Below are 922,746 nucleotides of genomic sequence, written 5' to 3'. Positions count from 1 at the left end.
AGGCTCACGAATCATTGCGCCTGTTCACATTGGTAAAAATGCTTTGACTGCTGCAGGTTCAACGATTACCGAAGATGTACCAGATGAAGCGATGGCTCTGGGACGTTCACGTCAGGTTAATAAGTTGGGACGTGCGAAGAAAATGCCACATTATCGTGGTCAATAAGAAAAAATAAAAGGAACAAAGCCTTTTGCCTGCTTTGTTGAGGAAAAATTGCTTTGCAATGCTGAGGCGATTTTTCTTTGGAAAGGAGTTATCATGGATTTTGATGATAAAAAATTTGAAGAAAAAACATTGTCACGACAAGAAATTTTTCATGGGAAGATTTTTCAAGTCGCGCGTGATATTGTAAGTTTGCCTGATGACAGCACGAGTTTTCGTGAGTTAGTTTTTCACAATGGTGGCACAGCGATTGCGCCTGTGCATCGGGGAAAAATGGTTTTAGTTGGTCAGTATCGCAAGGCTTTAGAGCAGTTTATTTTTGAAATTCCTGCGGGGAAACTTGAAAAAGGTGAAGAAAAAGATCCCAAAGCTGCGGCTTTGCGTGAATTAGAAGAAGAAACGGGTTATCAAGCAGAAAAGGTAACGGAAATCACGTCTTTCTATGGTACTCCGGGCTTTTCATCGGAAAAAACTTATGTTTATTTTTCGGAAAATCTAACAAAGCTTGAGCAGCCTAAACCAGCTGACGATGGCGAATTTTTGGAACAAATTGAAGTAACTCTAGACGAAGCAAAAGCAATGATTGGACGTGGTCAGATTGCCGATGCTAAAACAATTATGGCGGTTTGGTACTGGGAGATGAAAATGCTAAAAGCAAAGGAGAACACTCATGCCTAGACCTCTTTTGACCGATGATATCATCGAAAAAGCCAAACAGGATAAGAAAAATCTGGAAAAAAGATTGCAAAAAGAGCTGGAGTCTGATTCAGAAATTGCCCAAAAATATGACAATATTGAGAAGGAACTCAGTAAAAACTTAGTTTATAAGAGCCGACGAATTGAAAACGCAAAGGCTCAAAAACGAGGCAAACTCATCAATAAATGGCTTTTAATCGTGGTTCTTATCGTTGCGCTGTTCTTCGTTGCCTTCTTTTTGTATTATTTCTAATACGAAAAAGATGAGCAGAGCCAGCAGTCGGAAATTTCCTTAGCGTCAGTGTTTTGTGGAGCAGGAAAAAAGTATTTTAAAGAAAGAATAAGATAAAAATGAAATTAGGAATAATCTGTGCAATGGACGAAGAAATCCGCGTTCTTGTTGAAAACTTGGAGCACGCGGGCAAACAAACGCGACATGGACTGATTTTTCACACAGGAAATATTGGGCGGCACGATGTTGTCTTGGTTCAATCTGGAATTGGTAAGGTAATGTCAGCCTTAGCTGTCGGCTTTCTTGTGGACATTTTTGACGTGGATGCCATTATTAACACTGGATCAGCTGGGGCTGTGGCACATGGTCTAGCGATTGGGGATGTGGTCGTCGCCGATAAACTGGCTTATCATGACGTGGATGTGACGGCTTTTGGCTATGCTTTTGGTCAAATGGCGCAACAACCTTTGTATTTTGAGTCAAGTAAATATTTTGTTTCAGAGTTGAAAAAAGTCTTGGAAAATGTTCATGTGGGCTTGATTACAAGCTCGGATAGCTTTATCAGCAGTCCTACAAAGATTGTGGAAATTAAGAATCATTTTCCAGAAGTTTTAGCGGTGGAAATGGAAGGGGCATCGATTGCCCAAGCGGCAACCGCACTTGGTAAGCCTTTTGTGATTATTCGTGCTATGTCGGATACGGCAGACCATGATGCCAATGTGAATTTTGATCAATTTATCATTGAAGCTGGGCAAAAATCAGCCCAAGGTCTGATTCGTCTGTTGCAAAAAATGGTATAATTTAGTTAAAATAAGATTTAGCTAGGGAAAATTGGAGGAAATCGGATGATTATCACAACAACGAACACGATTGAAGGTGTTGAAATTAAAGGCTATAAGGGAATTATCTTTGGCGAAGTGGTCGCTGGGGTTGATTTCATCAAAGATTTCAAAGCAAGTTTCACAAACATTTTAGGTGGTCGTTCAAAATCTTACGAAAATGAATTGATTCAAGGACGCGAAGAAGCGCTGGAAGAACTGAAACAACGGGCGCAAGCGATTGGTGCTAGCGCAGTTGTGGGAGTCAAAGTGGACTATGAAACCATCGGAAATAATGGAAGCAACATGATGATGATTATTGCTTCTGGAACGGCTGTTGATATTTAACAAATAAGAAGGAAAAATCTGCCCAAAAGCAGATTTTTTATTTTGATAAGTGGGAGGGCTTAACGTGGAGCAGCAAATTCTTGTTGAAAAAGTGAGAGATTTTTTGCAAAATGAATTTTTATTTGAGCATTGTTTATCCGTTGGTAAAACTGCGCAGGAGCTGTTACTGATGAGCACGCAAGAAGTGATTGCGTCAGTGAAAATTGACAGAGAAAATGCTGACGGAATTTTCAGAGACAAAAGCATCAGAGAAAATACTGACGGAATTTTCAGAGACAAAAGCATCAGAGAAAATGCTGACGAAATTTTCAGAGCTAAAAACGTCAGAGAAAATGCTGACGTCAGCAAATTTGGAGTTGGCTGCGCTTTATTATATTGAGTTCATCAGGGCGCAAGGCTTGAAGGTAGCGCATCCGTGGCTTCTTTCGGCGCAGAAAACTTTGAAAACATGGCTTCAAAGCTGATTTTTTTGACAATTTAGATTATAATAGAAGAATGTAATAAATAATAGGCGGTCATACACATTTTAAAGTGATGACCCTGTTCAACGGCTCTGTCAGAATGTTGAACTTTTGGGAGGTACTATGACAGTAACAACAGATTTTACACAAAAACTCTACGAAAATTTTTCTGAAAATACAAAATTACGTGCGCTAGAAAATGCCGTGACTAAAAATGGTTTGCTTTCAGCACTTGAGGTTCGTGGTTCGCACGCTGCAAATTTGCCAGAGTTTTCCATTGATTTGACTAAAGATCCTGTCACAAACCAAAAAGCATCTGGTCGCTGCTGGATGTTTGCGGCACTCAACACTTTCCGCCACAAATTTATCAATGAATTTAAAACGGAAGACTTCGAGTTTTCACAAGCTTACACGTTTTTCTGGGACAAATACGAAAAATCAAACTGGTTCATGGAGCAAATTATTGGCAATGTCAATATGGACGATCGCCGTTTGAAATTCCTTTTGCAAACCCCACAACAAGACGGTGGACAATGGGACATGATGGTAGCAATCTTCGACAAATACGGCATCGTGCCAAAAGCTGTTTATCCAGAATCACAAGCGTCAAGCAATTCACGTGAGCTCAATCAATACTTGAACAAATTGCTCCGCCAAGATGCAGAAATCTTGCGTTACACCCTTGAACAAGGTGGCGATGTGCAAGCGGTCAAAGAAGAACTTTTGCAAGAAATTTTTAATCTCCTTGCCACAACTTTGGGCTTGCCACCACAAAACTTTGAATTTGCCTTCCGCAACAAAGACAATGAATTTAAAAAATTCACTGGAACACCAAAAGAATTTTACAATGAATTTGTTGGCATTAACTTGAACGAGTATGTGTCAGTTATCAACGCCCCAACGGCTGATAAACCTTACAATAAGAGCTACACCGTTGAATTTTTGGGTAATGTTGTTGGTGGAAAAGAAGTCAAACATTTGAACGTCGAAATGGATCGTTTCAAAAAATTGGCGATTGCACAAATGCAAGCTGGTGAAACGGTTTGGTTTGGTTGTGATGTGGGACAAGAATCAAATCGCTCAGCAGGCCTGTTGACTATGGATTCTTACGATTTCAAAGCTGCTTTGGACATTGAATTCACCCAAACTAAAGCTGGACGTTTGGATTATGGTGAATCCCTCATGACTCATGCGATGGTGTTAGCTGGAGTGGACTTGGACGTCGATGGTAATTCTGTCAAATGGAAAGTTGAAAATTCTTGGGGTAAAGAAGCTGGAAATAAAGGATATTTCGTAGCTTCTGACGATTGGATGGACGAATACACTTACCAAATCGTGGTTCGCAAAGATTTGCTCAGCGCTGAAGAACTTGCTGCTTATGAAGCAGAGCCACAAGTCCTTTTGCCTTGGGATCCAATGGGCGCTTTAGCTTAAAAATAAAAAATCATTTAACCAGTTGGTTAGATGATTTTTTTTTGAAATGAGTTGACTTAAAGTCCACTTCAAATGTTAAAATAAAAGAATGAATATCAAAAAAGCTGCCGAATTATCGGGCATAAAAACAGATAACATCCGTTATTATGAAAAAATCGGGCTCATTCCAAAAATCGCTCGGACAGAATCAGGCTTACGAACTTTCAACGACAAGGACATTAAAACTTTAAAATTTGTCAAGCATATGCGAGAGGCTGGGGTTCAGATTGAACCTTTAACCCGCTACATGAAACTTGTCGCAAAAGGGGAAGTGAGCAGTAAAGAAGCGCGACTTGAGATTCTGCAAAATCAAGTGGATCAATTGCGTCATGAAATTTTAAAAAAGCAAGAAGTATTGGACTATCTGACTTACAAGATTGAGCATTATGACGAAGTTATGGCACCTAGTGAAAGTGATTTGATTGATTTATATTTAGAAAAGCAACTGGAGGAGAAATGAGCGCAGAAAACTTACTTGACCGAGTACAGTATCGCGAAATTTTAAAAGAAGATGAAATTTTTAAGGAAATCCATGAGCTGAAAGCCCACAATGAACCGAAGCTAGCCCAACTTTCCATGCAGTATCATCCCGCAGATGAAGTCAGAGCGATTTTATCAGGAGTGATCGGGCAGAAAATTGCAGATTCAGTGACTATTTCACTGCCATTTTATAGTGACTTTGGCAGTCATATCCGCTTAGGGGAGGATATTTTCTTAAATCAAAATGTCACTTTTGTTGATTTAGGGGGAATTACACTGGAAGACCATGTTTTGATTGGGCCGGGCTGTCGTTTGATCAGTGTCAATCATTTACTTGAGCCTGAAAAAAGACTGGGCCTTCAGCTTAAACCCATTTTGATTAAAGAAAATGCCTGGCTAGGTGCGAATGTGACGGTCTTGCCTGGTGTGACAATAGGGAAAAATGCCGTCGTTGGGGCTGATTCAACTGTTACAAAAGATGTTCCAGACAATGCTGTAGTTGTTGGAAGCCCAGCAAAAGTGATAAAGACAATCTAAAACAACAGAAAAAAGAGAATGAAATGAAAAAAATTGCAATTATTGGCGGCGGAATTGTCGGTATGACTTTGGCAAATTATCTAGACAATCAGCGATTTGAAATCAGTCTTTTTGATGATGAAAAAAATCAAGCAACTAAAGCCAGCGCAGGCATCATTTCGCCTTGGTTGTCCAAACGGCGTAATAAAAAATGGTACCAATTGGCAAAAGAGGGCGCAGCTTTCTTTGAAAAATTGACTGTGGATTTTGAACTGAATAAGGAAATCTACGAGCGCTGTGGGACTTTATTTTTAAGAAAAAAAGATGATTTACAAGAGCTGGAGAAATTAGCGCTAGAGCGGCAAAAAGAAGCGCCAGAGATGGGCGAAATCCGCTTGCTCAATCCAGAAGAAACGGCGAACCTTATGCCTTTACTCAAACCTGCTCCAAGCCTCTACCTTTCTGGTGGGGCGCGTTTGGATGGTGCGGCTTATTTGCTTCATTTGAAAAAAAGAGCAGAAAAAAGGGGCGTTAAGCTTTATCAAGAACGTGCGCAGATTCGTAAGTTGGATCAAGCGTGGGAGGTGAGTCATGAGAGGCAAAGAACAGTAGTTGATGCGCTAGCAATTTGTGCAGGTCCGGCGCTCAAAGATTTACTCTTACCTGTTGGCTATCAAGTCAAGGTCAAAGCGCAAAAAGGACAATTGTTATCTTTCCAGACAAATTTTGCTACTGAAAATTTCCCTGTGGTTTTTTTGGAAGGGGCTGCTGATCTTATTCCCTTTCAAAAGGGAAAACTTTTGGTGGGGGCCACGCACGAAAACGAGGCAGGTTGGGATTTGCAGGAGACGTCAGCGGCTTTTGAGCAACTGACGGATTTTGCGGACTATCTGAAAAATCAAGAATTGCTAGATTTTCCTTATCGTTATCGAGTGGGGACGCGGGCTTATTCTGAGGATTTTGCTCCCTTTTTTGGACCGCTTGAGGATGATTCTTCGGTGGTGGTGGCAAGTGGGCTGGGTTCGTCGGGACTGACGACGGGGCCTTATATTGCTTATTTGTTGGCAAATTATTTTAATGAACCGGAAAAAAGCTGGAAAGCAGCGCATTATCAAAAAGAAATGACGACATATATTCAAAAAAATGAGCAGCAATAGGGCGAAAAAAATTATGTAAAATCCTTCTAAAAGTAAATTATGTCATTTACATAATTTTTTAACAGATTTACATAAGCAAAAAAACTTGGAAATAGACTCAGGTTTTTTTGTCTAAAAATGATATAATGATTTCATGGAAAATACTGATATCATCTACGGATTACACGCGGTCACAGAAGCCTTAAACGGCAACTTGGTCAACAAACTTTATGTTCAAGAAGATTTGCGCGGCAAGAATGTTGAAAAAATCAAAGAACTTGCACGAATTAAAAAAGTTAATATTTCTTGGACGCCAAAAACAGAACTTAATAAACTGACGGAAAACGGTGTCCACCAAGGTTTTCTTGCGAGGGTGGCCGAATTTGCTTACGCTGATTTGACCAAATTACTGACGGATTTGTCAGCAAAGGAAACAGCAACAATTTTGATTCTGGACGAGCTGACGGATCCCCACAATCTGGGTTCAATCGCACGAACGGCTGATGCAACGGGAGTTGATGCCATTATTATTCCGAAACATCGGGCAGTCGGTATCACACCAACAGCAGTTAAAGCAAGTACTGGCGCGCTTCAACACGTTCCAGTTGTGCGAGTAACCAATTTGTCACAAGCAGTAGACAAGCTTAAAGCAGCACAATTCTGGATTTTTGGTACCGACATGAATGGAACGACTTACAGCAGCTGGAATACAGCAGGAAAAGTCGCTTTGATTATTGGTAACGAAGGTCACGGGATTGGACAAAATCTCAAAAAGCAAGTCGATGAGATGATTACAATTCCAATGGTAGGACACGTTCAGAGCCTGAATGCATCGGTCGCTGCCAGCATTTTGATGTACGAAATTTTTAGAAATCGGAACTAACATTATCTTGACAAAAAAGCAGAGAAAATGCTGACGTCAATCATTTGAAACATTTCGTCAGTAATTTCTCTAGCAAAATAAAAAAACTGTCAGTAAAAAGGGCTTCTGTCAGCTCTGACAGAGGAAGAGGAAGGAATTAAATGACTTTTCAAATTATGACAGACTCAACCGCAGACTTGAGCCAGTCTTATCTTAAAGAACACCACATCGCCCACTTGGGCATGACCGTTAATATCGGGGATCAAACCTATGAAACCATCGGTGAGAAGGCGCTGGACAACAGTACTCTTCTTGAAGCAATCAAAAAAGGACAAACCGTTCAAACCTCACAAGTCAACTCTGGTCAATTTTTAGAAGTGTTTAAAAAATTTGCTTTAGCAGATGAAGAGTTGGTTTATCTGGCTTTTTCGTCAGGACTTTCAGGCACTTATCAATCTGCCGTGATTGCTCGAGAAATGCTATTGGAAGAGCTTCCAGAAGCTGAAATTACAGTTGTTGATACACTCGCTGCAGCCTCTGGCGAAGGTTTTTTGGTTGAGGAAATGGTTAAACTCCGTGACGCTGGAAAAACCTTGGATGAAAGTTTAAAAGTTTTGAATGAGCTGATACAACGCTTGGAGAGCCGTTTCATGGTGGATGATTTGAACCATTTAGCACGAGGTGGACGGATTCCAAAAGCAGTCGCTCTGGTTGGTACAATGGCCAATATCAAGCCCTTATTAGACGTCGATCCTGAAGGAAAATTGCGCCAAGTCACAAAAGTTCGTGGCAAGAAAAAAGCCATTCATCAGATGATTGAAAAAACTCTGACCGAAATGGATAGCGCTTACCCACATTTAATTATTTCTTACTCAGGAACAGACGAAACAGCCCAAGAAATTAAAACTCAAATTCTTGAAGAAAGCCCACAGATTGCAGTTGACATCCGTCCGCTCAGTCCAACGATTGTAACTCACACAGGCGAGGGAACCATCGCAATTTTTTCTGTTGCCAAAGAATACAGGAAGTAAACGAAAAAAACTTATAAAATCACAGCTAAACTCTTGTTTTACTGTGATTTTATGTTAAAATATATAATGAATGTATCTGTGTATAAAATTATCTATACATTCTGCTAAATTATTAAAAAAAATGAATTGTGATGTGTAAGAGAAAGGAGTCGCTTTTATGGCTAAAAGTGGACTTTATACAGGCGTAGATATTGGAACAAACACGATTAAAGTGCTTGTTGCAGAGTACGTTTCAGGTGAAATGAATATAATTGGCGTTGGAAATGCAAAATCTGACGGCTTAAAAAATGGAATTATTGTTGACATTGAGAAAGTAGCGCAAGCTTTACGCAAAGCGATTAACGCTGCTGAAGAGCGCGCAGGAATCACGATTGATCGTATCAACGTGAGCATTCCAGCAAACTCTCTTGAAATCGAACCTTGTCAAGGCATGGTTCCGATTGTTAGTGAAACAAAAGAAATTACAGACAACGACGTTCTTCAAGTCGTTCAAAATGCGTTGATGCGTGGGATTGTACCCGAACGTGAAATCATCGCTGTCGAAACAAAAGAATTTACCGTGGATGGCTTTACAGGAATTTCTGATCCACGCGGAATGTTTGGCGTACGCTTAGAAATCCATGGCGTTGTCTATACAGGACCAAAAACTTTAGTCCATAACATTCGTAAAGTCGTTGAACGTGCAGGATTGATTGCTGAAAATATTGTTATTGCTCCTTTGGCAATGGCCCAATACGTGCTCACCGAAGGTGAACGCGAATTTGGAACAATCATGGTGGATCTCGGTGCAGGTCAAACAACAGTTAGTGCTGTCAAAGAACAAGCACTGAAGTTTACACACACTAGTCCTGAAGGTGGCGATTACATCACCAAAGATATTTCAACAGTGCTGAATACATCTGTTTCAGCAGCAGAAGATTTGAAAGTCAACTATGGTGAAGCAAGTACCGAACGGGCAAGTCAAGATGAATACTTCCTTGTTGAAGTTGTCGGCAAAGAAGAAGCTGACCAAGTCACAGAATACTACCTTTCACAAATCATCGAAGCACGAATGACTCAAATTTTTACTCGAGTACGTCAAGATTTGGAAGCTGGTGCTTCATTTGAAGTACCTGGTGGAGTGATTTTAGTCGGTGGAACAGCCGCAATGCCAGGTGTTGTTGATTTGGCAACTAAGATTCTTGGAATGAATGCTCGTTTGTTTGTCCCTGGCGAAATGGGCTTGCGCAATCCTGCTTTTGCTCAAGTGATTAGTGTTGTGAGCTACATTGGACAACGCAGTGATATCGATGTTTTAGTTTCACAAGCTTTTTCTGGAGAGTACACTTATAGTGCTCCTGAAGAAGTTTACGTTGCACCCGTACAAACTGTACCTGTTCAAGCAAGCGCACCAGTGAATGCTGAAAATGATTATTACACAGAACCTCAGGTTCGTCCAGTAGTCGCTCAAAAACCAGCAGAAGCTGAAGAAGAAAAAGAAGGTCTTTTAGACCGTGCTAAAGGTTTCTTTGGCAACCTTTTCGACTAAGCATTAAGAAATTACTCAAAAGAAAGCTTTACAAGAACTAGTGCCAAAAATAGTTTTGGTTGAAGTCTACTAGAGCTTTCGTAAAAAACTTTAAATTTTGAAAGTAAAATACGGAGAAATAAAACATGGAATTTTCATTTGATACAGACTTAACAACGGGTGCTGTTATTAAAGTTATCGGTGTCGGCGGTGGCGGTGGTAACGCGATTAACCGCATGATTGAAGAAGGTGTTTCAGGCGTTGAATTTATCGCTGCCAACACAGATGTGCAAGCCTTGCGCAGCTCAAAAGCAGACACAGTAATCCAGCTTGGGCCAAAATTAACACGCGGCCTAGGTGCTGGTGCTCAACCTGAAGTTGGTAAACGTGCAGCCGAAGAATCAGCTGAAACAGTATCACAAGCACTTGAAGGCTCAGACATGATTTTCATCACAGCTGGTATGGGTGGCGGAACTGGTACAGGTGCTGCACCAGTCATTGCTCAAATCGCTAAAGAAATTGGTGCTTTGACTGTTGGTGTTGTCACTCGTCCATTTGGTTTTGAAGGTTCAAAACGTTCATACTTTGCGACAGAAGGTATCGAAGCGCTGCGTGCAAACGTTGATACCTTGTTGATTATCTCAAACAATAACTTGCTTGAGATTGTTGACAAGAAAACACCATTGACAGAAGCTTTACGCGAAGCGGATAATGTTTTGCGTCAAGGTGTTCAAGGGGTTACAGACTTGATTACCAACCCTGGTATGATTAACTTGGACTTCGCCGATGTGAAAACTGTAATGGAAAACAAAGGTGATGCTCTTATGGGTATCGGTGTTGCTACTGGTGAAGAACGTGTCATCGAAGCAACACGCAAAGCGATTTACTCACCACTTTTGGAAACAACCATTGAAGGTGCTGAAAATGTCCTCTTGAACGTTACAGGTGGCATGGACATGAGCTTGATTGAAGCACAAGATGCTTCTGAAATCGTGATTCAAGCGGCTGGTAACGATGTCAACATTATGTTGGGTACAGCAATTGATCCAAACTTGAAAGACGAAATTCGTGTTACAGTTGTTGCAACAGGTGTAGCGAAAGAAACAGCTGATGAAGCCCTTGGTTTCCAAGCAGAAACACGTCGTCAACCTAACTTGACACACAATGCCAATATGCAACACACTCCAGCGAGCCGCCCAGTTCAACAACAAGCTGCTCCACAAAATCAACAACAAGGAAATTCTGCATTTGGAGATTGGGATATCCGTCGTGATGCTTCACCACGTCAAAGCGTAAATAACACACGTGATACGTCATCAGTAACAAGTTTTGGAGGCATTCCTACTTCTGATGAAGATCTTGATACCCCACCATTCCTCCGTAAATAATTGATCAATGACGATTAAAGAAAATGTTGATAAAATATTGAGTAACGTAGATGCGGCAAAAGCTGCGTCTTCTTATTCTAATCAGTCAGTTTCAGTCATTGCGGTTACTAAGTATGTCAAAGCCGAGCTAGCTCGTGAAGTTTTAGAAAATGGAATTTCACACCTCGCTGAAAATCGAACAGAGCTCTTTCTTGAAAAATATGAAGCTTTAAAAGATTATAAGGTTACTTGGCATTTGATTGGTAATTTGCAAAGACGAAAAGTCAAAAGTGTAATCAATTTTGTTGACTACTTTCATGCGCTAGACTCTATGAAGCTTGCTCAAGAAATTAGTAAACGTGCGGAGCACCAAATCAAATGTTTTGTTGAAGTTAATATTTCTGGTGAAGAAAGTAAACATGGCTTTTCAGTAAATGAACTTTTGGGCATCTTGCCTGAATTATCCAAACTAGAAAATATTGAGATTGTTGGTTTAATGACAATGGCTCCGTTTGATGCAACTGAAGACGAGTGTAATGACATTTTTGGAAGAATGAAAAAATTGCAAGTTGAAATATCTGAAATGAATCTTCCACAAATTCCTTGTACTGAATTGAGTATGGGAATGAGTCGAGATTATGAGGCTGCCATTAAAAATGGGGCAAGTTTCGTTCGGATAGGAACGGAATTTTTCAAAAACTTGTGAGACAGATAAAGTAAACAACGGAGGAAAATATGGCATTTAAAGATCTGATGAATACCCTACGTGGTTATTTAGCAGAGGATGATGAAGATTTTGATGAACCAGCACGCCCTGCGCAAGAACCAAGACCAACAGTCGTAGCCAGCCCTAAACCAACGGTTGAGGAAAAAGCAGGACAGCCTGATTATACGGCACGTCAGGAAGCGGCGGCTTCAAGATTACAAACTCAAACACAAACGCAAAAACAAACACAAGCAGCGCCACAAAAGCGTTTTGCTCAGAATTTCTCAAAACCTATGCCTGAAAAAATCGTACAACAACAAACCGTTTCCCAAAACCAAACTTTGGCGCAAGCGGTATCTACTATTGCAATTAAAGAACCACGGGCCTATGCAGACATCATGGAATCAGCACGTATCGTTAAAAATGGCGAATGTGTTTTGGTTAACTTTAAATTTATGGGTGACGCCCAAGCACGTCGCTCCATTGATTTTATGACGGGTGTGGTCTTTACTCTTGATGGTGATATTCAAAATGTGGGGGGACAAATTTTCTTGATGACTCCTGCAAATATTACAGTCGATGCAGCGAAAGAAATGTCTATCTTAGCTGGTCAAAATTTTGAAAGTTACGATATCTACTAATGATTATAACGATTACAATAGTAAACTGGCTTCTACGTTTGATAGATGCCTATTCCATTGTCTTAGTCATTTATGCCTTGATGAGCTGGATTCCAAGTCTTTATGGGACTTGGTTCGGTCGTTTTATTATCAAAATTTCTCGTCCTTATTTAAGCCTTTTTGAAAATCTTCCTTTGAGTTTTGCTGGTTTAGATTTTTCCATTTTGGTGGCTGTGATTGTTCTACAATTTATTCAACGTTTTATCATGATTGTGGTTAATGGAATTTTGTTTTGAACGAAGAAAATATTTATCAGCATTTTCAGGCAGATGAACGGCGATTTATTGATCGCTGCTTAGAGTGGCTGAATCGAGTGGAAGATTCTTATGCGGTGATTAGCACTTCTTTTCTGAATCCGCGTGAGTTGGAAATTTTGCAAACTTTAGCGAATAAAAGAAAGGTTCAACTTTTCTCAAGTCAATTGTTGGGAGAGATGGAGCAAGCTAAAGTCATACTGGCACCAGAATTTTATCGTTTTGATGCAGAAGATTTTGATTTAGCACTGCTCGAAATGTCTTATGCCTCTAAGTTCGTGCAGATTTCTCATGCGCAAGTTCTAGGAACTTTTCTAGGGCAAACGGGCTTAAAACGGCAAGAAGTGGGTGATATTATTGTTGCCGCAGATAAGGTTCAAATTTTCGTCAGCAAACACGTCGTTGAAATTTTTAAAGCGATTGAAAAAGTGGGACGAGCAGCCGTCAAAATTCGAGAGATTTCACTGACGGAATTAAATTCTGCCCCAAATCAATCCGTCAGTGAAGTTGTTCTTGTGGATAACTTACGGATTGATAAAATTATTGCAGTCGCTTTCAAAGTTTCTCGCAATATTGCGGCAAATATGTTAGAATCAAATAAGATAAAAATAAATTATCTCGAAATTGATAAGAAAAATATTTCTGTTGGAATTGGCGATTTAATCAGTGTTCGTGGCTTTGGAAGAATCAAAATTTCTAAAGTTTTGGGGCTGACGAAAAAAGGAAAACAGAAGGTTGAACTCGAGATCATTAAAAATCATAAAAGATAAATGGGAATAATTTTAACTAAAATTAAGTTAGAGTTTAATAGAATAAACTGAGGAGGGGATGATGACATTAAACAGTCTGGATGTTCAAAACAAGAGCTTCAATCCACAATTTCGTGGATTTAGTAAGCATGAGGTCGATGAGTTTTTGGATATTGTCGTTCGAGATTACGACGAGTTTGCTCAAACCATTAAAGATCAAGAACGTGAGTTGAAATCATTGCGCGAACGCGTGAAATACTTTGACGACATGAAAGATTCACTCAATAAATCGATCGTTGTAGCGCAAGATGCTGCTGACAATCTTCGAGAGCAAGCTAAAGGCGAAGCAGACAAGATGAAAATCAATTCTGAAAAAGAATCGAGTGAAATCATTGCAAATGCTGGAAGAAAAAGTGCGCTAATTATTGAAGCAGCGAAAAAAGAAGCTGGGTTTATTTTGAATGCTGCTTCAGATGACGCGCGTAAGTTGGTTCGTGATACAGATGATTTGAAACGTAAAATGCGTCTTTATCACCAACGGATGACTTCGGTTGTGGAAAACCAACTGGCTTCAATGCAATCGGATGATTGGGCAGAAATTTTCCGTCCAACGCGTGATTATGCAGTAAATCCAGAAGAAAAACTTCAATCAATCATTGAGGAACACTTGGAAAGTGCTGAAGAAACGTTAGCAAAAACGCAAGCAATTACGCCATTGACGGATGAAGATGTTGCTAATGCAACTGAAGAAGTCAAGGAGACCGAAGAAGTGTCAGAAGCTGAAGCACCAAAAGGGCAAGAAGCTCTGACTGATGCCGAAAATGCTGACGAAACTGTTGAAACGCCAGTTGAAGCAACACAAGACGCAGAAAATTCACTGACGCAAACATCAACGGATTCACAAGCAACTTACGAAGAGTTTCCAGAGCTGACATCCCAAGAGCCAGAAGTTTCAAACTCAATGGATAATCAAGAAACGATTGATTTGAGCGAATTGAAAAACTAATTCATTAGACCAACACAAGAAAAAAAGATAATCCAAGCAAGCGAGTGGTGATGGAAGACTCGCATTCCCTGTTTTTTCTTGTTATCAGCTGATGGAAGTTCCCAAATTACTGACGAAAATTGAAAATCAATGACGTCAGCAATTTGGGAGAAATCTTAGACTGAACTTACAGTAAGTTTAAGCGCCGCACCCGTTACGTGTTTAGAGTTTCTATCAATTTAACAAGATTGATAGAAAAAATAAAGGTGGTACCACGATTTTTCGTCCTTTGCGAAAAATCGTTTTTTTGTTGATTAAAGACAAGCCAGACTGTTGAGTTTTTTGAGCAAGAATGGCCCAACCACCAAAAGATAAAATTGATAAAAATTTTAAAAATAGAAAGAAGAAAATATGAAAATTAAAGATACACTAAATCTTGGTAAAACAGCATTTCCAATGCGCGCAGGTTTGCCAAACAAAGAGCCAAACTGGCAAAAAGATTGGGCAGATAGCTCACTTTACGAACAACGTCAAGCATTGAATGAAAGCAAGCCATCATTCATGTTGCATGATGGCCCACCGTATGCCAACGGAAATATTCATATCGGTCACTCTTTGAATAAAATTTCTAAAGACATCATCGTTCGTTACAAATCAATGGCTGGTTTTAGAGCACCTTACGTTCCTGGTTGGGACACACACGGTTTGCCAATCGAGCAACAATTGGCGAAAGCGGGCATGAAACGCAAAGAAATGGATTTGCTTGACTATCTGGAAGAATGCCGCAAATATGCCATGAAACAAGTTGAAATGCAACGGACAGACTTCAAATCACTCGGAGTTTTGGCTGATTGGGATCGCCCCTATCTGACACTTTTGCCAGAATATGAAGCTGCGCAAATCCGTGTCTTTGGTAAAATGGCTGAAAAAGGCTATATCTACAAGGGTGCAAAACCGATCTATTGGAGCCCATCATCAGAAAGTTCGCTTGCCGAAGCCGAAATTGAGTATCAAGATGTGAAATCTCCTTCCCTTTATGTTGCCTTTAAAGCGAACGATGTTCAAGGAAAAATTCCAGCAGACACAGAGTTTATCATCTGGACAACAACTGCGTGGACTTTCCCATCAAACCGTGGAATTTTTGTACACCCAGACTACGACTACATCGTGGTGGAAGTAGAAAACCGTAAATTCTTGATTGCCAAAGATTTACTGGAAACAGTATCTGAAAAAATTGGTTGGGAAAACCCACAAGTTTTGCAAACCATTAAAGGTTCAGAACTGGAATATATGACCGCTAAACATCCTTTCTACGACCGTGATTCCTTGGTCATGAATGCTGATTATGTCAGCCTGGACTCAGGAACTGGTTTAGTTCACACTTCGCCAAACCACGGGGAAGATGACTATCAATACAGCCGTAAATACAAACTGCCAGTCATCGAAGATATTGACAGCCAAGGCTATTTTACAGCTGAAGCTGAGGGCTTTGAAGGAAAATTCTACGATGATGTGGAAGAATTGGTCTTGGAAAAAATGAGAGCCACAGATCGCTTGCTTCATGTGGAACATTTTATCCACAGCTACCCACACGACTGGCGTACAAAAAAACCAGTAATTTTCCGTGCCACTCCACAGTGGTTCGCTTCAATCGACGATTTCCGCCAAAACATTTTGGATGAAGTGGAAAAAGTGGACTGGGTTATTCCATGGGGTAAAACACGTCTGTTCAACATGGTGCGTGACCGTGGCGACTGGGTCATCTCTCGCCAACGCGCATGGGGTGTGCCTTTGCCAATCTTCTATGGTGAAAACGGTGAGCCAATCATCACACCAGAAACAACCGAACACGTGGCACAGCTTTTCGCCAAACATGGCTCAAAAGTCTGGTTTGAACGTGAAGCAAAAGACCTCTTGCCAGAAGGATTCACTCACCCCGCTTCTCCAAATGGTGAATTTACTAAAGAAAAAGACATCATGGACGTTTGGTTTGACTCAGGTTCATCTTGGAACGGTGTCCTCAACGAGCGTGATTACCTCAGCTATCCTGCTGACCTTTATCTCGAAGGATCTGACCAATATCGTGGTTGGTTCAATAGCTCAATCACAACTTCTGTTGCGGTAAATGGCATTGCACCATATAAAGCAGTTCTTTCACAAGGCTTTGTGTTAGATGGAAAAGGACGGAAAATGTCTAAATCTATCGGAAATACAATTCTGCCAAAAGATGTCACTAAAAAATTAGGTGCTGACATTTTACGACTTTGGGTAGCATCAATCGACACAGAATCAGACGTACGTGTTTCTATGGACATCCTCAGTCAAGTTTCTGAAGTTTACCGCAAGATCCGTAATACCTTGCGTTTCTTGATTGCGAACACTTCTGATTTCAATCCAAACATTGATGCGATTGACTTTGCTGAACTTCGTGCTGTGGATAAATATATGCTGACTAAATTCAATGAGTTAGTAAAACAAATCCGTGCGGCATATGATAGCTACAGCTTTATGAGCGTTTATAAAGCAATCATTAATTTCATCACTAATGATTTATCAGCATTTTATCTTGACTTTGCCAAAGATGTTGTTTATATCGAATCAGCAAATTCAAAAGCTCGTCGTTCAATGCAAACTGTAATGTATGTAATTTTGAAAGATTTGGTTAAATTGCTCGTTCCAATCTTACCTCACACTGCCGAAGAAACATGGACTTACTTGGAACATGAACCAGAAGAATATGCATATCTTGCAGAAATGCCAGAAGCAGCAGAACTCCTAGGAGCTGAGGAATTATTGAACAGCTGGAAAGCTTTCCTTGATTTCCGCGATAAAGTCTTAAAAGCTTTGGAAAATGCTCGTGAAGCAAAACTTATTGGTAAATCTTTGGAGGCAACAGTAACTGTTTATCCTAACGAGGTTGTCCGTACTTTGCTGACTGCAATTGATGAAAATGTTGCTCAACTTTTGATTGTTTCAAATTTTGTTGTTGCGGATGCTCCAGTTAATATTGCACCAGAAACAGCTATGATTTTTGATGATGTTGCAATTCTTGTTGAACACGCAGCAGGAGAAGTTTGTGATCGTTGCCGTCGCACAGATGTAACTGTTGGTCAACATTCTAACGAACATCTTCATGCGCTTTGTGAACATTGTGCACAAATCATTACCGATGAATTTCCAGAAATTTTAGAACAAGGTTTTGAAGATTAAAATAAAAAAGTTACTAACAACTCGTTAGTAACTTTTTTATTTATCAACAATTGCTTTCGATTAAAAATAATCCTTACAAAATTGGAAGTACTGATGCAAGTACAGAAAAAAGTGTCAAAATAACCATAACGATTACGACCACTAAGGTCACTTTTTGAAAAGTACTTTTTTGTGGTTTTTTATATGCCATAAGCTCCTCTATTAAAAATGTATTTGTTTAATTGTAACAATAAAAGTTAAACTTTTCAATTACTTTTTATTAGTAGCTTGTTCATCATCTTTTTTAGCTTCTGGGGCTAAAAATTTAGCAAAAGGATCAACTTTTTTTTCAATCCCTTTGGTAGAAGTGTGCTCCTCATCGGATACTAAATCAACCGTTGAAACTCCTAAACCATCCATTAGTTTTTCAAAATCATCTCGTTTTTTGAAAGTAAGTCCCATTCTGTCCTCCTCAAATCTGAATTGTTTAAAACGCTCACCTAAAGGGGAGCAGTACTAATCTTTATTTTACTACTTAAAGATAAAAAAAGCTAGATATATAAAAAACTTCTTGAAAAAGGGTGATAAAACACTGGTTAGACTTGCATTTCTAAATGTTTTTAAGTATAATGATAAGGAACGGTAGATTGTGATTAAACAGTCTGCCTATATTAAAACAAATTTCCTAAAGGAGACATTTTTAAAATGGCTAAAGAAGTATACGATCGTAGCAAACCACACGTAAACGTAGGTACTATCGGACACGTTGACCACGGTAAAACTACCCTCTCAGCTGCAATCTCTAAAGTATTGTCAGATAAAGGTTACTCAAAAGCAACTGACTTCGCATCTATCGATGCTGCTCCAGAAGAACGCGAACGCGGTATCACTATCAACACTGCTCACATCGAGTACGAAACTGCTAACCGCCACTACGCCCACATCGACGCTCCAGGTCACGCGGACTACGTTAAAAACATGATTACTGGTGCTGCCCAAATGGACGGAGCTATCCTTGTAGTAGCTGCAACTGACGGACCAATGCCACAAACTCGTGAACACATCTTGCTTTCACGTCAAGTTGGTGTTAAATACCTTATCGTATTCCTTAACAAAGCTGACCTCGTTGATGATGAAGAATTGATGGAACTCGTTGAAATGGAAGTTCGTGACCTCCTTTCAGAATACGACTTCCCAGGTGACGATATTCCTGTCGTTGCTGGTTCAGCACTTGGTGCTTTGAACGGTGAACCACAATGGGTTGCTAAAGTTGAAGAATTGATGGATATCGTTGATACTTATATCCCAACTCCAGAACGCGACACTGACAAACCATTGTTGCTCCCAGTCGAAGATGTATTCTCAATCACTGGTCGTGGTACAGTTGCTTCAGGACGTATCGAACGTGGTACTGTTAAAGTTGGTGACGAAATCGAAATCGTTGGTATCAAAGAAGAAACTAAAAAAGCTGTTGTTACTGGTATCGAAATGTTCCGTAAAACACTTACTGAAGGTCTTGCTGGTGATAACGTCGGTGCATTGCTCCGTGGTATCCAACGTGACGAAATCGAACGTGGTCAAGTTATTGCTAAACCAGGTTCAATCACTCCACACAAACTTTTCGAAGGTGAAGTTTACGTATTGAGCAAAGAAGAAGGCGGACGTCACACTCCATTCTTCGATAACTACCGTCCTCAATTCTACTTCCACACAACTGACGTTACTGGTTCAGTTAAACTTCCAGAAGGAATTGAAATGGTAATGCCTGGTGATAACGTCCACATCGACGTTGAATTGATCCACCCAGTTGCGATCGAACAAGGTACTACTTTCTCTATCCGTGAAGGTGGACGTACTGTTGGTTCAGGTATTGTTGCTGAAATCAAAGCTTAATTATAAATTTAAGTTAAAAAGTTGCCATTATGGCAGCTTTTTTTATATTATTTTCAGCATAGGATTAAATGGTGTAAAATAAAAACTCCCCGAAGGGAGTTTTTTAAATTTCTGTTTTGCTAAAGACTCCTCGATCAACCAAAGCGTCCATTTGAAAATAAAACTTATTTTGAATAATTTCATTAGCATTTTTAAAAATATTGACATTTCGTAATCCTGATTTATCAGTGATTGAAAGTTTAAAACCTGTTAAATCTGGGTTAACAATAATTTTTAAGAGAAATCCTTCATTTGAGTTTGGGACTTCTTCAAGCATTCTTTTGAATTCGAAATTACCAATCTTAGTTTGACTAAAGGTAGTGTCTTTCAAAGTAAATTTCTTGACCGTTGGGACCAATTGATAGAGGTATTTACAGTTTTCTAAATGTTTTTCAGTAACAAAAGCCATATGAAGCTCCTTAGAGTAAGGGATTATTTTTTTAAAATAGATATGAGTTGGTTTGCAAAGCGATTAACTTCTTCAAAAGTGTTTAATTCTGAAAAGGAGACACGAATATTTTCTTTGAGTTTAGGAGAATTTTTGCCATAAACAGCTTCTAAGACATGAGAAGGTTCAATTGTTCCGGCAGTACAAGCAGAGCCAGTTGAGATAGCAAAGCCAGCTAAATCTAATTTTGTGAGTAATAAGTCATGATTTTCGTTAGGAAAAGCTAGATTCAGCACATGAGGCATACTTGGGCCAAATTCATTTTTGTAAAAAGGAAGAGCTTTAAGTAAATCAAGCAAATGAGCATTTAGTTTTTGAACATGAGCAAAATTTTCATCCATATTTTCAAGAGCGGTTTCCAAGGCTTTGGCTAGTCCAACGAGCGAGTGGAGATTTTCCGTTCCTGCTCGACGTTTTTCTTCTTGCTCTCCGCCATGAATCAGGGCGTCAAAATGTAGATTTTCGTTGTAATAGAGAAAACCAACGCCTTTAGGGCCATGAAATTTATGAGCAGCAGCACTGAGAAAATCTGCACCAATATCCAACGGATGCACGGGGATTTTCCCCATCACTTGTGTTGCATCAACATGATACGCTGCCTGATGATTGACTAAAAGTTGACCGATTTCGGCAACAGGTAGCAATTGTCCTGTCTCGTTGTTTGCCCACATCATGCTGACTAAAATAGTATCAGGGCGCAAATGTTCTTCAATGAGTTCTGGCGTGAATTGACCATCTGCGTGAGGTTTGATGAAGCTAATATCAAAGCCGTAGCGTTCGTGAAGGTAGTGGACAGTGTTTAAAACAGAGGGATGTTCAATAGCAGTCGTGAGGATATGATTGCCTTTATCACGATTGGCAAGAGCATAACCAATCAAAGCCTGATTGTTGGCCTCGCTTGCACCAGAGGTAAAAATAATATTTCGGCTGGGAACAGCTAAGGCCTTTGCGACTGTTTCACGAGCTTGGCGGACGATTTGACTGGCTTGACGACCAAGTCCGTGGATGCTTGAGGGATTTCCAAAATTTGATGACAAACTTTCTGTCATCGCTGTGATAACATCAGCAAGAAGTGGTGTTGTCGCAGCATTATCAAAGTAAATCATGAGGAGTTCTTTCTGTCATGAACTGATGAATCTCTGCGCAATAGCTAAAAGAGCCTTGGCTATGACAGATTTATCAGTTAATCTTGTGGTTTTTCGTGTTCGAAAAGTGGTGATACTGGGCGACCTTCATGGATACGCAAGATTGCATTTGCCAAGTATTCAGCAGCGCTCAAGTATTTAACATTCAATGGTTTGCGGTGTTCTGTAACGACAGAATCAGTGACGAGGATTTCTTTGACGTTAGCTTTTTCAAGGATATCAGCAGCATTTGTTGTGAATAGACCGTGGCTTGCAACAACGTAAATATCACTCGCTCCAGCTTCACGAACGACATTCGCAGCATTGGCAAAAGTGACACCAGTATTTAAAATATCGTCAATAAGGATAACTTTTTTATCTTTGACATTACCAATGACGTAACCATTTTCACGATTTTTATCATCATCTTCATAGTCTACGATAGCAATAGCAGATTCTAAGTACTCAGCAAGTGAACGGGCGCGTTTGATTCCAGAGTTTTTCGGAGCAACAACGATAACGTCATCACCAAAGAGCCCGTTTTTGCGATAGTAATCAGCAAAAAGTGGAACAGTGAATAAGTTATCCACAGGAATATCAAAGAAGCCTTGGACTTGGACAGCATGAATATCGAGGGTCAGTACGCGGTCAGCGCCAGCTTTAACAATCATATCTGCAACTAATTTTGCTGTGATTGGTTCACGTGAAGTAGCTGTACGGTCTTGGCGGGCATAACCAAAGTAAGGAATAACAACGTTAATGGTATTTGAAGAAGCGCGTTTGCAGGCATCGATCATAATTAACAATTCCCAAAGGTGATCGTTAACTGGGCAACTTGTTGATTGAACGATGAAAACGTCTTGGCTTCGTACGCTTTCTTCCATGTTAATCATAATTTCACCATCGGAAAATTGTTTGGATGAAAGTTTTCCAAGGGGAACTCCTGTGAATTGGCTGATTTTCTCGGCAAGGCCAGGATTTGAGTTTAAGGCGAACAGCTTTAAGTGTGAGTCAGAGTAAACCACGATTTCTCTCCATTTTCTATTATGAACTAATATAGGTCTATTTTATCAAAAATATGATAATTTTCATAGTCTATGATTAAATATCTTTTGAAGAATAGGGAAAAAATTTCAGAAGTCGCTTTTGTGCAAAACGGTAGTATAAAAATTAAATCGTTTGTAAAATTCTGATTTCACAAAGTGGACTTTTTTAAAAAATCAGAAAATAATAGAGAAGCTGATAACACAGGGTTTTGGAAACATTTACAAAAAAACAATGTGAAGTTTGTGAAAAGGGTGGCAAAGAATTGCTTTTATAATGATGAAGTGCTATAATATCCGTGTAAGGTTCGTGAAAGGTAACTGTTACGAACAAAATATTTAATTTTTCAGGGGAAAAGAAAAATGAAAAAAACTAAAGTCATCTCACTTCTCGCAGTTTCTGCGCTTTCAGTTGCTTTGCTTGCGGCTTGCGGCAACAACTCAAACTCAAACTCAAGTTCTGACAACAAAACATCGCAATCTTCAAAAGCTGAAGTTTTTGCAGGTGCAACAGCTGGAACGAATAGTTTTGCAGATTTGCAAAAAGGATTTGCTAAAAATGGCGCTTGGTTGAATGCAACTAAAGGCGATATGGATGCTTCTGGAAAAACTTTGACAGTTGAAGGTTTGTTCTTGGGCGATAATGTTGTTGCTCGTAAATTGGCGATTTATAACCAAGACAGCAACCGTAAAGTAACAGAACGCTACACATTGACAGTAGATAAAATCGAAGTTAAATCACCAGGTTTCTACATTTCAAATGGTACAGTTAAAGGGAATGTTGATGTCTTTGCAGCTGGTTTCCACGGACAATCTGGACAAGGTGTTGAAGGACAAGCTACAATTGACGGTAACTTGACATTTGCTAGCCAAGACTTACTTGATGCTTACAATAAACTTCCAGAAGCTCAAAAAGTTAAAGTAACGGGTACAACTTCAGTAGTTAAAGGTGATGTAGTAAGCTTTGAAGCTGGTGCAATCACTGCTGGCGCTCACGGAAATGTAACTTATACATTCAAAGGTAATGGTGCTGACACTGAAACTGGTGCAACAACTGGTACAACAGATGCTTCAGTATTGACTAAAGCGCTTGGTAAAAATGGTGCTTGGCTTGTAGCTGCTAAAGGCGATGTTGACGCTTCTGGTAAAGATATCACTGTTGACGGAATCTTCTTGAATGAAGCTGGTGCTGTTCAACGTACAATTGCTTTGGCAACAACAAATGAAGCACACCAACTTACAAAAACATTCACTTTGACTGTTGATCGCTTGATTGTTAATTCACCTGCAACTGACTTTGAAGGTGGTAATGTCAAAGGTGACGTTTATGTTGGTAAAGATGCTTCACTTCAATCTCGTGGAATGAAAGATGCTTCAGGTGAAGTTTCTGTTTCTACAATCACTGGTAACCTCTACTTTGCAACACAAGAACAACTTGATGCTTACAAAGCACTTCCAGTGGCTAACCAATTTAAAGTAACTGGTGAAACTGCGGTTAAAGCAGCTAACTAATTCATACTTGATTCTAAAGAAAGGCTCTCCGCGAGCCTTTTTTTCTTTGCTAAAATGTAGTATAATGGGACATACGTGTTGTTCTATACAAAAATGAATTTGTCAGTCTAGAGAAAATGCTGACGCAATTGAATTTTAAGTGCTGAGCCTAGAGAAAATGCTGACGTAATTGAATTTTAGGTACTGAGCCTAGAGAAAATGCTGACGTAATTGAATTTTAAGTGCTGAGCCTAGAGAAAATGCTGACGTAATTGAATTTTAGGTATTGAGCCTAGAGGAAATGCTGACGCAATTGAATTTTAGGTGCTGAGCCTAGAGAAAATGCTGACGCAATTGAATTTTAGGTACTGAGCCTAGAGAAATTGCTGACGTAATTGAATTTTAGGTATTGAGTCTAGAGAAATTGCTGACGGATTGATTTTTGTTTAGAAATGCGTAAAAATAAATATTTTATGAGGTAACAAATGTCTAAAGAAACATTTTCAATTGAGTTTGCAGGACGAACTTTGACTGTTGAAACAGGGCAGGTGGCTAAACAGGCTAATGGTGCTGTGGTTGTACGCTACGGTGACACGACGGTTTTGACTGCGGCAACAATGGGTAAAATGGCAACGGGCGATTTCTTCCCCTTGCAAGTGAACTATGAAGAAAAAATGTACGCTGCTGGTAAATTCCCTGGTGGCTTTAACAAACGTGAAGCGCGTCCGTCAACTGATGCGACTTTGACAGCGCGTTTGATTGACCGTCCGATTCGTCCAATGTTTGCCGAGGGTTTCCGCAACGAAGTTCAAGTGATTAACACTGTCCTTTCTTATGATGAAAATGCTTCTGGTCGAGTGGCGGCAATGTTTGGTTCATCTTTGGCCCTTGCCATTTCTGACATTCCTTTTGATGGGCCTATCGCTGGTGTTGAGGTCGCTTATGTCGATGGCGAATACATCATCAACCCAACAGTTGCTCAACAAGAAGCGTCAAGCTTGGAATTATCAGTAGCTGGTAATATCAATGCGATTAACATGGTTGAGTCCGGCGCCAAAGAATTGTCAGAAGAAGTCATGCTGGGTGCGCTTTTGGTAGGTCACAATGCGGTCAAAGAATTGATTGCTTTCCAAAATGAAATCGTAGCAAAAGTTGGTAAAGCAAAAGCCCAAGTTGAACTTTTACAAGTTGACGAAAGCTTGAAAGCTGAAATTATCGCAGCCTACAATTCAGATTTACAAAAAGCTGTTCAAGTGGAAGAAAAACTGGCGCGTGAAGCAGCTACTCAAGCGGTTAAAGACGCTGTCAACGCTGCATACGCACAAAAATATGAAAATGCTGATAATTTTACGACAATCATGCGTGACGTTGCCGAAATCTTGGAAGGGATGGAACACGCCGAAGTCCGTCGTTTGATTACGGAGGACAAAGTCCGTCCTGATGGTCGTAAAGTTGATGAAATTCGTCCTTTGGATGCTGAAATTGATTTTACACCACGCAATATCACGCATGGTACAGGCTTGTTCACACGCGGACAAACACAAGCTTTGTCAACTTTGACTTTGGCACCAATGAACGAAGCTCAAATCATTGATGGGCTTGCTGACGAATATAAAAAACGCTTTATGCACCATTACAATTTCCCACAATATTCAGTTGGGGAAACAGGCCGTTATGGCGCGCCAGGACGTCGTGAAATTGGTCACGGGGCGCTCGGTGAACGCGCTTTGGCACAAGTATTGCCTTCTTTAGAGGAATTCCCTTACGCGATTCGTTTGGTGGCTGAAGTCTTGGAATCTAACGGTTCGTCTTCACAAGCTTCTATCTGTGCGGGTACACTTGCCCTGATGGCTGGTGGTGTGCCAATCAAAGCTCCTGTGGCTGGGATTGCGATGGGCTTGATTTCTGACGGGACAAATTATACAGTCTTGACCGACATTCAAGGTTTGGAAGATCACTTTGGTGACATGGACTTCAAAGTAGCAGGGACGCGTGATGGGATTACAGCGTTGCAAATGGATATTAAAATCTCAGGCATTACGCCTGAAATCCTTGCCGAAGCGCTGGCGCAAGCTAAAACAGCTCGTTTCCAAATTCTTGACGTCATTGAAGCAACTATCGCTGAACCACGCAAAGAATTGGCTCCATCTGCACCGAAAATTGACACGATTGTTATCCCTGTGGATAAAATCAAAGTGGTCATCGGTAAAGGCGGCGAACAAATTGACAAGATTATTGCTGAAACTGGCGTGAAAATTGACATCAACGATGAGGGACTTTGTTCAATCTTCTCTTCTGATCAAGCAGCAATTGATCGGACGAAAGAAATTATTGCCGAACTTGTTCGCACAGCTAAAGTGGGTGATATTTACCAAGCTAAAGTAGTCAGAATTGAAAGTTTTGGGGCTTTTGTCAATCTCTTTGGTAAACAAGACGCGATGGTGCATATTTCAGAGATGGCTTGGGCAAGAACAGAAAAAGTTGAAGATATCGTTAAATTAGGCGATATCGTTGAAGTCAAAATCATGAAAATTGACGACAAAGGTCGTGTCGATGCCTCTATGCGCGCGCTGCTTGAAAAACCAGAAGGCTATGTTGAGCCTGAACGTAAACCACGTGAGCGTCGTGAAAACGGCAATCGTCGCAATGGTAATGACCGCAACAATCGCAATAACGAGCGTAACGGCAACACTGGAAACCATAATTTTGAACGTCGTGAACGCAAATCACATTTTGATAATGAATTTCCAGAACTTTCAACAAAAAAACCAGAATAAGCTGAGTTTTAACATGGAAAAGCTGTAAAAATAGTTTCGTCAGTAATTTCTCTATCACTGACGGATACTGTCAGCCCAAAAATATGTCTCAATATAATATCAATCCAGAATTAGATGAACGTTTACGTTTATCTCTTGAAAATCCAGGATCTTTCATGGAAGACTTATCTCTAGTATATGCCCTTCACCAATTTCCTGTCTTAGCACCAAAAAGTATCTTCTTTGTCCCGATGGATGAACATAAAGCTTTGCCCGTTTTTACAACGGAAAAAGAATTAGACGTTTTCACTTCCGAATTAGAAAATATTGAAGCAGAATGGGAACTTCATTCATTGATTGACATTTTGGATCAGCTCATGGAAACAGACATTGATATCATCGCAATCAATCCTAAATTACCTCAAGACGAAGATGCAGGCAACACAGTGTATTTTGGTACACCAGAATTGATGAAATTCTTGATTCATTATACAGAAATCTTGAACAAGGTTTTTAGCCCTGAAAATTTAGCTGCACAGCAAGCTGATAAATACTATTTTGTCCCAACTTTTATCACGACTGACGGCAAAAGAACTTTCCCGAATTTAATGACGAAAGAAAATGCGGAGTATGTCCCACTTTTTGACAACTTGGACAGCTTAGCAAAATGGCATGACGAAGATTATTTCAGTAAAGCATTCAAAGAAAATAATGGCCAAGTTTTGCTCTTGAAATTATCAGAATTACTGCACCCAACAGAGGAATTTACAAATGATTTTGGTCAAACAGTAGGAATTACTGTCAATCCTTTGGACTATTCGCAAGAAGAGGTTCAAAACTCAATGATTTCTTGGGCGGAGTTAGGCAAAAACTAAAAGTGGATGTAGAAATAAATTAGCTGGAAGGACGCTCATTTTTGCGGTCAACCAGACCAACAATACTTATGGTATAATTTACTATGAGTATTTTTTAACAAAGTGAGAAAAAATGAATAAGCAAAAGAAAGGTTTTTGGCGAGAAGCCATTCGGGTGACCAAAGAAAATGATCCAGCGGCACGCACAGCCTTAGAAGTTCTATTGACCTATCCCGGTGTAAAGGCGTTAGCAGCCCATCGAATTTCGCATTGGCTTTGGCGACATCATATAAAACTTCTAGCACGGATGCATTCCCAATTTTGGCGCTTTTGGACGCAAATTGAAATTCATCCCGGCGCACAAATCGCCTACGGCGTCTTTATTGACCATGGTTCTGGGCTAGTGATTGGCGAAACAGCGATTGTGGAGACAAATGTCAAATTATATCATGGCGTCACATTAGGTGGGACTGGAAAAGACAAAGGAAAACGTCATCCAACTGTTCGCCAAGGGGCGCTGATTTCAGCACACGCACAGCTGCTTGGCCCAATTGAAATCGGGCAAAATGCCAAAGTGGGCGCCAGTGCTGTTGTGGTGTCAGACGTTCCTGCTAATGTGACGGTCGTTGGTATTCCTGCCAAAGTTGTCCGAATCAACGGCAAGAAAGATAGCCTTCAAATCACGACAATAGAAGAACGGCGTGAAGCCTCTTATCATTCCTCACATTTATGAGAAAAAAATAATAAAATGAGTTATAAGGGTCACTTACCTCTAAAAATCACTGACCAATACAATCAGAACTCTTATTTTAGTCTAGAGACTTAGCGATGCCTTCACTTTATTGATTAGGAGGCTAGCTCCTCATTTCTGTGATTATATGAGGAAGGTTAAAAAGGAAATACAATGAAAATTTATAATACTTATACGCGTCAACTCGAAACATTTCAACCTATCGAAACAGGGAAAGTGAAAATGTACGTCTGTGGGCCGACCGTTTATAATTATATCCACGTCGGAAATGCGCGTTCAGTCGTTGCTTTTGATGTAATTCGCAAATACATGGAGTATCGTGGTTTTGAAGTGAATTACATCTCCAACTTCACTGATCTTGATGATAAAATTATCAATGGGGCTAACGCTGAACAAATTAGTACAACGGCTTTTTCTGAACGCTATATTAAAGCTTTTTACGAAGACACTGATGCACTGAATGTTAAACGAGCTAACCAAAATCCCAAAGCAAGTGAATTCATTGCACCAATGATTGAATTCATCCAAGAATTGATTGATAAAGGCTACGCTTATGTTGCGCAAGGAGATGTTTATTTTCGTGTGGCGAAATCGAAAGATTATGCTAAATTAGCCAATAAAAACTTGGCAGAGCTTTTAGATGGGGCTTCTGGTCGGACGGATGAAGAAACCTCCCGCAAAGAGTCTCCAGCTGATTTTGCCCTTTGGAAAACGGCGAAGACAGGAGAAGTTTCATGGCAAGCACCTTGGGGAGCGGGGCGTCCTGGCTGGCATATTGAATGCTCTGTGATGGCTACCTCACTTTTAGGGAATACGATTGATATTCACGGTGGTGGTGCAGACTTAGAATTTCCGCATCACACCAACGAAATTGCCCAATCTGAGGCTAAGACAGGACAAAAATTTGCGAATTATTGGATGCATAATGGTTTTGTCAATGTTGACGGCGAAAAAATGTCGAAATCCCTTGGGAATTTTACAACAGTTCACGAGCTATTACAAATGGTCAATCCGCGTGTTCTTCGCTTTTTCTTGGCAACAACCCACTATCGTCGTCCCGTGAATTTTACCTCAGAAGCTTTACAAGATGCTGAAAATAACATCAAAAAAATCGAAAATGCTTACCGAAATCTCTCTGGTGCAGAGAATTTACTGACGGATTTGTCCGCTTTACAAAATTTTCAAACTGACTTTCAAGCTGCAATGGATGAAGATTTTAATATTGCCAACGGCATGACGGTCTTCTATGATTTTATTTCTTGGATCAATAAAGGTAATAATGGACCAGAAGTAATAGCATTTTTTGATCAAGTATTGGAAATCTTAGGTATCAAATTTGATAGTGAAAAAGATTTGGATAGCGAAATTGAACAGCTCATTGAAGCGCGCCAAGTTGCGCGTGAAATGCGTGATTTTGCCAAATCAGATGAGATTCGTGATCAATTGAAAGCCCAAGGTATTGTGCTTGAAGACACGAAAGAAGGAGTGCGCTGGCATCGTGAATAAACAACAAGCAGAACTGTTAAATGGAATCGCTCTTGCCTATATTGGTGATGCAGTTTACGAAGTTTTGGTCCGAGATTATTTGCTGACGAAAGGACTGACGAAACCAGCAATTTTGCAAAAAAATGCAACACGATTTGTGTCAGCAAAAGCTCAAGCAAAAATTATTGAAGCAATGAGTGAGGCAGAATTTTTGAATGATTACGAACTGACCTATTTCAAGCGAGGTCGTAATGCTCATTCTAAAACAACAGCTAAAAACACTGATGTGGTCACTTACCGAATTTCGACAGGTTTTGAAGCGGTCATTGGTATCCTTCACCTGAATGAGGAAAAAGAGCGCCTGCAAGAATTTTGGAATTTTTGTCTAAAAACAGTAGAAGAACAGCAGTCTGAATTGACCGTGTTCAAAAAATAATCAAATCCTGAGCAAATTAGTTTAAAAAAATAAAAAAATCCGCTAGAATAGGTTTGCAAACGAAAAGAGCTAAACAGCGGAAAGAAGAAGAGATGTATAGAGTTGTTACGATGTACGGCACCGATGAGCCATGGTGGTTCTTTGAGGGCTGGAAAGAAGATATAGTTTCAGTAGATGAGTTTGATGATTTTTACAAAGCTTTAAAATGGTACAAAAAAGAGTGGTTTGAATTAGCTAAAAGTTTTAAAGAATACACTAGTAAATCTGGTTTGCAGACTGCTTTTTGGAAAACTGGTGATGAAGAATGGTGCGAGGAATGCGTAGGCTATCTGCAACGTTACCATAGTATTGCTTTGCTTGAAGACTGGCACGCTATCCCCTTAGAGAGAAAGCGAGCAGGTTACAGTAAAAAATCAAGTGATCTGCCTGAGCGTTTTTGTTCCATGAAAAATGATAATTAAAATGAGAAAGTTCTTCTTTGTGAAGACTTTCTTTTTTTATTTTTGTGGCAAATCAGGTATTTTATTAGAAATTTTCTGAAAAATAGTTTATAATTATTTTATAATGAAATTCTAATGTTAGGAGGGGGCTATGAAACGAACGCTGATTCTTTTAGATGGTTTTTTGGTGTTGTTGGTCACGCTACTTGCCGTGGCTTTATTCTTTAGTGTACGACAGCAACGCACTGAAAATTCTTTATTGGATAACCAGACAGAAATGGGCACAAATGCAGAAAATAGTCCAGTTAGCGAAAATGAAGAAGCTGACGAACAGGATGGTTTAAATATTCTTGTTGATGAAGTAAAAGATGGAAACTTTACAACACTCACTGGTATCTGGCGAAACAAATCTGTGTCAAGCACTGCTCAAGAAATTCTCATTTCAGGTTCGATAGCAACGATTGAACGCCAACAATACGAACTTATTTTTGGAGGATTAAACGCTGAAACAGCACTTCCTTACCTCAATTTATCTATTGATAACAGCGCAACTGAAAAAATTTTAGCACTCTATCCTAAAGGAAGTGCTATTCCAGTGATACACTCTGATGGGTCCGTTGATTATTCGGGCGTCCATGATCCGACTGATCAAACTAAAGATCGAATCATGCTTGGTCAAAGCATTCTCCCTGTGACCGATACAAAAAATCAAGTGTTGTACCGAGAAATGGAAGAAACAGTATAAGTTGTTTTTGCCTAATAAGTGAAAAGTTTCTCTTGAAAAATTGTAAAAAATGAGTTAAAATATCAGTATCTTATAAAGAACTCGATGGTCAAAGCTCGGGAAAATATGAAAAAAACTTTTGAAGCCGTGAGCAGGTGATGCTTACGAAAGAGAAGGCGTTTTTGACATATTTTTCACAGCTTTGGCTTTTTTGTTTGTAAAAGTTTCGCTGAGAAGTTTACCAACAACTGAGAACTTATTAAAAATTTACAAGAAAAGGGCAAATCTAATGATTTGCAAAGAAAAAATGGAATTTCAAGAAAATTATGATGTCATCGTCGTCGGGGCGGGACACGCTGGTGTTGAAGCCAGTTTAGCTGCAGCTCGCATGGGTTGCAAAACTCTGCTATTGACCATCAATCTGAATATGGTGGCTTTCATGCCATGTAACCCTTCCATTGGAGGCTCTGCTAAAGGCATCGTAGTGCGAGAGATTGATGCACTCGGTGGTGAAATGGGGCGTAATATTGACAAAACCTATATCCAGATGAAAATGCTCAATACGGGTAAAGGACCTGCTGTCCGTGCGTTACGCGCTCAAGCAGACAAAGATGAGTATGCCCTGGAAATGAAAAATACAGTGTCTGATCAAGAAAACTTGACCCTTCGTCAAGGGATGGTTGAAGAACTTTTGGTTAACGAAGACAAAACACAGGTGATTGGTGTACGAACAGCCACAGGGACACATTACCGTGCTAAATCAGTTATTATTACGACAGGGACAGCTCTTCGAGGAGAAATTATTATTGGTGAGTTGAAATATTCATCTGGTCCAAACAATTCACTCTCATCAATTGGTCTAGCAGATAATTTACGTAATCTCGGTTTTGAGATTGGTCGTTTTAAGACAGGGACACCACCGCGTGTACTAGCAAGTTCGATTGATTATGATAAAACAGAGATTCAGCCAGGTGATGAAGCACCAAATCATTTCAGTTTTACAAGCCGTGATGAAGATTATCTGAAAGATCAAATCCCATGTTGGTTGACTTATACGACAGAAAATAGTCACACGATTTTGCGGGAAAATTTGCATCGGGCACCACTTTTCTCTGGAATCGTCAAAGGAGTAGGCCCACGTTATTGTCCATCTATTGAGGATAAAATTACTCGTTTTGCTGACAAACCACGTCATCAACTTTTCCTTGAGCCAGAAGGACGCTATACAGAAGAAGTCTATATTGGTGGACTTTCGACTTCCATGCCTGAGGATGTCCAATTTGATTTAGTGCGTTCAATCCCAGGACTCGAAAACGCACAAATGATGCGCTCTGGTTATGCCATCGAGTATGATGTGGTCATGCCTCACCAACTTCGTCCAACTTTGGAAACAAAGCTGATTTCAGGACTTTTTACAGCTGGGCAAACAAATGGAACTTCTGGCTATGAAGAAGCAGCAGGGCAAGGTTTGATTGCTGGGATTAACGCAGCGCTTAAAGTGCAAGGTAAACCAGAGTTTATCTTGAAACGCAGCGAAGCTTATATCGGGGTAATGATTGATGACTTGGTGACTAAGGGAACGCTTGAACCTTATCGCTTGCTCACTTCTCGTGCTGAATATCGCCTGATTTTGCGCCATGACAACGCGGACCATCGCTTGACAGAGCTTGGACGTCAAGTTGGTCTCGTTTCAGATCGTCAATGGGAAATTTATCAAAATAAAATGGCTCAATTTGATCGTGAAATGAAACGTTTAAACACTGAAAAATTGAAACCTTTCCCTGAAACACAGGAAAAGTTGGGAATGATGGGCTTTGGTCCAATTAAAGATGCGCTGAGTGGGGCTGATTTCTTAAAACGTCCAGAGGTACACTATAAAGAGGTCTTGAATTTTATCGGGCCAGCACCTGAACTTATTGACCGCACTGTCATTGAGCTGATTGAAACAGAAATTACTTATGAAGGCTACATCAAAAAAGCGATGGAGCAGGTGGAAAAAATGCACCGCTTAGAAGCAAAACGTATCCCTAAAAATATGGACTGGGACAAGTTGGATTCTATTGCGACTGAGGCGAGACAAAAATTCAAAAAAATCAATCCAGAAACTCTTGGACAAGCCAGCCGAATTTCTGGTGTAAATCCTGCAGATATCAGCATCTTGATGGTATATCTAGAAGGAAAATAAACCTTGAGTAATGAGAATAAGAATTCTATTGATTTCTTATTCTTTTTTCTTGTGAATCAGCTAAAAAATTGTTAAAATGAGATAAAAATGAGAGTAGGCTGATAAATGACAGAAATTAAAAATATTATTTTTGATTGGGATAATACACTTTTTCCTTTTAAAGAAAAATATTGGGAGAGCGCACATCGCAAACTTTTTAGCGAAGATTTTCAGTTTTCTGAATCAGAACTTGAGCGTTTTATGAGCCTTTACCATGAGTTTGATGAGCTACTTTGGCCACAAGTCCATGAGCGAAAAATGTTGATTGAAAAATTTCGTGAGGAGCGGTTGCGGTTAACTTTGGAGGCGTTTGATTTGGAATTTGAGGATGCTTATATTAAAGGATTTTTTAAGCGATTTTTGACAACTTTACATCATCAGATTGAACCGGATGAAAATCTGAATGGGCAATTAGAAAAGCTTGCTCAGGGGCATAAGCTAGCGATTTTGACCAATGGCGGTCGAGTGGAACAACGAGAAAAATTACGGCGAGCAGGTTTGGAGGAGCGCTTCCCACTTTATATTTCTGGAGAAACAGGTTTTTTGAAACCTGATCCCCGAGCTTTTAAGACTGTTTTAGAGCGAGAAAATTTTGTGGCGCAAGAGACTTTAATGGTCGGTGATTTATTGGAGCATGATATTGCCCCTGCGCGAAAGTTGGGCTTAAAAACAGCCTATATTGGCCCTGAAAAAGAAACGATTGCCGATTTTGAGTTTAATCAGATTCAGGATTTCTTTGATTTTTGGAGAAACAAAAATTAAAAAAACGGAGTTTGTCCGTTTTTTTTTAGTTAATTTGGAGAGCATGATCTGTCAAATGTAGCACATCTACATTTGGTTTGTTGAGGCAATAGATCCCATTTTTATTGAAGAATAGTGTATTTTGCTCAAAACTACCGTCAATTTTTTCGGTGTAAAAGGTGAAATTGCCAGTTAAATCACCAGTAACGACTAAGGCCAAAGTACGTTCCTTGTCATTGAGGACTTTGAGCCAGATATTTGAATTTAAAATGTATTGAATACCAGGCTGGTCGCTAAGCATAAGAAGGTGAGGAAACTGAATTTTTGCAGCATTTGCGGTCTGACTTTCAAGTTCTTGATTGATGAGAGAAATTCCGTCAAAAGCTAAGAGTTGATCGAGGATTTCACTGACCAGGTGAGCAGTTGAAGCCCGATCACTTGCGGGGATAATGGAATGCTCAGCGTTGGAGGAGCCATCGGTGATGTAGAGTTCGTGCAACAGTCCTTTGGCATACATTTGCTTGCGATGGTTAGACCAGTTTTGTGTTTTTTTGATTTCTTCGTTGAGGTGGGATAAATCTAATGCAGGCATATTGAATTTCCTTTCTATAAAGATTTTCAGTTGATTAAATAGGGTTAATTTAGTCATTGTTCTTTGAGAGGCCGAATGCTGGAAGCTAGGTTTTCGCTGATTCGACTCCTTTCTTTAGTTTGTTATCATTATTTTATCATTTTTTTATTATCTTTATAAATGATATGAGAAATTTTGTTATTATTTTCTTATTTTGAGAAGTGAAAGGGTAGAGTTCGTAAAAGAAGCAGAGGGTAAAGAGAAAAAACTTGACAGAAGTAAAAATAATTGATAGAATGGTAGAGTTGAAAAGCAGAAGCACCCGCTTCTCGCCTTAGTGGTTATAGCCCTGGGCAAACGAATGGAATTATTCAAAACGAATGTTTTCATGAGCGGGGCGAGATTGTCGTTCCGCTTTTGTTTTTCTTTATTTTCTAACATATTATTGTTAGAAGCATTCTAATTAGAAGGAGAACGAACATAGCTAAACAAGACAATAGAAAACCTATGATGAACGGTGCAATCCGTGCTCGTGAGGTTCGTCTAATCGGCGCTGAGGGTGAACAATTAGGTGTCACACCAACGTCTGAGGCGCTGATGCAAGCTGAAGCTCTTAACATGGATTTGGTTCTGATTTCCAACCAAGAGCCACCTGTTGCAAAAATCATGGATTATACAAAATTCATGTTTGAGCAAAAGAAAAAGCAAAAAGAAGCCAAGAAAAAGCAAACCGTTGTTTCTGTGAAAGAAGTCCGTTTGTCACCAGTTATTGACCAAAACGACTTTGATACAAAACTTCGTCAAGCCATCAAGTTCCTTGAAAAAGGGGATAAGGTTAAGGTTTCAATCCGATTTAAAGGTCGGATGATTACTCACCAAGATGTGGGTCGTCAAGTGATGGACAAGTTTGCGCAAGCAACGAAAGAAGTTGCTGTCGTTGAACAAAGAGCCAAAATGGATGGTCGTCAAATGTTCTTACAACTTGCGCCTATCAAGAAGGGTTAAGCCTTCAATATTTAATTAAGGAGAATTATAATGCCAAAACAAAAAACTCACCGTGCATCTGCTAAACGTTTTAAACGTACAGGTTCAGGCGGTCTTAAACGCTTCCACGCTTACACTTCTCACCGTTTCCACGGTAAAACTGTAAAACAACGTCGTCAACTTCGTAAATCTGGTATGGTTTCAAAAGGTGACTTCAAACGTATCCGTCGCATGGTTGCGACTATGCGTTAAGCGAACACTGTTCGCTGCATTGGAGCAAGCCCCGAAGCTATGCTGAGGGGGACTATGCGTTAAGCCGCAAGGATAAACGTCATAGGAGCGTAAGCAACTAGGGGTAATTAAATAGGCTTATTAGTTTTTGAAATCAATAAGTAGCATTAAGTTCCCTGCTCCATATGAAATTAAAAAATAAGTTTGTCGGATGACAAAATAAAAATTACTAAGAATTAAGGAGAACACACATGGCACGTGTTAAAGGTAGCGTTGCAACTCGCAAACGCCGTAAACGTATTTTAAAGCTCGCTAAAGGTTACTACGGAGCTAAACATAAACTCTTCAAGACTGCTAAAGAGCAAGTCATGAACTCATACTACTACGCATTCCGCGATCGTCGTCAAAAGAAACGCGACTTCCGTAAATTGTGGATTGCACGTATCAATGCAGCTGCACGTATGAATGGTCTTTCATACAGCAAATTGATGCATGGTTTGAAATTGGCTGACATCGAAGTGAACCGTAAAATGCTTGCTGACTTGGCTGTTGCTGATGCTGCTGCATTCACTACACTCGCTGATGCTGCTAAAAAAGCTTTGGCTAAATAATTTAAATGAAAAATCTGTTATTATAACAGGTTTTTTATTTTATAAGATAAATTATTGCGAAAATTTAGAAAAAGGTTTATAATTTAGGAATGGTAGATAATTTAGTGTATTTTTGCAAAAATATAAAACTGAATTAGAAAACCAGGAATTAAAAGGATACTTCGTTAAATATTTAAGATAAGCTTTGGTCTCAATGATTTGGAAAAAAGCTTTTGACTATGTTTACAAGTTTTTTGTAAAAATTCCCTCATCTGGCGAAAGCTAGGTAAAAGAAGTTCAAGTCTTTGACTTGGGCTTTTTTTGGCTGAAAGGTGGGGTAAGAATTTTAAATTTGGTCATTTCATGATAAACTTAGTATAACTTACTAGTTAGGAAGAAGTTTTATGTTTCGTTTGAGAAGTATTTTACAAGATATTGCGATTTTTTTGTCGGTTTTGATGAGTTTGATGAGTGTGGCCGGGATTTATTTACGACATTGGCGACCTTTTCAAGCAGAGAGTTTTTATAATTATGTGGCCCCTTATGGCTTGATGGCGCATCGGTTATTGGCGTTCACGGTTGGTGTCTTGGGGCTTTTGGTTTCGGTTAATTTGTACCGGCGGGTGCGTTCGGCGTGGGTTTTGGGGATGATTGGTCAGTCAATGTTGTTTGCCTTGCATCTCTACTATACGGGGACTGTTTTTTCGCTGTTTTCTTTGGTTTCTTTATTTATTTTGCTTGTTTTGGGGGTGACGGCGAAGGATTTTAGGCGAGTGCCAAAGCGGCGTGAAACTTGGCAGGCTTTGGGGTTAAGTTTGATTCCTTTTGGGCTGGCTTTATTTAATGCGATTTTGAGTTTGACTTTTTTGCGGCGTGATTATGCGGGGACGGCTAATTTTTGGTTGGCTTTGAAACATTCGGTGCGTTTTTTGGTGTTGATGGATACGCAGGATGCTTATTTTGTTTCGCATATGAATTTTCTTTATACGGTGACTTTGATTGCAATGAGTTGGATTTCGTTGATTATTGCTTTTATTTTGCTTTTGAAGCCTTTGGTGATCAATCCGATTGTTAATGGGCGCGAGCGGGCTCGGGTTTTGAGTTTGGTGCATGAATATGGGCAAAATCCGATGGCTTATTTGGCTTTGTCCAAGGATAAGCAGTATTTTTTTGGTGAAATGACTGATGGTGTGATTGCTTATATGGTGGTCAATAATGTGTTGGTCGTGTGTGGGGATTTGATTTGTCAGGAGGAAAATGCGATTGTTTTTATGGGAGAGATTACTCGATTTGCTCATAAAAATGGTTGGAAATTGCTTTTTCTAGACATTACAGAAAAATTGCGGCACGTTTATGAGGAATTTGGCTTTGGGCTGGTCAAGATTGGTGAGGATGCGTGTATTGAGCTGGCTAATTATGATTTGAAAGGGAAAAAGGCGGCGAAGGTACGGGCGAATATCAATCACGCGCGGCGCTTGGGGATTGAAGTGGCGGAATATCAGCCACTTGTTCACCGAGATGTGGCAATTGAGCAGGCTTTCCAGCATATTTCACATGAGTGGTTCAAACAAAAAGGGGCTGAATTGGGCTTTATGTTGGGAGATTTAGCTTTAGAAAATCCGCACAATCGGCGTTATTTTTATGCGAAAGATGCGACGGGTAAGCCGATTGCTTTGGTGGTGTTCGTGCCTTACGAGAAGGGGCAGGCTTATATGGCTGACGTGACAAGACGACTGTCAGATGCGCCAAATGGAACAATGGAGGTGATCATGTTTGACGCCTTTACTAAAATGCGAGAAGATGGGGTGCTTTGGGGAAATTTGGGATTGTGTCCGCTGGCGAACATTGAAGGGGGGCAGGATAATTCGATGACGACGCAGCTGATGCAATTTATTTATGAAAATATGAATGGAGTTTATGGTTTCAAAGGGCTCTATCAGGCAAAGAAAAAATTTGCTCCGACGGATTGGCAAGAACGCTTCATCGCTTATACGCCCAAACCTTTTGGTTTTAGCTATGCTTATGCGATTATCAAGGCGCAAAATCCTAAGGGAATTAACAAGCTTTTGCTGGAAAAACTGCGTTTGAAAACGGGGAATCGTTTTTGAAAGAGAGAATTTGCTGACGGAAATTTTTGGCACTTTTCGTCAGTAATTTCTCTGGTTTTCGTCAGTAAAAGGGTCAAAAAAATCGCTGATTCATCAATCAGCGATTTTTATTTTTAAACGAATTTAACAAGTGTTAGTCACGAACAACGAGGACGTCGCAAGGGGCATTCTTGATGATGTAGTCAGCAACAGAACCGATGAAAATACGCTCGATGTATGAAAGACCGGTCGCACCGAGAACGATGAGGTCAATGTTTTCTTCTTTAGGGAGCGTTTGTCCGAGCATGACTTTTGGTGAACCAAACTCAACACGTGTTTTCACAGTTTTCACGCCGGCTGCTTGAGCATCTTCAGCAAAGTCGCGAATCAAGTTTTCAGCACCTTTGTGCGTGTCATCAGCAACGACTGAGTCATAAGCTGAGATTGATTGGAAGGCACGAAGATCAATCACATTGGCGATAACGAGTTCGGCATCATTACGAAGAGCTGTGGCAACGGCTTTATCAAAGGCCTTAGTGGCTTCTACTGAACCGTCAAGACCAACGAGGATTTTCTTATAATTGTCTAACATAGGCGACTCCTTTGTAAATATTTCTTTATATTTTAATTTTACTCTTATTTTGTCGATTTGTAAAAAGAAAACTGTCGAAAAATAGGTTTGTGGTATAATTGATAGAGTAAATTTCTGAAAAAGGACGAAATTTTGCTGACGAAATGTTTTCGTCAGTAAATTCTCTGATGTTTTTTAGAAAATTGTAAGAAATAGGTGAGAAATATGACTCGATATGCTGTGGTGGATTTGGAAGCGACCGATGCTCATAGTAGTGAAAATAAAATTATTCAGATTGGGATTGCCTTGGTCGAAAATGGTCAGATTGTTGGGACTTATTCGAGTGAGGTCAACCCGCATGAACCCTTGCTTCCAAGGATTAGTGAGCTGACAGGCTTGTCAGACGAACGCTTGAAAATAGCGCCAGATTTTGCTGAAATTGCTGCAGAAGTGCGCGCACATTTATTGGACTGCGTTTTTGTGGCCCACAATGCAAAATTTGATTATGGCCTTTTAGAGAAAAGCTTTTTAAATATTGGATTAGAATTTAATGAGATGCCGCGCATTGACACGGTTGATTTGGCGCGCGTTTTTTATCCGACATTTGAAAAATACGGCTTGGAAATGCTCAGTAGAAAATTAAAACTTTCCCACGATCATCCGCACGCAGCCCTTTCTGACGCTTTGGCGACCGCCGAATTATTATTGAAAATGGAAAATAAAATTCGCAAACTCCCCCGAGCTGTGTTGGAAGAACTCTTGCGCCACGCGGACAATCTGCTTTTTGAAAGTAAATTATTTTTGCAAAATCAATTGGCGCAGACCGAATTAGCCCCAGCCGGCCTGCAAATTGTGCATAATATTGCCACCAAGAAACATCCAGCAGCCGACAGACTTACTGACGCCAATCAAAAAGCCAGAGAAAATGCTGACGCAAATCAAAATCAAAGAGAAATTACTGAGGAAAATGCAAAAATGCGGCCCGCAGGTTTTCCACAAGCCCCAACAAAACCGTCAGCAAATTTTGAAGAGAATATCCACAGATTAGGCCTGTCCATCCGTGGAAAACAAGAAAAAATGGCGCATTTGGTGCAAGAAGAACTAAATTTTCCACAGACCAGCTTCATCGAAGCACCGACAGGCATGGGGAAAACTTACGGCTACCTGCTCCCTTTGCTTGCTGCTGGGGAAAAAATCATCATTTCCACAGCGACAAAAGTTTTACAAAAGCAACTTTTACAAGATGTTGCCCCTAAATTAGAGGCGACCTTTGGCTTGAAAATGGCCAGAATTGTTGGGACGAAAAATTACATCTCCCTCAGCAAATTTTCCCAACTTTTGTACAACGACATGGACGGCAAGAATTTTGAAATTTTTAAAATGAAAGTTCTCGTCTGGCTCACAGAAACAACGACTGGCGAACTTGACGAACTATCTACCGTGATGACCAATTCCGATTATTTCGCAGCCATTAGTCATGACGGCTACGTCAATTCCAAAAATTTTCACTACGAGCAAGATTTTTGGCTACGGGCGCAAAAATTGGCCGAAAAAGCAGCAGTCAAAGTCGTTAACCATGCTTATTTGATTGAGCGCCTGGCCGATTATCCCGAAAGTTTTCTGGAAAATCGCCTCTTGGTCGTTGATGAAGCTCAGCAACTTTTTCCAATCATGGAAAATGCCGGACAAAAATCACTCAAAATAACTGACGAACTTTTAAAAATTGACCCAAGCACAAGTGAAAACCCACAGCTCACCAAGCGGCTCCAAGAAAGTCTCGTTTTTCAGCTCAATAAAAAAATTCTCGATCCCGTAAAAATCAAAATGGACGCTGACGAGCTTGGATTAACCGAACTTTCGGCCCTTTTAGCAGCGGAAAATCAGATTATCTGGCGAGAAAACGGCCGGATTTACGCAAGCGAACAAGATTTTTACAACTTTGAAAAACTCATTCCCCAAACCACCAAACTTTTCATGTTTGGCGCCACTCTTTCCCTTTCGAAAGACAAGCCTTCTTTCCCAGAACTCCTCGGCTTCAATGATTATCGTTTCTTCAAAATTGACAGTGAGGTCGCGAAAAATCAAGAACTCATCACGCTGACCGATTCGCCAAACATCAAAAATCTCAACCTGATTGACTATGCCCATTACACGGCAGATACCATTGGCCAACTCTCAATGCTCAAACTTCCAATCGTTGTTTTGTTTACCTCAAAAAGTTCTTTGACCTTTGCCGCTGAAAAACTGTCAGCTGACGGCTTCAATATTTTAGCCCAAGACATCAACGGCACTCCCGCTCAAATCAAGAAAAAATTTGATAAAGGAGAAAGTAAAATTTTACTAGGACTTGGCTCCTTTTGGGAGGGCGTTGACTTTGACAAGCAAAATCAAGTCCTTCTTGTCATTCCCCGCCTCCCCTTTGCCACACCAGATGATATTTTAACCAAAAAATATGCCCAAAAATTTGAAAATCCCTTCTATGATTTCAACGTTCCCATGGCCACCCTGAAACTTAGACAAGCCATTGGGCGCGTCAATCGTCGAAAAAATCAATACTCAAGCATTATCATCTTGGACAATCGACTTTCTGGAAAATCCTATGCTAAAAGAATGCGGAAAAATCTTTCCGAAGCCCTCCCCGTAAAAATGCTGAATTTCCTTGAAACAGTCAGCGAAATCAAGAAATTTTTGATATAATAAAACATAATTAAATAAAAAATGAAAAGCTAAATTCAACACACAGTTCTAGGAATTGTGTCAAAAATTTGAAAGAAGAAAACATGAGAAAGCGAAAAATGACGCGTCATTCGCAGATAATCATCGGAATTTTGACGGTAATTTTAGCCATTTATTTGTCCATTGCGCTGTTCTTTTGGAAAAGCCTGACCCCTTATCATTCCGTTCGGGGGCAGGCGATTGCTGTCGCTCAGGAAAAAACGGATTTGAAAGAAGCCACCGCTTTTGACATTGCAACCACAGACACTACCACTTATTCAGTTGTCGGACTTGATCGCAACAAACAAAAAATTGGCGTTTTAATTCCCAAAAAAGCTGGTGAAATCACCGTCGTGAAACTTGATGAGGGCGTTTCCCCAAAAACATTGACCACAAAACAGACCCAATCCGTTGTTTTGGCACTTTACCAAGGCAAACCCGCTTGGGAAGTAAATAATACGAATGGCTTTAAAGTCTACGACTTTAAGACAGGTAAGGAGTTAATATGAAAAAATGTTCTGATTTTGTTTTGAAAATGGACGAATCCGTCACCTTGGCAGCCGCCAATCGGGCAAAAGCACTCAAGGCCCAAGGGCATGATATTATTGACCTCACTCTCGGCCAGCCTGATTTTCCAACCCCTCAAAAGATTGGTGCTGCTGCGATTTCATCGATTCAAAATGGTGCAGCTAGCTTTTATACCCAAGTCGGTGGTTTGCCTGAATTAAAAAAAGCAGTCCAAAAATATTGGACACGCTTTTACGGTTATGACATTGAAAATTCACAAATTCTGATTACAGCTGGAGCTAAATTTGCCCTGTATGCCTACTTTATGGCAACGGTTGACCCAGAAGACGAAGTTATTATTCCCGCTCCTTATTGGGTTTCTTACGTTGATCAAGTCAAAATGGCTGGTGGAAAACCAGTAATTGTCGAGGCCACCCAAGCCCATCAGTTTAAGGTTACTGTTGATCAACTGGAAAAAGCACGAACAGAAAAAACAAAAATTTTGCTCTTGAATTCTCCGTCTAATCCAACAGGAATGATTTATTCCAAAGACGAATTAAAAGCGATTGGAGAATGGGCAGTTGCTCATGATTTGCTCATTTTGGCGGATGATATTTACCATCGTTTGGTCTATAATGGGGCAGAATTTCCAGCAATTTCCAGTCTATCCGAAGAAATCCGCAAACGCACAACAGTCATCAATGGTGTTTCTAAAACTTTTGCTATGACAGGTTGGCGTATCGGAGCTGCCGTAGGTGACCCTGAAATCATTAGCGCAATGACTAAAATTGCCAGCCAGACGACTTCTAACCCAACAGCAGTTGCCCAATATGCCGCAATAGAAGCCTTTGAAGAAAATGACAATAGCTTTGCTCAAATGCACGCTGCTTTTGAAGAACGGCTCAATAAAATCTATCTTCAATTAGCTGAAGTTCCTGGCTTTGAAGTGGTCAAACCCAACGGTGCTTTCTATCTCTTTCCAAAAGTCACAAAAGCAATGGCGCTTAAAGGATTTACAGATGTCACAGCGTTCACCACAGCCATCTTGGAAGAAGCAGGAGTCGCTTTGGTCACAGGAGCAGGCTTTGGCTCAGCCGAAAATGTGCGCCTAAGTTATGCGACAAGTATGGAAAACTTAGAAGCTGCCATTAAACGCTTGAAAGACTGGATGAATCAATGATTGATAAAAAAGAAGCTAAATCAACTTATAAACTTGCTGAAAAAATAGGCGCAGTCGTGGCCTACAAAAATTTAAGCACGAATGAGCGTTATCTTGACATTGCCCCAGATTTAGCAGGAATCAAAAATCGCTTTGAATTCGCGAAGAAAACAGGGATTGGCCTGCCATATGCGATTGAAAAAGCAGCCAAAACCGCTGATTTTGAGCTAGAAGTACTTGAAGAACTCAAAAAAGATGACTTGCAAAGCACCAAAGCGTTCAAAGAAGATTTAAAAACCTTAAAAGAAATTTGGGTAGAAAAATTAGCAAATTAAATACAGAAAGTTTCACACTTTTTGCTACAAATATGATAAAATCAATAAAAAATTATAGAAGGACTTATTTATGAAAGACTTAATCTCAATCATTGACGTCAAGAAACACGTTGGTGAAACGGTAAAAATTGGCGCATGGGTTGCCGACAAATCAGGAAAAGGAAAACTTCAATTCCTCCAACTTCGCGACGGAACAGCATTTTTCCAAGCCGTTGTTTTCAAACCTAACATGATTGAAAAATTTGGCGAAGAAGCAGGAACAGCAAAATTTGATGAAATCAAGCACTTGTCTCAAGAAACATCAGTTTATGTAACTGGTGTCGTCAAAGAAGACGCCCGCTCAAAATTTGGTTATGAGCTGGATGTGACAGATGTCGAGGTCATCGGAGCTTCTCAGGATTATCCTATCACACCAAAAGAACACGGAGTGGAATTTTTGCTGGATAACCGCCATCTCTGGTTGCGTTCAAAACGCCAAATGGCCATCATGCAAATCCGTAATGCCATCATTTACGCCAGCTATGATTTCTTTGCCAAGAATGGTTTTATCAAATTTGACAGCCCAATTCTCTCAGGAAATGCTGCTGAAAATACAACAGAACTTTTTGAAACAGATTACTTTGGTAACCCAGCTTTCTTGTCACAATCAGGACAACTTTACCTCGAAGCAGGGGCTATGGCACTTGGACGTGTCTTTGACTTTGGCCCAGTTTTCCGTGCTGAAAAATCAAAAACGCGTCGTCACTTGACAGAATTTTGGATGATGGACGCTGAGTATCCATTCGTAACGCATGATGAATCTTTAGATATTCAAGAAGCTTATGTTAAAGCCTTGATTCAAGGTGTTTTGGACAATGCTGCTTATGCCCTTGAAACACTTGAGCGTGACACAAGCAAGTTGCAAAAATATATTGACACACCATTTATGCGCGTGTCTTACGATGATGCCATTGACCTTTTACAAGCGCACGAAAATGATGAAGATACTGACTACGAGCACGTTGAGCACGGCGATGACTTCGGTAGCCCGCACGAAACTTGGTTATCTAACTTCTACGGTGTGCCAACTTTTGTCATCAACTACCCAGCAAGCTTCAAAGCTTTCTACATGAAACCAGTCCCTGGTAACCCAGAACGTGTGCTGTGTGCCGACCTTTTGGCGCCAGAAGGCTACGGTGAAATCATCGGTGGTTCAGAACGTGAAACAGACTACGACTTGTTGCTCAAAAAGATTGCTGACTTCGGCTTAGATCCTAAAGATTACGAATGGTACTTGGAACTTCGTAAATTTGGTTCAGTTCCTCATGCTGGTTTCGGTCTTGGGCTTGAACGTATGGTAACTTTTGCTGCTGGAACAGAACATATCCGCGAAGCCATTCCATTCCCACGAATGATTAACCGGATTCAACCATAAATTTGAAAACTTCCTTAATTGGGAGTTTTTTTAGTTGTTGGTTACTTTTGGAGAGGGCTTGTAATCGCGTTAATCGAAATTTAGATGAGGACTTATGCTATAATGAAGTCATGTAAAACAAGGAGGAGCGGGTATGGAACAGGCAGATGAAACGTTTGAAGCAATGGTGGATTTAGCAACGCGTCAGCTGGCGCAGCGAATGGCAGAGCGAGCGGTGGAAACTTACGCTCTCTATGATTACGCCTACTTTGAGCCGACATTTGTAGCTGATTTTATTTCTGAATTTGTGATTAGTGCTTATGCAATTTATCAAATCAGGCCTGAAAAGCTTGATGAAGAAGCAATGCTTGTCTTGTTTGTTAATATGGTTCATGAAAATATGCGAGGAGTTGCTGATGAAGTTGCGCAATATCATCGTCTTTTTGGACAATTGTGTGATCTTTACTATGAGCAAGGGTGTTTAAAAGCGTTGTTGGTTGATGATGCAGAATATCGACAAATGGTGCTGGCAATTTTGGCGGATGTTTATCTGGAAGTCAAAATGACGCAAAAAAAGAAAAAGAGTAGATGAGCTAGATTTCAAAAATGCTAGCTCATATTCGGGAGTTGAAAATGAAGATTTTACTTGTGGCAGGTTCGCCAGATTTTATACCAAGCGAAACTTTTGACAAATGTATCGGTGTGGATCGAGGGGCACTTTTTTTACTGGAGACTGGTCGAGAGCTTTCCCTTGCTGTGGGAGATTTTGATTCGGTAACTGCCAAAGAATTTTTGAGTATTAGTGAAGCGACTGAGCAACTCATCAAGTTGCCAGCAGAAAAAGATGTGACCGATTTGGAGGCAGCCTTGGATGTTGTTTTGGAGCGTTTTCCAGAGGCCGAGTTAACAATTGCAGGAGCTTTGGGAGGACGTTTGGATCATCTTTTGACAAATGTTTTTTTGGCAACTCGTCCAAAATATCAAAAACTTGCTCCTCGCTTGACTTTAGTGGATGGGCAAAATGTAGTGCGCTATTTATTAGCCGGAAAGCATACCCTAAAACGGCTAGAAGGCTACAAATATATTGGCTTTGTCCAAGTTGAAAGTCAGGACACTTTGGCGATTTCACAAGCCAAGTATCCACTCAAAGCGGCTGATAATTTTAGTCCAATCTATGCCAGTAATGAATTTATCAGTGATCAGATGATGGTTTCATTAGAGCTTGGAATGGTCATTGTGATTTATTCCAGAGATAAGTTTGGTGGAATCTAGTATTTTTTTGGTAACGCTTGCTTATTTGGCTATATCGCCTCAAAAAATGTTAAAATGAACAGGTGATAATAAAATTAGGAGAAGTAAAAATGATCATCGGAGTAATCGGAGCAACATCAAACATTGCCAGTAAGGCTTACCTGCCAGTCTATGCGAAGATGCAGGCGGAACATCGTTTTATTTTGTATTCACGCCAGTGGGAGAAGGCTGAAAAAGTCCGCGAAATCTATAAATTTGAATATGCCACGGAAGATTTAGCGGCCTTGGAAACAGTAGATTTGGTCATTATTCATGCAGCAACAAGTCAACATTTTGAGCTTGCAAAACGTTATCTTACAGCCGGCGTTCCTGTTTTAATGGACAAACCTGTGTCGGAAAATTTAGCAGAAGTTAAGGCTTTGCAAGCTTTAGCGGTAGAAAAAAATGTGCTTTTCGTTGTTGGCTTCAATCGCCGTTTTGCTCCACAAACAGCAAAATTAAAAGCAGTAGCTCATAAAAATATGGTGAAGGTGAGCAAAAATTTGGCACATCAAGCGAGCGAAAATCCAGTTTTTTCAATGTATGATATTTTCATTCATCCTTTGGATACACTGATTTACTTGCTGGACGATGAAATTTTGGAGGTTCATCACTCAATGAAGACTGATGAAAATGGTCGTTTATTGAGGGCAACGGTTCTGCTAGAAACAGCGACGACAACTGGGATTGCTAGCATGAATTTGGAAGCTGGCGCCTTCACCGAAGAGTTTACAGTCGAATCAGCGACCGAAACTTTGCGTCTGTCAGAGCTTGTGACACTTGAAAAATTTACAGGAATTGACCGACAAACATTTGGGATAAATGGCTGGCAGACAGCGACTTATAACCGTGGTTTTGACGCTTTAGTTGAGGGAATGGTTGCCGCAGTCACAGAATTTGACGGAAATAATCGAGAGCATTTGCTGACGGATTTGAAACAAGAAAATATTTTGAAATCACACGAAATCATTGCTGAAATGTTGGCCGAAAAGAGCTAGAAAATTTACTGACGAAAATAATTTTGAATCCGTCAGTAAAATCTCTATCAATAAAAGCCAGAGAAAATGCTGACGAAAATAATTTTACAAAAAAATTCAGTAAATTTAAGCTTGATTCAAGCTAAGTCTTGCAATTTGTCTAAAAAAACAGTATAATTATAAAAAATTAGAAAAAGGAGTCCGCATGAAAACACAACTATTTACAGTCTTTTATTTTTGGCTCAGATAATTTGTGTTTATGCAATTGGCGTAGATACAACTTTTGAGTTTACTCAAATTTTTACGCCGGGGATTCAAGAAAGACCGGATAGAAAAGCTATTCGGTCTTTCTTTTTTTGATATTTTTAGTGCTTGTCATCATCAAAAGTAAAATTAATCGTAAAGACCGACTCCAAGCAGGGTTTTGCTTGATGAACAAAGCACTCTCATCATGAAAGTTTTTACTTTCAAAGTTCAAAAGAAAAGAGGAATTTCTATGGAAAATTCTAAAGGATTGAAGTCTTCACTTCAAACTCGACACATTGTCATGCTCTCACTTGGGGGGCGATCGGATCAGGACTCTTCTTAGGGTCTGGTAAAGTTATTGCACAAGCAGGACCAGCAGTTCTCCTGTCTTACATTTTAGCTGGTTTAGCACTTTATGTTGTGATGTATGGCGTTGGGAAAATGGTTATTCATCAAGACAATCATAAAACAGGAATGGCCGGTGTCGTAGCGCCATTTATTGGTGATCATTGGGCGCATTTTGCTGACTGGGTTTACTGGTCAACGTGGATGGCAGTCCTCATTGCTGAAGAAGCAGGGGTTTCTACTTTCCTTGCGATGCTCTTTCCGGGCATTCCCCTCTGGGTTTTTGCTTTGATTGTTGCAGTACTCGGCACCGCAATCAATCTCTGGTCAGTAAGAGCCTTTGCTGAAACAGAATATTGGTTAGCTTTTGTCAAAGTTGCTGTCATTTTGATTTTAATTGCTCTCGGAATTTATTTAGTGGTCATTAATGACTCACACCTTGGATTTATTGCAGATGCTGCACAAAAAACATCAACCCAAAGTACTCCACCAAGCTTTGCTCCGCACGGCTTCTCAGGAATCTTAACTTCACTTTTAGTGGTTATCTTCTCATTTGGTGGTTCTGAATTGGCGTCAATTACCGTAGCCGAAACAGAAAATCCCAAAGTAGCAATTCCAAAAGCTATTCGTGGCGTTTTGGTCCGGATTATCAGTTTCTATGTGATTCCAATTTTCCTCTTTTTGCACCTTTTACCTTGGAAAGAAGTATCAAATCCTGATGCTCCAAGTCCATTTGCAACGATCTTTGCTCGTGTAGGGATTCCCCATGCAGATAAAATTATTCTCGTCGTGATTATCATTGCTATTTTCTCTGCAGTTAACTCAGCGATTTATGCGACTTCACGCTCACTCTATTCACGGATTCAAGGTTCGCCAACTTATGTTGGAAAAAAATTAGGAAAATTGTCTAAACACCAAGTTCCAACAAATGCTATTTTGGTTTCTTCATTTGTTCTCTTTGTCGGTGTAATTCTCTCAGCAGTCTTGGGTGACGGTTTCTGGCAATTTGTCGCTGGATCAATCTCATTTACGATTACAATTACTTGGATTATATTACTCGTTGCAGCTTTGGTGCTTTATTTCAAGCAAAAAGAAGTTACAAACTGGTTTGTTAAACTGGCAACACTCGTTGTTCTGATTGGATTGAGCACTGTATTCATCATGCAAATTGTTACAAATCCATGGACTCTGTCTGTCTTTGCTTTAGTAATTTGCTTGATTTCTTACTTTAGTTACCGTAAGAAAAAAGCTTAAAATAAAAAACATTCATTTTTTAATGGATGTTTTTTTATTTTCACGCGCTTTTTGATAGGCAGTAAACTTTTCTTTGATTTCTTTATTTTTAATCAAAAGGAGTTTTTGTTGGCGGATGAGCTTATGCTTAAACCACCATTCACACTGCATTGCTTCGATTTTATTGTCAAAAACGACCACAGCAACAAGCTTGACAGGAAGTCGACGTTTGGTATATTTGGCCCCTTTGCCCGCATTGTGAGTAGCAAAACGCTTGTCTATATCTGTCGTATAACCACAGTAAAGTGTTTTGTCCGCACATTCGAGAACATAAGTAAAATGCTCAGTCATAAAAATCAACTCCTTGGCTTTTTATCAATTGACATAATCAGATTATAGCATTTCAGATGCTCAATGTTAAGAGTTGACCTTATTTTCATGGTATAATGGAACTAATTCAACGAAATTTAAAAGGAAAAAAAGATGCCACAAGATAAAATCGTTATTCATGGTGCGCGGCCGATTCGACTAGCTGCTTTAGCAGCGTAGCGAGAATGGTGAACGCGTCTAAGTGCGTGAAAAAGATCAAAATAAATAAAAGGAAAAAAGATGCCACAAGATAAAATCGTTATTCATGGTGCGCGGCCGATTCGACTTGCTGCTTTAGCAGCGTAGCGAGAATGGTGAACGCGTCTAAGTGCGCGAAAAAGATCAAAATAAATAAAAGGAAAAAAGATGCCACAAGATAAAATCGTTATTCATGGTGCGCGGCCGATTCGACTTGCTGCTTTAGCAGCGTAGCGAGAATGGTGAACGCGTCTAAGTGCGCGAAAAAGATCAAAATAAATAAAAGGAAAAAAGATGCCACAAGATAAAATCGTTATTCATGGTGCGCGGCCGATTCGACTTGCTGCTTTAGCAGCATAGTGAGAATGGTGAACGCGTCTAAGTGCGTGAAAAAGATCAAAATAAATAAAAGGAAAAAAGATGCCACAAGATAAAATCGTTATTCATGGTGCGCGTGAGCACAATTTAAAAAATATAGATGTTGAGATTCCTCGTGACAAGCTAGTTGTCGTAACAGGAGTTTCAGGTTCAGGAAAGTCCTCATTGGCCTTTGAAACGCTGTATGCCGAAGGACAAAGACGCTATGTTGAAAGTCTGTCGGCTTATGCCCGCCAATTTTTAGGAAATATGGACAAGCCAGATGTAGATTCCATTGATGGCCTTTCACCAGCCATTTCTATTGATCAAAAAACGACCTCAAAAAACCCGCGTTCAACAGTTGGGACAGTTACTGAGATCAATGATTATCTGAGATTATTGTATGCACGAGCAGGAACACCTTATTGTATCAATGGTCACGGAGAAATTTCAGCACAGTCAGTTGAGGAGATTGTGGAACAAATCCTCGAATTGCCAGAAAAAACCCGTCTACAAATTCTGGCGCCTGTCGTGCGCGGGAAAAAAGGCACACACGTCAAAATGTTTGAACGCATTCAAAAAGACGGCTATGTGCGTGTGCGCGTCAATGGCGAAGTTTATGATATTTCAGAAGCTCCCGAATTAGATAAGAATAAAAAACATAATATTGAGATTGTCATTGACCGAATTGTTGTCAAAGAAGGAATTCGCTCTCGTTTATTTGATTCAGTAGAGGCTGCACTGCATCAAGCTGAAGGTTATGTGATTGTGGATAAAATGGATGGCACGGAGCTACTTTTTAGCGAGTTTTATGCCTGCCCTGTCTGTGGCTTTACAGTTCCTGAGCTGGAGCCTCGTCTCTTCTCTTTCAATGCGCCATTTGGATCTTGTCCTGATTGTGATGGTTTAGGGTTGAAATTGGAACCAGATGTGGACTTGTTGATTCCAGATCCAAGCAAAACCTTGCGTGAGGGAGCAATTGTTTATTGGTATGGCAAGGCTTCGACTTATTATCCAGCCCTTTTGGAACAAGCTATGGAGCAGTTCGGAATTGATTTAGATACACCTTGGGAAAATTTGTCAGAAAAAGAGCAGAATATTGTGCTTCATGGGAATGGTGAAAAACTTTTCCACTTTTATCACGAGGGAGATTTTGGTCTGCGAGATCAAGATATGACTTTTGTTGGCGTCATCCCTAATCTATGGCGTCGATACCGCTCGGGGATGAGTGAATCTGCACGTGAAGTGGCGCGAGCTTACATGACGGAGTTGACTTGTACGACTTGTCACGGCTATCGCCTGAATGACCAAGCCTTATCGGTCAAGGTTGGTGAAAAAAATATTGCTGAATTTTCTACGTTATCCATCGGGGATACTTTAGATTATGTAGCAAATTTGACCTTGTCAACCAATAATGAAGTGATTGCGCGTCCTATCTTGAAAGAAGTTAAAGATCGGCTGAATTTCCTTAAAAATGTGGGCTTGGATTATCTGACTTTGTCTCGGTCAAGTGGGACTTTGTCTGGGGGAGAATCCCAACGGATACGTTTGGCAACACAGATTGGTTCTAACTTATCAGGAGTGCTTTACATTTTGGATGAGCCTTCGATTGGTTTACACCAACGGGATAATGACCGCTTGATTGAATCTTTGCAAAAAATGCGGGATTTGGGCAACACACTGATTGTAGTGGAACATGATGAAGATACGATGATGGCGGCAGATTGGCTGATTGACGTAGGGCCAGGCGCTGGTGATTTGGGGGGCGAGATTATAGCTGCTGGAACACCAAAACAGGTCATGAAAAATAAAAAATCGTTGACAGGACAATATTTGTCAGGCAAGAGAGCCATTCCTGTACCAGAAAAACGGCGTGCTATTGATAAGAAAAAAGCAGTCAAAATTACAGGTGCTAGTGAAAATAACCTGCAAACGATTGATGCAGAATTTCCACTGGGTGTGATGACTGCGGTCACTGGAGTTTCTGGGTCTGGAAAATCAACTTTGGTGAATTCTATTTTGAAGAAAGCTTTGGCTCAAAAGCTCAATCGTAATTCAGAAAAACCAGGGAAATACAAGAAAATCACAGGCTATGAGGGCATTGAGCGCTTGATTGACATCGATCAAAGTCCAATTGGGCGGACACCGCGCTCCAATCCTGCCACTTATACCAGCGTTTTTGACGATATTCGTGATTTGTTTGCCAATACTAATGAAGCTAAAATTCGCGGTTACAAGAAAGGCCGTTTCTCCTTTAATGTCAAGGGTGGACGCTGTGAGGCTTGTTCTGGTGACGGGATTATCAAGATTGAAATGCACTTCTTGCCTGACGTGTATGTGCCTTGTGAAGTGTGTCACGGCAGACGGTATAATTCGGAAACTTTGGAAGTTCATTATAAGGGTAAAAATATCTCAGAGGTGCTGGATATGCGCGTGTCTGATGGACTGGAATTTTTCCGTCATATTCCGAAAATTGAACGGAAATTGCAGACTATTGTTGACGTAGGGCTGGGCTATGTGACGCTTGGTCAACCTGCAACAACCTTGTCTGGTGGAGAAGCTCAACGGATGAAATTGGCCAGCGAATTACAAAAACGTTCAAATGGGAAAGCTTTTTACATTTTGGATGAGCCAACGACTGGATTGCACAGTGAAGACATTGCCACCTTGATTAAGGTACTTGACCGCTTGGTTGAGCAGGGCAATACGATTGTGGTTATCGAGCATAATCTGGATGTTATAAAAACGGCCGATTACATCATTGACCTTGGCCCAGAAGGTGGTGCTGGCGGTGGAACCATTCTTGCCAAAGGGACACCAGAAGAAGTGGCAGCTGTGCCTGAAAGCTACACGGGACAATATTTGAAAGCCAAATTGGAAAAATAATGAAATAGAATGTGAAAATTTACTGACAGTTTTGTCAGTAAATTTTTTTATCCGCCACCTGACTGCCTTCCTTGGGCGCTGTTAGCTGATAAATTCGTCAGTAATTTTTTGTCAGAGAATTTACTGACGCATTTGTTAAGTGACTTGGGTCATACATTGACTGGCACTTATACAGTCGTGCCAAACTGAACTTTGGTTTTGAGCAGTTTTGGGGTCATTTTACTGGTCACTTTTCTGATTTATCGGAAAAAAGTCTGAGAGAATGCAAAAAATCTTGAGGAAGTGTATAATTTAATCATGGATAAATTTCAAGAGATTTTTGAGGCAATCAAGGCTGACCCACAAAATAAATCGTACACTGAGCAAGGAATTGATCCGCTTTATTCGGTGCATCAGCAGGCCAAAATTTGCATCATTGGCCAAGCGCCAGGGATTCGCGCGCAAGAGTCACGGCTGTTTTGGAATGATCCGTCGGGCGATCGGTTGCGCGATTGGCTGGGCATTGACCGAGACAGCTTCTACACTTCTGACAAGTTATCAATTTTACCGCTGGATTTTTATTTTCCAGGGAAAGGAAAATCGGGCGACTTACCGCCACGTAAGGATTTTGCTAATAAATGGCACGAGATTTTACTGACGCAAATGCCTGAGATTGAATTGTTCATTTTGGTTGGTGCTTACGCGATGAAACATTATTTGCCACTGAAATCGTCAGCAAAAACGACTGATGTCATCCATAATTTTCAAAATTATTTACCTCGATATTTTCCGCTCGTCCACCCCAGTCCGCGCAATAATATTTGGATATCTAAAAATCCGTGGTTTGAAGCAGAAGTTTTACCCGAGCTAAAAAAACGTGTTGCCGAAATCCTAAAAAATTAAAAAAAGGAGAGAAAATGCTGACGAAAAGATTAGAAAAAAATTCGTCAGTAAATTCTCTGATATTTAAACAAAAAAATCACTTTCGTCAGTGATTTTTCTGTTTATTAAGCCCTTTTTCCATCGTGATGTGCGCAATTCCTGCTTCTTCAAAAACATCGCCCACCTCTGCAAAACCATGCTTGTCATAGAGGCCTCGAGCAGAAAGTTGAGCATGAAGTTCTAGTTTTTCGATACCAGCATTTTGCGCAAAAACGACCAGTTCCTCTAGCAAAACATTGGCGTAACCCCTTCCTCTGGATTCCTTGAAAATGGCCATACGTTGAATCAACGCCGAGCTACCCGCTGGGTTCGTAAGTAATCGCACGGTTCCTTGGGCGACACCAGCGTCATAAAGCACAAAATGTACAGCAGCAGCCTCCTCGAGCGCATTGCCTACTTCCAGCTCATAAGGCACCCCTTGCTCTTTGACAAATACTTGATTGCGAATACGCAAAGCATCAAAGTAAATATCAGACATCGTATCTCGTGTGATTCGAATTTCCATTTTTTCTCCTTTATCCTCTTGAAAGATTAGTTTGCTTAAAAGCCTTGGATTTATTATAAAGTTTCTATTAAAACGTGTCAAGCATTGAAAATACTGTGTTTCAGTGCTTTTTAATTTTTTGAAAAAAGAGTTAACAGAGTTTTTAACAGCGTTCCACCTAAAAATTAGCGTATTTAGCGTATTTAGCGTATTTAGTGAATAGTTCCAGCTCTTTATTTTTCTTTTCAGGCTCAAGATGTGAATATAAATCCATTGTCATTTGTAAAGTTGAATGCCCTAGACGCTCCTGAATAACTTTGTAGGTCATGCCAGCATTTAAACATAGACTTGCATGAGAATGTCTAAAACCATGAAAAGATAATAAAGGAAGTTTGGCTTCTGTTTCAATTTTTTTGAGCCGATAAGCTAAACTATGGTAATCCATAACGTTTCCTTGCCAAGTTGGAAATACAAGTGGTTGGTGTGGATTTCCTAAGCTCATGAAGTGTTTTTTTTGATAGAAGAACCAATGTTTAAGTGTTGCATTTGCTTTAGGATCAATAGTAATTTGACGAGTACTTTTGTTAGTTTTGGGAGTATCTTGGATAGTGGTGCGCTGTACAGTGGTCTTGCTGATAGAAATAGTTTGTTTATCTAAATCAATATCAGACCATGATAGAGCCATAGCCTCCCCGATACGTAAGCCAGAAGCCACGAGTAGGCGTAGAAGCGCTTGAAAGTACTCAGTTGACCATTTACCACTAGGCAAACTTCTAACGTGAGAGAATAGCGTTTCAAGCTCCATTTTAGTATAAAATTTGAGCTGTTTAGTCGCTTTATCAATTTTTATCTGCGGGATAATTACCGACTGGCAAGGGTTAAAATCTATCATCCCAAGAGAAAAAGCGTGTTGGAATATACGATTTATCACGTTAAATTGTAACTTATAGTCTTTTCCTTTTCCCTGCGTTCTTTTCTGCTTACCTTCAAGAGGTTCTGCAGCGTTTTTGGCCCAAAGGATTACTTGCTTTTGGATTTGTGCAGTAGTAATTTTACTAATTCGTTTATTTCCAAAAGCTGGGAGAGAATAAGTATCAAGATTAGCTCTCATTTGTTTAACTGATCCAATTTTTTGCTGCAGCTTATAAAATTCAAAGAAACTCTCAGCAACTTCAGAAAAAGTGTTCAAGGATGATTTTCTTTTAGCACAACCATTTTTCTTAAAATCATTTTTCAGGCGTTCGAGTTCATTCTTGACGCCTGTTTTTGTACGCCCTCTGACGTATGTTTTAACTTGCTTACCTGTCAGCACATCAGTACCAATATAAGCACCACGGAGAATATAACGCACCTCTCCGCCTTTGGTTTTGTATTCTTTGATATTTAGTTTGTTCATGTTGATTTGTCTTTCTAGCACCGCCCAGTACGCAAAATTGAAAACATAAAAATAAAGCGTTGAAACACGGTGAGTAGCCTGACAGATCTGTCAGTAGAAAAGAGGAAGATGAACCCATTAGTATTATTTGACAGTCTCGACTTATCTAAATCAAGCAATGAAAATTTTTATACCACGACCGAGATTATTGCGACACAATCAGGCAACTCTTATAAAGTTGAATCTGACTTGGTACGTAAATATCGTTCTGAACTTGAAAAAATTGCACATCTAAATAGCTTTTTCAAAAAGCTAAATGTAAATGATGCAGGACGCTCAAGAAAAGTATATAAATTAAACGAACAACAAACTCTTTTCTTTATTCCGCTTTTGGGGAACACTCCTGCAGTTGTACAATTTAAATTTGATTTAGCTGCAGCCTTTGTTGCGATGAGAAATGAGCTACAAGCTCGCAAAATTGAGCGAGCCACAGAAAAAGCGACTACTCGAAGTTTAACGGATGCAGTTCAAAATTGGAAGCATACTAATAACTACGCACAAAGTAATTTTAGAAAGTTGCTAATTAAGTGTGCTACAGGTTTGCCTTATACGAAGGTACAAGCTCGGGGAGATAAAGGCGTTCCAATGGTTGACTTGCTGACAGCTGAAGAATTAGAACGATATAACAAGTTAAAAGCGCTGGTTATTCCTTTACTTGATTTTGGGGAAACTTATAAGGACATCAAGGAATATGTCGAAAAAATTGCAACAAAAAAACTGTCCGAAAGTTTGGCGACCAAAGACAGTTTTTGAAAAAAGTAATTATGAGTAGAAAGGCTCTAGTAAAGCTTTTCTACTCTCTATTTTACACTAAAAAGAGAGGTAACACAAATGAACAATACAATCGAAGTATTATACCCAACTCACGGCACACAGTCAGGCGCACAGGTTCAGTTTGACCCAAGTACTCATATTTGGACGGTTTGGAACAAACGGGGCTTAGAACGCACGTTTAGAACAGTTACAGCATACACACGTTACATGACGAAAGGTTAAGGTGTAGGTTATGAAAAGTATCACTGCAGAAAACAAGTATATTTTGCTTTTTTCTACTCCTTTAGATGAAAATCGTAATCATTATTTTATCCGTAAAAGCGTCTCTGGAAATGCGTTTAACAAAAATGTATTTTTTATTAACACTAACCGCGAACCATGGAGTATTAAAATTACTGCTGGAATGGTACAACGTTGGAAAGAGAAGCAACAAGCTAAGCGAGATCTAAGAGCTTGTTATACCAGGCCTGTTGATGATTCATTATTTCTTAATACTTTCGAGCTTTCTATGGCTAACAAAGCGAACGGTAGAGAGGCAAGGTGGATAGCCCCAGACTTATACTGGGCTGGATATGCTAGAGGAATTAGAGAACAGCGCCAAAGATCAAGGAAAACAGATTTGTCAGCATTTGACATTCTTGCTGCTGCTGATGTTGTTGAACTTTCTTCTGAGCTTGGGATTGCTGAAGATAAATTAACCTATGCCGTCATGGAAGTTATTTCCAAACGTAAGAATGGAGGTTACCAATGAGCTTACTATCTGACCAAGCAGAGCGGTTATTAAGTATCGCAGAAACTGCTGAGCACACAGGATTGACAGTTTACCAAGTTTCTACACGAACAGCTAAATTCATGAAGAGAGCCAAGGAGATCATAGCACAAGCGTAAAATAAAAGTACCTCTCTATTTGAGTGAGGTACTTTTTAAGTTGCTCTAAGGTCTTATGGCAGCATAGTAAGTATGATAATGAATGTAATCAACTATAGTTATTCTAAAATAGTAAAAATTACTCTAAAAGTAAACTAAAGTTACCCCCCCCTATCCAAAATAAAAATAAATTTCTTTTTGGAGGATAGGGTAGATGGAGTCACAAATAAAGTTGCACAACTTTTAAAAAATGAAAGGGGGTGTGAAATCATAGAAAAAGTGTCAAAAAAGCCTAATCATTCAAGCTACACAACGATTTATGGGAAAATTAGTTTTTGTGGGAATTCTCGCAAAAAAAGTGGAGATAAAAGCTCTAATATGCATATTATCAATAGTTTAGGTAAAAAATGGAAAATAGGTGTTTTAACGTTAATAATAGATATTTATGACATCGTTTAATAAAAAATCAAAGAAATAATTAATGGGAAGAAAAAAGCATCCATTATAGATGCTTTTACTTACTTTTATTCTCTGATAGTACTGCTTTTACAATCTTATCAATTACCCCATCCAACATATCACTGACTCGTTTTTGAAACTGCTCACTTGTAGTATATTTTATAATCTGTTGAGAAATAATTTGAATAATGATTTTCCCGATTTTTATTCCTAAGGTTTGAATACTCATTTATTTCCCCCTTTTGTGAATTTGCTTATTTTTTCTTTCAAAATTTTTTTCATAAATTTATTTTTGGTTTTTGAAGATAAAAATTTATAAGCAGCTAACTTAAGCTCCTCTTCTGAAATATCAGGATTGAGAGCAGTTTCGGCTTTGAGGGTGAAATAAATCGAAGTAGGATTTAGATCAATGCTGTTATTAAGTGCAGTTAATTTCTTTTCAACTTCTTTTTCAACTTCTAAAGATAATTCTTCGTCCCAAATTTCTTTTGAAAATGAATTTTTCGTTTTAATAATTTCTTGATTGATATTATCTTTTAAAATAACTTCATTATTCTTTTTGAAATCGTCAATTTGATTTTCAGAACGTGTTATCAAATCCTGCGTGTCCATAAGTTTACCTCACTAAATATTTTACTATTATTTTACCTTAAAACTATTTTAAATACTAGTATCTATATAATAGGCTCTGATTTTTATATTAGGAAATAGAAAGTAAGTTGTAAATATAAGGGATATCAATTATTAATTTTAATGGACGCAACAACGAAAATTTCAGTTTTACGATACGTGGTATAATGTCATACCAAAAACACGGTTTCGGGTGTAAAGTTCCTAACGCTCTCAAAGGTGTGGAGGTTACAACGCTAGACAAAATCCATACTGACATCACGTAGGTATGAGAAGCACATCGTTCAGTCAGGGATTTTTGAATTCCTAAAATTTATGACTTGTGATAAAGGGGGCAGTTTCAATTACTCTTCATGAATGATATGAACTTAAAAATATGATAAGCTATTATCTAGTAGGAGAATAATATTTTGAAAGCAAAATTTATTCCAAGCTGCTCAGGTAAGGCAAATACATGCTAGAAGAAAATGAGATGAATTAGAATCTAATTTGAGGAGATTTCGGTAATAATCTGTGTAGCAAGTTTTATAATGAACAAATTAGTTCAAAAAGGTTTTTAGGAGAATTATTGATGACGATTTTATTGAAAGATATACTTAATTTTGAAACTTTACTGGAAAAATATAAAGGAAAAAGAATAAAATTAAGATTTAACACTAATTGGAAGTATAATGATATTGTATTTGATTATGCTGATATGTGTAGAATGAAAGAAGATTATTTTATTCCCATGATGTTGACAGCTGGGAGTAAGAGTGTATCTAGAAATGCAGTGAACGATATACAATTTCAATTTATTGAGGTTGAAAAGCATAGGTGGCTCTTTGTTGGGGCATACGACATCAAAAGCCGAGATAGTTTAACTTACCATTTTTCTGCAAATTATTTCAAGTCTTATGCTGAAGCAGTCAGAATTCAAGAATATGATCAATATGCAGAAAGGCTGATTGTTGATTTCAAAAACAGGGGTCAAAGTTTTTTTTATGTTAACCCTGAGATTATTAACAGCGTCCAGGTAGATTCTATTTCAACAGAACCATATTTTGAATTAGATATTAACTTCCCAGGTTATGAAAACTTATGTAAAAGCTATTATGATTTAAAACAGCATTGGAATAATAAGTTGTGGGTGCAAGCTTTATCAGAAGTTTATGGGGTCTATTTAATAACAGATAAAAAAACTGGAAAATTATACGTTGGTTCTGCAACTGGCCAAGATGGTATTTATGGACGATGGTCTGCTTATCTTGCTGATGGATATGATAAAAATGAGAAAGAAGATAGTAAATATCCAAATACTAAATTAAAAGAACTCGTCAGTAACAAAGGGATAGAGTATGTTCAAAAGAATTTTCAATACACAGTTCTAGAAATATTTAAAAAAGATGAAATTGGAAAAGGTAAAGCATTAAAAAGAGAAATATATTGGAAGGAGGCTTTCCAATCACGTAAGTTTGGATATAATCAAAATTAAATAATTAATGATCAGGGCACATTTTAAACCACTCGCTCACAGATGATATGAACTATACTAAATTTCTGATAGTTGAAGTAATAAAATAACTATCTCCGCCCTTCAGGGCGTTTTTATTTTATCCCGATTATGCTATAATTTTCTAAAAGAGAAACGCAAGCATGAGAACCTTCACAGAAGGAAATAATAATTGAGGGAAGAAAAAAGTACAGCTGTGATCTAAGGAAGGATGTAGGTTAAGGAAACTAATGCAGGAAGCATATAGTGTTGGGGGTGTAAATGAGTTATACAAAGAAAAAAAATAAGGCAAAGGATCGCTTATTAGAAAGGCGGGTAAAATTTTTTAGACAATTATCATTAGAGCAAAATGAGGCGCTCTACTCTCATCGCAAATGGTTGTGGATTTCTAAATTTCATACAAATATTATTAACAATACACAATGGCTTTTTGCAGGTTATACTGAGGATTTAAACTTCGATATTCACTTAGGAAATAAGAATACTTTACATTGTGACTGTGGTCATGCTGTAAAATATTTATATGAAATAAAGAGAATTGATGAAAAAAAAAGTAAATTTTTAGGTATAAATCATTTGGAGCAGCATCTAAAAATTTCCGAACTAGCTGTAGATGAAATTAAAGACAAAAATAAAAAGATACAGAAGGATTTGGATGATTTAATACTGAGGTATTTTTCTGGGCAGAACTTTCCCTACAAACTTTACAAAAATTATAAAGATTTGAAATGTGTTTCAAATCCCCCAACTTTTTTTGATCAAAAATTAGAAGATTTTTCGAAAGGGAATTTTCCCTTGAAGAAGAAAGAAAAATTGTGTATGAAAAAGAGCATAATAGGAACGCTTGAAAAAAATATTTTATTCCAAGGTAATGAAAAGGTAGTTAGTGTCTTAGAATTATCTCAAAGAACAGGAATACAAAAAAAGGACATTATGAAAATTACTAAGAAACAAGGGGATTCATACTCGAGTTTATTAACTCAAGATGAAGTGAAAGTTTTTTTGAATAAGGTAAATTTTAATGATATTGAACTGCTTATACCGGATACTGAGATGGGAGAATCAGTTAATGATATAAAATTAATAACTACTTACTTTGATTTCCCTAGACCGCCTTTCAATATAAGAGATAAAGATTTTGTTATAGATATAGTATATGAAACTGTCCAGTGGGAAGGAAGGGTGAAAAAGTCTAATTTAATTAAAGAAATTGAGGATTTTTATATTTTAAATGAAGAAATAGAAGAATTTGAGGAATTAGTTAATATCAATCAAATTATCGATGGCTTGATTCTTGATGGTGATATTTATTGTGATGATGAATATTTACTATATGAGCAGCCAATTTCATTGCAAGAAAACGAGTTTCCACTATTAAAAGGATTTTATGAGAATAAAGAAGAATCTATTAAAGACTATGTAGGAGAGTATGTTGCGATTTTTCCAGCTCACAGGGACTGGCTCGGGGACAATCACTATATGACTGGTTATATTTTAAATGTGATAATAGAGGAATCTCCTATTCATAAAAAATTCTTGAAAAAAAGATTAGAAATGATAATGGAAGAAGAGTTTAATGGTGAACAATTTAAGACTTGTGTTCAGAAGTTAATAAATAGTTCAGCAATAATTCAGAAGGATAAATTTTTATACGTACGGGACTCGAAAGTTAACTCTATACGAAAAAATTCAAAATATAAATTCAATTGTAGAAAATCGAATTATGTATCTATAGAGGAATTAGAGCTTGCAGTTCATCTCTTAACGATAAAAAATGATCCAATAGAATTTGAACACCTTATAAAGAGTATGCAGAGCATTTTTAATATTTCTAATTTTAGTGATAAAACGATAAAGCGAATAAGAAATTTAGTAGATAAATAAAAAGCACTCAATAAGTGCTCACTCATGATTCTCAATTTTACGCACGGCGGTGCAATGAATAATTTTTGTATATTTTTTTAACAGAGTTTTTAACAGCGTTGCAATATCAAATCAAGTAAATTTAAGTTACTTGATTTTTTGCTTGGATGCCTTTGTAGCACAGTAAATCAGTTTATGGTATTATAGATAGTGTCAGGGGCATAAGCCTTGGATTTATTATAATATAAATAGTCACAAAACTGTACCAAAATTTATCAAAATAAGAAAGCCAAGTCTAATTTACAAAAAGATTTGAGCCAAAGGGAGCCTATGTTTAAAAAAAGTAAACTTTTCTTCTGGACAATTGAGATTTTAGCGGTGGCGCTCTTAATCTTCATGCTAACCGAGATTCAATTTGTCTTTCAACCCATCAAAACCTTGCTCGCTCTTCTTTTCATTCCTTTTATTATCGCTGGTTTTTTGTACTATGTTTTTAATCCAGTCGTTGTTTATCTGGAGCAAAAATTAAAAATCAAAAAAATATTTGGTATTTTTATTGTTCTTTTAGTTCTTTTAGGAATGATTATTTTTGCAATTGCTTCGGTAATTCCTAGCTTGATTTCGCAACTGACGGATCTGATTAGTGCAACAGCAAAAGTTTATCCAGAAGCAATGAAATGGCTTGAAGGGCTGCGTCATAGTCCAAGATTCGCTGAAATTTACCGACAAGTGGATGTTAATAGTCTTGTAGAAAAATTGAACCTGTCCTATACAGATATTCTCCATAATCTGCTTAATAGCATCACAATTAGCGTGGGAAGCATCGTGAGTATTGCCACAAGCATTGTTATGGTTCTCATTTTAGTTCCAATTTTGCTGTTTTATATGCTTAAAGATGGTGAAAAAATCATCCCATTCTTGAAAAAGAACGTTTTGGTTGAAGATAAGCTCAATATCTTTGAGTTATTGGAAAATATGAACCATACCATTTCGCGATATATTTCAGGAGTTGCGCTTGATGCGCTCTTAGTCTTTGTGGTAGTTTTTGTAGGGTATCTCGTGTTAGGAATTCCTTATGCCTTCCTTTTTGCCCTTTTTGCTGGGGTGACAAATCTGATTCCTTACGCCGGCCCTTACATTGGGGTACTGCCAATGGTGCTGACTGTTGCTTTCAATCGTCCAATTACTGCACTTATTGCCGTTGTTTACGTCCTTGTCCTTCAACAATTGGATGGCAATCTGGTTTATCCTAAAATCGTTGGGTCAGCAGTTAAAGTTCATCCAGTGACTGTAATGATTCTGATGCTTATTTCTGGCAGTCTTTATGGAATTGTTGGAATGATTATCGCTGTTCCGACTTATTGTCTGGTCAAAGAGATCGTGAAGTTCTTAAACAGCCTTTATCGAAATCATAGAGAGCAGCAGAGGAAAATTATTTCAAAATGAGAATAAAAATATGATATAATAAATGCTATCTAATAAAATAATTTCGCCATTCCATGGGCGTTTTATGTCTTATTAACTGAGTTCGTCCTCCTTGAAAGAGGTGAAAATAGATAAATCTCTTCAAGCAACAAAGTTGCTTTGCGTGATATCCTAATTTTCAATCTTTCAGAACAGTCGGGCTCACATCTTTAACTGAGTTCGTCCTCCTTGAAAGAGGTGAGAATAGATAAATCTCTTCAAGCAACAAAGTTGCTTTGCGTGATTTCCTAATTTTCAATCTTTCAAAATAGTCGGTCTCACACCTTAATCTTAAATTCAAGGAGTAATAATGTCAAACCCTGATCCCGAGAGTGTATCGATACTCTTGCAGATTCTCTTACTTATCTTTCTGACGGCTTTAAATGCCTTTTTCTCTGCCAGTGAAATGGCAATGGTCAGTCTTAGCCGAACAAAGGTTGAGCAAAAAGCAAGTGAAGGTGATAAAAAATACATCAATCTTGTCAAAATATTGAATCAACCAAGCAATTTCCTTTCAACGATTCAAATCGGAATTACTCTGATTAACATCTTGGCTGGGGCCAGTCTGGCAGATGCCCTTTCTTCACGCTTAGCACCACTTTTGGGTGGGACGACTTTGGCTAAAACTTTGGCACAGGTGATTGTTTTGGCAATCTTGACCTATGTTTCATTGGTTTTTGGGGAATTGTATCCTAAACGAATCGCCCAAAATCTGAAGGAAAAAATGGCGCTACGTGTTGCACCACCTATTCAATTTTTAGGGAAGGTGATGAAGCCTTTTGTCTGGTTTTTGGCTAGCTCAACGAATTTATTGAGCCGTTTAACACCAATGAAATTTGATGATGCTGATGAAAGCATGACTCGAGATGAGATTGAGTATTTGCTTAATTCTAATGATGAAGCGCTGGATGATAGCGAACGTGAGATGATCACAGGTGTTTTCAGCTTGGATGAGTTGGTGGCAAGGGAGATTATGGTGCCACGGACGGATTCCTTCATGATTGATGTTAATGATGATTCACATGAAAGTATCACTGCAATTTTAAACGAAACCTATTCGCGTGTGCCTGTCTATGATGACGACAAAGATAATATTTTAGGAATTTTGCACGTTAAAAAATTGTTGAGATATGGTTTTGATCATGGTTTTGAAAATATTGATTTGCGCGAAATTTTGCAAGAGCCTTTGTTTGTACCAGAAACAATTTTTGTGGATGATTTGATGCGCCAAATGCGTAAAACCCAAAATCAAATGGCGGTTTTACTTAATGAATACGGGGGCGTTGAAGGACTTATCACTTTAGAAGATTTATTGGAAGAAATCGTTGGAGAAATTGACGATGAAACTGATATTGCTGAAGAAGAAGTTTTTAAAATCGGAGACAATCTGTATGTTGTTCAAGGAAAAATGACGCTTAATGATTTCAACGAAGAATTTGAGACGCATCTTGAAAGCAATGATGTAGACACAATTGCTGGTTATTTCTTGTCGGAAACTGGTCAAATTCCAGAAAAAGGTCAGCAAATTGTCTGCAAAGTAGATAATGAAGAGGATCATTTATCATTAACTAGCTTGGAAGTTTCTGGAAAACGAGTAGTTAAGCTTCGAGTAGAGTTTGATGTGAAGCCTGAAGAAATCGAAGAATAATTGAAATTGCTGACTTTTGTCAGCAATTTTTTGTCTTTAAAAATCTGGTAGATAAGTTGATAAAAGTCCATATTTGCGGTATTATAGAGGTGTAAATTGCTTTGAAATGGAGAATGGAATGTCTGAAAATATAGAAGAACTCAAGAAAGTTACGGGATTGGTTCATTCTACGGAATCTTTTGGTTCGGTAGATGGGCCTGGTGTACGTTTTATTATCTTTATGCAAGGATGTCGGATGCGTTGTAAATATTGCCATAATCCAGACACTTGGGCGATGAAATCAGACAAAGCTTCAGAACGAACAGTTGAGGATGTTTTGGACGAAGCAACACGTTTCCGTGGATTCTGGGGAGAAAAAGGGGGAATCACTGTTTCTGGAGGGGAAGCTCTGCTTCAGATTGACTTTGTGACGGCGCTTTTTAAAGTGGCTAAATCACTAGGCATTCACACCACACTGGATACGGCTGCTCAACCTTATCAAACGGATGATTATATCACTGAACGCATCGATGACTTACTTGATTATACGGATTTGGTCTTGTTAGACATTAAAGAAATCAATCCAGAGCGTCACAAAGAATTGACTGCTAATAAAAATGACAATATTCTTGCTTTTGCTCAATATCTTTCTGAGCGAGGGAATGCGATGTGGGTTCGCCACGTTTTAGTTCCAGGAGAGAGCGACTTCGATGAAGATTTGGTTCAACTGGGCGAATTTGTCAAAACGTTGAAAAATGTCTTGAAATTTGAAATCTTGCCTTACCACACGATGGGTGAATTTAAATGGCGTGAGTTGGGCTGGAAATATCCACTTGAGGGAGTTAAACCTCCAACAAAAGACCGAGTGCATAATGCTAAAGAAGTGATGGCAACCGAATCTTACCAAGATTATTTGACACGGATCAAATAAAAACTAGAAAATTTTGCTAGAACGCCGTTGAATTAAGGAATGAATCCAGGTTTACTGGGTTCATTTTTTTGTAGAAAAGGAATTGACAAGGAAAAGGAGAGGGTGTATAATGAACGTAACAAAAGAAAGAAGGCGGTTACATGAAAGCGACATTTGGAATAGAAGGAACGTGTAATGCTTGGAAAGTGACAAGAGCTGAAACACCAGAAGCTTGGGTTCAAGAGCTGCTTGATGAAGGCAAATTAGTCTGGAAAAAGGATGTGGTGGGGGTATTTATTGGCCCTACTGCAAGCATTGGCAAAGCAGGAGTGGTGACGCAGGTTATTCTTGGAAAAACAGGTGGTGGCTCGTTTGCTACGCCAGTCAAAGCTTATGTGGGTCAATGGTTAATTTTGAATGCAAATGGTGAGTTTCGTGGGATTAGCGAAAAAGAATTCAAAAAGGTTTATCATCTTGTTTGATGAAAAAAATCACAGCATCTTGTGACTTATTTGAGCTGAAAAATAAATATCAAAGAAAGCGTGCTAAATCATGCTTTTTTTGGTATAATTTAGAGGATATCATCCGATTTTATCGGAGAAAGCCCATGCTTAGCTTAGTCAAACTGAGCTGAAGTTCTGGGAAGTAAATTTTTTTAACGAGGTAGGAAAATGTCTGACAAAATTTTTGTTTTTGGTCATCAAAAACCAGATACTGATGCTATTGCATCATCATACGGTTTCTCATATTTGAGCAATCACCGTCCAAATGGCGCGCTTAATACGGAAGTTGTTGCTCTTGGAACACCAAATGAAGAAACACAATTTGTTTTGGATTACTTTGGTGTGGAAGCGCCCCGCGTGGTGACTTCTGCTAAAGAAGAGGGTGTGGATACGGTTATTTTGACTGACCACAATGAATTTCAACAATCAATTTCTGATATTGAAGATGTAACAATCTTTGGTGTTGTGGATCATCACCGTGTGGCTAATTTTAATACGGCTGCGCCTTTGTTTATGACAGTTGAACCTGTCGGTTCTGCATCATCAATTGTTTACCGCAAATTCCTTGAAGCTGGTGTTGAGCTTCCTAAAGAAGTGGCTGGACTTTTGCTTTCAGGTTTAATTTCAGATACTTTGCTTTTGAAATCACCAACTACTCACGTGACTGACCACAAAGTGGCTAAAGAATTGGCTGAAATTGCTGGTGTAAATCTGGAAGAATATGGCCTTGCCATGCTCAAAGCTGGGACAAACTTAGCTAATAAATCAGCTGAAGAATTGATTGATATCGATGCTAAAACATTCGAATTAAACGGTTCAAAAGTTCGTATTGCTCAAGTTAATACAGTAGATATTCCTGAAGTTTTGGAACGTTTGGTGGATCTTAAAGCAGCAATCAATGCGGCAATGCAAGCAAATGGTTATGATGACTTTGTGTTCATGATTACTGATATTGTTAACTCAAATTCAGAAATCGTGGAAGTGGGCTCACATGCGGATAAGGTTGAAGCGGCTTTCCATTTCAAACTTGAAGATGGTCATGCCTTCCTTGAAGGTGCTGTTTCACGTAAGAAACAAGTGGTTCCACAATTGACTGAAAGCTTTAACAACTAATGCTTGTTAAAATCTACAACGAAAATAGGCTGACACGTCAGCCCTTTTTCAAAGATTTGATTAACTATTTGGCTCAAAATGATGGGGTGATGTTGCGGCAAATTCACAGAGATTTTGCTGACGTAAAAAATATTGACCGTCAGATTGATGCTTTTATTGCTGCGGGGTTGGTTGAGCGTTCAGATAAGCGTTATTCGTTGGGGCTGGAGTGCTTTGGTGATGGAGATTTTGCTGACGTCCTGCAAAAAAATCCGTCAGTAAATTCTCTGAGCAAAAATAGCTTTACAGCGCCATTTTTTGTGGAAGCTGGGAGTAATTTAGCGCAAAAACTAGATGAATCTTGGGCCTTCCAGAGTTTGAAAAATGCAATAAATCAGGTGACTTTAAATTTTTCCAGTCGCTATGATTTATCAACGGACACGCTCTTTAATTATTTTCATAAAGTGGCTGAAAATCTGCCGTTGACGGCTTTGGAGCAGGAAGTTTACGAGCTTATTGGCGACGTTGATCCGGAGTATGCGCTCAAATATATGACTACTTTTTTGCTGAAATTCATGCGAAAAGAAGTGGTTAAAACGAAATCAGATATTTTCATTCAAGTGTTGGAAAAATATGCTTACATTGAAAAAATTTCTGAGCGAGAATACCGCTGCCTCTTGGATTTTTCTGAGCAAGTGATTCCAGAGAAAAAATTTACGGATGCGAAGCTATTCATTGCTGCACAAATCCAGCAAACTCAACCGCTCACGGCTTTTATCTCTCTAGGAGAATAAAATGAAAAATATCTATGTCATGCGTCATGGGCAAACCTTGTTCAATGTTCAAGGGCGCACACAGGGTTGGTGCGATTCACCATTGACTGAAAAAGGAATTGCGGACACGCAAAAAGCGGGGCAATTTTTGAGAAATTTCCCAGTTCAGTTTGATGCTTTTTATAGTTCGACGCAAGAAAGAGCGTGTGATACGCTGGAAATTATTTTTCCAAAGCAAGCTTATCAACGTTTGAAAGGCTTGAAAGAGCTAAATTTTGGTCAATTTGAAGGGCATCCGCAGTACCTTGAAGTGCGAGATAAGACGACATTTTTCAAGGATTTTGGGGGTGAAACGTTCGACGAGGTGGCTGATCGAATGCTTTCAACTTTTGGTGAAATTGCTCAGGAAACTGAGGCTCAAAATATCTTTTGCGTCAGTCATGGTGCAGCTTTATGGGCAACATTGATAAGCATTTTTGGTTACCGTCCAGAGGAATTGGCACCGATTCAGAATTTGGAAATGATACATTTTACATTTGATGAACAAACGAAAAAAATAGGATTTAAGGAGAAAATTTCAACATTATGAAATACGAAAAACTTTTACCACGCTTTTTAGAATATGTCAAAGTGAACACACGTTCAGATGAAAACAGTACGACAACACCTTCTACGCAGGATTTAGTCGCTTTTGCGCACAAAATGGGTGAAGAAATGAAGTCAATTGGTGTTCAAGATGTTCATTATTTGGAATCAAATGGTTACATTATCGGAACAATTCCTGCGAATACGGACAAAAAAGTCCGTAAAATTGGACTTTTGGCCCACTTAGACACTGCCGATTTCAATGCAGAAGGGGTTAATCCGCAGATTTTGGAAAATTATGACGGTGAATCAGTGATTCAGCTCGGTGAGACTGAATTTACACTTGATCCTAAAGATTTCCCAAATCTGAAAAATTATAAAGGCCAAACTTTGGTGCATACAGACGGCACAACTTTGCTTGGTTCTGATGATAAATCTGGCGTGGCTGAAATTATGACTTTGGCGGATTATTTGTTGAATATCAACCCTGATTTTGAACATGGTGAAATCCGTATTGGATTTGGCCCTGATGAAGAAATTGGTGTTGGTGCAGATAAGTTTGATGTGGCTGATTTTGATGTAGATTTTGCTTATACTGTGGATGGCGGGCCGCTTGGCGAGTTGCAATACGAAACTTTCTCAGCAGCGGGTGCAGTCATTGATTTCCAAGGGAAAAATGTCCATCCAGGAACGGCGAAAAATACAATGGTGAATGCTTTGCAGTTGGCGATTGATTTCCACAATGCTTTGCCTGACTTTGATCGTCCTGAAAAGACAGAAGGACGTGAAGGTTTCTTCCACCTTTTGAAACTTGATGGAACCCCAGAAGAAGCACGCAGCCAATACATTATTCGTGACCACGAAGAAGGCAAATTCAACGAGCGCAAAGCTTTGATTCAAGAAATTGCGGATAAAATGAACGCTGAACTCGGTCAAAATCGCGTCAAACCAGTCATCAAGGATCAATACTACAACATGGCACAAGTGATTGAAAAAGATATGTCTATCATTGACATCGCTAAAAAAGCCATGGAAAATCTGGATATTGTGCCAATCATTGAACCTATTCGCGGGGGAACTGACGGATCAAAAATCTCATTTATGGGACTTCCTACACCAAACCTCTTTGCGGGTGGTGAAAATATGCACGGCCGTTTTGAGTTTGTTTCCGTGCAAACAATGGAAAAAGCAGTGGACACCTTGCTTGAAATCATCCGTTTGAACAACGAGGTCGCAAAATAAACCAGAGAAATTACTGACGAAATGTTTTTAACCAATTCGTCAGTAAAAATTCTGAAAAAAACAGCTGACGAAAGAAAAATTACGTCTGACAGCTAGAAAAAATACTGACGAAAACGTCGGTCATCGAAAAATATAATCCGTCAGTAAATTTTCTGGCTCTATCTTACACAAGTCGCCCGACAGGAGTTTGTTCGCAAATTTCTGTTGGACGGCTTGCTTTGTTATCAATCTGAAAATATCAGACTAATGCCTATTTTTCATGAAAATTCAGCGCGTGTAATCTTTATCGTTTTTGAAAATGGAAATTTTCACTGACAACACTCATCTCTCAGAAAAAATACTGACGAAAAGTGCAAAAAATTTGCGTCAGCATTTTCTCTCAACCATCTACTAAACAGGTGCAAAAACGCACCAGACAAGAAAGGAAACCTTATGTCACAAAACATAAAAGGTAAACTCTCCCTCGTCGGTCTCTCTCTCATGATTTTCACGACCGTTTTTGGCTTCGGAAATATTCCCGTTGCCTTCTACCAAATGGGCTACGGCGCCATTCCTTGGTACATCATTGGCGCATTACTCTTTTTCCTGCCCTTTGCCTTCATGGTCACAGAAATGGGATCAGCCTTTAAAGACGAAAAAGGCGGAATTTACTCTTGGATGAGTGAAGCTGTCAACCCAACTTTTGCCTTCATTGGCACCTTCATGTGGTACGCCAGCTACGTCATCTGGATGGTTTCAGTTGCCAATAAAATTCTGATTCCAATCGTCAATCTGATTTTTGGAAATTCGGCCAATACACCTTCTCCCTTCTGGATTTCCCTCGCGGCAATCGTTTGGATGGGACTTATCACTTTCATGGTGTCCAAAGGTGTTGATACCATCAAAAAATTCACCTCAGTTGCTGGAGTTGCTGTCCTTTCGCTCAATATTATTTTGATTCTTGGCGCTATTATTGTGCTTATTGCCAATGGACACCCTGCAACACCAATCACGCTTTCTGCCTTTGCTTCTTCACCAAATCCAACCTTCAACGGTAGTGCTGTCGCCTTCATCGCCTTTCTAGTTTTTGCTATTTTTGCTTATGGTGGTGTAGAATCTATTGCAGGACTCGTTGACCAAACACACAAACCAGAGAAAAACTTCCCTCGAGGCATTATCACTTCAGCAATCGTCATCGCTGTTGGTTATTCTGTGGCCATTCTCAGTGTTGGTTTCTTTGTTGACTATTCACAATGGCTTCCAGCCATCAAAGCCGGCACCATGAACCTTGGGACAGTGCCTTATATGCTTTTGCAAAGTCTTGGTGAGTCAGTTGGTCACGCCTTAGGCCTTTCAACTGCTGGCGCTGATCTTCTCGGAGCAATTTTTGCCCGCTATATTGGCCTGTCAATGCTCCTTGCCTACATGGGTGCCTTTTTCAACCTGACTTATAGCCCGATTAAACAATTGATTACAGGAACACCACAAAAACTGTGGCCTGGAAAATTAGGAAAACTTGACGAAAATGGTCTGCCAAAATTTGCCATGTGGATTCAATGTGCTATTGTTGTATTGATTATTGTCTTGAATTTCTTGACTTCTCAAGGCGGAGCCAGCGAGTTTTTCCTTATCTTAACTTACATGGCCAATGTTTCGATGACCTTGCCTTATATTTTCATCGTCATCGCCTACTGGTTTTTCAAGAAAAATACTACAATCAACAAACCGATTGAATTTTTCAAATCACACGCAGTAGCGACATTTTTGACCCTCTTGGTTCTGATTGTTGTTATTGGCGCGAATTTCTTCACCATTATCCAACCGATTGTTGATTACGTAGGCTTGCCAGCCGCTGCTCAAACATCAGCAGCACTTAGCCAAACAATTACTTCAGTCGTCTCAATGGTTGGTGGGCCAATTATTTTCAGTATAATTGCCTACTTAATGATGCTTCGCTACAAAAAAATGACAAATAAATAAATAAAAAATACGCCTCTTGTTTAACGTCTGTCTCTAAATGTTTAGAGCAATCGCGACAACAAGTGGCGTATTTTTATTGAATTTTATTAAAAAAGCTAGGTGCATCGGACTTGATTTTTATAACTCCAATGAAGTGTTGATTGAGTTAAAGCGTATTTTCACGCAGTAGCGCCATGAAAACTTGCCCATATTTTTCCATTTTGACCGGTCCGACCCCAGAAATCTGTAAAAAATCAGTTTCTGTCGTGGGACAAACAAGACTCATTTCTTTCAGGGCGGCATCAGAAAAAATCAAAAAAGGTGGGACTTTCTCAGCTTTGGCGATTTCTAAGCGCAACTGTCGTAATTTTTCAAAGACCTGAGGATTGAACTGGTCAGAAGCAAGATTTCTCTTGTCAGCAATAAAAGTCGCCCGCCGCATCACTTTTTGCTTGCCTGTCAAGACTTTTTTGCCTTTGGCAGAAACGCGAAGCACCGGAAATTGACCATTAGAAACAGTCAAATAATTTTCAGCCGTCAAAAAATCAATCAATTCCCCCACATTTTTTTGAGAATACGTACTCATAATGCCAAAAGTTGACAGTTTTTCAAAATGCCAGCTTGCAAGTTTTTGATTTTTAGAACCAACAAGCACTTGGGCAACTGCTGTTTTACCAAAACGTTCTTGCATCCGAACCACGCAAGACAAGACTTTTTGCGTGTCAATCGTAATATCTGTAAGTTCACGTTCGTCTAAGCAATTACTACATTTTCCGCAGTCGGCTCCTTCATCACCAAAATATTGTAAAATATAGCGCTGTAAACACGTTTCAGAATTGGCATAGGCTGCCATTTGTCGTAATTTTTCATAATCATGAGCTTTGTGTAGCTCATCACTCTCGCTTTGCTCAATAAAGTACAACCGTAAGCGTAAATCATTAGGAGCAAAAAGTAAAATAGCATCAGAATCCAAGCCATCGCGCCCCGCTCTCCCGGCTTCTTGATAATAAGCTTCAATCGTGGCAGGAATATTGTAATGAATGACAAAGCGAACATTTGATTTATTGATGCCCATGCCAAAAGCATTCGTAGCAACCATAATTGGTTTTTCGTCATATAGAAAAGCTTCCTGGTTACTCTGGCGCTCATTTTCAGCCAAGCCAGCATGATAACGCGTGGCAGCAAATTTAGCCTTGCACAAAAAAGCTGTAATTTCTTCAACTTCCTTGCGCGTGCTGGCATAAATAATGCCAGATTCTTGCGGATGTTTTTGCAAATAGTCCTTTAGAAAAGTCCTTTTGTCCACCCCTTTAGCCACTTCAAACCGTAAATTTTCACGTAAAAATCCTGTTTTAATCGTTTGTTTAGCAGAAATAGCCAGCAAAGTTTGAATATCTTTGGCGACTTGCGGTGTGGCTGTTGCTGTTAAAGCCAGAAGCGTTGGCTTGTTTTTTAATTCAGCCAAATGATTCGTAAATTCGACATAAGAAGGTCGGAAATCATGCCCCCACTGGGAAATACAGTGAGCTTCATCAATAGCAACAAGTTTAAGTGGGAGTTGTTGTAAAAAATAGCGAAAACGATCTGACTCAAAACGCTCAGGTGCAACAAATAAAAGTTTAATTTTTCCCTTTTGAACTTCCTGCATTCGAAAATTTACTTCACTCTCATCAATCGTTGAATTGAGCATAGTGGCTGGAATGCCAGTAACATTGAGGCTATCAACTTGGTCTTTCATTAAACTAATCAAAGGAGAGACGACCAATGTAACACCATCGAGCAGGAGTGCCGGAAGTTGATAACAGATGGATTTCCCAGCACCAGTGGGCAAAATTCCAAGAGTGTCTTTGCCAGCTAACACCTGTTCAATGATTTGTTTTTGTCCATTTCGGAAATGTTCGTAACCGAAAATTTCCTTGAGTTTTGCTTCTAAGTCCATTCTTTTTATTATACGTTAAAAATATGAAAATGTAACGAATAATTGATAAAAAAGTTTGAGAAAAAATTCACACTTTATTTTAGCCACTTTCTAAAAAAAGTGCTATAATAAATTTATGAAAGCGGTTGTAAAAATCGTAAAAAAAGGAGAACACATATGAAAGCAGCAGTAGTACGCCAAAATCCAGATGGATATGCAGATGTCGTTGAGAAAGAACTTCGTCCAATCAAAGCCAATGAAGCTTTGCTTGACATGGAGTATTGTGGCGTTTGTCACACCGACTTGCACGTTGCAGCTGGTGACTATGGCAACAAAGCAGGCACAGTCCTTGGCCACGAAGGAATCGGGATTGTTAAAGAAATTGGTAGTGATGTTACATCACTCAAAGTTGGCGATCGTGTTTCTGTCGCTTGGTTCTTTGAAGGCTGCGGCCACTGCGAATACTGTGTTTCTGGTAATGAAACTTTCTGTCGCGAAGTTAAAAATGCAGGTTACTCTGTTGATGGCGGGATGGCTGAACAAGCGATTGTCACTGCTGACTATGCAGTCAAAGTACCAGAAGGACTTGACCCTGTCGAAGCTTCCTCTATCACTTGTGCTGGTGTAACGACTTACAAGGCCATCAAAGTTTCAGGTGTGAAACCTGGTGACTGGCAAGTTATCTTTGGTGCTGGTGGACTTGGTAACTTGGCGTTGCAATATGCTAAGAATGTCTTCAACGCAAAAGTTATCGTGGTTGATATCAACCAACCAAAACTGGACTTGGCTAAAAAACAAGGGGCTGACGTGGTCATCAATTCTTCTGAAGTTGACCCAGTTGAAGCAATTAAGAAAGTTACTGGTGGACTTGGTGCTCAATCTTCAATCGTGACTGCCGTTGCTCGTGTAGCCTTTGAACAAGCCGTAGCTTGCCTGAAGCCAATGGGTAAAATGGTGGCTGTTGCCCTGCCTAACTCAGATATGTCCTTGTCTATTCCGACAACTGTCTTTGACGGTGTAGAAGTAGCTGGTTCACTGGTTGGTACTCGTCTTGACCTTGAAGAAGCGTTCCGCTTTGGTGCTGAAGGAAAAGTTAAACCAGTCGTTGCCACACGTAAACTCGAAGAAATCAATGATATCATTGACGAAATGAAAGCAGGTAAAATCGAAGGTCGTATGGTCATTGATTTTACAAAATAAAAAGAAGGCATTAAAATGAATTCTGATCAATTAACAAACTATTCAACTGATGAGTTTAACAACCTTTCGCAATTTCAACAAGAAGAAATTACGAACAATTTTAAACAAGCGATTTTGTATAAAATGAAAGAAAAATCGCTCAATGTTGATGAAGTCAGCGAAGAAGCAGGCTATTCTTCACGCCAACTCTCATCGCTTCTGTACTCGGATACAGTAGACTATGAAACACACGCAGAACTTCAACGTATTTTGGCGGTAGTGAACCATTTTGCATAAGTTGTTGACGAAAATTTACTGACGAAAAAACGGCTCAAGAAATGAGCCGTTTTTTTATCAGACTAAAATGCTGACGTAAAGTTCACACCGATTTAGTGTTCCCAAAATGCTGACGTAAATTTTTATAAGTATTTTTCTGCTGCTTCACGGTCACCAAGGTAAGCTTCACGTTTGCCATTCAATAATTGGAATCGGTCAGCGCCTTTTCCGGCAATGATGACAGCATCGTCAGCATTTTCGGTTGCTTCAATGGCCATTTTTATAGCCAATTCACGATCCATTTCGAAAGCAACATCGCGTGTGATATAGTGTGCAATTTCGTCAGCAATTTCTCTAGGATTTTCGCGGTTAGAATCATCAGTTGTCAAAATCGCTTCAATGCGTAAGTGATTTTCAATGACTTGACCAAAATCTTTTCTGCGACTTTCACCTTTATTTCCTGTGGAACCAAGCACCAGCAACAATTTTCCTTTATGATGCTCTTCAACGACCTTCACCAAATTCTCCAAAGAAATTCCATTGTGCGCATAATCCACATAGATATGAGCGCCATTTTTGGCGGTTAAAAGCTCCATACGACCAGGCACCACCGCTAACGCTAAGCCTTGACGAATATGATCATCAGAAGCTCCCAAAGCTTTCGTTGCTAAAGCAGTCGCAAGAGCGTTCTCTTGGTTAAATCTACCCAGCAAACGAATGACAAAATCACCGCTGATGTCACCGTCAGTCACAAAATGCAATCCTTTAGACGCCGTAATCACGTTTTGCGAAGCACCACCATAGAAGGCGTGAGGAATTTGCCGCTCCGTCAATTCTTCCTTGATGATTGGGAAATGATTCATCTCAGCATTAGCCACGAAATAGCGAGAGTGACGTAGCAATTGACGTTTACAATAGAAATAATCTTCCAAAGTCGGATGCTCGATAGGACCAATATGATCAGGTGAAATGTTCAAAAAGACCCCAACATCAAACGTTAGGCCATAAACTCGCTCAGTCTTATAAGCCTGACTTGAAACTTCCATGACCAAATGACTCATCCCATTATCCACAGCCTTTGCCATCATTTCAAGCAAATCAAGACTTTCTGGCGTTGTCAATTCTGATTTAAAATAATATTTGCCGTCTAAAGTCGTTTGAGCTGTTGATAAAAGGGCGGTTTTTCCCCCGTTCATCTCATCAAGGATTGCTTTAGCAAAATAAGCAGAAGTCGTTTTCCCCTTAGTTCCCGTTAAAGCCAGCAATTTGAGTTTGTCCTGTGGAAAATCATAAAAAGCCGCTGCGATTAAAGCCATAGCCCGTTTAACATCGGTCACAATAACAGCCGGAACATCAACCTCATAGTCAAATTCAGAAACATAAAAAGGAGCTTTCAAATCTGCTAAATATTCTTTTTTGAAATTTAAACCTTTAGCAAAGAAAAGCGTCCCTGCTGTCGTTTGCCGTGAATCGTAAGAAAGTTCATCAAAGCAAACTTCAGACGACCAGTTGAAATAATATTCACCACCCGCTGAAATTTCTCGAAAATTATCATCTTTTTTTAGTATTTCTAAAATCTGTTGAAGTTTAATCATGGTTAAAAATGCCCATCTATCGCAAATCACGATACCTTTCTAAAGCAAGGAAATTTAAGGGAATTATCCCGTTCTTACTATTATAGCACAAGGAACAAAGGAGCGCATAAGTCATTGAGCTTCTTTTAGGAATTTTGTTTTAGAATAGAGAACAAAAGGAATAATAAATATTAGCATTTGATTGTCAAAAGCATAAAGTTAAGGTAAAATGGAACAATGGAAGATTCAGAAAAACTAGTGAATACAGAGCAGCCGCCAAAAACGGCTGCAAAATCAAAAGATCAGATGCTCTCAGGTGCTGCTTGGCGTACCGGTGCAGATATGATTGGAAAAATTTTAGGCGTGGTCTATATCATCCCGTGGTATGCTTGGATGGGGCGTTTCGGAAATGAAGCCAATTCTTTGTTTAGCATGGGTTATAATATTTATGCGCTTTTTCTACTCGTATCAACGATTGGAATCCCAGCAGCTGTTGCGCGTGAGGTCGCACGTTACAATACTTTGGACGACCCCAATATGGCTTATCGTTTAGTCCGTCAAATGCTTGCAATCATGGCAGGTTTAGGTTTGGTTGCGGCAGGACTGATGTTTGTCCTTTCAGGGCCACTCTCAACTCTTGTTGGAGGGAAAGACAGTGCGGATCTCGTTCCAGTCATGAAAAGTCTAGCTTTAGCCGTTTTAATCTTCCCGTCAATGTCCGTCATTCGAGGATATTTTCAAGGTTTAAATGAAGTAAAAGCGTACGCCCTCAGCCAATTATTAGAGCAAGTCGTTCGGGTCATCTGGATGCTTGCTGCCACCTTTGCCATTATGAAACTCGGCTCGCACAGCTGGCAAAATGCCGTTACTCAATCAACCACAGCAGCCTTTATAGGAATGCTTGGTTCTTATGCAGTTCTACTTTATTATTTACAAAAATCGGGTAAATTAAGCCATCTCTTGCATCCAGGCCCAGCCAAATCAAAAATCAATGCACTGGGCATCATGAAATCAACCATGCATACTGCTATTCCTTTCATCGTGATTGGTTCAGCAATTCAAATTTTCAAAATCATTGACAATTCAACGTTTATGAACATGATGCCATGGGTCACAGATTACAGCCATAATGAATTGCTGGCTTTGATGAGTTATTTTTCTGCTAATACAGACAAATTGACAATGGTTTTACTTGGAGTGGCCTTGACATTGGGTTCAGTTTCTGACCCCTTGATTACGGAGCATTACGTCAAAGGAAATCGTCGCGAACTTGCGACCTTAGTGGGTTACAACTTTCAACTTTATGTTGGATTTATGCTCCCAGCGGTCGTTGGGATGGCACTTTTGACTAAACCTATCTATACTATTTTCTATCAAATTCCGTCAACTTTGCAGAGTAGCTTATTTGTTTTTGCAAGTTTACAGACCTTCTTGCTTGGACTTTATATGCTGGTTTATCCACCATTGACTGTGATGGATCATAAACGCTTAGCGATGCGCTTTTTTGCCATTACTTTGGTTGTGAAGTTAGTTCTTCAAGTGCCATTGATTCTGATTTTCCACAGCTTTGGGCCACTTCTAGCAACGACAATTTCTTTCACGCTTGGTGTCTTCTTGTTCATTAGAAAATTGCATGAAATCACACATTTCTCTATTAAAAATACCACTCGAGGAATCATAGGTGCCTCATTATTGACGCTGTTTATGTCAATCGTTGTCATTGTTGCTGAGATGATTTTGGGACTCATTTTTGGAAAAACACCTGGACGGATTGCGTCAGCACTCATTGCCCTCATTGCCGGCGGTGCTGGATTTTACACTTATTTGTGGTTTGCAGCTCAACTTGGTCTATTAGAAAGATGGTTCGGAAATCGAGCAGCAGGACTGCGTCGCCGACTTCGCATATAAGCTTAAAGTACTGACAGAATTGTCAGTACTTTTTTTATGATTGTGCTATAATAATAGAAAAATATAAGTAAAAAAGGAGAAAAAATGGTAAGAATTCAAGATGATTTATTTGCAGCAGTCAATGAGGAATGGCTGACCAAAGCTGAGATTCCCGCAGATAAGCCTAGAATTTCCGCTTTCGATGAATTGGTTTTGGAAAATGAAAAAAATTTGTCAGCCGATTTGACGGAATTGTCAGCAAATCTTCCCAAAGACAATGCCGAACTCTTAGAAGCAATTAAGTTTTACAATAAAGCTGGAGATTGGGAAAGCCGCGAAAAAGCTGATTTTACAGCCGTAAAAGCGGAATTGGCCAAAGTTCAAAAACTTACCAATTTTCAAGAGTTTAAAGACAAGCTGACGGATTTGATTTTCCATTCGCAAGCGCCGGTTCCTTTCTCCTTTAGTGTTGAGCCAGATATGAAAGATGCTATTCACTATGGATTGAGCTTTACTGGCCCAGGTTTGATTTTGCCAGATACGACCTATTATGCTGACGAACACCCAAGAAAGACCGAGCTGCTTGATTTTTGGGCAAAAAATTCAGCTGAAATTTTGGAGCATTTTGATGTGGAAAATGCCCAAAAGATTGCTGCTGACGCCGTCAAATTTGACCTTCTATTAGTTTCGTCAGCAAATACGTCAGAAGAATGGGCAAAATATGTTGAGCTTTACAATCCCGTCAGCACCAAAACTTTCGTCAGCAAAATCTCTACCATTGATTTTCAAGCGCTGCTTAAAGATTTAGTACAAACAAAAGTTGAAAAGGTTATTGTTTTCGAAAATCGATTTTACGACAATTTTAACACCTTAATCAATGAAGAAAATTGGCCACTCATCAAAGCGTGGATGCTGACGAAAACTGCACGTAGGGCCAGCTCATTTTTGAATGAAGAATTGCGAATTCTTGGTGGAGCTTACGCGCGCTTTCTTTCCAATGTCCAAGAAGCCAGAAGTCAAGACAAGCACCAATTGGATATTACAGAAGCTTACTTCAGTCAAGTCGTTGGCTTATTTTACGGCAAAAAATATTTTGGTGAAGCTGCCAAAGCCGATGTGAAACGCATGGTTGCAGCGATGATAAACGTGTATCAAGAACGCTTACGCACAAACACATGGCTTAGCCAAGAAACGGCCACGAAAGCAATCGAAAAACTTGATGCAATTACAGCATTCATTGGCTTTCCAGATAAGTTACCAGAAATTTATAGCAGATTAAAAGTTGGTGAAGGTACTTTATATGAAGATGCCGTCAACTTTGATGAAATTTTGACAGCGCGTGTCTATGAAAAATTCTCAGAAGATGTGGATAAAACCATTTGGCATATGCCAGCTCACATGGTCAACGCTTATTATAGTCCAGATAGCAACACTATTGTTTTCCCAGCAGCAATTTTGCAAGCCCCTTTCTATTCATTAGAACAATCTAGCTCACAAAATTATGGTGGAATTGGCGCAGTCATTGCTCACGAAATTTCACACGCTTTCGATAACAATGGCGCTCAATTTGACAAATATGGCAACCTCAACAAGTGGTGGCTGGACAAAGATTATGAAGCTTTTGAGAAAAAGCAAGAAGAAATGATTGCACGCTTTGAAGGGATAGAAACAGAAGCAGGCGCAGCTAATGGAAAACTCATTGTATCAGAAAATATCGCTGACCAAGGCGGAATCACAGCAGCACTGACCGCAGCTAAACAAGAAAAAGACCTTGATTTAAAAGCTTTCTTTAGCCAATGGGCAACCATTTGGCGGATGAAAGCAAGCACAGAGTTCCAACAAATGCTTTTGTCTATGGATGTTCATGCCCCAGCAAAATTACGAGCAAATATTCCGCCAACAAATCTCGAAGAATTTTATGAAGCCTTCGATATTAAAACGACAGATAAAATGTATCAAGCACCAGAAAAACGAGTGGAAATTTGGTAATGGCTGAGCTTACAGAAAACACCAAAAAGATATTAGCCGTCATTCAAGCAGTTCCTCAAGGAGAAGTAATGAGCTATCGAGATGTTGGCAAACTAGCCGGTTTGCCCAATGCTGCGCGCCAAGTCTCTTGGATTTTACATTCAATGTCTCACAACTATAAGCTCCCTTGGTGGCGGATTATCCGTTCAGATGGAACAATTGCCCTACCAGAGCCAGGAAGAAGCGAACAAATCGCCCTTCTTCAACAAGAAGGAGTTTCGGTCTCTACCAAAGGAAAAGTTAATATAAAAAAATCTTCTACTGAAAAGTAGAAGATTTTTTTTATACGGAGAAACAAAAGGTCATCAAGAAAGAACTTCTTGTGAACGATAAACTTTTACAACTTTTCCGGACAATTCCTCAGAAGCTTCAGCATCGTCTGTGCCTAAATAACTGAGGTAAAGCACTCTATCATCATTTGTGACTAACTTAGCAAGCTGATTAGCTTCCAAAGAAAATGATAGAATGCCTTCTTTCAAAGGTTTTTCGGTAAATTTAATAAAGACCAAATCGCCATTCATACTTGGAATCGCAGGTTGCAAAGCCTCATTGACGAGTTCGAAAATAACATCGTAGTCATCAGGAAGTTCCTGACGAGGAAAACGAACGATTTTATCACTGGGTTGAAAAACCCAAGTATCAGCATCTTTGTGAACGAATTGCTCCACGTTCAAAGAAACACGTTCTTGTTCAAAACGCGTCACTTCATCCAGACGAGCTTCGATGTAGTTAAGTAAGTTTTGTTTCTTTTCTTGACTTAAATATTCAAAAAGAAGCTGCGCTTTTTTGTAATTGTAATCATCTCCTTTGCCGAGCAGATATTCGGTAGTAACGTCAAAGTAATCAGCAATTTCTGCCAAACGCTTCGCACTAGGTTCCTTGCCTAAACGGTAGTTAGCAAGTGCATTTCTGGGATAACCCAACTCTCTTTCGATTTGATTGAAAGATTTGTGGGAATCAACGACTAAACTTTTTAAACGATCATAAAATAACAAAATACACCTCAGTGCGTATTAAAAAAACGCCATTAAAATATTTGTAACACCTATATTATAACACATAACTTTACGATATAAAAGAAAAAAGAAATAACTAAACAGAAATATATAAGTTAATAACTTAATTTTAGTGACCGGTGTAGGAAGTTTGACACCTTTAGTAAGATATGATAGGATAAAAGTAATCAAAAAAATACTGTTAGCGTTTTCTTGGTAGACTAAACAAAGTATCATAAAGGAGAGAAGTATGGAAAAGATTTTTAAGCAGACACAACAACTCAATGTTCTACTCAGAGAAACTTCAGTTGATTTTTCAGAGCCATTTCCCTATCAGGTCATATTAGAACGAGCGGCCAAAGTCATAAATGGTCATATTTTTGGCATTAATTCGAAAAGAAATTGTCTAGGTTATGGCTACGCTAGTGACGAATTTCGAGAAAATAAAATCCTTAAAAATTTTTTCACTTATCAAAAAATCTCCGAAGAAATTTCTGATGAAGCGCTCAAAAATTTTGAAATTAGTGATAGTGTGAAAATAGAAAGTTCGCTTCTGCAAAAAATTGAGCTTTTGAAAAGCAATTTTGCTGATCATTGGGTTACAATAGGTCCGATAGAGGGAAATAGATTGCGTTTAGGAAGCCTTTTTGTGTTGACTGCTGAACCACTCAGCAATGAACAAATCATGCTGCTTGATACACTTTCGACTTTTATTGGGAACCAAGCTTCTTATATTATGTTAGAAGAACTAGAGAGTCAACGTAGAGAAAACAGCTTTGCTTCTTTGATTCAGTCACTTTCTCGACCGGAACTAGAAACTTTTAAAACAATCATTGAAAAAATTGATCTTTAACCTGAACAAGCGTTTATTCCTAGGATTCACCTTGCCAAACCACTAGAAATATAGTATAATAGAAATAATGGTTTGTCAGCAAATTCTGTGGGATCTCTTGTCCCCATAGGCTTTGTAAGCAACGAAACATTCGTGTTTTCGTTGCTTTTTTGGCGTCTTTAAGTCGATAAAACCAGAAAAGTTATTAAAAAGACAAACTACAGACTTTTCGGTTTTTTTCATTTAAATTTCACCAAAAACACAGACTTTTTTAATCAAATCTAAAAAATAGAGGAGAAAACACTTGGCAGGACATGACGTAAAATACGGTAAACACCGTACAAGACGCAGCTTTTCACGTATCAAAGAAGTAATCGGTTTGCCAAACCTCATCGAAGTTCAAACATCAAGTTACAAGAACTTCCTCGATGAAGGTCTTGCAAATGTCTTTAAAGAAATGTTCCCAATCGACAACTTTGCAGGCACAATGGAGCTTGAATTTGTCGGTTACGAGATGAAAACACCGAAATACACTGTTGAAGAAGCGCGCGCGCATGACGCAAACTATTCAGCACCAATTTATGTAACCTTCCGTCTTGTAAATAAAGAAACGGGAGAACTGAAAACACAAGAAGTCTTCTTTGGAGATTTCCCACTCATGACTGAAATGGGTACATTTATCAACAATGGTTCAGAACGTTTGATCGTCAGCCAATTGGTACGTAGCCCCGGCTCATATTTCCACCTCAAAGCAGACAAAAATGGTCTCGAAAGCTTTGGTCATACAACAATCCCTAACCGTGGGGCTTGGTTTGAGTTAGATACTGATGCTAAAGGAATCGGTTATGTTCGTATTGACCGTACACGTAAATTAACATTTACAACAATGCTTCGTGCCCTTGGTTTTGGTTCAGATGATGAAATCCTTGAATTGTTGGGTGAAACTCAACTTTTGACAGATACTATCGCAAAAGATGTTCATAAAAATCCAGCGGACACTCGTGTAGAAGAAGCGCTCAAAGATATCTATGACCGTCTTCGCCCAGGTGAACCAAAAACTGCTGACAGCTCACGTGGTTTGCTTGTTGCACGTTTCTTTGATCCAAAACGTTATGATTTTGCGGCTGTTGGTCGTTATAAATTTAACAAAAAATTGGCACTCAAAAATCGTCTCCTCGGTTTGACTTTGGCAGAGCCAATTGTTGACCCAGAAACTGGTGAAATTCTTGTCAATGCAGATACGCTTGTAACACGTGATGTGCTTGATGTGATTGAACCATTTCTTGACAATGGTCTTGGAAACTTTGTTGTTGAACCTTCTGACGACGCCGTTATTCCAGAACCAATCACTTTGCAAAGCATCAAGGTTTACTCACCGAAAAATTCAGAACGTGTTGTGACTTTGCTCTCAAATGGAACACCAGATGATGAATGCCGCGTATTGACTCCAGCCGATGTTATTGCAAACATTAGCTACTGGCTTGGTCTTGCTGAAGGAATCGGTAAAGTGGACGATATCGACCACTTAGGTAACCGTCGTATCCGTTCAGTAGGTGAATTGCTTCAAAACCAAGTACGTATCGGACTTTCACGTATGGAACGTGTTATTCGCGAACGGATGTCATCTTCAGAAAATGAAAATATCACACCACAAGGTTTGATTAACATTCGTCCTGTAACAGCTTCTATTAAAGAATTCTTTGGTTCTTCACAACTTTCACAGTTCATGGACCAACACAATCCTTTGTCTGAGCTTTCACACAAACGTCGTTTTTCTGCCTTAGGACCTGGTGGTATCTCGCGTGACCGTGCTTCTTATGAAGTGCGTGACGTTCACTATACTCACTATGGCCGTATGTGTCCTATTGAAACACCTGAAGGACCAAATATCGGTTTGATCAACAACTTGTCATCTTATGCCAAAGTTAACGAATATGGTTTCATTATGTCACCATATCGTCGTGTTGATCGTGCAACAGGGATTGTTACTGATGAAGTAGAATACCTCACAGCTGATGAAGAAGACAACTACACTGTTGCCCAAGCTAACTCACGTTTGACTGAAGATAGCCGTTTTGCTAATGAAACAGTTATGGCCCGTCACACTGGTAACAACATCGAAGTAGAAGCTTCAACAGCAGATTACATGGACGTATCGCCTAAACAGGTTATCGCCGTAGCTGCCGCTTGTATTCCTTTCCTTGAAAACGATGACTCCAACCGTGCCCTCATGGGTGCCAACATGCAACGTCAAGCAGTTCCACTGATTGACCCGCACGCTCCTTGGATTGGTACAGGTATGGAACATCAAACAGCGCGCGATTCAGGTGCTGCTTTACTTGCTAAACATGATGGTGTGGTTGAATATGTTGATGGTGATGAAATTCGTGTTCGCCGTATCTCCGGCGAGCTTGATATCTACAATATCACTAAATATCAACGTTCAAACTCAGGAACTTCATACAACCAACGTCCGCTTGCTCAACTTGGCGAAAAAGTTGAAAAAGGTGACATCATTGCTGATGGACCTTCTATGGAAAACGGGGAAATGGCCCTTGGTCAAAATCCACTCGTTGCCTATATGACTTGGGAAGGTTACAACTTTGAGGATGCGGTTATCATGTCTGAACGTTTGATTAAAGATGACGTTTATACTTCAATCGCTATCGAAGAATATGAATCAGAAACACGCGATACAAAGCTTGGGCCTGAAGAAATCACTCGCGAGATTCCTAATATTGGAGATGAAGCACTCAAAAACCTTGACGAAGCTGGTATTATCCGTATCGGTGCGGAAGTGAAAGACGGTGATTTGCTGGTTGGTAAAGTTACTCCTAAAGGTGAAACTGATCCAACACCAGAAGAACGTCTCCTTCGTGCAATCTTTGGTGAAAAAGCTCGTGAAGTTCGTGATACATCACTCCGTGTGCCTCACGGTGGTGGCGGTATCGTCCACGATGTGCGTGTGTTTACTCGTGAAAATGGTGATGAATTGCCATCAGGTGTGAATAAGCTCGTTCGTGTCTTCATTGCTCAAAAACGTAAAATCCACGTTGGGGATAAGATGGCCGGACGTCACGGTAACAAAGGGGTCGTTTCAAATATCGTTCCTGTGGAAGATATGCCTTACTTGCCAGATGGAACTCCAATCGATATCATGTTGAACCCACTTGGGGTGCCTTCACGGATGAACATTGGACAGGTTATGGAGCTTCATTTAGGTATGGCTGCTCGTACTTTGGGTATCCACATCGCAACACCCGTCTTTGACGGTGCTTCTGATGAAGATATCTGGGATACAGTTAAAGAAGCTGGTATGGCTGCTGACGCTAAGACTGTCCTTTATGACGGTCGTACTGGTGAACCATTTGATAACCGAATTTCAGTTGGTGTCATGTACATGATTAAACTTCACCACATGGTTGATGATAAACTCCATGCTCGTTCAGTTGGTCCTTACTCACTCGTTACACAACAACCGCTCGGTGGTAAAGCACAGTTCGGTGGACAACGTTTCGGGGAAATGGAAGTTTGGGCGTTGGAAGCTTATGGTGCGGCAAATGTTCTTCAAGAAATCTTGACTTACAAGTCAGATGACGTGATTGGACGTACACGTGCTTATGAAGCAATCGTTAAAGGTGAACGTATTCCTAAACCAGGTCTTCCTGAATCATTCCGCGTCCTTGTTAAAGAATTGCAATCTCTTGGTCTTGATATGAAAGTCCTTGATGCAGATAGCAATGTCCTTGACTTGCGTGAATTGGACGAAGACGAAGTTATGACTCGTCCTGATAATACAGAAATTACTCCTGAAATGCTTGAAGCACAGGAAGCTATTGTTGCACAAGCGGAAGCTGAAGAACAAGCTTTGATTAACGCTGGAAATGAAGAATAAAAATATTTGACAGACTTGTCACATATTAGAAATGAAGATTTTGAATGAACTGCTGATTATCAGCAGTCCTCAAAATCAATACAGCGTTAAATTTATTAGAAGTGGAGAAAGAATTGGTCGATGTAAATAAATTTGAGAGCATGCGAATTGGTATCGCATCTCCACAAAAAATTCGTTACTGGTCATTTGGTGAAGTCAAAAAACCAGAAACAATCAACTATCGTACACAAAAACCTGAACGTGAAGGACTTTTCGATGAACGTATTTTCGGTCCTCAAAAAGACTGGGAATGTGCTTGTGGAAAACTTAAAGGTGTTTTCTACAAAAATCAAGTTTGTGAACTTTGTGGTGTTCAAGTAACAACAGCAAAATCACGTCGTGAACGTATGGGACATATTGAGCTTGCTGCTCCAATTTCACATATTTGGTACTTCAAAGGCATTCCATCACGTATGGGACTTGCCCTTGATATGAGCCCACGTGCGCTTGAAGAAGTCATTTATTTTGCGAGCTATGTGGTCATTGACCCTAAAGAAACTGATCTTGAGAAAAAACAACTCTTGACTGAACGTGAGTATCGCGAACAACTCTTGAAAAATGGTTTTGGTTCATTCGTTGCCAAAATGGGTGCTGAAGCGATTCAAGATTTGTTGAATGATGTTGATATTGATAAAGAAGTTTCTGAACTCAAAGAAGAACTCAAAACAGTTACTGGACAACGTCGTGTAAAAATTATTCGTCGTTTGGACGTTTTGTCAGCTTTCAGAAAATCAGGCAATGCTTTATCTTGGATGGTATTGAACGTATTACCAGTTATTCCACCAGATTTGCGTCCTATGGTTCAATTAGATGGTGGACGTTTTGCCACATCTGACTTGAACGACTTGTATCGTCGTGTTATTAACCGTAATAACCGTTTGAAACGTTTGATGGAACTTAATGCTCCAAATATTATCGTTCAAAATGAAAAACGGATGCTTCAAGAAGCTGTTGATACTTTGATTGACAACGGTCGTCGTGGTCGTCCAATCACTGGTGCCGGTAACCGTCCATTGAAATCTCTTTCACATATGCTGAAAGGGAAACAAGGACGTTTCCGTCAAAACTTGCTTGGTAAACGGGTTGACTATTCTGGACGTTCGGTTATCGCTGTTGGTCCAACACTTAAAATGTACCAATGTGGTGTTCCACGTGAAATGGCGATCGAGTTGTTCAAACCATTTGTAATGGCACAACTTGTTAAGAAAGAATTGGCTGCTAATATTCGTGCGGCTAAACGTAAAGTTGAACGTCAAGACTCAGATGTTTGGGATATCCTTGAAGAAGTAGTTAAAGAACACCCTGTTCTTCTTAACCGCGCACCTACGCTCCACCGCCTTGGTATTCAAGCGTTTGAACCTGTTTTGATTGATGGTAAAGCGATGCGTCTTCACCCACTTGCTTGTGAAGCCTACAATGCCGACTTTGACGGTGACCAAATGGCGATTCACTTGCCTTTGTCTGAAGAAGCTCAAGCTGAAGCACGTCTTTTGATGCTTGCTGCTGAACATATCTTGAACCCTAAAGATGGTAAACCTGTCGTTACTCCTTCACAGGATATGGTTCTTGGTAACTACTACCTCACGATGGAAGAAAAAGGTCGTGAAGGCGAAGGAATGATTTTCTCAAGTCCTGAGGAAGTAGAAATTGCGATGCGTAATGGTTATGTGCATTTGCACACACGTATTGGTATTGCTACTAAATCAATCAAGAAACCTTGGACGCCAGAGCATCAAGATAAAATCTTGGTGACGACAGTTGGTAAAGTGATTTTCAACTCAATCATTCCTGAAGGAATGCCTTACTTGAATGAACCAACGGACGCTAACTTGACTGGTAAAACAGACGATCGTTTCTTCATGGATGCTGGTCAAGATATTCACGAAGTTTTGGATAAAGTTGACACTGTTCGTCCATTTAAAAAAGGTTATCTCGGAAATATCATCGCCGAAGTCTTCAAACGCTACCGTACAACGGCAACGTCTGAATACCTTGACCGTTTGAAAGACCTTGGTTACCACCAATCTACTTTGGCTGGTTTGACTGTGGGGATTGCTGATATTCCTGTTGTTGAAGATAAACATAAAATTATCGATGCTGCGCATGAACGTGTGGAACAAATTACGAAACAATTCCGTCGTGGTTTGATTACTGATGATGAACGTTATAACGCTGTTACTGGTGTTTGGCGTGATGCTAAAGAGTCACTTGAAAAACGATTGATTGATGAACAAGATTTGACTAACCCAATCGTTATGATGATGGACTCTGGAGCCCGTGGTAATATCTCAAACTTCTCACAGCTCGCTGGTATGCGTGGTTTGATGGCCGCTCCTAATGGTAAAATCATGGAATTGCCTATCATCTCAAACTTCCGTGAGGGGCTTTCTGTCTTGGAAATGTTCTTCTCAACTCACGGTGCCCGTAAAGGGATGACCGATACAGCCCTGAAGACTGCCGACTCTGGTTATCTTACTCGTCGTTTGGTTGACGTTGCCCAAGATGTTATCATTCGTGAAGACGACTGTGGAACTGACCGTGGACTTGTTATTTCTGACATTGCTACTGGTAAAGAAATGGTTGAACCTTTGTTCGAACGTTTGGTTGGTCGTTATACGCGTAAATCAGTACTCCATCCAGAAACTGGCGAATTGATTATCGCTGACGATACTTTGATTTCTGAAGATGTCGCTCGTCAAATCGTTGATGCTGGTGTTAAAGAAGTCACTATCCGTTCAGTATTTACTTGTAAAACACCACACGGTGTATGTAAACACTGTTATGGTATCAACTTGGCTACTGGGGATGCGGTTGAAGTTGGTGAAGCGGTTGGTACTATCGCCGCTCAATCAATCGGTGAACCTGGTACTCAGTTGACAATGCGTACATTCCACACGGGTGGTGTGGCGTCAAGTTCAGATATCACACAAGGTTTGCCTCGTGTCCAAGAAATCTTTGAAGCCCGTAACCCTAAAGGGGAAGCGGTCATCACTGAAGTAACGGGTACGGTTGAGTCTATTGTTGAAGATCCGGCTACTCGTACACGTGAAATTACCGTCAAAGGTAAGACAGATACACGTAGCTACACTGTTGGTATGGCTGACGTTCTTGAAGTTGAAGAAGGTCAATTTATCCACCGTGGTGCACCTTTGATTCAAGGTTCTATTGAGCCTAAACACTTGTTACAAGTGCGTGACGCATTGTCAGTTGAAACTTACTTGCTCGGCGAAGTTCAAAAGACTTACCGTTCACAAGGGGTTGAAATCGGCGACAAACACATCGAGGTAATGGTTCGTCAAATGCTCCGTAAAGTTCGCATCATGGACAACGGATCTGTTGACATCTTACCAGGTACTTTGATGGACATTTCTGATTTTGAAAAAGCAAATGAACAAGCACTCTTGAATGGAGAAGCTCCTGCAACAGGACGTCCAGTCTTGATGGGGATTACTAAAGCCTCTCTTGAAACAAATTCATTCTTGTCAGCTGCTTCATTCCAAGAAACAACTCGTGTGCTTACTGATGCTGCGATTCGCGGTAAAGAAGACCACTTGCTTGGACTTAAAGAAAATGTTATCATCGGTAAGATTATTCCTGCTGGTACCGGTATGTTCCGTTACCGTAACATTGAACCTTTGGCAGATTTGGAAAATGCTCCTGAAGTAAAAGAAGCTGCTCCTGCAACTGTTGAAAACTAATTTACTGATAAAAAAACAAGAGAAATTACTGACGCATTTTGTCAGTAATTTTTTTGTAGAGAATTTACTGACGAAAACTTCGTCAGAGGATAAAATTTGCTGACAAAATGATTAAAATGATAAAAATCCTGTAATTTTTGGTAAAATAAATCTATGACTTATTATCTTTTGGCAAATCCAAATTCCGGTGCGGGTAATGGGGGAAGGGCATTAGAAATTCTCCTTCCTTATTTGAAAACAAATCATTATAATTATCGACTTTATACAACAAAAAAAGGTGGCGAAGAAGCTTCTTTGCTTCAACAAATATTAGCAGTTAAAAAAGAAGAAGATCAGTTGGTCGTCATCGGTGGTGATGGGACGCTTTCTTTAGTCATCGATAAACTGCCTGCAAGGGAGGCATTTTCTTATATTCCCTCAGGATCGGGGAATGATTTTGCACGAAGTTTGAAATTGAGCCTTGATCCGATTGAGGCCTTTGAGGCGGCAAAATCACAAAGGAAACATGAAATTTTTATCATGCGTTATCGTTCGCAAGGTTTGACAGGTTATGCCTTAAATAATATCGGCATTGGTTTGGACGCAACGATTGTAAAAGTAGCAAATGAGGGCAGGCTAAAGCGCTTGCTCAACTATTTGAAACTAGGTAGCTTGTCTTATATTTTGACTGCTCTGCACGTTTTAGTGACCAAAAAATCTTTTGGTGCGGTGATTACGCAAGAAAGTCAGACGCTTGAATTGGGGAAAGCTTTTTTGATGACTTTTACGAAACATCCCTATTTTGGCGGTGGGGTAAAAATTTCTCCACAGGCTTCCAATAGCAATGCGGATATTCATTTGGTGGAGTATGATAAGCACAACATCTTTCGGACTTTTTCTTTGATTCCAAGTGTGCTAAAGGGAACCCATTTGAAACATCCTTTATTTTTGCATCGGATCAACAAAAAGTTTGCTGTTGAATTAACTGAAAATCAGCCTGTTCAAATTGATGGCGAAATTCATCAGTTGGCTGCCGCCGATCGCTTAACAATCGATACGGAAAAAAGAATGATTATTTACTGACGTAATTTTTGAATTGATAGTATAGATAAAAATAGCACTGAAAAGCGCTTTTTTTATTTTCGTCAGTAAATTCTCTAATGTTTATTCATTTTCCGTTGTATTATTATTCTTTTTGTAGTATAATTATGCTATTGTTTTTAATAAAAATAGAAATTATCTAAGAGAAAAGAGAAACTATGAATTTTGATTTTTTACCAAAATACCTCCCCTATTTTAATGATGGGATGCTTGTGACCATTTTGATTTCAGCTTTTGTGGTGCTAATTGGGACTTTGCTAGGAATTGTAACGGCCTTGGGCAAACTTTCAAAAGTTGCTCCAGTACGCTGGCTGGCTAATATTTATATTGAGTTATTTCGTGGAACGCCAATGCTCGTGCAAATTATGTTAGGGTTTGCGCTCTTGGGAAACAGCTCATTTCCGACCTTTCAAGTAGGAATCCTCCAACAAGACTTAGGGCGTCTGCTTCCGGGGATTTTGGTGCTTGCCCTCAACTCAGGTGCATATATGGCAGAAATCGTTCGTGCAGGTATTGAAGCTGTACCAGCGGGTCAAAGAGAGGCCGCGTATTCATTGGGAATTCGGCCGACTCAGACGATGCTTACAGTGATTTTACCTCAAGCGATTCGTAACATTTTGCCAGCGGTGGGCAATGAATTTGTGACGATTATCAAAGATAGCTCACTGCTTTATACCATTGGAGTTATGGAGGTATTCAATGGCGCACAAACGGTTGTTAATCTAACTTATCAAACGGTTTCGCCAATGCTGTTTGTCGCTTTCTATTATTTCGTGGTCACTTTTGTAGTGAGTCGCTTGTTATCATTGCTGGAAAAGAAATTTGGGAAAGGATATGCAAAATAATGAATGAATATTTAATTGAAATAAAAAATCTGCATAAATATTTTGGAAAAACAGAAGTCCTCAAAGGATTGGACATCCAAATTCAAAAAGGGGAAGTGGTGGTGATGATTGGCCCATCTGGTTCAGGGAAATCCACATTTTTACGCACGATGAATTTGCTGGAAAAACCAACCAAAGGCGAAGTTTATTTTGAAGGAACCAATATTGCAGATAAATCGGTGGATGTCTTTAAACATAGGGAAAAAATGGGAATGGTTTTTCAACAGTTCAATCTCTTTCCCAATATGACGGTTTTAGAAAATCTCAGTTTAGCACCTGTCAAAACGGGGAAAATGGATAAAACTCAAGCTGTGGAAAAAGCTACTCAATTATTAGAACGGGTGGGATTGGCAGATAAAGCTCAAGCTTATCCACAGTCTCTCTCTGGTGGACAACAGCAGCGGGTAGCTATTGCGCGAGCTTTAGCAATGAATCCCGAGGTGATGTTATTTGATGAACCGACCTCAGCGCTTGACCCAGAAATGGTAGGCGAAGTTCTCAACGTCATGCAAGAATTGGCCAAGGAAGGCATGACCATGGTTATCGTCACACACGAGATGGGCTTTGCCAAAAATGTGGCAGATCGGGTCTTATTTATGGCTGATGGAGTGATTGTCGAAGAAGGAAAACCCATAGATTTATTTGAAAATCCACAGGAAAAAAGAACGCAAGAATTTTTGGCAAAAGTCCTTTGAAGCCAGTCAAATTCGAGGAATGAAAGGCTAGGAAAATGAAAAAAAGCAGCCAGCTTGCTTTTTTTTTTCTGGTCTGTGGTATAATATGAGTAAGAATTGTAAAGTGTTGGAAGTAAAATAATATAGAAAAGAGATGATACAAATGAAATTTGAAGATATCAATGAAAGTACAATTAAAATCACACTTTCTTTTGATGATTTGACGGATTATGATATTAAATTATCTGACTTTTTCGGAAATCAGGAAGTAATTGAACAATTTTTCTATGAATTAGTTGATGAACTGGGCTTAGAAAATCGTTTTAGCAATGTCGGAATGTTGACCTTCCAAATCCAACCTTTTCCTCAAGGAGTGCACATGATTGTTCATGAAGAAGCGCTCTTGAATGAAGGCGGAGAAATTCCAGATGATCCAGAAGAGTTTGAAGAATTGATGACAGGATTTTATAATAAACTTAATGAGATAGGTGCAGACATGGCGCGCGAACGTGGAATTACTGATTTTAAACCAGGACTGGGCTTGCCTGGAGCAAAGAAAGAGGAAAACGATCAAGAACCTGATTTTATCTATTACTCTATTCGTTATGACGACGTGATGTCGGTCTTGACTGGTGTAAAAAATGTTAAGTTTGCGGATGAAGAGTCAGAATTTTATCGCTATGAGGGTGAGTTTTACCTTGTCGTTTTGGATAATCAAAAATCTAAAGGGAAAATGCACGTTGAAAGCACTCGGGCGCGGATGATGGAATATGGCGAAGTCTCAAATTTGAGTAGAGAATTTTTGCAGGAATATGCTGAATGTTTGATTGAAACACGTGCTTTGGACGTTCTTAGAAAAATTTAAATATGGTTGATACATTAAAAGAGATTCCTTTTACTTTGAAATTTCTAATTGTCATTATCATGACGTTTGGAATTTCCGTTATTTTAACCCCAATCATGACTTTTGTGTCAAAGGCGATTGGAGCAATTGATAAACCAAATGAGCGGCGGGTCAATAAAAAACCGATGCCTTCGGCTGGTGGTCTAGTCATTTTCATTGCTTTTGCGCTTGCGAGTGTGCTGATTTTGCCACATATTGTGCATAGTCAGCCAGTGTTACATCCTACGGGAGCGGGAGTTCCTGGTGGTTCTCCTCAAAGTCATCCTCCACATTTGGTGAGTTACTTATCCTATATTTGGCCTTTTGTTGTCGGCAGTGGAATCGTTGTGCTGACAGGCTTGATTGATGATATTAAAGAAATTTCGCCTAAGATGAAAATGGCGGGCTTGTTTGTAGCGGCGAGTTTTATTTGGTTTTTTACCAATGCACGCTTTGATAACTTAAAAATTCCGTTTGGCGGCCCTTTGCTTATTTTCCCAGATTGGCTTTCCTTTATTTTTACTGTTTTTTGGATTTTAGCGATTACTAATGCTTTGAATTTGATTGATGGGCTGGATGGTCTGGCGAGTGGTGTGTCTATTATTTCGCTGACAACGATGGGTGTGGTTTCGTATTTTTTCTTACCAAGTCCAAATGTCTTTTTACCCATTACGATTTTTACCATCGTAGCGGCAATCATGGGCTTTTTCCCTTATAATTATCATCCAGCGATTATTTATTTGGGGGATACAGGGGCGCTATTTTTAGGCTTTATCATTTCGGTTGCTTCGCTGCAAGGGCTGAAAAATGCCACAGCAGTAGCGGTTTTGACTCCTCTGTTAATTTTGGGTGTTCCTTTGACGGACACCATCATGGCAATGGTTCGACGCAAACTCAATCGACAGTCGATTACAACGGCGGATAAACGCCATTTGCATCATCGACTCATGGCCCTTGGTTTTACACATCGCGGGGCGGTACTTGTGATTTATGGGATTGCAGCAATCTTTGCTTTCATCTCGATTTTGTTGCAAATTTCTAGTCGCGTTGGGGGGATTTTGCTTTTAGTTGCTTGTTTGATTGGGCTGGAAATTTTCATTGAATTAGTGGGAATTTTGGGCGAAAATCGTCAACCAATGCTGAAAGCTTTAAAATTTGTTGGTAATTCAACTTATCGAGAAAATGTCTTACATCTCCAAAATGAAGAAGCTTCAGAAAGTGAAACGAAAACGGTAGAAAATTCTTCTGAAATTTCAGAAGAAGACTTGGCTGATGAGCCGACTCAGGAGTTTTCAGTTTCTCCTTTGAGACGTCGAGAAAGAAATAAATAATTTTATTAACCATTATTGTTAACAATAGTGGTTTTTTGTTAGTTTTAGCAAAGAATTGTAAGCGGAAATAACAATTTTTGTCAAATTTTTGTTAAAATAGAAGCTATAAAATGTCAAATACAATTGACAATTTAAAGGAGCGAGAATATGGCTACACTTGAAATCAAAGACCTTCACGTTACAATTGAGGATAAAGAAATTCTCAAAGGAGTGAATTTAACAATAAATACAGGCGAAGTCCATGCCATCATGGGGCCGAATGGAACAGGGAAATCAACCTTGTCGGCAGCCATCATGGGAAATCCGAACTATACGGTGACGCAAGGACAAGTTTTGTTTGACGGTGAAAATGTGTTAGAAATGGCTGTGGATGAGCGGGCGCGTTTGGGCTTGTTCTTGGCTATGCAATATCCTTCTGAAATTCCAGGAATTACCAATGCTGAATTTTTGCGAGCAGCAATCAACGCCAAACGTGCAGAAGATGACAAAATTTCTGTGATGCAATTTATCAAACAATTGGATAAAAACATGGAACTTTTGAGCATGAAAGAGGAAATGGCAGAACGTTATCTCAATGAAGGATTTTCTGGTGGTGAGAAAAAACGGAATGAAATTTTGCAACTTTTGATGCTGGAGCCTACTTTTGCTATTTTGGACGAAATCGACTCAGGTCTTGATATTGATGCGCTTAAAGTCGTGGCTAAAGGCGTCAACTCAATGCGCGGCGAAAAATTTGGTGCTTTGATTATCACCCACTACCAACGTTTGCTGGATTATATTACACCAGATGTGGTGCACATTATGATGGAGGGCCGTGTGGTTAAGACCGGTGGTGCTGACCTTGCCAAACGTTTGGAAGTCGAAGGTTATGCCAATATTGCTGACGAACTTGGCATTGACTACAAAGAAGAAGCTTGAGGAAAGGAGTTGGGGACTGATTGACTGACGAAAGTGTCAAAAGCGTAGAGAAATTACTGACGTAAATAAATTTTATCAGAGAAAATACTGACGAAAACTTCATCAGTAGAGAATTTGCTAACGAAATTAAAGAAGGTCAGAGAATTTGCTGACGTCATTTTCTGAGGGAAAAAAGTCTTACCAAAAATAATATGAATCAAGAAATCTTAAACTTTTCACAAATGAATGCCGAGCCTGCTTGGTTGTCTGATTTGCGTCAAGAGGCTGCGGCTGCATTTGACAAATTAGAATTGCCTAATATCGAACGGGTAAAAATCAACCGTTGGGGCTTGGATCAATTGACAATTGACCAAACGCAAGAAATTGGCGCTGTGCCTGCTTTTACAGAATTGCCTAATCATCCTTTGCTTGTGCAAGTTGGCACGCAAACTGTGCTGGAGCAAATCAGTCCAGCATTAGCGGATCAAGGTGTGATCTTCACTGATTTTGCGACTGCATTGACCGAAATTCCTGAGCTTGTGGAAAAACATTTGGGCAGTGTGGTACCATTTTTTGAAAGTCAATTGACCGCAGCAAATGCAGCGACTTTCAATTCGGGTTTGGTGCTTTATGTGCCAGATGGCGTTGAAATTTCCGAACCGATTGAGGCGATTTTGATGCAAGAAGGTGGTTCTACTGTACCATTTAACAAGCATTTGTTGATCATTGCTGGGAAAAATGCCAAAGTAGACTATCTGGAACGGTTGGAAACGACCGGCGATCAAACGGCACGGGCAACGGCAAATCTTATCGTTGAAGTCATTGCACAAGCAGGTGCGCAAGTTAAGTTTGCAGCCTTAGATCAATTAGGCGAAAATGTGACTGCTTCCATCATTCGTCGAGGCTTGATTGGCGACAATGCAACCATTGACTGGTCAGTTGGGGTCATGAATGACGGAAATGTTGTTGCTGACTTTGATAGTGATCTCAAAGGAAACGGCGCACATTCGCAAATCAAAGTGGTCGGTATTTCTACAGGACGTCAAACACAAGGTGTTGATACGAGAGTAACAAATTTTGGGCTCAACTCAGCAGGCCACATCTTGCAAAATGGTGTCATTTTGGACAGAGGAACGTTGACGTTCAATGCGATTGGGCATATTATTAAGGGCGCCAAAAATGCCGATGCTCAACAATCCTCACACGTTTTGATGTTATCAGACAAGGGGCGCGGCGATGCCAATCCAATTCTTTTGATTGATGAAAATGACGTAACAGCAGGTCACGCGGCATCTGTCGGACAGATTGATGAGGAGGATTTGTTCTACTTGCAATCACGCGGTTTGGATGAGGACATGGCGAAACGTTTGGTCATTCGTGGATTCCTCAGCTCAGTGGTCAGCGAAATTCCAGTCAAAGCAGTACGTCATGAATTTATCGAAACCATCGAAAGAAAATTAGGAATGTAAGATGCCACAAGTTTATTTTCTCTGCACAGGAAATTCCTGCCGCAGTCAAATGGCAGAAGGATTTGCCAGAAAATTTTTGCCTGACTGGACGATTGCTTCAGCAGGTGTGGAAAAGCACGGTCTAAATCCGCGAGCTGTGGAAACCATGGCGAGCTACGGGATTGATATTTCACAAAATCAGTCGAAAGTGATCGATAGAGAGTATTTTAATGCTTCGGACTTAATCGTGACCTTGTGTGGTGATGCTAAGGACAAATGTCCCTTGATTCCAGCAGGAGTCAAGCATCTACACTGGGATTTGCCTGATCCTGCGGGGCAATCCGATGAAGTATTCATGCAGGTTTCGGCTGAAATCAAACAGCGTGTGAAAAAGTTGAAAGAAGAATAATATGTTGGATGTAAGAAAAGATTTTCCAATTTTGGCTCAAAGTGTTAATGATGAGCCTTTAGTTTATCTGGATAATGCGGCAACCACGCAGAAACCAACGGCAGTTTTGGACGTGATACGGCGTTACTATGATCAGGACAATGCCAACGTTCATCGTGGTGTGCATACCCTTGCCGAGCGCGCAACGGCCGATTATGAAGCGGCGCGCGAAAAAGTCCGTGCCTTCATCAATGCAAAATCAACCAAGGAAGTTTTATTCACACGAGGGACAACGACGTCGCTCAATTGGGTGGCACAGTTTGCAGGGCAAATTTTAAAAGCGGGCGATGAGATTGTCATTTCAATCTTGGAACATCATTCAAACATTGTCCCTTGGCAAGAAGTAGCCAAACGGACAGGTGCAATTTTAAAATTTGTCTATCTCAAAGATGGCGAGCTGGACATGAGTGATTTGCGTAACAAAATCACTGACCGGACAAAGTTTGTCAGCATTGCTCACGTTTCTAATGTTTTGGGGGTAATCAATCCTATCAAGGAAATTGCGGCTTATGCCCATGAACACGGCGCTTATATGGTCGTGGATGGTGCGCAATCCACTCCACATATGGCGGTGGATGTGCAAGATTTGGACGCTGATTTCTTTGCCTTTTCTGGCCACAAGATGATGGGCCCCACAGGAATCGGTGTTTTGTATGGCAAACAAGACTTGCTCAATCAATTTGAACCTGTGGAGTTTGGCGGGGAGATGATTGATTTTGTGTATGAAAGTCATTCGACTTGGACAGAACTCCCTTGGAAATTTGAGGCGGGAACGCCAAATATTGCTGGGGCGATTGGACTGGGCGCTACGATTGATTATCTCCACGAAATTGGCTTGGATGCGGTTCATCAGCATGAACAAGAGTTGGTGGACTATATCTTGCCCAAGCTGCAAGAAATTGAAGGATTGACGATTTATGGGCCAACAGATCGCGCAAAGCGGACGGGTGTGATTGCTTTTAATATCGCTGGACTTCACCCTCATGATGTGGCAACTGCGCTTGATATGGAAGGCGTTGCTGTGCGTGCGGGACATCACTGTGCACAACCTTTGTTGAACTACCTTGACACTCCAGCAACTGCCAGAGCGAGCTTTTATATCTACAATACCAAGGCAGACTGTGATAAATTGGTTGAGGCACTCCAAAAAACAAAGGAGTTTTTCCAAATTGACTAGTATGCTTGATTGGGTCGCCTCCCTCCCACTTTGGCTGGCTACACTTTTTCTATTTGTTGTTGTTTTCTTTCGGGCGCAATGTACCTTTTGGTTAGGAAAATTGAGCCACCACGGAATTTTAAAAACAAAGTGGGGACAAAGGCTTGAAAAAAATTCAGAAACTTCCTCTGGAATGATAGCAATCCAAAAAATGGGTTGGCCAATTATTCCGCTGTCCTTTCTAACAGTCGGTTTTCAAACAGCTGTACAGTTTGGTGCAGGCTTGCTGAATTGGTCTTGGTATAAATACACGCTGGCGGCTATTCCGGGCTATTTGGTCTGGGGATTTATCTACGCTTTGGGTGGACTTAGCCTTTTTCGCTCACTCGTGAGAGGCTCAGTCGGACTCTTTATTTTATTCGTCATTGTTATTTTGGTGGTTGCGATTGCTGCTAATGTTTTGCTACGTTATATTCGTAAAAATGGCGCGAATAAGGGCTAGCATTTTAGGCGGATAATCAAAAATGAAACAAAAAGAAGGGACAAAATTTTGGCTTTATCTAAACTAGATAATCTCTATCGGGCGGTTATTCTTGATCATTCATCAAGTCCACGCCATGCTGGGGAATTGCAGACAGGTTGTGTGATTGACCTCAATAATCCAACTTGTGGTGACGTGATTCGATTAACGGTTGAGTTTGATGGAGATTTGATTTCAAACATTGCTTTTAGTGGGCATGGTTGCACGATTTCGACGGCGTCTGCTTCAATGATGACCGTCGCTGTGCTTGGCAAAACGAAGGCTCAGGCTCAAGAACTTGCCCAGATTTTTTCCGAAATGGTGACGGGAAAAGAAGACGAAGCTCAAGAAGCGCTCGGCGATGCACAATTTTTGGCGGGCGTCAGTAAATTTCCTGCTCGGGTGAAATGTTCGACTTTAGCTTGGAATGCGCTTAAAAAAGCGCTTGAAATGGGTGAAGCCGAAGTCAAATTGACCCACGACCACTAAAAAACGTCAGAGAAAATGCTGACGTAAACTTTTCCACACAAAAAATGGCTAGAGAAAATGCTGACGCAAATTTCGTCAGTAAAAAAGTAAAAAAGAAGAGGAAAATATGACAGAAAACAGTACACAAGAAGTCGTCAAAGACCTCGAAGAATATAAATTTGGCTTTCATGACAATGCTGAACTTGCATTTACCACAGGTTTGGGTTTGACTGAGGAAGTCATTCGGGAAATTTCAGCGACCAAAAACGAGCCGGAATGGATGCTTGAGTTTCGTCTGAAATCTTTTGAAGCCTTCAAAAAAATGGACTTACCAAAATGGGGGCCAGATCTTTCAGAAATTGACTGGAATGACATCGTTTATTACCAAAAACCGTCAGCAAAAGCGGCGCGCACCTGGGAAGATGTCCCTGACGAAATCAAAGAAACCTTTGAAAAAATCGGGATTCCAGAAGCTGAACGCTCCTATTTAGCAGGCGCTAGCGCCCAATACGAGTCGGAAGTTGTCTATCACAACATGAAAGATGAGTTTGAAAAGCTCGGCATCGTTTTTACTGACACTGACACAGCACTGCGTGAATATCCTGAACTTTTCAAGAAATATTTCAGCAAACTCGTTCCACCCACAGATAACAAATTGGCCGCTTTGAACTCCGCTGTTTGGTCAGGTGGTTCCTTTGTATACGTGCCAAAAGGGATCAAATGTGATATTCCAATTCAGGCTTATTTCCGGATTAACAATGAAAAATCAGGACAGTTTGAACGCACCTTAATCATTGTCGAAGATGGGGCGTCAATCCAATACATTGAAGGTTGTACCGCACCGACTTATAGCGCAAGCTCTTTGCACGCGGCTGTGGTTGAGATTTTCGTTGAAGAAGGTGGCTATATGCGCTATTCAACTATTCAAAACTGGTCGGATAATGTTTATAACTTAGTGACTAAGCGCGCATCGGCTGCTGCTAATGCCACTGTGGAATGGGTTGATGGCAATCTTGGCTCGAAAGTTTCCATGAAATATCCAGCCGTTCACCTGAATGGCCCAGGTGCGCGTGGCACTATGCTCTCTATCGCTTTTGCCGGTGCCAATCAAAACCAAGACACCGGAGCAAAAATGATTCATAACGCGCCAAACACTTCAAGTTCAATCATTTCCAAATCCATCGCCAAAAATGGTGGTGCTGTGAACTATCGAGGCCAAGTGACGTTCAACAAAAATTCTAAAAAATCCGCTTCTCATATCGAATGTGACACCATTTTGATGGACGGCCTGTCCAAATCAGACACCGTTCCCTTCAATGAAATTCACAATTCCCAAGTCGCCTTGGAACACGAAGCGAAAGTTTCTAAAATCTCTGAAGAACAGCTCTATTACTTGATGAGTCGTGGTTTGACAGAAAAAGAAGCGACCGACATGATTGTCATGGGCTTCATCGAACCTTTCACCAAAGAATTACCAATGGAGTACGCTGTTGAGCTCAATCGATTGATTTCTTACTCTATGGAAGGTTCTATCGGGTAACGTTTTCAAGTAATAAAAAACACATGGCTAACCAGAAAAAATTTAAAAGGGTTAATCAAGACAGGTTTTGATGAAAATCAGACCTGTTTTTGCTTGCTTTGGCCGATTTGCTTTAGAGAAATTACTGACGAAAACTGCGTCAGTGCAGAAAAAATGCTGACGAAAAATTCGTCAGTGGAGAGAATTTGCTGACGAAAAATTCGTCAGTGGAGAAAAAATGCTGACGAAAACAAATCTGGCAAAAAAATGAAAATGTCAGAATTAGAAGAACCTTACTTTAAAATAAAAAAAAGCTTGTCAGTCCTATTCTTTGATGTTATAATTTAAAAGGTGCAAAATTTTAATATGCTAGTTAGGAGAAGTAGTGGAACATTCAGCTACTCAGCACGATTCAGGAAGAATCTGGAAAACAATACTCAATTGGATTCTGGTGGACAAAGTTTTCCTTGTTTCGTTGATTATTGCAATTATCGCCATTAGCTTTGGCGGATTTACAACACGATTTTTCAACTACCATGTGATCGTCACAGTATCTGGTTTGATGCTAGTCATTGGTGGCTTTAAAGAGACAGGCTTGCTTCAATTTTTGGGACAAACCTTGGTTAAAAAAAGTACGACAACACGGCAACTTGTCCGTTTTACCACACTTCTCACTTTCTTTTTAGCGGTTTTCTTTACGAATGATTTGACGATTTTAACGGTTTTACCGCTTTATCTGGCGATTACCAAGGATATCAAAAATCGAAAATCTGTTCATATTGGAGCGGCACTGATCGTTCCAGCTTGCCACATCGGTTCTTCGCTTTTACCTCAAGGAAATCCGCACAATCTCTATCTTTACTCTTTTTACAAGCTGGCGCAAAATCATGCAGGTTCGCCCTTGACCAATCTGGAGTTTTTCAAAGGGACAGGCGCACTTTGGCTTTTAGGACTGTTGGTTTTGATGATTGCTTGTCAATTTATCGACAATGAACCTTTGGTCATTGAAACCCAAGTTAATAAATTCAACAAAGTTGAAACGTCTATCTTTGTTGTGTTGATGTTACTCATGGCAGCTTCTGTCTTTGGTTACATCAACTTTTATCTTGCTGGTGCAATTGTTGCGGTCGTTGTTGCGATTTACCGTCCTAAACTTTTTGCTGGGATTGACTATCATCTCTTGTTGACCTTCATTTTCTTCTTTTTGATTGTGGGAAATATTGCCAACATCCATGCGCTGACGAATTTTATCAGTCAGACTTTAGTTAATCCGCAAGCAGCATTTTTAGGGACAGTGATTATGAGCCAATTTATCTCGAATATTGCGGCACCAATTTTGATTTCACCTTTCACACCGCACGCTGTATCGTTGGTCTTGGGGGCAGATATCGGAGGAATTGGTACAATTGTTTCATCAATGGCAACCCTGATTGCTTACAAAGTCATTCGGATGAATGCACGTGGTGAAACACGCGGTTTCGTCAAATATTTCGCCATTGTCAATGCCGGTTTCGTTGTGTTGTTGACGATTATTGGTCTTATTATCGTGACGGCTCTTTCCTAAACAAATGAAAGTTGGTAGTTTACCAGCTTTTTCATTTACCAAAATTTTCGTCAGTAAATCTTCTCCTCTGACGAAGTTTTCGTCAGTAAATTCTCCAAGAAAAATCACTGACGGATGCTTTTCGTCAGTAAAAAAGTGTATAATAGAAAAAAAGTCTGAGGTGAAAAAATGAGATTTAGATTAGCAACAAAAGCTGATGCAGCCGCTCTGCTGGCCATTTACAAACCCTATGTGGAAAACACAGCAATTACTTTTGAATACGACTTGCCAAGCCTGAGTGAATTTGCCAGCAGAATTGAACAAATTGGCAGCAAATTTCCCTATCTTGTCGCCCTTGAAAATGAGAAAATCATTGGTTATGCTTACGCCAGCCCTTATCGCACACGGGCGGCTTATGATTGGGTTGTGGAATTATCAATTTATCTCGATGAAAATGAGCGTCAGCACGGTGCAGGCACGCAGCTTTATCAAAAATTATTACGCCTTTTGACCCTACTCAACTATCAACGGGCCTACGCTTGCATCACCTCGCCCAACCCCGAAAGCATCGGCTTTCACCAAAAATTTGGCTTTCAACAAATTGGATTTTTCCAAAATTCAGGCTACAAATTTGGCCAATGGTACGGCATTGTCTGGCTTGAATTACCCTTGCAAACCAAAGCAGAAGTACACCCCCCCAAGCCCATATCAGCTCTTTCTTCTCAAAAACTCACAGAAATCTTGGAATCTTAACCAAGATTTTTTTCGTCAGTAATTTCTCTGTCAAAACTAAATCCGTCAGCAATTTCTCTCCTTTCCAAAATACTTACGTAAACCATTTTGCGATTCATGGCAAAAATATTAAAATAATATTAGATAAAAGTGAATAAAAAAGGAGAAAAAATGAACAAAATTATCTGGTATATCATCATCCCCTCGGTCATTTTTGCGGGAATCCTTGTTGTTCTGGGCTTTGCGCTCGAAAGTCAGCACTTCTATTGGCTCCAAAATTTTGAGATGATTTATCTCTTTATGAGCCTACTCATTGGCTTTATCAGCTTTCGAATCTGGCGATTGGGCGTCCAATTTCGCCAAATGCGCGAACTCAAGATCTTGTTGAGCTTACTATTTCTGATTTTCGCGGCAGATTTGATTAACACCAGCATCTATTTGCTCGAAGGCCACAGCCTCTTTTGGGAAAATAATCACATCAGCCCAGCTGGCGCAGCATTTACAGGAAGTATGCTGTTTGTCCTTTTGGCCTTTATCGGCTTGCGCAATCAAATTCGATTGGCCAGACAAAAATCACAGTAAAATGTGATTTTTTTATTTAACCATTAAAAACAAAAAGTATGATATAGTTGACATTTAGGAAACTATATCATATAATTTGTTTAGAAATATCAATCAAAGAAAAGAGGTCAGCAAAGTGCAGCAAAAAAATCTAAAACTCAAAGCCGCCAGAGCCTTGAAAGACATGACCCAAAACGATTTAGCCCAAGCCGTGAACGTCACCAGACAAACCATTGTCGCTGTCGAATCAGGTAATTACAATCCCACAATTAGCCTGTGCATCGATATTTGTAAAGCTCTTGGAAAAACACTCGACGAACTTTTTTGGGAAGAGGACTGAAAAACAAAGAAAGGCAAACCCCAGATGAAAAAATTATTTCAAAAACCAAACACCAAGCTCGCGCTTATCCTCATCGCCATAGGCCTTGCCACTGGGATTTTCATCTACGCCACAATTGGCCTGATTTTCAATCTCATCAGCGTAGCCCTCATCATTGCAGGTCTCATTCTGCTCCTCTCTCCCAGCAGTAAAGAAAAAACTCAAGAAAGTTTCATTCCCTACCAGTCGCGTAAAGCTCCGGTCAAACCCAGCCTTGACGAACGTCAAAAAAAGATTCGTGGGGAAGTCTATACCCGTGGCTTTTTCCTCCTCATGATTGGCAATACTCTCCTTTCATTTTATGCCAGTGACGGTGGAAAACTTCCGATTTCTCTAGCTAATGCAACGTTTATTCTGGCCTATACCGTCATGATTATTGTTGTTGGCGAACTGATTTTGCGCGACAGTTACAGCATTCAAGCAAAAAGCTGGCTATATAGCCCTTTGTGGAATATTTTCTTCATTGCCTTTGGCGTTTTCTTTATCTATTCAGCCCTTACCGAACGCTACCTCGCCTTCAACTCACAACTCTTGGAGCTTGGCATGGGGATTTTCTGGTTGGAAATCGGCCTCCTTTCTGTTCTCAAATACCTATGGAATAAATACCACTAAAGCTCACAAAAAATAAAGGAGAAAAAATGAATACTTATCAACTCGGAGTCATCACAGGAATCCTGTGTGGCCTATTACTCATCGGCTTGGGCTTCCTCTACAACCACCGTAAAAAAACCAGTCCTAACCAACTTGACGAACGACAACGCCTGATTAAAGGCAAAACGGCCCAACACACCCTTATCTTTGTTGCAATCCTACTCCTCATTAGCGGTCTGTTCAGCACACTCATGCCCGAAAAATGGCTGAGCCTAAACCTGCAAAACCTATTGATTGCAGGATTAGCTTCGCTTTATTATCTGACCGAAAATATTCTACGTGGCGCTTATTTTGGACAACATTTTGACAGCAAGCGCTTAGGATTTTTCAAACTTTTAACATTAGTTTATGGTATCATCAGCCTTTTGAATCTTTTTGATCTTTTGAATCGTTCAAGAGGCTTTCTGCACGCAGGACACTTGAGCCAAAACGCTTGGCAATTCCTCGCAAGCACATGGACAGCTTTGGTTTTCGGACTTGTCCTTTTCGGCTGGCATTTAGAAAAAAAGCACAATGAAAAGTAAGATAAAAACTGCAAATATCACTCTATCAAATGATAATAAAATGATATAATGAAAAAAATAGAAAAAAGAGGAAGTTTTATGACCCTAAAGATTGATCAAGTTTACAAAAACTTTGGAGAAAAAGTAGCTGTTGACAATCTCAACATGACCGTCCAACAAGGCGAAGTTATGGGCCTGATTGGACAAAACGGTGCCGGGAAAACCACTACTTTTCGGATGATTTTAGGATTTATTGGAGCAGACCAAGGTCAAATCACTTGGCAAAATGAGCCAATCACCCAAAAACTCAAACAAAAAATCGGTTTTCTTCCTGAAGAGCGCGGCCTCTACCAAAAAATGACAGTAGAAGACCAAATTCTTTACTTCGCCGAATTACACGGCATGAAAAGACCCGATGCTCGACTCAAGCTTCAGGATTGGTTGAAGCGCTTAGAAGTCGTCGGTAAAGCAAGCGACAAAGTTCAGACCCTCTCCAAAGGGAATGCCCAAAAAATACAATTTATTGCCACTTTGATTCATGAACCTGAATTTTTAATTTTAGACGAACCTTTCACTGGACTTGACCCCGTCAACACCGAGCTGTTGCGTAATGAAATTAAGCGTAGCCGAGATAACGGAGCAGCAGTTATCTTTTCCAACCACAACATGAGTGACGTTGAACTCCTCTCGGATCACCTCTTGATGCTCAAAGACGGAAAAACCATTTTGCAAGGCACCGTCCAAAGCATTCGAGAAAGCTATGGCAGAACACGCATCTATCTGGAATCTGAAGTACCCACAGAAGAGCTTCTGAGGCTTCCAGGCGTAGAAAAGATTGAAAAAAAAGGAACTGGACGTTCAGTAAAAATTTCCGAAGCAAGCGTGGGACGAGAAATTTTCCAAAGCGTTACCAGAGACGGTTATGTCCAAGCCTTTGTTCAATCGCCTCCCTCACTTGATGAAATTTTCCGTATGGAAGTTGCCGAAAAAAATGCTGAAAATGGAGGGCGTAACAAATGAACAATCAAACATGGCTAGTCGCCAAAAATATCTATCGTAATCGAATCAAGGGTGTCGGTTTTTGGGCGCTAGTAATCTCCCCATTTCTCCTTTCTGCAATCTATCTAGTGATAGGTCTACTCATCAGCAGTGGAATGAATCAAACTCCACAAATGGCAGTAGTGGCTAATCCCGCTCTGGCTCAAGTTCTCAAAGCAGATCAAAATATCAAAGCTGACATCAGCAACGAACCCACACTAAGCCAAGCAGAGCACCAGCTCTCTGCTGGAAAAATTGACGGCTTTCTAACAGAAGAAAATGGTAAATACACCCTAGTTACCGACAGTAGATCAGGCGTCAAATTTGACCAAACAAGCTTTCAAAGTGCGCTGACGCAAGTTAACATCTCGAACACCGCTGCTAGACTCTCCTTGTCAGCAGAAGATGTAAAAAGCTTGCTTAGCCCTGCTCACCTCACCATAAAAACACAGACCAAGAGTGGTCAGACGACTGGTGGAGACGCCCGGACAGGGGCTAATATCGCCATTGGCTCCATTGCCTCAATTTTGATTTTTGCCCTCATGATGATGTACGTGGGTATTATCGGTCAAGAGATTGGTAACGAAAAATCTAGTCGAATCATGGAAACCTTGCTCGCAGCAACCAGTTCAAATGTCCAATACTACGGAAAAATTATTGGTGTTATTCTCCTACTTGCAACACAAATCGGTATCTACATCGCGGGATTTGCTGCTGCCTATCCATTCATCAGAAATCTTGATCAAATTAAAGCCATTAGTGAAATGCTCACGGGGATTACCGTTGGTTTTGGAGTCTATCTGGTCTTGATGTCGCTTGTGGGAATCTTAGGTTATCTGATTTTAGCCTCAATCGTTGCTTCACTAGTCAATGAACAAGCCCAAGTCCAACAAGCTACCCAACCGATTGCTTTCTTGGCAATGGTAGGTTATATCGGAGGAATAGCTGGAGCGACTGTACCAGGGAATCTTATCTTACGTGTGCTTAGTTTTATTCCCTTTGTCAGTCCAACATTGATGACCAGCCGTTTTGCCATTCAATACTCTACTCCTGCGGAAGCCTGGATAGCCTTTCTTTTGCAGCTTTTAGCAACTTTAGCAATCGCCAAAGCAGGAGAAAAAATTTATGCCCGCAACGTCCTCTCTTACAGTGATGAAAAAATTTTTGGACAGCTCATTAAGAGCATTACCGGTCGTGATTTGAAAAATAAAAAAATCAAAGAACAAGTAACTGACAAAAAGAAAAACATCTGGCGTAAAAACTCACCTCTACGTTTAGTGATTGCCTTACTAATCATTCTTGCTGTATTACTTTATCGTTTTATTTTGAAATAGGAGCGAAAAGATGAAATTTGAAGAAAAAACAGGTTATATCCATAGCTATGTTTTGACCGTAGAAACAAAAATTGGCATGGAACGCGCCGATGCAGAATTTAATCGAGCTTTAGAAGAAACCCTGCACGAAATTCAAGCACAAGGTTACGAAATCGTTGATGTCAAACTAAGTAGCGGCATGACAGCACTCTGGGCCTCAGCGGTTCGTTACTTGATTTTATACAAATAAATAAAAAGTCTGTTTACCCAAACAGACTTTTTTTATATTTTTAGAAACAAATCTACATTTTTTTCGTATATAAAAGTATGGAAAATTTATTAGAAAAACTAAAAGAATATTGGAAAATTATTCTTCTTGCAAGTCTAGCAGTGCTAGCAGGCGGAATCTTTTATCTAATTACCCAACACCACCAGCCAGTTGAGACACTATCTGCGACAGCTTTACCTCAAAGTTCCTTCAAGCAGCGAGCCAGCCAAACTCAAACTTCCTCCTCACCGTCCTCTCACGCAACAATTATGGTTGATTTGAAAGGAGCCGTGGTCAAACCAGCCGTCTACAAACTTGCAGCTGATGATCGTGTGGATGATTTGATAAAAATGGCAGGAGGTTTTACCAGTGATGCCGATCAAAAAACAGTAAATCTTGCTGCTAAACTCAAAGATGAAGAAGTGATTGATGTTGCCAAAATAGGTGAAACGCCCCCTTTAAGCAGTGGACAAGAAGCCTCATCAACAATCAATACGTCAAATACATTGACATCGCAAGATTCAACAGCTGATAAAAAAGTTGACATTAACAGCGCTGACTTAGCAGAATTAGAAACTTTAAATGGCATTGGTGATAAAAAAGCTCAGGATATTATTGACTATCGCACAAAAAATGGACCTTTCCAAACTCTTGATGACCTAGGAAATGTTGCTGGTTTTGGTGATAAAACACTTGAAAAATTGAAAGACAGTATCTGCTTTGATTAAATTTCCACTGATTTTTCTTGCCTATTTGGCAGTATTGATGTATTTCAGCATCTTTTGTTTTAATTGGCTGATTTTCCTTATCTTCATTTGTTCGTTTATTTTTGCTTTATACAGAAAATATTATTCTTTCGTGCTTCTTTTATCTGTTCTTGCGATCTTTTTCACTTTGATAAAAATAAATAATCAAGTAAAAATGAGCCAGCCTCTGCCAAAACTCTCTCAAATTAGTCCCATTATAGACAGCATTCAGGTCAATGGTGATCTCCTCAGCTTTCAAGGAAAAAACAAGGCTCAAAAATATCAGGTTTACTACACTCTAAAATCTCCCAAAGAGCAAAGATTTTATAAAAATCTGATTCAAAATTGCGATATTTATTTCACGGGAAACGTAGAGTTTCCTGAGCAAAAACGTAATTTCAACGGTTTTGACGCTCAAAAATATTTTGCAAGTCAAAATATCTACGCCCAAATTACGATTAAAGATGTCAAAAGAGTAGAATTAAAATCAAACTTTGATGTTCACCTTCTTCGCCGCAAAGCAATTGTTTGGGCGCAAAATCATTTTCCACAACCTATGAGTGATTATTTAACAGGTCTACTTTTTGGTTTTTTGAGCAAAGACTTCAGTCAAATGAGTGATATTTATAGTTCTTTAGGAATCATTCACCTTTTTGCTCTCTCAGGAATGCAAGTGAATTTTTTCATCGTTTTTTTTCGTAAATTGTTACTTCGCCTAGGGATGACCCAAGAGAGTACGAGAATTTTACAAGTTCCTTTTTCAATCTTTTATGCTTGTATGACTGGATTTTCTATTTCAGTCTTACGAGCCCTTTTTCAAAAGAATATTCGTCTGTCAGGACTGGATAATATTGCTGCAACGACCTTAATTTTAATGCTTATCAGCCCCAAATTTTTATTGACAACAGGTGGGCAATTAACTTTACTCTATGCTTTTGTGCTAAGCTTATTAACCAGCCATTTTGAACAGTTTGTAGGACTTAGAAAGCTACTCATAGAGTCAGTAGCGCTTTCGGTAGTGGTACTTCCTTTACTTATCTTTGATTTTCATATTTTTCAGCCTTTTTCAATTGTTCTGACTGTGATTTTTGGAGTTATTTTTGACAGCTTTTTACTTCCTTTACTCTTGGGAGTTTTCTCTCTATCATTACTAGGCTTGACAATAAATTTAAATCCTCTTTTTCGCTTGCTTGAAAAGGTGGTTTTGCACCTTGATTCTTTTCTCCATTATCCATTCGTTTTGGGACAACCTAATCCTTTAGAGTTAGTGATGATGTTGGCTTTAGGAGGACTACTGATTGACTATTTTTCTAAGAAAAAAAGACGTTGGAGCTTAATTCTTTCCCTTATCTTGTTATTTTTTTTCAGTAAAAATCCAATTCATCCAAGCATCACAGCGATTGATGTAGGTCAAGGAGACAGCATTTTGCTACAAGATACATTTAATCAAGAAAATATTTTGATTGATACAGGCGGAAGACTAGCAATTCCTGAAAAAAGTTGGCAACAAGCCCAAACACAAACGAACGCAGAAAAAACGCTCATTCCCTATCTACAATCTGTCGGAGTCAGTCATATTGACCAATTGATTCTCACACATACAGATGCTGATCATGTTGGAGATTTTTTAAATCTAGCTGATAAGATAAAAATTAAAGAAGTTTGGGTTAGTTCAGGAGAGTTGACAGATAGCTCTTTTTTAGCCCAATTAAAAGCGGCTCATATTGCTTTGCATTTAACTAAAGTTGGCGACAAAATTCCGATATTCAAAAGTAATTTACAAGTTTTATCAAATGGATACACCCAAAAAGGAGATAACAACGATTCAATTGTAACTTATGGGAAGTTTTTTAACAAAAGCTTTCTTTTTACAGGCGATTTGGAGCAAAATGGAGAAATGAAGCTGCTAAAAACTTATCCTAACTTAAAAGTAGATGTCCTCAAAGCAGGACATCATGGGAGCAAAACGAGTTCAAATCCAAAATTTATCAAAGCCATTGAACCAAAACTTGCCCTTATTTCCGTTGGAAAAAATAACCGTTATGGTCATCCCAATCAAAGTACCTTGAAAACCTTCAAAAAATATAAAGTAAAAATACTTAGAACAGATCAAAAAGGAGCAATAAAACTCACGCAAATCAACCATCAATGGCAAATCACAACAGCTAAATAAAGAGGAAAAATGAAGCCAAATCCCCTTATAAAATGTTACAATAAAGAAGACGTAGAAAACAGAAAACGTTCATGATTTCTTGAAAAAAAGCTACCAAAAAGAAATCTAAAAATAAAGGAAAGGGACATCGGTATAACCGATGACTGCTGATTTTGAAAAATTTTAATTTCTTTCGAAATCAACAGTGGAATAAACATGGCAATCCTTAGTTTAGAGTACTACTCAGAAGTACTTGGGATGAATAGAAAAGTAAAAATTATTTATCCTGAAGCTAGCAAAGTAGCTGATTTTACAAACACTGATATTCCAGTGCTGTATCTTTTACACGGCATGAGTGGCAATGAAAATTCTTGGCTTATTCGTTCAGGAATAGACCGTCTCGTGCGCCATAGCAATCTTGCTGTGGTGATGCCCTCAACAGATTTAGGCTTTTATGTTAATACCACCTATGGAATGAACTATTTTGATGCCATAGCGATTGAGTTGCCTCAAGTTATTCACAATTTTTTCCCTAATTTATCAACAAAAAGAGAGAAAAACTTTATCGCAGGTCTATCAATGGGAGGATATGGTGCTTATCGTATAGGTCTCGGTACAGAACAGTTTAGCCATGTTGCGAGTTTATCAGGTGTTTTAACTTTTGACGGAATGGAGGAACGCTTTTCAGAAAATCCTGCTTATTGGGGTGGAATTTTTGGAAATTGGGAAACTTTTAAAGGATCAGAGAATGAGATTCTTGCTTTAGCTAGGGAGAAAAAAATAAAACGTCCCAAACTTTATGCTTGGTGTGGCAAACAAGATGAACTTTTTGCTGGAAATGAATATGCCGCTCAACAACTCAAAGAATTGGGTTATGATCTGACTTATGAGAAGGCTGAAGGAACTCATGACTGGTATTATTGGACTAAAGAAATTGAAACAGTTTTGAACTGGTTGCCAATAAATTATGTCCAAGAGGAAAGATTGAGTTAACTTTTATAAAACGGTTCCAACAGCCTATGAAAGTTTAAGTATTTCAAACTTCAATCGCTTACAAAGACAAAAAGGTTAAAATTGATTAAATTTCCTGAAATTTACAAGCATTTCTTTGACAAAAACTACTAATAGTAGTAGAATTTCTTAGTAAAATAAATTTGCGAAAATCGCAGAAATAGAAAGAGGTCTTAAATGACAATTCATGCATTACTTGCAGTTGCAATCGGTATCGCTGCAGCCGGTGCCGCTATCGGTGACGGACTTGTAGTTTCAAGTTTCATTCAAGCCATTGCTCGCCAACCAGAACTGGAAAGCAAACTCCGCACAAATATGTTCCTTGGTATCGCTTTTGCCGAAGGTACATTCTTCATCGCCCTTGCTATGGCTTTCTTGTTCCAATAAAATACAGTTAATCGTATTTTACAGAGAATAGAAAGGAAAACAGGACAATGGATTCAACATGGACCTTTAATATCGGCCCCGTTGCCTTTGACGGTACAATCACAACAATGACTGTTCTGACAATGGTAATTGTTCTTGGTCTGATATTCTGGGCGAGTCGCAAAATGCAACTCAAACCAACAGGTAAACAAAATGTTCTTGAGTGGGTTGTTGACTTTGTCAATGGTATTGGAAAAGATAACCTTGGTGCACATGAAGCGCCACGCTTTTCTCTTATGAACTTTACCCTATTTTCTTTCCTTCTAATTGCAAACACTATCGGGCTGATTACAAAAATTGGTACTCCAGATGATGTTGCGCTTTGGAAATCCCCAACTGCGAATCCTACAATTGACTTGACGCTGGCATTGCTTATCATTGTCCTCGCCAATACATTAGGGGTTCAACAGTTTGGATTTAAAAAGTATCTGACTGTTGCTTTTTGGAAATCGCCAAAAGCGATGCTTCCAATGAATATTTTGGAAGAATTTACAAATACACTTTCACTTGGTCTTCGGCTTTATGGGAATATCTTCGCTGGTGAAGTAATGCTTGGCTTAATCGCTGGTATGCTTCATACAGGATGGTTTATGCTTCCTATTGCTTGGATTCTAGCTGTTGCTTGGATTGGGTTCTCATTCTTTATCTCAGCCCTTCAAGCCTATGTATTTGTTCTTTTGACCAATCTGTACATTAGCCACAAAATTTTAGAAGAAGAATAGGAGTAGAACATGATGAATTTACTTACAGCTGCTCCAAATACCGTCCTCGGAAATATTATCGTCGTAAGTGGCGCATTTATTATCTTGTTGGTTTTGATTCGTGCTTTTGCATGGAAAGCCATCACGGGAATATTTGCCGAACGCGCTAAGAAAATTTCTGACGATATTGATGCAGCAGAAGCAAACAACAAACAAGCTGCTGACTTGGTTAAACAACGTCAGGCAGAACTTGCTGGTTCAAAAGAAGAAGCTGCGAACATCATTCAAGTTGCAAATGATACTGCCTCACAAAATCGAGCAAAAGTACTTGCAACAGCTAATGAAGAAGCAAGCAGTTTGAAAAAACGTGCGCAAGAAGATATTGAACAAGAACGCAAAGAAGCCCTTAACTCTGTTAAAGGTGAAGTTGCGAACATTTCTGTTCAAATCGCTGAAAAGTTGATTGGACAATCACTTGATGCTAACGCACAATCAGAACTTATTGATAGCTATTTAGCAAAACTTGGCGAGTAAGGGGGGCGACCGTATGACAAAAGTCAACTCTCAAAAATACAGTAAAGCTTTGCTTGAAGTGGCCAAAGAAAAAGGGCAACTTGAAGAAATTCTCGCTGAAGTAAGCGAAATGATTCAGCTTTTCAATGAAAACAATTTAAATACTTTCCTGAGCAGTGAGGTGTATTCACTTACTGTGAAGTCTGAATTGATTGATACTTTGATTCAATCTGCTTCAGAAATTATGTCAAATTTTCTCAATACGATTCGTTCAAACGGTCGTTTGGCTGATTTGGCTGAGATCCTTGATGAAACTCAAAATACAGCAGATGATATGTTCAAAATTGCTGATGTTGAGGTTGTTTCAAGTGTCGGCCTTTCTGAAACTCAAATTGAAAAATTTGTTGCATTATCAAAAGCAAAATTTGATTTGAACGAAGTGAAAGTAATTAACACGGTTGATGAAAAAATTCTTGGTGGTTTCGTTGTAAACTCACGTGGAAAAATCATTGACGCCTCATTAAAAACACAACTGGCAAAAATCGCCGCTGAAATCCTCTAATCAGGATGGAAAAGGGACTTTAGACTTTTAGAGTAAATTGTCAACTTTTCACACTAATTCATAGAAGGGAGCATATTTTTGGCAATTAAAGCTAATGAAATCAGCTCACTGATTAAAAAACAAATTGAAAATTTCACACCAGATTTTGAAGTTGCTGAAACTGGTGTCGTTACCTATGTTGGTGACGGTATCGCGCGTGCCTATGGCCTTGAAAACGCAATGAGCGGTGAGCTTGTTGAATTTTCAAACGGCGTACTTGGTATGGCGCAAAACTTGGATGCGACTGACGTAGGGATCATTGTACTTGGTGATTTCCTTTCAATCCGTGAAGGTGATACTGTAAAACGTACAGGTAAAATCATGGAAATCCAAGTCGGTGAAGAACTTATCGGACGTGTTGTTAACCCTCTTGGTCAACCTGTTGATGGACTGGGAGAAATCAACACTGGTAAAACTCGCCCTGTTGAAGCAAAAGCTCCTGGTGTTATGCAACGTAAATCAGTCTTTGAACCACTTCAAACTGGTCTTAAAGCCATTGACGCTCTTGTTCCAATCGGACGTGGACAACGTGAATTGATTATCGGAGACCGTCAAACTGGTAAAACTTCAGTTGCAATTGATGCAATCTTGAACCAAAAAGATCAAGATATGATTTGTATCTACGTTGCAATCGGACAAAAAGAATCAACTGTTCGTACACAAGTTGAAACGCTCCGCAAACTTGGTGCGATGGATTACACAATCGTCGTAACTGCGTCAGCTTCTCAGCCTTCTCCATTGCTTTATATTGCGCCTTATTCTGGTGCTGCAATGGGTGAAGAATTCATGTACAATGGAAAACACGTTTTGGTTGTTTATGATGACCTTTCAAAACAAGCCGTAGCTTACCGTGAACTTTCCCTCTTGCTTCGCCGTCCACCAGGTCGTGAAGCTTACCCAGGTGACGTTTTCTACTTGCACTCACGTCTTTTGGAACGTGCTGCTAAGCTTTCTGATGACCTTGGTGGTGGTTCAATGACTGCTTTGCCTTTCATTGAAACACAGGCCGGTGATATCTCAGCTTATATCGCAACAAACGTTATCTCAATCACAGACGGTCAAATTTTCCTTGAAAATGACTTGTTCTATTCAGGTGTTCGCCCTGCCATCGATGCCGGTTCATCTGTGTCTCGGGTTGGTGGTGCTGCTCAAATCAAAGCCATGAAGAAAGTTGCTGGTACTTTGCGTCTTGACCTTGCGTCATTCCGTGAACTTGAAGCCTTTACGCAATTTGGTTCTGACCTTGATGAAGCAACACAAGCTAAATTGAATCGTGGACGTCGTACTGTTGAAGTTTTGAAACAACCATTGCATAAACCTTTGGCTGTTGAAAAACAAGTTTTGATTCTTTACGCTTTGACACATGGTCATATTGATGATGTTCCAGTTGATGACGTTCTTGATTTCGAAACAAAAATGTTCGATTTCTTTGATGCAAATTATGCAGAACTTTTGAACGTGATTACTGAAACTAAAGATTTGCCTGAAGAAGCAAAACTTGACGAAGCCATTAAAGCATTCAAAAATACAACGAATTATTGATAAGGAGGCTAACTAATGGGAGCTTCACTTAACGAAATTAAAACCAAGATTGCCTCAACAAAGAAAACAAGTCAGATTACTGGAGCGATGCAAATGGTTTCGGCTGCGAAACTTCAGAAGGCTGAATCTCACGCGAAAGCTTTCCAAATCTATGCGGAAAAAGTGCGTAAGATTACTACTGATTTAGTTTCTTCTGATAGTGGGCCATCAAAAAATCCGATGATGATTAAACGAGAAGTTAAGAAAACTGGCTATCTTGTGATTACATCCGATCGTGGCCTTGTTGGTGGTTATAACTCAAATATCTTGAAATCAGTAATGAATACGATTCGTAATCGCCATAAGAATGAAGATGAATTTTCAATTCTCTCACTTGGCGGTACAGGAGCAGACTTCTTTAAAGCTCGCAATTTGAAGGTTTCTTACGTCCTACGTGGACTTTCTGATCAGCCGTCCTTTGAAGAAGTACGTGCGATTGTTAGCGAAGCGGTCCAACAATATCAGTTGGAAGAATTTGATGAACTCTTTGTTTGCTACAATCACCACGTTAATTCATTGGTGAGCGAGGCGAGAATGGAGAGAATGTTGCCTATTTCATTTGAAAAAACGGAAGCACAAAAAACTTCTTTGGCGACATTTGAGTTGGAACCTGATCGGGAAACAATTTTGAATCAGTTGTTGCCACAATATGCTGAAAGTATGATTTATGGATCAATTGTGGATGCAAAAACAGCGGAACACGCTGCTGGTATGGCTGCGATGCGGGCTGCCACAGATAATGCGCGTTCTGTTATCAATGATTTGACCATTCAATACAACCGCGCCCGTCAAGCTGCAATTACGCAAGAAATTACGGAAATTGTGGCGGGTGCTGCAGCACTTTGAGTTTGCTGAGGTTTTCGTCAGTGAAATTTCACTGATAAATTTAAAAATGAATAGAAATTCTGCCTTTTTGACAGAAAATAATAAGAGGAGGAAAAAACATTGAGTTCTGGTAAAATTACTCAGGTTATCGGTCCCGTCGTTGACGTGGAATTTGCATCTGATTCTGATGCCAAATTGCCTGAGATTAACAATGCCTTGATTGTCTATAAAGATGTCAATGGTGTAAAAACTAAAATTACGCTTGAAGTCGCTTTGGAACTTGGTGATCGTGCAGTTCGTACAATCGCTATGGAATCTACTGACGGCTTGACTCGTGGACTCGAAGTTCTTGATACAGGTAAAGCGGTTAGCGTTCCTGTTGGGGAAGCAACACTTGGTCGTGTATTTAATGTCCTTGGTGACGTTATTGACGGGGGAGAAGAATTTGCTGCTGATGCAGAACGTAATCCTATCCACAAGAAAGCTCCAACCTTTGATGAATTGTCAACTGCCAACGAAATTCTCGTAACAGGGATTAAAGTTGTTGACTTGCTTGCCCCTTACTTAAAAGGTGGTAAAGTCGGACTTTTCGGTGGTGCCGGAGTTGGTAAAACTGTCCTTATCCAAGAATTGATTCACAACATCGCCCAAGAGCACGGGGGTATCTCAGTGTTTACAGGTGTTGGGGAACGTACTCGTGAAGGGAATGACCTTTACTGGGAAATGAAAGAATCAGGCGTTATTGAAAAAACTGCCATGGTCTTTGGTCAAATGAATGAGCCACCTGGAGCACGTATGCGTGTTGCCCTTACTGGTTTGACAATCGCCGAATATTTCCGTGACGTTAAAGGTCAAGACGTATTGCTCTTTATCGACAACATCTTCCGTTTCACACAAGCTGGTTCAGAAGTTTCTGCCCTTTTGGGTCGGATGCCTTCTGCCGTTGGTTACCAACCAACGCTTGCTACTGAAATGGGTCAACTTCAAGAACGTATCACATCTACTAAAAAAGGTTCTGTTACTTCTATCCAAGCGATTTACGTCCCTGCCGATGACTACACTGACCCTGCGCCAGCTACAGCCTTCGCCCATTTGGATGCTACAACTAACTTGGAACGTCGCTTGACTCAAATGGGGATTTATCCAGCCGTTGACCCACTTGCTTCATCATCACGTGCTTTGACACCTGAAATTGTTGGTGAAGAACACTATACGGTCGCAATGGAAGTTCAACGTGTCTTGCAACGTTATAAAGAATTGCAAGATATCATCGCCATTCTTGGTATGGATGAATTGTCAGATGATGAAAAAGTCCTTGTTGGACGTGCTCGTCGTATCCAATTCTTCCTTTCACAAAACTTCAACGTTGCCGAAACCTTCACAGGTGTTCCTGGTTCTTATGTGCCTGTTGACAAAACAGTCCATGACTTCAAGGAAATCTTGGAAGGTAAATATGACGAAGTCCCTGAAGATGCTTTCCGTGGTGTAGGTCCAATCGAAGACGTCCTCGAAAAAGCAAAAGCAATGGGTTACTAATTCGATTTCTTATGAATAGACAAAGAGTCGCTTTTGAAAATTCAGTAGAGTTGCGACGATGCTTTGAGATTTTCGTCAGTGATTTAGTCCGTTAATTTGACAAATTTATTGAGTTGAAGAAGAGAAAATGCTGACGGAATGTCCGTCAGTAGAAAAAAGGTGCTGACGAATAATTCGTCAGTAAAATCTCTAGATTCTGTCAGTAAACTGGTCAAAAACGAACTTGGAATTTACAAAATAGCTCTCTTTAGAATTTAGATTTTCATAGAAAAAATTGGAGGAATCGAATGTCTGAAAACGTCATGACACTTCAAGTTATTACACCTGCTGGAATGGTCTACGACCACCATGCAAGCTATATCACTGCTCGGACAACAGATGGTGAGATTGGTATTTTGCCAAATATGATTTCAACTATTGCTGGTCTTGAGATTGATGAATTGAAAGTTCGTCGTCCAGACGATGAAAAACACGTCGATTACATTGCGGTCAACGGAGGAATTATCGAAATTAAAGATAGTTTAGTAACCATCGTTGCTGACTCTGCTGAACGTAATCGTGACATTGATGTTTCACGTGCTGAACGCGCGAAAATTCGTGCTGAAAAAGAGCTTGAAGTTGCAAAAGCTGAGAAAAAATCAGATGAAATCAAACGTGCAGAAGTTGCACTTCACCGTGCGATTAACCGTTTGAATGTTTCATCACACAAATAAAAACACCCTAGGGTGTTTTTTGTTTTTTTCTAATACGGTAATGTTGCAATTTTGAAACAATAGTGTTAAACTTAGAAAAGGGTTTCTTTTAAAATTTTTGAAAAACGCAAAGGAGGACTATGATTCTTGAATATTGCTATGACTTATACCACACACTTGAAGAACTTGAAAATCTCCTGAACGGCTCAGAAAAATTACAGAAAGATTATGAAAATCGAATCAAAAATCAAATTGATCGGCAATCTGTGCTAGCAGCTTTTTTGCTTGCAGGGAGTTTGATTATTTGGTTTCTACCAGGAGACCGGCATTTTTTGGATTGGTTTGTTCCTGATTCTGATCAGCCGGAAATCATTTTTTTAAGAATGTTTGCCATCACTTTTATTGCTTTATTTGTGGGCTATGGTGTACGTTTTGGCTCGAGCTGGCTTTGGAGCAGAGATTATTTACCAGCTGGTAGGCGACAATTGGGACAACTTTTTAAGAAAAAATATCACGAAAATCAAGAAATTTTGCTTCAAGAGATTCGGAAGAAATTGGAAAATCCAATTATTCGAACTTCTGATATACCTAGTGAATTGATGAATCCACGTTCTTTGAAATATATTATTGACTGTCTGGAGGCAGGCGAAGTCAGAAATTTGACCGAAGCTATTCAGTTACTTGAGTTAGATTCACGAGATACTCAGGTTCAATTTTTGGTCAAAACCGAGGAAAGCACCCTTGCTAGAGCGCAACGTTTGGCGCAAAAGTGTGAAAAGGAAATCGAACAAGTTAACGAAAGGAAATGAAATGAAAGGGCTGAAAAGACAATTTGCAAATCAACGAAAGCTTGCTAAGGGTTTTTTGACGCTCTTTCTTTCAGCAATTTTGCTTGTTGGAGTGCTTTGGAGCGTAGGGCAAGCTAAAGTTTTGGCAACGACGCTTGTTCCTGGTCAAAGTTTGAACGTTGGTGATGAAACTTACAATTCTACTCAACTTCAGGATGAGAAAAACTGGACTAGTCTTGGTTCGGTGACGGATTTTTCAGCGGCGCCGTTTGGATTGACACTAGTCAAAAATCAAGGACAAGAAGCCGGTTATTCTTTCTTCAATGGCAAACTTGATTTTAGCCAATCGATCCGTTTATCGGGAACTTTTGTAGCACAAGTCAGCAGTAACAATCCTTTTTCTCCAGCAAATGCGATGGAAGTTGGCGACGCTTTAGGCTTTATTTTAACGCCAAGTAGCAATCAATTGGTTGAAAACAATTTGCCTCATGCGACCGCTGGACAGCTTGGAATTGGTGGCCTGCCTTATTCAGTCTTTTTGGGACGGGATTTTTATCATAATTCTGAATTTGATGAAGAAGGGGGAAATGGTGCATCGGATTATATTTCCCTGCGTCGGACTGATGAAAATGGTCAATTGCTGACGCGAGATTACCCTAGCCTTTCCGTGCCAGATCCAGGAATTTTGACCAGCCAAGGCCTTGAAACGACAAATAGGCTGACTGATGTGATGACTTTGACCTGGACGCCCGAGCAAGTGAGCGCTGACGGTCAATCAATTTCTGGAAAATTAACTTATACGGTAAGTTCTGCCACGGCAGCTAGCCAGACTTTGAGTGAAAATTTGACAGTGGCCCAATCCATGACTTTAGGAGTTGTAGGGGTCACGGGTGGACATTATGGACTTTTGACTTATTCGACAGCTGGTGGAAGTCTTTTGGCAACGAAAGCGAAACAGGCTGTGCAAGTAAATTATTTGGATGAGACCGGTCAGAAAATCCAGACTTCATCAACGCTTTTTGCACCTGCTGGAGCTGAGCTTTCGGTGGGGGCAGAAGAAGATACAGCAGCAGGAAGTTATCAATTTGCTGCGCCGATGATTCCAAATTATGTTTTTGATAAGTCAGCACCGATTCGTGTGTCAGATTTATCTGAAAATCAGATCAATGTTTATTACAAAAAACGTGCTACAGCGTCATTTAGCTATAAATATGCCTCCAATACGCCGGATCAGTCACCAAGTTTGCCAGATATGTTCAGCGTTAGCGCGGCAGCTGATGGCAAAATTCCTATGCCTGATTTGCCACAACTTCCACCAGCTTACTATGTTTCGGCGGTTGTTGATGCCAATGGACAAACTTATCCAACGGTTGCAGCGGCTCTTGCAGCACTCAAAAATGGTGAGTCGGCGAATTATTCACTCCTTATTTCAGCTAAAAATACTCAAGTCACTTTCCAAGAAAAATCAATCACAGGCCTGCTGTCCACCAAGAAATGGGCTGCTTTAGCTGGCTCAATGTATGAAATTCCTGTGATGGCAACCGCGACAGATGTCAAAGGAAATAGCTACGAAGCAGTGGTCAAAGTTGTCAAAAAAGCGTGGGACGGCTCCATAAGTAGCAGTTCTTCAGCGACGGATTCAACTTTAGAAAAGCAAGTGTCAGAGCATTTACTGACGGGAAAATATGACAGTGCTGAGCTTTCCATCAGTGTCAGCTACGTCAAAGTAAAAAATGCACCCACCTCGTCTGATCCTTTAGACGAAGGGACAAAGCCCTCAACACCTCCAAAGGATTCAGAGAATGCCTCAGTAGTTGATGACGGTAAAAAGACAAGTTCAATAACTTCAGCGGGGAGCAATAGTCCAAGCCAAAGTGAAACGCCGCCATCTCGCGAGTTTGATCAGAATATCGCTCCGACTTCAAAACAAGACTCAGCCGCTTCAAAAGTCGCAACAGACAATAAAAATGCTGAGCAAGGCATCTTAAAAGCCCCAGTTGCGCCACCGACCGCACCATTTTCCAGCGCTGCACCTAACAAAGTAGCACGTAGCGAGGTCAAAAAAGCGCTGAGCTCAACCCACGATCTCCAAGTACGAGCTGCAGTCACAGCAGGAGTAGTTACGGGTGGCTTAGCTTCATACGGTGTCCTTCATTGCCTCCAAAAATTTGCACGGGCCACGAAGAAAATAAAAAAATAACACAATAAGCGTGAGTGACCAACTGAAATAGCCAAATGTCATTTCGTCAGTAAATTCTCTCATCACATTTCTTGTAAAATAATTACGTCAGTAAAATCTCTAGCTAAGTTGCTCGTAGAACAATTACGTCAGCAAAATTTCTTAAATAAAAAAACACCATTTGGTGTTTTTTTATTATTTAAGCGTTCAAAACTTTGGATAAAAAGTCTTGTAAACGAGGATGTTGCGGATTGTCAAAGAGTTCTTCAGGTGTTCCGTCTTCCAGAATGACGCCTCCGTCAGTGAAAATCACGCGGTTGGCAACTTTTCGTGCAAATCCCATTTCGTGAGTGACGATCAGCATGGTCATTCCTTCTTCAGCAAGCTTTTGCATTACGGCTAACACATCACCGACCATCTCTGGATCTAGTGCTGATGTCGGTTCGTCAAAGAGCATGACATCTGGATTCATAGCAAGTGCGCGCGCAATCGCTACACGTTGCTTTTGACCACCTGAGAGCATCTCTGGCATCGTGTCTTTCTTTTCAGTCAAACCAACAGTTTCCAACAATTGTAATGCTTTTTCTTCAGCTTCAGCTTTTGTCATTTTTTTCAATTCGACAGGAGCATAAGTGACGTTTTGCAAAACAGTCATGTTCGGGAAAAGGTTGAAATGTTGGAAAACCATCCCAATGTTTTGACGCACAAGGTTAAGGTCAGTATTTTTGTCAGTTAAGTTAAAGCCGTCAATGATGATATCGCCAGAAGTCGCTCTTTCAAGTCCGTTCAAAGCACGCAGAAAAGTTGATTTTCCTGAACCTGAAGGGCCAATGATGCAGACCACATCACCTTTTTCAAATTTTGTAGTAATTCCTTTTAAGACTTCATTTTTTCCAAAAGATTTATGAAGATCAGTGACTTCAATTTGAGTGTTAATTCCCATAGTACCTCCGATAGCTTTCACTTGAAAGCTTTATATCAATTTCTTATTTAAATTTCTTTTCGACGCGACGTCCAAGCCACATCAAGAGTAACAAGATTACCGCGTAAACAATCAAGAGAAGTCCATACACACGGAAGGCTTGGAAGTTACGAGCAACAATGATTTGACCAGTTTGCATGAGTTCGACCAAACCGATGACTGAAACCAATGTCGTATCCTTAACGGTGATGATGAACTGGTTAATCAAGCTTGGAATTGTAATCTTGACAGCCTGTGGCAAGATGACACGGCGCATTGTTGTCAGGTAAGGAATCCCAAGAGAACGGCTCGCTTCCATTTGACCAGCAGGGACTGCTTTGATCCCACCACGAACAATTTCAGCAATGTAAGAAGATTCATTCAGCGTGAGTGCAATGACCCCAGCGGTAAATTCGTTCATTGGTGATTGGTGACCGGTAATCATTTGCAGTAAGTTTGGAATACCATAGAAGATGAAAATTGTAAGAACCAAGAGTGGAACGGCACGGTTCAAGTCTACATAGATTCGCGAAATACCACGTAAGATGCCATTCTCAGAAACAGAGAACATCCCAAAGATAATTCCGACGATAAGCGCTAAAACAAAGGAAACAAAGGCAAGTTGAATAGTAATCCAAAGTCCTTTAAGAATTTGACCCCAGTTATTTTTTACGATACCAGCCATTGTTGTTTCGCTAGTGTCTTTGGTTGTTTTAGCGGCACTTTCTGATTTGTTACCGAGGTAATTAGCAACGATTTTGTCGTATTGACCGTTGGCGCGCAAATCTTTCAAGCCTTGGTTGAACATCGCAAGCAATTCAGGATTTTGACCTTTTTTAACAGCAAAACCGTATTGACCATCAGGAATGGCTTTTAAAGGTGTTTTCATTTGTTGACCTTGCTTGATGGCATAGTCAATGACAGGTTCATCGTCCATGACGGCATCGAGTGAGCCGTTATTGAGCGAAGCGTACATAGAAGTAGCGTCCGTGAAGGTTTTAACAGTGTAGCCATATTTTTTGGCACGTGCGTTCAGATAATCGTAAGAAGCCGTACCGTTTTTAGCGCCTAAAGTAGCGCCTTTCAAATCAGACCATGATTTGATTTTATCATTTGTTTTGGCAGTAGCCAAAGTCAAGTTTGATGAGAAATAAGCAGTTGAGAAGTCAAAAACTTTTTGGCGCTCATCAGTGATGGACATTCCAGACATCATCCCGTCGGCTTGACCAGAAGTCAAAGCATTGAGTGCTGGAGCAAACCCGATGAAGTTCCATTTTAACTTGAAGCCTTGAGCTTTAGCGATTGCATTGAGAAGGTCAACGTCAATCCCTGTGTATTGCTTGTTTGAATCTTGAAACTCAAATGGAGCAAAACTATTGTCTGAAGCAATCGTATAAACTGCTTTTTTCGCTGTGATTTTAGTTGTTGAAGCAGAAGGAGAACTGTTTGTCGCAGTCACTCCGTATTTTTTCAAAATTTTATCGTAGTCACCGTTAGATTTCATTTGGCTCATGGCTTTGTTGAAACCTGCGACAAGTTTTGGATTTTGACCTTTCATGACGGCAAAACCATAACCACCGGGTAGTGAAATTGATGGCAAGTTCATGGCCAAATTTTGCCCTTGTTTGATGGCATAAGAAATGACAGGAACTTCGTCCATTGCACCAGCGATGTTGCCAGAAGCAAGGGCAGAGAACATATGAACACCGTCAGTGTAAGTTTTAATGGTGTAGCCGTATTTCTTCTGATTTTCTTGAAGCCAGCTTTGAGCGGCGGTTCCGTTTTTGGCACCAACTGCTTTGCCTTTGAGGTCATCGTAGCTTGTAAGTTTTGAATCCTTTGTCGTAGCCAGCGTCAGTGCTGAGCTGTAATATGGACTAGAAAAATCAAAAGTTTGTTTGCGTTCGTCAGTGATTGTCATCCCAGCAATGACACCATCCACTTGACCAGCTTTGAGGTTTTGAAGCGCTGCATCAAAGCCTGGATAAGTCATTTCTAACTTCCAATCGTTGATTTTAGCGACTTCTTGCATGATATCGACGTCAATACCGACCCATTTCTTTTGACTATTTTGAAATTCGAAAGGCGCATAAGCGCTATCGGATGCGATTTTTACGGTTGTTTCAGCTTGAACTTTGTTTGAAACTGCAGAAAAACCTGTGATGGTGGCAACTAAGACTGCCAGAGCAAGAAATAATTTCTTCATTGCGTCCTCCCAAGATATGATATAGGCTCGACTGCTGAGAAACATGGAAAACTTGAATAGAAGAACATTCACAAATTTTCGATCTTTCTAGGAGTGCGAGCAAAAAAAGATATAAGAAATTATAACATAAATTTTCTGACAATTCAAGGCCATGTCAGATTTTGTAACATTTTGAGGGCGATGAAATTTTCCATCAAGTGGTGATAAAAACAACAATTTTAGATTGTCAAAAGTGCTTTTTTAGTGTAAAATTGAACGAGTATTTAAAAAAATGCATTACTTGTGGGGCTTTATCCCACTTGTGTTTGATGATTTGAAAAGGATGAATATGTTTGTAGAACTCTCGATTTTTGGCTTTTTTAATGACTGGATGGCAAATTTTGCTCAGATGCCTAATGGTCATATTTGGATTTATTTGGTTTTAGGAGCAATTATTTTTATTGAAACTGGGTTGGTTATTTTTCCTTTTTTACCAGGAGATTCGATTTTGTTCTTTGTTGGTTCACTGGCGGCGATGTCAGAGGGCAAATTATCCATTGGGCTATTGATTGCGATAATGGGGACGATTGCTTTTCTAGCGAATTTGCTCAATTATGAAATTGGTCGCCGATTTGGTGATATTATCCCTCAGCACAAGTATTTGTCTCGTTTTTTGAAACCTGAATATATGCAAGAAGCGCATCAATTTTTCGAAAAATGGGGTTCTTGGGCCATTTTCTTGGGTCGCTTTATGCCAATTATTCGGACAATTGTCCCTTTTACAGCGGGTGCGGGCAAAATGCCTCACAAGAAATTCGTCTTTTTCAACTTGCTCGGAGGTTTTGCGTGGGTGCTTGTGGCGCTTGGTGCCGGCTATTTCTTTGGAGGAATTCCATTTGTCAAACAGCACTTTGAAATCATCATGATTGCCATTGTCATTGTATCTCTTTTGCCGGCAGTAATTGGTCTACTAAAACGTATACTTTCAGGGCGCAAAGCTGCTTGAATTTGTGATAAAATAGGACTTACGAAATTGTTAGTTCTATTTTTTTACAAAATTGACAAGCCGAACAGAGAATTTGCTGACGCAAATCACTTACGCTGACGCGCATTAGAGAATTTGCTGACGCAAATCAATTACGCTAACGCGGACTAGAGAATTTGCTGACGCAAATCACTTACGCTGACGCGCATTAGAGAATTTGCTGACGCAAATCACTTACGCTAACGCGGATTAGAGAATTTGCTGACGCAAATCAACTGCGCTGACGCGCATTAGAGAATTTGCTGACGCAAATCAACTGCGCTGACGCACACTAGAGAATTTGCTGACGCAAATCACTTACGCTAACGCGGATTAGAGAATTTGCTGACGCAAATCAACTGCGCTGACGCGCATTAGAGAATTTGCTGACGCAAATCAACTGCGCTGACGCGCATTAGAGAATTTGCTGACGCAAATCACTTACGCTGACGCGCATTAGAGAATTTGCTGACGCAAATTTTCGTCAGTAATTTGGGAGGAAAAGTGATGAAAATTGATGGATATACAAGGCTTGCAGCCGTTGTTGCTCAGCCAATAAAGCACAGTTTGTCGCCCTTTATTCATAATCAAGCCTTTGAGCTGACGGATGAAAATGGTGTCTATCTGGCTTGGGAGATTGAGCCACAAGCTTTGCCGGCAATTGTTGAAAATGTGCGACTTTTGGAGATGTACGGCCTCAACATTTCGATGCCCTACAAGACGGCGATATTGCCGTTGATGGATGAACTAAGCCCAGAAGCCGCCCTCATTGGTGCTGCGAATACCGTGGTGAATCGTGATGGAAAATTGATTGGTTACAATACTGACGGAATTGGTTTTTTCAAGAGTTTAGCCAAATATCAATTTGACATGAAAAATCGCCGGCTGATGATTATTGGCGGCGGCGGGGCAGCCATCGCCATTATTGCGCAAGCCGCTTTGCTTGGTGCGGCACAAATTGTCGTGGCAGCCAGAAAATCAGCCTCTTTTGAGCCTTTGAAAGCTCGTCTGACGGATTTGTCAGCAAAAACGGGTGTAGAGATTTTACTGACGGATTTATCAGCGACTGACGAAATGCAAAAAAACATTCAAAATGCTGATTTGTTGGTCAATGCCAGCTCTGTCGGCATGGACGGCGTGTCCACACCAGTCGCAAGCGAAATAAAATTGCCCGCCAAAATCCTCGTCGTTGATGCCATCTATAAAATTCGTGAAACTCCCTTTCTAAAGTGGGCAAAAGCCCAAGGCGTGCCAACAGAAAATGGACTTGCCATGTTGCTTGGTCAAGCCGCCGAGAGTTTCCAACTCTGGACAGGTAAAACAATGCCCGTCGAAGCCATCGCTCAAACCCTAGAACAAAAATAAAGCACTAAAAATAAAAAGGAGCAAAATGAAGACCACCCATCAAAAATTTTGGCAAATCCACCTTTTATTTATTGCCTTTGTCCTCTTTTCCTTTTTGATGTCCCTCCATTTTAACGGCAACATCAGCTTTTATCAGGACAAATTAGATCGAGTGCCGACCACGATGAGCTGGAATGTCTTTTTAGCACTCATTGCCTACGATGCCGCCTATTTCCTACCAAAAACGAAAAAAAGAGGCCTACTTATTCTGCTTAGCATCATCTGGCTGGGATTTTATCCCAACACCTTTTATATGATGACTGATGCCTCACATTTTGCCGATTGGCTCTCAATTGGTGGCAAATTTGACTTACCACTTGGCGTTTCGAGCAAGCAACTCACCTATTTTGGCATTTTATTCATCGGAATTTTTATGGGCGTCACCCTCGGGTTATGGTCGATGTTGACCGTATTGGAACGTTTCTTTAAAAATAAAAAAATAATAGCGAGTCTCTTCGTATTTGTCGTTTCTTTTCTAAGCTCCGTTGGAATTTTCGCTGGAAAATTATTCAGTTTGCGCCTAAACACATGGAACCTGCTGACCAATCCCTTAGAAACGTTAGGCACCTTACTTGGCATTATTCGCCCAGAATATATGACCTTTTTGCTTGGATTTACCGCCATGCAAGCCCTCTTGATTTTATTTTTCTGGCTAGGAAAAAAGGAGAATTAAACAATGAAACTAAAAGTAAATTTACCAGACCATCCCTATGAAGTTCTGATTGAAAAAGGTGCACTTGACCACGTCAACACGTGGGTTTCAGCACTTTGGAAAAAACAAAAAATCGTTCTGATTTCAGACGATCATGTCAATCGCTTATATGGGAAAAAAGTCACTGACCAACTCAACGAAGCCGGCTTTGAAGTTGCTGTTTTTGAATTTCCAGAAGGCGAAGCCAGTAAAAATTTGGCGACGGCTGAAAAAGCTTGGAATTTCTGCGCTCAATTTGGCTTGACCCGCTCCGATGGAATTATTGCCCTTGGGGGTGGTGTAACAGGAGATTTGGCAGGTTTTGTAGCCAGTACCTATATGCGAGGTATTCATTTTCTACAAATTCCAACCAGCTTAACCGCCCAAGTGGACAGCTCTATTGGTGGTAAAACAGGGATCAACTCAGATTTTGCTAAAAATATGATTGGTACCTTCACCCAACCTGACGGCGTTTTGATTGACTCCAATGTTTTAAGCACTTTGGGCGAGCGTGAATTTAGAGAAGGATTGGGTGAAGTCATCAAATGTGGTCTGATTGCCGATGCCCAACTCTGGGATTTATTGACCGACCTCTCCGCAGAAGATTTGCTGAAAAACTTTACGAAAATTGATGAAATCATCTATCGCTCTTGTGAAGTCAAACGCAAAGTTGTCGTAGACGACGAACTGGACAATGGGGTTAGACTTTATCTCAATTTTGGTCATACCATTGGCCATGCCGTTGAATCTACTGCAGGATATGGTGTTGTCATGCACGGCGAAGCCGTTGCTATTGGCATGGTGCAAATCAGTAAAGTTGCCGAAGCAAAAGGCCTGATGCCCCAAGGAATCACTGAAGAAATTCGCCAAATGGTCGTAAAATATGGCTTGCCAGACCATTATGAACCTTGGGACGAAGAGCAGTTATACGCAGCTTTAACCCACGATAAAAAAGCCCGAGGTAGCCAAATCAAAACCGTCATCGTTCCTCAAATTGGTAGCGCCAAAATCAACCAAGTTGCTCTTGAGGAGATGAAAGATTATTTAAAAAAATAGTTTAATCTTAAAAATGTGGTAGCATTGAAAAACTCCCAGCGTTCAAAAGCGCTGTAAAAAATAACTCATTTTAAAAGGAGAAAACAATGTATCTTTATCTAGGCTTTGCCCTACTTGGTGGCTTTTTACTCGCCAATCAAAACCCAATTAACGCTGATTTGCGTAAGATTGTTGGCTCCCCTTTTTTAGCCTCTGGAATTTCTAATCTTGTTGGTTCAATTTTTCTGGGACTTATCACAGTCATTACCACTCAAACCCTCCTTCCCAGCTGGACTTTTGTGAGTGGACACCCAGCATGGATTTGGCTTGGTGGTCTACTGGGGGGCATTTTTCTAACCTCAAACGTGCTTTTATTTCCAAGATTGGGTGCTGTCCAAACGGTTATTTTACCGATTTTGGGTCAAATTTTGATGGGCAGCTTGATTGATCACTTTGGCTGGTTTGGGGCGTTACAAATTCCTTTGTCTGCTTTGCGAATTGTGGGCATTTTAATCACACTATTAGGTGTGAGTATTGCGGTCATTTTGCCAAGTTTAAAAAGTAAAAGTGTCACTCAAGGGGCAACAAACCTTTTTGTTTGGCGCTTATGGGCCATTATTGTGGGCGCCATGTCAGCTGCCCAACAAGCAATTAATGGTCGTTTAGGCGTTTTGCTAGAAAACTCAGCTCAAGCTGCTTTCATTTCATTCTTTATTGGTTTTTTGGCTATTTTCATCGTCTCTCTCTTTATTGACAAGCGTCTGCCAAAAATCTCTGATTTAAAAGGAGCCAAGATTTGGAATGGCTTTGGTGGCTTTCTTGGCGCAATGTTTGTTTTTGCAACTGTCTTGTCCGTCCCACAAATTGGTGCAGGTCTGACCATTATGATGGGCTTGATTGGTCAAATTGTGGGAAGTATGCTCGTTTCCCAATTTGGTTTTTGGCGCTCTGGCAAGTATCGAATTCAAATTTCGCAAATTGTTGGCGTACTTGTGATGCTGGCAGGAATTATTGTGATTAAATTTTTATAAAAATCGAGGTAAACCTAAAAAATGTTCACACACAAATCATTTGAAGTTTTTGATATCGTGGGTTTAGAAGCTCGAATGACCGCAATTCGTAGCACTATTCAACCTATTTTTTCGGAAATTGGTGAAAAATTAGTGGGCGATTTACAAACCATTTTTCCTGATGAAGCATTTTATCTTCACATTGCACAGCATCGGCGAAGAACAACCCATGCTCCAGAAAATACGTGGTCAGCGATTTCCACACAAAAACGGGGCTACAAAATGGAAGCTCATTATCAACTCGGCATCTGGCAGGATTATGTTTTTCTATATCTGTCAATCATTGACCAACCTAAAAAACAGCAAAAATATGCGCAGTGCTGGCAAGAATTATTGACCACAGCACAACTTCCTGGTGATTTTGTGCTTTCAAAGGATCATACTAAAGCTGAATTTTTCCAACTGGATGAACTTCCAAACGCTCTTGAACGTTTAGGGAAAGTCAAAAAAGCTGAATTAGAAGTTGGAAAAATTTGGCCAGCAAGTCGCTTTGACGGTCAACATGATGAAGAAATTGAGGGAGAAATCAGAGAAGCTCTGCGACAACTCAGCTCGATTTATAGACAGCTAATGGAGGTTAAGTGATGACAACATTGATTTGGGATTTAGATGGAACCTTAATTGACAGTTATGACGTGTTTCTTGAAGCACTCTCGGAAACTTTTGCGACATTTGATTTGCCATTTGACCGTAAAAAAGTTTATACTTTTATCAAAGCACATTCGGTCAACGAATTATTAAAAAGTCAAAAGCAACCCTTTGAAGCCCTCAAAACAAGTTTTACAGAAAATTCGATAGCGAAGAATGAAAAGATTAAGTTGATGGCGGGCGCAAAAGAAGTATTGGCTTGGACGAAAAAGGCTGGAATTGAAAACTTTATCTATACCCATAAGGGTAAGAATGCCTATCACTTATTAGAAAAACTCGGTATTGCTGCTTATTTCACTGAGGTCATCACGAGTGAAAATGGCTTTGAGCGTAAACCACATCCTGCGGGGGTCAATTATTTGCTCAACAAATATGGTCTTGATCTAAACACGACTTATTATATCGGTGATCGTGTGCTTGATGCCGAAGTCGCACACCGCAGTGGAATTCATTCCATCAATTTCCTTGCAGTTAAAGATTCGCAACAAATCAGGCATTTGACCGATATTATCAAAATTTTGGAGAAAAATTGATGGCAGATTATATCAGTTGGTTGCGCAGTAAAGTGGGGCAGGACAAGATTTTGACCGTTGCTGTGGTAGCTTTTTTGCAAAATGAAGAGGGTCAAGTTTTGTTGCAAAAACGTGTGGACTCCGAGCTTTGGGACATTCCTGGAGGATGTTTGGAGTTAGGAGAAAGTCTTGAGGAAGCACTTTACCGCGAAGTTTTAGAAGAAACGGGTACAGATAATTTTGAGATTATCAAGCAAATTGGTACTTACAACTGGGGCGAATTTGTTTATCCCAACGGCGATAAGGTTCAACCCACGGACATTTGTTATGCTTGCAAAATACCCAAAAAAGCAGTTGATTTAACCTATCAAGATGAAGAAACCAAGGCGTTAGCTTGGGTTAATTTAGAAACATTTGATTTACCGCTGTTTAATCCAAAAATGCAGCGGGCAATTGATGATTATATAGAATGGAGTCATTTATGAGATATTTTACAGCGGGAGAATCCCACGGACCACGATTGACGGCGATTATTGAGGGAGTGCCAGCGGGCCTCGCTCTTACAGCAGAAGATATTAACATTGAGCTAAAACGCCGTCAAGGCGGATATGGTCGAGGCGGACGAATGAAAATCGAATCTGATCAGGTTGAGATTACTTCAGGTGTTCGTCATGGCAAGACAATCGGAAGTCCAATCACACTCAATGTGACTAATCGTGATTTTAAAAATTGGGAAAAAATCATGGCTGCAGAAGATGTCGAGGATAAAATTAAAAGTCAACGACGTTTGACTAAGCCTCGTCCAGGTCATGCTGACTTGGTCGGTGGAATGAAATATGAATTTGATGACTTACGCAATGTTCTTGAGCGTTCATCAGCTCGTGAAACAACGATGCGTGTTGCTGTTGGTGCGGTGGCCAAAAAATTGCTTCATGAATTAGGCATCGAAATTGCTAACCACATTGTCAATTTTGGTGGAAAAGCAATTGATTATCCAGCTGATTTGACGGTTGAACAGATTTTAGCGACCGCAGCAACGAATGATTTGTCTATTTTTGATGAAAGTCAAGCTGAAGAAATCCGCAGCTATATTGACCAAATCAAGAAAAATGGCGACACAATTGGTGGAATTATTGAGAGCCGTGTGGAAGGGGTGCCTGCTGGTCTAGGTTCTTACGTGCAATTTGACCGTAAACTCGATGCCAAAATTGCTGGTGCCGTGGTTTCAATCAATGCCTTCAAAGGGGTTGAGTTTGGTCTTGGGTTTGAGGCCGGAAAACGTCTAGGAAGTGAAGTTATGGACGAAATCACTTGGAGTCAAACGCAAGGCTATGTGCGTTCAAGCAACCAACTTGGTGGTTTTGAAGGCGGGATGACGAATGGCGAACAATTGATTATCCGTGGGGTGATGAAGCCAATTCCAACACTTTACAAGCCTTTGATGTCTGTGGATACGGACAGTCATATGCCTTACAAAGCCAGCGTGGAGCGCTCTGATCCAACGGCTTTGCCTGCTGCTGGGGTAGTCATGGAAAATGTCATTGCAACCGTTTTGGCGCAAGAAATTTGTGATAAATTTAGCTCTGATAGTTTTTCTGAATTGAAATTAGCATTAGAAGCCTACAAAGCAAGGCTCAAGGAGTTTTAAAATGAATCAAATCGAAATCAGAATTAACAAGCATGAAATGATGGTTTTTGATGATATCGAACAAGCTAATGGTTTTATTGATAGCTTCACGCGCGATTTTTCAGAGAACATCATGTTTTCTGCACCTAAGGATGAACATCCTGATTATATTGAATCCACGATTTTCTTTTACAATCCTTACGAAGAAAAGCCTCAAGGGCAAGAAGCCCTTTTGCTAGATGTTCATTTGCCAAAATAATAAAAGACCTGCGGGTCTTTTTTTTTGTAAAAAAAATTAAAACTTACAAACTTGTAAGTTTCAAGCATAGAATTTCTTGTTAAAATAAAACTATCAAGAGAAAAGGGAGAAATAAAATGAAAAAAATACTTATTGGACTTGCCGCTTTGATTCTAATTTTGGCTGGTGCTGGAACTTATTGGTACCATCTAAAATATGGTGGCGAAAGTTATTATATGCAAGTGATGAAGGATGGAAAAAAATCACTGACGAAAGATGATGCCGGAAAAGATTATACTTACTATGATTATAAGGAAAAAGTTTACCAAAAAGCTGGCAAAGAAAAAGAAGTTGAATTTACAGCCGACCATAATTTGCGTAAAACGGCTTACCTTAAATTGACGGTCAATATCAAAAAGGGAGTGACCAGCTGGGAAGAGGTCAAAAAATCAGAAGTTCCCGAAAAAGCACTGACGAAAATCACAAATCAGGCTGGGAACTAAATTTTTTCAGAGAAAATGCTGACGTAACTTTCCGTCAGTAAAAAAGTTCAGAGAAAATGCTGACGCAAAGTTTCGTCAGTAAAAAAACACTAATAATTGACAAAATCGGAGGAAAACATCATGACATTTTTGCAAATTAACATCGCCTTAATGACAATTACAATTGTCCTCGCATCTCTCATGGGTGCTTGCTTAATCTACACAATGCGTGCAGTAAAAGCACGATTGAATCAATTTAATGATAAAAAAGAAACAAACGAATAAGAAAATAAGAAAAGGATAAAATATGTTACTTGAAGTTAAATATCTCAAAAAAATTTTTAAAACCCGCTTTTCAAAAGAAGAAACTACGGCGCTCGTTGATATTGATTTTAGTGTTGAGGAGGGGGAATATATTGCCATCATGGGGGAGTCTGGTTCAGGTAAGACAACGCTTTTGAATATCTTATCCACCTTAGAAAAGCCTACTTCTGGACAAGTTTTACTTCGCAAAAATGACATTACAGCCATCAAAGATAAAGAAATTTCAGCGTTCAGACGTGAACACCTCGGGTTTGTTTTTCAAGATTTCAACCTTTTAGACACTCTGTCTGTTCGAGATAATATCTATCTTCCACTCGTTTTATCTAAAGTAAATGTTAAAGTCATGAAAGAAAGATTAGAAGAGTTGGCGCCCAAATTGCACATTGAAAACCTTCTTGAAAAACAACCTTTTGAGCTTTCAGGAGGTCAAAAACAAAGGGTGGCTGTCGCTCGCGCCTTGATTAGTCAGCCTGATTTGGTGTTGGCAGATGAACCAACGGCCGCTTTGGATTACAAAAACTCCGAAAATTTACTCAATTTATTTGAAGAAATTAACAAAAGTAGCCAAACGATTATCATGGTGACCCACTCAAGTTTGGCAGCGAGCCACGCTAAACGTGTTCTCTTCATCAAGGATGGCGTACTTTATCATCAACTCTACCGTGGAGAAAAATCAGCAACCGATTTTGCAAAAGAAATCACGCTATCGATGACCGCCTTTTTGGGAACACCGGTAGAGGAGGTGATGGAAAATGCTTAGTTTAAAGCTTGCGACGAGCAATATTAAAAAAGGATTTAAAAGTTTTGCTCCTTTTTTGATGGCTGCAATCACCATGTTTGTCATGATTTTTGTCACGGCCTCGATTGCCATGTCGCCCTCCATTGAAAAAATCAGAGGCGGAAGCTCTTTAGCTCAATTGATGGGTTTTGCCCTCGTTGTTTTAGCCATTTTTGCCCTTCTTATTTTGATTTATAGTTACCGTTTTCTACAATTGCAACGCTCACGAGAATTTGGACTTTATGACATTTTAGGATTTGGAAAAAGCCGCATTGCTGGAGTGGCATTTTTAGAACTTATTTTATCCTACCTCATTACCGTAATTGTCGGTAGCCTTTGTGGGATTGCTTTTGCCAAATTTCTCTATCTCGTTTTTATCAATATGATTGGTGGAGACTATTTCAATCTCGCAATAAACCCTGCGGCGATTGGACTTGTTGCCCTTCTTTATCTGGTTTTCTTTCTTATTTTGATGATGATTGGGGTGTGGATTATTTGGCGCTCATCAAGTCTTGATTTACTTCGTGAATCATCAAAAGGTGAGAAAGAGCCGCGTTCAAATCTCTTTTTAGCTGCGCTTGCCCTGATTTTGCTCGGAGCGGGTTATTACATTGCCTTGACCGTTCAAAATCCAATATCTGCTCTGTTGAGATTTTTCATCGCCGTTTTACTCGTTATTTTTGGAACCTATCTTTTTTATGTGAGTTTCACAGTTTGGTATCTCAAAAAAAAGAAAAAACGCCCAAGCTACTACAAACCTAATAATTTTATCACGATAAGCTCCATGCTCTATCGTATGAAAGCTAATGCTGTCGGTTTAGCTAACATCACGATTTTATTATCAATGACTGTTGTGACGGTGGTGGTTAGTTTAGGAATTTTCGTCGGTACAGAGCGACTTGTCAGCAACCAATTTCCAAGAGAAGCCAAAGTTTTCTCGTTTGACTCGGAACGCAGCTCAGAAGAGGCCACAAAATTGACTCAAAAAGTTGCCAAAGAACAATCCATCAAGCTCAGCAATCTCATCAGCTTCCAATCACAAGAAGTCGAAGTTAAGAGAGCTACCACCACAGACGATAGCCACTTCGTTGCTGGTAATGGGCTCTCAAATCTCTTTAGCCAGAGTAATTACATGGTTATTCTAACCACGCGCGCAAGCCTTAAAGCACTTGGTAATGAGAATTTACCTCCCCAAAATGCTGATGAAGTCCTTTTAAGTGATCGCTCTACAACAAAGACTCAATCCATCAGTAAAATTAAAAGCGTCCAATGGTTTGACCGAACTTACCACGTCAAAAAGCAATTAAGCACTATTAAAAATGTACCAACGGAAGAAAGTATGTCAAATATGTTGCTTGTCTTCCCAAATGAGGAAAGTTACAAAGCAGCACTTCAAAGCTACAATGAAATGATTAAAGCCACCCAAAAAGATCAGGCTTTTGAAGTTTCATCAACCACAAGAGTACTCTTTGACCTTCAAAAAAATGACGAGAAAAAATTTGCGGCAGCATTCAAATCAGCGGTAGGAAAAGACAGCGACTTAAGCCTTTATTATCGTAGTGATGCCATGCAAAGTCAACGCTCACAAATCGGTAGTTTCGTGTTTGTTGGTTTCGTGCTGGGCATTAGCTTTATACTTGGTGCCGCGTTAATCATCTACTACAAACAGCTCTCTGAAGGCGCTCAGGATAAACGTTCCTTCAAAATCTTGCAAGAAGTGGGTCTATCCAAAGTTGAAGTTCAAACAACAATCAAGTCTCAAGTACGAATGATATTCTTCCTTCCGCTTGTCATCACGGTTTGCCATTTTGCGGGTGCCTACCTGATGATTGAAAAAATGATTATGCTCTTTGGAATTACAGACCGTACCATCATTCTAATCATCAGCCTTGGTACAATTGCTCTTCTCGCAGCTGTTTACTATTTGATTTACAAAGCGACCAGTCGCGTCTACTACAAAATCGTCGAACGTTAAAGCCACAAAGCAACCAATAAAAACTTCACCTAGAGCGGATGACTCATCCGAAAAATCAAGGTGGAGTTTTATTATATTCACTAATCTCTTATAAAAAAAACTAAAAAACCACCTTTAAATAAGATGGTTTTTTTAACTATTGTCCAAAGTAAATCTGATGGGCTTGAGCACCTCCGTAGCGTGCCTCCAAAAGTTGAGAAACTGTCACAAAGGTATAACCTTGCGCTTTGAGTGTTTGGATAATCTGTGGAACAGCAGCTACTGACCAACTGTGAATGTCATGAAGTAAAATAATTGCGCCATCATGAGCATTAGCGAGCGCATTTTGAACCACAGGAGCTGGCGTATTGTAACGCCAGTCATTCGTATCTACCGACCAGTTGACTGCTGATAGATTGGTTTGTGCAAGAACCGATGCATTATAAGCACCATAAGGAGGTCTAAAAAGAGTTACATTTTGTCCCGTCAGCTGATTGATCAAATGATTGGCACTTAGAATTTCTTGTTGTTGGGCAGTAGGGTTGAGCGTCGTTAAATCTTTATGATCCCAAGTGTGCGAAGCCACTTCATTTCCCAGAGCAGCCTCTTTACGAATCAAATCGGGATAAGCCTGAGCTTCTTGCCCCAATGCAAAGAAAGTTGCAGGTACTCCGGCATTTTGTAAAATCTCTAAAAGTTGAGGGGTTGAAGCAGGATTTGGGCCATCATCAAAAGTTAAAGCAATGAGCTTTGATCCTGCAGGGATTGCAGGAGAAGAAGTCTGTCCAGCTCTTTCTTGCGCTGCTTTCTCCTGTGCAGCTTTTTCAGCTGCGGCTTTTTGGGCTTCAGCCTCCGCTTTGGCTTTTTGTTCTTCGGCTAGTTTTTGTGCTGCAAGTTTTTCTTTTTGCTGATTTACAAGTTGCTGTAAAGTCGCCTTATCTTTTGCTGTATAAGCACTAGTTAAAGCGGCAATTTTACTTTGAGCTTGCGTGAGATTATCATCTGATAAATTCGCAGTCAGTGTGTCAACAGCTACTTTTGCCGTAGCGATGGCTTGCAAATCCAGCTTGAGGGTCTCCAGCTTTGCTTGAGACTTTTTGCGATCTTTAGAGTGTAGTTGAGCAACTAAAGCTTCAGCTTTTTGAACATCCTCTGTTTTTCCAGAAGCATAAGCTTTTGCGACTGCACGCGTTGCCTTTGATTTACTAGCAGCATAGACACGAGCCACACGAGCTTTTTCCGCCTGAACATCATGTTGATGCTTGAGATAGATGCCACCGCTAGTTCCTGCGATTACTACTAGGGCAACACCGACAATGATTCCAATTTTTTTCATAAAAACTCCTTTTCGGTTAAACTTCGTCCATAAGGATATTATACTTCATTGAAAGCTTTTGTAAAGTCATTTTTATTACATTTCTGTAAGAAAAGATAAAAACGAGGCAAAGCGGCTGATTAGTCTAATTTTTGTTATAATAGAAACCAAGTCAGGCGATGCGATCGGAAAATCCCTCCACCGCCAATCAGCAGTGAAAGGATTAAAAATGGCCAAAATATTTATCGTAGAAGATGATGAGAGCATTGTTAAAGCAGTTAAATTAGCCCTAAAAAATGACTTTCAGGTGAGAAGCGTTTCAAATTTTCGAGCAGTCAAACAAGAAATTTTAGAATTTGAAGCAGATTTGGTGCTTATGGACATTGGTTTACCTTTTTATAGTGGATTTTATTGGACCAATGAATTGCGCAAACTTTCTCAAATCCCTATAATTTTTATCTCCTCAGCATCAGATGATATGAATCAAGTGACGGCAATGAATCAGGGAGCAGATGATTTTGTGACAAAACCATTCTCCTTAGACATTTTGACTGCAAAAATTAAAGCCTTACTGCGCAGAACCTATGCCTTTACGAAAGTTGATAGACTTGAGTTTGCAGACTTTAGTCTGATTGAAAATACCTTAGTTAACTCCCAAAGTCAAGCTGAGGTTGAGCTGACCAATTCAGAAAAGAAAATTTTAAGTCTGCTTTTTCGAGCAAGCGGTAAAGTGGTGACAAAAGAAACAATTTTACAAGAGCTGTGGCAAACAGAGGAGTTCATTGATGCCAATACTTTAAACGTCAAGATGACTCGGTTGCGTAAGAAATTAACCGAAATTGAATTTGACCAACATCTCATGACCAAAAGAGGAGAAGGCTATGCTTTGGTATAAATATCTCATCTCTAAAATTCCCCAAATTGGTGTTTTTTTACTCATGTTGGCCATCTATATTGTGAATTTTTGGCTGTGGCAACTCCCGATGATGGCATTTTTTAACAGTAGTTTATTTGCCCTCATTATTTTCGTGATTTATTTGATTTCTTCTTACTTTCGCTGGCGAGAAGTTCAAGAAAGAATTTCAAATGTCATAAAGGAGAATCAAACCCTTCAAAGAAAATTGGATCAACAGAATCAAGCAGCAAGAGAACTTGAAGATATTATTCGGGTCTGGTCACATCAGATGAAGGTTCCCTTGGCCGCGATTGATTTGATGGCTCAAACCGAGATTGATCACAAAGAACTAAAGAATCAAGTTTTTTCGTTGGAAAATTATTTAAAAATGCTTCTAGAGTACCAAAGAATTAATAATCTCGCAACGGATTTTCGCTTTGATCAGGTAAGCTTTGCGACTATCATGAAAGATTTGGTCAAAAAATACAGCCACTTTTTTATTCAAAAAAATCTAAAATTACAAATTACTGGTGATTGGCGCGTGGCAACTGATCAGAGATGGATGAGTATTGCTTTAGAACAACTTCTTAATAATGCAGTGAAATACACGAAAAGTGGGGGGATTATTATTGAGATTGAAGAAGGACAGTTGACCATTAGAGATAGTGGCATTGGAATTTTACCAGAGGATGTTCCCCGCCTTTTTGAACATGGGTTTACCGGTTATAACGGTCGAATCCAGCAAAAATCAACAGGACTTGGTCTTTATTTATCGAAACTCATTTTGGATAAGTTGGAGTTTAAGATTGAAATAGTTTCTGAAATTGGTAAAGGAACTTGTGTTAGCTTAAGGAAGGGCTAAAAAATGAAAAATGTATTTATGATTGGTTTGGGGTTGATTGGTAGCTCAATTGCCCTAGGAATTAAAAGAGCACATCAAGAAGTTGTGATTACTGGCTATGACCAAAAAGAAGTTCAAGATATTGCTCAAAAACGAGGGATTATTGATCAAAGTGCTTTATCACTCAGCGATGCTCGAGAAGCGGATGTGATTATTTTAGCGATTCCGATTGAGGCAACTTTGGAAGTGTTGAAAGAATTAGCAGATTTAGAGTTGAAAGAGAATGTGCTAATCACTGATACGGGATCGACCAAAAGTGAGATTGTTTCTTTAGGACAGCAGCTTTTTGCGGAGAAAAAGGTCAGGTTTGTTGGTGGACATCCGATGGCTGGCTCCCATAAATCAGGTGTTTTGGCTGCTGATGTGAATTTATTTGAGAATGCTTATTATGTTTTGAGCGAGGACTGCCCAGAATTAAGAACGTTATTGTCAGGTTTACACGCTAAATTTATTGTTTTAGATGCGGCGGAGCATGATCAAGTCACAGGACAAGTCTCACATTTTCCACATATTTTGGCCTCTGCTTTGGTTTTACAGTCAGATGCCTATGCGCAAAAACACCCATTAGTAAAAAATCTGGCTGCAGGAGGTTTTCGTGATTTGACACGGATTGCGGAGGCGGACAGTTTGATGTGGACAAGTGTAGTTTTATCAAATCCACAAGAAGTAGTGGAACGGATTGAAAATTTTAAAGCGCAACTTGATGATATTGCCCAAAAAATTAGCTCAAAAAATCAGACTGGAATCAAGAGCTTTTTCGATGACGGGAAAAAGATTCGTCAAGCCATGGAGATTCATAAAGGCGCGATTCCTAATTTCTATGATTTGTTTGTTTCCGTACCTGATGAAAAAGGAGTGGTTTTACAAGTCTTAGCCCTCTTGCAACAATTTTCAATCACAAATATAAAAATCAATGAAGAAAATCGGGAAGACATTCACGGTCAACTTCAAATTACATTTAAAACAGCACAAGAGTTAGAAAAAGCGCGTGAGATTATCAAAATAGCAACGGATTTTGAAGTGGCATAGCTACGGATAGGTTAAAAATTTTTTGAAAATCTCTCAATCAAATAGGGTCAACAGCACCCTTTTGTGCTATAATTAGTACTAAAAAATATTTAGGATATCATAATGAAACTTAAAACAAATTCACAAGGCTTACAAGGAACTTTAAAAGTTCCAGGAGATAAATCAATTTCGCATCGCAGTATTATGTTTGGATCAATTGCCCAAGGACAAACCACCGTTTATGATATTTTGCGTGGTGAAGATGTACTTTCAACAATTGCGGCTTTTCAGAAAATGGGAGTTAAAATAGAAGATGATGGTCAAAAAGTCATCGTTCATGGGAAAGGTTTTGATGGTCTTGCTCAAGCTCAAGAAGCCTTAGATATGGGAAATTCAGGAACTTCGACGCGTTTGTTGTCTGGAATCTTGGCGGGTTTGCCTTTTGAAACGACTTTATTTGGGGATGATAGTTTGTCAAAACGCCCAATGGATCGAATTGCAACGCCTTTACGTTTGATGGGGGCTGAGATTTCAGGACAGACAGATAAGGTGAAGTTACCGATGACCATCAAAGGTTCAAAGGACTTAAAAGCGATTGATTATGTGCTTCCTGTGGCTTCGGCTCAGGTTAAATCAGCGGTGATTTTTGCGGCTTTACAGGCGAGCGGTGTGACAAAAGTGGTTGAAAAAGAAAAAACACGTTCGCACACTGAGGAGATGCTGGTTCAATTTGGTGGAGAGATTACTGTTTCTGGAAAAACAATCTTAGTACCTGGCGGTCAAAAATTGGTTGGGCAGGAGGTAACAGTTCCAGGTGATATTAGCTCGGCTGCTTTCTGGTTGGTTGCGGCGCTGGTCGTGCCAAATTCAGAACTTGTTTTGAAAAATGTTGGAATCAATGAAACCAGAACAGGAATTTTGGAAGTTATTTCTGCGATGGGTGGTCAAATGCAATTGTCAGAAGTGGATGATGTGGCTAAGTCGGCAACAATTACCGTTCGATTTGGTTCACTTAAAGGAACGGAAATTGCGGGCGATTTGATTCCACGTTTGATTGATGAATTGCCAGTGATTGCTTTGCTTGCGACGCAGGCTGAGGGTGAAACAATTATCCGTGACGCTGCAGAATTGAAAGTTAAAGAAACAGACCGTATCGCTGTGGTTGCAGATGCTTTGAATGCAATGGGAGCAAAAATTACGCCAACAGATGATGGGATGATTATTCAAGGGGGAACGAAATTAAAAGCACCTAAGGAAGCAATCAATACTTTTGGGGATCACCGAATCGGTATGATGACAGCTATTGCGGCGCTTTTGATTGAGGGAGAACTTGAATTGGAACGTGCTGAGGCGATTCAGACAAGTTATCCAAGCTTTTTTGAGGATTTGGAAAAATTATCAAAATAAGTTGTGGGAAAATTGATTAGGAAGCGAAAAATGAGTATCATTTTAATTGGATTTATGGGTGCTGGAAAGTCAACAGTAGCAAGACTTTTGGCAGAGGATTTCATTGATTTAGATCAGTTGATTGAGCAAAAAATTGAGATGCCGATTGCTCATTTTTTTGCTTTGTTTGGTGAGAAGGATTTTCGCCGGATTGAAAATGAGGTTTTTGAGTCTGTTCTGCAAAATCAAGCAGTGATTGCCACAGGTGGTGGTATTGTTGAGAGTTTACAGAATGTGGAAGTGCTTCGTTCTCATCCGCAAGTGGTTTTTTTAAGTGCAGATTTTGCGACCTTGTGGGAGCGAATTAGTGCAGATAAGGTCAATGTTCGACCTTTGGCTCAAGACAAGGCAGCAGCGCAGCGTTTATTTGAGCGTCGGAAGAAGAGCTATGAAGCTGTGGCTGATTTAACGGTTGATGTGACGGATAAAAGTCCTGAGGCTATTGTCCAGCTGATCAAAGAAAGATGGGAGAAGAAATGAAAATAGCCTATTTGGGTCCACGGGGATCTTTTTGTTCGGTTGTGGCGGAAGCGGCTTTTAAAACAGATGAGTTGATTGCTTATGAAACAATCATTGATGTGATTGAGGCTTATGATGAGGGGAAGTGCGATTTTGCTTTAATTCCGATTGAAAATTCGACGGAAGGAACGGTGAACATGAGCATTGATAAGATTTTTCATGATTCTGAGGCTCAAGTTGTGGCAGAATTTGTTTTACCGATTTCACAAAATTTACTGGCTATTTCACAAGACCGAGTGATTGAACGGGTTTACTCACATCCACAGGCATTGGCTCAGACACGGGCCTATCTGCGGAAATTTTATCCAGAGGCCCAGGTGGAGATTACGGCATCCACTTCGGCTGCGGCTGAGTTTGTGAAAAAACATCCTGAGCTTCCAGTCGCTGCGGTTGCCAATCGTTATGCGGCTAAGCGCTATGATTTGGCGATCGTGGCTGAAAATATTCAGGACGTTGCAGGAAACTCAACACGTTTTTGGTTGTTGGGCGAACAAAAAAAGGCATTTAATCTAAGACAAGCGGGTGAGAAAATGAGTCTGGCTTTGACTTTGCCTGAAAATTTACCAGGGGCTTTGCATAAGGCAATTTCTGTTTTTGCTTGGCGAGATATTGATATGACTAAGATTGAATCGCGCCCTTTGAAAACGCGGCTTGGTCAGTACTTTTTTATCATTGATTTGGTTAATAATGAGCTAAACGCAGCGAAAATTCCTTTTGCACTTGAAGAGTTGGCAAGTCTTGGTGTGAGTGCTCGGGTGCTTGGAAATTATGCGTTTTATTCGATAGAGGAGATGTAAAGGTGAAGATTTATTTTGTACGACATGGTAAGACGGAGTGGAATTTGGCGCGACGTTTACAGGGACAAAAGGGAGATTCACCGCTGTTGCCAGAAGCTTTGACGGAAATTGAACGGGTGCGGGATTTTTTGGCACCGATAAAATTTGATGAAATTTTATCAAGTCCGCAAACAAGGGCGCTGACGACAGCGAAATTACTGACGGATTGTGCCATTAAGCGAGATCAGCGATTGGCTGAATGGAATTTTGGTGAATTGGAAGGTTGGTTTATTGCAGATGCGATTGCTAAATATCCAAAAGAAATGCACGATTCTCGTTTTGAATTGGATAAGTTTGATGGACGAGCTTTTGGGGCTGAGTCGGTCAGCTCGGTTTTGGCGCGCTTTGATGATTTGGGGCGAGAATTGTTGCACTCAGAGATGGACAATGTGCTTTTGATTGGTCATGGTGCTTCGGGAACTGCGGGAATGCGACATTTGTCAGGATTTGGTCTGTCAGAATTACGGGCCGCTGGTGGTCTTGCCAATAATACAGTGACGATTTTGGAGGGCTGTAAAGATCACTTTGAACTCAAAGTTTGGGATCAAAAACTATGACCGAAAAAATTTATGTGACAGGTTCAATTGAAGCCATTTTTTTCTCGAATCCAAGTAACTTTTACAAGGTTTTGTTGGTTGAAATTGAGGAAACAAATGCTGAGTATGACGATGTTGAAATTGTGGTGAATGGAACGATTGGCGATGTCGTTGAGGGCGATTCTTACACCTTTTATGGGCAATTGACGCAGCACCCCAAATATGGGGAACAATTGCAAGTGAACCAGTACGAAAAAGCGCTGCCTAGTTCGCAAGCAGGTTTAGTGAAATATTTTTCATCAGATAAGTTCCCCGGAATTGGGAAAAAAACGGCGGAGAAGATTGTTGAAATTTTTCCTGAAAACACGGTGGATAGCATTTTAGAAGCGCCTGAAAAGTTGGATGAACTTTTGACTTTGGCGCGAAAAAATTCATTTATCAAACGCTTACGTGAAAATCATGGCATGGAGAAAATACTGACGAAACTTGCTGAGTATGGCTTGCCGAGCAAATTGACTTTCCAAATCTATGAGCTTTACAAAGAAAAGACGCTGGAAATGATTGAGGAAAATCCCTATCAACTGGTCGAGGATGTCAAAGGGGTCGGCTTTAAAACGGCGGACAAAATTGCCAGCAGTTTGGGTATTGAAGCCGATAGCTCGAACCGTTTTCGGGCGGCACTCATGCATATGGTTAATACGCATTCGGCTACGTCTGGCGACACTTACATTGAAGCGAAGCATTTGCTTTTGCTGACCATAGAGTTGCTTGAAGAGGCGCGAAATGTTGAAGTCAACCCCACAGCAGTAGCAGCTGAAATCAACGGTCTTTTGCTTGATGGAAAGATTCAGCAAGAAGGTACAAAAATTTTTGAAAACTCGCTTTATTTTGCTGAGGAGGGAATTTACAAGTCGTTGACCGCTTTGGGGAAGCGTTTGGGCGGAGATTTTACTGACGAAAAAGTGCTGACGGTTTTGTCAGAAGTTGAAAAAGATCTTGAAATCACTTATGATGACTTGCAAAAGCAGGCGATTTTGGGAGCGATGAAGCATCAGTTTTTCATTCTCACAGGGGGGCCTGGGACAGGTAAAACCACGATTATCAATGGTTTTATTGAAACTTATGCTCGAATCAATCAGCTTGACTTGGAACCGAGCCATTATAACGATGACATTTTTCCGATTTTATTGGCCGCACCGACCGGACGGGCTTCTAGACGAATGAACGAACTGACGGGCTTGCCTGCCGCGACCCTTCATCGCCATCTGGGCTTGGGTCAAGATGAGTCTGAGGACAGTATGGGCAATGAATTGTCGGGTGCTTTGTTGATTGTAGACGAGTTTTCAATGGTCGACACTTGGTTGGCGAATAAGCTTTTTCAAGCCATCCCTGGTTCTATGAAAGTTTTGTTGGTTGGTGATAGTGACCAGTTACCATCTGTTGGGCCAGGACAAGTTTTTGCTGATTTATTGAAAATTCCAGAGCTTCCGTCAGTAAAATTGGACAAAATTTTCCGTCAGGGTGATGATTCGACCATCACGGATTTGGCGCATCATATCAAAGATGGTGAGTTGCCAGCTGATTTTACAGCAAAAAAAAACCGACCGTTCATATTTTGAGGTGGGGGCAAATTTAGTTCCGCAAATGGTGCAGCAGATTGCGAACGCTTGGCAAAAAAGAGGAAATAATCCTTTTGAATTACAAATTTTAGCGCCAATGTATAAGGGAACTGCAGGAATCAACGCCATGAATGTCCTTCTGCAAAATCTGTTTAATCCGCTCAAGGAGCGCCTTGAATTTGTTTTTGGTGAAATGAAATTTCGGGAAGCAGATAAAATTTTGCATCTGGTCAATGATGCCCAAGCCAATGTATTTAATGGGGACTTAGGGCAGATTGTTGAGCTAGTTCCTGCGAAATATACCGATAGCAAACAAGATGAAATTGTTATGGATTTTGACGGGCAGGAACTTTCCTATCCACGAGCAGAGTGGTACAAAATCACTTTGGCCTATGCCATGTCCATTCACAAATCACAAGGTTCCGAATTTTCGACCGTCATTGTGCCAATGGTCAGCGCTTATTCGCGAATGTTGGAGCGAAATTTGCTTTATACGGCAATTACGCGTGCCAAACAAAGTTTAATTTTGCTTGGTGAGCAGCGCGCCTTTGCCCAAGCTGTCGCGCGTGAAGGTGCCAATCGAAAAACTTATTTGATTGAGCGCTTTGGCGACAAAAATGCTGACGAAATTTCACAAACAACAAAAACAGTCAGAGAAAATGCTGACGAAATTTCACAAGCAACAAAGACAGTCAGAGAAAATGCTGACGTAAATCTCAACAAGCCCGAAAACACTGACGGAAGCCGAGAAATTTCACTTTTTGCTGATGAAGAAATAGAAGACCACACGAACCGAATTTTGACAGAGGCCCTCATTTTATCAGGAAATTTTGATCCATTGATTGGTCTTGACACCAGTGATTTTGCGATTTTTAAATAAAAAAGACTTGCCCAAGGCAAGTTTTTTTGCATAAAAAAAATCTGTCACACTGACAGAGATTTTTATCAGGTCAAGACCTGTTATTAGCCAAGTTTAGCAGCAAGACGTGATTTGTCACGAGCAGCTTTGTTAGCGTGGATAAGGCCTTTAGAAGCAGCTTTATCGATGATTGCAGATGCTGATTTGTAAAGTTCTTCTGATGGTTGTGCTTCAAATTTTTTGATAGCAGTACGCATTGCAGATTTTTGTTGTGAATTGCGTTCGTTTGCGATTGTATTCAATTCAGCACGTTTGATAGCAGATTTGATGTTAGCCATGATTGTCTCCTTTATTACTTTTCATAGAAAAGCGGTTGATGTGATGTCCCAGATGGCACACTACACCCTCCAAGATTTTTCTAATACCTATCAATTATACAGGAATTTTAGTTTTTTGTAAACTATTCACCGCTATTTTTTTGGAAAAATTATTATTTTCTTGAAGAAAAATAACAAATAGATAAAGGAAAAAACGTGATAAAAAAGCACCTCGAACCCCCATAATAAGAAACTAAAACAGGATTCTAAGCACTAAAAAAGAAAAATTTAATCAAAAAACCAATAATATCGTATTGACAAAGTCAAATTTCGTGTTATAATCAAATCATGAATTTAGATGAAAAACCGTGGTTAAACGACGCAGAATATATGAGCTATGTTGGTCATCTGTTAGAAATGGATGAGCTGAAAAAACTTGATGAAATTACCCATCACTACACTTCAACACGTTTGCAGCATTGTCTGCGCGTGAGCTATGTGAGTTATCTTATTGCCAAAAAACGTGGATTGAATGCGAAAGCAACAGCGCGAGCTGGACTTTTGCACGATCTTTTCTACTACGATTGGCGCGAAACAAAATTTGCCAAAAGCCATGCCTATGTGCATCCACACATTGCTTATCGTAATGCCCGAAAATTGACGACGATTTCAGAGCTGGAAAAAGACATCATCATTAAACATATGTTTGGGGCAACCATCAACCCACCGCGCTACAAAGAAAGTTGGATTGTCACAGGAGTTGATAAATACATCGCAACGCTTGAAGGCTCAGCCACACTCAAGTACAAATGGAACAGACGCAAGCACTTCAAAAAGTTGCCTTCTTTCAGTCTGGATTAAAAATAAAAACAACAAAAACTTGTCATTTAGGCAAGTTTTTTTCTTACTTAAAAATGAAAAATTTTTGTGAAACGCTCTATTGTAGCATTTTCTAAGACTGTGATACAATAAATGTGTAAGCAATAAAATTCAAAAAAACTGAAATATGTAATAATGAAGATTTCTAATAAAAAATAAAGTTAGGAGATCGAAAATGAAAAAGATTAAAGTGTTTTATAATGAGAAATCAGGAAATAATGATGAAGAAGAAGTGTTACAGACCATCAAATCCTTCTTTGATTCAGAGGAAAATCAGCTTGAATTTATCAGTCCAGATGGCCCAAAAGAAGCTATTCGTCTGGCAAAAAAAGCGGCAGAGGAGCGTCCTGACCTGATTCTCGCACTTGGCGGTGATGGAACAATTGACAAAATTTGCGGCGGACTTTTGGAAGCTAACGAAGAAAGCCTGTTAGGAATTATTCCTAACGGAACAGTCAATAATTTGGCAAAATCCTTGAATATCCCTCAAGACATTAGGGCAGCATTAGAAAATTTAGAACAAGGAAAGCTTCAAAAAGTTGACATGGCCAAAGTCAATCAAGAATACATGACCTCAAGCCTAACTTTGGGAATTTTAGCTGATATTGCCCAAAATGTGAGCAGTAAAGACAAGAAAAAATTAGGTCCTCTTGCTTATTTTAAAGATGCTTACAAAGTGATTCGCTACAATAAAAGTTACCAAATTGAACTCAAGCACGACGGGAAAACGGAGCAACTGCGCACCAAACTTTTGCTGATTACAATGACTAATACGATTGCAGGAATGCAAGCTTTAGCTCCAAAAGCTAAGGTTGATGATGGTCTACTACGCGTCTATTCTTTGAAAAAAATAAATCTTTTAAAAATATTATGGCATTTAAATAAGTTGCGCAAGGGACAATTTGAAGATTTTAGCGAAATCGAACACTTTGATACGGATGAACTAGAAATAAATCCCCTTTCGACAAAGAAAAAGAACATTCCATATTCACGGATTGACGGCGATAAAAGTGATCAACTCCCTGTGAAAATCAAAGTTTATCCCCGTGCTTTAACCACAATTGTTCCAAAAGATGTACAAAAAACGCTTTTTCGTTCAAAAGAGGAAAATTAAGCAAAAAATTCAGACTTAAGTCGGATGACAAAAGCCCGCTTTTTTGCTAAAATATAATTAGAATTAAATTAAAAATATAGGAGGATGACTTTAATGCAAAATATGAATGATAACAATATTATTTTTGACCAACGTCAAGACGGACTCAATGCATTTTTTAGTAAGATTTACGCACTGATGGGGGCAGGAGTACTGGTTTCTGCGCTAGTTTCTTGGATTATGATTACGTTTTTTCAAGATAATATGATGGCAGTTCTTCAGCGTGGAGGTTTATTTTTCCTCATTTTGTGGTTGATTCCGCTGGTCATGGTGGGATCATTGCAAGTAATGGCGATGAAAAATTCTAAGTTGGCGCTCCCTGTTTTTGTTGGATATGCGGCCTTTATGGGCTTTCTCATTAGCTTCACCCTCTTGATGTATACAGCGACAAACATTACTCTCGCTTTTGTGACCGCAGCGGCGATGTTCTTTGGACTTGCAGTTTACGGACGAGTGACCAAACGTAATCTTTCAGGCATGGGCAAAGCGCTTGGTATTGCGGTTTGGGGATTAGTAGTTGCGATAATTCTTAACTTCTTCATCGGTGGAAGCGGACTGACTCTCTTAATTAGCATCATTGGTGTGGTGATTTTCTCAGGTTTGATTGCTTGGGATAATCAAAAAATTACACACGTTTACAACGCTAACAATGGTCAAGTCAGTGATGGTTGGGCGATTTCAATGGCGCTCTCCTTGTACCTTGACTTTATCAATATGTTCCTCTTCCTCCTCCGAATTTTCGGAATTTCAGGTGGAAATAATCGGAATTAAAAGAAATCATGAGGATTTTCTCATGATTTTTTCTTTTTTTTAATTACGTCAGTATTTTTTCTCTGCTCAAAAAATACGTCAGCATTTTCTCTAAGCAAAAAACTGCCAGTTAAGCAGTTTTTTTGTTTTGTAGCAAAATCAGAGCATGAGCAAGCTATCATTTTGCAAAAAAGGGAAACGGCGACGCAGGTAAGGAACAATCCAGAAGTCCAAGCCTAGGCGACCGGCGTTGAAGCCAGCGACCAAAATTAAGACTTGAATGAGAAGGAAAGTCGGATTTTCTGAAATCACCCCAGCGAGTAAAAAGGACAAATTCATCAGCAAGCCAAACGTAGCTGCCGTCAATGTGAAAGCCCCCAAAATCAGCGCGAGTCCAATGAAAATCTGTCCCCAAGGGACAACGAAATCAAAGAAACTTGTGTTTGCACCGCCATTCGTTGTGAAAGAGAGAAAACTGTGAAACCAGGGATAGGCTGTTGCACTGCCTAGTGCGCCATTGATGAGCCCTCCAGCAGAAAAAGCTTCTTCAGCAAACAATTTGCCTAAACCAGCCGTTATCCATTGATAGCCAATGAAAACCCGCATCAAGGTAAGCAAAATCGAAGCCAAGCGATTGTGTCGTAGAAAATGGATCATAAATTCTCCTTTCTAATGTTTTTATAATTATATTATAAAAAAGAAAGTCAAATTTTCAAAATGAAACCCTTACCAAAACGCTGACGCCTCTGATTTTAACTTTTCGTCAGTAAATTTTCTCCAAAAATTATTTTCGTCAGTAAAATCTCTCGAAAAAACGCTCGCCAACACTGACGAAAGTCAAAAATGTTCAAAGGTCTTTGACCACCACATAGTTGATTTCCAAAGGGCCGTGCAGACCGACTACAAGTTGCATTTCAATGTCCCCAGAGTTTGAAGGACCAGAAATAAAATGCAAAGTTGAGCCAGGTTTTTTATTTTTGTCCAACCAGTCCGCAGCCTGCGTTGAGCGCGCCACCATGCGGCTCATGGGAATGACCGCGATATAGTGCGTCGGCAAGAAGTGCAAAGACCGCCCTTGCCCTGCTTCAGATTCCACGACGATGGTTGCTGACTCAGCCAGAAAAAATTTCGGCACAGCCACAGCCACGTTAGAATTTTGCGCGGCCATGATATTTTCATCACGATACTCAGCCCCGATTTTCCAGCTGACAAGCTGGTCAGTAGCGACCTCAACGCCAAATTTTGCAAATTCATCAGTCGTAGGAATCATGACCTGCCCACCGCCAGATTTTTCAATCAAATCAGCGATGACCGCATTCATTTCAGAAGCTGTCGTTTCCACCAAGTTGGCCGAGACAAATTCAGCCTGTTCTTTAGCGATGTCCAAAAGTTCCTCAGCTGACAAATCCGCCAAATGTGTCTCAGGCAAGTCAGAAATGGCTTGATAAGGCTCAAATGGCAGCTCCACACCACCCCGTTTTTCCAGCAACGTGGCTAAAAATTGTTCACGATTTTCAATAGATCCAGTCATTCTCATTTACCTGCCTTATGTTTTTTGTACCATTGACGGAATTGTTCTTTGTGTGGCGGAGCCACAGGCAAATCCCGCACGTCCGTCCAACCCTTAGCCAGCGCTGGTGCCTTGCGCACCGCACCATACTTGAAGAGCGAGCCTTCGACCGTGACTTCCTTGGCTTTTGGCAACATGGACAAGCCCGTGTGCGCCATATTGACCGCCATGCCAAACATAGCAGGGTGTCCCGTGCCCATACCGACCGCGTTCATTTCCATATTGACAAATGAACCATCGTGGTGCATCTTCAGCTCATCTTCCATGACCTTGCGGTGCTCAATCAAAAGCTCATGCAGAGGAATCTTGACTGGACAAGTTTCCGTACAAGCCCCACACAAAGTTGAAGCATAAGGCAAATCACCATATTGCTCATAACCACCCAGCACAGGTGACAAGACAGAGCCGACAGGGCCAGGATAAATCGAACCATAAGCGTGTCCACCGATTTGACGATAAACAGGACAAACATTCAAACAAGCCCCACAACGAATGCATTGCAAAATCGATTCAAAAGCCGTCCCAATCGCATTAGACCGCCCATTATCCACAATCACCACATGGAAATCTTCAGGTCCGTCAGACTCATCTTCAGCTTTTTGCCCAGCAAAAGTCACATAGGTCGTCAATTTTTGCCCAACAGCCGACCGCGCCAGCATATTATCCAAAATTTCCGCTTCTTTGATAGAAGGCACAATCCGCTCCATCCCCATCAAAACAATCTGCGTTTTAGGAATAGAAATCGTCAAATCCGCATTCCCTTCATTGGTCGATAAGTTAATATCGCCCGTATTGGCAATGGCAAAATTACAACCCGTAATTCCCACCTCAGATTTCAAGAAAAGCTTGCGCATAGTATCACGCGCACAACGTGCCAAGTTAACAGGGTCATTATCGCCCTCATAGCCCAACTTCGCCGCAAAAATTTCTCGAATTTGGTCGCGATTTTTGTGCAAGGCTGGAAAGACAATGTGAGAAGGCTCATCCCAGTCGGCTACTTGCAAGATAAATTCCGCTAAGTCGGTTTCCAAGATGTCCATATCGTCGCCCAAAGACACCAGCATCGGGTCAATATCCACCTCAGTCGTCACCATAGACTTAGATTTAACAATCTTCTTGGCATTTTTTTCCAAAACAATCCGTTTAACGTAGTCGTTAGCTTCCTTAGCATTCGCTGCAAAGAAGACGTGACCGCCGCGTTTGGCCACATTATCGGAAAACTCCGTCAGATAGTGTGGCAGATATTTCAAAGTGTGTTGGCGGATGGATTCCGCAATATCGCGCCATTCCTGCCAATTTCCCAATTCTTCACGCGCAGTTTCGCGCTTTTCCCATTGGGCATCTTGTGCCTTAGCCACGGCAGCGCGGGCAAAGGTATCTTTTTTGCTGTCTTCCAAGCGTTCAGCAAAAGTTTTTGTACTTGTCGAAAGTCCCATCATTTCCCCCTTTAAGCCTCAGCAAAGACTGGATTAGTCACTTTGTCAATCCGTTCCAAATCCACATTATTATTCAACACTTCAGCGATGTGCATGACCTTGATTTTCTTGCCTTCACGGTTAAGTTTACCAGCAATATTCATCAAGCAACCCAAGTCAGCTGAAATCAAAATTTCAGCACCCGTTGACACCACATCATTCATCTTTTCAGTCACCATCATTTCAGAAATTTCAGGCGCTTTGACTGAGAAAGTCCCCCCAAAACCACAACAATTTTCCAAATGAGGCAAAGGCAACATTTCCAGACCTTTCACGTTATCCAAAAGGATAAACGGTGCTTCACGCTCGCCCAAGATCCGTGTCATGTGGCAAGAGCGGTGGTAAGTCGCTTTTTCACCATTGAAAGTCGCTCCCACATCTTTCACGCCTAGCACGCGGTAGAGAAATTGTGTAAATTCATAAGATTTATTAGCCAGATCAATGGCTTTTTGCTTGTAAGGGTCGCCCTCTTCAAACATATGAGGGTATTCTGTAAACATCCCAGAGCAAGACCCTGCAATCCCCACCACATACTCCGAATCTTCAAAAGCATCAATCTGATTTTTAATGGTCAGCATTGACTCTTTAACTAATCCCGAATTGTAAGTCGGTTGACCGCAGCAGACTTGACCTTCTGGAAGCTCAGTTTCAACGCCTAAGCGCTCAAGAACCTCAACCATAGCAATGCCAACTTGTGGAAACATCAAATCCATAACACAAGTGGAAAATAGTGAAACTTTCATTTAATTCTCCTCATTTCATCGTAAAGTAAAACTAAAAATAGACGTGTAAACTCAATTTGTATCCTCTTACATTTTAGGTCAATTGCGAAGCTTTTTCAAAAGAAACGGTTGTCAAATCATTTTGACATCTCTTGTGAGAGAAATTTTGATAAGAAAAAACCAGCAGAGTTGCTGGTTTTTTAATATTACTCAGGACTTAAAAAGAGTTTTTCAAGTTGTCGTGCCACACCATCCTCATCATTCGTCCATGGCAAAATCTCTGTGGCATAGGGGGTCAAGCGAGCAGAGGCATTTTTCATGGCATAGGCATGAGGCGCGAGTTTGAACATTTCGATGTCATTGTGCTCGTCACCAAAAGCCAGAAGATTTTCTTGAGGAATATCCAATACTTTGAGCAGGTGTTTCAGACCAGAAGCTTTACTAATCCCTTTGGGAACAACTTCGAGCATGGCGTGCGGTCCACCCCAGACGCCTACATCAATTTTTCCATTATAATGGCGGCGCATCTCATCAGCTAAAGCAAAACGATCTTTTTGTCGGGTTGAAAGTAAGACAGCATGAGGGTTTTCGGTGATTCGATCTGCACGTAGACGATTATAGGGGTGGAGTCTATCTACGCCAAAAAGTTCAGGAATAACTCCTCTAAAAGTATTTAAGAAAAATTTTCGTCGGTATTCAACAGCAAAAAAGTTTAAATCAAAGTTTTGTTGGTGACGTAACAAATCAAATACGAAAGAGCGATCAATATAATGAGCTTTAGTATGTTCCCAGTTTTTGTCATTGGGCTTAGAAACCAAAGCGCCATTAAAATTGATGACAGGGCTGGTCAATTCAAGTTCGCGGTAAACTGCCAAAGACATCCGAAAAGGTCGTCCGGTAGTAATACAGATGATATGCCCCAGGGCCTCTACCTGCTTAAAAACATATTTGGTGTAGCGACTAATGGAACGTCCATCGGATTGTAAGGTAGTACCGTCCAAATCAATAGCAATCAATTTTCGATTTTTATTTATGGTCATTAAAACTTTCCCTGTCTATAAATTTTATCATTTAATCTCCCTATTATACCATAAGAAAAAGTCCTCTGCCTAAGCAAAATTCTGCGAACAATGAAAAGGCTTTTAAGATATTTGTTCGATATTTCCGAACGTTCAGGCGCTTTTTTAGATAAATTTCCTACTAAATCTTGTTTCCTTAAGCCAAACTGATTAAAATAAGAAAGTAAGCTTTTATTATTTATGACGTGTGTCGCTCCGAAAGGGCGACAGATAACTTTTATTAAAGGGCGTTTATCGCCCCAAAAGGAGAAATTATTCGTGAACAAGTTCTTTAAACTTGAAGAAAACGGCACAACTGTTGGCCGTGAAGTAATGGCTGGATTGACAACATTCTTTGCCATGAGCTACATCCTCTTTGTCAACCCGCAGGTCTTGAGTTCTACTGGAATGCCTGTTCAAGCGGTTTTCTTGGCAACCATCTTAGCCTCAATCGTTGGTACTTTAGCCATTGGTTTGATTGCTAATGTCCCTTATGCTCTTGCTCCAGGAATGGGCTTGAATGCTTTCTTTGCTTATACCGTTGTCCTATCTCTTGGATATACATGGCAAGAAGCACTTGCAATGGTCTTTATTTGTGGGATTATCAATATTATTATCACTTTTACTTCTATTCGTAAAGCAATTATTTTGGGGATTCCAGAAAGTTTGCAACACGCAATTGGTGGTGGTATCGGGATTTTCATTGCCTATATCGGAATTAAAAATGCGGGAATCTTACGTTTCATCGCAGACCCTGGCACATATGTCAACAACCACGGAACAATTACAGTAAATTCGTCAATTGTCCCTGAGCTTGTAACCTTCAATGATCCCGCTGTTTTGATTGCTCTAGTTGGTATCGTTGTTACAATGTTCTTTGTTATTCGTAAATGGAAAGCAGGAATTTTGCTTTCAATCTTGGTCACTACAATCTTGGCACTTTTGACAGGTGTTGTTAAAGTAGATATCCACACTTTGTTTGCACAAAATAACTTGGGAACTGCTGTTAAACAAATGGGAACAACTTTTGGTGCCGCTTTTGGTCCTAAAGGATTTGGAAGTTTGTTTTCAGATTCATCACGCTACATCGAAGTATTGATGACCGTACTTGCCTTCTCTTTGACTTCAATCTTTGACCCAATCGGTACATTTATCGGTACAGGTCGTGCTACTGGAATTTTCACGGACGAAGATTTGAAAGACATGGAAACAAGTCATGGCTTCTCTTCTAAAATGGATAAAGCTTTGTTTGCTGACATGATTGCAACACCAATCGGTGCCATTTTCGGAACGTCAAACACAACAGTTTATGTTGAGTCTGCAGCAGGTATTGGAGCTGGTGGCCGTACGGGTCTTGCTTCAGTCGTTACGGCAATTATGTTTGCTATTTCTAGCTTGTTCTTGCCTTTGCTTGCGATTGTACCAACACAGGCTACAGCACCTATCTTGATTATCGTTGGGATGATGATGCTTGGTTCATTTAAAGAAATCAAATGGGGTGATTTGAACGAAGCGATTCCTGCTTTCTTTGCCTCAGTCTTTATGGGACTGGCTTACTCGATTTCTTACGGGATTGCGGCCGGCTTTATTACCTACATCTTGGTGAAAGTCTTCACTGGTAAAGTGAAAGAAGTTAAACCAGTCATTTGGGTTGTTGCTATTTTATTCCTTATCAACTTTGCTGTTTTAGCTGTTTTGTAAACATAAAATATTTAATAAAGAAGACTGTCAGTCCCTGATGGCTTCTTTTTTTGGATAATTTTCTGAGTGAACCCTCCAGAAAAGAAGAGGAAAAGGGATAAATATACCTTAATTTATTAAAAAAGTGGTAAAATTTAATCATGAAAAAAATCAGTCTTATCGTGAAATTTATTGGTGTATTTGTTGTTGGAGTAGTGATTGGTCGTTTTGTGCTTGCGCCTCATCCAGCAGGAGCAACGAAAAATCGCCCCCTCTATCCAACACTCTATATTGCTGGTTCTAGTGGCAATGCACATTCTATGGATGCAATGGTTAACACTATGACTTCAGACAAAAGCACTCATGCGAAAAAAGGGCTAACAATTGTTGTGGACACTGAAAATGATAATTCGCTCAAAATTACGGGAAAGATTGACGGACACAATGATCACCCAACCATTGAAGTTGGCATGGTCAAAGGAACGAACAATTCAGTTAAGTATGAAAATGCTTTAGAAGCAATTATGCGCTATCTCGGTAAGCACTACAATGTGCCTTATGTTAATGTCTTAGGCTTTTCAGCAGGTGGTGGCGGAACTTATCGCTATCTCATTGAGCATGGCTATGACCGTGATTTGCCTCCGATTAAAAAGTGGGTGGCGCTTGATGGTCAGTTTAATGCTTGCACGGCGCAACCAGACCAAACACTTGAACAAGTCTTGAAAGATGGCCCGAAAGTCAAAACAAAATATTATAAGTTTTGGCAAGAAAACTATGAGCGCGTGGACAAAAACATTCAAGTGGTGTTGCTTGAGGGGGCTTATGATATGAAAAAAGAAACAGACGGAACAGTACCTTTTGCGGATGCATTTTCTATCTACCCGCTTTTGATAAAAAATGGAAATTCTGTTGTGCATTATCTCATCAAGGGGGAAGATACAAGTCATACACAAATGCCCAAAAATCAAGCAGCGATGAACTATGTTAAGACTTTCTTTTACGAATAAATAAAGATTGAAGTTCAGAAGTGAAAAGAAACACCTTCTGAACTTTTTATATTTAATAAAAAATTAGTTTTTCTAGCTATAATGGAGTAATTTGTGTGAAATTTAAGTAATAGGAAAAATAAAAGGAGTAGGTGAGACTGGATTATGGATAATGGCTTATTTATTGTAGGAGCGATTTTAACCTTATTTTTTGCTGGATTAACTTTTCTTTTTGGCTGGAAGTTGCGGCATTTAAAGGATTTACGAACCTTACGTTTGGGTAGGTTGGCGTTTTTTTACTTACTCTTTCTTTGGGTTACAATCAATGGGGTTATTGGTTCAGGGCTTGTTTTGACGAATTTACATCTGGAAATTTTCGTTTTCTTATTTATTGCGGAACTGATTTTTATTGGGGTTTTTCCTTTGGTTATTGGGGTGGTCGTTCCTATTAGTATCGTTGTTTTAACAGTTAGAATGTGGCGGCGAGAGTCAAAATCCATTGGTAACTTGCTCCTTCCTATCGTTGTGCTCTTGTTTTTACTTGTGGATTGGATTTATCTTTCTTTGGGACATTTGCCAGATAGTTGGCTTTGGTTACGTATTTTGGGGATGGTTTTCCCTGTGTTATCAGTGTATTTAGCTTGGCAATTTGGCATTTTTTTCTTGTCAAGCTGGGTTTACGGGCGGCGAGTTCGCAAAGTTTCTGCTTCTTATCACGTGGTGCTTGGTGCGGGTCTGATTGAAGGGGAACGTGTTGGTAAACTGTTAGGAAATCGGATTCGAGCCGCGGTCAATGCCGTTCGTAATCAATCAACAATTCTGGTATTTTCTGGAGGGCAAGGGGCAGATGAAAAGATTTCTGAAGCGCAAGCCATGCAGAAATATGCGGTTGAAAGCCTTGGCTTTCCAATAGAGCGTACGAGACTTGAGGATAAGTCACGAACAACCTATGAAAATCTTGTTTTTTCTTCTGAATTGGTCAAAAGCAAGTTTCTCTTCTTTACTTCTGATTATCATGTTTTTCGTGCCGCTTTATTTGCAGCCCGCTTGGGACTGGAAGCTGAAGGAGGACGCGGCGGAAAGACCGCGATGTATTACCGAGTGCCGGCGTTTATTCGAGAATTTATTGCTGTGATGAATACTGAACGAAAAAAACACATGATTTGGGTGGGATTGATTGTTGCTTTCTTTGTTATTTTGGCAATTGGCACAGTTATTTTGCGTCAAATTAACCTTCATCATTAAGAGAAAATGCTGACGAAAATTCCGTCAGCATTTTTTCTGTTACAAAAGGAGATTTTTATCGTATATATAAGTATGCTAACAGCTTTTGATGAAAATAAAAAACTTATAAATCTTTTAGAAAATAGACCGGAATCCTTGAAAGGAAAGTATTTTTGTCCCGCTTGTCGTTCTGAACTTTCCCTAAAAAATGGAGCCATAAAAACTCCTCATTTTGCTCACAAAAGTTTACAAGCCTGTGATTTAGCACTTGAAAATGAATCCGCTCAACATTTAGGTTTAAAAAAAGAACTTTATGAATGGTTTAAGCAAGATGAAAAAGTAGAGATTGAACGCTATCTGCCTGCATTAAATCAACGACCAGACTTACTTGTCAACGACAAAATTGCTATCGAAATTCAGTGTTCTTACCTATCTCTAAAAAGGCTCAAAGAGCGCAGTGAAAATTATCGCCAACATGGTTATCGTGTGCTTTGGTTGATGGGAAAAGACTTATGGATGCAAGAGCGATTGACTGAACTGCAAAAAAATCTTCTTTATTTTTCAGAAAATAGAGGTTTTTACTATTGGGAATTAGATCTCGAAAAACAAAAACTAAGATTAAAATCACTCATTCACGAAGATTTGCAAGGGCATTTACTTTATTTGACGGACGAATTTTCTTTTAAAAAAGCGCCCTTATTATCACTCTTGCGCCGCCCTTATCAGCGTCAAAAATTACAGAGCATTACCGTGCCCAAAGGGCAATCATCAGAACGTTTTATCCGTCAGCAACTTTTCCATCGTTCCGCAAAATGGCTCAAAATACAAGAAATATATTACCAAAAGGGAGAGAATTTGCTGACGAAAAATTTTCAGAAGTCTTTTTTTGCTCCACCAGGCTTAAATTTACTGACCGTCAGTAAATTGGAACTTCCGTCAGTGAATTTCTGTCAAATTACTCAAAATATCAGCGAGTATTACCAAAATTTTTGGGAAAATTTTACAGAAAAATACACTGAAAACCTCTACCCACCGCGTTTCTATGCTATAATGAAAGAACGTGAAAACGAAAAAAATCAGGTCAAAGCTTAGAAAAAAGAAAGTAAAATTTCGACCCCTAAGCAAAAAGAGAGGAGCAAAATGGTTAAAGAACGTGAAGAAATCGCTGAAGAATTAACATGGGATTTAACAACAATATTTTCAACAGATCAAGCTTGGGAAGAAGAATTGGCTCGCGTGAGCGCAAAATTAGAAAGTTCGGGGAAATGGCAAGGAGCTAGCCGACATAACCTACCAGACTTTGAGGGACATTTGCTTGAAAGCTCAATGATTCTTCTGGAAGCAACTGAGACACTATTATCCACCGCTGCTGACATCGAGCAGCTCTATGTCTACGCTTCAATGAAAAATGATCAAGACACCAGAAAAGCAAAATATCAGGAATATCAGTCAAAAGCAACAGCGCTGTATGTCAAATTTGAAGCAGTGACAGCTTTTTATGAGCCAGAATTTCTAGAACTTTCTTCTGAGCAATACGCTGCTTACCTCCAAGAAACACCAAAACTTCAAGCATTTGCTCATTACTTTGAACGCCTATTCGCTAAAAAAGCTCACATTTTAAGCCCAAAAGAAGAGCAACTCTTAGCCTCAGCTGGGGAAATTTTTTCTAGTGCCACAGAAACATTTGAGGTTTTTGATAATGCTGATGTGCGCTTTCCACTCGTAAAAGACGAGAAAGGAGAACCGCTTCAACTCACCCATGGTAATTATATTTCCCTTATGGAAAGTAAGGATCGAACAGTTCGCAAAGCAGCTTATGAAGCCCTTTACAGTAACTACCAGCAATACCAACACACTTATGCAAAAACCCTGCAAACTAATGTGAAAGTGCATAATTTCAAAGCCCAAATCAGAGGCTATCATTCTGCCCGCCAAGCCGCTTTAGAGAGTAACTTTGTTCCCGAAACAGTTTATGACGTGCTACTAAAAGCCGTGCATCATTACTTGCCACTTTTGCATCGTTATATTGCCTTACGTAAGCAAATATTGGGACTTCCAGACCTCAAAATGTACGACCTCTATCGCCCTTTATCAAATTTAGACTATAAGTTCGACTATGAATCTGGTCAAAAAAAAGCTCAAGAAGTATTGTCTATTTTTGGCGAAGCTTATGCAATGAGAGTCAAACGAGCATTTGATGAGCGATGGATTGATGTCGCTGAAAATGTTGGAAAACGTTCAGGAGCATACTCTGGTGGAGCTTACACTACCAATGCCTTTATGCTTTTAAATTGGCAAGAAACCCTTGACGACTTATTCACGCTCGTTCATGAAATGGGTCATTCCATGCATAGTACGTTCACAAGAGAAAATCAACCTTATGTCTACGGAGATTATCCGATTTTCTTGGCTGAAATTGCTTCAACAACAAATGAAAACATCTTGACTGAAAGTCTTCTCAACGAATCTAAGAATGATAAAGAACGCTTTGCCCTGCTGAATCATTGGCTTGACAGTTTTAGAGGTACTGTGTTCCGTCAAAGCCAATTTGCCGAGTTTGAACAAATTATCCATGAAACAGATGCAGCTGGCGAAGTTTTAACTAGTGAGTTTTTGAACGAACTTTACGGAAAACTTAATGAAAAGTACTATGGCTTGTCTGCTATTGAAAACGAAGAAATTCAATACGAATGGGCAAGAATTCCGCATTTTTACTATAATTTTTATGTTTTTCAATATGCCACAGGATTTGCAGCAGCTAGCTTTCTAGCAGAAAAAATTGTTCACGGAACAGCAAAAGATCGTGAAAAGTACCTAGATTACTTAAAAGCAGGATCTTCAGCCTACCCCTTAGAGGTCATTGCTAAGGCAGGAGTTGATATGGAATCTGGCGAATATCTTGAAGCAGCATTCAAACTCTTTGAAAAACGTTTGGATGAACTAGAAAAATTAGTTGAAAAAGGAGTCCATCTTTAAACATGGTTGAAACATATAAACGAACAAGCAATCCAATGATGAACCGTCCCGTTGTCAAACCCGAACTTGTGGAATGGATGCGGGAAAGTCAAACTCAGCTGAGTGGTGAAATCACAAATGTTCTAGAATTTGCGCAAACGAATAATATTCCGGTCATTCCTCATGAAACAGTTCTTTATTTCCAAATGCTTTTGAGCTTAATGCGTCCGCAAAGAATTTTAGAAATCGGAACAGCAATTGGTTTTTCGGCCTTGATGATGTCAGAAAGTGCTCCAAATGCAGAAATTGTCACCATTGATCGTAATCCTGAAATGATTGCCCTAGCCAAAGAAAATTTGAAACAGTATGATCATCGCAAACAAATAATTCTTAAAGAAGGCGATGCGGCCGAAGTTTTGACGGAGCTTACAGGTACTTTTGACATCATTTTCATGGATTCTGCCAAGTCAAAATATGTCGAATTTTTACCTCGAGCGTTAGAATTACTTTCAGATAATGGTGTCATTTTAATGGATGATATATTTCAAGCAGGAGAAATTTTAGTCCCAATCATGGAAATTAAACGCAGCCAACGTGCGTTAGAAAGAGGACTACGACGCCTATTCGATGAAGTGTTCAATAATCCAAAATACATGACCAGTGTCCTTCCACTTGGTGATGGGTTATTGATGATTAAAAAAGCCTAAAAATTTTCAATTGACTCGTTTATTTTCTTGAAAAAATAGTTACCAAACTTACAAATGAAAAATTTGCATAAATACGGATTTCTTCAACTTTTTATGATATAATTACAGCAAGTTAGAAATAAAACATTGATTCCTGTCCAGAAGGGATAAGAATCTTGATGCGAAGGAGAGAATATCTTGAAATTAAAAAAACTCGGATTAGTCATCGCTACAGTCTTTGCAGGTGCAGCGCTTGTTACCCTTACTGGTTGCTCAAGTAATAGTTCAACTGACAAGGATATCATCACCATGAAAGGTGACACCATTCGTGTTTCTGATTTATACAAAGAAGCTAAAGATTTCCCGTCAATGCCTACTACAACATTGCTCCAAAACCTTACTTTTGACAAAATTTTCAGCAAAGATTTTGGTAAAGAAGTGACAGACAAAGACGTTGCTGCACAAGTTAAGAAAATTAAGAGTCAATATGGCGAACAATTCTCATCAGCTTTGCAACAACAAGGCTTGACAGAAGCAAGCTTTACGCCATATATGCGTACACAAATGTTAGAACAAGCCGCAATTGAACATGAAATCAAAGCAACTCAATATACGGATGCTAACCTTAAAAAAGCATGGGCAACTTATCATCCAGATGTGACTGCCTACGTTGTTGCAGAAACATCAAAAGATGCGGCTACAAAAGCTTTAGAAGCAGCTAAAAAAGATGATGCTGGTAAAGCAGCATTTGAAAAAACAAACGCAGCAAGCAAGATGACTTTCAATTCTACCACAACAACAGTTCCAGCGGCAGTTCAAACAGCGGCGTTTAAGTTGAAAAATGGTGAATTTTCAGATGTCATTGAAGCGACAAATTCATCAACTGGCTCATCAAGCTACTATCTTGTCGAAATGGTTAAAACTTCTGACAAAGGTACTGACATGAACAAGTACAAAAAAGAGCTTAAAGCAGTAATCAAATCTGAAAAAGAACAAGATTCAACTTATGTAGCAGGCGTTATTTCTAAATACCTGAAGAAAAATAACGTAACAGTGAAAGAAACAGCATTCTCATCACTGTTCTCACAATTTACAGCAACATCATCAACAAGCTCATCAACTAAATAATTAAATCATTGACTTAAAAGAGAGCTCAGACTGGTGTGAATGAGTAAGTCAAAACCGTGCCTACAGCAGCGAAAACTGCTTTAACAACCAAACTAAGATGATAGAGATTCTATCGTGAATAAGGGTGGTACCGCGGTATAACTGTATACGCCCCTTTGTTTACGGTAGAATTTTATTGTTTTATCGTGAATTTTTTCACAAAATGAAGTTTGTTTCTTAGAAGCTTTAAAGGATGAGTAATTATGAAAATTTACCCATGCTTTAAAGTTCCTAAGAAAATGGACTTGTCACCAAAAGGAGAAAAATAATGAAAACCATGACTTCTGCAGAAGTTCGCCAAATGTTCCTCGACTTTTTCAAGTCAAAAGGCCACACAATTGAGCCATCACAAAGCCTCGTTCCTGTGAACGATCCAACTTTGTTGTGGATCAATTCTGGAGTTGCTACCCTCAAAAAATATTTTGACGGATCAGTAGTGCCAGAAAATCCACGGATTACCAATGCCCAAAAAGCAATTCGTACAAATGATATTGAAAATGTTGGAAAAACTGCTCGTCACCATACAATGTTTGAAATGCTTGGAAATTTCTCAATTGGTGATTACTTCCGTAACGAAGCAATTGCTTTTGGTTGGGAATTATTGACCAGTTCAGAATGGTTTGATTTTCCAGCTGAAAAGCTTTATATCACTTACTATCCAGATGATAAAGATACCTTCAATCGGTGGGTAGAGGTTGGTGTTGACCCATCACATCTTATCCCAATTGAAGATAACTTCTGGGAAATTGGTGCGGGTCCTTCAGGCCCTGACACCGAAATTTTCTTTGATCGTGGAGAAATTTATGATCCAGAAAACGTTGGCTTGAAATTATTGGCAGAAGATATCGAAAATGACCGTTATATCGAGATTTGGAACATCGTTCTTTCACAATTCAATGCTAATCCAGCAATTCCTCGTTCAGAATATCCTGAATTGCCACAAAAAAATATTGATACGGGCATGGGCTTGGAGCGTATGGTCTGCATTATCCAAGGCGGAAAAACTAACTTTGATACTGACTTGTTCTTGCCAATCATTCGCGAAATCGAAAGACTATCTGGTAAAACTTACAGTCCCGACACAGAAAATATGAGCTTTAAAGTCATTGCTGACCATATCCGCTCACTTTCATTTGCAATTGGTGATGGTGCTTTGCCAGGAAATGAAGGACGTGGTTATGTTCTTCGTCGTCTGCTTCGTCGTGCTGTTATGCACGGTAAAAAATTGGGCATTCAAGGTAAATTCTTGGCATCACTGGTGCCAACGGTTGGTAAAATTATGCAATCTTACTATCCAGAAGTCCTTGAAAAACAAGATTTCATCATGCAAATCATTGATCGCGAAGAAGAAACATTCAACCGTACGATTGATGCAGGTCAAAAACTGATTGATGAGTTGTTAGTTAATCTTAAAGCCGAAGGTAAAGATACCCTTGACGGAGTAGATATTTTCCGCCTGTACGACACCTATGGGTTCCCTGTGGAATTAACCGAAGAACTAGCAGAAGATGAAGGCTTCAAGATTGATCACGAAGGTTTCAAAGCAGCTATGAAAGAACAACAAGACCGTGCGCGTGCTGCCGTTGTCAAAGGTGGGTCTATGGGTTCACAAAATGAAACCCTGTCATCAATCGAGGTAGAATCAATCTTCCTTTATGATGAACATCAAGCTCAAGCTAAACTTTTGGTTGCCGTAAAAGAAGACGAAAAAGTTGAAACCGTGACAGGTCATGCCCAATTGGTCTTTGATGTGACACCTTTTTACGCTGAAATGGGTGGACAAGTTGCTGACCATGGTGTAATTAAAAACGCAGCTGGACAAGTAGTAGCTAATGTTGTCGATGTGCAACACTCACCACACGGGCAAAACTTGCACGCTGTTGAAATTTTATCAACATTGAAAGTTGGCGAAAGCTATACCTTAGAAATCGATGAAGCACGTCGTAATGCTGTTGTGAAAAACCACACGGCAACTCACTTACTTCATGCTGCTTTACATACTGTGGTTGGGAATCATGCTTTGCAGGCCGGCTCACTCAATGAAACAGACTTCTTACGTTTTGACTTTACTCACTTTGCTCAAGTAACCAAAGAGGAGTTAGCAGCAATTGAACAAGAAGTTAACGAAAAAATTTGGGAAAACATTGCCGTTGAAACACGCACGGACTTGACGGTTGACCAAGCTAAAGAACTGGGAGCAGCAGCACTTTTTGGTGAAAAATACGGGAAAAATGTCCGTGTTGTCATCATTGGCGATTATTCTATCGAACTTTGTGGGGGAACACATACTCAAAGTACTTCTGAGATTGGTCTGTTCAAGATTGTTAAAGAAGAAGGAATTGGCTCTGGTGTGCGTCGAATCATTGCTGTAACTGGTCAAAAGGCTTATGAAGCTTTCAAAAATGCTGAGAATACTTTGGCTGAAGTAGCAACGGTTGTAAAAGCGCCACAAGCATCACAAGTTGTAGCAAAAGTATCAAGCCTTCAAGAAGAATTTAAAACACTCCAAAAAGAGAATGATGCCTTAGCTGGAAAATTGGCAGCTTCACAATCAGATGAAATTTTTAAAGATGTGAAAACAGCTGGCGACACAAGCTTTATTGCAAGTCAAGTGACAGTTCCTGATGCTAACGGCTTACGTAACTTGGCAGATATTTGGAAACAAAAAGAACTATCAGATGTGCTGGTTTTAGTTGCTAAGATTGGTGAAAAAGTAAGTCTCTTGGTTGCTTCTAAATCTTCAGTGGTTAAAGCTGGTAATTTAGTCAAAGAACTCGCTCCGTTTGTTGACGGTCGAGGTGGCGGAAAACCAGATATGGCCATGGCCGGTGGTTCAAACGCTTCTGGGATTCCAGAACTTTTAGCTGCTGTCTCTGAGAAATTAGTATAAGTTCAGTAAACTAAAAGAGAAGACAAAAGCTCGCAGGATTCACTGCGAGCTTTTTAATAACTAGTATCATGTGGTAAAATATAGAAAAATATTTTGAAAGGTCAGTACATGAAAATCACGATTTTTGGCGATTCAGTAACAAATGGTTTTGGGATGGACGAGGGCGGTTCATCAACGATTTTAGCTCGCTTAATTGAGCAAAAGCGCCCTGATATAAAAGTTATCCTCTATGGAATGAATGGCGATGACACTTATGGGGCCTTATTTCGTCTCAAATATGTTGCTCAAGAAGCAGCAGATTTAAACTTTGTCTTTTTTGGAGCAAATGATGCTTCACCTTATCATCTGATTCGCCTACAAGAGTTTCAGGATAATTTGGCACAAATTATTTCTCGTTTAGGACCGAAAAAAACGATTTTGATTACTCCTCCTTTTTACAACGATGACGAGCCCATGCATTATAGCAAGTTGTCCGAAGTAAAACTTTTTCGGCAGGCAACAATTGATCTGGCTGAGAGAAAAGGAATTCAAGTTATTGATATTTTTCAAACAATGTCAGAACATGAAAACCCAAAAGGCTTGTTGAGAGCAGATGGGATACATTTTACGCCGGAAACCTATGAGCTCTTAGCTGAAGAGATTTTGCGAAGCATTAAAGAATTTGTTCAATAAATATTATTTTTGTGGTAAAATTAAAGCATGGTAAAAAACACAGAAGACAAGCCGTTAGCTCAGAATAAAAAAGCGCGGCATGATTATGAAATTTATGAAACTTTTGAGGCGGGAATAGTGCTGACAGGAACGGAGATTAAGTCCGTGCGTCAGGCAAAAATTCAACTTAAAGATGGCTTTGCACGTGTTCGAAATGGGGAAGTTTGGCTGTCAAATGTACATATTGCACCTTTTGAGCAGGGCAATATTTTTAATGTGGAAGAATTACGTACTCGAAAATTGTTACTGAAAAAAGCAGAGATTGCAAAAATTGATAAAGAACTAACTGGTACGGGGATAACATTTATTCCATTGAAAGTATATCTAAAGAACGGATTTGCCAAAGTTCTAATGGGACTTGCGCGTGGGAAAAAAGATTATGATAAGCGCGAAACCTTAAAACGTAAAGAACAAAATCGAGATATTGCGCGACAAATCAAGGCTTATAATCGTTAGAATATTAAAGAACTGTGGCATTAACAGTTCTTTTTCTATTTTTAAAGACGGATTAAGGCTATCTCAACTGATGTTCTTGAGCTTTATCTGCAAAAGATGAGGTAAAAATATGATTTACATTACATTTACTTCTTATTTACTAATTATTTACAAATAAGGAGTGTGAGAGATGATAAAATAGTTTTGTAAGCAAAAATGCTTAACAATTTACTTAGAAATTTACGGAGAAGTTTACTCATGAAAAAGAAAATTCTTGTTGGTCTAATCGCTGCTGGCGCTCTTTTAACTTTAGCTGCTTGTGGCTCGTCTAATAGCTCATCATCTAGTTCATCACAATCTTCTGATAAAGCTCTTTCAGGTAAGATTATTGCTGGTGGTTCAACAGCTCTCCAGCCATTAGCGCAGCAGTCTTCTACGGAGTTTATGGCAAAAAATCCTAATGTTCAAGTGACTGTTCAAGGGGGCGGTTCTGGTGTTGGTTTGACTCAAGTTGCGACAGGTTCATTCCAAATTGGGAATTCTGACATTTTCGCTGAAGAAAAATCCGGAATTGATGCGTCAGCTATCACTGATCATAAAGTAGCTGTTGTTGGCTTTGCACCAATTATAAATGCTGATATTGATGTTAAAAATCTAACTTCTCAACAGCTTCAAGATGTTTTTACAGGTAAAGTGACAAACTGGAAAGAAGTAGGCGGGCAAAATCAAAAAATCACAGTAATTAGCCGTACAGAGGGTTCTGGGACACGCGTAAACTTTGACCGTTTAGCACTTGGTGGAGCAACGGAAGTTAGTGGACCTGCTCAAGATGCTTCAGGATCAGTTGTACAAATGGTTGGGCAAACTCCAGGAGCTATCTCCTATGTTGCACTTTCTTATGTTGAAACAAGCAAAGATATTAAAGCAGTATCAATTGATGGAGTTGAGCCAACTGAAGAAAATGTTGTAACCAACGCATATAAAGTTTGGTCATATGAACATATGTATACAAACACTAAAAAGGAGACTGCAGCTGAGAAAGCTTTCATCAAATATGTGGCAAACAATGAAAAAGATATCAAAAAATTGGGCTACATTCCAATTGGTGATATGAAAGTTGAGCGTGATGCTGAAGGGAATATCACTAAAAAATAATAATAATCTACTAGTCTCCTTCGATAAGCAACTCGTCAAAGCGATAAAAATTTTCTTCTTCATAAATTAAAAAGTTTATCGTGAGATTGAGAATTTGCAGATTATCAAAGTGGGTTAGTCCTATGAGTATAAAGAGGTGGTAGATACTAAAAAACTTTCTTCATTGTTTTTGATTACAGGACAGGAATTTAAACTGCTCACTCTCTTTAAGAAGCTGAGCATTTTCCTGTGTCGTTTACAAAACATTTACATAATAACGCTATCATTTTCCTAAATTTGATAAGGCATTATGGTATAATTAAGCTATGAAGAAGAAAATTTTTATCGCTTTGATTGCAAGCGCAAGTTTGTTTGCTTTGAGTGCCTGTGGTATGAGTGGCAAACAGGTGACAGCTGGTGGGTCAACAGCACTTCAGCCAATGGTTGAACACGCCTCAATGGATTATATGAAAAAAAATCCAGATGATATTATCATGGTTCAAGGTGGTGGTTCAGGTGTAGGTTTGGCTCAAGTGGCTGCTGGTTCTTTCCAAATCGGAAACTCAGATATTTTTGCTGAAGAAAAATCGGGAATTGCTGCCGACAAAATTATTGACCATAAAGTTGCGGTGATTGGATTTGCACCGATTGTTAATAAAAAATTGAAGGTATCTAACTTGACTCAACAACAGTTGATTGATATTTTTAGTGGGAAAATTACTAACTGGAAAACAATCAATGGCAAAGATCAAAAAATTACAGTTATTGGTCGGACGGCTGGTTCTGGAACTCGGGTCAATTTTGATAAATATGGACTGAATGGAGCAACAGAAGTTAATGGACCAACACAAGATGCATCAGGTTCAGTGGTTCAGTTAGTTGGGCAAACGCCAGGAGCGATTTCTTATGTTGCCTTTAGTTATGCTGAAAAACCGGGCGTAAAAGCTATCAAGGTTGATGGTGTTCAGCCAACTTATGAGAACGTTAAGACAAATGCTTGGAAAATTTGGTCATACGAACATATGTATACCAATAAGGCTCATAAGAATACAGTTGAAAATAAATTTATCAATTATGTTAAAAATGATAAAAAGACTCTCGAAGAATTAGGTTATATTCGTGTTTCAGAAATGAAAGTTGACCGTGATTCTAAGGGGAATGTCGAAAAAATTAAATAAAAAATATAGCAAAAGCTTAGCTCATAAAATATTAAAACTGGCGCAGGTCAGCTTTAATTTGTGCTAGAACAAGCAAATGAAAAAATAAAAACATTTAGTTTGTCAAGCAATATGCAAATCAACAAAAAATAGTTAGGTCCCTATGGAAAATTCAAAAATCAAAGAAAAATTGCTTTCTAGCAATAAAAATTCTAAACTTGAGAAGTTCGGTAAGAGCTTGACGTTCCTTTGTATCGCCCTCATTGTCTTTGTGGTTGGTGCGATTCTTGTTTTTGTCGCTCAAAAAGGATTGTCGACGTTCTACTCGGATGGTGTAAATCCTTTTAGATTCCTTTTTGGAACAAATTGGTCTCCAGGTAATCTTGGACCAGACGGAAAACCCGCAGTTGGTGCGTTACCAATGTTTTCTGGTTCATTGATTGTAACGGTCCTTTCGGCTCTTGTGGCAACTCCGTTTGCTATCGGTGCGGGAATTTATATGACTGAAATTTCACCAAAATACGGTAAAAAAATCTTGCAACCAGTTATTGAATTGTTGGTTGGGATTCCTTCGGTTGTTTATGGATTTATTGGTTTGACGGTCGTTGTACCAGTTATTCGTAATGTCTTTGGGGGACTGGTCTAGGACTTTTATCTGGTGTTTTTGTCCTTTTCGTTATGATTTTGCCGACGGTAACATCAATGACGGTCGATGCGCTCAAAGCAGTGCCAAGCTACTATAAGGAAGCTTCGCTTGGTCTTGGGGCGACACGCTGGCAAACGATTTGGCGTGTCCTTTTACGAGCTGCTACTCCAGGAATCTTGACTGCGGTCATTTTTGGGATGGCGCGTGCCTTTGGGGAAGCTTTGGCAATCCAAATGGTAGTCGGAAATGCTGTTATGATGCCAAAAGATTTAATTTCTCCTGCATCAACTTTAACTTCAATTTTGACTTCGGGGATTCCCAATGCAACACCGGGGATTCAACTTAATGCACTATGGTCATTAGCTTTGCTCTTGTTGCTTATGTCACTGCTCTTTAACCTTGCGATGCGTGCGATTGCTAAGAAAGGAAGCCTTAAATAATGAATGCTAAACGTTCTGACAAAATTGCCACTGGCGTTCTTTACGTCCTTTCTGGTATTATTGTTCTAATCCTTGCCTTTTTACTGGCTTATATCTTATTAAGAGGGCTGCCTGTTCTCTTTAAGGATCCTAGATTTATTTTTACAGTTTCTAATCCGCTAACTGGTGGTGGTATTGCTGTCCAACTTTTTAACTCTGTTTATCTTTTGATTGTGACTTTGATTATTTCGGTTCCTTTATCGCTTGGTGCGGGAATTTATTTGTCAGAGTATGCGAATCAAAAGCATTGGTTGACGGGTGTGGTTCGCTCAGCTATTGAGGTTTTATCTTCCCTTCCTTCAATCGTTGTTGGTTTGTTTGGGATGCTGATTTTCGTTTTACAATTTGGTCTTGGTTTCTCCGTTTTATCTGGTGCCTTGGCACTAACAGTTTTCAACTTACCATTGATGACACGGAATGTTGAAGAATCATTGCGGGCGATTCCAACGGCTCAACGTGAGGGTGGTCTGGCTCTGGGAATGTCACGTTGGGAAACAGCAACACAGGTAATTTTGCCGGCTGCGGTGCCTGGAATTATTACTGGGGTTATCCTATCTTCTGGACGGGTCTTTGGTGAGGCTGCGGCATTGATTTATACTGCGGGTCAAACCAACTTGCCAATCAATTGGGCCAACTGGAATCCGATGAGTTTGACTTCACCTTTGTCACTTTTTCGTCCAGCGGAAACTCTCGCTGTTCATATCTGGGCACTTAATACTGAGGGAACGATTTCTACTGCTCAACAAATTTCAGCGGGAGCTTCAGCAGTTTTGATTATCTTTGTATTGCTCTTTAACTTAGGGGCGCGCTTCTTGGGTAATCGAATCCATAAGAAATTGACTTCGTCAAATTGATTTAGACACTTGATAATTTAGATAAGGTAAATAAATTTGTCTTTTTAAAGTGAGTGAAAAAAGAGTTTCAGACCTTTAAAACTGACAGATTGATATCGTAAAATGGCACTCAACGGTTTAAAAGGTTGGGTAGACAGCTTAAAGGAATATTATGGCAACAACTTATGATTGGTCTCAGCGCAAAATTATGGTGCCTGAGCAAGAAAAAATTGCATTATCCACTAAGGATTTGCGGGTTTTCTATAATGGAACGAAAGAAGCGATTCACGGTGTGACAATGGCTTTTCCTAAAAATGAAATTACGGCGCTAATTGGGCCTTCTGGTTCTGGGAAATCAACTTATTTACGTGCTTTAAATCGGATGAATGACACAATTGATGGCGCTCGGGTGACGGGTGAAATCAATTATGAAGGGGTCAATATTAACGATGCCAAGGTCAATGTTTTCGAGGTGCGTAAGCAAATCGGGATGGTTTTCCAAAGACCAAATCCTTTTCCAAAATCCATTTATGAAAATATTGCTTTCATTCATCGACGTGAGGGGATAAAAGACAAGAAAAAATTGGATGAAATTGTTGAAACGTCACTCAAGCAAGCGGCTTTGTGGGATCAAGTCAAAGACAGTTTGAATCAGTCTGCTCTGGCAATGTCAGGTGGGCAGGCTCAACGCTTGTGCATCGCTCGTGCGCTTTCTGTTAAGCCTGAAATCATCTTGATGGATGAACCGGCTTCAGCGCTGGATCCGATTTCAACGATGCAGATTGAAGAAACAATGATGGAACTCAAGAAAAATTATACAATTATTATTGTGACGCACAATATGGCTCAGGCTTCTCGTGCGTCTGATAATACGGCCTTTTTCTACGCTGGTGATTTGATTGAGTATGATCGGACAAGTACAATTTTCACGCAACCAAGCCTGCAATCGACAGAAGATTATGTTTCTGGACATTTTGGCTAATTCTGAAAATAAGTGCGGCTTTAAGGTGGAAAAAATGCTGATCGCGTGAGCGGTCACTTACAAAAAGGTAAATTATGGAAAAAGAAGCAGTTTTAACAGTCAGCGATCTTTCGCTTTATTACAGTAAGAAAAAAGCGCTGAATAATATCAACATGACATTCTACAAGAACGAAATTACCGCTTTGATTGGGCCTTCTGGTTGCGGGAAATCTACGCTTTTGCGTTCGATCAACCGAATGAATGACTTGATTCCAACGGTGACAATCACGGGGGCAATCGAGTATAAGGGAAAAAATATTTATAGCCCAAAGGTGGACACCGTTGATTTGCGCAAGGAGATTGGGATGGTTTTCCAACAGCCGAATCCATTTCCGTTCTCAATTTATGAAAATGTAGTATATGGTTTGCGACTTAAGGGTGAAAAAGACAAGGCTTTACTCGATGAAGTGGTTGAAAATTCGCTTAAAGCGGCAAATATCTGGGACGAGGTCAAGGATATTTTGCACAGTTCGGCACTGGGGCTTTCTGGTGGTCAGCAGCAGCGGGTTTGTATTGCACGGGTGCTTGCGGTCAATCCAGAAATTATTTTGATGGATGAACCAACATCTGCGCTGGATCCGATTTCGGCAGCTCGTGTTGAGGAAACGATGCTTGAACTTAAGGAAGATTATACGATTGCTATCGTAACGCACAGTATGCAACAAGCTTCGCGGATTTCTGATCGAACAGCATTTATGTTGAATGGAAATTTGATTGAGTATAATGATACGAAAAGTATTTTCTTGACGCCTGAAAAGCAAGAAACATCGGATTATATTTCTGGAAAATTTGGCTAAAAGTCACAAAAAAAGTGAATTTGACAGAGAAAATACTGACGAAAATTAAAAATAGAATCCGTCAGCATTTTCTCTAGTTTTTAAAGTCAAGTGGGCAGTTTGGTCAGTAAAATGGTATAATAGACCTAAACATTTTCACAAAGAAAGAGGAGTATTTTATGTTGCGTACACAATTTGAAGAAGACCTGAACAAACTTCACAATCAATTTTATTCGATGGGCACGCAAGTTTCTGCTCAATTGAATAAGGCGGTTCGTGCTTTTGTCAGTCACGATCGGAGTTTGGCAGAGCAAGTGATTGATGGCGACCACGCCATTAACGAACAAGAAAAAAGTCTGGAAAATCAATCTTTAGAGATGATTGCGCTCCAACAGCCGGTCTCTAGCGATTTACGGACGATTATTACAGTTTTAAAAGCATCATCAGACTTGGAGCGTATGGGTGACCACGTGGCATCTATTGCCAAGGCGACAATTTCGCTGAAAGGTGAAGAACGAATTTCTGTTGTTGAAGAAGACATTAGCTTGCTTGGCGAAAAAGTGAAATCGATTGTTGATGCTTCGCTCAATGCCTACATTCAAGGCGATGATACACGGGCGCACGAAGTTGCAGAACGTCAAAATGTCATCAAAAATATGAGCCATGAGATTCAAGAAAAAATTCTTGAAGGGATGAAGGAAAACTCAGAAACGGTCACGACAGGGAAGGAATATTTGCTGACGTTGGTTTACTTAGAGCGTATCACGGGCTATGCAGTCAATCTCTGTGAGTGGATTGTTTATCTCAACTCTGGAAATATTATTGAGCTTTAAAAAAATAAAAAGTTACTGACAGTTTAGTCAGTAACTTTTTTTATTCATAATCAATCGGAATTTCTTGATGAGAGAGGTAGCGCTGTCCATCAAAATCCATTTTAATGACGTAGGGCATTTTTCCTGCTAAAGCTTTGAAATCATTGAATTGGAAGTCGGGTTGATAAAAATTAAGAATGGTTGAAAGGGAGGTTCCATGCGTTCCTACTGCAATTTTTTGATTGACAGAGTCTGAAAGAATTTGCTTGACAGACCTAATATTCCGCTCTTGAACCTCACGCAGGGATTCTCCTTGTGCGAGCTTATAATCGAAATCTTGCCACTGCATCTGAGCAAAACTCCAAAAATCATCAATCCACGGGCCGACATTTCTTTCACGTAGAGCGCTTAGAAGTTGAATATCAAGCGCTTTAGCCTCGGCTAGAGGCTGGACGGTTCGGACAGAGCGCAAAAAAGGGCTTGAGTAAATCTGATCAAGAGCAACTGGTTCAAAAGCCTCTGCTAAGACCAATGCCCTTTTTTCTCCTTCATCAGTGAGAGGGACGTCCATATCGTCATAGGCTGCTGAGTCGCGCAATGAGTGGCGAATAAAATAAATTTCTGTCATAGTAAACTCCTTACAAATGCTTATCCTTTAAGGATTTCTAGTTTCAAAGGCTCGGTTGTGATGTGAACTTCACCTCCTAAGGGAAAAGTAAAAATAGGTTGGGTGTGACCAAAGTCAACATCATAAATGACGGGGATGCGCTGTAAAAGGGGATATTTATCGAGAATAAACCACAGAATCTCCTCGGTCATTCCCTCTTCTTTGGGAAAGCGACCAATGACTAATCCTGCAGTATCAGGATAAACTTGTAGGAAATGAGCAAGTTCACGATCCCAATCATAAAGGTCTTCGCCTTCGGCATTTTCTAAAAAGGCAATCGGACTTGTGAGCTTGACTTGCGCAGAAGTTCCTGTCACGAGCATCAAGGTATTGAGATTGCCACCCAAGCTTGGTCCAGAAGCCGTGCCGTGATTGTATATTTTCCAACTTGCAGGAAGAGGATTTCGTGCTTGCGTTGGATCATACCAAGCATCGCTGGTATAAACCTCACTGGAACTTAAAGGATAAGTCGACGGACCTGCGACTGCTTTTAGCCACTGCGCCGTTTGGAAATCTTGTAATTCATCCATCAAGAAAGCAATATAACCTGGACCATAGTAAGTGACCAAACCCGTTTTAGAAAAAATGGCCTGATGAAGTACCGTAATATCCGAAAAACCACAGAAAATTTTAGGGTTTTGGCGCACGATTTCCCAGTCAATATAGGGCAGTAATTCATTGCTATTAAAACCGCCAATAGTGCAAAGCACAGCCTTGACGTTGGAATCAGCAAATGCCGCATGAAAGTCACTGACGCGTGAAGCAATTGAACTTGAAGAGAGCAAATCATTTTCTAAAATATGGGCACCAAAAGTGACTTTGTAACCTAGCGCTTCAAGGCGTTCCTTGGCTTTGAGCTTGTCCTCAAAGCGGCCTGTTCTGATCAAAGAAGAAGAAGGTGAAATCACGCGAATTTCATCACCTTTTTTCAATTTTTCTGGAAATATTCTGTCCATAAGCGCTCCTTTGTAAAGTTCTTCCCATAATAGCACTTACGTAAACTTTTGTCAAAAAATGAGAATTCGTCAGCATTTTCTCTGAAACAGAAAAAGAGCTACTATAAGTAGCTCTTTGATTATTTGATCACTTCAAGTCCACCCATGTAAGGACGGAGTGCCTCAGGGACAGTGATTGATCCGTCAGCATTTTGGTAATTTTCTAAAATAGCCGCAACAGTACGTCCAACCGCCAGTCCAGAGCCGTTCAAAGTGTGCAAAAGTTGAACCTTGCCATCTTCATCACGGTAACGAATTTGCGCCCGACGGGCTTGGAAATCTTCGCAGTTTGAGCAAGAAGAAATCTCACGGTAAGTATTTTGCGCAGGAATCCAAACTTCCAAATCATAAGTTTTTGCTGCAGAGAAGCCCATGTCTCCTGTTGACAAAGCGACAACACGGTAAGCAAGCCCCAATTTTTGGAGAATATTTTCAGCATTTGCTGTCATTTTTTCTAATTCATCATAAGATTGTTCAGGTTTAGTAAATTTAACCATTTCAACTTTATGGAATTGGTGCAAACGAATCAAACCACGTGTGTCACGACCAGCAGAACCAGCCTCAGAGCGGAAAGAAGGACTCATTGCTGTGAATTTGATTGGCAATTCGCTACCTTCCAAAATTTCACCACGGTAGTAGTTGGTCAAAGGCACTTCAGCCGTTGGAATCAAAACAAAACCACGGTCATCTTTCAACTCAAAAGTATCTTCTTTAAACTTCGGATATTGCCCCGTTCCAAACATTGACTCTTGATTAACCATATAAGGTGTAATCATCTCTGTATAGCCTTCTTTGGCGTGTTCATCCAACATAAAGTTGTAAATTGCACGTTCCAAGCGAGCACCAGCCCCTTTGTAGAAAAGGAAACGAGAGCCAGTAACCTTACCCCCACGTTCCCAGTCGAGAATGCCCAAATCTTCGCCCAAATCCCAATGCGCTTTAGGTTCAAAATCAAAAGTTGGCACTGTACCAACACGGCGTACCTCAACGTTGTCGTCTTCGTCCGCACCAATTGGCGTGCTTTCATGAGGCAGATTTGGCAGCATCACGATGATGTCGTTCAATTCTTTTTCAATTTCAGCAAGATCAGCATCGATTGTTTTGACCTCAGCCGCCACTTTTTGCATCGCTGAGATTTGGGCACTTGCGTCGCCTTTGGCACGTTTAATTTGAGAAATTTCCTCAGAAACACTGTTGCGTTCAGCCTTGAGCGCTTCAGATTTAACAATCAATTCACGACGTTTGATATCCAAGGCATGAAGTTTTTCAAGCTTTTCTTTTTCAACACCACGAGTTGCCAATTTTGCAGCAACACCATCAAAATCAGCACGAATTTTTCTTACATCAAGCATAAGTTTCTCCTTTTTTAAATAAAAATATTACTGACGAAAACCAAAAGTTTCCTAAAACACTGACGGAAAAGACGTCAGTAAAAAAAGCGCCCCTATTTCCGAAGAATTAGGGCGCTATCATAGCACGGTTCCACCTAAATTATCTATTTTATAAAAACTAATTCAAAAATTAGTCCAAATAGAACTCTAGAGCTCATAACGCGAGCCAAACGTGCTCATTTTCATGAGCAAATTAAATAGAAATAGAAAGTCAATATCCAGTTTTGCCTGTTCTCAGCACCACAAGCTCTCTTAGAAAACCATCACAAGACCCGTTTCTATTGATAATTTTACCATTTGCCCTACACTTTGTCAAAAGAAAATAAAAAGAAAACTCGCAACTACGAGTTTTTTGTTTTTCTTTTAAAAGTAAAAGCAGACTTTAAAGATTGGAAGAAACCAGGGGCACGTACCACCTTTTCATTTCCAATCTGATCACGAATCAAACGCAGAATATGTCCTGAATCAGGTGAAGAAAAACGCAAGCGTGACTTACGATTCATCAATTGAACCGTAAAATGACGACTGATTTTTCCTTTTTTAGAAACATCAGCCTGAACAAGAGCAATTTGATCCCACGGAATTTGGATAAAATTAGAAACATTGCGCTCATCAAAAAACTCAAAAGCCTTATCGCCGAGCATAAATTGTCCATAACTATTTCCCAAGCCCACATAAGCAATACCTTTAGCAGTAAAGTCAGAGCGTGTATTTAATGATTTAACCATAGCTCAATTATAACAAAAAACCCGCAATAATGCGAGTTCTTCTATGATAATGATTACATGATACCGAAGTAACGTGCAATAATACCGATAATAAACAAAGCAACGATGATCAAGATTGGAGAAACTTTTTTCTTCAACAACCACATACAGAAGAATGTCAAAAGAAGACCAGTCAAACCAGGAATCAAACCATCCAAGTTTTGTTGAAGTGTTGTAACTTTAGTTGCATCAAGTGGAAGTCCACCAGCAACTTGTCCCATGATTTCGTGAAGTTGGCTACCAGAAACATTTCCTTTAGGCCATTTAACGAAAGCACCGTCAGCAAGTTTTACAGAAGAAACTTGAACTGTCCAGTTGATTGATACCCAACGTTCAACCAAGACTGCAAGGATGAACATACCAAGGATAGAAGCTCCTTTAGTGATATCTTTCAACAAACCACCAGAAAGGTCTTTTGTGATTGAAGAACCGGCATTGTAACCAAATTCTTGAACATACCACAAGAAAGCCATACGGATAATGTTCCAAGCAACGAAGAAGATGAGTGGACCAAGGATGTTACCAGAAAGGGCAAGAGATGCACCAAGGGCACCGAGGATTGGACGAACTGTAAACCAGAACACAGGGTCACCGATACCGGCAAGAGGACCCATCATACCAATCTTAACCCCTTGAATAGCAACATCATCAATTTCAGCACCATTCGCCCGTTCTTCTTCAAGGGCAAGAGTTACACCGATGATAGGAGCAGCTACGTATGGGTGAGTATTGAAGAATTCCATGTGGCGCTCAAGAGCAGCAGCACGGTCTTCTTTAGTTGTATAAAGTTTTTTGATAGCTGGGATTAAAGAGTAAGCCCAACCCAAGTTTTGCATACGTTCATAGTTCCAAGAACCTTGAAGGAATTGAGAACGCCACCAGACCTTACGACGGTCAGATTTATCTAATGTAATTTTTTCAGACATGATGTTCTCCCTTCTTAATAATCGTTCAAGATGTCGCCAAGTGGGTCAGTTGAGCCAGAAGCTCCTCCGTTACCAGAACCACCCATTTTAGACAAGTTGATGTAGATTAACGCAATTGCAACACCGATTGTACCAAGGGCAATCAATGTCAAGTTAGTGATAGCAGCAAGTGCGAAACCAAGAGCGAAGAATGGCCAAACTTCACGTGAAGCCATCATGTTGATAACCATCGCATAACCTACGGCAACGACCATACCACCACCAACAGTCATACCGCCAGTGAACCAAACAGGAAGTGCGTGAAGTGCATTTTGCACAGCAGAAGTAGGGATGAACATCAAAGCACCAGCAGGGATCGCAATACGGATACCTTGCAAGAACAAAGCGATGTAGTGAGTCATTTCCATACCACGGAAATCACCACGTTTAGCGGCAGCATCCGCACCGTGAACCAAACCAACCGAGATTGTACGAACAATCATAGTAAGGAAAAGTCCAGCAACGGCAAGAGGGATAGCAACACCAACGGCAGTTGAGATAGCACCTTCAGTGAAATCTCCAGATTTCATGAGGATGATTGCGGCAGCAACACCAGCAAGTGCAGCATCAGGAGCTACGGCAGCTCCGATGTTAGCCCAACCAAGTGCCATAAGTTGAAGTGTACCACCAAGGATGATACCAGCTGTCAAATGTCCAGAAACCAAACCAATCAAAGTACATGAGATAATAGGTTGGTGGAACTGGAATTGGTCAAGAATACCTTCAAGCCCAGCTAAAAAGGCTATGATGATGATCAAGACAATAGTAATAGCAGACATTTTGTCTTATTCCTTTCGTTTATAAATGGGATTTATTGCAATTGATCGCGGACTGAATCAATCAGTTTCCACAAATCTTCTTTTGAGTCTGAAGGTACTTTACGTACATCAAATTCAACACCCAAGTCACGCAATTTTTCAAAAGTTTCCAAGTCTTTTTTGTCCATTGACAAAACTTTATTAACATAAGTTTTACCAACAGAGTGAGCCATTGAACCAATGTTCAAAGTCTTGATTGGAACGCCACCTTCAACTGCAGCAAGTGCATCTTGAGGTGTTTCGAAAAGAAGAAGAGCTTTAGTATCACCAAAACGTGGGTCTTTAGCGACTTCAATCATTTTCTTGACTGGGACGGTATTTGCAGAAATACCATTTGGTGCAGCTTGACCAATCAAAGTTTTACGCATATCATCTTTGGCAACATTGTCTGAAACAACGATGATACGGTTAGCTTTTGAATCTGGTGTCCAAGCAGTTGCGACTTGACCGTGAAGCAAACGTGTGTCAACACGAGCGAGGTTGATTTTAATTTGACCATCGCCGATAACAGTTCCTTCAGGAATAGCGCTTTGCACAGCAGCAGGAGCAGCAACAGCTGTTTCTTCTGCAGGTTGAAGTTCTTCAGGAAGTGCTTTAATACCACCTTTAGCTTCCTTGATAATATTTGCTACGACTTTTTCAACCCCAGCAGACGCGTCCATCATGCGCTCTGTGTAGGCTTGAATAAGCATAGGCAGGTTGAGGCCGGTGATGATAGCAATCTTGCGCTCAGGGTTTTCACCCATCACTGTGCTTGCTTGGTTGAATGGAGAACCGCTCCACAAGTCAGCAAGGACAAGAACTTCATCTTCAGCATCAAATGTTGCGATAGCTTCTTCGATTTTAGCATGCAAATCAGCTGGTCCTTCGTTAGGCATGAAAGTAACTGCTTGTACTTTTTCTTGCTCTCCGAAAATCATAGAACCAGATTGTTTGATGCCTGCGGCGAATTCACCATGGCTCGCAATAACAATTCCGATACTCAATGTGAGTAACCTCCTATATAAGATTATAATAAAAATTATTACTTAGCTATTATACTATTTTAATTCCACATTTGCAAATGGTTTCATGAAAGGCTTATTGCCTTTGTCTAGCGATTGAAAACCCTTTATTTGTAAGGCTGTATAGATAATTTTAAGGAATTTTAAAACAATTTAACATCAAAATAAAATAAATTTTTCTAAAAGATAGTGAGAAATAGAAAACTTATGATAGAATAGAAGGTGATAAAATAATTATTGTCCCTTTTCAATTTTAAGGGCTCCGGTAGGACAAGTTTTGACAGCAGCTTGTAGGGTTGAACTATCAGGAAAGTTTTGGATAGACGTTTCAGTGTCATAGAATTTGACAATACCATTATCGTAGTAATCGAAAACTTCTGGTGCTTGAAGGTGGCATAGCCCGCAGGCGATACATTTATCGGAAATTATTTTTATCTTCATATAAGAAATGATAATAAAAAATTAGGAAAATTGAAAGGAAAAGGTCGTGGCTACAAAAGAACCCTGGAATAATGAAATTTACAAAGCAATGAAAGAAGACCCAGAAGAATTGAAAAGACAAGCTCGCGCAAGAGATACCGAAAAACGTCCTTTAACAACGCGATTTTTGACTTTTCTCGTTGTTTTAATGTTTATTATAGTTGGATTTGCCATTGCTTTTATTCTTTGGAACAGTCAAAGACAAAATAATGAAAGCATCGCAAAGAGTTTCCATCAATCATCAAGTACTCAAACAACAGCAGCAACTTCAAGTACTTCAACTGCCTCATCAGAAGCAACAACTGAGTCAAGTAGTACACCAGCGACGCAATCATCAAGTTCAAGCACTCCTTCATCATCTAGTGCTGAAGCAAGTGGAACGACTTATACGATTACCGCGGGCGATTACCCAAGCACAATTGCGGCCAAAACTGGAATTCCTTGGGAGACAATTGCAAGTTTAAATAATATTTCAGCAGACGGATACAATGCCGACGGCTCAGCGATTCATGCTGGTCAAGTACTGAAATTAAAATAAAAATAAGATAAAAAAGATTAAAAGGAAAAAGAAAATCCCTTATGAAAAAAATTCAAATTGCTGTCGACGGCCCAGCCTCAAGTGGAAAATCAACTGTTGCTAAAATAGTAGCGCGCAATCTGGACTTGATTTATCTGGATACTGGTGCAATGTATCGCGCAGCAACTTTTGTTGCCCTTCAAAAAGAAACCGAAGATGCAACAAAAATAATTGAATACATTAAGAATCATCCTCTTTCTTTCGCTAACAGGGAAAATGGTCAAGAAGTTTTTCTTGGAAGCGATAATGTGACTGAAGTTATTCGCACCAACGAAGTCACGAATGCAGTGTCTAAAATTTCGGCAATTTCAGAAATTCGAGAATTTATGGTCGCTGAACAACAAAGAATTGCAAATCAGGGTGGAATCATCATGGATGGTCGAGATATCGGCACAGTTGTTTTGCCAAGAGCTGACTTGAAAATCTTTTTGATTGCTTCAGTAGATGAGCGTGCTGAACGTCGCTATAAAGAAAACCTATCAAAAGGGATTCCAACAGACCTGGAGCGCTTGAAAATTGAAATTGCTGAGCGTGACCACAAAGATAGCACTCGTGAGGTTTCACCGTTAAAACAGGCTGATGATGCTGTTTTATTGGATAGCACCGGTAAAACAATTAATGATGTGGTTAACTTTATTGAAGTAAAAGCAAGAGAACTCATGTAAGAGTTCTCTTTTCAAAATTACATAAGATTTTGCAGGAATCATCAAACTTTGATATAATAGGTAGGAAATGACTGAGAAAAAATACAAACGTTTGGAATATTTGCGACATAATATCAATTATCTCACGATTCGGGAACGCCAAGAATATTATGATTTGCTCAATGAGCTTAAGCGAGATACAAACAATTCCGAGTACGAAGATGATCAAGAGCAAGTAATTCCAGAAACTCAAAATAATTATGAGCAGCAGAGTTATAGTGATTATGAAGAAGAAAATCGGCCTAATTATTCGACTGATTATTCTAGTTCGAGCAGGCAACAACGCCAGACGATACATTCTTCAAACAATAGATCAACTAAAGTTCCGAGAGGGTTTAAACAACCTAAAAAGGACAAAGGAAACAAAAAAACGAAGAAAAAAAGACATTGGTTCCGTGGTATTTTGAGTGTTATCGTCCTAATAATTGTTGTCATGGCTGGTTTTTTTGTTTATGGCTATCAACGAGGGGTCAAACATGAAGGAAGCGTAGCTAAGGCTGAAAAATTTACAAGCCGAAAAAATACGGATGGATCAGTAAATATCTTGCTCTTAGGAGCAGATAAACGGCCTTGGCAGTCTGATGGCATTGCTCATACAGATACAATCATGGTTTTACACGTGAATGCTAAAGATCATCAAACAAGAATTGTTAGTTTCATGCGAGATACTTTGGTTAACATCCCTGATGTAAGCAGTGGCGATTCACAGGATTCTAAAATTAACTCGGCTTTCACCATTGGAGAACAGTATAATAAACAAGGTGTTGACTTGATGAGCGAAACGCTGAATAAAAATTTCGGTATCAACTGTCAGTACTATGCAGTAGTTGATTTTTCGAGCTTCGCAACGATTGTTGATTCCTTATTCCCAACAGGCTTGAAAATTGATGCAAAATTTTCAACGGTAAATGGTGAAAATCTTGCAGCAGTTCCTGTGCCAGATGATTTAGCAGCAACGGAAGGTAAAGCTTCTAATGACAAAGATCTCACAGCTGATGAAGCAGCAGCACTTGGCTATCCAGATGGTGGTGGGACATTTATGATGATTAAGCCTGGCGTACAAAAAATGAATGGTCGAATGCTCCTTAACTATGCACGATTCCGCCATGATGATGAAGGTGATTTTGGGCGTGTGAAACGCCAACAGCAAGTTGTGGAAACGATGATGTCTAAGTTTAAAAATCCTTTAACTTTATTTACTGCATCCAGTGCGTTGGGAACGACGCGAGCAGTGACAATGACAAATATCCCTAATTCGTTCCTTTTGACTACCGGTTTTAAAACAGTGTTTGATATAAAAAATGGAATTAAGTCAACAACAATTCCAGAAAATGGCGATTGGGTGGATGCTTACGATAGATATGATGGTCTAGGACTATCTATTGATATGGATAAGTATCGCTCAGAAGCACAAAGCCTTCTTGGGCAATAAGCAAAAAAGCTGATATATTTGTCAGCTTTTTTTGTTAATAAAAATTCTCTATCGAAGATGATAGAGAGTTTTTTGGATAATTAACCTTTATCAGCACCAGCGGTAATTCCGTTGACGTAGAATTTTTGCATGATAACAAAGAGGATTGTGATAGGAATAGCGATGATGACACAACCGGCAATGAACTGTGTGAAGAAAGCTGTGGCAGCCCCTTTTTGAGAGTGAACCATGCTATACAAACCATAAGCAATCGTGAAGGTTTCAGGATGTGCTTGGTTGTTTCCTAAGATAATCCCAGAAAAGATGAAGTCTGTCCAAGGAGCAATAAATGCCATTAAGGCAGTGTAGACAATGATTGGGCGTGAAAGGGGAAGAGTAATATGTGTGAATACTTGCCACTTGTTTGCCCCATCAATCGTCGCTGCTTCATCAATTGAACGTGGGATGGTGTCAAAGAAGCCTTTAGCGATGTAGAAACCTAAGCCAGCTCCACCAACATAAACTAAGATTAAACCACCAAGATTTAACATATTGATTGCTTTTAAGATGTAGTAGAGGGCAATCATAGACATAAATCCTGGGAACATCCCTAGCACTAAGGCGATTTGCAAGAAAGGTTTACGAAAGGCAAAGCGCAAACGTGAAAGGGTGTAGGACATAATAATTGTGATAAAGGTAGAGAGTACGGCTGAAACGACCGCTACGAAAAAAGTATTAATAATCCATGAAACAAATGGGAAACTTCCACTTTTGTTTTGGAAAAGTTGAGTATAGTTTTCAAAGGTAAATGTTTTTGGAATGATTGTCGAAACAAATCCTGTATTATTTTGGGTCAAACTTGCTAAGATAATCCACATAATGGGAAAAATCCACACAATGGCTAAGAGTGCAAGTAGGATGTATCTCAAAGTTAAAGAGACACGGCGTTGCGTTTTATAAGATTTCATTTCAATTAGCCCTCCTTAAATGCATTGGTACGACGGTATGCTACTAATGAAATTGATGCATTAACAATGAAAATCAAGATACCAAGAACAGCGGCTGCGTTATAACGTTGAGTTTGACCAAATACGAGGTTATAGAGCCAAGTAACAAGAAGGTCTGTTGAACCTGCTCCTTGATAGTTTGGATTCATTGGCCAACCACCTGTCAAGAGGTAAATAACGTTGAAGTTATTGATATTTCCGATAAATTGTTGAATTAACGCAGGCGTCATAACAAAGAGAATTTGAGGGAAAGTGATTGAACGGAAGATATTGAAGGTATTTGCTCCGTCAATTCGTGCGGCTTCAATTTGATCTTGAGGAAGGTTTTGGATAATCGCTGTTGAAACAAGCATGGAAACTGGAATACCAATCCACATATTAACAAAAATAACCGTAATTCTTGCAACCATCGGGTCAGATGCTGCACCGATAAAATTGATTGGATGAGAGATTAAATGGAGATTCATCAAAATTCCATTTAAGGCACCTTGTTGATCTAAAAATTGAGCCATCATCAACAACGTTACGAATTGTGGAACGGCAAAGACGATAACGAAAATCGTTCTCCAGAAACCTTTAAATTTAATTCCAGTTGATTCAATGAGGATGGCTAATAGCACACCACCGAGGAAGGTTGTTGCTGTAGCAACGATTGCCCATACCAGAGTCCAACCTAAAACTGGGAAAAATGTTCCAGCTAAGTCACCTGTCAAGACATTACCAAACGCTTGAAATCCTGTCCAAGAAAAAGCAACGGCATGGAGTCGATCATAGTTGGTAAAGGCCATCGAAATCATATAAACTGTCGGCAAGACTGTGAAAGCAAGAACACCAATCAAAGGAATTGCCATCAAGGTTGCATAAAGTTTTGTATCAAGCAATGAGGCGAGTTCTTCCCTATTAGTTGGAATTGCTTTTCCTTCACGTTTTAAGAAGTAGAGGTGCTTGTTTGAACGGTAGTTAAACCAATAAAGCAGAATAAATAAAACGACAACGAGACAGGCAATAAGTCCCCAAAGTAAGATTAAGACGGAATTGTCGGGTTGTAGAGTTTGTGGAAATCCTGAGGCATCAGTGATTGTTCTTTTTACTTTGTTTGGTCCTAAACTACTAAGAAGAGAGAAAGCGCTAATTCCAGAGAAAAGAAGCCAGCCAATAAAAGCAATTTCAAGAATTAAAAGAGTGAGTCCCTTTACCCATTGTTTGTTTTTAATTTGGTTTAGACCCATAACAAAAAAAGTTAATTTTGTTGTGGTATCCCCTTTTGAGAAAACTTCGCTTACTTTGATTGCCTTTTCTTCAGGAGAAACAGTACTCTCTGTGAGTTTTCTTTTTTTCTTTTTAGTCATAATATTTCCTTTAAAAATTAAGAGGTCAGGCTGAAGTAGCCCAACCTCTTATTCACATATAACCATTAGATCATCTCTTATTTTGAGATACTGTCTTGGAATTTTTGCAATTGAGCTTGGTAGTCGGCTGGTTTGATAGAGCCAGTGTATGCTCCGTTCATCAAAGGTCCAGCGTTATTCCAGAAAGTTGCCATTTGTGGAAGTTTAGGCATAACTACAGAATTTCCTTCTTTAGTCATTGTAATGATTGCTTTAGTGACGTCAGAATTTTTCACAGCATCATCTTTTTGGGCATCGAGGTTAGTAGGAACGTCTCCTTGAGAATTGAAGAGTTTCAATTGAGCAGCTTTACTTGAGAGGTATTCTGCAACAGTTTGAGCGGCAGCTTGATTTTTAGCAGCTGAGTTAACTGCGAAACCTTTAATTCCTTGGAAGGATTGAAGTTGTTTGTCTTGTCCGTCAATATTGATTGTTGGATAAGGAGCAACGGCGAAGTTGTCACCCAAAATTTTCTTAATGTTAGCTGTATCCCAAGGGCCATCAAACATCGCTGCTACTTTACCTGCTTGAAGTTGGTTCAGTGCGTTAGTTGTTTGCATAACGTTTTTGTTTGCTTTTTGGGCTGCAATCCATTCGAGGGCTTTAACGCCATTAGCTGAAGCTACATCAGTGGCTTTGACATCTTCACCAGACTTACCAAAGAGTGTTGTACCAGCAGTAAAGAAGACTGGGTAAGAATAGTAAGGGTCAGTATAGTTAGCAGCAAAAGCAGCTTTAGAAGTCATTCCTTCCCAAGTCTTAACATCATCGGCTGATAATTTAGATTTGTTATAGAAAAGAACGAGCGATTCTGTTGATTTAGGGAAAGCATAAATCTTGTCTTTGTATGTCACACCGTCTACAGTAACGTCGGAATTATCTTTCTTGATTTCACTTGCAAATTTTGTAGCTACTGGATTGATATAGCCTTTATCTGCCATATCACCAAGTTGGTCATTAGGGACTGCAAAGACGTCGGCGTATTTAGAAGGGTCTTTAGCAATATCTACTTTAGCATTTGCTGAGCCAGAAGCGTTAGCAATGATTTGAACTTTAAGATCTGGATATTTAGAAGCCAAACCTTTCGCAACATCTGTGTATGTTGCTTTTTGTTGTGTATCTACATAAACACGAACTGTTCCTTTGATGCTATCGGAAGCATCTTTAGATGATGAATTGCTAGAGCTTGTTGATGAGCCACAAGCTGCAAGAGTTGCAAGAGCGAGTACAGATGCTCCGCCAAGAGCAACTTTTTTCCAAGATTTCATTTTTATTTCCTCCTGAATGAAAACGGTTTTATTTTCTACACTTTTCATTTTACGCAAACGTTTGCTTTTTGTCAAGAAGAAAAACATTACAATTTAGTTACACGGCTTTAGGCTTGGTAGTTAAGTGTTTTTAGGATTAAAAGTTTTTGAAAATAAAGATGTAAGAAAATAAAAAATGTTCAATGACTCGCAAACGGTTGCGCAAATGAAAGCGTTGTGATAAAATGGTGCTAATGTGAGATTTGTTTTCTCCAGATGTGGTGGGAATGACACTAGTACAGCCAATAAAAATTTGGAGGTTCTATATTATGAACAAAGCTGCTCTTTATCATCGTCCTGAATCGGAATTTGCATATTTGTATAGGAAAAATCTGATGCACGTTCGTTTGCAAGCTGAAAAAGAGGATATCGAAAAAGTCGAATTGGTTTACGGAGATCCTTATCTCTGGAGAGGCTTAGATCATCCAGACACTCAATATTGGGAAAGCCAGACTGTAGAAATGAAGAAATTGCTTTCTACAAATCGGAATGATTATTTTGAGGCAGAAATTACGGTTGCAACGAAACGTGTGGATTATTTATTTGTTGTGACAGGGCTTGATGGAGAAAAAGTGGTTTATACGGATCAAGGCTTACTTGATTATGATGAACGTTTGATAACGAATAAATATGGCGCTTTCCGTCTCCCTTACTTCCATGAAACGGATCGGTTTAAAGCACCTGAATGGGTGAAAGAAACCGTTTGGTATCAAATTTTTCCTGAGCGCTTTGCCAATGGGGATACTTCTAATGATCCGGAAAATGCGAAAGCTTGGGATCCAAAGGAAACGCCAGATCGTCAAGACTTTTATGGGGGAGATTTGCAAGGGGTGATTGATCATTTGGATCACCTGACGGAACTCGGGGTGAATGGAATTTACTTTACACCGATTTTCCAAGCTTTCTCTAATCATAAGTATGATACGGAAGATTATTTGGATATTGACAAGCATTTTGGTGATAAGGAATTGTTTAAGACTTTGGTTAAAGAAGCACACGCGCGTGGGATTAAAGTCATGCTCGACGCAGTGTTTAACCATATCGGAGACACCTCTGCTCAATGGCAAGATGTTTTGAAAAATCAGGAAAAATCAAAATTTGCGGATTGGTTCCATGTGAATAGCTGGCCAGCGACTTATACGCCAACGGATGATTTTGAAAGTGCAGAAAATGCGACTTATGATACGTTTGCTTTTACGCCACACATGCCTAAGCTCAATACGGCTAATCCTGAAGTGGAAGCTTATCTTTTGAGGGTGGCGGATTATTGGATCCGTGAGTTTGATATTGATGCGTGGCGACTTGATGTGGCAGATGAAGTGGATCATGCTTTCTGGAAGAAGTTTCGTACAATCTGTGATATAGCCAAAGATGATTTTTATATCTTGGGTGAAGTGTGGCATTCGGCACAACCTTGGTTGGTTGGAGATGAATTTTCAGCGGTGATGAACTATGCTTATACGGATGCAATCAAAGATGGTTTGATTAATAAGAAAATCTCACTTTCACAAATGGTTTCTAATATCAACACGCAGTTGGTGTTGTATCGTAAACAGGTCAATCAAGTGATGTTTAATGTTTTGGATTCACATGATACGCCACGGATTTTGACGGTAGCAAAAAACAATAAAAACTTGATGAAATTAGTGGAAACTTTCACTTTCATGCAGGCTGGTGTGCCTTGTATTTACTACGGGGATGAGTATGCTTTGACTGGTGGTATGGATCCTGAGTGTCGGAAATGTATGCCCTGGGATGAAGTCAATCAAGATGTTGAGATGTTTAGTTTTTTCAAGGCCTTAATTAAACTGAGACGTGATTATCAAAAGGTACTGAGTGATGCGGATTTGACATGGAAAATCGTTGATGATGAGAATGGGATTGTCAAATTTGAACGTGATGAACTGAAGGCAATTTTCAACATTGGTGAAAAACCGGCTTATTTTTCTGGTGATGAGGTGCTTCTTTCTAATCTGGTTGAGGGCAAAAAAGTTCAACAGTATGGTTTTGTGATTTATAAGTAATTCGAGATTCTGTCAGTATTATTTTTGCTGACAGAATGCTTGGTTTTAGTATGATTTTACTGACGTTTTGTTGGTGGATTTAGAGGATTATTGAAAAATAATAAGGTAGAGATTTATGCAAAAAAATTGGTGGCAAAAAACGGTGGTTTATCAGATTTATCCGCGTTCTTTCATGGATGCAAATGCTGATGGAATTGGTGATTTGCAGGGAATTATTTCAAAATTGGATTATTTGAAGGATTTGGGAATTGGGGCAATCTGGCTGAGTCCGGTCTACCAATCTCCAATGGATGATAATGGGTATGATATTTCGGACTACCGGGCGATTGCTGAGGAATTTGGCACAATGGCGGACATGGACGAGTTGCTGGCTGAGGCGGAAAAGCGCGACATCAAGATTGTCATGGATTTGGTGGTCAATCATACGTCTGACGAGCATGCTTGGTTTGTGGAAAGTCGCAAATCTAAGGACAACAAATACCGAGATTATTACATTTGGCGGGACGAGCCTAATGGTTTGAAATCGACTTTTTCTGGATCGGCTTGGCAATTTGATGAAGCAACGGGGCAATATTTCTTGCACATTTTCAGTAAGCGGCAGCCTGATTTGAACTGGGAAAATCCTGCGGTGCATAAGGAAGTCTATGACATGATGAATTTCTGGATTGACAAGGGCATTGGCGGCTTTCGTATGGACGTGATTGATTTGATTGGCAAGGAAATTGACCAAGAAATCACAGGCAACGGGCCAAAATTGCATGAGTATTTGCAGGAAATGAACCATGCCACCTTTGGGGGCAAAAATCTGCTGACGGTGGGCGAAACTTGGGGGGCAACGCCTGAGATTGCCGAGCTATACAGTGCTCCTGAGCGTGATGAATTGTCGATGGTTTTCCAATTTGAACATATCACAAATGCCTACGATGACGAGGGCGAAAAATGGGACAAAAAAGCATTTTCTGTGCCGAAGCTCAAGGAAATTTTTGCCAAGTGGCAAGGTCTGGAAAAGGGCTGGAATTCGCTCTTTTGGGACAATCATGACCTGCCACGCATTGTGTCAAATTGGGGTAATGACGGCCAGTATCGTGTACAGTCCGCTAAGGCTTTTGCGATTTTGCTGCACTTGATGAAGGGCACACCTTACATTTACCAAGGCGAAGAGCTGGGGATGACGAATTTCCCCTTTGAGGACATTTCGCAGGTCAATGATGTTGAATCGCGCAATATGCGTTTGGAGCGCTTGGCTGAGGGTTATTCTGAGGAGGACATCATGGCTTCCATCCGTCGAGTTGGGCGAGACAATGCGAGAACACCTATGCAGTGGACGGCTGGTGAAAATGCTGGATTTACTGACGGGACGCCGTGGTTGGCTGTCAATCCTAATCATCAGGAAATAAATGCTGAGCTGGCGCTCAATGATGAGGATTCTGTTTTTTACACTTATAAAGAATTGATTCGCTTACGTAAGCATAATGATTGGGTAATTTACGGCGATTTTGAGCTTTTGGACACGGCAGATGAGGTGTTTGCTTATTTGCGTAAGTACAAGGGAAAAAAATATTTGGTTGTTGTCAATCTTTCGGATAAGAACAATCAGTTCAGCACAGGCTTTGTCTGTCGCGAGCTTTTGATTCACAATTATGATGAATTGACGGATATTTCTCGGTTGAATTTGCTGCCGTGGCAAGCTTTTGCTTGTGAAGTGGAATAGAATTTTTACTGACGAAAACTTTTAGCGGAAAATTTAGCGTGATTTGAACAGAGAAAATGCTGACGGAATTGAAGATGGCTTTTGCCATTCAGAGAAAATGCTGACGGAATTGAAAATGAGCTTTGTTATCAAGAAATGTGGAGAGTGTGATGGACATTTGGATTTTGCTGGGTCTGCTTGCAGTGTGGAACGGGATTGTTTTTGGATTTTATGCTGTGGATAAGTACAAAGCGGTGCATCATTTATGGCGGATTCCCGAAAAAGTGCTGCTCTTACTGGCTGTTTTTGCTGGGGGAGTTGGTGCGCTTGTGGCGGGCCAAGTGGTGCATCATAAGACACGAAAATGGTATTTTTGGCTGGCTTGGCTTGTGGGGCTAGTCGTGGATTTTATCTTGATTATCTTGATATTTCATCTGCTTTGAGGCAGAAAGGAAATGAACATGAAAAATAAAATAGTGTTACTTGCGACTGCTGTTTTGGCGCTGTCAGTGCTTACGGCTTGTCAGCAGCCTGCCAAATCAAGTTCAGCAGCCAAAAAAACGGAGGTCAGCAAAAAAGTTGATTCGAGTTTATATCGCAATTTTTACGAGGTGTTTACAAGCTCCTATGCAGATTCAAATCGGGATGGCGTGGGCGATTTAAAGGGTATCACGCAACATTTGGACTATCTGAATACCGGAAATAAAAGTTCGACGAGTGATTTGAAGGTTCAAGGCCTGTGGATGACACCGATTTTTGCCAGTCCGAGCTATCATGGCTATGATGTGACCAATTATGAGGAAATCAATCCCAAATTTGGCACGATGGCTGATTTTGAAAATTTGATTGCACAGGCCAAGAAACGGGGAATTGCGGTGATTTTGGATATGCCTTTCAATCACACGGCAACCGATAATATTTGGTTTCAAAAGGCGCTTTCTGGGGATAAAAAATATGAGGCTTACTACAACTGGTCGGACACCGCAAAAGAAGGTTACAGTCTAGCAAGTAACGGAAAATATTATGAATCCGAGTTTGATCAATCAATGCCTGACCTTAATCTTGCTAATCCTGAGGTCAAAAAAGAGATTGCTAAAATCACAAAATTCTGGTTGGATAAAGGGGGTTCTGGTTTTCGCTTAGACGCGGTGGGCTTTTATTTTTCTAATGATGATAAGAAAACGACTGCATTTACCAAATGGCTGACAGATACGGTCAAAAAGCAGGATGCGAAAGCTTACTTGGTGGGCGAGGTCTTCTCGACGGCTTCGGCGATTGATGATGTTTATCATTCTGGCATTGACAGTTTGTTTGATTTTCCGAATGCCTTGCAATCAAGTAGCAGTCCGATAAATTCGGCTTTGGTCTTGGGAGAGGGCGATTTATTTGCTCAGCAAATTGAGGCTTGGGATCAGGAGATTCATAAGGATTCTACTCAAGCTATTGATGCGCCATTTTTGAGCAATCATGACACCGATCGCTCGGCAACGCTCTTGAGTAGTTTGCCGATGAAGAAAATGGCTGCACAAGCCTACCTTCTATTGCCTGGAAATCCTTTTATTTATTATGGCGAAGAAGTGGGGCTTACGGGATCTGGGCTTGATCAAAATAAACGTTTGCCCATGCCGTGGGATTCTGTGGGAACAGATATGACAAAGGCAGACGTAGCAGTGCCAGGGGCGACAGAAGTGGCAACAACTGACGGAGGAAATGTCGCTCAACAAGAAGCTAACCCGAACTCCTTACTCAATTGGTACAAGAAAATCCTACGTATCAAAGCAAAATACCCTGAGATTGCCAAAGCTAGAGTGAAACAAATTTCCGTCAGCAAAACTAATCTTTCTGTCCTCAATTATGGCAAGGATTTGACCCTCATCAATAATTTTTCGGCGACAGAAGAAACGCACGTCAGCTTACCAAAAGCAGTGGTCGGCAGAGAAATTGCTGACGTGATTTCCGTCAGTGGAAAAACTGCCCAAATTACTGACGGAAAACTTGTCATTCCACCTTATAGCACAGTGATTTTAAAAAAATAATCGAAAGTTCTAAACGAGAGAAAAATAGAGTAATGATGAAGAAAAAGAAAACAGATTTTCACAAAATGGTCGGTTATCAAATTTATCCCAAGTCGTTCAAAGATTCCAATGCTGACGGAATTGGTGACCTTCAAGGGATTATTGAAAAATTACCTTATTTGCGTGATTTAGGCGTTGATTTTATATGGCTCAATCCGGTTTATAAAAGTCCGCAGGTTGATGGAGGCTATGATATCGCGGACTATTATGCGATTGATGACTTGTTTGGCAGCCTTACTGATCTCAAACAATTGTTGACTTTGGCGCATGAAAATGGCTTGAAAGTGATTATGGATTTGGTCGTCAACCATACGTCAGATCAGCACCCCTGGTTTTTGGAAAGCAAAAAATCTAAAGATAATCCTTACCGCGATTATTATTTGTGGGCGGATGCCCGCCCTGAACACTTGCCCAATGACTGGATTTCCTTTTTTGGTGGATCAACTTGGACCTATGATGCGTCAACTGAGCAAGCTTATTTTCACGTTTTTGCCAAAGAGCAGCCCGATTTGAACTGGAAAAATCCCAAAGTCCGCGAGGAAATCTACAAAATGATTCGCTGGTGGTTGGATTTGGGCATTGACGGTTTTCGATTAGATGCGATTTCGCACATTCAAAAAATGCCGTGGGATTATAAAATCAAATCTTGGAAGGGCGACGGGCCGTGGGTGCCTTTTATGAATGTTGCTGGGATTGAAGCTTACATGGCCGATTTGAAAGCAATTTTTGATGAATATGGGGCGCTGACTGTCGGTGAAGCGTCCGGTGTGCGCTCCAAGCAAGCACCAGACTGGACAGATGACGCTGGCTACATCAATATGATTTTTGAGCTAGAACACAACAAGCGTAAAAAAGATGGCTCAGGCGACATCTATGGCTACAAAAAAGTCATTCTGCGTTGGCAAGAAGATTTGCTTTCGCGAGGCTGGAATGCCCTCTATCTGGAAAATCATGATCAGCCACGCAGCATTGATTGTTTTGGCGATGGCAGTCTTGCATCAGCCAAAGCACTGGCAGTGAGCTATATGCTTTTGCGAGGCACGCCATTCATTTATCAAGGGCAAGAATTTGGCATGACGAACTTTCCCTTTACCGACAGCAGCCAATTGCGCTCGGCAGAAATCAAGCAGCAGTACGAGAAATTGCTGACGCAATTTCCCCCTCAAGAAGCGCTCAGAAAAATTACTGACGGAAGTCGTGAACACGCCAGAACACCGATGCAGTGGGATGCGTCAGCAAATTCGGGCTTCACTAGCGGGCAAGCTTGGATGGAAATCAATCCAAATTTTCCAGAAGTCAACAGTGAAAAAAACACAGAACTCATCCAGCTCTATCAATTTTTAATCAGACTGCGTCATCAAGAAGCAGCCATTGCGGACGGTTCCATTCGCTTTCATTTTAGCCGACACCCGCAGGCCTTAGTCTATGAGCGCGAAGAATTTTTGATTTTGGTCAATTTAGGGACAAGAAAAGCACATTTGGACTTTGCAAAAGCCAGAGAATTTACTGACGAAAATTCCGTCAGCGACTATGTCCAAGTTTTAGGCAGCCAACAACGAATTTTAAAAGAAAAAATGACCCTGTCTGCTTGGGAATATCAAATTTTTAAGAAGAAAAAGAATTAAAAGGAAGAAACAAATGAAACAAATCAAAAGAGTCATGGGCATTGACCCTTGGAAAGTCACGGCAAATCAGATTGAAAGCAAAGACCGACGCTTGCAAGAATCGCTAACCTCCATTGGAAATGGCTACATGGGAATGCGCGGCAATTTCAGTGAAACTTACAGTGCAGACCACCATCAAGGCACTTATATTGCGGGTGTTTGGTTCCCAGATAAAACACGGGTTGGCTGGTGGAAAAATGGCTATCCTGATTATTTCGGCAAAGCCATTAACGCCGTCAACTTTGCCAAAATCCGCCTATTTATTGACCAAGAAGAAATTGATTTGGCGCGTGCAAAAATTACCGATTTTGAAATGGCTTTGGAGATGCAAAAAGGCCTGCTCACATACAGCTATACCGTTTCTGGTGTGCGGGTAACAGCTGAGCGTTTCTTCTCCATCGCCACCCAAGAATTAGCCCTTTTCCACTTTACTTTTGAAAATGTTGATGGGGAGATGCACAGTATTCGTCTGGACTCAGCAATTGATGCCGATGTGCATAACGAAGACGCCAACTACGATGAAAAATTCTGGCAAACGTTTGAGTTAGGGAATAGCGAAAACGGCTCTTATCTTATCAGCCAAACCATTCCTAACCCCTTTGACGTTGAACAATTTACCGTTTCAGCGCATCAATTTTTCAAAGGAAATCTACAATTGACAGCCCAAAAAGCCGAAGAAAATCAAGTTATTGATAGCTTTGAGGAAATTTTGCCCGCTAAGCAAAGTCTGACTTTTGAAAAACGCGTCATTGTTTTGACCAGCCGTGATTATCAAGATTTAGCAGCAATGACTGATGCATCAGTAGCGTTTGTGGACTCACTTTCTGAGGTAACCTATGACCAACTTCGCGCTGCTCAAATCGAAGCTTGGGCAAAACGCTGGGAAATCGCCGATGTCCAAATTGAGGGCTCAGACGAAGCCCAACAAGGCATTCGTTTCAATCTTTTCCAACTTTTTAGCACTTATTATGGTGAAGACGAACGCTTAAACATCGGCCCCAAAGGTTTTACAGGTGAAAAATACGGCGGAGCAACCTATTGGGACACCGAAGCTTATGCTGTTCCCCTTTATCTGGCTTTATCTGATGAAAAAGTTACTAAAAACCTCTTGAAATACCGCCACAATCAACTTCCACAAGCCCAGCATAATGCCCGCCAACAAGGACTCGCTGGCGCCCTTTATCCAATGGTGACATTCACCGGTGTCGAGTGCCACAACGAATGGGAAATTACCTTTGAAGAAATCCACAGAAATGGCGCAATGGCCTATGCCATTTACAACTATACTAATTACACTGGCGACGAAACATATCTCGCGCATGAAGGTTTAGAAGTATTGGTCGAAATCGCCCGTTTCTGGGCAGACCGTGTCCATTATAGTAAACGCAATGACCAATACATGATTCACGGGGTGACAGGGCCAAACGAATACGAAAACAACATCAATAACAACTGGTACACCAATAAATTAGCCACTTGGGTCTTGAGCTACACAGCGGAAAGTTTGGCAAAATACCCACGTCCCGATCTGATTGAAGCCAAAGAATTAGCTAAATGGGCTGAAATCGTTGAAAAAATGTACTATCCAGAAGACCAAGAATTAGGCATTTTTGTCCAACATGATGGCTTTTTAGACAAAGATTTGACCCCAGTCGCTGAGCTTGATCCAAGCAATCTTCCCCTCAATCAAAATTGGTCTTGGGATCGCGTCTTGCGCAGTCCTTACATCAAACAAGCCGACGTTTTGCAAGGGATTTATTTCTTTGGAAATCAATTTTCACTGGATGAAAAACGACGAAATTTTGAGTTTTACGAACCATTGACTGTTCATGAGAGCTCACTTTCCCCAAGTATTCACGCCATTTTGGCTGCTGAACTTGGGATGGAAGAAAAAGCAGTGGAAATGTACGAACGCACGGCTCGTCTCGACTTGGACAATTACAATAACGACACGGACGACGGTCTGCACATTACCTCAATGACAGGCTCGTGGTTAGCAATCGTCCATGGTTTTGCCCAAATGAAAACTTGGAATGGACAGTTGAGTTTCGCACCATTTTTACCAAAAGCATGGACAGGTTATGCCTTCCACATCAATTATCGTGGTCGCCTGCTCAAAATCTCTGTTGGCAAAGAAATTAAAGTGACTCTGCTCAAAGGAGAAGCTTTAACCGTAGAAATTTATGGTGAAAAAATCAACTTAACTTCAGATTATGTGACAGCTAGAAAATAAAAGATGTCAAAAGCTAAGATATCTATACAAATTTCCGAAAACGCTTGATAATTTCTATAAATTTTGGGAAAATGAACAAAGAAAAGGTAATGAAGGACAAAAATCATAGAGAAAGGAGTGCTGGAGAAATCCAGTTAGGGGTAAAAGAATGGCAGTCACAATCAAAGATGTTGCAAAAAGAGCAGGCGTCAATGCTTCAACCGTCAGTCGCGTCATTAAGGACAGCTCAGAAATCAGTGAAAAAACCAAGGCAAAAGTTCGTAAAGCGATGCAAGATTTGGGCTATCGTCGTAATGCTGCAGCTCAAATCCTCGCTTCAGGAAAGTCCAACACCATTGGAGTAGTATTTCCGCCAGTCACTGATAAAGCAAGTCAGCCCTTCTTTATGAAGATTTTGACCTCAATCAATGAAACCGCACGCGAGTACGATATTTCTGTAGCAATTGCCACAGGGCATTCTACTTGGGAACTCAAAAAACAAGTGGAATTGCAGTATTCAGAAAAACGTGTGGATGGTTTTATCGTTCTGTATGCTGGGAAAAGTGATGAAGTTCGGACTTATCTCCTCGATCATAAGGTTCCTTTTGTGCTTGTCGGAACACCACTTGAGCGACAAAATGAAATTACTCATGTGGACAACGATAATATGTTGTTAGGACGTGAAGCAGTGCGTCACTTGGTTGAGCTGAACCATCAAAATATTTCTTTTGTAACGAATACTTTGGAGGGGGAAGTTTTTGCTGAACGTTATCAAGGCTTCAAAGACGAAACGAAACGCTTAGGCTTAAGCCGAGGTGCCTTGCTTATGGATCGAGATTTTTCAGTGACGGATGAAACCGCGCTGGTTGTGCTTGATGATGTCTTAGCGTTAAAGGTGGTAGAACGTTTGTCTAGCCAAGGCTTGCGAGTGCCAGAGGACATTAGTTTGGTTACCTATAATAACTCGATTTTTGGATCAATTATTCATCCTTACCTGACCACTTTTGATATCAATATCGAACAATTAGGAGCCGCAGCCGTGCGGAAAATTCTGGACTTGCGTGACGCCCAACAACAATTACCAGAAAAAACAATCATCCCATTTGAGTTAATCGTGCGTGAATCAACAAAAGTCAGAGCTTAAACTCTGATTTTTTTGGCTAGATAAGTGATTCGCTTATTGTCTGAGAAAGACAGGCTAAAGGTGAAATTTTAGTTTCATTTAAGATAAGATTAAGTCTAAAACAAGACAAAAATAACATAATAGTGTAAAATAAAAGAAAGGGATGAGCGTATTTTTATCAGTTTCGTAGCATTTTAAATGAAGGATAAGAAAAGGAAATTTTTTCCCGCTCAAAAATGGAAAAAAGGGATGGATACAACGATGATTAAAATATTGTTGGTTGAGGATGATTTATCATTATCAAAATCAGTTTATGATTTCTTGAAGTCATTTGCAGAAGTAAAACAAGTCTATGATGGTGTTGAGGGACTTTACGAGGGACAATTAGACATCTATGATTTGATTCTTTTGGACTTGATGTTGCCTGAAAAAAATGGTTTTGAGGTGCTTAAAGAGCTACGTGAAGCAGGAATTGATACGCCCGTTTTAATCATGACCGCTAAAGAATCTTTGGATGACAAAATGCACGGTTTTGACATTGGAGCGGATGATTACTTGACCAAACCTTTTTATCTGGATGAACTTAAGGCACGTATTCAAGCCCTTTTGAAAAGAACAGGAAAATTAGAAGACTCTAACGGCCTATCTTATGGTGAGGTACGCTTAAATCTAGCCAATAAATCAACTTTGGTCAATGACCAACCTGTTGAACTCATTGGTAAAGAATTTGATTTGGTGGTTTATTTGATGCAAAATCAAAATGTGATTTTACCTAAAGAACAAATTTTTGACCGAATTTGGGGCTATGACAGTGATACAACGGTCACTGTTGTTGAAGTTTACATGAGTAAAATTCGTAAAAAATTGAAAAATACAGAGTTTGTAGATAATTTGGCAACCTTGCGAAACGTCGGCTACATTTTGAGATAAGTTGCGCTAAGCCATTTAAAAGCTAAAGCTTAGTAGAAATGAGAAAAATTGAAGAAAATAATTACAAAAATTAAATCTTCAGCAATTGTGAAAAATGATGGGAAAAATTTCCTTCATTTTTTTCTAGCTTTTACAGTGATTTTCGTGGCTTTGACAGTCATTATCATCCAAGTTATGCAGCTGGGGATTTATCGAGCGACAGACCAAAATTTGCGAGATTTATCACAAAATCAATCTTTTTTGGAAGACTCAGCAAATAGTTTCTTAGGCTCTTATAATCGGCCAGCTCATGGCGATTTTGGGCCAAATAATCCGGTTATTTTTTATGATGTTAACGGAAAAAGGATCACATCAGCCAGTTCACAAAACATGGATTACACCATGTCAGACTTGGAAAAAGCAGTTAAATTCAATGAAAATCAGTTAAATTCGATTCATACGGTTTCGGTGAGTAATCCTTATGGTAAGGATTGGCATTATCGGTATTTGGCGACACGGTTTGTTTTGACAAATGTGGACGGGTCAATAACACCAGTCTATGTGCAGATTTTTACGAACGTGGATCAGATTCAAGATGCGATGAGTCGGGCAGTGCTGGTCATTATCACGACGATGATTACTTTCTGGCTTTTGTCGGTCATCATCAGTCTGTATTTGGCAAATTGGACTTTGAAGCCCATTTTGTCAGCCTATGAAAAGCAAAAAGAGTTCGTGGAAAATGCGTCGCATGAGTTGCGCACACCGCTCGCTATTTTGCAAAACCGTCTGGAACTCCTTTTTCAAACTCCAACTGCGACAATTATCGATGCGTCGGAAAATATTTCTGAAAGTCTGGCTGAGGTGCGCAATATGCGACTTTTGACGACAACACTTTTGCATCTGGCACGCAGTGAATCTGGAATCAAAATCAATCCAGTAGCGACACAACTGGATTATTTTGAGAAAATTTTTGAGAGTTATGAGATGCTGGCGGAGAATGCGGGCAAGATTTTCAAAGGAAATCTAAAAATCGAGGGAACTTTTAATCTCGATCAGGCACTTTTTAAACAATTGATGACCATTTTATTTGATAATGCGCTGAAATATACCGATGAAAATGGGGAAATTTTTGTGGATGTTCAAAAAAATGGCAATAATTTGTTGCTGGCTGTGGCCGATAACGGCGAAGGAATTTCTGACGAAGACAAGAAGAAAATTTTTGACCGCTTTTTCCGAGTGGATAAAGCAAGAACGCGACAAAAAGGTGGACTGGGCTTAGGCTTGTCACTGGCTAAACAAATTGTTGATGCTTATAATGGTAAGATTTCGGTCGAAGATAACAAGCCTCACGGTACAAAATTTGTTGTCAAACTCCGCTTGGATGGGCCAATCTCAAGTCCAGCAAAAATTTTCCAAAAGTTGTAAAATATTAAAGCAGTTGATAAAGCATAGGAAGTGCATGGCGGATTTTTGGGGAGAAAACGCTGACGTAAATTGGTTTTATCAGAGAAAATGCTGACGAAACTTGGTTTTATCAGAGAAAATGCTGACGAAACTTGGTTTTATCAGAGAAAATGCTGACGAAACTTGGTTTTATCAGAGAAAATGCTGACGAAACTTGGTTTTATCAGAGAAAATGCTGACGAAACTTGGTTTTATCAGAGAAAATGCTGACGAAACTTGATTTTGACAGAAAAAACGCTGACGAAACTTGATTTTGACAGAAAAAACGCTGACGTAAATTAGTTTTGTCAGGAAAAAGGTGCCAGCAGCCTATTTTGATGCTGCGTGGCGAATTTTGTATTGAAATATTAAGGAGAAAAACGTAAAAATGACGGTTTTAGATAAGGTAAATGAACCTGCTGACGTAAAAAATTTAACTCACGATGAGCTGATTGAATTATCTCAAGAAATTCGGGCAGCGGTCTTGCATAAAGTATCAATTGTTGGCGGTCACGTTGGGCCAAATTTGGGTGTGACTGAACTGACTATTGCCCTTCACAAGGTCTTCAATTCACCAGTGGACAAGTTTATCTGGGATGTTTCTCACCAAACTTACCCGCACAAAATTTTGACAGGACGTAAGATTGGCTTTACTGATGGTCATTTTCATGACATCACGCCTTACACGAGCCAAGAAGAGTCGGTTCATGACTTTTTCACTGTGGGACACACCTCAACTTCAATTGCCAATGCTCTAGGATACGCACAAGCCCGCGATTTGGCAGCTAAGAAAGAAAACATTGTGGCGGTGATTGGAGATGGATCTATTTCCGGTGGTCTGGCAATGGAAGCCCTCAATAATGCTGGGGATTTCAAAGGAAATCTCATCATTGTTTTCAATGATAATCAAATGTCAATCGCTGAAAATCATGGTGGACTCTATCGCAATTTGGCTGAATTGCGCGCGACAAATGGTCAAGCTGAAAATAATTTCTTCAAAGCATTTGGTTTGGATTACAAATATCTAGAAGAAGGTAATGATATCGAAGCCCTGACTGCGCTTTTTGAGGAAGTCAAAGACATTGATCACCCAATTGTTCTGCACATCCACACCCAAAAAGGGCGTGGCTATGAGCCAGCCGTTGAAAACAAAGAAGCTTTCCATTGGCACGTCCCATTTGATTTGGCAACAGGTCAATCAAAAAATCAACCTTCTGGCGAAACCTATACCAGCATCATGTTGGACTACATGGACAAAAAGATTGCCGAAGGTTTGCCACTGGTAGCCATCAATGCAGCAATTCCGGGCATTTTCGGACTCAAGCAATTTGCCGCTAAACATCCCGAACGCTATATTGACGCCGGTATCGCTGAGCAATACACGATTACATTTGGCGGAGCAATGGCTGCAGCTGGCGCACGCCCCATTATTTTCCACAATTCAACCTTCTTGCAAAGAGCTTACGACCAACTTTGGCACGATGTGGCGATCAATAAAGAACCAGCGATTATCATCGTCAAAGGTGGCGTGATTTCTGGCTCAGATAAGACCCACCAAGGCTCATCAGCGATGACTTGGATTTCTAACATTCCAAATCTCAAATATTTGGCCCCTACTTCTGGAGAAGAATTCACAGCAATTTTGGACTGGGCGCTGGCGCAACACGAGCAACCAGTCGTGATTCAAATGCCTGAACATGGTCTTGAATCTCGCGCAAGCCTTCTCACAGATTTCACACAAAGCTCTTATCAAATGACAAAAATGGGAGAAAAAGTAGCGATTTTGGCCCTCGGTGGTCTCTATTCACACGGCGAAAAAATTGCAGCAGCCCTTGCAGAAAAAGGGATTAACGCCACTTTGGTCAATCCTTTGTTCATCAATGACTTGGATAAAGATTTCTTAGACAACTTGACAGAAAACCATCAGCTTATTGTCACGATTGAGGACGGCATCTTGGACGGTGGCTTTGGACAAAAAGTTGCCTCTTTCTTGGGACGTTATGATGTGAAAGTCTTGAACTTCGGTGCAGAGCGTGAATTTAATGATTCAGTGCCCGTTGCTGAGCTTTACGATCGTTATCACCTGACACCAGAGCTTATGGTGGCTGATATTTTACAAGTTCTTGCTAAAAAATAAGAGAATTTACTGACGTAAGTTAATTTCTTCAGAGAAAATGCTGACGTAAGCAAAAAAATAAAAATAGAGTAACCAAAAACGCTCACCACATTAAAAAAATGAAAAAAATATTAGTAAAAGCGGTGCATGGTTATCAACGTTGGATTTCTCCGGCGCTCCCTCCAGCTTGCCGCTACTATCCCACCTGCTCAAATTATATGATTCAGGCAATTGAAAAACATGGCCCTGCTAAAGGCATAGCCATGGGAACCGCACGCATTTTGCGCTGTCATCCCTTCTGCACGCCAGGATATGACTTTGTTCCAGACCATTTCAGCCTGAGAAGAAATTGGAGCGAACCACCAAAAGATGAAGTTCAGAAATGAACCTCATCTTTTATTTTTTGCTCATAATATTATTATGAAATGAGAAAAAAATGAGTTATACTAAAAGAGTGAAAAGAAAGCGAAATCATAGAGGTTAACCACTGATGAAATTCTAACACCACATATCCCAAGGAGGTAAGTAAAATGGGAAAATACCAAGCATTAGCAAACGACATTGTCCAAAATGTCGGTGGCAGAGCAAACATCAACTCCGTTGGTCACTGCATCACACGGTTGCGCTTCAAACTCAAAGACGAGTCCAAAGCCAACAAAGCCATCCTTGAACAAATGGATGGCGTCGTTACCGTCATGCAGGCAGGCGGACAATATCAAGTCGTCATCGGAAATCACGTTCCCCAAGTCTATGAAGAAGTCGCAAAAATAACAGGAAATGTGACTTCACAAGACGAGGAAACGCAGAAGATGTCGCCCTTTAACCGTCTGATTGATATTATTTCTGGCTCCTTCCAACCTTTCCTCGGTGTCCTTGCCGCAGGCGGGATGATTAAAGGACTAAATGCCCTTTTGATTGCATTGGGGGCGCTGAGCGCAACTGACGGAACTTCAGTCTTACTCAATGCCGTCGGTGATGCCATCTTCACCTTCCTTCCTATCGTTGTCGGGCTGACTGCCGCGCGAAAATTCAAACTCAATGAATTTATCGGACTAGTTTTAGGAATGATTTTGATGTATCCATCTATTCAACTTGCTGCATTTGACGGAAGTAACCCAATTGGTAGCCTCTTCTCAGGTACCATCATCGAAAGTAACTATTTCTCAACTTTCCTTGGTTTGCCCGTCATCGCTCAAAACTACTCCGGAACTGTTGTTCCAATCATCTTTACCGTTTGGTTTGCCAGCATAATTCAGAAACGAGCGAAAAAAATCATTCCAGAGATGTTGCAAACTTTCTTTGTGCCATTCTTTACACTGTTGATTGCAGCACCATTTGCTCTGCTCTTGATTGGCCCAACCCTGAATGTTGCCACAGACCTTTTGAGTACAGGTTTCCAAAACTTGCTTGCTTTCAATCCTATTCTCTTTATGGCGCTTCTTGGTTTCCTTTGGCAAGTACTGGTCATCTTTGGACTTCACTGGGCGGTGGTTTCCGTAGCCCTTGTTCAGGTCGGAGCCGAAGGCTTCTCACACATGCTTGCTGGAACATTTGGCGCTTCATTTGCACAGGTCGCCGTCGTCTTTGCCCTCTGGTTAAAATTCAGAAAACAAGACAAAGGCTTGCAGACCTTGGGAATTCCAGCCATCATCTCAGGGATTGCCGGCGTCACAGAACCCGCAATTTACGGCTTGACCCTCAAGAGAAAATCAGCCTTCCTCTATTCTATGATTGGTGGCGCAGCTGGTGGAGCAATCTTAGGAATGGCAAACTCAGGTTTTTATACTTTGGGTGGTTTAGGAATTTTTGGACTTCCAAACTTCATCTCCCCACAAGGAAATATGTCGCTCATGTGGAATGCCATTATCGCCATGAGCGTCTCCATGTTCGTTGCCTTTGCCATGACTTGGCTTTTCTACCGTGAAACAGCCCTAGTAACTGATGATGACAAGACCAAAGCACCAAAACCTTGGACACTTGGCAAATCTAAACTGCAAAAAGCCTTGGCAGGTGAGAGCTTCCACGCCCCACTCAATGGTGAAATTCGCGCTCTGCATGAAGCCAGTGACGAAGTCTTCTCAAGCGGTGCTATGGGACAAGGCGTTATCATTTTACCGAAAAAAGGTGAAGTAGTCGCACCATTTAACGGTGAAGTCGTCACCATTTTCCCAACTGGACACGCTATTGGCATTCGCTCAGATAACGGAGCAGAGCTTTTGATTCACATCGGTATGAACACCGTTGAGCTAGAAGGTCAACACTACGAAACTTTTGTGCAATCAGGCGACCGCATCAAAAAAGGTGATTTACTCATTAAATTTGATAAAGAAGCCATTGAAGCCGCAGGTTACGTGACAGAAACACCAGTCATCTTGACTAATTCACAAGATTATACTGAAGTTAAAACGTATCTTTCTCATGATGAAAAAATCATCGAAACCGCTTCATAAATAACTTGAAAACGTTATTTATATGAAGGAAGTATGAGATAAAAATGAAAAACACTTCAGTTGTTAGGAGTGTTTTTCATTTTTTTAACGAGTGAAATCGTTATCAAAAAAAATTAAAAAATGATAAAATAATAAAAGAAAAAGAATAAAGGAGTACTATTTATGCCATTTAGTAAAGATTTTCTTTGGGGCGGAGCAACCGCAGCTAACCAGTGTGAAGGTGGATATAACCTTGGTGGACGTGGCCTTGCCAACGTTGATGTCGTACCACACGGTAAAGACCGTTTTCCAATCATCACCGGTGAAATGAAACATCTGGATTTCGATGATCAACATTTTTATCCAGCCAAAGAAGCGATTGATATGTATCATCATTGGAAAGAAGACCTTGCTATGTTTGCAGAAATGGGCTTCAAAACATATCGGATGTCACTCGCTTGGACACGGATTTTCCCTAAAGGAGACGAAACAGAGCCAAATGAAGAAGGACTCGCGTTCTACGAAGAAATCTTCAAAGAATGTCAACGTTTAGGCATTGAGCCGCTGGTTACTATCACGCACTTTGACTGCCCGATTCATCTTATTAAAGAGTATGGCGGCTGGCGCAACCGTAAAATGGTTGACTTCTATGAAAACCTTGCCCGCACGATTTTCACCCGTTTCAAAGGCTTAGTGCATTACTGGCTAACTTTCAACGAAATCAATATGCTTTTGCACGCTCCCTTTATGGGCGCAGGACTAGTTTTTGAAGAAGGTGAAAATAAAGAACAAGCCAAATATTTAGCTGCTCACCATGAACTTTTGGCCTCAGCCATTGCTACAAAGATTGGACATGAAATTGACCCCGAAAACAAAATTGGCTGTATGCTAGCTGCTGGTGAATATTATCCATTTGATTGTCACCCTGACAATGTCCTAGAAGCTCAGCAACAAAATCATGACAATTTGTTCTTCATTGACGTACAATCTCGTGGGAAATATCCAAATTATCTCCTCAAACGACTTGAACGCGAAGGCATTGAGTTGCCAATCCAAGAGGGTGATTTAGAAATCTTAGCAGAAAACACCGTGGACTTTGTCTCCTTTAGCTATTATTCAAGCCGTGTGGCAAAAGTTTCTGATGGTGATGCCGATAAATCAGCAGGAAATATCTTTGAATCCGTGACTAACCCCTACCTTGAAGCAAGCGAATGGGGCTGGCAGATTGACCCACAAGGATTACGCATCACCATGAACTCTGTCTGGGATCGTTATCAAAAACCCCTCTTTGTCGTTGAAAATGGCTTGGGTGCCGTAGATACTCCAGATGAAGATGGCTATGTGGCTGATGATTACCGCATTGCTTATATGGCAGCACATATCGAAGAAATGAAAAAAGCCGTTGAATTAGACGGTGTTGAATTGCTCGGCTATACTTCATGGGGCTGTATCGACCTCGTATCCGCAGGAACAGGTGAAATGAGTAAACGCTACGGCTTTATTTACGTCGATCGTGATGATTTTGGCAAGGGCAGCCTCAAACGGACACCCAAAAAATCATTTGCTTGGTACAAGAAAGTCATCGCTACTAACGGTGAAGACCTAACCAACGAAGACTAAATTCCAAACTACTGATGCAAGATCATCAGTAGTTTTTTTACTCAAAAATCCCGAATTTACCCAAAATTAACTCTTTCATAACATGATTTTTTAAAAAAAGCTGGGCCTGTAACGGTTCATTTTACGCAGACGACTCAAAAAGATGGGGAGCTATCGACTAAAACGAGTAGTCTGTAAGGAACGTAGCGAAGCGGAGCGACTCGCATTCCGCTAACGAAAATCCGCAGGATTTCTGCTATAATAAAATCATGACAGAAGTAAATCAAGAACGAGTTCACGAGATTTTTAATAAAATTTCGGGAGACTATGATAAAATGAACGCCATTATTAGCTTTAAACAGCATGATATTTGGCGAGCGCAAACAATGAAAAGAATGGGAGATTTGACGGATTTGTCTGCCTTAGATTTGTGTTGCGGAACAGGTGATTGGACGCTAGACTTGGCTGATGCCGTCGGAAGTTCGGGAAACGTGGTAGGGCTTGATTTTTCTGAAAATATGCTGGCGATTGCTCAAGCCAAAATTGAGCAAAGGGCTGATAAAAATGTCAGTTTAATTCAAGGCGATGCGATGGCCCTACCGTTTGAAGATGACAGTTTTGACCTTGTGACAATCGGATATGGTTTGCGTAATACGCCCGATTATCTGACCGTCTTGCGAGAAATTTTCCGTGTTTTAAAGCCTAATGGTAGGCTTGTTTGCATTGATACTTCACACCCGACTTTGCCTATTTATAAGCAGGTTTTTGAGTTTTATTTTAACAATGTCATGCCTTTTTTTGGCAAGCTTTTTGCTCGATCATTTAAGGAATACCAGTGGTTGCAAAAGTCGGCTCAAGATTTTCCTGATGCTAAAGTCTTGAAAAAATTATTTGAAAAAGCTGGATTTAGCGAGGTAAGTTACAAGTTGCATGGTGGTGGAGCAGTAGCCACACATTTTGCTCGAAAATCACGTAATATCAAAACAAATATTCATCTTGGAAAGAAATAATGAAACTCAAAGATATTGAAAAATCGCCCAATAAAAATCTTTATCTCCTTTTTTTAAGTGTGCTCGTAGGTTTGACTGCGGGCTTTTTAGCGAGTCTTTATCGTCTCGCTTTGGAACTCGCTGAAAATTATGGTTTGAAAATTTATGGATTGGTCACTGAAAAACTCCAGTATTTGCCTTTTTTATTGGTAGGTTTATTGGCTATTGCTGGTCTTGTCAGCTTTTTGATGATTCAATTTCCAATGAGTTCAGGATCTGGTATTCCGCAGGTCAAAGGACAGTTGGAAGGTTATTTTAAAAATAATTGGTTGACGACAGCTTTTGCCAAGTTTGTCGCTGGGACATTAGCCATGTTTGCTGGATTGTCTCTCGGACGTGAAGGCCCATCAGTGCAGCTGGGGGCTTCTATGGGGCAAATGGTTTCTAGTAAACTTGCCCAAACGGAGCGGCACAAGCGTATTTTGATTGCCTCAGGGGCATCAGCTGGACTTTCTGCTGCTTTTAATGCTCCTTTATCTGGGGTTATGTTTACGCTTGAGGAGGTGTTCAAGTATTTTTCACCTTTGATTTTATTAACATGTATGACTTCGGCGATGGTCGCGGATGTTGTTTCACGCTTGATTTTTGGCAGTCAGCCTGTCTTTAATTTTCACATTTTGGGTGCGATTAAACTTTCAGACTACTGGCTCTTACTCCTTTTAGGGCTTGTTTTAGGCCTTTTTGGGGCTTTTTATAACTGGACTTTACTCACAAGTCAAAAGCTCATGAAAAAAATTCGTTTTCCTTTTGTACGTGTGTTGATTAGCTTTTTGGGCGTCGGGGTGACTGCTTTGATTTTTCCACAGGTTGTTGGTAGCGGTCATCGGCTTATGGATTCTTTTAGTTTAAATATGGGATTGGCATTGCTTTGTGTCATCTTGCTTGCCAAATACTTGATTTCGATGATTTCTTACGCTTCAGGGATTCCTGGGGGAATTTTCTTTCCCTTGTTGGTGTTAGGGGCAAGCTTAGGGGCCGTTTTTGCAACAATTGTGATTAGCAGTTTTCATCTACCAGAGAGTCTTTTTGCTAATTTTGTGATTTTGTCAATGGCAGGGACTTTCACGGCGATTGTTCGAGCGCCAATGACTGGTATTTTGCTTTTGGTGGAAATGACAGGGTCTTTTGATCATTTATTGCCTTTAGCTCTTGTTTCATTAGTGGCTTATGTTGTTGCTGATTTGTTACATTCAGAGCCAATTTATGATTCACTTTTAGAAAATATGCTCCAAGAGAAAGAAGTAAATTTGATTGAAGATGCTGGTCAAATGATGTTTGAAACGATGGTGCAATTTGACTCGGAAGCTGACCGAAAACCTTTGGAACAGCTTGCTTTACCAGATGGTTGTCTTTTGGTTTCAGTACATCGTTCAGGAAAAAATATTATCCCTCATGGTCAGACGGAATTGCAAGCTGGCGACTATTTGACCTTTTTGATTAAGCAAGAAAATGAAGCCTTTACACGTCAACAAATTCGTCAAATATTATCGGAAAAAGTGTAAAAATGGGTGCAAAGTAAGGGTTTTATTGGCTGTGATGTCATCAAAAAGAAACATTATTTAAGTTTCGTTTAAGTTTTCAAAGCTATAATAACGTCTCAATAAGTTTTAAAAGAAAAATTAAATCAATCGTTTAAAAAGACGACGTCCATAGCGTGCAATGACGTTAAACTGCTTACGGTAATCCTGCACAAGCGTTATAGACTTTATGATGTGTATGGGAAGTAACCATGATGATGGAAAATATACTGAGCTGTGAAGTTCTATGGAATTGTTCCTAGTGGCGAAATCGAAAGGTCTAAATGAAATTCAGTAAAGTTGCTATTTCAACTGGTTTAGTTGCATCATTCATGTTTATCGGTGGCGGTATTGCTCATGCGGATACGCCAAAAGCCTCAACACATGATGTTGCGTTAGAAGTTATTAACGGTAATTACGGAAACGGTGATATTCGAACAAGCAAACTTAAAAGTGCTGGTTATGATGCCGTTGCAATCCAAAATGAAGTTAATCAAATTCTGACAGGAAATTCAAGCTCAACACCAACAGGAACTTCCTCAACAGCCACTGAAGAACAACCTACTCAAGCAGCACCGGTAAATACTGGTGGGCTTAATATGAGCCAGACTTCTGGACAAGTTGATATTCAAGCACTCGCGAATTATATGGCATCAAGTACTGCCAACTCAGCTGGTTATTCAGCAAGCGAATGGGCTTATATCATTACTCATGAATCAAATGGAGTTGTCAATAGTGTGAACGCAAGTTCTGGTGCTTATGGCGCTTTCCAGTTGCTCGGACATGGGGAATACTCAGGGATGCCTTTGTCAGAACAAATTGCAATGGCGAGCAAACTTCCAGCAGGTAGCTGGGTGGTTTACAACTAAAAGTACCGACTTGTCTAAAACAAGACGGCTTGTCACAAATACGCTCATTGGTTAGTCGCCAATAAGATTGGTAAGATTAACAAAAAAAGCACCGATGATTTGGTGTTTTTTTGTTTTAGGCTAAAGAATGGCCCCTGCCAGGATCGAACTGGCAACCACTGCTTAGGAGGCGGTAGTTATATCCAATTTAACTAAGGGACCAGAGAGCAGAAGGCAGTACGCTTTTCTGCATGATTTAAAATTTATTTGTTGTCGGCGTCAAAGACGATGCCAGCACTCTTGCGCATTTCGAAAGAAGTTTCAGCGACAGCTTTGGCAAAATCTTGGAGGGCAAAACTTGCTTCAAAATCTTTGTTTTCAAGGATTTCAGCGAAAGCGACTGCTTCGTCATAAAGAGAATGTTTGGGAGCTTGAAGTTCAAAGTTGTTCTCACTGCCATCCATGCTAACGAACTTAGCGGAACTAATCGCATTGACTCCGTCCAGAATTAAGGTACCTTCGGTGGTATATATTTCACTTGGAAGGTAACTATTGAGATTTCCTGCACATTTGATGGCTACCTTGTAGTCCTTATAATCAAGAACACCAATGCCAGCGACATCAACGCCAGATGGTAAAAGCTGAGCATCATAGGTGGCTGTGTTGGGCTTGCCAAACCAGAAAATCGCTGCATAGAGGAGGTAAACACCGAGATCGGCTAGAAGGCCTCCAGAAAATTTAGGGTTGAATTTATTGGGGAGTTCACCACGCAAGAGAGGAGCCATTTTTGATGAATATTTAGAGTAAGTAAAGTCGGCACCTGTAATGGTTTGATCGGCAAGAAAGGCCTTAATCACTTCAAAAGAAGGTTCGTGAATATTGCGGGCAGCCTCAAAGAAGAAGCGGTTTTCTTGACGGGCAAGTTGGATGATTTCGGCTAATTCGCTAGGGTTTGAAAAAGCAGGTTTTTCAACAATGACGTGATGGCCTGCCAAAATTGCGGCTTTAGCTTGTTCAAAATGCAAAGCGTTTGGACTGGCGATATAAATCACATCGAGTGAAGTGGCAAAAAAATCTGCTAAATCATCAAAGTGTTGAATTTCTTCAAAATCAGCAGAAAAATTTTCAGCGGATTCGATACGACGGGAATAGACGGCGCTAAAGCGATATTTACCTGTCATATGTGCAGCGTCAATAAATGAGCGAGCAATCCAGCTTGTTCCAATAATACCAAGTTTGAGCATCAGTTTCTCCTTACTAAATAGGGGGCTTGAGGCTTTTGTTGTTGCGGATGATTTCCTCAAAATCTGCTTCTATTATATCAAAAAAATGTTCAAAAGTTATTGCTTAAGGTAGTCTGGTGGTTTAAAATTTGCTGCTGGCTTTGTAGGCGTTAGAATTTCTCAATGATTTGTGGTAAAATGAGAAGAATAAAATTTGGGGTTGATTGTGAGTAAGGCTAGGTACAATCAGCGCAAGTGATTTTTCAGGAAGGTACAGAACTTTGAAAAAAACATTGATAATTGGGGTAACAGGTGGATCGGCAAGTGGGAAAACGAGTGTTTCTCATGCGATTTTGGAAACTTTTTCTAATGAGCGTATTGCTATGATCGAACATGATAGTTACTATAAAGATCAATCACATTTGACTTTTGAAGAACGAACAAAAACGAATTATGATCATCCTTTGGCTTTTGATACGGATTATTTGATTGCACAACTTAAGGAATTACAACATGGGCGTGCGGTGGATATTCCGATTTATGATTATGCAAAGCATACGCGCTCTCAGGAAACTTATCGACAAGAACCAGTGGATGTTTTGATCGTTGAGGGGATTTTGGTGTTGGAAGATGAGCGTTTGCGCGATTTGATGGACATCAAGATTTTTGTGGATACGGATGATGATGTTCGGATTATCCGTCGGATTCGTCGGGATATTGAAGAGCGTGGACGGACTTTGGATTCGGTTATTACTCAATATCTGGATGCGGTCAAACCGATGTATCATCAATTTATCGAGCCAACAAAGCGCTATGCTGATGTGATTATTCCTGAGGGAGTGTCTAATACGGTGGGTGTGGATATTATCACGACTAAAATTGCGAGCATTTTGAATGATTAAATCTGTCTTGGGCAGGTTTTTTCTTTGTTTTAAAAGTTAGTGAACTTTGTGAAAAGCAGTGCAAGCTAGTAAAGGTGTACTCTATAAAAAACAACGATGGTAATGCTTACTTTTTTTGTGAAAGTATGTTATACTTGAAGCGTAACAATTGGAGAAAGGAATACCGTAATTGAACGGTATGACTGTGAGAATTCTCATGGCCAGAAGGACTATTTCAAAATGGAACTTTTTGAATCATTGAAACAAAAAATTGGCGGTAAAGGCCTTAAAATCGTTTTCCCGGAAGGAACGGATGCACGTATTTTAGGAGCTGCAAACCGTCTTTATGCTGATAAATTAGTGACACCTGTTTTTATCGGAAACATCACAGAGGTTACGGCAACATTGACTTCCCGCGGGATAAATCCTGAAGGTTTTCAAATTTACGATCCAATGAATTGTGATCGTTTTGAAAAAATGATTGAACTTTTTATTGAGCGTCGTAAAGGGAAAGTGACAGAAGAACAAGCTCGGGAAATTTTGAAGGATCCAAATTATTTTGGAACGATGCTTGTTTATATGGGAATTGCTGACGGAATGGTTTCTGGTGCGGTACATTCAACGGCTGACACGGTTCGCCCTGCTTTGCAAATTATTAAAACTAAACCAGGCGTGAAGTCTGTGTCTGGTGCTTTTATCATGGTTCGTGGACGTGATGATAATGAAAAATATATCTTTGGAGATTGTGCGATTAACATTGAGCCAGATGCAGCAACGCTTGCCGATATTGCGGTAGCTTCAGCTGAAACGGCTAAACTTTTTGATATTGATCCTAAAGTTGCCATGCTTTCTTTCTCAACGAAGGGTTCTGGCAAGTCAGCTAATGTGGAAAAAGTGGTTGAAGCAACAGCGCTGGTTAATGCAGAACATCCAGAGATTGAGCTGGACGGTGAATTGCAATTTGATGCGGCTTTTGTCCCTGCAGTTGCGCGCCAAAAAGCGCCAGATTCAACAGTTGCAGGACACGCTAGTGTCTTCATTTTCCCAGATATTCAATCAGGAAATATTGGCTACAAAATTGCGCAACGTTTAGGAAATTTCGAAGCGATTGGCCCAATTTTGCAAGGCTTGAATGCGCCAGTGTCTGACCTTTCACGAGGTTGTAACGAAGAAGATGTTTACAAACTTGCCTTGATTACTGCTGCGCAAGCTTTGAAATAGAGAATTTACTGACGTCATTGCATTTGCTAGAGAAAATGCTGACGGAACGCTGTAATGGTCTTGCGCTTGGTTGCGTCAGCAATTTTTCTTGTGGGCTTTTGAGTCAAAAAAATCGGTCAGTGATTTGGCGGATTTTTTTTGTACAAAAAATGGTATAATGAAAAAAGATTAAAGAAGAAATGAGAAAATAATGACGAAATCAAGAATTTTTGCCCTGATTGGCAACCTTCTTTTCACTTTGTTGGTTCTGTTGGCTTTAGGGAGTTTTTGGATTATTTTGCTGATGAAAAATTCGGCAGAGTTTGTCAAAGAAGTAACGGCAATGGGTGTGACTTCAGAGATGATGGGAATTGCTTTAGGGATTGCTGCGGCGATTCTGCTGGTTCTTTTGGTTTTGAGTTGGCTGGCTTTTGCCCGCTGGGACAAGGGGAAATTTGGGCGCATTTATCTGCTGGTTTTGGGGATTTTTTATGGCTTGGCTTCGATGTTTAATGGCGCCGGGCTAGTGATGACCTTGCCTTTGGCGGTTTGCTTTGTGCTTGCTTATGTTTTTGGGCGGCAGGAAAATCTGGAAACTGATAAAAAAAATTACTGAACTTTTCGTCAGTAATTTTTCGTTTTGAGGGCAATTATAAGATACCCCAGTGGTTGAAGGCGTTGATGATGCCGTGATTGGTATTTTCAGTGGAAATGAAATCAGCAAGTTCTTTTAATTCAGGAACGGCATTGCCCATTGCAGTGCGGTGGTCAGCGGCCTTAAAGAGATCTAAATCATTGCGTCCATCGCCAAAAGCAAAGGTTTCACCAGAAAAACCGAGTAAATTTTTCACCTGAGAGATTCCTGTGCCTTTGTTCGTCTGGCGGTTGGTCACATCAATAGAACTTGGAGAGTTCATGAAGAAATTCAGTTCAGGCACAGCTTCTTTGTAATACTCCACCTGACTGAGCTGATTGGTCAACACAAGGAGCATATTGACTTCTTGGGCCAAATAGCGTTGGGCATCAACATGAGGGAGAGGCATATGGGTGTAAGCATATGCTTTTTTAGCAAAGTCCGTCAATTCGTTGACCCAGTAGCCCTTGCTGTCATAAAAAGACAAGGCTTCTGCGTGCGGTTTTGCCGCATCCACTAATTTTTTCACACTTTGTGTTGGAATTTCTTCTTTGTAAATGGTTTCCCCATCCAAGATGATGTATTGGCCATTCATTGCCACGGCCCCGTCGATTCCCGTTGCCTTCATGATGCCGTCCAATTCAAAATGGCCGCGCCCCGTTGCAATAAAAGGTAAAACGCCATTTTCACGAATCCGTGAAAGCCCATCAATCACTTCCTGATCCAGTTGGCTTTGGGCGTTGAGTAAAGTCCCGTCCAAGTCGAAGAAGGCTAAAGCCTTATAATCATTGATATTTTCCATAAAAATATTGTATCAAAAATATGCTATAATTGTAAATAGAATTCCTCGTACGTCAGATGATCAGAGAAAATGCTGACGTAAATAAATTTCATCAGAGAAAATGCTGACGGATTTTAAAAATGACAAAATAAGTAAAAAAGAAGTGAAAGAACGATGCCTGCTAAGAAAAAAACAACCAGAAGAAACACCAAAAAAGAACTTCAGAAAAAAGCAGCAAACCGCAAACTCATCAGCTTGTTTGTGGGACTTTTGCTGATTATTTTTGCCCTTGCTCGCTTAGGAATTGTTGGCGTTAGCTTATACAATATTGTACGCCTATTTGTTGGCTCGCTGGCCATTATTTTTCTGATTCTTTTAGCCTTTATGATGGTGCTTTCTACTTTTCGTAAGCGATTTTTAAAAGAAAATAAGCGAATTATTCTTGCTGAAGTCCTGATATTTTTGGCTCTGATGCTGTTTTTTCAGATTAGACTTGGCAAAGATTTGACTGCGACATTCCAGCTGGTTTGGACGGAACTCTTTTCTGGACGCGTGCTTTATTTTGCAGGATCGGGCGTCTTGGGTGCGGCCCTCACTGAGCCAGCAAAAGCCCTTTTTTCAATCGTTGGCGTTTATCTCATTGCCAGTCTTTTAGGGCTTTTAGGTCTTTACTTTTTGATGCCAAGCTTTTTCCCAAAAATCTGGGAAAAACTGAAACAATTTTTGGCGACAAGCAAGGTAAAGCGCGCTGAACGCAAAGCGCGCAGAGAAGCTAAAAAAGCAGCCCAAGCTCTGGAGCAATTGGAAAAAGACACAGCCCAAGCTCAAATTCAAATGCCTACCCAAGCCCCAGAGTCAGAAGCTTTTGACGAATCCTTGTTCACCTCAGCGCCAGATATCCCAATCAACATTCCCGAGTACAATCCACAAGAGTTGCCTGACGAGCCAGAATTTATTGAAGAACCCCTTGTTAATTTTGCACCAAGCGCTCCGCTTAGCAATTACAAATTGCCCAATATTCAACTTTTAGCTGAAGTTCCAGTTAAAAATCAATCTGGTGAGCGCAAGACCGTTCAGAAAAATATTGAAATTCTCCGAGCAACCTTTGAATCCTTTGGAATCACTGCCAATGTAGAAACTGCCGTTGTCGGCCCCTCTATCACCAAGTACGAGATCAAGCTTGCAACCGGAACAAAAGTTTCCCGCGTGGTCAATCTAGCCGATGACTTAGCCTTGGCCCTTGCTGCCAAAGACATTCGTATTGAAGCACCAATTCCTGGGAAATCACTGATTGGCGTCGAAATTCCAAACTCTGAAGTCGCAACCGTTGGTTTTCGTGAAATGTGGGAAGGCGGCAAAACTAACCCCGCCAACTTTTTGGAAATTCCATTGGGCAAATCTTTGGATGGTGAAATCCGAACCTTTGACTTAACCAGAATGCCCCATTTATTGATTGCCGGATCAACAGGATCAGGGAAATCTGTCGCGGTCAATGGTATTATTACCTCCATTTTGATGAAAGCTTTACCAAGCCAAGTCAAATTTCTCATGGTTGACCCCAAAATGGTCGAATTATCTGTTTATAATGACATTCCTCACCTCCTTATTCCTGTAGAAACCAACCCACGCAAGGCTTCTCGTGCTTTACAAAAAGTCGTTGATGAGATGGAAAAACGCTATGAAAGTTTCAGCCATTATGGCGTGCGAAATATCGCAGGATACAATGAAAAAGTCCGCAAATTCAACAGTGAATCAGAAAACAAAATGATTGAATTGCCACTGATTGTGGTCATCGTTGATGAGCTTGCCGACTTGATGATGGTAGCGAGCAAAGAAGTCGAAGATGCCATTATTCGTTTGGGTCAAAAAGCGCGTGCTGCTGGGATTCACATGATTCTAGCGACTCAAAGACCATCAGTAGACGTGATTTCAGGCTTGATTAAAGCCAATGTTCCCTCACGAATTGCCTTTGCCGTTTCCTCAGGAACGGACTCACGGACGATTTTGGACACGAACGGCGCAGAAAAATTGCTGGGACGAGGCGATATGCTCTTTAAGCCGATTGATGAAAATCATCCTGTCCGTCTGCAAGGTGCCTTCTTATCGGATGCCGATGTTGAAGCAGTCGTTGACTTTATTAAAGACCAATCAGAAGCTCAATACGATGTTAATTTTGATCCAGGTGATGTTGATGAAGCACCAACAGGGAGCGCTGCTGATAATGCAGGGGCGGGGGATCCGCTTTATGAAGAAGCTCGAAATATGGTGATTATCGCTCAAAAAGCGTCAACAGCCCAATTGCAAAGAGCTTTGAAAGTTGGCTTCAATCGTGCTTCAGATTTGATGGCAGAATTAGAAGCTCAAGGGATTGTTGGCCCTGCTAAAGGAACGACGCCAAGAAAAGTGCTCGTCAGTCCAGATGGCGAATTCATCGGAGGAGAAGAATGACCGTATTTGATGATTTTAAACGCCTCAAAGCGCAAGGATTTCCACAAATCCTTGTTATTTTTGGCGAAGCGGAGGACATGGTTGAAGAGTTAAAACGCCAATTTTTGGCAGCTGTGGACTTTGACCCAGCGGATTTGAGTCAGGCTTACTATGACTTAAATGCGGGAAATAGTGACTTGGCTTTAGAAGATTTGGAATCTCTCCCTTTTTTCTCTGATTCCCGCTTGGTTATTTTGGAAAATTTGGTCAATCTGACAACGGCCAAAAAGAATGTTTTGGATGAAAAGCAACTCAAACGCTTTGCCAATTTTTTAGAAGCTCCTTCGGAAACGACTCAGTTGGTCTTGATTCTTCATGGAAAATTAGACAGTCGGCTCAAAATTGTAAAAAAACTTAAAGCTGAAGCGAGCTTTTTGGAAGCCATAGCTTTAAAAAATCAAGAGTTAATCCAGTATTTTAACCAAAGCACGACCCTTTCTCGGCCAGTGTTGACAAGAATTGCCGAGAAATCAAATGATCGATTTTCCATAATGAAGCAAAATATTGATTTGGTTGAAACTTACGCTTCGGGGCGTGAGGTGACGGTGGATGATGTGGAAAAAGTTGTCCCAAAATCTTTGCAGGATAACATTTTTGCGCTGACTGATTTGATTTTTAAAGGAAAAATTGCTGAAGCACGTGATTTGGTACATGATTTGACTTTGCAGGGGGAAGATTTAATCAAAATTTTAGCGATTTTGACAAATTCTTATCGCTTATATCTGCAGGTCAAACTTTTCCAAGAAAAAGGCTGGGCAGAAAACCAGCAAGTTTCTGTTTTAAAAATGCATCCTTACCCTGTCAAATTGGCGAATCAATTGGTTCGAAGCCTGTCTGTGAAAAGTTTGAAAAAGGGTCTGCTTGACTTGATTCAACTCGATTTTGATATCAAAAATAGCAAAGCGGACAAAGCTTATCTTTTTGATGTCACTTTGATTAGGTTGACCTTGAAAAAAATTTGAAAATTTGGTATCATAAGTAATGGACATTTTATAATAATGATGATGATAAAGAGGTAAAAATGCCAACATTTAAATTTACGCCTAAAGATATTTATGAAGCAGACTTCCCGACAAAAATGCGCGGTTATGACAAAGAAGAAGTCGATGAGCTCCTTGACGATGTGATTGCTGACTATGAGGCTTTTCAAACTGAGCTTTTACGTTTGCAAGAAGAAAATGAATTTTTGAAAAAGAAAATCGCTGAGTTGGAAATGCAAGTTTCTAAGCCAAACCAAGCTAATTTTGATGATACGCAACGTTTTGATCCAAGCCAATTGATTCAAGCGCAAACGCGTTCATCAAAACCTAAAACAGAGTTTCGCAATCCAAGTAATTTTGATTTGCTTAAACGAATCAACCGTTTGGAACAAGCGGTCTTTGGGCCTAATGGCATTGCCAGTGATAATGAACAATAAAAAGTAACACCGCTCAGTGATTTTACTGAGTGCTGTCGGATGAGAGCAGGCTTTTGTTTAAAAGTCAGCTCACTTGATTTCGAGAGAAAAACAGTTTTCGGATAATCGCGCGATTTTTTGTAAATCGTGAGGAAAGTCCATGCTCGCGCGTTGCTGAGATGCACGCAGTGTTTGTGCTAGGTGAAACAATAAACCTAGGTAGGAGTGTCATGCCTAACGGCTGGCCAAAGCGCTAAGTCTTTGATATGCGCAAGTAGCCTGTAAAAGTGCCATAGAGACGAGTCTTGCGGGAAACTGCAAGAATGGAACGTGGTAAACCCCTCAAGCGAGCAACCCAAACTTATGGTCGGGGCACTTGACTAGCTGAAATGAAGGCGTGGTCGAGGCTGAAATCGAGGATTTTGGCAGACAGATGGTTATCGAAGGGAGAATCCTCTGGGATTTGAACGGAACAAAACATGGCTTATAGAAAACTGTATGACACAGGCTGGGGCTTTTAGCCTCGGCTTTTTTTAAATTGTAAATGAAGATGAAATTTTTTGCGAGTTGAGTGAAAATTTCATAAAAAAGAAAGAAAAAAATGATTAAAAAATTTAAATTACTTGCTACGGCTTCAGCTGGGCTTGAGAGCTTGGTTGCACGCGAATTGCGAAATCTGGATATTGCTGATGTGGCGATTGATGATCGTTCGCGGGTATTTTTTGAGGGAGATTTAGCCACCATTGCTAAAGCAAACCTCTGGTTGCGCACTGCTGACCGAGTAAAAATCGTGGTTGGGGAGTTTAAGGCGCGCACTTTTGAGGAATTGTTTGAGCAGGTTTATGCGTTGCCGTGGGAAGAATTGATTCCTTTTGGCTGCCAATTTCCAGTCAGCAAAGCAAAATCGGTCAAATCAACGTTGCACAATGAACCTTCAGTGCAAAGCATCACGAAAAAAGCGATTGTTAAAAAGTTGCAAACGACTTTCCATCGACCTGAAGGTGTACCTATTCCAGAAAACGGCCCTAAATTTTCAATTGAAATTGCTTTGCACAAGGATTTGGCAACGGTGATGATTGATACAACAGGTGATTCTTTGTTTAAACGTGGCTATCGTTCGGAAAAAGGGGAAGCACCTTTGAAGGAAAATATGGCAGCGAGTATCGTGCTGTTGACCAATTGGTTGGCTAATCCACGCCGTGCTTTTGTGGATCCAACGTGTGGTTCTGGAACCTTTACGATTGAGGCGGCAATGTTGGCGTTGAATATGGCACCAGGAATGAAACGTGATTTTGCTTTTGAGGCTTGGCCTTGGTTTGATGCAGAGATTCTCAAGCATGAAAAAGCTTTAGCCCAAAAACAAGTGCGCACAGATTTGGACTTGGATATTCAAGGCTTTGATATTGATGGGCGCATGGTAGAAATTGCCAAACGTAATGCACTTGCGGCAGGCCTTTCAGATGTGATAAAATATAAACAAATGCGACTGCAAGATTTTCAAACTGAAAAACTTGATGGCGTGCTTGTGTCGAACCCACCGTATGGGGTGCGACTCGAGGACGAAGAAGCGGTCGCGGCGCTTTATGGCGAGATGGGCCAAGCTTTCCGTGGTCTTGAAACTTGGAGCAAATATATTTTGACGAGTGATGTGAACTTTGAGAAACATTATGGCGCAAAAGCAACGAAGAAGCGAAAACTTTACAACGGGACTTTACGGACGGATTTGTATATGTATTTTGGAAAACGCATCAAATAAGTTGACGGAAAATCAACATTTTGGAGCAATTTTTAAATTCGTCAGCATTTTCTCTTGTATTTGGCAGCTGTCAGCGAAATTTTAGGGACGTTTTTTAGTGAACGTTCACTTTTGAGAAGCTTTTTTCGGAGGAAAAATGTCAAAAAAAAATAAAAATAAAAATAAAAACAATAAAAATAAACAACAAATTGGTGAAAAATCCCTGAAACTGCAAGATTTGCAAGAACTTACAGTGGGTGAGATTGTTGAAAAATCAAAGCAAGTTGACAAAGAAAACGAAGAAAATGAGTCTATTTTGGACAAATATATTCGGCAACATCGCGGCGAAATCGAAGAAGCCAAAAGTAAAAAATTGGATGAATTTATCCAGTCAGAACGTCAAAGTTTGGGGACTGCACCGAGCGAAGAAAATTCAGCGCCAACTCATTTGGCGACGGATGAAGTTGATCATTCGCTAGAAAATTCAGCACCGGCTTCTGATGAAAAAACAGAAGTGCCTGATTCAGCCAGAGAAAATGCTGACGCCTCTGCTGAAACTGCTGCTGATAACGCTGAGTCTATTTTGTCAGACGGAGAAAATACTGACGTAACTTCTCCCTCCTCACCAGATGCTCCGTCAGAAGAAAAAACTACTGACATCCCTGCTGAAACTGCTGCTGATAGCGCTGAGTCTATTTTGTCAGCCGGAGAAAATGCTGACGTAACTTCTCCCTCTGCAGCAGATGCTCCGTCAGAAGAAAAAACTACTGACGCCTCTGCTGAAACTGCTGCTGATAGTGCTGAGTCTATTTTGTCAGCCGGAGAAAATGCTGACGCAAATTCTCCCTCCGCAGCAGATGCTCCGTCAGAAGAAAAAACTGCTGACGAAACCGCAAAAGCCAGCTCGACAGCACCAGTGGTATTTTCTGCCAACCATGTGCCGTTGGACGAGCCAAGCTCAGATGAGCAAGCAGCGGACGCGCCAACTGACGCTTCTGAATTTGCCGATGTTTTTGAACCCATTCCAGCGATTAAACAATTTAAACCGCTCGAAAAACATGAAAATAAAGCAAAATCAAAAGCCATCGAACCAGTGGAAACACCAGCTAAATTAGATCATTTTGACCCAGTGAGAACAGCTGATTCCGTTGATTTAGCGTCTAAAAGCGAGGAGGCTGACTCCACTCAAATTGACCCAGTTGAAGTCGCGGAAACAACGGAATCAACAAATTCTGTCGCACCAATTGCCGTCAATCCAGCCGCTCCAAACGCCCAAGCTCTGCCAGAAAGACAAGCCAAAAAACAGCCGAACAAGCGACGGACACCGATTATTATTGGCGTTTGCGCCCTTGTTTTGATTGCCGCTGCTGCCGTAGGTTTCGCCCAGCATAATGCCAACAATAAGCCTAAAACCGTACAAACAGCGCGTAACAACTCTGATTTAGCAAAATTCAAAACAGATTATGCTGCCTTTTTCACAGATTCATCACAAAAAGCACTCAAAAACAGTCAGTTTGACAAATTTCCTCAATTAGAAAAACTTGTCAACAGCCACCAAACATCAACTGCTTGGTCGGGACCAGTGGCACAGACCAAAGCCTTAAAAACAGAAATTGCTGCAATCAAAGAAGTGAATGCTTTGTTTGATAAATCCGTGATTTCTGATGGAAAATTGGACACAAGTGCGCAAGTATTGCCCACAGCCCAGATTCCAGAAGTGCCAAAAACAGAAAATGAAGATCTCAACAAACTTTTGACGCAAGCCATTGCTTTAGCGAAAACTCAAAGTGAAAAAGCCAGCTCAGCTAGCGCTGAAGCGAGTGCTGCGAGTTCATCTGCCGCCGCTCAAGCCAGTGCCTCAGCCAGTCAACAAGCTGCAAATGCCGCTGCAAATGCATCAAATGTTACAAGTTCTAGCACATCAACCACGCAAGCACCCGCGACATCATCATCAACTCAGAATGCGAGTGCAAATGCAGGAACGACCACGCAAGCAGGAGCAACAAGTGTGAACGGCGTAACGCTTGACAGTGCAAATGCACGCGTTCAAGTCCAAGCTGGCCTCAACGCCAACGACCCCGCCTTTACTTGGGGTGAGGGAATTTTAAACATGGTGCTTGAAAAATGTCGCGCACGCGACTATATCACAGGCAATGCCTACATTTTACAACCTGCTGCCATTCACACAACGAATGGCACCCAAGGCTTCCCAGCCGGCATCGTCAGTGGTTATTATAACCTTTATGCACCAGACGGTAGCTACCTCCTTTCGATTAACGCCAAAACAGGCTATTTTGTCGGAAATGGAGCTGGTCACGCAGACGATTTAGACTATTAAAAATAAAAAAATAATCATCCAGCGATGATTATTTTTTTCGTCAGCATTTTTTCTACTGACGAAAATTTTTTTTTAAGTTACGTCAGTAAAATCTCTACAAAAAAACTTCCGCTTTTACTGACGAAAGTTTTTTTACTTATAAAATTAGAAAATCATCAAGTCATGGTTCGTATGAGTAAAAGATTCACAACCATTTTCAGTTACATAGAGACAATCTTCAATCCGTACTCCCACTTTTCCAGGAATGTAAATGCCCGGTTCATTAGAGAAACACATTCCCTCTTGAATCACCAAGTCATTTCCACCGACAATAGACGGATACTCATGCACGTCCATCCCAATTCCGTGTCCAAGACGGTGGTTGAAATATTCACCATAGCCAGCTTTGGTAATCAAATCCCGAGCAACAGCATCAACCTCGTGAGCCGTCACGCCAGGCTTGATAAAGTCCATCGCCGCGGCTTGCGCCTCTTTGACAATCTTGTGGATCTCAGCATCAAAATCATTTGGCTGACCAATAGCAATCGTCCGTGTCGCATCAGAAGCATAACCACCGCTCATCACACCCAAGTCAAAAAGCAACAATTTATTTTCTTGAATCGCCACATTTTCTGGCCCACCGTGTGGGTTTGCTGCACGTGCGCCCGACAAAACAATCGTGTCAAACGACATTTGGGATACACCCATTCGCTTCATTTCGTACTCGATTTTAGCCACAATGTCAGACTCAGTCACACCATCACGCTTAGCCGCTGTGGCAAAGCCAATTTCAAAGCACTTATCTGCAAAATCGCCAGCGATTTTCATTTTTTCAATCTCATCGGCAGATTTAATCAAGCGCATCTGCTCAATCAAAGGCGTCAAATTGACAAAATTAACAGCGCCAAACTGTGCCTTTAACCCTTCAGTTTTAGACAAAGGAATATCAGAAAATTCCACAGCAATCGCTTTTAAGTCGGTATTGACCCGATTTTTAATCACTTCCCAAGGATTTTGAGCATCCTCATAACCAAAAATATCAAAACCAGTCGTTTCTTCCGTCGCTTTAGCCACTTCCAAAGCAGGCGTAAAGAGCATTGGTGTGCGATCACGGAAAATCATCAAACCTGCGATTCGTTCATGAGGATCAATTGCTAACCCTGTTAAATAATTAAGTGTCGTTGGGTTGGTGATAAAAGTCATATCGACATCATTCTCGTTTAAGAAAGCCGAAATACGTTCAAGTTTGCTCAAAGTAGTTCCTCCAAATGATAAATAAACTCACTTTTTATAAAAAATTGATGATAAAAAGCGTCTTACCCCTATTTTACGCTAATTTTCTTAAAAAATCACGTCCAATCGCACATTTTATGGTTGAAAAGGTTTACAGTTCATGATATAATTTAAAAATGAAAATGGTTTTCATAAATCCAATGGACAAAAACTAAGAAAGAGGTCAGCCAAAAATATGGTAGAATCTACAACAACAATTTACGACGTGGCACGTGTCGCCGGAGTGTCAATGGCAACAGTTAGCCGTGTTGTAAACGGAAATGCGAATGTCAAAGAAAAGACGCGCCAAAAGGTTTTGGACGCAATTGCCGAACTTGATTATCGCCCTAATGCGGTCGCTCGTGGACTAGCAAGCAAACGTACAACAACAGTTGGAGTAATCTTGCCAACCATCACATCAACTTACTTCGCAGCCATCACTCGCGGAGTTGATGATGTCGCTTCCATGTACAAATATAACATGATTTTAGCTAACAGCGATAATGATGTTGAAAAAGAAGAAAAAGTCCTTGAAACTTTCCTTTCAAAACAAGTCGACGGAATTGTTTACATGGGATCATCTTTAGATGAAAAAATTCGGACATCTCTCAAAAACGCTCGCACACCAGTCGTTTTGGTGGGAACAATTGACGGAGACAAAGAAATCCCATCAGTCAATATTGATTACCATTTGTCAGCTTACCAAGCTACAGCCAAATTAGCCAAAAGCGGAAACAAAAAAATTGCCTATGTTATGGGTTCGCTCAAAGATGCTGAAAATATCGAGCGCATGGTAGGTTACCAAGAAGCTTTGATTGAAGCTAACCTTGGCTTTGATGAAGAACTCGTTTTTGAAGGCAATTACAGCTACAACCAAGGCAAAGACTTAGCAGAACGCTTGCTTGCTAAAGGTGTAACAGGTGCTGTCGTTGCCCACGATACAGCTGCAGTTGGTCTTTTGTCAGCCCTCATGGAAAAAGGCATCAAAATTCCAGAAGACTTTGAAATCATCGCTGGTGCAAATTCACCAATCACAGAATACACTTACCCAACAATGACTTCAGTTAACCAACCCTTGTATGATTTAGGGGCAGTATCAATGCGTCTTTTGACAAAATTGATGCTCAAAGAAGAGATTGAAGAAACTCAATTGATTTTGGATCACGAAATCATCACTCGTCACTCTACAAAATAAGAAAAAATCATTCAAGAGTTGAATCTCTTGAATGATTTTTTATCTTCGTAACAGTAACTTATTTTGAAATCAGTGTTTTTCCACGCGGCTCTAAGGAAGGGACAGAACGCTAGGACAGCAGAACTAAACAATATTCACCAACAAAGTAAAAAGTATTTGACATTTCGAGTAAAAGTCGTGATAATAGAAGGACGATAAAAAATTAGTTTGGGGGGGACTCTCCGAATTTACTCAAGGAGATTAAAATGCAAGAGATTGATTTAATAATTGTTGGTGCAGGTCCAGTAGGACTTTACGCAGCCTTTTATGCAGGAATGCGGGGCCTATCTGTGGCAATGATCGAATCAGCAGAAGTAGCGGGAGGACAGCCGCAAAATCTTTATCCCGAAAAATTAATTTATGATATTGCAGGCTTACCAGCAGTCACTGGAGCTGATTTGACCCGCAATCTTTTGGAACAGCTGGCGCAAATCCCTCATCGCCTTTTTCTGGGAGAATCCGTTCAAAAAATAGAAAAAACAAGCACTGGTTTTAGCGTCACGACTGACCAAGCACTCAGAAAAGCAAAAGCAGTCCTTTTAACCACAGGCGCCGGCTTATTAACGCCACGTAAATTAGGAGTGACTGGCGAGGAAGCTTTAGAGATTTCTGGTAAACTTTCTTACTTTATCACTTCCTTACAAGCCTTTAAGGGAGAGAAAGTCGCCGTCTTTGGAGGAGGAGACTCAGCGCTAGACTGGGCATTGATGCTTGAAAAAGTCGCATCAGAGGTGCATCTGATTCATCGCAGAACTAGTTTTCGTGCCCATGAACATACGGTGAAACGCTTAGAAGAATCATCCATTCACTTGCATACACCTTATACTCTTTCAGAATTTACAGAAAAGGGCGTTCAGCTTCAAAAAGTTAAATCGGACTTATTTACAGAGTTACCAGTAGACAAAATCCTTGTCAATTATGGTTTTTTGACAAATCAGATGGAGTTGATTGAAGGCCTTGAGGTCACGCGTAACGGACGAATTACAGCAAATCGACAAATGCATTCTAATATAGAAGGGCTTTACGTGACAGGAGACGCCAGTGACTATGAAGGAAAAGTTCCACTTATGTCTGTTGGTTTTGGTGAGGCCGTGCTTGCCATAAACGATATGACTAGAAAATTAAATTTTGATCATAACATCAGAAAAGGACATTCCTCCTCTATTTTTTAAAAGAAAGACGTACTTCGATACAAGAGGGGTACGTTTTTTTGAAGAAATAAGCTATAATAGAGAGAGAAATGCACATTTTCGCTAGAAAGATGTGCTAAAAAACAAATTAGGAATTATTTATGATATTAAATTTGATTATCTTAGCCGCTTTAGTCTGGGCATTTATGGTAGGTTACGCACGAGGATTGATTCTTCAAGGCTTTTACACGCTGGGAACACTCGTTTCCATTTTGATTGCTGCAAGTAACTATAAAGATTTAGCTCAACAAATAAGCATTTGGGTTCCCTTTTCAAGTGCCACAGAAGGTGCCCATCTCTTACTTTTCAGCGATAAACTTCTCTTTCAATTGGACGAAGCATTTTATGCTGGCGTTGCTTTTCTGCTGATTTTTACTTTCGTTTACCTGATTGTTCGACTCGTTGGGATTTTCTTAAAATTCAAAACTACCCCTCTAGGAAAAACAGGGAAAATAGTTGCAGGATTATTGGGAATTTGTGCCACTTATTTCGCATTACAGATTGTTCTCATCACATTAAGTTTAGTCCCAATAGCTACTGTCCAAAATCATCTTGACGCCAGCTTTTTGACTCGTTTAATGGTCTTGCACACTCCTATTTCTTCAAGCTTTTTACAAGATTTATTGATTGAAAACATTATCCATATCAATCCGCTTGCTTAAAAAAGCTCCTCAAAATTTATATAATCTGAAAAACTATAAAAATGAATAAAAAAATTCTCAAAATATTAGAATATGACAAAGTCAAGGAACAATTTTTACCTGCCTTGACAACAGCGCAAGGTCAAAAAGAATTGACCGACCTTACTCCCCTCACAGATCAAGAAAAGATCCAACTCCTCTTTGACGAAGTTGCTGATTTTCGTCTGTTAACTCAAGAAAATGGTCTCCTTCAATTAGGGAAGACCAGTGACTTGTCCGAAATTCTACGTCGTTTAGAACTTGATGCTAGCCTTAACGGCAAAGAATTTGTGGAAATTAGAAAAGTAATTCAAATTGCTATCAATATTAGTCGCTATTTCGCTGAAGCCGAGAATGTGACTACACCCGCTCTTGATTTGACCCTCGCGAAATTGACCGACTTAACTGCTCTTATCAAAAAATTAGAAATTTTTGATAACGTAGGCAGCCTTTACGATAATGCTAGCCTTGAACTCATGCACCTACGAGTTTCAATCAAAAATCATCAGTCTGAAATCCGTAAAATCATGCAGGAAATGCTGACGAAAAATCTATCATCACTCTCCGAGAACGTGATTACGATTCGAAATGAACGGCAAGTGTTACCAGTCAAAGCTGAAAATAAAAATAAAATTGCTGGTGTTGTGCATGATATGTCGGCTTCTGGTCAAACTCTCTACATTGAACCTCATGCCGTTGTTGCCCTTCATAACAAACTTAATCAAAAACGTATTGAAGAGCGCCAAGAAATTTCACGAATTTATCGAGAACTCTCTGCGGACTTAAAAGCTTATACCGCTGATATCCGTCAAAATGCGTGGTTAATTGGTCATATTGACTTTATTCGAGCAAAATATCTCTACTTAGTTGCTAATAAAGCAACCCTTCCTGAGTTAGCAACTGATAAAGATATTCTCTTATTTGCAGCTCGTCACCCATTGATTGATCCCAAAGTTGTAGTTGCTAATGATATTAAATTTGATGCAGAGTTAAATAGTATTGTAATTACTGGTCCTAACACGGGTGGGAAAACAATCACGCTAAAAACAGTTGGCTTATTGAGTGCACTTGCCCAATCAGGCTTACCAATTTTAGCTGCTGATGGGAGTCGTATTCATTTATTCAGTGAGATATTTGCAGATATTGGAGATGAGCAATCGATTGAACAAAGTCTTTCAACTTTTTCAAGCCACATGACTAATATTGTTCATATTTTAGAAGAAGCAACTGAAAACAGTTTGGTTCTCTTTGACGAACTTGGTGCGGGAACAGATCCTAAAGAAGGCGCAGCTCTAGCGATTGCCATTTTAGAGAAGCTTCGCGAGCAAAAAATCAAAACAATGGCAAGCACGCATTATCCAGAACTAAAAGCTTATGGTGTTGAAACCCCACAAGTTATCAATGCTAGTATGGAATTTGATATTGATAAGATGCAACCCACCTATCATTTGCAACTAGGGGTACCGGGCCGCTCAAATGCGCTTGAAATCTCACGTCGTTTAGGTTTGCCAGAAAATATTATCACATTTGCTAGCCAACAAATCTCAGATAGTGAACACGATGTCAATCAGATGATTGAAAAATTAGAAGAAAAAACACGTGAAGTAATTGCAAGCTCTCGTAATATCAAGAAAATTGAACGGGAAAATCTTGCACTACATAAAGATTTAACCAAAGTTTACAATCAAATCAATCGTGAACGTGAACTTGAATTAGCCAAAGCCCAAGCGGCAGCTCAAGAAGTAGTCAAAAAAGCCAGTCTTGAAGCTCAAGAAATCTTGAAAAATCTCAATGAAAAAGCAGCACTCAAACCACATGAAATCATTGCCGCGAGAGCTGAACTTGAAGCCTTAGCTCCAACGATTGACTTTAGCAAAAATAAAGTACTCAAAAAAGCGAAAGCTCAGCGGGGCTTGAAACAAGGCGCTGAGGTCAATGTGATTTCTTATGGTCAAAGAGGAAAACTCATTCGCTTAGAAAAAGATGGCCGTTGGACGGTTCAAATGGGTGTAATAACCACCAAACTTTCCGAAGATCAGTTTGAAGTGATTGAAACGGAAGAACAAAAACAGGCTAAAAGCAAAAATATTGGTAAAAAAGTTACTTCAAAAGTCAAAGCCCAGCTTGATTTGCGAGGAATGCGTTATGAGGAAGCAGAGCTTGAATTGGATAATTATATTGACCAAGCGCTCTTGGCTAACCTGATTCAAATTACTATTGTTCATGGGATTGGGACGGGTGTGATTCGTGAAATGGTTCAAAAACGTCTTCAAAACCATCGCCACATTAAATCTTATGAGTATGCACCGATTAATGCTGGTGGCTCAGGGGCTACGATTGCTATTTTGAAATAGCAACTTGTAAAAAAAGTCAGTATCCTTGAATTTCTGAGCAAATTACACTAAAATAGTCTTACTGAAGAAAAAACTTTCGAATAAGGAGAAAAAATGGAATATAATATTACAGATGCAACATTTGAAGAAGAAACAAAAGAAGGGCTTGTTTTGGTCGATTTCTGGGCAACTTGGTGTGGTCCATGTCGGATGCAAGCTCCAATTTTAGAGCAACTTTCAGAAGAATTGGATGAGTCAGAACTCAAAATCTGTAAAATGGATGTGGATGAAAATCCAGCAACAGCTCAAGCTTTTGGCATCATGTCAATTCCAACATTATTGTTCAAAAAAGACGGTGAAGAAGTGAAACGCATCGTCGGTGTACAAACAAAAACACAACTTAAATCAATCATTGCTGAGTTGTCATAAGCCGTTTAAATAAAAAAACTCAAATCATGAAATAAATTCCTATGATTTGAGTTTTTTTATTACCAGCAGTGTAGAGGCTGATGCGGAACATCTTTGACGTAGTAGTCGTACTGACATTGATAATATTTAGCGATTTCTGGAGTACTGACGGCGTAGAAAACATCAAGAGCTTTGAGCATTTGCGTGTCACCCTTGAGTTTATCTTCAAAGCAATAAATCCAAAAGCCCTCAGTGATGCTATGAAGATTACGTAGAAACATACTATTGACCAATTTATATGTGTCAAGTCGTTGCAAGATATATTCGGCGGATTCTTTTTGTTTACGACAAGAAAGAATGCAAATGGCGCGACAACAAACTTGTACGAGATAATTTCGATGTTTCTCAGAATTAAATAATTCGTGTCCTTTGGCTAAAAAGAAATCAAGAATGTGTAAAATATCTCGAGTAGCTAAAGCGTGCATGGTATAATAGAAGATGCAAAGTGCTTTGTAACTCCAGACAGTTACTTCGTAAAGGTAGTCGGTAATATCATCGATTTCATTAGGGCTAAGGCTCGTATAGGAACATTTGGCAGACAGGGCAATAAAATGAAAACCTTCGCGTTCAGCAGCTTCTGAGAGTTCAAAAAGCATTTCCTTATCTTGAGTAATCGTGGCTCTTTTTAGTTCTTCTAAGAGTTGGGCTGATTCACTGAGCGAATAACCATTCAAAAAATGTTCAAATTCTTCAAGGGTAATTCCCATATATTGCAAAGCAAAGACGACTTTGTCAAAACTCATCATGGATTCTCCCCGTTCAAATTTAGACAAAGTTCCTTTTGAAATACCAATAGATACAAAAGAGGACAAAGCAAGGCGCTTTTGTTCTCGTATGCGGCGAAAAGTTTCTCCGTATTTTTTATAAGGCAAATAGAGGTCTCCTTACCTAAGTATTTGTTTTTTATGATTATATCATGAATTTAATAAAATACAAAAGAATTATGAGAAGTTGCGAATAATTACAAAAGTTCTTTTTTCGAAACTCTAAAATTTGAAGTTTCTTTTTAGAAACGAGCGATTTTTGATTCTAAAAAAGGTGTAAACTAATAATAAAGGGTTTATAAATAAAAGTATTTTTAAAATTAAATAATTTGGTTTGAAAAAGAGATAATTAGTAGCTTTCAAGCTGGTGCTACAAAAAGGGAGGAAGATTATGAAAAAGTTAAAGCGAATCATTTTCACAGCTTGCCTGATTGTTTTCGTATCCATTGTAAACTTTAGTATTCGTCATGCAGAATCAACAACAATTGCCTTGACAGATAAAAGTTGGTACAATCCAGAACTTTCTGAGATTGCTAAGGGTTCAGATCAAGCAAACTTGGCAAGCGAGAGCAAGACAGCAGATGTTTTGGTAGAACCGATTCAAAAAACAACAGCATTGGAAAGTAGCAATAGTTCAACATTTTTCAACAGGGTTAGTTTGGTGAATCTGATAGATACTCATGACTGAGTTTACGGACGGAGCACGAAAATTTTAAAAATGGCCAAGCAGCTCTGCATTGGCTATTTTTTATTAAAAACAAGCAAAGCTTTGCGTGACAAAAGCGTTGTAAAATGCTATGATTGAGTAAGTTAATTTTCAATGAAAAAGGAGGTTGTGATGTCGAAGAAAAAAGATACAGAGCTTGAGATTGTCGATACAGCAACAGGTGCAGTGATTAAAAGTGGCAAGAAAATTATTGCAGAAATTAAGGAAGAGGCTGGAACTTTTGTGGTAATAAGTTCTGGAAAAGAGGTCGCTGTGGTGCGGACTTTCGAGATTGCCTTGGAAGAAGCGATTAAAGCCTATAATCTATCGATTTAAAAGGGAAATAAGATCAATTTTTGGTCTTATTTTTTGGGTGGAAATGAGTTTTTCCTTGAAATTTAGAATAATTTTTGATAGAATGTTTCTTGTTGTGAATAAATAATGAATGACAAAATAATGGGATATAGCCAAGCGGTAAGGCAAGGGACTTTGACTCCCTCATGCGTTGGTTCGAATCCAGCTATCCCAGTTAGAAATTTCCAGTAGAGTGACTGATTTATCGGTCACTTTTTTTATTACTAAAAATCCACTAGGTGCTGATTTTTAGTTCAGGTCTTTATTTTGGCTACAATATAGATATATTTAATTTTATTTGATTTTTTACTTTAATAATGTTAATATTTGATAAATAAAGTTAAAGGAGAGCGCTGTGGATTGGTTTTTTAATTTGGCAACAGAAGAGCAAGAATTTGTGAAACGATTTATACTCGCATCGGGTTCATTGAAGGAATTAGCGAGAGAGTATGAGGTGAGTTATCCCACAGTGAGGGTTAGGGTTGACAAAATTATCGAAAAAATAAGACTAATCGATCATAATAAAGATTCTTTTGAAATCAACATCATGCAAATGGTGATTGACGATAAGTTAGCTTTAGATGTTGCCAAGGAAATTATTAGAAAATATCGGGAGAGTATTGATGAGTAATTTAGCAGAAGTTGTTATCGTTATCGTCATAGTAGTCGCTATAATTTTGCAAACCCTTTGTGGCTATATTGGTAATAAGTATCTGGGGGCTATCCTTCCTCTGTGCTTTTTAGGTCTTGTAGGGGTCTTTTTGTTTAAAGGGGTTTTAGGCTTTAATTTTCGAGATATTACGATGCCTTTGTTGATTTTTATTTTCCTTTTAGCAAGATATGAAGCTGGGAAAAGGTCTAAGGCAAAGCGAATAAAAAGAGAATTAGAAAAAATGAAAGCAAAGGATATTTCAAATAACAATTAGTAGGCTATGTTAAAGGGGCTTTTTTCGCTTTCTTTTGTCTTTCTTTCGATAAATATGCTAGAATAAGGGAAAGCTTTTATGAAAAAGAGAGGAGAATTTGATGAGAAAAACTAAAATTGTTGTTCCAATAATGCTGACGGATTTAACAATGCTTGATAAAGTTTCTGTCAGTGATTATGGAGGGGCAGATATTATTGAATGGCGTGCTGATTTCTTGGCGGCTGATGAAATTCTTAGTTTAGCACCGAAATTCTTTGAAAAATTTAAGGACTTTAAGATCTTATTTACTTTGCGAACTGTGCGAGAGGGTGGAAATATTCAAGTTTCAGAGAAGAAATATCTGCAGATTTTGCAAGAAATTTTGACTTATCAGCCTGATTTCATTGATATTGAATACTTTACACATGGCTCTACTTTTGCCGCTCTACGAGAATTTCGCGATAAAATTGTCCTCTCTTACCATAATTTCGATGAGATACCGACAGATTTGACCGAGCGTCTGATCAAAATGGATAAAGAGCAGACCGCTTTTGTAAAAGTTGCCGTCATGCCGGAGCGAGAGTGTGATGTACTTGATTTATTACAAATTACGCGAGATATGACGCTTGAGTATGGTGAGCATTTTATCACGATGGCTATGGGAGATTTGGGAAGAATTTCGCGAATTTCAGGCTATTTGACAGGCTCTTGTTGGACATTTGCAAGTCTAGAAAAGTCAAGTGCCCCAGGGCAAATTTCTCTAAAAGACACCGAGAAAATTTTAAATCTTTTAGAAAATGATTTAGATGAATGAAATGATAAAAGTGCATTGTTCGGTTTTGACGGATAATTTTTTTACTTTCAAAAATGCTGACGGAAATCTCCAAACCTTCCGTCAGTGAAAATGTTATAATAGAAAACGAGAGAAAATACTGACGAAAACTTTTAAGGCATTCGTCAGCAAAAAAGGAGCAAAAAGTGGTTATCAGTCGTTACTCACGTCCAGAAATGGCGAAAATTTGGTCAGAAGAAAATAAATTCAAAGCATGGCTTGAAGTCGAAATTCTTGCAGATGAAGCCTGGGCAGAACTTGGAGAAATTCCAGCAGCAGATGTGGTAAAAATTCGTGAAAATGCGAGCTTTGATGTGGCACGCATTTTGGAAATTGAAAAAGAAACGCGTCACGACGTGGTTGCTTTCACACGCGCCGTATCTGAAACTTTAGGCGAAGAACGCAAATGGGTGCACTATGGTTTGACTTCAACGGATGTGGTCGATACAGCTTATGGTTACCTCTATAAGCAGGCCAATGACATTTTGCGACAAGATTTACAAAATTTTGCGGAGATTGTGAAAAATAAAGCTTTGGAGCACAAATACACGGTCATGATGGGAAGAACCCATGGTGTCCATGCCGAACCAACCACTTTTGGCTTAAAATTGGCGACTTGGTACAGCGAAATGAAGCGCAATATCGAGCGTTTTGAGCACGCAGCCAAGGCTGTTGAAGCAGGTAAAATTTCTGGTGCCGTGGGTACATTTGCCAATATCCCACCATTTGTGGAAAGTTATGTTTGTGAAAAATTAGGTACGCGTGCACAAGAAATTTCAACTCAAGTTCTACCACGTGACTTGCACGCTGAATACTTCCAAGCGCTGGCTTTGATTGCGACATCAATTGAGCGCATGGCCACTGAAATCCGTGGTCTGCAAAAATCTGAGCAACGTGAAGTGGAAGAATTTTTCGCCAAAGGACAAAAAGGTAGCTCAGCTATGCCCCACAAACGTAATCCAATTGGCTCTGAAAACATGACAGGTCTTGCGCGCGTGATTCGTGGACACGCGCTTACAGCACTTGAGGACGTTAGCCTTTGGCATGAGCGCGACATTTCACACAGTTCTGCTGAACGCATTATTGCGCCAGACACAACGGAGCTTTTGGACTATATGCTCAACCGTTTTGGTAATATTGTCAAAAACCTGACAGTTTTTCCAGAAAATATGAAACGCAATATGGATGCCACATTTGGTCTAATTTATAGCCAACACGTTATGCTCCTCTTGATTGAAAAGGGCATGACTCGTGAAGCTGCCTACGATTTGGTGCAGCCTTTGACTGCCAAATCTTGGGATGAGCAAGTCATGTTCCGTCCACTGGTTGAATCTAATGCACAAATTCGTGAGTATCTGACTGATGAAGATATTGAAGCAGCATTTGACTATAACTATCATTTGACTCGTGTTGACGCTATTTTTGATCGTGTCTTTGATTAAAAGTGAATAAAAAAGTTACTGACAAATCCGTCAGTAACTTTTTTCTATTTGCAACATGACTAGCCGTTCTGCTTACATTGCACTGACAGAGGCGTCAGTAATTTCTTACGAAAAAACTGTCCCAAAATTGGACAGTTTTTTATTGTGGTAAATTATCAAAATATTCGGGGAAAGTTTGCAGAACAGCCATTTCTTCTTCAAACATTAGATGTAAATGTTTGGCAGCAGCACTGACTGCAGTTTCGGGATCATGTTGCTCAATAGCATCCAAAATTTCTTTATGCTGTTCAATCAAAGTGCCCCAAGGCAACTCAGAAATGGATAATCTGAGCCAACGAAAACGATTAAATTGAATATTGATGGTTTGGAGCCAGTCCCAGACCTGGGCATGATCAGTCATCAGATAAAATGTCTTGTGAAACTCTTCGTCAGCATTAAAAAAGTTGGCAAACTCAGCATTGGCCGCATATTTCTCTTGAAGTTTTATAGCATCTCTGGCCTGCATCAGAAGAAGACTATCCTTCAATAATGCAGCTTCAGACACAATTTTGCGCTCCAAGTTTTCACGAATAAAGCGAGCATTGTTTGCAGCATCCAGGTCAATCTTTGTGACATAAGTTCCCGATTGAGGGATGGTGTAAATCAATCCGTCACGGCGCAGGCGTAATAGAGCTTCACGAACAGGTGTTCGCCCAAGTTGCAAATCTTCTTCAATATTTTTTTGTGAAATTTTTTGTCCAGGCTTGTATTCATTTCGAAGAATTTTACCAATAATTTGCTTATAGGCTTGATTCTGAAGGTTAAAATTCAATTCATTCATGCTGTAATTATAGAGCAGAGGGGGCTTAAAGTCAAATATAAGGGTGTTTTGAATAAAAAATAAAACCTATTTTATTTTATTCTTGACAAGGCTTTCTTAAAGTGATATATTAGTTTTTGAAAAAAGAAACTGATATATCACTTTTGAAAAAATAAGAATGTGTTATACCAAATGTTGAAAGCTACAAGGAGAAACTAATGGTAAAGTTAGTCGATAATTACTTGGAGAAGGCTGAGGAGTTTAAAAAAGCTGGTATTCAAATCCCGTCATTTGATCAGGAAAAAATTTCGGAACATACAGTGGAAAATCCTATCTGGGTACACTTTGGTGGAGGAAATCTTTTCAGATGTTTCCATGCTGTGGTGGCTCAAGAGCTGCTTGATAAGGGTGAGATGAGTTCTGGTATCATTGTCGCTGAAACTTGGGACGACGAAGTCATTGATAAGATTTATCACGCTTATGACAATCGCTTTTTGTCAGTCACCATGAAATCTGATGGTACTTTTGACAAAAAACTGATTGCTAGTGTGACCGACAGCCTTTATTTTAATGCGACCAATATAGAAGCTTGGGCTGAGTTGACACGGACTTTTGAAAATCCTTCCTTACAATTTGCAACACTTTCTATTACCGAAAAAGGTTATTCACTACATGACTCGCAAGGACAGTTAACAAATCTGGTACTTTCTGATACTCAAGCTTCAGGAAAACCCAAAACTAACATGGGGGCCATCACTTATCTGCTCTATGCCCGCTACAAAGCTGGTAAATTCCCTATCGCTATGGTTTCCACGGATAACTTCTCAGAAAATGGTCAAAAATTACAGGATGCGGTTTTGACCATTGCCAAAGGTTGGGTGGAAAATGAAATCGTGGAACAAGATTTTTACGACTATCTGGTCAATCCGCACAAGGTGAGTTTCCCATGGTCCATGATTGACCGCATCACACCAAATCCTTCTGAAGCTGTAGCCAAACTGCTCAAAGCAGATGGTTTTGAAGATACGGAAATCTTGCACAGCGCTAAACGTACTAACGTAGCGCCCTTTGGCAACACTGAAGAAGTACACTATCTGGTCATCGAAGACAGCTTTCCTAACGGTCGTCCAGCTCTTGAAAAAGCAGGCGTCATCATGACGGACCGCGAAACGGTCAACGACGCGGACCAAATGAAAGTCACAGCTTGTCTGAACCCACTGCATACGGCGCTGGCTATTTTCGGTAGCGTGCTTGGCTATCAATCCATCTCTAGTGAAGTGGCCAACCCTGATTTGTTGGCTTTGATTAAAAATCTGGGTTACGGCGAAGCTTTGCCAGTGGTCAAAGATCCTAAAATCATTGACCCAGCGGATTTCATTGAACAGTTATTAACTAAACGTCTGCCTAATAAAAATATTCCGGATACGCCACAACGGATTGCCTCAGATACTTCACAAAAAATCCCAGTGCGATATGGGGTGACCATTGGGCATTATATTGAAAATCCCCGTTTTTCTGTCAAAGAATTGGAATTTATTCCCTTGGTCATCGCTGCTTGGTGTCGTTATTTGATGGGGTTCAATGATGAGTTGGAAAGCTTCACGCCAAGTCCAGACCCACTGCTTGACGAATTGCAAGCTGTCGTGGCGGATGTGAAAATTGGTCAAGCTGAGCAAAATATTCACGAAATTTTGAAGCCGATTTTGTCCAATCATCAAATTTTCCCAAATGAAATGTACAAGACAGGATTGGCAGAAAAAGTTGAAAATTATTTCACTGACATGATTGCGAGCAAGGGCGCTATCGTTGCAACCTTGCAAAAAGCGTTGAAAGAACATGGAAAAGAATACTGACAGCTCTGTCAGTAAGCTAAAAATTTACTGACAGAGCTGTCAGTGAAAAAAATGTGTGAAAGGACCGCAAGATGCGGAAAAAATAAATATGGAAATGACAATGCGCTGGTTTGGTGCCAATGCAGACAAGGTCAAACTTGCTGACATCGCCCAAGTGCCAGGTGTAAAAGGTGTAGTTGGAATGATTATGGATATTCCAGCAGGAGAAGTTTGGCCCAAAGAACGCATCAAAGCGCTCAAAGATGAAGTCGAAGCAGCTGGCTTGACTCTCAAAGTGATTGAGTCGGTCAACATTCACGACGACATCAAAATCGGCCTGCCAACACGCGATAAGTATATCGAAAACTACAAGACAACCATTCGTAACTTGGCGGAGTTTGGCATTGAAGTCATCTGCTACAACTTCATGCCTGTCTTTGACTGGCTCAAGTCTGACTTGGACTATCGTTTAGCAGATAATTCACAAACCATGGCCTTTGTAGCCAAGGATATTCCGGCTGACCCACAAGTCATCATTGACCGTGTGCAAGCCGCTGACGGCGGATTTTCTCTGCCTGGCTGGGAACCTGAACGTCTGAGCGAAGTCAAACGCTTATTCGATGCTTACAAGGACGTGGACGAAGCTAAATTGCGTGAAAACTTTGCTTATTTCCTGAAAGCCATCATTCCAACTTGTGAGGAAGTCGGTATCAAAATGGCGGTTCACCCTGATGATCCCCCTTATCCAATGTTTGGTCTGCCGCGCGTGGTAAAAAATCGTGATGATTTGGATTGGATTTGCAACGTGGTCGATAGCCCTTCAAATGCCATTACACTCTGTACGGGCTCAATCGCTGAAGACCCAGCCAATGACGTCTATGCTATCATGGCCGAATTTGTCAAACGGGACCGTATTCCATTTGCTCACGTGCGCAATATTAAATTCCTGCCAAGCGGCGAAAAAGACTTCTACGAAGCTCCGCACAAGTCTGAATATGGCTCACTTGATATGCACAAAATCCTCAAAGCCATGTATGACAACGGTTTTGACGGCTATATCCGTCCAGATCACGGTCGCATGATTTGGGGTGAAACTGGTCGTCCGGGCTACGGTTTATTCGACCGCGCGCTGGGTGCTAGCTATCTGAGCGGCCTTTGGGAAGCCTTGGAAAAAGCCGACAAATAATTACTGATTGTTTCGTCAGTTCAAGCCAATTGGATAATGAGCGTTGAATCAGCGGATATAAGATTTGTCAGTAAAAATAAGCAATTAAAAACCGAACGATTGGCGGAGGATTTCTCCGCTAAGTTTACAGTTCGAAAGTAAGCGCTTATAAAAAACACAAATTCACAAAGTATTCAAAAATAAAATATAGGAGATCTGTTATCATGGCAGAAAAACAAAAAACTTCATGGGTTTACACACCTAAAGAAATCACTACAAGACGCGGCCTCCTCTATGGTCTGACAGACCTAATGGGCGGTGGATGGAATAATATCGTATCAGGAGTTATCTTTGTTTTCGTGCTTTCTCAGGGGATTAGTCCTTTGTTTACAGGAGCTGTTCTTGGAATTGGACGAATTATTGACGCAATCTGGTCTCTTTTCTTTGGCGCCATTACTGATCGATTTTATCGAACGCGTTTGGGGAAACGTTTTGGCCGTCGTCATTTTTGGATTGCCACAGGTGGTATACTTTTTGCGATATTATTTCCCATGTTCTGGATTTCAACCACGAGTTGGCAGTATTACCTTTGGGTTTATGTGGCTATTGAAATTGCGATTTCAATGATTTTAATCCCTTGGGAAACTTTGCCCACTGAAATGTCACCAGATTATCAAAAGCGGACAACTTTGTCAGGAAGTCGGATGTTTATCTCAGCCACAGGGACAGCGATTGTCTTCTTCACACTTGCTGTTTTAAAATCATTCAACAATCCAAATGCTTATCTCTATACAGGGATTACGTGGACGGTCATCTTTGTTATTGCTATTTTCACTTCGTGGCGGGCAAGTTGGGAACGTCCATTGACGCCAGATTTTTTGGCTGAACTTGATGCCGAACCTCGTCTTGGCTTCACTGGATTTTTGAAAAAAACAGTCACAGACTACTTTGGAACTTTCAAAAATAAATCTTTCCGTAAACATTTGTTGATTTACCTTCTGTCTTTCACAGGCAAAGACTTCTATTCAACTTTACTCCCTACTTTCATTGTCATCGGTGTTTCTGGGATGTCGGCAAATTCACCATGGATTCTGCAAGCTCTCTCTGCCTTTGGGATTATTTCAACAATTGCTGCCGTTAAAATCATGGTTTCACACGGTCCTAAGTATCTCTTTACATTGAGCTACATAGCTATTATTATTGCCATGTTGGGTTACTTCATCGTTTACATCACGGGGATTAGTGACCCTATGTGGATGTTGATTATCGTTTCAATCATTTACCAACTTGGTCGTGGGATTTTGGAATTCACACCTTGGAATGTCTTTCCGTTCATTCCTGATGTTGACAGAATCTATACCCATGGTGACAAAGCTGGGGTTTACGCTTCAGTCATGACTTTCTTCCGTAAATCAACTGGTGCACTTGCGACCTATATTGCAGGTTGGGCCCTTGAAGAAATCGGGTTTAATTCAACAACCATGACCTCTCACGCCAATACGCCTATGGGCATTCAACATGGTATCATGCTACTATTTGTCTTCGTTCCTATTATTTTGGTTGGTTTAGCTTTGATTGCTGCAAGAACTTTCAAACTCAATCGCCACAATCACGATATTTTAAAAGTTGAACTGGCTCGTTTGGAAAATGGTGGTTCAAAAGCTGACGTTACTCCAGAGGCTCGCCAAGTTGTAGAAATGCTGACAGGACACGCTTATGAAGAATGTTGGCCAGAAAAGGCTGACATATAATAGGAAGATGGTCTTAAATCTTTACTGACAACTCCGCCAGTAAAGATTTCCCACCTCAAAATGAGGAAAAACAAATGTTTACATTAGAAAACCAAGAATTACTTGTTCAAATCAATCCTATCGGTGCCGAATTGACCCACGTTATTGAACAAAAAAGCGGCTTTGATTTCATCTGGAATGACGAACGCTGGCCAAAACACGCACCAATTCTTTTCCCAGCCATCGGTCGCTCCACCAAGGACCAATACTTAATCGATGGCAAAACCTATCCCATGCAACAACACGGCTTTGCCACCGACTACGAATTTCAAGTGCTCAACGACGAAGTCGATACTTTGACTTTGGAGTTGAAAGCAAATGACCAAACTCGCCAATCTTATCCCTTTGCCTTTAATTTTCAAGTGACTTATCACTTGTCTGGCAAGAATTTGTCAGTGGTTTTCAAGGTGACCAACCAAGACCAAAAAGAGCTGTCCTTTTCACTGGGCTTCCACCCTGCTTTCAATTTGCCAGGGATCTTTGAAGATTACAGCTTGGCTTTTAGCCCTGAAAATCAAGTCCTCAAACAATTTGAAATCGTCAAAAATCCATTTCCATACCGTTCTGGTAAGCAAAAAGTTGCTGACAAACCTGTCAGTAACTTACAGCTGACTCGCCCTTTCTTTGAAAAAGGCTTGGTCATCTTGGACAATGACATTAATGTTGTTGAACTGACTTCAAACAGCTCAAACTATGCCGTCAAAGTCAAAATGGCTGATTTCCCTTACCTTTGCCTGTGGACCAAAGAAGACATAGCCCTGCCTTACCTCTGCATCGAACCATTCCAAGGTCTGCCAGACGTAATTGACCAAGAGCAAGAACTCCTGCAAAAAGAAGGTAACATCAAACTAGCTGCTGGCAAATCTGCCGACTACCAAGTCCAACTGTCCTTTGAAAACTAAGAAAACCAAGTAAATCCTAAAATAAAATTGGAGAATCTCATGAAATTTTTATCTGAAGACTTTTTGTTAGACAACGAAACAGCCAAATCCCTTTTCCACAATCACGCCGAAAAGATGCCCATCATTGACTACCACTGTCATTTGGACCCTAAAGAAATCTACGAAAACAAAAAATACGACAACCTGACCCAAATCTGGCTGGGTGGTGACCACTACAAATGGCGCCTTTTGCGAGCTAACGGCGTGCCAGAAAAATTGATTACCGGCGATGGCGACGACTACGAAAAATTCTTGGCTTTTGCCAAGACCCTGGAAAGTTCTTTCGGCAATCCCATTTACGAATGGACCCACTTGGAACTCAAACGCTTTTTCCGCATTGACAAATTGATTTCGCGCGAAACGGCCAGAGAAATCTATGACCAAGCCAATCAGTTACTTGCCACAGATGCTTTTACACCACGCAATCTTATCAAAAATTCTAATGTCAAAGTGGTCTGCACCACTGATGACCCAGCATCTGAACTGCCTTATCACAAACTTTTAGCAGCCGAAGAAAAAAACTTCAAAGTCTTGCCAGCCCTACGTCCTGACAATCTCATTACCATTACTAACGGCCATTTTGCCGACTATCTGACAGAGCTGTCAGCAGTTTCTGGAGTTAGCATCAAGACTTTTGACGACATCATCAAGGCCCTCAGCCAACGTTTTGAATTTTTCAGCCAAATGGGCGGACGTTTGTCAGATCATTCTCTATCGACTTACTATTTCGCTCAAGCCGACAAGGCCACTTTGGACCAAATCGTCGCTAAAGCGATGGCAAATCAAGGCCTGACTGACCTGGAATACAACCAATATATGACTGAGCTTATGCTTGAAATCATGAAACTCAACCAAAAATACGATTGGACCATGCAATTGCACGTCAATGTCAACCGCTCAATCAACGGCCCAGCCCTGCGTACCATTGGTAAAGACACAGGCTTTGACAGCATGGGTACCCAAGCCAACATTTCTGAAGAACTGACTAAATTGTTCAGCAAAGCGGCCGAATCAAGCAGCATTCCAAAAACCATTCTCTATTCACTCAACCAAAACGACTGGCTAGAATTGGCCGTCATGATTGGCTGCTTCCAAGGCGATGGCGTCCAACAGTTGCAACTGGGTGCCGGCTGGTGGTTCAACGATACGGCTGAAGGCATGGAAAAGCAACTGCAAACCTTCGCTTCACAAAGCCTGCTGCCTAATTTCGTAGGGATGTTGACGGACTCACGCAGCTTTCTCAGCTATCCTCGTCACGAATATTTCCGCCGCGTGCTCTGCAATTTCATCGGTGGCTTAGTCGAAGTCGGACGTATTCCAGATGATGAAGCCTTGGTGGGCAAGATGATTGAAAACATCAGCTACAACAACGTTCATGACTACTTTGGATTTTTTGAAGATAAGATAAAGGAGTCTGACTAATGGCAGAATTTATCACAATCGGCGAGCCACTGGTCGTCTTAGCCGCTCAAGAAACTGACCAAAGCCTTGCCGAAGCCAGTCACTTTGAAAAATTTTTGGCTGGCGCCGAGCTCAATGTAGCTGTCGGTCTTAGCCGTTTGGGTCATAAAGCGACTTATCTCTCAAAAGTTGGTGCTGATGCTTTTGGTCAGTTCATCATTGAAGCCACCAAAAAAGCAGGCATTGACACGACTCATCTAACCACAGACAAGCAACATCTGACAGGCTTTTACCTCAAACAAAAAGTCAGTCATGGTGATCCTGCGGTTGATTATTTCCGCAAAAATTCAGCTGCGGCCAATCTATCGGCGGAAGAAATGGTTGATTTGGACTTATTCCAAGTGAAAATCGCCCATTTATCAGGTATTTTTCCAGCTCTATCAGAAACAAGTTTAGAAAGTTTTCGCTTATTCAATCAAAAATTAAATGCCGCCAATATTTTAACCGTTTTTGACCCTAATTTGCGACCAGCCCTTTGGGAAAGTCGGGAAAAAATGATTGCCATTACCAATGAATTAGCCAAAGGTAGCCAAATTATCCTCCCTGGTATCAATGAAGGAAAAATCCTTATGGGTTCAGAAGACCCTGAAGCCATTGCTGATTTTTATCTGAATCAAAGTGATTTAACGCAGACGGTCATTGTCAAACTTGGTGCCAAAGGGGCTTTGGTCAAAGAAAAGGCGGGAGAAACATATACAGTTTCTGGCTTCAGAGTTGAAAAAGTAGTCGATACAGTCGGTGCTGGTGATGGTTTTGCTGTAGGACTGGAGTCGGCCCTCCTTGAAGGAAAATCAATCCAGGAGGCCGTCAAACGGGCCTGTGCCATCGGTGCGCTTGCCGTCCAAAGTCAAGGCGATAGTGAAGCTTATCCTACTCAAACAGAATTAGCAAGCTTTTACAAAACACAAAAATAAGGGCCAAGCCCAAGGAGAATCTTAAAATGCAAAGAGCAGAATTACTGAATAAAGTCATCAAATCAGGTGTTGTGTCCGTCGTCAGAGCAGACAGCGCCCAAAAAGCTCTGCAAATGGTTGAAGCCATTGTCGCAGGTGGCATTAAATCCATCGAATTGACCTACTCTGTCCCCAAAGCCAACGATGTCATCGCCGAGTTGGTCGAAAAATATGCGGGCACAGATGTAGTCATTGGTGCAGGAACAGTCCTTGACCCGACTTCCGCCCGCTTGGCTATTGTGGCTGGCGCGCAGTTTATTGTCAGCCCAAGCTTTAACAAAGAAGTCGCAAAAATTTGTAACCTCTACCAAATTCCTTATGTCCCAGGCGTTTTGACACCAAAAGAAGCCCAAATCGCCCTCGAATACGGTTCAGAGCTGATTAAACTTTTCCCTGGTGATATTACTGGACCAAAAATGATCAAAGATTTGAAAGGCCCATTTCCATACATCAACATCTTGCCTTCTGGCGGTGTGACGGTGGATAATGTAGCTGATTGGTTTGCGGCTGGTGCAGTGGCTGTTTCTGCTGGTGGCGGTGTGACTGCGCCAGCGGCAAAAGGAGATTATGCTGGTGTGACAGCTAATGCTCAAAAATTTATGGCCGCCTTTGAAGCTGCTACAAATTAAAAAATGCTCACACTTTTAGTGATAATGTTAAAACTTCTAAGAAAAGTTCAGCTGTAATTTTTTACTGACTAACTTTTCGGAGAAGTTTTTATTATAAAAAAATTCTGATGAGATGATTTGTATTCCAAACAATACTCTTATCAAAAAGGTGTTGTACAAAGCAGAGAGGAACTTGAGACTGCTATGATTTAGAGCTTATTCTTTTTTCAAGCGCTAGAAAATTAAAAATATTTTCAGGTAAAATGAGATAAGAAAGAAAATAATTTTTATTTTCAGAATTGAAAACCTTTTCTAAGTTGTGCTATAATGGAATATAAATAAAAATATGGAGAAATCTTATGTTTGATACTACTGATCAACTGGCAGTTAATGCCATTCGGACTTTGTCAATGGATGCAATTCAAAAAGCAAATTCTGGTCACCCAGGTCTTCCAATGGGTTCTGCGCCAATGGCTTATGTGCTGTGGAGCAAATTTTTGAATGTTAATCCTAAAACTAGTCGAAAATGGTCTAACCGTGATCGTTTTGTCTTGTCAGCAGGGCATGGTTCAGCGCTTCTTTATAGCCTTTTACACTTGTCAGGCTACAATGTCACTTTGGATGATTTGAAAAATTTCCGTCAATGGCAATCAAAAACACCTGGTCACCCAGAAGTTGATCATACTGATGGTGTGGAGGCAACAACTGGTCCTTTAGGGCAAGGGATTGCCAACGCAGTAGGAATGGCAATGGCAGAAGCTCATTTGGCTGCCCAATATAATAAACCTGGTTTTGATATCGTCGATCACTATACTTATGGACTCAATGGAGATGGCGATTTGATGGAGGGTGTTTCGCAAGAAGCTGCTTCATTAGCTGGCAAGTTGAAATTAGGCAAACTGATTCTCTTTTATGATTCAAATAATATTTCTCTAGATGGTGATTTATCAATGTCATTCATTGATGATGTTAAAAAACGTTTTGAATCTTATGGTTGGCAACACCTTTTGGTTAAGGATGGCAATGATTTGAGTGAGATTTCAGCAGCAGTCAAACTGGCAAAAGCTGAAACATCTAAACCAACTATTATTGAGGTGAAAACAGTCATCGGTTTTGGTGCTGAAAAGCAAGGAACTTCAGCAGTTCACGGAGCGCCTTTGGGAGCACAAGGTGTTGATTTTGCCAAGAAAGCTTATGGTTGGGAGTATCCTGAATTTAGCGTGCCACAAGAAGTATCAAAACGCTTCACGGAAACCCTAGTAGCCCGTGGTGAAGCAATGGAACAAGTTTGGCGTGATACTTTTGCAGATTATGCTAAAAAATATCCAGAGTTGGCTGAGCAATATGTTAAAGCTTTTGAAAATGAAACGCCAGATTTGGATTTGACTAAACACGAACTTGATTCAAGCAAAGCGAGCCGTGTCACTTCGCAAGAAGCTATTCAAGAATTGTCAGCTCAAATGCCAAATTTCTGGGGCGGTTCTGCTGACCTTTCAGCCTCAAACAACACAATGGCAAAAGCTGAGTCTGACTTTATGCCAGAAAACTACGCTGGGCGTAATATCTGGTTTGGTGTCCGTGAGTTTGCGATGGGCGCAATCATGAATGGTATTGCACTCCATGGCGGAACACGTGTGTATGGCGGAACTTTCTTTGTCTTCTCAAACTATATGCTTCCTGCCGTACGTATGGCGGCTCTCCAAAATCTGCCTGTGACTTATGTTTGGACACATGACTCAATTGCTGTCGGGGAAGACGGGCCAACTCACGAACCTGTGGAACAATTGGCTTCAGTGCGCTCTATGCCTAATTTGGACGTCTTCCGTCCAGCTGATGGCAATGAGGTAATTGCAGCTTGGCGTCATGCAGCTTCAAGCAAAACGCGTCCAACCGCGTTGGTTTTGACACGTCAAAATCTACCTGTTTTACCTGGCACAGCAGAATTGGCTGAAGAAGGTCTGAACCGTGGAGCTTACATCATTTCTAAAGAAGAAGGAGCTCTTGAAGGAATCCTCATCGCCACAGGTTCAGAAGTGGCTTTGGCTTTGGAAGCGAAGAAAACTTTGGGTGCTGGTGTGCGCGTGGTTTCTATGCCTTCGATGAATCTCTTCGATGAGCAATCAGCGGCCTATCGTGAAGAAATCTTGCCAAAATCTTGTCGTAAACGTGTCGGCATTGAAGCGGGTACAAGCTTTGGTTGGGCCAAATATATTGGTCTTGACGGCGCAACAGTGACGGTTGATACTTGGGGAGCATCAGCTCCGGCCAATATTATCCTTCCAGAATATGGTTTCACTGCTGAAAACGTGGTAAATGTTTACAAAACATTGGATTAAAAAGATAAGAAAGCTCTGGGTACCTCTCAGGGCTTTCTTTTTTACTGACGTAAATTTACGTCAGTAAATTCTCTAATCCGTCAGTGAATTTTCTAGCGAAAACTTACTTCTTTGTAAGCTTTGAAAATTAGGTTTTATGCTATAATGAATTCAAAAGAAGGGGCGGAGTGAATCTAGCCCGAAGGAGAAAAAATGGCAGTACTTATTGCTTTAATCGCAGGAATTGGTTCGCTTTTAAATCTGTATCTTTGGGATGCGCAGCTTTTTGTGCAAATCATCTTGACTATTTTGGCTTGGATTGCTCTGTTTACTTACCATGGGACAAAGTCTGTAAGGTCTTATGAGCGTAACGGTACCCGATTATTTACGATTCGCTTTGCGCTTATTTTATTGGCTGTTGTTGGTGCAAGCCTGATTTTGTTAGTGAAATTGAGCGGTTGGAATTAAAGCAAAAGAAAAAAGCAAGCTCATTCTTTGTTCCAAAGTCAAAGTGTGCTATAATAAATTCATGCGATGAGTCGATGATTTTGCTTTTTAGCAAAATTTCGAAGCACAGGAGCACTGGGAAATTGAGTTTTCCGTCAAGGAATGATGAGTGTTTGTCAAAGTGTGTGAACCTCTTTGGCACATGAAAATGCCTGATTAAAAGTCCTATTTTTTTAAAATAGGGCTTTTTGTTTTTTAAAACCGATAAAAAATAATAAGAAAATTGTAAAAAATTTTTTCCGTTCATATTATTAGTAATCATTAAGAAAAATATGATAAAATGAGGCTGTTGACATCTTGGTTTATTTTATAAAAAAGAAAGGAATTTATTATGGATGTTTCATGGATGACAAAGTATCTTGCTGAAGGTTTAGGGACAATGCTCCTTGTACTTCTTGGTAATAGTGCAATCGCAGGAGCAACGCTTAAGGGCTCTAAAAATAAAGGGTTTGGCGCTCTTGGAATTGCTTGGGGCTACGGCATTGCAATTATGGTACCTGTTCTGGCTTTTGCAAATGTTTCTGGTGCACACATCAACCCCGCTATCACTATTGGTTTAGCTACGGCTGGCTATTTTCCTTGGGCACACGTTGCTCAATACGTCTTGGCTCAGGTGATCGGAGCAGTTATTGGTCAACTCCTCGTGGTAGCTATTTATAAAGAGTATTTTGCTAAAACGAATGACGGAGCAATTGCACTGGGTGCCTTTGCGACTAACAATGCCCTTGATGCTCCAAATGAAGTAACTGGCGAGTCAAATCATGGAAAAGCAATTTTTAATGGCTTTGTAAATGAAGTCATCGGGATGTTTGTTTTTGTTTTTGGTATTCTCAGCTTTACAACGAATTTCTTTGGTGCCGAATCAATCAAATGGATGACAGACTATGCTCAAAAACAAGGAGCAAATGTCACATCAAGTGACACAGTGAGTCAGATTTGGGCTTCTGTTTCAGGAGCTTCATCTTCTAAAATGGTTGGTGCTTTAGCAATTGGCTTGATGTTTGTTGGTTTAGTAGCAGCTTTTGGCGGTCCGACGGGTGCAGCACTCAATCCCGCTCGTGACCTAGGCCCACGTATTGTTTATAGCATCTTGCCTCAATCTATTATTGGTAAAGATAAAGATGCAAAATGGTGGTATGCATGGGTTCCTGTTGTTGCAACAATTATTGGAGCAATCATTGCCGCAACAGTCTTTAAATTAATGTTTAAATAATTAAAAAAAGTCTACCGATTGGTAGATTTTTTCTTGCTCTTAAGAGACAAAAGAGTTATAATAATTATAATTTACTGAAAAAGGATAGACAATTATGACAAAATATAACGTTGCAGTAGTCGGAGCCACTGGTGCTGTTGGAACACGGATGCTTGAACAACTTACAAACACAAGCTTACCCATTCAATCAGTTAAAGCCTTAGCTAGCAAGCGTTCAGCAGGTAAAAAAGTAAAATTTGGTGAGCAAGAGTTAATCATTGAAGAATTGACGGAAGATTCGTTTGCTAATGTAGATATCGCTCTTTTTTCGGCAGGTGGATCTGTGTCTGAAAAGTACGCTCCTTATGCAGTAAAAGCAGGAGCGGTTGTGGTTGATAATACAAGCTTTTTCCGCCAAAATCCTCATGTCCCTCTTGTCGTACCAGAGGTAAATGCGCAGGCTCTTGATGCTCATAATGGAATTATTGCTTGTCCTAATTGTTCGACCATTCAAATGATGGTTGCTTTAGAACCGATTCGTCGTGTTTATGGTTTGAAACGGATCATCGTTAGTACCTATCAAGCAATTGGTGGGGCGGGACAACAAGCAATGAACGAAGCTGATCATGAACTTCGTGAAATTTTGAATGATGGTGTTGATCCCACAGCAGTAGAGGCACATATTTTGCCGGTAAAAGGAGATAAAAAGCACTATCCTATTGCTTATAATGCTTTACCACAAATTGATGTTTTCACGGACAATGATTATACTTACGAAGAAATGAAGATGACACATGAAACCAAGAAAATCATGGAAGATGATAAAATTGCTGTTTCAGCAACTTGTGTGCGTATTCCAGTGCTTATTGGTCACTCAGAGTCTATCTATATCGAAACGGAAAAAATCGCAGATATCTCTGAGGTTAAGCGCTTGATTTCTGAATTTCCAGGAGCAGTCCTCGAAGATGATGTTGCCAATCAAATCTATCCTCAAGCAATCAATGCCGTTGGCAAACGAGAAACTTTTGTTGGTCGGATTCGCAAAGATTTGGACGCTGCAAATGGAATTCATTTGTGGTGTGTTTCGGATAATTTGCTCAAAGGTGCGGCATGGAATTCTGTTCAAATTGCCGAAAGCTTACATGAACGTGGGTTAGTGCGTCCAACCAAGGAATTGAAGTTCGAGTTGAAGTAGGGAAAGAACATTCAAATGAGCTATGTGAGTGAAATACGCAAGAAGATAGGAAATGATCTCTTAATCGGTGTCGGAAGTGGAGTTATCATCGAACAACGAAGTAAAATTCTCCTGCAAAAAAGAGCTGATGGACTTGGTTGGGGGATTCATGCGGGAGGCATTGAAGTTGGTGAATCCTTTGAAGCGGCTGCTCATCGAGAACTGTTTGAAGAAAGTGGTCTAATCGCTCATTCTCTGGAGTTCTTTGGTACTTATTCAGGAGAAGATAGCTTTTTGACCTATCCGAATGGCGATGAAATCTATTTTCCAACAATTGTCTATGTTTGTCGCGATTTTTCAGGAGAATTAAAGGCGCAACAAGAAGAGGTTGCTGAGTTAAGTTGGTTTGATATTCATAAACCACTTCCCGAACCCCTCTTTTCCATGCACGCTCGTTTATTAAAAGATTTTGTCGCAAAGGAATTAAAAGATGAGCTATATCAGTGAGATACGCCAAAAAATAGGGCACGAGCTATTGATTTATCTTGGGGCAGGTGTTATTGTCTATCGTGATGGAAAAGTCCTCTTACAAGAGCGCAAGGATAATGGAAAATGGGCGCTACACGCTGGAGGTCTTGAAATCGGTGAAGAACTGGAAGACGCGGCACGTCGTGAGCTTCTGGAAGAGACAGGTTTAGCTGCTGGTCAACTTGAGCTTTTGGGTGTTTACTCAGGCAAGGACCGCTTTATGAGCTATCCTAACGGCGACAAGGTTTATATGCCAGGTGCTTATTTCATTTGTCAGGATTTTAGCGGTGAGCTACATCCACAGCTTGAAGAAGTGACACAGCTTAAATGGTTCAATTTGGAAAACCTTCCAGAAAATATCCATGAGCCCAATCGCCGTCCGCTGGAAGATTTTAGTCAGAGTGTGCTTAAAGAAAACAAGAAAAACGTTAAAACCATTAGCTAAAAACGCATAAATATGCTATAATAAATCAAACAAAATTAGAGGTTGCAAAGACGAAAAAATCAGTGGAGCGGTGAGCGCAATGAAACTGACGGCGGCGTTTTTTGCCGAAGGAGAAGTTTTCACAAGACTTTTCTTGGGCTGTATGGTTAAATCCTGCAGACTGTCTTTCTCTCGGTAAGAGGGAAAGGGGAGCTAATCAAAATCATTTTTGACGAACTTTTAAGAACCTCTTTTGCCACAAATAGAGGTTTTTTGACCTCTTTGACAGAGCTAAAAATAGCTCATCTATAAGGAGAATAAAATGTCAGCAAAAGAAACAATTGAAAAATTAAAAAATGCTCAAATTATCACAGCTTTGGTGACACCTTTTAAAGAAAATGGTGAAATCAATTTTGCTGCTTTTCCAAAGTTGATTGAGGATTTATTGGCTCATCACACTCAAGGATTAATCTTAGCAGGGACAACAGCTGAGTCCCCAACGTTAACGCACGATGAGGAATTGGAAATCTTTGCTGCAGTTAATCAACTGGTTGCAGGGCGCGTCCCGTTGATTGCAGGGGTTGGAACAAATGATACACGTGACTCGATTGAATTTGTCAAAGAAGTTGCAAAGCTTGGCTATATTGATGCTGGGCTGGCTGTAACTCCCTACTACAATAAACCTTCACAAGAAGGAATTTATCAGCACTTTAAAGCGATTGCGACGGCGAGTGATTTACCAATTATCTTGTATAATATTCCAGGACGAGTGGTGACGGAAATCCAACCAGATAATATTTTGCGCTTAGCCGAGTTGGAAAATGTTATTGCTGTGAAAGAATGTACAACGACAGATAATTTGGCTTATTTGATTGAAAATGCCCCAGATGATTTTTTGGTTTACACAGGGGAAGACGGGCTGGCTTTTCATGCTAAGGCTTTGGGAGGTCAAGGGGTTATCTCAGTTGCCAGTCATATTCTTGGAGACGAAATCAATGAGATGTTCACGGAACTTGATGAAGGATCAGTCCAAAAAGCGGCGACAATTCAACGGCAGATTCTGCCTAAAATCAATGCCCTCTTTAGTGTGACAAGTCCTGCTCCGATTAAGGCAGTGCTTAATCATAAAGGTTATGAAGTTGGACCGTTGCGTCTGCCTTTAGTTGCGTGCACCGAGACAGAAGCAGCTAAAATTATTGAAAAAATTGGGAAATAAGAAATACCCTTAGGGTATTTTTTATTTTTAGTTGATGAAGAGATGAAATCTGTGATATATTGGCATTCGCTTGATTTTTTGAGCTATTTGGGTTAGAATTATAGTAGTGTATTCTCGGTAGAGGTTGGAATGCTAATCTCTTTTATTTTGATTCTGCAATAGTGAATCATCTTTTATTGCTTGTCCCACTCGACCGTTCTCGAGAGTGAATATGGCAAGGATATTTCCAAATTAGAACTGTGATTTATTGACGAGTTGTCAAGGATTTACAGGCTCTTTTTTACATCGAAAAATAAATAATTACACTAAATAAGAAAGGTTTTTATGTCTAATATTAAAATCGCTCCTTTGGGTGGCGTACGTGAGTTTGGTAAAAATATGTATTTGGTTGAAGTTGAGGAGCAGATTTTTGTGCTTGATGCTGGTCTGAAATACGCTGAAATGGATCAACTTGGAGTTGACTTTGTCATTCCTGATATTACATATCTCTCAGAAAATGCTGATCGTGTAGCTGGAATTTTCTTGACACATGGACACGCTGATTCAATCGGTGCTTTACCTTATATTGTCTCAGAGTTGAAGGTTCCTGTCTTTGGCTCAGAATTGACGATTGAGTTAGCAAAAATCAATGTTAAAAATTATGGTGATAGTCGCAAATTCAATGATTTTCATGTTGTGACAGAAGATACAGAGATTGATTTCGGTAAGGCAGTAATCTCATTCTTTTCAACAACACATACGATTCCAGAAAGTTTGGGGATTGTTATTGGAACTGATTCTGGAAATATTGTTTATACAGGAGACTTCCGTTTCGATCCAGCGGTTGCCAATGGTTATCGTACAAATATGCGTCGTTTGGCTGAGATTGGAAGCAGCAATGTGTTGGCTCTTCTTTCGTCTTCGCCAAATGCTTTGTCAACATTGCAATCAGCGAGTGAGCATGAAATTTATGACAAAATTTATGACCATATCAATGATAGCGAAGGTCGTGTGATCATTGCTTGTAATGCTGGGAATTTGGGACGTATTCAGCAAACGATTGATGCGGCAATTAAACTTGGGCGTCGGGTTGCTTTTACTGGCGAAGATATGGATCAAATCATCGAAACAGCGACTCGCCTGAAAAAATTGAAAATTGTTGATAAGAAATCTATTATCAAGCCAGCGGAAATTAAGAAATTTGCTGATAATGAGCTGGTGATTTTAGAAACTGGTCGGATGGGTGAGCCACTCAAAGCTTTGGGTGATATGGCTCATCGTCGTCATAAACACGTCAAAATCAAAGACGGAGATCTTGTTCTCGCAGTCACAAGCCCTTCGGTATCTTATGAAACGACAATTGCGCGGATTGAAAATGATATTTATAAAGCTGGCGGTGTGATGAAAATGCTAGCTTCCGACCTGAAAATTTCTGGTCATGCGAATGCGCGTGATTTGCAATTTTTGATTGATATTTTACGCCCTAAAAATTTGATTCCTATTCAAGGTGAGTATCGTGAACTTAGCGCCCATGCTAATTTAGCGATGGAAATGGGGATTTTGCCTGAGCATATTTTCATTGCTAAACGTGGTGAAATGGTGAGCTTTGAAAAAGGTGAGATGGTACCAGCAGGAGTTATTCAAGCTGAAAATGTTATGATTGATGGTTCTGGTGTTGGCGATATTGGTTCTGTTGTTTTACGAGATCGTAAAGTTTTATCGGAAGATGGGATTTTTATTGCTGTAATCACAATTTCAAAAACTGAACGTAAGATTGTCAGCAAATCTCGTGTTCATACGCGAGGCTTCGTTTATGTGAAAACTTCTCGTGATTTGATGCGTGAAGCAGGTGAAGTGGTTAATGAAACAGTAGAGAAATATTTAGCTGGTAAAGAATTTGAATGGGCAGACATCAAAGGAAGTATTCGTGATGCGCTGGGCAAATTCCTTTATGACCAAACAAAACGTAAACCAGTTATCTTGCCTGTTGTAATGGAAGCGCGCCAACCGCAAGATTTGAACAGACGTTATGGTAAAAAAAATAACAATAATAAAAAATAAGTGTTACAAAAGCTCCTGATTTTCGTATAGAAAGTCAGGAGGTTTTTTTATGCAAAAATTTACAATTACAAGAGTTGTTTTGACAGCTGGTGTCTTGACGGTTATGGGGAGTCCGGTGTATCTGACGAGTCCGAAAGTACTGACGAAAGTGAGAGTGGAGGCGGCAACGGTCAAGCCTACCTTTCAAGACCAAGGGCAATTGACGTATAGTTTAGATTCCACAAATTTGACCGCAGAGGTAAGTGGTTTTTCTGGTACAGCGGGGAGCGACGTGGTTATTCCTGATGAAATTACTTGTAATGGGGTGAATTACGCAGTCACGTCTGTTGGAGCTTATGCTTTTTCAAATACTGGGATTCATTCGGTGGTGATTGGTAATAATGTTGTGGATATAAACACGAGCGCCTTTCAGACAACATCGGCCTTTCCGGATTTTTATAAAAAAGCGCTGACAGAGGTTATTTTGGGAGAGAAAGTCCAAAATATAAAAACCGATGCCTTTGCTGGGAATGCCCTGACAAGTATTGTATTGCCTGATTCAGTCGTGAAAATTGCGACACGAGCGTTTTCTAATAACGCGTTGGCAGAAGTTTCTTTTAGTGCTCAGGTCACGGATGTCATGAGCAAAGCTTTCCAGAATAATCAATTGACACGTATTTCGTTTGCGCCTGAGGCACAGACAGTGGTTGGCTCAGCCGCCTTTTCGGGTAGCCCAGTGCAATTTTTAGCTTTAGGGACGGGAGTCACTTTGGCTGATGATGCGTTGAATAAAAGTAGTTTACTTTATCAACAGCTTGCTGATATGCCGACAAGTGGTTTGCGGACAGTTGAAGTTTTAGCAGATGGAAGTTTGAAAAAAAGTTGGGAGGGACAGGATGAGGATTCTAGTTTGAATACTCCAGAAGGACAAAATTCTGAAACAAGTTCTTCTGAAGAGGAAGAATCTTCACCAACGGCTCAAGAGGGTGTGCAGGAGACTGGTGAAGCGCCGCAGCAGGAGTCTACGGAAACTTCTGTATCAGCTCCGAACGATTTGCCGAGTTCTGAGGCGTCCCAAGATGATACTTCAACTTTAGATACTGAGGGTGAGGGGCAGGCTTCTGCAAGCAATGCTGACAATATCCAAATTAGTTCTAAAACGATTCAAAATAGTCTGGAGGAGACTGGTGAAACGCAGGCACAAGATTCTACGGAAACTTCTGCGTCAGTGCCGAGCGATTTAGCGAGTTCTGAAGCGCCTCAAGATGACGTTTCAGTTTTAGATACTGGGGGAGAGGTGCAAGCTTCTGCAACTGATTCTTCAGTGAAAACGGATGGTTCTATAGGAGATCAAACTGAATCAGATTTAGACGATACGCCTCAACTAGCGCAACAAGAAGAGACGACAACTCCTGCAAGCTTAGGGAGTGCTCAATCCGATTTGAATTTGAAAGAGAATAGTGATTCGCAGCAGCAAAATGAAGTGCTGGGCTTTGAGGGCGCTTCGATGAGCGAAAATAAAACTGATTTGGATTTGGTCAATAATGCAGCCACACAACAATCAGAAGTAACGCCCGATTCTTTAGGGGGGCTGAATGCTTCTGAAGGGTCAGATTTGGATAAGGAGAATACTCTGCCAAAAGAGGGCGCGCAAGCTTCTATAGGGGAGATGATTAAGCAAGATGAGAAACAAAGCTTAGTAGGAGATTTGACTTTAGAAATGGGTGTTTCTGTAGCTGAAAGTGTGGGGGATACGGCGATTGATCAAAATAATTTAGATCCTGCTGCTGGCACTCAGGAATTAAAAAAGCCGGTCGAATCGGATGAGAATTATGCGGGAATTATTCCAAAGGAAGTAGGAGAAGGAATTTTAGAAACGTTCACAGATGTGTTAGACACGCAAGCGGGAAATCGGATGTCGGAGATTAGTCAACCACGCTTGGCAACGCAACAAGGTGAATTCAAACAAAAGGAAGAACAAATAATCCCTCCAGAGCAAGCGGCTGATGCAAAAAATTCAATTGGTTCATTAAATTTGGAGTCGACAAGCCAAACAGATAAAAAAGTATTAGAGAACTTGTCTGATGTGAATTATCCTGCTCCAAATGCCAAAATGAAGAATTTGACTACTTCAAAGATTGAAACTGGAGGAAGATATCATGCAAAAAACGACTTAGCAGACAAAAATTTACTGACGGATTCAGCCATAGCAACAGAAAAATTAAATCACGTTGACCAACAACCGGAAGAGAATGCCGATGGATTGGAGATTTTACTGACGAAAATTCCGTCAGTAAAATCTCTGGTGAAAGATAAGCTAAAAGTGCTGAATCTTCCGTTGCCAGCTGGAGCAGTGCCTGCAATAGTAGTTAAAGCCACTAGAGAAAATGCTGACGAAAATTTCGTCAGTGAAAAAGGAGAAAGTTCGACTCAAAAAAGTACCGTAAAGGCCGATACCGATGAAAAAAAGATTGGAAATACAGCAGAACCAGCTAATTTTGTGCCATTAACTCCAATAGGCACGAAGCTTTTTCAGCTTGCCAACTCCAAACCCACTGACTTATTCAATCCAGATTCTCAGCAAAAATCAACAGGCTTGCAACATTCAAGAGCGAAAATAAATTTAGTTTTACTCGTTCCTAGTCTCGTTTTAATAGCTTTGTTGCTGCGACTTAGATCTTCAACAAGGAGGAACAAAAAATAATTTTTGACACGCCGAGCTGTAAGCGGCTCACTTTTTTGAAAAGAATATTATAATGAAATAATTGTAAAAATAAAATTAGAAAATTAAGATATAAATTAAAGCTAATTTTCTACTAAAAAAGTGATAACCACGGCTTTTATATACTTTATGAATGCCATTTGAATAATGAGAAAGAAGGGAGAAGGCAAATCTAAAATTGAGTTGAAATTTTTAAATTTATTTCTAGCTATTGAGTTATTACCTTGAGCTTAAGTTGTTCAAATGAGCGATTTTAAAACGGTTGAAGCTATCTTTTAAAAATAAAAAAGGGAAATTTTAGATTTTTTCTGACCGATAATTAATGTGAAAAAAATTATGAAACGGTCATTTTTGTAATTTTTATCTAATTAAAATCTCATTTATTTTAGAGGAAATTGAATAATTGTTTTGTAAAAATATTAAATTATGCTATAATAACTCTCGTGTAACCGCTTCCTTTGTGTTTTGATAAGGGGAGTGAAAAAATAAAATATCCTAAGGAGATCACCAAAATGAGCGATCTGAACGCAGTGCTAGCAAGAAATACGGAACAAGCCCCAGTGGCAAAAGGAATTTCTTCACAAACCGTAGCCTTCTCACACTACAATAACCTTTCAGCGCAGCTACCTATTATTCCTGAAACAGGACAACTGATTGTTGGAGGCATTGTTGAACAAGCTCAGCAGTGTTTTGCCAATATTCAAGCTATTGTTGAAAGTACAGACCACTTGATGGATGATGTTGTCCGTATTTCTATCTTTGTTAAAGATATTCAGGACATGGCTCGCGTTGACGCAGTTTATAAATCATTTTTCCCAACTTACTTGCCTACTCGTACGGTAGTTGCCGTGGCAGACTTGCCAATGGGTGCTTTAATTTCTGTCGACGCACTGATTACAAACGGTGTTGGGACAATTCCTAATGCTCCACAAGCCGGCGATTTGATCAAATTGACTAATAACACTCTTAGGGCGCCAGTTTCTCCTTTAGCGAGTCAAACTGTGGCATTTTCACATTACAACAACCTCTCTGCACAAATCGGAGTGGATCCTATCACGGGACGAGTGGTGGAAGGTGGTGTGAAAGCTGAAACGGTGCAAGCTTTGAAAAATATTAAAGCAATCCTGACAAGCATTGATGTACCATTTGACGACATTGTAAAAATCAATATTTTTGTAAAAAATCTTGCAGATATGGAAGTTGTAGATGAAGTTTATCGTAGCTTCTTCCCTGACTCAGGAATTGCACGTGCGGTGAACTATCTTCCTGCTCGAACTACTGTGCAAGTTGCCAATTTGGAAATGGGTGCGTCTGTTCAAATCGAAGCTGTAGTTTCTCATGGTGATGGAACGCCACCACAAGCGATTGAAGATAGACACGGACTCATTATTGAAGCTAACAATACAGACCAAGCGCCAATCTCAGCGCTTTCGACACAAACTGTGGCTTTCTCTCATTACAATCATTTATCTGCTCAACTTCCTATTGATCTTGAGACAGGGAAGCTTGTATCAGGTGGAGCAAAAGAGCAAACGAAACAAATTCTTGAACATATCAAAGCGATTGTTGAAAGCATTGATCATGCGTTGGAAGACATTGTCAAAGTCAATATTTACCTTAAAAATATGGCCGATCTTCCAGTAATTGATGAAGTTTATGCTCAATTTTTCCCTGCGGGCACACCAGCTCGTCGCGTCCTTGGCGTAAGTGAACTTCCTTTGGATGCGCTTGTTCAAATTGATGCAATTGTGGGGAACACGGAAGGAACACCACCAATCATTTAAAAATTTTTAACACCTCAAAGGAAAATGATTTTATTAAATTTTTCTTTAAGGTGTTATTTTTCTGAGTCAATTTCAACTTTGATAAAACTTGGCAACCTAGCATTCAAGCTAGGCAAAATAGCTTATAAAATGGTAAAATAGGAGTATCTGTTTACTCCTTTTTATAGTTAATGGAGAAGAGAGTCTAAGTTGAATATTATTTGATGAGATAAAAAGTAGTGGTAGGATGGATTTCATAAAACCTCCTACAAAATTAAATTAAAATTAGAAACTTAGCTCACAAATCGTGGTGAATTTAAAAAATAATTGAGAAAAGTAGTCCTACAAATCGGGATATAAAAGCATCCGAGATTTTATGAGGAAGAATTTGAAAGGAAAAATCCGAAATGGCATTTGAAAATTTGACTGAACGTTTGCAAAACGTTTTTAAAAATTTACGAGGAAAGAAAAAAATTACAGAGGCTGATGTTACAGAAATCACCAAGGAAATTCGGGTTGCCTTGCTTGAGGCCGACGTTGCTTTGCCTGTTGTTAAGAAATTTATTAAAGCGATTCGTGAACGTGCGGTTGGTGTAGAGGTTTCTGAAGCGCTCAACCCTGCGCAACAAATCATCAAAATTGTTGATGAGGAATTGACGGCAATTTTGGGCGGTGGTGAGGCTGAATTACTCAAATCGCCAAAAATTCCAACAATTATCATGATGGTGGGGCTACAAGGGGCTGGTAAAACAACTTTTGCTGGTAAACTTGCCAAGAAACTCAAAGAAGAACAAGAAGCGCGTCCTTTGATGATTGCAGCCGATGTTTATCGCCCAGCGGCCATTGATCAACTCAAAACACTGGGGAGCCAGCTTGAAATTCCAGTTTATGATGAGGGAACAGCAGCAAATCCTGTTGATATTGTCCGTAATGGATTGGCTAAAGCACGTGAGGAACGTAAAGACTATGTCTTGATTGACACGGCTGGACGCTTGGAAATCGACGACACTTTGATGAACGAACTGCGTGAAATCAAAGCGTTGGCAGAACCAACAGAAATCTTGCTGGTTGTTGATGCAATGACAGGTCAAGTGGCTGCGCAAGTGGCGAAGACTTTCGATGAAAAACTTGATATCACGGGGGTTATTATCACCAAACTTGATGGGGATACTCGTGGTGGTGCTGCGCTTTCGATTCGAGAGATTACTGGTAAACCAATTAAATTTACTGGGACGGGCGAAAAATTAACGGATTTAGAAATTTTCTATCCTGATCGGATGAGCTCGCGGATTTTGGGCATGGGGGATATGCTTACCCTGATTGAGAAAGCTCAAGCCAATTATGATGAAGAGCAATCCATCAAATTAGCGGAAAAAATGGCGGAAAACCGTTTTGACTACGAGGATTTCGTGGAACAGCTTGATCAAGTGACAAATATGGGACCAATGGAAGAAATCATGAAAATGATTCCAGGGATGTCACAAATGCCTGGACTTGATAAAGTCAAGGTTGATCCGAAAGATATTGCAAGAAAACGCGCCATAGTGTTGTCAATGACACCAGCTGAGCGTCACTTAGAGGCTGAATTGTCTCCAGCTCGTCGTCGCCGTATTGCGACTGGTTCAGGGAATAGTTTCATTGAGGTCAATAAATTCATTAAGCAATTTAATCAGTCTAAAGAAATGATGCAAGGCATGATGAATGGCGATATGAATGCAATGATGCAAAAAATGATGGGTGGGCAAAAAATGCCTAATTTACCAAAAGGACAAATGCCTACCGGGATGCCTGATATGAGCCAGTTGGGTGATTTGTCAAGCATGATGGGCGGTGCTGGAAATGGGATGCCTGATATGTCCTCAATGTTTGGTGGAGGGCTTAAAGGAAAAGCAACTGAATTTGCCATGAAACAAGCCATGAAACGCGCTCAGAAAAAAATGAAAAAAGGGAAAAAGAAAAAATAACGTAAATCCTGAATTAAGTAGAGAAAATGCTGACGCAAATTTACGTCAGCATTTTCTCTATTGTTTTGGCTTAAAAGATAAGTGAAAATTGACAGAAATGGGCTAAAGGAGTATAATGACGTCAAATAAAAAGGAGGCTGGTGATGAAAATCATTACGATTTGTGGCAGTTTGCGCTTTGTAGAAGAGCTAAAGCGTCAAGCAGAGCGCTTGGAACTAGCTGGAGCTTGCGTCTTAAGCATCGTCTACCCCACGAAAAATCCTGCGGCTTATCGTGCGTTTGAAATTGCTCGTTTGAGGCAGGCGCATCTTAAAAGAATTGATTGTTCTGACGCCATTTTTGTTGTCAACTTGGGGGCTATATTGGTGAAACTACCCAATATGAGATAAATTATGCCTATGAGCAGGGAAAGGAAGTCTTTTATCTGGAAAAGCAATTGGAATTTCCGAACATTCAGTAAAACCGAACGATAGAAAAGAAAAGTTCTTGTTTTTATAGCTAGAGCTTTTTTTATTTGCTGGAGTAGATTAGAATTAAAGCATAAAGAAATCCTTAAATGGACGGAGGCTATTGTGGAAAAAACGGGCTTACTTTACGAGGGTAAAGCGAAAAAACTCTATAAAACAACTGATTCAGAGATGCTTTGGGTTGAATATTGTGACCAAGCGACAGCGCTCAATGGCGCGCGTAAGGAACAAATTGTCGGCAAAGGTGCTTTAAATAATCAAATTACATCAGTAATTTTTGAAAAATTAAATGCTGAAGGTTTAAAGACTCATTTTATTAAAAAACTATCAAAAACCGAACAATTGAATCAAAAAGTTTCAATTATTCCACTGGAAGTCGTTTTGAGAAATGTGGTAGCAGGATCATTTGCCAAACGTTTTGGTCTTGAAGAAGGAATGGTCTTATCAGAGCCAATTGTTGAATTTTACTACAAAGACGACGCTTTGGACGATCCATTTATCAATGATGAACACGTTAAATTCCTGAACATTGCGACAGATGATGAAATTGAGTTTTTGAAAACTGAAACACGAAAAATTAACAGCATTTTACAAAAAATTTGGGCGGAAATTGGCTTAACTTTAGTGGATTTCAAGCTTGAATTTGGCAGACTTGCTGACGGAACTATTATTCTGGCTGACGAAATTTCCCCTGATACATCAAGACTTTGGTCTGCTGACGGAAAACACATGGACAAAGATGTTTTCCGACGTAATATTGGCGATTTGATTGAAACTTATACTGAAGTTTTGAGTTTGCTCGAAAAAACAAAATAGAGAGATAGGATATTGTAAAAAATGACTAAAGTACGTGTTTACGTGGCTTATAAAGCCTCAATTCTCGACCCTCAAGCCCAAGCGATTAAAGCAGCGGTGAAAAAAATGAGTGATGCTGAAGTATCAGAACTCAGCGTTGGCAAATTTTTTGACTTTGAGTTTGCTGAAGAAAGAGAAAGTGCAAAAACAAAAGCGACTGAAATTGCCAATGAATTGCTGGCCAATCCAAATATGGAAACTTACACCGTAGAAATTTTGGATGAACAAAGCGAAGGAGTCAACTGATGAAATTTGCAGTCATTCAATTTCCTGGGTCAAATTGTGATTTTGATTTGCTCTGGGCCATTCGCGATGTCATGGGAGCAGAAGCTGAGTTTGTCTGGCATAATGAAAAGTCGCTTGCGGGGTTCGATGGAGTATTGATTCCCGGCGGTTTTTCTTACGGCGACTATTTGCGCTGCGGCGCCATTGCGTCATTTGCCAATATCATGCCGGAAATCAAACGTTTGGCTAAAGAAGGGAAACCTGTTTTTGGCACTTGCAATGGATTTCAAATTTTGGTTGAATCTGGTCTTTTGCCAGGGGTGTTAATTCGCAACGACGGTTTGAAATTCGTATCCAAATGGCAGGCCCTTAAGGTTGAAAATCATCAAACCAATTTTACGACTGAATACAGCAAAGATGAAATCATTCATTTGCCAATCGCTCACGGTGAAGGGCAATATGTGGCTGACGAAGCAACGCTTGCCGAACTCAAAGCAAACGGGCAAATTGTCTTCACTTATGCTGACGAAAATCCGAATGGATCAGTTGAAAATATTGCTGGAATTGTCAATAAGGAAGGAAACGTGCTGGGCATGATGCCTCACCCTGAGCGGGCCATGGAAGAACTGCTTGGTGGCGCTGACGGCAAACAACTCTTTGCTTCAGTCTTAAAAAACTTTGTTACAGCTGTTGAGAATGAGAGAATTTACTGACGTAAAGTCTCAAGCAGTTTGGTAAGTAGAGAAAATGCTGACGTAAATGATTATAAGCGCCAAAAGCACAATCAGCGGCGTTTTTGACGTGAAGCGCTAGGAATTGAAATGAATTTCTACACTTTTAAAATCTTATAGGAGAAAAACATGACTTTGGAGATGTCACCAGAACAGATTCAAGAAAGCAAAATTTACCGTGAGTGGGGACTGACGGATGAAGAATATTTGAAAATCAAGGATGAGATTCTTGATGGCCGTTTGCCAAACTTTACGGAAACTGGGATGTATGCCGTGATGTGGTCAGAACATTGCTGCTACAAAAATTCAAAACCGGTCTTAAAAAAATTCCCGACGACTGGTCCACAAGTCTTGATGGGGCCTGGTGAAGGAGCTGGGGTTGTGGATATTGGTGATGATTTGGCGGTTGTTTTCAAAGCTGAATCTCATAATCATCCGTCCTACGTTGAACCTTATGAAGGTGCAGCGACAGGTTCTGGTGGGATTATTCGTGATATTTTTTCAATGGGAGCTCGTCCCATTGCCATTTTGGATAGCCTACGTTTTGGCCCAATTGACAATGGTAAAACCCGTCATATTGTTGACCAAGTGACAGCCGGGATTGCGGGATATGGTAACTGTATCGGCATTCCGACGGTTGGTGGCGAAGTAGCTTTTGATGAATCATACGCTGGAAATCCTTTGGTGAACGTCATGTGTGTGGGTTTGATTGAACATAAACACATACAAAAAGGACAAGCTAAAGGTGTGGGAAATTCTATTTTTTATGTCGGAGCGAAAACAGGACGTGACGGCATTCATGGGGCCTCTTTTGCTTCTAAAGAATTTGGTTCTGGTTCAGAAACACAACGTTCAGCGGTTCAAGTCGGTGATCCATTTATGGAAAAATTATTGCTTGAAGCTTGTATTGAAGTCATCCAAAATCATGGCGATATTTTAGTCGGAATTCAAGATATGGGAGCAGCTGGATTGGTTTCATCTACATCAGAAATGGCTTCAAAAGCTGGGTCAGGTCTGCGTCTTAACTTGGATAATGTGCCTCAGCGTGAAACAGAAATGATTCCTTATGAAATGATGTTGTCTGAGTCTCAAGAGCGTATGGTGCTTTGTGTCAAAAAAGGACATGAACAAGAAATTATTGATTTATTTAAAAAATACGACCTTGATGCGGTCAATATTGGGCAAGTGACTGATGATGGCTTTTATACGCTTTATCATAAAGGGCAAATGGTTGCTCATGTTCCAGTTGATTCATTGGCGGAAGATGCCCCGACTTATTACCGTGAAGCAAAAGTTCCTGAGCGCATTCAAAAATTTGCTGACAGCGAGAAATATCTTCCAGAAATTACTGACAGCGCGGTCAGTGAAATTTTCAAAAAACTTTTGGCGCAACCAACCATTGCCAGCAAGAAATCAATTTATGAAACTTATGATTCGCGCGTGATGACCAACACTGTTGTCGCACCAGGCTCAGATAGCGCAGTTTTACGCGTGCGTGGCACGAACAAAGCACTTGCGATGACAACGGACTGTAACGCCCGCTATCTCTATCTTGATCCGGAGAAAGGTGGCGCTATCGCGGTTGCCGAAGCAGCTCGTAATATCGTGGCTTCTGGCGGAAAACCGCTCGCGATTACTGACTGTTTGAACTTTGGAAATCCGGAAAAACCAGAACAATTTTGGGAATTAACAACGGCGGCCGACGGAATTTCACGTTCATGTTTGGCCCTTGATACACCAGTTATTTCAGGAAATGTTAGTCTTTACAATGAAACCAACGGTTCTGCGATTTTGCCAACGCCGATGATTGGCATGGTTGGTTTGATTGAGGATGTGAAAAATATTACGACTCAAGAATTTAAAAAAGCGGGTGATTTGATTGTACTAGTCGGTCAGACCTTTGATGATTTTTCAGGTTCGGAACTTCAAAAAATGCTGACAGGCGAAATTTCTGGCACCATTGATTTTGATTTAGAAACTGAAAAAGTCAATCAAGACTTTGTTTTAAAAGCCATTACTGACGGATTGGTCAGCTCAGCACATGACTTGGCAGAAGGCGGCTTGGCGGTAGCACTTGCCGAATCTGCCTTTGCAAACGGACTTGGCGTTGATGTAAAAGTTAATTTAACCAATGCCCAACTCTTCTCAGAAACGCAAGGTCGCTTTGTCCTCTCAATTTCGCCAGAAAATCAAGCAGCTTTTGAAAAATTACTGACGGAAAGTTCGGTCAGCGCCAAAATCATCGGAAAAGTTACTGACGACGCCGTCATTAAAATTAATGACCTGACCATTGCTACTGACGACGCCGCAAGCATTTACGAAGGAGCCCTCCCATGTCTGATGAAATGACAAGCACGACTTTTAGCCAAGAAAACTGGGCGCATTTTGAGAAAAAAAGTTTGAATCAAGCTGAAGCCGATGAGCTCCGCGACTGGTCGCGGTTTGAAGCGAAGAGTTTAAATGAAGAATGTGGACTTTTCGGTGTTTGGGGACATCCTGATGCCGCTCGCCTGACCTATTTTGGACTTCATGCGCTCCAACATCGCGGGCAAGAAGGCGCAGGGATTTTGGTCAATAATAATGGCAAACTCAATCGTCATCGTGGTCTGGGTCTAGTCACAGAAGTTTTCCGTGACGAAAAAGATTTGGAAGAACTGACAGGCTCGTCAGCCATTGGTCACGTCCGTTATGCCACGGCTGGTTCAGCAAATATCAACAATATTCAGCCTTTCCACTTTGAATTTCATGACGGAGCACTTGGGCTTGCCCATAATGGAAATTTAACCAACGCCCAATCATTGCGTTGTGAACTTGAAAAATCTGGCGCAATCTTCTCCAGTAATTCAGACACGGAAATCCTCATGCACCTGATTCGTCGGAGTCATCATCCAGAATTTATGGGCAGAGTCAAAGAAGCGCTCAATACGGTCAAAGGTGGCTTTGCCTATCTCATTATGACTGAAAATTCAATTGTGGCAGCCCTTGACCCTAATGGCTTTCGGCCACTCTCCATCGGTAAAATGAGCAACGGAGCGCTCGTTGTGGCCTCAGAAACCTGTGCTTTTGATGTCGTTGGTGCGACTTGGATTCAAGATGTTCAACCCGGTGAAATCATTGAAATTAATGACGACGGCATTCATGTGGACCAATTTACGGACAGCACCAACATGACCATTTGTTCAATGGAATACATCTATTTTGCCCGTCCTGACAGCAATATCGCTGGAGTTAATGTTCATACTGCCAGAAAACGTTCAGGAAAAATTTTAGCCCAAGAAGCCCAAATTGATGCTGATATTGTCATCGGTGTCCCTAATTCCTCACTCAGTGCTGCTTCAGGCTACGCTGAAGCATCTGGCTTGCCTTACGAAATGGGCCTGATTAAAAATCAGTATGTGGCAAGAACCTTCATTCAACCGACTCAAGAACTTCGTGAACAAGGCGTTCGCATGAAATTGAGTGCTGTTCGAGGTGTTGTAGAAGGCAAACGTGTCATTATGGTGGATGATAGTATTGTGCGTGGGACAACCAGTCGTCGCATTGTCAAACTCCTCAAAGACGCAGGCGCAGCCGAGGTTCATGTGGCCATCGCCAGTCCCGCCCTCAAATATCCTTGCTTTTATGGCATTGACATTCAAGACCGTGACGAACTCATCGCAGCCAGCCACACGACAAATGAAATCAAAACGATTATCGGAGCAGACAGTCTGACTTACCTCAGCCAAGCGGGACTTATCGAAGCTATCGGGCACGACAAGCTCTGTCTCTCTTATTTTGACGGCGAATATCCAACGCCACTCTACGATTATGAAAAAGATTATCTAGAGTCTTTGGCAAAAAATGGCGTAAAATAAAAAACTAGAGTATTTTCTCTAGTTTTTATTTTACCCTCTTTCTCAGTCCAATCATTTTAAACACTTTGTCAAAATATGATAGGATAAGAAATAAAAACAAGTGAGGGCAAGAAAATGATTATTACTATTGTTGGCGGGACTGGACTTGTAGGACAAGGAATTTTTAAAACACTCGTCTCCTTTAAAGAATATGAATTACATAGTATTTCAAGAGGGGGAAAATCAAAAGAAAATTTAGTCCCTTCAGTACATTATCATGTCGCAGATCTAAATGAAGCAGGCGATTGGCAAAAAATTTTGAGAAAGTCAGACTGGGTTATTGATGCGGTAGGAATCTTACTTCCAGATAAAGCTAAAGGTACAAGTTATGAAAAAAACAGTATTCAACCAGCGAAAAAGATAATTGACACCCTACTTTTGGAAAAGAACCAATGCCTTTTCATCTCTGCCAATGCTGCCCCTGGTTTCATGAAGGATTACATGGATGCCAAAAAAAGAGTAGAAAATTATGGAAAAGAACGCCTAAAATCAAGATTCATCTGTGTTTTTCCAGGAATTATCTATGACCCCACACGAAAAAGCAGTTATTTTGCTGCCCAACTTTTGAAAGCTCTCCTAAAATTCCCAATCTTTCACACCTTAAAAAAATACAGACCCATCAAACGTAGTGTATTTGCCGAAGAAATTCATCAAATCCTCCAAGGAAAAGAAAGTCCATTAATGAGCCGGATAAAATAAAAGAGGCTAAAGAGCTGACCATGATTACTAGATAATCAATGATTTTTTCTAAATTTTGGGTAAAATTTTGAGAAAATATGGTATAATAGTTATAAATAATAAATTATCCCGGTTGAGCAAGAAATTGCTTCAAGACGATCTAGCTTTAGGGTGGGAGGCTTCTTAGGAAGCCTTCTGCCCTTTTTTTGTTGTCTGAAGGGAGAAGGAGAAAATATGGAAATTATATTATTGATTATTGGGCTGGTACTTGTTATTAAAAGTGCGGATATTTTGATTGATTCCAGTTCAAAAATTGCGAGAAATTATGGCGTTTCAAGTTTTGTGATAGGAATTACAGTAGTTGCCTTTGGGACGAGTGCCCCAGAGTTAGTGGTTGGAATCCTTTCAGCTCTCAGCGGAACAAATGAACTAGGACTTGGCACAGTTGTCGGGAGCTCTTATGCGAATATGACTTTGATTGTTGGTCTGTCTGCTCTCGTATTTCCATTGGTAGTGAACGATTCAGCCATAAAAAAAGAAATTCCAATGCTGATTTTTGTCCAAGCATTATTTGCAGCAATGATTCTTTGGGACAATCAACTTTCCCGACTTGATGGCTTGCTTCTTTTGGGTGGTTTTGTTGCCTTTATGGTTTATGTCGTCCTAGATTCTAAAAAATCAATGAAGATTTCTATTGATATCGAAGGAGATATTGATACCGATGGAGACGGTAACCAAGTTACTGAATATACAACGACTGAAAAAATCAGAAGTGTTCCGATGTTGTGGCTTTTGAGTGTTTTATCACTTGTAGGACTCTATATCGGAGGACAGCTTTCTGTTGAAAATAGTGTTCAAATTGCCAAAAATTTTGGATTAAGTGAGACAATAATCGGCTTGACGATTGTTGCAGTAGCTACCTCTCTCCCAGAACTTGTGACGAGTATTGTAGCAATGAGAAAAAATGAAAAAGATATCGTCCTTGGAAATTGCGTAGGAAGTAATATTTTTAATATCTTACTGGTTATGGGAGTATCATCAACGATTCACCCCTTCTCAATCCAAGAGAACATGACAGTAGACTTACTCTTAATCATTGTGATTGTCGGAGTGATTTATCTCTTGTCACGATTTACAAAAAAAGTTTCACGTCTATTTGGTAGCGTGCTAGTGCTGAGTTATTTCTCATACCTCCTCCTAAAAGTATTTGTAACCCTCGCTTGAGAAGGAGAGGTAGTAAAATCAAGTGAATTAACACAACAATTAAAAAAAATTACTGACGACGCTGTCAGTAATTTTTTTACGGAAAATAAGTCAAAAAAATGAGTTAAAAAGTTTGACCAATACTGACCAATGCGTTATAATTAGAATGTAGTGAGAAAAAGATAATAATCGCTACTAACTATGAAATCGAAATGAGGTGTTTTTATGGACATCGAAAAAATGACAACAACGATGCAAGAAGCACTTGGTTCAGCGCAACAAATTGCGCAAGTTCGTCATCACCAAGTGATTGAAGTTCCACATTTATGGCGAATTTTTGTTCAACCTAATAGTTTTGGGGCGAACTTTTATAAAGATTTAGGGATTGACCTAGATGACTTTACAAATTTAATTGAAAAAGAAATTGACAAAATTAATTCAGTAGAAGGTTCAAATATTACTTATGGCCAAAACCTAAGTCCAGATTTGTTCCAAGTCTTTACTGAAGCAGACAAAATTGCGCAAAAAATGGGCGATGAATACCTCTCAACGGAGATTATTCTCCTTGCCCTCTTTGAGCTCAAGCAAAATCCATTGACTAAATATTTAGTCAATCATGGACTGACAAAAGCGCAAGCGCAAGCTGCGATTGAAGAATTACGTGGAGGTGATAAAGTGACCAGTCAAAATGCAGAAGAAACATACAAAGCACTTGAAAAATATGGGGTAGATCTCGTTGCTCAAGTTAAATCAGGTAAACAAGATCCTGTCATCGGACGTGATGAAGAAATTCGTGATGTCATTCGCGTGCTTTCTCGTAAAACAAAAAATAATCCCGTTCTTATTGGTGAACCTGGGGTTGGTAAAACAGCCATTGTCGAAGGATTGGCACAAAGGATTGTCCGAAAAGACGTTCCTGAAAATCTGAAAGATAAAACAATCTTTTCACTTGATATGGGTGCTCTGATTGCAGGAGCGAAATATCGTGGTGAATTTGAAGAACGACTCAAAGCCGTCCTTAATGAAGTGAAAAAATCAGATGGACAAATTATCCTCTTTATTGATGAACTTCATACGATTGTTGGTGCAGGTAAAACAGAAGGTTCAATGGACGCTGGGAACCTTTTAAAACCAATGCTTGCACGTGGTGAACTCCATTTGATTGGGGCAACGACCTTGGATGAATATCGTAAATACATGGAAACAGATAAAGCACTTGAACGTCGTTTCCAAAAGGTATTGGTTACTGAACCTACTGTTGAAGATACGATTTCAATCTTGCGTGGTCTAAAAGAACGTTTTGAAATCCACCATGGAGTGACCATTCATGATAATGCTCTTGTTGCAGCAGCAACCCTGTCAAATCGCTACATCACCGACCGTTTCCTGCCTGACAAAGCCATTGATTTGGTCGATGAAGCCAGTGCAACCATTCGTGTAGAAATGAATTCCCTGCCAACTGAACTTGACCAAGCCAATCGTCGCTTGATGCAATTAGAAATTGAAGAAGCGGCCCTCAAAAAAGAACGAGATGATGCTTCTAAGAAACGTCTTGAAATTATACGTGGTGAAATTGCTGAACTTCGAGAAGAAAATAATCAACTCAAAGCGCAATGGGAAGCTGAGAAAAAAGAAGTGGGCAACATTTCTGAAAAACGAAATGAATTAGAACACGCCCGCCACGAATTGGAAGAAGCTCAAAACGAAGGCGACTTAGAAAAAGCAGCCGCTCTGCGTTATGGTAAAATTCCAGAGCTTGAAAAAGACCTCAAGGCCATTGAAGAAAAAGCAAAATCAGATGATTTATCCTTAGTTCAAGAATCAGTCACTGAAGAACAAATCGCCGAAGTGGTTGGACGGATGACAGGTATTCCGATTACCAAATTGGTTGAAGGTGAACGTGAAAAATTACTTCACTTACCAGAAACACTGCATCAAAGGGTCGTCGGACAAGATGAAGCTGTTGAAGCTGTATCTGATGCCATTATCCGTGCGCGTGCAGGCATTCAAGACCCTAACCGTCCACTTGGCTCATTCCTCTTCCTCGGGCCAACTGGGGTAGGTAAGACGGAGCTTGCGAAAGCTTTGGCTGAAAATCTCTTCGATTCAGAAGAACATATGGTTCGGATTGACATGAGTGAATATATGGAAAAACACTCAGTTTCTCGGTTAGTCGGAGCACCTCCAGGATATGTCGGTTACGATGAAGGAGGCCAATTGACTGAAGCCGTTCGTCGTAATCCTTATACCATCATCTTACTTGATGAAATCGAAAAAGCACATCCCGATGTCTTCAATATCTTGTTGCAAGTTTTGGATGACGGTCGTTTGACCGACTCTAAAGGTGTTCTCGTTGACTTTAAGAACACCGTGTTGATTATGACTTCAAATGTCGGTTCGCAATATTTGCTGGATAATGTTGGAGAAAATGGTGAAATTTCGGAAGAAACAACTGAAAACGTGATGGCTCAACTTCGGGCACATTTCAAACCAGAATTTCTAAACCGGATTGATGATACCATTCTTTTCAAACCATTGGCACTTGAAGACATCAAGAATATTATCGTTAAAATGACTAGCCAACTTTCACATCGTCTTGAAGAAATGGACGTTCAACTTGAGTTGAGTGAAGAAGTAAAAGTTTGGATTGCGGAAAATGCCTATGAACCTGCGTATGGTGCACGTCCACTCAAACGTTATTTGGCAAAAGTCATCGAAAATCCATTAGCTAAGCTGATTATCGGAGGAAAAATTCCACCAAAATCAAAAGTTATTGTAACACTTGTCGATGATAAGATTGACTTTGAAATCAAATCTATTTCCGAACAATAAGCGTAAAAAGTTTCAGTTGTTTCTGCTGAAACTTTTTTTATGTTTGAAAATCATTTAACATGGAAGTAGAAGAAAATAAATCAAGAAATTGGAGAATGACAGTGTCTGAGAATGCATATGCAAAATCTGGTGTGGATGTGGAAGCAGGATATGAGGTGGTGGCTCGTATTAAAAAACACGTGGCTAAAACCGAACGTTTGGGTGTGATGGGTGCGCTTGGTGGTTTTGGAGGAAGTTTCGATCTTTCGGTGCTTGATGTGAAAGAGCCGGTTTTGATTTCCGGGACAGATGGTGTGGGAACGAAGTTGATGCTGGCGATTGCTGCTGATAAGCATGATACAATCGGGATTGACTGCGTGGCCATGTGCGTGAATGACATTATCGCGGCTGGGGCAGAGCCGTTGTATTTTTTGGATTATATTGCCACAGGGAAAAATATTCCTGAAAAATTGGAGCAAGTCGTGGCTGGTGTGGCTGAAGGTTGCTTGCAAGCAGGAGCGGCTTTGATTGGTGGAGAAACGGCCGAAATGCCTGATATGTATGGTGAAGCGGATTATGATTTGGCTGGTTTTGCTGTGGGTGTGGCTGAAAAATCTCAATTGATTGATGGGGAGAAAAACGTTGCTGCTGGTGATGTTTTGCTGGGCTTGGCTTCTTCTGGGATTCATTCGAATGGCTATTCTTTGGTGCGTAAGGTGTTTGCGGATTTTGATTTGGACGAGGTGTTACCTGAGTTGGGGCGTCCTTTGGGCGAGGAACTTTTGACACCGACAAAGATTTATGTACGCGAACTTTTGCCTTTGATCAAGGCAGGGAAAATCAAGGGAATTGCACATATTACTGGTGGTGGTTTTCATGAAAATCTGCCACGGATGTTTGGCGAAAATCTTTGTGCAGAGGTGGTTGAGGGGTCTTGGCCAATTTTACCGATTTTCCAAGCGCTTGAAAAATATGGGCAAATCAAGCATGAAGAAATGTATGAGATTTTCAATATGGGAATCGGAATGGTGCTTGCGGTGGCACCAGATGTGGCTGAGTCCATCAAGGCTGAACTGGGAGCTTTTGAGATCGGCAAGATGATTGAACGGACAGATAAGGCGGTTGTAATCAAATGAGAATTGCTGTTTTTGCTTCGGGAAATGGGTCAAATTTTCAAGTTCTATCTGAGCAATTTCCGAACAATGTGAAATTGGTGTTTTCAGATCATCGAGATGCCTTTGTCTTACAACGGGCGGAGGCTTTAGAGGTTGCCCAAAAAAGTTTTGAATTGAAAGAATTTGCAAATAAAGCAGCTTACGAGACAAAATTGGTCGAGCTTTTGCAGGACTATGAGATTGATTTGGTGGTGCTTGCGGGCTATATGAAGATTATCGGGCCGACTTTCTTGGCCGGTTTTAAGGGGCAAATCATCAATATTCATCCTTCGCTTCTGCCAGATTTTGCGGGTTCTGCGCACGCGATTGAGGAGTCACACGCAGCGAATAGAGGTTTAGGTGTGACGGTGCATTTTGTTGATGAAGGTGTGGATACGGGAAAAATTATCGCTCAAGTCTCGGTGGAATTTGCTGAAAATTTGGCGATTTATGAAAAGCGAGTCCATGAAGCAGAGTATGAACTGTACCCAAGGGTAATCAAGGCGTTTCTGGCGGGAGAAATTGCTGACGGATGCTCCGTCAGAGAGAAAAATTGCTGACGGATTTTCCGTCAGTGAGAAAAATTGCTGACGGATTTTCCGTCAGTGAGAAAAATTGCTGACGAATTTTCCGTCAGTGAGAAAAATGCTGATGGAAATTAAATTTTCGCCTGTTGGATGAGAGAAATTGCTGACGTAAATTTGCGTCAGCATTTTTTCTATTTTTATGCGAGGGTTCTTTTGTGAAAGCTTGATTTACTATAAGCTAAATTGAAGAGGATACTGTTCATCGCACTTATCGTTTGTCATTTCCGAACGTTGCAATCAAAAAAGTACAAAAAGTCCATTTAATCCTTTTGGCTGAGCTTGAAATGAACTAAAATAGAAGTATATTGCGAAAAAATGGAGAAAAAAATGCATCCACATTTAACAGAAATATTATTTACACGAGAACAAATCGCTGAGCGAGTGAAAGAACTTGCAGAGGTCGTTTCACGCGACTATGAAGGAAAAAATCCACTGGTTGTCGGTATTTTGAAAGGGTCAATCATGTTTACGGTTGATTTGCTCAAAGAATTGTCAATTGATGCTGAGGTTGATTTTATGGACGTGACTAGCTATGGTTACGGGATTTCTTCGTCTGGTGAGGTTCGGATTTTGAAAGATTTGTCAACAGTTGCTCACGGACGTGATATTTTGATTGTTGAGGACATCATTGACACTGGAAATACTTTGCTTTATCTCAAAGGCTTGCTGCAAGAACGTCAGGCAAAATCTGTGAAAATTATTTCACTTTTGGATAAACCAAGTGGTCGTAAAGTTAATATTGACGCGGATTATGTCGGTTTTGAAGTGCCAGATGCTTTCATCGTGGGTTACGGAATTGATTATGCTGAGCGCTATCGTCAATTGCCTTATATTGGAATTTTCAACCAAGAGTTTTTGATTAAAGACTAACTCTTATTTCCGAACAATAAATTAAAAAAAGCCTGGTGAGATGACCAGTGCTTTTTATTTCCAAACAATAAGTTTATAATGAAAAGAGAAGAGAAAATACTGACGGATGCTCCGTCAGGGCGAAAAAATGCTGACGAATAGGTCAGTAAAAATGTAAGTTATTTTGGAGGAACTTATGTCAAAACGTGCGCTTATCAGTGTTTCAGATAAAACAGGAATTGTTGAATTGGCTCAAAAAATTCATGAATTAGGCTGGGAAATCATCTCTACTGGCGGGACAAAAGCCAGCTTAGACCAAGCTGAGATTCCGAATATTGCCATTGATGAAGTGACTGGTTTTCCAGAAATGATGGATGGACGAGTAAAAACGCTCCACCCTTTGATTCATGGCGCTTTGCTGGGACGACGTGATTTGCCAACGCATCAAGAAGCAATGAAAGAACATGGCATTCAGCCGATTGATTTGGTGGTGGTCAACTTGTATCCCTTCAAAGAAACCCTGCTCGCTGGGGGCAACCAGGCTGAAATGATTGAAAAAATTGATATTGGTGGCCCTTCAATGTTGCGCTCAGCCGCTAAAAATCATGCTGCAGTAACTGTTGTTTGTGATCCATCAGATTATGAAAAAGTGCTGACGCAACTGGCAGAAAATGGCGAAACAAGTCTAGCTTTTCGTCAGCAATTAGCAGCGAAAGTTTTTCGTCACACGGCAAGCTATGACGCACTGATTGCACAATATTTGACATCAGAATTTCCAGTAGAAGATGAAAAACCAGAAAAATTGACCCTGACTTACGAATTAAAACAAGGGATGCGCTATGGTGAAAATCCACAACAAAGCGCTGATTTTTACGAATCTGGCTTGCCAACTCAGTACTCGATTGCCCAAAGTCAGCAGCTTCACGGAAAAGCGTTGAGCTATAATAATGTTCGTGACGCTGATGCTGCCTTGCAAATTGCTCGTGATTTCGATGCACCAACGGTAGTTGCGCTCAAACATATGAATCCATGTGGCATTGGGACGGCGGCAGATATTGAGCAGGCTTGGGACTATGCTTATGAAGCAGACCCTGTCTCCATTTTTGGTGGCATTATCGTCTTAAATCGAGAAGTCAATCTGGCGACCGCTCAAAAAATGAGTAAAATTTTTCTAGAAATCATCATTGCCCCAAGTTATAGCACAGAAGCGCTAGAAGTCCTTAGCAAAAAGAAAAACATTCGTTTGCTCACCGTTGATTTCTCAGAAAAAGAGCATTCTAAAATCGAACCACTTGTGACTGGTGTCCTCGGCGGTCTGCTGGTTCAAAATCAAGATGTCATCACTGAACATCCAGAAGAATGGACGACTGCAACCAAAGTAAGCCCCACCGAAGACCAAATGACCGCCTTGAAATTTGCTTGGAAAGCAGTCAAGTTTGTCAAATCAAACGGAATCATTGTGACCAATAGTCACCAAACGCTCGGAGTTGGACCTGGTCAAACCAATCGTGTTGGTTCTGTCAAGATTGCACTCGAAGCAGCAGCCGAAAAATCACCAGAAATGCAAGAAAATTCAGTGCTTGGCTCAGATGCATTCTTTCCTTTTGCCGACAATATCGATGAGATTGCTAAGGCAGGCATCAAGGCCATTGTCCAACCAGGTGGCTCTGTACGTGATCAAGAAGTGATTGATGCCTGTGATAAATACGGCATTGCGATGGTCTTCACTGGTTTGCGTCATTTCAGACATTGAGCGCTTAATTCCAGTCTTCTTTGCGGGGGAATCAGCTAAAGTTTGCTATAATATAAGGAATAAACTGAGCAAAGGAAGAAGAATGACCGTACTACTTTTTGATATTGACAACACTCTGCTGGATTTTGACAAGGCTGAATACGAAGCTTTAGGAAAAATTTTTGAGCATTATCAGATCCCAGACACTGCTGCAACTCGGGCGATTTATTCACGGGAAAACAAAGCCCTTTGGCGAAGCCATGAATTGGGTGAAATTTCGCGTGAAGAATTGCTGGGAACGCGCTTTGAGCGTACTTTCCACGCTTTGAATGTGTCTGAGCGTTTTAATCCTGTGGCAGTAGATGAAGAATATCAGCTTTATTTGTCGCAAGGTCACGAGTTAATGAGCCATGCTGACGAGCTTTTGAATGACCTATCGGCGAAAAATCAAGAGATGTATGTCGTAAGCAATGGAACCTCTCGCGTTTCACGTCCACGAATTTTTGAATCAGGGATTTCTGAATACTTTAGAGAAATCTTTATCAGTGAAGAGGTGGGTCACCATAAGCCTTCGCGTGCTTTCTTTAATCATGTTTTTGATCACGTTGAATCAGCAGATGAAAAAGATTTTGCAATTATTGGCGATTCGTTGACGACCGACATTCTAGGTGGTAAAAACGCAGGAATTAAAACAATCTGGTACAACCCCAAACACTTAGAAGTGAGTGGTATGGTCACTCCAGATTTAGAAATTGCAGATTTATTAGAAATCCCTAGCCTTGTTTCTTAAGGGCTTGGGAATGAAAAACGAATATAAAAAGTCCTGTTTAAATAACAGGGCTTTTTTGTTTATGCATTTGCCTTCTTTTTCAAAAATAGGGTCAGAATAAATCCTACGCTGACGAAAATAAGAAGGAGGAAAAAGGTGTGATGAAAGGCAGTGAGATTTGTTTGGAGAAAAGCGCCAGTTTTTTCGATTTTCATTTGACGACTTAAAAAAGCAGTCAGAAAGGCGATGGCAAAGGAATTGACCACTTGCATCATTTCATTAGTCAGTGGTGTGACGCGACTAATTTTTTGTAGGGGAATCGCTTGAAGGGCGTGGTTGTTGACTTGCATATTGACCAAGCCTTGGGCTAAACCAAGTAAAAGAATCGCGCAAATGGTAAAGAGGAGTGAAGAATGGGGGTTGATTTGAGTAAAGAGGAGGAGACTGAAAGCCCCAAGAGCAAACCCTGGGAGAGCGGCTGCTTTAGTGCCCAACTTATCAAAAAGTCTCCCTCCGATAACCATTCCCAAAAAGCTGGCGATAGCTTGTGGAACCATGATTAAGCCAGTGGTTTCAGAGGAAAGTCCGACAAGGTTTTGCAAGTAAAGGGGAACGAGCAACATAGCACCAAACACAACAATTTGATTGAGCCACATGAGCGAAATTCCTTTTGTAAATTCAGGCAATGCAAAAGCGCGGAGGTGCAAAAGTGGATTTTCGACGCGCAATTCTACGAGGACAAACAAAACCAATAGAATTAAGCCCCAAGGATAAAGCCGAGTGCACCTAGATTTGACCAGCCTTTATCTGCGCCAACGTGGACACCATAAATCAGAACGGGAAAAGCAAATGGAGAGAGTGCGGCACCTTTGAAATCAATTTGGCTGGCTTTGTTGGCAGGAAAATTTGGAAGAAAAAGGAGAACGAAAATCAAGGCTAAAATCCCAATAGGAAGATTGATTAAAAAGACGGTAGACCAATCAAAGGATTTCACTAAGAAACCGGCTAGAGCAGGCCCAATTGTAGGGGCCAGAAGCATTGGTAAGCCTAAAATTCCCATCATTGCGCCCCTTTTTTCCATTGGAATGATTTTAAAGGACATTCCAATCCCAATCGGAGCAACGACGCCACCAGCAAGTCCTTGAGCGATGCGCCAAATGATTAGACTTTCAAGAGAGTGGGCGTTGGCTGCTAAAAGTGAAGCTAGTGTGAAAAAAATGATAGCTAGTGCAAAAATTTTTTTATCTGAAAAACGGTCGCCTAGAAAGCCCGCAAAGGGAATGACGGTCGCCATTGACAAGGTATAGGCAGTAATGACCCACTGGCTGTGCGAGAGGTTCTGGTGAAAGGCCATTTGGAGGTGGGGCAGGGTCACATTCATGATGGTTGTATCCATCATCACTAAAAGCATACCAAGGGCAATTGCTAAAATTGCAGGTAAGACTTTTTTTAAGTTAAAATCAGTTGTGTTATTCATAAAAACCTTCTTTTATTATTTTTGAACACTGTTCGGTAAAAATAATACCATTGTTCTAAAATAAAGTCAAGAAAAAAACTTCTCAACGAAGTTTTCTATGATTTATTCATTTCAATTGTTTTTTCAATTCCTGAGATGAGAAGGCGTAAACCAAACTCAAAACTTTCGGAAGTGCCTAGATGGGAGAGGCTTTCAGTTTGCCAGTATTTGTCAAGAAAAGGCGCAATTTGCACAAGGGGGGCTTTTTCGGGTGTGGCTTTTTCAGGCTGTTCCAAGAAACGTTCGCTATCAATCTTGCTGGTATAGATAAAATTTAGATAGAGATTGACCGTATAAAATTTATGATCATCAGAAAGTTCAAGCTCATCGACAATCATCAAAATTTTATCAAATAAGCGAAGATAATTTTCGGATTCTGGCGGATAATCCATCATGAGCTGAGCAAGGTTGGGGTAATTTTCTAAAACGGTATAGATATTTTTCCCATAGACAAAAAGACGTTCTTGCCAACTTTTCTCGTGGGCGGGGAAAATAATTTCAGCACTTGCTTTATCGATGAGTTCGGCAAAAAGTGCTTCCTTACTGGCAAAATGATAGTAAAGAGAAGAAACGGTCATACCTAGTCTTGTGGCCAATTTTCGCATTGAAAATTCGGTGAGGGAAAGTTCTTGCAAAAGCTCCCAGCTGCTGCTAATGATTTTGTCTTTTTTAGGTTGAGTGGCCATGATTTCTGCTTTCTATTTCTATTAAATTTATTTTACCTGTTTTTAGGCAAAATTGCGATAAAAAAGCAGGACAAAACGAAAGATTTCCAGAGAAATTACTGACGGAAATTGTTTTTGTTGCTGAAAACGAGAGAAAATGCTGACGGAAATTTTCGTCAGTAAAAAAAGATAATTTTTGTTCGTTGACGAACAATTTTCCTTGTGTTATAATGGTTCGTATGCGAACAATAACACACCCTATTGGCCGACTGCTAAAAGTCGCCACAAATCAGATGGCACGTGAGCTGGCAAATTCAGCGGCTCAGCTTGATTTGACAGGTCAGCAAATGTTGATTTTGAATTATCTTGGGGATCAATTGGAAAATCAAGAAAAAACACTGACGGTCAGCCAAACCGAGCTTGAGTTAGAATTTAATATTCGGCGTTCAACAACGACCGAAATTTTGCAGCGTATGGAAAAAAGACAGTTGATTCAAAGACGAGCAAGCACATTTGACGCCCGCCAAAAAGTGATTGAATTGACAGAGGCAGGGCGCAAATATCTGCCGCAAATCAAGGCCTTCATGCGCGAACATGATGAAAAAGTGCTTGGAACTCTGACCGATGCTGAGCTTGCTGCCGTCCAAAAATTTTTCCAAAATATCAATGATTTAGAAAGTCAAAAATGAACACAAGTTTAGAAAATCAATCTCCCGGACACAAAGTCAGCGCGAAAACACGCTTTTCAATAGTCGCTGTTGCTTTTGTCGCTTTTCTCGGAATTCTTGCCGAGACGAGCCTCAATGTTACTTTTCCCACACTCGAAAAAACCTTTGGCTTGCCACTTGGAACGGTTCAATGGGTGACGACGGCTTATCTTTTGGTCGTCGCTTTAGTCATGCCCACCAGTTCTTATATCAGCCAGCGTTTTCAAGATCGTACGCTCTTTTTTTCTGCCTTGGCCTTTTTCACCATCGGCGATTTGCTGAGCTTGATTTCACCAAATTTTACCATCTTGATGATGGGACGTTTGATTCAAGGGATTGGGACAGGAATTGCGATTCCTTTGATGTTTAATCTCGTTTTAACCAAAATTCCACGTGAAAGGGTTGGAGTTTGGATGGGCTTTGCAGGGATGATTTTGAGCATCGCACCAGCACTTGGCCCAACCTACGGAGGACTTTTGACAGGGACAATCGGTTGGCGTATGATTTTTGCCCTGATTTTAATTATTCCCGTCTTTGTTTTTCCGCTGGGAGCTTGGGCGATTGAACAAGCACCGAAAAAATCTTCCAACAAATTTGATTTTGTGGCCTTTAGCTTTTTGTCCATTGCGATGACGAGCGCCCTCTTGGCGCTGGATGCTTTGACCAATCCAAAAATGGCAGCCATTTGGTTTATTATTTTTGCGCTGAGTTTAGCTGCATTTATCTGGCGCTGCAAGACCAGTGATTTGCAATTTTTGGATATTGAAATCTTTAAAAGTCCTACCTTTACTTTGTCGGTATTGGTTTATTGCCTGCTCCAATTTGCTAATTTGGGAATTAATTTTATCATCCCTAACTTTTTACAAATTTCACTGGGAACGTCTAGCACTTTGGCCGGTTTTGCGCTTTTACCAGGTTCTTTGATTGGTTCGGCTTCACAAGGGCCGATTGGAGCGCTCTATGACCGCAAAGGGGCCAAAGGCATTTTGCTTAGCGGAAACGTCATTTTCTTTGTGGCGCTCGTACTTTTGACTATTTTCACTAAAAATCTGACGCTAGTTAGTTTGATGGCGCTCTATATTCTCTTCACCATTGGGCGCTCAGCTGGTTTTGCAACGACGATGACCAACAGTTTGGCACAATTATCACCTCAAAAAGCAGCAGCAGGAAATGCTTGGTTTACGACGGGATCACAATTTGCCGCCTCAGCAGGAACAGCAACAGCAAGTCTGATTGCAACTAAAGCTGATAATCTCACCACAGGAACTCAGCACGTTTTCATCCTCTTTTTGGGAATCACCGTGGTCAATTTTATCTTTTACAGCCTCATTTTGAATAAAAAAATCAACTAAAACAAGAAAAAATACTGACGAAAATTTCCGTCAGTGTTTTTTCTCATTTCGTCAGTAAATTGGTCAACGTCAGGCCGTCACCATCTTACGAATTAGTTCATGAATTTCGCTCAAAGGCCGTTTGCGTCCAGAGAGTAACCATTGGCTCCAGAGGGCGTAAACGCCCGCTGAAATGAAAGTCAGCCATTCCTCATCTTTGTTTTGATTGATAAAAAATTTCTTAATTTCTTCAGTGAAAATTTGACTAATCAATGGCTCAAAGCCTTGCGCCTTGGCCCGAACCAATTGCTCACCAAAAACCGCCAAAAATTCCTCTTGATTTTCTAATTTGACCGAGTTTTGGCTTGTGTGGCGCAAACGCTCAAATTCGTCAGCAATTTTGGGTTGATAATAGGCATAAATAATCTGATCTAGCTGCTCAAAATTTCGATAAAAAGCCATGCGACTCACACCCGCTCGCTGACAGACTTTAGAAACGCTCAAATCTGAAAGCTGATGATGCTCTAAAAGTTGCAAAAGGGCGATGGTGAGGCATTCTTGGGTGTCTTTTTTGATTGTTTGTGCGTGCTGGGTAGCTGCCATTACATTTCCTCCAAAACTGTCACAGATGCTAAGATGCTGCTTGTTTTTTATTTAAGAATAGTATAAACTAATCAAACAGAAGTTACAAGTGAAACTTCAGCAAAAAGGAGAAAAGAAATAATGAACGAAAAAAAATTAGTGTTAGTGACAGGTGGGAGCGGTTTTATAGCGATTCATACTATGGCAAAGTTGCTTCAAAAAGGCTATCGTGTTCGTGCAAGCTTGCGCACCATGTCACGCCAAGATGAAGTCAAAGCCATGCTCAAGCAGGCTGGGGTCAGTGATTTAGCCGAATTGAGCTTTGTAAAAGCTGATTTGACAGACGAAGCGAGCTGGATTCCAGCCATGGATAAGGTCGATGCCGTCATGCACATCGCTTCCCCAACTCCAGCAACTCGTCCAGATTCCGCCGATGAGATGGTTAAAATGGCTGTTGACGGGCTGCTCAATGTCTTCAAGGCGGCTAAAAAAGCGCAAGTTGAACGCATTGTTCTGACCTCAGCATCAGGTGCCGCACTTGCTGGTCACAAAAATCACCCCGAAATCTTTACCGAAGAAGATTGGAGTGACTTATCTGCACCAATCAACGCTTATCAACGTTCAAAAACAATGGCAGAACAAGCTGCTTGGAAATTTGCCAAAGAAAACCAATTAGATTTGGTCAGTATTCTGCCTGTTGCTGTCATGGGGCCAGTATTAGGCCAAGATTTTTCGCATTCTAATCAAGCCATTAAAAATATGTTTGAAGGCAAAATGCCTCAGCTTTTGCGTTTGGCTTTTGACTATATTGACGTGCGTGATGTTGCCGATTTACACCTTTTAGCTTTAGAAAATCCTCAAGCAGTGGGCGAGCGTTTCCTTGCCACAACAGGCGAAAATATAAGCTACAAAGCCCAAGCTAAGTTGCTCAAAGAACATTTTGGCCCTCAAGCCAACCAGGTTTCAACACGGGAAATTCCTGATTTTCTCGTTAAATTTTTGGCTCATTTCAAAAAAGATTTGAAAATGCCAGCCACATTTTTAGGGCAAAACACAGCCTGCAGCAATGCAAAAGCAAAAAAATTGCTCAATTGGCAGCCTCGTTCCGCCGAAAGTTCAATTATCGCCACTGCTCAAAGTATGTTTGACTTAGGAATAATCAAAAAAGAAAAGTAAACACCCTAGAGGCAAATGTTGCTTAAAAAGCGCTCGCTTTGTTATAATAGAATAAGAAACAAGTGAGAGGAGGCAAGCAATGAAAGAACGCTATGAAATCATTTCGATGAGGGATCATTACAAAATTCGGCTAGGGATTTTTGAACCTCAACACGCACCTAAAGGCGTTGTACAACTTATCCATGGCTTTGGAGAATACACCGGTCACTACCTTTATTTGATTAACGACTTGGTCAATGCAGGCTTTGTTTGTCTAATGCACGATCAAAGAGGACACGGTATTTTGGCGGCAGCACGTCCCAAAATGCAAGGTAGAGCGCAGAATTATGATAAATTTTTAAGCGACTGCCTTGAAATCCGCAAAATTATTTCCAAAAAATACAGTCGCCTCCCTGTCTATCTCTTTGGCCATAGTTTGGGTGGAAATATCGCCCTTAATCTTCTCTTACGAAACCCTCAGATTCAAAACTCCTATCAAAAAGCGGTGATTGAATCCCATGGCTTGACTTAGCCCACCCGCCTGCAAAAATAATCCAAAGCATTGCTCAGGTCGCGGGTAAGATCAGTCCTCACTTTCGCATTCGCACGAGGCTGAAAGTGGCGGGGATTTCCCACCACCAAGATCTGGTGGACTTGGTGACTAAAGATGGAATTTATCATGATTTTCTTTCTTTGCGCCTTTTTTCTCAAATCATGGAAGCGGGTCGTCATGCTCAAAATCACGTGAAAGATTTGACCCTTCCGACCTTGCTATTTTGCGGGGGACAAGATGCGATTTGCTCAGCTCCAGCGATTCGCCGCTTTGCTCAACAAGCAGGGGAAAACGTCATTTATGACGAGCTTCCAGAAGCCTACCATGCGCTTCATCTGGATACAGACGCTCGCCAATTTTTGAATAAAATGAAAGATTTTCTGCTCAAAAGCGAATTTTCCTGAGTAAAAAACGACAAATCATTTGAAAAATGCTGCTTACTGCTCCTCGTGCCTGCAGCGTTTTTCTTTTGTTCAGTCAAAAGCATTCTTTTTAGTCTGTCAGGTCATTATTAAGAGGCATCGGCTTGCAACTTATGCTATAATTGATTCATGGAAAAATTTTACAAAGTAGGAACAATCGTGAACACACAAGGGCTTCAAGGTGAGGTTCGAGTGATGCCAACGACTGATTTTGCACAAGAACGTTTTGCAAAAGGGGCGGTTTTGGCGCTCTTTGATGAAAAAGATAATTATGTTCAAGATTTAAAGGTCAAATCAGGACGACCACAAAAGAGTTTTTATGTGGTCAAATTTGACGGTTTTTATCATATCAATGACGTTGAAAAATATAAGGGATTTTCAGTGAAAATTGCCCAAGAAAATCAAACTGCTCTGGATGATGGTGAGTTTTATTATCATGAAATCATTGGGTGTGAAGTGTATGAGCATGATGTTTTGATTGGGAAAATTTCGGAGATTTTGCAGCCCGGAGCTAATGACGTTTGGGTCGTGAAACGTGATGGAAAACGTGATTTGCTTTTGCCTTATATTCCACCTGTGGTGTTGAAGGTTGATGTGGCTAATCAGCGTGTAGAAGTCGAAATCATGGAAGGATTGGATGATTAAGGCATGAGAATTGATATTTTAAGTATCTTTCCAGAAATGTTTGCTCCTCTTCACCAATCCATCGTTGGAAAAGCTCAGCAAAAAGGGCTTTTGGACTTGCATACGCATGATTTTCGGGAAAATGCAACGAATAAACAGCGTCATGTTGATGATATGCCTTATGGCGGTGGTCAAGGAATGCTTTTGATGCCTCAGCCGATTTTTGACTGTATGGAGCAAATCCCCCAAAGTCCGACTAAGCCACCACGGGTGATTTTACTGGATCCCGCGGGAAAACGTTTTGATCAAAAAATGGCTGAAGAATTGGCTCAAGAAGAACAATTAATTTTTATTTGTGGGCATTATGAAGGCTATGATGAACGGATTAAAACGCTAGTGACGGATGAAATTTCTTTGGGAGATTTTGTTTTGACTGGGGGAGAGGTGGCAGCCACAGTTATGGTCGATGCTGTTGTTCGACTTTTACCGGGCGTTTTAGGAAAAGCAGCCAGTCATGAAGATGATTCATTTTCAAGTGGGCTTTTGGAATATCCGCAATACACACGACCAGAGGATTTCCGCGGTATGAAAGTTCCTGAGGTTTTGATGAGTGGACATCATGAAAATATACGTAAATGGCGTTTAAATGAGTCTTTGAAAAAAACGTTGGCCCGTCGACCAGATTTGTTAGAAACTTATCAAACAAATGCTGAAGAAGAGAAGATGCTACAAGGATTACGCGAAAACACACAAGATGTGGTAGAATGAAATAAGACTAAAAAAATTCAGGATATTAGTGCTTTTAAAATAAAAATAGGGTGGTTTTAAAAATGACTTTGACAATTGAACGTGAACAAGAATTTGTGAATCAATTTCATTATGATGCACGTAATTTGGAGTGGGAAAAAGAAAATGGGACACCAGAAACGAATTTGAATGTGCAATTTCAATTGGTTCCTTTGGATCAACTTGAAAAGGTGGAAGAAGGCGATACAGCGATTCATGCGGTGTTGACTTATTTGATTGTTTTGGACAATATCGTTTTGTCTGGTTTTGTCAGTCAATTGAACTATATCCGCGCGCGCGTGATTAAAGAGCAAGAAGAATTGGACGCTGAGGAAATGTCTCAATTGGCAGCTCCTTTGTTTGATTTGCTCAAACGTTTGGTTTATGAAACAACAGAAGTTGCTCTGGATCAGCCAGGCATCAATTTGGAATTTTAAGTTAGAAAATTATGAAATTAGCTGTTATTACGGATTCCTCGGCGGATTTTGCCGAGCAATATAATTCTTATGAGAATCTTTTTGTTTTAAATATCCCAATCTCAATTGATGGTGTGGATTATGATTTGCAAAAACTTTCACATGAAGAATGGTTTGAACTGATGGAAAAAGCGCAAGAAGTTCCTAAAACCTCACAACCAAGCGTTGCTGAGCTGGAATTTCTCCTGAAGGATTTGGAAAAAAAGGGCTACACTCATGTTTTAGGACTTTTCTTACCGGCAGCAATTTCTGGTTTTTATCAAAATGCTTTTTATTTGCAGCATGAATTTGATAAGATGCAAGTCAATTTTCCTGAAACTTTTATTACGTCAAGTCCTTTGGGCTATATGGTTGAAACGGTTTTGGATTTAGCCGACAGTGGGGCAGAATTTAGCGAAATTTTGGCAAAATTTGAAGCGCAACGTGATGGCGACCGTGCTTATATGTTAGTTGATGATTTGAAATGGCTGGCAAAAGGAGGACGCCTGTCCAATGGTGCTGCGGTTCTTGGGACTTTGCTTAATATCAAACCGGTCTTGACTTTTAGCCCTGAGGGTAAGGTTGAGGTGTTTGAAAAAGTTCGGACGGTCAAAAAGACAATGAGTCTGATGAAAAAACTTTTGTTGCAAGAAGCGCAGGATCATTCGGCTTATAAGGTTTTTGTTATTCAAGCAAGAGCGACTGAGCGCGCGCAGGAATTATATGATTATGCTAAAGCTGAAGGTTTTGATGATGTGGAAATGGTGACTTTCGGGCCGGTCATTGCCACACATCTGGGGCTGAACACGGTAGCTTACGCGATTTCGCCCAAAAAATAAGAGCACGTTTAGGCGTGCTTTTCTGCAAAGATGAATTATCTGAAAAATGAAAATATAAGAAGTGAGGATGAATGATGAGTAAAATTAAAGTGATTATTGCTGGATTTAGTGGGAAAATGGGCAGTACAGCAGTCAAAATGGTGCAAGAAGCTGAAGATTTTGAGTTGGTGGGCTTGCTGGGGCGTGACGAGACAGTGAGTGAGGCATTCGGACTTCCTGTGTTTAATCATAAAGAGGAAGTGATCGGGCTTTCGGCAGATGTCTGGGTGGATTTGACGGCACCTGCTGCGGCTTATGAAAATACTCGTTTTGCTTTGGAGCAGGGTTTTCGTCCGGTGGTCGGAACGACGGGCTTCACTGAGGACGAAGTGGCGGAGCTGATTGAGTTGTCACGAGAGAAAAAATTGGGCGGTTTGATTGCTCCAAATTTTGCTTTGGGAGCTGTGTTGATGATGCAATTTTCCAAAGCGGCAGCGAAATATTTTTCGGATGTGGAAATCATTGAATTGCACCATGATGGAAAAATGGATGCGCCGTCTGGAACGGCAGTCAAGACTGCAGAATTGATGGCAGAAGTGCGCACAGCCCATCAACAAGGGGCGCAAGGTGAGCAAGAAACGCTCAAGGGCGCACGGGGGGCCGACTATGAAGGAATGCGGATTCATTCGGTGCGCTTGCCGGGTCTTGTGGCTCATCAGGAGGTGATTTTTGGTTCGACAGGCGAAGGGTTGACATTGCGTCATGACTCTTACGATCGGGCAAGTTTCATGACGGGAATTGCTTTGGGCATTCGCAAGGTGATGACCACGGATGAGTTGAAATATGGCTTGGAACACTTTTTGGACTTGTAAAAACATTTCCGTCAGTAAAAAAGTCAGAGGCGTCAGTAAATATCATTTTCGTCAGTAAAAAAGGAGGAATTTTCATGGAAAATTTAGTGATACGTGAGTTAGAAAAAGCGGATATGGCTGCATTTTTGGATTATGCAGCGGATTGGACAAGGGATGTGAGTCCGTTCAAGATTGATGAGGCCAAAATTTATGCCACAATTTCTGAGGACAATTTTGAGGATTTTCAGACTGAAATTGAGCAAGAAAAAACGCTGCCCAAAAATCCTGATTATTCGACGGCAACGAAGTATTTTGCTTTTATCAATGGGAAAATTGCGGGCGTGATTTCTTGCCGCTGGCAGATTGAAAAAGGAATTTTGCTGGAATGGGGCGGGCATATCGGCTACGGTGTCGCGCCGTCTTTTCGCGGGCACCATTTGGCGGAGCAAATGGTCAAATTTGCCTTGCCTGAATACAAAAAACGAGGCATTTTGCGAGTGATGATTTCTGCTGATGAGGACAATATCGCCAGTCGCAAAACGATTGAGCGCAACGGCGGCGTTTTGGAAAATATTGTTTCTATTGATGACAGCAAGGTTTGCCGCTATTGGATTGACTTGGAAAACGAAGAACACTAAGCCTGCCCACAGCACTTTTTGATTTCGTCAGCAAAATCTCTGGCGCAATGTCCGCTCTTTTATTTTCGTCAGCAAATTCTCTGGCTCAGTGTCCGCTCTTTTGATTTCGTCAGTAAATTCTCTGACTGAGAATGAGGGGAGTCCCCGTTTTTGGCTAAAAAATGATAAAATAAAGGATATGAAATTAGATAAATTACCCGTGGAGTTCGTGCAAGCGCTACCGGTTTTAAAAAAAATAATTGCGCATGGTTTTGAGGCTTATTTTGTGGGCGGCTCAGTGCGCGATGTCCTTTTGGGACGGGAAATTCATGATGTAGATATTGCTACAAGTGCCTATCCTGAAGAAATCAAAGCGATTTTTCCGCACACGATTGATGTTGGCATTGAGCATGGAACGGTGCTCGTTTTAGCTGGAAAATCAGAGGCTGAACACTATGAAATCACGACTTTTCGGACGGAGTCGAAGTATACAGATTACAGAAGACCCGATCACGTCGATTTTGTGCGTGATTTGCGGGAGGATTTAAAGCGCCGCGATTTTACGGTCAACGCTTTTGCGTGTGATGTCAACGGCGAAATTATTGATTTATTTGACGGACTTTTGGATTTGAAAGAACGCCGATTGAGAGCCGTGGGAAGTGCATCCGAGCGCTTCAACGAGGACGCCTTGCGGATTATGCGTGCCATGCGATTTGCTGCGACCTTGGATTTTGCGATTGAAGCCGAAACATTTGTTGCCATGTGCGAGCGCGCCAATCTGCTGGAAAAAATTTCAGTGGAGCGTATTTTCATTGAGCTAGACAAACTTTTCTTGGGCGCCGATTGGCGCAATGGGCTGACGCTTCTTGTGCAGTCTGGAGCTTGGAAATATTTGCCCGCCTTTCAACTGCCTGCTTTAGAGAAAATGCTGACGGAAATTTCTAGCACGTTTCACTTTCAAAATTCCGAACAAGCTTGGGCTGCCTTGCTGACCAGATTTACTCAGATTGAAGTCAAGAATTTCTTACGCCAATGGAAAGTTTCTAACGACTTTGCCAAGTACGTTTCCGACCTTGTTTCAGCCTATGCCATTAAAAAATGGGATTTGTTGAGCCTCTACCAATTTGGGCTGGAAAAAGTCCAATTAGTTGACCAACTCAAAAATGCTTGTGGCCTAGAAATTGACGAAAATTATGCCATTGAATTAGATCATCAACTTCAAATCCATGACAAATCAGAAATCGTTGTCGCTGGCAAAGACCTGATGAAAGAATTGTCCCTCAAACCCGGCCCAGAATTAGGCCAAATACTTCGCAAAATTGAGCAAAAAATTGTCCAAAATCAGCTTAAAAATGAGCGTCGAGCCATTTTTGAAGCAGTAAAAAAAGAATGGAAACTGAAATAAATTTCCAAAAATAACCGTGGAGAAAATATTATGAAAATCGAAAATCGTCGCAAAGGTTCTTGTACCACCGTTTTAGTCGGAAAAAAAGCTTCCATTGACGGCTCGACAATGATTGCCCGCAATGATGATGGCCATGAAGCGCTTGACCCGCAACGTTTTGTTGTCATCCAACCCGAAGAACAACCTCGTCACTACAAGGCTGTTTTATCAGGATTAGAACTCGATTTACCAGATAATCCGCTGCGCTATACCGCGACACCTAACGCCGTTTTGAAAGAAGGCATTTGGCCAGCCGCAGGGATTAATAGTGAAAATGTCGCCATGTCAGCGACAGAAACCATCACAACAAATCCACGAATTTTAGGACTTGACCCTTATGTTGAAAATGGGATGGGTGAAGAAGACCTCGTGACCCTTGTTTTACCTTACGTTACAAGCGCACGCGAAGGCGTTCTGCGTTTGGGGGAACTGTTGACGACCTACGGAACTTACGAACCAAACGGCATTGCTTTTGCTGACCATAATGAAGTCTGGTGGTTAGAAACAATTGGGGGACACCATTGGGCAGCAGTGCGCATCCCCGACGACTCCTTTGTCGTTGCTCCGAACCGCATGAACATTGATGAATTTAAGTTTGGTAACGAGGACTACCTCTGCTCAGATGATTTGAAAACATTGATTGATAAAAATCATCTCAATCCTGAGATTGAAGGCTATAAAACCCGCTATAATTTACGTCAAATTTTTGGTTCAAGCTCAATCAAAGACACTGTTTACAACAATCCACGGACATGGTACGGACAAAATTTCTTGGGAGAGCGCTCTGAGAATCCACAAGCACACGACTTGCCTTTCATCTGCGAAGCCAGCCGAAAAATTACCGTCGAAGACATCAAATTTGTCTTATCTAGCCATTTTGAGAATACAAAATATGACCCTTATGGCACAACCAACACACCAGAAGAACGCAAACTCTTCCGTCCAATCGGAATCAACCGTAACCACAGTGTCCACATCCTCCAAGTGCGAAACCATGTCCCTAAAGAATTAGCCGGTGTGCAATGGCTTGCCTTTGGAGCCAATACCTTCAACCATGTGGTACCATTTTACACTGCAATTTCGGACACCCCAGCTTGCTACCGTGACGCCAAAGGCGAATACGACCCAACAAATATGTACTGGTTGAGTGCCACAACCGCAGTTTTAGGCGATAGCAACTATGACTTATTTGTAGACCTGCGCGACAATTATGAATTAAACACCCTAGCAAAATTCCACGAAATCCAAAACGAAACCGACCAAAATTTTGCTACAGCAACAGATAAAATCGCCTATTTGACCGCAGCCAACGAGAAGTTAGCAGCAGTAGCCCTGAAAAACCAAACTGAACTTTTAGGACGTATGGTAGTCCTCGGCTCAGCCAACATGAAATTACGCTTTGACTTCAACGACTAAAAAAGGCAACAAGACTTAATAAAACAAAACAACATCCTCAGACCAAATCTGAGGATTTTTTAATAGCTTTAGATAATAGCTTTAGATGAATATCAATTTTCATTCCTGTCAAATTTGACAACATTTTTGTAAAATAATATAATAAATATAAACCTAAATTATAAAAAGATTACAAAAACCAGTAATAATTAAACGATGATTAAAATATAAATTTATAATTAAATAAATTTGAATGAAGAAAGCGTGAAAATCCTGATAACTATTAGCACTGATTATTCGTAACGAAAGGACGATATTATGGCAGATGAAATGGTACGAGAAGTACAGAAGTGGCTGAACGCAACATATACCGGTGTGGAAGGCTATGAACCTGTTACAGAAGACGGCAATACAGGCTGGAACACAATTTATGCACTCATCGAAGGCTTACAGCATGAACTAGGAATTTCCCCAGTTGTACCAAATTTTGGAGAAACCACCTATGCGTACTATGAGCAACAAATTACTCCCAACTGGGGAAGTGGGCTTTCACCAAACATTATTCGGTTAGTTCAAGGAGCTTTTTGGTGTAAGGGAATGCCACAGGGGATAGGTCCTGGAGCATTTGACGGAATCTACTCCGCAGATTTAGCCTATGCAGTAACTGATTTGAAGATACAGGCTGGCTTTACCAATCCTAGTTCAATATTATCAGCGACTTGGGCTAAGGCTTTGTTTGATATGGCGCAGTTTGTTTTAATTGATGACCCTAAAGTCAGGGAAATGCAGCAGTATCTTAATGTCAATTATGTCGGATATACGGGAATTATGCCAACAGACGGCATTTATCAACGGGCAACTAATGAAGCCATCATTTATGGATTTCAAGCAGAACTTGGACTTTCCACAGAAGAAGCGACAGGCAGTTTCGGACCGACCACCTCTTCACTTTACAACACTGCCTATCAATCAGGGCTGAGCACTCATTTAATTATGCTCATTCAATTTGCGCTCTATGCTAATATGAAAGAATTCTGGGAGTCTGGTGGAGCACCATCTATTGATTTTACGGGAGATTTAGATGTCCCAACGAGAGCAGGTCTTGGAGAATTTCAACGTTTTATGCAACTAATGCCTGTCGATAGTGAATCACCAGACTTAAGGACAGTGCTTTCGCTTGTGCAGTCAAATGGAGATTGGACTCGTGATTTTCTTGGTTCAGACACTTCGCTTCAGTTGAAAGAACAACAAGTACTTGATTTACTCCAATTTGGAGTTTATTATGTTGGACGCTATTTGACAGGTACTGTTGGAAATGATTATAGGCCTAAAAATTTAACGCGTGAAGAAGCAGAGATGATTCTTGATCACGGGATGAAAATTATTCCGATTTATCAAGATAATTATCCTACAGCCTCATACTATAATTATGAGCAAGGTCAAAGAGATGCCAGAGCAGCTATTTATGCAGCGGGGGCACTTGGGATTCCTGACGCAAGTTATATTTATTTCGCAGTAGATTTTGATGCTCAGGGTGAGGATATCCAACATAATGTTATTCCTTACTTTTGGGGTATTCAGAATACTTTTAGAGACGGTATTGCTGGGTTACATTATCAAGCAGGCGTGTATGGAACAAGAAATGTCTGTACCCAAATACATAATACAGTACGTACACAGCGAAGCTATGTAGCAAATATGTCTAGTGGCTGGTCTGGGAACTTAGGATTTTCTCAGCCCTTAGATTGGGCTTTTGACCAATTTTACGAATATAGTTATGCTAGTGTAGATGCTTTTGATTTCGTTGCAGTATCGGGCTTAGATGATGCTGTTGAACGCTTAGATGAGCCCTTTGTCATGGATGAGGATTATTGGATTGACCAGACAAATTGGGATTGGTTCAAAAATCTGAGTGTAACTATTGATGGCGAACCCGTTACACTTTGGAGTGGGTTTGGGATAGATATTGAAGTTTCTGCACATTCTGAAATTTCTTCAACAGAAGACAGCACATTTTTACTTAGTATAACTGACGGAGAGCTGTCAGCTGAATCTACCGAATTTATTGACAATGTATTAGGTGCCGACCTTTCAATGGTTGCGACTGCTAAAATCAATGAATTTTGTACAGGGATTTCTAATGGTACAATCGCTGTGTATATTGTTATCAATGAAGAAGGCAAAAAAACAATAAGGGTAGAAATTAATTTCCCTGAGTCAAGTACAAATGACGTAAAAGTCATTACAAGTGTAGAGATAGAAATAACAATGGATTTTGATACACCTACGGGTTCTAGTATTATGGATTCAGCACTTGAAGGAGTGAAAAATCTTATTACATCAATTCCTCCAGGATTGATTGCGGCGGTAGTATTACTGTTGGCCGTTGTTGGGATAGCTTTGCTTCCAGCAGCTGGAGCAGGAGCGACTGTTGGAGGGTTAGCAGCAGTGTTACTTGCATTATTAGCAGATTTTGGACAAACGAAAGATAGAGATGATTAAAATACAAGAAGAACGATATAGCGCTCGAGAGATAGCTGGGATTAAGCGGCGAGCTAGGAGAATAGCAGCTAGAATAGACTCAATAAGTAAAAACCTAAAAATGATTTCGTTTGTAGCAAAGCTAGCTTGGATATTATTTGCATTTTGGGTTGCTCTTTTCATTTTAAATGTACTGTTGTTTTGGCCCAAACCTGTTAGGTTTACAGAGTCGGCGCTGGGCGTCATAATATACCTGGCGGTCTGTCTTTTAGGCGAGGGTGCTAAGTGGATGGTAAAGCGTTACCCGCTTGTTTTAGAATTTCTAAGAGAAAAAGACACGATATTTGAAGAAATAGAGGTCGAAGATACGTTTGCTACTGATAAAGGCTTAGGGATAAATCTTGGCAAGCAGCTAGTCGTTATCCACGCTCGGCGGGCAAGAATTATCAGTAAGGCCAATAATCCAGAAGCTTTTGCGGCTATCGTGCAAAACTTCAAAGAGAAAAAAACCTTGCGCAAAGCTTTTTATGAGGGAGGAGTGCACTATCCTATAAGAAAGTATCGTAAGTTGTGGAGTAAGGTCTATAGGGCAATAATTGTTCTTTGTTTGCTGTTCATTGCCAAAAACCTCTTTGATTTTTCCTTTAAGCAAATTTTGGTAATCTTAGTTGGGGCTATTGTTCTTATTGCAATAGCCAACCAGAAAGCCAAAGATCAGAGTAAGTAAAAATCTCAGATTAAATCTGAGATTTTTTAATAAAATACAACTTTATATATCTTGTATTTTTATTTTTAGAGTGTTATAATATTCTGATAATTATGAAAAAGAGGGTGCAATTATGAATCTAGTTGAAGAAGCGCGACCTGGCGCAAATCGTTATGTGAGTGGAAAAAATGTTTTATGTGATTTAGAAGACTATCTAGCACCGTTTGACCAAGTTGTGGTTTTGACAGGCGCAAAGTCCTTTGAAGTTTTTCAAAATTTTTACCAAAAAAAGCTAGCTTATCCCGTTTATCATTATGACGGGACAGCTTCTATCAAAAATGGTGAAGCTTTAGCAAGCGAGATTGGAGGTGCTGATGCGGTCGTCGCCATTGGCGGTGGACGTTTGATTGATACCGCAAAGGTTCTAGCTGAAAAGCTTGATTCGGATTTAGTGATTATTCCGACTTTGGTCTCAAACTGCGCCCCTTACACACCTGTGGGTGCACTCTATCATCCCGATCATACCTTTGATCAAGTCGCTTATTTCTCGCGCGGAGCTTATCTGACTCTGGTGGACTATGACTTTTTACTCTCAACACCTCATGATTATCTGGTGGCTGGGATTGGCGATACTTTAGCAAAATGGTATGAAATGGAAGGAATTATCCGCAGAGTGCCTTGGGAAGATCTGTCGGCCTCAGTCCGCTTGGGTTATGCCAGTGCCAAAGAAATTTTCAAAATTTTATTCGAAGATTCCCAAGCCGCTTTGCAAGCTTTGGAAAATCAAACCGTCAGCCCCGCTTTTGGAAGAATTGCGGACACCATTATTGAACTTTCGGGGACTGTTGGTGGTTTTGCAGGCTCTTATGGCAGAATGGCAGGAGCACACGCCCTTCATAATGGCCTTTCCCTTTGCTCGGAGACCCACTCCATCTTGCATGGCTCAAAAGTCGCCTATGGAGTGCTTGTCCAATTGGCGTATACAAATGATTCAGCTGAAATTGAAAAATTATTGCCTTTTTATGAAGCCACAGCCTTGCCTAGCAACTTGGCAGCAATCAATCTGGCAGCTGGCCAACAAGAACAATTGAGTAAAGTAGCAGCATTTGCTGCACAAGCTAATGAATCTTACCACTTGATTGATCCCGAAGTGACCGGTGCAAAAATCGTGCAAGCCATCCAAAAATTAGAAACACTTGTTGCGGAAAAAAAGTAAGCATAAAACCCAAAGACTCAAGGAGCTTGTAACTTTTTTCATTCTTTTTGATAGGCTTTTTGTTACAATAAAATAAGCCTTAGAAATTCAAAGAGGAAAAGAAATGTCCATTAGCCTACAACAGCTCAAATATTTTATCGAAGTCGCCAAGGTTGGCTCAATCAATCAGGCCGCCGAACAGCTCTATATCACACAGCCCAGCCTGTCCAAAGCAATCAAAGACATTGAAATAGAAGTCGGTCTGTCCCTTTTTCGTCGCTCAAGTAGAGGAATTTCATTGACGGCCGACGGGACAGAATTTTTAGGTTACGCAAGGCAGGTGGTTGAGCAGACAGACTTGCTGGAAGCACGCTGGCTGGACAAAAAGCCCTCCCGCAAACTGTGCGCCATCTCGACCCAACATTACGCTTTTGCCGTCAATGCTTTTGTCAATATGGTCAAAAAAACAGAAGCAGCAGGCATTTCAGAGTACGAATACACCTTGCGTGAAGCACGAACGTTTGAAATTATTGAAGATGTCAAATCCTTGCGTAGCGAGCTTGGAATTATTTACAAAAATAGCTATAATGCGAGCGTGATTGATAAAATTTTACGAGAAAATCGTCTGATTTTTCATCCCCTTTTTGTTGCTCATCCTCATATTTTTGTCAGTTCAACAAACCCATTGGCTCAAAAAAAACGAGTTACTTTAGATGATTTGAAAGATTTCCCTCGCTTGTCTTTTGAACAAGGTGAGCAAAATTCTTTTTATTTTTCCGAAGAAATTCTGTCCACCGAATATGCAAAAAAAGACATCAAAGTCGGTGACCGTGCCACAATCTTCAACCTGATGATTGGATTAAACGGCTACACAATCAGTAGTGGTGTGGTCAGCTCTGATCTTAATGGCGACAACATTGTTTCAATCCCTCTGGATGTTGATGATTGTATCGAAATAGGCTGGTTGTCTCGCAAAGAATTTCAGCTCAGCGAGCAAGCCCAGCTTTACTTAGCTGAGCTTCAGAAAATTGTCACTCCTCATGACCGGAGAACACAAAAAACGAACTAAAGATTTTATTAGAAAATCAATCCCGTCCTTACTGACGGGTTTTTTTGTGATATAATCAAAGATAAGATTAGAGAAATTAGGATAAAAAATGGCAGATTTCATTGCACAAAATTTAACAAAATCAGTTGGTGAAAAAACAGTTTTCAATCAGATTGATTTTATCATTCATGACTTAGATCGTATTGGACTTTTAGGGGTAAATGGCACAGGAAAAACGACATTGTTGAATGTCATCTCAGGTCAGTCGGGCTTTGACGGCGATGTGTCACCTTTTGATCATCCACAAAATTACAAGATTACTTATCTGACGCAAGAACCAGATTTTGATCCCAAGGCCACTATTCTGGACAGTGTTTTGGACGAAAGTCTGCCTCAGATGCGTGCAATTAAAGCTTATGAAGCAGCACTTTTGGATATGGATAATTTTGGAAAATTCGAGCGTGCCCAAGCTGAAATGGATAGTTTGAACGCTTGGCAAGTCGAAGCAGATGTTAAAACTGTCCTGACCAAATTACAATTGCCTGATGCTACAACCCTCATCGAAAGCTTGTCCGGCGGACAAAAACGACGCGTTCAACTGGCCCAAGCTTTGGTTAATGACTCAGATTTGCTCCTCTTGGACGAACCGACCAACCATTTGGATGTGGAGACCATCGCTTGGTTGCAAAATTATCTCAAAAATGCTCGTAGAACAGTCCTTTTCGTGACTCACGATCGCTATTTCTTGGACAATGTTGCGACCCGAATCTTTGAGTTGGCCGATGCTGGATTAACTGAATATCAAGGTAATTATCAAGATTATTTAGCCCAAAAAGCAGCCGCCGAAGAACGGGATGCTGCAGCTAATCATAAGGCTAAACAACTCTACAACTCCGAACTGACTTGGATTCGCAAATCCCCTCAAGCGCGAGCTACCAAGCAACAAGCTCGTATTGATCGCTTTGAAGATCTCAAAAAATCTCTCCAAAGTCCTAAAGATTTGGGCGATTTAGAACTTAATATTGCGAGCAGCCGTCTTGGTAAAAAAGTCATCAATTTCAAAAAAGCGAGTTTTGCCTATCCTGATCGCCCGATTTTCACGGACTTTGAACTCATTGTTCAACCGCATTCGCGCTTGGGGATTGTCGGCGATAATGGCGTTGGGAAATCAACCTTGCTCAATATCATTGCTAATGAACTGACGCTCACAGACGGTCTTTTAGAAATTGGTGAAACGGTAAAAATTGGTTACTTCAGCCAAGAAATTCGTGGTCTTGACGAAAACAAGCGAATCATTAATTTCCTTGAAGAAGTGGCCTCAGCAGCTCATAATACCAGTGGGGAGAACATTTCGATTGTTAACCTCTTGGAACAATTTCTTTTTCCTCGAAGTAGTCACGGCACACTGATTTCCAAACTTTCTGGGGGTGAGAAAAAACGGCTTTATCTGTTGAAAATCTTACTTTTACAACCTAACGTTTTGCTTTTGGATGAGCCGACTAATGATTTAGACATTGCGACCCTCACCGTCTTAGAAAATTTCCTTGCAGGCTTTTCTGGCGCTGTCTTGACCGTTTCGCATGACCGTTATTTTCAAGATAAAGTCAGTCATGAACTATTAGCTTTTGAAAACGGAAAAATCAACCATTATTTTGGAGCATATAGTGATTATTTAGCGCTGAAAATCGCCGAAAAAAATGCTGAAAAGACAGCGGACAAAGCAGCACCTAAAAACGAAACGACGAGTACTGAGCGACGTCAAAATACAGGTAAAACCAAACTCACCTACCTTGAAAACAAAGAGTGGCAAAGCATTGAAAATGAGATTTCAGAACTCGAAAACCGCCTCTCTGACATTGATACTGAAATGAACGAAAACGGCTCAAACACAGAGCTTTTGCTGACTCTGCAAAAAGAACTTGACGAAAAAACGAAAGCGCTCGAACTCAAATATGAACGCTGGGAATACTTATCAGAAAGGGCAGATTAACCTTGACGACCCAAGAACTTATTGAAACACTTCAAAAAATGCCACAAGACGCCACAGTTAAAATTATCCAAAATGACCTTAGTGGTGAGCGTTTTTTTGACGTCAATACTGTCGAAAATCTCGCTCGGGTGCGCATCACAACAGCAGGTGTCGAAACTGTAGATACTGTTATTATCGGGATATAAAGAAAAACACTGAATTCAGTGTTTTTTTCTTAGAAAATTAAACTTTCCTTTAAATTTTTGCAAAGCCAAATAGCGTTCGCGGGCTTTGTGCATGGCTTGGTAACGTTTGGGATCTTTCTTATAAAATTGTTGATGATATTCTTCGGCTGGCCAAAAATCTTTCGCATCCTCAATTGGAACGACAATAGGTTTGCTCCAAATCTCAGATTTTTCAAGCGCTTCTTTACTTTTTTGGGCGCTTGTTTTTTGCTCTGAAGAGGTGACAAAAATAACAGGTCGATAATTTAGCCCTCGATCAAAGATTTGCCCGTCCGCATCTGTCGGATCGATCAATTCCCAGTAAAGCTCAAGTAGATCAGCGTAAGAGATTAGCGCATTATCAAATAAAATCTCCACAGCTTCTGTGTGACCGCTTGTTTTGGAAAGGACTTGATCATAAGTTGGGTGTTCTAAAGTTCCACCCGTATAGCCGCTTGTCACTGCAATGATGCCTGGGCGTTTTTCAAAAGGTTCCACCATGCACCAAAAGCAACCGCCTGCAAAAATTGCTCGTTCAATTGCCATTTCGTTCTCCTTTTTCTAAAGTCTAAAAATCTAGCATAATGAGAAAGTGATATTAAAATCATTATAACACGAAGCAAGTTTCAAATCTGCCCATTTGTTTCTTGTTTAAGAACTGACTTTTTTCAAAAAATTATGAGAATTTATGATAAAATAGTTAAAAATAGAAAAGAGGTCTTGTTTTGACACTAGAAACAACTTTCGCAACCTTTGATTTTACCAATCCATTCATGAATGCTTCAGGTGTGCATTGTATGACTACCGATGAGCTTAAAGAATTAGAAGAGTCAGCCGCTGGTGCATACATTACCAAAAGTGCTACTCTGGAAAAGCGTGCCGGAAATCCTTCTCCTCGTTATATTGACTTGCCTTTAGGGAGTATCAACTCAATGGGACTGCCTAATTTAGGTTTTGAATATTATCTAGACTATGTGTTGGAAAAACAAAAATCTCAAACAAGTCCCCTCTTTTTTTCTGTTGCAGGGATGAGTCCAGCGGAAAATTTGCAGATGCTCACGGCCATTCAAGAAAGTGACTTTACAGGAATTACTGAACTCAATCTTTCTTGTCCAAATGTGCCTGGAAAACCTCAACTTGCTTATGATTTTGGTGCAACTCAAAGCCTGCTTGAAGAAGTTTTTGCTTTCTTCAAAAAACCGCTAGGGGTCAAACTTCCTCCTTATTTTGACCTTGTTCACTTTGACCAAATGGCTGAAATTTTAAATCAATTTCCTTTGACTTATGTTAACTCGGTCAATAGTATTGGTAATGGCTTGGTGATTGATACTGAGGCTGAAGCAGTGGTCATCAAACCGAAAGACGGATTTGGTGGTATTGGGGGACAATATATCAAACCAACAGCTTTGGCGAATGTGCGTGCCTTTTATACTCGCCTGAAACCTGAAATCCAAATTATTGGGACAGGAGGCATTGAAAATGGTCAGGATGCCTTTGAACATCTTTTGTGCGGGGCAAGTATGTTGCAGATTGGGACAGCTCTCCAAAAAGAAGGCCCAGCGATTTTTGAGCGTATCACTCAAGAGCTTGAAGCCATCATGACGGCTAAGGGCTATCATAGTATTGATGATTTCCGTGGAAAATTAAAAAGTCTTTAACCTTAAAAAATACTGATTCACTCAGTATTTTTTTGTTCCCAAAAGTACAAACAATCTAATTGACAAAAAAAGCGCTTTAATGGGATAATAAGTCATGAAAAAAATAAATGAACAAGAGGCTATTTTGAATGAACTTTACAATCTCATCTTGGATCGAGGAACGAGAGAGTGGGAGCGACAGTTTCTTTTAGAAAGCAAAAATCGGATAGAACAAGGAGAGACGAGTTTGAGTGCAGAACTATCTCGGCTTGAGAGCAATCTGCGCCCACTTGCCCTTCGCTATAACTTAACCCCTCAAGTCACGCTTTTTTATCAGAAAATCAGCGAATCCAAATTATTTGGTCGCGGGGTGGGCGGGATTTTATAACATCTGGTTATTGCAAAAATACTGCCGGCTTTTATCGGAGTAAGGCTTCTGAAAAAACGGCAGGTTGGGGGATGAATTTTATTGGAAAAGAGGCCTATCAAATTTGGTAGGTTTTTTTGGGAAAAATTTTTGTTATAATAGTTAAGAAAGTACACAGAAAAGGGAAAATTCATGACTTACGCAGATCAAATTTTTAAAGAAAATATTCAAAATATCCTTGAAAATGGGGTGTTTTCGGAAAATGCGAGACCAAAGTACAAGGATGGTCAAACGGCAAATAGCAAATATATCACGGGTTCTTTCGTGACTTATGATTTGCAAAAAGGGGAATTTCCAATCACGACTTTGCGTCCAATTCCAATCAAATCAGCGATTAAGGAATTGATGTGGATTTATCAAGATCAAACGAGTGAGCTTGCGGTACTTGAAGAAAAGTACGGGGTTAAGTATTGGGCTGAGTGGGGAATTGGCGATGGGACAATCGGTCAGCGCTATGGTGCAACGGTCAAAAAGCACAATATTATTAGGAAATTATTGGAAGGTTTGGCTAAAAATCCGTGGAACCGTCGCAATATCATCAATCTTTGGCAATATGAGGATTTTGAGGAGACTGAAGGGCTTTTGCCGTGTGCTTTTCAGACCATGTTTGATGTGCGCAGAGAGGCTGACGGCGAGATTTATCTGGATGCTACGCTGATTCAGCGCTCAAATGATATGCTGGTGGCGCATCATATCAATGCGATGCAATATGTGGCTTTGCAAATGATGATTGCGAAACATTTTTCTTGGAAAGTTGGGAAATTCTTTTATTTCGTTAATAACTTGCACATTTATGATAATCAATTTAGCCAAGCCAAGGAATTATTGAGCCGGACGGCGTCAACAAAAAGACCACGTTTGGAGCTGAATGTTCCTGACGGGACTGATTTTTTTGCAATTCGACCTGAGGATTTTGAATTGGTAGATTATGAGCCGGTCAAACCGCAATTAAAATTTGATTTGGCAATTTAAAAATTTGAAAAAGAAAGAAAAATCACTGACGAAAGTGATTTTTTCTTAAATTTGCACAGAGAAAATGCTGACGTAAATTTTATCCGTAAATTAGTGAAATTTTTGTGTTTTGACGTGGACGAATGGGTTTATTATTTGGTATAATTAGGCATTATGACGAGAAGAAATATTTTGAAGGCACGACGAATTGTGGTGAAAATCGGCACAAGTTCATTGATTTTGCCAAATGGAAAGATAAATTTATCCAATATTGATGAACTGGCTTTTGTTTTGTCAGATTTGAATAATCGCGGTTATGAGGTGATTTTAGTGACTTCGGGGGCGATTGGGGTGGGCTTAAATGTGCTCAATATGTCCCATCGGCCCAAGGGAATTGCGCAGCAGCAGGCTTTAGCGAGTATTGGGCAGGTTGAGTTGATGAGCCTTTACACGCAGATGTTTCGGCGTTATTCGCAAAAAGTGGCTCAATTGCTTTTGACACGTGATGTGACTGATTTTCCGACGAGTCATGAAAATGCTGAAAATGCGCTCAAAGCTTTGCTTGAGCTGGATATTATCCCGATTATCAATGAAAATGACGCGATTGCGGTGGATGAAATGGATCATCAAACCAAATTTGGCGATAATGACAAATTGGGAGCTATCGTGTCTAAGCTTGTGGGCGCTGATTTGTTGATTATGTTGTCGGATATTGACGGGCTTTTTGATAAAAATCCGAACATTTATGAGGATGCTCAGATTTTCAAAGAAGTTCATGAGATAACGGATGAGTTGCGGCAAATGGCAGGTGGTGCGGGCAGTCGTTTTGGCACAGGCGGGATGACGTCGAAGCTCTCTGCGGCAGAGATTTTATTTGAAAATGGTCAAGAAATGGTCTTGACCAATGGTGCGCGTATTCGCGAAATTCGCGAAATTATTGCGGGTAAAGAAATCGGGACTTATTTCTCCCCAACGATTTGAGAAAGAGGTAGTGTGATGATTGAAGAACTTGGAGCAAATGTAAAAAGGGCGAGCAAGGCGTTGAGCAAGCTTTCTACGGCTGTAAAAAATGATTTTTTGCGCCAGTTAGCGGAGAGTTTGGTCGAAAATACGGACAGAATCATCCACGAAAATGCGCAGGATTTGGAAAAAGCGACAGCGCATGGCATTTCGGAGATTATGGTGGATCGCTTGCGCTTGAATGAGCAACGTATTGCTGATATGGCGACGGGTTTGCGTCAGGTGGCGGATTTACCGGATCCGATTGGGCAAGTTTTGCAAGGGTTTACTAATTTGGACGGCTTGAAAATTGTACAAAAACGTGTGCCTTTGGGGGCTGTGGGTATGATTTTTGAGAGTCGACCTAATGTGACTGTTGACGCTTTTTCGCTTTGTTTTAAGACGGGGAATGCTGTGCTGTTGCGTGGGGGTTCGGATGCGATTTATTCTAATTTGATTTTGGTTAAAATCATTAAAGAAAACTTGAGTAAGGCTGGACTGACGGAGGCTGCTGTGGAGCTTTTGTCGGATACAAGTCATGCTGAGGCCGAAAAAATGATGCAAGCGGATCAATTTTTAGATGTCTTGATTCCGCGCGGTTCGGCGCGTTTAATCAATCGGGTCAAGGAAAAAGCGACGGTGCCTGTCATTGAAACTGGTGTGGGGAACTGTACGATTTTTGTTGATGAATCTGCGGATTTGGACATGGCAACAAGGATTGTTATCAATGCTAAAACACAGCGCCCAAGCGTGTGCAATGCTGCTGAAAGCCTTGTGGTTCATCGCAAAATTGCTGACGAATTTTTACCAAAATTGCAAGAGGCAATCAATCAGGTGCATCCTGTTGAATTTCGGGCTGACGAAGCTGCTTTGCCTTTGCTTAGCGGTGCTGTTGCTGCAACTGAAGAAGATTTTGGCACGGAATTTTTGGATTATATTTTGTCAGTTAAAACGGTGGATGGGCTTGATGAGGCGATTGCGCACATCAATCGTTATTCGAGTCGCCATTCGGAAAGCATCGTGACGCGTGATTATTTCCATGCGCAAAAATTCCAAGAAGAGATTGATGCCGCAGCTGTTTATGTCAATGCTTCAACGCGATTTACTGACGGTTTTGTTTTTGGATTGGGTGCTGAAATCGGTATTTCCACTCAAAAATTGCACGCTAGAGGGCCAATGGGGTTAGAAGCGTTGACGTCAACTAAATTCTTGATTGACGGCAATGGTCAAATTCGTTAAAAATCAGAGATTTTTATGCAGGAGAAGCTAGAAAATTTACTGACGTAAATAAATCTGCTAGAGAAAATACTGACGTAAATTTACGTCAGTATTTTTTCTCGTATTTGAGATGAACCTTGTGCTCATGCTTGGTTTCGTCAAGTTCAATGGCGGATTGACAGACTTTATGCTGGGCTAAAAGTTTGCGGATGGCAATTTTTGCTTCCGTAAAATCTTGCTGATCAGCAAGCAAAATGTGTATCATCGCCGCATTTTGTTCGCCGTCAATAGACCAAATCAGAAGTTGAGTGACGCAACGAACTTCGGGCAAATTTTCCAACTGGTAGAGTAAATCGCTGTAATCGACATTTTCGGGGACAGATTCGAGCAAGATTCGTAAAGTACCCCAAAATTTAGGCAGAGCTTTGGATAAGATAAATAGGGCAATCAGCACAGAAAGCAATGGATCGAGCCAGTACCAAGGCACAAAATGTAGCACCACAGAAACCAGCAAAACGCCCAGCCAGCCTAAGACATCTTCGAGTGCGTGCAAGTTGAGAATGCTCTCGTTTCGTGATGAGCCGCGAGCCAAAAGCCAAGCGCCAAAACCATTGGCCAAAATGGCAAAAATTGCCAGTCCTAGCATTCCTGTTGCTGCAACGGGCTGAGGATTAAAAAGCTTTGGCACGGCTTCAAAAAGAACGATGAAGCTTCCTGTGATTAAAATCACGCTGGTCAAGCTGGCTCCCAGCAGATTAAAGCGCTGATAGCCAAAGGAAAAGCGCTGATCCTCGGTTTTTTGCGAAAATTTTTGGAAAAACCAGGCTAAGCCAATCGCTACCGCATCGCCAGTATCATGGACGGCATCCGCCAAAATCGCGGTCGAATGAAACAAAAAGCCAAAGATGAACTCGATGAGGGCAAAGCAAAGATTGAGCAGAAAAACAATCGTTACATTTTGTGCCACAAGGGCGTCTAAGTGGGCGTGTTTATGGTTTTTGGAAGCTTTATTTTTGATTTTCATGGGCAGATTCCTGTTCGCTCAAATGCTCAGCCACATCTTTGAGCAGATGAAGAATGTGACGGTCATAAATGCTGTAAGTCACTGATTTTCCTTGCTTTTCACTGGTCAAAATTCGGGCGGCTTTAAGTAATTTGAGTTGTTGGCTGACCAAAGATTGAGAAAGTTGGGTGGCGTCAACAATTTCGCTGACCGTGAGGGCTTTGTCGGCAAGGCTCGTTATGATTTTCAAACGGCCGTCATTGGAAAACAGTTTGAAAAATTCGGCAATTTCTTTTTCAGTTATCATATTATTATATTATAATTTTATAATATGTTTGTCAAGCCAAAAAAATAAAAAAATTTTTTGACAAAACTGTAAAATTCTGCTATAATTTTTGTAACCTTTAAGAGTGTCCAGAGAGGCAGGCAAGGTCAGAAATTTTAAAATGTAATAAAAGTATGGGCGAAGTCCATTTTCTGATAAAAAACCTGCATTCTTTTTTGGATGTGGGATTTTTTTTAGGCTGACCGAGCGGTCATTGAAAGAAAGGAGCCAAGATGGCTAGAAAAGAAATTATTGACGAAATCACGATGAAGCGTGCGGTTACGCGGATTACTTACGAGATTATCGAGCGCAATAAAGCCCTTGATAAACTGGTTTTGATTGGAATTAAAACACGTGGTGTTTATCTGGCCAAACGTATTCAAGAGCGTTTGCAAGCCCTTGAAGGCTTAGAAATTCCATTTGGAGAATTGGATACTCGTCCGTTTCGTGACGATAAACCTGCCCAAGAAAATACCACAGAAATTCCGGTTGACATTGCTGGAAAAGATGTGATTTTGGTTGATGACGTGCTTTATACAGGACGTACGATTCGGGCTGCAATTGATGGTTTGGTCAAATTAGGTCGCCCTGCACGTGTCCAATTGGCGGTGTTGGTTGACCGTGGACATCGTGAGTTGCCTATTCGAGCAGATTATGTAGGCAAAAACATTCCAACAGGTCATGACGAAGAAATTATCGTTCAAATGTCAGAACACGATGGTGCTGACAGCATCTTGATTGAACGAAAAGATTAATACCCCCCATCCGTCAGCAAAAAAGTCAGTTTTTTTGGAGAATTTACTGACGCATTTTAGAAAAAATGCTGACGGATTTTATAGCAATTATTTTAGGAGAAAAAAGTGAACGATAATGATATTATCTTGAAAGTTGATGAGAAACCAGCCGTAAGTCAGTGGTTTGGCCTTTCCTTCCAACATTTATTTGCCATGTTTGGCTCAACGGTTTTGGTTCCCATTTTGGTCGGAATCAACCCCGCAATTGCCCTCTTAAGCTCAGGTTTAGGAACGCTTGCGCACATGAGCGTGACTAAGTTTAAAGTGCCTGCTTACATGGGTTCAAGTTTCGCTTACATTGGAGCGATGACGCTGCTGATGAAAAATGGCGGAATGCCTGCGATTGCGCAAGGTGCGATGACGGGTGGTTTGGTTTACCTGATTGTTGCCTTGGTAGTCAAAGCGATTGGTAAAGGTTGGATTGACAAAGTTTTACCACCGATTGTGGTTGGGCCGATTGTCATGGTCATTGGGCTTTCACTTGCACCAACAGCAATCAATGACGCGATGTATACTGATGTGGCGCATCTGCAAGGTTACAGTCTTGCCTACATCATCATCGCTTTGATTACAGTACTTGCGATTGTCATTTACAGCATTTATGGTAAAGGCTTCCTGTCAGTTGTGCCGATTTTGTTGGGTATTATCACAGGTTATGTGGCGGCCATTATCATCGGAAAAATCACAGGCAACGACATTGTTTCTTTCACAGAAATCTCAAAAGCGCACTGGCTTTCGATTCCTCCTGTTGAGATTCCGTTTGCTAGCTACCGTTGGGCCTTTTATCCAAGTGCAATTTTGACAATGGCACCAATCGCCTTTGTCACAATGACTGAGCATTTCGGCCACATCATGGTGCTTAACTCACTTACGAAAAAAGATTATTTCCAAGACCCAGGTCTTGAGCGCACTTTATCAGGTGACGGTGCAGCACAGATTATTGCAGGTTTTCTTGGCGCCCCCCCAGTCACTTCATATGGTGAAAATATTGGCGTCATGGCCATCACTAAAATTCATTCAATTTACGTGATCGCTGGAGCAGCCGTTCTTGCCGTCCTAGTCTCATTCATCGGTAAAATTACCGCCCTCCTTCAGTCCATCCCAGCACCTGTCATTGGTGGCGCCTCAATCGCCCTCTTTGGTGTTATCGCGGCCTCAGGTCTGAAAATCTTGGTCGAAAACAAAGTGAATTTTGACATCAAACGTAACCTCTTGATTAGCTCAGTCGTTCTGGTCATCGGGATTGGGGGAATGATTATCAACATCACACAAAACTTCCAAATCTCATCCGTTGCGATTGCTACACTACTTGGGATTATCTTAAACCTTGTTTTACCAAAAGATCCCAGTGAAGCACCAACCAAATAAACAGAGAAAATGCTGACGAAAATCTTCGCCAGCCAAAAAAGTCAGAGAAAATGCTGACGTAAATTTTCGTCAGTAAAAAAGTCAACAAAATTGCATCAAAAAAGCCGCTGTGACAGAGAGCACACGGTCAGGGTAAAGGAGACCTATTATGTCAGTAAAAAATGGTTTAGTTCAATTATCAAATCTCACAAGCATGGAAAAACTGTCTGTTGAAGAAGTCATGGGCTTGATCAAAAGAGCCTCAGCTTTCAAAGCAGGAACGGCAGATTTCGCCCTTGAGCAGCAAACTTTTGCTTCCAATCTTTTCTTTGAAAACAGCACGAGAACCCACCACAGCTTTCACATTGCCGAGCGCAAATTGGGCCTTGACGTCCTCGAATTTGACGCGCAAGCCAGCTCAATTAGCAAAGGCGAAACACTTTACGACACTGTCCTAACCCTTGATGCACTTGGGGTTGAAGTCTGCGTTATCCGCTCAGGCGTAGAAAATTACTACGAAGAACTGGTCGAATCAGACAATATTCATTGCGCCATTGTCAATGGTGGAGACGGCTCAGGCCAACACCCAAGCCAATGTTTACTTGACTTGATGACTATTTATGAAGAGTACGGTCATTTTGACGGTTTGAAAATCGCGATTTCTGGTGACTTGAGCCACTCGCGCGTCGCCAAATCAAACATGATGATGCTCAAAAAACTTGGCGCCAAACTGTATTTCACTGGCCCAGCCGCATGGTATAGCGAAGAATTTGATGAGTACGGCCGCTATGCCAACCTTGATCGAATCTTGCCAGAGCTTGACGTGCATATGCTCTTGCGCGTTCAGCACGAGCGCCACGACAGCGACGAAAGCTTCTCAAAAGAAGGCTACCACAAACAATTTGGCCTGACTGAAGAACGGGCAAAAATGCTCAAACCCACAGCAATCATCATGCACCCAGCTCCTGTCAATCGGGACGTTGAGATTGCAGACACTCTTGTTGAAAGCACTCAAAGCCGCATTGTACAACAAATGAGCAACGGCGTTTACACCCGCATGGCGATTTTAGAAGCAATTTTAGCAGGACGCAAAGCCGCAAAATAAAACCCCAGACTCAAAAAATAAGCAAAAAAGGAAATAAGATAATTATGAGCAAGAGACTCCTAATCTTAGAAGACGGCACTGTTTTTGAAGGAGAAGCCATTGGCGCAAATTTAGACGTCACAGGCGAACTCGTTTTTAGCACAGGCATGACCGGCTACCAAGAATCTATCACCGACCAATCCTACAACGGACAAATTCTGACCTTCACCTATCCTTTAATCGGAAACTATGGTGTCAACCGTGATGATTATGAATCAATAAAACCAACCTGCAAAGCAGTTGTCGTTCGCGAAGCTGCTCGCCGCCCCTCAAACTGGCGGATGCAGATTTCATTGGACGAATTTTTGACTGCCAAAAATATCCCCGGTATTGCTGGCGTAGACACCAGAGCCATTACTCGAATCGTCCGTGAACACGGCACGATGAAAGCTTCAATGGTGCTTGCCCGTGACGAAGTTAGCCATCAGTTGAGCCAACTCCAAGCCACTGTCTTGCCAATCAATCAAGTTCAGACCAGCAGCACAGCGACTCCTTACCCTTCACCAAACACAGGAAGAAATGTGGTGGTGGTTGATTTTGGGCTGAAACACAGCATTTTGCGTGAGCTTTCAAAACGTCATTGTAACCTCACCGTTGTCCCTTATAACACCACAGCCCAAGAAATTTTGGACATGGATCCAGATGGTGTAATGTTGACCAACGGCCCCGGGGATCCAACCGATGTTCCAGAGGCCATCGAGATGATTCAAGGCATTCAAGGGAAAGTGCCAGTCTTCGGGATTTGCCTAGGTCACCAACTCTTTAGCCTTGCTAATGGTGCCAAAACCTACAAGATGAAATTTGGTCATCGTGGCTTCAATCATGCCGTTAAAAATTTGACCACAGGGCGCATTGATTTTACCTCACAAAATCACGGTTATGCCGTTGATTCAGAAAACTTACCTGAGGACTTAGAAATTACGCACATTGAAATTAATGACCAGTCTGTTGAAGGCTTGCGTCATCGACGCTACCCTGCCTTCACCGTCCAATTTCACCCAGATGCAGCACCAGGACCACACGATGCCAGCTATCTCTTTGATGATTTTATGACGCTCATTGATGATTTTAAAAAATAAATAACATAAAAACCCTGTCTTTTAGGCAGGGTTTTTTATCAGCTGATCTACTGTAATCAAAAATAATTGCTTTATTGCATATTGATTAGAGAAGTAGTATAATCAATATAGTAGCTAGCGTATACAAAAAAATACAAGCTCATATTTCAAAAGTAGTCGAAGTGGCTATGATGAGAAATGTAATGAGCATTTTTTTATATTTAATGCTCTCGTTTAAAACGAAATACATCAAAATTATCAGGTAAGAATAGGTAGAAACACCCAATGAACGTTACAAATGTTATAGAGTTTATGCATAAGAGAAAAGTCCCCTTGCTTTTATCGCTCTTCTTTTATTTTTTATATTTTAAAATGAGAAACATTGACTGGCTGGATAAAGACGCGCAGATTTTTTCAAAAATTGATGCCTCGCCCCTTAGTTTTGCGATACAAAGGTACAAAATTTGGTCATCACGATTTTGGATTGAAGGAGCCACCCTTTTTTCAAGCCATCATCTCCTTATTTTTTGTCTTATAACCATGATTTTAGTGTTCTTATTATTTTACTCGATGAGTCAAATGCTTGCTCTTTTAGGATTTGATAATAATTATTTGTTTGTGCTTATTTTTATCGCAATATTTCCTATCAACTCCCTAGATTCAGCAGGTATGATTGCCACAATCGTGAATTACATCTGGCCAATAGCCTTATTTAGTTATTGGCTAATGACAGATTTGCAAATGCGATTAGAAGAAATCAGCAAAACCAAAAAAGTGATAAGTATCCTGTTTTTAATCCTCTCTGTATTTAACGAAGGCTTAGCCGTTGTTTTGTTGCTTTATATCATTCTTAAAGCCATTGTTGACAGAAAAGACTTTATAAACCCCTACAATATTAGCTATGGCGTCATTTCTCTTCTAAGTATCTTAAATATCCTTCTAGCACCAGGAAATCATAATCGGAATATCACAGAGACAGCCCATTGGTTCCCCAAATTCGATAAAATTTCCCTATTTGACAAGATTTTGATTCAATTCAATAATATCAGTGTCAATTTAATTGATCATTACGGTCTGCTTTTGACATTCTTGGCCCTCCTGCTCATCATAAAAGCTTCTCAAGAAAGAAAAATACTCCTAATGGTTTTGGCAGGCTTAGCTGTCCTCTTAGGGAACTCCTACCAAAAAATTATCTCGACCAATCTGGATAAAATTATTGAGAATTCTTCAAAACAAACGTTTAGTACGCGTTTAATTGATAATTTAATGGGACAAAGCTTTGTATTTGCAGTGATAATTGGCTTGATTGCTGCCGTCATTTTCTTGCTCTATGGAAAATCAAAAGAAAGTTTGCTACTGATTGGTGCCTTAGGAATAACTTTTTCTTCAGCGATGGCAGCAGCTCTATCCCCGACCTTGTTAGCATCACTGGATAGGCCCCTTATTCCCCTATATATTGTCTTAACTTTTTCTTGCATCTTTTTGGCAAATGACATTATTTCGGTTCATTCCAAAACGCCACTCGTTGCAGTTGCTGAAAAAGAAATTGACGAAAAAGAAGTTGACGAAAAAGAAGAAGTTAATGAAAAACAAAAAGAAAAAGAAGTTTTAAAAAACGCCTGATTATCAAATCAGAGCGTTTTTGTTTTTTATAATTACGGACGGGCATATTGATTGCCTCGCAAAGCTGCCTTTGCACCAGCCTGTTCCGCTTCTGAGCGAGACATATACCGATAATTGTTTGGATTCACCACAGAACGATAATATCTATTGCTATCACTAACATAAACCATATCAGGAGCTGCATTTGTCCAACCGCCATTTGCTTCTGGCGCAGCTTGCTCGGAGGGAGCTACTGGAGTTGGAGTGGCAACTGAAGGAGTTGTTGACGCAACCCCATTCTCACTTCCACTATTATAGTCAATCGTAAGTCCCTCAGCATCGTTTAGAACAATAATTTCCTTATCTAACGTCCCATCAGAAGATTTTTCATCAACAATAGACCCACGGGGCATTTTTTCAGCCCCTTGATAAAGCGGTGTGGTTTGGTACTGAATTGTCTGGTTCGTATTGGGATGGGTTTTCCAAAAATTCTCCGCGGCCTCCTCAGCGTAGCGCATTCCCCCATTTTGATTAGCGCCAACATTTTGACTCCGTGTCCCTGTTGTAAAATTATAAGACGATTGATAAGAGCCAGCTCCGAGCAAACTATCAGCGATAGAGTGGCTTCGATTATAAAGGTAACCATGATAAGTTCGTCCAGTCAAAGCAAAAGAAATGGCAACTTTAGGATTAGCACTAGGCCAAGCTGGAGGATCCAAAGGACTTCCTTGACGTGATCCTTTTGAACGTTCATAATCCGCATAAGTCAAAATTGCACGTGCAACCCCTGAGCGTCCTTCGCTATCTGCACCAAAATGATAATCCCCAGCTTTCATTCCTTCAAACCCAGCTAATTTCGCCGAACCATTTTCCCAATAATAATTTTGGGTTGGGCCAGCAGATTTATCATTGGTATAAGTGATTAATTGGGCTAAAATCGAAGCTTGATCAGCCACTGGAGTTGACGCTACTTTTACTAACTCAAATCGTACCGTCTGCTTTTTGTGAGGTGTGATTTTTTTAGAAGACTCCACAAGCTCATAATTCGCAACAGGTTGGGCCTTTAAAACCATTACTTTATTCGAAACATTGACCTTCACTTTGACAGTCTTAACGACCTGTTGATTAAAGTAGTACTTTTCAGTAATGCTTACTTTTTTTACGGAAGAAGCTTGAGCAGTAAGTGGTGATGCTGAAGTAGCCAACACAGCCGCCCCCACAAAGGCAATTCCTAATAATTTTTTCATAAAATCTCCTTATTATTGAAAATCGGACAACAAGTTTTATTATGGAATAAACTGAGCGGAAAGTCAACTTTTTATTCAATTGATGACACTGTCAATTTTTTCGATTCATTTGGGTGATAAAAACAAATATGATAAAATAATGAGAGAAAACTAAGCGGAAAAAGAGGAAGACGGATGATTAACTTAGAGAATTTCTGGGAAGCACTTGGTGCGATAGGAACGGTTGGTTTTGTCTTGACAACACTCTATCTTGCACGACGGGATTACAAGAAAAAGCTTGATGTTGACCATTGGCTGGATTATGAATTGCTTTCGGGAGATAAAATTCCACTTTGGGCTATTGATTTGGTCAATAGAGGGATGGTTCCTATCAAAATATATGAGATTGGGATTACTCACGCTTCTTTTTTAAGAGCTAGAAAGAAAAAAATAAATTTTTTGATGCCTCGAGACTTTTCAGCAGACAGTGCTGATTTGCCGATTTTACTTCCACCCCAAGAAGATGCAACCTATTTTTTATTAGCAGAGTCTTATCAAAAAATACAGCAATCAAGTAAGAAAAAATTCAGAATTTATGCACAAGACAGCACAGGGAAGTATTATTTCAGTAAACCTTTTAAGCTGGATTTGGAGAAAAAATAAAGTGAAATGAAGCTTGTAAAGTTTTTTTCTTGACATAAGTGAATTGTGACTTGAAATTTAGCTTGAATTTTGATAGAATATTTAAGTATTCGTACAACTTTGGTCTGGCAAACAGTCCAAGGCAGAAAGGAAATTCTAACGATGAAACAAAATATCCATCCAAATTACCAACCTGTAGTCTTCATGGACACAACAACTGGCTTCAAATTCTTGACTGGTTCAACACGTGGTTCTAAAGAAACTATCGAATGGGAAGACGGAAACACTTATCCAATGATTCGTGTCGAAATCTCATCAGATTCACACCCATTCTACACAGGTCGCCAAAAATTCCAAGCAGCAGACGGACGTATCGCTCGTTTCGAAAAGAAATACGGCAAAAAATAATAGCGGTGGTCATTCGACCATCTTTATTTTTGCAGACAGAAAGCTGTCACTTCGACAGCTTTTTATTATGATAAAAAGTAAAAATAAGATAAAATAAAGAAAAAGTGATTAAATAGTGGGAGATTTCTAAGATGAAATGGTCATTGAATGAATTAACTAAGAAAAAACAAATTAACTTCACGGAAAAATTGGATTTGCGTGAGGAATTGCGCTCACGTTCGGCAGAAATCTTGGATTGTCAACCTGTTGAAACGACTGGTCAAATCACTTATGATAATGGTTTGTTTTACTTAGATTACCAATTAAAAGCTGTATTGAGCTTGCCTTCATCACGAAGTCTAAAACCTGTTGAATATGTAATGGAAGTTGCTGTCAACGAAATTTTTGCTAGTGAAGAAAAAATTAAAGAAGATCAAGATTTATTAGAAAATGATATGATTATCAATTTGGATAAGGATTTGATTGACTTAGATGAGTCGGTGACGGATAACATTTTATTAGAGATTCCTTTGCAAATCTTGGGTGAAAATGAAGAAGACGAGGCCCTACCTGCTGGAAAATTTTGGTCTGTCTTGACTGAGGAAGATTATCAAAAGCAGCAAGAAGAGAAAAAAGTAGAAAAAAAATCACCATTTTCTGATTTAGATGGTTTGTTTGATTAGAAAGCTCTCATTTTAGAGCTTTTTCAATGGCTGATTAAGGGTAAGCGGAAACAAACAACAAATAGTTTGTAGAAAAATTAAATTTATATTATAATAGCATTATAAGAAAACAAAAAAGACAGTGTTTTTAACGAAGGAGAATAAAATGGCATCAAAGAAGATTTTGATAATTGAGGACGAAAAGAATTTAGCACGGTTCGTTTCTCTCGAATTAGAGCATGAAGGTTATGCGACGGAAATCAAAGATAATGGACGTTTGGGGCTTGAAGAAGCACTTTCTAAAGATTATAATTTGATTTTGCTTGATTTGATGTTACCAGAGCTTGATGGTTTTGAAGTAGCACGCCGTTTGCGTAAAGAAAAAGATACACCAATCATCATGATGACTGCGCGTGATTCAACAATGGATCGTGTTGCTGGTTTGGATATTGGAGCTGATGATTACATCACAAAACCTTTTGCGATTGAAGAGCTTTTGGCGCGTGTACGGGCATTCTTCCGCCGTGAAGAACAAGGTCAAGCTGTTGAACGTGCTGAAAACACAGCTTTCCGTGATTTGGTCATTGACAAAACTAACCGAACAGTTCATCGCGGGAAAAAAGTGATTGATTTAACGCGTCGTGAATATGACTTACTTTTGACTTTGATGCAAAATGTTGGTGATGTCGTAACGCGTGAACATTTAGTTTCGCAAGTTTGGGGCTATGAGGAAGGGACAGAAACAAACGTTGTTGACGTTTATATCCGTTATCTTCGCAACAAAATTGACGTTGAAGGACAAGAAAGTTATATCCAAACCGTTCGTGGTTTAGGGTATGTGATGCGTGAACGCAAATAATGACTAAGATAAAATGAAAAAATTATTTACTTTTAATGAAAAAAGAGAAACGGTGGAGGAAAGTTCGGCTAAGCGTAGTATCATGCTGAGGTGGGCTTTTGCCAACACCGTTTTTTGTTTCATTACTTTCACACTCTTTGCGACATTGACTTATCAGCTGACGATTAGTGCGTTTATGCGCGAAGAGCAAAGGATTTTGCTCAATTCTATGGATAGTGTTGAGGAAGTTTTAGAGGAGGCTAAAGGGCCTTTAAACTCAACGAATCTGAAAAATTATATTGAGTATCCTACAAAAGATCGCTCAGGGGATTCTCGTGGCTTGCCTTTGACTAGCCTAGTGGGTTCACGAGAAGCCTTTTATATTTATGATGTGAATCATGAACTCTTGCATGGGACTAGTCATCATGTATTTGGGTTTCAAAATCAAAAAAATAATGACATTAAAGAAATACAAGGTGAAAATCCTGGATTTTTAGTTCAGCGACGAATTATTTCTGAATCAACTGGTCAAGTGGTGGGTTATTTACAAGCTTTTTATGATATAACAACCTATCATCGGATTTCTAATTTATTATTAATTGTTCTTCTAATCTTGGAAATTGTTGCCTTGATTATTGCTCAAATTATCGGTTATTTCATGGCCAATTATTTCATGAAGCCGCTAGAAAAATTACATCAGGGAATGCAAAAAATGGCAAATGATCCTAAAAATGAGTTTGAAGCAATTGAGATTACGAGTGGTGACGAAATTGAAGAGTTGGCGAATGTTTATAATGACATGATGCACAAAATGAAAAATTATTTGGATCAGCAAAAACGTTTCGTGTCTGATGTTTCTCATGAGTTGCGCACACCACTTGCGGTACTTGATGGCCATATTAATTTATTAAATCGATGGGGTAAAAATGATCCTGAAGTTTTAGATGAATCTTTACAAGCGAGTCTAGATGAAGTGGCACGCATGAAGAAGATGTTGGAAGAAATGCTGGCTTTGGCTCGTTTGGAAAATGTTGATTTATCAAGCGAGGATTTGGATTGTGACGTTGCGAAAGTCTGTGATCATGCGGTGAAAAATTTCAGTCTCATCCATGAAGACTTTAAGATTGTGCTGAACAATCAGCTTGATTACCCAGTTCATGCTCGGATTTCAGAAAATCATTTCGAGCAGGGCTTGAGAATTTTACTGGATAACGCGGTAAAATATTCGCCAGATGATCGAAAAGTGGTTAAGATTAGAATATCAGAAGATGAAAAATTTGTTATCACGCGTGTTTCTGACCAAGGAATTGGGATTGGTCAAGAGGATATTGATCATCTCTTTGAACGTTTCTTTAGAGCGGATAAGGCGCGTAATCGTGAGATTGGTGGGACTGGTTTAGGTTTATCTATTCTGGCGAGACTTGCTGAGAATTATCAAGGGGAAATAGAAGTGAGTTCGGAATTGGGGGTTGGTTCAACCTTTACATTGAAATTCCCTAAAATAGATTAAAAAAGAAGAAGTCGTTTAAAAGGCTTCTTTTTTGTTATAGATGTTAGAAAATCTAACACGAATGACGTTCACAGTTGCATTATCGGAAAAACCATGTTATAATTTATGACATATTAAATTTTCTGAAAATAATGATGTTTTTGGGAAGTTTCTGATTTGGAGGAGAACAACTATGGATACAGGATCGATTGCATTTATTTTAATTTGTGCAGCGCTAGTTTTTTTGATGACGCCTGCGCTGGCATTTTTCTATGGTGGTCTAGGGCGGCGTAAAAACGTCTTGAATACGATGATGATGTCATTGGCACCCTTGGCACTAGCTTCTATTTTATGGGTCATTATTGGATTTTCATTCTCATTTTCGGGAAGTGGAAGTTGGATTGGAAATTTTGATCATCTCTTTATGAATGGTGTGGATATGGCTAAAAATTCACTTTTTCCAGCTAATCACATTCCTGATGGACTTTTTAGTGGTTTTCAGATGATGTTTTCACTTATTACAGTGGCTTTGATTACAGGTTCTGTGGTGGGAAGGATGCGATTTACTCCGCTTTTGATTTTTATGGGTGCTTGGTTGATTTTTGTTTATTATCCGTTGGCCCACATGGTTTGGGGTGGAGGTTTCCTTGCTCAAATTCATGCGATTGACTTTGCTGGCGGGGATGTTGTCCATATTTCTAGTGGGGTGACGGGGCTTGTTCTGGCTTTGGTGCTTGGAAAACGTCGAGACTATGAACGCTTAGATTATCGTCCACATAATATTCCGTTTGTTGTTTTAGGTGCTGGATTATTGTGGTTTGGTTGGTTTGGCTTTAATGCTGGTTCGGCACTTGCGGCTAATGGTGTAGCAATCAATGCTTTTATGACTACAAATACAGCTGCAGCAGCGGCAATGTTCTCATGGATGATGATTGAAAAAGTGATGATAGGCAAACCATCGGTGGTTGGTGCTTGTTCTGGTGCAGTTGTTGGTCTAGTAGCAATTACACCAGGTGCTGGGTTTGTGTCATTATGGTCATCAATCATCATCGGTTTGTTGGTGAGTCCTTTGTCATATTTCATGATTTCTGTGGTTAAAAAGAAATTGGGCTATGATGATGCTTTGGATGCTTTTGGTTGTCACGGAATAGGCGGGATGTTTGGTGGAATTATGACAGGGATTTTCACGACACCGGCTTTGGCTCTGGATAAAAATTATGCAGGCTTGATTTATGGTTCTGGTAGATTGCTCTTGGCCAATGTATCGGCAATTATTTTTACAATTATTTTTACGGCACTTGTGAGTTGGGTGATTATTAAGGTGATTGCACTCTTTATGCCAATTCGAGTGGGTGACCGTGCTGAGGCAATTGGGCTTGATGATAGTGAGCATGAGGAAACGGCTTATCCAACTTTCTTGGGACTGGACTCTTGAGTTTTTATGAGAAAAAATGGGTAAAAAAGACTTTGGCTATTTAAAAAATAAAAATGAGGTGAGTAAAAGATGAAAAAAATAGAAGCGATTATTCGCACGGATAAATTGGAAGATTTAAAAAGGGCTCTGGCAGATAATGGTTTGGTGCACGGGATGACGGTTTCGCAGGTTTTGGGCTATGGGGAGCAGAAGGGGTTTACGGAGTATGTCCGTGGACAACGGATTGAAACGACGCTGCTTTCTAAAATAAAAATAGAAATTGTATCCATTGATGAGAAAGTTAATGAGATTGTTGAGGTGATTACGCAAGCTGTGCAAACGGGTGAGGTTGGTGATGGTAAAATTTTCATTCAACCTGTGGAACGAGTAGTTCGGATTCGGACAGGGGAAGAAGACGCTCAAGCCCTCTAAATTTTAGCTGAGAACTAATTTTATATTAGTTCTTTTTTTGTATTTTTTTCTTAGAGAGCGGGTAGAAAATGCAGGAAAAAAGCGATGAGTTGGTAAGACTGTTGAAAAAAAGCTTAATTAGCGGTAAAATAGATGAGATAAAGTTTGTAATCCTCAGGAAAAATTGATAATTGACTTGGTGCTTACAGCCTAAAAAGGAATATAAAATGAAAAAAATAACGACATTTGAAGATAAAAAAATCTTGGTTCTTGGTTTGGCGCGCTCAGGGATGGCTGCTGCTTTAGTTTTACATGAACTTGGGGCGATTGTTACTGTTAATGATGGTAAACCTTTTGAGGAAAACAAAGAAGCGCAGATTCTTTTGGAAGAGGGTGTTAAGGTGATTACGGGAAGTCATCCGCTTGATTTGCTGGATGAAGATTTTGCTTTGATGGTAAAAAATCCTGGGATTCGTTATGATAATCCAATGGTTGAGCGTGCTGAGGCGCTGAAGATTCCGATTATTACAGAGGTGGAGTTGGCTTACTTGATTAGTGAAGCTCCGATTATCGGAATTACAGGAACAAATGGTAAAACAACGACAACAACGTTGATTGCGGATATTTTAAATGCGGCGGGTCAGTCAGCGAAATTGTCCGGAAATATTGGTTTTCCAGCATCAGAAGTCGCTGAAAAAGCCACGGCTTCAGATACTTTGGTCATGGAATTATCTAGTTTTCAATTGATGGGAATTGATCGTTTCCGTCCTAAAATTGCTTTGATCACGAATTTGTTTTCGGCGCATTTGGATTATCATGGCTCGCAAGAAGCATATGAAGCGGCAAAATGGCGGATCCAAGAAAATATGTTGGCGGATGATTTCTTGATTTTGAATTTTAATCAGGAAAAATGTCGGGCTTTGGCTGATAAAACGAAAGCTCAAGTGGTGCCTTTCTCATCAACTCAAAAAGTCGATGGCGCCTATGTTCAAGAGGGTAAAATTTACTTCAAAGAGGAACTGATTATGGAAGTGAGTGAGCTTTCATTGCCAGGGGAACATAATTTGGAAAATGCTTTGGCAGCAATTGTAGCGGCCAAATTACAAGGTGCTGATAAAGCAGCGATTGTCTCTGTTTTGAGCAATTTTGCTGGAGTTAAACATCGTTTGCAATATTTGGGTGAAATCGACGGGCGCAAGGTCTACAATGACAGTAAAGCGACCAATATTTTGGCGACCCAAAAAGCTTTGTCAGGTTTTGATAACCGCAAACTTTGGCTGCTTGCTGGCGGACTTGACCGTGGAAATGGTTTTGAAAGTTTGGAAGCTGATTTGGCAGATCTTAAAGGTATGGTGGCCTTTGGTCAAACGGCTCCAAAGCTACGAGCAACGGCTGAAAAATTAAACATTCCAGTCTTTGATAGTGAAAATGTGGCAACGGCTTTGGTTGAAGTTTTGCCGCAAACAGTGGCTGGGGACACGATTTTGCTAAGTCCAGCTTGTGCGAGCTGGGATCAGTACAAAACTTTTGAAGAACGTGGTGATTTGTTCATCGAAACTTTTGAAAAGTTGAAAAAATAAGGGAGAATTTACTGACGAATTTTTTGTTCGTCAGAGAAAATGCTGACGAAAGCTTAAGCGCTCAGAAAAAATGCTGACGAAAATTTCGTCAGTAAAAAAGTGTCTGGCTGAGTATTTCGTCAGTAAAAAAGGAGTTCTGACGCTTGTCAGATATTCGATTTCCCGAACGAATTTGGAGAAAAAATCAATATGCGAATCATTATCACAGGTGGCGGAACTGGCGGCCATATCTATCCAGCACTAGCTTTTCTGAAGCATCTTAAACAAAAAGAAAGTGACGTAGAAGTTCTGTATATCGGCACTCAAAAAGGCTTGGAATCAAAAATTGTCCCACGAGCTGGAATCAATTTGAAAACGGTGGATATTCAAGGGCTACGTCGATCTTTGAGTTTACAAAATTTGAAGACAGCCTATAAATTTTTTACCTCTGTTGCGGACGCTAAAAAAATCATGAAGGAATTTCAACCAGATGTGGTGTTGGGAACAGGTGGTTATGTAGCTGGTCCGGTTGTTTATGCGGCTTCTCAGCTTAAAATTCCAACGATTATTCATGAGGGAAATTCATTTCCTGGGATTACTAACCGTTTTTTGGCGAAAAGAGTGGATCGCATTGCAGTTGGTTTCCATGCGGCTGAGCAATATTTTCCTGCAGAAAAAACGACATTTACAGGGAATCCACGGGCACAAGAAGTGGCAGATGCTGCTGCCCAAGTTCAAAAATCTGCGCAACCAACAGTCGTTATCTTCGGTGGCTCTCGCGGTGCTTTGACCTTAAACAAGGCTTTTATCGAAGCCTTACCAGAGCTTGCCAAATGTCCATTTAAGACAATTTATGCTTCTGGTGAGATTTATTATGATGATTATAAGGCTATTTTTGAGCAATATAAGGATTCAGAAAATCTCGATATCCGTCCTTACATCAACAATATGACCGAACTTTTGGCACAAAGTCACCTCTTTTTGGGGCGGTCAGGTTCAACAACGATTGCCGAAGTGACGGGCCTTGGCTTGCCAGCAATCTATGTGCCGAGTCCTAATGTGACAGCAGACCAACAAACCAAAAATGCTCAAGAATATGTTGAGCAGGGCGCAGCTCAGATTGTTAAAGATGAAGAGTTAACTGGTGAGCGTCTGGTGCAAGCTATTTCTGATATTTTGGAAAACCCACAACGATATGAAGAAATGCACACGGCGAGTCTAAAATCTGGAGTTCCAGATGCCAGCGAGCGTCTTTATCAGCTTGTGAAAGAAATAAGTCGATGAGTGAAAAAGATAATAATTTAACCCCTTGGCAGCAAAAAAATCTGGAATACCAGCGAAAAAAAGCTGCTGAAGCGAAGAAATTAGAAAAAGAACAGAAGAAAGAACAGTCAAAAAAGTCCTATTTTTCTTCACCATTTCTAAAAAATTCGTCAAAATCCACAGAAACAGGAGCTGAAGCAGAAAATCCTGAACTGCCAGCTGCCCAAGAAGAGCAACAAGCGTCTGATTTTGTGGCGCAAGAAGCAACAGGAGCTTCACAAGCTAATGAGCAGATTCTTGCTCAGCTGGATCAGATGGCCCAACAAGTTGAGCAGGAGCGTGAAAAACGTCCGTCTATTTTTGCGGGTTCGGGGCCGATTCTTCGAAAAATGTGGATTGCTTTGGCTGTAACAGTCGTGGTGTTTCTAGGGTCGATTTATGCCGTTTCACCTTTGAGCAAAATCGGAGATTTTAAAGTCTCGGGAAATCAAAGTGAGACAATTGAGCAGGTCGCGACGGCTTCTAAGCTTAAAACTGGAGATAGTATTTTCAAAATCATGAAGCAAAAGCATCAGATTGAGCAAAATATTAACCAAAGTTTTCCTAAAGTCGCCAAATCTACGCTAAGTTATAAGTTTCCTAATCATTTTCTGGTGACAATCAAGGAATGGGGGAACGCGGCTTATGTTAAGCGTAACAACCAAAATTATCTGGTTTTAGAGAATGGCTATATTTATAAAACGCCGCAAGATCCGGCTAAATTAGAAAAATTGCCGATTTTGCAGGATTTTTCTGATGACGAAGTGAAAGCCTTTGTCAAAGCCTTCGAGAAACTCAAGCCAGAATTGCGTGCTATGATGACGACTGTGACGAAAACGCCAACGGAGGCAACGAAAGATTTTATTGCAATCGACATGAGTGATGGCAATCAGATTCGCGTTCCTTTGAGTCAAATGGCTGTGAAGGTGCCTTATTATCCAAGTGTGGCTAAGCAAGTAACAGCGCCTCAAGTGATTGATATGGAGGCGGGGATTTATACGAAACCAAAAGCAGCGTATGATGCCTATTTGAGCGATTTATCTTCTTCAAAAGCTGCGGCAAGTTCGGCAGCAAATGAAAAGAAGGCGGCGACTAACTCAGCGGACACGCCTCAAAGTACGACCGAAAGTTCGTCTACAAATTAAAAAATAAAAAAATGATGATTTCTAATTATCATTTTTTTATTGTGTATGAGCTATAAAAATAAGAGATAAAATGTTATAATAGATAGCACGCATTTTTGTGAAAGAATAATGAATTAGTGATAATTAGAGAAAATTAGAGGAGAAAACTGTATGGCTTTGTTTTTAGATACAGCACGAATTGAAGTAAAAGCGGGGAAAGGTGGCGATGGCGCTGTTGCTTTCCGCCGGGAAAAATACGTTCCAGATGGTGGCCCTGCTGGTGGTGATGGTGGTAAAGGGGGTTCTGTCATTTTTAAGGTTGATGAAGGAATGTCAACTTTGATGGATTTCCGTTACAATCGTATTTTCCGTGGGAAACCAGGGGAAAAAGGTATGAACAAAAGTATGCACGGTCGTGGGGCTGAGGATTTGATTGTTCGTGTACCACAAGGAACAACGGTTAAAGATAATGAAACAGGCGATGTTCTGGTGGACTTGATTGACAAAGGGCAAGAATTTGTGGTCGCTAAAGGCGGTCGCGGTGGTCGTGGAAATATTCGTTTTGCGACACCGAGAAATCCTGCACCAGAAGTGGCTGAAAATGGAGAACCTGGTGAGGATAAAATCTTGCTTTTGGAACTTCGTGTGCTTGCTGACGTTGGTTTGGTTGGTTTTCCATCTGTCGGAAAATCGACTTTACTTTCAGTAGTGTCGAATGCTCGTCCAAAAATCGGAGCTTATCATTTCACAACCATTACGCCAAATATCGGTATGGTTCAAGTGGGTTATGGGGACAGTTTCGTTATGGCAGATATGCCTGGCTTGATCCAAGGGGCGCACTCTGGTGCGGGGCTTGGAATTCAATTCTTACGTCATATTGAGCGTACGCGGGTCTTGCTCCATGTGTTGGATATGTCTGACTTGGAAGCTGAGGAACGTGATGCTTATAGCGATTACAAGACCATCAATGATGAGTTAGAGTCTTATAACTTGCGCTTGATGGAACGTCCACAAATCATTGTTGCTAACAAGATGGATATGCCAGGTGCTGCAGAGCGATTGGCTGAATTTAAAGAAAAATTGGCGGCTGATTTAGCTGACGGTCAAGAAATGCCTGAAATTTTTGAAGTTTCTGGTTTGACCAAAACGGGACTGCAAGGCTTGCTTGCCCGGACAAGCGAATTGCTTGCTCAAACACCAGAATTCTTGCTTTATGACGAATCTGAATTGGCGGATGAGGCAGCTTATTATGGCTTTGAAGAAGAAGAAAAACCTTTCCAAGTGTCGCGTGAAGATGATGGCGGTTGGCGTTTGTCTGGTGAGAAGATTGAAAAACTCTTTATCATGACGAACTTTGATCATGATGAATCAGTGATGAAATTTGCTCGTCAAATGCGGGCAATGGGTGTTGATGAAACCTTGCGTTCAATGGGCGCGCGTGATGGCGATTACGTGCGAATCCGTAAGTTTGAATTTGAATTTGTAGACTAATTGAGAACTTGATTTTGGAGGAGAAAAATGGGCTTTAAGATTATTGGTGATCGAGATAAGGACGGAAATTTCATTGCTTCGGCAGATTTTTGGACGGATCAGCGGATTGATGAGCTGCTTAAAAAATATAATCCTCAAGGGAAATTGACCTTGTCAACAGCAATAAAAGCAAAAAATGATGAAAAAAAGACTGATTGATTCAGTCTTTTTTTTCGTCAGCATTTTTTCTGAGCGCTAGCTGGAGATTTGGATTACGTCAGTAATTTCTCTGGCTGATAAGTTCCTGAAAAATGACTTTATTGACCGTTTTGGATTGGTCAGCAACTTTGTAGAGCGCGTTACGTTGCAAGGTTTGGATTTGTAAAATTGCGGTTGCTTTGGCAAATTTGGTCATGTTTTTGGTAATGATTTGGTTGGGATTGAAGCTGATATCGTCAGGAACAAGGGACAGCACAGCAGTGTTTTCATAATGATTTTCACTGATTTTTTGATTTTCAATATGAAAGGAAATCGCGCGGGCAGTTTTTTGAGGGCTCGCTTCAAACCCAGCAATGACGGCGTTGAAAGCAATCGCTTTGCCAAAAGTAACTTGTTTGTTTTTATATTTTTCAAGTTCTGTGCGCAACAAAATTTCAGCCTCGAAAAAGGTCAGATTGGGCTGGTAATAAAATTTTTTACGAATGTTATTAGTGATGAGCTCAAAGCCTGTGATGCCGACCACAAAGCCATTTTTGCTCGTTTCAAACTTTTTGAAATGGCTCTGGGTCATGAGCTGGTCGGTTGTAATTTGTCCGTCAGAAATAATGCTGATAAAATCAGGCAACATGACCAAATTGAGAAAACTCATGTGATAATTTCCTTTAAAAAAAGTCTGTCCGCGGGGACAGACACTCATTTTAGTTTAAGATCTAAGAGAAAATACTGACGGATTTTTCATCAGCCAGAGAAAATGCTGACGTCAATTTTCGTCAGTAAAAACTTACTTTTTAGGGCGAACGAACATGGCATCACCAAAACTAAAGAAGCGATATTGCTCATCAATCGCGTGTTGGTAAGCTTCAAGCACAAAATCACGTCCCGCAAAAGCCGCGACCAGCATGACCAAAGTTGACTTTGGCAAATGGAAGTTTGTGTTAAAAGCATCAACGACTTTCCACTCATAGCCTGGCTTGATGAAAATATCTGTCCAACCAGAATCCGCTTGAATATCCCCATCAAACTTGCTTCCGATGGTTTCAAGGGTACGAATTGACGTCGTTCCACAAGCCACCACCTTATGCCCAGCTGCCTTAACTTCGCGGAGGGTTTGAGCTGCCGCCTCAGAAAGTTGGTAAAATTCGCTGTGCATATGATGTTCATCAACATTATCGACACTGACCGGACGGAAAGTTCCCAAGCCCACGTGCAACGTCAACTCAACAATTTTCACTCCTTTTTCAGCAATTTTTGCAAGAAGCTCAGGCGTATAATGCAAACCAGCCGTAGGAGCTGCTGCAGAGCCATTTTCCTTAGCAAAAACCGTTTGATAACGTTCTTGATCTTCAAGCTGCTCGTGGATATAAGGAGGCAAAGGCATTTCGCCCAAAGATTCCAAAATTTCAAGGAAGATTCCGTCATATTTAAATTCAACAATTCGTCCACCATGCTCCAAAATCTCGACAACCACAGCCTTCAGACGTCCGTCACCAAAAACAACTTCCTCGCCAATTTTCATTTTACGCGCAGGTTTTGCCAGAGTCTCCCAGCGATTTTCGCCCATATCTTTGAGCAACAAAAGCTCAATATGACCGCCAGTTTCAGCACGTTCTCCGTGTAAACGCGCAGGCAAAACACGCGTATTATTCAAAACCAACGCATCTCCCGCCTCAAGCTCATCAATAATATTGTAAAAATGCTTATCTTGCAATTCATGTGTCTTTGGATCAAGCGCCAAAAGTCGTGACTCCGAGCGCTTTTCCAAAGGCGTTTGCGCAATCAATGTTTCAGGTAAATCAAAATCAAAATCATTTATATTCATTATGTAACTCTCAAACTCCATTTCTCTTTTCAAGACTTCTAAAAAGCCCAATACTGCTCTATTATATCATTTTTATTGACGGATGAATCAATTTAAAAACCTTTACGAAGTAAATGACCATCCCACTTAATCAAACAAAAGGTAAGGGAAAAATGGTTCTGTTGCGAAGTTTCCAAGTTTTCTAGATTTATTATAAAATGGAAGGGAAAAGAGAGCGAGGGGTTCCAAATGAATCATTTTAAGGGCAAACAATTCCAAAAAGATGTGATTATTGTCGCAGTAGGTTACTACCTCCGTTACAATCTGAGCTATCGTGAAGTTCAGGAATTGCTTTATGACCGTGGAATAAATGTTTGTCACACTACGATTTATCGTTGGGTTCAAGAATACAGTAAAGTGCTCTATCATCTCTGGAAAAAGAAAAATAGACAGTCCTTCTATTCGTGGAAAATGGATGAAACCTATATTAAAATCAAAGGTCGTTGGCATTATCTCTATCGAGCAATTGATGCGGACGGTTTAACCTTAGATATCTGGTTACGAAAGAAACGAGACACGCAGGCGGCGTATGCTTTCTTAAAAAGGCTCCATAAACAGTTTGGACAACCTAGAGTCATCGTAACTGATAAAGCACCCTCTATTGGCTCTGCATTTAGAAAGTTACAGAGAAATGGGTTATACACCAAAACAGAGCATCGAACCGTGAAATATCTCAATAACTTAATTGAGCAAGATCATAGACCAGTCAAACGTCGCAATAAATTTTATCGAAGTCTCCGGACTGCCTCAACCACGATTAAGGGCATGGAGACCATTCGAGGAATATACAAAAAGAACCGAAGAAATGGAACGCTCTTCGGCTTTTCGGTCTCTACTGAAATAAAAATTTTAATGGGAATAACAGCTTAAGAGGAACACGGGGCAGAAACGTTATTTTAAAATTTCAAACTTTGCAACAGAACCCTAGTAGCAATGGGATAAGTCCTGCTAGAAAAGATGGATTTAAAATTGTAAAACATGCTGTGACAAGAACTGAAGGTGGCGGACATCTAAAAGCTGAGACTGTATTCTCATCCCCTTCTGCCAGAGGAATGGAGGGTAGAATTTCAATACCTACACGAAATATCCAAAAGATTAGTTATAAGAATAATAAACTAAAAATTACAACAAAAGATGGAAAAAGTACGGTTCTTAAAAGATAAAATATTAGTTGTTTAAAGAATAAAATAAAAAAGTCGTCAGAAATGGCGGCTTTTTGCGATGATTGGAGGTTAAGAAATATGGAGCAAAATGGAGCGAACAGTAAATATTATACGGACCCAAAGATTATATCAAGCGTATTGATCATGCGGAATGTAGAAAGAAAAACAGTTCGTGAAATTGCGAAGCTTGCTTCACTTTCTCAAACCACAGTAACCAAAATCATAAATGATTATAGTTTAACAGAAAGTTTCGCTGAAATAGTCCAAAAATATCTTGCGGACAATATGGGAGAAGCTGCTGCAGGTATTCTTGATTTAGCACGACATGGAGAAAATGAAAGGGTCAGGCTTGATGCTTGGAAAATGATTTTGGGCTTAGGGGGTGTGACAATTGTCGAAAAGCAAGAAGTTACTAGTACTATAAATATTAGTCAAAGGAGTCAGGAGATACAAGAACGGATTAAAGAGAGGTTGAAAAATGGATAATAACTTCGACTTCTATATGGATTTAGTGGTAGATAATCCTATTCAATTCGGCATAGAGTGTGGTTTTGAAGACCTGGAAGAAATCCACAATGAATGGATCAGGTCTTTTTTGTTTTCTGAGGAAGATGAAACGCTCTTGGCTCATCGCGGGTCATATAAAACTACTTGTCTTTCGATTGCAATTGCGATTCTGTTGGTTATGTTTCCTGATCAGGCGATTATCTTCATGAGAAAGACCGACACGGATGTTACGGAAATTGTGGTGCAGGTTCAGAAGTTATTGCAGTCAAATATCTTCCAAGATTTTGCCATTGCCTTATGGGATGTAGAATCTGGTATTGAATTTACAAAAGCTACCAATACAGAAATTGATACAAACCTCAAGAAAACAAGCAAGGGGACTTCTCAACTCCTTGCTTTGGGGATTGGTGCCAGCATAACTGGTAAGCACGCGGACATTGTTATCACCGATGACATTGTCAATCTGAAAGACCGAGTAAGCCGGGCAGAACGTGAGCGGACAAAAACCCAGTACCAGGAACTGCAGAATGTTAAAAATCGTGGTGGCCGTTTCATTAACACAGGAACTCCCTGGCACAAGGAAGATGCAATCTCTAAGATGCCAAACGTCAAACGCTATGATTGCTATGAAACAGGATTGATTAGTAAAGAACAGTTAGAGCATTTGAGGCAAGCCATGATTCCTAGTTTATTTGCTGCTAACTATGAACTGAAACATATTGCAGATAAAGATGCCATGTTTAGCGCTCCAACCTATATTGATGACGTTGGCAAAATAGCCAATGGAACAGCACACATTGATGCGGCTTACGGCGGGAGTGACTCGACGGTGTATACTGCCAAGAAAGATAATGTGATGTTTGGCAAAAAATGGGACAAGCACGTTGACGATTGCTTGAATGAGATTGAACTTATCCACAAAGAACTGAAGCTTGGGACAATCCATGTGGAAAACAATGGGGATAAAGGTTATCTTGCTAAAGAAATTAAAAAACGTGGTATCCCAGTCAAAGAATATCACGAGTCACAAAATAAATTCATTAAAATTGCTACCTATTTGCGTGCTGAGTGGTCAAAAATTCAATGGTTAGATACTACTGATCCAGATTATATGGCTCAGGTATTGGACTACACTGAGAATGCTGAACACGACGACGCGCCCGATAGCGCAGCAAGTTTAATTAGACAAACTACTAAAAAAGGAGGTTGGTTGATTTAATGGCTACGAACATTTTACTAAGCAATGACCCTTCTACTATCGCAAGTGGAATTAAGCGAGCGATTGCTAATGATTTGAAGGATGATAAAAAGAAGCGTGCCAAAGAAGGCGTTGATTATTATAATTATAAGCATGACATTTTAGACAATCGAATCTTTTACATTGACGATAATAACAATTTAAAAGAAGACAAGTACGCTACAAATATCAAAATTCCCAATGCTTTTTTGAATGAATTGATTGACCAGAAAGTTCAATATCTTTTATCGAATCCGGTTGAGATTGAATGTGATGACGAGCAATTGGTTAAATATCTAAAGGATTATTACGACGAGGATTTCCAACTTTTCTTAAATGATTTACTAACCAATGGAAGTCAAAAAGGCTTTGAATACGTCTATCCTCGGACGACTCCACAAGATGTTATTGTGTTTCAAGTCCTGGATGGTTTGAAAATCATTCCGATTTACGATGATATGAACGTTGTTCAGCGTGTTTTAAGATATTATTCTAATGACATTCTCAAAGACGGCAAGGTGGTTACTATCAAGACTGCCGAACTTTATGATGATAAACAAGTCATGACTTTCGAAGCTTCCGAAAAAGATGATTATAAATTCATCGGTTCGCAGCCTCATATTCTTGGAACGAATGGAGAGGAGATTGGCGGTCGCTCTTACAACACAATCCCACTCTATCGCTATCAGAACAACCAACAGGAACGAACAGATTTAGAACCAATCAAAGCGCTTATTGATGACTACGACTTGATGAACTCTTACCTATCAAATAATTTACAGTCTTTCTCTGATGCCATTTATGTGGTTAGAGGATTTGACGGAGACTCTTTAGATAAGCTTCAGGTTAATCTTCGGAATAAAAAAGTTGTAGGTGTTGGAGATGATGGTGGAGTTGATGTAAAAGTTGTCAATATTCCAGTTGAAGGTCGAAAGACCAAGATGGAAATTGACAGTGAAAACATTTATCGTTTTGGATTCGGTTTTGATAGCTCACAAGTCGGTGATGGCAATGTGACGAACGTTGTCATCAAGTCACGATACACACGGCTAGACATGAAAGCCAATAAGACAGAGGTTCGGTTGAGAGCTTTCTTAAAGTGGTCGCTTGATTTAGTTATTGCGGACATCAACCGAAAAAACGGGACTTCCTTCACGAGCAATCAGGTTGAGTTTGTAATCACCCGTGAAATGATGGTGAATGAAAATGACCTTGCAACCAACGAGAAGACTAAAGCAGATACTAAAGTATCAAATGTTAATGCGATACTTGCGGCCGCTCCCGTTATCGGCGATGATGACACCTTGCAGCTTATCTGCGAAGAGTTTGAGTTAGATTGGGAAGAAGTGAAAGGAAAACTTTCTACTTCTGATTATAAAGATGTGACTCAAGGTACAGAACCGCCAGAGGAATAAAACCTATGGATGAAAAAAAGCAAGCATTAGAAAACTTCAAAAAAGCGCTCAAAGCTGGAATGCCTGATTCTGAAAAAGATTTAGCAAAACTCAGTAATGAGCTGTCAAATCTTTACCGGAAATACCTTAAGGATTTAAAAGCACAACTCAAAACTTGGCTTGAGCTTTATGACCAGATGAGTTTTTCGGACCAATTACAAGTTGAGCGATTATTAAACGTCGCTAACGTCATCAATGAACTGGTTGGAGAGCCCGGGATAAATATTCAACAATCCATTAAAGGCCATATCTTAAAGCAAGGGACTGATGCATATAATAGCGTGTGGTATGAGCTGGAACAAAGCAATAATATTCTTCTTGACTTTGATGTTTTAGACCCTCATTATTTAGAAACAATTATGGAGCAACCGGTCGCAGGTAAGCGACTTTCAAAACGTTTGGGAGATAGCGTTAATCAGTTGGCCAAAGCTTCAAATAATGCCATTTCTCGTGGTTTTATGATGGGTAAAAACTATGCGGATATTGCCAGAGACATTTCAACCGAAACGCAAGCGAGTTATAAGCGAGCTGTTAGAATTGCCAGAACCGAAAGCGGACGAGTGAGCAGTATTTCTACTCAAAAAGGTTACAAAGAAGCCACAGATAAAGGAATTGACCTAAAGAAGATGTGGCTAGCGACTTTGGATGGCCGCACTCGTGAGGATCATCAGCACGTTGATGGACAGATTCGAGAAGTTGATAAGATGTTTCAAGTTGGCGGATATGATGCATTAGGCCCACATCAAGTGGGTGTACCAAGTGAAGATATTAACTGCCGATGTACCACTCGCCCTATTGTCCACGGTATTATGCCAACGGTTCGGAGAAATAATATCACTGGGAAAGTCGGAAAATGGCAGAGTTATGATGAATGGGTGAAAATAAAAAATAAAAACTAGAGCGTTTGTCACAAGACAGGCGCTTTTCTTATGCTCAAGGGAGGGCAAAATAATGAAATTCGAAGAAGTATTACCGCTAATCAAAGAAGGTAAAAAAGCCTTGCGCACTGGCTGGAATGGCCGTGGGATGTTTGTTGTAAGGCAAAAGGGGTATCCTCAAGGCATCAACTGCAATAAACAAACTGCTGATGCATGGGATTTGAATGAAGGTGATTTATTTATCGTTCATCCATATTTACAAATTAAAAACTCTGACGGAACACACGCAATGTGGGTGCCAAGCATTGGAGATATCTTTGCTGAAGATTGGCAAATTGTAGAAAAATAATTTTTAAACCCTTGGGATTCCGCGGGTTTTTCTTATGCCCTGAATATGGCTTAAAACTGTTCAAATTCGACTAGACACGTCGTAAAAAGTGCAAGCACTACAAGATGCCACCTTGTAAAAAGCGTAGGTGTGAGGAGGAAGAAAATGACATTTGAAGAGTATCTGAAATCTCTGGGACTAGAGGATGAGCAAGTGACGTCCATTACTGCAGGAATGGCTGAAAATAAGTTCTACCTAGCAAGCGAAGAGAACTTGGAGAAACGTTATCAAAAGGCTGTTGGACAGCTCAACGAAGTCAAAGGACAGCTTAAAGAACGTGATGAGCGCATCACAGAACTTGAAGCATCTGCTGAAGAGATTCAAAAAACTTTAGAGTCTAATCAATCTGAATTAGAAAAACTTGAAGAACTTCAAAGTCAAGTTGAAACACTGACAAGCGAAAATAGCTCAATCAAGCGCACTACTAAGCTTGAAAAAATGCTGACTAAAGCTGGTGTTAATGACATTGACTATATTCTCAACTATAAAATGCGGGGTGGAGAAGATTTAGAAGTTGGAGAAGATGGAGAGTTTACCAATTTCGATGATACGCTCAATGAGTTGAAAGAAAGCTATCCTAAATACTTCAAACCTGAAGAGCCTGTAGTTGAAGAAAAACAGAACGATTGGACACCTTTAGGGAATGCTCCTAAAGATGGAAAAGAAATTACCATTGATCCATTTGAGGAAAAAATGGCCAAATACACCAAATAGGAGGAATTAACTTTGGATGACAAAGAAAAACAACCCGTGACGGTTGCTGAATTGAAAGACGCTGGGATTGACAAGCTTCTTTCTGACGTTACTGATGCAATTAACAACGAAGATGATGCAAATGTAGTTAAAGCTTTACAAGACCTCACAGACGGACTTAAAAAGCTTGAACCACAAAATGATGAAGCAGCAGATGATAAAGGGAAACCTGACCCATTCGCTGATAAAGTCGCAAAATATGCACCACCAGCAAAATAAGGAAGGTAAAAAAATATGACAACTAATAACAACCAACAAGATGCTCAACGCTTTGAACCTCAGTATAAAGGAATTCTAAAAGCGGTATTTAATGCTAAAGCAGCTTTCTCAGGCGCTTTTGCACCAATTCAAGCAATGGACGGGATTACTTCGACAACCAAGGCTTTTTCTGTAAAAACAAATGCAACGCCTGTTGTAATTGGCACTTACAGTAAAGATGCTAATGTCGGATTTGGAACCGGCACAGGGAATTCTTCACGTTTTGGCAATCGTACTGAAGTGATTTATGCTGATACAGACGTTGATTTCAGCTATGAAATGGCGATTCACGAAGGCATTGATATCTCTACTGTGAATAAAGGGCTTAATGATGCAGTCGCTGACCGCTTAGAAGCCCAATCAGTGGCGCAAGTTCGTTACATGAACCAAAAGAACGGCAAATTCTTATCTGACAATGCAAGCGAAACTCTTGCAATGGTAAAAGGTGATAAAACTGATTACACACAAGATAATATCAACACTTTGTTCAATGAAGCTTCTAAAAAATTTGCTAATAATGAAATTGATGCAGATAAAACAGCTTATCTTGCACCGGATTTATACAATGCTGTTGTTGATTTGACTAATGCAACCTCACTAAAAGGTGCAACTGTCAGTCTTGATAACAACACTGTTCCAAAATACAAAGGGTTCAAACTTGAAGAAACTCCTGATAAATACTTTGTTTCTGGCGAAGTCGCATACTTCACCGCTGACCAAGTGGCTATTCCTTTTGTTGGGATTGCAACAGCTCGTACAATTGATTCCGAAGACTTCGATGGTAAAGCTTTGCAAGGCCACGCTAAAGGTGGCCAATTCATGCTTGATGACAATAAAAAAGCTGTGCTTAAAGCAACTGCTCCTGCCAAACCCTAATCGCCCCCTTGTACCGCAAGGGGTAACGGGTAACGAAGATGGCACAGGAGCAGTTGATTTAGCTTGGGATGCTGATTCTACCGGTAAGACAAAGGCGTATGTCGTCCATGCATCACCAGCTAATGAATCTGATCCGCATAAAGCCATTTTCATGTACTACACAGAAAACCCAAGTTATCGCTTCACGCCATCTAATTTACAACCTCATCAACCAGGCGATGTTCTTCGCTATTGGGTTCAAGCGTTCGATGAAGTTGGTGTAGGTGCTGATGAAACTGAAAAAGCTGAATATTTGAATGTCAACGCTTACGGTTCTGAATGGTCTAGCGTTGTAGAGATGACAATGAAAAAATAGAGAGGTGTTAGATTATGATCATTACATTAGATGACGCCCAGTTAATAAATCCGTCTATTGACCAATCGGCATTAGATGGATTAGAACAATCAATTCGAGCATTGACTCATAATAAGTTTCAAAATCTCAACATCCGCTTCTATCAATTCAAAGTCACGAACGAGGATACGCTAGAATTTAACGAAGCACTAGCTTATCTTCGTCCTAATGACACGATTGAAATTAGTAATACTTGGAGTCAGACGGGCTCAGGATTGAATCAGGATATAGGGGTCAATGATGGCTTGTGTGTGATTGAAGAAATCAACGATAAAACGATTAAACTCAAAGATGCAACGCTGTTTAACGGCAGCTTCCAAAGTGCTTTCATCACTAAGATATCCTATCCGCCTGACGTTGTTGAGGGGGTCAAAAAACTGCTCCAATATGATGTATCTATGGGAGATAAGCTTGGCATTAAGTCCGAAAGCATTTCTCGGATGAGCGTAACTTATTACGATGTTAATTCGAATGAATCAATCAATGGCTATCCTGCCAGCTTATTTGGATTTATTAAAAAATACAAGAAAATGAGGTGGTGAAATGTACCCAACTCAGAATCTTGTGATTAGAAAAAAGGAACGGACCCCTGATGGACTCGGGGGTTTTAATGTTGATTTTGTAGATTTCATAACTCTCAAAGGTTATATTGATTTGGCATCGGGTACAGACCAAGCAGTCAATCAAAATGCAATCGTTGAAGAATCGACGCATTACGCCATTATTCCTAAATATGTGAGCGGAATAAAAAAAGATATGGAATTGGTAGATGAACAAGGGAAAATATACGCGATTACTTACGTTGATGATCCGATGGGTATTCATCACCACCTTGAACTTTATCTAACTTTCAAAAAGGAGGAAGATAATGGCCAAAAATGAGTTTAAAATTGAAACGAATGCGGCCGCTATCAATAAGGCGATCTTGCAAGCGGCTGAACGAGCACTTGAATCCGCTAGCCTTCATATGGTAGGAGAAGTTAAAGATAGAGCCCCTGTTGATTCAGGAGAGTTAAGGCGAAGCATTACTCGCAAAGTTGGGGCTACTGGGAGTAGAATGACGGCTAAAGTCGGAAGCGGACTTCAGTATGCGATTTATCAAGAATTTGGAACGGGTGAATTTGCGGAAAATGGCGCAGGACGAAAGGGCGGCTGGGTCTATGAAGGTCCAGACGGTAAAACGCATTTTACAAGAGGAACAAAACCTAAGAAATTCTTGCGCAGCGCTTTTCGAGAGAATAAGAAAAACATCAAATCAATTATCAATGCAGAAATGGGGAAATTAAATGGATAAACTCATAAATTATCTCACGCTTATCTTGCAGGGAATCCATTCCGAAACTTATTATGATAGGAATAACAGCGAAAAAGTCACTTATCCTTACTGCACTTTTGATGTTGATACTAGCTTTGAGGAAGATAGAAATCAAGAGACGGTTTCGATTGACTTAGATATTTTTGACTTAAACCCAAGTTATAAAAATATCTTTGATATTGAAACAAAAATTAAACAAGAACTTGCTTACAAGCGTGGCCTTAATGAATATTTTGGTGCAACTTGGAGATATGTTCGAGCAAATAACATTCCAACGGGTCAAAATGGACTGCTTAGACGGTCTTTGCAGTTGGAAATTACAATAGATTGGAGAACATTGTAATGGCATTACCAAAAGTGGGATTTACTCCCGATAGTCCACAGAATTTCATTGTGGATGCAGGAGTGATTGTCCGAGATTTTAAATTTGATAAAACAAAAGGTTTTTCAGGCACACCTATCGGTGCGACTTCTGGAGGAACTAAGGTAGAAATTGACATCAAGAAACGTTTAATGGACGTCGATGGTGCCTATATTACGCCAGTAAAAGGATTGGAAGTAACAGAAAGCTTTACGGCTAAAATGTCCTCAAAACTCAAAGAGTTTAGCCCGGAGACGATTGCTTTAATCTCTGGCGGGACAGCTCGTGCCGCAACAGAAGACGAAGCACCAGATGGCTATCAAATCATTGAATTTGAACGCCAGGTAAAAGATGGTGATTACATCGATAACGTTGCGATTTATGGCTTCCAGCGGGGAACAGGAAAAGAGATCATTGTTGTGCTCGATAATTGCCTTGTGACAAGTACATTTGGGCTTGACACAAAAGACAAGGATGAAGCGACAAGTGACCTTGAGTTTACGGCTCATGCCACGCCAGATCAAATGCTGGCAGGAGAAATGCCTTGCCGAATTTTCTACCCTTCTACCACACCCTAAGGCTCCCCAGTTGGTAACTGGGGTTTTAAATGCGGATGGTTCAGTAAAAGTGGATTGGGAGCAAGTAGAGGGAGCAGAAGCTTATTTAACGCATTATGCCGACGCTAATGAATTAGACCCGCATAAAGCGGTATATATGGGGTATTCAGAAACAAACTCATGGACTTTGGACGCCAAGGATGTTCCGACGCTATCTGTGGGGGATAAAATTCTAATCTATGTCCAAGCGTACAAACAAAAAGGCATTGGCGCAAGCGATGTAGACAAAGCCCGCTATTTGCACGATGGGCCTTTTACGGGTTCGTCTTGGAGTGATCCGGTAGTATTGACAAAAGCTTAAAAGCTTACTTTGAAAGGAAAATAAAATAAATGACTTTAGAATTACGAGAACTTAACGGCGGCGATTTGGAGCAATTGCTCACGATTTTTGCGAAACTTGACATCATCGATGAACTGACGGCTATTTTTGAACATCCAGAAAATCTCTCGCTTGAGGGTGCAGATGTTGAAAAAACTGGAATTAGTGTTTTTGCGAAATTGGCTAAAAAAGCTATCACGAACATCAAACCAATCAAAAAAGAGCTGGATGAACTCCTTGCTTCTTTGTCGGGTCTGACTGTTGAAGAAATCAACAAGGTTCGTTTGCTGGATTATTTGAACGGAGTCAAAGCTATTTTTGAGGATGGGCAGATTACTGATTTTTTCGGCTCTATGCTTTCTTAGAACATAACCCAGACGGGTATTACAAATTTAAAGATTTATTTTTCAGAAGATATAGCAATCCACAAGCCTTACTTATGAGTTTTTCTTTGAGTAAAGCAGTGGATTTTTATTTTTACGTCCAATCTGAAGAACAAGAAGAACGGATTTACCAACAATACCTTCACACCGACATGACAGTTAGCTTTGTGGAATTCAAAAAAGCGCTTGGCTATAAGCCTTTGAGACAAAGCAAGCAAGAGAAAAAAGAAGCAGTCACTCAAGAGGAGGAAATCAAACGCCTGAAAAGAGCGAGTCAATTTATCAATTTTAATGGGGAAGGAGGAAAAGAATGAACGAATTATTCAAAATTCTGGGTACGATCGCAATTGACGGAAGTGATGTAGATAACGAACTGAATAAAGCGGTCGGCTCTGCCGAAAGTTCCGGCGGAAAATTTAAGTCCATTTTACAAGGGATTGGAATGGGTATCGGGAATATGATTGTTCAAGGTGCTCAAAAAATTGCATCTTTTGCTGGTGAAGCAATGAATGCCAGTGACGCCCTCAATAAATACACTTCCACCATGAAATTTGCAGGTTTTAAAGATGCAGATATCAACAGGTCACGTAACGTTTTCAAAAAATACGCAGACGACACGGTCTACGATTTAGAAACGATTACAAATACTGGAGCGCAGTTAGCAGCAAATGGGATTAAAAACTTCCAAAGTTTGACCCTTTCGGCTGGTAACTTGAATGCAGTTGCCGGGGGAAATGCGGACACTTTCAAATCAGTAGCAATGGTAATGACTCAAACAGCGGGAGCTGGTAAATTAACCACTGAAAACTGGAATCAAATGGCGGATGCAATTCCCGGAGCTTCTGGAATGCTCCAGAAAGCCATGAAAGACAATGGGGCTTACACGGGTAATTTCCGCGATGCTATGGCTGCCGGACAAATTACCGCTGACGAATTTAACCAAGCTATTGAGGAATTGGGAAATAAACCAGTGGCGGTTGAAGCGGCTAAAAGCACCAAGACCTTCGAGGGCGCTATCGGGAATATGCAGGCCTCAGTTGTTACGGGGTTAAATAATGTCATTGACGCTCTCGGTAAAGGCGGAATGACCAATGCCATCACTCAATTTGGATCAGGAGTAGAAGGAGCTTTTAACAAGGTTGTCACATGGGTCAATCAGGGTAAAAAGCTTATCGGAGAATTTCAAGACCGTTTAAAAGAAAATGGAGCGATCGATTCCTTCAAACAGCTTTTTAGCTCTATTCAAATAGCAATTGGTACAGTAAAAGATATTATCGGTCAACTGTGGCAAAGTTTCACTGGTGGAGCTTCGTCTAAGGATATGATGAAGGGCTTAGCAGACGCAGTGAAAAGTTTTGCTGATAATGCAACTAATGCAGTTAATAGTGTCGGAGGATTTCTAACCCAACTTCAACAAAGCGGACCAGCTATGGATGTATTAAAGGCTGCTATCGTGGGAATTGTTGCTGTTATTGCAGCATATAAAACTAGTTTAATAATTTCTACTGCTGTTACAAAGGCATCGGCAGCTGCTCAATGGCTTTTAAACGCAGCAATGAATGCAAATCCAATTGGGATAATTATTGGTTTAATCACTGCGATAGCAGCTGGTTTAATATACTTTTTTACTCAAACCAAAACAGGGCAACAAATCTGGCAAGGGTTCATGAATTGGTTACAATCAGCTTGGACTTCAATCAGTTCATTCTTTTCTGGATTGTGGCAAGGCATCATTGGGTTTTTCCGAAATGCTGGTAATACCGCTCAAAACATCTGGAATGGTGTTGTATCGTTTTTCCAATCGATACCTGGTAAGATTTCAGGATTCTTCAGTGGTATTGGTTCGGCTATAGGCGGTTTCTTTACAAGTGCTGGTAACAATATTAGAAATATTTTTAATGCTGTAGTAAGCTTTGTTGGTTCCATTCCAGGTAGAATTACAGGTTTCTTTAGTAGTGTTGGTTCAACTATTGGGGGATATTTCAATAATGTGAGCAACAATATAAGAAATGCCTTTAACAATGCAGTATCTTTTGTTTCAGGTATTCCGAGTAAAATAGCAGGTTTTTTCAGTGGAATTGGTGATAGAATTGCAGATTTCTTTAGAGGAATTCCAGATGCTATCGGTGCTATATTTAGTGGCATAAAGGTGCCAACACTTCATATTAGCGGTAGTCTTAATCCAATTGATTGGGTAAAGAATGGTAAAATGCCTAAAATTGATTTCTATGCAAAAGGTGGAATCATGGACGGTCCCACTTTATTCGGATTCAATGGAATTAATCCTATGATTGGTGGTGAAGCAGGTCGTGAGGCGATTCTTCCGCTTAATGAGAAAGTTCTTGGGCAAATTGGGAAGGGTATCAGTGATGCTTCTGGCGGAAGTAGTAATGGATTAATATTCAACCAATACAACTACAGTCCAGAAAATATTGATGCACGTACAGCGTCGAAATATGCCAAGAGAGACGGCAAGGATATGTTGCGCACATTACGGATAAGGAGTTAATCATGCAAATTGTCTATAAAAATTCAGAAGGAGGTCAGGTTGTTTTTGGGCAACAGCCTCCTTTTTTAGTAACATCAAAAAAAGGTTTTGGTGCGGTTGAGAATATCATCACCAAGCAACAACAATACGGTTTAGACGGCTCTATTTTAGTCAATCAGCAACTTGATGATCGAACGCTTGAAATCGAAGGTGAATTTATTGCGAGCAGTGCGGTTGATTTACAAAATAAGCGAAAGCAATTGGCCAGCCTTCATAATCCCAAATTATCCGGGACGTTAACTTATTTCCCGGATAATGGGAACGTTTATCAAATTGATGTTGTAGTCGAGCAAGCTCCGGTAATGGACAACTCGTCTAATAACCTTACTCAAAGCTATTCAATTCGTTTCATCTCTCTTGATTCTTATTGGATTGACAAAAATCAAGCAGACAAGCTGATTATGTTATCTTCGTTAAAGAAAAACCTTACCTTTCCTTTGCGAATCACGAGTTCATTTACTTTTGCAATTCACTCTGAAAATAATATTCAAGTCATTTCAAACGAAGGAGACGTTCGAGTGGGAATGATTATCACTTTAAATTTTTTGAGCGGCGTAACTAATCCCAAGGTTTTAAATGTGACCACCGGCGAATATTTCAGACTTGAAAAGGCATATTCCGCTGGTGAGCTACTCACCATCAACACGCTTCGAGGGGAGAAAGAAATCACACTGACTAAATCTGGCGGCACAGAAGAAAATGACCTTGAATTTTGGGACGAAAATAGCATTTTCTTGCAATTGGATAAAGGAAATAACTTTTTTCAATTGCAGGCCGATTCAGGAGCAGAAAATATGCTTGGTACTGTGAGAATTAGTCCAAAAGTGATAGGAGTTTAAGATGCAAAAAATTTTACTTGCTTATCAATGGTTAGGAGATTTTAATTTTGCAAAAGCTAAGATTTTTGATGGCTTTGAATCCTTGATTATTTATGAAAATTACGGTAAGTGCAATACGTTTGAATTGGATATTCCGTTCAGTTTTGAAAATAATGCGATTTTTCGTCCGGAGAGCGTTTTTAAATTTGAAGGGATTTACTATTACGTTGACGACGTTTCAGGGAAAAATGACCAATTAAAAGTTTGCGGAAAATCTTTAGCTGGCAAATATGACACTCGAATTATTGACAGGGTATATACTGCTAGTAAAAGTCCTGCTTTAATCGCTTGGGATCACATCAATCAAGAAATGATAAATCCCGCAAATTATACAGACGTCAACGGTTCTCACAATGGCTCAGATAGAAAGATTGAATACTTGGCTTTAGCTGCAGCAGATGGATTAAATTTGGCTTCAATCGACTATCAAAATTCCTACGGAGGAGTTGACGAGCAAGTAGAGAAGCTTTGTGAAACTTATGACTTTGGCTTTAGGGAGATTGGCTCAAAAGGAAAAGTAAGCAATCAAATTCAGTTTTTTAAAGGAAGGGATGTTTCAAAGTGGGTTGTATTTTCCGACGATGCGGATGGTTACGACAATTTGAGTGAAGTTGAGTTTGAACATACAACTTTTGATGAGAAAACCGTGGCTTATGCTTTAGGAGAAGGAGAGGGTACGGCTCGTACAAAAATTGTCGTCAACCCGAATTTAAAAGGCTTGGGCAGAAAAGAAACCTACGTGGATGCACGCGACCTGCAAAGCAAAAATGACACGACTACAATTCCTGCCGCGACATATAATAATATGCTAAAAGAGCGGGGTGCTCAGGCACTAGCGGATAGGCAAGAGGTCATCACACTAAATGGTGATTTTATTTTAGAATCAAAACTCATTAAATTTGGTCGTGATTTTTTTGTCGGTGACAAAGTGAAGTTGCTCAGCAAACGTTATGGAGCCTCTAAAACAGCGGTTATTTCACAAGCTAAAAAAACTTACAACGAAAAAGGAGAATATTTAGAGTTGACATACGACAAAGAAACACCCACAATTTTTAAACTTTTAGGAAGGAAATAATAATGGCTACAAATGAAAAATCATTTCCCTGGGATGACCATGGTGGTGATAGGGAATATGGTTCGGATGACTTTGGGGAGTTCTTTTCCATTCTATTTAAGCCCGGAGTGGTTCCTAACGCAAGTAATGGGAATGCTTTACAAATTACGGAATCAGGCAGCTTGGGAATGCGAGTTAAATTTTCTGCCGGAGCAGCTTTTAGCGCTTTTGGTCGCACGTATATTCATACTTTAGACGAAGAAGTCACTGTTCCGCTTGCAAGTACTTTACAAGACCGGACAGACAGCATTGTCATTCAATTCAATAAATCTCAACGAGAAGCCCTCCTTCTTTACAAAGAAGCAGATGTGACGGTAACTCGGACATCAACAATTTTTGAATTGCAAATTGCTAAAATACTTGTGCCAAGAAATGGGACTAAGATTGTTAATGCAAATATTACGGATATGCGAGCTGACGAGAAAGTTTGTGGCTATTATGGGCCAAATGGTATTTTAAAAACAGGTGACCTCTTAGCTCAATTCAAATCTCAGCTTGAGGCGAATGGAATCGTCTTCTCAGAATGGTTCGCGACGGTAAAAGCAGATTTGCAAGTTGAGCTGACGAACATGGAAAATTTCATGGACACCAGCAAAACTGATCTTCAAAGTTGGGTGACTTCTGTAAAGGCAATTATTGAAGCAGTGGATCCAGGCGGACAATTGCTCGCAGAACTTACGGATTTAAAACAAAAAACCGAAAAATATATTCCAACTGGATTTACGTTCATTTTAGAACACGATTCAGAATATCAGCCAGAAGTTAAAGTTACAAGCTACAAGAACGCTTTAGGAACAGAGGTCAATGGCTTGGGAACAGGCCCAATTTTTGGTAGGGAGCGACTTTACAATGTGCCAGTCAGTCTAAGCTATGATAGGAAAAAGGCATATGTCGAAATGCCAACATCTTTTAAAATTGATGGTGATATCACCATCATTGACGACAAAACGCTTGTGATTATCGACAAACCACAGACGCTTTGCTTTGAAATGTCGGGCGCAAAAATAACGAAGGGCTATAAAGCTTAAAAAAGGAGAAAATAAATGACAGATTTGAAAAAAATCACAACCGGGATGGCGAATGGCCCCGAAGCAATCGACGAAAATTTCACTAAGGTAAATAATGATTTAATAAAATTACAAACAGGTGATATTCCGTGGACTGGGGTCGCTCTCTCTTCAGGGTGGGGTGCAGTTTCTGGTGTATTAACTAAATATAGGGTAATTGGCGACCACATCGAAATAAAGGCTTATGGGCTAAAGCCTACCAAGGATATCCCTGCTGGTTCATTTTATGAAGTTTTAACCCTTTCAGGGCACCCCGAACTAGCAAGCGGTAGTGATTTCTCTCTTACTTTTTTTGATGCCAATAATCTAAATCCACTTCAAGGACGAGCACGAATCAGTGGCGGTAAATTAAGTGTTATTCCACCGCTGGCTCTGACGGCTGGATCTCGATATGTGATTGGTTTTTTTATCACAGATAAGGCATAGAGAGCAGGGGTTATGGAATATCAATTATTAGGAATTTCTGGTCTAGTCTTGATTATATTGGGGCTGACATGGTTTAAGGAGGGCGAAAAAATGGACCCACCTTTGAAAAAAAGAATCATCATTGATTTAATGACGATTGCTTTGTTTTGGATTGTCTTTGAATTCGTGAGTAATATGAATCCGAATTACTACGTCAATGAAACAGAATGGGTCATTAACGGATCGCTGATTTTCTTTTTCGGTCGAATGATTCAACTTTTTTGCCAAGTCAATCCAATGGTTCAAGAATTAGTCAAATACCTGAAGGAAAAAAATAAGGAGAACTCAAATGAATAAAACAAGCGCAGGAACAATCATCCGGACAGTCGGAGTCTGGTTGGCTATCGGCAATCAAATTCTCACAGCAACTGGCAAAAATCCTTTACCTATCGATGACAACATCGTCACCACGCTAATCACGGCTGGCTTTGCCATCTGGGCGTGGTGGAAAAATAATAGCTTCACTCCTCATGCTAAACTTGCGGATGAATTTTTGAAAGAAGCGAAGAAAGGAGAAAAATGACAGTCTCAAAATTAGCAACGGTCAGCAAGTATAGCTGGCAACGCGGAGGGAATTTCGGTCAGATTGCTCGAAAGCCGATTAACAAACTTGTGTTGCACCACAATGCGGGGACTGGCTCAGGAGTAGTTCCTAATTGCTGGGTCGGTCGTCAAGCCTCAGCACACTACCAAATCGAAAACGGCACAATCATCTCTTGTCTCGATGAAGATATCACAGCGTGGCATTGTGGGGCTTCAGGAGTAGATAACAACTCACATACCATTGGAATCGAACATCAGAACTCGACAGGCGCACCAGATTGGAAAGTATCTGCCGAAAATCAAGAAAAGTCGGCTCAATTAGTTGCCGAAATCTGTAAAAGACGTGGCATTCCAATTGACCGTAATCACATTGTTCGTCATCGGGAAATGCCAAATTGTCAGACGGCTTGTTCGGGCGGACTTGACATTGACTGGATTGTCAATCGTGCAAAGGAAATCGCAGGAGAAGCTACAGCAAGTAGCTCATCAAAAACAAAAGAAATAAACGAGGAAGAAATCATGAAAATTATTAAGCTCCCAAACAATGCAACCTATTATCTGGTGCGCTCTACAGGCGTCACAACGCTAACCGCTCAGGAATGGATTGGCGTTAAGCGGGTCTTAGGCTTTAAAGACTCTGACGTTGACACCGTGAACCAAGCAGAATTTGACGGCATTAAATCCGCACTCGGTAAAAAGTAAGTGAAATCCCGCTTCGGCGGGCTTTTTTTGTTTTCTCAATTAAACTTTTTCTACTAAAAATAACTAACAAATGCCTCAACAGTGGTACTGATTTTATTTTCCAAATTAAACCTAATCGTCCGTGAATCGTCCGTAGAATTTAGCAAAATGTTGATGTAGAGCTATTTAATCGTCCGCGAATTCGCATATTTTTATTTCATGAACTAAATCCATCAGGCGACAAATTGTCACCGGTTCATTTTTGCCGACGTCAGCAAAATTTGGTATTGTGCGGTTTGTGACCCTCATTTTTGATGGTCGCCTAAATATGATGTTTAACAAAACAGCCCTTTTGTCAATCTATCTGATAAAATATCAAATAGAAAGCTGACAAATTGTGCTATTTGATAAAATATCAAATATGATATAATATATAATGACAGGATCGCAGTACTAGACTGTGATACAGAGTGTACGATTAATGCGTACATTTCGGTTCTTTAGCTCAGTTGGTCAGAGCTAACGGCTCATAACCGTTCGGTCGCTGGTTCGAGTCCAGCAAGAACCATAAATTATTTGTGCCAAAAAATGTGCCAAAAGTTTTATTTTCTTGCTTCAAAATAGACATTTTTACTTTGATAGATGATAAAAGAATATTGATATTATCAGCTTATTTCAATAATGATAACGCCGTTATTCCCCCTCGGATCATAAGAATTTATAAAAAATTCTAATCCTCAAGTGCCAGTCTTACTAAGACCCATGGGTGCCAAACCTCAATTTGTCTTCGTGACAAAATTGATAAAGTCCAGACTTCGTATCTGGGCTTTTTTACTTTCTGAAAATTAAAAGCCCTAATAAAAAAACTAGAAGCTCAGAAGCTCAAAATTTTGTTATAATAGAAAAATGACAAGATACAAAGCCATAATTGCTTATGACGGCACCAACTTTGCTGGCTTTCAAAGCCAGACCAATCAGCGGACTGTTCAAGAAGAAATCGAAAAAGTATTGACCAAGCTCAACTCTTTTGAGCCTGTGATTTTACAAGGTTCAGGACGCACAGACTCTGGCGTTCACGCCTTTGGACAAGTGATTCATTTTGACTTGAAGGGTCAAGCGCGCGACGAAGAACGCCTTCGTTTTGGGCTAGACACGCAAACACCAGCAGATATTGCCGTCAAACAAGTAAAAATTGTTGCTGACGACTGGCACGCCCGTTATCATAAGCACGAAAAAATTTACGAATATTATTTGGAAAATGCAGTGACGCGTACACCATTTACCCGAAATACAAAGGCTTATTTCCGTTATCCGCTTGACTTCACCCTCATGCAAGAGGCACTAAGCCAGTTGACGGGAACTCATGATTTTACAGGATTCACTGCTTCTGGTTCATCTGTTGATGATAAAGTCCGTAGTATTTACCAAGCAGAAATCACTCAACTCGATCCAGAAAATTTCAAATTTATTTTTCGGGGAAATGGTTTTCTGTATAAGCAAGTACGCAACATGGTTGGCACAGTCATCAAAATTGGTAATGGTAGAATGCCTGTCAGTCAAATCACAGCTATTCTAAACAGTAAAAATCGTGAATTAGCGGGCCCTACAGCTGCTCCAGAAGGCCTCTATCTTAAAAAAGTAATTTATGACGACAAGGATAACTGACCAATTTGTTTGATTAGGTTCAGTGGAGATAAAAATGACAAAGGATTTAGTAGAAAATAAGAAAATTCTTACGATTGCAGGTTCAGATATTCTTTCTGGAGGAGGGATGCAAGCTGATTTAGCAACTTTTGCAGCCAATGGGCTTTACGGCTTTTGCGCCTTGACAAGTATCGTAACCGTTAATGACAATAAATTTTGGGTTCATCCAGTAGCACAAGATATTTTCCAAGAAGAACTCAACAGTCTAGCTGACGTTGAATTTTCAGCAATCAAAATTGGCTTGTTACCAAATACGAAAATACTCCAACAGACCACAAAATGGTTGACCACTTTGTCAGCAAAATCCGCAATCCCGATTGTCTTAGATCCAGTGATTGTTTTTAAAGAAAATGCGGACTATTCCGTCAGTGAAATGCGAGAATTTTTTATCAGTGAATTGTTTCCACTAGCGAGCGTGGTTACGCCCAATCTTAAAGAAGCTGAGATACTCACAGGACAGCCAATCAAGACAAAAACAGAGATGGAAGCAGCAGCAAAAGCTCTTTATGATTTTGGTGCCAAAAATGTTGTCATAAAAGGCGGAAATCGATTTGATCAAAGCCAAGCCATTGATTTGGTCTACGACGGAAAAAACTTTTTTGAGTTAACCAACCCCTTGCTTAAAAACAACAATAACGGAGCAGGGTGCACCTTTGCTGCAAGTATTGCCAGCCAGCTCGCCAAAGAAAAAAAGGTAGAAGAAGCTGTAAAAGAAGCCAAAGCTTTCGTTTATCAAGCCATTCAAAATGCCAATGAATATGGTGTTTTTCAAAATAAAAAAATAAATTTCCAAAAGTAAACCAAACTTCTAGGAAAATCAGGAGATGAAACTCATGGACAACAAAAATATCAAAAAACTCACCTTACTTGCAATTTGGACTGCAATCACCTTTGTATTGGGACGGCTCTTTACTTTTCCAATACCAGGTTCTGCCGGTAATATTTTGACTCTCCTAGATGTAGGAATTTATACTGCCGTTTTTCTCTTTGGAAAGAAAGAAGCAGCAGTGATTGGCGGATTTGCTGCGTTTCTTCTTGATTTGACAGCGGGTTATAGTAATTATATGTTTTTCAGTTTGATTATTCATGGTGGGCAAGGCTACCTCGCTGGTCTGACAAGATATAAATGGCTTAACTTCTCGCTCAGCCTTCTTGTTATGGTTGGCGGCTACTTTATTGTTGGTGGACTCATGTATGGTTGGGGTTCAGCCATTGCAGGACTATGGGTAAATATTATCCAAGTACTTGTTGGATTTATTTTAGCTAAAATCTTAAGCCCACTTATTGAAAGGACAGGTGTTTTAAATGGATTTAGAAAAGCTTAAAAAAGACACACAAACAATTATTAATGATGTCTTGGAGCAAGCAGAAATTAAAGCAGGACAAGTTTTTGTCCTCGGACTTTCGTCATCAGAAGTAAACGGAGGCTTGATTGGTCACGCCAGTTCCGCTGAAATCGGTCAAGCCATTGTTTCTGTGATACACAAGACACTGTCAGACAAAGGGATTTATTTAGCTGTTCAAGCCTGTGAGCATCTTAACCGTGCGTTACTCATTGAAGAAGAATTGGCTGAGCAAAAAGACTGGGAAATCGTCTCAGTCATTCCCCAACTTCATGCTGGTGGAAGTGGTCAAGTCGCAGCCTATCAACTTTTTAAATCTCCTGTTGAAGTCGAACACATCGTTGCTCAAGCAGGATTGGATATTGGAGACACGAGTATTGGAATGCACGTAAAACACGTCCAAATTCCTGTTCGTCCAGTTTTAAAGGAGCTTGGAGGTGCGCACGTCACTGCTCTTAAATCACGTCCTAAACTTATCGGTGGAGAACGTGCGAGGTACAAATAAATGAAAGAGATGCTCATCATGACACCAGGTCCAACCACAGTTGCCGAAGACGTGCGTTTGGCAAGAGCAAAAGCGACCACAAATCCAGATATTGATTTAGAGTTTTATGATTTTTACAAAAACCTTTGTGTTAAACTTGCTCAATTTCTCAAAACTAAAAACGATGTTAGAGTTTTAGCGGGAGAAGGAATTTTAGGTTTAGAAGCAGCTTGTGCTTCCTTGACCGAGCCAGATGACCGAGTACTTGTTTTAGATAATGGGATTTTTGGTCATGGATTTGCCGATTTTGTGGAGCTTTATGGTGGAGAGGCTGTATTACTTCAAAGTCCAGAAAAAGAAGCTTTTCATTTAGAGCTCTTGGAAAACTTTTTGAAAAAAGATCATGATTTTAAGTATGCAACGGTCGTTCATTGTGATACACCTTCTGGTGTTTTAAATGATTTATCTAAAATTTGTCCTCTTCTGAAAAAATATGGGATTCTTACCGTTGTTGATTCAGTTGCCGCAATGGGCGGTGAAGATTTACAAGTCGATGAGTGGCAAATTGATATCGCTCTTGGTGCTTCTCAAAAAGTACTTTCCGCTCCGCCAGGATTGACAATTGCAGCTATCTCACCTGCTGCTTACCAAATCATGGAGGAACGTCAACGCCCCATAGCTAGTTTTTATTGTAATCTCCTTACTTTTAAAGATTATTACGAAAAAAAGTGGTTTCCTTATACCATGCCAATCTCTGATATTTACGGTTTAGACAAAGCGGTAGATTGTGTACTTGCTGATCAAGAAATTTTGCAACGTCATGAAAGGATTGGTAAAGCGACAAGAAAAGCAATTGAGAATTCTCCTTTGGAACTTTATCTGCAAGATGGTTATTCGAATACTGTCAGTGTAATTAAAGTACCAGAAGGCTTGAGTGACCAAGTTATCTTGAAAAAGATGCGCGAAGAGTACCAAGTGATGATTACAGGCTCATTCGATAGCTTAGCGGGCAAAGTTTTGCGTATTGGTCATATGGGGGAAAATGCAAGAGCCAATAAAGTTGCTTATACTTTGTATGCTTTGCAAAAAACCTTGGAAAAACTCGGACTTAAGTTTGAAAAAAGTTTGCAAGATGACTTTTGGCAATCTTACCATCTAAAAAACTGAAGGCAACCTTTTAATGAGCAGAAGTCATTCAAAAACTGAAGCTTGTGATTTTGATTATGCTAAAATGGAATTAGAATTAAAGCATATCAAGTTATCTAGAAAGTAGAGGTTTCAGATGTTCAAGTACAAGGATAAATCAATTGTCGTAGACTATGAAAATGGCTATCTCTTTAGAATAGACTACCTGAGTGATCGTGAGCTCAAATTTACCTCACTCAAAGAACGAACCGATGGTGGTCCGATGACGGAGACAGAAACTTACTTCTACAAAGAATTGGCAGATGATATTTTCTTTGTGAATTGGGTTGAAGAAGCAGGCGTAGTTGTATCGCAGATTCTGGATTTCAACAAAATGGAAGTCGAAACTTTTATGACTTGGAATCAGGAGGATGCTAGAGGCAAGCGAGGTTATCTTGTCAATCACGGAGAAATTCGTTTTCCTTAAGTAAAGAAGATAAGAAAGCTTGGCGAACTTCCAGCTTTTTTATTATATGGAGTGACAGCGAGCTAATTTTTAGAGGCTTTAACCCGAAAGGCTAAATGAATAGTTTGACGTAAATAAAAAAGCCCTTTGACAAAAAGCAAAAAATCAGATATAATTATTTTCGGGCACTGGTTTTTTCCTAGAAAAAATCAGTAACGGTAAAGCTCCCCAAATGGGGAGCTATTTTTGTTTTCCCAGTAATTTCTGTTTTGTATAAAGATTAGAGGAGATTTAGATGTCAACTAAGTATATTTTCGTCACTGGTGGTGGTACTTCGTCAATGGGTAAAGGGATTGTAGCAGCATCTCTTGGACGTTTGCTCAAAAATCGTGGACTCAAAGTCACAGTTCAAAAGTTTGACCCATACCTTAACATTGACCCAGGAACAATGAGTCCTTATCAACACGGTGAAGTTTTTGTCACTGATGATGGAGCTGAAACTGACCTTGACCTTGGTCATTATGAACGTTTTATTGACATCAACTTAAATAAATACTCAAACGTTACCTCAGGTAAAGTTTATAGCGAAATTCTTCGCAAAGAGCGTAAAGGTGAATATCTAGGAGCAACCGTCCAAATGGTGCCACACGTCACTAATATGCTTAAAGAAAAAATCAAACGTGCTGCAACAACGACTGATGCTGACATCATTATCACTGAAGTTGGTGGTACAGTTGGTGATATGGAAAGCTTGCCATTCATTGAAGCTCTGCGTCAAATGAAAGCTGAAGTAGGTGCTGACAATGTGATGTATATCCACACTGTTCCAATCCTTCATTTGCGTGCAGCTGGAGAATTGAAAACTAAGATTGCACAAAATGCGACTAAGACACTTCGTGAATATGGTATTCAAGCGAATATGCTCGTATTACGTAGTGAAGTTCCAATCACAGCAGAAATGCGCAATAAGATTGCCATGTTCTGTGACGTTGCACCAGAAGCAGTCATTCAATCACTTGACGTGGAACACCTCTACCAAATTCCATTGAATTTGCAAGCCCAAGACATGGACCAAATCGTTTGTGATCACTTGAAACTTGATGCACCAAAAGCTGATATGACTGAATGGTCAGCAATGGTTGACCATGTCATGAACCTCAAGAAAAAAGTTAAAATTGCTTTGGTTGGTAAGTACGTGGAATTGCCAGATGCTTATATTTCAGTTACAGAAGCACTTAAGCACGCAGGCTATGCTTCAGATGCTGAAGTAGATATTAACTGGGTCAACGCTAATGACGTAACGGATGAAAATGTTGCTGAGCTTGTCGGTGATGCTGCTGGTATCATTGTTCCTGGTGGTTTCGGACATCGTGGGACAGAAGGAAAAATTGCTGCAATCAAATATGCGCGTGAAAATGATGTGCCGATGCTTGGTATCTGTTTAGGGATGCAATTGACAGCAGTTGAATTTGCTCGTAACGTCCTTGGCTTTGAAGGAGCACATTCTTTTGAATTGGATCCAGAAACTAAATATCCAGTCATTGACATCATGCGTGATCAAGTGGATGTTGAAGACATGGGTGGTACCTTGCGTCTAGGACTTTACCCAGCTAAATTGAAAAACGGCTCTCGTGCTAAAGCAGCTTACAACGGGGCTGAAGTAGTGCAACGTCGCCACCGTCATCGTTATGAATTTAACAACAAATACCGTGAACAGTTTGAAGCTGCTGGTTTTGTTTTCTCAGGTGTATCACCAGATAACCGTTTGGTTGAAATAGTGGAGCTTTCAGACAAGAAATTCTTTGTGGCTTGTCAATATCACCCAGAACTTCAATCACGTCCAAATCGTCCAGAAGAACTTTACACAGAGTTTATCCGTGTATCTGTGGAAAATAGCAAATAATAATCAATGCTTAAAATACCTTACTGCTTAGTAAGGTATTTTTGATATCAAAAATGATTGTATCCTTGAGTGTTTTGTACTATAATGAGTTTAGTCTTGTATTAAAAGTAATAAAAAAGACACTTGTAGCAATAAAAAACTCGTTTTCAAGATGAGTCTTGGAGGGATAAAAATGCGTAAGGTAGGATTGATTGGTTGTGGACACGTTGGAGCTACGGTTGCTTTAGATATTGTTCAGGGAGGATTTGCTGATGAATTGGTTTTGATTGATAAAGATGAAAGGGTTGCTCAGGCTGAGGCCTTGGATCTCTTAGATGCTTTGCCACTTCTTCCTTATCATGTCAAGGTATATGCTGGAGAATATAAGGACTTGGCTGATGCTGATATTGTTTTATCCACTCTGGGACATATTGATTTGATTAAGCCTGGAGGAGATCGTTTTACTGAGCTAAAAGCAAATCTCCCAGAAATAAGAGCTGTTGCTGAAGCACTGAATGCCATTAATTTTAGTGGGATTTTGATTGCAACAACTAATCCTAATGATGTTATTGTCAATGTTTATTCTAAGCTGTTGAAACTTCCTAAATCGCGAATTTTGGGAACAGGAACTTATTTAGACACGGCTCGAATGAAAGCGCAGGTAGGAAGAGCTTTGAATATTGATTCAAGAAGTGTTGAAGGCTACGTTTTGGGTGAACATGGTAATTCTCAATTTACAGCATGGTCAACTGTGCGCATTGCTGGTCAAGCTTTCGCAAAAATAGCAAGTGAAAAGCAGCTAGACTTAGATGACTTAGAAGAAAAAGCTCGTCAAGGAGGCTTTGCCGTCTTTAATACGAAGCATTATACAAATGTAGCAATTGCAGCAGCGACTGTGGCTTTGATGAATTTAGTTTTTTCTGATGCGAAGAACGTCGCTATTTGCTCGCATTATGATGAAAATTTTGATTCTTATATTTCTACCCCAGCTTTGATTGGTAAAGAAGGGGTAGAGGGGGAGATTCAGTTAGATTTAACGGCCGAAGAAGAGGCAAAATTGGCTGCTTCGGTTGCTGAGATTCAACAAAAAATTAAATTGTTTTCATAAAAAAACTGCTCAATTGAGCAGTTTTTTCATTTTGATTTAGAATCAGTAGTAAGAAGTTCTTCAGTGTTATTATCGTCATCATCATCATCGGTGTTTTCTTCGATGCTGTCCAAAGTCTCTTCAAAACTGTCAAAGGTTTCTTCGAAATCGTCCAATTGTTCTTCGACATCATCTAAGCGTTCACGAATGTCTTGATTTTGTTGGTAGACTTCGTTGAGGAGGATTTGGATATCTCCGAGCATTTCAGTTTGGATTTTCTGAATTTGCATATTAGATGCTTGGTCGTCCATCATGAGATGGTCAAGTTTTTCATGGAGGGCGGCGACACCTTTTTCTGATTTGACATTGACTTGGAAGTCATTTTTTGCAGAGAGGCGGTCATGGTGGGCTGCTCGATTTTGACTCATCATGATCAATGGAGCTTGCATAGCAGCAGTGATTGAGAGAAAAAGATTGAGCAAAATAAAGGGATATTTATCCCATTGAACGCCAAAAAGTCCAACGACATTGACAAAAATCCAAACGACTAGGATTCCGAGATAAGTCAGAATAAAAGCCCATGAACCTACAAATTCGGTGACTCGATCGGCGATACGCTCACCAAAAGTTTCTTGAGTTTGGAGTTGTTCTTCAACGTCGTGAATTTCAAAGTTGGCCTTCATCAATTCTTCATTGAGTTGATCGTTGACCGTGAAATTCTTTTGTAAATCGAGATGAAAAAGGGTGTCTAAAACCTCAAGTCGGAATTTGACCTGATGTTCATTACAAATAAAGTCGTGAGCTGTTGCTTCAGGATAGTCACGCATGATTACGGTTTGAAGACTTGGGTCGAGATTTTCGAGGAAGTCACCACCAGATACACGGTGAATACGTCCGTTTACAAGACAGACGACTTTATTTTTAGTAATTGGAGTTGGAGCCATTTTATAGCATGGTTCAAGCTTCAGTTGAAATATAAAGTCTTATCTTGTGAAATGAATCAAGTTCAAGACGCAGAAAAAAGAGCGCCAAACTTGGTCAATTTAACAAAATAAGTGATTATGGTTGCGGGTTTGGGTCGACCTTTCAAAGCTTGAGCGCTCTCCTTTCTTTTGATGTTTGATGACATTGGTGGCCATCTGGGATCTTTGTCCCTACTAAATTATAAGTTATTTTGAAAAATTTGCAAGCCCTAGATGAAATAAAAGTTTCTAACAACTTGTTAGAAACTTTTTATTTTTATTTTCTTTTGCTCATTTGAATCTAAAACGGTGAGAAGATTTGGGCGGTTTTAGTTTGCTTTAGCATCTTTTTCCACAGCAACGGCTTGAAAAAGATAAACAAAAAGTCCAAAGAGGAGTGAAATGAGTGTTGTCCAAAGTTCTGGGTCTGGAACGCCTGAGAGTGCAGTGGCAATGTAACCAACGACTTGACCGAGGACGAGTGCCCAAAAAAGTGTGACGATAAGTTTCATAATATACTTCTTTCCATTATTTTATTATCCGTGTTCAGTATAATACAAATTGATGCAAATTTCAAATGTTTGAGTATTTTGAAGGTGAGGTAAAGAATTTAATCAAAAATTGGAAATATCTGAGATAGATTGGTCATTTATTTGTTGGGAATTGTGATATAATCATAGTATTATGGCGGATATTATTTGATTTTTAAAGTAAGCGCTTAAATTGAGGGGGCGTAAATGAATAAAAGACAGGTTTTAGTTGTAGCAGGCGCATTAGTTGCTTCAGGAATTGTAGGAAATTTGGGTGTCTCGGGCGCTTTGGCAGATACGATTTATCGTAATTACAACACTGTTTCAGGAGAGCATTTATATACTTCGCACTATGAATGGGTAACGTTAGCAAATACTACAAGTGATTGGACACAGGATAGTGTTACTTTTGATGAACCTGCTACGGGCGCTAATATTTATCGTGTCTATAATCCAAATTCAGGAGAGCATTTGTTTACTGGCTCGGCTTATGAGGCGTCCCAGCTTATGAAAATTGGTTGGAGATCAGAAGGGATTGCTTTTCATTCTGGTGGACAAATTCCGGTTTATCGTCTATATAATCCGGCTGCGGGAATTGGCGCTCATCTCAATACAGCGAATTCATATGAAAAATCTCAACTTATCAAAGTCGGCTGGAGATACGAAGGGGTTGCTTGGTATGCTCTGGATCAGGGGGCTACTGCGGTTCCACAAAAAACAGTGTGGCATTCTAATTTTTTGTATCAAGATGATGCCAGATGGAGAAATGTCAGGATTGGGGATTCAACTTTAGGGCCTGAGGGTTGTGGGCCAACTTCAATTGCAATGATTTTGAATGGTTTTGGTCGAAATTATAACCCAGTGCAGGTGGCTCAAACGGCTCATGCGATTGGAAACTATAATAACCCAAATGTTTATGGGGATGGGATTGATGGTCAAACGATTTTAAGTACTCTTAATTATTACGGAATGCAAGCTAACCATATCACGAGCGAAAGTCAGTTGATCAGTGAGCTGATATCAGGTAAACCAGTGATTTATGGGATGGAGTGGCTCTATACGGTTCCGAATGCGTCGCACTTTGTGGTCTTATCAGGATATATTAATGGTTATACGACGGTGCATGATCCGCTTCATCGGATTGGTGGGGCAAATAGTGTGGATCGTTTGTGGACTCATCCTTCACAGCTTTCGGATGACTGGAATGCGGGTCGACCTGCTTGGTCTGTTTTTCCAAGATAAAAAAATGGAGGAGAAAATTTGAGGAAGACAAATGTAATGATAATTGGTATGGCCTTGCTGCTGGCTTTGGGTGCTTCAAAGCAGGTGTACGCTGAGCAGGCGGGCGATCAAGTGACGATCAATGGACAAACGGTCACTTTGTTACCTCCAGTCAAGGAGGGACAAGAAGAAGCCGAGCAAACTCAAGCTCCTAAGCAGAGCTTAGGGGAAGAGGCACCCGCGGATGATGCGAAATCTGCACGCTTGTTTATGGCACCTGCTTCAAAAGTGACGCCAAGTACTACGATTTATCGTAATTACAATAGGCGTTCTGGGGAACATCTTTATACGTCATATAATGAGTGGACGACTTTGCCTAAAATTGCAAGTGATTGGACTCAAGATACAGTAACTTTTGATGTGCCGACTACAGGAACTAACATCTACCGGGTTTATAATCCAAAATCAGGGGAGCATCTCTTTACCTCTTCAAGTTATGAATCCTCTCAGCTTGTAAAAATAGGGTGGAAATCAGAGGGCATCGCTTTCCATTCAGGTGGGAATGTTCCGGTTTATCGATTGTTCAATCCTGCTGCAGGCGTGGGCGCTCATCTTAATACCGCTTCTGGATATGAGAAATCCCAGCTTGTCAAAGTTGGCTGGAAATATGAAGGAATTGCATGGTATGCGCTAACCGAAGGGCAGGCGAGTGTAAGTTATACAAACTATCGTTTGTTGGGTGTGCGAAATTACAATCAGTATGCGTTAGGAGCGCCGAGTGGTTGTGAGGGAGCTTCACTTTTGCAGGCTTTGCAGTATAAAGGAAAAGTAACGTCTTGGTCTTTGGGGCAGTTTTTGAATACAATTCCTAAGGCGGCAAATGGAAATCCCAATTATGGATTCGTGGGAAGTCCTTTTGTGGAGGCACCAAGCGTGTATTCTGCAATTTATCCAGCACCATTAACGACTTGGGGCAAGCAGTACGAGACCAAGGTGGCTAATATTTCTGGGGCAAGTGTTGATACTTTAATCAATGAGGTGCGTGCTGGAAATCCTGTGGTGACTTGGGTGACTATCAATTTTCAACCGGTGCGCTGGGGGGCTTGGCCGTTTGGCGTTGCGGTCAATAATAATCACGCGGTGACTTTGGACGGTTTTAACAAGGCAAGTAATCAAGTTCATGTGTCAGACCCAATTAGTGGGACTTATTTGGTTGAGTCGAACGACTTTTGAAACGATTTACAATGCCCGCAAGTATGCTGTGGTGGTTCGCTAGAGATAAAAACAAGGAAGGGACATTCGTCCCTTGTTTTTTTATTTAAAAGCCTGCTAGAAAATGTAGTATAATGGTGCTAATAGGATTTTTATTAGAGAAAATGCTGACGTAAATTTTCGTCAGTAATTTCTCTGGAAAAATCACTGACGTCAGAGCAAAATTTCCCAAAAATGGGAAAAGGAGAGGGGGAGAAAATGTTTGCACCGCTAAATACGAAAACAGAATACAGCTTTTTGGACAGTGTGGTTAAGATTGACGACTATCTGGAAACAGCGCTGCGACTGGGGTATCAGACTGTTGGCATTTGTGATGTGGGTCATCTTCATGCAGCTTTTCGTTTTGTTAAAAAGGCACGGGCGCTGAATTTGCAACCGATTATTGCTAGTGAACTGAGTTTTGAGTGGCAAGGTTTTCCGATTGATTTTTCATTTATCGCCAAAAACACTGCGGGTTACAAAAATTTACTCCGAATTTCGACATTGTATAATTATGGTCGGCGAAAATTTGAGGATATCGATCCTTATTTGACGGACATTGCGCTGGTTTTGCCCGAAACTTATGGAAATTTGAGTGAACTTTCTGCCCTGTGCGCCAAAGCTGATGAACTTTATGTCGGAATCAACACACTCACGGAGGCAACGAGTACGTTTAGTTTGCCAACTTTGGCATTTCCAGCGGTGCGCTATCTGACTTTTTCGGACAATGAAACCTTGGCGATTTTGCACGCAGTGCGCGACGGCGTCAAATTCGACGAAAGTTTAACGCATAGTTCTAGCGAATTGCTTCAACGTCCAGAAATTTATGAGCAACATTTTCGTAAGCATTTTCCTCAAGCACTGACCAATTTAGAAAAATTAACAGCGAAAATAAGTTATGATTTTTCAGAAAAATTGGCTCTGCCCCAGTTTGACAAAAATCGTGAAGGCTTTGAATTATTGCGTGAACAAGCATTTTCAGGGTTGACAGCAAAAATTGAAGCAGAGAAAATGCTGACGCAAATGCCCGAAGCGATTTCCAATCAAAATCAGCCAGAGAAAATGCTGACGCAAACCAAAACCAGTCCGTCAGCAAATTCGTCACTCTACCAAGAGCGCCTGGAAAAAGAATTGTCCGTTATTCATCAAATGGGCTTTGATGATTACTTTCTGATTGTGGCTGATTTGCTGCGCTACGCTCGCGAGCAAGCAATTTATTGTGGAATGGGACGTGGCTCAGCTGCCGGCTCTCTCGTGGCTTACGTGCTAGGAATTACTCAGGTAGATCCCGTTCAAAATAACCTCTTTTTTGAACGTTTTCTCAACCCAGAACGTGTGGCGATGCCCGATATTGATATTGATATGCCCGATGATCGTCGTGCCGAACTTCTGGCTTACATGAAAAATCGTTACGGCTCTGATCATGTCGCGCAGATTGTCACCTTTTCAACCTTAGGCAAACGTCAAGCCCTGCGCGACGTCGGCAAAGCCTTTGGCATGAGTGAAGCCGAACTGACCAATCTGACTCGAATACTCCATCGCCGATTTGGAAATTTAGCTGACGAATATGAAAATAATCAACGTTTTAAAGCCGAAATCCTCAAAAACAGTAAATTAAAAAGAATTTACGAAGTTGCTAGACGCATTGAAGGACTGCCTCGCCAGACCTCCACTCACGCCTCTGGCGTTGTTCTTTCAGATCAATCTTTAGTCAATTACGTGGCGTTAAAACCTTCAGAAGACCTCGCGCTCACTCAATATGAAGCGCCTGATGTTGAAGCCATTGGCCTACTGAAAATTGACTTTCTGGGCTTGCGAAACCTCACCGTTATCGAAAGATTACGAACTTTAGTCAAAAAACGTCAGCATATTGACATTGATCCGTTAAAAATCAATCTTGAAGACGAACAAACCCTTGCACTTTTTCGAGCTGGAAACACATTAGGAATTTTTCAATTTGAAAATCCACAAATGCGCCGTTTCCTGCGAAATCTTGCTCCGAGTAAATTTGATGACATTGTGGATGCCACCTCGATTTTCAGACCAGGCCCTTCTCAGTTTATCCCTCAATTTGTCGCCAGACGCCATCGCAAAGAAGCCGTTCCAGAGATTGATGCTTCGATTAGCAGCATTTTGCAGCCAACCTATGGCATTATGATTTATCAAGAGCAAATTATGCAAGTTGCCCAAGCTTTTGCTGGATTTTCTCTCGGAAAAGCTGACTTACTGCGCCGTGCCATTTCCAAGAAAAAAGGGAGCGAGCTTGAGCAGTTACGCGCAGATTTTTTGACTAGCGCAACTCAAAAAGGACATTCAGCCCAACAAGCCGAAGCAATTTATGATTTGATTGAACGCTTCGCCAATTATGGCTTTAACCGGTCACATGGCTTTGCCTATGCAGCGCTCGCCTTTCAGATTGCTTATTTCAAAGCCCATTTTCCAGCGGAATTTTATGAAATTTTGATGCGTGATCGTAAGCGCGAAATGATGATTTTGGATGCTTTAGAACAAGGATTTCAAATTGCCAAACCAACAATCAATCAAATTAAGGTGGGCGATTTTGTTCATCAAAAACAAATTCGTTTAGGCTTGGCCCATATTCAAGGTATATCAAGAGAATTTGCCCGCTTCATTGTGGACAATCAACCCTATCAAGACTTATCAGACTTTGTCAAACAACTCCCTGCACAATTTCAACGGGTAGACTTACTTTTACCCCTCGTTCAAATCGGTGCTTTTGACACTACCGATGGAGAAAATCGCCGTCGTTTGGCAGAAAATCTGGAGTCTCTAATCAATTATCATCAAACTTTTCAGCTCGATTTATTTGCCAATAACAGCCTCTTAAAATTCAGTTATCAGGCAGCGGAGGACTATTCTCAAGCTGAAAAGTATGACTTTGAAAAGAATCTGCTTGGCGTGGGCATCACTCCTCATCCGCTCCAGACATTAGCCGAAAAATTAGCCGGAAATTTCACTCCTCTGAACCAACTTATCAAAAATAAAAATGCAACAATCTTGGTTGAACTTCAGTACTTGAGAACTCACCGGACTAAAAATGGTCAGACAATGGCCTTTTTAACAGTGAGTGATAGCCGTGAAAAATTGGATGTAACAATTTTCCCTGAAATTTATCGGCAAGTAGCAAGTGAGTTGGAACAAGGAAAATTTTACTTGATTAGTGGCAAAATTTCTGAGCGCAATGACGATTTACAATTGGTTGCCGATCGCTTAGCACCTGCTTTTGAAAGTAACAAAAAACTTTGGCTCAACTTAGCAAACGAACAATACAACCAAAAAATTTCACAAATTCTCCGTGAATTTTCTGGCTCCCATCAAGTGATTTTGCATTTTTCGGATAGCAAAAAAACAACACAAACCAAAATTTATGTTGCCGAATCTGAAATCCTCCAAAAACGCTTAGAAGGCTATGTTTTAGCCGCAATCTACAAATAAAAAACCGTTCGCTCATGAACGGTTTTTAAAATTTAGCTTAGCCAACATAGAGGTAAACCGAAAAGAACATCAACCCAGCTGCCAATAAGACAAAAAGATGCCAAAGAACGTGGGCAAAAGGGAATTTGAAATGATAAATGGCTGCACCCACAGAATAAACGACCCCTCCCGCGACTAAAAGCCAGATACCAGCAGCTTCTAAAACTTGCCAAAGTGGATAAATAGCCAGCAGAATCATCCAGCCCATCACCACATACAAAATAGTAGATAATTTGGGCGTCTTTCCCCATTTTGGAAGATAAATGGATGTCAAAATAATCCCAAGAATTGCACAAACCCAGATGACCGAAAGGACAGCCCAGCCCAACCAATTATTGAGGGCGACCAAGCAGTAAGGCGTATAAGTCCCAGCGATGAGAAGGTAAATTCCATTATGATCAAACACACGAAACACTTTGACTGCGCGAGTAAAATGCAAACTATGTGCCAAAGTTGAAAAAAGAAAAAGCAATACCAGCGAAGCACCATAAATAATAAAAGCAACCAGCTCAAGTGCCGAACCAGAAGCTGCGCCTTTAAGAATGAGCAACACTAGGGCAGCAATGGCTAGACCTGTTCCTGCCCCATGAGTGACGGCATTGAAGATTTCGTTGAGAATCTGATATGTTTTTGAACCTTCTGTTTCCATTTTTCATCTCCGATTTTTAGTGAATTTATCAATAATGGAAAAGAAAGCATCTGAGGAAATCTAAAAAACACATCTTTCTAACCTTTTTTGCTCTTTCCACCTGAAAATTTGTTATAATATATGATAGCACAAATTGTATAGAAAAGGAATTGGACAAGCCAGAAACTCTTAGGGAGAGCAATGGGGCGTTCACGTAATAAATATGCCAATAAAAATTGTGACAGATTCATCCATTACGATTGATCCTGCGTTAGCGCGTGAGCTTGAGATTACGATTGTTCCCTTGTCAGTGACAATTGACGGGACGATGTATTCAGATGAGGACTTGAAGTTCGAGGAGTTCATGATCAAAATGGCCGCATCGAAAAATTTGCCGAAAACAAGTCAACCACCAGTTGGGGTTTTTGCTGAGGTTTATGAAAAAGTTGCTAACGAAGATGATGAAATTATTTCGATTCATTTGACGGAAGCTTTATCAGGGACAGTTGAAGCAGCTCGACAAGGTGGAATGCTTTCAGGGCATGATGTGACTGTGGTCGATTGTGATTTCACAGACCAAGCCCAAAAATTCCAAGTGGTCGAAGCGGCACGATTGGCAAAAGCAGGCGCAACAAAAGCGGAGATTTTAGAAAAAATCAAGACGATTCGTGAAAACACAGAGCTTTATATCGGTTTTTCAACTTTAGAAAACCTCGTTAAAGGTGGTCGTGTGAGTCGAATGACAGGACTTTTTGGCAGTCTTTTGCACGTGCGAGTGATTGGAACTCTGAAAGATCGAGAACTCAACACACTTTTGCGTGGTCGAGGAAATAAGACCTTTTACAAATGGCTTGATGAACTTGCTGAGCACATGAGCCAATCAGGTCGTAAGATTCGTGAAATTGGTATTTCTCATGCTCAAGGTTTAGAATTTTCACAAAAAGCAAAAGAAATTTTGCAAAAATTTGTTGAAAAACCAATTTCAGTCATGGATACAAATACAACAATTGCAACGCACACAGGGCCAGGGGCTTGGGCGATTATGATTGACTATGAATAAGAACTCAGCGTTCGTTTGCAATTTTATTTTTGTAAATAGAAAGTGCAAGAAAAAATGATGAAAAATTCTTTGCGTACACTTGCCGGCTTTTTGCTGGCAATTTTGCTAATCTTTGCTGCTTTGTGGGTGATTTTTCCTAAGGCTCAGGATCGGTTTGGGGCAGTGAAAAAAACAAGCGCATCCAAAACTTTAATTTATACAGCCTTGGGGGATTCGTTAACAGAGGGCGTTGGTGATGCAACAGGGCAAGGTGGTTTTGTTCCTCTCTTTGCCAAAAATATTGAAAACGGGACGAACGATTCGGTGGTCAGCCAAAATTTTGGCAAGGCGGGAGATACCAGCACGCAAATCTATAACCGAATGCTTAAGCAAGAAAAAATTCAGGCGGGATTAAAAAAAGCGGATATTATCACCATTACAGTTGGGGGGAATGACGTTCTGAAGGTAATTCGGGATAATGTAACCAAGTTGTCGACAATGCGTGAGAAAGACTTTGTCAAGCCTGAGGCGGCCTATCAAAAGCGGGTTAAAAAGTTGCTAGATACAATTCGTAAGGATAATCCAAAGGCGCAGATTTATGTGCTCGGAATTTATAATCCTTTTTATATCAACTTTCCAGATTTGACGGTCATGCAAAATGTTATTGATGATTGGAATCAAGCGACAAAAGAAGTCATCGCTAAGGAAAATAAGGTTTATTTTGTTCCGATTAACGACTTGCTCTATAAAGGAACTGGAACAACCCAGGCTGTTGAGGCGGATTCGTCTTCATCTTCGGTAGAGAATAATCTACTTTATACGGGCGATCATTTTCATCCAAATAATACAGGTTATCAGATTATGGCAAATGCAGCTTACGCCAGCTATGAGAAGGTTAATAAGTGAGAAAAACAATGGATAATCAAGTAATTCAATCAAGAAAATCAAAGAAAATTGTGAAAAAGAGTCCGGGTTCTAAAGCTCCAAAAACACCAGAAGGTTCACCTGAGAAAGCAAAAAATTCGCTTTGGAAATGGCTTTTTCTCTTGCTTTTGGCGCTAAATTTAGCAGGGGTCTTATTTGTGGCAGTCCGTGTAATGATGCCACGTGATCAGGCTGTTTTGACGCAAAAAAATAGCAGTCAGACTGACCAAAAAGTAGCCCAGATTACGACGACAACGCCTCAATTGAACCAACTGATTAATAGTTATTTGGCTGATTACCAGACAAAAGAGATGACCTATAAATTTTATATTTCTGGTCAACAGGCGGTTCTCGAAGCTTCTTATCAACTTTTTGGGACGAAAATTCCACTTTATATTTATTTCCAACCTTTGGCGCTTGCAGATGGGGCAGTCAGCTTATCGGTGCAAAGCATCTCAGCTGGAAGCTTGAGTTTACCGACTTCGGATGTGTTGGCGATGGTCAAATCCTACAATCTCCCTGATTTTGTTCAAGTGGAAAGTAAAAGCAGTCAGGTGATTATTCAATTGCCTAAAATTAAGCTGGCGTCCGACCTTTATCTCAAAGCAAACCAAATTGATTTGGATAAAGGAAACTTCACTTTCGATTTCATGAAAAAAGCCTGAAAAGTGGCTTAAAATAGCGTTTTTGCTTGCAAACTGGGGCAAGATTTGCTAAAATGAAAACTGCCTAAGGTTTAAGGTAAAAAACAAACGGAGGACATTTTTAAAATGGCTAACAAACAAGATCTTATCGCTGAAGTTGCAGCGAAAACAGGATTGACTAAAAAAGATTCAGAAAAAGCAGTTAATGCTTTTGGTGAAGTTGTCACTGAATTCCTTGCGAAAGGCGAAAAAGTTCAATTGATTGGTTTTGGTACCTTTGAAACTCGTGAACGTGCAGCTCGTGAAGGTCGTAACCCACAAACTGGTGAAGCGATTAAAATCGCTGCAACAGTTGTTCCTGCATTCAAAGCTGGTAAAGCTTTGAAAGACGCTGTTAAATAAGCATTGTCTAAGTAACATCAAGCACTGTCCGGTTGAACAGTGCTTTTTGTTTTGCTAAAATCCTCAAAAAGGGGGAGCCTGATTTTCCTTTAGAAATGCTCAGAGTAAGAATTTGCTTTTCAGCACTTAGGGGAACTTTTCTTAGGCATTTGTGCTAAAATAGAAAATGATTTTGAAATATTGAAGGTGAAAAAATAATGATTTATTTTGATAATTCGGCAACAACGGCGATTAATCCGTTGGTTTTGCGGACTTATACGGATGTAGCAACTAAAATTATGGGAAATCCCTCAAGTTTACACAATTTGGGAACGACGGCAACTCGACTTTTGGAGGCATCACGCCGGCAGGTTGCTGATTTGTTTGGACTTACAGCACAAGAGATTTTCTTTACCAGCGGAGGAACTGAAGGGGATAACTGGATTTTGAAGGGTGTGGCTTTTGAGAAGCGCCCTTACGGTAATCATTTGATTGTGTCTAGTGTTGAACATCCAGCGGTGAAAAATGCGGCAGAGTGGCTGACAACGCAAGGTTTTGAGTTGGATTATGCACCAGTGGATCATAAGGGTTTTGTGATTGTTTCGGAGCTAAAAAAATTGATTCGTGATGAAACAATCTTGGTCTCGGTCATGGCAGTCAATAATGAGGTCGGAGCGGTTCAACCGATTGCAGAAATTGCGGCACTTTTGAGGGATTATCCGACAATTTCTTTCCATGTGGATGCGGTACAAGCTATCGGAAAAATTGCTGTTGAGGATTGGTTGGTTGAGCGAGTAGATTTTGCGACTTTTTCGGCTCATAAATTTCATGGGCCACGCGGACTTGGTTTCGCCATTGTCCGAGCAGGCAAGCGGGTCACACCGCTTTTGCATGGTGGTGGGCAAGAGTCAAATCGTCGCTCAACGACGGAAAATCTAGCAGGAATCGTGGCAACGGCCAAAGCACTGCGTCTGGCTCTGGAAGATGATGAGCGCAAACGCAGCAAAGTTTTAGCCATGAAACAAATTATCTTTGACGAATTGAAAAAACATGACAAGGTTGTCTTATTTAGTGAAATGGCGGATTTTGCTCCGAATATTTTGACTTTTGGAATTCGTGGGGTGCGTGGCGAAGTGGTTGTTCATGCCTTTGAGCAACATGAAATCTATATCTCAACGACCTCGGCTTGTTCATCCAAGAAAAATGCGGCGGCTGGGACTTTGGTCGCAATGAATGTTTCAGGAAAAATTGCAACTAGCGCCGTTAGAATTTCGCTTGATGCCAGCAATAACATGGCAGAAGTGGAACAATTTTTGACCGTTTTCCGTCAAATTTATCAAGAACTAGAAAAAGTCAGTGGCTAAAAAAATACCAAAGTGATTTGATTTCCTTATCAAGTCATTTTTTCTTATTTAAATCTTAAAGTATTGTTATTAAGTTGTCATTAAAGTTAAAATGTTATAAATAAGACATGGAAAAACATAGAAGGAGTGCTAGAAATCAGCACAAAAAATTACGAAAAATAGTACTCTTAGGACTCACGATGATTGCTATTTTTGGCGCAGGGAAAATTATGGAAATGGGTGTAAAAGCAGTGCAGGCCTCAACGATTAAATTGGTCAGTAAATCTGCACAAACTTATGCTTATTCGGGGGAAAGTAAGCTTTATGGCCTTCAAAAAATCAAGGGCAGTACTTATTATTTTGACAAATCCACTGGCGCTATGAAAACGGGTTTCATGACCCTGAACGGTGGGACGGTATATTTTAGTCCCAAAACAGGAAAAATGCTCTATGGTCTGCAAAAAATTGGGGGTTATACTTACTATTTCACCAAGAAAAATGGTACTGATGATGTCATAAAAGCCTATGAGGCAGTGGCTGGATCGCTGAAATCTGATAACACAGTGATTGAAAAAACAATTGCAGCTGGGTTAAAATTGGTCGGCGAGAGTCCTTACGTTTATGGTGGTGGCAGAACGGATGCTTCTGTGGCGAAAAATGAATTTGACTGCTCAAGTTTCATTGCACAGATGTATCGCTTGGGCGGGCAATCCTTGGTCTATCAGTTCGCCGCTTCAACGACACTACTGGCTCAAACTGGGACTGCGGAAACTTGGGCAAATAAAGGGCGTGGAGATTTGTTGATTACGCCAGATGACGCGAGTGAAAATGAACAACACGCAGCCATTTATTTGGGTGATGGCTTTATACTGCACGACTCGACAAGCACCGACGGGGTTAGTATTAGTCGGCTTAATCAAGTCATTAACCGCAAAGTTTTGGGGAATATGACTTGGGAGCAGCTCTTTGAAAATGGTAATGTTCGCCGTGAAGTTTAAAAATTTTATGGATAAAAAAAGTTGCTGACTATTTTGTCAGTAACTTTTCGTATCTAAAAGATTTTATTTCACAAATTGTGCGTAGCGCAAGTCATAGAGCATGGCAGAATTATATTCAGAAACGCCTTTGAGCTCTGGATTAAGGAGGACGGGTTTGGCTTGAGTGTCCAGCGGATTGAGATTAGCGGCTTGGTAGAGCTGGCTTTCAGCTTCTTTGTAGTCGGCGTAGCGCTTTTCATCATTCATGATATCAGGCATGGTCGTTGCAGCTTGATAGGCTTTGTCGTAGGCGGCGTTACTGATACGACCGTTATTGAGGGGGCTGCCCGTAATAAAGTTCATCAAGAAATCGGATGGCTCGTTGTAATCTGCACCCCAGCTGGACAAGATGATTTCAAAGTTGTTGTTTTGTGCATCTTTGAGCCGTTGTGCTTTAGGGACAAGATTTTCCTTGACAGTCAAGCCGGGCAAGTTTTTAGACAAGCTAGCTGTCAAATAATTTACAGCTGTCTTGTGATAAGTGTCGTCGCTATCGCCTTCAAGGGTCAAAGTCAGGGATGTTTTACCAATCTCTTTTAATCCTTCTTTGAATAATTCAGCTGCATTTTTTGCATCAAAAGCATAAGGTTGCGCAGCATATTTAGCAAAATCTTCGCCATTTGGAGCCTTATCTAAACCACTTGGTGTGACCGTATTGGCTACTGTGAAATAAGGGGCTGCCGTTTCCAGCAAACCTTTGCGATTGGTTGCCAGATTGAGTGCTTGGCGGATTTTGAGATTATTCAATGCAGGGACTTTGCCAGATTGATTGTATTCCAGAACGTCCACACGGGGGGCAGGAAGGATTTTATAGCCTTTGGTAGATTTGTAAGTTGAGACCAGTTGAGGGGTGTCAAGAATGGCCATATCCAGCTTACCTTGCTTGTAAAGTTGTGCGGCGGTGTTATTCTCCGTGATGACTTGATAAGTAATCCCTTTGGCTTTGACATTTTTGGCGTCATAAAAATTCGGATTTTTGACTAAGCTGAAAGTTTTATTTGAACCTGTCCAGCCTTTAGAACCCTTAGCAAAAATGAAAGCTCCGTTATAAAGTGTCTTGTCAGAGTTTGTTCCATAAGCTTTACCATATTTTTCAACAAATTTTTGGTTGAGAGGATAGTAAGCTTGCACCGTCATCAATTTTTCGAAATATGGCGTCGGTGCCGCAAGAGTAATGACGAGTTTGTGAGCATTGATAGCTTTGATTCCCAAGTCAGAAAGTGGTTTTTTGCCAGCTATGATCTCGGTGGCATTTTTGACTGGAGCCAAGAATGAGGCGTATTGTGAGCCAGTTTTTGGATCAACTGTCCGTTGCCAGCCGTAAACGAAATCTTTAGCCGTCAAGCTGTCGCCATTGGACCATTTCAATCCGTCGCGCAATTGAACCGTATAAGTCAAACCATCTTTAGAAATATCAATTGATTTGGCAAGGTCATTGACGACTTGAGCATTTTTGTCAAAGCGCACCAGTCCAGCTTGGACATTGAGTAAGGTGTCAATCGAATTGACATCGGCGGCAAGGCTTGAGTCTAAAGTCAAGACGTCGGAGTTCAAGCTATATTGAATATTGCGTGAACTTGAAGAACTTGTCCCAGAGCTTGCACAAGCCGTCAGCAAAACAGTAGCGGACAGGGAGAGCCCAGCAAGAGTAGCAATTTTTAATTTATTCATTTTATCAATCTTTCTAAAATATTGATTTGTTATCGGTTACGATTCTAGCAGAAAATTTAGGAAATTGAAAAGAAATAATACGTGAATTTTCACACAAAAATTTCAGAAAAAACAAATCCGTCAGTAAATTCTCTACAAAAAATCACTAACTAAAATCCGTCAGCGATTTTTCTAAGCCAAATTTATTTTCGTCAGTAAATTCTCTCATCAATTGAACATCCGTCAGTAAATTCTCTAGCTAAATTTCTTATTTTTCGCTCTCAAAATCATACAAAACAGTTGATAAATAGCGTTCCCCATTATCTGCCGCCAGTGCCAGTACTTTTTTGCCCTTGCCCAGTTTTTTCGCCACTTGCAAGGCCGCATAAATCGCAGCACCAGAGGAAATACCAACCAAGAAGCCTTCTTTTCCACCAATATGGCGAGCAGTCAAAATCGCATCATCACCTTTGACCCGAATCACTTCGTCGTAAGCCTCAGTGTCCAAATTTCCCGGAATAAAACCTGCAGAAATCCCTTGAATTTTGTGCGGGCCAGCAGCTTCACCAGAGAGAATCGCAGATTCATCAGCTTCAACAACGTAAGTTTTGACCGCTGAATTAACTTTTTTGAGCGCATGAGAAACCCCTGTAATTGTTCCCCCTGTACCCGCACCAGCCACGAAAGCGTCAAGTCCTGTTGGGCCAAAAGCCTCAATAATTTCAGCACCGGTTGTTTTTTCGTGAATTTCTGGATTTGCTGGATTTTCAAATTGCATAGCAAGGAAATAACCTTTTTCATCACGTAAAGCTTCTGCTTTGGCAATTGCTCCTTTCATTCCCTCAGCCGCCGGAGTCAAGACCAATTCAGCACCATAAGCTTGAATCAATTTACGACGTTCAATTGAGAACGATTCAGGCATTACAATAACCACCTTGTAACCCAAGGCAGAACCCACAAAAGCAAGTCCGATGCCTGTATTTCCAGAAGTTGGCTCAACAATTGTCCCACCAGCTTGCAAGCGGCCATCAGCCTCAGCAGCACGAATCATAGCCAGCGCAATCCGGTCTTTAACCGAGCCACCAGGATTGAAAGCTTCCAATTTGACATACACATCGGCGCTGTCTTCTGGAACGTGTTGCAATTTAACGATAGGGGTTTGTCCGATTAATTCCGTAATGTTTTCATAAATCTTAGCCATTTCAAATACCTCACTTTATTCTCTCTCCATTATAAAATGAAAAACTAAAATTTGTCTATAAATATGCCCTATCATTGACCTAAAAAATTTTTATAACAACAGGAAGCCTAAAAAAGACATAAAACGCTTTACATTTCATCAAAAAATTTTTATACTAATAATAATCACAAAAAACATGGCTTGCACTAATTTATTTCAAGTCACACGACTTTACCCCAAAAAAAGAGGAATTTTTAATGAAAGCTAAACATAAATTTGCCCTAGGAGCGTCCATTGTCGCTCTCGCAAGCTTAGGAGGAATCACAGCCCAAGCTTCATCAGTTCAAGAAATTATCAATGCTGCTGTCCCTGTTGCCAATGATTACGGTCTTTATCCGTCGGTCATGATTGCTCAGGGAATTTTAGAGTCTAGCGGCGGCCAAAGCGCACTTGCGAGCAATTATAATAATATCTTTGGCGTTAAATACAGCTCAGGAACACCTGTATATCTCCCAACTCAAGAATATCTTGATGGAGTGATGACCAATGTCGTTGAACCCTTTCAAGCCTATGGCTCAGTCTATGAAGCTTGTCTAGCTCAAGCTCAACTTTTGCGCGGCTCATCTTATTACTCAGGAGCTTGGCGAGAAAATACCAGTTCTTATCTTGATGCCACAGCTTGGCTGCAAGGACGTTATGCAACCGATCCAGGCTACGCTGCAAAATTAAACAGTATTATTTATGAACTTGGTTTGAGCGCTTATGACCAAGGGGCTGCCGTTTCCACTACAACGACCACAACTACAACGACAAGCAGCAGTAGCTCAACAGGAACTTATACTGTTAAAGAAGGCGATTCACTTTCGGCAATTGCAGCTCAATATGGAACAAGTGTTTCAGCACTTGTGTCACTCAATGGCTTGAGCGATGCAAATGCTATTCATGTCGGTCAAAATTTGCAAGTCTCAGGTTCAAACAGTAGCAATTTAACCACGACCACTACAACAAGCAGCAGTTCTGCAGGAAATTCTTACACTGTCCAAGCTGGCGATAGCTTTTATTCAATTGCTGAACATTTTGGAGTTAGTGTCAAGTCACTTCTTGCCGCTAATGGCATCTCAGATTTAAATTCTTTATTGCAAGTTGGGCAAAATCTACAAATTAGTGCTTCAAGCAATTCAAACGCAAGTACAACCAGCTCAGCAGGGACTTACACTGTTCAAAACGGCGACAGCCTTTACTCAATTGCGACAGCTAACGGGATGACCGCCGATCAACTAGCCGCCATCAATGGTTTTGGCGTAAGTCAAGTCATTCATCCAGGTCAAACCATCCAACTTTAAACAATAAAAAAATTACTGACATAAGTCAGTAATTTTTTTTATCAGAAAAATGGATTTGTTCTTTTTTCAGCACCAATCGTGCTACTTGGCCCATGTCCAGGGAAAATCTGAAATTCATCAGGCAAGCTAAACAGTTGTTGGCGGATAGATTGGAGCAATTGTTCGTGATTTCCCGTTGGTAAATCCCAACGTCCAATCGTATTTTTGAAAAGCGCATCCCCCGTAAAAACATAAGTCCCCTCAGATTGAGCAAAACATAAGCTCACCCCGCCAATCGAGTGACCAGGCGTTGCAAGAACAGAAAATTTAAACCCGCCCAAATCGTAAGTTTTCCCCATTTCATAAAAGTAATTAGTAGCCGGTGCTGTGACTGGCTTGCCAAGAAGCAATAAAGATGCATTCAGCTCAGGAGTTGATAACCACTCTTTTTCAAGCTCATTTACATAAACCGGGGCAGCAGGGAAGGCCTTTTTTAGCGCTTCTAAGCCCATGATGTGATCAAAGTGAGCATGAGTCAACAAAATGGCACACAAAGGCTTATTCAAGCGCTCAATAGCCTCCAGAAGGACAGCGGGCTCGCTTCCTGGATCAATAATCAGGCAAAAAGACGAATTACTCAGGAGATAAGTATTCTCCTGAGCAATTTGATTTGTTATTTTTTCAATTTTCATCTCAACCACCATTTGCTGAAGATGGAGTAATCGTTTGACCAGAGCTGTCCGTCTTAACCAAAGCCGTTCCTTGTTGAGTCAAACCTGTTGGCATAGACCAAGGTTTCACAGTTGAAGGATCAGGATAAAATTGAGACATCATGGATGAAAAGACTTTAGTAGCAATCCGAGTGCTGGTGCCGTAGATTGGTGTCATCCGCTTCGTATAACCTGTCCAAACAGCCATTGAATAATTTGGCGTATAACCAACGAAATTTTCGTCTGGTGAGACCATGCCTGGCAAATTACCATATTCTTCTGTAATTTGATCCATTTCAGCATCAGTATAATTAGAAGTTCCCGTTTTACCAGCAGCAGGTAAACCAGGGACAGCGGCGTAAGAGCCAACCGATTGTGATAGGGGCAAGGTCAACACTCCTTGAAGGATATCAGTCATGATATAAGCTGTTGAAGCTTGCATTGCTTGTGAACGTTGGGGCTTATACTCTACGACGCGACCGTCAGGATAAACAAGCTTAGAAACATAGTAAGGCTTGGTATAGATACCATTGTTGGAGAAAGCAGCATAGGCTGCAGCCATTTTTTCTGAGCTAGCTCCGTATTTATTTCCAGTATTTTTATCTTGATCTTCGGCTGGAATAGTCGGGTAGCTAGAAATGGCGTTGGAATATTGCTCATCACCAAGGTCGATTCCCAAGCCATTTGCAAATTTACTTGAATTTTGAAGTCCAACACTAATCAAAGTTTTCACTGCTGGAATGTTACGTGATAATTGAAGGGCATTTTTTACAGTCATTGCGCCCATATAGTTGTTGTCCCAGTTTTTCAGTGGTGTTCCGTCTGGATAGGTAGTTGGTAGATCTGTTATTGTATTGTTAGTTGAAGTATAGATGTTATTTTCAAAAGCAGGAGCATAATCGACGATTGGCTTCATCGTTGAACCCCAGTCGCGGTCAGTTTGAACCGCTTGATTAGTCCCGAAGGTAACATCAGCCGGTTGATTTCGTCCACCAACTTGAGCGACAACTGCTCCCGTTTGAACGTTGACGACCGTTGAAGCAACTTGTAGTGAATCATCAGGATAAGTCACATAATCATTTGTATTGATGATGTTGTAAAGGTTTTGTTGCGCTGCAGGATCTAAAGTTGTATAGATTTTCACCCCTTGCGTTAAAATATCTTCGCCAGCAATCGTTTGAGCTTGAGCTAAAGCTTCCTTGAGGAAGTTGTCGGCGTAGGCTGGAATATTGGCACTTTGTTGCAAAGGTTGAAGCCCGTCTTCAATCGGAGTATCAAGCGCCGCTTTTTGTTCGGCTGCTGTGATTTTGCCATAGCGGAACATGGCGTTAATGACCATATCCCGTCGCCATTTTGCTGAAGTTGGGTTGGTGTAAGGGTTGTAAGTATTAGGTGCTTGAGGCATTCCAGCGAGTAAAGCCAGTTGAGCAATGGAAAGTTCTGTTAAATTCTTTCCATAATAAGCTTGGGCAGCTGTTCCCATACCATAGTAACCATTTGCCATATTGACTTTGTTGACATAAGCGGTGAAAATTTGTTCTTTGGTCCATTTTTGGTCCAATTGTAGCGCCATCCACGCTTCTTGAATTTTAACGCTTAAGGTTTGGTCTGTCTTATCAGTTGAAAAGAATGACAGTTTGATTAACTGCATATCAAGGGTTGAACCACCGTTGAGTGATCCCCCTTTGACATTATTGAGAAATGCGCCAGCAATCCGAATCGGGTCAATTCCGCGAGTATTGAAAAAGCGATGGTCTTCGATAGAAGTGACGGCGTTAACCAACATCACGGGAATATTATTCGTTTGAACAAGATTACGCTGCTCTGAACCCAAGGTTGCAACCAACTGATCGTTTGCTGCATAGACCTTTGGTGAAGGAAGGGACTGTAGTTTCGTTAGTTCTAATTTTGGAGCATCTTTAGCATGGTAAACAAAGACAGCGCCTCCCGCAGCAAGAACTAAAATGATAGCTGAAAAAATGAAGATTAGGAGCAATTTTACAGCAGTCCATAAACGAGATTTAGCCGAATGTCGTTTCATTTTCTTGCTTTGGGTTACCTTTTTTGTATTCTTAGATTTCTTAGAAATTTTGATGTACCTCACAAAGTTTTTTTACAATCTCCAGATAAGGTATTCTGGGAATTTGATTGGTTTCTATTTTATAACCTTTTTCACGAATGTAGCTGAGTGGGATGGACTTTAGCCCTTGCTTTTCTCGATAAAAATGAATGAGAGAAGAGGCAGGAAGAAGATAAGTTTCATTCAAAGCTGCAAAATGTAAAAGGACAAATGCGATGCCGGCTTGTGCAAGGACATTTGTCATGTGAACAATTTGATGTTCATGAAAATTTTTCAAGGGGAATGACGTTTTTTGCTGTGTTTCTTTAGCTTCAAAGTCAATGTAACGTCCTTGATAAACACCTGAATAGTCGGTCGTTGAAGCCTGTCTAAAGTAAGCTTCGGTAATTTTTGCCCGACTTCGTTTGGGATAATCTACTCTGACAATCTGAATTGGTGTCGGTTTTTTATGAACGACAGCCAAACCGTGCGAAAGATAGTAGTCATTTGTAGCGTTGATTTCTTCTTCAAAATTCATGCCCCGTTTTCCAAATACAGCAGCACTTTTGGTGCTGCTGCCCGTTTTTAGTGGAGTTGCCTTTTGTGGCAGCAAATTTTGTTGAGAAGAAGTGAGATAAGGATGACTTCTTCCATTAGGGTAATTGACCATTTTTTCTTGTCCCTTTATTAACTTTTCAGATAGTTATATAATATTATTATATCATATTTTTTATAAGGGGAAAATTTTTATGAATTCACTGCTTATCATGGGTTATACGAGCTTTGATTTAGGCATTTTTGATGAAAAAGACTTGAAAGTTTCGGTTATCAAAAAAGCGGTCAAAAATCGACTGATTGGTTTCTTAGAAGAAGGGGTTGAGTGGTTGATTTTCACAGGTAATCTTGGCTTTGAATATTGGGCGTTAGAGGTAGCCAAAACATTGCAAAAAGACTATGAATTTAAAATTGGTACAATTTTTGCTTTTGAAACGCAGGGGCAAAATTGGAACGAAGCCAATCAGCTGAAACTAGCGGCTTTCAAGGAGGTAGACTTTGTTAAATATGCTTATGAAACTTATGAAAATGCGAGTCAATTTCGTCAGTACAATGATTTCTTGTTAGAAAATACAGCAGGTGCTTTTATTTTTTATGATGAAGAAAATGTGACAAAATTAAAATATATGGTGGAAAAAATGAGAAATACAGCCACTTATGAGCTTTTTTTCTTAGATTTTGAAGACTTACAAGACACTTTTGAGGAGATGAACGAGTAATTTTTGTCATGAAAATTATTTGATGAATAAATACCCACTTTTTTTGCGTCAGTAATTTTGGTATAATATTTTCAGAGGTAAAATAAGTTTCGTCAGTTAGACGACAGACAAATTTTGCTGATAAAATTGAAAAGAATAGGAAATAAGACTGTGATCGATTTATATTTGTCGCCTTCATGCACAAGTTGCCGAAAAGCGCGGGCGTGGTTGCAGAGCCACAAAGTGCCCTTTGTAGAACACAACATTTTGACCCAACCAATGACAGCAGCTGATTTACGTCATATTTTGACAAAAACTGAAAATGGAACAGAAGACATCATTTCGACACGGTCAAAAGTATTTCAAAAATTGGCTGTGGACGTTGATAGCTTGACCATCAATGAGCTCCTTGAACTCGTTACTGAATTTCCAAATCTTTTACGCCGTCCAATTATTACAGATTCGAAGCATTTGCAGATTGGCTTTAACGAGGACGAAATTCGCGCATTTTTGCCCCGTGAATATCGCCGTGCTGAGATGCTCAGCGCAATGGAATATTAAAAATTGCCAGAGAAATCACTGACGTAAATTTTCGTCAGCAAAATCTCTGATAAAAATAAAAAAGCAGCAGAAAAAATGCTGACGGATTTTCCGTCAGTAAAAAAAGTGCTGACAAAAGATAAAAAACTGAGGAAAAATGAAAGAAAATTACACTTATCCTCTTGATTTGAACTGGAGTACTGCTGAAATGACAGAAGTACTCTCTTTTTTCAGTCAAGTTGAAAAATTTTATGAAAGTAAAGTTGAAAAAGAAGTTTTTCTAACTGCCTACGCCACTTTCAAAAAAGTAGTACCGTCAAAAATGCAAGAAAAACAATTAGGACGTGACTTTGAAGCAAGTAGCGGTTATTCACTTTACCGTGCGCTCAAGGAGGTACAGGCCAGTGAAAAACGATTTGTCAGTGCTCAGAAGGCTTGAATTAGCAAAAGATTGGGTTCGTGATGCTGGAAATTTTCTCAAGGAAAACTTGGCAGAACCAGTAGAAATCACAGAAAAGACGCGTTATGACGACCTCGTCACTAACTTTGACCACGAAGTTCAAGAAAAATTAGTCAAAAATATTTTTCATCATTTTCCAAATGACAAGATTTTGGCTGAAGAAGATGAAGAAAAAATCAAATTTAGCAAAGAATTACCTCATCTGTGGATAATTGATCCGATTGACGGGACGACCAATTTCATTGTTCAAAAAGATAATTTTGCGATAATGCTGGCCTATTATGAATTTGGCGTGGGTAAGTTTGGTTTGATTCTTGATGTGATGAAAGATAAACTTTATTGGTGCGACAGTCACAAAGCCTTTTGTAACCAAAAAGAGTTAGAATTCAAGCCACACAAACTAAAACATAGCTTACTTGGTGTCAATAGCCATATGTATCGTACCAATTCTGGTGGCCTTCAAGATTTGAGTAGCCATACCCTTGGTGTGCGTATTGTAGGAAGCGCTGGAATCAGTTATACCCAACTTTTAGAAGGAAAAATTACAGCGTATTTCAGCAATCTTCAGCCTTGGGATTATGCAGCGGGCAGTATTATCGCTGAAAGAATCGGTTATATTACATTGAATTTAGCAGGAGAAAAACCACAGTTTAACTGTCGAGAGAAGGTTTTCACAGCACCGAAAACCCTCATTTCTGAAATTCAAAAATACATCAAAAGTTAATCAAACCGAAAAAAAATAGCAAACCACTTCGTTCTTTTATGCTATAATTTAGAAATACAAAAAAGAAAAATAGGATACTAAGCAAAATGGATAAAATTATCGTCAAAGGTGGTCAAACAAAACTCCAAGGTGAAGTTGAGATTGAAGGGGCAAAAAATGCGGTTCTTCCGCTTCTCGCTGCTACCTTGCTCGCCAGTGAAGGTGAAGTTGTTCTCCGTAACGTCCCTATTTTGAGTGATGTTTTCATGATGAATAACTTGGTTGATTACCTTGGGGTCGACATCACATTTGATCAAAATAAAAAAGAAATCCTTGCTCAAGCAGGAGCTGCCATTGAAACAAAAGCGCCTTATGAGTACGTCAGCAAAATGCGCGCCTCAATCGTTGTAATGGGACCAATTTTAGCACGCAATGGTCAGGCTCGTGTTTCAATGCCAGGTGGCTGCTCAATCGGTTCGCGCCCCATTGACCTTCATTTGCGTGGTTTTGAACAAATGGGAGCGAAGATTACCCAAAATGCTGGCTATATCGAAGCTAAAGCAGACAAATTAAAAGGTGCTCACATTTATTTGGACTTCCCCTCTGTTGGAGCAACCCAAAATCTGATGTTGGCAGCAACCTTAGCCGAAGGAACAACAACTTTGGAAAATGCAGCCCGTGAACCAGAAATCGTTGACCTAGCAAACCTGTTAAACAAAATGGGAGCAAATGTCAAAGGTGCTGGAACTGATTCCATTATCATCAAAGGAGTCGAAAAAATGCACGGAGCACGCCACGCTGTTGTTCAAGACCGGATTGAAGCGGGAACATTCATGGTTGCCGCAGCTATGACTCAAGGAAATGTCTTAGTCAAAGACGCCATTGCCGAACATAATCGTCCCTTGATTTCAAAACTTGGAGAAATGGGTGTTAATTTTGTTCAAGAAGAAGCAGGCTTGCGCGTTATTGGCCCAGATAAACTCAAAGCAACGACAGTCAAAACAATGCCTCATCCAGGCTTTCCCACAGATATGCAGTCGCAAATGACCGCAGCTCAAGCCGTCGCTCAAGGCGAATCAGTAATGGTAGAAACCGTCTTTGAAAATCGTTTCCAACACCTTGAAGAAATGCGTCGTATGGGATTAGAAGTAGACATCACAAGAAATACAGCCCTCATTCAAGGAAATTCAAACTTGCAAGGAGCAGCCGTAAAATCAACTGATTTACGTGCCAGTGCAGCTTTGATTCTTTTAGGACTTGTTGCTCAAGGACAAACCATAGTAAGAAAACTCAACCATTTGGATCGTGGTTATTACAAATTCCACGAAAAACTCAAAGCCCTCGGTGCTACCATTGAGCGCGTGTTTGATGAAGACGGAGAAGAAGGTTAATGTTTAAAAGAACCGTAAAATTTTTGGGAATGAGAGTATCACTTATTCTTCTTGTCGCAATTTTATTGGTCGCAGCAGCAGTTTTAGGACTCATCGTAGGTTATGGTTTTTTAGGTGGAGGTAATCCCTCGCATATCTTTAAGCATGAATTATGGAAAGAAGTCCTTGATAAACTCAATCCAAGCAAATAAAAAGAAGCTCGATTTTAGTCAAAGTCGAGCTTCTTTCATACAATTTTTTAAAAATATGAAATCTCTTATCTAAGAAACGCATTTTCCTAGCTAAAAAAGCAAGAAATACTTGAAATATAGCGTGTTTTATGCTAACCTTGAGAGGTATGAATTTCTGAGCATTTGCTCAAAATAAGGAGAAAAAAATGACTGTAAGTTTTGAAAAAACTAGTGATACTAAAGGTACACTCTCATTTTCAATCGATCAAGAAACAATTAAAAAAGGGCTTGACAAAGCTTTCAATAAAGTAAAAGCTAACATCAGCGTTCCTGGTTTCCGTAAAGGCAAAATCAACCGTCAAATGTTCAACAAAATGTATGGTGAAGAAGCACTCTATGAAGAAGCATTGAACGCAGTTCTTCCTGAAGCTTACGATGCAGCAGTTAAAGAAGCAGCTATTGAACCAGTTGCTCAACCAAAAATCGACGTAGCAAAAATGGAAAAAGGTTCTGACTGGGAATTGACAGCTGAAGTTGTTGTAAAACCAACAGTAACACTTGGCGACTATAAAGAACTCGCAGTTGAAGTTGAAGCAACAAAAGAAGTTTCAGACGAAGAAGTTGAAACACGCTTGACAAATGCTCAAAGCAACTTGGCAGAACTCGTTGTTAAAGAAGCAGCGGCAGAAAATGGCGACACAGTTGTTATTGACTTTGTTGGTTCAGTTGATGGCGTTGAATTCGAAGGCGGAAAAGGTTCAAACCATAGCCTCGAACTTGGTTCAGGCCAATTCATCCCAGGTTTTGAAGAACAACTTGTTGGTTCAAAAGCTGGTGAAACAGTAGAAGTTAAAGTAACATTCCCAGAAAACTACCAAGCAGAAGATCTTGCTGGTAAAGAAGCACTTTTTGTCACAACAGTTAATGAAGTTAAAGCAAAAGAATTGCCAGAACTTGACGATGAACTTGCTAAAGACATCGACGAAGAAGTAGAAACTCTTGCAGAACTCAAAGAAAAATTCCGCAAAGAGCTTGAAGCATCAAAAGCAGAAGCTTATGATGATGCAGTAGAAACAGCCGCTATTGAAGCAGCAGTAGCTAACGCAGAAATCAAAGAAATTCCAGAAGAAATGATTCACGATGAAGTACATCGTGCAATGAACGAATTCCTTGGCGGAATGCAACAACAAGGAATTTCTCCAGAAATGTACTTCCAAATCACAGGTACAACTGAAGACGAACTTCACAAACAATACGAATCAGATGCTGACAAACGTGTTCGTACAAACCTTGTCGTAGAAGCTATTGCAGCAGCTGAAAACTTCACAACTTCAGACGAAGAAGTGAAAGCTGAAATTGAAGATCTTGCTGGTCAATACAATATGCCAGTAGAAGAAGTTGCAAAACTTTTGCCAGTTGATATGCTCAAACATGATATTGCAATGAAAAAAGCAGTAGAAATCATCGCTTCAACAGCAACAGTAAAATAATGAATAATAAAAAAACGGCTTATGCCGTTTTTTTTCAGTTAAACTTTACTGACCAGGCTGTTAGTGAAGTTTTTGATGAAATTTCATCAAAAAAGCTTTTCATAATCTCAAAAAAGAGCTATAATAAATCTAAATCAAAAAGAAAGCTAGCTTTCTCTGTTCCACAGGAACAGAGAAGACTTGTAGGCAATGCTGATGAAAAAATCCACTTTAGCAGCCACTTTAACGACTGCATCATTTCTCTCCATAGGAGTTGCATTAAATGCTCAAGCAGCTACTGCTCATGCAGGAACTCAAACAGTCTATCGCGATTATAACAACCAAAACGGGGATCATCTCTATACCTCTAGCCATTATGAATGGACTCAAGTAGGTGTTCACACCTACGGCTGGCAAGAAGATAGCGTAACCTTTACAGAACCTACCACTGGTGGAAACATTTATCGTGTTTATAATCCAATTTCAGGTGAACACTTTCTGTGACCCCATCGGCTTACGAAAAAAATAGCCTCGTATCAATAGGTTGGCGTTATGAAGGCATCAGCTTCCATTCTGGCGGAACTACACCTGTATATCGTCTCTATAATCCTAATGCCACCAATTCTGGTGGTCACCTCTACATAGCTTCAGCTTATGAAAAATCACAACTTCAAAAAGTAGGATGGAAATATGAGGGAATTGCATGGTATGCAATTAGCTCTGAAAATGCTGAAACACAAGACAATGTTGTATCAAGTAACCCTTCAAGCAACACAACTGGAAATGTTGGTCCCCCTGGACATTTGACACCGCAAGAACAGGCAGGATTAGCTGGCGAAGATGCTGGTGGAAACTATAATGGTATGTATTCTAATCTATTTAACTAAAAAATTGAACCAACATAAAGGATTTTTGGTCCATTCCGTTTACTATTTTAGCTGTCAATTATTCGGACGACTTTTTCCATATTTTGTCAAAATGAATTGGTATTCGAATAGTACTAAAAGACATTTCTTTAAATTCAAACTCTTCTTTCTAAATGCTTAACAACTTATCCAATTCTTCTTTTGGAAAAACCGTAATAGGTAAAGTACCAATTTCTTTATACTAACAAATAATGAAATCCCTGATTAATGATCAAGGATTTATTTTCTATAGTAAAAGTATAGCTACTTAAAAACCCAACAACCACGCGGTTTACGAACACTCTGATGAAAAAACATTCAAAAATCACATTTAATCCTTGACAAAGGGAGGGGGTTTGATAGAATATAATAGTTGTCGCAAGAGACGAGGGTCTTGAAGCGAGCTAGACCATTGAAAACTGAATAAAGAAGAATGACTCATGTGATGTCGAAAGACATCAAAAAATCTGTCAATCAATAATGAAAGACAAGCCAGTCACATTAGTGTGACTTAAATACTTTATTTGAGAGTTTGATCCTGGCTCAGGACGAACGCTGGCGGCGTGCCTAATACATGCAAGTTGAGCGATGCGGTTTGGTGCTTGCACTAAACCAAAGAGCAGCGAACGGGTGAGTAACGCGTGGGAAATCTGCCTTTGAGCGGGGGACAACATTTGGAAACGAATGCTAATACCGCATAACAGCTAGGGACACATGTTCTAAGCTTGAAAGAAACAATTGTTTCACTCAAAGATGATCCCGCGTTGTATTAGCTAGTTGGTGAGGTAAAGGCTCACCAAGGCGATGATACATAGCCGACCTGAGAGGGTGATCGGCCACATTGGGACTGAGACACGGCCCAAACTCCTACGGGAGGCAGCAGTAGGGAATCTTCGGCAATGGACGAAAGTCTGACCGAGCAACGCCGCGTGAGTGAAGAAGGTTTTCGGATCGTAAAACTCTGTTGTGAGAGAAGAACGACGAGGAGAGTGGAAAGCTCCTCGTGTGACGGTATCTCACCAGAAAGGGACGGCTAACTACGTGCCAGCAGCCGCGGTAATACGTAGGTCCCGAGCGTTGTCCGGATTTATTGGGCGTAAAGCGAGCGCAGGTGGTTTATTAAGTCTGGTGTAAAAGGCAGTGGCTCAACCATTGTATGCATTGGAAACTGGTAGACTTGAGTGCAGGAGAGGAGAGTGGAATTCCATGTGTAGCGGTGAAATGCGTAGATATATGGAGGAACACCGGTGGCGAAAGCGGCTCTCTGGCCTGTAACTGACACTGAGGCTCGAAAGCGTGGGGAGCAAACAGGATTAGATACCCTGGTAGTCCACGCCGTAAACGATGAGTGCTAGATGTAGGGAGCTATAAGTTCTCTGTATCGCAGCTAACGCAATAAGCACTCCGCCTGGGGAGTACGACCGCAAGGTTGAAACTCAAAGGAATTGACGGGGGCCCGCACAAGCGGTGGAGCATGTGGTTTAATTCGAAGCAACGCGAAGAACCTTACCAGGTCTTGACATACTCGTGCTATTCCTAGAGATAGGAAGTTCCTTCGGGACACGGGATACAGGTGGTGCATGGTTGTCGTCAGCTCGTGTCGTGAGATGTTGGGTTAAGTCCCGCAACGAGCGCAACCCCTATTGTTAGTTGCCATCATTAAGTTGGGCACTCTAACGAGACTGCCGGTGATAAACCGGAGGAAGGTGGGGATGACGTCAAATCATCATGCCCCTTATGACCTGGGCTACACACGTGCTACAATGGATGGTACAACGAGTCGCGAGACAGTGATGTTTAGCTAATCTCTTAAAACCATTCTCAGTTCGGATTGTAGGCTGCAACTCGCCTACATGAAGTCGGAATCGCTAGTAATCGCGGATCAGCACGCCGCGGTGAATACGTTCCCGGGCCTTGTACACACCGCCCGTCACACCACGGGAGTTGGGAGTACCCGAAGTTGGTTGCCTAACCGCAAGGAGGGCGCTACCTAAGGTAAGACCGATGACTGGGGTGAAGTCGTAACAAGGTAGCCGTATCGGAAGGTGCGGCTGGATCACCTCCTTTCTAAGGAATATATACAAAGACGTGAGCATTCAACTTTATTCAGTTTTGAGGGGTTTAGTAGAAAACCTATACAAGAATCAATTTCTTGATTGTGGGGCCTTAGCTCAGCTGGGAGAGCGCCTGCTTTGCACGCAGGAGGTCAGCGGTTCGATCCCGCTAGGCTCCATTGTCAGACAAGACGTTAAAATCACTTGAACATTGAAAACTAAATAACAATATCTAATAACGATAAAATAAACCAAAAGCTGTGAATTTTAAAGAATTTACAAACTTATACTTGAAAAAAGATGATTAAATTCATCATGGCAAAGTTAATAAGGGCGCACGGTGGATGCCTTGGCACTAAGAGCCGAAGAAGGACGTGACTAACGACGATATTCGAGGGGGAGCAGTAAGTACGCATTGATCCCTCGGTCTCCGAATGGGGAAACCCAGCTGCTACTAGCAGTTATCCGTAAGTGAATACATAGCTTACGTGAAGGTAACGCAGAGAACTGAAACATCTAAGTACCTGCAGGAAGAGAAAGTAAAAACGATTTCGTAAGTAGCGGCGAGCGAACGCGAAGAAGGGCAAACCAAGAAGCTTGCTTCTTGGGGTTGTAGGACTGCAACGTGGACTTAAGCATTATAGTCGAATAACCTGGGAAGGTTAATCAAAGAGGGTAATAATCCCGTAGACGAAATAGCGCTTATACCTAGCAGTATCCTGAGTAGGGCTGGACACGCGAAATCCAGTTTGAATCCGGGAGGACCATCTCCCAACCCTAAATACTCCTTAGTGACCGATAGTGAACCAGTACCGTGAGGGAAAGGTGAAAAGAACCCCGTGAGGGGAGTGAAATAGCACCTGAAACCGTGTGCCTACAAGAAGTTCGAGCCCGTTAATGGGTGAGAGCGTGCCTTTTGTAGAATGAACCGGCGAGTTATGTTATGATGCGAGGTTAAGTTGAAGAGACGGAGCCGTAGCGAAAGCGAGTCTGAATAGGGCGCTTTAGTATCATGATGTAGACCCGAAACCTAGTGACCTATCCATGAGCAGGGTGAAGGTGTGGTAAGACACACTGGAGGCCCGAACCAGGACACGTTGAAAAGTGTTTGGATGACTTGTGGATAGCGGAGAAATTCCAAACGAACTGGGAGATAGCTGGTTCTCTCCGAAATAGCTTTAGGGCTAGCGTCGAAATGTAAGTGTATTGGAGGTAGAGCACTGTTTGGGTGAGGGGTCCATCTCGGATTACCAATCTCAGATAAACTCCGAATGCTAATACACATGTTCGGCAGTCAGACTGCGAGTGCTAAGATCCGTAGTCGAAAGGGAAACAGCCCAGACCAACAGCTAAGGTCCCAAAATATATGTTAAGTGGAAAAGGATGTGGGGTTGCACAGACAACTAGGATGTTAGCTCAGAAGCAGCTATCATTCAAAGAGTGCGTAATAGCTCACTAGTCGAGTGACCCTGCGCCGAAAATGTACCGGGGCTAAACATATTACCGAAGCTTTGGATTGATTTTAAATCAATGGTAGGAGAGCGTTCTTAACCGCGATGAAGGTATACCGTGAGGAGTGCTGGAGCGTTAAGAAGTGAGAATGCCGGTATGAGTAGCGCAAGATAAGTGAGAATCTTATCCACCGTAAGACTAAGGTTTCCAGGGGAAGGCTCGTCCGCCCTGGGTTAGTCGGGACCTAAGGCGAGGCCGAAAGGCGTAGTCGATGGACAACTGGTTGATATTCCAGTACTAGATATGATCGTGATGGAGGGACGCAGTAGGCTAACGGATGCCAGTTAATGGATTCTGGTCTAAGCAGTGAGGTGTGAGATGTGTCAAATGCATGTTTCTCTAACATTGAGCTGTGATGGGGAAGCAACTACGGTTGCGAACTCCGTGATGTCACACTGCCAAGAAAAGCTTCTAGCGTAAAGTCATATCTACCCGTACCGCAAACCGACACAGGTAGTCGAGGCGAGTAGCCTCAGGTGATCGAGAGAACTCTCGTTAAGGAACTCGGCAAAATAGCCCCGTAACTTCGGGAGAAGGGGTGCTGGTGTAACAGCCAGCCGCAGTGAATAGGCCCAAGCAACTGTTTATCAAAAACACAGCTCTCTGCTAAACCGCAAGGTGATGTATAGGGGGTGACGCCTGCCCGGTGCTGGAAGGTTAAGAGGAGGTGTTAGCGTAAGCGAAGCACTGAATTGAAGCCCCAGTAAACGGCGGCCGTAACTATAACGGTCCTAAGGTAGCGAAATTCCTTGTCGGGTAAGTTCCGACCCGCACGAAAGGCGTAATGATTTGGGCACTGTCTCAACGAGAGACTCGGTGAAATTTTAGTACCTGTGAAGATGCAGGTTACCCGCGACAGGACGGAAAGACCCCATGGAGCTTTACTGTAGTTTGATATTGAGTACCTGTAAGTCATGTACAGGATAGGTAGGAGCCATTGAAATCAGGACGCTAGTTTTGATTGAGGCGCTGTTGGGATACTACCCTTGACTTATGGTTACTCTAACCCGCTGGCATAATCGGCCAGGGAGACAGTGTCTGACGGACAGTTTGACTGGGGCGGTCGCCTCCTAAAGAGTAACGGAGGCGCTCAAAGGTTGGCTCAGATTGGTTGGAAATCAATCGTAGAGTGTAAAGGTAAAAGCCAGCTTGACTGCGAGAGCTACAACTCGAGCAGGTAGGAAACTAGGACTTAGTGATCCGGTGGTACCGCATGGAAGGGCCATCGCTCAACGGATAAAAGCTACCCTGGGGATAACAGGCTTATCTCCCCCAAGAGTTCACATCGACGGGGAGGTTTGGCACCTCGATGTCGGCTCGTCGCATCCTGGGGCTGTAGTCGGTCCCAAGGGTTGGGCTGTTCGCCCATTAAAGCGGCACGCGAGCTGGGTTCAGAACGTCGTGAGACAGTTCGGTCCCTATCCGTCGCGGGCGTAGGTAATTTGAGAGGATCTGTCCTTAGTACGAGAGGACCGGGATGGACTTACCGCTGGTGTACCAGTTGTCTCGCCAGAGGCACGGCTGGATAGCTATGTAGGGAAGGGATAAGCGCTGAAAGCATCTAAGTGCGAAGCCCACCTCAAGATGAGATTACCCATTCGTAAGAATTAAGAGCCCAGAGAGATGATCTGGTAGATAGGCTGGAAGTGGAAGCCCTGTGAGGGGTGTAGCGGACCAGTACTAATCGCTCGAGGACTTTACCAAAAGAGTCAAATATAAAAAGCTTAAGGTTAAGCGTTAGAAGAAGTGTTATTTAGTTTTGAATGTTCAAAGTAACATTTAAAGATTTGGTCATCATAGTGATGGAGATACACCTGTTCCCATGTCGAACACAGCAGTTAAGTCCATCTACGGCGGAAGTACTTGGGGGTTGCCCCCTGGGAGATAGGCTCGTGGCCAAGTTTATGGGAGTTTAGCTCAGCTGGGAGAGCATCTGCCTTACAAGCAGAGGGTCAGCGGTTCGATCCCGTTAACTCCCATAGGTTGTTTCAGCCTTTAATTGAAAAAAAGGTTCCGTAGTGTAGCGGTTATCACGTCGCCCTGTCACGGCGAAGATCGCGGGTTCGATTCCCGTCGGAACCGTTAGCGTAGCTCTTAGTGCTTTAGCAGTTAGAGATAGGCTATGCAAGAAATAGAATATTTCTTGTGAACAATAGACTCGTTAGCTCAGTTGGTAGAGCATTTGACTTTTAATCAAAGGGTCGCTGGTTCGAGCCCAGCACGGGTCATAATCCTAGCGGATGTGGCGGAATTGGCAGACGCACTAGATTTAGGATCTAGCGCTTAACGGCGTGGGGGTTCAAGTCCCTTCATCCGCATCTTAGGTATTACTGGTTTCATTCTTGAGAATGGGACGAGGAAATCCAATGAGCCGACTTAGCTCAGTTGGTAGAGCATCTGATTTGTAATCAGAGGGTCGCGTGTTCGAATCATGTAGTCGGCATTGTCGAAAGACAGAAAAGGTATTGCGAACGTAGTTCAGGGGTAGAACACAACCTTGCCATGGTTGGGGTCGCGAGTTCGAATCTCGTCGTTCGCTTAACTAGAACTTCTAGTTTAAATATTTATTGTTATATTGCAGGCGTGGCTCAACTGGATAGAGTACCTGACTACGAATCAGGCGGTTGTAGGTTCGAATCCTACCGCTTGCATATAACGGGAAGTAGCTCAGCTTGGTAGAGTACTTGGTTTGGGACCAAGGTGTCGCAGGTTCGAATCCTGTCTTCCCGATTAGTAAGATTTTCTTACTTTGACTTAATTGTCAAAATGGCGGTGTAGCTCAGCTGGCTAGAGCGTTCGGTTCATACCCGAGAGGTCGGGGGTTCGATCCCCTTCGCCGCTATAATTTATCAGCTGGATCTTTAGCTCAGTTGGTTAGAGCTATCGGCTCATAACCGATCGGTCGCTGGTTCGAGTCCAGCAAGATCCATCTTTGGCTCGGTAGCTCAGTTGGTAGAGCAATGGATTGAAGCTCCATGTGTCGGCGGTTCGATTCCGTCTCGCGCCATAGTAGCTTAAGAGCTATGCGGATGTAGTTTAATGGTAGAACCCCAGCCTTCCAAGCTGGCTACGCGAGTTCGATTCTCGTCATCCGCTTTATTTATATTTTGGGAGTTTAGCTCAGTTGGTTAGAGCACTGTGTTGATAACGCAGGGGTCCCAGGTTCGAATCCTGGAATTCCCATAATGGGTACATTGGTATCTATTCATTGTTAATAAGCCTGTGGGGGGTTACTCAAGAGGCTGAAGAGGACGGTTTGCTAAATCGTTAGGTCGGGAAACCGGCGCGAGGGTTCGAATCCCTTACCCCCCTTTGTTTGACGTCTATTGGTTAATAGGCGTCTTTTGGACTTTAAAGAAATGTATTTTAGGAGGTGTGAGTCTCTGAATGGTATGGCACTGGTTAAATCTGCATTATTTGACCAGTAATAAATGTTGTTAATTGAGTTTAGAAAGGAGCGGAAGATGGCTGTTTTAAGTACTGAACAAGTTAACGAACTTAAAGGGGCTGTGAATATTGCGGATTTAATTTCGCAGTATGTTGCCTTGTCGAGAAATGGGAAAAATTTTCTGGGGCTTTGCCCATTTCATGGGGAAAAGACGCCTTCTTTCAATGTAAATGCCGAAAAAGGATTTTATCATTGTTTTGGTTGTGGTAAGTCTGGGGATGCAATTGAATTTTTAAAGGAATATAAGCAGATTGGCTTTGTTGATGCAATTAAGGAATTGGCTGATTTTGCTGGTGTTCAACTCGATTTAGATGAACAAAAAAGTAGAGATGATCATCCTAATTCACCCTTGTATGAGATTCACAATCAGGCTGCTCGTTTATATAATACGCTACTGATGTCCACAGAATTAGGCGAACGTGCTCGTGAATATCTTGCGCAAAGGGGTATTTCCGCGGAGCTAATCAAGAACTTTAATATTGGTTTGGCGCCAGAAGAAGATGACTTTATTTACAAAAATTTATCAAGTAAGTTTGAAGAAGAAGTTCTTGCCACTTCGGGTCTTTTTCATTTTTCTAATCGGAAGGTATTTGATGCTTTTATCAATCGAATTATGTTCCCTATTACAAATGAGTATGGGCAAACGATTGGTTTTTCTGGACGTAAATGGCAGGAAAATGATGAGGCGAAGGCGAAATATGTGAACACTTCGGCGACGACAATTTTTGATAAGTCTTATGAGCTTTGGAATTTAGATAAGGCTAGAGCGACGATTGCTAAACAGCGGGAAGTTTATCTGATGGAAGGCTTTATGGATGTTATTGCGGCTTATAAATCAGGCATTAACAATGCAGTTGCTTCTATGGGAACAGCTTTGACGGAAAAACACGTCCGGCGGTTGAAACAAATTGCTAAAAATTTCGTATTAGTTTATGATGGCGATTCAGCGGGACAAAATGCAATTCACAAAGCTTTGAGTCTGATTGGTGAAGAAAAAGTTCAGATTGTAAAAATACCTGAAGGGCTTGACCCAGATGAGTACTCTAAAACTTACGGATCAGCGAGTCTAGCGACGCTGATGGAATCTGGACGCATTCAGCCCATTGAGTTTTTAATTGATTTTCTACGGCCGGCTAATTTGAGTAATTTGCAGGTGCAGTTAGACTTCATTGAACAGATCGCACCAATGATTACACGCGTGCCGTCAATTACAGCTCAGGATGCTTACATAAGGAAATTAGTTGAGATTTTGCCTGATTTCGAGTATAATCAAGTGGAGCGTGCTGTAAATTCGCGGCGGGAGAATATGAAAATTACTGACGAAAATTCCGTCAGCAATTTCTCTGAGTCAAATGTGGTCAACGCTTTTGCTGACGAAATTGATTTTGATCAGTTAGAAAAGTCAATGCCTTCGAGCTTTGACGGATCATACTTTGATGAACTTGTTCAGCCTGTTGCCCAGGGGCAGAAATCAACGCTTTCCCAAGGAATGCAACAGCTTCCCTCGCTTCCTCAGTTGTCTCGCTCGGAACGCGCAGAGGAGCAATTGCTTCATCGGATGATTTATCATTCAGCTGTTTTGAAAAAGTTTGCCGAAGACGAGAATTTTCGTTTTGTGCATAAGCGCTATCAAGATTTATTTGATAAAATTTTGCTAGAGGCAATGGCTTATGAGCAAATTGATGAAACACATTTGGCAGCTGAGTTATCAGATGAGGAGCGAGGCTTATTTTATCAAATCATTAGTTTAGATTTACCCGAAGCAGCATCAAGTCAGGAAATCAACGACTTAGTTTCCGTTTTTTCTAAAGAAATGGAACAAATAAAATTTGAAGAGTTATTCCAGCAGCTTGAGGTTGCCCAAAAATCTGGGAATAAGGAACGCGAGCTGGAATTAACACTAAAAATTATAAATCAAAAGAAAAAATTATGATATTTTTCTATTGCTGACAAGCTTGTTGGAAGGATTCATCAGTAAAATTTACTGACGAATTTGTAAAAAAAGTTTCGTCAGTAAAGGTAACCATTGAGGAGGGTTGAATTGGCAGGAAATAAGAAAAGAATTAGTCAAATTGCGAAGGAAACAGGAGTTCAAAACCGATTGTTAGTAGAGAAAGCGCAAGAAATTGGCTTACTTGTAAAATCACACTCCAGTTCTGTTGGACCTGGTGAAGAACGCCGACTTCTCGATGCTTTGGGTGTCAAACCTGTAGTTGTGGAAAAAATGGCAACGGCTGGGACTCTGGCGAAAGTTGAAGTGAAGGAAAATGGCGATATTTTTGACATGAAAGCTTTTGAAAAAGCAGTCAAGGATTATATTGCTAAACGCAAACCACTTGGTGAAGCGCTTGATGTCGAAATCATGGATGAGCTCTCAGTGAAATTTGGTATTGTTGATGATTCACTTGAAGATTTATTCAAGCAAATTCAAGATGCTGGGATTTCGATTGTTGATAAAGACGGGAATCCAAGTCCTCTTGCGCTTGTGACTGATGAAGTGGAACAAGAAGAAGTTTCTGATACGGCCATGGATGAAATCGTTACAAATGTTCGTATTGATGATCCTGTCCGGATGTATCTTAAAGAAATTGGACGTTATCCATTGATTTCACTTGATGAAGAAACAAAACTTGCAGAAGCGATTATTGCGGGTGGCGAAGAAGCTGAATTTGCTAAGCAAATGCTTGCCGAAGCCAATTTGCGTTTGGTTGTTTCTATTGCGAAGCGTTATTCTGGACGCGGAATGCAATTTTTGGATTTGATTCAAGAAGGAAATATGGGCTTGATGAAAGCTGTAGACAAGTTTGACCACACGAAAGGTTTCAAATTCTCTACTTATGCGACATGGTGGATTCGTCAAGCCATTACACGTGCCATTGCTGACCAAGCGCGTACGATTCGTATTCCAGTGCATATGGTTGAAACAATCAATAAACTCATTCGGGTACAACGTAATCTTTTGCAAGATTTAGGACGCGATCCTTCACCAGAAGAAATCGGAAAAGAATTGCACATGGCACCAGATAAAGTGCGTGAAGTGCTGAAAATTGCACAAGAACCAGTATCGCTTGAAACACCTATCGGTGAAGAAGATGACTCACATTTGGGTGATTTCATTGAAGACGATGTGATTGAATCACCAGTAGATTACACTAACCGCGTGCTTTTGCGTGAGCAATTGGATGAAGTAATGGATACACTTACTGACCGTGAAGAAAATGTCTTGCGGATGCGTTTTGGTCTTGATGATGGACGGATGCACACTTTGGAAGATGTCGGCAAACAGTTCAAAGTAACACGTGAGCGGATTCGTCAAATCGAAGCCAAAGCAATCAAAAAATTGCGTCACCCACGTCGTTCAAAACCACTACGTGATTTCATGTAATATAAAAACTTACTGATTGTTTATCAGTAAGTTTTTTTCTTACAAAAAATCAAAAGACTTGCTAATTTATTGGAAAATGATTATAATAAATTTATCAATGGTCAAATTTGGTCAAACTTTTTATTTTAAAGACGAGGTATGATTTATTGATTCTTTCAATTTGATGTAAAATAAAAGTAAATGGTACAATTGCTTTGTGATAAAAAGGATTACATCGGAGTTGAACCTGATTTTAGGTTAGAATTTCTGGTGATTTGAAGGAACTTTAGCGTAAAATTTACTATTGAAAATTAAAAGGAGGAAAGCGATGCTTTGTCAGAATTGTAATATTAACGAATCAACTATTCACCTTTACACGAGTGTGAATGGTCAAAAAAAGCAAATTGATCTTTGCCAAAATTGTTATCAAATTATGAAATCCGGCGGTCAAGAAGCTTTGTTTGGTGCAGGGGCAAATTCAAATAATGGAAATGCAGATGAACCTTTCAATCCGTTTAACGATATTTTCAATGCTTTGCATGGTCAAGATTTTCCAAATGGGCCGGGTTCGGCTAAAAATCCAACACCACCAACGCAAACTGGTGGACGTGGTCCTCGGGGACCGCAAAATCCTCGAAGTAAACAACCTAAGGGAATGTTGGAAGAGTTTGGAATCAATGTGACAGATTCGGCGCGGCGTGGTGAAATTGATCCCGTGATTGGTCGAGATGAAGAAATTACACGAGTCATTGAAATTCTCAATCGTCGGACGAAAAATAATCCGGTTTTGATTGGTGAGCCTGGTGTGGGTAAGACTGCTGTTGTTGAAGGCTTGGCCCAAAAAATTGTTGACGGTGATGTGCCACAAAAATTGCAAAATAAGGATGTGATTCGTCTTGATGTGGTTTCTTTAGTGCAGGGCACAGGGATTCGGGGTCAATTTGAAGAACGGATGCAAAAATTGATGGATGAAATCAGAAAACGTAATGATGTCATTATGTTCATTGATGAAATTCATGAGATTGTCGGGGCAGGTTCTGCTGGTGACGGCAATATGGACGCTGGAAATATTTTGAAACCAGCGCTGGCGCGTGGTGAACTGCAATTGGTTGGAGCGACAACGCTTAATGAATATCGGATCATTGAAAAGGATGCGGCGCTTGAACGGCGGATGCAACCTGTTAAGGTTGATGAACCTTCTGTTGAGGAAACCATTACGATTTTACGCGGGATTCAGCCGCGTTATGAAGACTATCATCATGTGAAATATACGGATGCGGCGATTGAAGCGGCAGCGCATTTGTCAAATCGGTATATTCAAGATCGTTTCTTGCCTGATAAGGCGATTGACCTCTTGGATGAGTCTGGTTCTAAGAAAAATTTAACCCTTAAATTTGTTGATCCTGAAGATATTAGTCGACGGATTGATCAGGCGGAACAGCAAAAAGCTGAAGCGACACGTGCTGAGGATTTTGAAAAGGCTGCACATTTCCGTGATCAAATCGCTAAATTAAGGGAACTTCAAAATCATGAAGTTTCTGATGATGAGATGCCAATTATCACGGAGAAGGATATTGAGCAAATTGTTGAGCAAAAAACACAGATTCCTGTGGGTGATTTGAAGGAAAAAGAACAGACCCAATTGATCAATTTGGCGGGAGACTTGAAAGCTCATGTCATTGGTCAGGATGAAGCGGTGGATAAGATTGCTAAGGCCATTCGTCGTTCTCGTGTGGGGCTTGGTAAACCTAATCGTCCAATCGGTTCTTTCCTCTTTGTTGGGCCAACGGGGGTTGGTAAAACGGAGCTTGCCAAACAGCTTGCCAATGAACTTTTCGGCTCAAGTGAGAGCATGATTCGTTTTGATATGAGTGAATACATGGAAAAACATTCTGTGGCAAAACTCATTGGGGCGCCTCCTGGCTATGTGGGCTATGAAGAAGCGGGGCAATTGACAGAACGAGTGCGTCGGAATCCTTACAGTTTGATTTTGCTGGATGAGATTGAAAAAGCGCATCCTGATGTGATGCATATGTTCTTGCAGATTCTTGAGGACGGACGTTTGACGGATGCGCAAGGGCGCACGGTGTCGTTTAAAGATAGTTTGATTATCATGACGTCTAATGCTGGAACGGGCAAAGTCGAAGCCAATGTTGGTTTTGGTGCGGCGCGTGAAGGACGAACAAAATCTGTGCTTGGTCAATTGGGCGATTTCTTTAGTCCTGAGTTTATGAATCGTTTTGATGGCATCATTGAATTTTCAGCGTTGAGTAAGGAAAATCTGTTGAAAATTGTCGATTTGATGTTGGCTGACGTGAATGAACAAATTGGTCGAAATGAAATTCATCTGGATGTGACGCAGGCTGCTAAGGAAAAATTGGTTGATTTGGGCTATGATCCGGCGATGGGTGCACGGCCTTTACGCCGTACAATTCAAGAAAATATTGAAGATCCTATTGCGGATTTCTATATTGAACATCCTGAACACAAGGACTTGGTGGCTGATTTGATTGATGACAAGATTGTGATTTCAAATCATGCGCAAGAACCAGCTGAAACGACTGACGAAGAAATTGCAGCGGAGTAATTTATTCGTCAGTGAGAGAAATTGCTGACGAAAATGAGAAAACTTACTGACGGATTAGTCGGTAAGTTTTCTATATCATTTTTTAATCTATTTTTAATTTGTTATAATGAAATGAGAATAAAAAGAGAATGGAGAGGCAAGATGAAAATTATCAAAGCTTTGGTGCTTGTTGCGCTGGGAGTGATGCTTGGCTGGGCTGGCGGTTATATGACTGCGCACAGTTGGGATTTGTTGAGTGTGCTGGGTGTTCATGAGAGCCGAATTAATAGGGTGGAAGCGGATGGAGAGAGGCAAACGACTTCCCAAGAAAGGACAATGAGTTTAGCTGAAGCGCGTGAAATTGCGGAAAATGACTTGCGTGAAAGAGGAATTGAAGCGACTTTTACACGTGATGCAGACCTTGATTCTGACGGCGGTCAACGCGTTTGGGAGTTAGAATATCACTGGAAAAATCAGGTGATTGAGTATCAGATTGATGCACAAACAGGTCAAATTATTAAATTTGAGAGAGATTTAAATGATTAAATAAGAAAATAATAAGAAAAAATACTGACGGATTCTTACAGGAAAATGCGTCAGTATTTTTTCTTAGTCGATTTGGTCAATCCATTCGTCAAGATAGCCGAGATTGTAGTTGTACTGCGTTTCTTGGGCGACTTGGGCTAAGGAAACGTTGGTAAGTGTGCTGACAAGGGTGTTTTCAATCTCATCCAGGGCATTGGTAATGGCACAGCGCTTGGCTTTTCCAGCTTCTTCGCCGATGAAATTTTGCAAAAGACCTTGACTTTGAAAAATGCGTCCGCGACCTTCGATCGCTAAGAAAACATCATAAAAACTGATGTCTTGGAGGGCTTTATTGAGTGAAAAACCACCATTTTTTCCAGGGGTTGAGCGCAGAAGCCCTTCATCAACGAGGGATTTGATGATTTTTTTGAGGTAAGAGGGTGAAACTTTGAGGCGGTTGGCAAGGGCAATCGAACTCATGGTACGATTTTCGGGAAGTCTTGCCAAAATTAATAAGACGTAAACAGACTGTTCCCAGCCGGAAGAGAGTTTCATAGGTAGCTCCTGATCTAAATTTTAATGGGTAACTATTGACAAGGTCAAGAAAAAGGCGTATTATCTATATTAGAGATAAGAGTTGTCTCTAATAACTATAATTAACTTTATTTTATTATAGCAGAAAAAGAGAAAAAACTCATCTAAATAGAAAAAATGGAGGACTACATCATGGTAGTTAAAGTTGGTATCAATGGTTTTGGGCGCATCGGACGTTTGGCTTTACGACGTGCGCAAAATGTGGAAGGTGTGGAGATTGTTGCGGTCAATGATTTGACAGATCCTGCGATGTTGGCACATTTGCTCAAATATGACAGTACACAAGGGACATTTGACGGAACCATTGAAGTGGCTGATGGAGGATTTTTGGTTAATGGAAAATTTATCAAAGTCACCCAAGAACGTGATCCTGAAAAGATTGACTGGGCAGCCTCTGGCGTTGAGATTGTATTAGAAGCGACAGGGTTCTTTGCGACACGGGAAAAAGCGGAAAAACATTTGCACGCAAATGGCGGTGCTAAAAAAGTTATCATCACGGCTCCTGGGGGTAATGACGTCAAAACTGTTGTCTACAATGTTAACCATGAGATTTTGGACGGCACAGAAACAGTCATCAGCCCCGGTTCATGTACAACAAACTGTCTTGCTCCGATGGCTAATGCCTTGAATAAAGAGTTTGGTATTGAGGTGGGGACAATGACCACTATTCACAGCTATACAGGCGATCAAATGATACTGGACGGCCCTCATCCTAAAGGAAATTTCCGTCGGGCAAGAGCGGCAGCAATCAACACTGTTCCTACTTCATCAGGTGCTGCTAAAGCAATTGGTCTGGTTCTTCCAGAACTTAGTGGTCGTTTGAAAGGTCATGCTCAACGTGTAGCTACACCAACAGGTTCGCTGACAGAATTGGTTTCCGTGGTGAAAAAGCCAGTCACTGCTGATGAAGTCAATGCGGCGATGAAGAAATACAGCACAGAAAGCTTTGCCTACAACGAAGATGAAATCGTAAGCTCTGATATCATTGGCGACACACATGGCTCCGTCTTTGATGCCACACAAACCGAAGTCACTCACTTTGGCGATACTTATCTGGTCAAGACGGTCGCTTGGTACGATAATGAAATGAGTTTCACCGCTCAATTGATTCGGACTTTGGAATATTTTGCCAAACTTGCGAAATAAGCCAGAGAAAATACTGACGAAAAATCCAGTTTACCTACAAACTGGATTTTTTTTGCATCAGGTATGTTTTTCCCCAATCGTTCATTTCCAAAAGAATCGGTAGGAGGCGATGACCAAGGGGAGAAAGTTGATAGGAAATTTTTTGCCCGTCAATAACTCTAAGAAGAATTCCATCATTCACTAATTCTTTGAGTTGCAAAGCAAGCATTCGCCGAGTGCATTCGGGAATTTGGCGACTCAGTTCATTAAAATGGAGTGATTGATCCTTCAGTCGACAAAGAATGATTGATTTCCAGCGTCCTGAGATTATTTTTATTGTTGTATCTAACGGACAAAATTCATGATGAAGATGACTTGAGTTGACAGCGTTCATTTTTTTATTATAAACCAAATGTTTTTAAGAAACAAGAGGTATACTTTTTTTCACTTGATTGGATTTGAGTTTAAGAATAGACTAGAAGATGGAGGTAAAAAATGAAAGAAGCAGAACTATTGAAGAGTTATTTTGAACTATCTGACAGTGCAGGGAAAAATGTTCAAGATTTTGAAAAGTTATTGGCTTTATTCTCAAAAGATGCCAGAATTATAACGAATGGTCAAGTGGTAACAGACATTCGGCAGTTTTTCAGGACATTTTTTGATAGAAATGTTGAATTGCACCACCTTTTTGATGCATCGGCAAGTCAAGTGGATTGGGTAGTTGCTGGACGACGTTCTACGGGTCAACTTTTTGCTTTGAAAGGTGTAGATACAGCAGTTTTTCAAAATAAGAAAATTATCAAGTTAATAGTAAAAATAAGTGAGAGCATTTAGCCAGAGAAAATACTGACGAAAATAAAAAAACTTACTGACGCGTTTCCCTGCCTAGCCCTTGCCCTGAAAAGGCAAAGGACTGAGCTGAAAAACTTTCGTCAGTAAGTTTTTTGTTCTTTTTTAATTACGTCAGCAAATTCTCTGGTTTATTTGACGATAATCATGCCTTCTTTGATTTCCCAAGGGGCGTTCATGTTGATGTGATCGTAAAACATGATGCCGTTGATGTGGTCAATCTCGTGTTGGACACAAATCGCTGGAAAATCTTTGAGACGGATTTTTTTCTTTTCGCCATCTTTATTGACGTATTCGACAGTGACGCGCGCGTGACGCACCACGTAGCCAGGCACTTCGCGGTCAACAGACAGACAGCCTTCGCCGCCCTCAACCGCAGCATCTTGGACAGAATGGCTTACGATTTTCGGATTATACATGATTTCGCGCATCTTGTAAGCTTCTTTAGGCGCAACTTCATTGCCTTCATCATCAATTTCAACGTCATTTGGAATCAAAACGGCAATGACTTTTTTGAGCAAGCCCAATTGATTAGCTGCCAGCCCAACGCCGCCGCGCAGACCCAGCTTTTCAGCCATGACAGGATCTTGGGAATGATGCAAAAATTGCAACATTTTTTCGCCCAAGATGATATCCTCATCAGACAAAGGCAAAGTCACATCAGCAGCAACCTCGCGCAAAGTAGGATAACCCTCACGGATAATATCATCCATCGTAATCATACGGCTGGCTTTAATCAAATTTTGTTGAATTTCATCAGGATTCATTGGTAAATAAAACTTCCTTTTCTTTTTTGTGAATATAGGTTAATTATAGCATATTTTTGCTGACGAAAATGGTAAAATTAAATTAAAAGTTTATTGGCGTCTTTTCGTCAGTAAAATTTCGGAGAATTTGCTGACGAAAATAAGCTCAGAGCCTAGCGAGCAGTATTGTCAATAAAAAGAGGCAAATCTGGCTGGTTCAGCTTGCATAAGTCCCCGAAATTCCAAAATACGATTTAACTATCGAAAGCAAAAACAAACTCAAAGCCCGAAAAGCTTTCAAGGAGTCCATCAAAACAATGAATCCATATAGACAAAACGTGGCCGCCCTCATCCTCAACCAAGAAAATAAAATCTGGCTCGGCAAGCGCTCAGATGGCTTAGCCTGGGGTTTTCCTCAAGGCGGTATCGAAGCAGGAGAAAAGCCAGAAGAAGCTATCCAACGCGAACTACGTGAGGAAATCGGCACCCGAGACTTTGACCTTCTTGCCAAATGCCCCCACACTCTAAAATACGATTTTCCAAGCCATCTGACCTTCCCGACGTGGACTTATAAAGGACAAGAACAACATTATTTCCTCGTCAAACTGCATGAAAATGCTCAGATAGACCTCGAAAGCAAACCCGACGAAATCGAGTTTTCCACCTACAAATGGCTGGATCTTTCCGAAATTCGTCAAATGGACTTTGGCTTTAAAAACGAAGTCTATCAGCAAGCGCTGGATTATTTTGAAAGTTATATTGGGAAAAGTTAAATTTTTTGACTAGAGGCAAAATTAGTGAAAGACAAAGATAAATATCACGGATTGAAGCCAGAAAAAGGGCGCAGTCAAGACCGAAATCTGAGAAACTTAGTCGGGCGGAAAGTGTCTGTTAAAGGGACAATCATCAATCAGTGGGAGAAGCAACACAAAGACGGACGAAATTTCGTGCAAATCACGCTTAGACCAGCTCTTATCAATGGTTCAATTGAACTGGATCATCTCAATCTCTTTGTTGAATTACAAAAAAATCATAAAAATCCAATCTTGGACGGTACAGAATTTCGTTGCGTAAGTACGGTTGAAAAATACCAACGACGAAACAAGACCACAGGAACATTCTATACCAATTATGGTGTGACTGAGATTCGCAAACGGTATTATTTGGAAGCCATTGAACAAGCACAAGCTCAAAAAGAGCTGTTACTCGCAAATCAAGCTCACACATTAGCAGATAAATTAAAGGAATTTTGGTGCCGTTTTGTTGATTTTAAATTTCCTCCGAATGAAATTTTTGACGTGTCCAATCTCTTTGATAACCAGAATAAAAACCCTAAAGAAGGCAAATTAAAGCCGACTATTTCAGCAAAGCACCATAATTTTCACACGATGGAAGCTTTGCTCAAAGATATCCAAGTAGAACTAGAGGAGTAACTATGCCAATAGAAAGAATCACAACCAACAAATTTGAGTTAGTCAGCAAATACGACCCCGCTGGTGACCAAGGCGAGGCCATTGAGCAGCTGGTTGACAACATCGAAAACGGTGAAAAAGCCCAAATCTTGCGCGGAGCGACAGGGACAGGGAAAACCTACACCATGAGCCAAGTCATCGCCCGCACAGGAAAGCCCACCCTCGTCATGGCGCACAACAAGACCCTAGCCGGTCAGCTTTACAGCGAGTTCAAGGAATTTTTCCCCAACAATGCCGTTGAGTATTTCGTGTCCTACTATGACTACTACCAACCCGAAGCCTACGTGCCGTCTTCTGATACCTATATTGAAAAAGACAGCTCGGTCAATGACGAAATCGATAAACTGCGCCATTCAGCAACATCAAGCCTTTTGGAGCGCAATGATGTGATTGTTGTGGCTTCGGTTTCCTGCATTTACGGTTTGGGTTCACCCAAAGAATATCAAGATTCAGTCGTTTCCCTACGTCCTGGTCAAGAAATTTCCCGAGATAAATTATTAAATGATTTGGTCGGTATTCAATTTGAGCGCAATGATATTGACTTTCAGCGCGGGCGTTTTCGTGTACGGGGCGATGTGGTGGAAATTTTCCCTGCTTCTCGCGATGAACACGCTTTTCGTGTAGAATTTTTCGGTGATGAAATTGACCGCATTCGTGAAATTGAAGTTTTGACAGGGCAAGTTTTAAGCGAAGTGGATCATTTGGCCATTTTCCCAGCAACGCACTTCATGACCAATGACGAACGTATGGAAGAATCCATTGCCAAAATCGAGGCAGAACTTGAAGAACAGCTGAAAGTTTTCCGCTCAGAAGGCAAACTCCTTGAAGCACAGCGCTTGGAACAACGCACCAACTACGACATCGAAATGCTTCGTGAGATGGGCTATTGCAACGGGGTCGAAAACTATTCGCGCCACATGGATGGTCGTTCTGAGGGGGAGCCACCTTATACGCTGCTTGATTTCTTCCCTGATGATTTCATGATTATGATTGACGAGTCCCACATGACCATGGGGCAAGTCAAGGGAATGTATAACGGCGACAGAGCGCGCAAAGAAATGCTCTGTAACTACGGCTTTCGCTTGCCTTCAGCGCTAGATAACCGTCCTTTAAAACGAGAAGAATTTGAAAGTCATGTCCACCAGATCATTTACGTTTCAGCAACACCTGGCGACTATGAAATGGAGCAAACTGACACCATTGTTGAGCAAATCATTCGTCCGACAGGTCTATTGGATCCTGTGGTGGAAGTCCGTCCGATGATGGGACAAATTGACGACTTGGTTGGTGAAATCAATAAGCGGGCTGAGAAAAATGAGCGGGTCTTTGTGACGACCTTGACCAAGAAAATGTCCGAAGATTTGACCGCCTATTTCAAGGAAATGGGCATCAAGGTCAAATATATGCACTCGGACATTAAAACCCTTGAGCGGACGGAGATCATCCGTGATTTGCGGTTGGGCGTATTTGATGTGCTGGTCGGAATTAACCTGCTGCGTGAAGGAATTGACGTGCCTGAAGTCTCTTTGGTGGCCATTTTGGATGCGGATAAGGAAGGATTCTTGCGCAATGAGCGCGGGCTGATTCAGACCATCGGTCGTGCGGCGCGGAACTCTGAAGGACACGTTATTCTCTACTCAGATATGGCAAAAGCACTGGATGAAAATGACCCTGCGGATAAGGAAATTTTGGATAGTGGCTATTATACAGAATACGAGGGCGAAAAATATAAGATTACGCGCTCGATGAAGCACGCCATTGATGAAACAGCCCGCCGACGTGAGATTCAAAAGGCTTATAATGAAAAACACGGCATCATTCCCCAAACCATTAAGAAGGAAATCCGTGATTTGATTGCAATCACGAAGAAAACGGACTCTGGAGAAGTGGAAGAAGTTGATGCTAGCGCAATGAATAAAAAAGAACGCAAACAATTGGTCGCAAAATTGGAGAAAGAAATGCAACAAGCTGCCGCTGCGCTTGATTTCGAAGGTGCAGCTCAATTGCGGGACATGGTCTTAGAATTACGCGCGATGGACTAAAAACAAAATTGAATAAGATAAATAAAAATTCACTCTTCAAAGTGAATTTTTATTTTGTGAAAAGGCGTTTTAGTGCATTTTTTAGAAAAAAACAGCACTTTTTTAAATAAATATAAATAAATTCTTGACAAATAAAAACAAGAGTGTATAATTATACTTATTCAATTTATAAAAGAGGTGTAATCATGAACGTGAAGAAAATGAGTTTAGGTTTGGTTGGTTTGGCAGCTGTCGCAACTTTGGCAGCTTGTGGCAACGGAAATGCGCAAAATCAGGTCGATAAAGTAAAAAAAGCAGGTGTTTTGAAGGTGGCTTTATCGCCAGATTATCCACCCTTTGAATTTCAAATGATTAAAAATGGCAAAAATACGGTGGTCGGTTCGGACGTTGATTTAGCCAACGCAATTGGTAAGAAGTTGGGCGTCAAAGTCAAGATTGAAGCGATGGATTTTAATAATGTTTTGACCAGTTTGAGTTCGGGCAAAGCGGATATTGCAATTTCTGGGATTACAAAGAAACCTTCTCGTGAAAAAAGTGTGAATTTTTCTGAGGTTTATTATACACCAAGCAATTATTTGGTGGTCAAAAAATCTGATTTGAATAAATATACGTCTTTGTCTGATTTTAAAGGCAAAAAAATTGCAGCACAAAAAGGTTCTGTTCAAGAGGGAATCGTCAGCGGCCAATTTACAGGTGCAACAGAAATTGGTCTTCCACAAATTGGCGATGAAATCAATGAAGTCAAGGGCGGACAGGTTCAAGGTGCTGTCATTGAAAATTTGATTGCCAAGGCCTATGTGGCAGGAAATCCCGACTTGGCCATTTCTAAACTGGAGGTAACAACGCCAAAAGCTGACAGTTATGGTTACGCAGTTGCCTCGGCCAAAGGCTCAACAGAATTGACAAAAACCATCAATTCCGTTATCAAAGCAGAGTTGAAAGATGGCACAATGGCCAAAAATATCCAAAAAAACTATGATCTCTCAAAAGAGAACAATAAATAAGACTGGCGCCCGAGGGAAAATACTGACGCAACTGAACTTTTGGCGTCAGCGACAGAGAAAATGCTGACGTAACTGAACTTTTGGCGTCAGCGACAGAAAAAATACTGACGCAACTGAACTTTTGGCGTCAGTGCTAGAGAAAATGCTGACGTAACTTATTTACTTTAAAAAATAAAAAAATCACTGACGAAACTTGAAAAATGTTTTCGTCAGTGATTTTTCTTGTATTATTTTGTTTGAGAAGCTGCTTCGTCAACGATGAAAGTGAATTGGCAAGTGGTTACTTTTTTGCCATCAACATAAGCTGCAGCCTCAGCCGTTCCGACTTTACCACGGAATTTTGTGATTTCAAATTCGAGCTTCATCACATCACCTGGAGTGACTTTTTGACGGAATTTCGCTTTGTCAATTCCACCGATATAAGCCATTTTACCTTGAAATTCTTCTTTTTTAAGAATCAAGATTGAACCAGCTTGCGCAAGGGCTTCTAAAATCAATACACCAGGGAAAGTTGGGTTTCCGGGAAAATGACCATTGAAAACTTCTTCGTTAATTGTCACATTTTTTGTGGCCAAGATTTTATTTTCAGAAATTTCATCAACATAGTCGATAAACATGATTGGATAGCGGTTCGGGATGACTTCCATCACCTCAGTAGCAGTCATAGCATATTTTTGAGTCATTTTTTGTTCCTTTTCTTCTTTCAAAAATCATTTGAAGCGCCGAGGCTATCCGTGAGTCTTGGATTCTAACTTGACAGTTCAGCATTTTTAAGTTAAAATTTTATGTATCATGTATTTTGATATACAAAACCTTTTACAATTATAGTACCAATTTCTTGTGAAAGTGTCAACTTTTTTATTAAATTAAAGAAAAGGACTTATTTTATTTATGTTTTTAGAAGGTAAAAAAATCGTCATTATGGGCGTTGCCAACAATAAATCAATTGCTTGGGGATGTGCAAAAGCGATGAAAGACCAAGGCGCAACATTGATTTATACTTATCAAAACGAGCGTATGGAAAAACAATTGGCAAAATTGGCTGAACCAGAAGATTTGCTCATTGAATGTGACGTTGTTTCTGATGAATCAATCCGCCGTGCGTTTGCGACAATCGAAGCACGCGTTGGCAAAATCGACGGACTTGTTCACGCTGTGGCTTATTCGAAAAAAGAAGAACTTGGCGGAAATGTTTCTGACATTTCACGTGATGGCTACGCACTTGCACAAGACATCTCTTCATACAGCTTGCTTGCTGTTTCAAAAGCTGCAAAACCATTGCTTAACAAAGGCGCTGGTATCGTGACATTGACTTACATGGGATCAGTTCGTGCGATTCCTAACTACAACGTGATGGGAATTGCTAAAGCGGCCCTTGAAGCGACTGTTCGTTACTTGGCAGCTGAAATGGCTCACGTTGGTGTTCACGTCAACGGAATCTCAGCTGGTGCCATCAAAACACTTGCTGTATCTGGTGTATCCGGCTACAAAGATTTGATCAAAGAATCTGACAGCCGTACAGCTGACGGTGTTGGTGTAACGATTGAAGAAGTCGGACAAACCGCAGCCTTCCTCGTTAGCCCACTTGCCTCAGGTGTCATTGGCGACATTGTTTATGTTGACAAAGGCGTTCATTTGACTTAAAAAACAGAAAAAATACTGACGGAAATTTTCGTCAGTATTTTTTTAATGCTTTTTGAAAAATCTAACCAACCAAGCATCACGAAGCTCAAGCTCAAGGGGCTTTTTGGGAGGAAGATTTCCCTGTGCCAGCAGATTTTTAATCTGTTTACAGCGATGAGGAATCATCAACAAAGGCAAAGCACTCGCGCTAAAAAATCGAACCTCTGCCGTCTCAGGCCCTGAAACAAGCGCCTTGCCTCCAATAATTTCGCCCGCAAAAATAAATTGTACATCACCAAGCGCTTTGTTGACATAAATTCCAGAAAGAAAAGCAGGCCGAATCCTAAAACCGCTCTCCTCTAAACACTCACGCTCAGCAGCCTGCTCAGGATTTTCCCCTTTTTCAACACGTCCCCCGGGCAAATCCCACAAGGGCCAATCACGCCGTTTGACCAATAAAATTTTTTCCTGCTGAGTTTTGCAGACGACAAAAGCACCCGAAGTTTTCATAAACCAATGATAGCACAAATTCAGCCAGCTGATGAACAAAATTTCATTTTCGTCAGCAGTTTCTCTGTCGCTGTCGCCAAAATCTCAGTTGCGTCAGCAATTTTTCTGTCGCTGCCGCCAGAATCTCAGTTGCGTCAGCAATTTCTCTGTCGCTGCCGCCAGAATCTCAGTTGCGTCAGCAATTTCTCTGTCGCTGCCGCCAAAATCTCAGTTGCGTCAGTAAATTCTCCGCTGCCCCACTAATCCGTCAGTAAAATTTCGCAAAAAAACGCCAGCAATTGAATCTGGCGTTTTTAAATTACTTACGTTTTTGCTTACCAGCGTTACGACCGCCAGTTTTGCGTTCTTTTTCATTGCGTTCACTAGTGATCGCTTTGAAATTTTCTTGAACAGAAGTAGGCGTCACATCTTTGAGCCCTTCGTTATTGATTTTTGGCGGATTTTTGGTAAATTCGTCGTCAATGCGTTTACGCATTTTAGGCTTCATGATAAAGGTAATAATGACTTGTTGAATCACAATCACGAAACCACCCACAGCCCAGTAGAGTGCGACACCAGCTGGCGACATGAATGAGAAAATCACAATCATCGCTGGACTCATAATCAACATGGCCATCCCTGATTTTTTCTGCTCAGGCGTCATTGACAAAGTTGAAATCCAAGTTTGGATGAAATAAAGCACCCCAGAAATAATCACCAAAACCACACTTGGTTTTCCAAGGTCAATCCCATAAAAGGTCGCCGTTGAAATCCCTGTCGTGTAAGCCGCTGCGTTATAAAGAGCGATGAAGAAAGGCCACTGAATCAGCATTGGCAAGCAACCAATCGAAGACAACATATTGATGCCATTGTCTTTTTGAGCCGCCATGAGCGCTTGTTGAGCCGCCATACGTTCTTCTGGCGTTTGAGCATTCTTGACCCGCTCATTCAAAGGCGCCAGCACAGGAGCCAAATAAGCCATTTTTTCTTGCATATAAGTTGATTTGTAAGCTTGATTCAAGCCCAAAGGCAAGATGGCAAAGCGAATAATCAAAGTGACTAAAATGATTGCCCAACCATAGCCCAAATGCAAATTATGTGCAAATAAATCAACAAAGGCAGACATTGGACGCACCAAAGTGTTATACGTTAAGCCATGTTTGGCAGCTTCCGTAGGAACGCGCACCCCGTTTACGATATGTGTGCTGACACAGCCCGACAAAAACAGAAGTCCTGCTGAAGCTAAACCAGCCAAAGATAATTTTTTCTTTAAATTTTTCAAGATAAGTTCACTTTCTATAAATAAAACATACCTTTCTATTTTACCTAAATTTCCACTGAATTTCAATAGGACTAAAGCATGAAAAAAAAACAAACCCCCTGTCAAACCAAAGACAGGAGGGATGAAATTTTTGCCGTAAGTTAATTAGACTTCTTCCATTGCAATGAGGGCTTTCAAAATCGCAGCCGTTTCTTTCCAATCACGAACAGTGATTGTTTCGATTCCCATTTGAACAACAGGGTAGTCATTTCCACCAGGTTGAGTCATATCGCCAAAGTAGAGGATTTCTTCTTTTGTGACATTCAACTCTTCCATGAGGTGATTCATACCAAACTCTTTATTTTGACCAGGTACAAATCCGTTGATTGTTGTTGTACCAGCTACTTCAAACTCGTATTCTGGCGCATATTGGCTGGCCAATTTCGCAATCTCATTACGTTTTGTCATATCTGGATCCCAAGCTTGTTTCGCTTCAACACCAGCTTTTTGACCAATCGCAGAATAAGCAATCATTGATTCACGATTTTCATTGATCTCATCACCAGGAAGCAATACAGATTCGTCCCAATGACCAAGTTCTTTAGCTGCTTTTTCAAGCGCGCCCATGATGGCGTTCGCTTGCTCATCCGTCAAAGCATAGTTGAAAACTTGTTCCCATTTTCCAGCTTTATAAGCATAATATTGAGTTCCTTGAGCAACAAATAAGTGGAAATTCTCCAAATTTGCCGTTTCAGGCAAATTGTTAATGATTTGAATCAAAAATTGGTCATATTTTTGTCCAGAGATTGGAGCAATCACGTATTTTTGAGACAAAGTCGCCAAAAGTTCAGCCATCTCTGGAAAGATAGGCATTTTTGGTTCATTGAGCGTGTTGTCAATGTCGAAACTTAATACTTTTTTCATAAGTTCTCTCCTAATTTTTTCTTTATCAACGCTTACATTATAACACTTTTTCAAAAAAAAAGATAATCTTATACAAAAGATTATCCACTTTTATTTAAAAACGATTTCGACTTTTTTCTAAAGCGGGGACAATTGCCGCCGTCAAAACTACAGCAATGATAACTTCTGTGAGTGAGTTAGTCGCTACGATTGCGCTCAGCAGATAGCCCACCGACCAGTTCAAAACTGACCCAAAAAAGACGAAAATAGCACTTAAAACAAGAATTGTATTGGTTGCCGTGCCCACAAAAGCCGCAAGACCAGCGCCAAAATGATTTTTCATCCCTTTATAAACAAAATAAGGGAAAATACCAATCAAAATTCGAGGCACAAAAGCAATAATCAAAGCCCAAGCAGAGCCATGTTGCGTCCCCAGCACAGGTTGAAAAGGACTAAAAAGAAAGCTTGTTGGTGTTGTCACTATCGTAGCATTTACAAAGGAAATCAGACCCATGATAAAGCCCAAAAATGCCCCCTTGCGCCAGCCTAAAACGATGGAGCCAATAATGACAGGAACATGAAGCAAAGTAGGTTTGACCGGAAAAGGCCAAACATTGATAACAAATTGACTAAATAACTGCACGACAACCATAATAGCAATAAAAATCGCTAAAATGGCCACATCAGATGCTTTCGATTTTTTCATAATAACTCCATTTTATAAAGATTTTTTAAGATTTTCAATAATATTTGGCAAATCAGCAAGCGCCCCTTCACCAAAATCCCCACAGGCCAACAAAGATTTTTTAGGTTGAATTATATTATAATCTATTTCTTTGAGAAACTCAATATTTCTTTGAGTCAAAGGATTTTGATACATTTTAGTATTCATGGCAGGTGCCAAGTATTTTGGAACATCCGCCTCTAAAGCAAGAGCCACTGACGTCACAATATCACACGCGCGCCCTTGGGCCAAGCGACTGATTGTATCTGCTGTAGCAGGCGCAACCAAAAAAAGCTCCGTATTTTTTGCTAAATCAATATGATTGACCACCTCAGGACGTTCTTCATCCATAATGTCCATATGGACTTTATTTTGGGACAAGACCTGTAAAGTCAGCGGGGTGATAAATTGTGTCGCTGCGCGCGTCATCAAAACCGTCACCTCATGCCCCTCTTTGGTCAATAAAGAAATCAAATCCGCAGCCTTATAAGCTGCAATAGAACCTGTTACCGCTAGTGTAATTTTAGTCATCAATTCATCCCTTCCGATTTTTTCAGGATCATGTCAGCAATTTCTGATTTATTTTTTAAGCGTAAAACTTTTTCGTCAGCATTTTTACTGACCATAAGTGCTTTGTGGACTTGCCCGTGAATATTCTCTAAATCATTGGCAAGAATGAAATCCGCCTGATTACTGACCAATTTTTCTCGCGCAACCGTCAGCAACTCTTCCTCACTGACCCCCACTAAAAGCTTGAAGCCAAACAGCAGGACTTGTGGATTCCACTTTTTCACAAAAGTAATAATTTTGGGCGTTTTTTCCAACAGCATGACTTGATAATCTGACTTTGATGAGATTTTTTTAGCTCCCTCAGGACGAAAATGAACCAAATCCATCTTGCTCATTTGATCAGGAAGGCTTTCAAGGCCAGCCATGTAGACTGGGCGATAATCACTCACCGCCATGCTATGGATGACTACATCAACATTTGGCACCCATTTTTCCATTTGCTCATAAAGATTTTGAGTACCCAAAATGCGGATAATCGTCAGATTGACATGATTCTCCGGCACATGAGCATTCGCACCCGCCAACAAAACCACCTCATGACCAGCCCTTAAAAAACACTCCGTCGTCTTTTTACCCAGACTTCCCGTCGCAAAATTACTGATGCCACGCACGTTGTCAATTGGCTCAGTAGTCCCGCCAGAAGTAATCAAAACTCTCATTTTTCACCAGTTTCCTTCATGTTTACTTCATTTTATACTATTAAAAATAATTTATCAAGAAAAGCTTATTGTCTCCTAGAGAAATTGCTGACGTCATTAAAAAAATCTACTGACAACAATCCGTCAGTAAATTCTCTACAATCCGTCAGTAATTTCGGCAAAAATTACTTCTTTTTTCTCATTTCGCCAGCTTGAAAAAGTGTTCCCTCAGGCAAATCAGTAAAAATGACATTGATTGCAGAAGCAGGAGCACCTGCGTGTTTTGCAATAGAATCAGTAATTTCTTTAGCAATTGCAGCTTTTTGCTCAACAGAGCGTCCTTCAAAAAGTTCAACATGGACAAATGGCATCAATAAAATCCTCTGATAAAAATATCAGTCTTTCTAAATATGATAACCTATTTTATCATAAATTTGAGCTCAGCAATAGCCCATCTCAAGCCAAGAGCCAAAAATTGGGTGATAAACCACCAGTTCGTTATGATAGCTTTCATTCATAAAAAAAGAAAGCGTATAAAATTACTGAACAGCTGAGCAAAATTAAAAGACAAACTATGTTAGAATTTAAGAAAGAAGCACCTTAAACACATCAAAGAAAAGGAGAAAAGCGAATGACCAAAACAAATCCACTCAAACCTTTCTTATATCTCATCCTCTTTATCGTAGGAATTGAGGCCGTCGGAGGCTTATCAGGTCTCCTTGCTGGAGATATCAAAGGCGTCTACAATCAACTCAAGCTACCGCCGCTTGCCCCACCAGATTATCTTTTTGGGATCGTTTGGCCGATTTTATACGGCCTCATGGCAGTTGCAGCCTACCTCATTTTTCGTAAGGTAAACACACATAAAAGCGAGGCGCAGCCAGCTTTACTGTATTTCTCATTCCAACTGATCTTGAATTTTATCTGGAGCATCATTTTTTTCAAAGGCTACTACTGGCTAGGCGTCTTGATTATTCTCCTGCTGGATATCATCGTTTATCTCTGCATCATTAAATTTTTTAAAATCAGTAAATTATCTGGGATTTTATTAGTCCCCTACTTTGCTTGGATTAGCTTTGCGACCTACCTTACCATCGCAGTCGCACTATTAAACTAAACCATCCGAAAAAATTTTTAATGAAAAAGGGCACTTCAAAGTCCTTTTTTCTTTCTCACTTTTTCAAAGATAATCTCCCCACAAGATTTGAAATCACAGAAACGCTTATTGAACCATAAAACCATAGCACTCGTCGTTGTTTCTAAGCAAGCTGTCACTTTCTTTATCCAGATAAGATTTGCTATAATTAAAGAAAGGATTGGAGAGATAACTAATGAAGCTATTGATTATAGAAGATAATAATGAAATTCAAAATCTTTTATTGAATTTATTTGAGAACGATTATGATATTGTTTCAGCTTATTCTGGGACAGAAGGTTTGAGCCTCTTTGAGCGTCAAAATATTGATTTAGTTCTATTAGATATTATGCTACCTGGAAAAACAGGAGACGAAGTTCTGAAAGAAATTCGCCAACAAAGCTCTGTACCAGTGATAATTATGACCGCTTTGAGTGAGAAGAACCGAATTAGTGAGTACCTTTTGGCTGGCGCCAATGATTATGTCACTAAGCCATTTGACTTAGATGAACTAGCAGCCCGAGTATTGGTTCAATTACGTAACTATGAAGTGCCCTCCAATAAAAGCGAAACACTTGTTGTTGGAAACTTATCATTAAATTCAGAGGACTTTACAGCCAAAGTCTGTGAAATGGAAATCCGCTTGAGTCAACGCGAGTTTGGTATTCTATCGGTCTTAATGAAAAATCCAAAGCAAATTTTCACTAAAGAACGTCTTTATGAGGCCGTTTGGCAAGAAACTTATCTCCCTGGTGATAACAGTATAAATACCCATCTTAGCAACTTACGCAAGAAATTAGCACGATTGGATGCCCAAACAGACTATATCGAAACAATCTGGGGATTAGGCGTGCGAATTATGCAGGTGAAACATGATTGAAGCGCTCATCTTTTTATTATTTACAACTTTTATCTTTGCTCTATTGTATTTTTCAATGCGTTTTTCACTAAAAAAACTTCAAAAAGATATGATAAAAAAACGTAAAACTCAGACCAACCTATTGCTTACCACAGACAGCCAAGATTTAGAAATGAAAAAGTTAGTAGGGACAATCAATATTACTTTTGAAGAGTTTCGAGCTATAAAAATTAAAGCCTTAAACGATCAAAAATCATTTGAATTAGCAATGCACAATATCACCCATGATATTAGAACACCATTGATGATTGCTAGTGGTTACTCACAAACACTTTTAAAAAATGAGCAACTAGATTTATCAGCCTTGACAAAAATAAAACAGAACCTTGATATTGTATCCAAACGTTTAGAAATTTTACTTGATTATCAAAACTTACTTGAAGATAACGTAAAGCTAGAGATGACAAAAGTTAATCTTATAGAAGTGCTCAAAACGGCATTATTGAAAGATTATGATGTATTCACTGAACGAAATTTTGCTGTAGAAATTGACCTGCCTGATCTTGAAGAATTATTCATTGTTGCTGATCGAGAACTTTTAGAGAGAATTATCCAAAATATTTTAGGAAACATTCTTAAGCATGGTAAAGAAAAAATGAAAATTCAATTGCAAGTCGTTGATCAGCAAATTAAGCTTACTTTCATCAATCAAACTCAACAACCCATTCGGTCAATTGAGAAACTAACAAATCGTTTTTATTCAGAGAACCTATCTTCAACAGAAGGCTCTTCCGGTCTAGGACTTTTTATCACTCAAGAACTAGTAGTTTTAATTAGTGGGAAAATGGAACTCTTTTACAAGGATAACGAATTTAGGGTAAATTTACTCTGGAAATATAAAGAATCTAAAATCTGACCACCCGCATAGTAGGTGGTTTTCTGCTTGCGCGCACTGCACGTTCAACTTCCTAAATCCCTAATTAAAAATCCAAGTATTTCTACTTGGATAAAAAGTCTAACTTTTAGGGTGCATATTAATTTAGGTTATTAGATTTAAAAGGCTTTTTTTCTTTTTTAGGAAGTATCCAGCAGACACCTTTTATTGAATCTGAAACCACTAAAATCAGATATCGTATTTTCCAGTATGTAAATTTTGGATCGTTTCACCACCTGGTAATGGGGGAAGCCCAAGGCTATCTTCGCGGCTAAAAGCTTCAAATAGTCCAGGAGTTAGTTGAGAGTATTCAATTGTTTGAGGACTAATTTTATGGATAATCGACTCTCCTTTTCCTTCAATAATTTTTTTAGTAAAGTTAGGATCAAGTAGTGTCCCACGAGCTACTGCAATGAGATCAGCATAATTTTCGACAGCATCAGCCGCACTTTCTTCCCCAAAGACCTCGCCAACGATTAAAAGTTTCGTTTCATCATCTAAAATTTGTTTAAATAATTGTGAATAAGACTTTTCATTATTTTTAGGTTTCGAGTTATACCCTGCCCATAATGAAAGATGGATGTAGTCAAGTTCATATTTAATCACTTCAGAAATGAGGGAGATTGCATCTTTATAATCATATCCAACCTCTTCCCCGTGAAGCTCTTCAGGAGAGATACGGTAACCAACAATAAAGCCTTTAGGAGCATATTCATCAATAATCGTTTTAACTTCTTTAACTACAGCTAAAGGAAATGCCATTCGTTTATCAAGTGATCCGCCCCATTTATCTGTACGAAGATTAGAAAGTTTTGAAAAAAATTGTTGGATTAAATAATGATTTGCGCCATGAATTTCGACACCATCAAACCCAGCGTCAATTGCTCTTTTTGTGGCTTTACCGAAATCGAGAATAATATCGTCAATCTCTGCTAGTGTGAGTTCACGAACAGGATAATCTAAGAAAGCAAACTCAATAGCACTGGGAGCCACCACATCTAATCCATTAACGTGACGTCCTACAGCAGCTCGCCCAGCGTGATGAATTTGAAGGATTGCTTTATTTCCATCTTTTTTTAGAGCCTGTGCGGTTTTTCGAAGCCCTTCAAGATGAGCGTCAGAATAAACCCCTAATTGTTCAGGATATCCTGGGACATAAGCAGGCCCACCATTTTCACTTACATAATGGAATTCTGTAATTAACATACCTGCCGCTTGTGAACGGGCAGAGTAATATTGAATAGTATCCTCAGAAGCGAAACCACCCTTTAAACCAGAATGAGTTTGCATTGGAGCCATTACAAGGCGATTGTTTAAAGTTGTCCCATGACGTAGGGTAACATGATCAGTGAGTTGATTTGGCATATTTTTATCCTATTATTATTTATTCGAAAGAAAGGAATTATAAGGTTTCCTTTTTAATCTTATGGGCTGAGTTAATGAACAGAAATCACAAGCAATATTTATTACTAGATAGACTAGAGCTGCTAAAAAACGATAAGTTTAAGCTTACTATTTGATTACTTCTACAATGTCTTCAAGAGCTTGACGTTTTTTAGGTGGAATTTCAGTGGCACGATGACCAAATCCTGCCATGTAGGCTACTCCAAATTCTTCTAAGTTAATGAGTCCTTTGCCCTCTAGGTAACTTTCAACTTTATCGATATTAAATCCTTCAATTGGACAACTATCAACACCGAGAAAAGCAGCAGTGGTCATCATATTTGCAAGTGGAATGTAGGTTTGCTTAACTGCCCATTCAAATACTGATTTTTCATCGGTTAATTTGAAATCATGCTCTTGAAACTTTTTGAAAAATTGACTTTGAGGAGAGTTTTCAGAGTAAGAGAGTCCTAACACATCCTCTACAATATGTTTAACATGAGCGCTGTTGAAAACAACATTTTTTCTTGACAAGGCAATAACAAATTTATTCGCCCCTTCCAAGCTGTTCACAGCTCCCCAAGCTATAGGTTTTAAGTCCTCTCTAATTTCTTTGTTATCAATGATTAGGAATTTCCAAGGTTCATAACCAAAAGAACTTGGAGATAACTTGGCACTTTCGAGAATGATATTCCAGTCATTTTCAGTAATAGATTGAGTTGGATCAAATTTTTTGGTTGCAAAACGATTTTTATGGGCAAGTAGTATCATGTTTCTTAATTGTTCTTGATTCATTTTTTTGTCCTTTCTTGTTAGAATGGTCGTTCTAAAATAATTAAAATAAATATATCCAGCCAAAACAGTAAGGATATTTTATTTTAATAGATTTATAGAATAGATAGTGTGGTTTTGATGATGTTGGTGAGCTCAGATTTATTAGGAGAACATTTAACAAGAACCCTAATTCCTATTAAAGCATTATTTAAATAGCTCGCCAGCTCGAAAACATCTGTTTCTTGAGCTATTTCTTCTTTTTCTTTAGCCATCGTTAGTAGGTCTACAAAGAAATTCTTCGTATTATCAAAAAAAAGTTGAACTTGGTTTGAAATTTCATTATTGCGAAGTGCTAATTCAATAGCAGAATTTACAAATAGGCACCCTTTGGGACAAGCTTTTGTCGGAAAAGCAGAGTAATTAAAAATCGCTTCAAACTTTTCCTTAACACTCATTTCATCGTTAATCATTGAAAAATAGTTTTGATTTATAAATCTAGCATATTTTTCCATCACTTTTAGGTACAACTCTTGTTTATCTCCATAGGTATCATAGATACTGCGGCGATGTATTCCTAAATGATTTACCAAGTCTTGAAAAGAAGTATTATCATAACCTTTCTCTAAAAATAGCTCCGTTGCCTTTTCTAGAACTTCATCGTAATCAAATTCCTTAGCTCTAGCCAAATGACACCTCCTTTCTATAATATTAGAACGTTCATACTAATATTAGCAAAAATAAAAAGATATTTCAATTTATTTGTACTCCAAAGAATGCAAAAGCGTCAATTAAATTATTTTTTATTAAGCAAGATGAAAGGATGAATAATCAAATGTCCCACAGTGTCGCTGGATACGCTCTTCTAGTTTTTTTATCTTTTTAAAGGATTTGGGAAATCAAAATTTTATGAATACCCATTTCGGGAAGCTCTTCCCGCTGATTTACAGTAAATTTGGTGAAAGGGACATATCACTTAAGCATCTTTAGCTTTTTGGAGTCTTTTTTATCTAAAGTCCTTTGTAGGATATCTCCAATTCCTATGTAAATCGTTTAATAGATTTTATTTCACACATAAAAAACATACTAAATGTTATTATAAAAACTACAAAAAATAATGATACTGTGATTGAAGCAGGGATTATCGAAGGAGCTATTTTTATTGACATTAAGTAATACACGACTTTGAAAAAATTTCCTGACCATATAAAATATCAGAAGTAGACGAGAGGAGTAGGTAAGTAACGTTTTTCTTATATAAACGAGGAGCTCCTACAAATATAAAATCTTTATAAATTTTTTATAATTCGTTTAATAATATTTGAAATTCGCTTGCTAAAATGGTTTTAGAGATAGGAAATAACCCCTATTACTCTGTTAGATAAAATCCCATTATCGGAGGAGCCTAAAATGATAACTACTATTATCACTAAATTTCACAACATTTTTCGATCCAAGACTTTTTATGTTATTCTGACCATCACACTTCTTACAATGCTCGGATTATTATTCCCTGACATATTCTTCCATTCTTGGTAATAATATTCCAAAATAACTTGATAAAAACTAATATAAATTTAGAATTTACGAAACTTAAATCTTTATAAATTCTTTATAATTTGTTTAATAATATTTGAAAATCGCTTGGTAAAATGATCTTAGAAAGCAGAGGAAATACTTCATGGAAACAGTCTTAAAAATAAACGCCCTCAAAAAAAATTACAAACATCAAAAAGCCCTCAAAGATGTCACGATGACAATCAACCAGGGGGATATTTATGGACTCATCGGTCGAAACGGAGCAGGAAAAACAACATTGCTCAAAAGCATTACTCGAATGATTTCGCCTAGCAGTGGTGAAATCCAACTCTTCGGTTCAACTTCAAGTTCAGAGTGGACGGAAGCGCTTGCTCGTACTGGAGCAGTCATTGAAACTCCCGTAGCTTATGATAATTTGACAGCTTATCAAAATTTGGCCTATTACTGTAAATTAAGAGGAATTCCGGATGCCAAAACGCGAATCAGAGAAACCCTTGAGCTGGTTGATTTAGCAGATACAGGTAAAAAGAAATTTAAACAATTCTCCCTCGGAATGAAACAAAAGTTAGGAATTGCCATTGCGATTTTATCTCAACCCGATTTTTTGATCCTGGATGAACCCATTAATGGCTTGGACCCTATCGCAATTGCCGACTTCCGTGAATTCATTTTGCGCCTCAATCGTGAACGGCAGATGACTATTATCATTTCCAGTCATATTTTGTCTGAATTGTACGCTGTTGCTACACGTTTTGGATTTATCAACCAAGGGCAATTGGTTAAAGAACTCTCGAAAGATGAATTTGATGCTTTGAGTGAAGAACACATTGTCTTGAAAACATCACAAGTACCAGAAAGTAGTCAAGTTTTACAGGATAAAACGAACTATCTGTTCAAGGTAGTTAGCCCGAATCAAATCAATATTTTTGGTAAAAACCACCAAATTGGAGAAATTACCAGCTTATTGGTTCAAAACCAAATAAATATAGAAGAAATTCACTATTTCAAACAAGATCTGGAAAGCTATTTCATGGGCTTAATTTCAGAAGGGGGAAACTAATATGTTAAATACTATTCGCGCCGATTTTTACCGTCTTTTTCGCTCTAAAGCATTCTATATCACACAGCTGCTTTTAGTGATTTTAATCGTTGGAACAGTCGCATCACAAAAAATGGCCACCATTATGGAAGTATCTAAAGATAAAGCTTCTCTAGCGGACGCTAATCCAGCTTGGACAGGAGTTCAATCCGTTTTAAACTTGAGTAGCATGGCTACCTTCCTAGTTTATTTCTGTCTCTCTCTTTTCGTGATTACGATTGGTTATGATTTGTCACGTGGGATGTTGAAAAATATGTTGACTTCTGGGATTTCTCGGGAACGCTTCTTTATTTCAAAATATATTGTTTTCCTTTTAGTGACTGCTTTCCAATTTGTGCTCTATTATGGGACGACTTTTATAGTGGCAAGTTTACTTCATGGAGTTGGAAAAATTTCTCTTGATTTCTTGAAACTTTTTAGTGGTGGCGTTGCGCTACAATTCCTTTTATTGCAAGCAACTTTTGCGATTGGAATTTGCATTCTTTACTTTACATTTGCGACAGTATGGCCAGTTCTTGGTGTGATTGCGATTCCCTTTGCGATTGGGGTAGCCTCTTTTACTCTTCCAAAAGTGGACTGGTTGTACCAATTTGCTTTTTCAAATCAAGTGGCCTATGCAATGGTTCCACAACCAACGACAGAAGTTGTAAAACTTGTTGGAAGTGCAGTTGGTGTTCTTGTGATTCTTCTCGGTTTAGCCTTCTATAATTTTAAGAAAAAAGAATTATAAAATGAAAACTTGTGCTTAGCACAAGTTTTTTATTTTGTAGATTTTTTGTCTATGACTTAGAATATGATACATATGAATATTTCGTCATGAAAATGACCTCCAAAGGTTAGATTTTTCGTCCAATAATTGGGTGTGCTGCACTATAGAAAAGTTGGTAGATAACCTCTTGTTGATTTGTAAGACTAATAAATTCTTTAACGGCATTTTATATAAAGTAGAGTTTATTTTTTTATATTTGTTGAATTCCTAAAACAAGGAGATACGTTAAAATACAAGTGAAATATGATATAATTTAAAGGGTATTTTTATTTTATGCCTGCACTTAAAATGTGAGTGACTTAATGAGAAATTGAGTAGAAAATGGGTAAAATTGGGAATTTCACAAAGAGGTTAAAAATTTGATAAATGGAAATAATCATTGATATCAACAGTTTATTAAGATAAAATAATACAAAGGAAAAGGTAATGGCACAATTATATTTCAAATATGGTACGATGAACTCTGGAAAGTCCATTGAGATTTTGAAGGTTGCTCATAATTATGAAGAACAAGGAAAACCAGTTTTATTGATGACCTCGAGTCTTGACACAAGAGCTGGAGTGGGCACAGTAGCGAGTCGGATTGGAATGCACTCGGAGGCAATAGCAATTGATGACAGAACGGAAGTTTTTGATTATGTTTCAGCATTGCCCCAAAAACCTTACTGTGTGTTAGTTGATGAGGCGCAATTTTTAAGTAAGAAGCACGTCTATGATTTTGCTCGTGTAGTGGATGAATTGGGTGTGCCAGTCATGGCCTTTGGATTGAAAAATGATTTTCGTAATGAACTTTTTGAAGGTTCAAAGTATCTTCTATTGTTAGCAGATAAAATTGAGGAAATTAAAACAATCTGCTGGTATTGCAGTAAGAAAGCAACAATGGTGATTCGGACAATTGATGGTAAGCCTGTTTATGAGGGCGATCAGCTGCAAATTGGTGGTAATGAAACCTATATTCCAGTTTGTCGGAAACATTATTTTAAACCAGAAATTTAAAGAAAAAGGTAGACGTGCGCCCTCGTAGGAGAGGAGTTTGTAGATACAATACAGCAGCACTTCACCAATTTTCTAAAAGGAGGAAGATATGTTTTATCATTTTAAAGGGACAGTTACAGCACAAGATTACACAAAGATTCTCACAGTGATGTCAAAACGCTTGATGCTTGTCTTTTCAGGAGCGATGCTTCTTTTTACAGGAATCAACGTAGCAATAAATCGTCAGCAATGGGCGGTGTCAGTGTTCATGGGTCTTATTGTTCTTGTCGTTGGAAATTTATTTTTGCGTTGGCAACTTAAGAGTCGTTTTTTGAAAAATTTCAAACCCCAGACAATTGATATGTATGTGACAGAAGAACAAATTAATGCCCAAATGAATGTACGGAATGTAGAAATTTTTTCAGATCGCGTTCATTTCTTCGAAGGAAGAAATCAAGTTATGATTTTCAAAAAAGAAATGTTGCAAGACGTGACCCAATGGGAAGCATTTGTGACGATGGCAAAAAATTTACCACTAAAAACTAAAAAATAATTAAAGGAATTAAAAAATGTTTGATCAATTAGAAGCAATGGTTGGAAGATACGAGGAGCTGGGTGAGTTGTTGTCTGACCCAGAGGTTGTTTCGGATACGAAGCGCTTTATGGAGTTATCGCGTGAGGAAGCGGATTTAAGAGATAAAGTTGCGACTTATAATGAATACAAAAAAGTTCTTACAACGATTAGCGACAGCGAAGAAATGCTGGGTGAGGGCGGACTTGATGATGAGATGAAAGAAATGCTCAAAGAAGAGCTCTCAGAGGCAAAAACGCAAAAAGAAAAACTTGAAGAAGAAATTAAAATCTTGCTTTTGCCAAAAGATCCTAATGATGGGAAAAACATCATCTTAGAAATTCGTGGGGCAGCTGGTGGTGATGAAGCCGCACTTTTTGCTGGTGACTTACTTAATATGTACCAACGTTTTTCAGAAGCACAAGGTTGGAATTTTGAAATTATGGAAGCAAACATTACAGGAATTGGTGGATACAAAGAAGTTTCTGCTTTGATTTCTGGTGCCTCTGTTTATTCTAAACTTAAGTACGAATCAGGCGCTCATCGGGTGCAACGCGTGCCAGTCACTGAAACTCAAGGACGCGTGCATACGTCAACGGCAACAGTTTTGGTTATGCCCGAAGTTGAAGAGTTTGAATTAACCCTTGATCCCAAAGATTTACGAGTAGACATCTATCATGCTTCAGGTGCAGGTGGACAGAATGTCAACAAAGTGGCCACAGCTGTGCGGATGGTTCACTTGCCAACAGGCATCAAGGTGGAAATGCAAGAAGAGCGGACGCAACAGAAAAACCGTGACAAAGCTATTAAATTGCTCAACACTAAAGTTTTTGACTACTATCAACAAATTGAGCTGGATAAGCAAAATACAGAACGTAAGGCAACTGTCGGAACTGGTGACCGATCAGAACGTATTCGAACTTATAATTTCCCACAAAACCGAGTGACTGACCACCGTATTGGATTGACTTTGCAAAAATTAGATACGATTTTATCAGGGAAAATGGATGACGTGATTGATGCGTTAATTGTTTATGATCAAACGAAAAAATTGGAAGAACTGAATCAATGAGTTTTGAATTTGAAGGTTTTATAATACAAAAAGCAGGGTGTGAAAAACGGCTCATGCAAACTGCTAAAAAAGTAAATAATGTGTCAACTCAAGTGACGATTTTTCACGCAAAACGAGCGGATTTAGCACTTGATTTCCTTTACTGTCAAGGGGCAAATGGAGATACTTGGATTGTTGCAGAAAATGTCGAAAGCCTTTCGCCTCATGTGCATCGAGCGGAAAAAACGCGGATGTCTGTGGATAAGTTTGAGGAAAAGCACTATTGTCGTTTGTGGCAAGAGGTCAAAAAAAACGAAGACTGGAGTCAGACAAAGAAAAGCTTGCCACTCTCAGAGCTAGGGAAATACAGCACGCTTCCCTTAAGAACACGTTTTGCTGACTTTGGTGCAACGGTGGGAACATTGGAGCAATTGCTGAAATCAACCAAAAGAGATCGAGGGCAATTTGGTTTACTTTTCCCTGCTGGGGAGCAACAAGTACCAATTTGCGCTTATCTATTGACGCGAGTTTTGCCACTGCTTTAAGACATGAAAATGTATAATTATCCTTTTGGAAAATAGAACACAAGATAACCTCTATTACATATAGAGGTTATCTTCTATCATGACCCCTCACAGATTTTTCTTTTTATTTTGGAGAAGTCTAATGTTTTTTGGAAGGAATCCGGATTATAGCATCAACTAAAGCTTGAATAATGAAAAAAGTCTGAAAACATCAGGCTTTTTTGCTATACTTGTTTTATGGAAAATACTGGAAAAATCTGGGCACAAGCTGTGCATGAATTGTCAGCTCAATTGTCTGAGCCATTTGAGTTGGAATTTGTTTGGCGGAATTTGAATGAACTCAATAAATTAGCGTGGTTGAATTTGTTGCGTGAGAAAATTACTGATGCGGATTTAGCTGCACTTACGGAAATTTCAGAACGCTTAAAAAGGCATGAACCTCCTCAATATATTGTTGGTTGGGCTGAATTTTGTGATGTTCGCCTTGGGGTGGATTCGCGCGTGCTGATTCCTCGACCTGAAACTGAAGAATTAGTTGATTTGATTTTAGCCGAGAATAAAAAGGCTGATTTGCGAGTTTTGGACATTGGAACGGGTTCGGGAGCAATTGCGATTTCTTTAGCCAAAGCTCGTCAAAATTGGAAGGTCATGGCTTCTGACTTATCGCAAGGAGCACTAGATTTGGCAGCTGAGAATGCAGCAAGTCAGCAAGTAAATCTTCATTTTATCAAATCTGATGTTCTTGAGAACATTGATGAGGAATTTGATGTGATTGTTTCAAATCCACCTTATATTGCCCACGATGAGACCTATGAAATGGACGAATCAGTCATCAAATACGAGCCAGATTCTGCTCTTTTTGCCGACAATCAAGGTCTAGCAATCTACGAAAAAATTGCTCAAGAAGCTCCAGAACATTTAAGCTCGTCAGGAAAAATCTACCTAGAAATTGGTTATAAGCAAGGTCGAGCAGTGCAAGCTATTTTTCAAGAAAGCTTTCCAACGAAAAGTGTTCAAATCCATCAAGACATTTTTGGTAAAGACCGAATGATTAGCGTAACATAAAAAGAAGATTAAAATGCAAAACTTAAATTTCACAGAAATTACTCGCCAAAAAAGAGATTTTCTCCCCTTGCTTTTACTTGCTGATGACGGGGAGCATCTTGAAAATTATTTGGAAAGTGGGAGCTTATTTTTACTTTCAAATCGTGAAAAAACACCCATAGCCGTGGCCCTTGTCGCTTATAAGCAGGCAGGAATCTATGAAATTGAAAATTTTGCGGTGTCAACTCACTTTCAAAAAAGTGATTATGGACGCAAAATGATGCAATTTCTCTTAGAATATTATCAAGAGAAGATAAAAGCAACAGAAATTGTCTTGGGGACGGATGATGTTTCAGGGAATGTTCAATTCTATGAGAAGTGTGGTTTCACAATCACACATAAAATTCCCAATTATTTTATTGAACACTATGAAAATCCTATTTTTGAAGGAAAAAGTCAACTCAAAGATAAAATTTATTTAAGAAGGAAATTAAGATGAAAGTTGAAAACGATTTGCGAACGATGGCTTCATTTTTGCAAACACAAATTATGGAAATAAAAACCTTGATTGATTCAGGAAAAGTCAAAAAAGCCAAAGAAAGTTTGAATTTTTTTCAGGCGGGTCTGACAAATTTTACCCAACGAATTGAAAAACTTGATGGGAGCTACCCTGGAATTTCGCGCCGCCTTTTCAGGCATGTTTACAAAGTTCCTCAAGATGTGCAGCAAAAAAAAGAGCACTTACTTCAACAAACCGCGCAGCTCCAAAAAGTTTTAGATAAAGAATTCGAAAAACAACGCAACAGTGATGATCGTAAGCAGGGTAAGGCTATCAAAGCCTTGCAAGCTGGCGATCTGGCAATTTTGCCAACGGAGACGGTATACGGTCTTTTTGCTAACGCCCTCAATGAACAAGCTGTTCAGAAGCTTTATGCAGTTAAAGGACGTCCCACTGAAAAAGCGTTGAATATGAATGTGTCAAGTTTTTCTGACATCATAAAATACAGCAAAAATCAGCCTGCCTACCTTGAAAAGTTGGTGAGCAATTTTCTACCTGGTCCTCTGACAATTATTTTAGAGGCATCAGATCAAGTGCCGGAGTGGATTCATATTGGAAAAACGACTGTTGGCTTTCGTATGCCTGAGATTGTAATGACTCAAAAAATAATTAAAGAAGTTGGAGTTTTAGTCGGCCCTTCAGCCAATTTAACGGGTTCACCAAGCCCTCGTTTTTTTGCGGACTTAAGTCCAGCTATTTTGAAAAATTCGGCTGTTGCCGTCCAAGATGACAGCATTTACGGTTTGGATACGACTATTATTGACTTGACTCAAGAAAAGCCAACTATACTGCGTCAAGGAGCAATAACCAAGGATGAATTAGTCGCGAAAGTTCCTGAGTTAGAAGAAATTCAATAAAAGTGCTGGCTAATTTAAAAGAATTCTGTTCAAAAATCTTCTGTTAATAAAAATATCTGATTTTCAAGGCGAGTTGTTTCAAAAAAATAGCCCGAGCCGATATAATAGAACTAATGACAGATTTAGGAGAATATTATGATTTTTGATAAAGAAGATTTTGAGACCTTTGATCCAGAACTTTGGGCTGCTATTCATGCCGAGGAAGTTCGCCAAGAGCAAAATATTGAGCTAATTGCTTCTGAAAATATTGTATCTAAAGCAGTTCTTGCTGCTCAAGGTTCAGTGTTGACGAACAAGTATGCCGAAGGTTATCCTGGGAAACGTTACTATGGTGGGACAGAAGCGGTTGATATTGTTGAGAATTTAGCAATTGAACGGGCAAAGGAACTTTTTGGGGCTAAATTTGCCAATGTGCAAGCTCACTCTGGTTCTCAAGCTAATGCTGCGGCTTATATGGCCCTAATTGAGCCTGGCGATACGGTCTTAGGGATGGATTTGAATGCTGGGGGGCATTTGACTCATGGGGCTTCGGTGAATTTTTCTGGAAAAATGTATCATTTTGTGGCCTATGGTGTCAATCCTCAGACCGAACTTTTGGATTATGATGAAATTTTAAAGATTGCTAAAGAGGTACAGCCTAAATTGATTGTAGCTGGTGCATCGGCTTATTCACGAGTGATTGATTTTGCAAAATTCCGTGATATTGCTGATCAAGTAGGGGCAAAATTGATGGTTGATATGGCGCATATTGCAGGGCTTGTAGCGACTGGAGCGCATCCAAGTCCAATCCCTTATGCTGAGGTGGTGACAAGCACGACGCATAAAACACTTCGGGGCCCACGTGGTGGAATGATTTTGACCAATGATGAAGGTTTGGCAAAGAAAATCAATTCGGCGATTTTTCCTGGCTTGCAAGGTGGGCCATTGGAACACGTGATTGCTGCGAAGGCTGTCGCCTTTAAAGAGGCTCTGGCGCCTGAATTTACGGATTATATCAATCAGGTCATTAAGAATACACAAGCGATGGCAGAAGAATTTGCTAAAGTGGATGGTTTGCGTTTGATTGCTGGAGGTTCAGATAATCACTTGTTAAATCTAAAGGTCTTAGATTTAGGAATCAACGGTAAAGAAGCACAAGATTTGTTGGATACAGTTCATATCACGCTCAATAAAGAGGCTATTCCAGATGAAACTTTATCTCCTTTTAAAACTTCAGGTGTGCGTATTGGAGCAGCGGCGATAACATCAAGAGGTTTTAAAGAAAATGAGGCGCGTCAAGTAGCCCAATTGGTGGCGAAAGCACTGGTTGGTCATGATGATGAAGGGATTCTTGAAGAAGTGAGAAAAGAAGTTTTAGCACTCACTCAACGCTTCCCTTTGTATTAAAAAACGAACAAAATCAAGCTAATCATTAGCTTGATTTTTTTATGATAAAATTAAGGTCATTTTAAAATAGAAATGATATAATGTAAAATGTAAAGGCTGTAAAAAATGAACTGTGATAGATGAAATTGAGAAAATTCAATAAAGAAACAGCCAGAAAAAAACTAGGTAAGTGATAATGTTAAAAAAATTGATAGGGATGATAATGCTGGTGCTGATTGCATGCGGTGGTTTTTATGTTTACCGTGCGCACAAAAATGTAAAACACGTGATGACTTATGAAGCAGCGGTAGAGAAAAGTTTGAAAGCACAAGGGCTGAGTGGGGATACAAGACTTGCTCTAGCGATTATCTATACGGAAACAAAAGGTAAAAAAGCCGATATTATGCAATCAAGCGAAAGTTTGAATGGCAAAGCAAATGAAATTTCGACAGAGGAAGAAAGTATTCAGCAAGGAATTGCTAATCTTTCGAAAGTTTTGGAATACGCTTCTGAAAAACAAGTCGATGTGTGGACAGGCGTTCAAGCTTATAATTATGGAAGTGCTTATGTGGATTACATTGCGCGTCATGGAGGTAAAAATACGATTGCTCTATCCAAGACTTATTCACGTGAGGTGGTTGCGCCCAGTTTAGGGAATACGACGGGGGAGACCTACTATCATTTGACGGTGGATTCGCTTCTTTATAACAAGGGAAAACTCTACTCTAACGGTGGGAATATTTTCTATGCCAAGGAAGTGGAGTGGAATATGTTTTTATTGGATTTGTTGGATTGGTAAGAAAAAACTATTGAGTAATGTTTAGCTCAGTGGTTTTTTTCTTGTTTAAATTTTCAGACGATTGTAGTATAATAAAAAGAAATAAAATAGTCGTAGTTTTTGGAAAAGAGAGTGTTATGGTTTATAATTTTGGTGCTGGGCCAAGTGTACTTCCGCAGGAGGTATTGAAAAAGGCTCAAAAGGATTTGCTTGATTTTGAAAATACAGGGATGTCAGTCTTGGAAATCTCACATCGCTCGCAGAATTTTCAAAAGGTCATTGATGAAGCTGAGAAAGATTTACGTGAGTTGATGGGGATTCCTGGAAATTATAAGGTGCTTTTTTTACAAGGAGGAGCTTCCACGCAATTTTCGATGGTGCCACTTAATTTAGCAGTGGGCAAGAAAGCTTATTACGCAATTTCGGGTGCTTTTGGGAAAAAAGCTTATGATGAAGCGGTAAAATTGAGTGAATTTTTGAATTTAGAAGCGATTAGTTTGGGTTCAACTGAAGCGGAAGCTTATAAGCGACTTGTCAATATTGATGAGTGTCAGATTGATAAGAAAAACGCGGCTTATCTTCATTTGACAACGAATAATACAATTGAGGGGACGACGGTTTATCCAGAAGCTTTGCCTGAGGGGGCTGATGTTCCTTTGGTCGCAGATATGAGTTCAAATATTTTAGCTGTGGATTATGAGGTGGAGAAGTTTGGCTTGATTTATGCGGGGGCTCAGAAAAATCTGGGCGCTGCTGGTTTGACACTTGTTATTGTCCGTGAGGATCTGTTGAATGCTCATTCGACTTTATCTTCGATGATGGATTATCAAATTTTGTCCAAAAATGGTTCGATGTATAATACACCGCCTACTTTTGCGATTTATTTGGCTGGGTTGGTGTTTAAATGGGCGAAAAAACAAGGGGGAGTTAAGGCGCTTGAGGCGAATAATCGAAAAAAAGCGCAACTGCTCTATGATTATATTGATCAATCAGGCTTTTACCAAAATCCTGTGGTAAATCGAGCGCAACGTTCAATTTGCAACGTTGTTTTTACGAGTCCTAGTCAAGAATTAGATGCTTTATTTGCCAAAGAGGCTGCAAATGCAGGCTTTAATTATATCAAAGGGCATCGCTCGGTTGGGGGGATGCGTGCGAGTATTTACAATGCTTTTCCTTTGGAAGGTGTGATTGAGCTGATTAAATTTATGAAAGAATTTGAGGAAAAATACAGATGACTTATCAGATTAAAACGATTGGAAATAATATTGACCAAGCTGCTTTGGATGAGGTGGGGCAAGGATTTTTGGTGAATCAAGTGCCAGAGGAGCTGGCGGATGCTTTTATTTGTCGAGCTCAGCCTTTTCATGATTATGAATTTTCAAAATCTCTTTTGGCGATTGGACGTTCTGGTGCTGGTTTTAATAATATTCCTATTGAAAAGTGCGCAAGTAAGGGGATTGTTGTCTTTAATGCTCCTGGTGGCAATGCGAATGCTGTTAAGGAGTTGGTTTTATCGATGATGATTTTTGGGACTCGCAATTTGAAACCGGCCAATAAATGGTTGACGGCTCAAAAGGGGACAGATGAAGCGATTGATGCAGCGGTTGAGCATGGGAAAAAAGCTTTTTCTGGTTCAGAAATTTCTGGGAAAACCTTGGGCGTGATTGGGCTTGGGAACATTGGTTCTCGTGTGGCCAATGATGCGCAACGTTTGGGGATGAAGGTAATTGGTTATGATCCTTATCTTTCGATTGAGCACGCGTGGAATTTGTCTCATCATGTGAAACGGGTGAATGAGTTGGCTGAAATTTTTGAGCGGGCGGATTATATCACAGTGCATACGCCAGCAACGGATGAAACAAAAGAAATGCTCAACTGGGAGAATTTATCCAAGTGTAAAAAGGGTGTGATTTTGCTGAATTATGCACGTGATGAAATTACTGATAAGGATGCGGTTTTGCGAGCGATTGATGAGGGAATTGTGCGCTTTTTTGGGACAGATTTTGGTTCGGAGAAATTTTATCATCATCCTCAAGTCTTTTTGACGCCTCATTTGGGTGGGTCAACGGCTGAAGCGGGCTTGAATTGTACGCGTATGGCGCTGGATTCGGTGCAAACTTATTTGAAAACGGGTGAAATTATTAATTCGGTCAATTTTCCGCGGGTCTTGCAGGAATTGACGACGCCTTATCGGGTGACTTTGATTAACAAAAATGTGCCAAATGTTGTGGCGAATCTTTCAATGGCGGTAGCGGAAGAAAATATTAATATTGCTAATATTGTCAATCGTGGTCAGGGGGATTTTGCATACACTTTGCTTGACTTGGATGAGCAGGATGAGGCTAAGCTTGCTGCTCTGGTGTCTCGTTTTGAAGCGGCGGACAATGTTGTGCGTGTGCGTTTGATTAAAAATGAGGGATGAGATGACGGCAAAAGGTTTACTGGTAATGGATGTGGATAGCACGCTGATTGATGAGGAAGTGATTGATCTTTTGGGGGCAAAGGCTGGTCTTGGTGAACAGATTTCTGAAATTACGGCGGCGGCTATGCGCGGCGAACTGGATTTTCGGGGAGCCTTGGTGGAGCGCGTCGCTTTGCTTGGGGGGCTGTCGACGACAATTTTTGATGAGGTTTACAAGGAGGTGCATCTGACAAGAGGTGCGCGTGAATTGATTGACATCATGCATGAAAAAGGCTGGAAAGTCGGTGTTGTTTCGGGTGGTTTTCATGAAATTGTGGACAAATTGGCAGAAGAATTGAAGTTAGATTGTGTGTTTGCGAATCGTTTGGCTGTGGAAAATGGGCGACTGGTGGGCCAAACGCATGGGGAGATTGTGGATAAGCAAGCAAAATTGAACAAAGTGAGGCAATGGGCGGCTGAAAATGAGTTGAGTTTGGCTGATGTTGTTGCTTTGGGCGATGGTGCAAATGATATTCCGCTACTCCAAGCTGTTGGGACTGGGATTGCTTTTTGTGCTAAGCCGGCGGTGCGTGCGGCTGTTTCGCACCAAATTGATGAGCGGAATCTGTTAAAAACACTTGATTTTGTGGAGAAAATGGGCTGACGGAATTTTTGATGAGCATTTTGTTAGAAAAAATACTGACGGATTTGTCAAGGATGCTCTGGAAATAGAAAAAATGCTGACGTAAATTTTCGTCAGCATTTTTTCTTAGTATTTGATATTGAAATCAGTAAAATCTGGGAAGGAAGCTGGGCTGGATTCGAGAGAGGTGACTTTGGCAAAGGGAGAGAGTCGGCCTTTTGCTGACTTTTCTCCGCGGACAAGGGCGGTGAATTGGGCTAATTTTTGGGCATCAGGGGTCTGAGCGAGGATGCCGACGGTGCCGTCATCATTGTTCCACACGCGCCCAAAGATGCCTAATTGGCGTGCTGTGGTGATGACGAAATAGCGAAAACCAACGCCTTGGACGCGTCCGGAAACCGTCATTTTTACTTTGAGCATATGTTTTACTCCTTAATTTTTAAAATTTGAAAAGCTGCTGAGTTCTTGTTTTTGAAAACGTTTTTATTATATTATACCACAAGCGCGAGCAAGTTTGACAAAAATCTGATAAAATAGCTGTATGGAAATTATCAGTGCAAAAGACAATAAAAAAGTTAAAGCAGCGCGAAAATTGCTGACGAAAAAATATCGGAAAAATTCTTATTTGATTGAGGGCTTTCATCTGCTGGAAGAGGCGCTCAAAGCTGGGCGACAAGTTGTGCAGATTTTTGTGGAGGAGGGGAAACTCGAGAAACTGGGCCAAATGACTGCCCTTTTTGCTGACGAAAATTCTCATTCCCTTTTTGAGCTAGAGAAAATGCTGACGAAAAATTCCGATAAGCTGCGTATCAATGTGGTGACTAAGGATGTTTTGAAATCTTTAGCGGACAGTGACAGCCCTCAAGGTTTGATTGCAGAAGTTGCCAAAATTGAAGAGTGGCTTGACTTTTCTGCAGCGAAATATTTGCTTTTGGAAAATGTCCAAGATCCTGGAAATGTTGGAACAATGGTGCGCACCGCTGATGCAGCTGGATTTGACGGGGTATGTTTGTTGGGAGAAACAGCAGATCCATACAGTCCCAAAGTGATGCGGTCAATGCAAGGTTCAAATTTTCATTTGCCTGTGGTCAAAATGTCCGCCGAAACCGCTTTTGCTGCGGCTAAAAAGTCAGGTTTATCGCTGTTGACAACGACTTTGTCGGCAGATTCGGTGAGTCATAAAACCGTCAGTCCATCGCGTTTTGCGTTGGTGATGGGAAATGAGGGCGCTGGCGTGTCTGATTTGGCAGTGGAGATGGCGGATCAGTTGGTGCATATCGATATGCCAGGACAAGCTGAGTCGCTCAATGTCGGTGTCGCAGCTGGAATTTTGATGTTTTCATTGTGAGTATTTAAAAATGAATCTTGGTTAAAAACGTGTGAGAAGCAGAGCGATGTTAGGAGGTCAAATGAAAATTTACAAAGCAATTATGGATCGCCCGCTGGGCTATGTGCATCATGGGCAGGCTTATCCGCTCAACTATGGCTTTATCGAAGGCTTGATAGCTGGTGATGGTGAAGAACAAGACGTCTACGTTCTGTCCAAGTTGCCTGAAAATCAAAAGCCCTTGACCAGCTTCACAGGCAAGCTCATCGCTGTTATCCACCGCAAAGATGATGTGGAGGACAAATGGGTGCTGACCAGCGAAGGCGAAACGTTCACCAAAGACGAAATCGCAGCTAGCGTTCACTTTCAAGAACAGTATTTTGACAGCGAAATTGAACTGGTGGACTGAAAAAAATGCTGACGCTTTGCGCTTTTTGACCGCGCACAAGAGAAAATGCTGACGAAAATTTCCGTCAGCATTTTTTCTAGTTTTTTAGTTGAAATGAGCAGCTAAGTTTTCGGCAAAAGCTTCTAAGTGAGCTTCATCTTCGTCTTCTGGGGACAAGTCAACACGCACAAGTTCCGCGCCTTTTGTCGCTCCTGTTTTTTCAAACTGAGCTTCAAACATATCCACACAGATACAGAAATCATCGTAGAAAGTATCGCCAGATCCAAAGCAACCGTAGATTTTTCCAGACAAGTCAACATCGGCTAATTCCTCGTAGAAATCCACGATTTCGTCAGGCAATTCGCCATCGCCATAAGTGTAAGTCCCGACGATACAAAGATCAGCATCAGCCATATCTTCGGCATCAACCGAAGAACATTCATCAAGCTCAACTTCGAAACCTAATTCCTCAAGTTTGTCGGCCACAATATCCGCACAAGCTTCCGTATTTCCAGTCATACTTGCATATACAATTTTTGCTAAAGGCATTTATTTATTCTCCTTTTGGGTAAATCTAAAAATCTTCTTTGAAAATAATTCAATTTAATTATATCAAAAATCAGCTCAAATCAAACTTCAAAACTATCACGAATCACCAAAAGGAGCCAAACACGTCTCATTTGCAAACTCTCCAGAGGCCTGAAAGAATAGAAAAAATGGCGAAACTGGTCTATTTTATGTTAAAATAAAGTGTATTTACACTAAGAGCAGGTGTTTGATGGATCAGACCCACCTCTTATCAAATAGTTTTTGAAAAGGCTCATGATTGTTGGAGAAAATACTTACAGATAAAGCGATAAATACTATCTTGTAAGTGTTCAGTAACCCCAGTAAATTCAATTTATTCTCTGATGAAGTATGCGTCACTTCAAAAAATAAAACATAAAATCACAAGGCCTTTAGTGGCAAAGAAAGTTCTAAGTTCACTTAGCTCACCACTAAAGGGTCAATAATTTAAAGGAAAAAAATGATTACATTAAAATCTCAACGTGAAGTTGAACAAATGGAACGCTCAAGCAAAATTTTAGCAGATATTCACATCGGCCTGCGTGACCTCATCAAACCAGGCATCGATATGTGGGAAATTGAAGAATATGTCCGTCGCGTCTGCAAAGAAAAAAACGTTCTTCCTTTGCAAATCGGTGTGGATGAAGGTAACTACAATCCTTTCCCTTATGCGACTTGCTGCTGTTTGAACGACGAAGTGGCGCACGCCTTTCCGCGTCATCAAATGCTCAAAGAGGGTGATTTGATTAAAGTGGACATGGTGCTGGGCTTGGTCGAAGACGGCTCTGTGGACGTTTCAAAACTTGACTTTGACGATGCCAAATCAATGGTTAAATACCAAGAAGAGTTTCGTGGCGGCGTGGCCGATTCTTGCTGGGCTTATGCGGTCGGTGAGGTTTCTGACGAAGTTAAAAACTTGATGGACGTAACCAAAGAATGCCTCTACCGTGGGATTGAACAGGCTAAAGTCGGCAATCGTATCGGTGATATTGGCGCAGCCATTCAAGAATACGCTGAAGGCAAAGGCTACGGTGTCGTGCGTGATTTGGTCGGTCACGGCGTTGGGCCAACCATGCATGAAGAACCAATGGTGCCCCATTATGGTCGCCCAGGGCGCGGTTTGCGTTTGCGCGAAGGCATGGTTTTGACCATTGAACCAATGATTAATACGGGCGGCTGGGAAATCGATCATGACGGCGAACGCGGCTATGTGACCTTTGACGGTAGCCTATCATGCCAATATGAGCATCAGTTTGTCATTACCAAAGACGGGCCTGTTATTTTGACTTCCCAAGGCGAAGAAGGCACTTACTAAACCTAGAGAATTTACTGACGAAAATTTTCGTCAGCGATTTCGGCAGAAAAAATTGGAAATGAGAGGAAACATGAAGAAGATTATCCAAAAAATCGGTGAACTTACAGCGACTTTCATGGCTTTTTTCAAAAGCTCAGAGATGAGCTTGTCGTCAATCGCTGTGGCTTACTATCTTTTGCTGGCAATTTTTCCTCTTGTTTTGATCGTTGGAAATATTTTGCCTTTCTTGCAGATTGATCGCTCAGGCTTGATGAATTTTTTGTCGGATAATTTGCCAAGTGACATTTACCGCGGCGTCGCGCCAGTAGTGAACAACCTGCTTGGGCAGCGTAATACGGGCTTACTTTCTGTTTCGGTCGTGGCAGGTTTGTGGACATTTTCGAGAGCTCTATCGGCTTTGCAAATGGCGATGAACAAAGCTTATGAGGTGTTCAATCATCGAGATTTCATTGTCAGTCGAGTGATTGGCTTGGTGTCGGGCTTTGCGATTTTACTTTTCTTGTATTTTTCCATCGTCTTGTCAACCTTTGGACAATTGATTTTGGAGCAGATTCATCATCTGTTTCCTTTTGACCAAAATCTCTACCGCACCTTGCACAATATGACCTTGCCGGCTGTTGCCGTTGCGATTTTCCTATCTTTGATGTTGCTGTATTTCGTTTTACCCAATGTCAAAATTAGAAAATTGCGCTATACCATGCCGGGAACTATTTTTTCCACCTTTGTTCTGGTTTTTCTGACCAACTGGGTGGCAAAATACGTCACTTTTGCGCTCAATCAGCTGGATGACTTGAAATTGATTGGGTCTTTGGTTGTTTTTGCGCTGATGATTTGGTTTATTTTTATTGCGCGCGTGCTGATAATTGGCGCAATTTTGAATGCTGTTTATCAGAAGACAAAATTGGGCAAAATCGAAACCCGCCGTGGTGAAATTGTTGAATTTATCAAAGAAATTAGAAAATAAAAATGCTGACGTCAATTTACGTCAGCATTTTCTCTAAAAAAAGCGGCCTAATGAGCTGCTTTTTTTCCTTTTCGAAAAACAAAAAACTTGGAGTAAAGGTAATTGATGACAATAATTAGGATTTGCATCACAAGGTTCAACAGCGCAACCATATGATTTTTGGATAAATGCAAAAGCGACATCAAAAGCTGCGGATGTTGGTCAATAAAGTACCAGTTGACCAGAATGGACAGCAGCAAAAGCACGATTCTCCCCGAAACAAAACTGATGAAATCTCGAAGCAAATGCGTCGATTGATGACGAAAAACAAAGCGTTTGTTGGTGAAAAAAGCAAAAATGATGCTGGCGCATTGAGCAGCCGTTTCGGAAGCCCAGCCAGAATGCCAAGCCTGCCAAGTGAGCCATTTCACAGCCGCATACACGGCCGTCGCAAGAACTCCAAAAAGTAAGTAACGGAAAGTTTCTGAATTAAGAAAAGTCATGATTTTTTTCATTTTTATATTATAACGCACAAAAGAAAAAAGGGCAACTTTGCTTGAAAAAGACAGCCAATTTGGGAAAAAATAATCCGTTTTCAGATTTTTTCATTTTAAATGGCTAAATATTGACATCACTGGCTCAAAAATGTCATAATAGAGTCATGCCAAAACAACGATTTTATTCTTTTATGATTGGAACAGTTATTGAAGCTTGGATTTTCAGCTGGACTTTCCTTTCAAGTTCATGGTTTTTTGCCACATTTTTTGGGGTGCTTCTTGTGCGCCGAATTTTTTTGGCTCACCGTTTGGACAAAGTGATTCGTGGGATGAAATTATAATTTTATCCTCATTTTATTATAGAAAAAGGAATTTTTAAAGACAAAAGTCAGTAAATTTTCCTGATGTCAACAAGACAGGAGAAAAAATGTCGGTTTCAGTTCAAGATTTGCTCAATAAAATTAAATTTAATGTCATTTATTCAACAGAAACAGCCTTGCAAAAAGAGATTACGACTTCAGAAATCATGCGTCCGGGTCTTGAAATGGCTGGATATTTTGATTATTTCACCCCTGAGCGGATTCAACTTTTTGGGATGAAAGAGTGGTCTTACATGATGACAGTCGTCGGTGACAATCGCTACGACTTGCTCAAAAAAGTCATGGCCTCGCAGACACCCGTTGTAATTGTCGCGCGTAATTTGGAAATTCCAAGCGAAATGATTGCTGCCGCCAAAAAATCAGACATTGTATTACTTCAATCACGTGAAGCGACGAGCCGTTTGAACTCCATTTTAACCTCATTTCTCGATGAAAAATTAGCCGAAAGAACCACTGTTCATGGCGTTCTTATGGATATTTTTGGCGTTGGTGTCCTCATCCAAGGAGCCAGCGGAATTGGGAAATCAGAAACAGGTTTGGAGTTGGTCAAACGCGGCCACCGACTAGTTGCCGATGATCGTGTTGACGTTTTTCAGCGTGACGCCTTCACCCTTTCTGGCGAACCTGCCGAGATTTTGCGCAATATGATTGAGATACGTGGCGTTGGGATTATTGACGTCATGAGCCTTTTTGGTGCCGGTGCAGTCAAAGACGCAACTGACATTGATATGGCCATTTATCTTGAATACTACGATACAGAAAAGAATTTTGACCGTCTTGGAAATGCCCCAGCCCTCGTCAAATTTTCTGACGTTGAGCTGCCCCAAACCCGCATTCCAGTCAAAACAGGGCGTAATGTTTCCGTCATTGTTGAAGCAGCCGTTATGAATTTTAGAGCCAAACAAATGGGCTTTGACGCCACAAAAACTTTTGAAGACCGTCTGACGAACTTAATCAGCCACAACAAAGAGTAAAAATAAGTTTCGTCAGCAAAAATGTCACCAGAGAAAATGCTGACGCAATTCAAAAGACTCAAAAATAATAAAAAACTAAAACTATGAATAATATATTTCCCTACATAGCGATTGACAAAATTGCGCTCCAGCTTGGGCCACTAGCGATTCACTGGTATGCCATATTTATTGTCACTGGCGCAGCAATTGCCGTTTGGTTGGCCTGCAAAGAAGCCCCTCGCCGCAAAATGACTTCTGATGATATCATTGATTTCGTCCTTTTTGCTTTTCCCCTTGGAATTGTTGGTGCGCGAATTTATTACGTTGCCTTTGAATGGAGCTATTATAGTCAGCACCCCAGCCAAATCATTGCGATGTGGGATGGTGGCGGCGCCATTTATGGCAGTTTGATTATGGGTGCCATTGTCCTCTTTGTTTTCAGCTACTACCGCATGATTCATCCACTGGATTTGCTGGATATTGTCATTCCAGGCGTTTTACTAGCTCAAGCAATGGGACGTTGGGGCAATTTTGTCAATCAAGAAGCCTACGGTAAAATTGTTTCTAACCTTGACTGGCTTCCCTCATTTATCCGCAATCAAATGTTTATTGATGGTCACTACCGACTGCCTACTTTTCTCTTTGAAAGTATAGGAACCCTGAGTGGATTTATTCTTATCATGCTTTTGCGCCATCGCATCAAAGGCCTCTTAGCAGGAGATATTTTCAGTTTTTACCTCGTGTGGTATGGAAGTGTCCGCTTCATTGTGGAAGGAATGCGTACCGACAGCCTTATGTTAGGCCCTGCACGCGTTTCGCAATGGCTCTCTGTCCTCCTCGTCGTTGTTGGAATCCTTCTCTTTATCACTCGAAGAATTAAAAAAGCCTAAGAAAAAACTGTCATCGCTGGCAGTTTTTTCTCATTTCTTTCCAAAAAAGCAGCAAGTAATATTAGAAAATCATTCAATAATTTGTTATAATAAAGTCAAACTACAATCGCTTTCATAAAAAAGAGATTGAAAAGGAAAGTTTAGCTTTCCAATAAAGGAGGAAACGTGGGAAATATTGCATTACTAATCATTGCGATTGCTTTTGCTGTTTTGGTGATTTTCTTAGTCATCGTCTTGCACAAAGTATCCAAAGTCGTGGAGGAGGCAAACCGCACAGTCAAAGTCGTTTCTAGCGATGTTGATATTCTGCTTCACCAAGCAGATGGAATCATGACCAAAGCCAACACTTTGCTTGACGATGTCAATGGAAAAGTCGCGACAATCGACCCTTTATTTACCGCAGTAGCCGATTTGTCCGAAAGCATTTCTGACATCAACAACTCTAGCCGTAACCTTGTAAAACGCCTCAACCGTACCTCAGCGGGCCGTAAAACAGGAACCGTTTCAGCAGTTGTCCTTGCCAAAACAGCCAAAAGATTTTTTGTCAAAAAAGACAAAACAAAATAAAAGCAATCACTCAACAAGCTAACAAGTTTACAAAGGAAAGGAAATAGACCATGTCGAAAAAAACAGGATTTTTAGTTGGTGCACTCGTAGGCGCCGCTGCAGCACTCTTTCTCGCTCCCAAAAAAGGTAGCGAGCTGCGCGAAGACGCAGGTAAAATTTATGATGATTTCAAAGAAAATCCGCAAGAAACCCTCAATGAGCTCAGAGATAATGCCGTTGACTTTTCGAGCGAAAAATTTACAGAAATCAAAGAAAAATTTGATTCAGGTGAAATCTCAGCCGATAAAGCCAAAGAGTTTTTAATTTCAAAACGTGATTTAATCATGGAAAAAGTAGATTCAGGCGAACTCTCAAAAGATAGCGTTGTCGATTTTTTCAATGAAACCCGCGATGCGATTATGGAAAAAATCAATAGTGCCAAAGAGAGCGGTGAAGAGCTTTTTGATGAAAACCAAGCAACCGATGAGGAAGACTCCTTCATCTCGGACGATGCTGCCGCAGTAGTTGCCAAATTTAATGATGCCGAAGAAACTGAAAAAGAAGACATCAGCTCTGATTCTCTCGCCGAAGAAGCAAGAAAAATTGCCGAAAAAGCAAAAGAATTAACCAATCACCCAAGCGAAGAATGGTAAATTAAAAATCTGTCACTTTTGGCAGATTTTTAATATGTAAATTTTTTTCAAAGTTAAAGGTGGTAATTGGAAAAAAATTGCGTTATACTATAATTATAGAAAATAAATAAGAAAATCCGGAGGATTTCACATGACACAAGCAAACTTTGGTGTTGTCGGAATGGCAGTTATGGGTAAAAACCTTGCCCTCAACGTAGAATCACGCGGCTATACGGTTGCCCTTTTTAACCGTACAACTTCAAAAACAGAAGAAGTTATCGCCGAACATCCCGACAAAAACTTTGTTTTGACTAAGACTGTCGAAGAATTTGTAGCAAGTATCGAAAAACCACGCCGTATCATGCTTATGGTTCAAGCAGGTGCAGGGACAGACGCTACAATTCAAGCTTTACTTCCCCATTTAGATAAAGGCGATATCTTGATTGACGGTGGAAACACACACTTCCCAGATACAATGCGTCGTAATGCGGAACTTGCCAACTCAGGAATCAACTTCATTGGTACAGGAGTTTCAGGTGGTGAAAAAGGAGCGCTTGAAGGCCCATCTATTATGCCTGGTGGACAAAAAGAAGCGTACGATCTTATCGCTCCTATCTTTGAACAAATCGCAGGGAAAGCACCACAAGATGGCGCACCATGCGTGGCTTATATGGGACCAAACGGTGCTGGACACTATGTAAAAATGGTGCATAACGGAATTGAATATGGCGATATGCAATTGATTGCCGAATCTTACGATCTTTTGAAACGTGTGCTTGGTCTTGATAACGCTGAAATCCAAGCTATCTTTGAAGAATGGAACGAAGGCGAACTCGATAGCTACCTCATCGAAATTACTAAAGAAGTCCTGAAACGTAAAGACGACGAAGGCGAAGGCTATATCGTAGATAAAATTCTTGATAAAGCAGGAAACAAAGGAACAGGAAAATGGACTTCACAAAGTTCACTTGATCTCGGTGTTCCACTTCCATTGATCACCGAATCAGTCTTTGCGCGCTTCATTTCAACTTACAAAGACGAACGTGTCAAAGCAAGTCAAGTTTTGTCAGGTCCAGCAGTAAACTTCTCAGGCGACAAAGCTGAAATCGTGGAAAAAATCCGCAAAGCACTTTATTTCTCAAAAATCATGTCTTACGCCCAAGGATTTGCTCAACTTCGTCAAGCTTCTAAAGAATACAATTGGGATCTTCCATACGCAACAATCGCACAAATCTGGCGCGCAGGATGTATCATTCGTGCAGAATTCCTTCAAAACATCACAGACGCCTTTAACAAGAATAATGAACTTGAAAACCTCTTGCTTGACGACTACTTTGTGGACATCACAAAACGTTACCAAGAATCAGTTCGTGACGTTGTGACCCTTGCTGTTCAAACAGGTATCCCAGTTCCAACCTTTACCTCAGCAATCAGCTACTACGATAGCTATCGCTCAGCAAATCTGCCAGCGAACCTCATCCAAGCTCAACGTGACTATTTCGGTGCGCATACTTATGAACGTACAGATAAAGCCGGAATCTTCCATTACGACTGGTATACAGAAGATTAATCAAGATGAGTGCGAAAGCCCGCTATATCAACATTTGATTGCGAAGAGTGAACGAAAAAATAGGGAACTTTAACTAAGTTCCCTGCCAAAATCCCTGCCAAGATTTCTTGGCAGGGATTTTCTTGTCTTTGCTTGATATGACTGAGATTAGAGGCTTTTAAAATGATTCGATTTTACGTGAATTTTTGCTTGGATAATCTCTTTACGATGAGGCTTACAAGTGGTAGAATAGAGATATGGATAAATCAGAAAAATCGAAGGGGTTAACCCCTTCCTATAGGTATATACCTAAAGGAATACTTACAGGAAAAAAATATAAAAATACACCGTTTGGAACAAGTTGTTCAAACGGATTTTTTGCATACTTTGAAATTTTCGGAGGTTGCAATGACCTCTGAAAAGCTTATTAAATCAAAGGAACGTGTCCAAAAGCATGGTGAAGTTTTCACTCCCTCATGGATGGTTCAAAAAATGCTTGATACCGAAGGCGTAAAAGAAGCAACGGAAGATATTCATGCTACTTTTTTAGAGCCTTCTTCTGGCGACGGGAATTTTTTAGTCGCAATACTAGAGCGGAAACTCGAAGCGGTAACACAGCAATTTGACAAAATGAACTGGAAAACCAAGTCTTTATTTGCTCTAGCTTCAATTTATGGGATTGAGTTTTTAGAAGATAATCTTGAGCTTGCAAGATTTAAAATGCTCGATAATTATATGAAATGGTACGAGAAAGCATTTGGGGAACGTTTAAGTGTAAACACTGGATTCTATAAATCCACCAAATTTATCATCCATAAAAATATTATTCGAGGAAATACTTTGACGAAAAGACATCCTGATACCGATGAACCGATTATTTTTAGTGAGTGGAAAAGAGTAAAAGGAAAGCCAAGTAAAGTGGAATGGTCAGAATTCACATTTGCCAGTCTTTTTGGAGAAAATGTAAATGTTGAGCGAGGGATTCCAGAAGGTCAACTCAGTCTTTTTGACCTAGACGGTGATGGAATTGATGATATAGCGCTTGATATAGAGAAAAAAATGGAGCCGATTATTATTGATATTCAAAAAGTTTATCAGTTGGAGGAAAAATAGATGTCAAAGAACTTTGAATTTTTGAAGGTTGAAGCAGATACGGCTATTCTTTTTGAAACGGCAAATCTTGCGGAAGAAAATTATACCCATAAAGATTATGAAGGCACGCTGACTAAAGTCCGAAAAATGGCTGAAAATGCTGTTGTGCTTGTTTTGGAAAAAGAATCCATTGTTCTCCAAAATCGTGCCAGTTTTAATGATAAGCTCAATGAAGCAAAACGTTATATTCCTGAACAATACATCGTTCAAGCCTTTTATGATGTTAAAAAATTAGGAAATCTCGCAGCTCATGAGATTAACTCTGCAGAAGCTACTCAAGAAAATGCACTTAAAGCACTCCATCAGATTTTTATCATTTTAGTCTGGTTTGTAAAAAAATATACAAGCACAGATATTCAAACGGCTTATTTGGACTTTTTAGAACCTGAAGCAGAAAAATTGTATCAAGCTGCAGAACGTAAGTTGATTTATATTCAAACCGTAAATAATGAAAGTGGAATGTTTCAAGCTTACGAAGGCACTCAAAAAATTGGTGAAGCAACTGCTCCAGATGATGATTTTGAAGTGGACTGGTCACCTAATAGTGAATTTTTACGAAAAGTCGCTCCAAAGCGAATAAAAAGTTACATGACAACTTCAGGCTTGCCTTTTATTTTAGAATGGGTGGAGTTAGCTTGGCAAAAATCCACAAAACTATGGTTTGGAGATAAAGCCGTCCATAAGGTATTAGATCGTTCGGGAGTAAAACGTCCAGAATATCTAGAAGGGACAGAGTGGTTTAAAACTGATTTAGAAACTGCAAAAGAAGCCATCAAAGCAGTCAAAGAAGGACGTTCTGCGCTTCAAGGTATCGCTGAACCAACTCCAACTTACGAAATTAAACTTCGCCCTGAGCAAGAAAGTGCTGTTTCTAAAACCAAAGCAGTTTTTAAGAAGAAAAACAATATGCTTTGGAATGCTAAAATGCGCTTTGGAAAAACCTTGACTTCTTTGCAACTGATTAAAGATGAAAAATTCCAAAAAGTACTGATTATGACTCACCGTCCTGTGGTTTCTGATTCTTGGTTTGAAGACTTTGGCAAGATGAAAATGGCAGCTGAGGGCTATCGTTTTGGTTCTAAGGATAAGGGAGAAACGCTTGAAAATCTCAAAACAGGAGATAGTCCGTTTATCTTTTTTGCTTCCATTCAAAAGCTAAGATATGGTGGCGGAGAAACGAACCTTGCTGAGTTTTCTGATGTGGATTGGGATTTGATTATCATTGATGAAGCCCACGAGGGAACACAGACAGAACTTGCTGATGTAGTGCTGAAGGCGGTCAAGAAAGAAAAAACGAAAATTCTTGAACTTTCGGGAACTCCTTTTAATCTGCTGGATCAATACGATGAAGAGCAGATTTACACCTGGGATTATACAATGGAGCAAACGGCTAAACTCAAATGGTCACTTGAAAATCCTGATAAACCTAATCCTTATGAAACACTGCCCAAAGTGTCCATGTACACCTTTGAAATGCGGAATAAAGAAAAATATGCGGATGAGTCCAAAGCCTTTAATTTCCGTGAGTTTTTCCGTGTAGACGATAGTGGCGAATTGGTTCACAAAGAGGACGTCCGTGCCTTTTTGGACAATATTACCAATCAAGATAATACAACAAACTATCCTTTTTCGACCGAGCAATACCGCAATGAGTTACGTCATACGCTTTGGCTCATGCCTGGGGTAAAAGAGGCGAATGCTTTTGAAAAGTTGCTCAATGAACACCGTATTTTTGGGCAAGAATACAAGATTATTAACGTTGTCAAAGATGGTGATAGTAATGAGATTACGGACAAAAATAGTCTTGATTTGGAAAAAGTTCGCAAAGCCATCACAAAAGACCCAAGTCAGACAAAAACAATTACTTTGACTGTCAGAAAGTTGACAACGGGTGTCAATGTCCCTGAATGGACAGCGGTTCTGTTCTTATCGAATACAAATAGTGCCATGAATTACTTACAGGCAGCTTTCCGTGCGCAAACACCATTTTCTCATGAAAAATTAGGCATGAAGAAAAATTGCTACATTTTTGACTTTGCGCCAGACCGTGCCTTGTCTGTCATGGCTGAATCTGCACAAGTTAACTCAGGAGTTGGGAAGAAAAATACCCAAGAGCAAAAAGACATGCTTACGCGCTTGCTAAATTTCATGCCGATTTTAGGTAATAGCGAGATGGGGATGACCAGCTTTAATGTTGATAAAATGTTGACCCAACTCAAAAAAGTCTATGCCGAAAAAGCAGTTCGCTCGGGCTTTGAAGATGACAGTTTGTATAATGATAATCTCTTGACACTCACTGAAGGAGATACTCAACTTTTCAAGGATTTAAATGCAATTGTTGGAAAAACAAAAAAAGTTGTTGATGATAAAAAAATTGTTATCTCCGATAATGGTTTAACCGATGAGGAATATGATAAAGGCGAGAAAGCAAAGAAAAAGCCCACTCGACAACGTACTCCAGAAGAAAGAGAAGCGATTGATAAAATAAATGAAGCCAAGAAACAACGTAAGACCATGATTTCCATTTTGCGTGGGGTCTCTATCCGTATTCCGATGATGATTTACGGGATGAAGTTGGATTTGTCAAAAGATATTTCGATTCAAGATTTTGTTAAAGAAGTGGATGATGAATCTTGGAAAGAGTTTATGCCTAAAGGCTTTACAAAGCTGATGTTCAATCAGATTGTGCAGTATTATGATGCAGAAGTTTTCATCGAGGCGGGACGGATTATCCGTCAGCGGGCAAAATCTTATGATCAGCTAGACTTTATCGAGCGGGCTGAGAAGATTGCGGAGCTGTTTGCTACCTTTAAAAATCCTGACAAAGAAACGGTGCTGACACCGTGGCGAGTGGTTAACTTACAATTGACAAAAACGATTGGTGGATTAAATTTCTTTGATGATGACTTTGTCAGTACGACTGATGGAGCTGTCAGTAACCTACATTGGGTTGAAAGAGCTGACACAGACAAGGTGTATACTGATGAAGTTAAAATCGTTGAAATCAATACAAAAACAGGGCTTTATCCGCTCCATGTAGCAATGAGTTTGTATTATCAAGCCGTCAATAAAAATGAAGATATTCACTTTGAAGCCGATGAAGTGTACAAGAAAATCTTGAAGGAAAATATCTTTGCCATTGCCAAAACAGAAATGGCAAAAACCATCACAGGGCGTACGCTTGCAGGATATAAGAACTTTGAGACTAACGTGCAGTATATAGACGGTTTTGTGGAAGCCATCAAGGAAAGTCCAGCCAAGGGCAAAGCAAAAGTAGAGGAGACATTTAAGAACGTGAAATTTGATGTAGTGATTGGGAATCCGCCTTATCAGGAAGAAACAAAAGATACAAGTGATAGTCCACTTTATCACCATTTTATGAAAACGGCATATAAAATTTCTGATAAAGCTGTTTTGATTACTCCAGCTCGTTTCTTATTCAATGCAGGGAAAACACCAAAAGAGTGGAATGAGAAAATGCTTAATGATGAACATTTGAAAATTATCTTTTATACTCAAGATAGTTCATATGTGTTCCCAAATACAGATATCAAAGGTGGTATCGTTGTAACTTACCATGATAAAAAAACTAACTTTGGAAAAATTGGTACGTTTACTCATTTTGAAGAATTAAATTCAATTTTGAAAAAGGTTGAAAATCATTCAGATTTTATCCCATTATCAGAAAAAATTACTCTACAAAATAAATTTGATTTGGAGAGACTTTATAATTCATATCCTAATTTAAAAGCAATTATCGGAAGTAATGGTACTGAACAACGACTGACAACCTCAGCATTTTCCCAACTTGATATTTTTTCAGATGTAAAACAGACAGAAAATGATGTTCAAATACTAGGATTAATTTCTAATAAACGTCACTATAAATGGGTAAATAGAACTTATTTATCAGAGTTTGGAAATCTTGATTCATATAAGGTTTTAGTTCCAAAATCAAACGGTACGGGAGCAATCGGCGAAGTGCTTAGCACACCCCTAATTGGGGAGCCCCTAATTGGGGAGCCCCTAATTGGGTTTACTCAAAGCTTTATTTCGTTAGGCACATTTGACAATAGAGCAGAAGCAGAAAGTTTATTAAAATATGCTAAAAGTAAATTTGCAAGAACTCTATTAGGTGTTTTAAAGATAACACAAGATAATCCGCCAAAAACGTGGGTAAAAGTTCCTTTACAAGATTTTACTCCAAACTCTGACATCGACTGGACAAAATCCATCCCCGAAATCGACCAACAACTCTATGCGAAATACGGACTTTTGCAAGACGAAATTGGTTTTATTGAGGAGAAAGTGAAGGCAATGGAATGAGTGGTTCTATAACTAAGAATCAGCATATTGTTCCTCAGTTTTTGCAAAAGAATTTTTCTGACAACAACAAGCAAGTAAATATATTCAGAATTTCAGAAAGAAACATCACTCATACTTTAGGGGCAATTTCTAAAAATATGAGTCAGAGTTATTTTTATGGTAAAAATCAAGATGTTGAAAAAACTTTGGGGAATTTTGAAACAAAGGCTGCACCAATAATAAATAAAATTATCAATCAAGATTTTGATATTTCACTTGAAGATGAAGTAACTCTAAGAGCTTTCATTTTTTGTCAATTTTTACGTCAATATTCTTTCATTGATGAGATTCATCATTTTTTTAAAGAAGGATACGAAGCGACAAATGAAGAAAAAGCTAAATCTGCTCTTTCAATGATATTGAGACCTAATATTATTAGTGATCTATCAAGTTTTGATTTATATATTTTAGAAAACAAAACAAGAACACCTTTTATTCTGGGAGATAATCCAGCTTTTGTTTCGAGCTTTTATATTGAAAAGCCAAAAATAACAAGGGAAGAATTCAAAAAATCAGGTGTAAAAGAACTGTATTTCGGTATGGTTGGAACAAGATTGGCTGGACCCGATACCTATATTTATTTACCAGTAAGTCCTAATTTTTCATTTATTCTTGTGAAAAAGGCTTACCAGATTGATAATAGTCAGCATTTAAGAGATGGATTATACTACGTCAAGATTCAAAAGGATAAAACGATAAAAGTTTTTAATAAGACACAGATTTATAATGCTAAAAGAACTATTATTACTTCTCATAAAGGCCTAGATAAAATAAAAGAATATTTCTTTTCAGTTAAAAAGTTGAGAAGAACAAAGGAAGAGCAAATAAAGCAAAAACTTGATTTACCATTTTTTAACTGTTTTCTTCCAGATTTGTCTAATTTTGCAAAGAAAAGATAAATGTGTTTATTATTTAGGAGAACGAGGAGGTGGGAGAGATGACAAAATACCAGAAACCTATTTTGAGACTTTCGGCAACAGAAGCGCGTGACTTTTTTCTTATGAAAGAAAGCTATTTCTCTATAAATTTACCAAGATATTTCGATTTAGATGTCCTGCTAAAACAAGCAGTTGATACTTTCGGAACTAGTGAGTTGAAGGAAATTCGAGATAGAATTGTTAAGAAAGAAAAAGGAAAAAATCTAAATTATTTTGATTTTCAAGATGTAAATTATACTTTTCAATTAAATAAGACGAAAACAACTTATCGTCCGATTACTCTTATTCATCCCTATTTATATGTTGACTTGGTGAATTTTTTGACCAAAGATGACAATTGGACGGAATTACTTCAACGATTTGGTGAACTTAGAGAAAAAACAAAATCTAAGATTATTTGTCACAGTCTTCCTTTTGTACCTGAAAAGGATGAAGAAGATAAAAAAGAAGCCTCACTAAAATTTTGGAAAGATATTGAGCAAGAATCAATCAAATTAAGTTTGGAATATAACTATCTAACAAAATTAGATATTAGCAACTTTTATGGTAGCATATATACTCATACAATTCCTTGGGCTTTTCATGGTATAGATGAAGCAAAAAAAGATAAAGGTAATAAACCAAAATTACTAGGTTCGAAATTGGATAAAAAGTTTCGAGACATGAATAATCAAGAGACTGTCACAATTCCCCAAGGGAATAAGGTATCTGACTTAATTGCAGAAGTTCTGCTTGCCTATCTTGACGACCAACTTTTGGATAAACTTGATTCAAACATAGATTTTAAGATTTTACGTTATCGTGATGACTATCGAATTTTTACTAACTCTAGCGAGGATGCAAACTTTATTAAAAGAGAATTAGTGACTATTTTGCAACGTCACAAATTGAGCTTGGGAGAAAGCAAAACAAGCCAGAGTTCAGATATTGTTCATGATTCGATTAAAGAAGATAAACATTACTGGATAGAACATGACCCAGTAATCAAAATAACCAATGATAAATTTTATCAAAAACCAAAATAATTTGCATTAAAATTTGTTCCTTTTCTTCGTTATGGAAGTCGTAAATTAAAAAACGATAGATTCAAGTGGATTATGGACAACCGTATTTATGAAGCGACAGTTCAGAAACATCTTCTTATCATAAAAGAATTTGCCGATAAATATCCAAATAGTGGTCAACTGATTGGGGCTTTGAAAGAATTTGATAATAGAGTTTCAGGATGGAAAAATGAGGATTTTGCTCATACTGGAACTGATATTGGTGTTTTGGTTGCGATTGTGACTGATATTATAAAGAGCAATCCTAAAGCGACCGAGAGTGGTGTGAAGACCATTTCTTATTTATTAAGTCGTATTGACTACAAAACGACACTCGGTGAAATCCTTGAGTCATGGTCAGAGCAACGTGAAATAAAGAAAGATTTCGAGTATAAGTTTTTACTGTTAAATCAAATATATTCTAATCTGGCAAAGCGTAGCTATAATGGATACTTAGAAATCTGGTTTCAAAGATTAGTCGTAAAAAATTTGAGCGAAACAAGTTATTTTATCAGGGAATATTCATTTTCTGTAAATAATGAGCTTGCTAAACTAGTTTGCGAAGCAGTCCAAGGAACTTTAGAAAATTCTATTTTTCAAGAAGATTGGATTAAAGAGGATAAGAGGATAAACTTGGCTTCTTTCATCAATAAAGAGAAAATTGAAAAGTTGGATGATGTTATCGGAAACGATGAAATAAGAAACAATGAATATTTTTAACTAATATATTAGGGGTTAATAATATGGACAACAAAAAAATAAATGTTGAATTTACAAATTTCGAAAAAATTTATTATGATTTACTATCAAAGCGTGTGAAATTAAAATTTGATGATTTTCATAAAGAAAAAGAAGGCGGTGGGAAGGGGACTCAAATTGATTTTTATCCAGAGGATAGAAGTCTTCTTAATAGTATTATCAATAACAATCGTTCAAAGGAAAAATTTTTAATTCCTCAAAGATTTGCGGATAGGATGGTCGAAGATGAGATATTTTCAGATGGTAAAGAACTGTATTGGGGGACATCTAATGAAATTGGTCAATATTTCGATGATTTAATCATTGCTTTGTTAAAGGATGTTCATGATTCAGATTATTTCAAAAGTAAGTTGATTGGAGATAATTATTTTAAAGATGGTAGGATTGGCAATTTCTATTTACACCTTTCAAGATATGATCCAAATCGAATAAAGATACTTAGAAAATCTTTTGATTTATTTATTCAAAATGAAATTGAGAAATATTTTATTGAAGAAAAAGATGGTGTATTTGATATAGAGAAAAAAGTAGATTTTGTTAAGAAAAGTAATCTTGACAACTATTTAACATCAAAGCAGCTTCCTGATAAATTAAAAACATATGTTGAGGAAGTGATAATTCTATTTTTGAATTCCTTTTATTTAGAACTTCTGAGTAAATAAGACACAAAAAATGCTCCTAATTGTAGGAGTTTTTTTGATGCTTTATATTTTTTTGTATAACTTTTTATAAAAAGTTATGTCTTATAATAAATTACAATATCCAAAAGAAAAACATAGTCCTATTGACTAAAAGAAAAAGTCTAGGAAGGAGGGAAAAATGGCTAAACAAAGCAAATTTTATGATTTGTTCAATTTAGATGTACCAGAAGTTGAACGAGTTAAAAATAGAAATATGTTGCTTAATTCCCTCTCATTATGTTTTGGCGAAGCAATTAAGGAACTCTGCGAAAAATCAGGATTATTGAAAAAAGATATTCCTGATAGGGTGTATCTATCTGTGGAGATGTTGAGAAAATGGCGGAAAGATACGGATAATATATTGAATGCAGAGTTGGAAAGTGTTGTGAAATTTTGTTATGGATTGTATTTACCACCTGAAGTTTGTGAACATTTATGGTACTGCTTAGGTCATATTTATAGGAAGAATGATGTTGAACAATCATATAAAGAAGTTAGTCAGTATTATTATTTAGAAACATTGGAAGAAATCAACGAAATACTGAAAAGTTTCAAATTAAAAACATGGCAAGATAAAAATTATTAAAAACGGTATCAGTAGTACCGTTTTTATTCTCGGATGGCTTTACAGCAAGGATATTAAGGCTGTAAAGGAATTGATAGTTCCCTAGAGATTTACAAATTTAATTATAAAATTTACTCATCAAAGGTTAAGCAAAACCTCTGATGGTCGTCTAGCAAGTCATGAATTGCTATCGTAAAACTGATTAGTTGCTTCTAGCCAGTTCCCCAAAAGGAGATTTCTGAAATGAAAACAGGATTTAAAAATAATAATGAGTACACAGGAGATACAGCCCGCAAATTTATTGTGAACGGTGTACCCGTGCAATGCACAACTTCACACATCGAAACTCAATACAAATATGTGGATAAACAACGCACAAATGAAATTACAGGATACAAATTGTGGTTTGTGCAAGAAGGTTTGAATCCGTTTGTTGTGAAATTTGATAAACAGCCTGAACTTCCACCTTTTCTCGCAATTGTAGAGTTTGAAAACTTACAAGGCATTGAGATTCGTTCCAATGTGTATTTCAAAGCAGATAGCTTGAAAGTGGTGAAATGATGAGCCAATCCAAAGCAGAAATTGAAAAATATTTACTCCAAAGTCTAAACATGGCTTTGAACGTTCAAGGAGAAACAAGCTATACCAATTCTTTTGCAGTAAAAGTGGAGGACGAAGGATTCTACTTCATTCCTCGCTTGCCTGCAAGCTATTTGATTGATGAAGGACTTTATCAAAAGATTTTCATTATCGCTAATGCTTCGCTTTATCCGCAATACACGGTATTAAAACAGAACTCCGCTTATTTTGTACCATTGGACACAGAAGATATTCACACTCAAAGAGCCTTGTTCTTTCCATGGTTTAAAGGGATTTCAAAACGCTTAGTCATCCCAAATCTCACAGAGTTTGTACAAAAGAATCAGGAATATAAAATTCCTATCATGGAAAACCTGAGTATAGATTACAACAAGACTGTTGGGGTTGTCGTTGCAGGTAATTCAGGCTCTGGGAAATCCTATTTCTTGACTTATTTACTCGAAAGTCTGGCTAAAATTTCTCATCTCATCATCTGTGACCCGAAATTTGATAGTCCGAGTAGGTGGGCGAAAACACATCATATTTCAGTCATTCATCCGTCTAATAATCGAAGCAAAAGCGACTTTGTGAGTGAATTAAATGATTCCTTGAGCAATGTGCTAAATATCATCTATGAACGTCAAGAAATCTTATTTGACAACCCCAATCATGAATTTGAACATTTAACAGTTGTGATTGATGAGACTTTAGCCTTGACTGAGGGAGTGAATAAACAAATCAAAGAAAGCTTTCTCTCATTGCTCAGTTCAATCGCTTTACTCGGTCGTGCGACACGTTGCCATTTATTGCTGGTCAGTCAACGCTTTGATTATAATGCTGTACCTGTTTCAGTTCGTGAACAAATGAATGTCTTGGTACAGATTGGAAATATCAATTCCAAAACGATACAGTTTCTCTTTCCAGATTTAGACCCGTCAGGAATTGTCATTCCTATTGGCAAGGGTACAGGGCTGATACAAGTGATAGATAACGAACATCCGTTTCAAGTCTTACCACTTTTAACACCAACTTTCTATACAGAACAGGGGATTTTATGAAAAAAACGTATTTTATGAAACACTTTGACCAAACTGTTCAGTTCCTAATGTATTCATTTTTGATGGAGATTTTGAGTTTGATGCTTCAACTTTTAATTTTCTTCATGAATAAATTGATTTTAGGTGCTAAAATTTCAAGTCTTGTAAATTTAGTGAATCAAGGAATCAGCTATTTAAGTATAGGAAGTTCGTTGTTCAAAAATATTGCAATGTTTCTTTTTATACTGACTGGTTTGATAGTAATGAGAGAATTATATTTCCGTTTGCGCTACGATTCTTTGAAAAATTTAGTCTTATCTATTCGTGGAACAACAAAACTCAGAAGATTTTTACGCCATATAGAATTTCTCAAAGATTCAGAGGGCAAGAAATCGAAAGAAGATATAATTATTTCAAATTACAACAAAGTAATCAGAAAAATTGTGTTAGATGTGGATAATGAAGAACTTCTACTTTATATCAAGCTCCCCAAAGAACACCAAGCACAAAAAATGTTGAAAGACATGGTTTCGGAGATAAAAGAAGAAATTTCAAATGCTTATCCTGAATATTTGATTTCAATATTTGAACGCCAAGGAAACTCATTGTGGCTTAAAGGCACAAGAAAATAAAAAAATCAGGAGAGATTTTGTGCCAAAGGCAGACAAAGAAGCTCTCCTGATTTTATTCAAAAGGACTAAAAATAAATGAATAATACAGATAAACAAATAACTGAATCAGCGGGTACTTCTAAAAGCCCGCTGGAGGTGCAAAAAATAAACCTCAGAACTCAACTCTCAAAAAAATATGGCTTTGTAACTATCAAGATTGACCGTTTAACCATCATGGGAAATGTGGAACTTGAAGAAAATCAAGCCTTTCAAAATCTATGTCAATTTTGGGATGTGATGGAATTGCAATCAAACGGAGAATATGCAGGTTTTTACGGGCAGTTATTTCGTGAAAGTACAGAAAATTTTTATGTGAGTTATATGCCAATTAAAGCCAAGAAAATGAAAACAAAGAATTTCTACTTAGAGTTTAACCCTGCGAAATCCAGTCAAGCAAATCTGAAATATGTATTTGACTATCTCCTTCCACTATTGGAAGAAATCAGTATTTCACGGATTGATATTGCGTTAGACTTTGAACGAGATTTATCTTCCTTTATTTTAGGAGGTCGCTCTAAAAAGAAAATCTTCTTCGGTACAGATGGCAAAATAGAAACCCGTTATGCAGGAAGTGGCGATGAATTTATTATTCGCTTGTACGATAAGAAAAAAGAACAAACAGAAAAAGGCGATAAAGTCGCCCAAGAGGAAGCTCAAAAATTTGATCAGCTCTGGCGCTTAGAATTTGAATTGCATGGTTCAGGATTCATTGAAAATCAATTGAAAAAAGAATTTCGTTTTCTATCTGATACTCCTATCTATCAACTTGATTTTGAGGATAGAAATTATATCGAACTTTCGCCACAAGAAAAAATTATATTTCTCTCAAAAGATGAACATCCAGAATTGTTTGCGGATCTATCGAAAGCTACAAAAGCCAAATATAATGCACTTAGAAAAAAGGCTAGTATTATTGATTTAGCAGATATGACAAGATTACCATTTGAACTGACTGAAATTTGTTGGGATTACCCGAAAGAAATTAATTTGATTCAGTTCTTGAATGATATTTTAAGAACTAAAGGAAATGAGGTGCAAGTTGCAGACAGTTAATTATAAAAATTTGATGGATTTGGGTTTCCCAGAACATACAGCTCGTGATATTATCCGTCATGCAAAGAAGATAGCTACAAATGAGTACAATGAACGGATGATGAGCACTAGCAAAAAGAGCAAAAAAATGATAGAATATCCTTGTTCACCCTTTGATAATCCTCGTGTGGGAATTGCTCCTACGACGATTGTTGAGCATTTGTTGGGCTTCGCTCTTGATAACAGAGAGGAAGAAAACTAATGGCAAAAACAAGATACAAAGGTGTATATAAAGATAAAAATGGAGTGATTTTCTATCAAGCAGAACTTGGTATTGATAAAATCACAGGAAAAAGAATCCAGAAAAAAGGACGAAAAACTAAACTGGGGAAACCTTTTACAAATCTCAAAGAAGCGCATGATGAGATGATTCGTGTTCAAACAGAGTACAATCAATCAGATGGAATTTCTGATTATAATATGACTTTTGAGCGTTTTATCAATAGTGAATATAAAATTGCTTATTTCGCAGGAAAAGAATCATCAACTCGCTTAAATGCTGATGTGAATTTCAGGCAACTCGTAGAGCGTTTTAGTAATAAAAAATTGCTTAATTTAACTGTTCGTGATGTTGAAGCTTATCGACTTTATCTGATAAATGAAAGTGGAAAAAAGCAAAGTTATGCTCGTCAAATTTGGAACAGGTTGAGATTAGCTTTAGATTATGCTGTTCGTATGGGCTATATGGAAAGTAATCCATGTAGAAAAACGGAAGGTGTTACTCTAGGAAAACAGTTTGCAGATTTTTGGACTTTTGAAGAATTTCAAAAAATTATCAATGTAATTGATACAAGCAAATATATTGACAGAAGAAATTTTGTTATGATTTGGTTGATGTATTTTACAGGTGTTCGGGTTCATGAAGGCTGTGCTTTGCTTTGGAAAGATATTGATTTCAAAGAAAAACGTCTTCGAGTGAACAAAACGCTTGAAATGTGGAGAGATGAAGATGGTCATCATCATTTCAGGGTAAAAAATACAACCAAAACTCCTGCGGGTATGCGTTGGATAGAGCTTGATGAAATAACCTTAGATTATCTTAAAAATTGGAAAGAAATTCAGGCAGGCGGTCAAGAAGATGATTATATTTTCCAGACTTATGACGGCTGTGCTTATCGTTGGACTGTTGCGGGTGCAATTAAGAAATATGCAAAATTAGCAGGAGTAAAGAATGTTTCAGGTAAAGCATTACGACACTCTCACGCTTCATATCTTATCAATGTACTACAAAAAGATGTTTTATATGTGGCTAGAAGATTGGGGCATACAAATCCATCAATTACTTTGCGACATTATGCACATTGGTTCAATGGACAAGGAATTTCAATTTCAGATGATTTAACCGCAAATATGATGGCATTTGGTTTAGCAGGATTAGACAAAAAATAATTCCTGCCAAAATCCCTGCCAAGAAAAAATGAATGGCTTAACCACAAGATTATAAAGCCATAAATCAGTATACGACTGGTATAAAGATTAATTCAAAATAATAAAAGCAACAGAACCAGAAAGAGATTTCTGGTTTTTTATATTTCTAATTATTACCAGAAGATGCATCTTAGAACATGAAATTGACAGTTTTTTCATAGTAAATCTTTTAAATTCTGCTATAATGTAAATATCAAAAATAAGCTGAGGCTTATTTTTATATCGTCACGATTGTGGCAAAAGAAAGTTGAGGAAAATAAAATTGAGTCATGCAAACAATAGGTCGTTTAATAAAGCGACATCTGCGGGCTTCCTTATTGCGTTAGGTATTGTTTATGGTGACATCGGGACAAGTCCTTTGTATGCCATGCAAGCGATTGTTCGAGGACAAGGTGGATTAGAAAACCTCTCTGAGAACTTCATCTTAGGCGCAGTTTCTCTGATTATTTGGACTCTAACCCTGATTACAACGATAAAATATGTCATTATTGCGCTACGTGCGGATAATCATCATGAAGGTGGGATTTTCTCACTCTTTACTTTAGTAAGAAGGATGAGTAAATGGCTGATTATTCCAGCGATGGTCGGAGGGGCCACTTTGCTTGCGGATGGTGCCTTAACCCCTGCGGTAACGGTGACCTCGGCAATTGAAGGGCTAAAAGGTGTTCCTAGTCTGGCTCATATCTATTCTAATCAAACGGCGGTAGTCATTACAACGATGAGTATTATCGCGATTCTATTTTTGATTCAGCGGTTTGGGACGAGTTTGATTGGACGATTATTTGGTCCTATTATGTTTTTGTGGTTTAGCTTTTTGGGGCTGAGTGGACTCATCAATTCTTTTGCTGATTTATCGATTTTAAAAGCAATCAATCCTTATTATGCGATTTCTCTTTTGTTCAGTGCAGAAAACAAAGCAGGTTTCTTTATTTTGGGATCAATTTTCTTGGTCACAACAGGTGCCGAAGCCCTTTATTCGGATTTGGGACACGCGGGACGAGGGAATATTTATCTGAGTTGGCCTTTTGTTAAGATTTGCATTATCTTATCTTATTGTGGTCAAGGTGCTTGGTTGCTCGCTCACCGTGGAGAAAGCTTAGCTTTAAATCCTTTCTTTGCTGTTTTGCCAGGACATTTTGTGGTTTATGCTGTTATTCTCTCAACTTTTGCTGCGATTATCGCCTCACAGGCTTTAATTTCTGGATCCTTTACTTTGGTTTCTGAAGCGATTCGTTTGAAACTTTTACCACTTTTGCGAATTTACTATCCAGGACAAACTTTGGGGCAACTTTATATTCCAGCTATCAACTTTGCTTTGTGGATTACGACCTCTTTCTTTGTTCTTTACTTTAGAACTTCGGAACATATGGAAGCGGCTTATAGCTTAGCAATCACGATTACAATGCTTATGACAACAACCCTTTTGACTTATTTCTTAATTCAAAAAGGGATTCCTAAGCCGGCAATCTTCCTTATTTCATTCTTGCTTTTTGTGGTGGAAGGTTCTTTCTTTATTGCCTCTTTAGTGCAGTTCGTGAATGGTGCTTATATTGTTGTTCTCATCGCTTTGATGATTATCTTTGTGATGTTTATCTGGAACAAGTCACACCACATTGTTATCAAATACATCAAGTCTTTGAATCTTAATGACTATAAAAAACAATTGAATACGCTTCGTCATGATGCGTCTTACGACCTTTATCAAACGAATGTGGTCTACTTGACGAGTCGGATGGATCAAGAATATATTGACCGTTCAATCTTGTATTCGATTCTTGATAAGCGTCCTAAACGTGCGGAATGTTACTGGTTTGTCAATGTAAAAGTAACAGACGAGCCTTATACTGCGGAATATAAAGTCGATATGATGGACACTGACTTCATCGTTCGGGTGAATCTCTATCTTGGTTTCCGGATGCGTCAGGAAGTGCCGCGTTACCTGCGCACAATCGTGACTGACTTGATGGAATCAGGTCGTCTGCCATATCAACATCAACATTATAGCATTATGCCTGGACGTAAAGTCGGCGATTTCCGTTTTGTGATTGTTGAAGAAAAATTGATGAATGCCCGTCAAATGCCTGGTTTTGAACGTTTTGTAATGCAAACAAAGGCTCAAATCAAGAAGATTACAGCCTCACCAATTCGTTGGTTCGGTCTTCAATTCTCGGAAGTTACTGTCGAAACTGTTCCTCTTGTCTTGTCTGATGTTCGGAATTTAGAAATTCATGAACGAGTGGAGCCAGTGGAACAAGCAGAAGATAATGTTGCACCTGCGACAAATTAATAAAAAATAATAAAGATAAAAGAGTAAGTTAAAAAAACTTGCTCTTTTTTGATTTTAAATAACAAAAATCTCATTTAAATTTTATTTGTAAACGGAATATATTTGATTTAGATTAGAGAAAAGTGTAAAATTATAATGATAACGCTATTATTGTTATTTTAAAAGGAGGTTTCTTATGGAAACAAAACAGAAAAAGTTTCAGATGCCATCGGCATATACGATTCTTTTTATTATCATCGCACTCATTGCGGTTTTGACTTGGATTATTCCTGCAGGACATTACAAAGTGAATGAGGCTGGAAATATCATTGCTGGTTCATTCACACAGGTAGCTTCAAATCCACAAGGGATTTGGGATGTTTTTATGGCACCAGTGAATGGGATGCTTGGGGTGGATGCTTCTGGTAATATTCCAGCAACGCCAGCGGCTATTCCGATTTCATTCTTTATCTTGATGGTTGGTGGCTTTTTGGGAGTGGTCAATAAAACGGGTGCTTTGGATGCCGGTGTTGCTTCGATTGTCAAACGTTTTAAAGGGCGAGAAAAATGGCTTATTCCAGTCTTGATGTCACTTTTTGCTTTGGGAGGTTCAACTTATGGGATGGCTGAAGAAACATTGCCTTTCTATGTTTTGATTATTCCTGTAATGATTGCAGTTGGATTTGATACGGTAACGGCTGTTGCAATTGTTCTTGTGGGCTCACAGGTTGGTTGTCTGGCTTCAACGGTCAATCCTTTTGCAACGGGTGTTGCTTCAAATGCGGTAGGGATTTCAATGGGGCAAGGAATTGGCTTGCGCTTTTTGATGCTGATTATCCTGACGACGATTTCTATTCTTTATGTGATGCGCTATGCTTCAAAAATAGAAAAGGATCCTACAAAATCATTAGTTTATAATACCCGTAAAGAAGATCGTGAACATTTTGATATTGATGCGATTGAGCAACAAGCAGATATTACGAGTCGGCAAAAATGGGTTAATGGCATTTTCTTTGCCACTTTTGCGATTATGATTGTTTCGCTTGTTCCTTGGGATATGCTCAATGACAACTTTACTTTCTTTGATAATGCAACTAAATGGTTAACTGGTTTGCCTTTTGTAGGAATGTTGCTTGGTAAACATATGGCACCGCTTGGCACTTGGTATTTCCCAGAAATTACGATGCTCTTTATTGTGATGGCACTTGTCGTAGCTGTGGTTTATCGAATGAAAGAATCAGAATTTATTTCTTCATTCTTGGCTGGGGCTTCTGACATGATTGGGGTGGCGATTGTTGTGGCTGTGGCCCGTGGGATTCAAGTGGTAATGAACAATGGGATGATTACCGACACTATCTTGCATTGGGGAGAACGTGGTCTGAGTGGGCTTTCGTCAAGCTTATTTATCATCTTGACTTTCTTGTTCTATCTTCCAATGAGTTTCTTGATTCCGTCAACTTCTGGTCTTGCGGCAGCTACGATGGGAATCATGGGGCCAATGGGTGAGTTTGCTCATGTTTCAAAAGATTTAGTTATTACAGCTTATCAATCTGCATCTGGGATTTTGAATTTGATTACACCAACTTCGGCCGTGGTTATGGGGGCGCTCGCTATTGCTCGTTTTAACATCGGAACTTGGTGGAAATTTATGGCAAAATTGATCGTGATTCAATTGGTCGTAATTATGTTAATTCTTGGTATTGCTGCTGTCTTGTAATGAAAAGAGATTTTTGAGTATTAAGAGATTTTAGAAGAGAGTGAGAAAAAATGAAAAAATTTGTGACAGATGAACATCAAAAAGCAGCGATTAACTCGCTTAGACGTTTGGTTAATCATGCTTCTGTGCTGGACGAGTCAGATACAGGCAAGGGACATCCTTTTGGCCGAAAAGTCGTGGCTGCTCTTGATGAAGTATTGGCTTTGTGTGCGGAGCTTGGTTTTAGAACCTTTAAAGACGATGAAGGATTTTATGGTTATGCGGAACTCGGCGAAGGGGAAAAATTATTTGGTTTACTTTGCCATATGGACGTGGTTCCTGCTGCTGATCAGGCAGGCTGGGAAACGGATCCTTTTGAAATGGTTGAGCGTGATGGAGTGTTGATTGGACGCGGAACTCAGGATGATAAAGGGCCAACGATGGCGGCGCTCTATGCAGTTAAGGCATTGGTTGATGCTGGGGTTGAATTTGATGGTCGAATTCGTTTTATTTTTGGAACGGATGAAGAAACTTTGTGGCGTTGCTTGGATAAATATAATGAAAAAGAAGAAGCCATCACGATGGGCTTTGCGCCTGATGCGGAGTTTCCATTGATTTATGCTGAAAAAGGACTTTTGCAAGCACACTTAGTGGGTGCTGGGACGTCAGAATTTGCGGTGCAGGCTGGTGGTGCTTTGAATGTTGTTCCTGATCGCGCGGCTTATAGTTCTCAAAAAATGGCAGAAGTTAAAGTGGTTTTGGATGAACTTGGCTTTGAATATGAAGAAACGAAAGCTGGTCTATCAGTGCATGGTAAGAGTGTTCATGCTAAAGATGCTCCTGAAGGAATCAATGCTGTGAGTCGTTTGGCGATGGCTTTGAGTCAGGTTTTTGATTTTACTCCGCTTGATTTTCTTGGAAAATTGGTCAAGGAAAATGCCACGGGGGAAGTCGTTGTTGGAAAAACAGAGGATGAGGCTTCTGGCGAGTTATCAATGAATTTTGCTGGGTTAACGATTTCTGCTGAGGAAACACGAATCGGTGTGGATATGCGGATTCCAGTGACGGTGGATAAAGCGGAATTGGTTGGCAAATTGACAGCTAAAGCTGCTGAATTTGGTTTAGTTTATGAGGAATTTGACTGGCTGGCACCACTTTATGTTCCAGTTGAATCTGAATTAGTCCAAAATCTTTTGGGGACTTATCGTGAGTTGACGGGGGATATGACGGAGCCAATGGTTTCTGGTGGCGCAACTTTTGCCCGGACAATGAAGAACTGTGTTGCTTTTGGGGCAATGTTCCCTGATACGCCTGATTATATGCATCAGGCAAATGAGCAGTGGTCAGTAGCGAATTTGCGTCAAACTATGGAAATTTATGCGGAAGCAATTTACCGACTTTGTGGCATAAAGTGATTAAATTCTGAGAAAAAGTAAAAAAATTTACTGACGGATTGGTCAGTAAATTTTTTCTAAATTTGACTCGAAAAGTTAGCGAGCAATGCGCTTACGGGCGGCTTCTTTACGCTTTTGGGCAATGAATGCTTCTTTGCTTGCGGAGGGCATATAGCCTTTTTTCTTGGCGATTGCGAGAGCGACACCAGCGACGGTCATTTCGACAGCTTTTCCAATAAGCCAGCCTTTGACATATTTGTTTTTCATGGGGTTCTCCTTTAAGGTTATTTGAAAAAATTATAATTTAATTATAATGCAAAAATGTTGAAAACGCTATAGAAATGGTTATAAAATGAAAAAGTGTTGAAAGTTAACTGGTTAAGGTTGGCTATAGGGGAAAATGGTACACTGGGAGTAGCTGTAATAAATAGAATAAAAAAAGGAAAGAAAGAAGGTAATTATTTGATGACGATTATAGGTGTAAAAATTGATCGAAAATTTATGAGAGATTTACTTTTGCTGCTAGCTGGGGTGGGGCTTTATGTTCTGTCTGTTCAACTTTTTGTCATTCCCAACCGATTGGCAAGTAACGGGATTGCAGGGTTTTCGGTATTGCTGGACTTTGTTTTTGGAATTAACCCAGCGCTAACTTTCTTTTTGGTAAATATTCCACTTTTTGTCTTTGGGGGACGTTTTTTGCCCAAGCGAATCTTGCTGCTGAGTGTCCCAGGGGCGCTGGCGATGAGTGGGTGGATGCTGGTCTATGAAGCGCTTGGCGTGACAGGTTTTCATTTGCCACACATTATTTTTGCGGGTCTATTTGATGGTCTACTTTCGGGGATTGGTGCAGGATTGGTCATTATTTCGGAAGGGACTTTTGGGGGTTCGATTTTGCTGGGACGAATTTTGGAAGAGCAGTGGGATTTTAAAATTGACAAAGTATTGTTTATGATTGATGTGGTTGTTTTGAGTTTGTCATTGCTTACTTTCCTTGCGTTGCCTAATTTTGCCGTGACTTTATTATCATGTTATATTTTTAGTAAGGTGACGATGATTGTGGGACGAGCAGAATATCGCGCACTTTTGGTTGGGCGTGGAAAGAAGATTTATCGAAAAGTTTTTGCTGCAAGCTAGTTTGGTAAGTAAAAATGTAAGAGAAAATGCTGACGGAAATTTTCGTCAGCATTTTTTCGTTGGGTAAAAGCTTGAATTTGCTGACCAAATCTGAAATAATAGAGTTTAGAGTTCCTGAAAAAATAGGTAGAGAAAAATAAATGACGAAAAATAAAGTTTTGGTGATTGTAGGGCCGACAGCTGTGGGAAAAACCGCCTTAGGAATTGAATTGGCCCAAAAATTCAATGGGGAAATTATTTCTGGTGATTCGCAGCAGGTTTATCGAGGGCTGGATATTGGAACAGCGAAAGTGACGCAAGCTGAGCAGAAACTGGCTGTTCATCGTTTGATTGACGTTCGTGAGCGAACGGAAAACTTTTCGGCTCATGATTTTGTCAGTGAGGCAAATTATTGGATTGAAGAGATGCACAAGCGGGAGAAATTGCCGATTATTGTTGGGGGGACGGGTCTGTATATTCAATCGCTGGTGGAAGGTTACCATCTGGGCGGGCAAGAAAATCATGAGGAAATGCTCATTTTGCGTGAACAATTGGCACTTTTGAGCGATGAAGCGCTTTTTGAGCAAGTCAAAGCGAGCGGACTAGAAATTCCTGAACTGAATCGCCGGAGAGCGATGCGTGCTTTGGAGCGTGAAAAATTTGGCTCGGCAGAGGAAAATAAAGGCTCGGCTTACGATTTTTGCATGATTGGATTGAATGCTGAGCGAAAACTGCTTTATCAGCGCATCAATCAGCGCGTGGATCAGATGATGACAGAAGGCTTGTTGCGTGAAGCACAGGAGTTATTTGAGCAAAATCCAACTGTTCAGGCAGCCAAAGGCATTGGCTACAAAGAATTTTTCCCTTATTTTTCGGGCGAAATGAGTTTGGACGAGGCGGTTGAGCTGGTGAAGCGCAATTCAAGACGGTATGCCAAAAGGCAATTGACCTGGTTTAAAAACCGGATGGATGTTCCTTTTTTTGATGTTTTTGATGCAAATTATCCTCAAGAAATTTTGGAAAAAGTCAAAAATTTTTTGGGCTGACGGCTTTGTCTAAAAATGTTATAATGAAAAAGATTGAAAACAGGATTTTACAAGTCTCTGATGGCATTATCCAGAAAAATTTTAGAAAAAAGTAAGAGGGAAATAAGAAATGAATGATGAAAAATGGGTTGAATTGGCGCTGAAATACGGCGGATACATGGGGCAAGACCGTGTTTTTCTGGAAAATCGACTGGCAAATTTGAGCGAAACAAAGGACAAACGCCTCTTGGTTACTCCGCCAGCATCTGTCTTGAATGCTTACTTTGCGGAACTTTATCAAAAACGGTCGCCAAAGGATGCTACGGATTATTTTTTAGAACTCTCAGAAGCGTTGGAGCTTTTTCAAGAACGACCAGATTTTCATTTGGAAGGTAAAGTGGGGACAGAGAATTTCCGTTTTGTTCGGTTAAATCTGTCAGGGAAATCTTTTGGTTTTTGCTTTAAGAATACGGCTGGAGAGGCTGTCATCTTTAGCGAATTTCCGGTGAAAATCACGGCTGAATTACTTTTTGAATTGGCTCAGATTTTCCCACATTATTTGTTAGAAGAAAATGACGGACAAGTGACAATGAAACCAGCTGACTTCACGAGTGATTTTGAGTGGGTTGAAGAACTTTCGCCACTGACGGAATTGTCAGAGAATCCTGATTTCATGCGCTTGTCTGGCTATAACATCGAGGATTTACTGACGCAAGCAAGCAAAATCGGTTTCCTAAAACCTCTCCTTTATGGTCGAGATGGTCAGAAGCATTTTGTTTATATTGTTAAACATTTCTGAAAAATATAGAAAATTTATTGCTTTACAAGTTTGAAAGTGGTAAAATGATGGAAACGATTACTAAAGGGTTGAATTGGGAGAAATATCGGCTAGAGAATTTGCTGACGGATTCTCATCCAGATAGAAAAAATACTGACGAAAACTCCTAATTTACTGACGAAATGAAAAAATTTGTCTTTTAGTAAAAGTTATTGTCGCTAATTTCCGTCAGCGGTTTTGGAAGAAAAAGAGGAGATTTTCTTATGGACATTATTATTTTTCCTTTGATTGTTTTGGCAGTTGTTTTGCTCATTTTGATTTTCAGTTTGAGTACGATTGTCTTTGTGGTCAAACAGCAAACAGTAGCAATTGTGGAACGCTTTGGGAAGTATCAAACGACGGCGGGCCCTGGTTTTCATTTGAAATTACCGTGGGGCATTGATCGCTTAGCTGCGCGAATCCAGTTGCGTTTGTTGCAAACGGAGATGACTGTGGAAACAAAAACGGCAGACAACGTCTTTGTGACCATGAACATTGCGACACAATATCGGGTCAACGAAGAATCAATCAAAGATGCTTACTATAAACTCATGAATCCGGGTGAACAAATCAAGGCATACATTGAAGATGCTTTACGTTCTGCTGTGCCAAAATTGACACTTGATGATGTTTTTGAGAAAAAAGATGAAATTGCCTTAGAAGTACAAAAAACAGTTGCTGAAGAAATGCAAACTTATGGTTACATCATTGTCAAGACTTTGATCACCAAAGTCGAACCTGACGCTGAAGTCAAGCAATCAATGAATGAAATCAATGCGGCACAACGTAAACAAGATGCTTCACAAATGCTTGCGAATGCCAATAAAATTCAAGTTGTTACTGCTGCTGAAGCCGAAGCTGAAAAAGATCGTCTGCATGGGGTCGGGATTGCAGAGCAACGTAAAGCCATCGTTGACGGCTTGGCGCAACAAATTACCGAAATTAAAAAATTGGGCGTTTCGCTTGACGAAGAACAAATCATGGCGATTTTGTTGACTAACCAATATTTAGATACCTTGAATCAGTTTGCTGCGAGCGGAAATTCAACAATTTTCTTGCCTGGAGGCGCTGAAGGAGCTGAAGATTTACGCACTCAGATTTTATCTGCGATTAAAGCAAGTAAATAGTTTATAAACGAAAGCTATCTTTAGATAGCTTTTTCTTATTTTAATGAGTTTCTTCTTGCATTTTTTTTTGAAATTAGGTAAAATAAAGTGATTGTAGCGCGTCCGTAGTGTAATGGATATCACGTAAGATTCCGGTTCTTGAGATGGGGGTTCGATTCCCTCCGGACGCATTTCATAATGTAAATAAACCGCTCTGTTAAGCAGTTTTTATTATTTTTGTGCCAAATATTTTGAGAAAAAATTCTAAAATGGCGCTACTTTTATTAAATAGTAGAATTTTAAAATTGTTTATGATATAATGTATTACGTTGTGAAAATAACACCATATTAACAAGACTCGTTAGCTCAGTTGGCTTGAAGCACTGCTTCAAGGTGGCGGATAAAGCAAACGCAGTTTGCAACCTTGCTACCAAGTGAGGGATACCATATTAACAAGACTCGTTAGCTCAGTTGGTAGAGCATTTGACTTTTAATCAAAGGGTCGCTGGTTCGAGCCCAGCACGGGTCACTAATTTATATCGGGAAGGATTGTGAGGGATAACTCACAATTTTTTTCTTATTCAATAAAACATTTCTCAAATTTGGGCGAAAAGCCCTCAACTACTGAGAATACTTAGAGCTGGAGGTTCAATGGATATTCAATTTTTGGGGACGGGTGCTGGTCAGCCGTCAAAATCAAGAAATACACAGGCAATTGTGCTGAAAATGCTGGATGAGCGTAATGAAAACTGGCTGTTTGACTGCGGAGAAGCAACGCAGCACCAGATTTTAAATACAACGATTAAACCACGCAAAATCACGAAAATTTTTATCACTCATTTGCACGGGGATCATATTTTTGGCTTGCCAGGTTTTTTGTCAAGCAGAAGTTTTCAAAGTAGTGATGAACAAACTGATCTCGAATTGTATGGGCCAGTTGGAATCAAAGATTTTGTGATGACGAGTTTGAAGCTTTCAGGTTCTCGTTTGGCTTATCGGATTCATTTTCATGAACTTAATCAGGCGGGAAAAATCTTTGAGGACGAGAGCTTCGAGGTTTATGCGGATTTATTGGATCATACCATTTTTTGTTTGGGCTATCGAGTAGTTGAAAAAAATCGTGTCGGTGAGCTGGATGCAGAGGCCTTGAGAGCTGCTGGATTACCATTTGGCCCTCTTTTTGGAAAAATCAAAAAAGGGGAAACAGTCGAGTTTGAAGGCAAAATTTTTGATCCAAGAGATTATATTGGCGCAGATAAAGCAGGAAAAATTGTCACGATTTTAGGGGATACTAGAAAAACGAGTGCGGCAGTCCGTTTGGCTTGGCAGGCTGATTTACTGGTACACGAGGCGACCTATGAGGCTCGTGAGAGTAAAATGGCGCGCGCCCATGGTCACTCAACCTCAAAACAAGCGGCAGATGTTGCCCAAGAAGCTGGTGTGAAGCGACTTTTGCTGACTCATATCAGTGCGCGCTATGTTGGTGCTTTGGTGGGGCAATTGGCAAAAGAAGCCCAAGCCATTCATCCGAATACTTTTGTGGCGAGAGATTTGCATGAAGAAAAAATTAACTAAAAAAATTGTGATAACGGGAGCAACGGGTGACATTGCTCAAGAAATAGTTAAAAGGTTATCAGCTGAGCACTTAATTTTAGTGTCACGCAGTCGAGAAAGATTGCTGGAGCTATATGGTGACTTAGCAGGGGTCACTTTGCTGACTAATGATGAACTATTGAGTGGCAAACAAATGATGACTTGCGATATTTTGATCAATAATGCGGGGTTTGGACTTTTTAAATCGCTCGAAGAGTTGACGGATGCCGAAATCACGGAGCAATTTGTAATCAATACGCTCATGCCCATCCAGCTGACGAGACAACTCCAGCCGGAGCAACAAGTGGTTAATATTGCGTCAATTGCAGGAAAATTGCCAACAGCAAAAGCAACAATCTATGCAGCGACAAAGGCAGCAATACTAGCCTTTTCAGATGCTTTGCGTATGGAAAGACCTAACTTGATTGTGACAACGGTCAATACTGGTCCTGTGCGCACCAAATTTCACAAGGCGAATCCAGACTATCTGAAAAAAGTTGGGAAAAATGCGATCTCTGCTTCAAAAGTTGCGGATAAGATTGTGAGCAATTTGGGCAAGCGCAAGCGTGAGATTAATTTGCCGTGGACGCTTGCTCTGGTAGCGAAATTGCGTGGAATTTTTCCTTCAGCTATTGATTTTTTATCAAGTCGATTTTTTAATTTCAAATAAATGGACTGATGTGCGGGAAGTTTCGCAAAAAATCTTAAGTTTTATCACATTTTCGCTTCAGTTTCTTTTGATAAAAATAACCTATAATTTTTTTATCAACCAAAGGAGGAGCGCAAGATGTTCAACAAAATTAGAGAGTTGTTCCATAAAATAAATGACAACCACCATCAGCTGAAGAAAAACACTGAATTTATTCGACCTTCAGACGAGTCAGAAAACGTTTTTTAATCTTAAAAATTCAAGATAAAAGACAATTTCAGCTGCTGACGCTATTATTTGCACAAAAATTGCCAGAGAAAATGCTGACGTAATTGTTTCACACAAAAACGGTCAGAGAAAATGCTGACGTAATTGTTTCACACCAAATTTTACTCTTTTTCTTTCAGAAAAATGTGGAAGCTGTTGGAGTTTTTTCTCCTTTTGCGTCATAAAAAATTCGTCAGTAAAATTTTATAAATTAAGTAAAAATCCTGAATGAAGGGATTTTTCTTTTGACTGATTTATGCTAAAATAAGGAAGTTGAGCATGAAAAAAATGATGAGAATAAAAAATGATAAGAGCAAAATATGATTGGCAGCTCAAAACAGTTGAGCCGTCAGAGGATTTCCTCAAATTAACCAAAAAATACAAATTGGACAAATTAGCCAGCCAAATTCTGCAACAAAGAGGGATTTTGGATGCTGCACAGCTAGAGGCTTTTTTGAATCCAAATTTAGAAAATCTCCATGATCCTTTTTTATTACATGACATGGAAAAAGCCACGGCACGCATTTTACTTGCGATTGAACGGAGCGAAAATATCCTGATTTACGGGGATTATGATGCTGACGGGATGACAGCGGCATCGGTGATGAAGACAGCTTTGGATGAACTGGGCGCTGAAAGCCAAGTTTATTTGCCCAACCGTTTTACTGACGGCTATGGCCCAAATCTGGAAGTTTATCAGTATTTTATCAGTAATGAAAAGATTGATTTGATTATCACCGTGGACAACGGAGTCGCGGGAGCTGAACCCATTGCTTGGGCGCAGGCGCAAGGTGTTGACGTTATTGTGACCGATCACCATGCGATGCCTGAAAAATTGCCTGAGGCTTATGCCATTATCCACCCTGAACATCCAGATGCGGCTTATCCTTTCAAATATTTGGCAGGTGTTGGTGTGGCTTTCAAAGTGGCCTGTGCGTTGCTTGAATATGTGCCAAGTGAAATGCTTGATTTAGTTGCCATTGGCACGATTGCTGATATGGTGAGTTTGACGGATGAAAATCGAGTGTTGGTCGCCCATGGCTTGAAAATTTTGGCTCAGACCGAACGTGCCGGCCTGCAAGAATTGATGAAATATGCGGGTGTGGATTTTGATAAAGTCACCGAAGAAACCGTCGGTTTTCAAATCGCCCCTCGCCTCAATGCGCTTGGGCGCCTTGATGATCCTAACCCCGCTATCGAATTATTGACGGGCTGGGACGAAGATGAAGCTCACGATATCGCCAAAATGATTGACGAAAAAAATAAAGAACGTAAAGAAATCGTTGAAAACATTTACGAACAAGCCCTTGAGATGCTGACTGACGAGCCTGTGCAAATTTTGTATCACAAGGACTGGCACAAAGGCGTTCTGGGGATTGTTGCGGGACGTTTGTTGGAAAAAACCCACAAACCGGTGATTATGCTGGCGGAGGAGGACGGAATTTTACGTGGCTCGGCCCGTTCGATTGCAGCTTTTGATATTTTTGCAGCACTTAGTCCACACCGCGACTTATTCATGGCCTTTGGCGGGCATAAACAAGCGGCGGGAATGACGATAGCTGTGGAAAATGTCCCTGCGCTCAAACAAGCTATGCTGGATTATATTTCAGAAAATGCGATTGATATGTCTGGGAAAAGTCCGCTCGAACTTGCAGGAAGCTGTGACTTGGATCAACTTTCTTTGGAAACATTGAATGCTTTAGCAAAATTAGCGCCTTTTGGCATGGGCAATCCTAAACCTCATTTTTTGGTGGAAAATTATCAAGTCCTCCAAAGCCGGAGCATGGGCAAGGAAAACAGCCACCTCAAACTCAAAATTGTCCAAGAAAAACAACAAGTTGAGGCCGTTTATTTCCATCATGGCAATGAGGATTTAGAATTTGAACAAGCCCAAACCAAATTGGCCGTCACCCTTTCGAGTAACAGTTGGAATGGCAACACGACCTTACAGTTGATGGTTGCAGACGCTGCAGCTGTTGGCATCGAATTATTAGATCTTCGAAGCCGACAAATAAATTTGCCAAAAGATGCGATTGTTTTTGCTCAAAATCAACTAAAACATGGTATAATGGAAGATGTGCTTGTTATTGCAGAAGCACCAGAAGATTTAGCTGGTCTGACCGCTCTAAAAACAGCAGTTCAGCAGGCGCTTGCCACAGATTTGAAGATGATTTATTTCAAAAATCAAATTGCAAACAGCTACTATCTGACTGGTGGTGGAACACGCGAACAATTCGCCAAATTATACAAGGCCATTTATCAATTTCCAGAGTTTGACATTCGTTATAAACTGGGTGCGCTTTGTGATTATTTGAAAATTCCTCAACTTTTGCTTGTCAAGATGATAAAGATCTTTGAAGAACTTCAATTTGTTACCATTGAAAATGGGTTAATGACCGTCAACAAAACGGCAGAAAAACATGAAATTTCCGAAAGTACCATTTATCAAGAATTACAAGAGATTGTGAAGCTACAAGAATTATTTGCTTTAGCTCCCGTCCAAGAAATTTATCAAAAACTAATCGAAAAATAAGCTTACTTCGCGACCAAAATACTGACGCATTTGAAAAAAGAAATCCGTCAGTAAATTCTCTCAGAGAAAATGCTGACGAAAGTAAACTTATAGAAAAAAAGGAGCGCTGACGCTTTTTCGTCAGTAAAAAAAACATGGAATTAAAAGATTATATCGCTACAATTGAAAATTATCCAAAAGAAGGCGTTGTTTTTCGTGATATCAGTCCCTTGATGGCTGACGGAAATGCCTATAATTACGCAGCCACAGAAATTGTCCAATATGCCAGAGATAAAGAGATTGACATGGTTGTCGGCCCTGAAGCCCGCGGATTTATCATTGGTTGTCCCGTTGCTTTTGCGCTCGGTGTTGGATTTGCACCCGTCCGCAAACCAGGCAAACTTCCTCGTGAAGTCATCGAAGCAACTTATGAAAAAGAATATGGTACAGATACACTTACCATGCACTCTGACAGCATCAAACCCGGTCAACGTGTCTTGATTGTTGATGACTTGCTTGCCACAGGTGGAACAATTGCAGCAACCATTGAACTCGTTGAAAAAATGGGCGGAATCGTTGTTGGATGTGCTTTCCTTATCGAACTTGACGACCTCAAAGGACGTGAAAAAATTGGAAATTATGACTATAAAGTCTTAATGCACTACTAATTTTTTTTGAACAGCAAGTTCCTATTTCTGTCAAAACGCCCTGATTTTAAAAATCAGTCCAAATGACAGAATTTTTTGGCTTTAAATACAGTAAAATATTGACAGCAAGCCAAATTTGATATAAACTATAAAAAGAAAAATCAGCACTGAGTTCGCTTTCATTACAAGCACACTCACACCCTAGATGAAAAGAGAGTAAAAACTTGAAAATTACAGCCTTAGAAGGACAAAAAATCTCAGAACTTTCAATGATTGAAGTTGCCCACGCTTTGTTGGAACAAAACGGCAAAGAAATGCCTTTTTCTGACATCATCAAAGCAATTCAAACTTACTTGGAAAAATCAGACGATGAAATCAAAGCTAATATTTCCCGTTTTTATACTGAAATCAATACTGACGGAAGCTTTATTCCTTTAGGAAATAACGTTTGGGCGCTTCGCTCATGGTACGCCATCGATGAAATCGACGAAGAAGTCATTGCCCTTGACGAAATCGAAGATGATGAAGAAGAAAAACCAGCTAAAAAACGCAGCAAAGTTAACGTTTTTGGTATTGAAGACGAGATCGACCCAGAAGATGAAGAAAGCTCAAAAACAACAGAAGACGACATGACTTATGACGCCCAAGCGGAAGATGAAGACAAAGATGACGTTGCTGCTTACGATGCTGAACTTGCTGAGGTTGAACTTGACAATGTAGATGAAGATGTCGAAATCGACGTTGAAGACGATGACGATGATTCAGACGACACTGATGAAGACTAAACTGCATAAAAGTGAGGCAAAGGGCCTCACTTTTATGAATATTTGCGTATCATTTGTAAAAGATCCTCTTAACGGTTACAATGAGAAAAAGCAATTATTTAATCATTGAACGAAAGTTCAATCATCATAAGGAGAAATAGATTTGGTTGATAAAAATACTACCGAATTTTCCCGTGAAAGTTTTAAAGAAAAAATCTTACGACAACTCGAAGAAGAATCGGCAAAAAAACTAGAAACCAAGTTTCCAGCACTTGATAGTCGCCAACAAGATGAAAAATCAGCTCCTTCTATAGAATATAGACGAAGTGCAGAAACGCCCAAGGTGGAATCACGTAAAGTTGAACCACGAAAAGTAGAGCTTGAACCCTTTGAACTCCCTGTTTTTGATTTTCCCAAAGATGAGGAAGACGAAATCAGCCCAAATTCAGGAGTTAGAGAAAGTACAACTTCTGAAGGTTCCTTGCAAAAGAAACTAGAAGCTATGACTTTAGAAGCCATGAAGGCGCAAGCAGGCGTTCATTATTCTAGAACACAAGCCCGCAAGCAAATTGAAACCCTTCGTCGCCAAGCCGAAGAAAACAGCCGTGTGGGTGAAACTAAGACTGACAGTGCAGCTGAAATTTCTAGAGAAAATTCGCTTCAAAAAGAAAGCCTCAGCTCAGCTCAAGCTGCTTTTGAAACGGCCGAAAATGATTCTTTTCCAGAAGTCGACGCAGTGAAAGAAAATTCACGCCGTCAAACTTCGTCAAAAAGTACTCGTTCGCCTCGAACAGTAAATATGACCACCAAGGGAAAGAAAAATCCAAAAGATAAGAAGAAAAAACGCGTCACAGCTGGTAAAATTATCGCTGTTATTGTCGTGCTTTTGATTTTGGTTATCGGTGGTACAGGCTGGTATGGCTATAACTACGTGAAATCAGGCGTTGAACCCTTAGATAAAAATAATCAAACGATGAAAGCCATTGATATTCCAGCAGGCTCCAGTAGCAAGCAGATTGGTGAAATCTTACAGCGCGATGGAATCATCAAAAATGGAATGATTTTCCAGTACTATACAAAATTTAAAAATTACACAGAATTCAAGAGCGGCTATTATAACCTTGCCCCCAATATGAGCTTGTCAACGATTGCCTCAAAATTGGAAAAAGGGGGAACAGAAAAACCAGTTGCTCCGACATTAGGTAAAATTTTGATTCCAGAAGGTTATACTTTGGAGCAAATTTCTAAAGCCATAACAATCAACAGCCAAGAGAAAAAAGCAAAAACACCATTTACAACGGCAGAATTTATGAAAACGGTACAAGACCCAGCTTTCATTGCCAAAATGGCTGCTGCTTATCCTAACCTCTTTGCGAGCTTACCCACAAAAGAATCTGGCGTAAAATACCAGTTAGAAGGCTATCTTTTCCCAGCGACGTATGATTACACCAAATCATCAACGGTTGAGAGCGTCATTGAGAATATGATTGCAGCAATGAATGCCCAATTAACACCTTACTATGATACAATAGCTTCTAAAAATCTTTCTGTAAATGAAGTATTGAGTCTGGCTGCATTAGTTGAAAAAGAAGCCAATAATGATGACGATCGTCGTAATGTATCTGGAACCTTCTTCAATCGTATGAATGCAGGAATGGATTTGGGATCGAATTCAGCTGTTTTATATGCCCAAGGTCAACTTGGTGAAAAAACAACGCTGGAACAAGATGCAACAATTGATACCAATCTTGATTCACCTTACAATCTTTATTTGAATACAGGATTTGGTCCTGGACCGATTGATAGCCCGAGTCTGTCGTCGATTGAAGCAGTGCTCAAGCCAACGGATAATGATTATCTTTACTTTGTTGCCGATGTGACAACAGGAAAAGTTTATTTTGCCCAAACTCTGGATGAGCAAAATGCCAACGTTCAAAAGTATGTTAATGATAAGATTAATAAATAGAAATTTAGATTGATTTTATTACATAAAAAAGTTTAAAAAAAAGGATAAATAAAATGGAAAAAACATTCCCAATGACCAAAGAAGGTCTTGATAAATTAAAAGGCGAACTTGAAAACCTCAAACTCGTAAAACGTCCAGAAGTTATTGACCGCATCAAAGTCGCACGTAGCTACGGTGACCTTTCTGAAAACTCAGAATACGAAGCAGCTAAAGATGAACAAGCTTTCATTGAAGGCCGTATTTCAACAGTTGAAACGATGATTCGCTACGCTGAAATCGTGGATAACGCAAAAATCGCCAAAGACGAAGTTGCGCTCGGTAAAAAAGTGACTTTCATTGAAGAAGGTGAAACGAGCGAAGAATCTTATCAAATCGTTGGTACGGCTGAAGCGGATCCATTCACAGGTAAAATTTCTAACGAATCACCAATTGCTCGTGTTTTGATTGGTAAAAAAGTTGGCGATACTGTAAAAGTTCCTTTGCCTGTCGGTGAAATGACGATTAAAATTGTCAAAGTTGACTAATTTGAAAAAGAATAAAGAAGCCGTTACTGACGGTTTTTTTATTTTACTGACGAAAAAATACGTCAGTAAATTCTCTGCATCAAAAGTACTATCTTTGGTAAAAAAAGACATTTTCGGGTATAATAGTCAGTAATAGTCAAAGTATATTTTTAGAAAAGAAAGGATGAAATGATGCCAGCTCAAAAAAATACATCTGATATTATTGAGGCTTACCTGAGACAGTTGTTGGAAGAAGCACAAGAAATCGAAATCAAACGGGCAGATTTGGCAAATCAATTTGATGTAGTGCCTAGCCAAATCAATTATGTGATTAAGACAAGGTTTACAGCATCAAAAGGTTTTGACGTTGAATCTAAGCGTGGCGGTGGCGGATATATTAAGATTGTGAAGTATCAATATTCAGCGCGCCATGAATTTCTGACCGCTTTGTATCAAAAAATTCCAGCCAATCTCTCAAGCAAGGCGGCTCATGACATCATTCAGCTTCTTTTTGACGAGAAAGTACTGACGGAACGTGAAGGAAATTTACTTTTGTTAGTGATTACTGACGGAATTATTAGCCCCTTTACACGTGCTACAATGATGAAAAGTATCTTAAACAGATTGGATCGTGATGATGAAATTTGAAAAATTAAATTATACCTCAACCATAGAACGAATTTTAGAAAAAGCAACAGAATACGCTTATCAGTACCAATATGGTGCTATTGAGAGCGCCCATCTTTTAGCAGCAATGACCACCGTTTCAGGCTCAATTGCTTACAGCTTGCTTGCTGGAGCAAATGTTGATTCAGCAGATTTATTGATTGATTTGGAAGACTTATCCAGTCATGTCAGCACTGCACGCAAAGATTTGGAATTCTCACCAAGAGCCAAAGAAGTTCTTGAATTAGCAAGAGTTTTAGCCCTCCACAACGAAGCAAAAATTTTGGGAACAGAGCATTTATTATATGCATTGCTTCAAATCGAAGATGGCTTTGCCCTACAATTATTGAAATTACAAAAAATCAATATTGTTTCTCTGCGCAAAGAGCTTGAAAAACGCACTGGTCTGAAGACACCTGAAACGAAAAAGGCAGTCACACCAATGTCCAAGCGTAATCTCTCCAAGCGAGTATCAGCGACAAGTACGACACCAACTTTGGATTCAGTTTCGTCAGATTTGACCGAAGCAGCCCGAGCAGGAAAGCTTGATCCAATGATTGGACGTGAAGCTGAGGTTGATCGTTTGATTCACATTCTCAGTCGCCGAACTAAAAATAATCCTGTTTTGGTTGGTGAACCGGGAGTTGGGAAATCAGCAATTATTGAAGGCTTCGCTCAAAGAATAGTTAAAGGTCAAGTTCCAATCGGTTTGATGAATAGTCGAATCATGGCACTCAATATGGCCACAGTTGTCGCAGGAACCAAATTCCGTGGTGAATTTGAAGATCGTTTGACAGCGATTGTTGAAGAAGTGAGCAGCGATCCCAACGTGATTATCTTTATTGACGAACTTCATACCATCATTGGTGCTGGTGGCGGAATGGATTCTGTCAATGACGCAGCAAATATTTTAAAACCCGCTCTTGCGCGTGGTGATTTCCAAATGGTCGGTGCGACAACCTATCACGAATATCAAAAATATATTGAAAAAGACGAAGCTTTAGAACGTCGCTTGGCAAGAATCAATGTGGATGAACCAAGTGCAGACGAAGCGATTGCTATCTTGCAAGGATTACGTGAAAAATTTGAAGACTATCACCACGTTCTCTTTACTGATGAAGCAATCAAAAGTGCAGTGACGTTAAGCATTCGCTACATGACCAGCCGTCGTCTACCAGATAAAGCAATTGATTTATTAGATGAGGCAGCAGCTTCTGTCAAAATTTCAGTGAAAAATCAAGAAACAAAACGCATCGAACTCGAAGAAGAATTGGAAAAGGCCCAAAAGGACTTATCCGATGCTGTCGTTCAATTGGACATCAAAAAATCGCGAGAAAAAGAAAAAGTAGCCAAGAAACTGGCCGATAAACTTGCTAAATTTTCCGTTCGCTCAGATAAAGCACAAGAAGTGACCGATCAAGCCGTCATTGCTGTTGCTTCCACATTGACAGGTATTCCAATTACCCAAATGACTAAATCAGAAAGTGATCGTTTGATCAATTTGGAAAAAGAATTGCACAAACGTGTCGTCGGGCAAGAAGAAGCAATTTCAGCAGTATCAAGAGCAATTCGACGAGCTCGTTCAGGTGTTTCTGATAACCGTCGTCCAATGGGTTCATTTATGTTTTTAGGCCCTACCGGAGTAGGTAAAACTGAACTTGCAAAAGCACTTGCCGATAGTGTTTTTGGTAGCGAAGATAATATGATTCGGGTCGATATGAGTGAATTTATGGAAAAACATTCCACTTCACGTTTGATTGGAGCACCTCCAGGATATGTCGGTTACGATGAAGGAGGACAGTTAACCGAGCGCGTTCGTAACAAACCCTACTCAGTAGTTCTTCTTGATGAAGTCGAAAAAGCTCACCCCGATGTCTTTAATATTATGTTACAAATTCTTGATGATGGTTTTGTGACGGATACTAAAGGACGCAAAGTTGACTTTAGAAATACTATTATCATTATGACTTCAAACCTTGGTGCAACAGCACTTCGGGATGATAAAACTGTTGGTTTTGGCGCGAAAGATATCACGGCGGACTATGCAGCTATGAAATCAAGAATCCTGGAAGAACTTAAACGCCATTATCGTCCCGAGTTCCTCAATCGGATTGACGAAACAATTGTTTTCCACTCATTAGACGCGCAAGAAATTGAGCAAATTGTGAAAATTATGAGTAAATCTCTCATCAAACGTTTAGCAGAACAAAATATTCAGATTAAACTTACTTCAGCAGCGACAAAACTTATTGCTGAGGTTGGATTCGATGCAGAATATGGCGCAAGACCCTTGCGTAAAGCTTTACAAAGAGAGGTTGAAGACCTCTTGAGTGAACAATTGCTCGCTGGTGAAATCAAGGCTGGCGATCAAATCTCTATTGGAACTTCTAATAAAAAAATTAAAATCACACAAATTATTTGAGATGTAAGCTGTTTCATGTTATAATTAGATTAGAAATAAAGGAAAGGACAGTTTTGAAAAGGAAATTGAAGCTCTTAAAATATTAGTCAGTTTAACGGCTCAACAAACCCAATAAAACTGTTAAAGAGGTACTCTTATGATCAAATTTAATATCCGTGGCGAAAACGTCGAAGTTACCGATGCAATCCGCGCTTATGTTGAAGACAAAATCGGAAAACTCGATAAATATTTCAACGATGGTCATGAAGTGACAGCCTATGTTAATCTTAAAGTTTACACTGAAAAACGTGCTAAAGTTGAAGTAACACTTCCAGCTAAAAATATCACCTTACGTGCAGAGGACACTTCACAAGAAATGTATTCCTCAATTGATTTTGTCGAAGAAAAACTTGAACGTCAAATTCGCAAATATAAAACACGCATGAACCGTAAACCTCGTAACTCTGTTCCAACTGGTCAAGCTTTCAATGATGAGTTTGCACCACTTGATAAAGCGGATGAAGTGGCAGAAGATCACGTTTCAATCGTTCGGACAAAACACGTTGCTTTGAAACCAATGGATGCTGAAGAAGCAGTCCTCCAAATGGATATGCTTGGGCATGATTTCTATGTTTTTACAGATGCTGATACGAATGATACACACGTTGTATACCGCCGTGAAGACGGTCGCTATGGCTTGATTGAAACAGAATAAAAATACTGGATTGGATTCTTCCAATCCTTTTTTTTGAAAGAATTTAAGGTTGAATTTAGTTTTAACGAAAATGTAAGCGCAAAACCTTGTGAAATTTAGCTTTACAGAGATTTTCACTTGAAAAATCTTTCAAAAAATAGTAAAATCAAAGAGTATTAAGAGTGCAGACGCACTTAAAAATAATAAGGAGACAAAAATGTCAATTATTACTGATATTTATGCTCGCGAAGTCCTTGACTCACGCGGTAACCCAACACTTGAAGTTGAAGTTTACACTGAAGACGGTGCATTCGGACGTGGAATGGTACCTTCAGGTGCTTCTACAGGTGAACACGAAGCGGTTGAACTTCGTGACGGCGACAAATCTCGCTACAACGGACTTGGTACTCAAAAAGCTGTTGACAACGTAAACAACATCATCGCTGAAGCTATCATCGGTTATGAAGTTACTGACCAACAAGCTATTGACCGTGCAATGATCGCTCTTGACGGTACTGAAAACAAAGGTAAATTGGGCGCTAACGCTATCCTTGGTGTTTCTATCGCTGCTGCTCGTGCTGCTGCTGATGAACTTGGTGTTCCACTTTACAACTACCTTGGCGGATTCAACGCTAAAGTATTGCCAACTCCAATGATGAACATCATCAATGGTGGTTCTCACTCAGACGCTCCTATCGCTTTCCAAGAATTCATGATCGTACCAGTTGGTGCTCCTACATTCAAAGAAGCTCTTCGTTGGGGTGCTGAAATCTTCCACGCGCTTAAGAAAATCCTTAAAGAACGTGGACTTGAAACTGCTGTCGGTGACGAAGGCGGATTCGCTCCTAAATTTGAAGGAACTGAAGATGGTGTAGAAACTATCCTTAAAGCAATCGAAGCAGCTGGTTACAAAGCTGGTGAAGATGGCGTTATGATCGGTTTCGACTGTGCATCATCAGAATTCTATGCAGATGGCGTTTACGACTATGCTAAATTCGAAGGTGAAGGCGGTAAAAAACTTTCAGCTGCTGAACAAGTTGACTACCTTGAAGAACTCGTTTCTAAATACCCAATCATCACTATCGAAGATGGTATGGACGAAAACGACTGGGATGGATGGAAACTCCTCACAGAACGTCTTGGTAAAAAAGTTCAACTCGTTGGTGACGACTTCTTCGTTACAAACACTAAATACCTTGAACGTGGTATCCGTGAAAATGCTTCAAACGCTATCTTGATCAAAGTTAACCAAATCGGTACTTTGACAGAAACTTTCGAAGCTATTGAAATGGCTAAAGAAGCTGGTTTCACAGCAATCGTTTCTCACCGTTCAGGTGAAACTGAAGATTCAACAATCTCAGACATCGCTGTTGCAACTAACGCTGGTCAAATCAAAACTGGTTCACTTTCACGTACAGACCGTATGGCTAAATACAACCAATTGCTTCGTATCGAAGACCAATTGGCTGAAGTGGCTACATACAAAGGTCTCCAAGCATTCTACAACCTTAAAAAATAATTTTGTAAGATGTTAGAACTCTCCTTCGGGAGAGTTTTTTTGTCCAATCCTTTTTCTATCAAACAAACACAAATCAAAAAAATTTGCTACAATTGGGATATGACTGATGAGCAGAATAAAATTGTTTGATCAGTAAAAAAGAAGAGATAGCTGGACTAACCAATGATTAAAAACTACGAACTATCTAGTGCTAAAAAACTGACTTCAACGTCAGAAATGAAAAATTTTACTTATGTTCTCAATCCCACTCGCGAAGAAATTGGAAAAATTTCGGAATACTATGATTTTCCTTTTGACTATTTGGGAGGAATTTTAGATGATTACGAAAACGCTCGTTTTGAAACGGATGAAAATGATAATAACTTGATTCTCTTACAGTATCCAGCCGTTTCTAGCTATGGTGAGGTTGGAACTTTTCCTTATTCATTAGTATGGACGAGAAATGAGTCTGTTATCCTAGCGCTCAACCATGACATTGAGAATGAAAGTATTTTTGGACGTGAATATGATAACAAACGTTATAAACATCAGCTAATTTTCCAAGTGATGTATCAGATGACTCGCGCTTATCACGACTATCTGCGTGATTTTCGGATGCGACGTCGTAAGCTTGAAGTAGGCATTAAAAATTCGACCAAAAATGATCAAATTGTTGATATGATTGCGATTCAAGCAAGTTTAATCTATTTTGAAGATGCCTTGCACAATAATATTCAAGTACTTCAAGGATTCATTGATTATTTGCGAGAAAACGGCGAGGATGGCTTTGCTGAAAAGATTTATGATATTTTTGTCGAAACTGATCAAGCTTATACAGAAACAAAAATTCAATTGAAGTTACTTGAAAACCTACGTGATTTATTCTCAAACATTGTCAGTAATAATTTGAATATCGTGATGAAAATTATGACCTCGGCCACTTTTGTTTTAGGGATTCCTGCCGTTATTGTAGGTTTCTACGGAATGAACGTGCCTATTCCCGGTCAAACGATGAAATGGATGGTTTGGGCAATTTTAATTATTGGTATTTTAGTTTGTGGTTGGATTACTTGGCTTTTGCACCGAAAAGATATGTTATGATTGAAAATTTAATTGTTTTAATTGTATAAAATAATCAAACAATTAAAGAAAGTTATTGACGGGTTAAAAAATAAGGCTTATAATGCAATTATAAAAATGAAAGCTGAATAAGTATGGAATTATCAAGATACATACTTCAAACAAATCTTATTAATGGGAAAGTTTACTTTAATTGTAAAAATAATCATTCTTTTTTGATAACAAATCGTCTAAAGAAGCCTGCTATCTGTGAGATAATGAAATCTAAAATTTATAATAATTTAGCTTTGTTTGCAAGTCAAAAATTATATGATGATATTTTAGATATTGATTAAAAATGGAGGAAATAAAATGAAGGTAATCCAAAATAAAACGAATAAAAAAACAAGAGCGTCTAACAAACCTCTTAACAATCAATGTGATACAATTTGCTAAAGTTGAAGGAGTTTATCTCCTTCTTTTGATTTTTGGAGGTTAATAATGTTAAAGCTTTTCAAATTTTTGCCGACCAAAGCAAAAATTGTTTTAATATTCATGAGTGTTATTAGTTCGGCCTATGTTTTGATTCAACCTATCATTATCAAAAATGCGATGAATCTAAGTAACAAGTCAGATTTGAGTGATGTGTTACATTTTGGATTATATGGTTTTTTGATTTATATTATTCTCTATTTTATTAGTTTTTTGAGCAATGTTTCAACAAACTATTCGATGACTACTATCCTTGTGAATTTACATCAAACTATTTTAAAAAGAATTTTAAAAAATTCATTGGAATTTAAAAATTCCGAAAAAATTTCATTGTTGACACAAGATTTAGAATTTCTATACGGAACTTATATTGAGCCTTGGGGAATGCTTTTTACCTGGGGGATTATTTTTATTACGACGGCTCTTTACCTTATCTACTCTAATATAATTTTGGGGCCGATTTTTATATTAGGATCCCTGCTCATCCCAATTCCTCAAATGGTTCTTGGAAAACGATTGAATGCTCTAGGAGAACTTTATTATTCCAAACGTGGAGTTGCATTAGAAAAAATTATGGATGCTGTTAATGGAAGGCAAACATTAAAAAATAATCAAGGAATAGAACGAGCAATTAACCGTGTCCAAAGTGCTGTAGAAGAGAGAGAAAATGCTAGAAAATGGTCTGCTTATACCAGCAACTTAATTTTTTCTTTTCGTGGTTTGACTAATTTTCTTGGACAAGTTCTTCCGTTAGTGATTGGCTTTTTAATGAACTTGCATGGCGCAAATATTCCTGTTGCAGCGCTTATTGCAATGTTTGTTGCAGCGCAACAGGCTTCACAACCTATTCAAACTATCTTATACCAAATTCAGTACCTTCAGGAAGCGAAGACCACAAAAGAGCGGTTTTTTAATCTCTTGGATACTCCAGAAGTAGAGGGTGAAAAATTACCAATGGTTAAAGGAATTAAACAGCTCTGTGTAGGAAGTGTAAATAAATCATTTTCTTCAAAAATTATTTTTCACGATTTTACTTACATATTTGAAATGGGGAAAAAATATCTTATTCGTGGAGCAAGTGGTTCTGGAAAATCAACACTTTTTCGACTAATAAACCAAGAGTTAGCAGTGGATAAGGGAGAAATTACTGTTGTTACTCAAGAAAATAAAAAGTATTCACAATTTCAAAATAACATCGGAATAATTTCGCAAACTCCCTTTTTATTCAACGATACAATTCGTTATAATCTAACATTTGACGATGACTATTCAGAGCTTGAGTTACTTTCTGCATTAGAACAGGTTGGTCTAGTTAGTGAATTCGAAAATATTCTAGACATAAAAATTGAGAATAACGGCGAGAACATCTCGGGTGGGCAAAGAGTGAGAATTGAGTTAGCGCGCTGTTTGTTACGGAAAAAGAATATTTTGCTAATTGACGAAGTTACGGCTTCGTTGGATGATGAGAACGCCTATAAAGTAAGAAAGTTAATTTTGAATTTACCAGTTCTTGTTATTGAAATTGCCCATCATTTTGACAAAAGGTTTGTTTATGATAAAATTATTGAATTATGAAGAAAAATAGCTTTTAGTAACTATGAAGAGCGAATAAATTTTTTTACTTAGCTTTGTGAAAAATATAAAGGGATGCCCTTGATGTAGACGTTATAAACGTTTTGAGGGTACTCGCTTGTGAAAAACTTAAAATACACTTAAATTTAATATAACAGATAGTAAAATAATGAAAACTGTATTAGTAAAGAAACTGCATTTTCTCTTGATTTCTGTTTGCTATTCTCTAACTGTGTGATATAATGATAGTGTAATTTGAAACAGAAAGAACGAAGGAGATTTTCAAAATGAAAACCGAAGTTACTGAAAACATCTTTGAACAAGCCTGGGAAGGTTTCAAAGGAACAGATTGGCGTGATGTTGCGAGCATTACTCGTTTTGTGCAAGAAAACTACAAACCTTATGACGGTGATGAAAGCTTCCTTGCTGGGCCTACTGAACGTACGCTCAAAGTAAAAAAAATTATTGAAGATACAAAAGAACATTATGAAGAAGTAGGATTTCCTTTTGATACAGATGTTGTGACATCTATTGACAAAATTCCTGCTGGTTATGTTGATCCTAATGATAAAGAACTTGAACTTATCTATGGGATGCAAAACAAAGAACTTTTCCGCTTGAACTTCATGCCTAGAGGTGGACTTCGTGTTGCTGAAAAAATCTTGACAGAACATGGCCTTTCAGTTGATCCTCAATTGCACGATGTTTTGTCACAAACAATGACTTCTGTAAATGATGGTATTTTCCGTGCTTACACTTCAGCAATTCGTAAAGCGCGCCACGCTCACACAGTAACTGGTTTGCCAGATGCTTACTCACGTGGTCGTATCATTGGTGTTTATGCTCGTCTTGCGCTTTATGGTGCAGACTACTTGATGAAAGAAAAAGCTCGCGAATGGGATGCAATTACTGAAATCAATGAAGAAAACATCCGTCTTAAAGAAGAAATCAATATGCAATACCAAGCATTGCAACAAGTTGTAAACTTTGGTGCTTTGTACGGTCTTGACGTTTCACGCCCAGCGATGAACGTTAAAGAAGCTATCCAATGGGTTAATATTGCTTATATGGCTGTATGTCGTGTCATCAACGGTGCTGCAACTTCACTTGGACGTGTGCCAATCGTTCTTGATATCTTTGCTGAACGTGACCTTGCTCGTGGAACATTCACTGAACAAGAAATCCAAGAATTTGTTGACGATTTCGTATTGAAACTTCGTACAATGAAATTCGCTCGTGCTGCTGCCTACGATGAACTTTACTCTGGTGACCCAACATTCATCACTACATCTATGGCTGGTATGGGTAACGACGGACGTCACCGTGTTACTAAAATGGACTACCGTTTCTTGAACACTCTTGATACTATCGGTAACGCTCCAGAACCAAACTTGACAGTCCTTTGGGATTCTAAACTTCCTTACTCATTCAAACGTTATGCAATGTCTATGAGCCACAAACACTCATCTATCCAATACGAAGGTGTTGAAACAATGGCTAAAGATGGCTATGGCGAAATGTCATGTATCTCTTGTTGTGTATCTCCACTTGACCCTGAATCAGAAGATGCTCGTCACAACATCCAATTCTTCGGTGCTCGTGTAAACGTGCTTAAAGCAATGTTGACAGGTATCAATGGTGGTTACGATGACGTTCATAAAGACTACAAAGTATTTGACATCGAACCTGTAACTGATGAAGTGCTTGATTATGAAAAAGTTTTGGCTAACTTTGACAAATCATTGGACTGGTTGACTGACACTTATGTTGATGCCATGAATATCATCCACTACATGACTGACAAATACAACTATGAAGCTGTTCAAATGGCCTTCTTGCCTACTCGTGTTGGGATTAACATGGGATTCGGTATCTGTGGATTCGCAAATACTGTTGACTCATTGTCAGCTATTAAATATGCTAAAGTTAAAACACTCCGTGATGAAAACGGCTATGTTTACGACTATGAAGTAGAAGGTGACTTCCCACGTTATGGTGAAGATGATGACCGTGCTGACGATATCGCCAAAATGGTTATGAAAATGTACCATGAAAAATTGGCTTCACACAAACTTTACAAGAACGCTGAAGCTACAGTTTCACTTTTGACAATCACTTCAAACGTGGCTTACTCTAAACAAACTGGTAACTCTCCAGTCCACAAAGGTGTATTCCTCAACGAAGATGGTACAGTTAACAAATCTAAACTTGAATTCTTCTCACCAGGTGCTAACCCATCTAACAAGGCTAAAGGTGGATGGTTGCAAAACCTTCGTTCACTCGCTAAATTGGAATTCAAAGACGCTAATGATGGTATCTCTCTGACGACTCAAGTTTCTCCACGTGCCCTTGGTAAAACGCGTGACGAACAAGTGGACAACTTGGTACAAATCCTTGATGGATACTTCACTCCAGGTGCTTTGATTGGTGGTACTGAATTTGCTGGACAACACGTTAACTTGAATGTTATGGATCTTAAAGATGTCTATGACAAGATCATGCGCGGTGAAGATGTCATCGTTCGTATCTCTGGTTACTGTGTTAACACTAAATACCTCACACCAGAACAAAAACAAGAATTGACTGAACGTGTCTTCCACGAAGTATTGTCAACTGATGATGAAGAAGTAATGCACACTTCAAACATCTAATTCTTGATTAACTCAGATTTAAATGAACCTGCTAGCTTTGCTGGCAGGTTTTTTGTATTCTAAATTAGTCCTAATAGTTAAAAACTATTATTTTTAGTTTCGCAAAGTCAAAAATTGTGCTAAAATAGAGGAATGAAAAAGGTTATTGGATTGACTGGTGGAATTGCGAGTGGAAAATCAACGGTGGTTGATTTTTTGATTTCTCTGGGTTATCAGGTGATTGATGCGGATAAGGTTGTGCGTGAATTGCAAGCTCCTCAAGGCAGACTTTATGAGGCGATTTTAAAGCACTTTGGTTCTGATTTTATTGATGAAACAGGTCAATTAAATCGGGCGAAGTTGGGGGCTTTGGTTTTTGAAAATCGAGAGCAACGTGAAAAACTGTCGCTTTTACAGGATGAGATTATTCGTAAGGAACTGTACCATAGACGCGATCAATTTTTGGGTAGAGAAAATGCTGACGTAAATGCTGAGCGTGATTTTAGAGAAAATACTGACGAAAAGCCTAGAGAAATTGCTGATGTAAATTCCGTCAGTAATTTCTCTGGCTCAAAGATATATCGCAAGCTTCCGTCAGTAAATCAACTGCTTTTTATGGATATCCCTTTGCTGTTAGAATATGGCTATGACGGATTTGATGAGATTTGGTTGGTCACTGTCACTGAAGAAATTCAATTGGAGCGCTTGATGGCGCGGAATCATTTTACAAAAGAAGAAGCGAAAAAGCGAATTGACGCGCAGATGCCACTTGCGCAAAAGAGAAAATTTGCTGACCGAATTTTGGATAATTCGGGAAGTTTAGAAATGCTCAAAAAGCAGATTGAAGAGGCTTTGCTAGCGGTAAATAGAGAGAAATAGAGGGAAGAAAAACGAATACAATTAACTGGAAAAGAAATTTATTTATTACATGGATTGGCTGCTTTTTTGTCGGTTCATCTTTTTCATTGGTGATGCCTTTTCTGCCTTTGTATATTCAGGGCCTAGGGGTTCGCGGGGGAAATGTTGAGCTCTATTCAGGGTTAGCTTTTTCCTTGCCCGCTCTGGCTTCAGGCTTGGTTGCTCCAATTTGGGGACGCTTAGCTGATGAACATGGTCGAAAAGTAATGATGGTTCGCGCTAGTGTTGTAATGACTTTGACGATGGGCGGCTTGGCCTTTGTCCCGAATGTCTGGTGGTTACTCGGCTTGCGTTTATTGATGGGCTTTTTCTCAGGCTACATCCCAAATTCAACGGCTATGATTGCCTCGCAAGCACCGAAAGACAAATCGGGCTATGCCCTAGGAACGCTTGCTACGGCAATGGTTTCGGGAAGCTTAATAGGGCCGTCACTTGGCGGTTTACTTGCCCAATGGTTTGGTATGGCGAATGTTTTTTTGATTGTGGGCGCTTTGCTCGCTTTGACGACTTTGCTGACAATTCTCTTTGTGCATGAACATTTTGAACCTGTTCCCAAAGATAAAATGCTCTCCAGTAGAGAAATCATCAATAAAGTGAGTAACAAACAGATTTTGGTTGGCTTGTTGGTGACAACATTCATTATTCAAATCACTTCTCAGTCTATTGAGCCGTTTGTCACTTTGTACATCAAAACATTGACAAATAACACAGAAAATCTGATGTTTATTTCAGGATTGATTGTCTCGGCCGTCGGCTTATCGGCGATGCTCTCTTCAAGCTTTTTAGGACGCTTAGGCGATAAATACGGCTCTCACCGCCTGATTTTGATTGGGTTGGTATTCACTTTTGTAATCTATTTGCCAATGGCGCTGGTTCAAAGTCCCTTGCAACTTGGTATTTTGCGCTTCCTTCTGGGCTTTGGCACAGGGGCTTTGATGCCGTCAGTAAATTCTCTTCTTTCCAAGATAACTCCGAAAGAAGGCGTCAGCCGAATTTTTGCTTACGCACAAATGAGTTCAAATTTGGGCATGGTTACAGGCCCACTCGTCGGCTCAGCCATTGCTGGCTACATCAGTTATCGTGCGGCGATTGTTGGTACCAGCTTGTTTGTCGTGATTAACATCATCTGGTCATTTATCAATTTCCGTAAATTCTTACGAAAACGGAGCATCCTATCATGAGAATAAAAATTACCCTTGCTTGCAGCTCCTGTGGAAATAAAAATTACATCAGCAGCAAAAATAAAGCTACTCATCCTGAAAAAGTAGAAACCATGAAATTTTGTCCCAAAGAACGCGCCGTCACCTTGCACCGCGAAATCTAAAAAGCCAGAGAAAATGCTGACGTAAATCAAAAATCAATCCGTCAGTAAAACCAAAAATTCCTGTCAGCAAAAATGTCAGGAATTTTTATATTTTGTCAAAGAAAAAGACGAAATTACTCATTTTACAAAAAATACTTTCAAAAAAATGATATAATTAAAAAGATAAAATGAAGATGAATAAAATGAGAAGAAATAAATAATGAGAAACGGATTAAAAAAAGTAAATTTCCTGAACTATTCAATCCTAGTCCCGTACCTGATGTTATCAGCTATTGGGATTGTAATGGTTTTTTCAGCGACGGTTCCCTACCAATTAGCACGAGGATTGTCCCCTTATCGCATGGTCATCACTCAAGCAGCATTCATGTTGCTTAGCTTTGTCGCCATTTCGATTATCTATCGGATAAAGCTCAAAGCTCTGAAAAATCGAGGGATGCTGTTGTTCATCCTAGCGATACTTGTTTTGGCTTTGATTGCTGCCCGCTTCATTTTCCCGCCAGTAAACGGTGCGCATGGTTGGATTCCAATTCCAGGAGTTGGGACGATTCAGCCCGCCGAAGTCGCTAAAGTGTTTATCATTTGGTATCTTGCCTCGGTCTTTTCTGAAAAGCAAGAAGCCATTAAAAATCATGATATTCAAGAACTTTTTAAAGGTCAAAGCAAAGTTCAACGCTGGTTTGGCGGGTGGCGCCTACCAGTTGTCCTTTTACTTGGCTTAGACATCATCATGCCCGACATGGGGAATGCCCTTATTCTAGCACTCCTTGTCATGGTCATGGTTGGTGCGAGTGGGATTTCATGGCGCTGGTTCAGTGGCTATGGAAAAATGATTTTGACTTTCGTTTTCGCCTTTATCGCCCTCCTATTTGTCACAGGGGGAGAGATTATTCCTGCAGGTTTAAAAATTTCTTACGTTAATGCCCGTTTTCGAGCCTTTGTTAATCCATTTTCTGATTTGGCAAACTCGGGACATCAGCTTGCCAACTCCTATTATGCGATTGTCAATGGAGGCTGGCTTGGGCGTGGCTTAGGAAATTCCATTGAGAAAAACGGCTTTCTTCCAGAAGCCCATACCGACTTCATCTTTGCCATTGTTGTTGAAGAACTTGGAGTGATCGGAGGAATTTTGATTTTAGGGATTCTATTTTTCTTGATTATTCGAATTTTGCTTGTTGGAATCCGTGCGCGTAATCCATTTAATTCTTTGATGACCATCGGCATTGGTGCCATGCTCCTGATTCAGGTTTTCATTAACGTTGGTGGAGCAATCGGCATCATTCCCGAAACTGGGGTAACCTTTCCTTTCCTTTCGCAAGGTGGTTCCTCTTTTCTCGTCCTCTCTCTCGGCATCGGTTTTGCTCTAAACATCTCAGCCGACGAAAAACGACGAGAAGTTTCGGAACTTTCAGAACTATCCAAACAATACACGAATTTTGGTGACAAAATACACTAATAAACTTGTAAGTTATCCTAAAAAGTGCTAAAGTTAAATATGAAGTTACTGTCAAAGCTGCCAGTAACTCATTTTCTATAAAAATAGATTAAAAAAATAAAAGTGAACACTGATTTGGTGAATAATCATAAAATCACCCAGTCCCACCGTTATAAAAGGAGTCCAAAGTGAAAAAATTGCTCGTTGCCAATCGTGGCGAAATCGCTGTCCGTGTCTTCCGTGCTTGTAATGAGCTCGGTCTATCAACTGTTGCAGTCTATGCAAGTGAAGATGAATATTCAGTTCACCGTTTCAAAGCAGATGAATCCTACCTCATTGGGCACGGCAAAAAGCCAATTGATGCTTACTTAGATATTGATGACATCATTCGTGTTGCACTTGAATCAGGCGCTGACGCCATTCACCCAGGCTATGGACTTTTGTCTGAAAATCTGGAATTTGCAACAAAAGTTCGTGCAGCTGGCTTGGTTTTTGTTGGGCCTGATTTACATCACTTGGATATCTTTGGGGATAAAATCAAAGCCAAAGCAGCAGCTGATGCCGCGCAAGTTCCAGGAATTCCAGGAACAAATGGAGCAGTCGACATCGAGGGAGCCCTTGAATTTGCCAAAACTTACGGCTATCCAGTCATGATTAAAGCTGCCCTTGGAGGCGGCGGACGCGGAATGCGCGTGGCGCGGAATGACGACGAAATGCGTGATGGCTACGCCCGTGCTAAATCAGAAGCCATCGGAGCCTTTGGCTCAGGCGAAATTTACGTCGAAAAATACATCGAAAATCCAAAACACATCGAAGTTCAAATCCTTGGCGATAGCCATGGCAATATTGTTCACCTTTACGAACGAGACTGCTCTGTGCAACGACGCAATCAAAAAGTTATTGAAATTGCTCCAGCCGTGGGACTTTCCAAAGCATTTCGTAATGAAATTTGTGAAGCAGCAGTAAAACTCTGCAAAAATGTAGGCTACATCAATGCTGGTACCGTAGAATTTTTAGTCAAAGACGATAAATTTTACTTCATCGAAGTCAACCCACGTGTTCAAGTTGAACATACCATTACTGAATTGATTACAGGGGTGGATATTGTCCAAGCCCAAATTTTGATTGCCCAAGGTAAAGATTTGCACACAGAGATCGGAATTCCTGCACAAAATGAAATTCCTCTTTTAGGCTCGGCCATTCAATGTCGGATTACCACAGAAGACCCTGAAAATGGTTTCTTACCAGATACAGGGAAAATTGATACCTATCGCTCACCAGGTGGTTTTGGCATTCGTTTGGACGTTGGGAATGCCTATGCGGGCTATGAAGTCACCCCATACTTTGACTCTCTTCTAGTAAAAGTTTGTACTTTTGCCAATGAATTTAGTGACAGTGTGCGTAAAATGGATCGCGTTCTTCACGAATTTAGAATCCGTGGAGTAAAAACGAATATTCCTTTCTTGATTAACGTGATTACTAATGAAAACTTCACCAGTGGACAAGCCACAACGACTTTCATTGATAATACACCAAGTCTTTTCAATTTCCCACGTTTACGTGACCGTGGAACAAAAACCTTGCATTATCTTTCAACAATTACAGTGAATGGCTTCCCAGGAATTGAAAACACGGAAAAACGCCATTTTGAAGAACCACGTCAACCTCAATTAAGTATTGAAAAGAAAAGAACTGCTAAAAATATCTTAGATGAAGAAGGTGCGGATGCCGTTGTAGAATTTGTCAAAAATACTAAAGAAGTCTTGTTGACAGATACAACCTTGCGTGATGCGCACCAATCTCTTCTAGCTACACGTTTACGCTTGCAAGATATGAAGGGAATTGCGCAAGCTATTGATCAAGGGCTTCCAGAACTCTTTTCAGCTGAAATGTGGGGCGGAGCAACCTTTGACGTTGCTTATCGTTTCCTAAATGAAAGTCCATGGTATCGTCTGCGTAAACTGCGTAAACTCATGCCAAATACGATGTTCCAAATGCTTTTCCGTGGTTCTAATGCAGTTGGTTATCAAAACTATCCTGATAATGTCATCGAAGAATTTATTCGCGTAGCAGCGCGTGAAGGAATAGACGTTTTCCGTATCTTTGACAGCCTTAACTGGTTGCCACAAATGGAAAAATCAATCCAAGCTGTTCGTGATAATGGTAAAATTGCAGAAGCAACCATTTGCTATACAGGAGATATCCTTGATCTGAGTCGTCCAAAATATAATTTGAAATATTATAAAGATTTGGCGAAAGAACTCGAAGCAACGGGAGCACACATCTTAGCAGTGAAGGATATGGCAGGAGTTTTAAAACCTCAGGCTGCTTATCGCTTAATTTCAGAATTGAAAGATACGGTTGATTTGCCAATTCACTTGCACACTCACGATACTTCTGGAAATGGGATTATTACTTACTCAGGAGCGACTCAAGCCGGTGTTGATATCATTGACGTTGCAACTGCTAGTTTAGCTGGAGGAACATCACAGCCGTCAATGCAATCTATTTATTATGCATTGGAGCATGGACCACGTCACGCAGCAATAAATGTGAAAAATGCTGAGCAAATTGACCATTATTGGGAAGATGTTCGTAAATATTATGCGCCATTTGAAGCTGGTATTACCAGTCCACAGACAGAAGTTTACACACATGAGATGCCTGGTGGCCAATATACCAACTTGAAAGCTCAAGCAGCTGCTGTTGGTCTTGGACATCGCTTTGATGAAATCAAACAGATGTATTCTAAAGTAAATATGATGTTCGGAGATATCATAAAAGTTACCCCTTCATCAAAAGTAGTTGGGGATATGGCCCTCTTTATGATTCAAAATGATTTGACAGAAGAAGATGTCTACGAACGTGGCACCGAACTAAACTTCCCAGAGTCTGTCGTATCTTTCTTCCGAGGAGATTTGGGACAACCAGAAGGTGGCTTCCCAGAACGTTTGCAAAAAATTATTGTCAAAGATAAATCAATCCTTACAGACAGACCAGGTTTATACGCTGAACCAGTTGATTTTGAAGAAGTCAAAACAGAATTAGCTAAAAAAATTGGCTACCAACCAGGCGACCACGAAGTCATCAGTTATTTGATGTATCCACAAGTTTTTCTTGATTATCAAAAAATGCAACAAGAATTTGGTGCAGTAACTTTGATTGATACTCCAACCTTCCTTCATGGAATGCGACTTAACGAGAAAATCGAAGTACAGATTGAAAAAGGGAAAACACTAAGCATTCGACTTGATGAAATTGGAGAGCCTGACTTGGCAGGAAATCGTGTTCTTTTCTTCAACCTCAACGGTCAAAGACGAGAAGTTGTTATCAATGACAAATCGGTACAAACCCAAGTCGTTGCTAAACGTAAGGCTGAAACAGGAAATCCAAATCATATTGGAGCCACAATGCCTGGATCAGTTCTGGAAGTTCTTGTAAAATCTGGTGATAAAGTTCAAAAAGGTCAAGCTCTAATGGTCACTGAAGCCATGAAGATGGAAACAACGCTTGAAGCTCCTTTTGATTGTGAAATTGTAAAAATTCATGTCATCAAAGGTGAATCTATCCAAACTCAAGACCTACTGATTGAAATTAACTAAGTAAATTAAAAACCTATCAAACTGATAGGTTTTTAATTTGTCCAAAAACAATTTAAATTTTCAGAAAGTATAGAATTTTAGAAACAAAAAGTGTATAATAATGAAATAGATGGAGGTATTTATGAATTTATTAGCTAAACAAGAAGAAAAGATGATTAAAAATTCACAAATTCCCAGTGAATTTTATAAAATGTACAGTGTCAAAAAAGGGTTGCGAGATGTTAACGGAAGAGGAGTTTTAGCAGGTTTAACTAATATTTCTGCGATACATTCTTTCGATAAAGAAGGAAACCAAATTCCCGGAATTTTGGAGTATCGTGCATACAATATTAAAGATATAGTTAGTGATCTCCGCAAAGAAAATCGATTTGGCTTTGAAGAAATGACCTATCTTTTATTATTTGGTGAGCTACCCACAGCAAGCGAGCTTGAAGAATTCCAGACGCTGTTAGCGAGTCGAAGAACTTTACCAGAAACCTTTGTTCGCGAAACGATTTTGACCAATCCCTCAAGTGACGTGATAAATTCGATGAGTCGTTGCCTTCTTGCACTAGCTAGCTATGATGAAAAATCAGGTGATATTTCGATTGAAAATGTTTTAAAACAATCACTTGATCTCATCGCTGATTTTCCTTTACTTGCAATTTATAGTTATCAATCATACATCCATTATTTTAAAAAGGAAAGCCTCTACATCCATTATCCAGATGCTAAATTAACAACAGCTGAGAATATATTACGGATGCTTAGACCTGATTGCCATTATACAGATACTGAGGCAAAGGCGCTAGACATTGCCTTAATTCTACACATGGAACATGGTGGAGGTAACAATTCAACTTTTACAACGCACGTTGTCACTTCGAGTGGAACAGATACTTATGCTACCATTGCGGCTGCCTTATCCAGTTTAAAAGGCCCAAAGCATGGTGGGGCAAATATCAAAGCAGCTAAAATGCTAGAAAATATTAAAGAAAACATCTCGGACTTCAATAATGATGTAGAAATAAAAAAATATTTACAGCGTATTTTAAATAAAGAAGTGTTTGACCAACAAGGACTTATCTATGGCATTGGTCATGCAATTTATACCGTGAGCGATCCACGCTTTGAAGTCTTCAAAACCTATGTTGCACGTTTGGTCAAAGAAAAAGGATTAGAAAAAGAATTTAAACTTTATGAAAAAATAGCAACTCTTGCTCCACAAGTAATAGCAGAAAATAGAAAAACCTATAAAACAATTTCACCCAACATTGATTTCTATTCTGGATTTGTCTACGAAATATTAGGAATCCCGCAAGAATTATTTACTCCTTTATTTGCCATTGCTAGAATTGTCGGCTGGGTAGCGCATCGCATTGAAGAACTCATCAATATGAATAAAATTATCCGCCCAGCCTATGAAAGTGTCTTAGAATCGAAAAATTATTTAAAAATGGAGGAAAGATGAAAAATTTAATAATCGATGACAAAACTTACTGCTACTATGATATTTCTGAACTTGAAGGGATTGAAAAATTGCCCTATAGTCTGAGAATGTTGTTGGAAAGTTTACTAAGACAGAAAAATGATACAACTATCAATCAAAATCATATCCAATCTCTTTTAGATTATCTAAAAGGAATTAGTGGAAAAGAAACAGTATTTTTACCAAGTCGTGTAGTTTTACAAGATTTCACAGGAGTTCCTGCTATTGTTGATTTGGCAGCTATGCGAGATGCGATGGTTAAATTAGGAAAAAATCCCAAATTAATCAATCCAGAAATTCCAGTAGATTTAGTGATTGACCACTCTGTGCAAGTGGACGCTCAAGGCAATGAGCTTGCTCTTATCTTAAATGCTCAAAAAGAATTTGAACGAAACCATGAACGTTATGAATTTTTAAAGTGGGCCGAGCAATCTTTTGAAAATTTTAGAGTTGTTCCTCCTGCGACAGGTATTATTCATCAAGTTAATATTGAATATTTGAGTGAAGTAATCACTGAAAAAAATGGCTTACTTTATCCAGATAGTGTTTTTGGCACAGATAGTCATACAACAATGATCAACGGTCTAGGTGTCCTTGGTTGGGGTGTCGGTGGCATCGAGGCTGAGGCTGTAATGCTAGGAGAACCAAGTTCTCTACTAGTTCCTGAGGTTGTCGGAGTACGTTTGACAGGAAAACTTGGCATATTTGCCACGGCAACTGATTTAGCTTTGACGGTTACAAAAGTTTTGCGTGATGAGAAGGTTGTTGGAAAATTTGTTGAATTTTTTGGCGAAGGCTTGAAGAATCTCAGTTTAGCAGACCGAGCGACGATTGCAAATATGGCACCTGAATATGGAGCAACTTGCGGATATTTTCCAATTGATGAGGAAACTCTGAAGTATTTGAGAGCGACAAACCGCTCTGAAGAAGTAGTTTCTCGAGTAGAAGAATACAGCAAAGCAAATAAATTATTTTATGATGCTGCTTCTGAACCACGCTACGATAGAGTAGTTGATATTGATTTGAGCCAGATTGCAACTCGTTTATCCGGTCCCTCTCGCCCGCAAGATATGCTTGAGTTGTCAGAGTTAACAAGCAACTTTGAAGCGTTTGTGAAAAAGCAACGCTTTTTGAAAGAAGATGATGGGAAAATCGCTGTTGCGGCAATTACCAGTTGTACCAATACAAGCAACCCCCATGTGATGATGATGGCTGCTCTACTTGCTAAAAATGCGGTAGAGAAAGGCTTGAAGGTACCAAGTTGGGTCAAGACATCTCTAGCCCCAGGATCAAAAGTAGTGACCGCTTATCTTGAGAAAGCAGGTTTACTTCCATATCTTGAGAAGTTGGGATTTAATGTCATTGGTTATGGGTGTACCACTTGTATCGGAAATTCAGGACCACTCTTAACTGAAATGGAAACTGACGTTGTTAAAAATGATTTGATTGTCACGAGCGTCTTGAGTGGAAATAGAAATTTTGAGGGGCGCATCCATCCACTCGTTAAGGCGAATTATCTTGCGAGTCCACCGTTAGTTGTTGCTTACGCTTTAGCTGGAACCGTTCGGAAGAATCTTGCTAAAGAAGCATTGGGGCTTGATTCAAAGGGTGAAAAAGTTTATTTGCGAGATATTTTACCAAGTTCAGACGAAGTTGAAATATTTGTGCAAAAATATGTGACAAGAGAGCTGTATGCTGAAAATTATGCTAAAATTTTTGATGAAAATGTCGCTTGGAATGAGATTCAAACCAGCAAAAGTGAAGTTTATGATTGGAAAGATGATTCAACTTATATTTCCAACCCTCCCTATTTCGATGATTTGATTGAAGATTTGCCTCCGATAACTGGACTTTCGAATTTGCGCGTGCTGGCAAAGTTTGGTGATTCAATCACGACGGATCATATCAGCCCAGCAGGAAACATTCCTTTGAAATCGCCAGCGGGGGCTTACTTGAGTGCTGCGGGCATAGCTTATAAGGATTTTAATAGTTTTGGTTCAAGACGTGGAAATGATAAAGTCATGACAAGAGGAACCTTTGCGAATATTCGTATAAAGAATCAGCTTGTAGGGAACACCGAAGGAGGATATTCTATATATGGTCAAGATATTCTTCCAATCTATGATGTTGCTCAAAAATACAAGGAGAAAGAAACAGGTCTGGTTGTTTTGGCTGGAAAAGATTATGGAATGGGTTCCAGTCGTGACTGGGCGGCTAAGGGAACAAAATTACTAGGAGTTAAAGCGATTATTGCTGAAAGTTTTGAACGGATTCATCGGAGTAACCTGGTGATGATGGGAGTGCTTCCTTTGCAATTCTTAGAGGGAGAGAATGCGGAAATACTTGGTTTAACCGGTGACGAAATATTTTCGATTGATTTACCTAAAAAACCTCAAATACATGAAAAAATACTTGTTTATGCAGATGATAAAAGCTTTCAAGTCCTTTTGCGCTTTGATTCCAATGCTGATTTAGACTATTATGAAAATGATGGAATTATGCCTTATGTTATTCGAAAAAAATAAGAGGGATAAACTGGAAGACAAAATGATGAGCGGTAATTTTACACACAGAGGAGAGATTAAAATAAAATGAAAATTGAAATGATAGATGGTAAGCTACTTGTGCCAGATTTTCCAACCATTGCTTATATCAGAGGAGATGGAGTTGGCGAGGATATTTTTCCAGAAGCAAAAAGAGTTTTTGACTCAGCAGTAGAGAAGGCTTTTGGGGGAAATAAAAAAATTGATTGGCTTAGATTACTAGCAGGAGAAGAAGCATTCAAGTTTAAGGAAAATTATCTCCCCGATGAAACAATAAACTCAATTTCGGAATACTTACTGGCCATAAAAGGTCCCTTGATGACACCAGTAGGAGAAAGCTTTCGCTCAATTAATGTCACCTTAAGGCAAAAGCTTGATCTATACGCTTGCGTTCGACCTGTTGAATATTTTGAAGGCATTGAATCGCCGATGAAAGCTCCCGAAAAAGTTGATATGACAATTTTTAGGGAGAATACAGAGGATATTTATGCCGGTGTTGAATTCGCTACGGGTTCCTCAGAGGCTCACCAGTTAATTGATTTTTTGGAACAAACTTTAAAGGTAACAGCCATACGTTTTCCTAAAACTTCAGCAATCGGGGTGAAACCAGTAAGTATTGAGGGAACGAAGCGGTTAGTTGAGTCCGCATTCGATTATGCTTTAAAAAATGGAAAAAAACGATTAACAATTGTTCATAAAGGCAACATCATGAAGTTCACAGAAGGGGGCTTTCGTAAGTGGGCGTATGAAGTAGCAGAGCAATACCCTTCTTTTACAAAGTTGATCTATGATAAAATAAAAAAAGAAAAAGGGAAAAAGAAGGCGGAAGAAGAAAAAGCTGCTGCAATGCAAGCAGGAAAAATTTATGTTGATGATGTTATTGCTGACAATTTTCTTCAACAAATTATACTTAATCCGCAAAATTTTGAGGTGATCGCTACTTTAAATCTAAACGGAGATTATATTTCTGATGCACTTGCTGCGCAAGTAGGAGGGATTGGTATTGCTCCCGGAGCAAATATCAACTACAAGACGGGTCATGCTATTTTTGAGGCTACTCATGGTACAGCACCTGATATTGCTGGCTTGAATCAAGCAAATCCATCAAGTTTGATTTTATCGGGAGTTATGATGTTTGATTATCTCGGATGGCATGAAGTGGCACAAACCATCAGAAAGGCGTTATTCTATGCTTTTAAGGCTAAAGAATGCACGAGGGATTTGGGAGGAAGCCTCTCAACTTCGGAGTTTGCTGATATCCTGATTAAGTATATAAAAGAGGCGTAAAAATTTTGAAGAACATAAAAAAGATTAGAGAAATTTCTAATCTTTTTTATTGAAGAAATTTATAAATAGCGTTCCATAGCCTCATTGGCAACACTAGGACGATTCATTGTGTAGAGATGAACGCCGTCAACACCATGAGCAATCAAATCGTCTACTTGTTTGAAGGCGTACTCAAGACCAGCTTTTCTTAAATCTTCTGGTGATTCTTTATATTTATTGATAATTTTAATTAAATTCGTCGGTATAGAGGCACCAAAGAAAATCAGACGTTCGATATTAGCAGCAGACATGATTGGCATAATCCCTGCTGCTAATGGGCAGGCAATACGTGCAGTTTTTGCAGCTTCATTAAGACGATAAAATTTATCATTATCAAAGAATAATTGTGAAATGAAGAAGTCAGTACCTGCTTCATATTTTTGGCGAAGGTGGTCAATGTTTTCAGAAATCGAGTTACTGTCAACATGACCTTCTGGATAGGCTGCTGCGCCCACGGAGAAGCAAGCTCGTTTTTTGATATCGCTAATCAAATGCTTGGCTAGAGGATATTCATCAGAAGTAGAATAATTTTCTTGGTTCTTAGGATAATCGCCATGCAAAGCTAGAATATTCTGGATATTAGCTTCTTTGATTTGGTTTAAAATCTCATCAATATCTCCCTGACTTTTTTGAACACAGGTGAGGTGATGTAGGACTTCAACACCAGTTGTTTGTTTTATTTTACTCGCAATTTCACGTGTTTTATCGCCAGTGACATCTCGATAAGTGACCGAGATATAGTCAGGTTTTTTCGTCAAGTTTGTTACGGTATCAAAAATTGTTTTCTCTCCATTGAGTGTTTTAGGAGGGAAAATTTCTAAGGATATAACGGTCTGGTTGCGTTTATTTTTTTGTTCGTAAATTTCGGATATTTTCATAAAGTTTCGTTTCTTACTAAAGTTGTTCGGACTTGCTTAGTAGCCAAAACGAGATTTTTGAGACTTCTTATTGTCTCTTCATTTCTTCTTGTTTTCAGTCCGCAGTCAGGGTTTACCCAGACTTGTTCTTGAGGGATGATTTGCAATATTTTATGTAAGACTTGTTCGATTTCTTCAATGGATGGCACACGTGGGGAATGAATGTCATAGACGCCAGGACCGACTTCAGTTTCAAAATGGTTTGCTTTCAATCCACGCAAAATGTCTAAAGAAGAACGGCTTGCTTCAAAAGAAATCACATCAGCATCTAAGTTGTCAATGGCTTGAATAATGTCTTCAAATTCGCTATAGCACATATGCGTGTGAATTTGTGTTTCAGGTTTCACACCAGAATGAGTTAGACGGAAAGTTGGAATTGCCCAATCTAAATATTCTGAATACCAGTCGGATTGGCGCAACGGCAGTTTTTCACGTAAAGCTGCTTCATCAATCTGAATAATTGGTAGGCCAGCAGCTTCTAAGTCTAAGACTTCATCTCGAATTGCTAAGGCGATTTGAGTTGCTTGGCTTTCGTGATTGATATCTTCACGAGGAAATGACCAGTTCAGAATAGTGATAGGCCCAGTTAACATTGCTTTCATTGGTTTTGAAGTTAAACTTTGGGCATAGGCAGAAGTTTCAACGGTAATAGGACGTTCGCGCTGGATATCCCCAAAGATAATGGGAGGTTTTACACAACGCGTTCCATAGGATTGAACCCAAGCAAATTTTGTAAAGACGTACCCTGATAAATTTTCGCCAAAGTATTCAACCATATCATTACGCTCAAATTCACCATGTACAAGTACATCAAGCCCCAGATCTTCTTGTAAGGAAATAACCTCTTTAAAAAATGATTTGAGCTGAGCTTCGTACTCGGCTTTAGAAATTTCTCCTGTACGGTAATTTTTACGATTGACCCTGACTTCTGGTGTTTGGGGGAAAGAGCCAATTGTTGTGGTTGGCAATAAGGGAAGTTTTAAACGTTTTTTCTGTATTTTCAAACGCTCGGAGCGAATAGGTGTGCGGACGTGATCTGCGCTAGTTAAACTGGCAAGGCGCTCTTTGATTTCAGGATTTTCAGCACGTTTAAAACTTTGATGAAGTTCTTGATTTGCTTTTAGAATAGTGCTATTTTCACGTTGGTCGTTTTGTTCAAAGAGTTCAGCAAGCTCTTCGAGTTCATCTAGTTTCTCTGTTGCAAATGAAAAGGATGCTTTGACATGATGTTCTAAATTTGTTTCGGAAGTGACTGTAACCGGTACGTGTTGCAGAGAGCATGAAGTGGAAAGAACAATATTCTTTGCTGATTGACTCAATAAATCAAGACTGTCTAATGTTTTTTGATAGTTGTTACGCCAAATGTTTTTACCATTGACTAAACCTGCAAATAAAGTTTTATCAGATGGAAAACCATGCTGCTTGATTAAATCAAATGAGGCTTTCCCCTCAATAAAATCAATTCCGATACCATCAAAGCTAAGATTAATTAAATCTTCATAAATATCACGTACATCGCCAAAATAAGTCTGTAAAAGAACTTTGACGGTACCTTTAGAGGACAAAATTGGTTTATAAATTTCATTGAATAAGGCAATGTCTGCTTGGCTCAAATCTTTGACTAAGGCTGGTTCATCAAGTTCAAACCAATCAGCTCCAAGTAAATTTAATTTTTCTAAAATCTGAATATAGCAATTTGAAATTTCTGTTGCGAAATCAGACGCTTTTTTATTTTTATAGGTTGCCAATTTTAAGAAAGTAAAAGGTCCGATTAATACAGGTTTTGTAGAATAACCAAGATTTTTAGCGCTACTAAAATCATCAAAAATTTTTGTACCTACTAGCTCAAAATGAGCATCATCTTCAATTTCTGGGACTAAGTAATGGTAATTGGTATTGAACCATTTTTTCATCGGTAGCGCTTTAACATCGCCTGCTTTTCCTTGATATCCCTTTGCTGCTGCAAAATAGGTATCCAAGTTATCTAAACCTAAATTACGATACCGTTTAGGAATGATGTTGAGTAAGAAAGCAACGTCAAGAACGTTGTCATAGAGGGAAAAGTCATTACTTGGAATGAAGTTTAGTTGGCTTTCTGATTCTATCTTCCAATTTTGAGACTTAAGTTCTTGGACTTTTGCTAGGAGTTCAGTTTGGCTACTTTGATTTTTAAAGTAGCTTTCTGTAGCAAATTTTAGTTCACGTTTAGCTCCGATACGTGGAAAGCCGATGATTGATGTTTTCATAATTACTCCTTCAATAAGTTTTCAACTGATTTAAGTGAAAATTTTTGGCAAGTTCTTTTCTTGCTTTATTTGGTTATGTTAATAGACTAACAAAATTTGGAGGGGTTGGCTTTTCGATTTTTTTAAGATGGTATAGTTTTTATAAATGAATGAAGTTTAGGTATAGCTTTATTGTATATCGAGTTATAACTATTTTGGGCAACAAAAAAACGTAAGGAGCCTGTCCTTACGTTTTTTTATTTTTATTTTAAGGAATTATTTTCCATAATCTCATCAATGAAACCATACTCAAGAGTTTCTTTAGCATCCATCCAATGATCGCGTTCACAATCTTTGTGAATTTGTTCAACAGGGATACCAGAATTCTCAGAGAGGATTCGTTCCAAACGATCTCGTGTTTTTTTGATGCTATCAGCAATGATTTGAATATCAGTTTGCTGTGTACCTTGACCAGCACCACCCATTGGTTGGTGAATCAAATACTCAGCATTTGGGAGCATGAAACGTTTACCTTTGGTACCGCTAGATGCGATAATTGTTCCCATTGAAGCGGCCATTCCCATAACAATAGTCTGTACATCAGATTTGATAAAGTTCATTGTATCAACAATCGCCAGACCAGCAGAAACAGAACCTCCAGGACTGTTAACATAAAGATAAATGTCTTTAGTATTATCCTGGGCATCGAGGAAGAGAAGCTGGGCAATGATGCTATTTGCCATACCGTCCTCAACAGGTCCAGTCAACATGATAATGCGATCTTTTAAAAGTCGTGAATAGATATCATAAGCGCGCTCACCGCGGCTCGATTGTTCAATAACGGTAGGAACTAAGTAACCCATAAATTGAATCTCCTTTATAAATAAGATTTGAGTAGAGGTGAAAACCGTAAACTCAATTGTTTATTTTCTTATATTATAACTCATTGGTCAAAAAAGGTCAAAGAATATAATTTATTCTTGATTTTCTAGAAAAATATCTTAAAAAAGTGCTTAAGACTTCCTTAAAACTTTCAAATTTGTTATAATCGAATTATGAATAGTGAACTTGTAATTTCAATGATTTTTGGTTTGTTTATTGGGGCTTGGCTGATGATTGCTGGCATCTATATTTACAAAATCTATGATGAGAATCGATATAAAAAACGTTTGACGATTGAAAAACTACTGCGTGAGATTGAGGTGAGAAATATCCTCAATCAAAAGGTGATTGAGATTCTTAATCGTCCAGTTAGTCATGACGACAAAGAGTTAATTAACCCTCAAAATGATGTCAAAGTCCCTTTTTATGACTATAATTTCTTAAAAAATTATACGTCGATGTATAATTTATACATTCCGACTTACTTTTTGAATACGTTCTTTAAAAATTTATCGCAGCATTTAGCGGTTTTTGATGATGAGCAAGATTTGAAAAATGGAGGTTATATTTTTAAGGACTCACGCTCGATTTTTGAAAATTTTTCTGTAGAGATTACGGAGGATATTGAGGCCAAAAAACGAGAGTTACAAAAGGCAAAAAATGTTTATCCAGCGATGCTCAAAAAACAACATTTTAATATTTAAAAGACTTGTAAAGGCTGTCATTTTTGACAGTTTTTTATTTCTTAAAAGTTTAAAAATTTTTATGAAAAAACTTTGAAAAAGGTCTTTTTTTAAGCTTGCAAATGTGGTATACTTGTAAAGTCATTGAAGCTTAATGCTATTAGATAAATAAATATACACGAAGGAGAAACGATGATTACCATTTATACAGCGCCCTCATGCACAAGCTGTAAAAAAGCTAAAACTTGGCTTTCATATCACCATATCCCATTTAACGAACGAAATCTTATCGCTGATCCTTTATCAACAACGGAGATTAGCCAAATTTTGCAAAAATGCGATGATGGTGTTGAAGGTTTGATTTCTAGCAGAAATCGTTTTGTCAAAACTTTGGGTGTCGATTTTGAAGATATTTCACTTTCACAAGCGATTAAAATTATCTCAGAAAATCCTCAAATTATGCGTCGTCCAATTATTATGGATGAGAAACGACTTCATGTTGGCTACAATGAAGAAGAGATTAGGGCTTTCTTGCCACGGACTGTTCGTGTTTTAGAAAATGGTGGTGCGCGTTTGCGCTCAGCAATCTAAGTAAAATATTCATTTTTTTCGGAATTTTTATAGACGCATTTGCGTCTTTTTTGATTTCTTACTTTGCTTTTTTATAGTTCTAAAAAATAGCAAACAAAGTATTTTTTTAAATACAAAATTTGTGATAGAATTGTTTGAGAAATTTGTCAAAATTTCAAAAAAAGGATTATGGAGAGTTAAATTGGGGAAAAAGAAAAGATTTTTAATTGCATTATTGTTTTTAGCAATAACAGTTTTTGTGTGGCCTTCAATCAAGGGAGGTGCAGCAACGGGTAGTGATGTAAGTGAGGATGTTGTTGCATTAACGGTATCACCAACAGATATTAGAGATGGTGATAAGGTGACTGTTAGATTTGAATTTGATGAACAAGCAAAAAATATTCAACCTGGTGATTATTTAAATGTTAGTTGGCCGAGTATTGGCGCTGTTTTTGCTCAGGGTTATGCGAAAACAGTCAATTTACAAGTTTCGGGTATAGACGTTGGAATAATGACTATTAGGACAGATGGAGCTCAGGTCGTATTTAATGATAATATTAAAAATTTAGATGATGTAAAAGGGTGGGGAGAATTTGATATTCAAGTTAGGAATCTGACTGCAGGAGATGCTGAAAACATAGGAAGTTTAGCTGTTAGCTCGGGAGGGAAAACAGCTAAAATCAATGTAACAAAACCTGCATCTGTAACTTCTTCGTCTGTATTTTATTATAAAACGGGAGATATGCTTCCTCAAGATACACAGCACGTTCGTTGGTTTTTAAACATAAATTCTGGTCGTGTTGAAGTTGATAGTGGAGTAATTATCAAAGATCAAATTCAATCAGGGCAACGACTTGATCCGTCCACCTTTGTGATTAGCGTAGAAGATACAAATGGTACTAAAATTTATCGGGGTGAGAATGAGTTATCGAACCTGTTAAAAGACTATCCTGGCTTATCTTTTGTTTATTTACCAGTGAATAATACTATAGAATTGAGTATTCCATCTTCAGTTGTGAGATATCGCCATTTTGGTGTTCAGTACAAAACAACTATTGAAAATGAACAACAAGTAAGCTTTGATAATAAATCACAAGCTTGGTACCAAGAGCATAATCAACCAGCAGTGTCAGGAAAGAGTTTTGACCACTCTGTTCAAAACATTAATGCCGCTGGTGGAGTTCAAGGAACTGTTAAAGGACAACTAAAGATTGTAAAAAGAATTAAGGGGACAGAGATTGGAATTCCCAATGTGAATTTTTCTTTGAAAAGGGCTGACGGGCAACCTATCCAAGGCCAGCCTGTAATTACTTTGACTTCTGATGCTAATGGTGAAACAGGGATAAAAGGTTTACTAGTAGGAGATTATCTTTTACAAGAAATTCTTGCGCCAGATTGGATAAATTTTGATCCTTTAACATCACCTGAACAAAAATTTACTGTCAATGCTTCCGACACTAAGGGTGTAGATTTAACAATCTATAACCCGAAGAAAACAACTGATATTAAAGCTAATAAAGTTTGGCAAGGTGGGATAGCACCAAGACCTACAACCTATTTTAAATTATATCGAACAAATGTAAATGGAATTAAAGAAGAAGTTCCAGGAGCTCCGCTAAAGACTTTACCCGATGGGATCACAGAGGTGAATTGGTCTGATCTGGAAGAATATGACAATCAAGGTGGTAGATATAAATTTAGCGTTCAAGAGGTTGATGCAAAAGGAAATGATAGTGTCCCTCTTGGGTATTCAAAATTTGAAAATGGTCTCTCGGTCATCAATACTAATATCGAACAAGTATCAATTGTTGGAGACAAGATATGGAAAGATGAGCAAAATAAATATGGGAAACGGCCTGAGCATATCACGGTCAATCTTTTAGAGAATGGCAAGCCAATCAAATCATTGATTGTTTCAGATCAAGAAAACTGGCACTATCAGTTTAATGGCTTACCTAAATATAAAGATGGAAGAGCGATTGCTTATTCAATCGGAGAAAAAGCGGTAGAAGGGTATCAAACAAAAGTTGAAGGATATAATCTTATCAACACCTATGTTCCAATTAGCATTCCAGCTACTCCGCTCACTCAAGGAGAAGCTACTGGTAAAGTAGATACGGTAAAAACACCACATACTGATAAGAGGAGTGGTGGAAAATCGTCTGTTCGAAAACAGGTAGTGAAACCTACTAAGACCGATACAAAAAGAAAACCAGCGCTAGAGAAAAAATTACTTCCTAAAACTAATGATGGGAATGGAGGATACGCTTTAGTAAGTGGTATTTTCTTGAGTTTGTTGGCAACTTATATTTTTGTGAAGAGACATAAGTTGTAACAGGACTTTATACGTAAAAGCTTTTGTGAGAGCTAGTGGTAGTTTTGTTTTAGGTCTATCGTAGTAGGCAAAAATAAAAAACTTAGCCGTGATGTATTGCCTAAAAATTAAAAAATTGAAATGAGATAGTAATATCTCATTTTTTTATTGGTTCTTGTGGTTCAGTTTACTTCGTATGTCTTAATTTTAGGGTTATAAGTTATATTTTTTATACTATGTACCAAGAACGACAAACTATTTATATAGGCTTAAATAGTTTTTGAATTAAAAAAATAATTATAAAGAATAGGAATCAGGAATCGATAAGGCTAGAACAGAAGGGACAAAACAAATAAAATTTAATGGCTCTATTTTCAGGGAAATTTTTATGTCGTTAAAGACCTTTTTTATTGTGGACTATTTTATTAAATGATAAAACAATAAGTGTGAGATGAGAAGATGATTAGAAAGATGTCAAATGAATGAGAAAGGGGGCAGATAATTTAGTAAAATTGAACTCTAGTTAGGCTTTGAAAAAGAAAGGCAGGTGATAATTCACTTAAAGATGAATGATTAAACTATATGGAAACTTTAAATTTTAAGAATAGATTGTTGTTAATATATTCATAAACATCAGAAATACACGTTAAAGGAAATATTATGAAAATCAAAAAAGTATTAAGTCAAAGCATGGTGGGGATGATTTGCGTATCAACTTTAGCAAATGTTGCAGCAGCAAGTACGGTTGACACAAATCAATCAGAACAGCAAATCTCGGAAGTAAATGAAATAACAACTCCTGAGCTTATTAATGTCATTCAGGGGATAGAGGATAATTCTGGTCAAGTAAACCCCGTTTCGACAGGAGATGATACAGATCAAATAGACCCAGTTTCAACAGGAGATGATACTGAGCTTGCTAACGCTTCTCTTCAGTCGACTGAAGATGTTCAGGACTCCCAACTAGATTTAGATATATCAGGGGAGGGGGGAGCAACAGCGAGTAGTGATTCCCAGATTATGGAGAATGGCGATAGCATCAGTGGTTCTTCACCACAAGTAACCACCTTTGCAACAGCAACCCCACTAGCAACTGTTGTCCAAAGCGGGCAATATGGAACAGCTCCCTGGGAAATTACTGATGATGGAATATTAACTATTAATACTGGTACTTTTCCAGATAATGATGCAATATACCTACAGGGACCGTGGACTCAATATGCAGATATTATTACAAAAATTGTATTTACAGGCCCTGTTACTGACGGGATAGATACTAGCTATTTGTTTAACGGATTAGCTAATGTTACAGAGATTCAAGGTCTCAACTATTTAGACACAAACAGGGTTACAAATATGGAAGGAATGTTTAGTGGGATGTCGAGTCTCACAAGCCTGGACATATCTACTTTCAACACTACTGGTGTAACTAATATGCAAGCGATGTTTAGTGGGATGCACTCGCTCAAAAGCCTAAACGTTAATGGTTTGGACACGTCTGATGTTACAAATATGGAGATGATGTTTAACGGAGTCGGTTTGACAACAGTAGATCTCTCTTCATTCAATACAGTATCTGTGCATACTATGTACGCAATGTTTCAAGGTGCTTCTTTTGTATCATTGGACATTTCTAATTTCAATATGACTAATGTTGTTGATACCCAAGGAATGTTCAATGTTTTAGACGAACTTAGAGAGTTAAAATTAGGCACAAATTGCAGATTCCCTGACGATACGGGTTTACCTGATATTCCTATTACAAGTGAATATACTGGAAAGTGGCAAAATATTGATACAGGAACAGCTACAAAGCCAAATGGTGCATTTGTTTTTGCATCTAATGAATTAGAAAGTTATTATGATGGAGCTACAATGGTTGGTACTTATGTCTGGCAACCTCGTCCTTTGGACGTAAGTCAACCTGTAAAAGCAGCAGATGTTACGGTAAATTACCTGGATAGTAATGGGAATAAAATCCATGATCCTCAGTTGATTAGTGGTAATGTTGGAGATGCTTATGACGCTTCAAGTGATGTGTATCAACTCAAAATAGATGGTTACACACTGGATGAAAGTAAATTACCAACAAATGTAAAAGGGGTTTTGAGCGATACTCCTCAAAGTATCAACTACCACTACATTGAAGTAGCACAGCCTGTAAAAGCAGCAGATGTTACGGTAAATTATCTGGATAGTAATGGGAATAAAATCCATGATCCTCAGTTGATTAGTGGTAATGTTGGAGATGCTTATGATGCTTCAAGTGATGTGTATCAACTCAAAATAGATGGCTACACACTGGATGAAAGTAAATTACCAACAAATGTAAAAGGGGTTTTGAGCGATACTCCTCAAACAGTAGATTATACTTACAAAAAGGATACACTGGCTACAACTTTAAATGATTCAAAAATAGCTCCGAGTGGTCAATCAAAATTTGGCAATCTTCCCAATGCAGGAGACAATGATTTAATTTCGGTAATTGCTATGATTTCGGGATTATTTGTGATGATAGGTCTCTGGATTTCAAAGCAAGTCAAACAAAGATACAAATAAATTCAAATCTGTAAGGAGTTTGAGTGAATAATCACTAGCTTTTGCGATATTTCTTATCCTATTTCTCTCGAATCTGAATCTGTTCAGAAAGGGAGAAGTAGGATATTTTTTATACTTATTTTTGAATAATGAATCTCAGAAAAATGAAGTAAACATATTTTGTAGTTCTATCATGAGTGGGGTTTAGATCAAGTTTAGTTATTATAGAAGTATTCTCGGATATAAATAAATTTTGAAAGAAAATTCAATTTGAAAAAGAGATGAAAGTGATACGCAGATATGATATAATAGGGTGCTGTATAGTCTTTTTTATCTTTAGTAATTTGACTAAAGAATTATAGAGGTCTAAGAAAAAATATCAATCTCTAAAAAGCTTTTTAGGGCACGCTTTAAGGAAGCATTAGGAAGTATAGATAATAATATGATAGAAATTTTTGATACACACACGCATCTCAACACAGTGGAATTTGAGGGGCGGATTCAAGAGGAGTTGGCGAAAGCGAAAACTTTTAATGTCACGAAAATTAATAATGTGGGGAGTAATTATCAACTTAATGATGCTGCGCTGATTTTGGCGGAAAAATTTGATGAATGCTATGCTACAATTGGCTGGCATCCTGATGACGCGGCTGAATTTGATGAAAAAGCTGAGGAATATTTACTGACGCATTTGTCAGACAAAAAAGTGGTTGCTGTGGGAGAAATTGGTTTGGATTATCACTGGATGGTTCGGCCTAAAGAAGAGCAGGAGCGGGTTTTCAGGCGACAAATTCAAATTTCTAAAATGATGAATGTGCCTTTTCAAGTCCATACGCGTGAGGCGCTGGCTGATACTTATGAAATTATCAAATCTGAAGGAGTTGGTGCAGCTGGTGGTATTATGCATTCTTTTTCGGGGACGGCGGATCAAGCAGCTGCTTTTGTTGAGCTGGGAATGATGATTTCATTTTCGGGTGTGGTTACGTTTAAAAAATCACTTGATTTGCAAGAGGCGGCACGTTTGCTTGATTTGGACAAAATTTTGGTGGAGACGGATGCGCCTTATTTGACGCCAGTGCCTTTTCGAGGACGGGAAAATACGCCTGCTTATACAAAATACACTGTCGAAAAAATTGCAGAGTTGCGTGGAATTTCGCCTGAAGAAGTAGCGAAAGTGACAATGGAAAATGCACAACGAATTTTTGGACTTTAGGAAGTGAATTTTTAAGGAGAACTTGTGAAGATTGTGATTATTGGTTGCTCAGGGACAGGAAAGTCAACTTTGGCAAGGGATTTGGCAACATTGACTGATTTTCCAATTTTGCATTTGGATAAGGTCTTTCACAAATATCCAAGTGAAATTGCCAGAGAAAAGTTGCGGCAGGCGACCCAAAATTTTATTTCTGAAAATGAAAATGGCATCATTGACGGAAATTATGGCTCGACGTTTGATGAACGTCTGCCTTTTGCTGATGAAATTGTTTGGTTGCAATTGCCACCAGTGGTTAGTCTTTTTCGTGTGATTAAACGTTCTATTGGGGTGCGTTTAGCGGGTAAAATTCGGCCAGATATGGCAGAAGAATTTGTAGAAAAATGGGATAAAGACTATCTGGAATTTTTGAAATTTGTTTGGACATTTTCTCAAAAAGAAGTGCCAGAAATTGAGCGAAAATTAACAGAGTTTGATGTCTGGGACAAACTTGTTATCCTAAAAAATCGGAAAGATAAAGAAAAATATTTAGCAAAATATGACAGAAAAGCAAAAAATTGATAAAGTTATTGTGGTTGAAGGGCGTGATGATACTGCCAATCTCAAACGTTTTTTTGATTGTGATACTTATGAAACGGGCGGGTCATCTATTGATGATGCAGATTTGGAGCGCTTGAAAATACTTCAGGAAAAACGGGGAATAATTGTCTTCACAGATCCTGATTTTCAAGGGGAACGAATTCGCAAAATCATCATGCAAGCTGTTCCCGAGGCCCAACACGCTTTTTTAAATCGTTCTGAAGCCCGTCCAAAAGGTAAAGGTTCGTTGGGCATCGAACACGCCAATTTTGATGACCTCAAAAAAGCACTGACGGAAGTTTTGGGCGGAGAGAAAATGCTGACGGAAAATTCGTCAGTAAATTTGACGCAAGCGGAGCTGATGAAATTTGGCTTAGTTATGGCGTCAGACAGCCGTAAGCGGCGAGAATATCTCTGCGAGCACTTACGAATTGGTTATGCGAATGGCAAACAGATTGAAAAAAGACTGAATATGTTTGGAATTTCCAAACAACAAATTGAACAGGTTATGAAGCATTATAGCTAACATTTCCATATAAAAAGAAAGAAAAAATGACTGAAAACAACATTGATCGTATTTCCAACGTTATCCGCACGCAAGATATTTTGCGCCGCCATGATTTTAATTTTAAGAAAAAATTTGGACAAAATTTCCTGACGGATCATAATATTTTGACTAAAATCACACAGACTGCTGAACTTTCAAAAGCAGTTAATGTCATCGAAATTGGCCCGGGGATTGGCTCACTGACGCAATATTTGCTGGAAGAAGCTGCCGAGGTCATGGCCTTTGAAATTGATAAAACCTTGATTCCTATCTTGGAAGAAACAATGGCGCCTTATGATAATTTTACTCTTGTCAATGCTGATATTTTGAAAGTAGATTTGCTGACTGAGATTCAAAAATTCAAGAATCCCAACTTACCAATCAAGGTGGTGGCAAACTTGCCTTACTATATCACAACGCCAATTTTAATGCACTTGATTGAGAGCAAGATACCATTTTCTGAATTTGTTGTCATGATGCAAAAAGAGGTGGCAGATCGTATCGCTGCCACGCCTAACAGCAAAGCATACGGCTCTTTGTCTATCGCGGTGCAATATTACATGGAGGCAAGTGTGGCTTTTATTGTGCCTCGGACAGTGTTCATCCCAGCGCCAAATGTGGATTCGGCAATTTTGAAAATGGTACGCCGTGAGCAAGCTCTTGTCGAAGTTAAAGACGAAGAATGGTTCTTTAAAACGATGCACTGCACCTTTGTTCATCGCAGAAAAACGTTGATGAATAACTTGCAAGCAGCTTTTGGGAAAGACAATAAGCCAGAAATTGAAAAATTATTGGCTCAAGCTGAAATTTCGCCAAGTATCCGTGCGGAGGCTTTGTCTATCGCTGATTTTGGCAGATTGGCAGATGCTTTATTACCTTTGAAAAAATAAGTGAAAAATCTTGAAAACGCTAGCTTTTGCTGGCGTTTTTGTGTTATGATAGAGAAAAAGGAGAAACAAATGAGAATTGAAAAATTAAAAGCAAAAATGGCCGCTGAACACATTGATAGTTTTTTGATTACGGATATGAAAAATATTTTTTATCTGACTGGATTTTCTGGGACGGCTGGAAGTATTTTATTGACTAAAAACCGAAATATTTTCATGACGGATAGTCGTTACAGTGAAATGGCGCACCAGCTAATCAGCGATTTTGAAATTCTGGAAACACGTGATGTGGTTGGCTTGTTGCCCGAATTAACGACAGCTTGTGCAGTTCAAAATATGGCATTTGAGGACACTGTGGACTATGCTTTTTTCAAAAATTTATCTGCCGCAACAGCTCATATTGAACTTTTTTCAACGCATAATTTTCTTTTGGAACTTCGCCAATTTAAGGATGAAAATGAGTTAAGCAAAATTCGCAAAGCTTGTGCAATTGCTGATGAAGCCTTTGAAGCAGCCCTCAAATTTATTGAACCCGGGCGCAGCGAAATTGAAGTCGCCAATTTTCTAGATTTTAAAATGCGAGCGTTGGGAGCAAGTGGCGTTTCTTTTGAAACAATTGTTGCTTCAGGCAAACGCAGCGCCTTGCCTCATGGTGTTGCCACTAATAAAATCATTGATTTTTCTGACGCGGTCACACTGGACTTTGGCTGCTACTATGAAGGCTACGCGAGTGATATGACGCGAACCATTTTTGTGGGGAATGTCGATGAAAAAATGAAAGAAATTTACGAAGTTGTCCACAAGGCAAATCAAGCCCTGATTGATAAAGCAAAAGCTGGGATGACTTATGCTGATTATGATAAAATTCCTCGTGATGTCATTGAGCAAGCAGGATTTGGGCCTTATTTTTCTCACGGTATTGGACATGGTTTGGGACTTGATGTGCATGAGATACCTTATTTTAGTCAGGCCATGACGGAAAGCATTTTGCAAGAAAATATGGTGGTGACTGACGAGCCGGGCATTTATCTGCCGCATTTTGGTGGCGTGCGCATTGAGGACGACTTGTTGATTACTGATAAGGGCTGTGAAGTCTTGACAAAAGCGCCAAAAGCACTTATCGTTATTTGAAAAAGCCTCTAAATTATGATAAAATGAATTGTTAAATCCTGTCATTTTGCACTTTTGTGCAGAGAAAATGCTGACGGAATGATAAAAACATGAAAATAAAAATACGTCAGCAAATTCTCTCAAAAAAATTGGCAGAATATCTAAATTTATAAACACTAGGAGAAACATAAACAATGGTTTTAGCAAAAGATCTTAAATCAGGCATGACATTTTTGAACGGAGACAAACTCCTGCGCGTGATGGAAGCAAGCCACCACAAACCAGGTAAAGGGAATACCATCATGCGTATGAAACTTAAAGACGTGCGCTCTGGTTCAACTTTCGACGACACATACCGTCCTGAAGATAAATTTGAACAAGCAGTCATCGAAACAGTAACCGCTCAATACCTTTATTCAATGGATGACACAGCTAACTTCATGAACAATGAAACTTACGAACAATACGAAATTCCAGTAGAACAAGTCAAAGACGAACTCCTTTACGTCCTTGAAAACACTGACGTAAAAATCCAATTTTACGGTACAGAAGTAATTGGTATCCAATTGCCAACTACAGTTGTTCTTGAAGTCACTGAAACACAACCATCAATCAAAGGGGCAACAGTGACAGGTTCAGGTAAACCAGCAACAATGGAAACAGGTCTTGTTGTGAACGTACCAGACTTCGTTGAAGCAGGTACAAAACTTGAAATCAACACACAAACAGGTGAATATCTTAAACGTGCTTAATTTTTAGCAGCTGGATCAAGAGAATTTACTGACGTAATCATTTAGCCATTGACTAAAATGCTGACGCAAAGAAAAATTACTGACGTAAATCACTCAAGCACCCAAACATTCATTTTGTAAGCAAAATTTCTTCTCAACAACAGGAAAAATTTTGAAAAGACAAAAGGAGAAAGCAATATGGCAGAAAAAACTGTACATTCTGAAGAACTTGGTGAGATCGTTATCGCTCCCGAAGTTCTTGAAGTAATTATCGGCATTACAACAGCCAAAATCGAAGGCGTTTACGCCCTGCGCAACAAACGTTTTTCAGACCGTTTGGGTAAGAAAAACGAAGGACGCGGTGTTTATATCGACTCAACAGACGATAAAATTACCGTGGATATCTATGTTTACCTCACTTATGGCGTAAGCATCCCCCTAGTTGCAACCAAAATCCAAAAAGAAGTGAAAGAAGCAGTTGCTCAAGCTACTGAAATTATTGTTGATGAAGTCAATATCCACGTTGTTGGAGTCATGACTGAAAAACAACAAAAACCAGCGCTTGAAGATTTGTTTGACGAGGGATTCTTTGATGCCTAAAACGCTCAACCAGCACCAAATTCGCCAACGTGCCGTTCAAGTTTTGTTCAGCTACGCCGTCCAAAATGAGATGGCCACAACAGTAGTTAAAACTTTTCGTGAAAATGTCGAAAAATTAGAGCAAGTGCTCAGCCAAACGGTTCGTTTTGACGTTGATTTTCGTGATGAACGCATTACTGTGCGTAAATTTCCCAAAGAACTCTCACAACCATTAGAAGCAATTTATGAGATTTATGAGATTCTGAGCGTTGAAAATATTGAAAAGACAACCGTAGCCAAAGCGTTAGCCTTCATGCGCGACTTTGGTGGGCACGCTAAAAAACTCAACGAATACGAAGCAACCAATTTGTTTGGCGGCATCATGGCTAATCTTAATCTGATTCGTTTGTTACAAATCGAACTTGATGAAGAACCAGTTGCACCTAAAATTCTAGAATTTTTGAAAAATCTTCCAGAAAATGCAAGCCCCGACCAAGCCTTGGAAACTTTCCAACAAACCTTCTCATTTCTTCACGAGAACATCCGCGAAAAATATACACGCGACTTGTTTGTACCCGCAACACTTTCAGTAGAACTTGACGCTCAACTTGCCCAAGCAGAAAGCAAAGCTCAAGCTCAGACCGAACGTTTGCTCGAACAAACAAAAACTTACGTCCTCAATTATGACAACGAAAGCCCTGAAGCCCTGGAAAGACCAGCCTACTTCACAACACTCGTTGACGGCGTTTTGGCAAAGAAAAAAGAATTAGAAAGCGAAATTTCTAAATATTTGGCTAAAAACTGGTCATTTTCACGTTTGACCCTTGTTGAACAAGCCATTTTACAAGTTTCTGCCTATGAAATTTTCTTCACCGAGACCCCAGCAGTCGTTGCAGTCAATGAAGCCGTAGAGCTTTCCAAAGATTTCAGCGACGAAAAATCGAGCCGTTTCATTAACGGAGTTCTCACAAACTTTGTGAAAAAAGACTAATTATAAACAAAAAGACCCACGAGCAACTCGCTAATGGGTCTTTTTTTGTGCAATTTTATCGTTAAAAAAGGAAAAGTAATATACAGGGTCGTATTTTTTAGAAATAAAACTTATTTTTTCTGAAAACTCACACTTAACATTAGCAAATTTATTTTAAATGCGTTATAATAAAATAGTATAAGAAAACGTTTACTTTTTAATCTTAAACTAATTATTATTTTAAAAAAGGAGTTGTAATGACGGAGGAATTTTCACTAAAACCCCACGGAGAAAAAGCCTACCACACAGGCGTAGCAGTTCCGATTTTTTCTCTCCGAACAGAACAATCAAGTGGCATTGGCCAGTTTTCAGATCTTAAGCAATTAGCAGATTTTTCTCATAAATCAGGAATGGATGTCATTCAATTATTGCCAATCAATGATACCACAACCTTCATGGACTGGCGTGATTCCTATCCCTATCGTGCAATATCAGTCTTTGCTTTGCACCCCATCTATCTTGATATCCACAGTTTTTGGGATATTTACACCAAGACAGAGCAGAAGGAACTCGCAACAACAGAAAAAATTCTAAACGCGCTTGAACAAATTGACTACGAAAAAGCGTTGGCCTTAAAATGGAAATATGCCAAACTTATTTATCAGCATTCGGCCGAAAAAATTCAGCGTACCTCTGCTTATCAGGAATTTTACAAGAAAGGTAAAGCTTGGCTAGAGGCATACGCCGCTTTCTGTGTGCTTCGCGACCAAAATCAAACTGCCGACTTTACCACTTGGCAGGAATATTCAACCTATACCCCCAACCTTTTCCAAAAATTACAAAAAGGAAAATTTGCAGAAGCCCTTGATTTACACATCTTTGTTCAGTACCTCTTACACAGTCAACTCCTTGAAGCAGTCACCTATTGTCATCGCTTGGGTATCGCATTAAAAGGAGACATTGCAATTGGTATTGCTCATGATTCAGTAGACGCTTGGACTAATCCCGAGCTCTTCAATCTTGATAAACAAGCCGGAGCACCCCCAGATGTTTTCGCAGTTAATGGTCAAAATTGGGGCTTCCCGACTTACAATTGGGAACAAATGGCAAAAGACGGCTACACCTGGTGGAAAGAAAGAATGACCAATATGGCAGAATACTTTGATGCCTATCGTTTGGATCATATCTTAGGATTTTTTAGAATTTGGGAAATGCCTGCGGACTCAGTACGCGGCTTACTCGGCCAGTTCTCGCCAGCACTAGCCTTATCCGCAGAAGAAATCGAAAATAATTATGGCATCCCTCTGCGTGCTTGGGGAATAGAGCGTTTTATCGAACCTTTTATCAAAGACTGGGTTCTTGATGAAATATTTGGACGTGACAACCGTGATTGGATTATTCAAAGCTTTTTAGATTACATTGGTCATGGGAACTACCGATTTAAAAAAGCCTTTAACACACAAAAAAAGGTTGAACAAGCATACTTAGAGAATTGGGTACAAGACGGTCTTTATCAACTACACGAAAATGTTATTTTTCTTAAAGATCATAAAAATGACCAACTCTATCACCCACGGATTACTCTGCCTACAACTATAAGTTTCCGTGAATTTGGCGACGACTACAAACAGCGCCTTGAGAGACTCTATAATGATTATTTCTACGGACGTAACTACGATTTTTGGAAAGAAAGAGCCTACGAAAAGTTGCCAGCACTCAAAAATGCGACCCCTATGCTTGCGTGTGGCGAAGATTTAGGAATGGTTCCCGAAAATGTTCCAGATGTCATGTATCATTTGGAAATTCTCCGTCTCATCATTGAGCGAATGCCTGCAGACGACAGCTTTGTCAATGGTTTACAATATGCGCCTTACCTCTCCGTCGTTACAACCTCTAGTCACGACACAAGCCCTCTGCGGGCATGGTGGCAAGAAAATCGTTCAAATACCCAACGTTACTATAATGAAGTAATGGGCTGGTACGGAGAAGCACCTCAAGAAGCAAGCCCGGAAATTATTCAAGAAATTATCAAACGTAATCTCAATTCAGATGCAATGTTAGCAATCCTTCCCCTCCAAGACTGGTTGGCTATGGATGAAAGACTAAGAAAGCCAGATGCAAACGCAGAACAAATCAACGTTCCTGCCAATCCTTTCCATTATTGGCGCTATCGCCTTCATTGCACAATTGAATCTTTAACTGAAGATACAGGTTGGACGCAGTTCTTGAAAAACTTCATAGGACAAACAAAACGAAACAATTAAAATTCAGGAAGCAAATCATTTTGAATCATAAGAAATAAATTATAAAATAGTAAGAAGTTGCGAATATAAAAACTATAAAAGTATCAAATAAAGGAGATTTCATCATGGGAATTGAAATGCTTGGTCTTATTCTTGCCGGCGGTCAAGGCACTCGTTTAGGTAAACTAACAAAAGATATCGCAAAACCTGCGGTACCTTTTGGCGGTCGTTATCGCATTATTGATTTTGCCCTTTCAAATTGTGCGAATTCAAATGTGAAAAACGTCGGCGTAATTACGCAATATCAGCCTCTTGCGCTGAACTCGCATATTGGCAATGGTGCTCCTTGGGGCTTAAATGGCATCAATAGTGGCGTAACGATTCTTCAACCCTATTCTTCACAAGAAGGATCAAAATGGTTTGAAGGTACTTCTCATGCTGTTTATCAAAATATTTCTTATATTGATCAACAAAATCCAGAATATGTTCTCATCCTTTCGGGAGATCATATCTACAAAATGGACTACGAAGCAATGCTTGAAAGCCATAAAGAACGTGGGGCTAGCTTGACTGTTTCAGTTATGGAAGTTCCCCTTGAAGAAGCCAGTCGTTTTGGAATTATGAATACGGATGACAACGACAGAATTATTGAGTTTGAAGAGAAACCAAAAGAACCAAAATCCAACCTCGCTTCAATGGGAATTTATATCTTCAACTGGAAGCGACTACGTGAAGTTCTGGTTAATGGCTACTCCAAAGGAAATCCAATGGAAGACTTTGGTGGCGATGTTATCCCAGCCTATATTGAAACAGGCGAAAATGTTTTTGCCTATCGTTTCAAAGGCTATTGGAAAGACGTTGGTACAATTGACTCTTTGCATCAGTCCAGTATGGAATTTCTTGATTTAAATAATGAATTGGACATTACCGACAAGTCGTGGCGAATTTATTCACGTAATGACATCTCAGCCCCTCAATTTATCACTGAGAAGGCAAAAGTCAAAGATGCCCTTATCGGAGATGGCTGCTATGTGGATGGTGCGGTTAAACATTCGATTCTATCGCAGAATGTTCATGTTCAAGAAGGAACAGTGATTGAAGATAGTTTTATCATGTCAGGAACCTTCATTGGTGAAAATGTGGTAATAAAAAATGCCATTATTGGTGAAAATGCAAAGATTGGCGATAACGTTGAAATCATTGGTGAAGATGAAGTAGCTGTGATTGGACACGGAGAAATAAAGGGGGAACACAAAAATGAACAATAGTAATAAAATGGCTGCTATCCTTTCTAACGTATCATCAAGTCAGGCTTTACGTCCCTTAACCGATGTCCGCCCAATCGCAACACTTCCTTTTGATTGTAAGTACCGCTTGATTGATTTTTCCCTTTCCTCTCTTTCAAATGCGCATATAGATAATATTTTTATGACCTTTAACGAAGGGGAAACCCAATCGGTCTTTGACCATCTTGGTTCAGGAGCTGAATGGGGACTTGATGGATTTAGCAATCGCTACTTTGTCTACATTCAACAAGATTTTTATCGCTTAAAAGAACAAGGTAAGCCTTACTTTGCTCAGCAAATCAATTTCCTACGTAAATCCAAAGCTCCTTATACCGTCCTTTTAGGAAGCAAGTTCATTTGCAACGTCGATTTAAATGCGGTATTAAAAATTCACAAATTAGCTGGTAAGGATATCACCACCGTCTATAAAAAAGTTTCACCAGATTTGGCGGGAGAGTACGATACCATTCTTCGATTTGATGAAGACGGGAAAATGACAAATTCCTATCGAAAACAACTCACAGAAGTACAGGATAAAGAAGCACTTTGCTTAAATCTTTTTATCGTAAATACAGAGTGGCTTATTAACTTCATTCAAGAAATGCAGAATGCTGGAGAAATCGGATCAATTGCCCACTTGATTCGTGCGCGTATGAAAGATTATGATGTAAATAGTTATGAATACACGGGTTATATGAGCAATATTACGAGTGTGAAAGCCTTCTATGATGCTAATATGGTTATGCTGGATTCGCAAAATTTTACCTCATTGCTTTACAGCAGCCAACCTGTCCATACTAAAATCAAAAACGAAGTTCCAACCTATTTTTCACAAGAGAGCAATGTTATCAATAGTCACCTTGGCTCAGGCTGTATTGTTCAAGGCGAAGTAAAAAATTCATTGATTTCACGCGATTCCAAAGTTTTAAAAGGAGCTAAAGTCGAAGAGAGTCTTGTTTTCACTGGCGGAAAAGTTAAAGAAGGGGCCACTGTGAAATACGCAATCATTGATAAAAATGCTGTGGTTGAAAATAATATTAGTATTATTGGAACTCCTGAAAAGCCAATCGTCATCCCTAAAGGAACAGTTGTTACTGAAGATATTATTGCTACCGACTAGCTAAAACGATACTGTTACATAGTTGAGCTGACGCCGACAACTGACTTCATATTTAAAGGTTTTCAAACGATTAGCGCAAGTATGATACAATGAGAATTGACTAAGAGAAGTGAAAAGAGAAAACAATGAAAATTTTATTTGCCTCAAGTGAATGCGCCCCTTTTTTTAAAACTGGCGGATTGGGAGATGTGGCAGGAGCCTTACCTAAAGAATTAGCTAAAAAGCCAGAAATATCTTCTATCGCTGTGATTCTACCTTATTTTAAGAATGAGATGAAAGAGAGTTGGAAAGAGCAGCTTACAGATGAGTTTTATGATTTTGTAGATGTAGGATGGCGACATGAATATGTTGGTGTAAAAAGTTTGTTGAAAGATGGTGTAAAGTACTATTTTCTTGATAATGAGCATTATTTTGGTCGAGGTGTACTTTATGGATACGATGATGATGGTGAACGCTTTGCTTTCTTTGACCTAGCTGTTTGTCAACTCATGGAAAAGCTTGATTTCATCCCCGATATTCTGCACCTTAATGATTGGCAGACGGCAATGATTCCATTTTTACTCAAGGAAAAGTACAAATGGATTGATGCTTATAAAAAGATAAAGACTGTTTTGACCATTCATAATATTGAGTTTCAAGGAATCATGCAAGGGACAGCTTTGACAGAGCTATTTGGCATGGGGATGGAACGTTATTTTGAAGGTGTTGTTCGGCATAACGGAATGTTAAATATGCTAAAAACCGGAATTTTATATGCCGATCAAGTCAATACTGTTTCGCCTAGCTATGCTAAAGAAATTCAAACTGCTGAATTTGGCTGTCAGCTTGATTCCGTCTTGAATTACGTTCAAGGTAAAGTTTCTGGAATCCTAAACGGGATTGATTACGATCTCTTTGATCCAGAAACAGATACTCAAATTCCTTACCATTTCACAGTTAAGGATATATCGGGTAAATACGAGATGAAAGCCGAACTTCAAAAACGTGCAGGTTTACCCGTTAAACCAAAAGTTCCTTTAATCGGGATGGTTTCACGTTTGACGAATCAAAAAGGATTTCATTTAGTCTTAAGTCAACTGGAAAATTTATTGCAAAAAGAGGTACAAATTGTCCTGCTCGGTACAGGCTTTCCAGCAATTGAGTCGGGTTTTCAACACTTTGCCCAGCAGTATCCAGAAAAAATGTCAGCAAATATTGCTTTTAATCTCCAAATTGCTCAAGAAATCTATGCAGGATCTGATTTTTTCTTGATGCCTTCAGCTTTTGAACCGTGCGGTCTATCCCAAATGATTGCGATGCGATATGGGACACTCCCTATTGTGCACGAAATTGGAGGGTTGAGAGATACGGTAAAACCTTATAACCCGAATACCAAAGAAGGAACAGGTTTTGGTTTTGTCGATTTTACTGGAGAAGTTTTACTCAATACGATTGAACGAGCAATTAATCTTTACCAAACAGAACCAGAAACGATGAAAAGATTGATTAAATCAGCGATGACGGAAGATTTTTCGTGGGAAAATAAAGCACAGCAATATATTCATCTTTATGAAAATTTAGAAAGATAAAGTTAGCGCAAGCGATTGCGCTGGGTGAAAAATTGTGATAGAATTTTCTTACAGAGTTTAAAATAAAAAATGACACTTAATTTTAACAAAGGAGTGATTATTGAAACTTTCTAAAAAACAATTTAAGCAAGATTTTGAAGAACGTTTAGCTTCAAAATTTGCCACAAATCTTACCAAAGCGGGGCATCAAGAAACTTATGCTACCTTGGCCTCTGTTGTAAAGCATTATTACTCAAGTATTTGGACGGCAGATAATCAATACCGGGACGAAGTGGGAAAAAAGCAAGCCTACTATTTCTCAATTGAATTTTTGCCTGGTAAATTACTCAAATCAAATTTATTGAATTTGGGAATTCTAGATACTGTACGAGATGGCTTAGCTGATTTAGGAATTGATCTTGATGAAGTAGCAAAAGTTGAGCCAGATATGGCAATAGGAAATGGAGGGCTCGGTCGCCTTGCTAGCTGTTTTATGGATTCTCTTGCTTCCACGGGTTTTCCAGCGAATGGAAACGGAATTCGTTATCGCTATGGTCTATTCAAACAAAAAATTATTGATGGCTACCAAGTAGAACTGCCAGATTCATGGTTGGATAACGGAAATCCTTGGGAGGTTCGGCGTGCAGATAAGGCGGTTGAAATTAATTTTGGCGGAGAAGTTTGGTTAGAAGATGATGGGAAAGGAAAACTTTTACCCCATTATAAAAATCAAGAACGGGTACTTGCAGTCCCTTACGACACTCCGATGATTGGTTTTGAAAATACAACCGTCAATAATATGTGTCTCTGGAGATCAGAAGTTCCGCAAGACCTTGATTTAAAATTTCAAAATTTGGATTATATGCGCCAAACTTCGATGTTATCTGCTGAACTTTACCCTGATGATTCAAATTATGACGGACGTTTGCTTCGTCTCAAACAAGAATATTTCTTTGTTTCAGCTGGTTTGCAAAGAATTTTACGTCATTATAAATTTACTCAGAAAAAAGATATTCGCCGAATTGGTGACTATATTGCGGTTCATATCAATGATACACATCCAGCTCTTTGTGTACCAGAGTTCATGCGACTCTTAATTGATGAATACGGTGTTGGTTGGAACAGAGCATGGGATACTACGGTGAAAGTGATGTCTTATACTAATCACACTATTTTGTCGGAAGCCTTGGAAAAATGGCCAGAGGACATGGTGAAAAACCTCTTGCCACGTCTTTATCAAATTATTGTTGAGATTGATCGTCGCCGAACAGCAGAACTGCTTCCGAAAGTTGGAGCAACACTTGTACACAATACTCGCATCATTAAAGATGGGCAAATCCATATGGCCAATTTGGCTATTATTGGCTCACATTCAACAAATGGAGTTGCTAAGCTACATTCTGACTTATTGAAAGATGTGGAACTTCATGATTTCTATGAAATTTATCCAGAACGTTTCAATAATAAGACCAACGGGATTGCGGATCGGCGTTGGATTCAAATTTCCAACGAGCGTCTTTCAGGGGTTCTTGATGAAACAATTGGTAAGACATGGCGGCATAATCTTAATGACTTATCTTTGCTCAAGCATTTTAAGGATGATGAAAAAATTCTGAAGCAATTGCAAATGGCCAAATATGATAATAAATTACGCTTGGCAGCCCTCATTCAAGAGCGAAATGGAATTACAGTTAATCCAGAGGCAATTTTTGATGTTCAGATAAAAAGACTCCATGCCTATAAACGGCAATTACTTAATGTTTTGCATATCCTGAAACTTTACTTTGATTTAAAAGATGAACCTGATCTGGATGTTGTGCCTCGTGTCTTTATCTTTGGTGCTAAGGCAGCACCAGGTTATCATTATGCTAAATCAATCATCAAATGTATCAACGAAATTGCGAATATGATTAATAATGATTCCGACATTGACGATAAGATTAAGGTTGTTTTCTTGGAAAACTATAATGTCAGTTTGGCAGAAATGATTATTCCAGCAGCAAATGTAGGAGAGCAAATTTCTCTGGCCTCTAAAGAAGCATCAGGAACATCAAATATGAAATTTATGCTCAACGGGGCTTTGACAATGGGGACACTTGATGGTGCGAATATTGAAATTTTTGAAGCAGCAGGTGAAGAAAATAATTTTGTGTTTGGACTGACCAAGGATGAAGTTTATGAGTATTATCGTAATGGAAACTATAATGCGCGTGATATCTATGAACAAAATCCGATTGTCTATCGTATTCTAAACTCCTTCATTGATGGGACTATTCCGAATATCAAGAGCGAAGGGCGAGAGATTTTTGATTCTTTAACAATCTACAATGATGAATACTTTGTTTTACGCGATTTCAATGATTATGTTCGTGCTCAAAAAGACTTAGAAAATCTTTACCGTAATCAAACAGCTTGGACAAAAGCAAGTCTCATGAATATTGCAAATGTGGGACGTTTCAGCTCTGACCGTACGGTTCGTGAATATGCTGATGATATTTGGTATATTAAAGCCAAAAAATAAGATACTCTGAGTACAGATAAGAACTGTCAGTAATTAGGAAACTCCTGTCAGGTTGTGACGGGAGTTTTTGCTTATATTTTTATCACAAAAGAGTAAAAAATATTCAGGAAACGCTTTCCTGTGTTGGAGTTTTATGTTAAAATAAAAATAATAAACGACAACTAATTGATTTGAAAATGAAATGAGAATGTGAAATGTATTACTATAATTCATGGGAGGCTGAGTGCAAAGAGCCTTTTGGAGCAATAAAGGTCGGACAGACGATGAAAGTGAACTTCAAGACAGACAAAGAAAAGGTTGAGGTGAAGTTCATTATTCGGCGTGATTTTGGGAAACGTTATGAATTTCCGATGCAAGAAGTTAAAGAGGGGGAGTTTAAGGTTGCGGTTCCCTTCGACGTTGGAAAAGGACTTTATTTTTACTATTTTGAGATTTTGGAACCATCAGATTGGGGAAAAATTAAGCAATTTTATGGTTGCTCAGGAATCGGAGGCGAAGGAGTCCTTTATTCTAATGAAAATGACGTTAAGCCTTACCAACTAACGGTTTTCTCTAAAGAAGATTTGGCTCCAGATTGGTATCGTGATGCGGTTTTTTATCAAATTTTTCCAGATCGCTTTTATAATGGAAATGACGATGGGAAAATCAGCAACCCAAAGCCTAATTCTTTTATTTACGGCTCTAATTCGGATACGCCGTTTTATGTTAAATATGAAAACGGAGATATTGCGCGCTGGGATTTTTTTGGTGGAAACTTACGAGGAATTAGCAAAAAAATTCCTTATTTGAAAGAGCTTGGTGTGACGGCTATCTACCTCAATCCAATTTTTTCGGGAACGAGTAATCATCGATATGATACAAATGATTATTTGGTAATTGATAGTATGCTTGGGGACGAGGCTGAGTTTAAAGTATTACTTGACAAATTGCATCAAGAAGGAATGCATTTGATATTGGATGGTGTTTTTTCCCATGTTGGAAAAAATTCCCGTTATTTTAATATCAATGGGGATTTTGGTGACAATGAAGGCGCAGCAAAAAATCCAAACTCACCTTATTTTGACTGGTTCAAATTTAATGATTATCCATACGACTATAAGTCATGGTGGGGAATTAAAGATTTGCCAGAAATTGACAAAGATAACGAGAGTTTTCGTCAATTTATCTATGGGGAGAAAGATTCTGTTTTAGCGAAATGGAATGATTTAGGGGTTGACGGCTGGAGGTTAGATGTTGCTGACGAACTTCCAGATGATTTTATTCAAGGGATTCGAGAAAATTTAGATACCTATTCTGAAAAAATGTTGATTGGTGAGATTTGGGAAGATGCATCCAATAAGATTTCCTACGGAGCTAGACGAAATTATATTCTTGGAGGAAGTTTGCAGGGCTGCATGAATTATCCATTTCGGGACATTATTATCCATTTTGTAAATAATCAGCGTTCGAGCCATGATGTGGCCTATCAATTGATGAATCTACGCGAAAATTATCCGAAAGCTATTTTTTATAATAATTTAAATAATTTGGGAACTCATGATACCGAACGGATTTTGACAATGGTCGGCGATGAAAATAACTCACTTGCAATCAGTATGATGTTTGTTTTACCCGGTGTTCCTTGTATTTATTATGGAGATGAGGCCGGTTTAGATGGGGGCAAAGATCCAGAAAATCGCAAATATTTTCCCTGGGGGGATATCTCCCAGGAATTCTATAATCTCTATCAGACTTGGAGCAAAAGGCGACAAGAAGAAGTGACACTACGTCATGGAGAATTTTCGGTATTTTTCACGGATAAAGTCTTAGGAATTTTACGTTATACAAGTGATGAAATTTTCATTTATGTAGTCAACTCCAGCAAAGAACAAGTAAATTTTGGAGAAGAGAAAATTACTTACTTACAAAAGCTAAGTTTTTTACATGATGTGAACGAAAAATTATCTGGGCTAACGATTTCTGGAAAATCAAGTTTGAACTTAAAAATAAAGTTTTAAAAACTTACACTTGTAAGTTTTTTTGTTATTTTTATATAATCCCGTCTCTAATAATGATGAATAATTTTATATATTTCTAATCAATAGTATAAGAAACTTTGAAAGTTTCTTATTTTATCGGTTTGTTTGGCGTTTTCAAAGAAATCTGTATAGATGAAATTGTTTGACAACTTGACAAGTTGTATATAAATCTTTATAATGTACTTTATGGAAAACTTAAACAAAACAGAAAAGACCTTTTTTGGTCAGCCACGTGGCTTACTCACACTTTTCCAGACAGAGTTCTGGGAACGTTTTTCTTACTATGGTATGCGTGCCATTTTGGTTTATTACCTTTATGCTTTAACTACAGCAGATAATGCTGGCTTGGGGCTTCCTAAAGCTCAAGCAATGGCAATTGTAAGTATTTATGGTGCTTTAGTTTATCTTTCAACAATTGTTGGGGGCTGGATTGCTGACCGTTTATTAGGGGCATCTCAAACAATTTTAATTGGTGGAATTTTAATTACTTTTGGGCACGTTGCTTTAGCGACACCATTTGGTTTGACTTCATTATTTGTGTCATTATTCTTAATTATTTTGGGTACAGGGATGCTCAAACCAAATATTTCAAATATGGTAGGTCACCTTTATTCTAAAGAAGATCCACGTCGTGACACAGGATTTAATATCTTTGTTGTCGGAATCAATATGGGTTCATTGATTGCACCATTGGTTGTTGGTACTGTTGGGCAAGGGATTAACTATCATCTTGGGTTCTCGCTTGCTGCGATTGGGATGATTGTTGCCCTCTTTGTTTACTGGTATGGACGAGTTCGTCATTTCCCAGAAATCGGACGCAAACCTTCTAATCCAATGAATGCGCGTGAGAAATTGCTATTTCTTATTGGTTTAATCGTTGTCGTTGTTGTCGCTTTTATTGGCTTCTTTATGCTTTATAAAGCTGACCCTAAAAATTTCATCAATAATTTCATCAATTTCTTATCTGTAGTTGGTATTGTTGTACCTATTATCTACTTCGTCATGATGTTTGCTTCAAAAAAAGTGGCATCTGATGAGCGTCGCAAACTGACGGCATACATTCCTTTGTTCTTGTCAGCAATTGTCTTTTGGGCAATTGAAGAACAAAGTTCAACAGTTATTGCCGTATGGGGCGAATCGCGGACTAATTTGAATCCAACTTGGTTTGGAATGACTTTCCATATCGATCCTTCTTGGTATCAATTGCTCAACCCGCTCTTCATCGTGCTTTTGTCACCAATCTTTGTTCGTTTGTGGAACAAATTGGGTGATCGCCAACCTTCAACAATTGTAAAATTTGGGATCGGCTTGGTTCTAACGGGGATTTCTTACTTGATTATGACCTTGCCAGGGCTCTTGAACGGAACATCTGGACGCGCGAGCGCTCTCTGGTTAGTTTTGATGTTTGCCGTACAAATGGCAGGTGAACTCTTAGTTTCACCGGTTGGTCTGTCTGTTTCGACAAAACTTGCGCCTGTTGCATTCCAGTCACAAATGATGGCAATGTGGTTCTTGGCGGATTCGACTTCACAAGCAATCAACGCACAAATTTCACCGTTTTTCAAAGCATCAACAGAAGTTAATTTCTTTGGTATTGTCGGTATTATTGGTATTGCAGTCGGAATTATCTTACTTTTGATCAAGAAACCAATCTTGAAATTGATGGGCGATGTTCGCTAATCATAATCATAAAAATGAAAATGAAATCTATCGCTACAGATAGGTTTTATTTTTTTTTAGAAAACAACAGACTGTTGTTTTTGTTAAATAAAATTGACAGTTAAATTGTCACTCACTTTACTTATATCGTGGTAAAATGGGAGTGTAATGAAATTTAATATTTTAAGTTATATTTTTTAATCTATTAAATAAATGGCATCATTTGAAATTCATTCAATAAAATTTATTTTATTCTTTGTTTGCTTCTAAAATGAAGGAGAGAAAATTTAGGAGGTATTATGCCTAGTATAGAATTTCTTGCGCGCTTTCAGTTCGCAATGACAACAATTTTCCACTTTTTCTTTGTACCACTTTCGGTAGGGATGGTTTTTATGACTGCGCTCATGGAAACTGTTTATGTCGTAACTGGTGATGAAAAATGGAAGAAACGCACTAAATTCTTTGGATCAATCATGCTTTTGTCCTTTGCGGTCGGAGTAGTAACAGGGATTATCCAAGAATTTCAATTTGGGATGAACTGGTCGGAGTATTCTCGCTATGTTGGTGATATTTTTGGGGCACCTTTAGCGGTTGAAGCTTTGCTTGCTTTCTTCCTTGAATCAACTTTCCTCGGAATTTGGATGTTTGGTTGGGATAAGTTGGGTAAAAAGTTGCACAATGCAACTTTATGGATTACTTTTGTGGGGACTTTTTTGTCTTCTCTATGGATTTTGGCGGCAAATTCGTGGATGCAAAATCCTGTTGGTTATGAGGTCAAGGGTGGTCGTGCCACTTTGACAAGTTTTTCAGCTTTGATTACGAATCCACAAACGATTTTGGAATTTAGCCACGTTACTACTGGCTTCCTATTAACGGGTGGCTTTATTACCGCTGGGATTGCTGCTTACCAACTTCTTAAAAATCGCGAAGTTGATATGTTTAAACCTGTTTTACGGTTAGGACTTTTGGTTGCTTTGATTGGCTCGCTCGGAAACTTTGTTGCTGGTGACCAACAAATGCTTGAAGTTCAACGGACACAACCGATGAAATTCGCAGCGACTGAAGGGGTTTATGAAACAACACCAAGTCCTGCTGCCTGGGATATGGTTGCTTTCTTCAATGAATCTGAACATACCGAGGTCTTTGGAATACGCATTCCTTATATGTTATCAATTTTGACTTATCATCGTCCAAGTGGTTCGGTTGAAGGGATGAATGAGATTAATGCTAAACTTCAAAAACAATTTCCAGAAGCTGCTAAAGAAGTGAATGGGAATTTCTTCCCACCTGTAACAGTACTCTTTTGGACTTTCCGGATTATGGCAGGCTTGTCAATGTTGATGATTTTGTTATCTGCTTTGGGCTTGTTTTGGACGCGGAAAAAACGTCCGATTCTTTATGAAAATCGCTTTGGTTTACAGGTTTATCGGTGGTTCTTATTTTCACCTTTCCTTGCGATTACGTCAGGTTGGTTGGTCACTGAGCTAGGACGTTATCCTTGGACAGTTTATGGATTGTTTACAATCAGAGATTCTGTCTCACCTAATGTTTCTGCGGGCTCTTTGCTTTTTTCAAATGCGGTTTATTTCCTCTTGTTCTGTTTCCTCGGTGGTGTCATGATTTATTTCACGATTCAACGTATGAAACAAGGTGTGGAAGGAGCAGAAACGGCTTATGTTTCGCTAGATCCTTTTAATCAGGAGGTTTTGGATACAAAACAAGAAGAAACTGAGAAATCAGTGGATGATGTGAAGAAAGGGGCTGAGGAATAATGACAGGTTTACAACTTTTTTGGTTTATTATTGTTGGTGTCCTTTTTAGTGGCTTCTTTTTCCTAGAAGGTTTCGACTATGGTGTCGGGATGAGCGCAATTACGATTGCCAAGGACAAACGTGAGATTGAACAAACAATTGGTTCTATTGGGCCAGTTTGGGATTTGAATGAAGTATGGTTATTGACGGCTGGTGGAGCGATGTTCGCCTCTTTTCCTTACTGGTATGCTTCGCTTTTTTCAGGCTTTTATCTAATTTTGTTCTTGATTTTGGTCGGTTTGATTTTGCGTGGTGTGACTTTTGAGTTTCGACATCATTCGCATTCGGAAAAAGGCAAGATGCTTTGGACACGAATTTTAGGTATTTCTAGCTTTGCCATTCCCTTTCTCTTTGGTTTGATGTTCACGAGCATGATCCAAGGCGTTCCAATGGATGCTAGAGGGAATGTTTCGGCGACTTTTACGTCTTATGTCAACTTATTGTCAGTTGTTGGTGGTGTTGCGGTCTTGCTTTTGGCATGGTTGCATGGACTAAACTATTTGGCATTGAAGACAGAGGGAGAGTTGCGAGAACGGGCAGCACGTACGGCGAATAAATTGTATTTTGTCCTTTATGCTGGTGAAGTGGTCTTTGCTGTTTTGTTAGCTATCTTTACGGATTTTCTGGAAAAACATTTTTGGGGAACTCTAATTTTGTTGGCTGCTATCGTTATTTTGACTGTATTTGCTCATCTTTCGGTGAGAGCAAAGAAAGAGATGTCAGCTTTTCTGGCTTCTGGTTTAACTTTTGTAGCTTTGGTTGCTTTGATTTTCCAAGGTATTTTCCCTCGAGTAATGATTGCGACAAATCCTGCGCATAGTATTTTAATTAAAAATGCTAGTTCGACAGGCTATACTTTGACGACAATGACGTGGATTACGTTGATTATCCTACCTTTTGTATTGATTTACATGGGGTGGACTTACTTTATTTTTAGAAAACGGATTAAAAAATAAGAAATGAAAATAACTGGTTAAGCCAGTTATTTTCAGATTGATTTTTAAATTGGTATAATGGAATAGATGTTATAACTCAGATATTTTTGGGTCTTTCTGGTCAGTGAAATTTTGCTGACCAAAATTTTTTTAAGGAGGAAACTGATTTTTTTATTTTATAAGTTACTGACGGATTTTTCGGTTGCTTATAAAACATCAGTAACTTAATTTATGATTGATAAATCTCTTTTTGATTTGCCTGGTGTCCGAAAAATGTTTCCAATTTTGGGGATTTTGGCGGTAATTCAGGCTATTGTGATTGCAGCTCAGGCTTTGTTTATGGCTACGACGATTACTCGTTTGTGGAATGGAGAAGCTTTTGGGCAAGTGATTTTATGGGTGTTGGGCTTTTTGGCTTGTTTTTTGAGCCGAGAGTTGATTAACTTTATTCGGTCAAAAGCTTTGGATAAATTGGCTTATGGTTTGGCTACGAAATTGCGTGGAGATATTTTAGAGAAATTTTTCCGCTTGGGGCCAACGCGTTTGACAGACTTAGGTTCTGGTTCGGCTGCGACCACGGTCATTACGGGCATTGATCAGGTTGAAGAATATATCAAGCTGGTTTTATCAAAAGTTTTGAACATGATGATTGTGCCGATGTTACTCTTGGTTCCCGTCTTTTTCCTTGATTGGCAAAGTGGGATTGTGTTAACTTTGACTTTTCCTTTTGCTATTCTTTTCATGATTTTGCTTGGTTTTGCGGCGCAAGGGCGGGCGGAGCGTCAGTACAAGACTTTCCAATATTTATCTAATCATTTTTTGGATTCTCTGCGCGGAATTTCAACCTTGAAATATTTCGGCTTATCAAAAGATTACGCAAAATCAATTTATCGGACGTCAGAAGAATTTCGTAAGGAAACCATGGGGGCTTTGCGCATTGCGATGTTATCAACGTTTGCGCTTGATTTTTTTGCGAGTTTGTCTGTGGCTGTTGTTGCTTTGTTTTTGGGTCTGCGCTTGATGAATGGTGAAATTTTACTATTTCCGGCGTTGGCTGCATTGATTATGGCCCCTGAGTATTTCTTACCTCTTCGTGATTTTGCAAGTGATTATCATGCAACTTTGAATGGTAAAAATTCGCTGGCTGCGGTCAATGAAATTTTGGCAACGGATGAAAATATTTCGACAGAATTGGAAAAAACACTGACGTGGACAGATCAGTCTCGTTTAGAACTTACAGAATTGACCAAAATCTATGATACAGGCAGAGGAATTGCTGACGTAAATTTACAAGTCACAGGCTTTCAAAAAATTGCCCTGGTCGGAAACTCAGGATCAGGAAAATCAACGTTGCTCTCTATGCTGGCGGGATTTTTGACGCCAACACAGGGAAAAATCAAATTGAATACGCAAGTCTTGAGCAGTTTGGCTGATGAAAAATATCGTCAATCTGTGCAATTTATTCCTCAAAAAACATATATTTTTGCTGGAACATTTCGGGAAAATTTGGCATTTTATGAGCCAGGAGCAAGCGATGAAGAAATTGAGCAAGCAGCTCATTTAGCTGGTTTGCAAGGCTTGCTTAAGGAAATTGGTTTGGACGGGCAAGTGGGCGCAGGTGGACGTACCATTTCAGGTGGACAAGCCCAGCGCTTGGCCTTGGCGCGCGCATTTTTGAGTAAAACGCGAAATATTTTGTTGCTTGATGAACCGACGGCTCATTTGGATATTGAGACAGAGTTAGAAATTAAAGCGAATATTTTACCCTTACTTGAAAATAAATTAGTCTTCATTGCCACCCATCGGCTACACTGGCTGTCATCAATGGACTTAGTCATCGTGCTCAAAGAGGGTGCTGTCGCAGGAATTGGAACACACGAAGAACTTTTGGCGACCAATATTTATTATCAAGAGTTGCTGACGCAAATGCGAGGCGTGGACGATGAAGAGATTTTGCTGACGAAACCGTCCAATCAAGACCAAAATGCTGACGAAAATCAAATCAGCTCCGTCAGCAAAAAAGTCACAGAAGAAACCACTGATAAAGCAACTCAAAAGTTCAGAGAAAATGCTGACGGATTTGAAAAGAGCTCTGGAAAAGATTTCGTCAGTAAAAAAGGAGGTCAAATCAATGAAATTTAGAAAAATATTATTTGGCAATGATTGGATCAGTCCTTTTCTGAAGAAATATCGTTCAGGTTTTGTTCTCGCCATCTTTCTTGGCACAGTAACCGTGGCGATGGCAGGACTTTTGATGTTCAGTTCTGGTTATGTCATTTCTAAATCAGCGACCAAACCAGAAAATATTTTGATGATTTACGTTCCTGTTCTTTTTGTTCGAATTTTTGGGATTGGTCGACCAGTCATGCATTATGTTGAACGGCTGACTTCGCACAATTGGATTTTGCGCATCACCAGTCTTTTACGCAAAAAACTCTATTTGCAACTGGAAAAAACCGCGATTAGTCTGGCAGAACGCTACCGCTTAGGCGATCTATTAGGCGTCCTCAACGAAGACATTGGCAACTTACAAGATTTATTCCTGCGTACTTTATTTCCAGTGCTGATTGCGGGAACTTTGTCGCTTGCCCTCGTTATTTCAAGTGGCTTTTTCTCACTCTGGCTGGCATTTGGATTGGCTATTTTCCTCGGTCTTTTGCTGGTCGTTTTACCCATAATTTCACTAAAATTTACCGTCAAATTAGACAAAGAACTCAAAACTTACCGCAACCAATTATTTTCTCATCTGACAGATGATATTTTGGGCTTGCAAGATTGGGTTTTATCTGGACGAAAGACAGACTTTCTCACAGCCTATCGTGGCCCTGAATTATCCGCCCGTAAAATCCAAGCCAAACTCTTGGCCTTTGGTCGCAGAAGAAACCTCTTTTTGCAAGTCCTCTATGGCGCATTGGTGATCTATCTGATGATTTGGTCATCTGGGGCCTTAAATACAGGAGATGCCCCAAATTATATTGCAGCAGTGAGTCTAGCTGCCTTCCCACTTTTTGACGCATTTTCCCCGCTTTCTGATGCCATCGTTGAGACTCAACGTTACGGCGACTCGGTCAACCGGCTCAATGCTCTCCCAGATCAAGATGAAGCAGTGCGAACCCAAGAAATTTCCGACACAGACTTGTCCATCAAAAATCTTTCCTTTGCCTTTGAAAAAGATCAAAAAATCTTTGACCAGTTCAATTTAGAAATAAAAACCGGCGAACACCTTGCTATTTTAGGACGTTCAGGTGTAGGAAAATCAACCTTAGCAGGACTGATCCGTGGTGATTTAATCGCCCAAGAAGGCAGTATCACTTTTGGAACGGTCGAACCCGCCAAAGCAACAAATGTAGAAGCAAAAATTGGTGTCATCAACCAATCACCCTATCTGTTTGCAACCACGTTGCGTTCCAATTTGACCCTAGCAAAGCTTCAAGCAACGGACGAAGAAATTTGGGCAGCTCTTGAGCTTGTAGGCCTGAAAAAAATGGTTGAAAGCTTACCACTAAAACTTTTGGAACCCGTTGATGAAGCAGGGGAACGATTTTCGGGTGGAGAGCGCCAACGCCTCGCCTTAGCCCGAATTTTGTTATCTGACGTCGATGTCGTAATCTTGGATGAGCCAACTGTATCACTCGACCCAATCACAGAAAATCAACTGCTCACGCTCTTTTTTGAGCGTCTTCACGATAAAACAATTATCTTTATCACTCACCATTTGTTAGGCGTTCACCAAATGGATCGTGTCCTTTTCCTAGAAAAAGGTAAGATAAAATTTGACGGAAAACCCGCAGTACTACTAGAATCAAACCCAGTTTTCAAACAGCTTTATCAGCTAGATTTGGGTAAATAATAAAATAAAAAATCAGTCTTAGGACTGTTTTTTTATTTTATTTAGTTTTACTGTTGACAAAACTAAATAAATAGCCTATAATCATTTTGTTAGATAAATTTCTTACAAACTAACTAAATATTTTACAATAAAGGAGAGCCAATGCTTAAAAAAATACGGCAAAAAATCCAGTTTCTCATTAGGCTAATTGAGCGACCAGATGATTTATTGATTTATATTTTTGATGAACAGCGACAAGCACTTTAATTAAGATAAAGGAGATCTATTATGTCTGAACAAACAAATAAACTTTTAAACCTATTTTCAAAACTTTTACGCCACCCCAAATTCATGATGGCTCTGCGCATGGATATGATGTCTGAAAAATTACGTCAGCGCAGAGATCGCACAGGCGCTCAAGGTCTACTTATTGAGCTTTGGAAAAAAGATGGATTAACGAATGGCGAAATCGCTGAACTTCTCGACATTAAGCCTTCGAGTGTGACAGCTCAAGTCAAGAATTTGGAAAATGCTGGCTTAGTTGAACGGCGCCAAGATGAAGAAGACAAACGAAGCAGCCGAGTCTTTCTGACCGAAAAAGGGCAAAAAGCTCAAGAAAAACGTCAAGATTTGCATGATAATATCAGCTCAGATTTATTTGACGGGTTGAATACAGAAGAACAAGAACAATTGTCAATTTTGCTTAACAAATTGCTTGAAGCAAATGCTGATGGAGAAATGTTTGACTACGCTCGTCAATTACAAGAAGAAATGATGTCACAATTTGACGCGATGCGTGGCGGTGTTGGTGGACGTCATGGAGGCGGCCCCCGAGGGCATCATGATGCGCAACGAGAACGTTGGGCAAGAATGTCTGACAACGAACGACGTCGGGCAATGCGTGATTCTATGCCCTTTGGTGAAGACTGGAAAAACCTTTTTGATAACATGAAAAAAAGGCATAATCCTTGGAATTTCGGTCAAGGAAGAGGCTGGGACGGACACGGTTCACGTGATGTAAACGGTGAAGCTAAAGACGATAACGAAAATTGGATAGATTTTTAAGCTTAAAGATAAAAAATGCTGTAACAATAAGAATGGAGAAAAAATGGCCCAAGAAACTAGAGAACTAACATTAAATCCTCAACTTGTGGATTTTCAAAATCATTTAATCGAAAAATATAAACAAGAAAACAAGACAGCTCAAAAAGGTCAAACCTTGTTTGTCGGATCGTCACTCATGGAAATTTTTCCAATCGAGCAGTGGGAAGCCCAAGGAAAAGTAAATTTTAAACAACATATCTACAATCGAGCAGTTCGTGCGACGACAACCTCATTTTTATTAGAGCATTTTGAAACACAAATTTTAGACTTAGAACCTTCAAAAATTTTTATCAATATCGGGACAAATGATATTGGATTTGAAGTAGCAGAAGATGAATTTTTAGCAAATTATGTTGAAATAATGCAACGAATTGCTAAAAATTTACCGCAAACAGAAGTTTATGTTATGCGCTATTATCCAATCAATACGGTTGACTTTGGCGCCGATGCCGATGAAAAAACTTTATTTGAAACTCGCAGTAACGAAAAGTTCCAAGCAGCAAGTGACAAGATTAAAGTTCTTGCCGAAAAACAAGGTTTTCATTTTATTTCTGCTAATCAAAATTTGGCAGATGAATCAGGAAATCTGAAAAAAGAATTGACTTTTGACGGTGCACATCTCCTCCCTGCAGGTTTTGAAGTCGTATTAGAAAATCTCAAACCTTATTTAGATAATTAAAAATGAAAGATTTAACTTAGAAATAAAATAAAAGGGAGTAACTGAAAAATGGAAAAAGGTCCAATGACCAGTCGCGTTGAAGGAAAAGCGGTCGATAAAACATCCATCAAACACTTTGTTTCACTCATTCGGACTGCAAAACCCCGCTATCTCTTCTTCATCATTGGGATTCTTTCGGGGATTGTCGGAACACTCGTCCAACTACAAGTTCCTAAGCTTGTACAGCCGTTGGTTAACAGCTTTGCTCAAGGCGTTGATGGAGGTAAAGTTGCCTTAGTCATTGGACTTTACATCATTTCTGCAGCAGTTTCAGCAGGTGCTGCAATTGTGCTAGGGATCTTTGGTGAATCTGTCGTAAAAAATTTGCGCACCCGCGTTTGGGACAAGATGATTCATCTTCCCGTCAAATATTTTGATGAAGTTAAAACAGGAGAAATGTCTTCGCGTCTTGCCAATGACACAACGCAAGTTAAAAATCTGATTGCCAATGCCATTCCACAAGCTTTCACATCAATTTTGTTGCTGATTGGATCTGTTTTATTTATGATTCAAATGCAATGGCGTTTGACACTGGCAATGGTGATTGCTGTACCTCTTGTTATGCTCATCATGTTCCCAATCATGACTTTTGGTCAAAAAATTGGGCGGACTCGCCAAGATTCATTGGCTAATTTCCAAGGAATCGCCAGCGAATCACTCTCTGAAATTCGTCTGGTTAAATCCTCAAACGCTGAAAAACAAGCCTCACAAAAAGCCGAAAAAGATGTCAATGCACTTTATAAAATTGGTGTGCGTGAAGCGGTTTTTGATGGACTGATGTCGCCAGTAATGATGCTCTCAATGATGTTGATGATTTTTGGACTCCTTGCTTATGGGATTTATCTGATATCAACAGGGGTCATGAGTTTGGGGGCTCTTCTAGGGATGATGATGTACCTGATGAATTTGATTGGTGCTGTGCCGACCGTCGCTACTTTCTTTACGGAACTTGCAAAAGCCTCTGGATCAACAGCTCGCTTGACTGATTTGCTTGAGGAAGATCAAGAAATTCTTCATCAAGGAGATGAGATTAACCTTGAAGGAAAAGTTTTAGCGGCTCATCATGTAGATTTCGCCTATGATGATTCTGAAAAAATTCTCCAAGACCTTAGTTTTGAAGCCAAACCGAATTCAATCATTGCTTTTGCTGGACCTTCTGGAGGAGGTAAATCAACAGTTTTTGCGCTACTTGAGCGTTTCTACCAACCCACAGCGGGAGAAATCACGATTGATGGTCTACCGATTGATCAGGTTTCACTCGAAAATTGGCGCAGCCAAATTGGCTTTGTCAGTCAAGACTCTGCCATTATGGCAGGAACCATTAGAGAAAATCTCACTTATGGACTTGAGAGAGAATACACAGATGAAGAACTTTGGCAGGTTCTCGAACTCGCCTTTGCTCGTAAATTTGTTGAAAATATGCCAGAACAATTAAACACAGAAGTTGGTGAACGAGGAGTGAAAATTTCAGGTGGCCAACGTCAACGGATTGCTATTGCCAGAGCCTTTTTGCGAAATCCTAAAATCTTGATGCTTGATGAAGCCACAGCAAGCCTTGATAGTGAATCAGAAGCAATGGTGCAACAAGCTTTGGATAGCTTGATGAAAGGACGTACGACCCTTGTCATTGCTCACCGTCTCTCAACAATTGTTGACGCTGATCAAATCTATTTTATTGAAAAAGGACGAATCACAGGTCAAGGAAAACATACAGAGCTTGTCAATAGTCACCCGCTCTATGCAAAATATGTCTCAGAGCAACTCACGCTTGGGGAATAAACAATAAAAGACTGAGCAATCAGTCTTTTATTGTTTATTTTTAAACCTAAGGATCCAATCCAGTTAAAGTCACTAAAAAAAGCGAGTTGATTATCTCGCTTTTTAATTTATAGCTGGGAACTTCGCTTATAGGTATGTTATTATCTTTTATAAATTGTCTAGTTTTTCATTGACTTTGAAAAGAAACGTTTTTTAACAAAGAAGAGAATGGCACAGATAAAGGCGACTGCTAGTAATCCAACAACGATTGAAGAGTAAGAATCAATGATGCCTGCAATCATTTCCCAATTATCGCCCAGCGCTGCGCCAAGTGAAACGAGAACAATGTTCCAAATCAAGGTGCCCAAAGTGGTCAAAAACAGAAAAACAGGAAGCTTCATTTTGGCGGAACCAGCAGGAATGGAGATAAGGCTTCGGATTAAAGGAATGAAGCGGCAAAAGAAAATGGTAGCATTGCCACGTTTCATAAACCATTGCTCAGCCTTCTGGATATCTCCTGCTTTTAGACGCAGAATTTTGCCTAATTTCCCAGAGATGAGCGTTTCTAAGCGCTCAACGCTCAAAAGTCTACCTACAAAGTAGAGAATGACGGCACCTAGCACGGAGCCAATTGTTGCTGCGATAATCATACCAATAATGCCCAGCTCACTATAGGTGGTCATGAAACCTCCAAAAGTTAAGATAACCTCAGAGGGGATGGGCGGAAAGATGTTCTCAATCATGATGAGAAAGGCGACACCGAAGTAGCCAAATTGATTCATGATTTGAATAATGATTTCTTGCATTGTTGCTCCTTGCTTCATGAAGTTATTCTAATATAAATTTTAACATATTTTAATTTTTGGGGCAAATGATAGAAAAAATAGGCTTTGTCAATGGCAAGGTCTATTTTTCTAAAGAAGGCGAGAAGCCTGTTTAATTGATAAATCTGCCAGTGGAAAATTGAACTGACAGATTTTTGAAATTTTTATTCGGCAGAGAGGGCTTCAATCGTGTTCAAACGAGCGGCACGACCACTTGGCGCAAGACTTGCCAAGAGGGCAATCAAGATGGCGATGACAAGGGCGAAGATGACATTACCAACAGAGATTTGCACGATGCTTGCACCGTCCAAGAAGCTGCTTAAAGCTTTATTGATTACAAATTCACCAAGATAGGCAAAGCCGATTGCGATAGCTGCAGAAGAAAGTCCAAGAATCAAACTTTCAGAAGTAAAGAGACGAGAAATATCTTTTTTACGTCCACCAAGTGCACGAATGACACCAATTTCTTTTGTACGTTCAGCAACGCTCATGTAAGTAGTGACCACAATCATAAAGATTGATACAATCAGACTGATTCCGGCAATAGCAGCAAGGACATAGCTGACGATATTTGTGATGTTTGTAATCACATCAAGCATTGAGGTAACACTGAAAGTGACAAATGCTTTGTTACCATCAATTTTGAGTTTTTCAATAGCAGCAGTTGCTGATTTAACATTATCAACTTTATCAACAGTGACAACGGCGTAAGTTGCGTCGGTGTCCGCACCAGCAGCATCCAATGCATTTTTCAATGTTTTATGCGTTACGATGAGGCTTGATGAGTTTGAGCTACCAACGGTGTCTGGTGTTTTCAAAATTCCTGAAACTTTGAAATCTTTAGTGACAGGAACGGTTGCTCCAGTGCTCGTTTTGGCTGGGAAGCTGAGGTTGATTGTTTTACCAACTAAAGCTTTATAGTTACTATTGAGGGCCTTGGCATCATTTTCATAAAGTGCGATTTCACCATCTGCAGGTTTTGTTCCTGTAAGGTATTCATCGTTGATGTTTGATTGAGTCCAAGTGTCAATAGAGTAAAGTCCAGATTTTGTTTGGTCATTATATTTGAGTGTACTCAAACCTGAGAAGGAGTAAGCAGGCTCTACTTTTGCGATATTATCTACATTTTTCAGTTTGTTAAGATGAGTGCTGTCAAGATTGGCTGCTGATGTCCCGAGTTCTTGTTGAGATTGACGCAATGCCTCTTCGTTGCTGAGTTTATTATCAGTGGTCGTCCGTTTGAAAATCGTGATGACATTAGGATTGACATTTGAGGTAATGGTGTCATTCATGTAGTTGGTGGCACCATTTCCAAGTCCTAAGAAGAAGATGACGGAGAAGAGTCCAATCGCTGTCCCAAGGGCAATCAGGAGATTGATTTTCCAAGAGTGAGTGAAGTGTTTGAAGGCTGTGCGGAAAGTATCGCGATAAGATAAAGCTTTAGGCTGCACCCGCTCGTGCTCTGTAACAGGATAGCTTGGTTTTATCCGCTCATCTCCAGTGATTTGACCATCGGCCAGGCGGATGATTCGCGTCCCATAATCGGCAACTTCCTGTGAGTGAGTAACGACAATAACAGTCTTTCCTGATTTGGCGATTTGGCGTAAGAGAGCTAGAACTTCCTTGGTATTTTGTGAATCAAGGGCCCCTGTTGGTTCATCGGCAAGGATAATTTCAGGGTCAGAAGCAAGCGCACGGGCAATGGCTACCCGTTGTTTTTGTCCTCCAGAAAGTTGTGAAGGATTTTTCTTACGGTGGTCGTAAAGACCAACTTGCTTGGTTAATTCAATAGCTCTCGCATGGCGCGCTTTGTCTGATAAGTTCGTCATTTTAAGGCTGATAAGAATGTTATCCAGAACGCTCAGATAGCTTACGAGATTGAAAGATTGGAAGATAAAGCCAATGGTATCGCGGCGATAGGCATCCATATCTTTTTCTTTTTTCGTTTTTTGAGGGATGCCATCAACGATGACGTCACCTTCGTACTTGCGATCAAGACCGCCGATGATGTTCATCAGGGTTGACTTCCCACCGCCTGACTCCCCAAGCAGACTGACGAAGTCACCGCGTTCGAATTCCAAATCAATTCCTTTAAGAACGGGGAATTCCTCTTTTCCAAGGAAATAGGACTTCCGAATGTTTTTCAGCTCTAAAACTGGCATAAATAATTTCTCTTTTCTAATCAGTATATTCTATATTATACATTAAGTTTATCTAATAAAAATAAGACTAAGGTCTTATTTTTGAGTTTTTAGCACATTAGCCGTTGAGCAGAAAGTCCAAGATGTTCATTCCAGTGCTGGTTTGGGCTTTGTAAAGCTCGGTATAGCCACACTGGGCGCAGGAAATACTGATAAATTTTTTATTTTGTACATTAAAAAATTTTGAAAAATCGCCACCTGTGGCTTGAAATTAATCTTGCTCAAACGTGTGATTGCCGCATTTTGCACAGATGTACTGCTGTTGGTAACCGTTCATTAAAAGTCCTCCATTGAATTTTTTGACCGTGGGTTTATGCTTATTATACCTTAAATTTACGGAATTTTTTAGTGATTTGAACTGGGGGAAATTCGTGCCCGAGAGCTGGAAAAGTTTGAACTAGCGGGGCTTGTGTTATAATGATTTTAAAAAAAGAAGAAAGTGTGGGAAAAATGGCTTATCATGTGAAATTTAAAGAAGACGAAATGGAAATTACAGGTCTGGAAAGTTCGCCTGTTGCTGAGGCTTTAGCGGGTTTACGAGCCAACGAAGCACGCTACTTTTGGAATAAATATAAATTTGAATATGTGACTTATCCAGCACAAGAAAAGTCAGAAGTAGTTGCTTTGATGAGTCAAATCTTGAAAGAAGAACGAGAGTTGACTTTTTCTGCCAAACTTCTGGAAGTCGCGATTTATGAAGATGAGCAGATTTTTTGGCCAGAATTTTACTATGAGGATGGGATGGTTTTGAATTTGCTTTATGAGAAAAAGCCAGCAGCAGAAGGTAAAAAGCCCAAGCGTGCTGTGGGCATCAAACTCTCGGTGGGCATGGAGATTCCAGCCGAGCTGGAAAGTAAATTTAAATTTGCACGGCAGCGATCAAAATTAGCAGGCGAAATCCGCGGTTCATTTTTTACAGTCAAAAAAGAGTGGTTGTAAGCAAAATTCACCAGAGAAAATGCTGACGTAATCATTAGCATACTTATGAAAACGGATAAAATCCGCTTTGAGTGAAATTTTTGTTATAATTTTACTTATGGATAAACTAATTAAGGAAAAAATGCGAATTGCTTTACTCTTTGCTCTAAATGCAGGGTTTATGGACGGTTTTTCATTTTTTCATTTCAATGATCGCTTCATTGGCGCTCAGTCGGGAAATGTGATTCAGGCAGGGATTAACATCGCCGAAGGAAATTTCACACGTTTCTGGGATTTTGCAATTCCAATTATTTTCTTCATTTTGGGTGTGATGACGCGCGGATTTTACTCTCATTATTTGATGAAGCGTCGAAAACTTGATGCGACTTATTTGCTTTTGGTGCAATGGTTCGGAATTACAGCTTTTGCGTTGGCTTACGGCTTTAATTTCCCGCTTTCAGCTTCGTTTTATGTTGGCTTTTTCAGCTATTTTATGGCCATTCAATATGATGCTTTCACCAAAGTTCACGGTCGAGCTTATGGCAGTATTTTCATGACTGGAAACATGAAATCCATGTCTGCCAACCTCGCCCAATATATTATTACCCGCGATCAAGAAAAATTGCGTTCAGCTGGTATTTATGTGCTGCTGATTGGCCTTTTCTTTACGGGCGCTGGCCTGGCCACGCTATCTGGTCATCTTTTTGGCAATTGGACAATGCTTGGTTCAAGCCTTTTGATTGGTGCCGTTTATTTCATTATTCGTTTTGAAACAGCTTAAAATAAAAATCTTCGATTTCTTTAAAAATCGAAGATTTTTCATTAAATATTTGCATAACAACATAAAAAAATAAGAAGACCAAACAAGATTCAGTCTGCTAAAATAGAAACAGAATAAAAATTATTAGAATCTAGGTATTATTATGACACATACTCACTATCATTTTGACCACGTTGGAAGTTTTCTTCGCCCACAGGCCCTCAAAGAAGCTCGTGCAGCCTACAATGCCGGTGAAATTTCACTGGAAAAACTCAAAGAAGTCCAACAAGCAGAAATCAAAAATCTAGTCAAAAACGAAGCTGCCACAGGACTTGCAGCAGTTACTGATGGTGAATTTAATCGCTCTTGGTGGCACTTGGATTTTCTCTGGGGGCTAAATGGTGTCGAAGCTTACGAACAAGAAGATTCTTATAAATTTCACGGTGCAAAAACGCGCACAACCAACATTCAGCTGACAGGAAAAGTTGCCTTCAACCCTGAACATCCTTTTTTTGCAGATTTTGAATTTTTGAAATCAGTTCTACCAGACGGTGTAGAGCCAAAAGTAACCATTCCATCACCATCTTTGATTCCAAATCGTGATGGACGTTCAGACCGTTGGCCAGAATTTTATGGCACTTGGGAAGAATTTTTAGATGATTTAGCACAAGCCTACCACGAAACATTATTGCATTTCTACGAACTTGGCGCACGCTACATTCAGTTGGACGATACGACTTGGGCTTATCTGATTGCTCGACTTTTGGATGATCCTGCAAATCATGAAAAATACGTGAAAATGAGTGAAGACATTGTCTATGTCATCAACAAACTCTTGAAAGATTTACCAGAAGACTTGCGTGTATCAACCCACATCTGTCGCGGTAATTTCAAATCAACCTATCTCTTTGAAGGCTCATACGAACCAGTTGCCAAATATTTAGGTCAACTTAACTACGACACTTTCTTCTTAGAGTACGATGATGCTCGTTCAGGAAGCTTTGCTCCTTTACCAGAAATTTGGAATCAGCGCAAAAACGTTTTGCTCGTTTTAGGTGTTTTCACCTCAAAACACCCAGAATTAGAAGCCATTTCTGATATCCAAGAGCGCCTTGACGAAGCTACTAAATATGTTCCTTTAGAAAATCTTGCCCTCTCAACTCAGTGTGGTTTTGCTTCAACTGAAGAAGGAAATGACTTGACAGAAGAAGAACAATGGGCAAAACTAAGTCACATCAAAGCTATTGCTGATAAAATTTGGGATTAACAAAATAAAAAAACGACAATCGTCGTTTTTTTTACTCAAAAATTTCTGCTAAAAAGTCTAAATAATGATTTTCACGCTCTCTTTGAATCAAAGACTTTCCTTCAGGTTCAATCGTTCTTCGAAACTCATCATTTTCAAGGTCTATTTTCAACTGGTCAAGCTGTTCTTCAAGCGTCCGATCAGTATGTTGTTCCAAATTCTTAATCAAATAACCCAGTGCAGCAATATTTAACAAACCATCAGGAATGCGAGAATGGAGCAGGTGAGCATCAGTGATAAGGACAAGATGTTCACGGCCAAGCGCATTTTTAGAATCTTGAAGCTCCGTATAAATAGCGGATTTCACTCGTTTTTTAGTCCACCGCAATTTTCCCCTTTCAAAGAGTGTCAGAAAAATAAAATAAGTGCTTGCCCATGAAGTTCCAGCAATAAAAACATAAATCAAAATACACATAATCAAAGCAGATAAAGTACTCAACTGTGCAGCCGCTGAGATGACTTTCAAATCCGTATCTTTAGTTAAAAGAAAAAGAACCAGCAGCAAAAAAGGGAAAAAAGAAGCATAGATTTTCGCCAAAGTTGAAACTTTTTCATCAAGCGCCGCCTTTGCTTCTCGGCGTAAATCATGACGTTTCATTTCGTTTTTTTGTAGACGCTCAAGTAAATCAAAAATATCGTAACAATAGTTTAAATCAAGTTGGTGGGTGGAAATCGCCATTTTCGCTCCTTTCTAGCTTTTTTCCAAAACTGCATTATTACATATTATACTCCTTTGTTTCTTGAATTACAATAAAATAGCATTAGTAATCTAAAAACTAAAAAAATTGCAAAAAAGAGCAATCCTGTTATAGAAAAAAGAAAAATAAAGCGATCGCTGTGATGGGAGAGAGAGCCAAGCTATCAAAAAATCAGTAGGTCTCAGCTTAATCCAACATTTGGAAGTGACTTTTTACTAAGCAAAAAAGCAGCAAATTGAGAAGTAGTTTACTCGAATTTTCAACATTAAATTTAGAAACAAACTAGAGAGCGAACAAGCGAAATTTCTCGCACTTTGCTATAATGGAAATAAATAAAAATAAAGAAAGTGAGAAAAGATGAAATTAACAGCACTTGGTGTTTGGGGTGGCTATCCTACACGTGACGCAGGCACAACTTCTTATCTCTTACAGTCAGAGTCAGGCTTCAATCTGCTCTTGGATTGTGGCTCACGCGCAGTGACCGAGCTGGAACATGAATTGCAACCTACCCAACTTGACGCCGTCATTTTGAGTCATTACCACGAAGACCACATCGCAGACCTCGGCGCACTTCGTCAATATCGTCAACTCTATCCATTAGGACAAGACGGTTGGGATGGGATGATTTTATCCATTTATGGTCATGGTGAAAATGAATATGAGTTTTCAAAGCTGACTTTGGATAAGGTTTCTAAGGGTCATGTTTATGACGTCGAAAATGGCACAAAAGTTGGCCCTTTTGATATCACCTTTTTAAAAACAGTGCATCCTGTGGTCAATTATGCCATGCGTATTGTCGAACGCAAAACAAATCAGGTTTTGGTTTACACGGGCGATACTGGTTATTTTGAAGAATTAGTCGACTTCTCAAAAGAGGCAGACCTTTTGCTAGCAGATGTTTATTTCTTTAAAGAAAAGTCAAAAATGCCTAATCATCTGTCCTCTCTTGAAGCAGGAGAAATCGCTAAAAGTGCGGCTGTTGGAAAGCTTGTCTTGACTCATTTACCGCAATTTGGTGATTTAAAAATCTTGCTTGAAGAAGCGCAGGAAGCGGCAGGAAAAATCCCAGTTGATCTGGCTGAGCCACACATGAGGTGGCAACTTTAATGATTCAAGAATTTACACACGATCAAAAAGAATTTTTCATGAATGAAGCGCTCAAAGAAGCGCAAAAAGCTGCGGATAACGAAGAAGTTCCAATCGGAGTAGTCATCGTCAAAGCTGGCGAAATCATCGCGCGTGATTTTAATCGGCGAGAACTTGATGGTCGGGCCACACACCATGCTGAAGTTTGTGCGATTGAAGCGGCAAATCAGGCGGTGGGAAATTGGCGCTTGCTTGATTGTGCTCTTTTTGCCACAATCGAACCTTGCGTGATGTGCGCTGGGGCAATTGGGCTAGCACGTATTCCACAAGTTTATTTTGGTGCGACAAATCCTAAGTTTGGAGGCACAGTCAGCCTTTACCAAATTTTGGAAGATAAGCGGCTTAATCATCGCGTACAAGTAGAATCAGGCATTTTAGAAGACGAATGTGCAAAAATCATGCAAGATTTCTTTAAAAATAGACGAAAAAAATAAATTATGTTATAATAGACTTCGGAGCAATAAGTTTCTTACGAAGCGTGTCAGGACCTGACGGTAGCAGCACTAAGTATGGGACTTATGTGCTCTTTTTTTGTTTATGAGACTCCACAACTTTCTAACTTCATTAGAGCGTACAGGGTTTTTGTGCAGTAGTTGCTTCACTGGTTGTTGTGTTGGCCTTCGTAATCATCAAGAATCGAAAGAAGCAGCGCGAATAAAAAATATCGTTTAATGTAAAAAAACTCTGACTAATCTTGTCAGAGTTTTTTTACAGGCACAAGGGCATTGACCACTGTGATTTGAGAGATGAGCTTTTCATTTTCATCAGTGATTTTGATTTCCCAAACGTGGTTACGTTTGCCATTTTTGAGAAGAAGACCGCGGGCATTTACGAAACCTTCGCATTTTTTTGGATTGAGATGATTGGCATTTACGCTTTGACCGAGGGCAAAATATTGACCAGAGCCGATGGTATTACTGGCCATACCAGCTGTGATTTCAGCGAGGGCAAGACTTGCACCTCCATTTAAAAAGCCGTGCGGTTGAGCATGAAAATCGCTGAGGATCATTTTACTTGAGAACTTATAGCTGTTACTGACAGAACTGTCAGCATTCTCGTCAGTAAAAAGTTGAAAATCTGTGATATTGAGTTGGTCAATCATGTTCATTGGAAAATCTCCTTAATAAGATGTGAGACCGACTATCATGAAATGATGAAAAAATAGGAAAAAACTGTGGTTCTGCACTTGTGCAGGTTCCAGTTTTTTATTTTTTTCGTTCATTTCAAGGAGGTCAAGCTCAATTTATTTACAGTGTAGCGATCTAATGCGACTTCATTAACGGACAGACCGATACCAGCGCCAGTCGGGACTGTCATCCAACCGTTTGGAAAGGCAATTTCTGGTTGAATGAGGTCTATGTCAAAATAATGCTTAGAATCGGATAAATCACCAGCCATCGCATTTCCAGAAAGCGCGGCGAGTTGGACATGGAGTATTTTTGAGATACCAGACTCAACCATACTGCCAATCCAAAAGCCAATCTGATGTTGTCTACAAAATTCGATGGCTTTTTGCGTTTGATAAAGTCCACCTAAACGACCTATTTTTACGTTGAGCATCGTTTGAAAAGGAAGTTCTGTCAGTATTTTTAGACTTTCTAAATCTTGAACGGATTCGTCAAAGCAAATGGGCGTTGAAAAGTTCACTGACAGCTCTGTCAGTAATTTTAATTCGGATAAATCTTTGATATCAAAAGGTTCTTCGATACAAGCCAGACCAAGTTGGTCTAGCTCTTTGATGACTGGCCAGTCTGTCAGTTGAAAACTTCGATTGGCATCAAGAGCAAATGTAATTTGTGGATAGCTTTTGACCAGATTTTTAATCAAGTCAGTCCCAATTTGTGGACTAATTTTTAATTTAATTCTTTTGACGCCACTGTTAATAAGTTGGTCAATTTCCTTAATGGTTTGCGCATCAGACATTTGTCCAAGCACCGCACCACGTGGGATTTTATCAGCTAATTTTTCTTGGAAAAGTCCAGCAATTAAATTTTCATTTTTTTCTTTAAAATACAAATCTAGAAGTGCATTTTCTAGTCCAGCCAGAGCCATCGGTAAGGGATTTCTAAAAAATTCATGGATTTCAAAAGGGTGTGAGAAGTCTTTTTGCAAAATTTCTGGCAGGTAAGTTTCTTCCAAGATTTTCCAAGAATCAGCAAAAGTTTCTGAGGTATAAAAAGGAGTTGTGAAAGCAACAACTTCACCAAATCCCGAAAGTCCGTTAGGACTTTCAACTTTTATAATAATGGTATCGCGGAGATTTAAGGAACCTTTGGCGGTCTTAAAATTAAATTTCATAGGGAGTTGAACATGAAACATTGTAATTTTTTCAATTCTCATCCTTTAAGCTCTTTTCTTAAGATTTTTCCAGACGCATTTTTGGGCAATTCATCCATGAAAGTGATGGTTTGGGGGCGTTTGTATTTTGCCAGTTTTTCAGTGAGAAAGTTTTCTAATTTTTCTTGGGAAATATTGCCTGAAACGAAGAGAATTGGCACTTGTCCCCACTTGACATCTGGCTTAGCAACAAGGGCGCATTCCTTGATTTCAGGAAGAGAATAAACTAAATCTTCGATTTCTTTGGGGTAAATATTTTCACCGCCAGAAATAATGATATCTTTTCTGCGATTGAGCAGATAGAGAAAACCGTCCGCATCAAGGTAACCGATATCGCCAGTTTCAAAAGCAGCGCCGTAAGGCTTTTGGCCGAGGTAAGCTTTCATCAACATCGGAGATTTTAACCAAATTTCACCAACGCCAGCAAGGTCAGCTTGACGAATCTCAATTTCAACACCTGGTAAAGGCCGCCCGACAGAGCTTGTTTTATCAGGGAAATCTAAAATATTAAAAGTGACAGATTGTGAAAAACTTTCAGTCATTCCATAAGTTTTGTAAATAGGAAGACCTAATTCTTGGCATTTTTTGATTAAAGGTTGGGGAATAAATTCACCACCAAGTAGAATTAAACGTAAGTTATTGCTATGCAATTTGTCAGCAATTCTCGTAAGAAGGGTTGGGACGAGTGAAACCATGTTGATTTTCCCAGAATTGATCATTTCAAGAAGTTGGTTTTCATCAAATTTATCAACAATGGTCGCTGATGTTGCATTATATAAAGTACGCATGATAATGGAAAGTCCAGAGACATGAAACATGGGTAAGATGACAAGCCAATTATCATTGTCGTAAGCGCCAAGCGTTTCCTTTGAGGCTTTGACGTGATTTGAAATCATGCCCCAAGTAATAGGGACAGATTTAAATTTTCCGGTAGTAGCGGAAGTGTTCATGATGACCGCAATTTTTTCATCAGGAAAATCTGCTGACAGACTTACAGGGCAAGGGTTACTAGTCCAAATTTCCGAAAAAGAAATGCTGTCAGTAATTTTTTCTGTCAGTGAATCCGATGTGAAGACTGTCTCAATCTCGAGTTCATTGATTTGGTCAGCTAGTTCATATTCGGTCAAGTGTGTATTTAATAGAAGAACTTCTTTTGACAAACCGAGCAAGGCAAACAAAACGACCGCCATTTCAACAGCGTTTTCTGAAAGGAGCGCAACCCGTGATTGATTGTCAATAAGAGGAGCCAAATGTTCAGCCATCTTATTGACTTCCTGATTGATTTGGGCAAAAGTAGAGTCATTTAAAAAGTGTTTTTGGGGATAAAGTTCCGCCTGTTTTTTTAACCATTTCATTATTTAAGCTGTGAGCGAACTCAATTTTCTCCTTTCTGGCTCTTTTTTTACTGACGGAAATCCTGTCAGTAACTTTTAAATCACAAAAAGCGTCAAAAAGACGCTTTGTCAGCAATTTGGGAAATTTTTATGGGAATTTTGGAAATTGATCAAAATCAGGTTTGCGTTTTTCTTTGAAAGCATCGCGTCCTTCTTTAGCTTCATCCGTCGTATAGAACATAAGTGTTGCATCTCCTGCAAATTGTTGCAGTCCAGCAAGTCCGTCAGTTGCAGCATTCATTGAACCTTTGAGCATACGAAGTGCCATTGGTGAGAGGGCAAGCATTTCTTGGGCCCATTGAACCGTTTCTTCTTCGAGACGGTCAAATGGAACAACAGTATTAACCATTCCCATGTCCATTGCTTCTTGGGCAGTATATTGACGGCAGAGGAACCAGATTTCACGTGCTTTCTTTTGCCCAACCATAGCGGCAAGTAAACCAGCACCATAACCAGCATCAAAAGAACCAACACGTGGACCAGTTTGACCAAATTTTGCGTTTTCAGAAGCGATCGTCAAATCACAAACAATATGTAACACGTGACCTCCACCAATGGCAAAACCATTTACCATGGCAATGACAGGTTTTGGTGTAATCCGAATCAAATGTTGCAAATCTAAAACGTTCAAACGAGGAATTTGGTCTTCACCAACATAACCACCATTTCCACGTACTTTTTGGTCACCACCAGAACAAAAGGCTTCTTTATCTTCACCTTTTCCATGATTTGCACCAGTCAAAATAATCACGCCGATGTTAGTATCATCACGCGCAATGCTAAAAGCATCAATCATTTCAACGACGGTTTTAGGACGGAAAGCATTGCGGACTTCCGGACGATTGATGGTAATTTTAGCAATGCCATCATAAGTTTCATAAATAATATCTTCATAGTTGCGCTCAAGCGCCACCCAGTTAAATTTTGACATGAATGTTCTCCTTTAAATAAATGGTTGGGGTAAAATTTCCCAAAATTGAATTTAAAAATGACGATTGCTGAGAAATAGGCACTTTTGGGACGTAGGAACAGCAAAAAGATTTTCGTCAGTAAAATCTCTCGGCCTCCTGTGTAAAAAAAGATTTTCGTCAGCATTTTTTCTGCCTGATGAGACGAATTAAGTTTCGTCAGCAATTTCTCTGAGCTTCTAATCGTCTTTTTTTATTATATCACAAACGCTTTCAGCCAAATAGTTTTGCAGGATTTGCTGATAAAGTTGCGGATTTTCCAGATGTGCATTATGCCCACAAGCTGGTAGCCCAATCACTGTCACAGAGGGATTGGGAGCGAATATCTCTTTCGCAATTTGACTGTATTTGTGATCCAGCTCACCGTAAAGATAAAGCAAGTTGGGCTTGAGTGTTTTGATTTTATTTGAAATATCAGCAAGTTCGCCCTGACCAGTCCCACGCAAGGTTTGAGCTAAGGCAAGAGGCACATTATTAGCACGCCTTTGCCAAATTCTTTCTTGCACAGCTTGAGGGAGCGCTTTTTGTGACTCAAAAAGTGAAAGTTGACCCCAAAAATCAGCAAACCAGCCTGAGCCATTTGCCAAGATATTGCGTGCCAACTTTTCGTCAGCAATCCGGCGAGAAGCGCGTTCTTCCTCAGTTTTTAGACCGGCTCCTGCCGATTCCACAAGCAAATGCTCAACAGGCGCATCAGGAAAAGCCAAGCAAAAGCGCAAAGCCAACCGTCCACCCATTGAATAGCCCAGGAGCGAAAAAGGCTTGTTTTTTGTCAATTTGGAAAATAAGAGTGCCAAATCCGTCAGTATATTTTCGAGTTGGTAAGCTGCTAAATCCACAGGTTTTTCTGATTTTCCATGTCCCAAAAGATCAATGGCAAAAATTTCATAACCTGCCAAATCCAAGGCATCCCAAGTTGCCGAAGTTTCCGAAAAACCGTGCAAGGCAAAGAGGATTTTACCCGCACCGTGACGTCTCACCGCGTAGGCGCGTCCCTTAATTTCAATGATTTCTTCTCTAAATTTTGTCATGTTGTATATTTTTGATGTAAAGCGAGGCTCAGCTCTTTATCCGTTTTAATTTCTAACAAATGCACACCCGCTACCGTCAAAACCTCTTTCAAAGTTTTTGAAAAATCAGGATAATCACTGATGGAATGATAGTCCAAGCCAGTTAATTGAGCCAAAGCTCCAAAGTCCAAACCATGCGGTGTTGAAAAAAGATAATCAAAATGTGGGAGCCCTTTTTGCGCCAAATGTTGGAAGATTCCACCGCCATCATTATTGAAAAGGACAATCGTCAAGTTCAATTGGTGCGTTTTACCAACAATCAGGCCATTCAAATCATGCAACATAGACAAATCTCCAGTCAAAAGTACCGTCGGTTTTCCAGTCGTTGCCAGCCCCAAGGCCGTCGATTCTGTTCCGTCAATCCCATTGACTCCCCGATTGCCAAAAATCCTGACCTGAGCATCACGCTTTTGCCACCAGTAATCCACATCACGAATTTCCATACTGTTAGAAACCATGAGCTGACTGTCATAAGAAGTCAAAACATCTTGCAAAATGCCGACATAGCGCCCCTCAAATGCGGCGTTTTCGTGGTTGACAGTAGTCAGTTTTGCGCGCCAAATCTCTTGTAATTCTTGCCAGGCATTGAGATAAGTGCTATCCAGATTCACTTTTTGAATGCTTTTAGCAAAAGTTTCAACATCACTTTGTACCACGAAAGTTGTTGTTTGCACTGGATTTCGATAGCTGAGCTGAGGGTCAACTTGGACGATATGAGCAGAAGTTTGCAAATTGAGAAATTGTTGCAGACGTTTTGACACAGGAATCTGTCCAAAAAGCAAAATAAGCTCCGCTTTCAAGCCATGCTTAAGCGTTTCATCAGCCAAAAAAGCATCATAAGTATCAATAATATAAGGGTGATTAAAATTTCGCAAGTTGGACAAAGGGTCAGCCAAAATAGGCGCTTTTAAACGTTCAGCCAAGTCAATCAGAGCTTGTTCATACGTTGCCGAATGATTTGGCCCAGCTAAAATGAGGGTCTTACGAGATAAAATAGTGTCATCAAAAGAAGCAGACATTTTTCCCTTGGCAATCTGAAAAGTTTGAGCTGAACGTCCTTTTCGATAGTGTTCAGGATTTAAATCAGGAACTAGGGGTTCACGTAAAGGCACATTGATTTGCACAGGCCCAGCCGCAGGGTTATTTGTTGCCAAAACAGCACGCTGAGCCAATTTTCGTGGATAAGTCCAAAAATTTTCAGCTTCTGGTGGAGCAAAATTTTCAAAATGATTGACAAAATCACCAAAAAGACGTGTTTGATCAAGCGTTTGTGGCGCACCAACAAATTGTAATTCTGCTGGTCGATCTGCTGTTAAAACAATCAAAGGAATTTGACTCATTTTAGCCTCGGTCAGGGCCGGAAAATGATGGGCTGCTGCAGAGCCAGAAGTACAAACCAAAACAACAGGTCGCCCCTTGGCCTTAGCAATACCTAGCGCAAAAAAAGCCGCAGAGCGTTCATCAATATTGACATATGTCTCAAATTTATTGTAGTTTTCAAAAAGCAGAGCAAGCGCCGTTGAACGTGAACCAGGGCTGAAAACAGCTTCACGAATCCCTAGATGATAAAGTTCATCGACAAATGGTGCTAAATAATTATTAGTCATGGCTATCCTTTACTTACAAATACATCAGCGCTCTTTATTCTCATCAGAGTGCTTCTAAGATTGTTTTTAATTTTACCTTTGTTTCGTTAAATTCATCTAAAAGATTGGATGAGGGAACAATGCCACAGCCGGCATAGGCGTAGAGTGATTTTTGGTCAATGAGTGCTGAGCGAATCCCCACAATCATCGTTCCGTTGCCTTCGTGGTCGATGATTCCTAAGGGAGCAGCGTAAAGACCACGTTCATGTGTCTCATGTTCACGCAAGAAGCGAAGGGCTTCGAGGCGAGGTTCTCCACCTAAGGCAGGAGTGGGATGAAGATGTCTTGCCCAATCAATCAGCGAAAGCTGATTATCTTTGGCGCTCAAGAGCGTGCGGAGATGCACCACATTTTTCAATGCCATCACTTCAGTTTTTCCAACCGTCACTTGTTTTGCCTTTTCGAGCAAATTTTGCTGGATTTTGCGCACGACAATGGCGTGTTCTTCCAGATTTTTAGCGTCATTGAGCAGGCGTTCTCCCGCATTTTCTAAGGTTTTAGGAAAGGTACCGGCCAGCGCATAGCTAAGAATCTCTGGGCCATTCTTTTGCACCAAAATCTCGGGTGAAGCCCCTAGAAAAATTTTAGCTTCTTTTTGATAGGCAAAAATAAAAGAAGCCGGATTATTGTCACTCAGCTTTTGCAAAATGCTTTCTAGATTAAAAGAAGTTTCACTTGTAAATTTCAGTTCGCGAGACGCAACAATTTTTTGACTTTTTTCTTGTGCAAAATTCTCTTGAATGGCTTCAAAAAGACTTTTCCAAGCTGAAAAATCAGCTTTTTCTTCACTGATTTGATGGGTCAGCTTTGGAAAATTCTGTTCTTGAAAAGACCGAGGCGCTTCGCAGGTTAAATAAAAAGAGCTTTGATTTTCTAGGACAAAATAGTGTTTGAAAGCTAGTGTTTCACCGCCAAAATCTTGCCAAAGTTCCTGATTGACCTGCTCAAAAAAAGTTTGACTATGAAAAAGATAGGGATAATCTGAGAAGTTATCTTTGTTCTGTTTGAGGGAAGCTAAGCGCTCAGCGCCAATGATGAGCTGGTTTCTCTGACGATCATACCAGAAAAAACGCTCACTCTCTGAAAAAGCTGCCCAAAAGTCGAGGGGATTTTTTATTTTTAAATTTATTTTTTTATAATTCATTTTTAGTTACCATAAGAATTATAGCACAGCTTAGAAAAGGAAAGTAAAAATAAGATTTTGCCTTGATATCAGCAAGGACAGTGCCTTTATTTTCTGCTATAATTAAAAGGAGAGTCCACAAAAAAGGAAAAAACATGAGTATTTATGTGAAATTAGCGGAATTTACTTCGATTGAAAGCAGCCGCCTGCTCTTACGCCCTTTTCGGCTAGAAGATGCGCAGGAAATGTTTGCTTATTCGGGGAATCCTGAAAATATGAGATTTGTTTTTGGAGCGCATTTATCAGTGGAAGAAGTGCGAGAATTTATTGCGAACCATTTTATGAAAAACCCTTTGGGAAAATGGGCAATAGAATTGAAAAGTGAACATAAAATGATTGGTAGCATTCATTTTGTGAAGCTTTCAGAGAAAAAACGCACCGCTGAGATAGGCTATGTCTTGAACGAAGCCTACTGGAATCAGGGGTTACTTACAGAAGCTTTGCAGCTTTTGACGGAATTCTCTTTTGAGCAATTTGGTTTAAAAACAGTGGACTTATTGATTGATGAGGAAAATAGCGCTTCACAAAAAGTAGCACAAAAAGTAGGGTATCAGCAGGTGAAAAAGTTTAAAGCAGCCCATCAATACAGTGGCTCAATCAGAAATTTTGAAAAATATGAGCGAAGAAAAGCAGATTTTCTCACTTCTACAAAAAATAGATTTAATGGGGAGATTTAAATTTTATGTCAAAACATGAGGAAATTCTAACTTATATTGAAGGATTAGAAGTTGGGCGGCAAGTCAGTGTGCGTGGGATTGCCAATCGTATGAAGGTGGCAGATGGAACGGCCTATCGTGCGATTAAAGCAGCTGAGAATCTTGGCTTAGTTGCGGTCAATGATCGTTCGGGAACGGTTCGTGTGGCAACCAAGGGGCAAAAAGTGGCTAACCGTCTGACTTTTGCTAAACTTGCTGATGTGGCTAATGCTGACGTTTTAGGTGGTTTGGCTGGTCTGGAAGTTGAATTTAGTAAATTTATTATTTGCGCGATGCAAAAAGAATCTTTTCTGCGTTATTTGGTGCCGAATGGTTTAGTCATCGTTGGCGATCGTAAGAGTATTCAGAGTTTGGCACTGCAAGAGCAAAATGCGATATTGGTCACGGGTGGCTTTGACGTGGATCAAGAAGTGATTGATTATGCCAATGAGCTGGGAATTCCTTTGATGCGTACGAGTTATGACACTTTTACGGTGGCCAATCGCATCAGTCATGCCTTATCAAATGAGTTGATCAAAAAAGATGTCGTGACGGTTGGGGATGTTTTTCATCAAAAAAGAGCGACTTTGCGTGAAGAAGATACGGTCAAAGATTTCTTGGATTTGGTGAAAAGAACGAATTATAGCCGTTTTGCCGTGACCAATCGATACAATGTGGTAGTGGGGGTCATTGCCATGCGTGATGTGACCAATAAAGGCAGCGATACGCAAATCAGTACAGTGATGACGCGCGCAAAAGTTGCCAAAGCCAACATGACCGTTGCCAGCGTGTCGCAAAAAATGATTTATGAAGGCTATGATATCATGCCTGTGGTCAATGATAATTACACTTATGCAGGTATCATCAGCAAGTCTGACTTGCTTCAAAGTCTGCAAAAAGTTCAAGAAGATAGTCAGGTGGCGCATACTTTCAGTGATAACATTGCCGACTGCTTGTCAGAGAAAGGGTCAGCTTATACAGTGACCGTTGAGCCTTTTATGATCAATAGTGTCGGGACAATGGCAAGTGGCGTTTTTGCCGAGTTGATTAGTCATGTCGTTCAGCGAGTGTTCAGCAAACGTCGCAGACGCAATATTATCATTGAATCATTGAACATTAACCTGATGAGTGCCGCAGCGATTGACAATGTCCTCGAAATTTACCCCAAAGTCATTGGGGAGACCCGGATTGGTGCAATGGTCGATTGCGAAATTTATCATGTCAATACCATTGTCGCCAAAGTTTTGGTCAATGTTCAGCTGACCTAAATTTTACAGTAGAAAAAGCGCCAGTTAGTTGCCAAAAATACTGACGAAAATAAAATCACGTTCCGTCAGCAAATTCTCTAACAAAAAACCGAGAGAAAATGCTGACGAAATTAAAAATAAGAAGAAAACGAGAAAAAATGAACGAAATCCTAGAAAAAATTAAAGAATATGAACTTATTCTCATTCATCGCCATAAAAATCCAGATCCAGATGCCTTGGGTTCGCAAGCAGGTTTGCGGGCGATTTTGCGTGAAAATTTCCCAGACAAGCGGATTTATGCGGTGGGTTACGATGAGCCAACATTGACCTATCTGACGCAAATGGATCAGGTTGAGCTGCCTGGGCAGGAGAAATTTTTGAGCATTATTTGTGATACGGCGAACCAGCCTCGAATTGATGATGAGCGCTATCAAGCCGCTGATTTTGTCATCAAAATCGACCATCACCCCAATGATGATGCCTACGGAGACTTGCAGTTAGTCGAGCCTGAGCGCAGTTCAGCTTCTGAAATCGTCGCAGATTTTGCTTTAGCTACAAATTTGCGGCTCAATGCCCAAGCAGCTCGCTTGCTTTATGCTGGAATCATTGGCGATACAGGCCGTTTCCTCTATCCTGCAACCTCGCCAAATACCTTCAAAATTGCTTCAATCTTGGCAGAATATGATTTTGATCGCTCCGCTTTAGGTCGAGAAATGGCGTCATTTGACATGAAAGTTGCCCGCCTGCAAGGCTTTGTTTATGAAAATATGCAAGTTTCAGAAAATGGCGCTGCGCGCGTGATTTTGACGCAGGACATCTTGAAACAATTTGATTTGCGCGATGCTGAAACTTCAAGCATTGTCGGTGTTCCAGGCAATATTCGGGGCATCAATTCTTGGGCCATTTTTGTCGAGCAAGCTGATGGACATTTCCGCGTGCGGATGCGTTCAAAAATCGTTCCCATCAATGAAATTGCCAAACGCCATGACGGCGGAGGACACGCCTTGGCTTCCGGGGCAAATTCGTATTCAATAGAAGAAAATGAACAAATTTGGCGAGAATTACAAGCAAATCTAGCTCAAAATTCAGCCTTATAAGCAGAGAAAATGCTGACGGATTTGAAAAAATAATTTCGTCAGTAAAAAAGTAAGCCAAAAACAAAAAAATTTACTGACGAAACTTTTCGTCAGTAAATTTTTTAATTTTCCATGAAATTTCTCAACTCGCAAGCGTCATTTAGCCCCGCATTTAGGCCAATCAAAAGCTTCAGTCGGGCCTTTTGTGAATTAACCTCATCAGCAAACATCACGCCCGCCTCATAAAGTTGCGAACCGCCACCCTCATAAGAATAAACCGCTTCGGCAATTCCGTTGAAACAGCGTGAAACCAGCACCACAGGGATATTAGCCTGCAAAAGTCGTTGCAAAGATTGACTCGCAGCAGGAGGCAAATTCCCCGCCCCCAAGGCTTCAATCACAAGCCCATCCAAACTTGTCAAATCAAGCAAATCCAAAATTTCGCCAGTCATCCCCGCATAAGCCTTGACAATCGGCACATTTCCATGCACCGTATGCACATCAAGATGCTGATTTTCACTATCCTTATGAAAATAAATAATTTTGTTTTTAGTCAATAACCCCAAAGGCCCGTGTGTCGGCGTTTGAAAAGTCGAAACATTCGTCGTGTGCGTCTTTGTCACATAGCGGGCCGAATGAATCTCATCATTCATCACCACCAAGACTCCCCGTCCCCAAGAATGAGAATCAGCAGCCACACGAACAGCAGTCAATAAATTATAAATCCCATCAGTTCCTAACTCATTGCTGGAACGCATCGCCCCCGTCAAAACAATCGGTTTTCCACGTGATAAAGTCGTATCCAAGAAAAAGGCCGTCTCTTCCAGAGTATCTGTCCCGTGTGTAATCACCGCACCATCAAAATTTTCACTCAAAAAAGCCTTTTTAATCCGATTTTTCAAAACCAGCATATCGCTCAAACTAATATGCGGACTAGGCAGATTAAAAATATCTTCTGAGACAAGTTCAACCTCATCTAACTGCATATTAACAGCATTCATCGGATTATTTTCATTTGGGGAAACACGACCATTTTCATCTTCCGCCATCGAAATCGTTCCACCCGTGTGGAGAATTAAGATTTTTTTCATCAGTTCCTCATTTTTTCCATTTAAAAACATTTCATAAAAATTATATCAAAAATGTTCCAGAAAAGAACTCGTGAAGCATGAAATAGCTTTAAAATTACTGTATAATCTAATCATAGAAAAAAGCAACCCAAGTAAACTAGAAAAGAATGATTATGAAAATAAAAGCAGTATTTTTTGATTTAGATGGAACATTATTTACCTCGACCCGAGGAGTGGCAAACAGTACCCGCAAAGCCATTCGTGAACTTCGCCAAAAAGGGATTTTTGTAGGAATAGCAACGGGTCGTGGGCCTGCTTTTGCCATGCCTTTACTTGAAGACTTGGACATGGATTTTGCCGTGACCTATAATGGGCAGTACATTTTCACCCCCAAAGCAGTCATTTTTGACAACCCTTTGGAGCCCAAAACCCTCAAAAAGTTGATGACTTACGCTACGCAAAATCATTCAGAAATTTCGCTTGGAACCGCTCATGGCGTGACCGGATCAGGCCTCTTGAAATTTGGCGAAACCAGATTAGCCGGACTTTTATCAGGGCTTCTCCCCTCAGGCACATCAGGAGTTGCCCGCAATAGTTTTAAACACATTGTCCGCCGGATTTTGCCCCAAAACTCTCATTTAGCAGAAAATCAAGATGGAGCCATTTACCAAGCAATGATGGTTGTCACCCAAGACGAGACGCCAAAACTGCAAGCCGCCTTTCCCGAACTTGTAGTGACGCGGAGTAACCCTTATTCAGTTGACTTAATTCCAGCAGGGATTAGTAAACTGAGCGGCATTGCCCTACTCGGCCAACAATTTGATTTTGAACTGAACCAAGTCATCTGTTTTGGTGATTCTGAAAATGATAAAGATATGATTGCAGGCGTTGGCTACGGCGTGGCCATGGGAAATGCGCTCCCTGCTGTCAAAGAAATTGCCGCCTACACGACAGACACCAATAACCAAGACGGAATAGCCAAAGCCCTTGCTTACTATGGCTTGATTCAATATTCTACCGAAAAAGATTTCCTTTCCAAAGACCAAAATTTCAATAAAGTAAAAGATTTTCATCGCTTAATGGATGGAAAAACTCAAGTTATCCCACGCGCTTTTTCGCCACAAGAAGCTAGCTTTCGTTCAGGCTTCAAAGTCGAAGAAATCGTCGAATTTCTCTATGCTAGCACAGCAGACCATCCAGAAAAATTTGCCGAACTCATCGCCCAACTTCACAAAGACATAGATAAAGCGACACAAAAAGTCAGCACAAAAGCACCAGAACAGGACGTCTTGACCGGTCAAGTCGATGCGATGATTGATTTACTCTATTTTACCTACGGCTCACTGGTTTTAGCTGGGGTTGACCCCTATGAAATTTTTAATGCGGTTCACCGTGCAAATATGGGAAAAATTTTCCCTGATGGACGCCCGCATTTTGATCCGGTCACTCATAAAGTTCTAAAACCAGACGATTGGGCAGAAAAATTTGCGCCCGAAGGAAGAATCAAAAAAGAACTCGAGCGCCAAAAACGTGTAGCAAACAAGAAAAAGGCCTCTAATAAAGATTAAAAATTTAATTTTTGATTGACAAATCATTCAAAAAGTGGCATATTAAACCTATCAATGTGAAAGCGGTTTTCAGGAGGGCAGAATGGTTATTATCACTATCTTAATTACTTTAGTTATTCTTGTCATTTTGCTCACCCTTGTCTTACTTCCAGCAATGGCCCTTTTTAATAAATTTTCTGATCGTAGATATCGCGCAGATGAAAAAGAAATGTTGACTGGAATTTTAACCACAGGACTTGCCTCACCCGAGGCCGTAGGTGAAGTAGTCACGACTTTCGTCAACGAATCCAGACGTGCCTTACCAGCCAAAATCTACCTCCCCAACAAGGCAGGCGTGAGCAGCATTCCCTCAGGGGCAACAGTACTCATCATTGAAACCAAAGCAGGTATCGCCTATGTGATTCCTTATCAAGAAAGCATTTTTTAAGAAGTAAATTACAATTATTTTTATGGAGGAAATTCATCATGTCACTACTGTACATTATTGTTATTGCCATCGTGGTTATTGTCCTAATCATTTTGGGAATTATTGCAGCAAACTACAAAAAATCTGGCCCGCAAGCAGCCTTGATTGTTTATGGTTCAGGCTTAGGATCACGCGGAGTTAATAAAGACTCCCAAGGAAATAAACTTAAAGTTGTCCGTGGTTCAGGAACGTTTGTTTTACCCATTTTCCAAAATGCGCGTTATTTAAGCTTGCAATCTGCAGCGATTGATATTAAGACCGAAAAAGTTCTTTCCAAAGATAAAATTCCCGTGACAGTCGAAGCAACAGCGATGATTAAAGTCGGATCAACCTTACAAGATATCGCCACAGCTGCCGAACAATTTTTAGGTAAAAAAGACGAACAACGTGATGCAATGGCCGACCAAGTACTTCGAGGACACTTGCGGGCAATCGTGGGGACGATGACCGTATCAGAGCTGATTGAAGATCGAAATAAATTTTCAATCGAAGTCCAACAACAAGCGGGGACAGACCTATCAAAAATGGGTCTATCCATTGTCTCTTTCGTTATCAATGACATTCGAGATGACCAAAATTATATCAAAGCATTGGGAGCAAAAGAAGTGGCACGTGTTCAACAAGAAGCTGCCATTGCCGTTGCTAATGCGGACAAAGAAACACGGATTCAAAAAGCTGCTGCAGATCAAGATGCTCAAAAAGCTGAAGCCCTTGCTGCCACTCAAGTAGCCAATGCTCAAAAAGAAAAAGCAATCAATTTAGCTCAATACGAACAAGAACAATCCATTGCCTCCGCCGAAGCCAAGGCTAAAGCCGATCAAGCTCAAGCCACAGCCGACCAAGCATATGCCATTCAAGAAGCCATTTCTAAAAAAGAAACGACTGAAGCAGAAATGCAAGTCGAAATCATCAAAAAACAAAGAGAAACAGATCTTGAAACCCAAGAAGTTTTACGTAAAGCGCAAGAAAATGAAGCCAATGTCGTAAAGGCTGCTGAAGCCGCTAAAGCCGCACAAATTGCTAAAGCCGAAGCCGACGCGCGTGAACGGGAAGTTAGAGCCCAAGCCGAAGCAGCGGCCATTGAAGCCACAGCACGAGCTAATGCAAAGCAAAGAGAAGTGACTGCCCTTGCTGATGCGACGGCCATAGAAGCGACTGGTAAAGCCGAGGCTGAAGCGATTCGCCTTAAAGGACTTGCCGAAGCTGAAGCCATTGAGAAAAAAGCCGAAGCGATGCAAAAAATGAATGATGCCGCCAAATTAAATATGGCACTTGAGATTCTCCCTCAAATCGTTGCCAGCGTTTCAAGCAATCTGCAAGCAGTGGATTCTATCAATATTTATGGTGGAGAAGGGTCATCGAAAATATTGGGAATGTCGCAAGAAAGCCTAAAACAAGGCCTTGATGTCCTAGATACAATGGGAATCAATGTACCAGACCTCCTTGATAATTTTAGTACTTCTAAAAAAGTAGAGACAGAATAAAAAAAACAGCCTAGGCTGTTTTTTTCTTATTCAAAGAAGACAGGGTAGATGGCCTGAAGGGCTTTTTCTTCATCCTTTGATTTGACGACAAACATCACTGAAACTTCACTAGAACCTTGCGAGAGCATCGCAATACTAATTCCAGCTTCGGATAAGGCAGCAGAGGCTCGAGCAGTCACCCCAACGTGTTCTTTCATATCTTCACCAACGAGGGTGATGATTGAAAAATCACGTTCAATGTAGAGCTCATCGGGGTGTAGGCTTTCGGTGAGGTTGGCAATCACGGCTTTAGCAACAGGCTGAGTCAGATAGCGACTTCGAATAATGATTGACATATCATCAATCCCCGTTGGCATATGCTCAAAACGTACACCGAGATTTTCTAAAACAGAGAGAACTTTTCTACCGAAACCGACCTCACGGTTCATCAGATATTTACTGAGATAGAGGGAAGAAAATTCGCTAGATGAAGCAATACCAACAACAGGTTTTCCTTTGGTTTGGCGCTGGACAACGATTCGTGTTCCAGGGTGTTCAGGATTATTGGTATTTTTGATGACCAAAGGCACGTGCGCGCGATAAGCGGGAACGAGGGCTTCGTCATGCAACACAGAAAAGCCAGCGTAGGCTAATTCTCGCATTTCTCGATAGGTCAACTCAGCAATCGGTGTAGGATTTTTGATAATCCCCGGATGGGCTGAATAAATGCCGTTGACGTCCGTGAAATTTTCATAAAGTTCTGCTTTGACTCCAGCAGCAATGATTGAACCAGTGATGTCAGAGCCACCGCGTGAAAAAGTGCAGACTTCATCATCGAGGGTCATTCCAAAAAATCCAGGAATAATCAATGTTTCATCAAGCTCGTTGAGGTATTTGATTTGCTCGTAAGCACCGCTCAAAAGGCGAGCATTGCCAGGATCGGAGGAAACGCGAATCCCTGCATCTGCTGGATGAACATAGCGACTTGGAAGCCCATTTGCAGTGAAATAATCAGCAATGAGCTTAGCGTTATTGTTCTCACCAGCAGCTAAAAAAGCATCATAGGTAAAAGGACTATCCAGCGCTAAGTCTGTCAAATTTTTGATATTTGCAGTAATTTCCTCAAGAATTTTACTGGTCAATCCCAAATCTTCATAAATATTTTGATAGCGTGCAATGATCCAATCTTGTTGTATCTTGATTTCTGATAGATTATTTTTTTGATAGGCTTGGTAATAGCTAATCAAACGATCGGTGACTTTTGTGTCGGCGCTTGAGCGCTTTCCTGGTGCGGAAACGACAATAAATTTTCGCTTACTATCTGAGCGGACAATATCAAAAACGCGCTTGATTTGTGCCGCTGATGCTAAGGATGATCCCCCAAATTTTGCAACTTTCACTTCAAATGGCCTTTCTAGCTAAACTATAATTTGATTTATTATAGCTAATTTTCTGATAATTTTCAATAATTAACGAATTTAAAAATCATTTTTATAAAATAAGAAGAAAAAAGCAAAAGTCGAGCAAAAAAAATTGCCAACTGAAACAGCGCTTAACTAAATGTGTTATAATAAGGCTATGAAATTTAAAGCTATTATTTTTGATATGGACGGTGTCCTCGTTGACACTGAGCGCTATTATTTGCAACGTCGTGAAGATTTTTTTGGTAGCCATCAGATTTCGATTGCGCATTTGCAACCGAGTGATTTTATTGGTGGAAATATGAAGGATATCTGGCCTCGAATTTTGGGGACAGATTTTGATGTGGCCGAAGCTCAAAAACTTCAAATGGAGTATGAGATTTACAAAAATGCCAATCCGATGCCTTACGCAGAACTTTTATTTCCTGACGTGCGCGCGCTTTTGGATGATCTACGGATGGCGGGGCTGAAAATTGCACTGGCTTCCAGTTCTTCAATGACAGATATCAACTTGATGCTTGATACACATGACTTGCGGGATTATTTTGATGTGATTTTGTCGGGAAATGATTTTAAAGAATCTAAGCCTAATCCAGAAATCTATCTTTCAGCGATGCGCCAGTTGCAGGTGGAGCCTAGTGAAAGCTTGGTTATTGAAGATTCTGAAAAAGGAATTCAAGCAGGAAAATCAGCTGGTGCAACAGTCTGGGCCATCAAAGACAATCGCTTTGGTATGAACCAACAAGCTGCTGACGAATTTGCTGATTCGCTGACGCAAGTGAAAAAAATGCTGACGAAAGCTAGAGAAAATGCTGACGAAAAAGTCACATCAATTGTGACGGCCAAATTGGAAACAGTGAACTCGTAAGCCAGATAAAAAGAGGTCAAAACCATTACGTCAGTAAAAAAGTAAAGGATTTGTCAGTAAATTTTCAGCAAAACTTCGACTCAACCGCAAGGATTCTTTAAGTTTCTCCCATGCTGTGCTAAAATAGAGAAAAGGAGTACGATTATGAACTTTGTTCGTCGGTTTTCACCGCTTGTCATTGTTATCATTATGATTATCGTCCAAATTATTGAAAGTTTGGTTGTCGTTTTTTCGGCGACTCGCTGGTCAATTACGATTTATCTGCTTATTTTGAACGTAGTGATTACGATGATTTTGTTGGGGCAAGCCCATAATTATCAGCTACGTCGCCATGATTTCATTCGTAAAATCAATGATGACGCCGAAAATTCGCTCAATGCAACCTTGGACAATATGCCCATAGGGGTCATTCGTTTTAATAATCAAAATTTTGAACCAGAGTGGTTTAATCCTTTTGTGGATATGATTTTTAAAGGAAATGACCAAGTACTCAACCGCGAGGACATCAAACGGATTTTGAAAAACGCCAATGATGACCAGTATATTGCGATTGGAAAGCAAAAATATGTTGCTGAATTGGATATTGATAAAAATTTGATTTATCTAATTGATGCAACCAAAGAAGTGACCTTCAAGTCAGAATTTAATGGAAGTCGTGCGGTAATTGGTGCGATTTCTGTGGATAATTATGATGATGCGACAGATTTGATCACAGACAGTGGTCGCACCGCAATCAATAGTTTTATCGCTGGTTTTCTGGAAGAATTTGCGGATAAATATGGCGTTTACCTGCGTCGAATCAACAGTAGCCGTCATTATTTTTTCTGTGATTATCGAATTTTAGAAAAAATGATCAATGATAAATTTATCGTTCTCAAAGAATTTAGAGAAAATTCAGCGCAAAAAGAAATTCCATTGACTTTGTCAATTGGTGTCGCTTATGGGTGGAATGATTTTCCGACCATAGGTAGCGTCGCTTTGAATAATCTTGAGTTGGCGCAAGTGCGCGGTGGCGACCAAGTGGTCTTACGTGAAAATACTCCCCAAGCTCGTCCAGTTTATTTTGGGGGAAATTCTGAAAGTCGGACGCAAAAAAGTCGGACTAGAGCGCGGGCGATTTCTACGGCCCTACGAACAATTATTGCTGAAGCTGAGGATGTTTTCATCGTCGGACACCGTTTCACTGACATGGATGCTTTAGGTGCTGGAGTTGCGATGAAGGCCTTTGCGAACATGACTGGAAAAGAAGCTTTCGTGGTTTATGATCCAGAACAAATGTTACCCGATGTTCAGCGGGCGATTGATAAAATGAACGAATCATCAGATGGATTTTCACACATTGTCCGTCTGGAAACAGCCCAAACCCTGAAAAAGAAAAATTCCTTGCTCATCATGGTCGATCACTCAAAAACCAGTCAAACCCTCAATCTTGATTTTTATAAATCATTTGAAAAACTCGTGGTGATTGACCATCACAGACGTGACGATGATTTTCCAGAGCACGCTTTGCTGTCATACATTGAATCCTCAGCCAGCTCGGCAAGTGAATTGACCGTGGAAATTTTGCAGTTCCACGATAATAATCAACGTAAGATGTCCACCATTGAAGCCAGCATAGTGCTTGCAGGGATTGAGATGGACACCAAGAATTTCACCAAAGCAACGACAGCTAGAACCTTTGAAGCTGCAGCTTACCTGCGTTCACGCGGCGCTGATAATGATTTGATTAAGATGATTATGGCGACTGATTTTGAAAAATATAAAAAAGTCAATGAAATCGTCCTTAATTCAGAAATGATCTCCCCAGGAATTGCTTTGGGATTGGGCTTGAATCATGAGAAATATGATAATATTTCGACCGCCAAAGCCGCAGATACCTTGCTCGATATGGCAGGCGTTTCGGCCTCCTTTACGATTACGAAACATCCTAATGGATTTATTTCTGTATCGGCGCGTTCGCGCAATGGCTTCAATGTCCAAACCATTATGGAAAAAATGGGTGGAGGTGGACATTTCAACAATGCCGCCACGCAGATTTACGAAAAAAATATTGAAGAAGTTCAAGCAGATTTAATTGAAGTGTTAAAAGAAAGAGAGAATGAAAAATGAAAGTTGTATTTTTAGAAGATGTTAAAGGACGTGGTAAAAAAGGCGAAGTCAAAGAAGTTCCAGCAGGATTTGCTAATTTCTTGATTAAGCAAAAACAAGCACAACCTGCTACAAGCGCTTCTCTTGCAGCCGTTGAAGCACAAAAGAAAGCTAAAAAACGTCAAGAAGAAGAAGACCTTGCTGAAGCTAAAATGCTCAAAAATGCCCTTGAAAAAGACGATGTAGTAGTTGAAATCAAGATGAAAACAGGGGACACAGGCCGTACATTTGGTGCTGTGGACAAATCAGACATTGCCAAAGCGCTCAAAGCCCAATACAATGTCCCTGTGGACAAACGCAAAATCCAATTGATTAACAAAATTCAAGCCTTGGGCACAAAAGATGTTCCCGTAAAACTTCATCATGACGTGACCGCAGTGATTAAAGTTAAAATAAGCGAGGCCTAAGATGCCCGAAATTGACCTCATAAAAGCACCGCCACAAGATTTAGCTGCTGAGCAAGCAGTACTTGGAGCTGTTTTTTTGGATGGCGATCGACTCGTTGAAATCAAAGAATTTTTGACTTCGGATGATTTTTACAAGAATGCTCATAAAATTATTTTTCGAGCAATGGAAAAATTGTCAGACGCACGTGAAGCAATTGACGTGCTAACGATTCGTTCGCATCTGGAAAATCAGGGGGAGCTGGACACAATCGGTGGGATTGCCTATATTGCCGAACTTGCCACAGCGACACCAACAGCAGCGAATGCGGCTTATTATGCGAAAATTGTTGCTGAAAAATCTTTGCTGCGTCAGCTCATCAACCATTTGACACAATCCGTTGAAAAAGCTTACGAACAAGATTCGCCAGCCGATGATATCTTGGCTCAGGCTGAAAAAAGTCTGATTGATGTCCAACAAGGCAGAAATACCAATGGTTTCAAGAAAATTTCTGAGGTTTTGGCGATTCATATGGATGATTTAGAGCAGCGTGCTCAACAAAAATCCAATATTACAGGGATTGCCACAGGTTATCCTGCTTTAGACAATATGACGACGGGCCTGCATGAGGAGGAATTGATTATCCTTGCGGCACGGCCTGCCGTGGGTAAAACTGCTTTTGCTCTCAATATCGCGCAAAATATCGGAACTAAGCAAGACAAAACAGTTGCCATTTTCTCTTTGGAAATGGGGGCTGAGAGCTTAGTGAGTCGGATGATTGCCGCCGAAGGATCCATTGACTCGCATAATCTGCGGACTGGTCAGCTCAATGACCAAGAGTGGAATGATTATTTCATGGCGACAGGAACCTTGTCACGGGCGAGTATTTACATTGATGATACGCCAGGGATTAAGATTTCGGAGATTCGAGCGCGTTCGCGCAAGTTGGCACAGGAAACGCAAAACCTCGGCTTGATTGTGATTGACTATTTGCAGTTGATTTCGGGAACAGGTCGAGAAAATCGCCAACAAGAAGTTTCGGAGATTTCCAGACAGTTGAAAATCTTGGCCAAAGAATTGAAAGTGCCTGTCATTGCCCTCTCACAGCTCTCTCGGGGAGTTGAGCAGCGGCAAGATAAGCGACCAGTTTTGTCTGATATTCGGGAGTCGGGGTCAATTGAGCAGGATGCCGATATTGTTGCTTTCTTGTACCGTGATGATTATTATGATCGCGCGGGCGACGACGAAGATGAAGAAGAAATGCCACAAGATAATAAAGTCGAAGTCATTATTGAAAAAAACCGTTCAGGAAGTCGTGGAACGGTGGAATTGCTTTTTATTAAAGAGCATAATAAGTTCGCAAGTATTGATAGCCGATATGGTGACTAGATTTTTCATGCTGTTTCGTGTTATAATAATAGTAATTGTCTAATTCTGGCGAAAAATAAGTTGATTTTGAGGGCTGTATAGCGCTTCTAGGCTTATTTTGAAAGACAGAAGAACTAGATTTTCAAATTTAGAAAACGATAAAATCTGGGATAAAATTGATGTTAAAGACTGAAATGTTCGGAGAAATCCGACTTTTACGTCTTATTTGGAGGAAAAAATGGATAATCAAAATCAAGAAGTTGGAAAAATCGTTGATATTCGTGATAAAGTGAACGCTCATTTGGGTGAGACGATTGAAATCACTTCACAATTTGGTCGTAAACGTGAAAATCGTCATCAAGTGAATTTGATTGAAGCCTATGCAACACATTTTGTAATTGAAAATATTCCAGCGCGTGGGCCTAAAACGACGGAATCTTATCAATATGCAGATATTTTGACACAAACTATTTTGATTCACTATCCTAACGCTTAATTTTGCAGCGCAGTAATCAAATGAAACCAGCAATTTTAAAAAAGGGAGGAGGAGATAAGGGTGATGCCAGCACATTGGGACATGACGCCGGTTAAAGGCGGTTCAGGAAATGCTTTTTCTGGAAAAAGTGACGAGGAACGTGTTTTTATTAAAAAAAACGGGAGTCCTTTTTTGGCGAGCATTTATCTCGAAGGCATTACGCCGAAAGTCTTATGGACGAAACGGACTGCTGAAGGAGACACCTTATCTGCTCAACCTTGGATTGATGGACATACTTTGAGTTCTGAGGACATGGAAGACACCCAAATCAATCATGTTTTGGCGCATTTACATGGGTCAAAAAAATTGGTGGAATCTTACAAGAAGTTGGGCAGTCAGGTGATTTCGCCTGAGCAACTTCTTGAGGATTGTGTGAAAAATACTGAAGCTTTGCAAACCAACCATTTCTTATCACAGATTATTGAGGAGATGCGTCAGCAGATTCCGACTTTACAAGAGGAAGAAGTGGTCGTGGTTCATGGCGATGTCAATCATAAAAATTGGCTGGTAGACGATAAAACAGGTAAAATTTATCTGGTGGATTGGGATACCGTCTTTTTGTCAGATGCGATGGTAGATATGGCGCACGTTTTGTCGCACTATATCAAGCCTGAAAAATGGAGCTTATGGCTAATGACATCGGGAGTTCGCCCCCATTCTGAGTTAATGAAAAAAGTGGCTTGGTATGGAAAGCTTTCTTTCTTGCGCCAAATTGCAGAATATTTGTCGCGGAAAAAAATGAAAGAAGTCAATCAAGAAATCTTGGGACTTCGTCAATTTTGTAAAATATTTTAAAAAAATAGGCTAGGGAATTGTCCTTCCTATTTTTTGGCTTATCTAAGCCTTGTCAAATAAGAGAATTTACTGACGAAAAGTGAATTTTGCCAGCTGAAAAATTGCTGACGAAAAAAAGAAACTTTGAAAACGAGAGAATTTGCTGACGAAAATTTCCGTCAGCAAAAAAAGCAGTCCGTCAGTAAAAAAGTAACGAGAAAAATTAAATTGAGGTAAAAATGCGCGTCAGAAATCGTAAAGGAGCAGGCGAAATGCTTGCTGAAAACGCACATATTGTTGTTGAAAATCCAGCCGACTTTAAAGGTCGCTGGTCAGAACGCTTTGGAAATCATCATCCGATTCATATCGAAGTCGGTTGCGGCAAAGGAGCTTTCATCACTGGCATGGCCGCTCTGCACCCAGAAATCAATTATATTGCGATTGATATGCAGCTGTCGGTCTTGTCATACGCTTTGGACAAAGCCATCGAAGCCGGTCTGCCAAATGTGCAGATGATGCTGGTTGACGGCGCTAGCCTCAGCGAATATTTTGAGGACGGGGAAATTGATCAAGTTTATCTGAATTTCTCTGATCCTTGGCCAAAAGGACGTCATGAAAAACGTCGTTTGACTTACAAATCTTTCTTGGAAACTTACGAGAAAATTTTGCGCTCAGAGGGTGAAATTCATTTTAAAACAGACAACCGTGGGCTTTTTGAGTACTCTTTAGTTTCATTGGCAAATTACGGCATGGAATTGAAAAAAGTTTGGTTGGACTTGCATCAAGATGAAGCCTTTGCCCCACTCAACGTCATGACCGAATACGAGCAAAAATTTTCTAAAAAAGGGCAAGTGATTTACCGTTTGGAAGCAAAATTTCAACCTAAACAACCCTAGAATTTACTGACGAAAATAAAAAAATTTCCATCAGCAAAAAGAGAATGAAAAAGGAGAAGAAGATGAAGTGTCCAAAATGTTCTTCTGAAGACTCAAAAGTCGTAGATTCCAGACAAGCCGAAGAAGCCATCCGGCGCAGACGCGTCTGCGAATCTTGCGGATTTCGCTTCACGACATTTGAGCGCATCGAAGAAATGCCCTTATTAGTCATCAAAAAAGATGACAAACGTGAACCATTTAACCGTGAAAAAATCGTGCGCGGCCTTGTCCGTTCAGCCTACAAACGCCCAGTTTCCAGCGAAGAAATCGAAGCCATAGTGGCCAATGTTGAACGCAAAATCCGCCAGCTCGATCGAAACGAAGTCAAATCTGACACGATTGGCGAATTTGTCATGGAAGAATTAGCAAAAATTGATGATATTACCTACATCCGTTTTGCCAGCGTCTACCGTTCATTCAAAGACGTCAGCGAATTGGAAGCCTTACTCAAAAATATCACCAAAAATCACCAATAAACCAATCCGTCAGCATTTTCTCTGTGTCTAAGAGCTAGAGAAAATGCTGACGCAAATCCATCCAGCACCCCAAAAACAAAATGAGAAGAAAGCGAGGGCAAAATGAGAGCAGGAGATTCCTTTACAATGATCAATCGGGGCAAAACCAGCTTTGATGCTGAAGCCTTTACGCTCCTTTACTTACCAATTATTGGCACGGACGCTTTCGCCCTCTATCAGCTCATGCTCAGCTTTTCGACAGGGCGAATTTCTCACTTTTTGGAGTACTTAAATATCGGCTTGCATCCTTTCTCAGAAGCCCTTGATAAACTTTCAGCCTTAGCGCTCGTGCGGGTCTTTGACGACCATAGCACCCTTTATCTGGAAGTCAAAAGTCCCCTTAACTTTGAAAATTTTCTAGCAGATGATTTCTATCGTCAACTTTTAATCTCAAGAATTGGCGAAAATCGAGTGGCTGGCTTAGCAAAAACACTAGAACCAAAAGGCAAAGAAATTTCCAAGAAATTTCACGAAATTTACAAAGTTAATTTCACCGCCGAAAGCCAGTCCGCAAAACAAACCAACCAATTGGACATGGGCGCCTTCCAAAGCCTTATGGAACGCCAAGCCCTCCATTTTAGCGATGAAAATAAAGACCGCTTGACCCTCTATTCACTCGCCGAAAAATTTGAGCTCAACTGGTACGAACTCTTCAAACAAGCTGAAAGCACCGCCAATGCAGATAAAACGCTCAACATGAGCAATCTCATCCGCAAACTCTCAGCCCAGTCCGAACCCCAACCAGCCCTCTCAGAATTTCCCAAAGCCTTTGCCGATTTGATTTTGATTAGCAAATCACACGAACCCGAAGAATTTCTTCGCCAAATCAAAACCCAAGCAGGCGGCTTTGTCAGCAGCGACGAGCGCAAGATTTTGGCAAATTTAGCCCGCCAAAACCTCCCAGCTCAAGTCCAAAACGTCCTTATTCATTACATTTTAATTCAGCAAAAAAACGCCTCACTCTCCGCCAATTTTGTCAATACATTGGCGAACGATTGGCTAAGAAACAAAGTTTTCACCGCAGAAACAGCAGTCAAACGCATCTTAGAACGTAACGAACAAGCAGCAAACAAAGCCACTCAAGCAGCGGCAAGAACCACCCACACCGGCCCAGCCAAAATCAAAAAAGCCGCGCCAGAGTGGTCAAACCCCAACTACGAAAACAAAACCAGCCAAGCCGACCTCGTCAAACTTGAACAAATCCGACTTGACTCCCTCAAAAAATTAGAAAACACCAAGCCCACAAGTTAGCAAGCAAAAGGAAAACCTCTGCTTTTAGTCACTGAACACACGAAAAAAAGGAGCGCAAAGCTATGGAATCAATCGGCGATATCTTAGGACAACGTCAAGACATTCGAGAAAACTTTGAAAAATTAGTCACCGAAGTCATGAAAGACAGCGCTGTTCAAACCTTTATCAGTCAACACCAGATGACCACAGACGAAATTCAACGCTCTTATTCCAAATTTTACGAATACCTGCGCGAACGTGAAAAATTCAAAAAAGGTGAAAAAAGAGCCGCAGACGGCTACGAACCAATCCTGATTATGAACCACGGCTATGCAGACGTCTCCTACCAAACAACCAGCGATTTAGCCGAAAAACAAGCCGCTCAAAATCTCTTGCGCCGAGTGAACATCATCGGCTTGCCCAAATCCTTGAAACAAGTCAGCCTTGCCGACATCGCTTTAGATGACGTCCAACGCATCGAACCCTACCAAGCCCTAGTGGACTTCATTAGCAATTTTCCCCAGCACAAAGGCCTCTATCTCTACGGCGATTTTGGCGTAGGAAAATCCTTCATGCTGGCCGCAATGGCCAATGAACTTGCCAAAAAGAACATCTCCACCACCCTACTTCACTACCCCACCTTTATTTCTGACCTCGATTTTGATAACGCAAAACTCTGGGTCAATGAAATCAAAGCCAGCCAAGTCCTCGTATTAGACGACATTGGCGCTGAGCAAAACAACGCGTGGGTTCGTGACAGTATCTTGCAAGTCATCCTGCAGCACCGAATGCAAGAAAACCTCCCCACATTTTTCACCTCCAACCTAAAAATGAGCGAACTTGAGCAACATTTGGCAGAAACCAAAAAAGCCGAAGAAATCTGGCCCGCCAAGCGCGTTATGGAGCGTATCAAATATTTAGCAAAAGAAATGCGACTCAAAGGAGAAAACCGTCGTCATGACTGAAACAAACCAAACCATTGATTTAATGATGCAACACACATCAGTCCGCAACTTTACAGAAGAAATCATCCCAAGCGAAGACCTCGAAACCATCTTAAAAGCAGGACAAATGGCTTCAACATGGAAAAATTTCCAATCTTACTCTGTCGTTGTCGTCCAATCCCAAGCCCAAAAAGATGCGATTTACGCCTATCAACCACAGAAATCAATCAAAAACTGTGCCGCCTACCTCGTCTTTGTAGGCGACCTCAACCGCGCCGAAAAAGCGGTCAAAATGCACGACGGCAATTTTCAACCTCAAGGCGTTGAAAGCCTCTTGATTTCATCCGTTGACGCCGCTTTGGCAGGACAAAATGCCCTCTTAGCCGCCGAATCTCTTGGCTACAACGGCGTTATGGTTGGTTTGATTCGCGACCAATCAGCCAAAATCTCTGATGTCCTTGGTTTGCCAGACTATACCTATCCTATCTTTGGGATTGCCCTTGGTAAAGCTGCCCGGTTAAACACAGTAAAACCACGTTTTCCACTAGAAAATATTGCTTTTCCTGAAAAATACATTGAGCAAACGACTGAAACCATCGAAAAATTTGACCAAGTCCAAGACGAATACGCAGGTGCTCGCCGTCTTAACAAATGGTCAGAGCGGGTAGTCGCTCAATGGGGCGTCCCAGAAATTCCAAGCTCCACCGAAAACCTGAAAGCTAAAAAATTATTGTGAAAGCAAAAAAAATCCTCAAACCCAAGCAACCAGCACTCTTCACCCCTGCCAGTCGCCAAGATTTTGCGGATGGCGAACTTTACCAAGCCCAATTTATCGGCGAATGCCTGACTCTATTTGAGCGAACCCTGTTTTCAGCCTGTCACTTTGAAAAATCAAGCCTTGATTTGACCACAGGCTCAATCGCCGAATTTACCGATTGCACCTTTGAAAAATGTGACTTTTCCAACCTAGATTTTAACAAAGTCGCCTTTTACCGCTGTCAATTCAAAGCTTGCAAACTCTTGGGAACAGATTTCACAGACACACACTTTCAAGACGTAGAATTTGAGCAAAACCTCCTCACCTATGCCAACTTCTCAGCAAGCACCCTCAAGTCCGTTCGCTTCCTAGCCAACGAAGCCCAAGAAAGTCTCTTCACCGCTTGCCGTTTTGACAATGTTCACTACGAACAAAACCAACTCGACAAAGCAAACTTCTGGGAAACCGATTTGAGTCATCTTGACTTCTCCACCAATCAATTTGACAGCCTTGAAATCACCCCGCGACTTGCCCAAAATATCAAAATTAACCTCAATCAAGCACCATTTTTCACCAGCCTCTTTGGCATTGAAATCATCTGATAAGGCAAGTTCAATCCCACTCAACACCCTTTTCAAAAAAACCAAAAAAAGAGAGAATAAAATATGTCCTTACCCACTGTAGCTATCGTTGGTCGTCCCAACGTCGGCAAATCCACCATTTTCAACCGTATCGCAGGCGAGCGCATCTCCATTGTCGAAGACATCCCCGGCGTTACCCGTGACCGTATCTATGCCACAGGCGAATGGCTGACCCGCAAGTTCAACATCATTGACACCGGCGGGATTGAACTTTCTGATGAGCCATTCATGACTGAGATTCGTGCCCAAGCCGAAATCGCTATGACCGAAGCCGATGTCATCATCGCCGTAGTTGATGGCGAAACAGGAATCACCGACGCCGACGAAGCCGTAGCTAACATCCTTTACCGTACCGATAAACCCGTTATCCTCATTGTCAATAAAGTCGATAACCCAGAGCGCCGTATGGAAATCTTTGATTTCTATTCACTTGGCCTTGGCGATCCCTACCCCGTATCTGCCGTTCACGGGATCGGGACAGGGGACGTACTTGATGCCATCGTGCAAAATCTTCCCAAAGAAATCGAAGAAGAAAACGAAAATGTCATCAAGTTCAGCCTGATTGGTCGACCAAACGTCGGTAAATCTTCCCTCATCAATGCCATTTTGGGAGAAGACCGCGTCATCGCAAGTCCCATCGCCGGCACAACCCGTGATGCCATCGACACTCACTTCACCGACAGCGAAGACCAAGAATTTGTCATGATTGACACCGCCGGAATGCGCAAATCAGGTAAAATCTACGAAAACACAGAAAAATACTCTGTTATGCGTGCCATGCGTGCCATTGACCGCTCCGACATCGTCCTCATGGTCATCAATGCCGAAGAAGGTATCCGCGAATACGATATGCGTATCGCAGGTTTCGCCCACGAAGCAGGAAAAGGAATCCTCATCGTTGTCAACAAATGGGACACCCTCGAAAAAGATAACAGCACCATGAAAAACTTTGAACTGGAAATCCGTACCAAGTTCAAATTCCTCGACTATGCACCAATCGTTTACGTCTCAGCAAAAACAGGTCAACGCCTGAACAAATTGCCAGACATGATTAAAGAAATCCACCATGCCCAAAACTTGCGGATTTCAAGCTCAGTCCTCAATGACGTCATCATGGATGCGGTTGCTATCAACCCAACACCGACCGACAAAGGCAAACGCCTCAAAATCTTCTATGCGACCCAAGTGGCGATTAAACCACCAACATTTGTCGTTTTTGTCAACGAAGAAGAACTCATGCACTTCTCATACCTGCGCTTTTTGGAAAATCAAATCCGTAAAGCCTTTGTCTTTGAAGGAACACCGATTCATCTCATTGCCCGCAAACGAAAATAAAAAATCACCTCTTTCAGAGGTGTTTTTTTGCTAAAAACCTAAAAAAACGTCAAACCATTTGAAAAACCAGCCAAAGTGAACTATAATAGAGCCAATTCAAACCGCGAAAAAGAAAGTGTGAACAGATGGTTTATCTTAAATACGGCAAAACTTTCCGAGATCTCCGAATCCAACATGAACTCTCCTTATCTGACTTCCAAGATTTAGGAATCTCCAAATCCTCTCTCTCAAATTTTGAAAATGGAAAAAGCATGATTGCTTTTGACACCTTAGACCTAGCCCTCCAAAAAATGAATACCTCCCTGCATGATTATAGCCTGATTATTAACGACGGAGTGCAAGATGACTATATCAGTATCTTTACCGAGATAGAATATGCCTATTACTTTAATGATACAAAAGAATTACAAAGAATCTACGAAGATTACAGAGAACAAGACGAGCAGTATCAGCTCATCGCCTACTGCGCCAAAGGACTTTACACCCACTTAAATGCTGATGAACTCCAACAGCTTGAAAACTACCTCAACGGAGTTCAATACTGGGGAATTTACGAACTCTCCCTCCTTGCTAACATCGGACATCTCCTCAACTCTACTTTTATCGAAACCATCTCAAGTAGACTCTTTTCTTCCAGCATGACTTACACCAAAATCCTCTATTATCGCGTATTAGTCCAACGTTTTCTCTACAAGATGATTTTATCCTACTCCGATCAAAACAATCAACCAGCAGCCAAAGACCTCCTTGAAAAATCCGAGCAATTACTGATGCCCTCCGACGTCCTCGACCGAGTCAAACGAAGTTTCGCCAAATCTTACTATACTTACAGTTTTATTGATAGCAAAAGAGGAAAAAAAGAAATGCTTGAACTCCTCCGTTGCCTCAAAAAGATAGGCGCAACAGAAGTCCGAGCCACCCTAAAACGTGAATACACAAGGAAAATGACTCAAAAAAATCGTTCTGAAAACTGAACGATTTTTTTTTTTTGCACGCTAAAGAATACACCGCGAAATCAAACCGATTACATCAGCCAGCAAACCCCTTCCTAAAAATTCCCTCCAAAGCCCAAATATTACAAAGTAAGAAGATTTCCGAGCCTTCTCATTGAAGTAACAAATAAAACTTGACGAAACAAAAACGAAATATTATAATAATAATATAAACAAAGGAGAGAAAGAAGGAGGCATTTTGAAAACAAAAAAAGTCATCATCACAAGTTTATCATTCCTCTCGTTTTTGCTCCCAGCTGCGACAGTTGCGCACGCAGACAGTGCCAACTTCTCAGTAACTCCGACCGTCGGAGAAAATCAAACGGGATCCAACCTTGGCTACTTTAACCTTCTGTTAAAGCCCAACCAATCTCAAAACTTAGAGTTTACCCTCTATAATAATTCCAGCAAACCAATCAAAGTGAAGACAACCTTCGGGACAGCCTTCACCAGTCAGTCAGGAAACGTCGGCTACACACCAGATTTGGTCAAACCCGACCCCTCCCTAAAGATTGATTTAAAAGATTATGTCAAACTTCCTGCCACAGTGACCGTCGCCGCCAAAAGCATGGCGAAAGTCACAGCCACACTGACCAGCCCCGAGCAGACCTTCACAGGAGTGATTGCCGGAGGCTTCAACTTTGAAGATGCGCAAAGCTCTGACGACAGCGCATCCGCTCAAAAAAGCGGCGTATCCATCACCAACAGATACCGTTACGTGATTGGATTAGTCTTACAAAACACGCTTGATAAAGTCGCTCCCACACTTTCCTTAGGAAAAGTCGGCCCCGACCAAGTCAACCAGCGAAATGTCATTGCCGCTAACCTGACTAACGCAGCGCCTGCCTACCTCATGGACATGAATACCGACGCTGTTGTTACTAAATCTGACGATACATCTATAAAATATACTTATCACAACGATGCGATGGAGATGGCACCAAACTCCAACTTTAACCTTGCGATACCAGTTTCCCTTCAAGGCGTACTCAATGGCCAAAGCTCTGAACCACTCAAGCCAGGGAAATACCATCTGAAAATGACGGTCTATGGAGGTAAAGACACGAACGGACAGTATCAAACCATGGTTAATAATCAAGTGACAAAGTATGACTACAGATGGATCTTTGATAAAGACTTCACGATTACGCAAGCAAAAGCAAGCACCTTAAATGCTAAAGACGCTACCGTAAGCAAGAAGTCCCAAGTCGACTGGTTACTTATTGTCGGCTTGACCATCATCATTCTTCTGCTGTTAATCATCATCTTCCTTCTCTTCAAACGTCGTAAAAAAGACGACGAAGAAAAAGAATAGAGAAGAAGCAGAGCTTTAAGGCAAAAGAACAATTTAGGGAAAAAAAGGAGGAAGCCGCTTGCTGTGTTTCTGAATGGCGATACTAGACGTCATCATTCAGAAGCATAGCAACGCGGCTTCAAAGAAAGGAGAATCATGAGTGAAAAAAATCATTGTTGTTGTCTTACTCTTATTTGTAGTGGGACATCCGCCACGCGCTGATGCCACGACAGATACAGCGACGACACGAACAACGGTGACGTTTATCGCAAACCCTAATTTGCCTAAACCTCCCGCTCCAGGACTTCCACCCGGAAATTCTCCGAACGAAGTCGCACCTAAAGGGACGCTCCCAAAAACCGGAGCAACACAAACGAACCTCATCCCCGCAGGCACATCTCTTATTCTATTAGCACTCATGCTCTTCATCACAAAGAAAAGAGCAGAGTAAAAAATGTTAATTTCTTAAAAAAAGGAAGGAAGAATCATGAAAAAAGGACTCACACTCGCATCTGCAGCTTTGACTGCTCTTACACTTGTTGCTACTGCCGCTCCAGCATTTGCTGATTCTACGACTGGTGCTGTAACGACTCCAGGTGCCACTACTTCAGGTACATCAGGGGCATCATGGACATCAAACACAGGAGTGAACTTCACAGCTCCAACTCCTATAACACCACTCCCACCAATCACTATCCCTACTGAACCACCAACAACAATCACGCCACAACCAGGAGCTTTAGCCCTTGACTATGCCAGTGACTTTGACTTTGGTGTTCACCAAGTAGACGGCAAGACGACAGACTTTGTAGCAGGTACAGCGACAGATGGTTCAAGCAACTCTCAAGCAGCTCCATTAGTGACATGGCATGACTTGGATGGTACACAAACAAACTATACTATCTCTGCCGAAGCTTCAGCACTTTCAGGATTAGACAGCTCAACCATTACACTGGGTGATGCAACATTCTCAAACATCAGTGGAAATAGCGCGACAGACACAAGCTCACTTGCTGACGTAGCAGGTAGCCACACACTGACAAGCCAACCACAAACCCTTGTATCATCTACTGGTGCAGTTTCTGGTTACTACGCTGATAAATTCGCAAAAGCAACACTTTCAGTACCCGTTGCTGACCAAGCAGAAGGCGCTCATACCGGAACAATCACTTGGAACTTGACAGTAGCTCCTTAAAAAACAGCAGAAAAGATGAGTTAGGGGGTTCTTCTATTTAAGAAGGCCCCTAACTTTTAGAGAGGAAACAACAATGGCGAATCTAAAACACTTACTTAAAAAGTCCATAAACATAGGTAGCAGTGCCTTACTTTTGGTAAGTACCATGTTGCCAACTCTAGGAATACTCCCTGCCCAAGACGTAAAAGCTGCGACTTTAGGTGGTCAAGCCCTGACCTCAGGTGGCACCTTTGACACAGGCGCTCATAACTGGTCTGACACCACACTATCATCTGCAATCAATAATACAGCAAGTTGGAATAGTTTAGGAACAACTCAAATTGCTGGCAACTGGTTTAACCTCACTCAAAACGCTAAAAACCAAGCAGGCTATGCGATTTTCAAAGCAGCGATGGATATGTCGAATACGACATCTATCTCAGGTGTTTTCCGGACTCAGATTATAAATCCTATCGTGGGTCAGGACTATACTATGGCTGGCGATGCAGTTGGTTTTCTTTTGACACCATCTACCACAGCACAGATTAACACGAATTCAAGCACCCCTTCAAAAAATACGCGACCTGTGAATTTTCCAACAGGTGCTGGTCTTGGGATTGGGGGACTTCAAGGCTCAGTCTTTGCAGGACGGGATTTGTATTACAACGCCTCATCTGGTTTGTTAGATGATGCAACGCAAGATATTGATGGGATAGACCAATGGTTTGGTCAATCTCCCGGCCCTATCTATGCCTCTGTCATCCGGACAACTTATGACTACGCCAGCAAATCAATCGTAACCAATGATAGCCGGACACTGCTTGACCAAGCGGCTGGAAACCTTATTCCCGATGCGACTGGAACTTATAATAATGGTTCTACCTATCCTATCAGCAAATGGCAAGGAAGCTCCTATCTCGGTGCTGGCTTGAATGGGATTATTCCTTACACCAAACAAACAGAAGACGAACAAGTCACGATGACGTGGACGCCCGATAGTCCAGGCACAACAGCTGCTAAAATCTCAGGAACACTGACCTACTATGCACAAGCCTTGAACTCTGACGGCTCGGTCAATACAGGTGCGGGCTCTGCAACAGTGACCCAAAAATTGACCCTACCACGCTCCATGTCTATCGGAGCTTTCGGTGGGACAGGAAATAACTACGGAAATATCTCTTTCTCAAACAATACAAGTAAAATCACAGGGAACCGTGGGACAGCCCCTGTCCAAGTCAACTACATTAACTCTGTCACCAAACAAAAAGTAGCCAGCTATACCAGCTCAACCATTACAGCCAATGTCGGAGACCGCATCTCACTTTCTCAACCCGGAGGAGTGACTGCTTCACAAGGTGGCGTACCAGGACTCTATACTTTCTCTGCCCCTACCATTCCAGCAGGTTACAACCAAACATGGAGTGCAGCCAATGGCAATAAAGTAACCTATGGTGGTAGCTTTAATAGCAGTGGAGTCTTGACAGGCGACAGTGCCACTGACCCAAACAACGATGTTACCACTGGGACAGCTTCAACGCAGTACCTCACTGTGGCAAACTATGATAGTTCTAACCCTAACCCTAACCCTAACCAAATCAATGTCTACTACGTGCCAACAGCACAGTCGGCTTGGTTTGCTTACGGACACGCGTTTAATACCCAAAGTACCGCAGCAAATCTGACAACTTATCCAGCTACACCAGCAGGTCAAACAGGTGTCACAGGTACAGCTATCACTGCACCAACAACGATTCAAGCTTTACCCGCAGGTTATCACTACGCCGGGGTCAAGTATTATGACTCAAAAGCGGCACAAAACCGTGTGTTCTGGACGACCAGCGCTCTAGGTTGGACAAGTCCAACAGCCAACACTGCCCCAAGCACAAGTACTGCAGGTTATTACACGGGTTATTCAGATATCTCTGCCGCAATGGCAGCAGCTATCAAAGACGCTAACGCTGAAAATGGCGGCATGATTCCCGTTTCCTTGACCAGTCAGCCCGCTAATGAACTAGCAGGATTTGGCTCAGGAACTCCAAACGTGTTCTTGATGTATTATGAAGCGGATAAAATCACCGCTAACTTCACTTTCAACTATGCCAGTGGCTCCACTGGCCCAGCTTTGCCAAGCACAAGCTCAGTATCAGGTGCTTATACCACAGCCATCACTGGTGCGCCGACTTATACCGCACCGACAGGTTACACCACAAGCGTTGTGGTCACAGCAAATGGTACAACCCTCGGAACATACAGTAGTTTAGCAGCGGCTCTATCGGCTAATGCGAAGTATACGGGAACAACGGCGAGTGGCATGACCTTTGCTACGACAGTATCTGCCAACCAAAACAAAGTGAACTTTACCTACCAATGGGCCAAAGGAACTCCCGGTGCGACGGACTCTGGAGCAACGACGGCAAATCCCGGTAAGCTCCAAGGAAATCTCCCAACAAACAGTACACTCACAGCAGGGACAGGCGCATCCTTGACATCAATGCCAGCCAACTGGCTCCCAACAGGCTATGGAGTCCAATCCGTAGCAACACCCGATGGAAATACTTATACCAGCTTTACTTATTCTGGTACAACTATTACCTTGACAGGTAAAGATGCTTCAGGCAACACTGTGACAAAGACCGGTACAGCTGCGAGTGCGCCGAGTGATTTGTACCTAGCGACACGCGCAGTCTTCCCGACAGTGACGAGTGCAGCCACACAAAACTGGGTCATTATCCTTAATGCCCTGACTCAAAAACCAACCTTACGTGCTAACTTCACTGGTGCAGGAATTACCTTGACACCACCTGATAGTTTTACCATCTCTTTCCAATCAGATGCTAACGGGACAGTGTGGACAGGACTGACAGGCGCACCAATTCCGAGCAGTGTCGTGACCGCGACTGAAAATGCCCTTAAGGCTAAGATACTTGCAGGCGGAACCACCTACCAAAATTGGTACTTGGCTCACTACGCTGATCCAAACGGTAATTTCGATACCAACGCCACGACAGTAGCACTGGCCAATGTCGTAGCACTAGCAGGAGGAAATCTTCTAGCCACACCTTCCAATAACTACTCAGCACAATATGACTATGAAGGCGTCGTTTCATTCTCTGTTCCAAGCAATATCGACTTTGGAACTCACTTCATCACAGGCAGCACCCAAAATTTGACAGGCGAAATGGAAGATTCAGATCACAAATCTCAAGACGTCGTTGTCAATGATGCGCGTGCAGTCCCAACTGGTGGAACACTGTCTTGGACACTGACTGTGGCACAAACCAAAGCAATCACCAGCACAAGTGTGCTCGGTTTGAGTTTCGGTGATACCATGTTGAGTTTCAGAGGAACACCAATGACCCTTAACACACCAATCACAGCAGGATCCGATAGCAACTCCACGACAGGAAAACTCACCACCGTGGTAACCTCAGAAGAAGGAGCCTTTAAACTCACAGCTCCAAACAGTCTCCAAGTCCCAAATGCCAACTATCAAGGCCAAGTGACCTGGACACTCACGAGCGCTCCCTAGAAGTTGACGATGAATAAAAAGTCAGATGAGAAAATTTCTCATCTGACTTTTTTTATTCTTTTCATCAAAAAAAAGTGAATATTATTTTTTACTCTAATTTCCTTTGTAATTGCATTTCAAACTAGAAAGCTAACTCTTGTTTGAAAGATAGGCGTAACCAACTTGATAACAATTAAGCAGCGAGAGCAGCAAAATGATTCAAGACACTTGAGGGAAAAACCAGAAAAGATTAAGGAATAAATGTGAAGGATTTAATAGTCACCAAGTAGATAATAGCGCCATTTGAGCTGAAAAATAAAATTATTAGACACTTATACTAATTTGTCTAAAAACTAAGAAAAATAGAGCGTAATGTCTTGAATAAAAATCTCAAAGTGTTAGAATAACTACGTAATGAATTTGTATAAAAACTAACATAATCTTGAGAATACACGTTTATTATTACGAACATAAAAAAGATGATATTTACTAAATAAAGGAGAATAACAAGATGAAACTTTTAGGAAAAACAACCTCACTCAAAGCGGTATCCTTGTTGTCTGTTGCATTGATGACAAGTGTGAGCTTAGGAGCTGGTATACGAGCATTTGCGGCAACAAGCCAACCCGATACAACAAGCGCACGCGAAATCACAGTTCATGCTTTGCAAGGTGACCCTAGTGCTAACCAGTCCAACACAGTGAATGACGGGTCAGAGCAGGATGTGACAGGAACACCTCTGGCAAATGTGACTTATACTGCAACGATGATTACACCGACTGGCTCAGCAGCAGATATGGTAGCACCAAATGGCAGTACAGCTGGTTCAGGCTATACGACCACAAGTACTGTTGTGACAGGAACGACGGATGCTACGGGGACAGTAAATCTGCCAATCACAACCGATGGTTACTATCTGCTACATCAAGTGACGACGGTCAATGGTGTGACATCGATGCAAGACGCGATTGTTCAAGTCCCACTCAACTCTAGTTCATCACAAGCAAAAGACGGCTGGCTCTATGACATCAACGTTTATCCTAAGACAAACCTTTCACAAGATAATGCGGTGAATAAAACCGTTGAAGTCGGTGACAATGTCCTTAATGACAATACCAAAACCGACAAACAAGCGACAGTCTTTGCGGGAAGCGACATCACTTGGAATCTGACATCAGCCTTCTCTGATTCACTCGTAACAGATGACGGTGTGGTAGGTTCTTTTGAATTGACCGATACACTCAATAGCAACTTGACTTACAAAGCGATTCATTTTCTGGTGGGAAGTACAGAACTTTCCCTCAGTGAAGGGACTGACTATACGTTGACCACGACGGATGGAAAGATTGATCTGAAGCTCACTGATACAGGTATAAAAGCAGTCAAAGCTGCAAAAACAAGTGCAACCGATAAATTTACCGTTAACCTGACTACAACCGTGGCAAAAGATTACAAATACGGTCAAATCGGAAATAGCTACTCCACAACAATCAAAAATGCTTTTGGATTGGATTTGAGCAATACGACTGGAAGTTCTACACCAGACACCTTGCCCGGTGACTCAAACCAACCGACCGATGTTCCTGAGGTTTATCTAGGAGCCTTGAAAATCAAAAAGATTGATTCTGTCGCTAAAACGCCCCTTGCAGGTGCAACTTTCAAATTGATTAAAGCTGATTCACAGTCTGCTGCACAAGCTCTGGCTGACTCTGGCTCAACAACGGCGACGGCAAGTGCCAGCTATGTTCAAAATCCTGTCACTGGTGGAGATTATGGCTTGACGACTGGTGCAGATGGGGAAATCGAATTTGATGGTCTCGAATTGACCGATAGTTCTAGTGTATCTGGTGCGACTTCGACAGCTAATACGCATTACTATGCGATTGAAACCGAAGCGCCAAAAGGATACGACCGCCAAACCGTGGTTGTTGATGTGACAGCGTCAATCGACCCAACAACAACGAATGTCGAAGTGTCTAATAACTTGGATGGTTCAAATATCAAGTTGCCATTCACAGGGGGACAAGGTTTGATTGGAATTTTGGTTATCGCTGCGGTAGCTGGGACTTCATCTATCGTGATTCGTCGTCGTAAAGGTTCTGATGAAGCCAAATAATGTTGTTTGATTTAAGAAGGAAAAAGGAACGAGGGACTTAACTTTGAAGATGAAGCAAAAGCCGTCTACAAAGAAAGGAAAACGTTCCTTTCGTGATATTTTGAGTGTCTTTTTTGCATTGATTGCACTAGGGGCGTTATTTTACCCCATCATTGCAAATACCTTGATTGCTCATAAAACAACAGCGATTATCACCAGATATGAGAAAGACACTTCAAAATTAAATAAAAAACAAACCAATCAGATATTAGCTGAGGCGCGAGCCTATAATGACTATATCTATGCTAAGAGTCAGCATCTGTTTTATAATGCACCACAACAGAATTATAATCAGTTGTTGAGAATTGACTCAACTGGCCTGATGGGGGATATCTCTATTCCGCAGATTGGTGTGAAGAATATACCAATCTATCATGGCGATTCTGAGCAGACGCTTTCGATTGGGGTGGGGCATCTGGAAAATACTAGCTTGCCCATCGGGGATAAAAACACGCACACTGTCTTGACAGCACATTCTGGCCGGGTTAATAATACCTTATTTACAGACTTGGATAAGTTGAAGCTTGGCGATGTTTTTTATATCGATAGTTTGAATCTTAAGTTGAAATATAAGATTGATAACATCAAGATTGTCAACCCTGATGATGTTTCGACGTTGGGAATCCAAAAAGGGAAAGATTTGGCAACTTTAATCACTTGTTATCCGACAGGGGTTAATAGCCAACGGCTGTTGGTAACGGGAGTGCGCGTGCCTTATCATTCTAAAACAGCGCAAGAGTCTATCCAACGTAATAAGTACGGTTATGATTTTTGGGTTTTTCTTGGCTCAGCGATATTGGCTGGGCTTGCCGTGATTTGGGTGATGGTTAAAGTGTTAAAAAAGAAGAAGCGAAAGGAGGAAAATTGATTAGAGTGAAGAAGGTTATCGTTCGGTTTTTTCTTGTTTTCTTCATTTTTGTGAGTTCTTTAGGCGCGGAGCGAGTGTTTGCGCAGGGACAGCTTGGAAGTTTACATGAGCAGGAAGTGATTATTGTCAAATATGCTTTGACTGCTGGTTCTGGGAATGAAGTAATCAATACGGGTGATTTGAAAATCAATAATATCCGCTTATCAACGGATAATAGTGACCTTGCGCCCTTGGAGGGGATTACTTATGAGATTCAAAAAATCACTCCTCACAAAGACGGTGAGACGATTGATTTATCTAATCATGCGACCTATAAAATGGTCGGTAAAGGATTAGCTTTGATGACGGATAGCAGGGGAGAAGCGAAGGTTTCGTTAGAGGATGGTTTTTACATTGTCTCAGAAATCACCAATAGTGCAAAGGGATTGGCAAATCCTGCAGCGCCAGTCCTTTTACGTTTGCCTGTGGAAAATCTGGCAAAAAATGGCTATCTGGATAGGGTTTATCTCTATCCTAAATCAAGCGTTGACCCCCTTTCGACAGCACCCAAGCAGGTGAGAACTGGCGAGAATCTACCTAAAACAGGGGAAGCCTCCTCCAAGTTGAGCGGAGTGCTTATGGGAATGCTGTGTTTTGCGGTTATTATAATGCTTTTAGAGAAAAAAAGAGGAGGGAGAAGCTAAGATGAAAAGAAAAAATTCAAAAATAATACGTCTTTTTGCGGGACTTTCTGTCCTCTTTTCGTTCTTCGTCCTCTCGCTCTATCCTAAAAGAAGTGTCTTTGCTTCTAGTATCAATAATGTCACGGTTGATGCCAGTAATTTTCAAGATTATTTTTCTTGGAATGCGAATCATTCTAGTAACTGGAGTACTGCGGTTACTACAAATGGTACAGCGCAAACTGGTGGGTATGATTATAATGCTACGACAGGTCTTGGTACGGCTACACTGACTACTGCTACAGGAAATCAAAGTGGGATTGTGGCTTTGACTGCTCTACAAATGGATATGACACAGCCTATCCGGTTGAGTTTGGGCTTAAATATGGGTAAACTTGGCGGTGCTGACGGTGTTTCTCTGGGCTTCTATCCAGGGAATGCTGGGAAAACAGGGGCTGGTGGTGCAGACTCTGGGATTGGTGGGCTGCGTGGAGCTTTTGGCTGGACTGTTGACCCTTGGGCTAACAGCTACACGATTCCGTCTAATCTGCCAGCAACTGGTACAACGAGTACCTCGGCTGACCCTGCTTATACTCTGGGAGATGGGATTAGCTCTAGCAATGATAATAAGCTTTATGGTGGTGACCCTTCGACTTTGAAAACGGGAAGTACTGCTATTGGCGGTTGGACTTTTGCCAATCCTAATCCTATGTATGATGCGCCAAATTCTACGATGTCTGGAAACAATGGGATTATTGCGCCGAAAACAGCTTATAATCGGACAGATAGTCCTCAACAAACGATTTCTGAGTTGGCGGATGGGACTTTTCGTCCTTTGACTTTGACTTATACTCCAGGGACTGGTAGTACACCTGCGAATGAAGGAACTTTGGAAGTTTCCTATGGTGGGGGAACATCGACGAGTAAATCGACAGCTGTCGTTTATTCATCAACGAATCCAAGTGTGTCTGGGGTAACGGCTATTACTGCAAGTGGTTTTAGTGCTGGTACTAATAAGACGGTAAACTTTACTTATACCTCACCTTCTGGAAATTCGACAACTACTGGGAGCTATACACAAGGTACGGCTACTGTCAATAGGGTGAAAAATACAACTGTTTATCGTATAGAAATTGGAACGGTTACTACAATTACTCAGACCCCTTATGATTGGTCCATTCCAATCACGACTTTGGAGGATTTGGCTGGTGTTTCAACGACGGATAGCTCAGGAAACAAAACTTATCCTACTTCACTGTCATTTTTCATGACGGGGAGTACTGGGGGTGCGGTGAACTTGCAACAGGTTCAAATCCCAAAAGATAGTTTTGTTAACTTTGAGGCTGTAAGAAATACAGTTACGACCAACTATATTGATGCGAATGGTAATCCGATTGCGCCGAAAGTGACAACTTCTGGTGTGGTTGGATCTGATACTTACATTACAAATCCTTTGTCAACAGTGCCTACGGGTTATTCTTATGTGGGGCTTGCGACGGCGAAAAATAATAGTGCTAAAATTGTCAGCGATCCTGCGACAGGACTTTATCAGACCAACAATCTGAATGTTTATTATGTTTATAAAATTAAACCTGAAACGGCGACGGTGACTTATGTGGACGATTCGATTGACCCGACGGGGCAAAATCCTGCCAGTGTGCTTCAGCAAGATACAATCACAGGAGATTTTGGTTCACAGGCGACTTATAGTACGGCTAGTGTGATTGCTAATCTGGAGTCTAAGGGTTATTATACTATTTCGGATGGTTTTACGGCGGCCAATACGGCGAGTGCTGTTTTTAGTCAAGATGGTGTGGGGCAAAACTTTATTGTTCACATGACTAAAACGACTTATACGGCCACCAGTTTGACTAAATCGACGGAAACCATTAACTTTGTGGATGGTTCGGGCAATCCTTTGCCTTGGTACGCGGGTGTGGACGGTCTGCCTGTGCATGATGCTGCTCTTGCAAATGCGGCTAATGGGACGCTGCGGACTGAGCCATGGACTTGGCACGTGGCTGTCTTGACGGTAGTCAAGGTCGATAATCAGGTTCCTCAACCTTTTTATTATTTTTCGCAGACTTACAATTCGACGACCATGCCAGAATTTGATGCCAATGGTGTGCCTGAAGGAAACTGGGAACGGCGGGATACGATGCCCTCTTCTAATTCGCTATTTTATGCGCCTTATATTGCAGGATATAAATGGACGAAGACAAAACTGGATACACCAGATTTAGCTGATGCTCCTATAGTAAATACAGACTTTGACCAGCCCATACAACCTTTTCAATTACAGGCGGTAAATAGTCCAGAAAATCTTGAATATACCATGGTTTACAATGGCGATTTTAGCTTTTCTAATCGTCAGGAAAAGACCGTGACAGAAACGATCAATTATTTGGACTCAACGAGCAAGAAGGCTTTGGCGGGTGCGATTAAGCAGACGAGAACGATTACTTTTGAAACAGTGAAAGATGCTGCTGGAAATTCGACGGTTTATTATTTCAAGGGAGATAGTGAGCCTACGGCAGATAGTCATCCTTTTAATAGTGACGGTTCAAGCAATAGTGATTGGGCGGTTTGGACATCGGGTGTGCTGTCTTTTGGGCAAAAAAGCCATCCGAGTTCACTGGCTTATGATGTGGTGGGTGCTGATGGTACTAATGGGACTCAGCCTTATCTGACAGCTGATAAAACTGCGGTAACTGCACAAGCGATTGATGAAAATGTTGATGATGTGGAAATCAATGTCTATCTGGCTTATGAGGGAGCAAATCTTCAAATGCCTCATGCTGGTGGCGCTGGTTCTGGGTTGGTGCTTAGTATTGTTGGGATAAGCCTACTGATATTTTTGACTTTGCGATTGAAACTTATAAAAAGATAATAAAAAATACCAAAGTTGCTTTGGTATTTTTTGATTAAAAGTTTAGTAACCGAGGATGAGATGAGCAACGAGAGGGGCAAAGATGACATACATGATGCCTGTCACGCCAATACTGAGGGCTGCCATTGCGCCTTGTGTTTTGCCAAGTTCGATTGCTGTACCTGTGCCGACAGCGTGTCCTGTTCCGCCGAGAGCGATTCCTTGGGCGACGGGGTCGTTGATTTTGAAGAGTTTTAGAAGGGGACGGCCGAGGACACTGGTGAGAATACCTGTGGCGACGACGACAACAACGGTAATTTGTTCAACCCCATGCATTTTGTCAGAAATTCCCATGGCCATAGCGGTAGTGACAGATTTGGGGAAAATGGAGAGACTGGCTAGTTTAGACAGTCCAAAGAATTTGGCACAAAGGGCGGTTAAAATAGTATTGAGCAAGGCAGCAACGGCAATTGAACTAACAATTGAGCGTGCATGGTGCTTCATGAGATGAAAGGTTTTGTAGAGGGGGATACCGAGTGCTACGGTACTTGGGCCGATGAGGTCATTGATAATTGAACCGCCGACATAATAGTTCTTATAGGGAATGTGAAAAAGAAGTAGGATGATAATAATGGCAAGTGTGGCAAAGAGAAGGGGGTTAGTATAGGGTTTACGGATATTTTCATTGATTCGTACACCAACCATGAAGGTTAAAATGGTTAAGACAAGTCCAAATAAAGGATCGGCGGTGAGTTGATTAAACATATTAGACTTCCTCGTTTTCAGTGGATTTGTGATCAGGGGTAGAAGATTCGGTATTTTCGGTAGAGGATTGCTTGTCTTGATCAGAGTCAAGTTGCCACCATTCTTTGTGCAGACGTTTGTTGCGAGAGTGCTGATTGATGACATCAAGAGCGATTTGGTGACTTGTGAGTTGTGGAGTCGGGTAGTCGCCTTCAAATCTTTTTTTGATGGCTTCGACAAGTTTGCCAAGTACAAGGAAATTGAGCAGGAGGGCCAAAAGGATAATCAGACTAATCTGCCACCAATAGTTGCTAATCAAGTTCCATTTTGCCATGATGCCGACACCTGCGGGTAGGAAGAGGATAGTCATGTTGTTAATGAGAAAACTTCCCACTTCGTCAACGTCGGTAAACTTGAGAACTCTAAATTGAAGGGCTAAAAATAAGAAAATCATGCCAAGAATAGACCCCGGGACGGGAAGGTGAAAGAAGTTAGAGATAAGATTTCCAGCGTAACTGAATCCGAAAATGATGAGTAATTGCATATAAATTTTCATGGTTGTTATTTTCCTCATGTTTTGATCGCGACGGTATAACAGTTTTTATTTTACTCCTTGATTTTTTTATTTTCAAGGCTCAGCTGATTGGAAGCGGTTTTGTTTTTTTCTTCGATTTAAGCTGATTTTTTTCATAAATTTTCTTGACATTATTTTAAATCGTGCTATAATGAATATAAATAAACTATTAGAAAGGAGCGTTCGGTTGAACGCTCCTTCTCTTATGGATTTTTTTAGGGGTGAGAGTCGTTTGACTTTGCATTCTATGAAAGGAGAATTGTGTATGAACGATATTGTAAAAACAGTCGAAGATTTCATCAAACCACATATTCCAGAACCATTTGAATTGTTTGCTGTGGAGTGGGAGAAATTTGGCGGTGATATGTTGCTTTCTATCTTGATAGATAAAGAAGGCGGTATTGAGATTGATGAAACGGCTGAATTGAGTGAGTTGATCTCACCATTGTTGGATACAATCACGCCAGATCCTTTTCCAACAGAAGGTTATATGTTGGAGGTGGCGAGTCCTGGGGCAGAGCGTCCTTTGCGTAAACCTGAGCATTTTGTTGGGGCTGTGGGCGAGTATGTTTTTGTTAAACTTTACCAAAAAATCAATAATGAAAAAGAATTTACTGGTGATTTGATTAGTTTTGATGGGGAAACTTTGGTGATTGATGTCTTGGATAAGACACGACACAAAAAAGTTGAAATTCCACTTTCTGCTGTGGCTAAGGCACAGACAATGGTCAAATTTTAATCGCTAAATCATCTGATTTAAACTATAATATTGAAAGTTTCTTAAAAGAAAGAGAGATAAAAATGAGCAAAGAAATGCTGAACGCCTTTGCAATGTTGGAAGAGCAAAAAGGAATCAAATCTGAGATCGTTATTGAAGCGATTGAGCAAGCTATCACAGCAGCTTATAAACGTCAATATGGTCAGGCTCAAAATGTCAAAGTTATTTTTGACGAGAAAAAAGGTAACTTTAATGTTTATTCGACACGTGAAGTTGTCGATGAAGTTTTTGATAGCCGACTTGAAATCAGTTTGGAAGATGCTTTGGAATTGAATCCTCATTATGAAATTGGCGACAAAATCATGTTTGAGGAAAAACCAAAAGATTTTGCTCGTACGGCTGCTGGGGCGGCTAAACAAGTCATCATGCAAAAAATGCGTGAAGAAGAACGTACGATTATCTACAATGAATATTCACGTTATAAAGATGAAATTATTCAAGGAACGGTGGAAAAAGTTGATGCGCGTGCGATTTACGTGAATCTTGGTCGTGTGGATGCGCTTTTGACGAAGAAAGATCAAATTCCGCAAGAGAACTATCATGTGGGTGACCGTGTGAAAGTTTATGTGACTGATGTGGTCTTGACGCCAAAAGGTACACGGGTTTTCATTTCTCGTACGGCTCCTGATATGCTCAAACGGATGTTTGAAAAAGAAATTCCTGAAGTTTTCGATGGCACGGTAGAAATCAAATCTATCGCGCGTGATGCTGGGGATCGTGCAAAAGTTATCGTGCAAAGCCACGATGAAAATGTCGATGCAATCGGAACAATGGTCGGTTCAAAAGGTTCACGTATCCAAGGTATTATTCGTGAGCTTGCTGGCGAAAAAATGGACATTATTGAATGGTCTGATGATAAAGCAACCCTTGTGGCGAATGCTTTGAAACCAGCGCGTATTGAACAAGTTTTGATTACGGAAGATGGTTCAAGTTTGGCGGTTGTTGCGCGTGATCAATTGTCACTTGCAATTGGTAAACGTGGACAAAACGTTCGTTTGGCTGCTCATGTTACGAATAGCAAGATTGATATCAAAGCTGCTGATGAGTTCAATATGGACGATTATGAATTTGTTGGAGAAGATGGCGAAACACTTGATGCTGCGCAAGCAAGTGAAGTGGTTGGTCTTGATGAAGTTCTGGAAACAACTGAAACTGCTGAAGTTGATGTGACTGATGTGGCAGAAGTTGCCGAAAGCGAAGAATAAATTTTTGAGAAGTCAAGAGAAAATGCTGACGAAACTTACAGAGGCTGGTAAAGCGGGTCTGAGTAACTGACGGAATTTTCGTCAGTAATTTCTCCTTGATTTTGAAGAGGAAATTTGAGGTTTTTCGATGAAACAAAAAAAAATTCCGATGAGAAAGTCTTTAGTGTCAAATGAACAGTTCCCAAAGCGTGATTTGTTGCGAATTGCTTACAATAAGGAAGGTCAGATTTTGATTGACCCAACGGGTAAGGCGCACGGGCGCGGGGCTTATATTGCTTTGCTCAATAAAGAAGCACAGGATGCAAAGAAAAAGCGGGTGTTTGATCGAGCTTTTCAAACTAAAATTGCTGACGAGTTCTATGATGAGTTGATTGCTTATGTGGCGCATCAAGTGGCCCGTCGGGAGCTTGAATCAACGACTTATTCGGCTGATTTGGCACCGGATTATGACTAAAGAAAAGTGCGTGAGTTTGTGGCTTACGGACTGGATTAAAAATGGATAAAAAAGAACAACTTTCAAATTTGATTGGGCTTGCTAAACGTGCGGGGAAAATTATCACGGGCGAAGAATTGGTCATCAAAGCAGTTCAGTCAGGAAAAGCAAAATTAACTTTCCTTGCTAGTGATGCTGCATCAAATTTGAGTAAAAAAATTACTGATAAATCAACTTATTATGAGATTCCCGTCTCACAACTCTTTACAGAAACAGAATTGTCGCACGCCATTGGGCAAAATCGCAAGGTGATTGCTATTGTTGACGATGGATTTGCAAGGAAAATGGAGAGCCTCATGAACAACTGATTATAAAGGAGGACAAAGATTGTCTGATAAAAAACGTATTAACCAAATTGCTAAAGAAACTGGATTATCAAATACTGAGCTTGTCGCAGCGGCTAAATCACTTGGTTTTGAAGTGAAATCGCACTCAAGCTCTGTAACAGAAGATCAAGCACAAAAAATCATTGCAAGCGTAAAAACAGGCGCTAAAGCAAGTGATGCCCCTTCTAAAACGACTGAAGCGGCGACGCCAAAAGCAACGTCTAAGGCTAAAAAAGCGGATAAAAAAGAGGACAACCCTCGTACTTTTGCGGGTAAAGCAATTGTTGAAGATCCAGCTATTTTAGCACGGATTAAAGCGAAAGAAGAAGCTGAAAAAGCAGCAAAAATGGACAAGCAACCAGCTGACCATATTGTTGCTGCCGAAAATGCTCAAAGCGCTAAAACTGAAAAAGTAGAAGTGAAAGCTGAGCCAAAAGTGGAAGTAAAACCAGAAGCAAAAGTAGAAAAAGAAACAAAAGTGGAAACAGTAGCTCCAAAACCTGAAGTTAAATCAGAAAAAGCTACTGAGAAAAAGGAGTCAGTCATCAGCGACGAAAAGAAAAAACCATTGAACCAAAAACCAAGAATCCAAATCAAAGTGATTAAACGTGCCGAGGATATCAAGAAAGAACAAGCGGCTGCTCGTCCTGAAAAGAAAAAATTCGACAAAAATCGCAATGATCGCAATAACCGTAATGATCGTAACGACAATCGTCGCCCTAACCAAAATGGACAAGGCAATGCACAAGGCGGAAATCGTTTTGATAAGAACCGTCCAGCAGGTCAAGGACAAGGTCAAAAACGTGATAAATTTGCACCTTCTTCAACTGGTGGTTCAACAACTGAAACCTTTGCACCAGCTGTTGCAGGTGGTAAGAACACTCGTCGTGATCGTGATCGCAAGAAAACAGACGGCAATCGTGATAATACCCAAGATGGCAACCGTAAAGGTGGGCCACTTCGCGTCAATGATAATCGTAACCAAGTTCGTAATGCGCGTAATTCAAACTGGAACCAAAAAGGTGGTCGTGGACGTTACAACAATCATCAAGCTTCATCTGTTCCAGCAACACAACGTAAATTCCATGAATTACCAGAAAGTCTTGAATATGAAGTAGGAATGAACGTTCAAGATATTGCGAAATCAATCAAACGTGAACCAGCTGAAATCATCAAAAAACTCTTCATGATGGGAACAATGGTCAACCAAAACCAATCACTTGATGAAGATACGATTGAGTTGATTCTCATGGATTATGGTGTAACACCAGTCAAAAAAGTTGAAGAAGATAAGTCAGATATCGAACGTTTGTTTGTTGAAGAAGGTTATCTTAATGAAGACGAATTGGTTGAGCGTCCAGCAGTTGTTACTATCATGGGTCACGTTGACCACGGTAAAACAACATTGCTTGACCGTTTCCGTGAATCTCGTGTGACTGAAGGCGAAGCCGGCGGAATCACGCAACATATCGGGGCTTACCAAATCACATCTAATGGCAAAAAAATCACTTTCCTTGATACACCAGGTCACGAGGCCTTCACTTCAATGCGTGCGCGTGGTGCTTCAGTAACTGATATTACTATCTTGGTTGTTGCTGCTGATGATGGGGTTATGCCTCAAACGATTGAAGCTATCAACCACTCTAAAGCGGCTGGTGTGCCAATTATCGTGGCGATTAACAAAATCGATAAACCAGGTGCTAATCCACAACGAGTAACTCAAGAATTGACAGAGCACGGAGTATTCCCAGTCGCTTGGGATCCAGAAAATGGTTCTGAATTTGTCGAAATTTCTGCGAAATTCAATCAAAACCTTGAAGAATTGTTGGAAACAGTCTTGCTTGTTGCCGAAGTGCAAGAACTTAAAGCTGACCCAACAGTTCGTGCGATTGGTACTGTGGTTGAAGCCCGTCTTGACCAAGGTAAAGGGGCAATTGCGACACTCTTGGTTCAACAAGGGACTTTACATATCCAAGATCCTATCGTGGTCGGAAATACCTATGGTCGTGTGCGCACAATGACCAACGACCTTGGCCGTCGGATTAAAGAAGCTGGTCCTTCAACACCTATTGAGTTGACTGGTCTTTCTGATGTTCCACAAGCTGGTGATCACTTTGCGGTCTTTGAAGATGAAAAAGCAGCTCGTGCTGCCGGTGAAGAACGTGCTAAACGTGCTCAATTGATTAAACGTCAAAATACGCGCCGTGTTAACTTGGACAACCTCTTTGACACGCTTAAAGAAGGTCAAACTAAATCTGTTAACATCATCATCAAAGCGGATGTGCAAGGTTCTGCAGAAGCTTTGGCTGCTTCACTTCAAAAAATTGAAGTTGAAGGGGTGAAAGTGGACATCGTCCATTCAGCTGTTGGTGCGATTTCTGAGTCTGATATTTCACTTGCTGCGGCTTCAAACGCGATTATCATTGGTTTCAATGTGCGTCCAACGGGTCTCGCTCGTGAGCAAGCAGCTAATGAAGAAGTGGATATTCGTCTCCACAGCATCATTTATAAAGTGATTGAAGAAGTTGAAACAGCGATGCGTGGTATGCTTGATCCTGAGTTCAAAGAAGAAATCATTGGTGAAGCGATTGTTCGTGAAACATTTGAAGTTTCTAAAGTGGGTACGATTGCCGGATTCATGGTTATCCGTGGTAAAGTGGCGCGTGATGCTTCAGTCCGCGTTATCCGTGCGGGTGTCGTGATTCATGATGGTGCGATTGCTAGCCTTAAGCATTTTAAAGATGACGTTAAAGAAGTCGGAAATGCTCAAGAGGGTGGTTTGATGGTTGAAAACTTCAATGATGTTGCGGTTGATGACACATTCGAAGTTTACAAAATGGTTGAAATCGAACGTAAATAAGACGAGTACGAAAGACTAAATCAAACGTTTAACTGTTTGTAACCTTTGATGCTTTCAAACTCAATGAAATAAAAATGGGCGTTTTTCAGTTTTGAAAAAAGGCGTCCCATTTTTTGACAAAAATGGAGAGGAGAAGAGATGGGAAATTCTTTTCGTAGTGATCGGGTTGCGGTAGAAATTCAACGAGAAATCAATGATATTTTGCGTAACAAAGTGCGTGATCCACGTGTTCAAGGTGTGAATATTACAGATGTTCAACTCACTGGCGACTTGAGTCAAGCGACTGTTTATTACAGTTTGTTGTCAAATCTTGCTTCGGACAATGCCAAAGCAGCAACGGCTTTGAAAAAAGCCACAGGCTTGTTCAAAAGTGAGCTGGCTCATCGCATGACGATTTATAAAATTCCTGAATTGACTTTTGCCAAGGATGAATCCGTAGAATATGGTTCAAAAATCGACGAACTTTTACGCGGTTTGAATCAAAAGTCGGAATATTAATCAGAGAAAATGCTGACGGATTTCAGCGGGCTAATTTTTGCCTGTGCTGAGGTTTTCGTCAGCATTTTTTCTATTTTTTTGTTGCCATTAAAAAATTGTTCTGATGAATTTTTGTGATATAATAGAATTTATTGTATGAAAGCGAATTGCATTTTTTGGAGGAAATTATGAAAGAACCATTATTTTTAAACTCAGTGTTGCAAGAAAAAATCTGGGGTGGAGACCATTTGAAAGCTTTTGGCTATGATTTGCCATCAGATAAAGTGGGAGAATATTGGGCAATCTCGGCTCATCCACATGGGGTGTCAACGATTGCTAATGGTGCCTTTAAGGGACAAAAATTGGATGAACTTTATGCGAGCCATCGGGAATTATTTGGCAATAGCGAAAAAGAAGTTTTTCCTTTGTTGACAAAAATTTTGGATGCAAATGACTGGCTTTCTGTCCAAGTGCATCCGGATGATGAATATGGTCAAAAACACGAAGGTGAGTTAGGAAAAACCGAATGTTGGTACATTATTTCTGCTGAAGAAGGTGCAGAAATTATCTACGGACATAATGCAAAATCACGTGAAGAATTGGCAGAAATGATCAAAGCTGGCGATTGGGAGCATTTGTTGCGCAAGGTCAAAGTGAAAACGGGAGATTTTTTCCACGTGCCTTCAGGGACAATGCACGCGATTGGGGCTGGCATTGTGATTTTGGAAACGCAACAATCTTCAGACACCACTTATCGAGTGTATGATTTTGATCGCAAAGATGATGCTGGCAACTTGCGTGAATTGCACATCCAACAATCGATTGATGTTCTGAACATTCCGGGCGATAAAGTGCCTGAAAATCAGGTGAAAACCGAACAATTTGCTGAAGCAGAACTGACAACTTTGGTGAAATCTGATTTCTTCGATGTTTACAAATGGGACATTAAGGGCAGCCATGAGTTTGTGAAAACAGCAGCTTACACACTGGCTTCAGTGCTTGACGGCGAAGGAGAACTGACGGTGGATGGCGTAGATTATCCATTGGCAAAAGGCGCTCATTTCATCTTGCCAAGCACAGTAGACAGCTGGAAATTATCAGGGAACTTGACGCTTATTGCGAGCAATCCAGCCTAAGTAAAAAATCTCGTCAGTGGGCGAGATTTTTGGCTAGAGAAAATGCTGACGTAAATTAAATTTGTCAGAAAAAATGCTGACGTCAGTAAAAAAGCAGAGTAAAATCGCCAAAGATAACGGTTTCTTATCATTTTCACTTGCAAAAGTGCCTAAAAAATACTATAATTTGATACAGTAAATGGTTTGCAATATAAAAATAAAAATAAGCTCATCTTACTAGAAACTGTAAAATAGACTAAATCATTCAGGGGGACGACGATTATTTTTTGGAGTAATCGTAGTTCCCCTGTCTATGTGTGGCGAGGCAATTTTTCGACGCTGACTTTCCTATTTTCATGAATAAGTCGAGCTTACTTCTGGAAATAAAAGAGGACGACAGATGAAAACGGATTTTGATCAAGTCAATGAATGGTTGATTCAACTGTTCCATGATTTTATGATTCTTGAAGAACAGTTTCTGAGAGATTCAGCTTATGCTGATGTGACGGTCAAAGAATTGCAGATTTTAACACTGATTCACACCTTAGGCACTTGTCGCGTGACAGATATCGCCAAAAATCAAAAATTGGCGCTTTCCACGATTACGATTACAGTCAATCGGTTGCAGGATAAGGGTTATATTGAGCGCAAGCGTTCAACTGCTGATCGACGGGTGACACATATTGATTTGACTGCAAAAGGTGACCAACTTTGTGCCAGTCACCGCGAGTTTTTCCGCACCATCACTGAGCATCTCTTTGATAGTGTCTATGGAACAACAGAAAATAAGCTGGCTGGCGAACTCGCCGCTTTGCATCATTCTTTGGAGAATATGAAATAATGACTTTTGCGAAAATCACGCAAGTGGCACACTATGTGCCAGAAAAAGTGGTATCTAACGATGACTTATCAAAAATCATGGATACCAACGACGAATGGATTTACAGCCGGACAGGCATCAAAAATCGCCACATTTCCACAGGAGAAAATACCTCAGATTTGGCAGCCGAAGTCGCGCAAGAATTGCTTGCAAAAGCGCAACTTAGTCCTGAAAGCTTAGATTTCATCATCGTGGCGACGATTACGCCAGATTCATTAATGCCCTCAACTGCGGCCCGCGTTCAAGCAGCAATCGGGGCAACGAATGCCTTTGCCTATGATTTGACTGCTGCTTGTTCAGGTTTTGTTTTTGCCCTTTCAACAGCTGAAAAATTGATTACATCAGGCAATTACCAAAAAGGTTTGGTCATTGGTGCGGAAGTTTTCTCAAAAGTAATGGATTGGTCAGATCGCTCAACTGCCGTTTTATTTGGCGATGGAGCAGCCGGAGTTCTTCTTGAAAATACTGGCGAAAAACCACTGATTGTTGCTGAAAAACTGCAAACAGACGGAAGTCGCGGCGAAAGTTTGTTGTCAGGCTTGACCAACATCGAAACACCCTTTGCCTCAAAAACTTACGAAAAACAACATTTGAGTATGGAAGGGCGAGCAATTTTTGACTTCGCCGTGCGTGATGTTCCCAAAAATATCCAAGCCACTTTAGAAAAAGCAGAACTTTCTGCTAATGAAATCGATTTTTATTTATTGCACCAAGCCAATTCAAGAATTTTAGATAAAATGGCTAAAAAACTAGGTGTTGAGCGAACTAAATTCCTCCAAAATATGCAAGAATATGGCAACACTTCGGCAGCAAGTATTCCTATATTGTTGTCAGAATCCGTAAAAAATGGTATATTTAATTTGGACGGTGCAAAAAGAGTTGCCCTTACAGGATTTGGCGGTGGGCTCACTTGGGGCACGCTTGTTATCGATTTGTAAGCCGCCAAAATCACTGACGTAACTGATTTCGTCAGAGAAAATGCTGACGTCATTCATTTTACTAGAGAAAACACTGACGGATTTGTCTTTTTCCTAAAAATTTTAGAAAAAGCACAAAACAAGCTTCTAGCGCAGGACGCTAAGACTTGTCAGCTCAAAAGTACGACTTCGTACACATTTATTACTTAAGGTTATAATCCGCAAAAGCGGCTATAATATAAATATTTTCACTCATTAAAGGAGAAAAAATCATGGCAGTATTTGAAAAAGTACAAGATATCATCGTAGATGAACTCGGTAAAGATAAAGAAGAAGTAACACTCGAAACTTCATTTGAAGAGCTCGACGCTGATTCACTTGACCTTTTCCAAATCATCAACGACATCGAAGACGAATTTGATGTTGAAGTTGATACAGAAGCAGACATGAAAACAGTTGCTGACCTCGTTAAATACGTAGAAGACAACAAATAATTTGATCGGGGGTGAGAAGTGGCAAGGGATTCAAATTCATTTGCGCTTTTCGCCCTCTTTCATTTGCTTTTTTAAATTACGAAATGTCATTTTTTTACCTAAAAAAACATTTTATACTACAAACAATTAACTCCACAAGAGAAAAATATAAAAGGAAAGCATAAAAATTCCCTAAGGAACTTTATGCAATAATTTATGACTAAAACAGCATTTTTATTTTCGGGTCAGGGCGCACAAAAGCTCGGTATGGCTCGTGATTTGTATGATCAATTCGACATTGTCAAAGCAACCTTTGACCGTGCTTCAGAACTTCTGGGCTACGACTTACGTGCTTTGATTGATAATGATGAAGCAAAATTAAACGAAACCAAATACACTCAGCCAGCGATTTTGACGACGTCAGTTGCCATTTTGCGTTTATTGGCAGAAAATGGAATCAAACCTGACCTTGTTGCTGGTCTCAGTCTTGGTGAATATTCCGCTTTGGTTGCTGCAGGAAGCCTCAGCTTTGACGAAGCTGTCCAATTAGTTGCTAAGCGTGGTCAATACATGACCGAAGCCGCACCTGCAGGTTCTGGTAAAATGGTTGCCGTAATGAATACCGACGTTGCGCTCATCGAAGAAATTTGCCAAAAAGCAAGTATTAAAGGTATTGTTAGTCCAGCAAATTACAACACTCCCGCCCAAATCGTCATCGGTGGAGAAGCTGGCGCAGTTGACTATGCCGTTGAATTACTCAAAGAAGCTGGCGTACGCAAATTGATTGAACTCAAAGTTTCAGGCCCATTCCATACAGCGATTCTTAAACCCGCTTCGGACAAATTGGCGCATGAACTTGCTCAAATCAACTTTAGCGAATTCAACTTACCTTTGATTTCTAACACCACTGCACAAGTCATGACTCATGAGGAAGTAAAAGCCCTCTTGACCCGACAAGTCATGGAACCCGTTCGTTTTTATGAATCCATTGAAACGATGCAAAAGCTTGGGGCAACGAACTTTATCGAAGTTGGCCCAGGAAAAGTCCTCTCAGGTTTCATCAGAAAAATTGATAAAAACGCTACTTTTACAAATGTTGAAGATTTGTCTTCATTTGAGGCACTAGCGAATAAATAATGCAAACACAGCAAACGAGAAAAGCTCAGGAGAACATTAGCCTCTCAGAACAAAACAGCTAAACCTGAACCCTTCTCGTCCAGAATGTTTCATCAAGAATTTAAAAGGCTCAAAAAGGAGAAAATAAATGGAAATCACAAACAAAAACGTTTTTATCACAGGCTCAACACGTGGCATCGGTCACGCCATTGCCTTGCAATTTGCTAAAGCAGGAAGTAACGTCATTATCAACGGTCGCTCAGCAATTTCAGAAGAAGTCCTCGCAGAATTTACCGCTTTTGGTGTTAAAGCAGTCGGTATCTCTGGTGACATCTCAAACTCAGCAGATGCGAAACGCATGGTTGCAGAAGCAACAGAAGCACTCGGCTCAGTAGATGTCTTGGTAAACAACGCTGGAATCACACGTGATGGCTTATCACTCAAAATGACTGAAGAAGATTTTGAAGCAGTCCTCAAAATCAACTTGACAGGTGCATTCAACATGACACAAGCTGTTTTGAAACCAATGACGCGCGCACGCGAAGGGGCCATCATCAATATCTCATCAGTAGTTGGTTTGATTGGTAACGCTGGACAAGCCAATTATGCCGCTTCTAAAGCAGGTCTGATTGGTTTCACAAAATCAATTGCTCGTGAAGTTGCCGGTCGTAATGTTCGCGTTAATGCCGTTGCACCAGGTTTCATCGAATCTGACATGACAGAAGTCCTTTCTGACAAAGTCAAAGACATGATGAAAGGTCAAATCCCAATGAAACGCTTTGGTAGCGTAGCAGAAGTAGCCTCAGTTGTTCAATTCCTTGCCGAACAAGAATACATGACAGGTCAAGTCCTCTCAATCGATGGCGGCATGGCCATGTAAGGCTCGCTTTGAACACAATAGATCAGATAAAAAAGGATAAAAAAATATGACAAACAGAGTTGTAATTACAGGTTACGGCGTAGTGAGCGCCATTGGTAATACCCCCGAAGAATTTTGGGGAAATCTTAAAGCTGGCAAAACTGGAATTGGGCCAATTACCCACTTTGATGCGGAAGCAACAGGCATTTCTGTAGCTGCTGAAGTCAAAGAATTTCCATTTGACAAATACTTCCAGAAGAAAGATGCCCGTCGTATGGACACTTTCTCACTTTACGCTGTTCATGCTGCGCTTGACGCGATGGAAATGTCTGGACTCAGCGAAGAAAATACAAACTACGACCGTTTAGGTTGTATCATGGCTTCTGGTATCGGTGGTCTTGAACAATCACAAAAAAATTCACAAGCCATTGTTGCTAAAGGCCCACGTAAAGGTGTAGCACCACTCTATGTTCCTCTTGCTATTGCCAATATGGCGACAGGTAATGTTGCTTTGCGTACAGGTGCTCGTGGTGTTTCACGCGCTGAGGTTACTGCTTGTGCAGCTGGTGCTAACTCTATCGGTTCAGCTTTCCGTGAAATCAAACACGGCTATGCAGATGCTATGATTGCTGGTGGTGCAGAAGCTGCCATCTGTGAATTGGGAATCGCTGGTTTTGCCAACTTGACTGCCCTTACTAAAGAAACAGATGCAAATATCGCTTGTCGTCCATTTGACAAAAATCGCTCAGGTTTCGTTATGGGTGAAGGTGCTGGTGTCTTGATTTTGGAAAGCCTTGAACACGCTCAAGCACGTGGAGCAAATATCTTAGCTGAAATCGTTGGTTACGGAAACACAAATGATGCCTTCCACATGACTACACCATCAGGTACAGGTGCTGAAAATGCGATGAAATTGGCGCTCGAAGAAGCAGGTGCAGAAGCTTCTGATGTTGATTATATCAATGCTCACGGAACTTCAACACACGCTAACGAAGAAACAGAAAGCAAAGCGATTCACAACGTTGTGGGCGATAAAGCCTATGTTTCATCTACAAAAGCTTTGCACGGACACGCACTCGGTGCGACAGGTGCCATCGAAGCCGTAGCAACTGTTCAAGCAATCTTGAACCAATACGCACCAGTCAATGCAGGAACAACAGAACTTGACGAAGGAATGACCATCAATGTTGTTCTTGGCGAAGGAAAACCAGCAAAAATCGATCTCGCTTTGTCTCAAGACTTTGGTTTTGGTGGACACAATGCGGTACTCGCGTTCAAAAAGTGGGAAGGTAAATAAAAATGAATATCTCAGAAGTAAAAGAATTGATGAACCAATTTAACGGTTCATCTTTGCGTGAATTTTCTTGGAAAAATGCTGACGGTGAGTTGACATTTTCTAAAAATGACGGGCATACAAACGGTGTGACAGCCCCTGCTCCTCAAGCTCCAGCAGCCTTTGTTGCGTCACAAGCTCCAGTAGAAGTAACAGGCCCACAAGCTCAAGAAGTGACAGAAACAGCAACAGTAGCAGCTGAAGGCGAAGCAGTGACTTCACCATTGGTGGGTGTTGCTTATCTCAAACCTTCACCAGATAAAGCTGAATTTGTCAAGGTTGGCGACAGCGTGAAAAAAGGTCAAACCTTGATGATTATTGAAGCGATGAAAGTGATGAACGAAATTCCAGCTCCAGCAGATGGTGTAGTTACTGAAATTATGGTTTCACCTGAAGAAGTTGTTGAATTTGGTCAAGAATTGGTACGGATTAAATAAGAAAACTCATTTTGAGTTTTTAAGAGGAGATTTACATGACTGAAGTCAATATCAATGTTACTGAAATTATGGAGGCTTTGCCTCACCGTTACCCTTTTTTGTTAGTCGATCGTGTGATTGATATTGCTGATGACGAAATCACAGCGATTAAAAATGTGACGATTAATGAAGAATTTTTCCAAGGTCATTTTCCAAAATATCCTGTGATGCCTGGTGTATTGATTATGGAAGCTCTGGCGCAAGCTGCGGGTGTTTTGGAATTGTCAAAACCTGAAAATAAAGGGAAATTGGTCTTTTATGCTGGAATGGACAATGTGAAATATAAAAAACAAGTCACACCTGGCGACCAATTAGTACTGCACGCAAAATTTATCAAACGTCGTGGCCCAATTGCCGTTGTTGAAGCGCAAGCAACAGTGGATGGCAAATTGGCAGCTAAAGGAACGTTAACTTTTGCTTTAGGAAATTAGTATTTTGCTTTCAAAGGCTGAGGGGGACTTAGCAGTCAATTTCTCCGACTTTTGAGGGCTGAATGCTCAAAAAAATTGAGCAAAAACAAGCTTTCGTTGGAAAGAAAAATTTATTCTAGGTCGAGCGTTGTTGAACGTTCTGACCTATTTTGGACTTATTTTACTTATTATCAAAATTTGGTTTTGACCAAATTGACCGCTCCAGCGGCGAACTCAGGAAAGCTTCCTATTTGGAGAAAATTTATGTTTAATAAAATCTTGATTGCCAATCGTGGCGAAATTGCTGTACGGATTATTCGTGCAGCACGTGAATTAGGAGTCGGCACAGTTGCTGTTTATTCAACTGCTGACCGTGATGCTTTACATGTCCATTTGGCTGATGAAGCGATTTGTATCGGGCCTGCGCGGGCGACAGAATCTTATCTTAATATGAATAATATTCTCTCGGCAGCGGTGGCAACAGGGGCGCAAGCGATTCACCCAGGTTTTGGCTTTCTCTCAGAAAACTCAAAATTTGCTCGCCTTTGTGAAGAAATGAATATTAAATTTATCGGGCCATCAGCAAAAGTTATGGATATGATGGGCGATAAAATCAATGCACGCGCAGAAATGATTAAAGCGGGCGTTCCTGTTACACCAGGATCTGAGGGAGAAGTACACACGACCGATGAAGCAGTGAAAATTGCTGAAGAAATCGGCTATCCCATCATGCTCAAAGCCTCAGCCGGCGGTGGTGGTAAAGGAATCCGTAAAGTGACAAATGTCGAAGAATTGGTGCCTGCTTTTGAAGCAGCCCAAGCCGAAGCGCAAGCCGCTTTTGGTAATGGCGCGATGTTTATTGAACGGATGATTTTCCCAGCACGTCATATTGAAGTACAAATCTTGGCGGATAGCCATGGTAATGTCATTCATTTGGGTGAGCGGGACTGTTCATTGCAACGAAATAATCAAAAAGTTTTGGAAGAATCTCCTTCGGTGGCGATTGGACACACATTGCGTGAAGAAATTACGTCAGCTGCAGTAAAAGCAGCGGCTCACGTGGGTTACGAAAATGCTGGTACCATCGAATTTTTGTTGGATGAAGCTTCTGGAAAATTTTATTTCATGGAAATGAATACCCGTGTTCAAGTAGAACATCCGGTTACAGAATTTGTTTCTGGCGTTGATATTGTTAAAGAACAAATCCGTGTGGCGAATGGAAATGAACTTTCTGTTAAACAAGAGGAAGTAACTTTCAGTGGACACGCGATTGAATGCCGGATCAATGCTGAAAATCCAAAATTTAATTTCGCACCGTCACCAGGGACAATCACTAATTTGTTCTTGCCAAGCGGTGGTGTTGGCTTGCGAGTGGACAGTGCGATGTACAGTGGTTACAGCATTCCGCCTTACTACGATAGCATGATTGCCAAAGTCATCGTTCACGGCGAAAATCGTTTTGAAGCCTTGATGAAAATGCAGCGTGCGCTCTTGGAATTTGATGTTGAAGGAGTAATCACTAACGTTGATTTCCAATTGGAGTTGATTTCAGATCCACACGTTGTCGCTGGCGATTACGATACCAGCTTTTTGGGCAATGTTTTCTTGCCAGAGTATCTGAAAGAAGACTAATTCAAGCCAAAAACTTTCGTCAGTAGAGAGAATTTACTGACGAAACTAAAGTATTTTCCATCAGTAGAGAGAATTTACTGACGAAATTGAAAAATTTTACGTCAGTAAAGAAAAAATGCTGACGAAAACTAGATTTAATAAAAAATGAGAAAAGGATGCAAAAATGGCTCTTTTCCAAAAGAAAAAATACATTAAAATCAATCCCAATCGTTCCCTTATTGAAAAGCAGGCGGAAAATCCAGAGGTTCCTGATGAACTTTTTGCGAAATGTCCTGCTTGTAAACACACGATTTACCAGAAAGATTTGGGCGAAAATAAGGTCTGCCCAAATTGTGAGTATAACTTTCGAATTACGGCCAAAGAACGTTTGGCATTGATTGCTGACAAGGATTCTTTTGTGGAAATGTTCACTGGAATTGAAAGCAAAAATCCTTTGAATTTTCCAGCTTATCCAGAAAAATTGGCGGCAACTAAAGCGCGCACAGGACTTGATGAAGCGATCATGACAGGGACAGCCACAATCAAAGGGCAAAAAACAGCACTCGCGATTATGGACTCGACTTTCATCATGGCTTCAATGGGGACAGTCGTTGGCGAAAAGCTGACTCGTCTTTTTGAATATGCAACGACCGAAAAATTGCCAGTTATTGTCTTTACAGCCTCAGGTGGCGCGCGGATGCAAGAAGGCATCATGTCACTGATGCAAATGGCAAAAACGTCAGCAGCACTCAAACGTCATTCTAATGCTGGACTGCTTTACATCACTGTTTTGACCGATCCAACGACAGGTGGAGTAACGGCATCATTTGCCATGTTGGGCGATATTATTTTGGCAGAACCACAGTCTTTAATTGGTTTTGCGGGACGTCGTGTCATCGAGCAAACGGTTCGGCAAACATTGCCTGATGATTTCCAAAAAGCTGAATTCTTGCTGCAACACGGTTTCGTTGATGCGATTGTGAAACGAACAGAATTGCGTGAAAAATTGAGCTTGCTCTTAGAACTTCATTCGGAGGTGGAACATGGCTGAAATAGCAGATATTATCAATAAAGCACGGGCTGCAGATCGTATTTCAGCTCGCGATTTGATTGAACAAATTTTCACTGATTTCTTTGAATTACATGGTGACCGTCAATTTACTGATGATGAAGCCATCGTAGGGGGAATTGCCAAATTTAATGGTCGTCCAGTCACTGTGATTGGAATCCAAAAAGGACGCAATCTTGCCGAGAATTTGGCAACTAACTTTGGTCAACCAACACCAAACGGTTACCGTAAAGCCTTGCGTTTGATGAAAAATGCCGAAAAATTTGGTCGTCCAATCATCACTTTGGTCAATACAGCAGGTGCCTATCCAGGAATTGAAGCTGAAGAACGTGGTCAAGGAGAAGCCATTGCACGCAATCTTTTGGAAATGTCGGACTTCAAAGTGCCAATCATTGCCGTGATTACTGGTGAAGGCGGATCAGGTGGAGCGCTTGCGCTTGCCGTGGCCAACAAAGTTTTCATTTTGGAAAATGCGGTTTATTCAGTACTTTCACCAGAAGGTTTTGCCACAATCCTCTGGAAAGACGGTTCACGACGTGACGAAGCGGCCGAATTGATGAAAATCACAGGCCCTCATCTTTTAGAAATGGGCGTTGTTGACGGAATAATTTCTGAGGACAACTTGATTGCTAACCTCAAGCACCAATTGACGCAAACACTTACAGAATTGGAAGCTTTAAGCCCAGATGAGCTGATTGAGCAACGTTATCTCCGCTTTAGAAAATATTAAAACGCTGAAAAGCGTTTTTTTTGCTATAAAAAATATTAAGTCTGCTATAGGATTTTCTTATGGCGGCTTTTTGACTTTCATGTTATTTTATAGATAGACAATAAACATAGAAAGTAAAGCGAATGGAAAATTTAAAAACAAAAGTAATTCACGGTGGTATCTCTACTGACCCAACGACTGGTGCTGTTTCAGTCCCAATTTATCAAACCTCAACTTATCAGCAAAATGCGCTTGGACAGCCTAAAACCTACGAATATTCACGGTCGGGAAATCCAACGCGTCATGCGCTTGAGCGTTTAATTGCGGATCTGGAAGCCGGGGTGCAAGGCTTTGCTTTTGGCTCAGGCTTGGCAGGCATTCACGCCGTCCTATCTTTGTTTGCTGCGGGGGATCATGTCATTTTGGCCGATGATGTCTATGGTGGAACTTTCCGTCTTGTGGACAAAGTGTTGAGTCGTGCTGGAATTACTTATGACTTAGTGGATTTGAGTGATTTGGACGTGCTGAAAAATGCCTTCAAAAAAGAAACAAAAGCTGTTTATTTTGAAACACCATCGAACCCTTTGCTCAAAGTTTTGGATATTCAAGAAATTTCTAAAATTGCCAAGGCGCACGGCGCGCTCACTTTGGTTGATAATACCTTTGCGACGCCTTATTTGCAACGTCCTTTGACATTAGGAGCAGATGTGGTCTTACATTCGGCAACCAAATATTTAGGGGGACATTCCGATGTTGTTGCAGGTTTGGTCACGACAAATTCCCAAGATTTAGCCGAACAAATTGGCTTTTTGCAAAATGCAATCGGGGGTGTGCTTGGCCCTCAAGACAGCTGGTTGGTTCAACGAGGCATTAAAACGCTCGCTTTGCGCATGGAAGCTCATTCAAAAAATGCCAGCAAAATTGCCGAATTTCTGGAAAATTCACACGAGGTTGCCAAAGTTTACTACCCAGGACTAGCCAGTCAAACAGGACACGAGATTGCTCAAAAGCAGATGGCTGCCTTTGGGGGAATGTTGTCATTTGAACTGAAAAATGAGCAAGCCGTCAAAACATTTGTAGAAAGCTTGCAGTATTTCACTTTGGCTGAATCGCTCGGTGGAGTAGAAAGTCTGGTTGAAGTTCCGGCAGTCATGACGCACGCCTCAATTCCTAAAAACATCCGTGAACAAATTGGAATCAAAGACGGTTTGATTCGTCTGTCAGTTGGCATCGAAGACATCAGCGACCTGCTATCAGACCTGACGCAAGCGCTCGAAAAAGCAAAATAATTTGCGTCAGCAAATTCTCTGGTTAGACGGCCACATTTTGAGTTACGTCAGTAAAATCTCTCATTTCGTCAGTAAAAAAGGATCGCAAATGGTAAAAATTGTAGAAAATATCACCGAGTTGATTGGCGATAGTCCAATTGTCAAACTAAAAAATACGCCCCCAACAAGCGCTGAAATTTACGTCAAATTAGAAAATTTTAATCCGGGAGGTTCGGTTAAAGATCGGATTGCGCTCCAGATGATTCGTCAAGCAGAAAAAGATGGGCAGCTCAAAGCAGGCGGGACCATCGTCGAGCCGACTTCTGGTAATACAGGCATTGGTCTAGCAATGGCCGGCGCGGCACTTGGCTACAAAGTGGTCATTATCATGCCAGACAATTATTCCAAAGAACGCCAGCAGCTCATCAAAGCATACGGTGCCAAGCTCATCTTGACCCCAGCCGCTGAGGGTATCAAGGCAGCGATTGAATTAGGACAAAAATTTGTGACAGAAAAAGGCTGGTTTATGCCCATGCAATTTGAAAATCCAGCCAATGTCAGAACGCACGAACTCACCACAGGACCAGAGATCATTGAAGCTTTTGGAGACCAGCTAGATGCCTTTGTTGCTGGTGCCGGGACAGGTGGCACTATTTCGGGCGTGTCTCATTATTTAAAAAAACACAGTCCAGCGATTAAGACTTACGTCGTTGAACCTGCAGAATCACCGATTTTATCTGGTGGCGCAAGCGGACATCACCGCATCCAAGGCATCGGCGTTCCCTTTATGTCCGAAAATCTAGACACAAAATCTTATGATGGCGTGATTGATGTGACGAGTGACGATGCGCTCAATACCGCCTGTCATATTGGAGAAAATCAAGGATTTTTAGTCGGCATTTCCTCAGGAGCAGCCATTTGGGCAGCCTATGAGCTTGCCGAAAAGCTGGGCGCTGGAAAAAAAGTCCTCGCTCTTTGTCCCGATAATGGCGAACGTTACCTCTCAACTGAACTCTATACTTTTTAAAACTTAGCACGAAGCTAAGTTTTTTTGATAAAAAATTACCAAGCAACTTTCTGTACTTTTTGGCATACGAGTGTTAAAATAAAAATCAACAGGTAGAATAAAAGGAGGAAACATAATGCACTTTATTTGGTCATTGATTGTCGGAGGTGTGATTGGTCTCATTGCAGGCGCAATTACAAGTCGCGGCGCAAAAATGGGAATTATTAGTAACATCTTGGCTGGGCTAGTTGGTTCCGCACTTGGTGAAGCACTCCTTGGACATTGGGGGCCTCACTTAGCCGGAATGGCCATTGTGCCATCAATCATCGGAGCAGTCATTCTGGTGTTAATCGTCTCGGCAATTTTTGGACGTTCAAAAAATGCCTAACATGATTTAGATAACTTTTCAAAGATGAAGGAGGTCTAAAATGACTTTAAACAATAAACTTGATGCTACCAAAGACAAAACCAGCGGAAAAATCAAAGAAACCGCAGGAAAAATCACAGGCGATGAAAAGCTAGAAGCGAAAGGCAAAGCCGAAGGACTCGTAGGCAAAGCCAAAGAAGGTTTGGAAAATCTCAAAGACAAAGCTGCAGACCTTGCAGAAGATGTCAGTGAGAAATTCAATGAAAAAATGGATTCCACGAAGCACAAAAACAAATAATCAGGTGCTTCACTCCTAGAAAAGTCCTCAGACGAACACTCTGAGGGCTTTCTTGTTTTAAAATATGATAGTAGTAGCTGTTTGAGGAAGCTGAAATTACTAATACTTTTAAACATACAACTAAATACAAAAAATCAGCAAAATAGGAGCTTGAACCAAATCTAAAAATCAGTCAGAATAGCTGATTTTTAAGTTTTAGATAGTGTTTACAAGTGGTATAATAGAGTTATGATAAAATCGAATATTATGAAATCGAAGGGGTTAACCCCTTCCTTTACCTGTACAGGTAAAGGAACACTAATAAGCAACAAACCGTTTAGAACAAATTGTTCAAACGGATTTTTTGCATTCGGAGGTAGCCATGTTTTCTGAGAAATTGATTAAATCTAAAGAACGTGTCCAAAAACACGGCGAAGTATTCACACCTTCTTGGATGGTACAGAAAATGCTTGATACAGAGGGCATAAGGGAAGATTGTGAAAATATTTATGCAACCTTTTTAGAACCTTCAGCTGGCGATGGGAATTTTTTGGTAGCGTTACTAGAGCGAAAACTTGAAGCAGTTACACAGCAATTTGATAAATCAAATTGGAAAACTAAATCTTTATTTGCACTCTCTTCAATTTATGGCATTGAATTTTTAGAAGACAATCTTGAGCTTGCCAGATTTAAGATGCTTAGTAATTACATGGAATGGTATGAGAAGGTTTTCGACGAGCGTTTAAGTGTGAAGACGGGATCATACAAATCTGCTAAATTTATTATCCGAAAAAATATTATCCGAGGAAATGCTTTGACCAAAAAGCATCCCGACACTGACGAACCCCTGGTTTTCAGTGAGTGGAAGCGGGTAAAAGGAAAATCTAGCAAAGTAGAGTGGTCAGAGTTTACTTTTGTCAGTTTATTCGGAGGGCAAGTCAATATTGAACGAGGAATTCCAGAAGGACAGCTCAGTCTTTTTGACTTAGATGGTGACGGTATTGATGATATTACGGTAAAAGAAAATTCGAAACCAGTCATTATTGATATTCAAAAAGCTTATCAGTTGGAGGAAAAATAAATGTCAAAAAACTTTGAGTTTCTGATGGTTGAAGCAGATACTGCTGTTCTTTTTGAAACGGCAAATCTCGCCGAAGAAAATTATATACACAAGGACTACGAAGGTACCTTAACTAAAGTTCGTAAAATAGCTGAAAATACTGTTTCTCTTATTTTAGAAAAAGAGGGGACTATTCTCTCAGAGCGCACATCCTTTAATGAAAAACTTAATGAAGCAAAATTAAGAATTTCCGAACAATATATTATTCAGGCTTTTTACGATATTAAAAAATTGGGAAATCTTGCCGCTCATGAAATCAATCCCGCAGAAGCAACACAAGAAAATGCTCGAAAAGCTCTTCATCAAGTTTTTGTATTATTGGTTTGGGTGGTTAAAAAATATCTTGATACTGATATTAAGACTGCCTACATGGATTTTTTAGAACCAGAAGCTGAGAAACTTTACCAAGCAGCAGAGCGAAAATTGATTTATATTCAAACTGTCAATAATGAAAATGGAATGTTTCCTGCTTATGAAGGAACGCAAAAAGTGGGAGAAGCAACTGTTTCTGAAGATGATATTGAAGCAGATTGGACACCAAATAGCGAGTTTTTAAGGACTGTTGCGCCTAAACGTATCAAACAATACATGACAACATCTGGTCTAAAGTACGTTTTAGAGTGGGTGGAGCTAGCTTGGAAAAAATCAACTAAGTCTTGGTTTCATGACCATGATGTTCATGAAGTTCTTAAGCGCTCAGGGATTAAACAAGCTGAATTTCTTGAGGGCGCAGAGTGGTTTCAGACTGATTTAGAAACAGCTAAAGATGCCATTAAAGCTGTAAAAGATGGACGTTCAGCTTTACAAATGGTCGCAGAAGAAACGGCAACTTATGAAATTACCCTTCGTCCAGAGCAAAATGCAGCCGTTGAGCAGACTAAAAAAGCATTCAAAACTAAAGATAAAATGCTCTGGAATGCTAAAATGCGTTTCGGGAAAACTTTGACTTCTTTGCAGCTGATTAAAGACGAAGGCTATCAAAAAGTTCTTATCATGACACACCGACCTGTTGTTTCAGACTCATGGTTTGAAGATTTCCATAAAATGAAAATGGCAGAAGCTGGTTATCGGTTTGGCTCAAAAGAAAAGGGAGAAAAGCTTGAAAACTTGAAAAGGGATAAAACTCCTTTTGTTTACTTTGCTTCAATTCAGCTTTTGCGTTATGGTGGTGGAGAAATTAATCTTAATGAATTTTCTGATGTGGATTGGGATTTGATTATCATTGATGAAGCGCATGAAGGGACGCAGACAGAGCTTGCAGATAATGTCATCAATGCTGTTCAAAAAGATAACACTAAGATGTTAGAACTATCGGGGACACCTTTTAATCTATTAGACCAGTATGACGAAAGTCAAGTTTATACTTGGGATTACACCATGGAGCAGACCGCAAAGCTCAAGTGGTCACTGGAAAATCCAGAAAAGCCAAATCCTTACGAAGGTTTACCAAAAGTTTCTATGTACACTTTTGAGATGCGCAACAAGGAAAGGTTTGCGGACGAGTCTAAAGCTTTTAATTTTCGTGAGTTTTTCCGTGTTGATGATAATGGTGAGCTCGCCTATCAAGCAGATGTGAATGCTTTTTTAGATAATATTACCAATCAAGATGGTGGAAGTAATTATCCATTTTCAACAGAGCAGTATCGAAATGAACTGCGGCATACTCTGTGGCTGCTGCCAGGCGTAAAAGAGGCTAATGCTTTTGAAAAGTTGCTCAAAAAACACCGTGTCTTTGGACAAGAGTATGAAATTGTCAGTGTGGTCAGAGAAGGCGATAATAATGGTGTAGCTAGTCAAGGCGATTTGGATAAGGTACGTACCGTCATTGGTAAAGACCCAAGTGCGACAAAAACGATTACTCTGACGGTTAGAAAGTTAACGACTGGTGTGAATATTCCAGAATGGACAGCTGTTTTATTTTTATCCAATACGAACTCTGCCATGAATTATCTGCAAGCGGCTTTTCGGGCGCAAACACCATTTTCTCACAAAAAGCTGGGTATGAAAACCAACTGTTATATTTTTGACTTTGCGCCAGACCGTGCGCTTTCTGTTATGGCGGAATCTGCTCAGATTAACTCTGGGGTGGGGAAGAAAAATACGCAAGAGCAAAAGTTAGCAATGACAAGACTTTTGAACTTTATGCCCATTCTGGGGAAAACAGATCAGGGAATGAAGCCTTTTAATGTCGATAAGATGTTAACACAGCTTAAAAAGGTTTATGCAGAAAAAGCGGTTCGTTCTGGTTTTGAAGATGATAGTTTGTACAATGACAATTTACTTACTTTGACAGAAGGTGATGCCAAAATATTTAAAGACTTATCTGAGATTGTCGGGAAAACAAAAGGGCAGAAAAAACCACCGAAAATTATTGTTTCTGAAAATGGTTTAAGTAACGAAGAGTACGAAAAGGGCGAGAAAGCTAAGAAAAAGACAGCTCGGGAAAGAACGCCAGAAGAAAAAGAAGCCATTGCAAAAATCAATGAAGCTAAGAAACAGCGCAAAACCATGATTTCGATTTTACGTGGGGTGTCAATTCGGATTCCCATGATGATTTATGGCATGAAGCTGGACTTGTCAAAAGACATTACGATTAAAGATTTTGTTAGTCAAGTTGATGATGAATCTTGGAAAGAGTTCATGCCAAAAGGTTTCACCAAAGCAATGTTCCGTGAAATTGCACGTTATTATGATGCGGAAGTCTTTATCGAGGCGGGACGGATTATCCGTCAACGGGCGAAATCTTATGACCAACTGGATTTTATCGAGCGAGCAGAGCGGATTGCGGAATTATTTGGGACTTTCAAAAATCCAGATAAAGAAACGGTGCTAACGCCGTGGCGTGTGGTTAATCTGCAGCTGAGTAAGACCATTGGTGGACTGAATTTTTATGATGATGACTTTGTCAGTACGACTGATGGGGCTGTCAGCAATCTGCACTGGGTGAAAAGAGTTGGTACGGATAAAGTCTATACTGATGATACGAAAATCTTAGAAATCAATACCAAAACAGGGCTTTATCCCCTACATGCTGCTATGAGTTTGTATTTCAAAAAGTTGGAAGACAACGATGATAGTAAGTTTGAGGCGGACGAAGTTTACAAGAAAATCTTGAAGGAAAATATCTTTGCTATCGCCAAAACACCGATGGCGAAGACTATTACAGAGCGCACGCTGGCGGGCTATCGGAATTTTGAAACTAATGTGGCTTATATCGACGGCTTTGTGGATACCATCAAGGAAAGTCCCGCCAAAGGGAAAGAAAAAGTAGAGGAGACATTTAAGAACGTGAAATTTGATGTTGTGATTGGGAATCCGCCATATCAGGAGGAACGCGTGGGCGATAGCACGCAAGCGCCACCGATTTATCATAAGTTTATGGACACGGCTTACGAGGTGGCAGATAAGGTTGTGCTGATTACGCCTGGGCGATTTCTGTTTAACGCTGGTGCGACGGGTAAAGCTTGGAATGAGAAGATGTTGCATGATAAGCATTTGAAAGTCGTGTACTATGAGCAGGACAGCTCAAAAGTTTTCCCGAACACCGATATTAAAGGTGGTGTGGCTGTAACCTATCGTGATGCCAACAAGGATTTTGGCGAGATTGGGACTTTTACCAATTTTGAGGAGTTGAACTCGGTTTTGCATAAGGTTGAAGCGGTCATGACAGAGAGTTTGTCGACTCTGATTACTGGGCGTGGTGTTTATCGCCTGACAAATATCGCTTTAGAAGAACACCCAGAAATTGAAGCAATTCAATCTAAGGGGCATAAGACAGACGTGGGCTCTGGTGCTCTGAAAATTTTGACTGATGTAATTTTCTTTAAGGAAAAGCCGACTGACGAGAAAGAATATGTACAAATCATTGGTTTACTTGATAATCAGCGAGTATATTATTGGATTGACAGAAGATATTTGAGTCAACCTGACAACTTTGAAAAATACAAAGTTATTTTGCCCAAAGCAAATGGTTCGGGTGCAATCGGAGAGGTGCTTTCGACTCCCCTTATAGGGGAGCCCCTTATAGGGTACACTGAGACGTTCATCGGAATTGGAGCTTTCAATTCAAAATTTGAAGCTGAATCAGCGTTGAAGTATGTCAAGTCTAAGTTTACGCGTGCAATGCTTGGTGTGCTGAAAATTACGCAGGATAATCCACGAGATAAATGGCAAAAAGTTCCCTTGCAGAATTTTACGGAGCAGTCTGATATTGATTGGACAAAAAGCATTGAAGAAATTGACGTGCAGCTCTTTATGAAGTATAATTTAGATAAAAGTGAGATTGACTTTATTAAGGAGAAAGTGAAGAAAATGGAATGAGCAGATACTTTGAATATAAGCAAGCCAAAGAAGAATTAAACAAAATATCCAGAAATCCTCAAAATTACCTTTTGATTCACTATTCTTGTTCAGATGTAAAAAAGGAAGAATTTCCTAAAGTTTCTAGTATCAGTATAATGAAGTTTGAGAATAGAGAAAAAATTCAGTTCTCAATCAGTAAATACTTAAAAGAAGGCGTAACTCTTGATCAAGCTGAAAAAGAACTTTTTGACAACTTCTTTCAGTTTATTGAAAATAATAAGTCATTGGTGTTTATCCACTGGAATATGAATTCGGAAAAGTTTGGATTTGAGGGCCTTGAAAATAGGTATCGAGTATTAACTAATCAGAGTAAAAATATTCTTGGATATTTGAAGAAAATTGATTTAGATGATTTATTAGGAAATTACTATTCTGAGAGTTACATTTCAGATCCTAAAATGTATAAGCTATATGATTTTAATTCTTTCGACATTCATAATTTCCTTAAAGGCAAAGAAGAAGCTGATTTATATTTACAAGAGAGATGGTTTGAAATTTCAGAATCATCGACTGCTAAAGTAAACTTTATTTATGATGTATTAAAATTGACTATGAGTAGGAAACTCAAAGTTGAAGATAGATTTATAGCTAAGAAAACGCTGTGGAGTGATGGAATTCAGTATTTCTTTAACGAAAAACTTCTGGGTAGATTTATATTCTGGTTGTTAGTCACATTAATTGGGGCAATTTTGAGTTCATTTGTAACAAATTTTATTTTCAAAAATTGAGAATGAAGGAATAGACAGCTTTGAAATCCCTATGAAAGTGATTTCTATTGACATTACCGCGCTAAATTAGTATAATAACGTTAATAAGATTAGGTCGGGAAGCATACGGTGCCCCGACTTTTTTGTATTCAGGAAGGAGAAAAATGAAGGAATTTAAGAGTTTTGATGAGCAGTTGCGTATTTTGAGAGACCGCGGTTTGATTGTGGCTGATGACGAAAAAGCCAAGCGATTTTTGGAGCAAGAAAACTATTATAATGTCATTAACGGCTATAAGGATTTGTTTCTGGAAAAAGATGCGAATGGTCGTCCGATTGAACCAGAAACTTCTAAGGCTGGGACAGATTTTAAGGAATTGAGAAATCTGTATTTGTTTGACAGAGAGTTGCGCTCAATTTTGTTAAAGAATTTGCTTATTTTTGAAAACTCAATCAAAACACAAATTTCTTATGAGTTCTCAAATGCTTATTTGGAGTTGAGTAATTACATTGATGATCCCAAAAGTGTGATGAAGCAGATTTCAATGTTGACTAAAATCATTTCGGACCGTGTTGATAAAGAGCCTTCAATTAAGCACTATGTGGAGGTTCACGGTGAGGTACCGCTGTGGGTCTTGATGAATTATTTGACGATTGGAAATGTGTCTTATCTTTTTGGAATTTTGACGGAGTCACTCAAAAATAGAATTGCAAAATTTTATAGTGAAAAATACAAGGTACAATATGGAGAAAGCCTGCAAATTTCAAGTAGTGACCTAAGTGCTATTATCAAAATGACAAATATTGTGCGAAATAAATGTGCCCATGAAGAACGTGTTTATAATTCAAATTTGAAAAATATCCGTTCAGCAAATATTGTAAATCATTTTCGGTTAGCAGAAGTTGATAACAAAAAGTTATTCCTTTCGATTGTAATGATGAAAGCTGTTTTGGACAAAGCGCAATTTTCGACATTTTACTCTGAAATTAAAAAATTGTTTGAATGCTATGAGGACAAATTTCAAACGATAAGTTTCAATGATATTTTGGAAATTATGGGAATTACGATTTCAAATTTTGAAAAATTGGTATAAAATAGAATTTGGGGATAATGTTCATAGTGTTTCAATCTACCAAGCAAGGAGCAAGAAATCAAAACTTGAATCTCCATATGTGGGTATGCACATATCTTCTAGGTAAATTGAAATAATCAAAAATAGATAAGACAAGAAATATATTTTTGCGAAAAAAGTGATGAGGGGAGCAACCTAGATAAATTTCTAAAAAAATTTACGAAAGTTCCATCTCATAAATTAAAACGTTCGTTTGTTACTCACGAATTTAGAACAAGCCATACAACAATGATGTACAAAAATGGAGTAATTATTGAAGCTATTACTAAGAAATTAGACGCGCACTGTCTATGCAGATTATATAAAAATAACTTCTCAAACGCTGGAATAAGCAACAAAGATTTTAGGTGAAATCAGTCTTAAAGCTTCAAAAAGATTGCCTATTTAAATACACAGAAAATACACAATATAACAAGAAATATTTAGGAAAATAAAGAAAATACTTCTAAAATTGTAAAATAATAAAGCTTCCCAAATCCACGTAGTGAGAAGCATTAGGAAGAAAGAGGAAATATAATATGGTTGTCGATTTCTATTGGTATCCCAACTGTTCAACTTGCAAAAAAGCCAAAGCAACCTTAGAAAATCAAGGCATCAGCTACCGCGCCATCGACTTGAAAAGCACGCCTCCAACAAGCGAACAATTTCAAGAATGGTTTGCCCAAGCAGATTTTCCTGTCAACAAATTTTTTAACACAAGTGGCTTAGTCTATCGTGATTTGAATCTCAAAGATCAAATGGCGACCCTGACCGACCAAGAAAAAGCTGACCTCCTTTCCGCCAACGGAATGCTAGTTAAACGGCCCTTGCTTGTAAAAAATGGGAAAGTAGAGCAAATTGGCTTTAAAGCAGAAGCCTATGAACAAATCAAAAAATGAGTGGAATGCACTCATTTTTTTACGCTTAAAAATCTGAAAGCTCCAGTTTTCGTAAAAATAAGCGCGTGGTCTCCAAAGTCTCATGTTCAGCCAAAAGCAGGTTTTTATCACTCATCATCAAGTCCTCCATCAATAATTTTAATCATTATATCGCTCAGTCCAAGAAATGGCAAGAAAAAAGAACCTTTCGGCTCTTTTAAAGTTCAAATTCAAGTAAAATCGGCACATGATCCAAGCGAGCGCCAGAATCAAGTGGTTCAGAAACCAAAACACGCTCCGCCACGCGATTGGATACGAGCCAATAATCAATCCTCCAACCTGAATTATTGATTTTTGACGTTTTGGCCCGTTGGGCAAACCAAGTGTAGCTTGATTTTCCTTCCGCAAAATAAGCCTTAGCTTCGGGATGAAGTTGACGAAAACTATCCGTAAAACCAGCTGCCAGCAAGGCGCCAAATTTTTCACGCTCTTGATCCGTGAACCCAGCAGTATTTTGATTTCCTCTCGGATTGGCGAGGTCAATTTCCGTATGGGCAGCATTGAAGTCCCCACAGGCAAAAACAGGTTTTTCGCGATCAAGCTGACAAAGATAGGCACGATAACGATCATCCCATTCCCCACGCAGGTCAAGACGAGTCAACCCTTCTTGGCTATTTGGTGTGTAGACGGTCGTTACAAAAAACTCAGGAAACTCAAGCGTGATGATTCGACCCTCAGCATCCATTGTCACAGGGGCGTCGATCTCCGGAAAGGTCACGATAGGCTCAGGTAGGCTCTTTTTGTAAAGCATCATCGTTCCTGAATAACCTTTTCGGGCAGGAGGAGTACTAATCCGATGGACAATCGTGTACTCCGGAAAATGTTGGTTCAAAATCTCGTAAAGTTTTCCTACTTTTTTGGCATCATCAGAGAGCTTTGTTTCTTGTATGGCGATAATATCGGCATTTTCAGCGGCAAGATTTTCCACGACAGCCATCGAAAGAGCCGCCCGTTCAGAAACTCCAGTCAAGGCTGCATTTAGTGAATCAATATTCCATGAAATAAATTTGTAATTCATTATTCTTCCTTTTTAATTTTAAGTGAGTAGGGATTTTCAAAAGACAACCCAGCAAAAAGCTCACTTTTTCTATGCTTAATTATACCAAACTTAGTCGGACAAAGCGATTTTAGAGGTTTTTTGATATAATATTTAATGAGAATCTTCTCAAATATCGAGCCTCATTTGCTCGGAAAGAGGAAAAATATGACAGAAAACAAAACTTTTTACATTACAACCCCGATTTATTATCCATCAGGGAAATTACACCTTGGGAGTTCTTATACGACCATCGCTTGTGACGTGCTTGCGCGTTACAAACGTTTGATGGGCTTTGATACTTTTTATTTAACAGGGCTTGATGAACACGGCATGAAAATTCAACGTAAAGCTGAAGAATTGGGAATGACGCCTAAAGAATACTTAGACCCAATGGCGGCTGATGTTCAAGAATTATGGAAAAAATTGGACATTTCTTATGATAAATTTATCCGTACAACAGATACTTATCATGAAGAAGCCGTTCAAAAAATCTTTGAAAAATTACTTGAGCAAGATGACATTTACTTAGGCAAATATGCAGGTTGGTACTCTGTTTCAGATGAAGAATTTTTCACTGAAACTCAACTTGAAGAAGTTTTTAAAGATGAAGCAGGTAATGTGACGGGTGGGGTTGCACCATCTGGACATGAAGTGGAGTGGGTCGAAGAAGAATCTTATTTCTTCCGCATGGGTAAATACGCAGACTGGCTCCTTGAGTTTTATGAAGCTAATCCAACATTCATTGAACCAGAAATGCGCAAAAATGAAATGGTTAATAATTTTATCAAACCAGGTTTGGAAGATTTAGCCGTTTCTCGGACAACATTTACATGGGGAATCCCAGTAAAATCAAATCCTAAACACGTGATTTATGTGTGGTTGGATGCGCTCTTTAACTACGTAACAGCCCTTGGTTTTTATGGTGACGATGACTCACTATACAAAAAATTCTGGCCTGGTGTCAACATGGTCGGAAAAGAAATCGTTCGTTTCCACACGATTTATTGGCCAATTTTCTGTAAAGCTCTAGGGATTGAACCACCAAAACAAGTGTTCGGACATGGCTGGCTCTTGATGAAAGACGGAAAAATGTCTAAATCAAAAGGAAATGTTGTTTATCCTGAGATGTTGATTGAACGTTATGGTCTTGATGCGGTTCGTTATTATTTGATGCGTGCGATTTCGTTTGGACAAGATGGCATTTTCACTCCAGAAGACTTTGTTGGACGGATTAATTTTGATTTGGCCAATGATTTGGGGAATTTGTTGAATCGTACTGTTTCAATGATTAACAAATACAATGATGGTAAGATTGAAAACACAGGAATTTCGACTGAATTTGATGCAAGTTTAGAAGAAGTCACTGCACAAACAATGACTCACTTCCATGCTGCAATGGACAAATTTGAATTCAACGTGGCTTTGGCTGATGTTTGGACATTGATTTCAAGAACAAATAAATATATTGATGAAACAGCACCTTGGGTTCTTGCGAAATCAGAAGACGACAAAGCAAAATTGAATAATGTTTTGTATCATTTGGCTGAAAATTTACGGATTGCAGGCGCACTTTTACAACCATTTATGCGTGCAACTTCAGGTAAAATCTTCGAGCAATTGGGAATGGATGAAGTATCATTTTCACTTGAAAATCTTGCTTTTGGCTATTCATTTACAAACCCAGTTGTCGCAAAAGGTGAACCAATCTTCCCGCGTCTTGATGTGGAAGAAGAGGTGGCTTATATCCAATTACAAATGGCTGGCGGTGTCTTGCCAGAAAAAGAGTGGGTGCCTGAAGACGTTGAGTTGAACTTGACTTTGCCACAAATTAAGTTTGATGATTTTGAAAAAATTGAACTTAAAGTTGCCGAAGTGCTTGAAGTTGAACGTGTCGAAGGTTCTGATAAATTATTGAAATTTAAATTGGATGCAGGTGATTCTGAACCACGTCAAATCTTGTCAGGAATTGGTCAGTTCTATCCAAATGAACAAGAGTTAGTAGGTAAGAAATTGCAAATTGTTGCCAATTTGAAACCACGTAAAATGATGAAAAAATACGTTTCACAAGGAATGATTTTGTCAGCTGAATTTGGTGATCAATTGCGCGTGTTGACAGTGGATGCTGATGTGCCTGCGGGTTCATTGATTGGATAACAACTGTCAAAAGATAAAAAATGAGAACAAATATAAAAAACGTGAAAATTTGTGATTTTTCACGTTTTTTTACGTATAGTATATCAGGAGGGGAACCTCTTAGTGTTCACTTGGTTTCATGCGCCCTGACAAATTCTAGATGAAGGAGGTGCCTATGAAGTCAAGGTATTTCCTTGGTTATGGAGAGGATTTTATGCTGGTGGTACTTGGTATGATTATCGAAGTTTTAGACTTCGCAATTAACCTAGTCAGACTCTGGCTTGAAATTAAAAAAACTAATCGCAATTAGCGATTAGTTCACCCATAACCAAGCTTGAACACGCGGTCTGTTAGCGCAGACCGTTTTTTTGCGTGTCCTACTTTGTTGAAATTATTATAACACAAAATTTCAAAGGGAACAAATCAAGAAAGAAATTTGAAATTTTATCTTCCGCAAAATTCTGCGTAGTTTGTTATAATGAACTCAATATGTTTTAAAATTTGGAGGGAACAAATGATTTTTGAAGAAGCATTGGCTTTATTGAAAGCTGGGAAAAAAGTAGTCCGTACGCAAGGTTGGTCGGGTGCGGAAAATTATGTGAAGCTTTATGATTCGATTGTTTTAGAATCAGGCGAAAAATTAGAGGTGACGCCCTATTTTCTCATCAACGTTTCTGGTGAGGGCGAGGGATTCTCAATGTGGGCGCCAACGCCTTGTGATGTTTTGGCGAATGACTGGGCTTTGGTGGACTAGGGGCGCTTGAATGAATTTTTCTGGAAAAAAAGTGCTAATCACTGGCGCTGCAAGCGGCATCGGCCTTGCGCAAGTCAAGGCTTTCTTAAGTGAAGGGGCGCAAGTTGTCGCTGTGGACATTCAAGAGGTAACAGACCCTGAGGTGAATTCACAGCAGGGATTTGCTAGCAAAATTTGCGATGTAGCAGATGAAGCGGCGGTTAAAAAGTTGGCAGGCGAACTTGGTGAAATTGATATTTTATGCAATACGGCGGGGGTTTTGGACGCCTATAAAACCTTAGAAGAGACTGATTTTTTGCTCTGGCAACGTATCCTTGCGACTAATCTGAACTCCATGTATTTGATGATTTCGGCTTTTTTGCCAAAAATGAAGGCACAAAATGCGGGTGTGATTATCAATATGGCATCGGTCGCTGGCTTAGTCGCTGGTGGTGGCGGCGTGGCTTATACGGCCAGTAAACACGCTATCGTTGGTCTAACGAAACAATTAGCTTTAGATGAAGCGCAACATGGCATTCAAGTTCTAGCGATTGCGCCAGGCGCCATTGACACGCCGATGAATGCGGCAGATTTCACTGAAAATGATGGTCAGATGGCAAAATGGGTTGCTCAAGAAACACCTGCAAAACGCTGGGCAAGTGCCAGCGAAGTGGCGGAATTAACCCTTTTTCTAGCCAGTCCGCAAGCCAACTATATGTCAGGAGCTGTTGTCCCAATTGATGGCGGTTGGACAATCAAATAAGACTTTCGTCAGCAAATTCTCTGATGCAAAATTCATTAAGAAGTGTTCGTCAGCAAATTCTCTGGTGTAAAATTCATTAAGGAGTTTTCGTCAGCAAAATCTCTGGTGCAAAATTCATTAAGAAGTTTTCGTCAGCAAATTCTCTGCATTAAAAGTACTGATCTGTGAGTCGGTGCTTTTAATTTGTCAAAAAATTTGCTAAAATAAAAATGTTGCTCAATCGCGAGTCAACCCTTGAGCCTTCTACCCTTTGCTCAAGCATATTACAAGTGGTTTTTCACCACTAAAGGAGAAACTTTTGAAAAAATCAAAAACTTATGACTTGGTCACAATCGCTATTGTTGCGGCACTTTATGTCGTTTTGACCGTAGCACCTGGTTTGAACGCCATGAGCTATGGCCCTGTCCAATTTCGAGTGTCAGAAATGCTCAATTTTACTGCTTTTTTTAACAAAAAATATATTGTCGCAGTGACAATTGGCTGTATGATTTCAAACTTTTTGAGCTTTACTTGGGTTGACGTCATTGTCGGTGGTCTGTCCACCTTGATTTTCCTTAGCCTCGGAGTATTTTTATTTGACCGCTTTAAAAAACAATATTTTTTCAATGGTCAATTGAACAAAGCCTTTTTCTACTTTGCCCTTTTCTTTTCGGCAAGTATGTTCACGATTGCTTTGGAGTTGAAAGTCATTTCTGGTTTACCCTTCTGGTGGACTTGGTTGACATTGGCCTTGGGCGAATTTGCCAGCTTATTGGTGGGTGCCTTCATCATGGACAAGTTGGGCAAGCGCGTCGATTTGACCCGTTAGAGATATAAAGTAGCTTTTGCTGCTTTTTATTTTTTGAAAAATGCATGAAAATACAAATGATTTCAGAGGGAATAAAATATAAAACATGATAAAAGCAAGATTTAAGAGAGGGATTTAATTTCTCTCTTTTATTTTATATCAAAAAACGGTATAAAAATACAAAAATTCTTGACAAACAAAACTCAAAGTAGTATAGTGTATAAAAATACAAAAAGTGAGTGTAATTATGAAAAAAATAGCGATTGTTGGAATTACAGGTTATAGTGGATTAGAACTTTTTCGTTTACTTCAAAGCCATCCCGCAGTTGAAATTACAAAAATTTGTGCGACAAGTCATCTTGGAGAAAAATTGTCAGAAGTCTTTCCGCAATTTGAAAGCCTGACAGAACTCACCATTATCGAGTTTGATGCCCAAGAAATCATGGAAAAGTGTGATGCTGTATTCTTTGCGACATCGTCGGGAGTAAGCAAAAAGCTAGCTTTAGATTTTATCGAGCAGGATTTTCCAGTCATTGACTTATCAGGAGATTTCCGCTTAGAAAATCCTGAAATATACAAAAAATGGTATAAAAATACATCTGCTGATATTGAATATTTATTAAAAGCGGAATATCATCTTGCCGATATCGGGCAAGCCAAAGCAAATTATATTGCCAATCCGGGCTGTTATGCTACCGCGACTTTATTAGCGCTCTATCCCTTGGTAAAAAATCAGCTGATTGAACTTGATTCCATCATTGTGGACGCCAAATCAGGTCTATCGGGTGCAGGTAAATCGCTTAGCGTCTCTAGTCATTTCGTGAATGTAGCGGATAATATGTCCATGTATAAAATCAATAGTCATCAGCACATTCCAGAAATTGCGCAACAACTCAAGCGCTGGAATCCAAATTTTAAAGCCTTGCAGTTTTCAACCTCTTTAATTCCTGTCAGTCGTGGAATTTTCGTCAGCACTTATGCCAAAGTCGCTGACGCGGTTGACTTTGCAAGCTTGCAATCAGCTTATGAGCAGGCATTTGCTGACAAACCCTTTGTTAGAGTCCGACGACAAATGCCGCAGCTCTCCGAGGTAATCGGAACAAACTTTTGTGATATTGGCTTGGCCTATAACCCGGTGACAAATGTTGTAACTGTGGTTTCGGTCATTGATAACCTCATGAAAGGCGCTGCGGGACAAGCTGTGCAAAATTTTAATCAATTATTTGGCTATGAGGAAAATTTAGGCTTGGATTTTATTCCAAGTCTTTAGAAAAAGAGGAAAAAATGAAGGAAATCAAAGGAACGATTGCGACACCGAAAGGATTTTTGGCGGATGCCGTTCATGCACAATTAAAATATAAAAATTTAGACTTAGGCGTGATTTTAAGTGAAGTTCCCGCAGCTATCGCTGGCGTATTTACAACAAATAAAGTGTGTGCGGCACCGGTTTTGCTCGATCGAAAAATCATCCAAAAAGGCTCAGCTCAAGCAATTATCTGTAATTCAGCGATTGCCAATGCGGTAACGGGCAAGCAAGGCTTTGAAAATGCCTTAAAAACACAGCAATTAGTCGCTGAAAAATTTCAACTCAAGCAAGACGAAGTTGCCGTCTGCTCCACAGGTGTGATTGGTGTTCAACTGCCGATGGAAAAAATAGCTACTGGAATCACAAAACTTTCCAAAGCAGGTCAGGCAGAATATTTTGCCCAAGCGATTTTGACGACAGATACCAAGACCAAAACCATTAATTTGGAAGGTGAAATTGGCGGGAAAAAGGTTAATATGGCTGGAGTTTGCAAGGGTTCTGGAATGATTCATCCCAATATGGCAACGATGCTTGCCTTCATCACGACAGACGCCAACATTGCCCAACCCCTGCTCCAAAAAACGTTGACACAGCTCATTGAGACCACGTTTAACCAAATCACTGTGGACGGAGATACCTCAACAAATGACACGGTCTTAGTCATGGCTAATGGTCAAGCAAAAAATAAAGAAATCCTAGAAGGTTCTTCGGACTATCTTTTGTTCAAAGCGATGCTCGGAAAAGTTTGTCAGGACTTAGCTCAGAAAATTGCAGCAGATGGTGAAGGCGCAACAAAACTCATTGAAGTCACTGTCAATGGTGCGCCAGATGATTTGGCTGCCAGAATGATTGCCAAAAAAATTGTCGGCTCAAGCCTGGTAAAAACAGCTATTTTTGGTTCAGATCCCAATTGGGGACGGATTATTTCAAGTATCGGACAAGTGGCAACTTTTGAAGTCAGTGATATTCAACTCAAACTCCAAGACGAACTTGTGCTTTATCATTCAACGCCTGTGACTTTTGATTCTGTTTTTCTGTCTGAAAAATTAAAAGAGCAAAAGATTAACATTGTGGCAGATTTGAATTCTGGAACAGGGACAGGTCAGGCCTGGGGGTGCGATTTAACTTATAAGTACGTGGAAATCAATGCTTTGTATACAAGTTGAGAAAAGAGGGTGAGAAATGACAAATTTATTTGAAAATTATGGGCGACTTCCTTTTAGTTTAACTAAAGGAACAGGCGTTCATTTGTTTGATGACGAAGGCAAGAGTTATCTAGATTTTACCAGTGGAATTGGGGTAATGAATTTGGGATATAGTTTTGAGAAAGGAAAAGAGGCGGTTAAGGCTCAACTTGATCAGCTTGCTCATTTTTCAAATCTTTATCAAAATCCACTCCAAGAAGAAGTCGCTGAAAAGTTGAGCCAAAATCATCACTATAAAGCTTTCTTTTGCAATTCTGGGACAGAAGCGAATGAAGCAGCGCTAAAGTTGACAAGGTTGATTAAAGCTGGGCAGAAGATTCTAGCTTTCGAAGACGGTTTTCATGGACGGACTTTTGGAGCGATGAGCGCCACGATGCAAGAAAAAATTCAAGCGGGGTTTGCTCCGTTAGTGCCAGATTTTGTTGCGAGTCCCTACAATGACGTGGCGGCACTGGAGCAGGTTGTGAAAGTCGAAAAAATTGGAGCGATTATTTTTGAAATTGTACAAGGCGAAGGGGGCGTTTTACCCATCACTGCCGATTTTGTTGCAGCTCTGAAAAAGTGTCAGAAAAAAGGAATTTTGTTGATTATTGATGAGGTACAGACGGGAATTGGGCGGACTGGGGAACTTTTTTCTTTTGAACATTTCGGCTTGGAACCCGATATTTTCACGGTCGCTAAAGCTTTAGCCAATGGACTGCCGGTTGGGGCAATGCTCGCTAAAAATCAATATGCCCATTATTTCTCGGCTGGTAAGCACGGCTCAACTTTTGGGGGAAATCCATTGGCAATGGCCAGTGCCAATGAAGTTTTAAAAGCGATGACGCCTGAATTTTTAGCCGAAGTTGCTGACAAGGGTCAATTTTTCTTTGCGACGCTGACGGAAAAGTTATCAGCGAAATCTACAGTCAAAAACATCAGAGCTTTGGGATTGATGATGGGGATTCAATTGGCTGATGAAGCAAAAGTACCGGAAATTCTTGCGTCATTGCGAGAAAATGGGATGCTTGCTTTATCGGCAGGACATGATGTGATTCGTTTGCTGCCTCCGCTTGTGATGAGCAAGGAGGAAATGCAAAAAGGAGCAGAACTATTGGAGAGCCTTTTATGATGGATTCAGAAATTACAGCACAGACTTTGACCGAAAGTTTAAAATATTTGCTCAAATACCGCGATCAGACTGTGGTCATCAAGTATGGGGGCAATGCAATGATTGACGAAAAGGTGAAAGAAAGTATTTTGCGAGATGTTTTATTGCTCAAAACGGTGGGAATCAAAGTGGTCTTAGTTCATGGAGGCGGGCCAGCAATTGCAGAACTCCTTGCCAAATATCAGCATAAAACACAGTTTATCAATGGCTTGCGCGTGACTGATGAAAAAACAGCTCAATTAGCGCTGATGGCATTGGCTGGTCGTGTCAATAAAAGTTTGGTTCAAGATTTGATTCGTTTGGGAGGGAATGCGATTGGGCTTTCTGGCGTGGATGGTCGGTTAATCGAGGCGGAGCAGCTTTCTGAAGAATTGGGTTACGTCGGAAAAATTACGGCCATTCATCCCGAGTGGATTGATCAAATCAATCAGACGGATGCCATTCCGGTTATTGCGTCAGCGGCTATGGGGCTTGGCGGAGCGATTTATAATGTCAATGCTGACACGGCGGCGAGTCGAATTGCGGGTGCTTTGCAAGCTGAGCAATTCATTTTGCTGAGTGATGTGCGTGGACTTTACAGAGATTTTGCTGACGAAAATAGTCTTATTGAAGAAATCAATCTTGCAAACTTAGAAAAATTGGTCAGTGAAAGAAAAATTACTGACGGAATGATTCCAAAGATTGAAGCAATCAAATATGCGATGCAAGAAGGACTGGGACGAGCAGTTTTGTTAGATGGGCGTGTTCCACATGCTTTATTATTGGAATTATTTACGGACAAAGGTCAGGGGACTTTGATTACTCATTGATTGCTTGGCTCAAAATGAAGGAGAAAAAATGTTTCAAGGTAAAAGTTTTCTAAAAGAAATAGATTTTAGCAAAGAAGAATTGATTTGTTTGATTGATTTAGCGATTCATCTCAAACGTTTAAAAAAAGAAAATATCCAACATAAGTATTTGATGGATAAAAATATTGCACTGATTTTTGAAAAAACATCAACAAGGACAAGGGCAGCGTTCACGACAGCGGCAGTTGATCTTGGAGCGCATCCAGAATTTCTTGGCCCAAATGACATTCAGTTAGGAAAAAAAGAATCGATTTCTGATACTGCAAAGGTTCTGGGGAGAATGTTTGATGGGATTGAATTTCGAGGTTACAAGCAAGCCGATGTAGAAACACTGGCTAGGGATTCGGGAGTTCCAGTGTGGAATGGTCTAACTGATGAATGGCATCCCACGCAGATGTTAGCTGATTTCATGACCATAAAAGAACATTTTGGTCGCTTGAAAAAGCTGACTTTGGTTTATGTGGGTGATGGACGAAATAATGTCGCCAATTCTTTGCTGGTTACAGCGACTATTTTGGGAATGGATGTCACAATTGTATCACCTGAAGCCTTGCAGCCGACTTGGGAAATTCAGCAACTTGCCCGCAAAAATGCCCTGAGAAGTGGAAGCAAAATCAGTATCCGAACAGATATTAACGCTGTTGCTAATGCTGATATTATCTATACAGATGTCTGGATTAGTATGGGGGAAGAAAATCAGACAGCCGAGCGAATAAACTTGCTCAAACCTTATCAAATTAACAAAAAATTAACTGACAAAATTTTAAATCGTGAATTTATTTTTATGCATTGCTTGCCAAGTTTTCATGACATGAACACCAAAGTGATGCAACAGATAAAATGGGATTACAACCTTGAAGAATTAGAAGTCACTGACGAAATCTTCCAATCCGAAAATTCGATTGTTTTTGAACAAGCAGAAAATCGAATGCATACGATTAAAGCAGTCATGGCAGCAACTTTAGGTCATTTATTTTTCCCCTCAAATCTGAGCAATTGATAAAAAAAGAAAAACAGATTATTTCTGCTGCAAAAGAGAAATAGATCTGTTTTTCTTTTTTGAAAAAGTCAAATATAGGCTGAAGCCCCACGAAAATACAGACAAAAGCAGAAATTTTTTGGTATAATTAAAAAGTAAAACTAAAAAATGATAGAAGTTTTAACTAAAGGAGGCTGCAATGCTCAAGCTTCAACAAAAATTAAAAAATGACTATGGTCTAGTCTTCAAAGATGAGGAACTGCTCAAAACGGCTTTTACTCATTCTTCTTTTACGAATGAAGAACGGCTCCCAAAGATCGCAAACAATGAACGTTTGGAATTTTTGGGAGACGTTGCCTTATCATTGGTTATTTCGGATTATCTTTATCGGACATATCCGGAAAAATTAGAGGGCGAATTGTCCAAGATGCGCTCAAGTATTGTGCGGACAGAATCGTTGGCGAATTTTTCACGGAGTTGCGGCTTTGGTGGATTTTTACGACTTGGACACGGTGAAGAAAAAACAGGTGGACGTAAACGTGAAACGACTTTGGAAAACCTTTTTGAAGCCTTTTTAGGTGCGCTTTTCATTGATCAAGGCATGGACGAAGTACGTAAATTTATTTATCGGGTGGTCATTCCACACGTCAAAGCCGATGATTATGTCAAAGTGATTGACTACAAAACAGAGCTTCAAGAAATTTTACAAGTCGGTGGTGAAACAACGATTACTTATAAAATCTTAGAAGAAGAGGGGCCGGCTCACGATCGTTCTTTTGTCGCTGCCGTTTTTAACAACGGAAAAGAACTTGGACGAGGCATTGGCAAATCTAAAAAAGTAGCGGAACAAAAAGCGGCAGAAAATGCAATAAAAGGGCAAAATCATGTATCTTAAAAAAATGAAAATTGTCGGTTTTAAATCCTTTGCGGACAAAACAAAGATTGAATTTGACCAAGGAATCACAGCGGTTGTTGGCCCTAATGGTTCGGGAAAATCCAATATTGTTGAGGCGTTACGCTGGGTTTTAGGCGAACAATCAGCCAAAGCATTGCGCGGAGGCAAGATGCCCGATGTTATTTTTGCTGGGACGGAAAAACGCCGTGCGCTCAATTATGCCGAGGTCATGGCCTATTTTGACAATTCTGATCAGTATCTCCAAGGTCAAGATGAGCAAGAAGAAGTTGTGGTCACAAGACGTTTGTATCGCAATGGCGATTCTGAATTTTTACTGAATGGTCGCAAATGTCGTCTGCGCGATATCCACGATCTATTTACTGATACTGGACTTGGACGTGACTCGTTATCTATTATTTCGCAAGGACGCATAGAGTCTGTCTTTAACTCTAAACCTGAAGAACGCCGCGCCATTTTTGAAGAAGCAGCTGGCGTTTTGAAATATAAAAATCGTCGCAATGAAACTCAGTCAAAATTGGCAGCAACCCAAGATAATTTGGATCGCCTTGAAGACATCATCTATGAGTTGAACGGACAGTTGGTTCCTTTGCAAGCGCAACGCAATGTGGCACTGCGTTTTCAAGAGCTAGAAGCGGAGCGTACAGAGCTTTCGTTGGCTGTTTTAGTTGGTCAATTGAAAGCCAAGAAAACAACTTACGAGCAAAGACAAACTGATTTGTCAGCAGTTTTGACAGACTTAGCAGGTCTGTCTGCGCGCAAAAAAACTTACGATGAAGAAATGGCGCTTTTGCGAGCAAAACGTCAAAAAGTCGAGCTTGAACAAGAAAAGTTACAAGCAGACCAACTTCATTTTTCAAACTTAAAAGCTGATTTGACACGGAAAATCGAGCTTTTTGATGTTCAAAAAGATTCGTCACAAAAATCAGCCCATGAACGTCAGGAACGCCTGCAAACTTTGACTGACAAGTTGAGCGAAAGCGAAAAAATGCTGACGGAAGTGCAAAATAAGTCAGAGAAATTACTGACGGAAAAAGTAGAGCTAGAGAAATCACTGACGGAATTGTCAAAAGATTTATCTGCGCTCTCAGAATCTCCAGAAACACTGATGGAACGCTTACGTGACGAATTTGTCCGGTTGGTTGAAGAAGAAGCCGAATTATCCAACGAGATTGTCCGAAACAAAGCTGAAATCAGCACTTTGTCGCGTCAGCAATCAGAGCAGGACGAATCCGCCCGCGAAAATTTGACCAAATTTGAAAAAATCAGCACAGAATTAGCACAGGCCAAAGAACAAATGAGTCTGATCAAAGCGGAAATTGCAGAACTTCTAGCTGATTTTGAGTCCAAAGGACAAGCCGAAAAAGCCCAAGCCACCCAAGAACGTATGGCGCAAGATGAGATGTACGATCGCTTGCAAGATTTAAATCAGTTCAAAGCTAAATTGACTTCTTTACAGAACATTCGTGAGAGTCATAGTAATCTCTTTGCTGGGGTGCGAGCGGTGATGCAGTCAGCAAGCCAAATTGGTGGAATTATCGGTGTAGTTGCCGATTTGCTGACATTTGATCATCAGTACACGACAGCGATTGACATTGCTCTCGGCGGCGGAAGTCAAAATATTATTACCGAAGACGAAAATGCGGCCAAAAGAGCCATTGCTTTCTTGCGCGAAAAACGCTTAGGTCGGGCAACTTTTTTGCCTTTGACCACAATCAAAGCACGAGAATTTAGTGGCTTAGCTCGAATTCAACAAATGACAGGCTTCATTGATTTGGCCATCAATTTAGTTAATTTTGAACCTCGTCTAAAAAAAGCACTCAGTTCACTATTGGGAACAACGGTAATTGTTGATACGGCTGAAAATGCGACTGCGATTGCGCGTGCGATGAACTATTCTGTTCGCATTGTGACCTTGGACGGGACACAAATTAACCCAGGCGGTTCTTATGCAGGTGGTGCTGGTAAACGAAATTCGACTACATTTACTTCTAGCGAAATCGATGCCCTCGAAAAACAAATTTTGACAGCAGAAAATCAGTTAAAAACTGCTGAAAAAGCCGTGCAAAAAGCACAAAGTGCGCGAAATGACTTACTTGAAAACATTGCAAGCTTAAAAACACAAGGTGAAGAAAAACGCTTTGCCGAACAGTCACTTGCTTTAAAAATCGAACAACTCAGTGAACAAAAAGCAGCATTAGAAAAACTGACAGATTTGACCGTGAGCCAAGATGCAGCAAGCCACCTGTTGGCATTGACGAAGCAAAATGAAAGTAAAACACAAAAGCTTGATCAAATTGCCAAACGCAAATTAGCCATTGAGCAAGAACTCGAAGAAGTCAAGGTCAATGCGCAAGCCTACAAAAATCTGCAAAGCGAAAAAAATCAAGCCTATACCAGCAAACAATTACGCCAATCAGAAATTCTTAGCGAATTAAAATTCAACAAAGCCGATGAAAAGCGTTTGTTAGCTGATCTGGCAGGATTAAAAACAGAAAAAGAGCAACTGAATGCGCTTTTGAATCCCATTACTTTTGATGAAAATGAGCGCAACGAATTTGCCACCCAGTTGGTTGATGTGGAAGAGCGACTCAGTCAAATCAATGTGCGCATGGTCAGTTTGAAATTTGAGCGCGAAGATCTGAGCGCACAATTGGAAGATTGGGAGCAACACAACCAAGACTTTATCCAAAAAAATCAAGAACTCAACACTCAAAAAACACGTTATGAACTGCAAATCGAACAGCTTGAACAAGAGTTGATAAACTTGCAAGAACAACTCAACAGTGAACATCAGATAAGCTTCAAAGCTGCCCAAGAAAAGGCAGAAGACCTCGAAGATTTGGCGAGCGGTGAACAAAAACTCAAAAATTTGGAACGACAAATTCGAGCGCTTGGCCCAATCAATCTGGATGCCATTGTTCAATACGATGAAGTCAACGAACGCTTCCTTTTCTTGTCAGGTCAAAAAGAAGACTTGTTGGAAGCCAAAGCACTCCTTTTAAGCACCATTGAAGACATGAATGAAGAAGTTGCGATTCGATTCAAAGCTAGTTTTGAAGCTATTCGTGAAAGCTTTAAAACCACTTTTTCTCAAATGTTCACTGGCGGTCAAGCCGATTTGGAACTGACCTCAACAAATCTTTTAGAAGCAGGCGTCGAAATCAAAGTTCAGCCACCTGGAAAAAAATTGTCCAGCCTAAACCTGATGTCGGGAGGCGAAAAAGCCTTGACCGCATTAGCTTTGATTTTTGCAATTTTACGCGTGCGAACAGTTCCTTTTGTCGTGCTTGATGAAGTGGAAGCTGCCCTTGACGAAGCCAACGTCAAACGTTTTGGTGATTATATGAATCACTTTGATAACAGTAATCAATTCATTGTGGTCACACATCGTCGAGGAACAATGGCAGCAGCTGGTGCCATGTATGGTGTAACGATGGCGGATGCGGGAATTTCCAAAATTATTTCTGTCAAACTTGATCAGGATAAAAAGTAACTTTAAGATAGTTTTAAAATACATATGTTATACTGAAACCTGAGTTTTTGCGGGCAGAGGCCTAAAAGGCAACCGGTAAATTAGTTGCCTTAATTACTGAAATATCGTATAATTTAAGCAATCTAAACGTGATTAAACTCCAGTTCATTAGGACATGAAAAATTAAATTAGGCGCTTTTGCGCCTCCATTAGTACCGACTGTACTGATGCACTGAATGCAGTTTTTGTTTAAAAGAGCTTTACTTTTTTGAACAAAGGCGACTATATTTTTGAGGTTAAAAAATTGAAAAAATTACGATCTGCTTTCAACACTCGTGTTGGTTTGCTTAGTATTATTGTATTCTTTGTCTGGGCGAAATCAATGGTAGCCTATTTTGGAGTATTTAATCTCCGTGGCGTTGGTCCAGCAGAATTTTTGTTGATGTTTATCAATCCTATTGGTTTTACAGCAACTTGTTTTGCAATTCTTTTATTTATTAGAAGAACTTCGCTTTTCTATTTAGCGACCTTAGTTTTGAGTATTGCTGCTACTTTCTTGCTTTACCTCAATGTTCTCTATTATCGCGAATTTACTGACTTTATCACGATTGATACCATGACCGGTGGAGCTGGAATGTTCCAACACGGTTTTGATTTTGGCTCGGTACCTGTTCATTTAATGGACTGGATTTACTGGATTGATCTTATTGTGATTATTGTCTTGATTGTTGCTAAAAAAATCAAATTTGATCAACGACCAGTAGGAGCTAAAAGAGCTTTTACCTTCGTTTCAATGGGTCTTGCACTTTTTGGTTTGAACTTCTGGTTTGGTGACTTTAACAAAAATCAATTGATTTTGCGTCGTGCGCAATCAGATAAAACTTACATTGTCCGTTATTTGGGCTTAGGTCCGTGGATGTTGACAGACGGTTATTACACTCATCTTGCTAATTCACAGCGTAAAGATGCCAGCAAAGATAATTTAGAAGAAATCCAGAAATACATTGCGGACAATCGTTATCTCGCACCAAATGCGAAGATGTTTGGTATTGCTAAAAACCGCAATGTTATCGAGATTCACTTGGAATCCTTCCAACAAGATTTGATTGATTTGTCAATCAAAGGAACAGATGGCAAAGAACACGTGGTGACACCGTTCTTGAACTCTCTTTATCACTCCAATTCAGTTTATTCATTCAGCAATTTCTTCAACCAAGTCGGGCAAGGTAAAACATCTGATGCGGAAAACTTGTTAGAAAATTCAACTTTCGGTCTCCCAGCTGGTTCACTTTTTGCAAAATATGGCTCGACGCAAACTTTCCAAGCCATGCCAGCTATTTTGAATCAAACAGAAGGTTACAGCTCAGCCGTGGTTCACGGGAATGTTGGTGCTTTCTACAATCGTCTGAATACTTACAAACAGATGGGTTATCAAAATTTCTTTGACCAATCTTTCTTTGATAGTTCTGCTTCAAATATGAGTCCTTGGGGAATCAAAGATAAATTACTTTTCCGTGATTCTGTGCCGCTCCTTGAGCAAATGCAACAACCGTTCTATATGAAATATCTGACGGTAACCAACCATTTGACTTATACGATGGATGAAGAAGACAAAGATCCTAACTTTGCAACGGTAGATTCAGGAAATAAATTGGTGGACGGTTACTTTGAAACGGCTCATTATCTGGATCAAGCAGTGGAACAATTCTTTGCTTATTTGAAAAAATCTGGACTTTATGAGAAGTCAATTATCGTCTTGTATGGTGACCACTATGGTGTTTCTGGCTCTGACTTGAAAGCCTTGGCTCCTTATATTGGTTATACTGCCGATGATTTTAATAGTTTCGATAATACGATGTTGCAACGGACACCATTTATGGTTGATATTCCTGGACATACTGATGGTCATATCATTGACACTTATGTTGGGCAAGTGGATGTGATGCCAACGCTTGAGCATTTGTTAGGAATTGATTCTAAAAAATATGTGCAGTTTGGACAAGATATGTTTGCTTCTGGGCGTCAAGATTATGTGGCGCTGCGCAATGGTGGGTTTGTGACGCCAACGATTACTTTGCCAAGTTTGAATAGCCGTTACTATTACGACACACAGACAGGCCTAGCAATTGAGAAATTAACTCCTGAACAAGAAGCCTATGTCAAGGCAACAAAAGAAAAAGTGGCTCAGTTACTTAAAGCTTCGGATACGCTTAATAATCAAAACTTATTGAGATTCTACACGCCTGATGGCTTCAAACCAGTCAATGCAAAAGATTATAATTACACAGAAAAAGCAACTGAGAAACGCCTTGCAAAAGAGAACAAAGATTTGGCCGCAAGATCAACGAGTCTGATCAGTCAAAATCAGGGAACAAGCAGTTTGTCAGACTATACGACAGATATTCCTCAAGTTCAAAAAGGTCAGGATAAGCTTAAAAAATAACATAAATTACTAAAACTTGCGTGTTATTTGTAGGTACTAAAAAATAGACGGTCAAAGCTAAGCAAGCGCTAGAAGTACTGGCTTAGCTTGTCTATCATTAAAATTATATGTAAGAGAGGAATCAATGAAAACAGGATATTTTCTTCCAGTTTCACTCAATCATCGCTTGGCTTGGCTCTGGTCAATTATTATTTTAAGCTTTGAGCGAATCATTTTTTATGAGTTGGATAAGCAAGGGAACTGGTTTTTGACGAGTTTAGCTATTCTTTCATATTTGGCCTTTGTGGTTTTGATTTGGCCTCATCGATTTTTCATTGCTGATGGGCAGCTACATTTCACAACTTTTCCACGGGTGAAAATGAAAAGTATTGATTTGAAATATATCACGGCGGTGAGAACGACCAAATCGGGATTTGAATTTAGTTATGCTGGGAAACGTTATCAATTTTTGACCTTTGGAAATTCCAAACGTGTTTTAGCGGGTTTGAATGATGCAACCACTGAGCGTCAAGAAGGGGTTGAAGCAAAAGTCTAAAAAAGACGACAGTTTTGTCGTCTTTTATTTTTGGCTTATACTAAGGAAAACTTATGACTTTAAAATTTATCTTTAAAAAAATGCTTTTACCAATCGTTATTGCGGTGGTTGCCTTTTTTCTGGTCAATCATGATAGCTTTTTATATCAAGCACCTGTGGGGAAAATCACGGTGGCAAAAACGATAAGTTCGCAAGAAGTGAGCGATGATTTTCAAAATAAAGATCGGCAAATCACACAGAATTTGACAGTGAAGCTACTCAATGGAAAAATCAATGGTCAGAGTCAATTGCGCTTGAAAAATACGGTGACTTTGTCGCAGACTACGGGACAGCTTTATCGTGTGGGTCAACGGATTATTCTTAAAAAAGTATCAGGGGTTTATCAAATTGTGACTCTAAAAAGAGATGCTTTGATTGTGGCGCTTTTGGTTTTATTTGTTGGATTTTTGTTGAGTTTTCAACGTTTACGAGCTTCGATTTTCTTGCTCTTGTCATTGGCACTTAATTTACTTTATTTTGCTTTGGTGATTGGTTTTAATGTTGCCTTTAATCCACCTGTATTGTTGCTTTTTGGGCTGCTTGCGGCTTTGTTTGCCGCTTCGTCGCTTGTGTTTGTTTTAGGCTTTACGCGGCAAATGTTTTATACTTTTGTGACAACGGCTTTAACGACTTTGTTGACTTTTGTTCTGGTATTCTTGGTCTTACATTGGACGGGAAATCGCGGGGTGCATTTTGAATACTTGGAATACGTGACGCAAAATCCATCTGAATTTTTCTTTGTGGGAACGATGATTTCGGTCTTAGGGGCGATTATGGATGGAACGGGCGACATTGTGGCGGGGCTATTTGGTTTGGCGCGCCAAAATGTGCTCAATGAAATCAATATGACACAGAAGGATTATTTTAAATCAGGAATTTCGATCGGACAAGAAATCATCGGAACATTGACCAATGTTTTATTCATGATATTTATGGCCGAGGCGCTGCCAATGACGCTCCTTTTGCTACGCAATGGAAATACTTGGGGCTATATTGCGACAGTGGGGTTAAATTTGGGGCTTTTGCAAACGGTGATTTCGGCGATTGGGATTGTGCTTGCGGTGCCAATTACGGCTTTCGTGACGAGTTGGGGATTGAAGCATTCACATAAAAAGGAGCTGATTTTATGAATACCTTATTGCTTTTGCTCTTGTTTCTGGTGGTTTTGATGCTTTTGGTGGCGCGAAAGGATGGCTTGCGCAATTTGACCGGCTTGTTTTTGAACTTTGGTGCAATCTTTGTGCTGATTACGATGATTTCTTGGGGATTTAATGCGCTTTTATTGCTACCTATTTTTTCGGTGATTATTTTAGCGATTGCGATTTTTATGTCTGCTGATGAGAGTGAGGTGACCTTGATTGCTTTTAAAACGAGTATTATTGTGGTGCTTGTTTTGACACTTTTAGCTTTCTTTGTGCAGGCTATCGGGCAATTTCAAGGTTTTGCACCTGAGGATGTTGATGAGTTGGAAAATCTTTCGCTCACGGTTGGGATGAATTTTTCTAACGTGGCGATAGTGGTCATGGTCATTTCGATGTTGGGTGCGGTTGCTGAGTCAGCGATGGCTTTGACGGCGAGCTTGTCTGAGGTAGTGGAGCAAGATGAGGCGATGACGCTTGCTCAGTTTAAAAATCAGCGGCAAATCATTTCTCAACAAATCTTGGGAACAGCGGTGAACACGCTATTTTTTGGTGTTTTGGGAGCAACGGTGGGCTTATTGCTTTGGTTTGTGCGTCTGAACTACCGCTGGGCTGATATTTTAAATTCTAAATTGCTGATGGCGCAAGTTGCGGCAATGATGTTGGGAATGTTAGGGATTCTCTTTTCCATTTGGTTAGCAGGATATTTTGTGCAGGTCAATTTTGAAAAGAAAAAGTGAGAGAAAATACTGACGTAAATAAAAACGCTCGCGTCAGCACAGAGAAAATGCTGACGTAAATGAACAACTAAAAAAACAAGTCTGAGAAGAATCAGACTTGTTTTTTTTAATGTGCTTTTTTGTTTTTCTGATATGAGAAATAAATCAGAGCATACAAGATTGCTGTGAAAATGGTAACCCCAATTGGATTAGTCAAAAGAATACCGATAAAAATTAGGAAGAGGGCGGTGAGAGCAGTTCCACTGACGAGGCGTTCAGACCAGATTTTTTGCCGATAAGCCAGAAGAAAACCAGCAGCACTGATTAAAGCCCAGATTAAAAGGACAGTGTAAGAGAGTGAACCAGCCAGATAATTAAAGAGACGGTCACCCAAGAAGTAAGTGAGTACAACACCGATATACAAGGTTCCTGAGCAAAAAATGACAGCGCGTTGGGGAACTTGGTGTTTGTTTAATTGGGCAATGCGTTGTGAGATTTTACCTTGACGTTGTTTCAAACGGAAGAATAAAAGTCGAGAAGAAGCATAAATCCCTGAGTTGATTGAAGAAAAGAGGGCTAAGATAATAATAAAATTGACAATATCAGCCGCAAAAGGCAAGTGAATTTTGTTGAAAACCATGACAAATGGGCTGCTTGTTGAAGCTGCCAAAGTTTGCCATTTGTAAATCAAAAGCAGTAGAAACATTGGAATGATATAGAAAGAAACGATTCGACCAATGACCCCGCGGATTGCTCGGGGAATTGCTTTTTTAGGGTTTTCTGTTTCGCTCACGGTAATGGCGATTAACTCAGAGCCGCCGTAAGAGTAGATGACGATTAAAAGAGAGTTCATTACGCCTTTGATGCCGTGGGGTGCAAATCCGCCATCCCCTGTCATATTGTGAAATGCGTGCGCCAGATTGGTTTGGAAAATCATTTGCCCGACGAGGAAAATTCCAAAGATAATAAGCAAGATAATGACACTAATCTTTGCAAATGATAGCCAATACTCTGTTTCTGCAAATAAAGTGACTGAGCAGAGATTGATAACGGATGTCAAAAGTGCAATAATTAACACAAAAATCCAAGTGGGTACTTGAGCAAACCAAAGTTGCAAAAAGCTAGCAGCTGCGACGGCTTCAGCGATGATATTAATCATCCACATGGACCAATAGACCCAGTCGGTAAAATCGGCAGCGTGAGCGCCCAAATAAGGTTGCACCAAACCTGATAAACCGTGTGGATTTTCAGTTTTGAGTACTAATTTTTCTAGACTTTTCATAACGAAGAAAAGGACGATCCCTCCGATGAAATAAGAGATTAAGACCGCAGGGCCGGCTAAATTGATTGCTGAGGCGCTCCCTTTAAACAGACCTGCGCCGATTGCGCCTCCCAACGCAATCATGGTGATATGACGTGCTGTCATTCTTTTCTTTAATGCTTGATTTTGTTCCATAAATAATTCCTTTCTTATAATAAAACCTTTTGTTTTAGCTGAAACTTATCGTTTTCTTAGTAATTTTTATTCCTTTCAATTTTCTCATAAAAAAAACATTAAAAAAAGACGTCCGAGGACGTCTTCTCGTCCTCCAAATGACCAACGCCAAAGAGGACTCACACTTTTAGCGAAATGCTAGTGTGAGCCCTCCTTCAACAACAAGTAAAATGAATGTTGTAAGTTGAACATTTTCAGACCTCTGTATTTTAATTACTACCAGTGTAGCGAAAAAAAATAAAATTGTCAATGATTTTCTGAAAACAGCGTGAAAGCGACCAAAATTTCACTTGAAAATGAAGAAGATGATGAAAAAATAATAAGGCAGCCAGAGTGTGATATAATAGCTGTATGACTACTGAAATTAAACTCATTGCACTTGATTTGGACGGAACTTTGCTCAACTCATCTAAAGAAATTTCGTCGGAAAATTTGGCAGCGATTGAAGCGGCGCGCCAAAAAAACGTTCACGTTGTTTTGACAACAGGACGACCTTTGATTGCTATTCAACCTTATCTCAAAAAGTTGGAAATGCTTGATTTTGAAGACTTTAGCGTGACTTTCAATGGGGGTTTGGTGCAAAGAAATACGGGTCAAATTTTATCGAAAAAAAGTTTTTCTTATGCTGAAATTGAAGAGATTAAACGTTTGACGACGGAGCTTGGCATTCCTTGCGATATTTTGAGCGAGGAAAAAGTTTTTATGACCCAAAGCCAAACAGTTTCAGAATACGATCAGCTCAATAAATTATTGACTTTTATCAGAATGGATTTTGCAGAAGTTCCAAGAGAAGTGGTGTACAATAAGATTGTCTCTTGTACGGAAAAAAGCTTGCTGGACAGCCGTTTGAGCGAGATTGCACCGGCTTATTTTGAGCGGTTTGAAATCTTTAAAACGCAAGCCAAACTGCTGGAATTTATGCCCAAAGGTATCAATAAGGCTTACGGTTTGACACAATTGATTCAACAACTTGATTTACAACCAGAAAATGTCATGGCGATGGGTGATGAAGCGAATGATTTATCCATGATTTCTTGGGCGGGTTACGGTGTTGCGATGGGCAATGCGGTGGCGCAAGTTAAAGAAGAAGCGCGGATCATTTCTAATTTGACCAACGACCAAAACGCGGTGGCGGATGTGATTGCGCGATATGTTCTCTAAAAAATACTAACTGAAGGGATTTTTATGGAGAAATTACATTTGAAAAAATATTTGCCCAGTCTAATTTTTGCGATTATTTTGCCCGTTTTTGCCTACCTACTTTTGAAAGTTGGAGGCAGCTCGGACACGCTCGCCTTGGGCATTGCTACGGCTTTTCCTGTGTTGCACATGATTTGGGATTTGGTAACGAAAAAAACGCTCAATCCGGTTTCTTTGGTGGCAATTATTGGTTTTCTTATCTCACTTTTGACCGTCTATCTGACACATGGTAACAACTTGGCTTTCAAACTTTGGCATCCTTTGCTGACTGGGGCGATTGGACTGATTTTTCTAAGTTCAGTCGTGGTGAATAAACCCCTTTTGGAGCTGGCAAGTGAAGGCAAAGAAAGTCATTCAAAAATGCTGATTTTGACTGTATTTATGGGAACAATTTTTGCTTTACACGCATTGACGGTGATTTTGCTGGCCTTCTTATTGCCGACCACGGCATTCGTCATTTTCTCAAAAATAGTTGATTTCACCGCCGTGGGCTTACTGCTGTTAGGTCTAGCCTTTTTAAGAAAAAAATTAAACTAATTATCAAAAATAGATTCAAGGAGAAAAAAATGGGACTTTTTGACCGTTTATTTGGAAAGAAAAAACAAGCCGAAAACACTGACGAGCCTAGCAAATTCAGAGAAAATGCTGACGTAAATTCCCCTGTCAGCCCAGAAACTCAAGACAGCCAAGCGCTCACAGTAACGGAACCTACGGAGATTTCGGAGCTCAATCCCAATCATGTCCAAAATGCTGACGAAACGCATGAAGAGAGAGAAAATGCTGACGCAATTGCTCCTGTCAGCCCCGAAGAGGAAGCGACTCCACCGCTCATGGAAACTTCACCTACGGAGCTTTCGGAACTCAATCCCAATCGTGTCCAAAACACTGACGAAAGTGAAAAAGTCAGAGAAAATGCTGACGTCATTGAGGAAGCTAGAAAAAATGCTGACGTAACTCTCGCCACTTCCACGGCAGCACCTACTGAAGCTGACGAAGAAGAAATCGTCATTGACATTGATGCCTTGGCGAATATTTTCACGCAATCTCGCGAAGAAACTGAGAAAAAGTATGAGCAATCATTGACACTGACCCGTAAAACATTTGCTGACGGCTTCAATGAGCTGTTTGCCAACTTCCGCACGGTCGATGAAGAATTTTTTGAAGAGCTTGAAGAAACCTTGATTATGTCTGACGTCGGCGTAGATTTGGCGATGGAAATCACCGAAGAGCTCCGCAAAGAAGCCAAATTGGTTAATGCCAAATCAACCGATGATTTACGTCAGCTCATTATCGAAAAAATTGTGGACAAATTTGACGGCGATAAACTGCCTTCAACTTTGGAAATTCAAGAAAATGACCTCAGCATCCTGCTTTTTGTCGGGGTCAATGGGGTCGGAAAAACTACAACGATCGGTAAGCTCGCCGCACGCTACAAAAATGAAGGAAAAAAAGTCCTGCTGGCTGCTGCCGACACTTTCCGTGCGGGCGCCATTGACCAGCTGGTTGAATGGGGCAATCGCTCAAATGTTGAAGTCGTGACCAAGCCTGCGGGTTCAGACCCAGCTGCAGTTGTTTTTGATGCAGTCGCCAAAGCCAAAGCGGAACATTATGACATTTTATTGGTAGATACGGCCGGTCGTCTGCAAAATAAAGACAATCTGATGAAAGAGCTCGAAAAAATCGGTAAAGTTATCAAGCGCGAAGTTCCTGATGCTCCCCACGAAACGATTTTGGCGCTGGACGCAACAACTGGCCAAAACGCCATTCAGCAGGCCAAAGAATTTTCAGCCGTGACTCCAATCACCGGCATTGCCCTGACCAAACTTGACGGCTCAGCCAAAGGAGGAATCGTCCTCTCAATTGTCCAAAGCCTTAAAATTCCAGTCAAACTCATTGGCTTGGGTGAAAAAATCAATGATTTACAAGATTTTGACGAAGAATTTTTCGTTCGTGGCCTCTTTAAAGAATTGCTATAACAAGTGTAATACAAATCCTAGTCATTTTGGCTAGGATTTTTCAGATGTCAACGTTTCCAAAAAAATAAAGCCAACGAGGGTTTGAAAAAATCAGGAATTTAAGGTAAAATAGGGGTACATAAAATTGAACCCCTATGTCCTGTAGGAATTAAAGAAAGGCTCTTCATGTCGTATTCAAATTTGAAGTTGTTTTCGCTCTCTTCTAACCACGATTTAGCCCAAAAGGTAGCTAAAGAAATTGGAATTGAGCTTGGTAAAGTAAGTGTTGGCGCTCACTCAGACGGCGAAACTGTTGTTCACATTGATGAATCAGTTCGTGGTGACCATGTGTTCATCCTCCAATCAACAAGTGACCCCGTTAATGATAACTTGATGGAGCTTTTGATCATGATGGATGCTTTGCGCCGTGCCTCTGCTGCATCAATTAACATTGTCTTGCCCTATTACGGTTATGCCAGACAAGACCGTAAAGCTCGCGCACGTGAGCCAATCACGTCAAAACTCGTAGCCAATATGCTTCAAATCGCTGGTGCCGATCGTTTGATTACATTTGACCTCCACGCGCCACAGATTCAAGGTTTCTTCAACATTCCTGTTGACCATTTGCTTGGTTCACCATTGATTGCTGAATATTTCCGTCGTCAGTTGGTTTCAGCTGGTGATGATATTGTTGTTGTCTCTCCTGACCACGGTGGTGTTGGACGCGCACGTAAATTGGCGAACTTCTTGAAAGCACCACTTGCCATCATTGACAAACGTCGCCCTCGTGCCAACGTTGCCGAAATTATGAATATCATCGGAGATGTTCAAGGTAAAAAATGTATCTTGATTGATGACATGATTGATACCGCAGGAACAATCACGCTTGCAGCCAACGCCCTCAAAGAATTAGGGGCCACAGAAGTTTATGCTTCATGTACCCACGCCGTTCTTTCAGGGCCAGCTATTGAGCGAATCAATAATTCTGCAATTACAAAATTGGTTGTTTTGGATACGATTGAAATGCCAGAAGAACGTTACAGCGAAAAAATTGTAAAACTTTCAATTGCCCACTTGCTTGCTGACGCCATTGTCCGCATTCATGAAAATCGTCCTTTATCACCACTTTATGAATTGCACCTTCCTTCAGAACAAATTTAAAAACTGACCGCTGTTTTACCCCATGAACGGTTTGGAGTTGTCATTGTCGTGTAAAATAGTGCTTCAGATTTCAAGCGACCCAGGGTCGCTTTTTTGAAAAATGGAACTAGAGAAAATTAGAAAAATTTATGAAAATGTCCCTTTCGAATCGCTGACGCAGCGGGAGAAAATGCTGACGGATTTACTTTTTACTGACCGAGCGCTTAACACGGAGCAGTTGCCCAATGGACGCTATCGCATTTTGCAGTTTTCAGGAAATAATTTTGCGGAATTAGAAAATACCTTGAAATTACTGCTGCCAGATTTTGTGCGGAGCAATCTCGATCAGCAAACCGTCATTGAAAGCTTTTCAGCAGAAAGTCCAACCAAATCAGAGTTGTTTGACATTTTTCAGACCCTTGCTCAAGACATGGGCGAGCCAGTCGTTGCTTACATAGGACGTTTTGTGGACAAAAATCAATTGGCCCAAAACTATGCAGAAGAAGTCAAAATTTTTGAACGACAGCAGACGTTCAGTGAGTACATTCTTTCAGAAAGTTTGCAGCTTACAAAACATACAATTTTGCAAGAGATTCGTAAAAAATTATTGGAAAATCCAGACGATCAAAAATTAGTCAAAGCCCTCTATGCGACAAATGGCAATCAGTCTCAAGCAGCGAAAAATCTCTATGTTCATCGAAATACCTTAATCAATAAAATTAAAAAATATGAGCAGAAATATGGCCTGCAACTAATCGGGAGCGATTTAGTGCTTGCATATAATCTATTATAAAGTCACACGAAAGGAACGAGCAGAGTGCTTTTAAAGCAGACGGCTCATCTCAATTATGGAATACAATCACCAAGAAATAGAAGCCAAATGGCAAAAATTCTGGGCAGAAAATCAAACTTTCCGCACAGGAACTGATAAAAACAAACCTAAATTTTATGCACTGGATATGTTCCCCTACCCTTCTGGGGCTGGGCTGCACGTTGGTCACCCTGAAGGTTACACGGCCACTGATATTCTTAGTCGTTACAAACGTGCGAAAGGCTATAATGTCTTGCACCCAATGGGCTGGGACGCTTTTGGCTTGCCTGCGGAGCAATATGCCATGGACACAGGAAATGACCCTGCTGAATTTACCGCAGAAAATATTGCCAACTTCAAACGCCAAATCAACAGCTTAGGTTTTAGTTATGACTGGGATCGTGAAGTTAATACAACCGACCCGAACTTCTACAAATGGACACAATGGATTTTTACTAAACTTTATGAAAAAGGTTTAGCTTATGAGGCCAAAGTCGCTGTAAACTGGGTGGAAGAGCTGGGTACAGCCATTGCCAATGAAGAAGTCTTACCAGATGGCACCTCAGAACGCGGAGGCTATCCGGTTGTCCGCAAGCCAATGCGCCAATGGATGTTGAAAATCACAGCCTATGCAGAACGCTTGCTTGAAGACCTCGAAGAAGTCGACTGGCCAGAATCTATCAAGGAAATGCAACGCAACTGGATTGGTAAATCAGTCGGTGCGGACGTTACCTTTACCGTAGATGGTACAGATGAAGCATTTGAAGTCTTCACGACACGACCAGATACATTGTTTGGGGCGACTTATGCCGTACTTGCACCAGAGCACGCTTTGGTGGACAGCATCACTACACCAGAACAAGCTGCTGCTGTAGCTGAATACAAACATCAAGCTAGCCTCAAATCTGACTTGGCAAGAACTGACCTTGCCAAAGAAAAAACAGGCGTTTGGACAGGTTCTTACGCAATCAATCCAGTCAATGGCAAAAAAATGCCAATCTGGATTTCAGACTATGTCCTTGCGACATATGGACACGGAGCCATTATGGCAGTGCCTGCTCATGACGATCGCGACTGGGAATTTGCCAAAGTCTTTGGGCTGGAAATTATTCCTGTCCTTGAAGGTGGAAATGTCGAAGAAGCGGCCTACACTGAGGACGGCTTGCACATTAACTCTGACTTCTTGAACGGTTTGGATAAAGCGACGGCCATTGAGAAAATCGTTGCCTTCCTTGAAGAAAAAGAAATTGGGAAGAAAAAAGTTACTTACCGTCTGCGTGACTGGCTCTTTAGCCGTCAACGTTATTGGGGTGAACCAATCCCAATCATACATTGGGAAGATGGTACGTCAACGGTTGTCCCTGAAAATGAATTGCCACTGGTCTTGCCTGTAACTTCTGATATCAAACCTTCTGGTACTGGTGAGTCTCCATTGGCTAATTTGACCGACTGGTTGGAAGTGACGCGTGAAGATGGCGTTAAAGGTCGTCGTGAAACGAACACCATGCCACAATGGGCAGGGTCTTCTTGGTATTACTTGCGTTACATCGATCCACACAATAGCGAAGCATTGGCTGATCCAGAACTTCTTAAAGAATGGTTGCCAGTCGATATTTATGTTGGTGGTGCAGAGCACGCAGTGCTTCACTTACTCTATGCCCGCTTCTGGCACAAAGTGCTTTATGATTTAGGGGTTGTTCCAACTAAAGAGCCTTTCCAAAAACTCTTTAACCAAGGCATGATTTTGGGAACTTCTTATCGTGATGGGCGCGGAGCGCTGGTTGCGACTGATAAAGTCGAAAAACGCGACGGCGGATTTTTCCACATGGAAACAGGCGAAGCATTGGAACAAGCACCGGCTAAAATGTCTAAATCTCTGAAAAATGTAGTCAACCCTGACGACGTCGTTGAGCGCTACGGTGCTGACACGCTACGAGTTTATGAAATGTTCATGGGGCCACTCGATGCAAGTATTCCTTGGTCGGAAGAAGGTCTCGAAGGGGCACGCAAATTCCTTGACCGTGTCGTGCGCATGATTGAAAACTCTGAGATCACTGCTGATAATTCAGGCGAATTGGACAAGGTTTACAATGAAACTGTCAAAAATGTGACGGAGCGTTTGGATCATATGTACTTCAACACAGCGATTTCACAGCTCATGATTTTTGTAAACAGTGCGAACAAAGCCAAAACATTGCCACAAAAGTACGCACAAGGCTTTGTACAACTTTTGGCACCATTTGCACCACACATCGCCGAAGAACTCTGGGTCAAATTGGGCAATGAATCAGGAATTTCTTACGTGGCTTGGCCAACTTATGACGAAAGCAAATTGGTTGAAGCAGAAGTCGAAATCGTTGTTCAAATCAACGGCAAACTCAAAGCCAAAATCAAAATCGCTAAAGATTTGTCTCGTGACGAATTGAGCAAAATCGGTCAAGAAGCCGTGGCACAAGCGCTCGAAGGCAAAAATATTGTCAAAGTCATCGCTGTTCCTAATAAATTGGTTAATATTGTAATCAAATAATTTGGGGGCAAATCACCTCAAGAAATAAGCTGGCTGACGAATTGTCAGTGAGCTTATTTTTTTACTGACGTATTTCATCAGATGAGAAAATAAAGGCGTCAGCAATTAAGGAAAGGAATGATCAGCAAAATGATTAGTTTTTCACCAGAGGGCGTCCGAAAATTAAATGAATTAGAAAGTTCAGCTTTTAATTTTATCTTGGCCAACTTGACAGCTGTTGAAGAAATGTCAATCCGACAACTCGGTGAGGCTGTCCATGTTTCGACGGCGACAGTCATGCGTATGACCAGAAAACTGGGTTTTGATGGTTGGGTAGAGTTGAAATATTACCTTAAAAATCAAAAACAAGTGGACGAAATTCCTGTCAATTATTATGAAAACTTGCTCCAATTGGATATGTTTTTGCGTAAAATCACATCAAAAACAGCGGCAATCAAGTTGGAAGAAGCTGTAAGCTTGATTAAGGCAGCTCGCTATATTTTGTTTATCGGAGTGGGTTCCTCGGGCGCTCTAGCCGAATATGGGGCGCGCTACTTCACTAATATTGGTTTGGAATCTTATGCTATTTCTGACCCTTATCAGGCAGTCAAAGGCAAGGGCGCGCCTGATGTTTTGAGTATCGTCCTGTCGGCTTCTGGTGAAACCGATAAAATTATTGAGCGTGTTGTCAAGTTACGCGAAGAGCCATCGGCAAAGATTATTTCAATCACCAATCACGCTGAAACGACACTGGCAAAACTCTCAAATGTCAATCTGAATTACGGTTTTCAGACCGAATATTCGGCTTATGATCCACTCGAAAATCTAACATCGCAGTTACCAGTTGTTGCTTTTATTGAAATTTTGGCTCACCAAGCGAGTGAAAAATGAGTGATTTGTAACCATTCATGAAACCTGTGACAGAAACCATAAAACCGCTTGCATAATTTTTTGCAAGCGGTATTATTATAGTGTAAGTTATTTTTATGTGAAGAAATCATGAGATTTCTCACTCATTTATTGGAGGTTTTTATGAATAATTTCATAAATAATAAAGTGCTGCCGCCTGTCATGAAGTTTGTTAACACAAAAGCCATGACTGCCTTGAAAAATGGGATGCTTTACGCCATGCCATTCATTATTGTGGGGTCGATTTTCCTGATTTTGGCAAATATTCCGATTACACCAGTCGCTGATTATTTGAGTAAAACGGGTTGGTCACCGATTTTTAGTCAAGCTTATGCCATGTCCTTTGGGATTTTAGCCATTTGGGCGGTTGTTGGGATTGCTTACTGCTGGTTGCAAGATTCTGGAATGCAAGATAAAGCTTTACCAGCTGGGTTGACTGCCTTGTCAGCATTTTTCATCGTTCAAACTTTGTCTGTGGCAAATCCTATCAGTTCTATTTTGACTGCTGGAGCTGCTGATGGATCTGTCAGTGCTGCTCAAGCAAGTACAGCCTTCAACCAGTTGCCAAAAGCGATGCAAGCAATTCTTGATTCGCCTGTTACTGGGGTTTTGAACTTGACTTGGCAAGGTGGACAAGGAATGATTTCAGCCATTTTGATTGGTTTATTAACAGGTTGGGCTTACACGGCTATGATTAATGCCGGTTGGAAAATTACCATGCCTGAACAAGTCCCAGCAAATGTTGCCAATCAATTTACCTCAATGATTCCGTCTGGCGTGATTATCATCGCAGCGACTGCCATTTATGCGCTGTTTGATAAAATCGGACATACTAGCTTGCCTGAGCAAATTTACACTTGGTTGCAACAACCTCTGCAACATTTGGGCGACTCCTATATCGGAATTATCGTGATTGCGCTCCTAGTGCCATTCTTCTGGTTCTTTGGGGTACATGGTGGGATTATCATGGGTGCCATTACAGGAGCTTTCCTCATTCCAAATACGGCGGACAATGCTGCTCTTTGGAAAGCGGGCGATTTGTCATTGGCTAATGGTGCGCACATCGTCACTAACGAATTTTATAATAATTTCATTAATTTGACAGGTTCTGGGATTACTTTTGGTCTGATTATTTTCACCCTTTTCTTTGCTAAATCTCAACAAATGAAAGCCATTGGTAAGGTTGAGTTGGTTCCTGGTTTGTTCAATATCAATGAGCCTTTCCTCTTTGGTTTGCCTCTGGTCTTGAATCCAATCTTGGCCCTGCCTTTCTTCTTAGTGCCTGTGGTGGTGGCAACGACAGTATACGGTGCGATTTATTTCCACATCGTCCCACCGATGAACGGGGTTGCTGCACCTTGGACAACACCTCCAATTATCTCTGGTTTCTTAATCGGTGGTTGGCAATATGCGCTCCTGCAAGCCGTTGCACTCCTTGAATCTGTCTTGATTTACTTGCCATTTGCTCGTAAATATGACAAAGTGCTGATGCAAGAAGAAGCAGCAAACGAAGCAGAAGCTACTCAAGCTTAAAAATAACAAGAAAAGGGGAACACATGAAAAAAGAAATGCCAGAAGGTTTTTTCTGGGGAAATTCAAGCTCGTCCATGCAAACGGAAGGCGCTTGGAATGAAGGCGGCAAAGGCCCATCGGTTTACGATGTGGACACCGCAGGTCGCATCGCCAAAAACTGGCAGGTCACCAATGATAATTATCATGATTACAAGGGCGATTTGGACTTGATGCAAGCCATGAATATGAATATGTACCGTTTCCAGATTTCTTGGTCGCGAGTGGTGCCAGACGGTGATGGCGAGTTCAACGAAGAGGGCATTGCCTTTTACGGGCGGTTGATTGATGACCTGCTGGAGCGTGGCTTGGAGCCTATGATTTGCCTTTATCACTTCGATATGCCACTTAGCTTGGCAGAAAAATATAATGGTTTTCTCAGCCGGCACGTCACGTCCGCTTTCGTGCGATTTGGCAAAGAAATGATGCGCCGTTTTGCGGGTAAAGTCAAGTATTGGATTGTTTTCAATGAGCACAATCTTTATTTTGCTGATGGTTTTGAGCATTATTCGGGCGTTTTGAAAGAAGAATTGACCTTGTCTGATATGTACACGGTTTTTCATCACACCATGCTTGCCCACTGTGAACTAGCAGATTTCCTTCATCAAAATTCTGACGCAAAAATCGGTGGAATGCTGGCTACGACTGAGGTTTACCCTGCGTCTCCTGCGCCAAAAGATAATCTCTACCTGCGCAAATTCGATGAATTTTACAACCGCAATCTCTGTGATGTTTATGCTTTTGGTCATTATTCTCATGAAGTCCTGACCTTTGCGAAGAATCATGAGATTGACATGGATTTTCAGGCTGGAGATGAGGAAATTTTAAGAAAGGGAATTTCAGATTTCATTTCATTCTCATACTATCGCTCGGTTTTGTTGGACGCGACAGATTTGACAGACGATGATGCGCCAAATTCTTACCTGACGAAAGGCATGAAACTTAATCCCCTTTTGGAGCATAATCAATGGGATTGGTCAATTGATCCGGATGGTTTCAGACGGCTTTTGGGCAAGCTTTACAATGAATTCGGTCTACCCGTTTTTCCGATTGAAAACGGCATTGGGCAAGAAGAAAAGTGGGACGGTGTGAATGAAATTGTCGATGATTTGCGCATTCGCTACCACCGTGAACATTTGAAGGCGATGCAAGCAGCTATCTTTGTTGATGGTGTGGAAGTGCTGGGCTATTTGGGCTGGGGCTTGATTGACATTCCCGCCTCATCAGGGGCAATCAATAAGCGCTATGGTGCCGTGTATGTCGCACCAGACACTCACGAACGGATTCCTAAAAAATCATTCCGTTGGTTCCAACAAGTTTTTGGAGCCAATGGCGACAATTTGTCATGAAAAAATGCTGACGGATTGACCAAATTACTGACGAAAATGCGTTTTGCCAGAGAAATTGCTGACGAAACGAGCAAATTAACCAAACTGACCCTTTTGAAAGCGAAGTTTCAATCTGCCCTTGTTGGCAGATTTTTTGCTACAATAAAAACAGTAAAAAAGTGTGAAAGGAAATAAAAATGCCTTTTTTTACAACAAATGATTCAGTGAAAATCAATTTTCATGATTATGGAAATCAAACTGCGCAGGCTTTGGTTTTGATTGGTGGTTATTCGGCGAGTGAGGTGACTTGGTTTGCGCAAATTGATGCTTTTGTGGCGGCGGGCTATCGGGTGATTACCTATGATCACCGCTCGCATGGCGATTCGCAGCAGGTGGATTATGGCATGACCCTACATCGTTTGGCAATGGATTTGCATGAACTTATGGCTGAGCTTGAGCTTAGTCAGCCTATTTTGCTAGGCCATTCAATGGGGGCAGCGACGATTATGGCTTACGAGGAATTATTTACTGACGAAAAGCTATCAGCGGTCATTACGGAGGATCAGGCGCCCACTTTTTTGAAAGATGAAAGTTGGCTCAATGGACAAGCAGGTAGAACTTTAGCGGAATTAGAAACATTTATCGAGGATTTTCCAAAGACACGCTTGACACAAAAAACGCTCTCTGATGATGTCAAGCGGGCGCTGGGTCGAGGAATGAAATTCTTTGATTTCAAACGACATCGCGCTCTTTTACAAAATGTCATTTTGCAAGATTGGCGCGCTCAGCTTCAGCAGGAAAAAGTGCCTCATCTCTTTTTTGCGGGTGGAAAATCACCAATTTTCCCAGTTGTCCAATCACAAGCCGCGCGTGATTTACAAAAAAATCCACAGTCAGAAATTCAGGTTTTTGCAGACTGTGGCCATATTTTACACCTTGAAGAAACGCAAAAATTCAACCATTCGGTGATTGAATTTCTAAAAAAACTAAAAAAAGACTGACGGATCAGTCTTTTTTTTGCTGCCGACATTTTCGTCAGCATTTTCTCTGACAAATGAACTTTCGTCAGTAAATTCTCTGGCTTTTAGTGGACAGCAGTCACAATTTTATGTCGATAATCCACAAGTTCAATGTGTGGTGCAATCAATTCGCCTCGTCCCATGATTTCGATGAGCCCATTAGCGGTCGTTCGGACAGTCATCTCCTCATCAAAATACATCATGCCCCATTTTTTGCAGAAAAATTTGCCCAATGCAGAATCAAGCTGCCCATCAAAAACGGCTGGCACGCTACCCTTATCCACAGCGACGATGCGATAACGTGTGATCCCGCAACAGGAACTTCCAACGACTTCCTCGCTCAAAGTGTGATCGAAATCTAAGACAAAATCTACCGCAGAATCTGCTGTCAGCGCCAGTAACTGCTGAGTTACAGCTGCATCAAATGTAATTTTCATATCCTATCTCCAAACTAATTCTTATTTTAGCAAAGAAATAAAAATATATCTAACGATTGGTTCATGAGAATAAAATAATTATCATCTCATTTCGTTCTCATAGAAATCTTTGATAAAATAGAATTAACAAACGAAAGGAGATTTCTCATGAGACACAGAAATATGGAAATCCAAAAAATCCCAGCCCAACCCCTCGCAAAAGCACTCACAAAGCCTCAAATGGAAACAGCCGTGATGAAGCTTGTAGTGGATAGCTATCTCTACGGCGCACAGACCTGTGAAGTCTGCGACGGGAAAATTCTTGGTGTCAGCATTCACCACGGTGCCTATGACAGCATCCATCTTTTCATCAATGACCACCATAAAGTCACGGTAGAAGTTAGCCAAGGAATGAGCCGTATCACCGTCATGAAAGAAAAAAATATCGAAGATATTGACTACATTTTACCTTTCACAAAGTGTCTAGGAATCTCCGAAGGACAAGTTCTCGAAAACTATTCTAATAAATAAAAAAGAAAGCCAACGTTATGTTGACTTTTTTTGACTTCTCAAATTAAAGAATAATAATATATTTAATAAAAAACTCACCTAAAAGTTAACGAAAGCTCAAAAAACAACCAAAAAGTAAGCTCTCTCAATTTTGACAAGAAATTTTCTGGAAAATAAAAAAAGCCTTCCTCAGCTAGTAATCATAGGGCTTAGCACAAATTCTAAAAATGATAAAATAATTTGCTTACAAAATAAGAAAGCCGAAAATTAAGCCCAAAATAAGCATTTTCGTATTGTAATAGTTTACAAACACTTCCAAAAAAGATATAATAAACCCTGACATTATTATTCACAAAAAGTAGGAGGCCAAAGTTAAATGGCTAAGAAAAAAATTGTCGTCGTCGGCGGTGGGGTCGCAGGACTTCATGCTGTTCGAGAGCTTTCTAAAAAGCTCAAATCAGATGTTGACATTACACTGATTGACAAACATAGTTACCACACCACAATGACCCAACTTCACGAAGTTGCTGCGGGTCGGATTCCTTTCACAACGGTTCAATACGATTACCAAAAACTTTTGGGCAAGCGTAAAAATATCAGCATTGTGACTGATTCTGTGGTCAATCTTGATAAAACAAATAAAAAAGTTGTGACAAAACACGGCAGCTACGATTACGATTATGTTGTCGTTGCGCTTGGTGGTGAGCCAAACGACTTTGGTGTCCCAGGAGTTAAAGAACATGGTTTCACTCTTTGGTCACTTGAAGATGCCATGCGTATCAAGCGTCAATTAGAAACAGTTGTCCAATACGGCTCAACAGAAGTTGACGAAGAAAAACGTCGTGCACTTTTGACAATTTCTGTCGCAGGTTCAGGATTTACCGGTATCGAAATGGCTGGTGAATTGATTGATTGGCGTAAAAAAGTTTCAACAGACTGGAAGATTCCTGAAGAAGAAATCACAATCAATGTTGTTGAAATGATGCCAACGATTTTGAACACTTTGGATCGCAAGCAAGCTGATAAAGCTCATGCTTATTTGGAAAAGAAAAACGTCCATGTTTTACTTAACCACGGAATTACCGAAGTTGCCGAAGATCATATCAAAGTGAATGTGGGCGGACGCGACGAAGAAAAAGTTACCAAAGAAATTCCAACACACACCTTGATTTGGACAACAGGTGTTCAAGGAAACACAGGCGTTAAGACAGACCTCAACGAAACAGAACGCGCTCATCGCTTGCAAGCTAACCAATACATGGAAGCAATTGGTTTTGAAGGACAAGGAATCTATGTTGCAGGTGACGTCTCAGGTTACATCGAACCTGACACAGGACGCCCAACCCCTCAAATCGTTGAAGCAGCCGAACAAACGGGTCATACGGCAGCTGCAAATATTATTGCTGACATTAAAGGAACAGAGAAACACCAACACAAGAGTAAATACCAAGGAACAATGGTTTCTGTTGGTTCAACTTGGGGTGTTGCTAAGATTGGTAGCCTGCGTTTGACTGGTTTTTGGGCAATGTTGATGAAAAACATGGTCTACTTGCTCTACACTTTCCAAATTCGCTCAGCACACTATTTCTGGCGTTATGCTTTGAACGAGATTTTCCGTACAGAAGATGATCGTAACTTTATGCGCGGTCATGCTTCACGCCGTGGAAATGTACTTTGGGCCTTACCATTACGTTTGTTCTATGGTTTGATTTGGCTTTTGGACGCTGTGCCAAAAGTATTTGGGAATTCAGAACAATCTTGGATGGGCGACACTGTTAAGATTTCAACTTTCTTGAAATCAAGCGGTGGTTGGCTTGAAAAACCAGTTGCAAAAGCGGCTTCAGATGCAGCGGCCGGAGCAACAACAGCAAGTTCGACAACAGCATCAAGTGCTGCTGATGCGGCTGCTGGTGCGACAGGAGCAGCTTCAAGTGGCGCTCATGCTGCAGTTAGCCAACACGTTGGTTTCTGGGATAGCATTTTCCGTTCAACAACGGACGCTAACGGAGTAAAACACGTTTGGGGCTTGACTTACGAATACGGTACAATGCCAAAAACAACAACTGCTGGTGTTCCAGATTGGATGCAACCAATGATGAAATTCTTTGTACCAAACTACGAAGTAGCCCTTTGGTTGCAACGGATTATGTCAATTGTTGAATTGTTACTTGCGCTTGCCATTATCGCTGGTGCTTTCACCTTCATCGCCTCAGCGGCTACGGCTGGTTTGACCGTAATGTTTGCAACAACGGGAATGTTGACTTGGGTATCACTCTGGTACATTCCAGTTGCGATTGCATTGATGGGTGGTACCGGACGTGCCTTTGGACTTGATAAATGGATTCAACCTTGGATTCAAAAATTCCTCGGACAGCTCTGGTATGGTAAATCGCGCTCGATTTATAAAGGACGTTAAAATAAAATAGCTCTTTGGAGCTATTTTTTTGTGGCTGAAAATCGTGAAAATTTGTGGTATGATATTTGAGGATGCACTGGTTTTTTAGGCTGGAGCAGAACAATTGAGGTAAAAATGGATAATTTAAGATATAAAAGTGTTTTTGATATTATAGGTCCAGTGATGATTGGGCCATCGAGTTCGCATACAGCGGGAGCAGCACGGATTGGTAAGATCGTACGTTCTATTTTCGGTGAACTTCCAGAAAAATTAGAGATTCATTTGTACGAATCTTTTGCTAAAACTTATCGAGGACATGGGACGGATGTTGCGCTTGTCGCTGGTGTTTTGGGAATGGATACAGATGATGAACGTCTGCCAATGGCGCCACAGCTTGCTTTTGAACAAGGAATGGAAATTAGTTATGTCCCACATCCGGAAGAACGTGCAGAACATCCCAATACGGCACGTTTGGTTGCCAAAAAAGGAGACCGCACGATGACTGTGACAGGAATTTCTATTGGTGGGGGAATGATTCAGGTAACAGAATTGAATGGTTTTGATATTGCCATTTCAGCAGGCGTGCCAACTTTTGTCGTGATTCATGAAGATGTTCCAGGAATGATTGCGCGAGTATCAAGTGTTTTGTCGGAGCATCAAATCAATATTGCTCAGATGAATGTGACGCGTGAAGCCAAAGGTGAGAAAGCCATTATGATTTTAGAAGTTGATACACCCAATGTTGCACAGGTTATCGATGAAATGAAGTCGATTCCTCGCTTACACGCGGTGAATTTCTTTAACTAAGGGTAAGGGTCAAAAGGATTAAAAAATGTTTAAAAATATAGAAGAATTGATGGAAGATGCCAAAAATTATCCTTCAGTTGCAGAACTTATGATTGCAGTCGAAATCGAGCAAACTGGACGTGATCGCGCGCAAATTTGGTCACTTATGGAACGAAATTTGACAACTATGCTTGATTCGGTGGCCAAAGGGTTGCAGGGACAAAAATCGTTGACAGGTCTGACTGGTGGCGATGCGAAGTTGATGGAAGACTACATTCAGTCGGGCAAGAGCCTTTCAGGAGATGTGATTTTGGGTGCGGCTCGTGATGCAGTCGCGGTCAATGAGGTCAATGCTCAAATGGGCTTGATTTGTGCGACACCAACAGCAGGTTCTGCTGGGTGTTTGCCAGGGGTTTTGACGTCAGCGATTAAAACTTTGAACTTAACGCATGAGCAGCAGATTGAATTTCTTTTTACAGCGGGAGCTTTTGGGCTTGCAATTGCCAATAATGCTACAATCTCTGGGGCTGAGGGTGGTTGTCAAGCTGAAGTAGGTTCGGCTTCGGCAATGGCTTCGGCGGCTTTAGTTTTAGCAGCGGGTGGAAGCACTGAGCAAGCGGGTTATGCGATTGCTTTAGTTTTACAAAATATGTTAGGGCTGATTTGTGATCCAGTAGCCGGTTTGGTGGAAATTCCGTGTGTTCATCGTAATGCAATGGGAGCTTCACAAGCAATGATTTCGGCAGATATGGCACTGGCTGGTGTGAAAACAGTGATTCCAGTTGATGAAGTGGTTAACACCATGTATAATGTGGGACGGAGTCTGCCAGCTGCTTTTAGAGAAACAGCTGAGGGCGGTCTTGCTCAAACACCAACGGGTCGACGTGTGATGGAAGAAATTTTTGGTTAAAGATAAAAAGAATCAAATGTTGAAGTTTGATTCTTTTTCAGGTATAAAACTTGACTTTTTTTGTTTACACGTGTAAACTTAAATTATGAAAACAATTGGAGAGGGGGGAGAAGATGAACGAAGTAGAATTTAATGTTTCCAATGCTGAGTTGATTGTGATGCGAGTGATTTGGTCGTTGGGCGAGGCGCGTGTAGATGAGATTTATGCCCAAATTCCACAGAATTTAGAGTGGTCATTGGCGACGGTCAAAACCTTATTGGGGCGTTTAGTGAAAAAAGAGATGTTGAGTACGCAAAAAGAGGGGCGTAAGTTTATTTATAAGCCACTTATGGCGGAATGCACAGCAATTAACTTGATGGCTGAGGGACTTTTGGAAAAGGTCTGTGCGACTAAGCAGGTGAATATCTTGCAAGAGATGATTGAAAAATCAATGCTGACGGCTCAAGATATCGAATTACTCAAAACAACACTTGACACCAAAGAAGTGGTGGCTGAAAAACATTGTAATTGTTTGGAAAAACTGGGTGCTTGTGCTTGCAAGCATGAACAAATGATTGCTTAGTAAGAAAAGGAGAAAATTATGAAAGAAACATTGAAAATTTCAGGAATGACTTGTGATCACTGTGTGATGCACGTCACAGAAGCTCTGGAAGCGGTGAATGGCGTCGAAAAGGCTAAGGTTTCCTTGAAAAAAGAGCAGGCTGTGGTAAAATTTGATGCTCCAGCAGATTTGGCGAGTATGAAAGCTGCTGTTGAAGAAGCAGGCTACAAGGTGGTTTAAGAGTCTTTTAGTTTGTGGGTGTATTCTATTTATGTTAGAATATAAGTGTAAAACAAATCCCCAATATTGTTTTACATAATAATAACAGAGTCACTTTCGTTGTGAAACGAGAGTGATTTTTTTTGATTATAAATCCTTGACTTTTTACGTTTACAAATGTAAACTATAAATATAAAGAGAAACGGGAGGAGAAATGATGAGAAGTCAAACATTTGTGATTACGGGAATGACTTGTGCTAATTGTGTCAATACAGTCTCCAAAGCTTTGAATCACTCAGATAAAATTAAGGAAGCAACAGTCAATTTGGCGACGGAAAAAGCAAAAATTGTTGCTGACGAAACGATGACAGATGACGAAATCATTGCTTTGGTAGAAAAAGTGGGTTATGGAGCGATTGTTAATGACAAGGCCCATCAGGAGAAGATTGCGCAAGAAGCAGCTCGAAAAGCAAAGCATTTGCGCTGGTCTTTTTGGAGTGCTGTTATTTTGACCTTGCCTTTGGTGGTGGGGATGTTTGCAAAAACATTTGGTTTACATACGGACTGGGTAATGTTTTTGCATGAGCCGGTCTTGCAGCTTATTTTAGCAACGCCGGTGCAATTTGTGATTGGTTGGCGCTTTTATGTGGGGGCTTTTCACGCGTTGCGCAACAAATCGGCAAATATGGATGTCTTGGTGGCTTTGGGAACAACGGTGGCTTATCTGTCGAGCTTGATTTTGGCTGTTTTTATGGGACAAGAAAATGCGCTGAATTTTGAATCGTCGATGGTCATTATCACGCTGGTGGTCATGGGCAAGCTGCTGGAACATAATGCGAAGGAAAAAACGACACAGGCCATTACCGGTTTGATGTCGAGTCGGGCGACTTTTGTACATACCCAAGCGGGGGATTTGGCGATTGAAAAGGTGCAAACGGGCGAAGTGATTCGAGTTTTTGCTGGTGAGAAAGTGCCTTTGGATGCAATGATTTTGACGGGGCGTGCCTCTTTTGATGAGAGCATTCTTACTGGTGAGGCCTTGCCGGTCGTAAAGGCAGATGAGGAGGTCATTTTTGAAGGGACAATCAATCTGGACGGCGAAGTAAAAGCGGTTGTTGTGCATGATCTGAACGATTCAACGATTTCACGAATGGTGGAGATGATGAGTGAGGCGCAAGGGACGAAGCCCAACATTCAAAAATTGGCGGATAAGATTTCGGGAATTTTTGTACCAGTAGTGCTTGGGATTGCATTGGTGACGTTTGGGTTGACTTGGGCTGTGACGGGCGTTTTACTGACGGCAATCATGCACGCAGTTGCTGTTTTGGTCATTGCTTGTCCTTGTGCTTTGGGCTTGGCGACGCCAACGGCAATTATTTCTGGGACGGGGCTTGCGGCAAAAAATGGCTTGTTAATCAAGAATGCCAATGCTTTGGAACTGGCTGGCCTAGTGGAAACGGTCTTTTTTGACAAGACAGGAACGCTGACGACAGGTGAATTTGAGCTGACGGATTTCAAAGTGTTGTCTAAGATGAGAGAAAATGCTGACGAAAATCTTGTTCAAGGAGAAAATGCTGACGAAAACTTGCTGCTTGCTGAACAGGAGGCTTTCAAGATTTTGGCAAGTTTGGAGGCACATTCGAATCACCCTTTGGCCAAGTCGGTTCATTTTTCTGGTGAATTGTACGAGCCGACAGAGCTTGTGGAGCTCGCTGGACGTGGTTTGTCAGCGAAAATCAACGGAGAAACTTATTTTGCTGGAAATGATAAATTGATGGCAGAGCTGAATTTGTCTGTACCTGAAGGGACGGATACAGTGATTTATTTGGCTAAAAGAGGACAACTTTTGGCGCTGGCGACATTTGGCTCAAGTGTCAAAAAAGAAAGTTTGTCAACGATAAAAGGTCTGCAAAAACGCGGTTTGCGCGTGGTGATGTTGACCGGAGATAATGAAAAATCAGCCAAAAAAGTTCAAAAATTGCTCCAGTTGGATGAGGTGCAAGCAGGTTTGGCGCCAGAAGAAAAGGCTGAAATTGTCCAAAATACGCCACATTCGATGATGGTTGGTGACGGCATCAATGATGCGATTGCGCTGGCTTCAGCAACCGTGGGTCTGGCACTGGCGACGGGGTCAGATATTGCCATGGAAGCAGGCGATGTGACGGTGGTTGGCGGACAGTTGCACAAAATCGAAAGCTTTTTTGAAATCGCCAAAAAGACAATATTGAAGATTAAACAAAATTATTTTTGGGCTTTCATCTACAATATCATCGGGATTCCGCTGGCTGCTTTTGGTTTGTTGAACCCAATGCTTGCCGCAGCAGCCATGAGTTTATCGTCTGTTTCGGTCATTCTAAATTCACTACTTTTGACCAAGAAAAAAATAAAAAACGTTGATTGAGGCAACGTTTTTTTGCTGACGGAAATGCCATTTCAAGAAAAAATGCTGACGGAAATTTTCGTCAGCATTTTCTCTGATTAAAAGGAGCTAATCTGTGTTTTCGTCAGTATTTTGGGCAATTGGAAAGCTTTTTTGTCGCCGTTTGATGAGGAAATCATAGCTTACAAAAAGCAGAATGCCCGCACCGAAACACCAAATTCCTATTTTCAGACCATTGGGGAAGAATGAAAGTTTGAGCTGATGCTTGCCAGCCGGCACAGCGACTTTCATGAATCCATTTTGCGCCCGAACCAGTGGAACTTTCTTGCCGTCAAGTTTTGCTGACCAGCCCTTATCATAAGGAATAGTCAGGAAAATATCGCCTTTTTGGGTTTGATTGTAGGTCAATTGAACACCGTTTTTTGTGAGTTTTGCTTGTGGACTCCGTGCTTTGAGCAAGGCCATTGTTTTGGCATAAGCTGCCGTGTCCAAGCGCCAGAATGAAGTAGTATCAAAAGTTACTTGCGAATTTTGTGGAAAAGCAAGGGTGACTTTGAGTTGTTTCTCCTGCGGAAAATAACCTAGATTAAATAAATTTCCCGTGTCATTTGTGCTGACATAATAACTTGCCAGACTGCGGGTCAGCTTAGGATTGGTCACGTCAGTGATAGTAATCAAAGCATTTTGAGCCGTGGTGCTGCCATAGCTAATATTCGGTACTGACAGATAGAGTTGGCTGTTCGCTGCCGCCGTAATCCCATAAGTCACCGAAACATCGGTGGCAGTAGAAGTCTCTTTGCGTGACAAAGTCACCGAATCGCCAGCACCCGTGATTTTATCCTCGGTTTTTTCACTGGTCGTGTAAAAAGGAGTAAAGAAAGTGGTAGAAGTTTTCGCTAGTGCATTGACCAAATCTGTTTGATTTTGCAAAATCGTCGCTGTTTTATCGCTGTCGCTCAAAGAGACAGCGTTGAAACCAGAAGGCACGAAAGTCCCTAGACTCAGCGCGTACTCATTTTGGCTGAGTGCGGCATAAGTATTATCGATACTGACGGGGATAAAGCCAAATTTAGCCGGTTGCGCTTGATTGATATTATAGCGAATACCAAAAAGTGAATCCATTAGCAAAGTGTTGGCTGGATAGCGCAGGTTGAGATAGGTACTATCCGTGTGAAAACCCAGTTTGCCCATGACCGCACTTGCGTTACTATTGCGCACGGAAGAAAATTGCGACAGCGCATTGAAGCCAAATTTCATGCCATCATTAGCCGTATCGGGTGCCGTATTATCCGTTCTGGCAAAGCTTGAACCAGTCAATTGATTGATTTTTTGGGCCAGCGGGGCTAAGGTCTTGACCTGTTGCTCATAATAAGTACGACTGGCAAAATTCCATTCCTTTTGAATACCTTGCACCTGATAAATACTGTTAGCAGCCGCCTCAACCGTCACAAAAATAAAGAAAATGAAAACGAAAAGTCCTTTAGGAATCCAATTTCTCAAAGAATTGAGCGACAAGATGAAATAAGCCAAGCCGAATAAGCCCGTCAAAAGAACATTCACCGTGCGAATATACGGATAATGCCCAAAAAGCAAGCTGCTCAAATAAGCGCACAAAAGCAAGAAACTTATCACCAAGAGATGCCAGGTCTTAAATTCTTCCCAGCGTGACAGGCTCTCAAGCGCCAAAAGCACAAGAAGCAGACTGAACAAAAAAGCATAACGGTGCAAAAACATATTTGGCGAGTGCATCCCTTGCCAAAACAAGTCCAAGATTTGGAAATAAAACGAAGCCACCAAAAACGCAAGCACAGCCCCAAACGCAAGTTTGCTTTGCCAGCGGATTGACCGAGCAAAGAAAAAGAGAAGAGCCAGAGCAAGGGGCATCATGCCGACATAAATCATCGGGATCGCGTTAAATTGCGTGGTGTCATAGCTTCCGACAAAATTTTTGGCAAACAAATCAAACCAATGCGAATTGTCTGTGAAAAGTCCAGTTGTTTTGGAAAGGGCATCTGAATTGTTTGCCTTTAAATCAAGATACATCGGCAGCAACATCACCAAGCTTGATAGGCCAGCCAGCAGTGACGTCAGCAGAAAATCAGCAATTTTGCGCCAAGACCATGCCCCAAAAGTCAGACGAGCAAAGAAATAAAGCACCAAGAAAATGGCAATCATGAACCCAAAATAATAATTTTGAATAAATAAAATCAATAAACTCACAAAATAAAGCCAGCGTTTCCCAGCATCCATGAGCGAATGCAGCCCCCACATAATCAAGGGCAACAAGATGAAAACGTCCAACCACATGATGATTTCCAGCTGCGAAGTCAGAAAACTCATCAAAGCAAAAGCCGTACTCAAGCTCAGAACCAAAAGCGTTGACAGTTTTTGATACATTTGTTTGAAACTCACAAAACCTGATAAGCCAATCAGCCCAAACTTGAGCAAGGTCAACAAATAAAGAGCATCTGGCATACTTTTGAGATCAAAGAAAAAAGTCAGCGGCATGAGAAAGCTACCCATATAATATGCCGAAAAAGCATAAAGATTTAGCCCTAAACCGCTGGTGAACGTATAGAAAAAACCTTGAGTTCCCGCCGAATGTAAAATATTGCGATAAAGCGCGTGAATCGCCACATACTGATGATAAGCGTCACCCGCCAAAATAGACCGCGTGCTCCCCCAGTAAATCCCCGACAAAAACAGTGCCAATGCCATTAAGAGCAAAGGAATAAAAAAGCTAGCTAAAATACCCCATTTATTTTTCTTGATAAATTTCATGATTCTATTATAGCAAATCTAAGCTTATTTCAAGCTGATTTGCAGAGAAAATACTGACGAAAAGCAAAAAAATGCTGACGGATTTTATTCAACATTTTTTTCTAGTCTCATTTTGATTTCGTCAGCAATTTCTCTGAGTTTTTCTAGGCGATTGACCTGTGGAATCTTGTAGCCAATGTAGTAAGGCGACGTGATAAATCGTGGCACGATTTTACAGATATATTTCCCGTCTAAATGATGGAAAAATAAGTTATAAGAATCGCAGCGCCCGTCCATATAGTCGCTCATCAAATAGGCCGTGATTTCATGCACAAAATCTGCCAAATCCTCAACTTTGTCCAAGTCAGAAATCAAAACATTGAACTCCACAAAACCCATGATGGGCTCGGTTGAGAGCGTGACTGTAACACCATTTTTTCTGATTTCAACGCCTGTAAAATTCTCTGGAGAAATTTGCGCATAACCATCAAGATTTTTCAGCCCGACCACCTGCAAATGAGGGTGGCGCAAAGTTCCGCCAGAACGTGGCCCAAAGTTTTTGAACATCAAAACCGACTGGTAAAGCTCAGATTGAATCATCTCGTCCCAGCAGTCAAAAGCAAAACGGAAAACCGAGCGATTTTCAGCCGAGTCATAAGTTGAAATATCTCCTAAATGTTTATCAGACTCAATAATCACCGTCATTTCCGCGTCTTCGAGTGTAGGGAATTTATTTTTCAACCAAATTTTATGATCTGAAATCCGCAAAATATTCGTCAAATGTTCCGTATCACAAAAGGGACAGCGTGTTGAATTTTGTGGAGCTTGTGCATATTTAACCGCATTGATTTGCGTATTAAAGACTAAAGGGTTCATTGTGTTTTTGCTCATTTACTTATTATAGCACGCTTTTTACAGGCTGCTGCTTTTGACAAATCAAATTAAAAAACCTTGCGATAATTTTCACAAGATACCTTTTTCAAAGTTTTCTCGCCCCAATTTTCGTAAGGCGTAGTCTAAAAATTTTTGTTTGCTTTCCATTTTTAGGCTTTCAAAAAGCAAGATTGTTTTATCATAAGTATAACGCTCATCACGTCCGAGCAGATGCTCAGGAGCAACACCAAAATAATCTGCTAATTCCTTCAAACGTTTTGTGCTAGGATTTTTGCTATTCTGACGATAATTCGCAAGGGCATTTCTGGGATAGCCTAATTCTCGCTCAATTTGGTTGAAAGATTTATTAGAAGATTGGACTAATTTTGTCAATTGTTCGTGGAATGCCAAAGTAATTTTCCTGTACTCATTTATTTTCTGCCTTAAATCTTTAGCTTTTTCCAAAAGAATCACACTAAAGAATACAAGCATATCAATAGATTATAGCTTATTTTTCACTCATGTGCAACCTTAATTTTAAAAAAAACAGAATTATTAAATAAAAAAATAAAAATTAACTATCATCAACCGGCGAAATATGCTATACTTGATAAGTTACCTATTAAATTCAGCCTTCAACTGAAGAAACCAGCAAAAATCAGCCTTCAACTGATATTTTGTGTAACAAAAGCCAGAGAATTTACTGACGAAAAGCAAAAACTTACTGACGTAAGTCCTTTTGAACTTTCGTCAGCATTTTCTCTGACCTCAAATCAAAATAGAAAGAGATGGTGAAAAATTAATGGATAACACAAACAAAAATGGCAAAATGCCAGCACAAACTCGCGTCGTCGTCGGAATGTCCGGCGGTGTAGACAGCTCAGTCACAGCCCTGCTCCTCAAAGAACAAGGCTATGACGTCATCGGCGTTTTCATGAAAAACTGGGACGATACCGATGAAAATGGCGTCTGCACAGCGACAGAAGACTACAAAGACGTGGCAGCGGTAGCCGACCAGATTGGCGTTCCTTACTACTCCGTCAACTTTGAAAAAGAGTATTGGGATCGCGTTTTTGAATACTTCCTTGCCGAATATCGCGCAGGACGTACACCCAATCCCGATGTCATGTGCAACAAAGAAATTAAATTCAAAGCCTTTTTAGATTATGCGATGGAACTCGGTGCAGATTATGTGGCCACAGGTCACTACGCTCAAGTTAAAACAGACGAAAATGGCGTGGTTCATATGCTCCGTGGCGCGGACAATAACAAAGACCAAACTTATTTCCTTAGCCAACTCACCCAAGAACAACTTAAAAAGACCATGTTTCCTTTAGGTCACTTGGAAAAGCCAGAAGTACGTAAAATCGCTGAAAAAGCAGGACTTGCTACAGCCAAGAAAAAAGATTCCACAGGAATTTGCTTCATCGGTGAAAAGAACTTCAAAAATTTCCTCAGTGAATATCTCCCTGCTCAATCTGGGAAAATGATGACCCTTGATGGCGTTGAAATGGGAACTCACGCAGGCTTGATGTATTATACGATTGGCCAACGTGGCGGACTCGGGATCGGAGGCCAACACGGACAATTGACCAGTGATCCTTGGTTCGTTGTCGGAAAAGACCTGAAAACCAATACGCTTTATGTTGGACAAGGCTTCCACCACGAACACCTCTATTCAACCAGCCTTGATGCTAGCAACCTTAGCTTCACGCATGAAATGCCAGAAACTTTTGACTTGCACTGCACAGCCAAATTCCGCTATCGTCAAGCAGATACAGGCGTGACTATTCATGTCAATGGTGACAAAGTCACTGTTGATTTTGACGAACCTGTCCGTGCGATTACTCCAGGACAAGCCGTTGTCTTTTATGACGGTGAAGAATGTCTGGGAGGAGCACTCATTGACGTGGCCTACAAAGCTGCTCAAGTGATGCAATATCAATAAAATATAAAAACCTGTCGATAAAGGCAGGTTTTTTTCTTAAAAAATCAGCGTTTCATTTTAGTCGGAGAGTTACTCATGTTATAATTGTTTTGTAATCATTTTCTAATAATCAGAGGTAGATTTATGAAAAATATTAAAAAGAAAAAAATAGCTCTCTCCTTTTTAATCATTGCTGTAAGCTTAGTTTTTGTCATGTTGCTTGATTTTTCCCCAATCCGAAGCCAACCAGTAAAATCTAATAAAATTTTCATCAATTACAACGAACAAGAGCTGCAGCAACTGGAATATGACCAATTAGAACATGGTAATTTTTCCTCCCTCGAAGGAAATTGGAAAAGCAAAGATAAAAATTGGATACGCTTAGCAGTGGACAAAGGGGTTCTTATAGCCAAAGGAAAGCGATATTTTCTAAGTTTGGGAGGTAAGACAGAGTGGGGAATTCCTTATCTGAACAGCCGTCCCGAAAGCCCATACCGGCATTCAGCACAGCTTACTTTTTACCCCGAAGGAGCAAAAATCCCTGTCAGATTGCCCAATGGCAAGATTGATTACACGGGAAAACACGATCCGACCGACAAAAGTAAGGCACGGCTTTTGTTTTCTCAAACAATTTTGACTGCAGAAGGCTTACAAAAAAATGTATGTTATCGCAGAAATTTTTAAAAAGTTACACATTTTTGTAACATTTTAAAACCTGAAAAAATTTTTTACCATTTAAAAAAGAATAATCCTTTCCCAAAGCGATTTTTTATGGTATAATACTTTGTAAGGCTGTGTATCAGCCAAATTGTTGGAGGAATTTTTTTTACAAATGAACGAATTTGAAACACTATTAAACAGCGTTGAAGACGTTAAAGTACGCGACGTCGTTAAAGGCGAAATCCTTTCAGTCGAAAACGGGCAAGCAACTGTTGCCATCGTAGGAACTGGTGTCGAAGGTGTCCTTACGCTTCGCGAAATCACAAACGATAAAGATGCTGATATCAATACATTCGTTAAAGCTGGTGATGTTCTTGACTTACTCGTAATTAAACAAATCGTTGGTAAAGAAGCAGAAGGCGCAAACGTATACCTTCTTTCATTGAAACGTCTTGAAGCTCGCAAAGCTTGGACTCAATTGGAAGGCAAAGAAGGCGAAATCGTAACAGTTAAAGTTACTAAAGACGTTAAAGGCGGACTTTCAGTAGATTATAACGGTGTACGTGGATTTATCCCTGCATCTATGATCGATACCTACTTCGTAAAAGATACTAAGAAATTTGTCGGCGAAGAAATCGAAGCTAAAATCATCGAAGTTAACGCTTCAGAAAACCGCTTCATCCTTAGCCGTCGTGCTGTTGTTGAAGCTGAAGCAATCGAAATGCGCAAAGAAGCATTTGCTCAACTTCAAGAAGGCGATATCGTTGAAGGTACAGTTTCACGCGTAACTAACTTCGGTGCATTCGTTGACCTTGGTGGTATCGACGGATTGGTTCACGTTTCTGAACTTTCACATAACCGCATCAAACGTCCATCAGACGCCGTTAAACCTGGCGATGTTGTTAACGTTAAAATCTTGAAACTTGATCCAGAAGCTGGACGTCTTTCACTTTCACTTAAAGCAACTCAAGCTGGTCCTTGGGAACAAGTTGAAGAAAAAGCTCCAGTTGGCTCAACTGTTGAAGGAACTGTTAAACGTTTGACAGACTTCGGTGCCTTTGTTGAACTTTACCCAGGTGTTGAAGGACTTGTTCACGTTTCACAAATCTCTTGGGAACGTGTTGAAAATCCAAAAGACGTCCTTAAAGTTGGTCAAGTTGTGAACGTAAAAGTTCTCGACGTGAAACCAGAAGAAGAACGTATCTCACTTTCTATCAAAGCGCTTGAAGAAGCTCCTGCTCGTCCAGCTCGTAACAACGACAACGATGGCGAAAAACGTGACCGCAAACCTCGCGCACCACGTAAAGTTGCTAAACCTTCATACGATTTGCCAGAAACACAAGAAGGCTTCTCACTTGCTGACTTCCTCGGCGAAGACTTCGATATTAACGATTTGTAAGAAAAATTCAAAAATATCCTCGAAAAGACCCAGTTTGGGTCTTTTTTTGTCTTTGGAATACTGTATTGCTTTTTTTATTTAAAACGTAAAGAATAAAATAAGATTTTGTAAACATTTACAAAATAAAAGTTTTATAATGTAAGTTATAAAGATAAAGGAGCCTGACAAAATGCAAGAATTACAAGCCCATATTCAATTAACCAGAAGTGATGCAGCAGAAGATGCAATTATCGTGGGAGATCCTGCGCGGATTGACCAAGTCGCAAAACAGTTAACAAGCCCAGTTGAGCTAAAATATAATCGTGAATTTCGTTCAATTCGAGGCTCCTATAAAGGGAAAGCTATCCTTGCCCTCTCTACTGGGATTGGAGCACCTTCTGCGGCAATTGCTGTGGAAGAATTACATAATATTGGGATAAAACGGATTATTCGTGTGGGTTCAGCAGGGGCTTTGCAATCAAATGTTGAGCTAGGTCGTGCCATTATTGGTGAGGGTGCAGTTCGTGATGATGGACTGTCCAAAATGTATGTCCCAGAGCAATATCCTGCTGTTCCCTCTTCTGATTTGCTTGTGAAAGCAAAGGAAATTGCACCAGAAGCAGTCTACGGAATAATTCGTTCGCACGATGGTTTTTATATGGACGGAAACGAAAAAACACAAGCATTTTGGTCTAATTTTGGACTCGTGGGTGAAGATATGGAGTCAGGAGCTTTGATGACAGTTGGTCGTTTGCGAGGGATTGAAACTTTATCTATTTTAAACAATGTAGTCCTCTATGGAGAAGATTTACAAGCCGGAGTAAATGATTTGGTTGCAGGCGCTGAAAAAGTTGCACTTGGCGAAGAGCGCACCATTGAAATTGCTTTAGAAATTTTGAGTAAATGAAAGGAGAACAAATGACAAAAGATTCATGGCTTTTTAAGCAACTTTTTGCAAATTGGAAAAGATTCGAAGTCACTTATATTCTGATTTTATTGTTACTTCAAGTAGTGGTTTATATCATTGCTCCAGATTCTTTGATTGGGATGGTTTCGGGTCTTTTTGGAGTGCTTTGTTTGATTTATGGGATGAAAGGACGTAAAATTAATTTTGCCTTTGGACTTGTTCAGACGATTGCAATGACCTTGATTGCTTATCAGACACATTCTTGGATGAGTTTTGTTATGGGAATTTTCTATGTCTTATCGCAACCTGTGGGCTGGTTTTTCTGGGGACAAGATGATGCTATTCATGAATTTCAGCCTAAAACCCGTCGTTTAATTTTTGTTGGAGCTTTTGTTGCTTGGCTGATTGTCTGGGCAATTGATGCAGCATTGCAAGGACAGCTACCTTATTTTGACGCTTTAAATCTCATTATTCCTTTGATTGCTCAAGTACTTTATATCTTAAAATACAAAGAAAATTGGTCGCTTTGGATTGTTGTCAATACAGCAGCAGTGATTTATTGGACGGTTTTGACCGTACAGTTTGTGATGGGATTCAACACTCAAGGTCAGCTGGGAATGTATCTCTCGCAAGTCGCTTTGCAAGGGGCTCTCTTGTTTAATGCAATTTATGCCAATCGTGTTTGGGCAAGTGGGGAAGCCGACAATGAAGGTGGAGCGAAATAGAAGATAAAACTCTGTCTACGGATACGTCGACAGAGTTTTTTTCTAATAAAGTTAGTCATCATTTTTAGGTTGTCAGACCGCTTTTGTGTTAAAATAAGAGCATGAATCAAACCATCAAAGCAAAGCTGGAGCTGTTGCCAGACAGCCCCGGCTGTTATTTACATAAAGATAAAAATGGCACGGTCATTTACGTGGGTAAGGCGAAAAATCTGAAAAATCGCGTGCGCTCCTATTTTCACGGCTCGCACAATACTAAAACAGAACTTTTGGTGTCGGAAATCGAGGATTTGGAATGGATTGTGGTGGATTCCAACATCGAATCGCTAGTGCTAGAAATCAATCTCATCCAGCGCTACAAGCCTAAATACAACATCATGCTCAAGGATGACAAATATTATCCGTTCTTGAAAATCACCAATGAAAAATATCCGCGCTTGCTGGTCGTGCGCAAAGTGCAAAAGGACGGCGCTACTTATTTTGGCCCTTATCCTGATGTTCGGGCAGCAAATGAAGTCAAACGTCTGCTAGACCGCATTTTTCCTTTTAGAAAATGTGGCTTGAATGAGAAAAAAGTCTGTTTTTATTTCCACATTCATCAATGCCTTTGTCCTGTGGTCAATCATGTGGATCCGCAGGTTTTCAAGGATATGACAGCTGAAGTCAAGGAATTTTTGACGGGTTCTGATAAGAAAATTATTAAAGGACTTGAAGAAAAAATGCTGACGGCTTCTGGCAAAATGGAATTTGAGCAGGCGGCCGAATATCGCGATGTCATTCAAGCTATTGGTACCCTGCGCACCAAGCAGCGGGTCATGAATCAAGATCTCAAAGACCGTGATGTTTTCGGATATTATGTTGACAAAGGATGGATGTGTGTCCAAGTCTTTTTCGTGCGTCAAGGAAAGCTGATTCAGCGGGATGTCAATTTGTTTCCTTACTATAATGATGCTGAGGACGATTTTTTGACTTATATAGGTCAATTTTATCAGGATAATAATCATATGATGCCGCGTGAAATTTTTATTCCGCAAGACGTGGATAAAGCTTCTGTTGAGGCAGTTGTAGCCGCCAGCCAAGCAGAGAATTTGCTGACGAAAGCACAAGCACGAACAGTAGATGCTAGAGTTTTTACTGACAAAAAAGTCAAATTTACTGACCAAACTGATATTGAGCAATCCATTGTCAAATTAGACAAGGAATTATCGTCAGAAAAACGCTTATCAAGTTTGCTTGCTAAAACGCAGATTATCCAGCCGAGTCGTGGCGAGAAAAAGCAGCTGGTCAATATGGCGACCAAAAATGCACAAACGCAGTTACAGTTGAAATTTGATGTGGCGGAGCGAGATATTCTCAAAACCACCAAAGCTGTAGAAAATCTGGGCAAAACTCTTGGTATTCCTAAGCCAGTGCGCATTGAGTCTTTCGATAATTCGAATATCATGGGGACGTCACCTGTTTCAGCTATGGTCGTTTTCATTGATGGAAAACCCTCCAAAAAAGATTATCGAAAATATAAAATTAAAACAGTTGTTGGCGCAGATGATTATGCATCAATGCGTGAAGTCATGACACGTCGTTATTCTCGCGCCCTTCGGGAAGGAACACCACTGCCTGATTTGATTGCCATGGATGGTGGCGCAGGTCAAGTCAATATTGCTAAGCAAGTTTTACGAGAGTTGGGCTTGTCGCAAATTCCAGTGGCTGGGATGCAAAAAAATGATAAGCACCAAACTAGCGAATTGCTTTTTGGTGATCCCCTGAGTGTGGTACCTTTGTCTCGACGCTCACAAGAGTTTTTCTTGCTGACGCGTATTCAGGATGAAGTCCACCGCTTTGCCATTACTTTTCATAGACAGTTGCGAGGAAAAAATACATTTTCTAGCAAATTGGATGGCATCAGTGGCTTAGGGCCAAAACGTAAGCAAAAATTACTGACGACTTTCAAAAATTTGAAGGCGATTGAAGAAGCTACGGTGCAGGAAGTTGCTGATGCAGGTGTACCTTATGATGTTGCAGAGCGCGTCAAATTAACTCTGAGCAAGCCCAAGCAGCCTGATGAAAACTGGGAATCATTGCAGGATAATGTGCCAGAACTTAAAAAATGAATGATAGGATTGTTTACACTTTTTATAAGATATGACTATAGATTTATCAAATAAAGAAATAAAAGTTTTTCAAAAACGGCTGCTGGACTGGTATGACAAGAACAAAAAACCATTACCCTGGCGAAAAAACACGCAAGCTTATAAGATCTGGATTTCTGAGATTATGGCCCAACAAACCCAAGTTGAAACAGTAATTCCTTACTACGAACGGTTTATGGAAAAATATCCCACCGTCATAGCTTTAGCCAATGCGGATGACGCAGAATTATTAAAGCTGTGGGAAGGTTTGGGCTATTATTCACGAGCGCGCAATCTGAAATTGGCAGCGCAGGAAATTGTGAGCATTTTTGAAGGGAATTTTCCAGAAAATTTGTCAGATATTCAGTCATTAAGGGGGATTGGCCCTTACACAGCGGCAGCTATCGCTTCCATTGCTTTTGGTCAGCCAGAACCTGCCATTGATGGAAATCTCATGCGCGTCACTAGCCGTATTTTTGAAATGACTGATGACATCTCACAGGCAAAATCGCGAAAAGCTTTTGATGAAGTTTTACGAAAGTTGATTTCTCATGAGCGACCGGGGGATTTTAATCAAGCCCTCATGGACTTAGGTTCTACCGTCTGTAAACCTAAGATTGCCCTTTGTGAAACCTGTCCACTAGCTGATTTTTGTCAAAGTCGAGCCAAGGGGACACAGCTGAATTTTCCAGTTAAAACTAAAAAATTGAAGCAAAGAGACTTGTATTTTTCAGCCTTTGCTTTGCAAAATTCACTTGGCGAATATTACTTAGAAAAGCGTCCAGCCAAAGGACTATTGGCAAATATGTGGACATTTCCGCTGACGGAATTGTCAGCCCAAGATTTTGAAAAAATAATTACTGACGGATCGATTAGTAAAAGTATTTCATTGCCCCCACTGCCAGAAAGTATTTCAAAACTTGAATACGTTGGAAATCTCACACATATTTTCTCGCATCAAAAATGGCATATTATTCTTATTAAGGCGCAGCCTGAAGAACAATTTCATGTGGCAGAAGATTACTTATCAGCAGACAAAAAATGGTTGAGTGATTTGTCAGTAATTCCTCTAGCCGGCCCTCAAGTTAAAATGTTTGAAATTATAGAGAAACAAAAGTAAAAAATCAGATAATCATCTGATTTTTTTGTTATAATAGTTTCAGAAAAAAGAGAGGACTTGCCTTATGTTAGAAATCGGAATTGATTTGGGAACTTCAAACAGCTTGATTGGCTATTTTGATCCAGAAACAGGGGAATCAAAACTCATTGCCAATCGCTTTGGTCATGTATTGACACCGAGTGTTGTCAGTGTTGATGAACAAAATAATGTAATTGTTGGCGAAATAGCTAAGGCAAGAAGAATCACGAATCCTACAGAAACCGTCAGTGCTTTTAAGCGTTTTATGGGTACAGAAATGGTCTATCTTTGCGGAAAAAAGTCTTTCACGCCAATTGAACTCTCGTCCTTTGTCTTGTCTGCCTTGAAAAAGGATGCCGAAGATTTTCTAAATGAGAAAATTGATCAAGTGGTTATTTCAGTTCCAGCCTATTTCAATGCTTTTCAACGTGAAGCTACGATTTCAGCAGCGAAACTTGCAGGTTTGACAGTTCGTCAGCTCATTTCAGAGCCGACTGCGGCTGCAATTGCCTATGGTTTAGAGAATACAGAAGCTGATCAAAGCTTTATGATTGTTGATTTGGGCGGGGGTACTTTTGATGTATCCTTAATTTCGCTTTTTGAACAAGTCGTTCAAGTCGAGGCCATTGGTGGTGATACCAAGCTAGGTGGCGAAGACTTTACTTTCGCACTTATTGACGCAGCCCTCAAAAAGGCTGATTTGACAAGGGACGCTGCAGACAAATTTTTACTTTCGGAACTTTATGATAAAGCGGAAAAAATGAAAAAGAAATTTTCAAATCCTCTTAACCTGTCCGCCGAATTTACCTTTGGATATCAAGACCAAACAATTAATTTCCAACTAACGATTGTTGAATTTCGTGAATTGGTTATGCCGCTCTTGGCAAAATTTCAAAGACCAACTCAACGAGTCATGACGGATAGCAATATGCACTTTTCCGAATTGGACAAATTGATTTTAGTTGGGGGAGCCAGTCGTCTGCCTCTTATTCATCAAACTTTTGAAAAAATTACTGGCTTGAAAGCTCAAAATGACCTCAATCCCGATGAAGCCATTGCCTTAGGGGCAATTACCCGCGCTCATATGCTCAATGATAAAAGCCGACAAGAATTGATTATGACTGATGTTATCGGTTTTTCTCTAGGTACTGGTGTGCATAATCCAGAAGATCCTAGTCATTCTATTTTTTCCCCAATTATTGAGCGAAATACGGTCATTCCAGCATCTCGGGAACTTCGCGTGCGCAAAATTAGCCCAGCTCAGAGAAATGTCAGAATTTCAATTTATCAAGGTGAAAATCCTTATACCAAAGATAATCTCAAATTGGGTGAAATTAACTATCCAGTAGCTCTTTTAGAACGTTCTGACACCATCACAGTTCGTTTTACCTATGACGAATCTGGTGTTTTAGAAGTGGAAGTGACTGATGACAAGCAAAAACATCACAAAAATCTAGTCATTCAAAACCGGCAGATTAAGCTTAGTGACAGCGAACTAGAAAAACTCAGAAAGAAAGTTGCGCATTTAAAAATAAATCCTCTAGAACAAGATGACAATCAGCTCATTCTGGCTCGCTTTGCGCAATTTTACCAAGAGTTTATAGGAGAACGCAGACAAATGGTTTTGAGAGAACAACAGTACTTTGTCAGCCAACTCAACTCAGGCAATCCAAGACGAGTTCACCAAGCGCAAGAACGAGCGGCTGAGCTATTTGAAATGCTAGAAACTTTGCTTTAGAAAGGGAAAAATGTGGGAAATATTAGAAATTAGTCCAACCAACAATCTTAAGGAAATTCGTAAAGCATATGCCCAAAAACTACGAAAGATTGACCCCACTAGTCAACCTCAGGATTTTCAATCTCTCAAGCGAGCTTTTGATTCAGCCATAGCTTGGGCAAAATCACAAAAAACTCCAGAGAATCAACCACCAGTTCTGAACTTTCCAAAAGAAAAAGTTTCACAAAACCAAGAAACCAGTAGAAAAGACCTAGACTGGAATTTACCTAACAAGTCCATCACTTCAGAAGGAAAGCATCCTAAAAACCACGAAAGCAGTGGAAAAGAGTTAGACTGGAACTTGCCTAACAAGTCCATCATCTCAGAAGGAGAGATGCCTAAAAATCAAGAAATAAGCCAAGAAGATCTAGATTGGGAACTCCCAATCAGCGAGACAATGTCAAATCAGACCGAGCGAATGTTACCTACTCTTAGTCAGCCCATCAAAAAAAATCAGAAACTTAAAAGCTCTTATAGAAAGTATGCGCTCAGTGAAAAAATAAATCTCTGTTGCCTTATTGCACTTTCCTTATTTTTCAGTGGCTATATGCTTTGGCAAGTTAATCATTTCTTTTTATATCCACCAGCGGATGGAATTTCAAGTAATATTGGAATATTAACTATTTTCTTCATCATTTTAGCGGTGCAAGTATTTCCTTTGGGGCGGTTTTCTAGATTGGTCTTTGTCCGTTTACGCAAGTACACTGATGTCATCGTTGGGATTATTATCCTTCTGTTTTTCAGTTTCCTTTTTGAGCTTTCTTTTTTTGCATTTAAAGACTTTGGGTCACTGTTTTGGCTAGGAAGACTTCTAGCCGTCAGCGTTCTTTTAGCTTTTGTCATTTTTATGATTCTAGTTGCTGCCGGTTATGCTAAAGGAGGGGAGAAACAACGTTCTTCAACTATCAAAAGTTTTTTAGTGATATTGATTGTAGTTATTCTGCATTTTATAACTATTTTTCTTGGAAGATAGTAAACGAAGAAAAAATGAACAAAAAATTCAGGCGGAAAGTCTGGATTTTTGTTATAATAGAAAGGATAATGATTGAGACTAGTCGATATAAAAAAGCTAGTAAAAACTTTGACGTGGTTTGTCAAAGATAAAATAAGGAGAAGTTGAATGACAACAATTGATTTTGTAGCTGAAGTTGACAAGCGCAAAGATGCGCTCATGGAGGATCTTTTTAGCCTCTTGCGGATCAATTCTGCCATGGATATGGAACACGCCGATGCTGAAAATCCTTTTGGCCCTGGCCCACGAAAAGCATTGGATGCTTTCTTGAAAATTGCTGAACGTGATGGTTATAAAACTAAAAATTATGATAACTACGTTGGTCATTTTGAATATGAAAATGGTGCAGCAGAAGACGCTGAAGTGCTTGGAATTATTGGTCACTTAGACGTTGTCCCTGCAGGTTCAGGTTGGGATTCAAATCCTTTTGAACCAGAAATCCGTAATGGAAACCTTTATGCGCGTGGGGCGTCTGATGATAAAGGCCCAACGGTTGCTTGCTACTATGCCCTTAACATCTTGAAAGAACTCAACGTTCCTTTGAGCAAAAAAATCCGCTTCATCGTTGGGACAAATGAAGAAACTGGTTGGGCAGATATGGATTACTACTTTGCAAATTGCGAATTGCCATTGCCTGACTTTGGTTTTTCACCAGATGCTGAGTTCCCAATTATCAATGGGGAAAAAGGAAATATTACTGAATACCTCCATTTCGCAGGGAAAAATGCTGGTGAAGTAGTGCTTCACAGTTTCAAAGCTGGTCTTGCTGAAAATATGGTTCCAGAATCTGCAACTGCAGTGATTTCTGGGGCTAAAGATTTGCAAGCTGCACTTGAAAAATTCGTAGCTAACCATGCAAGCAAAAATCTTCGTTTTGACCTCGAAGAAGCAGAAGGAAAAGCAACAATTACACTTTACGGTAAATCAGCACACGGTGCGATGCCAGAAAAAGGTGTGAACGGTGCGACTTACTTGACACTTTTCCTCAGCCAATATAACTTTGCTGACGGTGCAGCTGCTTTCATCAAAGTAGGTGCTGAAAAACTTCTTGAAGACCACGAAGGTGAAAAATTAGGAACAGCTTACGTTGATGAACTTATGGGCAACACTTCTATGAACGCAGGTGTGTGGTCATTTGATGAGAATTCTGAAGGTAAAATTGCCCTCAACTTCCGTTTCCCACAAGGTAACAGTCCTGAGCGTATGCAAGAAATCTTGGCTAAACTTGATGGTGTTGTTGAAGTGGAACTTTCAAAACATCTTCATACCCCTCACTATGTACCAATGTCAGATCCACTCGTGTCAACATTGATTGATGTTTATGAAAAACACACTGGTCTTAAAGGTTACGAAACAATCATCGGTGGCGGAACATTTGGGCGTCTCTTGGAACGTGGCGTGGCTTACGGTGCCATGTTTGAAGGCGAACCAGACTCAATGCACCAAGCCAACGAAATGAAGCCTGTGGAAAATATTTATAAAGCAGCCGTGATTTACGCTGAAGCAATTTACGAATTGGCAAAATAATGGTTTTTGGAACAGGTGTTGACAACGTGGAGTTGTCTCGAATCCAAAAAGCTTTAAACCGCTCGGAGCGTTTTGTGGAGCAAGTTTTGACTGAAAATGAACTTGAAAAATTCAACCAGTTCCAGTCGGAAGCTCGCAAAACAGAGTTTCTGGCGGGGCGTTGGGCGGCAAAAGAAGCTTTTTCCAAAGCGTATGGAACTGGAATCAGTAAGGCCCTTGGAATGCATGATCTTGAAGTTAAAAATGATCAGTTGGGAAAACCTTATTTCTCAAAACATCCTTTTGATGGCGAGGTTCATTTGTCCATTTCACATAGCAACTTAGAAGCGGTCGCTTTTGTAGTCCTCGAAAAAAATTAAGGAAGTGACGGTAACGTCACTTTCACTTTATCTTTAAACAAAAAATACGGAAGGCTTTAAAAAATGAAATCTTCTCCACATCGTCATACTTCAGCTCAGGTTGATTTAGAGGCGATAAAGAATAATGTTCAAAAATTTAAACAGCATATTGGGAGTAAACCAGAACTTTGGGCGGTGGTTAAGGCTAACGCTTATGGGCATGGTGCAGTTCCAGTAGCTCGAGCGGTCAAAGATTTAGTTGCAGGTTTTTGTGTGTCTAATCTTGATGAAGCCATTGAATTGCGACAAGCGCTTTTGACTCAGCCGATTTTGATTTTATCTGGAATTGTACCAGAGACAATCGGGATTGCGGCTAATCTCAACTTGACTGTGACAGCACCAAGTTTGGCTTGGTTGAAGTTGGTTGTACAAGAATCCATTGACTTCAGTCGGTTAAAAATACATATTGCTGTGGATTCGGGAATGGGACGGATTGGGGTTTGTGATGCTCAAGAAGCCAACGAAATGATTGCATTGGCAGACCAATATGGTATTGAATTTGAAGGAATATTTACTCATTTTGCTACGGCGGATGAGGCGGATGATCAAAAGTTCAAGGCTCAACAAGAAAAATTTGCCCAAATTATTGAGGAAATTTCACGGCGACCTCGCTATGTTCATTCAACCAATACAGCAGCGGCTTTATGGCATACTGAACAAGTTCAGGATATTGAACGCTTGGGTGTTTCCATGTATGGTTTAAATCCGAGTGGCAAGGTTTTGAATTTGCCTTTTGAAATTGAAGCAGCGCTCTCTTTGGTATCAGAATTGACCCATGTCAAAAAGGTGACCAAAGGAGCAACTTTGGGATACGGGGCAACTTATGAAGCGGAGCAAGAGACTTGGATTGGTACAGTTTCAATTGGTTATGCGGATGGTTGGACGCGAGAGATGCAAGGTTTCCATGTCTTAGTTGATGGGAAATTTTGTGAAATTGTTGGACGTGTTTCAATGGATCAGATGATGATTAAATTGGATCAAGAATATCCTTTAGGTACAACTGTTACTTTGATTGGTGAAAATCAAGGCAAGCTTATTACGGCTACGGATGTGGCAGAATGGCGCAAAACCATCAATTACGAAGTGCTGTGCCTGATTTCTGATCGAGTGGAGCGAGTTTATTTGTAAAATGAAAGAGATTGTATTTTTACAATCTCTTTTCTTGTGGCTTTCTCTAAAATTAAAAACCTCATTTTTATCTCATAAATACTTTACAAATCTCATAATTATGTTAGAATATAAGTAAGAGATAGATTAGACAAGAATAAAACAGATGAGATACAGATGAGGTGATTGTGATGATAAAGATTTATACAGTGACGTCTTGCAGCTCATGCAAAAAAGCAAAGGAATGGATGGAAAAGCATCGGCTGCCTTATGTTGAAATTGATTTGTTGACGGCTAATATTAAGCGGGAAGATTTCTTGGAAATTTTGGCGCTAACTGAGGATGGAACAGCGGATATTATTTCGCGGCGAAGTCATGCTTACAGGCGCTTAAATATTGACTTTGAGACAATTAGTTTGAATGAGTTGGTGCAATTGATGGAAGAAAACCGGACTCTTCTACGGCGCCCTTTAATTCTCGATGATCGACGTTTGCAAGTCGGCTACAATGATGATGAAATTCGTAAATTCTTACCTCGGCCCCTGCGTCGTGTAGAGGTAGAAACAGCTATGGAACGGGCAAAAGTTTATGATTATCAAGAAAGATTTGAACGGGTTTAATAAAAATTCAGTGAGTAATGACTGGATTTTTTTGCTTTTAAAACGGATGATTTGGAAATCGACAGCGGATAATGTAAAATGAAAGAAATGGTTTTCTAAAAATATAGCTTTATTTTCATGATTGGAGTTGAAAATAGCTGATATTCTCCAGAGAAAATACTGACGGATTTTTTGTCAGAGGAAAAAATGCTGACGTAACTTACGAAGGCGAATTTTGACCAGAGAAAATGCTGACGTAAATTTTTGTCAGTGTTTTAGTAAAAAACAGCGGTGCTGACGGTTTGATCAGTACATTTTGACAAGTAGAAATGAGGAAATTCATGATTGAATTCCAAGATGTGTCGAAAGCTTTTGCCAGTAAAAAAATTCTTGATCATGCTAATTTTACAATTGCTGACCAAGAATTTTTTGTCCTTGTTGGGCCAAGTGGAAGCGGAAAAACGACAACCTTGAAGATGATTAACCAGTTGATCACACACAGCGAGGGCAAGATTTTGATTGATCACGAAGAGGTGACGACGAAAAATCTGCGAAAACTGCGGCTTTCTATTGGTTATGTTTTGCAGCAGATTGCACTTTTTCCCAATCTGACAGTGGCTGAAAATATTGGCTTGATTCCTGAAATGAAGGGCTGGACGAAAGATAAAATTGTAGAAAGAACTAATGAATTGCTGGATTTGGTTGGTTTGGAGGCGAAAGATTACGCGCACCGCAAGCCCAATGAATTATCAGGTGGGGAGCAGCAGCGCGTGGGGATTTTGCGTGCGATTGCTACTAATCCGCAAATTGTTCTCATGGATGAACCATTTTCGGCGCTTGACCCGATTTCCAGACGACAGCTTCAGGTGTTTATCAAAAATTTGCAGAAAAAAATGAAGTTGACGATTATTTTTGTGACCCACGATCTTGACGAAGCGCTTTATCTGGCGGATCGAGTCGCAGTAATGAATGAGGGTTTGATTCAGCAGATTGCTAAACCAGAGGAAATTTATCAGCAGCCAGCTAATGATTTTGTTCGAGATTTCTTCAAAGAATATCACCAAAATTTAGCCAATGTCACTGTTGAAAATTTGATTTTAACGGAACCGATAAGCACTGAAAACACGCAAGAAGTTGCTGAAGATACGTCAATATCAGAAATCATCAACCGGCTAGCTCAAAAAGAAAATTTGAGTTATCAGGGTTTTGAGATTTCTGCTGAATCGATCGTTCGTTACATGGCTGGAGGTGCAAAATGAATCAGCTTATCCAAACTTTTCAAAACCAGCAAGGTCAATTTTGGCAAGCGCTTTTGGAACACATTCAGATTTCGTTGATTTCAATTTTTATTGCGATTCTGATTGCGATTCCTCTGGCGCTCTTGCTTCGACGTTATCCACGAGTGGCTGAGCCTGTGTTACAAATTACGGGCATTTTTCAGACGATTCCAAGTTTGGCGCTTTTGGGACTTTTGATTCCTTTTATCGGGATTGGAAGTTTGCCCGCAATTGTGGCGTTGGTTGTGTACGCGATTTTTCCTATTATCCAAAATACTTATACGGGATTAGAGCAGATTGAGCCATCGCTCATTGAGGCAGCGACAGCGTTTGGGATGAATCGTCGCGAACGTTTGATGAAGTTTGAACTTTCTTTAGCGATGCCATTTATCATGGCTGGGATTCGTACGAGTACGGTCATGGTTATTGGGACAGCGACACTTGCTGCACTGATTGGTGCAGGAGGTTTGGGAAATTTTATTCTTCTTGGAATCAATATGAATGATGTTTCTTTGATTTTGATTGGTGCGATTTCGTCAGCTTTATTGGCGGTTATCTTTAGTGGTCTCTTGAAATTTTTGGAGAAGGCGAAGATAAAAACAATCATTATTAGTTTTTTCATTGGATTGCTTGTTTTAGGAGGGTCGTATTACCAACCTCAAGCGGCTAAACATCCTGAAATTACAATTGCTGGAAAATTGGGCTCAGAGCCAGCCATTCTCATCAATATGTACAAAGATTTGATTGAGCATGATAGCAACATTCGCGTGAATCTCAAATCTAATTTTGGTGATACAACTTTTCTTTATAATGCTTTAAAAGCAGGAAAAATCGATATTTATCCAGAATATACGGGGACGATTACCAGCACTTTCTTGAAAACACCAACGGAGTCGACAGATCCAGCAGTGGTGTGGCAGAAAGCTGAGACAGGCATTAAAGCGTTGAATCAATTTGCCTACTTGTCACCGATGAAATTTCAGAATACTTATGCGTTGGCTGTTAAATCTGACTTTGCTAAAAAACATGGGTTGACAAGCATCTCTGATTTGAGCAAAGTTACAAACTTAACTGCTGGATTTGACGTTGAATTTGCCAATCGAACCGATGGAAATCTTGGCTTAAAACGCTTGTATGGCTTGGACTTGAATGTGAAAACCATGCAAACGAGCTTAATTTATAAGGCTTTGAATACGGGAGCGGTTGAGGTTGCGGAAGTTTATTCAACCGATAGCCAAATCAAACAATATGACTTGACAGTGCTAAAAGATGATAAAAATCTTTTTCCGCCTTATCAAGCAGCCCCTTTGATGAAAGAAAGTCTGTTGAAAAAATACCCAGAATTAAAGCGAATTCTTGGTAAACTTTCAGGAAAAATTACAGACCAACAAATGATTGAGATGAATTATGAGGTTAATGTGGAGCAAAAAAGTCCTGCTCAGGTTGCCCAGGATTATCTCAAAGCGCAAGATTTAATTTAAAAGTAGTCGCCCGCCATTTTGGTGGGTTTTTAAAAATCAAAAGTCAGAAGAAAGTCAGCTTATGATATAATGGATAGTATGAAATTGATAGATGGAAAAGCGCTCGCTGCGAAAATGCAGGCTGAGTTGAAAACAAAAGTTGATGAGTTAAAAGCAGCGGGCATTGTTCCGGGTTTGGTCGTGATTTTGATTGGTGAAAATCCTGCAAGCCAAGTCTATGTACGCAATAAAGAACGACAAGCCACAGCAATTGGTTTAAATTCGAGTGTGGTACGCTTGCCAGAAACAGTAAGTGAAGTAGAATTACTGGCCTTGATTGAGGAATACAACCAAGATGAAAAATGGCATGGAATTTTGGTACAGTTGCCTTTGCCTAAACATATTTCAGAAGAAAAAGTTTTATTGGCAATTGATCCTCAAAAAGATGTGGATGGTTTTCATCCAATGAATATGGGTCGACTTTGGGCAGGAAATCCCCTCATGATTCCTTCAACACCGGCGGGGATTATGGAGATGTTTCGGGAGTACAAGGTTGATTTGGCAGGTAAAAAAGCCGTGGTGATTGGTCGTTCGAATATCGTAGGAAAACCAATGGCCCAACTTTTGATGATGGCTGATGCGACAGTAACGATTGCCCATTCGCGGACGAAAAATTTGCGTGAATTGACGAAAACTGCCGATATTTTGGTGGTAGCGATTGGGCGTGACCGCATGATTAAAGCGGAGGATGTCAAAGAAGGCGCGGTCGTGATTGACGTGGGCATGAATCGGGATGAAGCTGGCAAATTACATGGCGATGTTGATTTTGAAGAAGTAAAAGAAGTGGCAAGCTTAATCACGCCTGTTCCTGGTGGTGTTGGCCCGATGACCATCACAATGCTTATGGAGCAAACGGTGCGTGCAGCCAGTCGAAAATTAGACGAAAGTTTGTAAAGGTTACTTCTGGTCAATTTTAGAGAAGAATAAATGGTAAGTTTGTTTGGTGGCTGGCGAGTTGTTTAGAGGTGTGTTTTGACGGAGATTTTTAAGAGATGACAGAGTATTTATCAGTATCAACTTTAACAAAATATTTAAAAGCCAAATTTGATCGCGATCCTTATCTGGAGCGGGTTTATTTGACAGGGGAAATCTCGAATTTTCGTAGACGACCTAACCATCAATATTTTGCGCTCAAGGATGAGGGAGCGGTGATTCAGGCGACCATGTGGGCGGGACAATTTCGCAAGCTGGATTTTGATTTGGAAGAAGGAATGAAAGTTCTTGCGGTGGGGCGGATTAGTATTTATCCGCCCTCTGGTTCATATTCAATCAATATCGAGAGTTTAGTTCCTGATGGAATCGGAGCTTTGGCGGTCAAATTTGAGCAATTGAAGAAAAAATTGATGGCTGAGGGCTTATTTGATAACAAATGGAAGCAAGCTTTGCCACAATTTTCAAAGAAAATAGCCGTGGTGACGAGTCCTTCTGGTGCGGTTATTCGTGATATTATCACTACGGCTCAGCGTCGCTTTCCCATGAGCGAAATTGTCCTTTATCCAACGAAAGTTCAAGGGAGTGGTGCTGCTGAGGAAATTGCTGAAAATATTAGGCGAGCTAATCGCAGAGGTGATTTTGATGTCCTGATTATTGGGCGGGGCGGTGGCTCCATCGAGGATTTGTGGGGTTTTAACGAGGAAGTTGTTGTTCGGGCGATTTTTGAGTCGAAAATTCCTGTGATTTCTTCGGTTGGACATGAAACGGATGTGACTTTGGCTGATTTTGCGGCGGATCACCGTGCTGCTACGCCTACAGCGGCTGCAGAATTAGCTACGCCAAATACTAAAATTGATTTGCTGGGTTGGACGGCTGATCAAGAGAAACGCTTGTTCAATCGCTTGTCGCATTTGATTACAATTCGGCGCGAGCGTTTGGAAAAATTGAGTACCGCGGTTGTTTTTAGACAGCCAGAGCGCCTCTATGATGGGCATTTGCAGAAGCTTGACCGTTTGACAGAGCGGCTGAATCAATTGACCGAAGTAAAAGTCAGCAATTTGAGTCATCGCTATGCACTCTCGAAAGAAAGATTGCTGCCAGCTTATGCTAAAATTGTAGAAAATCGTAAAAATAGGGTTGAACGGCTGTATCAATCTCTGCTTTTGCTAGATATTTCAAAGATAAAGGCGCGTGGTTTTTCGGTGCTTGTGGACGAAAAAGGGAAAATCGTGAAGTCGGTGGCTGATGTGAAAATGGGTGACAGACTTGATGTAGAGCTTGCTGACGGAAAAATAAAAGTAGAGGTGAAATAAAATGGCAACAAAAAAAGAAGTAAAATTTGAAGATAATCTGGCAGAATTGGAAGCCATTGTTCGCAAATTGGAGTCAGGAGATGTCGCTTTGGAGGATGCCATTGCGGAATTTCAAAAAGGGATGAAACTCTCAGAAAGTTTGAAAAAAACGCTTAACGAAGCGGAACAAACCTTGGTTAAAATCGTAAATAAGGACGACAGCGAGACCGAATTTTCCCCTGAGCAAAAAGAATATTAGAAAAAATGCTGACGTAATTATTTTTCACAAAATTTTCTTAGAGAAAATGCTGACGGATTTTTTTGTCAGAGAAAAATTGCTGATGTAAATTTTCTGAGGAGGTAAAGGGGCTGTTGAGCCCTTTTTTCACAAGAAATGTTAGAAGCGAAAAGGAAAAAAGTTATGGAATTTGTAGTAGCGATTGATTCTTTCAAGGGTTCAGCAAGTTCGCATGAGCTGAATCAAGCGGTCAAGAGTGGCATTGAACAAGTTTTGCCTGAAGCAAAGGTGCATACTTTTGCGATTGCTGATGGTGGCGAGGGGACAATTTCGGCGGTAGAAGCTGGAATTGGCGGTGTTCAAATTAAGGTTTCGACAGTGGATTTGTTAGGACGCCCGATTGTTGCAGAGTATTTGATGGCTGGTGATTTGGCAGTCATTGAGGCGGCCAAGGTAGTTGGCATTGATAAAATTACACCATCGGAACAGACGATTCAGGAGGCTTCTACTTTTGGTTTAGCGCAACTTTTTTTGGATGCTAAAGCGCGAGGAGCGCATGAAATTTTGCTAAGTTTAGGGGGTACAGGGACGTCTGACGGCGGACTAGGGCTTCTTGAGGGACTTGGAGGCTCTTTTGAGCAATTGCCTGACTTTTCGGGGGTGAAAATTACAGGACTTGCGGATGTCACAGCGGTTTATGCAGGAGAAAATGGTTATGCCAAAGTTTTTGGACAGCAAAAAGGAGGCACACCAGAGCTTTTGGAACAACAGGATCAAAAAGCGCAGCAAGTCGTTCAGCGAATTAAAAAGAATCAAAATATTGATTTACAAAAAATTGCAGGAACTGGTGCTGCTGGCGGACTTGGCGGAGCAATCGTTTTGCTTGCTGGTCAGCTTGTTTCAGGATTTGAAAAAATTGCGGCCCTTTTGGAAATCGAAGAAGTGATAAAAAAAGCGGACTTAGTCATCACAGGCGAAGGACGAATGGATTTTCAAACAGCGCAAGGCAAGGTACCTTTTGGAATGGCTAAGTTAGCAGCCAAATATCAGGTGCCAACCATCGCTTTTGTTGGGAGTTTGGGGGATAATTTGGGCGAAATGGAAGAGTTATTATTGGCGGCTTATTCGATTCAAAAAGGCCCCGGTTCTCTTGAAAAAGCCATGCAAAAAGAGCGTACATTAGAAAATCTCGAATTTTTGACCAAAAATGTCATTAAAACGCGCTATTATGGTGAGCAAGGGAGAGCTACTAGAGAAAATCTGGCTCAAAATAAATAAAGTTATATGTAATCACAGATAAAACTGTGATTTTTACTTTGATATCACCAGTTTGGTCAGCAAGAAATCAGCGTCAATAAGAGGAGGCAGTGACTTATATTCCGCTATCGAAAATCTGGCTGAATTTTGCTATAATAAGAGATAATGGACATGAAAATAAAAAAGTTAGATGAATTTTTGACGACATTCTATGAAAGCGCTACGTTTCCGAGGGGTTTGGCTCAATCTGCCCACTATTCCTTGTTGGCTGGCGGGAAACGGATTCGTCCTTTGCTCTTATTGGAATTGCTGGAAGCTTTTGGCTTAGAGCTTATGCCTGCGCATTTTCAAATCGCGGCGAGTGTGGAAATGATTCATACGGGATCACTGATTCACGACGATTTGCCGGCAATGGACAACGACGATTACCGGCGAGGGAAGCTGACCAATCATAAAAAATTTGATGAGGCAACAGCCATTTTAGCTGGAGATACTTTATTTTTCGATCCTTTTTATGTGATTTCAACCTGTGATTTGCCGGCAAAGATGATTGTTGACTTGACCCGTGAATTAGCTTTTGCATCGGGAGCTTACGGCATGGTTGCTGGGCAAATTTTGGATATGGCTGGTGAAGGGAAAACATTGAGTTTGGAAGAAATCGAACAAATTCATCGCTTGAAAACGGGACGTTTACTGACTTTTCCGTTTGTTGCAGCCGGGATTATTGCTGAAAAAACAGCGCAAGAGCTGGAAAAACTTCGGCAAATTGGTCAAGAATTAGGACTAGCTTTTCAGATTCGTGATGATATTTTGGATGTCACGGCTAGTTTTTCAGAGCTTGGAAAAACGCCTGGCAAAGATGTTTTAGAAGAAAAATCCACCTACGTGGCTCACTTAGGACTTGCTGGAGCAGAGAAAATGCTGACGCAAAAGTTGTCAGAGGTAGAAAAATCACTGACAGAAATGTCAATCCCTGATGATAGCCAAATATTAAAAATTATTAAGCGCTTGGAGCTTAACCATGCATAAATTAGCTGATGGATTTGTGCTAGGCAAATTAAATCTGCAAAACAAAGAAGCACTGGCTCAGATGTTCGCAAAAGCCAGCGACTATGCCCAACTAGAAAGTGGAATTTCTGATCCCAAAAAGGAAAGCCTTGCTGTGCTGACCGACCTACCATCAGGAAAAAGTCAAGAGGATAAGGAAGTTCTTGGAGTTTTTAATCCACAAGGGGAGCTTGTTGGAGTTGTTGACTTGGTGCGAGATTTTCCTCAAAAAAGCGAGTGGATGCTTGGTCTTTTGGAGCTTATCCCCGAAGCTCGTGGGAAGGGGTTAGGAAAAATCATCCATGCAGCACTCGTTAAAAAAGTTCTAGCTGGATCAGGAAAAAGCTTGAGAATCGGTGTACTTCAGGTCAATCTAGCAGCGCTAAACTTTTGGAAAAGCTTAGGCTATGAAAAAATCGGGCATACCCAACAAACATTTGGGGAAAAGGTGCAGGAAATTGAAATATTGCGCTTAAATTTAAAGTAAAATAAATATAATGGAGTGACAAAAGCAAAGTTTTTACGTATAACAGAGCAGGAACTGCCCTTAGTAATCAAAAGACTTTGGTAATGAAAGGAAAAGTTCTACAATAGATGAAAGAAAGAATTGATGTACTTGCCACAAATCAGGGCTTATTTGAAACACGAGAGCAAGCGAAACGGGGAGTTATGGCTGGCTTGGTTGTGGATAGCAAATCGGGCGAGCGTTTTGATAAGCCAGGACAAAAAATTGAAGAAGATACAGAGTTGCGACTCAAAGGCGAAAAATTAAAATACGTCAGTCGCGGCGGTCTAAAATTAGAAAAAGCTTTGAGTACTTTTGGCATAGCAATTCAAGACAAAACTTGCCTAGATATTGGAAGTTCAACGGGTGGCTTTACAGATGTTATGCTTCAATCTGGAGCAAAATTGGTCTATGCACTTGATGTAGGAACAAATCAATTAGCTTGGAAAATTCGTTCAGATGAGCGGGTTGTTGTAATGGAACAATTCAATTTCCGCAACGCACAGTTGAGCGATTTTGCTAGTGGTCAACCAGAATTTACCAGTATTGACGTCAGTTTTATTTCTTTAGATTTAATTTTGCCTCCGCTTTACGACATCTTAGCTGAAAATGGCGTAGTTGTTGCCTTGATAAAACCTCAATTTGAGGCTGGTCGTGAACAAGTCGGCAAAAATGGAATCATCAAGGATCCTAAAGTCCACAAGATGACCATTGAAAAAGTCATAGCAACAGCCCGGAAAATTGGCTTTTCAATTCAAAACCTCACGTTCTCGCCAATCAAAGGTGGTGCAGGTAATGTTGAATTTCTCGTCCAACTGGTCAAAGACGGAAATGGGACAATTGCTCATAATCTCAGTGTTGAAGCTGTTTTACAAGAAGAAAGTGAAAAATTATGAAAAGAGAAGAACGCCTCGATTACATTGCCCGATTCATCAAAGAAAATGAAATCAAAACTCAAGAAGAACTCGTTAGCCATTTGCTCGAACAAGGCGTGGATGTGACGCAAGCAACAATTTCGCGTGATATCAAAACACTTGCCTTGATTAAAGTACCCGCAGAAACGGGTGGTTATCGCTATGATTTGCCCAAAGATAGAAAAGCAGTACAGTCAAATCTCCATAAAGCGCTCGCTTTTGATGCCATTACAGGCACAAAAATCAAAGATAATATGCTCTGGATTCGAGCTAATCCTGGGACAACGAGCCTGGTAAAAAACTATCTCTTAGAGGAATATGGTGATGATATTTTCTCTTTAGTCATTGATGATGACAGTGCGCTGGTTATTTTTGAAGAAAGAGATCAAGCTGAAAATCTTTATCAGTTGCTGATGGAATTTTAAAAATAGCGAAGTCTGTCAGTAAAAACGCAGAGCAAGCTGTCAGTCTACTGACAGTTTTATCTGTCATTTTTATTTTTTGGAAAGGAAATTTTGATGTTACAGGAAATTTCAATCAAAAATTTTGCAATTATTGAAGAAATTAATCTTTCATTTGAAAGTGGAATGACCATTCTGACGGGGGAAACCGGAGCAGGAAAATCAATTATTATTGATGCCATGAGTCTGCTTTTGGGCGGACGAGCTTCTAGTGATTTTGTTCGGCATGGTGCAGCTAAGGCGGAGATTGAAGGTCTATTCTTTTTTGAAAAAACGGCAGAGCTCAACGCTATTTTGTTAGAATTGGGCTTTGAAGACTTAGAATCAGAAATTATTTTACGGCGGGAGATTTTTGCGAATGGGCGCTCGGTTTGCCGAATCAATGGGCAAATGGTCAATCTAAGTATTTTGCGGCAAGTTGGCGAATTTTTAGTTGATATTCACGGACAACATGATAGTCAAGAATTGATGAATCCAAAGAGCCATTTGCGTTTGCTAGATGAGTTTGGCGATGATGATTTTAACAAAATTAAAGAAAATTATCGCCTAAAATTTGAAACCTTTAAAAACCTGCGTCAACAATTGACTTTACGCCAAAAAAATGCGCAAGAATTTGCTCAAAGAATCGAAATTCTTCAATTTCAAGCTGAGGAAATCGAAGCCGCAGCGATTAATTTTGAAGAAGACGAAAAATTACCAAAACGCCGTGAAAAACTCAATAATATCAAAAATATTGCTGAAAGTCTGCAGACTGCCTTCTTGGCACTTGACGATGATGATAGCGATTATTCTAGCCTTAACAACATTCGCACAAGTATGAGTGAGTTGGACGCAATCAGTGATTTTGATCCAGAATATCAAGAGCTTGCTGATAAAACGGCGGAAAGCTATTATGTTTTGGAAGATGTTGCCAACCAAATGCAGCGAATAATGAGTGATTTAGAATTTAATCCTGCAGAACTTTTGCAAATTGAAGATCGAATCATGACCTTGAACACTCTGTGCAAAAAGTACGGGCCAACTTTAGCTGATGTCTTGACCTATCTGGAAAAGGTTCAACTTGAACTCTCCGAATTAACTGGTTCAGATAATGATTCAGAGAACTTGGAGAAAACAGTCAAATTGGCGCAAGTCGAGCTGATTGAAGCAAGCAAAAAGCTTAATCAAGGGCGCCACGCAATTGCCGAAGCGCTAGAAGAAGACATCAAACACGAGCTTTCTGAACTTTATATGGAAAAAGCAGATTTTAAAGTTCAGTTTGAAGCGGCAAAATTTTCAGCTCAAGGCAATGAACACGTTGAATTTTTCATTCAAACAAATCCCGGAGAAGGTTTCAAAGCATTGGCTAAGACAGCCTCAGGGGGAGAGTTGTCTCGGTTGATGTTAGCGATTAAATCTAGTTTTTCTCGTCGGGAAAACAAAACCTCAATTGTTTTTGATGAAGTTGATACAGGTGTTTCAGGACGTGTGGCCCAAGCGATTGCCAATAAAATCTACAAAATCGCTAGAAGTGGACAAGTGCTTGCGATTTCGCATCTCCCACAAGTCGTTGCTATTGCAGACACTCAATTTTATATCGAAAAAAGTTCTGACAATGACATCACGACCTCGACAGTGCGTAAGTTAGCACGCGACGAACGAATCAAAGAAGTGGCGAAAATGCTTGCTGGAGAAGATTTGACCCAAGAAGCACTGGCTCAGGCAAAACGCCTGTTGACGAAATAGAAAATGGTTGAAAAAAGCCAGAGAAAATGCTGACGTAAATTTTGTATCAAAAAAAATCAGTCACAACTTTTCGTCAGTAAAAAAGTCACAGAGAAAATGCTGACGAAATCATAAGTTATAGAAAAAATACTGACGTCAGTGTTAAATGGCAAAAAGAGCAAAGTGAAGGAGAAAAATGATAAAAGCATATTTCAAATATTGGAAAAAAACAGGAGATTTCAAAAGTTTTTCTAGTCGTTCAGACTATTGGTGGGTTTTCTTAGTAAATTTCATTATTTTTACCCTCATTAGCATTATTCACTTTTTTACCCTGATTCCACAAGCGGCAAAAATTTTGAATGAGGCGGGCAGCTCAGCTCAAGCGGAATTGATGCAAAAAATTGTCGATTTGTCTACAAAGCCTACGGGAAGTGCTTTTGTAGTCGTTGTTGTTACTTTTTTGGCTGGAGCGATTATTTTAATACCCAATATGAGCCTGACCGCACGCCGTTTGCGTGATGCGGGATTTCCGTGGTGGTTCTCACTTGTTTTTGGATTAGCTGCTTTTCAAGAACTCGTAGCAATTTTTTGGAATACAGGTAACTTTGCTCGTTTGGGGCTTATTGCCAATCTCATCAATTTGGTGGTTTACATTCTCTGTCTTTTCCCTGCAAAATATGGAGAAGACGAGGCGGATGATTCTCGCCAATATGAATAAAGGAGGAAAAAATGATTGAAGCTTATAAAAATTTTTGGAAAGATTCGTTTTCTTTTAGAGGACGCACCGAGCGAAAAACTTTTTGGCCGGCAATGTTCGTTCATCTGATTCTTTTAGCTGTTCTTTTAAATTTCTATCATTTTTTTACCACTTTAAACACGCTATACTTGCCGCTGTTTTGGCAGGCGCTTGGCACATTTTGTATTTATCTTTTCGGAATTTATATCGTGGTGAGTTTTTTGCCTTATTTGGCAATAACAGTACGGCGTTTGAGAGATGCAGATTTTCCATGGGCGCTCATTTTCTTAAATCTAGTTTTTTTGGTCGGGCCTCTGGTTTTGCTGGGATTGAATCTGGTACCAAGTTCGTCAAAGAGAGTTAATGATGAATCAACAGAAAATAGAAACACTGTTTTCAATAAAAAAATAGAAGAAAGAAACAAGATTTCTTTTTCTCAAGCTTTAGCCCATTATTTTCAAGGTTACTTTTCATTTGGTGGACGGAGCAGCCGACGGAGCTTTTGGTTTGTACAATTTTGTTGGTGGGGAATTTTTGCGCTCTTAAAGATGCTGGTTTTCCTCGCTCCGCACTTTGATTGGCTCCTTTTTGGACAGGTTTCTATCGGAACAAGCTTGATGAAGTTATTCTTAATTTTATTCTTATTAGGAACAATTCTTCCGCAGTTCGCACTGATGACACGCCGCTTGCGTGATGCAGGGCTCTCTGAGATTGGAAGTCTGATTTTATTGACAACAAGTACAAGTTTACTTCTTTTTCAAAAAATATTGAGTCGTACCTTGAGCCAAGCCTATGTGGGTCACCGTTATGATTTGGTGGAGTACCTTCTCTTTTTATTCTTGGGAGTCGTGCTTATTGCTTTAATTATTGCGTGCTTGAGCAAAGCGGATGAATTACGAACTTCCGAGAAAAGTATTCTATTTAATAAAATGGACTGATTATTTCAGTCTATTTTTAGTAAGCCTTGTTATAATCAAGACAATCTTTGTTTACAGTACTTGTAAAGTAGCTTGACAGGATAAAGTTCGAAAAATTCAAAAAATCAGCAAATAAAGCCCTCTTAGAAATAAAAAAAGACAAATTTATTTACATCGTCATGTAAACTACTACAAAAATAATGAAAAAGTGATATAATAAACTATAAGTATCAAGGAGGACGGCAAGTTTGCCAAATACGACATCATTTAAACACGATACAGTTTTATTACATGAAACTGTTGATATGCTCGAAGTCAAACCCGATGGGATTTACGTGGATGCGACTTTAGGTGGCGCAGGACATAGTGAGTATCTCCTCGGTAAACTTACAACAGGTCATTTATATGCTTTTGATCAAGATGAAAAAGCGCATGAAAATGCCAAAATTCGTCTGAGCGAGCAGTTGGCTGAAAATAAAGTCACTTTGATTAAGAGTAATTTTCGCTATCTCAAATCAGCGCTTGCTGAGCTGGGAGTGACGAAAATTGATGGAATTCTTTATGATTTAGGAGTATCCAGTCCCCAATTTGACGATAGCCAACGTGGATTTTCTTATAAAAAAGAAGCCCGTTTGGATATGCGGATGGATCAAACGCAGCATTTATCGGCTTATGAAGTAGTCAATGATTATCCTTATGAAAGTCTGGTAAGAATTTTCTTTCGGTATGGTGAGGATAAGTTTTCTAAGCAAATTGCACGAAAAATTGAGCAAGCCAGAAAAATAAAACCTATTGAAACGACGCTTGAACTTGCTGATTTGATTAAGTCAGCTCTGCCTCAAAAAGAGCTCAAGAAAAAGGGGCATCCAGCCAAACGGATTTTTCAAGCCATTCGAATTGAAGTCAATGACGAATTGGGAGCGGCTGAAGAATCTATTGAGGCAGCAATTGACTTACTAAAAGTGGAAGGGCGCATTTCAGTGATTACCTTTCATTCATTGGAAGACCGTCTGACTAAAAATATTTTCAAAGAATACAGTACAGTTAATGTTCCTAAAGGTCTGCCAATGCTTCCTAAAGAGATGGAAGCAAAACTCAAATTAGTCAATCGTAAACCAGTACTGGCTAGTGCTGAAGAACTTGAATTTAACAACCGTGCGCACAGCGCAAAATTACGTGTTGCCGAAAAACAACGGGACACTGACTTAAATAACTAAACAAAAGAGTAAGAGCTGAACTCAGAGAATAACTTGGCTTGGTCAGTCTTTGTCAGAATTTTGATAAAGAACGGCAAGTCAACAGCTTAAAGGTAATGGAGGAGAACAATGGCAGCACAGCCGAAAGAATACTTTGATATAGAAACTGCGGCGAAAAAGGATTCTTATCTGATTGATACAGATTCACTTGCACCAGAAGTTCTAGCGAGTAAGTTTAAAAAATTTAGCGGCGTTGAGAAGGTTTTCTATTTGGCAATGGTCGTTTCTGCTTTAGTGTTGGCTGTCGGGCTACTTTATGTCAAGACAAAAACCCTTGAAGTTCAAGGAAGTACGATGAATTACAAGTCAAAAATTAGTCAACAAACGACCAAAAAAGCTGAATATGATCAACAAATTTTAGATTTAACCGCGGGAACTCGCGTAGTAGATTCAGCAAATCAAGCTGGAATGACTCAAAATCCTTCTAATGTATTGAAAGCAACGAAATGATAAAATTTTTAAAAAAATTATTTTCTCTTCCAGTAAGGAAAATATCACGGAATGCCAGAAAGACTAAACTTCGTCCAGAAACAAATCGTAAACACGTAGGTAAGAGCCTCTTTTTCCTAGCTATCGCTCTGTTTACGATTTTTATATTTCGTTTTGTTTGGTTGATTACGGATAACCATGTCGGGGATACTAATCTCAAAGTCATGGCAACAAGAAATTACCAAGATACCGTGGCAGTACAAGCCAAACGAGGAACAATCTTCGACCGTACTGGCGCACCAATTGCAGTTGATTCAAGTACCTATACGATTTATGTTGTCCTTGATAAGACGCAGGTAGATACCAACGGAAATCCACTTTACGTCAGAAAAAGTGAATTTGGCAAGCTTGAAGATTTTCTTAATAGTAAGTTAGGAATTGACCGTTCTTTGATTGAAAAACAGTTAAATTCTAAATTTAAGCAAGTTCAATTTGGAGCAAAAGGTTCAAATATCAGTTTGCAACAAATGAAAGATTTGCAAAAAGCAGCCGATGATCAAAAGCTGGTTGGTATTGGTTTCACTGCTGATTTATCTCGTTCTTATCCTTTCGGCAATTTTGCTTCACAATTTATCGGAGTCGCTAGTCCTAAAGATAAAAAAGGTGTACAAGTTCTGGAAGGAAATATGGGCTTGGAAAAAGCCTTCAACAGTACGCTGAGTGGGACAAACGGTGTTGAAACTTATCAAAAAGATATTTATGGGCGTCCAATTCCGGGGACTACGAAAGTCGACAAAGTTGTTAAAAACGGAAAAGATGTCTATACGACGCTAGATGCACAGCTGCAAACCAATCTTGAAAAATTGATGGATTCTGCGGTTCAACAAACGGGCGCGCAACAAATTTCGGGAACTTTGGTTGATGCTAAAACGGGTGACATTTTGGCAACGAGTCAACGACCAACTTATACCGCAGCAACAATCAATACAGACAAAGATCAGAAGTATTTTACTTGGAATAGTTTGTTGTCACAGTCGGCGTTTGAGCCAGGATCAACTTTTAAAACCTTCCTCATGGCTTCGGCTTTGGATAGTGGAAAAGTAGACCTTAATGCTACCTACCAACGGAAGTTGCAAGTTTATGATACGCCCATCAATGACTGGGACGTTACGGAAAACAAAAGCTACACCTTACCAGAAACAGTGACCTATGCTCAAGGTTTTGCGATGTCTTCTAATATCGGAATGAGCCGAATTGAGATGGATATGGGGTATAATCTGTGGGAAGGTTATTTGAACAAGTTCAAATTTGGCTTGAAAACACGGGCTGGTTTGGACGGTGAAAATCCGGGGGCTTTGCCTGCTGATAATGGCGTTTCGCAAATCCAATCGGCTTTTGGTCAAGGGGTTGCGGTGACGCCGATTCAATTGATTCGGGCATGGACATCCGTAGCTGGAAACGGAACGATGTTAGAGCCTCATATTGTTAACAAGGTGGTTGATCCTAATAACAACACGAGCTTGGTTGCTCAGCCAGAGGTTATTGGTCGTCCTGTTTCTAATTCATCTGTGGAGGAAGTGCGCAAGTTGATGCTGACGGTTAATACGGATCCAGTGTATGGAACTTCTTATTCCTCTTCGGGAGATCCTGACCAAAATCTTGGACCAGGGCCTTTGTTTATGGTCAATGGTCAGCCTGCAGCGGTGAAGACAGGTACTGCGCAGATTGCGGCAAAAACGGGTGGTTATATGACCGGGGCGCAGGATTATCTTTATTCTGCGGTGGTGATGTATCCAGCAGATAAACCAGAGTTTATTTTCTATATGACGGTAAAAATTCCTTCGGAACCGTGGACTTTGAAATATATTGCACGAGTTGCCAATCCTTTGTTGACACGGGCTGAAAGCTTGAAAGATGAAATCGATGCTTCCAGAACGAGTGAGGATAAGGCGGGCAAGGTTACTGTTGAGAATTACAAGGATGCTGATCCAGGGAATACAGCGGATAGCTTACGTCGGACTGTTTTGAGCCCTGTAATTTTGGGAACGGGAGCTAAGGTGACCGCTCAATCCATTGCCGCAGGTGAAAAAGTAGCTGCCAATACACGCATTTTACTTTTGACTAATGACAAGGATCAAGTCATGCCGGATATGTACGAGTGGTCGAAAGCTGAGGTTGAGCAATTGGCAAATTGGTACGGTTTGAAAGTGACTTATGAAGGTTCGGGAAATCAAGTCGAGAGCCAGTCGCTTGCGGCTGCGACCAATGTCAAAAAGGGTCAAAGTTTAACTGTGAAATTGGGGAGTTGAGTAATCAGCTCCCTTCGCAGTGTTGTTTTGAAGGAATTTCAAAACCATTTAACTTTAAAAAATTAGGAGAAGAAGATGTTATTGAATGAAATAGTGGTCGCGGTTATCGCAATGCTTTTGACAATCGTTGCGATTCCTCGCTTCATTATGTTCTTCCATAAGAAAAAATTGGGTGGACAACCAACGCTTGAAGAGGTAAAACAGCACGCGAGTAAGGCGGGAACGCCGACAATGGGAGGTTTTGTTTTCGTCACTGTCGCTTTATTCGTTTCGCTTGTGAGCGCACTTTTGTTAGGGCAGGCGAGCGCACCTTTCATTATTGCTTGGTGGGTGCTTGCAATGTATGCAGTTATTGGCTTTTTTGATGATTTCTTGAAAATTTTCAAAAAGAAAAATGAAGGGCTGACGGCTGTTCAAAAATTAGTGGCTCAGATTGTCATTGGGCTGGTTTCATATCTGATTTACACGAGCGCACCGCATTTTAAACCCGTGCCACGTTTTGGAAATTTCATTCCGGAGCATATGATTCCAAAGGCTTCACCAAGTTTTGAAGTCAATCATTTGATTCTTTTTGGACGTGATTTTGATTTAGGCATCTTTTTCTTGATTTTTATCATTATTTGGCTGGTCGGTTGGTCAAACGCGGTCAATTTGACGGATGGGATTGATGGCTTGGCTTCAATTACGGTGGCGATTTCGCTGACGGCTTATGCGATTATTGCTGCGGTTCATCATCAGTATGATGTTTTAGTGATTATTGTTGCCGTGATTGGTGCTTTGATTGGTTTCTTTGTGTTCAATCATAAGCCAGCGAAGATTTTCATGGGGGATGTCGGTTCTCTTGCGCTGGGCGGCTTTTTGGCAATCATTTCTATTTTGCTTCATGCGGAATGGACTTTGCTTTTGATTGGTGCTGTCTATGTGATTGAAACTTTGTCTGTGATGATTCAAGTCACTTATTTCAAACGCACGGGTGGTAAACGTATTTTCCGGATGACGCCAATTCATCATCATTTTGAATTGGGTGGTTTTTCTGGGAAAGCAAAAGGTTGGTCAGAGTGGAAGATTGATATTGTCTTTTGGCTATTTACGGCTGTTTTGTCGGCAATTGCTTTGGGAATTTATTTCGCCTTTTAATGACGAATGGAACAGTAAAATAATGTGAAAGCCGCCTGTGGGCGGCTTTTTTTTGTGGAGAAAATGCTGACGTAATTGAAGTGAGCCAGAAAAAATGCTGACGTAAATTTTCGTCAGTATTTTCTCTGATAAAATTTTAGAAAACCTTAAGTTCTGCTTGGGTTGGTCTTAAGTTTAAAACTCTATAATCATTTTATGAAATAAAAGAAAGGAAAAATCAGGATGATTTTAAAATTTTTTAAAGGAAAAACAGTCATTTTTGTTTCTTTGTTAACCCTGATTGCTGGCGGTGTAGGAGGATTTTTCATTGGTAAAAATCAAGCGACGAGTTCGCAGCCGACTAGTCCGCAACAAATGCAAAATCGGTTTGGCGGTAATGGAAAAGCGCCCGATTCACCAAATGGTGGTACGGATGCCAATGCAGGTGCGTCAGCAAATTCGGGAAGCTCGAGCAGCAATGATTCGAATACGTCAGCAAATTCGGCAAGTGCAAGCGTTTAAAAAAGACGTCAGCATTTTTTCAAAAGGAATAATTTTTAATCAGTAGAAATGAGGAAATAAATGGATTTTATCAGACGAGCATGGCTTTTTACTAAAGCGAAAATTGGTCGGACGGTGCTTTTGATTGTGGCATTTTCAGCGATTTTGATTTTTGTGCTTTCGGGCTTGATTATCAACAGTGCGGCAAATGTTTCCATCGACAACGCCAAAAAAGCAGCTGGAGCAACAGTTTCACTGTCGGTCAATATGCAAAATGTCATCAAGCAGGCGCAATCTAGCGCCAGTACAAGTAGCTCAAGTGATTCAAGCACGAGCGATAGTGGCGCAGGCAAACGTTTCAACATTGATATGCCAACGATTTCTGAAAGCACGGCCGAAAAAATTGCCAAACTTGATGGCGTCAAAGCTTACAGCTTCACCTATCAGGCTTCTGCATCGGCTAACTCCGGCATTGAAAAAGTGTCGTCAAGTGGCAGCTCAAGCAGTTCAAGCAATGCACAAGGACAAGGTGGCCCTGGCGGTGATATGGCTGGTGGCATGGGTGGCTCCCAAGAAGACTTCACAATCTCTGGGACAAATGACCTAGCAAACAACACAAACTTCACAAGCTCCTACAAAATCGCGTCTGGACGCGCAATCAAGGCTTCTGACGAAGGCACAAACAATGTCGTCATCGAAAAAACGCTGGCCAGCCAAAACGATCTGAAAGTCGGTTCGACTTTCACGCTTAAAGACAGCAACGACAAGACTTACACGATGACAGTGGTCGGCATCTTCACAACGACAAGCTCGAGCACAGAAAATTCGATTCAGTACATGAACACCATGTATACAGCACTTTCCGTGGCCAATGCGATGAAAGCAACGACGGGCAAGATTTCCACCGCGACTTACAGCATGACCAATCCAGCCAATGCCGATACTTTTGTTAAAGCAGCCAATAAATTAGTAGACAGCGACACTTTCCAAGTGGCCAAAAATGACCAAGCTTATCAAAATGTCAAATCTTCTCTGAACAATGTAGCAAGTTTTGCTCGCAACATTGTGATTATTGTGGCGGTTGCTGGGGCCATCATTTTGGCGCTGATTATCATGCTCATGGTGCGCGAGCGCCGCTTTGAAATCGGTGTGCTGATGAGTCTTGGCGAGTCCAAACTCAAAATCATTGGCCAATTTTTCTTTGAATTATTCATGGTCATGGTGGTATCAGTCGGCATCGCCTCAGCCGCAGGTAATGTGGTCGGCAACGTTGTGGGTCAACAAGTCTTGAAACAACAAACGACTCAAACCACTTCAAGCGCAGCAAATAATGGCGCCCCAGCAGCACCAGGTGGCAACACCAACAGTCAACGTCCTTCTGGAAATGGTGGCGGCTTTATGGGTCGCGCTGGCGGTGCGATGGGCATTGGACAATCGCAAGCTCAAGCTAAAGCCCTTGAAAAATTGAACATCAAAACCTCATTTAGTGAAATCATGATGCTCGTTGCTATCGCCATTTTGATCACCCTGATTGCCGTAGGACTGGCAAGTATTGGCATCTTGCGCCTCAATCCTAAACAAGTTTTGACCAATTGATAAAAAGGGCAGAGAAATTACTGACGGAAGTGCCGTCAGAGCAAAAAAGCCCTCGCCTCAGTGCATTTGACAGAGAAAATGCTGACGCAAAATTCCGTCAGTAAATATTCTGCTCAATCACTTCCCAAAATCATGAAAAGGAGCAAAAATGACCCTAAAAGTTGAAAATTTGACCTATTATTACACCAATCCTGACGATTATCTGTTCAAAGACGTCACAGAAACTTTTGAAAAAGGCACCATGTATGCCATTCTGGGACAATCTGGTTCAGGAAAAACCACCTTTCTCTCCCTCTTGGCAGGGCTAGATACTGCAAAATCAGGGACGATGACTTATGACGATAGAATCATCAAATCTAGCAATTTGACCAATTACCGCAAAAAAACCGTCAGCACCGTCTTTCAAGCCTACAATTTGCTGACCTATATGTCAGCTTACGATAATGTCAAAACGGCGATTAAAATTTCGTCAGTAAAATTTCCTGACGAAAAAGTTGCCATCGAAGAAGCCTTGGCAAAAGTAGGGCTGACGCAAGATTTAATTTACAAATCCGTCAGTAAATTATCCGGAGGTCAGCAGCAACGAGTAGCAATCGCACGGGCGCTGGTGCTTAATCATGACATCATTATTGCTGACGAGCCGACAGGAAATCTGGACGAGAACACCACCACGCAAATCGTTGAACTTTTTCAAAAAATTGCCCACGACGACAACAAAATCGTGATTATCGTCACCCACGAAACCGACGTCGCCAAGGCCTCAGACCTCGTTTACACCCTCAAACATCGCAAATTTCAACGCACCTCTTAAAAAATAAAAAACCATTCAAATTTGAATGGTTTTTATTAAAAAATTCAACCCCAGCTCTTTTCTAGCTCGTCAACAAAAAATTTTCAAATTTCAATAAATATTGATAGTCTTTAACCCCTCTCCTATGCTATAATAAAAACAGCGAAAGCGATTACAAAAACGGCTAAAAGGAGGCAAATAATGTCAGAAACTTCATACATTATGGCGATTGACCAAGGCACAACAAGCTCGCGGGCCATCATCTATGACAAAGCAGGAAAACACAAGGGCAGCGCTCAAAAAGAATTCACCCAGTATTTTCCCCAAGAAGGTTGGGTAGAGCATGACGCAAATGAAATATGGAACTCCGTCCAATCCGTCATCGCAGGAGCCTTCATCGAATCCGGTCTGAAACCCTCCCAAATCGCAGGGATTGGGATCACCAACCAGCGTGAAACCACTATTATTTGGGACAAGAAAACAGGCCAGCCCATTTATCATGCCATTGTCTGGCAATCTCGTCAATCCTCAGAAATCGCCAATGACCTAAAAAAAGCAGGTCACGAAGCCCTATTTCATAATAAAACCGGTCTGGTCATCGATTCATACTTTTCCGCCACAAAAATTCGCTGGATTTTAAACCATGTCAAAGGCGCACAAGAACGCGCTGAAAAAGGAGAACTTCTTTTTGGAACCATTGACAGTTGGCTCTTGTGGAAATTGACCGACGGAGAAGTCCATGTCACCGACTATTCCAATGCTAGTCGTACCATGCTCTATAATATCCATGAACTAAAATGGGACGAAGAAATCCTAGAAATCCTCAACATTCCCAAAGCCCTCCTCCCTCAAGTCAAATCAAATTCAGAAATCTACGGCGTCACAAAAAGCTTCCATTTCTTTGGTGCTGAAGTTCCCATTTCTGGCATGGCTGGTGACCAGCAAGCCGCCCTATTTGGTCAAATGGCCTTTGAAGCAGGAATGATCAAAAACACCTACGGGACAGGCTCATTCATTGTGATGAACACAGGAGAACAAGCCCAAATTTCCAAAAATAAGCTCTTAACCACCATCGCTTATGGCATCAACGGAAAAGTTTATTATGCCTTAGAAGGAAGCATTTTTGTTGCAGGCTCCTCAATCCAGTGGCTACGGGACGGCCTAAAAATGCTCGAAAAATCCAGTGATTCAGAGGCAGCTGCCCGACAATCAACCAATCACAACGAGGTCTACGTCGTTCCTGCTTTTGTTGGACTTGGCGCACCTTACTGGGATCAAGAAGCGCGTGGTGCCATGTTTGGATTGACACGTGGTACAACCAAAGAAGACATCATCAAAGCCACCCTTCAATCCATCGCTTATCAAGTTCGGGACGTCATTGGGACAATGAAAGAAGATTCAGGAATTGATATCCCCGTCCTCAAAGTTGACGGCGGAGCAGCCAATAACGAATACCTGATGCAATTCCAAGCCGACATTTTAAACATTCCTCTTCAACGAGCAAGTGATTTGGAAACAACCGCACTTGGCGCAGCCTTCCTTGCCGGCCTAGCCGTAGGATTTTGGAAAGACCTCGAAGAACTCAAGGAATCTTACGAAGCAGGAAAGATTTTCCAAGTCCAGATGTCCAACGAACAACGTGAACGGCTGTATAATGGCTGGGAAAAAGCAGTGAATGCCACCCGAGCATTCAAGTAGCATAAGCTAAAGGAGAAAAAAATGGCTTTTTCTAAAAAAACAAGACAAGAATCAATAAACAATATCCAAACTTCTGAGTTAGACCTCCTAATTATCGGTGGAGGCATCACGGGTGCGGGTCTTAGCCTACAGGCAGCAGCCTCCGGAATGAAAGTGGCTCTCTTAGAAATGCAAGACTTCTCCGAAGGCACCTCCTCACGCTCCACCAAACTTGTTCACGGTGGTATTCGTTATCTGAAAAATTTTGACGTAGAAGTTGTTTCAGATACCGTTTCTGAACGTGCCATCGTTCAAGCTATCGCTCCCCACATTCCAAAGCCAGACCCAATGTTGTTGCCTATCTATGATGACGAAGGGCCCACAACATTTGATATGTTCTCAGTCAAAATTGCAATGGACTTGTATGATCGACTAGCAGACATTGACGAAAACTCACCTTACGCCAATACCACGATTTCAAAAGAAGAAGTCCTTCGCCGTGAACCGATGATTAAGCAAGAAGGATTACAAGGCGCTGGAGTTTACCTCGACTTTCGAAACAACGATGCGCGACTAGTCATCGATAATATCAAAAAAGCGGTGGAAATCGGTGCACAAGCCATCAGTAAGATGAAAGTGATTGATTTTCTTTACACCGACAGACAAATTTCAGGAGTCCGTGCGCGTGATTTACTTACCAACGAAGTCATCGAAGTCAAAGCAAAATTAGTCGTTAACACCAGTGGCCCTTGGGTAGATAAAATTCGCTATCTCAACTTTACCAGAGCGATTGTTCCCAAAATGCGCCCCACCAAAGGCGTACACCTTGTTGTTGATGCTGCCAAGCTCCCAGTTCCCCAACCGACATATTTTGACACAGGAAAGCACGATAAACGCATGGTTTTTGCAATTCCTCGTGAAAATAAAACCTACTTTGGGACGACAGACACAGACTATCACGGAGATTTTATTGATCCTAAAGTTACGAAAGAAGACGTCAATTACTTGCTTGATGTCATCAACTTTCGTTATCCAAAAGCTCACCTAAAGCTAGAAGATATCGAAGCCTCATGGGCTGGTTTGCGCCCACTATTAAATAACAATTCAGGCTCAGATTATAACGGTGGAAACAATGGTGCAATATCTGAAAAGAGCTTTGATGCCGTTGTTGATGCTGTCTTGCGCTATCAAAATAAAACAGCGACCAAAGCTGAAGTTGAGCATATCTTGAATCACATGGACGCCAGCTTATCTGAAAAAGGGACAGATCCTTCCACAATTTCCAGAGGCAGTTCCTTGGAGCGCGAATCAGATGGTTTGATTACATTAGCAGGTGGTAAAATTACAGATTATCGTAAAATGGCAGCTGGAGCAATGGACATGATTCATCAATTACTTAAAGACGAGTACAATCTAACCTTTGAAAAAATTGATTCCAAGCACTACCAAATCTCAGGCGGTGAATTTGACCCCACTCAAGTAACGGAAACCATTTCTGAAAATATGAAAGCGGGTCTTGCTGCTGGTCTGAGCAAAGAAGAAGCCAATTATATTGCCGATTTTTATGGCATGAACTCACTAAAAATCTTTAGCTACGCTGCTGAAATGGCTGCTTACGATGGACTAAGCTTAGCCGAGTCAGCGCGCTTACGCTATGCTCTTGAAGACGAAATGATTCTAACACCCGTTGATTATCTCCTTCGGCGCACAAATCACCTCTTATTCATGCGTGAAGGAGTAGAAGCAATCAAACACCCCGTTCTAGAAGTCATGGCAAAATTTTTAGGTTGGTCTGATTTACAAAAGGCAGAGCAAGAAAAAGCCCTTGAACTGGCCCTCCGTGAATCCGACTTATCCGACCTAAAAGGTTAATAGGCTCAAAAAGATCATCACCTGTCCACTTCACGCAGGTGATTGATTTTTTAAATAAAAAGGAGCACTGTATTATTAAGTCATCAGGCTTTCGATGAAAAAGCCAGATAAAACGCCTTGTTTAGAAGCGTTTACATCAAATGAATGAAAAATTTAATATTTTTTATTATAATAGGAATTATGGAAAAAGACTATCTCAAAACGCGATTCGCTCCGGAAGAATTTGAAGAACTCAAAAAAAGATTGGTTAAGTACGAATGCGCACTTGATGTCGTATATACGCAATTTTCGAATTTAAATACATATTATAACAACTTTGAAGCGGTCAATCCGATTGAACATATCAAACATCGACTCAAATCCCCAGAAAGCATTGCAGGAAAACTCAAGAAAAAAGGACTGCCTATTACAGCGGAGCAGGCCGATGAGCATCTTTCTGACATTGCTGGTATTCGAGTAATTTGCTCTTATGCCAAAAATATCTATGAAATCGTTGAGATTATAAAAAATCAAGAAGCTTTCACAGTAGTCAGTCAAAAAGACTATCTCAAAGACGCCAAAAAAACAGGTTATCGGAGTTACCACATGATTTTGGAGGTTAACCTCGGTCATCTTTTTGGCGAACAAAGTTGCCGTGTTGAAGTGCAGCTCCGCACCTCAGCGATGGATTTTTGGGCAAGTCTGGAACACAAAGTACGCTACAAATACGACGGAAAAATACCTCAACAGTTGAGCAATGAGCTTCAAAATTGTGCCGAACAAATCCATGCCCTTGATGAAAGAATGTATTTGATTCACAAAGTTGTAGATATGATTAATCAGTCCGAAGTTGACATTGATCAAATTGGCTACTAAATCAATTTGTTTATTCTTTTTTCTGATTTCAATCCTAAAAAATCAGAGAAAAGAGCTTGTCAAATTTTAAAATATTTGCTATACTAGACAAGTATGTGTTTGCATACTAATAAAACTGTTCATCCGCTGGGTCAAAGCTACTTAATGATGGACAAGAGGAGAAAAAAATGAACCTTATCGAATCTATCAACGCTGCACAATTGCGTTCTGATATCCCTGACTTCCGCCCTGGTGACACTGTACGTGTTCACGCAAAAGTTGTCGAAGGAACTCGCGAACGTATCCAGCTTTTTGAAGGCGTTGTTATCGCTCGTAAAAACTCAGGAATCAACGAAACTTACACTGTTCGTAAAATCTCAAACGGTGTTGGTGTAGAACGTATCTTCCCAGTTCACACTCCACGTGTTGAAAAAATCGAAGTTATCCGTCACGGTAAAGTACGTCGTGCGAAACTTTATTACCTCCGTGCACTCACAGGTAAAAAAGCTCGTATCGCTGAACGTCACGTTACTAAATAAGACGTTAAACCGCTCTGTTGAGCGGTTTTTTTATAGCAAAATTGAGTTCTTTTTTTCAATTTATGCAAACTATAATATTGCTTTGATTTTTATAAAAATAAAGCTAAAATAGAAGTAGTAATAAAAATACGCGAGGGAAACGATGATGGAAAAAGGATATCATAAAATATTAGTTGCTATAGATGGTTCAAGTCAGTCTTATCAAGCGCTTCAAGAAGCGGTGGAACTTGCTGAACATCACCAAGCGCTCTTAAAAATCGTCTATGTTTTAAATGATAAATTAGCCAATATTCCTGTTCAGGTGAACTCGAAAGTCATTTACCAAACGGTTCAAGAGCATTCGGATCATGTGATTGAAGAAGTTCAAACAAGAATGGCAGACCAAAAGGTGACCTATGAAATCTTGCGATTGACAGGGACACCTAAAAAGGAGCTTGTTAATTTTTCTAAAGAAAATGATATTGATTTACTTTTGATTGGGTCAACTGGTCTGGATGCTTTGGATCGATTTATCTTAGGGTCTACGACGCAGTATGTGGTCAACCATGCCACGTGCAATCTCATTGTTGTAAAATAAAAGCACCAAAAAGCACCTACCTTAAGTTAGAAGTAGGTGCTTTTACTGAGAGGGGTACTCGCCCATTATGATCTCCTTAGACTAATTTTTCCAGATTATAAACTGCTTCTTCAATCGTGTTACCCGCACCATAAACGCTTAAGTCTTTAGCGAGATGTGCTTTGAAAATATTTTCTGAGGTATCCAACGTTACAGTATATTGAAAAAATTTATTTTTGTTAGTGAATGTCATAATCATTCTCCTTTCTTTATTAAACATCGACGAAAGGCCTATAACACTTATAACGAAATTCCACTTTAAATTCTATCACAAACTGATTTAATCGCCAAAAGAAACGCTTCACAAAAAAGATGAGGCAAAATTAAATTTTTAAAAAAGAATTAAGCATTTCAGTGGACTTTCTAATCAAATTATCATAAAATAAAATAAAGGAGGCGTTTACAATGAGAGATGAGTACAAAAAGATTTTAGTTACTGTAGATGGTTCGGATCATGCAAAAGAAGCTGTTCATGAAGCCATTGCAATCGCCAAGCGAAATGAGACTTCGCTCACTATTCTTCATGTCAAAGATGAAACGAGGGTTAGCGGTAGTCCTTATGCTCTTGCTCAAACTTTAGAAGAGTTGGAACAGGAATCACAAGCGATTATCGCTGATATCAAACGTTTGGTCGCCGACCAAGTAGAGTATGACTTCCAATATTATGCAGGAAATCCAAAGAAAGAAATCGTTAAATTTTCTAAAGACTTTGAAATGGATTTGATTGTTATTGGTTCAAACAGTAAGGGGCTCTTGGATAGGATGTTGGTAGGTTCGACAACGACTTACGTAATCAACCATGCTCCTTGCAATGTCATGGTCGTCAAGTAATTAAAAAATCTTAGCTTTGGCTAAGATTTTTTTTACAATTTTTGTTTTTTGTCCATAAACTCCAAGTCGTTTAAATAAATTCTAAAAATGAATAATGTTATAATTAGAATACAAAATAAGGTGGACGAAAGGAGCGAATAAATGGCAGCAAAGCAAGAACTTATCAATTATGTCGCTAATCAAACGAATCTTTCCAAAGTCAATACTAACAAAGTCATCAATGCATTGCTAGAAGCAATTACTCATTATATTTCGCAAGGGGATGTCGTTCATCTGAACAATTTTGGAACATTTGAGGTCAAAAAGCGTGCGGCACGTTTGAGTCATGATGTTAACTCTGGTAAAAAAATTATATTATCTGAACAAAAGGTACCTATTTTTAAGGCAGGTAAAGCTTTGAAAATAGCGGCTCAACAAACAAACACACCCGAAGAAGAAGCTGAACCGAGCTTTTGTTTGTCTACTGAAGAAAGTCCGAAAGCTTTTACGGAGTAAAGATTAAAAATAACTCAATTCTTTGAACAGTTAGCCTGATTATGTGATCAGGCTTTTTTTATTAGTTGATAAGTTCTACTAATAAGTCGGCAATTTGAGCGGGGGTTTCTTTTTGATTTCTTCTTAGCCAAGATTGAGTTGTTCCAAAAATAGCATTAGCATAGTAGGTTGCAGCGTAAACCTTGCCTAATTTTCCTAAGGCACTTCGTTTGGAATGCGGAAAAATTGAGTTTTGAAAGAGCTCTTTGAGTTTTTGTAACATGAATTGGTGGATTTCTTTGCTCCCATTTTCGGAGAGTAAGGCGGCATAGATTTGGTTGCGACTTAAAAATTCAAAGGTTTCTAACATGGTGGCGTGCAGGTTACCATTATTTTTTTCGAAAACATATTGGATAGTTTCAAAAAGGCGTTGCTGATAGGCTTCAATCATGTCGTACTTGTCTTGATAATGGGTGTAAAAACTGCTCCGACTGATTTTAGCAAGCTTTACTAACTCGGTGGTTGAAATCTGATCAAAAGATTTTTCACCAAGAAGTTGAATCATCGCATCGCGTAATTGAATTTTTGTGCGGTCTTTTCTAGTATCATTGGCCATTTGGGCAGGTCTCCTCATTCTATAATAAATGTAAGTGTTTCAATTAGACAGATGTGATTTATCTGTCTAAAAAAGACACTTTATCAATTGTTAAATTTCTCAAAAAGTTTATAATACATATTATAACAATTTTTGGACGCTGTGTCCATAAAGGGAGGAGAAATATGTTAAAAAAAGAATGGCAAGCGATTTTTAAACACAAGTTTTTCATTATAGTAATTATTGCTTTAGCACTTGTACCAGCGATATATAACTATATTTTCTTGGGATCAATGTGGGATCCATATGGGAAATTAAATGATTTACCTGTTGCCGTTGTAAATTTGGACAAGTCGTCTGAATTGGAGGGGGAAAAAGTGAAACTCGGGGACGATGTGATCTCTGAGATGAAGAAAACAAAAGCTTTGGATTATCACTTTGTATCAGAAAAGACAGCATCAAAAGGGATTGAAAATGGGGATTATTATATGGTCGTCACTTTCCCAGAGGATTTTTCCGAAAATGCGGCTAGTCTGATGAATAAAAACCCTAAAACGGTGCAATTAGATTATCAAACTTCACGTGGACATAATTATATTTCTTCTAAAATGAGTGAGAGTGCAATCAATCAACTCAAAGCTGAAGTTTCTAAAAATGTGACGGAAAAGTATACCAAGGCTATTTTTGAAAAAGTCAGTGATATGAAATCAGGAATGAAAGATGCGGCTGATGGTTCTGAAAAATTAGCTGATGGTACAAAATCAGCCTTGTCTGGATCAAATGAACTTTCTAGTAATTTGAAGACTTTGGCTTCATCAAGTCTGACCTTTACTGATGGGGCAGATAGCTTGAATGTGGGCTTGAGCAAATACACGAATGGTGTTGAGCAGGCTGCTTCTGGAAGCAAACAATTGTCATCAGGTCTTGATTCTGCAGCTGATGGCTCTAAAAAATTGTCTGAGGGTGCGAACCAAGCGGCTTCTGGGGGTAAACAATTATCATCAGGTCTTGATTCTGCAGCTGATGGTAGTAAGAAATTGTCTGCTGGCGTTAATGAATCAGTTGATGGGAGCAAAAAATTAACTGATGGAGCAACACAGTTTTCAGCTGGAGCGGCTGAATTAGCCAGTGGAACTCAAACTTTGGCAGATAAATCTAAAGATTTATCAAATGGAATTTCCCAAATTTCCCAAAGTACAGCAGCAGTACAACAACTGCAAGAGGGAAGTCAAAACTTGAGTAACGGATTGAATGAATTGAATGCAGCCGTTACGAGCGCAGCAACACCAGCTGAATTGCAACAAATACAGGCTGGTTTGACAGCTTTGGATGCAGGCTTGAAAAGTTTAGCTAATGCACCAGCTTCTCCAGCTGCTCAAGATTTGAATGCTCAAATGCAAACTTTGACAAAGGTGGCCCAAACGACTACTGACCCCAATACACAGGCACAATTAGTGACTTCTCTAGCCGCAATGGGTCAAGATTTGCAACAGATGCAAGCTGAACAAAAACAAGCTTTGGATAATTTGAGTGCTGCGCAACCTGCAGTTGCTGGAGCTAATAATGTGGTGGGAGGATTTGCTAATCTTCAAACGAAAACACCTGATTTGGCTCAAGGCGCGACAGATTTGACTTCTGGTTTGACTCAATTTAATAGTCAATTTTCAGCTGGGGCAGGGCAATTAACGTCTGGCTTTAACCAATTTGTTGCTGGAGTCAATGATGCAAATGATGGCGCTCAACAATTGGCGAATAAATCTAAAGAGTTGCAAAAAGGTAGTGAATCTTTGACCAATGGTTTGGGTCAACTTCAAACAGGTAGTTCTAGTTTGACTTCTGGTTTGACTCAGTTGCAAACGGGTAGTCAATCACTGAACAGTGGTTTGGAGCAACTTCAAACGGGTAGTTCTAGTTTGAATTCGGGATTGTCTCAACTTCAAACAGGTGGTTTGAGCTTGGTTTCTGGTCTTTCACAATTGCAAGATAATAGTTCAGCTTTAACTTCAGGTTCTGGACAATTGGCTGATGGTGCTAAACAGATTGCGTCTGGTTCTGGACAATTATCTGATGGTAGCCTGACATTGACAAATGGTTTAGGGACTTTGAATACTGGTGCTGCCAGTCTCTCAACAGCTCTAGGTGATGCTGACAAAACTTTGGCTGAAACAAATAGCAACACAAAAAATGCCAAAAAATTAGCAGCTCCACTCAAAACAAAACATACTGATCATGATAATGTTCCGGTCAATGGTGCAGGGATGACGCCTTATATGATTAACGTAGCGCTCTTTATCGGTGCTTTGGCGACAAATGTCGTGATTGGCATTGGCTTCTCTGGTGAAAAATGGAAAACTGGTCGAGAATTTATGCTGGCGAAGATTGGTACAAATGGTGTTGTGGCACTTTTGCAAGCCTTCATCGTTTGTGGAGCAGTTGCCTTACTGGGCTTGAATCCAAATTATTGGGCAAGAACTTTATTCGCTGTAATCTTGATTAGCTTTGCTTATATGGCGATTAACACCTTCTTCTTAACAGCATTAGGTAAAGTCGGAGAATTTTTGATGATTATCCTTCTTGTCTTGCAATTAGCAACAAGTGCAGGGACTTATCCTTTGCAATTGGCGCCAAAAATTTTCCAAGTAATCAGTCCTTGGTTGCCAATGACTTATGGCTTGAAGATGTTGCGTGAAACAATTGGATTGACGGGAGCGATTGTTCCTTTTGCCCTCTTGTTTGTCGTAATCATTGCCTTGTTCACCTTTATGTTAAGCTTCTTCAAACGCTTTTCACGCTTTGCTTAAGAGAAATTACTGACGTAAATTTACGTCAGTATTTTTTTATGTAGAAATTTTAGCAATAATTTGGTAAAATAAGTTTGTAAAAAGAATTTGACAATTTGGCAGTTGCTTGAAGGAGATACAGATGGCAGATAAATACACAGAAGAAGAAATTAACGCAATCAAGGACAAAATTCTTGGGGCGCTTGAAAATGTCATTGACCCAGAGCTTGGTATTGATATCATCAATCTCGGTTTGGTTTACGAGATCAGCTTTGAAGACAATGGTTTCACCGAAATTAAAATGACCTTGACGACAATGGGTTGTCCTTTAGCGGACTTATTGACCGAACAAATTCACGATGCCCTCAAAGAGGTTGAGGAAGTCGGCGAAATCAAAGTTAATTTGGTCTGGTACCCTGCTTGGACCGTGGATAAAATGTCCCGCTATGCGCGTATTGCGTTGGGAATCCGTTAAAAAAGAAATTCGTCTTACTGACGGATTTTTTTCGTAGAGAAATCACTGACGAAATCTCCTGGCAGCAGAAAAAATGCTGACGAAAGTTTACGTCAGCATTTTCTCTGACTCAAGTAGCAAATTTAAGTTAAAAATAAGCCTTTAGTCCGAGAACAAGCAAACATTTTTTTGATACAATAAGAGTATGAATAAAAAACTGAAAGCCGTCATCATTATTGAAATTTTTATTGTGCTAGGATTGATTTTTCGTGTCGTGCATACGCCCCATTTATGGATTTTTCTTGTTTTAACCGTAATTTTTGGCGTACTGGCTACTCGTTCACGCTCACGAGCTTGGCGCATCTTGAGTTTTATCTTCGGAGCAATTTCGGGGATGATTCTCTTTACAGTGAGCTGGTTTTGGCTAGCGATTATTTTTCCAGCTATTATGTGCATCATTTTTTGGAAAAATAATCCACGTGAGCAAGAAAGACAAGTCAATTTTGCCCACAATCTTTTTCAAAATCAAGCTGCTGAAACTTACAGTCAGACCAGTCAAAACAACGGAAATGATGTCATTGATCTTGACGATGTTGTTTTCAAACCAACAGGAAACAGCCTTTCTATCAAAAAAATGGCAGGAAATACCAAAATTATCGTTCCTGAGGATGTCGCCGTTGCCCTCGATTTGACAACGAACACCGGACTCATCAAGATTTTTAACGAAGCAACACAAATCAACGCCAGCAATGTCCACTATTTCAGTGAAAACCTTGACGAAGCACCAAAACGGATAAAAATTACCATCCGCGTAGACACAGGAAATATTGAGGTCGTGCAAGGATGAAAAAATCAATCTTCACCACCTTTTTAGCTGTTTTTAGTATCATTCTCGTCATGTATGTCCTACTTTTCACCCTGATGACAAGTGGACAAGCCTTCAATATTCTTCCCCTGAATTTGGGACAGTATCGTGGAAATATTTACGGGATTTGGATTTTAATATCAGTTGCAGGACTGCTTGCGCTGATTTTTACCTTGTTTAATCACCTTGAAAACATGACCATTCAACAACGTTTTCAAAAAGATATCCAACGCCTTGAAGAAAATCAAGCACCAAAAGCACCAGAATTACAAGCGGTTCACGAAAAAATCATGAAGATGTCCGCTGAGCTCCAAGAATTATCTAAACAAAAATCAGCAGACAAGGCCGAAATCATTGAAACAGAGCGCAAACGGATTTCCCGCGAACTTCACGATTCGGTCAGTCAAGAGTTGTTTGCCGCGACCATGATTTTATCCTCTGTTGCAGGTTCCACCCAAAGCCTAAGTAAAGAGCAAATTGAAACTCAAACTCAACTCGTTTTGAAAGTTTTGCATTCAGCGCAAAATGAGATGCGGGCGCTCTTACTTCATTTACGTCCCGTAGAACTAGACGGGAAACGTTTGTCTGAAGGGTTATCAGCACTCACTGACGAGTTGCAAGCGAAAATATCAGCAAATATCACCGTCAAACTGGCAGATATTGAAACGAGTCGTAACATCGAGGATAATCTTTTTCGTATGGCTCAAGAAATTCTCTCAAATACCCTGCGTCATGCCCAAGCTGACCACATCGAAGTGGCCTTGCGTGAAACATCGGGAAGTATTATCTTGAAAATTGCCGATGATGGGGTCGGTTTTGACACTTCAACAAGCGACAAAACAGCCAGTTATGGTTTAGCAAATATCAAAGAACGTGCGCTTTTATTGGGCGGAGATGCAAAAGTCATTTCTGCACCAAATGCTGGCACGACAGTAGAAATTATCATTCCCAAAGCAGCAACGCTTTAAAATTAAATCAAAAAATGAGAAATGTAGAGGAACAAATGGATAAAATTAAACTTCTGATTGTAGATGATCACCAGATGGTTCGACTTGGTTTGTCAAGTTTTATGAATATTCAACCCGACATTGAAGTTGTTGGTGAAGCTGCTGATGGAGAATCAGGATTTTTGAAAGCTGAAAAGCTCAACCCTGACGTGATTTTGATGGACTTGGTCATGGATCGTTTGGATGGCATTGGCGCCACCCAAAAAATTCTGGCCAAAAATCCCGATCGTAAAATTTTGATTTTAACTAGCTTTATTGATGATGAAAAAGTCTTTCCAGCCCTAGCAGCAGGTGCCAAAGGCTATATTTTGAAAACCTCTCAAGCTGCTGAAATTGCCTCAGCAATTCGCAAAGTAGCCAATGGTGAAGATGTCCTTTCTGACGCAGTCAGAGAAAAAATTGCCCAACAAAAGCACCGCAAACATGAGCTTTATGATGACTTATCCAAACGTGAACTCGAAGTTTTAAAAGTTCTCGCTACAGGTTTATCGAACCAAGAAATTGCGGATGAACTCTTTATCAGCCTAAAAACGGTCAAAACACACGTTTCTAATATTTTCAACAAACTTGAAGTTTCCGACCGAACCCAAGCCACGATTTACGCCATTCAGCATAATTTGGTCTAATAAGAGCCAAAAAGAATAACAATTTATGATATAATTTAAGAGAACAAAATAAATTTAGAATGAAAAATCATGGACAAATTATTAGAAAAAGCAAAGAAAATAAAAATTATTTTCTTTGATATTGACGATACACTGCGCCTGAAAGATCCAGCATTCATGCCTGAATCAATCAATGAAGTGTTTGAGAAATTGCGTGAAAAAGGGATTATGACTGGGATCGCAACCGGTCGAAATCTTTTTGGTGTGGTTCCTGAAGTGCGAGCGCTCAAGCCAGACTTTTACGTCGCGATTAACGGAGCTTATGTCGAAAATGCGCAGACTGAAGAAGTGATTTTTAAAAACACCTTCTCCAAAACGCTCATTGCTGAGATTATCAGCTGGCTTGAAACACAAAAGAGTGAGTATTCTTTTGTTTCAAGCGATAGTCTGCGCATTTCTAAGTGGACAGATGTGGCTGCAGAAGCAATCGGCCCAATTTATGCAGAACTTGCCGAAAGCCCTGATTATTACAAAACACATGATGTCTATCAAATGTTGACTGTTTCTGATCACGACGATCAGCTAGTTTTGCCTGAACATCTGAAAGATAAAATTCGCATGGTGCGCTGGCATCCGTACAGCTCGGACATTGTTCCTCAAGAAGGGTCCAAAGCGATTGGCTGTGAAAAAGTTTTAGATTTACTAGGCTTGACAGCAGAGAATATGATGAATTTTGGTGACGGACTCAACGATCGTGAACTCTTTGATTTTGCTGGCCTATCGGTAGCAATGGAAGTTTCTCATCCAGAAATTTTGGAAAAAGCAGATTATGTTACTGATCGTGTTGAAAACGACGGAATTTTGAAAGCTCTACAATTTTTAAAAATTATTGATTAAATAAAACCTAAAACTTACAAGAATGTAAGTTCATCCTCAAGCATTTATTGCTAAAATAGATTTAGAAAGAAAGGAGGGCAAATGACTGGGGCTTACTAAGTCATTTGTCCACTGAAATAATTATGACATACCCACAACTTGACTTGACAAACGCTAAAGGTACAACAGCAATCATCAACACAAATCACGGCAAAATGACTGTAAAACTTTTTGATGAGCTTGCGCCAAAAACAGTGAAAAACTTTATTGAACTTAGTAAACAAGGCTATTATGATGGTATTATTTTCCATCGTATTATCAAAGATTTCATGATTCAAGGCGGAGACCCAACAGGGACAGGAATGGGTGGTAGCTCAATTTACGGTGAAAAATTCGAAGATGAATTTTCAATGGATCTTTTCAACTTGCGCGGTGCTTTGTCAATGGCCAATGCAGGTCCAAACACCAACGGCAGCCAATTCTTCATCGTTCAAAACAAAAATCTCCCTTATCCAAAAGATTCTCTCGTTCAAGGGGGCTGGCCAGAAGAAGTGGCGGAAGTTTATACTCAAGGCGGCACACCACACCTTGACGGTCGTCACACTGTTTTTGGTCAATTAGCCACAGCAGAAAGCTATGAAGTGCTAGATGCCATTGCTGGCGTTCGAGTTGGGGCACAAGATAAACCAGTTGACGATGTTGTCATTGAATCAATTGAACTTATCGAGAAATAAAATGAAAGTTAAACGTCCAAAAATCGGCGACATCGTCGAAGTAGAAATTATCGGAATGCAAGATTACGGTGCTTTTGTTAAATTTCATCTCCCGCCGGTAACACCAAGTGCTGAGCATTTGAGTGGCGCAGATGTGGCTGAGGATGGAAAAATCGAGCAAAAAGGTTTGATTCATATCTCAGAAATCCAATCTGGCTATGTCAAAAGCATTCATGATATTGTGAAAACGGGGCAAAAAGTTAACGCTCAAATCATTGATATCGATGAATATAATGGCAAGATTAGTTTATCTATTCGGAGTTTGGAGAAAAATCCGCAAGTTCATCATATTTATCGCAAAAAACATTTTACCGACCCTAGAGATAAGATTGGCTTCAAAAGTTTGGCTAATTTGCTTGGACAGTGGGTTGAAGAAAACGAGGCTTATCTAAAAGAGCAGAAAAAATAGCCAAAAGTGAGGATTTTCTTTGAATGATAATGTATTAAGATACACCAAAAGAGTTTTTAATATCATCACCCTGCTTGGCTTTGTGGCGACAATTGTTGGTGGGGTCTATCTTTGGCGGCTTGGTGCCTTTCAAAATCAAGAGATTTTACAACAATTGATTGTCGCCCACCGGTTTTTAGGGCCGCTGATTTTCCTGTGTATGCAAGTATTGCAGGTGATTGTGCCTATTATCCCTGGGGGCATCACAATGGCAGCAGGCGTGATGATTTTTGGACCAGTTTGGGGCTTTGTCTATAATTATCTGGGCATTGCTGCTGGCTCTTTCATTCTGTTTCACTTTGGTCGTAAATATGGTTCGGCGCTGGCTAAAACTTTTGTCAAAGAAAAGACGTATAATAAGTACATGACTTGGTTTGACAAGGGACAAAAACGTTTTAATATTATTTTTGTCCTCTTGATTCTATCGCCAGTGGCGCCAGATGATGCCCTTGTTTTGATTGCAAGTCAGACAAAAATGAGTTGGAAATTTTTGATTTGGACAATTATTTTGTGTAAACCACTTCCTATTTTGCTTTACTCTTACTTGTTAATCTTTGGCGGAAGTTTTATTGGACATTTCTTGTAAAATACTGAAACGGTTTTCAGTATTTTTTTATGGAAATTTTCGTCAAGAAGCCCCTAAAAAAGCAAAAAAAATGTATAATAGAATGGATTTATAATTTCTAGCGAGAACGTAAAAATTCTGCGAAGTTTAAAGACGAGAAACTGACTGGAGCTAGTTTTGAAAAATAAGAAAACAAATAGATTTTCATTTGATTCACGTATTGATTACGGGTTGATTTTGCCCGCTTTTATGCTAATTTTGATTGGCTTATATGCCCTCTATGTTGCGGTGACGCATGATCACCCTGACCAAGCAACACAAATGCTTGTGGGGCAAGGAACCTGGATTGTTGTCGGAATTTTTCTGGCTTTTATTGTCATGCATTTGGATTCACGTTTTTTGTGGACATTGACGCCTGTTTTTTATGGTTTGGGCTTAGTTTTGATGGTGCTACCGATTTTCTTCTATAATGAGGCGACTTACCTTTCAACAGGGGCGAAAAACTGGCTGGCTTTTGGTGGGCGAAATCTTTTTCAGCCTTCTGAATTTATGAAAATTGCTTATATTCTTTTTTCGGCCCGGATTGTCGTGACTTTCCAAAATAAACTTAAAAATCGAATTTTGAAAGATGATTTTCGTCTGATTGGGCTGTTAATTTTGGCTACGGTACCTGTTGCGGTGCTGGTTGCTTTGCAACATGACTTTGGGACTTTCTTGGTGTTTGCGGCAATTTTTGCTGGGATTGTGCTGGTTTCGGGAGTTTCTTGGAAAATTCTTGGCCCTGCCTTTTTGGCGGTGGTTGCTGTCGGAGCTGGTGTTATTGCTTTGGTCGCGTCACCAGAAGGGCAAAAATTTTTGGAAAGCACGAGTTTTGCTCAGTATCAGGTCAATCGGTTTATCGCTTGGCTTCATCCTTTTGAGAATGCTCAAACCTTTAGTTTACAACAGGCGCGCTCTTTGATTTCGGTCGGAATTGGTGGACTTTGGGGGCATGGACTTGGGGTTGCTAATATCAATGTGCCGGTTCGTGAATCGGATATGATTTTTACAGTCATTGCTGAGGATTTTGGTTTTGTTGGTTCTGCTTTCTTGATTTTCCTTTATTTCATGTTGATTTATCGGATGATTCGAGTGACTTTCAAATCAAATAATCAGTTTTACACGTATATCTCAACGGGAATTATCATGATGATTCTCTTCCACGTTTTTGAAAATATTGGTGCGGCCATTGGGGTTGTACCTTTGACTGGGATTCCGCTGCCTTTTATCTCTCAAGGGGGATCGGCTTTGATGTCAAATATCATCGGCTTGGGCTTGGTCTTGTCAATGAAATACAACCAGTTGCCTGATTTCGCTCGTGTTCGCGCACAAAGTCAAGTTAAAATGAATAAACCTGTTCAATCAAAAGTTACTCCTAACAATAGTCGAAAAACGCGCGCAAAAAATAAACGTTAAAATCTGCGGACTTTTTGAGAGATTGTGCTAAAATGAAAGTGTAATCTAATCAGAATGAGGAGTGGCTTAAAAATGAAATATGCAGTAAGATATGATTCACGTGGTGGGAATACAAAAGCAGTTGCGGATGTTATCGCCAAAAAGCTAGGTGTTAAAGCCCTTCGGACATTTGAACCTCTTGATGAAGAAGTGGATGTTCTGTTCGTGGGTGGTGGGGTTTGGTTCAATGCCCCAAGTAAAGCACTGAAAGAGTTTCTTGCAGATTTAGAGGCATCCAAAGTTAAAGAGATTGTTGCTTTTGGAACGGCTGAGTTCTCGGCGGCAACGATTAAAAAAATTGGTCTTGTTGCCCGCGCCAAAGGCATCAAGTTTAATGAACACTCCTTGCTTTTAAAGTTGGGCTATCAAGGATTTTCACTCTTTGCCCCTGCTGGCGGTGACCTCAAAGCTGACCAAATCAAAAAAGTTGAAGAATTTACTGACGTAATTATTAAAAAATAAGAGAAATCACTGACGGAAAGTCAAAAAGAAGGTTGAAAGACTCAATTTTCTTCTTGCTTTTACGTCAGTGATTTTTCTTTTTGGTTCAGGGAGGTTTTGCTTGTTAACATTTGATGTTAAGCGTTTCCGAATTTTGCAATTTGATGAACGAAGTGGTAGAATGAAAACGAGAAAAAGTCTCAGATAAAATGATTGCCTGAAACGACAACCTTTAATAAAAAGGAGAGAAAAAATGCGTGCAGCACGTTTTTATGATCGTGGAGATATCCGCGTGGAAGAAATCGACGAACCAGAGGTAAAAGCTGGTCAAGTTGGTATTGATGTCGCTTGGTGCGGAATTTGTGGGACAGACCTTCATGAATTTTTAGATGGCCCTATTTTTTGTCCATCAGCCGAACACCCTAATCCGATAACAAAAGAAGTCCCACCCGTTACACTTGGGCATGAAATGTCAGGTGTTGTAAGTAGTGTTGGAGCTGGTGTCACTTCGGTGAAAGTTGGAGACCACATTGTCGTAGAACCTTATATTGTTCCGGAAGGAACTGATACGAGTGAAAATGGACACTATAATCTTTCTGAAGGGTCAAACTTTATTGGTCTTGGCGGGAATGGTGGTGGACTTGCCGAAAAGATTGCTGTGGATGAGCGTTGGGTACATAAGATTCCTGATGATCTCCCCCTTGATGAAGCTGCTTTGATTGAACCACTCTCTGTAGGTTATCATGCGGTAGAGCGTGCCAATCTTGCTGCAAATAGTACCGTTCTTGTTGTTGGAGCAGGTCCAATTGGCCTTTTGACAGCTGCTGTTGCTAAGGCCCAAGGTCACACGGTAATTATCAGTGAACCAAGCAGCCTTCGTCGTCAAAAAGCCCAAGAAGTGGAAGTTGCTGATTATTTCTTTAACCCGATAGAAGACAACATTCTTGAAAAAGTACATGAAATCAATGCTGCAGGCGTTGACGCGGCCTTTGAATGTACTTCTGTTCAAGCAGGATTTGATGCGTGTCTGGATGCGATTCGTATGGGTGGAACAATTGTGGTTGTTGCGATTTGGGGCAAGCCTGCCAGTGTTGATATGGCAAAATTGGTCATCAAAGAAGCCAATTTGCTAGGAACGATTGCTTACAATAATACCCATCCCAAAACGATTGATCTTGTGGCAACAGGCAAGATTAAATTAAGTCAATTTATTACAAGCAAGATTGGTTTGGATGATTTGATTGATAAAGGTTTTGATACATTGATTCACCATAATGAAACAGCGGTCAAAATTCTTGTTTCACCAACAGAAAAAAGTTTATAAAAATTTATCCATATCTAAAAGGAGAGAAAAAATGTCTAAAGTTGCAGTAGTTACTGGTGCGGGTCAAGGGATTGGCTTTGCCATTGCTAAACGTTTGTACAATGACGGATTTAAAGTTGCCATTGTGGATTACAATGAGGAAACTGCTCAAAAAGCAGCCGCTGAATTGGGCGAAAATGCTTTTGCGGTCAAAGCTGATGTGTCTGATCGTGAACAAGTGATTGCAGCCCTTGATGCTGTTGTTGAAAAATTCGGTGATTTGGATGTCATGATTAACAATGCTGGTGTCGCACCAACAACACCAATTGAAACCATCACACCTGAACAATTCCATAAAGTTTACGAAATCAACGTCGGCGGTGTGCTTTGGGGAACCCAAGCTGCCACAGCTATTTTCCGTAAATTGGGCCATGCTGGTAAAATCATCAATGCCGCTTCACAAGCTGGTGTTGTCGGAAATCCAAACCTCATGCTTTACAGCTCATCTAAGTTTGCTATCCGCGGGATGACTCAAATCACCGCTCGTGATTTGGCTGAGGAAGGAATTACAGTCAATGCTTACGCACCTGGTATCGTTAAAACGCCAATGATGTTCGACATCGCTCACCAAGTCGGCAAAAATGCTGGTAAAGATGACGAATGGGGGATGCAAACATTTGCCAAAGACATCGCGCTTAAACGTTTGTCAGAACCAGAAGATGTGGCTAACGCCGTGGCCTTCCTTGCTGGAAGCGACTCTAACTACATCACTGGGCAAACGCTTATCGTAGATGGCGGAATGCAATTCCATTAAAATTAAAAAAAGCTGTCAAGTTTTTGCCTTGACAGCTCTTTTTAAAATATGTTATACTGAAGTCAATCATATGAACGAGGTAAGGTCTATTGAAAATCTAAGTGACGAACTTTAAAAACAGTCGAGAATCGAGTGTTTTTGTTGTGTTCACAACTTAGAAAAGATAGGCTTTTGTGATTTTTTTAATTCGGCGCTTTGTCGAAATTTAAAAGCTCAGACGCTTTTCACCTAAGTTGTGAAAGGCGTTTTTATTATAAAGGAGAACTTTCATGAATCAAAAACAAAAAGAAATGCAAGCAAGATTAGAACAAATTAAGAAAAACAAACCGCAATTTGCTGGAAAAAATGCTGACGGAATGTCTGCAGTGAAAGCAACCAAGCAAAATCAACACGGGGCAAAAATCAATGCGCCAAGGAAAGCGGGAATTTGAGTTAAATAACTCAAGCAAATTTCTTAATGCTCAGAAGTAAGAGGAGAAAGAAATGTCAAACATTGAATTTAAAGATTTAACATTTGGATATGATGAAAATTTAATTTTTGATCATGCCCAAATCAATATTGATGACCGCTGGAAACTGGGTCTTGTCGGTCGAAATGGTCGTGGAAAATCCACACTCTTGAAGATTTTACGAGGCAAAATTAAAACAGAAAATACAATCATCAGTCAGAAAAACTTTACATATTTTCCACAAATACTGACGGAAACGAGAGAAAATGCTGACGTAAGTTCCAAAAGCTCAGAGAAAATGCTGACGGATTTGTCAAACCTGACTTTTTATCTTTTGGATGACTTGTCCGAGCAAGAGTTAGAACAATGGAAGCTCGAACGAGAACTTAGTCTGCTCCATGTTGATTTAGAGGTGCTTTGGCGACCTTTTTCAGCCCTTTCTGGTGGTGAGCAAACCAAGTGTTTGCTGGCACTTTTGTTCTTGGATGAGACAAATTTTCCATTGATTGATGAACCGACGAATCATTTGGATATCGAAAGCCGAACGCAAGTTGCCAACTATCTCAAACGTAAATCTGGCTTTATTGTTGTCTCGCATGACCGTGGCTTTTTAGATGCCGTCTGTGACCACACCTTAGCCATTGAGCGGCGTCAGCTCAAGCTCTATCAAGGAAATTTCTCAGTCTATGAGCAAGAGAAAAAACGGCGAGATGACTTTGAAATCCTTCAAAACGACAAATTACAAAAAGATATTTCCAGATTGAAACAAACCGCACTAGAAAAACGTGATTGGAGCAATCAACGTGAAAATGTAGCGGGCGCGACATTTGTGGATAAAAAAGTAGCCAAAAAACAAAATCAGCGTGCCAAATCAATGGAAAAAAGATTGACCAAAACGCTTTCTGAAAAAGAAGAATTGCTCCAAAACATTGAGAAAATTGAATCCTTGACCCTAAATTTTCAACCGTTGCACCATAAAACCTTGCTGCAATTTGAAAATTTTGCTCTCGCATTTTCGGACAAATTGCTTTTTCAAGAGATTAATTTTAATCTGAAAAAGGGACAAATTGTAGCGCTCACTGGTGCCAATGGTCGTGGGAAATCCAGCATTCTCAAGGCTTTACAAGGCAAGTTTGAGGGACAACAAAAAGGAAGCGTACAAATGGCCCAAGGCATTCACGTCTCCTATGTCCGTCAAATCTATGATAATCGTGGCTTACTCAAAGATTTTGCTCAAGAAAATCAACTTGATTACGAAACTTTTCTGGCCAACTTACGAAAGCTCGGTATGGAGCGTCATGTTTTTGATCAAACGATTGAAACCATGAGCCAAGGGCAGCAAAAAAAGGTTGAATTGGCTCGCAGTCTTTCAGAGAATGCCCAACTTTACCTCTGGGATGAACCACTCAACTACTTGGATGTTTTTAATCATGACCAAATTGTGCAACTCCTCAAAACCATTCAACCGACTATGCTAATTGTCGAACACGACCAAAGTTTTATCTCAGAAGTAGCCACCGCCACAATCCATCTTCAAGCCCCAAATTAATAAAATTAAAGTTGAGTGATTTCACTCAACTTTTTTAGAATACTATCTGCTATAATGGTTTAATGAATGTAAAAAAACAAATTTTTAAAGGGACATTATATGCTATTGTCGCGGGCTGTATGTGGGGAATTTCGGGCATCTTTGGCCAACTTTTTTTCCGCGATTATCACGGAAGTCCACTGTGGATTACCTCAACACGTTTGGTGATTGCGGGCGTGATTTTGCTGACGATGTCTTTCAGTCGTGATCGTAAACATTTTTTTGATGTCTGGAAATCAAAGAAAAATATGCCTGTTCTTTTTCTCTATGTCTTTGGTGGCGTTTTTTCTGTCCAATATTTTTATTATACTGCGATTCAATTGTCTAATAGTGCTACGGCGACAATTTTACAGTATACAGCACCCGTTTTTATTATGCTTTATTTACTCATTTTTCGCAGACAGTTACCAAAACCTAAATCCGTCCTCTTTGTCATTTTGGCAATGGCAGGTGTTTTTTTGTTGATTACTAATGGAGACATGAGCCATTTAGCAATTAGCCCTCTGGCCATCCTTTCTGGCTTACTTTCAGCTGTTGCAGTGGTGGTTTACTCGATTGTACCTCGTCCTTTACTCGACAAATATGGGGCGCTTAACATGACAGGTTGGGGGATGATGCTTGCAGGAATTGCCAGCAATATTTTCTATCCTATTTGGCACATTACTTTTCATGTGGAGCCGTTGGCCATTTGTTATGTACTGACGATTTCTATCGTCGGAACAGCGCTAGCTTTTCTCTTTCTTTTGCGTGCCTTCCAATTGATTTCTCCGCTTGTAGTCTCCGTTGCAACTGCAACAGAACCCTTGACCTCTGTTTTTGTCAGCATCCCATTGTTTGGATTAAAGTTAACTGGGATTGCGCTTTTTGCGATTGTCCTTGTCATCGTATCGGTCATTTTGTTGTCGCGGTCTGAGCAGGGGTAATTTATGGAAAAAATTTACTTACCGATTACCGTTAAAAGAAACACGGCTGTATGGCTAGGTTTTTGGATTTTTGAACTTTTCATTGGAGCTTATCTTTTTTGGATGTTAAAAAGTTTTCGGATACTCGATTTTGGTTTGTATCTTTGGCTGACAATAATGTTAGTGACTGTGGTTGCTTTATATCTGGTTTATTTTCTGATTCGTCACAGTCGGGCAAACTTGCTGATTTTGGACGAAAATGAAATTTGCTTACGGGCATTTCCACAGGAAGTGAGTGTAAAATGGACGGACATTTCCGCCATTTTCATGGAGAAAAAATCTATTTTTATTGCTGTCGAAATACCAGAGACGGCGGTATTCAAAAAAACACATTGGTTTGAAAAATTTAGCATCAAAGCCAAAATCAAGGAGAAATACGGCTTACATCTAGTTATGAGCATTCCAGGGATTTTGTTGGATGAGTCAGTTATCGAGCTGGCGATAATCTTGGAAGAAATTTGGGCAGAAAAGAATGCCGGAAGCAACAAAAGCTTGCTCACCGAAAAGCTGCTGGAGGAAATCACTCCCGTCAAAAAGAAGAAGCGTCCCTTGCAGAGAGTACTGCTTTATGTAGGCATCCTTTTTGTCAGTTTTTTTGGACGACAGGCTATGGAGAAGTTTAAAAGCGCCTTTTTTGTGCAAGACCGCAAGGTTTACTACGTGGTTAATCAAGACACGAAAAAAATGGAATTTGCCTTTGCCACTGATGGATTGAAATATAACGTTGACCCATTTGCTGAGATTGTCCGCGATGATTCTCTAAATCATTCGAAAAAACCGCAGATGACTAAGCGAGAATTTGACAGAGTTCAAGATTTGTCTTATCAAAAAAAGCTTGAAATAGGACAGGGTTTTACTTGGGTTCCTGTCAAACAGCCTGTTCTTTGGCGCCTAGAATTTGATTTTAAAAAATCAGAGCAAATCGAGCAGACAGGATTTTTGACGCTGACTAAACTTCACAAAGCTTTGTTCAAAGATTACTTTGAAGGACAAATGTCCAAAGACAAAAAGCCGGCAATACCTGTCAAGATTTACGAAGCTCAATGAGTGGACAGTTGAGCCATTATTTTCTCAATGGAAAGTTATTGTTTCCGATTTGACAGGCCGTAATCAACGAAAAGAAATTGCTGGAGAATGAAGTTTAAATTGAATTTCGAGTTATGGGATATGGTATAATGAGTAACATGGACTACGAAAATTATATTTGGGATTTAGGCGGAACTTTGCTGGATAATTATGAAAGTTCTAGCCATGCTTTTGCGGCAACGCTCTGGGAGTTAGCAGAGCGCGTGGTTTTGCACGAGGAAGTTTACAATGCTTTAAAAATTTCAACAGCGTGTGCTGTGGAGAAATTCGCAAGCGATATTCCCAATTTTTTGGTTGAATACAAGCGTCTGGAAGCAGAAGTTTTGGAAAAACCTATTCTTTTTGACGGGGCACAAGAAGTGCTGAGTACAATCGCAGCTGCGGGGCGAAAAAATTTCATGATTTCGCATCGCAATAATCAGGTGCTGACGATTTTATCGGCGGCAAAAATTGAGCCTTATTTTACAGAAGTTGTCACTAGCGATAACGGCTTTCCGCGCAAACCAGCACCCGTTTCGATTCAATATTTATTGGAAAAATATGCCTTGGATCCTCAAAAAACGGTGATGATTGGCGATAGAGCGCTTGACATTGAGGCTGGTCTCGCAGCGGGAGTGGCGACAATCTTTTTTGACAGTTCCGTCAGTGATTTTTCTGCGGATCAAAAATCCGTCAGTAAGATTAAAGCTGATCATACCATTCACGGTCTTCGAGAGATGCTTTAAGTCCCTTACACTTTTAAAATGAACAAGAAAAGTAAGTTTCAATGAAATTTACTTTTTTATCTCCTTGTTTTCTTTGAAAAGTCAGTGAAAACCAGCGATGATTTGGCGTGTAAGGTCGCCAAAATGTGCAATTTGTGGTATAATAGTAATAAGTTTTTCATAGAAATGAGAGTTAACTTTGAACGAAGAAAATAAAGATTTAGAAATGCTTGCTGAGGAATATGATGCCAGTCAGATTCAAGTCCTTGAAGGGCTTGAGGCTGTTCGGATGCGTCCAGGGATGTATATTGGTTCAACATCAAAAGAAGGCTTGCACCATTTAGTTTGGGAGATTGTAGATAACTCAATTGACGAAGCACTTGCAGGATTTGCTAGTCATATTGAGGTTTTTATTGAGCCTGATAATTCGATTACGGTTGTTGACGATGGTCGGGGGATTCCTGTTGATATTCAAGAGAAAACTGGGCGTCCTGCAGTGGAAACAGTCTTCACAGTCTTGCACGCTGGTGGTAAATTTGGCGGTGGCGGTTACAAGGTTTCAGGGGGCTTGCACGGTGTTGGTTCATCTGTTGTTAATGCTTTGTCTACAACGCTGGATGTGACCGTTCACAAAGACGGCCAAAAATATTATCAAGAATATCACCGTGGACTCGTCGGAGATGATTTGAAAGTCATTGGCGATACAGATCGTCGAGGGACAACGGTTCACTTTGTGCCAGATCCTGAGATTTTCACAGAAACAACAGAGTTTGATTACGAAAAACTCTTGTTGCGTGTCCGTGAACTAGCCTTTTTGAACCGTGGCTTGCGGATTTCACTGACGGATAAACGAGAAGAGCATGAGAAAAATCAAGCCACTTTCTTTTATGAAGGTGGGATTCAATCTTATGTCGAATACCTCAATGAAAACAAAACCGTTATTTTTGAGCCAGCGATTTTTACTGAGGGAGAAATGGATGGCATCACAGTTGAAGTAGCGATGCAATATACGGATACTTATCATTCTGTGGTCATGTCGTTTGCCAATAATATCAACACGCATGAAGGCGGAACGCACGAACAAGGTTTTCGGACAGCTCTGACTCGGGTCATCAATAATTACGCGAAGCAAAACAAAATTCTGAAAGAAAATGAAGATAATCTGACAGGTGATGATGTGCGCGAAGGGTTGACGGCCGTGATTTCGGTCAAACACCCTAACCCACAATTTGAAGGTCAAACCAAGACAAAACTTGGAAATTCAGAAGTCACAGGGATTGTCAACAAACTGTTTGCTGAAGCTTTGAGTACTTTCATGTTGGAGAATCCCCAAGTTGCACGCAAGATTGTTGAAAAAGGAATTTTGGCCAGCAAGGCGCGGATTGCAGCCAAACGTGCGCGTGAAGTAACTCGGAAAAAATCTGGTTTGGAAATTTCGAACTTACCAGGTAAATTGGCGGACTGCTCATCGAATAAACCAGAGCAAACGGAACTTTTCATCGTCGAAGGAGACTCGGCCGGTGGTTCTGCAAAATCTGGTCGAAATCGTGAGTTTCAAGCAATTTTACCGATTCGTGGTAAGATTTTGAACGTGGAAAAAGCAACCATGGACAAAATCCTCGCCAATGAAGAAATTCGCTCGCTCTTTACAGCAATGGGAACGGGATTTGGCGCAGATTACAATTTGGACAAGGCCCGCTATCACAAGTTGGTGATTATGACCGATGCCGACGTTGACGGAGCTCACATTCGCACGCTCCTGCTCACTTTGTTCTACCGTTATATGCGACCAGTGGTTGAAGCAGGCTACGTTTACATTGCTCAACCACCAATCTACGGAATCAAAGTCGGCTCGGAAACTAAAGAATACATTCAACCGGGCGAAAATCAAGAAAAAGATTTGCAAGAAGCCTTGGCACGTTGGGCGCAAGGGCGTACAAAACCAACGGTTCAGCGTTATAAAGGACTTGGAGAAATGGACGATCATCAACTTTGGGAAACCACAATGGATCCTGAACATCGCCTCATGGCGCGTGTTTCTGTTGAAGATGCCGCAGAAGCAGACAAAATTTTTGATATGCTTATGGGAGATCGCGTTGAGCCACGTCGTGAATTTATCGAAGCAAATGCGCAATATTCGACCATTGACGCCTAATATAGTAAAAACCCTTGTATATCAAGGGTTTTTCTTATAGTTTTTATAAATCCAAGGAAAAAGGGGCAGAAAAGGGGCAGTTTATTTTATATTATTCAAAGCATCAATAACTTCAGCTCTTGTTTTCTTGGTTACGTGATTGTATATCTTTAATGTTGTGTTAGCATTTGAATGCCCCACACGTTCCATTATTGATTTCAAAGGTAGATTGAGTTCAGCTAATAAAGAGACGTGAGAATGTCTAAAAATATGACTGGATAGAGTTTTATCAATATTGCAATTTTTTTGTAGTATTTTTAGCTTTCTATTAAATGCTGATATACTAAGCGGAATACCTCTTCGAGAAAGAAAGATATAATCATTTGAAAGAACATGACCGTGTAACGCTTTATTATATATTTTAGTCTCTTCGAGTATATCAATAGCTCTTTGAGGTAAATCAACTACTCGATTACTTGCAATTGTTTTGGTACTAGTTTTTGTAATACTTTTTGTTGTCTGATCATATACTCCAAGTGTACCATTGACATCAATGCTCGCTCCATCAAAATCTCTCCATTGTAGAGCTTGTAGTTCACCATATCTTAAACCAGTAAGCCATAAGAATTCGATGATTCTTGCGTGAAGCTGAGTTGTTTGTTTTTGATTAAGAAAGTTAATAATTTTAATGATCTCATCCTTCTCTAAAAACTTGCTATCCATTTTTTTCTTGTAATTTTCTTCCTCATCCTTTTTTCTTCGTATTTTTATAATACTAACAGGATTTTTGGAAATATATTTTCGTTCTACAGCATAGTTCAGCATATTATTTAAAGTATTTTTTATTTGAGTTGAATAGGAATAAGATAGATTACCAAAAGTATAAATCTCATCTAAGAAATTTAAAAATATATTTCTATCTAAATTTTTCACTAAAGTTTCTTTTGGAATTGATGAAAATACTTTCTTCATAACTTTTTTAGTGGCTATGGAACTCCAGGGCTTGACAGTTGTTTTATATCTTGCGAACCATTCTTCATAAAGCTCATAAAGGGTTATTTTGATAGTTACATTATCCGTATTGGTAAGATTATTGATTTTCTCATTGAGCAACTCCAAGGCTTGTTTTTTAGCTTGTGCAGTATCTTTTTCAAGAGTAACTGAAACTTTCTTGGTTTTTTCTGTGTATGGGTCAGCGTAGCGTTCGCAGTATTTAAACTTACCATTTTTTAATTTTTCTACCCACATTTGATTTTTACTCCATTTCTTGTTAAAATGAGTACAGTAAAAGGCACTATATTTTAGTGTATTCTACTGTATTTGAGATTAAATCCGCCCCCAGTCGCCAAACTTGGGCGGATTTTTTGTTTTTAGTTAATGAATGTCGTGTTCTTTACTTTCCAATCCTCGAGTTTGATTGATAACCAAAAGCCATAAATTCCTAAGGTAATAATTGAAAGAAGCAACCATTTTATCCAGTTCCCGAAGAGACCAATTGCAGAACCGCTGAATCTCATGCGATGACCATCAACAACCGTGTGATTGATTTTCCAACCATAAACCATACATAACGCCCAAGGATAACAGATACCGAAAGTTACTGCAGTGATAATTGCACCTAAAATATTCCATCCGATAAAACTCAATAAACCTCCGTCGAAGAATGATTGACGCCCCCATTTAGTTGCAGGACCATATTCATTATTCATAAATTTCTCCCTAAACACCTAGCTTTTAACGAGAATCAAGATATTGCTCGTAGTTTTTTAATTTATATTCGTCCAGAAGATAAAAAGTTTTTATAAATTTCTGCAATGATACGATTAACCAAATTTTCCCATTTATAGTCAATATTACAGGCATCCATTATTCGATAAATGTTCCAATGTTGAGGTTCTTCATCAGTTGCATCTAAATATAGATAGACCTGCTCCTCGACTTCCTCTTTATCCCATTCTTTAATCTTTGATTTGAGGATGATGATTTTTGCCAATTTATCCGGGCATTCAGTTATCTCGATAAACCGTGTCATATCCTCGACAGTTCCGCCGCTTTCTTCAAAAAGTTGCCAAAGATATAGAATTGCTTCTTTGTCAGCTTTTCTTTCGCAAGGGTTATTCCAATCATTTTCGGAACAACGAATACAATCTTTGTTTTTGACGTGAATATATTCGTGACAAGCCCCGAAAACAGAAACTCTGTCCATGTCTAATATCCCAAAACCATTTTTATAAGAGATGTAGGCGCCAGCCCCGGATAATTTTCCAGTTTTTAGTTCGATTCCTAATTTTTCAATCTCAGTGATGATTTTTTCTAGCAGCTCCTTTGCTGTCATAAATCACCGTCCCCTCTTTTATTGTTTTTTAATCTGATAATTTATGAGCAAATAACCTACGGATCAATTCTTTATCTTCTTCAGGGATTGGTTTCCCTCCTAATGATAGAACGCTATCCCAATCAAAATCTTTTGGTTTATTAGCAATTTCAGCCAAATCAATAGCTCTATCTACAGGATTAGTCTCGTCACGACCAAGGAGATAGTCAACAGAAACCCCAAAATAATCAGCAGCTTTTTCCAAATTTGCACCATTTGGTATTTTTTTCTTCCATGCATATAGAGAATTGGTACCCATTCCTAATGCTATTTCCACTTCTGAAACGGTCATTTTACGTTTTTCAGCAAGTTCTTTTATGCGGTCATAAACCGTCATTTCTGCACCTCCAAAAAGATACAAAAAATATTTTTAAACTTTTAACGAGTTTTAGGGTTGACAACTAGCAAAAAGTTTAGTAAAATATGTTTTGTAAGATAAAAACTTAGATAAAAGTTTAGAAAACACCTCATTACAAACAACGTTTAATAAGCTGGCAGGCGGTTTAACTATGTTTATTTGAGCGTTTTAACTATGCCTTTATTCTAAACTAAAGTTTAGAATAAGTCAAGAGTGAACTAGCAAAAAATCTAACTTTTTATCTAACTTTTAAAGTTAGGAGGATAAAAATGTCAGAAGTTGAACAAAGTTTTGATTCTCAGCGAAAGAAAATTGTTGAGTATTTGGAGCGAGAAGGTAAAGGAAATAAAGATGTTATTTGGGCTTATGAGAACATCAAAGAGCCACCTTACAAATTCGCCAATACAGATATCAGCAAGATTTTGAACGGACGAGATATCAAATATACGAAATCGAAAAAGTGGTTTATCACATTTCTCGTTAAATATTTTGATTTAGACTAAGAAAGGATTCTAAAAAATGAATCAATTAATTACAATCACACAAAATGAAAATAATGACCAAGTAGTAAGCGGTCGTGAACTACATGGATTTTTAGAAGTCAAAACTCCTTATCATATTTGGTTTGAAAGAATGGCAGAATATGGATTTACTGAAAACGTTGATTTTATAGGTTTTGAACAAAAAAGTTCAAAACTAGGCGGTCGTCCAAGTGTTGACCATGCGTTAAAAATTGACATGGCAAAAGAAATTTCCATGATTCAACGTAATGAAAAAGGGAAACAAGCACGTCAATATTTTATTGAAGTCGAGAAAGAGCATAAACAACAGCTTTTACCTCAAACTCCAGAACAACAAATAATTTTGTTAGCCCAAGGTAACGTGAACTTGAATAAAAAAGTTGAACAAATTCAAGATGAGGTAACCGATTTAAAAGAACGCTTCGGGCTTCCATCAAATAAAGCTAAAGTCCTGAATAAAAAAATTGGTCATAAAGTCTATATGTTCACTGGAGGCAAAGATTCAAACGCTCATAAGAAAATGGGCGGGAAAGTTTTCAAAGAATTCTACAAAGATTTGAACAACCGTTTCGACGTCGTGAAATATAGCGATATCCCGCTCAGTCGCTACGACGAGGCGCTTGAATATCTTGATATGTGGCAACCGAGCTTTAATACTACGCTTGAAATTCGAGCTTTGAATTCGCAAACTAGTTTTGATTTGGATTAGAAAGGAAATCTCATGGTCGATTACAAAAAGATTGATTCTGATTATTGGTTCAATGATGAAAAGTTAGCCGAATCATTTGGGGTCAAAAAAGATACTGTGATGATAAAAGTTAGGAAATTTGAAAAAGTAGCTCCTCAGTACGTAATTAATCTAGGGAAACGCATTACGTTTGTACCGGCTTTTGTAGCTTGGGATAGATTTGAAAAAAAGTATAAAGGCGCAGCACGAAAACCTAAATTCGAGTATGAGGAGTTATCGTGACTTACACATTTGTGGTCGACCCTGAAACGGGTGAAATCTTGTTTGACCTGGTACACGACTTAATCACACAAAACATTAGAGCAATCAAGCTCATTGCTAAGAAATTAAATGCGGTGCTCCGCTAGAAAAGAGAAAAGATGAGCATAAATTTTGAAGAAATAGAATCAATTGTTGTAGAAACAGATGAAAAAAACTCCATAACCATTGCGACAATCACTGCAGATACAGTGAAACCAGAGCAAGGTTATAGAGTTAGAATTAAGCCTAAAATTAAAAATTAGCCTTTAGGCGGAAATGGATCATTGCCATAGCTGTTACGTTCACGGATTCGTCCGTTACGGCCGTGGATAAACATTTCAGAGTTTTGATTTTGAGAAATCTGAATTGCTTTGTTAATAGCTTCGGCTTGAGTTCTGAAGTTTGCAGTAGCTTTAGAGTTTCCCGCTCCTTTAACATTCCAACCACCGTTACTATCTGGGACAACATGTTGATTTTTACCTGGCATATAGTCTCCTTTCATTAATATTTTGAAAGCCAGGAGGATGTTAGTTGGTATTAACGGGTTTGTCCTGAATTTCATTAACTATATTATACTGCTACAAATTATTTTAGTCAACTTAAAACACTATATATAGCGTTTAATTATATAAAAAATAAGAAAGGGGTACTAAATGTTGTGGTCTAAGATAAAAAATAAACTTGATGAAAAAAACATGACTGAGTATCAACTTGGAAAAATAACAGGGCTCGGTCCACAACAAATTCATCAACTTAAAAAAAGAAACTCTGAAAATCCACGCTGGTTAACGATGATAAAAATAGCCGATGCGCTAGACATCAGCTTAGATGAATTTAGAGAGAAAGGAAAATAAAATGCAAACAATAATCAGAAACGGGCGAGAAGTCCGGTTGATCCCCACACCATTTGGTCATAAACTCCAAGAGGTAGAGGTTGATTATAAATCACTTTACGAACAAGCAGTAGCACAAGGCGCTCGATCTTCGCAAGAACACGCTGAAGCTTGTGCCCAGGTGCGCTATTGGTACCAGCGTGCGATGGAGAACGAAACTTATCGTGAAGCGTGGGAACAAGACCACAATCTTGACCGCTTTGAGTTTATTACAAATGCAAAATAAAAAAGCCCGCACGGGAATGCGAGCTAAGACGTGATGTGTCTTAAATTAACACTTAGATTATATCACGTTTCAACAAAAATCAGAAACGGAGAACATTAAATGTCAAATCAAATCACTAAAACGCAACAAACGCTGAAAAGCCCAGAGGTTAAAGCGAAGTTCGAAGAAGTTCTAGGAAAAAAAGCAGATGGATTCGTCGCAAGTTTACTGTCAGTAGTTGGTAATTCCAATTTAAAAACAGTAGAAGCAAATAGCGTTATGACTGCAGCAATGAAAGCAGCTACTCTTGATTTACCAATTGAACCAAGCCTTGGATTTGCTTATGTAATTCCTTATGGGAGAGAAGCGCAATTTCAAATTGGATATAAAGGGTTTATTCAATTAGCTTTACGAAGTGGCCAATTGACTGGACTTAATTGCGGAATTGTATATGAAAGTCAATTTGTAAGCTATGATCCACTTTTTGAAGAGTTAGAACTTGATTTTACTCAGCAAGCAAGTGGAGATGCAGTTGGATATTTTGCAAGCATGAAATTAGCTAACGGATTTAAAAAAGTTACTTATTGGTCAAAAGAGCAAGTTTTGGCTCATAAGAAAAAGTTCGTCAAATCAGCTAATGGTCCATGGCGTGACCACTTTGATGCAATGGCTCAAAAAACAGTTTTAAAAGCCATGCTTACTAAATACGCTCCAGCATCTATTGAATCAAAAATGATTCAAACGGCAATCACAGAAGATGATAGTGAACGTTTTGAAAACGCTAAAGATGTTACACCAGATGAGCCAGTTATTTCAATTGATGAACCAGTGACTTCTGAAGTTTCACAGAATGAATCTTCTGCAGAAAGCCAGGAACAATTTCCAGAAGATGAAGTGGAAGAATTGTTCCCAATTGGTAAAAGTTGATGAAAAAAAGATTAAGTTTTTCAAGTTTAAAAGCATTCTCTGATTGTGAAGCCGAAGCTGTTGCGGTTATGGCTGAAGAGTGGGATAGACAAGCCACTTTCTCTCCATCAACAATTGAAGCTATGAATGCAGGAAGCTATGTTCATAAATATTTTGAAAGCAATAAGGCTTTAGAGGAGTTTAAATCAGAGCATGAATCAGACATGTTCACTAAAAAAGGAAGTTTGAAGTCTCAATTTCAAATTGCTGAGAAAATGGTTCAAACGCTTGATAAGGATCCATTATTTAAAACAATCTACCAAGGAGTTAAAGAACTTGAAATCTTCGGAAAAATTCAAGGAATTGAATTTCACGGCTTCCTAGATTGTTTGAATCTCGAGCGAAATATATTTATTGATATCAAAACAATCAGAGGTTCTATCAGAGATAAGGAATGGTCAGAAACTGAATACCGAAGAGTGAGCTGGATTAAAGCAAGAAAATATCTGTGGCAAATGGCTATCTATCAAGAAATACTAAGGCAGTCTGACGATGAAAAAATCGGAAAAAATATTAGTCCAGTTATTTACGCGGTAACTAAAGAAACTTTTCCAGATAGTGCTGGAATTACTATTCCGCAAGATTGGTTGGATGATTCGCTTGATGAGGTTTGCGAATTTACTGATAAATATATTGAAGTATTGAATGGAAGAGTTCCAGTAAGATGTGAACAATGTAACTATTGCAAAGCAACAAAACGAAATATTCAAACGATTTCGTATTCAGATTTAATTTAAACCTATGAGCAATGCTGCAGCTCTTAAAGAAATTGCAGAATGGATTAATGAAAACACGGAGAAAAAATAATGAGTATTATAACCACAGTTGTTCAAGTTAATGATAAAAATACTAGAACAGTCAATACACAAAAAGGTGAAAAGCAAGTAATTAGCACCCCTATTATTAAAGATTCAACTGGGAAATGGGTCTATGCATCGGCATTTATCAACTTCAAAGTTGAGCCAGGAGATATTCTAACAATAAGTGGGCGAATTGAGCAAAAAGAAGATGGTCAGTATTTGAATAATAATTTTGCATTTCCTACCGTTGAACGTTTGTATAAACCAAAAGGGGCTGCTTCAAATTCATATCCAGCCAAAGATATTCCAAACATTGGAGAAGATATGGAAATCAATGACGAAGACCTACCATTTTAATTAAACCGAAGCTGGAGGGTGGCGTAACGAGCCGTAAAGTCAATGAGTAGATGCACAGCATAACACTCATCGCCAGCTTTTAATTTGAAAAATAAAACTTGAAAATAAATATTGAAGAAAGGAGAAAGTGTGGAGCAAAGCACAAAATTCTTCAATCAAATCCCAGTTCCAATTGTGGAAGCTGATGATTTAAATGATTTTGAAAAACTTCTTTTTAGTGAAATATATACTATGTCAAATTCTTACGGAAGTATTTTTCCATCAAATGGATATCTTGCCAAAAGGTACGGAAAAACAAAAGTTACAATTTCAAATACCCTGAGTAAGCTGCAGGATAAAGGATATATAAACCTCGAATATCAATATTCTGGTAGAGAAATCGAAAAAAGATTTATCTACCCCTGTTTAAATAAACTTAATGGGGGTATTAAAGAAAATTTTAATACCCCTAAAAGAAATCTTTATGAGGGTATTAAAGAAAACTTTAAAGATAATATATCATCTAATAAATCAATTAATATATCAAATAATAATATATCGGACAAGTCCGATAAAGAGTTTGATTTAGAAACTAGATTTAACAATCTTTGGAAAACATATCCTAACAAAAAAGGAAAACCGAAAGCTCTATTAGCTTATAAAAGAGCTGTAAAATCTGGAACGACAGACGAAGAGATTAAAACGGGTCTTGAAAACTATTTGGAAGAAATAAGAGTTAAAAATACCCAACAAAACTATATAAAACATGGTAGCACATGGTTTAACGGTAAGGGTTGGGAAGATGACTATGATTTAACGCCTATTCAAGGATTTAAAAATAACAAAGTCGTCAAAGGAGCACCAGAATGGTCAGAACCAAAAACGCTCAAAGACCGAAAATACATGACAGATGAGGAAGTGGAGGCACTACTTAATGGCTTGGAAAATACCTGAGAGTGCTTTTGATAAAGAACTTGCGAAGTATTACTTGAGCTTTGTTCCAGGAGTCACTTACCAGCAGTTTGTACGATATGTGCGTTGGGCCCACGAAAAAGAAATTGTAATGAGCCCAGCGACTTTTATCGCATCGGTTAAGAAAATCGATAACGAGGCAGCAACCGAAATAATGATTTATGGAGAAGCGAGTGAAATTTGAAATAGCAATGAATCCGATGGCAAGCCCAAGGCCTAGATTTAGTAGTAGAGGCGGATTTACAAAAGCTTATATGCCCAAGGAATACATGGCTTGGAAAGCTCAGCTCTTATTCAAGTGGAAATTACTGAAATTGAAACAGGAAGTTTCAGGAAGGCCACTATTTGTTAAATTGGGATTTTATCTTGAGCCACCGATAGCGCTAGTAAAAGTAAAAAAGAATCAAGCAGCGCTTGAAGCAGAAAGAATTCCAGTAGTTAAAAAGCCGGACATTGATAATTTGCAGAAATCTGTACTTGATGCGCTAAACAAGCACGCATGGCCAGACGACAACCAAATCAGTGATATTTACGCAAAGAAGCGTTACAGCTTGCGACCACGGATTGAAATTGAAGTTGAAGAAGTAGAGTGGCTTTAATTCATGAAAATTACGGTTACATTGAGCGCTTAAACTGTTTCATGGATAATTTATCACGAACAAGCTAAAGGCGCTTAGAAGCTAAAATATGAGGTAGAAAAATGACAGTAGAAGATTTATTAAAAACGATAAAAGCCCCAGCTAAAATTACTTTTTTAGATCAAGAAGGGAATGAGCTTATTATTTTTGAATATGGAAATAACAGGAGTGTTTTTAATGCCGCTTTCTTATGGAGAAAAGTAACTACACTTACTGCTAAAGATAATAATGAATTTGAAGCTATTTTAGAGGATGTAAAAAATGAAACTGAAAACTGAGATCAGGCATATTCCAGACACGGACTGGCTAGCTATCACAGAGCAATCAACTGGCCCTTATCAAAACTACATCGGCCGAGCACCAAAAGCTTTGATAAAAGGACCAGTGCTTAATTATGACGTACTTGGAGCCTCAGCGCCAGTTCAAATTAACGGCCATACCGTTCACAGATTTTTGGTTGGCTGGAGAGTTAAGGAAACTGAAAAATAATAAAAAACGTTTGAAACGAGGTTAATTATGGCAGCATTTGACACGCTAACGCTTCTGGCGCTTTATGAGAATGTAAAGCAGGGTTATTTATCAGGTCGGAGAAACTCTGTCTGGATTGACGTTCCAGGCGATACAAAAGGCGTTAGGAACTCGAAGCAGCAGCAGGTACAAATTTACCGAGATATTTGTTCGCTTTACAATCAGGGCAGGCCCATGAGTTACCCACATCTTTTTAAATTACTGGAGCGGAAATTGAAAGAAACGATTATCGTTTTGGATTGAGAGGACGGAGAATGAGCGACCCATGCTACAAAGATATAACCTGTCCCTATTGCCGTCATAGTAGCTCACAACCAACAGCATGGATCGATGATGCGAGGTGTCCGCGCTGCGAAAAATGGATGATTCACAAAGAGCATAATCTTTTAGAAGATGAACTTAAATCTTTGGAAGAAGAATATAAAACTAGACGTAAAAAAATCTATAAAAAATATGAAACTAAGCCAGTTTTTAAAATGGAGAGAATTAAATGACTAAAAAAGAAAAAACGCTCCTTGCGATATTGCTGATTGTCAGCTTTGTCGTTGGTGCGGTAATTGGAGGGTGATGGATGAAACTAAGCAAAATTGAAACAAAGTATGAAGAAAATGACTATGGTTTTCCTCTCTATGATGCAGAGCAAATGCAAGAATTCATGGTTGAAAATGTGCGTCGTGCCCTTACTTTATATGGAGCGAAAGTATGTGGATTCCATTTAGAGCAATTGGAAAAAGAAGAAATTGAAAAAATTATTCAAGAATCATTCGCGGAGGAGAAAAATGACTAAGATGTTTGAAGAAGTTTATGCACCAGCAACAGAACCTGTGACTATTGCAAATAATGCAAATCAGGCTTTGCGCCAAAACCATCGTGAATGGCGAGAAGCTTTTCATGCGGTAAAAGCGCAAAATAAAGAACTCAGAGATGAAATTAAAGAGTTTGAACGAGAAAATCAACGATTGGTAGCTGAAAATTTGAGCATTAAAACATTGTTAGAAGAAGATAAAAAGCAATCTAAAGTTGAGCATATGGATTATTGTAAACCGCAAGCCCTTCCAGTCGTGCCTGAGTGTGTGGGGAAATGGATTGAATGTGTAAAAGGAAAAAGTAAAAATGCGTTAGCTTTACTAGATGATGAGGATATGCCAGACGATGTGAATGAGTGGCTTTTCTTTCAAAGAAATGATGATAATATCAACTTGATTCTTCGTGCATGGCTTTACGGCTACACAGTCGAAAAACCGAAAACACCAGTCAGCCCTTGTCCTGTATGTGGCTACAAGGATGTCAGTTCTAACTTTTGCTCAATTTGCGGGCATAAAAATGAGTATGTGGAGGACGGAGAGTGAAAATGGACATGACTAAAAAGCAACTCATCAAATTAGCTGTTGGCTATGTAATCATAATGGCTGCAATTATTGCAGCGGCGATTTTATCTTTGTAGATGGAGGATGGAAATGAAAACACACGAATTAAAATTAGACATCAAGTATTTTGATGATGTCGAATCAGGTAAGAAGAACTTTGAAATTCGTAAAAATGACCGTGATTTTCAAGTTGGAGATATTTTAGAACTGAAAAAAATTAGTTGGTTAGAAAAATTATTGGTTCCAATTCGTTTTGCAATATCTATCATGACTAACAAACGTCAGACATATCTTGATAAGGATGATAGCCCTTGCGTTAAAAGCAAAGCTGACACAATCAAAGTGAAAATCAATTATGTTTTATCTGCTGATGAAATCAACGAAGGAATTGATTTTATGAGCGGGGATGATACAGCCCACACAGTAATTAACGGTCAAGTGCTTATCTTGTCTGAAATTGAGGAAGTTCTGAAGGACTACTTCCATACAGACCACTTACCTGACGGTTACATGGTTCTTGGAATCGAGGTGATTAAATGACAGAAACAGCCAAAGACAACCTAAAGGAATATCTTGCGCCCTATAGAGACGAAGAAGTTCAAAAAATTAGAGATGAAAAAATTCAGCTAGTGACTGCTACAGAATTTGTGGGACTTCATCAAGAAAAATTAGCTGCGGAAAGAGAAGTCGAAAAGCTCAAAGCAGACAGCGAAGCCTTGAAAAAGGCACTGATAGAAATCAGAGCAAATATCGAAGAACATAACCAAATTTATGATTTGAGCGTAGATACTGCATTACTTTTAGAAGGAATTGACGGAATAGCATTTGATGCACTCTCAGTGATTGGAGGCGGTGATGAGCTGTAATCAATGTAAAAGTGAATATTATATGAAGGTTGTGCAATATGCTAGACCATTGCTACAACCACTTACACCAGAACAAGCAGTTATGGATAACTTGCATGAAATGACAGGTAAAAGATTTTATAGAATTTATCCAAGCTTTTGTCCAATGTGCGGTGAAAAACTTGAAGGGAGCGGCGATGGATAATAAAAGAATTTCTGAAATCGTTTACGAAGAAATGATGAAGCAAGATGCAAACAGATATCGTGATATGAGGAAAATTCTCACAATTCCGAAAAGCATTGCGGAACAAGCTGATAAATATTTGAGAATGGATTGGGAATTTCGGGATATTTATTCCAAAACTGGCAAGTGTTCAGATGAGTTTTATGATTTTATTAATTGTGAAGACAATAATCAAAGAAATTCTAAATTAATAATCGCCTACCTCGCAGGCAAAGCCCTCGGAGTTGATTTAGTGAAAGTGGTGGAGGGATGATTGAATACGCAATATATAAAGGCGAAAAATTTATAGCAGAAGGAACAGCTGACGAACTTGCTAAATTACTAAATGTTAAACCTACAACTATTAAATGGTGGTCAAGGCCAGTTAATTCAAGGCGCGATAAAGGTAATAGGAAGATAGCAGTTAAGTTATGACCGACAAACTAATATCGCTGGAATGACTGGTGGGGATGATGAAAGGAGGTACTGCAATGGCAACAACTTCGAATAGAATTAAAGAACTACGGAAAAAAAGGGGGATAACCCTTGTAGAACTTGCAGAAAAAATAGGAATAAAAAAATCTACCATATCAAGCTATGAAACAAGAGGAATTAATCCTAATGCAGAAAAAGCTCAAATTCTTGCAGATTTTTTCGATGTAGATGTAAAATATCTACTTGGCTATACTGATATGCCAGTTCGATACGAGGGCGCTCAAGATTTTGACTTAGATTGGATTATTAAAACTTATATTCAAGCAAATGAATCAGAGAAAGAATTTATAAAAAGTGCTATTAAATTAGTTGGCGATAGACTTAACTTGGAGGGATTGAATGAAACAATATTGGGTAATTGAAAATCATTTGGACGGAGGAATCTATCTGATGCCAGAAGATACTCCAGGAGAAGAATTAGAAGAAGCCGAAGATACTTGTGATATTTGTGGAGACAATGATTTAATTATTGGTCAGTTTTCAAACTGGCAACAACTGAAAAAACGGATGACTGATGATGAAAATTATTGTCCATATTCTGATGAATATTTGCAATCAGTATTTGAGGAGGACAACCAATGAAACTAATGTGTAAGCTGTTCGGGCATGATTTAAGATTCAATTGTCTGTATAATATTCACCCATATTGCAGGAGATGTGGGCTGCAAGTAAGATGGCTTGATATTTGGCTTGATAAACACATGGATTGAGGTGGAGAAAAATGAAGAAGATAAGTAGTGCAATTGGTTATATCATCGCCTGGATATTAATTATTCTGGTCTGTCTGCTTTTATTTTCAGCATTACTGTTATTACTAAAAATGTTGTGGTTTGGATATTAGGAGAATAAAATGACATTAATTGATGAAATTAAATCATCTCAAAAAGAATCGCATGAAAAATGGTTTGAGAGATGGTACAAAAAAGCAAATTTAGAAAATAATATCAGGATTTCAGCCGAAAAAGGATATACAGGTTTTAGAATTCAAGTAAGTGATCAGTGTGATAGTTATTTAAGGTTGAGACTAGGGAATAAAGAAACAACTTCTCTTTTAAAAGAAAAGCTCGGTGATGGTTTTGCCATAGCATTTAGAGAAATCCATGGAGAGAATTTTTTAGGAATTAAGACTTATAAATCATTCATTCAAATTTTATGGTAAACAAAAAAAGCCCGCTGGGAACGGGCTTCGGCAAGATTGCATCTAATCTTATTATACCACAGGAGGCTTTTGAATTGGCGGATAGATTAGATATGTTATTAAGTGATTACATGACAGGTATGCTTCAAGTTAAAATCAATTCGAGAGAACGCTGGATCACTCGTGAAAAACATGAGGAAAGAATCGGAAGCGGTGGGAGTAGTTCAAACACCGCACCACAAGAGCGCAACTATTTGATTAAGGAGGCTGATAAGGAACTTGGCAGACTTAATGATCAGAAGCAAACACTCGATGAGTTGATGGAAGTGATACACGGAACAAAAGTAAAAGAAATTATAATCGCTCGTTTTAAATATCGTTTGTCGTGGTCAAAAGTTGGACAAAGGATATTCTTAGATGAAGATGCTGCAAGAAAACAATATGCATCATTTAAAAAAACACTGAGAGATGGATTATGGAGAAGTACTTTGGGCTGATTTTACTTTCCGTTTTTAACCCGTTTTTTGCCCGTTTATATCCGAATTTAAGTGCGATAATGGTAGCATGAAGTTATCAACGAAAGCGCAAAATTACAATTTATTCGGTTGGACATACTTCGTTGTTGTGGCTGCATGGTCAAGGGGTTAAGACACTGCACTTTTAATGCAGAGGCGTGAGTTCGAATCTCACTCAGTCACATAATGGGTTGATAATAATATTCCCATGGTTTGAATCCATAAAAACAGCTTGGTAACTTGCGACTGTACAGTGATTGTCGTTACATTCACAACGGGGTTATTTAAAACATAGCAGGCTTGGAGTTATTTATCACTAACGTATAAATAACAAGTGGCGAGTTTATACTTAATGCTAGTAGCAAGCACGGTACGGGAACGTAGGCGCTCAGGGTTCGATTCCCTGACTTGCTATTATTATTTTATTACAGGTTGCCCAATGGGCAGCCTTTTATTGTTGGAGAAAGGAGCGAGTAGTAGTACTAGTAGCAATGGGATAAGTCCTGCTAGAAAAGATGGATTTAAAATTGTAAAACATGCTGTGACAAGAACTGAAGGTGGCGGACATCTAAAAGCTGAGACTGTATTCTCATCCCCTTCTGCCAGAGGAATGGAGGGTAGAATTTCAATACCTACACGAAATATCCAAAAGATTAGTTATAAGAATAATAAACTAAAAATTACAACAAAAGATGGAAAAAGTACGGTTCTTAAAAGATAAAATATTAGTTGTTTAAAGAATAAAATAAAAAAGTCGTCAGAAATGGCGGCTTTTTGCGATGATTGGAGGTTAAGAAATATGGAGCAAAATGGAGCGAACAGTAAATATTATACGGACCCAAAGATTATATCAAGCGTATTGATCATGCGGAATGTAGAAAGAAAAACAGTTCGTGAAATTGCGAAGCTTGCTTCACTTTCTCAAACCACAGTAACCAAAATCATAAATGATTATAGTTTAACAGAAAGTTTCGCTGAAATAGTCCAAAAATATCTTGCGGACAATATGGGAGAAGCTGCTGCAGGTATTCTTGATTTAGCACGACATGGAGAAAATGAAAGGGTCAGGCTTGATGCTTGGAAAATGATTTTGGGCTTAGGGGGTGTGACAATTGTCGAAAAGCAAGAAGTTACTAGTACTATAAATATTAGTCAAAGGAGTCAGGAGATACAAGAACGGATTAAAGAGAGGTTGAAAAATGGATAATAACTTCGACTTCTATATGGATTTAGTGGTAGATAATCCTATTCAATTCGGCATAGAGTGTGGTTTTGAAGACCTGGAAGAAATCCACAATGAATGGATCAGGTCTTTTTTGTTTTCTGAGGAAGATGAAACGCTCTTGGCTCATCGCGGGTCATATAAAACTACTTGTCTTTCGATTGCAATTGCGATTCTGTTGGTTATGTTTCCTGATCAGGCGATTATCTTCATGAGAAAGACCGACACGGATGTTACGGAAATTGTGGTGCAGGTTCAGAAGTTATTGCAGTCAAATATCTTCCAAGATTTTGCCATTGCCTTATGGGATGTAGAATCTGGTATTGAATTTACAAAAGCTACCAATACAGAAATTGATACAAACCTCAAGAAAACAAGCAAGGGGACTTCTCAACTCCTTGCTTTGGGGATTGGTGCCAGCATAACTGGTAAGCACGCGGACATTGTTATCACCGATGACATTGTCAATCTGAAAGACCGAGTAAGCCGGGCAGAACGTGAGCGGACAAAAACCCAGTACCAGGAACTGCAGAATGTTAAAAATCGTGGTGGCCGTTTCATTAACACAGGAACTCCCTGGCACAAGGAAGATGCAATCTCTAAGATGCCAAACGTCAAACGCTATGATTGCTATGAAACAGGATTGATTAGTAAAGAACAGTTAGAGCATTTGAGGCAAGCCATGATTCCTAGTTTATTTGCTGCTAACTATGAACTGAAACATATTGCAGATAAAGATGCCATGTTTAGCGCTCCAACCTATATTGATGACGTTGGCAAAATAGCCAATGGAACAGCACACATTGATGCGGCTTACGGCGGGAGTGACTCGACGGTGTATACTGCCAAGAAAGATAATGTGATGTTTGGCAAAAAATGGGACAAGCACGTTGACGATTGCTTGAATGAGATTGAACTTATCCACAAAGAACTGAAGCTTGGGACAATCCATGTGGAAAACAATGGGGATAAAGGTTATCTTGCTAAAGAAATTAAAAAACGTGGTATCCCAGTCAAAGAATATCACGAGTCACAAAATAAATTCATTAAAATTGCTACCTATTTGCGTGCTGAGTGGTCAAAAATTCAATGGTTAGATACTACTGATCCAGATTATATGGCTCAGGTATTGGACTACACTGAGAATGCTGAACACGACGACGCGCCCGATAGCGCAGCAAGTTTAATTAGACAAACTACTAAAAAAGGAGGTTGGTTGATTTAATGGCTACGAACATTTTACTAAGCAATGACCCTTCTACTATCGCAAGTGGAATTAAGCGAGCGATTGCTAATGATTTGAAGGATGATAAAAAGAAGCGTGCCAAAGAAGGCGTTGATTATTATAATTATAAGCATGACATTTTAGACAATCGAATCTTTTACATTGACGATAATAACAATTTAAAAGAAGACAAGTACGCTACAAATATCAAAATTCCCAATGCTTTTTTGAATGAATTGATTGACCAGAAAGTTCAATATCTTTTATCGAATCCGGTTGAGATTGAATGTGATGACGAGCAATTGGTTAAATATCTAAAGGATTATTACGACGAGGATTTCCAACTTTTCTTAAATGATTTACTAACCAATGGAAGTCAAAAAGGCTTTGAATACGTCTATCCTCGGACGACTCCACAAGATGTTATTGTGTTTCAAGTCCTGGATGGTTTGAAAATCATTCCGATTTACGATGATATGAACGTTGTTCAGCGTGTTTTAAGATATTATTCTAATGACATTCTCAAAGACGGCAAGGTGGTTACTATCAAGACTGCCGAACTTTATGATGATAAACAAGTCATGACTTTCGAAGCTTCCGAAAAAGATGATTATAAATTCATCGGTTCGCAGCCTCATATTCTTGGAACGAATGGAGAGGAGATTGGCGGTCGCTCTTACAACACAATCCCACTCTATCGCTATCAGAACAACCAACAGGAACGAACAGATTTAGAACCAATCAAAGCGCTTATTGATGACTACGACTTGATGAACTCTTACCTATCAAATAATTTACAGTCTTTCTCTGATGCCATTTATGTGGTTAGAGGATTTGACGGAGACTCTTTAGATAAGCTTCAGGTTAATCTTCGGAATAAAAAAGTTGTAGGTGTTGGAGATGATGGTGGAGTTGATGTAAAAGTTGTCAATATTCCAGTTGAAGGTCGAAAGACCAAGATGGAAATTGACAGTGAAAACATTTATCGTTTTGGATTCGGTTTTGATAGCTCACAAGTCGGTGATGGCAATGTGACGAACGTTGTCATCAAGTCACGATACACACGGCTAGACATGAAAGCCAATAAGACAGAGGTTCGGTTGAGAGCTTTCTTAAAGTGGTCGCTTGATTTAGTTATTGCGGACATCAACCGAAAAAACGGGACTTCCTTCACGAGCAATCAGGTTGAGTTTGTAATCACCCGTGAAATGATGGTGAATGAAAATGACCTTGCAACCAACGAGAAGACTAAAGCAGATACTAAAGTATCAAATGTTAATGCGATACTTGCGGCCGCTCCCGTTATCGGCGATGATGACACCTTGCAGCTTATCTGCGAAGAGTTTGAGTTAGATTGGGAAGAAGTGAAAGGAAAACTTTCTACTTCTGATTATAAAGATGTGACTCAAGGTACAGAACCGCCAGAGGAATAAAACCTATGGATGAAAAAAAGCAAGCATTAGAAAACTTCAAAAAAGCGCTCAAAGCTGGAATGCCTGATTCTGAAAAAGATTTAGCAAAACTCAGTAATGAGCTGTCAAATCTTTACCGGAAATACCTTAAGGATTTAAAAGCACAACTCAAAACTTGGCTTGAGCTTTATGACCAGATGAGTTTTTCGGACCAATTACAAGTTGAGCGATTATTAAACGTCGCTAACGTCATCAATGAACTGGTTGGAGAGCCCGGGATAAATATTCAACAATCCATTAAAGGCCATATCTTAAAGCAAGGGACTGATGCATATAATAGCGTGTGGTATGAGCTGGAACAAAGCAATAATATTCTTCTTGACTTTGATGTTTTAGACCCTCATTATTTAGAAACAATTATGGAGCAACCGGTCGCAGGTAAGCGACTTTCAAAACGTTTGGGAGATAGCGTTAATCAGTTGGCCAAAGCTTCAAATAATGCCATTTCTCGTGGTTTTATGATGGGTAAAAACTATGCGGATATTGCCAGAGACATTTCAACCGAAACGCAAGCGAGTTATAAGCGAGCTGTTAGAATTGCCAGAACCGAAAGCGGACGAGTGAGCAGTATTTCTACTCAAAAAGGTTACAAAGAAGCCACAGATAAAGGAATTGACCTAAAGAAGATGTGGCTAGCGACTTTGGATGGCCGCACTCGTGAGGATCATCAGCACGTTGATGGACAGATTCGAGAAGTTGATAAGATGTTTCAAGTTGGCGGATATGATGCATTAGGCCCACATCAAGTGGGTGTACCAAGTGAAGATATTAACTGCCGATGTACCACTCGCCCTATTGTCCACGGTATTATGCCAACGGTTCGGAGAAATAATATCACTGGGAAAGTCGGAAAATGGCAGAGTTATGATGAATGGGTGAAAATAAAAAATAAAAACTAGAGCGTTTGTCACAAGACAGGCGCTTTTCTTATGCTCAAGGGAGGGCAAAATAATGAAATTCGAAGAAGTATTACCGCTAATCAAAGAAGGTAAAAAAGCCTTGCGCACTGGCTGGAATGGCCGTGGGATGTTTGTTGTAAGGCAAAAGGGGTATCCTCAAGGCATCAACTGCAATAAACAAACTGCTGATGCATGGGATTTGAATGAAGGTGATTTATTTATCGTTCATCCATATTTACAAATTAAAAACTCTGACGGAACACACGCAATGTGGGTGCCAAGCATTGGAGATATCTTTGCTGAAGATTGGCAAATTGTAGAAAAATAATTTTTAAACCCTTGGGATTCCGCGGGTTTTTCTTATGCCCTGAATATGGCTTAAAACTGTTCAAATTCGACTAGACACGTCGTAAAAAGTGCAAGCACTACAAGATGCCACCTTGTAAAAAGCGTAGGTGTGAGGAGGAAGAAAATGACATTTGAAGAGTATCTGAAATCTCTGGGACTAGAGGATGAGCAAGTGACGTCCATTACTGCAGGAATGGCTGAAAATAAGTTCTACCTAGCAAGCGAAGAGAACTTGGAGAAACGTTATCAAAAGGCTGTTGGACAGCTCAACGAAGTCAAAGGACAGCTTAAAGAACGTGATGAGCGCATCACAGAACTTGAAGCATCTGCTGAAGAGATTCAAAAAACTTTAGAGTCTAATCAATCTGAATTAGAAAAACTTGAAGAACTTCAAAGTCAAGTTGAAACACTGACAAGCGAAAATAGCTCAATCAAGCGCACTACTAAGCTTGAAAAAATGCTGACTAAAGCTGGTGTTAATGACATTGACTATATTCTCAACTATAAAATGCGGGGTGGAGAAGATTTAGAAGTTGGAGAAGATGGAGAGTTTACCAATTTCGATGATACGCTCAATGAGTTGAAAGAAAGCTATCCTAAATACTTCAAACCTGAAGAGCCTGTAGTTGAAGAAAAACAGAACGATTGGACACCTTTAGGGAATGCTCCTAAAGATGGAAAAGAAATTACCATTGATCCATTTGAGGAAAAAATGGCCAAATACACCAAATAGGAGGAATTAACTTTGGATGACAAAGAAAAACAACCCGTGACGGTTGCTGAATTGAAAGACGCTGGGATTGACAAGCTTCTTTCTGACGTTACTGATGCAATTAACAACGAAGATGATGCAAATGTAGTTAAAGCTTTACAAGACCTCACAGACGGACTTAAAAAGCTTGAACCACAAAATGATGAAGCAGCAGATGATAAAGGGAAACCTGACCCATTCGCTGATAAAGTCGCAAAATATGCACCACCAGCAAAATAAGGAAGGTAAAAAAATATGACAACTAATAACAACCAACAAGATGCTCAACGCTTTGAACCTCAGTATAAAGGAATTCTAAAAGCGGTATTTAATGCTAAAGCAGCTTTCTCAGGCGCTTTTGCACCAATTCAAGCAATGGACGGGATTACTTCGACAACCAAGGCTTTTTCTGTAAAAACAAATGCAACGCCTGTTGTAATTGGCACTTACAGTAAAGATGCTAATGTCGGATTTGGAACCGGCACAGGGAATTCTTCACGTTTTGGCAATCGTACTGAAGTGATTTATGCTGATACAGACGTTGATTTCAGCTATGAAATGGCGATTCACGAAGGCATTGATATCTCTACTGTGAATAAAGGGCTTAATGATGCAGTCGCTGACCGCTTAGAAGCCCAATCAGTGGCGCAAGTTCGTTACATGAACCAAAAGAACGGCAAATTCTTATCTGACAATGCAAGCGAAACTCTTGCAATGGTAAAAGGTGATAAAACTGATTACACACAAGATAATATCAACACTTTGTTCAATGAAGCTTCTAAAAAATTTGCTAATAATGAAATTGATGCAGATAAAACAGCTTATCTTGCACCGGATTTATACAATGCTGTTGTTGATTTGACTAATGCAACCTCACTAAAAGGTGCAACTGTCAGTCTTGATAACAACACTGTTCCAAAATACAAAGGGTTCAAACTTGAAGAAACTCCTGATAAATACTTTGTTTCTGGCGAAGTCGCATACTTCACCGCTGACCAAGTGGCTATTCCTTTTGTTGGGATTGCAACAGCTCGTACAATTGATTCCGAAGACTTCGATGGTAAAGCTTTGCAAGGCCACGCTAAAGGTGGCCAATTCATGCTTGATGACAATAAAAAAGCTGTGCTTAAAGCAACTGCTCCTGCCAAACCCTAATCGCCCCCTTGTACCGCAAGGGGTAACGGGTAACGAAGATGGCACAGGAGCAGTTGATTTAGCTTGGGATGCTGATTCTACCGGTAAGACAAAGGCGTATGTCGTCCATGCATCACCAGCTAATGAATCTGATCCGCATAAAGCCATTTTCATGTACTACACAGAAAACCCAAGTTATCGCTTCACGCCATCTAATTTACAACCTCATCAACCAGGCGATGTTCTTCGCTATTGGGTTCAAGCGTTCGATGAAGTTGGTGTAGGTGCTGATGAAACTGAAAAAGCTGAATATTTGAATGTCAACGCTTACGGTTCTGAATGGTCTAGCGTTGTAGAGATGACAATGAAAAAATAGAGAGGTGTTAGATTATGATCATTACATTAGATGACGCCCAGTTAATAAATCCGTCTATTGACCAATCGGCATTAGATGGATTAGAACAATCAATTCGAGCATTGACTCATAATAAGTTTCAAAATCTCAACATCCGCTTCTATCAATTCAAAGTCACGAACGAGGATACGCTAGAATTTAACGAAGCACTAGCTTATCTTCGTCCTAATGACACGATTGAAATTAGTAATACTTGGAGTCAGACGGGCTCAGGATTGAATCAGGATATAGGGGTCAATGATGGCTTGTGTGTGATTGAAGAAATCAACGATAAAACGATTAAACTCAAAGATGCAACGCTGTTTAACGGCAGCTTCCAAAGTGCTTTCATCACTAAGATATCCTATCCGCCTGACGTTGTTGAGGGGGTCAAAAAACTGCTCCAATATGATGTATCTATGGGAGATAAGCTTGGCATTAAGTCCGAAAGCATTTCTCGGATGAGCGTAACTTATTACGATGTTAATTCGAATGAATCAATCAATGGCTATCCTGCCAGCTTATTTGGATTTATTAAAAAATACAAGAAAATGAGGTGGTGAAATGTACCCAACTCAGAATCTTGTGATTAGAAAAAAGGAACGGACCCCTGATGGACTCGGGGGTTTTAATGTTGATTTTGTAGATTTCATAACTCTCAAAGGTTATATTGATTTGGCATCGGGTACAGACCAAGCAGTCAATCAAAATGCAATCGTTGAAGAATCGACGCATTACGCCATTATTCCTAAATATGTGAGCGGAATAAAAAAAGATATGGAATTGGTAGATGAACAAGGGAAAATATACGCGATTACTTACGTTGATGATCCGATGGGTATTCATCACCACCTTGAACTTTATCTAACTTTCAAAAAGGAGGAAGATAATGGCCAAAAATGAGTTTAAAATTGAAACGAATGCGGCCGCTATCAATAAGGCGATCTTGCAAGCGGCTGAACGAGCACTTGAATCCGCTAGCCTTCATATGGTAGGAGAAGTTAAAGATAGAGCCCCTGTTGATTCAGGAGAGTTAAGGCGAAGCATTACTCGCAAAGTTGGGGCTACTGGGAGTAGAATGACGGCTAAAGTCGGAAGCGGACTTCAGTATGCGATTTATCAAGAATTTGGAACGGGTGAATTTGCGGAAAATGGCGCAGGACGAAAGGGCGGCTGGGTCTATGAAGGTCCAGACGGTAAAACGCATTTTACAAGAGGAACAAAACCTAAGAAATTCTTGCGCAGCGCTTTTCGAGAGAATAAGAAAAACATCAAATCAATTATCAATGCAGAAATGGGGAAATTAAATGGATAAACTCATAAATTATCTCACGCTTATCTTGCAGGGAATCCATTCCGAAACTTATTATGATAGGAATAACAGCGAAAAAGTCACTTATCCTTACTGCACTTTTGATGTTGATACTAGCTTTGAGGAAGATAGAAATCAAGAGACGGTTTCGATTGACTTAGATATTTTTGACTTAAACCCAAGTTATAAAAATATCTTTGATATTGAAACAAAAATTAAACAAGAACTTGCTTACAAGCGTGGCCTTAATGAATATTTTGGTGCAACTTGGAGATATGTTCGAGCAAATAACATTCCAACGGGTCAAAATGGACTGCTTAGACGGTCTTTGCAGTTGGAAATTACAATAGATTGGAGAACATTGTAATGGCATTACCAAAAGTGGGATTTACTCCCGATAGTCCACAGAATTTCATTGTGGATGCAGGAGTGATTGTCCGAGATTTTAAATTTGATAAAACAAAAGGTTTTTCAGGCACACCTATCGGTGCGACTTCTGGAGGAACTAAGGTAGAAATTGACATCAAGAAACGTTTAATGGACGTCGATGGTGCCTATATTACGCCAGTAAAAGGATTGGAAGTAACAGAAAGCTTTACGGCTAAAATGTCCTCAAAACTCAAAGAGTTTAGCCCGGAGACGATTGCTTTAATCTCTGGCGGGACAGCTCGTGCCGCAACAGAAGACGAAGCACCAGATGGCTATCAAATCATTGAATTTGAACGCCAGGTAAAAGATGGTGATTACATCGATAACGTTGCGATTTATGGCTTCCAGCGGGGAACAGGAAAAGAGATCATTGTTGTGCTCGATAATTGCCTTGTGACAAGTACATTTGGGCTTGACACAAAAGACAAGGATGAAGCGACAAGTGACCTTGAGTTTACGGCTCATGCCACGCCAGATCAAATGCTGGCAGGAGAAATGCCTTGCCGAATTTTCTACCCTTCTACCACACCCTAAGGCTCCCCAGTTGGTAACTGGGGTTTTAAATGCGGATGGTTCAGTAAAAGTGGATTGGGAGCAAGTAGAGGGAGCAGAAGCTTATTTAACGCATTATGCCGACGCTAATGAATTAGACCCGCATAAAGCGGTATATATGGGGTATTCAGAAACAAACTCATGGACTTTGGACGCCAAGGATGTTCCGACGCTATCTGTGGGGGATAAAATTCTAATCTATGTCCAAGCGTACAAACAAAAAGGCATTGGCGCAAGCGATGTAGACAAAGCCCGCTATTTGCACGATGGGCCTTTTACGGGTTCGTCTTGGAGTGATCCGGTAGTATTGACAAAAGCTTAAAAGCTTACTTTGAAAGGAAAATAAAATAAATGACTTTAGAATTACGAGAACTTAACGGCGGCGATTTGGAGCAATTGCTCACGATTTTTGCGAAACTTGACATCATCGATGAACTGACGGCTATTTTTGAACATCCAGAAAATCTCTCGCTTGAGGGTGCAGATGTTGAAAAAACTGGAATTAGTGTTTTTGCGAAATTGGCTAAAAAAGCTATCACGAACATCAAACCAATCAAAAAAGAGCTGGATGAACTCCTTGCTTCTTTGTCGGGTCTGACTGTTGAAGAAATCAACAAGGTTCGCTTGCTCGATTATTTGAACGGGGTAAAAGCCATTTTTGCGGACGGGCGGATTACTGATTTTTTCGGTTCTATGCGTTCTTAGAAAATAGCCCCGACGGCTATTACAAGTTTAAAGATTTATTTTTCAGAAGATATAGCAATCCACAAGCTTTACTTAAGAGTTTTTCTTTGAGTAAAGCAGTGGATTTTTATTTTTACGTCCAATCTGAAGAACAAGAAGAACGGATTTACCAACAATACCTTCACACCGACATGACAGTTAGCTTTGTGGAATTCAAAAAAGCGCTTGGCTATAAGCCTTTGAGACAAAGCAAGCAAGAGAAAAAAGAAGCAGTCACTCAAGAGGAGGAAATCAAACGCCTGAAAAGAGCGAGTCAATTTATCAATTTTAATGGGGAAGGAGGAAAAGAATGAACGAATTATTCAAAATTCTGGGTACGATCGCAATTGACGGAAGTGATGTAGATAACGAACTGAATAAAGCGGTCGGCTCTGCCGAAAGTTCCGGCGGAAAATTTAAGTCCATTTTACAAGGGATTGGAATGGGTATCGGGAATATGATTGTTCAAGGTGCTCAAAAAATTGCATCTTTTGCTGGTGAAGCAATGAATGCCAGTGACGCCCTCAATAAATACACTTCCACCATGAAATTTGCAGGTTTTAAAGATGCAGATATCAACAGGTCACGTAACGTTTTCAAAAAATACGCAGACGACACGGTCTACGATTTAGAAACGATTACAAATACTGGAGCGCAGTTAGCAGCAAATGGGATTAAAAACTTCCAAAGTTTGACCCTTTCGGCTGGTAACTTGAATGCAGTTGCCGGGGGAAATGCGGACACTTTCAAATCAGTAGCAATGGTAATGACTCAAACAGCGGGAGCTGGTAAATTAACCACTGAAAACTGGAATCAAATGGCGGATGCAATTCCCGGAGCTTCTGGAATGCTCCAGAAAGCCATGAAAGACAATGGGGCTTACACGGGTAATTTCCGCGATGCTATGGCTGCCGGACAAATTACCGCTGACGAATTTAACCAAGCTATTGAGGAATTGGGAAATAAACCAGTGGCGGTTGAAGCGGCTAAAAGCACCAAGACCTTCGAGGGCGCTATCGGGAATATGCAGGCCTCAGTTGTTACGGGGTTAAATAATGTCATTGACGCTCTCGGTAAAGGCGGAATGACCAATGCCATCACTCAATTTGGATCAGGAGTAGAAGGAGCTTTTAACAAGGTTGTCACATGGGTCAATCAGGGTAAAAAGCTTATCGGAGAATTTCAAGACCGTTTAAAAGAAAATGGAGCGATCGATTCCTTCAAACAGCTTTTTAGCTCTGTTCAGATAGCCATTGGGACAGTGAAAGATATTATCGGTCAATTGTGGCAAAGTTTTACTGGTGGAACTTCATCTAAGGATATGATGAAGGGCTTAGCTGATGCCGCTAAGACTTTATCTGATAAATTAACCAATGCAGTAAATAATGTAGGAGCATTCCTAACCAAGATTAGCAATAATGGTTCTGTTCAAAAATTTGCGGACACGATTAAAGCTGTTGGGGTTGCGCTTTTCACTGGAGTTGCAGCGCTTAAAGGCTATCAAATAGCCCTGGCTGCAATGAAAGTTGTTCAAACTGTCCAACTTGCCTTTTTCGCCTTTTTTAACGTTTTACAAAATGGTGGAACAGTACTCAAAGCTGCTCAAGTGGCATTGAAACTATTTAATGTCACTCTTATGGCCAATCCGATACCGATTATCATAACTGCGATTGCAGCACTTGTGGCAGGTTTAATTTATTTCTTCACCCAAACCAAAACAGGTCAAGCCATCTGGCAAAACTTCATGAATTGGCTGAAATCTGCGTGGCAAGCCATAGCGCAGTTTTTTAGTAATCTTTGGGATGGAATTGTAGATACCTTTAACACTGTTGTAAATTCTTTAAAAGAGGTTTGGGAAAGTGTTACCTCATTTTTCAGTGGACTGTGGGATGATATTACAAATATTTTTACAACAGCTGTTAATTCTATATCAAATTTTGTTGTTCCTATTTTCAATTCTATTGCTTCAGGAATTCAAATGGCAATGAATATTATTTGGTCAGTCATCCAGATTGTTTGGCAATTGATTAAAGCGACTTTTGAACTTGTAGTGGGAGGAATTGTTGCTTATATAAAATGGGCTGGAGATATCTGGGTTTCCATCATAAGGACGGCAATGGATGCTATACATGGCATAATAACAAGCGTTTGGAATGCTATCAAACCATTTGTAATGTCAGTAGTTAACGGAATCAAAAATATTATTACAACGGTTTGGAACGCAATTGCCACCAGCATCACTACAGTGATGACTACGGTTAGTAATCAGATTTCTGCCATATGGAACGCCATAAGAAACGTATTTAGCGCGGTGGTGGGATGGATAAGTTCATTCATCGCACGAGAAGTGGAAAATTGGAAGAATGTTATTAATACTGTGATGAACGCAATTCTAGCGGTGATTGTTCCAATTTGGAATAGCGTTAAAAATACAATCGCAACGGCAGTAAACGCCATTAAGAATGTGATTACATCAGTTTTTAATGCTGTAAAATCTACTGTCACAAGTATTTTTAATTCAGTGAGAGAAATAATTTCATCTGTATGGAATAGTATAAAGACTACGATTTCTAATGTAGTCAATGCAATAAAATCCGGTGTCTCATCTGGATTTAATACAGTGAGAAATACCGCTTCAAGTATATTTAGTGCAGTAAGCAGTAGCATTTCAAGTATTTGGAACGGAATTAAAAATGCTATTTCAAATACTGTTAACAGCATTAAAGGCACAGTATCAAACGTCTTTAATGCTATAAAAAACGCCATGGAAGCACCAATCAGAGGGGCTCAGAGTGTCATCAGTGGAATTATCGACACAATAAAAAGATTGTTTAATTTTAAAATCAACTTCCCTGACATCACCATCCCGAAGATTCCAATGCCTCACTTTAAAATTAGTGGTGATTTTAATCCATTAAAAGGTAAAATTCCATCAATTGGAGTAGACTGGTACGCTAAAGGCGGAATTATGGATGGCGCAACTATTTTTGGGATGAATGGGAACAATCTTCAAGTGGGCGGCGAAGCTGGACGTGAAGCTATCTTACCATTGACTGATAAAGTCCTTAGACAAATCGGGATAGGCGCAAGAGATGCTTCTGGTGGAGCTGGAGATGGAGATGGGCTTGTGTTCAATCAGTACAACTACAGTCCTGAAAACATTGATGCACGTACAGCGTCGAAATATGCCAAGAGAGACGGCAAGGATATGTTGCGCACATTACGGATAAGGAGTTAATCATGCAAATTGTCTATAAAAATTCAGAAGGAGGTCAGGTTGTTTTTGGGCAACAGCCTCCTTTTTTAGTAACATCAAAAAAAGGTTTTGGTGCGGTTGAGAATATCATCACCAAGCAACAACAATACGGTTTAGACGGCTCTATTTTAGTCAATCAGCAACTTGATGATCGAACGCTTGAAATCGAAGGTGAATTTATTGCGAGCAGTGCGGTTGATTTACAAAATAAGCGAAAGCAATTGGCCAGCCTTCATAATCCCAAATTATCCGGGACGTTAACTTATTTCCCGGATAATGGGAACGTTTATCAAATTGATGTTGTAGTCGAGCAAGCTCCGGTAATGGACAACTCGTCTAATAACCTTACTCAAAGCTATTCAATTCGTTTCATCTCTCTTGATTCTTATTGGATTGACAAAAATCAAGCAGACAAGCTGATTATGTTATCTTCGTTAAAGAAAAACCTTACCTTTCCTTTGCGAATCACGAGTTCATTTACTTTTGCAATTCACTCTGAAAATAATATTCAAGTCATTTCAAACGAAGGAGACGTTCGAGTGGGAATGATTATCACTTTAAATTTTTTGAGCGGCGTAACTAATCCCAAGGTTTTAAATGTGACCACCGGCGAATATTTCAGACTTGAAAAGGCATATTCCGCTGGTGAGCTACTCACCATCAACACGCTTCGAGGGGAGAAAGAAATCACACTGACTAAATCTGGCGGCACAGAAGAAAATGACCTTGAATTTTGGGACGAAAATAGCATTTTCTTGCAATTGGATAAAGGAAATAACTTTTTTCAATTGCAGGCCGATTCAGGAGCAGAAAATATGCTTGGTACTGTGAGAATTAGTCCAAAAGTGATAGGAGTTTAAGATGCAAAAAATTTTACTTGCTTATCAATGGTTAGGAGATTTTAATTTTGCAAAAGCTAAGATTTTTGATGGCTTTGAATCCTTGATTATTTATGAAAATTACGGTAAGTGCAATACGTTTGAATTGGATATTCCGTTCAGTTTTGAAAATAATGCGATTTTTCGTCCGGAGAGCGTTTTTAAATTTGAAGGGATTTACTATTACGTTGACGACGTTTCAGGGAAAAATGACCAATTAAAAGTTTGCGGAAAATCTTTAGCTGGCAAATATGACACTCGAATTATTGACAGGGTATATACTGCTAGTAAAAGTCCTGCTTTAATCGCTTGGGATCACATCAATCAAGAAATGATAAATCCCGCAAATTATACAGACGTCAACGGTTCTCACAATGGCTCAGATAGAAAGATTGAATACTTGGCTTTAGCTGCAGCAGATGGATTAAATTTGGCTTCAATCGACTATCAAAATTCCTACGGAGGAGTTGACGAGCAAGTAGAGAAGCTTTGTGAAACTTATGACTTTGGCTTTAGGGAGATTGGCTCAAAAGGAAAAGTAAGCAATCAAATTCAGTTTTTTAAAGGAAGGGATGTTTCAAAGTGGGTTGTATTTTCCGACGATGCGGATGGTTACGACAATTTGAGTGAAGTTGAGTTTGAACATACAACTTTTGATGAGAAAACCGTGGCTTATGCTTTAGGAGAAGGAGAGGGTACGGCTCGTACAAAAATTGTCGTCAACCCGAATTTAAAAGGCTTGGGCAGAAAAGAAACCTACGTGGATGCACGCGACCTGCAAAGCAAAAATGACACGACTACAATTCCTGCCGCGACATATAATAATATGCTAAAAGAGCGGGGTGCTCAGGCACTAGCGGATAGGCAAGAGGTCATCACACTAAATGGTGATTTTATTTTAGAATCAAAACTCATTAAATTTGGTCGTGATTTTTTTGTCGGTGACAAAGTGAAGTTGCTCAGCAAACGTTATGGAGCCTCTAAAACAGCGGTTATTTCACAAGCTAAAAAAACTTACAACGAAAAAGGAGAATATTTAGAGTTGACATACGACAAAGAAACACCCACAATTTTTAAACTTTTAGGAAGGAAATAATAATGGCTACAAATGAAAAATCATTTCCCTGGGATGACCATGGTGGTGATAGGGAATATGGTTCGGATGACTTTGGGGAGTTCTTTTCCATTCTATTTAAGCCCGGAGTGGTTCCTAACGCAAGTAATGGGAATGCTTTACAAATTACGGAATCAGGCAGCTTGGGAATGCGAGTTAAATTTTCTGCCGGAGCAGCTTTTAGCGCTTTTGGTCGCACGTATATTCATACTTTAGACGAAGAAGTCACTGTTCCGCTTGCAAGTACTTTACAAGACCGGACAGACAGCATTGTCATTCAATTCAATAAATCTCAACGAGAAGCCCTCTTTCTTTACAAAGAAGCAGATGTGACGGTAACTCGGACATCAACAATTTTTGAATTGCAAATTGCTAAAATACTTGTGCCAAGAAATGGGACTAAGATTGTTAATGCAAATATTACGGATATGCGAGCTGACGAGAAAGTTTGTGGCTATTATGGGCCAAATGGTATTTTAAAAACAGGTGACCTCTTAGCTCAATTCAAATCTCAGCTTGAGGCGAATGGAATCGTCTTCTCAGAATGGTTCGCGACGGTAAAAGCAGATTTGCAAGTTGAGCTGACGAACATGGAAAATTTCATGGACACCAGCAAAACTGATCTTCAAAGTTGGGTGACTTCTGTAAAGGCAATTATTGAAGCAGTGGATCCAGGCGGACAATTGCTCGCAGAACTTACGGATTTAAAACAAAAAACCGAAAAATATATTCCAACTGGATTTACGTTCATTTTAGAACACGATTCAGAATATCAGCCAGAAGTTAAAGTTACAAGCTACAAGAACGCTTTAGGAACAGAGGTCAATGGCTTGGGAACAGGCCCAATTTTTGGTAGGGAGCGACTTTACAATGTGCCAGTCAGTCTAAGCTATGATAGGAAAAAGGCATATGTCGAAATGCCAACATCTTTTAAAATTGATGGTGATATCACCATCATTGACGACAAAACGCTTGTGATTATCGACAAACCACAGACGCTTTGCTTTGAAATGTCGGGCGCAAAAATAACGAAGGGCTATAAAGCTTAAAAAAGGAGAAAATAAATGACAGATTTGAAAAAGATTACTGCTGGAATGGATAATGGATGTGCAGCAATTGATGAAAATTTCACTAAGGTAAATAATGATTTAATAAAATTACAAACAGGTGATATTCCGTGGACTGGGGTCGCTCTCTCTTCAGGGTGGGGTGCAGATTCTGGTGTATTAACTCAATATAGGGTAATTGGCGACCACATCGAAATAAAGGCTTATGGGCTAAAGCCTACCAAGGATATCCCTGCTGGTTCATTTTATGAAGTTTTAACCCTTTCAGGGCACCCCGAACTAGCAAGCGGTAGTGATTTCTCTCTTACTTTTTTTGATACCAATAATCTAAATCCACTTCAAGGACGAGCACGAATCAGTGGCGGTAAATTAAGTGTTATTCCACCGCTGGCTCTGACGGCTGGATCTCGATATGTGATTGGTTTTTTTATCACAGATAAGGCATAGAGAGCAGGGATTATGGAATATCAATTATTAGGAATTTCAGGGTTAGTCTTAATCATACTGGGGCTGACCTGGCTGAAAGATGGGGAAAAGATGGACCCCCCTTTAAAAAAGAGAATCATTATTGATTTAACAACAATTGCTTTATTTTGGATTGTTTTTGAGTTCTGGCATTTCTCAAAGCCTAGGGCCTATGAAAATGAAGTGGGTTGGATTATCAGCGGGTCGCTTGCGTTCTTTGGCGCACGAATGATCCAACTCATTTGTCAAATCAATCCAATGTTTCAAGAACTCGTGAATTACTTGAAATCTAAGAATGGCAAGACTGATGTCATCGAAAAGGAAAATACGGAGGAAAAGGAATGAAAAAACTCATTAAAAAAACTGCCATTGGTTTGGCAGTTTTATTCGTTGTTGCAGCAAGTAGACCAGTCTTTGCGGCAGTCGGTGACCAAGGAGTGGACTGGTCCAAGTATAATGGGGACTATGGGAATTTTGGCTATGCGCATGATAAATTTGCCATTGCTCAAATTGGTGGAACTTATGGAGGAGTTTTTGTTGACCAAGCAACCTATTCAACACAGGTTGCCTCAACGATTGCTCAAGGAAAAAGAGCCCATACCTACATTTGGTATCAAGTTGGCGGTTCAAAAGAAGTAGCTAAAGCAGCACTTGACCGTTACCTCCCTAAAATTCAAACACCAAAAGACTCAATTGTGGCACTGGACTATGAAAGTGGGGCAAGTCCGGATAAGCAAGCCAATACTGATGCTATTCTATACGGAATGCGACGTGTGAAAGCTGCAGGCTACACTCCGATGTACTACTCTTACAAGCCTTATACGTTGGCAAACGTCAATTATAAGCAAATCATCAAAGCGTTTCCTAACTCCCTCTGGATTGCGGAATATCCCAATTATGCAGTCACACCAACCCCAAATTATAACTTTTTCCCAAGTTTAGACGGAATTAGTATTTTTCAGTTCACGTCAACTTATGTTGCAGGCGGACTGGATGGCAATGTTGATTTAACAGGAATCACAGATAATGGCTATAAGAATGGCAACCCATCTAAGCCTAATACGACTACTCCAGCTATTTCTGACGGTAAAGAAGCCGATCACGTCAAGGGGAACAGCGTAGAAGTGGGAATGACGGTTAAAGTCAACTTCAGTGCTAAAAGCTATGCGACGGGTCAAGCTATTCCGCAGTGGGTCAAAGGGCTTCCGCACAAGATTGTTCAAAAACAGGGCGATACTGTTTTGCTTGACGGGATCATGAGCTGGCTTTCAGTACATGATGTTGAAACCTTGAATGCCTCAACAGCACCAAATCAACCAACACCAAGCACAGCTACACAAACTCGTGTTGTCCAAGCGGGCGATACTTTGAGTGGCATTGCTTCAAGCTGGGGGACAAACTGGCAAGAATTAGCACGTCAGAACGCTCTAAGCAATCCAAGCTTGATTTACACAGGTCAGGTCATTCGCTTCATAGGCGGTCAGTCTGGGGCTACAATGCGGACTTACACCGTACGTTCTGGTGATAATCTTTCGAGCATTGCTCAACAACTGGGAACAAGTGTTCAAAGCTTGGTATCAGTGAATGGAATTTCAAACCCTAACCTGATTTATGCTGGGCAAACCCTTAAATATTAGAAGATTACCGTCCACCAACATGGGCGGTTTTTTACTTGCTTTTTTTATGGTATACTGATAGTATAATGTTAAAAAAAATAATGATGATGAATAATCATTGAGATAGAAAAGAGAAATTATGTTTTCATCCGAATATCCAAAAAACAATTCAAAAATAGTCGTTACAGATAAATTTGGGAAAGTTGTTAATGCTGGTCCTTTCGAAAATGTTCTACAAGCACAGAAAGTTGCAAATAAATTAAATGAAGAAATTGAGAATGAAGAGGATTACTATAAAGTTGTTGATTTGATACAATAACAAATTAAGATTTCCGAGACTATTGTCATTTCATTCAAAAATCTAACCGTTCGGTCGCTGGTTCGAGCCCAGCAAGAACCATATTTTGATGAGGGGCAAAAAAGGGGCAGAAAGTGTAAAAAAGTATATTTTTTTATCCACTTTCATGCTAAATAACCTCAAATTAATTCCTTTATTTTAAAGTGTTTTAGATGATTATATGCAACTTTCTACTGTTGAATAGGTATTCGACCATTGACGCCTAAGTTTTCTGGGAAATTCTCCAGAGAAAATGCTGACGTAAACTCATTTTTCTCTAAAAAAAGGGACAAAAGCATTCCGTCAGTAATTTTGACAGCTCAAAAAATGACGTCAGTAAAAAAGTCATCCTGTCAGTTCTGACAGGATTTTTTGATGCAAAGTGAAGGTGGAAAATGACAGAAATTTTAGATGAAGGCCCATTTTATCATGGGACAAAAGCAGATTTGCAGGTTGGCGATGTGTTGAGGGCAGGATTTTCTTCAAATTATGATGAAAAAATCATCATGAATCATGTCTATTTCACAGCCTTGGCTGACGGAGCAGGATTGGCAGCAGAGTTAGCGCGTGGCACAAATCCTGCGCGTGTTTATCAAATTGAACCAACAGGACTTTTTGAAAATGACCCTAACGTCACGGATAAAAAATTCAAAGGCAACCCCACTCGCTCTTACCGCAGCAGCGCCCCTTTGAAAATCGTTGCCGAAATCAAAGATTGGAAAAGACCAGATCCAGCAGTTTTGAAAATCTGGCAGGAAAAGCTCAAGCGCTCAGACAAGGGCGAAATTCTCAATTAACAAAAATAAGGAGATTATTATGGAAGAAAATAAAGCACTCGTGCTAAAAACATTTCAAAATTCCGCAGAAATGCTTGACGCCAAAGCCGTCGCAGCACTTACAGGAATTGACAAAGCTGAAGTTACAAAACTCATCGCCAAACTCAAAAAAGAAGGCAGCCTCCACTCGCCGAAACGTTGCTATTATGAAATCACCAAATAACAAGAAGCCGTCAGTTACTGATGGCTTTTTTCGTCAGCAAAATGACCAGAGAAAATGCTGACATAACTCAATCGTTCTACTCACCTCAGAGAAAATGCTGACGTAACTAAAACACTTCTGCCCCCGCTAGAAAAAAACACTGACGTCAGCAAAATAAGGCACGCTTCGCCAAAAAAATTAAAAATTCTTGACAAAAGAAAGCGAACGGAATATAATAGCTAATGTCGTTAATAAATACTATCGTTAGGGAGAAGTGAAAATGGATTATAATAAAGCAGCAGGAGAATTTCTGGTCAACCTAAGAAATCATGGCAAACCCGAGCTTATGCGTCGTTTCAATACCTATTCACACGGTGAAAAATTGGTCTTGGATTACCTCTACAAAAAAGCTGGGAAACCCATTGTACCTAGTGAAATCGCCAAATTTACCAATACAAGCACTGCCCGTATCGCCACGATTTTAAACAATTTGGAAGATAAAAAAATGATTACCCGAGAAATCTCACGAAATGACCGTCGAAAAATCTTGGTCGCCATTACCGATAAAGGACGCTCCACAGCTCAAGCCGTACAAGCTCAAGCTTGCTCAAATCTGGCTCGCGTGTTTGAAGAAATGGGTGAAGAGCGCACCACAAGCTTTATTGAAAATGCCAAACTCTTTTTGGATATTTTCATGAAACAACAAGAAGAAAAAGGAGAAACAAATGTCTGATACAGAAGAAAAAGACTATCATTTAGACATCCATGGCAAACATTTTAGCCGTAACGGAATGTTGCTGTTGATTTTAGTTGGAACCTTTGGCGCCATGCTCATGCAAACAGCCATTGGGACGATGATACCAACCCTGATGAAAGATTTTGATATTTCCATGTCAACTGCTCAAGGAGCTACTACATGGTTCTTACTCGCAAATGGCGTAATGGTACCAATCTCAGCCTACCTCGCTACAAAATTTCCAACTCGCTGGCTCTATGAAGCAGCCTATGGCCTACTTATCGTCGGAATGTTAATGTGTTATATGGCACCGACTTCGAACTGGTGGGTCTTCCTTTCAGGTCGGATCCTTCAAGCCATCGCCGTTGGGGTTACAATGCCCCTGATGCAAGTTGCCCTCGTCAATATGTTTGAACCCAAGCGTATGGGTGCGGTCATGGGACTTGGAGGAATCGTTATCGGAGTCGCTCCAGCCATCGGCCCAACTTTTGCAGGTTGGTTGATTGTTAACAAACTTCATTTATTTGGAATGAGTTTTGGCGGAAGCTGGCGTACAGTTTTCCTGATTCCAATGCTCGTCGTTGCCCTTGTCTTTCTCGTTGGTCTCTTCGTTTTGCATGACGTTATTCCCAACCGTCCAATGAAACTTGATTTTCTCAGTTTTATCCTTTCAATTCTAGGATTTGGAGTCTTTCTTTGGGGCTTCACCAATGTTGCCAGTGACGGATGGAGCGATCTTGCTCACGTCATTCTCCCAATCATTGGTGGCTTGATTATTATCACAGTCTTCTGTTGGCGTCAAACGACGATGAAGGATCCATTTTTGGATATTCGCGTCTTTAAAAATAAACAATTCACCTTAACTACTATCGCCGTAGCCCTTGTGACCATGGCCATGATGGGTGTAGAAATGATGCTTCCCCTCTACCTCCAAGAAGTTCACGGACTCTCAGCCTTTAACTCAGGCTTGACTCTCCTACCAGGAGCATTGATGATGATGGTTGTAATGCCACTAGCCGGTGCAGCCTACGACCGCTTAGGAGCAAGACCATTGACCATCGTCGGTTTCATCATCTTAGGTATTGGGACAGTTCCCTTCATTTTCTTGACAACAAGCACACCAAATCACTTCGTGACTTTACTCTACGGACTTCGTACCGTTGGTATCGCGATGGCAATGATGCCTTTAATGACTTCAGCCATGAATGCTTTACCTGTCAAAGACGTGGCCCAAGGAACAGCATCAAACAGCACTGCCCGTCAAATCGCCTCCTCAGTCGTCGTTGCCCTATTGAGTTCTGTCGCGCAAAACGTGATTACAAACCATATGCCAGCAACTTCCCTAAAAACCAGCAACCCAATGGCCTACGCTGACAAAGCCATCAATGCAATGTTGACTGGTTATCACGCCTCATTCATGATTGGCCTTGCCTTTGCCGTCGTTGGTCTTTTCGTAGCATTCTTCTTGCGTCGTGGAAAAGTTGTCAGCGGGATTCATGAAGAAGACGCCTTAGCAGCAGAAGGAGAGGTAAAATAATGTTAATCTTTATCCTGATTATTGTCTTTACAATCTTAACTTTCTACGGGTTGATGTTTATCAAAAACAAGCCAGTAAGCAAAATCATTGGTGGAACTTCACTCTTCATCCTGATTCTATCCGTTGGAATGCTCCTCTTTCACATCAAAGATAATTGGGGCATGAAAGAAGTTACCACCAGCACAACTCACCAAATCTACACCGCAGGTGACAAAACAGCTGCCTACGGCATGATGATAAAAGCTGAAATCGGTAAAAACACAGGCAACTACGTCCTTATTTATCGAAATGATAAAAATTCAGCCAAACCTGACACCAACTTCAAACCCGACCAAAAAAATATCATTGAAGCAGTCAAAAAAACAGCCACTTATAAGCTGACAGACAGCGAAAAAGCCACTGTAACCACGACCACAACACGTCGCGTGTGGAAATCAGACCTCTTCAAAAATCTCTTTAGCGTTGGCGATGAAAATAAAGAATTGGTTAAACAACACTCCGTTGTCTCTGTTCCTAAAGCCACATGGCTTGTCTTAACCCAAGATCAAGTCGAAAAACTGGCCAAAGAAGCACCAGCGATGCAAAAGCAAATGGAAGCTCAACTCAAAGCAAATCCAGAAAAAGCAGCCGAGCTCGCCCAACTTCAAAAAACAGACCCAACAGCATACGCAAAAATGCAAGTAGAACAAATCAAACAGCTACTGGGTATAAAAAACTGAATATATGAAAAGGAAGGTTCTCTTAATAAGAAGGAGAGCTTTTTTTTATGATATAAAGTAAACATAGTTTAGACAAAAGCTCGTATCTCAGGTGTGTTATAATAGGAAGAGAAGAAATTGAGAAATGAGAAATATGGAAAAATTATCTGATGCGGAGATGTACGCTTGGAATTTTTTGGAAGACAATAAATCTAAGGTGCAACGTTCATCAATCACTCAAATTGCAGAAGAAGGGCACGTGAGTACGGCAACGATTGTGCGTAGTCTAAAAAAACGTGGTTTTGAAGGCTTTTCAGATTATAAAAACCAACTCAAGCGCGAAAATATGACGGATAAGCGGGGGGAAGTCCGTGGTCTGTCTAAGGAAGCAAATGCTTTTGTGTATAAAAATATCGATGAGGTTACACGGACAATCAATCTGCTGGATGCGCAGGATCTAACTGCTGTTTTGGCTAACTTGACACGAGCAAAGACAATCATGGTGATTGCACGCGGACCAAGCACGGGTGTTGCAGATGATTTGACGCATCGTTTGCAGTCACTGGGGAAAAATGCGGTGAGTCGCTATTATGATAGTATGATGGACTATGCGGACAAGTTGACGGCGGATGATATGGTAATTGCATTGAGTTCGTCAGGCAATACTGCTCGTTTGATTGCTGCAGTAAAGAAAGCACAAAAACAAGGGGCAAGGGTGTTGACGATTACTTGTAATTATCAAAGTGAACTTGCGCAGTTGAGCGACTTGTTATTGCTTGCTTATAAGTCAAAGTTGGAAAAATCGGCCCTTCTTGGAGATGCGGCAAGTCGAATGACTTTGGAATTAGTTTGTCGGATTTTACTTGATTTGTATGCAATTTTTGAGGAAAAAGGGACAATCAGTGACTGAGCTTTGTAAAAGTTTTCGGTTGTGTTTGCGGGGATATGAAAAGCTTTTTTGTAAGAGTTTTTGTATAATAGAGTAAGTTAATGTTGTTAGTTAGTATAATTTTAGAAATTGGAGATAATAATGTCTAAAAAGTTTAATCGTGTTCATCTCGTTGTTATGGACTCTGTCGGCATTGGTGCTGCACCTGATGCAGATAAATTTTTCAATCATGATGTGGAAACACATGAAGCAATCAATGATGTCAATTCAGATACGATTGGTCATATTTCGGAGCTTCGTGGGCTTAAAGTTCCCAACTTAGAAAAATTGGGCTGGGGAAATATTCCGCGGGAAAATCCGCTCAAAACGATAGCAAAAGTGGAACAACCTGCTGCTTATGTCACAAAATTGGAAGAAATTTCGAAGGGTAAAGATACAATGACAGGCCACTGGGAAATTATGGGCTTGAATATTCAAACTCCATTCCCAACTTATCCTGAGGGTTATCCTGAAGATTTATTGGAAAAAATTGAAGCATTTTCTGGTCGTAAAATTATTCGAGAAGCAAACAAACCATACTCTGGTACGGCTGTAATTGATGATTTTGGTCCACGCCAATTGCAAACTGGAGAACTGATTATCTATACTTCGGCTGATCCGGTTTTGCAAATTGCTGCTCATGAAGATGTTATTTCGCGTGAAGAGCTTTATAAGATTTGTGAATATGTGCGCTCAATTACGCTGGAAGGTTCTGGAATTATGATTGGTCGGATTATTGCCCGTCCTTATATCGGAGAAGCGGGGAACTTCGAGCGGACTGATGGACGTCGTGACTACGCTTTATCACCATTTGCTGAAACGGTTTTGGAGAAACTTTACAATGCGGGTGTCGACACTTATTCTGTTGGGAAAATCTCTGATATTTTCAATACAGTGGGTGTGAAATATGATATGGGCCACAACCACAATGACATGGATGGTGTAGATCGATTGCTCAAAGCGATGGCTAAGCCAGAATTTACTGAAGGATTCTCTTTTACAAATTTAGTTGATTTTGATGCAAAATATGGTCATCGTCGTGATGTTGAAGGTTATGGAAAAGCAATTGAAGATTTTGATGGACGCTTGCCTGAAATCATTGATTTGATGCAAGAAGATGACTTGTTGATGATTACTGCTGACCATGGAAACGATCCATCATATGTTGGAACAGATCACACACGTGAGTATATTCCACTTGTTATTTTTTCTAAAGCTTTGAAAGAACCAAAAGTTTTGCCTGTTGGACATTTCGCAGATATTTCGGCTACAATTGCTGAGAATTTCGGGGTTGATAAGGCACAAACGGGTGATTCTTTCTTGGATGCCTTGGTTTAATAAATCAAAAACATGTTTGAAGAGGAATCACTAAAAGAAAAAGTCCTCTATTCAATGGGCTTAGCTGCCTTTGCGGCTACCGAGATGAACAGATGCCTGCCTTGATTTTCGGTAAGAAAGGATACATTATGGATAAAAATGATGTTAAACAACGTTTTGAAAAGATTTCAGGAGGATTGTCAGGGATGGCAGTTATCGTGGATAAAGAAACGGGTATTGAGTATCTGTTCTGTGCTGGAAGTGGCGGGGGCGGTGGTTTATCCGTTCTCTTAGATCGTGAAGGAAAGCCCAAGATTCATCAAAACTATCGTTAAAAAAACGCTGACAGATTTGTTAGTGATTAAAAAGTGAAAAGAAAAGGAAATTTAAAAATGCCAACACCACATATTGAAGCTCAAAAAGGCGAAATCGCAGACAAAATTCTCTTGCCAGGAGATCCACTCCGTGCTAAATTTATCGCTGAAAACTTCCTTGAGGATGCTGTCCAATTTAACCAAGTGCGTGGAATGCTTGGTTTTACAGGGACTTACAAGGGACATCGTGTTTCTGTCATGGGAACTGGGATGGGGATTCCATCAATTTCAATTTATGCTAATGAATTGATTACTGAATATGGTGTGAAAAAATTGATTCGTGTCGGAACTGCGGGTTCTGTAAATGAAGATGTTCATATTCGCGACCTTGTAATCGGTCAAGCAGCGGCTACGACTTCGGCGATTGTTCGTCATGATTTCCCTGATTTTGATTTCCCGCAAATTGCTGATTTTGATTTGCTGGATAAAGCTTATCATATCGCTAAAGATTTGGGAATTACGACTCACGTTGGTAACATCCTTAGCTCAGATTTGTTCTACGGCGGTCCTGATGCGGTTAAAGTTGGAAAATTGGGCGTTAAAGCTGTCGAAATGGAAGCTGCGGGTCTTTATTATCTTGGTGCTAAATATAAAGTGCAAACTTTGGGAATCATGACAATTTCTGATCATATCTTGACAGGAGAGTCTACGACATCTGAAGAACGTCAATTGACCTTTACAGATATGATGAAAGTCGGTTTAGAAACTTTGATTGCGGAGTAAGGTTTAGATTGGTTTCGCCATTGGCGTAATAAAATAATGGTTTAAAATGGGATCTTGTTGATAGCGACAGATCCTTTTTCTTAAAATAGAAAGACTAGAGGAAGAAAGATGAAATATGAGGGTTTTATCAAAGAAGCTGGCTTAGATGAGAAAAATTTTCGCTGGGCCTGGGCTTTTTGCAATGAAGTAAATGCAGAAATCACGGAACCGGAGCTTGCGGATGAACTTTTGGATTTAGTTTTGCAAGGGAAAAAGACAGCAACGGCAAGCGCTCTTTTGGATTATGGGCCGGATGAGCCGTTGCCAACGGTTGATGGAAAATTTGATATTTTATTGGATGGTCAAGGACAGCCACGAGCTGCAATCACAACTTCAAAGGTTTATATCAAAAAATTTACTGAAGTTACTGAGCAGCACGCTTTTAAAGAAGGTGAAGGGGATAGAAGTCTTGCCTACTGGCGACAAGTGCATCAAGAATTTTGGGGAGGTTTTAAGCTTTTTAATCCTGAAATGGAAGTTGTCTGTGAAGAATTCAAAGTTTTATATGCTAAAAAATAAATGAATTGGCTTATTTCCGAACAATTTTTCTACAAAAGTTCAAAATGAAGGTTTTGCTGCGTAAATAAGGAAGAATTTTGTTAGAATAATATTAAAATTATCATTCTTAGAGGAGACTGAGGAGAATTATGAAATCAGATATTGAAATTGCCCAAGAAACAGCCATTTGCCCTATTACAACAATTGCTGAAAAAATTGGTTTGACTTTTGACGACATCGAACTTTTTGGTAAGTATAAAGCTAAAATTCCTTTAGAGGTCTTAGAAAAATTTGATAAAAAAGCAGAAGGTAAGCTTGTTTTGGTGACATCAATCAACCCGACTCCTGCAGGTGAGGGAAAATCAACGGTGACGGTTGGCTTAGCGGATGCTTTTGCGCGGCAAGGGGGAAGCGTCATGGTAGCCTTGCGTGAGCCATCACTTGGACCTGTCATGGGAATCAAGGGTGGTGCTGCTGGTGGCGGTTATGCGCAAGTACTACCTATGGAAGATATCAATCTTCATTTCACAGGAGATATTCACGCGATTACCACTGCCAATAATGCGATTGCGGCTTTTTTGGATAATTCGCTTCATCAAGGAAATCCTTTGCAGATTGATCCACGGCGAATTTTGTGGAAACGCGTGCTTGATTTGAATGATCGGGCTTTGCGTCATGTGACGGTTGGTTTAGGTGGGCCTTTGAATGGTATTCCACGTGAGGATGGTTTTGATATTACTGTGGCGAGTGAAGTCATGGCGGTGCTTTGTCTGGCAACCTCAATTGAGGATTTGAAGGGACGTTTGGGTAAAATTGTCATTGCGCAAACTTATGATAGAAAACCTGTAACAATCGACGATTTGGGTGTTGCGGGGGCAATTGCGATGCTGTTGAAAGATGCGCTCAAACCTAATCTGGTTCAAACGATTGAAGGAACGCCAGCATTGATTCATGGTGGGCCTTTCGCCAATATTGCCCATGGATGTAATTCTGTTCTGGCGACTAAAACAGCGCTTAAATTGGCGGATATTGTAATTACAGAAGCTGGTTTTGGTGCGGACTTGGGCGGCGAGAAATTCTTGGACATCAAAACGCGGCAATTGGGCAAGACGCCAGATGCGGTCGTCATCGTTGCAACTTTACGTGCTTTGAAAATGCATGGTGGGGTGGACAAAAAAGAATTGACTGCAGAAAATGTTGAAGCAGTTAAGACTGGTTTTGCTAATCTAAAACGACATATTGAAAATATGCAAGCCTTCGGTTTGCCTGTTGTGGTAGCTATCAATCAGTTTGCCTCAGATACAGAAGCTGAAATTTCAACGTTAACTGCACTTGTGGAAGCGCTTGGTGTAGAGATTTCACTGACGCAAGTCTTTGCTAAAGGCGGAGAAGGTGGCTTGGCTTTGGCCAAAAAGCTATCTGCTATGTTACAAGAAAAAACGGATTTCCGTTATCTTTATGAGTTGGAGACAAGTGTTTCTGATAAAATTAACAAAATTGTGACAGAAATTTATGGCGGTTCCAAAGTCAATTTTTCAGTGAAAGCAAAGCGTCAATTGCGAGAAATTAGCGAAAATGGCTGGGATAATTTACCCGTTTGTATGGCTAAAACTCAATATTCATTTTCAGATCAGGCCAGTTTGCTGGCAGCTCCGGAAGGTTTTGAAATAACGGTTCGTGAGCTGATTCCTAAAATTGGTGCTGGGTTTATTGTGGCACTTTTGGGAGATATCATGACGATGCCTGGCTTGCCTAAAGCACCTGCTGCGCTGAAAATGGACGTTTCGAATGATGGCAAAATTTCGGGCTTATTCTGAAAACGTTTTTAAGTGTAGAAGTTGCAAACAGATTAAGTGGAAATTTTTTTGGTAACAAATCTTCCAAAGATTAAAAGTCTGTAAAACCGCTTGTAGAGCGGTTTTTTTAATGTTATACTAGCTAGCAATGTTGAAAAAATTTATTTTTGCAGGGGCAATTCTGACCAGTTTTGCTTTCTTACCTGCACCGACTGCTAAGGCGGATTCGGTCTTAAATGTGTCAAAAACAAGTTCCCTTAATTCACTGACGAAAATATCTGAGGCGACAGATTCGCTGACGGCTTTGACGGAAACGATGGATAAAACCGTCAGCACCATTTCCCAAGAGAATTTACTGACGAATAATCAAAACCGAGCAGATAAGTTGGTAAGCACAGCCAAAAAATATCTAGGTGTTCCTTACGTGTGGGGTGGGACTACTCCAGCAGGCTTTGATTGTTCAGGTTTTACAAGCTATGTCTATCGGGAAGCGCTTGGTAAAGAAATTGGACGAACGACTTGGAATCAAATTGATAGTGGTCAAAGAATTTCGCTCAGTGCTGCCAAAGTTGGCGACTTAATTATTTTTTATGGAGGAGACCATGTGGGAATTTATCTCGGAAATGGTCAAGTCATCCACGCACCACAGCCGGGTGAATCAGTCAAAATCAGCAGTGTGAGTGAGATGCCAGCAGATTTTGCTTTAGAATATTAAGATAAGAAATAGCTTACGGGCTATTTTTTTCTCCTTCAATGAATTTATTCTTGGTCATAAGTTTTTTTTATAGCAAATGATTTAAGTCCGTGTTAAGATAGATTTATCAAAATTTTTAGAGGAGAACTTTATGAGAACATCACTCAAGGTCACATTTGCCGCCCTTTCACTTATCGCAGCAGGAACTTTGGCTGCTTGCTCCAGTTCAAGCTCAAAGGATTCAAAAAGTCAAACGCCTATCGTAGTTGCGACGGACGGAGCAACGAAACCTTTTACTTACTCAGATAGTCAAGGCAACGTGACGGGCTATGATATTGAAGTGGCACGTGCTGTTTTCAAAAAGTTGCCCCAATACAAAGTGAAATTCCAAGTGACTGATTTCTCAGGAATCACACCAGGAATTGACGCTGGTCGTTATCAAATGGGTGCCAATGATTTTGGTTGGCAAAAAGAACGCGCTGAAAAATACAACTTTTCTTATCCTTTGTCAAAATCAAATAATGCAGTTCTTGTAAAATCAGGAACTTACAAAACTTTAGGAGATTTAGCTGGTAAATCAACCATCGGAAACCCTGCATCAAACTACACCAAATCAATTTTGGATTGGAACAAAGCCAATCCAGACAAAAAAATCAATGTCAGCTACTCTTCTGACAGCACATCAGTCAATACTCGTTTTACTCAAGTGGAATCAGGAAAAATTGACTTCATGCTTTATGACAAAATTTCGCTGAAATCTGCCATCAAAGATCAAGGTTTTGAGAATTTGAAAATTCAAGATATTGATATGAATACGGGAGATCCAGAACACGATGGCTATGAATACTTCTTATTTGCCAAAGATGAAGCGGGTCAAAAGTTACAAAAAGCAGTCAATAAAGAACTGGCCAAGCTGCAAGCTGATGGGACTTTAGCTAAGATTTCTAAAAAATATTTAGGTGGTGACTTCGTACCAAAAGCAGAACTGTTCAAATAAAACAGTCCCGTCCAGAGAAAATGCTGACGAAACTGTGCAAGCTATAAATCGCATAGAGAAAATGCTGACGAAACTACAAAATGATTTCGTCAGTAAAATTTCTGACGCTTTTAGTAAAAAATAGAAGAAAAAATGAGTTATTTTTTGTATAATAGTACAAGAGATGCTCAGAAAAAATATCAACAAACTCTGTCATTGTCGTTGACAGAGTTTTCCGCATAGAAATGTAGTAAAGATGAAAAAAAATAACAAAATTATCCTTGGAGTTGTCTTGTTGCTGGCACTCATTGTTTTGCCTACAATTCCATTTTTGGTGGTCAAAGGTCAGTATAATTTCCATGATTTTTGGACACTGGTTTTCACCAAAATTTTCAGCTGGAAAGCTTTTGTCGGAGCCTTTTTGCCCATTATCAAAATGATTCCGTCTTCCTTGCAGATGACGATCATCGCCATGATTTTTGGTCTATTTTTAGGTTTGCTTTTGGCTCTAGTGCGTATCAATAAAATTCCAATTCTCAATCAACTGCGTGCGCTTTTTGTCAGTTTTATCCGCGGTACACCGATTTTGGTGCAATTATATCTGTCTTACACTGGGATTCCCTTGATTTTAAAAGCAATCAATATGAATTACGGCACGAGTTTTAATGTTAACACTGTTCCGGCCATGCTTTTTGTGGTCGTTGCCTTTGCGCTCAACGAAGGAGCCTACAATTCAGAAACCATTCGGGCAGCGATTCAATCTGTGGATAGAGGTCAGATTGAAGCTGCAAAATCCCTCGGGATGACTAATTTTCAAGTTTTTATGCGTGTGACATTGCCTGAAGCTGCCACAGTGGCGACAGCCCCCTTGGGAAATGCTTTAATTGGACTGTTAAAATCTACCTCGTTAGCCTTTGTTGCAGGTGTGGTTGAAATGACTGCTCGGGCCCAAATTATTGGTGGCTCAACCTTCCGTCAATTTGAAACTTATTTGGCATTGGCGCTCGTTTACTGGCCAATTTGTATCATTTTTGAAATCTTGATTCGTCTTTTAGAACGTAAATTAGATATAAAAATGCCAGGAGATAAACGTAAAAATCGAGCAAAAATTTCTTTAAGCAGAAATCCATTTAATCAAGCCTAGGGAGGACACTTATGATAAAAATTACAAATTTAAGCAAAACTTTCTCAGGAATCAAAGTGCTTGACCAACTCAATCTGGAAATCAACGAAGGAGATGTGGTTGCGCTTATCGGCGCATCTGGCGCTGGGAAATCCACATTTTTGCGTGCGCTCAATAATTTGGAAACAGCAGACAGCGGACAAATTGAAATTGACGATTTGAAAGTTGATTTTGCTCATTTGACTAATCAAGAAATTCTTGATCTCCGCCGCAAGACCGGGATGGTTTTTCAGCAATTTAACCTTTTTGAACGACGCACAGCTCTTGAAAATGTCATGGAGGGCTTGATTCAAGTCAAAAAAATGCCCAAAGCCAAGGCCCAAGAACTTGCCGAAATTGAACTTGCCAAAGTCGGCCTGACTGACCGTAAAGATTACTATCCGAAATATCTATCTGGGGGTCAAAAACAACGGGTTGGAATTGCTCGAGCGCTTGCGATGCAACCGACCTTGCTTCTCTTAGACGAACCCACATCTGCACTCGATCCCGAATTGGTAGACGAGGTGCAAGAAGTTATTTTGAAAGCTGCCAAAAATAAACAAACAATGGTTCTTGTGAGTCATGAAATGGATTTTGTTTTCAATGTAGCCACTAAAGTTCTTTTTCTAGAAAAAGGAAAAATCATTGAAGCAGGTAGCCCCAAGAAGTATTTTACGCCCCTAAGAATCCGCGAACGCGAGAATTTTTAGCGCGTCACATCAAGAATTTAGAGGTGAAGAACAAAAATGATGATTCTGCAATTTTATCTTAAGGGTCTGCTTATTTCAGCCCTCTTTGTTTTGTTTATTGGTGGGCTTTATGCTTTCACCTATCTGGTACGCAATACTAAAAAACCGTGGTCGGAACGCCGGAATCATATTTTTGACTTGATTTTAGTAGCAATTTTGACGGTGCCTATTTTGAGTTTTGCTGTTTTAGGGGTGCTGGTTATTATGCGGATTCGCGGGCTTTAAGCAAAGGGCTTTGTCAAAACAAAGCTAAATAATGGAAAATTTTGATTTGACATTGTAAAATAAGGCTATAAACTTTAACGATTAGAAAAAGGAAATAAAATGACAGAAAAAAGATATGATGTCCTGATTATTGGTTCAGGACCTGCGGGGATGACAGCTGCGATGTATACCGCGCGCTCAGAAATGAAAACACTCCTTTTGGAGCGTGGCGTTCCCGGCGGTCAAATGAATAATACAGCGGAGATTGAAAATTACCCTGGTTATGGAACAATCATGGGGCCAGAATTATCAATGAAAATGGCTGAACCTTTGGAAGGTTTGGGTGTTGAAAATGCCTATGGCTTTGTGACAGCAATCGAAGATCATGGTGACTTTAAAAAAGTCATCACGGAAGATGATGAATTTGAAACCAAAACGCTGATTATTGCGACAGGAGCAAATCATCGCAAACTTGGTATTGCTGGAGAAGAAGAGTACGGAGCGCGCGGTGTTTCTTATTGTGCGGTTTGTGATGGTGCTTTCTTTAGAAATCAAGATATTTTGGTCATTGGTGGGGGAGATTCTGCGGTAGAAGAAGCAGATTATTTGACTCGCTTTGGAAAAACGGTGACAATCATGCACCGTCGTGATCAATTGCGCGCCCAAGAAATTATCCAACAACGCGCCTTCAAAAATGAGAAAATCAGTTTCATCTGGGATTCAGTGCCAGTTGAAATCAAAGGTGACGACAAAAAAGTTCAAACAGTGGTTTATAAAAACGTCAAAACAGATGAGGTGACTGAGAAAGCCTTTGGTGGTGTCTTTATTTACGTCGGACTTGATCCCGTTGCTGAATTTGCAAACAACCTTGGCATTACTGATGAAGCAGGCTGGATTATCACTGATGACCACATGAGAACTCAGATTCCTGGTATTTTTGCTGTCGGAGATGTGCGCCAAAAAGATTTCCGCCAAATTACTACTGCTGTGGGAGATGGTGCCCAAGCTGCTCAAGAAGCCTATAAGTTTGTGAGTGAATTAGAAAACTAAATTTTTACTAAGAATAAAAAGGATGGGATTTATCCATTCTTTTTTTGTATTTTAGAGTGAAGAAGCCAAAGAGAAGCGACTCAACGAAAGAAAAAAATGACTTTTAGGCGAAAATATGGTAAACTATGAGTAACGCAATTTTGAAAAAGGAGATTAGGCTTTGCCTAAAGGATTATAAGACTATGGAAAAAATGATTTATGACGTTTTACTTGTCGTCATGTTGATTGTGTCATTGTTAATCATTGTAGCGATTTTCATGCAGCCTTCTAAACAAGACGGAGCAGCAGATGCTTTCTCTGGTGGAACGGGTGAATTGTTTGAACGTCGTAAAGCACGCGGTTTCGAGGCAGTGATGCAGCGTTTTACCGCAATCATGATTGGGCTATGGCTAGTTATTGGCTTTGCTCTTGTCGTCTTATCAACACGGTAAAATTGCGGGCTGGAAACGGCTCGTCTTTTATTTATTTCAAAAAGCGCTGTCAGTAGTAGAATTGATTCTATCAGTTGGTCGAGCTGATAAAATGATTAATACTACTGACAAGATAAAAGGAAAGTGACGATTTTAGCTCTTTTTTTGAGTAAAAATCGTTGATTTGAGAATGGAAAAAATGAAAATTAAAGAACTTATCTTGGATTATTTGGCACAAACTGCCAAAAAAGCCTTGTCAGCAGAGGAACTTGCTTTGGCTTTAGGCTTTAATAAGGCAAGAGATTACAAGCTTTTTGTGAAAACTTTGGCAGAATTGGAAGCTGAACATCTGGTGAATTTCACTGCCAAAGGAAAAGTTGAATTAGCTAAAAAAGAGTTGCCAAAAGTACTCGTTAATGGGATTTTTCGGGCCAATGCCGCTGGTTTTGGTTTTGTGAATATCGATGCGGAGGAGCCAGATGTTTTTATCGCAAGAGGAAAGACAGCTTTTGCTTTAGATGGCGATGAGGTTGCTTTGGAGCTGGACAAAAACGCCAATGCGCTCAAGGGAACAGCAGCAGAAGGGCACGTGGTCGAAATTATTCGTCATGAGCTGCATCAAGTGGTGGGTACTTTTGTAAGTTTGTCTGAGGAAGAACGTCAAGCAACGGGATTGATTGGTTTTGTCAAATCACGGAACAAAAAAATTCCTTATGCGGTTTATCTGAGTGATGAAGGGTTGATTCCGGAAAATAAAGCGATTGTTCGCGCTGAAATTACTCATTATCCTGATGCGGAATTTCCGCAGACCATGCAAGGTTTGGCGACGGAGATAGTCGGACAGGCAGATGATCAAGGGATTGATGTCTTAGAGGTTCTTGCTTCCATGGATATTGTGTCGGAATTTCCAGCAGAAGTAATCGCTCAGGCTGAGAGTGTTCCTGAGGAAGTGCCAGAGAGCGAAATTGCTGGTCGGGTGGATTATCGTAATGAAATCACTTTTACGATCGATGGCGCTGATGCTAAAGACCTCGATGATGCGGTTCATGCCAAGCGTTTGGGCAATGGTAATTTCGAATTGGGCGTTCATATCGCTGATGTATCTCATTATGTGACAGAAAATTCTCCTTTGGATAAGGAAGCATATGAGCGTGGAACTTCTGTTTATGTGACGGATCGTGTGGTGCCAATGCTACCTGAGCGCTTGTCTAACGGCATTTGTTCGCTCAACCCTCGGGTTAACCGTTTGACGCAATCTTGTGTGATGGAAATCACGCCTGATGGCCGGGTGGTTAATTATCAAATTTCACAATCTATCATCAAAACAACGGAGCGGATGACTTACGATGAGGTTAATTTGATGATTGCTGGCGATAGCGAAACACTTGAAAAATATGGAAAAATCGCTGATTCTGTCAAAATTATGGTCGAATTGCATCATATTTTGGAGGGGATGCGCAAACGCCGTGGTGCAATTGATTTTGAAACAACGGAAGCAAAAATTATTGTCAATGAAAAAGGACTGCCAGTCGAAATCAGAAAGCGCAGTCGAGGCATTGCTGAGCGCATGATTGAATCTTTCATGTTGGAAGCTAATGAAACGGTAGCGACGCATTTTGAAAGTCATAATTTGCCGTTCATTTATCGGATTCACGAGCAGCCAAAAGCGGATCGTTTGCAACGTTTTATTGATTTTGCGGCAACTTTCGGGATGCAAATCGAGGGAACATCAAACGGTATTGACCAAAAAGTGTTGCAAGCGTTCATGAAAAAAATCAAGGGTGAGCCGGGTGAGCTGGTACTGTCAACGATGCTTCTGCGTTCGATGCAACAAGCGCGCTATTCTGAAAACAATGAAGGACACTTTGGCTTAGCGGCTGAAAATTACACGCACTTTACCTCGCCCATTCGCCGTTATCCGGACTTGCTGGTGCATCGTTTGATTCGTGAAATTGGCTCAGGAAAAATTCCTGCATCAATTTTACAGAAATGGGAAGCGAAAATTCCTGAAATTGCTGAGCATTCTAGCCATCGTGAGCGTCGTGCGGTTGATGCTGAACGTGAAGTTGAAAAAATGAAAAAAGCGGAGTTCATGGAAGAGCACGTGGGCGAAGAGTTTACGGGTATTATCGCTTCTGTGACGCGTTTTGGAATGTTTGTGGAATTGGAAAATACCATTGAAGGTTTGATTCATATTTCGACTTTGAAGGGGGAATATTTTGCTTATCATGAACGGATGTTGGCTTTGGTTGGCGAGCGGACGGGCTTGATTTTCAAAATTGGACAAGCTATCACGATCAAAGTGGTTAAGGCAGATAAAATGACTGGCGAAATTGATTTTGCTTACTTGCCGTCAGAGTTTGATGTTGTCGAAAAAACGCTCAAAGCCAAGAAGAAGCCAGAGCATAAGTCGGCTAAAAAAGGGCATCAAGCGCTCAAAGTGAAATCCGTCAGCAAAAAGGACGCCAAAAAACCAAGTCACAAGGGCAAACGCGCCCAAAATGCTGACGGAAATAGAGAATTTACTGACGGAATTTCTGGACGTCAAAAAAATGCTGACCAAAAGAAAAAATCAGCCAAAAAACCTTTTTACACGAAGGCGGCCAAAGGAAAATTTGCTGACGGACGTAAAAAAGCACATAAAAAATTCTAATTTTCTTGATAAAAACGAGGGGAAAGAACAAAAATGACAGCTTTAAATTTAGAAAAAACGGCGCTGGTCGTCATTGATTTACAAAAAGGAATTGTTGGACGTGGGGGCTTTGCGCCTTATTCGGCAGAGCAAGTACTTGAGCATAATGAGCAGTTGGTGGCTGCCCTTAAAAATACAGCAGCACTCATTGTGTTTGTTCATGTTAAAAATTATGGCCCAGAAGCGCTGCGAGCAGTGACAGATGCCCCTGTGGCTGCTGCGGGAAATCTTCCAGCGGATTATTCAGAGTTCGTTTTAGAAGCAGCTTATGACAAAAAAATGGACAACGTGATTCATGTCGCCAAGCACAATTGGGGGCATTTTACGGGACGGATCTGGAGGTGCAGTTGCGCAGACGGGGAATTGACACCATCATTTTGAGCGGAATTGCGACGACAATTGGCTGTGATACGACGGCGCGCGAGGCTTTCCAGCACGGTTATCAAGTGCTGAGTGTTGAGGATGCCATGACGGATTTCAATGGCGACTTGCATCAAGGCATTGTCTCAGGAATTTTCACCAGATTAGGACGTGTTCGCTCCACAGCACAAATCCTGACCATGATTGACCAAGCAAAATAAAGCTAACAGCATTTTCGTCAGTATTTTTTCTCTGACCAAAAAATCCGTCAGCAAAAAAGTCAGCGTTTGACGAGGAAAAAATTTACGTCAGCAAAAAAGTCACTTTCATCAGTAAATTTTAAGAATAAAAATTGGGAATAAAATGAAAAAAACATTAAAAACGATTGTGAAAATCTTGTCAGCCCTTGTTGCGCTGCTGGTCATCGGAGTTGGTGGTTACCTGATTTACGCTTACGCGCAATATCATCGTCTGCCAGATGCGCTCACGCAAACCGTGAAAAATCCGCAAACGCAGCAAGTTGAATTGGGCAAAAATTATAAAATGATGACCTTTAACATTGGCTATGGCTCTTATCCTCCATCATTTAATTTTTTCATGGATGGTGGAAAAGATGTCCGAGCTTACAGCAAAAAAGCGGTACAATCAGCAATTAACGAAGACATTCGCCTGATTAAAGCGGAAAATCCTGATTTTGGTAATATTCAAGAAATTGACTGGCAGGGCGATCGCAGCCGTCAGGTCAACGAACCTCAAATGGTTCGCAAAGCTTTAAGCAATTATTCGACTGTTTTGACCCAAAATTACGACTCAGCTTATCTTTTTTATCCGGTCACAAAACCGATTGGGAAAGCGAAATCTGGTATTATGACTTACTCCAAATATCAAATCACTGATTCTACACGTTACCAATTGCCGATTGAAACGAATTTTAACAAGTTTTTTGATTTAGATCGTGCTTTTAATGTCACTATTTTGCCAATCAAAAATTCGGACAAAAAGTTTGTCATCTTTAACACCCATATGTCAGCCTTCATCAAAGACCAAAAAATTCAAAGAGAGCAGCTCTTGACCCTTTTTGATAAAATGAAAAAATACGTCAAAGCAGGAGATTACATCATTTGCGGGGCCGATTATAATCACGTTTTGGCTGGCAAAGCCCACCCCGAATTGACTTGGATGAAGCCGTTTCCGACTGCTCATCTTCCAAAAGGAATGCGGGTTGTAGCCCCTACAAACGCCCCAACCGTGCGCTCGCTTGACTATGCCTATGAAGCAAAAAATCCCAAAAACACCTTTGGAATCATTGACGGCTTTTTGGTCTCAAGCAACATCCAAAGCCTCTCCGTCAAAACCATTGACAATCAATTCAAATCTTCTGATCATCAGCCAGTGCTGATCAATTTCACATTAAAAAAATAAAAAAAGCGCCTCAGCGCTTTTTCTTTATTTAAAAATGCAAACCAAAATTGATAAAATGCACCAGCAGATAAACCAAGGCACAAAACGTAGCCGGTCGATTTTTCAACCAAAGCCCGAGGCAAAAATAGTACAGTGGAGGCGTCGCAATCAAGAAAAAAAGATAAATCAAAAGATTTTGATAACCTAGACAATAAACGCCCCAGCCCACATAATAAATACTGAGTGGCACCACAGCGGCGCGCAAAAACAAATGGCGTGGTTGCAAATCATCCCGCACAATAAATAAAAAAGTTAATAATGTCAGAAGTCCCAGAATTTTTTCCAAACCATCAAACCACGAAAGATGTTCAGGCAGCTTAATCAAAGGAGCAATCGAAACGCCCAAGGGCGGCAAAAGAAGGTAAGGGATTTTTTGCAGGAACAAAAAAAGGAGACCGATTGGGAAAAAACCAAAACTGTAAGTCGGCGTCAACTTAAACCATGTAATCATAAGAATATTTTAACATGAAATCACCTTTGAGGGAAGTGTTTATTGCCCCTTCACAAAACTTTTAAGCAAAAAATCATCCTTTCAAGCAGATGATTTTTTTAAAAGCAGACCAAGACTTATTTTCTAAACAAAATTCCCAACAAGAGGGTCAGCGCCAGAGCGCCATTGAACAACATCAGATTGTCAATTTGCAGATGGAAGGTTTCAGATTTGACCTGTTTGGCCCGAAATTTTTTGATATTAGGAACGACTTTAAGAGCAATCAGCAGCATTAACAAAGACCAAATAGGTAAAATCCCAAAGCCGATAGCTAATAAAATACACAAAGCCGCAAAGCCATACAACCAAGCAAACAAAGTCAAACTCAACGGAGTTTTCAAATAAAAAGGCAATGTAAAACGCTGATTTCTCACGTCCTGCTCCAAATCGCAAAGATTATCACTCAACATAATATTGAAATTTTGCACAAAACACATCAATCCGACTAAAACAATCGGAATCAGCACTGCAAAATCCCAAGTCCACTCCATTTTCCAGCCATCAAAACGGATGAAAAAGTACGCTTTATCGTAAGAATTGATATAGACCGCAAGGAAAAAGCCGATGAAGCCCTCACAAAGTCCTGCCAGAAGCTCACCCAGTGGAAAACGAGAAAAAGCAAAAGGCCCATAAGTATAGAAAACCGCAATCAAAAAACAAAGCGCGCCAATGGGCAAAATCGCCAAATTAGTCAGAAAAAGCACCACCAGACCAACCAGAAGATCGATGAGTAAGAAAATCATACAAATTTTAAAAGCCAACTTCGGATTGATTTTTCGAGCAACAATGATGTTCCATTTTTTGTATTCAGGATCGAGCGCTTTACGGTAATCCATCAGATTGTTCCACGCACTCACAAAAAGATTGATACTGACAAGCCCGATAAAAAAGAAAAGCGTGGGCAACCAGTGAAAACTCCGAAAATACCAAAGTGAAAAAAGCAGTCCAGCAATTGGCGACAGCAAAGCCGCAGGCAAAGTTTGAATCCGCGTAAAATTAAGAAAAGTTTTAAAAGTCATAATAAGCAGATTATATCAAAAAAGCCAAGAGAAAGCACGGGACGTCAGGATTTTATTTTTTTTACCTCTTTTTATGAAACAGAAAAATGAATTTCCGAACAAAAATAAATTACGTCAGTAAAATCTCTCCAACAGCAGCAGAAAAAATACTGACAAAATGGTATAATTAAGATAAAAAATTTGAATGGAGTAACAAAATGCACGCACTTGTAACCGTAGTTGGAACAGATAAAATAGGGATTGTCGCTGGAGTAACAGAAACCTTGGCACAACTTGAAGCTAACATCCTCGAAATTTCCCAAACCTTGATGAGCGGAGCTTTCACGATGATGATGGTCGTTGAAACCAAAAGTGAAGATTTCTCAGCATTTCAAGCGGAATTGATCAAAAAAGGCGAACAACTTGGTGTTAACATTCACGTTCAAAATGAAGCAATTTTTAACGCTATGCACAAATTATAAGCCAAAAAATCAGCGGATTTACTGACGAAAATTATTTTATCAGAGAATTTACTGACGGATTTCTCGTCAGAGAGAAAATGCTGACGAAAATCACTCCCCCACGAAATCATCACGAAAAAAGGAACTTGCACAAAAAATGGATATTCAAAACATCAAAGAAACCATTGCCATGATTGAAGAGCAAAATTTTGACATTCGCACAATCACAATGGGCATCAGCTTACTGGACTGTATTGACGCAGACATTGACAAAGCTGCCGAAAAAATTTATCAAAAAATCACCACTAAAGCTGGCAAACTTGTTGAAGTTGGAAACGACATTGGTCGTGAACTCGGCATCAAAATTGTCAATAAGCGCGTGTCAGTGACCCCTATTGCCATCATTGGTGCAGCAACAGACGCTGACGATTACACTCCACTTGCACTCGCTATGGATCGCGCGGCAAAAGCAATCGGCATCGACTTCATTGGAGGCTATTCAGCCTTGGTTCAAAAAGGCTACCAAAAAGGCGACGAAATCCTCATCAAATCAATGCCTAAAGCCCTTGCGGCCACTGAACGCGTCTGTGCTTCAGTCAACGTCGGCTCAACCAAAACAGGCATTAACATGACCGCTGTGCGCGACATGGGTGAAACCATCAAAATCATGTCCAAGGGCGACAAATGGTTGAACGCCAAGCTGGTTGTTTTTGCCAATGCGGTCGAAGACAACCCCTTCATGGCGGGTGCCTTCCACGGCGTAGGTGAGGCTGATACGATTATCAACGTTGGCGTGTCAGGTCCCGGCGTGGTCAAACGTGCTTTGGAAAAAGTTCGTGGCGAATCTTTTGACATTTTAGCCGAGACCATCAAGAAAACAGCCTTCAAAATCACTCGTATCGGTCAATTGGTCGGTCAAATGGCCTCAGAGCGCTTGGGCGTTGAGTTTGGAATCGTTGACTTGTCACTCGCTCCAACGCCAGCTATTGGCGACTCCGTAGCGCGTGTTCTTGAAGAAATGGGCTTAGAAACCGTTGGAACACATGGAACCACGGCAGCCCTTGCCATGCTCAATGATGCCGTTAAAAAAGGTGGCGTCATGGCAGCCGAGCGCGTTGGTGGACTTTCTGGTGCCTTCATTCCCGTTTCCGAAGACGAAGGCATGATTGCCGCGGTCAATTCGGGTGCGCTCAACATCGAAAAATTAGAAGCTATGACCTGCGTCTGCTCTGTTGGACTTGACATGATTGCCATTCCAGCAGAAACTCCAGCGACGACCATTGCCGCAATGATTGCCGACGAAGCAGCTATTGGGGTTATCAACCAAAAAACAACTGCTGTCCGCATTATTCCAATGGGTAAAGAAGGCGAACAAATCGAATTTGGCGGACTTTTCGGAGTTGCCCCTGTCATGCGTGTCAATAAAGCCTCATCAGCTGATTTCATCGCGCGCGGAGGACAAATTCCTGCACCAATTCATTCCTTTAAAAACTAAAAAACGAGAGCGTGTAAAAAATGCAAGTAAAAATGGGTGAACAAATTGTTGAAGCCTGGCAAGTAGTTCATGACGAAAATGAAATTGTAGAAGATTGGGTACAACATCTATTTGACAAACAAATCTGTTTCTGGAATCCCAAAATTCCCGACCAGCTTCGCTTTAGTTTAATGTTTGGTGGAGCAGCTCGAGTAGGAGATTACTTGATTTATCTAGGAAAAAGCGACATTAAAGTGGTCTCTGAAAAACGTTTTAAGAAAGAATTTACAAAACTTGAAGCGAAAAAATGAATTTTGATATAATTAAAATACAGCATTAAGAGGGAGAAAACATGGTAAATATTTATTTGGTAAGACACGGTAAGACAATGTTTAATACCATTGGACGCGCACAAGGTTGGTCAGACACTCCGCTGACCGCTGCAGGAGAACTGGGTATTATTGAATTAGGACTCGGCTTTAAAGAAAAAGGAATCAAATTTGACCGTGCCTATTCCTCAGACTCAGGTCGCACAATCCAGACAATGGGTTTCATTTTGAGCAATTCGGACAACGAAGGCATTCCTTACAAATTTGACAAACGAATTCGCGAATGGTGCTTTGGCTCTTTTGACGGCGGCTACGATGGCGAATTATTTGATGGCGTCCTCCCAAGAATTTTTGCTGAAAATGGCATGATAAACGGAAGTTTTCCCGAAGACGAACAAATTGCTAACGCCATTTATGCCGTAGATACAGCAGGTTGGGCTGAAACATGGGAACAACTCTCAGGCCGTATCTTAGAAGGCTTTTCGGACATTGCCGAAGAATCCGTTGCTGCAGGCGCTAAAAATATTGTCATTGTCAGCCACGGTATGACTATTGGTAGCTTTGTCAAGCTCGTTCGACCAGAATTACCACGCCCCCACGGCCTTGATAATGGTTCGGTTACTCATCTCACCTACGAAAATGGTCAGTTTACCGTTGGAGAAATTGGCGATATGAGCTACCGCGCATTAGGAAGTGAAAAATTAAAGGAAAAATGAAAAAGCGCGCAATCATCAGCCTAATTGCCTTAGTCACTCTCCTTGTAGCATTGCTTGCCTTTATCTTTCTCAATGATCAAACAAGCATTCAAAAATTTACCTCACACCCATCGCTTACCCCAACAAACCAAGCCACCTCAGAGAAAATAAGCGAGACCCAGAGCACAAGCCAATCTCAAATTTCACCCCAAGATTTGCCGAGTGCTAGACCTTCCGATTGGGAACTCGTCTTGGTCAATCGCACTTCGACCAAACCCGAGCTGAATCCCTCTCTTGCGAGTGTTGGTTCCATCCAAGTTGATCAGCGAATTGCTAATCAGGTTACAGAATTTTTAGCAGCAGCACAGAAAATATCACCAGCCGAGCATCTCATCTCCGGCTATCGATCAGTTGCTTATCAGTCAGAGCTTTACGAAGGCTACATCCAAGACGAAATGGCAGGACATGGCACAGTTAATGTTGATGGAAAACCTATTTCTCGTCAAGAAGCAATCAAAAATGTTCAAACCTACTCGCAACCACCAGGAAGCTCAGAGCACCAAACAGGCTTGGCTATTGATATGAGTGATATCGACAGCTTAAATGCGAGCCAAGTTGCTCCACAAATTGCCGCTATCGCTCCAAATTACGGTTTTATTCTGCGTTTTCCTGCAGGAAAACAAGCTGAAACAGGCGTAGACTATGAAGATTGGCATTTTCGTTATGTAGGTATCGAAAATGCCAAATATATGACCGAGCACAAACTAACACTCGAAGAATACCTAAAATTACTGCCTAACAAGTAATAAGGGACGAAAGGAAAAGGAAATGCTAAATAGAAAACAAATTCTCCTTCTTTTCAATGTGGGTCTCTTTGTTTATAGTACTGTTGTATTGATGAAAAGTCTGGTGAGTCATAACAATGTTTTTGGTCACTTTTTCACTCAAATTACTTCCATCTTCCAACCATTTACTCAGAAAATTTGGGCGAATGTGATGATTTGGCAGAATCTAGTTTATTTCCTTATCTTTTGTTTACTTTTATATCTTCTCTGGAGATTCTGGCGCGCTACGTTTGTTTTCTTCGAAATTGTGGCTACCCTGTTGATTTTGGACTATATCATCCTTTATATCCAACATGCAATAGGGCTAGAAAAAATCTTTGAAATAGCTGTAATGCTCGTTTGCCTCTTTAATATTTGGCAAAACTCTAGTGATTTGAAGAAGTTATAAAATGAAATTAGCACTCTATCAAAAAGAGTGCTAATTTTTGTGCCTTTTTTCTTGACAAGGCACACGCAAAGGGTTATAATAAATTTGTTAGCACTTGAGGTACAAGAGTGCTAAGGAAAGGAGCAGCTAATGATTACAGAACGTCAAAGACAAATCTTAAATCTGATTGTTTCACTTTATGCCAAGGAACATACACCAATTGGTTCAAAGTCGCTCCTTGACAGCATTCAAGCCTCTAGCGCCACCATTAGAAATGATATGAAAGTCTTAGAGAACCTAGGCTTGATTCAAAAAGAACATACCTCGAGTGGTCGGATTCCTAGCGTTTCGGGTTATAAATATTTCGTAGAAAATGTCATTCAACTCGAAGAGTTTAGTCAAAATGATCTATTTAAGGTCATGAAAGACTTTGACGGTGAATATTATCGCCTATCCGATCTTTTTGAGAGAGGAGCAAAAAGCCTGTCCGAGTTAACCGGGTTAACAAGCTTTGTACTCAATGTCCCACAGCGTGACCAAGTTCTCGTTTCTTTTGAATTAGTCATGCTTGACAGCCATTCTATCCTTGCCGTGATTACGCTCAATACTGGGGAAGTAAGAACGAACCAATTCATGCTTCCAAAATCAATGACTGAAGCGGATTTAGCTGTTTTTAGTAACTTGGTTAAAGAACGTATGGTTGGCAAGAAAATGATCGATATTCATTACACTTTGCGTACAGAAATTCCGCAGATTGTCCAGCGCTATTTCAAAGTAGTAAGTGAAGTTTTAGGACTATTTGAATCAATTTTCAATGATTTATTCACCGAACATCTGACTGTTTCTGGTCGCAAAAATATTTTTGACTATGCCACAGGAAATTTAGCAGAAGTTTATAAACTTTTCAGTGATGACGAACGAATGCTCCATGAGATTCGCGAAATCACAAGTAACGACGAAATGCGAGCTGTTAAGTTTGATAATGATGAAAAATACATGAAAAATTTAACCCTGCTTTCCCAAAAGTTCGTTATTCCTTATCGGGGGCTTGGAACTTTAACCGTCGTTGGTCCTGTAGAAATGGATTATCAAAGAACCCTATCTATATTAGATTTAGTTGCAAAAGTACTAACGATGAAGCTAAGTGATTACTATCGTTATCTTGATGGCAACCACTACGAAATAAGTAAATGATTAAAAAGCTATTTAAAAAAGGAGGATTTATGTCCGAAGAAATCAAAGAAGAAATCAAAAACGAACAAGTTGATGAGCAAGTCACAGAAGAAATAACTGAGGAAGCACTCGAGGACATCGTTGAAGAAGAAATCAATGAAGTTGAAGAAGCGCAAAAATTAGCAAGTGAGTGGGAAAATAAATTTCTACGTGTTTCTGCAGAAATGCAAAATGTTCAACGTCGAGGAAATGAAGAACGTTTGCAACTTATCAAATATCGTTCACAAGATTTAGCAAAGAAAATCTTAGCATCATTAGATAACTTAGAACGTGCCCTTGCTGTTGAAGGTTTGACAGATGACGTCAAAAAAGGCTTGGAAATGGTGCAAGAAAGCCTAGTTTCAGCCCTCAAAGAAGAAGGCGTCGAAGAAGTTTCTTACGATAAATTCGACCATAACCTTCACATGGCGGTACAAACTGTCCCAGCTGATGACGAACATCCTGCTGACAGTATCGTGCAAGTCTTCCAAAAAGGTTACCAACTTCACGAACGTTTACTTCGCCCAGCAATGGTCGTTGTTGCTCAATAAAATATAAAATAAAAAATCGACCGAAAAGTCGGTAAACTACTCATAAGTAAATGAAATTAAGGAGATTATAACTATGTCTAAAATCATCGGTATTGACCTTGGTACAACAAACTCAGCAGTCGCAGTTCTTGAAGGAACTGAATCAAAAATTATTCCAAATCCAGAAGGAAATCGTACAACACCTTCAGTCGTAGCCTTCAAAAATGGTGAAATCATCGTTGGTGATGCTGCAAAACGTCAAGCAGTGACTAACCCAGAAACAATCATTTCTATCAAATCAAAAATGGGTACTTCTGAAAAAGTTTCTGCTAACGGCAAAGAATACACTCCACAAGAAATCTCAGCTATGATTTTGCAAAACTTGAAAGCTACAGCCGAAAGCTATCTTGGAGAAAAAGTAGAAAAAGCAGTTATTACTGTTCCTGCCTACTTCAATGACGCTCAACGTCAAGCCACTAAAGATGCTGGTAAAATTGCTGGTCTTGAAGTAGAACGTATCGTTAACGAACCAACAGCAGCAGCTCTTGCTTATGGTCTTGATAAAACAGATAAAGATGAAAAGATTCTTGTATTTGACCTTGGTGGTGGTACATTCGACGTTTCAATTCTTGAACTTGGCGACGGTGTCTTTGATGTCCTTGCAACTGCTGGTAACAACAAACTTGGTGGTGACGACTTTGACCAAAAAATCATTGACTGGATGGTTGCCGAATTCAAGAAAGAAAACGGAATTGACCTTGCCCAAGATAAAATGGCTTTGCAACGCTTGAAAGATGCAGCTGAAAAAGCGAAAAAAGACCTTTCAGGTGTAACAACTACTCAAATCAGCTTGCCGTTCATCACAGCCGGTGCTGCTGGACCTCTTCACTTGGAAATGGCTTTGACTCGTGCTAAATTTGATGAATTGACACATGACCTTGTTGAAGCTACACGTCAACCAGTTCGCCAAGCCCTTTCTGATGCTGGCTTGTCAACTTCTGATATTGACGAAGTTCTCTTGGTTGGTGGTTCAACTCGTATCCCTGCTGTTGTTGAACTTGTTCGTCACGAAACAAACAAAGAACCAAATAAATCAGTAAACCCTGATGAAGTTGTTGCTATGGGTGCAGCAATTCAAGGTGGTGTGATTACTGGTGACGTTAAAGATGTTGTTCTTCTTGACGTTACTCCACTTTCACTTGGTATTGAAACAATGGGTGGTGTCTTCACTAAATTGATTGACCGTAACACAACTATCCCAACTTCTAAATCACAAGTCTTCTCAACTGCTGCTGACAATCAACCTGCTGTAGATATTCATGTACTTCAAGGTGAACGTCCAATGGCTGCTGATAACAAAACTTTGGGACGTTTCCAATTGACAGATATCCCTGCAGCACCACGTGGTATCCCACAAATTGAAGTAACATTTGATATTGATAAAAATGGTATTGTTTCTGTTAAAGCTAAAGACCTTGGCACACAAAAAGAACAAACAATCGTTATCAAATCAAACTCAGGTCTTTCTGATGAAGAAATTGATAAGATGATGAAAGACGCTGAAGCAAATGCTGACGCTGATGCAAAACGTAAAGAAGAAGTAGATACACGTAACGAAGCTGACGCTTTAGTTTTCCAAACTGAAAAAACGTTGAAAGACCTTGAAGGAAAAGTTGACGAAGCTGAAGTTAAAAAAGCCGAAGACGCTAAAGAAGAACTCAAAAAAGCGCTTGAAGGTGATAACATCGACGACATCAAAGCTAAATCAGAGGCCCTTTCTGAAATCGCTCAAAACCTTGCGGTGAAACTATATGAACAAGCCAATGCTGCACAAGGCGCTGCCGGTGAAGCTGGCGCAGGTGCTGAAAGTGCTCCAAAAGATGACAATACTTTTGACGGCGACTTCGAAGAAAGCAAATAATAAATCATTTGGATGAGTGGTTCAATAGAAGTGTAAAAAAGTATTGGCAGATTGCTGGTACTTTTTTTATTCTAAACCTCCCAGAATGTATGTTATAATAATCATTGAGTTAATATTTATTGAAAGAGAAGTATTTAATAATGGACATTATAACTACTAAAAATGAAATATCTGATTTTTGGAAGAATAATCTATTTTTTTATTTTATTATATTTTTGCTTGCTGCTGGGGTTACTTTCCCATTCTATAGTGGAAATTTTCATGTGGGGAATGATTTTGCTTTTAACTATGCTAGAGTTATGTCAACTCTTAGCTCGTTAAAAGATGGCCAGATTATTGCTCAGTTTGATCCGCATGCACTGAATGGTTTTGGTTATGCTTGGAACGAATTTTACGGGCCCTTACCCACTTACTTGATTTCTTTTTTGAAATTTTTAGTTCGAGGCTGGCCCCTCGCTTTTGCCTTATTTACAAGTTCAGTTGTTTTTTTATCAGGGATTTTGATTTATCATTTCACAAATTTCATATTACGAGACTTTGAGTATCCAAAAGTTTATGGTCTTTTAGCTGCTCTTATTTTTATTTTTTCAAACTCCACTTATATTAACTTGTATTATTATTATGCGAATCCGAGCCAACCACTGGTAATTTTGTTTGCCTTATTGCTCTTATTTGGAATTACTAAACTATTTGAAAAAAGAGATTTCACTGCCTTTGCGATGATTAGTTTTGGTGTAGCGGGATTACCTCTCTCGCATACGGTGACAACAATTTGCTTAATTCCATTTGTGTTTTTATATAGCATACTTTTGTTAATAAGAAAACATCAGCTTCGAGAAAATTTAAAAATCACTTTAATTGGTTTTGGAGCTGTTATAGCTGCAATAGGTCTTTCAGCTTTCTTCCTCTTCCCTATGTTGGAGAATCTAACTTCTGGAATTTATAATGTATCTAATCGGGATTTTTCTCATGCTTTCGGCTGGAATAATATTGGTTATTTTGTTGGTGATTGGAATAGTTTGTTTAAAAAGGAATTTCTTTACTATAATTTTCCTTCTTTAGTTTCTGTAAGTTTGGTTTTGATTACTTTTATCACTTCTCTAATCAATTTTAAGAAAAAGCAAGCTCAGTATAGTTTGATATTCTCATTTTTTGCTTTGACTATCGTTGCTATGCAGGTTCCCATCTTCCCTTGGAGACTGTTTTCGTTTTTTGCACTTATTCAAGGTCCATCCCGATTTTCAACATTGTTTGGGATTTTTAGCGCACTTGCATTGAGCACCATCCTACCGGTAGTATTAAAAGTAGTACCTAAGAAAACAGTACTAATTTTATCAGTGATTCTGTTAAGTGTGAGCTCTCTTTTTCTTTTCAATGAATTCAGCGAACGTGTAAAAAAAGGCTCTGGTTTACTCTTCTCTGGTGCTCAGACAGCATTGAATAATTCTGGATTCAGATACGAAGATAATCCAGACTCTATTGCAATTGGGGAGTATTTACCTCAGAGTATCGGAACTCATTATCAGTCCTACGATAAAACAATTCAGCAATTTTATAAGGATCAGAATGCTTATGGAATGCGCAATCAAGCAGTAAATTATCTCAACCAACGAGGAGGGGAACCAAAGGCTCTTTCTCCGAAAATAACGCTATCCGAGTTTCATAAAAAGGGGTCACATATAACGCTTAAGGTTAGCACAGAGTCGAAAGCAAAGGTCGAGCTACCAGAAATTTACTATAAAGGGTTTAAAGCATATATAAAAACCTCTAACAAAAAAGTACAACTTAATACAGAGCTGTCACCAAATGGTCTTCTCGCGGTAGAGGTACCAGGTAAATTTTCAGGAAAAATTTATTCTTACTTCGGAATGAGTCCTGCAACAATCTGGGGAAGTGTGGTTTCTTTATTAACTTTTGTGATAATAGCTGTTGCTCTAATAGTAAGGATCTACAAAAAATTCTTTTCTGATTTAAAAATTAAATGAAGTAAAGAGAAATAGCGAAGTCTAAAACTTCGCTATTTTTGATACAATTGTTTCTATGATTGAAGAAAATTTTTATAAAGAACTTGTTGAAATTCGGCATTATCTCCATGCCCATCCAGAAATATCAGAACAAGAGGTAGAAACGACAAATTTTATCCGTCAAAAATTATCCGACTGGCAAATTGAAATAATGGAGAGCCAATTAAAAACGGGGCTTATTGCTAAGATTGGTTCAGGAGAACCGGTCATTGCTCTAAGAGCTGACATTGATGCTCTGCCTATTTTAGAAGAGACGGGTCTAGAATTTTCATCTGAAAATAAAGGAGCCATGCACGCTTGTGGTCACGATTTACATATGACTAGCCTCTTAGGGGCAGCTAAAATCTTAAAAGAAGGAGAGAGTAGACTCAAGGGAACAGTAAAACTCATATTTCAACCTGCCGAAGAAATTGGTGAAGGTGCTAAACAAATCCTAGGATCAGGCTTAGTTTCAGATGTCCAAGCCTTTGTTGGCTATCATAATATGCCCACTCTACCCGCAGGAGTAATCGGTTTACGAGAAGGAGGGGTCATGGCAGCAGTTGAACGTTTTAAAGTTTTAATAAAAGGTCAAGGGAGTCATGCCGCTTACCCTCAAGAAGGGCGGGACCCTATTTTAGCTAGTGCCGCGATTATCCAAAATCTTCAACAAATTGTTTCCAGAAATATTTCACCTCTAAAATCTGCTGTCGTATCAATCACCCATATTGAAGCGGGGACGACTTGGAATGTCTTACCAAATGATGCTTGTTTGGAGGGGACGATAAGAACTTTTGATAACGAAGTGCGTTCTTTAACTAAAAGAAGATTTAGTGAAATTATTGATTCTATCGCAAAAGCATATGATGTTGAGGTAGAAATTGATTGGTTGATGGAAGCAAATCTCACGTTTAATGATTTTGAATTAACAGATTTAATCAGAAAGCGAACTGAGCAATGGCATGATCAAGTCATCTATCCAGAACCATCAAGTGCTGGGGAAGATTTTGCTAATTATCAAAAACAAGCACCGAGTATCTTTGCTTTTATTGGTTCCAATAAATCGGGCGCGTCAGGACTTCATTTTGCTGACATGACGGTTCGAGATGAGGTAATACGAGTGGCTGTTGAATACTACGTGCAATCTGTGCAAGAGTTACTTGAGTATATTAAATAAGACTAATCTTTGTTAGTTTTATTTTTTTTTTTTTTTTGAACTTTTTTGAAAGAAAATGGAAGTTAGTGGTTGATTTTGGAATATAAAGATGTTATAATGATTTTTGTAAACGAATTCAGGAGAAGGAAATGTTAGCAAACGAAAGAAAGAAACGGATTGTTGATCATCTAAAAATAAATAGAAGAGCAACAATAGAGGAACTTCTTACCCTCATGGATTGCTCTATATCAACACTTAGACGTGATTTAAACGAATTAGAAAATGAAAAATGTCTTAGAAGAGTGCATGGAGGTGCCGAACTTACACAAGACCTATCAGAAGAATTAAGTATCTCTGAAAAAACGTTCAAAAACATTCAAGAAAAAGAAAAAATCGCCCAAAAAGCTTTGAGTAAGATTCAAGATGGAGATATTATCTTTTTGGATGCAGGAACAACGACAGCAGTTTTAGCAGAGCTTATTAATCAATCGGAACTATATTTGACAATTGTTACCAACTCAGTGACACATTTATCGAAGCTGACAAATGATCGATTGATTGTCTATCTTTTGGGGGGACGAGTTAAAAAAGTAACGGATGCAATCATTGGGAGTCAGGCTTTAGAACAGCTTTCTGCTTACCAATTTAATGTTGCCTTTGTTGGAGCGAACGGCTTTGATGAGCAACATGGAGCGATGACGCCAGACCATGAAGAAGCGGCTATTAAAGGATTGGCAGTCAAGCAAAGTCAAAGCGCCTACATTCTAGCTGATTCTTCAAAATTGGGACAAATGAGTTTTGTGAAATTTGCTAATTCTGAAGAAGTTGAATTAATTACCGAGAATAATTAGAGTTTGTTTTTAAATGAATAGAGTGAAAAAATTTTCACTAAAGTTAGTATTTGTAAACCTACGTCTTAAATAAAGGAGAATTATGATTTATACAGTAACACTCAACCCAGCACTTGACTACTTCATGAATTATGAAGAGTTAGCACTTGGTGAGGTTAATCGAACAGGAAAAACACAGATTTCAGCAGGTGGTAAAGGAATTATGGAAAGCCGCATGCTTAGTCTTATAGGTGCCAAAAGCAAAGCATTAGGCTTTGTAGGTGGATTTTCTGGTCAATATATTAAAGATTTCTTAAATGAGAATCAGATTGATGCAGATTTTACAGAAATAGAAGATTTAACAAGAATTAATGTCAAGCTGAAAAGTCAGGAAAGTGAAACAAGTCTTGATGCGGCTGGACCAAAACTGAAAGAAAGCGAAATCAATCATTTTCTTGAAAAATTTGATCATTTGAAAGAGGATGATATCGTTGTCTTTGCAGGTACAATCCCTAAAACTCTTGGAGAAGATTTCTATGAACGCTTGATTGCTAAAGTCCAAAAGCAAAAAGCAACTTTTGTTATGGATGTTGATGGTCAAAAATTACTTGATTCGCTTCCTGCTCATCCCCTCCTTATTAAACCAAACCGAGAAGAACTAGAAGCAATCTTTGAAACAAGCTTCAAAAATAATGAGCAAATCATTCCTTATGGTCAAAAACTTTTAGAAATGGGTGCTCAAAATGTTATCGTATCAATGGCTGGTGATGGAGCACTCCTCTTTACAAATGAGAAAGTTTATTTTGCTCAAGGAATTAAAGGAGAGTTAAAAAATTCTATTGGTGCTGGTGATTCGACCGTCGCAGGATTTTTAGCTGAATATAGCCAGTCTAAAGATCCACTCTTAGCATTTAGACAAGCAATTGCTTGTGGAACTTCAAAGGCATTCTCAGATGATATGCCAAGCCGAGCATTTTTGGAAGAAATTTATAAAAAAGTTAATATTTCAGAGGTGAAATGATGGAAATAAAAGATTTACTTAAAACAGAGGTTATGATTCTTGACCTCCAAGCAACTAGCAAAGAAGCCGTTATTGATGAAATGGTCAATAAATTAGTTTCTGAAGGTTATGTTAATGATTTCGCAACTTTTAAAGCAGGAATTATGGCACGTGAGGCACAGACTTCAACTGGACTTGGTGATGGAATTGCAATGCCTCACAGTAAAAATACAGCGGTCAATGAACCTGTCGTTCTTTTTGCAAAATCAAAAATTGGTGTTGATTACGCCGCATTAGATGGACAGCCTGTCAATCTTTTCTTCATGATCGCAGCACCAGACGGCGCTAATGATACTCACTTAGAAGCTTTGGCACAACTTTCCACTTATCTTCTTAAAGACGGTTTTCAAGATCGTTTGAGAAAAGTTGAATACCCGCGTGAAGTCATTCAGCTCTTTTCTGAGAAACAAGAAGAAGTTAAAGTAGTGGAAAATGCTGAGCATTATATCGTTGCTGTAACTGCTTGTACAACGGGGATTGCTCATACATATATGGCTGAAGAAGCGCTTAAGAAAAAAGCACTTGAAATGGGTGTAGGCATCAAAGTTGAAACCAATGGTGCGCGTGGAATTGATAACAAATTGACTTCAGCTGATATTCAAAAAGCAGATGCGGTTATCGTGGCTGCAGATAAAAAAGTTGAAATGAATCGTTTTGCTGGTAAAGAAATGGTTCAAGTTCCGGTTGCTCATGCCATTCGAGATACTGAAGAATTAATTAATCGTGCACTTTCAGGTAAAGTACCAATCTATGAAGCAGACGGAACAGACGAAGTAAAAGAAGAATCATCTGGTGGTTTAGGAAAAGCATTCTATAAGCACTTAATGGGTGGGGTTTCTGCAATGCTTCCATTCGTTGTTGGTGGTGGGATACTTATTGCTCTTGCTTTCTTGATTGACCAAGCAATGGGAGTTCCTCAAAGTCAATTAGCTAATCTAGGAGTTTATCATCCTCTGGCTGCTTACTTTAAAAATATCGGTGGTGCAGCTTTTGCCTTCATGTTACCTGTTTTAGCTGGTTTCATTGCAAACTCCATTGCTGATAAACCTGGTTTGGTTGCTGGCTTTGTCGCTGGTTCTATGGCATCTTCTGGTCTTGCATTTGGCCATTTAGATCCTGCTAAAATGATCCCATCTGGTTTCTTAGGAGCCCTAGTGGGTGGTTTTCTTGCCGGTGGTGTGATTATCCTTTTACGTAAAGCTTTTGCAAAACTTCCTCGTTCACTTGATGGAATTAAAGCTATCTTGATTTATCCATTAGTTGGGACATTCATCACAGGTTTCCTCATGCTCTTTGTCAATATTCCAATGGCTGCAATTAACACTGGACTTTCTAACTTCTTGTCAAGTTTATCTGGGGCATCTGCCTTGGTTCTTGGTTTAGTTGTCGGGGGAATGATGGCTATTGACCTTGGTGGTCCAATCAATAAAGCTGCTTATATCTTTGCAACAGGCACATTAGCAGCTACTGTATCAACTGGTGGTTCTGTAACAATGGCGGCTGTCATGGCTGGTGGGATGGTTCCACCGCTCGCAACAACTGTTGCAGTACTGTTGTTCAAAAATAAATTTACCAAAGAAGAACGTAATGCGGGTCTGACAAATATTGTCATGGGGCTTTCGTTCATTACTGAGGGATCAATTCCATTCGGAGCAGCTGATCCAGCACGCGCTATTCCATCGTTTATGATTGGTGCAGCAGTAGCCGGTGGTTTGACCGGTATGGCCAATATCAAATTGATGGCACCACATGGAGGAGTCTTCGTACTTGCTTTGACAAATAATCCGTTGCTCTATCTGGTCTTCATCTTGATTGGGGCGGTTATTTCAGGAGTACTCTTTGGAGTTTTGAAAAAAGCAAAATGAAACAAAGTTCTAAAAAGCGGTTTTAAACCGCTTTTTTTGTTTTTAGCCAGTTTTATTGACAGAAATCAATTTATTCTTTCAAATTTTTCGATATACTAGGGGCATAAAAATGAGGAGGTTTTGAGATGATTTTTCAAAAATGGTTATACAAAAATGCTAACAGGTTGATGGCACTATCGGGGCTGATGATTGTCCTTGGCTATGTGGGAAAGTATGGTTTCAAAAATGATTGGGCTTGGAATATTTCGATGTTGCTTGCGTCCATTTTAGGGGGAGTACCGATCGCGATCCATGCTTATCAAGCGTTGAGGTATAAACAAATTTCAATTGATTTGTTAGTGACGATTGCGGTGCTTGGGGCAATTTTTATAGGAGAATATGAAGAGTCGGCAATTGTGACGTTCTTATTTACTTTTGGTTCTTACCTTGAAAAGCGTACACTTGAAAAAACACGTTCTTCTATCAAAACGCTGACGCAAATGGCGCCAGCAACGGCCCTTTTTGCTGACGGAAAGGAAGTAACTATTGATGAGGTAAATGTGGGTAATCAACTGTTAGTTAGAACGGGAAGTCAGGTGCCAGTTGATGGTGTAATTTATGAGGGGACAGGGCTTGTCAATGAAGCTTCAATCACGGGGGAAGCGCGAGAAATCAGAAAAAGTGCGGGGGATAAAGTTTTTGCGGGGAGTTTTTTGGCAAATGGGAGCATCTATGTCATCGCAGAAAAAATTGGCGAAGATACGATTTTTGGCAAAATTATTGAGTTGGTTGAGCAGGCACAAGATATGAAATCTTCTGCCGAAAAATTTATTGATCGCTTTGCCAAATTTTATACACCAGCTGTACTTTTGCTTGCGATTGTTGTTTGGTTATGGAGTCAAAATTTGGCACTTGCGATTACGATTTTAGTGTTGGGTTGCCCAGGTGCACTGGTGATTGGCGCGCCAGTATCTAATGTTGCTGGGATTGGTAATGGGGCAAAAAATGGGGTTTTAATCAAGGGTGGGGAGGTCATACACACTTTTAGTCGGGTGGACACCTTGCTTTTTGACAAAACGGGGACACTGACAAAAGGGACGACGCAAGTTGTTGAGGTTAAAACGTTCGGGGAAGTCTCAGAGAATTTACTGACGAAAATAGCAACAGTGGAAGGGCAATCTAATCATCCATTGGCCCATGCTATTGTCAAATTTATTGCGAGGGATGAAAGGGTTGAAATGGGTCAAACTGACGTCATTAAAGGGCAAGGAATTATTGCTGACGAAATCCTGATTGGCAATGAAAAATTACTGACGGAACGAGAAATTTTACTGACGGAATCGCAAAAATCACTTTTGAAAGTAATGCAAGAAAAAGGAAGTTCAACGGTGCTAGTGGCTCAAGCAGGTCAACTGAAAATCATTTACGGAATTGCTGACGAAATTCGTCCAGGGGTAAAAGAGGCACTGACGCAACTTCGACGTAAGGGAATGCAAAAAACAATTATGCTGACGGGGGATAATGAAGCGAGTGCTAAAGCTGTCGCTAGTCAGCTCGGCATTGATGAAGTCCATGCCAATCTACTGCCAGAAGACAAGGCAAAAATTGTTGAAAAACTCAAAAAATTGGGACATAAGCTGGCCTTTGTTGGTGACGGCATCAATGACAGTCCGTCTATCGCTCTCGCCGATATTGGGATTGCAATGGGCTCAGGTACTGATGTGGCAATTGAAACATCTGATATTGTTTTGATGAAATCGAGCTTTGATGAGCTTGTTGATGCGTATACTCTGGCCAAAAGTACCGTGCGAAATATGACTCAAAATATTGCTCTGGCTATTGCAGTCGTCATTTTTCTTCTGACGGGATTGATTTTAGGCGGGACGGGACTTGTCCCAAGTTTTGTCAATATGGGAACGGGAATGTTTGTTCACGAAGCGTCAATTTTAGTGGTTATTTTAAATGGGATGCGTTTGATTTCTTATAAGGCAAAATCTTGATTCAAATCAATTTTTTGTCAAGGCCAAAGTTGTAAAATAAAAATAGAGAAAAAGAAAGAAGGAAATTGAGATGTCTAAAGTAACCATGAAACTCGATGATTTGAGTTGCCCCTCCTGCATGGCAAAAATTGAGGGAGCTATGACTGCAACAAAAGGAGTAAGCTCAGCTAAAGTCTTATTTAACGCCTCAAAAGTCAAAGTTGAATTTGATGAGAAGCTTGTAGCAGCTGACGAGTTGGTGCGTAAAGTTGAAAAATTGGGCTACTTTGTACAAAACTCAAAAGTTAATAATAACTAAGAAAGAAGTGAAAAAAATGGTTGAATTAAGTATTGATGAGAAATATGCACTAGAAGTTGAAAAATCAGAAAGAGATCATCACAAACCCACAGCTGCGGCCATGTTAGGACACGTTCTAGCCAATATTTTTTATGAAAAAATACGGTTAAAACAGGCTGGGCAATATGCTAAAAAAGCAAGTTACTGTGCTGAATTTCGTAAAATTGCACTCAAAGAAGACGGCTGGTTTGATGAAATTTCTGATGCTCTACTTAATGAGAATGAGCTAGTTCCAACAACACTTGATGAATTTGTCACTTATCATAAATTCATTGAAACAGATCCAAAGGCAAAGTATTGGTCAGATGAAGCGCTTCTTGAAAGTTTTATTAGAGATTTTCAAAGTCAAAATCTCTTCATCACGCGAGCAATTAAGTTAGCACAAAAAGAAGAAAAATATGCCTTAGAAGTTGTAATTCGGGAACTTTACGGCTATAATTTAGCTATCATTCGATACTTTGCAGGCGAACTTGGAAAAACGGTTGCGGAGTTTATGGAGGAAGAAGATGACGACTAAGCAGCTAAGCAGCCACCATTGCATTACACTGGTGCCACTTTTTTCAGAATTGACAGCCGATGAACTGGCGCAAGTGGAGAAAATTGTTCAACATCAAAAGGTTAAAAAAGGAGAAGTGGTCATTCAGCCAGAGGCAGAGCCGGTTCTTACCATTGTGGCTCGAGGAAGTTTGAAAATTTATCAAATTTCGTCAACGGGCAAAGAGCAGCTTCTACGAGTGGTTGAGTCTGGCGGCTATGAGGGAGAAAATGCGATATTTGGTGCTGTAAATGCCAACTTGTTTGGCGAAGCACTGTCTGACAGTACGATTTGTTTTGTTAGAAAGTCTGACTTTACACAACTTTTATTGAGCAGGCCTGAGCTAGCTTTGCGCCTTCTTGAAATGAATGCTATAAAACAAAGCAAGACTGAGCAACAGGCAAAATTTCTAATGATGGAATCCATAGAGATGCGTCTGGCTAATTATCTCTTGGATTTAGCGAAAGTTTCTGAAGAACCATACCTACAGATTCCAATGTCTCTGAAGGATTTAGCTGCTTTTATTGGCACAACGCCTGAAACAATCAGTCGAAAACTCCGAATATTTGAAGATGAAGGATTAGTTGAGCATTATGGAAAATCGTTCAAGATTTTAGATGCAGAACGGCTGCAAGGGGACTATGCTTGAGTGAATTACTCGCATTAGTTTAAGAAAAAATACTGATGGTTTGAGACAATCAGTATTTTTTGAATAAAGGTCAATATAAGGCTGGAAACTAGAAATGATGTGTTTTTTGAATTTAATTTTTTTGTAAACTTTTGAAAGTGTGTGAGAGGATTGTCAACAAAAGGGGCTAATTTTTGCTATAATATAGGAAATAGACTGGGGAATAGGGGAGAACGTGATGGATGTTATTGCACTTTTGGAATTAGCGCTTTTTTTACTCAATGTGGGTTTATCTTTTGTGATTATTTTTAGAGAAAGAAAGTCAACGGCGGCGACTTGGTCTTGGCTTTTTGTTGTGAATGTGATTCCATTTTTGGGTTTTATCTTGTATTTGTTGATTGGTCGAGGAATTTCACATTATCGTATTTTTAAAGATCGCAAACGTTTCCAGATTGGTTTTGAAAAGCAGTTGGAACACGCGCAAAAGGCGTTTTCTGATGGTATTTTTATTCAAAAAATGCGAAAGAATCATGTGATTGGTCAGTTGATTAATATGCTTTATGTTGAAGAAAAATCAATCATTTCAACGAATACGGGAATTAAGATTTTTAATGATGGACGTGAGAAGTTTGATGCGTTGATTGAGGACATCAATCAGGCCAAACATCATGTGCATATGGAATATTATATTTTTCGGATGGATCATCTGGGCCAAGAAATTTATGAAGCTTTGCTTGCTGCGCGTGAACGGGGCGTGGAAGTGAAACTTTTGATTGATGCTTGGGGTTCTAATAAGACGAAAATGAAAGAATTTAAAGAGTTGGAGGACTTGGGTGGTCATGTGGCACAATTTTTCCCTTTGATTTTACCGCTGATTAACCCTCGTACCAATTATCGCTTGCACCGTAAAATTGTGGTTATTGATGGTGTGATTGGCTATACAGGTGGATTTAATGTTGGGGATGAATATGCTTCGGTGACGAAAAAATTTGGATATTGGCGAGATAATCATTTACGTTTAACGGGTGATATTGTGTATTCTTTACAGCATCGGTTTATTTTGGATTGGAATAGTCAACACCGTTTTGAAATCACGAGAGGGGAGCCTTATTTTCCTGATTCAATCACGGCAGGAACGGCGGCGACTCAGTTAGTCACTTCGGGGCCAGATGAGGATAAGGAGCAGATTAAGCTGGCTTATATGAAGATGGTTTCTGGGGCGGAGCGAGAGATTGTTATTCAAACGCCTTACTATATTCCATCAGATGCCTTGCATGAGTCCATTAAATTAGCGCTTTTGTCAGGGGTTCAGGTCAAAATGCTCATTCCTAATAAGCCGGATCATCCGTTGGTTTATTGGGCGACTTATTTTCATGCGGCGGAGTTGGTGAAGTATGGTGCAAAGGTCTATACTTATGAAAATGGTTTTGTACATTCTAAGACATTGATTGTGGATGGAGAATATGCTTCGGTCGGTTCTGCCAACTTAGATTATCGGAGTTTACAGCTTTGCTTTGAAGCAAATGTGATTATTTATGATTATGATATTGCTCAAAAACTTCGCAATGACTTTATGAAGGATTTGAAATTGAGCAAAGCATTGACTTTGGATCGCTATGATCAGCGCAAAAGATGGATTCGTTTTAAAGAGGGCTTGGCACGCTTGATTGCACCAATGCTTTAGGCTTATTTGATTGCGACTAGGAGAATCAGGGGTTATTTTGGTAAAATAGGTAGTGAGACGAGGAAAATTGAAAAAAGATAGGAGTTTGTAGGATGGAGAATAATTTAAATCTTGTGATTATCACAGGGATGTCTGGCGCAGGTAAAACGGTAGCTATTCAATCTTTTGAGGATATGGGATTTTTTACGGTGGACAATATGCCGCCAACTTTGATTGAAAAGTTTGTTGATTTGCTGAATCAACCCGATAATAAGATTGACAAGGTGGCATTGGTTGTTGATATGCGCTCGCGTGCTTTCTTTGATCAGTTGCATGGGATTGTGACGGAGTTGACCGACTATCCCAATGTGAATTTTAAGTTGCTTTTCTTGGATGCGAATGATGGGGAGTTGGTTTCGCGGTATAAGGAGACAAGACGGAGTCATCCACTAGCGATTGATGGGCGGACGCTTGATGGGATTGTCAAAGAACGCGAAATCTTGGCTGATTTGAAAAATTTGGCAGAGGTTGTGATTGATACGAGTGAATTAACACCACGAAATCTGCGCGCGCGTATTTTGCAAAAATTTTCATCAAGTAGTGAGTCTACTTTTCGGATTGAAGTCATGTCTTTTGGTTTTAAATACGGCTTGCCTTTAGATGCTGACTTAGTTTTTGATGTACGCTTTTTGCCTAATCCTCACTATGTGGCGGATTTACGGGATAAAAATGGAACGGATCAAGCGGTGTATGATTATGTGATGAAGCATCCACAGTCGGAAACATTTTACGAAAATCTGATGAAAATGCTAGTGCCAATTTTGCCTGCTTATCAAAAAGAGGGAAAATCGGTTCTGACGGTAGCTTTTGGTTGTACGGGTGGACAACATCGCTCGGTCGCTTTTGCGGAGCGTGTCTCAAAGGCCTTGAAAAAGGATTGGCATTTGAATACGAGTCATCGAGATAAGGAGCGCAGAAAGGAAACGGTAAATCGTTCATGAGTAATCCAAAAGTAGTGGTTATCGGTGGAGGAACAGGGATTCCTGTCGTTTTACGTGCTTTACGCAAGGAAAAGGTTGATTTGACAGCCATTGTGACGGTGGCTGATGACGGGGGATCGTCAGGACGGATTCGCTCTGCGGTTTCTATTGCTCCGCCGGGGGATTTGCGTAATGTCTTGATTGCGATGTCTGATATGCCGCGATTTTATGCGGATATTTTACAATATCGCTTTGATGAAACGGACGGTGAGCTGGCGGGACACCCACTGGGCAATTTGATTATTGCGGCCATTTCGGAGATGCAGGGCTCAACTTATAGGGCGATTCAAACTTTGGCGCAATTTTTTCATGTGGATGGGAAAATTTATCCGTCGTCAGATGCGGCATTGACTTTGCACGCGGTTTTTAAAGATGGGCATGAGGTGGCTGGAGAGAGTCACATCGCGGCTTACAAGGGCTTGATTGATCATGTTTATTTGACCCAAACGGATACGGGTGCTGATCCGGTTGCTTCTCGAAATGTGGTGAAATCAATTATGGAGGCGGATACGATTGTGCTGGGGCCAGGGTCACTTTTCACTTCGATTTTGCCTAATATTGTTATTCCTGAAATTTGTGAAGCTTTGTGGAAAACATCAGCCAAGATTATTTATGTCTGCAATATCATGACGCAACGCGGAGAAACTGAGCATTTTTCAGATGCGGATCATGTGCGAGTGCTACATGAACATATTGGCACAAAGGTGATTGATACAGTGCTGGTCAATATTCAAGAGGTGCCTGAAGAATACATGAATACCAATAAATTTGATGAGTATTTGGTGCAGGTTGAGCATGATTTTGCAGCTTTGAAAGCTGAAGGAGTCAATGTGATTTCTAATAATTTTTTGGAATTGCGTGATGGGGGTGCTTTTCATGATGGCACGGCTGTGGGACGTGAAATCGTGGAATTTTCCCACTGCAAATGAAGAAAATGATGAGAGAAAATGCTGACGGATTTGTATTGTGAGAAAAAAATATTAAAACTATTTTTTTTAGAATCCGTCAGTAAAAAAGTTATGTATTTTTTCTTATGTATTTTTAATTTTAGTGAAAAAGGAAGAAAATAGGGGGAATCATCTCCTGAGAGAAATCAGAAAATATGAGTTTTACAAGTGATGTCAAAAATGAGTTGACACGTAATTTAGCAACGACTGGCACGCTTTTAGCTCTGGTACGTATGAATGGTTCGGTAGGAATTTTTGGTGGATTGACCTTGTCAATCGCAACAGAAAATGCAGGAACGGCAAAATATATTTATCAGATGTTATTAGAACTTTATGAGATTCGAGCAGAAATTCGCGTGCATCAAAAAACGACACTTTCTAAGAATCGCGTCTATACGGTGTATGTAGAAAACGGTGCAGCTGAGCTATTAGATGAGCTAAGTCTGGCGGATTCTTTGATGTTGGATAATGGGGTGCCTGAATTTGTCAAAAATGATGAATTTATTAAAAAAGATTATCTGCGTGGTGCTTTTTTGTCGTCAGGTAGTCTGCACAATCCAGAAAAAGGAGAATATCAGCTCTCCATCGCCAATGTTTATCAAGAACACGCTGAAGACTTGCAGGAAATGTTTGTGGATTTTGGCTTGAATGCGCGAGTAATCGAGCGAAAAAACCGCTGGATTCTTTATTTATCAAGAGCTGAGGAAATTATGGATTTTCTGACTTTGATTGGGGCAATGAAGGCGCGCTTGAAATTTGAGGAAGCGAAAATTATGCGAGAAATGCGCGGTTTAGCGAATCGTCAGTCGAATTTTGAGAGTGCCAACATCGCCAAATCAGTATTGGCCGCCCAAGAAGCGATCGAAGCCATTGAATTTCTCAATGAAAAAAAAGAATTGGAGCAGCTGCCTTTTGCTTTGAAAGAAATTGCTCGCCTGCGCTTAGAAAATCCAGAAGCGACGATTAAAGAATTGGGCGAATTGTTGGATCCGCCCTTGGGAAAATCAGGTGTAAATCACCGAATCCGCAAATTGATTGAGCGAGCAAATGAGCTAAAACAGCTGGAAAATTAGATCATTTTACTGACGGATAGGCAGAGAAAATGCTGACGCATTTTAATTTGAGTCAAAACAGGCAGAGAAAATGCTGACGTGATTTAATTTCAGCTAAAAACAAAAAAATCCGCTCATTCTGCGGTTTTTTTGATGTTTTATTGCCAACCCTTGATAAAAAATTGGGAGATGAGTGTTACTTTTTCCAGTAGAACATCGGCGGGGAGTCCTTTCATTCCTTCGGAAAAAAGATGAAGAATGAACAAAAAATCATCTTTACTGTAGTTTGGGGCAATTTTCCCCTCTTTTTGGCCCTTGTTGAAAAGTTCCTCATAAATTTTCGTCTGAATAGACAGCGTGTCTGGGTCAAAAAAATCAGGACTTTCGGAGTATTGTAGCATCAAATTCTCCGAGAAGGTAGGGCTATATTGCTTGATTTGCTTGACTTTGAGCTGAGTGATTGCCTCATAAGTGCTGGTAAAATCCAGCGGACTTTGGAGGATTGCTTCGATTTCGGTGACCATATTTTTAAAAGCAGTGATAATCACAAGGTTCATGAGCTGATTTTTGCTTTGAAAATATTTAAAGAGCGTCACTTTGGAAACTTCGGCTTTTTGGGCAATTTCGTCCACGGTGATTTCTTTGATACGTTTTTGATTTAAAAGTTCAAAAGTGACCGCTAAGATCGCTTTTTTTCTTTTTTTCTGTTTGATTCATTAGAAGTTCACTTTCTGATTATATTTCTGAAAACCGCCACAGCGTTCACTATAAAAATTATAACGTTTTTATTGAACCATTTCAAACAAAAGAGTATAATATGAACTATAAATAAAAGAATAGTTCAAATTTAAAAACCAGATTCTTTGGAGGAAAAAAGATGGTAAAAATCGTTGAAGTAGAAGGTTTGCAAAAGAATTTTGGTAAATTTCAGGCCCTAAAAAATGTTAATTTTGAAGTCAATTCCGGCGAAGTCTTAGGCTACATAGGCCCAAATGGTTCTGGAAAATCAACGACCATTCGGGTATTGCTGGGAATCATCCGCGCCTCAGCAGGCTCAGCCAAGATTTTTGGACAAGACGTCTGGCGAGATTCCATCCAAATCCATCAAAAAATTGCTTATGTACCAGGCGATGTCTACCTATGGCCTAATCTTTCAGGTGGCGAAATCATTGACTTATTTTTAAAACTCCACGGCGAAATCAATCGAGAAAAAAGAGATGCTCTCATCGCTAAGTTTGACTTAAATCCCAAGAAAAAAGCGCGCTCTTACTCCAAAGGTAATCGGCAAAAAATTGCATTGATTGCGGCTTTGGCTTGTGAAGCCGAACTCTACATCTTTGATGAGCCGACTAGCGGTTTGGATCCACTCATGGAAGCCGTTTTTCAAGCTGAGGTTGAAAAGCTCAAAGCAGCAGGCAAAGCAATCATTCTGTCAAGCCACATTCTCTCAGAAGTCGAAAAATTAGCAGATCGTGTGGCGGTCATTCGCAAGGGTGAAATCGTAGAAACAGGCAGTTTAGATGATTTACGCCATTTGACCCGCTATCAATATAAAGTAGAAACCAAAGAGAGCCCCACAGCGCTGAGTGAATTAGCAGGGGTGTATGATTTGCAGCTGACAGAAAATAAAGCCAGTTTCCAAGCCGAATCTGACCATATTGACAGCATTTTGGCTACCTTACTTCCATACGGTATTAAAAAATTAGAATCAACACCGCCAACGCTTGAGGATTTGTTCATGCGCCATTATGAATAGAGATGAAAAGGAGGAATGCTCATGAACCAACCACTCTCAAAAACAGGAACCATGCTTAAGGTTTTGCTTAAGCGCGACTGGCTCAAATTGATTTTTTGGCTTTTAGGACTTTTAGCTTTTGCTGCTTCTGGTGTAGGAAAGATGGAAGTAGCCGCTAGTCCAGCCACAGCAAGTACGATGTATACTATGTTTGTCAAGAATCCAGCCATGATTGGCTTATTCGGAACTACCCCAATCAAAAGTCCCGCAGCTTATAGCTTGGGGCCGATTTTTGGACAAACAATGACTTTGATTACCGCCATCACCTTTGCTATTATCTCGATTATTTATGTCATCAATCGGACAAGAAAAGAAGAAGATGACGGCATTGCCGAGCTTTTTCGCTCTTATTCAATCGGAAAATTGGCCAATACCACCGCAGTTGTTTTGGAGTTGATGGCTTTGCACCTCATCATCGCTTTTGCTTTGGCCCTCTCCATTCAAGCTCAAAATGTGACTGGGCTGAATGACTGGCATAGCAATCTCCTTTTTGCTTGCTCCACAAGTGCCCAAGGGCTTTTATGGGGAATGTTCACTCTGTTTTTCGCCCAAGTTTTTCCAGATGCGACCGGGGCAAAAGGGGCAACTTTTGGTCTTTTAGGTTTGTTTTATATCTTACGCATGGGTACCGATGTTTCGGCAGTTCATGCAGGTTGGTTTAATCCGCTAGCTTGGTCTTATCTGGGCTTTCCCTATGCTAAAAGTTTTGAAAATTGGTTAGGTGTTGTTTTGGCACTTTTACTGGCTGGAGTCTTACTTTTGCTAGCCTATCTTTTAGAAATGAAACGAGATATAGGAGCGGGCTATTTGCCCGAAGGGCGTGGACGTGCGCAGGCTAAAAAAAGCTTACTCAGCTTACCGGGACTCGTCTTGAGCTTGCAAAAGAAAATGATTTTTGCTTGGTTAGTTGCTTTCTTTGTCTTGGGCTTGGTTTATGGCTCGATGTTTGGACAGATGGATGAGTTTATCAATAGTAATCCGACCGTCAAGCAGATTTTTGTGGGCGATGCAACAGCGCACAAAGCAATTGTGGGAAATTTTATGGTCACTTTGTTTTCCATCCTTTCGATTTTAGTGGCGGCTTTTGCGGTGATTCTTTTGAGTAGAATGACCACAGAGGAGCGAAAAAATCGACAAGAACAACTCTATGCCCTGCCTGTCTCACGTGCGAAAGTGTATTGGACGTATGTGATTTTGGCGCTTGTGGCTAGTCTTTTCGCCCAATTTTTAACGGCGGTTGGCATTTATATTGAGCAAAAGAGCATGGAAAATCCGCTGACTTTTGCCGAAATCATCCAGCCTGCGCTGGTTTGGGTGGTGGGAATTGTTTTTGTCCTCGCTCTTTTGAGTTTGTTGATTGCTTTCTTACCGCGCGCGGTGGGACTAATCTGGGGCTATGTCGGCTTCTTGTTGTTCATGACCTATCTGGGACGTTTGCTTGATTTGCCACAGTGGTTGGAAAAATTAAATATTTATGATTATCTGCCCAAAATGCCTGTGGAGCAAATGGCTTGGACTCCGGTTTTGACGATTTTGCTGCTCTCTGCGGGACTGATGACGGTGGCTTATATGGGCTACCGCAAACGAGATTTAATCGGCGGCTAAATTACTTTTGTATCTAAAAAATACGCCAAAAATGCTGACGAAAAGCTTATTTTAACTTACGTCAGCATTTTTTCTCTCTCAAACAGAATCCGTCAGCATTTTCTCTAGCAAAATCAGCTGATTGGAGCCAATTAAAGAATTTTATGCGCTTTCAAGCATTTTAGAAAAAATTGTGATAGAATATACAAAGTAACTTTAAATTAATAATAACATCAAAAATTAACATTGAGGAGAATTTTAGCATGATGAATCCGGCAGAAATTTTGGCGGTGACTATTCACCACGGACAAGAAAAAGTGAAGCGTCCATTTTTAGAAAAGGCAATCCTTGGCTTTATTGGAGGCGCCATGATTTCTTTGGGCTATTTGCTTTATATTCGGACAATAGCAAGCGTTGTGGAGGATTTGGGTAGCCTTGCGAGTCTGATTGGTGCAAGCGTCTTTCCGATTGGCTTGATTGTCATTTTGATGGGCGGTGGAGAGCTGATTACATCAAACATGACCGCCGTTTCAGCGTCTTTTTTTGCTAAAAAAGTGACCTTTGTTGAACTAATCAAAAATTGGATAGTGATCACCATTTTCAATGTTTTAGGCGCTATTTTTGTCGCCTTTGTCTTTGGTCATTTGGTCGGGTTGACGGCAACCGCTGAGTTTAAAGACGAACTTTTCCGCTTGGCTCAAGTCAAGATTTCAGCTTCTTGGTCGCAGGAAATCTTGTCGGGGATTGGTTGTAATTGGTTTGTCGGCATTGCCATGTGGCTTTGCTACGGGGCTAAAGATGCTGCCGGAAAACTACTTGCTATTTGGTTTCCAATCATGGCCTTTGTAGCGATTGGTTTTCAGCACAGCATTGCAAATGCCTTTGTCATTCCAGCGGCGATTTTTGAAAATGGAGCAAGCTGGCTCGACTTTGCCCATAATTTTTCCTTTGTTTATCTAGGAAATATCATTGGTGGCGTCATTTTTGTCGCCGGTTTCTACACGTTAGGTTACAGACGGCAAATGAATGAATTGAAAAAATAGAAAAAATGCTGACGTAATTTTTCCGCATCATCCGTCAGCATTTTCTCTATAAAATAAGTAAAAAAGTTATTGGCAATGGGAACAACCTCACATCTGTGAGACGAGGTCACCCAGCCTAGAAGTCTAGCCGCTAAAGCAGCTGACCCTTAGGTTGCCAATAACTTATTTTTTTAACTGATGATAACGATTGTACCAAATCTCGACATATTCTTTAGAAAATGGCCCTTTTTCATTGTTGATCCAATCAACAAGAATTTTGACATTTTCTTTCAAAATATGATCGATTTCTTTAGGATAATGCATTTGACGACGGTGACGCTCATATTCTTCGACATCGAGCAATTTTTTCTCGCCATCTTTAAAAACTTTCACATCAAGGTCATAATCAATATATTTCAATGCTTCGTTATCAAGGACGAAGGGACTCGCTAGATTGCAGTAGTAGCTGACGCCTTCCTCACGAATCATAGCAATGATGTTAAACCAAAACTTTTTGTGGAAATAAACGATCGCAGGTTCGCGTGTCACCCAACGACGATCATCGGACTCCGTTACCAGTGTGTGATCATTTACCCCAATAATTGAATTTTCATTTGTTTTCAGAACCATTGTATCGCGCCAAGTACGATGTAGGTTCCCATCATGTTTATAGCTTTGAATCGTGATAAAGTCGCCTTCTTTGGGAATTTTCAAGGCCGTTCTCACTTTCTCAATTCAAAGTTCTCGTCAATAATTATACCATTTTTTTATAAAAATTGATAGTGCTTGTGAATTTTTTATAAATTTCTCATAAGAATAAGAAAAAGTGACTTGAAAATTCTCCAAATCACTTTTTGCTTTATTTCACTTCATTTCCAGCCGCAAATAAGTCATTCAACCCTTCAGAAATCGTTGGGTGTGTGAAAATATGGTCGCGAATCATAGTATAAGGTAGTTTAGTCTTCATGGCCAGACTGATGAGATTGATAATCTCATGCCCCTCAGGCATATAAAGCGTCGCTCCCAAGATTGTGTCATCAGCAGGATTAACCAGCGCCTTGAGCAAACCTTGCGGTTGAGCGATAAGATTGGCTTTGACAATAGCTGAAGTATCCATTTTGAACAAACGATAGGGAATCCCAGCCGTCTTAGCCGCTTTTTCATTCAGTCCAACCTCAGCCAAACTTGGCTCGATGAAAACATTAGTTGAGAGCACATCACGATCAGCTAGCGTTCTTGATTGGTCGCCATAAAGCTGGCTTTGTAAAATACGGAAATCATCCAGTGAAGTGTAGGTAAATTGTGGGCCACCATGCACATCACCAATGGCCCAGACATTTTCAGCTGTCGTTTCCAGTTTGTCAGTTACGACAATCTCGCCCCGTCCATTCAGCTCAATATCAGTATTTTCTAGTCCAAGACCTTCAGTACTTGCTTTACGCCCCGTAGCCACCAAAAGTTTGTCAAATTTGACAGCAGTTTTTGTGCCATTTTCCGTGATGAAAAGTTCATTTTCCGCCACTTTATCAAAAGTCACCCCTAAGCGGAAGTCCACACCACGCGCTTCAAGATCAGACCTAACGCGCTGAGCCACATCCTCATCTTCCCGAGGTAGAAATTCAGAGCGCAGATCCAGCACCGTTACCTTACTACCAAAACCAGCAAACATTGAAGCAAATTCCAAACTGATGAAACCAGCCCCCATGATAACCAACTGTTCAGGTTTTTCTTTCAAATCCAAAAGTTCCGTCGAAGTCAAGACATTCGGATTATCTGCCAAGCCTGCTAAATCTGGAACAATCGGTGTTGCCCCCGTATTAATGAAAATCCGCTCACCAGTAACTCTGAGTAAATCATCACCCGCCGTCACTTCAATTTCACGATTCGACGTAAAACGTGCCCGTCCGTTGATGATTGTCACACATTCCTCATCAGCCAACAGATGATAATTTTTGTGATTGAGTTTGGCGATAAATTCTGCTTTTGACTCAGCCGCCTTAGCAAAATCCATCCCGCGCTCGCTACGTGTAATCAAGAATTTTGAAGGAATGCAGGCGATGTTGATGCAAGTTCCGCCATACATTTTAGGAGACTGCTCAATAAGAGCGACTGATTCGCCGCGAGCGGCCAAGAATTTAGCCAAGGTTTTACCGCCCTTACCCCAACCAACGATAAGATTTGTAAAGTTTAATGTGTTCATGATTAAGAGGCAAGTTCGCTTTCCCTGATATTTTCAGAGCTTTCAAGGAGGGCGAACTCAATTCCTTTCTTTACTATATTTATTTATTAACCGATTTCCACGACAATCAACAACCAAGAAATTTTCGCTGATTGTTTTGACAGCGTGAAATAAGATCACCACAAGTATCCACCCCTTCCATTTTTTCAGGAAAGTCGTGGTCAAAACCCAGTACAAAACGGACGGGTTTAATCGTGGCTAATTTTTCTTTTGTTGCTTCATCTTAATACAAATATTGCAAATCTGACGCAGCTGTTGGATAAGCCAAAATCTGATTTTGAATGTCCTTGGCATCAATTTTTTGGTTAATCAAAAAGGCAAGGTAGTTAATGATTTCGTCAGCCAAAGTTGATAAGACTGTGGCACCGATGATTTGACCTTTAGCATTTGTTGTAACTTTGGCTAATGCTTTAGGATCAGCCACACGCTTGTAAGTATACCAATTGGTCATGTCAAGGACTTGTGTCTTGCCTTCTGTGCTACCAATTTGAGCCAATTTAGAGCTACCAAAGATAAGGCTTGGTGTTGCTGGATGACTGATAGGATTTGGATTTTTGGCATAGAGATTTTTTAGTAGGTAGCGTGCTTCATAGCCTGCTACAGGGGTCAATCTAGGCTGTGTTTTATCCAAAACATCGCCGATAGCATAAATTTTAGGATTGCTTGTTTGCAAAAATTTGTTGGCAACAATACCATGAGAAGTCGTTTGTACTCCCACATTTTCAAGTCCCAGATGTTCAATGGCAGGAATACGACCCGTGGCAACCAAGAGATAAGCAGCGGTCAATTTTCTCCCGTCAGAAGATAGAATCTGATAACCCTCTCCAGTCTTCTCTGCCTTTTCCGTGACAAAATCTTCTACAATCTCAATACCAGCTGATTCGATTTGTTTCAAGAAAGCTTGAGCTAGTTCATCGTCAAAGCCGTTGATATGACGTTTTCGCCGAGCGACTAGGGTCACTTTGCTTCCAGCAGCTGTAGCAATTTGCGCTAGTTCCAAAGCAACATAGCCTGTGCCTAAAATAATCATGCTGGCTGGTAATTTTTCCAAACTCAGAAAATCATTACTAGTGTTGAAAAATTCATTGCCTAAAAATTTAGGATAGCTGGGTTTCTGTCCCGTAGCGATGATATAGTGTGCGGCCGAATAAACGTGATGACCCACCTGCAACTTTTTATCCACCGTAAAAGTAGCGGTGCCTGTCAGGGCGGTGATGTTTTTTGACTTGTCTAGTTGTCCTTTATAATTGTCGGAAAAAGGCGATGTGTAGGCATTTTTACGAGCCATCAGCTCCGACCAGTCCAGCTTTAGTTCACCGTGAACGCCAGAAAGCTTCATGTCTTTGGCATGATTGAGCGTTTCAACGGCGGACATCATGATCTTGGTCGGATCGCAGCCGTAGTTGGGACAAGTTCCGCCCCATTTGTCGCGCTCGACTAAGCCGACTTTCTTGCCTTGACTGGCTAAACCACTCGCCATCGCAGCACCGGCAGGGCCAGAGCCAATGATAATAACATCAAAATTTTCCATTTAGGTTACCTCCTAATAAAGATGTGCGACCGCCCAGTTTCTAGGAAGTCGAACTCAATTTCATTTGTGCAATTTTTATTTTTAACTCGTCAAAATTATCTTTTAAGACGGTCAAATCTTGGGATAATTTCAAAAGTAAAATACTGCCTTGGATGCCTGCAATGAGCTGTTGAGCTTGGATGTTAGGCTTTTCAACTTGTAAAGCAGTGAACTTTTCGGTGAGTAGAGCTATCCATTGTCCATAAAATGCTTGTAGAGCTGCCCGACTTTCAGCGTCATTTGCTGCTAACTCGATGATCAGGTTACCAACAGGGCAGCCATAGTGGGTCAACTGATTGACATGACTTTGATAAATCCAGTCAAGCATAGCCTCCAATGCCTCGTCAGGATTGTTTTGCTTTTGCAAAATCCCTTCAAAACACTCGCTTTTCCACTGGGTGAAATGTCGGTCAATCACAGCCAGCACCAAATCTTTTTTGGCGGGGAAGTAGTAGTAAAACTGACTTTTGCTGGCTTTGGTCGCTTCCATAACATCTCTGACAGAGGTCGCATGATAGCCTTTTTCACAAAACAGTTGAGTTGCTACTGCCAAGATACGATTTTTTGTTTCTGACATCTTCAGCCCTTTCTATTGTTAATCAGTCGATTACTAACCGACCGTTCGGTCTATGATTAGAATAACTTATTTTTGTGCTGGACACAACTAATTTGATTATAAAAAACCTGTCATGACTGACAGGTTTTTAAAATGATTCTTTGATTGTCCCTCCAAAAGATATAATAATTCAACTCAAATGTTGATGATTTTTATTATAGTCTTCGGGAAAAAGTTAGCGATAGCTTTTTCTTATCTGAATGTTAAATATTTTTATTCAGAACGTTAGTAATTTTTAAAATTCAAAAATTACTAAAGCACGCCGAAATTCTTCTGCGAGATGCTTCTGACGAAAGTTCTGCCATTCATTGGACTGACGTAAATTGTTGTAGCGTTTGCGTAAGTGCCAGTTTTCTTTGATTTGAAAGTGGGGATAGGTCAGTAAAAAATCACTGATAAGTTGCCATTCGTAAGCATAACCAAGCGGTTTGGACTGATAATGAATCCCGTCAATGGTCATTTCTTTTCGGCGTTGATGGAGATGTCCGAAAACAACGTCGGTGATTTTGGGAAATTGAACAAAAAGCTCATGAAAATGTTGTGAGCCTAGGTAAGCATTGAAGCGCGCAAACTTTTCATACCGGCTGTTAATGATAAATTGCTGATGTGGCACAAAATGGGTGCTGACGACAATCTTTTTTACTGACGGATTTTCAGAAAGTTTCGTCAGTAAATTCTCTAGCTCTGAAAGTTCATTTTGGGTCGTTGTGACATCGTCAAAAGCGCGCTTGATTTTGCGATCAAAATAAAAAGCATTTTTAAAGGCAAGAATTTTTGCGGGATCAATTGCACCGTCCATCAAGGAGTAATCGTACCAACCGTGAAAACTAACAAAAGCTGTGTCAGCAAAATAAGTGACTTGAAAATTACTCTGAGCAATTTCATCTTCATTAAGGCCTACCATATCATGATTTCCCAGATTGAAAGTGACAGAAAGTGGCGTCAGCGTTTTTATTTGCGTAAAAAACGGCTCAGAAATTTTCCAGAAATCATTTGAAATATCTCCAGCAAAATGCAAATCTGTAATGTTCAATTCCATGAGTAAATCCACAAAAATCTGTAATTCATCGGTCGAAAAAGCATTGCTATCCAGATGGAAATCTGAAATAATCGCTAATTTTCTTTGTTTAGTCATAGATAGAATTATAGCACGAAATGCTAGGAAAGCCCTGAGCTAAGAGCTTGAGGATTTTCTAGTTGTCTAGCAGTTTTAGCTGTTCAAAATCCAGCGCTTATTCGTGCAAAAATTGTAATCTAAAAATTATTAAAAGTCAAAAGAAAGTGGGATAATTAAAGAAGGTATTTAATAAATTACAAATATCTCAAATTAAAAGAAAAAGAGGAAGAGCCATGAAAAGACGGCTTAGTCGTGCTGATGCAGAAAAAATTTTGATTAATGATCCTTATTTTAGTAAAGGACATTTTCGTCAGCGAATTTTCCAGACTTTTGTTGCATTTTTGGGCTGGTGTGGGCTGATTCTGCCGTTTTTGTGGTTGCTTTTTCCACTTGTTTTTCCTGAGCGAGCAGATTTGCGTCATTTTGTTATCTATGAAGAAGAAAAAACGACTTTGCTCTTTTTGCTGATTTTTCTTTCTATCTCTTTTGTGTTTCTCCTTATTTTTTATATCACACTGACTTTTTGGAATAATCATCGCTTTAAAAATCATTTGCAAAAAAAAGAACAATATGATGTTAAACAAGTGAAACATCGTCGGGATTTATTAGAAAAAGCCTACGAGGAACGCTTTGGTTCTAAAGAATTTCGTGAAAATGTCTGCTATTATGTGGTCAGTAAAGAACAAAATTTAGAAACAGATTTTATCCAAAAGCTTTATCAGAAAGGAGAAAAAGATGTTTAGTTTCATACAAACAGGAAACCAAATCATTGATTATCTTTTAATTTTTATCTTTTTAGTCTTGATAACTTATCCTATTTTGGGTGGTTTTGCCTGGTTTATTGGTGTGTGGTGCTACACTTTTTTGTTTAAATACAAGCAAGAAGTCTGGGATGAAATTCCTGTTGAAATCGAACCCCTGATTACAATCATGGTGCCTGCTCATAACGAAGAAGTGGTTATTGAAAATACAATTAATTATCTGATGACCAAAATCAACTACGAAAATTACGAAGTTTTGGTCACAGATGACGGATCCACAGACCGTACGCCAGAACTTTTAGCCAATTTACAGAAAAAATATCCTAAATTACGCGTGATTCGGATTGCTAAGAATAAAGGCAAGGCGCACGCTTTCAATGTGGGGTTGGCTTTTGCCAAGGGGGAGTTGATTTTGAGTAATGATGCAGACACTGTCCCTGAACCAGAAGCTTTGAATCGCTATGTCAACTATTTCATTCGACCAGATTCAACAAATATTTCGGCAGTTACGGCCAATATGGATGTCCAAAATCGAGCAAAATTGATTGCTAAATCACAGACTGTTGAATTTACCAGCATTGTTGGGGTGATTAAGCGGACGCAACAGGGCGTTTTGGGCAGTATTTATGCTTATAGCGGGGCAAATACGATGTATCGTAAAGATGCCTTGATTGCAGTTGGTTTGTTCCGGCAAGATCGGGCAACTGAGGATATTTCTATCGCTTGGGATCACCAAATGGACGGTTGGCTTTCCTTTTTTGCTCCAGAAATCATGTTCTTTATGGAAGTGCCAGAGTCGCTCACAATGCTCTACCGGCAGCGAAAACGTTGGGCCAAAGGGGGAACAGAGGTTTGGTTGACGAATTTTCGTAAAATCTTGAGGCATCCTTTTGAAAATATTGGGCGGACAGTGATGTTTGTCGATCAAACTTTTAGTATTATTTGGTCTTTCTTTTTCTGGATTTCTTCTGCGATTTTTGTTTGGTCTTTGCTCTATTTTGCGGCTACTGGAAATCTGGAACGGATTTATCATATGTTGACCATGTCCTTTCTCTTTGTTTGTTTTGAGATGATTTCGGGAACTTTTCAGTTGCTGGCTTCATTGATTGTGGATGATGGTGGACGGAAACTCAAGTATTTGTTTTTTGCCCCTCTCTATATGCTTTTTTATTGGGTCATGAATGCCCTGACTATTGTAACTACTTTTGTTCCTGCGGTAAAAACAATTTTAGGTTTGGGCTCTGGTACCTGGAAAAGTCCAGAACGAAAAGGGTTCGAGCTTTTGGATAAGGAAAAATAGTTTTTGAACTTAAATGACTTGACCATCAAGTTCGTTTTAGTTTTATAGCCGTCTAATATGGTATAATAGCTCTTATGGAACTATCAGAAATTAGAAATTTACTTGAAGGATACGGCGAGAAAATCAATGGTTTTCGTGATTCATTGGATCTTGACCGTTTAGAAGAAGAAATTGCCCTTTTGGACAATGATATGGCACAGCCAGATTTTTGGAATGATCAAGCGGCCGCTCAAAAGGTCATTGACGAATCAAATGCTTTAAAAGCTAAGTATGACAACTATCAAGCCATGAATGAGATGCTTGAAGAGTCGCAAACCATGCTTGAAATGCTTTATGAAGAAGCCGACGAGGAAATGCAAGTCGAGTTGGAAGAAATGACGCTAGCACTTGGTCAAAAAATTGAATCCTACGAGTTGGAAATCATGCTCAATCAGCCTTATGACCACATGAATGCGGTTTTGGAAATTCATCCAGGATCAGGTGGAACCGAGTCCCAAGACTGGGGTTCAATGCTCATGCGGATGTATACTCGCTGGGGTGAAGCGCATGGCTTCAAAGTGGAAATTCTCGACTATCAAGACGGCGATGTGGCTGGTTTGAAGTCGGTAACGATTCGTTTTGCTGGTCGCAATGCTTATGGTTTCTTGCGTGGTGAAAAAGGAGTGCATCGTCTGGTGCGCATCTCACCTTTTGACTCGGCCAATCGTCGTCACACTTCGTTTACTTCTGTTGATGTTATGCCTGAGTTGGATGATTCGATTGAAGTGGAAGTACGCGATGCTGATGTGAAAATGGACACTTTCCGCTCTGGCGGTGCTGGTGGGCAAAATGTCAATAAAGTCTCAACAGGTGTGCGTTTGACTCACATTCCAACAGGGATTGTTGTGCAATCAACAATGGATAGAACGCAGTACGGTAACCGTGACAAAGCGATGGCCATGCTGAAATCTAAACTTTACCAAATGGAAATGGATAAAAAACAAGCAGAAGTTGATGAACTTCGGGGTGACCAGTCCGATATTTCATGGGGTTCACAAATTCGTTCTTACGTTTTTATGCCTTATCAGTTGGTTAAAGACACACGAACAGGTTACGAAACAGGGCAAATTTCAAATGTCATGGATGGTGATTTGGACGGCTTTATCAACGCTTATCTGCGTTGGAATTTGTAAGATAAAAAGGTTTCTGTCAATAGCGCGCAGAAACATTTTTGTCTTTCTTTTGTTATCAAAACGAATAAAAGAAATAAAAAAGTCTTTAAAAATCACTTTTTATTTGCTATAATTAAGTAGTTTCGCTTTAAAAGTTTTAGCGAAAACACTTAAAATGACCGTGTGAAAACAAAGGGCAACTTTTGTTGTTTTTGGCTTTTCAGATGGAAAAAAACATCCATAGTGATTAAAATATATTTTTACCAATTTGCTGATGTGAACGAATGTTCATTTTCGCTCAGAGCATTTACTGACGGATTTTTTCGTCAGAGAGAAAATGCTGACGAAAGTCAAAAAATGGCTAAATCTTATACAGGAAAGGTACTATGAGTATTATAAAACTAAGCAATGTTTCCAAGAAGTATTCTAATGGAACAACGGCTTTGCGTAATATCTCGCTCGAAATCGAGCCGGGAGAATTTGCTTATATCGTTGGGCCGTCAGGAGCTGGGAAATCGACCTTTATCAAACTGCTTTATCGTGAATTGAAGATCGACCGTGGTTCTGGAAGTGTTGCAACTTACGATTTATCAAAATTAAGACGTCGTGACGTACCAATGTTGCGTCGTTCAGTCGGCGTAGTCTTCCAAGACTACAAGCTTTTGCCAAAGAAAACCGTGTACGAGAATATCGCTTACGCCATGGAAGTTATCGGAAAACGTCCGCGTGAAATCAAAAAGCGCGTCAATGAAGTGCTTGATTTGGTCGGCTTGAAACACAAGATTCGTTCATTTCCAGATGAGCTTTCAGGTGGGGAGCAACAACGTGTGGCGATTGCCAGATCTATTGCCAATGCACCAAAAGTTTTGATTGCCGATGAACCAACAGGAAATCTTGACCCAGAAAATTCTTGGGAAATCATGAATTTGCTGGAAAAAATCAATCTCCAAGGGACAACTATTCTCATGGCGACACACAACAGCCAAATCGTTAACACCTTGAAACATCGAGTGATCGCGATTGAAAACGGACGAATTGTCCGCGACCAAGAGGAAGGAGTTTACGGTTACGATGATTAGAAATTTCTTCAAACATATTGGTGAATCACTGAAAAACTTGAAACGAAACGGTTGGATGACTGTTGCAGCGGTTTCTTCAGTTATGATTACTTTGGTTTTAGTGGGACTTTTCCTTTCTTTAATCATGAATACTACAAAATTAGCAAAAGATATCGAAGGAAATGTTCGTGTTGTTGCTTATATGAAATTGGACGTTCATGACCAAGATAAAGAGATTCAAGACCCTAAAGATGCGCACAAAATGATTGCTAATCCAAATCACCTCAAGGTGTACGAAGCCATCAATAAAGTGCCTAATGTAGAAAAAGTAACTTTTTCAAGCAAACAAGCTCAGCTGAATCAATTGACAAAATCATTGGGTAAAGCTTGGGAGTTGTTCAAGGGTGACGCTAATCCGCTGTACGATGCTTATATCGTTGAAGCGGACTCACCAAAGCATATCAAACAAGTGACTGCGGCAGTTAAGAAAATTCCAGGTGTCGGCAGTGCTACTTATGGTGGAGCAAACACCAACCGAATCTTTAGTATTGCTAGAGTTGTTCGGACTTGGGGCTTTGCAGCGGCAGGACTTTTGCTTTTCGTTGCGATTTTCTTGATTTCAAACACGATTCGGATTACTATTATGTCTCGTCAGCGTGAGATTCAAATCATGCGCTTGGTTGGTGCAAAAAATGGTTATATCCGTTGGCCTTTCTTCTTAGAAGGGGCTTGGGTTGGACTTTTGGGTGCTGTTTTGCCAAGTCTTTTAATCGCTTGGCTCTACAGAATTGCTTTTATTAGCTTCACACCAAGTCTTCAATCACAAAATCTCTCGATGTACGCACCAGACCAATTCATTCCTCAAATGATTGGAATTATGGTGGTTATCGGTGTTCTGATTGGATCGTTTGGGGCGCTTTTGTCAATGCGTCGCTTCCTCAAAGTTTAACAAATAAAATACCAGCACGTCTGGTATTTTTTTGTTTCAATTTTTAAATGTAAAAAAGCAAGGTTTTTATTTCCTTGCTTTTTTGATGTGAAATTAGCGACGCAGGCGCTTGAGGGCTTCGAGTAAGCCAGCACCAAATAGGGCGAATGTGCCAATGAGCGCGGCTAAGTATCCAGTGCTGTCACTGGTTTGTGGTAAATCATTGTTTGAAGCCTCAGACGTTGGCTGCGTAGGAGCTGAGGCAGGTCTTTCAGTTGGTTTTGCTGTTGGTTGTTTTTTGGCGACAACGCTTAAGCTGGTTGTGGCTGTCTTTGCTTTGTAAGTATAGGTGACCGTGTAGCTACCACTTGTTAATCGGCCAGCGGAGACGGTGTCATTGGCCTTTCCGTTCCAAATGAGTTTGCCGGTTTGGTCAGTGATTGTAACGCTGATGTCAGAATCAGGGACTTTATTTCCGGCTTGGTCAGTGGCTTTGGTGAGGTCAATGCTTGGTGTGTAAGGATTTCCGTCAGTAATTTGGTCTTTGGCTTGGCTCGTCAGTGTCGTATGATCAACCGTTGGTGCTGAGGGTGCTGCAGGATGATTTTTGGCTTGAACGGTCAAGTTTGTGGTGCTGCTGACGATTTGGCCATTAGAATTTTTGACCTGATAAGTGATGGTGTAATCGCCTGTGGGCAGCTTGCTGGCTGGGATTTTGTCGCTGGCTTTTCCAGTCCAAATGCTTTTTCCTGTCTTGTCAACGACGTTGAGCGTGACAGGGTTTTCGTTGGTGCTGGACAGATTTCCAGTGGATCCGTCAGCATTTGTGCTGCTGACAAAATCAATGTTGGCAATGAAGTCATTTCCGTCAGTAATTTGGTCAGTGCCTTTAGTCATGATGCTAGTCAGGTCGGAAACGTTAATCAGTGTTGTCGTCACCACGGGCTGACCATTGCTGTCAGAGCTTGTGTAAGTGCTGGTGTATGAACCGCCAGCTAGGGTGTAAGTTCCGTCAGCATTTTCTCTGACAGGCTGACCTTTTTCGTCAGTAATTGTGACTTTGACCGGATTTCCATTGGTCAAATCAAGGCTGCCGTCAGATCCGTCAGCATTTTTGTCAGTGACAAGGTCGCTTGCGGGTTGATAGGTTTGATTGGCCTTGAGGCTATTGTTGACAGGTTTAGAAATCAGTGCTGTTTGGTCTGTGACAGTGAGTGAGCTTGTGGTAACCAGAGGATTGTTCAGTGAATCTTTGCCGGTGTAAGTGACTACATAAGTCCCGCCAGTCAAGTTAACAGAGCTGTCAGCTGTGAGGTCAGCTTGCCAGATTAGCTTGTTATTTTCGTCAGTAATTTCGACATGGATAGGGCCGTTGTTAAGCTTCAGATTGCCTTTGCCATCCGTTCCGTCAGCATTTTTGACCGTAGTCAAATCAGTGAGCGGATGATAAGTGCCAACAGAAATTTGATCGGTGTCTCGTGAATCAAGTGTGCTTTCATCAACAGGGGCAGTAGGGACATTGACTTCGGTGGTCGTGCTGACTGCTTGCCCCGAAGCATTGTGAGTGGTGTAGGTCACGGTGTAATTTTCATCAGGTAAGAGCGGATAAGTCCCGTCAGAGGCTGGTGAGACAAGGTTTCCATTTTTACCCGTGACAGTGACGGTGACGCTCGCGCCGTTAGTGTTTGCTAAAGTCCCGTCAGATCCGTCAGCGTTTGTGGAAGTTTCAAATGCAGCAGCAGGATCAAAAGGCACGGTGCTTTGATTAAGCGCTGGCGCGTCAGTCGTGAAGGTTGATTGAGTGTGAAGTGTTGTCAAATCTTGAACGCTCACAATTGTAGTTGCGCTGTGTGGATTGCCATTGCTGTCTGTGACGGTGTAAATTTCGCTGTAAGATCCGCCGGCCAAAGTATAAGTGCCGTCAGCATTTGGTGTGACTACGTTTCCAGACTTATCGGTCAAGCTCACCTTGACAGAGTTGCCGTTGGTATTGGCAAAAGTCGCTCCCGTCCCGTCAGCGTTAGTAGAAGTGACATAGTCCTTGCTTGGCTGGTAAATTCCCGCGATAATCGTATCCGTTGCTTTTGATGAAATTGAAGTATTGTCAGTCACCGTGAGCGAGGTAGTGCTGCTGACTGCATTTCCGTCAGCATTTTTGACCGTATAAACGACAGTGTAAGTTCCACCCGTCAGTGTAACCGTGCGATCTGCTGGCCCTTGGTCAATGACTTGACCATTTTTGTCAGTAATTGTGACTTGCACAGGCTGATTATTAGTAGCGGTCAGACTGCCAGACGATCCGTCAGTATTTTGGGAAGAAAGATAATCCCCACTTGGCTTATAAATACCGGCTGGGACAGTGTCTGTTGCCTTGCTGACAAGGTCAGTCCGATCTAGGGCGATCACTTTGAGTGCTGTAGTACTAGATTTTGTACTGCCAGTCGTATCCGTCACTTTGTAAGTCACCGTATAATTTCCAGCAGGAAGTTTGCTTGCAGGTACAATCGCATCCGCAGACCCAGACCAGACAAGTTTATCCTGAGCATCTGTAATCACCACAGCCACCTTAGCAGAGTTAGTATTGGTCAAGCTTCCAGCCGTCTTATCCGCATTTGTGGAAGCGAGATAATCATCAGCTGGTGCAAAATCAGTCCCCTCCAAAATAGCATCAGTTGCCTTTGAGCTGATTGCAGTATTATCCACCACAGTCACCGTCGCAGTAGAAGTCACCTTTTGCTTCGTCGTCGGATCAGTATAAGTAAAAGTGACCGTATAGTCCCCTGCTTTAGATGTGTCCACATCATCCGTCACAAGCAAATCACCATTTTGGATTGCTTCATCATAATCAATTGCCTGCCCTAAACTGTCCATCCCCTCAGTAAAAGCAGCCTTGTCAGTAAAGTCATCTCCGACCATCATTTTAGTGTCTTGGCTTGATAGGGTAGGCTTTGGATACACATGGACAATGTCATTCACCGTAGATTGTATACCGTCTTGCCCCACATAAGTGACCTTGATAGTATAGTCTCCCGGAGCAAGCTGATCAGAAGCAGTCACCCCGCCATAATCCCACGGCGCTAAGAGACTTCCATTCAGAGTGAAATCAGCAGCACTCGCTGTCGTGATAGGCGTTTTGTTGGCATCATGCTGTGTTGCCGAAAGCAATTCCACAGATTGTTGCTTAGGCCCTTGAGCATCTAACAAGCCCAGATTAACATTTGACAAATCGTTTGTCCCAGTAACGGCACTTCCTTGAGCCGTTGAAACTTCAAAACCAGGGATTTTATTTTCTACCACAGTGACGACGTCATTGATGGTGACTGTCAGTGTCACTTGCTTGTCGCTACTGTCGGTATAAGTTTCAGTATAAGTCACAGGAATCGTGTAAACACCAGGTGTCGGTTGACCATTTAAAGTCACAGAACCGTCCGCATTCACACTGACCAGTGCGGGATCGACCGTCACACCAGTAGGGGCAGAGATTGTCCCGACCACACCCGCCGACAAGTCTAACACGGGATTTTGGATGACATTTCCACCATCAGTTGTATTTTGGTCAATGATTTCTTGCACATTGTTTTGGAGCGTCGCTAGTTGATTAGTGCCAACAGTAGTGCTGTCGCCCTCAACAACCGAAATATAGTCCTCGACGACCACACCATTTGGATAAGTCAAATCAATCGTATAAATACCCGGCGTATTTTGCCCCGCCAAAGTGACCAAGCTATCCGCATCGCTCTGATTTAAAGTGACATCAGAAGCAGTGACAGACGCTCCATCAGGCCCTTTAACCGAAATCTTAGGCGTTCCGGTTGGCACATTTGTATTTTTTACGGTCACAGGTGTGGCCAGTGGCGTCAAACTATTTGTTCCGATAGCGACTGAGATGTTATCATAAGCCGTAACAATCGCCCCAGTACTATCCGTATAAGTCACGCTGAACGTATAAATGCCCGGCTTGCTCAAAATAGAGTGATCTACCGTCACATTTCCAGCATCATCCACCGTTACACTACCTGCAGGATAAGTTTGTCCATCAGGGCCACTCACGACACTTGCCGTTGCTTTAGTAATGGTCGCTGAGCTGTTATCATTGAGCTGAGAAGGATTCACAGTATTCTTCAAGACAGCATCGGTCGAAGGAGTTACTGTCGTATAATAACTATCTCCTACCGCCGTCAACAATTTGCTGACCGTGATTGGAGAAGTCTCCGTCGCAAACAAGATGTGATTAGCCCCCTGCGCCGAAATCTTGCCAGACGAAGCCGTCCAATTTCCAAAATAAAAAGTAGGCGTTGCCGTTGAAAAATTCAAAAAAGAAGCCCCATAAGCATAGGCATAAGAATTAAAATCCGTATCGCTGACCGTATAAGAGTTTGTAGGCGAATAAAAAACAGTCGTCAAACCCGAAGCCAATCCCAGAGAACTCGCATTAGCAGTTGTCGCCCCCTTAACCGCCGTTGGCACACTGGCATTTGAAGAAAGTAAGACATCCGCCGCATCCGCAGTCGTCATATATTCCGTAGAAGGCGTCAAAGAACCCCCTAAAAAAGCAAGCTGATTCATGTCACTCAAAGAAAGAGGCGTTCCGTCAGCATAAGTATAGTGAACTTGGAACTTCCCGTTGAGATTATTCGACGTCACAAAAGTGTTTAAATTATTCGAAACGGCAATGTAATTATTTGTTCCAGAAGGATTTTGGAGCGCAGTGACTATGAAAGTCATAGTGACATTCAAAGCTTTTCCATTCAGCGTCCCAATATTTGACCAAGTTTTGTCAAATGAAGACCCCACACTCAAGCCAGAAACGACATAAGCTCCTGTCGTGACAAGAGAAGGAGCTGAACCCCAGTTAGCAGCATATGTTCCCTTGTTTGAACCAGCAGAAATCGCCACAGAGGATCCTGAATAAGTCCCAGCAGCAGAAACAACCCCAGAGCCACTCGTCATTTTTGGCGCCGAAGCATCATTTTCTTTAGCATTCGCCACAAAACCGCTCGTGCTATTTCCAGTTCCCACCATGGTTGGGCTTTTCAAAATCGTAAAAGACCCAACCGTTCCACTCACACTGTAAGAGTTAGAAGTCGTCGCTGCGTCAGCCCTCTGTGCCATAAAAGACTCAAGTGGTGAATTTTTCAGTGAAATAAACCCGCCAGCCGTCGCCGCACTGCTCAACAAAATCACGGACATCAAAGTGACCTTCCGACTAAAGTGAGAAAGTTTCATAAGTTACTCCTTTTAATTTTTACAAGATAGTTGTAATTAAAAAAAACGAAAGTCAAAACTTCTAATTTCTTTGACTTCTTTACTTCTCTATTTTGTCATTTTTTCTCTAATATGTCAAGATTTTCTTTTGGGTTTCTGTTTTGTTTATTTTGTATATAAAAAAGCACCTCTCAGTCAAAAGCGGACTTTGGGTGCTGTTTATGATTAAAAAATTTTTTTAAATATTATAGTCGTCGTCAGACATGGCTTCCACCTCGCCCAGCAGGTAAGAATTACCAACTTGTGAGAAGAAGTCGTGGTTTGATGAACTTGTTGAAATGCCGTTCATAACCACTGGATTGACGTCGGCCGCTGTGTCTGGGAAAAGCGGGTCTTGCCCCAGATTCATCAGGGCTTTGTTAGCATTGTATCGGATGAAAGTCAGCACTTCCTCGCTCCAGCCGACCTCGTCGTAGAGCAGGTGTGTGTACTTTTCTTCATTTTCATAAAGCTCGTAAAGGAGGGCGTACATCCAGTCGCGGAAGTCGCTTTGCTCCTCGTCAGACAGCTCATTGAAGCCCAGCTGGAACTTGTAGCCGATATATGTCCCGTGGACAGACTCGTCACGAATGATCAGCTTGATGATTTCCGCCGAGTTAATCATCTTGTTGCTGCCCAGATAGCGCAGGGGCGTGTAAAAACCAGAGTAGAAGAGGCAAGTTTCCAAGAAAACCGAAGCGACTTTTTTTTGCAAAGCTGTGCCAGTTTCGTAGATTTTATTGATAATCTCAGCTTTGGTTTGCATATAAACGTTGGTATCCACCCAGTTAAAGAGCTCTTCGATTTCCTTTTTGGTGTTCAAAGTCGAGAAAATCGTAGAGTAAGACTTGGCGTGGACTGATTCCATAAATTGAATGTTGTTGAAACAAGCAATTTCCTGCGGTGTGCGGGCGTCGTGTTTGAGCACTTCAGCACCGTCCACCGATTGTAAAGTGTCCAGCAAAGTCAAGCCAGCAAAGGCTTTAGCAAAAGTATCCCGTTCCACTTGGGGCAATTTGCGCCAGTCGTCCAAGTCATTAGACACAGGCACACGCGTATCTAGCCAAAACTGGCTGGTCAGCTTTTCCCAAGTGTATTTATCAATCGAATCCTCAATGGAATTCCAGTCAATGGCGCTGTAATAAGTCGGCACCGTCAAATTTTCATTTTCAGACATATTATTAAGATATGAGCCTGATGTTTAAAATGATGAAAAGGTTCATTTTAAACATCGCACTCAATTCCTCTCTTTTTTTATCGTTGACCAATTTCGTCAGTAAATTCTCTAGCTCAAATGAGTTTCGTCAGCAATTTCTCTGACGCCAAACAATTCCGTCAGTAAATGCTCTATTTTACCGACAGCTTCCTCATTAAAATTTCCTTAAATCACACAGCTTTCGCACTGGTTAGCACCGACTTCCTCTTGGTCGTCAGTAAAGGTGCGGACGTAGTAAATGGTTTTGATACCTTTTTTGAAAGCATAATTGCGCAAAATTGACAAATCACGTGTGGTCATTTTGTTAGTGGCCACTTTCCATTCGTACAAGCCTTCTGGCAAAGTTGAGCGCATGAACAAAGTCAATGACAAGCCTTGGTCAACGTGTTCCGTTGCCGCTGCATAAACGTCAATGACCGCCCGCATATCGGTGTCATAAGCTGATTTGTAGTAAGGGATGGTTTCGGTTGAAAGTCCAGCCGCAGGATAATAAATCTTGCCGACTTTCTTTTCCTGGCGTTCCTCAATCCGGTTGACGATGGGGTGAATCGAAGAAGAACAGTCATTGATGTAAGAAATCGAACCATTTGGCGCCACCGCCATGCGGTAAGAATTGTAAAGCCCAGAAGCTTTCACCGTTTCACGCAAAGCCGCCCAGTCAGCCAGACTTGGCACATCAATGCCCTCAAACAAAGCTTGTACCTTTGGTGAAACAGCCGCAAAATAATCATGGCTGACATATTTATCAAAATAGCTGCCGTCAGCGTAAGCCGATTTTTCGAAAGTTTTGAAAGAAGAACCTTTTTCAACTGCCAATTTATTTGAGGCCACCAAAGTATAATAATTGAGCAACATGAAATAAACGCTAGTAAATTCAACGGCTTCCTTGCTGTCATAATGAATTTGATTTTTCGCTAAAAATGAATGCAAGCCCATAGCACCAAGGCCAATCGCGTGCATTTCGTCATTTCCTTTGCGGACGGTTGGCACAGTGTCCAGATTTGACGTTTCAGAGATGAAAGTCAGCGCCCGCACCATAGATTCGACAGAACTGCCAAATTCATCAGCAGAAGTCATCATGTTGAGCACGTTAGTTGAGCCAAGGTTACAAGCTACGTCAGTGCCCAAAGTTTTGTAAGTTTGATCATCATTTAAGACAGATGGTGTCTGCACTTGCAAGATTTCTGAGCAAAGGTTGGACATGGAAATGACCCCGTCAATAGGATTTGCGGCGTTTACCGTATCCACGTTGATGACGTAAGGATAGCCTGATTCTTGTTGCAGTTTAGACAATTCTTGCTCCAGTTCACGAGCAGAAATTGCTGTCTTGCGAATGTCTGGATTGGCCACCATATTGTCGTATTCGGCGGTCAAATCGACTTCTGAGAAAGGTTTACCATAGTGTTTTTCGACAAAGTATGGCTCAAACAAGTACATGGTTTCGCCTTTTTTGACCAATTCGTAGAATTTATCAGGCACTGTCACACCTAGTGACAAAGTCTTGACCCGAATTTTTTCATCGGCGTTCTCTTTTTTGGTGGATAAAAATTGCATGATGTCGGGGTGGAAAATCGACAGATAAACCACACCAGCACCTTGACGTTGACCGAGCTGGTTAGCATATGAAAAGCTGTCTTCGAACAATTTCATGACCGGCACAACTCCAGCAGCCACACCATCATAACCCTTGATTGGTGCACCAGCAGCACGCAGATTGGTCAGGTTCAAACCAACTCCTCCACCGTTTTTAGACAGTTGCAAAGCAGAGTTAATAGTACGTCCGATTGAGTTCATGTCATCAGTCAGTTGCAAAAGAAAACATGACACAAATTCGCCCCGACGTTTACGACCAGCGTTCAAAAAAGTCGGAGTTGCAGGCTGATAACGGCGGTTAATCATGGCAAAGGCCAAATCATGGGCCAATTTTTCAGAGCCGTCAGCCATGTAAAGTGCGTTCATGAGCACACGATCTTCAAAGTCTTCCAGATAAAGTGAGCCGTCGTTGTTTTTCATGGCATATTGATTATAAAATTTATAAGCCGCCATGAATGAATCAAAATGAAATTCAAAAGCTGCCAGCTCTTTGCGCAAAACCGTGATAAATTCTGGACTGTATAGAGCTAAAAATTCAGCTTCTAAATATTCTTCTTTGACCAGCCAATTGAGCTTGTCCATGTAAGTTTCAGCGGTGAAGCGATTAGGTTGAACATTTTCTTTGAAAAATGCGGTGATGGCTTCCTTGTCTTTGGCAAGCGGGATAGCGCCGTTGACAGGAATATTGATTTCATTATTTAGCTTAAAATAAGTGACATCTTTGAGTTGTTTTAAAGACATAATACTCCTTATATGAGAGAAAAGTCAGTCTAAACACAGTCAAGACTGAGAGTTTATAATAAGTGCAAAAAGATAGAGATAAAAGAAGCTCCACGTAAAATGTGAAGCCAAAAATCACAGTGGATTTTTAAAAGTTACCTTAGCTCCGTGATCCAGCTGTTGAGCAATTTTTTCGACCGCAGCCACATCAGTTGGTGTACCATTGAACTCAAAATCGTATAAAAGCGGAATTTGATACTTAGCCGAAAGTTCCTTTGCTGTGAAAATATAAATTCCTGCAAAATTTCGATTACCTGTTCCGATAATGCCACGACAAAGCTTGTAATTATCGTTGTAAGCCATAAAGTCAAACACAGGATCCATAACGTCAATTGACTTAGATACGGTGGGTGATTCTTCGGCGTAGCTTGGGGTGATGAGAAGGAAAGGCTCATCCATTTCCAAATCATCATCAGGCAAAATTTCGACATGAGGCAGAGTTGTCTTTCCGACGAAACGTCTGGTCTGGCCAGTAACACTGAAATAAACAAGTTTCATCTTTAAGCCAACTTTGCTAATTCACTAGGACGAAAACCAGAGAAAGCGAAATCGCCTTTAGTCACGACTGGTGCTGCACGGAAGCCCATTTCGATAACTTTTTCGACAAATTCAGGTTGTTCATCAATGTTAATTTCGTTAAAAGCGACATCGTGTTCGCCAAGCCATTTTTTGACCATTTTACATTGCATACAATTATTTTTTGAATAAACTGTAACCATTTGATTCTCCTTAAAGTGTTGAGAAAAAGTAGGACCTTTGCTCAAATTTGATACCCTTATTTTAACTTAAAAAAAATAAGGAGTCAAATTATACTTACTAGATATTGTGCTAAATTATGTAAAAAAGAAAAAGCAACACAAGATATTGTGTTACTTTTTCTTTTGATGAGATAAGTTCAAGCCAAAGGGTACAAGGGATTCGGCGTGATTTTTGATGCGTTTTAAATTGGAAATGTGTCTCAAAATAATAATCAAAGCCAAGGCACAAATAATTAAAGAAAAGAACCAGTCATAAGTTGGCAAGATAAAATGAATGCTTGGGAAGAAGAAGACACCAATTAAAGCAGCGACTGCAGCAGCAATGCTTGACAGGCTAATCATACTAAAGAGCCAGAGAAAAACAAAGAAAACCACAAGCAGATAGATTAAAAAAAGTGGACTAAAGCCTAAGATGACACCGCCAGAAGTCGCGACAGCCTTGCCTCCTTTGAAATGATCAAAGACCGACAAAGTATGTCCAATCACCGCAATCAAGCCAAAAACAAGCGGGGAAACGCTGTGGACATGGAAGAAGACGGGTAAAAGTGTTGCTAAAGTTCCTTTGAGTAAATCAAATAAAAAGACGGCGATTCCGGCTTTAACGCCAAGAATCCGAAAAGTGTTCGTTGTTCCCGTATTTCCTGATCCAAAATCATGCAGATTTTTTTTGAAAAAAATCTGACCGACCCATAAACCAGCAGGGATAGCACCTAAAAGGTAGCACACAACGACAAGAATAAAAATAGTCATAAGTTCTCCGAGTTTTAGTTCGTTTAAAATAGATAATCTCTTTTAACTGTTCAATTATACCATATTTTTGCCAAAGGGAACGGATAGACTTGGATGTGTTTGTTAAAAAATACTTGGTAGAATTTTGACAAAGTTTTCTTAACAAGGTACAATAATCAAGATGAATATTTTTGTTTTGGCAAAAGTATAAGCTTTCGATGAGGAGAAAATATAATGGTAATAGATATCAATAATTATGATGACAGTGCGATTCAAGTCTTAGAAGGGCTTGACGCTGTTAGAAAACGTCCAGGGATGTATATTGGATCAACAGATGGTACAGGTTTGCATCATTTGGTGTGGGAGATTGTTGATAATGCTGTCGATGAAGCTTTGTCTGGTTTTGGAAATAAAATTTCGGTTACAATCAATACAGATGGCTCTTTGTCCGTAGAAGATGAAGGGCGTGGGATGCCTGTCGGACAGCACGCAATGGGGATTCCGACGGTCGAGGTAATTTTTACCATTCTCCACGCGGGAGGGAAATTTGGTCAAGGGGGCTACAAAACTTCTGGTGGTTTGCACGGGGTAGGGTCTTCTGTTGTAAATGCTTTATCCACTTGGTTGGAAGTAGAAATCACGCGTGACGGAACCGTTTATCGCCAACGTTTTGAAAATGGTGGTCATCCCGTAACGACTTTGGAAAAAATTGGCAAAGCACCAAAATCTAAAACGGGTACAAAAGTTACTTTTATGCCAGATGCGACGATTTTTTCAACCACAGAATTTAAGTACGGTATTATCTCTGAACGTTTAAATGAATCAGCTTTCTTGCTCAAAGAAGTAACCATTAGCCTTGAAGATCAACGAACAGATGAAAAGGCAGAATTTCATTATGAGAATGGTGTGCAGGATTTTGTTACTTATCTCAATGAAGATAAGGACAGTTTGACACCAGTGTTATATTTTGAGGGCAAACAAGACGGTTTTGAAGTCGAAGTAGCCATGCAATATAATGACGGTTATTCAGAAAATATGCTCTCATTTGTCAATAATGTTCGAACCAAAGACGGTGGAACGCATGAAGCTGGTTTGAAAACAGCCATTACTAAGGCGATGAATGAGTATGCTCGAAAAACGAACTTGCTCAAGGACAAGGATAAAAATCTGGAAGGTTCAGATTACCGTGAGGGCTTGACAGCGGTGCTGTCGGTTTTGATTCCCGAGGAGCATTTGCAATTTGAAGGGCAGACTAAGGACAAATTAGGCTCCCCTTTGGCTCGCCCGATTGTGGACGGTTTGGTGGCTGAAAAGCTCAGTTTCTACTTGATGGAAAATGGCGAATTGGCTCAGAATTTGATACGTAAGGCCATCAAAGCGCGCGAAGCCCGTGAAGCGGCTAGAAAAGCGCGTGAAGATTCCCGAAATGGCAAAAAGAACAAGAAAGACAAAGGCCTTTTGTCTGGTAAATTGACCCCAGCTCAAACTAAAAACCCTAACAAAAACGAACTTTATCTAGTCGAAGGAGATTCGGCTGGTGGCTCAGCCAAACAAGGGCGCGACCGCAAGTTCCAAGCTATCTTGCCTCTGCGTGGTAAGGTTATCAACACGGAAAAGGCCAAAATGCAGGACATTCTCAAAAATGAGGAAATCAACACCATGATTTACACCATTGGTGCAGGTGTTGGGGCTGATTTTACCTTGGCTGACCGTAACTATGACAAAATTATCATCATGACCGATGCCGACACGGACGGCGCTCACATTCAAACGCTCTTGCTGACTTTCTTTTACCGCTACATGAAACCGCTGGTGGAAGCGGGGCACATCTACATTGCCCTGCCGCCCCTTTACAAAATGAGCGAAGGTAAAGGGAAAAAGGAAAAGATTGAATACGCCTGGACTGATGGCGAACTAGCTGAGTTACGTAAGCATTTTGGTAAAAATGCTAACCTGCAACGTTACAAAGGGCTTGGTGAAATGAACGCGGATCAGCTTTGGGAAACGACCATGAATCCTGAAAGCCGTACTTTGATTCAAGTGACTATTGACGATGCCGCACAAGCTGAGAAACGTGTATCTGTGCTTATGGGGGACAAGGTTGAACCTCGCCGGAAATGGATTGAAAACAACGTGAAATTTACGATGGAAGAAGAAACGGTCTTTTAAAGTTTGCTGACAGCTTCGTCAGTAATTTTTCGAACATGAAAAGAGAAAAAATGCGTTTGATTTTAGCATCTGCGCCAGAAGGTAAGGAAAAATTCATTCGACAAATTGAAAAATGGCTGGGCAAATCTCGCGCCGACATCTCGGTCTGTCTGATTAACGAAGCGCTCGCCCAGTCAGATGATGATTGTCGCTGGCTTTTATCGGCATTTTCAAGTTTGGCCACAACTTTTGGTGGCAAACTGACTTTTGCCAATTTGCGGGCGCTGTCGCCTGAGCAGCTCAAGACTAAAATGTTGGGCTACGATTTGATTTGGTGTTTTGGTGGCTACACTAATGAATTGCTAGAAACCTTTGAGAAAACTGGTTTTTCTGAACTTTTGCCAAAACTTTTGGCAGGAAAAATCTGGGTGGGTTCATCAGCAGGCGCTTGCGTTTTGGCGAAAAATTATCTGGGGCTGCTGGATTTCTCAATTTCTCCTCATGAAAAACTTACGATTTTCAAAGAAAATACTTATTTTCTGACTGACTCAGCAGGGCTGATTGTTGATAATCATGAGATTTTGCTGATAGAGAATGCTGTATAATTTGCTGACGAACCTGTCAGCTGGAGTAAAAGAAAAATGAAAGAAAAATACGTCGTTTTTGACTTTGAAACCACTGGTTTCTCTGCTCAAAAAAATGAAATTATCCAAATCGGTGCGGTAAAATATGACGAAAACGATGTTGAAATCGCACGGTTTAACCAATTAGTCAAAAATCAGCGATCCTATGTCTCCTCAGAAATTACAGAATTAACTGGAATTAAGCCTGCAGATTTGCTCAATCAGCCAACGATTGAAGAAATCCTGCCAGAATTTTTGGCCTTTATCGAAGGACATCTTTTGGTGGCTCATAATGCGCCTTTTGATGTGAGTTTTTTGTACCAAGCCATTATTGATTGTGCGCTTACGGGTGTGGAAGCCTTTCGAGTTTATGATACTTTGGCTGAAAGTAAACGTCTTTTGCAGATGTCTTCTTATGCGCTGGTCAATTTTAAAGAGTTGCTGGGCGTCAGTGATTTACGCTCGCATGATGCGCTTAATGACTGTCTGATTACGGCGAAACTTTATCATTATTTACAAAAAAGTGAGCAAAATGTCTCAGAGAAAATACTGACGGAAATTTTGGAGCTTGGAGAAAATGCTGACGCAAATGAACAGCTTGATTTGTTTGGAGAAAATACTGACGAAATCACTGAAAGTCTGCGCCGTAAGCTCAATTTACCCATCACCAAAGCTCTAGTCTACTATCGCCAAGATTTGACACGAAAATGGCAAAAATTTGACGTAACAGGCATCCGGATTGAGCAGGAATACTCAACTGGTGCGAGTTTAAGTGTGACCTTATATCATACCGAACAAGTTAGGATTCATTCGGATTTTCTGAAAGAAATGCAAAAAGCCAATTTCGTCAGTGAAATGGAGGAAGAAAAATGACACATCAGTGGAAACTTAAAACTTTTGACGAATTAAATACGACCGAAATGTACCAGTTGCTGAGCTTGCGAACGGCCGTTTTTGTCGTCGAACAAAACTGCCCATACCAAGAACTTGATGGAAAAGATCAAGTTTCCAAGCACCTCTGGCTAGAAAACGAAGCAGGTGAAATCATGGCCTTGTGCCGCTTGCTCCCTCAAAAGATTTCCTTTCCAGAAAGTTCAATCGGTCGTGTGCTAGTCAATCCCGCTTTTCGTGGTCAAAAATTAGGTCATGAGCTGGTAGAAAAAGCTTTGGAAGTCTTGAAAGCTGACGGCGAATCAGCCGTGACTATTGAAGCGCAGTACTACTTACGTGATTTTTATGCTTCCTTTGGCTTTGTGGAAAACTCTGACGCATTTTACGAAGACGGCATCAAGCACGTCAATATGATTTTGACGTTCTAAAATCAGAAAACTTACTGACGAAATGCTCAGTAAGTTTTTTGTGGCTTTATCTCTGAAACTTTTTGCCAGTTTTTTTCGGCTTCAATTTGTGGTAGAATAGAAAAAGTGATTTCCTGAGAATTGAAAAAATCACCCTTCAGTAGAAATCCTCAATTAAAAAAATAAATTAAAATTTTCTCAAAAGAAAGTTAAAAAATGTCTAATATTCAAAAATTACCCCTTGAGGATATCATGGGAGAGCGCTTTGGGCGCTATTCAAAATACATCATTCAGGAGCGTGCTTTACCCGACATTCGTGATGGTTTGAAGCCGGTGCAACGTCGGATTCTTTACTCAATGAATAAAGATGGCAACACTTTTGACAAAGCTTATCGTAAATCCGCCAAATCTGTCGGAAATGTCATGGGTAACTTCCACCCTCACGGGGACAGTTCGATTTATGACGCAATGATTCGGATGAGCCAAGATTGGAAAATGGGCGAACCGCTGATTGAAATGCACGGAAATAACGGATCAATGGATGGTGATCCACCAGCCGCCATGCGTTACACCGAAGCACGTTTAAGCGAAATCTCAGGCTTTTTGTTGCAAGATATTGATAAAAATACCGTGTCTACCGCATGGAATTTTGATGATACTGAAAAAGAACCCATTGTCTTACCTGCTGCCTTTCCTAACCTTTTGGTCAATGGCTCAACAGGGATTTCAGCAGGTTACGCCACAGATATCCCACCCCACAACCTTGGCGAAGTCGTTGATGCAACCATTCATATGATTGATCATCCAAAGGCCGATGTCGAAAAAATCATGGAATTTTTACCTGGGCCAGATTTTCCAACAGGCGGAATTATCCAAGGTAAAGGTGAAATCAGAAAAGCTTATCATACAGGAAAAGGACGTATCGTTGTCCGCTCCAAAGTGAGTGTTGAATCCATAAAAGGGGGGCGTGAGCAACTGATTGTGACTGAGATTCCCTATGAACTCAATAAGGCTAATCTGGTCAAAAAGATTGACGATGTTCGCTTGAGCGCCAAAGTACCAGGAATTGCCGAAGTTCGGGATGAATCCGATCGAGAAGGCCTGCGAATTGCCATCGAGCTCAAAAAAGAAGCTGACAGCCAACTCGTTTTGAACTATTTGTTCAAAAATACCGATTTGCAGGTCAATTATAACTTCAATATGGTGGCGATTGACAAGATGACCCCTGTTCAAACCGGAATCGTGCAAATTTTGCGTGCTTATATCACTCACCGTGAAGAAGTTATTGTCAAACGTTCTCAGTTTGATTTATCAAAAGCCGAAAAACGCTTGCACTTGGTTGAAGGATTGATTCGCATGGTTTCGATTCTCGATGAAGTGGTCGCAACCATTCGAGCTTCAGAAAATAAAGCCGATGCCAAAGAAAATATCAAAGTTTCCTTTGGTTTCACCGAAGAGCAAGCCGAGGCAATTGTCACCCTGCAACTTTACCGCTTGACCAACACTGATATTGTCACCCTGCAAAACGAACAAGCAGAGCTTGAACAAAAAATCTTGGAACTCAAAGCCATCATCAACGATGAGCGCACCCTCTTTAACTTGATGAAACGTGAATTACGAGAAGTCAAGAAAAAATTTGCCAAACCACGTCGCAGTGAATTGCAAGATGAAGTTCAAACCATTGAGATTGAAGCTAGTGAGTTGATTGTGGCGGAAGATACTGTCGTTTCAGTCACGCGCGCGGGCTACATCAAGCGCACTTCACCACGTTCTTTTGCTTCGTCAGCCTTGGAAGAAGTCGGAAAACGTGACGATGATGAGCTGCTGTATTACGCTCCTGCCAAAACCACACAACATTTGTTACTGTTTACCAATCTTGGAAATGTAATCTATCGCCCTATCCATGAACTCTCGGATGTTCGTTGGAAAGATATTGGAGAACATTTATCACAAAACTTATCTAATTTTGCCTCCAACGAAACAATTATTGAGGCCAAAATTATTGATGATTTTGCTGAGCAAAACTTCACTGTTGTAACCAAAAACGGTCAAATTAAACAAGTTGATTTGGCAAGCTTTACCCCTTGGCGGACTTATCGTTCAAAATCCACTGCCTATGCTAAGCTCAAAGGCGCAGATGATGAAGTGATTTTCTTCCATTCGAGCGAATTTGCTGATTTGATGCTTATTTCAGAAAGTGGATACGCTTTGCGCTTTAACCTGGATGATGTGCCAGTCCTTGGGGCAAAAGCAGCGGGTGTTAAAGCGATGAAACTTAAGGGCGACGATAAGATTAAAGCAGCCTTCTTTGTAACGACAAGCAGTTGGTATCTCCTGACGCAGCGTGGTTTCATTAAACGAGTGAAATCAGAAGATATTCCTGCAACTTCCCGCGCAAATCGTGGCCTGCAAGTCTTGCGCACTCTGAAAGCAAATAATCATACTGTCTTTGCTGCCGGTTTGGTTAATGGAAATGTCGATAGCGCAAATTTAAATTCCGAATTTGATCTATTTACTCAAAGTTCAATGACGGATGAAAACAGCAAAGAAGAACAAATCCTTGAAATCAGCAGTGACTCAGGACAGCTTCAAACCGTCAATCTGACTCAACTTTCTCTCTCAGAGCGCACCAGCAACGGTCGTCCACTGGCAGAAAATATTGAAAAAGTCATCAGTGCTAAAATGAAATAAAAGCAAAACATCATGCGAAGTCATGATGTTTTTTAGCATTTTAGGGAAAATAAAGAAGCGTAATTGAGAAATTTTGTTATAATAAATCATAAGAAAAACTCCAGAGCAAACACTCTAAAACGGAACTTTCTACTTCAAAGGATTCTTTTTGAACTTGCGAAAGTATGGAAGGCAGGAGAAAGGAGAAAAATGGACAAAAATTTTGACTTGTCAGTGGAACGGGATACTGACGGAAAAATTATCAATGTCTTTTTTGATGATGTACATGAAAAAACAACTTATGAGGCCCTGACTGCTCTTTCAACAGCAGATTTCCGTTTGATAACGGGAACGGATTTTCAGCGCAAAGTTTGGTTGGAGCTTCCTCGCATCCCTGCCGGAGAAACCATTACTTATCAGGAAATGGCAGCGCGTGTTGGTTCGCCAAAAGCTCAGCAGGCAGTAGGTCAAGCGCTTGCGCGTAATCCTTTGCCCGTCATTTTACCTTGCCACCGTGTGACTCGAAAAGATGGCAGTTTAGGTGGATTCATGGGCAAAGACAAGCGTCAAGACATCAAGTCAGAAATTTTAGCTTATGAGAAAAGTTTGAGGAAATAAACAAGCCGAACTCAGCCAGTGCAAGGAGAGCGAGTTTGGAGAAAGAAGCTTATCAATCTTCCGATAAAATCAATAGTACTGACGAGAAGAGGTGAAATCGTAAGTTCCCTCGAAATTTCCGTCAGCTTACTGACAGAATCCCTTGTAAATGGTATAATTAAACTTATGAAAAAAATACTGTCTCTTGTGATTATCGGCCTTGGAATCCTTCTTGACCAACTTTTTAAAAATTGGGTAGTTGCCAACATTGAGTTAGGTGATGTACGCGGTTTTATTCCCAATATTCTTAGCTTGACTTATCTGCAAAATAACGGTGCGGCTTGGTCGTCATTTGCTGGTCAACAATGGTTTTTCTTGATTTTGACACCGATTGTGTTGATTGTTGCCTTTTGGTATTTATGGAAAAAAAGCGCGCAAAACGGCTATTTCATTGGTTTGAGCCTGATTATTTCGGGGGCTTTAGGGAATTTCATTGACCGCGTGCGCCAAGGATTTGTTGTTGATATGTTCCAGACAGACTTCATCAATTTTCCGATTTTTAATATCGCTGATACACTTTTGTCAGTGGGATTTGTGATTCTATTTATCGCCATTTTGACCGATAAAAGTGAAAAAATCTGAGAGAATTTACTGACGAAAATATTTTCATTAGAGAAAATGCTGACGCAATTGCTGTTAGCAAGAAAAAATACTGACGAAAGTTTCAGTAAGCCCATTTTTCAATAAAATTGGACAAGGAAAAAGAATTTGACAAAAATTATCGTAAAAGAAGAAAATAATAACCTCCGTTTGGACAAAGCGCTTGCTAATCAAACAGAATACTCCAGAAGTTTGCTCACTGAACTCATCAAAAATGACAAAGTGGCTATCAATGGCGAAACAAAAAAAGCAAAATATAAAGTAAAAACAGGCGATCGTATTGAGTTTGAAGTGCCAGCCCCAGAAGTTTTAGATGTTGTTGCCGAAGATTTACCACTGGAAATTGTTTATGAAGATTCAGATGTGGCCGTAGTGAATAAACCTCAAGGCATGGTTGTTCACCCCGCTGCAGGTCACGCATCAGGGACTTTAGTGAATGCCATCATGTATCATATCAAAGATTTATCAACAATCAACGGTGTGATTCGCCCTGGTATTGTTCATCGTATTGACAAAGATACCAGTGGCTTGTTGATGATCGCTAAAAATGACAAAGCCCATGAAAGCTTGGCGGCTCAGCTGAAAGATAAAACAAATAAACGTCGTTACCTAGCGATAGTTCATGGTGAAATTCCTAATGACAAAGGAACGATTGAAGCGCCAATTGGTCGAAATCTCAAGGATCGCAAAAAGCAGGCGGTGGTTTCTGGTGGCAAACCAGCAGTAACTCATTTTGAAGTACTAGAACGATTTTACGGCTTTACCTTAGTTGCCTTGCATTTAGAAACAGGCCGGACGCACCAAATTCGAGTACATATGAATTATATCGGTCATCCAATTGCAGGTGACCCACTCTATGGCCCAAATAAAACCCTGACACCAAATCACGGTCAATTTTTACACGCCGAAACACTTGGATTCGTCCATCCAACAACAGAAGAACTCATGGAGTTTCAAGTTGATGTCCCAGCAATATTTGCTGAGCAAATCCAAAAACTCCGAGGAGAAGTAAAAGAACAAGAGTAATCTTGTTCTTTTATTTTGTGTTTGGCTAATCTCCTAGGGGAATATCGGGCCATCTCTACCACCAAATTTACGATTTGGCACAACTCAAATCAACGGGAATAAAATGCCCGATACACCCTTTACTATCGGTCTAGCATCCCAACTCAAGAGCCTAAATTAAAAAATAGAGCATTTTTAAGAAATGCTCTATTTTTTTATAAATTTTCAAAGAAGTCAGGAAATTTTTCAATAACTGCCGACTCTTCTTCAAAAACCAGTTGTAAATGTTGAACAGACTCAGCAATGGCCCTCTCGTAAGAGTGACTTTCAACCGCCCTAAGAATATTTTTGTGCTGCTCAATCAATAAGTTCCAAGGTAAATCAGTAACACGAACACGTAACCAGCGAAAGCGATTAAATTGGACATTAACTGCTTGAATCCAGTTCCAAGTCTGAAGATGGTTGGTCGCAATATAAAAATATTTATGGAATTTTTCATCTTCATCAAAAAAACCATTATAATTTTTACTGGCAACAAATTTTTCTTGCTGTTTGATGGACAGGTGGGCTTCTTGAAAATCAGCAGAAGTTAAAGTTGCAGCTTCAGAAATAATATTTTTCTCTAAGCTTTCACGAATAAAACGAGCATTAATGGCTATATTAAAGTCAATCTTAGTGACAAAAGTTCCCGATTGAGGAACAACAAAGATTAAACCTTCACGTCGCAAGCGTAACAAAGCCTCTCGAATTGGCGTCAAACCAAAATGCAAATCGTCCTCAATCATTTTTTGTGAGATTTTCTGCCCTGGAGAATACTCACAATGAATAATTTTGTATAAAATTTTATTATAAGCTTGAATCTGCAAGTTAAGATTATCATCATTCATAGCTAATAATTATAGAAAAGTTAAGTATTAAAGTCAATATACATTATGTGTATACCAATTGAAATTTTAAAGCTTTTTGCTAATATATCGGTAAAGCTCAACGTTTACAATAAAAAAACGTAACATTTAACAGTACAAAATGATGAAAACGGTTTATTATAATATGTAAATCTAATATATCAGTTTGTTAGGAGGGAAATCTTTGAAAAAAGGGATATTTATTCCATTTCTGCTAAGAAGTGGTGCAATTTTACAACGCAATATTGAAAATCTTTTTTGGGGCTATACCTCTCCTAGAACAGAGATAAGTCTATCCTTTGAAAAATTTCGAGAAACTGCAAAATCTAATGATGAAGGATATTTCAGTTTTTCTCTTCCAGCCCATAGAGGTTCAGAAGACTTAGATTTTACTCTCTGGACTGATGAAGAAATTATGACTCTTAAAAATATTGCTTTCGGAGATTTGTTTCTGCTGGGAGGTCAATCCAATATGCAGTTAGGAATGGGAAGATTAAAAACACTCTACTCAGATGAACTAGAAAATGCAAACAATATTAAAATACGCTTTTTTCAAGTTCCGCAACAACCAGAATTCAACGCTCCAAGAACTGAGCTTTATTCAGGAAAATGGAAGTATGCAATAGGTGCCGACTTAGAAGAACTATCTGGAATTGGTTACTTTTTTGCAAAGAGGCACTACGAAAAAGTAGAAGTTCCTGTTGGCTTGATTTCCACTGCTGTTGGTGGTACACCGATAAATAGCTGGCTAAGTGAGCAAAGTTTAAAAACGTTAAATCTTTTACCAGAGAACTTTGAGTCATTAAAAAATGATGATTACATTGAAGTTTCCCAAGAACTAGACGATGACTATCAAGCTCAATATCTAAAAAAACTAGATGAAACAGATAAAGGTCTAAAAGAAAACTATCAAACAGCCGAGTTTGATGATAACCTTTGGAAAGAAGTTCCTCTAAATCAAGAGTGGCAAGATTTATATCGCTACCCAGGAGTTATTTGGCTACGAAAAAGATTAAAAATTCCAATAGAATGGATTGGAGAAAAAGCAAAATTTCGCTTAGGAACTTTCTCTGATGCTGATGAAATTTTTGTAAATGGCAAGAAAGTTGGTTCGACAGATTACAAATATCCGCCACGAAATTATCCCATTGAAAAACTTAGCGAGGCTATCACTATCGCAATTCGCTTGAAAATTTTTAACTTTCCAGGTGGTATTAGAGCTGATAAAGATCACTTGATTATCGTAGGAGATAAAGAAATGGATCTCAATCAAGCAGGACTTTGGAAAATAAAACGTTCAAATTGGATGCCAGAGAAAAAAGAACAATTTTTCATTCAATACAAAGAAACCGGCTTATTTAACGGAATGATTGCCCCTCTGAAAAATTTAAAATTCTCAGCTATTCTATGGTATCAAGGAGAATCTGATGCTTGGCACCCACAAGCTTATGGATTACGTTTTTGCAAATTGATTAAAGAATGGCGAAACCTATTTAAGCAAAATGAACTCCCCTTTCTTTATGTACAGCTCCCAAATTGTGGGACAGAAATTGGAGCCTTGTGGTCAGAAATCAGAGTGGAACAAGAAAAAGCATTATCTTTAGCACATACTGCAATGGTAGTTTCTCTGGGTTACGGTGAAGACAATGATCTTCATCCGCTAAACAAGAAGGGGCTGGCAGATGAACTCTATGGTAGTTATGAAAAACTTGAATTTTTTCCAACTGGTTACTGTACAGGTCCTAGGCCCAGAAAACTACAATACAGCAAGGAGAATAAAGAAATCCATGTTAGCTTCCAAACTTATGGAGAAAGTTTAAGCGTTGAGAAAAACGGATACTTCGAAATCCTAACAGAAGGGAGGAAAACAAAAGTGAAAGAGTATCAGGTTATAGATAATGATAACCTCAGAATCCGTCTTCCTGACGATACAGTAGTGGTAAATGGAGAAAGGTGGTTAAGTTACAACTGGTCTAATACGCCTGTTCCATTTATAAAGAATAAAATCGGGACAGCCGCAGTTCCATTCAAAATAAAATTTTGAAAAGGGAACCCTTTTCTCTTGTGCAAAGCACAAGAGAAAAGGGAACCCTTTTCTCTTGTGCAAAGCACAAGAGAAACATTAACAAGCAAACAAAGCTATAAATAGTTTGGAGAAATAAAATGAAAAACAATTGGAAAAAAGTTGCTCTTGGAGGAGCAGCGTTACTCTCACTCATCACACTTGCCGCTTGTGGTTCAAGTTCAAATTCGGCAAGCGCAAGTAAAGGCACTAGTGCTCAAATTAAAGATGCGGATAAAAGTCCTAAACTCTCTTTCTGGTGGTGGGGTAACGATGATCGTAACCAAGCGACCATGAAACAAATTAAAAACTTTGAAGCAGAAAATTCTGGTATTTCAGTTGAAGGGCGTCCAAGTGGATTTGGTAACCTTGATCAAGTCTTTACAACGCAATATGCAGGTGGGACTTCCGCTGATGTTATGACCTTGATGTATCAATGGGTCCCTCAATATGGTCAAAATGGTGGATTTTATGATTTGAATAAATTGAGCAAATATCTTGATTTGAAAGATAATTATGATAAAGCTTTCTTGAAAACAGGTCAAGTCGGTGGCAAGCAAGTCGCTGTGCCTTATGGCGAAAATGTCATGGTAATGTGGGTCAACAAGACTGTCTTTGAAAAAAATGGCGTAGATGTAACTAAGCTAAAAACATGGGATGACTATATCAACGCAGCCAAGAAATTCCCTAAAGGTTCATATCCACTTTGCTCGCCAACCTGGCGTTTCCCTGTCACTATTTACCTCCAACAAAAACTCAATAAAACAGAGTTTAATGCTAAGGGTCAAATGAATTATACTGAAAAAGATTATCTTGACGGTATGAAATGGTACATGAGTTTGGTTAAAGACGGTGTCTTTGTTCCACGTTCAGATTATCTGGCTAATGTTGGTTCTGACCCTGTATCTCTTGCTACAAATAAACAAGAATTTACTGGTAAATACGCTGGTGGTATTGGTTGGAATCAAGGTCTGCAATCTGACTATGATGCTCTTAAAGGTGTAGGAGACCAAATGGAAATCGTACCTTATCCTGTCATTTCTGATGCTAAAGGCGGAGCAAATATTCTCTCTAAACCTTCAATGGCATTTGCAATTAAGAAAGATGAAAAGAACCCAGTAGCAACCGCTAAATTCTTGAATGATTTCTTAAATGGTGAAAAAGCCAATCAAATTCTTGGAACAACTCGCGGTGTCCCTGCTTCCAAATCAGCTCAAAAAGCTCTGGAAAAGAGTGGAGCTCTGGCAGGATTTGCCAAAGATGCTAATGATGCAGGAAAAGTTGATACCATGTCTGAAACACCATTCTATGAAGACGGTACTTTGACTTCTATCTACACTGACCAAATCGAAGCAGTAGAACTTGGGAAAACAAGTGTGAAAGAAGCAGCGCATGAAGTTTATACTCAAACTAAAGCACAAGCTGCAAAACTTGCTCAACAAATGGGTCTGAAATAAAATAATTTGAGAGAAAAGGAGAGTAGCGCAGTAAAACTACTCTCCGATTTCTCAAAATGGTTAATAAATAAAGGAGGAAATTTTGAAAAATCAAAAAGTAGGATTAATCTACGTTTCGCCTTGGATTGTTGGTTTCCTGGTTTTGACGATTTGGCCAATGATTATGTCTTTGTACTACGCATTGACTGATTATAATATGATTTTTAAGCCAAATTTTATTGGTTTACAAAATTTTATCAATCTTTTTAAGGATGCAACTTTTATGGGTTCAATGAGATCGACATTTATCTATGTTATCTTCTCTGTGCCTTTACAACTGGCTTTTGCCTTGATTGTTGCTTTTATTCTTAATTTTAAATTAAAGGGAATTGGCTTGTTTCGGACTGCTTATTACATTCCTTCAATTTTAGGGGGAAATGTTGCCGTAGGGATTTTGTGGCGTTTCATGTTCCAACCTACTGGTCTGGTCAATAACTTTTTAGGAACTTTTGGGATTCACCCGATTGGCTGGTTGTCAACGCCAACGGGTGCCATGACCAGTATTATTCTCTTAAAAGTCTGGCAATTTGGCTCATCAATGTTGATTTTCTTGGCAGCTCTGAAAGATTTGCCAACGGAGCTTTATGAAGCAGCCAGTCTGGATAATGCTAGTAAATGGCAACAATTTATCCATATCACGATTCCACTGATTACGCCTTCGATTTTCTTTAATTTGATTATGCAAGTCAATAATGCTTTCCAAGAATTTAATGGGCCTTATTTGGTTACAGGTCAAGGGCCTTTGAAATCAACTTATCTGGCTTCGCTGTTTATTTATGACTCAGCGTTTAAACAATACAATATGGGTTATGCTAGTGCAGCGAGTTGGGTCTTGTTTATTGTGATTGTTTTAATCACGATTATCCTGTTTGCTACTCAAAAGAAATGGGTTTATTATTCTGACGGAGGAAATGACTAATGCAAAATACAAGTTCTTTTCATAGCAAACAAGATACCCGTAAAAGAGTAAATTCTGCACTCAGATATATTATTTTGACCGTTTTTGCTATCATCATGATTTATCCGATTTTGTGGTTGATTGGGGCGACTTTTAAGACTAATGCGGAAATTTTTACATCTGCCAGTTTTATTCCGTCACGAATTGACTTTACACCTTATGTTAAAGGTTGGATAACGGGTGGTGATTATACTTTCACAACTTACTTTATCAATACTTTTGAGTACGTCATTCCGAAAATTTTACTGACGCTTCTGTCAGCAACTTTAGTGGCTTACGGATTTGCTCGTTTTGAGTTTCCTGGTAAGAAAATTATGTTTTCGCTGTTGATGGCAACTATGTTCTTGCCAGCAGTTGTGACACAAATTCCACTTTATCTCTTTTTCCGTGATTTGCATTTGCTGGATACTTATGTTCCGCTGATTGCACGGTCAGCTTTTGCCCAAGAACCTTTCTTTGTCTTTATGCTGATTCAATTTATGCGGTCAATTCCGCGGACTTTGGATGAAGCAGCAACGGTGGACGGCTGTGGTTCATTTGGTATTTTACGTCTGGTCTTGCTTCCTTCGCTAAAACCAGCTTTGATTTCTTGTGTGATTTTCCAATTTATGTGGAGCTTTGGAGATTTCTTGGGACCTTTGATTTATATCACATCGCCAAGCAAATACCCTGTTTCAATTGCTTTGAAATTAAATGCCGACACATCAGCCGGTACAGTACCTTGGAATCAGATTTTCGCTATGTCATTAGTTTCACTGCTGCCTGCGATTATCTTGTTCTTCAGTGCACAAAAATACTTTGTCGAAGGCGTGACATCATCTGGTATCAAAGGATAATAATATAATGAAAGATTTAGACTAAGAGGAGGTTTGATTTTATGAGATTTAAAATCAATTTAGATTTTTTGACAAATTGGACAGTAGGCGGGGTGTCATTCATTTACCGACTATTTGTACAGCATTTGTATTTTATATTATCAAATCTTCTGTTTTTGGTCATGCTTTTCTTTTTCCAATTGACGCTTAATAATTATATTTTATTTGTTCTTCCAATCTTCTTATTTTTAGTGAGTTTGGCGGTGCAGTTTAGAGTCTCTGAGTTTACTAAAGGAACGATTTCAGTTAAAAAATATGGTCACTTTTACGGAGAAATGCTGAAAAATCATTGGAAAGTCTTTGTTTTCTATACTTTCTTGATTAGTTTTATTGTATTTGATATGAAAGCTCTGTGGATTTTGGGTAAAAGTATCATGTTTATTCCGCTTTTGATTACGGCGAGTTTTCTGGCTAGTGGAATGCTCTTTGTTTTTCTTTTATCGACAGATTTGCGGGCGCGTGAGTTGACGGTGGGGAGAAAAGTTTTTTCAATGTTGCTGGTCAGCTATAAATTGCCGCTGGTGACTTTGGTCAATATCTTTTGGTTTATGATTATCATTTTCCTTATGCAAAAATATGCCATGCTTTACCTTTTATTCTTTGGGGGTGCGGTGAATTTTATGATTTTGTTGAATTTAAAAAGACGTTTTTCAGTGGACTTATTTTTTGAGCAAATTGAAAATGAGGATAAGGGAGTAAATAATGATTGATGAAATGTGGTTACAAAAAAATAAATTAAAAAAATTACTAAGTCAAGAAGTTTTCTTTTTGGATTTGGTCAAAGAAGATGCAGTCAGTTTGCGGCTGCGAAAAGAACTGATTGAATGGTTAGGACTTACAGTAAGTACTGATCGTGCGCAGGCAACGATTGTTTTAGTTGTCAATCCAGAACTTTCTGTGAATGCAGAAGCTTATGAAATTCAGGAAAACCTGATTAAAGGAGCTTCTTCAAGCGGACTTTTGTACGGTTTTTATAATTTTCTGCGGCTTAAGCTAAGAGGGAAAAAGTTAGAAGAAAGCTCTGAACCAAGCCAAGCGCTTCGGATGATTAATCACTGGGACCAAGTGGATGGGACCATTGAGCGGGGCTATGCTGGTGAGTCGATTTTCTTTGGGACACCTGGAAGCAATGACAATACGGATACAGGTTCTTTTGCTTTGAGAGAAATCAAGGGCGATATTTTCCGCAATGATTTTACGCGTTTGGAAATGTATGGACGTTTTTTAGCTTCGATTGGAATTAACGCGATTTCTTTAAATAATGTCAATGTGCGTGGTTTAGGGACAAATTTGATTGTTTCACCTTATATTGAGAAAGTTGGAGAGATTGCTCGACTCTTTTCTGGATTTGGAATTAAAACTTTTCTGTCCATCAATTGGGCGGCGCCGAGATTGATTGGTGGTCTGAGAACTTCTGACCCTTTGGATGAAGCTGTTTGTGCTTGGTGGAAGAAAGTGATTGGCCACATCTATGATGTAGTACCTGATTTTGGTGGATTTGTGGTTAAAGCTGACTCTGAGGGGGAACCTGGTCCTTATCAATATGGGCGTAATCATGCTGATGGTGCCAATATGTTGGCTGAAAGTTTTGCCCCGCACGGAGGCTTGGTTATTTGGCGGACTTTTGTTTATAATTCGCAGACGGACTGGCGTAATCGCAAGAATGATCGTGCCAAAGCTGCCTATGAAAACTTTATGGCACTTGATGGTGATTTTGCAGACAATGTGATTTTGCAGATTAAATTTGGTCCGATTGATTTTGGAGTACGGGAGCCCTTAATGCCTCTCTTTGGGGCTTTGAAAAAGACTAATCAAATGATGGAATTTCAGGTTACTGCAGAATATCTTGGACATCAGATTGACTTAAATTATGTTTTACCACAATGGCTTGAAATCATTCATACGGATAATTACGGTTTAGCAAAAGATACAGTTAAGGAAAATTCACCTCTAGCTGCTAACTCGGGGTTTGTTGCGATTGGCAATGTCGGAATGGATGAAAACTGGTGTGGAAATAAACTGGCACAGGCCAATTTTTATGGCTTTGGTCGGATGTGCTGGAACAATGATTTGACTGCTGCTGAAATTTTGCGGGAGTGGCTTGACATGACTTTTGTGGATGTCGATGAAAGGGCGAAAAAGACAATTTATGAGTTGTTGATGACCTCAAATCAGACTTACGAGGCTTATACCACACCACTTGCAATTGGTAATATGATAGTACCACACTATCATTATGGACCCTCTATAAATGGCTATGAATATGACCGCTGGGGTTCTTATCATTTTGCGGACCGAAATGGCTTGGGTGTTGACCGAACGATGGTGACTGGGACTGGCTATAGTGGGCTTTATGCGCCAGAATTGGCGGAAATTTATGAAGATATTAATAAAACGCCTGATGAATTGATTTTATTTTTCCATTTTGTGAACTATGACCATCTTTTGCACAATGGTAAAACGTTGATTCAGACAATTTATGATTTGCATTTTGAAGGCTATAATAAAGTACTGGAATTTCAAAAATCGTGGCAAGCTCTTGAAGGAAAAATCGATGAAATCACTTTTAGAAATGTTTCACAGAGATTAGAATTGCAAGTGCAGAATGCCAAAAATTGGCGTGATCAAATCAATACTTACTTTTACAGAATGTCTGGTGTAGAGGATAAGTATGGTAGAAAAATTTTTAATTAGCGTTCTCCTAACGAATTGCTGACGGAACTGTCATAAAAATATTCATTGTTTGATAATAACTTTGGGTATACTGATTATTTCGTCAGTAATTTTTTCATATTTTTCACAAAGTGCTATAATAAAAGTAAGCGGATTATTACTAAAAACGAGAAGTATGAAGGAGGATGAGATGTTATTTTTTAGACAAATTGTAGAAAATCAGATTTTGATGACGGCAATTGTTAGTTGGGCTTTGGCACAGATTATCAAGATTCTGATTGACCTGATTCGGACACATCGATTAAATTGGCGATTAGTTTTTGCGACAGGAGGAATGCCTAGCTCCCATAGTTCGTTGGTGGTGGCTTTGGCAACGGCTGTCGGTTTGAACAAAGGCTTTGACTCAGCTCTTTTTGCGGTGGCGACAGTGTTGGCTTTTGTGGTGATGTATGATGCGCAAGGCATTCGCCGTCAGGCAGGAAATCAAGCCCGAATCATTAACCGAATGCTCCAAAATGTTGAGAATGCGGGTATTAAAGTCGATAAAAATCTTAAAGAATTACTCGGACATACTCCGATTCAAGTTCTTGGCGGAACAGTCTTGGGCATTGTTGTAGCGCTTGTGATGAATTGAATTTCTGTTGAAATTCGTCAGTGATTAAGTTAGTTTTTAGAATGAGGTGTTACAGTGTCTAACAAGAACGAAAGAAAATTTTTAGTCCCTTTGACAAAATTCTAATCAAAAAAAGACCACAAACTGCCTTAAAACTAAAATTTCAACGCGAAGAGAAGAGAGAAGCCATGAAAAAAATAAAGCACAAAAATGAATTGCTGGATGTCAGCTTTAACACCATGCTTCTCTTCAAAAGCCTGTTTGCCTTCGGTGAGCTTTTATCTGGCTTGCTTTTGATTTTTATCCCGCTTGGTGTGATAAAATCAGCCCTTCATCATTTGGCAATGATGGTTTCACTGACGAGTTTATCAGCTATGATTATGCAGGCTGGTGAGCGACTGACCAGCAATGCAACACTTTTTGCTATTGTCTATTTGATTCTTCATGGAGCGCTCAAACTAATGACATTAGCCCTCCTATGGAAAAAAATCCTCTGGTCTTATCCTTTGTCAATTGCGCTTTTGGCTGGCTTCATTTTGTATCAAATAATTGAATTTGCTCACCACGGGTCAATTTCAATGCTTATTTTGTGTCTTGTAGATGCTATGATGATTGTCCTGACTTTACTTGAATACCGTAAGCTAAAAGCTCATTTTTCATCCTCAAAACTCCATTTTTTTCAAGAAAAAGTAGAATTTGAAACTGCAAAATTTACTGAACCTGAATGATAAGATTTGTCAGGGTTCTATAAGGCTTAGTGGTCTTGTTAAACATTTACTCAGCCTCTTTTTTGTGGTTGCAATCGAAACGAAAAAATCAATTTCCTTATGAAGTTGGTTTTTATAAATTATACCAATATTTGTTTTAGAGGCGATAAAGCGGTAAAAAAATCCTTGACAATCACTCAAAAGTGTATTATAATGCTCTTTGTAAATAAAAAAGAAACAAAATAATTAACTATACCAATTTTGTTGGTAAATAAAAGGAGCTCTATTATGTGCGGTATTGTCGGTGTTGTTGGAACGAAAAATGCAACAGATATTTTAATGCAAGGACTTGAAAAGTTAGAATATCGAGGCTATGATTCAGCAGGTATTTTTGTCAATGGTGAAAAAACAGCACCAAGTTTAGTCAAATCAGTCGGTCGTATCGCTGATTTGCGTGCGAAAATTGGCATTGATGTTGCGGGAACGATGGGAATTGGTCATACACGTTGGGCGACACATGGCAAACCCACTGAAGAAAACGCGCATCCTCATACTTCAGCTTCAGGACGTTTTGTTTTAGTCCATAACGGAGTGATTGAAAATTTTGTTGAGCTCAAAGAAGAGTTTGTTGCAAACGATAGTTTCAAAGGCCAAACGGATACTGAAATTGCGGTTCATTTGATTGCCAAATTTGCTGAAGAAGAGGGGCTTTCAACACTTGAAGCGTTCAAAAAAGCATTGAGTTTGATTAAGGGTTCTTACGCTTTTGCTTTGGTTGACACCGAAAACACCGAGGTCGTTTATGTGGCTAAGAACAAATCCCCACTCTTGATTGGACTTGGTGAAGGTTATAACATGGTCTGCTCAGATGCAATGGCGATGATTCGTGAAACTTCTGAATTTATGGAAATTCATGATAAAGAGTTGGTCATTTTGACAAAAGATACTGTACAAGTCACAGACTATGAGGGAAATGAAATTCCTCGTGAATCTTATACAGCAGAGTTGGATCTTTCTGATATTGGTAAAGGAACTTATCCATTCTATATGCTCAAAGAAATCGATGAGCAACCAGCCGTTATGCGCAAACTCATCGCCACTTATGCGGATGAAAATGGTGCAATGAAAGTCGATGATCAAATTGTCAAAGCAATTCAAGAAGCAGATCGCTTGTATATCATTGCTGCTGGCACTTCGTATAATGCAGGATATGGCTCAAAACAAATGCTTGAAGCGCTTACGGATACTCCCGTTGAGCTTGGTGTTGCATCAGAATGGGGCTATGATATGCCGCTTTTGAGTAAAAAACCTTTCTTTATTTTCTTATCACAATCTGGTGAAACAGCCGATAGTCGCCAAGTTTTGGTTAAAGTCAATGAATTAGGGCTTCCAAGCTTGACGGTGACGAATGTTCCAGGATCAACTTTGTCACGTGAAGCAACTTACACGATGCTGATTGGTGCTGGCCCAGAAATTGCTGTAGCTTCTACCAAAGCCTATACAGGTCAAATCGCAACCTTAGCTTTTCTGGCTAAAGCCGTTGGTGAAGAAAATGGGAACAAAAACGCGCTTGAGTTTGATTTAGTAAAAGAATTATCGCTCGTTGCCCAATCAATCGAATCAACCTTGTCAGAAAAAGATGAGATTGCAGAAATTGTAGCTCAACTTTTACCAACGACCCGCAATGCATTTTATATTGGTCGTAAACAAGATTATTATGTAGCGATGGAAGCTTCATTGAAATTGAAAGAAATTTCTTACATTCAATGTGAAGGTTTTGCTGCCGGTGAATTAAAACACGGAACAATTTCATTGATTGAAAAAGGTACACCTGTTCTCGCATTGATTTCAAATCATCCTGAAGTGGCCACTCACACACGTGGAAATGTCATGGAAACCGTGGCACGTGGTGCAGCAGCAATTACGATTGTTGAAGAAGGAGTTGCCCGTGAGGATGATACAATTGTTGTCAACCAAGTTCATCCCTTCTTATCAGCGATTTCGATGGTTATTCCGACCCAACTTATTGCTTACTTTGCGTCAATGCAAAGAGGACTTGACGTTGATAAACCCCGTAATCTCGCAAAAGCAGTGACAGTTGAATAAAAAGAGCAGAGAAAATGCTGACGAAAATAAAAAAATAAATTCGTCAGTAAAAAAGTCAGCTCAAAATCACTTTCGTCAGTAAAAAAGGAAGAATCTGAAAAATTTTAGATTCTTTTTTAGTTATTTGGTGACAAATCTAGAAATTTTGCGTATATAATGGTATGTACGAAGTAAGAGAAAATCCCTACCCCATGCTCCCTCGTGAGCGTCTGGCTTTGCTTGGCGAAGAACAATTATCTGACGTTGAATTACTGGCAATTTTGCTCAGGACAGGCACGAGGAAACATTCAGCAACTGGACTGGCTGCGCAAATTTTGCAACATTTTCAAACGCTTGAAAACTTCCGCCGGGCCTCACTCTTAGAACTTCAAGAAATTCCGGGCATCGGTCAAACAAAAGCAATTGAAATTCGTGCGATGATTGAGCTGGGCAAACGCATCCAAACCACCGAGCGAAAGCGATATGGTCGGGTTCTAGGTTCGCAAGAATTTGGTTTGAGTCTCGCTGATGAGATGCAAAACTTTGAACAAGAGCACCTTGTAGCGTTTTATCTCGATGCTCAAAATCGAATCATTGAAAAGAGAACGATTTTTATTGGTGCAGTCAATCATGCACCAGCTAATCCACGTGAGATTCTCTATCATGCCGTGAAGAACCTTGCAGTAGGCCTGCTTGTTGCTCATAACCACCCGTCAGGGAGTTTGACGCCAAGCCAGGCCGATCGTATTTTTACTGAAAAAATCAAAGGCGCCTGTGAGAATTTAGGGGTCAATTTCATTGACCATTTAATTGTTGGTGCGGGAAAATATTTTAGCTTTCGAGAACAGGCGCATTAAGGGAGAAAGCGGCTTCAAAATGTTAACAAATGTAGTTAACGAAAGAGCTTTCTTCTATATAAGTACATATGTTATGATAAATCTATCCATGATTTCGGTATTTCAAATGAGATAGCGAAAAAATAACGCTTAATAAAATGAGGTTAGGGGTTATTTTTGTAGTGTAATAACCAAATAAAAGTTCCGACAATGACGGAACTTTTATTATTCTTGATAATTGAAAGTAGGCAATGTTAATACACACAGAGCTTATAATTCTTTACGGTTAGCTTTCATAGATATCCATTTTTTTGAATTTTTCAAATATATGAGCGTAATTAAAGAACTACATTTTTTCTTGCTTATTTTTTGGCTGTATGCTAAAATTGTTTTTGTCGTGTGAAAAGACAAGCCGCATAGGAGCGGGCATTAAGGGGAGAAAAAAATGAAATTTTCAAAAGTAACTGCAACAGCAGTTTTAGTAGCCGTATTCGTTAGCGCTGGGTTTGGGGCGAAAACACTCGCTGAAGGTTTTTGGGCTGGACATGGGGATGTACAAGAAATCAACAATGACATTGATACATTGTCAACTCGTATCCACACAGAAGCTCATGAAGTACAAGAAGCCTCAGATGAATTAAAAATAGCTCAAGCAGCTTTGGAGACATCTCAAAGCACAAGCCAACAACAAAGCACTCAATTGAATCATTTGAACCAAGAATTGCAAACATTGCAAGGTGAAAAAACAAGCTTAAGTAGTCAATTGGCATCAAAAGAACAAGAAATTCAAAATAAAATTGCCGAAGTCCAACAAAAAATCAAAGAAGGCCAAGATGCAGTAGCAAGCAAGCAAAGAGAGTTAGATAACAAACAAGTAGAATATCAAACTGAAAAAACAAAAACTGAAAATCTCCAACATCAACTGGATGAATTATCAAATCAAGTCAATGCTGATGAACAAGGCGTGATTGAAGTAAGAAAAACTCGCTTGAAAGCTGATCAAGTCGTTTTAGATACAGCTAATCTTTCTACATTTAATCGTGGGGAATCTACAAACAACTAATTTCGGAAAAGAGCAATGAAAACATTTGAAATTAAGGAAGGCATAAACATTATTGTTGTGCCTTCAATTGTTGTTCTTTTTCTTTGAGTTGGCAAGAATCCCTGAAGATTTCGGAAGAAAGCTTGCTCAGGCGTTGTTCAATCAAACGTTTATTTTGAATTAAATCAGAGCGTTGAGAGTTTAACATCGCGATTTCTTGGCTCATGCTCTTGATTTTGATTTTAAGTTGTCGTAATTCAATCGTAATTTTCTGCGTTTGAGTTGGCATAGTGGTCCTTTCCTGTGTAAAATCTTCTTTTCATTATTGTAGCACAGAAAATTTTAAGTTTAACTTAAGATTTTTTAAAGAAGTTTGCCAATTTTTTTAAGGCTACAAATTCAGTTGATTTGATAGAAGTGGGCAAGAAAAGGTAAGTTTGACTTTTCTGCAAGACTTAAAAATAAAAAGCGGCTTTGTAAGCCGTTTTTTATTTTATTTAGTGATTTATTTATTATTCCCCATAAAAAAGAGGAGAGTTTGAAGTTCTTTAGTAAGGTCAATGGATTGGATGACGACATCCTCAGGGACTTTCAGACGAACAGGAGCGAAGTTGAGAATACCCTTAATTCCCGCTCTAATCAGAAGATCAACGACTTCTTGGGCATTTTCTTTACGAACAGAGAGAATGGCTGTCTTGATGTCTGATTGTTTAATATTGCGTTCAAGATCAGAGATGTTATAAATTGGGATTCCATCCTCAGTCTGAGTCCCGACCAAAGGGTTTCCTGAAATATCGTAGGCTTGAGTGATTCGCATTTTATTACGCTCTTGAAATTGGTAATGAAGTAGTGCTCGACCAAGATTTCCAACTCCTATGAGCGCGATATGTGTTTCTTGGTCTTGTCCGAGTAGTTCGCCAAAGAAGTCTCGCAAAGTTTGAGTCTCGTAGCCATAACCACGGCGACCTAATTCACCGAAAAGAGAAAAGTCACGGCGAATCGTTGCTGCATCAACACCAATTTTTTCAGAAATGAGTTGAGAATTGGTTCGGGTGATGTTTTCGTCAACTAAGCTTTTGAATAAGCGATAATATTGGGGCAACCGCTTTGCAGTAGCTTTGGGTAAGTTTTTACTTACTTTGTTGTCAGTCATGATGTTTTACCTCGAAATATGTTGATGAAAAAAATTAAATTACTTATTATTTACTTCTTTGTGATAATTTTATCAAATTTTTGTGATTTTATCAAACAAAAGAAGCTCTACTAAGCTGTTGTTAACGCTCACAAAAAAAGAAGTTTTTTCTATAAAACGCTTTCTTTTGTTGAGCTTTCATGGTAAAATAGAATTATGATAAAAAGATGAGGAGAATTTATGATTAAAGTTTATCTCACTGGCTCTTGTTCATCGTGCAGAAAGGCAAGGAAATGGCTCAAAAAAACATCAGCTTGAATTCACAGAAGTGAATTTGGGGACGACAGCTTTGGAAAAAGAGGACATCATCAAGATTTTATCTTTGACTGAAAATGGCTTAGAGGATATTATTGCGATACGAGGAAGAGCTTATACAGAGCTGGTTCACGATTTCGATACCTTGGGTCTGGAAGAAGCTTACTCTTTGATTCAAGAAAAACCCCGTCTGTTGAAACGTCCACTTATTTTTGATGAAAATCGTCTTTTAATTGGTTTTAATGAAGAAGGAATTCGGACTTTTATTCCGCCAGAAGTTCGAAAAATAGAGTTGCGAGAGAGATTGGTATTAGTCTAATTTCTATGGAAAAAACCTGTCAGTTGCTGACGGGTTTTATTTTTTTGTTTTAAAAGTTTTCTTGGGTTGTTGTAAGATGTCGAATTACGATTATTTTTGTATATCTTTGGAAAAGATAAGGTTTTTACGGTAATATATAAGTAACGATAAATAATCTAAATGAAACAATGGCTGTTCACACTATAAATTCAAACTTTCTAATTAAGGAGTAAATTAAGCTAGAGAGGGGACTGTATAGGATGAGTCTATTGCAACACAAAGGTGCTTTATTTTATCATTCGATTCATGAAAAAAAAGTGACTCATTTTAGAGCGTGGAAAAAAGGTAAGACGTGGCTCTATCTGGGTATGACGTTAGCTCTCTTTGTGGGTGCTATCAGTCCCGTAGCTCTCCCCTTCATGGGAGATGACGGAATGCTAACGGTCAGAGCAGCAACGACCTCATCTGCCACCTTAGTTCCAGGGCAGGCTTATGATACAGGCAACCATACTTCCTCGAACGGTCAAGTCAATCAAACCAGTAATTATACAACAGGTTCTACAGATGGCCATACCGTGACGAATGGAAATTGGTTTGACCTAGTCAATGATACAGCAAGTACAGTAGGTTATGCGACTTTTAATGGAGCTGTTGATACTTCACAAGCATTTTCAATGTCTGCTCAAATCAAGATCGATGACGGTACACTCGGAAACTGGCATAATACAGGGGATGCTTTAGGATTTGTCCTAACACCAGCTAGCTCTAGCCAGTTGGCAACAAATGTCAAAACAGCTACTGGAGCAAACCTCGGAATCAATGGCTTAGCAAACTCTGTATTTATTGGACGTGACTTATACTCTAACATTTCCAATCCTGCGGATGTTGACGGAACAACTTCAAATGGCTGGGTGGCAGGTGGTGGTTCTGTTATTGCGATTCGAAATACAAACAGTACAGGTGCTCTACAAGGTGCGGACTATTCTTCACTGGGATCTAGTGCGACTGGTACAGGGAACCAAAATACAACGAACGGTACGGCCTACATGGATGCGCCTGACGATACTTACACTTTAGGAATCAAAACAGGGACACCCTCACAGGTAACAGAGGCTATCTCTATTTCGTGGACTCCTGATGCTACAAATACAGCGCCGGCTGGTTTGATCTCTGGGACATTGAGTTTTACCTTAACTCCGCAAAATTCAGGAAATGCAACAAAAACGATAACGACTCACCTCAATTTGCAAGATGCCATAACCTTTGGATTCTTGGGAGGAACTGGAGGTAACTACGGTAATCTATCTGTTAGTTTGAATAGTTCCACAGGAACCTTAGTAAAAGGGACGTCGACGGTCAATGTCAATTACATCAATGCCATTACCAATCAAGCCATAGCTAGTATGCCGCTTTCTACGATTAAGGCCAATATCTACGATACTATTGGCGTGGTGGCAACTAGTCCAAATGCCGCTGATACTTACGATTATACGGCACCAACTGTTCGAGGCTATACGATAAGTACGATTAGTTCCCCTGTTCAAGTCCAAAACTACACGAGCGGATCGACTAATCCAAATGCTATTAATGTTTATTATAGTCCAAATACGAATGACAGCTCTACTTTTAATTTTACAGGAAGTGCGACAGCAGTCACAGCCCAGACTTACACTTCGGTCACGACTGATAGTGCCATGCCAAGCAGTCTGAGCTCGGATTTGACGGCTAAAGTGCCAGCTGGTTATTATATTTCAGCTATCAAATCTACTAATGCTGCTTATGACGGATCGACTGATGCAGGGGTTACAGGGAGCACAACGGCGGCAACGTTATCCGCTTTCCTAGCTGCTCATCCTAATGAATATAATATAGATAGCACTGGTACAGCTTACAATTACCAAGTGACCTTAACTCCACTGACGCAAACAGCAACATTCACCTACAATTGGGCGACGAATACACCCGGTACCAATGGCAACGCAGGGGCCTTGATTCCTTTTGGCAATCCAGCAACAACCAGCTTGCTAGGGAGCAGTGCTGAAACAGGGGGCACAGATAGTAGCATTGCTAATCCAAATCCAAATTTACCAATTTGGACGACTGCACCAACAGCAACGGCCAATCCATTTGCGGCTTCAGTGCTCAGCAATAACTTGGGCTGGCAATTGACTAATCCTGTCACGCAAACAGCGCTGGGAAGTTATTCAGGAAGCCCTTATGAAGTAGCAACGAGTGCAACGGACAAGGCAGGAACGACTACAACAGCAATTAAAAATGGAAGCAGTACAGGTCAGACCTTTGAGAGCTCTGGGAACGCTACCAATGTAAGCATGTCGGCTGATCCCCTGACTTATTATCTCACTAACAGCAGCACCAACACTTATCAGGCTGGTGGAAATACGTTCAGCACGCAGGTTTTGCCTAACAGCACTAACCTGATTTGGACGACGTTAGCAGTTGATTCATCTGGAAATCCGCTGACTGATGATCCAAATTTTGGTGAAAGTGGTAGTCCAAGCAGAGGATATTTTGCTAATCAAGGGGATGTTATCTCTAACCAACTGGCTGGAAGTCCTTTAGCTGACGAAACTTCATCAGCCACGATAGCACTTAATGCCACAGTACAAGGATTGACCAATGTCAATGGCTCAGGTAAAACTTATTATCTGACTGGAGGTTACAGCTATACTGACGACACTGTCAGTAGCAAAACGGCCACAAAAGCTTACAACACGTTGACTCATTATGCGACTTGGTCAGATTTGCTTGCAGCACACCCTAATGTGACAAGCTCTGATCCTGTCATTGCTATGGAAGTTGCGCTTGACCAAACGCAGCTGATAAGTAAAGCAGAAGATGAGATTACAGTTGGAACAACTTACAATCCTGTCAGTGATTTGACCGCAGGGCTTGATCGTGACGGAACCAATGCAGACAATGCTTTTTCAACGGTTAATGGACCTGTCCAAGTCAAGATTACTGATAGCTCAGGAAATGTTATTGACGCAGCAAATGTTAGCAGTAAAACAGGCACTTACACCGTGACCTACACCGCCCTCAATGGCGCAGGCTATACCGCGTATCAAAAATGGCTGCTGACCCATGCTGACGGCTCCGTCAGTGATTATCTAGCGACATTGTCAGCTGACGAAAATGCTGACCAAACGGTCAGTAGCACCACGCTTCTTACAGTAACTGATGACACAGCCCTGAGCAGTAACAGCCAGCACACAATTTCTAAAATCCTCGACTATCAGCCAGAAAGCGATCTAATCAGTGCCTTTGATGCTGACGGACAAGATAATGACAGCAATAAAAATACTGTCAATGGAAATGTCGTTCTCGTCAGCATTACGGACAAAAATAACCAGACGGTCTGGCAAGGCTTATCTACGGATACCTTACCAGCGAATACTCTGAGCGCAGGGACTTACACCGAACATTACACTGCGCTCACTGGTACGGGACAACTCGCTTATCAAAATTGGCTGACGACCCATACTGACAGCTCTGTCAGTGAATATTTAACGACGCTGACGAGTGACGAGCGCGCTGCAAATACTGTCAGTACCTTCACCCAGCTTGAGGTCATATATTTTGAACTACCACATGCAGGGGGTCTTGGTTTGAGTACGCTTTTAGCGCTTGCCACACTCTGTGGCTTCTTGTCACTTTCAGGACTGGCATGGCGAAGCAGAAAGGAGGATCAGTAATTTTCATAACTTCTTTTGATTCGATAGTGTTACCAGCAATACTTACAGGAAAGGTAGGCGAACAGAAATGACCTTAAAACGACTCCATAAAAAGTTCAATATCGCAAGTATTTTATTAATCTCTGCCACGACCTTTACAGGCTTTAGCGCACCGTTGGTCTTGGCGGATATTACGGGCACAGGAACAGGCTCTATCGTCATTGATGCCCAACAAGCAGCGCCCAGTAAAGATACTTCTGGCAATGTGACCAATTATCCAGGGACGACCAATGATGGTTCGGACCAAGCGAGCTTAGATACATCAGGTGTAGCAGGTGATGGGACGGGCAATACCAATGTTGGTGGAGCAGCCACCCCCGATGCTGTCGGTGGTGTCTATGGGATGGCGAATGTCTCCTTCCATGTCCAATCCATCGTTGCAGCTGATGGGAAAACGCCAGGGGATATGTCAGCGACTGACAGCTCGACTTACCAAACTGGACCCAATGGTGACACGACGATAACTACTGACAGTACAGGCATTGCTACCGCAACGAGTCTCCCTGATGGCTATTATCTGATCCACGAAACAACACTTGTTGGCGGGATTACGCCGATTGCTGATTTCATTGTCCAAGTCGTCAATGGCAATACGACCAAAGTTTATCCTAAACTTAGCTTGACCACGGCAAATAATAATACAGGAACGGAGGTTAATCACGACACTAATCCCATTGATGGCTCTGCCATTCCTGTAAAAAATGGTGCCACAAATGCCGATTGGTCGCCCAATAATGAAACGACAACAGCTGCCGAAGGAAAGCAAGTAGACATGATTTTAACCCCAACCTTCGATGCCTCGATGATGACTACCGAAGCCATTGCCAATGGTGCAGCAAATTCAACTGCCAAATACATCATCACAGAAAATATCGACAAAGGTGTCACTGTAAGCAGCAGTGGAATCACGATTGATGGCTTGACGTCAGGGACAGACTACACGACTACAGTGACAGGTGGCTCTGGCTCGCCATCAGTTGTGACGATTACACTAACTCCTGCAGGGATTGCTAAGGCGGCAGCATTGACAACAGATGGCGATGCTACAGCGGCAAATACCCAACTGAAAGTGACCGTCCCAACTACCGTTGACTCGGATTTTGTCGGAACGGTCAACTCCACCTATACCACAACGGTGACCAATGCCTACGGAACAACTCTAGATAACACTGACACGTCAACGACTAAAGAAACGATCAATGTCGCTGGTGGACAATTAATCAAAGAAGATGCTTCGACAAAAACACCACTTGCAGGAGCAGAATTTACAATTGTTGCTGCAGCTAGTGCCGCTGATGCGGTCGCCGTAGCAGGAGGTGATACGAGCAAAGGCACTATTGTCGATAGCACAGCAGCCAATCACACTACAGCTAGTACAGGCATGACGACCTTTGAAGGCTTGAGTTTACCTGTTGGGACCACAGGAGACGGCACAGCAACCACAGACGGAGTGACTTACTGGGCAGTTGAAACCAAGGCACCCACAGGATATCAGCTACCAAGTGGTAGCGCATCAGCCACTCAGTTGACTGTCTCAACAGGTAGCTCTCCTTTGTCAAACGTCACAATTGACAATAATCGGACACTGGATTTACCCTTCACTGGTGGGCAAGGAATTTTGGGAATTCTTGTACTATCAGGCATGATCGGAACAGCAGCGTTCTTGATTCGTCGTCACCAAACGACCGATGAAGAAGCCAGCTACTAGGGCTTCATTTTGAGAGGATTATTATGAAATTTATTCAACACAAGGCCTCTCAAAAACAGCAGAGGCCAAAGAAAAAACGCCGTCTTATCCTGCGCAATGCTCTAAGTATTCTGCTAGCAATTATTGCTCTAGGGTTGCTTTTTTATCCAATCGTGGTAAATTTCATGGTGGCTCAGCAAAATCTTACAACCATTCAAAACTATCGCGCACAAGTCAGTAAAATTCCCGCCCAAAAAGAGCATGAACTCTTGGCTAGCGCAAGATTATACAATGAATATATCTATGCTGTTAGTCAAGGTGTTGCCTTCAAGAAGGCTCTCCCTGATTATAACAAGCAGCTATCCCTCGATGAGAGTGGGATGATGGGTTATATCGCGATTCCACAAATCAATGTCCGGAATGTTCCTATTTATCACGGAGATTCTGAAAAGATTCTTTTTGCAGGTGTCGGTCACATCCCACAAACCAGCCTCCCCATCGGTGGGATAAATACGCACGCCGTCCTACCGGCCCACTCTGGTCGAGTAAATAATACGCTCTTTACAGAACTCGATAAACTTAAACTTGGTGATGTTTTCTATTTGAGTGTTCTCGATTTAGACTTAAAATACAAGATTGATAATATCAAAGTAGTGGATCCCAAAGATATTTCGTCGCTCAACGTGATCAAAGGTAAAGATCTGGTGACGCTTGTCACTTGCTATCCGACAGGGATAAATAATAAACGCCTCTTGGTCACAGGGGAGCGTGTTCCCTATAACCAAAAGCTACCTAGTGAAGCAATCAACAGAAACTCATTTGGCTATAATTTCTGGGTCATGCTAGCATCTGGAGTATTAGCGCTTTTAGGGTTGCTCATTGTCCTCTATTGGCTTTTCGCCAACAAGCGCCCCCTTTACCAAGTTAGTTTGGAAAAATTAGAAAAACCAACACTAGCCCATGACAGTTTGAGAGGAGATTTTGGAGCGGGTTTCTACTTGGTCACAAGCAAATCAGTCGCTATTGCACAGGCAGAAAAAATATATCCTGATCAGCCCCTTTACCTGAACGTTTATCGTTTGAGAAAACATAAAGAGCTGTCACGTTGGATTTTTAAAAATAAAAGTGAAAACTGGGAAAAATATCTGTCAAAAGTAAAAAATTCAAATTTCGTGGATAAAGAACATGAGTTGATTATTGGACCGCACCCAACCGCAAGAAAAGCGCAACAATATTGTCTAAAATCCACAAAAGCTCTTGCCCACCTCCGTTATCTCAAGAGCATTCCCCTCAGAAAAGGAAAGGAGCAATCATGATGCACAAAATGAAATATAGCTGGATGATTTTACTCCTTTTTCTGGGAAATGTTGTGTTTACAAAAAATAGTTTAGCTGAAGAGGTACATACCCAACAGCTAGTCATCGTCAAATATGGATTGACTGCTGGTGCAACGGGCTTTATCCCCTCACAAACAACTGATGATGGGCAGAAAATCAATAATCTTCCAATTGATAATCTAGGCAATCAATTGTCGCCGATAGCTGGAATTCATTATATTGTACAGCAGTTTGTCCCAACAGGAGCAGCTCGTGATGTAGCGACGGAAAATCTCAATCCTTCGACTTATCGTTTAGTTGGAAGCCCACAAGAATTAGTCACTGATAAAAACGGTATGGCGACCATGATGTTACTGGATGGTGACTATTTGATTAGTGAGCAGCCAAATCCGATGCTCAAACTTTCACAAGCTTCGCCTCCCGTTGTGGTGAGGTTGCCCTTGCCTGACTCCACAGGTATAGAGACTAAAGATACTGTTTATCTGTATCCCAAATCGAGCGTAGATCCAGCAGAATTTGAAGCCTTTGAAAAAAGAGGAATTTCACAGAAGACGGGGAGAAAAGAGACGAAAAAATTGAATGTTTTTCAAAAATATCTTCCAAAAACAGGAGTGAAATTTTCACTACTGATTGCTTTAGGAGGTGCTTTACTTTTGTTGGGCGATATTTTATTGGTAAAGAAATGGAAAAGATGAAATCGTGAGAAAGTTTTTAAGGCAGTGGTTTTAATTTGAGTGGAGAGCAGATGCTCTCTTTTTTAAAGCAACATAAATAATGAAAATCACAAAAAACGGACTTGAAATGGTATAATGAAGGGATACGCGTCTGCTAAAGTCAGGCAATAAAGAGTAAAGAAAAATAAAGATGAAGTGAAAGCTTCAGCTTTTATAAAAGGATTAGGAAACATGATTTTACTGCAAGGAAATGGAATCGCACGAACATTTGGGAGCGATGTTTTATTTGAAAATATCAATTTTAGTTTGCAAGACCATTCACGGATGGCTTTGGTTGGACGAAATGGTGCGGGAAAATCAACCTTGCTTAAAATTATTGCGGGGGTTGAAGAAGCAAGTCAAGGAACAATTTCTAAAATTAAAGAATTGACGATGAATTATTTGGCTCAGGATACGGGGCTTCGTTCAGAGCGGACGATTTTTGCTGAAATGCTGACTGTTTTTGAGAGTTTGCGCCAATTGGAAAAGCAGTTGCGCCAAATGGAAGAGCAAATGGGAGAATTGACTGGCGATGACTTATCGGCTCTTATGGAACGCTATGATGCTTTATCAGAACGTTTTCGTGCGCAAAATGGTTTTACTTATGAAGCTGAAATTCGCTCAGTCTTGAATGGTTTTCGTTTTGACCAAACCATGTGGGAGCGGGAGATTTCTAGCTTATCGGGTGGTCAAAAAACACGACTTGCTTTAGCGAAAATGCTTTTGGAAAAACCACAACTTTTGATTTTGGATGAACCAACGAACCATTTGGACATCGAAACGTTGGCTTGGTTGGAAAATTACCTGAAAAACTATGATGGAAGTTTGTTAATTGTTAGTCATGACCGCTATTTTTTGGATAAAGTAGTCAATGAAGTTTTGGAATTATCACGTGGTGAATTGACACGTTTTTCAGGAAATTATTCACGTTATGTAGAGCTGCGAGAACAAAAATTGCTACTCGAAATGAAGAATTTTGAAAAGCAACAGAAAGAAATTGCTAAATTAGAAGATTATGTAGCCCGAAATTTGGTACGAGCATCAACCACAAAAATGGCCCAATCGCGACGTAAGAAATTAGAAAAAATGGCACGCTTGGACGCTCCAACAAGTGATGAGAAGTCGGCCCATGTGACTTTTACTCCAGAGAAAACATCAGGAAATGTCGTGTTGACGGTGACGGATGCTGCAGTTGGTTATGAAGATAAGATGCTTGCTGCCCCGATTAATATTGATGAACGTAAAGGTGAGGCGTTAGCGATTGTTGGTCCGAACGGGATTGGTAAGACAACGTTGATTAAATCGATTGTTGGTCAGCTTCCTTTCTTGGCGGGTGAGGCTAAGTTAGGCGCGAATGTCACCGTTGGTTATTATGATCAGGAGCAGGGACGCTTGACTCCCTCTAACACAGTTCTGGATGAGTTGTGGAACGAACATCGTCTGCTTAATGAGGTGGAAATTCGTAATATGTTGGGTGCTTTTCTCTTCAGCGGTGATGATGTGAAAAAGACGGTTGGGATGCTTTCGGGTGGTGAGAAAGCACGGCTTTTACTTGCAAAGTTGGCCATGGATCACGACAATTTCTTGGTTTTAGATGAGCCAACAAATCATTTGGATATTGATTCGCGGGAAGTTTTGGAAAATGCGTTGATTGAGTTTGCTGGAACGATTTTGTTCGTTTCTCATGACCGATATTTTATCAATCGTGTGGCGACAAAGGTTTTGGAAATTTCAGCGCAAGGGAGTCAAGTTTTTCTGGGTGATTATGATTATTATTTGGAGAAAAAAGAAGAAAATGCAATGGAGGCTTCATCTGAAAATGAGGTGAAAACGATCGAAACGGTCGCTCAACAAGATTTTTCAGCACAGAAGGAAGCGCAAAAATTACGACGTAAGGTAGAACGGGAAGTGGCTTCCTGCGAAACTCAATTGTCAGAAATCGAGCAAAAAATTTCTGATTTGATAGCGGAAATGCATGAAAATCCAGAAGATTTTGTAAAACTGGGCGCTCTGCAAGCAGAAATCGACGAGCTCAGTGCCGAAAAAGAGGACATCGAAATGGCTTTGCTACTTGCTATGGAAGAATTGGAAAATTTGGAAGGGTAGCAAGGGCTCAATAAAATAATAAAGATTGACAAAGAAAGAGATAATAGCTATAATAAAAATAGTTATGTCTATGGCATAACTGTCGGTAGGTGAGGCTACCGCAGGGATACGGGTTGCTGCCGCAGAGTCGTGGAGACACGATGAGAGGGCCAACAGTTCATGTCGAAAAACAAGGCATGAAATAGTGCAACAACATTGCCCTGCGGAGCTAAAGCTTGAACGATAGCTTGTAACTGATTCGCTCTATAGTAGTGGTATCTTTTTTGGAATTATTCCCTTGCCTACGTTCAAGTTTTGTAGGCAAGGTTTTTTGTATTTAAAAAAGGAGGTGGAAACGGAAATGGAATCCCAGAGTATTAATAGTCCCGAGCCTGATAGGCCCCCGATAATTAACGTGATAAGAACAATTTTCCGTTTTTATCACCTTCTTTAAAGTGCCTAACGTTTGGGACTGTACACGCAGAAATATTATAGAATATGAGGTACAGACCAATGAAAAAACTTAGAAAAACACTCGAAAACACAAAAAGAGCTACAACATTTGTAGATAACAATGAAATAAATGCAAGATTAGAATTTGCAAAAATGTCTACAAAAGAAGAACTATTTCAAGAATTTAAAACATCGAATAAAGGATTAAGTGACGAACAGGTTGAAATTGCTCGTGAGCAATATGGAGATAACACGATTACTCATGGTAAAAAAACATCACTCATAAAACGACTTTATCAAGCATTCATCAATCCTTTTACTGTTATATTGTTTGTCTTAGCATTAGTTTCGGCTTTTACTGATATTATCTTAGCTGCTCCTGGGGAGAAAAATCCCCAAGGGCTCATCATCATTACTGCTATGGTTTTAATTTCAGGAATGCTGCGATTCGTTCAAGAGACAAGAAGTGGAAATGCTGCTGAGAATCTTTTAAAAATGATTACGACGACGACAAATGTTCATCGCTTGGAATCAGGAAGTCAAGAGATTCCTATTGAAGAAGTTCTCGTAGGCGATATTATCCATCTATCAGCTGGAGATATGGTTCCAGCTGACCTTAGGATTATTCAAGCAAAAGATTTATTTATCAGCCAAGCCTCTTTAACTGGTGAAAGTGAACCAGTCGAAAAATTAGATTGGGCAACAGATGAAAAGAATGATTCAATCACAGAATCAGTAAACCTTGCCTTCATGGGCTCAAATGTCATTTCTGGTAGTGCTTATGGAGTAGTCATTGCTACTGGTGATGCGACCATTTTTGGTGAAATGGCAAAAACTGTAACCGAAGACTCAACTCAAACAACTTTTGAAAAAGGCGTTAACTCAGTTTCATGGGTTCTTATTCGCTTTATGTTAGTTATGGTTCCTTTTGTTTTATTGATCAATGGTTTTACTAAAGGTGACTGGATGGAAGCTGTATTATTTGCTTTAGCAGTTGCTGTTGGCTTGACACCAGAAATGCTACCAATGATTGTGACAACTTGCCTAGCAAAAGGTGCAGTCACAATGTCAAAAGAAAAAACAATCATCAAGAACCTAAATTCTATTCAAAATCTAGGTTCGATGAATATTCTCTGCACTGATAAAACTGGAACATTAACACAAGATAAAGTAGTGCTCATGCGTCATCTAGATATTCATGGGAAAGAGGATGTGCGAGTACTAAGACATGGATTTTTGAATAGTTACTACCAAACGGGCTTAAAGAATCTGATGGATTTGGCAATTATCGAAGGAGCCGAAGCCAAGCAAGATAAAAATCCTGAGCTGGGTGGTCTGAGTAGTAAATATACAAAAGTTGATGAAATTCCTTTTGATTTTGAAAGACGGCGGATGAGTGTAGTAGTAAAAAGCAATACTCATGGAGCGAGTTCAAAAACACAAATGATTACTAAAGGTGCTGCTGAAGAAATGTTAAACATCTGTACTTTGGTTGAAGATGGGGACAAGGTTGTTTCTTTAACTCCTGAACTCAGAGCGTACATTTTAAAAAAAGTTGATGAGCTTAATGAAGAAGGAATGCGCGTGATTTTAGTCGCTCAAAAAACAAATCCTTCTCCTGTTGATATGTTTTCGGTTCAAGATGAGTCTGATATGGTGCTGATGGGTTATCTTACCTTTCTTGATCCTCCAAAAGAATCTACGGCAAAGGCAATCAAAGCACTCAATAAATATGGTGTTTCAGTTAAAATCTTGACGGGTGATAATGATAAAGTCACTCGTTCAGTTTGCAAACAAGTAGGGCTTCCAGTTGATAATACAATTTTAGGTTCTGATATTGACCGTATGGATGATAATGAGCTGGCAAAAGTTGCTAAAGAAGCTGCTGTTTTTGCCAAGTTATCCCCTCAACAAAAAGCCAGAATCGTAACAAGTCTTAGAAATTCAGGTAATAGTGTTGGTTACATGGGAGATGGGATCAATGATGCAGCAGCAATGAAATCCTCTGACGTTGGAATTTCAGTAGATAGTGCTGTAGATATCGCCAAAGAGTCAGCTGATGTGATTTTGTTAGAAAAAGATTTGATGGTTCTGGAGAAGGGAATCATCGAAGGAAGAAAAACTTATGCTAACATGATTAAGTACATAAAAATGACAGCAAGTTCTAATTTTGGTAATATGTTCTCAGTTTTAATCGCTAGTGCATTTTTACCATTTATCCCAATGCTGTCTATTCATATTCTCTTACTTAATTTAATCTATGATTTCTCTTGTACCGCTATTCCTTGGGACAATGTCGATGAAGAATATTTAGTTATTCCAAGAAAATGGGACGCGAGTTCTGTAAGTAAATTTATGCTATGGATTGGCCCAACAAGTTCTGTGTTCGATATTACAACTTATCTCCTAATGTTCTTTGTGATTTGTCCAGCCGCATTTGGATCATTTAACTCTCTTGTTCCTGGAAGTGCAGCATATATGGGCTTTATTGCGCTCTTTCATACGGGCTGGTTTGTTGAGTCAATGTGGACGCAAACTTTAGTGATTCATATGATTCGTACGCCTAAAATTCCGTTTTTACAAAGTCGTGCTTCCACTCCCTTGACTTTCTTGACTTTTATGGGAATTATTGGGCTTACGATTATTCCATTTACAAGTTTTGGGAGTTCAATGGGGTTAATGGCTTTACCGCTGTCCTTTTTCCCGTGGCTAGTTTTAACGGTTCTGATGTATATGATTCTTGTCACTGTGTTTAAGAAAATTTTTGTCTTAAAATATGGGGAGTTACTTTGAGCTGGGTTTTTGGGGCTTGCAAAATTTTGTAAATTTTGTTAAACTGATGGGAAAGAAACTTTTAATTTAGGGTACAAACTGACAACGGTCATTTGTCCCTGTCTTAGCAGAAGCTAGGATAGTCCAGAGAGGCTAGCAAGGTTTGAAATCAGGAAAAATCACTTTTGTAAGTTGCTGACGATTCGTCAGTGATTTTGCAAAATAATTTTGAGTATTTTTGACGCTTGCTAGAATTTCTGGCAAGTGTTTTTTGTTGCTGATCATTTGGTCAAAGTCAAGGAGGAAAATATGTCATTATCAAAAGCAATTGCAGCGGATTTGTTGGAAATCAAGGCGGTTAGTCTTTCGCCAAGTGCGCCATTTACTTGGGCTTCGGGGATTAAATCGCCGATTTATACAGATAATCGAGTGACTTTGGCTTATCCAGAGGTGCGCACACAGATTGAGCGTGGTTTTGCGGATTTAATCCAAAAAGAATTTCCAGAGGTAGAAGTCATTGCGGGAACAGCAACAGCGGGAATTCCGCATGGGGCAATTATTGCGGATTATCTGAAATTACCTTTTGCTTATATTCGCAGCAAACCTAAGGATCATGGGGCAGGCAATCAAGTCGAAGGTCGCGTGAGCAAGGGGCAAAAAATGGTGGTTGTTGAAGATTTAATTTCCACTGGAGGCTCAGTGCTGGAAGCTGTTGCGGCGGCAGAGCGCGAGGGTGCTGATGTGCTTGGTGTAGTGGCTATCTTTACTTATGAGTTGGAGAAGGCGACGACAAAATTTGCTGACGCAGGAGTCAAATTGGCAACATTGACAACTTATTCTGAACTCATTGAACACGCTCAAGAGACCGGCTATGTAACGGCAGATGAGCTGGAGTTGCTCAAGAAATTTAAAGCCAACCAAGACACTTGGCAAGATTAAAAAAATAGAATTAGAGAAGAAAATTTGCTGACGGAAATCTAATTTCCCAGAGAAATTGCTGACGAAAATCAATTTCGGAAGAGAATTTACTGACGGATTTGTAAAAGGCGTGATGTCAGTGAAGTGGGCAATAAAAAAAACCGTCAGTGCTTTTAAGGAGAATAAATGAGCTTACTAATCAAAAATGGTCGCATCATTGACCCCAAATCAGCTTATGATCAAATCGCTGATTTGCTGGTTGAAGGAGATAAAATTGTCAAAATTGGTCCAAATTTGACGGCGCCAAAAGCTGAGGTGATTGATGCAACAGGATTAGTTGTAGCACCGGGCTTGATTGATGTCCACGTCCATTTCCGTGAACCTGGGCAGACACACAAAGAAACGATTCATACAGGGGCCAAAGCAGCAGCAGCAGGCGGTTTTACTACGGTGGTGATGATGGCCAACACTCAACCAATCCTGTCAGAAGCTGGTGTGCTTAAAGAAACGTTGGCGTTAGCTCAAAAAGAGGCGATTCACATCAAGGCGGTGGGTTCAATTACTCAGGCGTTTGACGGGAGCAATTTGACTGACTTTGAAGCCCTTTTGGAAGCAGGGGCGGTAGGATTTTCTGATGATGGGATTCCCTTGACAAATGCTGGAGTTTTGCGGCAAGCGCTGCAAAAAGCTCTAAAAACCAATAGTCTCTTATCGATTCATGAAGAGGATCCTAATCTTATCGGCACTTTGGGTGTTAATGATGGTGAAGTGGCGCATCAATGTGGCTTTACAGGCGCGCCAACTGTATCAGAGTACAGTATGCTTGCGCGAGATGCTATGATTGCTTATGAAACAGGCGCGCGTTTGCATTTGCAACATTTGTCAGCGGGCGAATCAGTCGAACTTGTCCGCTTTGCTAAAAAATTGGGAGCGAAAATTACTGGAGAAGTAACTCCTCAGCATTTTTCAATCACTGAACAAGCCGTATTAGAGCAAGGGACAAACGCCAAACTCAATCCGCCTTTACGCCGGCAAACAGATATTGAGAAAATCATTTTGGGACTTCAAGACGGAACGATTGATATCATCGCAACCGATCATGCCCCACATACTCATGAAGAAAAGGCTGTCGCTCTCCAACAAGCTCCTTCTGGAATGATTGGTTTGGAAACCTCATTACAACTTGGTTTGACGCATCTGGTCGCACCCAAACATCTGACTTTGATGGAGTTATTGCAAAAAATGACGACTAATCCAGCGGATCTTTATCAGTTTGATGCGGGTTATTTGGCTGAAAATGGTCCTGCGGACATTGTTTTATTTGATAGCGAAAATGATTATCAAGTGGCAGAGACATTTGATTCTAAAGCGACAAATTCGCCTTTTATCAATCAAAAAGTACGCGGTCAAGTCAAATACACGATTTGCAATGGAAAAATTGTCTACACACAAAAATAAAAGGCGCTACGGCGCTTTTTTGTTGTCTTGAGGAGCAAGTTTAGACAATTTTCCACAGCAAAATTGCGGTGGATTTGTTATAATGGGTTTATGGATTATTACGATGAATATAGCAAAGGACATTTGGTTTTGCCCAGTTTAATTTTGGCGCATTTTAGCCAACTTTTTCCCTCGGCTTTTGATTTTTTAGTGTGGCTTTATTTTTTTGAAAATCGAGAAATTGCACCAAGTGAAATTGCGACACGGACAGGAAAAAATCTAACTGAAGTCAACCAAGCAATTGATCATTTGGCAAAATTTGGGGCAATGAAGGTAACGTTGATTGAGATTGACGGAGAAACAGAAACCTTTTTTGACATCAGCCCTGTGTTCAAACGCTTAGATGAATTGACACATTCAACTCAGCAAAGTCAGCCACTTTCAGAAGAAAAAAATCAAGAAGGTGAAGGGCAACTCAAAGAGCTTGTCAGCATTTTTGAAGCGGAAATGGGGATGATTTCACCTGTGCAACTTGAAGAGCTACGTGCGTGGCTTTTTGAAGATCATTATGAAATGAATCTTATCAAACAGGCTCTCCGGGAAGCTGTGCTCAATCGAAAGGTTTCACTTAATTATATCAAAGCCATCTTACGCAATTGGAAAAATGAAGGGATTCAATCGCTCCAAGCTGTTGAAGAACGGCAATCAGAACGACAAGAAGCTAAGAAAAATCAGCCTCAACAAGATTTCTATATCCCTTTAGACGGCCCTTGGAATAGCTAGATAACAGAATAAAAATTATGTTAAGTAAGAAAAAATATCTTGAAGTTTTAACAATTATTGAAGAAATGTTTCCCCAAGCCCATGGCGAACTCAATTGGGAAACGCCTTTTCAGCTGCTCGTGGCCACGATTTTATCCGCGCAAGCCACAGATAAAGGGGTCAACAAAGCGACACCTGCCTTGTTCGCTGAATTTCCAGATGCACAAGCAATGGCTCAAGCTGACCTTGTGGCCATCGAAAACTTGATTAGGACAATTGGACTCTACAAAACGAAGGCCAAAAACATCTTGCGGACGGCACAACTTTTGACCACTGAGTTTAAAGATGACTTACCTGACTTACCAAGAGATAAAAAATTATTACAAACCTTGCCCGGAGTGGGGCGCAAGACAGCCAATGTTGTATTGGCAGAAGCTTACGGAATTCCAGGGATTGCTGTAGACACCCACGTTGAGCGAGTGTCCAAGCGCTTGGATATTGTTGCTCAAAAAGCCACGGTTTTAGAAGTGGAAGAAAAATTGATGAAAATGATTCCCGAGGAAAAATGGATCCAAGCTCACCATCATTTGATTTTCTTTGGCCGCTACCACTGTACCGCAAAAAAGCCGAAATGTGCAGCCTGTCCTGTGCTTGATTATTGTAAATTTGGAAAGAACTACTTAAAAAATGAATGAAATTAAACTTTCGAAACGTTTGAAAATGGTCGCAGGTTTTGTGGCTCCTCAGGCAAGAGTTGCAGATATTGGCTCTGACCATGCTTATTTACCGACTTATTTGGTGCAGAGCGGGCAGATTAATTTTGCTCTTGCTGGCGAAGTGGTCAAAGGCCCCTTTGAAATTGCTCAAAATCAGGTCAATGAAATGAATTTACAGCAGCAGATTGAAGTCAGACTAGCCAGCGGTCTAGCAGCAATTGAGCTGACGGATCAGATTGATACCATCGTGATTGCTGGCATGGGTGGAATTTTGATTTCGGAAATCCTTGATGCTGGTCAGGAAAAATTAGCGCCAGTAAAACGGCTGATTTTGCAACCAAATAATCACGAGGATAGCTTACGTCAGTGGCTTTTTGATCATCACTTTATGATTAAAAATGAAGCAATCTTGCTAGAAGCTGGAAAATTTTACGAAATTATCGTTGCAGAGCCCTCAGAAATTTCCGTCAGCAAAATCTCTGTTCCGTCAGCAAAATCTCTCATGTTTGGCCCCATCTTGTCAGAAGAAAAATCAGAAGTTTTCCAGCAAAAATGGCAAAAAGAACTAACGACCTTACATAAAATTTTAGAACGTTTGCCAGAAGAGCAAAAAGAAAAGCGTCAGCAAATTCTCCAGCAAATCAGCGAAATTACGGAGGCTATCCAGTGAAAATTAGTGAACTGTTAGCAAAATATGAAACATTTTGTCCTAAAGAATTGGCCGTAGCTGGAGATCCTGTCGGTTTGCAAGTCGGCAATCCTCACCAAAACTTATCCAAAGTTTTGGTCACTTTGGATATTCGAGAGCAGACCGTCCAAGAAGCGAAAGCATTGGGTGTTGAGTTAATTATCGCGAAACATCCCCTGATTTTTCGTCCATTGAGCGCGTTGACAAGCTTAGATAAGCAACAAAAATTAGTTCTTGATTTAGCTGCCGCAGGGATTGCTGTCTATACCAGTCATACCAATATTGATGTAGTAAACGGTGGGTTAAATGATTATTTTTGTCAACTTTTCAATCTAAGTGATGTTGAAATTTTAGATGACGATGAAGGAGTGGGGCGGATTGGAAATCTTGCGCCAACCAGCCTTCTAGCGTTGAGTGAGCAAGTCAAACAGGTCTTTGGTTTAAAACACCTGCGTTTGGTGACCTATGAACACGATTTGAATCAAAAAATTTCTCGTCTAGCTCTTTGTGGAGGATCGGGCGGCAAATTTTGGGAAAAGGCCGTAGAAAAAGGCGCCGACGCCTATCTTACTGGAGATATTTATTACCACGTTGGTCATGATATGCTCTCGGCAGGGCTTGTAGGGATTGACCCAGGCCACTATATTGAACAAGCATTTATTCCGCTTGTGGCCAATAAACTTCGCGACTTTGCGCCAAGTTTGACCATTTTTGAGAGCCAAGCAGCAACCAACCCCTTTTATGATATTTAAAAAAAGACCATCAGGTCTTTTTCATTTAGAAAATGTTGCCTAAGCGACAACTGTTTTTTTATCTCGAAAATCAACAATCAAGAGATTTGAACTGAGCAATTCAGCCGTGCTTCGCAACTCAATCAAGTTGTAAGAAGGGTTAATCACTGTGGACATTTCATCTTGGAAGAAGTAAGTCCCATAAGCTTTATAGTAAATCGGTCCAAATTCTGAATCAATCGTAGCGTCAAAAACATCAGGAACAGTCCCCTTGTCCACGGCAACAATCCGATAACGTGAAATTCCGCCTGCGCAAGCATCCACTGCCTCAAGCTTTTCGCTCAAACTGTGATCAAAATCAAAGACCAAATCTACATCGCCGAAAGCTTTGATTTTTTCAGCTGTTTTTTCATCAAATGTAATTTTCATTTTATACCTCCGCTTATGTAAGAAAATGTCAATCTTATCTATAACCTGATTATAACATTTTCAAAGCAAAGGGTCATCTGTTATGTTTACAATTGTTTTCTTAAAGTTCGTAATCTTTAAGAACCCATTCATTGATAGCGTGGGCAACACCAGATTCAGCATTAGATTTTGTGATATATTTGGCGATTTTTTTCAATTCAGCCTTACCATTTTCCATCACAACAGGATTTCCAACGACCTCAAGCATTGCACGGTCATTTTCCTCATCACCGATTGCCATGACCTCATCCATATCTAGGTAAAGTTTTTCAGCCAAATGTTTAACAGCAGAGCCCTTGCTGGCTTTTTTATTCATAAATTCAAGATAGTAAGGCGTTGATTTGACCATGTTATAACGCTCAAAAAACTCAAAAGGTAAGTAAGCAATCCCATCGTCAAGCGCCTCTTGTTCATCAACCATCATTACTTTGGCAATTTCTAACGCTGCAATTTCTTCAGGTTGGCGGAAATAAAGTGGCATTTTAACCATTTGAGCTTCTTGAACCGTATATTTACCCAAATCACGATTAGACGTATAAATTCCTTCGCGAGTAATAGCGTGAATTGGCAAACCAATTTTACGGGCTGCGGCGTCTAAATCAAGCCAATCCTCTGCACTCAAGGTTTCCTTGATAAATTCTTCGCCCGTTGCTCTTTGAACCAACGCGCCATTATAAGTAATTACATAATCGCTTTGATCAGTTAAATCAAGTGCTTTAAGGATATCAATCACGCCAGGTAGAGGGCGCCCAGTAGTAATTACGATCTTCACACCGACAGCTTTAGCCTTAGCCACCGCTGTTTTGACCTCCTGTGTAATCTGACGATTAGGGTCAAGTAAAGTTCCGTCAAGGTCAATAGCAACAAGTTTAATCATAGTTTTCTCTTTCTAATAATGTTCTTTTTTATTTTTCAAATGATAGCTCAGACCAGAGGTTCATTATTGATGGTTTCATCAAGCAAAAGTTGCTGGCTGTCTTGCTCAGAAGTCTTCTTAGTCGTCGTTGTCACCTCAGCAACAAAGCTATCATTCACAATATGCTTACTAAAATCAGGATTTTCCAACATTATTTTTGGAAAATAAAAGCGACTATTTCCATGAATCGTACCCGTCAAACTTTTAATCAACGGCGAGATTGCGGACAATTCGGTCAATGAACCATTGTTTTGTAAAATTTTGATTTCAGTTCGAGGGCGTTCCGAGCTTGGGCGATAAAAATCATAAGGTAAATCATAGTTGCTGTGAATCCCCGTATAATACTCTGGATCAAAACCAGCAGCTTCCACCAAATCTGCCAAAACGGTCAACTGTTCAGCACCCACCTTGTCTCGATCAAACTTAATCGACTTTAACAAATGACGATTGATGTAAGCCGTCGCCAAATCAGATAAAATCGAATCAGGATGATTCATCCACGCTTGAAAATAAGTGTTCATTACCCCATCGTCCAGTCGCAAATAATTCTGCAAATTAGCTTTTTGTTCAAAAAAAGGAACGAGACAGGGACTATTTAAAACAAAATAATCAGGATTTTGAATATAGAGCACTTTTGCACGAGCCAAAAGCTTTTGGAGAAGGACTTCCATAGAACGTGAAGCAGCATGAAAATAAACTTGCATATACATCTGATAACGGCTTACGATATAATCTTCAACAGCGTGCATCCCTGAATATTTAAAAGCAATTCCGTTTTCCGTAGGGACAATAACGCGTAAAATCCAAGTCAAATCAAATTGCCCATACACAGCTCCTGTAAAATAAGCATCCCTCAATAAATAATCCATACGGTCAGCATCAATTTGACTGGAAATCAACTGTACAACCTGCGGATTAGGATATTTGTGCGAGATGACAGAGGCTACTTTTTCAGGAAAATCAGGAGCTACTTTACGTAAAACGGCATTGATTTCCGTATAGGAAGAAGTGATAATTTCTCTTGTCATCGCCTCATGATCGGTATCAAATAAGCCCTCAAAAGTATGCGAGTAGGCTCCGTGACCGACATCATGCAAGAGAGCAGCACATTGAGTCAATAAATTTTCGTCAGGATTCCATTCCAAAGGAAAAGTCAGACTAAAATAATCAGTAATCCGTCTTGCGATATGGTAGACGCCCAGACAATGTGAAAAGCGGGTATGCTCAGCCCCATGAAAAGTAAAGCTAGAAGTTCCAAGTTGCTTAATTCTTCTCAACCTCTGAAACTCAGCCGTATCAATCAATTCTGAAATTACAGAATCTGTTACGGTAATATAGTCGTGTACCGGGTCACGAAAGACTTTTTCCAAAGCAAACCTCCTTTTTAGCTAAAAAGGACTTAAAAACACGGAGTAATCAAGCAAACAAATTCAGCCTTATTTCTTTATATTATACCTTATTTTACGCTAAAATGCAGAGGCTTATTATTACTTAAGCTAGAGAGCTTGGTACGATATTTTTATTATTTCTTAAAATGTAGTAAAATATGCTTATGAAAATAACGATTAGAAACCGAATAAAAATTGATCATCAAGAAGAATTGATCAAAGAAAGTTATCCTGTTGAATTAAAAAAAGGAAATTCAGCGACTATGCTCAGGTATCAAAATGCCACTGGAGAAAAAATTCTTTTGAAATTCGATGAGCAGGCACTCACCATGACCCGTTTTTCCACACCGCCAGTAAAAATGCATTTTCACCCTGAAAATCCAAGTGTAACCAACTACGAAGGTTTAGGAGAACTTTCTCTTTCAACTCAGACACTAAGCATTGATCCTGAACAACAAAAAATCAAGATTAGTTACCAGCTTGCTCAACAAGGTTTGAAAATTGGTGACTACCACCTACGTATTGACTGGACAGATGAAGAAGGAGACAAATGAGTAAAATTTATTTACCTAAAGAATTGTACGATAGGCTTCAACTCAAAGAAAATGAAGAAATAGAAGTGATTGATTTGGCTGAGGATAGTTTTACCTTGCGAAAAATCAATACAGAAAAATCGGATACAGCAGCAACTTGGTTTATCATTCCTACTTTGATTTCGGTTTTGATTTTCTTTGGGTTTGCCTTCTTTTTTGCTCATCCAGACGCGATTCCCTTATCGGGTAATCAGTCCTTGGCAACAGCGGTGATTACTATTGCGAATGCTCTAGGGATGCTGACTTTTATTAGTGCTTACTTTGCTCGGAGAAAAACCTTTTATCGGCAAATGACTCAACGGATTTACTGGAGAACTTTTGCAACAGTGACGGTGTCGGTTTTATTGATTGTCATCCTTGCAACAATGGGACTTTTTTGGTTTTTGGGACAAATTTTTTATGGAGTAAGCTTCGGATTATTCACTTCAACTTTTCTTTTTGCGATTTTTTCAGGAATTATCAACTATGTCATGATTTTTGTCGTTGATACCTTCTCGATAAATGTTATGGTTAATATGCTCTTAGTCGTCTCAATTGGTGGATTTGTGTCAAGTATGGCGACGAATGGGAACCAGTACTGGTGGCAGCGTAATTTTAGCTTGTTAGGTACGCAAGCTTCTGATTCCAGTTGGCAATTTAACTTGACTTTAATTGTTTCGGCAGCTTTATTTGCAGCTTTGGTTGATTATATTTTTGTCTCATTGAGGCAAAAAATTGGTAGTCATTTGCGTCAAAACATCCTTCAAGTCTTATTAACCTTGTGCGCAGTTTCTATTGGTTTGGTGGGCTTAATTCCTAACAATAGTGGTTGGATGCATATTGCCCATGATGTGGTTGCACAATTAATTGTCCTCTTTATGGCAATCTCAATCTTGGGTATCCGCTGGTTTTTGCCAAGAGCTGGCCGTAATCTTTATCGAATGTCCTATCTGATTGTCGCACTCATCTTGATTTCTTATATCTTGTGGCATCCAATTCATTACCTGACTTTAACAGCCTTTGAAATTCTTTCTTTTAGTCTGTGTTTTGCATGGTTATTGCTTTTAGTTAATACGTTAATCAATCTTTTGTGGAATAATCGTAAGATTTATCAAGTCGGAAAAGAGATCAATGAAGAAAATCTTGAAAAAAAGTGACACTTTTGGAAGGTAAGACTTGAAATAATGCTGAAGGAGTGATATAATTATGGAGTTGTCTTTGTGAAATCTCATAAAGTGCAACCGCACGAATTTTCGTAAAAGTGGCGCAAGCCCACGAACTGAGGCGAGTCTAACAATCGCTTGACTTTAAAGCGATGAAATCTAACAAGGAGGAATCACAATGTCAAACTATGCAATCATCAAAACTGGTGGTAAACAAGTTAAAGTTGAAGAAGGTTCAGTAATCTACGTTGAAAAACTCAATGTTGAAGCTGGTCAAACCGTTACTTTCGATGAAGTTATTTTCGTCGGAGGTGAAACAACTAAAGTTGGTGCACCGCTCGTTGAAGGCGCAACTGTTGTTGGTGAAGTTGAAAAACATGGTAAGCAAAAGAAAGTTGTTACTTTCCAATACAAACCTAAAAAACATTCACACCGTAAACAAGGTCACCGTCAACCTTACACTAAAGTTGTTATCAAATCAGTTAACGCTTAATTATGATTGAAGCTTGTATCAGGACAAAAAGAGACAAAATTGTTTCTTATGAAATCTCAGGACATGCTGAATCTGGTGAGTATGGACACGATGTGGTCTGTGCGGCAGTCAGCGTTCTATCGATTACAACGGCAAATAACATCTACGATATGGCAAGCATTAAACCTGTAACCCAGATGGAAGATGGCTATTTATATGTTGAAATCCCTTTGAGCACACCTGAAAAACAAGGCGTATTGGCTCAAGTTTTACTCGAAGCTTTCGCAAATGCGATGAAAGCTGTTGAGAAAAATTATGGTCAGTACATTACACTTAAATTTGAAAATGGAGGGCAATAACATGCTTGAACTTAATCTGCAACTCTTCGCCCACAAAAAAGGTGGGGGTTCTACTTCCAATGGACGTGACTCACAAGCTAAACGTCTCGGTGCTAAAGCATCTGACGGTGAACTTGTAAGCGGCGGTTCAATCCTTTTCCGTCAACGTGGTACACATATCCATCCAGGTACTAACGTTGGCCGTGGTGGCGACGATACTCTCTTCGCTAAAATCGAAGGAACTGTTAAATTCGAAATGAAACGTGGTAAAAAACACGTATCTGTTTATCCAGTAGTGGCTAAATAAGAATTTTGAAGTCTGTCTTTGACAGGCTTTTTTGTTTTTTCTTTAACATATAGGAGATTATTTATAAAAATGAGCTCAGAGGGAGATGAGATTTATCTTAAAATTTGAAATGTGATATAATGTAGAAAAACAAGTTAGATGGAGATCATTTATTTGAATAAAAGTTCACTTGAGTTTAAATTAGAAAATCCTGAAGATGCCAGTCTTATTTTTGGTGTTCAAGATAAGTACTTGAAATTAATTGAGACGCAACTTGGTGTTGAGGTAAATTACCGAGGCGAAATGGTACAGATTTTTGCGGAAGATGAAGCAACAGCACAAAAGGCGCGTAAGGCCTTGCAGGCTTTACAAGTTTTGGTGGGGCGAGGAGTCCCTGTTCATACTTCTGATGTTATTATTGCTATAAAAATGGTGTTAAATGATGATATTGAGAATTTTACGGCACTTTATGAGATTGAATTAACCAAAGATGCACTGGGTAAGCCAATCCGGCTGAAAAATCTTGTGCAAAAAACTTATGTAGACTCGGTCAAGCATCATGATATCGTCTTTGGTATTGGGCCGGCAGGGACGGGTAAAACGTTCCTTGCGGTGGTGATGGCGGTACAGGCTTTGCGAAATGGTGTGGTTAAGCGAATTATTTTGACGCGACCTGCGGTTGAAGCGGGTGAAAGTTTGGGATTCTTGCCAGGGGATTTGCAAGAAAAGGTTGATCCTTATTTGCGTCCGGTTTATGATGCCTTGTTTCAAATTTTGGGCAAGACGGCGACTGAGCGAATGATGGAGCGGGGGATTATTGAAATTGCGCCGCTGGCTTATATGCGTGGTCGAACGCTTGACGATGCTTTTGTCATCCTGGACGAGGCGCAGAATACGACAACGATGCAGATGAAAATGTTTTTGACGCGCTTAGGTTTTAATTCGAAAATGATTGTCAATGGTGATATTTCGCAAATCGATTTGCCAAACAAAGTAAAATCTGGTCTGGTTGACGCACGAGAAAAGCTGAGTCCACTCAAATCAATTGACTTTGTTTATTTCACGGCGAAAGATGTGGTACGCCATCCTGTGGTGGCTGAGATTATTAAAGCTTATGAGGCTAAAGCGGAAAATGCTTGATCATTTAGATGTCAGGGTCAGGGATTTATCGCGTTCGATTGAGTTTTACAAGGAAATTTTGGCACCGCTTGAGATTGCTTTGCGCTCGCAAGATGCGTTCGGGGCTATTTTTGGCGATGAAAAAAATTATATTTGGTTGGGAGAAGGCAAGGTGAAACGGATTCACTTTGCATTCATGGCAAATTCGCGCGCACAAGTCGAGGAATTTTGGCAAGTTGGAGTTGAGTTGGGTGCTAGATTACATTCTGCGCCAGCGCAACAGGAGGCAAATTATTATGCGTGCTACTTGTTTGACCCAGATGGGCATTTGATTGAAGCGGTTTGTCATGAAAAAGGAGATGAAAATGGCTGAGGGTTATGTCATGGGTTTGCGGGAAAAAATTGGTCATGTGCCAATGGTAATTGCTTGCGCCAGTGTGATTATTTACGATGAACAGCGTGGAATTTTGTTGCAAAAGCGGGCAGACAATGGGACTTGGTGCTATCATGGGGGTTCTGTTGAGCCGAATGAACGTGTGGAAGAGGCGGCAAAACGGGAATTGTTTGAAGAGGTCGGTTTGACAGCGGATAAAATGACGCTTTACACTGTTGCCTCAGGGCCTGATCAGCATTTCTTTTATCCGAATGGTGACGAGGTGCATATTGTTGACACCGTCTTTATTTGCAAAGATTTTTCAGGAGAGATGGTACTAGAGCAAGCTGAAGTTGTGGATTGTCGCTGGTTTGCCTTTGATGAATTACCTGATGAAATTTCGCAAGCTACACGGGGGCCAATTTTGCATTTTGCTCAGGAAATGTTGGCGAAAAAATGCTGACGCAACTATTTTTGTGTGAAAATAGACAGAGAAAATGCTGACGTAATTATTTTTGTGTAAAAACAAGCAGAGAAAATGCTGACGAAAACAGTCAGTCAGAAAATAAAGGAAAACAAATGTACGTAGAATTAGTTGATGAAACAGGAAAGTTGCCCGCAGAAATCATGAAGCAAACGGAAGAGCTTTTGGCTTTTGCGGCTCAAAAATTGCAACTCAAAGAAGCCACGGAAATGGCAGTGACTTTTGTAGATAATGCGCGCTCACACGAGTTAAATTTGGAATATCGCCAAACGGATCGACCAACGGATGTGATTTCATTAGAATACAAACCCGATGATTCAGAATTTTTCTTTGACGAAGAGATGGAAGTTCCTGAAGAATTGTTGGCAGAAATGGATCCATTTATTGGTGAATTGTTTATTTCGATTGACAAAGCTGCTGAACAGGCCGCTGACTATGGCCACTCTATTGAGCGGGAGTATGGCTGGCTTGCAGTGCATGGCTTCTTGCATATCAATGGTTATGACCACTATACGCCAGAAGAAGAAGCGGAGATGTTTGGCTTGCAAGAGGAGATTTTGACCGCCTATGGACTCACACGATAAAGATTTTAAAGTTTTTAAAAAGAAAGACTTTGGCAAGGGAAAAACGCCGATTAAAAACGAGCGGGATCGTTGGAAAAATGCGAATTTTATTTCGAGTTTTGAGTTTGCGCTTTCGGGAATTGTCACAGCTTTTCAGCAAGAGCGAAATATGCGCAAACACGCCTTGTCCGCTTTGCTGGCCGTTATTGCTGGGTTAGTTTTTCAAATTTCGGAATTTGAGTGGCTCTTTTTGTTGCTGTCTATTTTTCTTGTTTTTATGGGCGAATTATTCAATTCGGCTATTGAAAATGTGGTTGACTTGGCTGCGGATTATCAGTTTCATATGCGCGCAAAACGCGCTAAGGATATGGCAGCAGGTGCGGTTCTGATGATTTCTGCTTTTGCTGTCATTACTGGATTATTCATTTTTCTTCCTAAAATTTTCCATTTGATTTTCAAATAAAGGGCAAAAAGATGAAAAATGAGGAGAAATTCATTGCTTTGCTCAAAGAAAATCAAGAATTGATGCAAATTTTAGACAGCGTTGCTCAACTTCAACTCAAAAATTGGTATCTTGCGGCGGGTTGTATTTTTCAGACGGTTTGGAATATCATGGATGAAAAACCAGCGATGACGGGAGTTCACGATATTGATTTGATTTATTTTGATGCCGAAATGAGTTTGGAAGCGGCCAAAAACAAGGATAAATTACTGGAAAAAAATTTGTCAGAAAAATTTCCTTATCTTTTTGATGTCCACAACGAAGCTTTCATGCACCTTTGGCATGGCGGCTCAAAAGTCCCTTACCAAGATAGCGAAAATGCAATAGAACGTTGGATAGCAACAGTTCATGCGGTTGGAATTACCGGAAATTCTAAGGAAATCAAACTTTTTGCCCCTTATGGACTGAAAGATATTTTTACTAAAACCATCCGCCCAATTCTTCAGATGGACAATCATCAAGCACTTTATGAGGCTAAGGTTGCCAAATGGCAAGCACGATTTAATGATTTACGGGTGCTCGATTGGCAATATTGCTTGAAAATGCAAGAAAATCAGTGTGAAAGAAGCAGTCATTAAGAGGCTGTTTTTTTATTTGTTAGAGAAAATACTGACGAAATCACGTGCGAATCAAGTTAATTAGAGAAAATGCTGACGTAAATCTAAATAACTTTAATTGATCTTAAAATAATTTGATTGCGGTTACAAAACCTGATATACTACGTATGTCAGGTTTTGACATAATTGTCAAAACCGATCTTAAGGAGCAAATGATGGAAATGATAAGTGTTGAACACCTCCAAAAAAATTTTAAAAAAACAATTAAACAAGCGGGATTAGTCGGTTCTGTCAAATCCCTTTTCAAGCCCGAATATGAAGTTTTTGAAGCGGTGAAAGATTTGAGTTTTGAAGTTCCAAAAGGTGAAATTATGGGCTTTATAGGAGCAAATGGTGCAGGAAAATCCACCACAATTAAGATGTTAACAGGAATCCTTACACCAACTTCGGGGACTTGCCGCATTAATGGCAAAATTCCTCAAGAAAATCGCACCGAATACGTTAAAGAAATTGGTGTTGTTTTTGGTCAGCGCACTCAACTCTGGTGGGATTTAGCCCTTCAAGAAACTTACAGTGTGCTCAAAGAAATCTATGATGTCCCAGAAAAACAATTTCAAAAGCGAATGGATTTTCTCAACGAAGTCTTGGAGCTGCAAGATTTTATCAAAGACCCTGTTCGTACCTTGTCTCTTGGGCAACGGATGCGTGCTGATATTGCAGCAAGTCTTTTGCATAGTCCGAAAGTACTCTTTTTGGACGAACCTACAATCGGGCTTGACGTTGCGGTTAAAGACAACATTCGCAAGGCAATTACACAGATTAACCAAGAAGAAGAAACAACGATTATTTTGACAACACATGATTTATCAGATATTGAACTTTTGTGCAAACGAATCTATATGATTGACAAGGGCGAAAAAATTTTTGATGGGAGCGTTCAAGCGCTCAAACAAGAATTTGGTAAAATTCACGAACTTAATTTTGTTCTATCGAGAGCTATGGAAGTGGATTTTTCCAAATTTCCTGACTTAGAAATTGAGAAAAATGGCTTGGCACTCAGAATTCGCTTTGACGCTACCAAATACAGTGTTCCAGCACTTTTGCAGCACACCATGAATCAAGCGCCAATTCAAGATATTTCGGTCAAAGACGCCGATATTGAAGAAATCATCCGTCGCTTTTTCCGTAAAGAAATCTGAACCAATCACATCTCTCAAAAAGTGGGAGAAGAAAGGAAAGCTAATGTTTTCAACGCTATCTAAATACAAGCCCTTTGTACGTGCAGGGGCGCAAGGGATGATGGCCTATCGTGTTGATTTTTTGATTTATCGCTTGGGCGATATTTTGGGAGCAATTGTCACTTTTTTCCTCTGGCAAGCTGTTTTTCTGAGTTCACCGCATCGTAATTTGAATGGATTTACTGTTCAAGAAATGACCCTCTATGTCTTTTTGAGTTTTTTTACTGCACAACTCTCTCATTCGGATGGTGCTTGGGCGCTTGGTGATGAAGTCAAAGATGGGTCGGTCGCTATGCGCCTTTTAAAACCAGTCAACTTTAATGCGACTTTTTTGTTCAATGAGTTAGGCGGAAAATTTATCGCGCTTGGAATGCTTAGTCTGCCTATTTTTGGTGGAATTTTAGTGTATCAATTTCTAAACCCTCAGCTGGTTGCTTTTAATTTTATCAATTTTTCTCTTTTTTTGTTGAGCTCTATCTTGGCTTATTTTCTCAATTTTTACTTCAACATTTGTTTTGGTTTCATGGCCTTTATTTTTAAAAATCTTTGGGGAGCAAATACTTTGAAAGCAGCTATTGTCAGTTTTTTGTCAGGTTCACTAATCCCACTGGCTTTTTTCCCGCCTGCTATTGAGCGCCTGTTGAGTTTTCTCCCCTTTTCAAGTCTAATCTACACTCCTGTGATGCTTTATTTGGGAAAAGAAAGCCTGAATCAAATGATTTTAGCCTTTGCGATTCAAGTAGTTTGGCTTTTGATTTTTATGGGGCTATCCAAGCTCATTTGGCATTATACGATTAGTCGATTGAGCGTGCAAGGAGGATAAAATGAGAAAAATACTAAGATTAGAACGAATTTTTGCCGCCCAATATTTAAAGCAACTCATGGAATATAAAGGAGATTTCCTCATTGGCATGATTGGCGTTTTGTTAACCCAAGGGCTCAATATTCTTTTGATTGGCATTATTTTTACACAAATCCCTAGTCTACGAGGCTGGACTTTGCCAGAAATTATGTTTATCTATGGCTATGGTTCGCTTCCCAAAGGCATTGACCATGTGTTGACAGATAATCTCTGGGCGGTTGGCCAACGTTTGGTACGTAAAGGGGAGTTTGATAAATACATGACTCGTCCGATCAATCCCTTAATTTATTGCGCGTTAGAAACTTTTCAAATCGATGGTTTTGGTGAAATACTCATCGGAATTTTGTTAATGATAAGTAGCTGGAGTGCCGTGGATTGGACGCCACTTAAAGCTTTTGCTTTCATTATCAGTCTTCCTTTTGCCACAGTGATTTATACGGCGATAAAAATTGCCTTGTCCAGTTTAGCTTTTTGGATGAAGCAATCAGGGAGTCTTTTGTACGTTTTCTACCAAATCAACGGTTTTTCAAAATATCCAGTGACTATTTATAATTTTCCTATTCGATTTTTTGTAAGTTTCCTTGTTCCCTTTGCTTTTACGGCTTATTATCCAGCTAATTTTTTGCTGACAGGTCGGAATTTTTTCTTGAATATCGGCGGAACGGTGCTTATTTCTCTTGTTTTTCTAGCGATTGCCTTATGGATTTGGAAAAAAGGAATTTCTGCGTACGAATCAGCGGGTTCTTAACGGCAAAGTGAAAAGGTACTAATTTCGGTGACACTTGCTGTTTTTAATGTTTCTACCGCGTGCTGTAAGGTTCTTCCTGTGGTGTAAATATCATCAATTAAGAGGATTTTAGGAGGTAAGTGGACCTCTGGCTTAATGCTAAAGGTATTTTTGCTGGCAAGTCGTGCGTGTCGGTCAAGACTTGATTGACGAGGACTGGTTGATTTAGTCAGAAGCTCTTGAAATTTTGTTTGCTCTAAAAAGGCAGAAACTTGATTGAATCCGCGCTCTTTCAAGCTTTCTGGGGACAAGGGTAACGGCACTAAAACAGCATTGCCAGCTAATTTTGCGAAATAAGGGGCGAAAACTTGACCTAATCGATAGTCACCGAGGAATTTATAGCGGGCAAAATAAGCTTTCATGGCAGCATTGTAGCGGAAAATAGCACGGTGATTCACAAAAATTCCAAGTTTTTCCCAATTTTTACAATCCGTACAAAGCCCCGAAACATCTGATTTGTAGCAACGTGGACAATGCTGTTCAGGAATTTTTTCAAATGTGCTTTGACACTTTTCACAAAGTAAGTTTTCTGGGGTTTTGAGTAAAAAAAGGGCTGAAAAAGTAAGTTTTTGAGGAATTTCTTGATTACAAAGTAAACAACTTCCCATTTAGAAGCCTCCTTTTTTATTCATTTTCTTAATTTCATGAATAGCTTTTACCATCGCACGACTTTTGCCTGTATGGAAAAAAGCGACTCGCCCTGCTGGGCGCTTAGGGGAACGTCCAACTCGCCCAGCCATTTGAACAAGTGCTGATTTGGTGAAATTAGGGTGACTTGCATCGATAATAAAGACATCGACGCAAGGAAAAGTCACGCCTCTTTCTAAAATTGAGGTGGAGACTAAAAGATGGAGTGCGCCTTGACGGAAGGCTTCAACCAACTGCACACGGTCTTTGCTTGTTGAAGCTACGAAAGCCATCTTTTCATCAGGAAATTGCTTTTGTAGCTTGATTAAAAATTGTTTTCCAAACTCAATTTCAGGGACGAAAATTAAGAGTGGAAAGCCTGTTTTTCGTTGTTTAAGGAATTCTTTTTTCCATTTTGACTGCCAAAAAAGTTGAGGAACCACTAGAGGGTTTCCATGAAAACGATGAGCTAAAGTTAGTCTGGTTAATTGTCCTTTTTTGACCTGTTGATCTAGTTTATCGGTTGATGTTGCTGTCAAATACAGGAGGTTGCTCTGAGGTTTACAGGCATTTTTGACAGCAAAATACAGCATTTCATTGTCTACCAAAGGAAAAGCATCCACTTCGTCAATAATTAAAAGATCAAACGCTTCTTTGAAACGTAAAAGTTGGTGGCTACTAGTGATTACAAGGGGACTAGAAAAGTAGGCCCCACCTCCTGCATACAAAAGCGGAATGGTGCAAGAGAAGTCTCGAGATAAGCGTTTGTGAAGTTCCAAGCAGACGTCAATGCGTGGGCTAGCAAGTCCCACAGCCCCACCTTTTTGCAAAACAGCATCAATAGCAGCATAAATAATTTCCGTTTTTCCTGCACCAGTGACGGCTTCAAGCAGAGTACGACTTGGGCTCTTTAATTGCTGAACGAGCTGCTGGGAAAGCAGGGCTTGGTGCTGGGTCAGAGTTCCCGTCCACATCAGATAGGAGCGTGCCGGAAACTTTTTTTGCGGAAAATGATATAAAAATTCATCCGAACGCACTCGTCCGAGATTCAGACAAGCGGGACAGTAAAAGCTACCAATAGGTAATTGGACGGCTTTTTTTTGATGAATAGTGCCACAGCGACAGCACAAAATCTTACTTGCACTGACGGAAAGCATTCCTGAAATTTTATGAATTTCGTCAGTAAAAATGTCTAGCTCAGAGAAATTGCTGACGGAATCATTTTGGACTTTTAAATCCTTTTTTAATAATAAACGTCCGGAAAATTGTTCTAAATTTGTGTCCATACCTAACTATACGAAAATACTGTTAAATTGTAACAAAATTTGTTACAATCAATTACATGACCCTCACGATAAAAAAAGATTTTATAAATGAAGAAGAAATCAAAAAGTCGCGTTTTATCTGCCATTTGAAACGCATTGCAAGTGAAGAAGAAGCTCGCGAATTTATTGCCCAAATCAAGAAAAAACATTTTAAAGCCAATCATAATTGTTCGGCCTACACCCTAGGTGATCATCAGGAAATTCAGCGAACAAGTGACGACGGAGAACCGTCAGGAACAGCAGGTGTTCCCATGCTTGAGCTGCTCAAAAAAAAGCAAGTTACCAATGTCTGTGCCGTTGTCACCCGTTATTTCGGGGGCATCAAACTTGGGGCTGGTGGCTTGATTCGCGCTTACGCAGGCAGTGTGAATCATGCGATTGAAGCGGTTGGGTTGGTTCAATTTGTCAGTCAAGATGAAATGATTCTGACGCTCGATTATAGCCTTTATGATCAATTGCAACGCTTTTTGGTCAGCAAAAACCTGATGATTAGTGAGAGTGAATTTCTGTCAGCAGTGACAATAAAGTGCTTTGTCGACAGAGAAAATGCTGACGCTTTTTTAGCTGCACTGACGGAAACTTTCAATGGCAAAATTGCTGTCGAAAAAGGCGTCAGTCAACTTGTTGAAGTCGATTATCAACCCTAAAAACAAATGATACTCCCGTTTTACATCAGTTTGAAAAGTGTAAAACGATTTGTCAAAAAAGAAAGAAAAAGATATGAAAATTTTTAGAGGCTCATTTATTGTTAGCTTAATCGCGCTTATCATTGCCTTTATTTACGCTGGTTGGAATGGGGTATTTATCACCCTGATTCTTGCGATATTGGAAATTTCACTCTCGATGGATAACGCAATTGTGAATGCGCGAATTCTTGAGCGGATGAGTCCGGCTTGGCAAAAAGCATTTTTGACCGTCGGTATTTTGATTGCTGTTGTCGGGATGCGCTTGATTTTTCCCTTACTTATCGTGGGCATTTCTGCGCATCTTGATCCAATCAGTGCCTTACGACTCGCCTTGGAGAAAGGAAATCCACACACGGCTGGAACTTATGGTTATATTTTGCACCAAGCTCACCCGCAGATTGCTGCCTTTGGTGGAATGTTCCTCTTGATGCTTGCTCTAGGCTTTTTCTTTGATGCCAAAGAGTATATCTGGCTAAAGCTCCCTGAAGCCTTCCTTGAAAAACTCGGACATTTTCCGTCCGCAAATGCGATTATCTCACTTATTGTTCTTTTGATTAGTTCAGAATTTTTAGCTAAGAATGCCCACCAAGTGCTATTTGCTGGCGGCTTGGGCATTTTGACATTTATGCTTGTTGACGGCTTTGGCGAAATGATGAGCCAATCCAAAACAGCGACAAGCACCAACTTTGCGATAGTCACTGGCAAAGCTGGAATTGCCCTCTTTTTATACCTTGAAATGATTGACGCCTCCTTTAGTTTTGACGGAGTAATCGGTGCTTTTGCAATTACATCAGATCCCATCATCATTTTATTGGGTTTAGGGATTATTGGTGCAATGTTCGTCCGCAGCTTAACACTTTATCTGGTAAAAAAAGGAACGTTAAACGACCTTGTTTACCTTGAACACGGAGCGCATTGGGCAATTCTGACCCTCGCTTTATTGATTTTAGCAAGTATCAAATGGGAGATTGGCGAAGCAGTCACAGGACTCTTGGGAGCAGTGATCATCATTTTCTCTTTTATTTCAAGCCTTCTTTATAACCGAAAACAAAGATAACAAGCAAGCGGAATCCCAAAGATTCCGTTTTTTCTTTTGAGCATGGTATAATTCTAATTGAAATAGAGGAGAAAAAATGAAAGCTTTATACTTTGAAACCTTTGGTTCAAGTGATGTCTTAAAATACGGCGAACTCCCTGACCCTGTGATAAATAATCAGGAGGTTCTCGTTCAAACAGCATATATTGGTTTAAATTTTGCAGATATTTACCGCAGACGCGGTGGCTATCATATCGAGCCAAACAGCCCATATATCAATGGATACGAGGCCTCTGGCATCATTATTGATGCTGAAGCTAAACATTTAATTGGAAAATCCGTTTTATTTGTTGACGTCCCTTTTGCTAATGCTGAAAAAGTTGCTGTTCCTTTAGAGAAGATTATTTTTCTACCTGATGAAATTTCTTTAAAAGAGGCAGCCACAATTGGTCTACAAGGATTAACCGCAGATTTTCTAGTCCATGACTTAGGAAAAAACAAACCCAAAGATAAAGCATTTGTTACAGGAATATCTGGAGGAGTCGGTCAAATATTAGCCCAAATGCTCATCGCAGATGGGGTCGAGGTATGGGGTTCTTCCTCTGCACATAAGGCTCAAGTTGCGCTGGATTTTGGTGCCAAGAAAGTTCTGTCAAGTCGTCATCTTGAATGGATTCCTGATTATAAAGGCCAATTTGACAGCTGCTATGATGGAGTAGGGACAACCCTCAAAGCCTCAATTGATTTAATAAAAAATAAAGGACAAGTTATCTTTTTTGGAATGGCAGCTGGAACACCACCAGCAATTGATTTTATTGAACTCCTCAGCCAATCTAAGAGTATTTTAACAGGAGATTTATGGGACTTTTTAAGCTCCTTTGAAGAGCGAAAAGTACGTTCGAATCGTTTATTCACTTATTTTAAAGAGGGAAAAATAAAAGTTACTGAACCCCATCTTTTTGCTTTATCAGAAGGAAAAGCAGCTCATGATTTTTTGGAAAATGGAAAAAATGTAGGTAAAATTTTATTAAAACCTTGAGATACGATCAGTACGAATAAAAAGGAGAGAAAATGGGCGTAAAATTTATAAGTTTATATGTGGCAGGCAATGCCACACAAGATGCAGAAATCTACCTCGGAGATGATTCTGTCTTTAACACATTGGAAGCCGCAGCTCAAGATGCTGCTCGCACTTTTGTTGAGATTCAAATGGAGAGCCTGCTTGTCATCCTGTTTGGTAAAGGTAAAGAAGAACAAGAGGAATGGATGAAAAAAGCAGATAAGGTGGGAATCTTAACCAGCACATTTGGTTTTCAAAAAACCTTATCTAAAGCCAATCAATTGAGTCCAGAATTAAAAGAAGACATGATTCGCAAATACGGAAATGAGAAAGCAATAAAAAAACGCTTGCTTGCAGGAGAGCGTATTGTTGGTTTGGAAAATGGAGATTATGTCACTGTTTCGCGATTGGAATATTGAAACAGGCAGTTTGTAAGTGGTCTAAATCAAGGCTGAAGTCAAAAAAGTGAATGGATAATTTTCATTCACTTTTTAAAATTGTCGATTTTGTCATTTAAAGTGATATAATTGATAACAAATAGCAATGATGGGGAGGCTGACAATGAAAGAAAAAGAAGAATTTTCAATGTCCCTGATGGGTGAAATTTTTTGTGATTTGCGCACTCAGCGAAATTTTAAGTTATCGGATTTTACTAGGGTAGGACTCTCTAAGTCAACTCTATCAGATTTTGAGAGTGGAAAATCAATACTTAGATTTGATAAATTGGATGCAGCTTTAGAGCTAATGCACATCGAAATTGCAGAATTTGAATATTTTGTGAATGGAATGCACTCAGATTATTTTGTCGAAATTTGTGATGAGATTGAAGTGGCAAACTATACGCAGAATGTTGTAAAACTAAAATCTATCAACGAGGAAGCAAGACAATATGATAGTGAAGTGGGAAATCGGATGATTTTTCTTGCCACTCAAAATTTGCTTTATGGATTGACCGAAGCGCAAGAGCGTGAAATTATTGACCTCATGTTTAATATTGAAATTTGGTCATATTTTGAGTTGAGTATCCTCTCATTTGTCGTAGAACATCTAAATACTCGACTCACTCTTTCACTTATGGAGGATTTTTGGAAAGAAAATTTGCATTACCTCAAAGTTAGAAAATATCGTGAAAAAATTATTCAGATTGCCTGTCGGGCAAGTGTGAAATATCTGCGTGAAGGTCAACTTGAAATTACAAAAAAGTTGTTGAGAAAAGTGGAGAAGGTACTTTTATCTTATAAAAAAGATCTGTTTTGCCATAATATGTATCGTTTTACCAGTGGTTTACTAGATTATCACTTGGGGAATAGGAGGCAAGGAGAGCAAAAAATGATTGCTTCCATAAGGCTTTTTGAAGACTTGAATTTGCCAGAAATGAAAGCCTATTATCAAAAGACATTTGTAGAGCAAACAGAAAAATAATAAAAGGAAGGCAAGTGTTAAGCCTTCCTTTTTAGATATTTTTAAAAAAAACTAAAAAATTTTCCGAGACTTCGGAAAAGGTCAAATAAGCCTTTTCGATTTGATATAATGATTTTAGAAATTAAAACAGATTCATGAATCTTGAGTGTCGTTTACTTAAGAAAAAACAAGAAGAAACTCTAACAAAGAAACATTCAACGTCGTAAACTGCAATGCCATCTCTTCAAGGATTTGCTTGCAGCTCAAAAAGGAGAAGTATTATGAAATCTATTCAAACTAAACTTATTGTGGCAAGTGCTGCAACGTTATTATTAGCTTCAACAGTGGCCGGAGCAACATTACAAGCCTATCAAGCAGCAAGTTCTAGTCCTCCTCAATCCACTCAAAAAGTTTCAGCTACTTCAGTGATTAAAAATACTCATGCTTTGGTGCTTAATGAGAATGGACAACCAGTTGCTCAAACGCTTGACAATTCAGATTTATCTACCTCTACAGCAGATGAAGGGAAAACCTATGAGGATATTCTGAATTCTGAGGATACAACCGCAACCACTCAATCAGTGGATGGTGCAGAAGTGACCACGGTTACAAACGATGAAGATAATACTGTCGGTGCCTTTTCTGTAACAAATACAGAAGATGGCTCCTCAGTTTCTATTGTTAATGATGGCTCAACAATTACCATTGCAAAAACAACCGTGGATTCAACAGGACAAACTCAAACTGAGGAACAAACATTGCCTGTTGATAATACTACAGGGTCAGCCCAAGCAATGGCATGGACTTCTTGGGGATATACAAACATTGCAGTAGGGTCTCGAGTTTTTGCTTATGCAGTTGATACAGCGATTATTGGTTTAGGAACTGCTGCGGCTACTGCATGCTTACCAGGAGCAGTCGCAGCAGCTGCCGGATGTTCAGTGGCTGCAGCAAAAGGATTTGTCGGATTTACAGCTGGTGTAGGTTTTGGATACTTAGCAACAATTAAAAGCCCAGGACAATGGCTAGCAGGCAAATTAGACACCAATCATAATGGTTGGATTGGAATTTATTATCGTCATGATCCAAGTACTGGAGCTGCTCAATGGAAAACAATTTAGTTAAGGGAGACTTGCTATGAAAGAAATTTTACGTGTACTCATTCCAGTTTTCATTGCTATGATTCCTTTCAGAATCTTATTCGATAAATTCCCGAAATTACTTTGGCTATGGACGATTATTTACCTTTTAATCGTAACTATATTGTATTTTATTGGGAAAAAGATTTTCAAATCCGATTAAAATGTTAAAGCAAAGCCCAGATTTTTAAAAGTCTGGGTTTTATAGCTCAGTTTTTTGGATGATACAAATTATTGTATAATAGTGTTAGAAATTATCAGAAGGAATAATATGGATGGAGAAGAATATCTTTATAGTAAAATTAATGAGAGATAATTAACTCGGTTAAAAAAACGGAAATAAAAAGAGGGCGCGCAAACACCTTCGTTGAGCAAGCAAGAATTTGCGAAATTACTCAATGTTCTCTATTCTTTTTAGTTTGATTATTGGGCATTTCAGGCTCTAACTAAAAGACAGGCACATATACTAAGTTTATTTTCTTTTGACTTTTTATCAAATAAAGATTATACTTTAGTATAAAGCGACTCGGAGATAGTGAAAGTTCGAGAATGAAAATGGCTCAGTTTAAATCGTAATTACACAATGAAGTAAAAAATAAAGGTGGAACCGTGCATTTGCACCCTTTGTCATGATTTTGATTATCATGAGGAGTGTGTGAATTACGGTTTTTTTGAATTTTGGAGGAAACAATGGCAGATAATAAATTATCATTTCAAGACATCATCTTGACTTTGCAAGGCTTCTGGTCTAAGCAAGGCGCAAACTTGATGCAAGCTTACGACAACGAAGTGGGTGCTGGGACAATGAGTCCTTATACTTTCTTGCGCTCAAATGGCCCTGAGCCTTGGGGCGCAGCGTATGTGCAGCCTTCACGTCGTCCTGCTGATGGACGTTACGGGGAAAATCCAAACCGACTTTTCCAACACCACCAATTTCAAGTGGTTTTGAAACCTTCGCCTAAAAATATTCAAGAACTCTATCTGCAAAGTTTGGCTGCGCTTGGAATTGATGCCCTTGAACACGACATCCGTTTTGTTGAGGATAACTGGGAAAATCCGTCAATGGGCTGTGCTGGTATCGGTTGGGAAGTTTGGATTGACGGGCAAGAATGTACCCAATTTACTTACTTCCAACAAGTCGGTGGGATTGAAGTTGATTCTGTGACCAGTGAAATTACCTACGGTCTTGAACGGATTGCAACTGTTGTGCAAGAAGTGGATGATGTTTATGATCTCGAATGGGGAAATGGCGTGGCATATGGTGATATTTTCAAAGAACCTGAGTACGAACATTCAAAATTCGCTTTTGAGGAATCAAATCAAGAACTTTTGCTTCAGTTGTTTGGTGAATATGAGCAAGAAGCCTTGACTTTATTGGATAAAGGTTTGGTTCATCCGGCTTATGACTATATCTTGAAATCTTCACACACCTTTAATTTGCTTGATGCGCGTGGGGCAGTGTCTGTAACGGAGCGTGCAGGTTATATGCATCGTGTGCGTACAATGGCGCGTAAAGTGGCAAAAACTTTCATCGAAGAACGTGCGAAGCTCGGTTTCCCTTTGCTTAAAGATGAAGTTTTGCGTGAAAAATATCTGGGTAAAAATGGGAAATACACTAAGGTTGTAGAAGGAGATGAAAAATAATGGCAAATTACTTACTTGAAATCGGTCTGGAAGAAGTTCCTGCACACTTGGTGACTCCTTCAATCAATCAATTGGCAGAGCGGATGACAGCCTTCTTGAATGAAAATCGTTTGCAATTTGACCAAATTGTGAAATTTTCAACACCTCGTCGCTTGACTGTCCTTGTCGAAGGATTGGCAGAGCAATCGGAAGCAATTGATGAAGAAGTCAAAGGGCCTTCAGCTAAAATTGCTAAAGATTCTGAAGGAAATTGGTCAAAAGCAATTCAAGGCTTCTCGCGTGGACAAGGGGTAACTCCAGATGACTTAGTACTCAATGGCGATTATTATTTTGCTAAAAAACATATTGAGGGTGTCAAAGCGAGCGATTTACTTGCTAAAATCGGGGCGGAAGTTATTTCGAAAATGACTTTCTCGACCTACATGAAGTGGGGCAATAATGATTTTCTCTTTGTACGTCCAATCCAGTGGCTCGTTTCCCTTTTGGAAAATGAAGTGATTGCCTTTGACTTGCTGGATGTGACAGCGGATCGTTTTTCACGTGGACATCGTTTTCTTGCGGATGTTGAAATTGAACTGGAAAATGCTTCTGAGTATGCTAGCAAATTGCCTGAGTATTTTGTGATGGTTGATGCAGAACATCGTAAAGCAGAAATTTCAGCACAAATCTTGGCCTTGGCTGCAGAAAATCAATGGCAAGTGACTTTACACAAAGATTTATTGGAAGAAGTGAACAATATTGTCGAATATCCGACAGCTTTTGTTGGTGCTTTTGATCCGAAATATTTGTCTGTTCCAGCGGAAGTTTTGGTGACTTCAATGCGGGATAATCAACGTTACTTTGAAGTTTATAATCAAAATGGAGAATTGGCCCCAAACTTTATCTCTGTTCGTAACGGGAATGCTGAACATATCGAAAATGTCGTGCTTGGAAATGAAAAAGTCTTGGTCGCTCGTCTGGAAGATGCAGAATTTTTCTGGAAGGAAGACCAAAAACTCAAGATTGAAGATCTCGTTGCCAAACTTTCTAAAGTGACTTTCCATGCCAAAATTGGTTCGATCACAGAACACATGGCTCGCACTAAAGAAGTAGCGGCACGCCTCGCAGAGATTGCAGGATTGACAGCTACTGAGAAAGCTGATGTTGCACGTGCTGCTGAAATTTACAAATTTGACCTTTTGACAGGAATGGTCGGTGAATTTGATGAATTGCAAGGGGTGATGGGTGAAAAATATGCCCTTTTAGCAGGTGAAAATGCGAACGTTGCGGCGGCGATTCGGGAACATTATATGCCAACTTCAGCCGAAGGTGCTTTGCCTGAAACAAAAGTTGGCAGCGTGCTTGCGGCGGTAGACAAGATTGACTCAGTACTTTCGTTCTTTAATGTGGGCTTGATTCCTTCTGGATCAAACGACCCTTATGCTTTGCGTCGTGCGGTGCAAGGGCTGACTCGAATTATCGAGAAAATGAACTGGCGCTTTGATTTTGCAGCTTTTATTGATCAATTTACTGGTGAAAATCATGCGGAACTTTTGGATTTTGTGAAAGCGCGTGTGCAAAAAATCTTGTTGGAAAAATTGGATCGTTATGACATTGTAGAAGCAGCAATCAATGGTTCTAAGTTTGATATTGCCAATATGATGGAAGCAGCTTTTGTGATTGATTCACACAAACTTCATGAGCCATTTAAACCAGCGATTGAAAATGTGTCACGGACAATCAATTTGGTGAAAAAAGCCACTGAAATTGGAAAAGTAGATCCTGTTTTCTTTGAATCTGAAGCAGAGCAAAAACTCTATGATGCGATTGATGCCTTGCAAGAGGATTGGGCAGAGATGACTTGCGAGCTCAAATTTAGAACAATTGTGCATGGATTAGCACCAGCAATTGAACTCTTCTTTGAAAATGTTATGGTCATGGTGGAAAATGAGCGGGTTCGTGAAAACCGCTTGGCTTTACTTGCGCAAGTTGTTGTTTTGACAGGAAGTTTGGCTGATTTTAGTTTGATTAACACAAAATAAAGACTGATTGAACTAAAAAGTGAGAAATTTTACTGACGGATTCGTGAAATATCTGATTTGATGGGAGAATTTACTGACGTAAATCTGATGAAAAAAGCGTCAGTAAATTCTCCCATCTGTCCGTCATTTTTTAAGAATTGACAAAAGGATTTTAGTATAATGGCAATTACAAATGAACAAATCGCGCGCATCAACGCGTTAGCGCGGAAGAAAAAAGCAGAGGGACTGACGTCAGAAGAGCTGGCAGAGCAAGCAACTTTGCGCCGAATCTACATTGACAGCGTCAAAGCAAATTTTCGCTCGCAAGTAGAAACAATCAAAGTGATTGACGAAAAAACTGGCGAAGATGTAACTCCTGAGAAGCTCAAAAAAATTCAAAAAGAAAACGGAATGCGTGATTAAGTTTTTCCTTGCAAATTTTTTGACTAAAGAGTAGAATAATAAGATAAATGGGAATGGTGCACTCCCAAAACCGCTGATTTTTCTGATAAAATCAACTGATGGCGCCTACAAACAAAAGGCTGTTTTTGAGCAGTCTTGTTTGTAGCGCCTTTTGTTTTGGAAAAACACAGGAAATAATGAGAAAATGAGGAGTTTATTAGGAATGAATTTTTTTAAAATTACAATATCACGAGCGACGCTTTTATCCCTTTTTTTGGCGGTGATTATTGGGGGGATTGTTGGTGCGGTGGATGCACTTTTTGGTCGTGTATTGATTGCGATTACGGCTTTTCGCGACAATCATGCCGTATATTTACTGCCTTTTTTGGCGGTTGCAGGGCTTGTGATTATCTACTTTTATCAGCATTTTGGCAAAGAAAGTCAAAAAGGGATGGGGCTGATTTTTGAGGCGGGAAATCATGGGCGTAAGGAGCTTCCTAAGCGCTTGGTTCCTTTGATTATCTTTTCAACTTGGCTGTCACATTTATTTGGAGCGAGCGTTGGACGTGAAGGGGTTGCGGTACAAATTGGCGGTGTGATTGGCCATACTTTTGGCAAATGGTTATCGGATAAAGAAGCACAAAAAATCTTGCTTATCACAGGGATGGCGGCTGGTTTTGCGGGACTTTTCCAGACGCCAATCGCAGCAGCATTTTTCGCTATTGAAATCTTGATGCTGGGGAAAATTGAATATCGCGCGCTGATGCCAGCGCTCTTGGGAGCTTATGTGGCAAGTGGAACGTCGCACTGGTTGGGCTTAGAAAAATTTTCTTTTTTGGTTTCCACAAAAATAACGCTAGATCCATTGAACCTTGTAAAGCTGCTCTTGGTTGCGATTTGTTTTGGTTTAGTCGGACGTCTTTTTGCTCAAAGTCTAGCTTATTTGAAGAAAAGATTTGCTGAAAAAATGTCAAATCCTTACCAACGAATTTTCATAATGGGACTTATTTTGAGCGCAGGTTTATTGTTTATCCATTTGGATCGTTACGCTGGTTTGGGGACAAATTTGATTGCTTTGAGCTTTAATGGTGGACAGATTCACACCTATGATTGGCTTTTGAAATTAGTGTTCACGGTGCTAACGATTGCGGCTGGCTTTCAAGGGGGGGAAGTAACTCCGCTTTTTGCGATTGGTTCAACCTTGGGAGCCACTTTAGCGCTTCTTTTGGGCTTACCTGTGGAATTGATGGCAGCAGCTGGCTACGTCTCTATCTTTTCAGCAGCGACAAATAGTTATTTTGGCCCAATTTTTATCGCAGCAGAAGTCTTTGGCTTTGGTTCGGTGCAGTATATTTTGCCAATCATGACCATCGCCTATGTCTTAAATGGCAACCAATCCATTTACGCCCAAGAGGTTTTGAATCTGGAGGTTTGAAAGTGGGATCAAAAAGGCATTGTCCAAAGAAAAAAGCACGTTAATCGTGCTTTTTTTGATAAATTTTTGTTTCGTTGATGTAGTTGAGGACGTTTTGGGGAAGAAGGTAAGTAGGGGCAATCTTGTTTTCAATCATTTCCCGAATCATGGTGCTGGAAATGGGGAGAAGAGGTACATTGAGCCAAGTGACAGGGTAAAGGCTCTCTTGGACGGTTTCATTGCGTTTAATCGCGATAAAGTGAACCATTTTGAGCAGTTCTTCAATTTTGTACCATTTGGGCAAATAGTCCACCATGTCGCTGCCGATGATGAAATAATAATCGGTGGTGGGATTTTTTTCGGTGAGAAATTTTAAACTGTCATAGGTATAAGATTTTCCACCACGTTCAATTTCGCTGAGTTCGAGGGAGAGGCGTGGGTTGTCGGCGATGGCAAGTTCTAACATTTTGACGCGATGTTCTGGTGAAATCGTTGTTTTTTCATCGATATGCGGCGGGATGTTTTCGGGCATGAGTAATACTTGGTCAAGTTGCATTTGTTGAGCGACTTGATCAGCAACCATTAGGTGGGCGTGATGAACGGGATTGAAGTTCCCGCCCAGAATTCCAACTTTTTTTCTAGAGCCTCTATTCATAAGGGCTTTTTTCTCCTTTTTCTTGTGAATATGCCAAATTTGTGCCAAATCACTTTTTTCTGGCGATAATGCTGTTATTCAACTCCTCGAAGATGTTTTTAATTTTTCCATCTTCGTTGAACCGATACTCTTTCATCATATGAGCATAGACGTAGGGCGTTATTTTGATAGAGCGATGCCCAAGCCTTTGAGAAATGAGATGAATATCTACATTTTTATATTGTAACATAGCTGTGTGGGTATGTCGCAATCCATGCAAACTAATCAGTTTTATTTAGAGAGTTTTCAAAATGAGTAGTAGTTGTCGGTATAGCTGTTGCAGTCACAGCTGTAGGTGTTGAAACAATGTCTACCATTGGTGTATTAGCTCTTGTTGCAGCGGCTAAAATACAGAGGCGGCAGATAAATCAATGCATATTTGACTTCAGGCAGAATTTATATCTACCTTAATTATTGTGCATATGCCAGTCTATGGTTTAAATGTGATATAATTTAAAATAATCATGAATATTTTTTACTATCTGTTGTTTTAATAATATTATTTTCTCGTTTTAGGCAAGGGTACAAAAATAGTAATGAAAAAAGAAAAATTTTTCATTATGTTATTTTACTCTTGTTTTTCATTTTAGCAATATTGCCCATAATAAGAGGAACCACGGCCCTCTAGGTGGTTATCTGGTCATTTGCTCAAACCGATTTTTACGCAGGTGCATCTTGGTCAAAAAGTGACAAATATATTAGCTCATAACTTTATATTTGTGAATCTTTTTATGAGATTACTTTCTCTTTTTCACTCTAGTTATTTGATACTAGTCCAATTGACCCTCGCTGTAATAGAATGACTGATTCAATTTTATTAAATTACTATAATTCTTTTTTATTTTCTTCCAAAACACAAAATGATTATAAATGTTGTACATCTTGTTAAGGCGAGCATTTTGTCTTGTTAGGTTTCAGACTATATGATAAAATTATTAGTGTAAAGTAAGAAATAGATGAGAGTTGTTCGTTGAAAATTCATTATTAAGATTTATTGAGGGAAAAGGTAAATAGACTACCTATATAACCTCTACTCTGTACCAAACTCGGATAATCGATACTGATAAACTAACATTTTAGGTAATAGCCAAAGGCTGCTAAGTATATAAGCCGTATTTATCAGGTGCAATGTAAGAAAGGTTGAATAATGATTATTAAAAAGGTAGCTTTAAGTTTGTTAGCAGTGACTGCTGGCTCAATATTTATAGTTCATAAGCTTTCAATTGCTAATCAATTAAAAGCACATGAACTTCATGAGACACAGCCTAGCTTAAAATCAGTTACAATTAAAAGTGACAAAAAAGATGTTTCCACATCTGACTCCCATTCTTCAAAGTCAAATACTTCCTCGCAAGAGCAAGCGAAGAATCAAGTAAATGAAAAAGATCAAATTGAATCCTCCCTTCCAAAAACTACGATTCAAAGTTCAGAGGGTTTAAACTTCAATGGGAAGCATTACGATATTAGGGGGGTTTCTGGTCTAGGACATGTCCCTGCAGATGAATATGTTTATCAGTGGCTTGATTATACAGAGCACTTACATCTTTTAGCTGAAAGAAAAGGCCAAATTGGTATAGATGTACGAGAGGTAGCTGTAGGTTCAAAGATTATAGTAAATAATCAAACATATACAGTTTATAATGTCATGAGTGGTGTTACAAACGACGAAAATGCTTATAACAGCTTATCAATAGGAGAGCCAGTGATTACTATTCAATCTTGCGATTCAGAGGATGATGATGCTACATTAACAATTTGGTACGCTGCTTAAACATTTGGATTGATAGCAAATAAGCGGATATGTATACAAACAAATCAGCTCACAACTGTTAAGTTGTGAGCGTTTTTTATGTGTTATATTTAAAGGAAAAGAGCGGCTCTTAACTTAGGGTTATAAGCGGAAGGGAAAAGATGAAAATCGGATATGCACGTGTTAGCACATTGCAACAAACATTGGAACATCAAATTGAAACTTTGAAAGAGGCAGGAACTGAAAAAATTTACAGGCGCTACTGTTGAACGAACTCAATTTTATATTTTGTTGCAGTAATTAAAAATCAGGGGATACTTTTTGCAAGACGATTGAGCGAAAAACAGGAATAAGCATTGCTCACCACATAAGCCGAGGAACTGTCAAAAGTCCTTGGTTTTTTCATTTTTTAATCATAACCACCCGTGAAAACCGGTAGTTATGATTTTATTTTCTCTGAAGAGCAATGTAGCGACAGTGACAGCTAATATACAAATAGTCGTCCAAGGTAAGTTGTTCAGTGATTTATTAGATATTATAGAGAAAATACAAAATATGAAAATAAGTAATGGTGTAATCATCACTGTTACGCTTGATCTAATCAAATAGATCTGTAGCACTTCGCCAACATTTCTTACTGGTCTATCTTTACGTAGCTAGTAGGATACGCCGTCTCATATTAGAGAAGATACTAAAAAAGAGAGAGAAATGGATATATATACAATTCACTTATAGCAAATATAGTTTTAATATGTTATACTTTTTTAAGAAATTAAGTTATATTTAAGAAAATAAAAGTAAATGTTGGTGTTAGTTTGAAAAAGGAGAGAACAATGGTTAAAAATAGAAAGATTAGTAAACAAGATGTGAAGACTGATAAATTAAGTAAAAAAGGGGAAAGTAATTTAAAAGATTTTATTAGGGCTACTCCTACCAAATATCGAATTATTGTAGGGATGTGTGCTGTGAGCATAGCAGCGATATTTTTTTCAATCGGTTATTTTCAACCTATAAAGGTATCTAGTAAAAATAATTTTGTGTCCAATACTTCTAAATATAACAAAGATGCAGAAAAATTATCTAAGCTTCAAAGGGAATTATCTGTTGCAGAGACTTCACTTTCAAGTGCTAAAGAGAATGAAAAGAGTGTGCGTGATAATACTAGTAAAATGGATACAGATATTTCAATGAAACAACAAACTCAAATCTCCCTCAGCACAGATATAGATAATTTAAAAGATAAAAAAGAAACTCTTGAAGAAATGATTAAAACCGAGCAAGCTGTCACAACGGTACAAGGTTCTACAGTTGGACAGACAATCCAAGGTTATGGAATATATCCAACTTATGATAAGCTGGTGCATGCGTATGCCGAAAAATATCATTATTTGAGTGAAGCAGATGAATCTCTTGCAAGTCAAAGTGGGCCATATTTTATCAGGGCAGAAGAAGAATATAGGAAATCTTCTAACCAGGATGATGTGACAAGCGCTCTGCTACAGGAAGGTAATTTGGAGTTTACTCAAAATGAAAAAGAGAGACAGCAAATGGCTTGTTTATTATATGATTTAGTTAGGGCAATTCAGACCCAAAAGTACTGACTAAGAAATCCTTTAACTTAGTCGTAAGGGTTCTGTGCTTACAATGGAGAGAAGTTATTGGTCATTCAAGTTTGGCAAAATCCACAAATTATTTGTGCTAAAAGTTTTGAATTTGCATGATTTTCATGAGTTGAGGTAAAGAAAAAAACCGCGGTATGATGCGGTTTTTATTTTTTATATTTTGCATTTTTAGTGGAAATCTTTCCACCTGGAAAAATCAAATACGTCAGTATTTTTTCTGATTAAAATTTAGTTTCGTCAGTAAATTTTCTTTTGTTTTTTTAGAAAAGGCTGATACTATAAATTTGAGACAATTTTTGATAAAATATAGGTTAGAAATGTGTTAAAATCAGGAGATTCACGGAGTGAATTACGGAGGAAATATGCCACATCTTTATCAAGACGATAGTCTGACCTTACACACGGACTTATATCAAATCAATATGATGCAAACTTATTTTGAACTGGGTCGTCACAATCGCCAAGCGGTTTTTGAGGTTTTTTTCCGCGAGTTGCCTTTTAAAAATGGTTATGCGGTTTTTGCTGGTTTGGAGCGAATGGTTGATTATTTGAAAAAACTCAGATTTTCAGAAACTGATATTGCTTTTTTGCGCGAATTAGATTATCCTGAGGATTTTCTAAATTATTTGAAAGATTTGCGTTTTCGGGGGCGTGTGCGTGCGATGCGCGAGGGGCAATTGGCATTTGCTAATGAACCTTTGGTGCAAGTGGAAGGCTCGCTTGCCGAGTGTCAATTGGTGGAAACTGCACTTTTAAACATTATCAATTTCCAGACCTTGATTGCCACAAAAGCAGCGCGGATTAAGTCGGTCATCGGCGATGATCCACTCTTAGAATTTGGAACGCGTCGTGCGCAAGAAATGGATGCGGCGATTTGGGGAACGCGTGCTGCGGTGATTGGTGGCGCGGATGCTACTTCAAATGTACGTGCGGCGAAGATTTTCGGTTTGAAAGCCAGTGGAACGCACGCTCACGCCTTGGTGCAGAGTTATGGCAACGACTATGAAGCTTTCAAAGCATATGCATCAACACACAAGGACTGTGTTTTTCTCGTAGACACTTATGATACTTTACGGGTCGGCGTGCCTTCCGCAATCAAAGTCGCTCGTGAATTTGGTGATAAAATCAACTTCCTAGGAGTGCGCATTGACTCGGGCGATATGGCTTATATTTCCAAAAAAGTCCGCCAGCAGTTGGATGAAGCGGGCTTTACAGAGGCAAAAATCTATGCGTCTAATGATTTGGATGAAAATACGATTTTATCTTTGAAGATGCAAAAAGCAAAGATTGATGTTTGGGGTGTAGGGACAAAATTGATTACGGCCTATGATCAACCTGCGCTGGGTGCGGTGTACAAGTTGGTGTCAATGGAAGATGAAGCCGGCGAAATGCGGGATACGATTAAATTATCCAGCAATGCCGAGAAGGTTTCAACGCCAGGCAAGAAGCAAGTTTGGCGCATCACCAGAAAAGTTGGTGGTAAATCTGAGGGAGATTATATCACTTTTAGTGATGAGCGTCCTGATTTGGCGGAGGAAATCTATATGTTCCACCCTCTTTACACTTATATCAATAAAAATGTTCGGGATTACAATGCGAAACCCTTGTTAGAAGATATTTTTGTTGATGGAGAGCTGGTTTATCAATTGCCAGATTTGCAGGAAATTAAAGCTTTTGCTCGGGAAAATTTGGATGAGCTTTGGGACGAATACAAACGTGATCTCAATCCGCAGCCTTATCCAGTAGATTTATCGCAAGAACTTTGGAATCACAAGATGCGCCTGATTTCGCAGGTGCGCACAAAAGTTTCGATGATCAGATTGGACGAAAAAGAATGAGAATAAGAAGAATTGATTTATCTGATGCTAGAGCGCTCTGGGAGTTGCAAAAGCAGTTGGACACCGAAACGAAATTCATGCTCTTGGAGCCTGAGGAACGAAAATTTGATTTGAGTCAGACAATTGGACAGATTTCTCGTTTTGACTTTTTGATTGGTGCTGAAGTTGATGGAAAATTGATTGGTTACCTTTCGGCAAAACGAGGCCACACTCATCGCATTGAGCATATGGCCTATATCGTTGTGGGAATCTTGGAAGACTTCCAGCATCAGGGCATCGGCGGGCAATTTTTCATTTTGCTCGATGAATGGGCCAAAGATAAGGGCATTAAGCGTTTAGAATTAACCGTCATCACCAAGAATTATGCAGCGATTGCCCTTTATCAAAAAAGCGGTTTTGAAATCGAAGGCGTCCGCAAAGCAGCCATGTGTGTGGACGGAGAATTCACTGACGAATTTTATATGAGTAAAGTTTTTGAGTGAAAATTTGCTGACGAAAGCTGATTTTTGCTAGAGAAAATACTGACGGACACTGCGCCAGCAGAGAATTTACTGACGTAATTCTATCATTTAAGAAAGAAGAGAAAATGACATTACAAGAAGAAATTATCAAAGAACTTGGCGTGAAACCAAGCATTGATCCTAAAGAAGAAATTCGTATTTCTATTGATTTTTTGAAAGATTACCTGAAGAAATATCCTTTCATCAAAGCTTTTGTTTTGGGGATTTCAGGGGGGCAAGATTCGAGCTTGGCTGGTCGTTTGGCGCAGCTTGCGATTGAAGAAATCAGAGAAGAAACGGGCGATGACACTTACAAATTTATCGCTGTGCGCTTACCTTATGGTGTGCAAGCTGATGAAGTGGATGCTCAGCGTGCGCTTGAATTTATTCAACCTGATGTGAGTCTTGCGGTTAATATCAAAGCCGCTGTGGATGGTCAAGTGGAAGCCTTGAAGACTGCTGGACTTGAGATTTCTGACTTTAACAAAGGAAATATCAAAGCGCGTCAACGCATGATTACGCAGTACGCTGTGGCTGGCGATTATCAAGGCGCAGTACTTGGAACAGACCATGCAGCCGAAAATATCACTGGGTTTTTCACTAAATTTGGTGACGGAGGCGCAGATTTGTTGCCCCTTTTCCGCTTGAATAAACACCAAGGCAAAGCGCTCCTTGCGGAGCTTGGTGCTGATCCAGCCATTTATGAAAAAGTTCCAACAGCTGACCTCGAAGACGGCAAACCGGGCTTGGCGGATGAAGTAGCGCTTGGTGTCACTTATCGAGACATTGATGATTACACTGAGGGCAAACAAATTTCCCCAGCGGCTCAAGAGAAAATTGAAGCCTGGTGGAACAAAACGCAGCACAAACGCCACTTACCAATTACCGTTTTTGATGATTTTTGGAAATAAAACAGAGAAATTACTGACGAAAATGAATTCGTCAGTAATTTTTTCTATCCAGAATCTTTTTATGTTAGAATAATATTATAAAATAATAAAAAATAAAGGAGAAAAAATGACTCTAAAAATCCAAAATTTAGCATCTAAAGATTTCAAAAAAATCATGAATTTTGCCATTGAAGGAATGAATTTACGGGACTACGTGAGCAATAAAATAATGCTGAAGGCATATAGTCGCTATTTTCTCTATTTAGAACTCGAAGAAGCAAGTCATGTTTATGCTGCCTACGAAGGAGATGAAATAGTAGGATTACTTTTATTGAATATGAAAAATTCCCCAAAAGTTTATCATAATTTTTGGCGAAAAACTTATGTAAGACTCATCAATCTCATTCAAAAATTATTTTTTTATAAAAAATCTAATATTTATCAGTCGACAAACCAGAAAATGCTGGCTGAGTTTTCTAAACATCATCAAATTGACGGTGAACTCAATTTCTTTGCTGTCAATCCGCAGGTCACTGGAAAAGGGATTGGAACGCAGCTTTTAGAACACGTTGCCAAACTTCATCAAGGCAAGCAAATTTATCTCTATACAGACAGCGGCTCAACCTATCAATTTTACGAACGACGCGGTTTCAAGCAGGTCGGCAAAGAAAAAATCACATTCAATGACTCAAAAGTCAGCAAATCCTTGACTTGTATGCTTTATAGCAAGGTTTTTTGAAGACTTAGCGCGGTTTATTTGTGATATAATTGAAAATAATAGCGTTTTCACAGAAAGGAAGACAGATGTCTTTTATCAAAATTATCAACGAATCGAAAATTTATCAATCCGGTCAGGAAAAAATATATGCCAACGATCAAGTGAGTTTTGAGATTGAAAAAGGGGAACTTGCCGTTATTCTCGGCTCCTCAGGAGCTGGTAAGTCGACCGTCTTGAATATTTTGGGCGGTATGGACAAAAGCGACGAAGGAGAAGTCATTATTGACGGCGAAAATATCTCGCATTTTTCCAGCAAAGAACTCATTACTTACCGCCGTTATGCCGTTGGCTTCGTCTTTCAATTTTACAATCTGGTCAATAATCTAACCGCCAAAGAAAATGTCGAACTCGCTTCTGAGATTGTCGAAAATGCCCTTGACGCCACTGAAGTCTTGGAAAATGTTGGCTTAGCCCACCGCATCCATAATTTCCCTTCACAGCTTTCAGGTGGAGAACAGCAAAGGGTGGCGATTGCCAGAGCTTTGGCCAAAAATCCCAAAATCTTGCTTTGCGATGAACCCACAGGGGCTTTGGATTATCAAACAGGCAAGCAAATCTTAAAATTATTACAAGAAATGGCGCAAAAACAAGGTACAACCGTCATTATTGTCACTCACAACGCGGCCATTGCACCTATTGCTAATCGTGTCATTCAGATGCATGATGGGAGAATCAAGGCCATCAAGCAAAATTCCGAACCTCTAGCCATTGATAGAATCGAGTGGTGATATGCGCAAAAAAACATTGAATAAAACCATTCGTCGCTCGATTACCGGCTCATTAGGGCGCTTTATTTCTATTTTTTCACTTATGCTTCTGGGCGTTTTTGCCTTTGTGGGTCTGAAAGTTTCAGGACCTAATATGAGAGCAACGGCTGAGCATTTTTACAAACAGCATCAGCTGGCTGATTTGACAGTGACTTCAACTTTAGGCTTAGATGCGAGTGATCAAGCCCTTATTCGCCAAGCAACTGGGCTTAAAAATATCGAATTTGGCAATTTTAGTGATGTCCTGGTTAAAGGAAGTACTCAAAGTCTGCGCCTTTTTTCTCAACCAGAAAAACTCTCGACCTACGCCCTGATGAGCGGGAAGATGCCTCAAGCTGACAATGAAATTGCGCTTGATTATCTGTATGAAAAAGACTATAAACTAGGCGACAATCTTCAATTTACCGCAGGAAAAGAGAGCGATTTACTCAAGAATCATCGTTTCAAAATCGTCGGCTTTGTCAAATCCAGTGAATACGTGGACAAAAATAATTTTGGCCCAACTACTATTGGGACGGGGAAGCTTTCAGGCTACGCCCTTGTACCAAAAACAGCTTTTAAGTCCGACCTTTACACGATTGCCCGCTTAAGTTACCGCAATCTGCAAGAGGAATCAATGTATGATCAAACCTATGATACAAAGCTCGAAAAGCATCAAAAAGCCTTAGAAAATTTGCTCAAAGACCAGCCTGCAAAACGTCTAGCTGACCTTAAATCCGCTCCACAAGCCCAGCTTAATCAAGCTCAAGCGCAGCTCGATGCTCAAAAGATTCAATTGGCTTCTCAACAAGAGCAATTGAAGGCGCAAAAAGCAGCACTGGCTGAACGTCTGCCAATCGCTCCGCAAGTCCAAGCTCAACTTGAGGCCCAAGAAGCCCAGTTGACCCAAGCACAAGCAAAAATGGAGAGCGCCCAAGCAGAACTCAAAACAAATGCAGCCCAGCTCGCAGCTCTAACAGCGCCGATATACACCGTGAACAATCGCAAGGAAGGAAATCCAGGCTATCAGAGTTTTGTGGACGATTCCACGCGAATTGACCGCTTGTCGAACATTTTTCCAGTGGTCTTGTTTGCGATTGCCTTACTTGTGACATTGACTACAATGACGCGTTTTGTTGAGGAGGAACGAAGTAATCTGGGCCTTCTCAAAGCACTGGGTTATACCAATCAAGCAATTCGGAAAAAATTTCTGGTTTATGGATTTGTTTCGAGTGGGTCTGGTGCATTAGTCGGAGTGATTTTGGGACATACTTTGCTTCCAATTGCTGTGTTTAATGCTTATACGGCGTCATCAACCTTTAGCCAGTTGCGTCTGACTTTTTCACTATTTTGGACAATTGTCGCTTTTGCAATTGCGCTTTCTTGTAGCCTTTTACCGGCTTACTGGGTGGTGCGTAGTGAGTTAAAAGAAGTTCCAGCAGGACTTTTTCTGGCCAAAGTACCCAAAGCTGGCTCTCGGATTTTGCTTGAACGGTTGCCTTTTATTTGGAACCGGCTGGCCTTTACTTATAAAGTGACTGCCCGCAATCTCTTTCGCTATAAAAAACGGATGTTGATGACCATCTTTGGTGTGGCGGGCTGTACGGCACTTTTGGTCATGGGATTTGGGATTCGAGATTCGATTTCTGGACTTTCCAGCCGTCAATTTGGCAGTATTTTGCATTATGATTTAATGGTTCTTGAAAAAGAGCAGTCGACAGCCAAGCAGAAAGAAGCACTGACCGAAAAGCTAGATTCCACAGAGTTTACGGGGCATTTACCAATTGTTTTTGAAAGCTTAAGTCACAAAAACGGTGGTGAAAAGCAACAGATTAGCTTGATTGTGCCGCAAGATTCAGCCGATTTATCCAAATTTGTCAGCCTGCAAAACCGACAATCAGGTAAAAAGTTGCTTCTTAAGGGTTCAGGCGTGGTTATTACTGAAAAACTGGCCACGCTGATGAACTTGAAAGTCGGTGATCAAGCCGAATTTCTGGACAGCGAAAATAAAAAACATCAGCTTCAAATTGCTGGCGTCACTGAGATGTATATGGGGCACTACATTTTCATGACGAAATCCGCTTACGCCCAAGCGTTTGATGAGCAATTTACGCCCAATGCCCAGCTCGCTCAACTAAAAAATCCAACCTCAGGTCATCTGCGGCAAGTTTCCACCGACTTGATGAGCCTACCTGTGGTCAAAGGCATTTCGCAAAACAGTGATTTGAAAACAACCATCAATTCGTTCATGCATGGGATTAACAGTGTCATGTTTGTCTTGATTTCTTGTGCTATTTTGCTGGCGATTGTGGTGATTTACAATCTGACCAATATCAATGTTTCAGAACGGATTCGTGAATTATCAACGATTAAAGTACTTGGTTTTTATGATCGAGAAGTCACTTTTTACATCTACCGTGAAACGATTTTTCTGAGTTTTATTGGGATTGGGTCTGGATTTTTGCTGGGTGCCTTTTTCCATCACTTCATCATTAGCCAGCTAGCGGCTGACCAGATTATGTTTGCGCCTGGATTGCTCTGGAGCAATCTTGCCTTGTCTGCTCTGATTACCTTTGCGACCACGGCTTCACTAGCCTTTGTCGTTCATTTCAAATTAAAGGCTGTCGATATGCTAGGGGCTTTGAAATCTATAGATTAAATAAAAAAATACTGACAGAATATTCGTCAGTATTTTTTCTTCACTTTTCAGCAAGTTAGACTTTTCGTCAGTGATTTTTCTATCAAAATGAATTTCGTCAGCAAATGCTCTGTGTTTTTTACTTATCTTTCAACCTTGCGTTTGATATCACTGACTTGCTGTCCTTTTTCTTCGTCAGCTAAAATGCTTTCAAAGGCAGGCAAATCGATATTTTGTCCATATTTTTGACGTAAAGCAGTAGTGACTAAGCGGTAAGCCAGCCGTGCATTTCTGGACAAAATTGGCCCGTGGAAATAAGTACCGAAAGTATTTTTGTAAATCAAACCCTCTGTATGATCATCAGGATTGTTTCCGCCGCCATAAACCACGCGTCCGAGTGGCTTTTCGTCAGCAGAAAGGTAAGTGATGCCAGAGTGATTTTCAAAGCCGTAGTAAGTTTCGCCAAATTCGTCATTATGTGTTTCGATGTCGCCAATAAAACGGTCAGTTCGCAGATTTTCGGTATAATGTCCCAAAATGCCTGTCCCAGCAATTTTGACCCCTGCCGAATTGACATAATATTGGCCCAACATTTGATAACCTCCACAAATCGCAAGCAGCGGTTTTTCCGCTTCAATATAAGCTTTCAGTGGTGCTGACAAATCCGTCAGTGATTGTTCTGCAATAATTTCTTGCTCATAATCCTGACCCCCGCCCCAGAAGGCCAGATCATAGTGATCAGGGTTGAAAACATCATCTAAACTGACGATTTCAAAAGTTGCCGCAGCGCCGAGCTTTTCAGCAATATATTTCATCATCAAAATATTGCCATTGTCGCCGTAAGTATTCATCAAATCGCCATAAAGATGCGCAATATTCAGCGAATAAGAATAACTTTCAGGATTTTTTGTTTGTAAAGAAATATAAGTCATTGAGTTCCTTTCATCAGTGAAAATCAGCGAACTTTACTTCATTTCACCAGAAATATAATGCTCTTGTGCCAGCAGTTCCCGCATTTGCAGCATTGCCGTATAAGTCGCTAAAATATAAACGTGTTCTTGTGGGCTTTCTTTGACGGCTTTCAAAATATCTGAAAGACTTTCGCGCTCAGAGATTTTAGTGGCATCAAAACCAGTGACCCGCATCCGTCGTGCCATTTCAGCAGAACGCGCCCCACCTGTGATAATTTGGTCAATCGCCATGTCGTTAACCAACTCAAAATTAGCATCCCAAATCCAGCTTGTATCAATACCGTCCGCATAGTTGGCGTTCAATAAAGTAACTAAACTAAACGGATAATTGGCCAATTTCATCATTTCGAGCGCCTGATTGGCACCAACTGGATTTTTAATGAGAACGATGGTTGCTTTTTTGCCGTTAATTTCTAATGTTTCTTGTCGGCCAAAAACAGCCTTAGAAAGTTCAAATCCAGCAGCAATCGTTTCTTGTGGCACTTTGAAATATTCAGCCACAGCCACAGCAGCAAGCGCATTATAGATGTTATAGAGCCCGCCAACATTGATCTGATAAGCCCGACCATCAATTACAAACTTCGAAGCCGTATTTGTAATCTCAGACAATTCAGTCAGTTGATAATCCAGCGGTGGACGACTAAAATCACAATTTTCACAGAAATAATTGCCCAAGTTAGCATAAGTATTGAGCTTATAGGCCAAAATATGGTGACAGTTTGGACAAACCACACCCTCTGTGTTATAGTGGGCCCGACTTCCCTCGTGATTTTCATGATTGAAACCATAATATTTCACCGGATTCACCAATTTTTTAGAATTGAAAAGTGGACTATCGCCATTGAGCAACACCGTGGCAGTAGGACTATTCGCCGCCCCTTTCACAATGAAATCATAGGTCGTATAAATTTCGCCATAACGATCCATTTGATCACGGAAGATATTGGTAAAAACAAAAAGAGAAGGTTTGATATACTCCGTGATTTTAGGCAAACTTGCCTCATCAATTTCCAAAACGGCAAATTTTTTCTGACCTGCTTTCGCCTTTTTAGCTTTCAAAAAAGTGGAAACAATTCCCGTAATCATATTGGCTCCAGTTGGATTCGTCACCACAGGACCGAAAGCCTTCTCCAAAATCCCCACCGTCAAAGCTGTTGTCAAAGTTTTTCCATTTGTTCCAGTCACAACGATGATTTCATAATTTTGAGTTAAGCTTTTAAGAATTTCGGGGTCAAATTTGAGCGCAATTTTACCAGGCAAAGTCGAGCCACGCTTGAAAAATTTTTCCAAGACAAAGCGCGAAGATTTCCCAGCAAACTTTGCAAATGAAGTTTTTATTGTCATAACCATTATTATATCAAATGCAAGTCAAATTTGCTTTATCAAATTTCCAAATGCTTTAAATAACCAATAATTAGAAAAAGTGCTAAAATAAAATTATGACAAAAAGCAAAATTTTCCAACATAATACATTTACAACATTATCTGGCGGATTCTATGAAGGGACAATTAGCCTCGCAGAAGCGCTCAAACACGGTGCAGCAGGCATCGGCACTTTAGACACAGCCAATGGCGAAGTGACTATTTGGGACGGTATTGCCTATCACGGCGATGCGCAAAATCATGTCCGCCAAGTAGAAGCAGATGAAACCTTGCCTTATGTTGCTTTGGTTGATCATCAGGCTCTAAAAACTTTTACAGACAGCAGTAGCCAACCTTCTGAGGAATTTTTGTCAAACGTCGTCGCACAATTTCCCACTGAAAACACGGCCTATACCATTGTCATCAAAGGGCATTTCAAATCCATGACGATTAGCAGCAAGCCTGCAAATAACACCCGACCTTATGCGGAGATTTTGGCAGATCAGCCTTACTTTACTCGGGAAAATGTCGCTGGAACCCTCGTTGGCATTTGGGCGCCAGAGCATCTGTCTGACCTATTTGGTGCAGGTTTTCACCTCCATTTCATCAGTGATGACAAACAATTCAGTGCCCACACCCAAAGTTTTATCACAGAAGATGTTACCGTTGAATTTGGTCAGATTGCTCAGATTGAACAAGAATTTCCCACAGATAATACCAGCTTTAATCAGAAAAAAATACTGACGTAAATTTACGTCAGCAAATTCTCCATGTTCTAGGAGGATTCGTCAGCAATTTCTCTCGCTTAACAGCATCCGTCAGTAAATTCTCTCCAACAAATTGACCAAATCACTGACGAAAGAGCCAAGAGGACAAAAATTAAAAACCGAACATTCCCCGCTTCTCACCTATGAGGAGCGGTTTTTTACATCAAAATATGATATAATTATTTCAACTAACGATAAAAGTTACCCCTACTAAAAAAGCTGTAAAAAGCAAAAAGGAAACAAGATGAATCTACAAGAAATGAACGCGCGCAAAGAAAAAATTCGGAATTTTAGTATCATCGCGCATATTGACCACGGAAAATCAACGCTTGCCGACCGCATTCTTGAGCAGACGGAGACCGTTTCAAAACGGGAAATGCAAGCTCAGCTCCTTGACTCAATGGATTTAGAGCGTGAACGTGGCATCACCATCAAACTCAACGCCATTGAACTCAATTATAAAGCCAAAGACGGTGAAACATACATTTTCCATTTGATTGACACCCCAGGGCACGTCGATTTTACCTATGAAGTGTCACGCAGTCTTGCCGCTTGTGAAGGAGCTATTCTTGTCGTTGACGCAGCCCAAGGAATAGAAGCCCAAACTCTGGCTAATGTTTATTTGGCACTCGATAATGACCTCGAGATTCTCCCTGTCATCAATAAAATTGACCTTCCAGCCGCCGATCCCGAAATGGTTCGCCAAGAAATCGAAGACGTGATTGGACTGGATGCCTCAGAAGCTGTCCTTGCCTCTGCCAAATCAGGCATCGGGATTGAAGAAATTCTGGAGCAAATCGTTGAAAAAGTCCCAGCCCCTCATGGCGAAGTGGACGCACCGCTCAAAGCTCTGATTTTTGACTCTGTCTACGACGCCTATCGTGGCGTTATCTTGCAAGTCCGACTAGTTGACGGCTCTGTCAAAGTGGGTGACCGGATTCAAATGATGAGCAATGGAAAAACCTTTGACGTCACAGAAGTCGGCATTTTCACACCAAAAGCCGTTTCCCGTGACTTCCTCATGGCCGGTGATGTCGGCTATATCGCTGCTTCCATCAAAACCGTAGCAGATACTCGCGTTGGGGACACCGTGACATTAGCCACTCAACCAGCTAGCGAAGCACTCAGCGGTTACAAACAGATGAACCCGATGGTGTTTGCCGGAATTTATCCCATCGAATCCAATAAATTCAATGACCTCCGTGAAGCCCTTGAAAAACTTCAACTCAATGATGCGAGCTTGCGTTTTGAGCCAGAAACATCGCAAGCCTTAGGCTTTGGTTTCCGCTGTGGTTTCCTTGGACTCCTGCATATGGACGTTATCCAAGAACGCTTAGAGCGTGAATTTGGCATTGATTTGATTATGACCGCACCATCCGTTGTTTATCACATCAATACTACTGATGGCGAAACCCTTGAAGTTGCCAACCCATCAGAATTTCCAGACCCAACCCGCATTGAAAATATCGAAGAACCCTTTGTCAAAGCCCAAATTATGGTACCGAACGAATTTGTCGGTGCCGTTATGGAATTGGCCCAACGCAAACGCGGGATTTTCCAAACCATGGACTACTTAGATGCTAACCGCGTCAATATCATCTATCACATTCCATTGAGCGAAATTGTCTTTGATTTCTTTGACAAACTCAAATCCTCGACCAAAGGCTACGCCAGCTTTGACTACGAAATCTCAGATTATCGCCCATCAAACTTGGTAAAAATGGATATTCTCTTGAACGCAGAAAAAGTGGATGCTTTGAGCTTTATCGTTCACAAAGATTTTGCCTACGAACGTGGGAAAATCATCGTAGAAAAACTCAAAAAACTCATCCCACGCCAACAATTTGAAGTGCCAATCCAAGCGACCATTGGTAATAAAATCGTCGCTAGAAGTGACATCAAAGCGCTTCGCAAAAACGTCCTTGCCAAATGTTACGGTGGAGACATTTCACGGAAACGCAAACTCCTTGAAAAACAAAAAGCCGGTAAAAAACGCATGAAAGCCATCGGCTCCGTCGAAGTGCCCCAAGAAGCTTTCCTTTCTGTCCTTTCAATGGACGAAGAATAAAAATTCACATAACCGCCAGTCAGGCGGTTTTTTGTTACAATGATTACAATGAATAAAAAGAAAAGAGGTCGAACATGAAAATATTTATCGTTGGAAGCACAGGTCGAGTCGGAAAAAGTTTGCTTAAAACCCTCTCAACAAGTGAACATCAAATCTTTGCAGGAGCGCGTCGTACTGTAGATTTACCAACTTTTGAGAATGTCACACCAGTCGCTTTTGATTTAGACTGGACACCAGAACAGATGGCTGAAAAACTCACAGCTATGGATGTCGTTATTAACGTGGCTGGCTCATCAGGAGGAAGTCTTTTACAAGTTGATTTATTTGGGGCAGTCAAATTGATGCAGGCTGCAGAACTATTAGGTGTGGAACGTTTTATTTTGCTCAGCACGATTTTTGCTTTGCAGCCTGAAAAATGGACAACTCCGGGCTTTCTTGCTTTGAAAGATTATTATATTGCGAAACATTTTGCTGATTTGTACTTGGTTAAAAATACAAACTTGGCCTATACAATTTTGCAACCAGGTGCCCTCACTGAAGAAAAGGCAACGGGACAAATAGAAGTTAATGATGACCGCTCTGGCTCAAACACGATTGATGATGTTGCTGAGACCTTGAAAATGCTTATCAGTGCAGAGAATACGATTGGGAAAGTGATTACCATGCATAATGGAGAACAACCAATTGCTCAAGCAATCGCCCAAATTTGAGCTGTCAGCACTAATTGGCCCCAAATTTTGGGGCTTTTTTGGTGCTTTAAAAAATAGAAGCTTTTTGGCAAGCAGGCTTTTTAGAGGTGAAATATGCTATAATAAGTAATGATTTTGGTATGTAGGAGAACAAAATGAATTCACTATTACAAGGAATGAATGAAAAGCAGGCCGAGGCGGTGCAGACGACTGAAGGGCCGTTATTGATTATGGCGGGAGCTGGTTCGGGAAAAACACGTGTGTTGACTCATCGAATTGCTTATTTAATTGACGAAAAAATGGTTAATCCGTGGAATATTTTAGCGATTACCTTTACAAATAAAGCAGCAAAAGAAATGCGCGAACGTGCATTGTCATTGACACCAAGAGCACAAGATACTTTGATTGCGACTTTTCACTCAATGTGTGTACGAATTTTACGTCGTGATGCAGATCATATTGGTTATAATCGGAATTTTACAATCATTGACCCTGGTGAGCAAAAAACACTCATGAAACGGATTCTGAAAGATGCAAATCTTGATCCCAAAAAATGGGAACCTAAAAGTTTATTGAATGCGATTTCTAACGCAAAAAATGATTTGTTGGACGAAAATGCCTATGAAGCGCAAGTTACGGCACGAAATCCTTATGAGATGGTTGTAGCAAGGGTTTATAAGATTTATCAAACTGAATTACGCAAGGCCGAGTCTATGGATTTTGATGATTTAATCATGCAAACGCTCCGTCTTTTTGATCAAAATCCAGATGTTTTGGCCTATTATCAAGGAAAGTTTCAGTATATTCATGTTGATGAATATCAAGATACCAATCATGCGCAGTATCAATTGGTTAAGCTTTTGGCGAGCCGTTTTCAAAATATTTGTGTAGTCGGAGATGCAGACCAATCCATTTATGGCTGGCGTGGAGCTGATATGCAAAACATCTTGGATTTTGAAAAAGATTATCCTAGCGCTAAAGTGGTTTTATTGGAAGAAAACTATCGTTCAACCAAAACCATTCTTGATGCTGCAAATAATGTCATCAAAAATAATGTGAAACGTCGTCCAAAAAAATTGTGGACTCAAAACGAAGAAGGAGATAAAATTATTTATTTCCGCGCAGGAAACGAGCAAGAAGAAGCAAATAAGGTTTCCGAAATCATTACTTCTGGGATTCGTTCTGGACGCAAGTATACCGACTATGCTGTCCTTTATCGGACAAATGCTCAGTCGCGTACCATTGAGGATTCCTTTGTTAAATCAAATATTCCTTATACAATGGTGGCAGGTACAAAATTTTACTCTCGTCGTGAAATCCGTGATGTGATTGCGTATTTGAATGTAGTGGTTAATCCAGCAGATAACATGAGTTTTGAACGGATTGTAAATGAACCAAAGCGGGGAGTTGGGCCTGGTGCTTTGGAAAAATTGCGACGTTTTGCAGAGAGTCGAGGGCTTTCTTTAGCGGATTCGACTTTTGATATTATGCTTTCTGATCTTCGAGGGAAAGCTGCCAATGAAATTTATAATTTGGGACATATTTTTGATTTTCTGCGGACCAATAGCGAAGTTTACACAATTACTGAGCTAGTTGAAGAAATGCTTGAGCGCACTGGTTATCTCAAAGCGTTACAAATGATGCCAAATCTTGAAAATCAAACGCGGATTGAAAATATAGAAGAATTTTTATCGGTCACAAAAGGTTTTGATGAAAAGTCAGAGGTTCCATTGGATGAGGAAACGGGAGAGCCGATCATCGAAACAGGTTTAGATAAGTTGAGTCGTTTTCTTAATGAAGTAAGTCTGCTTTCGGATACGGATGCTTATGCAGAAGAGTCTGATCAAGTGACCATGATGACCCTGCACGCGGCTAAGGGGCTTGAATTTCCCGTTGTTTTTCTGATTGGTATGGAGGAAAACATCTTCCCGCTGGCTCGTGTCAATGAAGATATGGATGAGTTGGAAGAAGAACGTCGTCTGGCTTATGTGGGCATTACGCGTGCTGAGGAAACGCTTTATCTGATGAACGCTAATCAGCGGGTGCTTTATGGGAAAACAAGCTATAATCGTCCAAGTCGTTTTATTTCTGAGATTGATGATGCATTGCTTGATTACGCCGGGGTTGCTCGTAAAGCTAACTCTAGTTTTAATGCTGCTTATAAAACTGGTGGTTTTGCAACGGGATTATCAATGTCGGACGCTTTGCATCAACGTAAAGCAATCATCAATCCAACAGCAGCTCAGACGACCATCGCCAATTCGGCAACGGAGGATTGGCAAATTGGTGATACTGCAGTGCATCGCAAGTGGGGTGAAGGAATGGTCTTGGGAGTTTCTGGAACTGGCAAAAATATGGAACTCAAAATCAATTTCCCAGAAGTCGGCATGAAACGTCTGCTAGCTGCAATGGCTCCGATTGTAAAAAAATAGTTCTGAGCTTTGGTGGTTGATTGACTTTTTAAAATATTGAGCTTATACTTGAGAGTAAGATTTTGGAAAAGAAAAACTTGAAAATGAAGAAATCTTGATTTCTTCATTTTTGTCTGTGGAGGTTGAATATGAGTGAGCATGAGTTGGAACGGGTTGAATTGACCAATATGTGTGCAATTATCGATGAAAAAACTCAGAAGGTTGTTGTTCAAGAGCGTATAAAATCTTGGATGGGAATCTCATTTCCCGGGGGTCATGTGGAAAAAGGAGAGGCTCTTGTACCTTCAACAATCAGAGAAATTAAGGAGGAAACAGGCCTTGATATTCGACATTTGAAACTTTGCGGAATTAAAAATTGGTTTGAGCCAGATAAAAATCGACGTTACATGGTCTTTCTTTATTCAACAACGGATTTTTCTGGAGAGTTGATTGAGGAGACGAGCGAGGGGAAAGTTTACTGGGAAAAAATTGAGCGTTTACCTGAGTTAAATCTGGCGAGTGGCTTTGCAGAAATGGCTCAAATGATGCTGGGTTCATCGTACACTGAGTTTAGTTACGAAATTAAACAGGAGTGGTGGACAAAGAAATTTTATTGAGTTTACATATTTAAAATTATGTAAAGTGTAATTTTGGAGAAAGATATGATTGAAAAAGAACGTTGTAACTGGTGTTTATCAAGTGAAAAAATGATGGCTTATCATGACCAATACTGGGGCAAGCCATTGCATGGTGATCAGGAGCTTTTTGCTAAATTGGTTTTGGACATGAATCAAGCTGGACTCTCTTGGTCAACAATTTTGAACAAACAAGAAAATTTTTATGCTGCTTTTGATAACTTTGATATTAAAAAGGTAGCAGCCTACGATGAAGCTAAGGAAGCTGAATTGTTAGGCAATGCTGGAATTATCCGAAATAAATTAAAGGTAAAGGCAGCAATAAATAATGCTCAAAAGGTGCTGGAAATTCAGAAAGAATTTGGCTCTTTTGACGCTTACATTTGGGGATTTACCGCTGGAAAAGTACTGCAGCACAAGATTGCTGACGAAAGTCAAGTTCCACCAACGAATGAATTGTCAGACAAAATAAGTAAAGATTTGAAAAAGCGCGGCTTCAAATTTACAGGTTCAACAGTGATTTATGCCTATTTGCAAGCGATTGGCGTAATTAATGATCATGCGGCGTATTGTTTTCGACAGGCTGAATTGTTGGATTAAAGCGTTTTCTTGTGTTAGAATGAGAGTGTCGAAAGCAACAAATGATGGGTAAATTTATCATTTTTCTAAGAATAGAAAGAGGTTTTTATGGCAACAATTCATCCTTATCTCACTTTCAATAACACAAAAGAGGCCTTGGCTTATTATGAGGAGGTTCTGGGGGCAAAAAATATTTCTCGAATGCCTGTGGCGCCTGAGCAAGCTGAGCAATTTGGCGTAGAAGCTGATGCTGCTGCGGATTTGACCATGCATTCTCAGTTTGATGTTTTAGGTTCAACGATTATGGCGGCTGATAATTTTATGAAATTGGAGCCTCTGGTCTATGATGCTGTTTCAATTTTGATTGACTTGGATTCAGAAGATGAAGTAGCTCTTGCGCAAGCCGATGCTTTCTGGGATCATGTTGTTGCTTCGGGAACAGTGACGGTGAATTTGCCTTTTGAAACACAATTTTGGGGTGGAAAAATGGGAGATTTTACTGACAAATATGGGGTAAGATGGATGCTTCATACGCAACCTTATTCTAAATTGACAGAAGCAATCAATTAAAATGAAGAATTGTTAGAGAAAATACTGACGGGAATTTTTAAAAGGACTGTTCAGTATTTTTGATTCTTTTAGACTTCAAAAAGGTAATTTTTTTGAAATAATGGGGAATTTTAAGTATAATAGGCGGTAAGGAAACATTTAGAGGAGGAGACTTATGGCTAAACATTCAAGCTCAAAGAATGCGAAGAAAAAGTGGTGGATTGTGGGTCTTGTAGCAGTTTTGGCCCTTATCATCGGGGTTGTTGCTTATCAAGCCTTACAGACGCAGCAAGATAACACAGAAAAGCGCGCAACATCTACCCAATCTACTGTTAGCAAAGGAAGTAAGACGAGTGAAAGTCAATCTTCTAGTAGTGCGACCCAGGTTTCATCATCGTCTTCATCACGTACAGCGAGTTCGGCAAGTGCATCCTCAAGTCCAGAGGCTAACAAAAGTTGGAGCGAGTTGAGTCCTAGAGCGCATGAGGCAATTTTTGCTCAATGGGTTCAAAATGGACAAGGAAAATATGACGTTTACACAGGCGAAGCCAATCTGGTTTATCTCGTTAACCGTGGTGCAAATGGCGTAGCATCTTACGATGATCCCGTAGATGTGATTCAAAATACAGCCCGAGTGCTTGCTGGTAGCGATGGAAACAGCTATTCACTTCAAGTGGCAAATTCTGCACAAACGGGCCTGAGAATGATGCAAAATCCTTGGCCAGTTGTAGATTGGCAGACAAAAGAACAATTAACCACTGCTCAGCTGACTGAAAAATACGGATCAAATACAGGGATAGCGGCAGGAACCGCGCAGATTCAATCTGTTCAAAACACTCCAGTTCCTACGGGTAATTCTTAAAAATGATTAGACTGACCTTGGTCAGTCTTTTTTTGTCAGAAAATTTACTGACGCAAATTTTTTGCTGAAAAACAGTAAGTGAAAATAATTTACATAATTTAATTTATGTCTAAACGCGTCAAAAATACATGACTGATCAGTTTGGAAATTTCGTCAGCATTTTCTCTGGAAAATCAGTCCAAAAATCAACGAAATTCAGAAGTTATGTATTATATATGATATAATAGGGGTAATTTATAAGTGAAAAATCAGACAAAAATACTCCATTTTTGCCTTGAAATAGCACCATAGAAAGATAATTATGATCCGGATCACCCAAATTAAAATTTCCATCAATGAACCTGTAACGAAAGTCAAAGCGTTGGTTCTTAAAAAGTTAAAAATTCAAGAGTCTGACCTGCTAGACTTCCGAATTTACAAGGAATCGATTGATGCCAGACATCGTGGCGAGATTGATTTCATTTACACGGTGGATGTAGCGCTAGAAAATGAAGGCAAGATTTTAGCTAAAAAATTAAAAAATGTGAGTTTAGCACCTGTTTTAGATTACAAAAATCCAGATAAAGGCAGTAAAACACTTGCCCACCGTCCCTTGGTCATTGGTTTTGGCCCAGCAGGGATGTTTGCGGCGCTTTTATTGGCGCAAAATGGCTATCGCCCAATTGTTTTGGAGCGTGGACAAGCTGTTGATGAGCGTGTCAAATCAATTGACGCGTTTTGGACGGAAGGAAAGCTCAATCCAAAGTCAAATGTTCAATTTGGTGAAGGTGGCGCAGGGACTTTTTCTGATGGAAAATTGACCAGCCGAGTTCGTGACTTACGCGGTCGTAAAGTTTTGGAAGAATTTGTTGCGGCAGGCGCACCAGAAGACATTCTTTATAAGGCTCATCCACACGTTGGGACGGACTTGTTGCGTGATATTGTCAAAAAAATTCGCCAACAAATCATTGCCCTAGGTGGGGAAGTTCATTTTGAAGCTCAAGTGGAACAATTTGTCTTGGAAAATCAAGCTTTGCAAGCTGTAAAACTTGTTGACGGAAGACAATTTGAAGCCAGTCAAGCGATTTTGGCGATTGGCCATTCGGCGCGCGATACTTTTTCAGAATTGTATGAGAAAGGCGTTGATATCACGGCAAAACCGTTTGCTGTCGGCGTTCGCATTGAACATCCGCAAAAAATGATTAACAAAGCACAGTATAAAGAGTTTGCTGAGCATCCACGTTTGGGTGCGGCGGAGTACCGCTTGACCTACAAAGCCTCATCAGGACGAGGCGTTTATACTTTTTGTATGTGTCCGGGCGGTCTGGTCGTCCCTGCAGCGTCAGAAGAAGGACGTTTGGTGACAAATGGGATGTCTGAACACGCTCGTGATCAAAAAAATGCGAATTCGGGACTTTTGGTGCAAGTCTTCCCAGAAGATTTCCCGACAAATCATCCGCTTGCTGGGGTTGAATTTCAACGAGAATTGGAAAGCAAAGCTTTTGAGCTTGGTGGTTCAAATTATAAGGCACCTGCTCAATTGGTCGGCGATTTTCTGGACGGTCAAGCCTCTACAGCGATGGGTTCTGTTGAGCCAAGCTATGCTTTAGGCGTGACGCCAACAGATTTAACTCAACTCTTCCCAGAATTTATCACAGATTCGATGAAAGAAGCCATCGTTGGTTTGGACAAAAAAATGCACGGTTTTGCACTTTCTGACGCCGTGATGACCGGCGTTGAATCACGATCATCTTCGCCAGTTCGGATTAACCGTGACGAGGAAAACTTCCAATCCGTGTCCACAAAAGGCATTTATCCTTCAGGAGAAGGGGCTGGTTTTGCTGGTGGAATTGTTTCAGCGGCCATTGACGGATTGAAATGTGCCGAAGCTTTGATCTCCGAATTTGCTCAACCCGAAATGGAGGACTAAAATGAGCAAAGGTAAATTTCATCAGCACCGTCATCATGATTACGAACAAGAATCTGAACAGTTTTATGACCACATTGCTGACCATTTTGATCACAGTTTTGACGGTTTTCTGGCCAGTTTTTTCAAGAAATTCATTCTCAAAAATTTGACTTTGACAGCCAACACACGTCTTTTGGACGTTGGCTGTGCCAATGGGCGCCTTTTGGAGATGCTCAATCAAAAAACAAAAATTTTTGGTGTGGGTCTGGATATCTCCTCGGAGATGGTTCGGGTGGCAACAGCTCGATTTCCTGAATTTACATTTGTGCAAGGCAAAGCAGAACACTTGCCTTTTGCAGCAAACAGTTTTGATTTGCTGACGTGTTCGGCAAGCTTTCATCATTTTCCAAATCCAGAGCAATTTTTGCAAGAAGCCAAGCGCTTACTGGATGAAAATGGACGTTTGGTCATTGCGGAAATCCATATTCCACTGATTACAAAAGCGTACAACTGGCGACTCAATCGCTATTCTACCGAAGGCGACGTCAAAGTTTACAGCCCCAAAGAACTGACGCAATTATTTGAAAAAAATGGTTGGAAAATAACGAAAAAGAAGATTTTTCTACAAATTCAGTACTACGAACTTCAGAGAAAATGCTGACGGATTCTACGTCAAAGAAAAAATACTGACGAAAAGTCAAAAAAAATTACGTCAGTAAATTCTCTGAAAAAAAGACTCAAAAAGAGGAATAAGAAAAATTATGGAACAAGAAAAACACCGAAATATCAAGGACTCTTGGCTTTTCAAGTGGTTCATCAACAATAAAGTCGTTGCCTGTTTGGCGATTATTCTCCTTTTTTTGCTCAATGTTTTGCTCCTGCGCAAAGTTGGTTTTGTCTTTCGCCCAGTCGGCGATTTTATCACCGTCATTTCGCTTCCGTTGGTTTTAGCCGCTGTTTTTTACTATCTGCTCAATCCTATCGTTGATTACCTTGAGAAAAGACGTGTGCCACGGATCGTGACCATTATTTTACTCTTTGTGATTATCGTTGCCTTGATTGTGTGGGGGCTGGTTGTGGCAATTCCCAACATTATCAGCGGTGCTGAAAGCTTCGCCTCTTCCGTACCACATTATGTCAATGTGGCACAAAAAGAAATCAATATTTTGGCCAAAAATCCTCGCCTCGAAGAATTTAGACCACAAGTCGACCAATTCACCAATTCAATCGGTGATCAATTGATTGAGTGGTCAAAAACCTTCTCTGTCAATGCAGTGTCCACCTTGTCCAACTTTATCAGTAAGACAACCAGCGTTTTAATTTCACTCATTGTCTTTCCATTCGTTCTTTTTTATCTCCTGCGTGACGGTAAAAAATTGAATGGTTTCATCACGCGTTTGCTGCCTAATGACTGGCGCAGAGATACCTCAAAAGTTCTCCACCAAATCAACAGCCAGCTCTCAAACTACGTGCGTGGTCAAGTTTTGGTAGCACTCGCAGTTGCTGTAATGTTTATGATTGGTTTGCCAATTGTTGGCTTGCGCTATGCTCCAGCTTTAGCGATTACCGCAGGATTTTTAAACCTAGTGCCTTTCTTAGGCTCATTTTTAGCTGCTATTCCGATGCTTATCGTTGGTTTGGCTCTGGGCGGGCCATTCATGTTTGTGAAAGTGCTGATTGTCATTGTCATCGAGCAAACTTTGGAAGGACGCTTTATCTCGCCATTGGTTTTGGGCAAGCAAATGTCCATTCACCCTATTACCATTTTATTTGTCCTGTTGACCTCAGGCCAAATCTTTGGAATTTGGGGCGTCTTGCTGGCCATTCCTTTTTACGCCACCATCAAAGTTATTGTGGTTCATATTTACGAATGGTATCGTGAAATCTCCAGTCTTTACCACGAAGAACCCGACGCTCCTATTGAAATTCAAACCGAACTAGAAAAAGAATAATTACGAGGAAAAAATGTCTTATTCTGAAGATACTATTGATTTTTTACACCAAGGCGATTTAATTGGGATGCAAAATTCACTTGCCAAAGCCTTGAGCAATGACGACGATGAAATGCTCGCCGATTTAGCAGAATACTTACAAATGATGGGCTTCATTGATGAAAGCCAAAAAGTTTACGACAAAATCATGGGTGATCATCCCGAATCTACAGCCTATCTCATCAACTTAGCGGAAATTGCCGAAGACAATGGAAACTTGGACGAAGCCTTAAGCTATCTGTATCAAATTCCGCAAACAGACGAAAATTATGTGGCAGCGTTAGTCAAAATTGCTGACTTGTACCAATTTGACGGCGACTTTGAGACAGCAATTTCTAAACTCGAAGAAGCCCGTGAACTATCAGATTCACCGCTCATCACCTTTGCTTTGGCAGAATCCTACTATGATCAAGGTGACTACTCAGCAGCCATTAATGAATACGTCAAATTATCTGAACGTAAAATTTTGCACGACACCAAAATTTCGATTTATCAACGCATTGGCGATTCTTACGCTCAACTAGGCGACTTTGAAAAAGCGATTTCCTTCTTGGAAAAATCCTTTGAATTTGACAAAAAAGCTGAGACCCTCTATGAAATCGCTCTGCTTTACAGCGAAATTCATAATGAGACCCGAGCCATCGCCAACTTTAAACGTCTCGAAAAAATGGACGTTGATTTCTTAAATTATGAGCTCGCCTATGCCCAAACATTAGAAGCCAACCAAGAATTTGAAGCCGCTCTAGCAATGGCTGAGCAAGGTTTACAAAAAAATCCTAACGCCGTTGCTCTCCTGCATTTTGCCTCAAAAATGAGCTTCAAATTAAAAAATACAAGTGCTGCCGAGCGCTACCTCATGGATGCACTGAATCTACCAGACTTACACGATGAAACGGTCTTTTTATTGGCAAATCTTTACTTTAATGAAGAAGATTTTGAAGCCGTCATCCACCTGCAAGACCTATTAGAAGACGAACATCTTTTAGCAAAATGGCTCTTTGCCGGCGCACACAAAGCCCTTGAAAACGATAGTGAAGCCGAAAGTCTTTACCAAGAACTTCACCAAACCTCACTCAGTGAAAACCCAGAATTTTTAGCAGACTACATCGAGTTTTTACGAGAAATCGGTCAAAACAAACAAGCCGAACCACTGATTAAACAGTATCTCGCACTCGTTCCTGACGATCAAACGATGGAGAATTTACTGACGGAAGACGAGAGAAATTACTGACGCATTTGTCAGTAATTTTTTTCGAGAAAAAATACTGACGCAACTGAAAACTAGGCGTCAGTGCGAGAAAAAATGCTGACGCAACTGAAAATGAGGCGTCAGCGTGAGAGAAAATGCTGACGAAAAGTAAACTTCACAAGCTTTTAACAAAAGCAGTCAGAATAATTGTAAATAACGTCATTATCTGATAAAATTAACACGAACTCAACATATAATCAATTGATTTGAAAAATAAAAACATAAAACGAGGTAGAACAAAAGATGTCTGACAAAAAATTTGGTGCAAATCTGATCGTAGATAGCCTGATTAACCACAAAATAAAATACGTATTTGGAATCCCTGGTGCCAAAATTGACCGCGTCTTTGACCTCGTAGAAAACGAAGAAGGCCCACAGATGGTCGTAACCCGCCATGAACAAGGGGCAGCTTTCATGGCTCAAGCAGTCGGCCGCATCACAGGAGAGCCAGGTGTCGTCATCGTGACGAGCGGCCCTGGTGTTTCTAACTTAGCAACCCCACTGTTGACCGCCACATCAGAAGGCGACCCCATCTTGGCTATTGGCGGACAAGTTAAACGTAGCGATCGTTTAAAACGTGCCCACCAATCAATGGACAATGCCTCAATGATGCAAGCTGCAACAAAATATGCCGCAGAAGTCCTTGATCCAACGACCCTCTCAGAAACCATTGCTAATGCTTATCGGATTGCTAAATCAGGCCGCCCCGGAGCAACATTCCTCTCCATCCCTCAAGACGTCACCGACTCCGAGGTTTCCCTCAAGGCAATCAAACCCCTATCTGATCCTAAAATGGGGAACGCGTCAATTGACGACATTAATTACTTGGCTCAAGCCATTAAAAACGCCGTTCTCCCCGTCATTCTTGTTGGTGCAGGCGCATCCGACGCCAAAGTAGCATCAGCACTGCGCAATCTGCTCACCCACGTCAATATCCCAGTCGTTGAAACCTTCCAAGGCGCTGGAGTTATTTCCCACGACCTCGAACACACTTTTTACGGTCGAATTGGACTTTTCCGCAATCAACCTGGCGATATGCTGTTGAAACGCTCAGATTTAGTTATCGCGGTCGGTTATGACCCAATCGAATACGAGGCACGAAATTGGAACGCTGAAATTAACAGCCGAATCATTGTCATTGATAATGCCATCGCCGAAATCGACACCTACTACCAACCTGAACGTGAACTCATTGGAGACATTGCAGCTACCCTAGACAACCTTTTACCCGCTGTCCGCGGCTACCAAGTTCCCGAAGGAAGTAAAGAATACCTTGACGGCTTACATGAAGTTGCCGAACAACACGAATTTGACACCGAAAACACAGCAGAAGGCCGAATGCATCCCCTTGATTTAGTGAAAACTTTCCAAGCTATTGTCAAAGATGACGAGACAGTCACCGTTGATGTCGGTTCGCTCTACATCTGGATGGCCCGCTACTTCAAATCCTATGAACCGCGTCATCTCTTATTCTCTAACGGAATGCAAACCCTAGGCGTTGCTCTTCCATGGGCAATCACAGCAGCCTTGCTCCGTCCAGGCAAAAAAGTCTACTCTCACTCTGGTGACGGTGGTTTCCTGTTTACTGGACAAGAACTAGAAACAGCTGTCCGCCTCAACCTTCCAATCATCCAAATCATTTGGAATGACGGCCACTATGACATGGTCAAATTCCAAGAAGAAATGAAATACGGCCGCTCATCAGCAGTTGATTTTGGCTCAGTTGACTACGTCAAGTATGCTGAAGCAATGGGAGCCACAGGCTATCGTGCCCATAGCAAAGAAGAGCTCACCCAAATTCTCAATAACATCCCTAACACGACAGGCCCAGTAGTCATTGACGTTCCCTTGGACTACTCAGACAACATCAAACTTGCAGAAAAACTCCTCCCTGAAGAATTTTATTGATTACAATCAAGCAATTTGTGAAATAACAAAAATAAAAGAAGAAGCCCTTGAACCTCTAAGCGTTCAGGGCTTTTTTCTGTGAAATAAATCAGATGAAATTTACAATGAGATTTGTGAAACTAGCTTCTAGTTTGTGAAAAATTGCCTATAATTGCCGAATAAAATACCCTTTTACCACTCCAAGAGGATGCCTCAAATTAGCCAAATACCCTTCTTAGAGGATGCGCAAAAACAACAAAGGAGGATGAGTATAGACAGATAAAATTTTTCTGATAGATTGGGAAATTGAACATTTATTTTCCTCGAGTGATATAATAAAAAGTAGATAGCGTTTACACACAAACATGATTGGAGAGGGAAATTATCATGCAAAAAATTGAAGATTACATTCATACGAGAAAATTAAAAGATAAATTAGACGAATTTGATTTTTCCAAGAGATCTGAGAATATGGGAAAAATCATCAATTACGTTTCTGAATACTTCAATAACTACCTGACACCTGAAGACTTTAGTGAAGAAATTCTTAAACTACAACAAAATCTTGAAAAGTCGAGAAAAAGATTAGAGGAAGATTATCCAACTTCGCATTTGTTTATTGAACAATTTTATATGAAACACCAGAAAAGAATTGATACTTTCATTGGTAAAGTAGTCCAAAACTCAGTAGAAACTCCTCTTTGCTATCGTTTATCTGACTATATGGCTATTGCAGTAGAGGAATATACGAAGCGATGGAATGAGGGACCAGATCGTTCATCAATGAAAGAATTAGACCCTGTTATTGTTAAATGGATTATGGATGCCTACCATGAATACGGGGTAAATTTGCTTGACTTTGCTTATGGTTACATGAGTGAATGGGAAAAGAAGTATACAGAAACGACTTATTCTAGAGATATAAAGGAATCTTATTTGATTAATCATTATGATTATCAGTATCAGGATAATCCTTTTGATATTAATCAATGGTATGAACAACATAAAGATAGACCGTTCATTGAAGGAAAGAAGTATTTTTTGGAAATGCTTCTAATGTATATTTGGCTTTTTGAAATTTTGGATGATTCAAGCTATTGGGGAGAGTATACTCAGTTGATGATTAAACAAAGAAAGCTTCCGCTAAAAAATGAAAAAAGAAGATTAATTCCAGTAGCGATTTCAGGAATAAGTTATCCTGAGGAAATAGAGAATACTATTGAGTATATTGAAACAAAAGATGGAAAAGTAAAACAGCTGCAGGCTCAAAAATATATTTTAGCTATTATTAATGAAAAACAAACAGATAATTTTTG

Annotated in this window: 878 protein-coding genes, 21 tRNA genes, 3 rRNA genes, 2 other RNA genes, 10 pseudogenes, 3 riboswitches and 2 other annotated features (2 of these 919 running past the window's edge); of the genes and pseudogenes, 780 read left to right on the top strand and 134 right to left on the bottom strand. The window is 40.1% G+C overall.

The window, feature by feature from the left end:
- The 20 genes from glmU to ileS all read left to right on the top strand — a co-directional run.
- A protein-coding gene (gene glmU, locus EQJ87_RS06235) for a bifunctional UDP-N-acetylglucosamine diphosphorylase/glucosamine-1-phosphate N-acetyltransferase GlmU (protein ID WP_130123815.1) crosses the window boundary here: on the top strand, positions 1-166 show its 3' portion. 1,211 nt of this gene lie to the left of the window's left edge; only the last 166 of its 1,377 coding nucleotides appear in the window; the start codon falls outside the window, past its left edge; its stop codon occupies positions 164-166.
- A 90-nt stretch (positions 167-256) separates the two neighbouring features.
- Entirely contained in the window at positions 257-841 is a 585-nt protein-coding gene (locus tag EQJ87_RS06230; protein ID WP_130124605.1) for an NUDIX hydrolase, read from the top strand.
- On the top strand, positions 834-1,112 hold the full coding sequence (macP, locus tag EQJ87_RS06225) for a cell wall synthase accessory phosphoprotein MacP (protein WP_130123814.1): 279 nt from the start codon (positions 834-836) through the stop codon (positions 1,110-1,112). The genes EQJ87_RS06230 and macP overlap by 8 nt, the downstream gene beginning before the upstream one ends.
- 98 nt (positions 1,113-1,210) lie before the next feature.
- Positions 1,211-1,891 carry a 5'-methylthioadenosine/adenosylhomocysteine nucleosidase gene (locus EQJ87_RS06220; RefSeq protein WP_130123813.1) on the top strand — a complete coding sequence of 227 codons (681 nt, stop codon included), beginning with the start codon at positions 1,211-1,213 and terminating at the stop codon, positions 1,889-1,891.
- Between the two features lie 45 nt (positions 1,892-1,936).
- Entirely contained in the window at positions 1,937-2,257 is a 321-nt protein-coding gene (locus EQJ87_RS06215; RefSeq protein WP_130123812.1) for a YbjQ family protein, read from the top strand.
- 64 nt (positions 2,258-2,321) lie between these two features.
- Positions 2,322-2,636, top strand: coding sequence for a hypothetical protein (locus tag EQJ87_RS11720; RefSeq protein ID WP_223804510.1), 315 nt, complete (start codon positions 2,322-2,324; stop codon positions 2,634-2,636).
- Positions 2,637-2,841: 205 nt separating this feature from the next.
- Positions 2,842-4,152: an aminopeptidase C gene (pepC, locus tag EQJ87_RS06205; protein ID WP_130123811.1), complete on the top strand. Its 1,311-nt coding sequence runs from the start codon at positions 2,842-2,844 to the stop codon at positions 4,150-4,152.
- An 88-nt stretch (positions 4,153-4,240) separates the two neighbouring features.
- Positions 4,241-4,651 (top strand): MerR family transcriptional regulator, encoded by a 411-nt coding sequence (locus EQJ87_RS06200; RefSeq protein ID WP_130123810.1) that lies wholly within the window; start codon positions 4,241-4,243, stop codon positions 4,649-4,651.
- Positions 4,648-5,208 (top strand): DapH/DapD/GlmU-related protein, encoded by a 561-nt coding sequence (locus tag EQJ87_RS06195; RefSeq protein WP_130123809.1) that lies wholly within the window; start codon positions 4,648-4,650, stop codon positions 5,206-5,208. The genes EQJ87_RS06200 and EQJ87_RS06195 overlap by 4 nt, the downstream gene beginning before the upstream one ends.
- A 23-nt stretch (positions 5,209-5,231) precedes the next feature.
- Positions 5,232-6,344, top strand: a complete 1,113-nt coding sequence (locus EQJ87_RS06190; RefSeq protein ID WP_130123808.1) for an NAD(P)/FAD-dependent oxidoreductase — start codon at positions 5,232-5,234, stop codon at positions 6,342-6,344.
- 133 nt (positions 6,345-6,477) lie between these two features.
- Positions 6,478-7,206 carry a 23S rRNA (guanosine(2251)-2'-O)-methyltransferase RlmB gene (rlmB, locus tag EQJ87_RS06185; RefSeq protein WP_130123807.1) on the top strand — a complete coding sequence of 243 codons (729 nt, stop codon included), beginning with the start codon at positions 6,478-6,480 and terminating at the stop codon, positions 7,204-7,206.
- A gap of 140 nt (positions 7,207-7,346) precedes the next feature.
- Positions 7,347-8,216, top strand: a complete 870-nt coding sequence (locus EQJ87_RS06180) for a DegV family protein (RefSeq protein WP_130123806.1) — start codon at positions 7,347-7,349, stop codon at positions 8,214-8,216.
- Positions 8,217-8,373: 157 nt separating this feature from the next.
- Positions 8,374-9,744, top strand: coding sequence for a cell division protein FtsA (gene ftsA, locus EQJ87_RS06175; protein WP_130123805.1), 1,371 nt, complete (start codon positions 8,374-8,376; stop codon positions 9,742-9,744).
- A gap of 125 nt (positions 9,745-9,869) precedes the next feature.
- Complete coding sequence (gene ftsZ / locus EQJ87_RS06170) at positions 9,870-11,111, top strand: cell division protein FtsZ (protein WP_130123804.1); 1,242 nt, start codon at positions 9,870-9,872, stop codon at positions 11,109-11,111.
- A gap of 7 nt (positions 11,112-11,118) precedes the next feature.
- Complete coding sequence (locus tag EQJ87_RS06165) at positions 11,119-11,796, top strand: YggS family pyridoxal phosphate-dependent enzyme (RefSeq protein WP_130123803.1); 678 nt, start codon at positions 11,119-11,121, stop codon at positions 11,794-11,796.
- A 29-nt stretch (positions 11,797-11,825) separates the two neighbouring features.
- Positions 11,826-12,437 (top strand): cell division protein SepF, encoded by a 612-nt coding sequence (locus tag EQJ87_RS06160; protein ID WP_130123802.1) that lies wholly within the window; start codon positions 11,826-11,828, stop codon positions 12,435-12,437.
- Positions 12,437-12,712, top strand: a complete 276-nt coding sequence (locus EQJ87_RS06155) for a YggT family protein (RefSeq protein ID WP_130123801.1) — start codon at positions 12,437-12,439, stop codon at positions 12,710-12,712. The genes EQJ87_RS06160 and EQJ87_RS06155 overlap by 1 nt, the downstream gene beginning before the upstream one ends.
- Positions 12,709-13,500 carry a YlmH family RNA-binding protein gene (locus EQJ87_RS06150; protein WP_130123800.1) on the top strand — a complete coding sequence of 264 codons (792 nt, stop codon included), beginning with the start codon at positions 12,709-12,711 and terminating at the stop codon, positions 13,498-13,500. The genes EQJ87_RS06155 and EQJ87_RS06150 overlap by 4 nt, the downstream gene beginning before the upstream one ends.
- Before the next feature lie 61 nt (positions 13,501-13,561).
- The gene (locus EQJ87_RS06145) at positions 13,562-14,485 is read left to right on the top strand and encodes a DivIVA domain-containing protein (protein WP_130124604.1); all 924 of its coding nucleotides are present in this window, start codon (positions 13,562-13,564) and stop codon (positions 14,483-14,485) included.
- 390 nt (positions 14,486-14,875) lie between these two features.
- On the top strand, positions 14,876-17,674 hold the full coding sequence (gene ileS, locus EQJ87_RS06140) for an isoleucine--tRNA ligase (RefSeq protein WP_130123799.1): 2,799 nt from the start codon (positions 14,876-14,878) through the stop codon (positions 17,672-17,674).
- 73 nt (positions 17,675-17,747) lie between these two features.
- On the opposite strand, the gene EQJ87_RS06135 is transcribed toward ileS, so the two are convergent.
- Positions 17,748-17,864, bottom strand: coding sequence for a DUF4044 domain-containing protein (locus EQJ87_RS06135; RefSeq protein WP_130123798.1), 117 nt, complete (start codon positions 17,862-17,864; stop codon positions 17,748-17,750).
- 59 nt (positions 17,865-17,923) lie between these two features.
- Entirely contained in the window at positions 17,924-18,115 is a 192-nt protein-coding gene (locus tag EQJ87_RS06130; protein ID WP_130123797.1) for an SPJ_0845 family protein, read from the bottom strand.
- Between the two features lie 243 nt (positions 18,116-18,358).
- On the opposite strand from EQJ87_RS06130, the gene tuf reads away from it, so the two are divergent.
- Positions 18,359-19,546, top strand: coding sequence for an elongation factor Tu (gene tuf / locus EQJ87_RS06125; RefSeq protein WP_130123796.1), 1,188 nt, complete (start codon positions 18,359-18,361; stop codon positions 19,544-19,546).
- A 103-nt stretch (positions 19,547-19,649) separates the two neighbouring features.
- On the opposite strand, the gene EQJ87_RS06120 is transcribed toward tuf, so the two are convergent.
- The 3 genes from EQJ87_RS06120 to EQJ87_RS06110 form a co-directional block, all read right to left on the bottom strand.
- Complete coding sequence (locus EQJ87_RS06120; protein WP_130123795.1) at positions 19,650-19,994, bottom strand: DUF1831 domain-containing protein; 345 nt, start codon at positions 19,992-19,994, stop codon at positions 19,650-19,652.
- 23 nt (positions 19,995-20,017) lie between these two features.
- Positions 20,018-21,139 carry a cysteine desulfurase family protein gene (locus EQJ87_RS06115; RefSeq protein WP_130123794.1) on the bottom strand — a complete coding sequence of 374 codons (1,122 nt, stop codon included), beginning with the start codon at positions 21,137-21,139 and terminating at the stop codon, positions 20,018-20,020.
- A 77-nt stretch (positions 21,140-21,216) separates the two neighbouring features.
- Positions 21,217-22,182: a ribose-phosphate diphosphokinase gene (locus EQJ87_RS06110; RefSeq protein ID WP_130123793.1), complete on the bottom strand. Its 966-nt coding sequence runs from the start codon at positions 22,180-22,182 to the stop codon at positions 21,217-21,219.
- Between the two features lie 381 nt (positions 22,183-22,563).
- Between EQJ87_RS06110 and EQJ87_RS06105 the strand changes: the two genes are divergently transcribed.
- The 10 genes from EQJ87_RS06105 to EQJ87_RS06060 all read left to right on the top strand — a co-directional run bounded on the left by EQJ87_RS06105 (position 22,564) and on the right by EQJ87_RS06060 (position 34,123).
- On the top strand, positions 22,564-23,712 hold the full coding sequence (locus tag EQJ87_RS06105; protein ID WP_130123792.1) for a hypothetical protein: 1,149 nt from the start codon (positions 22,564-22,566) through the stop codon (positions 23,710-23,712).
- Positions 23,713-24,176: 464 nt separating this feature from the next.
- Positions 24,177-26,468 carry a polyribonucleotide nucleotidyltransferase gene (pnp, locus tag EQJ87_RS06100; RefSeq protein WP_130123791.1) on the top strand — a complete coding sequence of 764 codons (2,292 nt, stop codon included), beginning with the start codon at positions 24,177-24,179 and terminating at the stop codon, positions 26,466-26,468.
- Positions 26,469-26,551: 83 nt separating this feature from the next.
- On the top strand, positions 26,552-27,322 hold the full coding sequence (locus EQJ87_RS06095) for a hypothetical protein (RefSeq protein WP_130123790.1): 771 nt from the start codon (positions 26,552-26,554) through the stop codon (positions 27,320-27,322).
- 112 nt (positions 27,323-27,434) lie between these two features.
- Positions 27,435-28,034, top strand: coding sequence for a serine O-acetyltransferase (gene cysE / locus EQJ87_RS06090; RefSeq protein WP_130123789.1), 600 nt, complete (start codon positions 27,435-27,437; stop codon positions 28,032-28,034).
- Between the two features lie 171 nt (positions 28,035-28,205).
- Positions 28,206-29,558, top strand: coding sequence for a cysteine--tRNA ligase (cysS, locus tag EQJ87_RS06085; RefSeq protein WP_130123788.1), 1,353 nt, complete (start codon positions 28,206-28,208; stop codon positions 29,556-29,558).
- Entirely contained in the window at positions 29,551-29,973 is a 423-nt protein-coding gene (locus tag EQJ87_RS06080; protein WP_130123787.1) for a Mini-ribonuclease 3, read from the top strand. Before cysS ends, EQJ87_RS06080 begins: the two co-directional genes overlap by 8 nt.
- Before the next feature lie 92 nt (positions 29,974-30,065).
- Positions 30,066-30,434: a DUF1033 family protein gene (locus EQJ87_RS06075; protein WP_130124603.1), complete on the top strand. Its 369-nt coding sequence runs from the start codon at positions 30,066-30,068 to the stop codon at positions 30,432-30,434.
- Positions 30,435-30,564: 130 nt separating this feature from the next.
- Positions 30,565-31,158: a hypothetical protein gene (locus EQJ87_RS06070; RefSeq protein ID WP_130123786.1), complete on the top strand. Its 594-nt coding sequence runs from the start codon at positions 30,565-30,567 to the stop codon at positions 31,156-31,158.
- Between the two features lie 286 nt (positions 31,159-31,444).
- Positions 31,445-33,322 (top strand): tRNA uridine-5-carboxymethylaminomethyl(34) synthesis enzyme MnmG, encoded by a 1,878-nt coding sequence (mnmG, locus tag EQJ87_RS06065; protein WP_130123785.1) that lies wholly within the window; start codon positions 31,445-31,447, stop codon positions 33,320-33,322.
- Between the two features lie 105 nt (positions 33,323-33,427).
- The gene (locus EQJ87_RS06060; protein ID WP_130123784.1) at positions 33,428-34,123 is read left to right on the top strand and encodes an HAD family hydrolase; all 696 of its coding nucleotides are present in this window, start codon (positions 33,428-33,430) and stop codon (positions 34,121-34,123) included.
- 25 nt (positions 34,124-34,148) lie between these two features.
- On the opposite strand, the gene EQJ87_RS06055 is transcribed toward EQJ87_RS06060, so the two are convergent.
- Complete coding sequence (locus tag EQJ87_RS06055) at positions 34,149-34,694, bottom strand: hypothetical protein (RefSeq protein ID WP_130123783.1); 546 nt, start codon at positions 34,692-34,694, stop codon at positions 34,149-34,151.
- Positions 34,695-34,977: 283 nt separating this feature from the next.
- Positions 34,978-35,102, top strand: a sequence feature (ribosomal protein L20 leader region).
- A gap of 78 nt (positions 35,103-35,180) precedes the next feature.
- On the opposite strand from EQJ87_RS06055, the gene infC reads away from it, so the two are divergent.
- The 4 genes from infC to EQJ87_RS06035 all read left to right on the top strand — a co-directional run bounded on the left by infC (position 35,181) and on the right by EQJ87_RS06035 (position 38,586).
- The gene (infC, locus tag EQJ87_RS06050; protein ID WP_223804509.1) at positions 35,181-35,678 is read left to right on the top strand and encodes a translation initiation factor IF-3; all 498 of its coding nucleotides are present in this window, start codon (positions 35,181-35,183) and stop codon (positions 35,676-35,678) included.
- A gap of 30 nt (positions 35,679-35,708) precedes the next feature.
- Positions 35,709-35,909 (top strand): 50S ribosomal protein L35, encoded by a 201-nt coding sequence (rpmI, locus tag EQJ87_RS06045; protein WP_130123781.1) that lies wholly within the window; start codon positions 35,709-35,711, stop codon positions 35,907-35,909.
- Between the two features lie 230 nt (positions 35,910-36,139).
- A complete protein-coding gene (gene rplT / locus EQJ87_RS06040; RefSeq protein WP_130123780.1) occupies positions 36,140-36,499 on the top strand; it encodes a 50S ribosomal protein L20 in 360 nt (119 codons plus the stop codon).
- A 383-nt stretch (positions 36,500-36,882) separates the two neighbouring features.
- Positions 36,883-38,586 (top strand): bifunctional lysylphosphatidylglycerol flippase/synthetase MprF, encoded by a 1,704-nt coding sequence (locus EQJ87_RS06035; RefSeq protein ID WP_130123779.1) that lies wholly within the window; start codon positions 36,883-36,885, stop codon positions 38,584-38,586.
- Between the two features lie 133 nt (positions 38,587-38,719).
- Here EQJ87_RS06035 and EQJ87_RS06030 read toward each other — a convergent pair whose 3' ends face one another.
- Positions 38,720-39,157, bottom strand: a complete 438-nt coding sequence (locus tag EQJ87_RS06030; RefSeq protein WP_130123778.1) for a universal stress protein — start codon at positions 39,155-39,157, stop codon at positions 38,720-38,722.
- Positions 39,158-39,361: 204 nt separating this feature from the next.
- Between EQJ87_RS06030 and EQJ87_RS06025 the strand changes: the two genes are divergently transcribed.
- The 9 genes and pseudogenes from EQJ87_RS06025 (at position 39,362) to EQJ87_RS05985 (ending at position 49,357) form a co-directional block, all read left to right on the top strand.
- The gene (locus EQJ87_RS06025) at positions 39,362-41,833 is read left to right on the top strand and encodes a helicase C-terminal domain-containing protein (protein ID WP_190289053.1); all 2,472 of its coding nucleotides are present in this window, start codon (positions 39,362-39,364) and stop codon (positions 41,831-41,833) included.
- Between the two features lie 83 nt (positions 41,834-41,916).
- On the top strand, positions 41,917-42,360 hold the full coding sequence (locus EQJ87_RS06020) for a cell wall elongation regulator TseB-like domain-containing protein (RefSeq protein WP_130123776.1): 444 nt from the start codon (positions 41,917-41,919) through the stop codon (positions 42,358-42,360).
- Positions 42,357-43,538 (top strand): pyridoxal phosphate-dependent aminotransferase, encoded by a 1,182-nt coding sequence (locus EQJ87_RS06015; protein WP_130123775.1) that lies wholly within the window; start codon positions 42,357-42,359, stop codon positions 43,536-43,538. The genes EQJ87_RS06020 and EQJ87_RS06015 overlap by 4 nt, the downstream gene beginning before the upstream one ends.
- Complete coding sequence (locus tag EQJ87_RS06010; RefSeq protein WP_130123774.1) at positions 43,535-43,852, top strand: GIY-YIG nuclease family protein; 318 nt, start codon at positions 43,535-43,537, stop codon at positions 43,850-43,852. The genes EQJ87_RS06015 and EQJ87_RS06010 overlap by 4 nt, the downstream gene beginning before the upstream one ends.
- A gap of 70 nt (positions 43,853-43,922) precedes the next feature.
- Positions 43,923-45,266: an asparagine--tRNA ligase gene (gene asnS / locus EQJ87_RS06005; protein ID WP_130123773.1), complete on the top strand. Its 1,344-nt coding sequence runs from the start codon at positions 43,923-43,925 to the stop codon at positions 45,264-45,266.
- A gap of 133 nt (positions 45,267-45,399) precedes the next feature.
- A complete protein-coding gene (locus EQJ87_RS06000; protein ID WP_130123772.1) occupies positions 45,400-45,837 on the top strand; it encodes a hypothetical protein in 438 nt (145 codons plus the stop codon).
- 41 nt (positions 45,838-45,878) lie between these two features.
- Positions 45,879-46,517, top strand: coding sequence for a thiamine diphosphokinase (locus EQJ87_RS05995; protein WP_130123771.1), 639 nt, complete (start codon positions 45,879-45,881; stop codon positions 46,515-46,517).
- 89 nt (positions 46,518-46,606) lie between these two features.
- Complete coding sequence (locus EQJ87_RS05990; protein WP_130123770.1) at positions 46,607-47,533, top strand: Gfo/Idh/MocA family protein; 927 nt, start codon at positions 46,607-46,609, stop codon at positions 47,531-47,533.
- Positions 47,534-48,008: 475 nt separating this feature from the next.
- Positions 48,009-49,357 (top strand): annotated as a pseudogene (locus tag EQJ87_RS05985) (amino acid permease).
- A 12-nt stretch (positions 49,358-49,369) separates the two neighbouring features.
- Here the strand turns inward: EQJ87_RS05985 and EQJ87_RS05980 are convergent.
- Positions 49,370-49,687, bottom strand: a complete 318-nt coding sequence (locus EQJ87_RS05980) for a GIY-YIG nuclease family protein (protein WP_130123768.1) — start codon at positions 49,685-49,687, stop codon at positions 49,370-49,372.
- Between the two features lie 636 nt (positions 49,688-50,323).
- On the opposite strand from EQJ87_RS05980, the gene uvrA reads away from it, so the two are divergent.
- Entirely contained in the window at positions 50,324-53,146 is a 2,823-nt protein-coding gene (gene uvrA / locus EQJ87_RS05975; RefSeq protein ID WP_130123767.1) for an excinuclease ABC subunit UvrA, read from the top strand.
- A 297-nt stretch (positions 53,147-53,443) separates the two neighbouring features.
- The gene (locus EQJ87_RS05970; RefSeq protein WP_130123766.1) at positions 53,444-54,028 is read left to right on the top strand and encodes a uracil-DNA glycosylase family protein; all 585 of its coding nucleotides are present in this window, start codon (positions 53,444-53,446) and stop codon (positions 54,026-54,028) included.
- Between the two features lie 85 nt (positions 54,029-54,113).
- Here the strand turns inward: EQJ87_RS05970 and EQJ87_RS05965 are convergent, their stop codons facing one another.
- On the bottom strand, positions 54,114-54,572 hold the full coding sequence (locus tag EQJ87_RS05965; protein WP_130123765.1) for a GNAT family N-acetyltransferase: 459 nt from the start codon (positions 54,570-54,572) through the stop codon (positions 54,114-54,116).
- A 157-nt stretch (positions 54,573-54,729) separates the two neighbouring features.
- The gene (locus EQJ87_RS05960; protein ID WP_130123764.1) at positions 54,730-55,947 is read right to left on the bottom strand and encodes a tyrosine-type recombinase/integrase; all 1,218 of its coding nucleotides are present in this window, start codon (positions 55,945-55,947) and stop codon (positions 54,730-54,732) included.
- Between the two features lie 108 nt (positions 55,948-56,055).
- Between EQJ87_RS05960 and EQJ87_RS11715 the strand changes: the two genes are divergently transcribed.
- The 5 genes from EQJ87_RS11715 (at position 56,056) to EQJ87_RS05945 (ending at position 58,086) form a co-directional block, all read left to right on the top strand.
- A complete protein-coding gene (locus EQJ87_RS11715) occupies positions 56,056-56,739 on the top strand; it encodes a Rha family transcriptional regulator (RefSeq protein ID WP_223804508.1) in 684 nt (227 codons plus the stop codon).
- A 78-nt stretch (positions 56,740-56,817) separates the two neighbouring features.
- Positions 56,818-56,982: a hypothetical protein gene (locus EQJ87_RS11550; RefSeq protein WP_190289052.1), complete on the top strand. Its 165-nt coding sequence runs from the start codon at positions 56,818-56,820 to the stop codon at positions 56,980-56,982.
- A gap of 10 nt (positions 56,983-56,992) precedes the next feature.
- Positions 56,993-57,511, top strand: coding sequence for a hypothetical protein (locus tag EQJ87_RS11710; protein WP_223804507.1), 519 nt, complete (start codon positions 56,993-56,995; stop codon positions 57,509-57,511).
- Entirely contained in the window at positions 57,508-57,648 is a 141-nt protein-coding gene (locus EQJ87_RS11545) for a hypothetical protein (protein ID WP_190289051.1), read from the top strand. Before EQJ87_RS11710 ends, EQJ87_RS11545 begins: the two co-directional genes overlap by 4 nt.
- A gap of 177 nt (positions 57,649-57,825) precedes the next feature.
- Entirely contained in the window at positions 57,826-58,086 is a 261-nt protein-coding gene (locus EQJ87_RS05945; RefSeq protein WP_130123763.1) for a hypothetical protein, read from the top strand.
- A 55-nt stretch (positions 58,087-58,141) separates the two neighbouring features.
- On the opposite strand, the gene EQJ87_RS11540 is transcribed toward EQJ87_RS05945, so the two are convergent.
- Both EQJ87_RS11540 and EQJ87_RS05940 read right to left on the bottom strand, forming a co-directional pair.
- A complete protein-coding gene (locus EQJ87_RS11540; RefSeq protein ID WP_190289050.1) occupies positions 58,142-58,315 on the bottom strand; it encodes a hypothetical protein in 174 nt (57 codons plus the stop codon).
- A complete protein-coding gene (locus tag EQJ87_RS05940) occupies positions 58,312-58,698 on the bottom strand; it encodes a hypothetical protein (RefSeq protein ID WP_130123762.1) in 387 nt (128 codons plus the stop codon). The genes EQJ87_RS11540 and EQJ87_RS05940 overlap by 4 nt, the downstream gene beginning before the upstream one ends.
- 589 nt (positions 58,699-59,287) lie before the next feature.
- On the opposite strand from EQJ87_RS05940, the gene EQJ87_RS05935 reads away from it, so the two are divergent.
- The 11 genes from EQJ87_RS05935 to yjeM all read left to right on the top strand — a co-directional run bounded on the left by EQJ87_RS05935 (position 59,288) and on the right by yjeM (position 72,226).
- The gene (locus tag EQJ87_RS05935; RefSeq protein ID WP_130123761.1) at positions 59,288-60,190 is read left to right on the top strand and encodes a GIY-YIG nuclease family protein; all 903 of its coding nucleotides are present in this window, start codon (positions 59,288-59,290) and stop codon (positions 60,188-60,190) included.
- 279 nt (positions 60,191-60,469) lie between these two features.
- On the top strand, positions 60,470-62,092 hold the full coding sequence (locus EQJ87_RS05930; RefSeq protein ID WP_130123760.1) for a hypothetical protein: 1,623 nt from the start codon (positions 60,470-60,472) through the stop codon (positions 62,090-62,092).
- A gap of 309 nt (positions 62,093-62,401) precedes the next feature.
- On the top strand, positions 62,402-63,517 hold the full coding sequence (locus EQJ87_RS05925) for an AI-2E family transporter (RefSeq protein ID WP_130123759.1): 1,116 nt from the start codon (positions 62,402-62,404) through the stop codon (positions 63,515-63,517).
- A 328-nt stretch (positions 63,518-63,845) separates the two neighbouring features.
- Positions 63,846-65,183: a hemolysin family protein gene (locus tag EQJ87_RS05920; RefSeq protein WP_130123758.1), complete on the top strand. Its 1,338-nt coding sequence runs from the start codon at positions 63,846-63,848 to the stop codon at positions 65,181-65,183.
- Positions 65,184-65,301: 118 nt separating this feature from the next.
- Complete coding sequence (pflA, locus tag EQJ87_RS05915) at positions 65,302-66,093, top strand: pyruvate formate-lyase-activating protein (RefSeq protein ID WP_130123757.1); 792 nt, start codon at positions 65,302-65,304, stop codon at positions 66,091-66,093.
- A 140-nt stretch (positions 66,094-66,233) separates the two neighbouring features.
- Entirely contained in the window at positions 66,234-66,554 is a 321-nt protein-coding gene (locus EQJ87_RS05910) for a hypothetical protein (RefSeq protein WP_130123756.1), read from the top strand.
- Positions 66,555-66,743: 189 nt separating this feature from the next.
- Positions 66,744-67,688, top strand: a complete 945-nt coding sequence (locus EQJ87_RS05905; RefSeq protein WP_130123755.1) for a manganese-dependent inorganic pyrophosphatase — start codon at positions 66,744-66,746, stop codon at positions 67,686-67,688.
- Positions 67,688-68,461: a DUF1803 domain-containing protein gene (locus EQJ87_RS05900; RefSeq protein ID WP_130123754.1), complete on the top strand. Its 774-nt coding sequence runs from the start codon at positions 67,688-67,690 to the stop codon at positions 68,459-68,461. The genes EQJ87_RS05905 and EQJ87_RS05900 overlap by 1 nt, the downstream gene beginning before the upstream one ends.
- A gap of 1 nt (position 68,462) precedes the next feature.
- Positions 68,463-69,029: a histidine phosphatase family protein gene (locus EQJ87_RS05895; protein WP_130123753.1), complete on the top strand. Its 567-nt coding sequence runs from the start codon at positions 68,463-68,465 to the stop codon at positions 69,027-69,029.
- The gene (gene pepT / locus EQJ87_RS05890) at positions 69,026-70,267 is read left to right on the top strand and encodes a peptidase T (RefSeq protein ID WP_130123752.1); all 1,242 of its coding nucleotides are present in this window, start codon (positions 69,026-69,028) and stop codon (positions 70,265-70,267) included. The genes EQJ87_RS05895 and pepT overlap by 4 nt, the downstream gene beginning before the upstream one ends.
- A gap of 432 nt (positions 70,268-70,699) precedes the next feature.
- Complete coding sequence (gene yjeM / locus EQJ87_RS05885; protein ID WP_130123751.1) at positions 70,700-72,226, top strand: glutamate/gamma-aminobutyrate family transporter YjeM; 1,527 nt, start codon at positions 70,700-70,702, stop codon at positions 72,224-72,226.
- 145 nt (positions 72,227-72,371) lie between these two features.
- On the opposite strand, the gene recQ is transcribed toward yjeM, so the two are convergent.
- The gene (gene recQ, locus EQJ87_RS05880; RefSeq protein WP_130123750.1) at positions 72,372-74,144 is read right to left on the bottom strand and encodes a DNA helicase RecQ; all 1,773 of its coding nucleotides are present in this window, start codon (positions 74,142-74,144) and stop codon (positions 72,372-72,374) included.
- Between the two features lie 156 nt (positions 74,145-74,300).
- Between recQ and adhP the strand changes: the two genes are divergently transcribed.
- Positions 74,301-75,323, top strand: coding sequence for an alcohol dehydrogenase AdhP (gene adhP / locus EQJ87_RS05875; RefSeq protein ID WP_130123749.1), 1,023 nt, complete (start codon positions 74,301-74,303; stop codon positions 75,321-75,323).
- A 15-nt stretch (positions 75,324-75,338) separates the two neighbouring features.
- Entirely contained in the window at positions 75,339-75,599 is a 261-nt protein-coding gene (locus EQJ87_RS05870; protein ID WP_130123748.1) for a hypothetical protein, read from the top strand.
- A 122-nt stretch (positions 75,600-75,721) separates the two neighbouring features.
- On the opposite strand, the gene EQJ87_RS05865 is transcribed toward EQJ87_RS05870, so the two are convergent.
- The gene (locus EQJ87_RS05865; protein ID WP_130123747.1) at positions 75,722-77,173 is read right to left on the bottom strand and encodes a UDP-N-acetylmuramoyl-L-alanyl-D-glutamate--L-lysine ligase; all 1,452 of its coding nucleotides are present in this window, start codon (positions 77,171-77,173) and stop codon (positions 75,722-75,724) included.
- Between the two features lie 216 nt (positions 77,174-77,389).
- On the opposite strand from EQJ87_RS05865, the gene EQJ87_RS05860 reads away from it, so the two are divergent.
- The 3 genes from EQJ87_RS05860 (at position 77,390) to EQJ87_RS05850 (ending at position 81,339) form a co-directional block, all read left to right on the top strand.
- Positions 77,390-79,060 carry a putative polysaccharide biosynthesis protein gene (locus EQJ87_RS05860; RefSeq protein WP_130123746.1) on the top strand — a complete coding sequence of 557 codons (1,671 nt, stop codon included), beginning with the start codon at positions 77,390-77,392 and terminating at the stop codon, positions 79,058-79,060.
- 84 nt (positions 79,061-79,144) lie between these two features.
- Positions 79,145-81,028, top strand: coding sequence for an endopeptidase PepO (pepO, locus tag EQJ87_RS05855; RefSeq protein ID WP_130123745.1), 1,884 nt, complete (start codon positions 79,145-79,147; stop codon positions 81,026-81,028).
- Positions 81,028-81,339: an MGMT family protein gene (locus EQJ87_RS05850; RefSeq protein WP_130123744.1), complete on the top strand. Its 312-nt coding sequence runs from the start codon at positions 81,028-81,030 to the stop codon at positions 81,337-81,339. The genes pepO and EQJ87_RS05850 overlap by 1 nt, the downstream gene beginning before the upstream one ends.
- A 33-nt stretch (positions 81,340-81,372) precedes the next feature.
- Here EQJ87_RS05850 and EQJ87_RS05845 read toward each other — a convergent pair whose 3' ends face one another.
- Positions 81,373-82,062, bottom strand: coding sequence for a helix-turn-helix domain-containing protein (locus tag EQJ87_RS05845; RefSeq protein ID WP_223804506.1), 690 nt, complete (start codon positions 82,060-82,062; stop codon positions 81,373-81,375).
- A gap of 250 nt (positions 82,063-82,312) precedes the next feature.
- On the opposite strand from EQJ87_RS05845, the gene EQJ87_RS05840 reads away from it, so the two are divergent.
- The 37 genes from EQJ87_RS05840 to EQJ87_RS05660 all read left to right on the top strand — a co-directional run bounded on the left by EQJ87_RS05840 (position 82,313) and on the right by EQJ87_RS05660 (position 122,594).
- Positions 82,313-82,915, top strand: a complete 603-nt coding sequence (locus EQJ87_RS05840; RefSeq protein ID WP_130123742.1) for a GAF domain-containing protein — start codon at positions 82,313-82,315, stop codon at positions 82,913-82,915.
- A 283-nt stretch (positions 82,916-83,198) separates the two neighbouring features.
- Positions 83,199-86,789 carry a DNA-directed RNA polymerase subunit beta gene (gene rpoB / locus EQJ87_RS05835; protein ID WP_130123741.1) on the top strand — a complete coding sequence of 1,197 codons (3,591 nt, stop codon included), beginning with the start codon at positions 83,199-83,201 and terminating at the stop codon, positions 86,787-86,789.
- Between the two features lie 113 nt (positions 86,790-86,902).
- Positions 86,903-90,526, top strand: a complete 3,624-nt coding sequence (gene rpoC, locus EQJ87_RS05830) for a DNA-directed RNA polymerase subunit beta' (protein ID WP_190289049.1) — start codon at positions 86,903-86,905, stop codon at positions 90,524-90,526.
- A gap of 153 nt (positions 90,527-90,679) precedes the next feature.
- A complete protein-coding gene (locus EQJ87_RS05825; RefSeq protein WP_130123740.1) occupies positions 90,680-91,588 on the top strand; it encodes a diacylglycerol/lipid kinase family protein in 909 nt (302 codons plus the stop codon).
- Positions 91,589-91,764: 176 nt separating this feature from the next.
- Complete coding sequence (locus EQJ87_RS05820; RefSeq protein WP_130123739.1) at positions 91,765-92,451, top strand: amino acid ABC transporter permease; 687 nt, start codon at positions 91,765-91,767, stop codon at positions 92,449-92,451.
- A complete protein-coding gene (locus EQJ87_RS05815; RefSeq protein WP_130123738.1) occupies positions 92,451-93,185 on the top strand; it encodes an amino acid ABC transporter ATP-binding protein in 735 nt (244 codons plus the stop codon). The genes EQJ87_RS05820 and EQJ87_RS05815 overlap by 1 nt, the downstream gene beginning before the upstream one ends.
- Positions 93,186-93,327: 142 nt before the next feature.
- Positions 93,328-94,029 carry an adaptor protein MecA gene (locus EQJ87_RS05810; RefSeq protein WP_130123737.1) on the top strand — a complete coding sequence of 234 codons (702 nt, stop codon included), beginning with the start codon at positions 93,328-93,330 and terminating at the stop codon, positions 94,027-94,029.
- 2 nt (positions 94,030-94,031) lie between these two features.
- A complete protein-coding gene (locus EQJ87_RS05805) occupies positions 94,032-95,378 on the top strand; it encodes a glycosyltransferase family 4 protein (protein ID WP_130123736.1) in 1,347 nt (448 codons plus the stop codon).
- Between the two features lie 147 nt (positions 95,379-95,525).
- The gene (gene sufC, locus EQJ87_RS05800; protein WP_130123735.1) at positions 95,526-96,296 is read left to right on the top strand and encodes a Fe-S cluster assembly ATPase SufC; all 771 of its coding nucleotides are present in this window, start codon (positions 95,526-95,528) and stop codon (positions 96,294-96,296) included.
- A 191-nt stretch (positions 96,297-96,487) separates the two neighbouring features.
- Complete coding sequence (sufD, locus tag EQJ87_RS05795; RefSeq protein ID WP_130123734.1) at positions 96,488-97,744, top strand: Fe-S cluster assembly protein SufD; 1,257 nt, start codon at positions 96,488-96,490, stop codon at positions 97,742-97,744.
- A 1-nt stretch (position 97,745) separates the two neighbouring features.
- The gene (gene arsC / locus EQJ87_RS05790; protein ID WP_130123733.1) at positions 97,746-98,132 is read left to right on the top strand and encodes an arsenate reductase (thioredoxin); all 387 of its coding nucleotides are present in this window, start codon (positions 97,746-97,748) and stop codon (positions 98,130-98,132) included.
- Between the two features lies 1 nt (position 98,133).
- The gene (locus tag EQJ87_RS05785) at positions 98,134-99,348 is read left to right on the top strand and encodes a cysteine desulfurase (RefSeq protein WP_130123732.1); all 1,215 of its coding nucleotides are present in this window, start codon (positions 98,134-98,136) and stop codon (positions 99,346-99,348) included.
- Between the two features lies 1 nt (position 99,349).
- Entirely contained in the window at positions 99,350-99,829 is a 480-nt protein-coding gene (locus EQJ87_RS05780) for a DedA family protein (protein ID WP_130124601.1), read from the top strand.
- A gap of 48 nt (positions 99,830-99,877) precedes the next feature.
- Complete coding sequence (gene sufU, locus EQJ87_RS05775; RefSeq protein WP_130123731.1) at positions 99,878-100,336, top strand: Fe-S cluster assembly sulfur transfer protein SufU; 459 nt, start codon at positions 99,878-99,880, stop codon at positions 100,334-100,336.
- 106 nt (positions 100,337-100,442) lie between these two features.
- Complete coding sequence (sufB, locus tag EQJ87_RS05770) at positions 100,443-101,855, top strand: Fe-S cluster assembly protein SufB (protein WP_130123730.1); 1,413 nt, start codon at positions 100,443-100,445, stop codon at positions 101,853-101,855.
- 364 nt (positions 101,856-102,219) lie between these two features.
- On the top strand, positions 102,220-103,398 hold the full coding sequence (locus EQJ87_RS05765; protein ID WP_130123729.1) for an SLC13 family permease: 1,179 nt from the start codon (positions 102,220-102,222) through the stop codon (positions 103,396-103,398).
- A 168-nt stretch (positions 103,399-103,566) separates the two neighbouring features.
- Complete coding sequence (locus EQJ87_RS05760; protein WP_130123728.1) at positions 103,567-104,130, top strand: GNAT family N-acetyltransferase; 564 nt, start codon at positions 103,567-103,569, stop codon at positions 104,128-104,130.
- 150 nt (positions 104,131-104,280) lie between these two features.
- Positions 104,281-104,691 (top strand): hypothetical protein, encoded by a 411-nt coding sequence (locus EQJ87_RS05755; protein WP_130123727.1) that lies wholly within the window; start codon positions 104,281-104,283, stop codon positions 104,689-104,691.
- A 115-nt stretch (positions 104,692-104,806) separates the two neighbouring features.
- The gene (locus tag EQJ87_RS05750; protein WP_305034259.1) at positions 104,807-105,010 is read left to right on the top strand and encodes a helix-turn-helix transcriptional regulator; all 204 of its coding nucleotides are present in this window, start codon (positions 104,807-104,809) and stop codon (positions 105,008-105,010) included.
- Between the two features lie 24 nt (positions 105,011-105,034).
- A complete protein-coding gene (locus EQJ87_RS05745) occupies positions 105,035-105,661 on the top strand; it encodes a hypothetical protein (RefSeq protein WP_130123726.1) in 627 nt (208 codons plus the stop codon).
- A 26-nt stretch (positions 105,662-105,687) separates the two neighbouring features.
- Positions 105,688-106,224: a DUF6773 family protein gene (locus EQJ87_RS05740; protein WP_130123725.1), complete on the top strand. Its 537-nt coding sequence runs from the start codon at positions 105,688-105,690 to the stop codon at positions 106,222-106,224.
- 78 nt (positions 106,225-106,302) lie between these two features.
- Positions 106,303-107,223, top strand: a complete 921-nt coding sequence (locus tag EQJ87_RS05735) for an ABC transporter ATP-binding protein (RefSeq protein ID WP_130123724.1) — start codon at positions 106,303-106,305, stop codon at positions 107,221-107,223.
- The gene (locus EQJ87_RS05730; protein ID WP_130123723.1) at positions 107,220-108,575 is read left to right on the top strand and encodes an ABC transporter permease; all 1,356 of its coding nucleotides are present in this window, start codon (positions 107,220-107,222) and stop codon (positions 108,573-108,575) included. The genes EQJ87_RS05735 and EQJ87_RS05730 overlap by 4 nt, the downstream gene beginning before the upstream one ends.
- A gap of 10 nt (positions 108,576-108,585) precedes the next feature.
- A complete protein-coding gene (locus EQJ87_RS05725; RefSeq protein ID WP_130123722.1) occupies positions 108,586-108,804 on the top strand; it encodes a hypothetical protein in 219 nt (72 codons plus the stop codon).
- Positions 108,805-108,881: 77 nt separating this feature from the next.
- On the top strand, positions 108,882-109,550 hold the full coding sequence (locus tag EQJ87_RS05720; RefSeq protein ID WP_130123721.1) for a ComEA family DNA-binding protein: 669 nt from the start codon (positions 108,882-108,884) through the stop codon (positions 109,548-109,550).
- Positions 109,551-109,587: 37 nt separating this feature from the next.
- Positions 109,588-111,741 carry a DNA internalization-related competence protein ComEC/Rec2 gene (locus EQJ87_RS05715; RefSeq protein WP_130124599.1) on the top strand — a complete coding sequence of 718 codons (2,154 nt, stop codon included), beginning with the start codon at positions 109,588-109,590 and terminating at the stop codon, positions 111,739-111,741.
- A 195-nt stretch (positions 111,742-111,936) separates the two neighbouring features.
- A complete protein-coding gene (locus EQJ87_RS05710) occupies positions 111,937-112,713 on the top strand; it encodes an alpha/beta hydrolase (RefSeq protein ID WP_130123720.1) in 777 nt (258 codons plus the stop codon).
- A gap of 195 nt (positions 112,714-112,908) precedes the next feature.
- On the top strand, positions 112,909-113,118 hold the full coding sequence (locus EQJ87_RS05705) for a F0F1 ATP synthase subunit C (RefSeq protein WP_130123719.1): 210 nt from the start codon (positions 112,909-112,911) through the stop codon (positions 113,116-113,118).
- A 47-nt stretch (positions 113,119-113,165) separates the two neighbouring features.
- Positions 113,166-113,879: a F0F1 ATP synthase subunit A gene (gene atpB, locus EQJ87_RS05700; RefSeq protein ID WP_130123718.1), complete on the top strand. Its 714-nt coding sequence runs from the start codon at positions 113,166-113,168 to the stop codon at positions 113,877-113,879.
- A gap of 9 nt (positions 113,880-113,888) precedes the next feature.
- Positions 113,889-114,392: a F0F1 ATP synthase subunit B gene (gene atpF / locus EQJ87_RS05695; RefSeq protein WP_370449759.1), complete on the top strand. Its 504-nt coding sequence runs from the start codon at positions 113,889-113,891 to the stop codon at positions 114,390-114,392.
- A 13-nt stretch (positions 114,393-114,405) separates the two neighbouring features.
- Positions 114,406-114,933: a F0F1 ATP synthase subunit delta gene (locus EQJ87_RS05690; RefSeq protein WP_130123717.1), complete on the top strand. Its 528-nt coding sequence runs from the start codon at positions 114,406-114,408 to the stop codon at positions 114,931-114,933.
- Between the two features lie 78 nt (positions 114,934-115,011).
- On the top strand, positions 115,012-116,514 hold the full coding sequence (gene atpA / locus EQJ87_RS05685) for a F0F1 ATP synthase subunit alpha (RefSeq protein WP_130123716.1): 1,503 nt from the start codon (positions 115,012-115,014) through the stop codon (positions 116,512-116,514).
- A gap of 15 nt (positions 116,515-116,529) precedes the next feature.
- Entirely contained in the window at positions 116,530-117,399 is an 870-nt protein-coding gene (locus tag EQJ87_RS05680) for a F0F1 ATP synthase subunit gamma (RefSeq protein WP_130123715.1), read from the top strand.
- A gap of 99 nt (positions 117,400-117,498) precedes the next feature.
- Positions 117,499-118,914: a F0F1 ATP synthase subunit beta gene (gene atpD, locus EQJ87_RS05675; protein ID WP_130123714.1), complete on the top strand. Its 1,416-nt coding sequence runs from the start codon at positions 117,499-117,501 to the stop codon at positions 118,912-118,914.
- A 287-nt stretch (positions 118,915-119,201) separates the two neighbouring features.
- Positions 119,202-119,627, top strand: a complete 426-nt coding sequence (locus EQJ87_RS05670) for a F0F1 ATP synthase subunit epsilon (RefSeq protein ID WP_130123713.1) — start codon at positions 119,202-119,204, stop codon at positions 119,625-119,627.
- A gap of 119 nt (positions 119,628-119,746) precedes the next feature.
- The gene (locus EQJ87_RS05665) at positions 119,747-120,415 is read left to right on the top strand and encodes a hypothetical protein (protein WP_130123712.1); all 669 of its coding nucleotides are present in this window, start codon (positions 119,747-119,749) and stop codon (positions 120,413-120,415) included.
- Position 120,416: 1 nt separating this feature from the next.
- The gene (locus EQJ87_RS05660) at positions 120,417-122,594 is read left to right on the top strand and encodes a lectin-like domain-containing protein (protein ID WP_130123711.1); all 2,178 of its coding nucleotides are present in this window, start codon (positions 120,417-120,419) and stop codon (positions 122,592-122,594) included.
- Positions 122,595-122,772: 178 nt separating this feature from the next.
- Here EQJ87_RS05660 and EQJ87_RS05655 read toward each other — a convergent pair whose 3' ends face one another.
- The gene (locus EQJ87_RS05655; protein ID WP_130123710.1) at positions 122,773-123,516 is read right to left on the bottom strand and encodes an amino acid ABC transporter ATP-binding protein; all 744 of its coding nucleotides are present in this window, start codon (positions 123,514-123,516) and stop codon (positions 122,773-122,775) included.
- 43 nt (positions 123,517-123,559) lie between these two features.
- Positions 123,560-125,740 carry an amino acid ABC transporter substrate-binding protein/permease gene (locus tag EQJ87_RS05650; protein WP_130123709.1) on the bottom strand — a complete coding sequence of 727 codons (2,181 nt, stop codon included), beginning with the start codon at positions 125,738-125,740 and terminating at the stop codon, positions 123,560-123,562.
- A gap of 328 nt (positions 125,741-126,068) precedes the next feature.
- On the opposite strand from EQJ87_RS05650, the gene EQJ87_RS05645 reads away from it, so the two are divergent.
- The 14 genes from EQJ87_RS05645 to EQJ87_RS05585 all read left to right on the top strand — a co-directional run bounded on the left by EQJ87_RS05645 (position 126,069) and on the right by EQJ87_RS05585 (position 137,527).
- Complete coding sequence (locus EQJ87_RS05645; RefSeq protein WP_130124597.1) at positions 126,069-126,725, top strand: VTT domain-containing protein; 657 nt, start codon at positions 126,069-126,071, stop codon at positions 126,723-126,725.
- 525 nt (positions 126,726-127,250) lie between these two features.
- A complete protein-coding gene (locus tag EQJ87_RS05640; protein ID WP_130123708.1) occupies positions 127,251-128,108 on the top strand; it encodes a shikimate dehydrogenase in 858 nt (285 codons plus the stop codon).
- Between the two features lie 25 nt (positions 128,109-128,133).
- Positions 128,134-128,820, top strand: coding sequence for a DUF1361 domain-containing protein (locus EQJ87_RS05635; RefSeq protein ID WP_130123707.1), 687 nt, complete (start codon positions 128,134-128,136; stop codon positions 128,818-128,820).
- 3 nt (positions 128,821-128,823) lie between these two features.
- Positions 128,824-129,894, top strand: a complete 1,071-nt coding sequence (gene aroB, locus EQJ87_RS05630; protein WP_130123706.1) for a 3-dehydroquinate synthase — start codon at positions 128,824-128,826, stop codon at positions 129,892-129,894.
- 86 nt (positions 129,895-129,980) lie between these two features.
- Positions 129,981-130,904, top strand: a complete 924-nt coding sequence (locus EQJ87_RS05625; RefSeq protein WP_130123705.1) for a DMT family transporter — start codon at positions 129,981-129,983, stop codon at positions 130,902-130,904.
- A 21-nt stretch (positions 130,905-130,925) separates the two neighbouring features.
- Positions 130,926-131,528 (top strand): DUF1054 domain-containing protein, encoded by a 603-nt coding sequence (locus tag EQJ87_RS05620; RefSeq protein ID WP_130123704.1) that lies wholly within the window; start codon positions 130,926-130,928, stop codon positions 131,526-131,528.
- Positions 131,528-132,124: an HAD-IA family hydrolase gene (locus tag EQJ87_RS05615; RefSeq protein ID WP_130123703.1), complete on the top strand. Its 597-nt coding sequence runs from the start codon at positions 131,528-131,530 to the stop codon at positions 132,122-132,124. Before EQJ87_RS05620 ends, EQJ87_RS05615 begins: the two co-directional genes overlap by 1 nt.
- A complete protein-coding gene (locus tag EQJ87_RS05610) occupies positions 132,124-132,588 on the top strand; it encodes an NUDIX domain-containing protein (RefSeq protein WP_130123702.1) in 465 nt (154 codons plus the stop codon). Before EQJ87_RS05615 ends, EQJ87_RS05610 begins: the two co-directional genes overlap by 1 nt.
- A complete protein-coding gene (gene aroC, locus EQJ87_RS05605) occupies positions 132,585-133,751 on the top strand; it encodes a chorismate synthase (protein WP_130123701.1) in 1,167 nt (388 codons plus the stop codon). The genes EQJ87_RS05610 and aroC overlap by 4 nt, the downstream gene beginning before the upstream one ends.
- A gap of 1 nt (position 133,752) precedes the next feature.
- A complete protein-coding gene (locus EQJ87_RS05600) occupies positions 133,753-133,989 on the top strand; it encodes a hypothetical protein (protein ID WP_130123700.1) in 237 nt (78 codons plus the stop codon).
- Positions 133,990-134,105: 116 nt separating this feature from the next.
- Entirely contained in the window at positions 134,106-134,471 is a 366-nt protein-coding gene (locus tag EQJ87_RS05595; protein WP_130123699.1) for a YxeA family protein, read from the top strand.
- Between the two features lie 120 nt (positions 134,472-134,591).
- Entirely contained in the window at positions 134,592-134,735 is a 144-nt protein-coding gene (locus EQJ87_RS11535) for a hypothetical protein (RefSeq protein ID WP_190289048.1), read from the top strand.
- Positions 134,736-134,757: 22 nt separating this feature from the next.
- Positions 134,758-135,534 carry an ABC transporter ATP-binding protein gene (locus EQJ87_RS05590; RefSeq protein ID WP_130123698.1) on the top strand — a complete coding sequence of 259 codons (777 nt, stop codon included), beginning with the start codon at positions 134,758-134,760 and terminating at the stop codon, positions 135,532-135,534.
- Positions 135,527-137,527, top strand: coding sequence for an ABC transporter permease (locus EQJ87_RS05585; protein ID WP_130123697.1), 2,001 nt, complete (start codon positions 135,527-135,529; stop codon positions 137,525-137,527). Before EQJ87_RS05590 ends, EQJ87_RS05585 begins: the two co-directional genes overlap by 8 nt.
- 136 nt (positions 137,528-137,663) lie before the next feature.
- Here EQJ87_RS05585 and EQJ87_RS05580 read toward each other — a convergent pair whose 3' ends face one another.
- Positions 137,664-138,842: a polysaccharide deacetylase family protein gene (locus EQJ87_RS05580; protein WP_130123696.1), complete on the bottom strand. Its 1,179-nt coding sequence runs from the start codon at positions 138,840-138,842 to the stop codon at positions 137,664-137,666.
- Between the two features lie 208 nt (positions 138,843-139,050).
- Between EQJ87_RS05580 and EQJ87_RS05575 the strand changes: the two genes are divergently transcribed.
- The 8 genes and pseudogenes from EQJ87_RS05575 (at position 139,051) to recD2 (ending at position 147,461) form a co-directional block, all read left to right on the top strand.
- Positions 139,051-139,716, top strand: coding sequence for a response regulator transcription factor (locus tag EQJ87_RS05575; protein ID WP_130123695.1), 666 nt, complete (start codon positions 139,051-139,053; stop codon positions 139,714-139,716).
- Positions 139,703-140,578, top strand: a complete 876-nt coding sequence (locus tag EQJ87_RS05570; RefSeq protein WP_130123694.1) for a sensor histidine kinase — start codon at positions 139,703-139,705, stop codon at positions 140,576-140,578. Before EQJ87_RS05575 ends, EQJ87_RS05570 begins: the two co-directional genes overlap by 14 nt.
- A gap of 3 nt (positions 140,579-140,581) precedes the next feature.
- On the top strand, positions 140,582-141,646 hold the full coding sequence (locus EQJ87_RS05565; RefSeq protein ID WP_130123693.1) for a prephenate dehydrogenase: 1,065 nt from the start codon (positions 140,582-140,584) through the stop codon (positions 141,644-141,646).
- Between the two features lie 102 nt (positions 141,647-141,748).
- Positions 141,749-143,032, top strand: coding sequence for a 3-phosphoshikimate 1-carboxyvinyltransferase (aroA, locus tag EQJ87_RS05560; RefSeq protein ID WP_130123692.1), 1,284 nt, complete (start codon positions 141,749-141,751; stop codon positions 143,030-143,032).
- Positions 143,033-143,062: 30 nt separating this feature from the next.
- Positions 143,063-143,551 carry a shikimate kinase gene (locus EQJ87_RS05555; RefSeq protein WP_130123691.1) on the top strand — a complete coding sequence of 163 codons (489 nt, stop codon included), beginning with the start codon at positions 143,063-143,065 and terminating at the stop codon, positions 143,549-143,551.
- A complete protein-coding gene (gene pheA / locus EQJ87_RS05550; RefSeq protein WP_130123690.1) occupies positions 143,548-144,387 on the top strand; it encodes a prephenate dehydratase in 840 nt (279 codons plus the stop codon). The genes EQJ87_RS05555 and pheA overlap by 4 nt, the downstream gene beginning before the upstream one ends.
- Before the next feature lie 2 nt (positions 144,388-144,389).
- Positions 144,390-144,983, top strand: coding sequence for a histidine phosphatase family protein (locus EQJ87_RS05545; protein ID WP_130123689.1), 594 nt, complete (start codon positions 144,390-144,392; stop codon positions 144,981-144,983).
- A pseudogene (recD2, locus tag EQJ87_RS05540) lies at positions 144,980-147,461 on the top strand (SF1B family DNA helicase RecD2). The gene EQJ87_RS05545 and the pseudogene recD2 overlap by 4 nt, the downstream one beginning before the upstream one ends.
- 83 nt (positions 147,462-147,544) lie before the next feature.
- Here recD2 and rpsT read toward each other — a convergent pair.
- Positions 147,545-147,778, bottom strand: a complete 234-nt coding sequence (rpsT, locus tag EQJ87_RS05535) for a 30S ribosomal protein S20 (RefSeq protein ID WP_130123688.1) — start codon at positions 147,776-147,778, stop codon at positions 147,545-147,547.
- A gap of 327 nt (positions 147,779-148,105) precedes the next feature.
- Between rpsT and EQJ87_RS05530 the strand changes: the two genes are divergently transcribed.
- From EQJ87_RS05530 to EQJ87_RS05520, 3 genes are all read left to right on the top strand, one after another.
- Positions 148,106-148,618, top strand: a complete 513-nt coding sequence (locus EQJ87_RS05530) for an HD domain-containing protein (protein ID WP_130123687.1) — start codon at positions 148,106-148,108, stop codon at positions 148,616-148,618.
- Between the two features lie 193 nt (positions 148,619-148,811).
- On the top strand, positions 148,812-149,750 hold the full coding sequence (locus EQJ87_RS05525) for a diacylglycerol/lipid kinase family protein (RefSeq protein WP_130123686.1): 939 nt from the start codon (positions 148,812-148,814) through the stop codon (positions 149,748-149,750).
- A 93-nt stretch (positions 149,751-149,843) separates the two neighbouring features.
- Positions 149,844-150,560, top strand: coding sequence for a Bax inhibitor-1/YccA family protein (locus EQJ87_RS05520; RefSeq protein ID WP_130123685.1), 717 nt, complete (start codon positions 149,844-149,846; stop codon positions 150,558-150,560).
- A 138-nt stretch (positions 150,561-150,698) separates the two neighbouring features.
- Here the strand turns inward: EQJ87_RS05520 and EQJ87_RS05515 are convergent, their stop codons facing one another.
- From EQJ87_RS05515 to EQJ87_RS05495, 5 genes are all read right to left on the bottom strand, one after another.
- A complete protein-coding gene (locus EQJ87_RS05515) occupies positions 150,699-151,196 on the bottom strand; it encodes a Crp/Fnr family transcriptional regulator (RefSeq protein WP_130123684.1) in 498 nt (165 codons plus the stop codon).
- A 190-nt stretch (positions 151,197-151,386) separates the two neighbouring features.
- Positions 151,387-152,070: a LutC/YkgG family protein gene (locus tag EQJ87_RS05510; protein ID WP_130123683.1), complete on the bottom strand. Its 684-nt coding sequence runs from the start codon at positions 152,068-152,070 to the stop codon at positions 151,387-151,389.
- Between the two features lie 2 nt (positions 152,071-152,072).
- A complete protein-coding gene (locus tag EQJ87_RS05505) occupies positions 152,073-153,545 on the bottom strand; it encodes a LutB/LldF family L-lactate oxidation iron-sulfur protein (protein ID WP_130124596.1) in 1,473 nt (490 codons plus the stop codon).
- An 11-nt stretch (positions 153,546-153,556) separates the two neighbouring features.
- On the bottom strand, positions 153,557-154,327 hold the full coding sequence (locus EQJ87_RS05500; RefSeq protein WP_130123682.1) for a (Fe-S)-binding protein: 771 nt from the start codon (positions 154,325-154,327) through the stop codon (positions 153,557-153,559).
- A 185-nt stretch (positions 154,328-154,512) separates the two neighbouring features.
- On the bottom strand, positions 154,513-155,346 hold the full coding sequence (locus tag EQJ87_RS05495) for a Cof-type HAD-IIB family hydrolase (protein WP_130123681.1): 834 nt from the start codon (positions 155,344-155,346) through the stop codon (positions 154,513-154,515).
- A 297-nt stretch (positions 155,347-155,643) separates the two neighbouring features.
- On the opposite strand from EQJ87_RS05495, the gene EQJ87_RS05490 reads away from it, so the two are divergent.
- From EQJ87_RS05490 to phoU, 17 genes and pseudogenes are all read left to right on the top strand, one after another.
- A complete protein-coding gene (locus tag EQJ87_RS05490) occupies positions 155,644-157,065 on the top strand; it encodes an NCS2 family permease (RefSeq protein WP_130123680.1) in 1,422 nt (473 codons plus the stop codon).
- Between the two features lie 140 nt (positions 157,066-157,205).
- Positions 157,206-158,051 carry an alpha/beta hydrolase gene (locus EQJ87_RS05485; RefSeq protein WP_130123679.1) on the top strand — a complete coding sequence of 282 codons (846 nt, stop codon included), beginning with the start codon at positions 157,206-157,208 and terminating at the stop codon, positions 158,049-158,051.
- A gap of 144 nt (positions 158,052-158,195) precedes the next feature.
- Positions 158,196-159,275, top strand: a complete 1,080-nt coding sequence (locus EQJ87_RS05480) for a YdcF family protein (RefSeq protein ID WP_130123678.1) — start codon at positions 158,196-158,198, stop codon at positions 159,273-159,275.
- 72 nt (positions 159,276-159,347) lie between these two features.
- Complete coding sequence (locus tag EQJ87_RS05475; RefSeq protein WP_130123677.1) at positions 159,348-160,346, top strand: competence protein CoiA; 999 nt, start codon at positions 159,348-159,350, stop codon at positions 160,344-160,346.
- Positions 160,347-160,394: 48 nt separating this feature from the next.
- Positions 160,395-162,230 carry an oligoendopeptidase F gene (gene pepF / locus EQJ87_RS05470; protein ID WP_130123676.1) on the top strand — a complete coding sequence of 612 codons (1,836 nt, stop codon included), beginning with the start codon at positions 160,395-160,397 and terminating at the stop codon, positions 162,228-162,230.
- A 2-nt stretch (positions 162,231-162,232) separates the two neighbouring features.
- Entirely contained in the window at positions 162,233-162,916 is a 684-nt protein-coding gene (locus EQJ87_RS05465) for an O-methyltransferase (RefSeq protein ID WP_130123675.1), read from the top strand.
- A gap of 177 nt (positions 162,917-163,093) precedes the next feature.
- The gene (locus EQJ87_RS05460) at positions 163,094-164,023 is read left to right on the top strand and encodes a peptidylprolyl isomerase PrsA (protein WP_130123674.1); all 930 of its coding nucleotides are present in this window, start codon (positions 163,094-163,096) and stop codon (positions 164,021-164,023) included.
- A gap of 307 nt (positions 164,024-164,330) precedes the next feature.
- Entirely contained in the window at positions 164,331-166,952 is a 2,622-nt protein-coding gene (alaS, locus tag EQJ87_RS05455) for an alanine--tRNA ligase (RefSeq protein ID WP_130123673.1), read from the top strand.
- Between the two features lie 108 nt (positions 166,953-167,060).
- Positions 167,061-167,624 carry a GDSL-type esterase/lipase family protein gene (locus EQJ87_RS05450; RefSeq protein WP_130123672.1) on the top strand — a complete coding sequence of 188 codons (564 nt, stop codon included), beginning with the start codon at positions 167,061-167,063 and terminating at the stop codon, positions 167,622-167,624.
- Between the two features lie 27 nt (positions 167,625-167,651).
- Positions 167,652-168,119, top strand: coding sequence for an SsrA-binding protein SmpB (smpB, locus tag EQJ87_RS05445; protein ID WP_130123671.1), 468 nt, complete (start codon positions 167,652-167,654; stop codon positions 168,117-168,119).
- Positions 168,120-168,356: 237 nt separating this feature from the next.
- Positions 168,357-169,253 (top strand): PstS family phosphate ABC transporter substrate-binding protein, encoded by an 897-nt coding sequence (locus EQJ87_RS05440; RefSeq protein WP_130123670.1) that lies wholly within the window; start codon positions 168,357-168,359, stop codon positions 169,251-169,253.
- Between the two features lie 305 nt (positions 169,254-169,558).
- On the top strand, positions 169,559-170,410 hold the full coding sequence (locus tag EQJ87_RS05435; protein ID WP_130123669.1) for a phosphate ABC transporter substrate-binding protein PstS family protein: 852 nt from the start codon (positions 169,559-169,561) through the stop codon (positions 170,408-170,410).
- A 142-nt stretch (positions 170,411-170,552) separates the two neighbouring features.
- Positions 170,553-171,475 (top strand): annotated as a pseudogene (pstC, locus tag EQJ87_RS05430) (phosphate ABC transporter permease subunit PstC).
- A complete protein-coding gene (gene pstA, locus EQJ87_RS05425; RefSeq protein WP_130123668.1) occupies positions 171,475-172,368 on the top strand; it encodes a phosphate ABC transporter permease PstA in 894 nt (297 codons plus the stop codon). The pseudogene pstC and the gene pstA overlap by 1 nt, the downstream one beginning before the upstream one ends.
- A gap of 151 nt (positions 172,369-172,519) precedes the next feature.
- On the top strand, positions 172,520-173,329 hold the full coding sequence (gene pstB, locus EQJ87_RS05420; protein WP_130123667.1) for a phosphate ABC transporter ATP-binding protein PstB: 810 nt from the start codon (positions 172,520-172,522) through the stop codon (positions 173,327-173,329).
- 74 nt (positions 173,330-173,403) lie between these two features.
- The gene (gene pstB / locus EQJ87_RS05415; protein WP_130123666.1) at positions 173,404-174,165 is read left to right on the top strand and encodes a phosphate ABC transporter ATP-binding protein PstB; all 762 of its coding nucleotides are present in this window, start codon (positions 173,404-173,406) and stop codon (positions 174,163-174,165) included.
- 158 nt (positions 174,166-174,323) lie between these two features.
- Positions 174,324-174,977: a phosphate signaling complex protein PhoU gene (gene phoU / locus EQJ87_RS05410; protein WP_130123665.1), complete on the top strand. Its 654-nt coding sequence runs from the start codon at positions 174,324-174,326 to the stop codon at positions 174,975-174,977.
- A gap of 40 nt (positions 174,978-175,017) precedes the next feature.
- On the opposite strand, the gene EQJ87_RS05405 is transcribed toward phoU, so the two are convergent.
- The 8 genes from EQJ87_RS05405 to EQJ87_RS05370 all read right to left on the bottom strand — a co-directional run bounded on the left by EQJ87_RS05405 (position 175,018) and on the right by EQJ87_RS05370 (position 182,004).
- Entirely contained in the window at positions 175,018-175,584 is a 567-nt protein-coding gene (locus tag EQJ87_RS05405) for a histidine phosphatase family protein (protein ID WP_130123664.1), read from the bottom strand.
- A gap of 20 nt (positions 175,585-175,604) precedes the next feature.
- The gene (locus EQJ87_RS05400) at positions 175,605-176,579 is read right to left on the bottom strand and encodes a S66 family peptidase (protein ID WP_130123663.1); all 975 of its coding nucleotides are present in this window, start codon (positions 176,577-176,579) and stop codon (positions 175,605-175,607) included.
- Positions 176,580-176,698: 119 nt separating this feature from the next.
- Positions 176,699-177,970, bottom strand: a complete 1,272-nt coding sequence (gene serS, locus EQJ87_RS05395) for a serine--tRNA ligase (protein ID WP_130123662.1) — start codon at positions 177,968-177,970, stop codon at positions 176,699-176,701.
- Between the two features lie 380 nt (positions 177,971-178,350).
- Positions 178,351-178,737 (bottom strand): DUF956 family protein, encoded by a 387-nt coding sequence (locus EQJ87_RS05390; RefSeq protein WP_130123661.1) that lies wholly within the window; start codon positions 178,735-178,737, stop codon positions 178,351-178,353.
- A gap of 53 nt (positions 178,738-178,790) precedes the next feature.
- Positions 178,791-179,702 carry a PTS system mannose/fructose/sorbose family transporter subunit IID gene (locus EQJ87_RS05385; protein WP_130123660.1) on the bottom strand — a complete coding sequence of 304 codons (912 nt, stop codon included), beginning with the start codon at positions 179,700-179,702 and terminating at the stop codon, positions 178,791-178,793.
- Between the two features lie 14 nt (positions 179,703-179,716).
- A complete protein-coding gene (locus tag EQJ87_RS05380) occupies positions 179,717-180,520 on the bottom strand; it encodes a mannose/fructose/sorbose family PTS transporter subunit IIC (RefSeq protein ID WP_130123659.1) in 804 nt (267 codons plus the stop codon).
- A gap of 32 nt (positions 180,521-180,552) precedes the next feature.
- On the bottom strand, positions 180,553-181,545 hold the full coding sequence (locus tag EQJ87_RS05375; RefSeq protein WP_130123658.1) for a mannose/fructose/sorbose PTS transporter subunit IIB: 993 nt from the start codon (positions 181,543-181,545) through the stop codon (positions 180,553-180,555).
- A 252-nt stretch (positions 181,546-181,797) separates the two neighbouring features.
- Positions 181,798-182,004 (bottom strand): ferredoxin, encoded by a 207-nt coding sequence (locus EQJ87_RS05370; RefSeq protein WP_130123657.1) that lies wholly within the window; start codon positions 182,002-182,004, stop codon positions 181,798-181,800.
- 46 nt (positions 182,005-182,050) lie between these two features.
- On the opposite strand from EQJ87_RS05370, the gene EQJ87_RS05365 reads away from it, so the two are divergent.
- The 3 genes from EQJ87_RS05365 to EQJ87_RS05355 all read left to right on the top strand — a co-directional run bounded on the left by EQJ87_RS05365 (position 182,051) and on the right by EQJ87_RS05355 (position 184,756).
- Entirely contained in the window at positions 182,051-182,581 is a 531-nt protein-coding gene (locus EQJ87_RS05365) for an SAG1386/EF1546 family surface-associated protein (protein ID WP_130123656.1), read from the top strand.
- A gap of 41 nt (positions 182,582-182,622) precedes the next feature.
- Positions 182,623-183,285, top strand: coding sequence for a (d)CMP kinase (gene cmk, locus EQJ87_RS05360; protein ID WP_130123655.1), 663 nt, complete (start codon positions 182,623-182,625; stop codon positions 183,283-183,285).
- 67 nt (positions 183,286-183,352) lie between these two features.
- On the top strand, positions 183,353-184,756 hold the full coding sequence (locus tag EQJ87_RS05355; protein ID WP_130123654.1) for an LCP family protein: 1,404 nt from the start codon (positions 183,353-183,355) through the stop codon (positions 184,754-184,756).
- Positions 184,757-184,836: 80 nt separating this feature from the next.
- Here the strand turns inward: EQJ87_RS05355 and EQJ87_RS05350 are convergent, their stop codons facing one another.
- The 3 genes from EQJ87_RS05350 to EQJ87_RS05340 form a co-directional block, all read right to left on the bottom strand.
- A complete protein-coding gene (locus tag EQJ87_RS05350; RefSeq protein WP_130123653.1) occupies positions 184,837-185,703 on the bottom strand; it encodes a sugar ABC transporter permease in 867 nt (288 codons plus the stop codon).
- 5 nt (positions 185,704-185,708) lie between these two features.
- The gene (locus EQJ87_RS05345; protein WP_130123652.1) at positions 185,709-187,091 is read right to left on the bottom strand and encodes a carbohydrate ABC transporter permease; all 1,383 of its coding nucleotides are present in this window, start codon (positions 187,089-187,091) and stop codon (positions 185,709-185,711) included.
- Positions 187,092-187,168: 77 nt separating this feature from the next.
- On the bottom strand, positions 187,169-188,398 hold the full coding sequence (locus EQJ87_RS05340) for an extracellular solute-binding protein (RefSeq protein WP_130123651.1): 1,230 nt from the start codon (positions 188,396-188,398) through the stop codon (positions 187,169-187,171).
- Between the two features lie 308 nt (positions 188,399-188,706).
- Between EQJ87_RS05340 and EQJ87_RS05335 the strand changes: the two genes are divergently transcribed.
- From EQJ87_RS05335 to EQJ87_RS05260, 16 genes are all read left to right on the top strand, one after another.
- The gene (locus tag EQJ87_RS05335; protein ID WP_130123650.1) at positions 188,707-190,461 is read left to right on the top strand and encodes a glycoside hydrolase family 13 protein; all 1,755 of its coding nucleotides are present in this window, start codon (positions 188,707-188,709) and stop codon (positions 190,459-190,461) included.
- A gap of 115 nt (positions 190,462-190,576) precedes the next feature.
- The gene (locus tag EQJ87_RS05330) at positions 190,577-192,172 is read left to right on the top strand and encodes a glycoside hydrolase family 13 protein (RefSeq protein ID WP_130123649.1); all 1,596 of its coding nucleotides are present in this window, start codon (positions 190,577-190,579) and stop codon (positions 192,170-192,172) included.
- A gap of 149 nt (positions 192,173-192,321) precedes the next feature.
- Entirely contained in the window at positions 192,322-192,594 is a 273-nt protein-coding gene (locus EQJ87_RS05325) for a DUF1294 domain-containing protein (protein WP_130123648.1), read from the top strand.
- Between the two features lie 18 nt (positions 192,595-192,612).
- Complete coding sequence (locus EQJ87_RS05320; protein ID WP_130123647.1) at positions 192,613-194,187, top strand: alpha-amylase family glycosyl hydrolase; 1,575 nt, start codon at positions 192,613-192,615, stop codon at positions 194,185-194,187.
- Positions 194,188-194,222: 35 nt separating this feature from the next.
- On the top strand, positions 194,223-195,851 hold the full coding sequence (locus EQJ87_RS05315; RefSeq protein ID WP_130124595.1) for an alpha-glucosidase: 1,629 nt from the start codon (positions 194,223-194,225) through the stop codon (positions 195,849-195,851).
- A gap of 13 nt (positions 195,852-195,864) precedes the next feature.
- The gene (locus tag EQJ87_RS05310; protein ID WP_130123646.1) at positions 195,865-198,123 is read left to right on the top strand and encodes a glycoside hydrolase family 65 protein; all 2,259 of its coding nucleotides are present in this window, start codon (positions 195,865-195,867) and stop codon (positions 198,121-198,123) included.
- Positions 198,124-198,271: 148 nt separating this feature from the next.
- Positions 198,272-199,246 (top strand): LacI family DNA-binding transcriptional regulator, encoded by a 975-nt coding sequence (locus EQJ87_RS05305; RefSeq protein WP_130123645.1) that lies wholly within the window; start codon positions 198,272-198,274, stop codon positions 199,244-199,246.
- Between the two features lie 240 nt (positions 199,247-199,486).
- On the top strand, positions 199,487-200,155 hold the full coding sequence (locus EQJ87_RS05300; protein WP_223804543.1) for a response regulator transcription factor: 669 nt from the start codon (positions 199,487-199,489) through the stop codon (positions 200,153-200,155).
- Between the two features lie 48 nt (positions 200,156-200,203).
- Positions 200,204-201,559: a sensor histidine kinase gene (locus EQJ87_RS05295; protein ID WP_130123643.1), complete on the top strand. Its 1,356-nt coding sequence runs from the start codon at positions 200,204-200,206 to the stop codon at positions 201,557-201,559.
- 406 nt (positions 201,560-201,965) lie between these two features.
- Positions 201,966-203,714, top strand: a complete 1,749-nt coding sequence (locus EQJ87_RS05290; protein ID WP_130123642.1) for a 1-deoxy-D-xylulose-5-phosphate synthase — start codon at positions 201,966-201,968, stop codon at positions 203,712-203,714.
- Between the two features lie 98 nt (positions 203,715-203,812).
- Positions 203,813-204,079 (top strand): membrane protein insertion efficiency factor YidD, encoded by a 267-nt coding sequence (gene yidD / locus EQJ87_RS05285; RefSeq protein ID WP_130123641.1) that lies wholly within the window; start codon positions 203,813-203,815, stop codon positions 204,077-204,079.
- A gap of 144 nt (positions 204,080-204,223) precedes the next feature.
- A complete protein-coding gene (locus EQJ87_RS05280; RefSeq protein ID WP_130123640.1) occupies positions 204,224-206,143 on the top strand; it encodes a beta-glucoside-specific PTS transporter subunit IIABC in 1,920 nt (639 codons plus the stop codon).
- Between the two features lie 162 nt (positions 206,144-206,305).
- Positions 206,306-207,742: a 6-phospho-beta-glucosidase gene (locus EQJ87_RS05275; protein WP_130123639.1), complete on the top strand. Its 1,437-nt coding sequence runs from the start codon at positions 206,306-206,308 to the stop codon at positions 207,740-207,742.
- Between the two features lie 248 nt (positions 207,743-207,990).
- Positions 207,991-208,731 (top strand): demethylmenaquinone methyltransferase, encoded by a 741-nt coding sequence (locus tag EQJ87_RS05270; RefSeq protein ID WP_130123638.1) that lies wholly within the window; start codon positions 207,991-207,993, stop codon positions 208,729-208,731.
- Positions 208,731-210,272 (top strand): ClC family H(+)/Cl(-) exchange transporter, encoded by a 1,542-nt coding sequence (locus EQJ87_RS05265; protein WP_130123637.1) that lies wholly within the window; start codon positions 208,731-208,733, stop codon positions 210,270-210,272. The genes EQJ87_RS05270 and EQJ87_RS05265 overlap by 1 nt, the downstream gene beginning before the upstream one ends.
- A gap of 299 nt (positions 210,273-210,571) precedes the next feature.
- Positions 210,572-211,156 carry a transglycosylase gene (locus EQJ87_RS05260; RefSeq protein ID WP_130123636.1) on the top strand — a complete coding sequence of 195 codons (585 nt, stop codon included), beginning with the start codon at positions 210,572-210,574 and terminating at the stop codon, positions 211,154-211,156.
- A gap of 128 nt (positions 211,157-211,284) precedes the next feature.
- On the opposite strand, the gene EQJ87_RS05255 is transcribed toward EQJ87_RS05260, so the two are convergent.
- Together EQJ87_RS05255 and EQJ87_RS05250 are read right to left on the bottom strand one after the other, a co-directional pair.
- Positions 211,285-211,357, bottom strand: a tRNA-Arg gene (locus EQJ87_RS05255).
- 41 nt (positions 211,358-211,398) lie between these two features.
- Positions 211,399-212,379 (bottom strand): Gfo/Idh/MocA family protein, encoded by a 981-nt coding sequence (locus tag EQJ87_RS05250; protein ID WP_130123635.1) that lies wholly within the window; start codon positions 212,377-212,379, stop codon positions 211,399-211,401.
- Positions 212,380-212,639: 260 nt separating this feature from the next.
- Here EQJ87_RS05250 and udk point away from each other — a divergent pair, with 260 nt between their 5' ends.
- The 3 genes from udk to EQJ87_RS05235 all read left to right on the top strand — a co-directional run bounded on the left by udk (position 212,640) and on the right by EQJ87_RS05235 (position 215,055).
- The gene (gene udk, locus EQJ87_RS05245) at positions 212,640-213,260 is read left to right on the top strand and encodes a uridine kinase (protein ID WP_130123634.1); all 621 of its coding nucleotides are present in this window, start codon (positions 212,640-212,642) and stop codon (positions 213,258-213,260) included.
- Positions 213,261-213,479: 219 nt separating this feature from the next.
- Positions 213,480-214,460, top strand: coding sequence for a phosphate acetyltransferase (gene pta / locus EQJ87_RS05240; protein WP_130123633.1), 981 nt, complete (start codon positions 213,480-213,482; stop codon positions 214,458-214,460).
- Positions 214,461-214,650: 190 nt separating this feature from the next.
- Entirely contained in the window at positions 214,651-215,055 is a 405-nt protein-coding gene (locus tag EQJ87_RS05235) for a hypothetical protein (protein ID WP_130123632.1), read from the top strand.
- A gap of 34 nt (positions 215,056-215,089) precedes the next feature.
- Here the strand turns inward: EQJ87_RS05235 and EQJ87_RS05230 are convergent, their stop codons facing one another.
- Entirely contained in the window at positions 215,090-215,875 is a 786-nt protein-coding gene (locus tag EQJ87_RS05230; RefSeq protein ID WP_130123631.1) for a Cof-type HAD-IIB family hydrolase, read from the bottom strand.
- Between the two features lie 153 nt (positions 215,876-216,028).
- Between EQJ87_RS05230 and EQJ87_RS05225 the strand changes: the two genes are divergently transcribed.
- The 6 genes from EQJ87_RS05225 (at position 216,029) to EQJ87_RS05200 (ending at position 223,810) form a co-directional block, all read left to right on the top strand.
- Complete coding sequence (locus EQJ87_RS05225; RefSeq protein ID WP_130123630.1) at positions 216,029-218,302, top strand: DNA translocase FtsK; 2,274 nt, start codon at positions 216,029-216,031, stop codon at positions 218,300-218,302.
- Positions 218,299-219,303: a DNA polymerase III subunit delta gene (gene holA, locus EQJ87_RS05220; RefSeq protein WP_130123629.1), complete on the top strand. Its 1,005-nt coding sequence runs from the start codon at positions 218,299-218,301 to the stop codon at positions 219,301-219,303. Before EQJ87_RS05225 ends, holA begins: the two co-directional genes overlap by 4 nt.
- Positions 219,304-219,362: 59 nt before the next feature.
- A complete protein-coding gene (gene gpsB / locus EQJ87_RS05215; RefSeq protein ID WP_130123628.1) occupies positions 219,363-219,758 on the top strand; it encodes a cell division regulator GpsB in 396 nt (131 codons plus the stop codon).
- 93 nt (positions 219,759-219,851) lie between these two features.
- Positions 219,852-220,229: RNase P RNA component class B (rnpB, locus tag EQJ87_RS05210), an RNA gene on the top strand.
- A gap of 109 nt (positions 220,230-220,338) precedes the next feature.
- The gene (locus EQJ87_RS05205) at positions 220,339-221,493 is read left to right on the top strand and encodes a THUMP domain-containing class I SAM-dependent RNA methyltransferase (protein WP_130123627.1); all 1,155 of its coding nucleotides are present in this window, start codon (positions 220,339-220,341) and stop codon (positions 221,491-221,493) included.
- Between the two features lie 136 nt (positions 221,494-221,629).
- On the top strand, positions 221,630-223,810 hold the full coding sequence (locus EQJ87_RS05200; protein WP_130123626.1) for a cell division site-positioning protein MapZ family protein: 2,181 nt from the start codon (positions 221,630-221,632) through the stop codon (positions 223,808-223,810).
- A 144-nt stretch (positions 223,811-223,954) separates the two neighbouring features.
- On the opposite strand, the gene EQJ87_RS05195 is transcribed toward EQJ87_RS05200, so the two are convergent.
- On the bottom strand, positions 223,955-225,043 hold the full coding sequence (locus EQJ87_RS05195; RefSeq protein WP_130123625.1) for a M24 family metallopeptidase: 1,089 nt from the start codon (positions 225,041-225,043) through the stop codon (positions 223,955-223,957).
- Between the two features lie 214 nt (positions 225,044-225,257).
- Here EQJ87_RS05195 and ccpA point away from each other — a divergent pair, with 214 nt between their 5' ends.
- The 5 genes from ccpA (at position 225,258) to trxA (ending at position 230,927) form a co-directional block, all read left to right on the top strand.
- Positions 225,258-226,256, top strand: coding sequence for a catabolite control protein A (ccpA, locus tag EQJ87_RS05190; protein WP_130123624.1), 999 nt, complete (start codon positions 225,258-225,260; stop codon positions 226,254-226,256).
- A gap of 245 nt (positions 226,257-226,501) precedes the next feature.
- Positions 226,502-227,467 (top strand): NAD(P)/FAD-dependent oxidoreductase, encoded by a 966-nt coding sequence (locus tag EQJ87_RS05185; RefSeq protein WP_130123623.1) that lies wholly within the window; start codon positions 226,502-226,504, stop codon positions 227,465-227,467.
- Between the two features lie 119 nt (positions 227,468-227,586).
- Entirely contained in the window at positions 227,587-228,147 is a 561-nt protein-coding gene (locus tag EQJ87_RS05180) for a CvpA family protein (protein WP_130123622.1), read from the top strand.
- Positions 228,148-228,188: 41 nt separating this feature from the next.
- The gene (locus tag EQJ87_RS05175; RefSeq protein ID WP_130123621.1) at positions 228,189-230,519 is read left to right on the top strand and encodes an endonuclease MutS2; all 2,331 of its coding nucleotides are present in this window, start codon (positions 228,189-228,191) and stop codon (positions 230,517-230,519) included.
- A 93-nt stretch (positions 230,520-230,612) separates the two neighbouring features.
- Positions 230,613-230,927 (top strand): thioredoxin, encoded by a 315-nt coding sequence (gene trxA, locus EQJ87_RS05170; protein WP_130123620.1) that lies wholly within the window; start codon positions 230,613-230,615, stop codon positions 230,925-230,927.
- A 59-nt stretch (positions 230,928-230,986) separates the two neighbouring features.
- Here the strand turns inward: trxA and EQJ87_RS05165 are convergent, their stop codons facing one another.
- A complete protein-coding gene (locus EQJ87_RS05165; protein WP_130123619.1) occupies positions 230,987-231,838 on the bottom strand; it encodes an Rgg/GadR/MutR family transcriptional regulator in 852 nt (283 codons plus the stop codon).
- A 283-nt stretch (positions 231,839-232,121) separates the two neighbouring features.
- Between EQJ87_RS05165 and EQJ87_RS05160 the strand changes: the two genes are divergently transcribed.
- The 7 genes from EQJ87_RS05160 to purB all read left to right on the top strand — a co-directional run bounded on the left by EQJ87_RS05160 (position 232,122) and on the right by purB (position 235,969).
- Positions 232,122-232,418, top strand: coding sequence for a hypothetical protein (locus tag EQJ87_RS05160; RefSeq protein ID WP_130123618.1), 297 nt, complete (start codon positions 232,122-232,124; stop codon positions 232,416-232,418).
- A 150-nt stretch (positions 232,419-232,568) separates the two neighbouring features.
- Complete coding sequence (locus EQJ87_RS05155; RefSeq protein WP_130123617.1) at positions 232,569-232,772, top strand: DUF2969 family protein; 204 nt, start codon at positions 232,569-232,571, stop codon at positions 232,770-232,772.
- Between the two features lie 121 nt (positions 232,773-232,893).
- Positions 232,894-232,965 (top strand) — tRNA-Gln (locus tag EQJ87_RS05150).
- Positions 232,966-233,145: 180 nt separating this feature from the next.
- Positions 233,146-233,421, top strand: coding sequence for a DUF2089 family protein (locus tag EQJ87_RS05145; protein WP_130123616.1), 276 nt, complete (start codon positions 233,146-233,148; stop codon positions 233,419-233,421).
- Positions 233,414-233,716, top strand: coding sequence for a hypothetical protein (locus tag EQJ87_RS05140; protein WP_130123615.1), 303 nt, complete (start codon positions 233,414-233,416; stop codon positions 233,714-233,716). Before EQJ87_RS05145 ends, EQJ87_RS05140 begins: the two co-directional genes overlap by 8 nt.
- A 100-nt stretch (positions 233,717-233,816) precedes the next feature.
- Positions 233,817-234,509: a type I 3-dehydroquinate dehydratase gene (gene aroD, locus EQJ87_RS05135; RefSeq protein WP_130123614.1), complete on the top strand. Its 693-nt coding sequence runs from the start codon at positions 233,817-233,819 to the stop codon at positions 234,507-234,509.
- Between the two features lie 194 nt (positions 234,510-234,703).
- The gene (gene purB / locus EQJ87_RS05130) at positions 234,704-235,969 is read left to right on the top strand and encodes an adenylosuccinate lyase (protein WP_458351482.1); all 1,266 of its coding nucleotides are present in this window, start codon (positions 234,704-234,706) and stop codon (positions 235,967-235,969) included.
- Between the two features lie 139 nt (positions 235,970-236,108).
- Here purB and EQJ87_RS05125 read toward each other — a convergent pair whose 3' ends face one another.
- Positions 236,109-236,789: a GntR family transcriptional regulator gene (locus EQJ87_RS05125; protein ID WP_130123612.1), complete on the bottom strand. Its 681-nt coding sequence runs from the start codon at positions 236,787-236,789 to the stop codon at positions 236,109-236,111.
- A gap of 197 nt (positions 236,790-236,986) precedes the next feature.
- Between EQJ87_RS05125 and EQJ87_RS05120 the strand changes: the two genes are divergently transcribed.
- The 32 genes from EQJ87_RS05120 to EQJ87_RS04965 all read left to right on the top strand — a co-directional run bounded on the left by EQJ87_RS05120 (position 236,987) and on the right by EQJ87_RS04965 (position 277,317).
- Entirely contained in the window at positions 236,987-238,621 is a 1,635-nt protein-coding gene (locus EQJ87_RS05120) for a mannitol dehydrogenase family protein (RefSeq protein WP_130123611.1), read from the top strand.
- A gap of 88 nt (positions 238,622-238,709) precedes the next feature.
- Positions 238,710-239,786 carry a mannonate dehydratase gene (gene uxuA, locus EQJ87_RS05115; RefSeq protein WP_130124594.1) on the top strand — a complete coding sequence of 359 codons (1,077 nt, stop codon included), beginning with the start codon at positions 238,710-238,712 and terminating at the stop codon, positions 239,784-239,786.
- Positions 239,787-239,989: 203 nt separating this feature from the next.
- Complete coding sequence (locus EQJ87_RS05110; protein ID WP_130123610.1) at positions 239,990-241,516, top strand: MFS transporter; 1,527 nt, start codon at positions 239,990-239,992, stop codon at positions 241,514-241,516.
- Positions 241,517-241,590: 74 nt separating this feature from the next.
- Complete coding sequence (locus EQJ87_RS05105; RefSeq protein ID WP_130123609.1) at positions 241,591-242,457, top strand: aldose 1-epimerase family protein; 867 nt, start codon at positions 241,591-241,593, stop codon at positions 242,455-242,457.
- A 39-nt stretch (positions 242,458-242,496) separates the two neighbouring features.
- The gene (gene uxaC, locus EQJ87_RS05100) at positions 242,497-243,918 is read left to right on the top strand and encodes a glucuronate isomerase (RefSeq protein WP_130123608.1); all 1,422 of its coding nucleotides are present in this window, start codon (positions 242,497-242,499) and stop codon (positions 243,916-243,918) included.
- The gene (locus EQJ87_RS05095; RefSeq protein WP_130123607.1) at positions 243,918-244,871 is read left to right on the top strand and encodes a sugar kinase; all 954 of its coding nucleotides are present in this window, start codon (positions 243,918-243,920) and stop codon (positions 244,869-244,871) included. Before uxaC ends, EQJ87_RS05095 begins: the two co-directional genes overlap by 1 nt.
- Positions 244,872-244,897: 26 nt before the next feature.
- Positions 244,898-245,539, top strand: a complete 642-nt coding sequence (locus EQJ87_RS05090) for a bifunctional 2-keto-4-hydroxyglutarate aldolase/2-keto-3-deoxy-6-phosphogluconate aldolase (protein WP_130123606.1) — start codon at positions 244,898-244,900, stop codon at positions 245,537-245,539.
- A 338-nt stretch (positions 245,540-245,877) separates the two neighbouring features.
- The gene (gene tkt / locus EQJ87_RS05085; RefSeq protein ID WP_130123605.1) at positions 245,878-247,854 is read left to right on the top strand and encodes a transketolase; all 1,977 of its coding nucleotides are present in this window, start codon (positions 245,878-245,880) and stop codon (positions 247,852-247,854) included.
- Between the two features lie 192 nt (positions 247,855-248,046).
- The gene (locus EQJ87_RS05080; RefSeq protein WP_130123604.1) at positions 248,047-248,301 is read left to right on the top strand and encodes a hypothetical protein; all 255 of its coding nucleotides are present in this window, start codon (positions 248,047-248,049) and stop codon (positions 248,299-248,301) included.
- Positions 248,302-248,671: 370 nt separating this feature from the next.
- Positions 248,672-249,553, top strand: coding sequence for an MIP/aquaporin family protein (locus EQJ87_RS05075; protein WP_130123603.1), 882 nt, complete (start codon positions 248,672-248,674; stop codon positions 249,551-249,553).
- A gap of 94 nt (positions 249,554-249,647) precedes the next feature.
- The gene (locus tag EQJ87_RS05070; RefSeq protein WP_130123602.1) at positions 249,648-250,727 is read left to right on the top strand and encodes an aspartate-semialdehyde dehydrogenase; all 1,080 of its coding nucleotides are present in this window, start codon (positions 249,648-249,650) and stop codon (positions 250,725-250,727) included.
- A 15-nt stretch (positions 250,728-250,742) separates the two neighbouring features.
- A complete protein-coding gene (locus EQJ87_RS05065) occupies positions 250,743-251,213 on the top strand; it encodes an NUDIX hydrolase (RefSeq protein WP_130123601.1) in 471 nt (156 codons plus the stop codon).
- Complete coding sequence (locus EQJ87_RS05060; RefSeq protein ID WP_130123600.1) at positions 251,197-251,679, top strand: NUDIX hydrolase; 483 nt, start codon at positions 251,197-251,199, stop codon at positions 251,677-251,679. The genes EQJ87_RS05065 and EQJ87_RS05060 overlap by 17 nt, the downstream gene beginning before the upstream one ends.
- A gap of 301 nt (positions 251,680-251,980) precedes the next feature.
- Positions 251,981-252,874 carry a 4-hydroxy-tetrahydrodipicolinate synthase gene (gene dapA, locus EQJ87_RS05055; RefSeq protein WP_130123599.1) on the top strand — a complete coding sequence of 298 codons (894 nt, stop codon included), beginning with the start codon at positions 251,981-251,983 and terminating at the stop codon, positions 252,872-252,874.
- 324 nt (positions 252,875-253,198) lie between these two features.
- Complete coding sequence (locus EQJ87_RS05050; protein WP_130123598.1) at positions 253,199-254,914, top strand: ribonuclease J; 1,716 nt, start codon at positions 253,199-253,201, stop codon at positions 254,912-254,914.
- Positions 254,915-254,963: 49 nt separating this feature from the next.
- Entirely contained in the window at positions 254,964-257,597 is a 2,634-nt protein-coding gene (locus tag EQJ87_RS05045; RefSeq protein WP_130123597.1) for a leucine-rich repeat domain-containing protein, read from the top strand.
- Between the two features lie 530 nt (positions 257,598-258,127).
- Positions 258,128-259,399, top strand: a complete 1,272-nt coding sequence (locus EQJ87_RS05040) for a RidA family protein (RefSeq protein ID WP_130123596.1) — start codon at positions 258,128-258,130, stop codon at positions 259,397-259,399.
- Positions 259,400-259,785: 386 nt separating this feature from the next.
- Entirely contained in the window at positions 259,786-261,342 is a 1,557-nt protein-coding gene (gene ffh, locus EQJ87_RS05035) for a signal recognition particle protein (protein WP_130123595.1), read from the top strand.
- Positions 261,343-261,485: 143 nt separating this feature from the next.
- Positions 261,486-261,731 carry a hypothetical protein gene (locus tag EQJ87_RS05030; protein ID WP_223804504.1) on the top strand — a complete coding sequence of 82 codons (246 nt, stop codon included), beginning with the start codon at positions 261,486-261,488 and terminating at the stop codon, positions 261,729-261,731.
- A gap of 183 nt (positions 261,732-261,914) precedes the next feature.
- Positions 261,915-262,625: a phosphoribosylaminoimidazolesuccinocarboxamide synthase gene (gene purC / locus EQJ87_RS05025; protein WP_130123594.1), complete on the top strand. Its 711-nt coding sequence runs from the start codon at positions 261,915-261,917 to the stop codon at positions 262,623-262,625.
- Between the two features lie 21 nt (positions 262,626-262,646).
- Entirely contained in the window at positions 262,647-262,910 is a 264-nt protein-coding gene (gene purS / locus EQJ87_RS05020; protein WP_130123593.1) for a phosphoribosylformylglycinamidine synthase subunit PurS, read from the top strand.
- The gene (purQ, locus tag EQJ87_RS05015) at positions 262,910-263,602 is read left to right on the top strand and encodes a phosphoribosylformylglycinamidine synthase subunit PurQ (protein ID WP_130123592.1); all 693 of its coding nucleotides are present in this window, start codon (positions 262,910-262,912) and stop codon (positions 263,600-263,602) included. Before purS ends, purQ begins: the two co-directional genes overlap by 1 nt.
- 147 nt (positions 263,603-263,749) lie before the next feature.
- Positions 263,750-265,969 (top strand): phosphoribosylformylglycinamidine synthase subunit PurL, encoded by a 2,220-nt coding sequence (gene purL, locus EQJ87_RS05010; protein ID WP_130123591.1) that lies wholly within the window; start codon positions 263,750-263,752, stop codon positions 265,967-265,969.
- The gene (gene purF, locus EQJ87_RS05005; protein WP_223804503.1) at positions 265,954-267,474 is read left to right on the top strand and encodes an amidophosphoribosyltransferase; all 1,521 of its coding nucleotides are present in this window, start codon (positions 265,954-265,956) and stop codon (positions 267,472-267,474) included. Before purL ends, purF begins: the two co-directional genes overlap by 16 nt.
- 114 nt (positions 267,475-267,588) lie before the next feature.
- The gene (locus tag EQJ87_RS05000) at positions 267,589-268,212 is read left to right on the top strand and encodes an NAD-dependent epimerase/dehydratase family protein (RefSeq protein WP_130123590.1); all 624 of its coding nucleotides are present in this window, start codon (positions 267,589-267,591) and stop codon (positions 268,210-268,212) included.
- A gap of 213 nt (positions 268,213-268,425) precedes the next feature.
- A complete protein-coding gene (locus EQJ87_RS04995; protein ID WP_130123589.1) occupies positions 268,426-269,415 on the top strand; it encodes a calcium/sodium antiporter in 990 nt (329 codons plus the stop codon).
- A gap of 204 nt (positions 269,416-269,619) precedes the next feature.
- On the top strand, positions 269,620-272,226 hold the full coding sequence (gene clpB / locus EQJ87_RS04990; RefSeq protein ID WP_130123588.1) for an ATP-dependent chaperone ClpB: 2,607 nt from the start codon (positions 269,620-269,622) through the stop codon (positions 272,224-272,226).
- A 101-nt stretch (positions 272,227-272,327) separates the two neighbouring features.
- Positions 272,328-273,341 carry a phosphoribosylformylglycinamidine cyclo-ligase gene (gene purM, locus EQJ87_RS04985; protein ID WP_130123587.1) on the top strand — a complete coding sequence of 338 codons (1,014 nt, stop codon included), beginning with the start codon at positions 272,328-272,330 and terminating at the stop codon, positions 273,339-273,341.
- Positions 273,338-273,919: a phosphoribosylglycinamide formyltransferase gene (purN, locus tag EQJ87_RS04980; protein WP_130123586.1), complete on the top strand. Its 582-nt coding sequence runs from the start codon at positions 273,338-273,340 to the stop codon at positions 273,917-273,919. Before purM ends, purN begins: the two co-directional genes overlap by 4 nt.
- A gap of 354 nt (positions 273,920-274,273) precedes the next feature.
- Complete coding sequence (gene hpt, locus EQJ87_RS04975) at positions 274,274-274,816, top strand: hypoxanthine phosphoribosyltransferase (RefSeq protein ID WP_130123585.1); 543 nt, start codon at positions 274,274-274,276, stop codon at positions 274,814-274,816.
- 175 nt (positions 274,817-274,991) lie between these two features.
- Positions 274,992-276,548: a bifunctional phosphoribosylaminoimidazolecarboxamide formyltransferase/IMP cyclohydrolase gene (purH, locus tag EQJ87_RS04970; RefSeq protein ID WP_130123584.1), complete on the top strand. Its 1,557-nt coding sequence runs from the start codon at positions 274,992-274,994 to the stop codon at positions 276,546-276,548.
- An 82-nt stretch (positions 276,549-276,630) separates the two neighbouring features.
- Positions 276,631-277,317 (top strand): YjjG family noncanonical pyrimidine nucleotidase, encoded by a 687-nt coding sequence (locus EQJ87_RS04965; protein ID WP_130123583.1) that lies wholly within the window; start codon positions 276,631-276,633, stop codon positions 277,315-277,317.
- A 59-nt stretch (positions 277,318-277,376) separates the two neighbouring features.
- Here the strand turns inward: EQJ87_RS04965 and EQJ87_RS11705 are convergent, their stop codons facing one another.
- The 3 genes from EQJ87_RS11705 to EQJ87_RS04955 form a co-directional block, all read right to left on the bottom strand.
- Positions 277,377-278,048 (bottom strand): MFS transporter, encoded by a 672-nt coding sequence (locus tag EQJ87_RS11705; RefSeq protein ID WP_223804502.1) that lies wholly within the window; start codon positions 278,046-278,048, stop codon positions 277,377-277,379.
- Positions 278,049-278,053: 5 nt separating this feature from the next.
- A complete protein-coding gene (locus EQJ87_RS11700; RefSeq protein WP_223804501.1) occupies positions 278,054-278,773 on the bottom strand; it encodes an MFS transporter in 720 nt (239 codons plus the stop codon).
- 95 nt (positions 278,774-278,868) lie between these two features.
- Complete coding sequence (locus EQJ87_RS04955; protein ID WP_130123582.1) at positions 278,869-279,498, bottom strand: TetR/AcrR family transcriptional regulator; 630 nt, start codon at positions 279,496-279,498, stop codon at positions 278,869-278,871.
- Positions 279,499-279,716: 218 nt separating this feature from the next.
- Here EQJ87_RS04955 and EQJ87_RS04950 point away from each other — a divergent pair, with 218 nt between their 5' ends.
- Both EQJ87_RS04950 and EQJ87_RS04945 read left to right on the top strand, forming a co-directional pair.
- On the top strand, positions 279,717-280,166 hold the full coding sequence (locus EQJ87_RS04950; RefSeq protein WP_130123581.1) for a MarR family winged helix-turn-helix transcriptional regulator: 450 nt from the start codon (positions 279,717-279,719) through the stop codon (positions 280,164-280,166).
- Positions 280,163-281,536, top strand: a complete 1,374-nt coding sequence (locus EQJ87_RS04945; protein ID WP_130123580.1) for an MFS transporter — start codon at positions 280,163-280,165, stop codon at positions 281,534-281,536. The genes EQJ87_RS04950 and EQJ87_RS04945 overlap by 4 nt, the downstream gene beginning before the upstream one ends.
- Before the next feature lie 69 nt (positions 281,537-281,605).
- Here EQJ87_RS04945 and EQJ87_RS04940 read toward each other — a convergent pair whose 3' ends face one another.
- The gene (locus EQJ87_RS04940; RefSeq protein ID WP_130123579.1) at positions 281,606-282,118 is read right to left on the bottom strand and encodes a TetR/AcrR family transcriptional regulator; all 513 of its coding nucleotides are present in this window, start codon (positions 282,116-282,118) and stop codon (positions 281,606-281,608) included.
- Between the two features lie 120 nt (positions 282,119-282,238).
- On the opposite strand from EQJ87_RS04940, the gene EQJ87_RS04935 reads away from it, so the two are divergent.
- From EQJ87_RS04935 to EQJ87_RS04860, 17 genes are all read left to right on the top strand, one after another.
- The gene (locus EQJ87_RS04935) at positions 282,239-283,273 is read left to right on the top strand and encodes an SDR family oxidoreductase (protein WP_130123578.1); all 1,035 of its coding nucleotides are present in this window, start codon (positions 282,239-282,241) and stop codon (positions 283,271-283,273) included.
- A 79-nt stretch (positions 283,274-283,352) separates the two neighbouring features.
- Positions 283,353-283,784, top strand: a complete 432-nt coding sequence (locus tag EQJ87_RS11790) for an alpha/beta hydrolase (RefSeq protein WP_255411625.1) — start codon at positions 283,353-283,355, stop codon at positions 283,782-283,784.
- Complete coding sequence (locus EQJ87_RS11785; RefSeq protein WP_370449778.1) at positions 283,766-284,209, top strand: serine aminopeptidase domain-containing protein; 444 nt, start codon at positions 283,766-283,768, stop codon at positions 284,207-284,209. Before EQJ87_RS11790 ends, EQJ87_RS11785 begins: the two co-directional genes overlap by 19 nt.
- Positions 284,210-284,356: 147 nt before the next feature.
- A complete protein-coding gene (gene rimM, locus EQJ87_RS04925) occupies positions 284,357-284,872 on the top strand; it encodes a ribosome maturation factor RimM (protein ID WP_130123577.1) in 516 nt (171 codons plus the stop codon).
- A 3-nt stretch (positions 284,873-284,875) separates the two neighbouring features.
- Entirely contained in the window at positions 284,876-285,619 is a 744-nt protein-coding gene (trmD, locus tag EQJ87_RS04920; RefSeq protein ID WP_130123576.1) for a tRNA (guanosine(37)-N1)-methyltransferase TrmD, read from the top strand.
- A gap of 62 nt (positions 285,620-285,681) precedes the next feature.
- Entirely contained in the window at positions 285,682-286,074 is a 393-nt protein-coding gene (locus tag EQJ87_RS04915) for a DUF1149 family protein (RefSeq protein ID WP_130123575.1), read from the top strand.
- Between the two features lie 11 nt (positions 286,075-286,085).
- On the top strand, positions 286,086-286,931 hold the full coding sequence (locus tag EQJ87_RS04910) for a DegV family protein (protein ID WP_130123574.1): 846 nt from the start codon (positions 286,086-286,088) through the stop codon (positions 286,929-286,931).
- A gap of 74 nt (positions 286,932-287,005) precedes the next feature.
- A complete protein-coding gene (gene dapB / locus EQJ87_RS04905) occupies positions 287,006-287,782 on the top strand; it encodes a 4-hydroxy-tetrahydrodipicolinate reductase (protein WP_130124592.1) in 777 nt (258 codons plus the stop codon).
- 74 nt (positions 287,783-287,856) lie between these two features.
- Positions 287,857-288,399, top strand: a complete 543-nt coding sequence (locus EQJ87_RS04900; protein ID WP_130123573.1) for a GNAT family N-acetyltransferase — start codon at positions 287,857-287,859, stop codon at positions 288,397-288,399.
- Between the two features lie 178 nt (positions 288,400-288,577).
- Entirely contained in the window at positions 288,578-289,783 is a 1,206-nt protein-coding gene (locus tag EQJ87_RS04895) for a CCA tRNA nucleotidyltransferase (protein WP_130123572.1), read from the top strand.
- Between the two features lie 30 nt (positions 289,784-289,813).
- A complete protein-coding gene (locus EQJ87_RS04890) occupies positions 289,814-291,238 on the top strand; it encodes a C69 family dipeptidase (protein ID WP_130123571.1) in 1,425 nt (474 codons plus the stop codon).
- Positions 291,239-291,535: 297 nt separating this feature from the next.
- Complete coding sequence (locus EQJ87_RS04885) at positions 291,536-293,719, top strand: glycoside hydrolase domain-containing protein (protein WP_130123570.1); 2,184 nt, start codon at positions 291,536-291,538, stop codon at positions 293,717-293,719.
- Complete coding sequence (locus tag EQJ87_RS04880) at positions 293,712-294,425, top strand: hypothetical protein (protein WP_130123569.1); 714 nt, start codon at positions 293,712-293,714, stop codon at positions 294,423-294,425. Before EQJ87_RS04885 ends, EQJ87_RS04880 begins: the two co-directional genes overlap by 8 nt.
- Positions 294,426-294,537: 112 nt before the next feature.
- Positions 294,538-295,620, top strand: a complete 1,083-nt coding sequence (locus EQJ87_RS04875) for an iron-containing alcohol dehydrogenase family protein (RefSeq protein WP_130123568.1) — start codon at positions 294,538-294,540, stop codon at positions 295,618-295,620.
- A 103-nt stretch (positions 295,621-295,723) separates the two neighbouring features.
- Positions 295,724-296,668: a LysR family transcriptional regulator gene (locus EQJ87_RS04870; RefSeq protein WP_130123567.1), complete on the top strand. Its 945-nt coding sequence runs from the start codon at positions 295,724-295,726 to the stop codon at positions 296,666-296,668.
- 88 nt (positions 296,669-296,756) lie between these two features.
- Positions 296,757-298,637, top strand: coding sequence for an ABC-F family ATP-binding cassette domain-containing protein (locus EQJ87_RS04865; RefSeq protein ID WP_130123566.1), 1,881 nt, complete (start codon positions 296,757-296,759; stop codon positions 298,635-298,637).
- A 38-nt stretch (positions 298,638-298,675) separates the two neighbouring features.
- Positions 298,676-298,822, top strand: coding sequence for a hypothetical protein (locus EQJ87_RS04860; RefSeq protein WP_223804500.1), 147 nt, complete (start codon positions 298,676-298,678; stop codon positions 298,820-298,822).
- Between the two features lie 15 nt (positions 298,823-298,837).
- Here the strand turns inward: EQJ87_RS04860 and msrA are convergent, their stop codons facing one another.
- Positions 298,838-299,386, bottom strand: coding sequence for a peptide-methionine (S)-S-oxide reductase MsrA (gene msrA / locus EQJ87_RS04855; RefSeq protein ID WP_130123564.1), 549 nt, complete (start codon positions 299,384-299,386; stop codon positions 298,838-298,840).
- 179 nt (positions 299,387-299,565) lie between these two features.
- Here msrA and EQJ87_RS04850 point away from each other — a divergent pair, with 179 nt between their 5' ends.
- The 5 genes from EQJ87_RS04850 (at position 299,566) to EQJ87_RS04830 (ending at position 304,093) form a co-directional block, all read left to right on the top strand.
- On the top strand, positions 299,566-300,498 hold the full coding sequence (locus EQJ87_RS04850) for a dihydroorotate oxidase (protein WP_130123563.1): 933 nt from the start codon (positions 299,566-299,568) through the stop codon (positions 300,496-300,498).
- Between the two features lie 94 nt (positions 300,499-300,592).
- On the top strand, positions 300,593-300,865 hold the full coding sequence (locus EQJ87_RS04845) for a bacteriocin immunity protein (protein ID WP_130123562.1): 273 nt from the start codon (positions 300,593-300,595) through the stop codon (positions 300,863-300,865).
- Between the two features lie 171 nt (positions 300,866-301,036).
- The gene (locus EQJ87_RS04840; RefSeq protein WP_130123561.1) at positions 301,037-301,876 is read left to right on the top strand and encodes a thymidylate synthase; all 840 of its coding nucleotides are present in this window, start codon (positions 301,037-301,039) and stop codon (positions 301,874-301,876) included.
- Positions 301,877-302,029: 153 nt separating this feature from the next.
- On the top strand, positions 302,030-302,836 hold the full coding sequence (gene proB, locus EQJ87_RS04835) for a glutamate 5-kinase (protein ID WP_130123560.1): 807 nt from the start codon (positions 302,030-302,032) through the stop codon (positions 302,834-302,836).
- Positions 302,837-302,851: 15 nt separating this feature from the next.
- Positions 302,852-304,093: a glutamate-5-semialdehyde dehydrogenase gene (locus EQJ87_RS04830; protein WP_130123559.1), complete on the top strand. Its 1,242-nt coding sequence runs from the start codon at positions 302,852-302,854 to the stop codon at positions 304,091-304,093.
- Positions 304,094-304,178: 85 nt separating this feature from the next.
- Here the strand turns inward: EQJ87_RS04830 and EQJ87_RS04825 are convergent, their stop codons facing one another.
- Entirely contained in the window at positions 304,179-305,096 is a 918-nt protein-coding gene (locus tag EQJ87_RS04825; RefSeq protein ID WP_130123558.1) for a cation diffusion facilitator family transporter, read from the bottom strand.
- The gene (locus tag EQJ87_RS04820) at positions 305,080-305,382 is read right to left on the bottom strand and encodes an ArsR/SmtB family transcription factor (protein WP_130123557.1); all 303 of its coding nucleotides are present in this window, start codon (positions 305,380-305,382) and stop codon (positions 305,080-305,082) included. The genes EQJ87_RS04825 and EQJ87_RS04820 overlap by 17 nt, the downstream gene beginning before the upstream one ends.
- A gap of 251 nt (positions 305,383-305,633) precedes the next feature.
- Between EQJ87_RS04820 and pyrR the strand changes: the two genes are divergently transcribed.
- The 5 genes from pyrR (at position 305,634) to EQJ87_RS04795 (ending at position 311,366) form a co-directional block, all read left to right on the top strand.
- Complete coding sequence (gene pyrR / locus EQJ87_RS04815; RefSeq protein ID WP_130123556.1) at positions 305,634-306,155, top strand: bifunctional pyr operon transcriptional regulator/uracil phosphoribosyltransferase PyrR; 522 nt, start codon at positions 305,634-305,636, stop codon at positions 306,153-306,155.
- 105 nt (positions 306,156-306,260) lie between these two features.
- Positions 306,261-307,562 (top strand): uracil-xanthine permease family protein, encoded by a 1,302-nt coding sequence (locus tag EQJ87_RS04810; protein ID WP_130123555.1) that lies wholly within the window; start codon positions 306,261-306,263, stop codon positions 307,560-307,562.
- Positions 307,563-307,710: 148 nt separating this feature from the next.
- Positions 307,711-308,646 carry an aspartate carbamoyltransferase catalytic subunit gene (locus EQJ87_RS04805; protein WP_130123554.1) on the top strand — a complete coding sequence of 312 codons (936 nt, stop codon included), beginning with the start codon at positions 307,711-307,713 and terminating at the stop codon, positions 308,644-308,646.
- A gap of 44 nt (positions 308,647-308,690) precedes the next feature.
- Positions 308,691-309,764 (top strand): carbamoyl phosphate synthase small subunit, encoded by a 1,074-nt coding sequence (locus EQJ87_RS04800; protein WP_130123553.1) that lies wholly within the window; start codon positions 308,691-308,693, stop codon positions 309,762-309,764.
- Between the two features lie 264 nt (positions 309,765-310,028).
- Positions 310,029-311,366, top strand: coding sequence for a DUF6056 family protein (locus tag EQJ87_RS04795; RefSeq protein ID WP_190289047.1), 1,338 nt, complete (start codon positions 310,029-310,031; stop codon positions 311,364-311,366).
- Between the two features lie 32 nt (positions 311,367-311,398).
- Here the strand turns inward: EQJ87_RS04795 and EQJ87_RS04790 are convergent, their stop codons facing one another.
- The gene (locus EQJ87_RS04790; RefSeq protein WP_130123552.1) at positions 311,399-312,592 is read right to left on the bottom strand and encodes a DNA/RNA non-specific endonuclease; all 1,194 of its coding nucleotides are present in this window, start codon (positions 312,590-312,592) and stop codon (positions 311,399-311,401) included.
- Positions 312,593-312,766: 174 nt separating this feature from the next.
- Between EQJ87_RS04790 and EQJ87_RS04785 the strand changes: the two genes are divergently transcribed.
- From EQJ87_RS04785 to EQJ87_RS04730, 12 genes are all read left to right on the top strand, one after another.
- A complete protein-coding gene (locus tag EQJ87_RS04785) occupies positions 312,767-313,234 on the top strand; it encodes a hypothetical protein (protein WP_130123551.1) in 468 nt (155 codons plus the stop codon).
- Positions 313,235-313,375: 141 nt separating this feature from the next.
- Positions 313,376-313,621, top strand: coding sequence for a type B 50S ribosomal protein L31 (locus tag EQJ87_RS04780; protein WP_130123550.1), 246 nt, complete (start codon positions 313,376-313,378; stop codon positions 313,619-313,621).
- Positions 313,622-313,752: 131 nt separating this feature from the next.
- The gene (locus EQJ87_RS04775) at positions 313,753-314,283 is read left to right on the top strand and encodes a YceD family protein (RefSeq protein ID WP_130123549.1); all 531 of its coding nucleotides are present in this window, start codon (positions 313,753-313,755) and stop codon (positions 314,281-314,283) included.
- A gap of 145 nt (positions 314,284-314,428) precedes the next feature.
- The gene (locus tag EQJ87_RS04770; protein WP_130123548.1) at positions 314,429-315,121 is read left to right on the top strand and encodes a response regulator transcription factor; all 693 of its coding nucleotides are present in this window, start codon (positions 314,429-314,431) and stop codon (positions 315,119-315,121) included.
- Between the two features lie 13 nt (positions 315,122-315,134).
- On the top strand, positions 315,135-316,610 hold the full coding sequence (locus EQJ87_RS04765; RefSeq protein WP_130123547.1) for a HAMP domain-containing sensor histidine kinase: 1,476 nt from the start codon (positions 315,135-315,137) through the stop codon (positions 316,608-316,610).
- A gap of 172 nt (positions 316,611-316,782) precedes the next feature.
- Positions 316,783-318,024, top strand: coding sequence for an ammonium transporter (locus tag EQJ87_RS04760; RefSeq protein WP_130123546.1), 1,242 nt, complete (start codon positions 316,783-316,785; stop codon positions 318,022-318,024).
- 69 nt (positions 318,025-318,093) lie between these two features.
- Positions 318,094-318,435, top strand: coding sequence for a P-II family nitrogen regulator (locus EQJ87_RS04755; RefSeq protein WP_130123545.1), 342 nt, complete (start codon positions 318,094-318,096; stop codon positions 318,433-318,435).
- 206 nt (positions 318,436-318,641) lie between these two features.
- Complete coding sequence (gene murD / locus EQJ87_RS04750; protein ID WP_130123544.1) at positions 318,642-319,994, top strand: UDP-N-acetylmuramoyl-L-alanine--D-glutamate ligase; 1,353 nt, start codon at positions 318,642-318,644, stop codon at positions 319,992-319,994.
- A gap of 189 nt (positions 319,995-320,183) precedes the next feature.
- The gene (gene murG, locus EQJ87_RS04745) at positions 320,184-321,257 is read left to right on the top strand and encodes an undecaprenyldiphospho-muramoylpentapeptide beta-N-acetylglucosaminyltransferase (RefSeq protein ID WP_130123543.1); all 1,074 of its coding nucleotides are present in this window, start codon (positions 320,184-320,186) and stop codon (positions 321,255-321,257) included.
- Complete coding sequence (locus tag EQJ87_RS04740; RefSeq protein ID WP_130123542.1) at positions 321,254-322,420, top strand: cell division protein FtsQ/DivIB; 1,167 nt, start codon at positions 321,254-321,256, stop codon at positions 322,418-322,420. Before murG ends, EQJ87_RS04740 begins: the two co-directional genes overlap by 4 nt.
- Positions 322,421-322,570: 150 nt before the next feature.
- Positions 322,571-323,890 (top strand): GTPase ObgE, encoded by a 1,320-nt coding sequence (obgE, locus tag EQJ87_RS04735; protein WP_190289046.1) that lies wholly within the window; start codon positions 322,571-322,573, stop codon positions 323,888-323,890.
- 27 nt (positions 323,891-323,917) lie between these two features.
- Positions 323,918-324,088 (top strand): hypothetical protein, encoded by a 171-nt coding sequence (locus EQJ87_RS04730; RefSeq protein ID WP_130123541.1) that lies wholly within the window; start codon positions 323,918-323,920, stop codon positions 324,086-324,088.
- A 58-nt stretch (positions 324,089-324,146) separates the two neighbouring features.
- Here the strand turns inward: EQJ87_RS04730 and EQJ87_RS04725 are convergent, their stop codons facing one another.
- Together EQJ87_RS04725 and queA are read right to left on the bottom strand one after the other, a co-directional pair.
- Complete coding sequence (locus EQJ87_RS04725; RefSeq protein WP_130123540.1) at positions 324,147-324,737, bottom strand: hypothetical protein; 591 nt, start codon at positions 324,735-324,737, stop codon at positions 324,147-324,149.
- A gap of 132 nt (positions 324,738-324,869) precedes the next feature.
- Positions 324,870-325,907 (bottom strand): tRNA preQ1(34) S-adenosylmethionine ribosyltransferase-isomerase QueA, encoded by a 1,038-nt coding sequence (queA, locus tag EQJ87_RS04720; protein WP_130123539.1) that lies wholly within the window; start codon positions 325,905-325,907, stop codon positions 324,870-324,872.
- Positions 325,908-326,135: 228 nt separating this feature from the next.
- On the opposite strand from queA, the gene EQJ87_RS04715 reads away from it, so the two are divergent.
- The 35 genes from EQJ87_RS04715 (at position 326,136) to EQJ87_RS04545 (ending at position 352,257) form a co-directional block, all read left to right on the top strand.
- A complete protein-coding gene (locus EQJ87_RS04715; protein ID WP_130122782.1) occupies positions 326,136-326,816 on the top strand; it encodes an IS6 family transposase in 681 nt (226 codons plus the stop codon).
- Between the two features lie 371 nt (positions 326,817-327,187).
- Entirely contained in the window at positions 327,188-327,595 is a 408-nt protein-coding gene (locus tag EQJ87_RS04710; RefSeq protein ID WP_130123212.1) for a hypothetical protein, read from the top strand.
- Positions 327,588-328,835: a hypothetical protein gene (locus EQJ87_RS04705; protein ID WP_130123211.1), complete on the top strand. Its 1,248-nt coding sequence runs from the start codon at positions 327,588-327,590 to the stop codon at positions 328,833-328,835. Before EQJ87_RS04710 ends, EQJ87_RS04705 begins: the two co-directional genes overlap by 8 nt.
- Positions 328,835-330,268 carry a phage portal protein gene (locus EQJ87_RS04700; protein ID WP_130123210.1) on the top strand — a complete coding sequence of 478 codons (1,434 nt, stop codon included), beginning with the start codon at positions 328,835-328,837 and terminating at the stop codon, positions 330,266-330,268. Before EQJ87_RS04705 ends, EQJ87_RS04700 begins: the two co-directional genes overlap by 1 nt.
- 5 nt (positions 330,269-330,273) lie before the next feature.
- Complete coding sequence (locus tag EQJ87_RS04695; RefSeq protein ID WP_130123209.1) at positions 330,274-331,206, top strand: phage minor head protein; 933 nt, start codon at positions 330,274-330,276, stop codon at positions 331,204-331,206.
- 52 nt (positions 331,207-331,258) lie between these two features.
- Positions 331,259-331,534: a DUF2829 domain-containing protein gene (locus tag EQJ87_RS04690; protein ID WP_130123208.1), complete on the top strand. Its 276-nt coding sequence runs from the start codon at positions 331,259-331,261 to the stop codon at positions 331,532-331,534.
- Positions 331,535-331,678: 144 nt separating this feature from the next.
- Positions 331,679-332,287 carry a phage scaffolding protein gene (locus tag EQJ87_RS04685; RefSeq protein ID WP_130123207.1) on the top strand — a complete coding sequence of 203 codons (609 nt, stop codon included), beginning with the start codon at positions 331,679-331,681 and terminating at the stop codon, positions 332,285-332,287.
- Between the two features lie 12 nt (positions 332,288-332,299).
- Positions 332,300-332,545: a hypothetical protein gene (locus tag EQJ87_RS04680; RefSeq protein ID WP_130122740.1), complete on the top strand. Its 246-nt coding sequence runs from the start codon at positions 332,300-332,302 to the stop codon at positions 332,543-332,545.
- Positions 332,546-332,560: 15 nt separating this feature from the next.
- Complete coding sequence (locus EQJ87_RS04675) at positions 332,561-333,460, top strand: phage capsid protein (protein WP_130122741.1); 900 nt, start codon at positions 332,561-332,563, stop codon at positions 333,458-333,460.
- On the top strand, positions 333,411-333,815 hold the full coding sequence (locus EQJ87_RS04670) for a fibronectin type III domain-containing protein (RefSeq protein ID WP_130122742.1): 405 nt from the start codon (positions 333,411-333,413) through the stop codon (positions 333,813-333,815). Before EQJ87_RS04675 ends, EQJ87_RS04670 begins: the two co-directional genes overlap by 50 nt.
- A 14-nt stretch (positions 333,816-333,829) precedes the next feature.
- A complete protein-coding gene (locus EQJ87_RS04665) occupies positions 333,830-334,396 on the top strand; it encodes a hypothetical protein (protein ID WP_130122743.1) in 567 nt (188 codons plus the stop codon).
- A gap of 1 nt (position 334,397) precedes the next feature.
- Complete coding sequence (locus EQJ87_RS04660; protein WP_130122744.1) at positions 334,398-334,736, top strand: head-tail adaptor protein; 339 nt, start codon at positions 334,398-334,400, stop codon at positions 334,734-334,736.
- Positions 334,723-335,148 carry an HK97-gp10 family putative phage morphogenesis protein gene (locus EQJ87_RS04655; RefSeq protein ID WP_130122745.1) on the top strand — a complete coding sequence of 142 codons (426 nt, stop codon included), beginning with the start codon at positions 334,723-334,725 and terminating at the stop codon, positions 335,146-335,148. The genes EQJ87_RS04660 and EQJ87_RS04655 overlap by 14 nt, the downstream gene beginning before the upstream one ends.
- Positions 335,141-335,512 carry a hypothetical protein gene (locus tag EQJ87_RS04650; RefSeq protein WP_130122746.1) on the top strand — a complete coding sequence of 124 codons (372 nt, stop codon included), beginning with the start codon at positions 335,141-335,143 and terminating at the stop codon, positions 335,510-335,512. The genes EQJ87_RS04655 and EQJ87_RS04650 overlap by 8 nt, the downstream gene beginning before the upstream one ends.
- Positions 335,512-336,108, top strand: a complete 597-nt coding sequence (locus EQJ87_RS04645) for a hypothetical protein (protein WP_130122747.1) — start codon at positions 335,512-335,514, stop codon at positions 336,106-336,108. The genes EQJ87_RS04650 and EQJ87_RS04645 overlap by 1 nt, the downstream gene beginning before the upstream one ends.
- Positions 336,109-336,118: 10 nt before the next feature.
- Positions 336,119-336,448, top strand: a complete 330-nt coding sequence (locus tag EQJ87_RS04640; protein WP_130122748.1) for a fibronectin type III domain-containing protein — start codon at positions 336,119-336,121, stop codon at positions 336,446-336,448.
- A 29-nt stretch (positions 336,449-336,477) separates the two neighbouring features.
- On the top strand, positions 336,478-336,831 hold the full coding sequence (locus EQJ87_RS04635; RefSeq protein ID WP_130123538.1) for a hypothetical protein: 354 nt from the start codon (positions 336,478-336,480) through the stop codon (positions 336,829-336,831).
- Between the two features lie 86 nt (positions 336,832-336,917).
- Positions 336,918-337,163 carry a peptide methionine sulfoxide reductase gene (locus EQJ87_RS04630; RefSeq protein WP_223804460.1) on the top strand — a complete coding sequence of 82 codons (246 nt, stop codon included), beginning with the start codon at positions 336,918-336,920 and terminating at the stop codon, positions 337,161-337,163.
- A complete protein-coding gene (locus EQJ87_RS04625) occupies positions 337,160-339,358 on the top strand; it encodes a tape measure protein (protein WP_130122750.1) in 2,199 nt (732 codons plus the stop codon). The genes EQJ87_RS04630 and EQJ87_RS04625 overlap by 4 nt, the downstream gene beginning before the upstream one ends.
- 2 nt (positions 339,359-339,360) lie before the next feature.
- Complete coding sequence (locus tag EQJ87_RS04620; RefSeq protein ID WP_130122751.1) at positions 339,361-340,236, top strand: phage tail family protein; 876 nt, start codon at positions 339,361-339,363, stop codon at positions 340,234-340,236.
- Position 340,237: 1 nt separating this feature from the next.
- The gene (locus EQJ87_RS04615; RefSeq protein ID WP_130122752.1) at positions 340,238-341,350 is read left to right on the top strand and encodes a siphovirus ReqiPepy6 Gp37-like family protein; all 1,113 of its coding nucleotides are present in this window, start codon (positions 340,238-340,240) and stop codon (positions 341,348-341,350) included.
- 2 nt (positions 341,351-341,352) lie between these two features.
- On the top strand, positions 341,353-342,417 hold the full coding sequence (locus EQJ87_RS11695; protein WP_130122753.1) for a hypothetical protein: 1,065 nt from the start codon (positions 341,353-341,355) through the stop codon (positions 342,415-342,417).
- Between the two features lie 15 nt (positions 342,418-342,432).
- Complete coding sequence (locus EQJ87_RS04605) at positions 342,433-342,882, top strand: hypothetical protein (RefSeq protein WP_130123537.1); 450 nt, start codon at positions 342,433-342,435, stop codon at positions 342,880-342,882.
- A gap of 12 nt (positions 342,883-342,894) precedes the next feature.
- Positions 342,895-343,218: a holin gene (locus EQJ87_RS04600; RefSeq protein ID WP_130122755.1), complete on the top strand. Its 324-nt coding sequence runs from the start codon at positions 342,895-342,897 to the stop codon at positions 343,216-343,218.
- Positions 343,211-343,444: a phage holin gene (locus EQJ87_RS04595; RefSeq protein ID WP_130122756.1), complete on the top strand. Its 234-nt coding sequence runs from the start codon at positions 343,211-343,213 to the stop codon at positions 343,442-343,444. The genes EQJ87_RS04600 and EQJ87_RS04595 overlap by 8 nt, the downstream gene beginning before the upstream one ends.
- Complete coding sequence (locus EQJ87_RS04590; RefSeq protein WP_130122757.1) at positions 343,441-344,166, top strand: peptidoglycan recognition protein family protein; 726 nt, start codon at positions 343,441-343,443, stop codon at positions 344,164-344,166. Before EQJ87_RS04595 ends, EQJ87_RS04590 begins: the two co-directional genes overlap by 4 nt.
- A gap of 473 nt (positions 344,167-344,639) precedes the next feature.
- Positions 344,640-344,713, top strand: a tRNA-Ile gene (locus EQJ87_RS04585).
- Positions 344,714-345,051: 338 nt separating this feature from the next.
- Positions 345,052-345,810, top strand: coding sequence for a tRNA pseudouridine(38-40) synthase TruA (gene truA / locus EQJ87_RS04580; RefSeq protein WP_130123536.1), 759 nt, complete (start codon positions 345,052-345,054; stop codon positions 345,808-345,810).
- A gap of 34 nt (positions 345,811-345,844) precedes the next feature.
- Complete coding sequence (locus EQJ87_RS04575; RefSeq protein ID WP_130123535.1) at positions 345,845-346,648, top strand: bifunctional hydroxymethylpyrimidine kinase/phosphomethylpyrimidine kinase; 804 nt, start codon at positions 345,845-345,847, stop codon at positions 346,646-346,648.
- A 25-nt stretch (positions 346,649-346,673) separates the two neighbouring features.
- Positions 346,674-347,174: an ECF transporter S component gene (locus EQJ87_RS04570; RefSeq protein WP_190289044.1), complete on the top strand. Its 501-nt coding sequence runs from the start codon at positions 346,674-346,676 to the stop codon at positions 347,172-347,174.
- The gene (locus tag EQJ87_RS04565) at positions 347,155-347,697 is read left to right on the top strand and encodes a TIGR01440 family protein (RefSeq protein WP_130123533.1); all 543 of its coding nucleotides are present in this window, start codon (positions 347,155-347,157) and stop codon (positions 347,695-347,697) included. Before EQJ87_RS04570 ends, EQJ87_RS04565 begins: the two co-directional genes overlap by 20 nt.
- On the top strand, positions 347,698-348,843 hold the full coding sequence (locus EQJ87_RS04560) for a pyridoxal-phosphate-dependent aminotransferase family protein (RefSeq protein ID WP_130123532.1): 1,146 nt from the start codon (positions 347,698-347,700) through the stop codon (positions 348,841-348,843). It begins immediately after the preceding gene.
- A gap of 115 nt (positions 348,844-348,958) precedes the next feature.
- Positions 348,959-349,288, top strand: coding sequence for a MoaF-related domain-containing protein (locus EQJ87_RS04555; protein WP_130123531.1), 330 nt, complete (start codon positions 348,959-348,961; stop codon positions 349,286-349,288).
- A 274-nt stretch (positions 349,289-349,562) separates the two neighbouring features.
- The gene (locus EQJ87_RS04550) at positions 349,563-351,170 is read left to right on the top strand and encodes a CTP synthase (RefSeq protein WP_130123530.1); all 1,608 of its coding nucleotides are present in this window, start codon (positions 349,563-349,565) and stop codon (positions 351,168-351,170) included.
- 172 nt (positions 351,171-351,342) lie between these two features.
- Positions 351,343-352,257, top strand: a complete 915-nt coding sequence (locus tag EQJ87_RS04545) for a lactate/malate family dehydrogenase (protein ID WP_130123529.1) — start codon at positions 351,343-351,345, stop codon at positions 352,255-352,257.
- Positions 352,258-352,283: 26 nt separating this feature from the next.
- On the opposite strand, the gene EQJ87_RS04540 is transcribed toward EQJ87_RS04545, so the two are convergent.
- A complete protein-coding gene (locus EQJ87_RS04540) occupies positions 352,284-353,180 on the bottom strand; it encodes a DUF1003 domain-containing protein (RefSeq protein WP_130123528.1) in 897 nt (298 codons plus the stop codon).
- Positions 353,181-353,527: 347 nt separating this feature from the next.
- A complete protein-coding gene (locus EQJ87_RS04535; RefSeq protein ID WP_130123527.1) occupies positions 353,528-353,710 on the bottom strand; it encodes a YjzD family protein in 183 nt (60 codons plus the stop codon).
- 225 nt (positions 353,711-353,935) lie between these two features.
- On the opposite strand from EQJ87_RS04535, the gene EQJ87_RS04530 reads away from it, so the two are divergent.
- From EQJ87_RS04530 to EQJ87_RS04520, 3 genes and pseudogenes are all read left to right on the top strand, one after another.
- Entirely contained in the window at positions 353,936-354,970 is a 1,035-nt protein-coding gene (locus EQJ87_RS04530) for a C39 family peptidase (RefSeq protein WP_130123526.1), read from the top strand.
- A 36-nt stretch (positions 354,971-355,006) separates the two neighbouring features.
- Positions 355,007-356,225: pseudogene (locus tag EQJ87_RS04525) on the top strand (C39 family peptidase).
- Between the two features lie 194 nt (positions 356,226-356,419).
- Positions 356,420-359,656, top strand: coding sequence for a DNA polymerase III subunit alpha (locus tag EQJ87_RS04520; RefSeq protein ID WP_130123525.1), 3,237 nt, complete (start codon positions 356,420-356,422; stop codon positions 359,654-359,656).
- Between the two features lie 37 nt (positions 359,657-359,693).
- Here EQJ87_RS04520 and trhA read toward each other — a convergent pair whose 3' ends face one another.
- A complete protein-coding gene (trhA, locus tag EQJ87_RS04515; protein WP_130123524.1) occupies positions 359,694-360,344 on the bottom strand; it encodes a PAQR family membrane homeostasis protein TrhA in 651 nt (216 codons plus the stop codon).
- Between the two features lie 202 nt (positions 360,345-360,546).
- On the opposite strand from trhA, the gene EQJ87_RS04510 reads away from it, so the two are divergent.
- The 6 genes from EQJ87_RS04510 (at position 360,547) to EQJ87_RS04485 (ending at position 365,652) form a co-directional block, all read left to right on the top strand.
- A complete protein-coding gene (locus tag EQJ87_RS04510; protein WP_130123523.1) occupies positions 360,547-361,383 on the top strand; it encodes a DegV family protein in 837 nt (278 codons plus the stop codon).
- A gap of 54 nt (positions 361,384-361,437) precedes the next feature.
- Complete coding sequence (locus EQJ87_RS04505; RefSeq protein ID WP_130123522.1) at positions 361,438-362,268, top strand: SGNH/GDSL hydrolase family protein; 831 nt, start codon at positions 361,438-361,440, stop codon at positions 362,266-362,268.
- An 8-nt stretch (positions 362,269-362,276) separates the two neighbouring features.
- Complete coding sequence (locus EQJ87_RS04500) at positions 362,277-362,951, top strand: YpmS family protein (RefSeq protein ID WP_130123521.1); 675 nt, start codon at positions 362,277-362,279, stop codon at positions 362,949-362,951.
- A gap of 105 nt (positions 362,952-363,056) precedes the next feature.
- Positions 363,057-363,332, top strand: a complete 276-nt coding sequence (locus tag EQJ87_RS04495) for an HU family DNA-binding protein (protein WP_010905402.1) — start codon at positions 363,057-363,059, stop codon at positions 363,330-363,332.
- A 197-nt stretch (positions 363,333-363,529) separates the two neighbouring features.
- Positions 363,530-364,675 carry a cysteine desulfurase family protein gene (locus EQJ87_RS04490; protein WP_130123520.1) on the top strand — a complete coding sequence of 382 codons (1,146 nt, stop codon included), beginning with the start codon at positions 363,530-363,532 and terminating at the stop codon, positions 364,673-364,675.
- 107 nt (positions 364,676-364,782) lie between these two features.
- Positions 364,783-365,652 (top strand): C40 family peptidase, encoded by an 870-nt coding sequence (locus EQJ87_RS04485; RefSeq protein WP_130123519.1) that lies wholly within the window; start codon positions 364,783-364,785, stop codon positions 365,650-365,652.
- A gap of 63 nt (positions 365,653-365,715) precedes the next feature.
- Here the strand turns inward: EQJ87_RS04485 and EQJ87_RS04480 are convergent, their stop codons facing one another.
- Both EQJ87_RS04480 and cysK (EQJ87_RS04475) read right to left on the bottom strand, forming a co-directional pair.
- Positions 365,716-367,362: a peptide ABC transporter substrate-binding protein gene (locus EQJ87_RS04480; RefSeq protein WP_130123518.1), complete on the bottom strand. Its 1,647-nt coding sequence runs from the start codon at positions 367,360-367,362 to the stop codon at positions 365,716-365,718.
- A gap of 247 nt (positions 367,363-367,609) precedes the next feature.
- On the bottom strand, positions 367,610-368,542 hold the full coding sequence (gene cysK, locus EQJ87_RS04475) for a cysteine synthase A (protein ID WP_130123517.1): 933 nt from the start codon (positions 368,540-368,542) through the stop codon (positions 367,610-367,612).
- 236 nt (positions 368,543-368,778) lie between these two features.
- On the opposite strand from cysK (EQJ87_RS04475), the gene EQJ87_RS04470 reads away from it, so the two are divergent.
- Positions 368,779-369,864, top strand: a complete 1,086-nt coding sequence (locus EQJ87_RS04470) for a LysM peptidoglycan-binding domain-containing protein (RefSeq protein ID WP_130123516.1) — start codon at positions 368,779-368,781, stop codon at positions 369,862-369,864.
- A gap of 41 nt (positions 369,865-369,905) precedes the next feature.
- Here EQJ87_RS04470 and EQJ87_RS04465 read toward each other — a convergent pair whose 3' ends face one another.
- The 3 genes from EQJ87_RS04465 to recU are packed head-to-tail and all read right to left on the bottom strand — an operon-like array spanning position 369,906 to position 373,282.
- Entirely contained in the window at positions 369,906-370,535 is a 630-nt protein-coding gene (locus tag EQJ87_RS04465; RefSeq protein ID WP_130123515.1) for an MBL fold metallo-hydrolase, read from the bottom strand.
- Between the two features lies 1 nt (position 370,536).
- Positions 370,537-372,594, bottom strand: a complete 2,058-nt coding sequence (locus EQJ87_RS04460) for a transglycosylase domain-containing protein (protein ID WP_130123514.1) — start codon at positions 372,592-372,594, stop codon at positions 370,537-370,539.
- Between the two features lie 40 nt (positions 372,595-372,634).
- Positions 372,635-373,282 (bottom strand): Holliday junction resolvase RecU, encoded by a 648-nt coding sequence (gene recU, locus EQJ87_RS04455; RefSeq protein WP_130123513.1) that lies wholly within the window; start codon positions 373,280-373,282, stop codon positions 372,635-372,637.
- Positions 373,283-373,361: 79 nt separating this feature from the next.
- Between recU and EQJ87_RS04450 the strand changes: the two genes are divergently transcribed.
- From EQJ87_RS04450 to EQJ87_RS04300, 31 genes are all read left to right on the top strand, one after another.
- A complete protein-coding gene (locus tag EQJ87_RS04450; RefSeq protein ID WP_130123512.1) occupies positions 373,362-373,886 on the top strand; it encodes a DUF1273 domain-containing protein in 525 nt (174 codons plus the stop codon).
- A gap of 150 nt (positions 373,887-374,036) precedes the next feature.
- Positions 374,037-374,426: a transcriptional regulator Spx gene (spx, locus tag EQJ87_RS04445; protein WP_130123511.1), complete on the top strand. Its 390-nt coding sequence runs from the start codon at positions 374,037-374,039 to the stop codon at positions 374,424-374,426.
- Between the two features lie 136 nt (positions 374,427-374,562).
- On the top strand, positions 374,563-374,844 hold the full coding sequence (locus EQJ87_RS04440; RefSeq protein ID WP_130123510.1) for a UPF0223 family protein: 282 nt from the start codon (positions 374,563-374,565) through the stop codon (positions 374,842-374,844).
- Positions 374,810-375,589: an inositol monophosphatase family protein gene (locus EQJ87_RS04435; protein ID WP_223804499.1), complete on the top strand. Its 780-nt coding sequence runs from the start codon at positions 374,810-374,812 to the stop codon at positions 375,587-375,589. Before EQJ87_RS04440 ends, EQJ87_RS04435 begins: the two co-directional genes overlap by 35 nt.
- 86 nt (positions 375,590-375,675) lie before the next feature.
- Positions 375,676-376,959: a UDP-N-acetylglucosamine 1-carboxyvinyltransferase gene (murA, locus tag EQJ87_RS04430; protein ID WP_130123509.1), complete on the top strand. Its 1,284-nt coding sequence runs from the start codon at positions 375,676-375,678 to the stop codon at positions 376,957-376,959.
- Positions 376,959-377,150 (top strand): DNA-directed RNA polymerase subunit beta, encoded by a 192-nt coding sequence (locus EQJ87_RS04425; RefSeq protein WP_130123508.1) that lies wholly within the window; start codon positions 376,959-376,961, stop codon positions 377,148-377,150. The genes murA and EQJ87_RS04425 overlap by 1 nt, the downstream gene beginning before the upstream one ends.
- A gap of 185 nt (positions 377,151-377,335) precedes the next feature.
- Positions 377,336-378,619 carry a trigger factor gene (gene tig / locus EQJ87_RS04420; RefSeq protein ID WP_130123507.1) on the top strand — a complete coding sequence of 428 codons (1,284 nt, stop codon included), beginning with the start codon at positions 377,336-377,338 and terminating at the stop codon, positions 378,617-378,619.
- Between the two features lie 195 nt (positions 378,620-378,814).
- Positions 378,815-379,102 carry a hypothetical protein gene (locus EQJ87_RS04415; protein WP_130123506.1) on the top strand — a complete coding sequence of 96 codons (288 nt, stop codon included), beginning with the start codon at positions 378,815-378,817 and terminating at the stop codon, positions 379,100-379,102.
- The gene (locus tag EQJ87_RS04410) at positions 379,099-379,485 is read left to right on the top strand and encodes a hypothetical protein (RefSeq protein ID WP_130123505.1); all 387 of its coding nucleotides are present in this window, start codon (positions 379,099-379,101) and stop codon (positions 379,483-379,485) included. Before EQJ87_RS04415 ends, EQJ87_RS04410 begins: the two co-directional genes overlap by 4 nt.
- A 538-nt stretch (positions 379,486-380,023) precedes the next feature.
- Positions 380,024-381,570: ribosomal RNA gene (locus EQJ87_RS04405) — 16S ribosomal RNA — on the top strand.
- Between the two features lie 93 nt (positions 381,571-381,663).
- Positions 381,664-381,736: transfer RNA gene (locus EQJ87_RS04400), tRNA-Ala, on the top strand.
- A 138-nt stretch (positions 381,737-381,874) separates the two neighbouring features.
- A 23S ribosomal RNA gene (locus EQJ87_RS04395) occupies positions 381,875-384,773 on the top strand.
- A gap of 82 nt (positions 384,774-384,855) precedes the next feature.
- Positions 384,856-384,971 (top strand): 5S ribosomal RNA (rrf, locus tag EQJ87_RS04390).
- The 16S, 23S and 5S rRNA genes sit together here with 15 tRNA genes alongside, the layout of an rRNA operon.
- 4 nt (positions 384,972-384,975) lie before the next feature.
- A tRNA-Val gene (locus EQJ87_RS04385) sits at positions 384,976-385,048 on the top strand.
- Positions 385,049-385,078: 30 nt separating this feature from the next.
- Positions 385,079-385,151 (top strand) — tRNA-Asp (locus tag EQJ87_RS04380).
- 73 nt (positions 385,152-385,224) lie between these two features.
- Positions 385,225-385,297, top strand: a tRNA-Lys gene (locus EQJ87_RS04375).
- 8 nt (positions 385,298-385,305) lie between these two features.
- A tRNA-Leu gene (locus tag EQJ87_RS04370) sits at positions 385,306-385,387 on the top strand.
- Between the two features lie 52 nt (positions 385,388-385,439).
- Positions 385,440-385,512, top strand: a tRNA-Thr gene (locus EQJ87_RS04365).
- Positions 385,513-385,536: 24 nt separating this feature from the next.
- A tRNA-Gly gene (locus tag EQJ87_RS04360) sits at positions 385,537-385,608 on the top strand.
- A 38-nt stretch (positions 385,609-385,646) separates the two neighbouring features.
- Positions 385,647-385,720: transfer RNA gene (locus tag EQJ87_RS04355), tRNA-Arg, on the top strand.
- 5 nt (positions 385,721-385,725) lie between these two features.
- Positions 385,726-385,799: transfer RNA gene (locus EQJ87_RS04350), tRNA-Pro, on the top strand.
- A gap of 38 nt (positions 385,800-385,837) precedes the next feature.
- Positions 385,838-385,911 (top strand) — tRNA-Met (locus EQJ87_RS04345).
- A gap of 13 nt (positions 385,912-385,924) precedes the next feature.
- Positions 385,925-385,998 (top strand) — tRNA-Ile (locus tag EQJ87_RS04340).
- 5 nt (positions 385,999-386,003) lie between these two features.
- Positions 386,004-386,076, top strand: a tRNA-Phe gene (locus EQJ87_RS04335).
- Between the two features lie 18 nt (positions 386,077-386,094).
- Positions 386,095-386,165, top strand: a tRNA-Gly gene (locus EQJ87_RS04330).
- A 13-nt stretch (positions 386,166-386,178) separates the two neighbouring features.
- Positions 386,179-386,252, top strand: a tRNA-Ile gene (locus EQJ87_RS04325).
- A gap of 41 nt (positions 386,253-386,293) precedes the next feature.
- Positions 386,294-386,381, top strand: a tRNA-Ser gene (locus EQJ87_RS04320).
- 152 nt (positions 386,382-386,533) lie between these two features.
- Positions 386,534-388,450 (top strand): DNA primase, encoded by a 1,917-nt coding sequence (gene dnaG, locus EQJ87_RS04315; protein ID WP_130123504.1) that lies wholly within the window; start codon positions 386,534-386,536, stop codon positions 388,448-388,450.
- A 108-nt stretch (positions 388,451-388,558) separates the two neighbouring features.
- Entirely contained in the window at positions 388,559-389,902 is a 1,344-nt protein-coding gene (gene rpoD / locus EQJ87_RS04310; protein WP_130123503.1) for an RNA polymerase sigma factor RpoD, read from the top strand.
- Between the two features lie 307 nt (positions 389,903-390,209).
- Entirely contained in the window at positions 390,210-392,468 is a 2,259-nt protein-coding gene (locus EQJ87_RS04305) for an ATP-dependent Clp protease ATP-binding subunit (protein WP_130123502.1), read from the top strand.
- A 141-nt stretch (positions 392,469-392,609) separates the two neighbouring features.
- On the top strand, positions 392,610-392,993 hold the full coding sequence (locus EQJ87_RS04300; protein WP_190289043.1) for a PepSY domain-containing protein: 384 nt from the start codon (positions 392,610-392,612) through the stop codon (positions 392,991-392,993).
- 63 nt (positions 392,994-393,056) lie between these two features.
- Here the strand turns inward: EQJ87_RS04300 and EQJ87_RS04295 are convergent, their stop codons facing one another.
- Entirely contained in the window at positions 393,057-393,527 is a 471-nt protein-coding gene (locus tag EQJ87_RS04295; RefSeq protein ID WP_130123500.1) for an Rrf2 family transcriptional regulator, read from the bottom strand.
- A gap of 171 nt (positions 393,528-393,698) precedes the next feature.
- Here EQJ87_RS04295 and gap point away from each other — a divergent pair, with 171 nt between their 5' ends.
- The gene (gene gap, locus EQJ87_RS04290) at positions 393,699-394,712 is read left to right on the top strand and encodes a type I glyceraldehyde-3-phosphate dehydrogenase (protein WP_130123499.1); all 1,014 of its coding nucleotides are present in this window, start codon (positions 393,699-393,701) and stop codon (positions 394,710-394,712) included.
- Between the two features lie 34 nt (positions 394,713-394,746).
- On the opposite strand, the gene EQJ87_RS04285 is transcribed toward gap, so the two are convergent.
- Positions 394,747-395,085: a winged helix-turn-helix transcriptional regulator gene (locus tag EQJ87_RS04285; protein ID WP_130123498.1), complete on the bottom strand. Its 339-nt coding sequence runs from the start codon at positions 395,083-395,085 to the stop codon at positions 394,747-394,749.
- Between the two features lie 101 nt (positions 395,086-395,186).
- Here EQJ87_RS04285 and EQJ87_RS04280 point away from each other — a divergent pair, with 101 nt between their 5' ends.
- Positions 395,187-395,525, top strand: a complete 339-nt coding sequence (locus EQJ87_RS04280) for a nuclear transport factor 2 family protein (RefSeq protein WP_130123497.1) — start codon at positions 395,187-395,189, stop codon at positions 395,523-395,525.
- Between the two features lie 146 nt (positions 395,526-395,671).
- On the opposite strand, the gene def is transcribed toward EQJ87_RS04280, so the two are convergent.
- Entirely contained in the window at positions 395,672-396,307 is a 636-nt protein-coding gene (gene def / locus EQJ87_RS04275; RefSeq protein ID WP_130123496.1) for a peptide deformylase, read from the bottom strand.
- A 296-nt stretch (positions 396,308-396,603) separates the two neighbouring features.
- Between def and EQJ87_RS04270 the strand changes: the two genes are divergently transcribed.
- The 4 genes from EQJ87_RS04270 to EQJ87_RS04255 all read left to right on the top strand — a co-directional run bounded on the left by EQJ87_RS04270 (position 396,604) and on the right by EQJ87_RS04255 (position 400,804).
- Positions 396,604-397,059: an RNA pyrophosphohydrolase gene (locus EQJ87_RS04270; RefSeq protein ID WP_130123495.1), complete on the top strand. Its 456-nt coding sequence runs from the start codon at positions 396,604-396,606 to the stop codon at positions 397,057-397,059.
- A 24-nt stretch (positions 397,060-397,083) separates the two neighbouring features.
- On the top strand, positions 397,084-397,719 hold the full coding sequence (locus tag EQJ87_RS04265) for a hypothetical protein (protein WP_130123494.1): 636 nt from the start codon (positions 397,084-397,086) through the stop codon (positions 397,717-397,719).
- 2 nt (positions 397,720-397,721) lie between these two features.
- Positions 397,722-399,800 carry an excinuclease ABC subunit UvrB gene (uvrB, locus tag EQJ87_RS04260; RefSeq protein WP_130123493.1) on the top strand — a complete coding sequence of 693 codons (2,079 nt, stop codon included), beginning with the start codon at positions 397,722-397,724 and terminating at the stop codon, positions 399,798-399,800.
- A 185-nt stretch (positions 399,801-399,985) separates the two neighbouring features.
- Positions 399,986-400,804 (top strand): transporter substrate-binding domain-containing protein, encoded by an 819-nt coding sequence (locus EQJ87_RS04255; protein WP_190289042.1) that lies wholly within the window; start codon positions 399,986-399,988, stop codon positions 400,802-400,804.
- Positions 400,805-401,031: 227 nt separating this feature from the next.
- Here EQJ87_RS04255 and fabZ (EQJ87_RS04250) read toward each other — a convergent pair whose 3' ends face one another.
- Positions 401,032-401,487 carry a 3-hydroxyacyl-ACP dehydratase FabZ gene (gene fabZ, locus EQJ87_RS04250; RefSeq protein WP_130123492.1) on the bottom strand — a complete coding sequence of 152 codons (456 nt, stop codon included), beginning with the start codon at positions 401,485-401,487 and terminating at the stop codon, positions 401,032-401,034.
- A 208-nt stretch (positions 401,488-401,695) separates the two neighbouring features.
- Between fabZ (EQJ87_RS04250) and fabI the strand changes: the two genes are divergently transcribed.
- A complete protein-coding gene (gene fabI / locus EQJ87_RS04245) occupies positions 401,696-402,448 on the top strand; it encodes an enoyl-ACP reductase FabI (protein WP_130123491.1) in 753 nt (250 codons plus the stop codon).
- Positions 402,449-402,490: 42 nt separating this feature from the next.
- Here the strand turns inward: fabI and EQJ87_RS04240 are convergent, their stop codons facing one another.
- The gene (locus EQJ87_RS04240; protein ID WP_130123490.1) at positions 402,491-402,937 is read right to left on the bottom strand and encodes an NUDIX hydrolase; all 447 of its coding nucleotides are present in this window, start codon (positions 402,935-402,937) and stop codon (positions 402,491-402,493) included.
- A gap of 6 nt (positions 402,938-402,943) precedes the next feature.
- Here EQJ87_RS04240 and EQJ87_RS04235 point away from each other — a divergent pair, with 6 nt between their 5' ends.
- Positions 402,944-403,180, top strand: coding sequence for a hypothetical protein (locus tag EQJ87_RS04235; protein ID WP_130123489.1), 237 nt, complete (start codon positions 402,944-402,946; stop codon positions 403,178-403,180).
- A gap of 55 nt (positions 403,181-403,235) precedes the next feature.
- Here EQJ87_RS04235 and yidC read toward each other — a convergent pair whose 3' ends face one another.
- The 6 genes from yidC to EQJ87_RS04205 all read right to left on the bottom strand — a co-directional run bounded on the left by yidC (position 403,236) and on the right by EQJ87_RS04205 (position 407,383).
- Positions 403,236-404,198 carry a membrane protein insertase YidC gene (yidC, locus tag EQJ87_RS04230; RefSeq protein ID WP_130123488.1) on the bottom strand — a complete coding sequence of 321 codons (963 nt, stop codon included), beginning with the start codon at positions 404,196-404,198 and terminating at the stop codon, positions 403,236-403,238.
- Between the two features lie 144 nt (positions 404,199-404,342).
- Positions 404,343-405,101 carry an HAD-IIB family hydrolase gene (locus EQJ87_RS04225; RefSeq protein WP_130123487.1) on the bottom strand — a complete coding sequence of 253 codons (759 nt, stop codon included), beginning with the start codon at positions 405,099-405,101 and terminating at the stop codon, positions 404,343-404,345.
- Positions 405,102-405,195: 94 nt separating this feature from the next.
- On the bottom strand, positions 405,196-405,786 hold the full coding sequence (locus EQJ87_RS04220) for an ECF transporter S component (RefSeq protein ID WP_130123486.1): 591 nt from the start codon (positions 405,784-405,786) through the stop codon (positions 405,196-405,198).
- A gap of 12 nt (positions 405,787-405,798) precedes the next feature.
- Entirely contained in the window at positions 405,799-406,335 is a 537-nt protein-coding gene (gene coaC / locus EQJ87_RS04215) for a phosphopantothenoylcysteine decarboxylase (RefSeq protein ID WP_130123485.1), read from the bottom strand.
- Positions 406,335-407,033: a phosphopantothenate--cysteine ligase gene (locus EQJ87_RS04210; RefSeq protein WP_130123484.1), complete on the bottom strand. Its 699-nt coding sequence runs from the start codon at positions 407,031-407,033 to the stop codon at positions 406,335-406,337. Before EQJ87_RS04210 ends, coaC begins: the two co-directional genes overlap by 1 nt.
- Before the next feature lie 164 nt (positions 407,034-407,197).
- A complete protein-coding gene (locus EQJ87_RS04205) occupies positions 407,198-407,383 on the bottom strand; it encodes a 2-hydroxymuconate tautomerase (RefSeq protein ID WP_130123483.1) in 186 nt (61 codons plus the stop codon).
- A 260-nt stretch (positions 407,384-407,643) separates the two neighbouring features.
- Here EQJ87_RS04205 and EQJ87_RS04200 point away from each other — a divergent pair, with 260 nt between their 5' ends.
- The 3 genes from EQJ87_RS04200 (at position 407,644) to EQJ87_RS04190 (ending at position 409,922) form a co-directional block, all read left to right on the top strand.
- Positions 407,644-408,129, top strand: a complete 486-nt coding sequence (locus EQJ87_RS04200; protein WP_130123482.1) for a TspO/MBR family protein — start codon at positions 407,644-407,646, stop codon at positions 408,127-408,129.
- A 214-nt stretch (positions 408,130-408,343) separates the two neighbouring features.
- Complete coding sequence (locus tag EQJ87_RS04195; protein WP_130123481.1) at positions 408,344-409,027, top strand: response regulator transcription factor; 684 nt, start codon at positions 408,344-408,346, stop codon at positions 409,025-409,027.
- Entirely contained in the window at positions 409,020-409,922 is a 903-nt protein-coding gene (locus tag EQJ87_RS04190; protein ID WP_130123480.1) for a sensor histidine kinase, read from the top strand. The genes EQJ87_RS04195 and EQJ87_RS04190 overlap by 8 nt, the downstream gene beginning before the upstream one ends.
- A gap of 207 nt (positions 409,923-410,129) precedes the next feature.
- On the opposite strand, the gene EQJ87_RS04185 is transcribed toward EQJ87_RS04190, so the two are convergent.
- The 3 genes from EQJ87_RS04185 to EQJ87_RS04175 form a co-directional block, all read right to left on the bottom strand.
- Complete coding sequence (locus EQJ87_RS04185; protein ID WP_130123479.1) at positions 410,130-411,305, bottom strand: NADH-dependent flavin oxidoreductase; 1,176 nt, start codon at positions 411,303-411,305, stop codon at positions 410,130-410,132.
- A 147-nt stretch (positions 411,306-411,452) separates the two neighbouring features.
- Positions 411,453-412,118, bottom strand: coding sequence for an NAD(P)H-dependent oxidoreductase (locus EQJ87_RS04180; RefSeq protein ID WP_130123478.1), 666 nt, complete (start codon positions 412,116-412,118; stop codon positions 411,453-411,455).
- A 92-nt stretch (positions 412,119-412,210) separates the two neighbouring features.
- A complete protein-coding gene (locus tag EQJ87_RS04175) occupies positions 412,211-412,783 on the bottom strand; it encodes a TetR/AcrR family transcriptional regulator (RefSeq protein WP_130123477.1) in 573 nt (190 codons plus the stop codon).
- 992 nt (positions 412,784-413,775) lie between these two features.
- Here EQJ87_RS04175 and EQJ87_RS04170 point away from each other — a divergent pair.
- The 14 genes from EQJ87_RS04170 to serB all read left to right on the top strand — a co-directional run bounded on the left by EQJ87_RS04170 (position 413,776) and on the right by serB (position 426,290).
- Positions 413,776-414,693 carry an ABC transporter ATP-binding protein gene (locus EQJ87_RS04170; RefSeq protein ID WP_130123476.1) on the top strand — a complete coding sequence of 306 codons (918 nt, stop codon included), beginning with the start codon at positions 413,776-413,778 and terminating at the stop codon, positions 414,691-414,693.
- Between the two features lies 1 nt (position 414,694).
- Positions 414,695-415,462 (top strand): ABC transporter permease, encoded by a 768-nt coding sequence (locus EQJ87_RS04165; protein ID WP_130123475.1) that lies wholly within the window; start codon positions 414,695-414,697, stop codon positions 415,460-415,462.
- 465 nt (positions 415,463-415,927) lie between these two features.
- Complete coding sequence (locus EQJ87_RS04160) at positions 415,928-416,497, top strand: thymidine kinase (protein ID WP_130123474.1); 570 nt, start codon at positions 415,928-415,930, stop codon at positions 416,495-416,497.
- Positions 416,498-416,585: 88 nt separating this feature from the next.
- Entirely contained in the window at positions 416,586-417,029 is a 444-nt protein-coding gene (locus EQJ87_RS04155; RefSeq protein ID WP_130123473.1) for a hypothetical protein, read from the top strand.
- Between the two features lie 16 nt (positions 417,030-417,045).
- Positions 417,046-418,119 carry a peptide chain release factor 1 gene (prfA, locus tag EQJ87_RS04150; protein WP_130123472.1) on the top strand — a complete coding sequence of 358 codons (1,074 nt, stop codon included), beginning with the start codon at positions 417,046-417,048 and terminating at the stop codon, positions 418,117-418,119.
- Positions 418,116-418,643 carry a hypothetical protein gene (locus tag EQJ87_RS04145; protein WP_130123471.1) on the top strand — a complete coding sequence of 176 codons (528 nt, stop codon included), beginning with the start codon at positions 418,116-418,118 and terminating at the stop codon, positions 418,641-418,643. The genes prfA and EQJ87_RS04145 overlap by 4 nt, the downstream gene beginning before the upstream one ends.
- Before the next feature lie 216 nt (positions 418,644-418,859).
- A complete protein-coding gene (gene prmC, locus EQJ87_RS04140) occupies positions 418,860-419,687 on the top strand; it encodes a peptide chain release factor N(5)-glutamine methyltransferase (protein ID WP_130123470.1) in 828 nt (275 codons plus the stop codon).
- A gap of 13 nt (positions 419,688-419,700) precedes the next feature.
- The gene (locus EQJ87_RS04135; RefSeq protein ID WP_130123469.1) at positions 419,701-420,165 is read left to right on the top strand and encodes a GNAT family N-acetyltransferase; all 465 of its coding nucleotides are present in this window, start codon (positions 419,701-419,703) and stop codon (positions 420,163-420,165) included.
- Complete coding sequence (locus tag EQJ87_RS11690; protein WP_130123468.1) at positions 420,162-421,082, top strand: L-threonylcarbamoyladenylate synthase; 921 nt, start codon at positions 420,162-420,164, stop codon at positions 421,080-421,082. Before EQJ87_RS04135 ends, EQJ87_RS11690 begins: the two co-directional genes overlap by 4 nt.
- Positions 421,083-421,217: 135 nt before the next feature.
- Positions 421,218-422,468 (top strand): serine hydroxymethyltransferase, encoded by a 1,251-nt coding sequence (gene glyA, locus EQJ87_RS04125; protein WP_130123467.1) that lies wholly within the window; start codon positions 421,218-421,220, stop codon positions 422,466-422,468.
- 175 nt (positions 422,469-422,643) lie between these two features.
- Positions 422,644-423,246, top strand: coding sequence for a lysozyme family protein (locus EQJ87_RS04120; RefSeq protein ID WP_130123466.1), 603 nt, complete (start codon positions 422,644-422,646; stop codon positions 423,244-423,246).
- A gap of 116 nt (positions 423,247-423,362) precedes the next feature.
- On the top strand, positions 423,363-424,460 hold the full coding sequence (gene serC / locus EQJ87_RS04115) for a 3-phosphoserine/phosphohydroxythreonine transaminase (RefSeq protein ID WP_130123465.1): 1,098 nt from the start codon (positions 423,363-423,365) through the stop codon (positions 424,458-424,460).
- Positions 424,457-425,647, top strand: coding sequence for a 3-phosphoglycerate dehydrogenase family protein (locus EQJ87_RS04110; RefSeq protein ID WP_130123464.1), 1,191 nt, complete (start codon positions 424,457-424,459; stop codon positions 425,645-425,647). Before serC ends, EQJ87_RS04110 begins: the two co-directional genes overlap by 4 nt.
- Before the next feature lies 1 nt (position 425,648).
- The gene (serB, locus tag EQJ87_RS04105) at positions 425,649-426,290 is read left to right on the top strand and encodes a phosphoserine phosphatase SerB (protein WP_130123463.1); all 642 of its coding nucleotides are present in this window, start codon (positions 425,649-425,651) and stop codon (positions 426,288-426,290) included.
- 105 nt (positions 426,291-426,395) lie between these two features.
- Here the strand turns inward: serB and EQJ87_RS04100 are convergent, their stop codons facing one another.
- Positions 426,396-426,689, bottom strand: coding sequence for an acylphosphatase (locus tag EQJ87_RS04100; protein WP_130123462.1), 294 nt, complete (start codon positions 426,687-426,689; stop codon positions 426,396-426,398).
- Between the two features lie 121 nt (positions 426,690-426,810).
- On the opposite strand from EQJ87_RS04100, the gene EQJ87_RS04095 reads away from it, so the two are divergent.
- Positions 426,811-427,617: a TrmH family RNA methyltransferase gene (locus tag EQJ87_RS04095; protein WP_130123461.1), complete on the top strand. Its 807-nt coding sequence runs from the start codon at positions 426,811-426,813 to the stop codon at positions 427,615-427,617.
- Between the two features lie 61 nt (positions 427,618-427,678).
- On the top strand, positions 427,679-428,005 hold the full coding sequence (locus tag EQJ87_RS04090; RefSeq protein ID WP_130123460.1) for an inorganic diphosphatase: 327 nt from the start codon (positions 427,679-427,681) through the stop codon (positions 428,003-428,005).
- A gap of 84 nt (positions 428,006-428,089) precedes the next feature.
- Here the strand turns inward: EQJ87_RS04090 and EQJ87_RS04085 are convergent, their stop codons facing one another.
- Entirely contained in the window at positions 428,090-428,533 is a 444-nt protein-coding gene (locus tag EQJ87_RS04085) for a flavodoxin (protein WP_130123459.1), read from the bottom strand.
- A gap of 478 nt (positions 428,534-429,011) precedes the next feature.
- Here EQJ87_RS04085 and EQJ87_RS04080 point away from each other — a divergent pair, with 478 nt between their 5' ends.
- Positions 429,012-429,866 (top strand): methionyl aminopeptidase, encoded by an 855-nt coding sequence (locus EQJ87_RS04080; protein WP_130123458.1) that lies wholly within the window; start codon positions 429,012-429,014, stop codon positions 429,864-429,866.
- A 70-nt stretch (positions 429,867-429,936) separates the two neighbouring features.
- Positions 429,937-430,830, top strand: a complete 894-nt coding sequence (locus tag EQJ87_RS04075; RefSeq protein ID WP_130123457.1) for a YihY/virulence factor BrkB family protein — start codon at positions 429,937-429,939, stop codon at positions 430,828-430,830.
- 47 nt (positions 430,831-430,877) lie between these two features.
- Here the strand turns inward: EQJ87_RS04075 and EQJ87_RS04070 are convergent, their stop codons facing one another.
- A complete protein-coding gene (locus tag EQJ87_RS04070; RefSeq protein WP_130123456.1) occupies positions 430,878-431,324 on the bottom strand; it encodes a GtrA family protein in 447 nt (148 codons plus the stop codon).
- 146 nt (positions 431,325-431,470) lie between these two features.
- Here EQJ87_RS04070 and EQJ87_RS04065 point away from each other — a divergent pair, with 146 nt between their 5' ends.
- The 23 genes from EQJ87_RS04065 (at position 431,471) to EQJ87_RS03965 (ending at position 455,942) form a co-directional block, all read left to right on the top strand.
- A complete protein-coding gene (locus tag EQJ87_RS04065; RefSeq protein ID WP_130123455.1) occupies positions 431,471-431,647 on the top strand; it encodes a DUF3272 family protein in 177 nt (58 codons plus the stop codon).
- 86 nt (positions 431,648-431,733) lie between these two features.
- Positions 431,734-432,660: an HPr(Ser) kinase/phosphatase gene (gene hprK / locus EQJ87_RS04060; protein WP_130123454.1), complete on the top strand. Its 927-nt coding sequence runs from the start codon at positions 431,734-431,736 to the stop codon at positions 432,658-432,660.
- 83 nt (positions 432,661-432,743) lie between these two features.
- Positions 432,744-433,529, top strand: coding sequence for a prolipoprotein diacylglyceryl transferase (gene lgt, locus EQJ87_RS04055; RefSeq protein ID WP_130123453.1), 786 nt, complete (start codon positions 432,744-432,746; stop codon positions 433,527-433,529).
- 165 nt (positions 433,530-433,694) lie between these two features.
- Positions 433,695-434,096, top strand: coding sequence for a DUF948 domain-containing protein (locus EQJ87_RS04050; protein ID WP_130123452.1), 402 nt, complete (start codon positions 433,695-433,697; stop codon positions 434,094-434,096).
- A 50-nt stretch (positions 434,097-434,146) separates the two neighbouring features.
- Positions 434,147-434,728 (top strand): YtxH domain-containing protein, encoded by a 582-nt coding sequence (locus EQJ87_RS04045; RefSeq protein WP_130123451.1) that lies wholly within the window; start codon positions 434,147-434,149, stop codon positions 434,726-434,728.
- Between the two features lie 130 nt (positions 434,729-434,858).
- Positions 434,859-436,277, top strand: a complete 1,419-nt coding sequence (gene gndA, locus EQJ87_RS04040) for an NADP-dependent phosphogluconate dehydrogenase (RefSeq protein ID WP_130123450.1) — start codon at positions 434,859-434,861, stop codon at positions 436,275-436,277.
- A gap of 236 nt (positions 436,278-436,513) precedes the next feature.
- Positions 436,514-436,675, top strand: a complete 162-nt coding sequence (locus tag EQJ87_RS11520; protein ID WP_190289040.1) for a hypothetical protein — start codon at positions 436,514-436,516, stop codon at positions 436,673-436,675.
- Complete coding sequence (locus EQJ87_RS04035) at positions 436,665-437,369, top strand: DNA methyltransferase family protein (protein ID WP_130123449.1); 705 nt, start codon at positions 436,665-436,667, stop codon at positions 437,367-437,369. The genes EQJ87_RS11520 and EQJ87_RS04035 overlap by 11 nt, the downstream gene beginning before the upstream one ends.
- Positions 437,370-441,734 carry an Eco57I restriction-modification methylase domain-containing protein gene (locus tag EQJ87_RS04030; protein WP_130123448.1) on the top strand — a complete coding sequence of 1,455 codons (4,365 nt, stop codon included), beginning with the start codon at positions 437,370-437,372 and terminating at the stop codon, positions 441,732-441,734.
- Positions 441,731-442,672: a DUF4238 domain-containing protein gene (locus EQJ87_RS04025; protein WP_130123447.1), complete on the top strand. Its 942-nt coding sequence runs from the start codon at positions 441,731-441,733 to the stop codon at positions 442,670-442,672. The genes EQJ87_RS04030 and EQJ87_RS04025 overlap by 4 nt, the downstream gene beginning before the upstream one ends.
- 38 nt (positions 442,673-442,710) lie before the next feature.
- Positions 442,711-443,736, top strand: a complete 1,026-nt coding sequence (locus tag EQJ87_RS11685; protein WP_223804498.1) for an RNA-directed DNA polymerase — start codon at positions 442,711-442,713, stop codon at positions 443,734-443,736.
- Positions 443,737-443,808: 72 nt separating this feature from the next.
- Positions 443,809-444,474, top strand: a complete 666-nt coding sequence (locus EQJ87_RS11680; RefSeq protein WP_223804497.1) for a hypothetical protein — start codon at positions 443,809-443,811, stop codon at positions 444,472-444,474.
- A gap of 23 nt (positions 444,475-444,497) precedes the next feature.
- A complete protein-coding gene (locus EQJ87_RS04015; RefSeq protein ID WP_130123446.1) occupies positions 444,498-445,175 on the top strand; it encodes a hypothetical protein in 678 nt (225 codons plus the stop codon).
- A 157-nt stretch (positions 445,176-445,332) separates the two neighbouring features.
- Positions 445,333-445,779, top strand: coding sequence for a hypothetical protein (locus EQJ87_RS04010; RefSeq protein WP_130123445.1), 447 nt, complete (start codon positions 445,333-445,335; stop codon positions 445,777-445,779).
- Between the two features lie 222 nt (positions 445,780-446,001).
- Positions 446,002-446,319 carry a hypothetical protein gene (locus EQJ87_RS04005; RefSeq protein WP_117517856.1) on the top strand — a complete coding sequence of 106 codons (318 nt, stop codon included), beginning with the start codon at positions 446,002-446,004 and terminating at the stop codon, positions 446,317-446,319.
- Positions 446,319-447,395, top strand: a complete 1,077-nt coding sequence (locus tag EQJ87_RS04000) for an ATP-binding protein (RefSeq protein ID WP_130124588.1) — start codon at positions 446,319-446,321, stop codon at positions 447,393-447,395. The genes EQJ87_RS04005 and EQJ87_RS04000 overlap by 1 nt, the downstream gene beginning before the upstream one ends.
- On the top strand, positions 447,392-448,006 hold the full coding sequence (locus EQJ87_RS03995) for a hypothetical protein (protein WP_130123444.1): 615 nt from the start codon (positions 447,392-447,394) through the stop codon (positions 448,004-448,006). Before EQJ87_RS04000 ends, EQJ87_RS03995 begins: the two co-directional genes overlap by 4 nt.
- 213 nt (positions 448,007-448,219) lie before the next feature.
- On the top strand, positions 448,220-449,098 hold the full coding sequence (locus EQJ87_RS03990) for a replication initiation factor domain-containing protein (protein WP_223804539.1): 879 nt from the start codon (positions 448,220-448,222) through the stop codon (positions 449,096-449,098).
- Positions 449,085-449,339 (top strand): DUF3173 family protein, encoded by a 255-nt coding sequence (locus EQJ87_RS03985; RefSeq protein WP_130123442.1) that lies wholly within the window; start codon positions 449,085-449,087, stop codon positions 449,337-449,339. Before EQJ87_RS03990 ends, EQJ87_RS03985 begins: the two co-directional genes overlap by 14 nt.
- A complete protein-coding gene (locus EQJ87_RS03980; RefSeq protein ID WP_130123441.1) occupies positions 449,339-450,526 on the top strand; it encodes a tyrosine-type recombinase/integrase in 1,188 nt (395 codons plus the stop codon). The genes EQJ87_RS03985 and EQJ87_RS03980 overlap by 1 nt, the downstream gene beginning before the upstream one ends.
- A 301-nt stretch (positions 450,527-450,827) precedes the next feature.
- On the top strand, positions 450,828-452,852 hold the full coding sequence (locus EQJ87_RS03975; RefSeq protein WP_130123440.1) for a KUP/HAK/KT family potassium transporter: 2,025 nt from the start codon (positions 450,828-450,830) through the stop codon (positions 452,850-452,852).
- A 175-nt stretch (positions 452,853-453,027) separates the two neighbouring features.
- The gene (locus EQJ87_RS03970; protein WP_130123439.1) at positions 453,028-454,548 is read left to right on the top strand and encodes a YfcC family protein; all 1,521 of its coding nucleotides are present in this window, start codon (positions 453,028-453,030) and stop codon (positions 454,546-454,548) included.
- A 50-nt stretch (positions 454,549-454,598) separates the two neighbouring features.
- Positions 454,599-455,942, top strand: a complete 1,344-nt coding sequence (locus EQJ87_RS03965) for a M20 family metallopeptidase (protein ID WP_130123438.1) — start codon at positions 454,599-454,601, stop codon at positions 455,940-455,942.
- Positions 455,943-456,017: 75 nt separating this feature from the next.
- On the opposite strand, the gene EQJ87_RS03960 is transcribed toward EQJ87_RS03965, so the two are convergent.
- Positions 456,018-456,188 (bottom strand): DUF3042 family protein, encoded by a 171-nt coding sequence (locus EQJ87_RS03960; RefSeq protein ID WP_130123437.1) that lies wholly within the window; start codon positions 456,186-456,188, stop codon positions 456,018-456,020.
- Between the two features lie 198 nt (positions 456,189-456,386).
- On the opposite strand from EQJ87_RS03960, the gene EQJ87_RS03955 reads away from it, so the two are divergent.
- The 28 genes from EQJ87_RS03955 (at position 456,387) to icd (ending at position 492,469) form a co-directional block, all read left to right on the top strand.
- Positions 456,387-457,055: a YitT family protein gene (locus EQJ87_RS03955; protein ID WP_130123436.1), complete on the top strand. Its 669-nt coding sequence runs from the start codon at positions 456,387-456,389 to the stop codon at positions 457,053-457,055.
- Positions 457,056-457,195: 140 nt separating this feature from the next.
- A complete protein-coding gene (gene miaA, locus EQJ87_RS03950; protein WP_130123435.1) occupies positions 457,196-458,080 on the top strand; it encodes a tRNA (adenosine(37)-N6)-dimethylallyltransferase MiaA in 885 nt (294 codons plus the stop codon).
- Positions 458,081-458,189: 109 nt separating this feature from the next.
- Positions 458,190-458,858 carry a hypothetical protein gene (locus EQJ87_RS03945; RefSeq protein WP_130123434.1) on the top strand — a complete coding sequence of 223 codons (669 nt, stop codon included), beginning with the start codon at positions 458,190-458,192 and terminating at the stop codon, positions 458,856-458,858.
- 242 nt (positions 458,859-459,100) lie between these two features.
- Positions 459,101-460,003: an SPFH domain-containing protein gene (locus EQJ87_RS03940; RefSeq protein WP_190289038.1), complete on the top strand. Its 903-nt coding sequence runs from the start codon at positions 459,101-459,103 to the stop codon at positions 460,001-460,003.
- A gap of 98 nt (positions 460,004-460,101) precedes the next feature.
- A tRNA-Arg gene (locus tag EQJ87_RS03935) sits at positions 460,102-460,173 on the top strand.
- 265 nt (positions 460,174-460,438) lie between these two features.
- Positions 460,439-460,511 (top strand) — tRNA-Lys (locus tag EQJ87_RS03930).
- A gap of 122 nt (positions 460,512-460,633) precedes the next feature.
- Positions 460,634-461,557 carry a ribonuclease Z gene (rnz, locus tag EQJ87_RS03925; RefSeq protein ID WP_130123433.1) on the top strand — a complete coding sequence of 308 codons (924 nt, stop codon included), beginning with the start codon at positions 460,634-460,636 and terminating at the stop codon, positions 461,555-461,557.
- Positions 461,538-462,245: an SDR family NAD(P)-dependent oxidoreductase gene (locus EQJ87_RS03920; RefSeq protein ID WP_130123432.1), complete on the top strand. Its 708-nt coding sequence runs from the start codon at positions 461,538-461,540 to the stop codon at positions 462,243-462,245. The genes rnz and EQJ87_RS03920 overlap by 20 nt, the downstream gene beginning before the upstream one ends.
- Before the next feature lie 550 nt (positions 462,246-462,795).
- Positions 462,796-465,024, top strand: coding sequence for a single-stranded-DNA-specific exonuclease RecJ (gene recJ, locus EQJ87_RS03915; RefSeq protein ID WP_130123431.1), 2,229 nt, complete (start codon positions 462,796-462,798; stop codon positions 465,022-465,024).
- Positions 465,025-465,158: 134 nt separating this feature from the next.
- Positions 465,159-465,671 (top strand): adenine phosphoribosyltransferase, encoded by a 513-nt coding sequence (locus EQJ87_RS03910; protein ID WP_130123430.1) that lies wholly within the window; start codon positions 465,159-465,161, stop codon positions 465,669-465,671.
- A gap of 203 nt (positions 465,672-465,874) precedes the next feature.
- Positions 465,875-466,435 carry a DNA-directed RNA polymerase subunit delta gene (gene rpoE / locus EQJ87_RS03905; RefSeq protein ID WP_130123429.1) on the top strand — a complete coding sequence of 187 codons (561 nt, stop codon included), beginning with the start codon at positions 465,875-465,877 and terminating at the stop codon, positions 466,433-466,435.
- A gap of 142 nt (positions 466,436-466,577) precedes the next feature.
- On the top strand, positions 466,578-468,380 hold the full coding sequence (gene mltG, locus EQJ87_RS03900) for an endolytic transglycosylase MltG (RefSeq protein WP_190289037.1): 1,803 nt from the start codon (positions 466,578-466,580) through the stop codon (positions 468,378-468,380).
- 53 nt (positions 468,381-468,433) lie between these two features.
- The gene (gene greA, locus EQJ87_RS03895; RefSeq protein ID WP_130123428.1) at positions 468,434-468,904 is read left to right on the top strand and encodes a transcription elongation factor GreA; all 471 of its coding nucleotides are present in this window, start codon (positions 468,434-468,436) and stop codon (positions 468,902-468,904) included.
- 171 nt (positions 468,905-469,075) lie between these two features.
- The gene (locus EQJ87_RS03890; RefSeq protein WP_130123427.1) at positions 469,076-469,531 is read left to right on the top strand and encodes a CtsR family transcriptional regulator; all 456 of its coding nucleotides are present in this window, start codon (positions 469,076-469,078) and stop codon (positions 469,529-469,531) included.
- Positions 469,521-471,971: an ATP-dependent Clp protease ATP-binding subunit gene (locus EQJ87_RS03885; RefSeq protein WP_130124585.1), complete on the top strand. Its 2,451-nt coding sequence runs from the start codon at positions 469,521-469,523 to the stop codon at positions 471,969-471,971. The genes EQJ87_RS03890 and EQJ87_RS03885 overlap by 11 nt, the downstream gene beginning before the upstream one ends.
- A 136-nt stretch (positions 471,972-472,107) precedes the next feature.
- Positions 472,108-472,665, top strand: coding sequence for a ribosome hibernation-promoting factor, HPF/YfiA family (hpf, locus tag EQJ87_RS03880; protein WP_130123426.1), 558 nt, complete (start codon positions 472,108-472,110; stop codon positions 472,663-472,665).
- Positions 472,666-472,861: 196 nt separating this feature from the next.
- Complete coding sequence (gene eno / locus EQJ87_RS03875; RefSeq protein ID WP_130123425.1) at positions 472,862-474,163, top strand: surface-displayed alpha-enolase; 1,302 nt, start codon at positions 472,862-472,864, stop codon at positions 474,161-474,163.
- 162 nt (positions 474,164-474,325) lie between these two features.
- Positions 474,326-475,243: a magnesium transporter CorA family protein gene (locus tag EQJ87_RS03870; RefSeq protein ID WP_190289036.1), complete on the top strand. Its 918-nt coding sequence runs from the start codon at positions 474,326-474,328 to the stop codon at positions 475,241-475,243.
- A 459-nt stretch (positions 475,244-475,702) separates the two neighbouring features.
- Entirely contained in the window at positions 475,703-477,268 is a 1,566-nt protein-coding gene (locus tag EQJ87_RS03860) for an ATP-binding cassette domain-containing protein (protein ID WP_130123423.1), read from the top strand.
- Between the two features lie 284 nt (positions 477,269-477,552).
- Positions 477,553-479,916, top strand: a complete 2,364-nt coding sequence (pflB, locus tag EQJ87_RS03855; protein WP_130123422.1) for a formate C-acetyltransferase — start codon at positions 477,553-477,555, stop codon at positions 479,914-479,916.
- 132 nt (positions 479,917-480,048) lie between these two features.
- On the top strand, positions 480,049-480,774 hold the full coding sequence (gene coaE, locus EQJ87_RS03850; protein ID WP_130123421.1) for a dephospho-CoA kinase: 726 nt from the start codon (positions 480,049-480,051) through the stop codon (positions 480,772-480,774).
- Entirely contained in the window at positions 480,771-481,994 is a 1,224-nt protein-coding gene (locus EQJ87_RS03845) for a multidrug efflux MFS transporter (RefSeq protein WP_130123420.1), read from the top strand. The genes coaE and EQJ87_RS03845 overlap by 4 nt, the downstream gene beginning before the upstream one ends.
- Entirely contained in the window at positions 481,991-482,137 is a 147-nt protein-coding gene (gene rpmG, locus EQJ87_RS03840) for a 50S ribosomal protein L33 (RefSeq protein ID WP_130123419.1), read from the top strand. The genes EQJ87_RS03845 and rpmG overlap by 4 nt, the downstream gene beginning before the upstream one ends.
- A 199-nt stretch (positions 482,138-482,336) precedes the next feature.
- Positions 482,337-483,590 carry an FtsW/RodA/SpoVE family cell cycle protein gene (locus tag EQJ87_RS03835; RefSeq protein WP_130123418.1) on the top strand — a complete coding sequence of 418 codons (1,254 nt, stop codon included), beginning with the start codon at positions 482,337-482,339 and terminating at the stop codon, positions 483,588-483,590.
- Positions 483,591-483,757: 167 nt separating this feature from the next.
- Complete coding sequence (locus tag EQJ87_RS03830; RefSeq protein WP_130123417.1) at positions 483,758-487,171, top strand: pyruvate carboxylase; 3,414 nt, start codon at positions 483,758-483,760, stop codon at positions 487,169-487,171.
- A 121-nt stretch (positions 487,172-487,292) separates the two neighbouring features.
- Entirely contained in the window at positions 487,293-488,621 is a 1,329-nt protein-coding gene (locus EQJ87_RS03825) for a citrate/2-methylcitrate synthase (RefSeq protein WP_130123416.1), read from the top strand.
- The gene (gene acnA, locus EQJ87_RS03820; RefSeq protein ID WP_130123415.1) at positions 488,618-491,164 is read left to right on the top strand and encodes an aconitate hydratase AcnA; all 2,547 of its coding nucleotides are present in this window, start codon (positions 488,618-488,620) and stop codon (positions 491,162-491,164) included. Before EQJ87_RS03825 ends, acnA begins: the two co-directional genes overlap by 4 nt.
- A gap of 66 nt (positions 491,165-491,230) precedes the next feature.
- On the top strand, positions 491,231-492,469 hold the full coding sequence (gene icd, locus EQJ87_RS03815; RefSeq protein WP_130123414.1) for an NADP-dependent isocitrate dehydrogenase: 1,239 nt from the start codon (positions 491,231-491,233) through the stop codon (positions 492,467-492,469).
- 59 nt (positions 492,470-492,528) lie between these two features.
- Here the strand turns inward: icd and EQJ87_RS03810 are convergent, their stop codons facing one another.
- From EQJ87_RS03810 to EQJ87_RS03800, 3 genes are all read right to left on the bottom strand, one after another.
- Complete coding sequence (locus EQJ87_RS03810) at positions 492,529-493,386, bottom strand: methylenetetrahydrofolate reductase (protein WP_130123413.1); 858 nt, start codon at positions 493,384-493,386, stop codon at positions 492,529-492,531.
- A complete protein-coding gene (metE, locus tag EQJ87_RS03805; protein ID WP_130123412.1) occupies positions 493,383-495,671 on the bottom strand; it encodes a 5-methyltetrahydropteroyltriglutamate--homocysteine S-methyltransferase in 2,289 nt (762 codons plus the stop codon). Before metE ends, EQJ87_RS03810 begins: the two co-directional genes overlap by 4 nt.
- Before the next feature lie 242 nt (positions 495,672-495,913).
- On the bottom strand, positions 495,914-496,513 hold the full coding sequence (locus EQJ87_RS03800; protein WP_130123411.1) for an ATP-dependent Clp protease proteolytic subunit: 600 nt from the start codon (positions 496,511-496,513) through the stop codon (positions 495,914-495,916).
- A gap of 192 nt (positions 496,514-496,705) precedes the next feature.
- Between EQJ87_RS03800 and EQJ87_RS03795 the strand changes: the two genes are divergently transcribed.
- From EQJ87_RS03795 to EQJ87_RS03670, 26 genes are all read left to right on the top strand, one after another.
- The gene (locus tag EQJ87_RS03795; RefSeq protein ID WP_190289035.1) at positions 496,706-497,236 is read left to right on the top strand and encodes a hypothetical protein; all 531 of its coding nucleotides are present in this window, start codon (positions 496,706-496,708) and stop codon (positions 497,234-497,236) included.
- A 171-nt stretch (positions 497,237-497,407) separates the two neighbouring features.
- Complete coding sequence (spx, locus tag EQJ87_RS03790) at positions 497,408-497,806, top strand: transcriptional regulator Spx (protein WP_003129597.1); 399 nt, start codon at positions 497,408-497,410, stop codon at positions 497,804-497,806.
- 121 nt (positions 497,807-497,927) lie between these two features.
- Entirely contained in the window at positions 497,928-500,120 is a 2,193-nt protein-coding gene (locus tag EQJ87_RS03785) for a Cna B-type domain-containing protein (RefSeq protein WP_148669256.1), read from the top strand.
- Between the two features lie 639 nt (positions 500,121-500,759).
- Entirely contained in the window at positions 500,760-502,658 is a 1,899-nt protein-coding gene (locus EQJ87_RS11675) for a MucBP domain-containing protein (RefSeq protein WP_223804495.1), read from the top strand.
- A gap of 424 nt (positions 502,659-503,082) precedes the next feature.
- Positions 503,083-503,850, top strand: coding sequence for a TatD family hydrolase (locus EQJ87_RS03775; RefSeq protein WP_130124580.1), 768 nt, complete (start codon positions 503,083-503,085; stop codon positions 503,848-503,850).
- 24 nt (positions 503,851-503,874) lie between these two features.
- Positions 503,875-504,408 carry a P-loop NTPase family protein gene (locus tag EQJ87_RS03770; RefSeq protein WP_130123410.1) on the top strand — a complete coding sequence of 178 codons (534 nt, stop codon included), beginning with the start codon at positions 503,875-503,877 and terminating at the stop codon, positions 504,406-504,408.
- On the top strand, positions 504,386-504,952 hold the full coding sequence (gene rnmV, locus EQJ87_RS03765; RefSeq protein WP_130123409.1) for a ribonuclease M5: 567 nt from the start codon (positions 504,386-504,388) through the stop codon (positions 504,950-504,952). Before EQJ87_RS03770 ends, rnmV begins: the two co-directional genes overlap by 23 nt.
- Positions 504,953-504,978: 26 nt before the next feature.
- A complete protein-coding gene (gene rsmA / locus EQJ87_RS03760) occupies positions 504,979-505,863 on the top strand; it encodes a 16S rRNA (adenine(1518)-N(6)/adenine(1519)-N(6))-dimethyltransferase RsmA (protein WP_130123408.1) in 885 nt (294 codons plus the stop codon).
- 69 nt (positions 505,864-505,932) lie between these two features.
- Positions 505,933-506,991, top strand: coding sequence for a M24 family metallopeptidase (locus tag EQJ87_RS03755; RefSeq protein WP_130123407.1), 1,059 nt, complete (start codon positions 505,933-505,935; stop codon positions 506,989-506,991).
- Positions 506,992-507,164: 173 nt separating this feature from the next.
- Positions 507,165-507,722 carry an elongation factor P gene (gene efp / locus EQJ87_RS03750; RefSeq protein ID WP_130123406.1) on the top strand — a complete coding sequence of 186 codons (558 nt, stop codon included), beginning with the start codon at positions 507,165-507,167 and terminating at the stop codon, positions 507,720-507,722.
- A gap of 177 nt (positions 507,723-507,899) precedes the next feature.
- On the top strand, positions 507,900-508,301 hold the full coding sequence (locus EQJ87_RS03745) for an Asp23/Gls24 family envelope stress response protein (RefSeq protein ID WP_130123405.1): 402 nt from the start codon (positions 507,900-507,902) through the stop codon (positions 508,299-508,301).
- Positions 508,294-509,271 carry a transcription antitermination factor NusB gene (gene nusB, locus EQJ87_RS03740; RefSeq protein WP_130123404.1) on the top strand — a complete coding sequence of 326 codons (978 nt, stop codon included), beginning with the start codon at positions 508,294-508,296 and terminating at the stop codon, positions 509,269-509,271. Before EQJ87_RS03745 ends, nusB begins: the two co-directional genes overlap by 8 nt.
- Before the next feature lie 236 nt (positions 509,272-509,507).
- Complete coding sequence (locus EQJ87_RS03735) at positions 509,508-511,514, top strand: 4-alpha-glucanotransferase (RefSeq protein WP_130123403.1); 2,007 nt, start codon at positions 509,508-509,510, stop codon at positions 511,512-511,514.
- Between the two features lie 104 nt (positions 511,515-511,618).
- Entirely contained in the window at positions 511,619-512,761 is a 1,143-nt protein-coding gene (locus EQJ87_RS03730; RefSeq protein WP_130123402.1) for a glucose-1-phosphate adenylyltransferase, read from the top strand.
- Positions 512,751-513,899: a glucose-1-phosphate adenylyltransferase subunit GlgD gene (glgD, locus tag EQJ87_RS03725; RefSeq protein ID WP_130123401.1), complete on the top strand. Its 1,149-nt coding sequence runs from the start codon at positions 512,751-512,753 to the stop codon at positions 513,897-513,899. The genes EQJ87_RS03730 and glgD overlap by 11 nt, the downstream gene beginning before the upstream one ends.
- Positions 513,900-514,024: 125 nt before the next feature.
- Positions 514,025-515,467 carry a glycogen synthase GlgA gene (glgA, locus tag EQJ87_RS03720; RefSeq protein ID WP_130123400.1) on the top strand — a complete coding sequence of 481 codons (1,443 nt, stop codon included), beginning with the start codon at positions 514,025-514,027 and terminating at the stop codon, positions 515,465-515,467.
- Positions 515,468-515,567: 100 nt separating this feature from the next.
- A complete protein-coding gene (locus tag EQJ87_RS03715; RefSeq protein WP_130123399.1) occupies positions 515,568-517,967 on the top strand; it encodes a glycogen/starch/alpha-glucan phosphorylase in 2,400 nt (799 codons plus the stop codon).
- Positions 517,968-518,161: 194 nt separating this feature from the next.
- Positions 518,162-519,964, top strand: coding sequence for a glycoside hydrolase family 13 protein (locus EQJ87_RS03710; RefSeq protein ID WP_130123398.1), 1,803 nt, complete (start codon positions 518,162-518,164; stop codon positions 519,962-519,964).
- Positions 519,965-520,171: 207 nt separating this feature from the next.
- Positions 520,172-521,665, top strand: coding sequence for a peptide MFS transporter (locus EQJ87_RS03705; protein ID WP_130123397.1), 1,494 nt, complete (start codon positions 520,172-520,174; stop codon positions 521,663-521,665).
- Positions 521,666-521,943: 278 nt separating this feature from the next.
- The gene (locus EQJ87_RS03700; protein ID WP_130123396.1) at positions 521,944-523,416 is read left to right on the top strand and encodes a cytochrome ubiquinol oxidase subunit I; all 1,473 of its coding nucleotides are present in this window, start codon (positions 521,944-521,946) and stop codon (positions 523,414-523,416) included.
- Positions 523,416-524,411 carry a cytochrome d ubiquinol oxidase subunit II gene (gene cydB, locus EQJ87_RS03695; protein WP_130123395.1) on the top strand — a complete coding sequence of 332 codons (996 nt, stop codon included), beginning with the start codon at positions 523,416-523,418 and terminating at the stop codon, positions 524,409-524,411. Before EQJ87_RS03700 ends, cydB begins: the two co-directional genes overlap by 1 nt.
- A gap of 210 nt (positions 524,412-524,621) precedes the next feature.
- The gene (gene cydD / locus EQJ87_RS03690; protein ID WP_130123394.1) at positions 524,622-526,532 is read left to right on the top strand and encodes a thiol reductant ABC exporter subunit CydD; all 1,911 of its coding nucleotides are present in this window, start codon (positions 524,622-524,624) and stop codon (positions 526,530-526,532) included.
- Positions 526,522-528,240, top strand: a complete 1,719-nt coding sequence (gene cydC, locus EQJ87_RS03685) for a thiol reductant ABC exporter subunit CydC (RefSeq protein ID WP_130123393.1) — start codon at positions 526,522-526,524, stop codon at positions 528,238-528,240. The genes cydD and cydC overlap by 11 nt, the downstream gene beginning before the upstream one ends.
- A gap of 267 nt (positions 528,241-528,507) precedes the next feature.
- The gene (locus EQJ87_RS03680) at positions 528,508-529,284 is read left to right on the top strand and encodes a MarR family winged helix-turn-helix transcriptional regulator (RefSeq protein WP_130123392.1); all 777 of its coding nucleotides are present in this window, start codon (positions 528,508-528,510) and stop codon (positions 529,282-529,284) included.
- Positions 529,285-529,327: 43 nt separating this feature from the next.
- On the top strand, positions 529,328-530,002 hold the full coding sequence (locus tag EQJ87_RS03675) for an SGNH/GDSL hydrolase family protein (RefSeq protein WP_130123391.1): 675 nt from the start codon (positions 529,328-529,330) through the stop codon (positions 530,000-530,002).
- Between the two features lie 63 nt (positions 530,003-530,065).
- Positions 530,066-531,820 (top strand): ABC transporter ATP-binding protein, encoded by a 1,755-nt coding sequence (locus EQJ87_RS03670; RefSeq protein ID WP_130124579.1) that lies wholly within the window; start codon positions 530,066-530,068, stop codon positions 531,818-531,820.
- A 158-nt stretch (positions 531,821-531,978) separates the two neighbouring features.
- Here the strand turns inward: EQJ87_RS03670 and EQJ87_RS03665 are convergent, their stop codons facing one another.
- From EQJ87_RS03665 to EQJ87_RS03655, 3 genes and pseudogenes are all read right to left on the bottom strand, one after another.
- On the bottom strand, positions 531,979-532,605 hold the full coding sequence (locus EQJ87_RS03665) for a DedA family protein (protein WP_130123390.1): 627 nt from the start codon (positions 532,603-532,605) through the stop codon (positions 531,979-531,981).
- A gap of 182 nt (positions 532,606-532,787) precedes the next feature.
- A complete protein-coding gene (locus tag EQJ87_RS03660; protein WP_130123389.1) occupies positions 532,788-534,785 on the bottom strand; it encodes an ABC transporter ATP-binding protein/permease in 1,998 nt (665 codons plus the stop codon).
- A gap of 97 nt (positions 534,786-534,882) precedes the next feature.
- Positions 534,883-535,101: pseudogene (locus EQJ87_RS03655) on the bottom strand (zinc ribbon domain-containing protein).
- A gap of 173 nt (positions 535,102-535,274) precedes the next feature.
- Here EQJ87_RS03655 and EQJ87_RS03650 point away from each other — a divergent pair.
- The 3 genes from EQJ87_RS03650 to EQJ87_RS03640 all read left to right on the top strand — a co-directional run bounded on the left by EQJ87_RS03650 (position 535,275) and on the right by EQJ87_RS03640 (position 537,769).
- A complete protein-coding gene (locus EQJ87_RS03650) occupies positions 535,275-535,763 on the top strand; it encodes a phage tail protein (protein ID WP_130124578.1) in 489 nt (162 codons plus the stop codon).
- A 97-nt stretch (positions 535,764-535,860) separates the two neighbouring features.
- Positions 535,861-536,523 (top strand): YoaK family protein, encoded by a 663-nt coding sequence (locus tag EQJ87_RS03645; RefSeq protein WP_130123388.1) that lies wholly within the window; start codon positions 535,861-535,863, stop codon positions 536,521-536,523.
- Positions 536,524-536,665: 142 nt separating this feature from the next.
- Complete coding sequence (locus EQJ87_RS03640; RefSeq protein WP_190289034.1) at positions 536,666-537,769, top strand: vitamin B12 independent methionine synthase; 1,104 nt, start codon at positions 536,666-536,668, stop codon at positions 537,767-537,769.
- A 31-nt stretch (positions 537,770-537,800) separates the two neighbouring features.
- Here EQJ87_RS03640 and EQJ87_RS03635 read toward each other — a convergent pair whose 3' ends face one another.
- Positions 537,801-538,487: a hypothetical protein gene (locus EQJ87_RS03635; RefSeq protein WP_130123386.1), complete on the bottom strand. Its 687-nt coding sequence runs from the start codon at positions 538,485-538,487 to the stop codon at positions 537,801-537,803.
- A 376-nt stretch (positions 538,488-538,863) separates the two neighbouring features.
- Here EQJ87_RS03635 and EQJ87_RS03630 point away from each other — a divergent pair, with 376 nt between their 5' ends.
- From EQJ87_RS03630 to ffs, 3 genes are all read left to right on the top strand, one after another.
- Positions 538,864-539,613 carry an MBL fold metallo-hydrolase gene (locus EQJ87_RS03630; RefSeq protein WP_130123385.1) on the top strand — a complete coding sequence of 250 codons (750 nt, stop codon included), beginning with the start codon at positions 538,864-538,866 and terminating at the stop codon, positions 539,611-539,613.
- Positions 539,613-540,086 (top strand): tRNA adenosine(34) deaminase TadA, encoded by a 474-nt coding sequence (gene tadA, locus EQJ87_RS03625; RefSeq protein ID WP_130123384.1) that lies wholly within the window; start codon positions 539,613-539,615, stop codon positions 540,084-540,086. The genes EQJ87_RS03630 and tadA overlap by 1 nt, the downstream gene beginning before the upstream one ends.
- Positions 540,087-540,096: 10 nt before the next feature.
- Positions 540,097-540,195, top strand: an RNA gene (ffs, locus tag EQJ87_RS03620) — signal recognition particle sRNA small type.
- A gap of 154 nt (positions 540,196-540,349) precedes the next feature.
- Here ffs and EQJ87_RS03615 read toward each other — a convergent pair.
- The 7 genes from EQJ87_RS03615 to EQJ87_RS03585 all read right to left on the bottom strand — a co-directional run bounded on the left by EQJ87_RS03615 (position 540,350) and on the right by EQJ87_RS03585 (position 548,211).
- Entirely contained in the window at positions 540,350-540,760 is a 411-nt protein-coding gene (locus EQJ87_RS03615) for a PaaI family thioesterase (RefSeq protein WP_130123383.1), read from the bottom strand.
- Positions 540,761-540,870: 110 nt separating this feature from the next.
- Entirely contained in the window at positions 540,871-541,992 is a 1,122-nt protein-coding gene (menC, locus tag EQJ87_RS03610) for an o-succinylbenzoate synthase (protein ID WP_130123382.1), read from the bottom strand.
- Complete coding sequence (gene menE, locus EQJ87_RS03605) at positions 541,989-543,344, bottom strand: o-succinylbenzoate--CoA ligase (RefSeq protein WP_130123381.1); 1,356 nt, start codon at positions 543,342-543,344, stop codon at positions 541,989-541,991. Before menE ends, menC begins: the two co-directional genes overlap by 4 nt.
- A 127-nt stretch (positions 543,345-543,471) precedes the next feature.
- The gene (gene menB / locus EQJ87_RS03600) at positions 543,472-544,314 is read right to left on the bottom strand and encodes a 1,4-dihydroxy-2-naphthoyl-CoA synthase (RefSeq protein ID WP_130123380.1); all 843 of its coding nucleotides are present in this window, start codon (positions 544,312-544,314) and stop codon (positions 543,472-543,474) included.
- A 216-nt stretch (positions 544,315-544,530) separates the two neighbouring features.
- Positions 544,531-545,382: a 2-succinyl-6-hydroxy-2,4-cyclohexadiene-1-carboxylate synthase gene (gene menH, locus EQJ87_RS03595; RefSeq protein ID WP_130123379.1), complete on the bottom strand. Its 852-nt coding sequence runs from the start codon at positions 545,380-545,382 to the stop codon at positions 544,531-544,533.
- The gene (gene menD, locus EQJ87_RS03590; protein WP_130123378.1) at positions 545,379-547,028 is read right to left on the bottom strand and encodes a 2-succinyl-5-enolpyruvyl-6-hydroxy-3-cyclohexene-1-carboxylic-acid synthase; all 1,650 of its coding nucleotides are present in this window, start codon (positions 547,026-547,028) and stop codon (positions 545,379-545,381) included. The genes menH and menD overlap by 4 nt, the downstream gene beginning before the upstream one ends.
- Before the next feature lie 43 nt (positions 547,029-547,071).
- Positions 547,072-548,211, bottom strand: coding sequence for an isochorismate synthase (locus EQJ87_RS03585; protein ID WP_130123377.1), 1,140 nt, complete (start codon positions 548,209-548,211; stop codon positions 547,072-547,074).
- Positions 548,212-548,345: 134 nt separating this feature from the next.
- Between EQJ87_RS03585 and EQJ87_RS03580 the strand changes: the two genes are divergently transcribed.
- The 3 genes from EQJ87_RS03580 to EQJ87_RS03570 all read left to right on the top strand — a co-directional run bounded on the left by EQJ87_RS03580 (position 548,346) and on the right by EQJ87_RS03570 (position 551,289).
- Complete coding sequence (locus tag EQJ87_RS03580; protein WP_130123376.1) at positions 548,346-548,927, top strand: GNAT family N-acetyltransferase; 582 nt, start codon at positions 548,346-548,348, stop codon at positions 548,925-548,927.
- 5 nt (positions 548,928-548,932) lie between these two features.
- The gene (locus tag EQJ87_RS03575; RefSeq protein ID WP_130123375.1) at positions 548,933-550,213 is read left to right on the top strand and encodes a DRTGG domain-containing protein; all 1,281 of its coding nucleotides are present in this window, start codon (positions 548,933-548,935) and stop codon (positions 550,211-550,213) included.
- A 137-nt stretch (positions 550,214-550,350) separates the two neighbouring features.
- A complete protein-coding gene (locus tag EQJ87_RS03570) occupies positions 550,351-551,289 on the top strand; it encodes a DHH family phosphoesterase (RefSeq protein WP_130123374.1) in 939 nt (312 codons plus the stop codon).
- A 101-nt stretch (positions 551,290-551,390) separates the two neighbouring features.
- Here the strand turns inward: EQJ87_RS03570 and EQJ87_RS03565 are convergent, their stop codons facing one another.
- A complete protein-coding gene (locus EQJ87_RS03565) occupies positions 551,391-552,359 on the bottom strand; it encodes an asparaginase (protein ID WP_190289033.1) in 969 nt (322 codons plus the stop codon).
- Positions 552,360-552,511: 152 nt separating this feature from the next.
- Here EQJ87_RS03565 and EQJ87_RS03560 point away from each other — a divergent pair, with 152 nt between their 5' ends.
- The 3 genes from EQJ87_RS03560 (at position 552,512) to EQJ87_RS03550 (ending at position 555,856) form a co-directional block, all read left to right on the top strand.
- Positions 552,512-553,906 (top strand): Cof-type HAD-IIB family hydrolase, encoded by a 1,395-nt coding sequence (locus EQJ87_RS03560; RefSeq protein ID WP_130123373.1) that lies wholly within the window; start codon positions 552,512-552,514, stop codon positions 553,904-553,906.
- A gap of 82 nt (positions 553,907-553,988) precedes the next feature.
- Positions 553,989-554,333: a hypothetical protein gene (locus tag EQJ87_RS03555; protein ID WP_130123372.1), complete on the top strand. Its 345-nt coding sequence runs from the start codon at positions 553,989-553,991 to the stop codon at positions 554,331-554,333.
- A 38-nt stretch (positions 554,334-554,371) separates the two neighbouring features.
- Positions 554,372-555,856, top strand: coding sequence for a flotillin family protein (locus EQJ87_RS03550; RefSeq protein ID WP_130123371.1), 1,485 nt, complete (start codon positions 554,372-554,374; stop codon positions 555,854-555,856).
- Positions 555,857-555,882: 26 nt separating this feature from the next.
- Here the strand turns inward: EQJ87_RS03550 and EQJ87_RS03545 are convergent, their stop codons facing one another.
- Entirely contained in the window at positions 555,883-557,235 is a 1,353-nt protein-coding gene (locus EQJ87_RS03545) for an aspartate kinase (protein WP_130123370.1), read from the bottom strand.
- Positions 557,236-557,413: 178 nt separating this feature from the next.
- Here EQJ87_RS03545 and EQJ87_RS03540 point away from each other — a divergent pair, with 178 nt between their 5' ends.
- The 22 genes from EQJ87_RS03540 to EQJ87_RS03435 all read left to right on the top strand — a co-directional run bounded on the left by EQJ87_RS03540 (position 557,414) and on the right by EQJ87_RS03435 (position 583,230).
- The gene (locus EQJ87_RS03540) at positions 557,414-558,124 is read left to right on the top strand and encodes an HAD family hydrolase (RefSeq protein WP_130123369.1); all 711 of its coding nucleotides are present in this window, start codon (positions 557,414-557,416) and stop codon (positions 558,122-558,124) included.
- Between the two features lie 144 nt (positions 558,125-558,268).
- Positions 558,269-560,233, top strand: a complete 1,965-nt coding sequence (locus EQJ87_RS03535) for a DHH family phosphoesterase (protein ID WP_130123368.1) — start codon at positions 558,269-558,271, stop codon at positions 560,231-560,233.
- The gene (gene rplI, locus EQJ87_RS03530; protein ID WP_130123367.1) at positions 560,230-560,679 is read left to right on the top strand and encodes a 50S ribosomal protein L9; all 450 of its coding nucleotides are present in this window, start codon (positions 560,230-560,232) and stop codon (positions 560,677-560,679) included. The genes EQJ87_RS03535 and rplI overlap by 4 nt, the downstream gene beginning before the upstream one ends.
- Position 560,680: 1 nt before the next feature.
- The gene (gene dnaB, locus EQJ87_RS03525) at positions 560,681-562,045 is read left to right on the top strand and encodes a replicative DNA helicase (protein ID WP_130123366.1); all 1,365 of its coding nucleotides are present in this window, start codon (positions 560,681-560,683) and stop codon (positions 562,043-562,045) included.
- Positions 562,046-562,262: 217 nt separating this feature from the next.
- Complete coding sequence (locus EQJ87_RS03520; protein ID WP_130123365.1) at positions 562,263-562,520, top strand: Veg family protein; 258 nt, start codon at positions 562,263-562,265, stop codon at positions 562,518-562,520.
- A 60-nt stretch (positions 562,521-562,580) separates the two neighbouring features.
- The gene (locus EQJ87_RS03515; protein WP_130123364.1) at positions 562,581-563,354 is read left to right on the top strand and encodes a phosphotransferase family protein; all 774 of its coding nucleotides are present in this window, start codon (positions 562,581-562,583) and stop codon (positions 563,352-563,354) included.
- Between the two features lie 218 nt (positions 563,355-563,572).
- The gene (trmB, locus tag EQJ87_RS03510; RefSeq protein WP_130123363.1) at positions 563,573-564,229 is read left to right on the top strand and encodes a tRNA (guanosine(46)-N7)-methyltransferase TrmB; all 657 of its coding nucleotides are present in this window, start codon (positions 563,573-563,575) and stop codon (positions 564,227-564,229) included.
- Between the two features lie 62 nt (positions 564,230-564,291).
- The gene (gene nrdR, locus EQJ87_RS03505) at positions 564,292-564,744 is read left to right on the top strand and encodes a transcriptional regulator NrdR (RefSeq protein WP_130123362.1); all 453 of its coding nucleotides are present in this window, start codon (positions 564,292-564,294) and stop codon (positions 564,742-564,744) included.
- Positions 564,745-564,846: 102 nt separating this feature from the next.
- Positions 564,847-566,034, top strand: a complete 1,188-nt coding sequence (locus EQJ87_RS03500) for a DnaD domain protein (RefSeq protein WP_130123361.1) — start codon at positions 564,847-564,849, stop codon at positions 566,032-566,034.
- Between the two features lie 62 nt (positions 566,035-566,096).
- Positions 566,097-566,978 (top strand): primosomal protein DnaI, encoded by an 882-nt coding sequence (gene dnaI / locus EQJ87_RS03495; RefSeq protein WP_130123360.1) that lies wholly within the window; start codon positions 566,097-566,099, stop codon positions 566,976-566,978.
- Positions 566,971-567,693: an NADPH-dependent oxidoreductase gene (locus EQJ87_RS03490; RefSeq protein ID WP_130123359.1), complete on the top strand. Its 723-nt coding sequence runs from the start codon at positions 566,971-566,973 to the stop codon at positions 567,691-567,693. Before dnaI ends, EQJ87_RS03490 begins: the two co-directional genes overlap by 8 nt.
- Positions 567,690-568,316, top strand: coding sequence for a pentapeptide repeat-containing protein (locus tag EQJ87_RS03485; RefSeq protein ID WP_190289032.1), 627 nt, complete (start codon positions 567,690-567,692; stop codon positions 568,314-568,316). The genes EQJ87_RS03490 and EQJ87_RS03485 overlap by 4 nt, the downstream gene beginning before the upstream one ends.
- A 63-nt stretch (positions 568,317-568,379) precedes the next feature.
- Positions 568,380-569,690 carry a ribosome biogenesis GTPase Der gene (gene der, locus EQJ87_RS03480; protein ID WP_130123358.1) on the top strand — a complete coding sequence of 437 codons (1,311 nt, stop codon included), beginning with the start codon at positions 568,380-568,382 and terminating at the stop codon, positions 569,688-569,690.
- Between the two features lie 125 nt (positions 569,691-569,815).
- The gene (locus tag EQJ87_RS03475; protein ID WP_130123357.1) at positions 569,816-570,664 is read left to right on the top strand and encodes an Rgg/GadR/MutR family transcriptional regulator; all 849 of its coding nucleotides are present in this window, start codon (positions 569,816-569,818) and stop codon (positions 570,662-570,664) included.
- Between the two features lie 217 nt (positions 570,665-570,881).
- A complete protein-coding gene (locus EQJ87_RS03470; RefSeq protein ID WP_130123356.1) occupies positions 570,882-571,997 on the top strand; it encodes a DUF916 and DUF3324 domain-containing protein in 1,116 nt (371 codons plus the stop codon).
- Positions 571,998-572,136: 139 nt separating this feature from the next.
- Positions 572,137-572,427, top strand: a complete 291-nt coding sequence (locus EQJ87_RS03465; RefSeq protein WP_130123355.1) for an LPXTG cell wall anchor domain-containing protein — start codon at positions 572,137-572,139, stop codon at positions 572,425-572,427.
- Positions 572,428-572,463: 36 nt separating this feature from the next.
- Positions 572,464-573,171, top strand: a complete 708-nt coding sequence (locus EQJ87_RS03460) for a WxL domain-containing protein (protein WP_130123354.1) — start codon at positions 572,464-572,466, stop codon at positions 573,169-573,171.
- 73 nt (positions 573,172-573,244) lie between these two features.
- Entirely contained in the window at positions 573,245-576,679 is a 3,435-nt protein-coding gene (locus EQJ87_RS03455; protein WP_130123353.1) for a beta strand repeat-containing protein, read from the top strand.
- A gap of 490 nt (positions 576,680-577,169) precedes the next feature.
- On the top strand, positions 577,170-578,774 hold the full coding sequence (locus EQJ87_RS03450; protein WP_130123352.1) for a SpaH/EbpB family LPXTG-anchored major pilin: 1,605 nt from the start codon (positions 577,170-577,172) through the stop codon (positions 578,772-578,774).
- A 49-nt stretch (positions 578,775-578,823) separates the two neighbouring features.
- Positions 578,824-579,681, top strand: coding sequence for a class C sortase (locus tag EQJ87_RS03445; RefSeq protein WP_130123351.1), 858 nt, complete (start codon positions 578,824-578,826; stop codon positions 579,679-579,681).
- A 5-nt stretch (positions 579,682-579,686) separates the two neighbouring features.
- Positions 579,687-580,364, top strand: a complete 678-nt coding sequence (locus EQJ87_RS03440) for a pilin N-terminal domain-containing protein (protein ID WP_223804537.1) — start codon at positions 579,687-579,689, stop codon at positions 580,362-580,364.
- A gap of 1 nt (position 580,365) precedes the next feature.
- The gene (locus tag EQJ87_RS03435; protein WP_130123349.1) at positions 580,366-583,230 is read left to right on the top strand and encodes a mucin-binding protein; all 2,865 of its coding nucleotides are present in this window, start codon (positions 580,366-580,368) and stop codon (positions 583,228-583,230) included.
- A 42-nt stretch (positions 583,231-583,272) separates the two neighbouring features.
- On the opposite strand, the gene EQJ87_RS03430 is transcribed toward EQJ87_RS03435, so the two are convergent.
- Both EQJ87_RS03430 and EQJ87_RS03425 read right to left on the bottom strand, forming a co-directional pair.
- Entirely contained in the window at positions 583,273-583,974 is a 702-nt protein-coding gene (locus EQJ87_RS03430; RefSeq protein WP_130123348.1) for an LrgB family protein, read from the bottom strand.
- 181 nt (positions 583,975-584,155) lie between these two features.
- Positions 584,156-584,509 (bottom strand): annotated as a pseudogene (locus EQJ87_RS03425) (CidA/LrgA family protein); the annotation flags it as partial.
- A 283-nt stretch (positions 584,510-584,792) separates the two neighbouring features.
- On the opposite strand from EQJ87_RS03425, the gene rimP reads away from it, so the two are divergent.
- From rimP to EQJ87_RS03290, 27 genes are all read left to right on the top strand, one after another.
- Positions 584,793-585,266 carry a ribosome maturation factor RimP gene (gene rimP, locus EQJ87_RS03420; RefSeq protein ID WP_130123346.1) on the top strand — a complete coding sequence of 158 codons (474 nt, stop codon included), beginning with the start codon at positions 584,793-584,795 and terminating at the stop codon, positions 585,264-585,266.
- Between the two features lie 62 nt (positions 585,267-585,328).
- On the top strand, positions 585,329-586,510 hold the full coding sequence (nusA, locus tag EQJ87_RS03415) for a transcription termination factor NusA (protein WP_130123345.1): 1,182 nt from the start codon (positions 585,329-585,331) through the stop codon (positions 586,508-586,510).
- Positions 586,511-586,637: 127 nt separating this feature from the next.
- Positions 586,638-586,964 carry an RNase P modulator RnpM gene (rnpM, locus tag EQJ87_RS03410; RefSeq protein ID WP_130123344.1) on the top strand — a complete coding sequence of 109 codons (327 nt, stop codon included), beginning with the start codon at positions 586,638-586,640 and terminating at the stop codon, positions 586,962-586,964.
- Positions 586,965-587,005: 41 nt separating this feature from the next.
- A complete protein-coding gene (locus EQJ87_RS03405) occupies positions 587,006-587,311 on the top strand; it encodes a YlxQ-related RNA-binding protein (protein WP_130123343.1) in 306 nt (101 codons plus the stop codon).
- Between the two features lie 19 nt (positions 587,312-587,330).
- Positions 587,331-590,189, top strand: coding sequence for a translation initiation factor IF-2 (infB, locus tag EQJ87_RS03400; RefSeq protein ID WP_130123342.1), 2,859 nt, complete (start codon positions 587,331-587,333; stop codon positions 590,187-590,189).
- Positions 590,190-590,327: 138 nt separating this feature from the next.
- Positions 590,328-590,687 (top strand): 30S ribosome-binding factor RbfA, encoded by a 360-nt coding sequence (gene rbfA / locus EQJ87_RS03395; RefSeq protein WP_130123341.1) that lies wholly within the window; start codon positions 590,328-590,330, stop codon positions 590,685-590,687.
- A 167-nt stretch (positions 590,688-590,854) separates the two neighbouring features.
- Complete coding sequence (manA, locus tag EQJ87_RS03390) at positions 590,855-591,802, top strand: mannose-6-phosphate isomerase, class I (RefSeq protein ID WP_130123340.1); 948 nt, start codon at positions 590,855-590,857, stop codon at positions 591,800-591,802.
- 379 nt (positions 591,803-592,181) lie between these two features.
- Positions 592,182-592,622 (top strand): MarR family winged helix-turn-helix transcriptional regulator, encoded by a 441-nt coding sequence (locus EQJ87_RS03385; protein ID WP_130123339.1) that lies wholly within the window; start codon positions 592,182-592,184, stop codon positions 592,620-592,622.
- Positions 592,622-593,599 (top strand): beta-ketoacyl-ACP synthase III, encoded by a 978-nt coding sequence (locus EQJ87_RS03380; protein WP_130123338.1) that lies wholly within the window; start codon positions 592,622-592,624, stop codon positions 593,597-593,599. The genes EQJ87_RS03385 and EQJ87_RS03380 overlap by 1 nt, the downstream gene beginning before the upstream one ends.
- Positions 593,600-593,850: 251 nt before the next feature.
- The gene (locus EQJ87_RS03375) at positions 593,851-594,072 is read left to right on the top strand and encodes an acyl carrier protein (protein ID WP_075525036.1); all 222 of its coding nucleotides are present in this window, start codon (positions 593,851-593,853) and stop codon (positions 594,070-594,072) included.
- Between the two features lie 195 nt (positions 594,073-594,267).
- Complete coding sequence (gene fabD, locus EQJ87_RS03370) at positions 594,268-595,188, top strand: ACP S-malonyltransferase (RefSeq protein WP_130123337.1); 921 nt, start codon at positions 594,268-594,270, stop codon at positions 595,186-595,188.
- 127 nt (positions 595,189-595,315) lie between these two features.
- Positions 595,316-596,047 carry a 3-oxoacyl-[acyl-carrier-protein] reductase gene (gene fabG, locus EQJ87_RS03365; protein ID WP_130123336.1) on the top strand — a complete coding sequence of 244 codons (732 nt, stop codon included), beginning with the start codon at positions 595,316-595,318 and terminating at the stop codon, positions 596,045-596,047.
- Between the two features lie 46 nt (positions 596,048-596,093).
- The gene (fabF, locus tag EQJ87_RS03360; protein ID WP_130123335.1) at positions 596,094-597,323 is read left to right on the top strand and encodes a beta-ketoacyl-ACP synthase II; all 1,230 of its coding nucleotides are present in this window, start codon (positions 596,094-596,096) and stop codon (positions 597,321-597,323) included.
- A gap of 2 nt (positions 597,324-597,325) precedes the next feature.
- Positions 597,326-597,796 (top strand): acetyl-CoA carboxylase biotin carboxyl carrier protein, encoded by a 471-nt coding sequence (accB, locus tag EQJ87_RS03355; protein WP_130123334.1) that lies wholly within the window; start codon positions 597,326-597,328, stop codon positions 597,794-597,796.
- A 35-nt stretch (positions 597,797-597,831) separates the two neighbouring features.
- Complete coding sequence (gene fabZ / locus EQJ87_RS03350) at positions 597,832-598,266, top strand: 3-hydroxyacyl-ACP dehydratase FabZ (RefSeq protein ID WP_130123333.1); 435 nt, start codon at positions 597,832-597,834, stop codon at positions 598,264-598,266.
- A gap of 243 nt (positions 598,267-598,509) precedes the next feature.
- A complete protein-coding gene (gene accC / locus EQJ87_RS03345; protein WP_130123332.1) occupies positions 598,510-599,877 on the top strand; it encodes an acetyl-CoA carboxylase biotin carboxylase subunit in 1,368 nt (455 codons plus the stop codon).
- A gap of 163 nt (positions 599,878-600,040) precedes the next feature.
- Positions 600,041-600,907 carry an acetyl-CoA carboxylase, carboxyltransferase subunit beta gene (gene accD, locus EQJ87_RS03340; protein ID WP_130123331.1) on the top strand — a complete coding sequence of 289 codons (867 nt, stop codon included), beginning with the start codon at positions 600,041-600,043 and terminating at the stop codon, positions 600,905-600,907.
- Positions 600,900-601,655: an acetyl-CoA carboxylase carboxyl transferase subunit alpha gene (accA, locus tag EQJ87_RS03335; RefSeq protein WP_130123330.1), complete on the top strand. Its 756-nt coding sequence runs from the start codon at positions 600,900-600,902 to the stop codon at positions 601,653-601,655. The genes accD and accA overlap by 8 nt, the downstream gene beginning before the upstream one ends.
- Positions 601,656-601,777: 122 nt before the next feature.
- The gene (locus tag EQJ87_RS03330; protein ID WP_130123329.1) at positions 601,778-602,923 is read left to right on the top strand and encodes a cystathionine gamma-synthase; all 1,146 of its coding nucleotides are present in this window, start codon (positions 601,778-601,780) and stop codon (positions 602,921-602,923) included.
- Positions 602,924-603,011: 88 nt separating this feature from the next.
- Positions 603,012-603,929, top strand: a complete 918-nt coding sequence (gene cysK, locus EQJ87_RS03325; protein ID WP_130123328.1) for a cysteine synthase A — start codon at positions 603,012-603,014, stop codon at positions 603,927-603,929.
- Between the two features lie 115 nt (positions 603,930-604,044).
- Positions 604,045-604,296: a GlsB/YeaQ/YmgE family stress response membrane protein gene (locus tag EQJ87_RS03320; protein WP_130123327.1), complete on the top strand. Its 252-nt coding sequence runs from the start codon at positions 604,045-604,047 to the stop codon at positions 604,294-604,296.
- A 40-nt stretch (positions 604,297-604,336) separates the two neighbouring features.
- Entirely contained in the window at positions 604,337-604,573 is a 237-nt protein-coding gene (locus EQJ87_RS03315; RefSeq protein ID WP_130123326.1) for a CsbD family protein, read from the top strand.
- 361 nt (positions 604,574-604,934) lie between these two features.
- A complete protein-coding gene (locus EQJ87_RS03310; protein WP_130123325.1) occupies positions 604,935-605,633 on the top strand; it encodes a DNA methyltransferase family protein in 699 nt (232 codons plus the stop codon).
- Positions 605,634-609,992 (top strand): Eco57I restriction-modification methylase domain-containing protein, encoded by a 4,359-nt coding sequence (locus EQJ87_RS03305; RefSeq protein WP_130123324.1) that lies wholly within the window; start codon positions 605,634-605,636, stop codon positions 609,990-609,992.
- The gene (locus tag EQJ87_RS03300; RefSeq protein ID WP_130123323.1) at positions 609,989-610,762 is read left to right on the top strand and encodes a hypothetical protein; all 774 of its coding nucleotides are present in this window, start codon (positions 609,989-609,991) and stop codon (positions 610,760-610,762) included. Before EQJ87_RS03305 ends, EQJ87_RS03300 begins: the two co-directional genes overlap by 4 nt.
- Before the next feature lie 143 nt (positions 610,763-610,905).
- Positions 610,906-611,832, top strand: a complete 927-nt coding sequence (locus EQJ87_RS03295) for an Abi family protein (RefSeq protein ID WP_130123322.1) — start codon at positions 610,906-610,908, stop codon at positions 611,830-611,832.
- Between the two features lie 557 nt (positions 611,833-612,389).
- Positions 612,390-612,749: an arsenate reductase family protein gene (locus EQJ87_RS03290; protein ID WP_130123321.1), complete on the top strand. Its 360-nt coding sequence runs from the start codon at positions 612,390-612,392 to the stop codon at positions 612,747-612,749.
- A gap of 196 nt (positions 612,750-612,945) precedes the next feature.
- On the opposite strand, the gene EQJ87_RS03280 is transcribed toward EQJ87_RS03290, so the two are convergent.
- On the bottom strand, positions 612,946-613,806 hold the full coding sequence (locus EQJ87_RS03280) for an exodeoxyribonuclease III (RefSeq protein ID WP_130123320.1): 861 nt from the start codon (positions 613,804-613,806) through the stop codon (positions 612,946-612,948).
- A gap of 186 nt (positions 613,807-613,992) precedes the next feature.
- Between EQJ87_RS03280 and metG the strand changes: the two genes are divergently transcribed.
- From metG to EQJ87_RS03205, 16 genes are all read left to right on the top strand, one after another.
- Complete coding sequence (gene metG / locus EQJ87_RS03275; RefSeq protein ID WP_130123319.1) at positions 613,993-615,981, top strand: methionine--tRNA ligase; 1,989 nt, start codon at positions 613,993-613,995, stop codon at positions 615,979-615,981.
- Between the two features lie 154 nt (positions 615,982-616,135).
- Complete coding sequence (locus EQJ87_RS11780) at positions 616,136-616,270, top strand: hypothetical protein (RefSeq protein ID WP_255411624.1); 135 nt, start codon at positions 616,136-616,138, stop codon at positions 616,268-616,270.
- Positions 616,271-616,474: 204 nt separating this feature from the next.
- On the top strand, positions 616,475-616,714 hold the full coding sequence (locus EQJ87_RS03270; RefSeq protein WP_130123318.1) for a DUF2829 domain-containing protein: 240 nt from the start codon (positions 616,475-616,477) through the stop codon (positions 616,712-616,714).
- 10 nt (positions 616,715-616,724) lie between these two features.
- Positions 616,725-617,456 carry a 3-oxoacyl-ACP reductase gene (locus tag EQJ87_RS03265; protein ID WP_130123317.1) on the top strand — a complete coding sequence of 244 codons (732 nt, stop codon included), beginning with the start codon at positions 616,725-616,727 and terminating at the stop codon, positions 617,454-617,456.
- Positions 617,457-617,650: 194 nt separating this feature from the next.
- A riboswitch (PreQ1 riboswitch) is annotated at positions 617,651-617,757 on the top strand.
- Positions 617,755-618,264 carry a QueT transporter family protein gene (locus EQJ87_RS03260; protein ID WP_130123316.1) on the top strand — a complete coding sequence of 170 codons (510 nt, stop codon included), beginning with the start codon at positions 617,755-617,757 and terminating at the stop codon, positions 618,262-618,264. (Overlaps the previous riboswitch by 3 nt.)
- Before the next feature lie 226 nt (positions 618,265-618,490).
- Positions 618,491-619,513: an N-acetyl-gamma-glutamyl-phosphate reductase gene (gene argC / locus EQJ87_RS03255; RefSeq protein ID WP_130123315.1), complete on the top strand. Its 1,023-nt coding sequence runs from the start codon at positions 618,491-618,493 to the stop codon at positions 619,511-619,513.
- A 14-nt stretch (positions 619,514-619,527) separates the two neighbouring features.
- Positions 619,528-620,715: a bifunctional glutamate N-acetyltransferase/amino-acid acetyltransferase ArgJ gene (gene argJ / locus EQJ87_RS03250; RefSeq protein ID WP_130123314.1), complete on the top strand. Its 1,188-nt coding sequence runs from the start codon at positions 619,528-619,530 to the stop codon at positions 620,713-620,715.
- A 16-nt stretch (positions 620,716-620,731) separates the two neighbouring features.
- A complete protein-coding gene (locus EQJ87_RS03245) occupies positions 620,732-621,865 on the top strand; it encodes an acetylornithine transaminase (RefSeq protein WP_130123313.1) in 1,134 nt (377 codons plus the stop codon).
- Positions 621,862-622,713: an acetylglutamate kinase gene (gene argB, locus EQJ87_RS03240; RefSeq protein ID WP_130123312.1), complete on the top strand. Its 852-nt coding sequence runs from the start codon at positions 621,862-621,864 to the stop codon at positions 622,711-622,713. Before EQJ87_RS03245 ends, argB begins: the two co-directional genes overlap by 4 nt.
- A 28-nt stretch (positions 622,714-622,741) precedes the next feature.
- Positions 622,742-623,752, top strand: a complete 1,011-nt coding sequence (gene argF, locus EQJ87_RS03235) for an ornithine carbamoyltransferase (RefSeq protein WP_130123311.1) — start codon at positions 622,742-622,744, stop codon at positions 623,750-623,752.
- Positions 623,753-623,930: 178 nt separating this feature from the next.
- Entirely contained in the window at positions 623,931-624,626 is a 696-nt protein-coding gene (gene rnc, locus EQJ87_RS03230; protein WP_130123310.1) for a ribonuclease III, read from the top strand.
- Positions 624,616-628,140, top strand: a complete 3,525-nt coding sequence (gene smc / locus EQJ87_RS03225) for a chromosome segregation protein SMC (protein WP_130123309.1) — start codon at positions 624,616-624,618, stop codon at positions 628,138-628,140. The genes rnc and smc overlap by 11 nt, the downstream gene beginning before the upstream one ends.
- Positions 628,141-628,501: 361 nt before the next feature.
- Positions 628,502-630,562, top strand: coding sequence for an LTA synthase family protein (locus EQJ87_RS03220; RefSeq protein WP_370449777.1), 2,061 nt, complete (start codon positions 628,502-628,504; stop codon positions 630,560-630,562).
- Positions 630,563-630,686: 124 nt separating this feature from the next.
- Entirely contained in the window at positions 630,687-631,097 is a 411-nt protein-coding gene (locus tag EQJ87_RS03215) for an EbsA family protein (protein WP_130123308.1), read from the top strand.
- A 53-nt stretch (positions 631,098-631,150) separates the two neighbouring features.
- Positions 631,151-632,266, top strand: coding sequence for a YibE/F family protein (locus EQJ87_RS03210; RefSeq protein WP_130123307.1), 1,116 nt, complete (start codon positions 631,151-631,153; stop codon positions 632,264-632,266).
- The gene (locus EQJ87_RS03205; protein ID WP_130123306.1) at positions 632,263-633,015 is read left to right on the top strand and encodes a YibE/F family protein; all 753 of its coding nucleotides are present in this window, start codon (positions 632,263-632,265) and stop codon (positions 633,013-633,015) included. Before EQJ87_RS03210 ends, EQJ87_RS03205 begins: the two co-directional genes overlap by 4 nt.
- A 106-nt stretch (positions 633,016-633,121) precedes the next feature.
- Here EQJ87_RS03205 and EQJ87_RS03200 read toward each other — a convergent pair whose 3' ends face one another.
- On the bottom strand, positions 633,122-634,450 hold the full coding sequence (locus EQJ87_RS03200; protein WP_130123305.1) for an amino acid permease: 1,329 nt from the start codon (positions 634,448-634,450) through the stop codon (positions 633,122-633,124).
- 390 nt (positions 634,451-634,840) lie between these two features.
- On the opposite strand from EQJ87_RS03200, the gene EQJ87_RS03195 reads away from it, so the two are divergent.
- From EQJ87_RS03195 to EQJ87_RS03150, 10 genes are all read left to right on the top strand, one after another.
- On the top strand, positions 634,841-635,650 hold the full coding sequence (locus EQJ87_RS03195) for a Cof-type HAD-IIB family hydrolase (RefSeq protein ID WP_130123304.1): 810 nt from the start codon (positions 634,841-634,843) through the stop codon (positions 635,648-635,650).
- A 24-nt stretch (positions 635,651-635,674) separates the two neighbouring features.
- A complete protein-coding gene (locus EQJ87_RS03190) occupies positions 635,675-636,226 on the top strand; it encodes a VC0807 family protein (RefSeq protein WP_130123303.1) in 552 nt (183 codons plus the stop codon).
- A 29-nt stretch (positions 636,227-636,255) separates the two neighbouring features.
- On the top strand, positions 636,256-637,665 hold the full coding sequence (ftsY, locus tag EQJ87_RS03185; protein ID WP_130123302.1) for a signal recognition particle-docking protein FtsY: 1,410 nt from the start codon (positions 636,256-636,258) through the stop codon (positions 637,663-637,665).
- A 165-nt stretch (positions 637,666-637,830) separates the two neighbouring features.
- Positions 637,831-638,805, top strand: a complete 975-nt coding sequence (locus EQJ87_RS03180; RefSeq protein ID WP_130123301.1) for a ribose-phosphate diphosphokinase — start codon at positions 637,831-637,833, stop codon at positions 638,803-638,805.
- Between the two features lie 100 nt (positions 638,806-638,905).
- The gene (locus EQJ87_RS03175; RefSeq protein ID WP_130123300.1) at positions 638,906-639,577 is read left to right on the top strand and encodes a helix-turn-helix domain-containing protein; all 672 of its coding nucleotides are present in this window, start codon (positions 638,906-638,908) and stop codon (positions 639,575-639,577) included.
- Positions 639,578-639,632: 55 nt separating this feature from the next.
- The gene (gene leuS, locus EQJ87_RS03170) at positions 639,633-642,122 is read left to right on the top strand and encodes a leucine--tRNA ligase (RefSeq protein ID WP_130123299.1); all 2,490 of its coding nucleotides are present in this window, start codon (positions 639,633-639,635) and stop codon (positions 642,120-642,122) included.
- A gap of 117 nt (positions 642,123-642,239) precedes the next feature.
- Positions 642,240-642,992, top strand: a complete 753-nt coding sequence (locus tag EQJ87_RS03165) for a MurR/RpiR family transcriptional regulator (RefSeq protein WP_223804492.1) — start codon at positions 642,240-642,242, stop codon at positions 642,990-642,992.
- A gap of 141 nt (positions 642,993-643,133) precedes the next feature.
- Positions 643,134-644,543 (top strand): PTS sugar transporter subunit IIC, encoded by a 1,410-nt coding sequence (locus tag EQJ87_RS03160; protein WP_130123297.1) that lies wholly within the window; start codon positions 643,134-643,136, stop codon positions 644,541-644,543.
- Between the two features lie 23 nt (positions 644,544-644,566).
- Entirely contained in the window at positions 644,567-645,928 is a 1,362-nt protein-coding gene (locus EQJ87_RS03155; RefSeq protein WP_130123296.1) for a glycoside hydrolase family 1 protein, read from the top strand.
- A gap of 176 nt (positions 645,929-646,104) precedes the next feature.
- Positions 646,105-646,908 (top strand): alpha/beta fold hydrolase, encoded by an 804-nt coding sequence (locus tag EQJ87_RS03150; protein ID WP_130123295.1) that lies wholly within the window; start codon positions 646,105-646,107, stop codon positions 646,906-646,908.
- An 83-nt stretch (positions 646,909-646,991) separates the two neighbouring features.
- Here the strand turns inward: EQJ87_RS03150 and EQJ87_RS03145 are convergent, their stop codons facing one another.
- Complete coding sequence (locus EQJ87_RS03145) at positions 646,992-647,363, bottom strand: iron-sulfur cluster biosynthesis family protein (protein WP_130123294.1); 372 nt, start codon at positions 647,361-647,363, stop codon at positions 646,992-646,994.
- Positions 647,364-647,510: 147 nt separating this feature from the next.
- Here EQJ87_RS03145 and EQJ87_RS03140 point away from each other — a divergent pair, with 147 nt between their 5' ends.
- The 7 genes from EQJ87_RS03140 (at position 647,511) to EQJ87_RS03110 (ending at position 655,105) form a co-directional block, all read left to right on the top strand.
- Positions 647,511-647,873: a hypothetical protein gene (locus EQJ87_RS03140; protein WP_130123293.1), complete on the top strand. Its 363-nt coding sequence runs from the start codon at positions 647,511-647,513 to the stop codon at positions 647,871-647,873.
- Positions 647,874-648,228: 355 nt separating this feature from the next.
- Positions 648,229-650,268 carry an NAD(P)/FAD-dependent oxidoreductase gene (locus tag EQJ87_RS03135; protein ID WP_130123292.1) on the top strand — a complete coding sequence of 680 codons (2,040 nt, stop codon included), beginning with the start codon at positions 648,229-648,231 and terminating at the stop codon, positions 650,266-650,268.
- A gap of 114 nt (positions 650,269-650,382) precedes the next feature.
- Positions 650,383-651,054: an L-serine ammonia-lyase, iron-sulfur-dependent subunit beta gene (gene sdaAB / locus EQJ87_RS03130; protein WP_130123291.1), complete on the top strand. Its 672-nt coding sequence runs from the start codon at positions 650,383-650,385 to the stop codon at positions 651,052-651,054.
- Between the two features lie 25 nt (positions 651,055-651,079).
- Complete coding sequence (gene sdaAA, locus EQJ87_RS03125; protein ID WP_130123290.1) at positions 651,080-651,943, top strand: L-serine ammonia-lyase, iron-sulfur-dependent, subunit alpha; 864 nt, start codon at positions 651,080-651,082, stop codon at positions 651,941-651,943.
- Positions 651,944-652,056: 113 nt separating this feature from the next.
- The gene (locus EQJ87_RS03120) at positions 652,057-652,506 is read left to right on the top strand and encodes a CopY/TcrY family copper transport repressor (protein ID WP_130123289.1); all 450 of its coding nucleotides are present in this window, start codon (positions 652,057-652,059) and stop codon (positions 652,504-652,506) included.
- A gap of 18 nt (positions 652,507-652,524) precedes the next feature.
- On the top strand, positions 652,525-652,725 hold the full coding sequence (locus EQJ87_RS03115; protein ID WP_130123288.1) for a heavy-metal-associated domain-containing protein: 201 nt from the start codon (positions 652,525-652,527) through the stop codon (positions 652,723-652,725).
- A 196-nt stretch (positions 652,726-652,921) separates the two neighbouring features.
- Complete coding sequence (locus tag EQJ87_RS03110; RefSeq protein WP_130124574.1) at positions 652,922-655,105, top strand: heavy metal translocating P-type ATPase; 2,184 nt, start codon at positions 652,922-652,924, stop codon at positions 655,103-655,105.
- A gap of 87 nt (positions 655,106-655,192) precedes the next feature.
- Here the strand turns inward: EQJ87_RS03110 and EQJ87_RS03105 are convergent, their stop codons facing one another.
- The 3 genes from EQJ87_RS03105 to EQJ87_RS03095 form a co-directional block, all read right to left on the bottom strand.
- On the bottom strand, positions 655,193-657,865 hold the full coding sequence (locus tag EQJ87_RS03105; protein ID WP_130123287.1) for a YfhO family protein: 2,673 nt from the start codon (positions 657,863-657,865) through the stop codon (positions 655,193-655,195).
- Between the two features lie 84 nt (positions 657,866-657,949).
- Entirely contained in the window at positions 657,950-658,735 is a 786-nt protein-coding gene (locus EQJ87_RS03100; protein ID WP_130123286.1) for a DUF4931 domain-containing protein, read from the bottom strand.
- Between the two features lie 72 nt (positions 658,736-658,807).
- Entirely contained in the window at positions 658,808-659,128 is a 321-nt protein-coding gene (locus EQJ87_RS03095) for a helix-turn-helix domain-containing protein (RefSeq protein WP_223804491.1), read from the bottom strand.
- A gap of 418 nt (positions 659,129-659,546) precedes the next feature.
- Between EQJ87_RS03095 and mnmA the strand changes: the two genes are divergently transcribed.
- The 38 genes and pseudogenes from mnmA to EQJ87_RS02905 all read left to right on the top strand — a co-directional run bounded on the left by mnmA (position 659,547) and on the right by EQJ87_RS02905 (position 700,292).
- The gene (gene mnmA / locus EQJ87_RS03090; protein WP_130124573.1) at positions 659,547-660,665 is read left to right on the top strand and encodes a tRNA 2-thiouridine(34) synthase MnmA; all 1,119 of its coding nucleotides are present in this window, start codon (positions 659,547-659,549) and stop codon (positions 660,663-660,665) included.
- A 123-nt stretch (positions 660,666-660,788) separates the two neighbouring features.
- Entirely contained in the window at positions 660,789-661,328 is a 540-nt protein-coding gene (locus EQJ87_RS03085) for a hypothetical protein (protein WP_130123284.1), read from the top strand.
- Positions 661,329-661,476: 148 nt separating this feature from the next.
- Positions 661,477-662,703, top strand: a complete 1,227-nt coding sequence (gene rpsA, locus EQJ87_RS03080; protein ID WP_130123283.1) for a 30S ribosomal protein S1 — start codon at positions 661,477-661,479, stop codon at positions 662,701-662,703.
- Positions 662,704-662,872: 169 nt separating this feature from the next.
- Positions 662,873-663,589 (top strand): nucleoside phosphorylase, encoded by a 717-nt coding sequence (locus EQJ87_RS03075; protein ID WP_130123282.1) that lies wholly within the window; start codon positions 662,873-662,875, stop codon positions 663,587-663,589.
- Between the two features lie 11 nt (positions 663,590-663,600).
- Entirely contained in the window at positions 663,601-664,314 is a 714-nt protein-coding gene (gene pnuC, locus EQJ87_RS03070; RefSeq protein ID WP_130123281.1) for a nicotinamide riboside transporter PnuC, read from the top strand.
- A 101-nt stretch (positions 664,315-664,415) separates the two neighbouring features.
- A pseudogene (uvrC, locus tag EQJ87_RS03065) lies at positions 664,416-666,353 on the top strand (excinuclease ABC subunit UvrC); the annotation flags it as partial.
- A 103-nt stretch (positions 666,354-666,456) separates the two neighbouring features.
- Complete coding sequence (gene mutY / locus EQJ87_RS03060) at positions 666,457-667,557, top strand: A/G-specific adenine glycosylase (RefSeq protein ID WP_130124572.1); 1,101 nt, start codon at positions 666,457-666,459, stop codon at positions 667,555-667,557.
- A 64-nt stretch (positions 667,558-667,621) separates the two neighbouring features.
- The gene (locus EQJ87_RS03055; RefSeq protein WP_130123279.1) at positions 667,622-669,313 is read left to right on the top strand and encodes an Hsp70 family protein; all 1,692 of its coding nucleotides are present in this window, start codon (positions 667,622-667,624) and stop codon (positions 669,311-669,313) included.
- Between the two features lie 10 nt (positions 669,314-669,323).
- Entirely contained in the window at positions 669,324-670,325 is a 1,002-nt protein-coding gene (locus EQJ87_RS03050) for a hypothetical protein (RefSeq protein ID WP_130123278.1), read from the top strand.
- Positions 670,326-670,472: 147 nt separating this feature from the next.
- Complete coding sequence (gene pepV / locus EQJ87_RS03045; protein WP_130123277.1) at positions 670,473-671,891, top strand: dipeptidase PepV; 1,419 nt, start codon at positions 670,473-670,475, stop codon at positions 671,889-671,891.
- Complete coding sequence (acpS, locus tag EQJ87_RS03040; protein ID WP_130123276.1) at positions 671,891-672,250, top strand: holo-ACP synthase; 360 nt, start codon at positions 671,891-671,893, stop codon at positions 672,248-672,250. The genes pepV and acpS overlap by 1 nt, the downstream gene beginning before the upstream one ends.
- Before the next feature lie 63 nt (positions 672,251-672,313).
- On the top strand, positions 672,314-673,417 hold the full coding sequence (gene alr, locus EQJ87_RS03035; protein WP_130123275.1) for an alanine racemase: 1,104 nt from the start codon (positions 672,314-672,316) through the stop codon (positions 673,415-673,417).
- A gap of 170 nt (positions 673,418-673,587) precedes the next feature.
- Positions 673,588-674,016 (top strand): Spx/MgsR family RNA polymerase-binding regulatory protein, encoded by a 429-nt coding sequence (locus EQJ87_RS03030; protein ID WP_130123274.1) that lies wholly within the window; start codon positions 673,588-673,590, stop codon positions 674,014-674,016.
- 320 nt (positions 674,017-674,336) lie between these two features.
- Positions 674,337-675,254 carry an ABC transporter ATP-binding protein gene (locus EQJ87_RS03025; RefSeq protein WP_130123273.1) on the top strand — a complete coding sequence of 306 codons (918 nt, stop codon included), beginning with the start codon at positions 674,337-674,339 and terminating at the stop codon, positions 675,252-675,254.
- Entirely contained in the window at positions 675,251-676,753 is a 1,503-nt protein-coding gene (locus EQJ87_RS03020; RefSeq protein WP_130123272.1) for an ABC transporter permease/substrate-binding protein, read from the top strand. The genes EQJ87_RS03025 and EQJ87_RS03020 overlap by 4 nt, the downstream gene beginning before the upstream one ends.
- A gap of 78 nt (positions 676,754-676,831) precedes the next feature.
- Positions 676,832-677,686 (top strand): bifunctional methylenetetrahydrofolate dehydrogenase/methenyltetrahydrofolate cyclohydrolase, encoded by an 855-nt coding sequence (locus EQJ87_RS03015; protein WP_130123271.1) that lies wholly within the window; start codon positions 676,832-676,834, stop codon positions 677,684-677,686.
- 98 nt (positions 677,687-677,784) lie between these two features.
- A complete protein-coding gene (xseA, locus tag EQJ87_RS03010; RefSeq protein ID WP_130123270.1) occupies positions 677,785-679,038 on the top strand; it encodes an exodeoxyribonuclease VII large subunit in 1,254 nt (417 codons plus the stop codon).
- 1 nt (position 679,039) lies between these two features.
- A complete protein-coding gene (locus tag EQJ87_RS03005) occupies positions 679,040-679,276 on the top strand; it encodes an exodeoxyribonuclease VII small subunit (RefSeq protein WP_130123269.1) in 237 nt (78 codons plus the stop codon).
- Between the two features lie 162 nt (positions 679,277-679,438).
- Positions 679,439-680,533, top strand: a complete 1,095-nt coding sequence (locus EQJ87_RS03000) for a glycerate kinase family protein (protein ID WP_130123268.1) — start codon at positions 679,439-679,441, stop codon at positions 680,531-680,533.
- Positions 680,534-680,677: 144 nt separating this feature from the next.
- Positions 680,678-681,541, top strand: coding sequence for a polyprenyl synthetase family protein (locus EQJ87_RS02995; RefSeq protein ID WP_130123267.1), 864 nt, complete (start codon positions 680,678-680,680; stop codon positions 681,539-681,541).
- On the top strand, positions 681,534-682,046 hold the full coding sequence (locus tag EQJ87_RS02990; RefSeq protein ID WP_223804490.1) for a GNAT family N-acetyltransferase: 513 nt from the start codon (positions 681,534-681,536) through the stop codon (positions 682,044-682,046). The genes EQJ87_RS02995 and EQJ87_RS02990 overlap by 8 nt, the downstream gene beginning before the upstream one ends.
- Positions 682,047-682,153: 107 nt before the next feature.
- Positions 682,154-682,960, top strand: a complete 807-nt coding sequence (locus EQJ87_RS02985; protein ID WP_130123266.1) for a TlyA family RNA methyltransferase — start codon at positions 682,154-682,156, stop codon at positions 682,958-682,960.
- On the top strand, positions 682,957-683,403 hold the full coding sequence (locus EQJ87_RS02980) for an arginine repressor (protein ID WP_130123265.1): 447 nt from the start codon (positions 682,957-682,959) through the stop codon (positions 683,401-683,403). The genes EQJ87_RS02985 and EQJ87_RS02980 overlap by 4 nt, the downstream gene beginning before the upstream one ends.
- A 93-nt stretch (positions 683,404-683,496) precedes the next feature.
- A complete protein-coding gene (recN, locus tag EQJ87_RS02975) occupies positions 683,497-685,164 on the top strand; it encodes a DNA repair protein RecN (RefSeq protein WP_130123264.1) in 1,668 nt (555 codons plus the stop codon).
- A 175-nt stretch (positions 685,165-685,339) separates the two neighbouring features.
- Positions 685,340-685,861 carry a DUF805 domain-containing protein gene (locus EQJ87_RS02970; protein WP_130123263.1) on the top strand — a complete coding sequence of 174 codons (522 nt, stop codon included), beginning with the start codon at positions 685,340-685,342 and terminating at the stop codon, positions 685,859-685,861.
- 11 nt (positions 685,862-685,872) lie between these two features.
- Complete coding sequence (locus EQJ87_RS02965) at positions 685,873-686,817, top strand: DUF805 domain-containing protein (RefSeq protein WP_130123262.1); 945 nt, start codon at positions 685,873-685,875, stop codon at positions 686,815-686,817.
- A 227-nt stretch (positions 686,818-687,044) separates the two neighbouring features.
- A complete protein-coding gene (gene rsmH / locus EQJ87_RS02960) occupies positions 687,045-688,013 on the top strand; it encodes a 16S rRNA (cytosine(1402)-N(4))-methyltransferase RsmH (RefSeq protein WP_130123261.1) in 969 nt (322 codons plus the stop codon).
- Positions 688,014-688,121: 108 nt separating this feature from the next.
- On the top strand, positions 688,122-688,502 hold the full coding sequence (locus EQJ87_RS02955; protein ID WP_130123260.1) for a cell division protein FtsL: 381 nt from the start codon (positions 688,122-688,124) through the stop codon (positions 688,500-688,502).
- Positions 688,499-690,790, top strand: coding sequence for a penicillin-binding protein (locus EQJ87_RS02950; protein ID WP_130123259.1), 2,292 nt, complete (start codon positions 688,499-688,501; stop codon positions 690,788-690,790). The genes EQJ87_RS02955 and EQJ87_RS02950 overlap by 4 nt, the downstream gene beginning before the upstream one ends.
- A 75-nt stretch (positions 690,791-690,865) precedes the next feature.
- The gene (gene mraY, locus EQJ87_RS02945) at positions 690,866-691,927 is read left to right on the top strand and encodes a phospho-N-acetylmuramoyl-pentapeptide-transferase (protein ID WP_130123258.1); all 1,062 of its coding nucleotides are present in this window, start codon (positions 690,866-690,868) and stop codon (positions 691,925-691,927) included.
- A gap of 222 nt (positions 691,928-692,149) precedes the next feature.
- The gene (locus EQJ87_RS02940) at positions 692,150-692,428 is read left to right on the top strand and encodes a hypothetical protein (protein WP_223804489.1); all 279 of its coding nucleotides are present in this window, start codon (positions 692,150-692,152) and stop codon (positions 692,426-692,428) included.
- Positions 692,429-692,488: 60 nt separating this feature from the next.
- On the top strand, positions 692,489-694,003 hold the full coding sequence (locus EQJ87_RS02935) for an ABC transporter permease (RefSeq protein WP_130123256.1): 1,515 nt from the start codon (positions 692,489-692,491) through the stop codon (positions 694,001-694,003).
- A 148-nt stretch (positions 694,004-694,151) separates the two neighbouring features.
- Positions 694,152-694,814 carry an ABC transporter ATP-binding protein gene (locus EQJ87_RS02930; RefSeq protein WP_130123255.1) on the top strand — a complete coding sequence of 221 codons (663 nt, stop codon included), beginning with the start codon at positions 694,152-694,154 and terminating at the stop codon, positions 694,812-694,814.
- Positions 694,815-694,994: 180 nt separating this feature from the next.
- A complete protein-coding gene (glpK, locus tag EQJ87_RS02925) occupies positions 694,995-696,491 on the top strand; it encodes a glycerol kinase GlpK (protein ID WP_130123254.1) in 1,497 nt (498 codons plus the stop codon).
- 21 nt (positions 696,492-696,512) lie between these two features.
- On the top strand, positions 696,513-698,342 hold the full coding sequence (glpO, locus tag EQJ87_RS02920; protein ID WP_130123253.1) for a type 1 glycerol-3-phosphate oxidase: 1,830 nt from the start codon (positions 696,513-696,515) through the stop codon (positions 698,340-698,342).
- 180 nt (positions 698,343-698,522) lie between these two features.
- Positions 698,523-699,197, top strand: a complete 675-nt coding sequence (locus tag EQJ87_RS02915) for a GTP pyrophosphokinase (protein ID WP_130123252.1) — start codon at positions 698,523-698,525, stop codon at positions 699,195-699,197.
- A 167-nt stretch (positions 699,198-699,364) separates the two neighbouring features.
- Positions 699,365-699,715 (top strand): 50S ribosomal protein L19, encoded by a 351-nt coding sequence (rplS, locus tag EQJ87_RS02910; protein ID WP_130123251.1) that lies wholly within the window; start codon positions 699,365-699,367, stop codon positions 699,713-699,715.
- A 142-nt stretch (positions 699,716-699,857) separates the two neighbouring features.
- Positions 699,858-700,292: a universal stress protein gene (locus EQJ87_RS02905; RefSeq protein WP_223804488.1), complete on the top strand. Its 435-nt coding sequence runs from the start codon at positions 699,858-699,860 to the stop codon at positions 700,290-700,292.
- A 76-nt stretch (positions 700,293-700,368) separates the two neighbouring features.
- Here EQJ87_RS02905 and EQJ87_RS11515 read toward each other — a convergent pair whose 3' ends face one another.
- Positions 700,369-700,524 carry a hypothetical protein gene (locus EQJ87_RS11515; RefSeq protein ID WP_190289028.1) on the bottom strand — a complete coding sequence of 52 codons (156 nt, stop codon included), beginning with the start codon at positions 700,522-700,524 and terminating at the stop codon, positions 700,369-700,371.
- Between the two features lie 212 nt (positions 700,525-700,736).
- On the opposite strand from EQJ87_RS11515, the gene EQJ87_RS02900 reads away from it, so the two are divergent.
- Together EQJ87_RS02900 and EQJ87_RS02895 are read left to right on the top strand one after the other, a co-directional pair.
- Complete coding sequence (locus EQJ87_RS02900) at positions 700,737-701,162, top strand: universal stress protein (RefSeq protein WP_130123250.1); 426 nt, start codon at positions 700,737-700,739, stop codon at positions 701,160-701,162.
- 141 nt (positions 701,163-701,303) lie between these two features.
- Positions 701,304-701,657, top strand: a complete 354-nt coding sequence (locus EQJ87_RS02895) for an HU family DNA-binding protein (RefSeq protein ID WP_130123249.1) — start codon at positions 701,304-701,306, stop codon at positions 701,655-701,657.
- 61 nt (positions 701,658-701,718) lie between these two features.
- Here the strand turns inward: EQJ87_RS02895 and EQJ87_RS02890 are convergent, their stop codons facing one another.
- A complete protein-coding gene (locus EQJ87_RS02890; protein WP_130123248.1) occupies positions 701,719-702,252 on the bottom strand; it encodes a TetR/AcrR family transcriptional regulator in 534 nt (177 codons plus the stop codon).
- 164 nt (positions 702,253-702,416) lie between these two features.
- On the opposite strand from EQJ87_RS02890, the gene EQJ87_RS02885 reads away from it, so the two are divergent.
- The 19 genes from EQJ87_RS02885 to gyrB all read left to right on the top strand — a co-directional run bounded on the left by EQJ87_RS02885 (position 702,417) and on the right by gyrB (position 721,600).
- Positions 702,417-705,032: a YhgE/Pip domain-containing protein gene (locus EQJ87_RS02885; RefSeq protein ID WP_130123247.1), complete on the top strand. Its 2,616-nt coding sequence runs from the start codon at positions 702,417-702,419 to the stop codon at positions 705,030-705,032.
- 121 nt (positions 705,033-705,153) lie between these two features.
- The gene (locus tag EQJ87_RS02880) at positions 705,154-705,486 is read left to right on the top strand and encodes a metal-sulfur cluster assembly factor (RefSeq protein WP_130123246.1); all 333 of its coding nucleotides are present in this window, start codon (positions 705,154-705,156) and stop codon (positions 705,484-705,486) included.
- A gap of 184 nt (positions 705,487-705,670) precedes the next feature.
- Positions 705,671-706,312: a cell wall-active antibiotics response protein LiaF gene (gene liaF, locus EQJ87_RS02875; protein ID WP_190289027.1), complete on the top strand. Its 642-nt coding sequence runs from the start codon at positions 705,671-705,673 to the stop codon at positions 706,310-706,312.
- Complete coding sequence (locus EQJ87_RS02870; RefSeq protein ID WP_130123245.1) at positions 706,309-707,298, top strand: sensor histidine kinase; 990 nt, start codon at positions 706,309-706,311, stop codon at positions 707,296-707,298. The genes liaF and EQJ87_RS02870 overlap by 4 nt, the downstream gene beginning before the upstream one ends.
- Positions 707,299-707,333: 35 nt before the next feature.
- Positions 707,334-707,963, top strand: a complete 630-nt coding sequence (locus EQJ87_RS02865; RefSeq protein ID WP_130123244.1) for a response regulator — start codon at positions 707,334-707,336, stop codon at positions 707,961-707,963.
- A 69-nt stretch (positions 707,964-708,032) separates the two neighbouring features.
- Complete coding sequence (locus EQJ87_RS02860; protein ID WP_130123243.1) at positions 708,033-708,839, top strand: Cof-type HAD-IIB family hydrolase; 807 nt, start codon at positions 708,033-708,035, stop codon at positions 708,837-708,839.
- A 122-nt stretch (positions 708,840-708,961) separates the two neighbouring features.
- A complete protein-coding gene (locus EQJ87_RS02855) occupies positions 708,962-709,552 on the top strand; it encodes a peptidylprolyl isomerase (RefSeq protein WP_130123242.1) in 591 nt (196 codons plus the stop codon).
- A 1-nt stretch (position 709,553) separates the two neighbouring features.
- Positions 709,554-710,000, top strand: coding sequence for a S1 RNA-binding domain-containing protein (locus tag EQJ87_RS02850; RefSeq protein ID WP_190289026.1), 447 nt, complete (start codon positions 709,554-709,556; stop codon positions 709,998-710,000).
- Positions 710,001-710,019: 19 nt separating this feature from the next.
- On the top strand, positions 710,020-710,625 hold the full coding sequence (locus EQJ87_RS02845) for a TVP38/TMEM64 family protein (RefSeq protein WP_130123241.1): 606 nt from the start codon (positions 710,020-710,022) through the stop codon (positions 710,623-710,625).
- A 156-nt stretch (positions 710,626-710,781) separates the two neighbouring features.
- Positions 710,782-712,059 carry an FtsW/RodA/SpoVE family cell cycle protein gene (locus EQJ87_RS02840; protein ID WP_130123240.1) on the top strand — a complete coding sequence of 426 codons (1,278 nt, stop codon included), beginning with the start codon at positions 710,782-710,784 and terminating at the stop codon, positions 712,057-712,059.
- A 72-nt stretch (positions 712,060-712,131) separates the two neighbouring features.
- Positions 712,132-712,560 (top strand): flavodoxin family protein, encoded by a 429-nt coding sequence (locus EQJ87_RS02835; protein WP_130123239.1) that lies wholly within the window; start codon positions 712,132-712,134, stop codon positions 712,558-712,560.
- Between the two features lie 232 nt (positions 712,561-712,792).
- Positions 712,793-713,863: a 2,3-butanediol dehydrogenase gene (locus EQJ87_RS02830; RefSeq protein WP_130123238.1), complete on the top strand. Its 1,071-nt coding sequence runs from the start codon at positions 712,793-712,795 to the stop codon at positions 713,861-713,863.
- 31 nt (positions 713,864-713,894) lie between these two features.
- The gene (locus tag EQJ87_RS02825; protein ID WP_130123237.1) at positions 713,895-714,656 is read left to right on the top strand and encodes a (S)-acetoin forming diacetyl reductase; all 762 of its coding nucleotides are present in this window, start codon (positions 713,895-713,897) and stop codon (positions 714,654-714,656) included.
- 269 nt (positions 714,657-714,925) lie between these two features.
- Positions 714,926-715,087 (top strand): hypothetical protein, encoded by a 162-nt coding sequence (locus tag EQJ87_RS11510; RefSeq protein ID WP_190289025.1) that lies wholly within the window; start codon positions 714,926-714,928, stop codon positions 715,085-715,087.
- Positions 715,088-715,139: 52 nt separating this feature from the next.
- On the top strand, positions 715,140-716,654 hold the full coding sequence (gene abc-f, locus EQJ87_RS02820) for a ribosomal protection-like ABC-F family protein (RefSeq protein ID WP_130123236.1): 1,515 nt from the start codon (positions 715,140-715,142) through the stop codon (positions 716,652-716,654).
- Positions 716,655-716,716: 62 nt separating this feature from the next.
- Complete coding sequence (locus tag EQJ87_RS02815; RefSeq protein ID WP_130123235.1) at positions 716,717-717,616, top strand: DMT family transporter; 900 nt, start codon at positions 716,717-716,719, stop codon at positions 717,614-717,616.
- 3 nt (positions 717,617-717,619) lie between these two features.
- Positions 717,620-718,702, top strand: a complete 1,083-nt coding sequence (locus tag EQJ87_RS02810; protein WP_130123234.1) for a hypothetical protein — start codon at positions 717,620-717,622, stop codon at positions 718,700-718,702.
- Positions 718,703-718,839: 137 nt separating this feature from the next.
- The gene (locus tag EQJ87_RS02805; protein WP_130123233.1) at positions 718,840-719,466 is read left to right on the top strand and encodes an HAD family hydrolase; all 627 of its coding nucleotides are present in this window, start codon (positions 718,840-718,842) and stop codon (positions 719,464-719,466) included.
- 178 nt (positions 719,467-719,644) lie between these two features.
- Positions 719,645-721,600, top strand: a complete 1,956-nt coding sequence (gyrB, locus tag EQJ87_RS02800; protein WP_130123232.1) for a DNA topoisomerase (ATP-hydrolyzing) subunit B — start codon at positions 719,645-719,647, stop codon at positions 721,598-721,600.
- A gap of 81 nt (positions 721,601-721,681) precedes the next feature.
- Here gyrB and EQJ87_RS02795 read toward each other — a convergent pair whose 3' ends face one another.
- The 4 genes from EQJ87_RS02795 to EQJ87_RS02780 form a co-directional block, all read right to left on the bottom strand.
- The gene (locus tag EQJ87_RS02795; RefSeq protein ID WP_130123231.1) at positions 721,682-722,827 is read right to left on the bottom strand and encodes a tyrosine-type recombinase/integrase; all 1,146 of its coding nucleotides are present in this window, start codon (positions 722,825-722,827) and stop codon (positions 721,682-721,684) included.
- A gap of 122 nt (positions 722,828-722,949) precedes the next feature.
- Positions 722,950-723,288, bottom strand: a complete 339-nt coding sequence (locus EQJ87_RS02790; RefSeq protein ID WP_130123230.1) for a DUF898 family protein — start codon at positions 723,286-723,288, stop codon at positions 722,950-722,952.
- Between the two features lie 62 nt (positions 723,289-723,350).
- Positions 723,351-723,914, bottom strand: a complete 564-nt coding sequence (locus EQJ87_RS02785) for a hypothetical protein (RefSeq protein ID WP_130123229.1) — start codon at positions 723,912-723,914, stop codon at positions 723,351-723,353.
- Between the two features lie 28 nt (positions 723,915-723,942).
- On the bottom strand, positions 723,943-724,290 hold the full coding sequence (locus EQJ87_RS02780) for an XRE family transcriptional regulator (RefSeq protein WP_130123228.1): 348 nt from the start codon (positions 724,288-724,290) through the stop codon (positions 723,943-723,945).
- Between the two features lie 290 nt (positions 724,291-724,580).
- On the opposite strand from EQJ87_RS02780, the gene EQJ87_RS02775 reads away from it, so the two are divergent.
- Genes EQJ87_RS02775 through EQJ87_RS11505 form a run of 5 tightly spaced genes read left to right on the top strand, consistent with a single transcriptional unit; the run spans position 724,581 to position 726,083 of the window.
- Positions 724,581-724,814: a hypothetical protein gene (locus tag EQJ87_RS02775; protein WP_130123227.1), complete on the top strand. Its 234-nt coding sequence runs from the start codon at positions 724,581-724,583 to the stop codon at positions 724,812-724,814.
- Between the two features lie 16 nt (positions 724,815-724,830).
- Positions 724,831-725,541, top strand: a complete 711-nt coding sequence (locus tag EQJ87_RS02770; protein ID WP_130123226.1) for an ORF6C domain-containing protein — start codon at positions 724,831-724,833, stop codon at positions 725,539-725,541.
- 12 nt (positions 725,542-725,553) lie between these two features.
- Entirely contained in the window at positions 725,554-725,802 is a 249-nt protein-coding gene (locus EQJ87_RS02765; RefSeq protein WP_130123225.1) for a hypothetical protein, read from the top strand.
- Positions 725,799-725,927 carry a hypothetical protein gene (locus tag EQJ87_RS11775; RefSeq protein WP_255411621.1) on the top strand — a complete coding sequence of 43 codons (129 nt, stop codon included), beginning with the start codon at positions 725,799-725,801 and terminating at the stop codon, positions 725,925-725,927. The genes EQJ87_RS02765 and EQJ87_RS11775 overlap by 4 nt, the downstream gene beginning before the upstream one ends.
- Positions 725,928-725,939: 12 nt before the next feature.
- Positions 725,940-726,083 (top strand): hypothetical protein, encoded by a 144-nt coding sequence (locus tag EQJ87_RS11505; protein ID WP_190289001.1) that lies wholly within the window; start codon positions 725,940-725,942, stop codon positions 726,081-726,083.
- Here the strand turns inward: EQJ87_RS11505 and EQJ87_RS02760 are convergent.
- Entirely contained in the window at positions 726,080-726,307 is a 228-nt protein-coding gene (locus EQJ87_RS02760; RefSeq protein ID WP_130122763.1) for a DUF2188 domain-containing protein, read from the bottom strand. The genes EQJ87_RS11505 and EQJ87_RS02760 overlap by 4 nt on opposite strands.
- Positions 726,308-726,473: 166 nt before the next feature.
- Between EQJ87_RS02760 and EQJ87_RS02755 the strand changes: the two genes are divergently transcribed.
- From EQJ87_RS02755 to EQJ87_RS02410, 72 genes and pseudogenes are all read left to right on the top strand, one after another.
- Positions 726,474-726,674, top strand: a complete 201-nt coding sequence (locus EQJ87_RS02755) for a helix-turn-helix domain-containing protein (protein ID WP_130122764.1) — start codon at positions 726,474-726,476, stop codon at positions 726,672-726,674.
- A gap of 1 nt (position 726,675) precedes the next feature.
- The gene (locus EQJ87_RS02750) at positions 726,676-726,939 is read left to right on the top strand and encodes a hypothetical protein (RefSeq protein WP_130123224.1); all 264 of its coding nucleotides are present in this window, start codon (positions 726,676-726,678) and stop codon (positions 726,937-726,939) included.
- A 99-nt stretch (positions 726,940-727,038) separates the two neighbouring features.
- Positions 727,039-727,845, top strand: a complete 807-nt coding sequence (locus tag EQJ87_RS02745; RefSeq protein WP_130123223.1) for a recombinase RecT — start codon at positions 727,039-727,041, stop codon at positions 727,843-727,845.
- Positions 727,845-728,621, top strand: coding sequence for a PD-(D/E)XK nuclease-like domain-containing protein (locus EQJ87_RS02740; RefSeq protein WP_130123222.1), 777 nt, complete (start codon positions 727,845-727,847; stop codon positions 728,619-728,621). Before EQJ87_RS02745 ends, EQJ87_RS02740 begins: the two co-directional genes overlap by 1 nt.
- A 69-nt stretch (positions 728,622-728,690) precedes the next feature.
- Positions 728,691-729,041 carry a single-stranded DNA-binding protein gene (locus tag EQJ87_RS02735; RefSeq protein ID WP_043735388.1) on the top strand — a complete coding sequence of 117 codons (351 nt, stop codon included), beginning with the start codon at positions 728,691-728,693 and terminating at the stop codon, positions 729,039-729,041.
- A 129-nt stretch (positions 729,042-729,170) separates the two neighbouring features.
- The gene (locus EQJ87_RS02730; protein ID WP_130123221.1) at positions 729,171-729,974 is read left to right on the top strand and encodes a helix-turn-helix domain-containing protein; all 804 of its coding nucleotides are present in this window, start codon (positions 729,171-729,173) and stop codon (positions 729,972-729,974) included.
- Positions 729,955-730,176, top strand: a complete 222-nt coding sequence (locus EQJ87_RS02725; RefSeq protein ID WP_130123220.1) for a hypothetical protein — start codon at positions 729,955-729,957, stop codon at positions 730,174-730,176. Before EQJ87_RS02730 ends, EQJ87_RS02725 begins: the two co-directional genes overlap by 20 nt.
- Positions 730,166-730,591 carry a RusA family crossover junction endodeoxyribonuclease gene (locus EQJ87_RS02720; protein WP_190289003.1) on the top strand — a complete coding sequence of 142 codons (426 nt, stop codon included), beginning with the start codon at positions 730,166-730,168 and terminating at the stop codon, positions 730,589-730,591. The genes EQJ87_RS02725 and EQJ87_RS02720 overlap by 11 nt, the downstream gene beginning before the upstream one ends.
- Before the next feature lie 101 nt (positions 730,592-730,692).
- Positions 730,693-730,908, top strand: coding sequence for a DUF1125 domain-containing protein (locus EQJ87_RS02715; protein ID WP_130123219.1), 216 nt, complete (start codon positions 730,693-730,695; stop codon positions 730,906-730,908).
- Positions 730,892-731,119, top strand: coding sequence for a hypothetical protein (locus tag EQJ87_RS02710; protein WP_130123218.1), 228 nt, complete (start codon positions 730,892-730,894; stop codon positions 731,117-731,119). The genes EQJ87_RS02715 and EQJ87_RS02710 overlap by 17 nt, the downstream gene beginning before the upstream one ends.
- 27 nt (positions 731,120-731,146) lie before the next feature.
- Positions 731,147-731,401, top strand: a complete 255-nt coding sequence (locus EQJ87_RS02705; RefSeq protein WP_130122775.1) for a DUF1031 family protein — start codon at positions 731,147-731,149, stop codon at positions 731,399-731,401.
- A gap of 119 nt (positions 731,402-731,520) precedes the next feature.
- A complete protein-coding gene (locus EQJ87_RS11770; RefSeq protein WP_255411620.1) occupies positions 731,521-731,652 on the top strand; it encodes a hypothetical protein in 132 nt (43 codons plus the stop codon).
- A 77-nt stretch (positions 731,653-731,729) separates the two neighbouring features.
- Positions 731,730-731,945, top strand: a complete 216-nt coding sequence (locus EQJ87_RS02700) for a hypothetical protein (protein ID WP_130123217.1) — start codon at positions 731,730-731,732, stop codon at positions 731,943-731,945.
- Positions 731,938-732,507: a DUF1642 domain-containing protein gene (locus tag EQJ87_RS11670; protein WP_223804487.1), complete on the top strand. Its 570-nt coding sequence runs from the start codon at positions 731,938-731,940 to the stop codon at positions 732,505-732,507. Before EQJ87_RS02700 ends, EQJ87_RS11670 begins: the two co-directional genes overlap by 8 nt.
- Positions 732,508-732,615: 108 nt before the next feature.
- Complete coding sequence (locus EQJ87_RS02690; RefSeq protein WP_130123216.1) at positions 732,616-733,065, top strand: DUF3850 domain-containing protein; 450 nt, start codon at positions 732,616-732,618, stop codon at positions 733,063-733,065.
- The gene (locus EQJ87_RS02685; RefSeq protein ID WP_130123215.1) at positions 733,062-733,391 is read left to right on the top strand and encodes a hypothetical protein; all 330 of its coding nucleotides are present in this window, start codon (positions 733,062-733,064) and stop codon (positions 733,389-733,391) included. Before EQJ87_RS02690 ends, EQJ87_RS02685 begins: the two co-directional genes overlap by 4 nt.
- Positions 733,381-733,575, top strand: coding sequence for a hypothetical protein (locus EQJ87_RS02680; protein WP_130123214.1), 195 nt, complete (start codon positions 733,381-733,383; stop codon positions 733,573-733,575). The genes EQJ87_RS02685 and EQJ87_RS02680 overlap by 11 nt, the downstream gene beginning before the upstream one ends.
- Positions 733,568-733,867, top strand: coding sequence for a hypothetical protein (locus EQJ87_RS02675; RefSeq protein ID WP_130123213.1), 300 nt, complete (start codon positions 733,568-733,570; stop codon positions 733,865-733,867). Before EQJ87_RS02680 ends, EQJ87_RS02675 begins: the two co-directional genes overlap by 8 nt.
- Positions 733,864-734,028 (top strand): hypothetical protein, encoded by a 165-nt coding sequence (locus tag EQJ87_RS02670; RefSeq protein ID WP_010905361.1) that lies wholly within the window; start codon positions 733,864-733,866, stop codon positions 734,026-734,028. Before EQJ87_RS02675 ends, EQJ87_RS02670 begins: the two co-directional genes overlap by 4 nt.
- Before the next feature lie 56 nt (positions 734,029-734,084).
- A complete protein-coding gene (locus EQJ87_RS02665; protein ID WP_130122778.1) occupies positions 734,085-734,450 on the top strand; it encodes a helix-turn-helix domain-containing protein in 366 nt (121 codons plus the stop codon).
- On the top strand, positions 734,428-734,670 hold the full coding sequence (locus tag EQJ87_RS02660; protein ID WP_130122779.1) for a hypothetical protein: 243 nt from the start codon (positions 734,428-734,430) through the stop codon (positions 734,668-734,670). Before EQJ87_RS02665 ends, EQJ87_RS02660 begins: the two co-directional genes overlap by 23 nt.
- Positions 734,667-734,798: a DUF1660 family phage protein gene (locus EQJ87_RS11815; RefSeq protein ID WP_130122780.1), complete on the top strand. Its 132-nt coding sequence runs from the start codon at positions 734,667-734,669 to the stop codon at positions 734,796-734,798. Before EQJ87_RS02660 ends, EQJ87_RS11815 begins: the two co-directional genes overlap by 4 nt.
- Positions 734,799-734,938: 140 nt before the next feature.
- Positions 734,939-735,247: a hypothetical protein gene (locus EQJ87_RS02650; protein ID WP_130122781.1), complete on the top strand. Its 309-nt coding sequence runs from the start codon at positions 734,939-734,941 to the stop codon at positions 735,245-735,247.
- A 74-nt stretch (positions 735,248-735,321) separates the two neighbouring features.
- The gene (locus EQJ87_RS02645; RefSeq protein ID WP_130124537.1) at positions 735,322-735,723 is read left to right on the top strand and encodes a DUF722 domain-containing protein; all 402 of its coding nucleotides are present in this window, start codon (positions 735,322-735,324) and stop codon (positions 735,721-735,723) included.
- Between the two features lie 127 nt (positions 735,724-735,850).
- A tRNA-Lys gene (locus tag EQJ87_RS02640) sits at positions 735,851-735,925 on the top strand.
- Between the two features lie 255 nt (positions 735,926-736,180).
- Complete coding sequence (locus tag EQJ87_RS11500; RefSeq protein ID WP_190289024.1) at positions 736,181-736,462, top strand: hypothetical protein; 282 nt, start codon at positions 736,181-736,183, stop codon at positions 736,460-736,462.
- 78 nt (positions 736,463-736,540) lie between these two features.
- Positions 736,541-736,948, top strand: coding sequence for a hypothetical protein (locus EQJ87_RS02635; RefSeq protein ID WP_130123212.1), 408 nt, complete (start codon positions 736,541-736,543; stop codon positions 736,946-736,948).
- A complete protein-coding gene (locus tag EQJ87_RS02630) occupies positions 736,941-738,188 on the top strand; it encodes a hypothetical protein (protein WP_130123211.1) in 1,248 nt (415 codons plus the stop codon). The genes EQJ87_RS02635 and EQJ87_RS02630 overlap by 8 nt, the downstream gene beginning before the upstream one ends.
- On the top strand, positions 738,188-739,621 hold the full coding sequence (locus EQJ87_RS02625) for a phage portal protein (RefSeq protein WP_130123210.1): 1,434 nt from the start codon (positions 738,188-738,190) through the stop codon (positions 739,619-739,621). Before EQJ87_RS02630 ends, EQJ87_RS02625 begins: the two co-directional genes overlap by 1 nt.
- A gap of 5 nt (positions 739,622-739,626) precedes the next feature.
- Complete coding sequence (locus EQJ87_RS02620; RefSeq protein ID WP_130123209.1) at positions 739,627-740,559, top strand: phage minor head protein; 933 nt, start codon at positions 739,627-739,629, stop codon at positions 740,557-740,559.
- 52 nt (positions 740,560-740,611) lie between these two features.
- Entirely contained in the window at positions 740,612-740,887 is a 276-nt protein-coding gene (locus EQJ87_RS02615) for a DUF2829 domain-containing protein (protein WP_130123208.1), read from the top strand.
- 144 nt (positions 740,888-741,031) lie between these two features.
- Positions 741,032-741,640, top strand: coding sequence for a phage scaffolding protein (locus EQJ87_RS02610; RefSeq protein WP_130123207.1), 609 nt, complete (start codon positions 741,032-741,034; stop codon positions 741,638-741,640).
- 12 nt (positions 741,641-741,652) lie between these two features.
- A complete protein-coding gene (locus EQJ87_RS02605) occupies positions 741,653-741,898 on the top strand; it encodes a hypothetical protein (RefSeq protein WP_130122740.1) in 246 nt (81 codons plus the stop codon).
- 15 nt (positions 741,899-741,913) lie between these two features.
- On the top strand, positions 741,914-742,813 hold the full coding sequence (locus tag EQJ87_RS02600) for a phage capsid protein (protein WP_130122741.1): 900 nt from the start codon (positions 741,914-741,916) through the stop codon (positions 742,811-742,813).
- Entirely contained in the window at positions 742,764-743,168 is a 405-nt protein-coding gene (locus tag EQJ87_RS02595) for a fibronectin type III domain-containing protein (protein WP_130122742.1), read from the top strand. Before EQJ87_RS02600 ends, EQJ87_RS02595 begins: the two co-directional genes overlap by 50 nt.
- 14 nt (positions 743,169-743,182) lie before the next feature.
- On the top strand, positions 743,183-743,749 hold the full coding sequence (locus EQJ87_RS02590; protein ID WP_130122743.1) for a hypothetical protein: 567 nt from the start codon (positions 743,183-743,185) through the stop codon (positions 743,747-743,749).
- Between the two features lies 1 nt (position 743,750).
- Positions 743,751-744,089: a head-tail adaptor protein gene (locus tag EQJ87_RS02585; RefSeq protein WP_130122744.1), complete on the top strand. Its 339-nt coding sequence runs from the start codon at positions 743,751-743,753 to the stop codon at positions 744,087-744,089.
- A complete protein-coding gene (locus EQJ87_RS02580) occupies positions 744,076-744,501 on the top strand; it encodes an HK97-gp10 family putative phage morphogenesis protein (RefSeq protein WP_130122745.1) in 426 nt (141 codons plus the stop codon). Before EQJ87_RS02585 ends, EQJ87_RS02580 begins: the two co-directional genes overlap by 14 nt.
- The gene (locus EQJ87_RS02575) at positions 744,494-744,865 is read left to right on the top strand and encodes a hypothetical protein (RefSeq protein WP_130122746.1); all 372 of its coding nucleotides are present in this window, start codon (positions 744,494-744,496) and stop codon (positions 744,863-744,865) included. The genes EQJ87_RS02580 and EQJ87_RS02575 overlap by 8 nt, the downstream gene beginning before the upstream one ends.
- Entirely contained in the window at positions 744,865-745,461 is a 597-nt protein-coding gene (locus EQJ87_RS02570; protein ID WP_130122747.1) for a hypothetical protein, read from the top strand. Before EQJ87_RS02575 ends, EQJ87_RS02570 begins: the two co-directional genes overlap by 1 nt.
- 10 nt (positions 745,462-745,471) lie before the next feature.
- The gene (locus tag EQJ87_RS02565; RefSeq protein ID WP_130122748.1) at positions 745,472-745,801 is read left to right on the top strand and encodes a fibronectin type III domain-containing protein; all 330 of its coding nucleotides are present in this window, start codon (positions 745,472-745,474) and stop codon (positions 745,799-745,801) included.
- Between the two features lie 29 nt (positions 745,802-745,830).
- On the top strand, positions 745,831-746,184 hold the full coding sequence (locus EQJ87_RS02560) for a hypothetical protein (protein ID WP_130123206.1): 354 nt from the start codon (positions 745,831-745,833) through the stop codon (positions 746,182-746,184).
- Positions 746,185-746,270: 86 nt separating this feature from the next.
- A complete protein-coding gene (locus tag EQJ87_RS02555) occupies positions 746,271-746,516 on the top strand; it encodes a peptide methionine sulfoxide reductase (RefSeq protein WP_223804460.1) in 246 nt (81 codons plus the stop codon).
- Positions 746,513-749,440, top strand: coding sequence for a tape measure protein (locus tag EQJ87_RS02550; protein ID WP_130123205.1), 2,928 nt, complete (start codon positions 746,513-746,515; stop codon positions 749,438-749,440). Before EQJ87_RS02555 ends, EQJ87_RS02550 begins: the two co-directional genes overlap by 4 nt.
- A 2-nt stretch (positions 749,441-749,442) precedes the next feature.
- A complete protein-coding gene (locus tag EQJ87_RS02545; RefSeq protein ID WP_130122751.1) occupies positions 749,443-750,318 on the top strand; it encodes a phage tail family protein in 876 nt (291 codons plus the stop codon).
- Between the two features lies 1 nt (position 750,319).
- A complete protein-coding gene (locus EQJ87_RS02540) occupies positions 750,320-751,432 on the top strand; it encodes a siphovirus ReqiPepy6 Gp37-like family protein (protein WP_130122752.1) in 1,113 nt (370 codons plus the stop codon).
- Between the two features lie 2 nt (positions 751,433-751,434).
- Positions 751,435-752,499 carry a hypothetical protein gene (locus EQJ87_RS11665; RefSeq protein ID WP_130123204.1) on the top strand — a complete coding sequence of 355 codons (1,065 nt, stop codon included), beginning with the start codon at positions 751,435-751,437 and terminating at the stop codon, positions 752,497-752,499.
- 15 nt (positions 752,500-752,514) lie between these two features.
- Positions 752,515-752,964 (top strand): hypothetical protein, encoded by a 450-nt coding sequence (locus tag EQJ87_RS02530; RefSeq protein ID WP_130123203.1) that lies wholly within the window; start codon positions 752,515-752,517, stop codon positions 752,962-752,964.
- Positions 752,965-752,976: 12 nt separating this feature from the next.
- Positions 752,977-753,327 carry a holin gene (locus EQJ87_RS02525; RefSeq protein WP_130123202.1) on the top strand — a complete coding sequence of 117 codons (351 nt, stop codon included), beginning with the start codon at positions 752,977-752,979 and terminating at the stop codon, positions 753,325-753,327.
- Complete coding sequence (locus tag EQJ87_RS02520) at positions 753,324-754,619, top strand: LysM peptidoglycan-binding domain-containing protein (protein ID WP_130123201.1); 1,296 nt, start codon at positions 753,324-753,326, stop codon at positions 754,617-754,619. Before EQJ87_RS02525 ends, EQJ87_RS02520 begins: the two co-directional genes overlap by 4 nt.
- Positions 754,620-754,737: 118 nt before the next feature.
- Positions 754,738-754,917 carry a hypothetical protein gene (locus tag EQJ87_RS02515; protein WP_130123200.1) on the top strand — a complete coding sequence of 60 codons (180 nt, stop codon included), beginning with the start codon at positions 754,738-754,740 and terminating at the stop codon, positions 754,915-754,917.
- A gap of 413 nt (positions 754,918-755,330) precedes the next feature.
- Positions 755,331-755,732, top strand: coding sequence for an NAD(+)--rifampin ADP-ribosyltransferase (arr, locus tag EQJ87_RS02510; protein ID WP_130123199.1), 402 nt, complete (start codon positions 755,331-755,333; stop codon positions 755,730-755,732).
- Between the two features lie 19 nt (positions 755,733-755,751).
- The gene (locus tag EQJ87_RS02505) at positions 755,752-755,934 is read left to right on the top strand and encodes a MarR family transcriptional regulator (protein ID WP_130123198.1); all 183 of its coding nucleotides are present in this window, start codon (positions 755,752-755,754) and stop codon (positions 755,932-755,934) included.
- 259 nt (positions 755,935-756,193) lie between these two features.
- Positions 756,194-756,646, top strand: a complete 453-nt coding sequence (locus tag EQJ87_RS02500; RefSeq protein WP_130123197.1) for a MarR family winged helix-turn-helix transcriptional regulator — start codon at positions 756,194-756,196, stop codon at positions 756,644-756,646.
- Positions 756,639-758,186: an MDR family MFS transporter gene (locus tag EQJ87_RS02495; protein WP_130123196.1), complete on the top strand. Its 1,548-nt coding sequence runs from the start codon at positions 756,639-756,641 to the stop codon at positions 758,184-758,186. Before EQJ87_RS02500 ends, EQJ87_RS02495 begins: the two co-directional genes overlap by 8 nt.
- The gene (locus EQJ87_RS02490) at positions 758,186-758,905 is read left to right on the top strand and encodes a DUF4811 domain-containing protein (protein ID WP_130123195.1); all 720 of its coding nucleotides are present in this window, start codon (positions 758,186-758,188) and stop codon (positions 758,903-758,905) included. Before EQJ87_RS02495 ends, EQJ87_RS02490 begins: the two co-directional genes overlap by 1 nt.
- A 133-nt stretch (positions 758,906-759,038) precedes the next feature.
- Positions 759,039-759,794, top strand: a complete 756-nt coding sequence (locus EQJ87_RS02485; protein ID WP_130123194.1) for a MurR/RpiR family transcriptional regulator — start codon at positions 759,039-759,041, stop codon at positions 759,792-759,794.
- A gap of 120 nt (positions 759,795-759,914) precedes the next feature.
- Positions 759,915-761,150 carry a phosphopentomutase gene (locus tag EQJ87_RS02480; RefSeq protein ID WP_130123193.1) on the top strand — a complete coding sequence of 412 codons (1,236 nt, stop codon included), beginning with the start codon at positions 759,915-759,917 and terminating at the stop codon, positions 761,148-761,150.
- A 92-nt stretch (positions 761,151-761,242) separates the two neighbouring features.
- A complete protein-coding gene (locus EQJ87_RS02475; protein ID WP_223804486.1) occupies positions 761,243-761,464 on the top strand; it encodes a DUF6440 family protein in 222 nt (73 codons plus the stop codon).
- A 57-nt stretch (positions 761,465-761,521) separates the two neighbouring features.
- The gene (gene deoD / locus EQJ87_RS02470; RefSeq protein WP_130123192.1) at positions 761,522-762,226 is read left to right on the top strand and encodes a purine-nucleoside phosphorylase; all 705 of its coding nucleotides are present in this window, start codon (positions 761,522-761,524) and stop codon (positions 762,224-762,226) included.
- A gap of 108 nt (positions 762,227-762,334) precedes the next feature.
- A complete protein-coding gene (locus EQJ87_RS02465) occupies positions 762,335-762,784 on the top strand; it encodes an ASCH domain-containing protein (RefSeq protein ID WP_130123191.1) in 450 nt (149 codons plus the stop codon).
- A gap of 128 nt (positions 762,785-762,912) precedes the next feature.
- Positions 762,913-764,580 carry a formate--tetrahydrofolate ligase gene (locus EQJ87_RS02460; protein ID WP_130123190.1) on the top strand — a complete coding sequence of 556 codons (1,668 nt, stop codon included), beginning with the start codon at positions 762,913-762,915 and terminating at the stop codon, positions 764,578-764,580.
- Positions 764,581-764,707: 127 nt separating this feature from the next.
- Positions 764,708-765,274, top strand: a complete 567-nt coding sequence (locus EQJ87_RS02455; protein ID WP_130123189.1) for a C40 family peptidase — start codon at positions 764,708-764,710, stop codon at positions 765,272-765,274.
- A 130-nt stretch (positions 765,275-765,404) separates the two neighbouring features.
- Entirely contained in the window at positions 765,405-766,250 is an 846-nt protein-coding gene (locus tag EQJ87_RS02450; protein ID WP_130123188.1) for an amino acid ABC transporter substrate-binding protein, read from the top strand.
- Positions 766,251-766,485: 235 nt separating this feature from the next.
- Positions 766,486-767,373, top strand: coding sequence for an amino acid ABC transporter permease (locus EQJ87_RS02445; RefSeq protein ID WP_130123187.1), 888 nt, complete (start codon positions 766,486-766,488; stop codon positions 767,371-767,373).
- Positions 767,374-767,384: 11 nt separating this feature from the next.
- Positions 767,385-768,163: pseudogene (locus tag EQJ87_RS02440) on the top strand (amino acid ABC transporter ATP-binding protein).
- Positions 768,138-768,365 (top strand): DUF4059 family protein, encoded by a 228-nt coding sequence (locus tag EQJ87_RS02435; protein ID WP_190289023.1) that lies wholly within the window; start codon positions 768,138-768,140, stop codon positions 768,363-768,365. Before EQJ87_RS02440 ends, EQJ87_RS02435 begins: the two are co-directional and overlap by 26 nt.
- 99 nt (positions 768,366-768,464) lie before the next feature.
- The gene (gene trxB, locus EQJ87_RS02430; RefSeq protein WP_130123186.1) at positions 768,465-769,394 is read left to right on the top strand and encodes a thioredoxin-disulfide reductase; all 930 of its coding nucleotides are present in this window, start codon (positions 768,465-768,467) and stop codon (positions 769,392-769,394) included.
- A gap of 182 nt (positions 769,395-769,576) precedes the next feature.
- A complete protein-coding gene (gene secG / locus EQJ87_RS02425) occupies positions 769,577-769,825 on the top strand; it encodes a preprotein translocase subunit SecG (protein ID WP_130123185.1) in 249 nt (82 codons plus the stop codon).
- A gap of 178 nt (positions 769,826-770,003) precedes the next feature.
- Positions 770,004-772,457 carry a ribonuclease R gene (gene rnr / locus EQJ87_RS02420; RefSeq protein ID WP_130123184.1) on the top strand — a complete coding sequence of 818 codons (2,454 nt, stop codon included), beginning with the start codon at positions 770,004-770,006 and terminating at the stop codon, positions 772,455-772,457.
- Positions 772,458-772,490: 33 nt separating this feature from the next.
- Positions 772,491-773,077: pseudogene (locus EQJ87_RS02415) on the top strand (isochorismatase family protein).
- 142 nt (positions 773,078-773,219) lie between these two features.
- Entirely contained in the window at positions 773,220-774,278 is a 1,059-nt protein-coding gene (locus tag EQJ87_RS02410; protein WP_130123183.1) for an exonuclease/endonuclease/phosphatase family protein, read from the top strand.
- Positions 774,279-774,306: 28 nt separating this feature from the next.
- Here EQJ87_RS02410 and EQJ87_RS02405 read toward each other — a convergent pair whose 3' ends face one another.
- Both EQJ87_RS02405 and EQJ87_RS02400 read right to left on the bottom strand, forming a co-directional pair.
- Positions 774,307-774,768: a hypothetical protein gene (locus EQJ87_RS02405; RefSeq protein WP_130123182.1), complete on the bottom strand. Its 462-nt coding sequence runs from the start codon at positions 774,766-774,768 to the stop codon at positions 774,307-774,309.
- A gap of 116 nt (positions 774,769-774,884) precedes the next feature.
- On the bottom strand, positions 774,885-775,826 hold the full coding sequence (locus tag EQJ87_RS02400; RefSeq protein WP_130123181.1) for a UbiA family prenyltransferase: 942 nt from the start codon (positions 775,824-775,826) through the stop codon (positions 774,885-774,887).
- A gap of 197 nt (positions 775,827-776,023) precedes the next feature.
- On the opposite strand from EQJ87_RS02400, the gene EQJ87_RS02395 reads away from it, so the two are divergent.
- The 22 genes from EQJ87_RS02395 (at position 776,024) to whiA (ending at position 798,755) form a co-directional block, all read left to right on the top strand.
- The gene (locus tag EQJ87_RS02395; protein WP_130123180.1) at positions 776,024-776,287 is read left to right on the top strand and encodes an ACT domain-containing protein; all 264 of its coding nucleotides are present in this window, start codon (positions 776,024-776,026) and stop codon (positions 776,285-776,287) included.
- Between the two features lie 136 nt (positions 776,288-776,423).
- Complete coding sequence (locus EQJ87_RS02390; RefSeq protein WP_130123179.1) at positions 776,424-777,761, top strand: PFL family protein; 1,338 nt, start codon at positions 776,424-776,426, stop codon at positions 777,759-777,761.
- Between the two features lie 20 nt (positions 777,762-777,781).
- Positions 777,782-778,051 (top strand): hypothetical protein, encoded by a 270-nt coding sequence (locus EQJ87_RS02385; protein WP_130123178.1) that lies wholly within the window; start codon positions 777,782-777,784, stop codon positions 778,049-778,051.
- A gap of 41 nt (positions 778,052-778,092) precedes the next feature.
- The gene (locus EQJ87_RS02380; RefSeq protein ID WP_130123177.1) at positions 778,093-778,785 is read left to right on the top strand and encodes a histidine phosphatase family protein; all 693 of its coding nucleotides are present in this window, start codon (positions 778,093-778,095) and stop codon (positions 778,783-778,785) included.
- A complete protein-coding gene (locus EQJ87_RS02375; RefSeq protein WP_130123176.1) occupies positions 778,782-779,570 on the top strand; it encodes a M15 family metallopeptidase in 789 nt (262 codons plus the stop codon). The genes EQJ87_RS02380 and EQJ87_RS02375 overlap by 4 nt, the downstream gene beginning before the upstream one ends.
- A gap of 22 nt (positions 779,571-779,592) precedes the next feature.
- Positions 779,593-779,997, top strand: a complete 405-nt coding sequence (locus EQJ87_RS02370; protein WP_130123175.1) for a hypothetical protein — start codon at positions 779,593-779,595, stop codon at positions 779,995-779,997.
- 129 nt (positions 779,998-780,126) lie between these two features.
- Positions 780,127-781,170 (top strand): heat-inducible transcriptional repressor HrcA, encoded by a 1,044-nt coding sequence (gene hrcA / locus EQJ87_RS02365; RefSeq protein WP_130123174.1) that lies wholly within the window; start codon positions 780,127-780,129, stop codon positions 781,168-781,170.
- A 29-nt stretch (positions 781,171-781,199) separates the two neighbouring features.
- Positions 781,200-781,739 (top strand): nucleotide exchange factor GrpE, encoded by a 540-nt coding sequence (gene grpE / locus EQJ87_RS02360; RefSeq protein ID WP_130123173.1) that lies wholly within the window; start codon positions 781,200-781,202, stop codon positions 781,737-781,739.
- 73 nt (positions 781,740-781,812) lie between these two features.
- Positions 781,813-783,639 carry a molecular chaperone DnaK gene (gene dnaK / locus EQJ87_RS02355; RefSeq protein WP_130123172.1) on the top strand — a complete coding sequence of 609 codons (1,827 nt, stop codon included), beginning with the start codon at positions 781,813-781,815 and terminating at the stop codon, positions 783,637-783,639.
- Positions 783,640-783,779: 140 nt separating this feature from the next.
- A complete protein-coding gene (locus EQJ87_RS02350; protein WP_130123171.1) occupies positions 783,780-785,624 on the top strand; it encodes a glycosyltransferase family protein in 1,845 nt (614 codons plus the stop codon).
- Positions 785,625-785,679: 55 nt separating this feature from the next.
- The gene (locus tag EQJ87_RS02345) at positions 785,680-786,819 is read left to right on the top strand and encodes an amidohydrolase (protein ID WP_130123170.1); all 1,140 of its coding nucleotides are present in this window, start codon (positions 785,680-785,682) and stop codon (positions 786,817-786,819) included.
- Between the two features lie 128 nt (positions 786,820-786,947).
- A complete protein-coding gene (locus EQJ87_RS02340; RefSeq protein ID WP_130123169.1) occupies positions 786,948-787,649 on the top strand; it encodes a DeoR/GlpR family DNA-binding transcription regulator in 702 nt (233 codons plus the stop codon).
- Between the two features lie 82 nt (positions 787,650-787,731).
- The gene (pfkB, locus tag EQJ87_RS02335; protein ID WP_130123168.1) at positions 787,732-788,649 is read left to right on the top strand and encodes a 1-phosphofructokinase; all 918 of its coding nucleotides are present in this window, start codon (positions 787,732-787,734) and stop codon (positions 788,647-788,649) included.
- The gene (locus EQJ87_RS02330; protein ID WP_130124565.1) at positions 788,649-790,553 is read left to right on the top strand and encodes a PTS fructose transporter subunit IIABC; all 1,905 of its coding nucleotides are present in this window, start codon (positions 788,649-788,651) and stop codon (positions 790,551-790,553) included. The genes pfkB and EQJ87_RS02330 overlap by 1 nt, the downstream gene beginning before the upstream one ends.
- Positions 790,554-790,678: 125 nt before the next feature.
- The gene (locus EQJ87_RS02325; RefSeq protein ID WP_130123167.1) at positions 790,679-792,532 is read left to right on the top strand and encodes a heavy metal translocating P-type ATPase; all 1,854 of its coding nucleotides are present in this window, start codon (positions 790,679-790,681) and stop codon (positions 792,530-792,532) included.
- Between the two features lie 70 nt (positions 792,533-792,602).
- Positions 792,603-792,830, top strand: coding sequence for a heavy-metal-associated domain-containing protein (locus EQJ87_RS02320; RefSeq protein ID WP_130123166.1), 228 nt, complete (start codon positions 792,603-792,605; stop codon positions 792,828-792,830).
- A gap of 16 nt (positions 792,831-792,846) precedes the next feature.
- A complete protein-coding gene (locus tag EQJ87_RS02315; protein ID WP_130123165.1) occupies positions 792,847-793,386 on the top strand; it encodes a DNA-binding protein in 540 nt (179 codons plus the stop codon).
- On the top strand, positions 793,376-794,053 hold the full coding sequence (locus tag EQJ87_RS02310) for a Crp/Fnr family transcriptional regulator (RefSeq protein WP_130123164.1): 678 nt from the start codon (positions 793,376-793,378) through the stop codon (positions 794,051-794,053). Before EQJ87_RS02315 ends, EQJ87_RS02310 begins: the two co-directional genes overlap by 11 nt.
- Positions 794,054-794,270: 217 nt before the next feature.
- Positions 794,271-795,716, top strand: coding sequence for a cardiolipin synthase (gene cls / locus EQJ87_RS02305; protein WP_130123163.1), 1,446 nt, complete (start codon positions 794,271-794,273; stop codon positions 795,714-795,716).
- Between the two features lie 92 nt (positions 795,717-795,808).
- Positions 795,809-796,696 (top strand): RNase adapter RapZ, encoded by an 888-nt coding sequence (rapZ, locus tag EQJ87_RS02300; protein ID WP_130123162.1) that lies wholly within the window; start codon positions 795,809-795,811, stop codon positions 796,694-796,696.
- On the top strand, positions 796,693-797,664 hold the full coding sequence (locus EQJ87_RS02295; protein WP_130123161.1) for a gluconeogenesis factor YvcK family protein: 972 nt from the start codon (positions 796,693-796,695) through the stop codon (positions 797,662-797,664). The genes rapZ and EQJ87_RS02295 overlap by 4 nt, the downstream gene beginning before the upstream one ends.
- Positions 797,665-797,837: 173 nt before the next feature.
- Complete coding sequence (gene whiA / locus EQJ87_RS02290) at positions 797,838-798,755, top strand: DNA-binding protein WhiA (protein WP_130123160.1); 918 nt, start codon at positions 797,838-797,840, stop codon at positions 798,753-798,755.
- 137 nt (positions 798,756-798,892) lie between these two features.
- Here whiA and EQJ87_RS02285 read toward each other — a convergent pair whose 3' ends face one another.
- On the bottom strand, positions 798,893-799,366 hold the full coding sequence (locus tag EQJ87_RS02285) for a TetR/AcrR family transcriptional regulator (protein ID WP_255411619.1): 474 nt from the start codon (positions 799,364-799,366) through the stop codon (positions 798,893-798,895).
- Between the two features lie 245 nt (positions 799,367-799,611).
- On the opposite strand from EQJ87_RS02285, the gene EQJ87_RS02280 reads away from it, so the two are divergent.
- From EQJ87_RS02280 to EQJ87_RS02270, 3 genes are all read left to right on the top strand, one after another.
- On the top strand, positions 799,612-800,490 hold the full coding sequence (locus EQJ87_RS02280) for an ABC transporter ATP-binding protein (protein WP_130123158.1): 879 nt from the start codon (positions 799,612-799,614) through the stop codon (positions 800,488-800,490).
- A 21-nt stretch (positions 800,491-800,511) separates the two neighbouring features.
- Positions 800,512-802,134, top strand: a complete 1,623-nt coding sequence (locus EQJ87_RS02275) for an ABC transporter permease (protein ID WP_130123157.1) — start codon at positions 800,512-800,514, stop codon at positions 802,132-802,134.
- A 242-nt stretch (positions 802,135-802,376) separates the two neighbouring features.
- Complete coding sequence (locus EQJ87_RS02270; protein WP_130123156.1) at positions 802,377-803,156, top strand: formate/nitrite transporter family protein; 780 nt, start codon at positions 802,377-802,379, stop codon at positions 803,154-803,156.
- A 162-nt stretch (positions 803,157-803,318) separates the two neighbouring features.
- On the opposite strand, the gene ntdP is transcribed toward EQJ87_RS02270, so the two are convergent.
- The 5 genes from ntdP to EQJ87_RS02245 form a co-directional block, all read right to left on the bottom strand.
- Complete coding sequence (gene ntdP / locus EQJ87_RS02265) at positions 803,319-803,849, bottom strand: nucleoside tri-diphosphate phosphatase (protein ID WP_130123155.1); 531 nt, start codon at positions 803,847-803,849, stop codon at positions 803,319-803,321.
- Positions 803,850-803,994: 145 nt separating this feature from the next.
- Positions 803,995-805,335: an FAD-dependent oxidoreductase gene (locus EQJ87_RS02260; protein WP_130123154.1), complete on the bottom strand. Its 1,341-nt coding sequence runs from the start codon at positions 805,333-805,335 to the stop codon at positions 803,995-803,997.
- A 262-nt stretch (positions 805,336-805,597) separates the two neighbouring features.
- On the bottom strand, positions 805,598-806,905 hold the full coding sequence (locus tag EQJ87_RS02255; protein ID WP_130123153.1) for a dihydrolipoyl dehydrogenase family protein: 1,308 nt from the start codon (positions 806,903-806,905) through the stop codon (positions 805,598-805,600).
- Positions 806,906-806,945: 40 nt separating this feature from the next.
- Positions 806,946-807,521, bottom strand: a complete 576-nt coding sequence (locus tag EQJ87_RS02250; protein ID WP_130123152.1) for a TetR/AcrR family transcriptional regulator — start codon at positions 807,519-807,521, stop codon at positions 806,946-806,948.
- Between the two features lie 274 nt (positions 807,522-807,795).
- Positions 807,796-808,695 carry a metallophosphoesterase gene (locus EQJ87_RS02245; RefSeq protein ID WP_130123151.1) on the bottom strand — a complete coding sequence of 300 codons (900 nt, stop codon included), beginning with the start codon at positions 808,693-808,695 and terminating at the stop codon, positions 807,796-807,798.
- 215 nt (positions 808,696-808,910) lie between these two features.
- Between EQJ87_RS02245 and EQJ87_RS02240 the strand changes: the two genes are divergently transcribed.
- The 5 genes from EQJ87_RS02240 (at position 808,911) to ftsX (ending at position 813,896) form a co-directional block, all read left to right on the top strand.
- On the top strand, positions 808,911-809,420 hold the full coding sequence (locus tag EQJ87_RS02240; RefSeq protein WP_130123150.1) for a cell division protein: 510 nt from the start codon (positions 808,911-808,913) through the stop codon (positions 809,418-809,420).
- Entirely contained in the window at positions 809,413-810,738 is a 1,326-nt protein-coding gene (locus EQJ87_RS02235; RefSeq protein ID WP_130123149.1) for a glycosyltransferase family 2 protein, read from the top strand. The genes EQJ87_RS02240 and EQJ87_RS02235 overlap by 8 nt, the downstream gene beginning before the upstream one ends.
- Before the next feature lie 74 nt (positions 810,739-810,812).
- Positions 810,813-811,910, top strand: a complete 1,098-nt coding sequence (prfB, locus tag EQJ87_RS02230) for a peptide chain release factor 2 (protein WP_130123148.1) — start codon at positions 810,813-810,815, stop codon at positions 811,908-811,910.
- A gap of 365 nt (positions 811,911-812,275) precedes the next feature.
- Positions 812,276-812,968, top strand: a complete 693-nt coding sequence (gene ftsE / locus EQJ87_RS02225) for a cell division ATP-binding protein FtsE (protein ID WP_130123147.1) — start codon at positions 812,276-812,278, stop codon at positions 812,966-812,968.
- The gene (gene ftsX / locus EQJ87_RS02220; protein WP_130123146.1) at positions 812,961-813,896 is read left to right on the top strand and encodes a permease-like cell division protein FtsX; all 936 of its coding nucleotides are present in this window, start codon (positions 812,961-812,963) and stop codon (positions 813,894-813,896) included. The genes ftsE and ftsX overlap by 8 nt, the downstream gene beginning before the upstream one ends.
- Before the next feature lie 93 nt (positions 813,897-813,989).
- On the opposite strand, the gene EQJ87_RS02215 is transcribed toward ftsX, so the two are convergent.
- The 6 genes from EQJ87_RS02215 to plsY all read right to left on the bottom strand — a co-directional run bounded on the left by EQJ87_RS02215 (position 813,990) and on the right by plsY (position 824,216).
- The gene (locus EQJ87_RS02215; protein WP_130123145.1) at positions 813,990-819,101 is read right to left on the bottom strand and encodes a beta strand repeat-containing protein; all 5,112 of its coding nucleotides are present in this window, start codon (positions 819,099-819,101) and stop codon (positions 813,990-813,992) included.
- Positions 819,102-819,318: 217 nt separating this feature from the next.
- The gene (gene nrdF, locus EQJ87_RS02210; protein WP_130123144.1) at positions 819,319-820,296 is read right to left on the bottom strand and encodes a class 1b ribonucleoside-diphosphate reductase subunit beta; all 978 of its coding nucleotides are present in this window, start codon (positions 820,294-820,296) and stop codon (positions 819,319-819,321) included.
- A gap of 204 nt (positions 820,297-820,500) precedes the next feature.
- Positions 820,501-822,669, bottom strand: coding sequence for a class 1b ribonucleoside-diphosphate reductase subunit alpha (gene nrdE / locus EQJ87_RS02205; protein ID WP_130123143.1), 2,169 nt, complete (start codon positions 822,667-822,669; stop codon positions 820,501-820,503).
- Positions 822,670-822,783: 114 nt separating this feature from the next.
- Positions 822,784-823,206 (bottom strand): class Ib ribonucleoside-diphosphate reductase assembly flavoprotein NrdI, encoded by a 423-nt coding sequence (nrdI, locus tag EQJ87_RS02200; RefSeq protein WP_130123142.1) that lies wholly within the window; start codon positions 823,204-823,206, stop codon positions 822,784-822,786.
- Between the two features lie 2 nt (positions 823,207-823,208).
- Entirely contained in the window at positions 823,209-823,427 is a 219-nt protein-coding gene (nrdH, locus tag EQJ87_RS02195) for a glutaredoxin-like protein NrdH (protein WP_130123141.1), read from the bottom strand.
- Between the two features lie 150 nt (positions 823,428-823,577).
- On the bottom strand, positions 823,578-824,216 hold the full coding sequence (gene plsY / locus EQJ87_RS02190; protein ID WP_130123140.1) for a glycerol-3-phosphate 1-O-acyltransferase PlsY: 639 nt from the start codon (positions 824,214-824,216) through the stop codon (positions 823,578-823,580).
- A gap of 213 nt (positions 824,217-824,429) precedes the next feature.
- On the opposite strand from plsY, the gene parE reads away from it, so the two are divergent.
- The 8 genes from parE to EQJ87_RS02150 all read left to right on the top strand — a co-directional run bounded on the left by parE (position 824,430) and on the right by EQJ87_RS02150 (position 833,217).
- Positions 824,430-826,364: a DNA topoisomerase IV subunit B gene (parE, locus tag EQJ87_RS02185; RefSeq protein ID WP_130123139.1), complete on the top strand. Its 1,935-nt coding sequence runs from the start codon at positions 824,430-824,432 to the stop codon at positions 826,362-826,364.
- A 35-nt stretch (positions 826,365-826,399) separates the two neighbouring features.
- A complete protein-coding gene (locus tag EQJ87_RS02180; RefSeq protein ID WP_130123138.1) occupies positions 826,400-826,948 on the top strand; it encodes a Type 1 glutamine amidotransferase-like domain-containing protein in 549 nt (182 codons plus the stop codon).
- Between the two features lie 36 nt (positions 826,949-826,984).
- The gene (locus EQJ87_RS02175) at positions 826,985-827,839 is read left to right on the top strand and encodes a 3'-5' exonuclease (RefSeq protein ID WP_130123137.1); all 855 of its coding nucleotides are present in this window, start codon (positions 826,985-826,987) and stop codon (positions 827,837-827,839) included.
- A complete protein-coding gene (locus tag EQJ87_RS02170) occupies positions 827,836-828,285 on the top strand; it encodes a GNAT family N-acetyltransferase (protein WP_130123136.1) in 450 nt (149 codons plus the stop codon). Before EQJ87_RS02175 ends, EQJ87_RS02170 begins: the two co-directional genes overlap by 4 nt.
- Positions 828,286-828,480: 195 nt before the next feature.
- Complete coding sequence (parC, locus tag EQJ87_RS02165; protein ID WP_130123135.1) at positions 828,481-830,955, top strand: DNA topoisomerase IV subunit A; 2,475 nt, start codon at positions 828,481-828,483, stop codon at positions 830,953-830,955.
- A gap of 189 nt (positions 830,956-831,144) precedes the next feature.
- Positions 831,145-831,552 carry a methylated-DNA--[protein]-cysteine S-methyltransferase gene (locus EQJ87_RS02160; protein ID WP_130123134.1) on the top strand — a complete coding sequence of 136 codons (408 nt, stop codon included), beginning with the start codon at positions 831,145-831,147 and terminating at the stop codon, positions 831,550-831,552.
- Between the two features lie 165 nt (positions 831,553-831,717).
- The gene (lspA, locus tag EQJ87_RS02155; RefSeq protein ID WP_130123133.1) at positions 831,718-832,173 is read left to right on the top strand and encodes a signal peptidase II; all 456 of its coding nucleotides are present in this window, start codon (positions 831,718-831,720) and stop codon (positions 832,171-832,173) included.
- A gap of 135 nt (positions 832,174-832,308) precedes the next feature.
- Complete coding sequence (locus EQJ87_RS02150) at positions 832,309-833,217, top strand: RluA family pseudouridine synthase (RefSeq protein ID WP_370449776.1); 909 nt, start codon at positions 832,309-832,311, stop codon at positions 833,215-833,217.
- Between the two features lie 194 nt (positions 833,218-833,411).
- Here the strand turns inward: EQJ87_RS02150 and EQJ87_RS02145 are convergent, their stop codons facing one another.
- The gene (locus EQJ87_RS02145; protein ID WP_130123131.1) at positions 833,412-834,083 is read right to left on the bottom strand and encodes a GntR family transcriptional regulator; all 672 of its coding nucleotides are present in this window, start codon (positions 834,081-834,083) and stop codon (positions 833,412-833,414) included.
- A gap of 202 nt (positions 834,084-834,285) precedes the next feature.
- Here EQJ87_RS02145 and EQJ87_RS02140 point away from each other — a divergent pair, with 202 nt between their 5' ends.
- From EQJ87_RS02140 to EQJ87_RS02090, 11 genes are all read left to right on the top strand, one after another.
- Positions 834,286-836,145 carry a sialate O-acetylesterase gene (locus tag EQJ87_RS02140; protein ID WP_130123130.1) on the top strand — a complete coding sequence of 620 codons (1,860 nt, stop codon included), beginning with the start codon at positions 834,286-834,288 and terminating at the stop codon, positions 836,143-836,145.
- A 119-nt stretch (positions 836,146-836,264) separates the two neighbouring features.
- A complete protein-coding gene (locus tag EQJ87_RS02135; protein WP_130123129.1) occupies positions 836,265-837,620 on the top strand; it encodes an ABC transporter substrate-binding protein in 1,356 nt (451 codons plus the stop codon).
- A gap of 82 nt (positions 837,621-837,702) precedes the next feature.
- On the top strand, positions 837,703-838,578 hold the full coding sequence (locus EQJ87_RS02130) for a carbohydrate ABC transporter permease (protein WP_130123128.1): 876 nt from the start codon (positions 837,703-837,705) through the stop codon (positions 838,576-838,578).
- Positions 838,578-839,453: a carbohydrate ABC transporter permease gene (locus EQJ87_RS02125; RefSeq protein WP_130123127.1), complete on the top strand. Its 876-nt coding sequence runs from the start codon at positions 838,578-838,580 to the stop codon at positions 839,451-839,453. Before EQJ87_RS02130 ends, EQJ87_RS02125 begins: the two co-directional genes overlap by 1 nt.
- Before the next feature lie 41 nt (positions 839,454-839,494).
- Positions 839,495-840,202, top strand: a complete 708-nt coding sequence (locus EQJ87_RS02120; protein WP_130123126.1) for a hypothetical protein — start codon at positions 839,495-839,497, stop codon at positions 840,200-840,202.
- Positions 840,195-842,186 carry an alpha-glucuronidase gene (locus EQJ87_RS02115; protein WP_223804485.1) on the top strand — a complete coding sequence of 664 codons (1,992 nt, stop codon included), beginning with the start codon at positions 840,195-840,197 and terminating at the stop codon, positions 842,184-842,186. Before EQJ87_RS02120 ends, EQJ87_RS02115 begins: the two co-directional genes overlap by 8 nt.
- A gap of 169 nt (positions 842,187-842,355) precedes the next feature.
- Positions 842,356-842,799 carry a divergent PAP2 family protein gene (locus EQJ87_RS02110; protein WP_130123124.1) on the top strand — a complete coding sequence of 148 codons (444 nt, stop codon included), beginning with the start codon at positions 842,356-842,358 and terminating at the stop codon, positions 842,797-842,799.
- 167 nt (positions 842,800-842,966) lie between these two features.
- A complete protein-coding gene (locus EQJ87_RS02105) occupies positions 842,967-843,506 on the top strand; it encodes a DUF2127 domain-containing protein (RefSeq protein WP_130123123.1) in 540 nt (179 codons plus the stop codon).
- A 267-nt stretch (positions 843,507-843,773) separates the two neighbouring features.
- Complete coding sequence (glmS, locus tag EQJ87_RS02100; protein WP_130123122.1) at positions 843,774-845,591, top strand: glutamine--fructose-6-phosphate transaminase (isomerizing); 1,818 nt, start codon at positions 843,774-843,776, stop codon at positions 845,589-845,591.
- A 161-nt stretch (positions 845,592-845,752) separates the two neighbouring features.
- The gene (gene radC / locus EQJ87_RS02095; protein WP_130123121.1) at positions 845,753-846,427 is read left to right on the top strand and encodes a RadC family protein; all 675 of its coding nucleotides are present in this window, start codon (positions 845,753-845,755) and stop codon (positions 846,425-846,427) included.
- A 424-nt stretch (positions 846,428-846,851) separates the two neighbouring features.
- Complete coding sequence (locus EQJ87_RS02090) at positions 846,852-847,469, top strand: hypothetical protein (RefSeq protein WP_130123120.1); 618 nt, start codon at positions 846,852-846,854, stop codon at positions 847,467-847,469.
- A gap of 49 nt (positions 847,470-847,518) precedes the next feature.
- On the opposite strand, the gene EQJ87_RS02085 is transcribed toward EQJ87_RS02090, so the two are convergent.
- Together EQJ87_RS02085 and EQJ87_RS02080 are read right to left on the bottom strand one after the other, a co-directional pair.
- The gene (locus EQJ87_RS02085; RefSeq protein ID WP_130123119.1) at positions 847,519-847,737 is read right to left on the bottom strand and encodes a hypothetical protein; all 219 of its coding nucleotides are present in this window, start codon (positions 847,735-847,737) and stop codon (positions 847,519-847,521) included.
- Positions 847,738-847,953: 216 nt separating this feature from the next.
- Positions 847,954-848,601, bottom strand: coding sequence for a redox-sensing transcriptional repressor Rex (locus tag EQJ87_RS02080; protein WP_130123118.1), 648 nt, complete (start codon positions 848,599-848,601; stop codon positions 847,954-847,956).
- Between the two features lie 219 nt (positions 848,602-848,820).
- On the opposite strand from EQJ87_RS02080, the pseudogene EQJ87_RS02075 reads away from it, so the two are divergent.
- The 13 genes and pseudogenes from EQJ87_RS02075 to EQJ87_RS02015 all read left to right on the top strand — a co-directional run bounded on the left by EQJ87_RS02075 (position 848,821) and on the right by EQJ87_RS02015 (position 867,265).
- Positions 848,821-849,214, top strand: a pseudogene (locus EQJ87_RS02075) (Spx/MgsR family RNA polymerase-binding regulatory protein).
- Positions 849,215-849,453: 239 nt separating this feature from the next.
- The gene (locus EQJ87_RS02070) at positions 849,454-852,906 is read left to right on the top strand and encodes a beta strand repeat-containing protein (protein WP_130123117.1); all 3,453 of its coding nucleotides are present in this window, start codon (positions 849,454-849,456) and stop codon (positions 852,904-852,906) included.
- Positions 852,907-852,973: 67 nt separating this feature from the next.
- Entirely contained in the window at positions 852,974-854,653 is a 1,680-nt protein-coding gene (locus EQJ87_RS02065; RefSeq protein WP_130123116.1) for a SpaH/EbpB family LPXTG-anchored major pilin, read from the top strand.
- 23 nt (positions 854,654-854,676) lie between these two features.
- Positions 854,677-855,948: a class C sortase gene (locus EQJ87_RS02060; RefSeq protein WP_130123115.1), complete on the top strand. Its 1,272-nt coding sequence runs from the start codon at positions 854,677-854,679 to the stop codon at positions 855,946-855,948.
- Positions 855,945-856,664 (top strand): pilin N-terminal domain-containing protein, encoded by a 720-nt coding sequence (locus EQJ87_RS02055; RefSeq protein WP_130123114.1) that lies wholly within the window; start codon positions 855,945-855,947, stop codon positions 856,662-856,664. Before EQJ87_RS02060 ends, EQJ87_RS02055 begins: the two co-directional genes overlap by 4 nt.
- A gap of 210 nt (positions 856,665-856,874) precedes the next feature.
- Positions 856,875-858,788: an ABC-F family ATP-binding cassette domain-containing protein gene (locus EQJ87_RS02050; protein WP_130123113.1), complete on the top strand. Its 1,914-nt coding sequence runs from the start codon at positions 856,875-856,877 to the stop codon at positions 858,786-858,788.
- 74 nt (positions 858,789-858,862) lie between these two features.
- Positions 858,863-859,023, top strand: a riboswitch (M-box (ykoK) riboswitch).
- Positions 859,024-859,280: 257 nt separating this feature from the next.
- Positions 859,281-862,013 (top strand): magnesium-translocating P-type ATPase, encoded by a 2,733-nt coding sequence (gene mgtA / locus EQJ87_RS02045; RefSeq protein WP_130123112.1) that lies wholly within the window; start codon positions 859,281-859,283, stop codon positions 862,011-862,013.
- A gap of 288 nt (positions 862,014-862,301) precedes the next feature.
- Positions 862,302-862,931: an orotate phosphoribosyltransferase gene (gene pyrE / locus EQJ87_RS02040; RefSeq protein WP_130123111.1), complete on the top strand. Its 630-nt coding sequence runs from the start codon at positions 862,302-862,304 to the stop codon at positions 862,929-862,931.
- 165 nt (positions 862,932-863,096) lie between these two features.
- Positions 863,097-864,368, top strand: a complete 1,272-nt coding sequence (locus EQJ87_RS02035; protein ID WP_130123110.1) for a dihydroorotase — start codon at positions 863,097-863,099, stop codon at positions 864,366-864,368.
- Positions 864,369-864,458: 90 nt separating this feature from the next.
- Positions 864,459-865,130, top strand: coding sequence for a DnaD domain-containing protein (locus EQJ87_RS02030; protein WP_130123109.1), 672 nt, complete (start codon positions 864,459-864,461; stop codon positions 865,128-865,130).
- 17 nt (positions 865,131-865,147) lie between these two features.
- Complete coding sequence (gene nth, locus EQJ87_RS02025; protein ID WP_130123108.1) at positions 865,148-865,804, top strand: endonuclease III; 657 nt, start codon at positions 865,148-865,150, stop codon at positions 865,802-865,804.
- The gene (locus EQJ87_RS02020) at positions 865,797-866,495 is read left to right on the top strand and encodes a tRNA (adenine(22)-N(1))-methyltransferase (RefSeq protein ID WP_130123107.1); all 699 of its coding nucleotides are present in this window, start codon (positions 865,797-865,799) and stop codon (positions 866,493-866,495) included. Before nth ends, EQJ87_RS02020 begins: the two co-directional genes overlap by 8 nt.
- Positions 866,492-867,265: a Nif3-like dinuclear metal center hexameric protein gene (locus tag EQJ87_RS02015; RefSeq protein WP_130123106.1), complete on the top strand. Its 774-nt coding sequence runs from the start codon at positions 866,492-866,494 to the stop codon at positions 867,263-867,265. The genes EQJ87_RS02020 and EQJ87_RS02015 overlap by 4 nt, the downstream gene beginning before the upstream one ends.
- A 39-nt stretch (positions 867,266-867,304) precedes the next feature.
- On the opposite strand, the gene EQJ87_RS02010 is transcribed toward EQJ87_RS02015, so the two are convergent.
- From EQJ87_RS02010 to EQJ87_RS02000, 3 genes are all read right to left on the bottom strand, one after another.
- Entirely contained in the window at positions 867,305-867,673 is a 369-nt protein-coding gene (locus EQJ87_RS02010; RefSeq protein ID WP_130123105.1) for an iron-sulfur cluster biosynthesis family protein, read from the bottom strand.
- Positions 867,674-867,773: 100 nt separating this feature from the next.
- Positions 867,774-868,589 (bottom strand): sugar-phosphatase, encoded by an 816-nt coding sequence (gene yidA, locus EQJ87_RS02005; protein WP_130123104.1) that lies wholly within the window; start codon positions 868,587-868,589, stop codon positions 867,774-867,776.
- A gap of 47 nt (positions 868,590-868,636) precedes the next feature.
- Positions 868,637-869,998 carry an HD domain-containing protein gene (locus EQJ87_RS02000; protein ID WP_130123103.1) on the bottom strand — a complete coding sequence of 454 codons (1,362 nt, stop codon included), beginning with the start codon at positions 869,996-869,998 and terminating at the stop codon, positions 868,637-868,639.
- A 182-nt stretch (positions 869,999-870,180) separates the two neighbouring features.
- Between EQJ87_RS02000 and EQJ87_RS01995 the strand changes: the two genes are divergently transcribed.
- The 14 genes from EQJ87_RS01995 (at position 870,181) to EQJ87_RS01930 (ending at position 879,293) form a co-directional block, all read left to right on the top strand.
- Positions 870,181-870,570 (top strand): YwiB family protein, encoded by a 390-nt coding sequence (locus EQJ87_RS01995; RefSeq protein ID WP_223804484.1) that lies wholly within the window; start codon positions 870,181-870,183, stop codon positions 870,568-870,570.
- Positions 870,567-871,745 carry an AbrB/MazE/SpoVT family DNA-binding domain-containing protein gene (locus tag EQJ87_RS01990; RefSeq protein WP_130123101.1) on the top strand — a complete coding sequence of 393 codons (1,179 nt, stop codon included), beginning with the start codon at positions 870,567-870,569 and terminating at the stop codon, positions 871,743-871,745. Before EQJ87_RS01995 ends, EQJ87_RS01990 begins: the two co-directional genes overlap by 4 nt.
- Positions 871,746-871,817: 72 nt before the next feature.
- Positions 871,818-871,890, top strand: a sequence feature (ribosomal protein L21 leader region).
- 39 nt (positions 871,891-871,929) lie between these two features.
- The gene (rplU, locus tag EQJ87_RS01985; protein WP_003130644.1) at positions 871,930-872,244 is read left to right on the top strand and encodes a 50S ribosomal protein L21; all 315 of its coding nucleotides are present in this window, start codon (positions 871,930-871,932) and stop codon (positions 872,242-872,244) included.
- 2 nt (positions 872,245-872,246) lie between these two features.
- Positions 872,247-872,582 (top strand): ribosomal-processing cysteine protease Prp, encoded by a 336-nt coding sequence (locus tag EQJ87_RS01980; RefSeq protein WP_130123100.1) that lies wholly within the window; start codon positions 872,247-872,249, stop codon positions 872,580-872,582.
- Position 872,583: 1 nt separating this feature from the next.
- Positions 872,584-872,868 carry a 50S ribosomal protein L27 gene (gene rpmA / locus EQJ87_RS01975; RefSeq protein ID WP_003130646.1) on the top strand — a complete coding sequence of 95 codons (285 nt, stop codon included), beginning with the start codon at positions 872,584-872,586 and terminating at the stop codon, positions 872,866-872,868.
- 138 nt (positions 872,869-873,006) lie between these two features.
- A complete protein-coding gene (locus EQJ87_RS01970) occupies positions 873,007-873,987 on the top strand; it encodes a PhoH family protein (protein WP_130123099.1) in 981 nt (326 codons plus the stop codon).
- Positions 873,980-874,339 (top strand): VOC family protein, encoded by a 360-nt coding sequence (locus EQJ87_RS01965; protein ID WP_190289022.1) that lies wholly within the window; start codon positions 873,980-873,982, stop codon positions 874,337-874,339. Before EQJ87_RS01970 ends, EQJ87_RS01965 begins: the two co-directional genes overlap by 8 nt.
- Positions 874,332-874,802 (top strand): NUDIX hydrolase, encoded by a 471-nt coding sequence (locus EQJ87_RS01960; RefSeq protein WP_130123097.1) that lies wholly within the window; start codon positions 874,332-874,334, stop codon positions 874,800-874,802. The genes EQJ87_RS01965 and EQJ87_RS01960 overlap by 8 nt, the downstream gene beginning before the upstream one ends.
- A gap of 116 nt (positions 874,803-874,918) precedes the next feature.
- Positions 874,919-875,407, top strand: a complete 489-nt coding sequence (ybeY, locus tag EQJ87_RS01955; protein WP_130123096.1) for an rRNA maturation RNase YbeY — start codon at positions 874,919-874,921, stop codon at positions 875,405-875,407.
- Positions 875,391-875,849, top strand: a complete 459-nt coding sequence (locus EQJ87_RS01950; RefSeq protein WP_130123095.1) for a diacylglycerol kinase family protein — start codon at positions 875,391-875,393, stop codon at positions 875,847-875,849. The genes ybeY and EQJ87_RS01950 overlap by 17 nt, the downstream gene beginning before the upstream one ends.
- Before the next feature lie 11 nt (positions 875,850-875,860).
- On the top strand, positions 875,861-876,466 hold the full coding sequence (locus tag EQJ87_RS01945) for a nucleotidyltransferase family protein (RefSeq protein WP_130123094.1): 606 nt from the start codon (positions 875,861-875,863) through the stop codon (positions 876,464-876,466).
- Positions 876,467-876,660: 194 nt separating this feature from the next.
- On the top strand, positions 876,661-877,644 hold the full coding sequence (locus EQJ87_RS01940) for an ABC transporter ATP-binding protein (protein WP_130124564.1): 984 nt from the start codon (positions 876,661-876,663) through the stop codon (positions 877,642-877,644).
- Between the two features lie 43 nt (positions 877,645-877,687).
- Complete coding sequence (locus EQJ87_RS01935) at positions 877,688-878,506, top strand: ABC transporter permease (RefSeq protein ID WP_130123093.1); 819 nt, start codon at positions 877,688-877,690, stop codon at positions 878,504-878,506.
- A 1-nt stretch (position 878,507) separates the two neighbouring features.
- Positions 878,508-879,293 (top strand): ABC transporter permease, encoded by a 786-nt coding sequence (locus EQJ87_RS01930; RefSeq protein ID WP_130123092.1) that lies wholly within the window; start codon positions 878,508-878,510, stop codon positions 879,291-879,293.
- On the opposite strand, the gene EQJ87_RS01925 is transcribed toward EQJ87_RS01930, so the two are convergent.
- Positions 879,290-879,940 (bottom strand): ComF family protein, encoded by a 651-nt coding sequence (locus EQJ87_RS01925; RefSeq protein ID WP_130123091.1) that lies wholly within the window; start codon positions 879,938-879,940, stop codon positions 879,290-879,292. The two genes, EQJ87_RS01930 and EQJ87_RS01925, sit on opposite strands and share 4 nt — an antisense overlap.
- The gene (locus EQJ87_RS01920; RefSeq protein WP_130123090.1) at positions 879,941-881,245 is read right to left on the bottom strand and encodes a DEAD/DEAH box helicase; all 1,305 of its coding nucleotides are present in this window, start codon (positions 881,243-881,245) and stop codon (positions 879,941-879,943) included. It abuts the gene before it with no gap.
- 56 nt (positions 881,246-881,301) lie between these two features.
- Here EQJ87_RS01920 and EQJ87_RS01915 point away from each other — a divergent pair, with 56 nt between their 5' ends.
- The 10 genes from EQJ87_RS01915 to EQJ87_RS01870 all read left to right on the top strand — a co-directional run bounded on the left by EQJ87_RS01915 (position 881,302) and on the right by EQJ87_RS01870 (position 892,087).
- The gene (locus EQJ87_RS01915; protein ID WP_130123089.1) at positions 881,302-881,931 is read left to right on the top strand and encodes a YigZ family protein; all 630 of its coding nucleotides are present in this window, start codon (positions 881,302-881,304) and stop codon (positions 881,929-881,931) included.
- Positions 881,932-882,004: 73 nt separating this feature from the next.
- Positions 882,005-883,027, top strand: coding sequence for a DUF475 domain-containing protein (locus EQJ87_RS01910; RefSeq protein ID WP_130123088.1), 1,023 nt, complete (start codon positions 882,005-882,007; stop codon positions 883,025-883,027).
- A gap of 76 nt (positions 883,028-883,103) precedes the next feature.
- A complete protein-coding gene (locus EQJ87_RS01905; RefSeq protein ID WP_130123087.1) occupies positions 883,104-884,045 on the top strand; it encodes a zinc-binding dehydrogenase in 942 nt (313 codons plus the stop codon).
- A gap of 32 nt (positions 884,046-884,077) precedes the next feature.
- Positions 884,078-884,485 (top strand): hypothetical protein, encoded by a 408-nt coding sequence (locus EQJ87_RS01900; protein WP_130123086.1) that lies wholly within the window; start codon positions 884,078-884,080, stop codon positions 884,483-884,485.
- Positions 884,486-884,627: 142 nt separating this feature from the next.
- The gene (locus EQJ87_RS01895; protein ID WP_223804483.1) at positions 884,628-885,488 is read left to right on the top strand and encodes an Rgg/GadR/MutR family transcriptional regulator; all 861 of its coding nucleotides are present in this window, start codon (positions 884,628-884,630) and stop codon (positions 885,486-885,488) included.
- A gap of 260 nt (positions 885,489-885,748) precedes the next feature.
- Positions 885,749-886,588, top strand: a complete 840-nt coding sequence (locus EQJ87_RS01890) for a hypothetical protein (RefSeq protein ID WP_130123085.1) — start codon at positions 885,749-885,751, stop codon at positions 886,586-886,588.
- Positions 886,589-887,296: 708 nt separating this feature from the next.
- Entirely contained in the window at positions 887,297-888,250 is a 954-nt protein-coding gene (glyQ, locus tag EQJ87_RS01885; protein WP_130123084.1) for a glycine--tRNA ligase subunit alpha, read from the top strand.
- The gene (gene glyS, locus EQJ87_RS01880) at positions 888,250-890,271 is read left to right on the top strand and encodes a glycine--tRNA ligase subunit beta (RefSeq protein ID WP_130123083.1); all 2,022 of its coding nucleotides are present in this window, start codon (positions 888,250-888,252) and stop codon (positions 890,269-890,271) included. Before glyQ ends, glyS begins: the two co-directional genes overlap by 1 nt.
- A 159-nt stretch (positions 890,272-890,430) precedes the next feature.
- Positions 890,431-890,673 (top strand): DUF896 domain-containing protein, encoded by a 243-nt coding sequence (locus tag EQJ87_RS01875; RefSeq protein ID WP_130123082.1) that lies wholly within the window; start codon positions 890,431-890,433, stop codon positions 890,671-890,673.
- 40 nt (positions 890,674-890,713) lie between these two features.
- A riboswitch (Fluoride riboswitch) is annotated at positions 890,714-890,788 on the top strand.
- Positions 890,789-890,875: 87 nt separating this feature from the next.
- On the top strand, positions 890,876-892,087 hold the full coding sequence (locus tag EQJ87_RS01870) for a chloride channel protein (RefSeq protein WP_130123081.1): 1,212 nt from the start codon (positions 890,876-890,878) through the stop codon (positions 892,085-892,087).
- Between the two features lie 40 nt (positions 892,088-892,127).
- On the opposite strand, the gene EQJ87_RS01865 is transcribed toward EQJ87_RS01870, so the two are convergent.
- Positions 892,128-892,721 carry a nicotinate-nucleotide adenylyltransferase gene (locus EQJ87_RS01865; protein ID WP_130123080.1) on the bottom strand — a complete coding sequence of 198 codons (594 nt, stop codon included), beginning with the start codon at positions 892,719-892,721 and terminating at the stop codon, positions 892,128-892,130.
- A gap of 49 nt (positions 892,722-892,770) precedes the next feature.
- Positions 892,771-892,980 carry a tyrosine-type recombinase/integrase gene (locus tag EQJ87_RS01860; RefSeq protein ID WP_255411615.1) on the bottom strand — a complete coding sequence of 70 codons (210 nt, stop codon included), beginning with the start codon at positions 892,978-892,980 and terminating at the stop codon, positions 892,771-892,773.
- A 927-nt stretch (positions 892,981-893,907) separates the two neighbouring features.
- On the opposite strand from EQJ87_RS01860, the gene EQJ87_RS01855 reads away from it, so the two are divergent.
- From EQJ87_RS01855 to EQJ87_RS01810, 9 genes are all read left to right on the top strand, one after another.
- Complete coding sequence (locus EQJ87_RS01855) at positions 893,908-894,531, top strand: hypothetical protein (protein WP_130123078.1); 624 nt, start codon at positions 893,908-893,910, stop codon at positions 894,529-894,531.
- A gap of 140 nt (positions 894,532-894,671) precedes the next feature.
- Positions 894,672-894,779, top strand: coding sequence for a recombinase family protein (locus EQJ87_RS01850; protein WP_370449752.1), 108 nt, complete (start codon positions 894,672-894,674; stop codon positions 894,777-894,779).
- Between the two features lie 564 nt (positions 894,780-895,343).
- A complete protein-coding gene (locus tag EQJ87_RS01840) occupies positions 895,344-896,111 on the top strand; it encodes a hypothetical protein (RefSeq protein WP_130123077.1) in 768 nt (255 codons plus the stop codon).
- Between the two features lie 383 nt (positions 896,112-896,494).
- Positions 896,495-897,970 (top strand): nicotinate phosphoribosyltransferase, encoded by a 1,476-nt coding sequence (locus EQJ87_RS01835; RefSeq protein WP_130124561.1) that lies wholly within the window; start codon positions 896,495-896,497, stop codon positions 897,968-897,970.
- Positions 897,967-898,452, top strand: coding sequence for a GNAT family N-acetyltransferase (locus EQJ87_RS01830; RefSeq protein ID WP_130124562.1), 486 nt, complete (start codon positions 897,967-897,969; stop codon positions 898,450-898,452). Before EQJ87_RS01835 ends, EQJ87_RS01830 begins: the two co-directional genes overlap by 4 nt.
- Before the next feature lie 104 nt (positions 898,453-898,556).
- Entirely contained in the window at positions 898,557-899,381 is an 825-nt protein-coding gene (gene nadE, locus EQJ87_RS01825; protein WP_130123076.1) for an ammonia-dependent NAD(+) synthetase, read from the top strand.
- A 106-nt stretch (positions 899,382-899,487) separates the two neighbouring features.
- Positions 899,488-900,099, top strand: coding sequence for a GNAT family N-acetyltransferase (locus EQJ87_RS01820; RefSeq protein WP_130123075.1), 612 nt, complete (start codon positions 899,488-899,490; stop codon positions 900,097-900,099).
- A gap of 65 nt (positions 900,100-900,164) precedes the next feature.
- On the top strand, positions 900,165-900,866 hold the full coding sequence (locus EQJ87_RS01815) for an ABC transporter ATP-binding protein (RefSeq protein WP_130123074.1): 702 nt from the start codon (positions 900,165-900,167) through the stop codon (positions 900,864-900,866).
- A gap of 1 nt (position 900,867) precedes the next feature.
- Positions 900,868-903,543: an FtsX-like permease family protein gene (locus EQJ87_RS01810; RefSeq protein ID WP_130123073.1), complete on the top strand. Its 2,676-nt coding sequence runs from the start codon at positions 900,868-900,870 to the stop codon at positions 903,541-903,543.
- Positions 903,544-903,665: 122 nt separating this feature from the next.
- On the opposite strand, the gene gatD is transcribed toward EQJ87_RS01810, so the two are convergent.
- Positions 903,666-904,454 carry a lipid II isoglutaminyl synthase subunit GatD gene (gatD, locus tag EQJ87_RS01805; protein ID WP_130123072.1) on the bottom strand — a complete coding sequence of 263 codons (789 nt, stop codon included), beginning with the start codon at positions 904,452-904,454 and terminating at the stop codon, positions 903,666-903,668.
- Between the two features lie 33 nt (positions 904,455-904,487).
- A complete protein-coding gene (gene murT / locus EQJ87_RS01800; RefSeq protein WP_130123071.1) occupies positions 904,488-905,837 on the bottom strand; it encodes a lipid II isoglutaminyl synthase subunit MurT in 1,350 nt (449 codons plus the stop codon).
- Positions 905,838-905,932: 95 nt separating this feature from the next.
- Between murT and EQJ87_RS01795 the strand changes: the two genes are divergently transcribed.
- The 14 genes from EQJ87_RS01795 to EQJ87_RS01730 all read left to right on the top strand — a co-directional run.
- Complete coding sequence (locus EQJ87_RS01795) at positions 905,933-906,604, top strand: acetolactate decarboxylase (RefSeq protein ID WP_130123070.1); 672 nt, start codon at positions 905,933-905,935, stop codon at positions 906,602-906,604.
- A 262-nt stretch (positions 906,605-906,866) separates the two neighbouring features.
- On the top strand, positions 906,867-908,690 hold the full coding sequence (lepA, locus tag EQJ87_RS01790) for a translation elongation factor 4 (RefSeq protein ID WP_130123069.1): 1,824 nt from the start codon (positions 906,867-906,869) through the stop codon (positions 908,688-908,690).
- 74 nt (positions 908,691-908,764) lie between these two features.
- A complete protein-coding gene (locus tag EQJ87_RS01785) occupies positions 908,765-909,400 on the top strand; it encodes an SDR family oxidoreductase (protein WP_130123068.1) in 636 nt (211 codons plus the stop codon).
- Positions 909,401-909,534: 134 nt separating this feature from the next.
- On the top strand, positions 909,535-911,811 hold the full coding sequence (gene pcrA, locus EQJ87_RS01780) for a DNA helicase PcrA (protein ID WP_130123067.1): 2,277 nt from the start codon (positions 909,535-909,537) through the stop codon (positions 911,809-911,811).
- A 128-nt stretch (positions 911,812-911,939) separates the two neighbouring features.
- Positions 911,940-912,407 carry an 8-oxo-dGTP diphosphatase gene (locus tag EQJ87_RS01775; protein ID WP_130123066.1) on the top strand — a complete coding sequence of 156 codons (468 nt, stop codon included), beginning with the start codon at positions 911,940-911,942 and terminating at the stop codon, positions 912,405-912,407.
- Between the two features lie 45 nt (positions 912,408-912,452).
- Entirely contained in the window at positions 912,453-913,025 is a 573-nt protein-coding gene (locus EQJ87_RS01770; RefSeq protein ID WP_130123065.1) for a DNA-3-methyladenine glycosylase I, read from the top strand.
- Positions 913,026-913,112: 87 nt separating this feature from the next.
- Positions 913,113-913,574: a VOC family protein gene (locus EQJ87_RS01765; RefSeq protein ID WP_130123064.1), complete on the top strand. Its 462-nt coding sequence runs from the start codon at positions 913,113-913,115 to the stop codon at positions 913,572-913,574.
- Between the two features lie 154 nt (positions 913,575-913,728).
- Positions 913,729-914,415 (top strand): hypothetical protein, encoded by a 687-nt coding sequence (locus EQJ87_RS01760; protein WP_130123063.1) that lies wholly within the window; start codon positions 913,729-913,731, stop codon positions 914,413-914,415.
- Positions 914,416-914,716: 301 nt separating this feature from the next.
- Positions 914,717-916,324, top strand: a complete 1,608-nt coding sequence (locus tag EQJ87_RS01755) for an NAD(P)/FAD-dependent oxidoreductase (RefSeq protein WP_130123062.1) — start codon at positions 914,717-914,719, stop codon at positions 916,322-916,324.
- 1 nt (position 916,325) lies between these two features.
- Positions 916,326-916,964 (top strand): class I SAM-dependent methyltransferase, encoded by a 639-nt coding sequence (locus tag EQJ87_RS01750; protein ID WP_130123061.1) that lies wholly within the window; start codon positions 916,326-916,328, stop codon positions 916,962-916,964.
- Between the two features lie 100 nt (positions 916,965-917,064).
- Positions 917,065-918,255: an AI-2E family transporter gene (locus EQJ87_RS01745; RefSeq protein ID WP_130123060.1), complete on the top strand. Its 1,191-nt coding sequence runs from the start codon at positions 917,065-917,067 to the stop codon at positions 918,253-918,255.
- Between the two features lie 13 nt (positions 918,256-918,268).
- Complete coding sequence (locus tag EQJ87_RS01740; RefSeq protein WP_130123059.1) at positions 918,269-919,525, top strand: tetratricopeptide repeat protein; 1,257 nt, start codon at positions 918,269-918,271, stop codon at positions 919,523-919,525.
- 261 nt (positions 919,526-919,786) lie between these two features.
- The gene (gene alsS / locus EQJ87_RS01735; RefSeq protein ID WP_130123058.1) at positions 919,787-921,451 is read left to right on the top strand and encodes an acetolactate synthase AlsS; all 1,665 of its coding nucleotides are present in this window, start codon (positions 919,787-919,789) and stop codon (positions 921,449-921,451) included.
- A 366-nt stretch (positions 921,452-921,817) separates the two neighbouring features.
- Positions 921,818-922,746, top strand: partial view of a hypothetical protein gene (locus EQJ87_RS01730; RefSeq protein WP_130123057.1) — the 5' portion only. Its footprint extends 331 nt past the window's final position; the window shows 929 of its 1,260 coding nt (coding positions 1-929); the start codon lies at positions 921,818-921,820; its stop codon lies off the right edge, out of view.

It is taken from the genome of Lactococcus sp. S-13 (genome assembly GCF_004210295.1).
Classification (GTDB): domain Bacteria; phylum Bacillota; class Bacilli; order Lactobacillales; family Streptococcaceae; genus Lactococcus.
The sequence above is the reverse complement of the archived record's forward strand: the minus strand, read 5'-3'. Positions and strand labels throughout refer to the sequence as shown.

Bases quoted from the DNA above. Each gene is read 5' to 3' on its own strand.
- EQJ87_RS01930 (WP_130123092.1), top strand. From the start codon at position 878,508: ATGAGAAAAATACTAAGATTAGAACGAATTTTTGCCGCCCAATATTTA.
- EQJ87_RS03015 (WP_130123271.1), top strand. From the start codon at position 676,832: ATGAAATTGATAGATGGAAAAGCGCTCGCTGCGAAAATGCAGGCTGAG.
- EQJ87_RS11520 (WP_190289040.1), top strand. From the start codon at position 436,514: ATGGATAAATCAGAAAAATCGAAGGGGTTAACCCCTTCCTATAGGTAT.
- EQJ87_RS05475 (WP_130123677.1), top strand. From the start codon at position 159,348: ATGCTAACAGCTTTTGATGAAAATAAAAAACTTATAAATCTTTTAGAA.
- EQJ87_RS05680 (WP_130123715.1), top strand. From the start codon at position 116,530: ATGGGAGCTTCACTTAACGAAATTAAAACCAAGATTGCCTCAACAAAG.
- rlmB (WP_130123807.1), top strand. From the start codon at position 6,478: ATGGAAAATACTGATATCATCTACGGATTACACGCGGTCACAGAAGCC.
- EQJ87_RS02135 (WP_130123129.1), top strand. From the start codon at position 836,265: ATGAAAAACAATTGGAAAAAAGTTGCTCTTGGAGGAGCAGCGTTACTC.
- EQJ87_RS04575 (WP_130123535.1), top strand. From the start codon at position 345,845: ATGACAAAGGATTTAGTAGAAAATAAGAAAATTCTTACGATTGCAGGT.
- EQJ87_RS05485 (WP_130123679.1), top strand. From the start codon at position 157,206: ATGAAAAAAATCAGTCTTATCGTGAAATTTATTGGTGTATTTGTTGTT.
- EQJ87_RS05040 (WP_130123596.1), top strand. From the start codon at position 258,128: ATGAGCGATCTGAACGCAGTGCTAGCAAGAAATACGGAACAAGCCCCA.
- argJ (WP_130123314.1), top strand. From the start codon at position 619,528: ATGAAGGAAATCAAAGGAACGATTGCGACACCGAAAGGATTTTTGGCG.
- parC (WP_130123135.1), top strand. From the start codon at position 828,481: ATGTCTAATATTCAAAAATTACCCCTTGAGGATATCATGGGAGAGCGC.
- EQJ87_RS05345 (WP_130123652.1), bottom strand. From the start codon at position 187,091: ATGACTAAAAAGAAAAAAAGAAAACTCACAGAGAGTACTGTTTCTCCT.
- coaE (WP_130123421.1), top strand. From the start codon at position 480,049: ATGAAAAAGGTTATTGGATTGACTGGTGGAATTGCGAGTGGAAAATCA.
- EQJ87_RS06130 (WP_130123797.1), bottom strand. From the start codon at position 18,115: ATGGGACTTACTTTCAAAAAACGAGATGATTTTGAAAAACTAATGGAT.
- EQJ87_RS02895 (WP_130123249.1), top strand. From the start codon at position 701,304: ATGGCAGCAAAGCAAGAACTTATCAATTATGTCGCTAATCAAACGAAT.
- dapA (WP_130123599.1), top strand. From the start codon at position 251,981: ATGTCAGCAAAAGAAACAATTGAAAAATTAAAAAATGCTCAAATTATC.
- EQJ87_RS01770 (WP_130123065.1), top strand. From the start codon at position 912,453: ATGATTGAAAAAGAACGTTGTAACTGGTGTTTATCAAGTGAAAAAATG.
- arr (WP_130123199.1), top strand. From the start codon at position 755,331: ATGACAGAAATTTTAGATGAAGGCCCATTTTATCATGGGACAAAAGCA.
- EQJ87_RS02980 (WP_130123265.1), top strand. From the start codon at position 682,957: ATGAAAAGAGAAGAACGCCTCGATTACATTGCCCGATTCATCAAAGAA.
- EQJ87_RS05070 (WP_130123602.1), top strand. From the start codon at position 249,648: ATGACAAAATATAACGTTGCAGTAGTCGGAGCCACTGGTGCTGTTGGA.
- EQJ87_RS02780 (WP_130123228.1), bottom strand. From the start codon at position 724,290: ATGACGGTTTATGACCGCATAAAAGAACTTGCTGAAAAACGTAAAATG.
- EQJ87_RS02570 (WP_130122747.1), top strand. From the start codon at position 744,865: ATGGCATTACCAAAAGTGGGATTTACTCCCGATAGTCCACAGAATTTC.
- EQJ87_RS02805 (WP_130123233.1), top strand. From the start codon at position 718,840: ATGGACTACGAAAATTATATTTGGGATTTAGGCGGAACTTTGCTGGAT.
- EQJ87_RS11780 (WP_255411624.1), top strand. From the start codon at position 616,136: ATGAAGTCAAGGTATTTCCTTGGTTATGGAGAGGATTTTATGCTGGTG.
- EQJ87_RS04885 (WP_130123570.1), top strand. From the start codon at position 291,536: ATGGCAGATGAAATGGTACGAGAAGTACAGAAGTGGCTGAACGCAACA.
- glyS (WP_130123083.1), top strand. From the start codon at position 888,250: ATGGCAAATTACTTACTTGAAATCGGTCTGGAAGAAGTTCCTGCACAC.
- trxA (WP_130123620.1), top strand. From the start codon at position 230,613: ATGGAATATAATATTACAGATGCAACATTTGAAGAAGAAACAAAAGAA.
- glgA (WP_130123400.1), top strand. From the start codon at position 514,025: ATGAAAATTTTATTTGCCTCAAGTGAATGCGCCCCTTTTTTTAAAACT.
- EQJ87_RS03835 (WP_130123418.1), top strand. From the start codon at position 482,337: ATGAGAAACGGATTAAAAAAAGTAAATTTCCTGAACTATTCAATCCTA.
- EQJ87_RS05940 (WP_130123762.1), bottom strand. From the start codon at position 58,698: ATGGACACGCAGGATTTGATAACACGTTCTGAAAATCAAATTGACGAT.
- EQJ87_RS05530 (WP_130123687.1), top strand. From the start codon at position 148,106: ATGAATTTAGATGAAAAACCGTGGTTAAACGACGCAGAATATATGAGC.
- icd (WP_130123414.1), top strand. From the start codon at position 491,231: ATGAAAATTGAAATGATAGATGGTAAGCTACTTGTGCCAGATTTTCCA.
- lspA (WP_130123133.1), top strand. From the start codon at position 831,718: ATGAAAAAAATACTGTCTCTTGTGATTATCGGCCTTGGAATCCTTCTT.
- EQJ87_RS04295 (WP_130123500.1), bottom strand. From the start codon at position 393,527: ATGAAACTCTCTTCCGGCTGGGAACAGTCTGTTTACGTCTTATTAATT.
- EQJ87_RS02735 (WP_043735388.1), top strand. From the start codon at position 728,691: ATGAGTATTATAACCACAGTTGTTCAAGTTAATGATAAAAATACTAGA.
- EQJ87_RS03540 (WP_130123369.1), top strand. From the start codon at position 557,414: ATGAAATTTAAAGCTATTATTTTTGATATGGACGGTGTCCTCGTTGAC.
- EQJ87_RS01890 (WP_130123085.1), top strand. From the start codon at position 885,749: ATGAAATCTATTCAAACTAAACTTATTGTGGCAAGTGCTGCAACGTTA.
- EQJ87_RS02500 (WP_130123197.1), top strand. From the start codon at position 756,194: ATGGATTATAATAAAGCAGCAGGAGAATTTCTGGTCAACCTAAGAAAT.
- murD (WP_130123544.1), top strand. From the start codon at position 318,642: ATGAAAAAAATAACGACATTTGAAGATAAAAAAATCTTGGTTCTTGGT.
- rnr (WP_130123184.1), top strand. From the start codon at position 770,004: ATGAAAATTAAAGAACTTATCTTGGATTATTTGGCACAAACTGCCAAA.
- EQJ87_RS05920 (WP_130123758.1), top strand. From the start codon at position 63,846: ATGTCAAACCCTGATCCCGAGAGTGTATCGATACTCTTGCAGATTCTC.
- EQJ87_RS02995 (WP_130123267.1), top strand. From the start codon at position 680,678: ATGGACATGAAAATAAAAAAGTTAGATGAATTTTTGACGACATTCTAT.
- EQJ87_RS04190 (WP_130123480.1), top strand. From the start codon at position 409,020: ATGATTGAAGCGCTCATCTTTTTATTATTTACAACTTTTATCTTTGCT.
- EQJ87_RS03675 (WP_130123391.1), top strand. From the start codon at position 529,328: ATGGCCCAAGAAACTAGAGAACTAACATTAAATCCTCAACTTGTGGAT.
- EQJ87_RS02410 (WP_130123183.1), top strand. From the start codon at position 773,220: ATGAAAAAAACATTAAAAACGATTGTGAAAATCTTGTCAGCCCTTGTT.
- EQJ87_RS03150 (WP_130123295.1), top strand. From the start codon at position 646,105: ATGCCTTTTTTTACAACAAATGATTCAGTGAAAATCAATTTTCATGAT.
- EQJ87_RS01830 (WP_130124562.1), top strand. From the start codon at position 897,967: ATGAGAATAAGAAGAATTGATTTATCTGATGCTAGAGCGCTCTGGGAG.
- EQJ87_RS04795 (WP_190289047.1), top strand. From the start codon at position 310,029: ATGAACGTTACAAATGTTATAGAGTTTATGCATAAGAGAAAAGTCCCC.
- EQJ87_RS05505 (WP_130124596.1), bottom strand. From the start codon at position 153,545: ATGGGACTTTCGACAAGTACAAAAACTTTTGCTGAACGCTTGGAAGAC.
- EQJ87_RS11685 (WP_223804498.1), top strand. From the start codon at position 442,711: ATGACAAAATACCAGAAACCTATTTTGAGACTTTCGGCAACAGAAGCG.
- EQJ87_RS01835 (WP_130124561.1), top strand. From the start codon at position 896,495: ATGCCACATCTTTATCAAGACGATAGTCTGACCTTACACACGGACTTA.
- EQJ87_RS03155 (WP_130123296.1), top strand. From the start codon at position 644,567: ATGAAAAAAGAAATGCCAGAAGGTTTTTTCTGGGGAAATTCAAGCTCG.
- EQJ87_RS02375 (WP_130123176.1), top strand. From the start codon at position 778,782: ATGAAAAAGCGCGCAATCATCAGCCTAATTGCCTTAGTCACTCTCCTT.
- EQJ87_RS01820 (WP_130123075.1), top strand. From the start codon at position 899,488: ATGACTCTAAAAATCCAAAATTTAGCATCTAAAGATTTCAAAAAAATC.
- EQJ87_RS02585 (WP_130122744.1), top strand. From the start codon at position 743,751: ATGTACCCAACTCAGAATCTTGTGATTAGAAAAAAGGAACGGACCCCT.
- EQJ87_RS02790 (WP_130123230.1), bottom strand. From the start codon at position 723,288: ATGAATAATGAATATGGTCCTGCAACTAAATGGGGGCGTCAATCATTC.
- EQJ87_RS02385 (WP_130123178.1), top strand. From the start codon at position 777,782: ATGCAAGTAAAAATGGGTGAACAAATTGTTGAAGCCTGGCAAGTAGTT.
- EQJ87_RS05265 (WP_130123637.1), top strand. From the start codon at position 208,731: ATGAAACTCAAAGATATTGAAAAATCGCCCAATAAAAATCTTTATCTC.
- EQJ87_RS04805 (WP_130123554.1), top strand. From the start codon at position 307,711: ATGTCAGTAAAAAATGGTTTAGTTCAATTATCAAATCTCACAAGCATG.
- prfB (WP_130123148.1), top strand. From the start codon at position 810,813: ATGGAACTATCAGAAATTAGAAATTTACTTGAAGGATACGGCGAGAAA.
- EQJ87_RS03995 (WP_130123444.1), top strand. From the start codon at position 447,392: ATGAAAAAAACGTATTTTATGAAACACTTTGACCAAACTGTTCAGTTC.
- EQJ87_RS03085 (WP_130123284.1), top strand. From the start codon at position 660,789: ATGAAAAATATTAAAAAGAAAAAAATAGCTCTCTCCTTTTTAATCATT.
- EQJ87_RS02160 (WP_130123134.1), top strand. From the start codon at position 831,145: ATGGACAAAAATTTTGACTTGTCAGTGGAACGGGATACTGACGGAAAA.
- EQJ87_RS04900 (WP_130123573.1), top strand. From the start codon at position 287,857: ATGGAAAATTTAGTGATACGTGAGTTAGAAAAAGCGGATATGGCTGCA.
- EQJ87_RS04185 (WP_130123479.1), bottom strand. From the start codon at position 411,305: ATGCCAAATCAACTCACTGATCATGTTACCCTACGTCATGGGACAACT.
- EQJ87_RS03265 (WP_130123317.1), top strand. From the start codon at position 616,725: ATGAATTTTTCTGGAAAAAAAGTGCTAATCACTGGCGCTGCAAGCGGC.
- EQJ87_RS05870 (WP_130123748.1), top strand. From the start codon at position 75,339: ATGAATTCTGATCAATTAACAAACTATTCAACTGATGAGTTTAACAAC.
- EQJ87_RS05260 (WP_130123636.1), top strand. From the start codon at position 210,572: ATGAAATTCAGTAAAGTTGCTATTTCAACTGGTTTAGTTGCATCATTC.
- EQJ87_RS04705 (WP_130123211.1), top strand. From the start codon at position 327,588: ATGGATAATAACTTCGACTTCTATATGGATTTAGTGGTAGATAATCCT.
- EQJ87_RS02245 (WP_130123151.1), bottom strand. From the start codon at position 808,695: ATGACTAAACAAAGAAAATTAGCGATTATTTCAGATTTCCATCTGGAT.
- EQJ87_RS04620 (WP_130122751.1), top strand. From the start codon at position 339,361: ATGCAAATTGTCTATAAAAATTCAGAAGGAGGTCAGGTTGTTTTTGGG.
- EQJ87_RS01980 (WP_130123100.1), top strand. From the start codon at position 872,247: ATGATTGAAGCTTGTATCAGGACAAAAAGAGACAAAATTGTTTCTTAT.
- EQJ87_RS11550 (WP_190289052.1), top strand. From the start codon at position 56,818: ATGAACAATACAATCGAAGTATTATACCCAACTCACGGCACACAGTCA.
- nrdF (WP_130123144.1), bottom strand. From the start codon at position 820,296: ATGTCTGAAAATGAAAATTTGACGGTGCCGACTTATTACAGCGCCATT.
- nrdI (WP_130123142.1), bottom strand. From the start codon at position 823,206: ATGAAACTTGTTTATTTCAGTGTTACTGGCCAGACCAGACGTTTCGTC.
- pepO (WP_130123745.1), top strand. From the start codon at position 79,145: ATGGTAAGAATTCAAGATGATTTATTTGCAGCAGTCAATGAGGAATGG.
- EQJ87_RS02890 (WP_130123248.1), bottom strand. From the start codon at position 702,252: ATGGCCAATGATACTAGAAAAGACCGCACAAAAATTCAATTACGCGAT.
- EQJ87_RS05705 (WP_130123719.1), top strand. From the start codon at position 112,909: ATGACAATTCATGCATTACTTGCAGTTGCAATCGGTATCGCTGCAGCC.
- accC (WP_130123332.1), top strand. From the start codon at position 598,510: ATGTTTAATAAAATCTTGATTGCCAATCGTGGCGAAATTGCTGTACGG.
- EQJ87_RS03555 (WP_130123372.1), top strand. From the start codon at position 553,989: ATGGTTATTATCACTATCTTAATTACTTTAGTTATTCTTGTCATTTTG.
- EQJ87_RS03075 (WP_130123282.1), top strand. From the start codon at position 662,873: ATGCAAGAATTACAAGCCCATATTCAATTAACCAGAAGTGATGCAGCA.
- EQJ87_RS02930 (WP_130123255.1), top strand. From the start codon at position 694,152: ATGACCCTAAAAGTTGAAAATTTGACCTATTATTACACCAATCCTGAC.
- pta (WP_130123633.1), top strand. From the start codon at position 213,480: ATGGAACTTTTTGAATCATTGAAACAAAAAATTGGCGGTAAAGGCCTT.
- EQJ87_RS03755 (WP_130123407.1), top strand. From the start codon at position 505,933: ATGAGAATTGAAAAATTAAAAGCAAAAATGGCCGCTGAACACATTGAT.
- EQJ87_RS05780 (WP_130124601.1), top strand. From the start codon at position 99,350: ATGCTTGATTGGGTCGCCTCCCTCCCACTTTGGCTGGCTACACTTTTT.
- EQJ87_RS02985 (WP_130123266.1), top strand. From the start codon at position 682,154: ATGAAAGAAAGAATTGATGTACTTGCCACAAATCAGGGCTTATTTGAA.
- EQJ87_RS05280 (WP_130123640.1), top strand. From the start codon at position 204,224: ATGGGAAAATACCAAGCATTAGCAAACGACATTGTCCAAAATGTCGGT.
- EQJ87_RS02400 (WP_130123181.1), bottom strand. From the start codon at position 775,826: ATGACTTTTAAAACTTTTCTTAATTTTACGCGGATTCAAACTTTGCCT.
- EQJ87_RS03445 (WP_130123351.1), top strand. From the start codon at position 578,824: ATGAAGCAAAAGCCGTCTACAAAGAAAGGAAAACGTTCCTTTCGTGAT.
- EQJ87_RS04505 (WP_130123522.1), top strand. From the start codon at position 361,438: ATGATGAAAAATTCTTTGCGTACACTTGCCGGCTTTTTGCTGGCAATT.
- EQJ87_RS02830 (WP_130123238.1), top strand. From the start codon at position 712,793: ATGCGTGCAGCACGTTTTTATGATCGTGGAGATATCCGCGTGGAAGAA.
- aroC (WP_130123701.1), top strand. From the start codon at position 132,585: ATGAGATATTTTACAGCGGGAGAATCCCACGGACCACGATTGACGGCG.
- EQJ87_RS05450 (WP_130123672.1), top strand. From the start codon at position 167,061: ATGAAAATCACGATTTTTGGCGATTCAGTAACAAATGGTTTTGGGATG.
- EQJ87_RS03000 (WP_130123268.1), top strand. From the start codon at position 679,439: ATGGAATTTGTAGTAGCGATTGATTCTTTCAAGGGTTCAGCAAGTTCG.
- lgt (WP_130123453.1), top strand. From the start codon at position 432,744: ATGAATAATATATTTCCCTACATAGCGATTGACAAAATTGCGCTCCAG.
- cysK (WP_130123517.1), bottom strand. From the start codon at position 368,542: ATGGCTAAGATTTATGAAAACATTACGGAATTAATCGGACAAACCCCT.
- EQJ87_RS05860 (WP_130123746.1), top strand. From the start codon at position 77,390: ATGGAAGATTCAGAAAAACTAGTGAATACAGAGCAGCCGCCAAAAACG.
- pstA (WP_130123668.1), top strand. From the start codon at position 171,475: ATGAATGCTAAACGTTCTGACAAAATTGCCACTGGCGTTCTTTACGTC.
- EQJ87_RS05110 (WP_130123610.1), top strand. From the start codon at position 239,990: ATGGCAGAAAAACAAAAAACTTCATGGGTTTACACACCTAAAGAAATC.
- EQJ87_RS02815 (WP_130123235.1), top strand. From the start codon at position 716,717: ATGAATGTAAAAAAACAAATTTTTAAAGGGACATTATATGCTATTGTC.
- EQJ87_RS02625 (WP_130123210.1), top strand. From the start codon at position 738,188: ATGGCTACGAACATTTTACTAAGCAATGACCCTTCTACTATCGCAAGT.
- EQJ87_RS02950 (WP_130123259.1), top strand. From the start codon at position 688,499: ATGATAAAATTTTTAAAAAAATTATTTTCTCTTCCAGTAAGGAAAATA.
- EQJ87_RS02860 (WP_130123243.1), top strand. From the start codon at position 708,033: ATGGACAAATTATTAGAAAAAGCAAAGAAAATAAAAATTATTTTCTTT.
- EQJ87_RS01965 (WP_190289022.1), top strand. From the start codon at position 873,980: ATGCTTGATCATTTAGATGTCAGGGTCAGGGATTTATCGCGTTCGATT.
- EQJ87_RS03650 (WP_130124578.1), top strand. From the start codon at position 535,275: ATGGCTTATCATGTGAAATTTAAAGAAGACGAAATGGAAATTACAGGT.
- cls (WP_130123163.1), top strand. From the start codon at position 794,271: ATGGATGTTATTGCACTTTTGGAATTAGCGCTTTTTTTACTCAATGTG.
- EQJ87_RS03585 (WP_130123377.1), bottom strand. From the start codon at position 548,211: ATGAATTATAAAAAAATAAATTTAAAAATAAAAAATCCCCTCGACTTT.
- EQJ87_RS05335 (WP_130123650.1), top strand. From the start codon at position 188,707: ATGAACAAAGCTGCTCTTTATCATCGTCCTGAATCGGAATTTGCATAT.
- pepC (WP_130123811.1), top strand. From the start codon at position 2,842: ATGACAGTAACAACAGATTTTACACAAAAACTCTACGAAAATTTTTCT.
- EQJ87_RS04070 (WP_130123456.1), bottom strand. From the start codon at position 431,324: ATGAAAAAAATCATGACTTTTCTTAATTCAGAAACTTTCCGTTACTTA.
- EQJ87_RS05325 (WP_130123648.1), top strand. From the start codon at position 192,322: ATGGACATTTGGATTTTGCTGGGTCTGCTTGCAGTGTGGAACGGGATT.
- EQJ87_RS03635 (WP_130123386.1), bottom strand. From the start codon at position 538,487: ATGGCGATTTCCACCCACCAACTTGATTTAAACTATTGTTACGATATT.
- rimM (WP_130123577.1), top strand. From the start codon at position 284,357: ATGGAAAAATTTTACAAAGTAGGAACAATCGTGAACACACAAGGGCTT.
- EQJ87_RS03300 (WP_130123323.1), top strand. From the start codon at position 609,989: ATGAGCAGATACTTTGAATATAAGCAAGCCAAAGAAGAATTAAACAAA.
- EQJ87_RS01765 (WP_130123064.1), top strand. From the start codon at position 913,113: ATGGCAACAATTCATCCTTATCTCACTTTCAATAACACAAAAGAGGCC.
- EQJ87_RS02700 (WP_130123217.1), top strand. From the start codon at position 731,730: ATGAAACTAAGCAAAATTGAAACAAAGTATGAAGAAAATGACTATGGT.
- EQJ87_RS04635 (WP_130123538.1), top strand. From the start codon at position 336,478: ATGACTTTAGAATTACGAGAACTTAACGGCGGCGATTTGGAGCAATTG.
- EQJ87_RS03450 (WP_130123352.1), top strand. From the start codon at position 577,170: ATGAAACTTTTAGGAAAAACAACCTCACTCAAAGCGGTATCCTTGTTG.
- EQJ87_RS04660 (WP_130122744.1), top strand. From the start codon at position 334,398: ATGTACCCAACTCAGAATCTTGTGATTAGAAAAAAGGAACGGACCCCT.
- EQJ87_RS05645 (WP_130124597.1), top strand. From the start codon at position 126,069: ATGTTTGTAGAACTCTCGATTTTTGGCTTTTTTAATGACTGGATGGCA.
- EQJ87_RS11535 (WP_190289048.1), top strand. From the start codon at position 134,592: ATGACATTTTTGCAAATTAACATCGCCTTAATGACAATTACAATTGTC.
- EQJ87_RS05970 (WP_130123766.1), top strand. From the start codon at position 53,444: ATGGATAAATTTCAAGAGATTTTTGAGGCAATCAAGGCTGACCCACAA.
- EQJ87_RS05380 (WP_130123659.1), bottom strand. From the start codon at position 180,520: ATGTCTGCTATTACTATTGTCTTGATCATCATCATAGCCTTTTTAGCT.
- EQJ87_RS03405 (WP_130123343.1), top strand. From the start codon at position 587,006: ATGGATAAAAAAGAACAACTTTCAAATTTGATTGGGCTTGCTAAACGT.
- EQJ87_RS03140 (WP_130123293.1), top strand. From the start codon at position 647,511: ATGAGACACAGAAATATGGAAATCCAAAAAATCCCAGCCCAACCCCTC.
- EQJ87_RS11790 (WP_255411625.1), top strand. From the start codon at position 283,353: ATGAAAGAACGCTATGAAATCATTTCGATGAGGGATCATTACAAAATT.
- EQJ87_RS02320 (WP_130123166.1), top strand. From the start codon at position 792,603: ATGTCTAAAGTAACCATGAAACTCGATGATTTGAGTTGCCCCTCCTGC.
- recQ (WP_130123750.1), bottom strand. From the start codon at position 74,144: ATGGACTTAGAAGCAAAACTCAAGGAAATTTTCGGTTACGAACATTTC.
- EQJ87_RS02520 (WP_130123201.1), top strand. From the start codon at position 753,324: ATGAAAAAACTCATTAAAAAAACTGCCATTGGTTTGGCAGTTTTATTC.
- EQJ87_RS05990 (WP_130123770.1), top strand. From the start codon at position 46,607: ATGATCATCGGAGTAATCGGAGCAACATCAAACATTGCCAGTAAGGCT.
- EQJ87_RS04005 (WP_117517856.1), top strand. From the start codon at position 446,002: ATGAAAACAGGATTTAAAAATAATAATGAGTACACAGGAGATACAGCC.
- EQJ87_RS06010 (WP_130123774.1), top strand. From the start codon at position 43,535: ATGATTGATAAAAAAGAAGCTAAATCAACTTATAAACTTGCTGAAAAA.
- ccpA (WP_130123624.1), top strand. From the start codon at position 225,258: ATGGTAGAATCTACAACAACAATTTACGACGTGGCACGTGTCGCCGGA.
- parE (WP_130123139.1), top strand. From the start codon at position 824,430: ATGGTAATAGATATCAATAATTATGATGACAGTGCGATTCAAGTCTTA.
- rpsT (WP_130123688.1), bottom strand. From the start codon at position 147,778: ATGGCTAACATCAAATCTGCTATCAAACGTGCTGAATTGAATACAATC.
- EQJ87_RS05160 (WP_130123618.1), top strand. From the start codon at position 232,122: ATGAAAAAGTTAAAGCGAATCATTTTCACAGCTTGCCTGATTGTTTTC.
- EQJ87_RS11710 (WP_223804507.1), top strand. From the start codon at position 56,993: ATGAAAAGTATCACTGCAGAAAACAAGTATATTTTGCTTTTTTCTACT.
- EQJ87_RS05330 (WP_130123649.1), top strand. From the start codon at position 190,577: ATGCAAAAAAATTGGTGGCAAAAAACGGTGGTTTATCAGATTTATCCG.
- purQ (WP_130123592.1), top strand. From the start codon at position 262,910: ATGAAATTTGCAGTCATTCAATTTCCTGGGTCAAATTGTGATTTTGAT.
- cydD (WP_130123394.1), top strand. From the start codon at position 524,622: ATGATTGATAAATCTCTTTTTGATTTGCCTGGTGTCCGAAAAATGTTT.
- EQJ87_RS05595 (WP_130123699.1), top strand. From the start codon at position 134,106: ATGAAAAAAATACTTATTGGACTTGCCGCTTTGATTCTAATTTTGGCT.
- EQJ87_RS02685 (WP_130123215.1), top strand. From the start codon at position 733,062: ATGACAGAAACAGCCAAAGACAACCTAAAGGAATATCTTGCGCCCTAT.
- EQJ87_RS02215 (WP_130123145.1), bottom strand. From the start codon at position 819,101: ATGAAACTTTCTCACTTTAGTCGGAAGGTCACTTTGATGTCCGTGATT.
- EQJ87_RS02175 (WP_130123137.1), top strand. From the start codon at position 826,985: ATGAAAGAAAAATACGTCGTTTTTGACTTTGAAACCACTGGTTTCTCT.
- EQJ87_RS02270 (WP_130123156.1), top strand. From the start codon at position 802,377: ATGATGAATCCGGCAGAAATTTTGGCGGTGACTATTCACCACGGACAA.
- EQJ87_RS05620 (WP_130123704.1), top strand. From the start codon at position 130,926: ATGTTCACACACAAATCATTTGAAGTTTTTGATATCGTGGGTTTAGAA.
- EQJ87_RS02260 (WP_130123154.1), bottom strand. From the start codon at position 805,335: ATGAACACATTAAACTTTACAAATCTTATCGTTGGTTGGGGTAAGGGC.
- pepF (WP_130123676.1), top strand. From the start codon at position 160,395: ATGGTTAAAGAACGTGAAGAAATCGCTGAAGAATTAACATGGGATTTA.
- EQJ87_RS11675 (WP_223804495.1), top strand. From the start codon at position 500,760: ATGAAAATCAAAAAAGTATTAAGTCAAAGCATGGTGGGGATGATTTGC.
- EQJ87_RS03205 (WP_130123306.1), top strand. From the start codon at position 632,263: ATGAATACCTTATTGCTTTTGCTCTTGTTTCTGGTGGTTTTGATGCTT.
- EQJ87_RS02775 (WP_130123227.1), top strand. From the start codon at position 724,581: ATGTCAGAAGTTGAACAAAGTTTTGATTCTCAGCGAAAGAAAATTGTT.
- EQJ87_RS03970 (WP_130123439.1), top strand. From the start codon at position 453,028: ATGGAAACAAAACAGAAAAAGTTTCAGATGCCATCGGCATATACGATT.
- nrdH (WP_130123141.1), bottom strand. From the start codon at position 823,427: ATGGTTACAGTTTATTCAAAAAATAATTGTATGCAATGTAAAATGGTC.
- EQJ87_RS03430 (WP_130123348.1), bottom strand. From the start codon at position 583,974: ATGTTTAATCAACTCACCGCCGATCCTTTATTTGGACTTGTCTTAACC.
- EQJ87_RS03705 (WP_130123397.1), top strand. From the start codon at position 520,172: ATGGAAAACTTAAACAAAACAGAAAAGACCTTTTTTGGTCAGCCACGT.
- EQJ87_RS03145 (WP_130123294.1), bottom strand. From the start codon at position 647,363: ATGAAAATTACATTTGATGCAGCTGTAACTCAGCAGTTACTGGCGCTG.
- manA (WP_130123340.1), top strand. From the start codon at position 590,855: ATGAAAGAACCATTATTTTTAAACTCAGTGTTGCAAGAAAAAATCTGG.
- EQJ87_RS05570 (WP_130123694.1), top strand. From the start codon at position 139,703: ATGCTTTGGTATAAATATCTCATCTCTAAAATTCCCCAAATTGGTGTT.
- EQJ87_RS06060 (WP_130123784.1), top strand. From the start codon at position 33,428: ATGACAGAAATTAAAAATATTATTTTTGATTGGGATAATACACTTTTT.
- EQJ87_RS03435 (WP_130123349.1), top strand. From the start codon at position 580,366: ATGAAAAGAAAAAATTCAAAAATAATACGTCTTTTTGCGGGACTTTCT.
- gpsB (WP_130123628.1), top strand. From the start codon at position 219,363: ATGCCAACATTTAAATTTACGCCTAAAGATATTTATGAAGCAGACTTC.
- EQJ87_RS05465 (WP_130123675.1), top strand. From the start codon at position 162,233: ATGGTTGAAACATATAAACGAACAAGCAATCCAATGATGAACCGTCCC.
- EQJ87_RS05745 (WP_130123726.1), top strand. From the start codon at position 105,035: ATGAAAAAATTATTTCAAAAACCAAACACCAAGCTCGCGCTTATCCTC.
- EQJ87_RS04800 (WP_130123553.1), top strand. From the start codon at position 308,691: ATGAGCAAGAGACTCCTAATCTTAGAAGACGGCACTGTTTTTGAAGGA.
- EQJ87_RS03665 (WP_130123390.1), bottom strand. From the start codon at position 532,605: ATGCAAGAAATCATTATTCAAATCATGAATCAATTTGGCTACTTCGGT.
- EQJ87_RS04645 (WP_130122747.1), top strand. From the start codon at position 335,512: ATGGCATTACCAAAAGTGGGATTTACTCCCGATAGTCCACAGAATTTC.
- EQJ87_RS02615 (WP_130123208.1), top strand. From the start codon at position 740,612: ATGAAATTCGAAGAAGTATTACCGCTAATCAAAGAAGGTAAAAAAGCC.
- EQJ87_RS02120 (WP_130123126.1), top strand. From the start codon at position 839,495: ATGAGATTTAAAATCAATTTAGATTTTTTGACAAATTGGACAGTAGGC.
- nth (WP_130123108.1), top strand. From the start codon at position 865,148: ATGTTAAGTAAGAAAAAATATCTTGAAGTTTTAACAATTATTGAAGAA.
- aroB (WP_130123706.1), top strand. From the start codon at position 128,824: ATGAAACTAAAAGTAAATTTACCAGACCATCCCTATGAAGTTCTGATT.
- EQJ87_RS03305 (WP_130123324.1), top strand. From the start codon at position 605,634: ATGTCAAAAAACTTTGAGTTTCTGATGGTTGAAGCAGATACTGCTGTT.
- EQJ87_RS03990 (WP_223804539.1), top strand. From the start codon at position 448,220: ATGGGAAATGTGGAACTTGAAGAAAATCAAGCCTTTCAAAATCTATGT.
- EQJ87_RS04240 (WP_130123490.1), bottom strand. From the start codon at position 402,937: ATGAAAACTTCGGGTGCTTTTGTCGTCTGCAAAACTCAGCAGGAAAAA.
- EQJ87_RS05820 (WP_130123739.1), top strand. From the start codon at position 91,765: ATGAATTTTGATTTTTTACCAAAATACCTCCCCTATTTTAATGATGGG.
- EQJ87_RS02450 (WP_130123188.1), top strand. From the start codon at position 765,405: ATGAGAACATCACTCAAGGTCACATTTGCCGCCCTTTCACTTATCGCA.
- EQJ87_RS01740 (WP_130123059.1), top strand. From the start codon at position 918,269: ATGTCTTATTCTGAAGATACTATTGATTTTTTACACCAAGGCGATTTA.
- EQJ87_RS05075 (WP_130123603.1), top strand. From the start codon at position 248,672: ATGGATGTTTCATGGATGACAAAGTATCTTGCTGAAGGTTTAGGGACA.
- EQJ87_RS04965 (WP_130123583.1), top strand. From the start codon at position 276,631: ATGACCGTACTACTTTTTGATATTGACAACACTCTGCTGGATTTTGAC.
- EQJ87_RS04030 (WP_130123448.1), top strand. From the start codon at position 437,370: ATGTCAAAGAACTTTGAATTTTTGAAGGTTGAAGCAGATACGGCTATT.
- EQJ87_RS06095 (WP_130123790.1), top strand. From the start codon at position 26,552: ATGTCTCAATATAATATCAATCCAGAATTAGATGAACGTTTACGTTTA.
- EQJ87_RS03190 (WP_130123303.1), top strand. From the start codon at position 635,675: ATGGAGAAATTACATTTGAAAAAATATTTGCCCAGTCTAATTTTTGCG.
- EQJ87_RS04600 (WP_130122755.1), top strand. From the start codon at position 342,895: ATGGAATATCAATTATTAGGAATTTCTGGTCTAGTCTTGATTATATTG.
- EQJ87_RS04770 (WP_130123548.1), top strand. From the start codon at position 314,429: ATGGCATCAAAGAAGATTTTGATAATTGAGGACGAAAAGAATTTAGCA.
- EQJ87_RS01810 (WP_130123073.1), top strand. From the start codon at position 900,868: ATGCGCAAAAAAACATTGAATAAAACCATTCGTCGCTCGATTACCGGC.
- EQJ87_RS01910 (WP_130123088.1), top strand. From the start codon at position 882,005: ATGAAAATTTTTAGAGGCTCATTTATTGTTAGCTTAATCGCGCTTATC.
- EQJ87_RS03945 (WP_130123434.1), top strand. From the start codon at position 458,190: ATGAATGATGAAAAATGGGTTGAATTGGCGCTGAAATACGGCGGATAC.
- EQJ87_RS01795 (WP_130123070.1), top strand. From the start codon at position 905,933: ATGACAAAAAGCAAAATTTTCCAACATAATACATTTACAACATTATCT.
- fabF (WP_130123335.1), top strand. From the start codon at position 596,094: ATGACAAACAGAGTTGTAATTACAGGTTACGGCGTAGTGAGCGCCATT.
- EQJ87_RS03110 (WP_130124574.1), top strand. From the start codon at position 652,922: ATGAGAAGTCAAACATTTGTGATTACGGGAATGACTTGTGCTAATTGT.
- EQJ87_RS05440 (WP_130123670.1), top strand. From the start codon at position 168,357: ATGAAAAAGAAAATTCTTGTTGGTCTAATCGCTGCTGGCGCTCTTTTA.
- EQJ87_RS03210 (WP_130123307.1), top strand. From the start codon at position 631,151: ATGACTTTAAAATTTATCTTTAAAAAAATGCTTTTACCAATCGTTATT.
- EQJ87_RS11700 (WP_223804501.1), bottom strand. From the start codon at position 278,773: ATGAATAACACAACTGATTTTAACTTAAAAAAAGTCTTACCTGCAATT.
- EQJ87_RS06195 (WP_130123809.1), top strand. From the start codon at position 4,648: ATGAGCGCAGAAAACTTACTTGACCGAGTACAGTATCGCGAAATTTTA.
- EQJ87_RS05355 (WP_130123654.1), top strand. From the start codon at position 183,353: ATGACTGAGAAAAAATACAAACGTTTGGAATATTTGCGACATAATATC.
- EQJ87_RS02280 (WP_130123158.1), top strand. From the start codon at position 799,612: ATGGTAAAAATCGTTGAAGTAGAAGGTTTGCAAAAGAATTTTGGTAAA.
- EQJ87_RS03570 (WP_130123374.1), top strand. From the start codon at position 550,351: ATGAACGAAATCCTAGAAAAAATTAAAGAATATGAACTTATTCTCATT.
- EQJ87_RS04490 (WP_130123520.1), top strand. From the start codon at position 363,530: ATGATTTATTTTGATAATTCGGCAACAACGGCGATTAATCCGTTGGTT.
- EQJ87_RS04165 (WP_130123475.1), top strand. From the start codon at position 414,695: ATGTTAAATACTATTCGCGCCGATTTTTACCGTCTTTTTCGCTCTAAA.
- msrA (WP_130123564.1), bottom strand. From the start codon at position 299,386: ATGGCAATTGAACGAGCAATTTTTGCAGGCGGTTGCTTTTGGTGCATG.
- EQJ87_RS05515 (WP_130123684.1), bottom strand. From the start codon at position 151,196: ATGATCCATTTTCTACGACACAATCGCTTGGCTTCGATTTTGCTTACC.
- trmB (WP_130123363.1), top strand. From the start codon at position 563,573: ATGCGCGTCAGAAATCGTAAAGGAGCAGGCGAAATGCTTGCTGAAAAC.
- EQJ87_RS03735 (WP_130123403.1), top strand. From the start codon at position 509,508: ATGACGGAGGAATTTTCACTAAAACCCCACGGAGAAAAAGCCTACCAC.
- EQJ87_RS03890 (WP_130123427.1), top strand. From the start codon at position 469,076: ATGCCAGCTCAAAAAAATACATCTGATATTATTGAGGCTTACCTGAGA.
- EQJ87_RS02990 (WP_223804490.1), top strand. From the start codon at position 681,534: ATGCATAAATTAGCTGATGGATTTGTGCTAGGCAAATTAAATCTGCAA.
- EQJ87_RS02080 (WP_130123118.1), bottom strand. From the start codon at position 848,601: ATGACTGACAACAAAGTAAGTAAAAACTTACCCAAAGCTACTGCAAAG.
- EQJ87_RS11510 (WP_190289025.1), top strand. From the start codon at position 714,926: ATGAATCAAAAACAAAAAGAAATGCAAGCAAGATTAGAACAAATTAAG.
- EQJ87_RS02610 (WP_130123207.1), top strand. From the start codon at position 741,032: ATGACATTTGAAGAGTATCTGAAATCTCTGGGACTAGAGGATGAGCAA.
- EQJ87_RS04730 (WP_130123541.1), top strand. From the start codon at position 323,918: ATGGGCTTTAAGATTATTGGTGATCGAGATAAGGACGGAAATTTCATT.
- EQJ87_RS05300 (WP_223804543.1), top strand. From the start codon at position 199,487: ATGATTAAAATATTGTTGGTTGAGGATGATTTATCATTATCAAAATCA.
- EQJ87_RS01990 (WP_130123101.1), top strand. From the start codon at position 870,567: ATGAGTAAAATTTATTTACCTAAAGAATTGTACGATAGGCTTCAACTC.
- EQJ87_RS04280 (WP_130123497.1), top strand. From the start codon at position 395,187: ATGAAAGAAGCAGAACTATTGAAGAGTTATTTTGAACTATCTGACAGT.
- EQJ87_RS05610 (WP_130123702.1), top strand. From the start codon at position 132,124: ATGGCAGATTATATCAGTTGGTTGCGCAGTAAAGTGGGGCAGGACAAG.
- EQJ87_RS02350 (WP_130123171.1), top strand. From the start codon at position 783,780: ATGGACATTATAACTACTAAAAATGAAATATCTGATTTTTGGAAGAAT.
- truA (WP_130123536.1), top strand. From the start codon at position 345,052: ATGACAAGATACAAAGCCATAATTGCTTATGACGGCACCAACTTTGCT.
- recJ (WP_130123431.1), top strand. From the start codon at position 462,796: ATGATAAGAGCAAAATATGATTGGCAGCTCAAAACAGTTGAGCCGTCA.
- EQJ87_RS03535 (WP_130123368.1), top strand. From the start codon at position 558,269: ATGAACTTTGTTCGTCGGTTTTCACCGCTTGTCATTGTTATCATTATG.
- EQJ87_RS02595 (WP_130122742.1), top strand. From the start codon at position 742,764: ATGACAATAAAAAAGCTGTGCTTAAAGCAACTGCTCCTGCCAAACCCT.
- EQJ87_RS04255 (WP_190289042.1), top strand. From the start codon at position 399,986: ATGAACGTGAAGAAAATGAGTTTAGGTTTGGTTGGTTTGGCAGCTGTC.
- EQJ87_RS01960 (WP_130123097.1), top strand. From the start codon at position 874,332: ATGGCTGAGGGTTATGTCATGGGTTTGCGGGAAAAAATTGGTCATGTG.
- EQJ87_RS05510 (WP_130123683.1), bottom strand. From the start codon at position 152,070: ATGACTGGATCTATTGAAAATCGTGAACAATTTTTAGCCACGTTGCTG.
- accB (WP_130123334.1), top strand. From the start codon at position 597,326: ATGAATATCTCAGAAGTAAAAGAATTGATGAACCAATTTAACGGTTCA.
- rpmG (WP_130123419.1), top strand. From the start codon at position 481,991: ATGAGAATAAAAATTACCCTTGCTTGCAGCTCCTGTGGAAATAAAAAT.
- EQJ87_RS05390 (WP_130123661.1), bottom strand. From the start codon at position 178,737: ATGGTTAAATCATTAAATACACGCTCTGACTTTACTGCTAAAGGTATT.
- EQJ87_RS04145 (WP_130123471.1), top strand. From the start codon at position 418,116: ATGAGTTTTGAATTTGAAGGTTTTATAATACAAAAAGCAGGGTGTGAA.
- EQJ87_RS04425 (WP_130123508.1), top strand. From the start codon at position 376,959: ATGTTTAAAAGAACCGTAAAATTTTTGGGAATGAGAGTATCACTTATT.
- radC (WP_130123121.1), top strand. From the start codon at position 845,753: ATGTACGAAGTAAGAGAAAATCCCTACCCCATGCTCCCTCGTGAGCGT.
- EQJ87_RS03745 (WP_130123405.1), top strand. From the start codon at position 507,900: ATGGCAGAAAAAACTGTACATTCTGAAGAACTTGGTGAGATCGTTATC.
- EQJ87_RS05850 (WP_130123744.1), top strand. From the start codon at position 81,028: ATGGCTGAGCTTACAGAAAACACCAAAAAGATATTAGCCGTCATTCAA.
- EQJ87_RS03680 (WP_130123392.1), top strand. From the start codon at position 528,508: ATGTCTGAACAAACAAATAAACTTTTAAACCTATTTTCAAAACTTTTA.
- arsC (WP_130123733.1), top strand. From the start codon at position 97,746: ATGCCACAAGTTTATTTTCTCTGCACAGGAAATTCCTGCCGCAGTCAA.
- smc (WP_130123309.1), top strand. From the start codon at position 624,616: ATGTATCTTAAAAAAATGAAAATTGTCGGTTTTAAATCCTTTGCGGAC.
- EQJ87_RS06115 (WP_130123794.1), bottom strand. From the start codon at position 21,139: ATGATTTACTTTGATAATGCTGCGACAACACCACTTCTTGCTGATGTT.
- EQJ87_RS04840 (WP_130123561.1), top strand. From the start codon at position 301,037: ATGACTTACGCAGATCAAATTTTTAAAGAAAATATTCAAAATATCCTT.
- EQJ87_RS03940 (WP_190289038.1), top strand. From the start codon at position 459,101: ATGGACATTATTATTTTTCCTTTGATTGTTTTGGCAGTTGTTTTGCTC.
- EQJ87_RS02770 (WP_130123226.1), top strand. From the start codon at position 724,831: ATGAATCAATTAATTACAATCACACAAAATGAAAATAATGACCAAGTA.
- EQJ87_RS02395 (WP_130123180.1), top strand. From the start codon at position 776,024: ATGCACGCACTTGTAACCGTAGTTGGAACAGATAAAATAGGGATTGTC.
- EQJ87_RS05205 (WP_130123627.1), top strand. From the start codon at position 220,339: ATGATTAAAAAATTTAAATTACTTGCTACGGCTTCAGCTGGGCTTGAG.
- EQJ87_RS02030 (WP_130123109.1), top strand. From the start codon at position 864,459: ATGGATTATTACGATGAATATAGCAAAGGACATTTGGTTTTGCCCAGT.
- alsS (WP_130123058.1), top strand. From the start codon at position 919,787: ATGTCTGACAAAAAATTTGGTGCAAATCTGATCGTAGATAGCCTGATT.
- EQJ87_RS02900 (WP_130123250.1), top strand. From the start codon at position 700,737: ATGAGAGATGAGTACAAAAAGATTTTAGTTACTGTAGATGGTTCGGAT.
- EQJ87_RS05030 (WP_223804504.1), top strand. From the start codon at position 261,486: ATGAAAATCATTACGATTTGTGGCAGTTTGCGCTTTGTAGAAGAGCTA.
- EQJ87_RS02850 (WP_190289026.1), top strand. From the start codon at position 709,554: ATGAAAGTTAAACGTCCAAAAATCGGCGACATCGTCGAAGTAGAAATT.
- glpO (WP_130123253.1), top strand. From the start codon at position 696,513: ATGGCTTTTTCTAAAAAAACAAGACAAGAATCAATAAACAATATCCAA.
- EQJ87_RS02680 (WP_130123214.1), top strand. From the start codon at position 733,381: ATGAGCTGTAATCAATGTAAAAGTGAATATTATATGAAGGTTGTGCAA.
- rapZ (WP_130123162.1), top strand. From the start codon at position 795,809: ATGGAGAATAATTTAAATCTTGTGATTATCACAGGGATGTCTGGCGCA.
- EQJ87_RS02710 (WP_130123218.1), top strand. From the start codon at position 730,892: ATGAAACTGAAAACTGAGATCAGGCATATTCCAGACACGGACTGGCTA.
- EQJ87_RS04535 (WP_130123527.1), bottom strand. From the start codon at position 353,710: ATGAAACTTATCGTCACACTTTTTTGGGCACTCGTCCTCGGTCAAGTC.
- EQJ87_RS04875 (WP_130123568.1), top strand. From the start codon at position 294,538: ATGAATCTAGTTGAAGAAGCGCGACCTGGCGCAAATCGTTATGTGAGT.
- EQJ87_RS05755 (WP_130123727.1), top strand. From the start codon at position 104,281: ATGAACAAAATTATCTGGTATATCATCATCCCCTCGGTCATTTTTGCG.
- EQJ87_RS02635 (WP_130123212.1), top strand. From the start codon at position 736,541: ATGGAGCAAAATGGAGCGAACAGTAAATATTATACGGACCCAAAGATT.
- EQJ87_RS04305 (WP_130123502.1), top strand. From the start codon at position 390,210: ATGCTTTGTCAGAATTGTAATATTAACGAATCAACTATTCACCTTTAC.
- EQJ87_RS05090 (WP_130123606.1), top strand. From the start codon at position 244,898: ATGCAAAGAGCAGAATTACTGAATAAAGTCATCAAATCAGGTGTTGTG.
- EQJ87_RS03180 (WP_130123301.1), top strand. From the start codon at position 637,831: ATGTCGTATTCAAATTTGAAGTTGTTTTCGCTCTCTTCTAACCACGAT.
- EQJ87_RS02465 (WP_130123191.1), top strand. From the start codon at position 762,335: ATGAAATATGAGGGTTTTATCAAAGAAGCTGGCTTAGATGAGAAAAAT.
- EQJ87_RS05235 (WP_130123632.1), top strand. From the start codon at position 214,651: ATGACGAAATCAAGAATTTTTGCCCTGATTGGCAACCTTCTTTTCACT.
- EQJ87_RS05310 (WP_130123646.1), top strand. From the start codon at position 195,865: ATGAAACAAATCAAAAGAGTCATGGGCATTGACCCTTGGAAAGTCACG.
- menB (WP_130123380.1), bottom strand. From the start codon at position 544,314: ATGTCAAAATTTAACTGGGTGGCGCTTGAGCGCAACTATGAAGATATT.
- EQJ87_RS04695 (WP_130123209.1), top strand. From the start codon at position 330,274: ATGGATGAAAAAAAGCAAGCATTAGAAAACTTCAAAAAAGCGCTCAAA.
- EQJ87_RS01940 (WP_130124564.1), top strand. From the start codon at position 876,661: ATGGAAATGATAAGTGTTGAACACCTCCAAAAAAATTTTAAAAAAACA.
- EQJ87_RS05660 (WP_130123711.1), top strand. From the start codon at position 120,417: ATGAAAGGGCTGAAAAGACAATTTGCAAATCAACGAAAGCTTGCTAAG.
- EQJ87_RS04440 (WP_130123510.1), top strand. From the start codon at position 374,563: ATGAAAGAAAATTACACTTATCCTCTTGATTTGAACTGGAGTACTGCT.
- EQJ87_RS04075 (WP_130123457.1), top strand. From the start codon at position 429,937: ATGAAGAAGATTATCCAAAAAATCGGTGAACTTACAGCGACTTTCATG.
- EQJ87_RS02550 (WP_130123205.1), top strand. From the start codon at position 746,513: ATGAACGAATTATTCAAAATTCTGGGTACGATCGCAATTGACGGAAGT.
- EQJ87_RS02170 (WP_130123136.1), top strand. From the start codon at position 827,836: ATGACACATCAGTGGAAACTTAAAACTTTTGACGAATTAAATACGACC.
- acpS (WP_130123276.1), top strand. From the start codon at position 671,891: ATGGTTTTTGGAACAGGTGTTGACAACGTGGAGTTGTCTCGAATCCAA.
- EQJ87_RS03320 (WP_130123327.1), top strand. From the start codon at position 604,045: ATGCACTTTATTTGGTCATTGATTGTCGGAGGTGTGATTGGTCTCATT.
- prmC (WP_130123470.1), top strand. From the start codon at position 418,860: ATGGAAAATACTGGAAAAATCTGGGCACAAGCTGTGCATGAATTGTCA.
- EQJ87_RS04110 (WP_130123464.1), top strand. From the start codon at position 424,457: ATGACTTATCAGATTAAAACGATTGGAAATAATATTGACCAAGCTGCT.
- aroD (WP_130123614.1), top strand. From the start codon at position 233,817: ATGAGAAAAACTAAAATTGTTGTTCCAATAATGCTGACGGATTTAACA.
- EQJ87_RS06135 (WP_130123798.1), bottom strand. From the start codon at position 17,864: ATGGCATATAAAAAACCACAAAAAAGTACTTTTCAAAAAGTGACCTTA.
- EQJ87_RS05500 (WP_130123682.1), bottom strand. From the start codon at position 154,327: ATGAAAGTTTCACTATTTTCCACTTGTGTTATGGATTTGATGTTTCCA.
- EQJ87_RS03800 (WP_130123411.1), bottom strand. From the start codon at position 496,513: ATGGGTTACTTAGTTCCTACCGTTATTGAACAATCGAGCCGCGGTGAG.
- EQJ87_RS04655 (WP_130122745.1), top strand. From the start codon at position 334,723: ATGGCCAAAAATGAGTTTAAAATTGAAACGAATGCGGCCGCTATCAAT.
- nrdR (WP_130123362.1), top strand. From the start codon at position 564,292: ATGAAGTGTCCAAAATGTTCTTCTGAAGACTCAAAAGTCGTAGATTCC.
- EQJ87_RS03955 (WP_130123436.1), top strand. From the start codon at position 456,387: ATGACGATTATAGGTGTAAAAATTGATCGAAAATTTATGAGAGATTTA.
- fabD (WP_130123337.1), top strand. From the start codon at position 594,268: ATGACTAAAACAGCATTTTTATTTTCGGGTCAGGGCGCACAAAAGCTC.
- EQJ87_RS06160 (WP_130123802.1), top strand. From the start codon at position 11,826: ATGGCATTTAAAGATCTGATGAATACCCTACGTGGTTATTTAGCAGAG.
- hprK (WP_130123454.1), top strand. From the start codon at position 431,734: ATGTCGGTTTCAGTTCAAGATTTGCTCAATAAAATTAAATTTAATGTC.
- murA (WP_130123509.1), top strand. From the start codon at position 375,676: ATGGATAAAATTATCGTCAAAGGTGGTCAAACAAAACTCCAAGGTGAA.
- EQJ87_RS03105 (WP_130123287.1), bottom strand. From the start codon at position 657,865: ATGAAATTTATCAAGAAAAATAAATGGGGTATTTTAGCTAGCTTTTTT.
- prfA (WP_130123472.1), top strand. From the start codon at position 417,046: ATGTTTGATCAATTAGAAGCAATGGTTGGAAGATACGAGGAGCTGGGT.
- EQJ87_RS05250 (WP_130123635.1), bottom strand. From the start codon at position 212,379: ATGCTCAAACTTGGTATTATTGGAACAAGCTGGATTGCTCGCTCATTT.
- atpB (WP_130123718.1), top strand. From the start codon at position 113,166: ATGGATTCAACATGGACCTTTAATATCGGCCCCGTTGCCTTTGACGGT.
- EQJ87_RS05715 (WP_130124599.1), top strand. From the start codon at position 109,588: ATGTATTTCAGCATCTTTTGTTTTAATTGGCTGATTTTCCTTATCTTC.
- EQJ87_RS06105 (WP_130123792.1), top strand. From the start codon at position 22,564: ATGAAAAAAACTAAAGTCATCTCACTTCTCGCAGTTTCTGCGCTTTCA.
- EQJ87_RS11680 (WP_223804497.1), top strand. From the start codon at position 443,809: ATGGACAACCGTATTTATGAAGCGACAGTTCAGAAACATCTTCTTATC.
- EQJ87_RS02515 (WP_130123200.1), top strand. From the start codon at position 754,738: ATGTTTTCATCCGAATATCCAAAAAACAATTCAAAAATAGTCGTTACA.
- menD (WP_130123378.1), bottom strand. From the start codon at position 547,028: ATGACTAATAATTATTTAGCACCATTTGTCGATGAACTTTATCATCTA.
- EQJ87_RS04485 (WP_130123519.1), top strand. From the start codon at position 364,783: ATGGAAAAACATAGAAGGAGTGCTAGAAATCAGCACAAAAAATTACGA.
- EQJ87_RS05895 (WP_130123753.1), top strand. From the start codon at position 68,463: ATGAAAAATATCTATGTCATGCGTCATGGGCAAACCTTGTTCAATGTT.
- EQJ87_RS05155 (WP_130123617.1), top strand. From the start codon at position 232,569: ATGTCGAAGAAAAAAGATACAGAGCTTGAGATTGTCGATACAGCAACA.
- leuS (WP_130123299.1), top strand. From the start codon at position 639,633: ATGGAATACAATCACCAAGAAATAGAAGCCAAATGGCAAAAATTCTGG.
- gatD (WP_130123072.1), bottom strand. From the start codon at position 904,454: ATGACTTATATTTCTTTACAAACAAAAAATCCTGAAAGTTATTCTTAT.
- EQJ87_RS02880 (WP_130123246.1), top strand. From the start codon at position 705,154: ATGGCAGATAAATACACAGAAGAAGAAATTAACGCAATCAAGGACAAA.
- phoU (WP_130123665.1), top strand. From the start codon at position 174,324: ATGTTGCGTACACAATTTGAAGAAGACCTGAACAAACTTCACAATCAA.
- aroA (WP_130123692.1), top strand. From the start codon at position 141,749: ATGAAACTTAAAACAAATTCACAAGGCTTACAAGGAACTTTAAAAGTT.
- acnA (WP_130123415.1), top strand. From the start codon at position 488,618: ATGAAAAATTTAATAATCGATGACAAAACTTACTGCTACTATGATATT.
- EQJ87_RS05865 (WP_130123747.1), bottom strand. From the start codon at position 77,173: ATGATTAAACTTCAACAGATTTTAGAAATACTAAAAAAAGATGATAAT.
- accA (WP_130123330.1), top strand. From the start codon at position 600,900: ATGGCTGAAATAGCAGATATTATCAATAAAGCACGGGCTGCAGATCGT.
- EQJ87_RS03920 (WP_130123432.1), top strand. From the start codon at position 461,538: ATGAAGAAAAAATTAACTAAAAAAATTGTGATAACGGGAGCAACGGGT.
- EQJ87_RS02785 (WP_130123229.1), bottom strand. From the start codon at position 723,914: ATGACAGCAAAGGAGCTGCTAGAAAAAATCATCACTGAGATTGAAAAA.
- EQJ87_RS04510 (WP_130123523.1), top strand. From the start codon at position 360,547: ATGCCAATAAAAATTGTGACAGATTCATCCATTACGATTGATCCTGCG.
- EQJ87_RS03280 (WP_130123320.1), bottom strand. From the start codon at position 613,806: ATGAATTACAAATTTATTTCATGGAATATTGATTCACTAAATGCAGCC.
- EQJ87_RS02340 (WP_130123169.1), top strand. From the start codon at position 786,948: ATGTTAGCAAACGAAAGAAAGAAACGGATTGTTGATCATCTAAAAATA.
- EQJ87_RS02325 (WP_130123167.1), top strand. From the start codon at position 790,679: ATGATTTTTCAAAAATGGTTATACAAAAATGCTAACAGGTTGATGGCA.
- argC (WP_130123315.1), top strand. From the start codon at position 618,491: ATGAAAAAAATAGCGATTGTTGGAATTACAGGTTATAGTGGATTAGAA.
- EQJ87_RS05810 (WP_130123737.1), top strand. From the start codon at position 93,328: ATGAAATTTGAAGATATCAATGAAAGTACAATTAAAATCACACTTTCT.
- pheA (WP_130123690.1), top strand. From the start codon at position 143,548: ATGAAAATAGCCTATTTGGGTCCACGGGGATCTTTTTGTTCGGTTGTG.
- EQJ87_RS01915 (WP_130123089.1), top strand. From the start codon at position 881,302: ATGACCCTCACGATAAAAAAAGATTTTATAAATGAAGAAGAAATCAAA.
- EQJ87_RS05225 (WP_130123630.1), top strand. From the start codon at position 216,029: ATGCCTGCTAAGAAAAAAACAACCAGAAGAAACACCAAAAAAGAACTT.
- EQJ87_RS03245 (WP_130123313.1), top strand. From the start codon at position 620,732: ATGACAAATTTATTTGAAAATTATGGGCGACTTCCTTTTAGTTTAACT.
- EQJ87_RS02745 (WP_130123223.1), top strand. From the start codon at position 727,039: ATGTCAAATCAAATCACTAAAACGCAACAAACGCTGAAAAGCCCAGAG.
- EQJ87_RS01905 (WP_130123087.1), top strand. From the start codon at position 883,104: ATGAAAGCTTTATACTTTGAAACCTTTGGTTCAAGTGATGTCTTAAAA.
- EQJ87_RS05910 (WP_130123756.1), top strand. From the start codon at position 66,234: ATGAAAGCGACATTTGGAATAGAAGGAACGTGTAATGCTTGGAAAGTG.
- purF (WP_223804503.1), top strand. From the start codon at position 265,954: ATGTCTGATGAAATGACAAGCACGACTTTTAGCCAAGAAAACTGGGCG.
- argB (WP_130123312.1), top strand. From the start codon at position 621,862: ATGATGGATTCAGAAATTACAGCACAGACTTTGACCGAAAGTTTAAAA.
- EQJ87_RS04100 (WP_130123462.1), bottom strand. From the start codon at position 426,689: ATGCTCAAAGTAAAAATGACGGTTTCCGGACGCGTCCAAGGCGTTGGT.
- ybeY (WP_130123096.1), top strand. From the start codon at position 874,919: ATGTACGTAGAATTAGTTGATGAAACAGGAAAGTTGCCCGCAGAAATC.
- EQJ87_RS05200 (WP_130123626.1), top strand. From the start codon at position 221,630: ATGTCAAAAAAAAATAAAAATAAAAATAAAAACAATAAAAATAAACAA.
- EQJ87_RS04225 (WP_130123487.1), bottom strand. From the start codon at position 405,101: ATGAAAAAAGTATTAAGTTTCGACATTGACAACACGCTCAATGAACCA.
- EQJ87_RS04010 (WP_130123445.1), top strand. From the start codon at position 445,333: ATGGCTAAACAAAGCAAATTTTATGATTTGTTCAATTTAGATGTACCA.
- dnaG (WP_130123504.1), top strand. From the start codon at position 386,534: ATGGCTGTTTTAAGTACTGAACAAGTTAACGAACTTAAAGGGGCTGTG.
- fabZ (WP_130123333.1), top strand. From the start codon at position 597,832: ATGACTGAAGTCAATATCAATGTTACTGAAATTATGGAGGCTTTGCCT.
- EQJ87_RS02105 (WP_130123123.1), top strand. From the start codon at position 842,967: ATGAAAAAAATAAAGCACAAAAATGAATTGCTGGATGTCAGCTTTAAC.
- EQJ87_RS01760 (WP_130123063.1), top strand. From the start codon at position 913,729: ATGGCTAAACATTCAAGCTCAAAGAATGCGAAGAAAAAGTGGTGGATT.
- EQJ87_RS02970 (WP_130123263.1), top strand. From the start codon at position 685,340: ATGATAAAAGCATATTTCAAATATTGGAAAAAAACAGGAGATTTCAAA.
- EQJ87_RS04830 (WP_130123559.1), top strand. From the start codon at position 302,852: ATGATTGAAGAACTTGGAGCAAATGTAAAAAGGGCGAGCAAGGCGTTG.
- EQJ87_RS02760 (WP_130122763.1), bottom strand. From the start codon at position 726,307: ATGCCAGGTAAAAATCAACATGTTGTCCCAGATAGTAACGGTGGTTGG.
- EQJ87_RS05495 (WP_130123681.1), bottom strand. From the start codon at position 155,346: ATGACCATAAATAAAAATCGAAAATTGATTGCTATTGATTTGGACGGT.
- rpmA (WP_003130646.1), top strand. From the start codon at position 872,584: ATGCTTGAACTTAATCTGCAACTCTTCGCCCACAAAAAAGGTGGGGGT.
- whiA (WP_130123160.1), top strand. From the start codon at position 797,838: ATGAGTTTTACAAGTGATGTCAAAAATGAGTTGACACGTAATTTAGCA.
- EQJ87_RS05050 (WP_130123598.1), top strand. From the start codon at position 253,199: ATGTCTAATATTAAAATCGCTCCTTTGGGTGGCGTACGTGAGTTTGGT.
- glyQ (WP_130123084.1), top strand. From the start codon at position 887,297: ATGGCAGATAATAAATTATCATTTCAAGACATCATCTTGACTTTGCAA.
- EQJ87_RS03295 (WP_130123322.1), top strand. From the start codon at position 610,906: ATGAAGGAATTTAAGAGTTTTGATGAGCAGTTGCGTATTTTGAGAGAC.
- purL (WP_130123591.1), top strand. From the start codon at position 263,750: ATGACTTTGGAGATGTCACCAGAACAGATTCAAGAAAGCAAAATTTAC.
- EQJ87_RS02835 (WP_130123239.1), top strand. From the start codon at position 712,132: ATGAAATATGCAGTAAGATATGATTCACGTGGTGGGAATACAAAAGCA.
- EQJ87_RS04565 (WP_130123533.1), top strand. From the start codon at position 347,155: ATGGATTTAGAAAAGCTTAAAAAAGACACACAAACAATTATTAATGAT.
- EQJ87_RS01745 (WP_130123060.1), top strand. From the start codon at position 917,065: ATGGAACAAGAAAAACACCGAAATATCAAGGACTCTTGGCTTTTCAAG.
- xseA (WP_130123270.1), top strand. From the start codon at position 677,785: ATGACAGAGTATTTATCAGTATCAACTTTAACAAAATATTTAAAAGCC.
- EQJ87_RS05720 (WP_130123721.1), top strand. From the start codon at position 108,882: ATGGAAAATTTATTAGAAAAACTAAAAGAATATTGGAAAATTATTCTT.
- EQJ87_RS03385 (WP_130123339.1), top strand. From the start codon at position 592,182: ATGAAAACGGATTTTGATCAAGTCAATGAATGGTTGATTCAACTGTTC.
- EQJ87_RS02495 (WP_130123196.1), top strand. From the start codon at position 756,639: ATGTCTGATACAGAAGAAAAAGACTATCATTTAGACATCCATGGCAAA.
- EQJ87_RS03315 (WP_130123326.1), top strand. From the start codon at position 604,337: ATGACTTTAAACAATAAACTTGATGCTACCAAAGACAAAACCAGCGGA.
- sdaAB (WP_130123291.1), top strand. From the start codon at position 650,383: ATGGATAATTTAAGATATAAAAGTGTTTTTGATATTATAGGTCCAGTG.
- eno (WP_130123425.1), top strand. From the start codon at position 472,862: ATGTCAATTATTACTGATATTTATGCTCGCGAAGTCCTTGACTCACGC.
- queA (WP_130123539.1), bottom strand. From the start codon at position 325,907: ATGAATATAAATGATTTTGATTTTGATTTACCTGAAACATTGATTGCG.
- fabZ (WP_130123492.1), bottom strand. From the start codon at position 401,487: ATGACTCAAAAATATGCTATGACTGCTACTGAGGTGATGGAAGTCATC.
- EQJ87_RS04540 (WP_130123528.1), bottom strand. From the start codon at position 353,180: ATGGCTCCAACTCCAATTACTAAAAATAAAGTCGTCTGTCTTGTAAAC.
- EQJ87_RS01925 (WP_130123091.1), bottom strand. From the start codon at position 879,940: ATGGGAAGTTGTTTACTTTGTAATCAAGAAATTCCTCAAAAACTTACT.
- glmS (WP_130123122.1), top strand. From the start codon at position 843,774: ATGTGCGGTATTGTCGGTGTTGTTGGAACGAAAAATGCAACAGATATT.
- EQJ87_RS02345 (WP_130123170.1), top strand. From the start codon at position 785,680: ATGATTGAAGAAAATTTTTATAAAGAACTTGTTGAAATTCGGCATTAT.
- EQJ87_RS05305 (WP_130123645.1), top strand. From the start codon at position 198,272: ATGGCAGTCACAATCAAAGATGTTGCAAAAAGAGCAGGCGTCAATGCT.
- EQJ87_RS02740 (WP_130123222.1), top strand. From the start codon at position 727,845: ATGAAAAAAAGATTAAGTTTTTCAAGTTTAAAAGCATTCTCTGATTGT.
- cysK (WP_130123328.1), top strand. From the start codon at position 603,012: ATGGTAAAAATTGTAGAAAATATCACCGAGTTGATTGGCGATAGTCCA.
- EQJ87_RS04845 (WP_130123562.1), top strand. From the start codon at position 300,593: ATGAAAAAAATAAATGAACAAGAGGCTATTTTGAATGAACTTTACAAT.
- EQJ87_RS04135 (WP_130123469.1), top strand. From the start codon at position 419,701: ATGCAAAACTTAAATTTCACAGAAATTACTCGCCAAAAAAGAGATTTT.
- EQJ87_RS02055 (WP_130123114.1), top strand. From the start codon at position 855,945: ATGATGCACAAAATGAAATATAGCTGGATGATTTTACTCCTTTTTCTG.
- ftsX (WP_130123146.1), top strand. From the start codon at position 812,961: ATGATTAGAAATTTCTTCAAACATATTGGTGAATCACTGAAAAACTTG.
- EQJ87_RS03560 (WP_130123373.1), top strand. From the start codon at position 552,512: ATGAAAATAAAAGCAGTATTTTTTGATTTAGATGGAACATTATTTACC.
- accD (WP_130123331.1), top strand. From the start codon at position 600,041: ATGGCTCTTTTCCAAAAGAAAAAATACATTAAAATCAATCCCAATCGT.
- EQJ87_RS02035 (WP_130123110.1), top strand. From the start codon at position 863,097: ATGAGCTTACTAATCAAAAATGGTCGCATCATTGACCCCAAATCAGCT.
- dnaK (WP_130123172.1), top strand. From the start codon at position 781,813: ATGTCTAAAATCATCGGTATTGACCTTGGTACAACAAACTCAGCAGTC.
- EQJ87_RS05735 (WP_130123724.1), top strand. From the start codon at position 106,303: ATGACCCTAAAGATTGATCAAGTTTACAAAAACTTTGGAGAAAAAGTA.
- EQJ87_RS03630 (WP_130123385.1), top strand. From the start codon at position 538,864: ATGAAATTAACAGCACTTGGTGTTTGGGGTGGCTATCCTACACGTGAC.
- EQJ87_RS02295 (WP_130123161.1), top strand. From the start codon at position 796,693: ATGAGTAATCCAAAAGTAGTGGTTATCGGTGGAGGAACAGGGATTCCT.
- EQJ87_RS03710 (WP_130123398.1), top strand. From the start codon at position 518,162: ATGTATTACTATAATTCATGGGAGGCTGAGTGCAAAGAGCCTTTTGGA.
- EQJ87_RS11545 (WP_190289051.1), top strand. From the start codon at position 57,508: ATGAGCTTACTATCTGACCAAGCAGAGCGGTTATTAAGTATCGCAGAA.
- EQJ87_RS03580 (WP_130123376.1), top strand. From the start codon at position 548,346: ATGAGTATTTATGTGAAATTAGCGGAATTTACTTCGATTGAAAGCAGC.
- EQJ87_RS03380 (WP_130123338.1), top strand. From the start codon at position 592,622: ATGACTTTTGCGAAAATCACGCAAGTGGCACACTATGTGCCAGAAAAA.
- pnuC (WP_130123281.1), top strand. From the start codon at position 663,601: ATGACAAAAGATTCATGGCTTTTTAAGCAACTTTTTGCAAATTGGAAA.
- EQJ87_RS05670 (WP_130123713.1), top strand. From the start codon at position 119,202: ATGTCTGAAAACGTCATGACACTTCAAGTTATTACACCTGCTGGAATG.
- EQJ87_RS03290 (WP_130123321.1), top strand. From the start codon at position 612,390: ATGGTTGTCGATTTCTATTGGTATCCCAACTGTTCAACTTGCAAAAAA.
- metE (WP_130123412.1), bottom strand. From the start codon at position 495,671: ATGAAAACATCAATCATCGGCTTTCCACGTATCGGAGCTAAACGTGAA.
- EQJ87_RS05590 (WP_130123698.1), top strand. From the start codon at position 134,758: ATGTTACTTGAAGTTAAATATCTCAAAAAAATTTTTAAAACCCGCTTT.
- gndA (WP_130123450.1), top strand. From the start codon at position 434,859: ATGACACAAGCAAACTTTGGTGTTGTCGGAATGGCAGTTATGGGTAAA.
- EQJ87_RS02180 (WP_130123138.1), top strand. From the start codon at position 826,400: ATGAAAAGAGAAAAAATGCGTTTGATTTTAGCATCTGCGCCAGAAGGT.
- mgtA (WP_130123112.1), top strand. From the start codon at position 859,281: ATGAAAAAACTTAGAAAAACACTCGAAAACACAAAAAGAGCTACAACA.
- EQJ87_RS05905 (WP_130123755.1), top strand. From the start codon at position 66,744: ATGTCTGACAAAATTTTTGTTTTTGGTCATCAAAAACCAGATACTGAT.
- EQJ87_RS03640 (WP_190289034.1), top strand. From the start codon at position 536,666: ATGACACATACTCACTATCATTTTGACCACGTTGGAAGTTTTCTTCGC.
- EQJ87_RS11815 (WP_130122780.1), top strand. From the start codon at position 734,667: ATGAAACTAATGTGTAAGCTGTTCGGGCATGATTTAAGATTCAATTGT.
- serS (WP_130123662.1), bottom strand. From the start codon at position 177,970: ATGCTTGATGTAAGAAAAATTCGTGCTGATTTTGATGGTGTTGCTGCA.
- EQJ87_RS04180 (WP_130123478.1), bottom strand. From the start codon at position 412,118: ATGAATCAAGAACAATTAAGAAACATGATACTACTTGCCCATAAAAAT.
- EQJ87_RS04995 (WP_130123589.1), top strand. From the start codon at position 268,426: ATGGAAATTATATTATTGATTATTGGGCTGGTACTTGTTATTAAAAGT.
- EQJ87_RS04940 (WP_130123579.1), bottom strand. From the start codon at position 282,118: ATGGCAGCTACCCAGCACGCACAAACAATCAAAAAAGACACCCAAGAA.
- menH (WP_130123379.1), bottom strand. From the start codon at position 545,382: ATGACAAAATTTAGAGAAGAAATCATTGAAATTAAGGGACGCGCCTAC.
- EQJ87_RS05710 (WP_130123720.1), top strand. From the start codon at position 111,937: ATGGCAATCCTTAGTTTAGAGTACTACTCAGAAGTACTTGGGATGAAT.
- rnpM (WP_130123344.1), top strand. From the start codon at position 586,638: ATGAAACAAAAAAAAATTCCGATGAGAAAGTCTTTAGTGTCAAATGAA.
- EQJ87_RS04760 (WP_130123546.1), top strand. From the start codon at position 316,783: ATGGATACAGGATCGATTGCATTTATTTTAATTTGTGCAGCGCTAGTT.
- EQJ87_RS02480 (WP_130123193.1), top strand. From the start codon at position 759,915: ATGTCTAAAAAGTTTAATCGTGTTCATCTCGTTGTTATGGACTCTGTC.
- EQJ87_RS02455 (WP_130123189.1), top strand. From the start codon at position 764,708: ATGTTGAAAAAATTTATTTTTGCAGGGGCAATTCTGACCAGTTTTGCT.
- EQJ87_RS06070 (WP_130123786.1), top strand. From the start codon at position 30,565: ATGAAACGAACGCTGATTCTTTTAGATGGTTTTTTGGTGTTGTTGGTC.
- rpsA (WP_130123283.1), top strand. From the start codon at position 661,477: ATGAACGAATTTGAAACACTATTAAACAGCGTTGAAGACGTTAAAGTA.
- pepV (WP_130123277.1), top strand. From the start codon at position 670,473: ATGACAACAATTGATTTTGTAGCTGAAGTTGACAAGCGCAAAGATGCG.
- EQJ87_RS03460 (WP_130123354.1), top strand. From the start codon at position 572,464: ATGAAAAAAGGACTCACACTCGCATCTGCAGCTTTGACTGCTCTTACA.
- EQJ87_RS03160 (WP_130123297.1), top strand. From the start codon at position 643,134: ATGAATAATTTCATAAATAATAAAGTGCTGCCGCCTGTCATGAAGTTT.
- rnz (WP_130123433.1), top strand. From the start codon at position 460,634: ATGGATATTCAATTTTTGGGGACGGGTGCTGGTCAGCCGTCAAAATCA.
- EQJ87_RS02905 (WP_223804488.1), top strand. From the start codon at position 699,858: ATGATGGAAAAAGGATATCATAAAATATTAGTTGCTATAGATGGTTCA.
- EQJ87_RS05435 (WP_130123669.1), top strand. From the start codon at position 169,559: ATGAAGAAGAAAATTTTTATCGCTTTGATTGCAAGCGCAAGTTTGTTT.
- EQJ87_RS05925 (WP_130123759.1), top strand. From the start codon at position 62,402: ATGTTTAAAAAAAGTAAACTTTTCTTCTGGACAATTGAGATTTTAGCG.
- nadE (WP_130123076.1), top strand. From the start codon at position 898,557: ATGACATTACAAGAAGAAATTATCAAAGAACTTGGCGTGAAACCAAGC.
- proB (WP_130123560.1), top strand. From the start codon at position 302,030: ATGACGAGAAGAAATATTTTGAAGGCACGACGAATTGTGGTGAAAATC.
- EQJ87_RS02310 (WP_130123164.1), top strand. From the start codon at position 793,376: ATGACGACTAAGCAGCTAAGCAGCCACCATTGCATTACACTGGTGCCA.
- asnS (WP_130123773.1), top strand. From the start codon at position 43,923: ATGAAAGACTTAATCTCAATCATTGACGTCAAGAAACACGTTGGTGAA.
- EQJ87_RS04570 (WP_190289044.1), top strand. From the start codon at position 346,674: ATGAAACTCATGGACAACAAAAATATCAAAAAACTCACCTTACTTGCA.
- EQJ87_RS04725 (WP_130123540.1), bottom strand. From the start codon at position 324,737: ATGAGTTTTCTCAATTTGGTCATGTTGCCTGATTTTATCAGCATTATT.
- ftsY (WP_130123302.1), top strand. From the start codon at position 636,256: ATGGGACTTTTTGACCGTTTATTTGGAAAGAAAAAACAAGCCGAAAAC.
- recU (WP_130123513.1), bottom strand. From the start codon at position 373,282: ATGGTCAATTACCCTAATGGAAGAAGTCATCCTTATCTCACTTCTTCT.
- EQJ87_RS05480 (WP_130123678.1), top strand. From the start codon at position 158,196: ATGGATAATGGCTTATTTATTGTAGGAGCGATTTTAACCTTATTTTTT.
- EQJ87_RS02485 (WP_130123194.1), top strand. From the start codon at position 759,039: ATGGAAAAATTATCTGATGCGGAGATGTACGCTTGGAATTTTTTGGAA.
- argF (WP_130123311.1), top strand. From the start codon at position 622,742: ATGTTTCAAGGTAAAAGTTTTCTAAAAGAAATAGATTTTAGCAAAGAA.
- murT (WP_130123071.1), bottom strand. From the start codon at position 905,837: ATGACAATAAAAACTTCATTTGCAAAGTTTGCTGGGAAATCTTCGCGC.
- EQJ87_RS05270 (WP_130123638.1), top strand. From the start codon at position 207,991: ATGACAGAAGTAAATCAAGAACGAGTTCACGAGATTTTTAATAAAATT.
- EQJ87_RS02315 (WP_130123165.1), top strand. From the start codon at position 792,847: ATGGTTGAATTAAGTATTGATGAGAAATATGCACTAGAAGTTGAAAAA.
- abc-f (WP_130123236.1), top strand. From the start codon at position 715,140: ATGTCAAACATTGAATTTAAAGATTTAACATTTGGATATGATGAAAAT.
- EQJ87_RS05045 (WP_130123597.1), top strand. From the start codon at position 254,964: ATGCAAAAATTTACAATTACAAGAGTTGTTTTGACAGCTGGTGTCTTG.
- EQJ87_RS04755 (WP_130123545.1), top strand. From the start codon at position 318,094: ATGAAAAAAATAGAAGCGATTATTCGCACGGATAAATTGGAAGATTTA.
- EQJ87_RS02675 (WP_130123213.1), top strand. From the start codon at position 733,568: ATGGATAATAAAAGAATTTCTGAAATCGTTTACGAAGAAATGATGAAG.
- EQJ87_RS06025 (WP_190289053.1), top strand. From the start codon at position 39,362: ATGACTCGATATGCTGTGGTGGATTTGGAAGCGACCGATGCTCATAGT.
- EQJ87_RS06120 (WP_130123795.1), bottom strand. From the start codon at position 19,994: ATGGCTTTTGTTACTGAAAAACATTTAGAAAACTGTAAATACCTCTAT.
- EQJ87_RS06190 (WP_130123808.1), top strand. From the start codon at position 5,232: ATGAAAAAAATTGCAATTATTGGCGGCGGAATTGTCGGTATGACTTTG.
- EQJ87_RS04195 (WP_130123481.1), top strand. From the start codon at position 408,344: ATGAAGCTATTGATTATAGAAGATAATAATGAAATTCAAAATCTTTTA.
- EQJ87_RS05585 (WP_130123697.1), top strand. From the start codon at position 135,527: ATGCTTAGTTTAAAGCTTGCGACGAGCAATATTAAAAAAGGATTTAAA.
- EQJ87_RS02690 (WP_130123216.1), top strand. From the start codon at position 732,616: ATGAAAACACACGAATTAAAATTAGACATCAAGTATTTTGATGATGTC.
- EQJ87_RS01865 (WP_130123080.1), bottom strand. From the start codon at position 892,721: ATGAATAGAGGCTCTAGAAAAAAAGTTGGAATTCTGGGCGGGAACTTC.
- EQJ87_RS05690 (WP_130123717.1), top strand. From the start codon at position 114,406: ATGACAAAAGTCAACTCTCAAAAATACAGTAAAGCTTTGCTTGAAGTG.
- EQJ87_RS04200 (WP_130123482.1), top strand. From the start codon at position 407,644: ATGACCAAAACAAATCCACTCAAACCTTTCTTATATCTCATCCTCTTT.
- EQJ87_RS05180 (WP_130123622.1), top strand. From the start codon at position 227,587: ATGATATTAAATTTGATTATCTTAGCCGCTTTAGTCTGGGCATTTATG.
- EQJ87_RS03870 (WP_190289036.1), top strand. From the start codon at position 474,326: ATGATTAAAAACTACGAACTATCTAGTGCTAAAAAACTGACTTCAACG.
- EQJ87_RS05815 (WP_130123738.1), top strand. From the start codon at position 92,451: ATGAATGAATATTTAATTGAAATAAAAAATCTGCATAAATATTTTGGA.
- EQJ87_RS06200 (WP_130123810.1), top strand. From the start codon at position 4,241: ATGAATATCAAAAAAGCTGCCGAATTATCGGGCATAAAAACAGATAAC.
- dnaI (WP_130123360.1), top strand. From the start codon at position 566,097: ATGGAATCAATCGGCGATATCTTAGGACAACGTCAAGACATTCGAGAA.
- EQJ87_RS03565 (WP_190289033.1), bottom strand. From the start codon at position 552,359: ATGAAAAAAATCTTAATTCTCCACACGGGTGGAACGATTTCGATGGCG.
- EQJ87_RS04605 (WP_130123537.1), top strand. From the start codon at position 342,433: ATGACAGATTTGAAAAAAATCACAACCGGGATGGCGAATGGCCCCGAA.
- infC (WP_223804509.1), top strand. From the start codon at position 35,181: ATGATGAACGGTGCAATCCGTGCTCGTGAGGTTCGTCTAATCGGCGCT.
- EQJ87_RS04270 (WP_130123495.1), top strand. From the start codon at position 396,604: ATGAATCCATATAGACAAAACGTGGCCGCCCTCATCCTCAACCAAGAA.
- EQJ87_RS05900 (WP_130123754.1), top strand. From the start codon at position 67,688: ATGCTTGTTAAAATCTACAACGAAAATAGGCTGACACGTCAGCCCTTT.
- cydB (WP_130123395.1), top strand. From the start codon at position 523,416: ATGACAGGTTTACAACTTTTTTGGTTTATTATTGTTGGTGTCCTTTTT.
- uvrA (WP_130123767.1), top strand. From the start codon at position 50,324: ATGCCACAAGATAAAATCGTTATTCATGGTGCGCGTGAGCACAATTTA.
- EQJ87_RS02620 (WP_130123209.1), top strand. From the start codon at position 739,627: ATGGATGAAAAAAAGCAAGCATTAGAAAACTTCAAAAAAGCGCTCAAA.
- EQJ87_RS05725 (WP_130123722.1), top strand. From the start codon at position 108,586: ATGAAATTTGAAGAAAAAACAGGTTATATCCATAGCTATGTTTTGACC.
- EQJ87_RS02435 (WP_190289023.1), top strand. From the start codon at position 768,138: ATGATGATTCTGCAATTTTATCTTAAGGGTCTGCTTATTTCAGCCCTC.
- EQJ87_RS04545 (WP_130123529.1), top strand. From the start codon at position 351,343: ATGCGTAAGGTAGGATTGATTGGTTGTGGACACGTTGGAGCTACGGTT.
- EQJ87_RS02940 (WP_223804489.1), top strand. From the start codon at position 692,150: ATGATTTTAAAATTTTTTAAAGGAAAAACAGTCATTTTTGTTTCTTTG.
- pfkB (WP_130123168.1), top strand. From the start codon at position 787,732: ATGATTTATACAGTAACACTCAACCCAGCACTTGACTACTTCATGAAT.
- EQJ87_RS05275 (WP_130123639.1), top strand. From the start codon at position 206,306: ATGCCATTTAGTAAAGATTTTCTTTGGGGCGGAGCAACCGCAGCTAAC.
- EQJ87_RS02445 (WP_130123187.1), top strand. From the start codon at position 766,486: ATGAAAAAAAATAACAAAATTATCCTTGGAGTTGTCTTGTTGCTGGCA.
- EQJ87_RS04170 (WP_130123476.1), top strand. From the start codon at position 413,776: ATGGAAACAGTCTTAAAAATAAACGCCCTCAAAAAAAATTACAAACAT.
- EQJ87_RS05125 (WP_130123612.1), bottom strand. From the start codon at position 236,789: ATGAATGAATTGAATTTTAACCTTCAGAATCAAGCCTATAAGCAAATT.
- EQJ87_RS01750 (WP_130123061.1), top strand. From the start codon at position 916,326: ATGAGCAAAGGTAAATTTCATCAGCACCGTCATCATGATTACGAACAA.
- EQJ87_RS04765 (WP_130123547.1), top strand. From the start codon at position 315,135: ATGAAAAAATTATTTACTTTTAATGAAAAAAGAGAAACGGTGGAGGAA.
- EQJ87_RS04665 (WP_130122743.1), top strand. From the start codon at position 333,830: ATGATCATTACATTAGATGACGCCCAGTTAATAAATCCGTCTATTGAC.
- pyrE (WP_130123111.1), top strand. From the start codon at position 862,302: ATGTCATTATCAAAAGCAATTGCAGCGGATTTGTTGGAAATCAAGGCG.
- EQJ87_RS02085 (WP_130123119.1), bottom strand. From the start codon at position 847,737: ATGCCAACTCAAACGCAGAAAATTACGATTGAATTACGACAACTTAAA.
- EQJ87_RS02865 (WP_130123244.1), top strand. From the start codon at position 707,334: ATGGATAAAATTAAACTTCTGATTGTAGATGATCACCAGATGGTTCGA.
- EQJ87_RS06145 (WP_130124604.1), top strand. From the start codon at position 13,562: ATGACATTAAACAGTCTGGATGTTCAAAACAAGAGCTTCAATCCACAA.
- purS (WP_130123593.1), top strand. From the start codon at position 262,647: ATGACTAAAGTACGTGTTTACGTGGCTTATAAAGCCTCAATTCTCGAC.
- murG (WP_130123543.1), top strand. From the start codon at position 320,184: ATGCGAATCATTATCACAGGTGGCGGAACTGGCGGCCATATCTATCCA.
- EQJ87_RS05980 (WP_130123768.1), bottom strand. From the start codon at position 49,687: ATGACTGAGCATTTTACTTATGTTCTCGAATGTGCGGACAAAACACTT.
- EQJ87_RS04235 (WP_130123489.1), top strand. From the start codon at position 402,944: ATGATAGCACAAATTCAGCCAGCTGATGAACAAAATTTCATTTTCGTC.
- EQJ87_RS04045 (WP_130123451.1), top strand. From the start codon at position 434,147: ATGTCGAAAAAAACAGGATTTTTAGTTGGTGCACTCGTAGGCGCCGCT.
- EQJ87_RS05120 (WP_130123611.1), top strand. From the start codon at position 236,987: ATGGTAAAGTTAGTCGATAATTACTTGGAGAAGGCTGAGGAGTTTAAA.
- coaC (WP_130123485.1), bottom strand. From the start codon at position 406,335: ATGACTAAAATTACACTAGCGGTAACAGGTTCTATTGCAGCTTATAAG.
- EQJ87_RS01855 (WP_130123078.1), top strand. From the start codon at position 893,908: ATGATTATTAAAAAGGTAGCTTTAAGTTTGTTAGCAGTGACTGCTGGC.
- EQJ87_RS02915 (WP_130123252.1), top strand. From the start codon at position 698,523: ATGGAAAAAGACTATCTCAAAACGCGATTCGCTCCGGAAGAATTTGAA.
- EQJ87_RS01870 (WP_130123081.1), top strand. From the start codon at position 890,876: ATGAATTTTTTTAAAATTACAATATCACGAGCGACGCTTTTATCCCTT.
- EQJ87_RS04890 (WP_130123571.1), top strand. From the start codon at position 289,814: ATGAAAATCGAAAATCGTCGCAAAGGTTCTTGTACCACCGTTTTAGTC.
- EQJ87_RS05930 (WP_130123760.1), top strand. From the start codon at position 60,470: ATGAGTTATACAAAGAAAAAAAATAAGGCAAAGGATCGCTTATTAGAA.
- EQJ87_RS04710 (WP_130123212.1), top strand. From the start codon at position 327,188: ATGGAGCAAAATGGAGCGAACAGTAAATATTATACGGACCCAAAGATT.
- EQJ87_RS01785 (WP_130123068.1), top strand. From the start codon at position 908,765: ATGAAAATATTTATCGTTGGAAGCACAGGTCGAGTCGGAAAAAGTTTG.
- EQJ87_RS05370 (WP_130123657.1), bottom strand. From the start codon at position 182,004: ATGAAGATAAAAATAATTTCCGATAAATGTATCGCCTGCGGGCTATGC.
- pyrR (WP_130123556.1), top strand. From the start codon at position 305,634: ATGGCTAGAAAAGAAATTATTGACGAAATCACGATGAAGCGTGCGGTT.
- EQJ87_RS05575 (WP_130123695.1), top strand. From the start codon at position 139,051: ATGGCCAAAATATTTATCGTAGAAGATGATGAGAGCATTGTTAAAGCA.
- EQJ87_RS02705 (WP_130122775.1), top strand. From the start codon at position 731,147: ATGGCAGCATTTGACACGCTAACGCTTCTGGCGCTTTATGAGAATGTA.
- EQJ87_RS02810 (WP_130123234.1), top strand. From the start codon at position 717,620: ATGGAAAAAATTTACTTACCGATTACCGTTAAAAGAAACACGGCTGTA.
- EQJ87_RS04285 (WP_130123498.1), bottom strand. From the start codon at position 395,085: ATGAACGCTGTCAACTCAAGTCATCTTCATCATGAATTTTGTCCGTTA.
- pepT (WP_130123752.1), top strand. From the start codon at position 69,026: ATGAAATACGAAAAACTTTTACCACGCTTTTTAGAATATGTCAAAGTG.
- EQJ87_RS03730 (WP_130123402.1), top strand. From the start codon at position 511,619: ATGGGAATTGAAATGCTTGGTCTTATTCTTGCCGGCGGTCAAGGCACT.
- EQJ87_RS03030 (WP_130123274.1), top strand. From the start codon at position 673,588: ATGATAAAGATTTATACAGTGACGTCTTGCAGCTCATGCAAAAAAGCA.
- EQJ87_RS05600 (WP_130123700.1), top strand. From the start codon at position 133,753: ATGAATCAAATCGAAATCAGAATTAACAAGCATGAAATGATGGTTTTT.
- EQJ87_RS04780 (WP_130123550.1), top strand. From the start codon at position 313,376: ATGAAACAAAATATCCATCCAAATTACCAACCTGTAGTCTTCATGGAC.
- EQJ87_RS05105 (WP_130123609.1), top strand. From the start codon at position 241,591: ATGTTTACATTAGAAAACCAAGAATTACTTGTTCAAATCAATCCTATC.
- fabI (WP_130123491.1), top strand. From the start codon at position 401,696: ATGTTTTTAGAAGGTAAAAAAATCGTCATTATGGGCGTTGCCAACAAT.
- pstB (WP_130123667.1), top strand. From the start codon at position 172,520: ATGGCAACAACTTATGATTGGTCTCAGCGCAAAATTATGGTGCCTGAG.
- EQJ87_RS03020 (WP_130123272.1), top strand. From the start codon at position 675,251: ATGAATCAGCTTATCCAAACTTTTCAAAACCAGCAAGGTCAATTTTGG.
- EQJ87_RS11695 (WP_130122753.1), top strand. From the start codon at position 341,353: ATGGCTACAAATGAAAAATCATTTCCCTGGGATGACCATGGTGGTGAT.
- EQJ87_RS04675 (WP_130122741.1), top strand. From the start codon at position 332,561: ATGACAACTAATAACAACCAACAAGATGCTCAACGCTTTGAACCTCAG.
- EQJ87_RS05175 (WP_130123621.1), top strand. From the start codon at position 228,189: ATGAATAAAAAAATTCTCAAAATATTAGAATATGACAAAGTCAAGGAA.
- EQJ87_RS04210 (WP_130123484.1), bottom strand. From the start codon at position 407,033: ATGAGAGTTTTGATTACTTCTGGCGGGACTACTGAGCCAATTGACAAC.
- EQJ87_RS11715 (WP_223804508.1), top strand. From the start codon at position 56,056: ATGAACCCATTAGTATTATTTGACAGTCTCGACTTATCTAAATCAAGC.
- EQJ87_RS11665 (WP_130123204.1), top strand. From the start codon at position 751,435: ATGGCTACAAATGAAAAATCATTTCCCTGGGATGACCATGGTGGTGAT.
- EQJ87_RS04870 (WP_130123567.1), top strand. From the start codon at position 295,724: ATGTCCATTAGCCTACAACAGCTCAAATATTTTATCGAAGTCGCCAAG.
- mnmA (WP_130124573.1), top strand. From the start codon at position 659,547: ATGCCAGCACAAACTCGCGTCGTCGTCGGAATGTCCGGCGGTGTAGAC.
- hrcA (WP_130123174.1), top strand. From the start codon at position 780,127: ATGATTACAGAACGTCAAAGACAAATCTTAAATCTGATTGTTTCACTT.
- EQJ87_RS05995 (WP_130123771.1), top strand. From the start codon at position 45,879: ATGAAGATTTTACTTGTGGCAGGTTCGCCAGATTTTATACCAAGCGAA.
- yidA (WP_130123104.1), bottom strand. From the start codon at position 868,589: ATGATTAAACTTGTTGCTATTGACCTTGACGGAACTTTACTTGACCCT.
- EQJ87_RS02110 (WP_130123124.1), top strand. From the start codon at position 842,356: ATGTTATTTTTTAGACAAATTGTAGAAAATCAGATTTTGATGACGGCA.
- EQJ87_RS04470 (WP_130123516.1), top strand. From the start codon at position 368,779: ATGAAAGCTAAACATAAATTTGCCCTAGGAGCGTCCATTGTCGCTCTC.
- EQJ87_RS04090 (WP_130123460.1), top strand. From the start codon at position 427,679: ATGAAAATTTACAAAGCAATTATGGATCGCCCGCTGGGCTATGTGCAT.
- EQJ87_RS04915 (WP_130123575.1), top strand. From the start codon at position 285,682: ATGACTTTGACAATTGAACGTGAACAAGAATTTGTGAATCAATTTCAT.
- lepA (WP_130123069.1), top strand. From the start codon at position 906,867: ATGAATCTACAAGAAATGAACGCGCGCAAAGAAAAAATTCGGAATTTT.
- EQJ87_RS04785 (WP_130123551.1), top strand. From the start codon at position 312,767: ATGATTAACTTAGAGAATTTCTGGGAAGCACTTGGTGCGATAGGAACG.
- EQJ87_RS04700 (WP_130123210.1), top strand. From the start codon at position 328,835: ATGGCTACGAACATTTTACTAAGCAATGACCCTTCTACTATCGCAAGT.
- EQJ87_RS02935 (WP_130123256.1), top strand. From the start codon at position 692,489: ATGGATTTTATCAGACGAGCATGGCTTTTTACTAAAGCGAAAATTGGT.
- EQJ87_RS06015 (WP_130123775.1), top strand. From the start codon at position 42,357: ATGAAAAAATGTTCTGATTTTGTTTTGAAAATGGACGAATCCGTCACC.
- EQJ87_RS05065 (WP_130123601.1), top strand. From the start codon at position 250,743: ATGAGCTATGTGAGTGAAATACGCAAGAAGATAGGAAATGATCTCTTA.
- pflB (WP_130123422.1), top strand. From the start codon at position 477,553: ATGAAAACCGAAGTTACTGAAAACATCTTTGAACAAGCCTGGGAAGGT.
- purH (WP_130123584.1), top strand. From the start codon at position 274,992: ATGTCAAAACGTGCGCTTATCAGTGTTTCAGATAAAACAGGAATTGTT.
- secG (WP_130123185.1), top strand. From the start codon at position 769,577: ATGGAAAAAATGATTTATGACGTTTTACTTGTCGTCATGTTGATTGTG.
- EQJ87_RS05580 (WP_130123696.1), bottom strand. From the start codon at position 138,842: ATGAAAAAAATTGGAATCATTGTCGGTGTTGCCCTAGTAGTAATCGCA.
- EQJ87_RS03550 (WP_130123371.1), top strand. From the start codon at position 554,372: ATGTCACTACTGTACATTATTGTTATTGCCATCGTGGTTATTGTCCTA.
- EQJ87_RS02460 (WP_130123190.1), top strand. From the start codon at position 762,913: ATGAAATCAGATATTGAAATTGCCCAAGAAACAGCCATTTGCCCTATT.
- EQJ87_RS02825 (WP_130123237.1), top strand. From the start codon at position 713,895: ATGTCTAAAGTTGCAGTAGTTACTGGTGCGGGTCAAGGGATTGGCTTT.
- EQJ87_RS05350 (WP_130123653.1), bottom strand. From the start codon at position 185,703: ATGAAATCTTATAAAACGCAACGCCGTGTCTCTTTAACTTTGAGATAC.
- EQJ87_RS11770 (WP_255411620.1), top strand. From the start codon at position 731,521: ATGATTCACAAAGAGCATAATCTTTTAGAAGATGAACTTAAATCTTTG.
- EQJ87_RS03885 (WP_130124585.1), top strand. From the start codon at position 469,521: ATGAAATTTGAAAAATTAAATTATACCTCAACCATAGAACGAATTTTA.
- EQJ87_RS05825 (WP_130123740.1), top strand. From the start codon at position 90,680: ATGACTTATTATCTTTTGGCAAATCCAAATTCCGGTGCGGGTAATGGG.
- EQJ87_RS04955 (WP_130123582.1), bottom strand. From the start codon at position 279,498: ATGGCCACTCAACCTAAAAAAGACAAAATCATTAGCAGCAGCTGGGAG.
- EQJ87_RS03270 (WP_130123318.1), top strand. From the start codon at position 616,475: ATGATTTTTGAAGAAGCATTGGCTTTATTGAAAGCTGGGAAAAAAGTA.
- EQJ87_RS03165 (WP_223804492.1), top strand. From the start codon at position 642,240: ATGATCAGCAAAATGATTAGTTTTTCACCAGAGGGCGTCCGAAAATTA.
- dapB (WP_130124592.1), top strand. From the start codon at position 287,006: ATGAGTAAAATTAAAGTGATTATTGCTGGATTTAGTGGGAAAATGGGC.
- purN (WP_130123586.1), top strand. From the start codon at position 273,338: ATGAGAATTGCTGTTTTTGCTTCGGGAAATGGGTCAAATTTTCAAGTT.
- ftsE (WP_130123147.1), top strand. From the start codon at position 812,276: ATGAGTATTATAAAACTAAGCAATGTTTCCAAGAAGTATTCTAATGGA.
- EQJ87_RS03135 (WP_130123292.1), top strand. From the start codon at position 648,229: ATGGCTAAGAAAAAAATTGTCGTCGTCGGCGGTGGGGTCGCAGGACTT.
- EQJ87_RS02490 (WP_130123195.1), top strand. From the start codon at position 758,186: ATGTTAATCTTTATCCTGATTATTGTCTTTACAATCTTAACTTTCTAC.
- EQJ87_RS04000 (WP_130124588.1), top strand. From the start codon at position 446,319: ATGAGCCAATCCAAAGCAGAAATTGAAAAATATTTACTCCAAAGTCTA.
- EQJ87_RS04520 (WP_130123525.1), top strand. From the start codon at position 356,420: ATGTTTGCACCGCTAAATACGAAAACAGAATACAGCTTTTTGGACAGT.
- EQJ87_RS03025 (WP_130123273.1), top strand. From the start codon at position 674,337: ATGATTGAATTCCAAGATGTGTCGAAAGCTTTTGCCAGTAAAAAAATT.
- EQJ87_RS03645 (WP_130123388.1), top strand. From the start codon at position 535,861: ATGGATAAACTAATTAAGGAAAAAATGCGAATTGCTTTACTCTTTGCT.
- obgE (WP_190289046.1), top strand. From the start codon at position 322,571: ATGGCTTTGTTTTTAGATACAGCACGAATTGAAGTAAAAGCGGGGAAA.
- EQJ87_RS02590 (WP_130122743.1), top strand. From the start codon at position 743,183: ATGATCATTACATTAGATGACGCCCAGTTAATAAATCCGTCTATTGAC.
- EQJ87_RS05785 (WP_130123732.1), top strand. From the start codon at position 98,134: ATGTTGGATGTAAGAAAAGATTTTCCAATTTTGGCTCAAAGTGTTAAT.
- EQJ87_RS01755 (WP_130123062.1), top strand. From the start codon at position 914,717: ATGATCCGGATCACCCAAATTAAAATTTCCATCAATGAACCTGTAACG.
- EQJ87_RS04865 (WP_130123566.1), top strand. From the start codon at position 296,757: ATGGCAGATTTCATTGCACAAAATTTAACAAAATCAGTTGGTGAAAAA.
- EQJ87_RS05960 (WP_130123764.1), bottom strand. From the start codon at position 55,947: ATGAACAAACTAAATATCAAAGAATACAAAACCAAAGGCGGAGAGGTG.
- EQJ87_RS02235 (WP_130123149.1), top strand. From the start codon at position 809,413: ATGTTTAGTTTCATACAAACAGGAAACCAAATCATTGATTATCTTTTA.
- EQJ87_RS04095 (WP_130123461.1), top strand. From the start codon at position 426,811: ATGGAAATTATCAGTGCAAAAGACAATAAAAAAGTTAAAGCAGCGCGA.
- EQJ87_RS02145 (WP_130123131.1), bottom strand. From the start codon at position 834,083: ATGAATGATGATAATCTTAACTTGCAGATTCAAGCTTATAATAAAATT.
- EQJ87_RS11540 (WP_190289050.1), bottom strand. From the start codon at position 58,315: ATGAGTATTCAAACCTTAGGAATAAAAATCGGGAAAATCATTATTCAA.
- EQJ87_RS02855 (WP_130123242.1), top strand. From the start codon at position 708,962: ATGACATACCCACAACTTGACTTGACAAACGCTAAAGGTACAACAGCA.
- rplI (WP_130123367.1), top strand. From the start codon at position 560,230: ATGAAAGTTGTATTTTTAGAAGATGTTAAAGGACGTGGTAAAAAAGGC.
- def (WP_130123496.1), bottom strand. From the start codon at position 396,307: ATGAATCCTGATGAAATTCAACAAAATTTGATTAAAGCCAGCCGTATG.
- EQJ87_RS04550 (WP_130123530.1), top strand. From the start codon at position 349,563: ATGTCAACTAAGTATATTTTCGTCACTGGTGGTGGTACTTCGTCAATG.
- EQJ87_RS05615 (WP_130123703.1), top strand. From the start codon at position 131,528: ATGACAACATTGATTTGGGATTTAGATGGAACCTTAATTGACAGTTAT.
- EQJ87_RS05385 (WP_130123660.1), bottom strand. From the start codon at position 179,702: ATGTCTGAAAAAATTACATTAGATAAATCTGACCGTCGTAAGGTCTGG.
- EQJ87_RS01840 (WP_130123077.1), top strand. From the start codon at position 895,344: ATGGTTAAAAATAGAAAGATTAGTAAACAAGATGTGAAGACTGATAAA.
- EQJ87_RS04480 (WP_130123518.1), bottom strand. From the start codon at position 367,362: ATGAATAAATTAAAAATTGCTACTCTTGCTGGGCTCTCCCTGTCCGCT.
- EQJ87_RS06075 (WP_130124603.1), top strand. From the start codon at position 30,066: ATGTATAGAGTTGTTACGATGTACGGCACCGATGAGCCATGGTGGTTC.
- EQJ87_RS04860 (WP_223804500.1), top strand. From the start codon at position 298,676: ATGCCACAAGACGCCACAGTTAAAATTATCCAAAATGACCTTAGTGGT.
- EQJ87_RS03490 (WP_130123359.1), top strand. From the start codon at position 566,971: ATGACTGAAACAAACCAAACCATTGATTTAATGATGCAACACACATCA.
- EQJ87_RS04500 (WP_130123521.1), top strand. From the start codon at position 362,277: ATGGATAATCAAGTAATTCAATCAAGAAAATCAAAGAAAATTGTGAAA.
- EQJ87_RS02885 (WP_130123247.1), top strand. From the start codon at position 702,417: ATGTTAAAAAAAGAATGGCAAGCGATTTTTAAACACAAGTTTTTCATT.
- pstB (WP_130123666.1), top strand. From the start codon at position 173,404: ATGGAAAAAGAAGCAGTTTTAACAGTCAGCGATCTTTCGCTTTATTAC.
- uxaC (WP_130123608.1), top strand. From the start codon at position 242,497: ATGAAATTTTTATCTGAAGACTTTTTGTTAGACAACGAAACAGCCAAA.
- EQJ87_RS04740 (WP_130123542.1), top strand. From the start codon at position 321,254: ATGAGTGAAAAAGATAATAATTTAACCCCTTGGCAGCAAAAAAATCTG.
- EQJ87_RS01900 (WP_130123086.1), top strand. From the start codon at position 884,078: ATGGGCGTAAAATTTATAAGTTTATATGTGGCAGGCAATGCCACACAA.
- EQJ87_RS11515 (WP_190289028.1), bottom strand. From the start codon at position 700,524: ATGACATTCACTAACAAAAATAAATTTTTTCAATATACTGTAACGTTG.
- EQJ87_RS01895 (WP_223804483.1), top strand. From the start codon at position 884,628: ATGAAAGAAAAAGAAGAATTTTCAATGTCCCTGATGGGTGAAATTTTT.
- EQJ87_RS02255 (WP_130123153.1), bottom strand. From the start codon at position 806,905: ATGGAAAATTTTGATGTTATTATCATTGGCTCTGGCCCTGCCGGTGCT.
- menE (WP_130123381.1), bottom strand. From the start codon at position 543,344: ATGAAATGGTTAAAAAAACAGGCGGAACTTTATCCCCAAAAACACTTT.
- adhP (WP_130123749.1), top strand. From the start codon at position 74,301: ATGAAAGCAGCAGTAGTACGCCAAAATCCAGATGGATATGCAGATGTC.
- uvrB (WP_130123493.1), top strand. From the start codon at position 397,722: ATGCCAATAGAAAGAATCACAACCAACAAATTTGAGTTAGTCAGCAAA.
- EQJ87_RS03310 (WP_130123325.1), top strand. From the start codon at position 604,935: ATGTTTTCTGAGAAATTGATTAAATCTAAAGAACGTGTCCAAAAACAC.
- EQJ87_RS03810 (WP_130123413.1), bottom strand. From the start codon at position 493,386: ATGAAAATATCCGAAATTTACGAACAAAAAAATAAACGCAACCAGACC.
- cysE (WP_130123789.1), top strand. From the start codon at position 27,435: ATGAATAAGCAAAAGAAAGGTTTTTGGCGAGAAGCCATTCGGGTGACC.
- EQJ87_RS02650 (WP_130122781.1), top strand. From the start codon at position 734,939: ATGACATTAATTGATGAAATTAAATCATCTCAAAAAGAATCGCATGAA.
- EQJ87_RS04025 (WP_130123447.1), top strand. From the start codon at position 441,731: ATGAGTGGTTCTATAACTAAGAATCAGCATATTGTTCCTCAGTTTTTG.
- EQJ87_RS04825 (WP_130123558.1), bottom strand. From the start codon at position 305,096: ATGAAAATCAAAAATAAAGCTTCCAAAAACCATAAACACGCCCACTTA.
- EQJ87_RS03375 (WP_075525036.1), top strand. From the start codon at position 593,851: ATGGCAGTATTTGAAAAAGTACAAGATATCATCGTAGATGAACTCGGT.
- EQJ87_RS02660 (WP_130122779.1), top strand. From the start codon at position 734,428: ATGAAACAATATTGGGTAATTGAAAATCATTTGGACGGAGGAATCTAT.
- EQJ87_RS05760 (WP_130123728.1), top strand. From the start codon at position 103,567: ATGAGATTTAGATTAGCAACAAAAGCTGATGCAGCCGCTCTGCTGGCC.
- EQJ87_RS02575 (WP_130122746.1), top strand. From the start codon at position 744,494: ATGGATAAACTCATAAATTATCTCACGCTTATCTTGCAGGGAATCCAT.
- EQJ87_RS02380 (WP_130123177.1), top strand. From the start codon at position 778,093: ATGGTAAATATTTATTTGGTAAGACACGGTAAGACAATGTTTAATACC.
- EQJ87_RS04775 (WP_130123549.1), top strand. From the start codon at position 313,753: ATGAAATGGTCATTGAATGAATTAACTAAGAAAAAACAAATTAACTTC.
- EQJ87_RS11690 (WP_130123468.1), top strand. From the start codon at position 420,162: ATGAAAGTTGAAAACGATTTGCGAACGATGGCTTCATTTTTGCAAACA.
- EQJ87_RS04790 (WP_130123552.1), bottom strand. From the start codon at position 312,592: ATGAAAAAATTATTAGGAATTGCCTTTGTGGGGGCGGCTGTGTTGGCT.
- EQJ87_RS02560 (WP_130123206.1), top strand. From the start codon at position 745,831: ATGACTTTAGAATTACGAGAACTTAACGGCGGCGATTTGGAGCAATTG.
- EQJ87_RS02630 (WP_130123211.1), top strand. From the start codon at position 736,941: ATGGATAATAACTTCGACTTCTATATGGATTTAGTGGTAGATAATCCT.
- EQJ87_RS02725 (WP_130123220.1), top strand. From the start codon at position 729,955: ATGGCTTGGAAAATACCTGAGAGTGCTTTTGATAAAGAACTTGCGAAG.
- EQJ87_RS03860 (WP_130123423.1), top strand. From the start codon at position 475,703: ATGTTAAAGCTTTTCAAATTTTTGCCGACCAAAGCAAAAATTGTTTTA.
- nusA (WP_130123345.1), top strand. From the start codon at position 585,329: ATGAGCAAAGAAATGCTGAACGCCTTTGCAATGTTGGAAGAGCAAAAA.
- EQJ87_RS05730 (WP_130123723.1), top strand. From the start codon at position 107,220: ATGAACAATCAAACATGGCTAGTCGCCAAAAATATCTATCGTAATCGA.
- EQJ87_RS05230 (WP_130123631.1), bottom strand. From the start codon at position 215,875: ATGGAAAATATCAATGATTATAAGGCTTTAGCCTTCTTCGACTTGGAC.
- EQJ87_RS04555 (WP_130123531.1), top strand. From the start codon at position 348,959: ATGTTCAAGTACAAGGATAAATCAATTGTCGTAGACTATGAAAATGGC.
- EQJ87_RS03175 (WP_130123300.1), top strand. From the start codon at position 638,906: ATGGAACTAGAGAAAATTAGAAAAATTTATGAAAATGTCCCTTTCGAA.
- EQJ87_RS01920 (WP_130123090.1), bottom strand. From the start codon at position 881,245: ATGGACACAAATTTAGAACAATTTTCCGGACGTTTATTATTAAAAAAG.
- menC (WP_130123382.1), bottom strand. From the start codon at position 541,992: ATGAGAATTGAAAAAATTACAATGTTTCATGTTCAACTCCCTATGAAA.
- trhA (WP_130123524.1), bottom strand. From the start codon at position 360,344: ATGGAAACAGAAGGTTCAAAAACATATCAGATTCTCAACGAAATCTTC.
- rnc (WP_130123310.1), top strand. From the start codon at position 623,931: ATGCTCAAGCTTCAACAAAAATTAAAAAATGACTATGGTCTAGTCTTC.
- tig (WP_130123507.1), top strand. From the start codon at position 377,336: ATGACTGTAAGTTTTGAAAAAACTAGTGATACTAAAGGTACACTCTCA.
- EQJ87_RS06215 (WP_130123812.1), top strand. From the start codon at position 1,937: ATGATTATCACAACAACGAACACGATTGAAGGTGTTGAAATTAAAGGC.
- EQJ87_RS02665 (WP_130122778.1), top strand. From the start codon at position 734,085: ATGGCAACAACTTCGAATAGAATTAAAGAACTACGGAAAAAAAGGGGG.
- EQJ87_RS04450 (WP_130123512.1), top strand. From the start codon at position 373,362: ATGAATTCACTGCTTATCATGGGTTATACGAGCTTTGATTTAGGCATT.
- EQJ87_RS02795 (WP_130123231.1), bottom strand. From the start codon at position 722,827: ATGTGGGTAGAAAAATTAAAAAATGGTAAGTTTAAATACTGCGAACGC.
- sdaAA (WP_130123290.1), top strand. From the start codon at position 651,080: ATGTTTAAAAATATAGAAGAATTGATGGAAGATGCCAAAAATTATCCT.
- rimP (WP_130123346.1), top strand. From the start codon at position 584,793: ATGAACGATATTGTAAAAACAGTCGAAGATTTCATCAAACCACATATT.
- EQJ87_RS04205 (WP_130123483.1), bottom strand. From the start codon at position 407,383: ATGCCATTTGTCCATGTTGAACTTTTTGAAGGACGCTCTGTTGAGCAA.
- yidD (WP_130123641.1), top strand. From the start codon at position 203,813: ATGAAAAAAATATTAGTAAAAGCGGTGCATGGTTATCAACGTTGGATT.
- EQJ87_RS05840 (WP_130123742.1), top strand. From the start codon at position 82,313: ATGGAAAAGATTTTTAAGCAGACACAACAACTCAATGTTCTACTCAGA.
- EQJ87_RS02530 (WP_130123203.1), top strand. From the start codon at position 752,515: ATGACAGATTTGAAAAAGATTACTGCTGGAATGGATAATGGATGTGCA.
- EQJ87_RS03475 (WP_130123357.1), top strand. From the start codon at position 569,816: ATGGTTTATCTTAAATACGGCAAAACTTTCCGAGATCTCCGAATCCAA.
- EQJ87_RS05935 (WP_130123761.1), top strand. From the start codon at position 59,288: ATGACGATTTTATTGAAAGATATACTTAATTTTGAAACTTTACTGGAA.
- EQJ87_RS05315 (WP_130124595.1), top strand. From the start codon at position 194,223: ATGAAGAAAAAGAAAACAGATTTTCACAAAATGGTCGGTTATCAAATT.
- EQJ87_RS04300 (WP_190289043.1), top strand. From the start codon at position 392,610: ATGAAAATTATCAAAGCTTTGGTGCTTGTTGCGCTGGGAGTGATGCTT.
- EQJ87_RS03795 (WP_190289035.1), top strand. From the start codon at position 496,706: ATGAATAGTGAACTTGTAATTTCAATGATTTTTGGTTTGTTTATTGGG.
- cydC (WP_130123393.1), top strand. From the start codon at position 526,522: ATGAAATTTAGAAAAATATTATTTGGCAATGATTGGATCAGTCCTTTT.
- EQJ87_RS03455 (WP_130123353.1), top strand. From the start codon at position 573,245: ATGGCGAATCTAAAACACTTACTTAAAAAGTCCATAAACATAGGTAGC.
- EQJ87_RS02405 (WP_130123182.1), bottom strand. From the start codon at position 774,768: ATGATTACATGGTTTAAGTTGACGCCGACTTACAGTTTTGGTTTTTTC.
- EQJ87_RS04465 (WP_130123515.1), bottom strand. From the start codon at position 370,535: ATGAAAATTGAAAAAATAACAAATCAAATTGCTCAGGAGAATACTTAT.
- serB (WP_130123463.1), top strand. From the start codon at position 425,649: ATGACGGCAAAAGGTTTACTGGTAATGGATGTGGATAGCACGCTGATT.
- EQJ87_RS05320 (WP_130123647.1), top strand. From the start codon at position 192,613: ATGAAAAATAAAATAGTGTTACTTGCGACTGCTGTTTTGGCGCTGTCA.
- rnmV (WP_130123409.1), top strand. From the start codon at position 504,386: ATGACAGAAAAGCAAAAAATTGATAAAGTTATTGTGGTTGAAGGGCGT.
- recN (WP_130123264.1), top strand. From the start codon at position 683,497: ATGTTACAGGAAATTTCAATCAAAAATTTTGCAATTATTGAAGAAATT.
- EQJ87_RS02475 (WP_223804486.1), top strand. From the start codon at position 761,243: ATGCCTGCCTTGATTTTCGGTAAGAAAGGATACATTATGGATAAAAAT.
- ffh (WP_130123595.1), top strand. From the start codon at position 259,786: ATGGCATTTGAAAATTTGACTGAACGTTTGCAAAACGTTTTTAAAAAT.
- EQJ87_RS04615 (WP_130122752.1), top strand. From the start codon at position 340,238: ATGCAAAAAATTTTACTTGCTTATCAATGGTTAGGAGATTTTAATTTT.
- EQJ87_RS06035 (WP_130123779.1), top strand. From the start codon at position 36,883: ATGTTTCGTTTGAGAAGTATTTTACAAGATATTGCGATTTTTTTGTCG.
- EQJ87_RS04950 (WP_130123581.1), top strand. From the start codon at position 279,717: ATGCGAACAATAACACACCCTATTGGCCGACTGCTAAAAGTCGCCACA.
- EQJ87_RS02250 (WP_130123152.1), bottom strand. From the start codon at position 807,521: ATGTCAGAAACAAAAAATCGTATCTTGGCAGTAGCAACTCAACTGTTT.
- pcrA (WP_130123067.1), top strand. From the start codon at position 909,535: ATGAATTCACTATTACAAGGAATGAATGAAAAGCAGGCCGAGGCGGTG.
- EQJ87_RS02050 (WP_130123113.1), top strand. From the start codon at position 856,875: ATGATTTTACTGCAAGGAAATGGAATCGCACGAACATTTGGGAGCGAT.
- EQJ87_RS03965 (WP_130123438.1), top strand. From the start codon at position 454,599: ATGAAAAAATTTGTGACAGATGAACATCAAAAAGCAGCGATTAACTCG.
- greA (WP_130123428.1), top strand. From the start codon at position 468,434: ATGGAAAAAACATTCCCAATGACCAAAGAAGGTCTTGATAAATTAAAA.
- EQJ87_RS06180 (WP_130123806.1), top strand. From the start codon at position 7,347: ATGACTTTTCAAATTATGACAGACTCAACCGCAGACTTGAGCCAGTCT.
- EQJ87_RS03215 (WP_130123308.1), top strand. From the start codon at position 630,687: ATGAAAACAGGATATTTTCTTCCAGTTTCACTCAATCATCGCTTGGCT.
- EQJ87_RS03050 (WP_130123278.1), top strand. From the start codon at position 669,324: ATGTGGGAAATATTAGAAATTAGTCCAACCAACAATCTTAAGGAAATT.
- EQJ87_RS02715 (WP_130123219.1), top strand. From the start codon at position 730,693: ATGACAGTAGAAGATTTATTAAAAACGATAAAAGCCCCAGCTAAAATT.
- EQJ87_RS01945 (WP_130123094.1), top strand. From the start codon at position 875,861: ATGAAAAATGAGGAGAAATTCATTGCTTTGCTCAAAGAAAATCAAGAA.
- EQJ87_RS06165 (WP_130123803.1), top strand. From the start codon at position 11,119: ATGACGATTAAAGAAAATGTTGATAAAATATTGAGTAACGTAGATGCG.
- EQJ87_RS02240 (WP_130123150.1), top strand. From the start codon at position 808,911: ATGAAAAGACGGCTTAGTCGTGCTGATGCAGAAAAAATTTTGATTAAT.
- uxuA (WP_130124594.1), top strand. From the start codon at position 238,710: ATGGAAATGACAATGCGCTGGTTTGGTGCCAATGCAGACAAGGTCAAA.
- EQJ87_RS02275 (WP_130123157.1), top strand. From the start codon at position 800,512: ATGAACCAACCACTCTCAAAAACAGGAACCATGCTTAAGGTTTTGCTT.
- EQJ87_RS03660 (WP_130123389.1), bottom strand. From the start codon at position 534,785: ATGCCAGTTTTAGAGCTGAAAAACATTCGGAAGTCCTATTTCCTTGGA.
- EQJ87_RS04560 (WP_130123532.1), top strand. From the start codon at position 347,698: ATGAAAGAGATGCTCATCATGACACCAGGTCCAACCACAGTTGCCGAA.
- EQJ87_RS02330 (WP_130124565.1), top strand. From the start codon at position 788,649: ATGGAAATAAAAGATTTACTTAAAACAGAGGTTATGATTCTTGACCTC.
- atpF (WP_370449759.1), top strand. From the start codon at position 113,889: ATGATGAATTTACTTACAGCTGCTCCAAATACCGTCCTCGGAAATATT.
- EQJ87_RS05805 (WP_130123736.1), top strand. From the start codon at position 94,032: ATGGTTGATACATTAAAAGAGATTCCTTTTACTTTGAAATTTCTAATT.
- EQJ87_RS05290 (WP_130123642.1), top strand. From the start codon at position 201,966: ATGACGGTTTTAGATAAGGTAAATGAACCTGCTGACGTAAAAAATTTA.
- EQJ87_RS04415 (WP_130123506.1), top strand. From the start codon at position 378,815: ATGAAAAAATCCACTTTAGCAGCCACTTTAACGACTGCATCATTTCTC.
- purB (WP_458351482.1), top strand. From the start codon at position 234,704: ATGGCGAAAATTTGGTCAGAAGAAAATAAATTCAAAGCATGGCTTGAA.
- EQJ87_RS03960 (WP_130123437.1), bottom strand. From the start codon at position 456,188: ATGAAAAACAAATATGTCAAAGGCTGGCTTATTGGAAAAGCTGTCGAA.
- EQJ87_RS04650 (WP_130122746.1), top strand. From the start codon at position 335,141: ATGGATAAACTCATAAATTATCTCACGCTTATCTTGCAGGGAATCCAT.
- tadA (WP_130123384.1), top strand. From the start codon at position 539,613: ATGATTCAAGAATTTACACACGATCAAAAAGAATTTTTCATGAATGAA.
- EQJ87_RS06030 (WP_130123778.1), bottom strand. From the start codon at position 39,157: ATGTTAGACAATTATAAGAAAATCCTCGTTGGTCTTGACGGTTCAGTA.
- glpK (WP_130123254.1), top strand. From the start codon at position 694,995: ATGTCAGAAACTTCATACATTATGGCGATTGACCAAGGCACAACAAGC.
- EQJ87_RS04155 (WP_130123473.1), top strand. From the start codon at position 416,586: ATGTTTTATCATTTTAAAGGGACAGTTACAGCACAAGATTACACAAAG.
- EQJ87_RS04035 (WP_130123449.1), top strand. From the start codon at position 436,665: ATGACCTCTGAAAAGCTTATTAAATCAAAGGAACGTGTCCAAAAGCAT.
- EQJ87_RS05400 (WP_130123663.1), bottom strand. From the start codon at position 176,579: ATGGACAGAATATTTCCAGAAAAATTGAAAAAAGGTGATGAAATTCGC.
- EQJ87_RS03330 (WP_130123329.1), top strand. From the start codon at position 601,778: ATGGAAAATTTAAAAACAAAAGTAATTCACGGTGGTATCTCTACTGAC.
- spx (WP_003129597.1), top strand. From the start codon at position 497,408: ATGATTACCATTTATACAGCGCCCTCATGCACAAGCTGTAAAAAAGCT.
- dnaB (WP_130123366.1), top strand. From the start codon at position 560,681: ATGCCCGAAATTGACCTCATAAAAGCACCGCCACAAGATTTAGCTGCT.
- EQJ87_RS04460 (WP_130123514.1), bottom strand. From the start codon at position 372,594: ATGAAACGACATTCGGCTAAATCTCGTTTATGGACTGCTGTAAAATTG.
- EQJ87_RS02580 (WP_130122745.1), top strand. From the start codon at position 744,076: ATGGCCAAAAATGAGTTTAAAATTGAAACGAATGCGGCCGCTATCAAT.
- glgD (WP_130123401.1), top strand. From the start codon at position 512,751: ATGAACAATAGTAATAAAATGGCTGCTATCCTTTCTAACGTATCATCA.
- EQJ87_RS04595 (WP_130122756.1), top strand. From the start codon at position 343,211: ATGAATAAAACAAGCGCAGGAACAATCATCCGGACAGTCGGAGTCTGG.
- EQJ87_RS03195 (WP_130123304.1), top strand. From the start codon at position 634,841: ATGACTACTGAAATTAAACTCATTGCACTTGATTTGGACGGAACTTTG.
- EQJ87_RS05665 (WP_130123712.1), top strand. From the start codon at position 119,747: ATGATTCTTGAATATTGCTATGACTTATACCACACACTTGAAGAACTT.
- yjeM (WP_130123751.1), top strand. From the start codon at position 70,700: ATGTCACAAAACATAAAAGGTAAACTCTCCCTCGTCGGTCTCTCTCTC.
- cysS (WP_130123788.1), top strand. From the start codon at position 28,206: ATGAAAATTTATAATACTTATACGCGTCAACTCGAAACATTTCAACCT.
- glyA (WP_130123467.1), top strand. From the start codon at position 421,218: ATGATTTTTGATAAAGAAGATTTTGAGACCTTTGATCCAGAACTTTGG.
- EQJ87_RS01850 (WP_370449752.1), top strand. From the start codon at position 894,672: ATGAAAATCGGATATGCACGTGTTAGCACATTGCAACAAACATTGGAA.
- EQJ87_RS05000 (WP_130123590.1), top strand. From the start codon at position 267,589: ATGATTATTACTATTGTTGGCGGGACTGGACTTGTAGGACAAGGAATT.
- EQJ87_RS02090 (WP_130123120.1), top strand. From the start codon at position 846,852: ATGAAATTTTCAAAAGTAACTGCAACAGCAGTTTTAGTAGCCGTATTC.
- EQJ87_RS03700 (WP_130123396.1), top strand. From the start codon at position 521,944: ATGCCTAGTATAGAATTTCTTGCGCGCTTTCAGTTCGCAATGACAACA.
- EQJ87_RS02540 (WP_130122752.1), top strand. From the start codon at position 750,320: ATGCAAAAAATTTTACTTGCTTATCAATGGTTAGGAGATTTTAATTTT.
- mraY (WP_130123258.1), top strand. From the start codon at position 690,866: ATGTTATTGAATGAAATAGTGGTCGCGGTTATCGCAATGCTTTTGACA.
- EQJ87_RS03005 (WP_130123269.1), top strand. From the start codon at position 679,040: ATGGCAACAAAAAAAGAAGTAAAATTTGAAGATAATCTGGCAGAATTG.
- EQJ87_RS05520 (WP_130123685.1), top strand. From the start codon at position 149,844: ATGCAAAATATGAATGATAACAATATTATTTTTGACCAACGTCAAGAC.
- EQJ87_RS02020 (WP_130123107.1), top strand. From the start codon at position 865,797: ATGAATGAAATTAAACTTTCGAAACGTTTGAAAATGGTCGCAGGTTTT.
- EQJ87_RS05555 (WP_130123691.1), top strand. From the start codon at position 143,063: ATGAGTATCATTTTAATTGGATTTATGGGTGCTGGAAAGTCAACAGTA.
- EQJ87_RS02390 (WP_130123179.1), top strand. From the start codon at position 776,424: ATGGATATTCAAAACATCAAAGAAACCATTGCCATGATTGAAGAGCAA.
- EQJ87_RS02060 (WP_130123115.1), top strand. From the start codon at position 854,677: ATGAAATTTATTCAACACAAGGCCTCTCAAAAACAGCAGAGGCCAAAG.
- EQJ87_RS03100 (WP_130123286.1), bottom strand. From the start codon at position 658,735: ATGAGCAAAAACACAATGAACCCTTTAGTCTTTAATACGCAAATCAAT.
- trxB (WP_130123186.1), top strand. From the start codon at position 768,465: ATGACAGAAAAAAGATATGATGTCCTGATTATTGGTTCAGGACCTGCG.
- EQJ87_RS01950 (WP_130123095.1), top strand. From the start codon at position 875,391: ATGGACTCACACGATAAAGATTTTAAAGTTTTTAAAAAGAAAGACTTT.
- EQJ87_RS02065 (WP_130123116.1), top strand. From the start codon at position 852,974: ATGACCTTAAAACGACTCCATAAAAAGTTCAATATCGCAAGTATTTTA.
- EQJ87_RS02505 (WP_130123198.1), top strand. From the start codon at position 755,752: ATGGAAGAAAATAAAGCACTCGTGCTAAAAACATTTCAAAATTCCGCA.
- EQJ87_RS02010 (WP_130123105.1), bottom strand. From the start codon at position 867,673: ATGAAAATTACATTTGATGAAAAAACAGCTGAAAAAATCAAAGCTTTC.
- clpB (WP_130123588.1), top strand. From the start codon at position 269,620: ATGGACATCGAAAAAATGACAACAACGATGCAAGAAGCACTTGGTTCA.
- smpB (WP_130123671.1), top strand. From the start codon at position 167,652: ATGGTAAAAAACACAGAAGACAAGCCGTTAGCTCAGAATAAAAAAGCG.
- EQJ87_RS04670 (WP_130122742.1), top strand. From the start codon at position 333,411: ATGACAATAAAAAAGCTGTGCTTAAAGCAACTGCTCCTGCCAAACCCT.
- EQJ87_RS03520 (WP_130123365.1), top strand. From the start codon at position 562,263: ATGGATAATCAAAATCAAGAAGTTGGAAAAATCGTTGATATTCGTGAT.
- plsY (WP_130123140.1), bottom strand. From the start codon at position 824,216: ATGACTATTTTTATTCTTGTCGTTGTGTGCTACCTTTTAGGTGCTATC.
- macP (WP_130123814.1), top strand. From the start codon at position 834: ATGCCTAGACCTCTTTTGACCGATGATATCATCGAAAAAGCCAAACAG.
- EQJ87_RS04895 (WP_130123572.1), top strand. From the start codon at position 288,578: ATGAAATTAGATAAATTACCCGTGGAGTTCGTGCAAGCGCTACCGGTT.
- EQJ87_RS06055 (WP_130123783.1), bottom strand. From the start codon at position 34,694: ATGCCTGCATTAGATTTATCCCACCTCAACGAAGAAATCAAAAAAACA.
- ftsA (WP_130123805.1), top strand. From the start codon at position 8,374: ATGGCTAAAAGTGGACTTTATACAGGCGTAGATATTGGAACAAACACG.
- EQJ87_RS04880 (WP_130123569.1), top strand. From the start codon at position 293,712: ATGATTAAAATACAAGAAGAACGATATAGCGCTCGAGAGATAGCTGGG.
- EQJ87_RS05625 (WP_130123705.1), top strand. From the start codon at position 129,981: ATGTATCTTTATCTAGGCTTTGCCCTACTTGGTGGCTTTTTACTCGCC.
- EQJ87_RS11500 (WP_190289024.1), top strand. From the start codon at position 736,181: ATGGGCAGCCTTTTATTGTTGGAGAAAGGAGCGAGTAGTAGTACTAGT.
- EQJ87_RS04820 (WP_130123557.1), bottom strand. From the start codon at position 305,382: ATGATAACTGAAAAAGAAATTGCCGAATTTTTCAAACTGTTTTCCAAT.
- EQJ87_RS02765 (WP_130123225.1), top strand. From the start codon at position 725,554: ATGGTCGATTACAAAAAGATTGATTCTGATTATTGGTTCAATGATGAA.
- EQJ87_RS02670 (WP_010905361.1), top strand. From the start codon at position 733,864: ATGATTGAATACGCAATATATAAAGGCGAAAAATTTATAGCAGAAGGA.
- pflA (WP_130123757.1), top strand. From the start codon at position 65,302: ATGTCTGAAAATATAGAAGAACTCAAGAAAGTTACGGGATTGGTTCAT.
- sufC (WP_130123735.1), top strand. From the start codon at position 95,526: ATGGCTACACTTGAAATCAAAGACCTTCACGTTACAATTGAGGATAAA.
- EQJ87_RS04160 (WP_130123474.1), top strand. From the start codon at position 415,928: ATGGCACAATTATATTTCAAATATGGTACGATGAACTCTGGAAAGTCC.
- EQJ87_RS01970 (WP_130123099.1), top strand. From the start codon at position 873,007: ATGGAGATCATTTATTTGAATAAAAGTTCACTTGAGTTTAAATTAGAA.
- EQJ87_RS03670 (WP_130124579.1), top strand. From the start codon at position 530,066: ATGACCAGTCGCGTTGAAGGAAAAGCGGTCGATAAAACATCCATCAAA.
- EQJ87_RS02125 (WP_130123127.1), top strand. From the start codon at position 838,578: ATGCAAAATACAAGTTCTTTTCATAGCAAACAAGATACCCGTAAAAGA.
- EQJ87_RS04945 (WP_130123580.1), top strand. From the start codon at position 280,163: ATGAACACAAGTTTAGAAAATCAATCTCCCGGACACAAAGTCAGCGCG.
- EQJ87_RS06020 (WP_130123776.1), top strand. From the start codon at position 41,917: ATGAGAAAGCGAAAAATGACGCGTCATTCGCAGATAATCATCGGAATT.
- EQJ87_RS05965 (WP_130123765.1), bottom strand. From the start codon at position 54,572: ATGGAAATTCGAATCACACGAGATACGATGTCTGATATTTACTTTGAT.
- liaF (WP_190289027.1), top strand. From the start codon at position 705,671: ATGAATAAAAAACTGAAAGCCGTCATCATTATTGAAATTTTTATTGTG.
- EQJ87_RS03980 (WP_130123441.1), top strand. From the start codon at position 449,339: ATGGCAAAAACAAGATACAAAGGTGTATATAAAGATAAAAATGGAGTG.
- rpmI (WP_130123781.1), top strand. From the start codon at position 35,709: ATGCCAAAACAAAAAACTCACCGTGCATCTGCTAAACGTTTTAAACGT.
- EQJ87_RS01935 (WP_130123093.1), top strand. From the start codon at position 877,688: ATGTTTTCAACGCTATCTAAATACAAGCCCTTTGTACGTGCAGGGGCG.
- alr (WP_130123275.1), top strand. From the start codon at position 672,314: ATGAAATCTTCTCCACATCGTCATACTTCAGCTCAGGTTGATTTAGAG.
- nrdE (WP_130123143.1), bottom strand. From the start codon at position 822,669: ATGTCTTTAAAACAACTCAAAGATGTCACTTATTTTAAGCTAAATAAT.
- EQJ87_RS02115 (WP_223804485.1), top strand. From the start codon at position 840,195: ATGATTGATGAAATGTGGTTACAAAAAAATAAATTAAAAAAATTACTA.
- rplS (WP_130123251.1), top strand. From the start codon at position 699,365: ATGAACCTTATCGAATCTATCAACGCTGCACAATTGCGTTCTGATATC.
- EQJ87_RS03055 (WP_130123279.1), top strand. From the start codon at position 667,622: ATGTTAGAAATCGGAATTGATTTGGGAACTTCAAACAGCTTGATTGGC.
- EQJ87_RS02750 (WP_130123224.1), top strand. From the start codon at position 726,676: ATGCAAACAATAATCAGAAACGGGCGAGAAGTCCGGTTGATCCCCACA.
- EQJ87_RS01815 (WP_130123074.1), top strand. From the start codon at position 900,165: ATGTCTTTTATCAAAATTATCAACGAATCGAAAATTTATCAATCCGGT.
- sufB (WP_130123730.1), top strand. From the start codon at position 100,443: ATGACAGAAAACAGTACACAAGAAGTCGTCAAAGACCTCGAAGAATAT.
- EQJ87_RS04065 (WP_130123455.1), top strand. From the start codon at position 431,471: ATGCCAAAACAACGATTTTATTCTTTTATGATTGGAACAGTTATTGAA.
- EQJ87_RS05650 (WP_130123709.1), bottom strand. From the start codon at position 125,740: ATGAAGAAATTATTTCTTGCTCTGGCAGTCTTAGTTGCCACCATCACA.
- gap (WP_130123499.1), top strand. From the start codon at position 393,699: ATGGTAGTTAAAGTTGGTATCAATGGTTTTGGGCGCATCGGACGTTTG.
- sufD (WP_130123734.1), top strand. From the start codon at position 96,488: ATGAATCAAGAAATCTTAAACTTTTCACAAATGAATGCCGAGCCTGCT.
- EQJ87_RS05060 (WP_130123600.1), top strand. From the start codon at position 251,197: ATGAGCTATATCAGTGAGATACGCCAAAAAATAGGGCACGAGCTATTG.
- EQJ87_RS05525 (WP_130123686.1), top strand. From the start codon at position 148,812: ATGAAAAAGATTAAAGTGTTTTATAATGAGAAATCAGGAAATAATGAT.
- EQJ87_RS03220 (WP_370449777.1), top strand. From the start codon at position 628,502: ATGGTAGCCTATTTTGGAGTATTTAATCTCCGTGGCGTTGGTCCAGCA.
- fabG (WP_130123336.1), top strand. From the start codon at position 595,316: ATGGAAATCACAAACAAAAACGTTTTTATCACAGGCTCAACACGTGGC.
- EQJ87_RS03120 (WP_130123289.1), top strand. From the start codon at position 652,057: ATGAACGAAGTAGAATTTAATGTTTCCAATGCTGAGTTGATTGTGATG.
- EQJ87_RS04080 (WP_130123458.1), top strand. From the start codon at position 429,012: ATGATTACATTAAAATCTCAACGTGAAGTTGAACAAATGGAACGCTCA.
- tkt (WP_130123605.1), top strand. From the start codon at position 245,878: ATGTTTGATACTACTGATCAACTGGCAGTTAATGCCATTCGGACTTTG.
- deoD (WP_130123192.1), top strand. From the start codon at position 761,522: ATGCCAACACCACATATTGAAGCTCAAAAAGGCGAAATCGCAGACAAA.
- EQJ87_RS03200 (WP_130123305.1), bottom strand. From the start codon at position 634,450: ATGGAACAAAATCAAGCATTAAAGAAAAGAATGACAGCACGTCATATC.
- EQJ87_RS02755 (WP_130122764.1), top strand. From the start codon at position 726,474: ATGTTGTGGTCTAAGATAAAAAATAAACTTGATGAAAAAAACATGACT.
- mnmG (WP_130123785.1), top strand. From the start codon at position 31,445: ATGGAATTTCAAGAAAATTATGATGTCATCGTCGTCGGGGCGGGACAC.
- serC (WP_130123465.1), top strand. From the start codon at position 423,363: ATGGTTTATAATTTTGGTGCTGGGCCAAGTGTACTTCCGCAGGAGGTA.
- EQJ87_RS05080 (WP_130123604.1), top strand. From the start codon at position 248,047: ATGGCAGTACTTATTGCTTTAATCGCAGGAATTGGTTCGCTTTTAAAT.
- EQJ87_RS01775 (WP_130123066.1), top strand. From the start codon at position 911,940: ATGAGTGAGCATGAGTTGGAACGGGTTGAATTGACCAATATGTGTGCA.
- rbfA (WP_130123341.1), top strand. From the start codon at position 590,328: ATGGGAAATTCTTTTCGTAGTGATCGGGTTGCGGTAGAAATTCAACGA.
- EQJ87_RS02955 (WP_130123260.1), top strand. From the start codon at position 688,122: ATGGCAGCACAGCCGAAAGAATACTTTGATATAGAAACTGCGGCGAAA.
- der (WP_130123358.1), top strand. From the start codon at position 568,380: ATGTCCTTACCCACTGTAGCTATCGTTGGTCGTCCCAACGTCGGCAAA.
- EQJ87_RS05140 (WP_130123615.1), top strand. From the start codon at position 233,414: ATGAGTAATTTAGCAGAAGTTGTTATCGTTATCGTCATAGTAGTCGCT.
- EQJ87_RS04715 (WP_130122782.1), top strand. From the start codon at position 326,136: ATGAATCATTTTAAGGGCAAACAATTCCAAAAAGATGTGATTATTGTC.
- EQJ87_RS02525 (WP_130123202.1), top strand. From the start codon at position 752,977: ATGGAATATCAATTATTAGGAATTTCAGGGTTAGTCTTAATCATACTG.
- EQJ87_RS05635 (WP_130123707.1), top strand. From the start codon at position 128,134: ATGAAGACCACCCATCAAAAATTTTGGCAAATCCACCTTTTATTTATT.
- EQJ87_RS06155 (WP_130123801.1), top strand. From the start codon at position 12,437: ATGATTATAACGATTACAATAGTAAACTGGCTTCTACGTTTGATAGAT.
- EQJ87_RS05405 (WP_130123664.1), bottom strand. From the start codon at position 175,584: ATGACAGAAATTTATTTTATTCGCCACTCATTGCGCGACTCAGCAGCC.
- cmk (WP_130123655.1), top strand. From the start codon at position 182,623: ATGAAAAAAATTCAAATTGCTGTCGACGGCCCAGCCTCAAGTGGAAAA.
- rplU (WP_003130644.1), top strand. From the start codon at position 871,930: ATGTCAAACTATGCAATCATCAAAACTGGTGGTAAACAAGTTAAAGTT.
- EQJ87_RS01875 (WP_130123082.1), top strand. From the start codon at position 890,431: ATGGCAATTACAAATGAACAAATCGCGCGCATCAACGCGTTAGCGCGG.
- rplT (WP_130123780.1), top strand. From the start codon at position 36,140: ATGGCACGTGTTAAAGGTAGCGTTGCAACTCGCAAACGCCGTAAACGT.
- EQJ87_RS04690 (WP_130123208.1), top strand. From the start codon at position 331,259: ATGAAATTCGAAGAAGTATTACCGCTAATCAAAGAAGGTAAAAAAGCC.
- hpt (WP_130123585.1), top strand. From the start codon at position 274,274: ATGCATCCACATTTAACAGAAATATTATTTACACGAGAACAAATCGCT.
- EQJ87_RS11505 (WP_190289001.1), top strand. From the start codon at position 725,940: ATGAGCATAAATTTTGAAGAAATAGAATCAATTGTTGTAGAAACAGAT.
- hpf (WP_130123426.1), top strand. From the start codon at position 472,108: ATGATCAAATTTAATATCCGTGGCGAAAACGTCGAAGTTACCGATGCA.
- EQJ87_RS05340 (WP_130123651.1), bottom strand. From the start codon at position 188,398: ATGAAATCTTGGAAAAAAGTTGCTCTTGGCGGAGCATCTGTACTCGCT.
- EQJ87_RS04120 (WP_130123466.1), top strand. From the start codon at position 422,644: ATGTTAAAAAAATTGATAGGGATGATAATGCTGGTGCTGATTGCATGC.
- miaA (WP_130123435.1), top strand. From the start codon at position 457,196: ATGACGAAAAATAAAGTTTTGGTGATTGTAGGGCCGACAGCTGTGGGA.
- ileS (WP_130123799.1), top strand. From the start codon at position 14,876: ATGAAAATTAAAGATACACTAAATCTTGGTAAAACAGCATTTCCAATG.
- EQJ87_RS04910 (WP_130123574.1), top strand. From the start codon at position 286,086: ATGAAATTAGCTGTTATTACGGATTCCTCGGCGGATTTTGCCGAGCAA.
- EQJ87_RS02870 (WP_130123245.1), top strand. From the start codon at position 706,309: ATGAAAAAATCAATCTTCACCACCTTTTTAGCTGTTTTTAGTATCATT.
- EQJ87_RS02600 (WP_130122741.1), top strand. From the start codon at position 741,914: ATGACAACTAATAACAACCAACAAGATGCTCAACGCTTTGAACCTCAG.
- rsmA (WP_130123408.1), top strand. From the start codon at position 504,979: ATGACTGAAAACAACATTGATCGTATTTCCAACGTTATCCGCACGCAA.
- EQJ87_RS03575 (WP_130123375.1), top strand. From the start codon at position 548,933: ATGTCAAAACATGAGGAAATTCTAACTTATATTGAAGGATTAGAAGTT.
- EQJ87_RS04685 (WP_130123207.1), top strand. From the start codon at position 331,679: ATGACATTTGAAGAGTATCTGAAATCTCTGGGACTAGAGGATGAGCAA.
- EQJ87_RS04625 (WP_130122750.1), top strand. From the start codon at position 337,160: ATGAACGAATTATTCAAAATTCTGGGTACGATCGCAATTGACGGAAGT.
- EQJ87_RS02545 (WP_130122751.1), top strand. From the start codon at position 749,443: ATGCAAATTGTCTATAAAAATTCAGAAGGAGGTCAGGTTGTTTTTGGG.
- EQJ87_RS02965 (WP_130123262.1), top strand. From the start codon at position 685,873: ATGATTGAAGCTTATAAAAATTTTTGGAAAGATTCGTTTTCTTTTAGA.
- EQJ87_RS05640 (WP_130123708.1), top strand. From the start codon at position 127,251: ATGAAAATTGATGGATATACAAGGCTTGCAGCCGTTGTTGCTCAGCCA.
- trmD (WP_130123576.1), top strand. From the start codon at position 284,876: ATGAGAATTGATATTTTAAGTATCTTTCCAGAAATGTTTGCTCCTCTT.
- metG (WP_130123319.1), top strand. From the start codon at position 613,993: ATGACAGAAAACAAAACTTTTTACATTACAACCCCGATTTATTATCCA.
- EQJ87_RS04085 (WP_130123459.1), bottom strand. From the start codon at position 428,533: ATGCCTTTAGCAAAAATTGTATATGCAAGTATGACTGGAAATACGGAA.
- pnp (WP_130123791.1), top strand. From the start codon at position 24,177: ATGTCTAAAGAAACATTTTCAATTGAGTTTGCAGGACGAACTTTGACT.
- EQJ87_RS04590 (WP_130122757.1), top strand. From the start codon at position 343,441: ATGACAGTCTCAAAATTAGCAACGGTCAGCAAGTATAGCTGGCAACGC.
- EQJ87_RS04530 (WP_130123526.1), top strand. From the start codon at position 353,936: ATGAATAAAAGACAGGTTTTAGTTGTAGCAGGCGCATTAGTTGCTTCA.
- EQJ87_RS01995 (WP_223804484.1), top strand. From the start codon at position 870,181: ATGAAAATAACGATTAGAAACCGAATAAAAATTGATCATCAAGAAGAA.
- EQJ87_RS04015 (WP_130123446.1), top strand. From the start codon at position 444,498: ATGGACAACAAAAAAATAAATGTTGAATTTACAAATTTCGAAAAAATT.
- EQJ87_RS11670 (WP_223804487.1), top strand. From the start codon at position 731,938: ATGACTAAGATGTTTGAAGAAGTTTATGCACCAGCAACAGAACCTGTG.
- EQJ87_RS06000 (WP_130123772.1), top strand. From the start codon at position 45,400: ATGGAACAGGCAGATGAAACGTTTGAAGCAATGGTGGATTTAGCAACG.
- EQJ87_RS05740 (WP_130123725.1), top strand. From the start codon at position 105,688: ATGAATACTTATCAACTCGGAGTCATCACAGGAATCCTGTGTGGCCTA.
- tuf (WP_130123796.1), top strand. From the start codon at position 18,359: ATGGCTAAAGAAGTATACGATCGTAGCAAACCACACGTAAACGTAGGT.
- holA (WP_130123629.1), top strand. From the start codon at position 218,299: ATGACCGTATTTGATGATTTTAAACGCCTCAAAGCGCAAGGATTTCCA.
- EQJ87_RS05565 (WP_130123693.1), top strand. From the start codon at position 140,582: ATGAAAAATGTATTTATGATTGGTTTGGGGTTGATTGGTAGCTCAATT.
- EQJ87_RS04220 (WP_130123486.1), bottom strand. From the start codon at position 405,786: ATGAAAAAATCGAAAGCATCTGATGTGGCCATTTTAGCGATTTTTATT.
- EQJ87_RS06220 (WP_130123813.1), top strand. From the start codon at position 1,211: ATGAAATTAGGAATAATCTGTGCAATGGACGAAGAAATCCGCGTTCTT.
- EQJ87_RS03910 (WP_130123430.1), top strand. From the start codon at position 465,159: ATGGAATTAAAAGATTATATCGCTACAATTGAAAATTATCCAAAAGAA.
- grpE (WP_130123173.1), top strand. From the start codon at position 781,200: ATGTCCGAAGAAATCAAAGAAGAAATCAAAAACGAACAAGTTGATGAG.
- EQJ87_RS05185 (WP_130123623.1), top strand. From the start codon at position 226,502: ATGCAAGAGATTGATTTAATAATTGTTGGTGCAGGTCCAGTAGGACTT.
- nusB (WP_130123404.1), top strand. From the start codon at position 508,294: ATGCCTAAAACGCTCAACCAGCACCAAATTCGCCAACGTGCCGTTCAA.
- EQJ87_RS03825 (WP_130123416.1), top strand. From the start codon at position 487,293: ATGAATTTATTAGCTAAACAAGAAGAAAAGATGATTAAAAATTCACAA.
- EQJ87_RS04495 (WP_010905402.1), top strand. From the start codon at position 363,057: ATGGCTAACAAACAAGATCTTATCGCTGAAGTTGCAGCGAAAACAGGA.
- EQJ87_RS05095 (WP_130123607.1), top strand. From the start codon at position 243,918: ATGGCAGAATTTATCACAATCGGCGAGCCACTGGTCGTCTTAGCCGCT.
- EQJ87_RS05655 (WP_130123710.1), bottom strand. From the start codon at position 123,516: ATGGGAATTAACACTCAAATTGAAGTCACTGATCTTCATAAATCTTTT.
- EQJ87_RS02370 (WP_130123175.1), top strand. From the start codon at position 779,593: ATGCTAAATAGAAAACAAATTCTCCTTCTTTTCAATGTGGGTCTCTTT.
- ftsZ (WP_130123804.1), top strand. From the start codon at position 9,870: ATGGAATTTTCATTTGATACAGACTTAACAACGGGTGCTGTTATTAAA.
- EQJ87_RS04935 (WP_130123578.1), top strand. From the start codon at position 282,239: ATGAACGAAAAAAAATTAGTGTTAGTGACAGGTGGGAGCGGTTTTATA.
- EQJ87_RS02070 (WP_130123117.1), top strand. From the start codon at position 849,454: ATGAGTCTATTGCAACACAAAGGTGCTTTATTTTATCATTCGATTCAT.
- alaS (WP_130123673.1), top strand. From the start codon at position 164,331: ATGAAAACCATGACTTCTGCAGAAGTTCGCCAAATGTTCCTCGACTTT.
- EQJ87_RS03500 (WP_130123361.1), top strand. From the start codon at position 564,847: ATGAGAGCAGGAGATTCCTTTACAATGATCAATCGGGGCAAAACCAGC.
- EQJ87_RS03615 (WP_130123383.1), bottom strand. From the start codon at position 540,760: ATGAACATGATTGACCAACTCAATATCACAGATTTTCAACTTTTTACT.
- efp (WP_130123406.1), top strand. From the start codon at position 507,165: ATGGTTTTAGCAAAAGATCTTAAATCAGGCATGACATTTTTGAACGGA.
- EQJ87_RS03115 (WP_130123288.1), top strand. From the start codon at position 652,525: ATGAAAGAAACATTGAAAATTTCAGGAATGACTTGTGATCACTGTGTG.